We start from the raw sequence: 919,056 nt of genomic DNA on the forward strand, positions 1-919,056 counted from the left end.
GGATGTCTGAAAAGGGTCTAGCTGTGGCCTTTTTTGAGATCATTTCAACGGTGAAATCAGGGTTTCAGCCGATTTATCCAGTGAAAACCATCTGACTTTTCATCTGGGGTCAGGACTTTTTTGGCGTCCTCCTAAAAAACTTAAGCCAGAAGGATAGGCACAAAAGTGACTTGAATATCAAGTTTCACTTGAGGCTTTTATTTTCTTGACATTGACAAACTTCAAGGACAACTCAAACTTAATAGCCTTAGCATCTCTTATTGGCGCCTTAGAATACAAGCCATGCAGATAAATGTCAATTGTCCTTAATGCAATACCTTTAAAGGTTTTGTGAAATTTCCGTGAAGAAGCTGTTGATTATGAAGAATCCATTAATGTTTTTTCATCGATTTGTCTTTTGAAATTATTATGCAGAAGTGTTTATGTAAGGTCACTAAAAAAATTGCCAAAACATACCTCAGTGTGGGTAGCTCAAGTCGCCAAAAGCACTTTCTAAAACTGCATTGCTTTGAGATATTAATCATGATTATTTAGGTGTGTAGACTTTATGGTATGGAAACTGAGTTTCTGGCAATCAATTTCAAAAGCGGCTTTATTGCTCGCCTTGGCCCTCTTAAACAACCCAAAAACCCAGGCATCAGAATTTGTATTGTTAGATGAACAAAACCCGACTAACCTTGTAGAATTAGAGACTGTAGATAATTTAAAAGCACAGGCTGAAGTCGGGGAAAGAAACTCAGGAAATCCAGATGCAGTTGATGAATTATTAGAAGAGTTGCTGTTAGAAGAGCAAGTAGGAGAGGCGCCTATTGAAGATGTTGATTCATCAGTTTCAACAGATCCCGAAGAGGATGCCGAAAGCAGGTCAACAGAAGATAACAGCGATTTAGAGGAAGAACTTGAAACTCCTCTTCAGACGGTTGATGATGAACGTGTTCAAGCAAAATTGACAAGATTTATCCTGGATGACAGCACTTATTCTCACTTGTCTAACTGGGGAGTGAGTTCATCAATTACATCAGCTGATGAATCCATTAACGATACCGGCTTCAGTATTTTTAAGAAATTAGACTCAAACTTAAAAGTAGGGTTGACAAGAGATAATGTTTTAATTACGGACTTTAGCGGTACTTACGCGAGATTAGGAACTGCTTTAAGAGCCCGAGAAGTGGAGACCAATATAGATGTCCCTGTTACTTTAGCGGGTTTTAGACAACGCATCACCATAACAGGGGACTGCGGCGCTATCAATTTAGAGGGAGACGAGTGTAGCCTTTTACCCCCACTACAATTTGAAGGCTATGATGATCGGCTAATCCCCACTGGATTGTCTCTACGAGAAGATTGGGTTCCTCTTTTCGGTGAAGTCTCTCCCGAAACACTTGAATTTATGAAGCAGCCAGGATTTCAGCAAGGTCTACCTGGTGAGGAACTGGGGCTTGATATCTTAGTCCCGAATGCTGGGGTTTTTGAGGATACATCCCGGAATAGGGTTGCATCTAGATTTGAGGAAACCGATAACGCTGTCACGTTTAGTCTGAATCACGTTCGACAAGTTCTCAAGCAAAATTATCAAGAAGCAGTTTTAGGCCGTACCATTCGGGGGGTCAATGTAATTTCAGGAGATGAAGATGCAGCTTTAGATACAGTAATTCAGCTGGCAACTGCTTCATGGTTACCAGATGCCAATCCATCTATCGAAGGTAGTGATCGCCCTTTTAATCCAAGGATTAATGACAACCTCTTTAAAGCAGCAAATGGTGTGCGGCTACCCGCTAATAGCTACACTTCTTATCAAGTTGGTGTTGCGCGTGCGGAAAGTATTTCGGAAGAATTAGCAGCAAACCCGAATCCAGCGAATGCACCAGAAGGGCGATCGCATTATTTATGGATGGGTTTATCTCCTGTTATAGACCGCTCCTTTGAAGTGATTGCATCTGGAGACACATTTAAAGAAGTAGGTCTTTTTACACCGATTCTTTCGTTTCGAGCCGAAGCCGGTCAAGCAAATTTTGGCTCTAATGAACCTGGTCTAGGGGGGCTAGAGAATGGCGGAACTAACATTAATAACCTGGAAGTTATTGGTAATATTCTCGGCAATTCAATTACTGGTCTTCCAGGAATTTATGCACAAATAGCATTGGATATTGGCCTAACTAATGCCATCGCAATCAACACAACTATGTACCGTGAGCTAGTGAATTTTGTTCCTCATATTAGCTTCACAGGAAATGTCACTGATTACCATACAAATAGAAGATATTATGTCGGTGCTCTCTTCGACTATACCGGCGGTGAATCTGGTCAGCGTATTAATCCCTACATTGGTGCAGATTATAATTTTGATAATCGTCAAGGTCTGAAAGCATCGACAGGATTTATTGGTTATGCAAATCCAGATCGTGACTACTACAGTCGAGTCTGGGGGAATATTTCTCAGACTTTTTCTCGCTCCAGAAGTTCTACGGGCGGACCAGAGCAAACGAGTTTTACGGTAGCGCTCAATGTAGACTATGCCATTGATCAAGAAGAATCTATTGATGGTATTGACGATGAAATTTTTATTGGTTCGCAAGGCAGTAAATTCACCTTAAGTGGAGCGGGGCGATTCGGTAGTCTCGTCGCGGGTGTCACTCATAATTTTGGCAATATTCTTGATAATTCCGATGAGAGTTACACAAGATTACAAGTTGGCACTCAGCTCGGAAAAGATATTTCTCTTTCTGGTTACTATACGCCTTTTGATGAAGGCAGTGATGTTGATGTATATGGCGTTTCTCTAGGGTTTGACCTAGGGGGAAATAATACTAATGCACGACTCTCTCTTGGATGGAACCAGAAAAAATATGTTTTTGATTCTAATGATGTCCTTGATAATCGCTATACAATAACTTTCTCTATGGGAGGAAACCGTAACTAAAAAGCTCATTTTGTAAAATATTCAAGCAAATCCTCCTAAGCTATACGTCATATAAATACGGCTTTTATAAAAATAGTTTTTTGAAATTCTTAAGGAAGCCAAATCGAAGTCTTTAGACATAAGCTCCATTAGAGCTTGTTGGTTATTTTTGTTGTGTTTTCAGTAGTGCTTTTTTTTGATTTTTATTTCGCAAAAAATAATTTTTTATTGTTTCTGTAAAGATTTTTCTGATTATGAAGATTATGTCAATATTTTCACTAGTTTATTTTTCTGCGTTACCATGTATTTAGTGTGATCTAGAAAGATCACTTCGCAATCTTTTCCTGGCAATTAAAATAGAAAAGTAAGGAGTTAATTTATGAATTCTAAGTATCTGATGTTAGGTGTCATTGCATCTGGATTTGCTTTTGTTAATCCAGTATCTGCCCAGGTTGATATTGGTGCTAGTATTACTGGCATCACAAATGCAGCAGCAGCCGTAACTTTCACCTCTGATGCTACCCGTATAGAAGCAGATACAGCCGGGTTTGGTGCGGGGTATAGAGCTGACGACCAAGTTTTTGCGGCGAGTGTGGCCTTTGGTGAAGAATCTGCTTACGCATCTGCCCAGTCTGCTGACTATAACTTGCTGGGTGGCTTTGCTTTAGTAAGTGAAGCTTATGCTATCGGTACTGATAGTACTGAATTCATCAATACCGATACTGAATTTTACACAATCAGTGATTTTACTGGTGGCGAAAACGAACTAATTGACACTAATGGTGGACAATTTTAATTAAGTTTAGCTTTGTTTAAGACGATTTGAAGCTGGGGAGAATTCCCTGGCTTTTATTTTTTGGAAAAACTCAAAAATCTCTGTTTAAGAATTTATAAACAGACTGCCCTCGGTTTCATTTATCCGAAATCGGGGCTAAATTTTTGGTAGAGTCGAACGATAACCTCAAATTCTTGATGTAATCGTTTCTATGAAGTCTTGGCGATCGCCCTTTATTATCTTCTTTATTACCTGTCTGTTGAGCCTGGGGCTCCAGCGGCCTGGGGAAGCATTTTTCGGCTTACCAATTCCAGAGGGTAACCTAGAGGGAATTTTACCAACCAATGGCAAAGAGTTAATTGTCGATCGCTGTGTCTACCTCGACGGTCACTGTATTTTTCAGGTAGCGGCACCCCGTTCAGAGCTTTCGACGCGGCTTAATTACATCCAAACCCAACTAAATCGGGTAAAGCAGATCTATGACAGCCCAGAGATTCCTGAAATTCAAGTCAGGCCTGTGGGAGATAGTGACACCCCAGGCGCGCAGAATAATATCGAAATCCAAGTTGGAGATGAAGCACCCTTTCGCTTGATGACGGTGACCCGCTGGGATGCTCAACTGCACGGTGAAGATATTGATAGCCGTACCCAACAACTCATTGATCAAATTCAAGCTGCCCTTACCCAAGCCCAGCGGGAGCGCACCCCCGAATACCTCAAGGAACAGGGGGCGATCGCCATTGGCATCACACTTCTAGCGCTGATCCTGAACCTAGTCGGGCGGCGCTGGCGACATCGACTCTATAAACGGCAACAGTGGGCGATGGAATTTCCGAAAACAGCGACTCCCATTGCCACCCAACTCAGCCAGCGACAAAGCAACAACCTCCAAGAAGTGGAAATGCGCCTCAGCCAGTTGCTCCAGGGTGGGGCGATCGCCGCTGCCCTTTTTATCAACCTCGGTCTTTTCCCCCAAACCCGCATCTTTCAGGTGTGGTTACTGACGATTTTTAAATATCCTCTCTGGTTGGCACTGATTGCCCTAGTTAGTTATCTATCTGTTCGCCTCAGTTATGCCCTGATCGCCAAGGTGAATCAACTACTTGCCGATGGCGCTCTCGAAGCATTTACGTTTATCACTCAAGAATCTAACCAACGGCTAGAGCTGCGAGTGCAGACCTTTTCTCAGGTGATGCGTAGCATCGCCACGTTGATCATTCTGATCATTGCCTTGCTGGTGTTTCTCTGGTCGATCAACATTGATATTGCACCGATCTTGGCCGGGGCCGGGATTATCGGTTTGGCCGTTTCCTTCGCCGCGCAAAACTTACTCAAAGACATTATCAATGGCTTTTCAATTATTCTCGAAGACCAATATGCCGTTGGCGATGTGATTAACGTGGGGGCAGTGACAGGCTTAGTAGAAAATATCAACCTGCGCATTACCCAAATTCGCGATGCAGAGGGGCGTTTGATCACGATTCCGAATGGGGAAGTACGGATCGTGGCTAACCTCTCAAATCAATGGTCTCGGGCAGATCTCAATATCCCCATTCCCTACAATATTGATGTGGATCTCGCCCTTAAGGTGCTTGGGGAAGTGGCTCAAAAAATGTATGAAGAAAAGCAGTGGCGATCGCAAATTATTGAACCACCAATCGTGCTGGGTGTTGACAACTTCAATGAGCGGGGGATGGTGATCAAACTATGGATAAAAACTCTCCCCCTCAAGCAATGGGAAGTAGCGCGGGAATTTCGGCGACGCCTGGCTATTGCCCTAAACCAAGCAGGGATAACAATTCCTGCACTCCAAAACGAAGTCTGGCTCCGCTCCGATGTCCCCCCGAAGCTTGGGTAATCTTTTGCTCCAAGGATTTAATTTCTAGGCTGCGCCAGGCATCGTTTTTGGGAAGGGGACGACCCTTACTTTGCTGGGTCTGGTGTATTCATGATCACTTCAGTGAAGGCTCTCATGGTGGCGATCGCCTCGCCGAAGTAGCCAACGCTTTTTCCAACGGCTCGTCGACTCCCAGTGGCTCTGGCTTTGTTCCTGTCGCCGACGCTGCAAAATGGTTAAGGCATCATCTTGGAGGGTTGGGTCACGGTAGGCGATCGCCGCATTGGTTTGTAGATGCTCCTGTTCCCGCTGACTGAGGGGCAGTAACCCATCAAAACTCCATCGCGCCGCCGTTCCAGGCGATTTTCGGCCAATGCCAGGAATTATTCCCAGACACAAACCTGCCTCCCGGAGAGCCAGTCGCACCGCAGCCGCACAGGAATAGGTCGCCAAATAACCCTCTGGGGCAAGGCACCGGGCGACTAACGCCAAAAATTCTACTGTCCATAACTGGGGACATTTGGGCGGTGAAAAAGGATCAAGAAAAATGGCGTCAGCCAGAAAGCCCGCAGCAATAACCTGTTGGATCGTCTGGCGTGCGTCGCCGATCAATAACTGCGCCGTTAAATTTTTTTGATCAACCCGCAAATTGTGACTCAGGTTGGCCAAGGCTGCCCGAACACCTTCTGGATAAGGATTTAGAAGATTATGCTGGATACTCCCCCAGGCGATCGCCTGGTCTCGTTCCAGGGCAAATAGGGTGACATGGCAATGGGGATTCACCCGCCAAATTTCCGCGAGGGCCGCCGCACTATTGTGGCCGAGGCCATAACAAATATCTAACAGATAGAGGTGGGAGCCTTGGGCCAAGTCCGCAATATGACAAGGAAGCAAAAACTTTTCTTGGGCTTCCCGTTTTGCCCCTACCTGGGAATGGAAATGCTCCTGAAACTCGGTCGAAAAAAAGGTGTAAGAACCATCTGCGGTTAATTGGGGAGTGAGCATGAGCACCATCGCCAATCTATTTGTACATAAAAAAGAGTTATTCAGGACTATCGTTGACAGCCGCACGAATCCGTTGGGTTGCCGCCTCATGCTCCCCTAAGGTGCGGCTAAAGACATGGGTTCCGTCATAGTTAGCCACAAAGAAAAGAAACTCCGTGTTCTCCGGGGTTGTCGTTGCCTGAAAGCTTGCGACGCCAGGGGAGGCGATCGCCCCCGGTGGCAAACCCGCATTTAGATAAGTATTGTAAGGATGGGGAGTGCGCACCTGTTCTAGGGTGAGGGGCTGTTCCTTTGTTTGTCGAATGCCAAGGGCGTATTCTACCGTTGGGTCTGTTTCGAGGCGCATTTCCCGTTCAAGGCGATTCACAAAGACCCCCGCAATGGTAGGGCGCTCTGCTGGAATCACCGCCTCTTTTTCCACAATGCTCGCCAGGGTCACCCATTCCGCAAGGGAAAGTCCCAAGGGTACTGTTTCCGCATCATAGAGAGGGAGGGCCACCGCTTCAAACTGGCGCAACATCTGGTCAATGATTTCCATTGGGGTAGGTTTGGCCGTACCCAGATTATAGGTATCAGGATACAAAAAACCTTCTAGAGAGGTTAACCCTTCCGGCAGCCAGGGAAACTTGTCCCGGGGAATTGTTTTAGTCGCCGCAACAAAGTCTGCTGCCGGGAACAAACCCAGGGCTTCAAAGCGATTGGCCATCTGTTGAATTGACCAACCTTCAGGAATCGTGACGCGGCTTTGGACGACCTCGCCGGTCCAAATTTGTTGGGCGATCGCCGGAAGTTCTTGATTCGGCGGAAATTGATAAATTCCAGCTTTTAAGCTGCCTTGGGGTTCTGTCAACCGCAGCCAAGCAACCCAAATGCGCCAAGCCTTAGGGGAATTGATTAATCCCAAAGCTTCCAAGTCTGCACCAATTTGTATCGCTGAAGTCCCCCCGGGGATTTCTAACTGTACCGTCTGTTCTGCGTTTGGCCCGGGGGCGATCGCCCAGCGCCACCAAGCCCAGCTTTGCCAAAACCCCAAACCAACAATGAGGGTGAAACCCACCTTGAACCAAGGAAATCTCCCCTGGCGGCGCCTTAGCGATTGTGGTCTTGGTGGTGCATTAATCGGCATCTTGGAGCATGAATGTATCAATTAAACGTTGAACCATCGGCTCCCCTGGTTCGAGAATTTCCATTTCATCCTCTGCCGTCACTTTCACAAACAGTGGGATCGGCTCTAGGGGCGTGTAGATGCTGTAGAGTTGGTCGAGATGGTAGAAGCGTGCCAACTCCTGGAGTTCTTCGGCTTCCAGTTCCTCACCTTCGTCTGCTTCATCCCCTTCAATTTCTAAGGAGAGAATTTTTTCTTCATCGAGGGGGGGGAGTTCACCGCGCACCGTCATCATGTGAGCCGTATCTAAGAGTGTGAGGTCTTGTTCTGCCAACACAGCCTTCGCATCGGGGAAGATTTCGGCGAGCTTTTCTGGGTCGTCAATTAATTCGGTTTCGGGGAGATCATTTTCTTCTTCTTCCTCGTCTTCATCCCAGGCTAACACCACAACTGGCGGATCGACGGGCATCAAAAAATAGTATTCGACCCCATCTTCGGTGATTTCATTTTCAACATAGCAATCTAGCGATCGCCCCATAGCATCGGTAAGGGTGACGATATCCTGAGCATCAAGCTCCTGTCCGGAATCAAAAGAAGGCGAAGACATAGATAGCGCGGGTCAAACAATAGAAATAAGTTTCTTCAGAATATCACGCAGAGGGAGGAATGTTTTGATTTGTCTAGCCCCCCCATACTCCCTTTATGATGTGTGAACGCCCCCATTGCGATCCGCCCATGTCCAAAGCCCCAATCACTGTCCAATCCGAGGTTGTCGCCCCCCTAACCAAAACATCCCAGGAGCAAGAATTTGAAGAAAAACGCCTCCAGGATATGCTGCTGTTGTTGGAAACGATGTTTCTGCGGGAGGAAACAACGGTCAAACTCGTTTTAGAATGTCTTTATGATATTGGTTCTGTTAATTTAATTAACGAAAAAGTACGTCGCCGCCCCCTCAATCGGCTGGCTAAATATATCGCCCGGTTTTCCAAGCCGGTATTTCGGATCTTAGCCTGGCGTTGGTTCATGAAAAACTGCCCCACGCTCCTGGTAAATTGGCTCCACCGTAAGGTTTCTAAATTTTAGGTTTTTAGCTCAGGTAAATAAAACAGTAGAGGAGGCGATCGCCATGGCAGGAAAAACGGTATTAGTGACAGGGGGAGCTGGCTATATCGGCTCCCAGGCGGTTTTAAGTCTCCAACGGCGAGGCTATCGGGTGATCGTCCTGGATAATTTGGTTTATGGTCACCGAGATCTGGTGGAATCGGTGCTCAAGGCAGAATTAATCGTTGGGGACACCGGCGATCGCCCCCTGTTAGATCAGATTTTTGCAGACTATGCCATTGATGCGGTGATGCACTTTGCCGCCTATGCCTATGTGGGAGAATCAGTCACCGAACCGGCGAAATACTATCGCAATAATGTGATGGGGACTTTGACTCTCCTGGAGGCAATGGTCGCCGCCGGGGTGAAGCAGTTTGTTTTTTCCTCCACCTGTGCCACCTACGGCGAACCAACAGAAATTCCGATCCCCGAAAGCCATCCCCAAAACCCGATCAATCCCTATGGCATGAGTAAGCTGATGGTAGAAAAAATACTCTGGGATTTTGACCGGGCCTATGGACTCCGATCGGTGATGTTCCGCTATTTCAATGCTGCTGGGGCTGACCCAGCAGGCAACTTGGGGGAAGACCACAACCCTGAAACCCACCTGATTCCCTTGATCTTGTTCGCTGCCCTCGGTAAACGGGAAAGTATTTCTATTTTTGGCACGGACTATCCCACCGCCGACGGCACTTGTATCCGGGATTATATCCATGTGAGTGACCTAGCCGATGCCCATGTGCTGGGCTTAGAATACTTACTCCAGGGGGGCAGCACCGATGCGTTTAATCTCGGCAATGGTAACGGCTTTTCGGTCCAAGAAGTGATTGCTGCTGCCCGCAAAATCACTGGCAAAAATATTCAGGCGATCGCCGGCGATCGTCGCCCAGGGGACCCCCCCAGTCTCGTCGGCAGTAGTGAAAAAGCCCGCACTATTCTGGGCTGGCAACCCCAATACGCCAACTTAGAACTGATCCTGCAACATGCTTGGCATTGGCACCAGCAACGACATGTATAAGACATCCACCAACTATTTTTTCATCATTTAGCAAACCCCCTGACCCCATTTCACAAAGAAAGGAACCCGAGCAGATAAAATAAAAAGCCACTACCCTGCTTGTCCACTTCTCAACCCAAGAGGATATACAACATTGTCTCGTCGTTATCTCTTTACCTCTGAATCCGTCACCGAAGGGCATCCTGACAAAATCTGTGACCAGATTTCCGATGCTATTCTAGATGCCGTTCTGACAGAAGACCCCACCAGTCGTGTTGCCGCTGAGGTGGTTACTAACACTGGTCTTGTCCTGATTACCGGAGAATTGACTACCCAAGCGAATGTGAACTTTATTCAAGTGGCTCGCCAGAAAATCGCGGAGATTGGCTATACCAATTCCGATAACGGCTTTTCTGCCAATAGCTGCTCCGTGCTCATTGCCCTCGATGAACAGTCCCCTGATATCGCCCAGGGGGTAACCAGTGCCCAGGAACAACGCCAGGAACTCAGCGATGATGAGCTAGATCATATTGGTGCTGGCGACCAAGGTTTAATGTTTGGCTATGCCTGCAACGAGACACCAGAGCTAATGCCTCTGCCCATTAGCTTGGCGCACCGTTTGTCCTTGAAGTTGAGTCAAGTGCGTAAAAGCGGGGAATTGTCTTACCTCGGTCCCGATGGCAAAACCCAGGTAACAGTGGTTTATGAAGATGGTAAGCCTGTTGGTATTGATACCGTCTTGATTTCGACCCAGCACACAGAAACCATTGATGACCTTACGGACAATACTGCTATTCAAGCTCGCATTAAAGCGGACTTGTTGGAAAAAGTGGTTAAGCCCGTTTTCGCAGGGGCAGCAGTGGGCCTCAGTGATGAGACGAAATTTTTGGTGAACCCCACCGGAAAGTTTGTTATCGGCGGCCCTCAGGGAGATTGTGGTTTGACCGGCCGCAAAATTATCATCGACACCTATGGCGGTTATTCTCGTCACGGGGGTGGTGCTTTCTCTGGTAAAGATCCCACAAAGGTTGATCGCAGTGCCTCCTATGCTTGCCGTTATGTGGCGAAAAATATTGTCGCCGCCGGCCTGGCGGATAAGTGTGAAGTGCAGGTGAGCTATGCGATCGGTGTAGCCCGACCTGTGAGTGTGATGATTGAAACCTTTGGCACTTGCAAGGTGGATGAAGACCGCCTTCTAGAAGTGGTGCAGAAGCATTTTGAGCTGCGCCCAGCGGGGATCATTCAAGCCTTTGATTTGCGTAATCTTCCGAGCCAGCACAATGGTCGTTTTTATCAAGATGTGGCGGCCTATGGCCACTTCGGTCGCACTGATCTTGACCTTCCTTGGGAACGTTTAGATAAGGTGGAAATCCTCAAACGGGAATTGGCAACGGCGGCGATCGCCTAGGATTCACCTCAAGTTCACCGAACGTTTTTCCAATTTCTCAAAAAATTGATCAACCCCCATCAAGCACGACTTTGCAATCTGTTGATGGGGGTTTTGAATTGCAAGATTTTAGACCAAAATCACATTAAGCGCCCAAATCTGTCGCCACCTTGTGGGCACAGGCGAAACCAGAGAAGGCCACCGCATTTAATCCCTGCCCCGGAAAGGTGCTATCCCCGACGCAATATAGGTTTTTCACTTCGGTTTTATTTACCTTCGGGGGGAAGCCGCTGAAATTAAACATTCCCAATAAACCGAGTAGCTTCCGCCGGGGAATGGGGCCATAGGAGCCGTTAATCCGTCCTAAAAACTTGCGGTGGGTGCGGGGGGTTCCCACTTCCATATAGTCCAAGCCCGCATCTAAACCAGGGAAAATCTTTTCGAGGCGATCGATTAACCGTCCCGCTGCTTCTTCCTTTTTCGCTTCATAATCTTTTGGCTCGAGCTTCTGCCACTCACTGATCCAACTGGGGGTGAAGGCATGGATGATGTGATAGCCGTCCGGGGCGAGGCTCGCATCGAGGAGGGTTGGAATTGAGACAAAAATTGTGCCTTGTTCTGCTTCCATATTCGCCCAATCTTCGAGGATGATGTGGTGGCATTCGGTGCCAGGGGGCAGTACCTCGGCCTTGACGCCTAAATGGAGGCTCAAAAAGCTGGGAGATTCTTGGTAATTTTCGGCCCATCGGGTTTCAAAAGAGGGCTTTTGTTCACTGGGTAAGAGTTTCTCGAAGGTATCCCAGCGGGTAGCATTGGAGACGATTTTTTGGGCACGGTACTCGCTGCCGTTGGCTAGCTGCACCCCCACAGCACGGCCATTTTCGGTCAGAATTTTGTGCACATTGGCGCCATATTGAATTTTGCCGCCGTGTTTTTCTAGCCCTTCGACTAATTTGACGGCAATTTGGCCAACGCCCCCTTCTGGGTAATTGATGCCGCCATAGTGGCGATCGCTAAAGACCATCCCGGCATTGATCATCGGGGTGAGCTGGGCTGGCACCACCGACCAGCAATAGCATTCCATATCGATGAATTTGAGTAATTCGGGGTCTTGAATGTACTGGCGGGCTAAATCACCGACATTTTTCGGGAGATATTTCAGCAGACCCAAACAGGCAAAGGGCTTTTGGGCAAAGACACGCAGTAGATAGCGGATTTCTTCGAGGGAAAGCAATTCGATGCTGTTGAGGCAGTTAAAAACTTTCCAACATTCATCATAAAATTTGCGAATCCCCTTAGCTTCATGGGGGAAGCGGGCGGTAAGCTCTGTGAGAAATTTTTCGTAGTCACGGTGAACGTCGATGTTGAGTTCGTTCGGTAAGTGATAGCTAATCTGGACCGGATCGGGAATGGTTTTGATCGACATATCCACCGCAGCCAGAGCGCGGGTTAGCAGGTTAGTTGTGCCGCGATCGCCAAAACCAAAAATCATCGAAGCGCCCACGTCAAAGCGATAGCCCTCGCGTTCAAAATAACCCGCACTGCCACCAGGGATAATGTAGCGTTCGAGCACCAGAACTTTGATCCCCTTTGCCGCCAGTTGGGTCGCTGTCACCAGTCCCCCGATTCCGGAACCAATGACAATCACATCATACTGGGGGGCAGAAATGGCAGTTTTAGCGGTCATAAACGGTCAAGCTCGCAGGATAGGCTATATTTTGACTGCTACATAGTCTACCGCTATTTTCCAGGAGATTGGGAAGGGAGAGCCCCTTATATTCCTAGCGATCGCCACGGATTTAGCAGTCAATTTCCACAAAAAAAGGTGGAAAATTTTCCACCCCTTTATGAACAACTATACTGATTTCGAATAAAAATTTAGAATGCGTTGACGTCAGAAAACACTGGTTTATTCTTCGTCGTCTTCGGGAGAGGGATAGACAAAGCTAGAACGACCGGTCAATACAGACTTGCCGAGGGAGAGGGCTTTTTTCGCTTCGAGGGTTGCCTTCCGCTTCCAGTTGGCCCGGCGTTGGTCGCGCTTTGCCTTCGAGGTTTTCTTCTTGGGAACTGCCATGGGATTAACTATAAATTTTTACAGAACCCCCATTATAAAATCTTCCCTTCCAAAAAGTAAGTCCTTGGTTAAAATCCTTCGGTGTTTCCTGGGGGAATCGATCAAGAAATCGGCCCGGACGAAGTTTTAGCCCCTACAATCGAGGGTCATAAAAGAAAGATCCAGGAGCAAAATCCACCATGGTCCTATATCGACGACGCTGGTATCGCAACCCCCAGGCTACCGGGGTAATTATGGAATGGTGGTTAGCCCTTGTAAAGGTTATCCAGTGGTTTATCCCCCAGCCAGCGGCCAACAAAAAAACGCGGCGGTTACACCGTGAATTGTTACTGGAGGCAAGCTGGCGTCTCAACTTCATTGTGTTAACCATCTGCTCTTGCTTAATCGCCACCTTCGGCCTGATCAGTAACAGTACGGCTGTGATTATCGGTGCGATGATCGTTGCCCCCTTGATGCTGCCTTTGCGGGGTTTGGCCTTCGCTGCCCTGGAGGGAGAATTAGTGCTTTTTTGGCGATCGCTCTATTCGATCACCGGTGCAACTGTTATTTCCCTGGCCCTATCATGGTTTATCGGCGTCATTGTGGGGATCCCAGACTTTGGGTCAGAACTAATCGCCCGGACTCAACCGAATTTGGTGGATATGGGCATTGCCCTATCGGCGGGGGCAGTGAGTGGTTTTGCAAAGATTCGCAAGGAAGTGAGTGATGCCGTGGCAGGGACGGCGATCGCCGTCGCCTTGATGCCGCCCCTCTGTGTTGTGGGCTTATCCTTTTCCCAGGGGTTTATGGACTACTCCCGGGGAGCATTTTTGCTTTACCTCACCAATCTTATGGGCATCACCCTCGCCTGTATGTTGATCTATATCTTGGCTGGCTATGCAGAAATTAACCAAACCCTTGGCTGGACCAGCATTCTCACTCTGATGCTACTGGTTCCCCTCGGCGCCAGATTCGTCGACTTGGTGACCCAATTGCGCCTCCGCCGTGACATCATTAGCCAGTTAACGACACGGACAATTACCGTCGGTCAAAATGTCAGCAATGTGAGGGTGCGAGTAGACTGGAACACTATCCCTGCAACGGTTTCTGTTCATCTCGATGCCACCAAAGCAATTACCCCAGGTCAAGTATTGCTCGTCGAAGAATTTTTACGCCGGGAAAATAACCGTGAGTTCCAGGTCATTTTCTACATCAATCCGCTCCAAGAGGTTAGAGGCGATGATCCAGAACCCCTAGACTTACAATTACCTAGTTTTAATACGGCGCCTCCAGCCGAGTAGGATGTCCAGAAAAAGCCCTTGAAACAAGTCCCAAAAAGGTTTACCTGTTCTTAAAGTCAAGATGCCTTAGGGCTGATAATATACTGGAGCCGAAAGTTTTGTTTTTTCTGATACTCCGGTTAATAAATTGAGCTTATTGAGACTGGCAAGCCTCGCCTTCAAGCAAGCTCTTTGGAATAACATGAGCCCTTCCATCAGCCTGAAATTTAATTATTCGGCAAGTTTTTTTAAGCTATTTCCCTCAAACCTTTGCATTCGGCCCCAGTAAGCTGTTGTCCCCATGATTGATTTAGTTGATAGTCCCAGCGCGACAGACTATGTGCTGCAAACCGAAAATGTCAGTGTTTATTACGGCAACTTCCTTGCAATCAAAGGCGTTTATCTCAATATTCCCACCAATCAAGTCACAGCATTTATTGGCCCTTCTGGGTGCGGCAAAAGTACTCTTCTCCGTTGTTACAATCGCCTCAACGATCTAATCCCCTCCTTCCGTATTGATGGGGACATCGCATACCACGGGAATAGTCTCTATGGCGCTACCGTAGACCCTGTGGAAGTACGACGGCGGATTGGGATGGTTTTTCAGAAACCAAATCCCTTCCCAAAATCGATCTATGACAATATCGCCTATGGTGCTCGGATTAATGGCTACCAAGGCGATATGGATGAGCTTGTCGAAAAGTCTTTGCGTCAGGCTGCCCTTTGGGATGAGGTAAAGGATAAACTACGCCAAAGTGGTTTGGCTTTGTCTGGGGGGCAACAGCAACGGCTTTGTATTGCCCGGGCGATCGCCGTCCAACCAGAGGTCATCCTCATGGATGAACCTTGCTCTGCCCTCGACCCGATTTCGACCCTCAAAATTGAAGAACTCATCCACCAGCTCAAGGCGCAATACACCATCGTCATCGTTACCCACAACATGCAGCAGGCCTCTCGGGTGGCAGACATGACGGCATTTTTTAATGTCAGAACGAAGGAGAACGGCACTCGCCAAGGCTATCTTGGGGAATATGACCGCACTGAAGTGATTTTTCAGAATCCCCAGGAGCAGGCAACACAAGAATATGTCAGTGGTCGTTTTGGTTAGAGATCTCAAAACGGTAACGCTTCTCAGGACTCTGCGACGGAAATTTGATTTCACCGGCAGTAGATAAGTCGTCCAGGTTATGGCCCAGCGAGTGCTGACTCCTCAATCAGGAAATTTTTATTGATTCCCCCCAAAGCAAGCCGGGCTTCGATAAGATAAAACAGTTTCAGGCCAAGACCTCGTTGCCTTGGACAGCAATGCTGTTGCACATGACGATCTAGCCAGTCTATTTTGGTTTAATCCTGTCCCTGATTATTTCCTTTTGCTTTGGAACCTATGAGCGTTGCTTCTTCTAGCACAACCAATCAACCTAAACATGTGTTCCTGGTTCAAGATGATGCTGGGCAACGGGAATACATCTTGACGGAGCACTACTATTCGATTGGACGGCACAGTAGCTGCGGCATTCATCTCCAGTCTCAGTTCGTTTCGCGACTTCATGCGACGTTAGTCCAGGCTGTGGAACGGGATAGTAGTATTTGCTATCGCATTGTGGATGGGGATGGGATCGAGAAAGCAAGTGCGAATGGGATTCTGGTCAATGGGAACAAAGTGAGTGGTGTCACACTCCAGGATGGGGATGTCGTCACCTTCGGCCCCCAGGTCTTTGGTCGCTATGAACGGCGATCGCGTCGTCCCAAATCCTATCCTCCGACCAATCCAGGGGAAGAAGATCCCTTTGATATCACCTTGATTGACCCGGCAATGCTTGAAGATGATGATCTTCCCCCCCTCGATGAAGAAGAATCAACCCAACTGTTTTGATGGGGAGGAAACAGAGGGATAGGCGGTGACTGAAGTGTTTATTTTTGAGGCTTTTTTCCAAAAACGTAATGGTTAATCTTTCTGCGCTAAAAGCGGCGGGCCTGGCCCCTTGGTTTGATATTTTGGCCCTTTTGCTCTGGGGAACATTACTCCTGAAGTACGCCTTGACGGGTCAATTGGCTCTGCTGATTCATCCGAACTACTTTGCGTTGTCGGTGGTGGCGGGGATTATTCTCTGCCTTCTGGGTGTCGGGAAATTGATTCAGGCGGTCAAACCCCAGGTCAGTGGCGGGGAGTCGGTACAGCATATTACGCTATTACCCAAAAATGTCGGCAGCATTTTATTGATCCTGGTGGCGATCGCCGGATTTTTGATTCCCCCCACCGTTCTCGCGAGCCAAACGGCGATCCAGCGGGGTTTAACCGAAGAATTACCCCTCACCCGGAGTCAACCGGAAAGTTTTCGCGCCAATTCTCCGCCGGAAGAACGCACCCTATTAGATTGGATTCGTCTCCTAAACGTTTATCCAGAACCCGATGCCTACACAGGTGATCCGGTACAAATCCAGGGGTTTGTCACCCATCTACCCCAACTTCCAGAAAACTACATGATGGTATCGCGTTTTGTTTTGACTTGTTGTGCGGTGGATGCCTATCCGGTGGGTTTGCCAGTCCGTCTCGAAGGTAACAGGGAAGACTTTCCGCCGGATTCTTGGGTAGAAGTGGATGGTAAAATGGCCACGGAAACCCTCGAACTCAACCTTGAGGATGCGAATACGAACAGCTCCAGTCAACCCCAACGGCAATTGGTGATTCATGCCAATACCATTGAACCGATTCCAACGCCGCGAAATCCTTATGAATACTAGATTTTGAGTCCTGTTACTGTTTTTTGCGCTTTTCTCCCATGGGCATAATCCATGATTTTCCCGCAGCGACGCCGTAATGTTTTTGTGTTTTGGAGCCTGGTTACTGGCTTTTTAGTCGGTTGCCAGGGGGGACAAAGCCAATCTCTTCAGGATGAACATATCCAGGTGTATTTCAATCATCGTCAAGGGAGGCGGATTACTTACCAGGAGCCTTATCGGGAGGTTAAAAGACCAGGGGATAATTTGGAAGCGGTGATTATCGCTGGTATCTATAGCGCTCAACAGACCATTGATATTGCGGTACAGGAGTTGAATTTACCATTGGTGGCGATCGCCCTGGCGGAACAAGCTGCCACTGGGGTAAAAATTCGGGTGATCCTGGAGAATAATTACCGTCGCCCTTGGCGAGATTTTGAAACCCAGGAAATTATTGAGCTCGATGACCGGGAGCAGGGAAAGTATCAGGAATTTGTTGCCCTCGCCGACGACAATAATGATGGTTTTTTGGATCCTGATGAGGTTGCGAAACATGACGCGATCGCCATTTTAGAAACAGCCGGTGTACCAATCTTGGACGATACCGCCGATGGGTCCAAGGGGAGCGGCCTCATGCACCACAAGTTTATGGTGATTGACGGCGTCAGGGTGATCACTGGCTCGGCGAATTGGACTCTCAGCGATATTCATGGTGACTTTGCTAACCTAGAAACCCTGGGTAATGCCAACCATATTTTAGAAATAGAAGACCAGGCGATCGCCCAGGCGTTTACCGCAGAATTTGAAGAGATGTGGACAGGCCGAAAATTTGGCCTCCAAAAAACCCAGGAACCGCCCCAACACTTTACTGTCGGCAACAGCCGCGTCACCCTACAGTTTTCGCCCTTTTCCCGCTCTCAACCCTGGGAAAATACCACCAATGGTTTAATCGGCGCGACCCTCGCCCAAGCCCAGGACTCTATTAGTCTGGCTCTCTTCGTTTTTTCTGAGCAAAATCTCGCCAATATTCTTGAAACGGAGTCCCAGGCAGGGACCCTAGTCAGGGTTTTAATCGATCCAGGATTTGCTTTCCGAGACTATAGCGATGGTCTAGATTTGCTGGGAGTGAATATCAAGACCCAATGCGATCCCTTCAATCGGCCCTGGGCTAATCCCATTGATACCGTGGGAACGCCGCGACTCGCCCGGGGCGATAAACTGCACCACAAGTTTGGCATTGTGGACGACCATACGGTGATTACTGGTTCCCACAACTGGTCCCAGGCGGCCAATACCCAAAACGATGAGGCCCTCTTAATTATTCGCAATGGGGCGATCGCCCAACAATTCACAACAGAATTTGAGCGGCTTTATGCAGATGCCTACCTGGGGATTCCACCTTTTATCGCCAGTAAACAACAACCGATGGCTGCCGATTGCACTCCCGCGGCCACCAGTGGCCCTGTGAATGTGAATACGGCCACGGCCGCAGAACTGGCAACCTTACCCGGCATTGGCCCCAGCCTCGCCCAGGGAATTATCGACACACGCCCCCACCGCAGCCTGGCAGATTTACAACGAGTGTCGGGTATTGGCGAAAAAAAAGCCGCCGACCTGGCCGGAAAAGTCACCTGGTAGAGACGCGCTATAGTACGTTCCATAATGTCTTTGATCCTGGCCCATGCGCTCCATTTTGATAATCTTTTGCAGCCTCTGCCTTTGGCTAAATCTCTGCTGCCCCAGTTTTGCCCTGACCAATGCCCAAATTTCGGAGGGCGATCGCCTGACTCAAACCGCGATCCAAGCAGCGAAAAAGGGGGATTTATTTACGGCGGAAAAAATTTGGTCTGATTTAATCGAAACCTTCCCTGAAAATCCGGCCCTCTGGAGCAATCGGGGGAATACCAGAGCCGGTTTAAACCAATTTGAAGCGGCCCTGGCAGACCTGAATGAAGCGATTCGCCTGGCCCCGGACCAGGTGGATCCCTACTTTAATCGCGGCGCGATCCTCGAACAGCTGCAACGGCTTACTGACGCGATCGCCGACTATGACAAGGCGATCGAACTGGATCCCAAAGAGGCGATCGCCTACCACAATCGCGGCAATGCCTATGGCAGTTTAGGAAATTGGGAGCAGGCGCGGCAGGATTACCAACAGGCGACGGCACTGGATCCCCGTTTTGCTTGGGCCGCCGAAAGTTATGCCCTCGCCCTTTATCAAGTGGGGGAAGAGCAGGCTGCCCTCGACCGAATGAAAGCCGTAGTGCGGAAATATCCGCTATTTGCCGATGCCCGGGTGGCGCTCACGGCAATGCTCTGGGGTCAGCACCAATTTGGGGAGGCCGAAAGTAACTGGGTTTCTGCCGCCGGGTTAGATGAGCGCTACCGAGATTTAGACTGGTTAAAGACGGTGCGCCGCTTTCCACCAAAACTACTGAGCGATCTGGAAAATTTTTTCAAGCTCCAGTAAAAGCCCCAAATTGCTATGCAGATTGTTGAATCAATTTGGCCCGCACCAGTTTTATCGCATCGTAGCTATATTTTTCCTGGAGATGTTCCCGCAGTTGGCTTAAGGACACTGGCCCCAGGGTGGCAATCGCCTGTTCGATTTCCGCTTGGGCCTCGGGTTTTACTAAGCGATCGAGGTCAATGGCTTCCCCACTCTGCAATAGGGTTGCCAGGTGCTCATTGATGGTGCCTGCCGTGAGATTCCGCTGTTTGGCGATTTCTATCACCGAAAGACCCTGTTGATAGAGTTGGAATGTAATTAACTGGGTGCCATTCACCTGGGGTTTCGGTGGAGCTTGGGTGGCACAAAATTCTTGAATCGCCGCCAAGAAGGGCTCGCCATAACGTTGATATTTAGCGCTCGTCACCCCAGAAATGAGAGAAAAATCCGCCTGGGTGCGCGGCCGCCGGGTCGCCATTTGCCGGAGGGTCGCATCAGAAAAAACCATGTAAGGGGCAATCCAGTTGGCATCGGCCAATTGCTTCCGCAGTTGGCGCAGTTCCCCAAACAGAATTTCCGCATCGAGATGATTGTCACCCATGCCCAGGATTTCGGCCGCTGTCTGTCGTCGTTCTATGGGGATATTCACCTGGCGCTGTTTTTTGAGAATTTCCCAACTGAGGTCATTGAGTTTTAAAATGCGATAGCCATCACTGCTTTCTAGCATTAGTCCCTGGTGCAAGAGCGATCGCCCGAGATTTTTCCACTCGTCTTTAGTGCGATCGCGGCCAATGCCGTAGGTAGAAAGCTCATGATGTTTATTCTGAAGAATCTTGTCTCGCTTTGAACCCTTGAGGACATCGATAATGTAGGCCATGCCATACCGTTCTCGGCAGCGGGCCACACAGGACAAAAACTTTTGGGCCTCGATGGTCCAATCTTCTAGGGGGCGAGGATTTTGGCAATTGTCACAACCTGCACAGTTCCCCAGAAATTGCTCCCCAAAATAGCTCAGTTGGATCGTCCGCCGACATTCACTCCCCTCGGCATAGTCGATCATTTTTTGTAGTTGCTGGTAAGCGATTCTTTTGTCCTGCTCGTCTTCTTTTAGTTCGATGAAATATTCCGCCTTTTTGATGTCCCCGGCGCTATAAAACAAAGTGCAGTGGGCTGGCTCCCCATCCCGTCCGGCCCGGCCCGATTCTTGGTAATAGCGTTCTAAATTTGTCGGCAAATCGTAATGCACCACAAAGCGTACATCGGGTTTATTAATTCCCATTCCAAAGGCGATCGTCGCCACCATCAGGGGCACATCGTCCCGGATAAATTGCTCTTGGTGATCGGCCCGTAAGCCGTCTGCTAGACCCGCATGGTAGGGCAGAGCTTTGATTCCGTCTTGTTGGAGGCGATCGGCCAATTCATCTACTTTTTTGCGACTAGAACAGTAAATAATGCCCGCTTGCCCGCGCCGTTTGCGGACATAGGTTAAAAGTTGAGTGTAGCTTTTGCTGCCCTTGGATACGACTTCATAGTAGAGGTTCGGACGATTAAAGCTGGTGCAATGAAAACTGGGGTTTTGGAGAGCAAGTTGGTCAATAATATCTTGGCGGACCCGTTGTGTTGCAGTGGCGGTGAAGGCATGGCAAGGGGTCTGGGGATAGCGTCGCCGGATATGAGTCAGTTGGCGATATTCTGGACGAAAATCATGGCCCCATTCAGAAACGCAGTGGGCTTCATCAACAACGAATCCGGCTAAACCGATAGACTGATACACATCTAAAAGAAAGTGCTGAAATCCTTCGTTAAAGAGCCGTTCGGGAGCAATATAGAGCAGCTTGATCTTGCCATTAAAAATGGACTGGATCCGCGATCGCGCTTGGTCAAGATTTAGGGTGCTGTTCAGAAAAGTTGCGCCAATGCCGTTGTCTGTGAGGGCATCCACTTGATCTTGCATCAGGGCGATCAGGGGAGAAATAACGACGGTTAGCCCAGGTTTGAGGAGGGCTGGCAACTGGAAACACAGAGATTTTCCGGCCCCGGTGGGCATCAGGGCGAGGATATCGCGGTTCTGGAGAGCTGCTTCGATGACGTTTTTTTGACCATGGCGGAAATTGTCATATCCGAAGAAGTGTTTGAGGGCGGCTTCTAGGGACGGAAACTGGGACATGGGAAACAAACTTTCAGAAAGACTAGCTTCCTAATCGTACCCTGATCCAATCTTTGATGATATCGAGGAAGCTCAAGCCGCCGTTAAAGAATACGTAAATGACGGACACCATCAGGATGGCGATCGCCCAAGAAAAAATCACACCAGCGGCACTAATTAAACCGTCGTCTTCTTGCAAACCAAAGGCGGTAATAAAGATGCCCATGGCGGGTAGGGTATTCGTCCCAGGGATCGGAATCATCATCGAGGTGGCCATCAGGGCCATGGTGATTCCCATGATCATCCGTCCGGTGCGGCTTTGGCAGACGAAGGGAAGCCGTGGGTGGGCGATCGCCTCCATTTTTTTCAGCCAAGGTAGCCCTTTTTCTAAAACCCCTTGGGCCATAGTTGTTTTAACGGTCTTTTTTTGCCATGACAGGGGCAACCATAATTGTGTCCGCCCAATAATTAACTGGATAGCAATCAAAAAAATAAGAATACCAAAGGGGGTCGAATAACCAGGGGCGGGGATGGGCAGGGCGGAAGGAAAGGATAAAATCGCCAGCACAATGCCAAATACTTTTTCTTCGGTGATCGCCATCACTTGGGCTAAACTCACCGTTTCACCACGGTCTTCTTCAAAAAAATAACGGTGCAATTCCTTCGAGAGGCGAGCCATAGTGAAACTTCAATCAGAGGGGACAGCTATTGAGCATAGCGCAACGCTGCAATTTTGCCTCAGTTTTACATCAGCAATTTCCACTCTAGGAGAACGGCCACAGGAATGGTCAAAGTCACGGGATCTTTAACGGGCAGAATCAGTTGAATTTTTCGATCCATTGGCAGTTTCGGTAAAATTTCCTTGAGATCAAATTGACCGACATTGGGGGCGGGGGCTTCGGTGACAAATTGATCCGCTGCCAGTAAATCTGCCTCGGTATTTAAGACAATGGTTAAGGGCGCAGGATGGATAAATTCTGTTTGGCCAGGATAACCCACAAGACGTAAATCTACTTCATCAACGACACCATCTTTCACTCGTTTAAATAACACCACTTGCCAAGTTTGATCATGGCGATCGCGGATAGATTGGCGGGATTGTAAAAGGATTTGTCCGGCAGTTTCTGCCTGTTGACGAATATCAGCAAAACTGGGGGCGATCGCCAAACTACTCCACAAAATCATCCCAAGACATACAGTGAGCACGAGCAATCTTGAGCATTGACGATGAATTATTTTCAACATAAAAAAGATCCCTCTACATGAGAAGGATCTTAATCAGTGAATGAAATTAAGTTGTTATTTAACCGCTATTTCTTCAACTTTTTACTTCTGGGTCAAACGAGTCAAAACTTGGTTCGACCGTTCCACAAAAGCTTTCATCCCATCTGCATCAAAGGCTTTTTGTGCCATCAGTGCCAAATCATAAACATGTTGACACATCATATCAATGGTTTCTTGGTTAGAAGATTGACCATCAACTTGGATAATTGAACCCTGACTGAGCTGATAAATATTTTCGATCAAAGGATGAGACATATTAATCATCAACACATGATCTTCAGGGAACTGCATGGTGGTTTGTTGCATCATTGCCGTCATTTCCTGGAGACGACGCATCGCTTCTGGTAATAACACCATGGCGGGAGGAGTTGCTTGGGTTTCACCAGATTTGATCGACTGGGTTTTGATATTGACTTTCGGCTTATTAATCGCCTTTTCAAAGATATCTTTAATCACCTCAGCACGGGTTTTATTTGTGGTTGGATCGATGATCTCACTCGCCTTGTCATCTTCTACTAAGCTCTGGTCTAATTCTGAATCTACACGGCAGAATTTGACATCATTGTGTTCCCGTTCAAGGAAAGGAATAAAGTAGTTTGTATCGATAAAGGAATCTAAATATAGAACCTCTAATCCTTGCGCTTTATATAGTTCGATGTAAGTAGATTGGGTACTGGCATCGGTGCAATAGAAAACGCGATTTTCATGCTTTTCTTGATTGCGCTCAAGATAATCTTTGAGAGTGGTAAATGGTTCGTTGGAAGTGGCTTTTTTCGCCTCTTTATTGACATCTTCCCAAATGTCACCATCATTACTCTGCACTTGAACTTCGGGAGTTTCGGGCTGGGCTTCGGGTTTGTAGGTGGTGCGATAGATGAGAATATCTTCAACTTGTTTTTTGAATTTCTCGTCGCGGATGCTGCCATATTTCACAAATGTGCCAACATCTTCCCAACTCTTGACATAATCGCTGTAGTTTTCGTCGTAAAGAGATTTCAGGCGATCGCCCACTTTCTTCGCGATGTAATCGGAAATGCGGCGCACAGTTCTGTGGTTTGTAAGCGCACTACGGGACACGTTCAGGGGAATATCTGTGCTGTCGATAACCCCACGCAATGGCATCAGGAATTCGGGGATCACTTCCTCACAATGATCGCTCACAAAGACTTGATTACAGAACAGTTTAATTTGTCCTTTGGTTACGTCAATGTCAGGGCGCAATTTGGGGAAATAGAGGATGCCATTTAACAGGAAAGGATAGTCGGTATTGAGGTGAACCCAGAGTAAAGGATCTTCTTGAAAGGGGTAGAGATAACGATAGAATTCGAGGTAATCTTCGTCGGTTAAATTTTGGGGAGATTCTTTCCAAATGGCGCGTTGTTTGTTGATTTGTTCCCCTTCAAACCGGATCGCCACAGGCATGAAATCAGAATAGGTTTTCACCAACTGACGAATGCGCTGGGGTTCGAGATACTCAATTTCCTCATCCATTATGGTGAGGGTAATCGTCGTACCAATGGTTTTTTTATCACTGGCAGCTACTTCAAATTCTGGGGAGCCATCACAACTCCAGTGGATCGCCTCTGCGCCATCTTTACAGGACAAAGTATCAATTTCCACGTGGGTAGCAACCATGAAGGCAGAGTAGAAACCAAGGCCAAAGTGTCCGATTAGATCATTGGCATCTTTGCCATATTTTTGGATAAATTCTTCGGCACTCGAAAAAGCGACTTGGTTAATATATTTTTTGATCTCTTCGAGGGTCATCCCAATACCGTTATCGGTAATCGAGAGTTGTTTTTTCTCCTTATTGACATCAATAATGATTTCACCGTCTGGCACATCAATACTGCTTTCACCTGCCATTTTTGCCATTTTTCGTTTGCTAATGGCATCAACTGCATTAGAAATTAATTCCCGCAAAAAAATCTCATGGTCTGTGTAGAGCGATTTTTTGATAATTGGGAAGATATTCTCAGTATGAATTGTAATATTTCCTTTTTCGAGGACTGTCATAGATCTTATGTTTAAAAATTTTATGTAGAGTTGCTCTCCATTTTGCCGGAAATGGGGCGTATGCTTGTAGGCGATCGCCGTCATCACCAGATGCGGATTACCCTACCTAGAAAACGAGCCTAGCGACCAAGGCCCATCCATTACTCAGAAATTCTCCTGACAACTTCCTCCTAAGGCATGGAAAGGGATAAAAAAAGATGCCCAGTTTTTAAAAGGGCATCTAGACAATGATTTTCCAAGGTTTTATTCTGCGACTGTGCTACTTCGTAGGGGCAAGACGGATATTCTTTGCAAAACCGAGTAACTGTAGAAAACGGATGGTCATCCAGGTCATATCAATTTCCCACCAATTCAGGCCGTGGCGGGCGGAGTATTGATAGGCATGGTGATTATTGTGCCAGCCTTCACCATAGGTGACGAGGGCAACCCACCAGCAATTTTTTGAGTGGTCGTCGGATTCATGGCTTTTGTAGCCAAACTTGTGGGTGGCACTGTTGACGAACCAAGTGCAGTGAAAAACTACTGCCAAGCGGAGAAAAATTCCCCAAATTACAAAAGACCAGCCGTTACCGACCCAAGCCTCACCCCAGCCATAGAGGGCCAGACCCAAAGCTACCTGAATGAGTACCATGTACTTCTGGCAAAACTGGTAGAAGGGATCATCCTTAATGTCTTTGATGTAGCGGTCAATATCCTTTCGCGCCGGGATTTCAAAAAGCATCCAACCGATGTGACTCCACCAAAAACCCTTATTGGAATCATGGGGATCAGGGGTGTTATCCGAATATTTGTGGTGAATTCGGTGTAGCCCAATCCAGTCGATCGGCCCCCCTTGGCAGGCGAGGGTACCGCAGAAGATCAAGAAATACTCAAGCCACTTTGGTACTTCAAAGCTGCGGTGGGAAACCAAGCGGTGGAAGCCGAGGGTAATGCCAATACCGCCGGTAATCCAGTGGAAGAGGAGGAAAACCCCAACGGCCTGCCAACTAAAGTTACCGGGCAGGAATGCGAGCAGGGCGACGATGTGGATCAGACTGAAATAGATAATGGTTGTCCAATCTAGGGGGAGTTTTTGGGAAGTGGCAGCAGTCATGAAATATCCTTTCTGGAAATAGTACTGTGGGACATGGTATGCGGAGGTTCCGTATTTTTTTTCCACTGCCCTACATCATAAACACAAGTACGGCGCAGCAAAGGGAAAACAGATGAACTCTGGAGGGGGAGACTTATCGCCAGGAAAAGGTTTTAAAAGTTAGGGCAAAAATCTTAGAAATTCCGAATTTTAGGCTTTAATAGCGTTGAATTGTTTTCTGGGCTTTGCTTTTAGATGCAAGCAGGGGTTTCTTTCGTTGAATTAAATCAAATTTAACATTTATTTACAAAGTTAATCGAGATTTGCTGAATTTTAGCGTGGAATTGTCAGGTACGTCCATGATATGGGCGGTGGTTCCATGGCTTGCTATGATCGGCTCGCTCTATTTTTTTCTGCTCATTTTCGCTATGAATGCCGCTGAAATTGTCCGCCAGGCGATCGCCTCCCTTGCTCCCACATTCCAAGAAATCGACCAGCAAACCCAAGAAAATCTCCGCAAGGTACTGGGGGCATTTCAGAAATATCGGGTCGGCGTTCACCATTTCAGTAGTGTCAGCGGCTATGGCCACGGGGATTTAGGGCGAGATACCCTCGACCAGGTTTACGCCGAGGTGATGGGGGCAGAGGCCGCCCTGGTACGGGTGCAATTTGTTTCAGGAACCCATGCGATCGCCGCCGCCTTGTATGGGGTATTGCGCCCTGGGGATGAAATGTTAGCGGTGGCCGGAGCCCCCTACGACACCCTCGAAGAAGTCATTGGTTTACGGGAAGCGGGTCAAGGTTCCCTCGCCGAATTTGGGGTGCGCTATCGGCAACTGGAGTTAACACCCACCGGGGAAATTGACTGGGACGCCCTCAAAGCCGCAATCCGTCCTGAAACCCGTTTAGCGCTGATCCAGCGTTCCTGCGGTTATTCCTGGCGCAAAAGCCTTTCTACAGCAGACATTCAACGCATTGTTGACATCGTCAAAGCCCAAAATCCCAACACCATCTGTTTTGTGGACAACTGCTATGGCGAATTTATCGAAACCCAAGAACCCACAGCCGTCGGCGCCGATTTGATGGCGGGCTCGTTGATCAAAAATCCCGGTGGCACCATTGTCACCGGGGGCGGCTATCTGGCAGGAAAAGCCGAGCTCGTCGAACAGGCTGCCTGTCGCCTCACTGCTCCGGGCATTGGTAGCCATGGTGGCCCCACCTATGACCAAAACCGCTTGCTCTATCAAGGTTTATTCCTGGCCCCCCAGATGGTGGCAGAGGCGATGAAGTGTACCCATCTGGTGGCGACAGTATTTGCAGAACTGGGCTATGAGGTGCAGCCCAAACCTTTAGAAAGGCGGCAGGATGTGATCCAGGCGATTAAGCTCGGCTCTCCCGAAAAATTGCAAGCCTTCTGTCGGGCTTGGCAAAAATTCTCTCCCATTGGCTCTTACCTCGACCCTGTGCCGGCCCCAATGCCCGGCTATGAAAGTGAACTGGTGATGGCCGGGGGGACTTTTATCGATGGCAGCACTTCGGAACTATCCGCGGATGGGCCACTACGGGAGCCCTATCTGGTTTTCTGCCAGGGGGGGACCCATTACACCCACGCGGCGATCGCCCTCGAAGCGGTATTAGAAACCTTTGCCACCCTCTAACGGGTGCGATTAGCGACCGATTGCACCAGGCCAATTGCAATAAAGTTTGTCAGGAGGGATGAGCGGCCATAGCTGAGCCACGGCAGAGGAATCCCGGTAATGGGCGCAATACCAATCGTCATCCCCACATTGACCAGCACTTGAAATAAAACCATGGACAGGACACCAACGGCGATGAGCGACCCAAAATTATCTTCGGTTTTACAGGCGATTCGGATCAGCCGGAGACAAAGCAACCAAAATAAAAACACCACAGTGATCGCCCCGATAAAGCCGAGCTCTTCACCAATGACCGAAAAAATAAAATCCGTGTGTTGTTCTGGGACATAGTTCAACTGGGTTTGGGAGCCGTTGTAAAGGCCGCTGCCCCAAAGTTGACCCGAACCAATGGCAATGCGCGATTGGATCAGGTGATAGCCGCCCCCAAGGGCATCTTGTTCAGGATTGAGAAAGAGGGTGATGCGATTTTTTTGGTAGGGCTGCAACATATTCCAAAGAATTCCGGCCCCCACCCCCGAGATCGCATTACCCAGCATTACCCCTACAGTACTCAACCACCGGTAGGGGAGAGTGAGCCAAGCCGTCAGTCCCATCAGCAGGAACCAGATGACCCACACAGGAAAAGCAACCCCAAACAGAATTGCTGAGACAATGGGGGAAACGATCAGCACAATCCAGCCAAAATTGGCGTTAGCCCAGTAGAGCATCCCCAAGGTGATTGCCCCAAAGACAAGGGACGTCCCCAAATCTTGCAGCAAGATAAGACAGCCAGGAATGGCAGCGATGACAAAAACCTTGAACAGCATAGGCAGACGGTCAGCAGTTTCCTGGTGGAGGGTCGCCGCTAGGGACAGGATAAGACTGACCTTGGCAAATTCTGAGGGCTGTACATGGAAGCCTGCAATGTTAATCCAGCTTTGGGCACCATTGGCGGTGACCCCGATAAAGAAAACAGCAATCAGAGAAATAATACTGAGACCATAAATTAACCAATGGCTCAGGACCAGTGTTTGGAAGCGTACACGGGCGATCGCCAAACAAATACCCAGGCCGACACCACCCGTGACCCAATGTTGCCACCAATCGGTAGAGCCGATGTTGAGTTGAGCGCTACGAATGGCCAAACCAGCCAAAATTGTGAGGCCGACGGTGACACTCATCAGCCACCAATCAATGCCCCACCAGGGGGCAATGGCATTGGTTAAGGGGTCGACAATATAGGTTTTAAAAGGGTGACGGCGTTGGGAGCGGCGAAACATCAGAATCTATGCCTGAAAAATCACTCCTATCTTGCCACAGACAGATGTTAAATTTGGAAAATTAGTCCTTGAAGTCGAGGGCGATCGCCTCGGAAATATGACTGAGGTTATGGGCCTCTAATTTAGCCAGTAAACCCCGCAGGATATTCGGCACAATCCAAGGGCCTTCGTAGATCCAGCCGGTGTAAAGCTGCAGTAAACTTGCCCCTGCTGTGATTTTTTCCCAGGCATGGTCGGCGGTAAAAATCCCCCCCACGCCGATAATGGGCAAACTTCCCTGGGTTTGCTCATAGATGAAACGAATGACTTCAGTTGATCGCTGGCGGACAGGCGCTCCACTGATACCTCCAGCTTCCTCGGCGACGGGATTACCGGTTTTTTCGAGCACTTTTGTTTTTAGCCCGTCCCGTTTGGTGGTGGTGTTGGTGGCGATAATCCCAGAGAGTTGATAGTCTTGGGCGATTTTAACGAGGTTGGCGATCGCCTCCCAGTCGAGATCCGGAGAAATTTTGATAAAAATTGGCTGCTGCTTGGTATTGGCCTCCTGGAGCGCTTCGAGGATCGGTTGAATCTGTTCACCCCCCTGGAGCGATCGCAAACCCGGCGTATTCGGCGAGCTGACATTCACCACAAAATAATCTGCCACCTCCTGCAGCGCCGCAAAACTCCCCTGATAGTCCGCTGCTGCCGCTTCTAGGGGGGTAACTTTTGACTTGCACAAATTAATGCCAATGGGGATGGTACGGGGTTCAATTTGCCAACTTTCCGCCAGGGTTTTTGCCATCACCGCTGCCCCTAGGTTATTTGCCCCCAGACGGTTGAGGGCTGCCTGGTCTGCGGGTAAACGAAATAGGCGGGGTAAAGGGTTACCGGGCTGGGCATGGAGAGTTACTGCTCCCATTTCTGCAAAACCAAAGCCAAAGCGCGACCACATCCCCGCTGCCATGGCATCCTTATCGCAGCCCGCCGAGAGGCCCACCGGATTCGGGAAATCTAAGCCCCAGAGGGTTTGGTGCAAGCGCGGATCGGTGACACAAAATTCTGCCTGCATTTCTTTTTTTGCCAAACGACTCCAGAGCAGATCGGGTGATCGCTCTAGCCAGTGCAAAGTGTTGATGAGCTGGCGGTGACCCTGTTCTGGGTTATCCCGAAAGGCGGCGAGCACAAGGGAATAACCGGGTTTTGCGAAGTTCAGTAATGCCATGGAGTTGAAAAGCCAAGAGTGGGGAGAAAAGTTATGAACAATCACCGGCTGTATTTATGTCAGCCCGTGGTTTTATTTTTTGCAAAAATGCTCCTTTGGGGGCTGGGGGGATTGTTGTCGTTGGGCTTGGCGAGCAGCCCGGAGTGATCGCCAACGGTACATCAACCAGAGGGAGAGAAAATATGCCCCCACTGCCAAAGCGAATCCTACCACCGCACAACCGATGAACAGGGTGCTAATGAAGTTGATCCCTGCGACGCTGAGTTCTGACCAGGACTCCAATTGGGTTTCATCAAAACCCGTTGCCTGACCGAGGAAAACCTCTCCCACTTGGAAGTTGAAATAAAAAATCGGTACATAGGTGAAGGGATTACTCACCCAAGTGCCCGCTGCGGCAGTGAGCTTATTGCCTTGGATAGTTGTGGCCAACAGGAGACCAATAATCGTCTGTAGGCCAAAGAGGGGGAAGCTCCCGGCAAACACTCCGCAGGCCCAGCCCCTGGCGATCGCCTCCGGGGTCCCTTCCTGGCGAATCACTTTGATATACCAATACCGCAGCCAACGGCGCCAATGGGAACGCGGATCTCTAGGATATTTGCGAAGCAAGGGTTTCACAGTGACCATGGAAAACTCAGCTAAAAAAAATGGGGAAAACTTCCCCGGACTGCTTGCGATTAGCGAAGGACTTAGGCACTCTTACCAAACTGGCGATCGTAGACCATTTCTTCCTTATCTGATTCTAGCTTGACATCGGAGCGGGGGTAGGCGACACAAAGGAGCGCATAGCCTTCGTCTTGCAGTTCTGGCGAAAGACCAATGCCCTCTTCTCGGCTGACACTCCCTTCGGTGATCAATGCGGCACAGGTGGTACAAACCCCAGCACTGCAGGAAGTGGGGAGATCGATATTGTTGGCGTGGGCAGCATCAAGGATCGTTTGATCGTCTGGAACGTCGATGGTGTAGGTGTTGCCACGGTGTTTAATCTCAACTTTATAGGTGGTGGTCATAGGGGCGTTGATCGTGATGATTGAAAAGTGATTCTGGCTAAATATTCTAAGGGATTGCTGCCCGTATTAAGAAATGTCGCTAAATCTAAACCTTAATTGCGTCGGTGCTGGTGGTCGAAAGTTCGGGTGTTAATTTGAAGGGCGAAATTCCCTTGGGAAACTTCTTTTTAAAACCCTCAAATTACACAATTCCAGGTATTAACTTTTATGTATAACGGCAATACAAAAAAAGACTATATCCAAGCGGGTCTCGTGGCTGGTTTAGGGGCTGGGGTGGCGACATCCTTCGCGGTGGGCCAAGGGCAACATCCGGCGATCGCCCTGGCAATTACCTTAATGGCATCTGGGTTTGCGATGCTTTGTCACCGCTACGACTTGATCTAATTACCTTGACTAAGACTTTATAAATAAAATAGAGCCATAGTAATTCACAGTTTCAGAGATTAATCATGCAGGCGATCGCCATGGCCACAGCGGGAACGCCCGACGTTCTCCAACTGATTGAGATGCCGCAACCGCAGATCACGACCCCCCACCAAGTCTTGGTAAAGCTCCAGGCGGCGGGGGTCAATCCTATTGATACAAAAGTCCGCAGTCGGGGCACGTTTTATGATGATCCTCTCCCGGCGATCCTCGGTTGTGATGGGGCCGGGGTGATTGAGGCGCTCGGGAGTGACGTCGAAACTTTTCATGTTGGTGATGCGGTCTATTTCTGCGATGGCGGCCTCGGTAAAGCAGGCACTGGCAATTACGCCGAATATGCGGTGGTAGATGCCCGCTTTATTGCGAAAAAACCAGACAATTTATCCTTTGCAGCGGCGGCGGCAGCGCCCCTGGTGCTCCTGACGGCCTGGGAAGCATTGGGCGATCGCGCGCGGTTGCAAGCCGGCCAAACGGTGCTGATCCATGGCGGCGCTGGCGGGGTGGGTCACGTAGCGATTCAACTGGCCAAACTCTGGGGCGCGACGGTTTTTACCACGGTAAGTACCCCCGACAAAGCAGAATTAGCAAGGCAGTACGGTGCCGATGAGGTGATTTTTTACCGCGATCAAGATGTCCCAGAAGCGATCCATAATCTGACAGAGGGGGTTGGCGTGGACGTGGCCTTTGATACCATCGGTGGCCGGATCTTTTGGGAGAGTGTGCCAGCGGTGAAAACCTATGGGGATTTAGTCACGATCCTCGAACCGGATTTTCAGCTTGGGAATTTTCAGCAAGCTAGGTTAAAGAATCTCCGGATTAGCCTAGAGCTGATGCTCACTCCTATGCTCACTGGGGATGTGGCAGCCCAAATGCACCAGGCGGAGATTCTCCGACAATGTAGCGAACTATTTGAACAAGGAAAACTCAACATTCATCTCAGTCAAACCTTGCCTTTAGCCGAAGCTAAAAAAGCGCATCAACTCATCGAGCAGGGTTCCACCACTGGCAAAATCGCCTTCACAATTTGACCTAACAGCGGTAAGTTTTAAGCAAACTGCTGGGCGTGGAATTGGGCATAGCGGCCCTGGAGGGCGATCAACTCCTCATGGCTGCCGGATTCGATAATTTCCCCTTGATCCAAAACCAGAATGCGATCGCTGCTGCGGACGGTGGCGAGACGGTGGGCAATCACAAATACGGTGCGGTCTTTCATAATCCGCTCCAAGGCTTCCTGCACCAGGGCTTCGGATTCGGCATCGAGGGCGGAGGTCGCTTCATCGAGGATCAAAATACGCGGATTGAGCAACACCGCCCGGGCGATCGCCAACCGTTGCCGTTGGCCCCCAGACAGGTTCACCCCCCGCTCTCCCACATAGGTGTGATAGCCCTGGGAAAATTCCGAGATGAACTGGTGGGCATTGGCAATTTTCGCCGCCTTCTCCACCGCTTCAAAGTCAATATCCGTTTGACCGAAGGCAATATTTTGGGCGATCGTCCCGGAAAACAGCACCGTTTCCTGGGGGACAATGCCGATCTGTTGGCGCAGACTTTTGAGCGTGACGGTACTGGTATCAACACCATCGATGAGGATTTTGCCCGCCACCGGATTATAAAAACGGGGCAAGAGATTCACCAGGGTTGTTTTTCCCGCCCCCGACGAACCCACCAGGGCAATCATTTCCCCCGGTTGCACCGTTAGATTGATATTTTTAAGAACGGGTTTATCTGCTTTATAGGCAAAGGAAACATTTTGATAGTCCACTTTCCCCGTGACGGCAGGCAAGATCTGAGCATCGACGGCTTCAATAACCGTTGGTTGCACCGCCATCAGTTCAAATACCCGGTCAACGGACGCTTCCCCTTCTTTAAATTCGTTGAAATTACTGGTGGTAATTTGAATGGGGTCAATCAGTAGGGCCACCGCCGCCACATAGCTGACAAACTCTGCCGCTGTTAGATTCCCCTGGGCAATCTGCCAGCCCCCCAGGAAAAAGAGAAAGATGATCGCCATCGCCTCCAGGAAGCCCACCACCACAAATTGCAGAGCTTTGATCTGGGCGGTGCGAAACTTGGCACGGCGGTTCTGTTCGGCTTCTTCGGTGAAGCGTTGCAGTTCATATTCTTCGGCGGCAAAGGCCTGAACAAGACGAATCCCGTTAAATACTTCGGTGAGCAATGACGAAAGATTAGAGGTGCGGGTCTGGCTCCGGCGGGAAAAATCTAGCAGTCGTTCCCCAAAAGAACCGATCAAGACTGCCATCAAGGGGCCGATAATTAATGCCGCTAGAGTGAGCTGCCAGTTGACATAAAACATATATCCCAGCACGACGATCAACTGGAGAATGCTGGGGACAAACTGCTGGAAAATTTTGTTAATGACTTCCCCGACCCGGTCTACATCTTCTGTGAGGCGATAGGACAAATCCCCCGTTTTGGCCCCCTCAAAGTAGTTCAAACTGAGGCGATGGAGGTGGCGATAAACTTCGGTGCGCAGGCGCAGGGCAATATGTAATGCTGCTTTGGCCATGAGGGTGTCTTGGCCATATTGCACCGCACCGCGAATCAGGAAGATAATGGCCCCTTGACCGGCTAATTTCAAAATGCCTTGGATATTGCCCGCACCAATGTCATTGGCAATGTCCCCGGCAAGAATGGCGAGGATTGGCCAAAAAATCGTAAAGCCAATGGTGCAGAGGAGGGCTTGGGCGATCGTCAACCGCTGGAACTGGAGGTAGGGCAGCAGATGGAAATAGCTAGAGCGGGGGGAGGGTTTCAAAGCAGTGGGTAGCAGAGGGTGAGCAGACCTATGGTACGCGAATTCGGCGGCAATTCTTTAAGGAAAAATACATCCAAGGGACTATCGATGGGATGATGGTAGGCTATATCTTTACCTTTTTTTTCCGGCATCGATGAGTGTAGATTGGATTACGAGAGCAGATCGTCTCAGTGCTTTACCGCCCTATGTGTTCGCCCGGTTAGATGAGCTCAAAGCCAGAGCGCGGGAACAGGGCATCGATTTAATTGATTTGGGCATGGGGAATCCAGACGGGTTCGCCCCCAGAGAAGCCATTGATGCGGCGATCGCCGCCTTTGAGACGGCCCAATTTCATGGTTATCCGCCCTTTGAGGGGACTGCCAGCTTTCGGAATGCGATCGCCACTTGGTACAACCGCCGCTACGGAGTTGAGCTGAATCCCGACAGTGAAGCCCTACCGCTCCTCGGCTCGAAAGAAGGTCTCGCCCACCTCGCCCTCGCCTACATCAATCCGGGAGATACGGTGCTGGTGCCGAGTCCTGCCTATCCGGCCCATTTTCGCGGCCCCCTCATCGCCGGCGCAAATATCCACGAAATTATCCTCAAACCAGAACAGGATTGGGTGATTGACCTCAGCACCATCCCAGAGGATGTGGCAAAAAAGGCAAAAATTCTCTATTTCAACTACCCCAGCAACCCTACCACCGCCACAGCGCCTCGGTCTTTCTTTGAGGAAGTGGTGGAATGGGCACATAAATATCAGGTGATGCTCGTCCATGACCTGTGCTATGCCGAGCTTTCTTTTGATGGTTACAAGCCCACCAGTTTGCTCGAAATTCCTGGGGGCAACGAAATCGGCGTGGAATTTCATACCCTCTCGAAAACCTACAACATGGCCGGCTGGCGCGTTGGTTTCGTCGTCGGCAATGCGGACATTATTCAGGGTCTGCGCACCCTCAAAACCAATCTAGACTACGGCATTTTCTCAGCGATCCAGAAGGCCGCCGAAGCAGCCCTCGGTTTGCCCGACAGTTATATCCAAGGGGTCCAGGAACGCTACCGAGAACGGCGTGATGCGCTGATCGAAGCTCTCGGGGAAATTGGCTGGAATATTAAACCGTCTAAAGCGACGATGTATCTCTGGGTTCCCTGTCCGCCGAGCATGAACTCCACGGATTTTGCCCTCTATGTATTGCGAACCACCGGAGTTGTTGTTACCCCAGGTAGTGCCTTTGGAGCTGGTGGGGAAGGCTATGTGCGGATGAGTTTGATCGCCCCAGTTGATCGGCTCCGTTATGCGATCGCCCTTTGGAAAAAAGCGGGCATTCACTTCGATATGCCGGCCCCAGAAAACCACTAAATTCATAGTAGTTTTGGGATGTGTCCTCAACTTTTTTAGAAAGTTGAGGATTTTTTGTGGCCAGAGATCACCAGATTCATCATCCGAAAGAAATAGATAAAGCTCAAAATGTAACATCGAAATTTTTTCTTTATGACACGACTCATATGGCGAAGTTGTATCAAGCAAAGCACTTCATTAAGCAGTGGTGACTCTGAAGGCTTATTCATTATCTAAAATCACAAAAACCCGATATCATACTTGTCACATAAATGTCATTAAGTTTTATCTCTTGACGATAGCTCACCTTTGAAAAAATACGGTAGTATTTCACGTAAATGAAGTGATTATATCGCAACCTGCAGAGTGACTCCTGATTGGCTTATCTGAATATGAAAGATCGTCCTATTATAGAGGCTACACTGGAAAATGTAGAAGCCCTTATTGATATCCTCCTTGATAATGACATTCTAAAAGGCATACCGGTTGTTGGTACAGCAATTAAGTGTCTAAAAGGTGCAGAAGACATTCGAGATAGGCTATTTGCTGCAAAACTATCAAGCTTCCTTAAATCTCTTGAAAATGTAGGACCTGAGTTAAAAGAAAAAATACGTCAAAGAGTGGCTGAAGATCCCGATCAATCCAGGAAAGTCGGAGAGACAATCTTATTAGTAATCGATCGCTTAGCTGATTTAGAAAAATCAGATATAATCGCTAAAATTTTTATTGCATATGCGTTTGGTTATTTGAAACCCAATGATTTTCAACGAATTGTTCAAGCTGTTGATCAAGCATTCATTGCCGATCTTAAACTATTTTTGGCATCTCACAATTTACTAAAAAAAGGACTATCTCAAGAAGTTTTTCTTCAGGCTTTATATCCTTCAGGTCTAACAGAAATTGTGGGAGGTAAAACTTTTGATACGGCTGGTGAGATCTATTTTAAAGTCTCAAAATTAGGTAACCAATTAATTAATGCTTTTAATCATGGCAATAAGCTTAGCCAACAAGACAGATGTACCTAACCGGAAATAACTAAGGGGTTTACCATTAAAGTTTGTGCCAGCTCGAAATGCCTGCCGCCGGTAGGTGATCCACGGCGTTAAAAATTTAATTGAGATTAATATTTGGGCAAAAATCATTATGTGTTTTCTCTTGTTAATAACGATCGCCCTTCGTTTTCAGAAGTCAATAGGCGATCCAGACCAAACTTATTATGTGTTCAGAACTAGGTGGGCGATCGCCGAAAAGAATGCTTTACCTCGACAGACTCAAAATCATTCATCATTGAAACAACAACAGCTATTGAGACCGAATCTATACATGTCGCTTTTACTAAAGAGAATTACGATTAATCCCCGGCAATGTGGTGGTCGCCCCTGTATGCGAGGGATGAGAATTCGGGTATCAGATGTGTTGGATCTGTTTGCAGTAGGTCTAAGTGCAGAAGAAATTCTGAAAGAAATGCCTGATCTTGAGGCTGATGATCTGAAGGCAGTGTGATCGGTGGCCACTAGCTGAAGAGGTCACATCAGTATATTTGCCATCCCACGATTGAACTATTGAAGATTCAATCAGGCGATCGCCCCCTGTCCCTGCCCTTCGCGGCCGCTAAAAGTCGAGCCATAGCGAAAACCCGAGGCAATGGGAGATAATCAGTAAAGAAATGTAAAAACCTCTCAGCAAAGGACAAACGCAACCATGCGCGTAATTTTAATGACGGGAAAGGGAGGCGTCGGCAAAACCTCTGTCGCGGCAGCTACAGGACTCCGCTGTGCCGAGCTGGGCTACCGGACTCTCGTCCTCAGTACCGATCCGGCCCACTCTTTGGCCGATAGCTTTGACATAGATCTGGGCCACGACCCCATCGAAGTCAAGCCAAACCTCTGGGGCGCAGAACTCGACGCCCTGCGGGAACTAGAAGGCAACTGGGGCGCGGTGAAACGCTACATCACCGAAGTGCTCCAAGCGCGTGGACTGGACGGTGTCCAAGCAGAAGAACTGGCGATCCTCCCTGGCATGGATGAAATTTTCGGGCTGGTGCGGATGAAACGCCACTACGACGAAGGCACTTACGACGTCCTAATTATTGACTCCGCTCCCACGGGTACAGCTTTGCGTCTATTGAGTCTGCCAGAAGTAGGTGGCTGGTATATGCGCCGTTTCTATAAACCCTTGCAAGGGATGTCCGTGGCGCTGCGTCCCCTCGTTGAACCCATCTGGAAGCCCCTGACGGGTTTTTCCCTACCTAACAAAGAGGTGATGGATGCGCCCTATGAATTTTACGAGCAGATCGAAGCCCTCGAAAAAGTATTGACGGATAACACCGTTACCTCCGTGCGCCTCGTCACTAACCCAGAGCGAATGGTGATCAAAGAATCCCTGCGCGCCCATGCCTATCTGAGCTTGTACAACGTTTCGACGGATATGGTGGTGGCCAACCGGATTATCCCCGATAGCGTCAATGATCCGTTCTTTGCCAACTGGAAGGAAAATCAGCAGGGCTATAAACAGGAAATTTATGATAATTTCCACCCTCTCCCCGTGAAGGAAGTGCCCCTTTATCAGGAAGAATTGTGTGGTTTGGCCGCCCTGGAACGGCTCAAGGAAACCCTCTATGGCGATGAAGATCCGACCCAGGTCTATTACAAAGAAGACACGGTACGGATGGTGCAAGGGGATGGGGGTTATAGTCTGGAACTCTATCTACCCGGCATTCCTAAAGAGCAAATCCAGCTCAATAAAACCGGTGATGAGCTGAATATTCGCATCGGGAACCACCGCCGTAATCTGGTGCTGCCCCAAGCCTTGGCAGCCTTACAACCATCCGGTGCAAAAATGGAGGAAGATTTCCTCAAGATTAAGTTTGCAGCTTAACGGATCTCCAATAGTCCAATAAATCTAATTAAGCATCAGTGGTCTTTGCGCTCCCTAGAAAAATAAACCTAGGGAGCTTTTTTGTGTAAGGGTCATCCCAAGGAAGATGACGGAGAGACCACCCGATTCTAGGCAGATTATTTTTGGTAAATATTCTTGCGTAAGCCGGCCTATTCTCAAGGAGCCTAGGCACAATGAAAACAAACTGCCCCTTGCCCTAGGATCTGTTCCCATGAAGTTTTGGTTTACGTTTCTACAATCCTTGCCCGAACTCAGTACCACCGACTTTGAATCCCTCAACCGAGATACCAAAGTTGAGCGCCCCGATACATCCCAAAATAGCCTCACCACCAGTTCTCTCACCGGAGCCACCGTGACGCCAGCCCAACTCCCCTTGGGGGGAGCGTTAATTTTTCCAGGGATTCTCGTCACTCTAATTTTTCTCTTTTTGATGAGTATTTGGGCATATACGAGGGTCTATGTCATTACCCCTAATAACGAGGCCTTTGTGCGCACTGGGGGCGTCATTCGCAAGAAAAAAACAGTGATTCTCAATGGTGGCTGTGTTGTGCTGCCTGGCTTCCATGAGCTCACCAGAGTACCCCTACGGGAAATTTCCATTGACGTGGAGCGGACTGGCAATTTGGCAGTGCGGACCCAGGACTATCTCCGGGCGAATATGCGGGTCACGTTTTATGTGTGCATCAACGCCAACGAAGAGGATGTACTGGTTTCTGCCGCAAGACTGTCTAAGCAGGGACGCATTTCGGAAGTAGATATTAAAGAAGCCCTCGAAAAACGGGCCGATGATGCCATCCGGGCGGCGGCGAAACGTAAAAGCATCGCCGAAATTGACTCAGATAAATTGGGCTTTGCCGATGAGGTTTTAAACCTCATCCAACAGGACCTCAAGAAAGTGGGCTTGACCCTCAACAACATCGCCATTTCTGAAATCGAAGAAAGCGATACCTATGATGAAAATAATTTCTTTGATGCCCAGGGGGTACGCTTGCGGACAGAAACCATTCAAAAATCCATCAAGCAAAAATTGGATGTGGAATTAACGGTTCTCAAGGAAAAGCGGGAACTGGAACTGAATACAAAGGTGGAAATCGAGGAACGGGAGCTGGCGGCGGAACAAAAATCTCTCAAGTTAGCCAAGGCGAAAGAGGAAGCAAAATTAACCCAAGTAAAGGAAATTGAGTTTCTCAAGGCGCAGCAGGCCCAGGAGATCAAAGCTTCTCAGGATCAAGAGCTGGCTAAAATCGAGCGGAACCGGATTCAACAGGAGCAGGCGGTCGAGGAGGAAAAAATTCTCCAGAAACTCTCGATCCAGCAGAACCAAATTACGGCTGATATTACTCTAGAGCAGCAAAATAAAGCCCTAAAAATTGCCATGGCTGGGGCAGAGGAAGAGGCACAAATCGCCCAACAACAGGCGGCGATCGCCATTGCGAATAAAGAGAAAGAACGCCTGGCCGCTGAAGCGGAGCGGATCCAAGCTGAAGAGGCTGTGGCCACTGCGAAAGCCGTTGAACAGGCCAACCGGGAACAACGTCTGGCGATCATTGATGCAGAAAAAGATGCGAACCAGAAGCGCATCGCTGACCAAAACGTGGTGGAAATCGATGTGTTCCGGCGGCGACGTCAGGCAGAAATTGCGCGTCAAGCAGCGGAACTGGAAGCAGAATCAATCCGCACCCTCGCCGAGGCAAATCGCTATAAGGCTTTAGCGGAGGCCCAGGGAAAACAAGCTCTCATTGAGGCCGAAAATGCCCTGAGTAATGCCAACCGTGCTGCGGAATTAATTAAGCTGCTATTGCCGACGATCGCCGACCAACTGCCGGAGATGATGCAGGCCCTGGCCCCCCAACCCGGAGTCCTGGGAGATGCGAAAGTCTTTGCTTTTCCGGGGAGTAATGGCGAGGGGAGTGGTCTCGGTGAAATCAATAAATTACTGCTGTCTACCAGTGGTTTATCTCTGATTAATGGCCTCCTGGAGGAAGGAAAACTGGGGAATTTGTTGGCCCAGGTAAAAGGTTTCTTGCAGGATAACAGAGCGGATACTAGCCAGAATGAGATTTTGCAAAATGTCGAAACCCTGTTGGCAGATTTGCAAAAAAATGCGGCTAATCCTCAGGGAAAAACAAATATGCCCCCCACAACCTTCGTGCCTCTCCCGAAAAATCTAGACAGTTCTGAGGGAGCTTGATCTCGCGCTGAACCCAAAAGGCGATCGCCAGCAGTCTGATTGCGCCAACTCCAGGAAGTAATAAGCTAGGATCACAGACGATGTGAATTTAGCGGAATACTGGGCGTGCAATACAGTTGGCAAAAATTGGGGCTTTTATGTGGATTACTCATTTTTCTGGGCAGTTGTGGGGGGAGCCTAGAAAACGTTTTTGCTCCAGACCCAAGCCTCGTGGAACAACAGGAACAATCAGACAGCGGTGACGGCGCAACGACCGCCTTGCCGACAGATTTTCCGGAGGAAATCCCCCGTTATCCCGAGGCCCAACTCCTCCAGGTAGAAGGGAACCGTACCACCTGGGCGATCGCCGACAATGTCCAGAGCCTCGAAGCCTTTTATCGCCGCGCCTTTGCCACAGAACCCTGGGAAATCATCACAGCCCCCGCTCCAAACCCCAATGGCCTGTTGGCAATTACTGCCCGCACCCCAGACCTGGAGGTGACCCTTTCATTATCAGAAAGTGCGTCCCCAGCGACCAATGACTCTGAGCAGGCGGTGACGGGAACAACCTTTGTACTGAGTTACCGTCGCCTCGGGGCCGAAACCCCCACCACTCCCGACCCAGCACCGCTAGATAATGCTGATCTATCTGCCCAAATCCAAGATCTCATTGCCCTAGATATTTTTACGGCCTCAGAATTCCAGGCCAATGAAATCATCACCCGGCGTCAATTCGCCCGTTGGCTCCTCAAAGCCCACAATGCCCTCTATGGCGATCGCCCAAACCAACAAATTCGCCTCGCCAACACCACCAGTACCCCCCTCTTTACGGATGTGTCTGCGAACAATCCAGACTTTCCCTATATCCAGGGACTCGCCGAAGCTGGAATTATTCCGTCGAATCTCACCAACGAAACGGTCACCACCTTCCGCCCCGATGCCCCCCTCACCCGGGAAACCCTAATCACCTGGAAAGTCCCCCTCGATCGCCGCCAAGCCTTACCCCAAACAAGCCTCGAAAACATTGCCGAAACCTGGGGGTTTCAAGATGCCACCCAAATCGATACCAGGGCCCTCCAAGCCCTCTATGTCGATTTCCAGAACGGTGACCAAGCCAATGTTCGACGGGTATTTGGCTATACCACCCTTTTTCAGCCCCAGAAAAACGTCACCCAACAGGAAGCGGCGATCGCCCTTTGGTATTTCGGCTACCAGAGTGACGGCCTATCTGCAGCGACTGTCCGACAAAATAATCAGACCGAAAACCAAACCGAAACCACCCCCAGTGAAACCCCCCCGCCCTAAAAAAATTCCTTGGTCTCTGCGCTTTAGAAACCAAGGAAGGTATTTTTGAGGTTTAGATGGAAACTTACTAGTTGCTGGCGGGAGACAAATCAGCGCCATCGGTGCTGCCCTTGGTGCGGCGGCGGGTCAAGGTATTGAAGAGCATTACCCCGATCGCCTTTACAAGATTTCCTTCCAGCTCTTTGAACATATTCATGTTCATCCCAAAGGCGTCATTGGCCTCCTGGACAATCTGTTCGGCCATTTCTGCCGACACATCCAAGCTATTCATCGCAGCCCGGTACTTGTCCTTAAACGCTTTCTCGTCGGCAATATTGTCAAATTCGTAGAACGCTGTCCCATCCCCATCAAGGTTCATGGCGTTTTGGGCAATTTTCTTCAGAATCTGCCCCCCAGAAAGGTCCCCTAGATAGCGGGTGTAGGAGTGGCTCACCAACAGTTCTGGAGTGGTCTGGGCCACCGCATGGATGCGGTCTACATAGGCTTGACCAGCAGGGGTGATTTTTGCTTCCGTTTGCCAATTGGGGCCGAAATAGTAACGCAGATCTGTTTCCAGACTCTGTTTGCGGTTTAGCTCAGGAAAATAAATCTGGGAGACGACGGGATGATCCTTGAGACGCTCCATCTCTTCCTCCATCGCTGAGTAGACAAAATAAAGATCGGCCACCAGCTTCCGATAGGATTTTTTCTCAACAACTCCCTTGAGGAAGCATTTCACGAAGCCGACATTTTCTGCCATCGTGTGGGAAGTCTTGGTTCCCTCTCTCAACATTGTTGCTAGGTTAGCGACCATAGAAATAAGTCCCTTGCTCTTACTGAAAATGAATTAGGTATTAAAAGGATTGTTAAAGAAAGTTAACAAAATTAAAAAGCTGCTCAGTTTCGTAGGTTAGCTGTTTTTTGGGGTTTGTGCTATTAAGTTTTTTTACGAGATTTTCCACAAGAAAATTCGTCGTTCGCAACGGTTCCGGGTGAGTCCCAGAGAGGTTTCGGCGTGATTCCTGGTGATTCGCCATTGATGGGTATATTTTACGAAACTTAAAGAAATCAAGGCGATCGCCAAATCCCGAAAAATTGTCAATGAATTAAAAAAAAGCCTTCCTCCAAATATCTTGAAGGAAGACAAGCAATGTACATCAAATGAGAGGAAAAAACAAAAAGAAAGCAGAATTTACTTCCAGCCAACACGGTCCATTAGCATGACCGCTGCTGCATTTTGTTCCCCAAAACTTTCAAGGGGCAACGTCGAAGCTGTCCATTCGCCAAATTCCGCGACGGTCGCATTCGGTGCAACACTCGCAACCACGGGGTATTCATTATTGTTGTTGGCGAAAATTTCTTGGGCTTCCGGCGTCACCATGAACTCTAAAAATTCCCGGGCTGCTTCCGGATTCGGGGCATTGGCAAGCATCCCTGCGCCACTGATATTGATGTGGGTGCCACCGTCATCTTGGTTCGGGAAGAATGCACCAATATTGGCCACAATCTCTTGATCTTGCGGATCTTCAGACGCGCGGAGACGGGCTACATAGTAACTGTTCACCAAGGCTACATCACAGACCCCGGAGGCGACAGCTTGGATTTGTGCTGTGTCATTTCCTTCTGGTTCCCGAGCAAAGTTCGCGACCAAACCTCTGGCCCAGGCTTCTGTCGCTTCGACACCTTTTTCCACGATTTTCGCGGCGACAAGGGACTGGTTATAGGTGTTACTAGAGCTACGGACACAAACTCGACCTTGCCATTGGGGATCGGCAAGATTTTCATAGGTAGACAATTCGGAGGGTTGGACTGTTTCGGTGTTGTATACAATCACCCGCGCCCGCTTCGTCAAACCAAACCAAGTGTTATCACTACTGCGCAGTTCAGCCGGAATAGCACTGGTGAGCACTTCTGATTCTGTGGGCTGGAGAAGACCATCTGCTTGGGCCCGCCAAAGCCGCGCCACATCGACGGTAATCAGTACATCTGCTGGACTGTTTTGGCCCTCTGTTCTGACCCGTTCTAGCAGCTCATCGTCACTCCCTTCGATGAGGTTGACCTCGATGCCTGTGGCTTCGGTAAAAGCTTCATATAGTTCAGCATCACTGTCGTAATGGCGTGAAGAATAGAGGTTAATTTCACCAGTTGCTTCGGTGCTGGGGGTTTCTGGGGTCGCACCAGAATCGGTGGCTCCATTGTTTTCGGTGGCGGGTGTACAACCAGTAGCCAAGGTTAGGCCTAAAAAGAGGCCACACAGGGTTAGGGAGCGGGATTTCATAAGACGTTGTGTCCGAAAGATGATGTTATGGTTTCCAAAGTAATGGTGATTGTAGCAGTAGTTGCAACTCCTTCTCAATACCTTTTGTTTTTTTAAGTAATTTAGTCATTAAGATGGAACGGCATTATTGGGTGGCTTGGTCACAGATCAAGGGGGTAGGGCCAAATCGTCTTAAAAAAATTTGGCAGCATTTTGGTTCTATGGAAACAGCTTGGTCTGCTTCTGGTAAGGCTTTAGGGGAAGTCGAGGGGCTCGGAGATAAGCTAATTCAGCAAATTATCACTGGGCGATCGCCCCTAAATCCGGCCCAATTGTATGGACAGCACCTGGAAAAAAATCCACAATTCTGGACACCGAGCGACCCAGACTATCCACAGCTATTGTTAGAAATTCCTAGTCCACCGCCGCTACTCTACTATCGAGGACAGGTCAATCTCTTAGAAAATCAAGGCCAAATTCCGGCGATCGCCATGGTCGGCACGCGGCATCCTTCAGAGCATGGTAAACGCTGGACGGGTCGCATTAGCCGAGCCCTCGCCCAGGTGGGATTTACGATTGTCTCTGGTCTGGCCCAGGGGGTTGATGGTGTGGCCCATCGTGCCTGTTTGGAGGTGGGGAAGCGAACGATCGCGGTGCTGGGCACAGGGCTTGATCAAATTTACCCAGCTAGTCACCATACCCTTTACAACGACATCGCAACACAGGGGTTAATTGTGAGTGAATACCCGGCAGGTACCCGGCCCGATCGCAGTCATTTTCCGGCCCGCAATCGCATTATTGCCGGGTTAGCCCGGGCGACCCTCGTGATGGAAGCGCCTAGCCGCTCAGGATCTTTAATTACGGCCCACTACGCGATGGAATTTAATCGTGAAGTTTATGCGCTGCCCAATTCCCCCGAGCACCAGCCAGCCACAGGTTGCTTAGATTTGATTCGCCGTGGTGCGGGGATGATCCTTGGGGAGGCGGCATTGATCGAAGAATTGGGAGGGTTACCGCAGCTGGATGAACCCACGGCCCAACTGAGCTTACCCCTAGCCGATCCAGGATCACCTGCTGCCCCTAGTGCACCGCCCGACTATGCCCAAATTCCCCAGGGATTGTTGGTACTCTGGCAGGCGATCGCCCCGGAGCCAACTCCCTTTGATTTGATTGTCGTCCAGTCGGGGCTGGGGGCAGACCAAGTTTCGGCGACTCTGTTGCAGTGGGAATTAGAAGGACTAATCACCCAACTGCCAGGGATGCGTTACCGTCGTCTTTAGAAAAATTCGCCCCCCAAAAGTCTCCCAGGAATCAGCCCTAGGGAAATCACGGGTTTTGCATCCCCAAAAATTCTCCTTGCAGAAAGGGATTTTTTGAAGACGAGCTTGACTGAGCGCTCAGATTATCTAGGCTTTGTGGGCTTTCATCGACTGCACAAATTTTTCAAACAGGTAGTCAGCATCGTGGGGGCCGGGGCTAGCTTCAGGGTGGTATTGCACAGAGAAAAAGGGCAGCGTTTTGTGTTCTAACCCAGCGATGGTGCGATCATTGAGATTCAGGTGAGTCACTTCTACATCGTCACCCAAGGATTTTTCGGCGATCGCAAAACCATGGTTTTGGCTGGTAATTTCAATTTGCTTTTGTTCAAGACCGGCGGGCTGGTTTAACCCCCGGTGGCCAAACTTGAGCTTAAAGGTTTCGGCCCCCAAAGAAAGCCCGAGGATTTGGTGGCCCATGCAAATGCCAAAGGTGGGTTTTTCGGCCTTTAAAATTTCGGTGACAGTGGCGATGCCTTCGGTGACGGCCGCCGGGTCCCCAGGGCCATTGGACAGAAAAATACCGTCGGGATTGTAGGCCAGGATCTTTTCAGCGGGGGTGTTGGCGGGGACAACAATGACCCGACAACCGTAGCTAGCAAGGCGTCGGAGAATATTTCGCTTCACACCAAAGTCAATGGCAACCACGGTTAAATCTTGGGTGTCAGTGGCGCCACTGCTAAATTCCCAGTGGCGATCGGTGGCTTCTGTCCATTCATAGATGCTGGTGGTGGTGACGTCTTTCACCAAGTTCTGCCCTTCCATGGAAGGGATTTCTCGCAATTGGCGCAGGAGCTCTTCTGCATCGAGAATTTCGCTAGAAATCGCACCATTCATCGCCCCAGAGACCCGTAGTCGCCGGGTGAGATCGCGGGTATCAATGCCATAGATGCCCACCACCTGATGTTCTTTGAGGTAGTCGGGTAGGGCTTGGGTAGAGCGCCAGTTACTGGGACGGGCGGCAATGTTGCGGGCGATCGCCCCTTTGACCTGGGGCCGACTAGATTCTTCATCTTCGGGGGTGACCCCTGTGTTACCCAGCTCCGGATAGGTAAAGGTCACAATTTGACCCCGGTAGCTAGGATCAGTCAAAACTTCTTGGTAACCCGTCATGCCCGTATTGAAAACGACTTCCCCAAAGGTAGTCCCCGTCGCCCCAAAGGACCGTCCGTGGTATGTGGTGCCATCGGCGAGGACGAGGAGAGCGGGTTTTGCTTTCACAAGAAACATGGGCGGCTTGACCTTCGATATATTTACGTAACTTCTGCTGCTCAATCTTACTCGATTCGTCCCCTTCTCTCGCGTTTGATTGGCGATCGCCGTTAATTTTTCTTGACTTGATAGGTTACATCATCGCTAGCTAAGCCTCTAGGGGAATTGTGACGACAAATTGGCTGCCCCGGCCAAGTTGACTACTGAAGTTGATTGTCCCGCCATGGAGCAGCACATATTCTTTGACAATGTTTAGGCCCAAACCTGTACCGGGGATATTTTGGGTATTGCTGGCCCGATAGAAAGAGCCAAAAAGATGGGGCCAGTCTTCGGCGGGGATACCGATGCCTTGGTCGGTGATTGTCAAGGTGAGTTGAGCTTCGTCTCCGATGACTTCGAGAGTGATGGTGGTGCCGGGGGCGGAGTATTTACAAGCATTACTCAGGAGATTACTGAGAATATGTTGGATCAAGTTCGGATCGAGATTGAGGGGGGAGGCGATCGCCCCGGCTGTTTCAAATACAATGTGATGCTGTTTACCCAGGCCCACCTTAAATTCTGTAAGGAGATCTTGGCAGAGGGCAATGATATCAATCGGCTGCCGTTGACAGCGGAGTTTCCCTGCTTCCAGGCGACTCATGGTCAACACATCGTCGATCAGTTGACGCAGGCGGATCACGCTGTCCTGGATATTGCGGAGGTACTGCGATCGCCTTTCCGGTGAGAGATGTTCTGAATAGGCATCAAGCATCTGTGCCGCCCCCAAAATCACCGTTAGGGGGGTGCGAAATTCGTGGGAAGCGGTGTCAATGAAGCGAGTTTTTAGATAATTTAGCTCCCGCTCCTGGTTGAGGGCATTTTCTAGTTCTTGCTTGGCGCGCCGCTGTTGGGTCATTTCTGAGGCGACCCCAAGGATGCGGCAGGGGGTGCGATCGCCAGGCAATTGGAGGGGAACTTTCACCGTCCGGAAATAATGAACAGTCCCGTGGATATCCGTAAGCTGCTCCTCATCTACCACGACCATCGCTTGGGTTTCGATGACCTGTCGGTCAGCCCGGTCAAACTGCTCCACCTCTTGGTGACGGGGGTTTAGGTCACAATCTCGTTTGCCGATCAACTCCGCCACCGTCTTGCCGTAGATATCCGCGAGGGCCTGGTTGGCCAAGAGAAAATGCCCCTGGTGGTCCTTCACAAAAATCAAATTCGGGTCATTATCAATCACTTGGCGCAGGAAGATTTGACTCTGCTGTAACTCCCGTTCCGCTTGTTTGCGTTGGGTTAAATCCTGGATATGCACCATCACCAAATCTGGATCGATGTAAATATAGGTGACGAGAAAATAGCGCAAAACATCATTGGGATCATTGGGGGCAGTGGTTTGGAGCTCTGCGTCGAAGGTGCTTTTAAACTCGAAACAATGGTAGATGTTTTGGTGAATGGCGTGGTCTGAGCCGTAGATTTCGTGGCTTGGGCAATGGCGAAAATCCTTGAGGCGGTAGTTATTCGCGGCTTCAGCAGCACTGTTGTAATTGATCAGATAGAAATTTCCCTCCCGGTGTTGCCAGGTGTAGGTGGGAATTGGGAAATTCAGGTACTGGGAGCGCAACCGAGCTTCGGTGCTACGAATTTTGAGATCGGCCTCATTGCGGGCGGTGATGTCTCGGCAGACACAGATGAGGTCGTCGTCACTGGTGATCGTCAGGGAAATTTCAGCGGTGAACAGTTGAGTGTCTTGCCGCTGGGCGATCGCCTGACCTTGCCAAGATTTTGTTTTCTCGAGGTTGGGCAAAATATCCGCTTGGAAACGGGCTTGTTCTGCGGGGGCAAATAGCACTTCATGCCAGGGGTGGCCCTGTAAACTCAAGAGATGGGGGTAGCCAAACAATGCTAAAAAAGCTGGGTTTACTGAGATAAATTCCCCCTGTTGCAAAATGGCGATCGCATCTACTGCCGCATCCACCGCCGCCAACTGTCGCCGGAGATTTTTTTCGATGTGCTCTAGGACTTGAGTCCGCTGCTCTACCCGGGATTCGAGCTCCTGGTTGAGGGTCTTGAGGGTTGTTTCGAAGGCTTGGCGATCGCTCATATCTAGCCCCGTGGCGATCACATAACGCACCTGTCCCCATGGATCCAACACGACCCCACTAGACCACCGCAGATGATAGATTTGCCCCGATTTAGCGCGCCAGTCTACTTCGTAGGTCAGGGGTTGTTTATGCTGCAGGAGGTTATGGAAAAGGTGGGTCACCCGCTCCACATCTCGATCGCTGCGCAAAAACAGATCCCAGACATATTGTTGGGCCACTTCTAGCCATTGATATCCGGTCAACTGTTCACAGGCGGGGTTAAAGCGGACAATCCGACCCGTGTGATCAAGGACGATAAACAAAGCGGGGGTGAGGTTAAACAGGGTTTCTAGAAAATCTTGCCCCTGGCGGAGTTCCTGTTCGATGCCTTTGCGTTGCTGAATTTCAGCGTTGAGCGTGCCATTGAGCGCCCGGAGTTCTTGGGTCCGTTCTTGCACCATGGCGGCGAGACTTTCTTGGTCGCTCAAGAGTTGCTGCTGGGAATTTTTTAAGGGCGTAATATCATGGGCCGCCCAGAGCACCTGGGTTTCGTCGATCGCCGCCAGCTTAGCCACAAACCACTGGGGGACCGCCTGGGGCGTGAGCTTGAGGGAATATTCATACTGGAGCAATTCGTTGGCGGCGGTTGCGGTTTCTGGGGAGGCGATCGCCTTTTGTAAGTAAGGCATTAGGGCAGTCCGGTGCTGCAATAGAAACTGATGGGTTGCTTGGCAGAGATTTGGGTTGCCTTGGCAGCGACCCTGGTGGGGCCGAGTTACCTGTTTGATCTCCCAGGTGTGGGGATTGATCACAAACACGATGTCTGTGATGGCCTCAAATAAAACTTTTAATTGGGCATCGGTGGTTTCGAGCTGTTGGGCGATCGCCCCCTTCGCGATGATTTCTGCTTCGAGCTGTTGATCCCGTTGCTGGAGGCGATTTTTTACCCCCTGGGTTTCGAGGGCATAGCGCACCGAACGCATCAAAACTTCCCGTTCTGTTTGAGATTCCCCCATACAGAGACTCCGGAGGAGATAGTCCTGGGCGCCTAATTCGACACATTGCTGGGCGAGGGCGATCTGGTCTGCTTGGTCATTGCTCAACAATAAAATAGGCCTTTGGGGACAAGCTTTTTGTAGCATGCGAAAGCCCTCTAGCTTGCCCTTGGGCAGTAGGTCTAAGTCAAAAATAATCAGCTCATAGGTCGCCGTTGTCAGTTGGGCGATCGCCTGGGGGAGACTATCAACCTGGGTCACCTGAAACGTCAATCCACTCCCTAAGGGGGGCTGGAGTAAATGCTGGAGAATCTTTGACTCCATCGCTAGGTCTTCCATGAGCAAAACACGGTAGGGCGATCGCCCAGGGCGGGGCTCTGTTTGGGCGAGTTGAGAGGTTAAAATCTCGGTGCGCTGGGTGACTTTATCCAATCGCCGCTGGAGTTGGAGCGTTTGCCAATGGAGAGCGATCGGATCCACCGCCGCTAAAATTTCTGGCCAAGTAATTCGGCCGAGGAGCTCCCCCTCCGGGCCAAGCACCACCGCCCCGCTGCCATGGATTTCTCCCAACTGAGTCACCACAGACCAGAGGGAATCTGTCGGCCGCACCTGACAAAAAGACTGGGTTTGATCGCCCTGGTACAAGAGGTTATCGTCATTACTCAGGCGATCGCCGTCATAGCACCGAAACAGATCCCACAGGGTCAACATCTGTAAACTAGCGGCCCAGGCAGTTGTCGTTGGGCTAATTTTTTCTGGGGTCAAAAAGAGGGGCGGCGGGGTTTGTAAAAGGCGATGGGCCGCTGCCAACAGCGGGGTTGTAGTCGAGAGCAAGGGCAACTCTGTCACCATGACCTCCTGGACTTGTCGCACCTGGAGCAGTGGTTCTGAGGCAAGGAGCCGTTGGAGGGCGAGGCAAGACAAGAAGCCCAACCAATGGCCCTGGTCATCATGAATTGGCAAAAGCTCCTGCTGTCCTTGGTGCATCCGGTCAAGGCAGGCCCACAAATTTGTGAGTTCCCTAAGGGCGATCGCCGCCGGAGCTGGGGCCATAATATCCTGGGCCAGTACCTGTCGGAGGTCCACCCCCTCAGCAATCAATTGCAGCACCGTTTGGGGCAACACCAAGCCCTGGAGTTGATGTTCGGTGCAAATAACCACGCAGGGAGCCACCCCATACATCCCCGCACATTGAGGAACCATCCAGGGTTGAAATGCTTGTAATAAATCGGCGATCGCCGCCGTCGGCCCAAAGCAAGGCAAACGCTTTGCATCAATAATTTGGGCCTTGAGAGCAGCAACATTTACAGGAAAATCAACCATGGCATCGGGGCTCACGGTAACAGAGGAAAGACAGCTAAGCGCCTAAGGATGTTCAGCCAATTCTGATGAATACTCCGGTGCTTTGCCGAGCTTGCGCTACTACCCATTAAAAAAAGTCAATTCTGATCGTACCCCGTCCCCGGAGGCTGGTTCCTGAAGCATCATGGAAGTTAGCAATTGACGTGGCACCATCCGGACGCTCACCTTGCAGACCGATTGCCCCCTCAGTCCCCTATCAATTGGACCAAAAAAAAATCAACTGAACCAAAGCTTGTCTCATGCTGAGATTATCAAAAAATTTTCAGTAGCAGAGTCCGAATCCCTGACAAAAAGTCGGTTTTCTATCGTTAGAAGTAATGAGCATAGAAATCATTTTGAATGTTTAAGAGTCCGGGCTAACCCAGAATTTTTGTCACAGAATAAAAACAACCCTGATTGAAACATCTTTTGTTTCCCAGTAAAACCATGACATCTGATGTCCTCGCCAATCACAACGTACAAATTTTAGGCAATCAGAATTCGCCGAAGACGTTACTGTTTGCCCATGGTTTTGGGAGTGACCAAACAAGTTGGCGCCTTGTGACGCCAGCGTTTGCCGCTGAATATCGCCTCGTTTTATTTGATTTACCCGGCTGCGGTGGCTCAAAAATAAACGAAAGTGAAAGACTGCACCACGCCAAGCTCGAAAATTATGCCCAAGATATTCTCAGCATTTGTGATGCCCTAGACCTCGAAGAAATACAACTCATTGCCCATTCTGTAAGTAGTATGACCGCCACCCTCGTGGCTCTCAAGCACCCAAATTTGATTAGTCGCCTTGTTTTTATCAGTGCCTGTGCTCGCTATATCCAGGACCAAGACTATGGCGGGAGTTTTGAGCAGCTAGCGGCAGACCGCATACTCAATGCCATGGCCGAAAATTATTCCCTATGGGTGCGTCAGTATGCCCCCTCGATCATAAATACTCCCAATCAACCTCTACTCTCTGAGGAGTTTTCAAGAACGCTGCTGCGCCTACGGCCAGACCATGCTTTTTTAACGTTCTCGATGATTATCCAGTCTGATTATCGGCGCGAAGTGAGCCAGTTGAAGGTGCCTACCTTAATCTTGCAGGCCTACCAAGATCCCTTTGTTTCAGAGGCGGCGAGCGAGTACCTGCATCAGGTGATTCGAGGCAGTCAATTACAATGGATCGAAGCCAAGGGGCATTTTCCTCAACTGAGTAATCCAAAGGCTGTGATTGAGGCGATCCGGGGTTTTATTTTTTGATCATAAATTGCGAGTCACTCCCTTGAGACGGAGGGCGTTGGTCACTACGGAAACGGAACTAAAGGCCATGGCGGCTCCGGCAATCATGGGGTTCAGAAAAATTCCCCAGGTGCTGAGAATACCTGCGGCAATGGGAATGCTTGCAACGTTGTAGACAAAGGCAAAGAAGAGATTTTGTTTGATATTGCGTAGGGTGGCGCGACTGAGTTTGATCGCGCTGAGGATGCCTGTTAAATCGCCAGAAATAAGGGTCAGGTCACTGGCGGCGATCGCCACATCGGTTCCTGTGCCAATGGCAATCCCAACATTGGCCTGGGCCAGGGCTGGGGCGTCATTGATGCCATCTCCCACCATGGCGACCATTTCTCCGGCGGTTTGTAGGTTTTGGACAACGGCGGATTTTTGGTCGGGGTGCACTTCGGCCTGGACTTGGGTGATGCCCACTTGGTTGGCGATCGCCTCGGCGGTGCGGGGGTTATCTCCGGTGAGCAAAATCACCTTGAGGCCCAATTTTTGTAGCCGTTTCACCACCTGGGGACTGGTGGGCTTGAGCTGATCTGCCAGGGCAATCAGACCGGCTAACTGCCCCTCGATCGCCACCCAGATCACCGTTTTCGCCTCGTTTTGCCAGGCGATCGCCTGGGCCTGTAGGGAGGTGGTGTCGATGCCGAGGGTTGTCAGCCACTGGGCTGTGCCAATGTGAATCGTTTGGTGGTTGATTTGGGCTTGGACACCTTTGCCTGTAAAGGATTGGAAATCTGCGAGGGGTAAAATTGAATGGCCCTTATCGGTGGCATGGCGAAAAATAGCTTCTCCCAGGGGATGCTCGGAAGACTGTTCAACGCTGCCTGCCCAGGCCCACAGTTGCGCTTCATCGATGAGACTCAGATAGTTGGTAACGCTGGGTTTGCCTTGGGTGAGGGTTCCTGTTTTATCGAGGACAATGGTCGTCAGGTGGGCGGCTAATTCTAAACTTTCGGCATCTTTGATTAAGATGCCATGGCGGGCGCCGATGCCTGTCCCTACCATGATCGATGTGGGGGTCGCCAAACCTAGGGCGCAGGGACAGGCGATGACCAGCACGCTGACGGTGGTGGCGATCGCCCTGGGTAAATCGCCGGCGATCGCCCAAAAGCTAAAGGTCACCAATGCAATCACCAAGACCGCTGGTACAAACCAAGCCGTCACCTGATCGGCCACCTTTTGGATGGGCGCTTTACTTCCCTGGGCCTCCTGGACAAGGCGGATAATATTAGCCAGGACGGTATCTTCCCCCACATGGGTTGCCTTGAGAATTAACCGGCCTGTTTTGTTGAGGGTCGAACCAATGAGGCGATCGCCCACGGTTTTTTCTACGGGCAATGATTCCCCTGTCACCAAAGATTCATCCAGGGTAGAAGTGCCTTCAATAATTTCCCCATCCACCGGAATTTTCTCCCCGGGCCGGATCAGCAGGCGATCGCCCACCTGTACCTGTTCAACGGGAATATCCACCGTTTCTTCCCCCCGAAAAACCCGTGCCATTTTCACCTGGAGTCCGACCAATTGGCGAATTGCTGCCGCCATGCCTTTTTTGGCCCTGGCCTCTAGCGATCGCCCCAGTAAAATCAGGGTAATAATCACCGCCGCCACCTCAAAATACACATCGGTGGGGATGCCCCAGGCAATAAATTGGGCCCTAAAAAGGGTCACAAAAATCGAGTAACCATAGGCTACCCCTGTCCCTAGGGCCACCAATGTATTCATGTCGGCCCGGCGACGACGCAGACTTTTCCAAGCACTGACGAAAAAATATTGCCCCGACCAGAACATAATCGGTGTGGTCAAAGCCCATTGCAGCCAAGGACTATGCCACCAGTGGGCAATGAAGGGAATATCAACCCCCAACATCATGGGTAAACTGCCGATCACCAAAACCCCACTCAGGACTCCCGCCAGCCATACCTGGTGGCTCAGGGTGCGGAGGGCTTGGGCTTCTTCCCGTTCTTGGGCTTGGAGCTGGGCTTGGCGATCGCTCCCCATGAGGGGAATTGCTTCATATCCCGCTGTTGCCACCACCTGCTGGAGGGCTTCCGGGTTAATCTGACTGCCATCAAACTCTACCCGCAACTGGGCAGCAGCATAGTTGACCTGGGCCGTTTGAATTCCGGCGGTTTTCTGGAGGGCCGTTTCAATAGTGGTAGCACAGGCCGCACAACCCATGCCTTTGATCTGGAACTGGCGGGTTTCCATGGGTGAATTCCCCTAATTTTCCGAAAGGTTATTCCTAGGGTAAAAGCTCCAGCACAATGGAGAGTCAAGGCTTTGTGAAGTTTATGCAGGGGGCAAAATTTCGAGCTGGCCCATCATGCCCAAATCCTCATGGTCGAGAATATGGCAGTGGTAGACCGTGGTGCCGACAAAGTCTCGAAAAGCAACTCTGATTTTGACTGTTTCTCCCACTTTTACCAATACCGTATCTGCCCAAACGAGGGGGACTTCAGGCACTCCATTGCGGCTCAAAACTTGGAAGCTATTGACATGGAGATGAAATGGGTGATCCATTGTTCCCAGATTGACCAGCTCCCAGTCCTCAATTTCATTTAAACGGACGGTGGTTTGGGGGCGGTCTTGGTAGGCTTCCCCATTGATCAAAAAAGCCATGCCCTGGCCGGGAACCATCCCATGGCTGAGGGTAAAACGACGTGTGCGGCTGGGTTCAGGGAGAGGCTCAACGGCAATTAAATCCTGGGGCAGCCTACGGGGTGTAAAGGGCACTTCTTTGGGGGTAAAGTCGGCGATCGCCTGGGTTATCCCGCTAAATTGACGTCCCATCATCCCCATTTGGGCCCGTTGGTAGGGAAGACTGAGCAGATGGATGGGCGTCTTCGGTAGCCCATGGGCTTGGATGAGCACTTCTGCCCGTTGCCCTGGGGTCAGCAGGAGTTCATCCCGCTCTAGGGGTTGGGAAAAAGCGCCATTATCCCCGGCAATTTGCGTCAGTCGCTGGCCGAAGAGCTGCAGGCGATAGAAACGGGAAGGGGAAGCATTCAAAAGCCGGAGCCGCACCAGATCTTTCGTCACCGCGATTTCTGGGTGAAAGAGGCCATTGACGGTAATTAGACTGCCTTCGCGCCCCATCATCAAGTTCATATGAGCCGCCATCATCCCCTGCCCTGGGCCGTCGAGGGCGAAATCCTGTAAAACAAAGAATTCCTCCTGGGCTGCTCTAATTTCGGGGAGATCATCTAGGTCGCCCCGGACAACAATCAAGCCCGCTAACCCCTGAAAAAGTTGCTCGGCAGCGTGGCCGTGGTGGTGGGGGTGATACCAGTAAGTCCCCGCCCGTTGTTGGGGATGGATCTGGAGTTCGTACCGGAAGGTTTCCCCTGGGTTGAGATGGAGAAAAACATTGTCTTGATTGCCACTGGGGGAGAGGTGCAGGCCGTGGAAGTGCAAGTTTGTGGGCTGGTCGAGGGCATTTTTAAAGTTAATAATCAGGCGATCGCCTGGTTTGACCTCCAGCCTCGGGCCAGGTATTTGGCCATTGTAGGTCATCCTCCGGGGGGCCAATTCTCCCCCAAGAATGACATCGCCATAGCGAGCCTCCAGGGTTAGCTCTAAGAGGCCTGCTTCGCTCCGATATATTTCTGACACTGTAGTAGGGAGAGGGGCTGGGCCTTGGAGGAGTGATCGCCCCTGCCACACTAACGCTCCCGTCGCGCCGAGGGCTGCTAACCCAAGGAACTGTCGTCGCCTTAAGCTCACGTGCCTAAACTCCTTAATCGCCGGGATATTCTTGGAAAATAGAGGTACTACCATCCCCATGGATCGCCAAAACTTCATAGGCCTGCTGGCGATCGCCCACTTCCATTCCCGGTGAGCCGATCGGCATCCCCGGCACGGTGAGACCGACCACCCCAGCGGGGGGCTGTGCTAAAAATCGTCGAATATCCGCGGCAGGGATATGTCCTTCAAAAACATAACCAGCAACAACCGTCGTGTGACAAGAAGCCAACTCAGGAGTAATGCCAAACTGTTCTTTGATTGCGGTAATATCCGGTTGAATCTGGTCAACGAACGTAAAACCATTGGCTGTAGCATGGTCGATCCAGGCCCCACAACACCCGCAGGTCGGTGTGCGGTATACTTCAGCGGCGATGGTCGGTGTGACCTCGATTTCTTGGGCCACCGATCGCCCCTGACTTCCCCGGAGCTGAAATCCTGTAAAAGCGCCAATGCCACCGAGGCCGATCAAACAGCCGATCGCCCCGATGATCAACCAAGATTTTTTCACCATTACTGACACCTAAAAATCAATGCACCCCTATCGTAAACTCTCCACACCAATGGAGGGTCAAGGGCAACCATCACCCCAAAACACTGGAGATATTGCAGAAAACATCAAAAATCTCCGGCTAGGGGCATTTTTCGACCGGACATCTCTGGGGTGATTAAAAAATATTTCTCCGGGGCGATCGCCTACCCACAAGCAGCTAAATTTTTAGTTAATCCAATGGATTTCCGATGGATCAGTTTGCTTTGCGCTGGTAATGTCCATTTCACTTGGTTGGGTCAGCTTGGCATCAAGGGGGCGATCAACCAAAGAAACTTTGCTACTTTGGGTTGTGCGCCAAAATTGGCGATCGCCATTAACTTGGCTCAAGATATTTTTCAAGAAAAAATTCAAAGTTTGCTGCTTAATATAACCTTTCAAGACTGCCAAACTACCAAACATCATATGATTGACTTTCTGTTCATCTAAAATCATCACCAGCTGCTCTGGAGTGAGTAGATCTGCGTCGATTAAGTAGTCACCAAGCCGCTTATTTTCAAGAATAATTAATTCTTGCCGATTATACTTCACAAAAAAATCAGCCGTATGCTGACTCACCCAGCCCCTGAGGGCTAAAATTTCACCAAATTTTAAATCACTATAGATTTGCTGGTCAAACAGCGCCGTTTGTAGCTGCGCTTCAGAGATCAAACCAGCATTTTCTAAAAGCTCCCCAAGACGATAAATTTTAGGACTTTTATCGGTAGAATCAGTGCTCATATCAGCTATTTTTTGTTTAATTGAACTATATTCACCGTCAGAACAGAAATAATTCGACACAGCAAGATAGCCATTTCTCTTTGTATCGATTGATGAGAATATAGTCAAAAACTTTTTTAGCTATATTCTTGAGGTTTGCTGAAAATAAAGCTAGACAACTAGTACATTCTTAAAAATATCCCAAAGAAAACCAAATGTCATCCGTCAAATAGCACAGAGCTTTTTTGTGGTTTTTCCTACTCAAAAAAAATCTTAAGATAAAGTCACCAATAGTCAATGTTGCCTTAGAATTGATCGGCCAAATGTAAAAGACAAGCGGGGGCAATAGGAAAGATCTTTTAGAAGGCGTCCTCCACTGACTATTTCAAAGAACCTTGACATCATAAAAACCCAGATTCATCACATTCAGAACCATGGATTAGGGGACAATCAGTACAGGGCAAGGGGAAAGGTTGATTACTTTACTGGTAACACTTTCGGCGACACCCTCCTGGGTGAGTCCCATACCCCGACAGCCCATCACGATTAAATCTGCCTCAATTTCGTCAGCTACATCACAAATGGTGAATGACGGCATTCCTTCCCGCTCGATGGTATCTGCTTCGATACCTTCTTTGGCGAAGAGGTCATGGGCTCCCTGGAGTAGTTTGGCGACAGCTTCTTCGGAGTTCATCACGCCCTCTTGGGTTTCTGGGAGTGCGGGTTCAACGACGGATAGCAAGACCAAACGACTTTGAAAAGATTTCACGAGCTTGGCCACCGTTTCGGCGGCTTCACGGGCTTCACGGCTTTTATCAACGGGAAAAAGAATGGTTTTAAACATAGTTGCTCTACCTCCTAGACACAGGCTCCGGTAAAATCTGCATGGAGATATTTTTCTGGATCTGGAACTTCTAGTTCAATTTTCCCGGAAAAATGCGCTTCTTCTGAAGACAAAATGACAGAACTTTATAAAAAGCAAGCATTTGGAGGATTTTTATCGTGGCTAAGAAATCAGTCGCCAATTTAACAGAGGCCGATTTAAGCGGAAAACGGGTATTTGTTCGGGTTGATTTTAATGTACCCCTCAATGAAAGTGGCGCAATCACTGACGATACACGGATTCGGGCGGCTCTCCCCACTATTCAGTATCTGACAGGCAAAGGGGCAAAGGTGATTCTCGGTAGCCACATGGGTCGTCCGAAGGGTCAAGTGGTGGATTCGATGCGCTTAACGCCTGTGGCTGCCCGTCTATCTGAATTACTCGGTCAGGCAGTTGTTAAGTGTGATGATTGTATTGGGGAAGGGGTGGCCCAGGCGATCGCCGGCTTGGCTAATGGTCAAGTCGCCCTTCTCGAAAATCTCCGCTTCCATGCTGGGGAAGAAAAGAACGACCCTGAGTTTGCGAAGCAATTGGCATCCAACGCAGATCTTTATGTTAATGATGCTTTTGGGACAGCCCACCGCGCCCATGGTTCCACTGAAGGGGTGACCCACTACCTCAGCCCCAATGTTGCGGGTCTGTTGATCGAGAAGGAATTGCAATTTCTCCAGGGGGCGATCGAAGCACCCAAGCGTCCTTTGGTTGCCATTGTTGGTGGTTCCAAGGTTTCTAGCAAAATCGGCGTGATCGAAACCCTCCTTGAGAAGTGCGACAAGCTCCTCATCGGTGGTGGGATGATCTTTACGTTCTACAAAGCCCAGGGCAAGGCTGTGGGTGCTTCCCTTGTAGAAGATGACAAGGTTGAATTGGCCAAGAGCTTGATGGAAAAGGCCCAGGGCAAGATTCTACTTCCTACGGATGTGGTTGTTGCGGATAAGTTTGCCCCCGATGCGGCAGCAAAGACCGTCAGCGTTGATGAGATTCCCGAGGGCTGGATGGGTCTCGATATTGGTGCGGACTCTGTAAAGGTGTTCCAAGATGCTCTCAACGGTTGTGGCACGGCAATCTGGAATGGCCCTATGGGGGTATTTGAGTTTGATAAATTTGCGGTGGGGACTGAGGCGATCGCCCATTCTCTCGCAGGTTTAACGGCAACGGGGACCGTCACCATTATTGGCGGTGGAGATTCCGTTGCTGCCGTAGAAAAAGTCGGTGTGGCAGAGAAAATGAGCCATATTTCCACTGGTGGTGGGGCTAGCCTTGAGCTGCTCGAAGGCAAGGAACTTCCTGGGATTGTTGCCCTCGACAATGCCTAGAACGCAATGGGGTTCTACCTAAAAATTTATATTTTGAAATGACTCATCTCTCCAGCAATCTGGGGAGATTTTTCTTTGTTAGTCCGCTTTTAGCATTGCCTAGACAAGCACCGCTGTTTTTTGCTGATGGGGGAGTCTACCAATCACAAAAAAGTAGTTTCAAGGCAGAGAATCGTAGCTACTATTAAAGCAATTTCAAGAAAAACCCCATGAATTTACCGATACTGAGTCTAATAGCCCTTCTCGGTTTAGCAACGCCCATCGTGACAGCAGGTGATGGGTTGCTCCCCCAGGCGACGATCGCCCAAAGCACCTTAGAGGGTGATTTTATCAATGACCATTGGTTCGTCAGTGTGTGGTACGAAGGAGGCAGTTATCGCTATTAGGGAGTCGATCGCCGCGGTGGTCATTCCCTTCAATTGGCCGGCGTCACAGAATCAGGCGATCGCACGCGGTATATCTAGAATAACAGCGGCGATCGTTACCAAATCAGTTGACGCCTCAACGCTCCGGAACTCGTCTGTCTCCAGGTTTCTCACCCTGATGGACGCGAGTGAGCCAATAATTTTTTGAGCTGCGTTTCTTTATCACCATAGTAAAAAATATTTAAGCTAATTGTAATGTTTAAGAAAAATCTCTCTTTATTTATTTTTTGCCTCGTTTTGATTGGGGTTACTGATTTTTTCAGGGGGGCAACCGCTGAAGATGCGCCAATTTTACATGACTCTGACGTGGACTTTTTCGACCTCGATGAATCACAAGATCTCAGCACTGAGTCTAATTTCGATATCGAAGAAACTTCTGCAATAATTGAGTCCTATCCTGAGGCAATCAAGCTCACACAAAATTTGCCCACAGAAATACAAGCACTATCAGAACCAAACAAGTGGCATTTCCTCATTCAACCTTCTCTATACGTTCCTTTGACTATCTATGGAGATGCGACTGTAGGTCGACTCAATGGTGATTTTGCCATTGGTGCCGCTCAAATCCGTAAAAGTATTAAAGATGACTTGAATCTTGCTTTTTTTGGTAGGGCACAGGCCTGGAGACCTGACTATCGCCTTGGCGTTTTTACTGAGTTCGATTACCTTTCTCTGACCAGTGAAAGAAGTATTACTCGTCCCATACTATTTCCTAATACACCAGGCCCAATTCCTGTGACCTTAAATGCAGCAGTAGACAGTAAAATATGGTCTTTTTCATTGGGGGGTGCTTATCGCTTTTATGATAGAACAAAGATAAATTCTACAGAAGTTAAGACAGAATACGATTTGGGGCCATTAGTTTTTGATATTTTTGGTGGCCTTAATGTTACAGGAATTGACTTGGACTTTAATTTAAATACAAACATTGGCCAAAGGGCTGGTTTGGATGCGAGTAAAACCATTACTTCTCCGATTTTGGGCGGCCGTTTTCGTTATAATTTTTCTCCTCAGATCGCCTGGGTCACCAGTGGTTCAGTTTCTGGGTTTGGTATTGAAGGGCTCACTCAATGGAATCTAAACACTGGGGTGGACTGGTTGTTTTCTGATAAAACATCCTTAGGAGCTGGATATCGCTTTGGCTACACAGGTTACAATTCCAATCTTAGAAATAACGCGGATTTTGGGCTTAACGTTAATCAAAATGGCCCCTATGTAAATCTATCCTTCCGATTCTAAGCACTTTATTTTTTAACCAGTGGAATGAGTAAAAAGCTCGCTTTTTTATTGTCGAAAAACTCTATGCTAGTTAAGCATCTCTTATTTCGCGGCTCGATTACAGCAAAAAGGACGTATATTGGCGTCTTTTTTGCTAGGAAAGAGAATATACGTCCTGGATTGATTTAATTGCGGTTTTGCCTTAGGGATTGATAACGACTGCTATCGGATTTTCAGGAAAGGGACAAGGAGTTAACTCAATGTATTTTTATAAATCTTGCCATCCTTAACGATCACTTTAAAGTTGTTGGTGTAATCTTCTACAACTGATAGATCTTGTAGAGGATTGCCTTGGACTAAAAGTAGATCTGCATAGGCGCCTTCTTCAATAACACCTAACTTGCCAGGGTAAGGGTTACGTTCTCCTGAGAGAGTTAACAACTGGGCATTATCGTGGGTGACAATTTTTAATGCTTCAGCAGGCGTAAACCACTGCTGTAGTTTAGTGATGTATTGATTTTGAATTCTGTTACGTTCAGGGTCAAATAAAAAGTCTGTTCCCCAAGCTAGCTTGACATTGTATTGTTTTGCCCAGTTAAAAGCATTTGAGACACCTTGGACAACCAGCGCTCGCTTGGCTAATTGCTCTTCGGTAAAACCAGGGGTCACTCGGTCTTCGAAAACCTGCGCACTGAGCCAAACATCTTTATCTGCCAGCATTCTAATGGTTTCTTCGTCTAGCAATTGACCATGTTCTATACATTTAACACCCGCTTGAATGGCTCTTTGTACTGCCCTCGGTGTGTAGGCATGGACAGTGACATAGGTTCCCCAATCAGCAGCAGCCTCGACGGCAGCAGACATTTCATCTAGGGTGTACTGGGTCACATCAATGGGATCGTAGAGAGAAGAAACCCCGCCGCCTGCCATGAGTTTAATTTGGGAAGCACCATGGCGGAGATTTTCCCGAGTTGCAGTGAGAACCTCATCTCGTCCATCTGCAATAAAGGCTGCTCCCATCATTTCTGCACGGGATAAAGTGCCGCCAAACCGGCGCGATCGCTCTGTTAAGGCCCGAAAATCACCGTGGCCTGATGTCTGGGAAATCATCGCACCACTAGGATAAATCCTGGGACCTGGACTTTCGCCGCGGTCAATCATTTTTTTTAACTCGAAAGTGGGGCCACCCACGTCTCGTACCGTGGTAAAACCACGCAGTAGCATCGCCTCAGCTTCCTGCTTAGCTTTGAGTTGAAGCGATTCTTCCGTAATATTCGGGTTTAAAAGCTCAGGTAATGAGCTTGCGGTCATGACTATATGCACATGGTTATCAATGAGACCCGGCATCAAAACACGGCCATTACCATCAATTTTCGTCAAGTCTGCACTAGATGACGGATTGATCGGATTTTTGTCAATTCTTTGAATTTTATTACAGCGTTTTCTATTCTTCTGAGGTACAGTAACAGCAATGGGTGAACCACCCTCTGATATCTTCAGGTGTCACCCTTGCAAATCCTTCATCAATCGCCTCTGATAGCTCCTCATAGCTGCCCACTGTTCTGCGCTTCATGATGTTTTTGACCTTTGACCAACAGTTCTCAATGGGAGAAAAATCTGGTGAGTAGGGCGGTAAGTAGATAAGTTTTGCTCCCACTGCCTCAATGGACTCTCTCACCATCTCTCCCAGATGAATCGAACAGTTATCCATCATCACACAGGCCCCTGCCCATAACTGCGGCACCAATTTCTGGTAAATGAACGCCTCAAAAGTTACCCTATCTGTCGCTCCGATTAAGCTGCTGTGGGCGATTATCCCCTGCAAGCCCAATGCTCCTACCAGTGAGACATTTTTTCCTTTTTTGCTTGGCTTACTACTGTAGGCCCGCTTCCCCTTCTCTGCCCTTGCTCTTGTTGTTCTCATTGCGAGATTAATGCCTGATTCATCGATGAATATCAGGTCTTGGGCCAAAATCTGCCTTACTTTCTCCCAAAACTCGACTCTGGCCTGTTGCACTCTGTCTGTCGCCTTGACGTCAGGATAAAAGGTTTTTTTTAAGGCTAAAATTCATCTGCTTCAATGTCTTATGCATGGTGGTGATGCTTACCCGGATGCCAATCTCGGCTTCTAGTTGTGCACATAGTTGGGCCAGAGTCGCATCATTGTTGGCTTTCACCAAAGCGGCCAGAACCTTTCGGTGTTCTTCATTGAGTTTAGGGGGAATCTGCCCCCGACGAAATTGTGGACGGATAGACCCAGTATCACGTCGTTGTTTGAGGAGTTTTTGGACAAAACTAGTAGCGACACCGAACTGCTTGGCGAGACCACGTTGGGAGATATCCCCCCGGTCATAGGCATCAACAATTTTCTGTCTGAGGTCTATGGAGTAGGCTTTAGGCAATGGTTGTTCTTGTTTAATCTGATTTACTCACACACATGACATTGTACCTCGACCATCACAAAAATGCTGTATTAACGACTAAAACATTAGATGCTTCAGAGAGTTGCGCTGATTTACCATCAAAAATGCGTACATTTTCAAAAAGAATACTATTTAGCTGCTGGGTCTGATTACTAGGGGGATTTTGAGCAAAGGCTAATTGAGCTGCAAATGCAATAGTTAGAGAACATACCACCCCCAGAATCACTTTGTAACGCGATCGCATCATTATGGATTTCCTCAATTTCTCGGGCTAAGGCCATCAGAATGCTGATATTCTAGCCTGGTTGAGAAAAAGACATTCTGAAATTTTCATAATCTTTAGCCAGCGATCGCAACCCAAACAGCTAGTCGATATTTATGCGTTAGTAGTGATAGTAACTTAATGAAAATTCAATGACATTTTAGGCATCTTCTAGGGCAAGTTGCACCAGGCGATCAACCAGTTGGGCAAAGGGAATACCGCTGGCCCGCCAGAGCTCTGGGTACATACTAAAGGCCGTAAAGCCGGGTAGGGTATTAATTTCGTTAATTAAAACTCGCTGGGTTGTTTCTTCGTAGAAAAAGTCCACCCGGGCTAGGCCGCGACAATCGAGGGCTTGGAAGGCCTTGATGGCTAAATCTTGAATTTGTTGGGCGATCGCCTGGGGAATCTCTGCGGGAATTTGCATACTAGATTTCCCGTCGGTGTACTTGGTTTCGTAGTCATAAAAATCACTGTCAAAGTGGATTTCACCAACCACAGAAGCCTTGGGCTGATCATTGCCCAGGACAGCACATTCCACCTCCCGAGCCGTTACCCCAGCTTCAACGATGATCCGGCGGTCATATTCAGCGGCGAGGTCGAGGGCTTTTTCCAGTTCATCCCTAGTGCGGACTTTACTAATGCCCACGGAGGAGCCAAGATTTGCAGGCTTTACAAACATCGGATAGTCGAGCTGCGCTTCAATCTTGTCGCAAACCTTGGGGAATACGCACGGCCCCGACCATACTTCCGAACGCAGGACGCCCACATAATTCACCTGGGCCAAACCCGCCTGGGCAAAGACCATTTTCATCGCCAGTTTGTCCATCCCTGCCGCCGAGCCGAGCACCGTACTGCCCACAAAGGGTTTTTCCATCAGGGTGAGCAAACCCTGGAGAGTGCCATCTTCCCCATTGGGGCCATGGATAATCGGAAACCACACATCGACGCTGGCGGCAGCGGCGGGAAATTGCCAGCGACTGGCTGGATCAACGCTTTCTACGGGGAGCGCTTTTGTGGCAGTCAGCACCTGTTGGGAAATTTCTGGGTCATGCCAAATGCCATTGCGATCGATGTAAAACGGCAGCAATTCATATTTTTCGGGATTTGTCTCTAAACTAAAAGCCTTGGCGATCGCCCCAGCCGAGACAATAGAAACGTCATGTTCCCCTGATTTACCCCCAAACAATAAGCCAACCCGTTGCCGCGCCATAGATTCTCCGCCGTAAACATCGGCATATATTATAGGGGTAAGGGTACGCCACGAATGGCAAAGTCAAGCAGTTCCATGGGATGCCAGAGGGGAATCGTTTGTCCCTGGGCCTGCAAATGCTGTTGAATTTGTAGACTACAGCCGGGATTGGCGGAGGCGATCGCCTTGGCCCCGGTATTCACCAGATTGCGAGCTTTCCGTTCCCCGAGTTCGGCCGCGATTTCGGGTTGGAGCAGGTTAAACACCCCCGCACTACCACAGCAGAGATTGTGCTCTACAGGTTCACGGAGTTCGAGGTTGGGGATTTTTTGTAATAGCTCTCGGGGTTGGGCTGCAATTTTTTGGCCATGGAGTAGGTGGCAAGCGTCTTGATAAACCAAGGGGAATGGCTCCGACGTTAAAGGATGGAGGGGGGTTGTTAAACCCACTGTGGCGAGAAATTCCTGAGCGTCCCGCACCTTGGCCGAAAATTCCTGGGCTTTTTGAGCATATGCTGGGTCATCCTGCAAAATTCGCCCATATTCCTTTAGGGTATGACCGCAACCAGCGGCATTGATAATGATGTAATCCAGGTCTTGATCCCCAAAGCGATCGATCATTTGCCGGGCCAATTCCTGGGCCTGGGCCGTTTGTCCCTGGTGGGCCGGGAGCGCCGCACAACACCCTTGCCCCTGGGGAATCACCACCTCACAGCCATTGGCCGTCAAAACCCGTGCCGTCGCTTCATTCACCGGCGAAAAAAAGAGTCTCTGGACACAACCGAGCACCATGCCAACGCGGTACCGTTTTTCTCCCTGGGCTGGAATGAGGCTAGGAAGAGATTGCTTACTGGTTTGCAAATTGACCTTGGGCAAGATCAATTCCATCGCCGCGAGCCGGGGGATGGGTTTGAGTAGTCCTAATTTTCGCACCAGCCATTGGAGGCCAAAATTTTGGTAAAACCACAGCAGGGGCAGGAAAATTTTTAGTCGCCCAGGATAAGGGAATAGGTTAAAAATAAGCCAACGAAACAGGCGATCGCCCAAACTGCGCGTGTAGTTTCGTTCAATTTGGGCCCGCATCGAGGCCAGTAGCTCGTCATAGCGCACCCCCGACGGACAGGCGGAGGTACAGGCCAAACAGCCCAAGCAACTATCAAAATGTTGCACCGTTGCGCTATTAATTTCTGCTTCCCCCTTGGCGATCGCCTCCATCAGATAAATGCGTCCCCGGGGAGAATCCATCTCTGAGCCCAGCACCCGGTAACTGGGGCAAGTGTCCAAACAAAAGCCGCAATGGACACAACTATCAATTACCCCCTGCTCCGGGGGATGCTGCGGGTCAAACCCACTAGATTTCGCTTCAGAAAGGGTCATCGCTTATCCAAAAACTGCCTCAGTTCACTATAGAAGTTTGCGGCCCCCAGAAAAAACCTCCCTGGGGAGGGAGGCAAAAAAATCACACAATTTTTAACGGGTTGAACGGGCGCATTTTGACGGTCAGGCTTGATTAGCGACTGTGGGGAATTGCATAACCGACCCCAAGGGTTAGCCCCACATCCGTGCGATCGCCAAACCCGACATTAGTGCCGATGTTGCCGACAAAATCCCGAGAGAAACGGTAGTCAAGGCCACCAGTGGCGAGGAAATCAGTGTCACCATCTCCTGTGACAATCCCGGCACCGATATAGGGGGTAACGCGGCCATCGCGGGTGCTGAAGTCATAGGTGACGGGTAGGGTAACAACGGTATCACCGCCAAAATTTACCCCAGGCCGGAAGGAGACGTTGTCAGTAAGCGCAATTTTACTAATTGCGGCAACACCATCATCAGCGACACCCCGGTCTCGGTTACTCAAACCCACGTTCCCAGCGACGCCAATGTAGCTATATCTTTCTGTGGGGACAATCGTTGTGCCGCCACTTTGAGCGAGGAGAAAAGGCTCGTTTGGGGTGTTTTGGGAAGTTTGAGCCTGAACAGCACCGGCACTAAGGGCGATGCCTGTAATGCCAAGGAGGGCAATAATTTTTTTCATAGTTTTGAACTCCACAAAACAACTAAAACTTGCCTTCTATAAGGTTCTGGAATAGAACAAAATGAAAAGCTTGACAAGTTTATCTACACCCCCATTGTAGAGTTTTAATTTTAAAGTTGGGGTTTCCTAGGATTTTTCATCCATATCTAGTGTGTTCTGCTCCCGTTGCCAGGGGCCATAGCGTTGATGATAAAAGTCTAAAATCGCTTCGATACGTTGGCGGCCGCCTGGGGATAAATTTTGGGGATAGCTGATGATCATCGCCCCAATTTGACTGTGAAAATAATTAAAATCGCCCAGGGGTCTAGGCTCCAATTGCACCTGCACCTGGGGCACCTGTTGGAGATGGGCTGCCACTTCCCGATAGACCGCTAAAGGGAGGTCATCGCGAATGAGTCGTTCTGTGGTTAATTGGGCCAAAGTACTCGGAGTTGTCACGCTTTTATACCTTTACACACACCAGTAAATAAGGGCATTCTAGCGCTTTTCTGGGGGGCACTGCGGGGGGCGATCGCCCACTCGAATCTAGGGAGTGGCCCCCCAAGTTCAATCATCTCGATGATTAGCTTAGAGCAAGGGAGGTTTCATTGACTTTTTTCTCAACCCGCATTCCATATTGCTCAAGGACGACGACAGGATTGCCTCGATTAAAAATAATTTCTTTTACGAGCACTTGACCATTAGCCACATAATCACCCACTCGCACATAGCGGCTAAAGGGTTCGTCTTCTGACTTCACCATCACATAGTCGGTCCCATTCATCTGAACAACGCCGGTGACCGCCGTATTTTGTGCCGCCGTCGGTTCCGGCAAGGTCGGTAAAATGGGCGTAAAGTCGATGGGCGCCGGCGGTGGAACCATCGCCGTAGAACCAGAAGAAGGTGCCCCAGGGGCAGGTAATGTGCCATTTGCAGTCGTCCCCGGAGCACCATTGCCTCCCGGCGTGTCAGGTTGTGCTGCGGGGGGGGCAGGGGCTGGCGGCGGCTCTAGGATCACCTGAGGCACCAGTGGTAAATCGGCAAAGGGATCTGGGCGACCTTCGGTGGTGGTGCGGCGACGGGCATCTGGATCGGTAGAAGGAATAAAAACAGAGGCAAATTCACCTACGGTCGGCGAAGTAAATAATTCTTCTGAGGGGGCGGTATCTGGCGTTGGTGTGACAACCTGGGAGGTATCTGGGCTGGGGGTATCACCACCACCGCCACCGGGCAGGAGAGAACAGCTACCGAGGGATAAACTCAAGGCAGTAATGGGCAGCAACAAATACACTTGACGCATGGCAGGAACCTCAACACAAAATGCCAGGGAAGATCTTAGATTAGGAACAAGTTTTGGGGGAGCAACTCCAGTTTAAAGGAAACCACAGGATTGGTTCTGTCTGGGGGGAATTTTTTAATGGTTGTCTGAAAATAATTTCTTTTTGGTGATGACAAGTCGGCAGATCCAAAACATCATCTGTCACGATACCTTGTGGCGATCGCCCAGATTTTTCCCTTTGGGCAGACGTTTATGAAAGACAGGAACAGTAACCACCTATATTTCTGGGCCATACTGAATATTGCGGGGATAGAGAAATATTGCGTCCCATGGTTATGTTCCGATTCCCTAGGGCTTGGGGGACAAGGTTCCTCAGCGATGCTTTGATGATATTCTCGTTAATCGTGCTGATTTTTATTGGGTTTTTCTATTGATGATTTTGGCATCCCCTAAGGAGCGTCTGGCTGAGTTTCTGCAATCATTGCCATTTTCTGTGGCGGAGTTGCCAGACGAGGCTTGTTTGGTGGGGGGCGCGGTGCGGGATGCACTTTTGCAGCGACAAAGTGATTATATTGATTTCGATTTTGTGCTACCAGAAAAGGCAGTGGAAACAGCCCGGGACATTGCCAAAAAATATCACGCGGGCTTCGTGGTACTCGATGAAGCCCGTCAGATTGCGCGGGTGGTGTTTCGCCAGGGAACGTTAGATTTTGCCCTCCAGGAGGGGGGGAGTTTAGAGCGGGATTTACGGCGACGGGATTATTGCGCCAATGCGATCGCCTACCATATCCGCTCAAATTCCTTGGTAGACCCCCTCAACGGGCTGGCAGATTTAGAAAATCGAGTGTTGCGGATGGTGACCCCCGAAAATCTGGCCGATGATCCCTTGCGTTTGTTGCGGGCTTATCGCCAGGCGGCCCAATTGGGTTTTCGGCTCGATGGGGCCACAAGGCACCAAATTCAACGGTTAGCGCCATTAATTAAAAATATTGCCGCTGAGCGCGTTCAGCATGAATTGAATTATCTGCTACGCCACCGGGATGGCGATCGCTGGCTGGCCCTTGCCTTTCAGGATGGCCTTTTTTCCCATTGGCTCCCCGGCGCGGATCAGATCAGCTTAGAGCGGGCCCAGGGGTTAACGAACATTTGCGCCACCTTTGCCCAGGTCTATCCCCAATTTACCGAGGAACCGGATTGGCTGGCCCTCGCAAAACTAGCTTGTTTGGTGGGAACCGACCCAGAAAAGGCACACCAGGCGATCGCCTGTCTTAAATACTCCCGCCATGAATTACGCACCATCGGTTTAGTACTGGAAATGTTGCCCCAGTTACTCCGCGCTGCGGATCAGCCCCTCAACCTGCGGGAGCAATATTTTTTCTTCCAGAGCACGAAGGACACCTTCCCGACTTTGGCTTTGGTCGCCCAAGGGTTTGGTTTGCCCTCGGGTACAATTGAACCATTACTAAAGCGTTATTTTACTCCCCAAGATCCCGTGGCCCATCCTGTCCCTTTACTATCGGGCAAAGATTTAATCCGCGAACTGCATCTTTCTCCCAGTCCCCAGATTGGGCAGTTACTCACGGAAATTCAAATTGCTCACATCGAGGGAAAAGTGCGTAATAAAGCTGAGGCGATCGCCTGGGGCCGAGATTATCTCTGCTAATAATAGGCACAAAAAAACGCAGCCCAGAAATTAATCCATGCTGCGTCTTAAACTGTGTAGTGCCCTAGTTATTGCGAGCCAGCCTGGCGGGAGCCCAAATCTACCGTTTTTACCAATCGATTTGGTATGGGCTCTCCCCCATTGCCGTCACATTAAGGGGTGATGTAGCCCAATTCGGTGAGCTTGGCCATTACTTTCTCGATGCTTTCGTCGAGCTCTTCAAGGTCAGTGCGACATTCTACTTCTGGGTTGAGGGGCGCTTCATAGGGATCATCGATGCCTGTAAAGCCCTTGATCTCACCCGCTCTGGCCCGTTGATAAAGCCCTTTTACATCCCGTCGCTCACATTCTTCGAGGGGGGCATTTACAAAAATTTCTACAAAATCCCCAATACGGTGGCGCACTTCTTCGCGGATTGCCCGGTAGGGGGAAATAGCCGAAACAAAGACAATCACGCCATTACGGGTCAGCAGATGGGAGACAAAACCGATCCGACGAATATTTTCATCACGATCTTCTTTACTAAAGCCAAGACCCTTAGTTAGGTTTGTCCGGACAATATCTCCATCAAGAATCTCTAGTTTGCACCCAGCTTCTTTTAAGCGTTCAGCCAGGGCATGGCTAATGGTTGTTTTTCCTGCCCCGCTGAGGCCGGTAAACCAAACTGTGACACCACGATGCTCCATGTGATTTTTTTCCCTCAGAAAATCAAAACATAAACAGTGTAATGGGAGAGGGGTCTTTTTGAAATTCAAAATCTGACCAACAGGGCAATGGAGGGTTTGCCAATTTTTGCCGCTGAGACAGAGTTTTAGGGGTAAATTGTGAAAAAAAACACTTCTGGGGTTGCGTCCTGGCCGAAGGGCATTAGGATTGTAAAAAGATATTCTGCCTTTGCAATGGTGTGAATATTTGACGGCCTTTCTTTGGCTAATAATTAGTCAAGCTCGGCACGATTGGCGAATCGTAGACCCACTATAATGACGGCATTCTGCCCCTCCTTAGCGATATGAACGAACTGCGCGCAACTTCCTTGGATTCCCTCGAACCTGATTCTTGGTCTGCTGAAGCGGCCGCCAATCGTCTCATGGATGATGTATTTGCGGATATTGATCAACTGCTGGGCGATCGCCCCCCCGCCCAAGGTACATCTTTTGGGCGATCGCCTGGGGCAGAATCTCCCCCGCTACAATCTGTCCTCGTGGCCCAAGGGGACCTGATCAGCCCCCCCTACGAGCCCCCATTCCCTCCCGAAGCGATGGAAGCGGAACTGATCACAAAACGGGGTTGGGGTTATTACACAGAGCGATTATTGTTAATCTGTGCCTGCGCCTCTGTGCTGGGTGGCGTTTTATGGTTAGTTGCCAATGATCAATTCAAAAAGCCTCAATTTCTCAATGGCCCCGTCACACCAGCCAATGACGCTGCCGCCCCAGATGACAGTGTAGCCACTTCTGATTTTGCAAACTATATCCAGCGGGCCTTAGACAATATCGATCGCCGGGCTAATGGCACAGAGGATGCCACTACAACTGGCGCTGGGAACCAAGACCCCCAAGTGATTGAGCGCATTTACATCCCTATCTATTCGCCCAATATGGCAGCTGATGATGGGGCGGCGACGTCCCAAGGGCCAGTGATCTTACCACCACCACCCAACCCGGCTCCCATGCTTGTGCCGCCCCCACCGCCCATGAGTATGGCTCCCACTGCGATTGTCCCTCCCCCCGCCCCTCGTCCAGCAACACCGACTTTGGATAATGGCAGTATCCCGACCCCGACCTCTGTTGCTGCTGCTCCTACAACGATGTATGCCCTGGTGGGAATTTTGGAAGCAGGCGATCGCTCGGAAGCCCTGTTTCGGATCAATGGCACAACCCAACGGTTCGGCCTTGGGGAAGAGTTGGGTCGTGGGAGCTGGAAGTTAATCGCTGCCCAAAATAATCAGGTGATTCTTGAACGAGCTGGTCAAACACGTACGGTTTATGTTGGCCAAGAATTCCCCAGCAACTAAACTGCTAAGGAATATTGTTTAAGTTTGTGAGGCAGATCGAGTGTTGGCGTTTGGAAGTAATCAGCCGATTCGGTTCGGTACAGATGGTTGGCGGGGTATTATCGCGGCGGACTTCACCTTTGAGCGGGTGCAACGGGTGGCGATCGCCTCGGCCCAGATTTTGCAGAAAAATTTTGCTGACCAAGCGGTAGATAACACTATTATCGTGGGCTATGACCGCCGTTTTCTCGCCGATGAATTTGCCCTAGCCGCCGCCGAGGCGATCCAGAAAGCGGGATTCCGGGTATTGTTGGCCAATAGCTTTGCGCCAACGCCAGCCCTGAGCTATGCCGCCCATTACCAGAAAGCCCTGGGGGCGATCGCCTTAACCGCTAGCCATAACCCAGCGGGTTATCTGGGCCTCAAGGTCAAGGGTGCTTTTGGGGGGTCGGTTTCGGAGGCGATCACGGCTCAGATTGAAGCCCTTTTAGACGCCAATGAAACACTAACCGCGTCAAATTCCGGCAGTTTAGAATACTTTGACCCTTGGCAAGATTATTGTGCGGGCCTGCAACAATTGGTGGATCTAGAAAAAATTCGTCAGGCGATCGCCCAGGGCAGATTGCAGGTTTTTGCCGATGTGATGTATGGCGCGGCAGCGGGGGGACTCACCCAGTTACTCAATGAAACGGTCCAAGAAATTCACTGCGAGCCGGATCCTCTCTTTGGTGGTCGGCCTCCGGAACCTTTAGAAAAGCATTTATCTCAATTACAACGGACGATCCGCGCCGCCCATCACAAAAATCCAAAGGCAATCCAGGTGGGTTTTGTGTTCGATGGGGATAGCGATCGCATTGCGGCAGTATCTGGGGATGGCCAGTTCCTCAGCTCCCAGAAGCTGATCCCGATTCTTTTGGCGCACTTGTCCCAAAATCGCCATTACCCAGGGGAAGTGGTGAAAACGGTCAGCGGTTCTGATTTGATCCCCCGCTTGAGTGAAGTTTATGGTTTGCCCGTCTTTGAAACCCCCATCGGCTACAAATACATTGCCGAACGGATGCAAGCGACCCAGGTGCTCCTCGGTGGGGAAGAATCTGGGGGCATTGGCTATGGCCACCATATTCCGGAGCGGGACGCGTTGCTGGCAGCGTTGTATCTCCTGGAGGCGATCGCCACTTTCGATCAGGATTTGGGAGATCTGTATCAAACTCTCCAGAACAAGGCCAATTTTTACGCTGCCTACGACCGCATCGATCTGCATCTACGGGATTTTTCCAGCCGCGATCGCCTATTAAAGATCTTGGCGACGGAACCGCCCCAGGTGATCGCCAACCGAGAGGTCATCCACTGCGATACGAAGGACGGTTATAAGTTCCGCTTGGCAGATCAAAGTTGGCTCCTGGTTCGCTTTAGTGGCACTGAACCAGTTCTACGCCTTTATTGTGAAGCTAAAAACTTAGAGGCCGTGCAGGAAATTCTTACCTGGGCCGCAACCTGGGCCGAAACCGCCAACTAAAAAACTGGGGAGTCGGCAGCGGCTCCCCTTTCTGGTTCGCCTTCCTTGGTAGACTGAAACAAATTCCCCCAGATTTCCATGAAGCGCTGTTTTTTCGCTATTGTGTTGGCTACTTTTAGCCTTGGGCAAACCCAGGCGATCGCCCTGCCTGCCTGTGATGCCGAATTGCCCGAAATTACAGCACAACTCCTCGAAGATTTACCCAGCTATGGTAACCGGGTGATCCAGCGAGCTCGCAACCTCAACCGCAGTGAAGACAGCTGGAGTTATATCATTACTGCCAGCATGGGTGACTTGCGCCCCTTACCCTTGCGTAACCGCCAATTTACCGCCGCGACCGCCGACACCACTGAACAAATCTTCTTCACCACCCTCGAAAATCAGTATGCCCGTACCCGCCGGATTAGTTTTGAAAACTACTACTGGCTTTTTCTCACCCCGACAAAAAATGGTTGGGCGATCGCTCAGGTGCTTTCTAGTCTCGCCAATACCGATCCAAATGAACCGGCTAACCCCCCCCGGGACGCCTCCCAAGGTTCTATCGGTCAGGCCGTCAGACTCTGGCTCCGGGACTTTAATGCTCAGTGTTAAGCATCACTATCAAATTTGAGTAGAGCAGTTCAAAACAATACCCAACATTAACTTTGAGCTGTTTAAAACCGCTAAAGGTAAGCAGAAATACAAAAAGATTTACTAAAATAGTAATCATATAAAAATGATAATATCACCCTTCAACTTTAACAAAATTTCATATTTTTCTTTTTCATATTTCTAGAAAATCTGTTAATATTCCGGGGAATCTAGCGCAAAACACACTGATTAGCTTCAATACTCTAATCTATTTGTTCGCTCCATCAGCCTAGATTTATTCACCCATCATCAATACATTCCCCAATGAAAAAACTTGTATTTCAACTCCTAGGTTGTACTACAACAATTGCCACGGCTTCCCTCCTAGTAAACAACCCAGCTGTTGCTGATACCGTTTCCGGTGCCGCAGTTTTTGTTTCTGGTGGTGATGCAATCTCTGCCTATGCCTTAGAACTAGATAGCCCTGGCAGTCGATTTAACTCTGCTGAGCTTAACTTGGGCTATCGTCCACTAGATGTTGGCCAACTGTTTAATGTTGGTAATACTCTGTATGGCAACATTCTCAATCCAGGAACGACAACAGGATTAGTCCCCCCCCCAGAAGTACCTGGTGCCACTGGTATTGGTAGTTTAGCTGCCTTTCTTGCACAAAATAATCTCACTGTTGTTGGTGGTGCCCCTAAAATTCAAGAAACTATTGCTCAGCTCAACCAATTAAATGATGGTACTGGTGTAAATCTTGATGAAATTCAGTGGACATTAGCTACAGCTAACAGTATCTGTGCAGGAGATTTAACTTCTCTGACACCAGCAGAAAATCCTGTTTGTTTGGATATTGCAGCGGTTGCACCAATCACTGTGACAAATGATGGTTTTGTCGTTGCAAATGTTGAGTTGACTGGTTCCTTTGATCCGACCGTTATTCTCTCTGATTTCCTCGAATATGCAGAGTTTGTCTCCCAAGACGTGAGAAATTCTTCCATCGTCCTGGCTAATGGTGTTACCGCAGCAGAACTTGCTCCTTATATTGATGGTATTCTCCAATATGCCATCCTGGAGGCGACCCAGGGGGGAGCTTCTTTAGAGCAGGTTATCGCTACCGTTTTTGATAATCCCAACCTAACTACCGACACGAAGAACGCTATATTCCAGGCTTTATCTGAAGGTGGATATCTTGAAGGCTTGTCTGCTAATGGCAATATCACAGATATCGAAGCGCTTTTAGGCTTTGATATCAATGATGTCAATATTGCTGCTGGCCTCCTCAGCGCAATTCCATAGGAAACCTTCCTAGGTATTTGGAGGTAATTCTTACCTTCTAAAAGCTCAATATTTAAGAGACAAAGAGACATGATTTAAAATTAATGTCTCTTTTTTATTTTAATTAAAAAACAAATCGACTGCGAAATTCAAAATTCAAACCAGTGTCACTTGTTCCAATTCTACCCTCATAAAATGAGGTTCTATTTCTTGTCGAATCGTAACGTAAAATAAGCCCTAATGAGGATTCATCTGTACGCTGACCTAGACCGGAGATTCTATTACTAAAATTTTGCGCATAAATACCCGCTGAAATATTTTGGGTGAGCCTTTGTCTTGCCACTAAGCTCGTAAAAATCTGCTCACCGATTTCCAAACGATTGATAATACTTAAACCTGACCGCCAACCGATCTGCCCATCTAATAGCCCCACCCAATTTTGTAAATTCCTATTTTCGTCAGTGCTGCGATCGCCTTGGGAATAGAATAATGTTGGCCGCAAAGTCCAGCCCACCCTAGATCGTTGCTCACTATACTCATAACCTAGAGTTACATTAAAGCGTCTTTGGGTGTCTGTATTAAAGCGTAACGTCGGCCCATAGTTTTTTACTCCTACTGTCATAGAGCTTTCATTAATGATTGGTTTTTCCTGGATCGCATTAGCAAAACCTCTTAGATAACCACCAATTGTCGGCTCATTATTCTCAATGATTTTTTCTCTGATACCAGGGGCTGTTTGATTATTGAATGTAGCCCAAATACCGGCATTTAAGTTGTAGTACCAGAGACCAGAAGAAGCAGCATAAGCTAGCTCCACTGTCGGAACATAAGTGGTGCCTTCGTAAATAGAGGTTAGAGATTCAATTCGATCTATTTGAGCAATATTAATCCGATCAAAAGCGATGTCAGATGTTTTAATTGCATTTGGTAAACTACTAAATTGAGTGGAGTCTGTCGTCAAGCTTTGTACAAATTGTTGCCCACTGGGTGTTGTTAAGATAATCTGAGTCCCAAATGTTGTGCGCGGCGTATCAGAAATAATGCTAGAAGCTACTTCTGTTTGCTCCATTTCTCCTGGTGTTTCAAACAAGCGATCTTCTGGTGAGGGAACACTAATAAAAGTGAGTTTTCCAAATTGCGAGATATCAACTTCGGAAAAAAAAGGTTGTCCTGGCGTTGAGCTTAATTGCTGCTCTTGCGTAACTTGTACTCGTCGCGGATAAAGGCCAGTGCGGATCTGCCATAACCCAGATCTCTGGGGTGTTGTGTGGCTATTGAAGGTTAATCGTCCTGATGTTTGTGCGATATTTGTATTAAAATCAGCATACAAAAGACTTTTATCCAAGCGTAAACCAAGTTCTCGTAATTCTTGAGGCGTAGCTTTTGTATTTAGACCAGCAGGAAGCCCTCCTTGATCAAAAATATCTTTTGCTGTGTTTAATGAATCTCGAACACCATTATCATCAATTATTTCAAAAACTCCTCCCAAAAGTAGGCCAGTTGTCATATTTAAAGACTGAATGTCATCGAGTTCATCTCCCCAATCGCCTACCGCAAAAGCAAGGCCAGGATTAGCAAAGATTTCGGTAAAGGTAGCGGCAGGTTCTTCTGGATGATAGGTGATGGCAGCACGCTTATGAGGACGACTAACATACCCTTGATACCAATTTGTAAACTCCCTAAAAATTCTTGAATTTTCAAGACGCGGACTACGTCGTACCCCATTCCATAGTAAAGAGTTTAAATAGCGACGTTCATATTCTTTGCCAGTTAAATCTGGATTCACTAAAACATTAAGCAGATCAAGATTTTCAAAGTCATCGAAGGGACGAGCAAACTTCACCCCTGGTACAGAGGTAAATTCTAAGTTAATGGTAGTGCTCTCTCCTGTAAGCAGATCACCAAAGACAATCCCTGTATTTGTTAAATTTTCTCGGGGAATGAATGCACCTTCTCGTAAATCAACATCTCCATCCAATAATTTACTGAGATTACTCGTGGGAAAGCCTTGTAAAATAATTGGTGTTCGTTCATCTTCTAAGCCTTCAAATAAATTATTTCCGCCTTGTGTAGAGTTAGTGGATGTTTCTCCTAATCCTGGTGGAGAATTTAGAATTTCACTAATATCAATGACATTAGGGCTGTTGAAATCAATGCCACTATTAATAATGACTTGACCCAAAAGGCCTTCATTAGATGTCACCTGAGCAGCAAATGCTGCAATATCTGCTTGACGTAATTCTTCAATTGGTAGCACATCTGCTGTGCTAGATCCATCCTCGCGAATTCTTGGGATATTCCAAACCGCTTGTAAGCCAAAAAATGAAATTTCTTGGCGAAAATCACGGGTTTCTCTAATACCAGTTGTCTGCCCCTGATACTGAATTCCCCCAACCCAACCTTTAGTTTCAAATATAATTCTATTATTAGGAAGAGTCCAATAAAATTGACTTTCTTGTGGAAAGAAGCCATAGGTGGCTTTATCTATAATAAAGTCACTTTCATCGCTCCGAATATCAAGCTGTCCATAGTTCTCTAAATTAAAAGGATTAAATTGAGTGGGTTCGAAGGTGATATTATCGGTAGGGTCAATTAAAAATGGATATCTTTGAGAGCTAATATCTAGAGAACGCAACATAAATCGTTGCAATAGTTCTTTTCTTCGATTAATATTTTCAGATTCTGCAACTGCTTCTCGAATATCTTGCCCTAGGGCTTCTGTATCTTGTTCTTCCGAATTTTGTTGAATTGGCAGATCAGGAACAAGCCCATCCCTAAATTCTATTTGCTCTGGACTTATTTGACTATCATTAAATAAGCCTGAATCCAGGATTGCTTGGGAAATAAATTCGGATTTTTCATGATTAGGTATTTTTTTCTCTAATTCATGGGGTTCAGAATACCCCAAAAAAAATACTCTCTGGGGGAATACCCCGTAGTCTAAAGTTTCACGTAAAAAATTTTGCTTTAATTCATTATTGTTTTGTGGACTTTCAATAATTGATGATTGCTGTTGTGAAGATCTTGATTGAATGCCTTGATATGAAACGCTAGTCTTTGGAGGATAAACTGCCGCTATACTTATGGTTTTTTTGACCCCTGAATATCCCAGAAAAAAGACCATTAAAAATAATGTGATTGACTTTTTGGCCGCCATGCTTGTGTAATTCGGATTACCTTGTCGATAGACAACTTTAGACAAATAATCTTACTTTTTATCATCTTTTTTATATTTATACTGTACATATCAACAATTGTTACGAACACAAGTATTTTTTATGGATGGATCGTTCGATTTTGTTTTCCTAAGAAATCAATTGTTTTCAGTGAATTTAAAATAAGCTTTCTAAATAAGATTGATTAGAATCCAAAATACCCCGAGGGTTTAGGAATACAGCCTTTGTCTAACAGAGAATTTCTCATCTAGGACTATTCATGTTGAATCCCCTCATTTTTTGGAGAATCAACTTTATGGGCTATTGTTTACGAAAGATTGAGGATTGCTACCAAGATTTATCGGTTTATTATGTGGAGCTGGCTTTATCGTTGTGAGCTTCCGGAACCTCTGACAAGGAAATATTCATGAATAAACATTAATTTTCTTTCTACACTGCTCGATGGGAGGATAATTTTCCTTTATCTTGTGGCCATTGGCTTTATAAGAAAGTGAAATATGATGCTCAACCTTCGTTTTCATGTTTTAGCTAGCTGCACCCTGGCGATCGCCAGTACGATCTCGCAACAAACAGTCCTCAGCGCCCATCCCGTTGATCATGGGGGGCACGAGCATGAAATAGCCCAGCAAACCACGATGCCAACGCTTCCCCCTGGGCCAAACACAATGTTAAGGGCTCCAGTGACGATCGCCGATGGTTTAGAGGTTATTATTTCCGATGTAATCATTCCCCCAGGGAGCAGCTTGCCCCTCCATTACCATCCTGGTGAAGAATTTATTTATCTGCTCGAAGGCTCCGTAATCCATATCGAAACTGGAAAACCAGACCAACTGCTCCAAGCCGGGGATACCCTAGTGATTCCCCCCTATGCGCCCCATGCACCCGAAGGAGGACCAGAGGGCGGACGAGCCATCGTTTTTCGTGTTCATGTTGCAGGAGAACCAGAGCGTATTTTTGTGGAAGAAGAATCAGAACAAGATTAGGGCAACATCCTACATCATGACCCAGGGGATTAACATTTCGTTCTAAAAATATGAAATTTTGCCAGCAACTCATTGGGAGTGTGGGATGTATTTTTCTTCTTGGGGGGAGTCGGGCCGAGGCTTTTATGACTCATCTCATCCCCGGTCATGAATACCTCACCCTCTTCGCTTTAGAGCAGCTTCAGAATAATGATGATCCATTGATTCGCCATTTCTATGGCACACCATTGGGCAATATTGATTATCTGGCGCATCCTTTGTTCGAGGGGAATACCTTAGTCGATTTCCCGGGGCTAAATCGGGCCTTTGGGGAACAACTACTGCAAATTTTGCTCGGGGAAGCGTGGGATCAACTTCCTAGGGTAGAACAGGAGGCAATATTTCTTGGGATGGTACGTCATGACGATAACTATACCCAAGTAATGAATTTCACCCGTAATTATCTGGGAATAGGCAAAGAGGAAGCTGTGAGTGCTCACACTTCTTGCACCCTATCTCAAAATTTTATTAAAGAGGCGGTTCTAGAAGCAGTTAGGGCTATGGCCGCAGAGTCCAGCCCATTGCCTGAATCGATGATTTCTGAGCGTCGTCAACGTAAACAGACAGGACTGAAATTTGTCGGGGCAGCCCTCCATACTTTGCAGGATTCTTTTTCTAAAGCTCACACCAAGCGGCATTCAGAAACGTGGTTAATTGAAGATGTCTGTAGTTATCGCTTGGCTTATTTGGGTCGTAACCTCGAAACCGGTTTGACGGTGGGCTGTGTCCATACCCATTTTCCATTTGAGAAAGATTTTGGCGGCGGTTCTCTAGTGGTGGATGATCAAATCTGGAACCGGGGTCAGGCGGACTGTGAAATCCACGAAAATGGCCGCTTAGTCAAAAGTTTTGCCTGCTTAAAGGATGAAACCCAAATGGCTGTCGTTGTCACCCGGGATTTTCTCGTGTTTTTAGTGCCGATTTTGAATGAGGCGCTCTGGCAACGACCAATCGATTATGACAATCTTGAAACTGCATTGACTAACTTTTTACGGACTTATCACCCAGACCCTGCGCTAATGGCAGCTGGTCAAGGAATTATGGGTTGCGATCGCCTGGCAGATTTTTCGCCCCACACCCACTTCGATCCCCGCCCTCCAGAAGTTCAACCCGTTACAATCGACGTTGAACCGGTTCCTTTCCCGTAGAACTTCATGGAGATATTTTTGGATGACCTTTGACCTCAGCACCATGCCGTCCCAAAGTGGCAAAAAGGCGATCGTGACTGGTGCCAACACCGGTTTGGGTTTCGAAACAGCTCTCGGTTTAGCAAAAACGGGTTGCACCGTGATTTTGGCCTGCCGTGACGACGCCAAAGCCAACACTGCCAAAACGCAAATCTTGGCGCAAGTGCCCACTGCAACCTTGGAAACAATGCCCTTGGATTTGAGTCAGTTGGCTTCAGTGAGAGCTTTTGCGGCCAGCTACCGCCAGCACCATCAAACCCTAGATCTACTCATTAACAATGCCGGGATCATGTTTCCGCCCTATAGCCAAACGGTGGATGGCTTCGAGAGTCAATTGGGTGTGAATTATCTTGGACATTTTTTACTAACAGGTCTTTTGCTAGATCTCATGCCCGATCGCCCAGAATCACGGGTAGTTTCCCTCAGCAGCAACGCCCACAAATTCGGCCAAATCAATTTTCAAGATTTGCAATCGGAACAAAGTTACTCAGCGACGGCAGCCTATGGTCAGAGTAAGCTAGCCTGTTTGATTTTTGCCCTGGAGCTACAGCGACGCCTCACCGCCCAAGGAAAACAGATTCTGTCAGTAGCGGCACACCCAGGTCTTGCACCAACGGAGCTAGGACGCTATATGCCAGCATTCTTAACGAACATACTGCGTTTTACTCTCTTACCCTTGATGGCCCATTCTGTGCCCCAGGGAGCTTTGCCCACCTTGATGGCCGCCTTAGAACCCACAGCCCAAGGGGGAGATTATTACGGACCCCAGGGATTTGGGGAAACATCTGGTCCGCCGGGGAAAGCGTCTATGACTAGCCAAGCGCAAGATGAGGCGATCGCCCAAGACCTGTGGGACATCTCCGAGAAACTAACCGGGTACTCTTTTTCATTCCAGTCATAAATTGTGATGCTTTTGAAAAGAAGTAAGGCGAAATTTATCAATATCTATACGGTCAGAAATCGGCCCCAATTGGCATCACTAAAATGAAGTCAGGATCAGGGATATTGACCCATGATCGAGATTGATCAATGGGGACAAACCTCTTGCATGAGAATCATCATCTCCTGAATTGGTGCATAACAATGAACTCACAACCAATGCCTAATCCTTTGTATCGGGTAGTGCAAGGTTCTGGGATGGTCTTACTTGGGGCGATCGCCCTCATGTTTTTACCAGCACTGATTCAGCTTGACGGCATGGATGGGGGCTTTGCGATTATTTTTGGCGCCCTATTTCTCGCTATTTCTGCCCTGGTGACACTTCTTATTGTTTGGCGCAATGCCGTTTTATTAGATCGCGTTATCACCGGGACAAATCTCCTCGCCCATTGGACCTATGAGGCAATCGAATGGGCCCAGTACCTTGACACTGAACGGGAAGAGCAGATCAACGAAAAATTACCACTGGTATTTATCATCTCGGCATGGGCTTTGTTGATCGGCGGTGCTTTTTGGTTCTTTGACCCAGAGGCGGGTTTTATCGTCTTTGTGGTAATGCTAGCTCTGATTGCCCTGGTAACAGCTTTGGCTTATGGCCTGCCTTGGCTCAGGTTTAAGCGCGATCGCCTCCGGCCAGGGGAAGTGTGGATCGCCGAGAGTGCAGTGTACTTTCGGGGAAACTTCGTCCATTGGGGCGAACTGGGTCTCAGCTTAGAGCAGGTTAGTCTCCGCCCAGCGACAAGTACCGCTGCCCCTTGTCTATGTTTTGAATTGAGTTATCCTTCCCAGGCGGGGGAACAGGGCTATATGCTCCGGATCCCTGTGCCACGTCGCCATCGGGATGAGGCCTATGATTTGTTTGAGCATTTCAGCCAAAATACAATTCAAGATTCTCCCCTAGACTAGGTGAGGCAGCCAGCAATCCTTGGGATTCGTTTTACATAGAACATTGGAGAAATTTCGCCAGTTTGACGGTCAACTTCATACCAGTTGTAAGTGGACGTATGACTCGATTCTCCGGAGTTATTCACTGTTTCAAAGACATGGATGAGATAGCTCGTGGGCCTTTCTTCGACGAGAACAATGTGAGTTGTATTTTGGGGGGCGTTGACTCTGACCATTTCTTGCCAGGCAGCTACGTCCGGCAAATTGGTCACTTGTTCGATGGCGATCGCCCCGGTGATAACTTGGCTAATGGGCGTCGCCACGGGGGCTATGGGTACTTCTGCTTGGACCCGCCGAGCCACTGCCACCATTGGTTCGCTCTGGGGAGGACTAACGGTAAACGTAACCTGCTGTTTATCTTCATTTAAGGCAGCACTTACAGGGGTCGGGAGATCTTCGTAGGGGCTCCATAGATAACCGGAGAGCACGCGCCCGTTAAGGTCTGATAATTCCAGGCGATCGCCTTCGATATCGGCCACGATGTTCTCTCCCTCCCGATAAAGGACTAGAACATCTGCATTGTCCCCAGGTTCGACTTCCACAGCGGCCCAGTGACCCACAAAATCATCTAAGCCAACGACTCCCCGGTCAGCAGTTGGCGTTATCGGTTTATCGCCGGCGGCTGCGTTTGGGGTGTACTCCCCTGGGGTAGCCCTATTTGTTTTAGCCATTGACTCGAATCTCTCAAGAAAAAAATACCTAATCCGGCGATCGCCACAACCCCTAAACCCACAACCCAATTCACACCTGATTTTTGTGGTGTCGGCGGTGAGACGAAATGCTCCGTGACGGTAGAGGACGATGGTGGCGCGGCTGGATAGGCGGTGGTAGGTGTCGTCGAACTCCCGCAAACTTCACAAAAGTGAGCCCCAGGGGGAAGCGCGGCACCACACTGCATACAAAAATGAGGAGTATTCATAGCAATAAAACCAAACGCAACGGGAAACTCAAAACCATCTACTCAATCAAATCAGACCTGAAATAAAGCATGTATCCAAGGGTGACCCAAAGAATGAAATCAATGCAGTCAGTCCAGGAGAACCCAGTGCCCTAGGTGCAACATTTAATTTTTTCGCCACTAAGTCATGGAAAAAATCAGTAGGTTCCCTAGCCGACAGATTTGCGGAGTGTAAGCGTATAATTTCCCGTTTCTCCCGCTTCATAACTATTGACAATGACCGTGTACTGACCCGTAGCCGGTAGCTGCATCGTGATAGTTTCCGGATCACCTTTCCAGTATTCATCGACAAAATTGATCCACTCCCCTTGGGGATTAACTAAAATCAACAGCCCATCAAAGTCTTGGGTTTCTAAGGTGATTTCCACCGTCTCCCCAGCTTGGCCTGTAAAGGAATGGCTGTTATAAAAAGTGCCATCATTAAAAACCTGACTACTTGGGGTTAGGGTTCCTTGCCAGCTATTAGACGCAGTCGGCGAATTGTGTTGACCAGCGCCAGTGTACTGATGGGCAGGAATAATGCAGTAAGCATAGCTATTGCGGAAAGTGTCCGTATTTTGAAGCTGTACCCAACTAGCCGTTCCTTCAACATAGTAGGGAAGTGGGCCTTCAATCATCCGGACCTGGCGGGTTTGAGGCCCAAATTCCAGTAGATAGCCTTTTCCACCCCGTAGCTCAAAAGGACCAGCGGCCTCCCAGGTGCCATTATTTTGGGTCCAAGTGGGGCGTGCTTGGGGGGTAATCGTTGAAAAAATAACATACACTGGGCCAGGATTTAGCGACCCACCATCAAGGATGCTTTGGTATGGTGTCGACTCTAGGGGGCCATAGAAAGATAGACCATAGGCACCGCAAGACTGGGCAGGAACTTGAGCTAACTCCAAGCTAGAAGGAATCGATAGTTCACTGGTTATCCCATCTAAGAATAAGTTTTGGTTTAGCTCAAAAGCTCTGGCCGGGACAATGGCAGCCCCCTGACTCAAAATCAAGGCACTGAGAAACGCTGTTGGCCAATGAAAATAAGCGGAATATTGAGTTTTCATTTGTCTTCTCCCACATCGAAAACTTGGAGTAGAAAGACGTTCCACAAAATTTTTAGAGATAGAAGCCCCATCGGATAAGCTCATTGGTCATTACGCCAGCCAACAGACTACCAATCATTTTTAATTAGCCCATGACCGATATTGAATTTCCAGTTGAATGTCACAGAGTTTTTCTCAAAATAGCTGTTAGCTTGACCAGAAAATAACCTGTTCTGCATTTAGCAACTCGATGGTTTTTTTATTGAAAAATAATCGATCTACATCTTCATTTTATCAATAAATCGAGGAGTTATCTAATAGCAACTGATCGTGTCGTCGGCCGCTTTCTCATCTCTTTACTAAAGTTTATATTTTTTAAGTTGATTTTAGATTTTTTTGTCCCAAATCAAGTTTTACATACAGAAAAAAACTTATTGAAAACAAACTGTTTTAACTGTAGATCATTGAAGTCCTGATACTCTCGGTTGAATTTATTTTTTTGTGTTTAAAATTTATACTTATTTTGAGATTTATTGCCTACTTGAATCATTTTTTTAGACAGATGATATTTTCAAAGAAATGGCTGTAATTCTGTAATCACAATTTTCAGAGCAGAATAGAGGATTACATGAAAAAATACTTGAAGTTTTTTGCCATATTGTTAATATCTGCCGTGCTGGCGATCGCCTGCCAGATGGACCAAAGTTCCCAGAAAGTGGTTGTCTATGTTTCCGTAGACCGAGTGTATGCAGAGCCTATTCTTGCGGCATTTGCGGCGGAAACCGGTATTGAGGTCTTGCCGGTTTATGACGTGGAAGCGACGAAAACGACGGGGCTCGCCCAGCGGCTTCTACGGGAAAAAGAACGGCCCCAAGCGGATGTATTTTGGAGCGGGGAGTTTGCCCAAACGCTCCTCCTGCAAGACCAAGGCGTCCTAGCTGCCTATCAATCGCCCATCGCTGAAAATTTACCGCCCCAATATCGTGATCCAGAGGGCTATTGGACAGGGATCGGGGGCCGAGCCCGGGTGCTGTTGGTCAATACGGATCGGTTGGCGATCGCCCGTGCGCCCCGATCTTTAGCTGACCTAGCGAGCGAGCAGTGGCCTGGATCTGAAGTGGCGATCGCCTATCCATTTTTCGGGACTACCGCCACCCATGCCGCTGCCCTGTATACCGCTTGGGAACCCGAAACAGCACGAGATTTTTTTGTGGCCCTGAAACAGAAAAATGTCCAGGTGGTGGATGGGAATTCGGTCGTGCGGGATTGGGTCGTTGAGGGTCGCGTGAGTATTGGTCTCACAGATACTGATGATGCTTGCAGTGCCGTGGAAAAAGGGGATCCTGTGGCTTTGGTTTTTCCGGATCAAGGGCCTGGGGAAATAGGCACCTTTGTTTTGACAGGCACCGTGGCCTTGGTTGCTGGGGGACCCAATCCGGAGACAGGGAAAGAGCTTGTGGATTTCCTTGTGAGCCCAGAAACAGAACAACGCTTAATGACAGGAGGGGGAAGCCAATTGTCTTTGTATCCAGGTGCAACGCCATCGAGCTGTTTGGCGGGTCAGACGATCCAGGGGATGACGGTGAACTTAGAAGCGATTTACGACCAGCTAGAGCCTTCTAAAAATGATCTGAGTGAGATTTTTATCCGTTAATGAAAGGCGATCACCACGGGTTAAATATTTTGACAGCCTTGGGGTTTGGGCTGTTTATGGTGGTAGTTTTTGGGCCGCTGTTGAGTCTAGTGGTCAGTGTCTGGAGTGATATTGCCCAGGGCCAAAGCAGTTGGCTCGGGTTACTGTGGCCCACCGGTCGGCGTTTGCTGTTGTTAAAAAATAGTCTGCAATTGGCGATCGCCGTGGCCCTCATCAGCACTTTAGTTGGTGGGGCGATCGCCTGCCGTTTATGGCAAACCGCTTGGGCACAACGGTGGCGTTGGGGCCTAGTGCCACTGCTATTTTTTCCGAGCTATATTCATGTTTTTGGGTGGTCTGCCCTAAGGTCACAGCTCAATGCCCTGCTCCAGGAGATTGGTCTAGGGATCAGTCCTCTCCAAGGTTGGTGGGGTTGTGGCTGGGTAGAAGTGATGGCTTTTTTACCTTTGGCGGTGGGATTGGGCTGGCTGGGACTCACTTCGGTCAGCTTAGAGGCCATCGAAGCAGCACGGTTGGTTTTGCCAGATATTCAGGTGTTACAAAAAATTGTTGTGCCCCTGGCCTTACCGAGTTTTGTCACCAGCTTTGGCTTGATTTTTCTTCTGAGCTTAATGGACTACAGTCTTCCTTCGCTTTTTGGGGTGAGTACCTACGCATTAGAAATTTTTGCTGAATACGGTGCCAGCAATGAACCCGGTCGGGCATTTCTATTGGCTGTGCCCCTCCTGGCGATCGCCTCTGGTGGAATTTTCGTGCTCCAAGTGCCGCTCCAGCAGAGTATGCAAACCGCGCCCCGCCAGGATTTATGGACAATTCCTCCCCACTGGCCCCGTTGGTTCGTGATTGGGCAAAGTATCGCCCTTGGTCTTTTTGCTTTACAGATTTTTGTGCCTTTGGGCCAGCTCACCTGGGTCGCAGCCCAGGAAACCAATTGGCTCACCTCCCTGAATGCTTCCACAAGGGAAATGGCGTTTACCTTTGGTTTGGGTCTGGTGGTCGCCATCGCTGGTTTACCTTTTGCTTTGGCGATCGCCTATCTCTTAAAACGCCCAGGCCATTGGCAAAAGTTCACTTGGTGGGTTGTCATTGTCGCCTTAGCGTTGCCGGCCCCGTTGGTGGGGATTGGCCTCATTGATCTCTGGAATCGCCCCCTCCCATTGGAAATTTACGGCACACCAGCCATCGTCCTTTTCGCGCACCTCGCCCGATTTATTCCCTTTGCGGGCCTAATCTTATTCGCGCAACTACAGCAACTAGAAGAAGCTCTATGGGAGGAAATTCGCCTAGTTTCAGGCCCCCGTTGGCGAGTGTGGTTCCTGTTGCGCTTTCCCTTGATTGCCCCGGGACTGTTGGCGGCAGCAGGATTGGTATTTGTCCTCAGCGCTGGGGAATTGGGAGCGACCTTAATTGTGGTTCCCCCGGGCTATTCCACCCTCACCCTCCGTATTTATAACTATTTGCACTATGGAGCCTCAGGGGAGGTGGCGATCCTCTGCTTGGTTTTGGTGGCGATCGCCCTTGGGACCGGAACTTTAGTCGCTTTGGCCCTCAGGGGCTGGGGCAAGCGTTTCCAGGGAAGAGAGATACCATGATTCACATTGAAAATCTCAGCAAGTATTATCAAACTGTCTCTGTTTTCAAAAACCTAGCCCTAACTGTTCCATCGGGTCAAACGGTCGCGATTTTAGGGCCATCGGGCAGTGGTAAAACAACCCTACTTCGACTGATCGCGGGCCTCGAAAAACCAGACACTGGCCACATTTCCCTCGCTGGTCAAGTGGTAAGCTCCCCCACCTGGAGTCTTGCTCCCCACCTCCGCCGCGTGGGTTTGATCTTTCAGACGCCGGTCCTTTGGCCTCACATGAGCGTTTACCAAAACATCATCTTTGGCCTTTCGCACCTCAAGGCAGCGGCCCAAAAACAACGCACCCAGCAGCTCCTTGAACGATTGGCGATCGCCCACCTGAGCCACCGTTACCCCTACCAACTGTCTGGGGGAGAAGCGAAGCGGGTGGCCTTGGCACGGGTTCTAGCGCCCCATCCTCCGTATCTGCTCTTTGACGAACCGCTGACCAATCTTGATCCCAAGCTAAAACAAATTTTGCTGCACTACATCCGCGAACACTTGGACCTTACGGCGGCCTGCGCTTTGTATGTCACCCACGATTTCACCGAAGCGGACCATCTCACGGATCAAATCTTTGTGCTGGCGGAGGGGCAGCTACATCCCTATGAAATATCCTGAACCCAACGCCCGCAAACTTTGGCGATCGCTAGTTTTTTTAGCGATGGTCAGCACCTTTGGACTTTTTGTTTGGGAACTATTCGCTTTGTTTCAGGGTTGGCAACAAGCCCCTAAGCGGACGGGCTGGGAAATTATTCGCCCTCCCCAGGAAGTATCGGATCTGGTGATCCAAGGGGATATTCTCTGGGCTGGGGGCCAAGATGGGGTGTTTCGCATTTCACTCCAGACGCCCCACACTGTTGAGCCATTATCATGCGATCGCCCGCTGCAATTTGTTCGCGCCCTGGCGATCGATGCTGCAGGGGTGCTCTGGATTGGCGATCGCCAAGGGCTGAGTTATGTGGACGCCCAGGGATGCCACACATATGATCAGGGCGGTCCTTTTTTTCAGCAACAAGTTAATGCTCTCTACATTGATCGAGAGGATCACTTATGGGTCGGCACTTGGACAGGGGCAGCAGTACGGGAGACGAGGGAAAACTGGCGTTTTTTAACCACAGAAGACGGGCTCCCAAACCAGATGATCAGTGCGATTTCCCAAGACCCCCAAGGGGGGATGTGGTTTGGTTCAGCAGTGGCTCCCCAGGGGGGGATCAGCCACTGTATTAAGAATTACTGTCAAACTTTTTCGACGGCCAATGGGCTACCCCATAATGACATTACAAGCTTATTTATCGACGTTACAGGATCTCTTTGGGTCGGCACTGGTCTTTTTGATCGCGGCGGTGCGGCCCGTCTCGAATCTACAGCTTCTGGTTGGGCGATCGCCCAAGTTTTTACCCAAAAAGATGGCCTTGCGGGCGAAAAAGTCCGCTCCATTTACCAAGATCAAACCGGAGTGTTGTGGTTTGGCTCTAAATATAACGGTTTAGCCCGGTTCGATCCCCAGGGTCAATGGCTGATTCTCACGGAAGCCGACGGCCTCGCAGATCGGGAGGTAAAGGTGATGGTACAGGATGAATTTGGCAATCTCTGGCTCGGAACTCGCAATGGTATCACCAAATTAGAGGCTCAATATTTGCGTGATCTGGAGGCACAGTAGCCATGGCAGTTTCCCAAAATGCTTCCGCTCCAACGCCTCCCCAGACCCTAATTCAGTTATTGGGCTGGCTTCTAAAGGCTTTTTTACAAGCACTACCTCGCCAAATTGTGACCGGGGCGATCGTTTGCGGTGTGATGTGGCTGGTGCATACTTTCCTACTGGTCGGGGTCAATGAAGGGTTTAACCCGACGTCAAATCCTTGGCTCCGTTCCGTCTTAGTCTTATCTAATCAGGTCGTTCCGGGGACATTATTTTGGCTATTGGGCGGTATTTTGGCCGGCCATCTCTTTCGCGGTACCCTCGGTAAATATCTCCAATCCCTCGGACAGTTGCCCCAAGTTTGTCTCGATGTAGTGCAACAGGCCAGCCACTTTCAAACGCCTTTTCCGTGGGTTGGTCTGGCTTTGGCGATCGCCTTCACTACATTTTTTGGCAATCTTTTAGTTAGCCTTCAAATCGCCCTTTTTACCCTCGCGGCGGTGTGCGAACCCCAGCATTTCCTGCGGTTAGCAACCCAGTTGGGCTGGCGCGATGCCCATCGCTTGTTTCGGCATCATGAACCTTCTGGAGATCTTTCCCCAGTGACTGTACAAACGCTGCTCGCTGGGATCACTGCTGGGAGACTTGTTGCGGCGGTCTTATTTTGGTTTTTTGGTGGTATTCCCCAGCTCCTTTTCCTCGGGGCGATCGCCATTGCTTTAGTCCTCATTTTTAGGAACAATCAACCACCACCAACCCAGGCTTTACTGCTCCTATGTCTCAGTTTAGTGGGATTTTATGTCGCCCACGGCATCCCTGTCTTAGCTGATGATTGTGGCTGGCAAGAGGCCGGAGGAACTTTAGGTCGCTGGTTTGCCAGTGGCCCTTGTCTTGTGACAACCGCAACATTGGGGGTACCGGCAGCGGGCGGCTTTTGGACTGGCTGGATTTTAGGGAATTTACCCCCAATTCCCACGACCATCTATGGCACAGGCACGCCAGATGATCCTTTCCGCAACTATCCTGATGCCAATAACCCGCCGCAAACTCCAGGCATTTATGGCACAGGAACACCAGACGATCCATTCCGCGATTATCCTGATGCCAATAATCCCCCTTGGCAGCAAAATATTGTGGGCAGCGGCACGAGTAATGACCCGGTCCGTAATGTGACTCCATCGCCTGGGATCAATGCGCCAGCTTCACCAGGACAAATGCCAGGTGTACCCAAGCAACCAGGAACAAGGAATGCGCCTTTTTATAATCCCAATAGCTGGGTCCCCGTCAATCCAGATGTACCGTTTGATCCACGGGTAAATCAGTGGATTGGGTCGCGGGAAGTATATTCCAACGACTGGGAAGTTACTCCCGACGGAAAATTTGTCACCCTCAAAGATAATCCGTTATTTGTCATTCCGGTTTCTCAAATTACGGGGGACTCTGGGGATGATTGGGCGACAATTTTTAGTACTCCAGTCCCCACCGCAGATCATGATCAGTATGTAAATAATGTCGTTGATACGGCTTTGGTGATCGATAGCCTAGAGGCCTTAACGGGGGATTCGGATATTCGTCCGCTGACGAGAACAGGCTGGAATCAACTTTCGGATACGGATAAGCAGCAGACACTCCAGTACATTGCTAATCTTTGTGGTCATGAGTTAGGCGTCGGGCCTGTGCAGGTGGATTTTGTTTCTGGCCTAAAAGATAGCAGTGGCAACATGGTCCATGCTCACTTCGATCCGAGTACAGGGCATGTTGTTTTCAATACTGATTCACATCTGTATCAAAATCCCCAGAGTGCGATCGCCACCATTGGCCATGAAGCAAAACATGCTCAACAGTGGGACCCAAATAATCCTATGGAAAATCCGACGGCCCGCCATGCAGCAACGACCAATGAGCAAAACTATACTCACCCCAGTAAAGATCCCGTCATTTATGCGGGTCAGTACAACGAAAATGATGCGGAATCCTTTGGGAATCGTCTGGGAAATGCCCTGAGTAAGGAAGCTTACAAAAAGGAATTAGACAGTGTTAAGGATGTGTGGGATCAGCTGAAGGGTGGTGCGGAGCAAGCTCCCCCAAATCAACCGCCAAAATCCTGGGTCAATGAAAAAACGCTCATGGATTTTGTCAGTAAAGCGAATCCCCAGCAACGGCAGCAAATCTATGATCTAGTCAAATCTGGCGCTCTAAAAGTAAAAGATGATTGGGGGCGAGACGTATGGTAACGCTACAGGAACATCCGCTCTTACCTCTGGCGACGGCGATCGCCAATTTGGGCTATCAACCCATCGCATTGCTGTGGAATGCCACCCAACGCATGGCCCAGGTGCCAAGTTTGGCTCAGGATCTTTTGGCCTATGTACAAATGGGTTCACCACCACCAGATTTTTCCCAACAGCAACCAGCAATGTTGTTTAAGCCTTTGCCAGGCGATTATAGCGTTGCAACTCTAATTCGGGACTTTCAGTTTCAGGCGATTGGCGCTTTCTTGATGGCTGTGGAATTAAGTCTCCGACCTAAGCAAGGGCAAGCATTATTGAATTATTTTCTGCACCGGGGTTATTGGCGGACCAATGCCGACGGTTCACGGGATCTGCTGTTTCCTTCGCTCACAGAACGGCTCCCCCAATGTCCCCAATGTCGGAGCCGCTGGTTTGAAGATTTGCCCCGTTGCTCTAGTTGTGGGTTTGTCCGTCGCCATGTCACCGTTGAAGACGGCCCTTTGCCCTTTGACGAACTCGCGGCCCTGCTTCAAACAATTCCTCCTGACCACAAAATAGCGGAGGCGATCGCCCCCAATCTTCCCATTCCCCCGGGAAGTGTGAATCGACGTTGTCCCCAATGTCATCACCCCCTATCCCAGAACAGTCGCTTTTGTCCGAATTGTGGGGCGGTTGTCACGGCGAATGCCGCCCCCGTTGACCAGACTGCGGCCTGTCCGAAATGCGGCCACCCGTCGCGCCCTGGGGCAAAATTTTGTAGCCATTGCGGGACAAATTTAGTCTAAATTTTGCCAATAAAAAACCCTAAAACTCCATCCCACCAGAGTTTTAGGGTCGATATTTACGATTGTTTGTAGAGAAGAGATAAAGCTGATGGAAAATAATTAGAAGGCATTCCAGGCGATCGCCCCGACTGTACCCGCTCCTGAGAAACAGAGAATTCTAAGGAACCAGTTACCAAGACTTGCCCCCTGCTGGGAACGCCCTTTAAGAAAACTGTAGATGTGGGGCGCTCCTGCCAGGAAAAAGAGGATGGCAAAGATGTCCGTATCTTTGGATGTCGAAGTTTGGTTTTGGACAATGGTTGGATTGGACATGGTTTGCATACCTAACGTGCGACAGAAATTAGGCCATAAATCCGAGGCGCTGACCGTTGGATTTTGCGAGACGAATTAAGCCCTGTCGGGTCTTTGCGTCGAGGCCGATAGTATTGCAGAAATTGGTGATCGTCTTGCAGTGCAGGCCGATCGCTTTGCCACGGGTTTTATTAAAGCGAGCTGTACCCATAAATTTGCGAATCAAGATAACAAGGGAACCAAACATTGCAATAAGCCTCGTGAAACGACGAATAACCGAAGGAAAGACTGATTAGAGTTGGAACAACAGATTGATGAGGGTATCGCCACCGATGATTTCGGTTGCAATCAGGGCAACAAAACCGATCATCGCAAGGCGGCCATTTAGCTTTTCGGCGTAGGCAGTCCAGCCGGCGGTGTTTTCTGCATCTACATAAACTTCAGGCTCAACAGCGAAGGTATTGAGTTGACCGAATTCGTTGGAAGTATAACCAGTAGCCATGGAGAGAACCTCTTGCTTGCTTACATTACAAAATATAACAGATTGTAAACAAATATTGCAAGAAATTGACGGAAGAAAGTTTTTCTGGATTCAAATAACAGAGACGTCAAGTAGTCCCAACAGCAGTCTTGCCAATCCTTTCAGGGGATCGGCGTCGAAAATTTTGGGAATATTTTTATGTCAAGAGTTTTCTCAAAATTGTTACAAAAGCCGTTACAAACCGACCACAATCTGGGCGATCGCCCAACCTAGACCGAGGCTGGTGAGGTGCTGGGGCCAGAGCGATCGCCAGGGTTGTTTGCTGATTTTTTTTGTGAGGATGAGGGTACAAAGGGTCGCAAAGATAAGGGTGACGCCCTGAAGAAAAGCAATCACCGCTGGATGGGCCACCACAATCGGTAATGCAGCGCCCTGGAGACCAAAGGTGGCCATGGTCACGGGCAAAATGCGACCCGCTTCCCCCAAACCGAGGCGTAGATAATGGGCCAAACTCCCCCCAAGTACCAGTGGCAAATAGCCGTAAGTCAGTTGGAGAAAGGATTTAGACTTAGGCAATGCGCCGAAGTATTGCACAGTTGCCCCCGTGAGTAAAACAACGCCAGCGGGGATCAAGAGAGAGGCGATCGCCAAACCGCAGTGGGGCCAAAATTGGGCGAGGTCCACATTTAAGCCCAGCACTTGATTAATTTCTGGCAGACGGTGGAGAAAAATCCCCCCCAGCAGGAGCAGCAAAAGGGCGACTTCATAGGTACGGGGTTGGTGGGTCGTCCACAGTTCAATGGCTGGGGGCCGCAAATTTACCGCCACCGACCGATGGGGGCAAGCTTTCAGACAGGTCATGCACAGGACACAATCGCGGTTATCCTCCAGTTGGGCCGGATGGGAATAGAGGGGGCAACCATTCGTTTCTAAGCCTTCACCCTTTTGGGGGCCACCTTTATAACATTGGTAGGTGCTACATTCGGCAGAACAAGTGCCCTGTTGTGCCCGTAATTCTGTGATCGCCAGTTTCGCAAAGAGGCCATTCATGCCGCCGATGGGACAAAGATAACGGCACCAAAAGCGCCGTTCAAAGATCGCCGAACAGATCATTGCCCCGGCGGTAATGATGATGAGTAGCCAAGCCGAGAGGTAGGCGGTATTTTCCAGCTCCCACAGTTCTTCCCAGAGAAAAATTAGGGTAAACAGGCCAAAGAGGAACCAACCGCCCCATTTTTCCGCCTGCTGGCGGGGCCAAGGTTTGAGGTCCCGTTTGAGAAATTCGGTGGTGATTTTTTGGGTGATTTCCCCGTAGATCATAAACGGACAGACCGCACACCAAAGACGACCCACAAAGGGAAAGGCGAGGAGCACTAACGGCCACCACCAGGCCCAAAAGAAATTCAGGGCAAAGTTTTGGTCACGGGTCTGAGGGGCGAGGAAGAGGATGGCAATAATTAACGGAAAGGCGATCGCCGTAAAACCATAATTCAGGCGATCGGGCCACCAGGCGCTACGCAGGAACGAGCGGAGGGCTGGGTAAGCGTTAAGCAGATTGAAGCGAAAGCGTTTTTGTTTACCCTGGGCAGACCAAAAAATCTCTTCAGTCAGATCGGCCCCCTGATCCGATTGGACGATCGCCCGTTCCACCAAATTTTTCAGCTCGCGGATATTGTTGGGAAAATCGTAGGACTGGAGCCGTCGCAGGGCTTCGGGGGTTAGTTTAGGTTTCGGCAGACCCTTCGCCCGACAATAAAGGCTGGTGTAATAATCTACCTGGGCGGCAAGGTCGGCTTTTCGGACCCTGAGCGGCGGTACTTTGATCGTTTCAGAAAAATGACGAGCTAGGGCCGGCACTTGTTTTTCGGCGATCGCCACCAATTTCGCCGCGGTTTGCTGGGGAACAGGATCCGGATCACCAGGGCGACTGATGGGGGTATAGGTTTGGGTTTGAATCAGAGTTGCCACCTTATCAATTAATTCTGGCGGCAGTTCTTCGATTTTGTTGAGGATCAACGTTCCCTCCTCAAGCCAAGCCAGCAGACCTTTTTTACCATCGGTGCGGCCAAACAGTTCCGCACCACTTTTTTGGAGGAGGTTGCAGTCCAGTTTAATGATCGGCTGCCGTCGCCGGGGGGAGCCATAGTGAATCAGTGCTGCCAAGTTGTCTTTTTCTAAACCCGGTTCCCCAAAGATATAGACAGAACGGCCATGGGTGCCCGCCTCACGAATTTGCTGCCTGAGTCGCTGGGCATAACGACTTTTACCGACGACTCCCCGTTTTGCCTTGGCCACAAAGTAGGGCCGGAGCACTTCCTGTTGTTGTTGTTCCTGCTGGAGGGCATTGGTGACGGTGGCTAACTCCTGGGCCAAATCTTGGGAAAAAGTCTGGGCAATTTCGGGATATTGTTGCACCAGTTTTTGCCATTGGTGACGGGGCATAAACCAGACTTGCGCCTCGGTGACGGTGGCGATCGCCTCTGGAGAAACTTGGGCAAGGAGCAGTTCCCGGAGGTTAAATATCGTTCCTTGGGTAGCAGCATTCGTCTCGGGTGTATTCGTTGCCGTCTGGGTTGCAACTTTCCCGGTAATCAGGAGATAAAAACCCTGGGGAACTTGGCCCATTTCACTAATGGGAGTCCCCGGTGGCAGGGTTTGTGGTTCGAGGACGGCGGCGATCGCCCCCAAAACCGCATCCGGCAAACAGCCGAGGGTAGTGCGTTCCCGGAGCCAAATGAGTCGTTCTTGGGCAGTCATGGTGATTTTCCTCAAACCCTACTTTTTTTAGCTTAAGCCGCTTAGATTTTTAGCACCGATTTTCCACAGAAAAAGCTACATTGATGTCAGTGGCTGGCGAAAAATTAGACGATGGAAACAAGACAACTGGGTAAAAGCGCGGTGCAGATTACGCCGATTATCCTCGGCACTTGGCAGGCGGGCAAACGCAACTGGACTGATATCAACGACCAAGAGATTGTGGCCGGGATCCGGGCCGCCGTTGAGGCGGGGATGACGACCATTGACACCGCTGAAATCTATGGTGATGGGGATGCAGAACGGCGGGTGGCCGAGGCGATCGCCCCCCAGCGAGATCAGGTGACATTACTGACGAAGGTTTTTGCCAACCATCTCCACCATGACCAAGTGATCACAGCCTGTGAAAATTCCCTCAAACGCCTGCAAACGGACTATATCGATCTTTACCAAATCCATTGGCCAGCCGGTTCTTGGAATTCTGACCTGGTGCCCATTGAAGAAACCATGGCAGCCCTGAATCAACTAAAAGAGCAAGGAAAAATTCGGGCGATCGGTGTGTCTAATTTTTCCCTCGCGCAACTCCAGGAGGCGATGGAACATGGCCAAATCGACAGTATTCAACCGCCCTATTCTCTGTTTTGGCGCACCATCGAACGAGATATCCAGCCCTTTTGTGCCGCCCAGCAAATTTCAATCTTGGCTTATTCTTCCCTCGCCCAAGGTTTTCTCACGGGGAAATTTGGCCCAGAGCATCAATTTGCCGAAGGGGATCACCGCTCCCATAACCGCCTCTACGCCGATCCAGAAAATTACCAACGGGTTCAAACTGCCCTCGGGCAACTCCAGCCGATCGCCGAGGCGAAAAATTGTTCTTTAGGGCAACTGGCGATCTCCTGGCTCATTCGCCAACCCCAAACCCAAGCCATCGTTGGCGCCAGAAATCCCCAACAGGCGATCGCCAATGCCCAGGCAATCAACGTGCAATTGAACCAAACTGAACTCGGGGCGATCGACCAGATCGGGCGCATTGTCACCGACAATTTAGATGCAGATCCTTTGTTGTGGAATTGGTGACCCTGTGACATCATCCCGAGGCTCACCCCATCGGGTAGGACGCGGGACTGATCGCCCCCCGGAACCTCCATCAGTTAACTGAGGCAACAAATTTTTTTGGCTATACTGAAAACAGATCTAAGCGCCCCGGATAAACCAATGAAAGCGTTAATTTTGGCCTTGGGAATTGCCAGCGTCGCCCTACCTGCCGTAGCCCAGGGAAATTGTTCCCAAGGGAATCGTTTTTACTCAATTTGTACCGACTATTACGGCAACCAATATAGCGTCCAGACCTTTGGCCCGACGACCTTTGTCAATGGCATTAATGTCCATTACTCCCGGCGGTTTGATAATCGTCCTGGATTTCATTCGCGCGATCGCCACCATAAGTATTCTTTTGGGAATTATCAAGACCAGAAAAACACGTCTTGGCCTTATCTACGTTACATTTCGCAGCCCGTAGAGGCCCAATCCCAGCTCACTACGGCAATCCCGCTGAGTAGCTTTAGCACCTATTGGGAACGCAACCCCTGGGAACGGCCCAGCCATCACCAACCCAATATTTATCTCCGCCGCAACTAGTCTAGTCGCCCCCTAAGGGGTGCTGGGGATGGCTACGCTCGGGGGAAGTGGGCGATCGCCTCCTTCCCACAATTTTTCAGTATTTATTAAACAATCGGCTCCCAAAAATCCAGTACGATAAGGCAGTCCCACCCGTCTCTGTTGCCATGGCTTGGCCTTCTGCCTTTTCCGTCGCCCTACGCCGCTGGTTTCCCCTCAGTTTTCTGATTACGCTTACATCCCTTGGTATCTTCGGCTTTCGCCATTATCACGTCCGGCAACGAGCAGCGAGCCCTAGTCCCCTAGTAGCCATTAGCGATAATACCTCGCTTGATCTAACGCTAGATGCGGCCCAGCTAGCCCCAGAGCCCCAAACCAAGACCACTGTCATCACTATCAAAGCAGTTGGTGACATGGCCCCCGGTACTCGGTATTCTAAAACGCCCCAGATTGACAAAAAAATGCAGATGTTTGCAGGCGTTGAAGGGCAACTCAAGTGGAGCGATCTGCTCATTGGCAATCTCGAAACGACCCTGACTAACTATCCCCATCCAGCCAAAGATATCAGTCGCCCGAATGTTTTTGCTTTTCGCACGGCTCCCAGCTATACGAATCTCCTCAGAGACGCCGGTTTTCAGATCCTCAGCATCGCCAATAACCACACCTTCGACTATGGCCAACAGGGTTTTCAAGATACAAAAACGAACCTTGAGGCCGCCGGTATTGCTCCCATTGGCATCAAAAACCAAATTCACTACCACCAGCATAAAGATCTCACCATCGCCCTGATTGGTTTCAGTACCTATGACTATCACAACAACATCAATAACCTTGAAGCAGCCGTAACACTCGTCAAACAGGCCAACGAGCAAGCTGACATTACCATCATTTCTGTCCACGCGGGAGCAGAAGGGACAGGGGCGAATCGCGTTCGTCCTGGTACAGAATGGTTTTTCAGGGAAAATCGCGGCGATCTCCACAAGTTTTCCCGGGCAGTAATTGATGCCGGGGCTGATTTGATCCTTGGCCATGGCCCCCATGTCCTCCGGGCCGTGGAACTTTACCAAGGCCGCCTCATTGCTTATTCTCTGGCCAATTTTGTGGCTGACGGTGCTCTATCTGTGGCAGGAACCTTATCGGAAAGTGTGATTTTAGAAGCAACCCTCTCCAGTGAAGGAGCTTTTCTTCAGGGAAGACTTCATCCTGTTCGCATCAACTACCAAGGTTTTCCGTTCTATGACGCCAGTGGGACGGCAATTCAGCGGCTGCGATCGCTTACCCAACAGAATTTTCCAGATACTCCCCTGACCATTCAAGAGGATGGGCAAATGTTTCCCAAAATTCTATCGGGAGGGAATTGAGAACAAAATTTTTCAGGACAAGATAAACTGCATAAGCCAAAAATCGGGGTCACTATCACCTGGCAACACACATCCAATCAAACAGGTAACTGACCCATGATTCTTTCCTTCTCCTCCCGTCCCCAATCTCTCAAGCTCGCCGCTGCTGGTGCTTTCCTCGCCCTCGGTGTCCTCAGCCTCGCCCAACCTGCTAAAGCCGACAACTCCTCTGTCAGCACGATGATTTCTGAACAAACCAGTGCTGCCGTCGGTGTAGGCAACTCCACTTCTAACGCCATGGGCCAATCCAGCTTCCAGAACCAGAGCGGCTTCTTTAGTGGCGGTAACAACGGCGCTCAATCCACAATCATCGGTTCCCAAGCCGCTGTTGCTGATGGTCTTTTCAATAATGTCAACAATACTCTCGATCAATCGACTACCCAACAGCAATCCGATGCCTTCGGGTTTGGGAACAATGGCAGCGTAGCCCAGGTGGGAGCGAGCCAAACTGGCGCAGGGATTGGTTTTGGGAACAATGTTGATAACAGCAGTTTCCAAAACAGCTTCCAGAACCAAAACTCTATCTTTTCTTTCTAAATCCCTTGGGACAGTGGTCGAATTTTCAGACAAGCCATTGTCCCTGTCTCCTCCTTTTTGTTGAGGCCCAAGCCATGAAAATCGTCTTCCCCGGATCCCCATTTTGGATCATCTTTACTCCTTCTCTGCTCGTGCCGGTTACGTCCATTCAGATGCCTGCCCAGGCGGCCTGCGTGATGACTGATGTTTCTCTCCAGGTGGCGATCCACGGTTCCCCCAACCCTGCCAACCAAAGCAATCAAGTGTTTATGGGAACGGGTGTTCAACCCTGTTGGGGCAATACCACCACCCACACTAGCACCCAGCTCTATGTGGGCTCTGGGAATACAACCCAACAACGTACCAGTGGCCACTTTGTCGAGGGTAATGGTGATCATCCCCTTGCTCCCTACGGTATCCAAGGCCCAGTCGTCGGCACCCAAATCAGCGTCCCGATCGATATCTATAGTCCTGCCCATGATCCGAATTTTCTCGAATCTTTAGGACTACCCATTAACCCTTAATTGTTTTATGAAACCCCCGGAGCAACAAACCATGTCTAACACAACCCGCAATCTGGCTGTTTTCGGTTTATCACTACTAATGCCTCTGAGTTTTGCGACCGGGGCGATCGCCGACGGCTATCAACCTTGGTTAAGCGTCGAAGAAGCAAAAGAGTTTTGCAATACCCAAGAGATGGAAGACATGACCCAGGTCAATACTTTCCATAACGAAGCGACGGTGAACAATACCACTACCACCCCGGATACCACCACCGAGCAAAATATCCAAGCCCAAAACACGGGCTGGGGAATGCAGACCATCGGCTCGATGAGTGCTAAGGATTGTTCGGCGGTGATCCAAGCCGAAGCCCACCGCTACGCCACCTACCAACAGGCCGAAAATGTCCGTTATGTAAATGATTCCAACCTCCGTCAAGGCCTTTTGGGGAACATGTTGGCTTGGTGACTGGTTGTTACGAAAAAACGCAATTAACATGTATGACGGCGAGATAATGGTAGTTAAAAAGAAACCGCTATGCATGTTTGTGTTAATTGGGAGAACCTTAGGGCGTCATGAGTTATCCGCAGCAGTATTGGCATCTCTATCGCATCAGTCTCCAACGGCATCAGGGCTATCATCAGATACCGTTGCCCACGGCCCAAACTTGGTTAAACCAGGCCAAGCTAGATAGTCAGGGACTCCCCAAGCAACTGCTGCAACTTTTTCGCGATCGCCAAGGGGACTTACAAGGGCAAGCTTTAGCGGGGCTGTGTTTGCGTTGTTATGTATCCCAACCAATTCTCCAGAGTTGTCAGCGGCTGGCCAGTCTATTTAGCGCCCAACAGAATTTTACCTATCAAGAATTACTGCCCTTCGCTCTCAATGATGACGGTCAAAAATTGATTCTGCTTGACGAAGCTGCGGATAGTCATCAAGTCCAACTGAGCCCCAATAATGCCCTCCATCCCTGCCAGTTTCAGATCTTTGGGGTGGAAATTTTGCGATCCTATGGAGCCCAGCGGGACAACAAACTCAGTTTGAAAAACTGGGCTTTTTTGAAAACAAAGCAACATCCAGAGATTCGCGCCTTTCTCTCGGAATTTGGCTTTCAACATTTAACAGATTGGGCTTTGTTAAACCGCGCCCGCAAAACTCAATTTGATCAACTCGCCCCCGCTGACCAAACCCTCCTCCAAGGATTCCATGGGGTATACCGCCGCGATCGCCGTTGTCAGGCCAACCAGCGCAGCAAGTGCAAACCGCCCACCGAAGCGCAACTTTTAGAAATAGACAGCTACTGTTTAGAACAGGGTTATCCGAGCCGGGAACCGAAGCTATTACTCCGGGATTTGCAGCGCCTCGCCGAACAGTTGCGCCAATATGATTTGTGGCGATCGCGCGAAAGCCTAGAAACCTACGATGCCGAAAGTGGCGACTATGCCCCCAGGCGGGATCTGCCCCAGGAAAGCTTTGATGAAGGGGATTTAGAACAACGGGAATTGCAGCAATTTCTCCACAGGCAATTGGCGATCGCCTTTGAAGAAAGTCTCCAGCATAGCCTTACAGAAAAACAACAGCAGCTCGCCAAAAGTAAACGCTACAAACCCTTTGCCGAGCTTTATTTCACCGGACTATCTCTTTACTATGTCCAGGCCCAATCCCTCGCGGAGATCGCCCCCCAACTGGGGATGAGTAGCTGGGATCAAGCCCGTCGCATTCTCAATCCAGGCGATCTGCTCAACCAGGTGCGCCGCCAAACCACCGAAAAGCTCCTTGCCAAACTCCTTGACCTCGCCCGCCAAAAGGGAATTATCAGTGCCGAGCCGGAACCCAACTACCTAAGTTCCCTCTGCCAGCAACTAGACCAGTTTGTAGACCAAGAACTGTTTGCCGAAGCCGCCGCTGAAATCCGTAGCGGTAAGAATCGTCGCTTCGATAGTGCCTACGCCCAAAAACTTAAGCATTATCTCCCCAATATCACCCCGAACTAATCTCTAATCTTGCCCGACGCCGAGGAGCCCCAAAATGTTCACCCCATCTGAATTCCGCCTACTCATCCCCGAAGAAATAACCCTCAGCGAGCTTGACTATGCCCTCGTCCAAACCTGGCCTGATGGGAATTTGTCCGAAGCTGACCAGTGGCAAGCCTATCTCAATGGGCTTGGGTTGATCGCCTTTGAACAATGGTTAGGCGATCGCCTGCCGGAAAAACGTCCCCAACGGGATCTCACCCATCTGTCCCAGGTGGCCTATGTGACCGTGGGGGGCTTTAGGGTTTGTCTCCTGGCCCAAAGTGACTACCTCGACGAACAGGTGCTGTGGCCCCAGGCATCTATTGAACAGCCGGAACTCGCTGCCCATTTCTACGGCATTGTCGAGGTGGATGAAGAAGCTGAAACCGTAATTTTAAAGGGTATCAGTCGGGGCGATCGCCTACGTAATTCTCCTAAACGGGATGGTTACTATCAGCTTAGCCTTGAGCACTTCGATGCCGAGCTGAATCACTTTCTCGCCGACTGCCGTTACCTTTCCCCAGCCGCCATTTCTCTCCCCACAAATGCCTTTGCTCACCTCCAAGCCCAGATTAGTGAAACCGCAACAAAACTAGGAAATTGGGTAGATGGTCTGTTGGAACAAGGTTGGCAAGCCCTCGATCAGCTGATGGTCCCCGAAGCACAACTGGCCTTTGCCACCCGTAACCTCAGTGAAGATGTCCAAGCCGGTAAACTACTCGACCTTGGCCTCAGCGTGGGTAATCAACAGGTGGTTTTACTCGTGACTCTGACCCCCGCCGAAGACGATAAATTTCGGATCCAAGCCCGGCTTCTCCCCTTTGAAGCGGCCTATCTCCCGGCAAACCTGAGTATTTCCCTCAAGTCTAAATCTGGCAAAGCTTTGCAAACTGTCACCAGTCGTCAGCAAGACAGCTATATCCAACTTAAACCCTTTAAGGGCGTCCCCGGTAAAGTATTCCAAGTGGAGGTGAGCGGCGATGGTTGCACCGTCAACGAAACCTTTGAAATTTAACTGGCTCAGTGATGGGAGCGTCACCATTGCCCTCGCCTTTGGTCGGGGGAGCTTAACGACAGGCTTTCTGGGGGTGACTGCCCAAATCTGGGAACTCGATGCCCCCTTACCCCAGCAATTCATTGGGCAACTCCCGCCTTTTCCAGACCTGCTCAATAGCCTACAACAATGGCAAACGGTGTATCTGGCCCTCGCCCAACGGCTGCAACTGGGACGGCAACGACATCTGGAAGGCCTGCGCAGTTTTGACGATGACGACGATGATTTTGAAATCGAAGCAGATGCCGTGACCCATGTATCCCAGGTGAGTTTTGAGGACCTGTCCCAACGGCTGCAGCGGCAACTGAATGAATGGCTCCTCAGCCCTGGGTTTACGCCGATTGTCCAGGCGCTGCGATCGCATCTTTCCCCAGACATGCCCCTGCGGTTAATTTTGCAGACAGATGACGCGCATCTGCACCATTTGCCCTGGCAGGGTTGGCAATTTTTAGTGGATTACCCCTTGGCGGAGGTGGCCCTTAGTCAGCCCCAGTTTTATCGGCCCAAGGCGATCGCCCCCCAGAAAAAACGGCAACGGGTGCGCATTTTAGCGATTCTCGGCAGTAGCCAGGGCATCGATCTGGCCGCCGAAAAACAGCAATTAGCAGCCGTCCCCGATGCGGAAGTGCAATTTCTCTCGCAACCTTCTCGCCAGGAATTTGATGCGGCCCTCTGGGACGATCAAGGCTGGGATATTTTATTTTTCGCAGGCCACAGCCAGACAGAACAGCAAACGGGCCGCCTCTATCTCCACGATGGGCCAGAGCACCGCAGTTTAACCCTGGAACATTTACAGGAAGCCCTGCGCACGGCCCTAGAACGGGGTTTGCAGCTGGCGATTTTTAACTCCTGTGATGGCTTGGGTCTGGCCAATAGTTTAGGCAATCTCCAAATTCCCGTGACGATCGTGATGCGTGAACCCGTGCCTAATCGAGTCGCCCAGGACTTTTTTCAACATTTTCTCGCCGGTTATGCGATCGCCCAACTGCCCCTCTATCAGGCGGTAAAACAGGCCCGGCGCCAACTACAAGGGCTCGAAAATGATTATCCTGGGGCCGCCTGGTTACCGATCATTTGTCAGAATAGTGCCCTCTTGCCCCCCACCTGGTTGCAGCTCGGTGGCCTCCCCCCCTGTCCCTATCGCGGTTTAAATACCTTCCAAGAGCAGGATGCGGCGGTTTACTTCGGGCGGGAGAGCCTGCAAGAACAGTTGCGAGAACGACTCCAAACTCAACCGCTGTTACCGCTGGTGGGAGCATCTGGCAGTGGTAAATCGTCCCTGGTGTTTGCGGGGTTGCTGCCTCGATTACGTCAAGACTCGCGCTATGACTGGGCGATCCAGGTGATGCGTCCGGAAAACAACCCCCTGGCCAGGTTGGCCCATGTTGTGGCCGCTTGGCGGGCTGATCTGACAGAGGCAGAGATATGCCAGAGTTTCCAAAAAGATCCCCAAAGCTTGGTCGCGGTATTGGGGATGATTTCCCAAACTCAACCGGGGCAAACGCGCCGCCTCTTGATCATCGATCAATTTGAGGAACTGTTTACCCTTAATAGCCCGGAGAGCCAACGACAATTTTTAGATCTGTTGGTGGCGGCCATTGAAGAAGTGCCCCAGTTTGTCGTGCTACTGACCCTGCGGGCCGATTGCGTGGGTCCAGTGCTAGAACATCCCGGCCTGGGGAAACTCTGGCAAAAGCATGAACCAGAATTTCTGCTGCCCCTTTCCCGTGAGGATCTCCATCAGGCGATCGCCCAACCAGCGGCCCTGATGGGGGTGCGGTTTGAGCCGGGTTTAGTGGAAAAAATAGTCACAGAAGTGCAGGATCAAGCCGGCAATTTACCCCTCCTCGAATTTGCCCTCACCCAACTGTGGCCCCATCAGGAACAGGGCTGGCTCACCCATGCTGCCTACGACAAATTAGGGGGAATCACCGCCGCCCTCCGGGATTATGCCGAACAGGTTTACGGGAAACTAGCCCCTGCCCAGCGACCCCAGGTGCAGGCCCTCTTTTTACAGCTGATCCAAGTACGGGAAGGGGTGGAGGCGACCCGGCGCATTCTACCGAAAACAGAAATTCAGAATTGGCCGCTGGCAGTGCAGTTAGCTTCAGAGCGCTTACTCACCACCAACCGCGACTCGATTCGGGGCACAGAAACGGTGGAAATTGTCCATGAAGCGCTGATTCGTCACTGGCACCGTCTTCAGACCTGGATTGCCGATAATGCCGATTTTTTGCGCTGGCAAACCCGTTTAAACAACGCCATTGCACAATGGGAAAGCCACAACAACAGCGATGGCTACCTATTGCGCCAAGCGCCCTTGGTGGAAGCAGAGTTTTGGCTTGATAAAAGTCCCGATCGCCTCAGTGATGTCCAGCGCTTTTTTATCAATTTGGGGCTGGATTTACGCACCCAAGAAGAAACGGCGATCGCCCTTAGGCAGCAGCGAGAATTAGACCAGGAACGGCGGATCCGGCGGGGAGCCCAAAAGCTGGCAGTGCTCTCTTCGGTGGCTTTGGTATTGCTGACTTTGGCGGGGGGCTGGACCTGGTGGGAGCGGCAGCGATCGCTCCAAATCATCGAGACGGTATCGATCAACAGCGCCGCCACAACGCCCACTCTCCTCAGGGATCTACCCCGTTTTCTCAACCTAGCCCAGCGGCGACAGCGGCGGGGGGAATTTGACTTGGCGATCGCCTATTACCAGAAAATTTTGCAGGAAATCACCAAGCTCCAGACGCGGCCTGATTTAGCGACGGCCCAACAGCAGCAGCTCCAAACCCTCGCCGAAAATGCCCAAGCCAGCCTGGTGGAAGTAATCCAGCAGCAACAATTACCCACGCTTGAAATGGCCCTAGCCCAAGGGGAATTTGGCAACCTGAAATCGGCGACGAATTTGTTGGATTATGAAGATCAATATACCGCTGGGGCACTCCGGGAAACCTATCGTCTACTGCTACGTCCCCAGGGAGCAAATGCCGATCTCAATCAGGACGGGGAGATCAACCACAGCACCGAAGCCCAACAGTTGCCCTGTCCACTTTTGCAAGCCATTGAAACCCTCTGGCGTGACCACAGCGATCAACAGTGCGGCTTCTATGGCGATCGCTCCTTTTATAATGCCCCTACCTGTACGCCCCTCGCTGGCCGCACCCTCACAGAAACGATTTTCGTCGGTGACTATGGGGCGGTTGGCGATCGCCTCAAAGCCTGTCAAGTAGCCCCTAGGGATGCCGACCCCTACCAGTAATATTCCGTCCAATACCCGCAAATTTTAAAACTTTAAAGGAGACCCCGCGATGAACCCCCGAAATACTGCCCTTGCCTTGAGCCTTTGCTGCCTCGGTTTGGCCCCCCTAACTGTGGCCAGTACCCCCCAGGCCAGTCAATTGGTTTCTATGCGGGGGACCTATGTGATGATCCAGCGCGGCAGTGAACGACCCGCCTTCGCTCGGGTGGGAAATCGCCTCGAAAGCCGTAACCAAACCCTCCTGATTCCTGGCAATAATTATTCCCTGGCCCGTCTCTCCTTTGTGGGGGGTGGCCAGGGCTATGCGGGCTTAGTGGTCCAGGCGGGCCCAGATTTACAGCAGACCCATTATCAGTTTCCCTGTGTGGTCAGTCGCGGCAAGGTGACCCTCAGTTGGCGCCAGGGCAACAATCGCGGTTGTGAAGAGGGGATCCATCTCAGTCCGAATCGCTCTGGGGCTAAACACCATAAACAGAGCACGAAACAAACAGCCCCCCAGAACATGGAAGGGATTATTATTCAACCGGCTAATGACAATGCGGTGATCCTCCAGGCCCGCACCATTGGCGATCGCAAAATTGTTGATGCCCTCGAAGGGGAAATCAACCTGATCTCGGCCGCCCACCCCCAAGGGTTTACCCTCCAGCCTGGTCAACGTTATAGTCTCGATGGCAGCAATCCAACTGCCAGCCCCCAGGTAGAACCGATCAATACCGCAGCGATTCTTAATTCCCCAGAACTGCAAGATTTTCTCAATCCCAGCAATTGGACTGCCCCAGGGGATACCCATGCCAGCGGCCCAGAGCAGACTCCCCCGAGAACCCCAGACCGTCAACCCCCGACGGGATATCCCTCGAACACCGGGAGCAATGGCGGTCTTTGTGAAAACTATTTCACAACCCTGCAAAGGTTTATCCAGGAAGCCCAGGCGATCGCCCCAGAAATTTGGGCTTTTACGGATAATCCCTACGCTTTTTTAAATCAGGTCAATAATGGGCAGGCCACAACCCTCGATGGGGCGCAACAAGACCGTCTGCGCCAATGGGCAGAGGACTTTATTCAAGAGCTCGAGCGTTGTCAATTTGCGCTCCCAGGCCTCCCGCCGACCACGGAAACGGAACCAGAGAACTCCGACGGCACGCCCAACGATCCCCCCCCTGCCAGCCTTGATCCAGATACATCCCCAGAACTAAGGCCAAATTCTTCCCGGTACTAACCATGCAACTTTTTAAACCGATTGCGTTCGTTCATCTCACGCTTTTTGGGTTACTAGGTCTGACGCCCCTGCTCCGGGCCAGTACCCCCAGCGCCAGCCAGATCGTCTCCCTCCAAGGCGATCGCCTCCTCCTCCAAACAGGTAACCAGCGCCCCAACCCCGCCCAAGTGGGCAGCCGTCTCGCAAGCCAAAACCAGGCCCTCATCGTTCCAGGAAACAATATCTCCCTCGCCCGACTTGCTTTTCTGGGAGGCGGCCAAAGCTACGCTGGCCTGCTACTCCAGGCGGGCCCCGACCGACAACAAACCCAGTATCGTTTTCCCTGCGTTGTTGCTGGGGGACGGATCACCCTCAGTTGGCGACGGGGAGAACAGCGAGGCTGCATCGATGGCATCCGCCTGGGGACTGGAACCACAGCTCCCAAGCAGCAGACCAAGGCTAATCCCAAAGATCAAGGGCTTGCCCTAACCCCAGCAATAGCCATGGCCCTGACCATTCAACCCGAAAGCCACGAGGCAATTTTGTTACGGGCGGTGACCGATGACAATTTTCAAGCCGTTGAGACGCTCCAGGGGGCAATCCGCATCACCTCGGCCCAACATCCCCAGGGTTTTATCCTCCGCGCTGGGGAGATTTATTACAGACTAGCCAATGGTCAAGAACAAACTGAATCTTTTGACCCCGCCGCGGCGATCGCCGACTCCTTAGAACTCCAAGAATTCTTAAATCCGCATAATTGGACCCATTCCCCAACTCCTCAACCCATTTCCCAAGACATCACTAACCACCTGGTCGCCCTCCGGGATCCAGGGCAGCATCCTGGCACCGATCCCCAGAACATGCCCGAATTAACTGCCAGTTGCCAAGCAGAAGTAGATGTTTATCTCGCCAATCTCAAGGCCACCATGGGAAATACCTGGCGTCCCCCCTATCCACCTTCCCCCGGGGTCTGGCGCACCGAAGTCACCTATCTGCTCACCAGGGAGGGCCGGGTGCAGGATCTCCAAATTGTCAGATCCAGCGGTGCTCCCAACCTCGACCAAGCTGCGCTCAGCCATGTGCGTGCCCTAGAACAGCGTTTTGTGCCCTTTCCCAGTTGCTATCCAGGCACATCATTGCCCGTAGATAACAACTTCACTGTCCGCTATCAATAAAACTGCATTAGTTCAAAATTCCAGTCACTATTACCCCCCATCGAGGCAAGGTGATGATTCTCCCCCACCCCTCGAAGCCCACTGTTTTACTGGAATACCCGCCATGCTATTCAACACCCTGGTCAAATCCGCCGCAATTCCTTTCCTCTCTCTTCTCGTGATGGGCACGACGACGCCCGCCTTTGCTAACCCCCAAGCCGCTGAACCGTCCCTAGAAATTCAATTGCAACAGCTCAAAGACCGCCTTGCAGGTCTTGAAGCCCAGACCCACTCCCTTGAGGGAAGCTCTCAAGCTGTGGCGATCGCCCCCAGCTCCCATTCCTCCAACCACCAGGGCACCGTCCAGGGGAATCTTCACCATCCCTCCCCTGCGATGCCAACGTCCTTGGCGGCTCAGTTAACCCCTGCCACAGCTATTTTGGTGAACTTCCCCAGTGCCGTGGTGGTAGATGTGGGTCAAAAAGATGACTATCCCCTCACCCTGCCCCTATTCCAAGATCTCCGTACTCCGACCGGGGAACTGCTCGCCCCCGCCAATACCCCCATCACCCTGCGTGTGAAGCCCCACGAAGATGGCGCGATCCTCGTGACTGACTCGATTATCGTCAATGGTCAAGTGGTCAATCTCCAAGCCCAGAGCAGCACGATGATTCCGGGGCGTACGGTCACCCAGCGAACCGCCCAGGAAATGGCCAGACAAAATGGCGCCGTTTGGGGCAACCTCAGCACAGCGATCGCTGGAGCAACGGGGACAAATATCCGCACTCAGCAACAGTTCGGTTTCCTCGGAGCAGCGGTGGGCATCATCTCTGGGATGGGCTCTCCCGATAGCCTCCGGATTGTAGAAATTCCCGCTGGCTCCGTCCATCTCCTCCAGGTGCAAGGCCAAAATTAAAGCATGGCTTACTTTCAGTAATCAAAAAAATTAAAGCGTTCCGGGGTAAAGGGTTTGGGAATCACCTTTTACCCCTTTTGTCTGCTTACCTTTTTGGGTTCATCTTCAGGATCGAGACACCATGGCGAGAAGCTGCTCTGCAATGCTTGAAGCGACAGGCATCACAGAGAGGCGGTTGCCCCGGCGCACCACGGCAAATTCTTCGGGGGAAAAGTTTTCTTTCAGCTGATCGAGGCTGATGGTCTGCGGGAAAGTCTCCAGATAGCTCACCTCAACGGTGTACCAGCGGGGTTTTTCGGGGGTCGCCTTGGGGTCGAAATATTTACTCTCGGGGTTAAATTGCGTCGGATCGACGAGGTTAGTTTGGTTGACGGTGGCGAGGCCAACAATGCCAGGGGGTTTGGTGTTGGAGTGATAAAAAAAGAGGCGATCGCCTTTGAGCATCTGTTGCAAAAAATTGCGGGCTTGGTAGTTACGAACCCCATCCCAAAGCTCTGGCCCGGTGGCGGCAAGGTCAGCCAAGCTGTATTCACTCGGTTCAGATTTGATCAGCCAATATTGCATCGTTATGGAAAAAGAAAAATATCTGTTTATTGTAGATTTGCCGGTTCGCTTAAGTGTTTGTTGTTTGGCAAAAATCCGCGCTGACTGTGGCGACATTCGAGTCGGTGTAGCGACCGGTTCGAGTCATGCCAATGAAGTTAGAGACCACTAAGCAACGTTTATAATCCGTGTTGTTGCTGTAGATCACAATGGTACGCCGTTGCTTAAAACGACCTTGGTGATTGATGTGAATTTGATTGGTTTGGTTGTATTGAATCGCCACATTACGCAGTTGGCGATCGCCTGTCACCGCACAGTTCGACGAAATTACCGGATTACGAGTCTGCTTTGGGGGCAGGTTGATAATACAATCGCGACTTTTTTTGATCGCTTCCCGTTGGGAAGTCTGGATTAGACCCCGGAGTACATTGGCTGCTTCATTGACCCGGCCCCGCTCCACTATTCCCAGGAAACTCCCAAAGGCGATCGCCCCTAAAATACCGACAATACCCAAGCCCGCCAACAGTTCAAACAAGGTAAACCCAGCGGTCTGTTTAGACTTGGCGATCGAGCATTTCACAACACCAGAGGATGACCTAGCATCCTTTCAAGATGAACCCGTTTGGCCCTATCTTATCGACAAAATTCCAGAACAGACACCATTACAAAAAATCCCGTTTTACATAGGGCCGCAACACCTCTGGAACCGAAACAGTACCGTTGGGCTGTTGATAATTTTCAAGAATTGCCGCCATGGTTCGTCCGATCGCCAAACCAGATCCGTTTAGAGTATGCACAAATTGGGTACCTTTTTTACCCGCCTCCTTAAAGCGAATCCCGGCCCGCCGCGCTTGAAAATCATAAAAATTCGAGCAACTAGAAATCTCCCGGTAAGTACCCGCCGAAGGGAGCCATACCTCGAGGTCATAGCATTTACCTGCCCCAAAACCGAGGTCGCCACTACAGAGTTCGAGAACGCGGTAGGGCAACTGCAACGCCTTCAAAATTGCTTCAGCATTTGCCACTAATTTTTCATGCTCCGCCGCCGACGTTTCTGGGTGCACGAACTTCACCAGTTCCACCTTATTGAATTGGTGCAGGCGAATTAGCCCCCTGGTATCTTTCCCATAACTACCTGCTTCGCGCCGAAAGCAAGGGGTATAGGCACAGTGGTAAATGGGGAGATTGTCTGCTTCTAGAATTTCATCGCGATAAAGGTTCGTCACGGGCACTTCCGCTGTGGGGGTGAGCCAGAGGTCATCGTCGGCACACCGGAAGCTTTCTTCCGAAAATTTGGGCAACTGCCCCGTACCCATTAGAGAGTCGCTATTTACCAATACTGGCGGCATCACTTCCACGTAGCCAGCGGCGATCTGCTGATCCAACATAAAGTTAATCAAAGCCCGTTCGAGGGCAGCCCCAGCCCCGATCAGGCTGACAAAACGGCTCTGGGCCACCTTTACCGACCGGGCAAATTCTAAAATACCGAGCTGTTCCCCAATGTCCCAGTGGGGCAAAATCTGATCGTTGCTTGGCTTATATTCATCTCCCCAGCGGCGCACCTCTACATTTTCGGTTTCGTTCGCCCCCACAGGTGTGCTGGGATCGGGTAGGTTCGGCAGGGCGAGGAGGAGGGTTTGAATCTGGGTTTTGAGTTCTTTTTCTTTGGGTTCTAGATCGGCCAGCTTTTGCTTAATTTCGTTCCCTTCTGCTTTGAGGGTTGCAATCTCTTCTCCACTGGGATCAACGCCACCTTTAATTTTTTGGCCAATGAGTTTGCCGATTTCGTTCCCCCGGGCCTGGAGCTGGCTGCGATCGCCTTCGAGGGTCCGTTGTTGGATATCCAGATCAAGAATTGGCTGGATGTCATACTCTCCCGCTTTACGGGCATCAAGACGTTCTTGAACAAGGGCAGGATTTTCGCGGAGGAGTTTGATGTCTAACACGGAATTTGGGGGGCTGCGGTTGAATCACCCAACATTATTCACGATGGCTCCGCAATAATCAATCGGCCCTCCGGCGGCCCTCTTGAGAAAGCTAAACTGACGGGAATTTTGTTAAACGCTCTTTTCTCGCCCTTTGGGATCGCCTGGAGGAGAGTCGGCGTAAACGAAGAAGTAGCGCTGGCGGCAGCACACTTCGTCTGTTGAATCCAGAATCAAGTCAATATAGGTTTTATACTGAATAAGACAAAAACTTCAAGTCAAAGAACTGCGAGGTATTACAACACCAGTGTTTGTCCTCTCCGGCTATGAATACTTCCTAGGCTTTCTGATCGTCAGTAGCCTAGTCCCGATCCTTGCCCTCACGGCCTCAAAACTACTGCGTCCCAAAGGGGGCGGCCCTGAACGTAAAACCACCTACGAATCCGGGATGGAACCCATTGGCGGTGCGTGGATTCAGTTCAATATCCGCTATTACATGTTCGCCCTTGTATTCGTCGTCTTCGATGTGGAAACGGTCTTTCTCTATCCTTGGGCCGTTGCTTTCAATCAATTGGGCCTCCTCGCCTTTGTGGAAGCCCTAATCTTTATCGCAATTCTCGTCATTGCCCTTGTGTACGCCTGGAGAAAAGGAGCCCTTGAATGGTCATGAATCCCACATCCTTTGAACAACAGCAAACCGAAAAACTGCTTAACCCGATGGGGCGATCGCAGGTCACCCAGGATTTGTCCGAGAATGTCATTCTCACCACCGTTGACGATCTGTACAACTGGGCACGTCTTTCCAGTCTTTGGCCCCTCCTTTATGGCACGGCTTGTTGCTTTATCGAGTTCGCTGCCCTCCTAGGTTCCCGCTTTGACTTTGACCGCTTTGGCCTTGTGCCCCGGTCTAGCCCGCGCCAGGCAGATTTGTTACTCGTGGCAGGGACAGTGACCATGAAAATGGCCCCAGCCCTTGTGCGCCTCTATGAAGAGATGCCTGAACCTAAATATGTGATCGCCATGGGTGCTTGCACGATCACTGGCGGCATGTTCAGCAGCGACTCCACCACTGCTGTCCGGGGAGTCGATAAATTGATTCCTGTCGATCTCTATATTCCCGGCTGTCCGCCCCGCCCCGAAGCGATCATTGATGCGATCATCAAGTTGCGCAAGAAAGTTTCGAACGAAACTATCCAAGAACGTTCGATCAAAACAGAGCAGACCCACCGCTACTACAGCACGACCCACAATATGAAAGTGGTTGAGCCGATCCTTACCGGGAAGTATCTCGGTCTGGATACTTGGAATAATCCCCCTGCGACCCTAACGGAAGCAATGGGGATGCCAGTGCCCCCTGCACTGCTCACTGCAAAACAAAGAGACGAGGCCTAAGCCATGGCAGAAGAAAATCAAACCCCCACTCCCGAAGACACATCCATTGTCAAAGCTGGCCCAGTATCTGCACTTCTGACGGAAAACGGGTTTAGTCATGTTTCCCTTGAACGAGACCATGCAGGCATCGAAATCATCAAGGTTGATGCTGATTTACTCATCCCCCTCTGTACGGCCCTCTATGCCTTTGGCTACAACTGTCTCCAGTGCCAAGGGGCCTATGATCTGGGGCCAGGGCAAGAGTTAGTGAGTTTTTATCACCTAATCAAGGTCGGTGATAACGTCACTGCACCGGAAGAAGTCCGGGTCAAGGTCTTTTTGCCCAGGGAAAATCCGGTGATCCCTTCGGTGTACTGGATCTGGAAAGGGGCCGACTGGCAGGAACGGGAAAGCTACGATATGTATGGCATTGTCTACGAGGGACATCCCAATCTGAAGCGGATTTTGATGCCGGAAGATTGGATCGGTTGGCCTTTGCGCAAGGACTATGTTTCGCCGGACTTTTATGAACTTCAGGACGCTTATTAAACATACAGTGGCGATCGCCCGGCATGACGACATTGCAGCAGGTTTGGCTAAGTTGGCAAGATCCGACAACAAATGATGTTGGGACCCTCGCTCTCAGGGTTCCCATTGCCCTTGGGCGAGATCCCAACTCCATGCCAGCGGCCCTGGCTAACCACCCGTCTGTCGCCAAGGTGACGCTCAATAGCTCCCAGGTTTCCCGGTACCATGCGCTCATTTTTTCCCAGGGCGATCAGCTGTGGATCGCTGACCAAAACAGTAGTAATGGCCTCTTAGTCAATGGCCAGCGCCAGACCCAAAGCCTTCTAAAGCACGAGGATACCATTCAGATTGGCCCCTACAAAATTACAGTTACGACGACCCCTAACCCTCAGCCTGGAAACCGCCGAGCCAGTGATTCCTTTATTCAAGTGCCGGGGACGCCCAACCCAGAGGCGGCAGTCAAGGAAAACCAAGGAATAACACCAACTTTTCCGCCGGCTGAGTTTCAGCAGCACCTCGTCAATGTCCAGGCTCTGTATGCGACGCGATCGCCCGTAGAAGAAATTGATTACCTCGCCGTTGGAGCGGGCCTCGGCAGTTATATTTGGGTCGATTTTTTAAGAATTTACGGTGTCCCAAGGCAACACATTCGCGCCCTAGGCTTAGAAGAAAAACCCTATGGACGCTACCAACGGCTTTGTCTAAACTCTCAAATTCCGGCCCATGAGCGGCTCCGGTCAAACTCAGACTCCTGTCCGGACAATTTGTGGGGCTGGCCCAGCTACGCCCTGCGGGAGGCTTACCATGATTTTTTGCAGGGTCATTTTTCGGAGGCAATGGGATATCTGTGGCAGGTATTTGGGGAGCCGACCTTTGCCGAAACCTACACTCCCCGGTCGGGCAATGTATTTAGATCGATCGACCGGGAAACCCAGCGGATCGGTTGGCCAGATATTTATCGCTTTGGGCGGGTGCGGGCGATCCGCAAAACCGATGATGGCCGCTATGCGATCGCCTATTCTGCCAGTCAGGGTCGCCATGCCTTAGTCATTAGCCGCTATGTGCACCTCTGTACAGGTTATCCCGTGATCCAATTTTTACCCGATCTCCAGGAGTACCGCGAAAAAACAGGTGATTTTAAAAGCGTCGTCAATGCCTACGAAAACCATGACCATGTGTACAGCACCCTCGAACGGCAGGGGGGCACTGTCTTGATTCGAGGTCGGGGCATTGTGGCTTCCCGGGTGATCCAGCGGCTCTACGAAGCCCGGAAAAAAAATCCCAACATTTCAATCTTGCACCTGATGCGATCGCCAAAACCCGTAGGCAACCAATTTGGCCGCGCCCAGCGAGCGGTGAAAAATCACTTTGAACTGCAGCCTTTCAATTGGCCCAAAGCCTGTTGGGGCGGGACATTACGAGAACAACTCGAAGCCGCCTCTCCCCCAGAGCGCCTCAACCTCATCGCCGACTGGGGTGGCACCACCACCGCCGATCGCCGAGACTGGCGCACCATCATCCAAACGGGCCTTGACAAAGGCTGGTACCAAGTAATCTTTGGGGAAGTGATGGCCGTAGAACCCGATGGCCAGGGCCGTCCCCTAACCCGGATTCGGGAAAAGGCGATCGCCGGCGAACTCAGCCTCACCGCCAACTACATCATCGATGCCACTGGCCTGGACGGCAAAGTCAAGGCCACCCCCCTCCTAAACGATCTCGTCACCCACTACCAGTTACCCCTCAATGCCCTCGGTCGTCTGGGGGTCAACAACGACTTTGAATTACCAGAAATGCGCAACCGATCCGGACGCATGTATGCCGCCGGGGCGATCACCTTTGGGGGGCCCCATGCTGCTGTCGATAGTTTTCTTGGGTTGCAATACTCTGCCTTAAAATCAGTAGAGGCGTTAGTGCGGGAAAAATCCCCCCAGATTAAACCCCTCCATCCCTTTGCTTCCTTTAATCAATGGTTGAAATGGGTTAACCATCAAGCCCCATGACCCCGACACTCCTTGGCCGCTGGCAAACTCGACTGCTCCTGATGGGAACCGTTGGCGCTCTCCTGACCCTCTGTTTTGCCGAGGGACTCTGGGACAATCCCCCAGGCCCTACTTATTGGGCAATTCTTGGCTACATCACCTTCTTTGGTTGTGGTTGGGATTGTCTATACATTTACCTCCAAAGTTATCGCTGGGATCAAGATTGGCCCGCCGCCTTACAATGGTTAGCCGCCCTATGGGAAGGGTTATTTGTCTTGATACTCCACTACAGCTTGCCCCCAATCTTCGGTTTCACATTACCCTTAACAGAAGATCTTTCTGTAATTTGGTTTGCGATCCACTACGGGTCGGTGTGGCTTGGGGTCTTCATCGCCTCCCAAAGTCTTATGCGCATTTTGTTTCCCCTGTGGCGTTTCCAGGGAGGCCGCTGGTTTTAGGAGCAATTGACGAAAATTGCGCAATTTTAAGGATTTGAAAAGTCCCCTCAGCACTGGGGAAATCTAGGTCTATGATGAAAACATCTAGGGTAGGCGGTTAGCCTTGGATGTCCCACTATTCCTCTGAAGCCATGACGCAACAGACAATCGGTTCTGGTCGATATCAAATTCTCCATGAGTTAGGCAGTGGCGGATTTGGCGTCACATACTTGGTCAAAGATGGCTATATGCCTTCCCTGCCCATCCGCGTGGCCAAGCAGCTCAGACCCCTCGAAGATCAACCCGCGATTTATCGTCTGGTACAGGAACGGTTTCAACGGGAGGCGGTGCTATTAGAGGAATTGGGGAGTTATCCACAAATTCCGAGCCTCTATGCTTATTTTGAAGAAGATGGCAAATTTTATTTGGTACAGGAATATGTCGAGGGCCAGACCCTAGAGGCTTTGTTGAAATCCCAGGGCCCCCAAGCGGCTGAGACTGTCCGGCAAATTCTCCTTGATACTTTAGATATTTTAGATTTTATTGAAACGAAGCAAATTATCCATCGGGATATTAAGCCGGAAAATATTATTCTGCGGGCTGTGGATCAAAAACCAGTCTTGATTGATTTTGGGGCTGTTCGGGAGATCATGGGTACCCAAATGATGAGTAGTGGGGCCACACCAAAGAGTTCGATCGTGATTGGGACACCGGGGTTTATGCCACCGGAACAGGCATCGGGGCGTCCTGTATTTTCGAGTGATTTGTATGCTTTGGCCCTGACGATGGTTTATTTACTCACTGGGTTGCCTCCCCAGGATCTCCAACATGATCCAATCACCGGGGATCTGACTTGGCCGAGCGATGCGATCGCCGATCAACATCTTGTGGCGGTGTTGAATTTTGCCATTAAGCCCAACCCAAAGGAACGGTTTATGACGGCCAAGGCGATGAAGGCGGCCCTGGTGGCGATCGCCCCGAATCATCAAGCAACGGAAGTCATGCCAGAAATGTTGCCGACCATTGTCGCTTCGACCATTGCCACTGCCCCCGTCAGTTCTCCCAATGGCCTTTCTAATCCAGTCGGCATCCCTTCTAGTACGCCGCCCACGGAAATTCCCTCTGGGGCACGGTCACCGCAGTATTACCAAGTCGCGGAAGAACTACAATACACCTCCTCCGTAGCGCCCACCACCGGAAAAAAAGGTCGCGGCAATCCCTGGGGCTTAGTCGTTGGTCTGGCGGTCTTGGGACTGGGGGGCTATCAACTTTATCGGGTGGCCCAGCGGCAACCCATCACTAGGGTGGTACAGCCAGAGGTGACGCCCGCCAATCCGACGCCTGGGGTCACACCACCTGCCAATCCCCAAAACCCGAATCCCCCGTCAACGCCAAATCCTGGGGAATCTCCAGGCACGCCAACGACACCGACACCTCCCAGTACGCCTCCCACTGATGGAGTCCTGTTTGGGGCGATCGCCTTTTCGGAAGCCACCGGAGAATATGGCTATGTCATTGATGTGGCAAGCCAAGCAGAGGCAGAACAGGCCGCCGTGGATGATTGTGAATTTTTTGCCGAATCCGGTGATTGTCAAGCGCTGGTCTGGTTCCAAAATGCTTGCGGGGCGATCGCCATGGGCCCAGAAGCCTATGGCAGTGGTTGGGGGGCTGATGTTGCCACCGCCGAAGCCGCTGCGGTGGATGTTTGTAGTGATTTTGGGTCAGGATGCGAGGTGGTAGATTCTATTTGCACAACCCCGTAGCAATTGTGAGACAGGGCCCCCAGCCAGTAGAGTAGTGGTTAGTTTGAATTTTTCTACCCTTGGTTTACCATGGCTACCCCCCAAATTGCAGCATACGGTGCTTGGCGATCGCCCATTACCTCTGATCTAATTGTCTCCAGCAGCATTGGTTTGGGGGCCGTGGCCTGGGCTGGGGATAGCCTCTATTGGCTCGAAGGACGGCCCCAGGAAAAAGGGCGCAACGTCCTGGTGAAACGGAACGCCGATGGTAGCACCACGGACATTACACCGCCTGGTTTTAATGTCCGTAGCCGGGTTCATGAATATGGCGGCGGCGCGTTTTTGATTGCCCCCGACGGGACAGTGTATTTTTCCAATGACGGCGATCGCCTGGTATATCGCCAAGCCCCGGGACAAGATCCCGAAGCCCTAACCCCAGAAAATCAACGCCGTTACGCCGATTTCAGCCTTGATCTGGCCCATAACCGCCTGATCTGCGTCAGTGAGGACCACAGCGCTGCTGGCCAGGAACCGAAAAATGACCTGGTGGCGATCGCCCTTGATTCTGGAGAAATTCAAGTCCTCATTGAAGGAAATGATTTCTACAGCTCACCCCGCCTTTCCCTCGATGGCCAAACCCTCGCCTGGCTCAGTTGGGATCACCCCAATATGCCCTGGGACGATAGCCAACTGTGGATCGCGGCGATCGAAAGGGATGGACGTCTCGCAGAAAAAACCTTAGTGGCTGGGGGCCATGGCGAATCAGTAGTTGAACCCCGCTGGTCCCCTGGAGGCACGTTATATTTCAGTGGCGATCGCAGCGGCTATTGGAACCTGTATTGTTACAACAGCAGTACCGTTGAGGCCATTTATCCTGCCAAGGCCGAATTTGGTTACCCCCATTGGGTCTTTGGGGAATCGATCCTCGGCTTTATTGATGAAACAACCCTGGTCTGCACCTACAACGACCAGGGCACTTGGAAGCTAGCCACCCTCAATCCCCTGCGCCGTGCCCTGACACCGATCCCTTTGCCCTACAGCACCATTAGTTATCTCCAGGTTCAGGGTACAACGATCGCCTTTATTGGTGGCTCTGCAACCCAGCCCACGGCGGTGGTCACCCATGATTTATTCAATGGCGAAAGTCACCGGGTCAAGGAAGCCAGTACTCTACAGGTTGACCCTGGTTACCTCTCTGAACCCCAGGCGATCGCCTTTCCCACCGCCAATGGTCAAATTGCCCACGCTTGGTATTACCCACCGACTAACCAAGATTTCCAAGCACCAGGTGATACGGCCCCGCCCCTACTGGTAAAAAGTCACGGCGGCCCCACGGCCATGGCTTCGGCGAGCTTAAATCTGCGGATTCAGTATTGGACGAGCCGGGGTTTTGCCTTTGTGGATGTGAACTATGGCGGCAGTACGGGCTATGGCCGGGCCTACCACCAGCGCCTCGATGGTAACTGGGGCATTGTCGATGTCCAGGATTGCGTCAATGTCGCAAAATATTTGGTTGAAAAAGGGTTAGCCGATGGGGAAAAATTGGCGATCGCCGGGGGCAGCGCTGGCGGCTACACCACCCTTGCCGCCTTGACCTTCCATGATGTTTTCAAAGCAGGGGCCAGCTACTATGGCATCTCAGATCTAGAAGTTTTGGCCACCGACACCCACAAATTTGAGGCCCGCTATCTCGATCGCCTGATCGGGAAATACCCTGAAGAAAAAGATAAATACGTCGCGCGATCGCCAATTCATTTCCCAGAAAAACTGGCCTGCCCTGTCATTTTTTTCCAAGGACTAGAAGATAAAGTGGTGCCCCCCAACCAAGCCGAAATGATGGTTGATGCCCTGAAAACCAAGGGACTACCCGTGGCCTATGTGCCCTTTGCAGGAGAACAACATGGTTTTCGCCAGGCTGAAAATATCAAAAAAGCCCTGGACAGTGAATTCTATTTCTATAGTCAAATCTTTGGGTTTACCCCGGCTGATGCCCTAGAGCCCGTCGAAATTTTCAACCGTTAAATGGTTTGGCGATCGCCCAGCCAAGTAGAATCCCCCCTCGGCCATTACCCTGCTCGAAGAGCAAAATTTTGGCAGGGTTCCCCAACCCAAACCTTTTTACTTCTCAGATTTAGGGCCGTTTTATTATTTTTTTTAAAGAAATGTAATCAGCACGCCCCGAAACCTGGGATTATAAATGCCGTATAAAATTACATGGGAGCAGACATCCTCCAATTCCCTGGGCGATGTAATACGGGTTTGTCCTAGAGTCAACTGCCCAACGGGAAAAGTCCATGTACGTCAGTCATGGGAGTATGTCAATATAAAACGAAGCTTTTCATCCCCCTGGGGTGATCTTTTCTAAACGCGCTTAATAAAACTGCTGTTCGGAGAAAATTTAATGCGGGACGCTGTTACAAGTCTGATCAGAAATTACGATACTACCGGGCGTTACTTTGACCGTGATGCCATCGAAAACCTCAAAAGCTACTTCGCTTCGGGGAACGACCGAATTGCCGTGGCCGCGATGATCAATAGCCAATCTGCAGATCTCGTGAAAGCTGCCGCCAATAACCTCTTTGAAGCGGTGCCTGAGCTACTCTTAGCCGGGGGCAATGCCTACACGACTCGGCGCTTCTCTGCTTGTTTGCGGGATATGGACTACTACTTGCGTTATGGCACTTATGCCCTCATCGCGGGAGATATGGATGTCCTCAACGAGCGGGTACTCCAGGGGCTCAGAGAAACCTATAATTCTTTAGGTGTGCCCATTGCACCGACGGTGCGGGGGATTCAGTTTCTCAAAGAGGCGATTAAAGACATGGCAGCAGCTGCAGGTATCGCCAATACAGCCTTCATCGATGAACCCTTTGACCATATGACCCGGGAACTGAGCGAAGTTGATCTCTAAGAAAAAATTTAAGGGACTGTTTTGCCTCAAGATGATTTGAAATGACAGCCCATGGATTTTGAGTTTGTTTGTTGCTCTGGCCACAGTCGGAGCATTTTTTATGGGATGCCTGCTGTTCTAAGGAGGTCTATTTGGGGCTGGGACAGCAGTTGGGTAATGAGATTACAGAAATATTGGATGGGGGGAATCTCAAGGCGATCGCTCGTCGTGACCAAAACAACTTCGCGCATATCAATTTCATCGGGGAGGGGCTTGACCACAAGAGCCGGGTCTGTGCGGGCTTCCACCAGGGCCGATTGGGGCAATAGGGCAATCATATCTCCCTGGCGAACTAACCCCCGGAAGGCGTCGAGACTATTGAGTTCGACGGTGGCGGTGGGGGCAAGGCCATAATTAGCCAGTTGATCTTGCACATACCGCTGCATGCCATAGCCATCTTTAAACACCACCTGGGGATAGTTGGCGATATCAATCCAACTGAGTTTTTCCTTAGGGGCAAGGGGATGATATTTACTCAGCAGTACCTCGACGCTTTCTTTGTAGAGGGGGATCACCACCATGTCTGGGCTGGCGGTCAAAAAGCGATTGTTCATGACGATCGCCACATCTACCAGGCTATCCCGGAGCACTTTCAGAGCACGATCACTACCAAGGGCAGTCACCCGCAGTTGGGTTTGGGGGTACATCCGACAAAACTGTTGCAGTACCGGGGGGAGATGATAAGCACAGACAGAATGGATTGCGGCGACACAGAGTTCCGACTGGTTCCCCGCAAGGAGGTCGTTGATTTCGGCGCGGGCGTTATCCCAACTGTTACAAATTTTGCGGGCATAGGGTAGGAAACGTTCCCCGGCAAGGGTGAGCTTGACCTGGGCGCTCCGGTGAAATAGGGGCATCCCGACGGCGGCTTCAAGGCTCTGGATTTGACGACTGACGGTGGATTGGGTGACCCCACATTGCTGGGCTGCTTGACCAAAATTCCCGGTGGCGGCGATCGCCAAAAATGCTTGCAGTTGCTCCAGACGCATGGGCCATCCCCTTCACTAAAATGTTCTCTTGTCATGTGCCCAATGAGTTTACTGCATTGATTTTGAGAAATTTTGTTGGGGATGTTACAAACTCAGAGAAAGCAGCATCACAAAAACCAGAGAAAATCCTTGAGAATCTAAGCAAAGTTGTAATTTTTCTTCCTTAGGCTAGACTGGAGCCCTTAAACTCTGAACTAGGCCCAGTTTTTCTTTGCCAAATCCTGGCGATCGCCTAGCGATTAGGTGGGCCGCACGGGTACCTGATGCTGCTGGAGGTAAGTTTTAATTTCAGCGACGGTCAGTTGGCCATAGTGGAGCAGAGAAGCCAGGAGGGCAGCTTCGGCCTTTCCTGTCGTCAGTGCTTCATAGATGTGGTGGGTATTGCCCGCACCCCCGGAGGCAATCACTGGGATTTCTACCACCGAGGCGATCGCCCGGGTTAATTCCAGGTCGTAACCAGCTTGGGTGCCATCGGCGTCCATACTGGTGACCAGCAGTTCCCCGGCGCCCCGTTGAGCCATTTCTTGAGCCCAGCTCAAGGCGTCAATCCCTGTATTTTCCCGGCCACCCCGCACATATACATCCCAACCGGGATTGCTCGGATCCGGGCGACGACGCGCATCGATCGCCACCACAATACATTGATTGCCGAAGCGATCGGCCGCCTCATTAATGAAATCTGGGTTGCGCACCGCCGAAGAATTGATACTCACCTTGTCAGCCCCAGCCCGCAATAAATTTTTAATCTGGCCGGTGGTGCTGATCCCCCCGCCGACGGTGAGGGGAATAAACACCTGTTCCGCTGTTTGGTAAACCACATCAATGATCGTGTCCCGGTCTTCATGGGTGGCGGTGATATCGAGAAAAACCAGCTCATCGGCCCCCGCTTCGTTATAAACCTTCGCCAATTCCACCGGGTCGCCAGCATCCTTGAGATCCACAAAATTGACCCCCTTGACAACCCGACCGGCATTGACATCAAGGCAGGGCAAAATTCGTTTGGCAAGCATCGTCAACAATCTCCTGGAGCGGGGGCAAGGTCATATTTTACGCGGTTTGCGTCCCGACTAGAGCTTTCTGTTCGTTGAAAATAGCATCAAATCGCCTGCTGAATGGCTTGGGCTTGTAAATTCACAATTGCTTGAATCCCCGTTTCGGCCACATCCAGCATTTGGTTTAACTGAGTGCGGCTATAACTGCCGGATTCCGCCGTGCCCTGCACTTCGATCAAATTTTTACCACCGATCATCACCACATTGAAGTCGACGTCCGCCGCCACATCTTCGAGATAATTCAAATCCAAGTAGGCTTGGCCTTCAATGAGCCCCACAGAAATCGCCGCCACTGGGGCAATAATCGGTGATTTTTCTAGAATCCCTTCTTGGGCTAAACGCTCGCAGGCGATCGCCAAACCCACATAGCCCCCTGTAATTGCTGTGGTGCGTGTGCCGCCATCTGCCTGGAGCACATCCGCATCAATGGTAATCGTTCGCTCCCCCAGGCCTGTCAAATCTAGGGCTGCCCGTAAGCTGCGCCCGATAAGTCGTTGAATTTCTTGGGTACGTCCCGACAGTTTCATAAATTCCCGCCGCTGCCGTTCTGGTGTTGAACCAGGCATCATCCGATATTCTGCCGTGAGCCAGCCTTGACCACTATTGCGCAAAAAAGGTGGCACTCCTTCCTCTACGGAAACAGTACATAATACCTTGGTATCACCACAGGTGGTGAGGACAGAGGCTTTAGCGAATTTTGTAAAATCTAGCTCAAAATGAAAAGGACGGAGTTGATCAAAGGAGCGAGCGTCAGGACGTTGCCAAGCCATAGATAAAAATCAAAATTCAAACACCGCCTATCATACCCGAGGGTTGCGGCACAGCTGTGATGAACCCAAATGAAGAAGCCCCGCAAACATTTGTGAATTGCAGGGCTTCTTGTCTAAAAAAATGGGTTGTCAGAGATTCGAACTCTGGACCGATCGGTTAAAAGCCGAGTGCTCTACCGCTGAGCTAACAACCCGTTGTGTTTTTCAACACAGTTATACAATGTAGCACTGTATTTTTAAAAGTGCAACACTTTTTTGGGTTTTTTGAAAAAAAAGCCTAGGATGTTGCCCCGGAGCAAAGCCTCCTTGTCAAGGCTAGGGGTTCTCCCTAGAATGAAAAGTAAGGGCGCTTGGCCCGAGTCATCCCCTTTAGTTACAGCATTTTTGTGATGGTCGAGGTACAATGTCATGTGTGTGAGTAAATCAGATTAAACAAGAACAACCATTGCCTAAAGCCTACTCCATAGACCTCAGACAGAAAATTGTTGATGCCTATGACCGGGGGGATATCTCCCAACGTGGTCTCGCCAAGCAGTTCGGTGTCGCTACTAGTTTTGTCCAAAAACTCCTCAAACAACGACGTGATACTGGGTCTATCCGTCCACAATTTCGTCGGGGGCAGATTCCCCCTAAACTCAATGAAGAACACCGAAAGGTTCTGGCCGCTTTGGTGAAAGCCAACAATGATGCGACTCTGGCCCAACTATGTGCACAACTAGAAGCCGAGATTGGCATCCGGGTAAGCATCACCACCATGCATAAGACATTGAAGCAGATGAATTTTAGCCTTAAAAAAAACCTTTTATCCTGACGTCAAGGCGACAGACAGAGTGCAACAGGCCAGAGTCGAGTTTTGGGAGAAAGTAAGGCAGATTTTGGCCCAAGACCTGATATTCATCGATGAATCAGGCATTAATCTCGCAATGAGAACAACAAGAGCAAGGGCAGAGAAGGGGAAGCGGGCCTACAGTAGTAAGCCAAGCAAAAAAGGAAAAAATGTCTCACTGGTAGGAGCATTGGGCTTGCAGGGGATAATCGCCCACAGCAGCTTAATCGGAGCGACAGATAGGGTAACTTTTGAGGCGTTCATTTACCAGAAATTGGTGCCGCAGTTATGGGCAGGGGCCTGTGTGATGATGGATAACTGTTCGATTCATCTGGGAGAGATGGTGAGAGAGTCCATTGAGGCAGTGGGAGCAAAACTTATCTACTTACCGCCCTACTCACCAGATTTTTCTCCCATTGAGAACTGTTGGTCAAAGGTCAAAAACATCATGAAGCGCAGAACAGTGGGCAGCTATGAGGAGCTATCAGAGGCGATTGATGAAGGATTTGCAAGGGTGACACCTGAAGATATCAGAGGGTGGTTCACCCATTGCTGTTACTGTACCTCAGAAGAATAGAAAACGCTGTAACGGATGCACAAGTTTTTTTAGACAATTTAATTCTAAAATTTTTGTCGTCTATCGTCGCAACGCTCAATAGGTTTCTATGGCCCCTGCTCCCGGTATTCTCAAGGAACGCGATCGCCAAACGGTGCGTAAACCCTACCCGAACTTTAAGGTGATTGTGCTCAATGACGATTTTAATACCTTCGAGCATGTGGCCCATTGTCTCATGACCTACATCCCCAAGATGACCGCGGATCTAGCTTGGAACCTCACCAATCAGGTGCACTTCGATGGTCAGGCAGTGGTCTGGACTGGCCCCCAAGAGCTGGCAGAACTTTACCATCAGCAGTTACGGCGGGAAGGGTTGACCATGGCGCCCCTTGAGGCAGCATAGATGGCCGCAGAAGAGAAAGGTCGCCTTGTTTGGAACCATTCGACCCATATTGAGGGGTTGATTCCTGTGCTCAAAAAATTAGTTGATTGTGAAGGGATTCGCACCATTACCCCCGGTGTTTTGAGCCGAACTAGGGGGAATATCCCTAAGTTGAAGCTGCGGATTTCGGTACCACTCCAGGGAGGCTTTAAGGTCATTGCCCGCAAGGGAAAGTCAGTACAAGAGGTTTTTATTGTGACGGATCTCGCACAGGAACAACTTCAAGCCGCGATCGCCACGGTACTCTAAGAAAATGCAAAAAAGCATTTTTTTAAAATCCTGGGAGTGCCATGAAAAAGGTCTGTCTTGTTTTTAATCCGGTGTCTGGTGCTGGGAATGCAGCTGAGGAATTAGAGCAAATCCGTGCGCAATTATTGGATCAAGTAGACCTTGATGTGCAATTTACTTCCCCAGAAGACAGTGCGGGGGCTTTGGCGAAACAGGCGATCGCCAATGGTGCAGAAATGATCATCGCCTCTGGGGGAGACGGCACAATTTCCGCCGTGGCCGACACATTAATTCATAGTGATGTTCCCCTGGCCGTTATTCCTAGGGGAACAGCCAATGCCTTCGCTGCTGCCTTAGGTTTACCAACAGCGATCGAGGAGGCATGCCAAGTGATTTTGCAAGGGGAACCCCAACAGATTGACTGCGCCACCTGCAATGATCAGCCGATGATCCTCTTGGCGGGGATTGGCCTAGAAGCAAACACCATTGGCGAAACGGACCGCGACAGTAAGCAACGGTTTGGGTTTTTGGCTTATTTATCCACGGCAGTGCAACAACTGCAAAATTTACAGCCCTTTGAGGCAACCCTAGACTTTGGCGATCGCCAGGAGACCTTTCAAGAGGTTTTAGCAATTACCGTGGCGAATCTAGCTCCTAGCACTTCCATTTTGGCACAGGGCACAGGACAAGTTTCGGCCCAGGATGCCCTGTTGGATGTCACCATTTTGACAAGGGCCGATGAAGGGGAAGTTTTAGGGGTATTAAGTGCATCCTATGAGTTATTCCAAGCCGCGCTCCAAGCAAATCCTGCAGAGCATCCTCAGATCCAATCCTGGCGCACCGCCCAGTTAACGGTCACTACCCCAGCGCCCCAAGGACTCTTGGTAGATGGAGAGCTGCTCGAACAAACGACTACAACACGATTTCAGGTGCTGCCCCGTAGCCTCTGGGTGCAGTTGCCGATTGCTGAAGACATGGCTCCAGTAAGCTAATTTCAGTAAACCCTGCTCCCCGATGATGTTTCCTAGGCGATCGTCTTTGCGCCCAGGCCTGCTTAGGGCGAGAAAAATTACATTTTCCCGAAAGAGACATGGGCTAAATCCCCAACAACAACATCCGTTGTTTTTGCACTAGAGCAATGATGGGCATTAATTAAAACAAAATTTTCTCCCCCATAAACCACCTGGGCATCATTTATTTATTTCATACCATCAATGGGAGGGAATACTGACAACAGCACTTTTTGAAATCCCGAAGGGAACATCTTTATGCAGTAGTTTAAAAACCCCTCCAGTAGACAATTAAAATCAAACGTCTTCGTATTTATACTCAGAATATTGTCGAATTTAAAAATATTTTATTTGTTTGGTTGCCCACAAAAATGTGCGTTTAAATTTTTGTTTCTTTTTGTTTATTTTCCAAAATGCCCCTTGTGGGTGCAGAAAAGTCGAAGTTAGAATAGCGCACATAACACCGAATTAGTAGATGCTCAAGCTTTTATAGCAAAAGTCTTTAAGCTGTATTTTCTTTATCTTTTATTTACTTCTTTCTTGGTACTTAAGTATTTAGTTTGGGTTCAAAAAAATCAACGAATGGACGCTGATTTTTTAATGAAAATTTAATTTTTTCTTGGCGGTGGTCGCGCCAAACAAACTCAGCACAGAAAAGAATTTCTAAATCTCATTGGGGAGATTGACGTAAATGAAAAAGCAATGGCGTCAAGTTTCTTTGTTGATCATCGTGGTGGGACTCCTGGGGATGCCAAACAATGACGGTATCGCCCACAGTCCGACCAATCTTTTGACTACACCGGATGCAGAGAAGTCAGCAGGGCTGGAGTTCCTTGTCAGTGCATCGGAACTCATTATTTTGGGGGAAGTGATTGATATTCAATATCGCAATTCCCAACCTACTCGAGAGCAACCCCAAGGGCTTCCCCATACCTTTGTCACCTATAAGGTACAGGAAGTTCTCCGGGGAAAAGCACCGGGTGAAACGATTACATTGCGTGTGCCCGGTGGGGCCGATGGCAGTGGTGGTATTTATCTGGAAACCAATGCGCCGATGTTTGCCCGTAGTCAGACAGATGTCCTTTTTTTGGAGGGCGGTGAAATTACAGGCTGTCCCCTTGTGAGTTGTGTTGATGGGCGTTTTCGGGTCGTTGGCGATCGCGTTTTCAATGGCTGGGGAATCCCCGTGGTTGAAGCAGGCGAGAGATTGCGAATTGGTGGCAGACCCCGCTTTGATCTCAATGTGATGGAATTACCCCGGCCAGCCTTTGAGGTGCTTTTGAAGCAACCTGAAACCCAAAAATTAATCGAACAAGAAAGCCAAAGAACAGGTCAGAGCATCACCGAATTACAACGACGTTACGAAACAGAAGCACCTGCTTCCTATCGTATTGGCTATGGTTTCCAGGGCACCCCTGCCCCCGGGGATAACTTCAATTCCCCTGAAGCAGAACCCATAGAAAGTTTCGGCCCCCCTTTAAGTGTTTCCGCTTTTACAACAGCAATTCGTCAATGGAATGAACGAGTACAGCCTCCGCAAACTTCAGTTTTATCGGTTGATCCTAATCAGCCTTTTACTGTCGCTGATCCTAAAGTAGATGGCGTTCGGGCGATCGCCGCACCAGAGCAGATGACTGAAGAAGAAAAAAATGATTCCCAAGCCCGGGAAGGCGAAACTCCAATCCGTGACATTACACCCAATCTACGAAATCCTTCTCTTCAGCCAATTTCTCCCGAATTAAGAAGAACATTGCCTTAATCCAAACATTGTTAAAACTACGGGGACGTTTGCCATGAAGCTCAACACCATCTTTCAGCCCTCCTTACTTGCGGCATCGGTCATTCTCTCTGCCTGTTTCGGCTTCTCAACACCAGCGACGGCCGCTTCTTGGTTGGAGTGCAACGGTGATAGCGGCAAAAAATTGCGGTGGGGCGGCAATTCGACCACTGCACGCATCAATACGATAAGCTTTCCGGCGGGTCATCTGCTGCAATCGGTCGAACGGGGCGTTAGTGCCACCAATAGGAATCCTTCTCCCTTCGTGATCAACACCACAACAGAAACAGGCAGTGTGGGCAGTGGCAATGGCCAAAATGAAATTTACGCCAGTAGCATTTCACCCCCTGGAGTAGCCCGGATGCGCTACCACTGCTACTGGTTATTTGGTTGGCATTATGGCTTGGATGAAGTAGATATCGTCCTCGACTCATCCGACCGCTCTTGGACAACCTCCCAAAATAAAAGCGCCAATACAGTCTATACAGGTTCCCATTTACCCATCGATGCGGTGATTAACCATGAAGCTGGGCATTATCTAGGATTAATGCATGTGAGTTGGGAATACAACGTGATGGGAGATTCATGGCGCCATCACCATACGAATGGGGCAGTGGCAAAAACCTATTTTGGGGAAGATGCGTCCCATGGTTCCCGAGTCCTATATGGTGACCAGACTACGAATTTTAATGATGTTTCTGTTTCCCATTGGCGGCGCACCGGGGCAAGTGGTGAATACTCCAGTCATGGGCGGGTCAGAATTCGGAACAGCAACGATACGGCGACCTTGAGTAGTATAACGATCGCCGGGGAACCGGGCTATCGGGTGAGCCGTGGCAGTACAGTACGGCCTGAGTTTACGCTCGAAAACAACGGTAAGCAAACCCACAATAATGTGTCCTTCGGCATTTATGTTTCAACGAATGATTACATCAGTTACAGTGATATGCGCATTGGCGGCGGCACCTTTGGTTCTCTCCACCCGGCGGATGTTGCCACAACAACAATTCCGGTAACGATTCCGAATAATTTGACCCCGGGTCAGAACTACTGGCTAGGAATCATCGTGGACGAAAACAATACGATCGCCGAAGTGGATGGTGCGAATAACCGGGCCTATATTCCGATTCGAGTGGAATAGAAGTCTGGGAGGGATGGGCTATTGACCCTCGTTTAAGCGTCGGTCCCAATCTTCTGCTTCATCATCTCGGCCTTGGAGTTGCTGATCCAAGAGGTCTTGGTCGGTGCTGTAGGCGATCGCCTCTGGGGAAAGAATTTTTTGGTTGGCAAATTGCTGGGCGTAGGTGAGTTTTTGCTGCAGTTTTGGTTCCCCTGCGGCGAGGAGAGCGGCACGATCTTGGCGCGCGGCGTTACGCTGTTCTACCTTTTGGTTGCGGGTTTGGAGCCAGAAATAACGGCCCAGGGGAACCCCGAGAAAGGCGATCGCATAACCCAGCAGCACCGGATAGAGCACCTGCACCAAGACCACTAAGCCACCCACTTCCGCGACTAATTCTGCATCCCCAAGGAGTACTCCCAACATCAACGCCAGGATGAGATTCACGCCCCCGAGGGCGATCGCTAAAAATTTCTGTCCTGTGGGGGCTTGGGTAAAGGTCCACCGCTGTTCTTCTAAATATTGGGGTACTGTGGCTTTGCGACGTTCTTGGGCTTTGACCTGCAATTCCGGGAAATAATAAACTAAATCCCCCGTAGGCGATACTTCCGGGTAGCCATTAAACCGCGCTAACACAGGCAACATATGGCTTTCTTCTTCGAGTTCCCTCGGAGTTAGTTCATCAAAGTAAGGGGTAAGTTGTTCAGCAATCACAGTTCCAGAATGGTTTTGGATCACCTGACCAATGGCCTGCCAGCGGCGCTCTTCTAAATTTGGATTCGGGTCGCCATCACCAAACAGGAACGAAAACACCGCCTCCAGGAAATTCATTTCTGGTTTATCTTTGACCCGGGTACTGCCAGCCGAATAATTACCATAGCGGCGGCGGCGGTAATAGTTGGGGCTAAACACCCGGAATAGATCCGGCCCCCACCAAATCAGCCAGGGCATATTAAAAGAGGAACTGCGGCGGCGGGAGTTATTGTCATTGTCCTGGCTACTAGCGGCAATCACCAAGGCGAGGATGGCGATCGTCATCAATACAATGGAGAGGATTAGGGCGACCCCAAAGGAAATACGAATTAGGAAAAAGACCACCTGCCAAAGTTGATCGAGCTTCTCCTGGAGACGGATTTTGAAATATTTGTTACGGAGGATGGTGCGAAAATTTTGGGGAAATTCAAAAACGACATCCCCCGTTTCTGCCACCTGGAGGTGTCCTCCCGCATCGGCGGCAAGGTTGTAGAGTCCATTTTGGGCCACATTAAGGTCTAAGCCTGCCTGGGTTGCCACTTCTCCCACAGTCACGCGGTATTGGAGGGTTTCGACGGCACGCATCAGTTGAGGCGAAAAGGTCATGGTGATCCGATTCCTGAAAGGTTTTTGGAAAAAAATGCTTCCCTATACCAGTATAGAATTGGGTTGAAATTCTGGGGGGAGATGGAGATGCTGGGGACAGGATTATTGATTACCTTGGGGGCGATCGCCCTAGGGGTTGGGTTAAATCGCCTGATTTGCGCTGATCAACGGTGGTTTTTCCAGTTGCGCCGTCCGGCCTGGCTCACCTTTGAGGGCATTATTCCGGTGGTATGGACGAGCATTTTTATCTGCGGCATCATCTCGGCCAATTATGTCTGGCACGCCGACCCCCAGGGGTTTCGCACTTGGTTACTCATGGCGGGCTATGGCCTGTTAGAGCTAGTGATTTTGGCTTACACTCCGCTGATGTGCAAAACCCGCAGCTTGACGGTGGGTACCATCATTGGGGCTGCGGGTTTTGTTGTAGGTTTGTTGTTGGCGATCGCCGTTTTGCCAATTTCACCAACAAGTTTCTGGTTACTCGTGCCTTTCTTGGTGTGGAGTCCCATTGGCACTTACATCACCTGGGAAATGATTTGGCTGAATCCCGGCAAAGGCTAATCCCTAGCGCACATACCACCAATAGGTGGCCATGGGGATGATCGTCGCCAGGAGCAGCAACACCACCACCCAGATGGTTGAACTGGTGGTTTTTGTATCTTCAGCTTTGGTAAAGGTACTTTCGATATTAATTTCGGCGATTTCTGGGGGGCCAGGATCCGCTTCCCCATTGAGGATGGCACCGATGCGCGCTTCCGCATCTAAAAGGGCTTGGTTGTAAGCACTACTGCGCAATGGATAACCCAGAGTTTCTCCGGTGATGCTTGCCGCTGTCTCCGGAGGAATCACATTTTGAAGATTTTCACCAATGGCGATCGCCACGTTGTTGGTGAGTACATCCATCGCTACTACCACTTCATTGGCTCCCGCCTCTGGGGTCGGAAACCACTTCGCAAAGACTTTATCGGTAAACTCTTCCATGGTTTGACCATAATCTAAGCGACGGATCGCCACAAAATGCAAACCTTTTCCTGTCGTTGCGGCCAGATCACTTAATTCTCGATTTAGACGTCCCTCATTGGCACGGCTAACCGCCTCGGCCTGATCCACCAACCAAACGGGCTGATCTGCTGTGGCGTAGGGCACATCATAGACACCAGTGGCCAGGGCAGAGGGCGTCACTCCCCCCATGGCTAACAGCACTGCCGCCAGCCAGACCCCCAGTTTTTGCCACCATTGCAAGCTTTTGGGTTGAAATTTCATCTTAAAAACAAGTCCAAAAATTTAGGCATATCACTTTAATTCAAGGATAAACTAAGGGCGATTACCACCGAAACCAATCTCCCCAAACCCCGAGACCTAAAAAATACAAAAAACCCAGTGAAATTTCACCGGGTTTCAACAACAAACTCAACTGACTAGATTTACCAAATTTTATGATCCACAAAGGCCACAAGTGACTTGAGGACCATGGCCATGCACTCAAAAATTTTCTAGAGAGTGTACATCATCGGCATAGCGATACAGAGACCATAGGCCACGAGAGCACCACCACAACCACCGATGAGAAAGCCAGCCGCGAATTCGCTCCAGCCTTCCTTTGTACCAAGATTCTCGGGGGGATTTGGCGTCGTCAAGGTTGCCGTTGGTGTGCTTACGCCTGCGCTGCCATAGAGAGACAAAGCAAGAGTCAGCAGAGAAACTAAAGCCACCGTAGATAATAGACCCGCAACCCCAGCAAAATCAGCATTCCGCAGGGGGCCAAGAAGGGCAAAGGGGCCATAGAGGAAATAGCCATGGGCCATGCCGACTTCTAAACCCCGGCGTTGGGCCGACAGCCCGGGACGATAGCCAGGCAGATTATTAATAAAAGCTTTACTAAAGGCAGAGGCATTGATTGGTGTTGCGAGGTTCCCGACTTGGGGATCGCCACCATGTTGAATAACGTCCATTGAATGTTTAAGCTCCTCTCAAAACAAACTTACAAATTAAGTTTCAGGTAAACACTTGTTAGGGATTATAAGAGATATCGCTAGATTTACAGGCTTTCTTAGTATTTGGCAACATTTAGCCCCAGTCCTGGGAATTGGCGGCATTTATGTTAAGAATCGTAATGTCTCGGCGATCGCCTAGGCCCTAGCAGTAATATCCGAGGTATTGTGAAATTCCATTTGTTAATAGCATTTAGGAAAGATTTAAATATGAACGGTGCTTACGCAGCTTCTTTTCTCCCCGTTATCCTTGTGCCCCTCGTGGGTGTAGTATTCCCGGCCCTCGCCATGGGATTACTCTTCAAGTACATCGAGTCTGAAGCCTAAGGTCAAAACCCCGAGCTATTTTCGCAAACTCCATAACATTTAGCATTTTTAGAATTTCCCCATGAGCCTGGCTTCCAGTGCTGTGGGGAATTGTTTTTTGGTTGTGGCACATTGGGATAGGGAGTCCATGGGTTGTTTGAGTACTCATGCAGCAGAAAGTCCTGCCAGGAATTCAGGACAAAACAGATGCGACTCCCGCACTATCAAGCGCTTTTCAGAGGAGAATCAATGGAACTATACCTGTTTCGCCACGGCATTGCGGCAGACCGCACAGAATATACAAAAGATGCTGATCGTCCCCTCACCCCCGAGGGCACAGCCCGGACAAACCTGGTTGCCCAACGGTTACATCAACTGGGAATTACATTTGATGGGATTTTAACCAGTCCTCTAGTCCGGGCCAGACAAACGGCAGATATTCTCACGGCGGCACACCTCGGACCGCAACCACAGATCTTTTCGGCCTTGGCCCCCGGCGGATCCCTGGGGGGATTTTTACCCTGGCTCGCCCACTGGGAAGCCCCCCCGGAGGCTCGCTTGGTGCTGGTGGGCCATCAGCCAGATTTGGGAGAATGGGCAGCGGCGATCGCCTTTGGCCATTCCAACAACGGGAATAATCTGATTCTCAAAAAAGCTGGGATTATCGGGATTCGTTCAGGGGCAGCACGCATTCAGGCCCACACCGACAATCAACTTTTTCTGCTCACCTCACCAAAATGGCTACTACCATAACCCCCGTGATAGGCTAAGTTAGCCACTGGCACGAAGAATATCAGCCTGAATATTTATTTTTTAGAATCTCATCAAGGTACAGAGTATGACGACTGGTTGCGAATTTAAACCCGGCTTAGAAGGAATTCCTGCAGCCCAATCCAGCATTAGCTTTGTCGATGGTAAAAATGGCATCCTCGAATACCGGGGCATCCCAATCCAAGAGCTGGCTACAAAAAGTTCTTTTCTCGAAGTTGCTTACCTTTTAATTTGGGGAAATTTGCCTACCCACCAAGAACTTGAAGATTTTAAAAACGATATTCTCTACCACCGTCGGATTAAATATCGCATTCGGGACATGATGAAATGTTTTCCCGAAACAGGTCACCCAATGGATGCCCTCCAAACCTCGGCGGCGGCCCTGGGGCTTTTCTATGCGCGGCGGGCCTTGGATGATCCAGAATATATCCGTCATGCCGTCGTTCGCCTACTGGCAAAAATCCCCACCATGGTGGCGGCGGCGAACTCCATGCGCAATGGCAATGATCCGGTACAGCCCAACGACAGTCTGGATTATGCGGCTAATTTCCTCTACATGATGACAGAGCAGCGCCCCTACGAGCTCCAGGCAAAAATTTTTGACATTTGTTTGATGCTCCATGCCGAACATACGATTAATGCCTCCACCTTTTCGGCGATGGTAACGGCTTCAACCTTGACAGATCCCTATGCGGTGATTGCTTCGGCGGTGGGAACTTTGGCAGGTCCCCTCCATGGTGGGGCGAACGAAGAAGTGCTCTTAATGTTGGAGCAAATTGGTTCGGTCGAGAATGTGCGGGACTATGTAGAAAACTGCGTTGCCAATAAGCAGAAAATCATGGGCTTTGGCCACCGGGTCTATAAAGTCAAAGATCCCCGGGCGGTGATTCTCCAGGGATTAGCCGAGCAGTTATTTGAACTGGAAGGGGAAGACCCCTACTATAAAATTGCCCTAGAACTGGAAAAAATTGTCGAAGAAAAGTACGGCCAGAAGGGAATCTACGCCAACGTCGATTTTTATTCGGGCCTGGTTTACCGCAAGCTAGGAATTCCTAGTGACCTGTTCACGCCCCTGTTTGCGATCGCCAGGGTAGCGGGCTGGTTAGCCCACTGGAAAGAACAACTGGGGGTCAACCGGATTTTCCGGCCGACCCAGGTCTATACAGGGCTTCATGATCAGCCTTATATTCCCGTTGAGGAACGCTACTAAGAGGAAAATGGCGATGAACTCATTGACTCTGCAACGGGCTTTGGGATTGGGTCTTCTCCTGTTTGGCTTGGGAAGCTGTGGAACAAATGTATCTGTCGAGACAGCAATTCTCACCCCCAGTGACCAGTGGCAAACCCTCACCACAGCAAACGTGCAACTGGATCTCCCTCCGGGTTATGTGGGGGGCGATCCGGGCCGTGATCTAGAAGCTTTGCAAAGGACTTTAGTATCCTGGGAGCAAGGCGATCGCACCGAATGGCTTAGTCAAAACGCAGCCGAATTCGAGTTCTTGGCTTTCCAACGGGCAGGAGAGATGCTGAATAGCATCAATATTGTCCAGGAAGATCGTCCAAAAACCTTGACCCTTGCGGACTACCTACAACGGCAAACCGAAAAGCTTGAAGCAGCCGGAATTACTGCCACCAGCACCATAACAGCTACCAGTGCCAGCCTCGAACTCAGGAGTATGAACCTGTATCAACGCATTTATATCTATCCCACTGAGACAGTTTTTTGGGTAATTACCTATAGTAGTGGTAGCCCCAATGCTGAGTTCACCGCTGGGGTTGAGCAGAGTCAGCAAAGCTTTCAAGTGCGCCTGGAGCCGTCTTAAAAAAATCTGTGAAACTTGACCAAGTGATCATCGCCTATAAAGCTGGTGACCCCTTTGCAAAAAAATGGGCCGAACGGTGTGCCCATGAATTAGAGGCGGGGGGCAGCAAAATTCTCCTGGGCCCCAGTGGTTTTAAGGACAATCCCTATCCAGTTTTTTTGGCTTCGGTGAGTGAACCGATTGATCTGGCAATTGTCCTTGGGGGAGATGGTACAGTCCTTGCGGCGGCCCGCCATTTATCTAAGGAAAATATTCCTATTTTGGCCGTCAATGTGGGGGGACACCTGGGTTTTCTCACGGAACCCTTTGAACAGCTCCAAGATAGTGAGGCCCTCTGGCAGCGGCTCCGCAGTGACACCTATGCGGTGGAAACCCGGATGATGCTGGAGGCGAAAGTCTGTGAAGGCGATCGCCACGACCCTGAGATTATTAGCGAAACCTTTTATGCCCTCAACGAGATGTGCGTCAAACCCGCCGCCATTGACCGGATGCCTACCGCCGTCTTTGAGATGGAGGTCGATTGTACCATCGTTGACCAATACCATGGGGATGGCCTGTTGGTAGCCACTTCCACTGGTTCTACCTGCTATACTGCCTCGGCCAATGGGCCAATTATGCACCCTGGCCTAGAGGCGATCGTTGTTACACCCATCTGCCCTCTCAGCCTTTCTAGTCGGCCCATCGTCCTACCGGCCCGATCCAATGTAGACATCTGGCCCCTGGGGGACTATGACCTGAATAATAAACTCTGGAGTGATGGCGCCCTGGCCACTTCCATTTGGCCAGGGCAATGGGTGAATGTCCAAAAAGCCCACTGTGATTGCAAATTTATTATCCTGCGAGAAACTTACTCCTTTTACCAAACGATTCGGGACAAACTCCAGTGGGCGGGCTCCCGGATCCATCATCAAAATGCCCACCGCAACTAATGCTTTATGAGGTTTAATCAACACTCAAATCAGGGGCTTTAATAGAAGACATTGAATTAGCACCATGGCCCAACGCTGGATAGACGAAATGCTCGATGAGTTCGGAGATGACGTTAAAGAGCTTAGCGAATCTATCAAAACCCAACAAGAAGAACAGAGAGAACTGACCATCAGGTTCAATGCTTACCAGATGTAGCTAACTTAGCCTTTGGCCTTTTGGCAACCATCACCATTACGACCATCATCACCGCCGTCGTCAAATAAAACGATTTTAAATTCTCCGATCAAAGGGGTTGGGGACTATTTGCCAAACCTCTTTTCGTTTTCTATGCGCGCTTTCAGTCGAGCCAGCTCTAAATCAACTTCTCTTTTCCGGGTCTCTGGTGTCAGCTCAGTTTTTGGTGGCTTTTTCTCCAGGTTGATCCGTTGCTCCGGTGGCGTAAAATATCGCCTCAAGACCTCAGGATGTCGCACCAAATATTCCAGGTGGTACAGATATAAAGCGATCGCCGAATACATGATGAAGACCATTGCAATTTCAGCATTGCTTACCTCCAGAGTCTCTGGATCGACAAAGGGAGCGCCGATATAAGTCCCGGCACAAAGCAAGATCACCAAGAAAAGACTATTCACCGTCACCATCACCAACAGCACCGCTTCCCAGAGACTATCAATCATCCCCAGCTCTCGAATGCCTTCTAATCTCACTAATATCCATTGAGATAAATAATGCAGCCCAAAGGCCAGCCCGCCCATAAACACCAGCATAAACAGCACAAACAAGGGATGAACCGTTAAAACGCGATTGCGAGAGGCTGCATCAAAAAAGCCCCCCGCAACTCCAAGCACAACGAAATTAATTAACAAACGTAACCAGGCCAACGGGTAGGGTATCGCCGGAGACCAGCCAAATTTCTTAGCCATGATATTTTTTCTCTCATTGCCCTAATCTTACCCAGCAGAAAAAATGTTTTCATCGCAAAATGCCTCCTCAAAAGACCATTAAAAGAGAGCGTTTTTCTAATCATTGTGAGCGCTGGGCAAAGACCATAAATATCTGTATCAAGTAATTTTTTGAGTGTTTGCCCCTACTATCTTCCCAAAAGCAAGGGCCTTGAACTGTTCTTAATAGTCAAATAAAAAATCCCTAAAAAGTGCTCACTTCCTAGGAATTTTTATCCATAGGTTGAGGTGACAACAAATGGACAATGGTTACTTTGATTCGGAACTTTTAAATCCTGATTGGGAAGATTGCCCAAAAACAGGAAAGCCGGGAATCCCATCTGTGGAGCGGGTTCCAGTTTAAGTTTGCTTACAAGATAAGGTGGTACCCAGATTCGAACTGGGGAGTGGAGGTTTTGCAGACCTCTGCCTTACCACTTGGCTATACCACCGGGTCAACAGTTCGCTATTATAACAGGGCTTTTGTTCATATCACAACATTTTTTTCGCTATGGAAGTTATCCCCGCAATTGATCTGCTTGGTGGTCAATGTGTACGCCTCTACCAGGGGGACTATCAACAGGCTCAGGTTTTTAACAATGATCCGGTGCAGGTGGCCAAGACTTGGGCGGCACAGGGGGCAACCCGACTCCATGTGGTGGATCTCGATGGTGCCAAACAAGGAGAATCGGTGAACTTGGGCGTCATCCAAAAAATTGCGGCGGCGATCGCCATTCCGGTGCAGGTGGGGGGCGGCCTCCGCACAATCGCGAGCGTAGATCAGTTGTTTGCTGTGGGAGTAGAGCGAGCAATTTTAGGGACAGCGGCGGTAGAAAATCCAGAATTGGTGACAGAACTTTGTGGCAAATATCCAGGCCGGATCGCTGTCGGCATTGATGCGCGCAATGGCAAGGTCGCCACCAAGGGCTGGTTAGAAACCTCTGAAGTTTTGGCGACGGATTTGGCTCAACAAATGGCGATTCAAGGAGTGGCCGCGATTATTTATACCGATATTCACCGGGATGGTACGATGGCAGGCCCAAATCTAGAAGCTTTACGGGAATTAGCTTCGACCATCGATATTCCGGTCATTGCTTCCGGGGGCGTGAGTTCCCTGGGAGATTTAATCAATCTTGTCGCCCTCGAAAGCCTTGGGGTGACCGGGGCGATCGTTGGCCGCGCAATCTATACCGGTGATATTGATGTGGCAGAGGCAGTGAAGGCTGTCGGCCCCCAACGGCTCCAGGACGTTTACCCTAGCGATGGCACGGCGATCGCCTAAATTTCATGTTAGATTGAGCCATAAAATTTGCAGTAGGATACTGTTGGAACAAATTTATCCAGCCGTCGTTCTAAACTAGAGCGGCATAGGGGCAACGGCAAATGGCATCGCCCAAAGCAATCAGTACCTTTATCGATGATTTAATAATGTGGCTATGGTGAGACCTTTACGCAGATTGATTGGACATTCCTGGACTCTGGCAGGACTGATTTGGCTCGCGAGCCTCGCCCCAGCTCCAGCACAAGCAGCGGTTAATCTGCGGGTGGCGGTACGGCAAACAACCGCTAATCTTCAGGTAGGCAGCTCTAGTAATGCGGTGATTAGGAATGGCCAAGGCCAAGTCCTGGGGGAAATTGCTGGGATGAGCTCCTTTGAGGTGAGCCGTCAAGGAAATCAACTGGCCTTTGATCGGTGGCAGGCCTCGGAATTATGGGTCGAACCCAAGGGTGATGGCTATGTTTGGATTGGTGATCGCTGGTATCGGGGCCGTACCCAACTCCGTGCAAGCGGTAATCAAATCCTCGCCATTAACCATGTTGACCTCGAAGAATATCTCTACAGCGTGGTAGGAGCCGAAGCGATTCCCAGTTGGCCCCAAGAAGCGCTCAAGGCCCAAGCTGTTGCTGCCCGCACCTATGCCCTCAAAAAGCGTGCCGAAAATGCAGGGCGGCCCTTTGATCTAGACACCACCACCGCCACCCAGGTTTATAAAGGCCTCAATAGTGAATATAGTACGACCCACGCAGCAGTAAATGCCACGGCCAACCAGGTGATGACCTACAATGGCGATGTGATTTTGGCTGTTTTCCATTCTTCTTCTGGTGGCCATACCGAAAATGTTGAAGATGTTTGGAGCCAACCGCTGCCCTATTTACGGGGGGTGGTGGACTATGACCAGTCAGCTCCGGTATATCAGTGGAATAAAACTATTTCGGCCGCACAATTGGGCCAGTTGGTCGGCGGGGTTGGCACCGTGCAACAACTGGTTCCCCAGCGGGCTACTCCCCAGGGCCGGGTAGTGACGATGCGGATTATTGGCGATCGCGGCACCAAAGATATTAGTGGAGACCAATTGCGTCAGCTCTTGGAACTGCGGAGCACCCTCATTAACGCCCGTATCCAACAGGGGGACGTTTACATCTATGGGAAAGGCTTTGGTCATGGTGTCGGAATGAGTCAATGGGGTGCTAATAGCCTTGCCGCCCAGGGGATTAATTACCAGCAAATTTTGCGCCACTATTATCAGAATGCCACCATTGCTAGATTGACCCCCCGTTAAGGCAGTCCCTAATACTGGGCAGAAGTGCGGGCTTCAACTAGATGTTTCTTCAGGCAATGGGGAATTGCCATAGGAGATCAAATTGCCACGCTTGAGGGCATCTTCGAGCATTGCTTCCCCCACTACGGCATTTAATTGATCTCCTAAAAGCATTACAAGGGCGCTGAGTTGGAGCCAAAGCATGAGAATAATTGCCGTCCCTACGGCGCCATAAACGCGGTTGTATTGCCCAAAATTAGTGACATAAAGACGAAATAACGAAGAGATAATCGCCCAGGAAATCGCCCCAAGAATTGCTCCAGGAAGAATAGGCATCCCTTTAATCAGGCGACTAGAGCCCATGCTGTAGATAAAGGCAAAGGCGATCGAAACGATCGCCAAAGCGACAGGTAGACTCAAGAATCGCCAGAGGGTGACTAATAAGTTAGCCAGATCATAGTCAATTTTCATATCCACAATGAGGCTTTGGATAAAGAGAATTGAAAAACAGAGGGCAAAAAAAGCGCAGAGGGCGATCGCCAAGCTAAAAGACATCTGTTTTAGTTTCCGCCAGGGATGGCGGCGATCAGGTGGGCTCATGAGTAGATTTAAAACCATTGCCACGATCCCTGCCCCCAGCCCCAGGGCTAAGGGAAAACTCAGTAAACGCCACAGAGTTACCAACACATTAACCCCCGCCGAATTCACCGGTAAACGCACGATCAAATCCAAAGCGACCTTAACGACGTTATCCCCCACCAGTACCAAAAACGAGGCAAAAATCAGGAGGGCGATCGCCCCGAGGGTAATAAAAATCGAGATTAATTTTGCTTTCCAGAAAGGACGCCGCTGATCCAATGGGATTTCATGGATTTGATCAAGGGCATTCATTGCTGCACTAAACGCCCCGGAAGATACCCAAATCGTTGCGATAAAACTTGCCGAAAAAAGACTCCGACTGGGAGTTTTACCAATTTCTGATGTAAATTCCCGCAGTAGCATCCACACCGATTCTGGCATCACATCTTCGTAGTAGCTGGCCAATTGGATAATCGTCTGGTCTAAGGTTTCCGTAAATGAGCCTAGGGCAGTCAATGCCATGATAATGATCGGAAAGAGAGACAGCATCACATTAAAGGCAATCTCCGCAGAGAGACCAAACAGTCGCCGCCGCAACGCCTGACGAATTGTCCAGTAGACCGTCCGGTGATTGAGAAACAAAAAAAATCGTAAAAAACGTTTCATGGCATGATCACTGGGGGCAATAAATTAATTTTTGCAGATGCACGCTTAGACATAGGCTGAAACGTTTGGGGATCCTAAAGGATCACACTACTATAAATTTATGGTTTAAATCTGCTCTCGTCTGGGAGGAGGCCGTCAATATGGATGAAGAAGTCGTGCAATGGCTTGCTGAAATTAAGCGCCTTAAACAACAATTGGCCCAAACTCAACAGGCACTCCAAACCTGTAAATCCCGCGAACTAAAGTGGCGTCAACACTATACAGAGGAAGCCCAACAGCGTCGAACCGAAGCCCGTCTCGCTGCAGAGCAGTTGGCTCAAGCAGAGCTCTCTCTACAAGCTTTACAACAAAACTTTTTATCCGCCGCCGATACCCCAGAAACCAGCCAAGCGCTCTGGCAGGAATTAGCGGCGATCACCGATCTTGATCTTCTCAAGCAGCAGCTCTTTCAGGTTACCCAGGAGCGAAATCGAGCTCTCCAGACTCTCCAACTAGAACAGCAGCACCATCGTCAAACCCAGGAAAATCTCACCAGTGTCATCAATGATTTGGTGGAGCAGTTGAATAAATACAGGCAGAGAAACGACCCTGAATAGGGCGAAATATTTGCAATACAGAGGTATTACTTGGGACTGTTCAACTGGGTTTGAAAAAAATTTCTAGCTGCCTCAAAAGGATGACTGTGGATTGATTTAAGGCGAAGAAATACAACAGTCCATTTTTAAAAATAAGACTGATTTTTTTGCTAAATCATAAAATTATTCTATTGCGGCGATCGTCTACTGGCGAAGACGTATTTTTCCTAAATTAAGCGAATTTTTTAGCTGATCTCAATAATTGCCAGGTCAAAATATTGCCCGAATAAATTTGTGCTCAAAACCGAGAGAAATTCTTTGAGACTGGGCGCTTTCAAAACTTATTTTTGTTATTACTTTTTATAAAAAAATCCCGTTACATACCAAAGAAATAGCGAAAATATTATTGTGCCTATCCATTTCTTCAAGGAGGGGATCACACCATGAAATCCTCTACCATCCGCCATCTTTTTAGCTTCCCACTCCTCCCCCTAGGGCTTCTCTTCGCCGCCGCCCTTGCTCTACCGAAGCCTCTCCAGGCTCAACCCTGCTATGTCTCTATGGGGAGAGCTGTCACGGGTGCTAATGTTAGCGTTGATCGCTGCTCTATTCGCAGAGCCAGTGAGCGCAGTGTGAACTTCACTTATGAGCTCGGGCAAATGAGAATCAATGCCCAAGCCCACTGCTGGGACAACACCTGGACGAGTTTCCATGATGGTGTGACCCACAGCCCGATGTCTACGGCAACCCAAAATATGTTGAATTTTGTCTGCGACGGTGGCACGGGCAATCTGGGTAACCCCGGGGCAATCAATACGGCGTTTGTTTTTGCACCGCCATCTAACGTCCGTACCTATCCCAATGGTCCTATTCTTTGTACTGTGCGATCGCCCCGGACGATCAACCTCTATGGGAATCAAGGTGATTGGTTCCATACCGATGCCTGCGGCAGTATGGGAATGATTCATAACAGTCAATTGCGATTCTAGGTCTGAACTGTCATTGCCTCAGCCGGAGCCAGGGAAAAGTTCTGCCATCCCTGGCCGGTTTTGGCGTTGCCCCAGGACAAATAAATGATTGAAGCCAAAATGTTGCGCTTTGTTTTGACCTGTCGCCGGGAAAATTGCACGAAGTCGGAGTTGTGTGACAATCTACAGGGGGATATACACTAAATAATAGTGCTAGGGTCATTCGATTTAGCAAAGTGAGGACAGTATGCCCATCGATAATGCACAACTAGAGCGCCTACTCTCTTTGGTGAAAACAGCGCAACTCACCCAGGAGGAGTTTGATGTCCTCCAATCTCACTTTGGCTTGCTCAAAAAACCGACCTCTCAACCCTTGCCCTCCCCGGAGACTGCCAAAGCTGAAACCAGTGCCCCTAGTTCTTTTTGGCAAAAGCCAATCTTTGGTAACAAAAGCCTTGTAGAAAAGGTTTCTAATTACTTCGCAAAACAGCCTGTACCTCCTTACTCCCTAGATCGTTATACGCAGTTGTGGAAGCAACTGGAAACAAAAACTATTACCCTCAAGGGTCTGGAGAACAGAAAATTCAGCGGCCAAGAATTTCTCGACTTCTTTCGGATTCGCATTTTGATTGATTTAAATATGGGAACCTTCAAAAACTTGAAGGATACCATCGATCTATTTGAGGTGATGTTATTTTCCCTCGAAAGTTTTGTCTTAATTAATGAGACGGAGTTTCTATATCGCAGCCCTTCTCAGCTCAAAGTCTATGAGGCGATCGCCGAAATCTTAGACCACCATACCGACAGCACTGAAATTTTGCTGCAGATGAAAAAAAATGTAACGCCCCTACTCAAGGACTTTAAAACCGAAGAAGGGTTAAATGTAGCCAAGAATTATATTTTGGCGATTAAAGAAGTTACCCGCTACAAGAATGGCATTAAACTGCTCAATATTCTGCGTAACCTCAACTCCCGTTATTCCCTTCTCCTGTCAACCTTTAATCTTGCCCAGGAAGTCCTCACCCAGCCAATCGGTACCGATCTAGAGGTGCTCGAAAAACGTGTTTCTGAAATTGAAGAAACCATCTATACCCTCTGTTCAGCGATGGGGATGCCGAAAAATCAAAATAACCTGCTCGGCCATGTCAAAGTCTTCCATTTCCTCGCCCTGGACTACCGCAACAAGAATGCAGGAAATGAGTTTAAAGCATTGTTGGGTGACCTCAAGAAATGGGAAAAAATTGCTGGGGAGCTACAAAATATTAAAGATACTTATCCGCCAAATGATTATGAAGTTCCTGACTCATTCAAGCAGGATCTTCCGGGTTTGTCCCTTTATCAAAAGTATCAGCGCTTCTTGAATATCCGTAAAACTATCGGGGCTTAAGTGATCGCTTTCTAGGCAGAACTGGAGAGGCTTCGGTAAAATCCAACCTCCTCCCCGGAAGATAAGCGGCCTGATTTTTTCTGACTTAGTCAAAAAATTGTTTAAGGATTTGCTGGGCGATCGCCTGCCAGGGTTGCCCGGTTTTTTCAGCGATTTTTACCACATCTTCGTATTCGGGTTGCACGTTAAAAAGGCGATCGCCCCGGTAACCAATTTTGAGTTTGACGTCACCATGGGCTGTAGAAATGGTTTCAAAGCGGCGATCAAGCACAGAACGGAATTGAGTTTGGCGGCGGATACCAAGGGTACTGGTTTCAGTGAATAAAATCTCTTCGCAGCGATCTACTAAATCGACGGGACAAATGACCGTTAACAGGGTTCCCAGGCGATTTTTTTTCATTGTAATCCCCTGACTGAAGACATCTAACGCGCCGGCTTGGCGCAGTTTTTCGCTAGCATAGGCGATCGCCTGAGGGTTGAGATCATCGATTTGGGTTTCGAGGGTGACAATGGTTTCTAAATTTGGTGTTTCTGCCCGATAACCAAGCCAAAGCCTTAATAAATTCGGTAAAGGTAAATCAAGGGTACCGGAGCCCAAGGCAACTTTTTCTAGGGTCATCGCGGGGGGTTTCCCAAAATCCTTCGCTAGGGTAGTGGCGATCGCCGCTCCGGTGGGCGTAACCAATTCCTTATCAATCCCGTTGCTGTAAATCGGCACTTTTCGCTGTTGCCAAAGCTGTAAAACCGCAGGCACGGGCACAGGCAAAATTCCGTGAGCCGCTTTAACTGTTCCGCCTCCAGTGGGCATGGGCGAACAATATAATTCGTCAATCCCGAGCCAATCCAAACCGAGGCAAGTGCCGACAATATCCACTAGGGCATCCGTCGCCCCCACCTCATGGAAATGCACCATGTCCGGTGTGGTGCCATGGACCGTCGCTTCGGCGATCGCCAAATTTTGAAAAATCTCTAAACTCCATCGTTCTACCCGTTCCGGGAGTGCTGCCTGCCGAATGAGCTGCTGAATTTCAGGCAAATGGCGGTGGGGAGTATGGCCATCATGGTGATGGTGGGATTCACGGCCCTCTACCTGTTCATGGGAGTGGGGGTGATCGTGGTGCTGGTGAGGAATAGCGGCGGTGTTTGAGGTTGTGGAGGCCAAATCCCTACCGGGATGATCATCGGTTTCTAATAACTGCACATAGACCTTCGTTGCCCGCTGTCCTTGACGAATCACCGTTTCCGCCCGAAGATCGTATTCATGGGTGATTCCGAGACGATTTAGCTGATTTTTGAGATATTCCAGCGGTACGCCCCCATCTACCAATGCACCGAGGCACATGTCCCCTGCAATTCCCGTCGGGCATTCGAGATAGGCAATTTTTTTCATAGCGGCAAAAACTAATGGCTAAGTTCTATTCACTCCATCCCCAAAATCCTCAACAGCGTGACCTTGAGGCGATCGCCAAACAGCTCAGGTCGGGGGCAGTGATGTTGTATCCCACAGATACAGTGTACGCCATTGGCTGTGATCTCACCGCGAAAAACGCTGTGCAAAAAGTCCGGCAACTCAAGCGCCTTGCCAACGACAAGCCCCTGACGTTTCTCTGCTCATCTCTCTCGAATATTTCCGAATATGCCATGGTCAGTGATGATGCCTATCGGATTATGAAGCGGGTTATCCCTGGCCCTTATACCTTCCTGCTGCCTGCCACCAAACAAGTGCCCAAACTGGTAATGAGCCCCAAGCGCCGCAGTACAGGAATCCGCGTCCCCGACAATGCCATCTGCCAAGGTTTACTGCAAGCTCTAGGGAACCCCATTATTTCCACCTCAGCCCACCTCCCTGATGAAGATGGTGAGCCTTTTACCCTTGATCTCGAAAAAGCGCTTTTGTTTGATGCCCTAGAGCCCCTTGTGGATATCATCATCGATAGTGACGCTGAACCCGGCAATAAGACTTCAACAATTCTCGATTTTTGCGATCGCCAACCTGCCCTCATCCGTAAAGGCTTAGGTTGGGATGCCCTTGCCAGTTGGATCGACCTCGTCGATCTCTCCGAGGCCGCCCCAGATTAATGCGCCTTCGCCTAAGTCCGTTGGCCAGTAATAATGTAAGAAACCCGCTGGGCAATATTCGTTGCATGGTCAGCCATACGCTCTAGGTCCCGAATAATCAGCGCCATCAAAATAAACGGCTCAATCATCCCCGGCAAATTTTGCTGTTGGGCTAGGGCCGCATAGATGCGGTCAAAGTCATCATCCACCCGGTCATCTAGCTTTTTCACATAGGGCCCTGCATTGGGGTCAAGTTCTGCGAGGGCGACCAAACTCGTCGACAACATTAGTTGGGCATGTTCCGACATCCCTTCAATCTCTGACATTAACCCATGGGGTGAATAGGGAACCAAACGAATAGCTTTTTCTGCCAAATCCTCTGCATAGTCCGCAATCCGCTCTAGATCTCGCACCAATTGCATAAAGGCACTGACAAAGCGGCAATCTTGACTCACTGGTGCTTTAAGGGTCAGCATCGCCGAACAATCGGCTTCGATCTGACGATAATAGCGGTCAATTTCCTTATCCAAAGCCCGGAGTGTTTCGTAAGCCTCCAAATCTTCCTTAAAGAGGCAATTATGACCCAACCGGAAAGCTTGCTCAACCAACGCCCCCATCCGCAAAACTTCTTGTTCTAAACGCTGGAGAGAACGCTCAAAATGGGTACGTTCTTTCTGGGGAGACTGATGGAATAACTGCATAGGATATTAAAATTGGATTTCTTTATATCAATCTTTTGTGATGAACATTCTTACATTATAAATCCAAAATCCACAAAAGATTGAGTTATATTTTGGTTAACAATATTTGCAGATCTTTTTTTAGATAACAAAGTCATTATCGAATCTTTATTGACTTTTTTGTGCTTGAAAAAATCATTTAAATCATTCCTCTTCGGTGGGTGTAGCACTCCCTTGGAATCCTTCCTTGTAAAGGGCTTTGGACTCTGCTGCCCTGAGTGAAATTTCTTTTTTAGAGAGGGTTGTGAGGTGTGTTTCAGTCGGGGTCAGGGAGCCCCGTCGCCGCTGGGAAAGTTGCTCTTCATTTGTGTTTTCTGATACCAATTCATATAAAAGAGCCAACTTTGTTCCTGATTTTCCTTGGCGTAAAATACGACCTAAGCGTTGGATATATTCCCGGGTTGATCCTGTTCCTGAAAGGATGATCGCAATGCGTGCATTGGGCACATCAACTCCTTCGTTGAGGACATGGGAGGTGACTAAAACGGGATAGACCCCATGGCGAAATTTTTTGAGGGTTTGGTGTCGCTCTTTAACTGGGGTTTGGTGAGTAATTGCCGGAATTAAGAAGTTTTCGGAGATCTGATAAACGGTGGCATTGTCATGGGTGAAAATCAGGATTTGTGCGGGGTAGTGCTGTTGGAGCAACTGGGCGAGGGTGCGTAATTTTCCGGCAGTACCAGCGGTGATATCTTTTGCTTGGCGATGGGCTAACATGGCACGGCGCCCGGCGGTGGAACGGCCACTGGCGGCGACAAATGCTTGCCAACCCTTGAGGGAACCTAGACGAATATTTTGATCGCGCAAAAATTGATTGCGAGTGGCGATAAGTTGGTGATACTGCGCTTCTTCGGTTTCACTGAGGGGAATCTTGAGTTGAATGACCTGGTGGTCAGCGAGGGCTTGGCCAGCGAGGGACGCGGGGGTGCGATTATAGAGCACAGGGCCGATGAGTTGCTGGAGATCGCTCTCCTTACCGTCGCTACGGTCGGGGGTGGCGGTAAGGCCGAGGCGATAGGGGGCGATGGAATATTCGGCGATCGCCCGAAAAAAATCACTGGGTAAATGATGACACTCATCAAAAATGATCAGAGCATAGCGATTGCCTAGGGTTTCGGCATGGATTGCGGCGCTGTGGTAGGTGGCAATCAGAATGGCACTACGATCGCGGGAGCCGCCCCCCAGGAGACCAATTTCGACATTAGGAAAGGCCTGGATAAGCTGGGCATACCACTGGTGCATCAAATCCAGGGTAGGGACTACGACGAGGGTGGTGCGCGGGGTGCTGGCGATCGCTAACTGGGCTAGATAGGTTTTCCCGGCGGCAGTGGGCAGTACGATGACCCCCTGGCGATCGCCTTTTTTCCAAGCCAAGAGCGCTTCCCGTTGGTGGGGGTAGGGCTCTTGAGACAGCTCTGTGACCAAATCTAAGGGTGAAAATTGTTGGGCCTCATCGATAAAATCAATCGACTCTTGGCGGAGGCGCTCCACTAGGGGCCGATAGTCCCGCGCCAGAAGTCGAAATTTTTCAATGCGGTCATCCCAGGTGACAAAATCAAGCCAGACTTTGCCCTGGGGTGGGGGATGGAGAATGAGAGTGCCTCGGTCATAGGTGAGTTTAGGCCGTCGTCTCATCACCACCAATGATGCGGTCTAGTTGCCAGAGAATTTGATTGCCTTCACGTTTCACACGGGAAACAATCCAATTGCGCCATGTCCACTCATGGCCGCGACTGGTGACAGCACTGGCGTTAACATCCATCAAATCTGCCAGCTCAGAACTACTGATGAAATAGCCATTTTCTGCAATTTCGTCGGCAATGCGGAGGCTTTCGATGACATCGGTTAACCGTTGCACCCGCTCATGGTGAGAATCGGTGGTGGCATCGTCAGAAACAAAACTCTGGGTTTCAGTCATAGTGATTTCCTTAGGAGATGGATTGGATGGTAAGAGATTTACCGAGGGAAAGTCTACGGTTAATTGTCGAGGGCTTTCTGGGGGGTTACCTCTTGATTTTGGTAGATTTTTCGGCATGGAGGCGCTTTGGTTGTTCCGGAGGTGGGGCTTTTGGCCCCGGGCAAAACCATTGGCGATCGCATCGGCCCGCTCGTTGCCTGGTTCACCGCTGTGGCCCTTGACATGGCACCAGGAGATTTGGGGATGATTGAGCTGATGGAGTCGTTGCCAGAGGTCTTGGTTGAGGACTGGTTTGCCGGCGGCGGTTTTCCAGCCTTTTTTTTGCCAGCCTTTGATCCACTTCGTGATCCCATCGATCACATATTTACTGTCCGTTAAGAGACGCATGGGCTCCTGTTGATCGCATTCACGAACATACTCAAGGGCTTGGATCGCAGCTTGCATTTCCATGCGATTGTTGGTGGTCTCTGGTTGGTGATCGCCCATTTCAAGCACAGAACCATCGGTAAATTGGACAACCACACCCCACCCGCCGGGGCCAGGGTTATGGATGCAGCCACCATCAGTGTAAATACAGTCAATCAATTGTTGTTGTGCCATAGAGAAAAAATAGGTTGTCATCCGTAGACAGCAACGGTGCAAACTGTCTAATCAGTCCAAGGATCCGTTGCTTCGGTCACAGGCGCAGGATTAGCGCCAATGCCTTCTAGGGCGGTTAAACGTTCCTGGGCTTTTTCAAACTCTGGAACGAGACTCAGGACACGCCGATAGTTGATCACCGCGTTTTCGGGCTTGTGGAGCTGCTCTAGGGTGAGACCGCGCTGATACCAAGCCTCCGCCATGTCATCCCGCAACTCGATGGTGTGATTCCAGCTTTTGAGGGCTGTTTCCCACTGTTCAAGGGCCATGAGAACATAGCTTTGATCCCGCCAAATTAAGACATTATCCGGGGCTAATTGGCATGCTTGTTCCAAGGAACTGAGGGCTTTTGCATACTGCCCCTGTTTGCCCAGGGCGCTCCCCCGGTTATGCCAGACTTCGGCAATGGTCGGCTGGATTGCAATGACTTGATCCCAGGCGGCGATCGCCCCAGAAAAGTCTCCCACCTCTGCTTTGGCTAAACCCTCTTTAAATAGGGCCTCGATGGTTGGCCCCAAGTCTTTTGGTTCACTGGCTTCAGCCATTTCTGTGGTGGTTGCTGGAATGGGGCTTTCTGTCTCTGTTTCCATTGGTAATTCTTCGGCAGCCACGGCCACTTCTACCTCGGCCTCAACAACAGTCGGCGATATTATGGTTTCAGGGGCATCAGGGGTTCCGGCAATCTCTGCGGTGGGAGTCGCTGCAAGCGCTGATGTTGGTTCTGACTCTAGGAGGGTTCTCGGATCGAGGATAATTTCTGGGGCTGGTGCGGCGATCGCCTCAGTTTCTGCGAGGGCATCGACACCGTCATACTCCCAAATTGTCGCGGTAATTTTGCCGCGTCCTGTCACAAGCTGTTGACCGATCTCGGCAAAAGCTTTCGCAAAACGCCCCAACTTCGGAGAATTGCGGAAGGCATTGCCCACAAACAATAGTCTTGTCCCGATGAGATGTTGTTGGGGGGGAGGAGATTGTGCTAGTATTTTCGTACTGTAGCGTTCTAGCCAAGCTTCCCAGGCGGTGACTTTGCCCCGAACCCCAAGATCGGCGATAAATACCTCCAGGCGATCGGGCTGCCAACCCCGAGCAATACCCTGGAGAAGTTGCTCGAAAAGAAATTCAAAATCTGCATCAGTGAGGGGTGGCAGGTCTGTGGTGGATGTTTGCCCCTGACCTTGAGAGGGAGAAAATAGCTTTTTTAACCAACCCGCCATATCCTTAATAATCCTTTTGCTTGCTCGAATTGTTGCTTGTACTCACCCATTCTATGTCGTTCGTTCCCTGATTTCTGGAATCTGATTGTAGATCCCAATCCTTTTTTATTTTGTTGATAACCCTATCCTGCATTATTGGCGTCTGACCGTTTCCATGGCCTACGAACCGCTCCACCACAAATATCGCCCCCAGACTTTCGCGCAGTTGGTTGGTCAAGGGGCGATCGCCACGACCTTGAGTAATGCCCTCGAACAGCGACGGATTGCCCCTGCCTATTTGTTTTCAGGGCCAAGGGGAACCGGGAAAACCTCTAGCGCTCGGATTCTGGCCAAATCTCTCAATTGTTTAAATTCAGCTAATCCGACCCCAAACCCCTGCGGCGAATGTGAAGTCTGTCGGGCGATCGCCAATGGCTCTGCTTTAGATGTGATCGAAATTGATGCGGCCAGTAATACAGGTGTAGATAATATTCGAGAATTAATCGAGCGATCGCAGTTTGCCCCGGTGCAATGTCGCTACAAAGTATATGTGATTGACGAATGCCATATGCTCAGCGTAGCGGCGTTTAATGCCCTATTAAAAACCCTGGAGGAACCGCCTGCCCATGTGGTTTTTATATTAGCGACGACCGATCCCCAAAGGGTTTTGCCGACGATTATTTCCCGTTGTCAGAGATTCGACTATCGCCGCATTCCCCTCGACGCGATGGTGGGGCATTTGCGAAAAATTGCCCAACTCGAAAATATTGAGATTCCCCTCGAATCTGTGACTCTGATTGCCCAAATTGCCAACGGGGGACTGCGAGATGCAGAAAGCTTGCTTGATCAGTTGAGCCTGCTCGCTGGTGAAATTACCCCCGATAAGGTGTGGGATCTGGTGGGTGCGGTGCCAGAGCGGGACTTATTGGACCTGATCCAAGTCATTCGCAACGACAGTCCAGAGGCTGTGATTCAACAATGTCGCAGTTTGCTTAATCGAGGCCGAGAACCCTTAGTTGTGCTCCAAAATTTAGCGAGTTTTTATCTCAATTTACTAATCGCAAAAACAGCGCCGCAGCGGAATGATCTCATGGCGGTGACCCAACCGACTTGGGTGGCCCTCTGTGAGGAAGCTAATTTTTGGCCCACGGCCACCATTTTGCAGGGGCAACAACGGCTTAAGGAAAGCGAATATCAACTCAAAAATACAACCCAACCGCGTCTCTGGTTAGAAATTACGCTCCTGGGACTATTGCCCGGTGCTTTGAACCAGACCGAAACCCAAGGCACAGCGATCGCCCCACCGTTGAGTCGCTCAACCTCAGCGGTCCTCCCCCCACCGTCCTCGAAACCAGAAGCACCATCACATCCCTTTGGGCAGGTTCCCACAGCCCCGCATGTAGAGTCTCAGCCCTCTCCCCCTCCGGTTGTGTCTCCGGTGACAGCACCGATCCAAAGTCCCCCTCCACCCCTGGCTTCTCCGGGGATTAGTCCGCCTCCAGGGGGGCCATTGACTCCTGAGTTTGTTAATGGCGATCGCCCAGTGTCACCACCCCAAAACAGTCCTCCAGCCCCTCCCCAACAATCCCAAAGTGCGCTTAATAATGGGGCGATCGCCAGTGCCGCATCCTCCACTACCACGACAGGGAGCGCCATTTCTAACCTCGAACGGGAGGAATTATGGCGCGGGATCGTTGCCCAACTGCCACTCTTGAGTCAATCTTTATTTCAAGACCATGGCAAATTGCTCCAATTTTCTGGCCATAGCGCCCTGGTGGGGATCAAAAGTCCGAATCTCTTAAAAATCGCCCAAAGTAAAACGACGCAACTGGAAGAGGCCTTTGAAAAAATTGCTGGTCAGGCGGTTAGGGTGATTCTCCAAATGGGCCATGATCTTGATGAAGCCTATCCCCTTGCGGCACCGGTGGCCATGAATTCAGGCCCAACAACGCTCCCCTTAAAAGAAAATCCCGGGGCGATCGCCCCCCCGCCACCACCAAGGGCAATGGCTGCGCCCCAAGTGCCCCCTCCTCTTGTACCAGAAATCAAATCTGTCGCCTCCCCCCCAGAAATATCGGCACCAGTCGCACCCATAACACCCGCCACAATTGCCCCAGAACCTTCGGTAGAGGCTGATCCCCAAGAAAGTAATCTCCAGGCGATCGCCCAACAATTTGCCGAATTTTTTGCTGGGGAAGTGATTGAACTCACCCATTTAGTCCCCCAGGAAGAAGTACAAACCCCGATCCCGATCCCTGTACCAGAACCAAGCCCAGCCGCTCCCCCATCAACGACCACACCGGTAGTTCAGGGTCGCCCCGCCAAACCCCCAGCCCCAGACGATGAAATTCCTTTCTAGGAAGCCTTTATCATGGGAGATCATCTCCTTTGGGTAAGTCCTATGGCATTACATCGCACCCCCCTCTACGACTTGGCTGTTACCGGCGGCGCTAAATTTGTCCCTTTTTCTGGTTGGGAAATGGCCGTCCAATACAGAGGCTTAAAGGCCGAACACCAAGCCGTACGCACAGCAGTGGGGATGTTTGATATTTCCCACATGGGTAAGTTCCAGTTGGCTGGGAAAAATCTAATTGCGGCAATGCAAAAACTTGTGCCATCTAACCTGGGGCGTCTCACCCCAGGTCAAGCGCAATATACAGTCCTCCTCAATGATCACGGGGGCATTATTGACGATGTGATCTACTATCACCAAGGCATATCGCAGAGCGGATCTCTTCGAGATCACCAAGGATTTTTAATTGTGAATGCGGCCACTACCCAGAAAGATTGGGCATGGTTAGCGGGCCACTTAGGAACCCAGGGCATTACCCTAACGGATGTTTCCCAAGACAATGTTTTACTGGCAATTCAGGGGCCAAAGGCCGCAGCGACGTTACAGCCTTTGGTGAAAAATTTAGATTTAAGTACGTTGAAATTATTCAACCATGGCCAAGGGGAAATTTTGGGCGCAATGGCTTTCATTGCCCGCACAGGTTACACCGGGGAAGATGGCTTTGAAGTGATGCTTAATCCCGTCGCCGGTCAAAAACTCTGGGCAGCTTTACAAGCGGCCGGGGCAGTGCCCTGTGGTCTGGGGGCGCGGGATACTTTGCGACTAGAAGCCGGCCTGCATCTCTATGGCCAAGATATGGATGATGATACAACCCCCCTAGAAGCAGGCTTAGGCTGGTTGATCCATTGGTCAGAAAAAGATGATTTTATTGCTAAGGAAATTTTACAAGCCCAAAAGGCAGAGGGGCTCAAGCGGCGGTTGGTGGGCCTAGAGATGCAAGGACGGGGCATTGCCCGCCATGGTTATCCTGTTTTAGTCAGTGGCACGCCAGTTGGCGTTGTGACCAGTGGCACCCTGTCCCCTATCCTCGAAAAGGCGATCGCCTTGGCCTACCTACCACCGACATTCAGTCAAGTCGGCCAGGCTGTTGAGATTGAGATTCGGGGCAAATTGTACCCGGCCCGAGTGGTTAAAAAACCTTTCTATCGCCCTGGGCAGCAATAATCTAATCGCTTGGGCCAGAAAATCACATCCAGTGTTCACCCCCTGATATCACTAATATCAGACAGCCAGCCTACAATTTTTGGCTTGACAAAAAAAATGGATCAGCCCTGGAAGCTGATCCATTTTTTTAGAAATTTACTGGGATCAAATCTCCCTGATTATTCCTTCAGCCAATTGTCATCAATCATCGCATCATCATCAATGACGGCAGCTTGACCCGCCGCATCCGAAGGAATTGGCGTCGCATCGGAGATGAGTTCATCACCGGAGATAATGTCCGTGTGATTTGCTTTTCCTTCGGTAAAGGCCCGCGCTGTTTGGTCGTCAAGAATTTCGCTGCCATCGAGATCGTCGTAGGAACGGCTCGATAGACCTGCGCCATTGTCACTGGCAACTACATTGCTATAGCCATTCGGCGATCGCCCTGTACCTTCATCCACGAAGTCATTTTGGCTGGCAAAACCTGTCCCCGCCGGAATCAAGCGACCAATAATCACGTTTTCCTTCAGACCACGCAACCAGTCAGATTTCCCTTCAATCGCGGCTTCGGTGAGCACCCGGGTCGTCTCCTGGAAGGACGCTGCAGAAATGAAACTATCGGTATTCAAGGAAGCCTTGGTGATCCCGAGTAGAACAGGAGTGTAACGGGCTGGGGCTGCACCGGTAATGGACATCGCTTCATTGACCTGTTCCACTTGACGCAGTTCGATCAACTCACCTGGCAGCATGGTGGTATCACCACCATCATCAATGCGGACTTTTGCCGTCATCTGACGCACAATCACTTCGATGTGTTTGTCAGAAATATCAACCCCTTGGGATTGGTATACCCGTTGTACTTCTTCGACAAGGAACCGCTGGGATTCACGCAAACCGATGAGGGCAGCTTCGTACATGCCTTTACTTTCGGCGTAGTACTCAAAGAAGATTTCCAAGATTTCGTGGGGGTTATTGAGGCCGTCCGTCAATCTTTCTGCTGCACCGACTCGCTGACCATCAACCACCATCACACTCTGGTTCATCCCGATGGGATATTCGGTGATTACGCCATCATCTTCAATGACCTTTACATCTACGGTTTCATCGTTGGCGTATTCCACTTGGCAGACCCCAGGGCGACGGGCCAAAACAGCGGCTTCTTTGGGTTTACGGGCTTCGAGAAGTTCCTCGATTCGGGGTAGACCCTGGATGATATCCCCGGTTTTTGCCCGTTCGAAGACCAAGAGCACAAGATTATCTCCCCGCTGAACCAAGTCTCCTTCATCAATGTGAAGAACAGCACCACTAGAGACGCGGTAGGGACGGGCATGGCGGAGAACAACTTCGGTGTCGCTAACTTTTAGGACCTGGGCGGAGTCTTCAACGACAACACCTTCGGCAATCTCTGTGCCAGCAACAATGAGGTCATTTTCTTTGACCTTTGCTTCGCCCTGGATTTCGAGGGTTTGGCGATCGCCATCCCGCACGATGAGTAGGCGGCGAATTGCTTCTTGACCCGAAGGGATCCCCCGGACTTCACCAGGTTCTTTACATTGAATTTCGGTGCGAGCGACTACGGCTCCCGGGGGGATTTCTTGGTTATCCTCTACCATCAAGCGGGTATGGATTTGTCCCCCAAAGGGATCGTTGTCGGAATCTCGACGGAGGATCAAAGACTCAAGAATCACTAACTGGAGGCGTTTCACCTCATCGTCAGTGGGGTCGTCTTGCAGCTCGATATCCGCATAAAGATTGGAGAGGACATCTTCATCTTCCCCTTCAATGGCACCAATTTCGATCACCAGTTGGGTGCTGAGGAGAGAGACTCCGTCGACGGATTTTACCCGTTCGCCGTCTTTAAAAAATAGGCGCTGGACAGAATGGAGCTGAATATTGCGGCCAGCTCCCTGCTCATTGATCGAACCTTGGGAGGGTTCAACCGGGGTTTCATCCACCTGAAATTCTTCGACTGGCCGAACGAGAAGGGCAACCCCTTCGGTGCTGATCACTTTTTCGCCATAGCTGAGTTTGTCGATGGTGACACCGGGGAGAATTTCCTCGCCAGGTTGAATCAATTGCTCATGGTATTTGTCGGCGATCGCCTCTTCGGTGAGGTGCAATTCACCGGGTTTGATGATCACTTCCCGCAGGATGTCGTTTTTCTCGACAACCTCTGCAACCCCAGCAGATTGGGAGAAGATATCTTTGACAACTTCTGTACCCGCCTCGACATACTGGCCGTCTTCGACAATGCGGAGAGAGCTATCTTTGTTCACCTCATGACTTTCTTCGGGGATCCATAGCAAAGTACCGCCTTTGATGACTTCGTAGCCTTGCTTTTTAGTGCCCTTGGCCACCTCAACACCCGCATACTTGATAATCCCGCCTGTTTTCGTCCGGTAGCGATCATCAATTAATTCAGCAATGTTGGCGTTATTTTGTACTTTTGTGCCCGGGGCGGTCTTCAGGAGGAACTGATCTCCTTTAGACGTTTCAATAATATATTGCTCTGAGCCGCCACCTGTTTCGTGGAGCACCTTAGCTTCATCCAGCAGAACGGAAGCGGTCACAATTTCAATTTCCCGGCTGTTGGGCACCAGCCGCACAACTCCACCGGAGAGGGAAACCAATTTTGTCTCCGCCAGAATATCGCCAACTTCTACATGGGTGCCGTTTTCAACAACGGGTTCTGCCCCAGCAGGTAAGTTATACACATCCCCGGCAAGCACCCACATCAAGCCACTTCTTTGGGCAGAGCGGGTGGTGTTGCCTTGGCGATCGGTTTTTTCCTCAGCCACCAGGTTTTGGTCAAAGAGAATTTCCCCAGCCAAATCGGAGGAAACGTCTTTGGAAGCGCGTTCGGTGGATTTTTGCGTTTTTTGACCCGCACCGACTTCGACGAGGAGTTCGCCTTTTTTCACGGCTTGGCCTTCAAAGACCCAGATCATCGAACCCGGTGAGAGGGGGTGGCTAATCATCTTGCCGTTATCGCTGGGCTTGATCACCAAGGTACCAGCAACTTCTACTTGTTCTACCTCATCCCCATGGCTCGTCCGGAAACGACGGGTGCTGAGGCCATCTTTAAACTGGATAATCCCGGCCTTAGAGGCTTTAATCGTCCGGGCTGCTTCTTTGGTAAATACCCCCCCAGTGTGGAAAGTCCGCATGGTGAGCTGGGTTCCCGGTTCACCGATGGATTGGGCTGCGATAATCCCCACGGCTTCACCCATATCAACCATATGGCCATGGGCCAGGCTCCAACCGTAGCACTTGCGGCAAACGGAACGGGCGGCTTCGCAGGTCAGGGGCGATCGCACCTCGACTACCTCTACCGTATCTGCGATTTTTTTCGCCAAGTCTAAATCAATGTCCTGATTCCGCTGGGCAATGACTTCCCCTGTTTTGGGATCGATCACATCGGCATTCAGAATGCGCCCAAAGAGGCGATCTTCTAAGGAAATTTGTTCCCGCTCACCATCATGCATCGCTCGGAGGGTCAGACCCCGTGCCGTACCACAATCTTCTTCCCGTACGATGACATCCTGGGAAACATCCACCAAACGACGGGTTAAATACCCGGAGTCAGCTGTGCGCAGTGCAGTATCGACCAGACCTTTACGGGCACCATAGGAGGAAATAATGTACTCAGTGACCGTAAGACCTTCCCGGAAGTTTGTCTTAATGGGCAAGTCAATAATTTCCCCCTGGGGGTCCGCCATCAAACCCCGCATCCCTACCAACTGACGCACCTGGGAAAGGTTACCCCGCGCCCCACTAAAAGCCATCATGTAGACGGAGTTGAGGGGATCTGTTTCCCGGAAGTTTTTGACTACTTCGTCCTTGAGCGCTTCGGAGGTACTGTTCCAGGTGTCGATTACCTTTTGGAAACGTTCAACTTCAGTGATTTCACCGCGGGAGTAGCGCGCTTCTGTGGTTTTAATTTCCTGCTCGGCGCTCTCGAGCATCTGGCGTTTGATGGGGGGCACCTGGAGGTCATCCACACTAATGGATACCCCCGCCTGGGTGGCATATCGGAAACCGAGGGTCTTAAGTTCGTCTGCCATGGTGGCGCAATGGGCTGAACCAAAACTGGTGTAGGCCCAGGACATCAACTTTTTGAGGCGACCTTTGTCAATGATACGGTTATAGAAAACGGCGGGTTTTTCCTTGGTCATGGTTTTTGTGATCTGTGGTGGTAGTAACTAAAAACAAAAGAGGAGTAAAGAGGCGATCGCCTCTTCCCCTCACATCATGCATCGTTTAAACAGGTAGCCCCTCCGGCAGCACCCGCTCCGTTAGATCCAGAGCACTCTGAATCGTCTTGTTGTAGATAATTCGGCCAGGGGTGGTGCGGATAAATTGACTAATCATTTTTCCATCAGCCGTTTCCCGTACCTTACGCTCACGGTAAACCTTCAGCACAGAACCATCTTCGAGGGTCTGGGATTCAAGCACCTTATCATCAGCCTCATGGGTTTCAACATCACCAAGGTAACGGAGCCAAACATAAGCATGAAGATCGACATCTCCCTGCTCATAGGCCCGTAACGCATCGTCCATATTGCTGAAATAGCGTCCCGCACCCCGTTGTGCCCCAGGGTTTTCCGCCGTTAGATAATAACAACCCAAGACCATATCTTGGGAAGGTGCCACAATCGGTTTACCCGTTGCTGGGGAAAGAATATTGTGACAAGCCAACATCAACAGACGCGCTTCGGCTTGGGCTTCCAAAGATAGAGGCACATGAACTGCCATTTGGTCACCGTCAAAGTCAGCGTTAAATGCCGGACAAACCAATGGGTGGAGTTGAATCGCCCGACCTTCTACCAAGATCGGTTCAAAAGCCTGAATCCCTAGACGGTGGAGCGTCGGTGCCCGGTTCAGCATCACGGGGTGTCCCGTAATAACCTCGGCAAGTACATCCCAAACACTTTCATCTCCCCGCTGAATCAGCTTCTTCGCTGCCTTGATATTGCTAACAATAGTGCTCTTGATCAAGCGTTGAATCACAAAAGGCTGGAATAGCTCGATCGCCATCTCCCGGGGCAAACCACACTGGTAGATTTTGAGGTTCGGACCCACAACGATTACAGAACGGCCAGAGTAGTCAACCCGTTTACCCAGAAGGTTTTGACGGAAACGACCCTGCTTCCCTTCGATAATGTCCGACAGGGATTTGAGGGGACGATTATTCGCACCCACTACAGTCCGACCACGACGACCGTTATCGATTAGCGCATCAACTGCCTCTTGCAACATCCGTTTTTCGTTACGGACGATGATTTCAGGAGCAAGGATTTCCTGTAGACGGGCAAGACGGTTATTTCGGTTAATGACGCGACGGTAGAGATCGTTCAAATCAGAGGTCGCAAAACGTCCCCCATCCAACTGCACCATGGGACGCAAATCGGGCGGGATGACGGGAATACTGTTCAACACCATCCACTCAGGTCTTGCGCCTGTGGCGATGAAGTTATCGATGACCCGCAGACGTTTGATCAATTTGGCGCGTTTTTGACCTTTGGAGTTGGCAATGCCTTCTCTGAGTTCTTCTGCAATTTCTTCAAGGGCAAGTTCCTGCAACAACCGCTCGATCGCCTCAGCCCCGATGCCAACCTCAACATCTTCAAGCTGAGAATCTTCGCTATAAAGCTGTTCCTCAATTTCCAACCACTGATCTTCTGTCAGAAGCTGCTTGTAACTCAGGTTTGTAGCATTACCCGGATCGAGAACCACATAGGCGTTGAAGTAAACAATTTGCTCCACATCGCGCAATGCCATATCCAGCAAAATGCTGAGATAGCTCGGAATTCCTTTCAGATACCAAACATGGGTAACCGCAGCTGCCAGTTTGATATAGCCCATCCGGTGACGACGCACGCGGGATTCAGTTACTTCCACACCGCAGCGTTCACAAACAATGCCACGATGGCGCACACGCTTATATTTACCGCAGTGACATTCCCAGTCCTTTGCCGGGCCAAAAATTCGTTCACAGAACAAACCATCCATTTCTGGCTTTAACGTCCGGTAGTTGATGGTTTCCGGTTTTGTGACTTCCCCAACGGTTTGGCCATTCGGCAAAGTACGCTCTCCCCACTGGCGAACCCGCTCCGGGGAAGCGATACCAATTTTGACGTAATCAAAATGCTGTTCTTGTTGACTTTTCATGGACGTAACTGCTCTCTAAACTACTCAGCGAATAAATTGGGTCTAGACCAGATTGAGGTGATGGGGAGCCCAGACTATATATCGGCTCCACCACCTGTTTAAAAGACTTAGTCCGCAGCTTCCTCGACTAAATCTTCTTGTTCCTCATCAGTCACGGATTCATAGGTCGGTCGATTGGGGGCGCGGCGCTGATTGTCCATCATCAAATCAACCTCTACATCCCGACTTGTACCATCATCAGCGGCCTCTACCTTGTGGACAGCAATGTCTAAGCCAAGGGATTGCAACTCACGCATCAAGACCTTGAAAGACTCTGGTGTGCCAGGACGGGGAATCGGTTTGCCCTTAACAATTGCATTTAGAGCCTCGTTCCGTCCCTGCATATCATCTGATTTGACCGTCAGAAGTTCCTGGAGAGTGTAGGCAGCCCCGTAAGCTTCCAAGGCCCAAACTTCCATTTCCCCAAATCGCTGACCACCCTGCTGGGCTTTACCACCAAGGGGTTGTTGAGTCACAAGGGAGTAAGGGCCAGTGGAACGAGCATGGATCTTGTCATCCACCAAGTGGACTAACTTCAGCATGTACGCTTTCCCGACGGTGACAGCTCGGTCAAAAGGCTCCCCGGTACGGCCATCATAGACCTGAATTTTGCCAGGTTCTGCTTCGTTAAAGACCCACTCTTTCCCTGGCTTATGGGCTGCTTCTCGAATCTTGCCATGGACTGTTTCGCGAGAGGCCTCAGCACCGTGCATCTCATCAAAAGGCATCATCTTAAAGCGGGCATTAAGGTGTTCCCCGGCCCAACCCAATAGACATTCAAAAACCTGACCCACGTTCATCCGGGACGGCACACCTAGGGGATTAAGGACAATATCCACAGGGGAACCATCGGGGAGGTAGGGCATATCCTCAATCGGTAAGATCCGCGAGATAATCCCTTTATTCCCGTGGCGACCTGCCATCTTGTCACCCACTTGGATCTTCCGTTTTTGGGCAACATAAACACGGACAACCATGTTCGCACCAGGGGGCAGTTCATCGCCCTGTTCACGGGTAAAGACGCGCACATCTACAACTCGGCCTTTCTCCCCATTGGGAACTCGCAGGGAATTGTCCCGTACATCTCTGGCCTTCTCACCGAAGATTGCCCGGAGAAGTTTTTCTTCAGGGGGCTGGTCAGATTCCCCTTTGGGGGTGACTTTCCCAACCAAAATATCTCCAGATTCGACCCAAGCACCAATGCGAATAATCCCCTGTTCATCGAGGTTACGGAGGGCATCTTCCCCAACGTTGGGGATCTCACGGGTAATTTCTTCAGGGCCTAGTTTCGTCTGGCGGGCTTCAATCTCGAATTTTTCGATGTGAATACTGGTGTAGACGTCGTCATAAACGAGCCGCTCGCTGATTAGGATTGCATCCTCGTAGTTATAGCCTTCCCAGGGCATATAAGCGACGGTAACGTTTTGACCAAGGGCGATTTCACCTCCTTCCGTGGCAGAGCCATCGGCCAACACCTGCCCCGCCACCACGTCTTCTCCAATGTCTACAAGAGGACGCTGATTGAGGCAGGTATCTTGGTTAGAGCGTTGATATTTTTGTAATGGATAGACAATTTCAGCGGCGTCTTCTGTGCCTTCCCCAGTGGGTTGAACACGAATCACGGTAGCATCAACAAAGGTTACAACACCATCACAGCGGGAAACGATAACCATCCCGGAGTCTCGGGCAGCTTGCGCTTCTAAACCAGTACCGACAAGGGGACGTTCCGGACGAAGGAGAGGTACAGCTTGCCGCTGCATGTTTGACCCCATAAGAGCACGGTTAGCGTCGTCATGCTCCAAAAAAGGAATCAGAGAGGTCGCAACGGACACGATTTGCAGGGGCGAAACAGCTACATAATCTACCTGTTCTGGAGTTGTGGTAGAAAATTCTCGGCGGTAACGGACAGGAACAGTTTCCCCAAGGATATTGCCGTCTTCGTCCCGGGGCACATCCCCAGGAGCAACCCGCAAATCATCTTCTTCTCCAGCTGTGAGATAAACGGAACCTTGGTCGAAGAGAATTTTACCGTTTTCGACTTTGTAGTAAGGGGTTTCGATGAAACCATATTCGTTGACCCGAGCATAAGTAGCGAGAGAACCGATTAGACCTGCGTTGGGACCTTCTGGGGTTTCGACTGGGCAGATACGACCATACTGGGTCGGGTGAATATCACGCACGGCAAAGCCTGCCCGTTCGCGGGTTAGACCACCGGGGCCAAGGGCCGAGAGGCGACGCTTGTGGGTCAACTCTGCGAGGGGGTTGGTTTGGTCCATGAACTGGGAGAGCTGCGAGGAACCAAAGAATTCTTTAATCGCTGCCACGAGGGGCTTCGGGTTCACCAAAGAGGCGGGGGTGAGGGCTTCTGCTTCGCTGACGGTCATGCGTTCACGAATGATGCGCTCGAGGCGATTTAGACCGACTCGCACCTGATTTTGGAGTAGTTCACCAACGGAACGCACACGGCGGTTACCGAGGTGATCGATATCATCGATGTTCCCGGTGTCAAATTCGAGGTTGATTAGGTAGTCGATCGCCGAAAGAATGTCTGTGGGTGTTAGCACCCGAACAGTGTCGGGAATATTAAGTCGGAGCTTTTTATTGATCTTATAGCGGCCAACTTTACCCAGGTCATAGCGCTTGTTGTCAAAGAAGCGCGATTCTAATAGTTGCTGACCACCGGTCACCGTGGGCGGCTCACCGGGACGCAGCTTCCGGTAGAGCTCGAGCAAGGCTTCTTCTTCGCTGGGGTTCCCTTCTTTTTCGAGGGTTTTTTGGTAAAAGTCAGCATGGCGGAGGGCGTCGAGAATCTCGCTATCAGAGAGGCCCATGGCTTTGAGGAGTACCTGGGCTGAAAGCTTTCGGGTTTTGTCAATTCTGACCCAAACAATGCTGTTTTTGTCGGTTTCAAACTTTAACCAAGCGCCCCGGTTCGGAATTAAGGATGCAGAATAAGTACGCCGCCCATGCTTATCGACTTCGGATTTGTAATATACCCCAGGCGATCGCACAATTTGGTTGACGATTACGCGCTCTGCGCCGTTGATAATAAAAGTACCCCGATCCGTCATCAGAGGCAGATCGCCAATAAACACTTCCTGCTCTTTGATTTCACCAGTTTCTTTGTTGATGAGCCTGGTGGGTACAAACATCTGAACACCGTAGGTGCTATCCCGACTTTTCGCCTCGCTCATGCTGTACTTGGGTTCTTTGAGGCGATATTTTTCCCCAATAAAGTGCAGCTCTAACTTTCCGGTATAGTCGGTGATGGGTGAGAAACTGTTGAGCTCCTCAATTAACCCTTTTTCAAGGAACCAGCGAAAGCTTGACCGTTGAATATCAATCAGATCGGGAAGCAGGCTTTGGGTGATATGAGTCATAGGTATTATCTTGGGTCGGGATAACTGGGAGACAATAGTGTGGTGGCAGATAGGCGATCGCCTTTGAGGCAACACAGCTTGGGCAAAGATAACCTTTTTCTAGGGCAGTGCAGCATAACCATGCTTACAGCACAAGACGACCTTCTCAAGCACTCGGAACAAAGCCCGGGAAAGAGAGAACGTCGACAGAAAAAGAGTATTGATCAATGGAGGTTAAACAACTGGCAGGCATTGGCCGTAGTCTGGTGAGCAAGGGTTTCTAATGATGTTTCCCGCAATTCAGCAAGGTATTCTGCCACATGGCGGACGAAGGCTGGCTCGTTCCGTTTTCCCCGTTTAGGAACAGGGGCCAAGAAAGGGCAATCCGTTTCAATCAGCAGTCGGTCATCGGGAACTAAACGGGCAGACTCTTTAATTTGTGCCGCATTTTTGAACGTGACGACTCCGCTGAAACTGACAAAAAAACCCAAGTCCAAAAACCAACCAGTCTCTTCGGGAGTACCACTCCAGCAATGCATCACACCACGGATCGGTTGCTGAGCTGCCTGGAATTCTTCGAGAATAGCCCTGAGTTCAGCTGCTGCTTCACGGCAGTGGATAATGACTGGCAGATCAAGGGCCGCAGCGATCGCAAGTTGATTTCTGAGCACCTTTTCTTGATGTCGGTGATTATTTGCCTTAAAAAAATCTAGCCCCATTTCCCCGAGGGCGACAATGCGAGGATCGCTCTGGGCGTAGGCTTTGATTTCTGTCGCCATAGTTTCTGTCCACTTGTCTGCATCTAAGGGATGAAGACCGACAGAAAACCGCAGCTCGGGAAATCGATCTGCCAGGGCTTGGATTGCAGCAAATTCTCTGGGCTCGACACAAGAATGTACGAGGTGGGCCACCCCCGCGGCACGCCAGCGACTGGCGATCGCCTCAATGTCTTCTTGGAAAACATCGAAGTTAATGTGCACATGGGTATCAACAAGTTGCATGGTAAAAGTGACAGCGGCTCCTTCAAACCATCAGCGAACTAAAGAGAACTAATAAAGAAAGCTAAAAAACGCTCTCCTACCCTAAGCCGCTACCTGTCCAGTTGCCTGCTTGAACTCCTTGGCCAAACGTGCTTTTTTCCGGGCTGCGGTGTTGTGGTGATAGACGCCGCGCTTCACAGCCTTGTCAATTTTGCTGTAGGTTTCAGAAAGGTACTTCTGCGCTTCTACCTGAGCTTCCGCGGAAGGAGCTGCAGTATATTGTTCGATGGCTTGGAGACACTTTTTAGAAAGGGTCTTGACTGCAGATTTGTAGGACTTGTTACGGAGACGATTCCGTTCAGCAGTTTGGATACGCTTAAGCGCAGATTTAATATTAGCCACAGTGGTCTTAGTTAGTTTAGGTGGACAGAATAAATATAGATGATCAAAAATCCCATTGTAGCAAAAGTTGCCCCATTGAGATCGACTATCGTAAAACTTTAGACTGGTTGGGAGTTCGAGAATTAATAAATTTCAGAGTAAAAAATTTTACCACGAAATCTAAGCCTCGGCTTACTATCACTGCCATTGGTTCAGAAAATTCAGTAGAATGGGACAAGATTTTAAGCTAAACGTGATTGAAATTCTCTATGCTGCGCATTCTCTATCAGCAGACCGATGCCCCCTCTGAGTTACAACGTATCGCCAGTCGGACCTCCCATGATGTAGCTCTTACCCAAGAGGCCGCGGTCAAGGAGATTGTGACGGCGGTGAAAGAAAAGGGAGATCTCGCCCTTGTTGATCTGACCGCGAAATTTGATGGCCAAACCCTAACCCCCAGCCAATTAAAGATTTCAGCCGCTGAACTAGACGCGGCATATCAGCAGATCGATCGCCCCCTCCTTGAGGCAATCCAACTGGCCAGCCAGCAAATTGAAGCCTTCCATCGCCAGCGCATCCCCCAGTCCTGGGTGCAGTTTGCCCCCAATGATGTGGTTTTGGGGAAACGGTATACTCCCGTTGATCGAGCGGGTTTGTATGTGCCTGGGGGCCGAGCTTCTTACCCAAGCACGGTGCTAATGAATGCGATTCCGGCGAAGGTGGCGGGGGTCCCTAAGATTGTGATGGTAACCCCCCCAGGCCCTGATCTAAAAATCAATCCAGCCGTGCTTGTGGCAGCCCAGGAAGCGGGGATTGAAGAAATCTATCGAGTCGGCGGTGCCCAGGCGATCGCCGCCCTTGCCTATGGGACAGAAACCATTCCAGCGGTAGATGTGATCACAGGGCCGGGGAACATTTTTGTCACCCTGGCGAAAAAAATGGTCTACGGCCGGGTCGGGATCGATTCCCTGGCTGGGCCATCGGAGGTGCTCGTGATCGCTGACAACAGCGCCAATCCGACCCATGTGGCGGCAGATTTGTTGGCCCAGGCTGAACATGACCCCCTTGCCGCCGCGATTTTACTCACCCCAGACCAGTACTTCGCGGAACAGGTGCAGGCTGAGGTGGAGGCGCAATTACAAAATCACCCCCGCCAGGAGTTAACAGAGAAGGCGATCGCCCACTATGGCCTAGCAGTGGTGGTTGATTCCCTTGAAGAAGCCGCTGCGCTGTCTAATCTTTTTGCCCCAGAGCACCTGGAGCTAGAAATCGAGGAGCCCTGGGAATTACTGCCTCTGATTCGCCACGCCGGGGCAATTTTCCTCGGTCACTCTACCCCAGAAGCAGTGGGGGACTATCTCGCGGGGCCGAACCATACTCTCCCGACCGCTGGGGCCGCTCGCTATGCTTCCGCCCTAGGCGTAGAAACCTTTATGAAGCATTCAAGTATTATTCAATATTCAGCCAAAGCACTCCAGAGCATTTCGGGGGCAGTTCAAACCCTCGCTGAGGCCGAAGGGTTGCCCTCCCATGGTGCTTCTGTGCGATTGCGCACCCAAAAAAGCAATAACCTAGAGGCCTAGCTCCAAAAATTTACGTAGATAAGTCACCCACTTGGCTGCCAGATCAATCTGGGTGAAAGGAATTGCAAGGGATTCTTGGGTGCGCGTTTCCAGAATTAGAACAACTTTCCCGCGAGAGGGAAGGGTATTTAGATCATGGATAGCTTCTTGGTCAACCTGCAAAAAAATATTTTGCAGGGAGGCGATCGCCACAGTTTTGAGATGCACCACCCCCTGGCGAGTCGCCTTTCCATAGGTAATTTGACCATTGCGATAACCGAGCACTGAATAGAGATCGTATTTTGCTTGATCAAAATCCGCTGCCCAGCGTTGATAGGTCTCAATTTTTTGATATTCTGCCCAGCCTGCCCAAGCCAGGCCAACAAAGAGGGCGAGTAAGGGCAGCCACAATAATCCCCTTTCCATAGATGTTCCAGATAATGTTTGACTTAGTACTCTTATTTTTGGGCTTCCTTTGTTTCGATAAAACGGCGTAAGCCCAGTAGCATCGCCGTCTGCCCCAGATTTAACGGTAACAGAGAAATTCCCTCAATTTCAGACTGGAGCCAACCGTCATCCCAAGACCAAGCCTGGAAGCCGTCGATGCCTTGTCCTAAAAGAAATCGTAAACCATGACCATGGCAGGTCTCTACGGTGTGGGCGATCGCCACGAAACCAAGATGAATCGTAAAATGAGCACCCACTGTGAGCTGCTCTGGTAAATTTTTTTGGCCGCGCCAGAGCCACTGTTTTAGCTGGGTCGGTTGGGTCAAACTATCGCGAATAGTTTGACGGGATGCCTTGATCTCAAGGCGGATATTGCTCTGCTGAAATTGTCCAAACATGGCAAGTTTTCGGGCGTTTTCGGGTGAGGGAATGCCCTTGATTATAGCGGGGGACCCCTTAGGACTGTGGGAAACAAAATCTAGCCCGCCAACGTCTCAAAATTCACCCGATGTCAATCAATAAAAGAGTATTTGTCATGTCTACCACGCCTATGTCTCCCAGGAAAACAGGTGCATTAACTTGTTTAAGCGCCCTGTTACTTGGTACGGCGATCGCCCCCTTTGCGGCGCTGAATCCTGCCCAGGCCCAGCTTTTTCCGGGCAATTCGACTACCCAGGGACAGAACCAAAATCAAACAGTGACCATTGCCCAGGGCACTAGAATTCCGGTAATTTATCCCGATGCAGAGAGAATTTTAGTTTCCTCGGAAGAAACATTAGATGTCACGGTGGAAGTGGCGGCAAACCTACGCGATCGCAACAACCAAATCCTGATTCCCTATGGTACCCAGATCCAAGGCCAGATTCGCCCGGCCCAAGGGGGTTCTCAGTTTGTGGCTGAAAACCTAGTCTTTGCGAACGGTGATGTCCAACGGATCTACGCCGAATCTAATGTTAATAACCGCGTTGAAAATATCAACCAAGGAGCCAGTAGTGGCGATATCCTCGAAGGAGCAGCCATTGGTGCTGGGGCCGCCGCGATTATTTCTCTAATTACGGGTAACCGCCGTATCGAATTTGGTGAACTCATTCTGGGTGGCGGTCTTGGAGCCCTCGGAGGATTGCTGCTCGGTGGGAATAAAGACGGTGAAGTCATTGCCTTTGAGAGCGACCGGGATCTAGATGTGACCTTGACGAGCAGCCTAAATACCCAGCCCTACGCTTTTCGACCCCAGTTAATCACCCGAGATAATCGCGGTTATTCTAATCAGTGACGGCCTTGGTTTGCCTTGGGGTAGTCCAGTATGATGGATCGAATCTGATCTTTACCCTTTTGTAACTTTTTTATGGATATCAACGCCTTTATCCATCAGAGTGCGGGCAACTGGTTCGCCCAGCGTACGTTCTACCAAGCTAATACCGCAGACCCTGATAATGGCAAGGCAAACCTGGCCTTTGAGCTCCTGCCCCTGGCCCACCCAGAAGTCGCCCGTCTTGCTACGGCGATCGCCCAAACCCCCAACGAACATTGGTATATCTTCCAGAGTAGCTGGGATACTTCCGTGGATTGGGGGAAGCCAAAAGCTGCGGGGAGTTCCCTATTTGCGTTTGTGGTGAATCCTGACCAACCGACCCAGGGGCAAGCTTTTAGCTTGGATCAGCGCGCCCTCGCCCGGGGTCAGTACCACCTGGGAGAAGATCAGATTCTTATCGTGACCCTAAAAGCTGGGGATGTGGAAATTGTTGAGCGGCAGTGGTTTGGCAATGAAAATCTCCGCCTCAGAACCAATATTGTGACGGGGAAAAATGGGGTACTGCAAACGGCTTTCTACTCAGAAATTCGTCGAATTATTGAACCGGTAAAAACCCCAGAAGCCACTGCTGAGGTAAATAGTTAGTCTTTTAATGCTCAAATACATTGTCGTAAAAAGCCAGATCTAGACTAATAAACGTGGGGAGGCAGCGGAGACATTCTTCCATGAGTTCCCAGCGCTCTTCCCGTTTGAGCATGGCCGTTAGCTGGTGCATCATGGGGATCAAATAGCGCACATCATTAGATGCGTATTTGAGTTGTTCAACGCTGAGGGCCGCCACATTACCCCAGTCAGAGCTTTGGGCAGATTTATCGAGTTCAATGCCCATGAGTTCTTTCACCAGAGCCTTAAGACCATGGCTTGAAGTGTAGGTGCGGGCAAGCTTGCTGGCAATTTTTGTGCAGAAAAAAGGCTGGGTTTCAATGGCAAATGTATGGCGCAGTTGGGCAATATCAAAGCGACCAAAGTGGAAAGCTTTTGTGATTTGGGGCGCTTCCATCAAGATTTTGAGGTTCGGGGCGGCGGTCTGACCCCGGGCAATGCGGATTGCGCTGACATAGCCGTCGTCGTCACAAAGTTGCACCAGGCAGAGGCGATCGCGGTGGGGATTGAGGCCCATGGTTTCGGTATCAACGGCGATCGCCTGGGATTTGAGGTAGCGTTCTAAGATGTCGGGACTGAGGTCTTGGTCGAAGAGGGCAAATTGATCCATGGTTGAAGGTTACGTTTTTCAATAAAAAATGGCAGGGCTGTGGTGACAATCGAAGCTCAAAAAGTAGAGCCTGGCAGGGCAAGAAAAGCTAATTCTGCAGGGGTGCTGACCCGGCCTAAGATTTGATTGCGGTGGGGAAAACGCCCAAATTGTTCAATGACGTCAAAGTGGCGCTGGGCATAGTCTAAAAAATCGTCGCCCACTTCAGTTGTTGCCGCCAGTTGGCGAAATAAGGCCAGACATTGAGATTGATCCGTGAGATTTTCGCTGTGTTCTAAGGGGAGATAAAGAAATACCCGTTGGACTGGCAGCAACGCTTGATCAAATTGTTGGGCGATCGCCTGTTTTGTGAGGGCCAATGCCTGGGGATCGCTAGCAAATGCTTGGGGATCATCGCGAAAGAGATTACGGGGTACTTGATCAAAGAGCAAAATCAATGCAAGACAGGATTGGGGTGCTCCGCTCCAGGTGTGAAATTCTTCGGCGATCGCCCGTTGGTATAGGGGCCCCAGGGTTTCGGCAACAGCCTGATCAAATGCCTGGCTTTTGCGGAACCATTCTTTGCGGGCCTGGCCAAAGTCTGGACTATCAGGTTGACCAAACCAAAAATCTAAAACCGTTTGCCATGGTTCAGCCATTGATGACCGTGCCTCCCACTGAAAATATGCCAGAATCTTACCATTCAATTGTGTTGGACAAAGAAAGAACGTGCCCTTCTATCAAAGTTGCGATCGCCTCACGGCCCTAGGACAACAAGTTTTACAAGCCACCTGGCGACAATTTCCCAGTCTTAGTCCGGAGCAAATTGCTCTCACCTGGTTGGTCTACGATGATCCGGTGGTGGTCAATACCGATGGTGCCCTTTCCCCCGAAGCTTTTTGGCAACATCCGGTGCGGGGTTTTCAATACCGTGGCGACCAACGCCTTTATCCCGCCAGCATCGTGAAATTGTTTTATCTAGTGGCGATTCAGGAATGGCTCGAAGGGCAGATGCTCCAAGACAGCGCTGAGCTGCAACGGGCGATCCAAGACATGATTGTTGAATCGAGCAACGATGCCACCAGCTACATCGTCGATAGCCTTACGGGGACGACCAGCGGCCCCGAGCTGCCCCCAGAGCCCCTACAAACCTGGAGCCATCAGCGAAATATTATCAACCGCTACTACCAGTCCCTCGGCTGGGAAGAGCTGGCTCCTATCAATGTGAATCAAAAACCCTGGGGTAACGGCCCCTATGGTCGTGAACGGCAGTTTTTGGGGCCGAATTATGAAAATCGCAATATGCTCACCACCAATGCGATCGCCCGGTTATTTCACAGCATTATGGGCGGTGTAGCGGTTTCCCGAGACCGCTGCCAAGGGATGATTCGTTTACTAAGCCGCTCCCTTAATCCGGTCGATCTCCAAGAATTTGATGAGGAAAATCAGGTCACCGGCTTCCTTGGGGAAGCACTGCCAGGGGACAGCCAATTGTGGTCAAAGGCGGGCTGGACTAGCCGTGCACGCCATGATGCTGCCTACATCGAAGTGCCAGACCTGCAGCCATACCTCTTGGTCGTCTTCATGGAAGGGGAAGCCAATGCAACAAATCGCGCCATTCTCCCCTTTATTTCCCAGCAAATCCTGACGGCGATCGCCCAAATTTAACTGACTTGGATGCTTGTCTCTAAAGAAACAGTGCCTAACAGGGAATTGGTGACCAGACAGCCGCTTTCTGCCTTGTGAAGGAGGCGATCGCCCCTGGCCGGGTCACTGTCTGGCGGGATTGTGAGGGTCGCTGTGATTTGATAATGGGTAAATTGGGTCAGGTGGTCTGCTTTTGCTAAGGTTCCTACCACAGAGCAATGCAAAGACTCCCAGATGAAATGAGAGGCCCGGGCTGTTCCCCGAAAGCTGAGAATAAAACAATCGGCGATCGCCGCAATCAAGAGCGTCTCGGGTGACCAATATCCTTCTGGGCCGCCAAATTCTACGGGGGGCGCTGACTCCAATGGTGGCAGGCCCGCACTTTCTAGGGTGACATTGCTAACAGCAGTGGCCTTGGCCTGGACGGTGTAATGGTGCGGGAGGGGTTGGCTCGTCATTTTCTACGAGGAAATTATGTATCGATGCAATTATGTTAGCGGTGATTTTTTAGGCTGCGCTATTGGGGCTGCAATTTCGCAGTTAGCTCCTGGCGCAAACGATGCAAAATCGAGTCCTGGTCTAGGGAGTCAATGATATTTTGGACGACGACTTTCGGGTCACTGTCCCCCCAAGACCCCCCATTGGCCAGATAAGCCTGGGTGCTCTTGCCGATAATTTGGGTAGTTAATCCGGCGATCGCCCCCTGGGTAACAGCCACAGACAAATAGGGGAGAGCCGATAGGCCTCCGGCCAGGGGCAAGCTGACCCCCAACAGCGTTTTCAGAGAACTCAGGCCGAGGTGCGCGAGTAATTCACCAAGGCTAACGCCCCCCATACTCAAAACAATTTTTTGGAGTAGGGCGATCGCCTCCTGGTGCTTGAGGGGCAAACCGTACCACTGGGCTAAGCGAATAATCAGTGCCACATCTACGACTGCGCCACTAAACACATCCACCACTGTCACAGGGTTCAGGGCCACTGCCACGGCTTTGGTGACCATCGCCTGTTCAATAAGACGGGTAGCGGCCTCGGCCCGGAGCAGAAGTTTTCGTTGGGCCAATTGATTTTGCAGCTGATCAACGAATAGCATCGAGTTAAGGGCAAGGAGGGCTTTCCCTTCCCGGTCAAGAATTTCAAGAATTTTGAGCTTCAGTCCGCCGATGTTTGCTGGCCCCCGTTCTCGGATTAACTGGCGTTGTCCGGCGGCATCAGTAATTATTTTCGTGACGAGGGGCGCGGCAGAAACCATCACAATTTCATCGGGGGAAAGCAGTTCTTTCACCCGGCGATCGCAAATGGTTTGATAAATCAGCTCCCGGTCAGCTTGGGGATATTGATCGACTTTATTAAACACCAAGATCATTGGTTTCCCCACGTCTCGCAACTGGGAGAGGGCGTCAAATTCTACCCGCGACATATCCCCTGCGACCACAAACAGTAATAAATCCATCTGCTTGGCCACCAGTTTAGCCAACTGCTCCCTGGTCTCTCCATTGACTTCATCGATGCCTGGGGTATCAATCAACTCCAAACAGCCTTGGCCCTGTTGAAAAAAAGTCGCCCGCTGGATCTCACTGTTGGCGATCGCCTCTGTTTGTAACGTCCAAGGTACCTGGTGGATATCTGTTGTGACGCCGTGGATCGCTCCTGTCTGAAAAATTTCTTCCCCCAAAAGAGCGTTTAAAATAGATGACTTACCACGTCCCACCAGACCGAACACCGCAATTTGGAGGCGAGTCCGTTCTAGCTTATCTAGCATCTGAGAAAGTTGATCAATCTCCTCTTCTAGGCCCTGCTGTTCAGTTTGGGTCAGGTCGAGGTGTTGCAGCACATGGCGCACAATTTCCTGGGCATGCTGGTAATTGATCTCCGTTTGAATGTCGGAAAAATTGGCGATCGCCCCTTCTAAATCTGCCTTTGACCAGTCAGCCATCGGTTGTGTCAATGCGTGTTTTTACACGGTATTATTCTGAATCTTTTGGGGATTAGCCTTGGAAAACATCTTTTAGAGCCGTTCTAGCAGCCAAATGGTTACGGGTAGAAGTGAGAATGTCCACTTCACGCCGTAGTCGTTCCTGGGTATCCCGCAACTCTAAAAGAGCCTGTTGTTCTTCCGCAACACCATACAAACTGCCCGCAATCCAAAAAGATAACTCTCGTGGTAAATCGGGCAATTCTTCCGGCAACTCAAGCTCCTGTCCAGCTAATTTTGCCGATAGACCAACAACATCCATCAGAACCTGTTTGGCATCTACTGCCAGGGAAGACAAATTTCCCGTGGTTAAGTCATCTTCAATCCATTCAACTAAACCGACCCGATAGGGTTTTTCTCGCACGTAATCTAAAACTCGAAAGCGCTGCTGACCGATGGTGAGCATTTTCATTCGGCCATCGGGTAATTTTTCACAATGAACAATTTCTGCGCAACAGCCCACATTGGCGATCGTGCCGTCTACCGGATTGACCATGAGCACCCCAAAACGGCGATCATTTTCCAGGATCGTATTCATCATAATCCGATAACGAAACTCAAATACATGAAGCGGTAGGGGCCGCGATGGAAATAGGACTAATTCCGGTAAAGGAAAGAGAGGCAATTCTCGAACAGCGACGGAGAAAGAAGTCATGGGCCAGGGTCAATACGATCTCTCTATACTGTAGCGGATCTATAAAACTTGAGGGAAACAGAAAAAAGGTCTTCCCTGAAAACTTATCCAGAAAAGACCCCAACTATAATCATTAAAAACAGTTAATGAAACAGCTTAGTAATGTTGGTTCAAATTAGAGCTTGACTTCAATATCAACACCAGCAGGGAGATCAAGCTTCATCAGAGCATCGATTGTTTTAGAAGAGGGCTGATAAATATCGATAATGCGGCGGTGGGTGCGAGTTTCAAAATGTTCGCGGGAGTCCTTATCAACGTGGGGAGAACGGAGAACACAATAGATTTTACGCTTGGTGGGCAAGGGGATGGGGCCGATTGCTGTTGCATTGGTGCGATTTGCCGTGTCGACAATTTTTTCACAGGATGTATCGAGTAAGCGACGGTCAAAGGCTTTCAAGCGAATCCGGATTTTTTGTTGTTGCAGTGTTGCCATTGTTTTTACTTGTCAAGGTGCAGAAATTTAAAATGCTTTTCCAAAACACTAAAAGCTTTGGTGTATGGAAAAAATAAGTTAGGTGGCGGTGGGGAGTGGAGCCCCTAAGGACTCTCTCCCCTGCTGCTTAGGGAAATCTGATTACTTCAGAATCTTGGAAACAGTACCAGCACCGATGGTGCGGCCACCTTCACGGATTGCGAAACGCATCCCCTGTTCGATCGCGATGGGGTTGATGAGCTCTACAGTCATCTTAATGCGATCGCCAGGCATAACCATCTCAGCAGCGGAACCATCATCAGCAGTAAATGCAGAGATAGTACCAGTTACGTCAGTTGTACGAACGTAGAACTGAGGACGGTAGTTGGGGAAGAAGGGAGTGTGACGGCCACCTTCTTCTTTGGTGAGAACATAAACTTCAGCTTCGAAGTTAGTGTGGGGAGTGATAGAACCGGGCTTAGCCAGTACCATGCCACGCTCGATGTCATCCTTTTGAATACCACGGAGGAGTACACCGACGTTGTCCCCAGCCATCCCTTCATCAAGGACTTTCTGGAACATTTCAACACCTGTAACGGTGGTGCTGCGGGTGTCTCTGATCCCGACGATTTCAATGGTTTCACCCACTTTGACGCGGCCACGCTCAATCCGGCCAGTTGCCACAGTACCACGACCAGTGATGGAGAAAACGTCCTCAACAGCCATCAAGAAAGGCTTATCAACATCACGCTCGGGCAGAGGCATATACTCGTCAACGCTGTCCATCAGAGCAAGGATTTTGTCAACCCACTCGTTTTCGCCACGCTTGATGGCGGGGTTAGCAGAGAGAGCTTCAACGGCTTTGAGAGCAGAGCCAGTGGTGATGGGAATATCGTCACCAGGGAAGTCGTATTCGCTGAGGAGTTCACGAACTTCGAGTTCAACGAGTTCGAGGAGTTCGGGGTCATCAACTTGGTCTTCTTTGTTGAGGAAAACCACAAGGCTAGGTACACCAACCTGCTTTGCTAGCAGGATGTGCTCACGGGTTTGGGGCATAGGACCATCAGCCGCAGATACGACGAGGATACCGCCATCCATTTGTGCTGCACCAGTGATCATGTTTTTCACATAGTCAGCGTGACCAGGGCAGTCAACGTGAGCATAGTGACGGTTTTCAGTTTCGTATTCAACGTGGGCAGTGTTGATGGTGATACCACGCGCTTTCTCTTCAGGAGCCGCGTCGATATCTTCATACTTCCGTGCTTTTGCACCACCTTGGGCAGCCAACGCCATAGTGATCGCTGCAGTCAAAGTAGTTTTACCGTGGTCAACGTGACCAACAGTACCAATATTCGCGTGGTCTTTGTTTCTTTCAAACTTAGCGCGTGCCATGAGTTTTGTTATTCCTTAATCGTGAAAATTGTGCGTTCCCTTGTTTTTTGCGATGATTGCTTCCGCCACATGGCGAGGCACTTCATCGTAGTTGCTGAACTCCATTGAGAAGATACCACGTCCTTGGGTTTTTGAACGGATATCCGTGGCATAGCCGAACATCTCTGCCAATGGAACTTTGGCAGCGACTTTAGCAATACCTTCTTCGGAACTCATGCCTTGGATGTTGCCCCGACGGGCATTGAGGTCACCCATGATGTCCCCAAGGAAATCCTCGGGTACTTCAACCTCAACCTGCATAATCGGTTCTAGCACCACAGGTGATGCCTGGTCAACGGCACTACGAATTGCGATCGAACCCGCAATTTTAAATGCCATTTCTGAGGAATCAACGTCGTGAAAGGAGCCATCAAGCAGGGTGGCTTTGAGATCGATCATGGGGTAGCCTGCGATAATACCAGATTCGCACGCTTCTTTCATCCCCTGTTCAATGGAGGGGATGTATTCGCGGGGAATCGTACCACCGACAATCTTTGATTCAAACGCAAAGCCACTGCCTTCATCTCCAGGTTCGATCTGGATGACAACATGGCCATATTGACCCTTGCCACCGCTCTGGCGGATAAATTTGCCTTCGGCATCTGCTTTTTGGCGAATCGTCTCCCGGTAGGCGACTTGAGGTTGACCGACATCTGCTTCGACTTTAAATTCTCGTAGCATACGGTCCACAAGGATTTCGAGGTGCAACTCTCCCATCCCTGCGATGACTGTTTGGTTGGTCTCCGGATCAACACTGACACGGAAGGTCGGGTCTTCATCGGATAGTGATTGGAGGGCTTTGGATAGCTTCTCCATATCTTGCTTGGTTTTGGGTTCTACAGCGACAGAGATCACAGGCTCTGGTACAAACAAGGACTCGAGAATAATCGGTTTGTCTGCGTTACAGAGAGTGTCGCCTGTGGTCGTCTCTCGCATACCAATAATTGCGCCGAGGTCTCCGGCGCGCAGTTCGTCCACTTCGATACGCTCATTGGATTTGAGGACGATCAATCGAGAAACGCGTTCTTTCTTATCTTTTGTGGAGTTATAGATATAGCTTCCTTTTTCGATTACACCGGAATACACACGGATAAAGCTGAGTCTGCCGTAGGGATCAGAGGCAATTTTAAAGGCAAGAGCCGCAAAGGGGGCTCCGTCATCGGCGGGGCGATCGCCAATTGTCCCGTCAGGAAGCTCTCCCTGGATTGCAGGGACATCAAGAGGGGAAGGCAGATAATCTACCACGGCATCGAGGAGAAGCTGCACACCTTTATTCTTAAAAGCCGAGCCGCAGAGTACGGGCACTAAGTCGCCTTTGACAGTTCCTTTGCGCAGTGCAGCCATGATTTCTGCTTCAGTGAATTCTTCCCCTTCGAGGTATTTTTCTAGCAGCGTTTCGTCCCATTCGGCGATCGCCTCAACCATGAGAGTGCGATATTCAAGCGCTTTTTCCTGCAACTCAGGGGGAATCTCCGTCACCTCAATGTCTTGACCAACATCATCTCTGTAGAGATTAGCTTTCATTTTGATGAGGTCAATAATCCCCTGAAAATCACCCTCAGCACCGATGGGGATTTGAATCGCAACAGCATTTGCTTTTAGGCGCGTGCAAATTTGCTCATAAACCTTGTAAAAATTCGCCCCTGTGCGATCCATCTTGTTCACAAAAGCAATGCGGGGCACCTTGTAACGGTCTGCTTGACGCCAAACGGTTTCAGATTGAGGCTGAACACCGCCCACAGAACAAAACACGGCGATTACGCCATCAAGTACCCGCATCGAGCGTTCCACTTCAATGGTGAAATCAACGTGACCGGGAGTGTCAATAATATTAATTTTGTGGTCGCGCCAGCTTGTGCTAATGGCGGCTGCTGTAATCGTGATGCCCCGCTCCCGCTCCTGTTCCATCCAGTCAGTCACCGCGTTGCCATCATGAACTTCCCCGATCTTGTGGACAATGCCGGAGTAAAACAAAATTCTTTCAGTTGTCGTTGTTTTGCCCGCATCGATGTGAGCGGCAATGCCAATGTTACGGACTTGTTCTAGGGCGATGCTGCGTGGCACAATGACCTCCTGCAAACTGAATCTTTTTGCGGAGCATTCTCAGATATCATTCAGAGCTTGCTTCTTTGGATGCTACTCAAACAGTTGCTTAATATTTCTTAGCAATGGCGACTCACTATTATAGTCTTGCCATTTTGTTTCGTCCAGTACCGGAGAGAGTTTCCATCAATATCGATGATTTCTCTCTCCTCCGGCTAATCGGTATGTGGGAGATATTTAGTTTAGTAGCGGTAGTGGGCAAAGGCCTTATTCGCTTCTGCCATCCGGTGGGTATCTTCCCGCTTCTTAATAGCACCGCCGGTTTCATTCGCTGCATCCATCAGCTCATTGGCCAGCTTGATTGCCATGCTCTTGCCAGAACGCTGACGGGAGTAGTTGATCAACCAGCGCAGGGCCAGAGCGGTACCACGGTTCTGGCGAACTTCCATGGGTACCTGGTAAGTGGCACCACCGACCCGACGGGCTTTTACTTCCACGAGGGGAGTGAGGTTACGGATTGCAGTCTCAAAGACTTCGATAGGATCGCTACCAGTTCTTTCTTTGATGATGTCAAGGGCATCATAGACAATCCGTGCTGCCAAGGATTTTTTACCGCTCTTCATAACGCGGCGGATGGTCATACTAAGGAGGCGGTTGTTGTACACGGCATCGGGTGGAACAACGCGCTTTTTGGTAACTGAGCGACGAGACATACTTTTCTATGCTTTACAGATAGAGGGTTTTCTTAGAAATTGGAGTGACTAGTCAAACTAGACACAATTTTTTTAATAGGGGCAGCAATTATAGAAGGGGGACGCTCCACGATTTTGTCGTGAGTTTCGGGAGGTTCCTGACAAGCTTTTATTCAGTTGATTTTAAGAAGTTTAAGGGAGGTCGGCGATCGCAACTCTTGCCAACAGCTCAGCCTTGTTTATTTTGCTTCTTTGGGGCGTTTTGCACCGTACTTAGAACGGCCCTGCTTACGGTCTTTGACACCGGTAGCATCAAGGGTTCCACGGACGATGTGATAACGAACACCAGGTAAATCTTTCACACGGCCGCCACGGATTAACACGACGGAGTGCTCTTGGAGATTGTGACCAATCCCAGGGATATAGGCAGTCACTTCAAAGCCAGAAGTCAATCGAACACGGGCTACTTTCCGGAGAGCAGAGTTCGGCTTCTTCGGAGTAGTGGTGTAGACACGGGTGCAGACGCCACGACGCTGGGGGCATTGCTTCAGTGCGGGAGACTTCGTCTTTTTCTTGAGCTTGAAGCGCTCTGAACGAATAAGCTGTTGAATAGTTGGCATGGACAATTGCCCTACGCGGATGGATTGACGTAGGTCATTAACATTGACAAATTACAATCTTAGTGACAAAGAATGATTACTGTCAAGGTTCTCTTTGAAAGGATTGGCCGCAATTGCAAGTTTTTGTGTGGCGAGAATTTTTAAACCGGAAACCTCCCCCCATCAAATCTTCAGAATAATCAATACTGAGGTTTTCGAGTGGCCCGACATCTTGGGCAGATGTAAGGATATTAATATTGCGGATATTTTGCTGGCGATCGCCTGGCTGAGGTTCAGACTCCAGAGAAAACTGATAAATGTAATCTAGACAACCACCTGGCTGGATAGTAATCCGGAGATAGCTATCTGGTTTTTGGCGGCTCCGCTGGATACGTTTGATTTCTTGGGCAGCAGTGGTGGTAATTTGCATCGTCTCAGAATATCAGGCCGGTAGATAGCAACGCTTACTGACGAGAGTAGTCATCTTGGAAGCGAATAATATCATCTTCTCCCAAATACTCGCCATTTTGCACTTCGATCAAGACTAAGGGGACAACCCCAGGGTTATGGAGACGATGCTTAGTGCAAGCGGGAACATAGGTAGATTGATTCGGGGTTAAGAGTTCTGTTACATCTCCACATTCAACGTGGGCAGTGCCAGAGACAACAATCCAATGTTCGCTGCGGTGGTGGTGCATCTGGAGGCTGAGTCGGTGGCCCGGTTTAACCTCAATGCGTTTGATTTTATAGCCAGGGCCTTCATCCAGGATTGTAAATGTGCCCCAGGGACGGGAGTCGGTGGGGCACTGTTGACCCGGAAGGGCAGTTGGTGTCGGGGTGATAGTGGCTTGTTTTGTTAAGGTCATGGGCACTTTCAAACCGTAGAGAACAAGAAATTCGCCTTCCATTATGCGTCAGGGTTGACGATTGTGCCGAAACCAATTCTGGAGCAGTTGACTGCACTCGACAGCGGCAATCCCGCCAATAACGGAAAAAGAATGATTGCTAAAGGTGGCATCAGAAAAATTTGTGATACTCCGCAAAACTCCAGTTTTTGGGTCATCAGCTCCGTAGACAACTTGTTTCAGACGGCAATGGATAATTGCTCCGGCGCACATTGGGCAGGGCTCGAGGGTGACATAGAGAGTACAGTCCTGGAGATGCCAATCTTGGCGCTGCTGGCTGGCGGCCCGAATCGCAAGCATTTCAGCATGGGCGGTGGGATCTTTTGTTTTTTCTTTGCGATTACCGCTCTGGGCCAGTAGGTGATTGTGGCCATCGACAATAATCGCGCTGACGGGAATTTCCCCCGACTCTCCGGCGATTTTTGCGAGGGCGATCGCCTGTTGCATCCAGTAGTAGTGCCGTTGATATTCTGCCCGGGTAATCACTGGTGTAGGAGTGTTTTGAGTTCACCTTTTTTATCCAGGTCAAACAGGTCGCTGCAGCCACCGATATGGGCATTGTTAATGAAAATTTGGGGGACAGTACGCTGACCCTTGGCCCGTTCTGCCATGGCGTTACGGGCTACCTCATCCCCATCAATTTTGTATTCTGTGAAATGTACGCCCTTGAAGAATAGGAGAATTTTGGCGGCGATACAGTAGGGACAGGTCTGCCAAGTATAAATTTCCACTTTTGCATTGATCCCATTGGCACTCTTGCCGAATAACGGGTTTAACCAATCAAACATTTGCTAAAACTCCCCAGGGTTGCTGATTTTAATTTTGTCTTGGATATTGTTGAACAACAATAGGGCGATCGCCATCAATGCCTGAAAAATAAGGGGCATTTCCGGGCGGGGCGACTCTATTTCAGGCAGAAAAATCCAGCAGAGCCCATAGGCTTAAGGTTAGACTAAAATACCTGTAGCGTTGCTGCACCTTGGGATGCATATATCTGGACAACTTTAAGTGATTTGCATGATCGCCCAACTCATCCCCTCGTCCAGCCACAGCTCATTTGTTGATCAACCTTTTCTGAACACTCGCTAGACCATAATTTTATGAGCACTTCTACATTAACCCGTGATTATAAGGTCGCTGATATTAGCCTCGCCAGTTGGGGTCGTAAGGAAATTGCGATCGCCGAAGGCGAAATGCCCGCCCTCATGACCATCCGTAAAAAATACAGTGCGGACAAGCCCCTTGCTGGCGCGAAGATCATCGGCTGTATTCACATGACCATCCAGACCGCTGTGCTGATCGAAACCCTGGTTGAACTGGGCGCAGAAGTCCGTTGGTCATCCTGTAATATTTTCTCTACCCAAGACCACGCTGCAGCGGCGATCGCAGAAGCTGGAATCCCTGTTTTCGCCTGGAAAGGGGAAACTGAAGAAGAATACATGTGGTGTATTGAGCAAACCTGCCGCACACCTGCCGGTGAACTATGGGATGCCAACATGATTTTGGATGATGGCGGTGACCTCACGGGCTACATCCATGAAACTTACCCCGAAATGCTCACCAAAATTCATGGTGTTACTGAAGAAACCACCACTGGGGTCCATCGCCTCTACGAAATGCTCGAAAAGGGTGAATTAAAAATCCCCGCAATTAACGTCAACGACTCCGTAACCAAGGCGAAAAACGATAACAAGTACGGTTGTCGCCATAGCTTAAACGATGCCATTAAACGCGGTACAGATCACCTCCTTGCCGGGAAGAAAGCGCTGGTAATTGGCTATGGCGATGTGGGTAAAGGTTCCGCTGCCTCCCTCCGTCAGGAAGGGATGATCGTTAAAGTTACTGAAGTAGATCCCATCTGCGCGATGCAGGCTTGCATGGATGGGTATGAAGTTGTTTCTCCCTACCTCAACGGCATTAATAATGGCCCGGAGAGTGTCAACAAGGATCTTTTGGCAAATACTGATCTTTTGGTGACAGCGACTGGCAACGTCAATGTTTGTGATGCCCATATGCTCGCTGCCCTGAAGCCTAGTGCAGTGGTATGCAACATTGGTCACTTTGACAATGAAATTGACACCGCTTATATGCGTCAAAACTGGGAGTGGGAAGAAGTAAAACCCCAAGTCCATAAGGTTTATCGCAGTGATAATCCCCAAGACTTTTTGATTCTCTTGGCTGAGGGTCGTTTGGTGAACCTTGGGAATGCGACCGGTCACCCTTCACGGATTATGGACGGTTCCTTTGCTAACCAAGTTTTGGCGCAAATGTTCTTGTTTGAGCGTAAATTTGCGGACCAAAATCCTGCAACGCGTCAAATTACCGTTGAAGTGCTGCCCAAGCATCTGGACGAGGAAGTGGCTCGTTATATGGTTGAGGGTTTTGGCGGCGTAATTACTCAACTTACTAAAACCCAAGCGGACTACATCCATGTGCCTATGAATGGCCCCTTCAAAGGTGATAGCTATAAGTATTAATCCTTGATGAATGCTTGATTGAACTTCGCTAATTTCAGAACGGTTTGATGGGGTTAATCCTGCATAAACCTGTTTTTTGCCTCTAATCGTTATCCAATGATTGGAGGCAATTTTTTTATAAGAAATGCGTGAATGACTTTGCTGGACAGGTGTTAGTCTCGCCAAGCAAGGGGAATGGCTTTGGGGACAGTGGAAATTTTCACTTTTAACCTGTCTGTTTTGTTGGGATCAAACAGAATGAGGGATTCCTATCTTTTGCTGGTGTTACGCTTCAACTCGGTGAGGGAGAGGATATCTTGGGTAAAGTCAAGCATAAATTAAACACCCAATACTCATTGAAACTGTAATCAGTGTAATAAGCTTGGAGAGTTTTTCAGTGATCGCCCTTGATGGGTTCTAGCTAAAATGAACTGACTGTCGCCATCGAACTATGGCTGTTTCTCCGAGGGTAGATAGACACAAGCATATTCCCCAAAATCCTGTTGATTCACTTGCTGAGTTGCTTCTAGATAACTTTTGAGGGTACTTTACACCGCATGTGGTGGAGGGGCAGCCTGATTCCCATTACCCTCCGTATCGCGGATAATCAATTCAGTACTCTAGGGGTAATGCCTTGAGACGAACCTCACATACTACATCTAATAAACTGGGTGGTGCAGATAGTGTCACAATAAGCTTTTAAATCTATATATTACTCCCATGGGAATTTTATCTGCATAACACGCTGTTTGTGGTGTTTATACAGAAATTTTCCATATAAAAGTAACAGAGGGGACATTATACGGAACTCGTTCGTATAGTACATAGCTATGTGTCCTGCTCGAAAACTATTCAAACAAGCCGGAGAAAAGCATTGTTTTCTTCTATCTATTCTCTAGGAGATTCTTGATTCATGAGGCGACTGGTTGAACTTTCAAATGAAGAGGCGAAACAACACTTCTTAAAGGGGAGTAGCTACTTCAATGGAGATATGCCAAGCTACCTCAGTTTTGACCCAATTCTGAGTGATGTTAATACAGTTCTAGAGGGGCGTAACTATCCTGAATTTAAGAAGAATGTTAATCCATGCGATTTTCAAGATGTAAACTATAACTTTATCGCTAATAAGGATGGTAGGTTTGCCTGGAGACCTTTAGAACTGATGCATCCAGCCATCTATGTTTCATTAATAAATGTGATCTGTGAATCTTCCAATTGGGAGCACATTACTCAGCGTTTTTCTGAATTTGAAGGTGGAGTAGTTGACTGATGTACAGCGTTTTCTATTCTTCTGAGGTACAGTAACAGCAATGGGTGAACCACCCTCTGATATCTTCAGGTGTCACCCTTGCAAATCCTTCATCAATCGCCTCTGATAGCTCCTCATAGCTGCCCACTGTTCTGCGCTTCATGATGTTTTTGACCTTTGACCAACAGTTCTCAATGGGAGAAAAATCTGGTGAGTAGGGCGGTAAGTAGATAAGTTTTGCTCCCACTGCCTCAATGGACTCTCTCACCATCTCTCCCAGATGAATCGAACAGTTATCCATCATCACACAGGCCCCTGCCCATAACTGCGGCACCAATTTCTGGTAAATGAACGCCTCAAAAGTTACCCTATCTGTCGCTCCGATTAAGCTGCTGTGGGCGATTATCCCCTGCAAGCCCAATGCTCCTACCAGTGAGACATTTTTTCCTTTTTTGCTTGGCTTACTACTGTAGGCCCGCTTCCCCTTCTCTGCCCTTGCTCTTGTTGTTCTCATTGCGAGATTAATGCCTGATTCATCGATGAATATCAGGTCTTGGGCCAAAATCTGCCTTACTTTCTCCCAAAACTCGACTCTGGCCTGTTGCACTCTGTCTGTCGCCTTGACGTCAGGATAAAAGGTTTTTTTTAAGGCTAAAATTCATCTGCTTCAATGTCTTATGCATGGTGGTGATGCTTACCCGGATGCCAATCTCGGCTTCTAGTTGTGCACATAGTTGGGCCAGAGTCGCATCATTGTTGGCTTTCACCAAAGCGGCCAGAACCTTTCGGTGTTCTTCATTGAGTTTAGGGGGAATCTGCCCCCGACGAAATTGTGGACGGATAGACCCAGTATCACGTCGTTGTTTGAGGAGTTTTTGGACAAAACTAGTAGCGACACCGAACTGCTTGGCGAGACCACGTTGGGAGATATCCCCCCGGTCATAGGCATCAACAATTTTCTGTCTGAGGTCTATGGAGTAGGCTTTAGGCAATGGTTGTTCTTGTTTAATCTGATTTACTCACACACATGACATTGTACCTCGACCATCACAAAAATGCTGTAGTGCTCCAGTGATGTCGGTTGACAATCAAACAGATGTGGGAACACAGATTAAGAGTTGGTGGCAAAGAGTTGAACAGCGATCTCTTTGCTACTCCCTAGAATTCAGCCATGTTCTCCATACTGATGTAACTGATTGCTATGGCTCTCTCTACACGCACAGCATTTCTTGGGCTCTTCATGGTATAGAAGAAGCTAAACAGAACAGAAGAAGAAATGGTTTACTTGGGAACAAGATTGATTCACACATACAAGCAGGTCGGTATGGACAGACCAATGGTATTTCCCAAGGCTCAGTTTTGATGGACTTCATAGCAGAGATTGTGCTTGGTTTTGTTGACCAACAAATTTCTAGAAGCCTTGGCGATCCCAATGATTTTCGGATCTTGAGATATCGTGATGATTACAGAGTGTTTGCTAATAGTGATGAGCGAGCTGAAGAAATACTAAAACTCATAAGTGATGAATTGCGATCCGTTGGCATGAAGTTAGGCGTCTCAAAAACTTTCATGAGCAAGAATGTTATTGAGGGATCGATTAAGCCAGACAAACTAGCTGGGATTGAATTAAATGATCTTGGAAGCGCAAACGCAAAAACAATTCAGAAGCAACTTCTAAGACTACATTCATTCGGTCAACGCTTCCCAAATAGTGGCGCATTACGTCGTTTGGTAAGTGATTTCCACATAAAATTACCGGAACAAATAGATAAACCAGATGATTTAGAAGTACAAGTTGCAATTGCTACTGATATTGCTGTTGTTTCGCCCAATACTTTTCCAGTCATTGCGGCAATCTTAAGTCATCTAATTTCGCTTGCTTCTGGTGAGAAAAAAAACCGTTTGTGGGAAAAGGTGCTGAAGAAAATGAAGCGTGTGCCTTATAACGGCTACCTTGAAATATGGTTGCAGCGGGTAACACAGCCCCAGTCAGTTGGCATAAGATTTTCTAGCGAGGAAAAAATCTGTCAAATCGTGAACGGTGAGTCTCCAGATTTATGGGAAAATGCTTGGATTGCCAGCAGTGATCTAAAAGCAGCATTGGACATTTCAAAAATTATTATTGGTTCAGCGAGTGACGCTGAAGAAGTTGTCAGCCCAGAAGAAGTCGCATTGTTTCAGCAAAACGCATGGGCATACTGATTCATGTTTATTTAATACAAGTGATGGTGTTATGGAAATCTTAGTCGTTGATACGGAAACGACAGGACTTGATCCTGAAAGTGATAAGCCAATAGAAATTGCAGCAATTCTTTGGTCAACAAGTTACAAAAGTATACTTATTCAGGTGAGTACTTTGATTGGTTATAAGCAGGAAGTACCTAATCCTGTAGAACCAATAAACAAAATTTCATCCGAATTGTTAGGAAAAAGCTTTCCATACCAACCCGCCTTAGAACTTATCAATCAGATGTCTCATTCCGTGACATACATTTGTGCTCATAATGCTGATTTTGACAAAGAGTTTTGCAAAAAAATTGTTGGGTTAAATATTCCTCTGTCTAACTGGATTGATACTCAAGATATACGTTATCCAAACTCAAAGTATTGCCAGGGAACTAGTCTAAATAATTTAGCTATCGCACACGGAATTCCCATTGTGGATGCTCATAGAGCTTTAGATGATTGTAAAACCTTAACTAAGCTTTTGTCATTCGTACTAAATCTTGAAGAAGAACTAAAAAGAGCCTCACGACCAAAAGTTTTAGTCAAAAGCTTTGAAGAAAAGCCAGGAACCTTGAGTAAAATGCATGGATTTAAGTGGCATTCTATAATTCCATATTCATGGGCTAAATATATGCCGGAAGAGGATATTGCGTCTTTGCCCTTTAGTGCAGCACAAGTCTCCTTAGAAGATAGTATTAATGCTCAGGAAAAGAGAAGTTAGAATGTCTGGCTATAGTAAACATATAACAACCCTGGTGCAGTGGATTGACCTAAGTTACTTGTAGGGTGACAAAGTTCTCGGCAACCGCTGACCAGGAACGTTAGGCCTTCGTATGCTAATCGCCGTCCCATCTCTGCTTCCCTGAAGTTCCGTGACCTTGATCTGTAATCTGTAAATCTCCGATGGCGATCGCCTGTTCATACTTGCACCCAAAACCTTGAGATATGATGAATGAGATGTAAGAGCGAGTTTAATTATGTCTACCCATCCCTCTGTGACCGCCCCCTTCTCTCTTGCCCAATTACAACAGGACATCGCTTCCCTTTCACCCGATGCCCAACAAATTATTTTTGATCTTGTTCATTTACTGAAAAACAAAACTACATCTTCAGAGGGTTCTGTTACAGTTCAAAATACGATGTCAGAATGGTCAGACTTTATTGGTTGTGGGGAGGCAGAATCAGATTTATCTCGTCATTATAAAACTTATCTAATTGAAGATCTCGATGCCAAATACCCTCATTATTGATAGCGGCTTTTTGCTTGCTCTTGCTAATGCGAAGGATGAATCTCATCAAATTGCTATTAATTGTTTTCAAAAGTTTCAAAATCAACAATTTATAACAACTTGGAGTGTGATTACAGAAACTTGTTATCTCCTTCAGACAAGGGTTTCTAGAAATGCTCCTCAATCTTTAATTCGCAAGGTTTCTACGGGAAATATTCAGGTATTTGACCTTGAGCCAAAACATTGTCCTCGGATTGAAGAACTCATGAATCAGTATCAGAATTTACCGATGGATCTGGCGGATGCTTCCCTTGTCATTTTGGCAGAAGAGTTAGGATATGGTGAAATTTTGTCTGTAGATTACCGTGACTTTAATGCTTATCGTTGGAAAAATACTCAACCTTTCCAAAATTTACTGATGCTCTAAGACATTCTGAGAATTATTATGGTTTTACTCAACAGGGAAGCGATCGCCGCCCCATGTCTGCCACCTCACTTTTTTAGACAAGAAATGTTTTGATTACTTTGCCAGACAGATTTTGTCCCCACCAAGGAGTATTACTTTGGGGGCAATGGAGATTCTTAGCGTTAACTTGCCATGTTTTGTGGGGATCGAACAGGATTAGGGGCTGGAGATTTTCAGGAGCGATCGCCTGGACTTTGTTGCCTAAACATTTTTGCGGATTGCTGCTTAGGGTTTGCCAGAGTTGGAGCGGTTGCCAGTCTTGGGAAACGACAAAATTTTGCCAGAGGATTGGCAGAGCAATTTCTAGACCAATTACCCCGGTCGGTGCTTCGGCAAAGCTGACGGTTTTTTCTTCGTAAAGATAGGGTTGATGATCAATGGCGATCGCCTCAATCACACCATTTTTTACACCCTCAATTAAGGCTTGTTGATCTTCCGGATTACCGAGGGGCGGATCGAGCCGCAGATTGGGATCGTAGGTGCTGAGGGCTTTGGTATTCCAGAGCAAATGCATCCATGACACGCTAACCGTAATCGGTAAACCGCGTTCCTTTGCAGCAGCGATCAGTTCTACGCCCCGGGCGGTGGAAATACGCATCAGATGAACAGGAGTTTTCAGTTCGGCCACCAGTTCGCAGATAGCGGCGATCGCCGTGGTTTCGACGGAGGCTAATTCTTCAACGAGTCCGTAAGCTAAACTGGCTTTGCCGTAGCGGGCAGTGCCCCCATTATGGAGCGCTAAATTTTTCGGGTAGAGGGCGATCGCCCGTTGGTAGGGCCGGAGATATTCCAAGGTGCGGCGCAACAAGAGCCAGTTATTGAGGGCGCGACCATCGCTAAAGCCAGCAATCTTTGCCGTCGCTAATTCTCCCAATTCTGTGAGGGTTTCTCCTTGGCATTTTTTTGTGAGGGCGGCCCAGGGTAAAAAATTTGGTTTGGGGGCAGGTAGTTGGTTAATCAGTTGTTGAAAGCTTTGCAGTTGCCCAAAATTATCAAGGGCGGGTTGGGTATCCGGGAGAATGCCCACCTGGGTAAAGCCCCCGGCTAACGCACCTTGGGCCAACTGTTCTAGGGTTTCGCGAGGCTCATGACCGGGTTCGCTGCTGTGACTGTAGAGATCTACCAAACCAGGCGCAAGAATTAGATCTTCTGCCTCGATACTTTCTACCTCGGCGGGTAGGTCGGTCAGTTGGGGGGCGATCGCCTGGACTTGACCTTCCCTAAGCCAAACATCCTGACGATGATCCAGATTGGCCACGGGATCTAATACCCGCACCTGCCGTAAAACCACGTTATTCATTGCCGCACTTGCCACCGCAATATTCCCCTTCGCGAAAATCCGTCCCCCATTCTACTGTCTCTGTCTCAAATCCCCTTGGGTTTTGGGAAATTCTGCAAGATTTAACCCAAAAGGCGATCGCCTGATTATGATCATTTTGTGGTGAATTTTGGAGTGAATCAGAAAATGAGCGCATTACGGGTTGGCATTGCAGGGCCGGTGGGATCAGGGAAAACAGCCCTCCTTGATGCCCTTTGTAAGTCTCTACGGGAGCACTATGCGATCGCCGTGGTCACCAATGACATCTACACCAAAGAAGACGCCCAATTTCTCACCCGCTCCGGGGCACTCCCCGCCGAACGCATCATGGGGGTGGAAACGGGGGGCTGTCCCCACACGGCGATCCGCGAAGATGCTTCCTTAAATTTGGCGGCGATCGCTGAACTCGAAGAAAAATTTCAACCTTTAACCCTGATGTTTGTTGAGAGTGGCGGTGATAATTTGGCCGCCACCTTTAGCCCGGAACTAGTCGATTTAACAATCTATGTCATTGATGTGGCTGCCGGCGATAAAATTCCCCGTAAAGGTGGCCCCGGCATTACTAAATCTGATCTGTTGGTAATTAACAAAATCGACCTTGCCCCAGCAGTGGGCGCAGATTTAGACGTGATGGACCGAGACGCAAAAAAAATGCGCGGCGACAAGCCCTTTATTTTTACCAATCTCAAAACTCAGGAAGGTTTAGATGGTGTGATTGATTTTGTCGAAAAACACATTGTTTGAGATTTTAAATCATCATGAAATTAGCCGGGATTCAAATTTTCTAGATCAGCTAAATCTTGCAATCTCCCCGAAGTATGTTTATTGATCTACAGATTTTCAAAGCTAATGACATTAATTGGCAAATCTTCAATTGTTATAGTTGTTTTTTTTGATAACAGCTTTTGAAATCAACGCCATTAGGTGTTGTCAACAAATCAATCCGACTAGGGAGATAACCCAACTGAATGATTTGACCAGGAGCTTGAAAATCTTCTGGCATAATCCCCAAGCTACCAAAACCAAATTCTTCTAAGACTGTAATTAAAAGCTGTGCATTTTCTGCACTCGTCTTAATCCAGATATCAATATCTTTTATGTAACGGAGATGATCAGGGATTGCGTGTAATCCCCAATAAGCAAATATTCAACCCTATGCTTATTTAATAATTCGATAAATTCTCTGAAGTCTGGGGTGAGCACTATTGTATTTGTGTTGGTGGTATTCTCGGCGGATCTGTTCGAGAGCTGCTATGCGTACTTCTGGAGATTGATTCTGCCAGTAAAGACAGTCTTTGGGTTGTTCAGTTTGCCTGAATTTACAAATTACTTTTTCCATACATTTTCAATGAAAACCATTAAATTTTAGGATGTTTTTTAAAAATCTGATCACGATGCAGAGCCGATACAATAAGCATAAATAAACTTTTTTAGATTATCTTTGGAGCGATCGCCTGTGTTAGATGGAGAACAACTATCCTACATTGTGTCCCAAGCTTGCCGCCATTATCAGTTTTCTAAAGCAATTCGGCAACGGGCCTGGGTAGAAATCGACCATCAAGCCCTAGCGGATAATATTCGCGCGCTTAAAGGAATTCTAGCCCCCCAAACGGCCTTGATGGCGGTGGTAAAAGCCGACGCCTATGGCCATGGCGCTATCAAAGTAGCCGAAACAGTCCTCCGGGCCGGGGCAACTTGGCTGGCGATCGCCACCCTCGGCGAAGGGGTCGAACTGCGCGAAGCAGGGATCACCGCGCCAATTTTAGTTTTAGGGGCGACTAATACCACCGAAGAAATTGAGGCGATCGCCCACTGGGATTTGCAACCCACCCTCTGCACCCTAGCTCAAGTGAAATTATTTGACCAAACCGCCGCGAAGTTGGGCAAAATCTTACCGGTTCACCTCAAAATCGACACCGGGATGTCCCGCCTGGGAACCCGCTGGGAAGAAGCATTACCCTTTGTCAGCGCCGCCCACGCAGCCTCTAATTTGAACATCGCCAGCATCTATTCCCATTTCGCCACCGCCGACGAACCAGATCCCAGCACCCTCAATCAACAACACCAACGCTTCCAGGAGGCGATCGCCAATTTTCAGCAGCATGGTATTCCCATCCCGAAATTACATATCAGCAACTCTGCCGCTACTCTTCATAGCACGGCTCTCCACTATGACCTAGTGCGCATCGGCCTTTCAATTTATGGCGTTTATCCAGCCCCCCATCTCGCCGCGCAAGTTTCCCTCAGACCAGTCCTCCAAGTCAAAGCTCGGATCACTCAAATCAAGACCCTCCCCCCTAACACAGGCGTGAGCTATGGCCATCGCTTTAAAACAAGTGCCCCAACAAAAATTGCTGTGGTGGGTATTGGCTATGCCGATGGAGTTCCCCGCCGTCTGTCTAATCAGCTCAAAGTTTTGGTCAATGGCATCTTTGCGCCCCAGGTCGGCGCGATTACCATGGATCAAATCATGCTCGATGTCACCCACTTACCAGCGGTGCAGGTAGGGGATGTGGTGACCTTGATTGGCCATGAAACTAAAGAACAATTAACCGTAGACCAATGGGCCAACCAGCTGGGGACTATTTCCTGGGAAATTCTCTGTGGTTTCAAGCACCGGCTGCCTCGCATTAACTTGTAAGGCTTGTGGCAACCCCGGTGAAATTTACGGCTGCAATTCCTCAAGAATCATAAAACGCACATGGTTTAAGGCTAAATCCCCAAGGGAAACCTGTTCTTTGGGGACAACTTCACCATGGTGATACAGTTTTTCAAAGGGAACTCCTTTCGCCATCTCCGCATGATACCAAGCCAATCCCATGAAAAAGCGGGCTGGATAGGGCCCCCCTTCGCAGAGATCATCCGGGTTAGACTCCATTGGTAACCAGCCATAACCGGGTACATAAAATTCCATCCACACATGGTTATAATCCGGCTGGAGAGGCATATTTCTCAGGTGGGCATGGGCCGGACATTTATAGCGGCCAACGGTGCGGCTGGCAATCTGATTGAGGCGAGAGAGTGCGAGTAAGACGCCTAGATATTCTCCACAGGAACCAACACCCCGCCGGAGGGCAATATCTGGGGTATCAATGTGGGGTTTGATGCCATAGGAGAGGTGGTCATAAACATAGTTGCGGATGTTGTACATTTGCCGGAGCAGATTAGTCTCAGTACCCACAGCTTCTTCCGCTGCCCGCTGGATAATCTCCGTTTCCATGGCGAGGTTTTCGTTGTCTACCAAATATTGCCCCTGCATCACCTCGGAGAGGGGGGGCAGATTTTCACAGTCCCTGGGGGTGAATTGATATTTGATGCTCCACACCTTGAGGATTGCTCGCCAGCCGAAAATATAGCGTTGTTGTTCATTGAGTTGGTCGAATTTAAAGACCGCTATTTTTTGGCCGTCTTTTTCTTCGATGGTAAAGGGCAGGCCCACTGGCTCGATGCTGACCACCTGTTGGCGATCGGTTTCAGCGGGGAGGGCGATTTTCCATTCGAGGTTTTGCAACTCGACCGGATCGAGGGGGGAGAGTTCTTCCACATAGCTCATCTCCAGGAGAAAACCATTGGAGAGGGCATATTTTTTCTCGGGGTCATAGCGATAGTAGAGGGGATGCAGAAACGTCACATCCCGATACTGGAGTTCGTAGTTGGGGTCGGCGTTGGGGTTATCGCGGATGTAGGGTTCCTGGGAGGCATAGGCCACATAGAGAATATCTGGGCTACCCTGGGAATTGGGGCAAAAAGCAAGACCAGTGGGAGATTCAAAGGGAGTGAGGAGGGTGAATTTTACTTCGCCAGTGGCCCGCTCAAGGCAATAGACAGTTTGTTCGAGGCTGTCGGAAACCCAGAGTTCTTCGCCGCGAATCACTAAGTTTTCGATGCCGATGCCGGGCGCATAGAGACTGGTGATAGATTGGCGACTAACGGCGTCGTAGATAAAAATTTCGCCTTGTTTCTGACAAGAAATGTAGAGGCTGTTGCCGGAAATTGCCACCCCGTTGACGGTATCGGCAAAGCGGATGATCAGTTCGGGCTGCCATTGACCATCGGTGATAGAGCATCTGTAGAGGCGATCGCCACTGGTAAACCACAGGGTGTCATTTTGGATTGCGAGACTTGTAGCGCCGATAAACCCGGACCAGGTTTTGGGATTCATAATTTCGGTGGCATCAGTCTGGGGATTGATCCGCAGGAGATAGCCATTAATATTTTCGATTGCCCAGATATAGCCGTCATAGAAGGCCACACCGTGGAGGGCATAGGTTGAAATGGGGCGAATGGTGCGGTGATTAACGGGGGTGGCAGTGCTCAAAATCCCAATATCCGGTCATAAGTTGTATTCTTCATTAGGATTATCACCTATGAAACTCCTTTCGTTCTCGTTTCCATCGGGGAGATTAAGAGGGTTTTGTACAAAAACCTTGATGTTTTGTGAGGAATAGTTATGGGAATGGCTCTTGATCGCGCTCGAGTGATTACCTGGCTAGAAAACCATGTGTCGCCCCATCGTTTGCACCATATCCTTGGGGTTGAACAGTTTGCCCAGACTTTAGCACTCCGCTATGGTGTTGACCCGGGTCAGGCGGCCCAAGCCGGTTTATTACACGACTTAGCTAAATTTTTCCCGCCCCAACAATTGCTGCACATGGCCCAGGAACATGATTTAGACATTGACCCTATTTGCGAAAAAATCCCCCATTTACTTCATGCTGATGTGAGTGCGTTTGTGGCGCGGCAGGAATTTGGGGTAAAAGATGAGGTGATTCTCCAGGCGATCGCCAACCATACTTTGGGGCGGCCGGGCATGGATCTATTAAGTTGTATTATCTTTGTGGCTGATGCCCTAGAACCGGGTCGTGGCGACGAAAAGAAGCTCCGAAAATTGCGGGAACTCAGCGAAACAAATTTACATAAGACCGTGGCCGGGGTTTGCGAATACATGATCAAATACCTCATCAAACATCACAAAATCATTCACCCTCGGATGATCCTGACCCGCAACTGGGCTCTAAAGGCCAAAGATTAAAAACTAAAAGGCGATCGCCTCTATCCTGAAAGCACCTTGGTGCTAGCTAAACCCAGTACTACCGAGCCACTTCGTTTCACATGGCCATTATGAAAGCCCAATCGATCAGCAATTGTCTAGGGGACTAGGGCGTGATCCTCTTGATCTTGGGAATGCCGCCGCGAACGGTGGCGCAGAGAAACAGTCTGCTCTGGATCAATGCCGTCAAAAGTAGGCGGCAGCCAAACTCGGATTACCAGTAGCGTCCCCAACACCAAAAGAAAAATGCAAGCAACTAAAACCTGTGTCCAGGGCGTTTCCAACACACCACGCACAATAATTTCCCTAAGTACAGAAACAATTGATACCTCAACCGCCACGCCAATCGAAACCCGATGTTCTTGCAGATAGATAATCAATAAGCGAAACAGCTCGACCAGGATCAGGAGAAAAAGAATATCGGAGGTCACCGTTTGAAATTGCAAGGGGGGCAACAACGAAAGCACCATCTCCCGCAATTGCAAAACCATAAAGCTAAACAGCCCAATACACAGACTAATGACAATCAGATCTTGAATCGTTTCTAACAACCGCACAACATAGGTGCTATTGAGCCAGCGATACCAAGGCAGAGGTAGAGTTTGAGGGGTTTTCATCGAAAAAACTCAGCTAGGGGAAACAATATGGCTTGATCACCGGAGGAAATCTTGGTCATGTGACAAGGATCAACAATAACGGCAGACTTCACTCGGAGAGTTTTCAGCGAGGTAACAAAGGGCTTTAAATCTCAAGGCCACCACTTCTTCATAGAGGGGATTGAGTTTACAAAGGGGTGGAATTTTAAAGTGAATCAGACCCGTTAAAGAAATTTCCTGGGCGAAGGGACACTGGGCTGGTACAAGCTGGCAAATCATCCGCGCCTGGTCAACATCGACAATCTCCAAATGATTGAGCCATTGACGGAGGGGTCGGAGTAGGTCAAAAGCGATTGCCGCCGGGGAGGCAAGTTTTTCTGTGGGGCTTTTTGAAGCTTGTTGGCGTGGGAAAAGAAGCATGGCGAATATTTTTTGGAATAACAATAACCTTGTTCTTCTACAGTCTAAAGATAAGCTTCAAGAATTAAAATACTACAACAATATAAATATTGTTTATCATTTATAATCTCTGCTTAACTAAGCCTGTGAGCAAAAGTATTTGGGTAGAAGATACGCCAAGATCTCGGGATAATGATTCAGCTTGCCCGGGCGATCGCCCTCATGTTTCTTAGGTTAAGTTCGTTTAAGTAGCCGGAAAGGAAAGGTTATCATGAAGGCAAGTTTCAGTCCTGGTACTTTCTCTTGCCCTACTCCTCCGAGCCTGATCCAGCGAAATCATTTACGTTTCCCAACGGCCTCCAAGTGATTCACCAATATTTGCCTGGGGCTCCGGTGGTGGTGACGGATGTGTGGGTGAAAGCCGGGGCGATCGCCGAACCGACAGAATGGGAAGGGATGGCGCATTTTTTAGAACATATGGTCTTTAAGGGTTCCTCTCAAGTACGCCCTGGGGAATTTGATCAAATTGTCGAAACCTGTGGCGGCGTGAGTAATGCGGCCACTAGTTATGACTATGCCCATTTTTATCTCAGTACTGCCGGCGATCGCCTCCCCGAAACCCTGCCTTATCTCAGTGATATTTTGCTGAATGCCACTATTCCCGACGAAGAATTTATTCGAGAACGCCAGGTCGTCCTTGAAGAGATTAGCATCAGCCACGATGACCCCGATTGGCTCACCTTCCAAGAATTAAACCGCCTCCTTTACCAAAGTCATCCCTATGGGCGATCGATTCTCGGGGAAGCTGACCAACTGTGCGGCTATACCCCCAACCAAATGCGGTGTTTCCATCGCACCCATTACCAACCCCAAAATTTAACCGTTGGTATCGTTGGGAATATCCCTGCCGACCAAGCCTTAAACCTGGTACAGGAAACCTTTAGTCACTTCCAAGTGCCCTCGGAATGTCCTCCTTTCGCCATGGAAGCAGAGCCCCCACTCATTGATATCCGTCGCAGTGAACTGCAGGTTCCCGATGTGCAGATGGCGCGTCTGGTGATGGGTTGGCTCGCAACGGGGGTAGAGCAATTTACCGATGCTGTGGGTTTAGATTTGCTGTCGGTGATTTTAGCGGGGACGGCCTCCGCTTGGCTTGTGCAAGAGCTACGGGAAAAACGTCAATGGGTGATGGACATCAGCAGTGGCTTTTCACTGCAGCGCGATTCTAGTTTATTTACGATACAGGCTTGGCTTGATGCAGAGTATTTGGGGGATGTAGAACTGATTATTGGCGATCGCCTCGCCGATCTCCAGACCCAATACATTAGTGAAAGTGAAGTCATACGGGCCCAAAGGGTGCTCTGCAATGACCATATTTTTTCTACCGAAACAGCCAGCCAGTTGGCCGGACTTTACGGCTATTATCAAACCCTCGGCAATCTGGAATATGCCTATCTTTATCCCCAAATTGTTGCCTCTTTTACGCCCCAAGACCTACAGCGTTTAGCACGCCAATATCTATCCCCAGAACGCTATGGCATTGTTACCCTAGTCGGTGAATATTAATCGCTTAAATAGTCTTTAGGTCTCCCCGAAGTGGGACATTTTCCAAACAAAAGAAAGACCTATGAACTTCACAGATCTTTCTTTTGTTTCTAAAGGCTATCCGTTAACTTAACGAATATATTCTTTGAGAATGCTATTGCGGTTGGGGTGACGCAGTTTACGGAGGGCTTTTGCTTCGATTTGCCGGATTCGTTCTCTGGTCACATTGAAGATTTGGCCGATTTCTTCGAGGGTTTTCATCCGACCATCGTCTAGGCCATAACGCAGGCGCAAAACATCCCGTTCCCGGGCACTGAGGGTATCTAAAACGTTCTCTAGATCTTCCCGCAGGAGGCTTTTAGAAACTTGATCTTCGGGGGTTTCGCCATCCGCTTCAATGAAGTCACCCAGACGGGAATCTTCTTCTTTACCAATGGGGGTTTCGAGGGAGATGGGCAACTGAGCAGATTTAGCGATAAAGCGCAGCTTTTCGATGGTCATTTCCATGCGCTCAGCGATTTCTTCCTCGGTGGGTTTGCGGCCTAATTCTTGGGAGAGGATCTTGGTGGTTTTCTTGATGCGGGAAATGGTTTCGTAGAGGTGCACCGGTAGGCGGATGGTGCGGGACTGGTCGGCGATCGCCCGGGTGATCGCCTGGCGAATCCACCAGGTGGCATAGGTGGAGAATTTATAACCTTTTTCGTGGTCAAACTTTTCAGCGGCCCGGATCAGACCAAGGGAACCCTCTTGGATCAAATCCTGAAACGAAAGGCCACGGTTCATATATTTTTTGGCGATCGATACCACTAGACGGAGGTTCGATTGCACCATCTTGTCCTTAGCACGGCGGCCATGGAATAGGCGGCGTCGGAAATCTTTGAGGGGCATCCCCGCTGCTTCAGCCCATTCTTTGTCGGTAGGCACCCGGGATTCATGTTCGGTGAGCTGTTCCCGCATCCGCTCAAGTTCAAGCAGATCGGCAATTTTCCGGGCGAGCTCAATTTCTTCCTCAGCCCGGAGGAGACGAATGCGGCCAATTTCCTGGAGATAAATCCGAATAGAGTCTTCGGTGTAGGGCTTCTTTTTAGCAGCAGTTTCCTTACGACGACTGGTTTTTGCTTTCCGACTTTTTTTGGTAGGTAGGGTTAATTCTACGTAGTCGGCACCTTCTTGGACTTCACCGAGTTCTGCTTCTGCAAGGGCACTGTAATCAATGTCAGCGTCATCATTCCGGGTCGCCAGTTCGGTGAGATCCAGTACGGTGGTATTCGTCGCTTGGGTCATGCCTATTTCCTCTTGTTCGTTTAAAAAAGCAACTAAATGGACATTCAAGGGGGGACTTCTAAAAAACAGGGGAATGCTATTGAAGTCGCGATTCTCCTACCAAGGCCAACCCTGATAGAAAAAATGGTGGGTTTTGATTGTACTAGTAGATGGGAACTTTCCTGTGAGTGTTAGGCGTTTTGATTCCTTTTCTAAACCTAGTCAAAGTCTGCGATCAGCTTCTCTGGGAAGAGAGCTTTGACAAAATTTCTAGACATTCTAGTGAATTTGTCTTTTATTGCCCACATGGTTATAGCAAAATCTGGTGAACTTTGCACACTAGTAATTGATTGGCTTAGGTACATTTTTGTACTAGTACTTAGGCTAATCCGTTGTTTAGTGGCGATCGCCCACAGGATTACCAAGAGAAAAGTCTACTCTTAGATAGATGCAACCTTTGTCAAGGGCTATTTAGAAACTTGATGCTATTAGGTTAACTGATCTTTCCCAAAAATGTTCACTGTGGGCAAATTTTTCTGAAGATAAGTTTTATTGAGAGAATGCTGCTCGTTTGACAGGTTTAGCCAATGACTGGGGTTATTGCCCTAGGCCTGACTTCTAAAGCTATATCTGGATTTCTTGATGTCCCGGGGCTCTGTCCTCACCAAAAAAGACAGACCAGGGGTCTGCCTTCTCAAAAAATTTAAAGCTAGTTAAAAAGTCACAAAAAGCATAAATCGCTTTTTAGTAGTTGAGTTGACCGGAGGCTTGAACACGTTCTACTTGCTTCTTCTTCAGAACGAGGAAGATTTGGGTGAGCATAATGCCGGCAACGAAGGCCATATAGCCGTAGATCCGGGCCGGATTTTGCAGGACAACTTCGGTATCTTTTTGACCAAAACCACCGACATTGGGGTTGTTAGTGAGGGCATCACCGGCGGCGATCGCCTGGCCTTCGGACACAATCACTTCGGGGCCAGCAGGAATCGCATTGACCACATCCCCTTCGGCGGTGGTGATTGTCACGTTGTAACCACCGGCTTCATTGGCGGCGATCGCACTAATCGTCCCAGTGGCAGAAGCTTTAAACTGATTGTTGTTGCTCAGGTCACCAGTGGGATAAACCTGACCACGGCCTCGGTTTGCGCCCAAATGAACCGCATATTTACCGTAGTGGACATTCTTATCAGTCTTCGGATCGGGGGAAAGAACGGGAAAAACGATCTCTTCGTACTGGTCACCAGAGATGGGGCCGATGATCACAACGTTTTCTTGATCGGGGGCATAGGGCTGGAAATACAGACCTTCGGTTTTTTCCTTCAGTTCTTCAGAAAGCCGTTCTGCAGGAGCAATCTTGAAGCCATCGGGCAGCATCAGTACGGCACCAACATTGAGACCACCCTTAGAACCATCGCCCAGCACCTGTTGCTGACTGTGATCATAGGGGATTTTCACAACGGCTTCAAAAACCTGATCGGGAAGGACAGACTGGGGAATTTCTACTTCTGCAGGCTTTGCTGCCAGGTGACAGTTAGCGCAGACAATTCGTCCCGTGGGCTCACGGGGCGTTTCAGGGGCGGTCTGCTGGGCCCAGAAAGGGTAGGCAGCAGCAGCCTGGGGAAAGAGGGCGTCACTGGCGAAAAATAAACCAAAGGTGGCGATCGCCACGAGGCAGGCGGTCTTCAGCCGTTGCCAAATTGCCATTAGTTCAGGAGTTTTCATCGTAAGTTTTTACAAGCGTTTTCTCTAATGGATGAACCCATAGGGGGAGTTTCTAGGCCCACCAGGGAGCTTCGTCGGTACGGAAGTCAGTTTCTGTCCAATCGGTGAAGGAGATCTTGTCATCCTCAGTCACATCCGCATGAACGAGGGCGAGCGATAGGGGTGCTGGGCCCCGGACAACCTTTCCAGTGTCGTCATACTGGGAACCATGGCAAGGACACATAAATTTGTTTTCAGCGGCGTTCCAGGGCACGACACAGCCCAGGTGGGTACAGATGGCGTTGATCCCATAGCTGGAAATGGTGTTATCCCCTTCAATCACGACATAGGTGGGATCCCCCTTGAGGCCTTGGGCCAGGGAGCGATCGCCTGCAGTATGAGTTTGGAGATAGTCGCTTACGATGATGTCATTACCGAGGGCATCCTTGGCAATCACGCCACCACCAGCGCCACCACTAGAGGGCGGAATAAAATATTTAATAATCGGATATAAACCACCGAGGGCTGTTCCCGCCGCCGTCCCTACCCAGAGGAGGTTCAGGAATTGGCGACGACCTAGATCTGGCACATCGGAGGAACCTGATAATTGCGTCATAATCAGAGCCTTTTTGTATAGTTATGTAAGCGTTTCTAGAATACTTCTTACGAAGAATACCATTTAGATGGTGAGCAAAGCTGGCTTATTACCTGAGCTTGAGCCTGGGGTAGGTTGCCGGAAAGCCTTTAAAAAGGTTAACAAAGTCTTGTAAATAAATTATTACAGATCCAGTGAGACAACGCTTTTGGTCACGGAGAAATCAAGGGGGAGGAGAATAAATTGATGACCAGTGGTGCAGACCTACGGGAACTTTTGTGGCGAAAATGGGGACGTTCCTACGACGTGCAGATCCGACAAATCAAGGGGGAATGGTATCTCCAGGTGATGTGGAAGTATTTAGAACAGGTGTCTTTTCCTCTCTCGGAAGCGCAATATGAGGAGCATCTCCAGGCGATCGCCACTTACCTCAGTGAATGGGGGGTTAGCCAACAGGTACAAACCTACCTAGAAGAAACCTCAGAGCGTCCCCGGGTCGGCAAGGCTATTAGTATTCGTCTAGAACTGGGGGAGCGGGCATCGGAATGGCTTTTAGGTTAGCGGTGCGATGGGGGGCTGTTTTTTTCGTGGCAGTCATGGGATTGAGTCTGGGCCATGGGCCAAGGGCGATCGCCAATGTTCCAGCTGAGTTGCCTCCCCTCCAGAGTTGGGATTTTGACCCCCAACAACAGCAACTCCGTCTCCAGACAAGCGCCGTAGCGGTTCCTCAATATTCTCGTCTCAGTGACCCGCCCCGCCTCATTATCGATTTGACCAACACCACTTGGCCCACTGCCACCTTGACCCAAACCTACACTGGCCCGATTCAGCAATTGCGCATTGGTCAATTTACCGACAGTACCACCCGGATTGTCTTGACCTGGGCAGAAACTCTTCCTTCTGCTTGGTCACCTGCCTTTCGGCGCATCCCCCAGGCCGATGGTTCCGTGATTTGGGCGTTTGAATTTCAGGGGACGATCGCCAGCACACCTGCTCAAAATACGCCTTTTGTTGTCACGTTCCCCCCTGCTCTGTTGCCACCGGCGATCGCCGTGCCGATCCAAGTCCCTGCCCCCCCTGCTCGCCCTTGAAGGTTTATTGCGATCGCCTCTACCTTTTGGTAGATAAATTCTCCCTTTGGGCTACACTCAGGGGTGAATGTAAGCTGAAATTCTATCCCGATGAATTGTATGCTGGTATCCCTATAATGCTTTGTTTTACCTAAGCCGCAGCGTTCACCAAACAATCCCATAACCTTTTTTTCTAGGGTGAATTGTCCCCAGTGAGACTGCCATGACCGACTTACAGCTCCGTATCCAAGCCGAGGGTTACCCAGAACGCATCGTGGTGGTCGATCAGGGAGAGTTTGTCATTGGTCGCTTACCAGAATGTAGTCTCACGCTACAAATGACGCAAATTTCCCGCTACCACGCCCGCATCAAGCAGGTCGGCACAACCTGGATCCTAGAAGATTTAGGGAGCACCAACGGCACTTATCTCAACCATGTTCGCATCAGCGACCCCCAGCCTATCCGCCAGGGAGATTTGATTCGCCTTGGTGTCACTTCGATTCTCGTTACCTTTCAAGATGTGACCCTCGGTAATGGGGATGCCACGGAGCTTAATTTTGGGCAGTCTGGGGACGGGCGGACGATTTTGCGGAGCGCAGAGGCGCTTAAGGAACAGTGGTTACAAGGGGAAGAGGGCCTTAGTCACCAGCCCCATACCGAGACGGCGATCGCCCGCCTCAAAGAATTGGTAGATATTGCGAAACAACTCAGTTCTGCTGAATCAATCGAAGCGATTTTTCGTCTTACCCGGGGGGTTGTCTTTCAAGAATTGCCAGGCTTAGAGCGGCTGGCCCTGTTAATTGATGTCCGGGGCAATGGCAAATTAGAACTCCTCAGTGCTGCTGCCCAAAACCTCCCAGATAACCATCCGGCGATTCGTACCAGTGCTTGGATTAGTCAATCGGTATGCCAAAAAGTCTTTCGAGAGAAGCTAGCCATTAAGTCTGTCGATGCCCAGAGTGATCAGCGTTTTGCCGGGGAAGATAGTATTCTGGCGAAGGGAATCCGGGGGGTTTTGGCTGTGCCCTTGTGGGACCAAGCCAAGGTGGTCGGCGTGTTGTATGGGGATGCCCATCTCAAACTGGATGACTCGGAGCCACTGGCCGAGGATGATTTGAGTTTTTTTTCTACCATTGGCCATCTCTTGGCTGCCAGTGTGCAGCGCTGGCTTTTGGGGCGACGGCTCCAAGAACAAGCGCAAATCCGCCAAAAGTTAGAGCGTTACCATTCCCCAGCGGTGGTACACCAGTTAATCTCGGTGGGCGCCTTAAAAAATGGTCGTCTCCCCCCAAAGGAAGCAGATATTAGTATTCTTTTTGCAGATATTGTGGGTTTTACGGCGATCGCCGAACAATCAACTCCCAGTGAAATTGCCGATCTGTTGAATGTCTTTTTTGAGGAGATGCTCCATTCTGTTTTCGGGCAAGGGGGAACCCTCGATAAGTTTATTGGCGACTGCATCATGGCTTTTTTTGGGGCACCGGAACCTCAGGTAGATCATGCAGAACGGGCGATCGCCGCCGCCATGGGAATGTTAAATCGCCTTGAGCAGCTCAATTTACAGAAAATTTGGCCCCAACCGATCCAACTGCGGATCGCCGTAAACAGTGGGAAAGCGTTTGTGGGGGATGTGGGCAGTACCCAGCGGGTAGACTACACAGTGCTAGGGGCGACGGTGAACCTCGCCGCGCGGATCGAAACCATTTGCCCACCGGGGGAATGTGTGATCACCGATGCCACTTACCAGGCTATTCGCCACCATCAAGATCTTTTTACCCCCATGGGGGAAGGGCGCTTTAAAGGTATCGATCGCCTAATTCAGGTCTATCGTACCCAGCGGCATCGCCACACCCAATCCCCTTGTCTTAAAAGTACAGAAACCTATTCCCTCTAGGGATTTGCCCCCGTACGCCGTTGCAAAATAAATTCGGCGATCGCCAGATCGACTGGGGTTGTAATTTTTAAATTCGTTTCCTCCCCCTCGACAATCTTCACCGGGAGACCACAGCGCTCAAATAAAGCCGCATCATCCGTTACAGCCCAACCGAGAGACTTGCCTTTTTCGTGACAATCCTTGAGCCGATTAACCTGAAAGCCCTGGGGGGTTTGGGCGGCCCAGAGGCGATCGCGCTCTGGGGTATCCGCCACAAAGCCTTCTTGGTTTACCACTTTAATGGTGTCTTTGACCGGTATTGCCGCAATTAAGCCATCGCAGGTTGCCAAATTAACGGCGCAGCGATCAAACAATTCTGGAGTCGCCAGACATCTCGCACCATCGTGAATCAGCACCCGAGTCGCCTCCGGGGGGAGGGCTTGCAAGCCGTTATAAACCGATTCTTGACGGGTATCGCCCCCCTGAATCAATTGCACCGGCTTGGTTAAGTTTAAACGCGCCAAGATCGCCTTAAATTCCGGGAAATCCACTGGCTGCCCCATAATACCAATCCATTCCACCGTTGTTGCCGCTGCCGCCGCCCGGAGAGTCCAGCTCAAGAGCGCTTCCCCCCGTAAGGTCAAAAGGAGTTTGTTGCGATCGCCCCCCATTCGTTTACCGACACCCGCCGCGGGCAATAACAAGTGGACCATGATTTTCCCTAAGTTGCTAAACGTTTCCGCCTATTCTCTTCTAAAATGATGCTGGATACGTAATTTATACCCCCAAGATGCGAATACTAGCCCTCGTTCCCGGAGGAATTGGCGATCAAGTCCTCTTCTTCCCAACCCTCGCTGGTCTCAAGGAACGTTATCCCGAAGCAATGATTGACGTTCTGGTTGAACCCCGTGCCAAGGCAGCCTATCGCGTCTGTCCCCAGGTTCATGAAGTGCTGACCTTCGACTTTAAAGACCGCAATGGCCCTGCCGACTACCTCAATATTCTCGGTACAATTCGCGACCGCGAATATGAAATCGCCCTCTCCCTTGATAAAAATTGGGTGGTGGGTCTTCTGCTTTGGTTAAATGGCATTCCCACCCGCGTCGGCTACAAAACCGCCACATCTTGGTTTATATCTAACCCTGTCCCCCCTAACGAAAATCAGTACACCGCCGCTTTCTACCATGACCTCCTCCAAGGCCTCGGTATCCAAACCCCGAGTACCCCGCCGAGCATTACCGTACCTAAGCCTGATATTCAATGGGCGGAAGGAGAACAAAAGCGCCTTGGTTTAACCGGGGGCTATATCCTCATCCACGGTGGTGCGAGTCAACTATCCCAGGTTAAAGGGTTAAAGAAAGTCTATCCCCTAGAAAAATGGCGGGCCATTATCGACGATATTCAAAACAAACAGCCCAATCTGCCAATTGTGTTACTCCAAGGCCCCGATGATTTGACCTGGGTGACAGAACTAACTGCCCTTTATCCGACTCTGAAGGTAACCCGCCCCGAAGATATTGGGAAAGCAGCAGCGATGATTGCCGGGGCAAATCTGTTAGTTTGTACTGACAGCGCTCCTTTGCATTTGGCCGCTGCGGTGGGCACTTACACAATCGCTCTCCTTGGGCCAGTCCAGGCAGACAAGCTGTTCCCCTCCGGCAAAGACAACTTGATTGGGATTCAGTCTCCCACCGGACAAATCACAGATATCCAACCTAAAGACGTATTGGCGCAAATTTGGCGTGGCTAAACCAGCAGTTTTCCTTGATTGTGACAGTGTTTTAAACATTGGAGCGAGCCATATTAACCCCCCCCAAGACCTGGATCTGTCTCCAGGGACGGCGGCGGCGGTGCGATCGCTCAACGAACAAGGAATTTTTTGCTGCTTACTTTCCCATCAAGCGGAGTCCGTCCAAGATGATGGGGAAGCACTGCCCATAAGACTATGTGATCTGTTAGAGCAAGAAGCTGATGCTCACTTTGATGCCCGATACCACTGCCCCTATCCGAGTCCGGCCTCTACCCAGTGGGGAACCTGGCGGAAACCGAATACAGGGATGTTGGTCGCCGCCGCCTGGAACCATGACCTTGATCTACGACATAGCTTTATCTTGAGTGATAAGGTGAGCGACATTCATTTAGCGCACAATGCAGGCTTACGGGGCGTACTAATTCAGGTGAACTCTGGTAAAAAGGTGCTTGATAACAAACATCAGCACCATGCGAAACCTGATTATGTGGCAGATAGCTTGTTGGCAGGAGTAGCTTGGATTTTGACGCAATTATCTGAAGAAGCGTCATCATAACCACCTATTTTTCGGATGTTTCTTGTTGAAACATATTTTTTAATAGAACCGATCATCGGGCGATCGCCTGCCACCGTAGTCATATTTTCGCGGCATCGACAACCCTAAGCAACAAAATGGGTCAATGGCCCCAATCGGAAACCCTGATCGAAAAAATATTGACTTTCTAGAAGCCCCGCAGAGAGAGGATGGCATAAAAAATAGCCTTGTACTTCATCGCAGCCATACTGCCTCAATTGCGCCAACTCCTCTGGATGTTCAATGCCCTCAGCAACAACCCTAAATCCAAGCTCCTGGGACATATTAATCATATTTTTTGTAATCACCGCATTCACCTGGTCGAGGTGTAGATTACTCACAAAAGAGCGGTCTAGCTTGAGAACATCCCAACGAAAAAGCTTGAGATATCGTAAGGAAGAATAGCCAGTCCCAAAATCATCGATCGCCAGCTGAACTCCTAAATTACGAAGCGCTTCGAGGGTAGAATGCAGAGTCTGAAAATTTTCAATCAAAATCGACTCAGTAATTTCTAACTCCAAAAAATGTGCTGCCAACTGATGTTCGACCAACAGATGTTGTAACCGAAAAATAAAACAAGGATCTAACAGTTGCCGTACGGAGATATTAACTGCCATTTTAAAGGGCTGTTGGTATTGGGTTTGCCATTGTTTTAGTTGGCGAATAGCTTCTTTGAGGATCCAATCACCCAACTCGTGAATTAACTCCGACTCCTCAGCGATGGAAATAAACAAGCCTGGTGACACGTAGCCCAACTGGAAATGTTGCCAGCGCAGAAGAGCCTCAAAGCCCACCGTCGTACCACGCTCCAGGTTGACCTGGGGCTGATAGGCAACTGTTAGCTGTCGTCGGGCGATCGCCTGGGACAATTCCAGAGCCAAAAAACGTCGTTTCGGAGAAGCAGGAGTCGCCATAATCAATGGAGAAAATATTTTAGAGTTGTGAGGTTATTCCCCAATCCTCGATGAAGGAACCAGATATTTGAACAACTTGCTTGAAGGTGATACCAAGGTTACTTATGAGAAATTTACCCTATGCAAGTAATCATAGCTTCATTGAATCTTTAATAAAACACGAAGTTTATGAAGAAACGATAAAGCTTAAAGAAGAATGAAATCGTAATTTTCGATACATGACTATCAAGAGAGGCCTCATCCCTTTCACCCTATTCCCTTAAAATCGACATCTAACGTCGATGCATTCGACTGCTCCCAGGCATTTACAGTTCCAGAAACTTTGAAAAATAAAAAGGCCACATCTCCAGGATGTAGCCTCATAATGGCCTAAATATTTAGAAAAAGCGATACATCAAGCAAACTATTCTGAATTCTGAGGCATTTTAAATCAGAAATTTTGCTGAAGTAGCAGTTTCGACAACGCGGTGATCAGTTCTAGAGAGCTGCCTCGATATCTACTTCAGCTTCGACATCTGCTCCTACTGCTGTTTCTTCCTCTGTTTCCATTTCAGCTTCAACACCGACTTCTGTCTCGGCTTCAATTTCAGCTTCAGCCAGTAGTGCAGGGGGAAGAATGACAGAGTCAATTACGTGAATGACACCATTGCTAGCTTCGATGTCAGCCATCAGCACATTAGCTTGGTTGATTTGGACGCCATCATCTTCGAGGCCTACCAAGATGTCACTCCCTTCAACGGTTTCTACGGCACCTTCGGTCAGGTCACTGGACATGACATTACCACTTACAACGTGGTAGGTGAGGATCTGGGTAAGAAGATCTTTGTTTTCAGGAAGTAAGAGGCTCTCTAGCACACCATCAGGCAGAGCAGCGAAAGCGTCATTGGTGGGGGCAAAAACGGTGAAAGGGCCTTCTCCGGCTAAAACCTCAGCGAGGTCTGCGGCGGAAACAGCTGCAACGAGGGTCGAAAAAGCTTCATTACTGGCGGCAATGTCAACAATGGTGGGGGCAGTCATGGCTGCTTCAGCTTCTGTTTCTACCTCTGTTTCGGCAGCAGGCATTTCAGTAGCGGGCATTTCAGCAGCAGGCTTTTTTTGGTCGCCATAGGGCTTAGTTTGTTCTCCATGTCCTCCGGCTTGGGCAACAGTGCCGAAGCCGATAGCACTACCCAAAGCGAGGGTTAGGGCAAGAGTTTTTGTAAAACGCATAAGTGTTTCCTGAAAGTAAGCGAACAATAGAATGGTTAAATTTCGCTCTGTTTTGTAAAGCGAAATTTACAACCGTATTCACTGTAGCAAGGATTTTGTATTTTGACAGGTATTTTTTGGGAAATTCAATTTATTTTAGAAGCAGGGAACTTTATGATTTGACTTTAAGTCTAGTACTTGTTTTGCCTGAGAAAATATTATTTCTAATATGTATATAAACGGGATGATTTGCTAAAAGATTACCGTGAATCTCAGGAAAATACACGGCTTGCGTGGATATTTTTTACGACTAAAGATAGAGGGATAAGGCGGAAATCAATCTGTTGACAGTGGGCTTGAAATGTAGATACCAGGGTAAAACAGTCGTTGACGAATGGAGAAGTACGACGGAGGCGATCGCCAGCACTTCTTACTAGCTTGAGACACCAGTGACGCAATAGATCATAGAGAATTTCTAGACCCAGATAGATCATGATTTTTTGTAGAGAGTTAAAGTCTACTGTTAGGGGAGAGAGACAATAGAGCCAGCATAAAAAACCAAATACAGCAAACCCAATGGCTAGTTTTAGGGAGTGTTGACGGAAGAAAATTGTGCTGTTCATGGTACTTTCCTGCTCTAACTGCGTTGCTTTTATGTAGTTGTCAAGGCAGTAGCAGATGCGGTTGGCTTTCCCAACAGAAAAAATCCCCCTGCTTTATGGGCTAGAGCAGGGGGATAGGTAATATAAAAGACCTTAGGCGATCGCCTGTAGGACTGTCGCTTCCTGAAACTAGCTGGCAAGATACTCGCCCATCTCTGCTTTGCGCTTACGGAGTTTCGCTAAGGCTTCCCGTTCAATCTGACGGACACGCTCACGACTGATGCTCAGATGTTCGCCAATTTTTGCCAGGGTATAGGGTTGACCATCCCGAAGGCCGAAACGCAAGGTCAAAACCTCCTGTTGTTGGGACGTGAGCTCATTCAACATCCGTTCTAGGTCTCTTTTTAGGGCTGCATGGGTGGCATAATCATCGGGAGTGAGACCGTCATCTTCTAGCAGTTCGATGAGTTCGGTGTCATTGTTGTCTCCTACCCGCAAATCTAGGGAAAGGGGTTGACGTGATTTTTCGAGGTAATCTCTAACCTGCTTAGCGGTGAGTCCCAATTCTTCGGCTAGTTCGGGGACAGATGCAGAGCGACCATTGGCCTGGGCAAGTTGACGCTGGGCCTTTTTAATTTTATTGAGCTTTTCGGTGATGTGGATTGGTAACCGGATTGTCCGGCTTTTTTCGGCGATCGCCCGGGTAATCGCCTGTCGAATCCACCAGTAAGCATAGGTCGAAAAACGATAACCCTTGGTCGGATCAAACTTCTCTACCCCCCGTTGCATCCCAATCGTGCCCTCTTGGATCAAATCCAAGAGATCCATATTGCGCTTGATGTATTTTTTAGCGACGGAAACCACCAATCGGAGATTTGCCTCGACCATCTTCTGTTTGGCCCGTTTCCCCAGAAGGAGCTGTTTTTTGAGCTCACCTGGAGATAAATTCGCGGCCGCCGCCCATTCCTTCAAGCTGAGTTCCTGTTCCCGTTGCTGGACCAACTCAGCTTTGAGATTTTCTAGGCTAACCATTTTTTGGACGCGGCGAGCGTAGAGCACCTCTTCCTCATGGGTCAGCAGGGGAACTCGCCCAATTTCTTTGAGATAAGTGCGGACAGGATCGGCAGAATGCTTGGCAGTTTTCATAGGTCAACTCGGCTGAAAGGGATGAAAATTAAGTAATGAACTAAAAGTTTTTCCCTAAACTTCAGTCAAATCAGGGTCTAGGGAAAGATGAGTTGTCCAGTTAAGGAAATGATAGGAGCTTGTGGCTCAGCTGAAATAGGGCGTAGGCCCCACAACGTCAGGAAAGTGGCTGTTGTTTAAATTTTATTTATGAATTTATCTTACCAAAAAATTAGAGTTTTATTAAGTTTTTTTTAATAAATGTAAAGTTGATAAAAACTAAAAACTTACCGCAGTGCCCTACGGTAAGTCTAAGCGAGAACGGAGAAGCTTTAGGGGGAAGGGGATTCTTTCTGGGGAATATAATCAGGATTGCGCTTAGAAAAGCCCCAGATAAACATAGCGGCGATCGCCGTAATCATGAGCCACTCAGGCATCACGAAGCTGGGGTAGACTGCCTTCAGCAGTAAACGGACGCCCACAAAGCCCACCGTGACGAAGCCAGCATCTTCAAGATTTGTAAACTCATCAAGCCAGCGGATAAAAAGTCCGGCCAAAAACCGGAGAGTAATCACGCCGATTGTTCCCCCAATGACAATGAGCCAAATGTCATCGGCGACGGCGATTGCCGTTGTGACGCTATCGAGGGAAAAGGCGAGATCTGTCACCGCAATCATCGGAATCGCTTGCCAGAGAGATTTGAACTCTAAGCTATGGTGATGATTTTTATCATCTTCACCAGAGGTGAAATAGCGAAACACTAACCATAGGAGATAGAGTGCCCCCAGGAGCTCCACTTGCCAGAAGTGAATGATCCAAGTTGCAGTAAAAATGAGTGTAATTCTGAGAATATAGGCGGCGATTAAACCAATGTTAAGCGCTCTGCGCTGTTGTTCTGGGTTGGCTAGGCCTTGGGCGATCGCCGCCAGGGCAATGGCATTGTCCGCCGAAAGCACTGCTTCTAAGGCCACTAGAATTATAAGAACAAGGGAGGTCTCTAAACTGAGATGCAACTGGGGATGAAGGATTTGCTCAAACATGGAAGACATTCACACGGTAAACTTTTCAAAAACAAGCCAAGACAAAAAAGACCGCCCATCATTCAGCTACGGCGGTAACGGATCACCATTAGCTCATTGTAAACAAACTGTAGAGACAACGACAGAAACTGCAATGGATCGCCACAGGGAGCAATCTCAAGGGGGTGATTGTCTTTACAGGCTCCGGAAAACATCAATATGTTGCGTCTTGTTACAAAACCTTGGGGAAAGCGGAGACAATATCGCAAATTAAGGGATAAATCTCAGTTTATATTTGGAGTTTTCAACTGTTATGGGAATTTCTGATACCCAAGTGCTCGTCGCCCTCGCCATTGCCCTCATCCCCGGAGTCTTGGCTTTCCGTCTGTCGACTGAGCTTTATAAGTAATTTTGCTTAAGTTAACGTTTACAGTAAAAAAGGGGTTCCTTCAGAACCCCTTTTTTATGCCATAAATAACGATTTTGATTTTTATCCCTGGTAGGCTTTGAGCACACCGGGTTCGGTTTGGATCGGTAGGACTGCAAGGCGATCGCTCTCGGCACAATAATGGATATCGATTTCGTTATCTAACCCCAAAAGCCGCTGGCCGTGGCTCGCTAATTTGAAGAGACTGAATAGATCTTGGTGCCACTGCTGGTGGAGGGCGATCGCCCCGAGCACCTCATCGTTCCCCAATTGGGTGCTACTGCCATCCCAAAGAGCTTTGGCGATCGCCCCGGCACAGACCGTATCTTCGAGGGAATAGTCTCCTTGCCAACCGGAGCCAACAAACCACACAGTTTCAGGCTGCTCTTTTTTTAAAAAATCGACCACACTCTGACGATTTACCTGGGCAGCGGTGATCACAATCGGCGCTTTTTCAACTCGCTTTAAGGCCCGTGTACCATTGGTGGTCGTTAAGAAGAGACGTTTACCTGCAACGACCTCTGGGGTGCAGTTGAGGGGAGAATTTCCCAGGTCACAGCCTTCTACTTGTTTGCCGCCCCGCTCCCCTGCCCGGAGATAGGGGGTCTGACTCCAGGTTTCGCTGAAACGAAACAGGGCCTCAAGATCAGAAAAGGCTTGTACTGCTTCTGCTCCAGCGTGGAGAGCCGTGGCAATGGTCGTCGTTGCCCGGAGCACGTCGATGACCACAGCGCAATCGGGAAGCTGATCTGGTGGGGTCGCCTCAGGCGTGTGATACACAAAAAGTTTCACGCAAAAAAATCCTTCCTTAACAATTCCAGTCTAGATTCCAAAATACCCGATTTGGCGATCGCCAAGCCCAAGCATTGATAAATCCCTTGGGCGCAATCACTCAATACCAGCTTTTATGCGTAAATTATTGTCTAAAAATTGTTGAATGACTTGGAAAAGTTAACCAAAGCATATTTTCAGACTAAGCGCGACAGCCAGCACATAGGCCCTTGACCGTGACTTCATAACTTTCCGCCGTCACCTCAGCAGAAAATTGACTCAAATCAAAGCAGCTAAAGGCTTGCCAAGGGAGGTCTTGGATGGCGCCACAGCCCCGGCAAACAAAATGGTGGTGGGGGTTAACGTTCGCGTCATAACGGGTCACTCCCTCATCAAGGAGCACTTCGCGTACTAGGTTAACTTCTCGTAATACAGTTAGGGCGCTATAAATGCTGGCTTTCGAGGCGATCGGTAAATCTGCATTCACATCTTCGAGAATCTGTTCCACCGTGGGATGGTCTGCCCGGCCAAGTAGGTTAGCATACACCGCAAACCGCTGGGGTGTGATGCGCAACCCTTCTTGTTTCATGGTGTTACGAATATTAGTGGCGGTGTGGGCTTGGGGCATGGCTTCGGGAAACAGAAGAATAGGTCGTTTATGGGGGCTATTTTTGCGAATTGACCGAGAATAAATCAAGGTCTACCTACGGCAAAGTGGGTATAGATGAAAACTTTTAAGCTTTTCTTTAGCTTATTTTCAGGCAACAGGCATAGATTAAGGGCCTTTTAAGGATCTTAACACTTCTAATTAAGCTCTGGGACTATCTGCTAACAAATCCTATATAAAAGACTATCCTATTTAAGAACTATTCTGATTAATGTCCGAGACAAATCAATCATGATGACTCGTTTTTTTCTGGTTATTGCGCCCCTCCTGGCTGGTTTAGCTGTCGCGGCTGGCGCCTTTGGGAGCCACGGCCTCAGGAACAGTCTCGACCCCCAAGCGATCGCCATTTGGGAAACTGCCGCAAAATATCAGATGTACCAGGCGATCGCCCTGCTGTTAGTGGGTTTCTTTTCTGTCCAGGGGTCATTGCCCCAGAGTTGGCTCAATGGGGCGGGGATTGCCTTTGTTATCGGCATTGTGCTTTTTTCTGGTAGCCTCTATGCCTTGAGTTTAAGTGGGGTGAAAATTCTGGGGGTGATCACTCCTCTTGGTGGAGCGGCTTTTATAGTGGGTTGGATCTGTTTGGCGATCGCCGGCTGGCAGTTTAACCCACCAGACTAAATCTGAATTCCTGAGTTCTGCACTGTTTTGTCATCGGGCGAATGCTTGGCTATTTGAGCACCTGTCACTAGATAGTCAAATAGCCAAGCCATGGTGACCCTATTTGACCTAGCGGCCACCGACAACGACATTTTTGATGCGGAGGTGCGGGCCACCCACACTCACCGGTAAACCACCTTGGCCTCCTTTACCGCAGCCGCCATTGGTGTAGAGGGTGTCATCACCGATCGCCTCAATATCTTTCAACGTTTGGAAGACATTCCCGGACAAGGTGACATCGCTTACAGGTTCAGCAATTTTGCCATCGCGAATCATGTAACCTTCCGCTGCCGCAAAGGTGAACATTTCCCCATTGGTCTGGCCACCGATCATCCGCACTGCGTAAACCCCTTCCTTGATGTCTTGGATCATGGCTTCAAAAGGAGTGTCACCGGGTTCGATCGCCGTATTAGTCATCCGCACCAGGGGCGGATAAGAAGCTTGTAGAGCGCGGGCATTACCAGTGGGAGCTTCCTGCATTTTGCCCGCCGTTTCTCGGGAGTGGAGTCGCTGGGTGAGCACGCCGTCTTTGATCAGATATTTACGCTGACCCGGAACCCCTTCATCGTCGTATTTCATCGTGCCGGGCAGATCGGGCAGGGTGGCATCATCGATCACGTTTAGTTGGGAAATGCCTAGGGGTTTGCCGATGGTCAGCAGCTCTTGCATCTTCGGGTTTTCGTAGACAAAATCTGCCTCCGAGAGGTGGCCAAAGGCTTCGTGGATAAACACCCCAGCCAGGTAGGGATCCAGCACGACGGTGTATTGGCCTCCTTTGACGGGTTTGGCTTCCAGTTGACGGATTGCCCGTTCGGCAGCTCCTTTGACCCGGTCTTCGATGCCGAGCAACACATCAAAGTCACAGCGGGAATTGAGGGATTCAAACCCCTGGCGCACGACCCCGTTTTCACCCCGGGCGATCGCCCCGAATCGACCATTCACATCGAGGCGCTCTTGGATAATGCAACTGCCGTTGGAGTTAACAAAATAGGTGGTGACAAAACTATCACTGATACTAGCCATGGTCGTCTGGATCCGGGGGTCATAGTCCAGCAAAATCTGATTGTATTTTGCCAGTAGATCCCGCTTTTCCTTGAGGGAAATGGTGCGGGGGTCAGTTTTGATCTCGACGGGTACATAGTCTTCAATCGCCCCGCTGGGAGCTAATTGGGTGGATTCTTTCCCCACTAATTTCGCTTGGGAAACGGCATCGGCGACGCGATCGCCTAATTCTTCCAGGCCGTTAAAGGTGACAAAACTCCAGCCCCCCTGGTGGCAGGCCCGGATCCCCCCAGCGAGGGCAAAACTGCGGTTACTGCCATCAAACTGGGCGCCCCGGAAGGCGAGGCTAGTGGATTCACTCTGTTGGACGCGGATTTCGAGGTAGTCGACGGCGGCTTTATGGGCGGCGATCGCCCCTTTAAGTGCGTCCGTAACCTGTTGCATGGTGAGGGTTGTCATTGGGTGTTACTCCTTAAATTCAGCAGAAATGGTCAAATCTTCAATGTTCCAGAGGGCGCCCCCCAGGGCCGAATGCTCGACGCCCTCGATCTTGTTACGAACCGCCGCCAGGGAATAATTATTCACCAGATAGATGAAAGGCAAATGTTCCGCCGCCAGATCCTGGGTGCGATCATAGAGGGCTTTACGGCGGTCAAAATCCAGTTCCTGGGCAGCTTGGATGTAGAGGTCCGCAATCTCCTGTTCCCAATCATTAACCACCCGATCCGTGAGGGGGGTAGAGCCCGCCCGAGCTGTTTGGTTAAACATATGCAAATTTCCTTCGGGGAACCAGACATTCGCACCACCATTGGGTTCGTTACCCCCGGTCAAACCCAGCAAGAAGCAGTCCCAATCGAGGGAATTACTGAGCTTATCTACGAGGATATTGAAACTGATCGGGCTGTAATCTATCTGCATCCCCAGGGCTTCGAGATCCTGTTCGATTTGGGTAGCCATCGCTTCCCGGATTTTATTCCCGGCATTGGTGATGAACGAAAAGCGCACTGGGTTATTTTCTTCATCCACCAGCCGCCCTTCGGTATTGTAAGAAAAACCCGCTTCAGCTAACAGACGTCTGGCTTCATCTAGGTCGTAATCATAGACTCTCACTTGGTCGTTATAGAAAGGAGACTGCACCGAAATCGGTGAATGTTGTACTTCCCCCAAGCCCCGATAAATGTTGTTGACCATCCGTTGGCGATCGATCGCCTGGGCGACGGCCTGACGAAATTTTACGTTGTTAAACCACTTCGATTTGATCGGGTCTACCAGGGGGCGACCATCCCGCTGACCTGTATTGAGATTGAAAGAAATAAATGTGGTGCCATAATCTGGGCCGCCGTTGTAAATGCTAAATTGGCCCCGTTCTTCCTCCCGCTTGAGGAGGGAAAAATATTCAGGACTAACCCCAGTGACATCTAAATCCCCAGAGCGGAATTGCAGCAAAGTGGTGTCAGTGTTGGGAACGATTTGCCAGACCACTTGCTCAATGTAGGGCTGGGGCGCTCTCCAATAATAGGGATTGGGTTCAAAAATCAGCCGCTGGCCCACGGCATAGTTTTTCAGGAGATAGGGGCCATTGGAAACTAATTCCCTGGGGGGAGTACTCACGCCCCAAGTCCCGAGGAAAAGGGGATTGCCTTCGCTATCGGTCTGGTCAATGCGGTCTTGGAGGACATGTTCTGGCAAAATACTCAGACCAGTGTTGTTGAGAAATGGGGCAAAGGGCTCGGTGATGGTGAATTTCACTTGGCGATCGCCTAATTTCTCGACAGTGGGCAATGTGCCTTCGATGCCCACCCGGAGGCCATCGCGGGAATTGGTGGGAATTTTATCGTTGAGGTAGACCTGGTTATAGCTAAACACCACATCATCAGCGGTGAGGGGCGCCCCATCAGACCATTTAAGATTTTCCCGGAGGGTAAAGGTAATGCTTAATTGGTCGTCGGAAAATTCCCAGGATTCAGCCAGGCGCGGTTCCGTTTCCCCGGTGACCGGATTTTCCGAGACTAAACCTTCATAGGTGAGGCCAAAAATACTGGGAGATTCGGCGGACAGGGCCGGATTGAAGGTTTTTGGGTCACTGAGGACGCTGATTACAATTTGGTTATCATCAACGCCCAAGGCACTTGTTGATTGGGGATTACAGGCAGTAAGGACAGCAGGTAGCGTGATCGTCAGGGCGATCGCCACCAAGAAAGCCCAGAACTGCTTAAGACGAATTAGGTTAAATGCATTATTCTTCTTCATTGCTCTGTGCCCCGTCTAAACGACCTAGTTCATAGACCCCGCAGCCTGCACAGGCCATTACTCCTAGACTAATTGCCCAACTGTGGCCTAGGCCCCATTCCACCCCGAAGTTGCAACCTGCCCCAAAAATGAGAAAGGGCACAATGCTCAAGAGAGAGGCAGAAAAAGCGCTTTTTGATTCGCGGATCTCTTTATCTTTTTCATATTCTTCTTCGGAAAAATAAAGCGATCGCTCTGCCCAGTTCATCCACTGTTCTAAACCATTCAAAATTGTTTCTCGCAGGGGGGCAACGCCGATGTACAGGGCAAAGGCCCAGAGGCAAGCGCCGGCGATTGTGCTGGCTTCAAGACTGAAGGTAAACGGCAAAAATTCACGCAACATGGGGAAGTGGGGCAACAACTGTGTTTAAAGATTGTATCGATTGTGGCGGCCATCGGCATCATTCCCCGCGCGCCGTGACTTTCAAAATCAAGAAAACAGGCGATCGCCCGTTCTTTTACACCACTTCTAGGGATGGTAATTCAGGGTGTTGCATAACGACTTCTCGTTGTGCCTCTGCCATATCCGCTGCCACCGCCGCCATCAACTGTTCCCTCAGATCTGGCACGACAGCCAAAGCCCTTGTCCAATCCGGAATGCGATACACCGCTGGTTCATGGATATAGCGGTCAAAGGCCAGGGGGATCACTTTTTCAAAACTCTCGACGGTCATTTCTTCGCGGTGGCGATCGTAGGGAATTCCGTTACAGGTCGCATCCACAAAATATTGCCGGATCATATCCTGGGCCAAACGACGAAACTTCACCTGGAGGGCAATCTGGTGCCCTTCTGAAAACACCACCGATTCTGTTTCTGTGAGGGTACGCAGGATTGAGGACAAAATCTCTGTGCACATTTTCTGGAGTCCCTCTTGGGGATTATTACCCACTTCTTTATGTTTGTGGTCGAAAAAGCCTAGATCTACTTGGGCGACGCGCTTCGGGGCCACATTACGGTACACTTCGGCCAACAGCCCCACCTCAATGCCCCAATCACAGGGAACCCGCAGATTGAGGGCGAGATCAGCGGTCATGGCAAATTCCCCTGCCAGGGGATAACGGTAGGATTTGAGGTAATGAAGGTAGGCATTGCGACCGAGGACATCTTCGAGAGTGGCCAACAGCGGGGCAACGAATAACCGCACTACCCGCCCATTCATCGCACGATTTTCGAGGCCCAGGCGGGTGTAATAGGCTTTGTTGTAGGCAATGCCAAATTCAGGCTCTGCAATGGGATAAAAAAGCTTTGCCACTAGGGAGCGCTCAAAGGTAACAATGTCGGCATCGTGGAGGGCGATCGCCCGCGCCTTGAGCGAAGAGAGCCCCAAGCCCAACCAGACAGCCCAACCCTTACCCTGATAATCGAGCAAATTGAGATTTTGCTGGGCGAGCTTTTCGAGGATGCTCCGAATCCGGGCACCATTACTCCAAATGACATTTACCTTCTGGGGAAGCTCACCAAAAAAAGCAACGGCATGGTGATATTGCGCGAGGGTTTCAGCATAGAGGCAGATGTTGATTTCCTGGAGATAGGCGCAGCCTTTGAGCTGTTCTTTGATCGCAGTGAGAGCTGGCCGTTGCAGTTCTTCGTAGAGGGAGGGAATCAGTAACGCCATGGGGCAAGTTTCACGAAGATTCATCAGGCGTTTTTCGAGGTAATCCAGATCGGCATTGAGATCATGGATAGTGGTGATGAATTCTTGGCAAAAGTCCATTACTAGTCACCTAAACAAAGAGAAGATATTAGAATTTACGTTTAAGTTAACCTGATTTTTTTTAGTTGGCCGTATCTAAAACGACGTAAAAATCATGACAATGTCAGCTGAATTTATTGATAGGCTGAGGTTTATTTGGAATCACGATAACTTCAATGGCTTTCCTAAAAGGTGAATCAGTCGTTTTTCCATTCTGAAGCAAATACCTGGGAAATAGATTCGTAAGGTTTCTGCAAAGGAGTCTGCTCAATCTGTAGTGGGATAGATCCCTCTCTTCTGGGGCATTGTTGAGCGGGGAAGTCATCCCCGATCTGTGAACTTAAAAAAAGTGTTTGTGGTGTTTTTTTATGACGATTACCCAAATTGCCGGGCTTGGCGATCGCCTTAATGATTTTTTCGTGACCTTGTACCCTGACCATCATCCTGCCGCTTTGGTTGGGCGTCTCGAAAAGGTGCTCGAAACCCATTTGGCACAGACGTTGGAGCAACTCCCCCTGTGGGATCAAGCAACAATTCTGATGATTACCTACGGCGATAGTTTGCGTCAGGAAAAGGGGCAAAATCCCCTCAAACCGCTCCAAACTCTTCTTTTATTTTTGCAAGAGCGACTCCAGGGAGTAATCAGTGGAGTGCATCTTTTGCCATTTTTTCCCTACAGCTCCGATGATGGTTTTGCGGTGATTGATTACCGTCAAGTGAACCCACACCTGGGGACTTGGGAGGATATTGAAGCGATCGCCCAAAACTTTGAAGTCATGGCCGATCTTGTCATTAACCATGTTTCAAGCGAATCTGAATGGTTCCAGCAATTCCTCGCCCAAGAAAAACCCGGTTGTGACTATTTCATTACCGTGCCCCCCGACACCGATCTCCAACTGGTGGTACGACCTCGTAGTAGTCCTCTCCTGAGTAAATTCACGACCACAAAAGGCGATCATTATGTGTGGACGACCTTCAGCCGCGACCAAATAGATGTCAACTTTGCCAACCCCGATGTGCTGTTTGAATTTATCGATATTCTTTTGGGCTATTGTCAGCATGGTGTCCGTTTCATTCGTCTCGATGCAGTGGGTTTCCTCTGGAAAAAATCACAAACTGCCTGCATTCACCTCCGGGAAACCCACCTAGTCATTCAACTCATCCGGGAAATTCTCGCCTTAACTTACCCACGCACCGTGTTGATCACCGAAACTAACGTGCCAAACCGGGAAAATCTCAGTTATTTCGGCAAGGGCAATGAAGCCCACATGATCTACAACTTCAGCCTGCCACCTTTGTTGCTTAATGCGTTGATTCGGGGCGAGTCTCGTCATCTGAAAACCTGGATGAAAAGTATGCCCCCAGCCCAGGATGGGTGTGCCTATTTTAATTTCACGGCTTCCCATGATGGCATCGGCCTGCGTCCAGCGGAGGGATTATTAGAAGGCAGCGAATTCGAGCAACTGATCGACACCATGGAAAATTTTGGGGCGAAGGTCAGTTACCGCAGCTTACCCGATGGCACCGAAAAACCCTATGAGCTCAATATTTCGCTGTTTGATGCTCTCCAGGGGACGATCGCCGGCCCTGACCAATGGCAAAGGCAACGGTTTCTGTGTTCCCAGGCGATTATGATGGCCCTTGAAGGAGTGCCGGCTTTTTATATTCATAGTTTGCTCGCAACCCCCAATGATCACGCCAGGGTAGAAGCGACCCAACACAACCGCAGCATCAACCGCCACCAGTGGGACTATGACCAGCTGGAAGGGAAATTAGCAGACCCAGATTCTGACCAGGCTTGGGTACTCCGGGAATTAACGAAGTTGATCCAAATTCGTCGACTCCAGTCAGCCTTCCACCCCAATGCAACCCAATACACCCTTGATTTTCAGAGTCCAGCAATCTTTGGCTTTTGGCGTCAAAGTCGCGATCGCCGCCAGAGTATTTTTTGTTTGTTTAACCTAGGCGATCGCCCGAGCACCATCCCCGTTTCCAGTTTGAATCTCATTTGTACTGACCAATGGCAAGATCTCTTGGGTAAGGTGGTGCTAGAAGAAGGGGCGATCGAGATTACCCTTGCTCCCTATCAAACTGCCTGGATTACCAATGTTCCTCTGCTTCACTGACCTGGACGGCACGTTTTTAAACCACGATGATTATCGCTATGATGCGGCGGTACCGACGGTTCAAGCCCTTAAAAAGTTGGACATCCCCATCATCCCCACTACCAGCAAGACTAAGGCCGAAGTGATAAATTTGCGGCGCGAGCTTGGGTTACAAGATCCGTTTATTGTGGAAAATGGCAGCGGTATTTTCTTAGAACCGGGTGATCAGCGGTTTGATTTTTCGGGGTTAGATTTAAACATCGCCGTTAATCAGGGCTTCACAATGATTACCCTGGGCATCACCTATGACCAGGCGCGGCAAAATCTCCAGGATTTGGCCACACAGCTGGGAGAACCTTTAAGGGGCTTTGGGGACTTGGGCCTACCGGAATTGCGGGCTTTAACGCAATTACCCATCTCTAAACTGAAACAGGCGGGCGATCGCCAATTTAGCGAACCCTTTCTGCGGCCCCAAGCAGATCTAAAAATTCTCGAAACCCTGGCGGCAGAAGCGGGCTTACAAATCCTAGTGGGGAATCGTTTTTGTCATCTCCTCGGCGCGGGTGCTGGGAAAGGCCGTGCGGTAAATCTTGTTCGTCAGGCTTGGCAAAAGGCCCACCCAGACCAAGGACCAGTCAAAACCATCGGCCTGGGGGATAGCCCCAATGATCTTTCCCTACTGGATGCGGTAGATGTGGCGATCGTCGTCCCGGGGCCCCAAGGGGTGAACCCCAAACTACTGCCCCATAGCCTCAAAAAAGGTTGGTTCATTGCCCCTGAGCCTGGTGCTGCGGGTTGGGCGGGGGCGATCGAAGCCCAATTGCAGAAGTTTGTTGGGCCATGATGAAATCCTGGTTTCTCGGGGAGGATGCACGGCAGGCGATCGCCTGGGATTTGTTAGGCTGTTCCTGCAGATAGCCTAAATTCACACCATGTTTTTTAAGCAACTCACCAGCTGGGACCGCTGGAATCAATTTCTTGTGAGTTTGTCGATTCTCGCTTTTTTACCACTGCAACTCCCCCAGGTCAGTCGTAATGCCGCTGTCATCGCCACCGGTGATCCAGCGGCGATCGCAACCCTAGCCGTGATTCCCATTGGCGGTTATGGGGCGGGGATGCTAGGCAATCTTCTGCTGATGAATTTTCTGGCAAGTCAACGGGAATTTTGGGGAGCGACGGTGCAAGCCGTGGGCATTGTCACCGCCGCCGTCGTCTTGTTTCAACTGTTCCAGGTGATGTTGATTCCGGGTTGGCTCTTCTTTCCGGCCGCCCTCTTGCTCGGCGTGGGCATGGTACTAAACTATCTGTATTTTTTCCTGGGCGATCGCCCAGGCTGGCAAGAACAATTTTGGCCCCACTGGCGTCAGGTTTTGCAATGGCTGGGCATTGCCCTCTTACCTGCTTTGGTGGTGATGCAACTCCATGAAGCATTTTGGCCAAATTTACCAGAATGGCCTGGGGGCATTGGGGTAGTGCTCCTATTGGGTGGATTGGCCGCGCGATTGGGGCAACGACAAACAGCAGCTGTTCCTAATTTTTTTCAACAGCAAAACCACTGGCGTCGGGGAGTGATCACCCAAGCGGCTTGGTTGAAAAGCTGGCTCCGACGGGGTTGGCGGGGGCTCGCTGGTTGGACAGCGAATCTTTTGTTTATGTTTAATTCCCTGGCTCAGTTCACAAATTGTCTGGTACATCCTGAGCACCTGGCAGCTCTGTCTTTGACAACCCAAGGGCTCTTTGTGGCGGGCAACCTTTTGATGCTTTCTCGCTCAGGAACGCTACTGATCGCCGGTAAAGATCGCATCTGGTGTGCCAGTACCCTTTGGGATCTGCTCATGCGGGTGGGCATTTTTGCTTGTTTGCTCCGGGCAGGGTTGTTGGGATTGCTTGGTTTTGGTCTGTTGTGCGGGGCGATCGCCCTCTATTTGAGTTTTATTTTTGTGATGACCAAGCGCTCATATCCGGCCTCTTCTTTGATTTGTACCATTGTTTTTCTCTTGGTTGGCCGCGTTCCCCGCTGGCAGGCCCTCGAAAATCTCTAATTTATGCTGCAGTGAGCCAGGCGATCGCCCAGATATTTTCTTATATCGCTACATAATAATACAATCAAAATTCAAAGAATTCATACAGAAAGCCTAGTGTTTGAGATACTTACTTTTTGCTTTTGAGATTTTAATGCTGTTCATCAATGTCAAGCGATAATGTGATTAGTGTTTTTCGAGGGCTATTTATCTCGCAAATGCAAATTTACCTGCTTTATTAATGACTTGCAGCCGTGAAAAGACTAACCCAAAAATTGATTGAAAATAAGTTGAACTATTCTTAGGTAATTTTTAATATTGGCTCATTAGAATAAACCCACTGACTCAAAAAAGACTTATTCTAATGGGGGGATTGTTTCAATCCTATTTGTGCATTCCGATCAAAATATTGTCACTTTAAATACCGTCTTTCCCGAAAAGGAGTGGCTAAATGGGCATATTCACATCAAACTCCTCCGTAAATCACCATTGAGACCCTCTGTCTTGACACAAAAAAAACTATTTTCAGACAACTGGCCCAACGAATAAACGGATTAAAAAGATGACAAAAACACAGCCTCCTCGCCCCCATGTGACCGGCCAATCTGACCCCAAAAGCTTTTTTCAAGCTATCAGTCAGGAGTATGAATCTGAATCTCAGATCGGCGTGTTTTGTCTTGTTTTTGATCGATTTCAGCGGATGAATGAAAACCTTGGCCACAAAGCGGCAAATCTTCTTTTTGCCCAGGCGACAAGACGTTTAAATAAGCTGGTTAGTCGCTACGGAAAATTATTTCATCTCAATGGTTTTGAATTCTGTATCATCCTCAAGCCTCTCCCCAACAAAAAGGCGATCGCCGACATCGCCCAAGAAATTCTCCAGGCTTTTTCCCGGACTTTTTCTGTCACCCATGGCCAAGAAACCTTTGTTAGCGTCAGTATTGGCATCTCTGTGTATGTGCGGGATGGTTTCGACTTCGAAGCGCTCCTTAAAAATGCCCACACAGCAATGCTCCGGGTCAATAAGCAGGGAGGGAATTTATCGATGTTTTATTCCATGGCTTTTAATGTCGGCCTATCAAACTTCACTTCCTTAGAAACAGAACTGCGTAAGGCGATCGCCCAAGGGCAACTCGAAGTCGTCTATCAACCCAAAATTAATATCCAGACCGGGCAGCTTACGGGGGCTGAAGCCCTATTGCGTTGGTTTCACCCGACCCATGGCCTCATTTCCCCTCGACAATTCATTCCCCTAGCGGAAGAAACAGGGTTGATTATTCCCATCGGTGAATTTGTTTTACAAAAAGCCTGCCAACAACTGCGGCAATGGAAAATGGCAGGCCTCCAAGACTTCACCCTGTCGGTCAACCTTTCAGCCCGGCAATTTACCCAATTAGATTTACACCAGCGTCTCAGCCAAATCTTGATCGAACATCAACTCAAGCCCCAGGATATCGAGCTAGAACTTACAGAAAGCACCCTTGTTGGCCATGGGGATGCCTCGATTCGTCGCCTCAAAGCCTTAAAGACCCTGGGCGTCCAAATTTCCCTCGATGACTTTGGTACCGGGTACTCTGGCCTCAGTTATTTACAACATGCTTGCTTTGACACCGTAAAAATTGACCGCTCCTTCATCAACAAAATTCACAGCAATCCCGTCAATGGGGTCATCATTAAGGCGATTATCACCATGGCCCACAAGCTCAACCTCAAAGTAATCGCCGAGGGCGTAGAAAGCCAAGAAGAACTCGAATTTCTCAAACAGTTTAACTGCGATGAGATTCAAGGATTTGTTTTTAGTCGCCCGATCCAAGCGGCAGAATTTGAGCGATCGCCTTTTATGGCAAATGCCTTTGAACGCCTTTTTCACAATGACAAAAGCCTGGTGTTAGCTGCCTAATTCTGCACGAAAAACTCCCCTAAGACATCCCAGCATTGCCCAGAAGTGGGGTACACTTTTAACCCAGGAAACCCAGACAACACAGGGAGAAAATCTTGGGCATTGAACTGCGCAGCTATGTGTACCTCGATAGCTTGCAACCGCAACACGCATCCTATATCGGAACGGTCGCCCTCGGATTTTTGCCTCTACCAGGAGATTCGTCCCTCTGGATCGAAGTATCCCCAGGGATTGAGATTAATCGCATTACCGATGTCGCCCTAAAGTCTACTTCTGTGCGCCCAGGGGTACAGTTCGTTGAGCGTTTGTATGGCCTCCTCGAAATTCACTCTCCCCGCCAAGGGGAAACCAAAGCTGCGGGCCAAGCGATTCTCGATGCCCTCGGCGTCACCGCCAGAGATTGTCTAAAGCCAGAAGTCGTTTCTAGCCAGATCATCCGCAATATTGACGCCCACCAAGCCCAGTTGATTAACCGCAACCGCCGGGGACAAATGCTCTTGGCAGGTCAGACGCTCTATGTACTTGAAGTGCAACCCGCTGCCTATGCTGCCCTCGCCGCCAATGAAGCGGAAAAATATGCCCAGATTAATATTCTCCAAGTGACGGCGGTGGGGAGTTTTGGGCGGGTTTATCTCGGCGGAGAAGAGCGAGATATTATTGCCGGTTCCCAAGCGGCGTTAGCAGCTTTGGCCAATGCCCCTGGCCGGCCCCGTATCCAACAACATCAAGAATAGTCGGCAAGTAACCCATGGTATCCCCTGCACTTTCCGTTCTCCAACAAGGCACTCTCGCTTGGCATCGATGGCGACAAACCCAGACGGCGATCGCCCTCGATTTACGCCAAGCAGATCTGCAGGGATTGAATCTGCGGGGCATTGATCTGAGCCATTGTGATTTGTCCCAGAGTCAGTTAAGCAACAGTCGGCTGATCGCTGCTGACCTAACCAAGGCCAATCTCAGTGGTGCCTTCGGGGAAGAGATGCACTTAGGAGAGGCGAATCTCCAGTATCTCCACGGTAGTAACGGCCATTTCAGCCATAGCTATTTTGTGGGGGCAGATTTGAGTTTTGCCTGCTTAATTGGAGCTGATCTGCGTTATTGTTCCCTTGAAAATGTCAACTTTTTCCGCACGAATTTGATTGGGGCCAATCTCCGCTGTAGCAGTTTAGTGGGGGCAAATCTAACTGAAACCCAACTGCGTCGCGCCAATCTGAGCGAAACTGATTTGAATGAGGTGAGTCTCAATGAGACGGATTTAAGTCAGGCGAATCTGTTTGAGGCGGAGTTAGCCCGAGGGCAATTGTACAAAGCGCAACTGATCGGGACAAATTTAACTAGGGCGCACCTCCACCACAGCTATCTCATGCGGGCCAATTTCACCGGCGCAACACTCCGTCATACTGATCTGCGCTGGAGTAATTTGACCCATGCAAAATTGCTAGGGTCGAATTTGCAGGGGGCAAAGTTACGGGGGGCGGATCTAAGTTTCAGTGATTTTACCGGGGCTAATCTGACCAAAGCGAATTTACGGGGCTGTCAGCTGCGGGGCACAAATTTCCAAAATGCAAATTTAACTGGTGCTAATTTTGAAGAAGTTTCTTTGGGTCAGGCCAATTTTCAGGGGGCAATTATGCCCAATGGCGATCGCCACCCCTAAGATAGAATCAAACCTCCCCAAGGAGTAAAACATCAGTGGCAGACTCTGGCGATCGCCTGGGAGAAAATCCCCTCCGCAAACTACGCCTTTACCTCTATCTTGTGCCTGTTTTAGGTGCTGGCCCCGCCCTCTGGCAACTCTATCGACGCTCAGGCGATCGCCGCGAACAACGGGTTGCCCGCCAGGGGGTCACTTTAATGTTCAGTTGGCTCGTGCTGTACCTGAGTTTAGGCTGGGGCGGCGAACATTTAGCAGACGTGGGTAACTTTCGGCTGCTGTTTTTAAACACCCTCCTCACCTCTGGCTATTTCCTCAGTTGTTTCTTCTTGATGCTACAGGTTTGGCGAAAAACAGGTAACACCGAGCCGTTAAACCCTGATGTGATGCCTGAAAATATCCCCCCCAGCAGTCACTGAAGGGGCACTTTCTTCTAGAACACCCTGTCACTGCCTTGGATTTCCAGCAACCTTAGGAAGATACGGCCTGGGCTTTATCGGCTTGCTTCTTTGCTAACATTACCGCCGTTTTTTCCCGGTCAATCTTCAAGATCACCACACCAAGGGGCGGCAGGCATAGATCGACAGAATAGGGCAGATTGTGAAAACTCCAGTCTTCCGTCCAAACGCCGCTAAAGTTCAATAAATTACTCCCGCCAAAAACCTCTGCATCACTGTTAAAGATCTCTTGGTAGTGGCCTGCTTCTGGCATCCCAACGCGGTAGTGGCTGTGGGGTTGGGGCGTGAAATTACACACCACAACTAGAAAATCATTGGGATCCTTGGCCCGTCGAATAAAAGAAAGCACGCTGTTTTGGTTGTCAGAGCAATCAATCCACTGGAAACCCTCTTCCTCAAAATCTCGCTCATAAAGGGCTGGCTCTTGTTTATATAAGCCGTTGAGCGTGGTAAAAAAGCCCCGTAATTTTTGGTGAGGTTCATGTTGTAGCAAATCCCAGTCCAGGTCATCCCACTCATTCCACTCATTCCACTGGCCAAACTCCATACTCATGAACATGGTCTTTTTGCCAGGGTGGGCAAACATATAGGAAAACAGTGCCCGGACATTCGCAAACTTTTGCCATGGATCCCCAGGCATTTTACCGATGATCGAACTTTTCCCGTGGACCACCTCATCGTGGGAAAGAGCCAGCATATAGTTTTCATTGTTGTGGTACCACATACTGAAGGTGATGCTGTTTTGGTGATGCTGCCGGAACCAGGGATCCATCTTGAAATACTTGAGGTTGTCATGCATCCAGCCCATATTCCACTTGAGGTTAAATCCTAATCCCCCCAAGTAGGTGGGACGAGAAACCATCGGCCAAGCCGTAGATTCTTCCGCCACGGAAATAATCCCTGGATAGTATTTAAAGATTAAGTTATTGGTCTGCCGGAGAAATTCAACCGCTTCGAGGTGTTCATTGCCACCGTAGTCATTGGGTAACCATTCCCCCTCTTCACGGTCGTAGTTGAGGTAGAGCATCGATGCCACCGCATCTACGCGAATCCCGTCAATGTGATATTTATCGAACCAGAAAAGGGCATTGGCGATGAGGAAATTACGAACTTCGTTGCGGTTGTAGTTAAAGATTAAAGTTCCCCAACCCTTGTGTTCTCCTTTGCGGGGGTCGGCATGTTCATAAAGATGAGTACCGTCGAAATAGGCTAAACCATGGGCATCTTTGGGGAAGTGGCCAGGCACCCAATCCACAAGTACACCGATACCATTGGCATGGCACTGGTCAATGAAATACATCAAATCTTCGGGATTCCCAAAGCGGGAAGTGGGGGAATAGTAGCCCGTGACTTGGTAGCCCCAAGAACCATCGAAGGGGTGTTCGGCGATGGGTAAAAGCTCAATGTGGGTGTAGCCCATTTCCTTGATGTAAGGGATGAGTTTATCGACCAGTTCGTAATAACTGAGATAACGCGCGCCGGTTTTATGGTCATTGACGGGAATAGGATCCACTTCGCCGGAAAGCAGTTTCATTTTTTCAGCGGCGGAACCGTGGAGCCAGGAACCGAGGTGCAGCTCATAAATGGAAACGGGATTTTTGAGGGGATCTTGTTTAGCCCGTTGCTCTAGCCAGGCGTGGTCTTGCCATTGATATTGGTCGAGGTCGGTGACGATGGAGGCAGTGTCGGGACGCACTTCCCGGAAAAAGCCGTAGGGGTCGGATTTTTCGTAGATATGGCCGTGTTGATTTTTGATTTCATACTTGTATTTGGTGCCAGGGCCGAGGTCAGGGATGAAGATCCCCCAGATGCCCACATTTAAGCGGCGCATTTGGTGTTTGCGGCCATCCCAACTGTTGAAATCACCTAGTACGGAGACATTGCGGGCATTAGGGGCCCAGACGGCAAAATATACACCTTTAACGCCATCGACTTCGACGAGGTGTGCCCCTAGTTTGTTGTAAATGCGGTGGTGGTTTCCTTCACCAAAGAGGTGTAAATCGAGGTCACTGATGTGGGGCGCTTCGGCAAAGGCGTAGGGATCGTTGATCGTGATTTGGCGATCGCCTTCCTGGAGTTTGAGTTGATATTTTGGTGTGGTGTCACTATGGAGGGTGCATTCAAAAAAGTGGGGGTGGTGCACCGGGACCATGGGGTGTTCTGTTTGGGAAGCGGTATCAATCACCCAGGCTTGGCTTGCGGAGGGAAGATAGGCACGGATTGACCAAATTGTCGGATTGGGATCGTCGTTGCCTGGGTGACAGCCAAGGACCGCGTGGGGGTTGTCGTGGTGATTAGAGACAATTTGGTTGACCTGGTCTTGGGTGAGGAGAGTAGGCATTATGGCAGTTACCGAAACAGTAAATAAAAGGTTTATTAAAAAAGTGAATGCAAGAAACCACAGGGGCTTGGGGATGATTGTGACAAAGAGAACTTAGGAGAAATGTCGTGGCTGATACGCCAATCCTGATCCCGCGTCATGGGGTCTGCTTTTTTCGGGAATGGGAGAAAAAATGATCGATTTAGCCCTATTTTAGAAGACAGATCTTCACTGTAAACGGTTTTAGCAGATCCGCAATCGTTCCCCTGGGAGATGGTTTGATTTTTTAATCAAAGGGAAAAATCTGGCCTGGAACCTCAAAAAAGGTCGCGCTTGCCCCGTAATTTCGTAAAGGTGTGCAGGGGATCAGTCGTTTTTAGATTTGCTTGCAGCAGGTGATCGCCACAACGCAAAAACGGATTGGTCTGCTTTTCTAAACCCAAAACTGTCGGAATCGTCGGTTCCTGCTGCTGCCGTTGGGTCTGCACTCGCCGCAACCGGGCTTGCAGTGCCTCATTTTCTGGATTCACCGTTAGAGAAAACTGAATATTTTTGAGGGTGTATTCATGGGCGCACCAAATTCGGGTTTCATCTGGCAACCGGCAAATCTGCTGCAATGAGGCAAAAAGTTGCACCGGGGTGCCCTCCCGTAGGCGGCCACAGCCATTGGCAAAGAGCGTATCGCCACAAAACAAGTCACCATTTTCTGCGGGCTGAATCGGCGGGAAATAGTAGGCGATGTGGCCCTGGGTATGGCCTGGGACAAATAAGATCTCCGCTGTACGATCGCAAATGTTTAGGCGATCGCCTACCCTAAGACTCACCGTTTGCCCTGGGATCCGTCCTTTTTCTGAATCTACAGCGCTGCCATACACAGGTGCCGTAGGAAAATGTTCTAATAACTGACGATTGCCGCCCACATGGTCAAAATGATGGTGGGTAATCAAGATCGCCTTGAGAGTTAAATTTTCCCTGTTTAGATAATCCAGCACCACGTTACTATCACCTGGATCAACAACGACACAGTCTCCTATTGATCGATCAACCAAGAGAAAAACGTAGTTATCACGAAAGGCTGGTAAGCGAACAATTTCCATGGTTAAGTTCCCCCGTAAGTCATGCTTGTTGATCCTAACAAGGGGAATCCCGTACAAAAAATGAGTGCTTAATTAAGAGAAATTTTATAAACCCAGTCACTAAAGTCAGAATCACGGTTTTCAGTAATGGCCGTTAGTTTTTCCCGCAGCTTTTCGGTGATGGGCCGTTCCGTGGGTAAAGTATAGTTTTCAACCCGTTTAACGGGCGTGACTTTTGCCGCTGTACCGCTTAAAAAGACCTCATCGGCGATCAGCAATTCCGACTTATCGATGGGTCGTTCAACAACTTCGATGCCTAGGTGTTTCGCCACGGTGACAATACTATCGCGGGTAATGCCTTCGAGGATATCTTGGTCAGAGCCTGGGGTAATCAGTTTGCCGTTCCGGACGATAAAGACATTCATGCCAGACGCCTCACAGACTTTCCCCTGGGAATTCATCAACAGCGCTTCATCAAATCCAGAGGCGACAGCTTCAGTTTTCGCCAGGGCAGAGGCAATGTAAGCACCGCTAATTTTGCCCCGGAGCGGGAAACTGCGGTCTTCTTGGCGTGTCCAGGAACTAATGCGGCAGGCGATTCCTTCAGGAGAAAGGTAATCTCCTAACTCGAGGCCATAGACAAAAAAGTCCTTTTCAATATTGTGGAGTCGGGGAGCAATGCCGAGGTCAGAGGTGTAGACAAAGGGACGGATGTAGAAGGATTTCGTCGGGCGATTTTTTTTGACGAAATCAACGATTACATGCTCGATTTTGTCGGCGGGGAGATCGAAATGGAGGAATTTGGCGCTATTGCTCAGGCGACGGCAGTGGCGCTCTAGGCGAAACAGGAGAATTTGCTCAGAATTGTTTGGATCAGGAATGCCCCGGAGTCCCCCAAATGCACCTGTGCCATAGTGGAGGGCATGGGTGGCGATGGAAATATTGGCGTCGGTGAAGGGAACGAATTTTCCTTGGAAGTAGGCGGTGGGGAGAAAATTGTGCATGGGTTGGGGCAAACGGTAAGGTTCGGGAAAATTACAAGCTAAAACAATGGTGGGGCAAGAATACCGATTTTACCGCACCTGAATCTTAGGGATTCAGCCAGCCCTCGAGATTCTGCAACTGCTCGGCAGTGGCCTGGGGATTCTTCACAACTTGATAACTGCTCGGTTGGGGGGCGGCAAGGGTAACGGCAAGGGTTTTTAGTTGGTCTTGGTGAAAAATCGTGATCGAAATTGTATCACCTGCTTGGTAGTTCTGAAGGCGGCCATTCAGTTGCTCGGCGGTGGTGCGATAGTTGGCGATCGCCAAAAGTTCATCTTCTGGATCAATGCCGGCGCGGTGGGCGGGGGAATCGTAATTAACGCTTTGGATCACGGTGCGATTATTTTGATCAGCAACAGTAATCCCCAGGTAGGGTAATTCTTGCGGTTCAAAGATTGGCTTCAGCTGTAGGCCGAAGTCGGCAAGGGCAGCTTCGAGGGGCAATTCGGCGGTGGTGTGGAGATAGGTTTGGAAAAAGGCTGTCAAATCCTCTCCGGCCACATAACTAATAATTTGTTCCACCTGGGTGGCGGTGAAACCCACTTCTGGCTTGCCAAATTTTTCCCATAGGATCCGCAACACATCATGGAGGGATTTTTGGTTTTGGTGGCGATCGCGAATCTTGAGATCTAACAGGAGGGCAACCAGAGCGCCTTTGAGATAATAGGACATCTGGTTATTGTTGCTGTAGGCTTCGCGGCGGTAGAGTTTAATCCAGGCATCAAAGCTCGACTCGGCCAGGGGCTGCACCAGACGCCCAGGGGTCAGCAGATAGCGGCTCAGGTCTTTGCCGAGGCTTTCGAGGAAAAAGGCTTTGTCATAGATCCCGGCCCACAAAGGAATAAGCAGATCGTAATAACTGGTCACCCCCTCGGCGAACCAGAGGGAAGGGGTGTAGTTTTCCGTCTCGTAGTCGAAGGTTTCTAGTTCCTTGGGGCGGATTCGTTTCACATTCCACAAATGGAAAAATTCGTGGGCCACCAACTGCATGAAGCGATTGTACTGGTCCGGTTTTTTAAAGCCGAAGCGGGGATAATTTAACGAGCAGCTTTCCTTATGTTCGAGGCCGCCATAACCACTGCCAGACAGGTGCAGCAGAAACATATATTCGTCGTAGGGCAGTTCCCCGCCGAAAATCTTGGCTTCGGTTTGGATGATTTTTTTCGTGTCGGCGATCGCCTTTTCCGCATCAAAATTCCCTTCACCCCAAACGACCCAACGGTGGGGTTTCCCTTCACAGAGAAACTCATGGCTTTCGTGGATCCCGACTTCGACGGGGCTATCCACCAACACATCGAAATTCTCCACCCAAAAACAATTGTCCTGGTCTTCGATCAGGGGCAGGGTAGTATTCACTTCCCAGGCGATGTGGGGCGGTTCCACAGCTAAAGTGCAGGCTTGGTCTTGGTAACCGGGAATAAAACAGAAGAGAGCGGCACCGTTGAAATAGCCGTGGGTTTCGTCCAGGTGGTTTGTGCGCACGCTCAGGTCATTGGCATAGACCCGGTAATGCACTTGAATGTCGGCGATGTTCTCCGTCTCAATTTGCCAGTGGTTTTTACTCACCTTGCGCCAAGGTAACTCAGTCCCTGTCGGAGTTGTGGCCCGAAAATCCTGGAGATGACGCGAATATTCTCGCACCATATAGGAACCGGGGGTCCACACGGGCATTTTTAGATCCAATTTGGCCGCTTCCCATTGACTGACCGCGATCGTCACCTCAAACAGGTGGGTTTGGGGCTGGGGCATGGCTACCCGATAGGCGATCGCCACCTTACTTTGAACTGTTGTTGTCGAGAAAGTTGTTGCCGTATGAACCATCAAAAAAACCTGCTTCTAAGCCCGATTTGCTAAATTTGTCAGTTGCTTAAAGTTAATCAAGTGGATGCGACCTTCACCAATTTCGATCCAGCCTTTCCCTTCTAGTTTAGACAGAATCATTTCCACTTCTTTGGGGGTAATATCCGCCACATCCGCAAGGTCTGACACTGAGAGTTGAATGATCTCCATCCCTTGATCGGTCGGTTGACCATAGTTTTCGGCCAGTAGGAGGAGGGTTTTGACCAATTTCAAGGCAGGGGGCTGTTTGCGCCAATAAAACCGGGCATTGGCATTGCGGAGACGGCGCACCATCAGTTGCAGCATTTTGTGGTGCAGTTGGGGATCTTTAAACAAGAGTTGGATAAACCGCTGGGCCGAAACGCTGAAGAGCTTCACCGTTGAAAGAGCAACGACATCAGTGGAACGGGGCGATTCATCGAGCACCGACATTTCCCCAAAGAAATCTCCTTCACCCATAATCGCTAAGGTGACAGTTTCGTTGTCCCCCGTTAAGCGCCGTACCTTGATCCAACCGGATTCAATGAAGTAGACGGCATTGCCCCAGGAGTCTTCCATCAAAACAGTCCGTTCAGCGGGATACTCATGCTCTGTGGTGACGGACAGGAGCCATTCGATGGTTTCGGGATTTGCGGTACTAAAGAGAGGAAAAAGCTCGCTAAAAGCTTCGATGTCCATGAAGTTTTTTCGGGTGTGCGGAATTAAACAGGCTATTTGGCGTGACTGTTGGCTGCTATTTTCTCATGTTTTCTTTTCAGAATAGCTCACTTTGGTGGGATGACCGCTCCAGGCGATCGCCGCCCATGGTGTTGTTTACCTTAGATTAAGCTTTGCAGTCTAATGGGCCTGGAAACAAATCCCCTTGGCATAATTTGGATTGGAGCACAACAAGGAATGAAAATAGCCTGTGTTAAATACCCTCGACCTCAAGCGATCGCTGGACAAAGATACTTACAAGGATCAGTTAGAAGAGCTGATGCAGCAGTTGCGCACCCTGCAAACGGCCTGCTGGCAGCACCAGTTACCAGTGACTGTGGTGCTTGAGGGGTGGGCCGCTGCCGGGAAGGGAGCTTTGGTCAAAAAAATGACCAATTACATGGATCCCCGGGGCTTTTCGGTGTTGCCGATCTTCGAACCCTCTTCCCGGGAAAAGCACTACCCATTCCTTTGGCGCTTTTGGCACAAACTCCCTGCCAAGGGTAGCATCGCTTTTTTCTACCACAGTTGGTATACCCATGTTCTTGAAGATCGCCTCTTTGCACGCCTAGACCCCCTAGAAGTGCCCTCAGTGGTGCGAGAAATCAATGGTTTTGAGCGTCAATTGGTCGATGATGGCATGGCGATCGCCAAATTTTGGATTCACCTGTCCCAAAAAGAGCTCAAAAAACGCCTCAAGGAAGCCGAAGCCGACGAACTCGAAGCCTGGCGGGTGCGCCCAGAGGATTGGCAACAGGCGAAAAATTACGACGAATACCAGAGCCTCGCTGAAGAAATGCTGATCTACACCAGCACCGGCGCTGCTCCCTGGACTTTGGTGGAAGGGAACGATTACCGCTGGTCAGAAATCAAAGTGCTCTCCCAACTGGTGGCCACCATTGTCGAAGCCCTCGATCGCCGCAAAATTACTCTCCCCGCAGCGGTGGACATTAAACCCCAATCTCAACTCCTCCCTACAGAACCAGATTTCCTGGCCAAGGTGGATTTAAGCCAAACCTTAGACCAAAAAGAATATAAAAAGCGTTTGCGGGCAGCTCAGATCAAACTCCGGCAACTGCAACTGAAGATTCACCAAGAAAAATTACCCGTGCTCCTCCTCTTCGAAGGGTGGGATGCCGCTGGCAAGGGGGGCGCGATTAAACGCTTAACCGACGTGCTCGATCCCCGCAGTTATAAAGTGGATGCCTTTGGTGCCCCCACCGCAGAGGAAAAACGTTACCATTACCTCTGGCGTTTTTCCCGTCACCTGCCGGGCATGGGAACGATTGGCATTTTTGACCGCAGTTGGTATGGGCGGGTGCTGGTGGAGCGAGTCGAAGGTTTTGCCACGGAGGCGGAATGGAAGCGGGCCTACCGGGAAATCAATGAATTTGAGGCTCAGCTCACCCGGAAGGGCTATGTGTTGGTTAAATTTTGGCTCCACATCGATCAAGCAGAACAGCTGCAACGCTTTGAGCAGCGGCGAGAGAATCCTTTTAAGCAATACAAATTAACAGACGAAGATTGGCGCAACCGGGAAAAATGGGATGAATATGATGTGGCGATCAATCAGGCGATCGCCCGCACCAGTACCCCCGCTGCCCCCTGGAGCATTGTCCCGGCCAATGACAAGCTCTTTGCCCGGGTGTTTGTAATCGAAAAAGTCATTGAGGCGATCGAAGACAAGCTAAAAAGTCTCAAGGATCAAGAAAACCATACCTAACTGAAATTGACCTGCGCCTAGGATGATAACTTTTGAATTCCAGCAGTTGGTAGCTGGGCTGTTAAAGCCTGGATTGTTTGTTGACTACAGGGCTCCCGCCAATGGGGGGCAATTTCTGCGAGGGGCACGAGGACAAAAGCCCGCTCCTGCATCCGGGGGTGAGGCACTTGTAAGTGGGGAAAATCAATAATGTCTTGACCATACAAAATCAGATCTAGATCCAAGGTACGTGCTCCCCAGCGTTCCCGTCGCTCTCGACCAAAGTTTTGTTCAATCTCTAAAAGCATCGCCAAAAGCGTTTCGGCCCCTAAATTCGTCACTTGGGCGGTCAGGCAACCATTGATATAGTCCGGTTGGGGCGGGCCCACCGGCGCGGTGCGATACCAACTAGAGCAGGCGGTCAGGGTGAACCTGGGGTGGGCCGTTAATTGGGCGATCGCCTGTTTGAGAATATTAAAAGAATCTCCCAAGTTACTCCCCAAGGCGATCGCCACATCGATTTCCTGCACCATTTTTGCCCCACAATTTTCTCAAAAATCCTTCCAAATCCTAACCTTTTACCCAGACCCCGAACCAGATACTATGGTGTAGGCAAAAATCCCCCCCAATATTTCACACAACCAAAACGGAGGAAACCAAGGTGGCAACCCGCGTCATTATCGTGCGTCACGGACAAAGCAGCTATAACGCCCTCAAGATGATCCAGGGCCGTTGTGACGAATCAGTCCTCACAGACAAAGGTCGCGCCGATGCCGCTACCGTCGGCCAAGCCCTCCAAGGAATCAATTTTGCGGCGATCTACTGCAGCCCCCTCCAACGGGCAAAACAGACTGCTGAAATTATTCACCAACAGCTCGACGGTGTTCCTGCGCCCACCCCAAGTGCATGTCTTTTAGAAATCAACCTGCCCCAGTGGGAAAAACTTCTTAAAACCGAAGTTAAGGAAAAATACCCCGAAGCCTATCGCCTCTGGCACGAAAACCCCGCTGAATTTGCGATGACCCACGCCGATGGCAGTGAGCATTATCCCGTCAAAGACTTATACGACCAGGCGCAACAATTCTGGCAAGAACTCCTCGCCAAGCACCAGGGAGAAACGGTGTTGATCGTCGCCCACAATGGTATTAACCGCTGTCTACTGATGAGCGCTGCGGGTATTCCCCCCAGCAAATACCAGAGCATCCAGCAATCCAACTGCTGCATCAATGTGGTTAACTTCGCCGGTCAACTGGGGGATATTGTCCAGTTTGAATCGATCAACCAAACCGCCCACCTCGGCGTTACCCTGCCTTCCTATCGCCCTGGCCATAATGGTCTACGCCTCCTGCTCGTGCGCCACGGGGAAACTAACTGGAACCGAGAAGGCCGCTTCCAAGGGACGATGGATATCCCCCTCAATGAAAATGGCCAGGCCCAGGCCGCCAAAGCCCAAGCTTTTCTCAAGGATGTGAATTTAGACTTTGCTGTCACCAGCCCTATGAGTCGCCCGAAGGAAACGGCAGAAATTATTCTCCAGGCCCATCCCCAGATTCAACTGGCGACCCATCCCCAGCTCGAAGAGATTGGCCATGGCCTCTGGGAAGGAAAACTAGAGTCCGAAATTGAGGCGGATTTTCCGGGGATGCTCCAGGAATGGCAAACTAAGCCAGAAACGGTGCAGATGCCCGAGGGGGAAAATCTGCAGCAGGTATGGGACCGGGCCAACCAGGCTTGGGATGAAATCGTCGCCCAATATAGCCAAACCTCCAATCAAGTCGGTTTAGTGGTCGCCCACGATGCGATCAATAAAGTGATTCTCTGTCGGGTGATGGGGCTGCAACCGAAGGATATTTGGGCCGTGAAGCAGGGCAACTGTGCGGTCACAGTGGTGGATTATCTTCAGGGAGCCGACAGTGAACCCGTCCTCCAGGCGATGAATATCACCTCCCATCTGGGCTTTGGGGTGATTGATAAAACGGCAGCCGGAGCGCTGTAGGGTTTAAACCAGGGGAAGGCGATCGCCTTCCCTTATAATCAGTTTCTGGATTTTTAGAAATCTGCATCAAAAATCTTTGTAGCAATCGTATTTTGAGGGAGTGTCATGGGTAAAATTGCGTGGGTTTTTCCGGGTCAAGGGTCACAAGCGGTGGGCATGGGGGCAGATCTCGCTGACAATGCGATCGCCCAGGCTAAATTTGCCGAAGCGGAGGCAATTCTCGGCTGGTCTGTGCTCGAAAAATGCCAGGGAGATGAAGCGGAACTCTCCCGCACCCTCTACACCCAACCCTGTCTCTATGTGCTCGAAGCAATTCTCTGCAATCTCTACCGGGAAAAAGCCCCCCAGGTGGATTTTGTGGCGGGCCATAGCCTGGGGGAATATTCTGCCCTCTATGCCGCTGGGGTCTATGATTTTGCCTCGGGTTTGAAACTGGTGCAAAAGCGCGCCCAACTGATGGACCAAGCCTCTGGGGGCAAAATGGCAGCCCTGATGAAATTTGACCGGGCAGAACTGATCGAAAAAATCGCCGCCACCGAGGGCGTCACCCTGGCTAATGACAATAGCGAACAGCAGGTGGTGATTTCTGGTACCCCCGAAGCAGTCGATGCAGTGATGAATGGTGTTAAAACCAAACGGGCGATCGCCTTAAATGTGTCCGGGGCGTTTCACTCCCCCTTTATGGCAGAAGCAGCAGCCCAATTTGAATCGGTCTTGGCCGCCGTCGAGTTTGTTGATGCAAAGATCCCGGTGTTGTCCAATGTTGACCCCCAACCGGAAACCCAAGCAGCGGCCCTCAAAGCCCGGCTCCAAAAGCAGATGACCGGCTCTGTGCGCTGGCTCGAAATTATGAACACCCTCAATGATCTAGAAGTGGCCACTGCCGTGGAAATCGGCCCCGGTAAAGTGCTGACGGGCTTAATTCAACGGACTTGTAAAGAAATGACAACTCAAAATATTAGCGCTTTAGGCAATATCGCGTAGAAATTTTGTCTTGTCGATTTTGGCGATCGCCTTTTTATCCGCAGGGAAGAAGGGCGATCGCTTTTTTGTAAGGCATCAGAAAAATCATCGCTAGAATAGAGCAGATTGAATCTTTTCGAGAAAATCATGCGCCGAATAATTTTTACATTCAGTCTAACAACTATTGCCTGTATAAATTTTGCCTTGGGGACATCTGAAGTGGCAGTCTCTGCTTCCCATGAAATGGGGTCAGAAGTTGAAACTCAAAATTCAGTTTTTATGCCTCAAGATATTGACTTTGGCAAACATTTTCGTGACTTGGATGTTGAAGGTTCAATTCTGATTTACGATGCTCAAAACAATCGCACTTATCAATATAATCCCGAACGAAATCAAACAGCTTTCCCTGCCGCCTCAACTTTTAAAATTCTCAATTCTATGATTGCCCTAGAAACGGGGGTGATCAACGATGAACTTTCGGTCTTAACTTGGGATGGCATTCAGCGGGAATTACCCCAATGGAATCGGGACTTGAATTTACGGGAAGCGTTTAAAGTTTCTGGCGTTTGGTTTTATCAAGTGTTGGCGCGGCGGGTTGGCCATGAGCAAATGGATGAATGGATGACAAAAGTCGATTATGGCAATCAAAAAATTGGCGAACCAGAATCGATTGATCGTTTTTGGCTAGATGGAATTCTACAAGTTACCCCCCAAGAACAGGTTGATTTTTTACAGGATCTCCATGCTGAAAAACTTCCTTTTTCTGAGCGCACAATGGCAATTGTTAAAGACATTATGATTGCAGAACAAACACCAGACTATACCATCAGCGCAAAAACAGGCTGGTTTGGCTTCGGGGATTATTCAAAGCCGAATATTGGCTGGTATGTCGGCTACGTTGAAAAAGATGAAAATGTTTACTTTTTTGCGACAAACATTAATATTGATACGGAAAGAGATGCTGCAGTTCGCATCGAATTAACCCGCCGTTGCTTGCAGGATTTAGGCATACTGTAACGGATAGAAAGGGATAAACCAAGGACGTAATAATGATTTATTTAGACTCGGCGATCGCCTCCGAGGCAATTGAAGTGATGGCCTGGGGTTGGGTCAAAGGCATCACCACCAATCCCACCCTCCTTGCCAAGGTCACTAATCCCCCGGAAGAAACCCTCAAAGCTTTGGCCGCAATTACTCCCGGGGAACTGTATTACCAACTGGTGAGCGAAGACTGTGACGGCATGATCCGGGAGGCCCACCGGGCACGGGAGATTATCGGTGACAAACTGGTGCTAAAAATTCCCGCCACCTTTACAGGCTTCCAAGCCCTCTCAAAACTCGCACCAGAAATTGCTTGTTCCGTTACCGCCATCTATCACCCAAGCCAAGCGGTGATTGCCGCCGAGGGGGGTGCAAAATATGCGATCGCCTATGTGAATCGGGCCACCAGACTCCTAGGAGATGGTTACGCTCTAGTTAAGGAAATGAAAACGGTCCTCCAGGGCAGCGAGACGACGATCCTCGCTGCTAGCCTCAAATCCAGCGATGAGGTGGCTGGGGCGATCGCCGCTGGAGCCGACCACATCACTGTCCCCTTTGCGATGCTAAAGACTTTGACCTCTCATCCCCTCTCGGAGGAAACAAAGGTAGAATTTAATCGCCTCGGGTGTGGTTTGCCGGAAACAGATTCCTAAGGAGGTTGTCTATACTGAGTGAATAGCATTTACAAAACTTCATCATAAGTAATCCCTTGATGACCTTTTTCGACAACCTCAAAAAACCGACCCTCTTTGGCCATGTGGTCACACCGGAACTATTTGCGCTGCTGACGGTGTATTTTGTCCAGGGCATTTTGAACCTGTCCCGGCTGGCGGTGAGCTTTTTCCTCAAGGATGACCTCGGCCTAACGCCGGCAGAGGTGGCGGCTCTCACGGGCTTAGCGGCCTTCCCCTGGGTGGTGAAGCCCCTGTTTGGTTTCCTCTCCGATGGTTTCCCTTTGTTTGGCTATCGGCGGCGGTCCTATCTGATTTTGGCAGGGTTACTCGGCTGTGGCGCTTGGGCGGCGATGGCGACGGTTGTCGAAACCCCTTGGCTCGCGGCGACAATGATTGTCCTCAGTTCTGTCTCCGTGGCGATCAGTGATGTGATCGTCGATTCGGTGGTGGTAGAACGGGCCCGGGCGGAATCCCTCGATAAAGTCGGCTCCCTCCAATCTCTCACCTGGGCGGTGGCAGCGGTGGGGAGTTTAACCACGGCCTACCTCAGTGGCTGGTTACTAGAGCAGTTTGATACGCGGGTCGTTTTTGGGATTACAGCGATCTTTCCATTGCTCGTTTCGGCGATCGCCCTGCTGATCATTGAACAGCCCCAAGCCTCTGGTTCTTTCCAAGCCACCACCACTAACATTACAACCCAAGTCAAGACCCTCTGGGGAGCAGTGCGCCAAAAAGCAATCTTATTGCCCATGGCCTTCGTTTTTCTCTGGCAAGCCACCCCCAGCGCCGACTCTGCCTTCTTCTTCTTTGTGACCAACGAATTGGACTTTAACCCCGAATTTCTCGGACGGGTGCGCCTAGTAACCAGTTTTGCGGCTCTAGCAGGAATTTATATCTACCAGCGCTATTTGAAGCAGGTATCATTTCGAAAAATCTTGGGCTGGAGTACCGTTATTTCAGCGGTATTAGGATTTACCACGCTGATCCTCGTCACCCATGCCAACCGTGCCCTGGGCATTGATGACCGCTGGTTTAGCCTTGGGGATAACCTAATTTTGACCGTCACTGGGGAAATCGCCCTGATGCCGATCTTGGTGCTGTCAGCCCGCCTCTGCCCACCAGGGGTAGAAGCGACGATGTTTGCCCTTTTGATGTCTAGTTGGAATTTGGCGGGGCTGCTGTCCCACGAATTGGGGGCTTTGCTCACCCAATGGCTCGGCGTCACAGAAACGGATTTTGATCGTCTGTGGCTGTTGGTGACGATTACGAACCTCTCGACGCTACTACCTCTAGTGTTCTTGAAATGGTTGCCCGCAGGGGATCCCCAGGCGGAATTAGAAACGCCTCCCATTGAACTGTACGAACATCGCGCTGCTCTGTCAGGCACAGAATCAGCTCTTTTCCCGACGGTAGAGCCTAATTTTGTTGGCTCCCAGGTAGAAAAACATTCTTGATCTAAAAAAATTCAGCGGGTGTCAAAGATCTGTGAAACAAAAATGCACAGACTAGAGACTAGAATTACAATGGTTTGTCAACAATGAACCATTGCTTTTGTGTGGGGTTTCCCACCTTGTGGACTTTTAGGCTTTGATGTGAATGCTGAACCTATCGTTTTATCTCCGTCGTTCTCGCCGTTGGGTGAAATCAATTCTGCTAGGTGTGGTCACCTTTGCTCTGGTATTAGGGTTTAATCTTCTACCCCAACCCCAATCGGCTCCCCTGGCGATCGCCCAGGCCCAAACCAAAATTAGTACCAATAACAGTTGGCGCCAAGCTTCGTTTCCGGTGGAAAACTTTCAGAGGTATACCTCTGGCTTTGGCTACCGGACCTCTCCGACCAGCGGCCAACGTCAATTTCACCAAGGCCTAGATATTGCTGCTCCCCTTGGTAGCTATGTCCGTAATTGGTGGAGCGGTCAAGTGATCGGCCTTTCGGATAACACCGCCTGCGGCACAATGATTCAAATCAAATCGGGTGATTGGGAACATATTTACTGTCACCTTAGTGGCTATGTGTCTTCTTCAAATCAAGGGACATTCCTGTTGGATCGCAACGGTGGTATTCAGGTGTGGCTCGGTCAAGAAATTAACGCTGGGACGCGAATTGGCCGGGTAGGAATGACGGGGCGCACCACTGGCCCTCATCTCCATTGGGGTCTGAAGCATGCAGGGAATTTAGTAGATCCGGCCCTGGTGCTCCAAGCGATGTATAACCAGCCCACTGCTTCCCTAGATGATTTAGTACAACCTACTTAAATTCTGCCCTAATCAATCCTAATCAACCATGGCTAATCCCTCTGAGCTGCCACCTTTCGGAGCAGTTGTAGGGGGGTTAGTTGTTTGAGGAAGGCTAATTGGGTTTGGTTGCGCACTAGCAGTGCCCCGGCAAACCCCAGGGAGTTTACGGGAATATTTTTGTAGTGGTCTTGCGATCGCCTGACCAAGAGCATCCAGCGGCGGGTCACCAAGAGGTTGTAGGGTACGGTTTGGGGGCCTGGGCTAAAGGGGCCTTCAAGTAATTGGAGAAAACGCAGTAGAGAGACATAGGCTTCAAACAAAGTTTTGCCTTCATAGTCCCCAGGGAGGGGGATAATCCCATGGGTGAAAGCAAACAGGGGCACTTGCTGGGGTTGAAAATCTGTCCTGAGGGAAGACAGCACTTGATCAATGGGCACCGCAAAGGTTTCAGTGTTTGCGTGAAAGGGGATCAATTGTAGGTGTTTGTGGGGTTGACTGGCCCCGGCGATCGCCCCAGCGTTATAGAAAGCCAAGCCATCGAGTCGTTGTAAACAATGGGCGAGGGCGGTGAAATCTGCTAGCGTAAGCCAGGTTTCCTGGGGTTGAAACTCCCGGGTGATGATCAAAATATGGTGATCGACCACGTTGAATTTATTCAGCAGACACACGTGGTGGGGGGTCAGGTCGCAGACAAAGAGATTTTCGTCGTAGGGCAGAAAAGGGTTGATCTTTGCCTTTTCCTGGCGAGCTTGGTAATTTTCCTTCCGGGCCAATTGTTCTAAGATTCGCACCACAAAGGGGATGTCGTGGTCGATGACAATTTCCTGGGCGGTGGTCAGAGAATGGAGTGCCCCCACCTGTCGGGCGTGCTTGGTGGTCCGTTGGATTTGAGACAACAACTCATTCATAGATCCCTGGGGCGATCACTCCAAGATGAAACATCCCAAAGTTTAGCGGATCGATGCTGGCGCTTCATCTTTTCTGCTGGGTTGACCAAGGGAAAGTTCTGTCTCGGGATCAAAAAAGTGTAGTTGTTCTGGGTCGAAGGCGAGCCAAATCTGTTGCTGGGGGCTGACCTTTTCATTAGGGGAAATGCGCACCTTGAGATTGACCATCGGAAAATCTACCAAATGCGCACTGAGGAAGGTTTCGTTCCCCAGAGCTTCTACCAAGTCGATGATGACGGCAAGGTTTTTGGTGGCAGCAGGACTGAGACGCAGATGTTCCGGCCGAATCCCCAGCAGGAGCGATCGCCCCCGGTAGGGCTGGAGCAGCGATTGCCAGGCATCTGGGGCTGTGAATCGAAACTGGGGATGTTCGACCACCCCATTGATATCGACATTGACCGACAAAAAGTTCATGGGGGGTGACCCGATAAATTCTGCCACAAAGCGATTTATTGGCCGGTTGTAGACTTCGAGGGGCGGGGCTACCTGGAGAATTTCGCCTTTGTGCATCACCGCAATGCGATCGCCCATGGTCATCGCTTCGGTTTGATCGTGGGTCACATAGATAGTAGTGATCCCCAGTTGGTGCTGGAGTTGGACAATCTGGGCTCTCGTTTCACTGCGTAGGGCAGCATCCAGGTTAGAAAGGGGCTCATCCATCAAGAAAACCTGGGGATTACGGGCGATCGCCCGGCCCAGGGCCACCCGTTGTTTTTGTCCTCCAGAAAGTTGTTTCGGGAGGCGATCGAGCAGATGATCAATCTGGAGGAGTTGGGCCACCTGCTGTACCCGCTGGCGAATTTGGGCTTCCCCGGTGGGTTGGTAGCGCCAGGCCGTTGGCAAAGGCCGAGTCAGGCCGCGCCAAGTGTTCTGCACCCAAGAACTTTTGGTCTCTGCCGTGGGCATCCGCCGCAGACCAAAGGCAATATTGTCGTAAACGTTGAGGTGTGGGTAGAGGGCATAATTTTGAAACACCATCGCGATGTCCCGCTGCTTGGGGGGCAGATCATTAACGGGGCGATCGCCAATCAAAATTTCCCCGGCGGTGGCAGTTTCTAAACCCGCAATCAACCGTAGTAGCGTACTTTTACCGCAGCCCGAGGCGCCCACCAGCACCATGAATTCACCGTCTTGGATCTGTAAATTGATCCCCCGTAAGACGTCCGTCGATTTTCCAGAAGAGCGGTCTGCAAAGGACTTATAGATTTTGTGAAATGCAACCTGGGCCACAACAGTCTTTTCCCGTCAGAATAACGCAGTGATGCCTATGGTATCGCACCCTAGGGCCTAGGGCTCCATTTCGGGTCGGAAAGCGTTCTGCTCTAGGTCATTCAGCAAGGCTTGTACCGTCGGATTCTCAAACAAGGTACTGGTCGCTTCAATGAGCCGTTCGCCCCAAAGATTTTCGACTAGAAAATCAATTTCACCATAGCGGCTATCGATCGCAAGGGCCTGGCGGGTCAGCTCTAAACCCCTAGAGCGATCACCTTTGGTATAGGTGGCAACAGCCACGGCCAGCTGGGGCTCGGCGGCGGTGGGGTCAATGGCTGCAGCCCGTTGCCAACTGGCGATCGCCGCATCAACTTGCCCCCGTTCGTATTGCACTAGGCCAATGTTATTGATCCCTGGCCAGAAATTCGCATCCTGGGCGATCGCTCTTTCGTAGGTGGCGATCGCCGCGTCATATTGCTCGAGCATGTACTGAGTATTGCCCAGATCAAACAACGTCTCAATGGAATTATCTCCGAGGCGGGTCGCCATGTTCAGGGCGCTTAGGGCGGACTCATATTCCCCCTTCTGGAAATAGGCAGAACCTAAAATGCTATGGACACCGCTTTCCCGCGCATTTAAGCGTCTGGCCATATTGAGGGCTTGGATCCCCCCATCAAAATCCTGCTCTTGCACCAGCAGCGTGCCAAGGATATACCAAGCTTCAAACCGCTCAGGCACCAACTGAGTTGCCAACTTTGCCCGGGGGATGGCCCAGCTATATTGTTGAAAACGCGATAGCTGAACCGCATCTTCGATCAGCATTAAGCCCTGTTGTTCGAGTTCCAGTTGACTCAAGTCGCGCCTGAGGGGAAGGACCGCTTGGGAACGCACGGGTGCTCCCGTCGACAAAACACACATCCAGGCTCCAAAGGCCACTAACCAAAGACGTTTAAGCACAATCTACTCTTCACAAAATGCAGTAATCACAGATCAAGTCTAGCGACTTTCCCGGGCAATTGACGCGAAATTTTTATGAAAAGATTCCTATACCATGGGGTTATTTAAATTTTTGGGGATTAGAGTAGACTACGGATTATTGTTGTTCACCTATGCCCCTCCAAGTTTTTATGATTGGTGCTCTCGTCACCCCCAAAAAAGTTGCATTGTCCTTGGCTGCCCTCACGGGGGGAATTCTACTCATCGGCCTACCAGTTTCGAAAATGGTCGGCGATCGCCAGACGAGTATTGGAGAAGAACAACTGATGGCCCTCACCGTCCCCGTTGAGGTGGAAAATTTGGCCGTGCGTATTGAAGCCAATGGCATCGTTGAACCCATTCAAAGTGTGAATATCAGTCCTAAAACCCCCGGTCGTCTGGCGCAGCTGTTGGTAGAACAGGGAGATACCGTCACCGCAGGTCAAGAGCTAGCGGTGATGGATAACAACGAACTCTATGCAGAGGGCATCCGGGCTGAAGCATTAACAAAACAGCGCATTGCGGAATTGCGTGCCACTGAAACCAGACTGAAGGGAGAAATTGAAGAAGCCCGCGCCCGCTTCATTCGTACCCAAGCCCAGCTCCAGCAGGCAGAACAGCGCATTCCGAAAGATATTGATCAAGCCAATGCTCAACTAGCCGCCGCCCAAGCCAATCGCCAACGGGCCCAGGACAAGGCCAGACGTTATGAATCTCTGCTCAACAGTGGGGCGATCGCCCAAGAAACCTATGATGAGGTGCTCAACGAGCTGCAAAACGCTAATGCCCGCCTGTTTGAAGCCCAGCAGCGCCTCGCCCAGGTCAATAGCACCGCCAGCCCAGAGTTAGAAGCCCTCACCGCCGCCACCGTGGAGGCCAAAGCAAGTCTTGATCGTCTTGAGCGCACGGCTGAACCACAACTGACCCAACTAACGGCTGCCCTTGAGCAGGCCCAAGCCCAGCGCCAAATCGCCTCAGTGCAATACCAAGATTCGATCATCCGCGCCCCCTTTGATGGGATCATTACACAGAAATTTGCCACAGAAGGGGCTTTTGTTACCCCCACCACCGCTGCTTCGAGCACGGCCTCGGCAACATCTTCTTCGATCTTAGCTTTGGCCCGGGGCCTAGAGGTCATCGCGCGGGTACCAGAGGTGGATATTCAACAAATTGAAGTCGGCCAAGATGTAGAAATTGTTGCCGATGCTGACCGGAGTCAGGTTTTCCAAGGACGGGTTATTTTAGTTGCCCCCGAAGCAATCGTCGAAAACAATGTCACCTCTTTTGAGGTGCGCATCGCGCTCCTGTCGGGCCGGGAGTTTTTACGGTCTAAGATGAATGCGGATGTGACTTTTGTGGGACAAAATCTCACCAATGTGATGACTGTCCCCACGGTGGCGATCGCCACTGAGCAGGGAGAAACAGGTGTATTAGTGCCTGACAGTAACAACAACCCCAGGTTTCAACCAGTAATCATCGGCGCAACGGTGGGCGATCGCACACAAATCGTCCGAGGCATCACCCCCGATGACCGAGTTTTCATTGACTTACCGAGAAATGTAGAACGGCCCGAGTAAAGCCTTGGATAATCTACGAGGGTAAAGAATCGGATAAATTCACCCCGCAATGACGACAAAATTCTGTGTATTTGTGGATGGGGCGATCGCAGCGGGGGCAGGCCGAATATTGTTCAAAACCACAAAACGGGCAGAAAATTTCACCCTGACTGAGGCGGCAACTACATTGAATGCAGCGCTGTTTTTGGATGCGACTTTTTGCCTGGACTTTTGGATTAAAAACAAACCGTTGCAGCAGTTTAATTAACCCAAAACCGATAAGGGGAATAATGAAAATCAAGAGGTAACTTGAAACAAAAACCAAGCCCCCTAAAAGTGCGATTAGAACATCAAAAATCAGGGCAATTAGATTGCCAAACTGAATAAATTCCAACACCTTAATCAGGAGTGGAATACAAAAAATTAGTAACAAATGCCAACTTAAAAGGGCCTGGGTGTTGCGTTGGTGATCAACGGCGCTTTGGTGCCAAAAATAACCAATAAGAATGAGCGGTACAAGGAACAGAACTTGTAGGAAAAACTGTTGATTAGCATGCCAAAATTGCGCTCGATTAAAATCCTGTTCGAGGCTGGTGAAAAATGGGCGATCGCCTAAAGCCGTCAGATAAGCTTTGACATCTGGCTGGTTCAATAGTTCAGTCTTTTTCGCCTCAAAGGTCTGGGTCACTGCGGCCCGCTGCGCTTCAGTGGTCTCGATTTCTGACAGGGTTTGGGCCGCTGTCGTTTCGTTGATGGATAACTCTGGATCCTGGCCTGCAATTTGCTCTAGTAGCGTTGAATCATACTGCTCGCGGAGGGTGACAATGCGCTGATCGAGGGTTTGAATGTCTGTCTGGAGCGTCTCGATTTCTTGGCGTAGGACACGGGTTTGTTCATTCCTCACCCTGGGAGTTAAGTCCCGAAGGCGATCACATTGGTCTGAAACGCGGCCGAGGCGCCCGACCGTATCCACAGAGGGTACTTCCCGGGTGGGATAATCCCCCAATAGATCCATCACCCAGGGAACATCACGGTTTGCGTCAGTATTGCTTTGATAGGCTTGGTACACCGAATAGCAAGGGTACTGCTCGTAGGGGGACAGGGGCCAACGGCCAACACTATCAAGCCCCTGAAAAACATTAATCAACACAAAAATGTCAATTAAAATCAAGATCACTAAACTGACTTTATTGAGCGGTTCTTGGCGAATATGAGTCGATTTTCGGATGCCACTCCGGATCAAGCGCTTAAACCAACGCACCATAGATTTTTCCAGAATTTTTTCCACTCTAGAAAAAACCGGAAGAAAAAGGGTTGTTTTAGTTATAAATCTTTGCTGTTTTGATTGGGATCTAAGCGCGATTAAGAATGAACTACTTCAAATCATCTAAACTGATGCGGGGGTCGGCGAATTTGAGCAGTAAATCTGCCATTAAATTACCAACAATGAGCATTGTGGCACTCATCATTAAAGCCGCCATCACTAGATATAAATCCTGGGCCTGGACTGCCTGGAGTGTGAGAGTACCGAGGCCCGGCCAATTAAAGAAAAATTCTGAAATAAACGAGCCACTTAATAGACTGGCAAACTCAAAGCCTAAAAGGGTGATCAGGGGATTGATCGCGTTGCGGAGGGCATGGACGTAGATGACGCGATTTTCTGGTAAACCTTTGGCCCGAGCTGTCTGGATATAGTCTTGGCGCAAGACATCGAGTAATTGCCCCCGGGTGAGTCGCTGTAGCCCGGCAAAACCGGTCAAACTGAGGGCGATCGTCGGCAAAATCATATGCCAGCCGAGGTCGGCGATTTTGCCATACCAAGGTAGATCGACGAAGTTGATGCTGGTCATCCCCCCAACGGGAAGCAGCGGGGAGAGCTGCTGGGCGACCATCAACAGGGCCAGGGCGGTAATGAAGCTGGGTAAGCCCTGACCAAGGTAACTAATAACCCGCAAAATGCGGTCGAGGTTAGTATTTTGTTTGACGGCACTGAGAATCCCCAGGGGAATGGCGATCGCCCAGGTACCAACGATTGAGGTCAATGCCAGGAGTAAGGTGGCCGGCATCCGTTCTAGGAGCAGTTCATGGACCGGGCGGAAGGATTCAAAACTAATGCCAAAATCAAAGTAGCGTACTACGCGCCAGATCCAGCGACCATATTGGGTTAACACTGATTGATCTAGGCCGAAACGTTGCTCTAAATCGAGGAGCGTTTCTTCACTCATTTGGGGATTTTGGCGGAGGGCATCGAGGTAGTCCCCTGGGGCCAACTGGATGATCACAAAGCTCAAGATTGAAGCAAGAAACAGGGTCAAAACCGCCTGGAGCACTCGCTTAAAAATATAGAGACTGGTGGCCCGGTCAAAGATGGTCAGGGGATTGCGCATAGTTTTTGGGAAACGAAGATCAATAGCATCCTTAGTATTGGATCAGGGACAATACCGGGGCGTCCGGTAGGCGATCGCGCCCTTTGAGATCCAACAGTTCCACAATAAATATAAAACCAATAATTTCGCAGCCGATTTTGGTAAGCAATTCGGCGGTGGCCTTGGCGGTGCCCCCAGTGGCAATCAAATCATCGACGATCAAAATTTTGTCGCCGGAACCGACTGCATCCTGGTGGATTTCGAGGGTATCGGTGCCATATTCCAGCTCATATTCCACCGTATGCACCGCCGCTGGTAATTTCCCAGGCTTGCGCACCGGTACAAAACCGGCGTTGAGGTTGTAGGCAAGGGTCGGCCCAAAGATAAAACCCCTTGATTCCATGCCTACCACATGGTCAGGTTTGAGATTCGCTTCGATACACAGTTGCACCAGGGCATCCATGGTGTAGCGCATCCCTTCGGGATGGTTGAGGAGGGTGGTAATGTCCCGGAAAAGGATGCCAGGTTTCGGAAAATCAGGAATATCGCGGATGAGGGACTTTAAATCCATAGTTTCTAACACAAGCTCTAACGCAAAAGGCGATCGCCCCCCATCTTACCGATTTCTGGAGCTCTGGGCACAGCAGCGATGACTTTTTCTGGGTTTCGTTTTTGTCTGCTGAAACAAGGGCAAGCCCCGGTTTGGTCGGTCAATCCCGGTACAATCAAAAAACCCTTACGTTATGCATCTGCACCGAACGCCCCGTGTTTACTGGATTGATTCAAGCCCTTGGTTCCGTTAAAGCCCTTGGAGGCGATCGCTTTGCCATCGAAATCGCCGGTCATAGCGTGGCCCAAGTTATGCACGATCTGGCCCTGGGGGACAGTGTGGCAGTGGATGGGGTGTGTTTAACCGTGGAAAGCATTTTAGAACAGGGTTTTATCGCGACAGCCTCCCCCGAAACCCTCAAGCGCACAATCCTCGGAGAAGCCGTCAGCCGCTCCCAGTGGGTCAACATTGAAACTTCCCTCAGGGTCGGCAGTAAAATCGGTGGCCATTTCGTTTCTGGCCACGTGGATACCATCGGTGCCTTTGAAAAAGCAGTACAGACAGCCCAGGCTTGGGAACTGTGGTTTACCAGCGCCAAGGCCTATCAAGACACCTGGGATGCGAATATTGCCCCCTGCCTCGTGTCTAAGGGGAGCATCGCGGTCAATGGCATTAGCCTAACGGTGGCGGAATGCGATCGCCTGGGACAGTGGTTTAAGGTGGCCGTGATTCCCCACACCTACGCCGAAACCAATTTGGCCTATCTCAAGCCGGGTAGCCTGGTGAATCTAGAGGGGGATATTCTCGCCAAATATGTGCAGCGCTTCGTCAGTTACCAGCGCGACCAAAAAGCCCCGGACATTGGCCTCGATTTTCTCCAGGAACATGGGTATGTATAAACTACTGAATCTTCAAGGTTCTCTGGTGGGGTGTGACTTGAATGTCCTGGCCCTTAATGGCGGCTAATTCTGTTGCCGCTGCTTGGGAACGGGGCCGCATCCGAATCAGATAATAGCCCTGTTCACCGAGGGGGTCACAGGTGATATTTTCAGTGACTTTTTGCCAACGGAGAGGAAAACTAGCGCGATTGTAGAAGGTCAAATAAAAATCAAAGGCTTGTTGTCTAGGTGCTGCAATGTCTATCCCTAAACTTTCATGGGGATCGAGAGCGCCATAGAAAAACTGGGTATCTGTCGCCCCCACAGGGAGAAATTCTCTTTTTACCAAAGCCGCAGGCAGGCGATCGCGGAATTTAAATAGCGTAAAAATATAGTAGTGAAGCAGCTGAAAATAAAAATTAGTTTTCTGGGCAAGAGTTTGATAAAAATCGTTATTCTGGGGCGAAACTGCGCAGGGAGAAACAGTTAAATCTAAATCGGTTTTAACCGTCGGAAATTGAGGCTTTTCTTTGGGGTGATAGTAGCGTAAACCAACAGTATATTTCCCCTTGGGCAGTGTAATGTTTAACTCCTTTTGACGGGCATCATCCGTTAAGGGGGTGAAATTCAAAACGGTGCGATAACCTGGAAAGTCATAGATGCAGCCCACCCAGGATTCTGTTGAACATCGAATCATGTCCAGGTCAATGGTCAATTCTTTCTCGACAGTAAGTGGCCCCAAAGTGCCAATGATTGCGTGGGTATTCCAGCGGGGTGCTTTGGTCATCAAAACAGGCAAACTCAGGAATTTCTGGAGAGATTCGGCCCCGATAATACGCCATTGTTTAGCATTCTTTTTATTGAGGGCTAAATAGAGCGTATAAAGGTTCCCAATAATAAATTTATTGACCTTGTAAAAGCCGAAGGAGAACAGCGCTAGGGGAATTTCTAACCAGGGTTTGCGTGTCATTTTTTGCTGGGAAAATTGCGTCCTAAATTCTACCGTAGTGGGCGATCGCCTGATGGGTTTGCCAGGCCCAGAGCTGGTCACCATAGGAAAAATGCCACCATTCGTTGGGGTGAATCACAAAACCTGCCTGTTCCATCGCTTGTCTGAGCAGTTGTCGATTGCTGTGGTATCGCTGCTCGATGGGATTGGGGGACATTTGATAAAAATCGGGGTAGGAATAATCGCCGATGTCATCAATATCGCCCCCCATGGGGACAGGCTCACCATTACGGGTGATGAGGGTTAAATCGATCGCTGCCCCCGTACTGTGGGGCGGCGGGGTGGCCGGATCTTCACTCGGTACGGCCCAAAATTGATAAACCTGTTGCCATAATTCTTTTGTCTCTAGGGGGGTCAGATGGCGATCGCCCTTGAGCTGTGCAAATGTGTAGTTCACCATAAATTGCTGTACGGCGATCGGGCGATAGGCATCAAAAATTTGGAGTTGCAAGTCTGGGCGAGAGCGCTGCAATAGATCTTGGGCCTCGATCAGTTTTGTCAACACCCGGCGGCGCAAAAAATAAGGCGATCGCCCCCCATAATCTGCCCCTGCCGCCACATAGGGGTGGGGCGTTACCCGAGGAAACAGATTCGCCGGAATCGGGATCAGAGGATCTTCTTGGGGTTGAATTGGAATCGTTTGGTAGGGTTTAACCATGGCCGACAAAAGCTAAGACAAAGGCAGACGGTAGATCGCCTCATTAGTGCCGATCACCATCATCATCAGATCCTTGTCGAGACGGCGTTCTGGGCCAGGATTAATTTCAAAATGATCCTCATTGCCCACCGCCAGCACGTTCACCCCATAGTTTGCCCGGAGAGAAAGCTCCGAAATGGTCTTACCATGGAAAATTTCTGGAATTTTAATCTCCACAATGCTGTGTTCGCCGTCGATGTTAAAACGATCCAAAATTGAAGGCTTGGTCAGAGTCAGCGCCAGGGAAGCCCCCGCCTCCGCCTCTGGATAAACAATGCGATCGGCACCTACCCGCTTTAGCAGCTTCCCATGGACCTCCGAAGATGCCTTGGCAACCACATGGCCGACGCCTCCTTCCTTCACATTAAGGGTGGTAACGATACTCTCTTGGAGATAATTACCGATCGCCACAATCACCGTATCAAATTCAAAAACTCCCGCCTGACGCAGGGCCGTAACTTCCGTCGAATCCAATTGCATTGCATGGGAGACGATCTTGTCAGAAGTCACCTGGGCCACCAGTTTCGGATTCACATCCGTCCCCAGAACTTCATAGCCCATGCTGTGCAATTTCATACAAACCGCGCGTCCAAATCGTCCCAGGCCAATGACGGCAAACTGGCGGTTTTCTTCGCGCCGGAAACCCTGAAACAGAAAATTCCAATTACGTAAATTCACCGTTTATGTCTACTCCAAAACCCAAAGGGTTGCTCGATGATCGCTGATGTTTGCTGGCATTATCCCACAAGTAAATTTTCTTCGGGATAACTGACCCGCCGGGGGGCTACTTCCCCAAGAATTGCGGACATCAGCAGTAAAACCCCGACCCGCCCGCAGTACATTGTGAAAATAAGGGTCATTTGACCAATGGGTGAAATGCTGGCTGTAATCCCTGTGGAGAGGCCGACGGTGGCAAAGGCAGAAATGACTTCAAACAGGATGGCAATCAGTTCGATTTCTGGGTTACAGATGGAAATGACCGCCGTGGCAATGGTAATCAAGGTCACGGAACCGAAAACAACGGCGATCGCCTTGAAGACAATCGTCTGCATAATTTCGCGGCGAAAGAGAATTACATGGTGATGGCCGAGCAAAACAGTTTTTGTACAACTGGCCAAAATACTCAGGGTGGTTGTTTTGATTCCTCCCCCTGTACCACTGGGGCTAGCCCCGATAAACATTAAGCCCATCGTGATGAATAGCCCGGCCGTTGTCATTTTGCCGATGTCGATACTATTGAAGCCAGCGGTGCGGGTGGTCACAGATTGGAACCAAGCGGCGATCGCCTTTTCACCCCAACTCATCCCGGCAAAGGTATCCGGATTTGACCATTCCACAAATAAAAAGGCAACCGTCCCTACTCCCAAAAGCCAGAGAGTTGTCGTCGTCACCACCGAAAAATTGAGCGAGAACGCGAAGGGACGCCGCTTCCGGAGCCAACGGTGCCGCAGCCAGAGGTACATCTCGATAATCGCTTCATAGCCAATGCCCCCAAAAATAATTAGCCCAGAGATTGCCCCACTCACCAGTAGAGAATGTTGATAACCAACTAAACTGTCTGAAAATAAGCTAAATCCGGCATTATTCCAGGCACTGATGCTGTGAAAAATGGCCAACCAAAGCCCTTCGAGGGGGTTAAAATCCTGGCTAAATCTGCCAAAAAGTAGAATTATGCCGGTTAACTCCCCTAACATCGTCGTCGCAATGATCGAGCGGATTAGATTGCGCGTCCCTTGGTTGTAGGGTTGGTCAAAGGATTCTTTGATGGCAAAGCGTTGATTGAGGGCAAACCTCCGGCCAAGAAGTAGCATCAGGAAAGTAGATAGGGTCATGTAACCCAGCCCGCCCACTTGAATCAGCAGGAGAATGACTCCTTGGCCAAAATGGGAAAAAACGGTGCCGGTGTCGACCACAATCAGACCCGTCACACAAACTGCGGAGGTAGAGGTAAATAGGGCAACCAGAGGGCTATTCCATTCCCCTGAAGTAGTCGACAAGGGCAGTGTTAACAATAAAGCGCCCAGCAAAATGGCACTTAGAAAGCCAAGGCAAATCGTTCTGGCGATAGTCATGGTTGATTAAAACTACGGATAGGGAAAGTGTATTAGTCGAGGCCATGGGTCATTGCATTCAGGTACGGAATTGGGCGAGCTTTTGGCGTAGAGCTAATTTTAAGTGCACAAGGAGGGGGTTTTTACGTTGGAGCTGGATATTGGCTGGGTATTGGGCTTGGTAATCGAAGAAACGGTTGACCTCCTGCAAGATCGTGGCAAAGCGGGGCAGGATCGTTTCGGCGCGGTGTGGCTGCAGCAGAGCTTCGGTGGTGAAATTCGCCGGAGGATTTTCCAGGGCTGCTAAAAGGCGATCGCCGTCGTATTCGACACAATAGGTGCTGATCTTTTGACAGTTAAACCCAGGGTCGAGGTAGTCTGCCAAGGCACCATTAACGCTGCTAAAAAGCTGGCAACCACAGGCGATCGCCTCTAGGGGGGGCAGACCAAACCCTTCACTGACAGCATTATTGAGCCAATATTCCGCCGAATCATAGAGATAAATTTTACTGCGATTGAACAGCTGTGCTAAATCCGGCACAAAGGAACTCACCACTTCTACCCGGCACTTTCCTTGGAGGTAGGGTACCAGTTGCTGGAGCACATAGCTGGAGGTTTTGCGGGTCTGCACCAGCACATCGATATCCCGTTCTTGGTGCAAATTTTGAAACTCTGGGGAAATTTGATTGGGTAGATAAAACAAAGGATTGTTCGGTGCCTTTTGGCCCCAATAGCCGAGGGAATTGTGGCTCACGGCCCAAATGGGAATGTGACTGGGCAACTGAAAACCATAGCCAGTACTGTGGGCATGGTAAACCACATGGTGCGATCGCAGTTGTTTGACCAACTTGGGAATATCAAACCCCCAACTGATCACGAAAATCGCCTCCTGGGGGCGCACCTGGGCCAACACATCCGGTAAATATAGATGGTCGGAGGCTGTTTCCCGATAGGTGACTAAATGGGCCGATTGCAGTTGCTGGGCCAGTTCGCAGGTTTTGATTTCGGCAAAGAGGCCACCGCTGGCAAATTTTTTGCTGACACCGGGGACAAGGAAATAAAGCGATCGCATAGTAGCCATTGGAACTGTCTCTAAAAATATACTGTTTATCTTGAGAAATACTTGGCAGGGCCAGAAATCCCTTTAAAATCAGAGGGTCAGTGTTCCCCCGTTGCCCCCCTATGACCACGTCTCTACTCCAGGTTCAAGATCTCCGCATCGCCTATCCCGCCCAGGGTACAGATTTACAATGGGCTGTCGCCGGGGTGTCTTTTCAAGTCAATCAAGGCGATCGCCTCGGCCTCGTGGGCGAATCGGGCTGCGGGAAATCCACCATCGGCCGCGCCCTACTGAAACTGCTACCCAGGGGTTCCCAAGTGACTGGGGGAGCCACCTTCCAGGAACAACCCATCTTAAATTTGCAAGGCGAGGCCCTGCGCCATTACCGGGGGGAAGTGGTGGGGCTAATTTTCCAAGACCCGATGACTAGGCTTGATCCCTTGATGACCATCGGCAACCACTGCCTCGAAACCCTCCGTTGCCATCGCCCCGACCTCAGCGCCCAGGCCGCTAAACAAAAAGCCCTCGAAACCCTCGCCGCTGTGCGCATTCCTGAAAATCGCTGGGATCAGTATCCCCACGAATTTAGTGGCGGTATGCGCCAACGGGTGGCGATCGCCCTCGCCCTACTGCTAGATCCAAAATTCATCATCGCCGATGAACCCACCACCAGCCTTGATGTCACCGTCGCCAACGAAATTCTCCAGGAACTGACCCGCCTCTGCGCCGAACGGGATATGGGCCTGTTGCTGATTTCCCATGACCTCGCCATGGTGGCAGAATATTGCACCGACATCGCCGTCATGTATCAGGGGGAAATCGTCGAAACCGGCCCCGTCCAGCAAATCTTCAATGACCCGCAGCATCCCTACACCCAAGCTCTCCTCAAAGCAGCCCTCCACCTCCACAGCGATCAAGAAATCTCCCAGAATCCAGAAAAGCGGCCGATCCTCTCCCTTGAAAATTTGGAACAGCACTACATCCTAGAGAGCAACCTGTTTCAACAGCTGATCACTGGCCAAAAAACCCAGGTGATCCGCGCCGTCGATGGCATTGATCTCGATATTTATGCGGGCGAGATCCTTGGCCTCGTGGGGGAATCGGGCTGTGGTAAATCCACCCTCTCCCGGACAATTTTGCAACTGGTTAGACCCACCGGGGGCAAAGTGCTATTTGAGGGCAAAGAATTAAATCAACTTTCTGTAGCCCAGATGCGATCGCAACGGCGACATTTACAGATGATCTTCCAAGATCCCCACGCCTCTCTCAATCCCTTGATGACCGTGGGGGAAAATATCGGCGACCCGCTCCACATCCACCAATTGGCGACGGGGCCAGCGGTGAAAGACAAGGTGCTGCAAATGCTGGAAAAAGTTGGTTTAACGCCTGCCGAAGAATATTACGCCCGTTATCCCCGGCAACTGTCGGGGGGGCAGCAGCAACGGGTGGGCATTGCCAGGGCCTTGATCACCGAGCCGCGCCTGGTAATCTGTGATGAACCGGTCAGTATGCTCGATGCCAGTATTCAGGCCCAGGTATTGGATCTGATGCAAACTCTCAAGGCAGAATTTGACCTCACCTATCTGTTTATTACCCATGATCTGTGGGTGGCGAAATTTTTGTGCGATCGCATTGCCGTGATGAACCAGGGCAAAATTGTGGAGATTGGTCCCACCGTCGAGATTTTCAACAATCCCCAACATCCCTATACCCAAAAACTCTTGGGGGCCGCCCCCCTGATCCAGCGGATTTAGGTTAATTTTGGGATGGGTCAGGGCGACTGGATAAGGTGAAATAAAAGGCCGAGCCATAACTTTCTGGGACGATCGCCCCTGGGTCAAACCAAGAGGACGGGGGATCCCCCGCTAATTGGCCATTACTGAGTACCCAAATTTTGCCGCCCATGATATTCACAAGTCGTTTGGCGATCGCCAAGCCCAGACCACTGCCCCCATAACGCCGACTAATCGACGCATTCGCCTGGGTAAAGGGTTGAAAAAGCTGCTGGAGTTGCTCCCCTTGGATGCCGATCCCTGTGTCGATAATGGCAAAACCCAATTCTGCATCGGCTCCGGGGAGTGGTGAAACCGCATAGCTACTCACAACCAACTGCACCGAACCTGATTCCGTAAATTTCAAGCCATTGCCCAGCAGATTGAAGAGGATTTGCCTGAGTCGCAGATCGTCCCCCAGGAAAAAATCAGGTAAATCACTGTCTATCCGATATTCCAAGGCGATTCCTTTTTTCTCCGCCTGAACTTTGAGCAGGGTCAAAACAGATTTCAAAAGCTCCGGGAGAGAAAAAGAACGCTCTTCCAGGCGGAGGCTTCCCGATTCGACCCGGAGAAAGTCTAAGATGTCGTTGATAATGTTGAGGAGTGTTTTGCCGCTATCTTCGATGATCGCAACCAATTCTGCCTGCTCTTCGTCTAAATCCATGATTGACAGCAAATGGGCGACGCCAATGACCCCATTCATGGGTGTGCGGATCTCATGGCTCATATTTGCTAAAAATTGATTTTTTTCCTGGGCGGCCATTTCAGCGGCTTTTTTCGCTTGGATCAGGTTCAGTTGTCGTTTGAGGGCTTGGTTATATTTGACCAGGAGATGCTCCCGTTGGCGGTAGGCAAGTTCTTTTTGGGCCGAGAGTTCTTCTAGTCGTTGGTTTTGCAGGGCTAGGGTTTGGTTAGTGGCCTTGAGCTCTGCCTTGGCCTGCTGCTTTTCATTCAAGACGGCGATCAATGTGAGGGTCATGAGCCCGATGCAGGCGATGAAAAATTGTGAGAGCAGCAGAGAGTTGCGGAGAGATTCACCGACGAAGGTGCCGTAACCTTGTACCGTGCTGATGGCGACCATCAGGACAATTGATGCCATCAGCAGGGTCGCTCCCACTTCTCGAAATTGAAACGTTGTCCACACCAGAATAGGGGCAAGGAGATATTCGCCGTGGTAGCCATTGATAATCAGGTGGCTGATTCCGGCGGTGAGGATGAGAAGACTGAGGGCCGCAAACCAATGGTGTCGGAGATGTTGAAGGAAGATTTGATGGCGGTGCTGGATTGCAATGATCAGGGGCGCAAAAATGAGGATGCCAAAACCATCGCTCAAAAACCAAGTGCCCGCAATTTCGGGGTAGAGTGACCAGTCTGCTTTTCCGGCCAGGCAGACGATCGCCGCGCAGGCGATCGCCACGGGGATGTGACTGAGAATGCAACCATAGAGAATAAAATTCTGCGTCCGCTTGTGTTGATCGAAAAGATATTGCTGGTGGTTCTGAGCTTGGAACCAACGGGCTGCGACAATTTTTCCGGCGGTGGCGATCGCCGTAATACTGAGAGCCATCACCAAGTTTGGTAAGGCCAACCAAGCTTGGTAGATCACTAATTCTGCCCCGAAAATCCCCCCCAAAACGCCCCACCAAACAGGCCGTCCCCAAATCACTAAAAAACCAACCGCCAGACCCCCCGGAATCCAGATGGGGGTCGAACCTGTTTCGGGATAAACCGTGAAGTTATGGGAAAACAAAGCGGCACAAAAATAGGCGATGGTCACCACCAATTGCTTCCACCAGGGTACCGGGTTATGGAAAGAAAAATGGGCACGCAGCATCGAAATAGATGACAAAACCATTGCAGGGGGAAGCCAGCGGGAAACAACAGCTAGGCGATCATTCACTCCATTGTGGAATGCTTCCTGACTGACCATTGCTGCTGCGCAATGAATCTCCAAATATAGCTTCGAATTAGCCGGCTCCAGTGATCAAAGGCGGCAAAACCTGCGGTCATTATCAAACTGTGGTTCTTGCCAAGAATAAGCAAAATGACTCACGGTATCGATCTCTGGAAACCTGGCCCGCAGTGCTGCCATTTGGTCCCGCAGGGGAGGGCGACCGGTGTGGGGCCGTTCCCAGTCCCCAGCCAGAGCCGGAATAATTTTTGTGCCCGGGGAAGCAAACTGCCGCACGCGGTTAATTTCTTCCATGATGCAATTGGTATTACCACAAACTGCATAGGCCATGGGATGCCATTCCATCGAAGCCGGAAATTTATCCCAGGGTTGGAGACGCGAATCAAACCCCCGTTGGCCCACAGGTTGATTCCCTCCCGGAAAAAAAACAGCACCTGAGGTTGTATTTCGGCTACGAGCCTGGGTCGCTGCTGTATCGACGAAATCGACAACACCTTGGGCCGCATGGCTCACACTGAGAATCCAAAGGTCATTTTCGAGGCGACGGTGGAGGGTGCTGACATCGACCCCAGGCTCATCGGCAGGTACTTGTCTTCCCTGCCAACGGGGGGTTCCTTCGGTGGGATATTGGGCCAGAACTGCGGCCACTTCGCCGACGGTGATTCTGCCTTGGCGCAGATAGGTTTCGATGAGGGCCAAGCCCTGACGATTTTGGGCACGGTTGTAGAGCGCTTGGGCAGAGGCTGGGCCATACACCCACAGGTCTGCAATGGAGGCAGCAACGGAGCGAGTACCGGTACCCCGAGGATAGCGGATGTAGTCAAATAGGATGCCGTCTGGTTGCCGCTGGAGCATCTGGTTAATCAGGTTTTGGTAGTCGGCGATCGCCTGGGGGCTGTAGGGGTCAATAAATGCCTCAGAGCCATTCTCGACAAACTGTAGGCTAGTTTCACCGTAGCCATTGCGGGCCATTGCATTCTGGCGATCTGCCCGGTTGCTATAGACAAAGCCATAGTTCATCCCAAAGAGCCAAGCATAGACCTTGAGACCCCGAGCTCTCCCTTTTTCGATAATCTCTGCCATGAAATCACGGTTTTCAAGGCCAGGGGTAGAAATGCGGGAGGGCCAGGGAGTATTGTTCTGGCTCCTGGGCAACAACACTTGCCCGTCAGCAAAAACTTCCAAATAGAGGTGGTTATAGCCTTTGTTGACAATATCATCAAGGATTTGTTCAATCACGCCGGCTTGGGTATCACAGGGATAGACCCGCAGCCACATCGCTTGCTGCCTGGGCCAATTGCGTTGGCGACAGCTGTTGAGTTGATTGTTATGTTGTTGCACGAGCGCTTGGTATTGGCTCTGGGCCGTAGCATTGCCCTCGATGGCAGCGGTGCGGAGTTGATCTTTTTGGGCGATCGCCTGGGGACTGAGGCGGCAATACTCATTGAGTTGGGCTTGAGCTTGGGCTTGAGCGGTACTCAGCATAAGAGGGGTCATACTCCCCAGCCCAAGGGATAAAAGAGCGGCTTGGCTACGCTTCAACCAAGCTTGGTATCTTTTTTTTCTAGGAGCTTGACCTGATGGGAGCTGCTGAGCCATAAAAATCCTCACACCGGAAATAATGTTGGAATAATCGTCAGGGCATGATTGGGCGATCGCCTGTCCACCGTTAAGGATAACGGAAATTTTTAGCCGAAATCGCCTTTCGTTTAAGGGAGAGAAGGCCGTGGGATTTGATTTGTTCCCCCGGTGGTGGATTTTTTGTCCGTCGCTAAGAACGGGGAGACAATACCTGTTCCGGTAGGGTGACCTCTTCCGGTAACTCCAATCCCGAAAGATCCAATCCCCCGGGGAAAGATTCTTGGATATATTGCAGGGAGGCGGGCAAGATTTCTTCCATAAAGAATAAAGATAATTCTTCGGTCAGGGCTGGGCCGAGGCGATCGGCTAGCTGTTCGCTGATGTTGAGGTTGTTGACATTCGTTAAAGTGACATTGGGCACGGTAATCGTGTGGGCGATCGCCTGCCCTTGCCAAGGCACGGTCAAATTTAAATTTACCTGAATGTTTTCAACGGTTAATTGATCCACTTCGAAGGTGGTGATGGGCTGACCATTGGCATCGGTAGCCGTGGCCTGTCCCTGGTCGACCCACTGTTCGAGCAGTTGAGCCAAATTAACATTTGGGAGAGCGCCAATCATGCGGGGATCGGGCAGATCATTTAAATCCCCTTCGATATTGACCACCACGCCTTCGAGGTTAGCGATCGCCACCTGGAGCGGCTTCCCCTGGAGACTCGGTTGTGTCAGTTGAATTTGCCGGATAGTCAGGAGATTTTCCCCCGTAAACCCCGGCACATTATCAAAGCTCAAGTCATTGAACACCACCTGTTGTTGCAAGAGGCGCACATCGGTTTGTCTCACCGCCGCCTCAACCCCCGTCGCCGCCGTGAGCTCTGTTTCCAGGTCTTGGGTTAACCGTTTTCCTAGCCAATTTTCCGTGGCCAAAAGAGCACCTGTGCCTAAAACAGCCAGGGCAACAATCGATCCGGTAATGATTAAAAATGGTTTTTGCATTGATTCTTTCCTAAAAATATTGTCCCTTGTCCTAAAGGTCAGCCCTCCGCGCCTGTATCTGCCCCAGAGATTGACCACCGGGATAACCTGACCATAGGGCATCACCGAGAAAGAGGAGTCAGTCTTCCGCCTCGAGGGCTTGCCAATCGATGGTGTCAGCAGCGAGATCGGGTAGAACTCGACAATCAAAAGTGGCCCGACGGCTCTCCTGTTGGGAGCGGGGGTCGATGGCGATCGCCTCAAAGCGCACTTCCAGAGTCCCGGGGGGCAGGGGTAACATTTGCTGGCCTTGGAATTGCCCCCCTAATTTGGGGGTAAAGTCAGTCAGTTGGAATGGCCCGGCCAAAAGTTCCCGGGTTTGTCGATCACGCAACCATAACTTTACATAAAGACGATCACCAGCACTGGGCAAAGTGACCTGAACCCTGGCGATTTCGCCCACTTGATAATTCGCTTTATCAAGCAAGAGTTGGGGCTCCGGGACAATTGAAAAATCCGGCTTGTTCTCGCTTTCCGTCGGTGCGGATGCTTCTGGGGAACTGAGCTCAAGCACCTCTGGCCTCTCCCCATTGTCTGAAACCACCTCCGGGCTTTCCATTATTTCATCCCAAAGACTATCGACAACAATTTCTAGGCGGGGAAAAGGCTTGGCCCCAGGAGTTGGAGCCGCTCCCGCCTTAGTTTTAGCCATGTCGGTTTCAGCTGTCGGCGCTTCAGATGAAAGTTCAGTTTCTTTTGCTGCTTCTATTTCCATGGGTTTTGGGGGAGCCGGTGGATGGCTCACCAACCAATGGGAATCGTTCCCCTCACTCACCAGGGCATTAAGGCGGGTAAAAAAGCGGGAATTCCAATCTAAGTCTGCAGCTGGATCGGGGTCGAGGGATTCCCCTGGGGACTCTGGGGGGGCGGTGGGTTCAGGTAGGTCATCGAGGAAGCTACCCGGGCGCGTTGGTAGGTCTGGGGATTCTGGTGCTTGGGGAACTTCTGGTTGTTCGGTTAAGGAAGGAGGGTCACTCATTTCCGGGGCGATCGCCTCCCCTGGGGGTTCTGGCACAGGGGACGGAGCTGAGACAAAATTGGGCAGATCGAGGCCTGGGCTGGTTTTTTTCCCTGGAGATTTTAATTTTGGCGGGAGGATCGATGGCTCTGCTGGGGCCGGTTTACGGGGCGTAGCGCTCACCTCTGGTATGGGCAATTTCAAAGGTTTGCTTGGAGTCACAGGGTTGGGGGAGCTTAGAGTGGCCGTTTCTTGGGGTTCGAGGCGGGCGGCGATCGCCTGATAGTCTGCCACTAGGCTAAAAGTTTGTGCCCCTAAGAGTTCCCCCGTTTGGCTATTGAGGGTCAGCTCTCCTAGGAGAACTAAGGCTTGCCCCAATGCAGGTGGGGTAATGCTTTGGACAAAGGACTGGGGGAATGAACCAAGGGCGATCGCCTGGGTTTCCGTCGCAACCACCGTGGCACTTTCAGGATCTCGCAGGGATACAGTCAAAATCCCCGCAGCGGTGGGAGTGGCTACGCTCCCATGGATTTCCCCCTGGAGAATAATGTCTTGGGGCCCATGCCAACTGTAAATCGTTTGGGCTAACTGAAAATGACAAGGAAGAGATACCGCAGAGATCTCCGGTGGGGGGGTTGGGGTTTGTGCTGGGCTTTCCCAAATAGGCTCTAGTTCTTCTTGGAGTAAGTCATCCAATTCGGCGAGGGAATTTTGTAGGAGGGTTTCAGGATTGTCCACGACAGGGGGCGCTGGCTCTATCGCCGGGGGCGGCACTGGGTCGAGGGCAGGCGCTGCGGCAGTGGGTGGCGCAGTTGTGCCTAGCAACTGCGCAAGGGAGTCATCCAACACCTTTTGGGTTGTCTTCGGGGGGCGGGGTTCTCCGGTAAGGGAAAAATCTGTCTCAAAGGACAGCAGATCTGGGGTAGGGGGTAGGGGCAAGGGCTGGAAAATAGGCGCTGGGGCAGCAACTTGGAGCCTCAGGCTTTTTTCCCAAGGATTCGCCGGATCAAGGCTGCGGCAGATAATACACCATTGACCAATCTCAAGCCGACGAAAGGGCATAATTGCCAAAAGACCCTGGTGATTAGTCGTTTTTCGGCGCTTGGTTTGCCCTTGGGGAGCGGTGATTTCGCAGTGGATTTCTATTTGGGCAGCGCCCTTGGCGGCAATGCGGTACTCCCCGACGGCAAGGTTGAGGGTCGCTGTTTTGGGGATCTCCCAACGGCGATCGCCTTTTTTCTGCAGTAGAAACTCCCAATGCACCATCACCGATTCACTCCTGCTCGCTTTAAGATCTAATTTGCTGAATTTTGGTGCGCCACTGGTCAATGTTCCCCAAAAGATCGGCCTGGGCCAGGGTTTCTTGGGCTTTGGTTTGGAGCCATTTCAGTTGCACCTGCTGGTTTTCGGCTTCTTCTTCACCCAGTACGAGGCAGGCGATCGCCCCACTGCGGTCGGCCCGCTTAAACTGTTTACCGAAGGCACTGCCACTGAGATCGAGCTCTACCGAAAATCCGGCAAAACGTAATTTATGGGCCAAAATCACCGCATTTTGTTCTGCTTTTTCGCCCTTGGAGACGAGGTAAAAATCGAGATTTTGTGGGGGGACTGCGGACAATTGTTGCAGCAAAATCACCAGTCGCTCTAAGCCGATCGCCCAACCCACCGCCGGGGTTTCCGGGCCGCCGAGTTCTGCCACGAGGCCATCGTAACGGCCGCCGCCGCAGACTGTGGCCTGGGCGCCGAGATCGCTAGATTGGATTTCAAAGGCGGTGTGGGTATAGTAGTCTAGACCCCGTACTAGGCAAGGATTTAGGGTGTAATCAATCCCCAGAGCTGTGAGGGAAGCTTGCACCTGATCGAAGTGACGTTTGGATGCGTCGCCGAGATAATCCAAGATGCTGGGGGCATTCTGGGCAATTTCTTGGGTTTTTTGATCTTTACTGTCCAAAATCCGCATTGGATTTCGTTCTAAACGGTCTTGGGAATCGGCGTCTAGGTCAGCCTTAAACGGCCTGAGATAGTTTACTAAAGCCTCACGATAATTTTGGCGATCGCCCCCATTGCCCACCGAGTTTAGTTGTAGAGTGAGATTTTTCAGCCCGAGTTTTTGCAAAATTTCCGTGGCGATCGCAATCACCTCCACATCGGCGCGGGGGTCAGCACTACCGAGGACTTCTACCCCTACCTGGTGAAACTGCCGTTGGCGGCCCGCCTGGGGTCTTTCATAGCGGAACATCGGCCCCGTATACCAAAGCCGCTGGGTTCCCCCCTGGGCAAAGAGTTTTCGTTCAATGTAGGCCCGCACTGCCCCGGCGGTTCCCTCTGGCCGCAGGGTGATCGGGCGATCGCCCCGGTCCGTAAAAGAATACATCTCCTTGCTGACCACATCCGTCGCCTCACCAATGCCTCGTTCAAACAAATTTGTTTGCTCAAAAATTGGGGTGCGAATCTCCTGGTACATCGCCCGGCCCAGGCAATCCCGGACCACCGCTTCTACCTGTTGCCAGTAGGCGATTTCCGGCGCAAAAATATCCTTTGTTCCTCGTAAAGCTTGAATCGTTGCCATTATGTTTTAAAAAATGACCAGCCCCACCTTAGCGAGATGGCCCGTTGTGATTGTTCAGCAGAGGTAAAACTACCATGTATCCCGCCCCAAATGCCGTAAAAATAATGGCGATCGCCGCCACCAATAGCACCCAGGCATTAATGCCTGGATCTAATTCCGTCTCACTTGCAAAGATTTCTGGCTGTAATGTTGTAAACCGCTGCGCTTCAGGGGGCATAGGTACAACGGTGAGTTGCGGAGTGGGAGACTTCGCCTTGGGCTGACGGTGTGCCGCAGTTGCTGGGGGCAAGGGTTGAATCCCAAAATCATGGCGGCTGACCATCTGCTTGAGGCGTTCTGTGGACTGCACGACCTGGTGGACCTGCTGATGTAAAGTGCGGTTATGGGCCCGGAGTTGCCGATTTTCTGTCTGGAGCGATGCAATTTCTGCTTGGGTCTCTTTCAGTTCCTTGGCGAGTTGCTTGTACACAGAAATGGGCACCGAAGCTCCCCCCTGGGGCAAAGGGGTGACATTGTCCACATTGAAGCTTGGGGAATTAGAGGGATTGGCAATCATGGGCGGCTCACACCAAAACGAGCAAATATTCTTACATTATGATCAAATCTCTAGGATTGTCACCCGCTAGAGACAGAGCTCTCCCCCTTCAAGGGCCATAGGTTTCTGAAAAAGGACGAACATAGGGCCGGAGCATCCCCTGATTTACTGTCAAAATTTGGGCGTGGTTTAACCAGTTTGCCCCAAAGGAATTGAGGTGGGTAGTGGTGATCAGGGTTTGAAAACGGGTTTGGATAGTGTCGAGCAGTTGATTTTGTCGGAAAGGGTCTAATTCAGCAAGGACATCATCGAGAAGCAAGAGGGGGGGCTCGCCAATGATGGTTTCAATCAGTTGCAACTCTGCCAATTTCAGGGCGAGAACAAGGGTCCGCTGTTGCCCTTGGGAGCCATAGAAACGGGCTGGAGTGCCGTTGATCGTAAATTCAATTTCGTCGCGGTGGGGGCCGACCATGCTACTGCCTTGGTATTGCTCTGCCTGGCGGCGTTGTTCAATTTTCTCGAGGCAGGCTTGTTGTACATGGTGCGGATCATCCTGCACCCAGGGGATGTTTGGACAGTAGGTAATTTCTAGGGTTTCGGCTTGGTTGCTAATGTCTCGGTGCCAGGCCTGGGCCAGGGGAATGAGTCTGGCTAAACCACGCGATCGCCTGCGGGTCACACGGGAGCCGGTGGCCGCTAATTGTAGATCCCAGAGGGACAGTTGTTGGCTTAAATCATGGGGAATCGCCACCTGATCCCGGTGGAGTTTCTTGAGGGTTTTTAACAGGGCATTGCGCTGTTTGAGGACCTGTTGATAGTCCTGCAAAATCCGAGCATAGAGGGGTTCAAGCTGTACTAACAGGTTATCGACCCACTGGCGACGACAGTCGGGGCCGCCCCGTACTAAATCTAAATCAAGACAGGAAAACTCCACGGCATTCAAAGTACCCAGGCCATCCAATTGCCGCCGCAGGGTTTCACCATTGCGCTTGAGGGTTCTGCCCCCCTGCCGCCGCAGCAACAGGTCAAATTCGACGCTGCCATAGGCCCGGTCAATGGAAGCTTGGATGCTGGCTGTGATTTCTCCCTGGTGCACAAGATCGGCGTCGCGGCTGGTGCGGTGAGTTTTGAGGCTGGCCAAGAGTTCGACGGCTTCAAGGAGGTTCGATTTCCCCTGGGCATTGTTGCCGATCAGGATCGTTTTTTGGGCGGAAAAATCAACCTGCTGATGGTGGTAGTTGCGAAAATTACGGAGGTGCAGGGTTTGCAAATACATTCTTTTTTCGTCGCCCAAGTCCCGAAACAGAACCCTGATTTTAACGCTTTATGCCCAGGTTAAGGCAGTGGCGATCGCCCAACCGTCCACAAGCAACAGCAGGAGGGTAAATCCCAGCAAAATCATGTACATCCAGGGTTGGGACAGGGGGCGCACATCCCTGGTATCAAGATTCGTCTGGCTTTCAATGAGGCCCACCATCTTCCCAAAGCCGGCCACCCGCATTGGCAGTAAATAAGCGCGATCGCGTTCTGGGGTGACGAAATAATAGACCAAACCCCCCTGGCCAGTGGTGCGCATTTTCAGTTGGTCGATTTTTTCCCAGGGCAGCGACCAGCCTTTGCGGGTCAGCCAGCGAAACCAGGTCGGATAGGTGACGGTAATCCCGGTTTCGTCCAGATACACCTTTTCGCTGAGAGCCCCATAAAGAAAAAGTCCTCCCAAGCCTAACCCTGCCCAGAGGAGATTCGGCGGCACCGGGGCCTGGGTGACTGCGGCTAGGAATGGAATCGGAAGCGTCAGCGAAAGATATAGACTCAGTAGGGTAATGCGGATTAGGGGCGAAAGATTAAAAGTAGCAGGCATAGCGGTAATGCAGATTTTTCTAAAACGCTAAAAAGTTTGGTTTACCCAGTCACGGATTAAAGGATTCACCAGCTCCGGTGTGTCGTCGTGGGGACAATGCCCTGACGCTAGGTAATATTCGGTGAGGTTTGGGTAGTGCTGTTTGAATTTTGCCCCCCGTTCCCGGGCCCGAATCCAGGGATCTTTTTCACCCCAAATCATCAGTAACGGTCGGTCTAGGTCTTCCAGGAGATGATCGACTTTGGCTCCTTCTGGGGTGTTGAAAACAGCGGCGAAAACCTTGGCTGCCCCCGGATCATTGGAAGGGCGCTGAATTTCGTCGATGAGGCGTTCGGTGACAGCATCCTGGTTCACATAAACCTTTTGCAGGGTTTTGCGGATGGTCGATCGCCTTTTGGTGTATTGGAAAATCAATTGAATCGAAAGGGGGCTAAACAGCACCTTGCGAAACGCTTTTTTCAAGGGGGAAGGTTGGGCTTTGACTGGGTCACTAAAGGGGCCGGCACTATTGAGCAGAATCAAACCTTTCGCCACCGCTGGACATTGGGCCGCCGCACAGAGAGATGCATAACCCCCCAGAGAATTCCCCGCCAGCACCACGGGTTCGCCAATCACTTCGTTGATAAAGTCCCGCAGCTGATCCCGCCACAGTGCCCCGCTGTAGACAATGGGGGCTTTAGGCGATCGCCCAAAGCCGAGCAAATCGATCGCCCACACTGAAAATTCGTTTTGGAGGACCGTAATATTTTTGCGCCAGTGGTCTGTAGAAGCCCCAAAACCATGAACAAGCAATAAAGGCGGCTTCCCTTGGCTATTGCCTGCCTGAACATAGTGAATATCGTAGCCACGCCAAGCCCAAAACTGACTCGGAGGATTTTCTGTAACGACATTGGGGGAAACAATAGCACTCATTGGGGCTTGTTTTGTAAATAAATATTAACTTTTGCCATTGTATCGTTTTCCCCCTAGGAGTTTCTGATGCAAGGACGCGGTTAGCTTTTTGAGCAATCTATGCTATAACCTAAGCGACGGTTTTTGATTGTGACATCGTTTACCATGGCAAAACCTCAACAGTTGCCGAGACGGTAAAAACCTATCTTTTCCCTCAAATCCCAATAGTGCCCAGGAGGTTTATTCATCATGTCCACCGGTGTGATCGAACAACGTTCTACGTCGACTATCCGTAAACCGGCTCCCCGCTACCGTGTTTTGCTCCACAATGACGATTTCAACTCTATGGAACATGTGGTCCAGACCTTGATGCAAACGGTGGCTGGCCTGACCCAACCCCAGGCGGTCAGTATCATGATGGAAGCCCATACCAACGGCCTCGCCCTAGTGATCACCTGCGTTCAGGAACATGCAGAGTTCTACTGCGAAACTTTAAAAATGCATGGCCTCACCAGCACCATTGAGCCCGACGAATAGCTGGCGATCGCTTCCCCGTAGATCAGTGCAAGCATTTTTGGTGGTAGATATCCTTTGAAACAATTTTGGCATCTCTGCAAAATTTCCCCAGCTCCCCTACGGCTGGGCCTTTTTTTCATCAGTCTGGCAGTTCTTTGGCTCCCCCTAGCGGCCCCGTTATACTTTATTTTCCGCGCCGATGAAAATCTGACCACTATCCTGACTATGGGGCTGCTTTTTGCCGAATTTCTGCTTTATCTTCCTTTTTGGGTTAAACGAGTCCACGGCGAGATGAAACCTTTGCGGCGGTTTGGCCTGATTTGGCAGCCCCCAAATGCCGTTGATTTAATCATCGGCTTGGCCTATGGCTTGGGCTTCACCTGGGCACTGCTGATTTTTGAAGATCGCCTAGGATTTATTGATCTCATCCCGCCGACCACCGCGCTCACCCGCATCGTCATCGAAGGAGCCCTCAGTGGCTTGGGGGTTGCCCTGGCGGAGGAGTTGGTTTTTCGGGGCTGGATTTATGATGAATTCGACCGGGACTATGGCCCGCAAGCCTCCCTCTGGGGGAGTGCGCTGCTCTTCGCTGCTCTCCATTTCCTGAAGCCTTTACCCGAGATGCTCCGGACTCTGCCAGTATTCCCTGGGTTGACGCTACTGGGTTTAACTTTGGTCTGGGCCAAGCGATCGCGCTCTGGACGTTTAGGCAAACCAATCGGCATCCATGGCGGGCTTGTGTGGGGCTACTACATTTTTAATGTGGGGGGATTAATTCAATACAAGGAGGGGGTATCCCCCTGGTTGACTGGCATTGATGGTAATCCCCTCGGTGGTCTATGGGGAATTTTGTTCCTCGTGGTTTTGGCTGGACTCATGGCCCGCGCCACCCGGAAATCCCCCTCAAGAAAAAGACCCCTCTAATTCGTCTCTGGAGAGAAGAAAAGGGGGGCGCAATCAGTAAAATTTTTTCTAGCCTAAGCAGTGAATCAGGAAGACCCCGCTTTTAGGCAGGGAAACGTCAACTACTGGGCTTTGTGGCCTTTCCCGAAGAATTTTGGCGGTTCTGCTAGGGTAAAGACTTCGGTATGGGTGGCGATCGCCTCACGAATGTGCCGGAAGGTTTGCAACATCCCCAATAGGGTTAAACCATCGATAATCTTAAAGCCACCAGTGGTTTGCTCAGCCAACAGTTGATCCACGGCTTCCGGGTCGGGCCGTAGATTCAGATCGCCATCGGTGCAGATCGCAAAACCCCAGGGGGAGCCATAGCTGGAAATGGGCGTCGAGTAGGAAGAAACGTTGGCGTAAACCGCCTTAAGGGTATTCACCAGTCGCGCATGGAGCCGTAAATTCGCCGGTGCGGTGGGGCCTGCCTGAACAGCAACAATGCCACCGGGAGCGAGCACATCCTTAAGTTGCTGGAAATACTCCTTAGTGAAGAGCTTAAACGAGGGTCCTTCCTCAATGGGATCCGACAGGTCAGAAATAATTACATCCCACTTTTCGGTAGTGGTTTCTAAAATTTTGAAGGCATCTTCAATGCGTAGGTCTAAACGCGGATCATCAAAGACCCCCTGGTGCATCTCCGGGAGATACTCTTTGCAGGCTTCAACAACTTCGCCGTCGATATCCACCATCATCACTTTTTCAACGGACTGCCAGCGCAATACTTCTCGCACGGTGGCCCCTTCTCCAGCACCAAGAATTAAGACCTTTTTCGGGGCGCCGTGGGCGATCATGGCCGGGTGAACGAGAGGTTCATGGTAGAGAAATTCGTCTCCGGTACAGGATTGCCATTTGCCATCAAGCACTAGGGCTTTGCCATAGGCACCACTTTCGACGATCGCCATTTCTTGAAATTGGGTTTGTTTATAGGCCAAAATCTTGGTGATCCCGTGGCTGTAGATATCCCAGGGTGTAATGTACTCATTAATCCAATAGTCGGCTTTAACTTCACTACCTGCCATAATTTTTTTCCTGTGACAATTGACCGGATACCAGTATTGCAGACTTTTTCGATTTTTTAGCCAAATTGACCGCTGACATAGCTGAGGGTCAGTTCATCGTTGGGCGTCGTAAAGATCGTTTGGGTTTCGTCCATTTCTACGAGATAACCGACGCGGCGACCACCGCTCAGGGCTTCGGCGTTAAAAAAGGCTGTGTAGTCGGATACGCGAGAAGCCTGTTGCATGTTGTGGGTGACGATCACAATGGTGTAATTCTGCTTGAGATCCATCATCAACTCCTCAATCTTGAGGGTGGCGATCGGATCTAGGGCGGAACAGGGTTCGTCCATCAAAATGACATCGGGCTTGAGGGCGATCGCCCGGGCGATACAGAGGCGCTGCTGTTGCCCTCCTGACAGAGACATCCCACTTTTATTAAGCTTATCTTTCACTTCATCCCAGAGCGCTGCTTGACGTAGGGCAGTTTCAACCACTTCATCGAGGTCAGCCTTCGGGTAATTTGTCCGCACCGCAAAGGCAATATTGTCATAGATTGTCTTCGGGAAAGGGTTGGGCTGCTGAAAGACCATGCCGATTTTTCGCCGCACCGCCACTGGTTCAATGGTTGCACCATGGAGATCAACCCCCCGATAATGTAATTTCCCCGTTACCTTAGCACCGCGAATGAGATCATTGGTGCGGTTGAAACAACGGAGTAGGGTGCTTTTGCCACAACCCGAAGGCCCGATAAAGGCAGTGATTTTATTGGCCGGGACATCAAGGGTGACATCCCGCAACGCGACGGTGTTGTTGTAATAAACCGAGAGATTATTGACTTCAAAAACAGGTTGAGTCTTTACGAGGGTGTCAATCATGATGGTGAGTGTTGTAGTAACGGGGCTAGAAGGGATAAGTTCCAAGGAAGATTTTTAGTGTTTCTGTCGCTTGGCGATCGCCACCAAATATTTAGCCAAGGAAAAACTAAACAACTTTTTGCCGACTAAAGAAACGCGCCGCAATACTAAAAATCAACACAATAAAGACCAACATCATCGCCGCTGCCCAAGCCAAATCCTGGGAAGCCTTGTAGGGAATGATCGAGAAAAAATAAATCAAAACCGGTAAGGTTGCTACGGGCTGAAACAGATCATTAGACCAGAAATTATTATTAAAAGCCGTAAACAATAGCGGCGCTGCCTCTCCTGCTGCGCGCCCCAAAGCCAAAACAATCCCCGTGGTTAAAGCAGGCATTGCCGTAGGGATGACAATTTGTGTAATCGTCTGAAAGCGAGTCGCCCCAATCCCAATTGAAGCCTGGCGCATTTCACTGGGCACGAGCAATAAAGCTTCCTCAGCAGCCCGGACGATGATGGGTAACATCAACACCCCAGTCGCAACCCCCCCCGAAAACGCAGAGAAGCTCCGCATCGGCAACACAACAATGGAGTAGGCAAATAGGCCACAGAGAATCGCGGGCACCCCGGTGAGGACGTTACAGGAAAATTTCACAATTTGGGCGATCTTCGTTCCTTTCCCGAATTCTGCCAGGTAAATCGCTGCCAGCACCCCAAAAGGCACGGCAATCACCGTCGCCACACTCAGGGTCATCAAGGTGCCAATGATCGCATGACCAAATCCCCCTTCAGTGAGCCCTGGCGGTGGTGGGAGCTCTGTGAAAACGGTCGGAAATTTGAGTTGGTTGATCCCCTTTTTTGAGACGCTGTAAACCACTGCGGCTAAAGGAATCAATACCGAGGCGGTAAAGGCAATCACCAAACCAGTCAGAAGGACGGACAGAGCCCGACGGTAGAGAGGAATTGCACTCTTTGAGAGGTCTGACTCTTGGAGAAATACCGGAGCTGAATGGTTATCGAAAGTATCCATGATGGTAATTAGAAGTAAATCAACCTAGCGTTCAACGTTTTGGAAACGACGAATAATCAGTTCTGCAAAGATGTTCACCACCAAAGAAAGAACCATCAGCACGAGCCCAGCGTACATCAGTGCCGAGACCTGGAGACGGCCTGCTTCTCCGAACTGGGAGGCGATCAATGCTGTAATCGTTGATCCTGGCTGCAAAATCGAGATATCAATCCGGTTGGCGTTACCCACTAGCATTGCGGCCACCATGGTTTCGCCCATGGCCCGACCAAGGGCAAGCATCACAGAACTAACAATCCCCGATAGACCAGCGGGAATCAATACCCTCAGAATAGTTTCCCAACGGGTCATTCCCAAGGCTAGGGCGCCATTGCGGAGATAGGGAGGAAGCACTTCAAAGGTACTGCGGGTAATGGAAATGATGATCGGCACAATCATCACTGCGAGCACCAGACCCACGATCATCAGGTTGTTTCCCCTCGGGGAACTGCCCCCAAAAAAGGGAATCCAGCCAAGATATTGATTTAAAAACTGGAAGAAGGGACGGAGGAAAGGTACAAGGACAAAAATCCCCCAAATCCCTAAGACCACACTGGGAATCGCCACAATCAGCTCAATGGCAAAGGCAATGGGGGTGGTGATGTAGCGGGGCACAAAATCTTCAGTCAGGAAGATAGCCACCCCAACTCCGACGGGAACTGCAATGATGAGGGCGATCGCCGAAGTGATCAAAGTGCCATAAATCTGGGGGAGGACACCATAGACGTCTTCAATGGGGTTCCAAGTGCTATTAAACAAAAAACCAAGGCCAAACAATTGTATTGCTTGGGTACTGGATGCTCCGGTTTGAAGAATTACCCAGAACAATACCGAACCTGCGGCAATGGCCAAAGTGAGAGTTAGGCCCCAAAACCCGATGTCGATTACCCGGGCTGGGGTCGTTTTTTTGTCTAGACTTGGACTGCGCTGAAATCCAGAAGTCTCTTTAGCGATCGCCATAACTTTTTAAAAAATCAAGTATTGCATCAGTTTAGGTCTATAGATCCACGTAGAGGGCGATTAGGTCAAGCCGTCGCCCTCCGTATCACTATGTTTCTGCGGTTAGCTAGGGTTAGTCGTTACACTATCCAAAGCTTCTTGGATTCGTTCAACCAAAGAATCAGGCATAGGAACATAATATAGTTCTTCGGTGATTGCTCGACCATCAGGCCCTAGAGTCCACTCGATAGTACTCTTGAGCGCTTCCCACTTCGCTGCATCAGGATAGTTGCGATAAACCATGGCCCATGTCAAACCAACAATTGGGTAAGCATCAGGGTTCTGAGGATCGGGAACGAGGAGCTCGAAATCTTCAGGAATTTCTTCCCCTTCAAAGGCGAGAGCAGCATTGGCTGGGAGGGGATCCGGATAGTTTCCGGCCGCGTTTTCGATGCGCGCTACAGGAATATCATTTAATTCAGCGAAGGCATAAGAAATATAACCGATCGCCCCTTCATTTTGCTGAATCCCAGCAGCAACCCCTTCATTCCCTTGACCACCGATCCCGACGGGCCATTCTACAGTTGTACCAGTGCCAGCCGTCCATTGGTCACAAACAGTCTGAATATGGTTCGTAAAGACAAATGTCGTGCCGGAACCATCGGAGCGGTGAACCCAAGTGATGGGTAGGTCGGGCAGCTCTACACCATCATTATCAGCGGCGATCGCTGCATCGTTCCAGTTGGTGATGTCACCATTGACGATACCGCAATAGGTTTCCCGAGAAAATCTCAGCTCCGCATCTACACCGGGGAGGTTGTAGGCAAAAATTACATAGCCCCCAACCACAGGTATTTGAAGGGGCTCTGTGCCAGGATAAGCCGCTCTAAAAGAAGCCATCCGGTCTTCAGATTCAGTGATGGGCGCTTCACTGGCCCCAAAGTCAACTGTACCGTTGATGTACTGCTCTAGACCTGCACCACTACCAACAGACTGATAGCTAACCTGCACATTGGAATCAACCTCACGATTGTATGTGTCGAACCAACGCTGAAACAGAGGGGCGGGAAAACTCGCACCAGCACCACTGATAGAGATTGTGCTCCCACTACCAGAAGTTACAGGAGCGCCATCATCGCCAACGGTTCCTGTTCCACCACAAGCCGAAATACTCAGGGAGAGAAGTGCTGCAGTTGCAAGGGTTTTACGACGGGAGAAAAATTTCAACGGTACCATTTTGCCTCAAGAAAAAAAGTTTCTGAAAATCCTGAAAACGATATTTGTGCGTGATTGCAATGTTTTCCAGACGGGTGAATACTAAAACCGCAAGGTTAACGCGGGTTTAACGCAACATTGAGAAGGCATTATTTTTCTTCTAAGTTCAAAGCTTGTGGCCTCTTTAAAACTGTCGATCGCCAAAAGAAAAATAAAGATGAATACATTTAGAAATAGAGCTTTCAAAGTAATGTACTCTTGCGGTTTTAGTCTGGTTTCTGAAACGAGCAAAATCAGACTTTAATTCATTATTCCTAAGGATTTAATCTCTGTTGTCTCCAGGGTCAAGCACTTTTTTCAATGTTTGCTTTACAGTTCTTTTTCTTCAGGCATTAAAACAGTCCGTAGTGCCCACAGCAGTAAAAAGGCCATTACATCAGCCGTGATTAAAAAAGCGATCCAGTTTTGATCTATACCCATTATGATACCCGGGCGAACATTGATTATTTACTATCAAATCAAAAGCTATCATAATCTTTTTGCTATACCTAAGCCAGAAAAAGACTTTTAAATCCTTGGGTGGAGAGATTAGATTTTTTTATGATGCAGGCTCTGGAGGCGTAAAGCGAATAAACATCGCTCCCTGGAGTTCTTGGCTATCAGCATCAAGTTGTAGAAAACGAGCCGTTAAACCACGATTCTGAAAAATGCGTAAGTTGAAGCGCTGGCTGAACGCCTGGGCAAAGCCACTGAGGAGGGGCGGTGGTAGAGGCTGGTCGTCGATGCTGCCTTCAAGGTCTTGCCATTGAAACTGGCTCCCAGAGGCAAGCCCTAGGGTGAAGGCAAGGCGGAGGGTCGATTGCTCAGTTTCCCCGGTGGCTGCATCAATGCGGGAAATGTCGCCCATAAACTGAAAACGGTTATTTCCTAGGAAATCGAGGGTCGCAGTTTCGAGCTGGAAACGTTCGGGTCTAGTGCTCCCTGGGGCGGTGAGTAGGCGGTTAATCACCGGTTGTAGCAGTGTTTTCACCCGGGGCGATCGCAAGGCTTCATTCACATCTGCTTCTGTGAGCACAAAGCGCATTCCAGTTTGTAGGGGTTCTCGAAGCACATTAGGGCCAGGCTGACCACTGCGGAGTTGTGCTAGATCTAAGTTCAGGGCATCGGTTTCTAGTTCAAGCACTGCCAAGCGTAGGCCGGGAACCAATTCAACGCCCCGACTGGCAATCTGGACTCGGTCAATTTTGCCGCCGATAAACTGATGACTGGGGATATTATCGACGCGCACCTCAAAGCTTTCTGCATCCTGGAGCCGTTGGCTGATTTGTCTACCGCTCACCTGCTCTAAGATGAAACTGAACGGCGAAAGGCCTACCAACAGACCAGACATCAAGAGGGCAAGAAATTCCATGGTGTTTCCCCAGTAGTGGTTTGTCCTTCAAATTTATCGAAAAATCAGCCAAAGATAGGGTCGAGTTCTAGATTGACCGCTGATATGATTGCCTGCCGTTGATCATCATTTGTATGGCACAGGGCAATTTGAAAATAGCGTTCAGGTAGGTAAGGGAGCCGCTCAGACCATTCAATCACCGTGAGCCCGGGGGGATAATCTTCCCCTTCCCAATAGGTTTCGGGGTAGAGGCGATCAACTTGTTCCGGTTCCAGGCGGTACAGATCAAGGTGATAGAGGGGAATCCGTCCAGTATGGTACTCATTCACCAGGGTGAAAGTGGGGCTGGCGATCGCCTCGCTGATCCCTAAGCCTAGACCGATGCCCTGGGTGAGGGTTGTTTTCCCCGCGCCGAGATCTCCTTTGAGCAAAATCACGGTATTTTCCGGCAGACGTTCCCCCAGCTTTATGCCCAACGCCTGGGTTGCCGCCGCATTTTCTAACAGCATGGTTTCTGCCATCACTCGTCCCGCTTCAGAAATTGTCTTGATAATCTTCGAGGAGCTTAATGAGATCCCCTTGAACGGCAGCGGGAATCAACTGGGCCAGGGACACAAAAACCTGTGTCCCACCGAGGGGCACTTGGAGCGATCGCAAAACTTCTGTAACGGTTGCTTCGTCCACGGCGCGGTCTTCGATCGCCGGAAAAATTTTCTCAGCCACAGCCGTATGTAGCCGGGCATCGGCCAGATACAAATGCCAGCCGGACACATCAATGTAGATATTCTCGCCAATCTCGGCGGCCAGTTTTTCAATTTGAATTGTGCTAGCCATTAGAAGCCTCCGAATAGTCGGCGATCGCCGTAATGTAGAGCAGGTGCAGCCCCAAAATACCGAGCCAAATCAAACTAAAGGGTTTTACCCAGGGCCGTTCCACCGTCGTTTGAATCAAAGTCGTAAACCAAATAGGGGAGTTGATCGCGAGGTAGACCATCACATGAACGATAAAATTCATCCGGTCTTCGGCGCGACGGAACTCAGGATCAGTTTTACGGTCAGGTTTGCGCGGCCAGCTGCGAGGCATAGGTTTTACGAATGATATAGACGGAACACAGGTGATCCTATCACAAGGATTTTCCTCAGGCTTGCCTGGTGTAATCGCCGGATTTGCCGCCAGTTTTTTTCAGCAGTTGAATCTCAGAAATTGTCATCCCTTTATCCATTGCTTTCGCCATGTCATAGAGGGTCAGGGCCGCCACAGACACAGCGGTTAAAGCTTCCATTTCGACCCCTGTTTCTGATTTTGTCGTCACGCTCGCCTCAATGCGATAACCAGGTAATAGGGCATCGGCGATAAAATTCACCGTCACTTTTTTAATCGGCAAAGGGTGACACATGGGGATCAAATTTGCGGTTTGTTTCGCGGCCATAATCCCGGCAATGCGGGCTGTGCCTAAAACATCTCCCTTGGGGGCATCACCCGCTTGGATCGCGGTAAAGCATTCGAGGGTCATGGTAATTATCCCCGTGGCGATCGCCTCGCGTTTGGTGATCGCTTTACCAGAAACATCGACCATCTGGGCTTCCCCATGGGCATTGAGGTGGCTCAGGGGCGGCAGAGAAACTTTTTTTTCAGAAAACTCTTGCATTGATCCAAAACGTCTGTTAGATTAGATGACTGTTGGTCAAACAACAAATCTCTTCTGCGTGGGTCTGTAGCTCAGCGGATTAGAGCAGCTGACTACGGATCAGCAGGTCGGGAGTTCGAATCTCTCCAGGCTCGTAAGAAGAGAAAACAACCCTCCTAGGTTAGCCTAGGAGGGTTTGTTGTGGCAACAATCTAAAGAGTCATGAGGTTTTGTTGACAAGCCCAGAGAGAAACACTGAATATGACAGGGGAGCTGTCTATATCTGCCTTTTCAAAATACACTCTCACAACGAACTCATTTCCCTCCGTCATGACCAAATTTTTTAACTACTGCCTCTCGACGGCTTTGGCGATCGCCCTTTGTTTCGGCGTGACCCAAGCGGCCTGGGCGTTACCCCAAGCAAGTTTTACCCTGGCTTCCTTGGCCCAAGGGGACGCGATTACTGACCCAGAAGCAATCTTGCGCTATGCCCTGCCCATTGATAACCAGCAGATCCGTAATCTCCAGGACAGCATGGAATTTATGTCGAAGGATCTGCGGGCGAAGCGTTGGGGACCCATTGCCGCCAGTGCCAAAAAAGCCAGCCGCGTTCTTTCCATTAGTCAAGATGCCATCCTCGAAGATGTGGTTCCTAGTTTCAAAGAACAGGCCCAGACTCTCCTGAGTGAGATAGAACAGGATGTCGCGGTCATGAAAGAGGCGATCGCCACTAAAGATCGTGAGACCATCTGGACAAAACGCCGGGAAATTCTCAATAAAGTCGGGGCGATCGAAGAAGCCATGATCGCTGAATATCCCACGACCATTCCTGAGGAATATGCCAATCTGCCTCGGCTGTTAGGCCGCGCTACCGTTGAACTAAAAACCACCCAGGGCGACATCACCGTGGTTGTGGATGGTTACAACGCACCAATCAACGCCGGTAACTTTGTTGATCTGGTGCAACGGGGCTTTTATGATGGACTGCCTTTTGTGCGGGCTGAAGATCTCTTTATTCTGCAAACGGGTGATCCAGAAGGGCCAGAACAAGGTTTTATCGATCCGAAAACAAAGCAATACCGAGCAATTCCCATGGAGATCATGTTGGCAGGTGACAATGAAGCCACCTACGGCGCGACCCTCGAAGACCTCGGCATTTACCTAGCAGATCTTAACTTGCCTTTTAACGCCTACGGTGCTTTAGCCTTAGCGCGGCCTGCTGATGATGCGAATGGAGGATCTTCTCAAGTGTTCTTCTTCAAGTTTGACAATGAGCTTGCCCCTCCCGGATTTAACCTGATGGATGGTCGCTATTCTGTCTTTGGTTACACTGTCGATGGTAAAGACGCTCTCGAGGCATTGACTAAAGCAGACAAGATTATTTCTGCAAAAGTTGTCAAAGGTCTAGACAACCTCGTTGTTCCCAGCTAAGCCGCTAAATGCCGCATAACCCCCCATAAAAAAACACCCACTGCTAATAATAAGCTTGGGTGTTTTTCTTGTTTTAACTTTAAAAATTAAGCAGTGGTGTCAGCATTATACTGATTTTGACCAGATACACTGGGAGACGCAAAAAAGACAATTAAAACAATTGCGCCAATAATCGGAACCAAGCTAATCAATAGCCACCAACCACTCCGGCCAGTATCATGCAATCTCCTGATTCCTAAGGCGATACCAGGTAAGAGAAAAGCAAGGCTGTAGACAATACTCAGTAAACTAGCAAGGGCTCCGAGGAATGTCTGTTCTAGAACACTAAGAGCGAAAGAAATTGCCAGATTGACAATAAAAACGTACCAGAATTCTTTCCGACGAGTGCGGCCACTAAAATTTGTATAATTTAGCCAAGCGTTGATGTAATAATCTTTAAACTCTTCGAATAACCCTTTGTCCATGGACTTTACCTTTTCTTTGGCATTACAAAGGGCATTTTACATATAAGATCTCTGGGTGATTCATGATTTTTAAAAAAATCAACATTTTGTAACTATAAAGATGCAAGTATGTTTTAAATGTATTACTCACCAACTGCCATGTCAGCTCGATGGCTATTGATATCGGTTAAGTTCGCAAAAACTGGAGAGAGAATTTTGTTAACTGAAAAATAGAGTTGTTGGCATAGAAAAATTTAACTAAAAATAAACAAATAGGCATTCAAGAATATTTTTGTGGTTCGTTTTTGTGACTATTTAAGCTCTTTAAATATTTTTATTGTATTGGATTGTTCTTGTTAGCATGGAGAAAAATTAAGTCCCTAATACTTTGACAATTGACAATGATTTTTCTTGCGGAACTCGGAGAGGCGGCGATCGCCACGAACTTACAACAATTTGTTCTGGTCTTGTCGATTTCCCTGACAGTGGCAACTTTTTCGCGGATCTTTAGCTGGCTCAGGCAGATCCCCTATACCCTGCTGCTGGTGATTGTTGGCCTGGGTTTAGCGTTTATTGATGTGCGCTTGGTCAACCTTTCCCCAGAACTGATCCTTGAGATTTTTTTGCCACCGCTCCTGTTTGAAGCGGCCTGGAATGTCCGCTGGCGAGAACTGCAAAAGCAATGGCTACCCATCGCCCTTTTTGCCCTGGTGGGAGTGGCGATCGCCATTTTGGGGATTGGTTTTGCCTTGAGTCAATGGACAAATTTGGCCCTGAGCTCAGCGCTGTTGGCAGGGGCAGCTCTTTCCGCAACGGATCCAGTGTCGGTGGTGGCGCTGTTCCGGGAATTGGGCGCGAGTAAGAAGCTCACTATGGTGATGGAAGGGGAAAGTCTGTTTAACGATGGGGTTGCCGTGGTCGCCTTTCTGCTGCTAGTGGGCATTCCCCTGGGGACTCAGGCTTTTTCTGTGACAACAACCGTTTCGACATTCTTGATCTTTGTGGGGATCGGGGTTGGCTTGGGAGCCCTGATTGGCTTTGGGATTTCTTTTTTGACCCAGCGCTTTGATATTCCCCTGGTGGAGCAGTCTCTAACCCTGGTCTCTGCCTATGGTACTTATCTGCTGACGGAGGAGCTAGGGGGGTCTGGAGTGATTGCGGTGGTTACTGTGGGAATGATTTTAGGGAACTTTGGCTCGAATATCGGCATGAATCCCCGAACTCGCCTGGTAGTGTCTGAATTTTGGGAATTTCTCGCGTTTTTCGTCAATTCTATTGTTTTTCTGCTCATCGGCGACCAGGTGAATTTCAGGACCCTCGGCAAAAGTCTGGATGGGATCTTTGTGGCGATCGCCGCTGTGCTCGTCACCCGTGCCATTTCTGTCTATGGTCTCAGTTGGATTTCCAATCGTTTTAGTGAAAAAGAGCCCCTGAGTTTGGCGGAACAAACTGTTCTCTGGTGGGGCGGGTTGCGGGGATCGGTATCGATCGCCGTGGCCCTCAGTGTGCCGGTAATTTTAGGCGATCGCCAAGAAATTATTAACATCATCTTTGGGGTCGTGCTGTTCACCCTATTGGTGCAGGGATTGACAACCCAATGGTTGCTCGAAAAACTCGATCTCATCGGTGACCAGCCAATTCGCCAGGAATATTCTGAATATCTCGCCCGGCGTGTCGCCCTCAAAAGGGTTCTCGCCTATCTCGACCAACTGAACCTTGCCGCCGATGTCGATGAGGAATTTTATCGCTACGAGCGGGATTTAGTGGAGTCGGAACTGGAGAGTATCGAGGAAAAAATCACCAAACTCAAAGCCAAGCATCCCCAATTGCGGGAACTAGACATGAAGCAATTGCGGGATACCTTGCTCGATATTGAGGCCGATACCTATGCCGAATTTATCCGGGTGGGCCGCCTCAACAAAGATCTTTCGCCGCTGCTCCAGGAGATTTTGATCAAAGCCACAGCAAAAGACAGCCATAGTTAGCCACCCTTGGCGAAGCAGATCATCACGATAAAAGACAGCGCTAAACCGGGACTGAGGAGAGTTGCGAGGGTTAAAAGTTCTTCGCCGGACATAGAAAAATACCTGTGGTAAATGCTTCTCTTCTACGTTAAAAGCTTTTTCGGGCGATCGCTAACAAGTTCACGGAAACTTAATGCCCGGCAGCCTAAAAAAGCCTGTGTTACACTCTCCAACAGCATTTTTTCGGGGCAATGTAATGACGGTCGGGATTTGGGTACTGGGGGATCAACTGTGGGCCGGACAAGCCGCCCTCCAGCAACGGGAAACACAAAAAACAAACACACCCGTTCTGTTAATTGAAGCGGTGGACTATGCCCAGCAACGGCCCTACCATTACCAAAAGCTGGTGCTGGTGTGGTCGGCGATGCGCCATTTTGCCCAAGAACTGAAGGAAGTAGGCTGGCCTGTCCATTATGCGATCGCCCCAAACTTTCACGCTGCCTTAACAGACTGGATCGCCGCCGAGGAAATCACAGAACTGTGGGTGATGCAGCCCAGCGATCGCCCTTTTGAAGCTTTTTTAACAAGTCTGGATTTACCTTGTCCTCTGAAGCTGATCCCCAATAACCATTTCCTCTGGACGCGGGAAGAATTCCAAACCTGGGCGACGGGGCGCAAACGTTTGGTGCTCGAAGATTTTTATCGGGCAGGCCGTAGACGCTTTAATATCCTCCTCGATGACCAGCAGCAGCCCCTGGGCGGCCAGTGGAATTTTGACAAAGACAATCGCAAACCACCAAAAAAAGATTTCCATCCCCCCAAGCCCCTCACCTTCGCGCCGGATGAAACCACCCAGGCGGTAATTGCCCGAATTCAGGATCTAAAAATCCAAGGCTATGGCCAACTCGAACCCTTCCACTGGGCGGTGACTCGTACCCAGGCCCTCCAGGTGTTTGAACAATTCCTCGCCACAGGTTTAGAAAAATTCGGCACCTTTCAGGATGCAATGGTCACGGGAGAATATACACTCTGGCATGCGTTGATTTCCCCCTATCTCAATTTGGGCCTTCTCCATCCCTGGGAGCTGATTAAAAAAGCGGAAGCGGTGCGGGAACAAAAGGCGATCGCCCTGAATAATCTAGAAGGCTTTATCCGGCAAATCCTCGGTTGGCGCGAATATCTCCACGGCCTTTATCACTATGTCGACGCCGATTATCCTGAAAAAAATTACTTTAACCACCAGCAGCCCCTCCCCGATTTCTATTGGGACAGCCGCAAAACCGATCTCAACTGCCTTAAACAGGTGTTGCAGCAAGTCGAGCAAACAGGCTATGCCCACCACATCCAGCGGCTAATGATTCTGAGTAATTTTGCTTTGATCCTCGGGGTGAACCCCCAGGAATTGGAAGCCTGGTTCCATGCCGCCTTCATCGATGCCTACGACTGGGTCATGCAAACCAATGTAATTGGGATGGGCCAGTTCGCGGATGGCGGCATCCTCGCCAGCAAGCCCTACGCTGCTTCGGCGAACTACGTCAATAAAATGAGCGATTATTGCAAAAACTGTCGCTATGACAAAGGCGATCGCCACGGCGAAACAGCCTGTCCATTTAATACTTTCTACTGGCACTTTCTTGACCGCCACCAGGTGCAGCTGCGACGCCAGGGCCGGATGAACCTGATCCTCAAAAGTCTAGAACGTATGGACAAAGAAGAATTAGATGCCATCCATACCCAAGCCATCACTTGGCAAACCCGCCTCCATTCAGGATAAATGCAAACGGTTTAAGTGAGGCGATCGCCCCTGGTTATTAATGCCTAAAAATCTTTTTCAACCCATTAAAGTCATAAAAATCATCCCTAAAAAAATTGACTATTCCCATCATCCTTAGGCTGATTTTCAAGAAAGAAAGTACATCAATATTGCTTTTGATCAAAAAGAAATAAAAATCAAAAAAATACGGGAAAATCTTCCAAGGCACGACTACAATAACCCATAGTGACAACAGCTTTTGTGTGAGGCAGTAGGACAAAAATATGGCAGTTGCCCCTCGACCTTGGCAGGTTTCGCCGCCACGCCCACAGAAACCCCGACCCTTGGCGGTGGTGCGCCCCACGGTGCAACCACTACCATCTCCCCCAGACACCGACCTCATTCCCCTCAGCATTCGTATGCTCCGGCTTAGTAAACAAATGACCCAATGGCTGGCGATCGCCAGTGTGACCACAGCAATGGGTCTCTACGCAGGGAAAGCCTATAACCAAAAGGGCTGGAGTGAATCTTTTCAGCATCTGCTTCAACTTCAAGACCGTGAAGCTCGCCTTGTGGTGACCAGTGCCAGTCTCGGAGAATATTTTCGACAACAAGCTGCACAGCCGAGCACCGAGCTTGTGGACCCGACCCCAGCCCACAATTTATACATTCCAGCCCCGGATCAAGTCTCTCTTCCCCCTGTCCCCACCGAAGCAACAGTCTCTCCCAGAGAACAATCGCCCATCGGTTATTGAAACTATTTTTACAGCACAACCTTGAATTCGTTTCTTGGTAGAGTGTTGAGCAGATTCGCCCCTATTCCCCCCAGGTCAAACCCATGACCATGCCTTCTTCCCGTTCCCATCAGCAACGGCGACAATTGTACCAGCGCAAGAAAAAGGCGCTCTTAGCTCAGCCTCCAACCCCCCATGTACTGCGGCTTCGTCTGCTGGTTATTCTGGGGGTATTTCTGTTAGGGCTGCTGGGTTTGACAAGTCGGCTTGTCTATCTCCAGGTCGTTGATTATGAACGCCTCGGGGCGATCGCCCAGTCTCAGCACCAAGTTACCCTGCGACCCTACATTCCCCGACGGACAATCGTCGATCGCAATAACAATATTCTCGCCCTTGATCGCATTGCTTATACCCTCTATGCCCATCCCATCGGCTTTCGCCTGCCAAAAGAGCTAGAAGAAAATTTACCTGAGGCGATCGCTCCCACTGATCTGCCCAAAGCCGTCGCCCATTACCTCGCGCCAGTTCTGGGTGATATTACCCCCGACGATCTCGAAAGCCAACTGCGCCAACAAAGAAGCGGCATCCTCCTGCGTCCTAGCCTCGACCAAGCCAAAGTTGACGAAATCCGCCGCCTCCGCATTGATGGCCTAGAACTCATCGAACGCTATGGCCGCTTTTACCCCCAAGGCAGTGCCGCTGCCGAAATTACAGGCTACGTTCAAGCAGATGAGCACATTGGTCAAGCAGGCATTGAATTGTCCCAAGAAAGTCAAATCCAGCGAGAGCCCATATCTCTCGCCCTGCGACGTAATGCCCGGGGTGCTATCCTGCCGGGTGATCTGCAAGCAGAAGCGATGAAATATGACGATTGGGAACTACAACTGTCCCTCGATCTTCCCCTCCAAGAAGCGGCTCGCAATGCAATGCAAAAACAAATGGCCGCCTACAAAGCCAAACGAGGCATTGTGATCGTCATGGATGCCCGCAATGGTGAGATTCTCAGCCTCGTGACGGAGCCTAGCTATGACCCCAATAACTACGCCCAGGTCACCCCAGAGAATTACGATGTCTTTAAAAATTGGGCGGTGGCCGATCTCTATGAACCTGGTTCTACCTTTAAGCCGATTAACATTGCCCTTGCCCTCGACGCTGGTGTCATTAGCCCTAGTACCGTTGTTAATGACACTGGGACAATCCAAGTCGGTCCCCACCGAATGAAAAACTATAACGGAGCAGGGAATGGTTTAATTGATGTCGCCCATGTCCTGAGGGTTTCGAGTAATGTGGGCATGATTCGCTTGATGCAAAATCTCCCTCAGAACGATTATTATGACCGCCTCCAGAGCCTCAAACTCACCGAACTGACTGGTATTGATTTGCCAGGAGAAGTAGCCGGGAGCATCAAAAGTCGCGAAAAATTTACGAGTAGTCCCGTTGAGGCCGCAGTTAACTCCTTTGGTCAAGGGTTTACACTCACCCCCATAAAACTAGTGCAGCTCCATGGAGCTTTTGCCAATGGTGGGACTTTGGTTCGTCCCCACTTGGTTCGGGGATTATTTGATAGCCAAGGTCAAGCTCAGAATGTCACGCCCAAGGCTGTGATTCCGCGCAACCCCCAACAACTGCCGACCCAAGCAGAACCTGAAGCTGATAATCAGATTTTTTCTCCAGAAACAGCGCAGACAGTACTTGAAATGATGGAAACGGTGGTCACCGACGGAAGTGGCGAAAAGTCGAAAATTGCGGGTTATCGCATTGGGGGTAAAACTGGCACTGCCCAGAAAGCTCAAAATGGTCGCTATATCCCAGGCTCCTATATCACAAGCTTCGTCAGTATTTTTCCGGTGGATGAGCCTCGTTACGTGATTCTTGCGGCGGCTGATGAACCCACAGAGCCTAATTCTTTTGGGGGGACTGTAGCAGCGCCTGTCGTCCATGATGTAATTCAGGCACTGATTCTGCGTGAAAAAATTCCTCCCTCTGAGGCGATCGCCATCCCTCAGTCTAATGCCAGTGATGACTCGGGAAACGAATGATCTTCATTGATTTTTAATCCTTTCCTTAGAAAATTTTCAAATTACATTTTCAGAAAGCCAAGTTCTTTCTGGTTATTTTTAAAGGTTGTATAAACAAGAGAAAAAATACATCAATTGCTCCTTAATTTTCAGAACAGAATCACATGATTTCAATCGCAATAAGATTGTGATATCCATGGTCATGTGATAGAGAGAAATCTATCGTATACCAGGTGGCATCTGGTTTGTGCCGGCCAGTCAAGCTATTTTTGTAGGTTCTTTGTCGGGGATTAGGTTCGAAGTGTCATAGGGGTGATTCGTGGGGTTTATCACCGTTTTAAATCTCCCGATGACTCTAAATCACAGGTGATATAATGAAGGGATGTCCACTAGAGTACCAATATCAATGATCGTCGGCGATCGTCTATGAATTTTATGATTTTTCCGCCGCCGCTTCTCAACGAAGAACACCGCCTTGAAGCCCTCTATGATGCCTGTCTTCTGGATACGCCCCCGGAGGCGGCTTTTGATTTCATCACGCGACTAGCGGCCCGTCTTTGTCAGACCAAGATTGCCCTTATTTCTTTGGTTGATCGCGATCGCCAATGGTTTAAATCTAGCTATGGCCTTGCCGTCGAAGAAACGCCGCGCATGTCTTCTTTTTGCGCCCATGCCATCCACGATAGGACTCTGTTTGAAGTGTGTGATGCCAGCCAAGACCCACGTTTTTGGGATAATCCTCTGGTGCTCGGCGCGCCAAATATTCGTTTCTATGCGGGGATGCCCCTCCAGACAAAGGATGGTCATTGCCTCGGAACTCTTTGTGTGATTGATGACAGACCAAAACAACTTTCAAGCCGTGAGCGGGCGCATCTTCAGAGTCTTGCCAAACAAGCAGAACAACACATCCATTGGCGATCGCAATATCTTTCTAAAATTGCTGCCCTTTAATTTTTCAAGCCTGGGGGGACTAGCCAATCCCCCTGATTGTGTTTAGAATAGTCTGGCTCCCTGGAGAGGTGGCAGAGTGGTTGAATGCGGCGGTCTCGAAAACCGTTACTGGGGCGACTCAGTCGGGGGTTCGAATCCCCCCCTCTCCGTTTTGAATGACCCCCGGGACAAAGACCGTTGTAAGTGACGGAGTTGTTCCCGCAGATAGTCTGTATTGGCAGCTTGGTTGCCATAACGCCAACCCACATAGGCATCCGTTAACTCGGCCAAGATTGCCTGGGCTTCTGGGCGATATTGGCCTTGGATACCCCGCAGAAATTCCCAGGGGGTTTGACTGCGTTGTTTTTTGTGACCTTTATTTTGCAATAGGGCTAGCATTTGTTGATAGAGCTGCTCCATGATGGGGAGACGCGCAAATTGCTGTCGTTGGTACCATTGACGGATTTGCTTAAAGATAAACCAGCCCCCCATGCTTGCCACCCCTAAGGCGATCGCCCCGATAATCGCTCCCACCAGACCACCGGACACAAAGCTCCACACCCGGGCAATAAGAGAACCAAGAGCCTTAAGGATGGTGAACCAGAGCCCCTCGAGAAAGGCAGCGATCGGTGATGGGACCCAACTAGCCACCCAGTCCCAGAACCAGCGCAGTACCCCAAACGTCCCACTTTCCTCAAAAGAGGGGGGGACAACTTCCTGTCCTGGGCGCGGATCGAAGGCAAACCAGCCTTGTCCAGGGAAATAGGCTTCTGTCAGGGCATGAGCATCGGTATTGTGCACCAAATAATAGCCAGTAAAGGGATTGAAATCCCCTTGGCCAAACCCCGTGACAAATCGTGCCGGAATGCCGAGGGAACGTAACATTACCGTCAGCACCGTGGCGTAGTGATCTGGATAGCCCCCCTGGTGCTTAAACAGAAACGCCTCGACGAGGTCTTCGCCTTCCTCAAAAAAAGGAATCTCCTGGGGCTGGGGGAAACGCTGTTTTAAACCCTGGGCCAAAAACAAGGCTTTTTCGTAGGGAGAAGTAATCGGACTGTTCGAGCGGGACAAAATATCTTCGGCAACGGCCCGGACATCGGCTTCAATCTCTGGGGGAATTTCTAAATACTTACGGCGGATTATTTCTGGATAGTCGCTCCCCGCAGCGGCAAGGGCCGTACGATCACGATAGGGTACTTGGGAAATAGCAGTATAGGTCAAGCCTTCCAATAGACCTAGGGGCGATCGCAAATTACCTTCTGGGTCTTGGCCAATTTCTGCCGTCGGAAAATAAAGTTCCAGGGGATATTGCATCGCTGGGACGATATTCGGCAGGGACATGGTCGCCGTATAGCTCTGAATAATGCGCTTTTTTTCTATTCCATTGGGCATAAAAGGAGTGAGAAAAAATCGCCCAGCCCAACGGGAGCGCTCCGTGATCCGCAGATCGTCACCATTGGTTACTTCCCAGCCCTGGCCCGTATATTTGTCAAAGGACATCACCCGCCAAAAACCAGGTGCTTGGGAGCGCACCCGCATCACCAATCGCCTTTCCATTTCTCCCCGGAGATTTTGGTTAACGATGTTATTGAAGCCGTAGTATTGGGTTTTATCAATTTCCCCCGCCCCTTCAGTGGGACTACTGCCGCTCCCTTGACCTGTACCTGTGCTATCCCCAAAAGTGGCGTCCCCTTCTTCCCCAGTAGGACTTTCGTAGCCTGGATTAAATAGGGTGCGATTAGTGGGGCTAAAGCGTTCATTTTCGGGGGTGTCTGTTGGTAGACCTACGGGCAAGGAACTAAGCTGATAGCCGGGAAAACGGGGCATCGCTAAAAATAAGCCCATCCCTAGGACCAAAGTGATACTGAGGATAATACCGAGACGCTTTGGGGAAAGGGGAGAATATTGCCAGATATTTTCCTGACGCTTCCGGGAAGATGATCGCCTGGGCCACAGTAATGTTTCTAAGCCCTCTAAACCCAGTCGAGAGCGGTAGTCCAGCATCAGGACAGGTAAGGCGATCGCCAAAAATAAAACCAACCAAGGCGCGAAGGTCAGGGTTTGGGAAACCGTACCCGCGACCCCCAGCAGAATCAGACCAATGACCATCGAATAGCCCAAATCCTTCCGGCGGGGCAAGTCAAAACTATGGAGAATCTGGAGCTGAATCAACAGTTCCGCCAGCACTAAACGTGTATCATTCAGAGCAATGACGAGATTTTGAAAAAACAATAACAACATCCCCAACATGCCGATGGCGATGAGAAACTTTGCCCCCACGTTTGGTTTTTGACGATTTTGCCAGCTCCAAATCCCGCCCAAAATGCTGAGAGGCACCGCCAAAACACTGATTGGCAACCCGAACCAAATCATATTGCCAGCGGCTGCCACATCTGTGGCGATGATTCCTACGATGACCAATAGCTGCACCAATATCCTCAGAAGCACAGATTCTTCGGTTTGCGGCTTCGGCAGATTACGTAGCTTTTCAGTTAGGTTCGTAAACAGCGATTTTTTAGCTTGGGATGGTGAGTTAGAGGTCATTTTGCCAGGGGGGATTCAGAGGCCTTTTATTAGCCTACCCTTTCCCTTCAGATCCGGCATTAATAACCTAGCTGAACAGAAATTAATAACTTGCCGATGAACACAATTGGGTTCCGAGTTGGAATTACGGCAAATGCGGTGCCAGAGTGCTTCGCTCAACTTTGCCTTGCCTATACAGGTGATCACCTGTCTTCAGCTGTAAACCGACAATGCCTTCTCTGTATCGTCGCCAGTTTGTGATTAGACCTTTTCTTTTTGTACTCCCCAGGCAAGATTCGAACTTGCGACCAATCGATTAACAGTCGACCGCTCTACCGCTGAGCTACTGAGGATTGGGAGAAACGAACGTTGTCTTCCAACGGTTTAACATTATAGCCATAGCTTTTGGGATTTGACAAGACCTTTACTGAAATTGGTGCAGAATTTTTTGGGTAACCGTTGAACCTTTGGGCAAATACTCCCGTCTAAAAAGAGGTGCGATAACTGGAGAGGGAAATGCCCGATCAAGCGATTGAGCAGCCTGCAGCCATTTCGGATCGAGAATTGGTCTGCCTTTGCCAAGGAAAAGGGGGAAATTTGCGAGGCCAACGCGATCGCCAAAGCTTTCGCCTGTTGTACCAGCGTTATCATCAGAAAGTGCGTTCCACGGTGTATCAGCTTTGTGGGGTGACTCTTCTAGATGACCTCGTTCAGGAAGTTTTTCTGAAGGCTTGGCAAGGGCTGCCCCGTCTAAAAAATCCAGACTATTTTGCGACCTGGCTCTACCGCATCACTTGGAACGTGGCGACAGACCAGCGGCGACGTTTTGCAAAGCAGATGAAATTAATTGATGGTTTGGAAGCCCACCTGGGTCTGCGATTAGACGCCCGACCAGAGGAGTTGAGTCAGATCCATTATCAGGATTTGGTGCAGCGAGGGTTGCAGTCTTTGAGTTTAGAACAGCGGGCTGTGGTGGTGCTCCATGACCTCAAGGATTTATCCCAAAAAGAGGTCGCAGAAATCCTCTGCATTCCCATGGGGACGGTCAAGTCGCGTCTTCACCATGGCAGGCGATCGCTCCGTCAGTTCCTAGAAGCCCAAGGAGTCAGCTTATGAAACGCCGTGACCATGACCAATTAATCCGCTTTTTGAAAGACCATGAGCCCTGGGGGCCACCGCCTCCCCTAGATCACACCGAAGATCTCCTGGAGAAAATAGAACAGGAACAGTTCGCTCTGGCAAAGCAGCCATCTCACCCAAAAAAGATGAAGGAGGTATGGTGGCTGTCAGCTGTGGCTGTTGCGGGATTTCTAATGGCCATAGGTCATCGCCAGTTTTCCCAAAATTTAGCGACGATATCTGACCAGACTTTACCGACGGCCGCGCTTATTCAACCCCAGGCGATCGCCGACCAGAATCTCGACAACTTCATAGAAGAGAGTTGGTCCAGATCTATCGGTGAACACCTCTACCACGAGGATGAACTTTCCCAGGGATATGTAGACTTTGTCGTAAACTCCCAGCCCTAAAAAATCATCATTCCTTGTTGTTCTGTGCAAATTTTGGAGATTATCAACGATGTTGAGAAATCATATTTTATTGGCGACTGCGGTAGCTTGCTCTTTTGTGGGAGAAATGACGATCGCCGATGCTGACATCGGCCAACATCCCTACCGACTACAGGCCGCTCAAATTGCCATGGGTTCCACGGGAGAACGGCCAAGGGACCTAACCGATAAACTCGACCTCGATGCCAATCAACGGCAACAAATTCAGGCTATTCGCGACAATTATCGCAGTGAAATGGGAGCGCAGTATGGGGTGATGCGACAAGAACAAAGCACAATGCGGGCTCTTCTCCTCAATGACAATAGCAGTCGCACTGAGCTTGAAGCCCAGCACCGTGTCTTGACCCAGGTGCGCCGAGAATTAGCGGATCTCCATTTTCAGCAAATGCTCGACATCCGTGAAGTGTTGACCCCTGAGCAGCGGGCAGAACTGGCCCAACACATGGCCGAAAAACGTCGAGGCGATCGCCCCCAAAACTCTTCCCAAAGCCAAGGCCGTTGGCGCAGTTGGTTCGGGCGTCGCTGACATATCTAATGGGATTACCAACGCGCCTCTAAGACCTTGCGCGTATAAAGCGAAGGGTCAAATTTTCCATCGCTCAATTCCGTGGCTAGGCAACTGGGATCGCCCCCACCAGCTTTATTGAGATCTGACCTTACCTCAATTAGCCCACAGATTACAGCTGGGCTCCCTGCCTTTGAACCTTGCGCCAAACTTCACCTCCCCACAACACCAAGGAGGTGCCAGCAATAATCAACATCCAGTCACGACAACTGAGGGGAACAGTACGAAAGGCATTGCTTCCCCATTGCACCATTGCCACTTGGCCCACAAAAATTGTTGCAACAATGGCTCCGAAGGCCGGATTTTGCGCGAGACCTGTAAAGGCAGAAATCGAGAGGCCAAAACAGCGGGCGTTAAATAAATTCCACAGTTGCAAAAAGACAAAAATGGCAAAAAAGACCGAAAGCTCGTAGGTATTGATGGTGCCATCTCGCAGTTGATATTTCAAAATGCCAACCATTAATACTAAGAATCCGCACCCTAAAATCGCAATTTGCTGTGCCATCGCTTTGGTAATGATGAACGCGTTGGCTTGACGGGGCGATCGCCTGAGGACTTCTGGGTTTGGGGGCTCCGTGGCCAGGGCCAAAGCAGCGAAGGTATCCATAATCAAATTTACCCAGAGCATTTGGGTGACTGTCAGGGGTAGCTCAATGCCGATAAAAGGCCCAAGGAGGGCTGTGCCCAGGGCGACCACATTAATGGTGAGCTGAAAGAGCAGAAATTTTTGGATATTTTCGTAGAGCGATCGCCCCCAGAGCACGGCATTCACAATACTGCTAAAGGAATCATCCAACAAGATAATATCACTGGCTTCCTTGGCGATCGCTGTGCCGCTACCCATGGCCAAACCCACCTGGGCCTGTTTAAGAGCGGCCGCATCATTGGTTCCGTCCCCCGTGACCCCGACCACTTCCCCCCGCTGTTGCAACAATTTCACCAGGCGCAACTTATCGAGCGGACAAGCCCGGGAGAGAATCCTTAAAGACTTGACCGCTGCCCGAGCTGTGTCATCGTCCATGGCGGCGAACTCCGGCCCTGTCAAGTGCAATGCCCCGAAGTGTTCCTCTTCAGTTTGTTGCCAGAGGCCGATCTGTCGCCCAATTTCCCAGGCCGTTTGGGGGCTATCGCCCGTAACAATTTTCACTTGAATGCCTGCCCGCAAACAGGCGCTTACCGCCGCTGGTACATCATCCCGGAGGGGGTCAATAATCGCAAAAAAACCTAACCAGACGAGATGGCGTTCAATTTCTGTCACTTTGAACTGTTTGAGATTACTGAGGGGCCGATAGGCAAAACCCAGGGTACGCATCCCGCGACTCTGATAGTTGTGGAGGGTTGTGATGATCGCGTGGCGTTCGGTGAGGGGCACAACACCAGCCGCCGTTAACTCATAATCACAATGATTTAAAATCACTTCGGGTGCTCCTTTGACGTAGAGCACTTCTTCCTGGAGGATTGGTGATTTCCCGAGGCTGGTCATGTATTTTTTTTCTGCGGAGAAGGCGCCTTGGGAAGTGAGGTCAAAGTTATAGCGATAGGCTAAATAATCTAGGTTTTGCTGATCTAGCCAGAGCAAAAGCGCCCCCTCGGTGGCATTGCCAAGGACTTCGGGGAATCCTGCCGTGGTGTATTCTAAATCGGCGGTACTGTTGGCGGCGATCGCCTCAGCGATCACTGACTGAAAATGGGCCACCTGTCCAGGGTCAGCATCTTTTAGGCTGGGCATACAGGTTTCATAGACACGCATTTGGTTACAGGTGAGAGTTCCCGTTTTATCTGAACAAATCACCGTTGTTGCACCAATTGTTTCGCAGGCATGCATCCGGCGCACCAGGTTATTTTCTGCCATCATCCGTCGCATACTGTAGGCCAAAGAAAGGGTCACACTCATCGCCAACCCTTCCGGTACGGCCACTACGATGATCGTTACGGCCACCATAAAATAGTTGAGTAATGTCAACCATACATCTAGGGGCAACCATGTCCCCACCTGGCGCGGGAGCCAGTGCTGACTAAGGCCAAACCCAAGGCTGCCGCCTAGCCATAGGCCCGCACCAATCAGCATCAGCGGCGTATTTTTTAACCAGAGGGGCACGGCAAGATCGAGAAATGGGGGTAAACGACCATTTTGCTTCAACAAAGCTTGGCCATCTTCGAGAATAGGCAGCCACACAGGGGCTAAAAGGGCGATCACGGCACTCAGACAGCAGGCGATCGCATACCCTTGACTCCCGGTCAGTTGTAATTCTTGGGTGAACAGTCCCCGTAAAAAAAGGGCGATAAATGTCAACATCGCCACCCCCAGACCAACAACGCCGATCGCCTGGCTAAGAGCTTCGAGTTGCTGATTGAGGGGGGTATGGGGGTTATCTTCGACGGTGGCCACCGCCTGGGCCAATTTGCCAATTTCTGTGCGATCGCCCACCGCAATCACCTCACAAAAACCATGGCCCTGGGTGACGATGGTACTGCGATAGACTCGATCAAAAGGATAGATAGATTGCTCCGAAGCCAATTGATATTTATCGGCCTTAGCAGACTTATTCGCCGGCTCTGATTCCCCCGTAAGCTTGGCTTGATCTACCCGGAGAGAGACACTTTCAAGGATTTTGGCATCAGCGGGAATTTCATGCCCCTGTTCGATATAAATCACATCTCCGACGACCAGATCTTGCCGGGGCAAACTGAGATATTTTTCCCCACGGATCACCTTCACCATGACCTGGTCGTAAACATGATTCAAGAGGGCAAATTCTTGATTCGCTTTAAACTCATTAAAAAAAGCAACCACCGTCGCTAAAATAATCGCTGCGAGGATCCCTAGACCTTCGGCATATTCGCCCCTAAGCGCACCCACTACCAAGGCCACCACCGCCGCAATCATTAAAATGCGAATCACCGGATCGGCAAACTTTTCTAAGAAAAGCCGCCACCAAGGAATCCGCTGGGGTGGGGTTAAGACATTGGCGCCATATTGAATTCGATTGACCTGAACCTGTTCCGCTGTCAAACCCGCATAGGGCAGATGGCGATCGCCAAGAGATGCAATAGTCATAGGTAATAATGCCAAGAGAAAGCTGACCATTAGGAAGGAGGTCACTGCCTCTAGGTTCTATGGTAGGTTTCTCCCTTTGGGCGGCGGGGGTGAACGTTAGAAAAATTTAGTCTCCGGTTGGTCACACCACAAAATAAAATCCAGTTCCTCGATAAGATGATGGGGAAATATCACTCCCTCCACGGATCAATTTGTCATGACGGTTTCCCCCACGGTGATCAACAGCATCCTCACACGCCTAGAAACCATCGAAGCACGTCAAAATTTGCTCAAAAATCATCTGCTGGGTCTGAAAGGTCAGGTTGAGGAACTCCAACGGGTGATCACGGCTAATCCCGGTCAACAGGCGATCGCCGCAGACCTCAACCAACATCTCAATACCCTCGAAGGCGAGTACTTTGGGCAGGCAGCCGCAAAAAATACCAAGCAACCCGACCCTTCCCAAAACACTTCCTTAGACGACATTTTAGCGGGGGATGACCTTGCCCTACTGGGCCTTTCCGACGCAGAATTAATGGCCAACCTCGACCTAGACACCCTCCAACTCAATGGGTCTGAAACCTTTGATTTGGGTGAAGATCTAGACCTTATGGATCTCGACTTAGACACCCTCGATAAATTTGACCTCAACGGTGCTGAATCTGGCCTAGACCTGTCCATGGGAGCGCTTGAACCCGTACAGAATCTTGAAAGCTTTGACCTTGGCAGTCAACGCATCGGCATAGATCTGTCCCTCGATGACCTTGAATCCCTTGCAGAAGCTGATCCCCTTGAACCGAGTATCCCAGGGGATGATTTCCCCACCGAAAACTGCCCTGAAGCTGTCACCACCAACCCCAGTTCTCGAGACAATATTGCCCCGAGCCCCCTAGATCAGGAGAAAACGCCTCCCGCAGAACCGCCCATTGCCAAAATTCCAGACATTCCTGTTCCTGCACCATCGTCTGAAACAAACTCAGCCAATAGCCCCCAATACTCTTTCCCGACAATTTTGACAGCGGCTGATATTCTCGCGCAGCGGGCAAAACACCACACTCAATTTGTCAATTTGCAGCTATCCCATCTGTCATTGGCCCAGCAGGATCTACAACAAAGCATTTTTGATGGCAGTGATTGCCAGGGCTGTGATTTCCAAGACGCCGATCTGCGCGATAGTTCATTTCAGGACTGCCCATTACAGGGGAGTAATTTTCAAGGGGCTTCCCTAGAGCGGGTGAATTTCACCAGGGCAAATCTCGAAAGGGCGCAATTTCAAGGAATTTTATTTAATGGCCGCACTAACTTCACGGGGGCGAACCTCCAGGAAGCAGACTTTAGAAATGTAGACTTTACGCGATCGCCCATGATGGCTGACGCAAAACTTCGAGGCGCAGATTTCCGGGGGGCCAATTTCCGGGGGGCCAATCTCACAGGCTGGAATTTAGCGGGAGCAAAACTCCAGCGGGCGAACTTTATCGGTGCTGATTTACGGTCAACACAGCTCGAGCCAGAAGACTTCGACGGGGCAGTATACAGCCCAAATACCCTGTTTCCAGAAGGATTCATACCGGTAGGAGGGCTTTGCCTGGAAGCTGCGGCCCAATTGGAAAATGCAGATTTGCAGGACTTGGATTTGCGACGCCTTGACCTGACGGGGGTCAATTTCCGGGGAGCAAATTTGGCCGGGGCGATGTTACTTGACTGTGATCTGTCGAATGGAGATTGTCGGGGGACAAATTTTCGGCGATCGCAATTACGGGCCACCTGCCTAGAAACCAACTTCACAGATGCCGATTTTGGTGGGGCCGATCTCCGGGACGGGAACTTTACCGCCAGTTGTTTCCAGGGGGCAAATTTTCAGGGGGCAACCCTCAAGGCCGCCAATTTCACGGCGACAGATATGCGGCGGGCAAATTTCCGAGACAGTGACACATATCGCGCCAATTTTAACGGCGCTAACCTCCAGGCCGTTGATCTAGTCGGCATTAACTTTGAGGGAGATTTGAGCGGCGCTGATCTCTCGGGGGCGCAGTTGCAGGGGGTGAATTTGAATTATTTAGATTTGAGCTGGGCCAACCTGACCGGGGCCGATGTAACCGGAGCCAGCTTTAAGGAGACAAATTTAGACAATGCGAATCTACGGGGGGTCAAGGGCTTTGATTTACGGGCCCATGCCTACAAAATTTACCTAACGAATACAGTGATGCCCGATGGTAAAACCTGTGACTAGAACAAGGGCGTAGTTATGGGTAACAGTGACTGGAACTCTTCTGGGGGCTCTTTTTTGTGGAAAACTGTTGATTTTTTGTGGAAAAAGAATGGTACCTGTGGAAAAAACAGGAAAAACTGAGACAGAATCTGATTATTCGCTAGGGAGGGAACTCCCCAGCGATACCCAGAACAATGGGGGCGATCGCCTACTATTTTGTTTGGGTCAGTTAGCCCCAAGCCCGATTCGAGATTGTGGCCATCTCTTGACACTTAGCGCGATGGTTACAACCTGACAGGTTACCCTTAGGCACCGATTGCCGACTACACCGCCTCCCCCAGAATCACACTATGGCCTGCGATGAATACGTCCACAGGCAGTTCCGGGTCCTCTAAAAATTGCTCGCTAAAACAACGCACCACCACCGAGTACACTACCGACGGCTTGCAGAAGAAAGATCGCAATAATAGGAGATAAGTCAAGGCCACCCAGGGGCGGAATAAAAGACCGGAACAGGTTGAGATAAGGGTCGGTAACAGGGCTGAGAAAACCCATCACTTGCATTGCCCAATCAGCGGTTTGAAACCAACTCAAAAGAATGCGGACGATGAGGAGAAGAAGATAAATTTGGATGAAGTTCCCGAGGCTGACTCGTAATAGTTCGGCTGCCATGTTCCTGTTACCGTATGAAAAAACTGAAGACTGCCCATGGGAGTCTCTTGTGGTTAATCTTAACCGATGTTGCTAGATTGCTCTGGTACGGATATCAGGAATTTGGGTTCAAGGGTTCCTTGCCATTGTGGGGGTGAAGTACAGTCATCTGCTGACGTACATCGTCGATCGCCCCATTGAGTTGGGCAATTTTATTTTCGAGGCTACGGCGAGCGATTTCCATCCCCTCTTCGGTGTCAAAGCTGAGGGGGTCTTCTTCCTCGGCCCACTGGGACTGGCCACTGGTGGTATTTTCTTTGATTTTCGAAACAGCGATCGCCCCGGCAATGCCCCCGACGACGCCCCCGAAAATTGTCCCTAGTAGAAACCCAGCTCCAAATCCATCGCGTTGACTCATGGGAAACTAAATCCTTATATTCTCTAATGCTTCTTTCAGCTTAACGGGTGGCGATCGCTCTTGACTAGGGTACTGTTGCAAAGATTTTTTGGCCCCAAAATCTAGACTCTAAAGCCTAGCCCTAGGTACCAAAGGCGCGATCGCCCGCATCCCCCAGGCCCGGCACAATAAACCCTTGATCGTTGAGATCTTGGTCAATCATCGCTGTATAAATTTGCAAAGTGGGATAGTCTTGACTCAATTTTTGCAAAGCTGGGGGTGCGGCCACGATCGAGATAATCCGCACATTCTCTGGGGCGATCCCCCGCTGGGTCAGTTCTGCCAGTGCTGCGATAATTGTCCCCCCTGTCGCTAGCATCGGATCCAGCAGCAGCAAACGGGTATCTGGGGGAAAGGTACTGGGTAAATTATTGAGATAACAGGCCACCGCCAAGGTTTCTTCATCACGCTTGTAACCGAGGTGATAGGTCGCAGTAAGATTTGGGATGACCTCCTGGGCCCCTTCCATCAAACTCAGACCGGCCCGTAAAATGGGCACAGCGATGATCGGAATTTGGGGATTGATAAAGGTGGCCGCAGTTTCAGCGAGGGGAGTCTGTACCGCTGCATTGAAGGTGGGCAACCAGTAACGGCAGGCTTCATAGGTGAGCCATTTCCCCAGTTCTTTCATGGCGGTTTTAAAAATAGGCGTTGGGCTGTTCAGATCCCTGGCGATCGCCAACCAATGTTTAAGGAGGGGATGATCTGGCACAAAAACCCGGAGTTGCGAAGCCATAAACCTTTTGCATCAAGAAAGAACCGTCCTTTAGACTAACATAAGCCCTTGCCGATAATTCCGATGCGCGTTCCTACCTATTCCCACGACCAATTTACCATTACCTTTGCGCCCTTATCTTTTGATGCAGTGTACCGTCTCGCTGAAGACCCTGGCAGTGGGGCGGTGGTGGTGATGAGTGGCACAGTCCGTAACCGCAGCGATGGCAAAGCGGTTCATTATCTCGAATATCAAGCCTATGAACCAATGGCGATCGCCGTTTTTCAGCAAATTGCCCATGACATCCGCCAACAGTGGCCCGACACCAACCGCGTGATCATTCACCACCGCGTCGGCAAACTGGAAATCGGTGAAATCAGTGTTCTCATTGCCGCCAGTTGTCCCCACCGGGCTGAAGCCTTTGCCGCTTGCCGCTATGGCATCGACACAATCAAGCACAATGCCCCCATCTGGAAGAAGGAATTTTTTGCCGGGGGCACCAGCGAATGGGTCCAGGGTTGCCGCACTGCTACGGGCTGTTAATGCTTCCTGACAGAGGCCCCTGGAACCGTTTGAAGAAAGTTGAGGCGATCGCGTATGATGGGACGCTGGTTCACATAAGGAAATCGCGGATATGGCACGTCGTTTAGCACTTTTGAGCGTCTCGGACAAAACGGGCATCATTGAATTTGCCCGGCAACTGGTCGAAGAATTCGAGTTTGACATCATCAGTAGCGGCGGCACCGCCAAGGCCCTCAAGGATGCAGGGGTTCCCGTCACCAAAGTTAGCGACTACACCGGTTCCCCAGAAATCCTCGGGGGCCGCGTTAAGACTCTCCACCCCAAAATCCACGGCGGCATCCTCGCCCGCCAAGACTTCCCCGAACATCTCCAAGATTTAGAAGCAAACAATATTCGGCCCCTGAGCCTCGTGGCGGTTAACCTCTATCCCTTCGAGCAGACGATCGCCAAGGAAGGGGTGACCGTGCCCGAGGCCGTTGAACAAATTGATATCGGTGGCCCGGCGATGCTGCGGGCGGCAGCGAAAAATTTCGGGAGTCTCACGGTCATTTCTAATCCCCGCTACTACGACGAATATTTAACGGAACTACGCACCCACGGTGGCACCGCGACCCTTGAATTCCGTCAACGGATGGCGGGGGAAACCTTTGCCCTCACCTGTGCCTATGACCAGGCGATCGCCAGCTACTTTGCCAGCACCGTAAATGCTGAAGCTGACTTACCCCAACGATTGGGAATGAGTGGTGAAGCACTGCAAACCCTCCGCTACGGCGAAAACCCCCACCAAAAAGCCACCTGGTACAAAACCGGTACCCAGGCCAGCGGTTGGGCCGCCGCCGAAAAAATCCAAGGCAAAGAACTCAGCTATAACAACTTAGTAGACCTGGAAGCAGCGCGGCGAATCATTGCCGAATTTCCCGATGGCGATCCGGCAGTAGCAATTCTCAAGCACACCAATCCCTGCGGTGTCGCCCTCGGCTCTACCCTCCTAGAAGCCTATGAAAAAGCCTTTGCCGCCGATTCTGTGTCTGCCTTTGGGGGGATTGTCGCCCTGAATAAACCCCTCGATGGCCCCACCGCTGAAGCCATGGGGAAAGTTTTCTTAGAATGTGTGGTCGCCCCCGACTGCACCCCCGAAGCGCGGGAAATTATTGCAAAGAAGAAAAATCTGCGGGTTTTAACCCTCCCTGATCTGCTCACTGGCCCGACCCAAACGATTAAAGCGATCGCCGGCGGCTTTTTAGCCCAGGACGCAGATATTCAAATTGAACAGCCCCAAGATTGGCAGTGCGTCACCGAGAAGCAACCCAGTGATGCAGATTCAGCTGAACTCTTTTTCGCCTGGAAGCTCTGTAAGCATGTGAAATCTAACGCGATCCTCGTTTCCAAAGACCGGGCGACCCTCGGGATCGGGGCCGGGCAGATGAACCGGGTCGGCGCGGCCAAAATTGCCTTTGAGCAGGCGGGCGAAAAGGCCCAGGGGGCTTACCTGGCCAGCGATGCCTTCTTCCCCTTCGATGACTCCGTACGCAGCGCGGCGGCGGCTGGGATTAAGGCGATCGTCCAGCCGGGGGGCTCGATCCGCGACGAAGATTCGATCAAAGCAGCCAATGAACTGGGCCTGATCATGATGTTCACAGGTTCCCGCCATTTCCTCCACTAGAGCTGTTGCCGGAGGGCCTGTACCCGTTGCACCCAGGTTGTTTGGCCCTCCTGGTTATAGAGAGCAAGGGCATAATCGAGGAGGGGAGCGGCAGCCTCACCGCGTCCTGTGGCCATGAGGACCTGGGCCGCGGCAAAATAGGCATTGGCATAGGTCGGATCCCGCTCACTGCTGGTGCGAAAGGCCTGGAGTGCCCCTGGCAAATCCCCCTGACGGGTTAACAAGCGCCCCTGGAGATAATGGGTCGCCGCGAGATCCCCATCGCTCCGCCGGAGCTGTTCAATCAATGGTTGGGCTGCTTCGGGGCGATCGCCTTCGAGATAGAGTTCTGCCAATTGAATACTCGCCTCCGCAAAGCTAGGGGCCAACTGCCGCGCCCGCTGCCAAGCCTGGACCGCTGCTTCTGTTTGGCCCTGGTGGCGTCGGATCAAGCCGAGATTGTAATGGGCGATCGCTAGCTCCGGATCCAGTGCAAGGGCACGTTGAATGTAAGCCTCTGCCTGGGGCCAATTTTGGCTATCGATCAAGACTCCCCCTAAATTTGCGTAGGCCACCGCAAAATCCGGTTGTAGGGCAATGGTCCGGGAAAAAGCCTCGGCGGCGCCGCGTAAATCTCCCCCTTGACTGCGGGCTAAACCCAAATTGTAGTGGGCTTCCCAGAGCTGGGAATCTAGGGCGATCGCCTGTTGAAATTGGGCGATCGCCGCCTCTACATTCCCCTGCTGGATCAAGGTTGTCCCTTCCGTCAGGCGGTCCCGGGCTGCTGGGGTCGTGGGGGTAATGGTTGTCGGCCAAGGTTGCCCCTCCGAATTTTGGGCGATCGCCAGCTCCGGGGCGACACTTCCCAAACCCAGGATGATTAACCCTTTCCAAAAATTGCGAATCGTAAACAAATTCAGCACAGATTTACAGATATTTATTCAACTTAAACTTAAACGCAAAATACCTTACAAGACATCTCAGTTTTGCGCAGGGGCTCCCCCAGGGGCGCTAGGCTTACCAAATAGAGAATCTCTTGCCAAGAAGCCGAATTTTATCTTTGAGTTCCAAAAATTTTTGAGTTTCCACCTTTCAAAAATTCCTTTTTCCTTGCCGCAATTAACTCAAATTGCGCCCCATTGCCTTAACCACGAGATGAAAAAGCTATGACCAGAACGACTGAAAATATCCGTAATATCGCGATCATTGGCCCCTACTCTGCTGGCAAAACCACTCTCCTCGAAAGTCTTCTGTTTCTGACCCAGGCCACCACCCGCAAAGGCCGCATTGAAGATAAAAATACCGTTGGCGATAGCAGCCCTGAAGCCCGGGACCACGCCATGAGCGTTGAATTGGCGATCGCCAGCACCACTTACCAAGATATTGAACTGACTTTTCTCGACTGCCCCGGCTCTATTGAATTTCTCCAGGAAACCTACAATGCCCTAGTGGGGGTTGGGACAGCGGTCATTGTCTGCGAACCTGAAACCGAACGCATTCTCACCCTGTCTCCCCTGTTTAAATTCCTCGATGATTGGAATATTCCCCACATCGTCTTTATCAACAAAATGGACCGGGCGAAAAATAATTTCCTCGATGTTCTTGCCGCCCTCCAGAAAGCCTCAAACCGGCCCCTGGTCCCCCAGCAATATCCCATTCGCAAGGAGCAGACCCTCCTTGGTTACATCGACCTTGTGTCAGAACAGGCCTACCACTACCATCCCGACTCCCCCGCCGACCCCGTACCCTTCCCAGAAGAACTCCACGTAGAAGAGAAAATCACCAGGGAAGAAATGCTGGAGACCCTGGCTGATTTTGATGACGAGCTCCTGACGATGCTCCTAGAAGAAGTCGCCCCCTCCTCTGAAAAAATTCTCCAGGATTTGCGCCAGGAACTAAGCGCTGATCAAATTGTGCCAGTAGTTTTCGGCATCGCCACCCAGGATTATGGTGTACGGCCCCTGTTGGATATTTTGGTTCAGGAAGCCCCCGCTCCCCTGGATACTACCGCCCGCCGGGAACTCAAGGCTACCCCTGGGGAAACGGTGGTTCAGGTGTTGAAAAATTTCTATACTCCCCAAGGCGGTAAATTGTCCCTCGTCCGGGTTTGGCAAGGGGAACTCCAGGAAGGAATGCTCCTCAATGGGCTGCGTCCAGGGGGCATCTACCAGCTCATGGGCAGCCAACAAAAATCAGTGCAACGGGCAATTACAGGGGAAATTGTTGCCCTCTCTCGCCTAGAAGAGGTCAAAGTTGGTGAAACCCTCAGCAGCGGCGGAAAACCGGTGCAATCTCTCCGCACTGCCACGGTGATGCAGCCAGTTTATGCCCTGGCGATCGCCCCCGAAAATCACAAAGATGAAGTCAAGCTCAGTACGGCGTTAAATAAACTGATCGACGAAGATCCGTCCCTCGCCTGGGAACAACATGGCGATACCCATGAAGTGATTCTGTGGGGCCAGGGAGATATTCATCTCCAGGTAGCCCTCGAACGACTGCGCCGCAAATATAATCTACCGATGACTACCCATCTCCCCCGGGTTCCCTACAAAGAAACCATCCGTCATGGGGGCACTTCTCACGGACGCTACAAACACCAATCCGGTGGCCATGGGGCATTTGGTGATGTGTACCTTGATATCAAACCCCTCGCGCGGGGCAGTGGCTTCCAATTCCATGAAACCATCGTCGGTGGTGTCGTACCGAAACAATATATCCCTGGGGTGGAAACAGGGGTGCGAGAATACCTCAGCGAGGGGCCTTTGGGTTTCCCGGTGGTGGATGTGGATGTAACTCTTACGAATGGTTCCTATCACGCAGTGGACAGTTCGGAGCAGGCTTTTAAGCAGGCGGCCCGCATTGCGATGACCGAGGGGATGCCCCACTGTGAGCCACAATTGTTGGAGCCGATTTTGGTAATCAATATCTATATTCCCAATGAATTTACCGCCAATGCCCTGCAACTGATCAGCGGTAAACGGGGCCAAATTCTCGGTTATGAAAGTTTGACCGATTGGCGTGGCTGGGACCATATCACTGGGTATTTTCCCCTCGCAGAGATGCATAACCTGATTATCGAGTTGCGATCGCTCACCTTTGGGGTCGGCTTCTTCGACTGGCAATATGACCACCTCCAGGAGGTACCGGACAAGGTTTCAGAACAGGTCCTTGCCACCTTGGGATAAGATTCAATTTTTCCTTTCAAGTAACCTCATGATGACCCCCAGTTGTCTCTGATGCTGGGGGCTTTTTTTTGGGGGCGATCGCCAAAATAATCTCGCTATACTGAGAAATGAAGTGCCATCACCTCCGGAGGTGCGCCCCATGTGCATTTGTGTGGACTGTGAATATGTAGACCGCTGCGAAACCTACCATGTGGTCGAGACCCAGCACCAGCAACCCCACTTAACTGACCAGCCAAATTTTTCCCCCATTGAACCGACCATTAACGTGAATATCCGTTCGGAAGGCGAAATCATTGAAATGGAATGGGATGTGGTCGGCTGTGCCAGTTTTTCTCAAGAAAAAGGGAAATGGGCCCGGCTCCGGCCTGGTGAAGCTGTTCCTACTTAAAAAAATTCATCACAGCACCAAGCGACGTTGAGACTTTTTCAGTAAAATCAATGGCGTGTATTGCAGTATCGATATGGTGTGGGGATATGTCATGAAAATCAATGGGTTTGTCTTGGGCTTGATTTGTCTAGGGGGCAGCTTAGTGGGAGACCAGGCGATCGCCCAAAGCAATATGAAAAACGGTTTCCTGAATATCCAGATGCGGACGGCCCTTTGTGGTCAAAATTGGCCCCAGGCTATTCAAGTGCTCGATACCATGAAACAAATTAGCCCCAAAGACCGCCCTGCCCTCGATCAATACCGCGCGCTCCTGGTGCGTTTTCGCAATAATAATGCTCGCCTCTCTGCCTGGCCCCCAGCAGAATATTGTTCTGGTGCATTGAATACATTGCCCAATCCCAATATGAATGGCGCTACTCCCAACAGCTCCCCCATGGCTGCCCCAGGAACGGCGGCACCCAGACCGACAACGCCCACAACCCCAGAGGGCCGACTCGATACAATTCCGGTCTTCAACTAATTTTAGATACTGAAGAGATTAATTCTGGTGGGCGATCGCCTCAGATCGACATTGGGCTTGGCGGGCGAAAATCATCGTGCTGTAGAGCTGCCAAGCCGGATCCCAGTAGGTATCTTGGTGAATTTCAGCGCGAAATAGATTGACCTGAGGATCGATCTTGCGGAGTAATTCAGGAAAATCCCGGGCATTGTTAGCAAAGCTTTTGAAATCAGCCCAACGCTCATTTTTACTGAGGTGATTAGCCAACTGTTGCTGCATACTGTTCCAGTTGCGGCGGTTACTCAGTTGCTCGATGGGATGGTCAGGGTCAACTAAAAAAGAAAACCCCCGTTGAAATTGGTAGTGCTGATCGTTTAGACGCAAAATCAATTGGCGATCGCCCCAATGCAGATCACAGAGCTGGGCATAATCCAAGACTTTGGTTTTGTAATAGGATTTGCCCCGACCATCCTTTTCAAGGGATTCTTCAAAAATCGGCACCATCCCTGTCACCCACTGGGAAATTTCAGCCCAGGGAATCGTAAACGTGACCGCTGTCCCGGCAGCATCAAGACCTCGAATTTTTAGGTCAGGGGTCAACTGTTCGATCACCTGCACCTGAATCACCTGGATGTTTTCCATCTGGGCTAAGGACAAACAAAAACTTGTAATATTTCCCTGGGCCAGAGCTTTGCCATAGAAACGTAATTCTCCCAAGTGACCCGTGCGGAATAAACGCCAGGATTTGAGGGGGAGTTGTAGCCCGGCGGAATAGGGGTCCGTGCGAAAAACCGTTGCAAAATGCTGGGCCGCCCTCTTTTTTTGACTGGGCTCTAAAGGCTCTAGAACAAATAAACCATAAGCATCCCCTTCCGGTGCCGCTTTTTCACGGGCGATCGCCATCTGTTCCAAAGACCGCTCCCGCCTTTTTAGTCGCTCCAAACCTTGGCGGGCCTGGGTGACAATTTTGGGGAGAGTTGCCCCTTTGAGGAGTTGTCGATAGTTTTTTTCTGCCTGTGCCCAGCGCCCAGTTTCCTCGTACCAGCGAGCCACATAGAGCCGGAACCAAGGATTTTTGGGTTCTATTTTTTGCCACTGCAATAGCAACTTTTGCATCCGCGCAAAATCCCCCTGGGCGAGGGCCACTTGGATCTGCTTGAGGACGGTGACAGGTTGGGCCATGGGTTCTTAAGAAAAAGGCGATCGCCAAAATATTCATCCATTCTAACCACTCCATCCCACAAAAAAAGGGGCACCATTGCCCCCCAGAAAAACGATAAATTTCGCAACAAAAATGCTGAAATCCTTAAGCCATCCGTGAATAGTATTCCACCACGAGCAGCTCATTGATTTGCAGGGCGACCCATTCGCGTTCAATGACGCCATTGACCTTACCGGTCAGGGTTGCCTTATCAAATTCCAAGTGACTGGGTACATTGGCTAAACCAGGAAACTCCATGTTTGCCTCTACCAATTTCCGAGAACGATCGCGATCGCGCACGGTGATCACATCCCCAGGACGACACTGGTAACTGGGAATATCAACAGTACGGCCATTGACCACAATGTGACCATGGTTGACCAACTGGCGTGCAGCCGGAATTGTCCCGGCCATTCCCAGACGGAAAATTGTATTATCCAAGCGCATTTCCAGTAACTGGAGAATCGATTGTCCCGTAGAACCAGTCGCACGACGGGCCTTACGGACATAACGAATCAATTGCTTTTCAGAAACACCATAGTTGAAGCGCAGCTTTTGCTTTTCCTCAAGACGGATTGCATATTCAGAACGCTTACGACGGCCTTGGCCGTGCTGTCCCGGGGGATATTCCCGACGGGCACTTTTGCGGGTCAAACCCGGTAATTCACCTAGTCTACGGGTAATACGTAGACGTGCTCCACGATAGCGAGCCATAAGGTTTTCTTTCTCCTTACAAGTTCAGAAAATGAGTGTAGAAATAAAAGACCTCAAACCGCTTATTACGGCTCTTTTTGAGATTTTTACCCACGGGAGGGAGGTCGAAACTGGACGTCCCACGGGCTGTAAAAATTTTTTAGCCTGACTCTACCGATTGCCGGAAGCAGTCAAGTTTCTAAGAAAATTTCACAATCTACCAAATATATCATGCCCCAGGGCTCTAGATAACCTGAATTATTTTTTTGCCCTGACCGCCGCCAAAAAATCCTTGTCGAAAGCTAATAATTATGATTTACTTGTAAGAGTGCCCAAATGGGGGTGTGGCGGAATGGTAGACGCTGCGGACTTAAAATCCGTTGACTATAAAAAGTCGTGAGAGTTCAAGTCTCTCTACCCCCATCAAGAAGTTTGTGAAGCTAAGTTCATAACGACATAGTCAAGGTAAAAGATCCACAGCATCTCCAGAGATCCAGCCTAAACGGTCTATCTATGTCATCTGGGTTTATTCACCTGCTGTCGTACTCACTAAAAGCGCTCGACACTGCCGAGGAAAATCGGCTCGACACGAATTGCCTTGATGCTAGAGGGACGTACAACCATAAATTCTCCCTGCATATTCTTAATGGGTACGTTGATAAAATCATCGGAGTCAGCTTTGGGAATGAGGGTGCTGCTGTACCATTTTTGAAAGTCTTTGATGTCAGTGAAGCGCACTTCTTCGCGGTGGCCGCCTTCAATTAGGAAAAAGATAGCGTATTCGTCGGCTTGTCTGGGCATGGGGTCTCGTACTCGGCGGGGACAATTCTTAAGGAATCAAGGGCAATTTTGATGCCTGACCTAGTGTATCTCAGGTTGCCGTGAACGCCATAGCACTTTGGGCTAACAGTAGGGACTGACGTCTTCGCCTGCTTCAACGAGAAAAGTAAGGGCGCGAAAGCGGAGGGCGACTAATTCATCGTAGAGGGGATTGAGTTTGCAGAGGGGCGGAATGCTAAAAAGAATGCGGCCTAAAAAGCTCACATCACGGGCAAAGGGACATTGGGCCGGAATCAGGCGACAAACGAGGTGAGCCGCTTCGGGGTTGTCGAAGGTGATCGCATTGAGCCAAAAGCGCAGGGATTGAAAAAAGTCGAAGCGTCGATTTCGGAATAGGCCGCCATAGTGGAGATGTTCGTGATTACTTTGGGAAGAATTCATTTAAAAGCCCTTTCGTCAAAAAAACTAGGTAATAACCGTGAGGTGGGATCGAAACGGTTGGGGAGGAGCAGTGGCGATCGCCTCAAGAAACAGTCTGATTAAATTTGCGGCAATGTCGCGGTGGAACAAAGGGATCGTCTTGGTGTTGAGCATTAACTCTATTGTAGTATCGATAAATTGTTGCGGGAAAAACGTGATTGAAGTGACATTTTGTCAGAATTTAGACGTTTGGCGGATGGGCGATCGCCCCAGACATTTACCCAGAAAAAATCCCGTCTGAGATCTAGACATAAAAAGTTAAAGCTGTTATGTTTATGGCAGTGTCTAAACAACTTGCGGGTGTAGTTTAGTGGTAAAACCTCAGCCTTCCAAGCTGATGATAGGGGTTCGATTCCCCTCACCCGCTTTCTCAATGATGGATAGCAGTAAGGAACTCTAGGCTTGTCCCCATGCGGCAGTTCTGGCGGGTAAATCAATGGTGAAACAACTCCCCACACCAAGCTCGCTGGTAACGCTGACTTGACCACCATGGGCCACTACAATTTGTTTGACAAGAGCCAGTCCCAAGCCAGTGCCTTCATGTTGACGAGTGAGGGCGCTATCAAGTTGCACAAAAGGTTCAAAGAGGCGATCAAAATGTTCCTTCGCAATGCCGATCCCCGTATCTTCTACCATGAGTCGCAGGCAGGCCAGGTTTTCTCCTAAGAGCTTAGGGGAGGCAGGAAGATAGCAGATCCGAAGCCAGACTTGTCCCCCTGCCGCTGTAAACTTCACGGCATTTCCTAAAAGATTAATCAACGCCTGACGAATTCGACGCTCATCTAGATAAAACAGCGGCAAATCAGGCGGGCAGTCGAATTGGAGCTGGATATGCTTTTTCTGGGCTTGGGATTTGAGAAAAATGAGGCTCGATTGGCAGAGCTGCTCGATCGCCACCGCCTGGGTCTCAAGGTCTAATTGTCCGGCTTCAATGGTGGCGAGGTCTAAAATTTCATTGATCAATTCCAGCAAATGGGTGCCACTTTGGTCGATGGTTGTCAAAGCCTGGACTTGCTTGGGGGTGATGGCCCCATAAATTTCCTCCTGGAGAATTTCCACCGTACCGAGAATGGCATTGAGGGGAGTGCGCAGTTCATGGCTCATCATCGCAAGAAATTCATCTTTAAGACGGGTGGCCCGTAGGAGTTCGGCATTGGTGCGCTCCAGTTGAATTTCGGCGGCCTTGCGATCGCTAATATCTTCGAGAATGCCTTCAACGGCGATCAGTCTACCAGACCCATCATAAACACCATGTTGAGAAACATTCACTGTGCGTTGGGTGCCATTGGGATGGATAAAACGCATCTCAAACTGCTGTGAGAAAGAATCCCCTTCCAATAGTCGTCGCACATGTTGGCCAGCTTTTTCGATATCTGCGGGGAGCCAATTGGTAGAATCCATCCAGGGTTTATTGAGAATTGAATCCAGGGTTTGTCCAAAAATGTTCATCACGCCACCCGTGGCATAGGTAATGATGCCGCTTGGGCCACTGTGGCTAAAGATAACGAATTGCTCCCCGATATCATCGACGAGCCGTTGATATTTAGCGCGGCTTTCTCGGAGTTGGGCTTCGACCAATTTACGTTCGGTGATGTCCTGGGCAGAACCGATGGTTTGTTTCACACGACCTGCGGCATCTCGACTAAATACGGAATGTCTGCTGTAGAGCCAGCGCCACTGGCCTTGTCGATTCTGGAGGCGGTATTCATATTCATAGACCACATCGTCTTCGGCCTGGGCCAAACGCCTGTATTCAGCGGGTAACTTTTTAAAGTCATCGGGGTGCATCAAGTCCGCAAAAAAGTGATTCTCCATTGCTTGAATTTCAGCGGGGCTATACCCAAGAATGCTGCCAATTTCGCGGTTGACATAAATATTGCGCTGTTCTTGGAGATCGTAGATATAGAGGACATTCGGGGAGGCATCCGCCAGTTGCTGAAGAAAGCGCTGGCTTTTCTGGAGAGCCAGTTCTGCGGCTTGGCGATCAGAAATGTCTTGGAAAACAACCATCGCATATTTAACGCTGCCGTCTAGGTTATAGATCGGGACCCCTGCTACTTCAAGGGGGACATTGCCCTGGTCGAGGTGGAGTTCTAGATTATTGACCTGGCTGACCTCCCCTTGGAGGGCACGGATCAGGGGCAGTTGCTCCTGGGGATAAAGCTGGTCTGTACCGAGAATGTAGGCTTGGTAAAATTCGGTTAAATCTCCGGTGTGGTCATAGTGCTGGATATCTTTGCCCGTTAGGGCGATCGCCTTGCGATTGAGATATTGAACTTTGAGCTGCTGGTCGACGATGAGAATGCCTAGGGGCACTGCTTCAAGGAATTGTTGGAGCTGGTGATTTTGACTTTCTAAGTGGGCGAGAGTTGCCTGTCTTTCCTGTTGGGAATCCTGCATCGCCTGCACCATTTGCTGGAAGGACCGCATGAGCTGATCCAGTTCTCGAACGCCCCCTAGGGAGTGAGCAATGGCGGGCCATTCTCCGGCCTGTAGTTTCTGGCTGGCTTGATTGAGCTTAATGATCGGTCGTGCGAGCCAGCGGGCGGTCATGATGCCAACACCGATGGCGATCAAGAGCGTTATCCCTGATAAAACGAGGGTATGGATCCGATTGGCATGGATGCGGCCCATAAAGTCGGATTCGGGGACGGTCACCACCAGTAGCCAATCTAAGCCGTAGTTATCGCGGTAGTTTTCAACCCGCACAAATAAAGTTTCACCATCAACTCGGAGGCGCAGCTCTGTGGGTTCGGTGAGGGCGATCGCCTGATCTGTGTCAGAGGTTAACTGGGAGGCGATCGCCTGTAACCAGGGATCCGCACTGTTGATCGCCATGAGTGGCTCCGGGAAATCCTGATAATTCCGCCGAAAAGGTTCCATTTCTGTAGAAGTGGCGATTATATTCCCAGACCGCTCGAGAATATAGGCTCTACCTTTCGGAGAAAGTGCCAACTGCTGCAAAAAAGTGCTGATATCCGACAACGTTACATTGCTATGGAGAATACCAAGAAAATTTTGGTTTTCGTCATACACTAGTCTACCCGCATCAATCATCAACGACGGAATCACATAGGCCACGAAGGGGCGAGTCCAGATCTGCCCAGGGGCGATCGCTAATTCTTCATACCAGACCGTGTTCAGGGTATCGATCGCAAAAGAATAAATCTTTTGGGTGGCGCGTCCCCGTGAATCAACAAGAAAATAGTCCCGGTTAGCGCCACTACTGGGCACTTCCGCTAGATGAATTGTGCCGATGGGCAGCCGTTTACCCACCAGAGGTTCTGCCAAAGTCACTACTTCTTCGCTCATAAATCGGCCATAGCCAATCTCGCGACCCTGATTATCCGTAAACCGGATTGTTGGCAGGGTAGGTAACAATTGCATTTGCTCCCAGAAAAACTGACGGAGCTGCTCTAGATTTTTTGGATCAAGGCGACCATCTTGGATCGCCTCGTAGCCAGTGGCGATCGCCCGTTGTTGGAGCTGCAGTTGATCGTCTAAATGTTCATGAATATTTTGGCTGATTTGAATATGCAGGTGTTCAGCCAAATGCTCCACATCCTGTTTGCCGCTGCGGTAGGAAAAATAACTAACCAATCCCACCGAAATCACTAACTGACAAACAAACGGCAGCACCAATACCCAACTCAGGGGGAGGCGGCAATTGAGGGGCGACAATTTTAACAATGCAAAAATTTCCCCGGCTCCAGAGGTTCTCACCCTCTAATCTAATCGGGAATTTAACTAGACAACCGCCCCCTGCAAAAAATTTTGATCCGCCACGGGGGCGCCAAAGCAGAAACTCTGGCGATCGCCTCTACAGCGTTTTCTATTCTTCTGAGGTACAGTAACAGCAATGGGTGAACCACCCTCTGATATCTTCAGGTGTCACCCTTGCAAATCCTTCATCAATCGCCTCTGATAGCTCCTCATAGCTGCCCACTGTTCTGCGCTTCATGATGTTTTTGACCTTTGACCAACAGTTCTCAATGGGAGAAAAATCTGGTGAGTAGGGCGGTAAGTAGATAAGTTTTGCTCCCACTGCCTCAATGGACTCTCTCACCATCTCTCCCAGATGAATCGAACAGTTATCCATCATCACACAGGCCCCTGCCCATAACTGCGGCACCAATTTCTGGTAAATGAACGCCTCAAAAGTTACCCTATCTGTCGCTCCGATTAAGCTGCTGTGGGCGATTATCCCCTGCAAGCCCAATGCTCCTACCAGTGAGACATTTTTTCCTTTTTTGCTTGGCTTACTACTGTAGGCCCGCTTCCCCTTCTCTGCCCTTGCTCTTGTTGTTCTCATTGCGAGATTAATGCCTGATTCATCGATGAATATCAGGTCTTGGGCCAAAATCTGCCTTACTTTCTCCCAAAACTCGACTCTGGCCTGTTGCACTCTGTCTGTCGCCTTGACGTCAGGATAAAAGGTTTTTTTTAAGGCTAAAATTCATCTGCTTCAATGTCTTATGCATGGTGGTGATGCTTACCCGGATGCCAATCTCGGCTTCTAGTTGTGCACATAGTTGGGCCAGAGTCGCATCATTGTTGGCTTTCACCAAAGCGGCCAGAACCTTTCGGTGTTCTTCATTGAGTTTAGGGGGAATCTGCCCCCGACGAAATTGTGGACGGATAGACCCAGTATCACGTCGTTGTTTGAGGAGTTTTTGGACAAAACTAGTAGCGACACCGAACTGCTTGGCGAGACCACGTTGGGAGATATCCCCCCGGTCATAGGCATCAACAATTTTCTGTCTGAGGTCTATGGAGTAGGCTTTAGGCAATGGTTGTTCTTGTTTAATCTGATTTACTCACACACATGACATTGTACCTCGACCATCACAAAAATGCTGTATGCCTCTGGAGTTTGTGCAAGAAAATATTTGAGAAGTATTAAAAACTATTGACTTATCCCTTCGGTTTTCTGAATTGGGGAACTTTTACCAAGGATTTCCCAGAGAACACCCCAGAATTGGCAGACTAAGTTTTTTTAAATATCTTGACCTCTACGCATATCCGCGAGAACTTCGCAGGAATTGTAGAGATAAAGTCGCCCATCCGAGTTAGCTAAAGAAAATAAAAGTTCAATGACAGATTATTTAGCTACTGGTAAGACCCTTAGAAAACTTGGGTATCTTGAAATCCAAATATCTTCAATTTTTTCTATTAGATCCCCCAGCCAAAGCCAGCCTCTTATTTAGGAAAAACCCGACTTGCCACCTTGGAGACCATGACATGACCTCAGGACAATTTCCGGAAGACACCGCTCAAAATCCAAAAAAAACAGCCAAGCGGCGTCCTTCCCGGCAAAATATTTTTAAGTTTCTAAGGCTAGGCTTTCTATGCAGCGTCTGTGCGGTGCTCGCCTGGATACTTTGGAATAGATCCCAAGCTTTTACCAGTCGCCAGGCCGTGGTCAACGGTACCGTGATTACTGTCTACACTCCCCTTGAAGGTAAGCTTGCCCTGAATCCTTTAGAACCTGGTTTACTCGTAGAAGCGGGTGCGGAGGTAGGGAGAGTCGAAAACCCCCTCAATCCCCAGTTGGTCGTTGATCAACAAACCATCATCAGCCAGATGAAAACCATTGAGAGCCAAATTCAGAGTTTAGATCAGCGTATAGCTGGCCGTCAGACGTTGCTGAATCAATTTCAAGCAGAGCGGGGACAACAAAGTGGTTTGCAGCGACAATATCAAGCGGAACGAGTAGCCCAGTTAGAGAAAGAATTAGACGCGTCTAAGTCAGCCGCCCGCGCCGCTCGCCTAGAGGCAGAACGCTACCAATTTTTATACGACAATGGTGGCATCACCCTCAGTTTGGTCGATCAAGTCAAGGCGACCGCAGAACAAGCTGAAGCTGCGGTGCAACGACAGGAGGCGGCCTTGGCTCAAACACGTACGGAACAGCGCGCTAGTGCCCAAGGTTTACAGCTAGAAGGGTCAAGGGTGTTTAGTTATCCAGAAATTCGGGTGAGAGAGTTGATCCAAGAACTAGATGATCTCCGGCAGCAACAGGAAGAATTGCGAGTAAGCCTTGTGGCCAAGCAGGAGGAGCTTGTGAAAATTTCGGAACAACTCAACCTCGCCCAATCGACTCCCATCACTGTGCCCCTGACGGGGGCGATTTGGTCTCTTAATAAATCTAGTACCCAAGTACCAGAGCACATTAATGCGGGCGATCCCCTTTTTCAGATCCTAGATTGTAATAATTTGTGGGTCGATGCCTTTGTCGCGGAACAACAGTTGGATTTTATTACCGTTGGCGATCGCGTTGATATCCGCTTTTTGGGTAAGCGCGATCGCACCCGATACACTGGCTATGTGAATGATATTCGTTCTGGTATTGGCCGTTCTAATCCTGGGGATGACGTGGCTGTCCCCCCAGCAGAAATGGTTCGTCGAGAATTGGACATTAGAATTCGTTTAGAAGGTTTGAGTATTCCTCCTTCTGAGTTTTGCGGGGTGGGACGCAGCGTGGAAGTAACCTTTCAGAAGCCGGAGTAAACAAAAACTATCAGCTAAAATGCGGCCTTTGTTAGGCCGAGGGCTTGAACAACAATGGGGTCTAGCTGTCGTTCTTTGTCGGCATTGAGGACGAGGGCAAATCCCCCAGCATAGTCCCACATTGTCCAACCGATCTGTTGATTCTCTAGGGTTTGGCGGACATCCCGTAGCCACTGGGCGCGGTCGAGGGCGTCCACGTAATATTTAAAGACGCCAAATTCGTTGCAAATAACCTTTACATTATGCTGCTTGGCCCAGGCTGCAACCTGCTGTATTTTTGTTTCGATTTTGCCGCGATGCCACCGTTGATCGCCGTATTCTCTGAGGGCGTAGCGGGCGTCTTCATCGGCGACCTGAGGGAGCAGCTTGGCGATCGCCTGGGGATGTGATGGATAGGGTACACCCCGCAAGTGAAACCAAGCAGGATAAGCCCAGTCCGCTCCCTGATGTGTAAAAACACTGGGGTCATAGAAATGGAAGTTATAGACAATGTTGTGGTCGGCTAAGGGCTCTAGGGCCACCAAATCAGCAACAGCAGACCAGTTATCCCCCGTGGCGATCAGCGTATGGTCTGGGGCGGCTGAGCGTACTTGCTCGATTAACCGCTGTTGAATGGCGGCCCAATGCTCAGACTGGTGAATTTCTGGTTCATTGAGAATTTCTAAAAAGAGCCAGTCTGGATCGTAATGGGACAAGTGGCGGGCAAAAGTATGCCAAAATTGCCCAAAAGTATCGACAAACTGATCTCCAGTGCGGAGTGCCTCTTTGAATTCGGGGTCGGGGTGGAGATCCACAATGACAGCTAGGTGATGGGCCAAAATTAAGGCGATCGCCTCATCTAGGGAGGCCAATGCCTCGGGCAACAGTTTATCTGGTTGATCCATATCAAACAGGAACTCAGGATTAACTGGCAGACGCACATGATCCAAGGCGATCGCCTGCAGTAACTCTAAATCTCTTGTTGTAATGTAGTGGCGAAAATGCTCAGGACTAGAACCATGCCGTTCATCAACCTGGGCAAACCAATGACTAAGGTTAACGCCCCGTTGCATTCTTTCGAGACGAATGGGAGAAACCGCTGACGGCGAACCGAAAAAGTTGGGGAAGCCCCAACTTTTATCGTCACCTCCCCAAGCCATTAAAATTACCCCTGACAGAAGAATTAAAGCGATGGTGCGGAAGACTTTTTTAATTTGACTGAAACGATGAATAACAACTTTATAAACTGTTTGAAACCTTAAAAATACTTCAAAAACATTTAACATCCCAATTAGCCCAGTAACTTTTCCGAAGCAATATCTTTGAAGCAAGATAGACTTGCCCCCAGTCTAGGGAACTTTAAAATTTGATAACAGAACGATTGTCCCCATAGTTTGCCCAATTCAGTATTGTTTATCTTTGAAAAGAGATCTCGCGCTAAATTTAGTGCCTTGATAGTAACCGGCCTTGACTAATCTAAGCCTTAGGTTCTCCATATGGACAAAAGTGCCTACAAATTTTCATGACTTTACAGCAATCTAACCAGCCCCCTAAATCTGCTTCTCCCCCAGAAAAGCCAGCCAGAAGTTTTCTTGACAACATTGAATTACTGCTCTTGTTTGCGATCGCCCTGGGGGGAGCCATGTGGCTTTGGCCTCAGATCAGATATTGGGACATGTACCCCCGCCTTGTCTCTTGGTGGTATCAGGCTGGCACTTGGTTTAACCCCTCTAGTGCCGATCGCTTTGTATTATTGCTGCCGACCTTTGGTTGGCTCATTGTCTTGGGGGTGATGCGAGAAGTCTTTTCTAAACCCAATACCTGGACTCGTTCCTTTGCTTCCTTTTCACTCGTAATTCTGGGAGCTCGCTATGAATTGTGGCGTTTTTTTGAAACCCTCAATTTGGATGATCCCCTCAATGGCACCCTGAGTGTGCTGCTGTTTGTGATGGAATTGGTCACTTTTTTCAACACGGCTGCATTTCTACTGAATACGATTTTGACCATTGATCGCAGTCCAGAGGCCGATCGCCTTTCCCAGGCAGTCATCGCCAAAACCTATCAACCGACCGTAGATGTGCTCATTCCCACCTACAATGAGCCCGCCGATATTCTGCGGCGTACTGTGATTGGTTGTCAGGCGATGGACTATGACCACAAGCAGATTTATCTGTTAGATGATATGCGCCGACCACATATTCGTGCCTTAGCAGAAGAATTAGGCTGTCATTACTTTGATCGCCCTGATAATAATCATGCAAAAGCTGGCAACATCAACCATGCCCTAGGGAAGATTAACGGGGATTTAATCGTGGTTTTTGATGCGGACTTTATTCCCACAACCAATTTTTTGACCCGCACTGTCGGCTTTTTTCAGGATGAAAAGGTGGCGATGGTCCAAACCCCCCAGAATTTTTATAACGAAGATCCGGTCAGTGTGAACCTAGGGCTGCAGTCGGTCTTAACGAACGAGCAAACCTTATTTTTCCGTTATATTCAACCCAGCCGCGATGTGACAAACTCTGTGATCTGCTGTGGGACTTGTTTTGTGATTCGGCGATCGGCCCTCGATGAAATTGGCGGCATTCCTACTGAGAGTATTACTGAAGATTTTTTTACTTCTTTACATCTCCAAGGTCGGGGCTATCGCATCAAATATCTCAATGAAGCTGTTTCTGCTGGCATGTCACCGGAAACGATTGGAGACTATATTAGTCAACGGCTCCGATGGGGCCAGGGCACAATTCAGACGCTTTTTTGTAAAACAAATATTTTTTCTTTACCTGGACTCAATCCGGTTCAGCGCCTATCGCATAGCCTAGGGCTTTTGTACTGGTTTTTGGCGCTGCCTCGTCTGTGTTTTCTTTTGATGCCATTGGCGTATTTGTTGTTTGAGCTTGCGCCTCTACGGGCCACAGTAGAGGGAATTTTAGCTTTTTATGTTCCCTACTATTTCAGTAATATCTTGGTTTTTTCTTGGCTGACAGGGGGGAGGCGATCGAGCTTTTGGTCTGATGTCTATGAAACTCTACTTTGTTTTCCTATGACTTTGACCATTTTTCGGACTCTCTGGAAACCTTTTGGCAAAGGGTTTAAGGTGACGCCCAAAGGAGTTTCAGGGAGCCAGCTCAATGTTAATTGGCAACTGGTCTGGCCCCCTTTGGTGATTATGTTTTTATGTATTTTTGGGATTACGTTACGTTTAACGGGCCTGAGCTGGAGCACGGTTAATCCTGATAGCTTGATGGTCAATATTTTTTGGACATTTTATAATCTGGGGCTGCTTTATATTTGTATTTTTGTGGCGGTAGATGTACCCCAACGAGCGCATCCTCGTTTTAATTTACGTTACCCCTGTGAGCTGCGATCGCCTGAAGGAACTTGGACAGGGGAGAGTTTAGATCTGTCAGAAGGGGGGGCGGCCCTACGTCTCCAGCGCGACCCAGCCAGCGCACCTTTACCCCAGAGCGCAGAACTGTGGCTAGAAGCCCTCGATCAGTCGCTGCCAGTGGAGCTACGCTGGCAAAAACCGACAAAGGACAAACAATGGCTGGTGGTCGGCATCCACTTCCAAAGTCTGTCCCTGGCAGATCAACGGCGATTAATCCCGCTGCTTTATTGCCGCCCTGATCAGTGGCAAGAAAATTTTGTGGAAGAACATGTCACTGCTTGGGCTTTCTTAAAATCGATTTTCCGGATGTATGCGATCGCCGAAACCCGTTAATTTAAATCAAATCTCGGTGAGTAAAAGATTTGGCGTCGGGGCCGCTGTAGGTGGCCGCAATTTGACCATGACCAACAAGCTGATATTTATAGGTCACGAGCCCTTCTAGACCAACGGGGCCACGGGGCGGTAGGGTTTGGGTACTGATCCCCACCTCGGCCCCAAAGCCATAGCGGAACCCATCGGCAAAGCGGGTTGAACAGTTATGGTAAACCCCGGCGGCATTGACTTCATTGAGAAACTGTTGGGCCGTCGCCGTATCCTCTGTGATAATCCCATCGGTGTGCTTAGAGCCGTAGGTATTGATGTGGGCGATCGCCGCTGCGACATCCGGCACAACTTTAATCGCTAGGACCAAATCACTGTACTCTGTGCGCCAATCCTCCGCCGTCGCTGGCTGTACAGGGATAATCTTTTGGGTCGCTTCATCGCCGATCACGGTCACTTGTTTCGCGGTGAGGGCCGCCGCGATCTGAGGCAGAAATTCCGGAGCAATTTTTTCGTGGACCAACAGCGTTTCTACCGCGTTACAGGCAGCTGGATATTGGGTTTTTGCATCGACAACAATCGGAATGGTTTTGCTTAAATCGGCGGCGACATCGATGTACAAATGACAAATCCCATCCGCATGGCCCAGCACCGGAATATTGGTATTTTGTTGCACATACTGAACAAAGGCATTGGAACCCCGGGGGATGATCAGATCCACATATTGATCGAGGGACAGGAGGGTTTTAATTTCTTCGCGAGTGGTCAGAAGAGTAACGGCTTGGGGAGAAACCGCCGTATCTTGGAGAGCTGTTTGGATCACCTCTGTCAAAACGGTGCAGGACTGGAGCGCTTCTTTGCCCCCTTTGAGAATCACCCCATTACCCGACTTAATCGCCAGGCTCGTGATCTGGATCAGGGCTTCCGGGCGGGCTTCAAAAATAATCCCCAACACCCCCAGGGGACAGGTCACTCGTTTCAGCACTAAACCGTCATCTAGTTCTCGGTGGATCTGGAGATGGCCCACCGGATCGGGGAGATTAATCAGATCATAAATGCCGGCGATCGCCCCCTGCAATTTACTCTCCCCTAACTTGAGGCGAGCATAGAGAGCCGGGGCGATCCCATCCCGCTCAGCCGCTGCACAATCAGCCTGGTTGGCCGCGACGATTCTCGCTTGGTTGGCCGTGAGAGCCTCAGCAACTTTTACTAAAGCATCATTCCGCTGGGTCAAAGTTAATGTCGCTAACTTTTGGGCCGCTGCCCGGGTTTGTTTCGCCAATTCGATTAAATTTGCCATGGTTCCCTCTCGATTCTGACCAATCACTAATGTCTAATTACTCTTAACTGCAACGCCTGTTTCCATTCTGACCGCGCAAATGAAAAAAGCCCATAAAAATAGGCTTTTGGGAAATTTATAAATGATTTGCGAGGAATAAATCTAAGCGCGGGTTCCTTCAACGGCGGCCCGGTAGGGTTCGACCTCTTCGCTGTAGTCGATGGGCAGCACCGCACAGACGTTGGGATGGGGACGGGGAATGATCACCCAAGATTCCAAAACCCCACCATGGGCTTTCTCGACGGCTTCAATGCCTGCGGCCATGGCGGTTTTGACTTCTGAAACGTCACCACGAATATTGACATTAAACCGGGCGCTACCAACACGAATGTAGCCCACCAGGGTTACACGACCGGCTTTAACCATCGCATCTGCAGCGGCAAGTACTCCGGGAAAGCCTTTTGTTTCAAGTGATCCAACCGCAGATTGAGCGGGCATAGGGGGTCTCCTTTATCGTAACGATTAGTAAAACTTATTTATTTAGGGTTCTCTATCCAAGCACATATTATTCTCTAAAATTGGCCAAAACACCAAAGTTTTTCAGGGGTTAGGACCGAAATTCTAGGGAAGCTTGGCTATATTCCAGGGGGAGAATCCCAACAACATTGTCGGGGGGATTCGGCACGGTATAGTGACTCATCACTTCGCCACCAAAGGTTTCTTCTGCAGCCCGGAGGCCTGCTTCCATTGCCGGACGTACTTCTGAGGTTCGGCCACGAATGACAACGATAAAGTTCCCTTTTTCGGCTTTATCAAAAAAAACAATGGTGACACGGCCGGCTTTGACCATGGCATCGGCGGCGGCAAGGACGGCAGGAAAACCTAGAGTTTCGATAACTCCTACGGCTTCTTGCATAGTTTCGACTCCTGAGGGCGAGGGATAGGGCTATATTCTCCCACATTGGTTCCCTTCTGCTGTAGGAAAATTTCTGATGGATGGTATTGGTAATCCTGGGCAAAGGGAGGGTGTGATTATTTTGATAAATCCTGTTGATGAATTTCCCGCCGCAATTCTGGGTTATCCCATGGCAACGGCCCTGGAAGTTGAAAAAAGGCGATCGCATTTGCATTCTTGGGGGATTACGAGCCTGTGGGCGGTGGGGCCAAAAAATCTGGGGGGCTTTCCAGTGCTCGGTTTAGGTTATGTGGGGGTTGTGGTGTTGGTACCTTGGCAAGGGAAATCCTGCGCCCTCAAAATTCGCCGCCTAGACAGTAATCACCAGAGCTTGATCCCAGAAATGCAGCACCTCCAAAAAGCGAATCAATCAGGAATTGGGCCACGCCTGCTCAAGGGTTCTGCGGACTTCCTCCTGATGGAATATGTGGCTGGGCGATCGCTTTTGTCTTGGCTGCAAGATCACCAAGGAGCATTCCAGCACAAGGCGCGGCAGGCTGTGGTGAAAAATATTTTGACCCAGGCTTTTGCCCTTGATCAGGTGGGCCTCGACCGAGGAGATATGGGCTGTCTCACCCAAGATGTCATCGTCGATGATCGGCAGCGACCGGTCTTGCTGGACTTTAGCGGTGCGAGTCTCAACCGTCGTCCCCAAAATCTCACCAGTGCTCTTCAGGGACTGTTCTGGGGGAGTATCTTGGCAGAATATGTGGCCCCGGACTTTCCTCAGGGAAGCCAGACGATCCTACGGCCCCACCTGCGCCGCTATAAACAGCAGCCCACTGAGCTAAACTTTCAAGCGATTATGGCGGCTCTATTGTCAGGGTAATTGTGTCATCCTCCTAAACAATTGGCGATCGCCTCAAAAATATTTGCCATACTCAGGAAAGTAGCCCGTTGCAGTTGAGGCCCACGCTATGCTTTCGAGTCCCCCCCGCGCCGAATCTCCTTCCCCCCCAAAAAACCTAGTCACGACCACCTTCGATGTGCAGGGGATGCGCTGTGCTGGGTGCGTCAAAGCGGTGGAACGACAGCTCTTACAACAGCCGGGGGTCAGTACAGCGGTGGTGAATCTGATCACGGAGGTGGCCGTCGTCACCTATGAGGTCGCAAAAATTCAACCGGAGGCGATCGCCCAACAGTTATCCCAAACGGGTTTCCCCAGCCAACCCCGCCAAGCAGCAACAGAAACCTTTAATCAATACCAAGAAAAACGAAACCAGTCCCAGCGGGAACAATATTGGCGTTTGGGGGCAGCAATTATCTTACTCCTGGCGTCGAGCTTGGGGCATATCCACCACTTGACGGGCCTAAAAATCCCCTTGCTGCACCTGATGGGTATTCATTGGGGGATGGCGACTTTAGCCCTGTTTATTCCGGGGCTGCCAATTCTCCGAGACGGCTGGCTGGGACTGATCAAAGGCCATGCCAATATGAATACCCTGGTGGGCCTAGGAACCCTAAGTGCCTACATCACCAGCTGTGTAGCTTGGTTGCTGCCCCAGTTGGGTTGGGATTGTTTTTTTGATGAGCCAGTAATGTTGCTAGGGTTTATCTTCCTCGGTCGCACCCTCGAAGGCAATGCCAGACTCAAGGCGATCGCCGCCCTCGAAGCACTCCTCGCCCTCCAACCCCAAAAGGCCCGTCTAATGGGCCGAGAACATAAGGGGGAAACTGAAGAAATCACCATTCCCGTGGCCCAGGTGCAGATTGGTGAATGGGTGCGCGTCCTGCCCGGGGAAAAAATTCCTGTCGATGGGGTGATTATTCGCGGCGAAACCACCGTTGATGAGGCGATGTTAACGGGGGAAGCCCTGCCCCAGACCAGAACTCTGGCAGATGCGGTGAAAGCCGGCACCCTAAATCAACTGGGCGTGATTATTGTCCAGGCGAGTCAAACGGCCGAAAATACCCTGCTTGCCCAAATTATCCGCACTGTGGAAGAGGCCCAAACCCGCAAAGCCCCCGTACAAAAAATGGCGGATACGGTGGCCGGATATTTTGCCTATGGCGTCATGGCGATCGCCGCCCTCACTTTTCTATTTTGGGAATTTGTGGGGACGCGTCTCTGGCTGACGCCAGGGGAAACAAACCCAGAAATTCTCAGTTTAAAATTGGCGATCGCTGTGCTGGTGATTGCCTGCCCCTGTGCTCTGGGGTTGGCGACCCCCACCGCCCTTTTAGTCGGGACAGGCCTGGGGGCAGAACAGGGGATCATCATCAAAGGGGGCGATATTCTCGAGCGCTTAAACCAATTGACCACCGTCGTTTTTGATAAAACGGGCACACTCACCCAGGGGAAACCCCAGATTGTGGAGGTCGTTTGCTTCGCCCCGTGGCAAGAGGCTCCCCTGTTGCAATTAGCCGCAAGTTTAGAGCAGCGCACGACCCATCCCTACGGCAGGGCTTTTATGGCGATCGCCCAACAGCAAGCCTTAGTATTATTAGAGCCGGATCAGGTAGAAACCTGCTTGGGCAAAGGCATTGCGGGTTTGGTCAATGGCCACCAACTGCACATTGGCAGTCCAGCCTGGTTCACTGCGTCCCAAATTTCCATCCCAAAAACGGCCCAAAGCACCCTTGGAGCTTGGGCGAATGCAGGCCAGACGCCCATTGTGATCGCGATCAATCAGCAGGTGGCAGGTCTGGTGGCGATCGCGGATCCCATTCGTGCCGACGCGGCGGCTCTGATCGAAAATCTCAAAGCCCGAAATCTCGACGTGATTCTCTTGAGCGGCGACCAAGAATCCGTAGTGCAAAAGTTAGCGAGTACCCTCCAGCTTAACCAGGCCCATGGCGGCTTGTCCCCCACAGAAAAAGCAGCATTCCTTCAGGATCTCCAGGAAAATCGCCAGGTCGTCGCCATGGTTGGCGATGGCATTAATGACGCCCCGGCCCTTGCCACCGCCGATGTGGGCATTTCTCTCCAAAGTAGTACTGATATTGCACTGGCTACCGCCGATATTGTCTTGATGGGCGATCGCCTATGGGATTTTGACCAAACTTTAACCCTGGGCCGCGCCACTGTTAAAGTGATTCACCAAAACCTCATCTGGGCCTGTGGCTATAACCTCGTCGCTATTCCCCTTGCGGCCGGAATGTTGTTGCCTCAATATAATTTCAGCCTCAGCCCTGCCAGTGCCGCTGGCTTGATGGCGATGAGTTCTGTGCTGGTTGTCACCAATTCCCTGACTCTTAAAAAATCTTTCCAAACCCAGCAGTAAATATCAAAACAAACCGCAAATAATTTCTTCAATCACTGCTGTTTTTATCAAAAAATAGCAGACAACATCTATATCAATATTTCTAAACTGATTGCATTGCTTTTTGAATCTCTCTTCATAATGAACGGGACACGAGGACAAATGTAGCAATCATTATGATTAGATTAATGGCTTTGGTAGCTTTAGGAATGACAGGTTCTTTTACTTTTCCGACGCTTGCCCGAGCTCTCCCCGACCAAGAAATTAACCAATTCTTAGAAAATCACTATACCCAATACCGTGATTTAGAATATTTTTCTGCGATTCAACTCTCGGTTAAGGTAGGTGATGCCGAAACAGAAACCTATGTTATTGGCCAAGAAAGTCACGACCCTAATAGTGACCTGATTACTCCCGAAAGTCTGTTCCAGATTGGCAGCATCACAAAATCATTTACGGCGGCTTTGCTATTAAAAAATCAGCGGGATCATACTATCGATCTAGATGTTGATTTTACGCAATATTTACCTGAGTACTCCCATTGGTCTGGGGTGACAACGACGCAGCTTTTGAATATGACCTCTGGTTTGCCCAATTATTCAGATAGTCCGACGGTGAATTACTGGTTTGCCCAAGACCTCGAACAAGCTTGGACAAAAGAGCAGCTGCTTGACTTAGTCTATCCTCAATCGACGGCTCCCAAACCACCCCTCAGAACTGGCTATGATTACACGAATACGGGCTATTTGCTGAGTGCTCTGATTTTAGAAACCGTTACGGAGCAATCTTTTGCGGACCTGATCACAGAACAGATTTTGCAGCCCTATCAACTGACTAATACTTTTTACCCGGTGCCTGATCTAGGCGATCGCCCCCGACAACGCCTCGTCAGGGGCTACAATTTCAATCCCTACACTAATCCAGAATTGGTGGGCCAAGACATTACCCGCAATAACCTTGCCTGGGCCGGAGCCGCGGGAGCGTTGATTTCTAATACCGAGGATATTATTCGCTGGGTCAGCACGCTATTTATTGAAGATAATCTGCTGTCCGCTGCAGAAAAAGCCGCCATGCAGCAAATTGTTTCTCTCCAGACAGGGGAGGCGATCGCCCAAACGACGGGAACGGATCCCTATGGTTTTGGTCTGGGGATTATCCAAGGGCACGATGAGCGCTGGGGGAATTATTGGTTTTACCAAGGAGAAACCTTAGGTTATCGCTCATTTTATGTTTATTTTCCCTGCAATCAAGTGATCATTTCGGCCCTGTTTAACAGCGCTGTGGACGGACAGAACAGCCATGCCCGCAGTTTAATTCAGGACATTTATGGAGCTGTGTTAGCAGAGTCTCCAGCCTTAGTGTGCCGGACTTGATTTTTGATCAAAATCCCATTCTAAGAGCCAATTTCATGGAGGTTTACCATGACAGATTTTGATAAATTTAATGACGGACTCTTGGGATGCCTACCTAAATAATCCACAAAAAGCCTCCCGTGACTTAAATGCCGGTTGCGATTTCCTGGGCACTTTAAGGTTTGGGAGGCGATGTTAAAAAATATGATTTTTGGGGTCGGCTTTTAAGGGTTAGCGCACAGTAAACGCGTAGCGATCTTGGACAACATAGCCACCATCAGGCCAGTTGTAATAGACCCGTACTTCGTAATTACCAGGGGTTAAACCATTAAATTGCCGGGAGCCAGACCGTTGACCCTCGGTGTAGAACCATTCGTTGTAGCTGTCATCGGGGGCACTGCTCGGAACAATGGTGATCCAGTCCCCAGAGTTACCCGGCAAATTAGCGTAGTTCACCAAAATTGATTCACTGGCTTGGTAGATCGTTTTATTGGTGGAAATATGGCGGCTGGCGGGTGTTTGGGTCTGTGTTTGGGTACCAACGGTGAAACGATAGCGATCTTGAACCACATAACCGCCATCGGGCCAATTGTGGTAGACCCGCACCTCATAACTGCCTGGGGCCAGTCCGTTAAATTGGCGGGAGCCAGAGCGTTGGCCTTCGGTATAAAACCATTCTTCGTAGGTATCGTCGGGGGCATTGGCCGGTACGATTGTGATCCAGTCTCCAGAATTTCCCGGTAGATTGGCATAATTTACCAAAATCGCCTCGTTAGGGGCATAGACTGCTTTTTGGGTGGCAACCTGTTTTCCTGCTGGTACTTGACTCAATAGGAGAGCCTGACCGTTGGGGGCTGTGGTCGGGAAGGAAAAACTGGACTGGGCGATCGCCCCTTCAACACAAAAGCCCATCAAGAGCGGGAGACAGGCCAAGAGAGAACGGAAAGGCATTTTCATAGGAATGTGTCGCAAGGAAAATAGGTGATGATCGGCCGATAATTTCAGGATGAAATCCAGCGTCACAGAGATTTAGTGGCGCGGCCCAAGAGCCCATGCAGATTTTTTGGGGAAATCATGGCCAACACTAGCCGAATTATAGGGATTTCTTCGGGAGTTGCCTTGAGCTTTCTGGCCGATTGCAAAAAATCTTTTCCCGGGGAAAAAGCACCATTAATCGCGATAGTTCCGGGTGGGAGGATATTCCCCTACAAAAAAGCGGCGCTCTAAGCGATGCAGCTGCCACCAGAGCAAACCAAAGATGGGTAATACACAGGCGATCGCCCCCATGCCCAAGGTCGGGATTCCCATGACTATACCGAGGGGTAAACCCAACCAAGCCAAAAACCCAAGAACAACGGTCACCTTTTTCAGGCCTTGAATCCGTCTGAGGGCTTGGCGGCAGCTGGCGCAGTGGATAGTGTGGGAATGGTAGCGCTCTAAAAGTTCTGCCTGCTTTGGTTCCGCTGGGGTAAAGGGCACATCAGGAAAAGGCTCACCATAACGTTCTACCCACTGACGATAGGCCAGTACAAACAAATCAGAACTGGTGGGCAAATAGCAGGTTTGGGCATAGTTTTTGTGAGATTTTGCCAGCTCCCGCTCCTGGAGATGCAAGAAAATTTGATCATCTTCAAGGATGCCCATCTGGTTCAAATGGGAAAACCAACGGGGCACAAGCTTGAATGCCAACCGAGGGAAAGCCGCTTTAAATCGGAAGGGTAACCGTACAATTGCCCGGCATTTTCCTTTTTCTGTGGGCGTCGCATAGACCACGGTCATCACCTGCCCAAAGGAACTTTCTGGGATGTCATGCCACATCAATGCGGGGGCCAAAAAAGTCGTTTGCTGCGGCCCAAAAGCCCCCCGGCGTGGCCCTTCTTCCCAGTTGCCTGTAAAGCCTGTTTTCTCGATTTGTCCCACTTCGAGGATAAATTCTTTGGCATTTTTGCGATTGCCTACCCGGGGATGGTGGGTAAAAGCCACATGGCTGGTGTCTAAAACATTTTCGAGTAGCGTTGTGGCGTCATAGGGAATGTCGCGCATCACATCGGCGATCGCCCATTGGCCTGGGTGCTGATCTAGCGCTGGAATGGTCGGAATAGGCGCTTGATTTGCCTGCTCCAGCTCGCCAGCATAGACGAATAGCAAGTCTTGTCGAATGCAACTAGCATAGGTTTTCACCTGCGCCCGAGTACTATGGTGGGCTTTCCCGTCTTCTGCCTGGAAGGGAATTTTGGTGCAGGCACCCGTTTCTGAAAACTGCCAACCGTGGTAAGGACATTCGAGGCAATCATCAACAATCCGGCCTTCCGACAGGGGTGCTAAACGGTGGGGGCAGATGTCGCTAAATACGTGCCATTGCTGACTACTGGGTTGCCACCAAATTACCAGGGGTTCCCCCAAAAGGACAAAGCGTGTGGGCTTGGTGGGGTCAAGGTCTCGGACAAAGTGGATCGGATACCAAGCGTCTTGCCAGTCAAAGGAGTCTAAGGGGAGTTCAGAAGCAGGAAGTGGGGTTGCAACCATTGGTTAAGCTAGAAAACGGGAGATTTCTTTTAGCTTAACGAGTTGTTACATTGTTTAGGTGATCGCCAATTTCGTCGGCTGTAACCTAGGCCAAGGAAGCATAGTGTATAAATTCAATAAAGAATGCGAAAAAATGTACTGTGTTTTGCTAATGTATTTCGCAAGTTCAATAAGCTCTTAGCTCGCCGTATATTGTTTGTTTTTTACACCAGAGTATATTCACCGAAATAAGACCATGAAATCTAACTGAGTGAGGTGATCGCTTACAAATGCAATGTCAATAAAAAAAGTTAAAGCAATCCTGAAAGTCCTAATGGGCGTTATGTTCGTGCTGGCAGGTCTAAATCATTTTCTTTCGACTGATTTCTATCTCCGGATGATGCCCCCCTATCTTCCTTGGCACATAGCGCTCGTCTACATCAGTGGTATTGCAGAAATACTCTTGGGCATACTTTTGCTGATTCCAAAAACCTCAGCGATCGCCGCCTGGGGACTGATTGCTTTACTAATTGCTGTTTTTCCTGCCAATCTTCAGATGGCCTTAAATCCCAACACATTCCCAGAATTTTCTGAGGTAGCATTGTGGGTGCGTCTGCCATTACAAGCGGTGCTCATTGCCTGGGCCTATTGGTATACGAAACCTAAAGCTGCCCACAAGGTTAATCGATTTTAATGATATCTATGGCAGTCAGTAGTTTACCAGCCGTTGCTGAAATTGTCAGAGTTGCAAATAATAAACATCACCTATGTGCTTTATTTGTAAGCGAAGATATAGATTCTAGATGATTGCCGCAAATGTTTAATCAAGCTAATTTACACATTATATGAAATATGCTTGTGCATAAAAATCAAAATTTGCCCAAGCGCGTCATTAATGCATGGTTAATGAGAGCTCAAAATGATTTGATTGCTGAGGCGATCGCCATTGATGATTATTTATTAGTTTTCAGTTGTGCAATGGAAAAATTAGAAATTCCTTTTGACTCGATGAATGCACTCAAATGCATTGCACCTGAAGATCGAGGTGATTTTGAAGTCGATATCGATGGCAGTTATTTGTATTGGGAAAAAGCAGATATTCATCTTGATTTAGATGCGTTTCGTTGTGCCGTTGATCCAGTATGGAGACAAAAAGCTGAGGCTCTGAAATTGAGTCATGATAAGGCTTTTGGTCAGGCGATCGCCAAGCTTCGTGAACAGTACAAATTACATCAATCGGATATTAAGGGTGTTTCTATGCGACAGGTCAGCCGGATTGAAAATGGTGAAAGCACAAAATTAGAAACACTCGAACTTTTTACTAAAGCGCACAGTCTTGAGGTTAATGAATATTTGGAGAAGATTGCAAATTTAATAAATGTCTAATTCAATCGAGAACAGAAGATTGCCTAATCAAAGATCTCCTAATTTGATCAAGAGAAGAGAATCACTACCCCCCATAAACAGTAGCATGTGTTGGCATAACGTAACGCACAAATCCAATCAATATCATAAAAAACATATTTTATTTCATTGACATACCCTATGAAATCTTTATTTATTCAATATATTCTATGAATATGTCTTGTAAGATCGACAATCACTTTTTGAATTGAAAATTGTTCTTTTTAGTTTCATTTATCAGTATGAATTTAAAAATCAAGCCTATTGTTAATGGTCTTTTTGAAGCCACACTTACTCATGAAGATTTTCAAGTAACAGCTATCGGATCTGGCAAAAATGAAGCAACATTGAAAGCTATTAAGCGTCTACAGCAAGAAATTGAGATTGCATATGATACCCGAATGTCCGAAATAGAGAATGAGGATTACTTGTTAGATGAAGAAGAAGAGGAAGAAGAATTTTATGATGAAAGATTTCTTGAAGATGAGATATGGCAAAATTTAGATCAGGAAATTCAAGAATTAGCTTTAAAAATTGCTCAATTTACGTTTAAGGCAGCCTTGGGATGTGCAATTAGAGGATCTATTGGTGGTTCAATGGGAGGCTTATTTTTTTAACTAATAAAGAAGACGGTATGATATTTTATACCGTCCCTTTTCACTTTAGGAATTTATTATCTAATGCCTAGAGCGTGGAGGACGATGATCACTAATCTCATAAGCTGTAGTGTGCCGACACATCGTGACACACAAAATAAATAAAGGAACATTAATGGGCTTTATAATGAAAACCCAAAATCATGAAAATTTGTTGATACCCTTTTGGGATATTCTTTTTTGAAATTCATGTATAAATTCTAAAAATTTTCCTTGAGAATGAGTAAGTTGATCAAGTGTTGATATAGCTTCTTCAGAAGGAACAGGTAAATCTATATTTAGAAGCTCTATTTTTTTGATAATAGGTTTTGGATCTGTTTTGTATAGGTCGAATGCTATACATGCTTCTCTAAAATCTGATTTTAGTTTTTTGCTTAGATCGTCGAGTTTTTTAAAGTCATCAATAAACTCTGGAAAGTATAAAAATAAAAGCATTTCTATTTTTGTAATGTAGTTCAAATCTTGAATTTCTTTTGTTTTATCGAATACTGAATCAGTAATATTGTCTGGATTTATGAAATTCTGATTCATGAAGTAACTTTCTTTTGACCAGTTTGTCACTGATGAAAATAATTCTTCTAGCTTTTCTCACTCTAATTTTTGATGCTGTAATATATTGTCATTTTTGATTTGGGTTTCAAGCCTCTCTTTTTGTCCTTTATTAGATAGCCAAACTCCCAAAAGAGTGGCAGATGCAGTTAATAGGGCACTTAAAAATCCAATTAATATTGTGTCCTGAATAGGCATAGTTAAAAAAGATAATTTACAATAAAAAAGACGGGGCAAAATAGCACACCGCCTCTTGTTGTTTTAAGAATTAATTATTGAATATCTGGAGCGCGGAGAACTGCGACATCAAAATTCGTAGCTTTAGCCGTTTGATTGAGACTGGGCACAGAAGCCCGTAACACTTGGGTTAACTGCTCCGTTGTTGAAGCATAAATTTGAGTAACCGCTTTTGGATAAACACCAATCCCAATAATCGGAATTAAGAGGCAGGCAATCACAAACACTTCACGGGGTTCCGCATCAACGAGTTTTTCATGTTCCACAAGCTCTTTGTTTTCGGGTCCATAGAGGATTTCCCGCAACATTGAAAGTAGATAAATCGGCGTTAAAATTACCCCGATCGCCGCCAAGAAAACAATAATCACGCGGAAGGTTGGGTTGTAAGCATCGCTAGTGGCAAAACCGACAAACACCATCAGTTCAGCAACGAAACCACTCATCCCAGGGAGGGCGAGGGAAGCCATCGAACAGGTTGTCCACATGGCGAAAATTTTCTTCATTTGCTTGCCGACACCGCCCATTTCATCGAGCATCAGCGTGTGGGTACGGTCATAGGTTGCGCCGACCATAAAGAAGAGACTCGCCCCGATTAACCCATGGGAAATCATTTGCAGCATTGCGCCACTGGTTCCCAAATCGGTAAAGGATGCCATCCCAATCAACACAAAACCCATGTGGGAAATGGAGGAATAGGCAATTTTTCGCTTGAGGTTGCGCTGGGCAAAGGAGGTTAACGCCGCGTAGACAATATTCACCACACCCAAAATCACGAGGACAGGTCCAAATACTGCATGGGCATCGGGTAACATTCCGGCATTCATCCGCAGGAGGGCATATCCACCCATTTTCAAGAGGATGCCGGCGAGGAGCATGTGCGCAGGGGCTGTGGCTTCACCGTGGGCATCGGGTAACCATGTATGCAATGGGAAAATCGGCAGTTTGACCCCATAGGCAATCAGTAAACCACCGTAGAGCAACAGTTGCAGATTTAGCCCGAAATCCTTGTGGGCGATCGCCGTCATATCGAAGGTGACCGTATCCCCGTAGAACGCCATCGTCAGGGCTGCAATCAGGATAAACAGCGAACCACCCGCCGTATAGAGGATGAATTTCGTTGCTGCGTAGAGCCGTTTTTTACCGCCCCAAATGGAGAGGATGAGGTACACCGGCACTAGTTCCAGCTCCCAGGTGAAGAAAAACAGGAGCATATCCTGCACCGCAAACACGGCAATTTGTCCGCCGTACATCAACAGCATCAGGAAATAAAACAGTTTCGGCTTAAAGGTCACGGGCCATGCCGCCAAGGTTGCCAAGGTGGTGATAAACCCCGTCAGCAAAATCAACGGCATCGACAACCCATCAGCCCCCACAGACCAGCGCAGATCGATCGCCTCCACCCACTGATAACTTTCCACCAGTTGCAGATTTGGATTGCTGAAATCGTAGCTGGTATAAAATGCCGCCACAATGATACTGAAATTGATTAGGCCAATCGTTAGGGCATACCAGCGCACCGTTTTACCATCCTTGTCAGGGATGATTGGCAGCAGCAGGGCAGCGGCGATCGGAAATAAAATAATCGTGGTTAACCACGGGAAATTAGCAAAGTCCATACAAACTCAAGAAAAATTAATCGCTGTTTCTTAAAAAGAGAATCGTTATCAATCACAGATGAAGAACAAAGAAAATGGCTTTAGCCTGTGCAACCAACAAAGTTAGGACGAAAGATTTAGAGCCTCTACCGTTACTTGTACCATCCCCAAATTTCCTTGACCGTCTCCACCGGGGAACTGCAATACTCCTTAACTTTGCGCCCCAATTCCGTCGCCAAAATCAAGATCCCCTAGCAATTCACCCAAGAAAGTTCCTAAAGTGAAGAGAAAGATTCACAAAATTTTTCTTTGCCATTTTCAGGAGTAGACAAACCGTGAGCGATCGCCTAACCATCCGTGAAATTCAGCCCGATGCTTTTGCCCAACGCTATGCCGAAATGAAAGCCCTACAACTGATTGATGTGCGAGAGCCTTTTGAGCTAGAAATCGTTGCCCTCGAAGGATTTCAAAATTTGCCCCTGAGCCAATTTGAACAATGGTCACCCCGCATTGCCGTCGATTTTGATCCCACCGCTGAAACTTACGTCCTCTGTCACCACGGGGTGCGCTCCGCTCAAATGTGCCAATGGCTGCTCCAAAACGGCTTCGTAAACGTCATTAATATTGCTGGCGGGATTCACAGCTATGCTCTTAGTGTCGATCGTCAATTACCACGCTACTAGGAACAGATAGGCTATACTAACCCCAATTCAGACCTTAAATCTTTATTAACAAAGCTGCATTTTTTTAAGAATCTCTTTACATTTCTTGGTATTAAGATCACATTTGTTTGCATATGGTTGCTCAGAAAATTCTCAGCCCCCGCTATCAACATATTTTTCGGGCAACGGTAAACCATTACATTTCCACTGCCGAGCCTGTGGGGTCTAAAACCCTTGTGGAGGAATATGATTTTCAGGTCAGTTCCGCCACGGTGCGCAACGTAATGGGCAAACTCGAAAAGGCAGGGTTTTTGTATCAACCCCATGTGTCTGCGGGGCGAATTCCGTCGGATTCTGGCTATCGCCTTTATGTGGATGAACTGGTGACCCCAAATCCAAACAAGCGCCAACAAGCGAGCTATACCTTGCAGGAACAATCTGAGGAATTTTGGGGTTTGGAATCGACACTCCAACGGGCAACACAGATTTTGGCAACTCTTAGTGGCTATATTGCCTTGATCACCGTTCCCCACAAAAATAATGCGCGGTTAAGATATTTGCAGTTACTGGCGATCGCTCCCCAACGGATCATGATGATCGTCGTGACCGATAGCTTTCAGCCCCAATCGATTCCCCTCACCATTGACTGTGATAGTGCGGAATTGGAAGTGTTGTCAAATTTTTTGAATCACCATCTCCAAGGGCGATCGCTCCAAGAGATTGCCCATCTCGATTTAGAATCGCTGGATCAAAATTTTCGCCACTGTGCTGAGCTTTTACAAACTATTTGTCAAAAAATTTCCCAAGTCGCTCCCAGTGTTATTTCTACGCCAATTTTAGTGCGCGGCATTTCTGAAGTCTTGCGCCAACCGGAATTTTCTCAAATTGAACAGTTACAAACCCTTTTACATCTGATCGAAGCGCGACAGGAACAATTGCTGCCTGTGTTGTTTGATAATTTATTGGGCGATCGCCACACCTTAATTCACATTGGCGCAGAAAATCCCCTCGAACCGATGAAAACCTGTGCCTTAATTTCTGCGAATTACTACCAAGAAGAAATCCCCGTCGGCAGTGTTGCCGTGATTGGCCCCACACGAATGTTTTATGAAAATGCGATCGCCCTCGTGGAAGCCACCGCTGACTATCTTTCTAACAATTTAAACCCTGCAATTTAATATAGCTAAATTATGAAAAAACAATGATAAATCAAGTCATTGTTTTTCGTTTATAGTGGGAACCGCAAACAATTTGGCTGGCGATCGCCGAAACTTTTATGGGCTTTGAATGGAACATTCCAATTTTCGCTTTGGCGCTGAGCATTGATTCCCTCTCTGCTGCCTTGGCCTTGGGGGGAAGGAATTTTTCCCGACAGCGGGCCCTCTTTTTTGCCCTAAGTTCTGGGTTGTCAGAGGGTGGGGCGATCGCCTTAGGATTCCTTTTAGGCCATTTTGCCCAAGATGTTATCGTCGCCTATGATCACTGGGTTGCCTTTACCCTACTGGTCTTGGTTGGGGGGCATATGTGCTACAACGCCTACTGGGAAATGCGTTCTGCAAAACCAGAAGAAGGAACAACCTCCCCCATAAAAACCCATAGCCTCTGGAAGATTGTATTTGTCTCCAGCATTACCAGCATTGACTCTTTAGGTGTTGGTGTTTCCCTTGGTCTCTTAGAAAAACCTGCTATTCCTTACTCTCTTGGTATCGGGGCCGCCGCTTTTTTGGCTACTTATGTCGGCTTATTTTTAGCGAAGAAAATCTCTGGGCATCTAGGGGAAAAAGTTGAATTTTTTGGGGGTGGTATCTTAATCGCCCTTGGCATCAAAATGCTCTCCCTCTAGCCCCCCGGCCCCATTACAAAAGTCCTTCCAATTGACGACGAATCCGATCTAGGTCTGCCAGATCTGCTTCTTCTTTTGTCGAAGCAGGCTTCTGGTGATTGCCCTCAGGATCCCAATCTAAATCTGCCACATTTGCTTCGGGAGGGGTCGCTAATTCCCCAGCAGCGATTCGTTGCCAATCATAGTCTGCATCGCGGCAAAACTCGATAATATCCTCTTCGTCCATGGCTTCGATAGATACTGAAGGGAAGTCTTGGGCTTCTAGCATCAGTCCGAAGCGCGTAGCGTCATCTTCATCTTCGAACATTAAGATTTTATTGCGATCGCCTGTTTGTAGTGTGTGAATCCCTTCATTTTCCGTCCGCGCATTGAACAGTAAGACGTAAATTCGACTCATGGATATCTCCTGAAAAAAGAATAGATTGGCTTCCTGGGGGAAAGCCCTGAGATTGTTTATGATAATAATGTAGCTGAAAATTTTGCTCAAATTTTCCAAACAATATGACCCAAAGATGTACCTGTTAATTCAGTTCGTAATCTTTTATTGAGACTCTTTTGGGCACTTAATGAATCTTTGCATAAAAGTAGCTGAAGGAACTTTTTTGAACCTAAGGCTTCATCGGAACTAGGCGTTGATTTTCTGACGAATTATTTAACGTTATTGCAACCCAGGGGGCAACCATGAAAATATTCTCTGCTAAAACCATCGCAGGGGCAACCTTGCTAGCCCTTACTGCCAGTATCGGGATCATGACCCCACGGGCGATCGCTGGCCCAGCAACTTTTACGATCGCCGCCAATGGGAGCATCACATCTAATGAAGCTTTTAATGGCACCATTACTGGCCAGGCAGGGGGATCAGTGAATAGCAATTTCTGTGGTTGGATTTCTGGCAGTCCAAACCATACCTTCCGTATCAATGGCAATGGCTTAATGTCTCTAAATTTGAGCGTTGTTGATGCCAATGGCGGTGTTTCCCGGCCCTTCACGATTTTAGTCAAAAATGCTGACGATCCGAATGCTGCGCCTTTCTGTGCGATCGCCGATCCAGCCAGTGGTATTCCCGCCGAAATTGGTGGCGCTTGGAATCCTGGTCGCTACCAAGTCTTCATTGGCAGCTTTGAACGAGGGGGCAGTGCAAGTCAAGCGCCCTACGTACTCCAAATCTCTCAATAATTGAATTATCGCGGCATTTTGCGATGGTTTCCCCCTTGGCGATCGTCAATAAATCCCATTAACTAGTAAGCCTTAAAATAGCAATAAAGCACTGCCCTCCTTTCTGTATTAGAAAGGAGGGCAATTTTTAAGGATTTAACGCCGCACTTGGAGGCATTCAAACATTAGCGTTTGACTGCCGGTTCAAAACTAGGAACGACAATGTCACGGTTTTGCTTAGTGAGCTGGTTGTATAGTCTTTCCGTATTCGGGAAGTTGGCCGCTGGCAAGGTCGGGAAACGACGGAAGGGCACGGTGTCTTCTCCAAAGTTATCGAGGTATTCCATGCTGTTGACCATCGCGCTAACGAATGCCTTCAGGCCTTGGGCCGCCAGAATTTGGTTATACTTACGGATCTCCTGCTGATCTAAGGGAGCCCGGCCAAGGAAATGTTTGGTCCCCATTTCAATCACTTTTGTGTTGGGATAGGGAGTGTAGAATTCCTTCTGGTACAACTCAGAGCAGCCGAGACCTTCGATGAATTCCTTCATGTTGATCTCACGGTTGCCCAGTTTGCTTTCGAGGGCGGTGAATTGTGCTTCCACAATGTAGGGCTCGATATCCCGCTCAAAGACCTGACGATAGGCGGCGGCGATCGCTGTTTTTAGCTCCACCTTATTAAAGGTATCTGTCAGCTTAAAGGCCTTCGTTTGTTGGCGCTGAACATTTACCCCCTGCTTGAGGCGGGCTTCCACATCCGTGACAGGCAGATTCTTCGTGCTAGAAGTGCCCAACTCAATAAAGCGTTCGGTCTTCTCAACCTGGACTCTTGCCCCCACATCTTCACGAATCGCTCCAGGACGAGTCTGGCGAAGAGAGTAACCACCAGGCGTTAAGTAGCGTTCGTAGGGAACAGTGTCCTCACCGAAAGCTTCTTCATACTCTTTGCTATCGATGATCGCATCGACAAGGGCGTAAAAACCTTTCTTCGCGCAGAGGTCAAAGTAGCTGTTGATTTCCTTGCGGCCGTAGGTGGGGCGACCCAACAGACGACGGTGGATGTATTCAACCGCTTTGGTCACATACAGAGAAGACCAGTAGGTATTCCGGAAGACATCAGATTTTGCTAAAGCGCGGATGAATTCCCGGAGGGTAATTTCACCGTTTTCCAGTTTGATTTCCGCAACTTTTTGGCGCTGACCAGCATAGACCATGCGCCCAAAGACTTGGCGATAGGCGGCGTCAATCACTTTTTGGGTAGCACTCTCTGAGAAACTGACGTTGGTGGTTTTACCCGCCGGCAGCTCGTTGTTCAGACGGAATACCTTCGCGCCGAGGGTGCCAGGTTGAGTTGCCCGGGCACGGGGGTTGCTCAGTTGGTTATTGATGCCAGGGCCACGGTGAATCAAAATTCGCCGGGTGTCCTTACTGAAGGGTGCAGGGCTAGTACTGGGGTTGCGGGTTGCTTTCGGGAAGATCGCCCCAAACTGAATTTCCAGGGCATCGTTGCCAGAGCCGTAAACATGTTGATCTGGCAGGGGCTGGTTGTAGCTAGCAAATGTCGTGATGAACTGAGGTACTTTGCGGAAAGGCGCGCTGTATTTGAACAGGTCCTGCTGCATCCCCCAGTTGCGACATTCTTGAGCTTCTTGGCCAAGGCCACGGATGTAAGGGACAGTTTCTTCGCCAAAGTAATCGGCATATTCTTGGGAGTCGACCAGGGCGTCAACCAGGGCGGGTAAACCACCATTGGAGACGATCGCAAAATACTGCTGCACTTCTTCGCGAGAAGAGGGGCCACGGCCAAGAATATGGCGGAAAGCGAGTTCTAAGGCGCGGCTATTGATGAACGGCTCAAAGAACTGCTTGCGGTACAGGGGAGATTTTGCCAAGCGGCGGACAAATTCCTTCATGGAAATGTCGTTATTTTTTACCTGGGACTCCAAGTAAGAAATAGATTGGCTGTAGGCGCGGGTAATGTCACGCTCGAAAATCTGGCGGTAGGCGGCTTTAACAACAGAATTTTTCTCTAGGGCAGAGAGACCAGGCTTCATGACAAACTTCTGGCGCTTTTCAGCGGCATTGAAGTAGCTCTGGGGTAACTGTAAGCCTTGGGCATCGATTTTGGGCCGTTGACGCAGCTTATCATTGGGCCCTTGGGTCTGCATTTCGGTGATCAACACGTCGAAATACTGCACCACTGTTTCTTGGGCTTCGCGATCGCCCCGGAATAGATCTAGCGAGGCCGCCTTCATCTCCTGTAAAGCCACAAGGGTTGCAGGGATAGAACAGGCTTTTTCAATAACCTCTTTTAGGCCGCGAGTGTTGACCACGAGAATACTGGGATCACCGGCAACGATCGCGTAGGTTGTGTAGCGCAAAAACCAAGCCATATCCCGCAGGGACTTGGTCATATTGCGGGGGCCATAGCGGGAAACACTAATGGGTCGGAAACCAGCGGGGATTTTGCCGCCACCGGAACCGAGGAACAAGCTTTTAACGCCCCCAAGAATCCCCCCTTGGGTACCACTGGCATCACCAACAGCCAGGGTCACGCCGAGGTCGCTCCCGTCGTCATCGGTTTCGGGTTGATCAAGATAGGCAAGGGGAGAGCCGCCGGCAAAAATCCGGTTTGCGGCCCGGGAGACGATGAGCTGGGCACTCTGCTTTATCGCTTGGGCGATCGCCAAACGCTTGAGTCCAGAGTCATAAAACGTTTTTAGGGCCGTTAGCTCTCCCGTTTCCAGGTAGCGATCTTGCTGCTCTGCCTGGGAAATATTGGAGAGGGGAACGGTTTGATATAACTGAGGGCGGGCTAGAGAGCTTCCACCACTGGCCTTAATCGTCATGGATTTTCAACTATCTCCAATCAAAAATGTTCAATTTATAGCGAAATAGGGGAGAAAGTCAGCAAGAGTTTTCGGGTTCCCTTTGGCGATCGCTTCTCCCAAGTGCTTTATTAAATGAGATGTTTATCGGTTAGCTAGACTTTAGGGTAGAACGTTTCCGGCCCGGACACGAAATTTATTAAGAAGTATGTCAGAAATTCAGGAAAACTGGGGATCAAGGTTGCACAATGTGACCTGTACTGTTTTCGGTGCATAAATCTGTCCCCAGCTTTTCCCCCATGACTAACCAGAGCGATCGCCAACAAGCTGTCCGTAATCTCTACAACACCTATCCCTTCCCGCCGGAACCCTTATTGGACGAACCGCCTCCAGGATACAACTGGCGCTGGCATTGGCAGGCAGCCTACAACTTTTGCACTGGTCGCAAGCCCGCCACGGACAAAATTCGCATCCTCGACGCCGGTTGTGGTACGGGGGTAGGGACAGAATATTTAATCCATCTCAACCCCGAAGCAGAAATTGTCGGTATCGATCTCAGCGAAGGTGCCTTAGAAGTGGCCGAAAAACGCTGTCAGCAGTCTGGAGTACGGGACAGTCACAGGGCTCCAGTCAGTTTTCAGCGCTTACCCATTGAGCAGGCAGCGGAACTCGCCGGGGAATTTGATCTGATCAATTGCGTGGGTGTGCTGCACCATATGCCCGACCCGATCCAGGGGATCCAAGCCCTGGCGAAAAAATTAGCACCGGGCGGGATTTTTCATATCTTTGTCTATGCTGAACTGGGTCGCTGGGAAATTCAACTGATGCAGGAGGCGATCGCCCTTTTGCAGAACGAGAAACGGGGTGATTACATTGACGGTGTTAAGGTGGGACGGCAAATTTTTGCGAATCTGCCAGAAACTAATCGCCTCGTGCAGTACGACAAAGAGCGTTGGTCCTTAGAAAATCACCGGGATGCCTCCTTTGCAGATATGTATGTCCATCCCCAGGAAGTGGATTACAACATCAAGACTTTGTTTGAATTGATCGATGCTTCGGGCTTAGAATTTGTGGGCTTTTCTAACCCACAGTTTTGGGACTTAGAACGACTGGTGGGTAAGGAACCAGAATTGATCGAACGGGCGAAAAATCTAGATGAACGGTCCCGTTATCGGTTGACCGAGCTGTTGGATACGAGCATCAGTCACTATGAATTTTTCCTCTGCAAACCGCCTTTAACAAAAGCAGACTGGTCTGAGGATGAGTTGCTCGCCCAGGCGATCGCCACGGTGCATCCCTGTTTAAATGGTTGGCCTAGCCAGTCGCTTTTTGATTACGATTATCAACTCGTCAGCCTTACGGACACGGAGTTTGCCTTCATGCAAGCCTGTGATGGGACGAAAACCGTTGGGGAAATCACCCAAGCATTGGGCTTGGGACTCGACATCGGGCGATCGCTCCAAGCGAGGCAGTTAATTATGTTGACTCCGTAGAAGACTATCAAGCGGCAGGAGAAGCTTTACCAAAACCCACCGCTGTTTTAATTGCAACCTAACCAAATACTCGGTGTTCGAGGGAAGGCATTTGGCGGCGCACTTGGGCAAGACGCTCGGGGTTAATTTCGGCGATCGCCACCCCTGGATGAACCCCTGCATCGTTAAGCACTGTGCCCCAAGGATCAACGATCATCGCGTGGCCATGGGTATAGCGCATACCGTAGTGATTTCCCGTTTGAGCAGGGGCAATCACATAGCAAGTATTTTCAATGGCCCGGGCCTGAATAAGCGTCTGCCAATGGTCCTTACCTGTATAGGCGGTAAAAGCAGCGGGAATACAAAGAATTTCTGCTCCTTGCTGGGAAAGGGAACGATATAACTCCGGAAAGCGCACATCATAACAAACCGACAAACCCACTTTACCCAAGTCACCTAGATCAACCACCTCTGGTAAGGTCGCCCCAGCTTTCACGGTGCTAGATTCTTTGTAGGTATTCCCATCGGGCAAATTCACATCAAATAGATGCACCTTATGGTACCGAGCCAATTCTTGACCATCCGGGGAAATCAAGAGAGCTGTATTCAACACTTTATTTTCTCCATCAGGTACCGGGAAACCGCCGCCGAGGAGGGTGATTTGAAAGCGTTGAGCCATGGTCTTGAGGAATTTTTCACTCTTTGTGGCGATCGCACTGGCTTGAGCTAACTTTGCCGACTCTTCCCCAAGAAAAGAAAAATTTTCTGGTAGGCTAATCAGCTTTGCTCCTTGGTTGACGGCCAGTTGAATCAGGTCTTCTGCTTCGCCCAGATTATGTTCTAGGTCAGGCCTGCTGGTCATTTGGATGGCTGCCGCAAGATAGGATTTCATATGGCTTGGAATGTGGTGAAGAATGAAAGGCTATAAAAACCGTCAACAAAAAGTTTTAATGGTTAAGCTGATTTAATACGATAGCAGAATCTCTACCCCAAGACATAGAGCGATCGCTAGGGTTAGAATCTCAAAAAATAGCCCAATGACAAATAACTTTTACAATACAATATTTTCAGGGTATTAAAAGTAACTTAATCGACAGTTAAAATCTAATTTAGCTAAGTAGTCTCAAGCAAACTAGATTTCGATGTTAAGAAACGATTTCTACAAAAAAGAATTGATTTCGATTAATCGCGAGATTCTGGATTTTGGGCGACTAAAATATCTAAAGTAAGAATAGTTTTTTGTAATTCCTGGGCAAGGGAGTGAGTAGGATCAAAAATTTGTAGCAGCGATTTATAGTACCAAATTGTGCCTTCTTTTTTGCCTTTAAAGCGTTCCCAAAGAGTTTCACCAATTTTCTGGTAGTCTTTCACAATGGATTGGGCGTTATAAAGTTTATCGGCCATAGAAACAAGACGAATAGAGTCTGAAGCGGTTTTCATATGCACTAAATAGGCTTCTTTTCGTTCCCGCCAAGGTTTTTTTTCCTCACCATCGAAACTATCAGAGCAACCTTCGACAATTTCGGTGACGCGATCGCCAAATTTCTCTCGAATCAAATCTCTGGTTTTCAGTCCGCCTTGATCTTCAATGGCGTCATGGAGCAAAGCGGCGATCGCCTCGTCTTCATCTCCGCCCGCTTCTAGAACGAGACTGACGACCCCCAATAAATGAGCGATGTAGGGCGTCCCGGAACCTTTACGTATTTGCCCACGGTGCAATTTTTCTGCTAGCACCAACGCCTCTGCAAACCGTTCTGAAAGTTCCATCTTTATCTGTCCAACTGTGAATAGATTTATCCTAACGAGATGGTAAAAATCCGAGGAAATTGTCTTGGCTCAATTCATTTTATCGGCGCCAGAACCGAACCATGTCCCTAATTTTTTGATCACCCAACTGGCGATCGCCCCCAGCATCAGAATTCCGATCGCTGGCGTAAAAACGGGTTCCCAAAGGCTATACCAAAGATCCCAGCCAAGGTTTACCCCAGAGGAGCGACCGACCAAGGCGATCGCAAACCAAAAGAAGGCGAACAGCACCACGAACACATCCGCCACCAATAACCGATCTAACCACAGGGTAAATTGCGCTTTCATTTCCCTTTTTCGTCTAAAAAAGTCCATTTAGAATATACCGCAGCCTGTCCCCGGTAGATTCCGTCCTGATCGAGCAAGTCCCAAAGTTTCACATCCTCAATCCTGACCCGCCGCCCACTTTTTGTCACCCGAATCCCTGAAAACCCGGCTTTAAACCCATAACTGCGACTTGCTGCTAGAAGCTCATTTCTTTCTGCTTGTACCCGTGCCGTGGGTTCTGCCGATTGGCTCGATGGCATTTGCAGTAACTCATCCCAAGTCCGTTCCCACAATTCCAAACCAAGACGGGAGCCATAGTTGTAAATTGGGTTTGCTTCTGTCCCATGGGAAAAGACCACAAAGGGCGATTCAAATAAAATTCTTGATTGTTCGAGCAGGGGGCGATCGCCTGAAATTAAATCTTCCCCAAACCAACGGCGATAATTTTCTAAAATTAACTGGGTTTGCCGAATAGTTGTTTCTAATTGCCAAGGTTCCATATCGATTTAATACTTCCAAAAAATCTCTAACTCGCCAACACAAACCGCAAAATAATCCCAATTGTCGTCGCCACAATCAAGCTAAACGACAAATTCACCACCCATTGCGTCCCCTGACGATCGGCATCCGCTTTCTCCTGACCAATCTCCACCTGATCCAGTCGAGTTTCTACTTTATCAAGCCGAGCATCTACTTGATCAAAACGGGTATTAAGCTGTTGTATCTCACTGGTAATGCGGGTGTTGAACTGGCGCATTTCATTACGCATCTCAGTGAGAATTTGATTGCTGTCGGAATCAGTCATTGGTTTTTACGCAAAATGAACGCCTTATCCCCATTGTAGACAAAGGACAATCATTGCCACAAAGGGGATGAAGTTTATGAGATGTGTAAAATCCTAGACAGTAACAAGGGCTTCGATGGGTTCTCCAGTCAGGCTAAACGGACGCACTTCCGTAATTTTGACAGCAACGGTTTTACCCTTGAGTTCGTTGATATCTCCGGTAAAGAAGGTCAAACGATTGCCGCGAGTTCGCCCCATCACTTGACTGGGATTTTTGGGATTTTGATCTTCCACCAAAACTTCCTCGATTCGTCCGGCATAGCGTTGGGAACGTTCCGCCGCCTTTTGGGACACGAGATGATTTAACCGCTGGAGGCGATCGCCTTTGACTTCCTCAGAGAGTTGATTGTCCCAAGTTGCCGCTGGGGTTCCAGGGCGGGGGGAATAAGCCGCCGTATTCAGTTGATCAAAGCCAATCTCGTCGACAAGTTTCAGGGTATTTTCAAACTGCTCTTCCGTCTCCCCAGGAAATGCCACGATCGCATCGGCACTGATAGAAGCATCGGGCATATATTCGCGAATCATGTTGATAATTCGGCGGTATTTTTCATGGGTATAGCCGCGCCGCATCGCCTTCAAGACTTCATTATCCCCAGACTGGAAAGGAATATGAAAATGTTCGCAAACCTTCGGCAAATCCTTGCAAGCTTTAATCAGTCGCTCAGTAAAATAGCGGGGGTGACTGGTAGCAAAGCGAATCCGTTCAATCCCTTCCACATCATGAACGTAATAAAGCAAATCCGTCAGGGTGTATAAATTTCGACCTTCCGGTGTCGTCCCAGGTAGATCCCGCCCATAGGCATCAATATTTTGACCCAGTAGTGTGACCTCTTTAAACCCTTGCCGCGCCAGATCTTCCATCTCCGCCCGAATTGCCTCCGGATAGCGAGATTGTTCTGTGCCCCGCACCCCCGGCACAACACAATAGGTGCAATGTTCGTTACAACCGTAGATTACATTTACCCAGGCGGTGACGGTGCTATCCCGGCGGGGTTTGGTGATATCTTCGACGATATGAATTGGTTCTGTTGCCACGATTTGATTCCCCGCGTCCACCTGTTCCAGTAATTCCTGTAAACGATTCGCGTGCTGAGGGCCCATGATCAGATCCAATTCGGGCACCCGTCGGAGTAAACTTTCCCCTTCCTGTTGCGCCACACAGCCAGCAACGATCAGGGTTAAGTCGGGCTTGGTTTGTTTGCGTTTTGCCTGCCGACCAAGGTAAGAATAGACTTTTTGTTCGGCATTGTCCCGAATGGTGCAGGTATTGTAGAGAACCAAGTCTGCATTGTAAGGATCTTCGGTGAACAGATAGCCCATATCTTCGAGAATGCCTGCCATGCGCTCGGAGTCGGCTTTATTCATCTGGCAGCCGAAGGTGGTAATGTGATATTGGCGAGGCTTAGTCATGGTCGTTCCAAAAGTAGTGAGCTAGGCAAACGGGCAGTTTTTTATTTTACCAACTTAAGTTTCTGTTGTGTGAGTCGCGTATGATTCACGACTGCTTGTCGGAACTTCACGGAAAACTCCCTGGGTCATCTATCGTAGGGAGAGGCTTACCTATATACTGTTCCTATTATTTTTGTATGTATCTTTGATAACAGTGGGGGCTAATGCCAGCTACTTATTTCGTTTGTGGTAAGTGCAATGGGATTAATCGCCCCATGGATGGCAATACACCCGCTAAGGTTTGAATGAACACGGAATCTTATTTTAATCACCCGACGTTTGGTATGCTCTTTCGGATTTGTGAGCTGGAAGATAACCAAGAGCTTTTTACGACTCTCTATGCACAACGACTTTTTTTCTTGGTGCAACAGGGGGCAACTGGGTTGAATTTTGAGTCTATCACTCGGATGGATGCTCGCCTCAGAATGGAAAATCGCATGCGTCAGGTGCGCCGTGTTGGGACATTGACAGAGTTGCAAACGTTGCAAGCACTTTTCAAGCGGACGTTTCAGTAGAGGTGAAAGAAGCTTAGGTTGAGCATGGCAAATGCGATCGCCCAAAATATTATCCATCTCCAGGAAGCGTTACCCGCACAGGTCCGTTTGATTGCGGTCAGTAAAACCCATTCTGCGGCAAAAATTCGCTTGGCCTATGCTGCCGGGATCCGTGATTTTGGAGAAAATCGCCTCCAGGAAGCCCTAGAAAAACAAGCTGAACTCCAAGACTTGCCTGATATCTGTTGGCATTTTATCGGTCACCTGCAAAAAAATAAGGCGAAAAAGGCGATCGCCCACTTTGATTGGATTCACACGATCGATAGTCTCGATCTAGCCCAAAAACTCAATCAATACGCCGCTGATGTAGAGAATCCAGCAAACTGCTGTTTACAGATTAAACCCCTACCAGACCCCAATAAATTCGGCTGGGAAATTCCTCAACTTTTTGCTGAGTTACCTGAATTAGCCGCCTGTGAACATCTCAAGATTCAGGGTTTAATGACAATTCTGCCGAGGGGACTGGGTGAACAAGCGACCCAAGCTGCCTTTCAACAGGTCGCTGACCTCCGGGATCAACTTAACCAAACAACTGGTTTTCCTTTTTTGCTAACTGAGCTCTCCATGGGAATGTCTGGTGATTATTCTTTAGCGATTAGAGCTGGTGCAACGATGATTCGGTTAGGACAAAGGATTTTTGGCGATCGAGACCAATAGCATTGCCGTGGTAATTATAAATAATTCCTTTAGGGAACCAGAGAGTGGCAGCATAGAAATTTTTTAAATTGATCCTCTTGCAACAAATCTATTGATGATTTTTTTGTAGTATCGATTTCAATCAGTTAATAAAATCTTATCGATATATGTTTTCCAGAATCTCATTTTTACGGCAAAATAATGCCTATACTTTAAGGCGATCGCCGAATTTTTCTGTTAAAACCCAAAACCCCGATGACTAATAACGTAAAATATCTCCTGCATGGCGGGAATCTTGGTTAAACCTCTACCCCGAGCCCGTTGCCTGAGACTGACAGATTCTGGAGATATTACTCGCCGTTCCCCAGCCCACACAGCATAAAAAATATTGCAAACCCTAAAAAACAAGGATTATTAACCCCATGTTCAACAGCATACGCAACTTCTTAGGCTTGAACGAATCAGAAGAGTACGAAGAGTATTACGAGGGGGAAATTGAGAACAACGACTACCAAGCTCTCTACCCCGCTGAAATGCCCGCTGTTCTCCCTGAGGAAAGTGCCCCTGCCCCCCGCCGTTTTCGTGAAAATCCTACCGTTGCCAATAACTTTGCCATGAACTCTAACACCCCTGCTCCCCGTAATAATGTGATTGGTCTCCCTGGCGTAAGCAACTCTCCCGCCGAAGTAGTTGTTTGCGAACCCCGCTCCTTCGAGGAAATGCCCCAAATCATCCAAGCCCTTAGGGATCGCCGTTCCATCGTTCTCAACCTCAACATGATGGATCCCGATGAAGCGCAACGGGCCGTAGATTTTGTTGCGGGTGGAACTTTTGCGATTGATGGTAATCAAGAACGTATCGGCGACAGCATTTTCCTGTTCACTCCTAATTGCGTACAAGTAACTAACCAAGCTAGCCTCAGCCGTGAAGAAGAAGTCACCGCCACCGCATCGACTCGTCCTGCTGCCCCTGCTCCCGCTTGGAACGATGACATGCCCATTGCCCAAGCTCAATAATTCTGTTTTGCAGTACGGCACTTGCTTAGGTGATTTTGCAAAAAATAAAAATAAATCAATGACTGTTATGGGGATAGGGATTCTATCCCTAATTTTTTATTTTTAGTGCTGTTTCAGGCGATCGCCATTTGCCTTCATTGAAAAAATCAGTCAAGATAAATGGCGTCATTTCAGGGTGAAGTTCCAAAGCATGACTGTAAAGTTCGGCATGATCGGCGGCGGGGTAATGGGGGAGGCAATTCTCTCGCGACTACTGCAACAGAAAATTTATGCGCCTGCAGAGGTAATTATCAGTGAGCCAATGGCAGAGCGGCGGGATTATCTCCAGCAGGAATATCAGGTACAAGTGACAGCAGATAATGCGCAAGCGGCAAATGTTTCTGGTGTTCTCATGCTGGCGATTAAACCGCAAATTCTCTCGAAGGTGACGACAGAATTACGGCAACAAAATTTACGGGAACGTCCTCTCGTGCTGTCGATTTTGGCAGGAGTAACCCTCGAAACCTTGATGGGCGGATTTAAAGGGTATCCGATCATTCGCGCCATGCCCAATACGCCGGCGGTGGTGGGCCAAGGCATGACGGCGATCGCCCCCAGTGAGTCGGTTTCTCTGGTGCAGGTTGAACTGGCGAAAACCATTTTCGAGGCCGTCGGTCAGGTGGTGGAAGTGCCGGAATCCCTAATGGATGCAGTGACGGGACTTTCGGGTTCTGGCCCAGCGTTCGTGGCGTTAATGGTGGAAGCCCTCGCCGATGGCGGCGTGTTGGCAGGTTTACCGCGCAATATTGCCCAACAATTGGCTTTGCAAACGGTGAAAGGTACAGCGGAATTATTACAGGATTCGGGTTTACATCCCGCTCAGTTGAAGGATCGCGTCACTAGTCCAGGGGGAACAACGATCGCCGGCGTGGCCACCCTCGAAGCCCATGGTTTTCGGTCGGCGGTGATGGAAGCGGTGAATTCCGCGAAGGAACGGTCGGAAGAGTTAGGACAAACATAATGAAACTCGCGCAGGTGCTAGAAAAGGCGATCGCCCTCGAAGATTTAACGGTTGCAGAGGGGATTTTTCTGCTGGCGCAAACTCAACCGTCGGAACTGGAGGAGATTCGCTCGGCGGCGGATCAATTGCGGAAAAAATTGTGCGGCGATCGCGTGTCCTATGTGGTGAACCGGAACCTCAATTTTACGAATATCTGCGAGCAGCATTGTCATTTCTGCGCGTTTCGGCGGGATGAGGGCGATGAAGGCGCATTTTGGCTGGATAATGCCCAACTTCATGAAAAAGCGGCGGATGCGCTGGCAAGGGGAGCAACGGAACTTTGTATGCAGGGGGGCTTGAACCCAGGGGCGAAAATTAATGGGCGATCGCTGGATTACTATCTCGATTTGGTGCAGTCTCTCAAAAGCGCGTTTCCGAGTTTGCATATCCACGCCTTTTCGCCGCAGGAAATTGAATTTATCGCCCGTCAAGATGGGATCAGTTTTGCAGAGGTGATTATCGCGTTAAAAGATGCTGGCGTAGGATCGCTCCCTGGGACAGCGGCAGAAGTTTTAGACGATCAGATTCGGCGGCAAATTTGTCCAGAGAAATTAAACACGGCGACTTGGTTAGAAATTGTTAGTACAGCGCACCGCTTGGGTTTGCATACCACTAGCACGATGCTTTGCGGACATTTAGAAACGCCTCGTCAACAGATTGAACATTTCGATCAACTGCGATCGCTACAACAAAAAGCCATTGAAAATGACTATCCTGCGCGAATCACAGAATTTATTTTGCTGCCCTTCGTCGGACAAGATGCTCCGGCAGTGTTGCGTAAAAAAGTAGGACGAGATCAGCCAGACTTAGCCAAAACCCTGCATTTAACCGCTGTTTCCCGTTTATTTTTTGGTCAATGGATTTTCAATCATCAGCCCAGTTGGGTCAAACTCGGTTTATCCGGCGCGACAGAAGCTTTGCTGTGGGGTTGTAACGATTTGGGGGGAACCCTGATGGAAGAACACATTACATCGATGGCAGGGGCGCAGGGCGGAACTTGTTTAACCGTGGCAGAATTACGGGGGGCGATCGCCAGTCTTGGGCGAATTCCAGTGGAGCGAAACACTTTGTACGAAAAGCTTAATAGCCCATTCGGTAGCACAGCCCTTATGATCAGTTAGATAATTATTTAAACCTTTAAAAATCCTTTTACACCCGCAAAATTCTAGGAGAACCACAACATGGATTTGGTCGCACTCCAAAGCCTTTTAGATAACACCTCATTTCTCGTCCTCTTCCTGACGATGCTCATCTACTGGGGGGGAGCCGCCTTTCCGAATCTGCCCATTCTTTCCAGCCTTGGCACAATCGGCATGGCGATCGCCAATCTCTGTATGGCAACCCTCCTCGGTGCGCGTTGGCTAGAAGCCGGATATTTTCCCTTAAGCAATCTTTACGAATCCCTCTTTTTCCTCGCTTGGGGGGTCACAACCATGCACCTCGTCGCCGAATGGATGAGCCGGAGCCGTTGGGTTGGCGTAATCACAGCCCCCGTCGCGATGGGAATTACTGCTTTTGCAGCCCTGACCTTACCCGCCGAAATGCAAAATTCTGCGCCCCTTGTGCCAGCCCTTAAATCCAATTGGCTGATGATGCACGTGAGCGTCATGATGATTAGCTATTCAGCGTTGATGGTGGGTTCACTGTTGGCGATCGCCTTCCTGATCGTCACCAAAGGGCAAAAAGTTGAATTACGCGGCAGTTCCGTGGGCAATGGCTCCTACCGTCTGCGTAAAAATAGCGAACCCGAAACCGTACCGAACGTTAATGCCGTTGCCTTCCAAAAACCTAGCTTTGAGGGCAATACCGCCGTTCTTACCCAACCTAACCTCGAAAACCTTACCACCACAAGCCTCAGCCCCCAGATGTTGAGCCTTGCTGATACCCTCGATAACATCAGTTACCGGATCATCGGTTTGGGTTTCCCTCTTTTGACCATTGGCATCATCGCCGGCGCTGTCTGGGCAAATGAAGCCTGGGGTTCCTACTGGAGTTGGGACCCCAAAGAGACCTGGGCCATGATTACTTGGCTCGTGTTTGCCGCCTACCTCCATGCCCGCATCACCAGAGGCTGGCAAGGCCGACAACCCGCCATTATTGCTGCCGCTGGATTTTTTGTGGTGTGGATTTGTTACCTAGGTGTCAATATTTTGGGTAAAGGATTGCACTCCTACGGATGGTTTTTCTAAAAATCCGTAAATTTTAAAAAGAAAAAGACATTTCCGTAGGAAAAGCGCGATTACAATAAGGCAGAAGGATTGAATCTAAACCAATCCGCCCAAACGCTCCTTCAGCTTCATGACCTAATTACTATCGACACTGTGGGGAAATAATCGTGAGCAAAAACTTTCAACCATTGAGCAGCGGTGAGGTGCTGTCGATTGACAGTGGATCTCACTTCGTGATTGGCCATAGCACCTTTCGCGTTGATGAATTTACTGCGGCCCTCAAGCAGCTTCTATTAGAACAAGGTCTAGGGGGCATTACTGACGAAACCATTGATTGGGTCACTGACGATGGGATTGAGTGTGATGTACTGCGGTTTGGTGCTTCCGGATGGGTGAAAGGAAAGGTTAGATTACACCTCGAATTTGCCGAAGAAGGTGATGAGGCAAGTGCTGACCCAAAGCCTAAGGCAGCTACTGATGTTCTTCTGTCGGTAGCTGCCCATGAGATTGCCAGTCCGACGACATCGACAGTAGAGTCTGCGGTAACACCTGCAGAACTAGATGAATGGGACCTGGATTTTGACGAAGAACTCAGCTTAGATCTAGATGATTCTGAGGCGGCATCGAATGAGCTTTCTTTGCCTGACATGGGGTTGTCTCAACCAAAGGCCTTCACCAGAACCCTCGACGATTCCAGTGATTTTAATTTAGCAACATCAAGCCCAGAGGTCGCTGCTAATTTAGCTGAGACTGATAATTCTGAAGACTTTGAGGCTTTTTTTGAAGATGAATCTGAAGTGGCAACTCCAGCAGCCGAAATAGAGGCTGATTTTGATGCTGAAACAGATGATCTCAATGATTTATTCGGGGAAGAGGATGCTGATTTTGATGTCTTGGTAGCGGCAGAATCGGCGACAGCGGCAGTGGAATCAACGGATGATTTAGACAGTCTCTTCAACGAAGAGATGTCTAGCTTTGATGGCATCTTTGATGAGTTGCCAGAAGAAGCGATCGCCCCACCAGAACCAACAGATATTGCCATGGACTTCGAGGAAAATCATCCCGAACCATCCGTGGCGCCTCTCGAAGACATCGACGTACCAGCACCACTTGGGAAAGAGACGATTATCTCCCACGACACCCTAGTTCAACCTGATGAAACGTCCCTCGAAGAACTATTTGGTGAAGCGCCATCCGCTGAGCCCAGCGATCCGCCAGTACAGGCAGAAAACGCCTTAGCGTCTGACATGGAGGACGAAGCTCTTTTCGATGAAGATATCTCCCTCGATGAGATTGACGCAGAGATCTCCGATGAGCATCTTGAAGATCTATTTGAAGCAGAAAATGAACTGACTGAAGACCTATTCGGCACCTCAGATCCGGAAGAAGACTTATTCGGCAATCCTGATGCTGAGGATAACCTCAGTGAATTTGAGTTGGATTTAGACCTAGAAGATCTCCCTGACGATGACGATGAACCCACGGCAATTACTACTGAAGTGTTCGACCTAGAAGAAGAGGAGTCTTTAGATGAACTCTTTGAAGCTGAAGCAGCAAACACCAGTGCTGAAGATGTTTTTGATTCTTTGCTAGAAGACGGTTCTGCGAATACTTTTGACGATTTAGAGGATTTAGATTTAGACTTCCCTGAAGTCAGTAGTAATCCCTTTGGAGACCTTGGCGAGACTTCCACATTACCCGATAGCGGTTCCCTTGATACGCTCGACAATACGGAAGACCCCTTTGCTACTTTTACGGCAGAAGAAGAGGCAACTATTGACGAACTGTCGGGAGAACTGGGTTTATCCCTCGAAGAGAACGATCAGACTTTTGATGATGTAGATGAAGATGATTTAGGCTTTGACGATTTGTTTGAGGAGACAGAAACACCAAAAACAGAGTCCCAAAGTCCGTCATCTAAGGCAGAAGATCTCGGAGAATTCATCAACGTGACGATGTTCCGGAAAAAGCAGTAAATCCACTGCACTTCTCGGGATAGACAATCTCTACAGATGTGCGCTCCCCATCAATCTTTCTAGATGCCTCATTTAGTAACTAAGGAAGCTAGTGATGACCTGGAGTGCTTTACATGGACGGCTACATCGTCAACTCAAAATATCTGGGTTGTTACCACCGGGAAAAACCTTGGTATTAGCGATTTCTGGGGGCCAAGACTCCCTTTGTTTAGGGCGACTTCTCCTGGATTTACAACCCCACTGGCAGTGGTCTTTGGCGATCGCCCACTGTGACCATGGTTGGCCGGGGGATCATCAAATTGCGACTCAGGTGGCAACACTTGCGGCCCAGTGGCAAGTGCCCTTTTATCTCTGTCGTCCTGAGGTTCCTTTGCCAGAAACAGAAAATGCCGCTCGCCAATGGCGCTATGGAGTGCTTGGGGATCTGACGGAGCAGCTACGGGGACAATACGTAGTAACCGGCCATACCCAAAGCGACCGTGCGGAAACGTTGATTTATAATCTTGCGCGGGGGGCAGGCACAGCAGGTATGGGGAGTTTAAACGCAGTACGCCCTCTCAAAGCAGATGTCACTTTAGTACGGCCTTTATTGGGGATTACACGCCAAGAAACGGCAGATTTTTGTCAAAAATTCCATCTCCCTGTTTGCCCTGACCCCTACAATCATCAGCTTCGTTTTAAGCGCAATCAAGTGCGTCAGCAGGTGTTGCCCAAGCTCCGAGAACTTAATACCCGAGTTGATAAACACCTTGCCCAAACGGCCTTAATTCTTCAGGCAGAAAATGACTACCTAGAGGCGATCGCCCAGCAGCATCTCCAGCAAACCCTCAATGGCCAAAACCATCTCCACCGCCCCCCTTTACAACCACTCCACCTTGCCCTTCAAAGGCGGATTGTCCGGCAATTTCTCCAACAGATACTCCCGAAAATGCCGACCTTCTCCCAAATTACTGATACGGTGCGATTGATTGATGGCGCCAATGGCGATCGCCTGGGTAGCTTTCCAGGGAATATTCAATTACAAGTTGTCGGTCATTGGATTATTCCCATCCAAATACCCCATCAATAAAACTACGGAGAAAATTAAATTATTCAATCAATAAAGATTAATGTATTGTCAGTATTTTTACGGATATTTCAGCTGAATTACCTAGAAAACAATAAACTTTAATAAAAATCACTACTACTTTTGATATAACTATGCCAATATTATTGTGATAAATAGCCTAGGCTTTTATTAGAACCTACTAAACCTAGTTTTCCCTAAAGTTCAGTTTTAATATCTGATTCAATCCCCTGAATTTATGTGGAAAACATTAGTCGATATACCTTTGATTTGGCCGAACAATCATGGAACCAATGATGACCACTAAAGTCGGTGACAATATCAAATTTAAGACCATAGAACTTTTCCAGCAATATCAAAAGTCAAAAGATATTAAGGTTCGCAATCAAATCGTCAACCTCAACATTGGCCTAGTCAGAAAGGAAGCCCATCACTGGTCAAAGCAATGTAACGAAGCTTTTGATGATCTGATGCAAGTGGGCAGCCTCGGACTCCTCCGGGCGATCGAACGCTTCACCCTAGAGCGGGGGAATGCCTTTAGTTCCTTTGCCAGTCCCTATATCCGGGGAGAAATTCAGCATTATCTACGCGACAAAAGTGCGACTGTTCGTATCCCCCGACGGATTCTCCAGTTGCGGCAGCAGTCAAATGCTTTTATCCGCGCGTTCCGCCAAGTCCATAATCGTCAACCTTCCGTCGTTGAAATCGCCAGCCATCTCGAAATTTCTGTTGCAGAGTGGCAAGCGATCCATTTGGCTTACCAAAACCGTGACCCAGTGAGCCTAGATGTGGCGATCTCTGCCGACCAGGGTGAGAACACCAGCTTAGGGGATCTCGTCCCCGACCCTGGCTACAAAAGCTTCCAGTTAGCTATCGAAGACCAAATTCGCATCCAACAGGGCCTTGCACAGCTAGAAGAACATACTCGTAAGGTGCTGGAATTTGTTTTTCTCCACGATTTGACCCAGAAAGAAGCGGCAGAGCTTCTCGGGGTGAGTGTTATTACCGTTTCTCGCCATGTAAAAAAAGGCATTAGCGCCCTCAAAAAGATTCTTGGGAGCGATTAAAGCGACTAAATATTAAAGATGAATATTTCTGAGGTGATCGCGGGGTTTAAACTGATTTAAAGTCCGCAGTTTTTCATAGCAGTCTTTTTCCGCATCACTAGGATGCGCCGGAACAACAATTTCAATTTTTACCAGTTGATCTGTGCGACTACCTTTAGATTGCGGCCAGCCTTTGCCCCGGAGGCGGAGTGATTGGCCCCCTTTAATCCCAGCCGGAATTTTCATCGTCACCATTCCATCAGGAGTCGGCACATCCACCGCCGCACCGAGGACTGCTTCATCGGGAGTAATCGGTAAAGTGCAGGTGAGATTCACCCCTTCAAATTGGAAAAAATCATGGGGCTGCAGCTCGACGATTAGGTACAAATCCCCCCGTTGCCCCCCCATTGCTCCAGGGTTTCCTTTGCCTTTAACACGAATTTTATTGCCTTGGGTCACTCCGGCTGGAATTTTGACAGTAATATTGTCCGTACCTAAAATGAGGCGCTTTTCGACACCCCGAAACGCTTCAGAAAAGGTGAGTTGGAGCTTGGCCTCTCGATTTGCCCCTTGGGGAGATCCCCCTTGGCCTGTATTAAACCCAAAATCACTGTATGGAGTACTGCCTCCCCGTGATCCAGGGCCAGCACTAGCGCGGCCTAATAATTCATTGATAAATTCGTCAAAACTACCAAAATTGCCAAAATCAAAATTACTGAAGTTATTAAAATCAACGTTGACTCCGGAGCCATAGGGATTACCGGTGCTCCGGCCGACCTGTTGCCAATATTGACCAAATTGGTCATACTTTTGTCGCTTTTCCGGATCGGAAAGGACTTCATAGGCTTCACTAATTTCTTTGAATTTTGCTTCAGCTGCTTGATCCCCAGGGTTACGGTCGGGATGATATTGTAGGGCGAGCTTGCGGAATTTTTTCTTAATTTCGTCGGCAGAGGCACTTTTACTAACCCCGAGAATGGAATAGTAATCTTTGAAATCAGTTGCTGCCATCGAAATCAAGCCTCCTTGCGGGGGTCATTATTGACTACACCATAGAATAGCAAATTGCCTTTGAGAATTTGGGTTGGTTTTCCCCCTGCAGATTGCCAGATCTCCGTATCAAAGGACTTCACGCATGTAAGCGCCCCAGAGTTTGGCTGCATTGCTACTGCCGCCACGGGTGGGACTATTGTCGTCGTTCCCAAGCCAAACGGCTGTGACGAGGTCCCGGGAGGGGAGATAGCCGACAAACCAAAGATCGACATTACGATTGGTTGTGCCTGTTTTTCCGGCTTCATCGAGCCCAAGGCGTGCCGCCGAGCCAGTCCCCCCCTGGATAACGCCCTGGAGCATGCCTGTCATGGTGCGGGCAGTATTGCGACTAATGACTTGTTCTCGGTGGAGGTCGACGCGATTGTTGAAGTCGTAAAGGAGGTAGCAGCTTTCGATGGTTTCGCCGCTACAGTCGCTACTATCAAAAATGCGCCGAATGGCATGGGGCTTGTTCCAGGTGCCGTCATTGGCAAAGGTGGCATAGGCACCCGCCATTTCTAGGACAGAGACTTCACTTTCTCCCAAAATCAAACCGGGAGAGGCGGCTAGAGATGATTCGACGCCGAGTTTTTGGGCAAAGCTAATCACTTGATCTAACCCTACAGATTGGGCGATGCGTAAGGCGATCGCATTTTCCGATTGAGCCATCCCCCGGAACATGTCGGCGCTGGTCGTACTGGTGCGTTCACAGCCGCGATATTGTTGGCCTTGCCAACTGAGGGGAGCACAGGAAAAAGCGGTATAAGGAGAGATTCCCTGTTCCAGCGCAACCCCATAGCCAAAGACCTTAAAGGTTGAGCCAGGTTGGCGCTTGGCCTGGACGGCACGGTTAAATTGACTTTCGGCATAATCTTTGCCGCCCACCATGGCTAAAATTTCTCCCGTTGTACTGTCGAGGGTGGCGATCGCCCCCTGGGAAAATCCCACCTGAGCTCCATCTTGCTCAATAGACGCTTTTAAAGATGCCGCCGCCTTTTGTTGCATCCCAATATCTAGACCCGTCTCAATATACAGATTTCCCAACTTGAGAGCATCTTCTCCTAATAATTCCGTTAATTCCTGTTGAACATAACCATAAAAATAAGGCGCTGCATTATTTGATAAAGAACGGCGCGCTTCTTCACTCAAACGATCTTCAATAGGGGTTAACTTTGCCTGACGCTGTTCTTGATCCGTGATCATCCCCAATTTATGCATCCGATCAATTACTAAGTTGCGCTGCTCCCGTGACTTATCCGGATCTACGATGGGATTAAACGCATTGGGAGCCGGGAGCATGGCAATTAAAGTAGCTGCTTCCACCAGGTCTAAATCCCGAGCTGACTTATCAAAATAGAACTGCGCCGCATCCTCAAAGCCCGATTGGCCAACCCCTAGATAAACCTTATTGAGATACAGTAAGAGAATTTCATCTTTACTAAAGAAGGTCTCCATTTTCAGGGCTACAATAATTTCGCGGAGTTTTCGACCAGCGCTTTTATCTCGCCCAACCTCTACAAAAAGACTGCGGGCAACCTGTTGGGTGATTGTACTCGCCCCTTGGGTCGCACTCCCCCGTGAAAGAGCTACCCTTACGGCACGGGCAATCCCAATCGGGTCAATGCCAGGATGCCAATAAAAGCGCGCATCCTCAGAAGCCATTAATCCATTTCTTAAATAGGGTGAAAATTCCTCCAGTCGTTGGATTTCTCGGTGACTATCGGTGGTGACAGGATTAATCGCCGTTTCTCCATCCCCTGCAAAGATCACCACAGGGCCAGTCACCCCAGAAGGCAGAGGGTTCAGCGGATATTTTGTCCATTGCCAAAGAAGAAAAAGTGTGAGTAAACCCACAAATCCACCAGTACCCCACAGGCCGTAGCGGATGACTTTAACCCAGAGAGGGGCTTCGTAGCGATAGGTCAAGCGAGCAGCCTGGGCTAAGTCCGGTGGAGCTAGGTGAATCACATCACCGTTACGGAGAGAAAAATGTTTGACTTTACGCCGATTGATGTAGATACCGTTAGAGGATCCTTCGTCATGGATCTGATAATGGCGCGGGTTATGAGGATCTTTGCTGAGAGAAAAATGTTTGGCACTGACAGTTTCATTGCGGATGGTAATATCCTGACTGGAGCTGCGACCGCCAGTATGGCGATCGCCAATTAACGGAAAAGGTTGTGTCTGGCCTTCAATGTGCAGTTCTGGGACCCGAGCACCAGGCTTGAGCGTATGTTGCCCAAAATGAACCATCGTATTGAAAGCTTGGGTAACCATTTGTCCCAGTTGAGTTTTTGGCGGTTGGGAATTTGGTTGGGTCATCACAGATATTGCCCCAGAAATGCACTGTAAAAATACAAGATCTAGGGTAGTCAATTTTCACCCTAATTTAGATCCTGTTACCTATTCGCAAACTGAATTTACGGCTAAATGCCTTGCCCCAAGGCTAAATTTCCAAAAAAATAAGAGGTCGTTAGTCGACCTCCCCAAGTCCACACCCCAAATAATGGGATTTTTAATCTCTAAGTCAAACCAGTGTTGGTACCAGGCTTTCCAGTTGCAAGCTGCACCTTGACAATTTTGCCACCCATTTTCATGATGCGCTGCTGCTCGCGGAACCAGTTGTCATAGGGGACGAGCTTAGTGAAATAAGTGTTTTGTAATTCCCGCTGTGTCCGAATTCGGCTTTGGCTCGGTACACAGGCTGTGATTTTAAACATCCGCATGGCTTAAACGGTCTCCTTAAAAAGTTATTGAACCCAGTCGCTTATCTGAAAGAGTTTTATTATCAAAGCTGATATAGCAAAGTTCGGAAGCTGCAACACAAACCCTAGATCTTTAAAACTCATACAACGAAATTGTAAAAGCTTATTAAGAGCTAGACAGTGAGCGCATACCTCCGAACTCATTTAGGTGACTACACCATTTGCATCTGACAGATGCGAAGCATTAGCTTAAGCCAGAGCAGATGTAGTCGAAGTAAACACCCATTTCGCGGCCAGCATCGGCACCGACAAGACCAGCAGTGACTTCTTTCATTGCTTGGATTGCTTGAACGGTAGAACCAACGGGTACACCGAGGGAGTTGTAAGTTTCTTTCAAACCGTTGAGTACACGCTCATCGAGAATGGAAGGATCGCCAGCAAGCATTGCGTAGGTTGCGTAGCGGAGATAGTAGTCGAGGTCACGGATACAAGCAGCGTAACGACGAGTGGTGTACATGTTTCCACCAGGACGGGTTACGTCGGAGTACAACAGGGACTTAGCAACCGCTTCTTTGACGATCGCTGCAGCGTTAGCACTGATGGTGCTAGCGGCACGAACACGGAGAGCACCAGTTGTGAAATAAGCTTTGAGCTTATCCATTGCACTGCCATCAAGGTATTTACCTTGGACGTCAGCAGAGTTGATTACAGAAGTAATTGCGTCTTGCATTTTTATAGTTCCTTATCTTAGTAGGTCTTAACGAAGTTCCAGAGGGCAAAATTACCATGGAGAGAGTGAATCAAAAAATTTGATTACTCCATCGCTCCGATGACATAGTCAAAGTAAGCACCAGCTTCAGCTGCATCGTCGCCAGACATCATGCCAGTCGCAACAGCTTTCATCTCACGAACTGACTGGGCAACTGCGTCTACGGGAGTTCCCAAAGACTTGTACATTTCGCGAACGCCAACAAGACCGATTTCTTCGATAGGAGTTACATCACCAGCAACGACACCATAGGTGATCAGGCGGAGATAGTAGTCCATGTCACGGAGACAGGTTGCGGTCATTTCTTCGCCGTAAGCGTTACCACCGGGAGAAACAACGTCAGGGCGCTTTTGGAACAGGGCGTCGCCAGCTGCTTTGATGATGCGCTCGCGAGAACCAGTGAGGGTTTCAGCAATCCGAAGACGGCTTTCACCAGAAGTAACAAAAGCTTTGATGCGATCGAGTTCACCGGGGCTGAGGTAACGAGCTTCAGCGTCGGCATTCACGATGGATTTCGTGACGATACTCATCTATGGATTCCTCCTCTAGATATGAGACTAAATAAAGTAAATAATTACCAGATTTTAGATTTAAACTGGTTTTTTATCAAATTAATGCTGGCTTTCTTTAATTTGCTTTATATTGCTCAAATTAAAACCAACATCTTGGGTGTGTGAAGCCTTTAAGCATCCGGACTACTATCTCGCGTTGATTGGAGATTTAAGCCGACACTGCTTGAGGTTTTCCTACAACCGTCCGCAAATATTTTGCGTTACTGTGTCACCTCTCTCTGTTGTTTCGTAACAGTTTTTAACATCTGCGAGGCCTAGGGGTCTTAGGGGTTTAGTGCCAATAGCAGAAATTCAGCCTAAGGAATTTTCTCAGGTGACAGGGACTTTGCTGAAAGAAAGCGCGACCCATAGGACAGGTAACAGGGAGGTAAATGTAGTTCATCAATGGTGGTTGGGTTGCCTATACCCAGATGTTAGAAGAGGCTGAGTTGTTCTGGCACTGGGGCGATCGCCCCAGGATTGACTTCACGGCTTACCTGCCAAGGAAGAGGCGGCACAGGGCAGTTGGTCTGTTGCAACATCGTCTGGAAATAGAGGGCATGGTCTGGGGAATGGTCTTCAATGGGGCAGTGCATGAAGAAATAGATGGAATGGCCAGCGCTATACCATTGCTGGATCTGCTGGCACCACTGTTCGAAGTAGGGTTGATTGGAAGGGCGATGGGGGTGGCTGATAAAGCGCACGATTGCCTTCCCATTAGTGACTACGGGAATGAGTGGTAATTGAGGTTTACGGCGTTGGGAGTGGGCTTGGGGATCGTCGATACAGTTGTAAATAGGACGGGTGTCTAACAAAACCCTGGTGATGTCATGTTGAGATAAGACTGCATTTAAAGCCGCGTGGTGAGGCGCTTGGAACCAGTCACGGTGGCGAACTTCCACGCCAAGGGGGATCTCTGCGGCAGTGAGAGTAAGTAGAAATGCCTGTAAATCATCGAGATATTTCGGGGAATAGTAAGGGGGAAGCTGGGCAAAGATACAACCTAGGCGATCGCCCAACGACGCAACTCGTTCGATGAATGCTTGGGCCTCTCCCAAGTGGGCCATCAAGGGGCCTTTGTGGGTCACTGCCTGGGGAAATTTTAAACAAAAGCGAAATTCGGGGGGCGTCTGCTCCCGCCAACGTTGCACTGTTTCTGCCGCCGGTACAGCATAAAAAGTCGTGTTCCCTTCAACGGCATGGAGGCGATCGCCATAGAGCTGTAAAAAATTTTTTCCCTGACTCCCCGGCGGATAAAAATTTCCCAACCACCCCCGGTATGACCAAACCGCACAACCTAAACGGAACTCCTGACTAGGGCTATTGCTTTTCATGTTGTACCGAATCAATCCCCTGAAAACCCAATTTTATCCAGAAATCTCAATAAACAAGTATTTTTACTCATTGCTTTGTTCATTTTGAGCACTTTTTCCCAAAAAAAACGTCAAAATATAGCAAAAGCAGACTTGTCAATAATTGTTTACAATATGTAACAAGCCATCTGGTAAATTGCCCTCAACTATTTAAGAGCAATCACCCCTAAACAATTGACGACCCAGGAGATGAATGATGTTTCCAACGAACAATGAACTTTCACTAGAACAGCAATTCAGTCTGCGTTCTTTTGAAAATCAGGTCCAACAGATGAATCGAGAGCAAGCCCTAGAGCACCTCGTGAAACTCTATGAGCAAATGCTGTCCCGCGAAAACATGTACAAAGAGGTGATCAAGCACCAATGGGGGCTGTAATCGGAAACGTTTCCTTGACTAATTACAGCAATATCATTTGAGTGCATCGGATAATTTTTCACTAGTCTCCTTCTCCAGCTTGATTCTGTCGATATCATCCTAGGGATGTGGGGGTAGCCGAAAAATTCTTTTCAGTTTATCTGGGTACGGTTCAACTCCCCACAAAGAGAAGTGTTACCGTAAAGAAAATTTTGATTTTTGCCCACCGTTTCTTGCACCCATTGCCATGTTCCACAGCGCCCTAATCTGTACCGATTTCTCCGATGGTCTAGATCGCCTTACTGAACGCATTACAGACCTGGTACAGGGAGGTCTCTCCCGGATTGTTTTCTTTCATAGCGTACCCCTGTGGACAGAAGGCAATATCCCTCGCATTGACAAAGAAAAGGTGGCTGCAGCGCAAACCCAGCTTTCTAAAGCATTAATCCAAGTACCTCCTGGGGTGGATGTAAAGGTAGAGGTAGTTTCTGGAAATGCCCTGGATAATATTCCCCAGGTGATTGAACGTTACCAGTGTGATGTGATTTTAATGGGGACGCCAATTAAGAGCTTACTCCAAGAAAAAATGTTTGGCAGTACCAGCATGGGTTTAATGAAATCCAAGAAGAAGCCAGTCATGATCCTCCGTCCTCAGGTAGTCTCGACTTACACCCGTGAAGAATTAGCGCTCCGTTGCCAACATTTATGGCGATATCTCCTGCTTCCCTACAATGGCAGTGATGAGGCGAAATATTTGGTAAAGCAGATTAAAAACCTCGTGCAAGAAGCGCCGGAAGGGGCGATCGCCTGTTGTCTCCTCCTGTCAGTTCTTGATGACGGGGGCGTCCAGCGGATGCAGATTGATTATCTCCAGCGAGAAGCAGAAACAAACTTAGCGGCGGTCAAAGCAGAATTAGAGAGCATCGGTTTGCAAGTACAAACGGCCGTTAAAATTGGCAACCCACTCACCGAAACTCTTAAAGTAGCTGCCCAAGAGGATATTAGTGCGATCGCCATTGCCAGCAAACCACGCAACCAACTTTTAGAATTGACAGTACATAGCTATGCCAGTGATCTATTGCATCGCAGTTGGTTCCCGACCCTCTTTTTCCCCATCTAGGGCTTCATAAACCCCATCCATTTGTCATAGGGCGATCGCCACCCGCCTCTATCACATAGGGATTTTCTGAGAGATCCCAGGGTTTTCCCCAGAAAAACTCAAATGTAACGAATTGCAAAGTATAATGAACGATATTAATTTTTAGTTGTCGTTCGTTAGAGTAGGAAGCCCTTCACCATGCGAGTTGCGATCGCCGGAGCCGGATTAGCAGGTTTGTCCTGTGCCAAATACCTTGTGGATGCGGGGCATACGCCCATTGTCCTCGAAAGACGAGACGTCCTCGGCGGTAAGGTAGCCGCATGGCAAGACGAAGATGGCGACTGGTATGAAACTGGTTTGCACATTTTTTTTGGGGCCTATCCCAATATGTTGCAGCTCTTCAAAGAACTCGACATTGAAGATCGACTCCAATGGAAAGAGCACACAATGATCTTCAATCAGCCCGATGCCCCCGGCACTTACTCTCGCTTTGATTTCCCCGACTTGCCCGCCCCCATCAACGGCGTCTTCGCGATTCTCCGCAACAACGACATGCTCACCTGGGAAGAAAAGATCAAGTTTGGGATTGGCCTCATCCCAGCGATGGTCCAGGGGCAAAAATACGTCGAAGACATGGACAAATACTCCTGGTCCGAATGGATGAAAAAACAGGGTATCCCCGAGCGCGTTGAAAAAGAAGTCTTTATTGCCATGTCCAAGGCATTGAATTTCATTAACCCTGATGAAATCTCCGCCACAATCCTTCTCACGGCCCTCAACCGCTTCCTCCAGGAAAAGAACGGCTCCAAGATGGCTTTCCTTGATGGTTCTCCCACCGAGCGACTCTGTCAGCCGATTGTGGATTACATTACCGAGCGGGGCGGCGAAGTCCATCTCAATCGACCTTTAAAAGAAATTCAACTCAACGAAGACGGTTCCGTGAAGGGTTTTCTCCTACGCGGCTTGAATGGCGCAGAAGATGAATTTTTCACAGCTGATGCTTACGTTTCAGCGATGCCCGTCGATCCCCTCAAGGTGATGCTGCCTCAACCTTGGAAAGAACAGGAATTCTTCAAAAAGCTCGATGGCTTAGAGGGAGTCCCGGTGATCAACCTGCACATGTGGTTTGACCGCAAACTGACCGAGGTTGATCACCTCCTATTCTCGCGGTCGCCCCTGTTGAGTGTTTACGCTGACATGAGCAATACCTGCCGGGGTTATTACAGCGATAAATCCATGCTCGAGCTGGTACTAGCACCGGCCAAAGACTGGATTAGTAAATCTGACGAAGAGATCATCGCCGCCACCATGGCAGAACTTGAAAAACTCTTCCCTGACGATTTTACAGGAGATAACCAAACTAAACTCCTCAAGTACCATGTGGTCAAAACTCCCCGTTCTGTCTACAAATCCGTCCCAGGCTGCCAAGACTTCCGTCCTTCCCAGGACACCCCCATCCCCAACTTTTTTCTGACTGGGGACTACACAATGCAGCGCTACCTCGCCAGCATGGAAGGAGCCGTACTATCCGGGAAACTCACTGCCCAAGCCGTCGCCAAGGCTGCTGAAACGACCCTTGCTGACCAGGCCACCACTGTTTCCATTGCCGCATAACGCCAGCTTTTGGGAAACTTCTTGACAGAATTAAGATTAATTTCCCATTTGACTCGTACAATGCGACAATCATGATGGTTTTTTTGCCCACGGGGAGCCCCGGAAACGACTCCCCAGACACTTCGCCCGCAACGCATGCTGCAATTGTCTAGACTTCAACCTCCCCCAAAAACCGCCTCATCTTTAATCTCCTGCGAAGAGGCCTATGAGTATTGCCGTGCCATTACGGCAATGTATTCTAAGACCTTCTACCTGGGCACATTGCTGATGCCCAAGGAAAAGCGCGAGGCAATTTGGGCAATTTATGTCTGGTGTCGCCGCACTGATGAGCTGGTTGACGGGCCGGAAGCGGTAAACACGACCCCAGAGACCCTAGACCAATGGGAACAGGATCTCGAATCGGTGTTTGCGGGACAGCCGATCGCCGACCCAGATGTCGCTTTGGTCGATAGCTTAAATCGATTTCCTTTAGATATTCAGCCCTTCCGGGACATGATTGCGGGCCAGCGGATGGATCTCTATCGCAGTCGCTATGAAACCTTTGAAGACTTGGAACTGTACTGCTACCGGGTTGCTGGTACTGTCGGCTTGATGTCTGGGGCAGTCATGGGACTCGATCAAAACCGCAGCCCTGCGCCTTGGAATTGTCAAACACAGTCCCAGACGCCCACCGAGGAGGCGATTGCCCTCGGCATTGCCAACCAGTTAACCAACATTCTGCGGGATGTGGGGGAAGACCGGGGGCGGGGCCGTATTTATCTGCCCCTCGAAGACCTGGAAACTTTTAATTATTCAGAGAAAGAGCTGTTTGCGGGGGTCATTGACGAACGGTGGCGATCGCTCATGAAGTTTCAGATTCAGCGTGCCCGCCATTACTATGAAATCGCCGAGCGGGGCATCCGCGCTCTCCACCCCGACGCCCGCTGGCCCGTCTGGTCAGCTTTGATGCTGTATCAAGGCATCCTTGATGTCATCGAAAAAAATGACTACGACGTTTTTAATAGACGCGCCTACGTGCCTACCGCCAAAAAAATGGTCTATCTCCCCGTTGCCCTGCTGCGCTCCCAGGTACTGTAAGACCCAACAAACCAAGCATTGAGCCCCCAGATTCAGGGAGATGGTGAGCTCTGGGTCTAAGCCTTGAGCAGTCGGCGAATTTGCCCCAGGAAATCATCGTAGTCCACGACGGGCTTAGAGATATAACCGTCTGCCCCACTTTTAGCCAGGAAAGTTTCGCGATCGCCTTGCATCGCATGGGCTGTGACAAGAATTATCGGAATATCTTGGGTTTCAGGATTCGCCCTAAGGATTTGGGTAATCCGAATCCCGTCCACCAGTTCCCCCTGATACATACTGGCCGTCAGAGAGACGTCCATCATGACCACATCAACTTTCCCGGTCGCCACAAGGGTGATAATTTCTGTCACATCCTCAGAGCAGATCACCTCAAAATTGCCCCGTTTGCGTAAAATCGTGCTAAAAACACGTACATTAATCGGGTCATCTTCAACTATTAATACCGTTGCCATAGATACTCTGGATGTTTGGGGCAGGTGTCAAAATTAACCGTAATACTCTACCAATATCAAGTTTTTTTTGAATCCAGCAACGATAATACATTACTTCTGAAGGCGGAGGGGTAGGGCGATCGCCACCCCGGTCATTTAGCTTTTTTACAAAATAGACTAAAACAGTTGATCAAGGCAAAAAAACCTGCCATTGAGCGGAAAATCCCCTATGTCCCTTGTAAAGGTTGAAGCATCGACAGTATATTCCTTGAGAACAGACTCACCCACTATTGTCCCACCAGCATAAGATTCCATGGCACAACAACTCGATCTACTCCAGTCCGGCAACATCATTCCAACCGCTCTCCATGTGGAAATGGAACAGTCCTACCTGGAATATGCGATGAGCGTTATTGTCGGTCGGGCCTTACCAGACGTGCGAGATGGCTTAAAACCTGTACATCGGCGAATTTTGTATGCAATGTATGAGCTGGGTCTGAGTCCAGATCGACCCTACCGAAAATGCGCTCGGGTAGTGGGAGATGTCCTCGGGAAATATCACCCCCATGGTGATCAGTCTGTTTACGATGCCCTCGTGCGCTTGGTTCAGGATTTTTCGACCCGCTATCCCCTCTTGGCTGGCCATGGCAATTTTGGCTCTATTGATAATGATCCGCCAGCGGCGATGCGCTACACCGAAACGCGATTGTCTCCCATTGGTTTCGAGGCGATGCTTGACCAAATCGGGGAAGAGACGGTTGATTTTACCGACAATTTTGACGGCTCCCAACAGGAACCAGTGGTCTTACCTGTACAGTTGCCGATTTTATTACTCAATGGCTCTTCTGGTATCGCCGTGGGGATGGCAACCAATATGCCACCCCATAACCTAGGCGAAGTGGTAGATGGCCTGATCGCTTTGATTGACCATCCCGAAATTGCAGAGGAAAAGCTCTGGGATATGATTCCTGCGCCGGATTTTCCGACAGGGGGCGAAATTGTTGACCTGGAGGGGGTGCGAGAAACCTACCGCACCGGGCGCGGCATTATCCCAATGCGGGGGATTGTCCATTTAGAAGTGCTCCAGGTGGGCAAGAAGCGGAAACGGGATGTGAATGCTCTAGTGGTCACAGAGCTGCCCTACCAAGTGAATAAGGCGGGCTGGATTGAGAAGCTGGCAGATTTGGTGAATGATGGCAAAATTGTCGGGATTTCGGATATTCGTGATGAGAGCGATCGCCAAGGCATGCGGGTGGTCATCGAGCTCAAGCGGGATGCAGAACCAGAGAAACTGCTAAAAGTGCTCTACAAAAAAACAGCATTGCAGTCAAATTTTGGGGCAATTTTGCTGTCATTAGTGGACAATCAGCCCCGCCAGCTATCTTTAAAGGAAATTTTGCAAGCATTTCTCAAATTCCGAGAAGAAACCCTAACACGTCAATACCGGCACGAACTGACCCAAAAGGAAACCCGTCAACATTCGGTGGATGGCCTGTTACTCGCCCTCAACAATTTAGATGTAGTCATTGAGATTTTGCGTCATGCGGCGGATGGCACAACAGCGAAGCGGCAGTTTCAGAGTGAGCTGGGCCTCAGTGAAGATCAAGCCGATGCAATCTTAGGGATGCCGATGCGACGGTTAACGGGCCTGGAGCGTCAAAAGCTAGAACAGGAGTCGCAGGAACTGGCAGGCGAGATTGCAAAATTGCATCAATTGTTGGGCGATCGCCACGAATTATTTAAAGCCCTAAAGCGAGAATTGCGCAGCCTCAAGCGTAAATTTGCCGACCCCCGCCGCACCCGTTTGCCCGATCTGAAAATGGCGAAGCCGCAACCCGTTTCCCCCCATACCACCCCAGAGACCCAACCAGAAGCGCTTCCTAAAAAACAACGACAGCCCCGCAAGGAGGCAGAAGCCACTCTGACTCTCTTGCCCCAACTCACGGCAACCTCCCATGTGGCGATTACCGCCTCGGGGGAAGTTTATTGGGGGAATGATGATGCTGGGCTTTTGGCTGAGGAACCGAGTATTTTCAAAGCCCAATTGGGCAAAAAAGATAATTTAATTGTTTGCACTGACCAAGGAAAAGCCTTTCCGGTGGCGATCGCCGATTTACCCTACCAAGAGCAGCGAGACAAACCCCAATTAGTCGATTTATTACCAGATCATGCCCTACGGGATAATCACCGACCCATCACCCAATTTTTACTGCCGGATAATTTAGGGACCTATGATTTGCTACTCCTCACAGCCCAGGGACGCATTAAGCGTCTCCCCGCCATAGAGTTAGAGGGATTCACCAGTCGTGGGTTGAGCCTAATTAAGCTCAAGGACAAAGACAGTCTCAAATTTGCCTGTTTTGTCCAGCCAGGCGATCGCGTGGCGATCGCCGTCAGCAGTGGCCGGGTTCTATATCTCCCTGTCAATGACCAAGAAATCCCTGTGATGGGCCGCACTTCCCAAGGTAATCAGGGACTGCGACTACGTTTCAGCGAAAAAATTGTCGCCTGTATCCCCTGTCAGCGGGAAAGTGAAATTTATCTCCTTTCCGAAGAAGGCTATGGCAAAAGATTAGCGGCCCATAGCTTGAGGCTCGGCAAACAAGGGGATATGGGCAACCATGTAATGCGCTTTGAATCAAAAACAGATTTATTGCTGAGCTTGTTTGTTGCTGGGGAACAGGACGCGCTGCTGGTCAAAGATTCCCAGGGCAAGCTTGAATCAGTTGCCTTAACTAAATTCCCGTTGGCAGAAAAGGATAGCCCCGGCCAAAAGGTGCTGAAATTAGCGGGGGGCGATCGCCTCACTATTTGTCATCTCAGTGGGATCTAACCGCCATGAAAAAGAGGGGATAAATTTCCCCTCCGTGGTTATCACCTTTGAGCTTATTTTTAAGCATTTGATTGCGTTTTTTCAGTTGTCGCTGCCGGGCAGAACCGCCTTTTCCTTTGTCATTGCGACCCCGACGGCGGGGGCTTTCCCAACTTTTGATGCGCATTGCCGCCTCCTTGGATGACTGAGCTTCTATATATTCTGACGATAGCACAATTATTTACGGTGCTCGGAATTTTTGGGATGCTCAAAAATCAGAACTTTCCGCCTATGATGAAAATCACGTTGTCCCGTGGGAGCCTATGTTGCGATCGCTTTGCCGAAAAGCCCTGATTTTACTGACGACTTACTACGCCTACATGGTGGAGTATCGGGCTGAATTATTTTTCTGGGTACTGAATTCCTCGCTGCCAATCATTCTCTTAGGGGTCTGGACCGAAGCCTCCCAGCAGGTGGAGTTACCCCTATCGGCGATCGACTTTGCCCGCTACTTTATCGCTGTCTTTTTTATCCGTCAACTGACCCTAGTGTGGGTCATCTGGGAATTTGAAAAAGAAGTATCCCAAGGAAAATTATCCTTCGCGCTGCTCCAACCCATCGACCCAGTCTGGCGACATTTTGCCAGCCATGTGGCCGAGCGCTTTGCCCGTCTCCCCTTTAGCATTGCCCTTGTCTTTCTCTTTTTTCTTCTCTATCCCGACGCCTTTTGGGTTCCTAGTGTCACCCAAATCTTTTTTTGTATTTTGACGGCGGCGATCGCCTTTTGTCTGCGCTTCCTCTTGCAGTACACCTTTGCTATGACCGCTTTTTGGGTAGAGCGAGCGAGTGCGATCGAACAAATCTGGTTTTTGTTTTATATCTTTCTTTCTGGCTACATCGCCCCCCTCGAGACCTTTCCGCCCCTCATGAAAGAAATTGCCCTGCTGACGCCCTTTCCCTATGTGGTTTATTTTCCGGCGGCAATCCTGATGGGGCTTCCTGTCCGCCTCGTTGAAGGGTTTATCGTGATGGGAGTGTGGAGTCTCATTTTCTATGGCCTAAACCGCTACTTTTGGCGCAAAGGCCTGAAGCACTACTCCGGTATGGGAGCCTAAGAAACTTAACTTTTGTTGAGTTTTGTTGATATCGATAAAGCCAGATTCCTATGATGATCGCAACCCCTAGCAGGTTAACAATTGACGACATTATAAGGAGCTATTAATGCGCTATCTAGAAGATGAAGACGGCAAGCTAAATAACTTTGCCATGGAGCCCAAAATGTACCAAGCAGAGCCTAAAACGGGTGACGACCAGAAAAATTTGCTGATTTTGGGTATTTTAGGTGGAGCATTAGTGGTGGCCTTGATTGGGGTGACTTTCCTAATTTCCAACTAGAAAACGTGGCACCCCAGGTGTAATATTTCAGATCCGACTCTGGCTGGTGTCGGTCTTTACTACCTGCCTCATCCCAAGGCTGAAAAATGATGCTCCCATTGTCCCAGGGCATATCGCCGCCAGAGAAAGATAAAAGCACAAAGACACAGGCTAAAATAGGGTCTGCCATTTGTAAGCCCCTGAATGAAATGAACGATTTTGTTGTCATTACCTTTTACAAATTTTTTGACTTTCCCGACTACAAAGAGCGGCAACAATCTATTTTTCATTTCGCCGAAAGCCAAGGCATTATCGGCACAATTCTCCTGGCCCATGAGGGGATTAATGCGACCATTGCAGGCACCCAAACGGCCCTCGATGCTATGGTCGATTTTCTCCATCGAGACGATCGCCTCGCAGATTTGATTTACAAAGTTTCTTTGGCTCCGAAGCAACCTTTTAAGCGCTTGAAGGTCAAACTCAAGCGAGAAATTGTCACCCTCGGTCAGCCCAATGTTGACCCGAGTAGTATTGTGGGCACTTACATCGACCCCAAAGATTGGAACAAGTTAATTCAAGATCCTGAGGTGATCCTCATCGATACCCGAAATGATTACGAAGTGGGTATCGGCACATTCCAGGGGGCGATCAACCCCCGGACGAAAACTTTCCGAGAATTTCCTGAATATGTCGCCCAAAATCTAGACCCGGAGAAGCATTCCAAGGTGGCGATGTTCTGCACCGGGGGTATTCGTTGTGAAAAAGCCACTGCCTATCTGCTCGACCAAGGGTTCCAAGAGGTTTATCACCTTAAGGGGGGAATTTTGAAATATCTTGAAGAAATTCCTGTTGAAGCCAGTCTCTGGGAGGGGGAATGCTTTGTTTTTGATGAACGAGTGACCGTAAAGCATGGCCTCGAAACAGGCCAATATGAGCTGTGTTATGCCTGCGGCCACCCCATTGACGAGGAAGATAAAGCTTCTAATACTTATGAGATTGGTATTTCTTGTCCCTATTGTATTGAAGCGCTTACCCCCGAACGGCGATCGCGTTTCGAGGCAAAATGGCAGCAGCGACAGCAGATGAGGGCTCACCAAGCCAGTTAGGTCGTCAAGGAATCCACAGCAGAATTGGGGAACTTCTCGACTACAATGGGGCTAATTCACTGTCAGCATTCATGATTTAAGCGACGCAAATTGTTAATTGTTCGGCCATTACCTTGATTTGAGACTAGGCGATCGCCAGCAATTAGCGCTGAAATGACTAATCACCTTATATTCACCTGCAAAAGTATGCCACAACTGCATCTTTCCCACTCGACCCCCCGCGAACAAACTGCAAATGCCCAAGGAGCAACGATGCCAATGGGAGATGCAAACATGGGTGGAATGATGCCGGATTTAGATTTGGCGAGTGTGAATGAAACCTTAATGAAGGCCACAGCGGCAGAAGTGGTTCAATGGGCGGCGAAAACCTTCTCTGAAGGACTGATCATGAGTACCAGTTTTGGCATTCAGTCAGCGGTAATGCTCCATTTGGTCACCCAAATCATTCCTGATATTCCCATCGTCTGGATTGACACAGGCTATCTTCCTGAAGCCACCTACCGTTTTGCAGAGGAGTTGAGCGATCGCCTCCATCTCAATCTCAAAGTTTATCAATCCCCCCTCAGCCCCGCTCGGATGGAAGCCCTTTACGGCAAACTCTGGGAACAAGAAGATGTAGAAGCATTTAATCGCTATGACTACATCCGCAAAGTTGAACCCATGCAACGGGCTCTCCAGGAGCTTCAGGCCAAAGCTTGGTTAGCTGGACTCCGTAAAGGTCAAACTGATCATCGCCAAACTCTCGGTTATGTAGCCAAGCAGGGCAAACAATATAAAGTTCACCCGATTCTGACCTGGACTGCTAAGGATGTCTATGAGTACCTAATGACCCATGATTTGCCCTACCATCCCTACTTTGATAAAGGGTATGTCACTGTGGGAGATTGGCATTCTAGTCGCCCCCTCATGGCAGGGGATGAAAGCGAGCGCGATACCCGTTTCCGGGGCCTCAAACAGGAATGCGGCCTCCATTTGCCCAGTACCTCAGAGGAAGCCCAGAGCTTAGATTCTAGTGGTCTTTAGGCAGTTATTTGCACAATTCCCCATAACAGAGTCCACGGTAAGACATTGTTGATGGGAAAAACCCGACACAAAAAAGAGCGGCCCAAATTTGAGCCGCTCTTTGGCATTATTAAAAGATTTAGGCGTGTTTCCTAGAGGGAAATAACGTCGAACTGAACTGTTGCCGTCACTTCTGGGTGGAGTTTGACCTGGGCCTCATAGGTGCCAGTTTTGCCAATTTCAGGCAGGGTGATGCCACGGCGATCGACTTCTTGACCAGCTCTTTCTTTGATAGCATCAGCGATATCTTGGGTGGTGACGGTCCCGAAAATTTGGTTTTCTTCACCTACCTGCTTGCGGATGATCAGCTTGCCAACGGTCTTGAGGGCTACTTTACGTCCTTCAGCCTCTTGGAGCTCAGCCAACAGCCGTTGACGTTCTTTTTCGCGGCGTTGTTCAACTTGACGCAGAATGCCGGGGGTGGCAAGGGAGGCAATGCCTTGGGGGAGAAGGTAGTTGCGGGCGTAGCCGGGAGCAACTTCAACGAGGTCACCGTTGTTGCCTAGCTTGCGCACGTCCTGCTTGAGGACTACCTGTAAACGCTTACTCATAATATTGACAGAATAATTTTTTCTATAGAAATCTGTGGGCTTCCAGAACTTTAAATTCTACAAGTTCAGGGATTGTTTAGGCAAATGGTTTGCTGCGTTGGGATCGATCGCCAGGGATAGATCTGCACTAGGTTTATGCATCTGTCAATTGTTGACGTTGCTTGCGGCGCTGCTTATTGCGGTACATTTTCTCATCGACCTGAGCGAGTAATTTTTCCAGGGAAGCATGGGGCGGAAATTCACCATAGCTGGCGTGACCGATGCTGATTGACAGTTTATAGGGCCGGTGTTGTTGCTGATTAAAGGAGGCGATCGCCTCCTTTAACCGCTGGCAAATCAAATCTGCCTCTGCCTGGGGAACAGGGGCAAAACTTGTAAATTCATCACCCCCCAGTCGGGCCACAATATCAGCCCGGCGGAAGCAACTCTGGAGAATTTTTGCCGCATCAGTAATCACGCGATCACCAACCCCGTGACCAAGGCGGTCATTAATGTCCTTGAGATTATCCACATCAAAGAAAAAGAGAGAAAAAGGCAATTGCTGTCGCTCAATCAAAGATAATTCTTGTTCGACAAGCATAAAGAAACCCCGGCGATTATAGACCCCTGTCAATTCATCCGTAAGGGACAATTGCCGGATGCGATTTTCTGCCTTTTTTCGTTCCTGAACCTCTTGGCGTAATTTTTGATTGAGTCGATCTAGCTCCTGGGTGCGCTCTTGAATTTGTTGTTCCAAAAAACTCACCAGCCCATACATTTCATTTTGGTTCATTGCTTCCAAAAGACTCGATTGCGTCACGAGGCCAAGCAATTCGTGCTGATCCCCAACAACGACCAAACGATGGGTTTGGTGTTTCTCCATCAACTGCTTCGCTTCCACAAGGGAGTGTTGCACGGGGATTTTTACCGGCCGGGTCATGGCTTGCTCCGCCGTTATTTTTTTCAGATCGAGGCCGAGGCAGCGCAGATGTAAAATATCCTGCTCCGTCACAAGACCCAGGGGGAACCACCCTTGCTCAAGGGTGGGGTGTGCTTTGACCACCACAATCGAGCCTACCCGCGCTTTCATCATGACCTGGGCCAAATGCCAAATGGATTGGTCCGGCAGGGCACGCACAATATCTCTAGCCATTACCTCAGTGACAAAGCGCAGTCGCAGAAGATGGACTGGCTCGATCACACTGCGCAATAAACGGTGGGTAATTAAACCAAAAAGATGTCCCTGGGCATCAAGCACCGGCAGGTGACGAATGCGATGCTTATGCAGTAGCTGGGCAATAGTCAGGGGGGTCAAATTCTCGTTCCAAGTCACAGAAACGATCGCCGTTGTCATAATCTGACTGAGGGTAAGTAGCTGCCAGTTTTCACTCTGCACAACCCACTTCAACAAATCCCGTTCTGTGACGATCCCTTGGAGCTTTGGCCCGGCCATCACCAAGATACAACTGGCGCGACTACTACTGATTTCTAAGGCATTACCTGCCTTGTCCTGGAGCTCGCAGGTTGGCTTTATACTGGCCATGGCATTGGCCGCTTCACTCAATGTTGTCTCTGGACCAAGGACAATGGGATCCTTGAGGAGGCATTTTTCGAGGGATTTTTGGGACGTCAGGTCAAGCATAGATGGCGATCGCAAAAATGGTTTATCAAAACCTATGGCAAATGGCAATCCTGAACACCGTATAAACATTAATGCCTGTGAGGACGGTGATCATCGGCTTTATCTCTCTACCATCATAGGAGGGCGACCAGCGGCAGCGGCCCTTTGGTAATGAATCTTGAATCCGCCGCCGCTTATTCTTCTGGCAAATCAGATTCATCAGGAGACTCATTCAGGCTGACTGGGATTTGCTGTGCCTTGAGATCGTCGAGCACATCCCAGATATGTTGTAATAACTGATCTAAACCCGTGCGGGATACTGCCGAAATTGTAAAAATTTTTGCCGTGGTTAGTTGTTGTAGCTCTTCCGTAATGAAATCGGCAAATTCGCGATCGCCTGTATCCAATTTATTCAGGGCAATAATCTGGGGCAGCTCAGGCAAACCCCGACCATAGGCCACCAATTCCCGTTGAATCGTCTGGTAATTTTGCAGCGGATCCTCCGCATTGAGATCAACAAGGTGAACAAGGATTTTTGTCCGTTCGATGTGCCGTAAAAATTCATGACCCAGACCGACCCCTTGGTGGGCACCCTCAATTAACCCAGGGATATCAGCAAACACCGTGCCATCACCCGTGGGCCGTCGCACAACACCAAGGTTCGGAATCAAAGTAGTGAAAGGATAAGCACCAATTTTTGGCCGGGCTGCTGACAGTGCAGAAATCAATGTTGATTTGCCCGCATTAGGAAGACCAATAATACCCACCTCTGCCAAGAGTTTTAGCTCTAGGCGCAGTTGTTTAATTTCTCCTTCTAACCCAGGCAGGGCATATTCGGGGGCGCGGTTCTTGTTGCTGAGAAAATGCTTATTACCGAGGCCACCTTTACCCCCCTGCGCCACGCAAAAGGTTTGGCCATGGAAGATCAAATCGCCAATTTCTTCATCGGTTTCGCGGTCGTAGATCACCGTCCCACAGGGCACATCTACAATCAAATCTTCCCCGGAAGCGCCCGTGCAATTGTTCGGGCCACCCCGCTCCCCATCCGGCGCCTTAAAGGTGCGCGCGTAACGAAAATCCAGTAGAGTTTGTAAGTTTTCTTCGGCCCGAAAGATCACTGAGCCGCCCCAACCGCCGTTGCCCCCGGCAGGCCCCCCGGCAGGGACATATTTTTCGCGACGAAAGGCAACGATGCCGTCCCCCCCTTTTCCGGCGATGACTTCGATTTCGGCGTGGTCGATAAATTGCATGGGGAAAATATAGAAATGGATAGTTTCGGGGCAATCAGTTATTATAACCCGCTGTCTTTTATTCGTTAGTGAATTCTTTGTGGGGTCATGGGTGTTGTCCCGCGGGGAAAAAAAGACCTGTTATCCTATAGAAAATTTTGCCATTGCCAATGGGGGAAATCCATGGAACGACGCAACGTTATTATCAGTTTCTTGGCGGGCTGTTTATGGTTATGTTTGGGGTTATTTCCCTTTAGTCAGGCGATCGCCCTCACACCGATTCAGTTGTCTGATTTGAGCTATGAGCGATGTCCCCCAGAGATGCAGGGCATTGTCACGAGTGGGTCGAGCGAAGATGCAAATTGCTTCATGATTAAGGGGAAAGCAAACAATACGTCAGGGAAATATATTGTCGATGCGGACGTGTTTGGTCGCATTTACGATGCAACGGGATCCCCCACCTTTGAAAATCGGGGCCGGGTTGGGACTATTTTAGAAGTCCCGCCAGGGGTCAGCGATTTTCAGATCCCGGTATCAGTGGCAGCCAATCAGCCGGAACCGCTTCAATTAAAGCAATTCAAGGCATCCGGTTTTACTTCCCAGGTGCGTCCCTTCTACTATGATAACGAGGATGCAGAATAATTCCCGTGGTTGGCGACGGTTTCGACAGAATCGCCTGGCGGTGCTCGGTGCCATTGTACTGGGGGCGATCGCCCTCCTGATTTTTGTTTTCCCCCTGATTTATACAACCCCCATCGACGGTATTGACTTTGTCAGCAGCGCCGCCCCACCCAGTTGGCAGCATCCCTTCGGCACGGATGATTTGGGCCAGGATCAATTGGCACGGGTACTCTTTGGCGGCAAGATTTCTTTGGCAGTGGGCTTGGCGGCGATGGTGGTCGCGATTATTTTTGGCACGATCATCGGGGCGATCGCCGGCTTTTATGGCGGCTGGCTTGACCAATTATTGATGCGGATTACAGATCTATTTCTCTCCTTACCCCAATTGCCACTCCTGTTGCTTATCGTCTACCTCTTTCGAGAAAAAATGCGGGCGATCGCCGGGGCCCAGTGGGGCACGTTTAGCTTGGTGGTGGTAGTCATTGGTGGTTTAAATTGGATGGCGATCGCCCGTCTAGTGCGCGCCCAATGTCTCAGTCTCAAAACCCGCGAATTTATCACTGCTGCCCGGGCGATGGGTGCCAATCCCCTGCGGATCTTAACAGCACATATTTTGCCGAATCTCATCAGTCTAATTGCCGTAGCTGCAACCCTCTCCGTGAGCAATGCCATCATCACCGAATCAACCCTCAGTTTTCTGGGCTTGGGTTTTCCGCCAGATATTCCCACCTGGGGACGGATGCTCTATGACGCTCAAAATTTCGTCACCACTGCTCCCCACATGGCCTTATTTCCTGGCTTAGCGATTTTTTTGACTGTGCTGAGTTTGAACTACCTTGGAGATGGCCTCCGGGATGCCTCCGACCCCAAAAGCAACTCCCATTAAGCACCAGCGTCGCCGATTTTTCTCACATGACATCAACCATGGCAAAGAAGCAAAAACAGCGTTTTCCCCATCTCCTTGGCTCCAAATGGACCGCCACCCAAAAAACCTTCGGTTGGCGACATTTTCAAGTGATGAATCGCCGTCACGAAGGGAAGTGGATTTTTGCCGAACTGGTTTCCTCTTGTGATCCCGATACCCGGTTCTGGATCAATGCCAAACAACTCAAAGATCAAACCCTTTGGGAAGCTGGCTGGAAAACCCTCGAAGAAATGAATCAGCCCCCCGAAAATCCATTTTGGCAAGACTAAAAATAAGAAAAAGACCAGGCGATCGCCCTAGGTGCAGATCTCCCCAAGAGACGATTTCAGATCCTAGACGCCAGTGAACAAACATAATAAAATCCAAAAGTTATAATTTAGCCTTCTAGAGATCCTAGGGACACAGCCAAGCGCCGGTGGTCTCAGATCTAAAGAATCAAACACACAACAGATAGGGGTCAGCGCACAAGTGGGTTTATTCAGTCGCTTTTCATTTTCACGGGATATGGGTATCGATCTCGGTACTGCCAATACCCTTGTATATGTTTCTGGCAAAGGCATCGTCCTCCAGGAACCCTCTGTTGTCGCTATCAATAAAGTTAATCAAGAGGTCCTCGCCGTTGGCCTAGAAGCGAAGCGGATGCTCGGGCGGACTCCCGATAATGTAATTGCGATTCGTCCCCTGCGGGATGGGGTAATCGCTGACTTTGATACTGCTGAAGCGATGCTCAAGCACTTCATTAAACGCGTCCACGACAATCGCAATCCCCTCGTCCGCCCCCGGATGGTTATTGGCATTCCCAGCGGGGTCACTGGTGTAGAACGGCGAGCTGTAGAAGAAGCTGCCAAAGAAGCCGGGGCCAGTGAAGTTTATCTGATTGACGAACCCGTAGCTGCCGCCATTGGCGCTGGTCTCCCTGTTTCCGAACCCACCGGTAACATGATCATCGACATTGGTGGAGGCACGACGGAAGTGGCCGTCCTGAGCTTACAGGGCACTGTGCTGAGTGAGTCAGTCCGGGTTGCTGGGGATGAACTGAGCGATTCGATCATGCTCTACATGAAGAAGGTACACAACCTCGTTGTCGGGGAGCGTACTGCCGAAGATATTAAGATCCAATTGGGGTCAGCTTACCCGACCGATGCCGAAGAGCCCATCATGGAAGTCCGAGGCTTACATCTTCTTTCTGGGTTACCCCGCACCGTGACGATCAAAGCACCAGAAATTCGCGAAAGCATGTCGGAGCCCCTATCGATTATTGTAGAAGCGGTAAAACGGACCCTAGAGCGAATTCCTCCAGAATTGGCCGCTGATATTATTGACCGAGGCATTATGCTAGCGGGTGGTGGAGCACTCCTTAAAGGACTAGATACCCTTATTAGCCATGAAACAGGAATCGTCACCCATGTGGCTGACAATGCTGAGAGTTGTGTTGCCCTGGGCACTGGCCGGGTCTTGGAAAACTTTAAGGATAAGGACATGGAGCGGGTTTTCAAAAGTCACACCCGATATGAGTAATATTAAGATGGCCTGCTTCGTCTTTCCGAGTGAATGTTGATGTTCCGCCGCTGGTGGCAACGCTATGGAATCAGCCTCATCTTAGTTGGGGTTGGTCTCTCGGTGGCACTGTTTTTGCGTCAAACCCAGGGGGGCGCAATCCAAGAATTTTATGGGCTCTTGTTTAATCGCCAGGGTAATTTGACTGAAGCAGAAACAGAAATTTTGCTCCAGAATAGTAAACTCCGGGAGCTTCAAAATCGTGTTGAGGAGCTGGAGGCTCAAAATCTTCAACTCCAAAATTTACTGGATTATCGCCAGGCTTCGATGGGAGAGGCGATCGCCGCTCCGGTCATTGGTCGTAGTGCTGATGCCTGGTGGCAACAAATCACCATCGGCCAGGGGAGCCAAGCCGGCATTAAAATCGGTGATACGGTGACTGGGGTGGGCGGTTTAGTCGGCCGGGTCGTGCAGGTGACCCCCCGCAGTAGTCGAGTTGCTTTGGTGAGTGATTTGAATCAACAGGTGGGTGTCATGCTCTCCCGGAGCCGCTTTCAAGGATACCTCAGAGGACAGAATGATCCGCTACAGGCTGAAATGATTTTCTACGAGAAAGTCCCTGATGTGGAGGTGGGGGACATGGTCACCACTTCAAATTTAAGTACGTTGTACGCGCCAGGGATCCCCATTGGTCGCATCGCGGCGATCGACTTCAATGCTGGGCCGGCCCCAAGCGCGACGGTAGAGTTGACGGTTCCCCTTGGGTCTTTGGAGTGGGTTCTAGTCTCACCCTTTGAGGCAAAACCACTGAATTTTGAGCTACAACCGGAGCAGGATGTTTCGCAAACTCCCTAAATGGACTCTGCCCTGGCTAAACTATTTGGTGATTGCAGGCTCGATATTGCTCTGTGCTTGCCTGTTGATGCTGCGGATTCCGGGAATGAGTATCCTTGGTCTCGGCCCCCAATGGCTGTTGATGTGGGTGATTGCCTGGAGTGTTAAACAGGAAACGCTCTATGCAATCTTAGGGGCGATCGCCGCGGCCTGGCTCCATGATAGTTTGATGATCACGACTCTTCCTTCCCACCTACCGGGCTTTGTGCTGGTGGCCTATTGTGTGTCCCGCTGGCGTCGCCAACGTTATTTTGAAGAAGACTTTATTATTTTGGCGCTGCTGGTTTTTGTCATGACCTTGGTGGCCGAGATGGTTATGGCTTGCCAATATCTTCTGTGGGGCCTTGGTGCTCCGGCCCTTCTCTGGAGGGAGTTTCAACAGATCGCTCTAACCACAGCTATCTTAAGTAGCCTCTGGACTCCTCTCCTTTGCACTCCCCTGGTGCGTTGGTGGAGCTATGTGAGAATGCCAGAAAAACAATAGTGATGATGCCGTTGTGCCTGGGACGGGCGTTGACATTCCAGGAGAAAATGGGCCACAGAAAGAAGATCGCTGCAGCAGTGTTCCGGCTGATAACCTTCGAGGGTAGAGAGATCGCGAATACCACAGGTCACGGCAATGGCGGCGATTTTCATATTTTTAGCAGCCACAATATCAGCTTCGGTGTCACCGACCATCAGCCACTGATCGCTCACTTCTCCCTGTTCGGCGATCGCCTGTTTCAGTAAAGCCGTTTTTGCCTCAGCATTGTTGAGATAGGCTGTCTGGTGATTATCACTCCCATAGATACCACTGAATAGGCGTCTAAGACCATACTGGTCAAGCATCTTACAAACCTGCTGTTTTTCCCGGAGAGTGACCAATACCAACTTTACTCCGTAGGAATGGAGCAGCCCCAAAGACCAGTTAACACCGCCCTGCATTTTGTCTAAATGGAGGAGGGTCGCATCATTGACGATCGCCCGGACATGGTCGAGGAAAAAAGTAATCTGTTCTTCCTGGAGCCCCGATTGGATCGCAATCTCAATGTCACTGACCCGTTGGCGTTTCATTTGCCAAAACTGGTCTTTACTGAGACATTTGAGGGGGACTGCCTGTCCTTGGTGAGCATAGATCTGTTGGGTATGCTGAAGAGCGGCTCGATAAGTGCCATAGTACCGCTCTGAGACATCTACCAAAGGCCCATCAAAATCGCAAAACATCGTTAATTTAAGGCGTCTTGCATTGGGGGACTTGGCTGTTTGAAAGCGGGCAGCGGTTCTGTGGAACAAGCCTGGGATACTCATGGTACTTCTGTGTCAATGCTCTATCTTTAGCATGATTTACTTTTGTGCTTTGGTTGTCTACATCACACATTTATTCGCGATGTACGGACTTGGCTACAAATTTGAATAACTTACTTAAACTTTCTTTACAATAGCAAATTTTTATTGGAATAGACCCAAACAAAAACCCAGGAACGATGAAAAAATCAGGGATAGGTGATAAAGGATGCTGAAGAGTCTGGGTAATTGCCTCAGCTGACAGTTGCTGGAGTCACTGTCCCAAGGAATGCCACAATAAACAGAGAATTTTTGAGCAACAAAGGCCTAAACACGATGGATCAACTAGAAAAACTGATTAAGCTTGCGGAAGACCAATTGGTCGAATACAGTACCGACGCCCGCAAGATTGAAAAGTTGCGCCGTAAATTTGCGTTTATGCTCAATCCCAGACAACGGGAGATGGTCAAACAAGAGCTTTTAGAGCAGATTCCCCAGGGCTTTCTCGGAAAAGTAATGTTGGAAAATCGTCAAACGGTGGCTCTACCGTTCTGGGGCATTGCAGGCTTGGGATTATTGTTTGGGATTTCACTCCAACAGCCTTTGGACTTTCTTGCGCCGGCGATCGCCATTCCCGCCGCCATTCAGATCCAACGCTGGGGCTGGCAGTTAGAAGCAAAAAATCTTGTCCTCAAAACCATTGAAGATCTTGAGGCCCGCGCCAACAACCCCACCGAATCCTAGGCATTGAGTTAGATAAATCCATACTCACTCGTGTCTAGGCTTGTGCCACGGTACAGATCTGCCACAGGGATTTCCAACTGAATACTGGTTAAGAACAAAGTATCTAAGTGGAGATAAATGTGACGGCTCCACCCCTGGGGCAATCGCCGCCAGATTTCAACTTCCTGATGGGTTTGAGCGATCAGAACATATTCCTCAAAGGTGTCAATTTTCTGGTAATCCTGGAATTTCTCTATGCGGTCAAAGGTTGCGGTGGCTGGGGATAAAACTTCGGCAATCAGCTTCGGAAATTGCTTGACATAACGATTTTGGCGATCGCGCGGATCACAAGTTACAAAGGCATCGGGATAATAAAAAAACTGGTCCGCATAGTTCACCTTGACATCCCCGGCAAAAAAGCGACAAGCATTGTCTCGGAGGTGGAGATTGAGAGCAGTCAAAAAATTAATGGCGATGCGACTGTGGTCATCGCTACCACCCGCCATGGCATAAACCAAACCCTGACGATATTCATGACGAATGGTGCTTTGGGCCTCAAGTTCGAGGTATTCCTGGGGTGAAAAACCACTCGGCAGAGCAATCATGGCAAAAAGACCGAAAATCAGTGATTTAATTTTAGCTTGGGGCAATTGTCAGAAAGTCCGGGGCCGCTTGGAATGGATTTAAATTTTAGTAACCTTAATAATTTGTGGGCGAGTGTGCTGATCGAAACCCTCGCTCGTTTGGGGTTGCAGGCGGCGGTAATCTGTCCAGGGTCGCGCTCAACGCCCCTCACCGTTGCCCTGGCCCGTCATTCTCAAATTAAAACAATCCCGATTTTAGATGAACGGTCGGCGGCCTTTTTTGCCCTCGGTTTAGCGAAAAGTTCGGGCCTCCCCACGGTTTTGGTTTGTACTTCCGGGACGGCAGGGGCCAATTTTTATCCGGCGGTGATTGAAGCTTACCAAAGTGCGGTGCCTTTGATTATTTTCACAGGTGATCGCCCGCCGGAACTGCGGGATTGTCATTCCGGGCAAACCATTGATCAAATCAAGCTATTTGGGAATTTTGCCCAGTGGTTTAGTGAGATGGCGACCCCTATTGCTTCGGTGGAAATGTTGCGTTACGCTCGGCAAACCATGGTGCAGGCTTGGCGGCGATCGCAGTTTCCCCAACAAGGTGTTGTCCATCTCAATTGCCCCTTTCGAGACCCCCTCGCCCCCATCGATGATGGTTCCGTGCTGCACCTTAAAAATGAAATCACTGCGGATTTTTTTGCCGGGATTCAGCCCCAACCGAAGGCCGCATTTTCGACCGATATTCTCCCCATCGAGGTTTGGAAAAACTATTCTCGAGGCCTCATTATTGCTGGGGTTGACGCGCCAGCAGATCCAGAAGGCTATTGTCAGGCGATCGCCCAACTGTCTGGCTATCTCAGTTTTCCGGTCTTAGCCGAAGCCCTGTCGCCCGTGCGCAACTATGCCCATTACTTCCCCCAGGGTTTGGTGACCACCTATGATTTTATGCTGCGGGATCAAGCCCAGGCCGAAGCCCTCCAGCCTGAGATTGTGATCCAAATTGGGGCGTTACCTACCAGTAAAGTGCTCCGGGCCTGGCTCGAAAAACAGCAAATTCAAACCTATATTTTGAGCGAGCGGGCTGATAACGTTGATCCCCTCCATCGTCCCCATCAACATCTCGCTGTTAATCTGCGCTTTTTCAAGTATTTAGATATTTTTCCTGACAACCAAAAAGGCTTAGCTTATTTTGGGCTATGGCAAAGCCAGCAAAATAAAATTCAAAGTAAAATTGAGGCAATTTTTCAAGGAGAAATAAAACTTCGAGAAGGGGCGATCGCCTACCATTTATCCCGTCATTTACCAGCGCAAACAGCTGTTTTTTTAGCAAATAGTATGGTGGTGCGTTATGCCGAATTTTTCTGGCAGTTAAATGCCAAACAGATTTTGCCCTACTTTAACCGAGGCGCCAATGGCATCGATGGCACCCTTTCAACGGCTTTAGGCATTGCTGAAAATCATTCTCCCTGTGTGCTATTGACTGGAGATTTAGCCCTCCTACATGACACCAATGGATTTTTGACACTATCAAAATTCACCGGTTCCCTCACAATTATTGTTGTTAATAATCAGGGGGGCGGCATCTTTGAGATGTTGCCAATCGCCGCAGCACAGGATGTATTTGAAGACTATTTTGCAACGCCCCAAACTGTGCAATTTTCTAAACTGTGTGATTTGTATGGTGTTGCATATCACAAAATTCAAACCAAAATAGATCTGATTCAAGCCTGTGAAAATTTGCCCTCTCAGGGTGTACAACTGCTAGAAATTACAACAGACCGTCACCAAGATATTGCGTGGCTAAAAAATCTGCTCCAAGGTTTTCAAATAACCAGAAATTAAATGGCGTGCTTTTCGACTAAATAAGTGATTTTTTCAGCTTCATCAGTCGTGAGTTCTGGTGCTTCTCGGATACTTTGGCGATACATTTTCAGATATTCTCCAGCGGATTTGTACCAACTGAAGTCATGGCTCATGCCCCGCTTTTGCAGCTCGGCCCAATCTTTTTTGTAGCGGAAACTTTCCCAAGCCCGCACCATGCAAGTGTACATATCTAGGGGTTCGTAGCGGTCAAAGCTAAAGCCTGTACCCGTTTGGGTAATGGGGTCATGGAAGGCAACGGTATCGACTAGGCCCCCGGTGCGGCGCACAATGGGCACGGAGCCATAGCGCATTGCCATCATTTGGCTAATGCCACAGGGCTCAAAGCGAGACGGCATCAGGAAGACGTCGGAGCCAGCATAGATCCGACGGGACAGGGCATCGTTGTAGAGCAGTTGCACAGACATCCGTCCCTTGAAGCGGTAGGCCGTTTGCCACAGTTGCGTTTCATAATGGCGATCGCCTGTGCCGAGAACAATTAACTGGGCATCGGTGTAGGCCATAAACTGCTCCAGAATATTCAACAGCAGATCAATACCTTTTTGTTCCACCAGGCGGGTCACCATCGCCATGAGGAATGCATTTTTATTGACCTCTAGGCCCGTTTCTTCCTGGATAGCAACCTTGTTGGCGGCGCGGTCTTCTAGGTTTGTGGTCGAAAATTGTTTGATCAAGGCTTGGTCATTGGACGGATTGAACAGCTCCACATCAATGCCATTAACGATGCCGCGACTTTTGCCGCTGATCCAAGACAAGAGCCCTTCGAGTTTTTCACCATAGACTTTTGTTTGAATTTGCTGGGCATAGGTGGGGGAGACGGTATTCACCTGGTCAGCGAACATCAGCGCCGAGGCCATCACATTGTCTCCTTCCATATACCAGGGGCACCAGGTATTGCGTTCCAAAAAGCCGCGCCAAGGCCCTTGGTAAGCCAAATTGTGAATTGTGAAAACAGTGCTGATATCGGGGGACTGGTGCATCCACACCGGAATCATCCCGGTGTGCCAATCGTGACAATGGGCGATCTGCGGCTTCCAATGGTTCCACATAAATTCAGCGGCCCCATTCGCAAAGAAGGTAAAGCGCCAGAATTCATCTTGGCCCCCATAAATTTGTCGCCCATCAAAGGCTGGATGACCAAACAAATATAGGGGCACATCGGTACCGGGCAGCACTGTTTCGTAAACAGCAAAATCATTAAACATGGCGGTGCCACGCCATACGGGTTCTGCTGGGATATCGAGCTTGTCGTTGAGGAAGCCGTAATAGGGCAAAAAAATCCGCGCATCATGTCCCAACTGCCGGAGCACCTTGGGCAGAGAACCGACCACATCCCCCATTCCTCCTGCTTTCGCGACAGGGGCGGCTTCGGCAGAAACAAACAGAATACGCATCGAATTTTCTCGTTAATTTTGAAGTTCTGTTAGAGCGTATCATTCTTTGAGGGATCCCAAGAACAAATCCTATCTGGGAAATTTGTCCTGGAGAAATGACGTAATTTTCCCTTGATAGAGGGCTGGATTTTCGAGCATCGGGAAATGGCCTACCTGGGGAATTTCAAGATATTGAAATCGGGGATTGAGGGCGATCGCCTTTTTTGCCATGGTCGCTGGGATAATCTGGTCTTTTTCTCCAGCGATGAGCAGGGTCGGGCAGGTAATGGATTGAAACGCTTGGGGGAGACGCAGCACCATTGCTTCATTCACCGCAGCAACCAAGGTGCCAGCGGCGGCGCGATGATCCGCTTTTAAAAAATCATTGAGGAATTGCCCCCGGTCTGTTTGGGCAATCGGCTGGCTGAGAAAACGGGCGATCGCCAAACGATCCATCCCCGGCACTAAGCGCAACCAGGGAAAACGCAAGCGCACCACCTGGCCGCCAATTTTCTGAAAGGTGGCGAACGCGCGGGCGTCATATTCAAACACACCGCTGCAGTTGAGAATTAGCCGTTCGACCTGCTCAGGAAACTGCGCTGTAAATAGCGCGGCAATCGAAGCTCCCATGGAATGGGCATTAAGAACAATTTTTTCGGTGATGTCTAACTTTTCTAACAGGGCTGCAAGATCGAGAACATATTCCCCCAGGTCATATTGGCCATCGTAGTCCATGGGCAAAACAGACTGGCCAAAACCGCGCAAGTCATAGAGCAAGCAGTTGAAATGAGCCCGCAAACTTTGGGCTGTACTGCGCCAATAGTGGCTGGAGCCGCCCCAACCATGGACAAAAACCAGCACGGGTTTTCGCGGGTCGCGCTCCCCCTGACAGATCCATTCGTAATAATGGGGGACTCCCCGCACCTGGGCGATCGCCATTTTAGATCAGGACAAATTCTAGGCAGATTCCGGCTTTGGCAGGGAAGACGGATGGAGCAAAAGCTCGGCGGTAGAACGCTTTTCGACCATCTCCGGCGTAATTGTGCAGCGGTGGACATCCTTGCGGGAAGGCAGCTCGTACATCACATCCAGCATCAATTCTTCCACAATGCCCCGCAGCGCCCTAGCGCCGGTTTTGCGGCGGTAGGCTTCCTGGGCGATCGCCCGGATGGCCGTCGGTTCAAACTCCAGCTGCACACTGTCCATCTTCAGCAGCTTTTTGTATTGCTTGACGAGGGCATTTTTGGGCTGGGTCAAAATTTCTACCAGGGCTTCCTCATCCAATGGCGTCAGGGAAGCAATCACCGGGATTCGTCCAATAAACTCGGGAATCATCCCATATTTGACGAGATCTTCGGGGGCCATGTGTTGGAGTAACTCAGCCGTGCGTTGATCCTTGGCGTTTCCTTCCTCTCCGGGCCGCACAAAGCCCATACTCTTTTTCCCGACCCGGCGCTCAATCACCTTCTCGAGGCCCACAAAAGCGCCACCACAAATAAAGAGAATATTGCGGGTATCGATCTGGATACAGTCTTGGTAGGGGTGTTTGCGGCCTCCCTGGGGTGGCACATTGGCGATCGTCCCTTCCAGCATCTTGAGGAGTGCCTGTTGCACCCCTTCCCCAGACACGTCCCGGGTAATCGAAGGATTTTCGCTCTTGCGGGAAATTTTATCGATTTCGTCAATGTAAATGATGCCTCGCTGGGCTTCTTCCACATCTAAATCGGCCACTTGCAGGAGGCGCAGGAGGATATTTTCCACATCTTCCCCCACATAACCGGCTTCTGTGAGGGTCGTCGCGTCAGCTACGGCAAAGGGCACATCAAGGATCTTCGCCAGGGTCTGGGCGAGGAGGGTTTTGCCGCACCCCGTCGGCCCGATCAGCAGAATATTAGATTTGTGCAGCTCGATGCCATCGGCCACAGGATTTACATCGTCTTCCTGGAGGAGGCTCAGGCGTTTGTAGTGGTTATAGACGGCCACAGAAAGCACTTTTTTGGCTTCGTCTTGACCAATTACATGTTCATCAAGGTAATGCTTAATTTCTCGGGGCTTGGGAATATCTTCAAAATTAATCTTTTCAGGGGGGGCTTTCTCCGGATTTTTGTTTGGCGATCGCCCCATACCCATGCCGCCCATTCCTCCGGCACTTTCCATGAGTTCTTCATCGAGAATCTCATTGCACAGCTCGACACATTCATCGCAAATGTAGACCCCTGGCCCAGCAATAAGCTTTCTGACCTGCTCTTGGGATTTGCCACAAAAGGAACATTTGAGATGGGAGTCGTATTTAGACATGGCTTTTATATGTCGGGCCTAGGAAATAGAATGGGCAGAGGGAAATTAAGCAGTCGGAGGAGCGATGATTTGGTCGATTAAGCCATACCGACAGGCTTCTTCGGCAGACATATAAAAATCCCGCTCAGTATCTTCTGCCACCTTATCAAAGGGCTGACCAGTATGGCCGGCGATTAAGGTATTGAGTTTATCTTTAATGTAAAGAATTTCTTTGGCTTGAATTTCAATGTCCACTGCTTGGCCTTGGGCGCCCCCAAGGGGTTGGTGAATCATAATCCGGGAACTGGGGAGGGCCATCCGTTTTCCTTTTGTGCCCCCAGAGAGCAAAAAAGCCCCCATACTCGCGGCAATACCATAGCAAATCGTCACTACATTGGGACGAATTTGCTGCATGGTGTCGTAGATGGCCATCCCTGCATAAACAGAACCGCCGGGAGAATTGATGTAAAGTTGGATGTCTTTTTCGGCATCCTCGGCATCTAAAAACAGTAACTGAGCGACGACGGAATCGGCCACAGTGTCATCGATCGCCGTCCCCAAAAAGACGATCCGTTCCCGGAGGAGACGGGAATAAATATCAAAAGCTCGCTCTCCCATGCCGGATTGCTCGACAACCATCGGTACCACCGTTCCACCCATGGCGTAGGTGTAGGGAGCGGCTTGGCTAGAAAGGTCTTGGTAGGCAGTTGTTGATTGAACCATGGGGCTTGATGCTGAGTTTATTGGCACTGAAATCGTCAGGAGTTGGAACTATTGTTGAGAAATCTGCTCAATACATTTACGACGGTTACATATAGTAAGCAACAGGTTTCCCATACAGCCCTCATTATATAGTCGCATGGGGGGAGATGGGGCTTCTTTGTGTTGGCGATCACACTGGGGTTTCGCCACCCATCATCGCCAAAAAATCAAAGGTTAAATAATGGCTGGCTTTCAGAGAGGGCGATCGCCTGAGTCAGTTTTGAGTAGGCGTCCGTCAAATAACCGGTGCCGCGCAAGAAGCCAGTATTCGCAGCGGGAAGCAGGTATTCTAAACGGCCTGTTTCAAAGCGGGCGCAGAGTTTGCGAATACTTTGGCACTGGCGACCCCAATGAAAGGTTTTGGCGGTGCGTAGCGCCAGAATTTCCCCCCTTTGATTCGGCAGAAGATGACGGCCTGTAAAAAGGTAACCTGCCCCTTGGCCATAGTAGAGGCAGGAAGCCCCCGGAGAAAATCCTGGCGTCCAAATCCCTTGAAAGTCGCCTTGTTCCCACTGGTCACGGAAGGGGGTCACCGTCGCTTCGGGCATCAGGTAAGCTTCTTGTTCTTGGATTACAATGTCGCAGTTGAGGGCCTGCTGGATTTTTGCCACCTGGTTACTAATCGCTGCCCGGTGGGTAATGTAAAGGGTATGCACGCCCCCTTGGGCTGTCAGAAAAGCCAGGGTTTCTGGATACCAAGGTGGACAATCGACTAACAAGCCACCGTCGGTTCCTGCGATAAAGTAGGCGGTGCCGCCGAGGGTTTCTCGATTGGGGACAAAGGCATAGATTCCAGGAAATAGTTCCCGGGGAGATTTAGCGGCAGTCTTCAAATGGAGCCCCCTACTTGTACTGAACAGTCGTTACCATTGTTGCATTGGGGTGAGGTTTCGACAATTTTTGGCCATGGTGCGATCGCCGTAAATCCGGGGCCAAAATTCGGTCTATTGTTCCATTTATTTTTTTAGCAAGGTTTTAAGTCGAAGTTCATGGAAGTTTGGTTGCTGTTCTTGATTATGGGGGTGATCACCTATGTCCTCATCCGTCGCACGGTTCCGCCAGAAAATAAAGCACCACTGGGGTTGTTATGGCTGGTGATGATGCTGCCAGCTTCCGCCTGGTTGGTTTGGATTTTAGTGTTTGGGGCGACGCAACCGATGCCTCTGATTGTGATGTTGCCTCTTTTGGTGGTTTCTCCGGTGATGTATTGGAGCCTGTTGGATTGGGGCAAACCAAAATCTGGCGAAGTGCCTGGGCCAAAAGAGGCGACACCGCCCCAGCCCCCCAACCTAGAAACCCTAGAACAGTCTTCTTCTGTGGCCAAAGAGGCGGATGCGACCAAACTCCGGCCGATCAGTACCCAAGAAGAAGAGGCGCTGCGGGGCTGTTTTCCCTGGGGAATGTATTATCTCCAGACCATCGACTACCATCCCCAGGCGATTCTTTGTCGGGGCAAGCTCCGGGCAGTGCCCCAGGAGGCTTACCAAACGATTCGGGACAATATTGAAAAGCTTTTTGGCGATCGCTTTATTGTAGTTTTTCAAGAAAGCTTGCGGGGGCAACCCTTTTTTGCCCTTGTGCCCAACTATTGGCAAACGGATAAGCAAAACCAGGGAAAAGAAGAACCCCTGACGCGGCCTGATTTGGCGATCGCCCTTGTCTTAATCTCCCTGTTTACCACCACAGTAATGGGCCTAGAGTTACAGGGGATCGCGCCTGAAGCGATCCAACAAGATCCCCGGATGCTCTGGCAAGGATTACCCTACGGCCTTTTGCTGGTAGGAATTTTAGGGCTCCATGAGTTGGGTCACTATGGGGCAGCGCTCTATTACAAAATCAAAACGACCTTGCCCTACTTCGTCCCTATTCCTTTCTTTATCGGCACTCTAGGGGCCTATACCCAGCGCAAAACCCCTATTCCTCACCGCCAAGCGCTCTTTGATTTTGCGGCGGCGGGCTCCTGGATTGGCATGCTTTTGACCCTACCTTGCCTTTGGATTGGTTTGGGGCTCTCCCAGGTGGTGCCGATGCCAGAGGAGACAACCCTCTTGACATTTAATGAATTTGACCCCAGGTTTTCTCTCCTGTTGGGGCTGATGAGTCGTTTAGCCCTGGGCAGTGACTTTACTCCAGAAATGGCAGTAAATTTGCACCCGGTGGCGATCGCTGGCTACGTGGCGTTGATGTTAGGGGGGCTACAGCTGTTACCCATTGGCCAATTGGACGGGGGCTTGATAACCCACGCGGTTTTTGGTCAACGAACAGCGGGCATCATCGCCCAGGTAACACGAATTTTTATGATTGCGATCGCCTTTGTGCAGCCCAATTTTGTGTTCCTTGCCATTTTTGCGCTCCTGATGCCGATTGCCAATCAACCTGCCCTCAACGATGTGACGGATCTAGACAATCGCCGCGATCTGTTGGGAATGTTGACCTTGGTTTTTGTGGCGCTTATTTTTCTACCTTTGCCCGCTGGTCTGAGTGCTTGGCTCAATTTTTAAGGGGCGATCGCCCCTATCAACGCTTCCCGGAGGGGTTGCAACTGGCGATCAAAGCTTGGGTCATAGGTGATGGTGGGAAAAAATTCACCGAACCAAGTATTAATTGCCAGGTTTTCGCTCACTGTCCAAAAGTCAGTGGGATTAGGACCATCAATGTGGCGACTGTTTACGTTAAATCCGGCCCGGAAGCGGCGATATTGCACCTCAGGGGCCAAGGCACGAATCCAGGTGGCAAAATCTGGAGCATTGGCCAGGGAGCTCAGGAATTCTTGGCGCTGACTAGCCGATAGGGGCTGTTGGGGAGAAACTTGTGCCCAAGCTTGGTCAAGCAGGGTTAAACGCTCCTCGGGTTGATCCCAGATCCTCTGCAGGAGGGCGATCGCCGTACCTTGTCCTAAATCCTCTTTCCCAGGGAGTAAACCCAAGGCAGTGGGGTCAAAATATTGGCGAAATTCTGCTTCTGCACGCTCAAAATCCCCAATCCACCAGGCGATGCCGCCCCGACAACGGTGTAGGAGGGCATTTTCAGGGTAGGTAGTCAGGAGCGTTTCGTAATGACCCATCACCCGTTCCAACACCGCTGGATAGAGCTCCCCCAAGCCCCCAGAACGCCAGATAGGGCTGGTAATAAACATCGGATCCCGGAGAATTTCGAGGGCGATCGCCTCCAGGGCTAAATCTGTTTTTTCCTGGGCCAAAAGGCTCAAGCCTAAACCGTAAAAAACACCCCGTTTCGCGGGAACCAGGCGGGCTGCCTCGGAAAATTCTACCGCTGCGGCCGCGCCATCATTATTTGCCAGATGGAGCCAAGCGAGATTACTGCGGCCAAATTCTTGGTGAGGGGCCGCCAAATTTCCCTGGTTAAACCAGGCGATCGCCTCTTGGAGGTATTGCTGTCGCCGCTCTAAATCCGTCGTCTGAAGGGCCAATTCTCCTAGGTTTGCCCCCAACTGGTAAGCATAATAAGACTCCCAAGGAACTAATGCCTGGGCAGCACCGAGATTGTCCACAAAGCGATCATAGTCAGGAATATCTTGCTCAAGGGCTAAAAATCCAGTGCTGGATTTTTCCCAAGCGGCGTGAACTGGGGTTAACCAAATAGCCATAACACCATAAAGTCCCAACAAACCAAGGGCAACTAGACGGGGTTTTCCCAATAATTTTTCTGGATTGGGTGTTTGGGGAATAGAATTTTGGGGTTGATCTTGCCGGGCGATCGCCGCCAATAAAGCTAGCAGAATAACAATCATGCCACTGATGGCCACATTGTCCAGTTGATAATCTGTCCAACTAAGAGCCCAGTAACCGCTTAAGCCAACGTAGATGCTGCCCAGTAGGATGCGGTCTTCCCTTGCCATAATCTTGACAACTCTTCGTTGCCGCCAGAGAACTGCCCCCAGGAAAATCGGCACCCCAAAAAACAACACCAAACCCCAGAGGCCCATTTCGGCCCAGAGCTGCACCGGAGTGCTGTGGAGCTGGTAAATAAACTCCGATAAACGTCCGGCAGTGATCGGTCGATATTGCTGATACAAAAGCGGCACATTCCCCAAACCTGCCCCCGTCCACCAATGCTCTAGACCCATAGCCCAACCCACCTGAGCATTGACCCAGCGATAATTTAATTCTTCAAATTCCCCCCGCAGCAGAGGTAAAACCAAGTTGTACAGTCGGTCATTGGCCAGGACAAAAATCGCGAGCACTCCCACCGTGAGTAACCCCGCCAGCCCCAGATAAAATTTGCGGATCTGACTGAACCCCCAGGCGAATCCAAAGGCCACCCCGGAGGCGATCGCTAAGCCGAGCCAACCGCCCCGGGAACTGGTGGTATAAAGATCGATCGCCCCGATGAAAACCCCTGTCGCCCACAACCAACGCCGCCAATCCCGATGGAGTAGCGCTAACCCCAGCAACGTTGGCAAACACAGAATAAGATAACCTGCCACATAATTTTGGTGACCCAAGGGAGCCCAATTTCGTAGCTCTAGCAAAGAAAAATCAAATTCCCCCCAGGCATCTTCAACGCCCAAATCCTGGAGCCGCTCAATCTCTGGAAGAAAAGTACGACTCAGCCACAGGGCCAAACTGAACGTCACAAAAGCCAAACTCAAATAGCCCTGGCCCAAAAATAACCAGTAACGATCCTTTGTCCCCTTGAGCCAGCCACTAATGGGATAAAGGGCCGCCAGAAAACCCAAAGCGGCCCAAGCCTGCCAGCGGGCCTGTTGCGGAAATGCTGCCCCCAAAGTTGAAACAAAAAGACTAACCAAGGTAAAACTCAGTACCAGATCAAAGCCATTTCCCAGGAGATAAATCCGGCGGTTGTCCCACAGTTGCACCAAAAACCAAAGCAGTGGACAAAATAAACCGACCTGCCAAACGAAAACCCAAGACCAAGCCACCATCATGCTGTGGCTATCAGGAATGAGGCTAAAGAGGATATAAAAAAAGGCAGTAAAGTAAGCCAACAGTGGGCCGGGAGACTGAGATTCAGGCATGGACAAGGCTCGTCAAAGGGGCACTGCTCCCATTAAATCCCATTTTCCAGAACTTCCATGGCCATGGGCTAGAATAGGTAAGATTTTTTCAGTCACCCAACCTCGCCATGTCTCTTCCTCCCGATCAAACTGCGGCTACGAAGCAAAAGAAACAAAAGTTTTGGCAGAAAATCATCCTTTTCATCGGTGCTGGTTCCTTTGCTGCTACGGCGATGGTGCCTGTGATTGGGGGCATTGTCGAAAGTATGAACCAGTCGGCAACAACCGAGATCGGGCAAGTTGACCAGGAAGCCCAGTTAAAGGAACAGGAAGCGGGCTTGGTTGCTGTCCTAGAACGGGAACCAGATAACGTAAATGCGTTGCAGGGACTGGTACAGGTGCGCCTAGCCCTGGGAGATTTAGAAGGGGCTCGCCCCCATCTGGCCCGATTGGTAGAGCTTTACCCAGAAGAACAGGTGCTACAGGATCTTTTGGCCCAGGTGGATGAAAATTTAGGCCGGACGGAGACGTCTCCTACCACCAATACCACGGACGCGCCCTAGGCGATCGCCCCTGGTGTTATGAGTTCAAAATTACCATTATTGGTTTTGATCACCCTCTTGGGGGGACTGGGGATCATCTGGCTACAAAACAGTCAGCCTCTGAGTTTAGTGTTGTTTAACCAGGCATTGCCCCTCGCCTTACCCCTGGGGATCTGGTTAATCGCCGCAGTGTTACTTGGACTACTGTTGAGTTTGATTTTGCAACTGTTGCTCCGGGGAGGCAATCCCAGTGTCAAAGGCGATCGCCCCAATCCCCGCCTCGAACGCCTCAAGCAGCGTCCCTCCCGGGAGCCAGACCGCCGCACTGGCCGCTCCGATTGGGAGCGGAGTCGCGCTAACTATGATTGGACGGACAAAGAACTCGAGGCCCAGGATGAAGAAAGCTGGGATATCGAATCTCCCCCTAGCCAGCCGACCCGACCAAAGGCGCCCCAGCCAGCCAACTCAGCTGAGCCAGAAATCCGTCCCCAGCCGAAACCCCAACGCCCCCGACCGACACCTCCTGTGACCCCTGCGCCCAGCCCGACACCAAGTCCTGCGCCCAAGCAGCAGCCCAAGGCGGCAGATTCGGAAGCAGTTTATGATGCGGACTACCGGATTTTAACGCCTCCCTATGACCCCGACGCCACAGATCCCGGTGGGGTTGATCCAAATGAAGACGAAGAATGGATTTAGGCAGAATGATTCTGTTAGGCTAAAACGGCTCTATTTGAGAAATTGATTCCTATGGATATTTCCCCTGAATTGCTGGCGGCGATCGCCCTCTTAAAAGAAAAAAGTTGTGCAAGCACCCCTGCTATTGAGTCGGTAGCAGAGCGAGAAGCCCTCCGTCACAATTTACGTTTGGCTTGTCAGGCGGCAGATTGGGAAAATATTGGCATCTGCGCCGATGATGTGACAGAAGCAGTGACGACCCTAGAGCAATATCTCAAGGGCCTTGGCTATGGTGCGCCAGAAAATATCGACACCACCGCCTGGGGCGATCGCCCGATTTATCTAAAATTTAATACCCAGACGATGAACCATTATTTCGATGAATATGTGGGGGACTACCGGGGAGTGCTGGTGGCGCTCCAGTCTCCCGAATTCGAAATAGAAGGGATTTATGGCCATTTTCCTCTAGATTTGTTTGCAGAATGATCTAGGATGGGAAAAAATTTTGTCTGCGGTGGGGAACCTACGTTTTGAGAAAGAAACAGTGTTTTGGTTTTTTGGGTAGTATTTTGGCGATCGCCTGGCCCCTGCCCAGCCTAGCCCAGCCCCTCAGCCCTGATCAGCTGGATTTATCCCCAGAAATTTTTGAACAGAGTCCGGTGCTCCAGCGCTGGAGCCAGGAGATCCCGGATGTGCGCCAAAATATCCGCCACGAGCCAAGTTTTCGCACCCGTTGGCGGTTGGGCTATGTCCAATTTCCGAGTAATGGTCAACAGGGGGGGCTGGGCCTTGGGGTCGAGGATCTGTTTCTCAAAGAAACGTTGCCCCTCACCCTCAGCGCTGAAGGTCACACCAGTTTTAATGGCGATCGCTCCCAAGTCGCCGCCCGCGCCAACTATTATCTGTTGCCCCTCGGCAGCCGTTTTAACATCGCCCCGACCCTGGGTTACCAAAGCTTTTCGGGAGAAGATTACCGCCGTGCAGGGCTAGAAGTGGGGGCAAAAATGCAGTTGAGCCTTTCCCGTTCCGGTGCTTCGACGCTGAGCCTCAGCCAGCAGTTTGTCAACCTCGGAACAGCAGAAGAAATGGGGGTCACCACCCTTGGTGCTGGTTATGCTTTTTCTCGGCAATGGCGCGCAGCTACGGAAATCCAAAAGCATAATTCCACCGCGGCGAAGGAAAGTAAGGTGGGATTTTTCTTGGAGTGGATGCCCTAGATTTAAAAAAGGGGGAAGCCTTGAGCTCCCCCGTGGGATTGACCTTAAAGTGAGACGAGAATATCTGTCTACCCTATTCTTCTTCTGCTGAATCACTCCAAGTCGATTCTGGGTCCTGCGCCTCATCTTCGGTTTTGGTGTTTTTGGCGATCGCCAGGTCGATTTGTTGGCGGTAATAATCGACGCTCTTGACCTCCACTTCGACGGTATTCCCCAAGCGGTAGGCGATGCGATTTTTGCGACCCACCAGGCAGCTGTGGCGAGCACGGTATTCGTACCAGTCGTCCTTCAAGGAGCTGACATGCACTAGACCTTCCACCAATAGATCTTCGATTTCCACAAAGAAACCATAGGACTGCACCCCGGTAATCAAGCCCCGGAAGGTATGGCCAGTGTGGGCCTTCATTTTTTCTGCCTTTTGCAGACCCTGGAGGTCTTTTTCGGCGTCATCGGCGATTTTTTCTTGATCATTGAGCTGCAAAATTAAGCCCGCGATGGATTCTTCGAGTTCTGTCTGGATGGGTGTAGGCAAAACATTCCAATTGACTTGGTCATGGCAGGTGCTACTGCCGAGATTAACCCCTACTTTGACACGGCTGGAGCGGCGATCGCGTCCTTCTGAAAACACAAGCTTCAGAATCCGTTGCATCACCAGATCGCTATAGCGCTGACCCGGACAACAAACCCGGGCGTACCCATCATTGTAAGCAAGGCCAAAATGCGGATGGGGGTGCGTGCCATAACGGGGGACGTCAAGGGTTTCTTGCAATAGATAGTTCAGGATTTTGGTCATGTCCGTCTGGCTAAACTCCTGGATAAAGTGCTGGTAATCGTGGGGCAGCAGTTCTTCTTCCGATTCGAGTTTGAGCTTCAGGTTGAGGTTGTTGCCCAGCTTGATCAAATTTTCAAGACTTTCAAAATCAGGCTTTGCCTGGTAGCAGTAAATGGCGGGTAATCCCAGGGCGATCATGTGTTGGGCCACAGCGCGACCGGCCAGAATCATCACCTCAGCTAAGAGCGATCGCACGGGCAGCGTCGGCGAGACAATCATTGTTCCAAAGCGCCCTTCATCTTTAAAGGCAGAGGTCACTTCCGGTAAAGAAATCTGGAAGCCCCCCCGTTGGAGGCGCTGGGCCTTGATCAAGGGGCTGAGGTTGAAAATCAGGTCATTGAGGAGGGCCGTCACATCTACCAGATCTTGATCGGCAGGCTCATCACTGCTGAGGAGATGCTGCACTTTTTGGTAACTGAGGCTGTGGTCAACCTGGATCACACTGGGGGCAATTTCAAATTCTGCGACATTGCCCTGGTCATCGAAGGTCAAAAAAATGGACATCGTCAGGCGATCGCTGCCCGGCCGTAGTTCAATTTTTTCTTGAAGCTCTGAGGGGAACAGGGGAATCGTCATCTGCCCCAAAAAGACTGCTGTACCATGCTTTTTCGCCCAGCGATCGAGCACCCCTTGGGCCGGCACATACTCTGCCACATCAGCTAGGTGAATCCCTAATTGCCACTGGCCTGCTTCTGTTTTTTGGAGGGTAAAGGCATTTTCAATAAAGGTTTCATTGCCCGCGCTCAGATGCAGCTCATCTTCGATGGTCACCGTTAATTGGTCGCGCAAATCACGCCGTTTTTTGAGAACCGTCTTCGTGAGCTTGCTGGGAATATCCTTCACCGCTGCCAGCACCTCTGCCGGAAATTGCCGCAATAAATCGTGCTTACAGCACACAATATCCGTATCTGCCGCTGCCTCTGCATCACTCCCCAGCACCTTTGTCACGGCCCCCTGGGGGAGATATTGGGCGATCGGATATTGGACGACCGACACATGGACTAAATGATCTAATGCTGCCTGGAGCCGCGCTTCTTCATCCTTTAGTTCGAGTTCAAATAACAGGCGATCATCGAGGGGCACTGCCCGGAATCCTTCGTCTTTTTGGACAACCCGTGCCAGGAGCGAGGGATTTGCCCGCTCTAAAATAAGACGTACTATTCCTTCAGGCGATCGCCGCCGACTGCCCTCCTTGACGATTTTTACTAACACGCGATCGCCATTCCAAGCATTACTAAGATAACTTTCACGGATATAGATATCCTCCGCATCCTCAGAATCTTGGATCGCAAAGCAAAAGCCTTTACTCGAACACCGTAGCTTTGCCTCCACCACATCCGTTTCTGGCACCCGGCGGTATTTACCCCGTTCTTTCGCTAAAATCTCAGCCCGCTCCAATGCATCCAGGATAATCTGGAGCTGTTCTGCATCTTCCTCAGAATGGCACTCTAGCTTCTTTTCGAGGAATTTACCGGCAACTAATTTGTCATCTGTAAAGAAAGACAGCAGTGTGGCGATTGAAAAATCCATGCAAGACTATCCTTTTCGTTAGAAAATAAAGTGAAACGACAATAGCCCACCAGCAGTAAAGTCCTGACCCATCGTTCGCCGCTGTCCCTAAACCTAAACAGCCAACGGGCCTATCTTGCTAGTGGAAAACGCCACAAATTCCTAGGGTTCCAAGGCTGACTGATCAAAACACTGTCTTCTCCACAAGGACGTCTTACTTCATGAGCGAAGCAAAACCATGGAGGAACGAGGCCTTTGGCACCTCAGGAGTTGACAAGTTCACAAACACACAGTCGCAAAGCTTGAATAAACCGATAGGAAGGAAACACCCACACCAAACCCTCAAGAGGTCATTACGTTTAGGCAACGGCGATGGTGAGGTATTTTTTTTCTGAAACTGACCCAAAAAGACGTGTTTCAGGGGGGAAGGAGGGCTGCCTGTGGCTAAGCAAACCCAATAGGGAGAAAAGCAATGCGATTATGGGAGGATCGTCCGATACAATCGTGGCTAGAGCAACGGTGAAATCTAATTTGCTTAGCCAATAGACGTATATGTTGACTATCTTTTCACAATGCTTCCTAGATATTGTACCTTCTCGGGGACATTCCCACTACGGCCACCCCTTGATTTGCGCCTCAATGCTACTAACTTGGGGAAACTAAAGGGTACAATTGCACTGAATGAAATTTTGTCATTGTTTGTTATTCGTTACTTAGGTTCCATGACACCAGAGATTTTTCGGCAGCGATATCCCCAGGGAGGCTTGATTAGTGAATTGGCGGCGATCGAGCATGGCCAGTTTATTGTGCGGGTGGTAGTGGAGCTTGAGGGGCGACAGTTGGCCAGTGGCCTTGCGGCAGCACCTTCGGTGGAACAGGCCGAAGATCAAGCAAGAATCCGTGCCTTGAATTTGCTGGGCACGGTGATGATTTCGTCCTCAGACAAGCCCAAACAAGCGGCAGCCCCCCCTCCTGAAAGACCTGCTCCGGAGAAGACAATGACAGCACCATTTATTGAATCGTCACCGATTGCTACTGCTGCTACTCCAGCGACAAAAACAGCACCAGTGCCCAACCCGGCGCCAGTGGCCCAAGCGCCAGAAACATTACCGCTTCAGATCGAGGCGATGGTGATCAATTCGCCACCAAAAGTTGAGCCAGAATTACCGCCAACACCGGTAGCGCTAGATCCAGAAGAAGCATTGGATTTTTCGGAAATTATTGCCCGCAGTGATGTGGAACTGAAGCGCTTGGGATGGTCAAGTGAACAGGGACGCACCTACCTACTCGAAACCTATGGCAAGCGATCGCGCCAGCTTCTGTCCGACGAGGAGCTCCTGGCGTTTTTACGCTACCTTGAAGCCCAGCCGACTCCTGGTTCCTAGAGGAATTATTTCAGGTGAAAGTCAGCTCATTTTCAAAGAATACTCTGGTGTATTTCAGGTGATGCTGAGCGCTTTTACCTAGGGAGCTGCTTCGTCGCCAATATCCAGCAGGGTCAAGCCGCTTATCTGGCCTGGGGTAGACGGCGGTGTGGCTCCGTATCTAAGGGGATATTATCTTTGCGGTTGGGGCGATCGTGTTGATTGATTATGTGTTTGGTATTTTCCAACAGCCCCGCCAAACAGAGCCCTAACCATTGGCAGCCACCCATTTGTAAACCTATTTTCTTTGTAACGCGGAAAATCTCTTCAATGCTCCCCAAGGCCTCTGGAATGGGGGATTTAGAGAGTAAGTTTATCGCCCCTGATCCTTGATTTAAGGCGTTTTTTCCATGGTTTACAATCCATCAAATTGACTTTTAGCACCATTGCTAAGGTTCTATTGCAAGATGTGCGGGTTTTGATGCAGGGTGATATTTCTTCGCTATGGTGAAAAAATCTTGTTGGCAAGGAAAGCGGGTTTACTTATGGAGCGACAACGGACGGGGATTCTGTGGCAACGGGTGATGGCAATCGCCGCCGTGCAGGTGGCGATTACATTGATGTGGATTGTCTACCGGGCCTATCTTGGTCAATTGCTCGGCGGTTGGGGTTTTTCGGAGGCTTTTACGGCGCAGATTTTGATGATCGAGGTGGTTTTGGCCCTGGCGATGGAGCCAATTTTTGGCGTTTTGAGCGATCGCCAACAGCGGTTTTTGGGGAGTCGGTTGCCTTTAATTGTCCTGGGGGTAATCCTCTCGGCGGTGATTTTTATTGGTTTACCCGTTTTGGGACTGTGGCAACTGTCCTGGCGCTGGCTTTTACCGACGGTGGCGATCGCCTGGGCCTTAGCGATGACGATCTTTCGGGCCCCAATCTATGTGCTGTTGCTCAAAAGTACCCCCAACCAAGCGGAGTTACCCCTCGCCCTGTCAGTGCTGACGATGGTGATCGGCGTTATGGGGGTGCTGAGGCCAACGCTTCAAAATTTGCTGCTGGCTTGGGGGCCGCTCCCTGCGTTTATGGCAGGATCAGTAACCTTGGTGGCAGCATCCTTCTGCCTGGGGCTGTGCTTACCACAACAACCCACAGCGCCCGTGACAGAAAAATCGTCGCCCCCTAATGCTTTCCCTGGTGGGGGCTTTAGTAAAACGATCGCCATGGCGATCGCCATCACCTGGGGCGGCTCCCTGTTACTTAGTCAATGGCTACAACGTTTCGGCACCATTGTCCTAGGCGGTGGACTGACGGGGGCGATGGGTTTAAATCTCCTGCTGGCTCTCCTCGCTATTCCCGTGGGCTGGCTCACACTGCGCTGGCGTCGTTATCCCCTGTTGGCGATCGCCTTTGGTTGGTTAACGGTCATTTTCTTAGTGCTACTGGGAGCGCCGCCCCAGGATGCAGGCTATGTGGTGGTGGCGTGCTTATGGGCCTGGGCCTTTGGTACCGTGAGAAATGGCACTTTACCTTATATTTTCAGCACAATGCAAGAGGATTGGGCTGGCCTGGGGGTCGGGGTTTTCTTTGGGGTAGCCGGGGTTGCAGATCTGGCACTCTCCCAATGGCTATCTGACATCGTTCTCCCTGTACGAAACTTGATTGGTCTGGTCTGTTTGCTCATTGGCCTGGGCCTCGCCCTAATGCCTGGCCAAGAGAACCAGGCCCAAATCCTAAGCAGTGACGAGGTTCAAGAGCCCCTCAAATAAGCCTTTGCCATCGACTAAACCGAGACTATGATCCGCCGCCCGTTCTGGGTGGGGCATCATCCCCAAAACATTCCCAGCGGTGTTGGTAATCCCGGCAATATTGTTTAAAGAGCCATTGGGATTAGCGGCCTCGTCCACATTTCCTTGGGCATCACAATAGCGGAACAATACCTGGCCCTGGTCTTCGATCGCCTTGAGGGTATCTGGGTCGGCATGGTAGCGGCCTTCCCCATGGGCGATGGGAATATTGATCACCTGGTTGGGGCGATAACCTCTTGTCCAGACCTGCCCATTATTTTCGACCCGGAGAAATTGGCGATCGCAAATGAAATGTAGGTCCCGATTGCGCACCAATGCCCCCGGCAGTAGGCCCACTTCCGTCAACACCTGGAAGCCGTTACAAACCCCCAAGACATATTTCCCTTGGTTGGCATGGTCGATCACACTCTGCATCACTGGCGAAAAGCGGGCGATCGCCCCACAGCGGAGATAATCCCCGTAGCTAAAGCCCCCCGGGACAGCAATCACATCTAGATCTGAAATATCCGTTTCCTGGTGCCAGACCATACGGGTCGGTTGCCCAAAAATCCCTTCCGTCACCATCGCCATATCGCGATCGCAGTTTGAGCCAGGAAAAACAATCACACCAAATTTCATTGTGTTCTTACCAGTTGATCAGTTACATCAGGAGGGAATAGAGCGGGGGACCCCAGCCGGGTCACCCATCAGCAAAAAAAACAGCACCTAGGCCACAGGGGTCAGGTCAAAACGGTAATTTTCGATGACTGGATTAGTTAATAGCTGATCACACATTTGGTCAACTTTTGTTTGCGCCTCTGCTTCATCGGCCGCTGTCAAATCTAGCTCGATGTACTTGCCAATGCGTACCCCAGAAACACCCCCATGGCCCAATTGACCCAGACCTGATTCTACCGCTGCACCCGCTGGATCGAGCACAGAGGGACGGAGCGTGACATAAATTTGTGCGTGGTACTGCATAGAACTCAAACTGTGAAGACGGTCTTTATTGTACGCCCCGGGGGGATTCTCGGAAACCGGGACTTCTGCCATCTCCTAAAGGCCCTAGAGATTCACAGGAAATAGCTATAGCCCAGAGCAAAAAGAAAGGTGAGTTGTCCCGCCAGGAGAAACAGATAAAGGATAAAACGGGGCTTGAAAATCGAAAGCATCAAGCCGATCGCCTTGATATCGATCATCGGCCCAAAGATCAAAAAAGCCAGCAGGGAACCCGTGGTGAACGTGGAAGCAAAAGACAGGGCGAAAAATGAATCTACGGTGGAACAGATAGAAACGATCGCCGCCAGCAACATCATGGCCACGATGGAAGTAACGGTCCCTTGACCCAGGCTCAGCACCACTTCTCGAGGGACGAAAACTTGAATGAGGGCGGCGATCGCACTGCCAAAAATCAAGACTGCCCCCAGCTCCCGCAACTCCACCGTGATATTCGTAATCAAAGCATCAAGGCGGTCACGGAAGCGCTGGTCTGGCACCGGAGCCGCTGCCACCATCTGGGCGGCGGCCACAGCTTCTAAAGGGGCTGCTTGTTGGCCCCCCAGAAAAAAAGTCCCCGATTGGAGTAGGGGGCTCACACTGGCGACCGCAGTTTGGTTTTGGTTCACGGATTGAACAAACTTGAGTCTTTGGGCCAGTTTTGGTTGTAGTAGAACCTTGGGGTCAGATTGGATGCTAAACACAGTACCGACGATGGTGGCGATCGCCAAGGAACCCAGCATCCGATAAAGCACGATTTCTGGCTGGCCCCGGAAGGCGATCCAAGTAGACCAAATTACCACGGGATTTAGGGCCGGCGCTGACAACAAAAAGCCAACTGCCACGGAAGTCGGGAGACCCTGGAGCATAAATCGCCTAGCCACGGGCACGTTACCACATTCACACACCGGAAATAAAAACCCGATGCAACTGCCCATAAAAGCACCCAATAAAGGGTTTTTTGGAAAACGCTGGATCAATTGACGCTCATCAACCCAGACCAACAAAACACTCGATAGAATGACCCCCAGCATCAAAAAGGGCATTGCCTCCACCAGTAGGCTGACAAAGAGGGTAAAGGCACTGTGTAGTTGACTCATGGAGAAAAAATAACAATGGGCACTAACTGAGGCGGCTTTTTAGGGAAATTTGTTCCGCTTTACGCGTCGGAAACGTGATGATTACCGTAGTTCCTAACCCTACATTACTCTTAATCGTCACCGTCCCATTATAGATTTTTGCGATTCGCTCGGCGATCGCCAACCCCAGGCCCGTACCCTGCTGCTCATATTGCTGGCGATCGAACTGCATATAAGCGCCCATGGTGCGTACCTGCTCCGGCGTCATCCCCCGGCCCCGGTCCTTGACCGCTAATTGCCAAACCTCTCCATTGATACGACTTTTGACTAAAACAGAACTCTGACATTCGGCCAAATGCTCAGAAAACTTAAACGCGTTATCAATAATTTCCTTAATGAGAGTCGCCAGCCACTTCTCTGACACTAATACATGAGCTGGACACAACTCCAATTTGAGGTCACCATCGCGTTGATAACGATGGGCAATTTGTTGAGCAAGGGTGCGAATCAAATGATCACTCCTTTCCGTTACCTGACCATACCAACGGTGAAACTCTTCCGGGTCATGGGTGGCCAGATCGAGTTTTGTATACAACAAAAATTTTTGGATCAAATCATGGAGGCGACTGGCAGAAATTCGGATACTGTCACTGATTTCTCGAATTTCTTGCCGATCTAAAGTTTCCCAAAACTCTCCCAGAAGTTCGGCAGACGTCATAATCCCTTGGAGGGGCGTGCGTAGCTCATGGGGTAGAGCCATGGTCAAACTCCGCCGCAACTGTTCTAGCTGTTGAGCCGAATGTTGCGCCAGCCCTTTGCGACGGTTCAAGCGCCCCTGGATGGCACTGAGGAGCTCCTCGCGGGTAAATGGTTTGGGAATATAGTCGTCGGCCCCCAAATCCATCCCCTGCCGTTGGGCAGATCGGGAGGCACGTGCCGAAAGAAAAATAAAGGGAATGGTCGTGGTGGTTGGATTGTCATGGAGTTTTTGGAGAACTCCGTAACCATCTAAAAGGGGGAGATTGACATCGCAGATGATCAGATCTGGAAGTTGCTTCAAGGCGGTTTCGAGGCCAATTTGACCATTGGTGGCCGTAATGACATCAAAGCCCTCAACGGTCAGCATATCTCGCAGGATGCCTAGAACACTAAGCTCATCTTCAATGACTAAAACAGTTGTCACGAGATGTTAGGCCTCCGTCTTGGGAAAAGTGAAAAAACGTATCATGTCACGCCTATTATCTCATACCAGTTGAAGGCAATTTGCAAAGTGGTGCTTTGACCTGGGAATCAGAGTTGTTGGGGCACTGATTCCATATTAGGAACCATGTCAAGAATGGTGGGCCAGGGGAATTTTTGCCTATGATAGTTGGAGTGCCTCAGCCTGCTTTTTTCTGGTGATTTCATGGTTAATTTGCAACAGTTACCGACCTTGACTCGTACCCTCGAGAATTTTTCGTTTGTCCAGCGTCATTTGGGGATCAGGGATAAAGCGGCGGCTCACATGCTCGCATTTTTGGGTTATGGCTCTTTAGATGAACTGATCGATCAAGCAATCCCTGTAAAGATTCGACAGCCACTAGACCTGGATCTCCCCGCAGCCCAGAGTGAACAGGAGGCTCTACAGGCTTTTTGGGCGATCGCCCAAAAAAACCAAGTCTATAAAAATTTCATTGGCATGGGCTATTACGACTGTGTAACGCCCCCGGTGATCCAGCGCAATATTTTAGAAAATCCGGGTTGGTACACAGCCTACACCCCCTATCAAGCGGAAATTGCCCAGGGCCGGCTAGAGGCGCTGCTCAATTTCCAGACGATGATTGTTGAACTGACCGGCCTAGAGATTGCGAATGCATCGTTGTTGGATGAAGGTACGGCGGCGGCCGAAGCGATGGCGATGAGCTATGGGCTCTGCAAGAAGAAGCAGGCAAATACGTTTTTTGTGTCGGAATTGTGTCACCCACAGACCATTGAAGTGATCAAAACCCGAGCGATTCCGTTGAATATTAAGGTGGCGATCGCCGACCACCGCACCTTTGAGATTACCGATGATGTATTTGGGGTGCTGCTGCAATATCCGGCGACGGATGGGAGCATTTTTGATTATCGCGACTTTATCCAAAAAGCCCATGGCCAACAGGCGATCGCCACGGTCGCGGCGGACCTGTTAAGCCTCTGTTTACTCACTCCCCCCGGGGAAATGGGGGCAGATATTGCCGTGGGTACCAGTCAACGCTTTGGTGTGCCCCTTGGTTATGGCGGCCCCCATGCGGCCTATTTCGCCACAAAAGCCGAGTATCAACGGCAAATTCCGGGACGGATCGTCGGGGTCTCGAGGGATAGTCAAGGTCAACCAGCATTACGGCTGGCGCTGCAAACCCGTGAACAACACATCCGGCGGGATAAGGCGACCAGCAACATTTGTACGGCCCAAGTCCTTCTGGCGGTAATGGCCGCAATGTATGGGGTCTACCACGGGGCAGAAGGACTCAAGGCGATCGCCGCCCAGGTGCAGCAGCAGACGCAAATTTTGGCGATGGGCTTAGACAAACTCGGCTTTGTGGTCAATCGTGAGCCCATCTTCGACACGATTAAAGTGCAAACCACAGCAGAGCAAGCACAAGCGATTCGTCAACGCGCTGAAGCCCAGGGGTATAACTTCCGCTACTTTACCGACGGCAGTATCGGCATCAGTTGTGATGAAACGACCGTAGCCAGCAATATCGAAACTATTTGGGCCATTTTTAGCGCTGCCGAAGTTCCCTTTACTCAGGCTCAACTGGTGCAAAATTTTGTGCTGAATTTACCAGCAAATATCACCCGTACCAGTGACTTTCTCACAGATCCTGTATTCAATCGCTACCGTTCCGAAACAGAATTACTCCGCTACATTCACCAGCTCCAGAGCAAAGATTTATCGTTGACTACCTCCATGATCCCGTTGGGTTCCTGCACGATGAAACTCAACGCCACAGCAGAAATGATGCCTGTTACCTGGGCGAATTTTGGCAAAATCCATCCCTTTGCCCCCCGCAGCCAAACCAAAGGCTATCAGCAAATGTGCGATCAGCTGGAGCATTGGCTCGCTGAGATCACGGGTTTTGCTGGGGTCTCTCTACAACCCAACGCCGGATCCCAAGGGGAATATGCGGGGTTACAGGTGATTCGTCAATATCACATCAAACGGGGAGAGGCCCACCGAAATATCTGTTTAATTCCCGAATCGGCCCACGGCACAAACCCAGCCAGTGCAGTAATGTGCGGTTTCAAAGTAATTCCGATTAAATGTTGCAATAGTCAGGGGGATATCGAAATTGAGGATCTGCGTGCCAAGGCAGAAAAATATCAAGACAATCTTGCGGCGTTGATGGTCACCTATCCTTCAACTCACGGTGTATTTGAAGTAGGCATTAAAGACATTTGTCAGATTATCCATGACAACGGCGGCCAAGTTTATCTCGATGGTGCAAACATGAATGCGATGGTGGGGATTTGTCGTCCGGGGGATTTTGGCGCGGATGTATGTCATTTGAATTTACACAAAACTTTCTGTATTCCCCACGGGGGCGGTGGCCCTGGGGTTGGCCCGATTGGGGTGGCGGCCCACTTGGTTCCCTATCTACCGAAAACCGAATTAGAAGACAAGGCGGATAATATTGGCTTCATTTCAGCAGCCCCCTACGGCAGCGCTAGTATTCTGCCGATCTCTTGGATGTACATCGCCATGATGGGCGCGGCGGGCTTAACGAAAGCGACAAAGGTAGCGATCCTCAGTGCCAACTACATTGCGAAACGCTTGGATGACCATTATCCGGTGCTATTTAAGGGGATGAATGGTTGCGTGGCCCATGAATGCATTATCGATCTGCGCGATCTCCGTAAATCAGCCGATGTCACCGTGGAAGATGTGGCGAAACGCTTGATGGATTATGGTTTTCATGCACCGACGATTTCCTGGCCTGTGGCGGGGACGATGATGATCGAACCGACAGAAAGTGAATCCTTAGAAGAGTTAGATCGTTTTTGTGAAGCGATGATTGCCATTCGTAACGAGATCCGGCAAATTGAACGGGGAGAAATGTCTAAAGAGGATAACCCTGTGAAAAATGCGCCCCATACGGCGGAGTCGGTTATTTGTGGGGAATGGACGCATCCCTATTCCCGTGAGGTGGCGGCCTATCCTGCCCCTTGGCTGAAACAGCACAAGTTCTGGGCGACGGTGGGCCGCATCGATAATGCTTATGGTGACAGGAACTTAGTCTGCTCCTGTGTGGGCATGGAAGCTTATGGGGAAGGATAGTGCCAGGGAAGACCTCTTGATTCTTTGTCGAAATACTACGAAGTGGGCGATCGCCCCATGTATCGCTTCCATAATGAGAGGTAGTTAGATGGACGACTAACCATCCTTGGGAATGTGATGACTACCGCCCCAACGACCCCAAAAAGGAGCATTCCAAAAATTCTCCTGATCGCGCTGCCGATCCTCTTGGTGGGGGGCTTCGGAGTTGCTCTGGTGACATATTTACTCCGTCCAGAGGTCACCCAGGGCATTGAACTCAGCGGCCGCATCGAGGGCTACGAAACGAATATCAGTGCCAAGGTGGGTGGCCGCATCGAGGCGATCGCCGTCCGGGAGGGAGACAAAGTACAAAAGGGTCAAGTCCTCGCTACCCTTGATAGTGCAGAATTACAAGCTTCCCTAGATGGAGCCCAGGCAAGGCTCAACGCTGCCCAGCAGCAGGTGAACCTTGCCCAACTACAAATCACTGTGATCGAAAATCAGATCATCGAAGCCCAGCTCACCCAACGACAAGCCCAGGATGACACCGCCGGGCGGGTGAATGCGGCCCAAGCTAATGTTGCTGCCGCCCAAGCCCAACTCGCCCAGGCCCAAGCCCAAGTGAAACAACTGGAAGCAGAACTGGCCCTCGCCAAAGCCGATGGCGATCGCTTTCAAGAATTGTACGAATCCGGTGTGGTTTCTCAACAGCGATTAGAGCAGGCCCAAACCCAATATTTAGCCACAAAGGAAAGTCTGGATGCTCGCCGCGCCGTCGTGACTGCTGCCGCTGAACAGGTGAAGACCGCTGAAGGAAATCTCACCCAAACCCAAGCCAGCCAATTTAACCCCGACATCCGGGCTGTTCAAGTGCAACGGCTCCAAACCCAACTCGCCCAAGGCCAAGCACAACTCAGTGCTGCCCAAGCCCAAGTGCAAAATGCCCAAGCCAATTACAACGAAATCGCCGCCAAACTCAAAGATTTAGAATTGGTCAGTCCTATCGATGGGGTGGTTTTGACGCGCACTGCTGAACCAGGGGAAGTGGTGGCAATGGGGAAAACCCTGTTAACTCTGGTGAATTTAGAGGATGTATATCTGCGGGGCTTTATTCCCGAACAAGAAGTAGGGGCGATTCAAATCGGGCAAGGGGCAGCGGTGTTTTTAGACTCTGCACCAGACGAACCATTACGGGCAACGGTGGCGGCGATCGATACGGAGGCCTCGTTTACGCCGGAGAATATTTATTTTCGGGATGATCGCGTCACCCAGGTCTTTGGTTTGAAATTGCAAATCGAGAATGAATCCGGGTTTGCCAAACCTGGGATGCCGGCAGATGCGACGATTTTGACGGATGCGACCCAAAATGTGCGGCGATAGCGATGATGACAGCGACGGATAATCATTCAACCTTTAACAACGGGTTGCGCTACGGGGAAACGACGATTCAGGTGTCGGGACTGCGGAAAAATTATGGTGCGGTGGAGGCGGTACGGGGGATCGATTTTTCGGTAAAAGCAGGGGAAATTTTTGGCCTGATTGGGCCGGATGGAGCTGGGAAAACGAGCACATTCCAGATTTTGGCGGGGGTGATGGGGGCAACGGCTGGCTTGGTGACGATGCTCGGCAAAACAGCCCAGGAATCCCGTTTAGAAGTAGGTTATTTGACACAACAGTTTTCGCTGTATCTGGATTTGAGCATCCTAGAAAATCTACGTTATGTAGCGGGTTTGCGCCATGTGGGAGATCAAGAGTTTGGCGATCGCCACCGCCACTTACTGAAATTAATGAACCTGGATCAATTTCCAAATCGTTTAGCGCGGCAGTTGTCAGGGGGAATGAAACAGAAACTCGCGTTATGTTGTGCATTGATCGCCCAGCCGAAAATTTTGTTGCTCGATGAGCCGACGACGGGGGTTGATCCGGTGTCGCGGCGAGAGTTTTGGGATTTACTGGCGGGGATTGCAGCCCAGGGGGTAACGATTGTCACAGCGACGCCCTATCTGGATGAGGCGGAACGGTGTCATCGCATTGCCCTGATTTATGAGGGGAAAATTCAGCAGCTTGGCACACTGCAAGAATTACAACACAATTTAGGCTTGCAGCGGCTGGAACTGCGAGCGGCCCCCCTGGTAACAGCGGCGGACTTGTTGCGAGAAAATGCGCCGGAAACGGTGGTGGATGTGCAATCCTTTGGCGATCGCCTCGACATTTTGACCCCCGATGTGAATCAAGCCCGGCAAGAAATTACCCAAGTTTTCGGCAGCGCAAATATTCAACTGCAAAGCTTGGAGGCCAATGAACCGACCCTCGAAAATGTCTTTGTAAACCATCTGCGGCAGCAAGGGGCCGATCCCGCATATAAACCCTTCCCCTATTACCGTAAACGGGGTAATTTCAAATCGGCATCCCTAAAAATCGCAATTTCTGCTCAACAATTGCAAAAAACCTTTGGGGAATTTCAGGCGGTAAAAAATGTCACCTTCGATGTCCACTACGGCGAAATTTATGGGCTCCTCGGCGCAAATGGGGCAGGTAAAACCACCACGATTAAAATGATCTGCGGCTTACTCCCTGCAACGGCAGGGGTGATGCAGTTGGCCGGAGAAACGCAAAATTTCCACCGTTCCGTAGTGCGATCGCGGCTGGGATACATGAGCCAAAAATTCACCCTCTACGATGACTTAACGATTCAGCAAAATTTGGAATTTTACTGTGGGGTATATGGGATTCCCCGAAAATTGCGGCGGGAAAAAATTACCTGGGTTTTAGAAACCTGCGGCTTGCTCGGTCGAGAAAAAATCACAACAGGTAGCTTACCGGGAGGCTGGAAACAGCGAGTGGCATTTGGCGCGTCGGTGATGCATGAGCCGGATATTTTATTTCTCGATGAACCGACTTCGGGGGTAGATCCGGTGGCACGGCGGCAATTTTGGCGTTTGATTCGGGATTTTGCCGGGCAAGGGACGGCGGTCCTGGTGACGACCCATTATTTAGAAGAGGCGGAAAACTGTAATCGCATGGCGTTTATGGTGGCGGGGGAGATTGTGGCCCAGGGTTCCCCGACGGAGATTAAGGCGGCGCAACCGGGTCAATTGATTGAGCTTTGTACCAACCACATTCAGCGCAGTTCGGATTTACTCAAGGAAAAATTAGATCATTGGCGGGTGTCCATTTTTGGCGATCGCCTGCACCTCGTTTTAGATCATCCCGCCGAAGAATTAGATTTTATTCAGCAAACCTTACAGCAGGAGGGGATTGAAATTTATAGCCAGCGCCCCATTCCCTTTACCCTCGAAGATGCTTTTATCGGCACAGTGCAACGGGCGGAGGCATAACGTTAAACCATGGGTCTGCAACGAATTTTATCCCAAGCAAAAAAGGAACTGGCACAGTTTAGCCGCGATCGCCTCACCGTTGCCTTAGCGTTGGTACTGCCCTTGGGGATGCTATTAATTTACGGCTATGCGATCCGTTTAGAAACGAAAAATATTCCCCTGAGCATCCAGGATTTCGATAATTCCCCCTTGAGTCGCAGCTATGTGGAACGGCTTTTTGCCACCAATCAATTTATCCCCACGCCCCTTGCTGGAACCTCACCCCTATCGTCGTTGGATCAAGGCACCGCCAAAGCGACCATCGTCATTCCCCCAACATTTGCAGAAGATGTGGCGGCGGACAATGGGAAAGTACAAGTGCTCATTGATGGGACAGACGTGAATAATGCGCGGGTTATCCAAAATAGTGTGCGGGCGGTGACTAACTTTTTTAGCCAAACCCTACCCAATGTCCAACCCCCCGAAGGGATTCGTGCCAGGGTCAGGATTTGGTTTAATCCTGGTCGTGAGGAAGCCCTATATATTGTGCCGGGAATTTTTGGCGTCGTCTTTTGGGTATTTCCTTCAATGCTGGCGGCGATCGCCGTGGTGCGGGAAAAGGAACAGGGAACCGCAATTCAAGTCTACGCCTCGGATCTGAGTGCCACCGAATGGCTTTTGGGTAAAGGCCTGGCTTACTGGCTGGTGGCGATCGCCGAAGCCCTTGTCGTAATGGGCGTCTCGTTTCTCCTTTTCCATCTCCGCTTACAAACCAATCCCATGCCGCTGCTTGTCGGCACAGCGATTTATCTGGCGGCGGCAGTGTCGTTTGGGTTATTTATCGGTGCCAGGGGCGGCAACCAAAATGCCGCAGTCCAAGGCACAGCCATTTTAGGTTTTCTTACTTCTTTTTTACTCTCCGGCTTCATTTATCGCCTTGAAAATATTCCCTTTCCGTTATCCTTGTTTTCTAATATTATTCCCGCCCGCTACTATATTTTGCTTACCCGCGATGCCTTTGTGCGGGGCAGTGGTTGGCGCAGTATTTGGTACGTGCCAATTATTGTTGGCATCATGGGATTAATTCTCTTTCGGGCAGCCACAAAATCCATGAAAAAAATGCAGTTATCGGAGTAAATTTAACGTGATAAAAAATAATTTACTACAACGTTTTTTTGATGGTCGGTTCTGGGCTTTAGTTCTGAAAGAAATTCAGCAAATTCTTAAAAGTCGACAATCTATTTTTCTTCTCATTTTTCCACCCACAATTCAATTATTAGTTTTTGGTTTGGCTCTCAGTCCCAATGTAGATCACCTCAGTTTAGGCTTGGTAGACCATGCTAATTCTGCCCAAAGTCGCGAATTTGTTTCGGCCTTAATTGAAAATGACATTTTTCAAATTACTGCGGCCCCGACAAACGAAACTCAATTGCAACAAAAGGTACGCAACGGTCAATTAACCGCAGGTTTGATTATTCCCCCAAATTTTGATCGGGACTTAAATCAGGGTAGCTCTGCGGAGGTACAAGTTTTTATTGATGGGGTTGATGCGAACACTGCAGGCATTGCCAATGGTTATCTGAATCAAATTGTTAATCACTACAATCAACAAAAGAATGCCGTCTTTAATACATTGCCAATCGAAAATCAGAGCCGTTTCTTGTACAATCCCGGTTTGACCAGTAGTTGGTTCTTTGTACCGGGGGTAATTGGGGTGGTGCTGACTTTGACGGGTTCATTGATTTCTTCGATTACCGTGATCCGCGAAAAGGATGTTGGCACATTGGAGCAGTTGTTAATGACTCCGGCATCTAGCGGAGAAATTTTGCTCGCTAAAATTGTGCCATTGTTTATTCTTTTAATGGGGGATGTTTTAATTGCTTCGGCAATGGGAAGGTTTATTTTTCATTTACCATTCCGGGGTGATTTTTTGATTTTTTATCTCCTCTCTGGACTCTATGTTTTTGTCAGTATCGGTTTAGGTATTTTGCTCGCTACCCTGTCTCGTACCCAGCAACAAGTTGTTTTAACGTCCTTCTTTTTTAATGCGCCGATTATCCAACTCTCTGGGGCGATCGCCCCCATTGAGAGTATGCCAAAATTTTTTACAGTGCTATCGTGGCTCGATCCCCTCCGGCACTATGTGGCGATCGCCCGTAGCTTAATTCTTAAAGGGGTTGCCATCGATTCCCTCTTGCCGAATATTCTGGCCCTCTTTATCTGCGCCGTTGTTCTCCTCACGATCAGCGTCTATCGTTTCCGTTCCCAATTAAATTAAAATCTGCCATTCTTCTCAGCAGAAATCCATGTCTCAAATGGGAAATCTAGGGAACGAAAGAGACGATTTAGGACAGATCCATTGGTTTTTCATAACCGTTTTCATAGGCAAAGCGCACCAATTGAGAACGATTTTCCAGATTCAATTTATTTAAAATACTACTGAGGTGGGTCTGTACCGTGCGAGGACTGACGTAGAGATGGTCACTAATTTGCTTATTCGTCCATCCCTGTACCACTTCCCTAAAAACGCGCATTTCTGCTGGGGTCAGCGGTAATGGGCTGGGCTCACTTTGCGCTTCCTGGAGGGGCATTTGTTCCGCCAGACGCTGCATTTCTGATTGGATTTTCTCCAGTCGCGCCAGTTGACGTTCGATTTTCGCCAATAACTCTTTCACTTCAAAGGGTTTAGCAATGTAGTCATCGGCCCCCGAAAAATGACCTTCGAGACGATTTTCTAAATCCGTTTGGCTTGATAAAAATAAAAATGGGAGCAGATCTCCAGACGGTTGGGCGCGAATCTGGCGACAGAGCTCAAATCCATCCATCTCTGGCATCCGTACATCGGAAACGATCAAGTCCGGTTGAAATTCTGGCCACACCTCTAAACCCTGTTCCCCAGACGAGGCGATCGCCACCTTATAGCCCGCTTGTTGCAGCAGATTTTCTAAAATTTTTTGCAAAATTAGGTCATCATCAACCACGAGAATTCGTTTCATTACACTTGCAGGAATCATCTAGAGCGGACTCATTCAAATCTTGGCAATCTTTGGATAAAAAACCAAGGTTAACCCAAGAGTAGTACGGATGGGGTAGGGTTGAGATGTGGCTTTTGTAACCAATCTACAGATTTATTTACAATTTTTTGTAAACTATGGGGAGTGTCAATTGCTTCTCAGTTCAGTTTTGCGCCCCAGGGACGCCAGGAGGTCAGTGCCAGTTATGAAGCTTAAGCTCAAACCGGAAGAGTATTTATTGTGGGGTCATGGTTTAGCCATGGCGTTTGGTCTTGCAGGTTTATTGCTTGTGTTGCCGAATGCAGATTTTATTGCCAGCTTGCCAGAATTTGGCAAAGTTGCCTTTCGTTTATCAATGGCAAACGGCGGTGTGATGTATATGTTGCTGGGCATGGCAGCGGTGACGGTTTATGCCTATCGCCTCCTAGAAAAGAGGTATCTATTTTCTTTTTTGATTCCGGCTTTGACGATATCTGTATCGGCAGAACTACTGGGCACCAGCACCGGATTTCCCTTTGGGGCCTACCACTACACCAGTGGCCTCGGTTACAAAATTGCAGGTTTAGTGCCGTTTACCATTCCCCTCTCTTGGTTCTATCTAGGTTTTAGTAGCTTTTTGATCGCTCGGGTGGGTTTGCAAAGATACAATTTGCCCCGCTGGATTTATTCTGTGGTGGCGATCGCCCTTGGTGCTTTATTACTGACCTCTTGGGATTTTGTCTTAGATCCGGGCATGAGCCAAACTGCGGTTCCCTTCTGGGAGTGGGAAGTGGTCGGCCCCTTCTTTGGGATGCCCTACGAAAACTTCTCTGGATGGTTCGGCACGGGGGCAATCTTTATGGGCATTGCCAGTTTTTTCTGGGGTCAGCAGCCCTTAAAGCTGTCCCGGGAGCAATTGCAACTGCCTTTCATGATGTATCTGTTTAACTTCACCTTCGCCACGATGATGAGCATTGGTGGTGGCATTTATCCGCCCATTTTCTTGGGGATTTTGCTGGGTTTAGTCCCAGTAATTGCCCTGTACTTCAGCATCCCGAAGGCGAATGATATGACAATGACCATTCCGGTAATGGATGGGGCGACCACCAGTATTCCGGTGGGCGCTGGTCGTTAAAGAACGCGTGCCGCATATCTGCCCCCATGGTGAAGCTTGGGGGTTTTTATTGTTTATTTTTTAGGGTCAACTGGGTTATGGATGGGTTTTCGGCGGTATGGTTGGGGCTAATTTGCCTTTTGGGGCTGTTATGGCAGGGCAGTGGGGCCTTGATTGTTCTGGCACGGTTAATGAAGGGGGCAGTGCGGCGATCGCCCCTCACCCCGAAACCCTCTGAACCGAAAAATTTAGCCTCAGTGACGGTGGTGGTGCCGAGCTTAAATGAGGTAGAGCGGATCCAGCCCTGCCTCGATGGCCTCAGTCACCAAGGGTATGAGGTGCGAGAAATCCTTATTGTGGACAGCAACTCCACCGATGGCACCCGAGCAAAAGTTTTAGCTAAAGCGGAGACAGATCCGCGTTTCCGTTTACTCACTGATGACCCCTTACCTACGGGTTGGGTGGGCCGTCCCTGGGCCTTACATTGGGGCTTTACCCACAGTTCCCCAAAGAGTGAATGGATTCTCGGCGTGGATGCCGATACCCAGCCCCAACGGGGAATGATCGCCAGTGTGTTGCAGGCCGCCGAGGAAGAAGGATTTGATCTGGTGTCCCTCTCGCCCCAGTTTATTTTGCGATCGCCTGGGGAGTGGTGGCTACAGCCAGCTTTGTTGATGACGTTACTATTTCGCTTCGATGTGGCGGGCGTTCGCCAACCGGATCAAGATTCGGTGATGGCCAACGGTCAATGTTTCCTGTGTCGGCGCACGGTTTTAGAAAAAGTAGGGGGCTACCAATCGGCGGCCAGTTCTTTCTGCGATGATGTGACCCTGGCACGCAATATTGCCAAAGCAGGGCACAAAGTTGGGTTTTTAGATGGGGCGAACATCATCAAGGTGCGGATGTACGAGGGGATGCGGGAAACCTGGGAAGAATGGGGGCGATCGCTTGATTTAAAAGATGCCACCTCCCGGACAGAATTGTGGGGCCAGTTGTGGTTATTAACGGCGGTGCAGGGACTCCCGATTCCCCTGACGATGTTGCTATTTGGCCTTGTGGAAGAAGGCTTTAGGGGTTTATTTCTCTCCCTTTGGTTGGGGCTAAATCTCTTCTTGCTGCTGGTACGCTTCGGGATGCTCCTGGCCATTTCCGGTTCCTATGACCGCCGATTAAGCCCAGGAAAAAGTGCCCTCTTATTTTGGTTATCTCCTTTCGCTGACCCCTTTGCCGTGGCGCGGATTTTTCTCTCCGCCCGCCGCAAACCGAAATCTTGGCGGGGGCGTGTGTACAGCTAAAGACGGTATGATATCCCTGTTTTCTTGTTGGCAATAGGTGAAAGAAATGGCGATCGCATTACCCAAAAAAATCATGCTCCTGGGCGCCGGAGAACTCGGTAAGGAAGTGGCGATCGCCGCCCAGAGATTAGGTAATACCGTGATCGCGGTCGATCATTATGACAATGCCCCGGCGATGCAGGTAGCCGACCAGCGAGCGGTGATCTCGATGCTCGATGGGGCCGCCCTAGAAGCGGTCATTCGCGAACATCAACCCGATCTGATCGTCCCGGAAGTAGAAGCGATCCGCACCGAAAAATTAATCGAATTGGAAAAAGAAGGCTACACCGTTATCCCCACCGCCGCTGCGACAAATTTCACCATGAACCGCGATCGCATCCGGGATCTCGCCAGCGAAGAATTGGGCCTGCGCACCGCTAAATATGCCTATGCCACAAGCCTAGAGGAACTTAAAACCGTTGCGCAAGACATTGGCTTTCCTAACGTAATCAAACCAGTGATGTCCTCCTCTGGCAAAGGGCAATCGGTGGTGAAAACAGCCGCAGAGTTAGAAACCGCCTGGGACTACGCGATCGCCGGAGCTAGGGGCGATACCGTAAAAATCATTATTGAAGAATTTATCGACTTCGAGGTGGAAATCACCCTCCTGACAATCCGCCAGTGGCAGGGAGAAACGCTCTTTTGTCCAGCGATCGCCCACCGCCAAGAACGGGGCGACTACCAAGAATCATGGCAACCCGTGGGCTTGACCGAAGCCCAAATCCAAGCAGCCCAGGATATCGCCCAGAAAGTCACCGATAAACTTGGTGGCGCGGGGATTTTTGGGGTGGAATTTTTCATCACCAAAGACGAAGTGATTTTTTCTGAACTGTCCCCCCGGCCCCATGACACGGGCATGGTAACCCTCATTTCTCAAAATTTAAACGAATTTGAGCTGCATCTACGGGCGATTCTAGGTCTACCCATTCCCACCATCGAACTCCTCAGCCCTGCTGCCAGTGCCGTTATTCTTGCAGACGCGAATAGTGACCAAATCACCTTCACTGGGGTTGCCGCTGCCCTTGCTGTGGCCGATACCGATATCCGTTTATTCGGGAAGCCCAGCTCTCGACCCTACCGCCGCATGGGTGTTGCCCTCGCCAAGGGGAAAGACGCCACAGAAGCCAGAGAAAAAGCAACCATGGCCGCCGCAAAGGTCAAGATTAATCCATAGCATGGCTTGAGGTTTACGCCGATTTTTAATTAACTAATTAACCGTCGTCGTCCGATTAGGGGCACTACCTGCCAACATCAACCAATCCCGGCCCAATTGAATTGTGATATCAGAGTTTAATACCCCGGTACTTTCGACACGCACTTCCCCAAACCCAAGGTTCGCCCGCATCTCCGAAGCGGTCAGATCATCCCCCCGCTGGGCAACAATGCGGGTATTTTCTAGGGGTTCTGACCAATCCCGGGCGATCGATACCCGCGTATAACCGGCCTCGTTTAAACGCTCTAGAAGCGATCGCACCGCTTGGGGATTACCAATGCTGTCCTGGATTGCAATGCGCACATTACCGGGGGCTGGAATATCCGCAGTCGAAGCGTAGTCCGTTTGGAGATCAAAGTGCTGGGCCATGACGCGACTAATGCTATTGCGATGGGGCAGCCAGTAACTCACATTACCATCTCGACCATCACCACTAAATTCTCCCGGCAACATCACCATCTGCATATCACTACGGTCAACCTGGGAGGCAAAACCCGCCAAGGCGATTAGTTCCTGAACGCTCAGATTGGTATCGATATGGGATTGAATAATCGACATCACTTGGGGAAAACGCACCAAATTGCTGGGGGTTAGTCCTTGTTCCAGCACCGCCCGGATTAAACTTTGTTGACGCTGTACCCGACCAATATCGCCAAATTCGTCGTAACGGAAGCGGAGAAATTGGAGGGCTCTTTCGCCGTCTAGGTGCTGTTCTCCTTTTTGGAGGTTGATATAGAGGCGTTGGCTATCGTCCTGGTAGCGCATATCTTGGGGAACATACACCGTAACGCCTCCCAGGGCATCAATTAGTTTACCGATGCCTTGGACATTGACCCGGATATAGCGGTCAATCTCTACCCCACCGAGGGTCTCACTGACGGTTTTGGCGGCGAGAACGGCCCCACCGTAGGCGTTAGCATGGTTAACTTTTGATGTGCCATAGCCAGGAATATTGACTTGGGTGTCCCGGGGAATCGACAGGAGTGAGAGGCGCTGAGCCGCAGGGTCAAATCGCAGCAGCAGCATGGTATCCGACAGCCCTTCAAAGGAATTTACGAGGGCATGATATCCAAGGTCTTCACTGTTTTCATCATTTACATCGGAGGTGAGGACTTTGGTGCCTAGGAGCAAAATATTGACGGGACGGGTGAGCTCCGGGAGCCGGAGAGATTGTTTGGCGATCGCCTCATCTTGAGAAAAAACATCCAACTCTTCCGGAGCGAGGGGGGTTTGTCGGAGAGGCGTCGAAGAGAGGGATACCGCTAAGAGGGCACCAGCCGTTGCTGAGACAATCGAAACCCCAGTCAAGCCACACCAAATCATCAGCCAGTGCCAAGGGGAAAGGGGACGGCGTCTTTTTGCTGCAGACTTTTGAGCAATTTTAGCTTTAACTTTTTTTGCTGGTTGAGTTGCTGTAGATGGACGTTGATTTGTTTGGGATGACTTTGTTGCAGGCACGGGGTTCCTCACACCGACAAGACCACATTGAAGCACAAGCGGGACAGAATACTTTGCTTTGATAGTTATGCTAAACCAGAGGTTCGACTTTTGGTGGGTTTTATCAGAGAAAATATCTGCTGATTGCGATGACGAGAGATAGGCTCCACTGATGGGTCACTTTTATGCCAAGGACGGCGATCGCCAGTTACTATTTCTATCTCCACAGTCTGCAAACCAGCCGTCTCCAAATATACAAAAATCGATGGTTTTCAGTAGAACCCTAACTGAAAACCATCGACAGGATAGATTTATTACAAGGGAACAGAACCGTTTTTGCCAAAAAATCGCCCCCTTAGCCTAAAGCCCATTGGTGGGATTCACCATCTCGGTTGCTTCCGTCTCCGCCGTGGCCGGTTCTGGCTGTCTTCTCTGGCGCCAGTATTCTTGCAACTGGTTACGGTAATTGGCCGCGGCATTATCCAGGCTTGAGTTGGTGCTCTGTTGGAATTGCTCCGGATCGCGATTACCTAAGCGCATCATGTGGATCAAATTGTAGGGATTAAAGCCATCTGTGTCGCCATAGAGAGAAGAGTTCTCGCTGCGTTGGTAATTTCCCTCTAGATCTTGGGCGCTTTGGGCTTGGCCTGGGGCAAGGGTCGCGCCGATGAGGGCCGCACTAAAGCTACAGGTGAGGGCAAGTAGGACAGATTTTTTCATGGAACTTATCGGCAATGGGTTTATGCACAGGTTATCTTTGTTGACCATTGTGCCGCAAAAAAGTTTCTCTGTTTTTTCGCATTTACTTTCGACGAAAAAACGCCCCCCGTGGGAGACGCCAATGGGAGCCAGTGATGAAATGCTCTACTGGCATTGAGGGGTTTGCTTTAGGAGGCAGGACGCAGTTCATCCCCGAAAAACCAGGTGGTGGTTTTGTCTTCGAAGGTTACAACTGCCCCAATGCCACTGCCGTCGGTCACGCGAAAGTCTGTGATGGTGCCGACTTTACCAAGTTTGTCGACAAGATCTTTGCCGCCACGATCCCGCAAGCGGTGAACTTGTACTTTTTGCCCGATTTCCATGCCGATTTTTTGATGTACTACTAGGTTAAAGGATGATTTTAATCAACTTTCAGTGTATCGGAAACTGGTCGAAAAATTGAAGTTTAGCTGGATTTGCCATTCTTGGGACCCAGTTCGTTGGATCTGAATCTGAGCGAGAAATTCCCGTAAATAAAATCGTCGTTCGACTTCGGAGAGGTCATACCAAAAAGATTCGAGGCTGAGTGTCGTGGCGATCGCTTGGAGGTTTGCGGGGGGGAGCTGATTGAGCTGTGCTTGGAGTTGAGCAATCTCATTGTGGAGGGTATAACGGCGCTGGGCAGCAGTATCAGGGTCAAAAATTCCCTGGGCAGCCAATGTTGGGAGGGCCGCGATCAGGGCTTCTTTTTGCTGTACTTCTGCCTGGAGCTGGGCTTGTTGCTCCCTGGGGGCAGGGCCTTGGGACTGTTGGGTGAGATTGGGTAGGTCTTGGCAGATTTTTTGAATGGTTGCTTGAAAGACTTGGTCATAGGCGATCGCCCGACATTTCGGAGTCTGGGGACAGGTTAAGGGCCGTAAGTAGAGATATTCTTGGGCCTGGTGACGGCGGGTCACCCGGGCGATGGTGAGGGCACTGCCGCAATTTTGACATTGCACTAAGCCGGCTAAACATCGAGGCGCACTGGCACTACGGGGCGCGAGGGAGCGGTTACGGCGCAACAGGCGATCGATTTGGGCTGCTTCACCGGGGTTGAGAATGGCGGCGTGGGTTTTCAGCATGGTCTTGCCGTCACAATAGTGGAGATGGCCCCGGTAGACGGGATTGGTCAACCAGTTGCGGCCTGTAGAAACGGCAATTTTTTTCCCAAACCGTTGTTCCAGGTGGCGCACAGCCCCCCGTAGGGAACCAAACAGCAGAAAATGTTCACAAAAATCCTTCACCACAGGGGCAGTACTGCGATCAATTAAATAGCGGTCTTGGCCCCGTTTATAGCCGTAGGGGGCGCGGCCTGGGGGAGGCAGACATTGGCGACGATTTTTGGCATGGCCCCGTTGGATTTTTTGTTGTCTGAGGCGATCGCCCATGGTGCGAAACAGTTGACCAAGGTCTGCTTTGTCTAAGGTTATCCCAGTCTGATAGGGCGGCTCTGTGGCAATCACTTGGAGGGCAAAATTTTCGAGATGCTGGAGGCGATCGCCAATTTCTGCTAAGTTATCCCCCAGCTCATCTAAGCGACGCAGAAGCAAATAATCTGGGCAATCAGTGGCCAGGTCTGTCAGGAGCGCCTGGAATTGATGGCGCTGCCCCAAATCACTGTAATGGCGATCGACTTCTTCCCCCCATGGCACTGGTTCATCCCCCAAGAGCGGGTCGCTATAGCTGTAGGCAAAAATGGTCATCGCAGCCTAAACAAAAATTCTTAGGGATCAGCTCTCTTCCGGATTCGCCGATTGGCTGTGGCGAATAATGTCTTCGGGGCTAATTTGATCAACAAATTCCCGGAAAGCTCGCCGTTCTTCTTCATCTGCGTCGCGGTCTACGGGAATGGAGGCTTCCGAAATCACTTCTTCTACGACCCAGATCGGACTGTCTAGGCGCAGGGCAATGGCGATCGCATCACTGGGCCGACAATCGATCTCCTGGGCCAATGCACCTTGGCGGGTACAAAGCACCGCATAGAAAGTATGGTCTTCAAGGGCATGGATAATGACTTTTTCTAAGGTTAAATCCCACACATCAAAGAGACTGATAAAAAGATCATGGGTGAGAGGACGGGGCGGCACTTTCTGATCCAGAACATTCATGATCGAACGGGCCTGATCCTGGGCAATGTAGATCGGCAAAGCACGGCGTTCAGAATCATCTTTCAGGAGGATAATCGGACTCCGGGTAATGGCATCTAGGGCAATCCCAGCAACGTGCATTTCAATCATGGATTCTGAGCCTCGATGGGAAACAGGATTAGGGGCGCTCGGCAAAAACTTCTTATTACTAGTATCCTACCCGATTCCCCCGGCGCAAAAGGTGGTCAAATAATGCTTGAGTATTTATACTTAAAAATAAGAAAGGTAGGCTCAACTTACGTTAACATTTGCGCCAAACTTTACGAGGAGGCCAGCGACGGATGAAACTCAAACAAGAACTCCAAGAAATCGGGATTATTTCTGGGTTGGCACTGCTGATCTCTGGCTTTTTTACAGCCCTTATTTGTCTCTAGCTGGGCCGATTTGACGCCATGACAGGGGTAGCATATTGAAGGGAAAAGAGCTTAGGAGTATCCTGAGATGTCTGTCTGCTCAAAAGCGCCATCAAAAAATTTTTATGTTTAAGTATCGACGGTTTTTCCAGGGGGCGATCGCCTTTCTGACAGCAGTCTTGGTAATTGCCTGTAATGCCCCCAATCCCTCTGACAGTCAGGGTAATCTCACAGAAGAAATTCCCCTCGGTCTAGCGGTGGCCCAAACCAGTAATGTTGCTCTTTTTGGCCAAGAACAGATTCTCGGCGGCCAAATTGCCGAAGCCTATTTCAACGACAATGGCGGAGTCAACGGCAAGCCCATCAAGATCATCACCCAAGATGTTGCGGCCGATGAACAGGGGGCGATTAACGCCTTCAATACCCTCATCAACCAAAACCAAGTGGTGGGCATTGTGGGGCCAACCTTGTCCCAGCAAGCCTTTGCCGCTAATCCCATTGCTGAACGGGCCCAGGTGCCTGTACTTGGCCCGTCTAATACTGCCGAAGGGATCCCCCAAATCGGAGAATTTACGGGCCGCGTCTCTGCCCCGGTTTCTGTCGTTGCCCCCAATGCCCTAGCCTATGCCCTGACTTTGAATCCTGATCTGCAGCGGGTGGCAGTGCTTTATGCCCAAAACGATGCCTACAGCAATTCAGAAACTGAAATTTTCCAAGCGGCGGCCCGAGACCTCAACCTTGAAATTGTCACGGTGCAAAGATTTCAGACCACGGATACTGATTTCCAAGCCCAGGCTACCGCAGCGATCAATGCTCAACCTGATTTGGTGATTATTTCTGGCTTAGCCGCCGATGCTGGTAATTTGGTCAAACAGTTACGGGAATTGGGTTATGGCGGCTTAATTGTCGGCGGTAATGGCCTGAACACCTCGAATATTTTCCCGGTTTGCCAAGCCCAATGTGATGGGGTCTTGGTGGCCCAAGCCTACAGTGCCGACCTGGATAATGACATTAACCGCGCTTTCCGGGAAGCCTATTTTGAGAAAAATCAAAAGGACCCCCCCCAATTTAGCGCCCAGGCATTTACCGCCATTCAAGTCTTTGTGGAAGCCCTCCGGAGTTTGGATGCCAAAACGCCTTTAGATACCCTTTCCCTCGCAGATCTGCGCCGACAACTGCGGGATGAGATTTTCGCGGGAACCTACACCACACCCCTGGGAGATATTTCTTTTACCGCCGAAGGCGACATCATCCAGCAGCAGTTTTTCGTGGCCCAAATCGAAATGGATGAATCGGGTCAGCAGGGACGCTTTGCGTTTATCCCTACCAATTAGTCATTCTCCTTTAATTTCTCCTTGGGGAAAAAAGGGAGGGGAGACCCCCCTCTAACTCCCCCAGGGGGAAACCTTTTTCTGTCATCTTCCACAGGAGGGGCTAGGGGAGTGTCCCCAAGGGAGCATTAGCCACGGAGCTGGTCGAGGACGCTACGGTCTTCGAGGGTTGAAGTGTCACCGACAATTTCCTGGCCAGCGGCGAGGTTCCGCAATAGACGACGCATGATTTTTCCAGATCGGGTTTTGGGCATGACATCGGCAAAGCGAATTTCTCCCGGTCGGGCGATCGCCCCAATTTCTTTGACCACATGGGCCTTTAATTCTGCCACTAGGTCATCGCTGGGGCTGTAGGTTCCCTCTAGGGTGACGAAGGCAAATACATCTTCCCCTTTAATCGGATCAGGCTTGCCGACCACCGCCGCTTCCGCAACGGCAGGGTGAGAGACAAGGGCCGATTCCACTTCCATGGTGCCGAGGCGGTGACCGGACACATTCAGTACATCATCGACGCGCCCCATAATCCAGAAATAGCCATCTTCATCCTGCCGTGCCCCATCTCCCGCAAAGTAGAGATACTGGCCATCCTTCGGGGCGATGTGCTCCCAATAGGTGGAGCGGAAGCGCTCAGGGTTGCCATAGACGGTGCGCATCATACCAGGCCAGGGCTGTTTCACCACGAGATAACCGCCCTCATTGGCGCCCACAGCATTGCCGTCGAGATCCACTACTTCCGCGACAATACCGGGGAACGGTAGCGTTGCGGAGCCCGGTTTCGTCGGTGTTGCCCCAGGGAGCGGCGTAATCATCACCCCGCCCGTTTCGGTCTGCCACCAAGTATCAACGATGGGACAGTTCTCTTTCCCAATGACCCGGTGATACCACATCCAAGCTTCGGGGTTAATCGGTTCACCGACGGTTCCCAAAAGGCGTAGGGAGCTCATGTCATATTTGTTGGGGATTTCTTCGCCCATTTTGATAAAGGCCCGGATTGCCGTAGGGGCAGTATAGAAAATGGTGACGCCATATTTTTCGATCACTTCCCAATAGCAACCGGGATTGGAAGCCCGGGGTGCCCCTTCATACATCAGCACCGTAGCACCATTGGAAAGGGGGCCATAGGTAATGTAACTGTGACCGGTGATCCAGCCCACATCGGCGCCACACCAGTAAATATCGTCATCTTTGAGATCAAAAATCCACTTGGTGGTCATGTGGGTGTAGAGATTGTAACCACCCGTGGTGTGGACAACGCCCTTGGGTTTGCCGGTGGTGCCGCTGGTGTAGAGGATAAAGAGCATATCTTCGGCATCCATCGGCTCGGCGGGGCAGTCAGCGGAGACTTCTTTTTGTAAATCGTGCCACCAATGGTCGCGGCCAGCTTCCATCTGGACAGGCTCCTTGGTGCGTTGAACCACGAGGACGTTTTCGACACTGGGGACATGGTGGTCGGCGATCGCCTCATCCACATGCTCCTTGAGAGCAACGGCTTTATCTTTCCGGAAACCCCCATCGGCGGTGATCACCAGTTTCGCTTCGGCATCTTCGAGGCGACTGCGGAGGGCTTCGGCGCTAAAGCCCCCAAAGATCACGGTGTGGGGCGCGCCAATGCGGGCACAGGCAAGCAGGGCAACTACCGCTTCGGGGATCATCGGCATATAGATGCCCACGCGATCGCCTTTTTTAACGCCTAGTTTTTTCATGGCATTGGCGAACTGGCACACTTCCCGGTGGAGCTGGCCATAGGTGAGGGTGCGAGAGTCACCAGGTTCCCCCTCCCAGATCAAGGCTGCTTTGTTTTTGCGCCAGGTCTTTAGGTGGCGATCGAGACAGTTATGGGAAATATTGAGCTTGCCGTTAACAAACCATTTCGCGAAGGGGGGCTGCCAATCAAGTACTTTGTCCCATTTTTCAAACCACTCTAATTCTTGTTCGGCCAGTTCACCCCAAAAACCTTCGGGGTCATTTTTTGCCCGGTCATAGAGAGCTTGGTATTGCTCCAAATTACTGATTTGGGCCTGGGCCGAAAATGCTGCGCTCGGAGAAAAGAGGCGTTGCTCCTGGAGGATTGATTCAATGTTTTGTTCGGACATAACGGGATTGTTATCGTGGGATTTATTTGCCTCTATTGTCTCCCAAGTCCGGCCCGTCCGATGGGGAAATCATTAAGCCGTAATGGTTTGCAAGGTTTTTCCAAAACTTGAACAAGCACATTTCCCTAAGCAAGAAGCTTGCAGGGGGGCAATCTTCTCTTTTCTCGTAAGAAAGATTTTTAAGCCAACTAGCCCTCTGGCGCTAGGGTGAGAAGATTTTGCCAAGTGGCGATCGCCTCAGCATTCCAGAGCCACTGTCCTTTGAGAACTTGGGGTTGGAGGTGAGTCGGATCAAGGTCAAGGGCGATCGCTCGCAACTTTTGGGCTTTCCCGAAAAAAATTTCTTGCTCAGGGTCACCTTGGGTTTGAGCGATTTGATACATCCCGAGGGCAAGACCTGCATAAATTTGTGCTTGGGCCGGCGGCGGCAGGGCCAGAGAAGGTGGTGCGGAGAGGGCACGATACCAATATTCATTGGCGATTTCATATTCCCCCCGGACATAATGGGCAAAACCCAAGGCCATCAAGCTTTCTGGATTATTAGGCTGATAGGTCAGTCCCCTTTCCCACTGGGCTTGGGCTGGGGCGATCGCCATCTCGGAGGTAGCCATGGCCACACCAGTCCCCGTTGAGCCTAAGGTCGTTTGCCAAAGATAGCGGCCCCGCAAAAAAGCAATGGTGGCATTGGCATTGTCCGAGGTGATCGCCCCACCAAACAAGAATGGCTCAACCGCAGTAAAAGCACCGCGATCTAACAGTATCTCAACCACCGTTTGGACATTTCCCCAATTGGCCTGAGCCATTTCTGTCTCCAAAAGCGCCGCTAATTCTGTGCTTTCTGTATTTTTGAGGGCCGTATTCGTGAGCCGAACAATGCCAGGGCTAGCACTGGGATCTAATTCCTCGGGGACAGACCGCTGTAAATGTTGCCCGAGCAGAATTCCCCCTGTGGCGATCGCCAAAATTAAACCGAAACCCAGAATAGAAGTGCGGCGGCTCAAAACTTTGCGTTCTGGCGCTACGGCTGGTTTACTGACCGGAAGAGAAGATGATTCTGGAGTCACAAAGAAAGTTTTATCCGGTACATTGGCAAAAATATCCTGGATAAATGTCAAATCTTCCTCCGGATCGGGATCAACCCTAGTGAGCCAAGGCAAATCCATGTCTAGATTTTGTTGGTTAGTTTTGGTTGGGGCGGCCTGGTCATATTCCGGGAGCTGGCGGCGTAAAAATTGTACATGCTCATATTCGGCCCCCATGAACATCGCTTCCCAGGGGAGAAACCACAAAATCCCCGGTGGCAAAGCCAAGGTTACTTGAATGGGTAGATGATCGGTTTGGGCGATCGCCAGAGTATCTTCCCATTGGTCCCGGATATCCCCCACAAATAGAGCCTCGAATAAAATGTCGCCCCAGGTTTCTAAGGGGTAGTCGCCCCAAGTGGCAAGCCATTGCTCCGGTTGCCAAGTGACAACCGCGAGGGTCGGTTCCGCATCCAAGGCGATCGCCAATTCCAACTGCAGTTGATACTGATGATCGTTCAGGGCCAAAATAGACAGTTGAAAACAGTGGGACGACATATGGGTTTTGAGGCCAGGGGATATGTTTCCTGAATATAAAACAGGGGAAATTGTTTCCAGTTTTTGCTCGCTGAGGCACAAGCTTTAGCCGTGGTCGCAGAGAGGGTTTATCTTGCCAACAGGATTAGCCGAGTTCCTGTAACTTTGTCACTAAATCTGCCTGGGCAATCACATAAACACCCCGAATTTTTTTGTGGGAAACCGCTAACTGTGCTCTCGTGAAAACCAGCAGGGGTGTGACAAAGTCTAGTTTCTTCCGTTCTCGCACCTGGAGTGCTTGTTTCATCACAATTTGCAAAAAATCCTTTTTAAAAGGGTAAATCGTCCGTCCCATTCGGCGGCAGAGGCGATGATCTTGAAAAATAATAGTCCCTTTATGGGATTTCACATCAATCACATAGGTTTTTTGTTGGGGCGAAACACAAATCACATCGGCATCCCCGAGGCCATGGTCTAGGCGCATCCCGTATTCAAAAGCCCAGCCCTTGGGTTCTAATTCTTTCAAAATTTCTGCAACTTTTTCCTCAGCCCTAGCCCCCTGCACAGCTCGGTTAGCGGCTTGCCAGAGATCTAAACCCCGAAAAATAAATCCTAAGGCGCCAAAGGCGGCGATCGCCACGATCACAATGGCCGCAATAAACCCCAGGCCAATCGCCAAAACAGGAAACATAAACACCACCAAAATCGGCAGCCCCACTGCTGCCCCAAAAGCCCGCCAAGATTGGACCCGACGCTGGAAAGCCAAACGACGTACATTTTGACCCGCTGGTTTAGGGGAAGACGCAACCATAACTAACTAGCCCAGATAAGTTTCAAGCTACAAACATCCCAAAAAGTCGTTATCCTAAAGCTGGAATTTTGTTTTCCTTTGCTCACTATTTTGTCTTAGATCCCATGGAAAAACTCGCTCACACCCAATATCCAATTCATCCTCTCCTCCGTCAACGGTTTAGCACCCTGGCCTTCGCTGGCGATCGCCCCGTGGAAACAGACAAAATCGGCAGCCTTTTAGAAGCCGCTCGTTGGGCTTCTTCTTGCTTTAATGAACAGCCTTGGCGATTCTTGATTGCTACAAAAGCTGACCCTGTTGCCTATGGCAAAATGTTAGACTGCCTCGTGGAAACAAACCAAGCTTGGGCGAAAAATGCCTATATTTTGATGATTTCTGTGGGCAAATCGAACTTTACCCGCAATGATAACCCGAATCCCTACGGAATGTATGATGTGGGCCAAGCCTTGGGTAATTTGACGATTCAAGCAGAATCCATGGGTCTGCGAGTCCGTCAAATGGGTGGTTTTGATAAAGAAAAAGCCCGCACGGTTTACCAAATCCCCACAGGCTTTGAGCCCGCCGCAGCGGTGGCAATTGGTTATCCCGGCGATCCTACGACCCTCCCAGAGGCTCTCCGAGAACGGGAAGAAGGTCCCCGCAGCCGTAAGCCTCTAACAGAAATTACCTTTACCCAAACCTGGGGGCATTCCTATTTTTAGTGCGTTTCAAAAATGTAAGATGACGACATCCTCCCCTTGAAATTTCCTTGAAGATACTAGGGGAGGATCTCGGACCTCTAAGACGATAATGATGAACTGTCGCTTAGATTTATCAGGCAAATAAAGGCACCACCAGAGCGAAGAGAATTCCCCCAGCAACGAAAATTTCTAAGACTTGCAATACTCCGGTGTTCTGTTTTTTCTTGAAGCTCTTGAGCCATTGTTGGGGGCGATCGCCTTCCCGCCAAACCACACTCACCATGGAAGTTAAAAGGGGAACACCGCCAACCTTTACCCCCAACAATAGATGTAAAGCAACGGCCCCAAGCATAACGACCCAAGCCACAAGGTGCATCACATAGGCTTTGTGGTCAATTTCCCCCGCTGGGAGCCATTCTTCCTTCATCATTCGGCCGGTGACCACCGCGAAAGTTGCTGCCAAAAGCATCGCTGTATTGGCTAAACGATGGAGCGCGACCCACCCCGCCGGTTTCCCCACCATGGCCAATTGACCCAGGGAGTTGGGTTGCAACAAACGGCGATCGCCCAAGCGAAAACTATACAAGGCAAATAAAGGCAATAGAAGAAAGAATGTGACGGCGATCGTGCCATGGATTCCTTGCATATCGCCCATTTCAGGCAAGCCCAGAGCACCCCAACGCCCATCATAGAGATCATAGACCCAAAAACCTGTACCCAATGCCAACAGCACCAGACAGGCGACTAAACCGTGTAGAACGCGCAATAAAAGAGGTTGGTAGGGTTTGGTCTGCAGTGTCATGTTCGTTAGGAGAAATTATAGATTAATTTTAAGTCGCTAGGAGAATACCCTAAAACAATTGCGCTTTCTGGATTTTATTCAGTTCTAAGGAACTAAATAAAAGACTTTTTTGCAAACGCTCCTCGGATTATCGCAGTGCAGACTTTGGCAAAGGCAAGGGCCCCGGATAACGCATTACCTCATGGGCAGTGCTTTTATTTCCTGACGGCTGGTCTGCTAACAACACGTTGCGAATGAAGCGAGCTGCCACCCGTTGTAACAAACCCTCTGCGATTTTTTGACCCAGTTGCTGGGTTTCTGGTTTCATCAGCACTTTCGGAATGAGGGGCAGAATAAACATTGGGTCAAAGTCCGGCGTTTCCTGCAAGATACGCCAGATATTTTGAATATGGACCAAATTAGCGCGGTCTTCCGCTCCCATTGTCCCAGAACGACTTTGGATTGGCTTTTGGCCCAGTTGTTCCTGCAATAGGCTTGTGATGTTCTGGAATGTGTTGCGTCCTAGAACATCCACCGATTGAATAATTTCTTCAGCGAGGCGTTCACGGATAAATTCCCCCCGCTCTGAAAAGATATAGTCGATACCTTGGTTAACAGCCCCTTTAAGGTCGTATTCTGCCGAATCTTTAGCGTTATTCAGCAGATTTTCCAAACGATTCCACCGAAAACTCCCATCTTTGAACAACAAGTCTTTGAGAGAATGGCGCAATTCTGGCGAGTTGTCTGTCAACAATCGCTTCGCGACGTAAGGATAAGCTTTACTGAGGACTTTAAATTCGGGATCAACCCCAATGGCGATCCCTTCGAGGGTCACCATCGAACGGATGATTAAGGCATAGTAGGCAGGTACTTTAAAGGGAAATTCATACATAATTCCCGACATTTGGTCGGTGATACTTTTAAAATTCAACTCGGCGACACTGGCCCCTAGGGCATTGTTAAAAACAGTACTCAGGGCCGGAATGATGGGGGTTAAATCTGTGTCTGGCTTGAGAAAGTCGAGTTTAACGTAGTCATGGGCAAGGGACTCAAAATCTCGATTCACGAGGTGAACAACGGCTTCGATCAGTCCATAGCGTTGGTAGGGCTCGATGGTGCTCATCATGCCGAAATCTAGGTAGGCAAGGCGGCCGTCATCGAGGGCTAATAGGTTGCCGGGGTGGGGATCGGCGTGGAAAAAGCCAAATTCTAATAATTGTCGGAGAGAGCATTCTACCCCTACTTCTACCAGGTGAGTTGCATCGATGCCTTTTGCAGCAACTTCTTTGAGGTTGGTGAGCTTAGTGCCATCGAGCCATTCCATCGTGAGGACTCTTGTCCCTGTGTACTCCCAGTAAATTTTGGGGACATAGATTTCTTTCATGCCGCCGTAGCATTGCTGAAACCGTTCAGCGTTACGCCCTTCTTGGGAATAATTCATTTCTTCAAAAATGCGGGCGGCAAATTCGTCGGTAATCCCAATGAGATCGGAGCGGACTTGCTTGATGTTGTTCTGGAGCCAGCGGGCGATGCGCCGCATGATGAAGATATCTAGGTTAATCCGTTGTTGGAGGTCGGGGCGTTGGACTTTGACGGCAACTTTTTCGCCGGTTTTTAGACGCGCTTGGTACACTTGGCCGAGGGATGCGGCCGCGAGGGGATGGTCTGAAATCTCGGCATAAATTTCTTCTGGGGGTTGGCCCAATTCTTCTTCGATAAAGCGGAAGGCGATCGCATTCGGGAAAGAAGGCAATTGGTCTTGTAGGCTGGTGAGTTCTGAGAGATAAACGGGGGGGACAAGGTCGGGGCGAGTGGAGAGGGCTTGGCCGATTTTGATGTAGGTGGGGCCGAGCTTCGTGAGGATTCGCTTTAGTTGGTCCGCTTGTTGTTTTTGGGTTTTGGGATTTTTATTGGTGCCGATCGCCTTGGCCCACCAGATATTGATCAGGAGACTACTAAAACTGGTGATGATTGTGAGGAGGCGCCCCAAAACGGCAAAGGGCTCATTTTTATACCGAGCTTCGATCGCCTCAGGATTGTAACGCCATGTTTCGGACGCCAGGGGATTTGGCTCGGTGACTGGGGTCGCGGGGGTGCGAGTCTGGTATGGCATAGTTTATCCGATGCGATCGCCTACGGTGAAATGGATTGCATTGTAAATGATTGTAACAAATGTTTTTGAGCTACTCATCTACGGCAAAACAACTGTAGGCGATCGGGATCACAAAATGCGCTAGTTGGCGATGGCACTCGCAGATCTCGCATTCAAGGGAGATTGGCGATCGCCCATGTCACTCAAACGCTGATTCTGAAGAATATTCACCGCTTTCAGAAACTGGGGATCGGCGCTTGTCCCGATCAAACTGGGGTTGAGACGCAACTGGGTAAACTGCTCATCATTGAGTTCGACCGTGACATCGGGGTTTACACCATTGAGGTTAATGCTCAAGCCACTGGGGGGGTAGTAACGAGCGATGGTTACCGCCAAACCAGAGCCATTGGAAAGCTCATGGACCGATTGTACAGTCCCCTTACCGTAGGTACGTGTCCCCACCAGGGTGGCCCGTCGATTATCCTTGAGAGCTGCGGCGAGGATTTCGCTGGCACTGGCAGAGTTTTCATCCACCAGAACCGCCAGGGGAAGATCGGTAATCGCTGTTTTATTTGCACTAAATTGGCGATCGCCCCCCTGTCGATCAACAGTCCGCACAATTGCCCCTTCTTCCATCCACATCCGCGCAATATCAACACTGGAGTAGAGCAGCCCCCCAGGATTGCCGCGTAAGTCCAGAATAAAACCAGTCACACCGGCGGTTTCGAGCTCTTGGATCGCGCTGTGCATCTGCTCAGCAGCGTGGCTGCTAAATTCATCTAGACGGATATAGCCGATTTTGTCGGTACCAATCGTCTGTACCTGATAATTCACCGTTTCTAGGGCAATTTTGGCGCGGGTAATCGCTAAATCTTGCAGTGGTTGGCGATCGTCGCGGCGAATTTTTAAATTAACCGCAGTCCCTTCCATGCCGCGAATAAGCTCCGAAGACTGCTCCAGAGTTAATAGGGCCGTCACTTGATTATCAATTTGAATAATTTGGTCTCCGGTTTGGAGGCCTGCCATTGCCGCTGGGGATTCGGGCAAAACATCGACGACTGTCAAGGTTCCGGTGTCGCCATTAATCTCCATACGGATCCCGATGCCAGATAATTCCCCTGTGGTCTGACTAGTGAGGGTTTCGAACTCCCGTGGATCGAGAAAGCGTGTATAGGGATCGCCCAAGGTTCTGAGGGCATTGCGAATTTGGCGGTAAGCACCCTCATAGCTGTCATAGTTCTGGCTCAAGAGTTCTTCCCGAAGTTTGAGCCAAGCTTCTGGTTCAAAATCCTTAGCTACAGATTCGGAATAGACAATTTGCCACATTTCATCAACCACGGCTTTGGGACTATCTTCCATGGCGGCGACCGCTGGCTGAAAAATAGTCGGCATAAGCAACAAACCAAAAACGGACAACGGCCCTAAAACACCCTTAAAAACAGTTTTTGAGCCGAGCGGTAAGCACAGAGGGATCTTTTTCATGGAAATCTTCAGGCGAAGGGGGGGAAGGCGGAGAGGAGCGGCTTAAGTGAATCCGATTCGGATGGGGTCAAGGTCGAGTCTTTTTTTGCGAGGAGCTGCGGGTTGGGCAGTACCGCAAAAACTTCCATGGCCAATCTCTGGGCAACACCGCGGATGTGACAATACAAAATTTTCGAGTTTAAGGTTTTTGTATCGATCCCTGGGAGAGGCTGACTTGACCGAATCTTGAGCGGTTGTCATTCATTGTAATCAATTCAGTTTTGCTTTTACTTAAGGGTTTATGGAATTTTTCTGATGATATTTTTTGGCGTTGTTCCAGGGAGATCTTTTTGCCGTGAACCAGAGTCAGGATGGGCGATCGCCTCACACGGTGATTGGTCGAAACTCTGGCTCAGTTGCTCGTCTCGCACCACCGAAATCTGGGCGTCTGCCGGTAGCATTGTCCACTGCTATCCGTCCCTAGATTGGCAATGATCTTTTGGGGTGAACCCGGCTAGGCGACGAATAAAGACTTGCAGCCATGCGGGTTTGATAACAAATCCACGCACCAAATAATCCCCGAGGCCCTAATGAGCCTGCAGGTCAAGGGTTCGGCCTAGGGCAGTCAAAGTTGAGCCCATAGGGGAGCGAAAGAAATAGGCCGATTAAAATCTTGGCAAGGGATTTTTAGGGCAATACAGCCTCCGATCAGCCAAGAAAATCCGTAATAAATCTTCGTAATCTCGAGTAAGGATGGCCCATCGGCTTTAGGAGAGGCGAATTTTTTCATCCCATGAGCAAACCCAGGAAAAATTAAGAAATTTATATTATTTTTGCCCCTAAATCGTTGTATCTCCTATTTTTTCTCGCTACCATTGGATCTAAAGCGGAAGCGCTCAATAACCCCTTGTCCTTTTACTGGCAACTGCGAGTAAAAGCTAAAGTGACCTATGGAAATACAGCTCATTAACATCGGTTTCGGTAACATTGTCTCTGCGAATCGAGTCATCGCCATTGTCAGCCCTGAGTCAGCACCTATTAAACGAATTATTAGTGATGCCCGTGATCGTGGCCAGTTGATTGATGCAACCTACGGCAGACGAACCCGGGCTGTGATTATTACAGACTCCAGTCATGTGGTACTATCAGCGATCCAACCAGAAACCGTGGCCCATCGCTTTGTTGTCCAAAAAGATATGACGATGCCGATGCCAAAGGTGTAAGGTCGGGCGACTTTTTTCTACTGCAGCCTGAACCCATGACCACTCCAGGAAAACTCATTGTCCTCACAGGGCCAAGCGGCGTTGGTAAAGGAACTTTGGTTCGCTCCCTGTTGCCACGTCATCAGAATCTGTTTCTATCAATCTCTGCAACGACTCGCCAACCCCGAGCTGGAGAAGTGGATGGGCAGGACTATTTTTTTAAGACTCGGGAACAGTTTGAAGGGATGATCGCGGCTGGGGAACTATTAGAGTGGGCTGAGTATGCAGGGAATTATTACGGTACACCCCTCCCCCCCGTAGAAACCCAGGTCAATCAAGGTAACTTCGTTCTCTTGGAAATCGAAGTGGTGGGCGCTAACTTTGTGAAAAAGATTTATCCAGAAGCCCTCAGAATTTTTATCTTGCCTCCGTCTTTTACGGAATTAGAAGAGCGGTTGCGGGGCCGGGGGAATGATTCGGAGGTGGCGATCGCCAAACGATTAGCCAGGGCCCAAGAAGAACTAGCCATGAGTCACGAATTTGACCACGAAATCATCAACGATGACCTTGAAACAGCCTTGGTAGAGCTTGAAAAAGTGATCTTCAGCTAGTCACAACGCCGCCGCTGTCAACTGAATCCATTACAATCAAACAAATAAGACATAACCAACAACGAGCTTACAGACCCCATGATTCCAACCGTTATCGAAAGTTCTGGTCGGGGCGAACGTGCCTTTGATATTTACTCTCGCTTGCTCCGGGAACGCATCGTTTTTCTCGGTACCCAGGTCAACGACGAAATTGCCAACCTCATCGTGGCCCAGCTACTGTTCCTTGAAGCCGACGACCCAGAAAAAGATATTTACCTCTACATCAACTCACCTGGGGGTTCTGTATCAGCCGGGATGGGGATCTTCGATACGATGAACCAAGTCCGTCCAGATGTCTGCACCATCTGTATCGGTCTTGCAGCCAGTATGGGGGCTTTTCTCCTCAGCGCTGGGGCCAAAGGGAAACGCATGAGTCTGCCCAACTCTCGCATCATGATCCACCAACCCCTCGGGGGCGCCCAGGGTCAGGCGACAGATATCGAAATCCAAGCGAAGGAAATTTTGTATCTCAAGGGGAAATTAAACCAACATTTGGCAGACCACACGGGGCAACCTTTAGAGAAAATTGAAGTGGACACGGACCGCGATTTCTTTATGTCTGCCGCCGAAGCCAGAGATTATGGCCTGATTGATCAGGTGATCGAAAAAAGTCCTTCTGCGGCGAACCCGGCCTAATTAAATACCGAGCCTAATTACATAACGCCCTGGAATTTTAATTTTCCGCCCCCTGATTCAGGGGGCTTTTTTGCCTTGGTATCTATCTGTTGGGGAAGAGGCCCGCACCGCACTCGGAGAGCTAGCATTGGGTAGCTTACAGCTTGGGTTTAATGCCCGTGGCCCGATAGATAGTTAGGGTGATTGCACCACCAGGATCGTCGGGAATAGAACGGAAATGCCTTAAGCCGTTTTCGAGGCGGGTTTGGTCTTTGTTTAGTTTTTCGACCATTTGCGGGATCATCAGCTTCAACCAGGTATCAAGGTGATTCACTAATCCCTGGAGGTCTTGATTGTGGGCATTGTGCCAATGGTGAACAGCGATCGCCTCATTATTGACCCGGACAAATCCGGCCTGTTCTAAATAGGCACCCAAACTGCGGCCCACATAGGGATTGCCGCCGGCAGCTTGGAACAATTCACAGAGAGCTTGCTGGAAATACTCAAAATCCGGGTGGAGTGGATGAATCAAAAGATTTTGATAATCTGTTTCCGTCAGGCAAATTTTGCCCCCTGGCCGTAGGACCCGCTGTGCTTCGGTGATAATCCCCGCCGGATTAGGCACATGTTCCAGCAGCCACACTGTCAGGGCAAAGTCAAAGGTATTTTCTGCCCAGGGTAGATGGTAAGCATTCCCTTCACGGAGATCATGATTTAGGCCAAGGCTTGTTAAATATTCTGTGGCATAGGCGATTTGACGGGGTTGGTGATCAATGCCGGCAAAGGTTAGAGTCGGAAATTTTTCGCTGATAATCCCCAGAACAGCACCAACACCGCAGCCAATGTCCAAAATTTTGGCGTCGGCTTGAAAATCAAGGTCTTTGAGCAAGAGGCGATCGCCCCAAAAGCGCGCTTGATCTACGAGGCGTCCTTGCTCCTCTGGATCATAACCATGGATATATTCAGTCATTTTTGCTCCTGGAAACCCTAAAGTATGGGGATCCCTGTGCCAGGTTTTGGAAACAAACAAGCATCAATAAAGTTCAAAAAATATTACAGACTTTCGTCACAATTGTTGCCATTCAAGAGATAATTTAGTACAAATCATCTTAAGATCATCTGTTTTTACACAAGCTAAATTCAAGCAAATATAAAAAAACGCTGCTGTCATAACCCAAATTATGGCAAAACCCCAAAGCCCATAATATCTCCCCTGTCTTGAACCATGGAAAAACTCACCATCGCCCAGAAAGAACTCTATGATTGGCTTGTGCAATACATTCATACCAATCAACACGCCCCCTCCATTCGTCAGATGATGGTCGCGATGAACCTGCGATCGCCAGCACCAATCCAAAGCCGCCTCGAACGTCTACGTAAGAAAAAATACATCGACTGGATTGATGGGAAAGCCCGCACCCTCAAAATTCTGCAGTCCCGTCAGCCAGAAGGATTGCCGATCCTCGGCACCATTACAGCCGGGGGACTGGTGGAGCCCTTTACCGATGATCAAAGCGAAATTCTGACACTCAATCTGCTTTTGACTCAGCCCAATTGCTATGCCCTCAAGGTCACTGGGGATAGCATGATCGAAGCTTTGATCACCGAGGGAGACTACGCCATTATGCAAAAAGTAGCCGATCCAGATAGGATCAAAGATGGGGCGATCGTTGCGGCTCGGGTTGATGGAGATGGTACGACTCTCAAGCATTTCCACCGGGAAGGGAGCACCGTTATGCTCAAGCCGGCTAACCCTAAATACAAACCGATTAAAACCGAAGCGATCAATGTTGAGTTGCAGGGAATTTTAGTGGGAGTTTGGCGCGGCTATAGCCATTAGCTCAATTTCTTTTTCAGACCGGTGCAAAGAAGGCCCTCAAATATCCTCGGGGCAGATGGTTAACTGGGCAGGTGGCATCATCTGGTTGAGGACAATTTGGGTGATTTGGGCCCGCTCCTGTTCTAAATCCGCTTGATAACCAGGAAGATGGGCGCGGGCATTTTTTTCGCTCACAAAAGGGCCAAAGTAGTACACACAAAAAGGTTTGGCCGTTGTGATTTTGAGCCACCAATGGCGACCATAGGGCTGATTTAGGTAATAAAATACCCAGCTCAGCACCAGAGCATAGGCTCCGAAAATAATTAGACCAGTCATGATTTGAACCTCACAACATCAAAGGTGGCAACCTCTGGACCGATTCATCTAAGCCCCAAGATGATTCTTTAAATCAGCTTTTGAGGGGATCGAGCAGAGGCGATCGCCAACTATAAAATATGACTGCCCCAATGCTAGCGGAGTTTCCTTAGGCTGGGGGCGAAGCGCTTGAGGAAATTAACAAAAGCGTACTATCGTATAAACAGTCCCATAAAGAAAACCAATACTGCGATGACTGCCGAGAACAACGCTTCTGATAAGGCCCTAGAGCTGATGAAAAACTTCGCTGAAAAGTATGCCCAGCGCACAGGCACCTATTTCTGCGTCGATCCTTCCGTGACCGCAGTGGTGATTGAGGGCCTGGCCAAGCACAAAGAAGAATTAGGCGCACCCCTCTGTCCTTGCCGCCACTACGAAGACAAAAAAGCAGAGGTGGAAAATGCGTTCTGGAACTGTCCCTGTGTGCCGATGCGGGAGCGCAACGATTGTCACTGCATGCTCTTTATCACCGAAGACAATGACTTTGCAGGGGATAAGCAGGAAATCGAACTGGACTATATCAAAGAAGTTGCAGCCAGCATGAAAGGGTAGAGATGATGGCAATTCCAGAGGCTTTTTTTGTGGGCGTCGAGCAACTAAATACGCAACAATTTTATGCTTGCCATGACACCCTCGAGGCTCTGTGGTTTGAAGCCATGGAGCCGGAAAAGTCTCTGTATCAGGGAATTTTACAGATTGCAGTGGGTTGCTATCATCTAGGCAACCACAACTTAAAGGGGGCCACGATTCTAGTCGGGGAGGGATTACGCCGCCTCCGCCAGACAGATGAAGCAGAGTATGGTGGGCTGGATATTTTAGGCTTTATTCAACAGGGGGAAATACTCCTGGCTCGTCTGCAGCAGCTACCTCGGGAAAAAGTGGCGCTGTTCCTCCAGGAGCTCCAGGAACAAAATACTTTTCCCTGTTTGCAACCGCTTTAAGTATTTATTTGCAATTATTTCAACAAAACCATCGCAAGAGATGGGCAGCGATGCGCTGGGCAGCTCCAGCGGTGCCCATGCGTTCTCGGCCATTGGTGGCGATCGCCTGGAGTAAATCAGGATGACTTAGTAGAAAATCTACTTTTTCTGGCACTGCACTGGGGCTGGGACAAAGAACAACTGATTCTCCCAGGAGGCGGGTTTGGGCCTCGGCAAAAGCCGGGGTAAATTGGGGGCCAGTGCCCATGATCGTTAAGGCAGGTTTGCCTAGACCAACAAATTGTTCCGTTGCTGTACCTGCCATGGCGATCGCGAAATCGGCAGCATGTAAGCTTTCAGCGTAATGATATTGGGTAAAGGCAAGTCGGGCTTTTCGTTGCTGGAAAACCTGGGCTTCCGAATCACCAAAAGTGAGTTCAGGGGGCTTAGAGTTGGTTGCTTGCCAACCCAACGGGGGCAGAAATGTGAGGAATTCCGTCGGATCAAGACTGGGGGCGATCGCCGCAATAAAGTTCACCGCCTGATATTTTTCGACGAGCAACTGAACTGCCCGGAGGATTTTTTGCCAATTTTCCAGCGCTTCTGGCGGGCGGGAACCGGGCAATAAAATAAAGGTTAGGCTTTCCTTTTCCATCTGGGACAAATTTGGAGGGGGTTCGAGGCCATCCATCATCGGATTCCCCAAATTTACCGCTGGAATTTTGTAGGTTTTTAAAATATCTGTGGTCAGGCGATCGCGCGGATACACGGCCACACATTTTTTGCGACTGAGTAACCACCGTTCCCAGGGCAAATAAACGGATCCAAACCATTTTTCGAGGGCCGAGGTTTTCGGGAGCCAATTGCCTTGGCGATCGCGCAAATAGTATTCTGATTTTGCGGTACCGATAAAAGCATAGTCACAACCACTGAGACGAGAAAAAATAAGAGGAACAATATCCCCTACGGCAAGAATTAGAGATGCTTCTTCTCTTTGCTTTGCCCATCGTTTAACGGCCTTGTATTGTTGCCAAGTGAGCTGTAATAATCCCCCCTTTAAGTCCCGCATTAACTGTCGATTATCCATATAAACAAATCCCCCGGAAGGCATTTGTTGGGTGCGGCCAATAATTGGAATATCTAATTTTTGGTAGGCGTGACCTGTGCCGACAATCGGCAGGGCGGCGAGGTTGATTTCTGGGTTTTGGACTTGGATTGCACTGAGAATGTGAACGGCGATCGCATCCTCCCCATGGCCATTGCTAAGACATAAAATTCGCATCAGTTAACCCCCAAACAAAAACTGTTTTGTTTCTTGCAAAAGAATAGCCAAACAATCATTTAAGCTGTGATCACTATCGAGGGCAACGAAAGTTGTCCAGGGGCGATCTTTAGAATAATTTTCGCTCACCTGGATAGGCACTGTTTCATCATGAATACCATGGAGAATCAACGTTGGTGTTGTATTTTTAAACGCATAATTGGCGTATATTTCTGCATCTTGGAAAAAATTGTAGTGCAGTGGTATTTCCCGTTGATAGCTGTAGTGAAAAACTGGGAGGTAGGTTTCCGTTTGCCATCTTGTCAGGGTCGTTTCTCCTAAACGGTGGCGCCAATGGATGGTGAATTGAAAAGCAGGCGCTAATAGGACAATTTTTTTGACCTGCTCTGGAAATTGTTCGGCGAGTATGGCGGCGGTGAGTCCCCCCAGGCTAGAGCCGATGATGTAACAAGGTTCCGTGAGCCAAGGCTGAATTTGCTCTAGTTGCCGAGAAAGGGTCAAACTACCGAAATCATCTTGGTTGAGGTCAGGAATAATGAGATCGGGGATATTTTGTGCGAAATACTGCGCTTTACGAGACTGGGGACTGGAGGCAAAGCCGTGGAGATAGAGGGTACGGGTCATCGAGCAGGGAAACGGACAGCACAAACCATCATCTAATATTTTGGGTTTTTGGGCGAAGGGCGATCGCCTTTCTAATCCTGGTCGGTAGTCTCCAGGGTCGCATTTTCATAGAGATTTGAGACAAAATATTCAAATTCGATGCTGTCAAACCGATGGTTCTATTGCAATGGGCAGTCTTGAAATGGTTGAGACAAGATTTAGGCGATCGCCCTCGATCTTCCTTTGCCAGACGACGGGATAAAAAGATAAGGTTTAATATCTGCAGGGGTTTGGCCCAGGTTTATTGTTTGTGGTGCTATGGATCAACCAGATTTTCTGCGATTACAAAAAGCATTGTCTATCGAAGCAGAACGGGGCTTTCAAGATCTCCAGGGCCATCAGCATCGCTTCAGTGAATTTCTATGCCTTAGTTTTGGGGCGGTTCCTCCCCCAGGCATTACTCCCGATCAACGACGACGCTGGCAGGAATTTGCCCAGAAATTTGCCGACTATCCTACCGCAAACCCCCCTAAACGGCGGCTCTTGGTGGCGGGAGCCAGGAGTTTTTTGCAACAGGTCAAGGCGCAACTGGAACAACCGCCCGAAAACTCGCCGAAAGTTAAATTACCCCGCACCCAATCCGTCCGCGAAAATACGGCCAAAAGTTCGACCTATACCCAAAAAATCACCCTCGACCAACCGCTGATGTATCTGCCTGGGGTAGGGCCAAAACGCAGTGAACAGTTGGCAAAACTAGGACTGCAAACGGTGCGGGACGCGCTATTTTATTACCCCCGACAACACATCGACTACGCCAAGCAGGTGAAAATTACCGACCTGGAAGCGGGGGAAACAGTGACCCTAGTGGGCTATGTGGTGCGCTGTAGTATTTTTACCAGCCCGAAAAATCAGAAACTGAATATTTTTGAGCTGTGGCTGCGCGATGGCAGTGGCCGCATTAAACTCAGTCGTTTCTACGCGGGTAGTCGTTACAGTAATCGGGGTTGGCAGGAAAAAATGAAGCGCCAATATCCGTCAGGGGTGGCGATCGCCGCATCGGGATTGGTGAAAAAAAATAAATATGGCCTCACCCTAGATAACCCAGAAATTGAGGTCCTCGACAGCAGTGGGGCCGATATTAAATCTTTAAAAATTGGCCGGGTACTGCCGGTATATCCCCTCACGGAAGGGGTTCCCGCCGATCTGATTCGCAAAGTCGTTGTGAATGCACTGCCGGCCATTGAGCAGCTCAAGGATCCGTTTCCGACAGCTTTTCGGGAGCAACATGGGCTGATGAAACTCAAAGAGGCGATCGCCAATATCCATTTCCCCGAAAATGCCGATATTCTCCAGCGAGCGCGCCAACGGTTGGTGTTCGATGAATTTTTCTACCTGCAACTGGGTTTTCTCCAACGGCGACAACAGGAAAAAGCCAGCCAAAAAAGTGCCGTGTTTATCCCCCAGGGGGAGCTGATCAAGCGCTTTGAAGCCCTCCTGCCCTTCCAACTCACCAATGCCCAACAACGGGTGATCAACGAAATTCTCGCAGATTTGGCCCAGTCAACGCCGATGAATCGCCTTGTCCAAGGGGATGTGGGGGCCGGAAAAACGGTGGTGGCAGTCTTTGCGATCCTTGCCGCGATCCAGTCTGGCTATCAGGCCGCTTTGATGGCACCCACGGAAGTCCTTGCCGAGCAACATTACCGCAAATTAGTCGGTTGGTTTAACTTGCTCCATTTGCCCGTAGAACTGCTCACAGGGTCAACGAAAACAAAAAAACGCCGGGAGATCCACAGCCAACTGCAAACGGGGGAACTCAAAGTCCTGGTCGGGACCCATGCCCTAATCGAAGATCCAGTGCAGTTCCAAAATCTTGGTCTGGTGGTAATCGATGAACAACACCGCTTCGGTGTCCAACAGCGGGGCCGACTGCTGGCGAAGGGGCAAGCGCCCCATGTCCTGACCATGACCGCGACCCCCATTCCCCGGAGTCTGGCTCTCACGCTCCACGGGGATCTAGATGTCAGTCAAATTGATGAACTGCCCCCCGGTCGCCAACCCATTGATACCCGCGTTATTCCCGGAGGCGATCGCCACAAAGCCTATGAACTGATCAAGCGGGAAGTGGCCCAGGGCCGCCAAGCCTATGTCATTTTCCCCTTGATCGAAGAATCCGAAAAACTCGAAGCCAAGGCCGCCGTCGCTGAACACCAGCGGTTATCAGAGCAGGTTTTCAAAAGCTTTAATGTGGGGATCCTCCATGGGCGCATGAAATCAGAGGAAAAAGACAGCGCTCTCACAGCCTTCCGCGATAACCAAGATCAAATCATTGTTTCCACCACCGTGATCGAAGTGGGGGTTGATGTGCCTAATGCGACGGTGATGCTCATTGAAAATGCCGAACGCTTTGGCCTTTCCCAACTGCACCAGTTGCGGGGCCGGGTCGGTCGGGGTTCCCACCAGTCCCACTGTTTGCTGGTGACCAACAGTAAAAATCCCGACTCCCAAACCCGTCTCCGGGTGCTAGAGCAATCTACCGATGGCTTTTTTATCTCGGAAATGGATCTGCGGCTGCGGGGGCCGGGGGAAGTGCTGGGCACGAAGCAATCAGGCTTGCCAGATTTTGCCCTGGCTAGTCTCACGGAGGATCAAGAGGTATTATTAATTGCTCGCCAGGCTGCTGAACAATTGCTCCAAAAAGATTCCAGCTTGTCACAATACCCTCTGATGCAGCAGGAACTCCAGCGCAAATACCAGAAACTTCTCGGGGCGGATGTGCTTACCTAGGGAGTGATGTCACTGGTTTTTTTCAGGCAGAAACTGGCGCCTAAAATTAGGCCAGCTCCCAGAATGACGTTGGGAGAAAGCTGCTCTTGAAAAAAGACGATGCCACAGAAAATCGTGCTTAAAATCTCTAGGTAGCACAGCAAAGCGGTGGTTGAGGCGGGTAACTTTGTCAGTGCAGAAAAAAATAGCATAAAGCCAATAATGCCAATGGAGACACCATAAATGCCCCCCATGGTGAATTGGAAGGGATTAGGCCCAGGGTAGGTTCCCAAAAGAAAAGGAAAGGAAACGACCCCAGCCACAAGATTCTGGTAGAAAATTAGGCGATATACCGAAAAATCGGCAGCTTTTATTTTGTACATCACCACCGTTGCCGCAACGAGAACGGCGGCGATGAGAACGCTGGTCAAGCCCAGAAAGCTGCGACTAGAAAGGTTGATTTCACTATTGGCATAGATAACGGCAATCCCCAAGATAAAGCAGGGTAATAGCCAAAGGTTCCGACGGGGAATGGCTTCTTTGAGAAAAATCCAGCTAAAGAGAGTCGTGAAGAGGGGCCAGGTATAGAGGATAACTACGGCACTGCTGAGGTCGGCATAGCTAAAACCAATGATGTAGCATAGTCCCCGCACAGCGTCGAGAAAAGAAATCAGCAAGAGGAAGGGGGTGGCTCCCCAAAAAAGCGGTTCTCGACGGTAGAGAAATAGGGCTGAGACAAAGATCAGCGGAATTCCGGCCCGAAAAAATGTCATCACGAAGGGGGACAGATCAGCCAGTTTGATGTAGACGCCGGATGTTCCTAAAATCAGGGTGGCGATCGCCAATTGCAGGACAGGATTCATGCTAGAAAGGCTCGTAAAAAAACCCAGGGAATCACAACCCACGGACGGGTTGATTATCCTTGAGTTTCTAGTGAGTATCAAGCGATTCTAGTGATCGGATTCCCTCTAAGGGAGAAAGATATCTTTATTGAGCGGCTTCGATCGCCGAATTACCAGAACTTTGGGGCCGGGGAGCAACCGTTTGGAACAGACCCCAACCGACCAAGGCGATCGCCGCAATGCCACCGACGATCCCTGCCACCTTCCAGAGGGGATTGGGGGCAACTTCGTCTTCTAATTCTTCCTCTTCATCATGGGCATAACGGTGATATAGGTAATCGAGGGCATAGTTCCGCAGTTCCATATATTTTGGATCGTCCGTCAGCTGCTCCCGATTACGGGGGCGATCGAAGGGCACCTCGAGAATTTCACCAACATTTGCCCTGGGGCCATTGGTCATCATGACAATGCGGTCGGCGAGAAATAACGCCTCGTCAATGTCGTGGGTAATCATCAACACAGTGATTTTATTTTCCCGCCAGATTTGCAGTAATTCCTCCTGCAACTCCTCCTTGGTGATTGCATCTAAGGCCCCAAAGGGTTCATCCAAAATCAGGACCTCTGGGTGAATGGACAGGGCGCGGGCGATCGCCACCCGTTGTTTCATCCCGCCGGAAATTTGATGGGGTTTCTTTTTCGCCGCTTCGGTTAACCCCACCATCTCCATGTATTTTTTGACGGTCGCTTCCCGCTCTGCCTTTGGTTGATCCTTGCAGACTGTATTCACCGCCAGGGCCACATTGTCGTGGGCATTTTTCCACGGCAACAGGCAGTAGTTTTGGAACACCATCATCCGGTCGGGACCTGGAGCCGTAATGGGTTCCCCATGGAGTTTTACCGTGCCAGTGGTCGGTTGATTAAACCCTGAGATCATATTGAGCATCGTGGATTTACCGCAGCCAGAGTGACCGATGATGCAGATAAATTCCCCTTCATTGACTGTTAGATTTACATTTTCTAAAACGGTGAGGGGGCCTTTGGCCGTCGGGTAAACTTTACTGACATTTTCAAGGGAGAGAAATGTGCTTTGGGCTTCTTTTTTGAGGGTGGTGTCAGGTGCAGTCATCATGGTTGTTACTGGAGTAGAATCGATGGGTTTAATCCGGTTGCATCTCCCTGAGGTTGGGATGGTAATCCCCAGGCAATGCCCTTTAGCGAACGGCATTAGAAGTCTGTTCTAGGGGAATTTCAATGCTGATAAAGTCCCGATAGATATTGAAGCGCTTGATATAGCCAATCGGATCGTCGGCGGTAAAGACCATTTGATCCATCAGTTTTAGGGTTTGGCGATCGCCTTCGATATCGGGCCAACCCAACTGGCGACAGGCTTCCCCAAACAGGTCAGGGCGGCGCACTCGCTCGGTAATTTCCACCCAATTTTTCGGGAAGGGCACATAACCCCAACGGGCCAGTTGCGTGAGCAGCCATAGCCCTTCACCCCGGGCCGGGAAGTTGGCCTGCTCGTTGTGAAACTGGTGAAAACGAGGCAAGGTTTCAGGCGCAGTGCCATCGCCGCGATCGAAGCTGCCGATAAAGCCAGCCTGGGCCATCTGGGGATCAAAACCTAAATAATTGGGCTGGGTTAACATGCCTAAAATCTCGGGGCGATTGCGGCGATCGTCGCAGTAGGCGCAGGCTTCGAGCAACGCTTTAACGAGGGCGATATGGGTTTTCGGGAACTGTTCTACCCAAGTTTCCTTTACCCCTAAAACCTTTTCAGGATGCCCCGCCCAAATATCGAGATCCGTTGCGACCACATAACCTAGCCCTGCTGCCACCGCTTGGGAATTCCACGGGTTACCGACACAGAAGCCATCGATCGCCCCGGATTGTAGATTTTCTAGCATCTCTCCAGGGGAGAGGGTCGTTAGAATGACATCTTGATCGGGGTCAATGCCACCGGAAGCCAACCAGTAGCGCAGCAACAGATTTTCCATGGAGGCGGGATACACTGTGCCAAAGGTGAGGATCCGATCTGGCGTTTGTTGGAGATACGCCTTGAGTTCCTGGGGGGTTTTGATCCCAGCATCAAGAAATTCCCGACCAAGGGTGATTGCATTGCCATTGCGACTCAACACCATCGCGCTCACCATTGGGATCGAGACGTTGTTTTTTAAACCGACGGTCATGGCAATGGGCATCCCTGCCACCATTTGCGCTGCATCCAGCTCCCCCGTGGCAACCCCATCGGCGATCGCCTGCCAGCTCTCCTGTTGAATCAGGTTGACCTGTTGGATGCCATGTTTTTGGAACAAACCCAATTCCTGGGCCACGATAAATGGCGCACTGTCGGTTAAGGGGAGATAACCCAGGTTGACCGTCGCTTTTTCGGGTAAATTGTTCGTCTCCGGTGCGTGACTGATCTGCCCGACCTTTTTCACCCGTTTTTGCTGATTGAGGAAATAAACAATTTCGTGGCGCAAATTATAGTAATCAGGATGATTGACCACCTCTAACCGATGGCGGGGACGGGGAATCGGCACATCTAGAATTTGTCCAATGTGGGCTTCGGGGCCAGTGGTCAACATCACCACCCGGTCTGAGAGCAACAGCGCTTCATCCACATCATGGGTGACCATTACACAGGTGATTTGTTTTTCCTGGACGATCTCCATTAATTTTTCTTGCAGATTCCCCCGTGTCAGGGCGTCCAACGCCCCAAAGGGTTCATCTAGCAGCAAAACTTTTGGTTTGATGGCTAGGGCACGGGCGATCGCCACCCGTTGTTTCATCCCCCCAGACAAAGCGCCGGGCTTACGATTGGCGGCCCGTTTTAGACCGACTAATTCAATGTTTTCATCAACAATGCGGCGTCGCTCTGCCTTGGGCAGATCCTTAAGCACCTGATTGACCGCCAGCCCGATGTTTTGCCGTACCGTGAGCCAAGGCAAGAGGGAATAATTCTGAAAGACGACCATCCGGTCAGGACCAGGGCCAGCTACTTCTTTTCCTTCTACCACCACACCGCCAAAGGTGGGACAATCCAACCCCGAAATCATATTGAGGAGTGTCGATTTACCGCAGCCAGAGTGACCGATGAGCGAAATAAATTCCCCCTGTTGAATTTTGAGGTCAATATTTTTTAAGGCAATATAGCGATCGCCATTGGGGAGCGGAAAAATTTTGTCAACGTGATCAACATCAATGAAATCCACAAATTTATTCGACATAACGTAGTCACCAGCTAACAGGTTTGGCAGGGAAAAATAGATGGCGAAATTTAGTCTCTATTTCACCAGTTCTAGCACTTGATATTTAATGTTTTTGTTCAGAGGGAACCACAAATCGCGCCAGGAATTCCACCAGGCGATCGAGCACCAAGCCGACAATACCCACATAAACGAGGGCCAGAATAATTTGACTCATTTGAGAACTGTTATAGGAATCCCAAATAAAGAAGCCAATGCCGACGCCTCCCACCAACATTTCAGCCGCAATAATTGCCAACCAAGACAGGCCGATACCAATTCTCAGGCCAGTGAAAATATAGGGCACTGCCGAAGGAAACAAAATATTGAAGAAATAGCCAATTTTTGAGAGTTTGAGTACCCTCGCTACATTACGATAGTCCTGGGGCAACTGTTGTACACCAACTGTGGTGTTGATAATAATCGGCCAGATCGCCGTAATAAAAATCACGAAGATGGCAGAAGGCTCACTCTGTCTGAGGGCCGCCAAAGAAATTGGCAACCAGGCCAAGGGGGGGATCGTTCTTAAGACTTGAAAAATAGGATCAAGGGCATCATACATAAAACGATTGGCGCCAATGAGAATCCCTAGGCCAATCCCCACGATGGCAGCGAGGGAAAAGCCCACCGCCACCCGTTTTAAACTAGCAAAAATCTGTAAACCCAGTCCTTTATCCACACCACCATTGTCGTAGAAAGGATTGATGATCAGGGGATCCCAGGTATCTTGTAACACTGTTATGGGACTCGGTAAACGGGACGCTTCGCCGCTACAGAGAATTTGCCAGATTACTAACAAAATGGCGATCGCCACCACCGGAGCTGCAATCTTGCGGAGCCAAGGGAAACGCCGCAGAATCATCTGAAGCGGGTTAGCCTTGCGTCCACGGGTTGGAAAAGTTGAACTAGCCATCACAATAAATCCCTGGAAACTAATAAAAACTGGATTGAGATTGCAAAAAGAACAGATATCAGCAATGGTTTCACTTCAGTCCGTGATATCTGTTCCCTAAACCTATGCCTTAATCGCCTTGATTTGCAGACTATCGAGGTACGCTTGGGGATTTTCAGGATCAAAGGTAACCCCATCAAAGAAAGTCTCTACCCCACGGGAATCTGTTGATGGAATTTCTGCCTCAGGAACACCGAGGGCGATCGCCGCCTCCCGCCATAAATCTGCACGGTTCACCTGATCTACCAATGCTGTCGTATCCGTACTGGCCGGAATATAACCCCAACGAATATCCTCCGTTAAGAACCAGAGGTCATGGCTCTTGTAGGGGAAAGATGCGTTATCTGCCCAGAATTTCATTTTTTCGGGGAAATCCGTCACAACGCGGCCATCGCCATAGTCAATATTGCCTTTTGAACGCTCCACAATATCCGCCACTGGCACCCTAAACCATTTGTCTTGGGAGACAATTTCACACATTTCGTCAACGTTTGCTGGATCCTGACACCACTGTTGTGCCTCCAGTACCGCCATCAAGACCGACTTTGCGGCCTTCGGGTTTGCATCAACCCAATCCTGCCGTAAACCCAAGGCTTTCTCTGGGTGATCTTTCCACAATTCTCCAGTTACCAACGCGCTATACCCAACATCCTGGTTAATCAATTGCGCATTCCAAGGCTCACCGACACAGAAGGCCTCCATGTTACTCACCTTCATATTGGCAACCATCTGGGGTGGCGGTACAGGAATGACTGAAACATCATTGTTCGGATCGATGCCCCCTGCGGCTAACCAGTAGCGCATCCAGAGATCATGGGTTCCCCCAGGAAAAGTCATGGCACATTTAATGTCTTTGCCGCCTGCCTTTGCTTGGGCAAAAACATCCTTTAAGGGTGAACTATCAACAGTCACATTCAAATCTTTATACTCATTACTGACAGAAATTCCTTGGCCATTGGTATTTAACCGTGCCAAGATATACATCGGCACAGGCCCACTGTTCGTAATTGTTCCCAAGGTCATTAAATAAGGCATTGGTGTCAGAATATGTGCTCCATCAATGCCTCCCCCAGCGGAACCCAGTTCGATATTGTCACGGGTCACAGGCCAAGAAGCTTGCTTGAGAATTTCTGCCCCAGTCATCCCATATTTGTCAAAGAAACCTTTTTCTTTAGCGACGATTAATGGGGCGGAGTCAGTAAGAGCAATAAAGCCTAGTTTAACAACATTGGTTTCTGGGGCATCCTCCGGCGCGAGTACAGATTCTACGGTGGGCGCAGGGGTAGAAGTTTGAGATGTTTGCGAACTGCCACAGGCATGGAGAATCGTCGTACCAACAGCCGCACTAGCTGCAGTAAAAATAAACTTGCGACGGGAAAGATTGCTCATAGTTCTAATTAGCTTGAAGGCGATGAAAATTAGGAATTATTGCGACATCCATAGCCCATGCGACATGGATAGTGCAGACAACAATTAACAACATCTTTTCCCAAGGTTTTGTGAATGCCTAATTAGGAATCGATAATTAAGAGAGTCGAATTTCTAGCCATAAAGTTTTGTATCTTAAGTAACATTGCCTGTTTGTTAATCCTTTTTTTTGAGAATGCAATGCATTTTCTACATTTCTCAAAAGATTTCCGGAGAACATGCGAAGAATACATAACTTTTTTCAAAAAACAACAGGGTTTTACCAGGTAAGGGGGAGCGTCACTGTAGCAGGATTTTGGCGAGTTGTTTCTATGTCCAGGGCCTGTTCTACCTGTTGATAAATTTGGGCAGCTTCCGTGGGGGAGTTGCCGATGCTAGTCAGCCCAAGTTTACCAAATTCAGATAAGGTTCCCATTAGGTGAAAGACGCTGCCTGTCTTGGTGCTGCTATCGAAATGAAGACCATGGGCGGCAATGATATCCATCAAGTCGCTTGGGAGTAGACCTTGGTATTGGGGCTTTTGTAGGTTATCGGAGGCGATGTAATATTTTGGCTGATGCTGGGGGGTAAAAAATGATCCAGTAGACCAGTCATAGAAGCCATTGGTCAGGAGTTGCAGGGTCATCAGGGGGTGAGTTGTCCCACCTTTGCGCAGATTGATTTCGATCGCCTGGAGATCCCAGCTGCCATTGGTATTTTCGGTGGCGATGAAATCGACGCCATAGCGTTCCATGGCGCCTTTTGCAGCGAGGGCTTTCCCTACCTTGAGGCCCAGCTCTTGCAATTGGAGACGATATTCACTGGCGGCGGGGAAATGACAGCCTAAGTAAATCTGGCCGTCGCTACCGCCGAGGATTTGGTCATGGGTCGAGAGGATCCGTACGTCGCCCCCAGGGGTGATTAGTCCCTGGACGCTTGGCGATCGCTTGGTTTCTCCTTCGATAAAAGCTTCGGCGATCGCCCCCAGTTCGGGAACGCGGGAGGCAAAATTATCCCAGGTTTCCCCGGCCGCTTGAAAGCTTAATCGGGGAAGTGCTTTGGTGATTTGTGTACACCGTTCCGCAAAACTTGTTCCTGGGGAATCAAACGGGAGGGTTAACACCGCATTTCCTTCCCCAGAAAAGCCCTCATTGAGCTTGATCACAATTCGTTTGAGGTCTGGTTGCCGGTCCCACAGTTGGGCTGTGACCTGGATTAACTCTGGCACTGTTTTCACCAAGGCGCTGCCATCGGGATAGGGGACACCCGCCGTTTGAAAAATCTCTCGACTACCACTTTTTGAACCCCAATAGCTCAGGCTGGGACTAGCCGCAAATAGGGGAATTTGCAACCGTTCCGAGAGTTCCTGCTCTAAGGGGGTGGAGTTATAACAGACCATATAGGACTGGTTGGGACGGAGGGCACGACGAATTCGCTCCACTAGACGGGGCCGCTCCAAAATCTTTTGGGTCAGGGGTTTATAGGAATTGTCATAGGTGGTGATCAGCAACAGGCGATCGCGCGCGTGGGAAAAAGGAATCCCCGGGAGCAACTGGAGATAGTAGTCAATAATTAGAGGCGCCAGGGGCTGGGCCGTAACGTAGATCAAGCGCGTGTGGGGATTGCGCAGTCGAATCAGTGAAAATAAAAGGCGCTCTTCATAGTGCAAAAAACCAGCCACCTTTTGGCCTACCCGCTGATCCACACTAAAAGAAGGCACAACCAAGATATCCTGGTCATCGGCCTCAAAGTCATCGAAATGTTGCCAACGGTGGCGCAGTTGCGCTTGGAGTGCCTCAAAGGTTTGAAAAGAAGGATTATTCACCGCTTTTTGCCCAGATCAAACTTAAAGGGCAACATAATCTACCCTACATTTGATCATAGATTTTTCTGCCCGGCTTCTAAAAAACCTATACAACACTTAAACCAAGCATCGCCCGGAGGGTGAAGTAGAGAAAGGCAAACGCTCCAACTAAAAGGCCTACCGTTGCCGTTGCTGTCACTTTATTTTTGAAAAATAAGGGCTTCAGCCATTCAAACACGCTAATAAAAATCCCCAAGATCAAACTGATCATATAGCGAGGATAGCGGAGGACGTTCTCAAAAAACTCTTGCATGGTGCTGAAGGGAGAAGTGTTTAGACAAAGACTTTCTGGGTTCAAATTGTAGCATTCCCCTCCCATTCACAGTTGTCCCTTGTCGGGGTAGGCTTGTGGGGTGAAATTTCGCGAAATTTTGTTTCATTAGCCCTTATCTTGCCCCTGCTATGGACACTCTCCAACTCGTTCTCAATGGTCTATCAATCGGCAGTATCCTCGCTCTGGCGGCGGTGGGTTTGACTCTCACCTACGGGATTCTGCGTTTATCTAATTTTGCCCATGGAGACTATATGACCTTGGGAGCCTACATCACCTGGCTGAGTAATTCCCTGGGGCTAAATATTTGGCCTTCGATGGCGATCGGCGCTTTTGGTACCATTGGCGGAATGCTGATAGCAGAAAAACTACTCTGGCAACCGATGCGAGACAAGCGAGCAACACCAACAACGCTAATTATTATCTCCATTGGCTTGGCGCTGTTTCTTCGCAGTACAGTGCTATTTATTTGGGGTAGTAGTAACCAACAATATGACCTTCCTGTGGTGCAGGCGATCAACTTAACGGCCCTGGTAGGTTTACCAGATACAGTACCAGCCTTGCGTATCGCTTATTATCGGGTCGTAGTGGTGGTACTGACGATCCTGGTAATTTTGGGGCTACATTTTATTTTACAAAACAGTAAAATTGGCAAAGCAATGCGGGCTGTGGCGGATAATATTGACCTGGCAAGGGTTTCGGGGATCGATGTGGAGCGGGTAGTGCTCTGGACCTGGGTGATTACGGGCTCTCTGACGGCGATCGCCGGCAGTATGTACGGGTTGATCACCACAGTGCGGCCAAACATGGGCTGGTTTTTAATTCTGCCAATGTTTGCCTCGGTCATCCTCGGGGGTATTGGCAATCCTTATGGGGCGATCGCTGGTGCTTTTGTGATTGGTATTGCCCAGGAAGTGAGTGTAACGTTTCTTGGTCCGGATTATAAGCTTGGGGTAGCCTTGTTTATCATGGTGGTCTTATTGTTAATTCGCCCCCAGGGTCTATTTAAGGGGACAATGTAAATTAAATTTGTCTAAAGTGTTATTGCACAGGTCAATTGTGCTTCTCGCAATTTTACAGAGAGTTTTATGGATAATCGCAAAAAAGCATTAGTCACAGGAATCACAGGCCAAGACGGCTCTTATTTGGCAGAGCTCCTCCTGGAAAAGGGCTACGAGGTCCATGGCATTCTTCGCCGCACATCCACTTTTAATACAGACCGCATCGACCATCTTTATGTGGATCCCCATACCCCTGATACCCGCTTCTTTTTGCATCATGGTGATTTGACTGATGGTACTTCCCTGGGACGGCTGCTAGAAAAAATCCAACCCCATGAAGTTTACAATCTCGGGGCTCAATCCCATGTACGGGTGAGTTTTGATTCGCCCGAATATACCGTAGATGCGGTAGCCATGGGCACATTGCGAATCCTCGAAGCAATTCGCGATTACCAAGAACGGACAGGCAACGAGGTGCGTTTCTATCAGGCAGGCTCATCGGAAATGTATGGCCTTGTGCAGGAAGTCCCCCAAAAGGAAACAACGCCGTTTTATCCCCGGAGTCCCTATGCTTGCGCCAAGGTCTATGGCTACTGGCAGACAGTGAATTACCGGGAATCCTATGACCTGTTTGCCTGTAACGGTATTTTGTTTAACCATGAAGGGCCACGCCGGGGAGAAACCTTTGTTACCCGCAAAATCACTAGGGCGATCGCCAGAATTATCGCTGGCCAGCAAGACAAACTATTCCTTGGCAACCTCGACTCGAAGCGGGACTGGGGCTATGCCAAAGACTATGTACGAGCCATGTGGCTGATGCTACAGCAGGATAAACCCGATGATTATGTTATTGCTACAGGTGAGACCTACTCTGTGCGTCAGTTTTTAGAAACCGCTTTTGATTATGTCAAGCTCAATTGGGAAGACTATGTGGCCTTTGACCCCCGCTATCTGCGGCCAGCAGAGGTGGATCTACTCATCGGCGATGCCACAAAAGCGAAAAAACAATTAAATTGGGAACCCAGCATTGATTTTCCGACCCTGGTAGCCATCATGGTGGAAGCCGACCTGGCGATTCTCGGTCTACCGCCCCAAAATCCTGAGATGGGTCAACTCTCTAAGGCTGACCGAGCTTATGTGCGCCAAGCTGCTGGCAGTCGTGTCGATTAGTGACGATGGTCATCCTCTGGCTCATCTAAATGTTCAGAGGCATCACGATATAAGTTAAAAATGTGGTGATCCTTAAGGCGATAAATGACATTTCGCCCTTCCTTGCGGTAGCTGACCAAACGGGCACTCCGCAAGGTTCTAAGCTGATGGGACACCGCTGATTCTCCCATGGCGACAACCTGGGCCAAGTCACTCACCCGCATTTCTCCATCAGCGAGAGCTGACAGAATGCGCCAGCGGTTGGCATCCCCAAGGATACTAAAAAATTCGGCCATCCGCTGGGCCTTGGCATCGCTTAAAATTTTTCGATTCTTCTGATCTGTCACGGTTTTTTAATTTTGATGATATCTGAATAATTGCTCATGTGTTGGTCTAGAATATGAACAACTGTTCAGCCATTGAAAAAGCATACCCCGGAGAAACAACCCATGGTAACTGTGACCCAAATGAAGTGTGCCTGTGAATCTTGTCTTTGTATTGTTGAGCTCAGTAACGCGATCCAAAAGGAAGGGAAGGGTTATTGTAGCCAAGCCTGTGCCGATGGCCACCCCAACGGAAGTGAAGGATGTGGTCATACTGGTTGCACCTGTCACCAGTAACAATACCCAGTTAGTTTGGAAAAATATCCGCCCTAAACGACGGATATTTTTTATGTCTCAGGGGTTCAAAATTTCTAACACTAGCTCGCGGTTATTGAGGGCATCGCCGTAATCAGGATCAATCGCCAAAGCTTGATCATAGCTAGCTAAAGCTGCTTCATATTGGCCCATTTTTTCGAGGGAAATACCACGATTGTTCCAGGCTTCAGCGTCATTGGGATCTAGATTTAAGAGGGCTTCATAGGCAGCGATCGCCTCATCATGGCGGCCCAAGTCTGCGAGCACATAACCACTGTTAAACCAGGCATCCAGATAGGCAGGATCAACGGCTAATGTCTGTTCATAACTGAGTAATTCCTCTTCCGGGCGGCCCAGTTCTCCCAGTTCTAGGGCGCGGTTGTACCAGGCATCGGCATCTGTGGGATCCAATGCTACGGCTTGGTCATAGCTGGCGATCGCTTCCGCATGGCGACCGAGAATTCCCAAGGTTACGCCCTGGTTGTACCACAGTAAACCCCGCTCTGGATTGAGGGCGATCGCCTGTTCATAGCTGGCCAGCTCTTCTTCATAGCGTTCAAGTCCCCCCAAAGCCAATCCCCGACTCAACCAAATTTGGTCATCATTTTGGTCGAGACTCAAGGCTGCTTCATAAGCTTCGAGGGCTAAATCATAGCGTTCCTGGTCATAGTAGGCGTCCCCTTCGCGGAGCAGTCCATCGATCACAATTCCTTTTTCTTCTAGGTTCTGGGCGATTGGACAGGTTGCCGATAAACAAGAAGATTGGGCGATCGCCGGAGTCATGCCTCCCCCAAAGACCAATGTCAAACCGATGCTACCCAGCAGCCCAAGAAAAATACGCCCCATGGGAAAACTCCACCAATAATTGCCATTTTTGTGATGCTTTCCATCATAGTGAGAATTGCTGCCGCCACTACTTTTTCTGGGGGGAGATGTTTACAATCAACAACAGTCCGCACCCGAAAATTAGACCATGATTCCACAATTGCCTTTGCCCCCCGGTAGGAACGGTTTACCTTTTGTTGGGGAAACCCTCGCTTTTATTTTTGATCCAGATTTTGCCGAGAAGCGTGCCAATCGGTATGGAGCTATTTTTCGAACGAATATTTTGGGTCAACCCACAGTGGTGATGTCTGGGCCGGAAGCGAATAAATTAATTTTGTCGACCCACTTTGAGCATTTCTCTTGGCGGGAAGGGTGGCCCGCGAATTTTCGAGAACTGTTAGGAGAATCCCTCTTTCTTCAGGATGGGGCCGAGCATCGACGTAACCGTAAGCTTTTGATGCCGGCTTTCCATGGGGCCGCCTTACAAAACTATTTCGTCACGATGGAGGCGATCGCCACCCGCCACCTCGAAACCTGTGCGGACTTGGGAGACTATACCTGGCTCCCTTTACTGAAGGAAATGACCTTTGAAATTGCCAGTGTGCTACTGGTGGGCGGTGAATCTGGCCCAGAAACAAGCCGACTTTCTGAAATTTTTACTGCGCTGACCCAAGGATTGTTTGCTTTTCCGATTCGTTTGCCTTTTACCACCTATGGCAAAGCCCTCAAAGCACGGGATCAACTCCTCAAGCATATCGAACAGGCGATCGCCTCGCGCCGCCAAAATCCCCGTAATGATGCCCTGGGGTTACTGCTCCAGAGCCGAGATGAAGACGGAAACGCCCTATCCGATGCAGAAATCAAAGTGCAGGCCTTACTGATGCTCTTTGCCGGCCACGAAACCACCACCTCGATGCTCATTTCCGCCGCCATGGCCCTCGCCCAAAACCCAAAAGTCTTAGCCCAGGCCCGCCAAGAACAGGCGCAATTTTCGGAGCCTTTGGACTTTGAACAACTTAAACAAATGCCCTATCTCAGCCAAATTCTCAAGGAAGTAGAGCGATTGTATCCACCAGTGGCCGGGGGCTTTCGGGGTGTGGTGAAGCCTTTTGAATTTGGGGGTTATCATATTCCCGCTGGCTGGAAGGTGCTGTACCAAGTGAAACCGACCCACCGCAGCGGTGAAATCTACAGCAATCCCGATGTCTTCGATCCAGACCGCTTTAGTCCTGAACGCAATGAATACAAAAATGCTGAATTTAGTCTCGTGGGATTTGGGGGTGGCGCCCGGGTCTGCCTCGGTTTAGCTTTTGCCCAGCTGGAGATGAAAATTTTCTTGGCGCTGCTCCTCAGAAGCTATGACTGGGAATTATTGCCCGGCCAAGATCTTTCCCTTGACCGAATACCTTCCCTCCATCCCCGTTCTGGTTTACAGGTGAAATTAACAAGACGATGAAGGCGGTCGCCTTTCTGTGTTTGACAAAAAAAAGGGGGGATAAATTTCCCCCAGAATCAAGCTCTAGAACTGAATATCTGTGAAGGTGAAGACTTTTTGATCTACAACTTGATCATTTTCAACGTAGGTGATCTCCCGTTTTGTGAGGAGATAATAACCGCCGATTTTCTCGAAACTGTCCCGAAATAAGCTTTTCGTGCCCTTGGGTTCGTGGGTTGCCGCATCAAAATAAACAGAATCATAGCCCTGGGATAAATACCCCTCAGCGGTGTTCAGCACATCAAAAGTGTTGATATTAACGATGACATCACGGATTTTCCGGTTGACGAAGGTGACGACATTGTTGTGAATTTTGTAGGAATTGCCCATGGCTGCACCAGTGACTTTGATTTCCTGGGAACCATCGGCAAATGTTTCGCCGAATTCAAAGCTGTTTTTGCCGTGGCTTTCTTCGAAAGTGCGACGCACCCGGTGAACGGTAATTTCCCACAATTGCCCTTCGATTTCTTTCTGGGCACCAATGGCCTCAATGCCCGTCACTTCAAAGGACATATCCGCCTTGATCGCCACTTTCCCGGTGTGGGTCTGTTCCCCATGGGTAAAAGTGACCGTCGCCGTAAAGCCGGGGAATTTTTCGTCCCAGGTGTAGCGGTTTTCGTAGGCAGCCCGGAAAGCATCTTGGGCAGTTAAAGTCTGGGTCATGGTTAAACTCCGACAGTGGTGACTATATTTTGACCATCTTTAGCTTGACACTCCGAGAGGGTTGGCGACAAGGTGCGGTTGACCGCCTTCACCATCGCGATCAAGGTATGTGCTCGATTATTTGATCAGCTCTACTGCATCATGGCCATCGAGATCTTGGAAATAGACTTTCACTTTTTCTTCTTTGGCAGTGGGGAGTTTTTTCCCGGTAAAGTCTGGCTGGATGGGCAATTGGCGGTGGCCCCTGTCGACCAAAACCGCCAAACGAATCACCTCCGGGCGACCGTAGTCATTAACGGCATTCAGGGCCGCGCGGATGGTGCGGCCTTTGTAGATCACATCATCGATCAGCACTAAATTTTTTCCATTGACGTCAAAGGGAATATCGGTTTTTGAGGGCGTGCGCACCCGAATTTGGTCTAGGTCATCTCGATAAAAAGTGATATCTAAGGCCCCTACGGGTACAGCCACCCCCTCGAGGATTTCAATTTGCTTGGCGATATTTTCGGCGAGGGGAACGCCTCGGGTATGGATCCCCAGGAGCGCCAAATGTTGCAAATCACCGGCTTTTTCAATAATTTGAGAAGCGAGCCGGGTGATGGTGCGACGCATCTCCTCAGCGGATAGGATTTCGATGACGCTCTTTGTCATGGGCCAGTTTTTGAAAAAATTATTGTCATTGTAGAGCTTGTTTTGGGTGAATGGGAATTGGCGATCGCCCCCCTAGACCGTTAGAAAAATTCATAAATAACGCCACTTTGTTCTAGCCAGTGCCATGCTGTAGGTAGATCGAAAGAGTAAGTTTGTCTGTTTTTTTGATCTTGGGCTTAGGCCAAATATAAAGAGTAAGCTTGATTGTTTAGGTAAATTGCCTCGATAGATTCCCTCAAACGCCTGAGTCTCGTGATTTTTAATGAGTTCTAAGTTGCTGCGGAGGTTTGTTATGTTTCTCAACCATGCACCAGAGCATATTTTGATCGAAGTACTGAACTTGCATGATTTATGGGACCCCTTTAAAGGGGAAGTTTGGGGCCGCGCCCATGCTGGCGAAGAGATGCAAGATCCAGAACTTTACCCAAAAGCTGAACTAATATTTCCTTCGGGAGAACCACTACCAAAGGCTTGGCTTGATCCCCGTTATCGGGCGCATATGTCGACATCAGAGCCCCTGCCTGCCTTTGCTGTGATGGGCTGAAGCAGTATTTCTCGGAATCTGCTTGACTTTTGCCATTAAAAAAAGGGGTTGGCCCTTCGTCTGGACTCAACCCCTGAAGATTTATCTGGGTAGCGAACTTACGGCGTCACCACGAAGTTCACCAGTTTATTGGGCACAACGATTACTTTACGGATTTCTTTGCCCGCGATGTACCGTTGGGCGATGTCAGAGGCCGTAGCGGTTTTTTCCAAGTCATCTTTACCGATCCCCGCCGGAACTTGAATGGTTCCGCGAGTTTTACCAAGGATCTGGATCACGATGGTAATTTCATCGACAGTGAGCGCTGTTTCGTCCAGTTGCGGGAAAGCGACAGTATGAATAGATTCGCTGTGACCGAGACTGAGCCAGAGCTCATCGGCGATGTGGGGGGCAAAGGGGGCTAGTAATAAAATCAGCGTTTCGATCGCCTCTTTGTAAACGGGGGAATTCAGGCATTTAACCTCTTTAATCGCGTTGTTGAGTTTCATCAGCTCGGCGATCGCCGTATTGAATTGATAGTCTCCTTCAAGATCTTCCTGGATTTCTTTGATCGCCGTGTGGACGGCCCGGCGCAGGTTTTTTTCTTCCTTCGACAGTTCCCCTGCGGCTTGTACAGTAATGTCAGCGGCTTGATAGGCGGCGACTAAATTCCAGATTCGGTTCAAAAAGCGGAATTGCCCTTCTACATCGGCGTCATCCCACTCTAAATCCTTCTCGGGGGGAGCTTTAAAGAGAATAAACATCCGCGCTGTATCTGCCCCATATTTGTCTAACACCAGGGCCGGATCGACGCCGTTGTATTTGGACTTGGACATTTTTTCGTAGAAACCCGTCAGGGATTCACCGGTTTCTGGATCCTTGGGATCATTGGGATCAATTTGATCGGCGGGCACATATTTATTCGTGCGGGGATTTTTGTAGGTCAAGGCTTGCACCATCCCCTGGGTTAGCAAACGCTTAAAGGGTTCATCGACAGAAACCAGTTGGCGATCGCGCACCACCTTTGTGAAAAAGCGGGAGTAAAGCAGGTGAAGAATGGCATGTTCAATGCCTCCCACATACTGATCGACGGCCATCCAGTCATTAACATGGCCTAAAGCAAAGGGCTGCTCTGTGTTATTCGCATCGGTGTAGCGCAGAAAATACCAGGACGAATCAATAAACGTATCCATGGTGTCGGTTTCCCGGCGGGCCGCTTTGCCACAACAGGGACAGTCCACCGCCTGCCAGTCTGCCATCTGGGCCAAGGGGGAGCCCCCGCGGGCGGAAAATTCCACATCTTCGGGTAGCACTACGGGCAGATCGCTATCCGGTACAGGCACGACGCCACAATCATCACAGTAGATCATTGGGATCGGGCAGCCCCAGTACCTTTGCCGGGAAATCAGCCAATCCCGCAGACGATATTGGATTTGTTCTCGGCCCCAGCCATTTTCTGTCGCGAATTGGGCGATCGCCTTTTTCCCTTCGATCGAAACCAAACCATCAAACTGGCCGCTGTTGACCATTATGCCTGCCTCGGTATAAGCCTCCGTGAGTGTTGCACTGGCATCACCCCCTTCTGGAATAATCACTGTTTTGATGGGGAGATTATTCTCCTGGGCAAACTTAAAGTCACGGCTATCATGGGCCGGCACGCCCATCACTGCCCCGGTCCCATACTCATAGAGCACATAGTTGGCGATTAAAATGGGCACTGCTTCCCCCGTGAAGGGATTAGTTACCATCCCCCCAGTTGCAACGCCTTTTTTCGGTTTATCGTCGGCGGTCCGTTCCTGCTCACTTTCCTTGCTCACCTCAGCGATAAAAGCATCCACGGCGGCTTGCTGTTCTGGGGTTGTCACTTTCGCGACGAGGGGATGTTCCGGTGCAAGGACAACATAGGTTACCCCAAACACCGTATCCGGGCGCGTGGTAAAGACCGCCACTTTGTCAGCGCTGCCCACAACGGGAAACTCTAAATGAGCCCCAACAGATTTACCGATCCAGTTTTCCTGCATCAACTTCACCCGTTCGGGCCAACCCCCAAGCTTTTGTAAATCTTGTAAAAGCTCTTCGGCGTAGTCGGTGATCTTCAGGAACCATTGGCGCAGTAATTTCTTTTCAACGATCGCCCCCGATCGCCAGGATCGTCCTTCCGCATCTACCTGCTCATTGGCAAGGACCGTTTGGTCAATGGGGTCCCAGTTTACCGCCGCTTCCTTCTGGTAGGCTAAGCCTGCTTTATAAAACTGTAAAAAGAGCCATTGAGTCCATTTGTAATAGTCAGGAGAACAGGTGGCCACTTCCCGGTCCCAGTCAATAGAGAGGCCTAACTGTTTGAGCTGCTCTCGCATCTGGGCAATATTTTGGTAGGTCCATTGCGCGGGGGGAATCCCCCGGTCGATCGCCGCATTTTCTGCGGGCAAACCAAAGGCATCCCAACCCATGGGATGGAGCACTCGATAGCCTTGCATTCTTTTGTAGCGGGCAATGACATCGGTGATTACATAGTTGCGCACATGACCCATGTGGAGCTTGCCGGAGGGATAGGGAAACATCGACAGAGCGTAAAATTTTGGCTTGTCACTTTGGCTTGGGGTTTTGTCTAAGCCAAGCTCTAGCCATTGCTGTTGCCATTTAGCTTCGATGTCTGCGGCACTGTATCGCGTTTCCACTCTTGGTTCTCCGTAACTCATGGGGTCAGTGGCTTATTTTACCCTTCCGATGACGGCATTGAAGCAGAGGAAGCCTACGGTCGGCATGCTTTTTGCAATTTTAATCAATTCAGTAAAAACGAGACTTTCTAGAGATAGGGAAGACTTTCCCGATTAGAATGGCAAGGGAAACAAAGGGTAATCTTGTTCTATTCCCAAGGAATGATAAAGAAATGGCCAAAGTTCGAGGGATTTTATGTCTCGTTGCGGTTGTCTTTAGCTTGACAGCCTGTGGTTTGAGCCAGGGTTCTAATTCTCAAAGTCCTTCCACAGAAGAGACGGTAAATCCAAATGCTTCTGGTAGTCCTTCAACGCGTGCCGGGACTGGTGAGACTCGGGAGACACCGGAGCAAAATGCTGCGGGAAATGGGGGTGGTGCAATACAAACTGCACCGGAAAATCCTCAGGCGATCGCCCAGGCACCGCCCCCGGTAAGTCCTCCACCCCAACCGACAACTTCTACTTCCCTGGAAACCCGCTGCGGTTGGTTCTCAAACCCGACTCCAGGCAATATTTCCCTCTATGACGCAGACAGGGAATGGATTATCGGCGTCCAAGGAGGGCATCAGGTAGCAGCGGATTGGGACTGGCCAAACTTTGCCCCAGACCAGTGGGTGGTCACCAATGCCGGCAGCTATGGCTATGGGTGCGCTTGCATGGATGTGCGCGCTAACCCAAGCACAGGCACAATCGCCGAAATTCGGAATGTCCGCGCCCAGGCGATCGCCATTTGTCAGCAAGACCCGGCCCTCAATCGCTGGGCTAATCTTTTCCCGTAAACTCGCCTCCGGTTTTGTAATCTAGGGGGAAAGGCGATCGCCCCCGGAGAAATCCCCATGTTTTACCTGTCCCAGGCCCACCTCGAACGGTTTCAGCGCTGTCCTCCCGATTTTCAAGCCGTTTATCTAGAGCAGCTTGTTGCCCCCAGTGACCCTAGCAGTCTAGAAAATCAACAATGGGGGACAAAATTTCACCAGGCAATGCAGCAACTCCAATTGGGCCTTCCCCTAGAGCATGTGACCACCGAGCCTAAGCTACGCCAAGCGCTGACAGCCCTTTTGCAAGCTGAGCCCCAGCTCCTACATCCCCCCCACCAACAAACTGCCGCCGAATATCGCCGTACCCTAACTATTGGCAATTTTTTGTTGACCATCATCTGCGACTGGATTGCCTTCGGTGAAAATACCCTCCAGATCTATGACTGGAAAACCTACCGTCAACCCAAACACAGTAGCTATTTAAAAAATCATTGGCAGACAAAGCTCTATCTCTATGTCATGGCTGCAACAACAAATTATTTACCCGAGCAATTGACAATGACCTACTGGTTTGTGGCACCGGAAGAAAGGCCCCAATCCCTCACGTTCTCATATGACCAAGCTTGGCATCAGCAAATTGAAAACGAGCTCACCGAAACACTCCAACAACTCCAAAAGGATTTAGACCAATATTTTCAGCAGGGGACTGCCTTGCGCCACCCAAATCAGCAAAGTTGCCCTTTTTGTCCGCTCCACCAACAACCGAAAAATTCGGCATTTGCGGATTTTCTGGGGGATCAAAGTCTAGAAGACTTCTTGGGCGGAATCGAGGCAGTACAATTGTAAACAGACCGTTTAGCGAAAAAGCGCGCCCATCAGACCAGATTTATGTCCACTGAATTGCTCACCGAGCTAGAAAGAGCCGTCCGCATCCGCCGGAATTTTGCGATCATCTCCCACCCCGACGCGGGGAAAACCACCCTTACGGAAAAACTTCTTCTGTACGGTGGGGCTATCCATGAAGCCGGGGCGGTGAAAGCACGGCGGGAACAGCGCAAGGTCACCTCCGACTGGATGGAGATGGAACAGCAGCGGGGAATCTCGATCACCTCGACAGTGCTGCAATTTCTCTACAACGGCTATCAGATCAATCTATTGGACACCCCCGGTCACCAGGACTTTAGTGAAGATACCTATCGCACCCTGGCGGCAGCAGACAACGCGGTCATGCTAGTGGATGCGGCCAAGGGTTTAGAGACACAAACCCGCAAATTATTTGAAGTGTGTAAATTGCGATCGCTACCGATTTTCACCTTTATCAATAAGCTCGATCGCCCTGGACGAGAACCCCTCGAATTGCTCGATGAAATTGAACAGGAACTGGGCCTGCAAACCTACGCCGTGAACTGGCCCATTGGCATGGGAGACCGGTTCCAAGGGGTCTATGACCGTCGCTTAAAAGAAGTGCATTTGTTTGAGCGCACCGCCCACGGCACAAAGGCAGCCACGGAAACCGTTTATAAAATAGATGACCCAGCTCTCGAAAATATCCTTGATGCCGAACTCTATGGACAGCTCCAGGAAGAACTGGAAATTCTCGAAGAAATTGGTGCCGATTTTGACCTAGAAGCTATTCATGCTGGGAAGCAAACCCCCATTTTCTTTGGGAGCGCCATGACCAACTTTGGGGTAGAGCTTTTCCTGAATGCGTTCCTAGAATATGCCCTCAAACCAGAACCCCGCGCTTCCACCCTAGGGGATCTAGAGCCCACTTACCCAGAATTTACGGGCTTTGTGTTTAAGCTTCAGGCAAATATGGACCCGAAGCACCGCGATCGCGTTGCCTTTGTGCGGGTCTGTACCGGGAAATTTGAAAAGGACATGACCGTCAGCCATGCCCGAACGGGGAAAACCGTGCGCCTTTCCCGACCCCAGAAGCTCTTTGCCCAGGGTCGCGAATCCCTTGAAGAAGCCTATGCCGGAGACGTGATTGGCCTGAACAATCCGGGGGTTTTTGCGATCGGTGACACCATTTACTGTGGCAAAAAATTAGAGTATGACGGTATTCCCTGTTTCTCACCGGAACTGTTTGCTTACCTAAAAAATCCCAACCCCTCGAAGTTCAAACAATTCCAAAAAGGAGTCACAGAGCTACAGGAAGAAGGGGCCGTGCAAATTATGTACTCAACTAATGAGTTTAAGCGCGAACCGATTCTCGCGGCGGTGGGGCAACTACAGTTTGAAGTGGTGCAACACCGGCTCCAGAGTGAATATGGCGTAGAAAGTACCCTCGAATTGATTCCTTACAGTGTGGCGCGCTGGGTGACCAATGGGTGGGAAGCCCTAGAGAAGGCGGGCAAGATTTTTAATACGATGATCGTTAAGGATCTCTGGGATCGCCCAGTGATTTTGTTTAAAAATGAGTGGAATTTACACCAAATTCAAGGGGATCACCCCCACCTCAAGTTATCGGCGATCGCCCCCATTGGTTCTGCTGCAAAATAGATGTTTAGCTTGGTGAGACCCCATGGCCATTGAACTCAAAAAAGGCAACCGCATTTCTCTAAAAAAAGAAGCACCCGGCCTCCAAAAGGTAATGCTGGGCCTTGGCTGGGATATGGTGGAGGCTCCATCAGGGGGGCTATTTGGTCTTTTTAAAAAAACAGCGGCGGCCATTGACCTTGATGCTGGTGTCCTCTGTCTCAATGACCAGGGTAAACTCACCGGCGCCAGTGATTTTATCTACTACGCCAACCTCAAACACAAATCCGGGGCGATCGCCCACCAGGGAGACAATCTCACTGGGGAAGGTGAAGGAGATGATGAACAAATTTTTGTCGATCTCGATCTGGTGCCCACCACGATTCAGACCTTGCTTTTCGCAGTGATCATTTACCAAGGCCGACAACGGAACCAAGAATTTAGCCAGATTAAAAATGCCTTCGTTCGTTTGGTCGATCTCAGCAATAATCGCGAAATTGCCCATTATCAGCTTTCTGGGGCAACCTACCAAGGCAAAACCGGGATGCTGATGGCAGAACTGCGTCGGGAGGAAAACGGTTGGGCGATGGCGGCCCTCGGGGAGGGACTCGATCCTCAATTCTCTGAAAATCTGCTCAAAAAATATCTGTAGATCTCTTGATTTTTTGATGCCCAGCCAGGCGTAAATTCGGACCATAATGGCTTGAATAAAATTAACTCTAAGCCTAGTATCATCAATTGGCCTTGGTTATTGATGAAAACAAAATTGTCTGTTTAAGTTCTAAGGGTTGACTTGAAAATCAACTTCAATAGCCGCCCTTGAACTCAGTAGACAGGACCCGGCTCAGCAGGGCTTGGCGCAAATAAAATGGGGCACCCAGGAAGAAATAAGTGAGAGATTATCACTGTTTGAGAGCCCTTTCTGTAACCGAAAATAAGAACCAGGCGATCGCCCTATCCAGCAAGAAAATTCGCCAAATCGAGGGAAATCCCTTAAGATAGTTCTTTAAGAAAGGTAAACTTTTCTCACATTTGCTTAGGTTCACTATCATTTTTTTGGCAGAAGCTAGGCAGAGACAAGGCATCCCTGTCCATGGGAGCCCGAAATTATATCTACTTTTTGTTGCTTATTTAATTTGGAGACTTCGTCCCTATGACCATTGCAGTCGGACGCGCGTCCCAGGAACGAGGCTGGTTTGATGTCCTCGATGACTGGCTCAAGCGAGATCGATTTGTCTTCGTCGGTTGGTCCGGTATCCTCCTGTTCCCCTGTGCTTTCATGGCACTGGGCGGCTGGTTGACTGGTACTACCTTCGTCACTTCTTGGTACACCCACGGCCTTGCCTCTTCCTACCTCGAAGGTTGTAACTTCCTGACCGTTGCTGTTTCTAGCCCCGCTGACAGCCTCGGCCACTCCCTCCTTTTCCTCTGGGGCCCCGAAGCTAACTGGAACTTCGCCCGTTGGTGCCAACTCGGTGGTCTCTGGAGTTTCGTTGCCCTCCACGGTGCCTTCGGTCTGATCGGCTTCATGCTCCGTCAGTTCGAAATCGCTCGTCTGGTTGGCATTCGTCCCTACAATGCGATCGCCTTCTCTGGCCCCATCGCGGTATTTGTCAGTGTGTTTCTGATGTACCCCTTGGGTCAGTCTAGCTGGTTCTTTGCTCCTAGCTTTGGCGTTGCTGGTATCTTCCGTTTCATTCTGTTCTTACAAGGTTTCCACAACTGGACCCTGAACCCCTTCCACATGATGGGTGTTGCTGGGATTCTTGGCGGTGCACTGCTCTGTGCAATCCACGGGGCGACCGTAGAGAACACCTTGTTTGAAGATGGTGACCAAGCGAACACCTTCCGGGCATTCGAGCCGACCCAAGCAGAAGAAACCTACTCCATGGTGACCGCGAACCGTTTCTGGTCTCAGATTTTCGGGATTGCGTTCTCCAACAAGCGTTGGTTGCACTTCTTCATGCTGTTTGTACCTGTAACGGGTCTGTGGATGAGCTCTGTGGGTATCGTCGGTTTAGCGTTGAACCTGCGTGCTTATGATTTCGTATCCCAAGAAATCCGTGCAGCGGAAGACCCCGAGTTTGAGACGTTCTACACGAAGAACATTCTGTTGAACGAAGGTATGCGTGCTTGGATGGCCCCCCAAGACCAAATTCACGAACAATTTGTATTCCCCGAAGAAGTTCTACCTCGCGGTAACGCTCTGTAAGACTTCTCTCAGAAATTCGATTGGTTTAGAGTTTCGCCCTCCCGAGTGGAGGGTTTTTTATTGGTAATTTTTTGAAAGCGTTTGATTGCCCTCTGCCACAGATATCCCAGCAGATTGTGAATCCAAGTCCCCAAGATATTAGACGGCTGTCAGCCAACCTTCTCCAGACGTTAATACTCCTCAAAAGAGCCTGGGCAAAGTTTGATTTTTGTAAACAAACGATACTCCTTTGAGATTGCATTTCTATGATTGCGGAGTATCGCGACATATTTTGGGTGAAATTGTCCCCATTACTTCTATGAACATGGCACGAATTAAGCGTAATGAGTACTGAAATTATCGTGGCCGGGAGCATGAAGGTCAAACCTGAGAAACGCCAAGCTTTTCTCGATTTAGCTCAAAGCTGCATTCAACCATCCCGGTCTGAACCTGGCTGTATTTCCTATAGTTTTTATGAAGATGGTACAGAAGAGAATCAATTTCTTTTCTTTGAAGAATGGCAGAGTCGAGAAGCCTTAGAACAACATTTTCAAACTGCCTATTTTCAACAATTTGCCGCACAAGTTCCAGAGTTATTTGAAGGGGCAGTGACGATTAAAATCTATCAAGTTTCTGGTATTGAAAAGCTCTGACCTTAGCTAATACTTAATTTTTAATTACTCTTCACTCATTCCCAATTTTAGTCATGGTGCGTCTACTTCTCGCTCTTTTTTGGGTCATAATCGCTTCATTTACCCTAGGCGATCGCGTTTTAGCGGCTACCCTTGAAAACTTACCCATGCCCAATGTGGCGAACACTGAAAAAATTCTTGGCCCCGCCGGAGAAATTTTTGAATTTGCCACCTGCAATACTGACGACATTGGCTTTACGATCGCCCAGGCCCAAATTCCTCCAGGCGCAGGCCCTTTACCCCACATTCATCACTACACCAATGAATGGTTTTGGACGCCAGAGGGTGACTTAAGACTGTTTCAAAGCATTAAAGAATACCCTGACCTTAATCAGCCTGCTACCTCAGATCAGGCGGGAAATGCCATCGTTTATACCGTGAATACCGAGCCTAAACAAATTGTTTATGGCCCAAAGTATCGAGTACATGGGTTTAGCAATACTTCTAATGTCATTAAACCTTTAACTTTTATTTGGTTAGAAGATCCCAGCTCTCCAGAATATGAGTATAAAGATGGTGGCATTCGAGAATATTTTCAAGATGTGGGAATTCCCATTGAAGATTTGAATAATTTACCCGCTATTACCGATGAAGCCCGGGAAAAATTTGTCACCCAAGCAACACAGTATGGCATCAATCAAAGTTATTTCTTCTTTCAGTATGTCGATGGTGTATTCAGTAGTTTACCAAAGGGCTTGGCAGGATTAAATGACGATCAAAACTTAGCCCGAATCATTCAGGCAATCAATGATTATAACCAAGGCAAAATTTCTGTGAATTGCTTTTAAAAAAACACAAACTATCATAAAAAAAATTATGAACAAAGAATTAGGGTTTGCAATTTTAGGCGGCTGGATACTAGGTGTGATTTTTGGCTTTTTTAAATTGCCATTACCTGTTCCGCCTTTTGAGGGCCTAGTCGCGGCGGCTGCTTGTCTGTTGGGGCAAGTTACCTATGGTTTTATTAAGCAAAAATTTGGTTTTTAAGAGCAGCTAAATTACTAGCTAAACAAAAAATGGAGTCTATGGAATGATTTTAAAAATCAGAAAATGGGGTGCTGGAACAGCATTGGTTCTCGCTTTGGGGTTGGTTATATTTCTAAACAATATAGGGGGTGCTAATACTCCGCCTATTCACACATTTGACAATATTCCCATGCCCCAATTGGCGGATCCATTGTTGATTTATACACCAGCGAATGAGATTTTCAACATTGCTTCCTGTAGTACTAATGACATGGGGTTTGCGATCGCCCAAGCACAGATCCCGCCGGGGGGTGGCCCCATGCCCCATGTCCACTATTTCATTAACGAGTGGTTCTGGATGCCAGAAGGGGGGATTCAGTTATTTCATAGCACTCGCCAATATCCTGACCGCGAACATCTACCAACGGTCAATGACGCAGGGCGGGCAGATTTATACAGTATCCCTAGTCAGCCAAAACAATTAATTTATTCCCCAAATCATTATGTCCATGGTTTTGTGAATCCGACGGATCAGACTTTGCCCATCACATTTGTTTGGTTGCGGAATGAAGTCGCCCCTACCTTTGCCTATCAGGATGGAGGTATGCGTGAATATTTCGAGGCAGTTGGCCCCCGGATTACAGATCTCAATAACCTTCCAGAATTAACCAACGCTCAAAAGGCCGCATTTGCCAGTGAAGCGCCGAAATATGGCATTAACCAAAGTCATTACTTCATGGAATATATCAATTCAATTAGTAACCAATTACCCGCAGAAATTGCCAGTCTTACGAACGATCAAGATCTAGATAAAATCGTTAAAGTTATCAATGCCTTTAACCGCGGTGATCAATCGGTGAAATGCTCATGAAAACCGATCAATCTTTAAAGTTTGGGGTACATACTTTTATTTGGAAGAAAGAATTTCTAGGGCAGGAAGAATATATTTTTTCTGAAGCAAAAGCATGGGGATTTGATGGGGTGGAGATTGCCACCCATTACTTCGATCAAATTGATCCTAGTATGCTAAAAAAATATGCGGAGCAAGATGATTTAGAGCTAACCTTTTGTACTAGCTTACCCTCAGGTCTATCGCTCACAACCATGGATGAAGACATTTGGCGACAGTCCCTCGATTATATCCAGCGGGCGATCGCCTTTTGCCAGGCCTGTGAAATTACACAACTATCCGGCCCTCTGATTCATCCCGTAGGCCATCTCAGTGGTCAGCCCCTGCAACCCCAAGAAAAAAAACGCCTCCACCAAGCTTTCAAAGAAGTGGCCACAATGCTTGCGGGGAAAGATATCCAGTTGGCGATCGAACCCTTAAACCGTTTTCAAGGCTACGCCCTCAACACCGTAGAACAAGGCCTCGAATTGCTTGCCGCGGTTGGCTGTCCCCAACTGGGACTCCTCCTTGATTTATTCCACATGAATATCGAAGAAAAAGACGTATTACAAGCTTTTCATAATGCTGGCGAAGCCTGCTTCCACGTCCATGCCTGCGCCAAAGACCGGGGGACACCGGGGAGTGATGCGTTTCCCTGGGCCGAATGGTTCACAGTACTGAAAGAGATCAATTATCAAGGCTGGGTCGTGATCGAAAGCTTTAATTTTGAGGATACTGAGCTCGCCTCTGGTGCTCGTTTATGGCGACCTGTCGCCTCCAGTAATAAAGCCTTGGCCCAAGACGGTCTTCAGTTTCTCCATCAAACCTACCAATCAATGCCCTAACCATGACCCAAGCACCTTTTATTCCGATTAATTTACCCCCCGGTTTTGAACATACCTACAGCACCGTTGAGGGTGTAACTCTCCATGCTATAGAAGGGGGCCAGGGAACTCCTTTATTGCTTCTGGGGGGCTGGCCCCAAACCTGTTATGTTTGGCGCTTACTGCTCGAACCATTGGGGCAAAATTTTCACGTTATCGCCTTAGATATGCGCGGTCAAGGAGACTCTTACATCCCCGAAGGCTCCTATGACTGTGGTACAGCAGCCCAAGAAATTATCGCCTATCTTCAACAAAAAGGTATTACTTCGTTTTATCTTGTCGGTCACGATGTGGGCGCTTGGGTTGCCTTCACAATCCTAAAACTTTTCCCTCAGTCTGTTTTAGGCGCTGGACTTATTGATGCCGCCATTCCTGGTCTAGTGAGTGATGATTTCTTTTCTGTGGTTAATGCGGCTAAAGTTTGGCAATTTTATTTCCATAAAGTTCCTGATCTTGCCGATAGTCTGGTTGCTGGCAAGGAAAAAGAATATCTCAGCTGGTACTTTACGAATAAATCAAAGCGAAAGGATAACTTAACGCCGGCAGTGATAGATTATTATGCTCGTTATTACAGTCGTCCAGGGGCGATGAAGGCAGGTTTTCTCTGGTACTCAGCTGTAGAAGAAACGATCGCCACCAATGCATTAGAACCAGGGGTGCGGTTTAGCCAACCTATCTTTGCAATGGGGGGAGAATTTGCCACAAAAAATTTAATATACAGCGGCCTAGAGCCATACTGCGATCGCCTTAGCCCTTATCTGATCGATGGCTGCGGTCACTATATCCCCGAAGAAGCGCCAGCAGAAATTGTGCAGGCAATTATTGAAACTTTTAAACCCTAGGTATTTTGGCAATTATTTCTCTCTATTCTTATACCAAGGCCCATCACTATGACCTATTCTCGCCGTAATTTTCTTTGGTTAACTGGTGCAACTTCTTCTTTGGCGATCGCCACTTCTCGGTGGATGCCCCAAGCCCAGGGAGCCTCAACAGTAGACCAGGATATTTTAAATCAAGTTTTACCTTTTCCTGGTCAATATGGAGAATACTACCAGCAAGCGAAAATCAAAGCTTATCATCTCCACAATCAGCCCACAGAGAGTATCCTACATCAGGCTTTAGAGAGTTTTTGGATAGATGTTTTTAAACAAACTCAGGGAGAATTATTCGTTACCCCCATTCCCCTTGATGCATCTATGCCAGCGGGAGATCCCCAAGCGGTACAGTTAGTCGCCGCAGGACGTTTCGAAATTGTCAGTGTGGCTGGCCCAATTATTGACAAGCTCTGTCCCGAGGTAATTGGCATTCAAAATATTGGCTTTATTCATGAATCTTCTCAAGATGTTTTTGAAATAATTAATCAACCACTCTTTGCTGAGATTTTCCATCAATCTGTTTCTCGTTACAACCTAACTTACTTGCCCCATGGCACCTTTAATAATGGCATGAGAAACATCACTTCAATTGAAGGAAAACCCCTCTATACAATTGAAGATTTCCAAGATTTAATTATTCGAGTTCCTCCATCCCAAGACATCAGTGAAACAATGAAAGCTTTGGGCGCAATACCTAAACAATACACAATGAATCAGGTTTTTACTGTCCTTCAAAATGGCACAGTTCAAGCTCAGGAAAATCCCCTCTCCGTTGTCAAAGGTTTCCAATTATATGAGGTCACCAAATACTTAAACATAACAAACCATACTTGGTCAGGTTACAATATGTTTTTCAATACTCCTTTTTGGGAGAGTTTATCTGTCTCTGTTCAAGAAGTTATCTCTAGGTTATTACCTATTTACCAAGCCCAACAAATCAAAGCGCAAGAAGATTATAATACTCAGCTTTTTTCAGAACTCACCGAAGAATTAGGCATGATCGCGACACAGCCTGACACATCTATGGCTCCCCGAAAATTGGTCCCTGTTTATCGGTCTATCTATCAACAGCTAAATCCCCAAGCTCGCTCTCTTATTAAAGCCAAACTGGAAGCAAAAACAGGTGTTTCTTTTTGATCGATAAAATTGAGATTTCCTGCTCCCTAAGCTACGTAGACTAGGAAATGAATTATTAAAAAAAATAGAACCTATTGAATAAAAAAGTGTGACTCAATTGAAAAAAATATTTTTATACCAAAAAACTTTAGGCATTGCCTTTACCACAGCTTTGATACTAGGAGGAACTCAGAGCTCTTTACCCGAAAATCAAAATAGCGTTATCGAAAAAACAATTGATCTAAGCCAGTATGGAACAGCAGCCTCCCTTGATATAAATAGCACAAGAGAAAAAATTGTTATCGGCTTTACTGGGTGTGATTTAGTTGTTTTAGACCAAGAATTAAATCAGCAGAAAAATTCAAAAATAGAAAACTGCAAGCGTTTTTTCAAAGCTAGATATGGGATTCTTGACAACCAAGAATTTGTTATTTCCTCTATTTATACTGGTGAGAGTGTCTTATCCGACTCCCAGCAGAGTATAGCTATTCCTCTGCATACTGCTGCTGTCACTGATTCTCTGGTATTTCAGAATTATTTGTTATCTTCCTCAGATGATGGTTCAGTACAAGTTGCTCATTTATCAACACTTAATCTCTCTGACATCAAAAGCCAGTCATTATATCAATCCATTGGTGTTGCCCGAAATCTTGCTTATACAATGACTGAAGATGAAGAGCGATCAATGATTGCGGTTAGCTATGATAGTGGCGAAATTGCTATTTTTCCTTTAAAGGATGGAAGTTTAAACCCAACAACCGCACCAAATATCATTCATCCTATTAGGAGTCGGGTGAATACTTTTGATTTCACACCAGATGGTTCTAAGTTATTAATTGGTTATTTTACTGGGGAGTTACTAGAATTTGATCTTACAACAAATAACAGTCGTGTCTTAGCTCAAACTCCGGCCAATGCTTGGCTTAATTCCCTGGATATAAACAATCAAGATATTGTGGCTTTCGGAGATGATCAAGGATATGTCAAAACTGTTTCTTTGCAGACAGGACAAATACTAGAAGAACGTCAAATATCGACAACTGGTATTACTACAGTTTTGTTTATAGATGACAGAACACTTTTGGCCGCAGATGCTCAGGGGATACTGTATCAAATTCGTTTGGCGTTTAATGTGCAGGCTAACCATCATGAAACACCTGAGAATTAAAGGATATCTTTAGAGATATTAAAATCATTTATTTATCCTTTAAGTTCAGCGAATTGAGAAATCTTATCTTAGAGTGAACTTTATTCATTAGGGCTTAAATGAGGTTTGATCTTATCCAGTCCTTTTTGGGCACAAGCTTGATCTAGGCTTCCTCCTGGAGCACCAGATACGGCGATCGCTCCTACCAATTGATCACCCACTTTAATCGCTAATCCTCCAGTACTAAAACTGATACCCGATAATGGATTGGGAGCTAGGGGCAGATTTCCAATCGGTAATGATGCGGGAGTCATCTTTTTGGCGATTTCTTCGGTGGAATCCCTATCAACAACAGGGCCAAGGGTAATTACAGTAAAGGCTTTATAAAAACTATTTTCAATAGTGTGAGGAGTTGCATTATCTCCCCGGATAACGACTTGGACTAGACCTTCTCGATTCACAACTGTGGCAGTCACATGGTAGCCCTCTTCTTGGCATGTTTGGACAGCTGTATGAGCGGCTTCCAGAGCAAGGCGACTGGGTAGTTGATAAAAAGTTTGGAGGGCAAATGCTGGCTTAGTAAAAGTCAAAAAAAGACCGAGAAAAGCTAAGGCAAGGATATTTTTCTTAAATAGATTAGGTGGATTTTTTCTGTATTTTGCCATGTTTAAAAATGTTAATTTGAAGCATGTATTAAAATCAGTCGAAATCAACAATTAATACGGTGATGCTTCTAGTAAAGCAAAGGATTCTAGGAAAAAATCAGACAATATTTTAATTTTTGTGATCTAGGGCTTCTGGCTGCCATTTGCCATGGAAGCTTGGGGGAATAATTTTGGGAAACTCTAGGGTGCAAAGGGGCTCTTCATCTAGGCGATCGCCATCATAGATTCTCAGTTCACTGCGTTTAGCCGGGGCATTAAACACAACAACCAACAGCCAAATTTGGTCGGGATTTTGGGGATTTTGCACGGGGATAGGTTCTGAAGGGTAATGGTCTGGGCCCATATCCGCCATCGTGAAAGTTGTGGTGTGGTGGTCAAAGGCGGCGATCGCATTAATCAGCTCATGGCCGATATCCGCTGTTTGGCGGTGGATCCCCATAAAGGTTTTTCGCCAAGGTTGCCCTGTCTGGGATTCGAGGGTAATGGGAAATTCACAGGAGCGATCGCAAATTTCATTGGCTGTGATCACTTTTGCTGTTTTCGGTTCTAGGTGGTAACGCCAGAGGGTTCCTTTGGTGTAAGTTTTGATCTGACCTTGGGGAATTTCCACAAACTGCTGATTACTGGCAAAATCTGGAAAGCGCACCATTTCTAGAACAATTTCCCCCTGATCATTTACAAAACCATTGGTGAAGTGCCACTGGAACCAAGGATCTTGGCGGGAAATGCTGACCGGCTTTAGGGTGTGGCGATCGATTATCACCACGATGGTGCCTAGTTCTGGCCGCCACTGGAGGGCTTCACTCACGGTTTTGAGACCTAACAAGGTCGGTAGCATCTGCAAGCGCACGGGCGGAATACAGAAAACGAGATAATCTCCCGCCAGGACAAAATCATGGACCAGTGGTAATCCCTTTAAGCCTGGGACGGAGAAATGGGCCTGGTGCCTAATTTTTCCTTGGGGCTCGCAACGATAGAGCTGAAATGTCGCCTGAGGGCCAAAAGTTACGCCAAAGTTATAGATCTCTCCAGTCGCTGGATGAATTTTGTGGTGGGCAGAAAAAGTATCACTGCGGTGGGCAAAGCCGAGATCTGCTTCCCCTAAGGTTTCTAGGGTTTGTAGATCCAAAGCATAGGGCTTCCCTGCTTCCCAAAGGGCTAAAAGGCGATCGCCAAGGGGCAGCACCGAAGTATTGGCTGAATTTTTTGCAGGCTTCCCCCAACGCTGCCAAATCGGGCCTGGCGCAAGGGTTCCATAGTTAGGCAGCAGTAATGTATCGGCCGTCGCTTCCTGCTGTAAATAAGGCGTTTCTACGTAACGATATTGGGCCTGCACCCCCGTCTCTGTGAAATAAACCCCCAGAATGCTACCATCCCCGTCGAACCAATGCCCCATGGTTTTCTGGCCGCGCACTAATCGTCCCGGGCCGTTGCGAAATAGGGTTCCCCGTAGCGCCCCTGGAACTTTCCCCTGGAGAATTGGCAAGGGGGTCAGAGCAAACGCCCGACCAGGGGCCTGAAACAATTGGGACCAAGCCCGTCGGGAAGATGTTGGCGAGGAGTGGGGAACAGCGACCATTACTATTTTTAATTTTTAAATAATGTTGACTATTGTAAAGCGCCTTTCTAGCTTGCTTAGGGTTGTAATCGGAAGTTTGTGCATAGAATGATGGAGATTTTAATCTGATATTAAGAAATCTCGACCATGAAAAAGTCTAAATTGGCGATCGCCTCATCTTTAATTACCCTTGCCGCCTTTACCAGTGCCTGCCAACAAACAACAACAACCTGTGACGACTGCCTAAAACTTGGCTCCCTCACCCCCTCCACCGGAGACCTCTCCTCCATTGGTCAGAATATGCCCGTCGCGATCCAACTAGCCGTAGATACAATTAATGCCTGCGGTGGGGTCAATGGCCAGCCAGTGGTCTTGATCCAAGAAGATGACCAGACAGACCCCACCGCCGGTGGCGCAGCCATGACAAAATTAGTCGAAGTAGATCGCGTTGCGGGCGTTGTGGGTTCCTTTGCCAGTAGTGTTTCGAGTTCTGCCGTCCCCGTCGCCGTGCGCAATCAAGTGATGATGATTTCCCCCGGTAGTACGAGCCCCGTCTTTACAGAACAGGCCGCGAACGGTGAATTTGATGGCTATTGGGCCAGAACTGCCCCCCCAGATAGCTACCAAGCCCCAGCCTTAGCGGTTCTTGCCCAAAAACAAGGGTTTGAAAGAATTTCCACGGTGGTGATTAACAACGACTACGGCGTGGGCTTTGAGCGAGAATTCGTCGCTGCCTTTGAAAATCTCGGCGGCACCATCGTCAACAAAGATAATCCAGTCCGTTACGATCCCCGGGCCGCCACCCTCGATAGTGAAGCAGCCGCCGCCTTTGCTGGGGATCCCGATGCTGTCCTGGGCGTGCTCTATGCAGAAACGGGCAGTGTTCTTCTCAAGGCAGCCTATGAACAGGGCTTGAGCGATGGGGTCACCGTTCTCTTGACCGATGGTGTCTACAGTGAAGACTTTACCCAGCAAGTCGGGACAACGGCTGCGGGTCAATCGATTATTGCGGGGGCTTTGGGGACTGTACCTGGGGCCGATGGCCAAGCACTGGCCGACTTTACTACTCTCTGGAATGAGACAACAGGCAAGGAAATGACCGCCTATGTTCCCCATTCATGGGATGCGGCGATCGCCATGATGTTAGCCGCTGAAGCCGCCGGCGAAAATACAGGTACTGGGATCCGGGATAACCTCCGGGCTGTGACCAGTGGTGATGGCCAAGAGGTGAGCGATCCCTGTGAGGCGATCGCCCTAATCCGCGAAGGACAAACAATTAACTACCAAGGGGCTAGCGGCAATGTTGATTTCGATGACAATGGCGACGTGGTCGGCAGTTACGATGTCTGGACAGTCAACGAAGATGCAAGCCTCTCAGTGATTGACACAGTCAACCCCCTCGAAGCGCTCTAAACATCACCCTAGAAAGTTAAACTCCTTTGATCAATCAGGAGGGGACATTACCTGTCCCCTTTTTTTAGCAACCGAGAGAATCGGCCGTGGCAATACCCGTCACCGGATTCACCCCAGTGGCCACCTCGCAGAGTTTTTTCTGTTGGGGGCCATCAAGCACCGCAAAGCTAAAATCAGCCCCATCAATCTTGACTTTACTAAAAGTAGACCGCAGCAAAATCGCCTCGACAAAAACCGCATCCGTCAAATCGGCATTAGTAAATTTAGAAAGATAAGCAATGCCATTGGTAAAGTCTGCGCCATGGAGATTTGTATTTTCCAGCATAGTGCTGTTAAATACCGCCCCCCGCAGATTTGTGCCACTGAGATCAGCATTGGTCAAGTTCACCTGAGAAAATTCAATCCCTTCAAGGTCTTGCCCTGCAAAATTGCTCCCGGCGAGATCTTCACTGTCGATCGCCGAGCGAGATGTAACTGCCGGACTCGCTGCATAGGCGGGTGTTCCCCAACAGAGCCCAAAGATCACCAAACCGAGAACAAAAATGCGCGCTAAAACCTTCATAACCCTTAACTTGCCCAATATTTAAGAAAAATTTTCCAAAGGATATTCTAAAAGATTCTCGGGAAGGGAGAGATTTCCATTGATGACAGATACAAAATTTTCTTCTACCTGGGGTGAGTTCCGCACTTTAGAACACTGCCCCAGAACAACGGGGTCTTACGGCGACTTTTTGATAAAGTTTTTGGGAAGCATTTCTGTAATCTTTGCCTGGAACCCATGACAACTCCAAATTGGTCTGCCCTCCTCCAACAGCTCATCGATGGTGAATCCTTGAGCCAAACCCAAGCCGCCGAGTTAATGCAAGGCTGGCTCGATGAAACGATTCCTCCAGCTCTGTCGGGGGCGATCTTAACGGCGATTCAGATGAAAGGAGTCGCTGCCGCTGAACTGACGGGGATGGCCCAAGTCCTAAAAGCTCAATCCCGGCAACAGGAAAGCCTCAGCCATCATGAGCCGGTGGTAGATACCTGTGGTACCGGGGGTGACGGGGCTTCTACCTTTAACATTTCCACGGCGGTGGCTTTTGTGACGGCGGCGGCCGGGGTGAAAGTCGCTAAGCATGGTAACCGTTCTGCATCGAGTAAAGTGGGCTCTGCCGATGTCTTGGAAGCCCTAGGGGTTAACTTGGGCGCCCCCACCGAAAAGGTTTACGCGGCCCTTGATGCGGTGGGCATTACTTTTTTGTTTGCTCCCGGTTGGCATCCGGCAATGAAGAGTGTCGCTCCGATTCGGCGAGAACTAAAAATTCGCACGGTATTTAATTTGCTTGGCCCTCTGGTCAATCCCCTCCAGCCCACAGGCCAGATCATCGGGGTTTATCAGCCACAATTCATTGAACGGATGGCCGAGGCCTTAAATCAGTTGGGAACTCCGAAGGCAATGGTGCTCTATGGTCGAGAAAAGCTGGACGAAGCGGGCCTCGGAAATAAGACAGACATGGCCCTCGTCAATGGGGGCACGGTGACAACGGCAGTGCTTGATCCCCTGGAGCTGGGATTAACGGCGGCTTCTCTGGATGCCTTACAGGGGGGCGATGTGCCCGTTAACCAAGAAATTTTGACCAATGTGCTCCAAGGAAAAGGAACCCAAGCCCAGCGGGATGCCGTGGCATTAAACGCAGCCCTCGCGCTCCAGGTGGCGGAGGTGGTGCCCTGGGGAGATCATCTAGCGGGTGTCCAAAAAGCTCAGGAAATTATTGCTAGTGGTGCTGCCTGGGATAAGCTGCAAGCCCTTGTTGAATTTCTGAAATAAGCCCTGAGGCGATCGCCTCAGGGACGTCTCACTGGATTTTTGGTGGAAAATGTGAGGAATGACCAACATTTCCTCTGCCCCATGACCCATTCTTCCATTGTCCTAACGGGCGATCGCCTTTTGGATCCTCACCAACGGCCAACGGCTCCTGAGCTAATCAATCAACTGCTCGCCTTAGAAAAAATAGCCAAACGGGAAAAATGCGTTTATCCCTTTGCGGCCCTAACGGGCAATTGGCGGCTGGTATTTATTACGGGCACAAAAAAAGCCCAAAAACAGGCAGGAAAAGTATTGGGGAAAGGTCGTTATTTACCCAATTGGGCCAAGGTGGCGATCGCCTACGAAAGTCTCCCTAATCAGGAGCTACATTCCGTCTGGGAGCGGGGCAAGGTGCGGAATTTCGTTCAACTGGGGCCAGGGCAACTATCCTTCGCTGGCCCGCTGAAATTTCAAGGGGTAAAACGGTTACTCGCCTTTGATTTTACCCATCTCACCCTTAAGCTTGGCCCCCTCAAGCTTTACCAAGGCCCAGTGCGGGGTGGCGCCCAGGATGAAGCCTTCTACACCGGGGCGATCGCCCAACAAGCTTTTTTTAGTTATTTCTATGTTGGTACCGATGTGATCGCTGCCCGGGGTCGGGGTGGTGGGCTGGCCGTCTGGGTGAGGCAGCCAGAAAGCTAGGCGGGATAATCGCCGCGCCTAGCGGCCGAGTTTGTTGGGAATTCCCTCGCAACCACCAGGAATTGTGGCGCGACTCCGTTCCCCACACCAAGAGCAACAATAGTAGCGCTGTTCTTCGCTTAGACGTTTGACACCAGTAAAATCAACATTTTCTATCACAGCTCCCGTGTAAGCCCCGGTTTGGTAATTAGGAGCTGTGTGTTTTTTGCGGGGACTAGCCGTATCAAAGGGGCCGTAGAACAAGATGGCTTTTTTGAGGTCAGCAAAGCGCAGGTTTGCCTCAACGAGGATGGTTCGAGAAAGATTAGACCGTGCCAAGTCGCAATTTTGCAGGTTTGCCCCCACCATATTCGCTTCACTAAGCTCAATCCAACGCAAGTCCATATTCGCCAAATCTGCCCCTGCCAGCATCACCCCTAGATCGACCACACGGACGCCCTGTTCGCGGTCTTCGGCATAACCACCGGTGCCATCTAGAATCGGTCGTCCCAGGCGACTATCCCGTTGGAGGGGAGTCAAAAACCGTGATTGGGACAAAAATCGGAGAATTTTTGCCTTCCCCCCGGCGTCGACACTACTTAAAATTGCGGCGGTTCTTCCCTGGGCGATCGTCCGCTCCTGGGGCCAATCTTCTAGGAGTCCTTCGTCACTGAGGGTCAATTCAGAAATGCCTTGAAAATAGGTATCAATGGTCTGTTGCTGGGTGATGCGATTCTGCTGAATCGTCAAATCACGGGAAATCACGTATTGTTCCCAGGCGACATAAACGGCGAGGACGGCGATCATGATTTGCCCTAAGGCACCTACCCACTCAGCCCAAGAGCCGAATTCATCCCAGACAATTTGATTAAGCCAATGGCCCACTAAGCGATAGAAACCGAGAAACCGCAATAAGCTGGCGATCGCAATCAAAAAGGCAACAATGCCAATGAGGGTGCGTCGTTCTTCTTTGGTGAAGAATGCCCGGAGCCAATTTTTAAACGAAGGAATAATCACCCGCACAGAGAGTAAGAGGGTGACCAATGTGCCCGATAAACCCAACCAAAGCCAGTGGGTACTAAATCCGATAAAGATAATGGCGATCGCCGTTGACAGCAGCCAGGGGCTCCCGGGGTCAATGGTGCGCATATAGAGAGAGCGGGGTCCCGAATCTAACCGGGGAGGGGGAATGGGCGTAAGCGATGGCCCTGTTGTCCCGGCAGTATCCTTGAGGCTTGGTCTGAGGTGTTTTTCCTCAGATGCAGTCGTTTCAGACGGTGGATTTGGTTGCGCTTGGCTCATAAACCCCTGAAAGCAAAGTTTTCAAGCAATTGTAGCGAATTTTTCTCCCAACAATCCCCATAAAAATCCCCCTTCTCCACTGCGGAAAAGGGGGAGGCGATCGCCCGAAAAGATGTCTGAGCCGTCCTTGCCCACAATCGGAACTATGGGATTTTCACTGGATTAAGCTCCTCGAATCCTGATTCTTTCGTTGAGTTGACCCCAACAATAACTACCGTTAGACCCTTTTTAGACATCCCCTAAATAAATGATTTAGCCCTAGTCAGCGGCAATGCTGTTGAGAACAATTTTTGCAGCTGCGAGGGTTTGATCAATATCCTCATCGGTGTGGGCGAGGGAGGTAAAACCTGCCTCAAACTGGGAAGGCGCTAAATAGATACCCTGTTCTAACATGCCCCGGTGGTAGCGGCTGAACTTACTCAGATCCGCTTTTTTCGCATCTTCGTAGTTCCGTACCGGCCCTTCGGTAAAGAACATTCCAAACATGCCGCTGATGTTACCACCAGTCACTTGGTGACCAGCATTACGGGCAATTTCCAAAAGACCATCAGTAAGTCGTTTCGTCATAACTTCCAGTTTTTCATAGGTACCCGGCCGTTGGAGGAGCTCTAGGGTTTTAATCCCAGCGGTCATTGCGAGGGGATTTCCAGAGAGCGTTCCCGCTTGGTACATTGGGCCAGCGGGAGCCACCATAGACATGATTTCTTTACGACCACCATAGGCGCCAACGGGCAAACCACCACCAATGACTTTGCCTAGGGTGGTGAGGTCAGGGGTCACACCGAATTTTTCTTGGGCGCCACCATAAGAAATCCGGAAACCAGTCATCACTTCATCAAAGACCAAGAGAGCATCATGTTCTTGGGTCAACTCCCGCAGGCCTTCGAGGAAGCCAGCATCGGGGACAACAAACCCAGAATTGCCGACCACTGGTTCAAGGATTACCCCAGCAATTTCACCAGGATTCTCTGCAAATAGCTTTTTAACTGCTTCGAGGTCATTGTAGGGAGCTGTGAGAGTTGCCGCTGTCGTGGTTTTGGGGACACCGGGAGAATCGGGTAGACCGAGGGTCGCCACCCCAGAGCCTGCCTGGACGAGGAACATATCGGCATGGCCATGGTAGCAGCCTTCAAACTTGATAATTTTTTCCCGACCAGTAAACGCTCGCATCAGTCGCAGCACAGACATACAGGCTTCTGTGCCGGAGTTCACGAAGCGCACCATTTCAATGCTAGGCACGGCATTGATCACCATTTCAGCGAGGATATTTTCCTTCAGACAGGGTGCCCCAAAGCTCGTTCCTTTTTCGAGGGTTTCCCGGAGAGCGGCGTTAACTTCATCGTTCGCATGGCCACAAATCGCCGGGCCCCAGGTTCCCACATAGTCAATGTATTCATTGCCATCGACATCCCAAACGCGGGAGCCTTTGACGCGGTCGAAGACAATGGGCTGTCCTCCCACGGATTTAAAAGCACGCACTGGAGAGCTAACGCCACCAGGCATCAGCTTTTGGGCAGCACTGAAGATCTCTTCGGATTTGGTCGTATTTAAGGCTGTAGTCACCAAATATGTTCTCCTTATCGCAAATTTTTTGAAAACTGAAATTTTTTGTTTTTTAAAACGAACGGCTCTGATGGCTTAATGGAAAGCATCCCAATGCAGGGAGTAATTATAACGGATTATCATTTGATGCAGAAACAATCATCGAAATGTTCTAGGAGGGGTGATCCATTGGTCTCTCTGCCTGAGCTATTTTTGATAGTTGCCCTGACCTAACCCTGGAGTAGTTGCTTGCCATGCCTGCGATCGCCGTTCACTTTATGCCCAACGATGTCACCGTCACTGCTGAAGCAGGGGAACCTATGGTCGCAGTGGCACACCGAGCCGGAGTTAGTATCCCCACCGGTTGTTTGATGGGGTCTTGTCATGCCTGTGAAGTGGAACTCGATGATGGCACGACCCTCTGCGCTTGCATCAGTGGCATCCCTGGCGATCGCCCCAAAATTACCATTCACCTTTTCAACGATCCAGTTTGGTGAAACAAACATCATCCCTCATGAAAGTCCCAAACGATTGAATAGTAAAGCTTTCAAGATGTCTCACTCCCCATTGAAAGCCTCTGAAGCGTATCATTTTATACAGAATGTTAGTGGTAAACATTTTAAAAACCAGGGTGCTCTAGAATAACCGAAATCAATCCTAAAACCCATGTCAGGATTGAGCTTTCTAAAAACATCTTTGCTCTGAATAAATGTCAACAAGTATTCCATGATCAAACCTGGAAAGGCTATCATTAGCGCGACTTTCTGGCATCCAAAATACCAGATAAAACTTGATGCATCTTTAGACCATAGATGTTTTTACGGTGACTTTCGTTAATGGAATTGAAAAAGGTTATTTCTGCTACCATTACCGAATTTTGCCTATGTTATTCCATTGAATGAATGCCTAAACAACATCTCAAACTAATGCCTAAGTCAACTTTTCAACAACGTGGATGGGCGCGGGAAGACATGATGTCTGGCCACACCAAGGACAACAGTGTGGTGCTACGCTTTGCTCGTCAACTCTCGCGTCATTTCTCTCCCACCTGGCTTACCTGTATTCCCTTAGCGGCAATTATTACCGTCATTTGGAGTACAGCTGCCATGGCACAAACCGACGGTGTTGAAGCTGCCGGTCAAGTGCAAATCATCCTCGATACGATTTTCTTGCTGGTTGCTTCTGTCCTCGTCATCTTTATGAACGCGGGCTTCGCAATGCTTGAAGCAGGGTTCTGTCGTCAAAAAAATGCTGTTAATATTCTCTCCAAAAACTTGATTGTCTTTGCTGTTGCTGTCATTGCTTACTGGGCGATCGGCTATGCATTTATGTATGGCGAGGGTAGCAGCTTCATTGGTCTGCAGGGCTTCTTCTTCAATGGAAGTAGTATTCCCTACACAGGTGAAGAATGGTACACCATGGATGGTGACACCCAAATTCTGAACTTTGTTCCTGAAAGTGTTTCTTTCCTCTTCCAGGTTGCCTTCGCAGCAACTGCAGCCACCATCGTTTCTGGGGCGGTTGCTGAGAGGATCAAATTCGATGCTTTCTTGATTTTTAGCTTCTTGCTTGTCGCTATCTCTTACCCCATTACGGGCCACTGGCAGTGGGATGGCGGCTGGCTCTATGAGTTTGGTTTTCATGACTTCGCTGGTTCTACCCTTGTCCACTCTGTTGGTGGGTGGGCGGCCCTTGTTGGTGCAGCAGTTGTGGGCCCTCGCCTTGGTAAATACCATGACGGCAAAGTCCATGCGATTCCTGGCCACAACATGAGCATTGCAACCCTGGGCTGTCTAATCCTCTGGATTGGCTGGATGGGCTTTAACCCTGGTTCTCAGCTGGCAGCGGATGCCGCTGTACCTTACATCGCAATTACCACCAACTTGGCTGCTGCTGCTGGTGCTATTACTGCAACTGCAACTTCTTGGATCAAAGATGGTAAACCAGACCTTTCGATGATTATCAATGGTATTCTGGCTGGCCTTGTTGGTATCACCGCTGGTTGTGATGGTGTGAGCTTCTTCTCTGCGGTAATTATTGGGGCGATCGCCGGTGTCCTCGTGGTGTTCTCTGTGGGCTTCTTTGACTCCATTAAACTTGATGACCCCGTGGGTGCGACTTCTGTCCACCTCGTCTGCGGAATCTGGGGTACTTTGGCCGTCGGTCTTTTCACTGAAGAAACTGGTCTCTTCACCGGTGGTGGAATCCAATCTTTAATCGCTCAAATCGTTGGTATTCTCTCTATTGGCGGCTTTACCGTTGCCTTCAGCTTCATTGTTTGGTATGCCCTTGTTGCTGTTCTTGGTGGTATCCGAGTTGATGAAGAGGAAGAGTTCCGTGGTCTCGACATCGGTGAGCACGGCATGGAAGCATATAGCGGCTTTGTGAAAGAATCCGATGTGATTTTCCGGGGTACTGCGACCGGTTCTGAAACCGAAGGTTAGGGTCTAACTCTTCCACAATCCTTAAGCAAATCTAAAACTAACTGCTGCCTCCCTCACCCGTAGGGAGGCTTTTTGTTGCTTGTTACAACTTTGTTACTTACTCCCATCTTCAGTTTGAAATCACCTTTGGAGCCGGTACTTTTTTACAAAACTTCAACTTGGGAAATTCCAGCGCTACTTTTTAAACTCTCCTACAGGTGGCGCTTTTTAAGGTTCTAGGGGCGCTGTCAATGCCCCCAAGTCCTTAAAACTACCGATATTGCCTGTTCGTTCCCTGAGAAAAACCTGAGGCGATCGCCTCAATCGTGAATTTTTGTAACAGAAAAATTCATAAGATGTAATGTTTAAGCGCCAAAAGACGTTGTATAACATTTACCTAAGATTAGGTGCTGTTAGTCGCTTTTCTTCGGAACCCTTGATTTACAAGGCGCTGCCCTATTGAGCGTTTTGTTATTTAAGAATCTGACAAATTCAGTGAATGTAAAGTTTCTTAAAACTCAAGGTGAAAATAAGCAAAAATAGCTGACACTCTTAATTGGCTTCGGGGATACGTTTTCAACCTGAAATATAGAGCCTTAAATCTAACGAGGTTCACTTTCACAAGAAGAACCCCTTGGCAACTGCTTCACTCTTTTTAAGAAGCACAACGCACAAAAAAAATCCCACTCATCAAATATAAGTAGGAGATAAAAACATGTTTGATATTTTTACCCGGGTTGTTTCTCAGGCTGATGCCCGAGGTGAGTTTATTTCCGGCGACAAACTCGAAGCACTAAAGAAAGTTGTTGCAGAAGGCACCAAGCGTTCCGATGCAGTAAGCCGCATGACCAACAATGCTTCTTCTATCGTCACCAACGCCGCTCGTCAACTGTTTGCTGACCAGCCCCAACTCATCGCTCCCGGTGGAAATGCTTACACCAACCGTCGCATGGCTGCTTGCCTCCGCGACATGGAAATCATCCTCCGCTACGTAACCTACGCTACCTTCACTGGTGACGCTTCCGTTCTCAACGACCGCTGTCTCAATGGCCTCCGCGAAACCTATGTTGCTCTTGGTGTTCCCGGTGCTTCCGTTGCTGCTGGTGTTCGTGCCATGGGTAAAGCTGCTGTAGCGATCGTAATGGATCCCGCTGGTGTAACTGCTGGTGACTGTAGCTCTCTCCAACAAGAAATCGAGCTTTACTTCGAAACTGCTGCAAAAGCTGTTGAATAATTTTTTAAATTCAACTCCAACTTTTTCGTCTTCAGTCTCATTGACACTGTAAGGCAAATTTTTAAAGAAAACTATTGATAACCCATAGGGAGATAATCTGACAATGAAAACCCCTCTTACCGAAGCAGTATCACTCGCTGATTCCCAAGGCCGTTTCCTCAGCAACACTGAGCTCCAGTACCTCTATGGTCGTCTTCGTCAAGGTGCTTTCGCCCTTGAAGCGGCTCAAACTTTGACTGCAAAAGCTGACAGCCTCGTTAACGGTGCTGCTCAAGCGGTTTACAGCAAGTTCCCCTACACCACTAGCACTCCTGGCAACAACTTTGCTGCTGACCAACGTGGTAAAGACAAGTGTGCTCGTGACATCGGCTACTACCTCCGGATGGTGACTTACTGTCTCGTTGCTGGTGGTACTGGCCCCATGGATGAGTACCTCATCGCTGGTGTTGACGAAATCAACCGTACTTTCGATCTTTCTCCCAGCTGGTACGTTGAAGCCCTCAAGCACATCAAAGCAAACCACGGTTTGACTGGTGATGCTGCTACTGAAACTAACAACTACATCGACTACGCAATTAACGCTCTCAGCTAATTTTGCTTAGTCTGGACCCGGATGGGTAAGTGGTTTTCAGCTTAATTGTTGGGTTCTACTTGCTTCTCCGGGTCTTGTTCTATCTAAAATCATTGGTTTAACAAGGAGTATTAGGCAAATGCCAGTTACCGTTGCCGCCTCTCGCTTGGGAACCGCCGCTTTTGACCAGTCACCGGTTGAATTGCGTGCTAATTATTCTCGAGATGATGCACAGACCGTCATCCGTGCTGTTTATCGCCAGGTTTTGGGCAATGATTACATCATGTCCTCTGAGCGTCTTACAGCAGCGGAATCTTTGTTCACGAATGGGTTTATTTCTGTACGGGATTTTGTCCGTGCGGTAGCTCAGTCTGAACTTTATAAGCAAAAGTTTTTATATAACAATTTTCAAACCCGTGTCATCGAGCTGAACTTTAAGCATTTATTGGGTCGGGCTCCCTATGATGAAGCGGAAGTGATTGAACACCTCGATCGCTACCAGAACAATGGGTTTGAAGCAGACATCAACTCCTACATTGACAGTGCGGAGTATACGGAAAACTTTGGGGATAACATTGTACCCTACATCCGTAGCTATGTCGTTCAAACCGGTCACCGGACCGTTGGTTTTACCCGGATGTTTAGTCTGCAACGGGGTTATGCCAATAGCGATCGCGCACAGATTGCCGGCAGTGCTTCCCGTCTGGCGCAGGAGTTAGCTCGCAACACAGCTTCGGCAGTTGTTGGCCCCTCTGGTGTCAATGAGGGTTGGGCTTTCCGGACAGCAGCCGATGATTATCGCCCGGGTCAGTCCCTTGGTGGCTCTACGGGTCTGAGTGCTGATGATCAGATTGTCCGGGTTGAAGTGGCCGCTCTATCGACTCCCCGTTACCCACGGATCCGTCGTAGCAGTCGTGTTTTCTTTGTGCCGGTGTCTCGCCTCTCTCAGAAGTTGCAAGAGATTCAACGAATGGGTGGTAGAGTCGCCAGTATCTCACCTGCTGGTCAGTAATTAGATGTCTTTTTGAACCGGATATCTAAGGGTTACTGATTTTGAGTAATCGGTGAAAATCAGGGACAAAATTTGAGAGGGGGTCTAAACTTCTCGATTTTGTGCCTGGTTTTGGCGACTTTACCTTAAGCGTTTATTGTACATAAATCTTTTACGGAGTTCCAAGCAAGAACAATGTTAAGTCAATTTGCGAATGGCACGGAAGCGGCTTCCCGCGTATTCACCTATGAAGTCCAGGGATTACGCCAGACGGAAGATACAGCAAACCAAGAATATCAAGTTCGTCGCAGTGGTAGTGTTTTTATCAATGTCCCCTACACACGGATGAATGAAGAAATGCAGCGCATTTTGCGTCTGGGTGGAAAAATCGTTTCGATCAAACCCTATGACGGGGCCACGGCAACTGAATCTGAATCTGAATAAGGTTTGGGATTTGCAAGTTTTTGCGATTCAATTTATGTTTTTCAGCGGGGTAATGGGGAGTCTACTTCACTCTCAGTTACTCCGATTTGTTTTGTGGCAGGAGGTAGAGCATGGCAGATTGGGAAATGGCTGCGGCCTGGACCCTGGAGGAGGCGATCGCCAACATTGAGCAAACGGCCGATCCAGGAAAACGCTATTATGCAGCCTGGTGGTTTGGGAAGTTTCGAGTGCAGGATGAGCGCGCAGTTAATGCCCTTTTGGCGGCCTTAAAAGACGAAACAGATCGATCGCCTGATGGGGGTTATCCTTTACGACGCAATGCCGCCAAAGCCTTAGGGAAGTTGGGCAATCCGGCGGCAGTGGAACACTTGATCGAGAGTTTAGGCAGCCCAGATTATTATGTGCGGGAGTCAGCGGCCCAAGCCTTAGAAACCTTGGGGGATGCGCGGGCGATTCCGGCTTTACAAAAATTACTTGCAGGGGGGGTAGCCGCCGCAGTCAAGGCGGAGGGGAAACCCCATTTGGTGCAGCCCTATGAGGCGGTGATTGAAGCTTTGGGAACCTTGGGGGCAACGACGGCGATCGCCCACATTGAAGCTTTCTTAGAGCATGAATTTCCGAAAATTCGCTATGCCAGCCTGCGGGCCCTGTACCAGCTCACCCAAAAAGTTCACTATGCTGAACAATTAATGGAAGCACTCCAGGGGAATCAGCTGCAGCTTCGCCGCTCCGCCTTACTAGATTTGGGGGCAATCGGCTATGTGCCTGCAGGTCAGGCGATCGCCAAAGCCTATGCAGAAAATAGCATCAAGTTAATTGCCCTCAAAGGCATTCTCGAATCCCAGCTCCAACGGACAGCCGAAACCCTTGATGACGACAGCTTGCACCTAATGGCACTGATGGATAGTCTGCTCTAAAAATGCCCCATTTGACCCACAACTATTTTTTCTGCTTGTCCATTGAAACCCATGACCGTTGAAGTTCTAATCCGCGCCGTTAACAACCCTACCTCTGCCCAAGATTTAGTTAAAAATGTCGCCCAACTTGCCGCTACCCAAGACCTCCAGGCCATCCCCACCTTAGTGGAAGTGCTGAAGTTTAATAATCCGGGAGCTGCCGTTGCTGCCGTCAATGGCTTAATTCAAATCGGCGAACCCGTCATCCCCTACCTCCTAGACAATATCGATGGCTATAACTACGGAGCGCGGGCTTGGATGCTACGGGTGTTTGCAGGGATTGGTGATCCACGGGCTCTGGATTTACTGATCGAAGCGGCGAATAAAGATTTTGCCTTTAGTGTGCGTCGTTCCGCAGCAAAGGGCTTAGGGGGAATTCAATGGCAGCAAGTTCCTGATGCAGAAAAAGAAACCCAGCAACAAAAAGTTTTAGATTGCCTATTGCTCGCCCTCGAAGATGGGGAATGGGTGGTACGCTACGGGGCGATCGCCGGATTAGAAGGCTTAGCTCCTTCTGTTTCCCCCGGGTTACAAAGCACTATCAAGGCAAAATTAGTCGAATTTATGGCCACTGAATCTGAAGCGGCGATCCGAGTGAGGACAAAAAAGGCGCTGCTGAACCTGCCATAGTTAAAAAGAGCCCCCCTGATTTGAAATGTTAGGGGGGTCATTAAAAGGCTTACTTCACGAATTGGGGCATTACATCCGCCGCTGTGAAAATACCTGTTAAACCTTGTTTCCGCAGCCAAACACCTGTTTTCAGGTAACCAAAGGCAGGACCGCACACATTCGCAGCCATACTGGTTTCATCCCCGAGGGTGAAAGTGTGGGTTGAAATCTTGCCCTCAAAGGTGCGCCCTGTCAATTGCACATTGGTGCTGAGGGGTTTCTTCGGATTGCGCGTATCGACGACGCCACCAACCGTGACGCGATCGCGGCTGCAAATTCCAGCCAATTCCAGCATCAGATCATCGGCATGCTCCATATTTTCCAGGGAGATAATGCCGTTGGTTTCATTTAACAGAGCTTCTACTTGCGCATCTGTCATCGCCCGCGCCTTTTCAACGGTATAACCAGGCATATGGGCAATATCTTCGCGGATTGTGGCCCGGTAGGCTTCCCAGTTGGCAATTCCCACCCCGAAGGTGATTTTCACGCTGTGGACTTCAGCGAAACTCTGGGCAGCGACGGCGGCGGCGGCGGTCAGTAAACCGGGGGTCGCCCCACAACCCGTCATATAGGTGATTCCTGCCTGCTCGACAGCATCGCGTAGGGACAAAATTTGTTCCATGGCACTGGTGCGCTTCAGCGCATCAACCAAAACCCCCTGCCAGCCGGAAGAAACAAATTGCCGGGTGACATCGGCCATGAAGGTGTTGGGCAGGTTGGGCAGCGCGAGGAAAAAGCCGTCAATTTCACCCTCTTCAATCAAATCTGCAATGCTGTTGTTGCTCAGGACACCATATTCCGGCACATGGCCCACGGAACCCTGTTGATTATAAGTACTGATACAGGTTTGGGTATCGAGGCCAGCAGGGTTGTAAATATATCCTTTGTGATCAGCTGCTGCCACCAGGCGCATTTCTGATTTTTGGGCGAGCAATCGGGCTGCCGCTTGACCCAGGCCACCAAAGCCCAGCACACCGACACGAATAACATTATTCATAGTGATTCTCTATAAACGTCAAAACTTTTGTTAGTCCACCATAGACTGTCTATTATCGGTAGAAATGGCTCTAAATCCCACGAATTTTCTTGAAGACCTCTTCCACCGCTGGGGGGAGCTGGCGCATAATTTTACCTTTTTCCCGGTCAACGCTCACGAGGGTAACCCGCCCGCTGAGGTAGAGGGTTTTGCGATCAGGGGACTCAATCCGATACTCCCATTCCATGCGTACCCCTTGGATGTCGTTCATCCGGGTTTTGACGATCGCCGCCATTCCCATTTTTAGGGCGTTGTGGTAGCGGGTAGACAGTTCCACCACGGGCAAATCACAACCCAACTTCACAAAGTCAGCGAAATTAATACCGATGGAGTCGAGGCAAGCAACTCGGGCTTCTTCCATCCAGGTGAGGTACGTACCATGCCAAACAATCCCTGCATAGTCAGTGTGGTGGGGATAGACGGTCACGGGATACTCAAACCAGGGTTCACTGGTGGCATGGAGGGCTGGGGAACGGGCGATCGCCGTTGTTGGTAATTCTTGCTGTTCGGGGGGAACCATAGATCCTCTTCCTGAAGGACACAACATCACAGACTTGCAAGACAAATTTTAAAGGGTCTGGCGCCGTTGTAGCTGTTTCATGTGATTAAACAGACGCCAGGAATAATCTCGTGACAGTCCGGCAGTTATGGCTCCCCGCATCACCACATAAAAATACCAGTCATCTGGAGGGACTTCCTGGGGCGCTTTGTCGACAACTACATAAATTCGTACCGACAAAAACTCTTGCCCCTGGCACTCAATAGTGACCTGTTCATGGCGATAACCATTAATTGGGATTTCTTCCCGCTCATCTAGTTTGTCACTCACATGCCAAGGCAAATGATAGAGCACTCCTTCTACATGGCTGCCTGGTTGGGGAACCACATCTAAAACACCGCAAGTATCACGCTTGGGAGATTTACGATTAAATGCCAGCCGATGGTCTCTTAAAATTCCCAGCCCGACGACATAGTTATGGGCATCTTCGCCAATAGTCCGCCCCAGATCTACCGGACACATACAAGAACCATAGGCGAAATAGTAGAAGCCATCTTCACGACGGGTCACGACCTTCGGTTCAGGGGTAAGGCGGGTAAAAAGGGAGGTGTCAGCCGGATCGAAGGACATTGGTGAAGTACCTCAGGATGACGAAAAGCTGATAGACAGATTAAAAGCGTAGTTGAATTTCAAATAAATTCTAAACGAAATCAAAGTTTAATACATAAATTAGGGTGGGATTGTTGCTGCCTAGCCAGGAGGCCAAGCGAGGGGGCGATCGCCAAGCAGATGAAGATGGAGATGGAATACTGTCTGTCCCCCATCCTCCCCTGTATTTAAGACAACCCGATAGCCCTTTGCTAAATTTTCCTGCTGGGCAATCTTTTTGACAGTCAATAGTAAATGTCCGAGGAGGGCTTGATCGGCATCATCAGCTTCTGAAAGCATCGGAATTGGCTTTTTGGGGATGACCAAAATATGCACGGGAGCCTGGGGGTTCACATCACGGAACCCTAGGGCAAGGTCATCTTCATAAACAATGTCTGCTGGAATTTCACGTCGAATAATCTTGGCAAAAATCGTATCGCTCATGGGCTACAGCCTTGTGAAAGTCTCTGGGGAGTTATTGTATCGGTTTGTTAGCTTAGGGACTGTAACTATTAAGTTCAGTGAAGGGAAATCTTCCCCGCAGGCACAAACCAAAAAAGATCTTAAGATTATTGCCGAACGCTAAAAAGCGCAGTACCATATGGACTTTAAACCTCTTGGCTTACTTTTTTTAAAGAAAATCCAGCACCCAACCAACTTCTTTGGTAATGTCACCTGTTCTTAATCCTCTGGCTCTCGACTAACTTAAGGTTACAAAAATAGAAACCGCAGACGATCAAGAATGAAGCGCCTTTAAAATCGGGACAACTCTCAAGTCAAAGCCAGCTTGAGCCAACCTGTCTAATGGCTGTGATCCTTACTACAGACTTCTTTCATATCTGAGACCAAGATGAAGATTGGCGATCGTAAACTTCATTAAGAACCTTCGAATCTTCACGCCATCTCCATCGATCAATGCATATCCTACTCCTTAGCCCCTCTAGATAAGAGCGCCACTTCCGTCAAGTATGGAGCGTAAAACAACCTATGACGCCGATCACCTACTCAAAATTTATTCATTTCCTCAAGGAAGAGCTCGCTATCCCTGGAGAATCAATCTCCGTGATGGAACGTCACCGGGCTAAAGGCTCGGCACACCATCCCTTACCGATGGTTCTCTGGCAATATGGTCTTGTCACCCTTGAACAGCTAGACCGAATCTACGAATGGCTCGAAACTGCTTAGGGCTTGTAACTTCTCTTGTTAGGCGATCGCCCTGATCTATCACCTATTAGATGTCTGCTGAAGAAAGTGCCACGGGGAGTATTCGAGAATACTCTCTTTTTAGATAGCAACTTTTTCCCTAGGGATATAGCCCAGTTGAAAAACTTGAGAAACAACTTCTGCATCATGGAAAAATATGCTATTGTTGTATTCCTGTATGGGCACGTGGCTCAGTGGATAGAGCATCAGATTCCGGTTCTGAGGGTCGGGGGTTCGAATCCCTCCGTGCTCGTCAAAAAAAGAAAAAATCAACGACTTGCTTCCCGGAAGGGGCAGGTCGTTTTTCTTGGGGACGATTCAGCTTCTGGCTTAAGGGAACTTGATATACTGAAAGACAGTCCGCTACCATGCACGTTTTGCGATTTTATGGCCGAACCGATTCCGCCGATTACGTTACCGCCGATCACAGATCCGGCGATCGAGGGGCAATGGCTCCAACAATCTCTACAACATTGGCTGGATACAGAATTTCTTCCGGAGCCCGCCAACGAAAAAATTGCTAATCGCGCCCGAGAAATCTATGTGCGCCAGCGGCTCGAAGGGGAAAATGATTTGGGCTCCTTGGTGATTGCGATCGTCACAGAGATGCGATCATTCAATTTTAAAGAATCTTTCTATGGTGAATTTGCGGTGGCCAATGCCGTAAGTGATCTTATTCTCGATAGCTTAGGCATTGACCGTTGCTGTGGAAACTAAATATCATTTACTCTACTAATGAGTTCATAAATATCTTACATTGTCCTCATAATCGCCTTGACTATTTCATTTATTCAAGTAATTAGAGTTTGTTAAAACAGGGAAATACAAAAGGTGAATTACTTCACTGTCTTTGTTTATGTTTAACATTACTCAGAAGCAGGAATATCAAAGAGTACCTGACTCATATAACGCTCCGCCCAGTCCGGATCAAAGGCTTTTTCCAGGACGCGGCGGGTTTTGTCATTGCGTTGCTGCTCTTGGCAGTAATGCTGTTGCCCAGCTAAATAAATCGCCTGTTCTGCCGGGGTGAGGGGACTGAGGGTTTTGGCTTGCTGACAATGAATCGTTAAAAATTCCCGCACCCGCTCCAAAAACTGCTGTTCTTCACTGGTATTGCTGGGGCGAATGAAGAGGCAAAATTCCGAAAAAATCGCACCCCATTCTGGCAGATCGCGGGGCTGGGAAAAATTTAATGTGCTTTGGTTTTGCCGCAGTTTTTCCTGATAAGCGGGCGAAAGGGTTTTATTGGCACTGGTGGGCGACAGATCGGCGATCGCCGCACTAACCCCCCGGGGATTCCCGACTAAATCGCAGCCAAACATCGGTAGGGCATATTCGGCGCGGGGAAACATCACGCAGTGGAGAATATCAAGATTTGCTCCCACTTTTGCCATTTCTAGATGCATTTTGCGGAAATGCTGACTCTGGTAGCAGGTATTCTCGATGGTCAACCGCTCCCCTTCTAGTTTGCCTTCGATATAACCAAGGTCGTCAGGCAGGGTAAAGGGTTCGAGGTCAAGGTTTTCCTGCCAGGTGTCGAGGATCACCCCGGCGAGCTGTTCAATGAGGGGATAAAAGGTGGGCTTGGTGGTGGGAGCACTCATGGATATTAGTAGAGAAGTTTTAAAAAAGGGGTTTCAAAAAGCTTAGGGTTGGGGATAGGGATCAACGGCGATCGCTTTCGACCCAGAATTTCAGAACCAAAGATATACTGGAACCGCTGCTAATGCGGCAGAATTGTCCCATAAATTAACGTTTGCAAAGGATATGCCCATGTTTGGCTTAGGTTGGCCGGAAGTTTTGCTAATTTTAGGGGTTGTGGTCTTGATTTTTGGCCCGAAGAAAATCCCGGAAGTGGGGGCGGCCCTCGGTAAAACGCTCCGGGGCTTTAAGGAAGAAATCGAGGCTCCAGAAGGCCAGGATGACTATAGTGACTCGGAGCGTCGTTAATTGACGTCATTGGATTGCGATCGCCTAATTTTTCCTGAACGATGATCGAAGTTGAACAGCTCAGTAAAACCTATGGCCAGACAGTGGCGATCGCCGACCTGAGTTTCCGGGTCGAGGCGGGGGAAATTGTCGGTTTTTTGGGGCCAAACGGCGCGGGGAAAACCACGACCCTCCGCATTCTAAGTGCCTATCTGCCAGCGACAGCGGGCACAGCGAAAGTTGCGGGTTATGATGTCCACGACGAATCGATGGCAGTGCGGCGTAATTTGGGTTATCTGCCAGAAAATCCGCCTCTCTATCCGAATATGACCGTGGTGGGCTTTCTGGATTTTGTCGCCCAGATTAAAGGAATTCCCCCAGGCGATCGCCCCGAAAAAATTACGGCTGCTTTGGAAAAATGTCAGTTGCAGCCCAAGGCCAATGTCCATATCCGCAAGCTATCTAAGGGCTACCGACAGCGGGTGGGCATCGCCCAGGCGATCATCCATGACCCGCCGGTGATTATCCTCGATGAACCCACCGTTGGTTTAGATCCGGCCCAGATGATCGAGGTGCGCCACCTGATCAAATCCCTTGGGGGCGATCGCACTGTTTTGCTCTCCACCCATTTATTGTCAGAGGTGAGCCTCACCTGCGACCGGGTAGTAATGATTAACCAAGGGCATCTCGTCGCTACCGATACGCCGGCTAATCTGCAACATCACTTTCTCGGTGGCCACGGTTATGACATCGAAATTGATGGCGACCGCCCCCAGCTGGAAAATGTCCTGGCACCCCTGGGAATCGTCAGTCGCATTGAACCACTCGAATCAGGCGATCGCCCCCGTTTCCGCTTAACCACCGCTGATAATCCTGATTTGGGTCGAGACATTGCCAAAACCCTCGTCAATGGTGGCATTCATCTCTATGAACTGCAACGCTTGCGGCCTAGCCTTGAGGATGTGTTCCTGGAGCTGTTAAAGGCAGAAACGGCCGCGCCCACTGAGCCCACTACAGAATTACCCAATGCTGATTCTCAATAATATTGTGGCGATCTTTCGCCGGGAACTCCAAAGCTATTTTTTCTCCCCCCTCGCCTACATTTTTGCGGCACTCCTCTGGTTATTGGGGGGGATTTTCTTTCTCACTCTCCTCATTGGCCCCCAGGGGATCATCACCTTTGTGGCGACCCAGGAACAAATGGGGGGAGAGCTACCGCCAGTCGATGTGGCCAGTGAATTTTTACGGGCCTTTTTCGGTGTTTTGGGGGTTTTGGTGCTATTTCTTTTGCCGCTGCTGTCCATGGGGCTCTATGCCGAAGAACGCAAGCAGGGCACTTTAGAGTTACTCGCTACTTCGCCGATCACCAACTGGGCGGTAGCTGTCGGTAAATTACTTGGGGTTCTGACTTTTTTTTCGGTTCTACTGCTACCGATGATTATTTGGGAACTGATTATTTTCACAGGGGCAGAGCCAGCCTTTCCCCTGGGTCTTTTACTACTGCCCCACCTAGGATTATTACTACTCGTCGCCGCAATTCTCTCCCTGGGGATGTTTATTTCGTCCCTGACAGAAAGTTCCCTGGTGGCGGCGGTGCTCACCTTTTGCCTGGTGCTGCTGTTGTGGTTGTTGGATCTGTTGGGCGATCGCCTGCCTGGTGTTTTGGGGGCTGGCCTCAAACATCTATCCCTCCTGAGGCATTACAACTATTTCCTCGCCGGCATTTTAGACAGTAGTAGTGTGGTGTTGCTGTTGAGTTATAGCGTCCTTGGGGTGGTGCTGACAGCCCAGTCGATTGAGGCGCTGCGGTGGACACGGCGTTAGTGGTTGACCCCAGGGATTCGCAAGTATAAAAGAATTACAGATAATGACGATGAAGATTTGGCAACGGTTGGCACAATATCTCCTCTGGTTTAGTTTGGCCCTAGTGGTGGCGGGGCTGGTGGTATTGGTCGCCACGGGGGAAGGGTTAGCCTATGGTTTCCTGCTGCCGGGCCTGGTGGTCATGGGTCTAAGCTTGGGTCATCTTTTTCAGCGCCAGGGCTGGTTCACGAATTTTTTGGGGAAACGATCTACTCGCATGGGGACGAATGGTTTAGTCGGGGCGATCGCCATTGTGGTGATTTTTTGCCTAACCAACTTTCTCGCGGCCCAAATGGTCGTGCGCTTAGATCTCACTGAAACCCAGCTCTATACCCTCTCTTCCCAAACCCAGGGCGTGCTGCAAAATCTTTCCCAGCCTTTAACGGTGCGAATTTTCCAGGGCACAGACGACGCTAATCTAGAACCTTTCCTTGATAATTACCAGCGCCTGAACCCCCGCCAGTTCCGCTATGCCCTCGTGGATCCCAACCAGGATATTGCCGCTGCTCGCCGCTTTAATGTCCAAAGTCAGGGGGAAGTCCATCTCGAATATGGCGATCGCACCCAGTTAGTCACTGTCCTCGCCCAGGGGGAACCCCTCAATGAGAGTCTACTGACCAATAGCATTTTGCGGATCCAAGGCGATCGCCAGCCCCATTTTTATCTACTCCAGGGCCATGGGGAACCGCCCCTCGATCAAAGTCCGGGGGGTCTTGGGCAAATGGTGCAACTCCTCGAAAGCCAGAGCTACCAAGTGAGCCCCCTGAACCTGATTCAAAACCCTGTGTTGCCTCCTGACGCCGAGGCGATCGCCCTCATTGCTCCTCAAACTTCCCTCCTGCCCGAGGAAGTGAACCTGCTGCAACAGCACCTCGAAAATCAGGGGAGCTTACTACTATCCCTTGATCCCCAAACGGATCCCGCATTAGATAACCTGCTTGATGACTGGGGTCTGAGCCTCGACCAACACCTGATTCTCGATGGCATAAACCGGGCCGAATTTTTGGGGCTGGGTCAATCCAGTTTGCTCATTACTGAATATGAGGCACACCCGATCACCGCAGCGCTCACAAACCGCATGTCCATCTATCAAGACGTCAGGCCGCTGTTGTTTGACGCATCAGAAACCATTCAAGGCACACCCATTCTGAGCAGTGATGCTGAAACTTGGGCCGAAAGCAATCCTGAAATCCCGGATCCCACCTTTGATCCGCCAGGCGATCGCCAGGGGCCAATCCCCTTCGGTTGGGCCTTAGAAAAACAAAATCCTGAAGCTACAATGGAGACAATAAGGCTTGTGGCAATCGGTAACAGCACCTTTGTCACCAATGGCTGGCTCGGACAATATCACAACAGCGATGTGTTTTTAAATACCGTTAACTGGTTGGCTAAAGTCGAGAATGCCCCCCTCGCCATTCAACCCAAAGCCGCCCAAAATCGTCGTTTAAATTTAGGCCGTTGGCAAATTATGGCGATCGCTTGGCTCGCACCGATTATTTTTCCCCTAGGGGGCGTGGGCGCCGCAATCTTCTGTCTCTGGCAACGTCGCTAGAATTTGCGCCCAATTTCAGTAAATTTTGAAAAAATAAGATTAAAACATTATTAACTTTTGGGAATGATAGTCTAAATTACAGAAAGTGCTATTATCAATTTGCATTCCCCACACACAGACCCACAGTAGAGGAAAGAATTCATCATGGCGAACGCACCTGTATCCCCAGTGGTGCTCGTAATCTTAGATGGCTGGGGCTACCGTCAAGAAACTAATGCAAATGCCATCGCGACTGCCGCAACCCCCAATGTCGATGCCTTTTTCGCTACATACCCTTCGACATTAATCCACACATCTGGAAAGAGGGTGGGATTGCCAGACGGTCAAATGGGAAATTCTGAGGTGGGTCACCTCAACCTAGGGGCAGGTCGCGTTGTCCCCCAAGAACTCGTCCGAATCTCCGATGCCATTGAAGATGGTTCCTTCCTCCGCAACGATGTGCTCGTTAAAGTCTGTCGCGAAACTCGCCAAGCTGGGAAGAAGCTCCATTTAATCGGTCTTTGCTCTGATGGGGGCGTCCATTCTCACATTAACCATCTGCTTGGTCTATTAGATCTCGCCAAAGTTAATGGCATTGCTGATGTGCATATCCATGCCATTACCGATGGCCGGGACACCAACACCACCGAAGGGATTCGCTATCTGCAACAGATCCAATCCCATATTGATAAATTCGGGGTTGGCTCCATCTCCACCATCAGTGGCCGCTACTTTGCCATGGACCGCGATCGCCGTTGGGACCGGGTCAAGCAAGCCTATGACGTGATGACCCAAAATGACGCCATTGATGAACGCTCCTTTGCAGAGATTCTCCAGGAACAATACGACCAAGGAGTCACCGACGAATTTATTCTCCCGGTACGTCTCAAAGCTGGGGCGATCGAAGCAGGTGATGGGGTGATTTTTTATAACTTCCGTCCTGACCGCTCCCGTCAATTGTCCTATGCATTTGTCGATCCAAACTTCCAGGGCTTTGAACGGGGACAAATTCCGGATCTAAATTTTGTCACCTTTACTCAGTACGATGTGAACTTACCGGTACCGGTAGCCTTTGCCCCCCAAAATTTGACAAAAATTCTTGGGGAAGTGATTGCGGATAATGGTCTAAAACAGTTCCGTACCGCTGAAACAGAAAAATATCCCCACGTCACTTATTTCTTCAATGGCGGCCTGGAAGTGGCCTTTGCAGGGGAAGACCGCGAATTGATTGCGAGCCCCCAGGTGGCCACCTATGACCAAAAGCCGGAAATGTCAGCCCAGGCAGTGACGGATGCGGCTTGCAAGGCGATCGAAAAAGGGATTTACAGCCTAGTCGTCATCAACTATGCCAACCCAGATATGGTTGGTCATACCGGCAAACTCGAAGCGGCGGTTCAGGCGATCGAAGCGGTGGATGCCTGCCTAGGCCGCTTGGTTGCCACCGTCGGTAAGATGGGAGGAACGACTCTCATCACCGCTGACCATGGTAATGCCGAATATATGGCCGATGAAAATGGCAAATCTTGGACGGCCCACACCACAAATCCGGTGCCATTTATGCTCATTGAAGGAGAACAGCGAAAAGTAGTTGGCCATGGTGCCGACGTCATGCTGCGGGAAAATGGCTGCCTGGCGGATGTGGCCCCAACTATTCTCGATATTCTCGGCATTGAGCAACCGGAAGAAATGACCGGAAAATCTTTAATCGCCCCTGCCCCTTATGCAGTCACCCATCGCCGCTAATCGGTTATCCTAAGGGATCTAGCCCTCAGCTTCTGTCTATTTAATCTTAAGTTCTATGTTGGAATCTATTTTACAAATCGTGTGGATGGTCTCAGCGGTGGGGTTAATCCTGCTGGTTCTGCTCCATAGTCCCAAAGGGGATGGTCTCGGTGGTATTGGCGGTCAAGCCCAAATGTTTACAAGCACCAAGAGTGCTGAAACAGCTCTTAACCGTGCTACCTGGATTCTTTGCATTACTTTCATGAGTTTAACGGTGATCCTGAGCGCTGGTTGGCTCACTCCTGTTGTCGGTCAGTAGAACACCTTTGCTATTGCTAATGCCACTGGTTGTTTTTTTGCGACGTCATCTCTTGGGGTGGCGTTTTTGGTTTGCTTGGATATGGGGCCTGGCGATCGCCTTCGGGATCCATTGGGGGAGCTATGGCCTCAGTCCGGAGGTCGCCGCCCAATTACCGGCACTCCGTAGCCATCCTTTACCAGAGACTTTGGCGGCATTACCGAGAACGGTCAATGCAGAAGATTACTTTGCAGAGGTGACTGCTACTCCTGCGGGCCATTTGATTTGGACTGATTTCCCGGTCAAAGTTTACCTGCCAGCCCCAGACCCCCTCGCCAGTCCCGCTGCCCAAACCCGACAACAGCAGTGGCAGCAAGCGGTTACCGCGGCGATCGCCCAATGGCAACCTTATCTTCCCTTGGTACTCACCCCAGAACCGGAAACAGCAGATATTGTAGTTCGGCGCCAAGCCCCCCCCGTTCAGAAACAGGTAGATCCAAAGACGGGAGCAAGTCGCTATTTTCTGGGTCGCAATGCCGAAACCCGCTATGAATTTTATGTGGATGCCGATCAGATTCTGCGCCACCGCATGACGATTTTTCTCAATGACCACCAAGGGGCGATCGCCACCGAAAACACCGCCCGCCACGAACTGGGCCATGCCCTTGGTATCTGGGGTCACAGCCCAAATTCTGAAGATGCCCTGTTTGCAAGTCAATTGGGTGCAGCCTCGCGGATCACCACCACCGACATCAATACACTCCGAAAAATTTACCAACAACCCACCCGCTTGGGGTGGCCAATGCCAGACTTTAAACAATAGTAAATGCTCCGATCCCCACTTCCCAAAAGCAAGTCAATCTGCCTTTTTTATAAAGTATTGTGAACTAAATTACCGACTTTACAGGGGGGAGATTTCTATCCTATAGTTAAAAATCAGATCAAACTTTGAGGCAATCTACATGGTAAAGAAAAAACGTAAGACCACTGGCAAAAGTGCTGTCACTCTGTCCCTTACGTCCCAAGCCATTGATCGCCTCGCAGAAATGGCCCAGAAATCTGGCTTTTCTCGGTCAGCTTTTGTGGAGAATCTCATGGCAGGCGCTGTGGCGATCGCCGCTCCAGAAGCAGAAAAAAACCTTTGTGTTACCGTCACCCAAAAAGCAGATGATGAGCCCCAAGTGCAAGTCAGTCTTGCTGAAAATACTGCATTAAGCTCTGCCCCGGCAGTATTTTCGGATTCTGTGGATAGCGCTACATTAACAGAAAAAATCACTGCCCAAGAGAAAATAATTGCAGATTTAGAAGCTAAATTAGTCGCCGCCAATGCCCCTCGTCAGGAAACTGTTGTCCCGGCAAAATCTACAGGTTTGACAACAGCTCAAACGACAAAAATCACTGCCCTTGAAACACAATTAAAAGAACAAGAAGCTCAACTTAAAAAATCCACTCGAGCAATGCAAGAGATGCAGCAAAAATTGGACCGAGTTGCCCTAGAAAAAGCTGCATTACAACAGGAAATTGACAAAAAAGATCAGATTCTTGCCCAGACAAAAATCGATCAAGCTGCTTTAACAAAAGGCATCGAAGCTGAAAAAGCAATGGTAGCGCAATTGCAACAACAGTCCAATGCCAACGCTGCGGCAAAAGTAACTGAGGCAGAACTTCAAGAAACCATTACCGCCCTGCGCCAAGAAAAAGAACAGCTCCAAGGACAGTTTCAGGAGGCAACTCAGGCCCAAGCTTCCCTAGGACGAAAAGTTACCCAATTGGAAGAAGCTCTCAAAGCCGCCCAAGCGGATCGAACCCAGGCTTTGGCCAGTCTCCAACAAGCTTATAGCGATTTAAAACAGCAATATAAAACCCAAGGCGATCGCCTCCGTATTTTAGAATCTAAAGCTCATCAAACAACAGCCGTTACCAGCGTGGGGGAATTTTACCTTAACCGTTGGCGTAAATATTAAATCAAAATTATCCTTGAATGACTTGAAAATGACGATGGTCGATTCGTAACTATCGGCATTTTCAAGTCATCATTAAACCTAGTGGCCAATACCGACATAGCGGAAGCCGAGACTTTCTAAAACCGCGCGATTAAGGAAATTACGCCCATCAATGATGAGGCGCTGTTGGAGGCGATCGCCCAATTGACCATAGTCAAGACTGAGAAATTCTTGCCAATCAGTTACTAAAACGAGCGCATCGCAGGTATCTGCCAGCATTTCTGGGCTGTCTTCAATGATTACCCCTGAAAGACCATGACTAATGGCATTTTGAGAAACAATTGGGTCATAGGCTTTTACCCTGGCTCCTAAACGATTCAGCTCAGCGACCAGTTTTAAAGAAGGGGCATCGCGCATATCATCGGTATTTGGCTTAAAGGTCAAACCCAACAGACCAATGGTTTTACCCTTGAGGATTTTCAGTTCCTGCTGCAGCTTTTCGACAACAATTAGTTTTTGGCGATTATTCACAGCCACTGCGGCCTCTAGAAGTTGGGCTTGGTAGCCATAATCTTCTGCAGTGTGAATGAGTGCTGCCACATCCTTCGGAAAACAGGAGCCCCCCCAACCGAGACCTGCTTGGAGGAATTTATTACCAATGCGACTGTCGAGGCCGATGCCCTGGGCCACCTGAATCACATCTGCCCCTACGCGATCGCACACATTGGCCACTTCATTGATAAAACTGATTTTTGTTGCAAGGAAGGCATTTGCCGCATATTTAATCATTTCAGCAGAATTTAAGTCTGTTTCTACCACCGGAATCGGCTTTGGATGACTTGGTTCACTAAATTCTCCCTGAATGAGGGGAGCATAGAGCTCTTTCATCAGGGCGATCGCCTTGGGGTTACTGCTGCCGAGGACGATGCGATCCGGGTTGAAGGTATCGAAGATTGCCGACCCTTCCCGGAGGAATTCCGGGTTACTGACCACATCAAATTGGACAGTGTGCCCATTTTCTTTCTGTTTAACCCCATCGAGAACCAGCATCCGCACCCAATCCCCCGACCCAATGGGCACCGTGGACTTGTTCACAATTACCTTGTAGCTATCGACGGGTAGATGCTCACCAATGCCCTTGGCCACAGCTTCCACATAGCGGGTATCACTTTCCCCTGTGGGTAAAGCTGGCGTCCCGACGGCAATAAACAAAATTTCTCCGTGGCTGACTCCAAAACCGAGATCTGTACTAAATTGCAAACGACCCGATGCCATACCCTGTTGCATCAGTTCAGCTAAGCCGGGCTCATAAATGGGCGATCGCCCTGCCTGCATTAACTTGACTTTCTGTTCATTGTTATCAATGCAAATCACCTCATGGCCTGCGTGGGCTAGACAAACCCCCGTCACGAGGCCCACATAACCCGTTCCAATGACACAAACCTTCATCATAATTTTTTGATCCTAATATTCTTAAAACGATTTACGCTGTGAAATAATTGCGAAAATAGGTGATTGTTTTCGCTAATCCCTCTTGAAGAGGCACTGTTGGCTGCCAATTTAGATAAGTTTTGGCCCGAGTAATATCCGGTTGTCGTTGATGCGGATCATCCAGGGGCAGCGGCTCAAAACCCAGTTCAGCATCAGGATTAACCATGTTTTGAATCGTTTGGGCTAACTCCAAAATGGTGTACTCATCAGGATTGCCTAAATTGACGGGCCCAATAAAGTCTTGGTTCATCAGACGAATTAATCCTTCAACTAAATCGCTCACATAGCAGAAACTGCGAGTTTGAGAACCATCTCCATAGACCGTCAGTGGTTTTCCTTGCAACGCCTGAACAATAAAGTTACTGACCACGCGCCCATCATTAGGCAGCATATTGGGACCATAGGTGTTGAAAATACGAGCAACACGAATATCGACCCCATTGGAACGATGATAATCAAAGGCAAGTGTCTCTGCGATCCGCTTCCCCTCGTCGTAACAGGATCTGACTCCAATGGGATTGACGTTACCATGATAAGTCTCTGGTTGAGGATGGATATCCGGATCGCCATACACTTCAGAAGTGGAAGCCAGTAAAATTCTTGCTTTGACTCGTTTTGCCAACCCCAACATGTTCAAAGTGCCGATCACGTTGGTTTTGACGGTTTTAATGGCATTGAATTGGTAATGGACGGGCGAAGCGGGACAAGCGAGATGATAAACCTGGTCTATTTCGAGGCGAATTGGTTCAGTAATGTCATGGCGCACCATCTCAAAATAGGGATTGCCAATCCACTTAAGGAGATTCTGCTTGCGGCCTGTATAAAAGTTATCGAGGCAGATCACTTCATGGCCCTCGGCCATCAGGCGATCAACGAGGTGGGAGCCAATAAATCCTGCACCACCAGTTACTAGAATTCTCATGGGGCGTTTTTAGCACCGTAAATGCTCAGATGGTCTTTCTAACGGTAGCGACAGATCGAGTCTCTGTCTAGCCATCGAGTTCCCCTTCGAGGATTGTGGCGATCGCCTGCTGGGTATTTTCTTTGAATTCGCGGATATTCACCTGATTGAGAATAAATATGGCGCTAAACATGCCGATCGCCTGGAGTACAAATACGCTGCTGTAGGCCAGGAGCGGCGTTTGAAAGATGGCCCGACCAATATCGAGAACCACACCGCCCATCAAGGTGGCGATCGCTCGGGACATCGCCTGAGCCAAGGCCCAAGTGCCGATAAAAGTCCCCGCAGTTTCCGCAGCAGTCAGATCGAGCATCAAACTAATGGCGCCGATGGTGCCGATCCCCGTGGCCATGCCGAAAAGGATGAGAGCGTATTGGAGGATTTTTGGCTGCTGGGTAAAGCCTGCCAGGATAATTAAAAAGAAACAGGCCGCCGTCAACAGACAACCAAAGCGGGCCGTATTCTTTTTACCGATGCGGGGCACCACAAGAAAGCCCGTGACACTATAACCCACCAAGACCCCCATTCCCCAGTAGGAATTCAGCAGGGTACTTTCGCCGATGGACATACCGAACACCTCACCGCCATAGGGTTCTAGTACCGCTTCCTGCATAAATAAGCTGATCGTAAAGGTGACAAGAAAGCCGAAAAAAATAGCCGTTTGTCGGCTGCTGGCCACCACCTTGAGAGAATCGCGGAAGGTGATTTGGTCTTCGCGATTGCTGGGGGCGTTACGCTGATTAAAACGAGAATATTTACGTTCAACGCCGAGGGTCCCCAGTAACCCAAGCCCAAAGGCGATCGCCGGCACAATGAGAAATAAGGAATTGATTGGCCCGATCAGCGTTTCAACGGGGGTATTGAGGAGTTTTTCTCCCTGGGAAATGATCGCCCCCGCATTCGCCCCTAAGATCACCCCGGCCTGTTGCACACGATCGAGAAAAATACTACCGCTGATACCCCCAATAACTACACCAAACAGGAGCATCGACCAAACCACCGCGACAATTTTGGAACGGCTATCTTCCTCGGAAATGTCGACCAGCAGCGCTGTAAATGGGGTCGAGGTAGAGCTTAAGGCTAGACCATAAAAGCCGAGCACGGCCCCCAGGGCGATCGCCCACAGTAGCGTCTCCCCCGACCAGGCCCAGCCGCCATTGGCTCGCACGGCGATCGCCAACTGCCAGACGATTTGCACCGCTAGAAAAATCGCTGCTCCAAATAATACGGTGCCAATCCAGACATAACCGCTGCGGTGGAGATTAAAAATCTTTTTGCTGTCCGAGAGCTGTCCAAACCAGACCCGCGCTGGGGCCATAAACTGCGGTATGGCCAGGGCCCCCGCCGTTACGGTGGCCGGAATACTCAATTCGCTGATCATCACCCGGTTCAGTACGGCCAGGGTCAACACAGACATTAAGCCAAGACCCAAGTTAAACAACCCCAGGCGGAACATTGTAAAGGGGCCGACCGTGGGGAAATTAGCTTGGGCAGTGGAGGTGACTTCAGAGGTGGTCATGGGGCGATCGCCTTCAGGCTTTTAGCGGACAAAAAATCACCTCCATTCTAGAATGCATCGGCCTCGAATGCCCCGGCGAGATAATCGATCAGACTCAATTCAGGAGCACCATTGACGCCTTTGCCGCAGGTGATCAGAGCCACATCAAAGCGACAACCGTAATTTTCATACTGGGGAAATTGAGCTAAAAAATGCAAGGCAGCCTGGATGATTTTACGCTGCTTACTAGGGGTGATCGCCAAAAGCCCTTGGTGATCTAGGCTGCCCGATTTTCTCGTTTTTACTTCCACAAAGGCCAACAGTTGAGAAGCAGGATCCAAGGCCACTAAATCCAACTCTCCCCAGCGACAATGCCAACGGCGGGCGATAATCTGCCAACCCTGGGTCTCTAGGTGTTGCTGCACAAACAGTTCTCCCTGTTCTCCCAGGGCCAGGGCCGCTAATTTTTTTGCTGCTGGATCAGCCATTGATTTTCTCTACATGCCGCCGGATTCCGAATAGCCCTGGAGGTTTTCGGGGTTTTGTTCTTGAAGTAGACGAGTCACAAGGTCGCGGTATTTATTCAGCTCGTATTTGTAGATCACTAAATATTTACCGGCATTAAGACGATTGCGGTAGGGCAAAGCATCGCCACCACCGACGGCTAAACCAATGGTTGTGCCCACAAAATAACTCCCCATCGCCCCGCCGATCGCCCCAGCGAAGCCGCCGACGATGTGATTCCCTGGTGTCCCCGCCCAGGCAAAGGTATCGAGCCCCGTGATGTAGTCAAAGACAAAACCCCCAAAAAAACCGAAGGGAATCAGCCAGGTAGCCATCAGTTTTGCCTGTTTACGGGCCTGCTTGGAGGGGTCGATAAAGCCAAATTCATCGGCGGTTTGGTAGCCTTTGCCGACAATGGCGAGACTTTTGGTGGGGACTTGGGCTTTTTCTAATTGGGTGAAGGCTTCTTCGGCGGTGATTCGGTCAGGAAATACGGCGATCAGGTAGTTCATAGACAGTCAAAAACAATGGGGTTACTTGAGTTTGATTGTAGGCGATCGCCTCCGGCCAGATAAAAGAATCAGGCAGTTTCGAGGCAGGTTTTCAAGGCGATCGCCAACTGGTCAATTTCTGCTGAGGTGGTGAAATAGTGGGTACAGGCACGGATACAGTCAGGGAAACGGATCGTCCGCAAACAAAAACCTTGGCCTTCTAGTTGTTTAACAATTTCGGCGTGACTCTGGGGGGCGTCTACCCGAAATGAGACTAAACCGGACGCGGGGGGCGCAGTTTTAAGACATTGCACCTGGGCGATCGCGTTCAGTTTTTCCCAAGCATAGGCGCTGATTTCGCAAATTTGTCGGTAGCGCTCGGCCGTTGTGCCCCATTGCTGATGAAAACCCATGGATGCGGTTAAACCAACGTAGAGGGGATAGGCGGAGGTGGCCACTTCATAGCGGCGGCCATCTGGCGCCAGAGTTACCTCTGTCGTGGAGGGCCATTGGGTCACGCCGCGCCAACCGATAAAAGTCGGTCGATGTTGGGCGATCGCCCCTGGGGAAATATAGAGTCCTCCCACTCCGGCGGGGCCGCACCACCACTTATGGCCGGTGAAAGCATAGAAATCAACACCGAGATCTGGCAAATCGAGGGGCAATACTCCAAAAGACTGGGCCGCATCTACCAGCACTTGAACATTCCCTTGGTGGCAGTGGGCGCAAATCTCCTTTAGAGGAAGCACTTGACCCGTATTCCAAAACAGATGGCTGATCACCAGCAGGCGGGTCTGGGGGGTTAACTGTTGGGCGATCGCCGCCACCGGATCCCCTGCATTCAAGGTGTCCAACAGGGGACAGATGCGAATTTTTACAGCAAAACGAGCCGCAATTTCCTGGACAATGCCCACAATCCCTGGGTGTTCACAGTCCCCCAATAAAATTTCGTCGCCGGCCTGCCAATCGATGCCCCAGAGGGCGATATTACAGCCAGCGGTAACATTTTCGGTGAGGACAATATTTTCTGGTTGAGCATTTAACTCAGTGGCGATCGCCTGACGCAGATCCCGAATCACCTCATTTTCCCATTGGCCCATGGCGAGGGAAAACGGCCCCTGCATTTCGCCCTGCTGATAACTGTCGAGAATGGCGCTGAGGCTGGCTTGGGGCAGTGGCCCTTGGCCGCCATAGTTAAAGTAGTTTTTGTGGGCGAGGGCGGGGAACTGTTGACGGTGGGCGTGCAGGTCAGCCATAAATTTTTTCTAAAAAATGAAATTTTTCAATGATGGGGGCAACGGGCGAAAAATCGAGTCACATCTGGGGAGAAAACTGCTTGGTTTTGGGATCATAGCGCCAGGGAATATTGTCAGGGTCTTTCACCTTACTCCATTCGGCAAAATTCGCTTTTTTCCGCCGTTTATTGAGGGTGCTGGGGTGAACCGAAAAACGTTTAGCCAGTTCCGTCTGAATCATCGGTGGCGGTGGTTCTACCGATGGCATTTGCGCTGTTGTTTGGGTCTGGGCGGTGACGGGTTTTTGCTCTGGGTCACTACCGTTAAACATACTGCCAAGGGCGCCACTAGTGAGGAAATAATAAACGACACCTTGCTCATAATTCAGGGTTTGAGCACCATATTTCTTCACCTGGTGATTGAGAAACCAGCGCACATCCTGACCAGCTAGCCCCGTTGCTGTGGTTAGATCGGCAACGGTGATCTTCCCCTGGTTCGCTTCGATGAGGCGACGAAAACTGGGGGTGAGGGTGTGATTGAGCTGCTGCCAACGGTACTGTTGCCACAGAAACCAAGCGACACAAAAGGCGATCACCACAACGCAGACTGTCCAAACGCTAATGAACACGGTCATCAACAGTGCACAGGGTAAAATCAGGATCAAGGGGCTTTTTGCGTCTTTCTCCATCGGTTTTGTGGGGGGAAGGATCTACTGAGTATTGTATTCATGGTGAGCGTCCTTGATGAATATCAAAGTGCTTTTTGACCGGGGGAGCAATTTTTTGCGCCCTGTTTGGGTGATTGATTCATGAAAAAAACCTTCGGCTTTGCCCGTTCCGAAAAAGAAGCAGTTATGCTGAAATGGCGACCTTGCCCCTGGGATTAGACCAAATATTCTCCCGCCGTTATCGCAAAATTAACAACCATGAAAGTCGGACTCCAAGCACTCCTGAGCGATGCTCACCTCGATGCCAATCAGCCCCAAAGTCAACGGCAACTTTCCATTTCGATTGGGGCGATCGCCGCTGATTCCCAAAATGCCCTCCCCCTAAACCTGTGCCTGGTGCTTGACCATAGTGGCTCCATGGCCGGGCAACCCTTGCGCACCGTTAAGGAAGCCGCTTTACAACTGGTCGATCAACTCCAGCCGGGCGATCGCCTCTCTGTCATTGCCTTTGACCACAAGGCCAAAGTGATTGTCGCCAACCAAGAAGTCACAGACAAGGCCCAGATCAAAGCCAAAATCAACCGCCTCGAAGCCGCTGGGGGAACATGTATCGACGATGGGCTCAAGCTTGGCCTCCAGGAACTCACCAGTAGCCCAGGAAAACGAGTTGCCCAAGTTTTTATGCTCACCGATGGAGAAAATGAACATGGCGACAATGGCCGCTGCTTAGAAATTGCCAAAGTTGCCGCCGAATATGGAGTCACCTTCAACACCCTCGGTTTTGGAGAAAATTGGAACCAAGACGTCCTCGAAACCATCGCCGACGCTGCCAATGGTAGTCTGGCCTACATTGAAGCACCAGACCAAGCCCTGAGGGAATTTGAACGGCTCCTCCAACGCGCTCAGTCGGTGGGACTCACCAATGCCCAATTGCTGCTACAACTGACCCCGGGGGCACGGCTGGCCGACCTCAAACCCCTCGCCCAAGTTGCTCCAGAAACCATCGAACTCCCCGTGCAACGGGAGGGGGATTTCTACGGGGTGCGCCTGGGGGATCTCTTAACCGATGTTCCTCGGATTATTTTGGCTAATCTCTACATCGATCAACTCCCCCCAGGCCAGCAGACCATTGCCCTGGCCCAGGTACGCTATGACGACCCTGCCACTGGTCAAACGCGTCTTATGTCTGAAAGTATGCCTGTGACAGTGGCGGTACAGAGTCAATATCAGCCAGCCCCGAACCCCGCTGTGCAGCAGTCAATCCTTGCCCTCGCAAAATATCGTCAAACCCAATTAGCCGAAGATAAACTCAAGGCAGGCGATCGCCAAGGGGCCGCAACCCTCTTGCAAACGGCAGCCCAAACAGCGATTCAATTGGGAGATAAAAACGCCGCAACTGTCCTTCAGCAAAACGCCACCCAACTCCAGTCTGGGCAAGCACTCTCAGAAGGCGATCGCAAACGGACGCGCATTGCCGCCAAAACCATGATTCAACCCTAATATCCCAAGGGATTAAGATTCTTCGTCAAATTCCACCTGGACTGTTGCCTCCTCAAAGCTCACCACATCTCCGTGGCGGAGCTTGCGTTTGCGCCGGGTTTCTGTTTCTCCGTTGACTTCCACAAAACCCCCTTGAATCACCAGTTTGGCTTGGCCCCCTGTGGTGACGAGGTCTGTGATTTTCAAAAATTGATCCAATTGGATCGTCGGTTCGTCGCTAGGCACTTGGGTCATTGGGGTCGAAAAAATCGCGAAAAAAGAAAGTTAGAGGGTTGTCGCAAAAAGCTGTTGCACTTCTTGCCAAGCTGCTTGGGCCGCCTGTTTATTGTAGCTGGCACGGCGATCGCAAAAAAAGCCGTGGTCTGCCCCGTCATAGCGAAAAATTCTGTGCTCAATCTGGTGGGTCTTGAGGGCCGCTTCAATTTGATCGATCTGTTCTGAAGGAATCGATTGATCCGCTAGGCCAAAAAAGCCATACAGTTTCCCCTGGATCTGGGCGGTGTAATCAAGGGTCACTCTATTGGACTCTCCAGGACACCAAGTGGTAATCCCAGCCCCATAAAAAGAAGCCGTTGCCTTAATTGCGGGTAAGGTCGCCCCCAGATAAGTGACATGGCCCCCAAAGCAAAAACCGATGGCCCCAACCCCTGTTTGTTTTACCTGGGGCAAACCGTAGAGATAGTCGATTGTCGCCTGAAGATCGCTCAATAACTCTGTTGCCTTTGTCTGTTCTTTGTACTGACGGCCCAGTTGAATATCTGCTGGGGTATACCCTGCCTCAAAGCCTGGGGCCAGACGCTGATAAAGAGCTGGGGCGATCGCCACATAGCCCAATTGTGCAACGCGATCTGTGACATCGCGAATGTGGCTATTCACCCCAAAAATTTCTTGGACTACGACCACCGCTGGTAACGGCTCTAAGGTGACTGGATAGCTCACATAGGCGGCAATCTCCAGGTCACCATTGGGAATTTGTACTGTTTCTCTCTGGAGTTGGGGCATCACGAAAAACTACTGAACAATCACGTCTGGTCTTCCATTGTAAAGGGGATGCTTCCAGGCGATCGCTTCCCTGGGATACGTACAAAAAGAGGGGGTATTTTCCCCCTCTCATCACGTACTCTTTACGTCAAATTTGCCAAATGACTCGAGCTAAAATCCCTAACGTTTTGGCAGAAATGCCATTGGGTTGGTTGCACCATTGCCGCTGGGGTGAATTTCAAAGTGGAGGTGAGGGCCAGTACTGAACCCTGTACTTCCCATGGCTGCAATATGTTGACCCTGTTTCACCTGTTGGCCCTGACGCACCAAAAGGCGGCTATTGTGGGCATAGAGGGTTACACTGCCATCAGCATGGCGAATTCTCACCAGGTTGCCATAACCCCCAGAATTCCACCCTGCTGTAATCACTTCACCGCTAGCAGCAGCAAAAATTGGCGTTCCTGTGGGTGCCGCAATATCGATCCCCCGGTGCATCCGTCCCCAACGGGGGCCATAACCGGAAGTCAATGTGCCTTGGGCTGGCCAGATATAGCCCGCAAAAACATCTGCGCCGGGTAAATAGTTATCGGGGGAAGCGAGGGGAGGTAGTTCTGGGGTAACCGTCTCACCGACAGATAGACGAAGCATCGCATTGTAGTTAGCCACGTTGCCACTAGGGGCTGCTGCAATCTGTTGGGGTTCTTCCTGAACAGTTGTTTCCCGGGTTGCAGTGCTGGTGCTCTCTGCGGTTTGCTCTTGCCACTCGGGGTTAACGACCGAGACCGGGGAGCTGGGGCGGTTATTGGCAGTGGTGCCACTGTTGTTGGGCGCAGGTACGCGAAGACTGACAGAATTTGGCTGCTGTTGATAGTCTTGGCGAAGTCGAGTGATGTCGGCCTGGAGTCTTGCTACGGCAGCTTCTGTATTGCGCTCGACATTACTGTCTACACTCTTTGCCTCTGCGGGGGCAAGCACAGCTGAGACTCCGGGTTGCACCCTAGACTGAGACAGGGACGCAGCGTTGGCCAAGGTTGCACTGTTACGGTTCACGCCTTGATTAACCTCCGTGGGAGGAATAAGAGCCACGAATTCTTGTTGTTGGGCCTGGGGCTGCTGTTGAGCGCGGGCCGGAATGTTCAGCCGTTGACCGACCAAAATGATGTCAGGATTTGCAAGCCGGTTAGCGGCAATCAATTCGCGCCCTTGGAGACCATAGCGACGGGCGATCGCATACAGGCTTTCTCCGGCTCGTACCACATGCACTTGGGGCACAGAACCAGAAGAGGTGGCAACCAATACTTCTGGCTGGCGCGTGGATACTTCTACTTTTTCAGCGGGACGAACGAGGGGAGTTGAAGCGCTGTTGGGGGCCACCGGGACAGTGAGGGTCACCGAACGGGACGGTTCAACTTTATCTCCTGATTTTGTTTCCACCACCACTTCGGTAGGGGTCAAGGTTTGAGGCCGTGGTGGTTCTGGCAAACGGGCCGTAGTTGAGACGGCATTGTTCGCGATGAGGGTTTCTGGATCAGGGCTTGCATCAGCACTGGGCGCGATATATTCCCGCGGTTGCGGCACGGAAATCACCACAGTATCTTGGGAGGCCTCAGTGGATTCTTCGGGGGTCAGGACTGTGGAGCTAATCAGCGTTTCCGGCTTTGGGGCATCCACGGCAGTATCAAAAACCACGGCTTCAGTGGGCTGGCTTCTGAGGGATTGAATACTTTCGACGAGCTTGTCTTGCTCAGCACGTAGCGCAGAGGGGACAGCCTCTGGTGCAGCGGGAATAGGTTCTGCATCAACCAGGGCTTGGGAAGGGAGGTTAAGGGCCGCGACTTCCACGCTAGGTCTGGGAGAGGACGGCTGGCTTGTGGGCGCGATCACCGTCGGTCTAATTTCAGGCTGCCTAGACGACCCATTCAAAGGGGCAGGCACTTTCAGGGATTGGCCGACCACCAAAGTACTTTCGACGGTGGTGTTGTTTAACGCGGCGATCGCCTCAGGGGAGACACCATAGCGTTGTGCGATGGACCAAAACGTATCAGCTTCAGCAACGATGTGCTTGATGGCGGGTAGTTCAGGCTCAACCCTACTGACAGAATTTGAACTTACAGCAGCGACTAGCTGGGGAGTTTCAATCTCCGGGGCCGTTGCTAAAGTAACTGGAGCAGGAATCATAAATGTTTCTCCTTGGGAAAAAAGACGGTTGGTTTGTGAATGGAGTAAAGCCGTGGCTTCTTTGGCGGATGTTTGGTGCGCCAGTTCCCGAAAACTGTACAAATTCCAAATGGAAGGGTAAAAAACGGGAGAAGCAGTAAAAGTTTTCCAAACCGTTGGCCTACTCTCAGTGGAGAAATAGGCGGGAAATCGATTACTTTAGGCCGGCTTTACTGACGTCACCGAAAGAATGCTGAATCTCAATGAGAGTAGGGATCAACTCCGAGGCGACGCCTTTCAAAAACAACCTTCTGTTTATGTCGAGCAGCGAATTAACTTTGCTTTGTGTCGCAAATAAATCCGTAATTCCACCGACTGATCATGACCGAGATCCCTTAAATTGGGCCTCTGATGAATGTCTAGGAAAGGTTACCCTGGTTTTTTCCTTTTAACAAGTCTGGGTTGATATATTTTGATTTTTCTTGAAAAAAATAGCCCGGCTACAAAGTAATCCAGGATACAGAATGGCGCAATTTTTAGTTGATATTTAGCAGCCATTTTTTTGGCTAAAAATTGACTAGCATATTTTTTTTGAATTGACAGTGTTCAGCCCCCAATCCATTGCCAGTCAAGTTTTTCTCAGGTTACAACATCATGACATAAGCTAGTATTTTTGTTTTAAAGAGATTGGGGGAGTAAAAATTTTTACCCCCTTGCTTGTTGCTTTTAGAGCACCGTGCAAAGGGGCTGATAGAAATTTCTTATCAACTAAAACTAGAGTCCTAATTGACGGCGTACTTCAAAGAGTCCGACTGCTGCGCTGACAGAAAGATTGAGACTTCGAACATGGGTGCCATTAATGGGAATTGTGAGTGTTGCATCGCACTGCTGGAGGAGTTCTGGGGGGAGACCTTTGGTTTCACTGCCAAATAGTAGCCAGTCATTGGGTTGATAGGTGAATTCGGTATAGCGGCTCGCCCCCCGGACGCTGTAGCCCAGAAGACGACCGCCTCTGCTGCTTTGGGCTTGGAGAAAATGTTCGAGGTCGGGATGAAACGTCAATTTGACATGGGGCCAATAGTCAAGGCCAGCGCGCTTGAGATAACGATCGCCAATTTCAAAACCCAAGGGGCCGACCAAGTGTAATTCTGTATCGGTGGCGGCGCAGGTGCGGGCAATATTGCCAGTATTGGGGGGAATTTGGGGATGAACGAGAACCAGTTGGGGCATGAATAGATTAGAAAAAATTATAAGTGAAGGAAAAATCGACAGAATTTGCCAGGGGCAGTCTACCTAGGCTACAAGGACAGATGGTTCACAAAGGTATTGGGCTAATTCTTGGTCGAGGGTTTCTGCTTCGGCGATCGCCTGTTGGATGATGGCCTCTAGGGATTGGCCCTGGGCCTGGGCCCGGAGCCACTGTTGGGCTTGATTACCTTCCCGAAGAAGTTTCTGTAAAGGGCTCAAGAAGCAAGCAAAACCCGCATTTTTGGCGAAGGGATAGACTTCCCCATAAATTTCTTGGATCCAATCCGAGGCGTTGATCGCTTGCCCTGTCCGCCAGTGAGTCAGGGTAGCCTCCAGGCTTAATTGAGCCGCCTGTTGTTCGTTGGCATCGGTAATTTCGAGGAGGCGATCAGGAGTCAGTTGACTAGATTTGAGAGGGTCTAGGTGGGGTTCGACCAGCAACTGTTGAATCCGTGCTTCCACAAAAGCGACGATCGCCAACAATTGCAGGGGGTGAATCACCAGATCACAAATTCTCAGCTCCAGGCGATTGAGAGAATAGGGGCGACGATCGCCATTAGGTCGCACCGCAGACCAAAGATGGCGAACATTTTGCATCGTTCCCAACCGGAGTTGTTCATTAGTCCAGTCAATGAAATGTTGATGACTTGTAAACAGTGGCACTTGGGCTGGAGTTTTGGGGAAAACTTGCCAGCGGCGGGAATGGGAACCCGTCACCTGGCCATCTAAAAACGGCGATGCAGCACTCAAGGCCAGAATTAACGGTGCTTCTAGACGCATCAAGCGACAGGCTCGCATCAACATCTCTGGATCCTCAATGCCGATATTGATATGGACACTTGCCGTTACCACATCAGTGCCATAGGTTTCTTCGATGTAGGCATGGTAGGGATTCTGAGGATCAGAGCGAAAGAAGTGCCGTGAATCACCAAGGGATAGGGTGCTACCTGGAATCAGCGTATATTCGCCGAGGGTTTTGAGGTATTGACGCAACTGGAGACGAGGCTGCAAAATCGCACAGAGCAAACTTTCATAGCTGCAACAGGGAGGCGTTGTGTATTCCACATTGCGGTTATCGGGTTCCCGGACAAAACCATCGAGGGCTTTGACGATTTGATCGGATAGACCAATAATTTCTCCGGTGGGTGTACCTGTATAAATCTCGATTTCTAAGCCTTTCGATAGCAGCAAAATATATCCTCAAATCCTGGCGGTGGTAAGGATGAATCCGAATAGATTCTCCAGCGATACACTATTTTAAGCTGCGGCTTTGATCCTTTTTAGAAAATTTTTTCCTGGCCTAGGGGAATTTTTGCGTTAATATACCAGTCTCTGTTTAATAAATCTTGTTTTCAAAACCACGCTAACCATGAGTCAATGCACTGTTCAGGATAAAACTGCCAGCACTTTGCCCCTGGATACCCGGGTCAAATATCTTTCGATCCAAGCGGAATTAGAGTTGCTCCTCCAGCAAGTCCGCTCTAATCCCCAGAAGCGAGGGAATGTCTAAGTTTGAGAGTTATGTTGCCACCTATCTAAAATTCTTGTAAAAAAGTCGCTCACCTTCTTTTGTAACTAGAGGAATTACTGTGGTGAATCCTCTGGGGGGAACCATGGCAAAGGTCTTTGAGCTTCGCTATATTGGGCGGTAATTTGACCAAAGTCTGTGCCGCACCTATGACAACCTTCCAGCCAGAAACTCAAGTCACGAAGCCCTCTCCCCTCTCTAAGACCAAATTTCTCTCCATTGGCATCTCGGCCCATGGCACGATCGCGATCGGGATTTCGGCCCATGGTATTGTGGCGATTGGCGTTGCGACCCACGGCATTATCTCCATTGGGGCGGTGGCGATGGGGGTTATTTCTTGTGGACTGGTGTCAATGGGGGCTTTGAGTGTGGGGGCCGTTTCGATGGGGCTCTATTCTTTTGGGCGCCAAAATATGTCCCTCCATCAACCCCACCAGCACAGCTTACCCATTGATAGAGACCATTCCACGATGCCTAGTGCTGACTATGAGGGCCACCACCACTAGGGTGCTTTGTCGCGGTTGGCCTTGAGGGCGATGATTTCTTCGCAGCTGACTCGCTTTAGATTGACATTACGACCATCACTCAATTCATTGCGATTTAAAGTCCAGTTTTCTTGGGACTGCTGCACATCATTTTCGATCTCGGTGGTGATTGAAGCGTTTAGGGTTTCTTCAGTGAGAATACCGGCAATATTTTGAACGTAAGAGGTGTAATAGCCTTCCTCTGCGTTGGTAATGGTTGCTTCGAGAGTCCCGCTGACATCTTGGCTGGGTTCTACGAGAAATTCGGCGATCGCCTGGAAGGTCTCTTCTTCGGTGCGATAACAGTAAGCCCCTGCATCAAGGGTTAGTTTACTCGTGCTGTCCTGGCCCGTATTTTGATCCGGTTGTGTGGCGATCGGTTCTCCTTGGACCAGCAAGTTGTCTGCTGGCGTTTCATTCTGGGGAACGGTTGGTTGATTAGGGCGAGCCGCCGATTCAGGGGGAGTTGTCTCCCCGCAGGCGCCCAAAAGCAGCAGCGCCAACAGCGAGATGGGCCACAAAAATTTTGCCTTTTGTCTCATCGGCGATAGGACAACCATAGAAGACTACCTAAAAGAATTGATAACTCTATTCTATTCGGGCTAGGGGGAAGACAAAAAAAGAAGGCGATCGCCATTGAATCACCTCCAAAACATGATTGTTTGATATTTTTCTCGCCTTAACCATCGAGTAAGGCTTCCACAAACTCATAGCTCGAAAAAGGCCGCAGGTCTTCAATGCCTTCCCCCGCGCCGATAAAGCGAATTGGTAACCCAAGCTGTTGACTCACCGCCAGGGCCACACCGCCCCGGGCTGTACCGTCTAATTTCGTCAGGACAACGCCGCTGAGTTTAGCCGCCTCTGAGAACACCTGGGCCTGGCGCAAACCATTTTGACCGAGAGTCGCATCTAGAACCAAAAGGGATTCCACCTTGGCATCGGGGGCTTTTTTGTCAACAATGCGCCGGATTTTTGCCAGCTCATCCATCAGGTTTTTCTTATTCTGTAAACGACCAGCGGTATCCACCAGGAGAATTTGGGACTGGCGGGACTGGGCGGCGGTAATGCCATCAAACACCACCGCAGCGGGATCGGTATTTTTGCCAGGGTTGGCGATCACGGGGGTATCGGTGCGATCGCCCCACACTTTCACCTGCTCCACGGCGGCGGCCCGGAAGGTATCCGCAGCGGCAATCACACAGCTGTATCCCGATTGATTCGCCAGGTGGGCTAGTTTACCGATGGTGGTGGTTTTTCCCGCACCATTGACGCCAGTAAGCATCCAGATATTAAGTCGATCTGCCTCGGGAGCAAATTCTGTCGTCGCAAGTTTCGCCAGGGGTTTATCGAGGATGTCCCGGAGAATTTCTTTGAGATAGGCGATCGCCGCTTCGGGGGGCAACGCTTCCTGGCGCAGTTTTTCCTGGAGGGTTTCGATGATGTAGTCGGTGGCTTCGACGCCCACATCCGCCTGGAGTAGGAGGGATTCGATTTCTAAGACAGCTTCATCGTTGAGAGGCCCTTGGCCAACCACAGCCTTCAATTGATTGACCAAACTGCGGCGGGTTTTCCCGAGGCCTTCCCGCAGCTTCTTTAACCATTCGATTTCTTCAAGGGAAATGTCATTAACGTCGCGCCCCTGATCAGCGAGCACCTTGGCCGACCAGAGGAAATTTTCGTCAAACTCTAACCCTTCTGTGTCAATGGCTGTTTCCTTCAGCTTTTCAAGGCCGTCGGATTTTTGCATCCAAGCAGGAACGGCCGCCTGGGTCTCCGGTTCAGGTTCTGGGGCAGTCTCCGTAACAGTTGGCGTTTCCGTTGGTTCAGGCGTGGCGACAAATGCGGCGGGTACGGCTTCGGGTTCTGGGGTAATGACTTCAGCAATGGGTTCTGAATCTAATGCTGCTTCAGGTGCCGGGGCGACGGGTTCAGCAAGCTCAGATGTTACTTCTGGGATGGATTCTGGTTCGGGAGTTTCAGAGACAGTCTCTGCGATCGCCTCCGGTTCCACCACTGCGGCTTCCGGGGGTGCTGCAGCTTCTAATTCTGTTTCGACAGGCGTTGCTTCAGGTTCGGGGGCGGCAGGTACTGCTTCTAGTCCCTTTTTTTCTTGGATATTTTTGTAGGCAGATTTGGCCCAGGTGAGGTAGTCAATTTCTGGGGTGGCCGTTGGTTCTGGGGCAGTTTCTTCTGGCGTAGTATCCTCAACCGGTGTTTTTACAGCGGGCGGTTCAGGAGTGTCTTGGGATTTGTCAGTTGTTTTGCGCCGAAACCAATCGAATATAGCCACAGAAATTCCTAGCAACGTAAATGAACTGTTCTCATTATTATGGCTCGATCAGGGTTTGTAAACGGAGGATTTCCCGACCATCTAGGCATTTGCGGCAGGGCGGTTTGGTATGATCGATCAATGGTGTTTTTCCACTGAAATTCGATTTTGTGATTGGGCGATCGCCTACTTTTTTCTATCTATGAATTTACCGAAGGATAGTTTGCTCAAAGGGGTGGATAACCGGGAGGCCCTCAGTCGGATCCTCGACCAGGCTGATCAGGCGATTCGCACTTGGGAAATTGTCCAGACAGATTTCCTCTCGCCCCCCGTCCTCTACGAAGCGCTGGAAATTTTTGGCAAGCTGACGGAAGTTCATGTGGTCCATGGGGGCGGCTATCCCCAGGCAGAACGGCAACGGCTGGCGATCGCCCGGGAAGAAATTCCCCTCGATGACAATCATGTAGAAATTGCGGCCCTCGACATCGCGGGCAACTTTCTCTTCGACACCGCCACCCACCGGGATTTTCTCGGTTCTCTGTTGGGCACTGGCCTCGTGCGAGATAAGGTAGGGGACATTCTTGTTTTAGGCGATCGCGGTGGTCAGGCGATCGTTGTGCCAGAACTGGTGTCTTTCCTGGAAACATCTCTGGTGCAGGTGCGCTCTGTGCCGGTGAAAACCCGCGCCATTCCCCTCGAAGAATTAAAGGTACGCCCACCGAAGAAAAAAGAACTCACCACCGTGGAAGCTTCCCTCCGCCTCGATGCGATCGCCTCCGCTGGTTTGGGCATGTCTCGCTCGAAAATGGCCGAGGCGATCGCCGGGGGGAATGTGCGGGTCAACTGGAAAACGATCACCCAGAGCAGCTACAACATCAAAGCCGGCGATCTGATTTCCCTGCGGGGTAAAGGGCGCGTCGAAGTGGGAGAAATCACCGTCACCAAAAAAGAACGCTACCGCATTGCCCTCACCCGTTTTGTTTAACCATTGGCTTTCATCAACTGATAGAGGCGTTTAAATTCCCGTTGTTGCACCCCATGGTCAACGATCGCCTCCGGGTAGTTATATTGACGGCGAATCAAGCTCGGAATTTTGCCCGTCAGCAAAACTTGAGTATCCAGCTTAGATAATTCCGGCAGCCACTGGCGGATATAATCCCCTTCGCTGTCGAATTTTTGCGCTTGGGTATAGGGGTTAAAAATCCGCAAGGGTTTAGGATCCATGCCACTGGAGGCGCTCCACTGCCAGCCACCATTGTTCGCCGAGAGATCCCCATCGACGAGGGTCTGCATAAAATATTTTTCGCCCCAACGCCAATCGATAATCAAATCCTTCGTGAGAAAGCTGGCGACGATCATCCGACAACGGTTGTGCATCCAGCCTGTTTCGTTCAGTTGGCGCATGGCTGCATCGATAATTGGATAGCCCGTCTGACCCTGGCACCAGGCTCGAAATTTTTGCTCGTCGTTTTCCCAGGGGAATGTTTTGAAATCTTCGCGGTAGGGTCCCTGGGCCAGTTCCGGGAAAAAGAAAAGGCAATGTTGATAGAATTCCCGCCAGGCCAGTTCCTGCTGCCAAGTTTTTACGCCGGCCTCTGCCTCCTCACTGCGACAATGTTCTAGGGCCGTTTCTGTAGCCTGCCAGACTGTGCGAATGCCAATCGCCCCAAATTTCAAAGCGGCACTGAGGCGGGATGTCCCCTCAACGGCGGGAAAGTTGCGATCGCCGTCGTATTGTTCAATAAAGTTTTCGGTAAAGCGCGTGAGTCGTTCCAGGCTGGCCGCTTCCCCCACCGGCACCGTAAAGGGTTTGTCCCAACTAAAGCCTAGATCCGCCAAGGTCGGTAAGGCGATCGCCCCCAGACTTTCGGCCACTTTATTTTCTGCGTCCGTTAACCCCTGGCAAGCTTTGGGGGTCGCCACGGGGGCCGCCTTTGTTTTTTGGGACCAATTTTTCCAGAAGGGCGAATAAACGGTGTAGGGCTTTTTCGACTGGGTAAACACCTTCCCCGGCCCATGGAGCAGCTGATCCCAAAAAGTTTCCACCTTGACGGCGACTTTACGGAGGGCGATCGCCATTTGGTGGTCCCGCTGTTGGGCGTAGGGTTCCACATCCAGATTCCAGTAGACGGTATGGGCTTTTAAGGATTCCGCTACCTTCGGCAACACTTCCAGGGGATTCCCGCGAAAAAGTAAAAGCTGACTACCGACTTTTTGGTAATGTTCTGCCAATTCTGCCAGGCAAGCCAACAGGTATTTCACCCGGGCTGGGGCCACGTCGTCTTTTTCTAAAATGGCCGGATCCAGACAAAAAATACCGACCACCTTTGCCGATTGTTGCCGTGCTTCAGCCAGGGCGACATTATCATGCAGCCGCAGATCCCGCCGATGCCAATGTAAAACCAGTTCACCCATCCTTAAAAATTGCCCCATTGAACGCGGCTTATATGGTAATTGAGCTGCAAAAAAGGAGCAAGGTCATACCCTGCTCCTCTAATTGATGATTGTTCCCCTAAAACAGATTATTCAGTTCTACCAGAGGATTCCTGTAACCCCATCATGTGGGCATTGCTCTTGCCAGGGATAACCATCGGGTAGCAGTTTTCATCCTTTTTCACCCGGACATCCAACAGCACCGGGCCGTCATGGGCCAACATTTCGGCGATCGCCCCGGCCAAATTATCTGGGTGATCCACCACCATGCCCTTAATGCCAAAGGCCTGGGCGAGCAGTTCAAAGTTGGGCATCCCCGCTTCCATATTGGAGGATGAATAGCGCTGACCATAGAAGTTTTGCTGCCATTGGCGCACCATTCCCTGCCAGCCATTGTTAAGGATCACAGTTTTGACGTTAATGTCGTAATGGGCGAGGGTGGCCAGCTCCTGTAAACACATCTGGAAACTCGCATCGCCGCTGATACAAATGACCTCTTCGTCGGCGATCGCCACCTTGGCACCTAGGGCCGCCGGCAAACCAAAACCCATGGTCCCCAGACCCGCACTAGAAATCCAGCGGCGGGGGCCATTTTTCAGGAACTGGGCAGCCCACATCTGGTGCTGACCCACATCGGTGGTGTAGTAGGCATGGGGTGCTTGGCGGTCTAATTCGACGATCACCGACTGGGGCGAAATCGCGTCTGCAAAGCGGGGCGCCACTAAAGGATACTTTTGTTTCCAGCCTTGGATTTTATGTAGCCATTCCTCAGTGGGTTTGTTGCCGAGGGGAAGGCCCTTACTGCCCAACTGCTGCAACATTTCGATCAGTACCCGGCGTACATCCCCAACGATCGCCACCTCAGGCGCTCGGTTTTTACCCACCTCGGCGGGGTCAATATCAATGTGAATTACCTTTGCTTCCGAGGCAAATTCGTCCAGTTTGCCAGTCACCCGGTCATCAAAACGGGCTCCCACCGCGATCAGAAGGTCACACTCGCTTACGGCGAAGTTGGCATAGGCAGAACCATGCATCCCCAACATCCCCACAGAGAGAGGGTTATGCTCATCAAAGGCCCCCAGACCCATGAGGGTGGTGGTTACGGGAATCTGGAACTGTTCTGCCAATTCTTTGATTTCGGCGTGGGCACCAGAGGTAATCGCGCCACCACCAACATAGAGTAAAGGTTTGCGAGATTCAGAAATGAGCCGTACCGCCTCGCTAATTTTCGAGGTGTCTCCTTCCACGCGGGGTCTGTAGCCGGGGATATGTACGTCACCGGGTTCCACGGGGATATATTCACAAAGCTCTAGGCCCACATCCTTCGGAATGTCTACCAGGACAGGACCAGGGCGGCCGGTGCTGGCGATGTAAAAGGCTTCAGCCACGATCCGTGCCATGTCCTTCGGGTCCCGCACCACATAGGAATGCTTGACTACGGGGAGAGTGATCCCAAAAATATCAGTTTCCTGGAACGCATCGGTGCCGATCGCTGCCCGAGAAACCTGACCAGTGATCACTACCATGGGGATCGAGTCCATGTGGGCAGTGGCAATGCCCGTTACGAGGTTGGTGGCCCCAGGGCCGGAAGTACCAAAGCAAACGCCCACTTTCCCTGTAGCCCGGGCGTAACCGTCGGCGGCATGGGAAGCCCCCTGCTCGTGACGCACCAGGATATGTTTGATTTCCCCCCGCTCTTCCACTGGGTGTAAGGCATCATAGATCGGCAAAATTGCCCCACCAGGATAGCCAAAAATATATTCGACACCATGGCGCTTGAGGCTATCGATCAAAATATATGCACCAGAACGAACCTCTGAACGGACAGCAGTCTCAGTTACTGCGGGGGAAGTTGTTGAAACCACGGGATCTACCTAAGGGATAACTTAAAGGACGAGGATTACACCAGAAAATAATCCGTTTGCTTCCCCATAATTCTTTCCAATGGGGGGATAGATTATTTTGGCGTTTTGTTGTAAGGAAGCCTACATTTTAAAAGAATTCATGCAAGCTGTCGAGATACTGTATCATGGGCTGCTTTTAAGTTAGATCAGCTCATTTTTTTCAGGCCATTTCTTGTAAAGGTTCTGTTACAAAAACGTCAGTAAATAATCACTCGGAGGACTCTCCCCTAACCCCCCCAAGGGAAGGATACCTCTCTTTCATGTCCCCCTCCGTGGGAGAGGCTAGGGGAGGGTTGTTTTCCCCCTGGAGCCTTAACCCCCCTCTGCCTTCGGCATCTCCCCCCGAGGGGAGACTCCCCTCTCCGGGAGGGTCACCCAGCAATTACGCTACACCCCCCTTTCATGTCCCTCTCTTGGGAGGATTTAGAGGAGGGTTATTTTTTCTTCGGTGGCTTGAAGCAGAGGATAGAGGGGGCCGAGTTGTTCGCTCCCATTGGTGCCGAAGTCGCTATGACAGAGATAAATCTGGATGTCGGTGCGGGCCAGGAGGTCTTGGACAATGTCCTGGAGCCGCTGCCGATCGCCTTTTTGTTCCGCCGCGATCGACCAGGGTTGGCCATCCCAGTTTTTTAAGAAGACACCGTAGCCAAACAGGGTTGCGGCGCCGCCTTTTTCCCAGAGGCGCGACCCCACATCCAGCCAAAATTGGTAGGGATGCCGGCGGCGATCGCCCCGGTATTGAAAAATCGTCGCTAGGGTGACGGCATTGCGGGGCTGGTGGTTGAATTGCTGTTGGGGACGGGGATTTGTGGTGATGGTATCTTCCTGGAGCAGTTGAATAAATTCCCGAATTTGGGCGCTGATTGACAGATTTTGATGCAGGCGATCGCCACATTGCCAGAAATGCTGGGCCGTTTCCATCAGTTCCCGAAAAGTGGCCAGTTGACTGTAGTCGGGGGACAGTTTTTGCAGGTAAAAATCCTGGATTGCCCGGTTGAGGGTTTCCAAAACCCCCTGGGGCGTGAGGGAGCCCGTCGTTTGGGCCTGGTGGAGCCATTGGCAGATCTGTGTGTAGGCGGTGCTGGCTTGGTAACCGAGGCGATCGCCCCGGGCCATGGTTACCACCGGGAGCAGTTGGGGCCGTTCTGGATCGGGCTGGAAACAGTAGTCCACCAACAAACCCGCGCGGACAGGGTCAATGGCAGGTTTCCCCTGGGGGGTCTGGGACAGGAGAATCAGCATTTCTGCCACATCGGCCCCATAGATGAGGCGACCACAGCCGGGATAAATCAACGCTAAAAGGGTGACGAATGATCGCCCCCAGGGAGAGCTGTAGAGGGGGCGCTGCTCCTGGAGCGGTTCGAGGGGAATATTGACGGCGGCGAGGCCATCCATCAGGGTATAGCGGGCTACTTCGTCTAAGCCAGGGGCAATGATGGCAATGTCCCCAGGGGCGACCCCTTGGTCTTTGACGAGGTGTTGAATCTGTTCGGTAACCCGGGTCAGCAGTTGGGCGCGGGCGATCGCCTGGATTGATTGCATTTGGGTGGGCAGTCGCTTGCCTAGGGCACGGTGCTCAAGGTAACCCTGGACCTGTGCCCCGAGGCTGCCCACCAAGCCAGCTTCCCGCCCGAGGGCAATGACCTGACAACATTTAGACAGATTTTGCCAATGGTCAGGATCGGCCCCCAAGCCGAGGCGCACCCGGCCCACCGGATTTTCTGTAAATACAGCATGACAGCCTTGGTCTAACAGCACCGTAGCGATCGCCTGGGCGATCGCCGGATAATCCTGCACATCGTCGGCAAAAATCGCCCGAAACCGTTTCCCCAGGGAAGCTCGATAGGTTTTGTTCGGGAGTAAATGTTGCCCATAAAGTTCATAGAGAATGCCATAGGTGAGGAAGCCCCGCTCTAAGCACCAATCCCGCCATTGCAAAATCAGCTCCCCGGCAGTCGCGGTGAATGCGGTCAGGCGATCGCCAAACCCAGCCATGGCCGTCAGCCCCGTTAAGAGGGATAAGTTTCCCTGGTGCAGCCGTTGGGGAATCTCTTCGGCCCCGATCCCCGCCGCCCCCGCGAGGAATAATAAATCCAACAGACGCCGTACCAGGCGATTTTGATAGCGCTCATTGGGGGGCAACTCCCAGGTGCTAAGGGTGTCTGCCCACAGTTCCCGAGCTAACTTTTGCTCCATCTCTGGCCGCAGGCGCAGGGGCAAATCTCCCTTGAGTTCTAGGGGGGTGGCGATTAGGGGCCAAAACAGCTTTACTTCGTCTTGAATAAAAGCGATCGCCGTTTTGCTCGTAAAGGGATAGGTGCCGTTCAGTTCTGTTTGTAGCCGTGTCGCTAAATCCCATTGGTTGCGGTTATTGGCCGCCAGCACCAGCAGCCCCGGCACAGCGATCGCCCGACAGTCCTGGGCCTCGACCCAAGTTTTGATCTGATTGACCAATGCGGTGGTTTTTCCCGACTGCGATCGCCCTTGCAACCAAATTCTGCCCATTAAACGCCTATCAATTTTCGACAATTCTTCTACAATGATGACCTAGCACAGATCCCATCGCCAAAAATTTCCCCCGCAGGGGAGCGAGAGAGGTGGTCGATAGGCCGGAGGGGGTCAAACCCCCCAGGGGAAAAAGAAAGGTCTACTTACCAGTAGCGCAGTTGGTGGGTAATCCTTCCTACAGAGGGGAACAAGAAAAGTTCTTCCCCGGGGAGGAGATGCCGGAAGTACAAGGGGGTAATCTCTCAAAAAACAAAAATTAGGAGGGCGGAGACCACAAATGCCAAACAACTTCATCAAAAAAGCCCGCCGCTGGTTCTACGACACCCCAGACCGGGCCTTAGAACAAGCTTACCGAGCTGCCCTCCAGATCCAGGCGATCGAACTCGAGCACTTTGGCGGTAAACCCGTCTCCGGTCGCCATGCCGACTATAGCGATAGCGTGATCCGTTACTTTCAGGGAGAAGTTCGCAAACAGCTCAAAATTATTCAAGTGCGCCTCCGGGAATTTCGCTCCTTTAATAGCATCGTCCCCGTCTCTGAGGCCACCCTCCAAAAAAAAGCCAGCAATGCCTACTACCCCGACGCCACCGATAAACCCACCGTCATCGTCGAAAAATTGCGCTTCATCGATGAAATTACCGGGCGCTATGGCCGTGGTCTCTCTAAGCAATCCGTCGCCCTGATCCCCCTCGATCGCCCCCAAACAACCGAGACTGGGGGGGACATTTCTGCCCCTAAACCACAGGTTGAAACGGTTTCTGATAAAACGGGCCTCCTGCCCCGCTCGATCCTCCGCACCTTTTCCCGCATCCAGCAGGAGATCGACCCAAAATCCCAGGAAGCAGAGGAGGAAGTGGTTAGCAAATTCCGGCGATCGCGTGACAAAACCGCCATCTCGATCAAATTCCTGCTAACCCTGGTGATTGTGCCCTTGTTGGTGCATCAATTGGCAAAAATTGCGGTGATGCCCTTTGTAGAAACCCACTTTTTGACGGAATCGAGCCCTACCCTTTTTGCAAACCAAGACCTAGAAGATGAAGCTTTTAGGGAATTGGAACGTTACCGCTCCACCCTAGAGATGCGCCAATTGGTCGGCCTCGCCCCCCCTCTTGATGATGCCGAAATCACGACTAGGGTCAAGGAAAAAGCCACTGAGATTGCCCAGCGCTACCGGGCCGAGAGTCTCAATGCCTATGGCAATATTTTTGCGGATATTTTTAGCTTTTTCGCTTTTGTGGGGGTGTTACTGGTTAGTCAGCGAGAAATCGCAATGCTCAAGGGCTTTTTGGATGAGGTTGTCTATGGCCTGAGTGATTCAGCTAAGGCATTTTTGATTATTTTGTTTACGGATATTTTTGTGGGCTATCACTCACCCCATGGCTGGGAAGTGATCCTCGAAAATGTAGCGAAACATTTCGGCATCGCCGAGAGCCGGGATTTTAATTTCCTGTTTATTGCGACATTCCCAGTCATTCTCGATACAGTCTTAAAATACTGGATTTTCCGTTACCTCAATCGCATTTCCCCCTCAGCCGTCGCCACCTACCGCAACATGAATGAATAGAACAAAATCCTCCCTTGAGGGAGGTGTCGAAGGCGGAGGGTGTCCTCCCCTTGAGGGAAGTGACCGCTAGACCGGAAAGTGTTCTCTTCTTGAGGGAAGCCCTTGGAAAGCCCAATGGCCTTGATTCAGTCATTAATGAGCATCACAAGCTAAACCAATTCACTAACTCTAGGTCTTCGAAACATTGAAAATCTTTCGTGTTGCGCGTTACCAAAGTTAAACTATTGACAACGGCGATCGCCCCAATTTGACTATCAACCCAGGACGATGTTTTGCCTTGCGCCCCCAGATAGGCTCGTACTTGGCCATGCCAAACCGCTGCCCTTTGATCATAATCAAAAACCTTGAGCCCACCGTGCAGCAAATTCTGTACATATTGCGCAATTCGTTCGCGCTTCTTTGATGAAGGCAATCTTTGGTAGCCAAATACCAGTTCATGGATGACGAGAGAAGCCGTTGCCACCTCATGTTGATGTTTTTCTAAAGATAATAAAACTTTGGGATTGGGGACTAATTGCAGTGGCTCCGAGAGGATATTTGTATCCAGAAGAAACTTTAATGTCATAACTCTACATCGCGCCCAAGCTGATGATCGCGTAAATCGATGAAAAATAAATCATCGACTAATCCTTCTCCTGTCGCCTCAATTTCTGTTCGCATTTTGCTGAGAGCTTGCCACCATGGTGTGGGCGATCGCTCGGGTACCACTTCCAGAGAAACCAGCGCTCCATCTGGAATGTCTAATGCTTCCAATAGCTCAATGTGTTGACCACGTTTAATTCCCTGAATCTGCATCTTTAAACTCCTTCTCTATTTAGCTCGATCTTATCTCACCTCAGAAAGGCAATGGTTGACTCATGCTGTGGGGTTTGTGCCGCAGGCAGAGGGGGGTTAGCCTCCAGGAGAAAAAAGAAATACTGATTTATAGGTAGCGCAGTTGGTGGGTAACCCTCCCCTAGCCCCTCCCATGGAGGGGAACATGAAAGATCTCCCCTTGAGGGGAGTTAGAGAGGTGTTCTCCCCGAAGAAAGGATCATCGAAGCGGGGGATATTAGCGATCGGTTAAAACTGTTTTGTAATGCACACCATCGCAGCGGGTGGCATCGGCATCAAAGGTCGCGGCGGGATTCAGTTGCATGCCGCCCTGGCTAAAGGAACCGGAGCCATCAATCACTTCGAGGGGAATATTTGCGGCAGTCAGTTGCTCTTCGCAGACAATTGACTTTAGGGTCACAACGCCATTAGCGGAATATAAAACGACGCCAGCACCGTAATCTTTTACGGCTAAAGTATCTTGGGGGTTGGCAAAAAGAAAGGTAGCAGCGGGAATAGAAGTATTATCTATTAAGCCTGGTGTGCCACCTGTATAAGCATCTTTATAAGTATAATTTTCGGTGACGACGGGAATGCCAAAAACAAGCTCAGAAATAGAATCAGCAAAGCGGCTTTCTTCTTGATAAAAACCGAGTTGACTGCGGTTAATCACGCCCATCGTATTGCGGGCTTCTGTTTGGCGAGCTTTAGAAGACATACTCAAATAGGCAGGCCAGGCAATAGCAGATAAAATCGCGATCATAACTATCGCCATCAACAACTCAAGCACAGTCAAGCCTCGAATTTGAAAAAGTTGGTAACTTCTATGGCCAAGATTTTGTTGATACTTCTGATTTGACAAATACAGTAGAAGAATCATGTTTCATGATTTTTGTGATTTCTAATTTAAATACTTGATTTTTTTTACATAAAAAGCCAGCTTTATAATCAAAAAACTAAAGCTGGCTTTAATTTGCAGAAACTAGGTTCTGTTAATTCGCAAAGAACTCCTGAATATTTGCTTGAAATAAGTCTATTGCTAGGTTATGTAATAAGCTTAAGCTATTTAAACATCACCAAGTTCTGTACTAACTGCATTGCAACTAACAGCATCACCTGCATTAGTCGCGCTAGTGCTAAAGACCATTTCTGCACCACCATCTTGAACAGCTGTGTTTTCTTCACAGATAGCGGTAGTTGTAGTCGTATTAGTATTTGGAGCAGTACCCTCAGTAAACACAACTGCCCCAGCTGCATAATCTCTCACAGCCTGTTGATCTGCTGCTGTTGCGAAAATTGCAGCAGTACCAGCAGTGGCAATATTGAACTCACCTGCAGTACCAGCACCATTAACTGTGTCAGTATAGGCATAGTTTTCCGTGCTATCAGCCAGACCAAGACCAAGATTGGCGATTGTATCGGTGAACTCCTGTTGTTCTAAATAGTAAGCCTGTTGGGCTTTGTTCAAGGAAGCCAGCGCCTGTTTCGCTTCAGATTGACGCGCTTTTGCTGCCTGGTTCAAGAATGCAGGAAGCGCGATAGCGGACAGAATACCGATGATGATGATTACAACCAACAGCTCAATGAGGGTGAAACCCTTGTCAGCTTTCTTCTTGTTGAGTTGTTGCAGAAGCTTAAAAGTAAAATTTTTCATGGGGAATATCTCCTTATCCCGGCCTAGACCGAAATCATTTATCCGTTAGTCCTAAGTTACCCAGCCCATTTTTTTTCCTATCACCCCCCCAAAAAAATCCTCCCTTGAGGGAGGTGGCACTGAGCCCCAGCGAAGTGACGGAGGGTGTCAATCCTCCAGGGAAACAAAAGAAAATGTCGGTCAGTTCCGAGATTGGTGAGTGACCCTCCCAAGAGGAGAATGTCGGTGGGGAGCGCAGTTGGTGAATAACTCTCTCCTAACCCCTCCAGCGGAGGGGGAGAAGAAAAGGCGGAAGTGTGTAAGATTGTGAAAAAAAAATGGTGCTCTGCCATGCCCCGTAAAATACACCCCTACAATCCCATCCTGAAAGAACGCGCCCGCGAACTCCGCAAAACCATGACCAGGGGCGAAGTGATTCTTTGGCAACACCTCCGCAGGAGACAGGTGCTCGGCGTTAGCTTCCTGCGTCAACGCTCCATTGACCAATTTATCGTTGACTTTTATTGCAAAGACTGGGATCTAGCCATAGAGATTGATGGCAGTAGTCACGACAGCCTCGCCGCCCAAGAACACGACGCTTACCGCCAAGCCCGTCTCGAAGCCCTAGGGATTAGTTTCCTCCGTTTCAGCGAATATGACGCCCAAAATCATCCCGATGCCATTATTGAAACCATTGCGCAGTGGCTCCTCACCCATCCTCCAAAAAATCCTCCCTTGGGGGAGGTGGCCGATAGGCCATAGGGGATTCTCCCCTCGGGGGGAGATGCCGTCAGGCAGAGGGGGGGTTAAGCTCCAGGGGAAAAATTACCCTCCCCTAGCCCTTTCAGCGGAGGGAGACAAGAGTTGCCAGGGGGTTACTGGTCTTGCAACTCCAGAAGGATGAAGATAAAGCACACCTGTTTGGTATGATGCTGGGACTCTAAACATTTCTACATATAGAAACGAACAACTCATGGCACCAGACTTCCCATGGTTGACGGCAATGATTGCCCTGCCAGCTCTTTCGACCCTATTGATTCCGCTGCTTCCTGACAAAGAAGGAAAAACTGTGCGCTGGTATGCCCTAATCGTCGGTTTAGTCGATTTTGCGCTGATGTGCTTTGCCTTTTGGCAACATTTTGACCCCCAGGCCACTGAGTTTCAATTGGCAGAAAGCTACAACTGGCTGCCGTCCCTAGGAATCCAATGGAGTTTGGCGGTGGATGGTATTTCTGCCCCCCTCGTCCTCTTGGCTGGTTTTGTGACGACTCTTTCGATGTTTTCTGCCTGGCAAGTAGACCGACGGCCCCGGCTATTTTACGCCTTGATGCTGCTGCTCTATTCAGCACAGATCGGTGTTTTCGTCGCCAAAGATCTATTCTTGTTCTTCTTGATGTGGGAAATAGAATTGATTCCGGTGTACCTCCTCGTTTGCATTTGGGGCGGTAAACGGCGACGCTATGCCGCCATGAAATTTTTGCTCTACACCGCTGCTGCTTCGATCTTCATCCTGGTGGCAGCCCTTGCCCTTAGTCTAAATGTCGCTGGTGGGCCGAACTTTGATCTGGCGGCGATCGCCCGACAGGACTATCCCCTAAATTTGCAAATGTGGCTCTACGGCGGGCTACTGGTTGCTTTTGGCGTTAAGCTTGCCATTTTCCCCCTCCACACTTGGTTACCCGATGCCCACGGGGAGGCCTCTTCCCCCGTTTCGATGCTCCTGGCAGGGGTATTGCTCAAAATGGGAGGCTACGGCCTGATGCGTTTCAATATGGAACTGCTCCCCGATGCCCATGTGCGGTTTGCGCCCCTCCTGGTGATTTTGGGGGTCGTCAATATTGTCTATGGTGCGTTTAGTTCCTTTGGCCAAACCAACATGAAGCGCCGCCTTGCCTATTCTTCTATTTCTCATATGGGCTTTGTGTTAATTGGTCTCGCCTCCTTTACAGACCTCGGGATCAACGGTGCCATGCTGCAAATGCTCTCCCATGGGTTGATTGCTTCGGTGCTCTTTTTCCTCGCTGGGGTGACCTACGATCGCACCAAAACCATGGTCCTCGCCGAAATTGGTGGCTTAGGTCAAGTAATGCCCAAAGTATTTGCCCTATTTACCGTGGGTGCTCTGGCTTCCCTGGCGTTGCCGGGGATGAGTGGCTTTGTGGGGGAACTGTCAGTGTTTGTGGGCCTTGCCACCAGTGATACCTATAGTGCGACTTTCCGCACGATTACGGTCTTTCTTGCTGCGGTTGGGGTTATTCTCACGCCGATTTATTTGCTGTCGATGCTCCGGGAAATGTTCTATACCCGCGATTTCGATCTGAGTTGCGACCTCGGTCAAGCTACCAGTGTGGCGGTTGTCGGGAATGCGCCCGTTTGCTTTGGTAATGACTGCGTTCTGCCCAGTAATGCTGTCTACGAAGATGCCCGTCCTCGGGAAATCTTTATCGCTGCCTGCTTTACGATTTTGATCATTGGGGTGGGTTTATATCCGAAATTACTGATGCAAATGTACGATGCCAAAACCCAATCCTTGAACGCGACGGTGAGTCAAATTCAGGCGATCGCCCAGCAACCGGAGCCGCCTCAACTGGCCCTCTAGGTTTCGTTGTCACCAATAAAAAAAGCCTCCCCTAGGGGAGGCTTTTTTCTGGCTTAATATCTCCTCTAAGGGAAGATCATGGCTTGCTGGAAACTAGAAAAATCATCTCCAGGGGGCAGTGCCACCAGACAGAAGGGGAGAGAGATTATTCCCGGAAAAAGCGGTGATAGGCTTCCATACCGTGCTCACCAATATCTAACCCTTCTAATTCTTCTTCTTTGCTGACCCGTAAGCCGATGGCCAACTCCAGCATGATCCAAATAATAAAGCTAAAAGCAGCCGTAAAAATACCCACAACCACAATGCCAACTATTTGACTCAGTAGCTGGGTGAAACCGCCGCCAAATAAGAGGCCGGCGGCTGGGCCTTCGCCGGAAGCATACCAGGAATACACATCGCCACCAACGCTGAATAAACCCACAGCCAAAGTGCCCCAAATGCCGCAAATAAGGTGAACAGATAGGGCCCCCACAGGATCATCTAGGCGCCAACTTTCAAAGGTTAACACCGCAAAAACAACAAGCACGCCGGCGATCGCCCCAATCACGATCGCCGCAGGCACATTCACGAAGGCGCAGGAGGCGGTGATCCCCACTAATCCCGCAAGGACACCATTGATGATCATCGAGAGGTCAGGCTTGCCAAATTGAATCCAAGAGGTAATCGTGGCGGCGATCGCCCCGGCTGCCGCGGCCATATTCGTCGTGACAATAATATGGCTAATGGCCTCAGGATCAGCGGCCATCGTTGAACCCGGATTAAAGCCAAACCAGCCCAACCAGAGGATGAGCCCCCCTAAGGTCGCCGTACTCATGTTGTGGCCAGGAATCGCGTTGATGCGATCGCCTGCAAATTTTTCCATGCGGGGGCCCAGTAGGAGAGCTCCCATAAGGGCGGCCCAACCACCGACGGAATGCACCACCGTCGAACCCGCAAAATCATAAAAACCCAACGTAGCTAACCAACCGCCACCCCAAATCCAGTGGCCCGTGATGCTATAGGAAAACGCCACCAAAAACAAACTAAAAATCACAAAAGAAACATACTTAATCCGCTCTGCCACCGCCCCCGACACAATGGTCGCCGCAGTCCCCGCAAAGGCCAATTGAAAAAAGAATTTTGCAAATAGCGGTATCCCAGCCCAACTAAGGGAAGAAAAAATACCGCTATAGTCCGCTCCTGTGAGGGGGCTATTGTCCGCCCCGGCCAAGAAAAAGCCACTCCAGCCCACCACCGCGTTGCCATCGCCGAACATCAGAGCAAAGCCGATCGCCCAAAAAGCAAGACTAGACAGCGCAAAGACAATGAGGTTTTTCGCCAGAATATTGACGGTATTTTTAGCACGGCAAAAGCCGCTTTCGAGCATCGCAAACCCGGCGTTCATAAAGAAAACCAGAAAGGCCGCCACGGTCACCCAGAGCGTATCTAAAACGACCTGGATCGCCGGAGGAATTTCGTCGGGGAGAGTGCCCTGGGCGATCGCCGCCCCCTGCCAAAGGAGCGGTAGGACGCCAGCCAGGAGTAATAGGCGCCCAGTGCGCTGGCTTTGTCTATTGCCCAGGATAGCCTTGGGGCTAGGTAAAAATCGAGTGAATGGGAAGGTCATAGCAAGTGTTAGACATAAACAGGCCAAAGAACTGGCCCATGGATAGGTTGCGGTCACAATAATGTTGTATTACGTCATTAAAGAGGGGAAAAATGTAGCTTTTATCACGAAGAAAACAAATTACACTCTCTAATATGAGGTTCAGGTAAATTCAGGGCATCATTTGTCCTGACCGTTACATTTCTGGCGATCGCCTACCCCGCATTCTTCACAGATACCCATAACCCATGCCGATGAACATCTCTGACAAAATCGTAATTCTCCACCAAGGGGAGCTGCAGGGGCATATTTGGGAGAAAATCCTGCAATCCCAAGGACTCCAATCCGTGATTTTGCCCTTCAGTGTGGATCTCAAAGGAGAATTAACCGAACTTGCCAGAATGGAACAGCCTTTACCCAGTTTGATTTTGCTGGAGCAACAATTACCCAGTTTTGATGCCAGTCAGTTTTGTCAGTGGGTGCGCGCCCTAGCCCAACCAGTACCAGTGATTTTGATTGCTCCCCAGACCCGTAAAGTCAACCTGGCAGACCGGGAAGCAGCGATCGCCATGGGGGCAACTGATCTTTTACCCCAATTCGATCTCAATAGCATTGCCATCGAAGCTGTTGGTGGCCTAAAAGCCGTCGCGAAGATCTTAGGCAATATCAATATTGTGAACAGCACCCTCGTTACTTGCATCATGGATCTCAAGCGGGAATTGGAACATCAACAACTCAAAAATCAACAAAAAATACCAGTCCCACCGCCCATCCCACCAATGCCCCTGGCCGCACCGCCGCCTTTACCTCAGCCCACCACTACCCCAACCGATGAATCTCCCAGTTCAAAGCCCCGTAAATATCGGGGGCGCGACTACTAGACTGGGTCACCTAACAAAAAAACCATGGCATAATAGCTCCGCTACACTGAATCGCCCAGGAACATGGATCAACATTGGCAAGGGGAATTTTGGGTGCGGGATTGGCGGGCCGGCGATCGCCTGGGGGCCGCAGCAGTCATTGAGCAGGTTTTGCAGGAGTACAGCTTACCTTGGGAACCGGAGGGGGCTGACGAAGAGTTATTTAAAATCGAGACATATTACTGGCAGACCCAAGGGGAATTTTGGGTCGTTGAACAGGCAGGCCAGATCGTTGGCACTGCCGCCTACTATCCCATCTCGCGGGGCAAAAAGGCCGTCGAAATTCGCAAAATGTATCTCCTGCCAGCAGTACGGGGTCTGGGCCTAGGCCGGTATTTATTGCAAGCACTCGAACAGGCGATCGCCCAGCGGGGTTTCCAGGAAATCTGGCTCGAAACAGTCACCGTTCTCAAAGAAGCCGTACAGCTCTACGAAAACCAAGGCTATCAACGGAGCACTGGTGTGGAAACGGCCCGCTGCGACCTTGTCTATGTTAAATATTTGCCCGAAGCAGAGCGATCACTCCCTAGCGAATTTCCCCCGGTGTGAGGTACTCAGCCTCCTCCAAAAACGCTTGTAATGCTGCGGGGAAAGAGCCATAGTTAACCCACTTGCCTTCACAATCGCCCTGGTCATTAAAGTCACCTTGGCATTCTTCCAGGCCCCAGTCACTGGTCCTGTCATAGCGATATCGCATCAAGTCCCAGCCGGCTTGGGCTTCCCCGAGAATGGCTTTGGTCGCCACATAGCCGGCCAAAACACCATTCACTTCATAGTCTTCTTGTGCCGCCGCTTGGATCGAACCCCACATGGCCTGGAGCCGTTCTCGGTGGAGTGGAAAAAACCGCTCTTCCTGGGAAACATCCCGTAACTCTAAGCCTTCTAGTTGCCAAATTTGGATCGGCGGAAAGCTCCCCGCATAGCTGCTGTAGCGATAAAGAAAACGGTTATCGCTAGTGACATATTCATAGACGCGATCGCCATCGGGATCTTCTACGGGCACTGGGCCCCCGTCAAAGGCTCCGAGGGGCACAGTTTCCCACTGATTGGTCTCGGGGTTTTGGGTCAAAATTTTCACCAGGGCGCAACAGTGGGCACCGCCGGAATATTGAGAAAAAATGACCTCCGGAAAATCATTGCTCAGATCCATCTCCGCAATTTGCGCCAAGCTGTACATCATAAAGGCTGGCTCTTCCGTCAGCTGCAATACTTCTTCTTCGTCAACCATGACCCTAAGGGTCGGCACATAGTCAGTCCAATCATCGTTGGTTTGCTCTTCATAGCTGATGTGGACTGTTACCCCTTCGCTAGTGATTGTGCCTGCACGATTATCGGCATCATAGTTAAACTCTAAAGTCGCCACCTCCGCCTTGGCAGCGAGGGCTACGCCCAAGGGGATAAATGCAGTTGTGATGATCGTGGCGATCGCCTTTTTGATATCCATGCTCATACCTCAACACTTTTTCCCAAATCCTAGCCAATTTCTTCTCGGCCACAGCTTGGGCCGGTTAGAAAAGTTACAGAGCCCAAAAACAGCCGAAAAATTAGCGGGGCAAAAGCACCGTATTCGCCGCCGCAAGGGAAAATCCACACCAAGGACAACCCTGCTTCAAGATCTGCTCTTCATAGTGAGAAACTTTACCGCAGCTAGGATTAGGACACTTCAAACCGTAGCTTAGGGGCTGAGCCGGGGCTGCCGGGGGGCTGGGGGCTAACTTTTTCAAAATCAGTTGGGTTACCCGTAGTTGAATATGGCCGAGTTGGAGCTGGCTCCCTTGGGATAGAGGGGCAGTGCCCTGGGTCAGGCGATAACCGTCCACCAGGGGCGGATTAGAGGGACGCAAGCTTTGAATCAGAGCCGCATCATGGGCAGAGGAGAAAAAAATTTCTGCCTGGAGGGAAGAAACGCTGCGGTCCGCAAAAACGAGATCACACTGGGAAGGATCGCGGCCGAGACGTAGTTTCTGGGAAACCTTAGTGATTGAAGTCAGCTGAAATGTATATTGATGCTGTTGATTTTGGAGAAACCACTCCAAGGTTAATTGAGCCATTTTTTAAACCCAGAGTAAGGCGATGCTTCCACAGTTTAGCCTTATTTCTATTCATTAATCAGCCATTGGTTTATGGTTTTTAACACCTAAAGTATTGGATTGATTTAAAAGGAATTTAATATTTTTGGAGCAAATGTTTTTGATGAAAAACAACTCCGCTCAGGTCAAAATATTGTGCGATGTAAAAATTAAGAAGCATTTAATCGATGAAATTTTTAAGCAGGATCACAAGATGCCCCCAGCAATTCTGTCTGGTGGAGCAATTGCCGATAAAATATTTTGAGTCCACAAAAAGTAGCTGAGGAGTCAACCAAGATGGTAGCCCCATGGAAAAAATGTTTGGCGATCGCCTATTGCCTCGGATTAGTAATATTCGGCTGGGTTAGCCTGGACATGCCGTCCGCCTGGGCCGTCGATTACAACAAGCGCACCTTTATCCAGGAAGATTTTTCCCACCAGGATCTACGGGACAACAGCTACGACCTAGCCAGTCTCCGGGGCTGTGATTTTAGTTACGCTGATTTGCGGGGGGTGCGTTTTTTTTCCGCCAACCTAGAATTCGTCAATTTTGAAGGGGCCGATCTCCGGGGCGCGGTGTTGGATTCTGCCCGCATTGGTCACGCCAACTTTAAAAATGCCAACCTAGAGGGTGCCTTCCTGGCCAGCGTGAAGATTACGCCATCCACTGTCATCGAGGGGGCCGACTTCACCGATGCGCTCATTTTGGGCCGCGAAAATGACAAACTCTGTGAGTTGGCCAGTGGCACCAACCCGACCACTGGGCGCAACACCGCAGAAACGCTTTTCTGTCCCTAGTTTCCCCCAAGGGCTCCAGCACCTTTTTGGGGGGACAATCCCCGCCGCGCACCCCCTAAAGGCGCTGCTGCAAAAATTCTGTGAGCAGTTTAACCTTCGTTGAAAGATGGCGGTTGATTGGATACAAAACAGAGACAGCCAGGGTTTTTTGGCAGTAGTCCGGCAACAGGATCTCGAGCTGGCTCGCCCAGGGGGATGCTGCCACAATAAATTGGGGAATCTGGGCAATCCCTAGGCCCTGCGCGGCGGCGATCGCCAGTACCTCACCATTATTGGTCCAAAAAGAGCCCGACACAGGTACCGAAACTTCCCCCTGGGGGCCAAATAATCGCCATTGATCCTTCGCTGCACCATAACCTAAACAGTTATGATGTCCTAGATCTGCTGGGGTCTGGGGCGTGCCGTGGCGTTCTAGGTAGCTGGGAGCCGCACAGAGTAAAAGCTTGGTTTCACAGAGGGAATGACTGATTAAACTGGCCGATTCTGTGGGGGCGGCAATCCGAATTACCAGGTCATAGCCTTCGGCGATCGCCTCCACAAATCGATCTTCCAAGGTTAGCTGCACCCGCACCTGGGGATACTGGGCCATAAATTCTGCCACCAGGGGGGCCACATACATCGTCCCAAAGGTCATGGGCGCATTTACCCGCAATAAACCCCTCGGTTCCCCATGCAGTCGGGACACTGATAATTCCGCCTCCTCCAGATCCGCCAAAATTTGGACGCATTTTTCATAGAACGCAGTCCCTGTGGGGGTCGGGGTTACCCGGCGAGTGCTGCGATGGAGCAGTTGCACCTGGAGCTGATTTTCAAGGGCCAGCACCATTTTATTCACCGCCGATCGCCCCAAATTCATCCGCCGGGCCGCCGCCGCAAACCCTCCCGCTTCAACGACCTGGGTAAAGGCATACAAACTTTCAAATTTATCCATGGCAATTGTCTCTTTTTTGGAAACAGTCTGTATATAAAATAACCAATTGTCTTTTGAAAGAAGCCAATTTACAATAGGGTTGTTCGTTAAAGAATCTCAGCGCACTGAGTTTTGGAGGTTGTCCATGATTCAACTCCGCCCTTCTACTGAACGGGGTCGCGGCAAACTAGATTGGCTCGAAAGCTACTTTAGTTTTTCCTTCTCCCAGTACTATGATCCGGCCCACATGGGTTTTTCGAACCTGCGGGTGATCAATGAAGACTACGTCGCCCCAGGCAAGGGTTTTGCCACCCATGGCCACCGGGATATGGAGATCGTCACCTATGTCCTGGAAGGCGAACTAGAGCACAAAGACAATATCGGCAACGGCTCGATTATTCGCCCAGGGGATGTACAGCGCATGAGTGCTGGTACAGGTATTTTGCACAGTGAATTTAACCCTTCTAATGATCAGCCTGTACACCTGTTGCAGATTTGGATTACCCCAGATCAGCAGGGGGTCGAGCCGAGCTATGAACAAACCTTTTTCGCCCCAGAAGAGAAACAAGGAAAACTGCGCCTCGTCGCTTCCCCTGATGGTGAGGCTGGCTCGGTAAAAATCCATCAAAACGCGGCGATCTATGCTTCGATTTTGACGCCTACAGATACTGTGACCCATACCCTCAAAACGGGTAGAAACGCTTGGGTGCAAATTACCAGAGGAGAGCTAACCTTAAATGGAATGACCCTCGGGGCCGGGGATGGAGCTGCTATTAGCGAGGAAACCGCACTCACTTTTGCGGGTCAAGCTGCGGAAACGGAATTTTTACTGTTTGATTTGCCCTAGGGCTTATTAACAAATTCACCCACATTCTTTTGAGGAAAACACCCATGACTGAACCTACTATTGCGGCGAAAAAACCGATGGTAATGGACTTGGAGGCCGGAGATTATTTCTGGTGTACCTGTGGCAAATCTGCAGGCCAACCTTTTTGTGATGGTAGTCATAAAGGGAGCGATTTTCGTCCCCAGAAATTCACCCTAGAGGAGCCCCAAAAGGTAGCCCTCTGTCTCTGTAAGCACAGCCAGAATCCGCCCTTCTGCGACGGTTCCCACAGTAAACTGTAGTTTGCACAGCACAAAGGCGATCGCCTAATGACGACCCAGCGGATTATCGGTCTCACGGGGGGCATTGCGACGGGAAAAAGTACAGTAACGACTTACTTGACCCAACGCTATCAGCTCCCCATTTTTGATGCCGATATTTTCGCGCGGCAGGCGATCGCCAAAATGAAAAACAATCAGCATATCGGTTTTCTTCTTGGAGATTAACGATTTACTCCTCAAGCGGGTATTGGCTTGGTAACTGATTCAGACAATGAAACGAGAAGGCTTGAGCCGTTCTTCCTGACAAAAAATGCTTGATCCTAAAAATACCTCAGTGGCACTAAAGACAATGGAAAAGGCAGCGGCGATCATTGGTAAGCAACTGCGACTTGAGTTAAATGCTCTTCAGGCATCTGTGATCATAGTATTTGCATCCTGACCGCTATTCTGTAGCCAAAATCTGCGGTAATATTCTGGTAGATTTGGGTTGTTATGCTGCAGGTGCGGTACAACATCTAATTAGATATACAAGAAAAATATCAATGAAAAATACAGGCAAGCAATATGAATCTTTAGTCGAAAATGTTTTTGTACAGCTAATGGAACAAGACAATGTACAGAATTTAATAATTGAAAAAAATAAAGTTTTACAAGGCAAGACAACAACTCATGAAATTGATGTTTTTTGGGAATTTATGATTGGGGGAATTAAGTATTCAACAATTATACAAGCTAAAGATTGGGCATCAAAAGTACCTCAAGGAGAAATGCTTAAATTGAAAGCCATCCTTGAAGATTTACCAGGACAACCACGAGGCATATTTGTAACAAAAACAGGTTATCAATTAGGGGCATTAGATGTTGCAACAGCAAATGGAATAATCCTATATGAACTCAGAGAACCAACAGAAAGAGACTGGGAAGGACGCATAAAAACAATTGTGGTGAACATAAAAGCATACATACCAGATATTAAAGTTGAAATTATCACTGACGAATCATGGATTCAGAGTGAACTTAATAGACTTAACCAGAGTGAACTGAGTCTAAGAGTATCAGGGATGGAAAATGAAATTTACATAAAAGAAGAAGATGGGAGTAATTGGAAAAGCATACAAGATGTGAAAGATGAAGAACAAAAGAAAATTGGTATGCAAAAAGTTGAAAGCAAGGTTATTTTTATTGATATGGATAGGCCGAGGTTCTTAGAAACAGATGACTCAGAATTCCCAAGAGTCAAATTAAAATCATTAAAAGTCACTCTTTCAACAGGAGTCTTTGAAGATACGATAGAAATGGATGGGTCAACAATGGTCGGATTTATTTTACGAAATTTGATTGATGATTCAGAAGTAATTCTGGATAAACAAGCCAAATTAAAAAATCATACATAACTATTCATTTCACCTAACAGCATACCGCCGCAGGTGAATTCAACCGTTATGGTGTTGACAGAAAATGAAAATATCTGAAATATTCGAAGACGAACCCAAACCATGGGGATTTCGAGGTGATCCATATCTTTGGCGTGAGTTGAAGGAAAGACTAGATAACGTTGATATGCCAGACACACCCGAACAACTCAAAAGCATCATCGAAAAGGAATACGAAGTAGCGACAGGTCACCCCATAAATCATAGAGAACATTTCACCGTCGAAAGATTTATGCAGGGCGGCATGTCTAGCGGCGGGATAAGGCCTGAATTTTGGCATAACTGCGAAATTCCACTGTTGGTGAAACGTCATGCCGCGCCATAAAGTGACAAAACCAAGAATCATTGGTCTGACGGGGGGCATCGCGACGGGAAAAAGTACGGTAACGACTTACCTGGCCCAACGCTACCAGCTCCCCATTCTTGATGCAGATATTTTCGCGCGGCAGGCGATCGCCCCACCTTCTCTGATCTTGGAGCATATTTTTGAGCGTTACGGTGAGGGCATCAAAAATGCCGATGGTTCCCTCAACCGCCAGGCTTTAGGGGACATTGTCTTTAACGATCCCGGCGAAAAACAGTGGCTCGAAACGCAAATTCATCCCTATGTCCGCCAACGCTTCCAGGACGCTTGCGCCCAAGAGCTCCAAGCTGCACCGATTATCATTTGCGCAATTCCTTTACTGTTTGAGGCTCGTTTAACGGACTTTGTTTCAGAAATTTGGGTCGTCACCTGCCGACCGGAACAACAGTTAGCACGCCTGCAACAACGTAACGCTTTGACCCTCGCCCAAGCCCAGGCCCGCATCGCCAGTCAAATGCCCCTTGCCGAAAAAGTGGCCCGGGCCGATGTGGTGCTTGATAATTCTTTGGATCTCGCAACACTCCATCACCAAGTTGATCGGGCCCTGGGGGGGAATTGCTAGAATACCCAGTGAATCAGTATTAAGGTAGCGCCGATGACGATTTGGGTAAACGAACAAATTGATCCGACTGGCATTCTCCAAGCTTGCATCGCCTGTAAAAACGAAGCAGTCGCAAAGGACTGCCATGAGCAGTGGAAACAAAAGCTCGCCATGGACAAGACGACCATCGGCTGGGAAGCGAAGATCCGTACCGTTGATTCTTGGGATGATGTACCTGTGAATGCGCTCAAGATTAGCTTTTAGGGATGTCTATAACTGACCGATTTTCAGGAAATACGCTAAGTTGAAAGGGATTTCTCTCCCAGATCCAGACATGGCACCCCAGAATCCCCCCAATTTGGCGATCGCCTATGTCCACTTCTATGTTGACGATCTCAATGCCTGGCAAACCTGGTTCCAGAAAACCTTCCCCCTGAAAGCCATAGACTTCAGGGAGACTTTCCCCTTTTTACCGGCCCAAACGGTGCAACTCAGTGGCCCAGATTTAACCCTGATGCTTTCTGCGCCCCAGACTGAGTGTGATACCGTAGCCCAATATTTAAAAAAGCACCCCTGCGGCGTTGCAGATATCGCCTTTTATATTGACCAGCTCGACGCTTTTCACGGTGATGATCGAGGGCCGGGCGTTAAAGTAATCTGCAACCATGTGGGTTTTCGGCATACTCTCATTTATCGTCGCCACATCCCAAAAACGAATCAGAAAATCGACCACCTTGTGCTGAATGTTCCCGATGGAAAATTACCGCAGACTGTGCAATGGTACGAGGATAATTTTGGGTTTCACCGTCGGCAACGCTTCACCATCCAAACCAACTATTCGGGCTTGGCCTCCCAGGTGTTGGTGCATCCCAGCGGCATTCAGCTCCCGATCAATCAGCCGGGCGATCGCCAATCGCAGATCCAAGAGTTTCTCGATTACAACCATGGGGCGGGCATCCAACATATCGCCTTGAAATGCCATAATTTGCCCGCACAAATTCACGCTTTCCGGCAAAATGGTTTGACTTTCCTTGAAGTCCCTGAAAGCTATTACAACAATCTCCTAGAACGCCACCCCCACCTTGGCCAAGAACCGGACTGGCTCCAGCTCAAGCAGGAAAAAATTCTCATCGATGTGGTGCGATCGCCTGGGGAAGTCCTCTTGCAGATTTTCACCCAGCCCATTTTTAAAGAACCCACCTTTTTCTGGGAATTTATCGAGCGTAAACAGCAGGCCCAGGGCTTTGGGGAGGGGAATTTTCAAGCGCTCTTTGAGGCGATCGAGCAAGCCCAACGGCAACGGTTGGTTTCCCCTCGCCCATGAAACCTAAGCCACTATAGAATTTTCGATGAGGCCACCCCCCAGCACCCGATCACCGTCATACAACACAGCGGCCTGACCCGGTGTAATCCCAAATTGGGGTTCATCGAAAACGAGTTTTAGGCGATCGCCTTCTAGGGGAATCACCGTCACAGGAACGGCGCCACTACGATAGCGCACCTGTACTTCCGTGCGAATCGGTTGGCTAATCCCAGCCAGGGATAACCAATTCACCCGGCTCACCGTACATTCTGAACGCCCAGCGCGATCGCGCGTTCCGACCACTACCCGATTCATCACATTATCCAGTTTCACCACATAGAGGGGTTCCGGGGCCGCAATGCCTAAGCCTTTCCGTTGACCAATGGTGTAGTGGTGAATGCCTGTGTGGTGACCAAGCACTTTGCCATCGAGGTCAACGATGTCCCCTTCCCGCTGGTCGATATATTTATCTAAAAAGGTTTTCATGGAGCCATGGGCTTCAATCAGACATAAATCCTGGCTTTCCGGTTTTTTCGCCGTCGAAAGCTGCATTTCTTCGGCAATGTGGCGGGTTTCCGGCTTGGTCATTTCCCCTAGGGGAAACAGGGTCCCGGCCAGCATTTCCTGGGTCAGATCATAGAGAAAGTAGGATTGATCTTTATTGCGATCCACCGCCCGGAGCAGTTCATAGCGATCGCTTTGGTCGTTATAGCGAATCCTAGCATAGTGGCCCGTCGCAATTTTATCGATGCCCAGCTCTGCCTTAGCCCACTGGAGCATCGGCCCAAACTTGACCATACGATTGCACTGGGAGCAGGGTAAGGGGGTAACACCGGCCTCATAGGCAGACACCACGTAGTCCACGATATATTTTTGGAATAAATCCCGGCTATCGACGATGTGGTGGGGCACGCCCAACTGCTCACAAATGTCTGCCGCATCGACCATCCCCTCAGAGCAACATTGCCCTTTGCCCTTCATCAACCAGAGGGTGACGCCTTCTACGGCATAACCTTGGCGCTGCAAAATCCCTGCTGTAACGGAACTATCTACGCCCCCTGATAACCCAACTGCGACTTTTTCCATGGCCTTGATGCACCCAATAACATCCCTTAACTGTACCGAACTGCTTTACGGGGAAAGCAATCTCCCATTGTACCGGGACTTTTTGCGACTGGCTCTGTTTCCCTAGGGAATGACAATTTCTGTGGCCACCTGCTTGCGGGGGGAACCCGTCACCACCACCTGATTTTGCGCTAAATTGCCCACCGCCCGATCGCCATTGAGTGTAACCCTGGGGTTGCTTTGCTCATAGACCACATTGCCCGTGGCGACCACTTGTTCCGTCGCGAGATTCCAGTCCACTTGGTTCGCCTGGAGAGCCGTGGGAGGATTCGTGCCTGTGCCCCGTACCGCACCGCTCAACTGGGCCTGCTGACTATTGAGGTTATAGCGTCCTTGATTGGCCCTGAATTGCGTATTTTCGTCGGTTTGAGTGAGTTGTACAGTTTCGCGACCCGTGATGACCCCCGCTTTGAGATCCCAGGTGGCCGCGCCACTGACAAATTGAATCTCCGGGTCACTACTGTTGAGGAGCACATTACCGCTGACTGTAATGGTTTGGGCAGCAACTTGTGCTTCGCCTCGATCAGCCCGGAGGCGCGCCGTGAGTGCTTCGTCGGTGTAGCGTTCGATGGTTAGGCCCGTTTCAGCAATGATTCTATCGTCGGCAATGAGCCAGTTAAACTTGCTTCCCAGAAGGCGGAGGGAAGGCTCAACGGTGATAATTTCAACGGCTTCAGTTAATTCTAAATCTTGGCGATCAATAAAATATTGGCCCTGGTCAGCCCGAAGCGTTCCATTCGGATAGCGGGCTTGGAGAGCATTGGTGATGAGCAGAACGTTATTGCCTGGTTGCCATTCAGCTTGTTCTGTTTCAAAAACAACCCCCTGGCGGTTATCTGTCACGAGGACTCCTGCTTCCAGAACAATCCGCTCACCATCATTGATCACTTGCCCCCCGCTGGCCTGGATACTGAGAATCACTTCTCCATCTTCGTAGAGATTGCCGAGTAGGTTGGTGAGGGTCGCGTCTTTTTGATCCTGGCTATAAACTGCTTCTTCGGCCTGGAGTTTCCAGAGAATATTGCCGTCGGCATCTGCCTGCTCTAGGAGGGCATTTTCAACGACAAGGCGGTTTTCGGTGTTCTGGTTTTGGGCTTCGGTCTCCCCTGGTGGCGTTGTATTCCGGCAGGCGCTTAGGCCCCAGGGACTGCCCAAGAGAAGTAAACTGAAGGCCAAAATTTGTGGCGATCGCCCCCATACCCACCGACATTTACTGCCCATCACATCCATTCATTTTATTCACGACTGGGTAACTCAATTGTGCCACCACCGCGATCATCCAGTAGCCTTGGTTCCGGAAAATGCCCCCGATGGAGCTTTTGAATATCTGTTTGGATTTGCTCTAGGTCAATGTAGCGATCGGCCACATTAATCAAACTATCGCTCGTCATCGAGCGTAGACTGACCACCTCAACCCTCGCCCCCCGGTAGCTGACCGCATCTACCGCATAGGCAAGATCGCCATCACCACTAACCAGAACAGCCGTGTCATAGGAACCGACTAAGGCCATCATGTCTACCGCAATTTCCACATCTAGATTTGCCTTTTTCGACCCGTCAGGCAGCTGCACCAGATCCTTGGCGATGACCCGATAGCCATTACGACGCATCCAGAGCAAAAAACCCTGTTGCTTTTCATTGGCCCGGTCAACTCCTGTATAGAAAAAAGACCGCAATAGCCGTGATCCGCCCGTTAAGCGATAGAGAAGTTTGCTGTAATCAATTTCGATGCCTAGTTGCAGCGCTGCATAGAATAAGTTAGATCCATCGATAAAGATCGCCACACGACCTCGATTTTCAAGTACCTGTTCAGGGGAGAAAACCGGATCGCTACCAAAGTGATCCAGCATTTTAGTTATGCCTCTTGAGATATTAAAACAGAAATATTTATGAAACAGTTTTTATATAAAAATGGCTACCCCTCAATAAAAAAGGGAAACCCGATAATTAAGCTTACTGAGAAAGCTGGAATTTCGTCAAAATTTTTATCATTCCCTTGGCTTTAGGCCTGATTGTCGACCGGAGCTTCGGGTAGTTCGAGGCGGGCAAAGATGGGCTGGGCTTTGTCGAGGGTCCGACGAGACCAGGTCATCCCCCAGCAACTGTGGCTGGCAAAGGGAGCAGCGGTGGCTAGATTTTTGAAATCGTTGAAATCTCCAGGGAAGCCTAATTGACGATAGATTTTGTTACTGAGGTTCGGAATAATTGGTGCCAATAGGTAGGCAGCAAGACGCACTGACTCTAGAATTGTCAATAAAGTTTCTTCTACCTGGGCTTGTTCTCCCGCTTTAAATAAAGTCCAGGGGGCTCGGTCATCGATATATTTATTGCTGGCTTGGATCAGTTCTAAGATATTTTGGCAGGCAAGGGTGAGGTTTAATTGGTCATAGGCTGCGCTGGTGCGATCGCCGAGGGTTGCTCCCAAAGCTTTAAGGGGATGATCAGCGGCAATGGTCGCCAAATCCAGTGGAGGAATTTCGCTCTTGCAGTATTTTTTCAGCATCCCCAGGGTGCGGTTGAGTAAATTCCCCAGGTCGTTGGCTAGGTCAGCATTGACCACATTGATAAAGCGGGTTTCGTTAAAGTCACCGTCTTTTCCCAGCTCCACTTCCTTGAGGAAGTAGTAGCGCAGGGCGTCGGAGCCGTATTGATTCACCAGGGCGATCGGGTCGATGGTATTGCCGAGGCTTTTGCCCATTTTGAGACCATTTTTCGTCAAAAAGCCATGACCAAACACTTGATCGGGTAAGGGTAAATTGGCAGACATCAACATCGCTGGCCAATAAATTGCATGGAAACGCAAAATATCTTTGCCGATTAAATGAAGATTGATCGGCCACCATTTTGCCAGGGCATTTTCGAGGGTTACCGTTTCGCCCTCATCCAAGAGAGCTGTGACATAACCCAGCAGCGCATCAAACCACACATAGATGGTGTGGCTATCGTCGGTGGGCACCGGGAAGCCCCAGTCTAGGTTCACGCGGGAGATGGAAAAATCTTGGAGTCCCTGTTTGACAAAGTTAATTACTTCGTTGCGGCGGCTGGCGGGTTGAATAAAGTCGGGGTTTTCGTCGTAGAGGGCTTCTAGTTGGGCTTGATATTTAGACAGGCGAAAAAAGTAATTTTCTTCGTCGCGCCATTCGGCCCTTTTGTTGGTGTGGATCGCGCAGTGGTGATCTTCGATTAGATCTTTTTCTTCTTTAAATTCTTCGCAGGCAACGCAATACCACCCCTGCTGCTGGGCGAGATAAATGTCACCATTATCCCAGACCCGCTGAAAAAATTCGGCGACGATCTGGGCATGGTTGGGGTCGGTGGTCCGGCTAAAGCGGTCATATTGGATATTGTAATGCTGCCACAGTGCTTGGAAACTGCTAATGATTTCATCGCAGTGGGTCTGGGGGTCAACGCCTTTTTCTGCAGCGGTGCGCTGGATTTTTTGGCCATGTTCATCGGTGCCGGTGATGAATAGGACTTCTTCCCCTTTGAGGCGATGGAAACGGGCGATCGCATCGGCCACCATTGTCGTGTAAGCGCTGCCAATGTGAGGAACATCATTGACATAATAGAGGGGGGTTGTGAGGGCAAAACGGGCAGGAGAAGTCATACGGGGGCGATCGCCTAGAGAGAGATTCAAAATAGTTTATGGTCGTCACCGTCCCCCGCCAAAACAGAGAGAACGCCAACACCCGCCTTATTTTACAAGGATTACCGCCCCATACCCAACGAAAATCACCTGCATTTCACAGGCCCGTCGGAGAAATTTGCCGATAAATGTAGCGAATAATCCAGACCACCAAAAAACACAAGAGCCCATAGACAATCATCGCAATCAATAAATTGACATCCAAGATATTGTCACCAAGGGTGGCATCGGTTCTTTCTACAGGGCTAATAAACAGGGTAGAAAAAGGAGAAACAAACGGCGCCGATAGGTTGTAAATAAATTTGGCAAATGTATTTTCTGGATTCGCGCCAGACAGTCGCAGAAAAAACCGCAGCATCAACAGTACTTCCAGCAATCCCACAAGCACATAAACACTATTTTCAAGACGCCTAAATAAAATGTTCTGCTTAATTGCATCAATTTTTTTCTGCTCTTGGCGCAGCTGGGCAATCTCTTGGCCTGGTGGTTCCGCATCCGGTCGCTGGTTGTTTGGTGGTTGATTCATGGTGAGCAAGATCCTTGACCGAAATTTATTCTCCTTCATCTTAATTAAGCCCATGCTTAACACTTAGAAAAAGTAATAAAAATCAAGACGAGACCGGCTACCCCAAGCGATCCCCTTGGGCTCAGTTGAATTTTGATTGTTCGGCCAAAACAGCGCTTTAGGGGACTTTTGGTTGTACTTCGGTTTTTTTGCACTGACTGAATTTAAGCTTTTCTGCCGGCAGATTTGAGATATTCGGTGTTGACGCCGGACTCCCGTACCAGGGCTAATTTTCCGGTCCGCGCCACTTCGATAATGCCGAATTTTTCGAGCATCTGCAGGATGGCAACCATTTTTCCTGGGTCGCCGACCACTTGTACAGTGACTGTTTTTTCAGAAATATCAACGATCCGCGCCCGGAACACTTGCACCAATTGCATTACTTCAGAGCGTTGGGTGGCATCGGCATTGACTTTTACCAGCATCAACTCCCGTTCCACACAGGGTTTAGCGGTGACGTCATTGACTTCCCGTACATGGATCAGTTTATCGAGCTGGGCTGATACCTGTTCAATTTCTTTTTCATCGCAAGGAACGACCATGGTGATGCGAGAAATCCCTTCTTTTTCGGCGGGGCCAACGGCGAGGCTTTCGATATTGAAACCGCGTCGGGCAAAGAGTCCGGCGATGCGGGTGAGAACTCCGGCTTCGTCTTCGACAAGGACTGAGAGGGTGTGTTTCATCATGGTCTGGAAAATGGCGGCGGCGTTGCTTATTAAAACCAAAGGGATATATTACTATAGCCCGTTGGTGGCTTCTAGCCACTGGGAAAATAATTCGTAAATCTGGGCTGGTGCTTCGTCCTGGGGGCAGTGGCCTAAACCGGGCAGTACTGTGAGGTTGATCTGGGGATTGGTGGCCGCGAGTTTGGGGGCGATCGCCACGGGGACAAAGCGGTCTTGTTCACCCCAGAGGATGAAGATGGGGCATTGCACTTGGGCGAGAACTTCAGCCATCGGTGGCGCGAAACCCGGTTGGCCAACGCGGCGGCTAAGGGCCACAAATGCTGTATCGGCATCTTGATCGCAGGTGGGAGCTTGGACGATCGCCAACAGTTCGGCGTCAATCTCGGGCCAAGAAGGATAGGCCAATTTCAACCAATTTTTCAACACCAGCGGTTGCCGGGCCAAGCGAAAAATCAGTTTTAGCAGCCAAGGTTGCATCGCACTGCGCTCGAGGCCATTGACAATCGGCCGCAGAGGTTTGGGTAACATCGCTTGCCGCTGGGCCACGTCGGGCACACTCAACAGGGCGATCGCCTGCACCTGATTTTTAGGATTTTGTCCTAGGGTGGCACACACAAGAGAACCTAAAGAATTACCCAGAAGAATCACGGGCCGCCGCACGACCAACCGTAAAAAATCTTCTAATTGCTCTGTCCAGAGGGGCACGCCAAAATTTGCTTCCCCCTTCCGGGAACCACCAAAGCCTAACAAATCTACAGCATAGACATCCCGATCCTGGGCCAACTGTGGGATCAACCCCCGCCAATGTTCTAAAGCGGCCCCAAATCCATGGAGGAGTAAGATTGGCGATCGCCCCCGTCGGTCAGAACTCCGCCAAAAACTATAGCGGATTTGCCAACCCCGCCAGAGCCAGCTGCGCTGTACCCCAATTCGTTGGGGCCAAGACTTCAACTCGGTTGGGGAATTTTTTTCTTTTCGATCCTGGGCGATCGCCATCATTATCATCATCCTCAGCTTGGGGAAAACATAAAATTTTGTCGCTAAAATCCCCCCCATGACGTAACGAAAAGGCCGCCAATGAGTAAAATGGGCATAGTTCTCAATTTCTATTGATCCTAATTCAACCTACTTTACCGAATCGTAATAACATTCAACGCATAGCCTGTGAAAGATAAAAGACGCGTAAACCGTGACCTCCCGAAAATTAACGAAAGAATTCGTTTTCCAAATATTAGAGTCATCAGCGGTGACGGGGAACAACTCGGTATCATGACCCCCGCCGAAGCCCTAGCGGTCGCTGAAGAAGAAGACCTTGATCTAGTTCTGGTGAGTGAAACCGCAAAGCCGCCAGTGTGCCGGATCATGGACTACGGGAAGTATAAATTCGAACAGGAAAAACGCGCCCGAGAAGCCAAAAAAAAGCAGCATAACGCAGACCTCAAAGAGGTTAAAATGCGCTACAAAATCGAAGAACATGACTACCAAGTCCGGGTGAATAATGCCCAGCGCTTCCTCAAAGCCGGGGACAAAGTCAAAGCAACCATCACCTTCCGGGGACGGGAAATTCAGCACTCCAACCTTGCCCAAAAACTCCTCGATCGCATGGCTAAAGATCTCGAAGAGGTCGGCGAAATTCAGCAACGCCCGAAACGGGAAGGGCGCAACATGATGATGATCCTCGCTCCGAAAAAATCCAGTTAAGCCCGACCAGAGCGGTCACAACCACCGTTAAACAGCCTTCTAAAGGGGAGTAGATTGAGCTTATGGGCAACGCTACTCCCTATTTTTATGGGGCGATCGCCCCGAGCTGGCTCTTTCTCCCTGGCCATGGCGCCAAACCTTTTTTCTTTCACCGTCACACTGTTCCCAAGGCTCCCTTTCCGCCCACCCCACCCGTCCCCAAAGGATCCCGCGATATGGTTATCTGCCCCCAGTGCATCCAAGCAAATCCGTCAGAAAATCGCTTTTGTCAGTATTGCGGTACGCCTTTAACCGTTCCCTGTCCCCAATGTGAAGCGCCAGTACGCCTACAACAAGACCAGTGTGATATCTGCCAAACTTGGTTAAACCAGCCGCTCCAAGCCCTCGTGTTAGATGGTTCAATAGATTTGTTCCAAAGCCGAGAAACCTTAGATGAAGAGGGCCGCTATCATCTCGCCGATCCCCCAGAGATCCGCGCCCAGACGTTTCCCTGGCTCAAGGTCATGGATACGGCCCCCGATGCTTCTTCCTATCTAGAAGAAACCCTACAACAGGAAACGGAGGCGTTTCATCGTCTTGAGGCGACAGATAAGGCTAAAATCTCTGACCCACAGCTATGGGTAGATATGGGCATTCCGGCGATCGCCCGCCATTATCTCAGTCTCCAAGATAGTTTTAGTACCTTTCCGAAGCTTTACGATGCTTGGATTCGACCAGACCACCAAATCTTGCTGTTTGAGCACCGCCAGGATCTCTTAATTCCCCTCGAAGCTTACTGCGAAGCAGAGACTCCTTTATTAGAGCAACTCTTGCAATGGTGCTTCCAGATGGTGCAACTCTGGCGCGAGCTTGTCCCGATTCAATGTTGTCGGACCCTCTTGGAACCCACAAATCTGTATCTAGATGAAGATCAAAGTCTGGTGGTGGAACAACTCCTCAATGATGATCCAGAAAACCCCCCAGCCCTTGAACAATTGCCCCAACTTTGGCAAACATTGTTTTCTTTGGGGGAACAATCAGAATGGCAGCCCCTCTACGCCCTAACCGAGACCGCCCAGGAAGGCTCATTCAATACGGTGTCCCGTCTCAAAAAGGCGCTGCGAGACCTCGCCCCGGAGGGCATCGCCGAACTTTTAACCCCAGGAGAACTAGAAGCGGTTGAGCTACAGCCCGGAGATGTGATGACCCTGGATGATTTGCCTTTGGCCGCAGATCTAAACCCAGAAGAGCTGGCCCTTGACATCGAAGGTTTGGATGAGTCGTCAACGTCTGAGGATGGGCCAGCATATCCCTTGGACATAGAAAATTCAGAGGGAAATATTGCGTCGGCAGACTTTCAATCCTTTACCTTCCCGGAGGAAGAGGAAGCCTCAACGGTGGTCTTACCGATGAACCTAGTCAGCCTAGAAGATGCGGGCTTAACGGACATCGGCCAGGAGCGGGATCACAATGAAGATTATTTTGGGATTCGCACAAAAATCGAAAAGCAAGAAAATCTCCTAGGGAGACAAATCCAAGGCCGGGGTTTATATGTCGTCTGTGATGGCATGGGAGGCCATGCGGCGGGGGAAGTGGCCAGCGCCATGGCGGTGGAGACGATCCAGGATTTTTTCCAAGAACATTGGGGAGAAACATTACCGGATGAGGCGATGATTCATGAGGGAATTATCAAAGCCAATGATGTGCTCTACAGAATCAACGTCAGAAATTCCCGCTCTGGGAGTGGCCGGATGGGGACAACCCTGGTGCTGCTGTTGGTACAAGATAATCAGGTGGCGATCGCCCATGTGGGCGACAGTCGCATCTATCGGGTGAGCCGTAAGTGGAACCTCGAACAAGTCACCGTAGACCATGAGGTGGGCCAGCGGGAGATCCACCGGGGGGTTGACCCAGACCTTGCCTACGGACGGCCCGATGCTTATCAGCTCACCCAAGCCCTCGGCCCCCGGGAAAATAGCTTTGTGGAGCCAGATATTAACTTTATTCACGTGAATGAAGATTGTCTATTTTTGCTTTGTTCTGACGGCCTCTCGGACAATGATTTAATCGAAGAAACTTGGAAAGAGTCCCTCTTACCACTCCTCAGTTCCCGGGCAAATTTAGAGGAAGGGGTGCGGGAGCTGATCGCCCTGGGAAATAAATACAATGGCCATGACAATATCACTGCAGTTGTGGTGCGCCTGCGGGTGCGGCCAAATCTGGGGCTGCAATGAGCATCTCGGTGATTATTCCCGTCCTCAATGAAGCGGCGGGGATTACTCAATGTTTAGGACAATTGCTTCCATACCAAGGGACCGTAGAAATCATTGTGGTAGACGGGGGTAGCCAAGACAACACCTGTGATCTGGTGCGCCAATTTCCGGTGATCTTGCAGGAAACAAATGGTGGCCGTGGCAAGCAAATGAATCAGGGGGCAGCGATCGCCTCGGGGGAGATTCTACTGTTTCTCCATAGTGATACCCAGTTGCCTACCGGCTTTCCGGCCCTGGTGCAAACAACCCTTGCCGATGCCCAGGTGATCGCAGGGGCTTTTCCGTTGGCGATCGCCGATGCCCGTTGGTCTCTGCGCTTGGTAGAAAAAATGGTGCAATGGCGATCGCAAATTTTTTCCTTGCCCTATGGTGACCAAGGAATCTTTCTCCGGCGTCGTGACTTTGAGCGTTTAGGGGGCTATGCCGAGTTAGCGATTATGGAAGATTATGAGTTCTTACAACGACTCAAGAAACAGGGGCAGATCCGCTTGACGGAGCATCCTGTACTCACTTCGTCCCGGCGGTGGCAGAAACTCGGGGTTTGGCGCACCACTTGGATTAACCAAAAAGTTATTCTTGGTTACCACCTAGGCGTTGATGCCGAGGTTTTACGGCAGTGGTATCAACGCCAGATGACCCCAAGCACCTAGATTAGCGACGGTCTTTATTGGCGCCGGCGAATGTTGTCGAGCTGCTCACGGATGCGATCGCAAAAACTATAGAGTTCATCCAGGGCGTTGAGGGAGGCTGGGTTAATCTGGCTGCGCAAATAAATATGGCGCAATTTCCGCTCTAGTCGTTGGGCAGATTCGACAGCATCATTGCCCAGTTCGTCCATTTGTTGCTGTTGATAAAAGACCAGGGCCTGGCCCCGCAGCACTTGTAGGGTGCCTTCTTCACCATATTGACCAGGCATTACCCGCAACCGCAGCAAGATCCGCTCTCCCTGGTAATATTGCTCCATTTCTACCTTCTTAGGACGGTCAACGGGGCCTGGGGGGAGATGGGCCAGCCGCTTAAATTCATCTAAGACGCCATGAAACGTTGCCTGGGGAATCCCCGACAGCATCCCCTTCATCAAACCGCTTTCACTCAGGAGAATGCGGCCTGATTGGGCGTGGTTTTCAAAGTAAAGGCGGCCAATGCCCTCTGTGAGAATTCGCCCCAAAAGCTCTTGGTAAAGTTGCGCCGCTGGTAAGTGGGTGAGGTTCCCGAGGGGAGTGTTTAAATATTGGGGTGAAACTTGCAGTTCATCGACATCGGGATTAAACCCTGAGGACGATTGGGGCGATCGCATCTGTACCGGGCCCTTGGGAATAACGATGGCTGGCATATGGCGAAAAAACTCAGATAACTCCGTATTTACCGGAGCTTGGAGGGCTGTTGTATCTCCCGCAAAAGCGGCTGTGTCTTCTTCTTTTTCGGAATCAGCATTTGTATCTTGAGGCGGCGTCCCAGAAAACATCGGTGGTGGCCCATCTTCCATCACAAGGGTCGCCCGTTCTGACAGGGGCACTTCGGCAGCTTTTGGGGCTGCCGGAGGTTTGCTTTTCGGCTGTTGATTCGCCCGTTCGCTACTTTGGTGATATTTCAGGTAAGAAGAAAGGATCAGTTGGTAGGTTTTTAGATCTAGCTGTTGGCCGACAAGCTGTAAATCCCCCCGGCTTAGGAGCTTATGGATAATTGCCGTCACGTTAGCGCGCTGGGGATCGACAATACCGAGAGTCAAGCGACGCCCCTGGAGAATGAGGGGAAGAATCTCATATTTGCGGCAAATATTGAGGGGTATATAGCGATCAATCAGCTGAAAGGTTTGTTCTAAGTTGAGATTAGACCAGGTAAACGGTTCGATGGCGATGGGCAGGGGGGCTGGCATAGGAGCGTCCGGGGAGGCAACAGATATTTTTATAGGGGATTGTTTTTTTAAAGCCTAATGTCGAAAATTGATCGCCTATTGTAAAGCGAATGCTGACAGGGAAATAGGAAGAAAGCAATAAGATTGATATTCAGTGTAGCGCTTTTATTCCAGGGGCAAAGGCGATCGCCCGAGGAAGTGTTGGCCAATGTGTGACTGCTCTAGATAGCGTTGCTCGGGAGCCGCGATCGTTACGTTTCGCAATCTCTGAATGTCATGAACTGGCGACCCCATCCTCAAGGTTTGACCCTGAATCTTCTGGCTCCAGAGGTGATCCCCGAAACATATTGCAGTAAATCAGGCGATCACTTCCCTTGTTGGCCCCATCATTGTTACAGAAGTTGATTTTTCCATACCTTCCGTAAAACAAAGCCATCTTTTGTAACTTCATACTTCTTCGGGCAGGCAGAGCAGGCCGATTTTCAGTTCCTAGAATGGGCCGTAATCAACCTACCCAATGTTCTACCCAGGTAGAGCAATCCCATCGATAAATATGGCTTCTCTCAACCTTGCAATCAACGGTTTCGGTCGCATTGGCCGCCTCGTTCTCCGCGCCGCCTGCCAACAGCCAGACCTAAACATTGTCTGCATCAACGATCTCATTTCCCCTGCACAAATTGCTTACCTGTTGAAATACGACTCTACCCATGGCCGTTTTCCTGGCACCATCAAAGCCAGTGAGGATGGCATCTATGTCAATGGCCGCTTTATCCATTGCACCATGGCCCAAGATCCCAGTACCCTACCCTGGGCCCAGCATCACATCGATTATGTGATTGAAGCTACAGGCCGATTCTGTGACTTTGCTGGCGCGGGCAAACACCTAGATGCTGGCGCCAAACGGGTAATTATCTCTGCTCCTGTCCGTGAACCCCAGCGTATTCCCACTTTTGTGATGGGGGTAAATCACCACACCTATGCCCCTGCCCGTGACCGGATTGTCTCCAATGCCAGTTGCACCACCAATTGCCTTGCGCCCATCGCAAAGGTCATTCACGACAACTTTGGTCTAGCCGAAGGGCTGATGACCACTATCCATGCGATGACTGCGACTCAGCCGACTGTTGATGGTGCAAATAAAAAAGACAACCGCAGTGGTCGCGGCGCAGGTCAGAATATTATCCCCGCTTCCACTGGGGCAGCCAAGGCCGTGACATTAGTATTGCCAGAACTAGCAGGGAGGTTGACCGGAATGGCAATGCGCGTCCCAACGCCCAATGTATCGGTAGTCGACCTCACATTTCGTACGGAGAGACCAACATCCTATGGGGCAATTTGTGAGGCGATGCGAGACGCGGCCCAAGGTGAACTGCAAGGAATTTTGGGATATACCGAAGATGATGTGGTTTCTACTGATTTCAGAGGTGATTCCCACTCAAGTATTTTTGATGCTGGGGCCGGGATGGGCTTGAATGATCATTTCTTTAAGGTCGTGGCTTGGTATGACAATGAGTGGGGTTATGCTAATCGTATTTTGGATCTACTCCTCACCATGGCAGCAAAAGAAGTCGCGATGGCGATCGCCGCTTAGATTCACCCACAAAAATCCCCCTAGACCACCATGGTGGCGGGGGACTGGGGCGATTTTAAAGCTTTTTAAGCAGTGGGTTGCCTGACTAACTGCCTTGGTGGTGATCCAGCTTAGGGAAATTCGTATCAAGGGACGCAAGTGCTGCTGGATCGCCAATCACCGACTTCATCCCCTCCAGGGTGGACATCATATTCCGGGGGTCTAAAAACATGACCTTACTGCTGTCACTACGGCCGATGGTTTGGCTCATCTCCAAGTATTGCTGGGCCAAGATAAATTGCAGCGCTTCGCCAGCCGTCGGGTTGCCTTTCAACTGCTGTGCCAAAATTTGCATCGCTTGGGCAGAGGCTTGGGCCCGCATGACTTCTTCCTGACGCTTTGCCTCTGCCCGCATAATAATCGCTTCTTTTTCTGCCTCCGCCTGGAGGATCGCTGCTTTTTTCTGAGCCTCGGCTTCGAGCACCTGGGACTCAGCACGCCCCTGGGCGGAGTTGACTGCAGATTCTCGTTCTCCTTCAGACGTGAGGATCGCCGCCCGTTTTTTTCGTTCAGCGGCCATTTGTAGTTCCATCGAATCTTGCACCGCCTTAGAAGGCACGATGTCCCGCAGCTCTACCCTGGTCACTTTCACGCCCCAGGGGTCGGTAGAAATATCTAATTCTCGCAGTAAAAGTTCATTGATCTCAGTGCGGGCAGTGAACGTTTCGTCTAGTTCGAGTTTTCCCATTTCTGAGCGGATTTGGGTGAGCACCAAGTTCACCATCGCTGACTGGAGATTTTCGACCTTGTAATAGGCTTTGTACATATCGACGATCCGCCAGTACACAACGGCATCGACACTGATAGAAACATTATCGCGGGTAATGCAAGACTGGGGAGGAACGTCTAATACCTTTTCACGGATGGTTTCGCGGTAAACGATTTTGTCGATAAAAGGGGTGACGAAATTCAGGCCTGGCTCCAAGGTTTTTTTGTAGCTGCCAAGACTCTCGACCAGATATTGATTTTTTTCGTTGACAATTTTGACGGAGCCAAAAACAGCGGAACCACCCAGGACTAATAGGATAAAGACTAAAGGATTCATCAGAGTTGGCCTCGATGCGTGGTGAATAGATAAAGTTTTTTTCAGGCTAACGCAGGAGTCTGGGGGTGAGGCCCTTCTGTTGTGGAAAAGTTACGTGGTGGCAGAAAAAAGGAGAATCAGCACTGGGCTAATTCTCCTGTGAATTTCACTAGATCAGGGGTTAGTTGGCAAAGCCGGAATTGTATTCATTAAAGGATTGGATCGGTTTTTTCAGGTTGTCCCCTTCCCGCAGGGGCAGATCGAGGAGTTTGCGAAAAGTGTTATCAATTTTGTTGAAATCGCTTTGGCCGACTTCATCGAAGATGACGTTACCTTTTTCATCGAGAATTACGGTCTGGGGGATCTTGCCGCTGTAGTAGTAGCCAACTTCATCTTTGGTGTAGTTTTTTTTCTGGGGAATGGCATCGATCGCCACGGGGATAATGCTAATCACTTTTTCGTAGTAGGACTGAATTTCAGAAACAATGGGCGCAAAGCGCTTGCTGTCGCGGCTATCGTCGGCATAGAACACGAGCATTGCAGGTAGTTCTCGTTCTCGAGTTTCTTTCAGGGAAAGGCGCGGTGGCACAAGGGAGCCGTTGCCGGCATAGAGGACAAATACATTGCCATCGTAACGGTCGTCATCGAGGCTGGCCCAGGCGGGGGTGACACACAGTGATAGCGTTGTTATCAGAATAACGAGGCAGCTAAGGAAGATGTGTTTGGGGGAAGGGCACTGGGCTTGCATCATGGAATTTGTGCTGTAATCTAAGGGGTTTTATAAAAAGCTTTATCAACTTGACGGGGATCGCTATGGTGAATTATCGCATTAGCCTAGGGGCATGGGTAGGGCGATCGCCTGAAAACCTAAGAAAAAATGCTTATTGATATTGGTTGATTACGTAGTCGTGGCGACAGGGGAACAGCAGCAGGATGCGGGAAGAACAACAGGCGCTTTTTTTTCGACAGTTGGGGGCCACCCTCAAGTCGGGGATGGGCTTGGGCCATGCGGTGGGATTGTCTATCGGCGAAATTCCCCGGCGGGAGCGGGCTGCTTGGCAGGGGGTAATGCGACGTTTAGAGCGGGGCTATAGCCTTAGGGACAGTTGGCAGGGGGTTCAATCTCAGTTTTCGGGGTGGGCGATCGCCTTAATGGAAATTGCCGAAACCAGTGGTGCCTTGGTGATCGTCTGTGGGGATATCGCTGAAACCTTAGGGGAAATGGCGGCGCGGCGGCGGCTGATTCGCGGGATGATCCTACGCACTTTCTTAATGTTTTGGTCTTGGGGGATGGTGTTTAAGCTGATTTGGGGGGGCGGCAATTTTACTAAGGATCTGGCTATGACTGGCTTGGGTTTGGCGATCGCCTTACTCATTTTTTTTGCTCTAGCCTTTACCTGGCAACCCCTGCGCCGGGGGCTACGACATCTTCCTCCCCTGCGTGGCATTACCCAGCTCCAAACATTAATCCATTTGGGTTATCTACAACTGCCCCTCGATTGTGGGTTACCGCTCACGGCGGCGATCGCCTGGTTGGGCCAAGGCTTCCCTGACCTTGATCTCCAGCGTATTTGTCAGCGGGTGGAACCTCAAATCCGCCAAGGCACTGACCTCACAACGGCGATCGCACCCTATTTTTCGCCGATGGTGTTGCAAATTATCCGCTCCGGGGAAACGGCCGGGACTTTACCCCTGAGCTTTAGCCAAATTCGTCAATATCACGAACGGGAATTAAGTCGCCGCTTCACCTTGCTCCGGGTGCAGATTTTATTATTAAGCCTTTTGAGTTTCGGGCTATTTGTGGCAATTTTAGGGGCAACCATGATCCAATCAATTTTTCAGCAATTGGATGGGCTTTAGGGGAGGAGATTGTTGAGATCTGACATTGGTAAACCCCCTCCCCTAGCCCCTCCCTTGGGGGAGTTAACCCTGGGGCAGATAATTTTCTTGAATGGCTGCCACCACCCGGTTGAGACCCACGGAATTGGAGGCCTTGAACAAAATGCGATCGCCTGGCTGGATATTGTCTAAAAGGTGTTGAATGAGGCTGTCATGATCTGGGAAACATTGACGGGGGATGTCGGTCGCCCCCTGGGCGATCGCCTGGGCTTCGGGATCATCTACCAAAACATAGAGCTGGTCGAGGGCAAGGGCCTGGGCTTTTTCTCCCACCTGGGTATGGAGTTGCGGGGAAAATTCCCCCAATTCTTTCATCGTCCCCAAAACCGCAAGATGGCGATCGCCAGGGGTTTGTCGGAGGAGCTCCAAGGCGGCAAGCATCGACTCTAGGCCCGCATTGTAGGTTTCATCGAGGAGCAAAATATCATTGGGGAGAGAAATCCGTTGCGATCGCCCCTTCGGCATGGCAAGGGCAATGCCCGTGGTCAAACGTTGCCAGTCGAAACCCAACACCTGCATCACCCCCAAAGCCGCCAAATAATTCAGGGCATTGTGCTGTCCGGGGAGGGGCACAGGAAATGTCTGCTGGGCGATTTTGATCTGATCTGGCGCCAGGTACTCCCCTTGCACATTCCCCTGGGTCAAACCGTAGCGAATGGTGCGTCCTGACCAGACCGTTGCCGCCGTGGTCATCAGTAGATCGTTGTCGGCATTGAGAATGGCCACACTGTCCTTGGGCATAAATTCCAGCAATTCACATTTGGCTTTGGCGATCGCCTCCCGGGAGCCCAAACGACCGATATGGGCGGTCCCCACATTGGTGATAATGCCGATGGTGGGTTGGGCGATCTCCGCAAGGCGTGCAATTTCCCCTGGGCCGCGCATCGCCATTTCAATCACGGCAAAATCATGGTCTGGGGTGAGCTTGAGCAACGTTTTGGGGACACCAATTTCATTGTTAAAATTCGCCTCAGTCTTCAGGACCTTTCCCTGGGTACCCAAAACCCCTGCAACTAATTCCTTGGTGCTCGTTTTGCCCACAGACCCCGTAATCCCAATCACAGGGATTTGGAACTGTTGCCGCCACCAAGCCCCCAAGTCTTGATAAGCTCTGAGGGTATCGGCCACCACCCATTGGAATAAATCTGTCTCCACCGGGCGGCTCGTGATGCAGGCGATCGCCCCAGCTTCTTGCGCTTGGGTGAGGTAATCATGGCCATCAAATTTTTCCCCCGCTAAGGCCACAAACAAATTTCCCGGCTGGATATCGCGAGTATCTGTTGAAACCCCTGTGACCGTCGCCAGCGGCATTTTTTCAGGCGATCGCCGCAGATTCTCCCCTAAAATTGCCGTCAATTGAGCCAAAGCCAACACCATACCCATAATGCCCAGGATCTCCCCTAGAAACGTTTCTAGGCAATCTTACGGGATTTTGGTTGCTCCAGAGTGATATTTATCACCACCAATGTGGTGGTTTTCTCGTAGCATTGGGAAAATTCTTTTAATCTCTTAACCCACCAAACTATTCCCGTCTAACCCCAGACTGGACCAACCGCACCCTCAGAAAATAACCTTCAAGCATTTCCTCGGCCTGTATTCAATCTTCAGCAAGAAGCAAGAAAATATAAATATATTGCAATTCTCCTTTCCGTCTAGTTGCCGCCTAATATAGAAGGTAGAAAGTTCTCTCCTTTTTTTACTGTCGCCTAATTATTTGCGAAACTAGCCTATCCTTTACCCAGTCCCCTTACCAGCGTGACGAACGTAACTCCCATTGCTTCCTATCTCGGACAAACCCACTCTGCCGAGCAAGAGCTTTATGATTACCTCCTGCGCGCCGTCCAGAGCCATACCCCCGATGAACTTCTCCAGGAATTTCAATGGTTTCTCATTGAAGGTCGTCAAGCGCCTACCCCAGAGTTACACCAAGCCTTAATAACGGTTCTCAAAGCACCAGGGGCAGAAGAAAATTTTAAGTTCATTCTGAATCGCTGCTGTCACATCATTATCAATCGCTGGCAGATTCACCCCCAACTACAAAAATCTATTCCGCAGCTGATTGATCTTTTCAAAACGATCTCGCCGCCGACCCCAAGCACGCCCCGTCTCACCCGCTTACACCGTCAATTGGTCGCAGATTTTAGCGCCTCAGAGCAATATTTAACGCTGCAACGCTTGGCCCTGGTCATCAAGGGGGAAGAGGAAAACAAAAAAAAATTCACTTGGAAGGATGGGAAGGATGAAAGTGTTTCTGTTGGGCAACTCATTCAGCGCTATCCTTACCTATACGAACACTGTCTCTTGAGTGAAAATAGCAGTGTTGAAAACCAACAGACAGTGCGTCAAATCCAAGCGAGGATGCAACGGGGCTTTGAATTAGATCTGTCGAAATATGTTATGTATCAGGTGCGGCTTGCCCAGCTCACCCGGCGAAATCATTCCATTAAGGATGCGAAACAATTAATCCAGGGGGTCCAAAACCCGACTTTGTTGACGGAGCGAGAATTGGGCACGGCCCTAAAATATTTTGTGGGCAAGCCAGAACAGGGACGTAGTTACCGGGACCTTTCTCAATATTTTCTCCGTCGCACGGCCGAAATAGTTTCCTATGAAGACTTTAAGCAGGAACTATTTGGCTATTTGATTTCTAGTGTGGATCAAAAATATGGTCGGTTGCAGTTTAATCAGAAGCTTTACCAAAAACTGCAAACGATGTTGCCAAATTATGACCAACAGAAACCAAATGAGCTCTTAATGATGCGGACGGCAAGTCAATTGTTGAATTTTTTGATTGTCGAAAGTCCCCAGCGGCCAGAACATTACGTTTTTGTGGACATGATTACAAATCTCGGCCCGACGGTCACCGTTGCTTTACTTCTTAAGTTGGTGTTGATGTGTGGCAAAGCAAAGCCCCATCTAGAAAGACGCTTTTCGATTTTGTTTAGTCACTACGAATCTCAATCTCAAGATGGCGTACCTTGGTTGATTAAATCCCTCGAAAATCTCCACATCGCTCTCAGTGTGCACTTCGGCAATGCAGATGTCTCGTTCCTTAAGCAGATTATGTAGGGTTCGTGACGGAGACTTCTGGCATGGGAGAGGGCTGGACGATTAGTACGGAACAGGGGGCATGGTGCAAAACGTAGTTACTGACGCTGCCGAGGAAAATTTCCCCAAGGCCACTTAGCCCCCGGCGACCGAGAATAATCAGGTGGATGTGATTTTGTTTAGCGATCGCACAAATGGCTTGGTTCGGGTCACCAATTTGGTGTGTGGTCGTGGTGTGGGGAATCCCTCGGCGGTGAGCTTTATCGGCAAGGCTCTGTAGCCAATTTGTCACATTATCTACATGACGCTGAAATTGTTCTTCCTGTTGGGCGATCGCCGTTGTGTCAATCATGCCACCATAGGCAGCGAGGGCGCCAATCTCGGGCATCACCACGGGTTGGGGCTGAATGCAGTGGAAAATGGTGAGTTCTGCCTGAAATTTTTCCGCAAAATTAAGAGCTTGATCGAAAATAGCAGTATTTTCACTCGGATAGTCTAAGGCAACAAGGATTTTTTGGATTCCCATAACCGGAGAATCTTGGGGAGTAGAAGTCGGCAGCATTGTCGGGTCCTCCAATGGTGACGAAAAAACATCTTTTCTATTTCCAGTGTGTCATCTTTCTAATAAATTCCTGTGTTCTTGAGAAAAAAATTCATAGAATTCATGGCTAAGTAAATTTGGAACATAACAACACTCTTCTGACTCCTTTAGGTACAAGTTGCTGAAAAAATATTAAAATCCCTAATCTGTTAAATGAAGTTAAATAAAAGTATGCGCCTTCAGTTCAGGTAGAGTATATTTATTGTAAATAAGCTTGTTTTTGATTTCTTTATACATCCTCTACAATATGTAAGTTTCCATAAAATATGTATCCCTTAAAGGTTTTTCTGGACAAGGTTAGTAAATGTATCATTTTTTGCAAGTCTGATTTAAAAACTATCTTAATCATCTTGGTAACCGCTACAGTAACCAGTACGGCTACAGTTGTCTATATTCCGTGGCTTTTAGAATCCCGCCGAAATAATAAAATATTTGTCGAACTGTTAACAGAAGCGCTAGCTCGAGAAATAACCCAAGAAGTGGCATATTTGTTTGAGAGCACTGAATCCCTTTTAGTCTTACTTTCTCAGAACTTAAATCGCAACATATCAGATCCTAATTGGATTGATCAAAATGAGCGCTTTTTTTTAAGTATGCTCAATTCATATCCAGAATTTACATGGGTACAAAGTGGTTATCCAAATGGTGATTTTATTGGGGCGCAGCGAACTTCGGAAACAACGCTACAATTTCATATTCGCACTTGGAATAATACCGAGCAAGTAAGTAGTGAAGTTATTAGGCATTATCAAATAAATGACCGTGATTTAAACTTCATAAAACAAGAAAATATAGCCAATCAATCGTTTTATTCTCCCGGTCGACCTTGGTATCAAAACGCAACTAAAAATGTAGGAGATGTCGCCTGGACAGTTTATCAATACCAGTCCAATAATATGCTTGGCATGGATTCTTCGATAGCATTTGCAGAAAACAACCAAATTTCAACAGTTGCAGGTGTTGGCATCAATTTTGATCAATTAACAAATTATCTCAAAGGAATTCAGAAAATTCATCCTGAAACGGAGCTGTTTATTATTGATCAACAAGGTCAACTTTTAGTTTCTACTGATGAGAATGATCGCAACAGGTGGAGAAATCAGGAAGCAAGTGAATTAGGGCTTGATTTGTCAAGTGATTCATCAAATCCTCTAGTCCAAGTCTCGGAAAGAGTCTGGCAGCAATATCAAGCTAGTCAGCAGACCATACAAGACATAGAATATTTTTCATACCAAGATCCTGACACAGGTAGTAACTATATTGTTTCTTTAGCGCCTGCAGGTCCTTTAAATTGGTTTGTCGGCTCTGTCATTCCAGAATCTGCATTTTTAATTGATGTGCGCCGCAAGCAACTTTATTTATTAATCTCGATCATTGTATTAGTTCCCATTATTGCTTACGGTGTCATATATTTTGGCGATCGCATTGTGATCAAACCAATTTTTACCATTTCTAAAGCAGCCAGAAATTTTGCTTCTGGAGCAAGAGAGACTAGAGTTGCCATTAAGACTCAAAATGAAATTGGATTACTTGGTCAATCTTTTAATCAAATGGCAGATCAGCTAGATCATTCTTTTCAAAAACTAGAAAATCAAAATATTGAATTAGAAAAAGCAAAAGCAAAACTTGCCCTTATTAATGAAGATTTAGAAAATAAAGTCATTGAAAGAACACGCGAACTTGAAGAGACTATTGAAGCGGTTAAGTCTGCTCGGATTGAAGCTGAAGCCGCCAATGCAACTAAAAGTATCTTTCTTGCCAATATGAGTCATGAATTAAGAACACCTCTTAATGCTATTATTGGCTATAGTGAAATGCTTATAGAAGAAGCAGATGAATTAGAGCCAGAAGATTTTGTTTCTGATTTAACTAAAATTAAGCGCTCAGGAGAGTTGTTATTAAACTTAATTAGTGACCTCTTAGATCTTTCGAAGATTGAAGCAGGAAAAATGGATTTATATGAAGAAGAAATCCAACTAAATAGCTTTATAAAAGATATTGTTGATACATCTAAGCCATTGTTTTTGAAAAATAATAACGAATTCATTCTCGAAAATAAATTCAAGAGGCCAACCATCATTGCTGATGCAACTAAGCTGCGTCAATCGATTCTTAATCTGCTAAGTAATGCTGCTAAGTTTACAAATAATGGTCAAATTTCTTTATTTATTGACTCTATTTTTGAAAAAAATCAAAACTGGATTGAATTTAAGATCCAAGATACTGGTATTGGTCTATCTCCGGAGCAAATAAACAAACTTTTCCAGCCATTTACCCAGGCTGACTCATCGACAACAAAAAAATATGGTGGCACCGGCTTAGGTTTAGTTTTGAGTCGACAATTTTGTCAACTGCAAGGCGGAGATATCACTGTAAGTAGTCAGTTTGGTCTTGGATCTTGCTTTACAATAACCCTGCCTCTTAAATAAGAAATAAATATTAATTTATTTACACAGAATCTCGTAAGCAGATCAGTAATTTGCTCTGGGAGTGATTAATGTAGTTGCTGCTACTCCTGTATAGGTTATCCCTAGAGTTCTAAGTGGATCCATAACCGGATCAATTGCAATAAATAAAGTTAATACAGCAGATAGCGGTAAACCCAATGGATTAAGAACAATATCTAGCATTGCAAGTGTCACAATGCCTGTAGCTCCAGCAGTAGCCATCCCTGCGAAAATTGATAATATAACTACTGAAATGAAGGTTTCAATGCCGATCTGCTTATTGTATAATTCAGCGACAAATAAAGTTGCTGAAGCAAAGTAAATAATAGAGCCAAATCGGCACAAACTTATTGCTAGTGGAGTAACTAATTTTCCAGTTTTTTCATCTAGATTTAAACTAACTAAAGAATTGATAGCACAAGGGATACAAGCAAGACTACTTGATGTTGCCAAGGATAATAACATTAAATCTTTTAGTTTTTGCAAAACTATTCTTATTGAGAATCCTGAACGTACAGATAAAATCAGAGTACTGATCATAAAAACACAAGCGAAAGCTAATAAAACACTAATAATAAATCGAGTCATTAAAAAAATGACACTAATACCCAATTGAGAAAACTGATTTGACAAAAGGCAAAACAAACCGATTGGCAGAAATAAAATCAAAAACTGAATAAGCTTATTGAATCCTTCATAAATACTTTTTAGCGCTTCAATTAATGAATGACTTTGGTTCTCTTCAAGAGCTCCAACACAAGCACCAAATATAATCGAAAACATCAATATCTCTAGTGTTTTTTCTTCAGTAAATGCTCGAAAAATATTATCTGGCACTAGACTTGAAATGATCTGACTAACAATTGGTTCTCTGATTTCATCCACTGTCGGTCGTAAGGAAATCTCAAAGTCAGCCCCTAGTTGATTCACAATACTACCCAGTTGAATTAAGGTTGCAGCGGGTATATTTGTAGTCAGATTTATAACCATACCAATGGCAACAGAAATAAAACTAATGGAAAGCAAACTTCCCAAAAAAACAAAAAAAACATTCTTTAAAATATTATTTTTCTTATTTTCTCGAATCAAATTATAAACACTAATAATAGTAACAGATGCCAATATGGGCAACACACACATTTTTAGTAGCTCTAGATATAATTGTCCGATAGGAGCGATCCAACTAGCAATATTACTGTGTTTTAAACCAATATAAAAAGCAGCGAATATACTAAGTAGTATTGTAAGAGGCGATCGCAATATATTTTTCATAGAAAATAAATGACTTTTAAAAGTTATCAAAAAAGAGAGTCCACAAACATAAAAATCTAATTAAATTCAAAATCGCCATTTAAAAGAGTATCTGCTGAATATTGAATATTTAAGGTTTCAAAGGCCTGGCTGACAAATTCTGCCAAATGAAGACTATCCCATGGCAGTGCTACTGAAATATTATCTTTTGTATCGAGAATAACGACTGTTTGGAGAGATAAAGAAAGCTCAGGATTACTCAAGACAGTTTTTTTAATGGCAAATTCATCTCGATAAGCAGCGACGACATTACCTTGAATTGTGGCATCAATTACTTTTTCCCAGGATTCTAATTCAACGACATCAGCTCTGGGGAAACGTCTCTTTGCAAAATCTACATAAGAGGAGCCTTTAATTACGCCGATCTTACCTTGAAGATTACGAATAATTTCAACTTCATTCATGGAACGAGTTGTTAAGTTAGCAAGACTCACACGATTGATTAATAAGCCTTCTTTCAAAGTAACATATGGTTCTGAAAATGAAACTAATTTAGTTCTTTCTAAGGTGCGACTCAGCTTAGAAAAAGCCATGTCAACTTTTTTTTTATATACTAAATCGACAACTTCATCGAACGTTTGAGCAGAGCGATTGAATTTAATCTTAACACCTAGTTGCTCTGCGATTGTTTTTGCTAGGTCTACATCTAATCCACTAAGAGTATGAGAAGAGTTCAAACTAAAAAAAGGGGGATTTTGACTATTTAAAATTGCAACTTGCATTTCCCCTTTTTCTAGAATTTTTCTAATATCAGGCGCAGTAAAAAATAATTCTTCCCTATTTGCAACTGTATCTACTTCTACTTCTAAAGATTTTGTTGATGACTCCGGAACAAAAGAAGGATTAGCTAGTACTGCACTGGGAATTGATACAAAAAAAAATGCAATAAAAATAGCGAAAAAGAAAGAAGTGCAGAAGTGATTTTTATTATTTTGATTGATCATTTGTGTGCCTGATTAAACTCTGAAAGATTTCTGAGGCCAAATGCAAAATCTAAGGTAACATCCGCAAGAATTTTAAGTGGGTCAATCCATAAAATAGCAGCAGGTGGCTTTATTTTAAGTGCTATTGATAGCTCCGTGCATCCCGTCACAATTAATTCAGCACCATGTTGTTTTAACCAATCAATACTCTGATGTAAAGAATGTAATGATTCTAATGATATTTCCGTTCCTGTTCGCTTAATGCCCCAGATAGGATGATAGATTGCATTCATAATATTTTTTTGTGTAGGAGAATTGAGCGGAGGCTCAATGGTTACAATCTTGTAATTACTAAAATGTTGTTGATAAAGCTGGGTTGATAATGTGCCATCGGTAGATAATACGCCAACATAGCGAATTTGAGGATAGGCATGTGCGATGAATTTTGCAGTTTCTTCAATTAGATGAATCCAAGGGATCTTCAGTTCAGAAGAAACCTGTCGATGGTAAATATGTGATGTATTACAAATCACAACAATAAAATTTGCGCCAAAACTTTCAAGGCATTGACTATAGTAAAGGAGTTGCTTTAGGCAATCTTCCTTTTGTTCTAAAATACATTGTGTTCTATCTGGCACTTGGGTTGCATTGATAGTTATCCACAAAGGATAATCTTGATCTGCCATCGAAGAACATAAATCATATTTACTTCTGTGCTGTTCAATTAGTTGCTGTTCAAAAAAAACGTGTGAAAGGGGCCCCATGCCACCTAAAATGCCAGGAATGTTAGCTTGTGTCTGTGTATGGAGACTAAGATTCATACCCATATCATTTTGGCGACTTTAAAACCTGAAGACATAAGTAAGTACATTACTGACCTGGGTATATTCTAGAGAATTACAGAAATACCAAGTTAATCTGTAATAAAAAAATATTTGTGAATATTTCTATTAGAAAAACTTTAGTGTTATGAGTATCTTTAGAAGAGGCTTAGCCTAAAAAAATGGAGCCTCTTAAAAGGCTCCAGCGAAATTGACCCTAAGCTTCGACTTTGAGATTCACTTTTGTTTCTTTTTCGGCGGCCTCTTGATAGAGCTTAAAACCAGATACTAGATCTTTCTCGCCGGTAATTAGGCGGGCACCCCGACTCCGGGTGAAATAGTTCCAACCCCATTGGAGCATCACGACCATCTTGTTATCAAATTCAATTAGATAGTAAACATGGGCAAAGATCCAAACCAACCAAGCCAAGAACCCAGAGAACTTAATGAAGCCTAAGTCGACGACGGCGGCATTTTGGCCAATCACTGCCAGGCTACCGAGCTCTACATAACGGAAGGGGGCTATTTCTTGCCCATTGACTCGTTGCTTGATGAGTTTGGCGACATATTCCCCTTCTTGCATCGCGACGGGGGCAACCCCAGGTAAAGGCCGCTCATTTTGGTGGGGGAAATTGGCGAGATCGCCGATGACAAACACATCGGGATAGTTGGCGACGCTGAGGTTCGGTTCCACAATCACCCGGCCGGCCCGGTCTAGGGTCGCGCCCAGACGACTTTCGAGAACTTTACTCATGCCTGAAGCTTGGACGCCCGCTGCCCAGACAATGGTTTTAGCGGAAATTTCGAGCTGTTCATCCCCTTGCTTGAAGGTCACGAGATTGTCTTCAATGTTGGTGACGAGGCTCTTGGTTTGGACCTGAACGCCTAATTTTTCCAGGGATTTTTGGGCTTTAGCTGACAAACTGGGATCATAGGGCGGCAAAACGCGGTCCATCCCTTCTAGGAGGATGATCCGGGCGCGGGTGGTGTCAATTTTGCGGAAATCTTTTTTCAGAACGCTGTAGGCAATCTCGGCGATCGCCCCGGCGAGTTCTACCCCTGTGGGACCGCCCCCCACGATTACAAAGGTAAGCCAAGCCTGCTGAAGAGCGGGATCAGTTTCTTTTTCTGCTGCTTCGAAGGCCATAAAAATTCGGTGGCGAATTTCGAGGGCATCTTCAACGGTTTTGAGGCCCGGCGCATAGGGCTTCCAATGTTCATTGCCAAAGTAATGGTGGCTCACCCCCGTAGCGACGATCAGGCTGTCATAGTTCACAATCCCTTCATTCATCACCACCGTTTTACTGTCGGCATCAATATCGACCACCTCATCGAGGAGCACGTGGGTGTTTTTGTTACCGCTGAGGACACCGCGCAGGGGGGAAGCGATATCAGCGGGGGAAAGGGTTCCCGTAGCGACTTGGTATAGGAGCGGTTGAAAGAGGTGAAAATTTCGTTTGTCGATCAAGGTCACATCAACGACAGCTTCGTATTTACCGAGGGTTTTTGCGGCATAGAGACCACCAAAACCACCACCGATGATTACGACTTTATGCTTGTCTGTCTTGGGGGTGAGATTGGGGAGGGAAAGATTAGCCATGGGTTCGCTGGGGTGGGGGAAATATAAATTTTTATTTCAATGCGCCTGTGTTAGGTAAGAATACTAACAGAAATCTACCCAAAGATAGAAAAGTCAATTCTCAGGGACAAAATAGGGTTTAAAAAATGAGGCGGAGACGTTTAGGTTAATGCAGCGTTTGGTAATTTCTGAGGTGCAATTTCTGGATGCTTCTCGGGTTCATTTAACGGCAGAACAGCGGCATTATCTGCTAAGTGTGTTACGGATGCGTCCGGGCGATCGCCTAATTGTGCTCAATGGCCTGGGTCAGGCTTGGGTGGGCACCTTGGCCGACGAAAGCGAGATCGCGTTGCAGGAGCCCTACGCTCTACAGACAGAATGCCCCATGCCGATCAAATTAGTGGCAGCGCTGCCGAAAAATGGCTTTGATGAGGTGGTGCGTTGTGTCACGGAGTTGGGCGTTACCCACATTTATCCGGTGATTTCTGAGCGCACGGTCTTAAAGCCCAGTGACAATAAACTCCAGCGTTGGCGCAAGATTGCGACGGAAGCAGCGGAACAATCAGAGCGGCTAGTGGTGCCGACCATCGAAACGCCCCAACCCTTTTTGAAGCTTCTGCACCAATTACCGCCTGACCATACTTATCTTTGTGGAGCGCGGGAAAAATCGCTTCATCTATTGGATGCTCTGCCTGACAATATTCCCCCAGAAATAACATTACTAATCGGCCCAGAGGGAGGCTGGGCGGAAGCAGAAATACAACAGGCGATCGCCCAAAATATTCCCGTAGTTTCCCTCGGAAAGTCAATTTTACGGGCGGTGACGGCGTCAATTACGGCGATCGCCCTCGTGAATGGTTACTACCGCGCTCAATTTTAGCCCTGGGAATCGCGACGAGATTTTTCAATAGCAATTAAGGTTTTGCGCAGAGATTCAAGTTCGCTCTGGAGCTGGCTGGTGTAGGTGGCGTTACTCTGGGCGGCGGCGAGGATTGCGGCCGCGTGGAACGCCGCATCTGCGGTGATATTACCCTTGTAGGTCATCATGATGCGCTGGTAATGTTCGCCAAGGTCATCGTGCATCATGCTCACAAAATCAGCGAATTCACTCATTTGTCCGCTTCTCCAAGCCGTTAGGGGAAATTTTTATTGCCTTACACCGTCATCGTACCGGAGATAACAGGCGATCGCCTGGGAAATTTACCGAATGTATTTTTTTGTGCCGACTCAGGCCAAAATGGGAAGGATTTTTATCCATTTTTCAGTGTAATGAGCAACGCCATTAACCCGATTGTCTGGCAAGAAGACCGCGTCCTTTTGGTTGACCAGACCCTGCTGCCCCTCGCCTACAAAGTTGTCGAAATTAAAACCTACCAAGCCATGGCTGACGCGATTCGCACCATGATCGTCCGGGGGGCTCCCGCCATCGGCGTTGCAGCGGCCTATGGTCTCTACTTAGGTGCCAAAGAGATTCACACTTCAGACCGGGCTGTCTTTTTAGAACAATTGGCGGCGATCGCCAAAACACTGGGGACAACTCGGCCCACCGCCGTGAATTTGTTCTGGGCGATCGAACGCGTCCTGAGCACTGTCCAAAATGCCCAGGGAGATGTCCCCGCCTTACAAGCTCTGATCCTCAGCACCGCCAAAGATATCCATGGAGAAGACCTGGCTACCTGTCAGGCGATCGGCGATCGCGGCCTAGCCGTACTCCCCCAAACCCCTGAAAAACTTACCATCCTTACCCATTGCAATGCCGGGGCTTTAGCGACAGCAGGTTACGGCACAGCCCTCGGAGTTATCCGTTCCGCCTGGCGCGAAAACCGTTTAGGAATGGTCTACGCCGACGAAACCCGGCCTCGGCTCCAAGGCTCTAAGCTCACTACCTGGGAATGCGTCCAGGAGGGTATCCCCGTCACCCAAATTTGTGACAACATGGCCGCCCACTGCATGCAACAGGGCCGCATTGACGCCGTAGTCGTCGGTGCCGATCGCATTACCGCCAATGGTGACGCCGCCAATAAAATCGGTACCTACAGCTTGGCGATCGTCGCTAAGGCCCACAATGTTCCTTTCTATGTGGCCGCTCCCCTGTCTACCGTCGATTTTTCTCTCAGTGACGGCAGCCAAATTCCCATCGAGGAACGCGATCCTAAGGAAATTTATCAAATCGGCGACACCCGCATTTGTCCCGAAGGTGTGCAATTTTATAATCCTGCCTTTGATGTGACCCCCGCCCATCTAATTACGGCGATCATCACTGAAAAAGGAGCAGTCTCCCCAGATCAATTGATTACCCTCAAAGCCTAATTGACTACAAAAATTAATAATTGTCAGGCAGTTATTGTTAAGGATTATTTAACATTTATTGGGGAAGATACTGAAGCAAAGTTAATCTTCCCCTTCGCTTGATGATGCCACTCAAGAATCGCAAAAAATCCAACTAAAAAACTGTTAATAAAGGTTGCTGTTACGTCATTCCTTAAAAGTCGTTCTTATAATTTTTAATTAGTTATCTGCTCCAAGTCAGTGCCTCACCAATGGAGTGAAATCCTTGAAGTAGCTGTCTTTTTGAGAAGCAATATGAATACATATTAATCGGCAAAAAGAAATTAAAAATGAGTGAACACACCGCAGCAAGCCATGGCAAATGTCCCGTAATGCATGGCAGCATGACCACGACGAGCATGGCGACAATGGATTGGTGGCCCAAGGCCCTAAATCTCGATATTTTGAGTCAGCATGACCACAAAACAAACCCTCTGGCACCAAACTTTAGCTATCAAGAAGCCGTTAAAAACCTAAATGTAGAGGCTCTTAAAGCAGATCTGCATGCCCTCATGACCGATAGCCAACCCTGGTGGCCGGCGGACTGGGGGCATTATGGTGGGCTGATGATTCGCCTCACTTGGCATGCTGCTGGGACCTATCGGATTGCCGATGGTCGGGGTGGTGCCGGCACTGGCAACCAGCGATTTGCGCCCCTCAACTCTTGGCCAGACAACACAAACCTTGATAAAGCCCGTCGCCTGCTATGGCCCATTAAAAAGAAATACGGCAACCAATTAAGTTGGGCCGATCTGATCGCCTATGCCGGAACGATCGCCTACGAATCCATGGGCCTCAAGACCTTTGGATTTGCCTTTGGTCGGGAAGACATTTGGCATCCCGAAAAAGATATCTACTGGGGTGCCGAAAAAGAATGGTTGGCTCCCACAGACAACCCCCATAGCCGCTATTCCGGTGAGCGAGACCTCGAAAATCCCCTCGCCGCCGTGATGATGGGGCTAATTTACGTCAATCCCGAAGGGGTCGACGGCAACCCCGATCCCCTCAAAACAGCCCATGATATACGCATCACCTTCGCACGCATGGCGATGAACGACGAAGAAACCGTCGCCCTCACCGCTGGCGGCCACACCGTCGGCAAATGTCATGGCAATGGCGATGCGGCGTTGTTAAGCGCTGAACCTGAAGGGGCAGAAATTGAAGAACAGGGCCTCGGTTGGCATAACAAAACCCAGCGTGGCATTGGTCGTGATGCTGTCACCAGCGGTATCGAAGGGGCTTGGACACCCCAGCCAACCCAGTGGGATAACGGCTATTTCCGGATGCTCCTCAATTACGATTGGGAGCTAAAAAAGAGTCCTGCTGGCGCTTGGCAGTGGGAACCGATTAACCCGAAAGAGGAAGATTTGCCCCTAGATGTAGAAGACCCAAGTATTCGCCGTAATTTAGTGATGACCGATGCGGACATGGCGATGAAAATGGACCCGGAATATCGCAAAATTTCTGAGCGATTTTATCAGGACCCTGATTACTTCGCCGATGTTTTTGCCCGAGCTTGGTTTAAGCTCACCCACCGAGATATGGGGCCAAAGGCGCGCTATCTTGGCCCTGATGTGCCCCAGGAAGATTTGATTTGGCAAGATCCAATTCCTGCTGGTAATCGTAGCTACGATGTGCAAGCCGTCAAAAACAAGATTACAGCCAGCGGTCTGAGCATCAGTGAAATGGTCTGCACTGCTTGGGATAGTGCCCGCACCTTCCGGGGATCTGACAAGCGGGGTGGGGCGAATGGGGCTCGGATTCGCCTTGCGCCCCAGAAAGATTGGGTCGGGAATGAACCGCAACGGCTAGCCAAGGTGCTAACGGTACTAGAAAATATTGCCACCGAAACCGGGGCGAGTGTTGCCGATGTCATTGTTCTCGCTGGCAATGTCGGCCTTGAACAGGGGGCCAAAGCCGCAGGTTTTGAGATCACTGTACCGTTTACACCCGGTCGGGGCGATGCAACGGCTGAGATGACCGATATCGAATCCTTTGCAGTGCTCGAACCACTCCATGATGGTTACCGCAATTGGCTTAAACAGGATTATGCTGTTAAGCCCGAAGAACTGCTACTCGATCGCACGCAATTGATGGGCTTGACTGCACCGGAAATGACCGTGTTGTTGGGCGGCATGCGGGTGTTGGGCACAAACCACGGCGGCACCAAGCATGGGGTCTTTACCGATCGGGAAGGGGCCTTGACCAATGACTTTTTCGTTAACTTGACGGATATGAATTATCTTTGGAAGCCCGCTGGCAAAAACCTCTATGAAATTTGCGATCGCCAAACGGGTCAAGTGAAGTGGACAGCGACCCGGGTCGATCTGGTATTTGGGTCTAACTCGATTCTGCGGGCCTATGCCGAAGTTTATGCCCAGGATGATAACCAGGAGAAATTCATCCATGATTTCGTCGCTGCCTGGACGAAGGTGATGAATGGCGATCGCTTTGATCTCGCATAATGTCGAAATCATGATCAAAAGCAGATATCAATTGGCCTAACCACCACAGTCATTCATGTTTTCTAAAATCAAAGCCCCACGGCAATTAATTGCCGTGGGGCTTTTCAGCAGCTAGCGTGCCGATAATGTCATTTATTGATCTAACTTCAGCACTGCCATAAATGCTTCCTGGGGCACATCCACTGTCCCGATCGCCTTCATCCGTTTTTTACCCTTGGCCTGTTTCTGGAGAAGCTTTTTCTTCCGGGAAATGTCCCCACCGTAGCACTTCGCCAAAACATCCTTACGCAGGGCTGGAATATGTTCACTGGCAATGATTTTTGCCCCGATCGCCGCCTGGATGGGGATCTTAAACTGGTGCCGGGGGATCAATTCCTTGAGCTTTTCGGCCATCGCCCGGCCCACATGGTAAGCCTTATCCCGGTGAACGATCATCGCCAGGGAATCGACGGGATCTTTGTTGACCATGATATCGAGACGTACTAACTGGCCTACCCGATAGCCGATCAATTGGTATTCCATACTGGCGTAGCCCCGGGTGCGGGATTTTAATTGGTCAAAAAAGTCCGTGACTACTTCTGCCAAAGGCAACTCATAGATGATATTGGTGCGGCTTTCGGTGAAATATTTCATGTCCTTAAAGACCCCCCGCCGCGTCTGGCACAGATCCATAATCGTGCCGACAAACTCTTCTGGCGTAATAATGTCCACCTGAATGTAAGGCTCTTCGATTTTTTCCCGCTTTTGGGGGTCAGGCAGTTGGCTAGGATTATCAATTTCCATCACCTGACCATCGATGGTTGTGACCCGATATACCACCGAGGGGGCCGTCGTAATTAGGTCTAAGTTGTATTCTCGCTCTAGACGTTCCTGGACAATTTCGAGGTGTAACAGGCCCAGGAAGCCACAGCGAAAACCAAAGCCCATGGCACTAGATGTTTCCGGCTCGAAGGAGAGGGCCGCATCGTTCAGTTTCAGTTTATCCAATGCTTCTCGGAGATCGGGATATTGGTCCGCATCGGTGGGAAAGAGACCACAGAATACCATTGGTTTGGCTTCGGTGTAGCCCGGTAGCGGTTCGGAGGCGGGTTTGACGGCAGAGGTGATCGTATCGCCGACCCGAGCATCTTCGACAGATTTAATCGCGGCGGCAAAATAACCAACTTCCCCAGCATGGAGGGAATCAACTTTAACTTGGTTGGGAGCGAGAATGCCAAGTTCATCAATTTCATATTCTTTACCGGAGGCCATGAGACGCACCTTATCGCCTCTTTTCACTTCGCCATCCATCACCCGGAAGTAAACGACAACGCCCCGATAGGCATCGTAATAGCTGTCAAAAATTAGCGCCCGGAAAGGCTGATCCAAGGTATCTGCTGGGGGCGGCACCTGCTGGACGATCGCCTCGAGGATATCGGCAATCCCGAGACCCTGCTTGGCAGAAGCTTGGATGATATCGGTGCAATCGAGACCCACCACTTCTTCGATTTCTTCGGCGACCCGTTCCGGCTCTGCACCAGGCAGGTCAATTTTGTTGAGGACAGGGATAATTTCCAGGTTGTTATCGAGGGCGAGATAAACGTTGGCCAAGGTTTGGGCCTCTACCCCCTGGGACGCATCGACCACGAGTAAAGCCCCCTCGCAGGCGGCCAGCGATCGTGACACTTCGTAGGAAAAATCCACGTGACCCGGCGTATCAATCAGATTCAGAATATATTCTTCACCGTCCTTGGCGACGTAGCGCATCCGAGCCGCCTGGAGTTTAATGGTGATCCCCCGTTCCCGCTCCAGTTCCATGTTGTCGAGGAACTGCTCTTTCATGTCCCGTTGGGCCACGGTTTGGGTGTCCTGCAGCATTCGGTCAGCAAGGGTCGATTTTCCATGGTCGATGTGGGCAATGATCGAGAAGTTGCGAATACGGGAGACGGGAACGTCAGTCATGGAGGATCCACTAATTTTTGAAAAACTTTACTTATTTTAACTAATGGCGGCCTCCTTCATCTGGATTTGACCCCCTGAAGCGTTAGATTAGGCGATCGCCCGGCTTTTCCATAGTGGCGGGGATTCAGATCCGTTTCCGGCGATTGAGGGTAATCCCCTGCTCCTTGAGGGCATTACGTACCGTTTCCCGGCAAATTTTTTTGACAATGCCCCGGGCTTCGAGCTCCTGCACCAAAAGACTCAGGGACCAATAGCGGCGACCAGCGGGGGGCGCTTCGGCATAGAGGGCCAAGAGCTGCTCTACCTTTACCCCGACGAGTTTGGGTTTGACGGGGGGCGATCGCCTCAACTTGCGGCCCAGGGCTGAGGTTTCTCCCTCAGTGGCAAACAGCTTGCGCACGCGGCCCACAGTATTTGGGTGAATGCCCAAGGCTTGGGCGATTTGTTGATCCTGCCAATTGCCCTTAGGATGGGCCCGGTCTGCCATCAGTAAAATACGGGCATGGAGTATTTTTTTCGCTGGGTGATGACCATTCCGGGCGATCGCCTGGAGCCTTGCCCGTTGCTCAGAGGTAAGACATACCCGATATTTCATACCCTGTCCCCCCCAGAGAAGCCGATAAAATAGACTGAAACGCTCAAAAATCCCCTAAAAAACCGCCAAAAACCGCCCCCAACTTACCATGACTATTACCCCTCGCAAACGATCAAAACAGACCAAGCGTCGCCCCGTGAGTCTGCTCTTTGAACGGGGGATGGCCCTCCTCGCCTCTGTTAACTTAGTGTTTGTAGCCTTCGACCTCAGCTATATTCCCCTTCGCAACTTTTGGCTCCAAGGTCGAGTGCAATTCTACGCCCGAATCGCGAGATATGAATGGAAATTTCCCGCCGAGCCCGTGCGCATCCTACCCGTAAATATTACCCCGGCCTATGACTGGGTAAAAGGCATCGAACCCTACCGTGACACTGCCTACTACCTACAGCGAGTCGAAGACCTGCTCGCCAATCGTCAGCAAATTGATAGCCTCACCCCCTCTCTTCTGGACGCGAATGAAGCTGAAATAGACACAATCAGCACCGAACTCAACCGCCTGAACACCGAACAAGAAGCCATCTTGGCTGAATTGCGGACCTTGAGCGTAGAAATGGTTGATACCAACCCCTTTGAAATTGCCAATAAAACCGGTACCCTCGAAAAAATCAAAAATCGAATGCGCCGGCACATTTTTGATGATACCAATGCCTCTGCCCGAGAATCTTTTCAGCAATTTTGGAGTAGTGAATACCTTACAGAAAATGACTGGCGCGAAGAAATCAACTTTTACGAGCGAGAAATTAAGCCTCTCCTCGAAACAAATTATTTTCGGCCCATTGGTGAAAACGGCCGCTATGTTGATAACTTTGGTCTTTTGGACTTTCCCTTTTTCCTTATTTTTCTCCTGGAATTTTTAGCCCGCAGTTGGTATATTAGCCGTCGTCATACTGGTGTCAGTTGGTTTGATGCCATGCTTTGGCGGTGGTATGACATTTTCTTCTTGATTCCTCTGTTGCGCTGGCTGCGGGTCCTCCCCGTTGTGATTCGCCTCAACCAAGCTGATCTCATTGATCTCAGTGCCATCCAAAAGCAAGCCAGTCAAGGTTTCGTTGCCAGCATTGCCGAAGACATCACTGAAATCGTTTTTATTCGGATTATCAATCAGATTCAAGGCTCGATTCATCGAGGAGAATTTGCCAATCTTCTTTCTCAAACTATCGATAGACAGTACATCGACATTAATGACACCAATGAAACCGTTGAATTGGTTAAATTAATCGCGAATTTATTTACCCATCAAGTTTTACCGCAAATTCAACCCGCAGCGGAAGCCTTGATCAAACATACTATCGAAGAAGTGATTAGTCTGTCGCCAGCTTACCAAAACTTCCAAGTGCTCCCAGGTATGGCAGATCTAAAAGCACTATTAGCCACTCAAATTTCTCACCAAATTTATCAAATCACAACCGATATTCTAAAAACTATTGTGGAAGAAGATCCCATCTATGATGAATTGTTTGATGCTCTCGTTGCACAGTTTACTCGTACCATGACCACAGAAATGCAGGCAAAAGAAAGCTTAGAAAGAATGGAGTCTTTATTGAGTGATCTCCTTGAGGAAATCAAAATTAATTATATTCAACGCCTCTCGGAAGAAGATGTGGAAGAGATCCTTGAACAAACCCGCACTTTACGGCAGATAGTCCATTAGACTAGGGGCACAAAAAAAGAGGGTAAGATACCTTACCCTCACAGCTTATCTAATTTATGCCGTCCAACCCTGGTGGGTGGTTGGCCTGGTGTTAATTACTTGGTTTCAGAGAACTCAGCATCTATCACATCATCACCACCGTCATTGGCGCTACCAGGGGTCGGGCCACCTGCCGCAGCATTGGGGTCAAACCCTGCCGCAGAAGGATCACCACCTGCCTGTTGATAAATGTTGCTACCAATGGTGTAGAGCAACTGTTGCAGTTCGGGCATCAGGGTGGAAATTTTTTCATCGTTTTCCTGAGCTACCGCTTCCTTGAGATCTTTGATCATCTGATCTGCTTTGCTCTTTTCGTCAGCGGGAACTTTATCACCGAGTTCCTCTAACTGCTTCTCTGCTTGGTAAACGAGGGAATCTGCTTGGTTCTTGCGGTCAATTTTTTCACGGCGTTCCTTATCTGCAGAAGCATTCGCTTCCGCTTCTCTGACCATCCGATCCACTTCATCATCAGGTAATGTCGAAGCACCTGTGATGCTGATAGATTGCTCTTTGCCGGTGCCTTTATCCTTCGCGGTGACGCTTAGAATCCCGTTAGCATCAATATCAAAGGTAACTTCGATCTGGGGAATACCACGGGGGGCAGCAGGAATCCCGTCGAGGCGGAAAGTTCCGAGACTCTTGTTGTCCTTCGACATTTCCCGTTCCCCTTGGAGAACGTGAATTTCCACGTTGGTTTGACCATCAACGGCTGTCGAGAAGACTTCGGATTTTTTGGTGGGGATGGTGGTATTTCTGGGGATAATCTTCGTCATCACACCACCGAGGGTTTCTACACCAAGGGATAGAGGTGTAACGTCGAGGAGCAGAATGTCCTTGACTTCCCCGGCGAGGATCCCGCCTTGGATTGCGGCACCGATCGCCACTACTTCATCGGGGTTCACGGTTTGGTTGGGTTTTTTCCCTAAAACCCGCTCAACGACATCTTGAACTGCAGGAATCCGCGTAGATCCCCCCACGAGAACAACTTCGTCGATCGCCGACTTGTCGAGCTTCGCGTCACGGAGCGCATTCTCAACCGGAATCCGGCAGCGATCAATTAGGTCTGCGCAGAGCTCTTCAAACTTCGCCCGGGTCAAGCCCATATCAAGGTGCTTAGGGCCATCTTGGGTTGCAGTAATGAAGGGGAGGTTGATATCCGCTTGGGTCACATTGGACAGCTCAATTTTGGCTTTTTCTGCTGCTTCAGTGAGCCGTTGGAGCGCCTGCTTGTCCTTACGGAGGTCAATGCCTTCCGTCCGTTGGAATTCATCGGCGAGGAAGTCGACAATTTTCTTGTCGAAGTCATCACCACCGAGGTGCGGGTCTCCGGAGGTTGCCAGCACTTCAAACACACCATCACCCACTTCAAGGATCGACACATCGAAAGTGCCACCCCCAAGGTCAAAGACGAGGATCGTCTCGTTACTCTTTTTGTCTAAACCATAGGCGAGGGAAGCGGCAGTTGGTTCATTGATGATCCGCAGCACTTCAACCCCAGCGATTTTCCCGGCGTCTTTGGTAGCCTGTCGCTGGGAGTCGTTAAAGTAAGCAGGAACAGTGATGACGGCTTGGGTAACGGGTTCACCGAGGTACTTGCTCGCATCCTCGATTAATTTCCGGAGGACTTGGGCTGAGATTTCTTCGGGGGCGAACTTTTTCTCTTTAGCGGGGCAGTCGATTTTGACGTTGCCGCTACTATCTCTTTCGACAACGTAGGCGACTTCTGTGGATTCGTTGCTGACTTCACTGTGCTTACGTCCGATGAAACGTTTCACGGAAGAAAAGGTGTTGCCGGGGTTCATCACGGCTTGACGCTTGGCAATTTGTCCAACGAGGAGGTCGCCATTTTTCGCGTAGGCAACAACGGAGGGGGTTGTTCTAAATCCTTCTGCGTTAGCGATAACGGTGGGCTTGCCGCCTTCCATTACGGATACGCAGGAGTTGGTGGTTCCGAGGTCAATACCGACAACTTTTCCCATGGCAATGTGACTCCAAAGATCAGCGATTAAATAAGACTTTCAAATAGTAGTTCGACTATGACGACTAGTTCAGCTAGATTCGTGCATGTAACTACATCTATAGTGCTGTGTGATCTAGGGATTTTAATAGTGTAGGTTTCCGAACCTGTGGGGGCGGTTTTGGGCCAGACACCGGCTTAATGGCAAAGCACAATCCGGTAATGGGCAGCGCCACTTTTGAGGCGGGCGATCGCCTTGTTGACGTCTGCAAACTTAAACGTCTCGATTTTGGGCTGAATATGGTGCAGTTTAGCGAATTCCAACATTTTTGCTATGGTGGCGGGGCTACCGACGGGGGAACCAGAGATCGAACGCTGTTGCATAATGAGGGCAAAGACATTGATATCGAGGGGATCTAGGGTTGCGCCAACAAAATGCAAGCGACCCCGGGGCTTCAGGGTGCTGAGGTAGTGATTCCAATCGAGTTTGACATTGACAGTCGAAATAATCAGATCAAACTGACCTGCAGCGGCGGCGATCGCCTCTGGATCACGAGAATTAAGGGTATGGTGAGCACCGAGTTCGAGGGCTTCTTGGATTTTTGCTTCGCTGGAAGTAAAGGCCGTCACTTCACAACCCCAGGCATTGAGGAACTGCACCGCCATATGGCCCAAGCCACCAATCCCGATGACGGCGACCTTTGAAGTGGGTTCAATGCCATATTGGACGAGGGGATTAAAAACAGTAATCCCGCCACAAAAGAGGGGGCCAGCAGCTTCTAGATCAATGCCTTCGGGAATCGGTACAACACTATTGGCTGCTGCCCGGACTTTTTCTGCAAAACCGCCATGGTGACCGACAATGGTGCCTTGGGCCGTGGCGCAGAGATTTTGATCGCCCGTTGTACATTGGGGGCAGTTATTGCAATAGCCAGCGTGCCAACCGAGACCGACAACTTGCCCAACGCTAAGATTTTTTACGTTTTTTCCAACTTTGGCGATCGCCCCTACAACTTCGTGACCAGGGACAAGGGGATACTGCGTCGTCCCCCATTCATTCGCAATCATACTGAGGTCACTGTGACAAATGCCGCAGTATTTTACGTCAATCTCCACCTGATCCGGCATCAGCTCACCGGGGTCATACTCAAAAGGTTGTAAATCACCGATGGGTTCGTGGACGGCAAAGGCTTTAATCATTGACATTGGGAATTTGTGGGGAACGATTACTCCCCGAGTGTGCCATAGTTTTTTCTCGTTGTCGTTGTCAGGACGCTTGAATCCACAGGTCAGTGCAGGCAGATCGCCTTGGGTCTTTCTTTGATAAGCAGCTAAACGCTGATCCGGGCCATCAGGGCAGCCATTAAAGGGATGAGGCAGAAACCCAACAATTCAGCACGAATTGACCAAGTAATCAAAGTGTGTTGCACTTCAGAAATGGCCAGGACTTGATCTTTTATCAGGTCTTTCACCCACCAGAAAATGAATGTGACCGTGGGATAAAGGGAAAGTAGGCCCACGACGATGAAGATAGCGATTTTCACCCAAAAAAGAGTGTTGTTGAGATAGTAGGCGGAACCTTTGCCGAAATAGAGCACCCGCAGAATGCCTGTCACAAGGATCGTGCTCGCAGCAAGGCCATAGACACCATCGGCAATACCTACAAGTTTTGCTTCCTTGAGGGAGATATCTTTCTTAAAAAAGAGAGCTTCCACAAACAGGGCCGCAAAACTGAGCATCAGGCCGAGATAGTGGAGGTAGGCGACGATCGCACTGGTGATCATGGCTTCGAATTGATAGATGGATTGATAGATCTTAAGCGAATGAAGGGAAATGAAAAAATAAGGGGACTCAATGGTAGTTAATCACCCTTGGGTTATTTTAGGCCGTTTTTTCGTAGAGGGGGTTTGGCGGCGATCGCCTAACGAATTTCTGCTTGAATGCCAGGGCTAGCGATCTGGGTGACCCAGAGTTCGAGGTCAGCATCGTTGAGTTCTTGGGCCACTTGATGCTTGAGTGCTTCGGCTTGGTCACGGCTCTCACAGATCGCAAAAACACTAGGACCAGAGCCAGACATCATTGTGCCGATCGCCCCATGGTTGGCAAAGCAATCCCGCAGTTGTTGTACTTTGGGAAATGCGGGGAGCACCACTTTTTCGAGATCGTTGTAGAGTTCTTTGGCGATCGCCTGGCGGTCTTGTTTCTGAATTGCTTGGATGAGGCCACCAGAATGGAGTTGTTTCATGCGGGTCTGCCAACCGGCAGCATCCCGGATGTAGCCATTGCCAAACTGTTCGCGGTAGGTCTGGTAGGCCCAGGGGGTAGAAACGGCGATATTGCGGTATTTCGCCAGGACAATGGGAATGCCATCGAGGTCAGTAATGGGGTCTAAAATTTCACCGCGCCCGGTGGCGATCGCCGTGCCGCCGCCAATACAGAAGGGCACATCGGAACCCAATGCCGCCGCTAATTCTTGTAATTCTGGCTGGGTCAGGCCCAGATCCCAAAGCAAATTTAAGCCTACCAGCACCGCCGCCCCATCTGTGGATCCCCCGGCAAGACCTGCCGCCACGGGAATATTTTTCTCGATGGTGATGTCGACGCCCCCAGCAATTTCCCCATAAATGTCGGCGAACTGGCCCATCATGAGTTGGGCTGCACGGTAGGCAATATTATTTTCGGTGAGGGGTACTTCTGGGTGTTGGCAATAGAGGTTGATCTCGCCACTGCGATTTTGGCGCACTTCAATGCGATCGCAGAGGTCAATGGTTTGCATCACCATCACCAACTCGTGAAAACCATCGGGGCGATCGCCCAAAATTTCTAGATAGAGATTAATTTTTGCAGGGGCAGTCAGGAGATAGGCAGACATCGCACAATACCAAGCAAGAGACCGACCCTATTATCCGGGTTCCGTTAGTTTTTGGGAAATCTTTGGGCCTCGACCACTATGCTTAATATTTCTTTAAAGAATGAGTGCGATCGCCTGCCTTCCTTAAGGGCCAGCACCTTTCGCAGTAGCATAAGGAAACGAGTTTTTGAATGTGGCGGGGTAAAAGTAATGCAGAAACCCATTCTGGTTGGTGGCTTAGGTTTGGCTTTATTTTTGGCGATTTTGGGCCATTGGCAGGTCTCTGTTTTTGACCTGGGGGAATGGCTCTTCTGGGGGGCGATCGCCTGGGGCGGTGTGATGCTCTGGCAGAAAAAACAGCCCCCCCAACCCCGGGATAATCCGAAAAATCCTCTGAAAAAAGCCGATGTAGACCAGGCGATCGCCACCGCCCAAACCTGGGTGAATGCCTTGCAGCAGGAAGCGCCGGATCAAGATTTCAGCAACTTTCAGCAAATCCTCACAGACCTCAGCCAAGAATTCCAACAAGACCACTTCAATATCGTCATCACCGGCGGCCGGGGGGTCGGCAAAACCACCCTGCTAAAACAATGCCAAGACCGCAAACTCGCCCATTGCACTTTTCAAGAAACACCACCCCTCTTTACGGATCTGGCGGCCTATGACCAACAGGCCCAAAATCAAGTTTTTGCTGCCGATCTGGTTATTTTTCTAGTGACAGGGGATCTGATGGCCTCCCAGTGGCAACTCCTCAACCATTGGCACCATGCCCGTCAAAAAATCCTCCTCGCTTTTAATAAGCAAGATCAATACCAACCAGAACAACGGGAATTGATCCTCAATCAACTGCGCCATCACTGCCAAACGGCGATCGCCCCCAGCCATATCCTCCCAATTGCGGCGGCACCCCAGGTGGTGAAAGTGAAAAAAATCCAAGCTGATGGCACCACCATTGAACATTTTGAGCAGCCTGCCCCCGATCTAGACCACCTTCACGTACAACTCAAAACTCTCCTCGATAATCCTGAGATACAGCAACAACTCCGTTGGTCAACCATTTGGCGTACCGCGAGGCTGACCCAGCATAATGCCAAGGCCGCCCTCAACCAGTACCGCCGGACAAAAGCCTTACCTATCCTCGAAAAATACCAGTGGCTCGCCGCTGGAACGACCTTTGCAAACCCGGTTGCGGCGTTAGACCTTCTCGCCACCGCCGCCGTTACTGGACAAATGATTATGGATTTGGGAGCGATTTACCACCAGCGTCTTTCCTTTGGTCAAGCCCAGGCGATCGCCACCGCCCTCGGTAAACAAATGATTCAACTGGGCCTCGTTGAGCTTTCGACCCAAGCCGTCGGTGGCGTTCTGAAAACCAACGCCATTACCTATATCGCCGGGGGAACCATTCAAGGCGTGAGCGCCGCCTACTTAACCCACATCGCCGGGCTGAGTTTGATCCAATATTTCCAAGAACAGCTCCCCCAAACTCAAAATGAACCTCTGAATTTCGAAAAACTTGGCCATATTTTAAAAACTGTTTTCGAACAAAATCAACGCTCCCAGTTTTTCGGCAACTTCGTCAAAGGAACTTGGCAGCGCCTTTCCCCCCAAACCACTGGCTAAGGTCTTAAGATCTATAGTTACCCCCAAAGTCATAAAAATCATATGGATATCGAACTTGAAAACTTAGAAGCATCTGTCGAAAATTTACTCTCAGCGGCGAAAACCCACCTAGAAGAACAAAAACTTCAGCAACAGCGGGATGAGCAATATCAAGAAATTGTGCGTCAACGGGAAGCGAAGTTAAATCCTCTCCTAAAAAAAGTAGAAGAAATGATTAGTACCTACCGGGCTGAAGGATATCACCATGCCGAAATAATTCAACAATTACAAGAAAAAGCCGAAGATATTCGCCGTGAAATTGCTGAAATTCCCGAAAGAGCAGCGGAAATTGTTGATGCTCAACTTGTACTCCGGGAAGAAAGACTTTTAGAAGAAAAGGTACGAGAAAAAGTCCAGAAATGGCAATCAGATCTGCGGGATGATCTCCTAGATATGATTTTTGAACAGCAAGACTTTTTTAGTGCTACCGATGCGGCGATCGCCATTCGTGGTTACATCGAAGATCTCAAAGACATCGGTGCCCTCGAAGAGGTCGTTGATGCCCTCATTAATCAAATCAATGAACATAGCGAAGAAGGCCCTGTGGCCCGTTTGCGGGGAACCCACGAGCAGACCTTAAATTTTATCTACAACAAAGCCCTTGAAAATCGTTCCCGCACTGACCATCACCCCAATATCCAGCCTAAATCGCGTCACCGTAAATCGGATAAGCGGCCGGAACTCTATATTGATTTAGCAGGAAAAGTGATCGTTTTTGGTGGGCACGATCGCCTCCAGACCGCCGTTAAAAATCGTCTCCGGGGTTCCCAAGTAGAATTGCTCTGGTACAGCGAACAAGATGGCTTACAGCTTTCGGCCCAGGGGGAGACCCAGGTCAGTAGCGCAGATTTGATCTTGATTATCACTGGCTATGCGAGCCACTCCATGACGGAGCGAGCCATGGAAGCCTGCAAAAAAGTTGACAAAAGATATGAAATTATCAACACCACTGGCATGACTAGGGTACTAGAAGCCATCGAAGCAGGCTTGAAAACCCAACAACTGGCGCAACTGTGGAATAAATAATCAATCCCATGGCAGTCCCCCCTAAGATTCTCATCCAAACGGCTCAATTGGTTTGGCAAACGCTTTGGCGCACCATGATGGCCCAGTTAGCCCCGGGCGATCGCTCAGGAAATTTCCAACGGGTAGACAGTCAATTTCGGCAGCAGATTGGTACAGAGACCTTTCCGGCAGCGCCCCATCGATATCGCCTGTATGTTGGCTTAATCTGTCCCTGGGCCCATCGCACAGTCATCACCCACGTGCTGAAAGGCCTCGAAGACTGCATTGATCTCAAGGTGGCGATCGCCGACCTGTCGGTGGGGGGCTGGCGCCTTGAAAACGATCCAACGGGTTGCCGCAGTATGCAGGAACTTTATCGCCTGGGCCAACCAGATTACACCGGGCGCTATTCTGTGCCAGTGCTATGGGATTGTCAAAACAAACAAATCGTCAATAATGAAAGTGCCGAAATCATCGTCATGCTGAACGAGGCCTTTAACCTATGGGCAAAATACCCAGACCGTGATTTATACCCAGCCCATCTACGTGGGGAGGGCGATCGCCTCAATGAACTGATCTATCGCACGGTGAATAATGGCGTATATCGCTGCGGTTTTGCCCGCACCCAAGCGGCCTATGACCAAGGGGTAACAGAACTATTTGCCACTTTAGATTTGCTAGAAAAGCAACTCGGCGATCGCCGTTATCTGTTGGGCGACCAGCTCACCCTCTGCGATGTACGCCTGTTTACGACGCTGATTCGTTTCGATCTGGTTTACCATGGCCTGTTCAAATGCGATCGCCGCCGCATTCGCGATTATGAAAACCTCTGGGGCTATGTGCGTGACATTTACCAACAGTCAGGCATTGCTGCCACCTGTCCCCTCCAGACCATTCACCGGGAATATTACCAGTCCCTTTTCCCCCTCAACCCCGGTGGCATTATTCCCATTGGTTTTGATATCACTGAATTGACCATTCCCCATCATCGCGGTTGAGCCCAGCAATACAGATTTTTACCTGGGGATTAATTAATTGCGCTCAACAAAAAAAACCACAGTCTAGATGTGGACTTTTTACAGAATATCAATGGGGCAATCAATCTCAGAAATGAAGGTTTGCGGATATGGTCGTTGGGAGCAATACTGCCTGTAGAGGGCATGAAACAGGACAACCCAGCAAAACGTCAGTTTTATGGTGGATGCGGTTTCCGTTCCCATGGAATTAGGGAGCCGCACTCTATGGCTAAGCGAAGCACGTCGTCGGGTCGTTCACCACTGCTTACATTTGTTTGGCTTGATTAACGGCAGTCTCCCGACCGAAAGCTGGCTTAGGCTCTAATCGAGGTCTGCCGCATCATCATCATCCTCTTCTTCAAAGCCGTCATCATCCATGAGTTCAGAAAGGTCTTGATCATCGATCATGTCATCAATGAAATCTTCTTTTTTCTCACGATAGATAATCCGTCCATTCTCTTCTAGCCATTCTAGTAATGATGTCTTTTGCTCTAGGGCAATCACAGAAGCAGGCGCATATCGGGGCTCTTGGCGCAAAGAAGGGTTTTTCATATCTCAGGCGAATCAATATCGGAATGTGGGCAGTTTTTTAGTATAACCTATCACCGGAAAATCACCGGGGCTCTTTCGTCCTAGACCAAGAGGGGATAAGCCTGGCCAGACACTGGTTCTAAAACCGAAGTATCAGGCTGTTTTTGGTGGAGCATTGCCTCAAAATCCGCGACAGTGCCCTGGGGCTTGAGAAATTTCATCACAATTCCTTCAAAACTCACATCCCCTCCAGCTGCGGTGGGTAAAACGACTTTGGGCTTGAGCCACTCACAGGCTTGGAGGGCACTGGCCTGGCCTTTGATAACAGGGCCGAGCAAGGGCAGGGTGAGATTAATTAGGGGGGTCACAAGCACATCGATGGGGGCATATTGCTTCAGGCTTGGCCAATGGTAACCATGGGGTTCGTAATAGAGGCTGTGGCCAGTGCTGAGATCTTTCAGCAAATAGCCATTCTCAAAGGTGGTTGGCCCCACAGGGGAGCCTTTTAGGGCTAAGATTTCGAGCTGATCAAATGTGATTTTTTGGTTATGGTTGAGGGTGTGAATGGTCTGGTAACCGATCGCCTGGACAACTTTTGCCCCATTGGGTGAGGCCACAACGGGTAAGCTTTGGTCGAGGTGGCGTAGGGTAGGCGGATGGGCGTGGTCTGGGAGACCTTGGGATAAGAGAATCAAGTCAACATTTTCCGGAATTGATCGGTCCTGGGGGCGATCGCCCTTAAAGAGCCAGGGGGTATTGCCAAAGGTCAAAGAGCCCACTAGCCAAGGGTCAAGGAGAATCCGTTTGCCAGCGATCACAATCAGCCAGCTATTACTATCGAGGTATGTCAGTTCCATGGATCACCTAGAAGCGCTCTTTTACAAATCTTAACTAAATTGCGGCCCCAGAGGGATAACTAACCCCGGGCATTAACGGCGTGGTTCGAGGGCGGCCTGGGGATAGGAGATCCGCTTATGGTTGTACTGTGCCCATACCTCCACAAACACATTGGCAATGGCATTGAGTTCATTCCGGCTAATGCCAGATTCTGCCAGTTGTCCATCCTGTAGACGCGCCCGAAAGATGCGATTGACCATAATAACAGCCTGGGCAGGGGTGGCTTCCTTGAGCGACCGCAGGGCCGCTTCACAACTGTCGGCTAGCATTACAATGCCCGTTTCTCGCGATTGGGGAATGGGGCCTTCATAGCGGAACTGACTTTCATCGACACTATCGGGGGATTTTCCTTCCTCTTCGGCGATCGCCCGGGCCCGGTGGTAAAAATAAGAAATTTGCATCGTCCCCTGGTGCTCTGGGATAAAATCTCGGATCGCCTTAGGCAGCTTATGTTTTTTGGCCATTTTGATCCCTTCCGTCACGTGTTTGCGGATAATCTCCGCACTTTCGTAGGGATTGAGGTGATCATGCTTGTTGGGAGTTCCCTGTTGATTTTCGATAAAACCTTGGGGGTCATGGGTTTTGCCAATGTCATGGTACAGGGTTCCGGCTCGAATCAACTCCACATTGCAATTGAGTTTGCGACCAGCAGCCTCGGCGAGGGAGGCAACGAACAGTGTGTGTTGAAACGTCCCGGGGGTTTCATTCGCCAGCTTTGTCAGGAGGGGACGGTTGGGGTTAGACAGTTCAGCAAGGCGGATGGGAGTCAACAGCTCAAACAGGCTTTCAAGGTAGGGAGAAAGCCCTAAAGCCACAATGATCCAGACGGTGCCTGAGAGGCCAAACAGAGCAGCTTCTGGCAAAAGAATATACCAGATGGTATCAGCACTAGCACTGCTGCCGAGATTCCAAGCAAGGCTGATGATAGTTTGCACAAAGCCAACCCGCAAACCCAGGGTTGCCTGTTCTTCTCGGGAACGGAGATGGCCACCCATCTGGGCCGCAATTAACCCCCCAATGGTGGCCGCAACGAGTTGATCCCATTGAATATCTTCCTGACTGATGCCTGTAATGCTGGAGAGCAAAATCACTTGGGTGACGGCAATGTGGGGATGATACAGGCTACTAGTCAGTAGACCGACGGCGGGGAGGTTGTTGTTATAGGGAAACTTGACGAGCGCCAGGACCGGTGTGCTTAGACTAATGCAGAGGAGTAAAATCCAATCCCGGCGTCGGGGAGATTTTTGGGTTTTGAGAGTGATGAAGACGACAAGGCCGACAGCACCGCTGATCAGCAGACCATAACTCCCAAGGCCGAGCCAATTGATTTGGCGATTGCTCAAGTTAAAGCCGTCGAGCAAAACAAATGTTGCTTGATCGATTTGTTCGCCTTTTGCGACGATGATATCTCCATCACTGACACTAACAATGACTGGTTCTACGGCAAGGGCGGCCTGTTCTGAACGGCGTTTTGTTTCATCACGGTCTTCAATGAGATTGGGACGCAGGGTTTGGGTAAGCACTTCAATGCTAAAAGAGCGGCCAATGTCTTCATTTTCTAACTGGGCCTGGATGGTCTCTTGTAAAAGGCTCTGAGAAACCCCTTGGGGAATACCTTGGGTCAAGATACGATCGCCCGCCTGGAGAATATTGCGGCGAATCTGTTCCCAGTCACCATCGGACAGACGGAGGAGGGTGGTTTGGTGGGTTTGGAAAAGCTCCGTATCAAAGGTGGTTTGGGATTCGGCGATCGCCTGTTGATAGCCCGCCCGGGCGACCATAACCTGGGTCATCACATCCTGCACTGCCTGGGGAGACGCCTCCCCAGCATAGGTATAAAGTTCCCGGAGAGGCGTTACAAGGCTTGGATCATCCGGGAGGAGGCTCTCTAGGGGAGGGAGTGGTGTTTCGGCGAACTGGTCAGTAACACGGACAATTTCCTCCCATTGCTCGCGGTCGCTTTGGCGGAGAGTGGCTTGGCTGGGCAAGGAGAGAATGGAGGGTTCGAGGAAGGGGAACTCCCCGGCAACACTGCGAATATTACTGATACTGTCAAGAATTTTTTTGAGATTTTCTTTGATCACTGGGGTCACTTCAGGATCACGCTTTAGGCTCGGGATTGCTCCTTTGCGAATTTCTTGGCGTTTTGCTTCGGTGGTTTTTGTATCTTCAAATTCGCCATCTGCGGGGGCAATGATCGTTCTCGGGGCAATTGTATCTACGGCGAGCTGGGGCTGATTGTAAAAGCGATCGCCAGTGACCCCCGTCAGCGAGACCACCGCAATGACTGCCAGGATTGACATGGGAACTGTGCGGGAAGACGATGACAGAGAGTCTTGATCTCGTTTTGAATTCAACCAAAAATTCATATGCAAGTTAGGGAAAATAATTAACCAGATGCTGGCCCGTCGCGGCAAATTTCAAAAAGGGTCGCACGCTATTTAACAGAATGGCACTGGGAGATAAGTTGAAGTTGGGGACGATATTGCAGAACGGACTGACTCGCAATGAGTGGCAACTGATCCAACTGTAACTGATTTTTTAGCGGAAGTCCTGACCAACGGCTCCAAAATTCCAAGACCTGTGTACTGATCTCCCGGCGGTTATGGTCACGGGATAGAAGCAAGGGAAAATGGCGATCGCCCCGGAGTGCCCCCAGCAAGATGGCTACCCATAATCGCACGACAGCAGGACTCGATTGGGCCAGGGCTAACGCCTCTGGCCAGCGACAATAGCCCTTGGCGATCGCCCCACAAATCAGCAGAAGCCCTTGCATCTCCTCTGGTTCTCCCAAAGTTTGCACTGCTTTTTGGTAACCATGCCAGGTCTGCCCCTGGCGCAAACAATCCCGGAAACCTGGGCCAAACCGAGTAGATTGGATCACTTGATCTACCCAATGATCACTGGTAAACTTTTCCCGGAGGCAGCCACTGATGAGCTGCGCCAAGTCGAAGATAATGTCCTGCTGCGTTGCGGGTAAGGCAAAGGCGCTGAGGCGATCGCCCAAATAATCAGGATCTTCGTGGAAGAATAAAAAGACTGGCAGCAACAAAAACCCATTGGCCAAGGGATCCGCCGTCCATGTGGGTTCCCAATTGCCCACTTCCCCTCGCTGACAGAACTGTGCCAGCAAGGTTTCCATCTCAAGTTTTAATGGCGCAGTGGACTCTTGATCAAAATGCCAGGCGATCGCCAGCTGAATACCCAATAGGCGGTGATACAAACTAACAATCATCCCCTTTTCCTCCCTGGGAGCGTTGCCAAGCTTCCCATAGATCTGGCCGCCGCGCTTTGGTGCGACTCACCTGTTGCGCCAAACGCCAGGCCGCGATTTTTTGATGATTGCCGGACCGGAGTACCTCTGGCACCTCCCAACCCCGGAATGTCGCTGGACGAGTATATTGCGGATAGTCAAGTAGCGGCAACTGAAAACTATCGGCTCTTAGGGACGCCTCCTTGCCCACTGTCCCTGGCAACAGACGAATAATGCCATTGAGTAATGTGAGGGCGGGAATTTCACCGCAGGTTAAAACAAAATCCCCCAAGGATATTTCCCGCGTCACTAAATGTTCCCGCACCCGTTCATCTACCCCCTCATAGTGACCACAGATCAAAACCAATTGGTCATAGGTTGTTAATTCGGCTAAAAGCTGTTGATCTAACCGCTCCCCCTGGGGGGTCATTAAAATAATTTCTCGCTTGGGTTGTATGGGCAAAGATTCTACTGCGGCAAACAGGGGTTCTGGTTTTAAGAGCATGCCAGCTCCGCCACCATAGGGTTCGTCATCAACGCTGCGGTGTTTGTCTGTGGTGAAATCGCGCGGATTAGTAAAACTGACCGTAGCAACGCCTTTCCCCAGGGCTTTCCCTAGTAGGCCAGACTGGAGGGGAGAGGTAAAAAAGTCTGGAAAAAGGGTCACGAGATCGAAATGTAAAGCCATGGAAAAAAGGAGGTAAAGTGATGATTTTTTGACCTAAAGAAGGATAATCAGTGAATTTGAGAATGACAAGGACTATGCAATAATTGGGGGGATTTTTCTGGATTTCTCTGGTTTTTTGGGTAAGGGTTCAGACCGTAGAAATCTGGTCGCTGGCTCGGGCCAACTAGTCACCCGATCCAACACAAACGGATCTAGAATTTTTTCACTCACCTGTCCTCAAGATTAAACTAATGCCGTCAGAAACTCCGCTTGCGCAGCCGACTTCTTTTAAGAGTTCCATCCTCGTTATCGGGGGAGCGGAAGATAAGGTGCATGGTAAAGAAATTCTTACTTCGTTTTTCCGGCGCTCTGGGGGAACGGAAGCGGCGATCGCCATTATTCCTTCGGCCTCCCGGGAGCCACTCTTGATTGGCGATCGCTATCAGCGGATTTTTGAAGACATGGGCGTCTCCCAGGTGAAGGTTTTGGATGTACGCGATCGCATCCATGCCGAAGATAGCTATTACCAAGACTTTGTCGAAAATTGCACAGGGGTTTTTATGACTGGGGGCGATCAACTCCGCCTCTGCGGTCTTCTTTCAGATACACCGTTAATGGAACGGATCCGCCAGCGACTCCATGGGGGCGAAATCACCTTAGCAGGGACCAGCGCCGGAGCGGCGGTGATGGGGCATCACATGATTGCTGGGGGTAGTAGTGGCGAATCTCCCAACCGGGGGCTGGTGGATTTGGCCATGGGTCTGGGGATGATCCCAGAAATTGTGGTGGATCAACATTTCCATAACCGCAATCGCATGGTACGCCTCCTCAGTACAATCGCCGTCCACCCAGACCGTTTGGGTTTAGGTATTGATGAAGATACAGCGGCGGTTTTTGAGCGAGAGGGCTATCTGGAGGTACTCGGTCGCGGCACGGTGACCATTGTGGATGCTCGCGATCTTAGTTATACCAACCAGGCGGCCGTCGATACCGCTGCCCCCCTTAGCCTGCATAACCTCCACCTCCATGTCCTCTGCCATGGCGATCGCTATGACCTCAAAACCCACCGGCCAATGTCCGGAAACCTTTAAATGATGGTCACTAACCGACAAATAATTCGCGAACAAATTGTCCTAGAATAATTAGCAATTTTAAGGCGATCGCCAACGATCACTCCCCCCTGTGCCCCACTCTCTCCCTAGGCCTCTCCACCATCCCTAGCCCCCAGCGCCGATTGTCCTTTGTGTGTCGTCCCCCACAAGCCCCCCCAGATCTTCAACAACGCCAACCATGAGAATCCTCAAGACCCTAACCCTCAGAGGCCCGAACTATTGGAGCATTCGACGCACAAAATTGATCGTCATGCGTCTTGACCTCGAAGAAATTGCCGAAGTCCCTTCCAATGAGATCAGTGGATTCTACCAAGCCCTCAGTGACACTCTCCCTAGTCTTGTTGAACATTACTGTTCTCCCGGTTGTCGCGGCGGCTTTTTGACCCGAGTACGAGAAGGAACCCTCATGGGTCACATTGTTGAGCATGTTGCCCTCGAACTCCAAGAACTAGCAGGGATGCCCGTCGGTTTTGGCCGCACCCGGTCTACCGCAGATCACGGTGTATATAACGTTGTATTTGAATACATCTACGAACAAGCTGGCCGCTACGCTGGGCGCGCTGCCGTGCGCCTTTGCCAGTCGATCCTCGACACTGGCCGCTACCCCGCCGAAGATCTTGCCCAAGACATTGCCGATTTAAAAGATCTCTGTGCCAGCTCTGCCCTTGGTCCCAGCACAGAAACCATTATCAAAGAGGCTGAATCCCGCGGCATTCCCTGGTCTCTTTTGAGTGCTCGGTCGATGATTCAGCTCGGTTATGGCGTCAATCAGCAGCGGATTCAAGCAACCCTGAGTAGTCATTCAAGCATTTTGGCCGTCGAGCTTGCCTGCGACAAAGAAGGAACCAAAAACATTCTCGCCGACGCTGGCATTCCCGTGCCCCGGGGCACAGTCATTCGCTACCTTGATGACCTTGAAGATGCGATCGCCGATGTCGGTGGCTATCCCATTGTGCTCAAGCCCCTCGATGGCAACCATGGCCGGGGCATCACCATTGATATCAAAAGCTGGGAAGACGCCGAACATGCCTATGATCTTGCCAGCGAAGCCTCAAAAACCCGTTCCGTTATCGTCGAGCGCTATTACAAAGGAAGTGACCACCGTGTCCTAGTAATCAATGGCAAGCTGGTGGCTGTCTCTGAGCGTGTACCGGCCCATGTCCTTGGAGATGGCCACTCTACCATCGAAGCATTAATTGACGAAACAAACCGTGACCCCAACCGGGGCGATGGCCATGACAATGTTTTGACTCGCATCGTAGTTGACCAAACGGTTTTGAAGGTACTGGCCCGCCAAGGCTTGTCCCTCGATACCATCCTCCGGGAAGGAGAGGTCGCTTACCTCCGGGCCACCGCAAACCTCAGCACTGGCGGAATTGCAGTCGATCGTACCGATGATATTCATCCCTACAATGCCTGGATCTTTGAGCGGGTCGCTAAGATTATCGGTCTAGATATTGCGGGTATCGATGTAGTAACCGAAGACATTACCAAGCCCCTCCCTGACACCGATGGGGTCATTGTAGAAGTGAATGCAGCTCCTGGGTTTCGGATGCATGTCGCCCCAAGCCGGGGCTTACCACGCAATGTGGCAGCCCCCGTTCTTGATATGCTCTACCCGAAGGGGCAACCGAGCCGAATCCCAGTGATTGCCCTAACAGGAACCAACGGCAAAACCACCACAACTCGTTTAACGGCCCATATTTATCGCCAGACGGGTAAGGTGGTGGGCTATACCAGTACTGATGGGGTTTATATCGGCGATTATCTTGCCCAAAAAGGCGACAACACTGGCCCCCAAAGTGCAGCGATGATCCTCCAAGATCCGACCGTGGAAGTGGCGATTCTTGAATCAGCCCGGGGCGGCATTTTGCGAGCGGGTTTAGCCTTCGATAGCTGTGATGTGGGTGTTGTATTAAATGTTGCTGCCGATCACCTTGGCCTCGGAGACATTAACACTATTGAACAGATGGCCCAAGTTAAGGGGGTGATTGCGGAAACGGTGAGCCCCGATGGTCATGCAGTGCTCAATGCGGACGACCCCCTAGTGGCGGCGATGGCAGAAAAAGTTCGGGGGAAATTGACTTATTTTTCGATGCAGCCGGATAATCCGCTGGTCTTAGAGCATGTACGTCGGGGCGGCTTAGCGGCGATTTATGAAGATGGTTATCTGACCCTCTTGGAGGGAGACTGGAAACTGCAGATAGAGCATGTCAAAAATGCCCCTGTAACCATGGGGGGGATGGCGCCTTTTATGATTGCCAATGCCCTCGCTGCTTGTTTGGCAGCCTTTGCCCAAGGGGTTGATATTGAGCATATTCGGCAAGGATTGCGGACCTTTAAGCCTTCCGCTGCCCAGACCCCAGGTCGCATGAATTTGTTTAATCTGGGAGATCACCACGCTCTTATAGACTATGCCCATAACCCAGCGGGCTATGAGGCGGTGGGTGCTTTTGTCAAAAACTGGCCGGGTCAACGGATCGGGGTAGTGGGTGGCCCTGGCGATCGCCGGGATGAAGATTTAATTTTATTGGGACAAATCGCCGCCCAGGTCTTTGATCAAATCATCGTCAAGGAAGATGATGACAAACGAGGTCGTGCTGCGGGCGAAGTGGCAAGTTTGATTATTCAAGGCATCCAGACCACTAATCCTAACTGTCGCTATGAGACGATCCTCGATGAGCAGCAAGCCCTCAAGATCGCCCTTGACAATGCCCCAGCAGAAAGTTTGGTTGTCATTTTTCCTGAAAGTGTGACCCGGGCGATCGCCCTTATTGAAAAGCGCAATCCACTGCAAGATAACCCGGTTATGATGTCGCCAAGCCCTGTGCATTAAGTGTGTATTACAAAGGAAAATAGGCGATCGCTCCTGTTGATTTGTGTCGTGGAGAAGGGAGGGCGATCGCCCTCTTTTTTTGTGGCAATAACAGCTCAAGATTGCAAACTTCAGATGAGTTCCCCCATGAGCATCAGAAAAAATTATTGAGCTTATCGAAAATCTCAAGAGATCGACCACCCCTTTCTATAGTAAAAATCATATACTAAATACTAATTTCATAGTCTAAATGCTATTTTATGCCGCGACTGCTCAAAGTGGTTATTCTCGTGCCATTACTTTAATGCTGCCATTTAAATAATTTTTTATGTCTTCAATCTTCTGGATAAATTTACTGCATAAAAAGTTATTGAGTTATTTTTGATTTATTGGAGTATAAGCTAATGTTTTCTCAGATTCCTGAACGGACATTCCATAATGTTCGTTGGGTTTTAACCTGTGGTTGGTTACTGTTAATTGCCTCTTTATTCTATGATCCCATTTCTTCGATATTCACCGCACCGGAACAGGAATGGAGTCCCTTTCGCCTTCGCCCAGAAGAATGTATTTTGGTGCAAAATCAATGCTTGCAATTAGACCCGTATCCCCTCGGTGCACCTTTTTTTTGGGGAATCATTGTTCCTAGTGCAATTTTGATTTTATTGGTCTTTGGCCATGAACTTTGGCGACGAATCTGTCCTCTATCTTTTCTCTCACAAATTCCCCGTGCCTTAGGTTGGCAACGTCGCCTTAAACATACCGACACAAAATCTAGCAAAGTCCGCTATGAAATCCCAAAGATAAAACCCAATTCTTGGTTGGGACGCAATTATCTCTATCTGCAATTTGCGCTGTTATTCATTGGTTTATGTTTTCGGATTTTATTTATTAATGGCGATCGCCTATTCCTTGCCCTCTGGCTAACCACAACCATTGTCGCGGCGATTATTGTGGGCTATTTATATGGTGGGAAAACCTGGTGCAATTACTTTTGTCCAATGGCACCTGTCCAGAAAATTTACGCAGAGCCCAAAGGACTATTCACCACCAAGGCCCATATGAGTGAAACACGGATCACCCAGTCCATGTGTCGTACCGTTGAAGATAATCAAGAAAAAAGTGCCTGTGTTGCCTGTCAGAAGCCCTGCATTGATATTGATGCGGAAGGAACCTACTGGGAAGGCTTAGAAAAACCTGAAACAAAATTTGTTTACTATTGTTATTTTGGTTTAGTCGTTGGCTATTTCTTCTATTACTATCTCTATGCCGGGAATTGGAATTATTACTTTTCAGGGGCCTGGGCGATGGAGGGAAATAGTCTTAGTACCCTCCTGAATTCTGGTTTTTATCTATACGGCCAAGCCTTGCCTGTGCCGAAATTACTAGCCGTGCCCCTCACCCTTGGTTTATTTACTGCTTGGGGATATGGCATGGGTTTGCTCGGCGAAAGACTCTACCGCCGCTATCTTAATTGGTCCAAAAAGAAAGCCCATCTATTTTTGATTCGCCATCACCTCTTTAGTATTTGTACCTTTCTGGCCTTTAACTTATTTTTTGTTTTTGGCGGCCGCCCCTTTATTCGCCTATTGCCCAGCTATATCCAAGAGGGCTTTGATATTCTGATTGTGCTTGTGAGCGCTTTTTGGTTGATGCAGGTATTGAAGCGGGAACCAGAGCTATATGCCCGTGAAGGGTTGGCCCGCAGATTCCAAAAACAATTGATTAAGATGAAGTTTCCAGTCCATCAATACTTTTCGGGCCGGGAAATTGATGAGTTAAATCCCCATGAAGTTTATGTGATGGCGAAAGTGCTCCCTGGTTTTACCCAACAAAAGCGGGAGGAAGCTTATAAAGAAGTTCTCCGGGAAGCTCTAGCGGAAGGTTATGTGAACTCCGCCAGTAGTCTCGGGGTGCTACAACACCTGCGGACGGAGCTAGATATCGGCGATCGCCAACATGAAACTTTATTAAAAGAATTGGGGGTTGAAGATCCGACCTTGCTGGATCCGAATCGCCAACGGGATCTCGAAAATTTAGTCAGGCTATCTGGGTATCGTCAATCTTTAGAGCGTTTAATGAATTTACAGCGATTGACCGTAGAAAAAATTGAGGCTATTTCGCCCGCAACCATGGCCGCCCAAGGGCTTGCGCAGACAGAGGATCCAGCAAAACTGCAGCAAGAATCCCAGGTTTACCTAGAAAGATTACGCCACCTGCTCAAGTCTTACCACGGATTAAACCAGTCTTTTATTACAGACTATCGCCCTGTTGTTGCCTTGCTATTAGCGGTCGTTCGGCAGAAAAAAGAACTCTTAGTTTGTGCCTTGTTACATCGCCTGAGTATTTTAGGGGTTGATCAGGGTTGGGAGATTGCGACGGAATTGGGTCGTTTGTCTCCTACGGTGTTACAGGATATTTTGGCGGATCCCCGCTCAGAATGGCACCAAAAGCTTGATCGCGATCTATTGGAGCAACTCCAACGGTCAGACATTGATATGGCCTGTTCCCTGAGTTTACCGGTGAGCACCGTTGTGGAAACCCTAGAGCTTTTACTCACGGAACCCAACGCCTTAATTCAAGCGGTTTGTCTATATCTGTTAGCGCAATTTGATCAACAAAAAGCGGCTTTGTTAGCAGAAAAGTTTGCAGGCGATCGCCACCCATTATTAACGGAAATTTTGCCGAAAATTTCTAAGGGCATTCCCCTGAGCCTAAAAGCATTACCCACCTTAGAACGAATTACTTATCTATTTAATAGTGACTTTTTCCAGTCCTTAGATAGTGAAACCTTAATTGCCCTGGCCCAGCGTGCCGAGGTGAAATCCTTTCAGCGAGAAGAACATATCACGGAAGCGGGGGATACCTGCCGCGAGTTACTGCTGTTAATGGAAGGGGATGTGGAAATTGTCGTTCAGGATGCTGATGGTACGGAACGAAAGTCCAGCTTACTGCCAGGACGAATCCTTGATGAGTTGGAGGTTTTAACCCACACCAATTTGATGGGGACAATCATCGCAAAAGCACCTTTAACCCGTGTTTTAGCCATTCCTGTAGAAGCATTTGATGATCTATTGGAAGGCGATCGCCACCTGGCGATGAAGGTGCTGGAACTGGAAAGTCTCCGGCTAAAAACCCTGTTGGAAAACCGTTAATCCCCAGTTACCGGCCTTGTTATTTTTCAGGTTGAATGGCGGCGAGGGGCAAGGACTTGTAATTCCCGAGGATTTTAAGAATTTCGGTGTGGGTTTGCAGTTCGGCGATCGCCGCTTGGACATCGGGGTTGGTCAGACAGCCATCGAGGTCAATGAAGAATAGGTATTCGCCCAGCGATCGCTTCGTGGGCCGCGATTCAATGCGACTGAGGTTGATCTGGCGACGGGCAAACACTTCGAGGGCTTTGACTAGAACTCCCGGAATTTTTGCAGGCAGGGTAAAGGCCAAGGAGATGACCTCCCCAGCGGTCTGGGGCGTTTTACTCAGAACCCAAAAACGGGTGCAATTTTGGGGAAAATCACCGATCGCATCGACGAGAATCGGCAAGTCATATAATTTTGCGGCTCGGGGAGCGGCGATCGCCCCCAGGTGAGGATTTTCCTGGAGACTACCTAATACTGCGGTGGTGGAGTTGGCTTCAATCAGAGCCGCGTGGGGGAGATTCTTTTCGAGCCACCGCTGACATTGGGCCAAGGCCTGGGGATGCGATCGCACTTCTTTGATCTGACTAAAATCTTCGGCAAAGGAAATGAGTGCATGGTGAATTGGCAAAATAATCTGCTGACAAATTGAAAGGGGATGCAACTCCCAAACCAAATCTAAGGCGATCGCCACCGATCCTTGGATCGAATTTTCTACCGGGATCACCGCCAACTGCACCTCATCATGGGCCAGGGCATACAAACTCTGGGCAATGCTCTGGCAAGGCAAAAGCGCTGTGGTCAAGGATTGGGCTTGCTGGAGCCAGGTTTGATAGGTCTGGGCCGCTGCTTCGGCATTGGTTCCCGCTGGCCCAAGATGGGCAATTGTAATGGTCATACCCTACTGTCGATTGCTGGTGTCTCCAATCCTACCAAGTTTCCAGCTGCTTACCGCTGCTGGGGTCGCATCTGCCACCAGATCATGGCCCCACTCACCACCAGCAGTAAGAGGCCGAAAGCATTGAGGAAAGGATAGATGATCTCTAAATTTAATGGCCCAAATTTTCCCCGGTGAAATTCTAAGAGCCAATAAAAGTCTGCCGTATTGCCAGTGAGTACTGCCACTTGAAATAAAGATCCCGTCAGGACGGTGATCAACAGTGGAGCGACCATCACCGGGACAAGGCGACGGTGAATTTTGCGCAGATCACGCTGGAGCAGAGCCATGAATTTTTACCTCAAGGAGAAATTTGCCTCTCTATTGTGGTTTTTTTTCTGAAAATTGGCTGGTAGAGCTGACGATGGCCGCTTCCTGGAAATATTTGTAGGTGGTGTAGGCCAGGGTAATTACCCCCGTGAGGATCGCGCTTTCGTCAATGTCAAAGAGGGGATGGTGGAGCGGATAATTTAAACGATTTTGGTGACCGACCCCCAGACGAAACATCGTACCGGGGACATTATCCAAGTACATGGAAAAGTCTTCTGCGCCCAGGGAAGGTTCTAGGAGAATTTCTACATGGCGATCGCCTAGGGCTTCTCGACTGGCTTGTTCAAGAATTTTTGTCAGGGCCGGATCATTCTGGACCGAGGGCACGCCCCGTTGGTAATTCACCGTATATTTCGCCCCGTAGGTGCTGCAGATATTGGCGACAATATTTTCGATCCACTGGGGCAGTTCGGCGTGGGTTTCGGGATGGAGCGATCGCACTGTACCGGTCATATGGACTTCATCGGCGATGATGTTAGCGGCTCGACCACCGTTAATTTTGCCAATGGTGAGCACAATGGGCCGCAGGGGATTTTGGGTGCGACTAATGGACTGTTGCAGGGCCGTAATGACCTGGGCCGCGATCCAAATCGCATCAATGGCTTGGTGGGGACGCGCCCCATGGCCCGATTCGCCGTAGATGAAAATTTCGAGATCATCGGCCGCCGCTGTCAGCGCTCCATAGCGAATCCCCACGTTTTTTGCGGGGATCGTCGGAAAGACATGTAGCCCTAAAACCCCATCAACCCCCGTGAGGGCACCATCATCTACCATCCATTTCGCCCCCTGGGCAATTTCTTCGGCGGGCTGAAAGAGAAAGCGCACGCTTCCGGCGATCGCCTCCGGCAGTTGGGCCAAAACCATCGCTGCCCCCAAGCCGACGGTGGTATGCACATCATGGCCGCAGGCATGCATCACCCCCATGCGGGTAGAAGCAAAATCTAACTTGGTACATTCCTGGATCGGCAAAGCATCCATATCGACCCGAATCGCCAAGGTGCGTGGATCAGTGCCTTGGCCCTGTAGATTGCCGATCACCCCGGTTTTTCCCACCGACTCTTGCACCGCAATGCCGCAGGAAGACAGCACCCCAGACACATAGGCCGCCGTTTGATGTTCTTCTCCACTCAGTTCTGGGTGAGCATGGATATGGCGGCGGATTTCAATTAGACGGGGGGCTAATTTTTCAGCGAGATTTTGAATTTCAGCGAGCATAGGGGCTGTTGCAGGAAGATGGGCGCAAAGAACTTGGATCTTCCATTGTAAAACAGCTCATTTAGGGGCCCTAGATCTACCACTGGGCGATCGCCAACGCTCAACGACAAAAAATCCCCAGAATAACTCCGGGGATCCATTGACCTTCTCCAAAACAAAAGACAAAACGACGAATTATACCAATACAAAATATTAGGCAGACCAGCAAAAAGCAATGCTAGTTTAAATAGCGCCCATGCTACCTAAACCAAGGATTGCACCTACACCGAGAACATGGCCAAAACTGGTGGTCGCCAAGAGTGCAGGTAAGCCCATGCCACCGAACATGTCAGGCATCGGCAACGCAGGCCCTTCGGAGGGATGCTTGATGGTGGCTTTGCCAATGGCGATCGCCAAGATGTTACAGATGATCATCACCACTGCAACCTTCGGGCTCCACTCCATGGTGGTCGGTACGGCAGTAGCTAGGGTAAGGGCAAGAGACATAAACTTGACTCCTAAAAACAGTTTAGTAAAGTTTTGATTTTTATCGTAATCGTCCCTAGTTTTGCCCAAAGATGAGCATTTGCTTTATTTCCGTTGCAATACTTAGCAACATCACAAAGTTTTGTGAAGAAGTATCATTTTCAACTAGGCCGCCCGAATTAAAGCCACCTCAATCTCATCTTCTGTCGGTTGGGCGATCGCCGCCGTAATATCCGGGCCAAAGAATCGTTCAATTTTTTCCTGGCGCGTTTGCCAATCTTCCAAAGAAAACAGGGGTGATTTGAATTCTAGCACCAGGGCATAGCGCCCCTCCCGAGCCTCCTCGCGGATGTGATGTAAAAGAGGCCGTTCTTCATCGGTTGGGCTCAACCCCAAGCGCTCCAGGGCGTCATCTAGGTGGCAGTCTTGGCCATAACGATATCGGGTAACATCTTTTCTAATCTGCTGCTGGGTCGCCGTCGCCTGGGTCGCCCGCAGGTCTTCAATTTCCTGAGAAAGAGCTTCACTATAGGGAGTGGGCTTGATTTCTGCTGCTTTCAGGGCCAGACCCCCAAGCAGAATCGGGATGCCATAGAACATACCCGCCAAATTCAACGTCGCATTACCAAAGCCATAGGCCGCAAACCCAATTACAGAAAGGATGCCACCGATGACTAAACCCACACTACCCAAGGAAATCTTGCCGAACATGCGGTTGCCCCATAAATCCTAAAACACAAAACGTTACTAATCTTAACATGCTATTTTTCGGTCGTTGGTAAGCTGTAGTCGCTATTGGGGGTCGAAGGATCTGTAATGGTCGCCACTAGGGTTTTGATCGTTTCCTTCGCACTTTTACCGCCTGTGACAATCACCCGGTGCGCCAAGACAAAGGGCGCTAAATATTTAATATCATCGGTGGTGATGAAATCGCGATCCGCAAGAAACGCATAGGCTTGGGCTGCCCGCTGGAGAGCCACAGTACCCCGGGGGCTCACGCCGAGAATAATCCCCTCATAATCCCGTGATTTTTGCGCAATTTTGACAATATATTCTTGAATTGATTTCGCAACGTGAATTTGATTGACATGGCCCTGGAGTTCACGGACCTCTTCTAGGGAAATACAAGGGGTCAGCTCATCGGGAGCAATGCGGGATTGATGCAGTTGAAGCATATCCACTTCTTCGGCAAAACCAGGATAGCCCAAAGATAGGGAAAGCATGAAGCGATCCATTTGAGCTTCAGGTAAGGGAAATGTGCCTTGGTATTCGATGGGGTTTTGGGTCGCAATCACAAAAAACGGTTTAGGTACTTTGCGGGCTTCGCCATCAACGGTCACTTGCTGCTCTTCCATCACTTCTAAGAGGGCAGATTGGGTGCGGGGAGTGGCGCGGTTAATTTCGTCGGCAAGGAGAACATTGGCAAAAACGGGGCCAGAGAGGAATTCAAATTCCCGGCTGCTGGGGTTCCAAATATTTGTACCAGTGATGTCGCTTGGGAGGAGATCGGGGGTGCATTGGATCCGCTGAAAACGGCCGTTAACAGAGCGGGCTAGGGATTTAGCAAGGAGGGTTTTGCCGACCCCAGGTACGTCTTCGAGGAGGACATGGCCCCCACTCAACATCGCCACCAAAACTAAGCGAATGGCGTCTTCTTTCCCGACGATGGTTTTGGAGAGATTGTCTGTGAGGTCACGGATGCGTTCTTTCATATCAATGGGGAGAGGGGGTAAGGAGGGTACGGGCGCGATCGCCATCTTGATCAATTTGCGCTTGGAGGGCTTGAATGGAGGCGAATTTTTGCTCTGGACGCAGGTAATGGTGCAGTTCAACAGTTAGGGTGTCGCCATAGAGGTCTTGGTGATGGTCTAAGAGGTGAACTTCCACAGTGGGCTGAGTTGTGGCGGTGATGGTGGGGCGACAGCCAATATTTAGTATGCCCCATTGTTGCCTGGGCAGGGTGTCTCCAGTTACTTGGACGGCATAGACGCCATACTTCGGCAGAAATTTTGTGGGTTCAATGGCAAGATTAGCCGTGGGAAAGCCGATGGTACGTCCGAGCTTTTGGCCATGGATGACTTTTCCTTGCAAGCGATAGGGACGACCGAGGAGTTGATTGCCATAGTCAATTTTGCCGAGGGTGAGGGCCTCGCGAATGGCAGAACTGCTAATTCTTGTTTCCCCTTCACGGCATAGCGGCGTAATATGCACATCAATGCCAAAGGTTTGGGCGATCGCCTGAAGATCTGTTGCATTGCCACTGCGCCCTTGACCAAAGGAAAAATCAATCCCCACACTAATAAATTGAGTTTGGAGCTGTTTAACAAGGATTTCGGCGACAAATTCCGTGGGGGTGAGGGCGGCCAGCTCCCGATCAAAAGAGAGCAACACCAGTTGTTCGGTGCCAAAGTGGGCAAGAATTTCTTGTTTTTCCCCTAGGGGTGTGAGGGAATGTTGTGGATTACCAGAAAAAAATTCCCGGGGATGGGGATCAAAAGTGACAACGGTAGCATAGGCTTTCTGGGATTTCTCCGGGCGATCGCCAATCACTGTTTTTTCCGAGAGAGCCCTGGCCCGATGGATCGCTGGCGCAATCACCTGCTGATGTCCCCGGTGTACCCCGTCAAAATTACCGAGGGCAACACAGGTCGGTGTTAGCGCCTCAATGGTCGATGAAATTACCCGCACACTTTACAGTTTGAAACATTTGACCGTATTTTATACCGAATATCACACCGTTAGCGGTGCCACCGATCCAGAACAATCTTGATTTTGTTCCCGAATGGCTTGGAGCACGATTGATTGTCCTTCCTGGGCAACGGTAGTCTGAGCAAATTTTTGACGTGCTGCGCCACAGATCTCATCGAGACAATCGTCATCATGGCTGGGGTCATGGTGAAAAAGAACCAATTGCTTGACCTGGGATGCCTGGGCAACCTTCACCGCCTCTTGCCAAGTACTGTGACCCCAACCGACTTTGCCGCCCTGGGGGTTGTGGTATTCCTGCTCGGTATAGGTCGCATCAATAATCAGCACATCAACTCCCTGGGCCAGGGTTAAAACCGCCTCATCAAGGCGATCGGGGTAATGTTCTGTATCAGTAATATAAGCTGCGGCCAAACCCTGCCAATCTACTCGGTAACCTACTGCCCCACCGGGATGGTTTAGGCGGGCATTCGTGACGGTCACATCTCCTAGGGGTAAATTTTCTGCCACCGCTAGGGCAAAAAAGCGCAGGTCTGACTGCATGACTTGGAGGGGGACTGGAAAATTGGGGTGGAGCATTTGGTCGTGGAGTCGCTGGCGAATCGTCACGCCGTCTCCATCTTCCCCCATCAGAACACCATAAATATTGAAGCTATTCCCCGCCTGAAAAGCTGGGGCAAAAAATGGGAAACCCTGGATATGATCCCAATGGGAATGGGAAAAGAAAAGGTGGCCTTGGACGGGGCTCCCCTGCGCCATGAGCTCTTCTCCCAAAAGGCGCAAACCTGTACCACCATCAAAAATCAATCGCTGCTGGCCTACAAGCATCTCAACGCAGGGGGTATTCCCACCGTAGCGTACTGTTTTTTTGCCAGGACAGGGGACACTCCCCCGCACTCCCCAGAATTTTATTGTGAATTCTGACTTCGCCTTGGGTGTCACGTTATATAACCTAATGGACTGGGGATAGGCTGCCACCCAAGGGACATCGGTGATGTGTTCTTGGTGATTTGGCAAGCATTATTCTGAGATTAGTCTAGGGGCTGGCATACGAAGTGCCAGGACTTTTTTCATGACTTGTTCTCAGGCTAGCAGACCCGACTCCAAAATGGGATCGGCTGCATCACTTACGTATAGTGATTTCGATCACTAGTTTATCGCCCTAGGTAATGCAGTTGGTTGATTGCCTCGGTACAGCGTTGAGTCACTTCGTTGAGGGCTTCTTTTTTGACCGAAGAGGGTGGGGCGATCGCCTCGCCAATGCGCACGGTCAAGGGGACGGGTTGGGGCATTTTCTTCCCATTAACAAAGATTTTTTCAGTACCCCACAGACTAATGGGGACGAGGGGAACTTGGGCCTTGGCCGCAATGAGAGCCGCCCCCGGTTTGGGATCAGTCACCGTGCCATCTGGGGTGCGGGTTCCCTGGAGAAATACACCAACGCCCCACCCTGCTTCGAGGGCTTTGAGGGCAGCACGGATAGCGGCGCGATCGCCGGCCCCCCGTTTGACAGGATAAGCACCATAGAGGGCGATCGCCTGTTTGAGTACGGGGACGCGAAACAATTCTTCCTTGGCCATAAAAGCCACCGGACGACAGAGACAATTGGAGAGAATGGGCGGGTCAAAATTACTCGCATGGTTACTCACGGCAATGAATGGTCCCTGGGTTGGCACATGCTCAACGCCATAGACACGCCCCCGAAAATAAGCCCGAAACACTGGGTTAACAAATCCCCACTTAAAGGCGCGGTAGAGAATTAAACTCCCTAGGGGTTCCCGGGCCCGGGGGGACAATGGCTCAGACATGGTGTGATTAATGTTCAACAATGACGGTTTGGTCAACTGATATTACCGCGATCGCCGAATCAATACCTAAATTTTTCCAGCCTTAGAAAGGCCGCGAACCAAAGCAAGCAACCCTAGGCGGCAGCTCTTTAATGAGGATGCCGAATTTTTTGTGTCTGTGATTTATCTTTTAAGATGACATCAGCACAATAATTTTAATTTTTTCTTAAGATTTAATTGGTGATGTAAAAATTGCAAAAAAGTGAGGTTGTTGTTGAAAAATTGTTATTTTTATCACAAAAAATTAGCGGACATTTTCTCGCTAAACAGCGCATAGATAAAGAAATATCAAGCTTTCAAGAATAATGGTTTTGCTGAGCTTATGGCTTTGTAGTAAGCGTTACAGCTATTGGGGATCAATCAGTGTTAGCTTGTAGCTGAAGAATACGAAAAGCTGTTCAAACATAATTTATAGGAACACCATGGCTCAAATTCTTGATCCCATCCCTAATGATGATAATAAAACATTACTTTGTTGCTATGTAAATGCCACCAGTCAAATTCAAGTTGCTCGTATTACAAATGTTGAGGATTGGTATTTCGAGCGGGTTGTTTTCCCCGGGCAACGGTTGATCTTTGAAGCATTGCCTGAAGCTATTTTAGAAATCCACACAGGGATGATGGCCAGTGCGATTTTGTCTGACACGATCCCCTGTGGTCGATTGATGATGCACAATCTCGGCTTAGAAATGGAGACCCCCTTTGATCCAGAACCTAACACAACAGCATCCGTGGCGATCGCCCCATAACCCCAACGCTTTCCTCTTAATTTTGCCAATTTGCCATCCCTCGGGGTGGTTTTATTTTGCTCGGTGCTTGCCGCAGTTGGTAAACCTCCCCAGGGGAAAATAAGATAGAATACCGCTTCTAACGCTATTGTGATTTCATCTGGACGATGCCCATGACTCAAACCCTGCCCTCCGTAACCGTCATTGGTGGTGGCCTCGCTGGAACAGAAGCCGCCTGGCAAATTGCCCAAGCTGGGGTTCCCGTCACCCTCTACGAGATGCGGCCCGTCCAGAAAAGTCCCGCCCACCACACTGCTGAACTTGCGGAATTAGTCTGTAGTAATTCCTTTGGGGCCGCCGAGAGCGATCGCGCCTCTGGGTTACTCCACGAAGAACTCCGTCGTCTCAACTCTGTGATTATCGGTACTGCCGATCAGCACCGTGTTCCCGCTGGCGGAGCCTTAGCGGTAGACCGGGCCGTATTTAGTGCCGATCTCACCCAAAAATTAGCTAACCATCCCCTGGTCACTTTCCGCCGGGAACCCCTCGACCACATTCCCAGTGACGGGATCACTGTCCTTGCCACCGGGCCATTGACCACCGAAACCCTGGCGGCCGAGCTGCAACAGTTGACTGGTTTGGAGTACATGAGCTTTTTTGATGCGGCAAGTCCGATTATCGTTGGCGAAAGCATCAACCAAGACATCGCTTTTCTCGCCTCCCGCTATGACAAGGGGGAAGCCGCCTATCTCAACTGCCCGATGAATCAAGAGCAATATCGCGCTTTTTGGGAGGCCCTTTGTCAGGCAGAACAGGCAGAACTGAAAGATTTTGAGCAGGAAAGTGCCAAATTTTTTGAAGGCTGCCTACCCATCGAAGAATTGGCCCGTCGGGGTGAAGAAACCATGCGTTTTGGTCCTCTCAAACCTGTGGGTCTCTTTGATGCGCGGCTGGGGGATTTCCGCGATCCCGAAAATAAAGGTAAGCGTCCCTATGCAGTAGTGCAGTTGCGCCAGGAAGATAAACAGGGACAACTCTGGAATATGGTTGGCTTCCAGACGAATCTCCGTTGGGGAGAACAGAAACGAATCTTTCGGATGATTCCCGGCCTCGAAAATGCTGAATTTGTGCGGATGGGGGTGATGCACCGCAATACTTTTCTAAACTCCCCAGAACTCCTAGACGCAACTCTGCAATTTAAGAAACGACCGACCCTCCTCGCCGCGGGACAACTGATTGGCACAGAGGGTTACACTGCAGCAGCGGCGGGCGGCTGGCTAGCAGGGACCAATGCGGCGCGGCTGGCCTTGGGCTTATCTCCCCTGACTCTACCGGAAACCACAATGATGGGCGCTTTATTTGGGTTTATCCACAGTGCTTCGCCGAAACATTTCCAACCGATGCCCCCTAACTTTGGGATTATTCCACCCTTGCCAGAGCGGGTACGCAGCAAAAAAGAACGTTATGGGGTTTATCGCGATCGCGCCCTCGCTGATCTAGACCAGTGGCGAGTGGAAAATTATGGCAGCAAAATCCCTGCCTTAGTTTAAATTTTATTTTTTCGATTATTCCCAGTCGGCGCATTTCTAAGATGCGCTTTTTTTGTAGTCGCAGTTGTAGGTTGTCAAAAAATAGGGCGCGTTAAGGTTGGCGATCGCCTGAGATGAAATAGAGCTGATCTAGAAAGTGAATACTTTGATGGAATGATTATTTACTCGCTTCACCTATCCTGCAAAAACCTAAAATTTCAAATTCGTTAAAACAACTCAAGGCTGAAAACGGAGATGTTGCAAGGAACGCACTTTAGCAATGGTTTCAAAGTCACGATCATTATGAATCAACAGTAAATTGTGTTCTAGTGCTGTTTGAGCAATACAACAATCGATTGGGCTGCGCACAGTCAGTCCTTGGCGGTGAAGATCAAAGTAGATACGGGCTGCTTCTTGCCAAGATTGAATTGTAAGTTCGGCGTAATCCTGTGTTTCCAGATAAGCAGACAGTAGATTCCATTCCTGTTCGTTTAAACAGCCTTGAAGTAATTCCAGTTGAGTAAATCAAGTAATGAAAACTTCTCGATGGGCAATCACATTTTCAAGCTGTTGACGAACTTGACCACTGCGATCGCGGAATACAGTAATCCAAACAGATGTATCAATCAGTAACATGACGAGTTTCTCGCAAGGCTTTGTGATCAAAATCTGGAGTGAATTGAATTTGTCCTGCAAGGTCGAGTAGGTTCTTCTTGCGACGGGATTGTACAAGTTCTCTTAAAGCTAAAGTCAGTAACTCGTCTTGAGTATTGAGCTTTGTCAGTTGGAGAGCTTCATTAATGAGGGCTTCATCAAGATTAAGGTTAACTTGCATTGGGTTTTAACGTCCTTAAATCTATATCTCTCACATTTTAGCCTGCGTCTAAGCTTCTCTGGCTTATTGATAAGTGTAAAAGGCGATCGCTATAACCTATATCGATATTAAAGCTCATTAAAAATAGAGTACGTTATCTATCATGAACGTATCCTAAAAGATTGGCGATCGTAACCTAACGTACCAAGCTCAGCCGCGCGACGATCACATTTTTCATCAGCACCAGCATACCCGCAGAACGCGTCGGCTGCAGCGCTTTGTTAGGCGCCATCACCGTACGACGTCCCCAATGTAATGACCAAGAAGGCGCATCACACCTATCGCGCCTACTGCGCTTACTGACCAGAGTAGCACCTTTCCGGTGCGCGAAAGACTGGTGAAGAACACTAAAACAAAAACAACGACCGAAAGTAACGGCGCGATGAGAAAGAAATCGTAATACCTCCGTATGTACCGCTGCGTATCGAGAGGAATCCCGGTTATGAGAATGGCCGGATAGACCACTGTTGCCGCAACACAAAGAACCCAAGCAAGTAGCTCTGGAAGGGAACGTTTTAACGGAGCGGAGGCCGCCCTTGCTTCAAGGAGCCTGAAGCCGGCTGCAATAAAAAGTGAAAACCAAAACAGAAGGCCCACCCAGCAATACCGTCGGGCCTGTTCCGCAACACGCTCCGCTTCGGACATTGCGAAGAAAGGCTGCACCATTACGATGACGCCAAGGGCGAAAGATAGAATGGGCAAGATTCGTTTGTTACAGAACACGTTATTCAATCGATACCACCGGCGCCTAACTATGTATTATACGGATGAGTTCCACATAACGTCCTTTTAAGCACTTTTATATGGAAAGTTTCTGTATAAACACCAAAAATAGAATGTTATACAGATGCAATCCTTATAAACTTTCTATTTGGATAATATACAGATTATAAATCTTTATTTTACACGATCACCACTGAGTCAGTTATTGGTTGTGAAGTGTATTGAAACATCTGAAACAAGCACATAAAAAAGCTCCCCATGAAAGAGGAGCCAGGTGATTTAATCAACCGAATTTATTTAATTAAACAGAAGTCAGTTGTTTCTCTACAGAAGCTTCTGGGCTATTGGCTTCCGAGGGGGGAACCACTTGCCAGAACTGCGGTAAATAGGTAGACCAGTTCGCAAGGATAGCCTTCGCTTTCGGACTGCCAGTTTTCTCCGCGTGGGCAGTGATCATATCTTTAAGTTGTTTCTCACCCGCTGCGGTGCTGACCCGTTGAATGCTCACAATTTCCGTGTTCATCTTTTCAGGCAACGTATTCTGTTCATCAAGGATGTAGGTAAGACCACCCGTCATCCCTGCACCCACATTGCGACCCACATCACCGAGGACGACAATCGTGCCCCCCGTCATGTATTCGCAGCAGTGGTCGCCAGTGCCTTCTACGACAGCTTTACCCTTGGAGTTCCGTACCGCAAAGCGTTCCCCAGCACGGCCATTGGCATAGAGAGTGCCGCCAGTGGCTCCGTAGAGGCAGGTGTTGCCGATGATCACGTTATCCGCAGCGGCATATTGGGCTTCTGCAGGGGGCACAATGATAATTTCACCGCCATTCATTCCCTTACCCACGTAGTCGTTAGATTCTCCTTCTAAATGAAGGATCATCCCCATCAGGTTAAAGGCCCCAAAGCTCTGGCCAGCAGATCCTTTGAAGTTAAAGTTCAGTTCTCCTTCAAAGCCTTCATTGCCATACTGCTTGGCGATAAAACCAGAGACCCGGGCACCGACGGAGCGGTCAGTGTTGATGATTTTGATTTCCTTAGTGAGGGAACCCTGCTCGCGGATGGCTTGCTGGACCGCAGCATCAGCAAGAATTTCGTCATCGAGGACGGAGCCATTGCTATGGACGTCACCATGGTTGAGCCAAGTGCGATCTGTGCGCACATCGGGCAGATTGGTGAGGCAGTCGAGGACTAAACCACTCGTCTTTGCCAGCTTAACGTTTGCCCGGGGCTTGAGCAGATCCGCGCGGCCAATAATTTCTTCAAGGCTGCGGTAACCCAGTTTCGCCAGGATGGAGCGGATTTCTTCGGCCACAAAGTAGAAGAAGTTCACCACATATTCGGGGATGCCCTTAAAGCGATCGCGCAGCCGTTGTTGCTGGGTGGCGACACCGACAGGACATTGGTTCGTGTGGCAGACTCGCGCCATGATGCAACCTTCAGCAATCATTGCAATGGAGCCGAAGCCATATTCTTCTGCCCCCATCAGGGCGGCCATCACCACATCCCAACCGGTTTTCAGGCCTCCATCAGCCCGGAGAATGACGCGATCGCGCAATTGATTTTCGATCAAGGTCTTATGGACTTCCGTCACCCCCAATTCCCAGGGACAACCGGCGTGCTTAATGGAGCTGAGGGGAGAAGCACCAGTCCCACCATCATGGCCAGAGACCATGATCACATCGGCGTTGGCCTTGGCGACCCCAGCGGCGATCGTACCGATGCCAATTTCAGCGACCAGTTTCACAGAAACCTTAGCGACGGGGTTGATCTGGTGGAGATCATAGATCAGCTGGGCTAGATCTTCGATGGAATAGATGTCGTGGTGGGGCGGCGGTGAAATGAGGGTAACACCGGGCTTGGAGTTCCGCAGCATCGCAATGTAATCGCTGACCTTGGTGCCGGGCAGTTGGCCTCCTTCCCCGGGTTTTGCCCCCTGGGCCACTTTGATTTCCAACTGCTGACCACTCATCAGGTATTCGGGGGTGACCCCAAAGCGACCGGAGGCGATCTGCTTAATGGCAGAGTTGGCGGTGTCGCCATTGCGCAGGCCGTGGAGGTGGGGCAGGGTGGGGGAATCACCGCTGGCATTCACATCGTCCAGAATTTTGAATCGTACGGGGTCTTCGCCCCCTTCCCCAGAGTTGGATTTCGCCCCAAGACGGTTCATGGCGATCGCCAAGGTTTCGTGGGCTTCCCGGGAGAGGGAACCGAGGGACATCCCCCCCGTGCAGAACCGTTTAACGATGCTCTCGACGGATTCTACTTCGCTGACATCAATGGCCGGGCGATCGCTGTTGAAATCTAACAGATCCCGGAGGGCCGTCGCCGGACGATTTTCCAAGAAATCTTGGTAGTTGCTGTAATGGTCAAAAGCTTCCGTTTTATCGCTGTTGTAAGCCGCAACCGCTTTATGGAGCGCCTTGGTCATTTCGGGGGAGTTCATGTGATATTCACCCCCCTTGCGGTAGTTTACAAAGCCGTAGTTGGCCAACTTTGCACTCTCCAGTTCAGGGAAAGCCCGGTGATGGAAGGTAATCCCTTCATGGGATAGATCGGCGAGGGTCAGACCGCCAACGCGGGAAGTGGTGCCCTTAAAGGCGGCATTGATCACTTCCATGCCAAGGCCGATCGCCTCAAAGATCTGGGCTCCATGGTAGGACTGGAGCAAAGAAATTCCCATCTTCGAGAGAATTTTCAACAGACCTGCTTCAATCGCCTTACGGTAATTTTCCTGGGCCTTCTCGATGGACATGGCAGAAATTTGCTCGGCGGCCATCTGCTTTTGCACCCGGGGGATGTGCCACCAGTGGCGCACCGCTTCGAGAGCCAGGTAAGGACAAACTGCCGAAGCGCCATAACCGACCAGACAGGCGAAATGGTGGGTGCTCCAACATTGGGCCGTGTCCACTACAAGGGAAGCACTCAAGCGCAATCCTGCATCAATCAGGTGGTGATGCACTGCCCCCACTGCCAAGAGGGGGGGAATGAAGCTGTGGTTAGCATCTACAGTGCCATCAGCGCGATCGCTCAATACAAGAATTTTATTGCCGGCCCGCACCGCCGTTTCTGCTGCTCCACAGAGATTTTCTAGGGCTGCCTGGAGGCCATCGGGGCCGTTGGCGATCGCATAGACCGTCGAGAGGGTAGTCGCTCCCAGGGCACTGGCCTGGACCTGTTTCAGCTCTGCTTCATTGAGTACCGGGCTCTGGAGCTTGAGCACCTTGGCATCCTTGGCCCCGTAGTCCAGGAGATTCCCCCGCTCTCCGAGGTACATATTGAGAGACATCACCAGACTTTCCCGGAGGGGGTCAATGGGGGGATTGGTCACCTGGGCGAAGCGCTGCTTAAAGTAGTCATAGAGCAGCCGGGGCTTGTCAGACAGTACTGCCAGGGGAATATCATCTCCCATGCAGAAGGTGGGCTCTTTCCCCAGTTCTGCCATGGCGTTGATGATCATCTCCACATCTTCGGCGGTGTAACCAAAAGCTGTTTGGAGACGGACTAAATCTGCTTCCGCCTCTTGGCGATCGCCGATGAAATCTTGGCTGTCGAGGGCTTGGCGGTTTTCCTGGAGCCAACTGCCGTAGGGACGAGCCTCAGCAATGCGTTGCTTGATTTCCCAGTTTTTCAGCAGCTCTTGGGTCTGGAAGTCCACCGCCACCATTTGGCCGGGGCCAAGGCGACCTTTTTCCACAATTTCCCCTTCCAGGACGTCTACCACACCAGCTTCAGAAGAAACGAGGACATAGCCATCTTTCGTCACACAGTAACGAGCCGGGCGCAGACCATTGCGATCGAGGGTGGCGCCAACGGTTTTGCCATCGCTGAACACCAGCAGCGCCGGGCCATCCCAGGGTTCCTGCATTCCCGCATAGTAGTCGTAGAAATCAGTGATTTCCGGGTGATCCTTGAGGCTCGGTTGATTTTGGTAAGCTTCCGGCACGAGGATCATCGCCGCTTCCATGGGCGATCGCCCGGCCCGCACCAACATCTCCATCGCACTATCGAGGTTATAGGAGTCGCTGTTATCGGTGTTTACAATCGGGTGCAGCGCTTCGATTTCATCCTGACTCCAGCCAGGAATTTCGAGAATATTTTCCCGGGCCTTCATCCAGTTGATGTTGCCGATCAGGGTGTTGATTTCTCCGTTGTGACCCAATAGGCGCATCGGGTGGGCCAGGGGCCACTTGGGCATGGTGTTTGTACTAAAGCGGCGGTGATAAACCGCGAATTCACTCTTATAGAGAGGATTGGTTAAATCCTTGTAGAATTTGCCCAAAACTTCCGACTGCACTAAGCCCTTGTACACAATGGTGCGGCAGGACAAGGTGCAAACATAGAAAACTTCATTGAGGTGTTTCCCAATCTCAGAGCGGGCAATGTAGAGCACCCGGTCTAGGGCGTCCCCGGTCAAACCCGCATTGGAAGTGACAAAAACCTGTTCCATCTTGGGCTGATTAGACCGCGCCTGTACCCCTAGGGTATCTGAATCAACGGGAACTTCACGCCAGCCCAAAATCGTCAAATCACGACGGGTGAGACTGTCCTCAACCAATGCTTTAGATTTTGCATAATCTGCTGCTTCTTGGGGTAAAAATACCTGGCCAACCCCATAATGTTCCGGTGCCGGTTGGGTCATTCCCTGGGCGATGAACCATTCCGCAAAAAGCTCATGGGGTAGTGCTGTCATAATCCCAGCACCGTCTCCGGTTTCTCGGTCGGCGGTGCAGCCACCCCGGTGTTCCATACAGCTGAGGGCTGTGAGGGTTTGTTCGATGAGCTTATGGGTTTTGCGACCATCTTTATAGGCTAAAAAGCCGACACCACAGGCATCCCGTTCTTCCACAAGCCAACGGGGACCGGTGTAGTACTGTTCGGTTTGTTGAGAGTTGTTTTGGGAGGGGGTGCCTTGATGGTTCATTATGTCTCGGTCCATAAATGAGGAAGTTTAGGTGTAGGAAAAACCTGGTGTGCTGGGGGGAGAGGCGTGATTTTGGCGACGACTGGCCTCTACCCAAACCCACTGGAAAAAAGCTGAAGCAGTGCTCCATTGGGCTTACTTAGAATAGCGATATTTTGTCGGACGTCAAGTTTTGGACGACGGCCATGGGGACTCACCCTTGGGAATGGGTTCGATTGGACAAAGTTTTGGGGAACTGCAACATCCCAAAACTTTGACATTAATTCTTCTGGGTTTTTAGCTTGACAAAATCGCGGCTAAAGACAGCGTAGCAATATTATAGGAAATAAATTCATTTCACAATAGGGCTTATCCCCAAAATAGGGCGGTTTTAGACGGGTGAAACTTTTCCTTTGGGGTAAAGTCAGTATTTGTTGATGTCAAATCATTTGAAGGTAGGTTCTGCATGGGGTTGCGTGCTTGGCAATGGTTTTTAGGGGGAATGGGGTCTGTGGCTCTGGGTTTTGGCCCTGCAGTTCTAATGCCGGGGATAGGAATCGGTTCCCAGGCGATCGCTGACTCGACAAGTTTAAATACTCAGATCCAGACCCGGGGTGGACAAATTCGTCTCAATGGCCAAACAGTGCGGGGCGCCTGGGCCCAATGGAACGAAAACGGGAGCCTACGTTTGGGGATCGAATCGATGAGTGTCGAAAAAACGTTGGGAATGACGCTTCAAAACAGTACCAACTTAGGCCAACAGGCGGTGACCTGGTTTGGAGACACCCCCTATCAACTGCCCATCCGCTTTGCTGCCCCCTATCGCTACCTAGATGTGACCGCCCTGGCCGCCGCCCAACAGTGGCAAGTCCGGGTCAATGGCAATATTCTTGAGCTGACCACCCCAAAGGCCCAGGTTTTGGGCGTACGCCAGGCCCAGCAGCCCTGGGGAACGCGCTTGGTCTTCGATCTAGACCGACCTGTGCTCTGGCAAAAAGTCAGTCCAACTAAATTACGCCTACAAAGTGATTATGGAGCCGTCGCCCAACGTTTAAACGCCCAGTTGACAGGTTCCTCTCGATTGCCCTTTACCCTAGGGAATAGCAATGGTTTGACAGAATTGACTTTTAACGGGAATACCTCAGAAATCCAGGTGTCTACCTTGGGAGGGCCCAACCGGCTGGTCGTCGATTTACGGCGTCAATCGGCAGCGCCAAATCGCACGGTGCAATGGCTACCAGGGATGCAGTGGCGTCAGGAAAATTTCACCGCCAATTCTGGCCCTGTGCGGGTCACTTGGTTAGAGTTAGATCCGGCCCAGCGGCAGTTGCAACTGAGACCAATTACGGCAGCCAGTAATACGATTGTGGGCTTGGAGCCTCTTTTGATCCAAGCGGATAATAGTCAGGCGATCGCCGCCATCAATGCCGGATTTTTTAATCGCAACAACCAATATCCCCTGGGTATTGTCCAGACTAATGGCTCCCTGCTGTCGGGGCCAATTTTAAATCGGGGTGCTGTAGCCTGGGATAACCGGGGTCGTTGGGAGTTTGATCGCCTCCAAGTCCAGGAAGATTTTGTCGCCAGCAATGGGGAACGGCTCAGCGTTGATCTCATCAATACTGGCTACGTAAAAGCTGGGGTAGCGCGCTATGACCGTGCTTGGGGCAATCGCTACACCACCATCGCCGACAATGAAATTATCCTGACCGTGACGGCTACGGGTGGGCGAGAACAGGTAACGCGCCAGGACACGGCGGGAACCGTCGGCCAAAATAGCTACGAAATTCCCCAGGGGGGTTATTTGTTAGTCTTTCGGTCTTTCCGCACTGGAGCGGCAAAGTTTCCGGTAGGCACAACCCTTACCCGTACCCAGCGTTTTAATCCAAGTAGTTTTGCGAGTTTGCCAAATATCATCGGCGGTGGCCCCCTACTGCTGAAAAATGGCCAGGTGGTGCTTAATGGTCAGGCGGAGCAGTTCAGTAGGGCCTTTAATATCCAGTCGGCCTCTCGTAGTGCGATCGCCCGCACGGCCAATAACCGGATCCTGTTGGTAACTCTCCATGGCGCTGCCGAAGAAACGGCCGGGGCAACCCTCGCAGAATGGGCGAATATTCTCCGGCGGCTGGGGGCAGTAGATGCCCTAAATCTCGATGGTGGGGGGTCCACGGCCCTGGCGATCGGGGCAAATTTAGGCGATCGCCATCCCACAACGGCAGGACGGGTTAACAATGGCATCGGCTTATTCTTAGAATAGACCAGAGGATTTGTAGGGTATCCCAATGAATAAACGCCTTGTCCAAGTGATCATTTTCGTGATGATTGTGCTGCTACTGGTGCCCCTGCTGGCGACCCCGGCCCTGGGGGCAGAACTGGAGTCAGGGGCTCAACTGTTTGAAGCCCACTGCGCTGGCTGCCATCTCAATGGAGGCAATATTATCCGGCGGGGCAAAAACCTCAAAAAACGGGCCATGACTAAAAATGGCTATACCGACATCGAGGCGATCGCCCAGCTTATTACCCAGGGGAAGGGGAATATGTCTGCCTATGGCGAAAAACTAACCCCTGAAGAAATCCAGGCCGTCTCCCACTATGTCCTTGAACAGTCTCAGATGGATTGGCGCCACTAAGGCGTACTGCCCTAAAAATCAAAATAAATGTAGGGAATATTTCCCTCCGGGGCCAATAACCAAACCCCGTACAAACACAAGGGGACCAAGACGACCTTCATGACCCAGTTCAGTTGCAGTTGCCACTGGCGCTGCACCAGGTAAGCACAGCTCATCCCTAGCAACAATAACCCCAAGAGCATTAAAAAATTGCTCCGCTCTAGTTGCAGACCTTGAAGGTAAATTTTTTCGGTAAATTGTGCATCTCCTTGGTGTTGCCAGAGGTGCTGGAACAGGAATCGCCCTTGGGAGCCACTGGGAAAACGAAAGGGAACCCAAGTCAAAAAAACAAAAGCCTGGGTCACGACCCAAGCCCCTATCGTCCCTGGTAGGGAAGCCCAAAGTCTCTGTAACCACCGCCACCGCCGTGCAAGCTGTTCATTAACCCGATGAATCCCGAGGCCAAGGCCATGGAGACAACCCCAAAACACATAACCCCACGCCGCACCATGCCAGAGCCCCGCCAAAAACATCACCACAAAGAGATTAATACAGGTACGTCCCAGTCCCTGACGTGAACCTCCCAGGGGAAAGTATAGATAGTTACGGAGCCAATCCCCTAGGCTGATGTGCCACCGCCGCCAAAAGTCAGCCAAACTTGTCGAAAAGTAAGGAAAATCGAAGTTATCGGGTAATGTAAATCCCAATAGTTTTGCGCTCCCCAAGGCTAAATCTACATAGCCACTAAAATCAAAATAAAGCTGAAGGCCATAGGCCAGAATGAACAGCCATAGGTCGCCACTGCCAGCCCGTTCTAGGTTATTGGCGCAGAGCTCGACGAAAATACCGAGATTGTCGGCAATGAGGACTTTTTTCACTGCACCACTGGCAATGAGCCATAGTCCTTCAATCCCTTCGTCTAAAAGTAGACCTGAACTACCGCGCTTTTGCCCCGTGAAGTAATGGAAACGGGTGATTGGCCCTGACAATAGCTTGGGAAAAAAGAATTTATAACTGCTAAATTCCAGCAGAGAAACGGTGGCTGGTGCACCTCGGTAAACATCCACCAGATAGGCGATATTTTCAAAAACAAAAAACGAAATCCCCACTGGGGCGAGGAGGTTATCTCCTGTGGCGATCGCCCACTGTGCTAGCCCTGGCCAAGCCCAAGTTAGATTGCTCAAGGTGAAGGAAATGTATTTAAAACCAAACAACACAGCGAGGTTCAAAAAAATCCCCAAGCCTAGCCCATAATTCGGAAATCGCTGCCAAATCCAAAAAGCAGCCCGGAGACTCTGCTGTTGTCCTCGGGGGGCGATCGCCCGGGCCCAGAAAAAATTAAAAACCGTCAACCCCGCCAACAAAAGTAAAAACTGGGGCTGGAGCAGCCCATAAAAAGCCACACTTGCCAGCAAGAGCAGCCCCTGCTTCCACCTAGACCCGACACCTCCCAAGCCCCAATAGCCCACCATTGTGACCAGGAGAAAACAGCCATAAGCAAAGGAGACCAGTGTCATTGAGATTACATCCCTAAAACATCAAGGTCACCATAGTAGCCCTACTTTAGAATCAATACCCCTGGCCCGGATCGAAGGGTTCTACAATCTCCACTTCGACCGCCTTTTCTAAGTCTGGTTCCGCCTCAAGCACCAGGGGAATTGATACGGGCTCCAGCTCCGGTAGGGCAATCCGTTGGGGTACTTTTTCTTTCACGAGATCCGGCATTGGCGTCGCCTTATCAAGCCAGTATTCCGCCACCGGAAGGGTATGTTCAAGGTCTTCTAAGAGTCTGGGGATAATCATTACCGCATGGAGTTCCCCAATCCGTTCCGCTTCATGCATTCCCGCATCGATCGCCATCGCCACATTAGAAACAGTGCCCCGAATAATTGCCGTACAGAGGCCATCACCAATGGTTTCATAGGAAGCTAGTTGTACATCCGCCGATTTCAACATCGCATCGGCGGCCCCTACCATGGCCGGAAAACCCCGGGTTTCGAGTAGACCGATCGAACGATTACTGAGGCGACTGTAACCCTGCTGCTGTTGGGCGATTTCTGCCAAATGGCTACCGATGGGAAAAATGGCCTCGAGATTTGGCAAAGGTCGAGGAATCACAAGCTTAGAAACATATTGATCAAACTGAGCAGCAGTACGGGCTCCTTCTTCGACGGCGAGGCGTACATCGGCCGTTTTGCCACGCACTACTGCTGTACAGTAGCCTCCCCCAGTTTTTTCATAGCCAACCAGGGTCACTGCCGCCGATTTGAGCATCATATCTGCCGTGCCCACAATCGCCGGAAAACTCTTAGTCGAAACAAGACCCAGGGCAGTATCTTGGAACGGATGCACACGACCGGAAGGTTGGCGGAGGGGTTGCCGACGGGCAGGAAAATTCATAGGGTCTGGGGGAGGGATCGGTTTGGAACAGTCTAGCTTTATGATTAAGTTTATCGGGCAAACACTGCTTTACTTATCATTTTACGTTATTCCATTTTTTATTCGGGTTTATGATCGGACAACCGCAACCTACAGATCTCCAGCTCTCTAGCGAGGAAACAGACGCTTTATTTCGGTCCTTACTCCACAAAGAAGGAACCTGGGTCGAGTGGGGCATCGGTTGTCAACGGCTCCAGCAGGCAGGCCGCAGCGCCCAGGAAATTTTTGAGCAGACGGGATTTCAGACGGCTCAACAAAACATGATTATCGTTGCCGCCCAGGTGTACCAAAGTATCGAAAAAAGCGGTGTTGCTCCAGATTTACTGGCCTATTGTCGTGGTCCCCGCTCGGATGTGCTCTATGAATTACGGGTTTTGAGTCATGGTCAACGGGCGATCGCCGCCCAGGTTTGCCAAGACAAAGGTCTAGAATTTGACGGGGCCAAAGAATTGGCTAAGGCGATGCAAGAATTTGCCCGCCTGCCCCAGATCCCCGATGGTTTTACCGAGCATCCGGGGGATGCGGTGGCTTACCAAGCTTGGCGATCGGCGAAACAGAAAAAAGATCTACAAAGTCGCACCCGTTTGATTGCGAAGGGCTTAAAGTTTGCCCATTCCGCCACGGCTCGCCAAAAAATTGAGCAACTCCTCAGCGATTTGGCGGCCAGTCCGACCAAAGCGGCGCCCCTATTGCCGCTCTATCGCTACGACGAAGATACTGCTGTGCCCTTGTTGATTCCCGTAGGGGGAACCTTGCCCCTGGGCAGCGATCACCTTTTAGCCGTCGCCCCCCTCCAGCAGGAACCTCCCTTTAATTTGGTGACAGTAACCACAGAAACCACCCTCGTCCCCCTCCCCAGTTGGCAGAATGTCCTCACGGCCGTTGATCCGGTGGTGATTTTTCATCAAACCGACCAATTACCCCAACCCATTCCCGGCAGACCTGAACCGGTTTTACTTCTGCTCGATCGCCATCAAACTACCTGGAATGACAACAGCTATTTTGCCGTTGATGCCGATGGCCAAGTGGAAATCGGCTGGTTTGCTGAAGCGCCGATCGCCAAAATTCTCGGCCAGGTGCTGTTAGTGATGCGACCCAAGAAAATTTTTGACGAAAACAACCTTAAAGAACCTTGGCAAATGGATGATTAAAACTTAGAGTCGCCATTTTGAGGAATAAAATTCCCATAATTTTTCCCAGAAAAATTATCCCCAACTGTGTACTATGTAGCATTACTTTTCGAGGCGATTGCGTTAAAGTAAAACGTATAAGCGCGTTATTCCTGAGGTGAAAAATGCCAAACTCGACCACTGCCCATCCTGAAGCATCCCCTGACCACGCCATCTGGGATAGCCTGAAGCAGGCGATCGCCCGTAGTTCTGGGTTTAAGCGTTGGTATGCAAACCACGGTGAAATCCTCGCCCTCGAGCATCTCAGTGTCGATCAGCAGGTGACCACTTACCTCAAGGAAACCCTCGAAACCCTGGCCTACTAGGATAAGTCGCTTAGATATTTAAGAATTTTTAGTTTTTCATGGGATCAACCCAGCTAGTCACCAGGACTTTCCCCTCGGTCTGCGACTAGCTATTTTTTTGCCCTGACGGCGCCCCGTTGAATCCCTAGGACCTCTGTCTGGGAGTAAACAATGCAGCGCGTGAATTTCTGCCGCTGTCAGATAACGCCATTCCCCTGGCGCTAAGCCATCCAGGGTTAATTGGGCTGCGCCTGCACCGATTCCCACCCGGATCAAACGCAAGGTCGGATAACCCACCGCTGCCGTCATGCGCCGCACCTGACGATTTTTCCCCTCCGTCAGGGTTAACGCCAACCAAGCTGTGGGAATATTTTGGCGTTCACGGATGGGCGGATGCCGCGGGAAAACCGCTGGTGCTTGGGTTAATAGGCGGGCGATCGCTGGCCTCGTTTTTTGCCCTTGGATTAAGACCCCTGACTGGAGTCGGGCGATCGCCTGGGCATCTGGAATATTCTCAACCTGAACCCAATAGGTGCGGGGGTGAGCAAACTTCGGCTCACAGAGATAGTGCTTGAGCGGAGCATCATCAGTCAGGAGCAATAATCCTTCACTATCGCGGTCCAAGCGACCCACAGAATACACATTCGGGATGGGCACAAAATCCTTTAAAGTTTGCCGCTGTCCCCCTTGGAGGCTATTATCAGTAAACTGACAAAGGACGTTATAAGGTTTGTGGAGCAAAACGTATGAGTGCCGCATTAGAAGAAAAAATGACTACCAATATCATGCCTGAAGTCATCACCCATACACCAGAAAAAACTTCCCTCAACACAACAACGAAGTCTAAAACAGAGTCTGCTCCCCAAACGTCCCCTGCCACAACCAAAGCAGGTGAAAGCCCCCTATTGGGGCTGATCTTGGTTTTTCCTTTCGTGTTTTTAGCTTTGATCGCCTTGGTTGTCATTGAGCGATTGGTCAAATGGGGCTGGCGAAAATTTGTCTCACCCCGAATTGCTCCGCAAAAAGAATCATTACAGACCCTTACTCCCTCGCCTTGGTAAAACTAAGTCTCGGAACCACAAAATTTCCAGATAAAAAGAGTCACCCTTTTTTAAAGATTAGAAGAAGTTTTCAGATGTAAGAATCACAAAAACTTTTAAAATTCAGGGCAAAAGCAGCGAAATGGGGAATATTTTATTACCCCAAGGTCATGTGCAACTCGAAAAATAAAGTAATTGTGTTGCTATTTTGAATTTTTCCGCAAAAAGGCGGAAGTCCCTTGATCGAACTAGGGTAAAAAGAAGCTAAAAACCTAGTCAATGTGATTGGGTACCAGAAACAAGAAGATGAAAAATATGACTTTTCTTATATAGAATAGGGTTGATATCGACCTAAGGTTCTAACGATTTTGGTTAAAATCATTCGCCGCAATTTGATTGGCGAGGCAGCGACCTATGACATTGGGTTGGGTAAAGACCACAATTTTCTTCTGGGTCAGGGTCTAATTGCCTCTAATTGTTTTAATAAATCCCACTCAACCGCCTATGCCTATGTGACGTATCAGACGGCTTACCTAAAGGCGAACTATCCTGTTGAGTACATGACGGCACTATTGAGTGCCAGTAGTGGTAACAAAGACAAGATCCGCAAGTACCGTGAGAACGCGGAGCGGATGGGAATCCAGGTTTTGCCACCGGATATCAATGAATCAGATTTAGATTTTCGACCAGTGGGTGAAGCGATTCGATTTGGTCTCTCGGCAGTCCAAAACCTTGGCGAAAATGCGATCGGAGCAATTTTGGCAGCGCGTCAAGAGGGGCCTTTTGGGAGCTTGGCCGATCTCTGTTCACGGCTGGACTTACGGGTGGTAAACCGGCGGGCCTTGGAAACGTTGATTACCTGCGGCGGTTTAGACTCCCTCCATGACAATCGCCAAGCAATGCTTAAAGGGCTTGATTTGATGATTGATTGGGCTCAAACAAAAGCTAAAGAAAAAGCCAGTGGCCAAACCAACCTATTTGATAGCTTTGGGGATGAAGGTGTAGCTAGTTTTGATGAAGCGCCAGTCTTACCCAAGGTGGCTGATTTGACCTTGGAAGAAAAACTCCGCCAAGAAAAAGAATTGCTTGGGTTTTATGTTTCTGAGCATCCCCTAGAAAAATTACGGACAACTGTTGCGCCAGTTTTATCCCCCACGAGTTTAATGGCGATCGCCGACCATGTGAACAAAAAAGTTAGCGCTGTGGCGATCCTTACCGATATCCGCAAGATTTTTACAAAGGCCAACAATGAACCCATGGCCTTTATTCAGCTAGAGGATATTTCTGGTCAAGTGGAGGGCATTGTCTTTCCCCGGACTTATCCCAACATTGAACAGTTATTAAATGTGGATAGTCGCGTTATTGTTTGGGGGAAAGTTCAACAAAAAGAAGACCGTACCCAACTGATTGTGGATCACCTCGAACCCATTGAGGAAGTGCGGATGTTGATGGTGCGTTTATCCCTGGCCCAGTTGAACCAAACTCAAACCCAACAGCGTCTAAAAGAAATTCTCCTGCGACAAGCTGGGGAAAAGAAACAGGGACGAATCCCGGTCATTGTCATTGTGGGTCAGGGGAATGAGCGCTCCTTTATCCGCCTCGGGCAAGACTATTGGGTTGAGGACGATCACCAAGCTTTATTGGCCCTCCGTCAGGGGGATTTTCATGCCTACCGCGAAAACCTGATCCCCCACGCCCAAGCCAGTTAATCCTGACTTTATTACTTACTTAAAAATTACTTCTCCAATAATAAATCCTATGGCTTATACCTACGACTATCCAAAACCCAGCGTCACCGTTGATTGTGTTGTTTTTGGTCTTAATCCCGAACATACCCTCAAAATTATGTTAGTCAAGCGGGGTATTGCCCCTTTTAAAGGAGAATGGGCTCTCCCTGGGGGCTTTGTCCGCCTTGAAGAGTCCCTAGAAGAAGCGGCAAAGCGCGAGCTGAAGGAAGAAACTGGCATTGAAAATATTTTTCTAGAGCAGCTCTATACCTTCGGGGCACCCCAACGAGATCCCCGTGACCGTGTCATTACCGTTGCCTACTATGCCTTGATTAACCTAGAAGATCATCCCATCCATGCGGATACAGACGCAGCAGATGTAGCTTGGTTCCCCTTGGATGATCTTCCCCAAATGGCCTTTGACCACCAAGAAATCACCCAAGTGGCGATCCAACGCCTCCAGGGCAAGCTCCGCTATGAACCGATTGGTTTTGAACTGTTGCCCCAAAAATTTACCCTGACCCAACTACAAAAGCTCTATGAGCAGATTTTGGGGATTCAACTGGATAAGCGTAATTTCCGCCGCAAAATCTTGAAGATGGATATCTTGATTCGTCTCGATGAACTACAAACAGGGGTTGCACACCGAGCTGCCCGTTTGTATTCGTTTGATACAGTGAAATATCAACAGCTCAAAGAAGCAGGCTTTGATTTTGAGCTTTAGGGTTATGATCGAGCTCTACCCTTGAGCTCACAGAGAGCAAGCCCTGTGCTTTACCGGAAAGGTGAGAGTAGGAATATGAGGTGTGGCGGTCCAGCGTCTGGTCTCTAAATGTTTGTGACTATCCCTCAAACGGTGAGATTAGTGAGAAACCACCAAAAGTGAGATGATGCCGCAGGTAATATCTCTGATTAACCTTGTTTCTTTGGATAGATCACATCTACTAATGTCAAACTCAAAGGTAGGATACTCCCATAAATCAGGTTCCCGCCAAGAAAGGCATGCTGTACTGATACAGTCAAAGTTAGGAGAATTGAACTGATGGGAAGTTCGGGGGGCGATCAGTCCCACGCTCTAGCTGCAAAGTGAGTCTCAGGATGATTTCACCTTAAGATAAATCAATGAAACCCACCGAGACCCAACAGGAAATGCATCTTGGCTATCGGCTCTATCAAGCAAGTCTCTTGCTCGGCCAAGTGCTTTGGCGACTGTGGCGAGGCAAGCTCCAGCGAGATCAAGCAACAGACCAGATGCTCATCGTAGGGCCAAGATCTTTGAGGCCTGTTCTTTTGGTGGCTTTTTTTGCGGGGATGATTTTTACGATCCAGACCGCCCGGGAACTGGCTTTTTTTGGTGCAGAGCATCTGGTGGGTGGTGCTTTTGCGATCGCCTTTTGTCGCGAGTTGGCGCCTATCTTGACCGCCAGTATTCTGTCGGGCCAGGTGGGGTCGGCCTTTGCTGCAGAACTGGGGGCTATGAAAATTAGTGAGCAAATTGATGCTCTCTACATGCTCCGGTCAAATCCCATCGATTTTTTGGTGTTACCTAGGGTGGTGGCCTGCTGTGTAATGGTGCCAGTGTTAACGGTATTTGCCCTCGTGGTGGGCGTGCTCGGTGGTATGGGAGCCGCCTATCAATTTTATGGTCTAGCCCCCGGGCGTTTTTTACTGTCGGTGCAGAATTTTTTAACCCCCCAAGATCTGGTTAATGTAGGGATTAAGGGCGTTATTTTCGGCCTTTGGATTGGGATTGTCAGTTGCAGTTGGGGGCTAACGACAGTGGGTGATACACGTCAGGTGGGACAATCAACGACTTCGGCGGTTGTCACCAGTTGGGTGGGAATTTTTATGTTGGACTTTTTTCTTTCACTGCTGCTTTTCCATCAATCTTTTCTGGGCTAGGTTCTCCCAAAGCCACAGAGGAAGGGGGATATGTTATTTTCCAAGGAAGTTCTTTTATTTTTTAAATGGCTACATGTTACTGAGTGATGATCTGTTGTTGAATTTTAAGCGGTGTGAACGCCGGGCTTTTTTAGACCTCTACGGCGATCGCCAAGAGCAGACATCCGAGAAAGATTTTTTACAAAAACTGCGTAAGGAAAACCAGCGGCAAATTAGAGAATATTTAGGCAAACGCCCCTACTACGAACCTGAGGCTGCTGATTGGGAAGGCCGGGCGATGGAAACAGAGGCACTGATGGCCGCCGGGGTGGAATGTATTTATCGGGGGGTGTTACTTCATCATGTCGACCAATGGCCGGGGACTGCGATTCAACATCTCACCTTGGTCGGAAAACCGACGGTGTTGCTTCGGCAAGCAGGGGAATCTTGCTGGGGCCCCTGGCACTATCGACCAATTAATGTCAAATTGGGCCAAAAACCAAAGCCAGAATATAAGTTGGTCGCGATGTTTCACTCATTTTTACTGGAACAAATTCAAGGGCGATCGCCCCGTTTAACCCAACTGATTCTCCGGGCTCGCCATCCGCACCGCGTTGATATGGTGCTTTGGACAGATAAGCTCCAGGAAACCATCCGCGATTGTATTAACTTGCTCCTGCCAGAAATTGAGCCGGAGGTTTTTATTTCTCGCCAACGGTGTCATCTCTGTGCTTGGCACAACCATTGCTACACGATCGCCCAGACAAATAACCACCTCTCCCTTGTCCCTGGGGTAACCCCAAACCGTTATGAATCGCTCCAGGGCATGGGGGTTGATACCCTCGAATCTTTGGCCAACACTTCTCCTAAGCACCTGGGTCAACATCTAGGGGCGGATATCGCCATCCAACTGCAACAGCAGGCCCGGGCGATCGTTCATCAGCAAGTGCTCTGGCGGGTCAATCGTCCCAATAAAGTGCAGCCGATTCCCCAGGGAGACATTGAACTTTTTTTCGATATCGAAGCGGAGCCCGACCGAAATGTAGATTATCTCCTGGGGGTTTATCTGGTCGATCGCCAAAACAAAATGGAAAAATTCTATGGTTTTGTGGCCGAAACCCTGGAGGAAGAAGGCAAAATTTGGCAAGATTTTGTGGATTTTGTGAGTCAGTTTCCCAATGCCCCAATCTTTCACTTTTCCCCCTATGAACGGGACACCCTCAATCGCTTAGGAAAAAAATACAGCACGCCCCCGGCCCAACTCCAGGCGATCGCCGGCCGCCTCATGGACATCCACCAGTGGGTGACGAAATATTTAGTCTTTCCGGTAGAAAGCTATTCTTTAAAATCCTTGGCCAATTGCCTCGGCTACCAATGGCGGGAGGAAGGGGTGAGTGGCGACCAGACGGTCTGTTGGTATGACGAATGGTTAGAAACAGGCGATCGCCAACTACTGGAGGCGATCGTCCGCTACAACGAAGACGACTGCCGGGCCACCCATCACCTCAAGCAATGGGTTACTGAATTTATCAGGACCCCAGAGAAAACCATCGTGTTGCGCTAATTTTTAGTGATCTTTAGCTAACTCGGCCTATATTTGGGGTCTACAGCAATCCCCGGTAGCGAATAAACATCAAGATCACGGCCCAGGAACCCAGGGCAACCTTGGCCGCCACAATGATATTCAACGGCGCAATCCAACCGCCGCTGACTAAATTTCCTAACTCCCCCTGGGGTAACTCCAAGCCGACCAAAGAAAAAATGGCACAAATCAGAAATACTAAAACTGAAATTTTCTCGATGGAAGCTGCTCGCCAGCGCTTATAAATCCCCTCCATCCACACAGAGGAAGAGGTGATTGCCACCAGCCCGATCGCCGTTCCTCCAGCAACTCCCGCCGCAAAGCCGCCCCCAGGACTGAGGTGACCCCGGATCGCCAGTTCAATGCCGACGAGGGCGGTAATGGTTGCCCCCAGGCGGGCCAGGACAATGGAAGGCGCATCGGTAAATTGATGAACCGTAGGACTGGGTTGTTCATCGGCGAGGAGAAATTTTACCCCCATGATCGAAAGGGTGAAAACAATCACCTCAAAACAAGTGTCATAGAGGCGATTCCGGAGGATGATGCCCGAGACAGCGTTGGGAACCCCGGTTTCGGCGACCACGGTATCTACTAACAGTGGTTCAATGGTTTCCACAAAATTTGGCAAAACCAGCATTTTTAAATAGAGGGCAACGCTAACAGCAAGGTAAATCCATTTCATGGTGAGTTCTGGGGGAAAGGTTGGGCCACGGATACAGATGTTTCCTGGGGTTGAGCTTGGTACATCAATTCGATATTTTCTGGGAGGCGATCGCCTTTAAACAGTTCATAGAGCCGTTCGATGCGAGTCACCACCACATAGTGACCATCCTGGTGGGGCTGGGGATAAATGATTGTGTGGACATCCCGCTGAATCAAGGCAGTCTGGAGCTCGGCTGCATCGGGATAGGGCTGTTCCTCCAGGCGCAGGTGATATCGCTGTAAGATGTCTGTGAAATACATGAAAATTTCTGGGGTCTGGCGTAGGGCGTCGAGGTGCCCTTCGGTGATCCCCAAACGCATGACCAAGGAAGACCGCACGGCGATCGCATAGAGAGTAATCGATAACATCGTCCCCACCAATGCCTCCGTGAGGGCCACATCCGCTGCCCCCAACAGGGCATAAACCAAGGCGGCGATCGCCCCCAAAATCCCCCGCACCACCAGGGCATAGTAGGGGTTCTTTTGGGCCACCAAAGAACCAGCCATCAGGGGCAACAGCAGCACAGCAGCGACGATATACCAATCATCCGACCAAGTAAATTCAATCACTCTACATCCCTCCGCACTGAACAATAGGCCAAGACATAACCGAGCATCGTATTCCACAGGGCCAGGGCCAGCAGTGCCAAGATCAACAGGGGCCACTCCTGGGGAATTTTGAACAGTAACCCCATAATGATCGCCATGGAGCCAAGGGTGTCGGACACCGTGAGACTGTGGAGTTTAAATAAAACCGAGCGATCGCCCAACAGGGGCCAAGTGCCCCAAAACCAGAAGACAATGCCGCCAATAATTAACAGATCGCTGATAATTTCTGTGGCCAGGTGCCAAATATTCATCGCTGGTTTAACCTCCGTAGAACATGGGCTAACAGCATCAATGCCGCATTACCGACACAGAGGATCATCACCCCCACGACGCCGATCATCCAGTCATTGCGCAAGACAGAAACGAGCAAAATCATCACCGATGTTTTGCTGGCAATACTGGCGAAGGCCAGCATTTTTTGCCAAATATCTTCGTCCTGCCAGGCTTCGTAAATGGGAATCAAAAGCGCTCCCACCATCGCCCCAAGCATCATGTTAAAAATCCAGGTCATGGCTTTTTCCTCCGGACAACACGGTGGACTTCATACCAGCCGTTCTCGTGGTACTGGAGCACAATGGTTTTTGGGGTAAACGTAATCAAAAAAATATCAAGGAAAATCAGCCCTGGTGTGCGGTTGGGCTTCACTTGCTCCATAGTGACCTCTTCATAACGGTGGGGCCAGAGCATCATTTCTACCGCTTCGACGTAGGCCTGGGGAATCGCCAGCAGTACTTCTCCCAGGACCCGTAGCCAGTCCTTCAGTTGGGAGGCGACAGAATATTTGCCAGGAAGAATTAAGGCGATCGCCAAGCCCAGCAAAATATTGACCAGGCTCAGATCCGCCGTCAGCAGAAACCAAATGGTAAGTTTTAAGAACAAATCTAAAACTGCAATCATACCAATACCATCCAGAATAATCCTGTCAAAACCAAGCTCATGACCCCGATCAAGTGCTCAAATTCTTCGAACATCCGGGGTAGTTTCACCGTGAGCCCCCGGAAAATCAGGCCGTAGGCCAACCAGCCAGCCCCAGTGGTCACCAGAGCCTTCAGGAGATTACTGGGCTGGTAAGCTTCGAGATAGAAACTATTGGCCACGAATAAGCTCCCTAGGAGCACACCAATTGCCCAATAGAGATTCGGTTTGAGCTGGAGGTCTGGTTGGGCCTGGCAGGGAAGAAAAATAAATTTTGCGAAGGCGATCGCCGTCCCCACCGCAGCAATGTTGAGCACCCACACCTGCCAGGGCAATAAATTTTGCATCGTGAGAATTTTTGAGCTGTAGCCCGCTAGGAACGGTAACCCAGACATGGAGGCACAGGCTAGTACTAGCACCCACCAAAAGACCCGGGGCATTGATTGACTACACAATTCTCGAAAATTACGGCTGGGCAGTTGGCCCGCCGTTAAAAATAGACTGGCTTTTACCAGGCCATGGGTCAGGGCATAGAACCCACCCACCGCCGGGGCCGCCAGCACAAAACCCAACTGGGAGATCGAGCTAAAGGCCAATAGTCGTTTGGTGTCCTGCTCAAAGATGGCATAGATGACTCCCAGCAGGACTGTCCCCACCCCAAATAGCCGCACCAAGGGTTCTAATTCCGGGACAAGGAGGGCACAGCGCACCAAAGGAAACACCCCTGCTTTCACGACCACCCCTGAGAATAGGGCAGAAATCGGGGTTTCTGATTCACCGTGGGTGAGGGGTAACCACAGGCCAGAGATAAAAATGCCACCTTTGGTGAGTAGACCGAGAAAGATTAAGGCGATCGCCTCCCTAGGAGCCGTGGCCAAACCAGAGAAAGCAAAGGAATGGTTTGCCTGGTAAACCAAGGCTGTGCCAATGAGATAGAACAGCATCGCCGTGTTACTGACGAAGAGGTAACGCAACCCGACCCAAAGGGAGCGATCGCTACGGGGATAGGTAATCAACAAAAACGCCGCAACACCAAGGGTTTCAAGGGCAACATACAAGCTGATCAAATCGGCACAACAAAAGGCTGCATTAACGACCCCATGGAGAATTACCAATTGGGTGTAGAAAAAAGGCGATTTTTGTTTGTCGAAACAGTAGAGAATCACCGCCGCCGTCACCAGGCCATTCATCAAAATAAAATAGCTGGTGAGCTGGTCGAACATTAAGGTGACCCCGAAGCTATCTGTGAGGGTCAAGGAAAAGGGTGCCCAACCAAAAAACTGGCCACAGCCGTAGATGACTGACATGGCGGCGATCGCCACTGCAAAATACCGATTCCAGCGGGGCAATAGATAGATACTAAATCCCACCATAAACGGCAAAATCAGCCAAATAATCGTTAAAGAAGCAATTACATCCATGGGGTGTTGCTCCTCTCAATTTCCTTTGCTTCCAGGGTCGGATTATTCCGCGCGAGCTTCATTACCCCCACCAACATCAAGGCTTGGATCGAAAACCCAATGACAATTCCGGTCAAAATGACTGCCTGGGGGACGGGATCGGCGTAGGCTCTCCCCACTATTTCCCCCTGGATCGGCGCAAAAATACCTCCCCGGGCCGCTACCACGATGTAGTAGGCGATCGCCCCAGTACTCATCACGTCCATGGCGAGGATCTTCATGATCACGTTTTGCTTAAAAATAATGCCGAAAAACCCGATAAAAATGACCGCAAACACACAGGCTTCCAAAATAAACATGGCGCTACTCCCTCCATCACCATCGGGAGATTCCCTGCAGGGAATCTCCTTTAAATTTCAGCACTCTACGAAGACAGACTGTTTTCGAGGACACTTTTGTCTGCGGGCGCATTCGGGTCATTGGGTTTATTCAAAACAACCTGGAGGAGGGGTGGGGCCAGGAAGGTCGTCAAAATAACCATCACAATGATCGCCGCTTCGAGGGGCTTATCCAGAACACCGCTGGCCGAGCCAATCCCCGCAAAAACAAGGCCCACTTCGCCCCGGGGGATCATGCCGAAACCGATCGCCAAACGATTGATCCCCGGCTGACCAAAGACCGCCCAACCTGTGATTACTTTGCCGATGATCGCCACCACAAGTAAGAACGCAGCGATAATCAGGCCCGCCCGGTTAGCTGGCTCAAAGGGGTTGAGCACGCCCAGGTCTGCCTTGGCTCCCACCGTCACAAAAAAGATCGGCACAAGGAAATCAGCAAGGGGCATCACCTGGCGGTCAAGTTCTTTGCGTAAATCTGTTTCATCCAGCACCAAACCTGCTGCAAACGCCCCAAGAATTGCTTCTAGGTGAATCACATTAGCAATAATTGCCATGACTAGGGCAAAGGCCACTGCCGGAATGAGGAGCGCCCCCCGGGTTTGTAATTTATTGGCGATCGCCTCAAACCCTTGGTTAAAAAATCGACCGAGGAGGATTGAACCCAACAGAAAAGCACTGGCCCCAATGATCAGATAGACCACATTGAGCAAATCAACTTCCCCAGTTTTGGCAAGACTAGCCACCACCGCTAAGACAATAATGCCGAGCACATCATCGATGACCGCTGCCCCGACGATAATTTTGCCCTCGGTGGATTTTAGTTGGCCCAAATCTGACAGGACCTTTGAAGTGATACCGATACTGGTTGCGGTAAGAGCCGCCCCCGCAAAAATAGCCGGAATCAGCGGTGTATGGAAGATCGCCACTAACCCCACTGTCCCTAACAGGAAAGGGGCGACAACTCCCACAACGGCGACAACAGCCGCCTGGTAGCCCACCTTACTTAATTCGCGGAGGTCGGATTCGAGGCCAATTTCGAACAACAAGACGATGACCCCTAGTTCCGCCAGCACCGAGATCACCTCACTCTGGCTCGCGAAAATATGTTCTAGAGCTGCCCCATCCAAGTTTCCGAGCCGCTGCAATAGACCCATCAGATTGGAGTCTGTGGCGATCGCCCCCGTTTCTGGAGAGACGATCAAATGGAGCACCGAGGCCCCGACCAGAACGCCGCCCAACAGCTCCCCAAGTACCGGGGGCAGACCAAACCGCTTCGAGAGTTCACCCCCCAGCTTACTGACGCCATAGATCACCACAAGGGTCATCAAAACGCCCGTCAAGACAAAAGAACCATATTCCGCTTCTGGGGTTGTGGCCAAGGTCAAACCTGGCATCTGCGACCAAACATCCAGCCATGGATTGAACCAAGGCGGTGTGAAAGAAAGAAAGACCATCTTAAAAATCCCTCAAATTTTAGTGAATACAATGGGGCAAGCCCGCCACCCCAACCCGTCATTGGGGATGGCGATCGCCCTTAGATTTTAGTTGCCGTTCATTTCTAAAGAGTCTTGGACTCTAGATTTTGGCGAGATTCCGCATCGGGAAAAATGTTTAAAACCGCTGTCTTTAAAGCTTCTTCAAGGGCAAGGAAGCAGTTTTCTGGGGGGATTTTCTTGAAGACATCGAGCTTTTCTAAGCGCCGCTTCGTCTGCCCTGAAACTCCCACTAGATAAACATTGCGGTCTTTTTCGAGGGCTTCATTAATCGCATTTTCGAGGGCTAAGGATGCTGTAACCCCCATGTGGGGCACCTCCCCAAGGTCAAAGACGATCGCATCACAATCTTGAATGGCGTTATGCTCCCGGGCGATCGCCTTAGCGACCCCAAAGATCATCGGCCCACTCAATTGAAACAACAAAACACGATCATTCGCCTCATCCAACCAGCGCTTTTCAACAGGAGTCAGAGGAATCGCATCGTCCGCCGTAGAAATCGTTTTCACCGACTTCGCTTGCAGTGCTGTCATTTTCTCAATGGTGAGCACATTGGCAATAAAGACCCCAACACCCACCGCCACGATCAAATCTACCAACACCGTCAAGAGAATCACCCCATACATAATCAGGGCGCCCTTGAGAGAAATCTTGTGGGCTCGCTTCAGGAAATCCCAATCAATAATATCGATCCCAACTTTGAAGGCAATCCCGGCCAACACCGCCAAGGGAATTTGCGCGGTCAACTGTGCCCCGGCGAGGATGACGACCATCAAAATAATCGCCCGGGAAAGGCCTGATACTGCCGTTCTCCCCCCAGACTGGATATTCACCACCGTTCCCATGGTGGCCCCCGCCCCAGCAATCCCACCAAAGAGACCTGAAACCAAGTTGCCTAAACCTTGGCCGATTAGCTCCTTGTCAGAATTGTGCTCCGTACGGGTCAAACTATCGGCCACTAAGGAAGTCAAGAGCGCATCAATACAGCCCAACATCGCCAGCACGATCGCATCCACAACCATCAATTGCAACTGCCTTGATTCGAGGTTGCCAAAATTCGGTAACTGGAGGGACGGAAAAGAAGCTGAAATTTCCCCAATACGCCGGAGCTCCACATCTTGAAACACGACCAAAGAAAGAATCGTGCCCAAAATCAGCGCCACTAACTGGGGAGGAGCAATTTTGCGCCATTTCCGGGGCATAAACCAAATAATTGCCACTGTCATCCCTGCTAGGAAGGTTTCGATGGGCCGAATATTGGTCAATAAATCAGGAATTGCCCCGAGGGTGCCAATAACGCCCCCCCTAGGACTAGCCTGGCCGAGGAAGGGGGCTAACTGCAAAATTACGAGGATCACACCGATCCCAGACATAAAGCCAGAGATAACGGTGTAGGGCATCATGGTGACATATTTGCCGAGCTTGAGGACCCCAAAAATAATTTGGATAACCCCTGCCATCATGATGACGGTGAAGGCCATGGCCAGGCCATTTTCTGGATCTGCGGCGGTGAGATTCGCAATAATCGCCGTTACCACGACCGTCATTGGGCTGGTGGGTTCAGAAATCAGGGTCGGCGTGCCCCCAAAGAGCGCCGCAAAGAAGCCGACTAGCACCGCTGCCCATAAGCCAGCGGTAGGGCCAGCACCAGAGGCGACACCAAAAGCAAGGGCCATCGGCAGGGCAATAACGGCGGCGGTTGCGCCCCCAAATAAATCGCCTTGGATATTTCTAAAGTGGATTTTGTTGGTTATTTGCATGGGTCATGCCATCTCTTTTGAGCCATGGGAATAAAAGTTAAAAAGGTTAATTGTTAAAAGCATTGACTAGGGACAGGATGCGATCGCCAGAATTACATAGTCTTAAATCTATTAAATTCGTTTTTTCTATTGGGTAATATCTAACCATGGAACATTGAAGTTTGTCTGCCCAAGATCGCTAATCTTTTTTGATTAAACAAATTATAAAAACTAATGATTGCTCCAGAATGGTAGCGATCGCCTGGGGTTGCACGTCGTAAGCAGGGAAGTCTTTGGGTTCGGGTTTACAATAACGAAACCGTTGCGGGCCCTGTGGAGGTGTAATGAAGCGTATTTGGCATAGTTTAGTAACGACAGCCATGGTGGCTGGCTCTAGCCTGGGGGGTGGGATAGCCATGGCCCAGGTGTTACAACCCCAGCAAAATTCTGGGGCGATCGCCCTGCCAGACTATGGCCTCTGGCAAGCCCAGGATCGGCAGCAGTTACTGGCGGCCCTTGACCACAGTTTGCGCTACCTCGAGAGTAATACCGCCCGAGAAGCCTATGATGCCTTGGCAGAACCTGGGTTCACTAGGGAGCGGGTGAGGCGATCGCTCGTACGGTTCCGGCAACTGGTGCAGCAGCATAGCGATCCTCGGCAGCTCCACCAAGCGATTCAACGGGAATTTATTTTTTATCAATCTCCAGGAACCGATGGCCTAGGCCAGGTGGAATTCACCGCCTATTTTGAACCAGCTTATATTGCCAGTCCCGTTAGAACCGAACGCTTTCAATATCCCATCTATCGCCAGCCCCCTGGTTTTAGCACCTGGACAAAACCCCATCCCACGAGGCTTGAACTAGAAGGCCCCGATGGCAGGCCGCCCCAAGGGAGTCCACTGCGGGGGAATGAATTGGTCTGGCTCGAAAGTCGCCTCGAAGCCTATCTCATCCAGGTGCAAGGGTCAGCGCGACTCCAGATGACCAATGGCAGCACCATGACCATCGGGTTTAATGGCAGCACGGACTATGACTATGTAAGCCTCGGGCGAGAGCTCATCGACGCGGGCATTTTTCAACCGGAAGAACTCAGCCTACCTCGATTGATTGAATATTTTGAAACCCACCCGGAGGACCTGAGCACCTATATTCCCCGTAATAACCGCTTCATTTTCTTCCAAGAAACCTTCGGTTCACCCCCCATCGGCAGCATTGGGGTTCCAGTGTTGGCAGAACGATCAATCGCCACCGATAAAAGTATTTTTCCCCCGGGGGCGATCGCCTTTATTTCGACCCAACTGCCCTACCAGCGGGCCAACGGTGAGTGGTTAAAAATGCCCATCAGTCGCTATGTCTTAGATCAAGATACAGGCAGTGCAATCCGGGGGCCTGGTCGGGTGGATATTTTCCTGGGGACGGGGCCAAATACCCAAACCCGTGCGGGCCTCGTCAATGATTCAGGACAGCTCTATTACCTATTACTACGACAGTGATCCTAGGGAATTTGCTGCAAAATCGGCAATAGCCCCATCAGGCTAAACCCCAGGAGTAGGTACAGGCCCTGTTGTCCCGTTTGGCGATCGCCAAAGGAGCGCGCATACAAACCCTTGACAGCATTATTACTGGCTGTCGCAATGAGAATTGACACACTGGCCAGGGCCAAGGGGACCGATTGCCCCGCCGATTGGGTCAGGCTCAAAATAAACGGATCCACATCCGTAATTCCCATAATGGCCGCAAAGGAATAAACACCTTGGTCCCCCAAGTCAGTCACGATATAGCGGGTAAGCAGGGAAATAATGAGGAAAAGCAACGCAAACCCAAAGGCAGCCTTCAGCTCAAGGGGATTACCCTGGGGATAGGTCGCTGGCACATTTTCTGGGTCTACTGGTGCTTTTTTCTGTAGATAGAGGACCAATCCCCCAAGAACTCCCACGAGGCCCAAAACAGCGAAAGGCCCGATTAAGCGGGCCGATAAATCCCCATTAAATAATTCCAATAGAAAAATCAATCGCCAATACATCATCCCCGAGGCCATGACCATCCCCCCCACATAGCGCTTCGAGTTTTCTGGATCGACGCTGGCTCGCTTCGCCAGGGCCACGGTGGTCACGGTCGACGAATAGGCGCCGCCCAACAGGGCAACAAGGGCAATGCTCCCTTTGCCTTTGATAAGGCGTTGTAGCAAAAAACTGCCGTAGGACACCGTACTGACGGCTACCACCACCAGCCAAGTTTTAAAGGGATTGAGATCAAAGCTGGTGAGGGTCTGGTTCGGCAAAATGGGCAGAATGACGATGGTCAACAACAGAAATTTTGTGAAAGTGAAAATGTCTTCTTCGGAAAACCGCTGGGCTAATCCCTCTAAGAAAGCTTTGAGTTCTAGGAGGATTAAGCTGGCGATCGCCAAAGAAGAAGCCACCCAAAAATCGCCCCCATAGACCAAAGGCCCGAGAATGTAGGTCGCGAGGCCCGCCATCTCAGAGGTGAGCCCGACCCGGGCCGTTTCCGCTTTGTGCCAATAGGAAATCATCAAAAAGCCCCCAACCACCGCAAAGCCGCCAATCACCGCGACAATTTCGCCCTGGGCCAAAAAAGCGACACTATAACCAATCAGGCCAATCAAAGGATAGGTGCGCACACCGCCAAAGGCATACCCTTTACTAATCTTGTGTTCCTCCCGTTCAAGGCCAATAAGAAACGAGAGAAATAGCACCACCAGAAGCTTATAGGCATCCGCTGGGACTAAATTAAGCAATTGAGAGGCCATGACTCACCCTGAAATATCCGCATCAGTATAGGCAGCCTTTTTCTGTAAAAATGGCGTTTCGCAACGAAAATCAAACTATTGCTCTGCCGGGGCCATCCCCACAATTGCATAAGCTCCAGGAGAAATCACTACACATTGTTGGAGCTTCGTCTCCCCAGGCTTCGATTTACTCTCCTTTGCAATGGAGCAAAACCATGAAATTAATCCAAAGTATCGGTGGGCATTTACTAGATGGTCTACTGATCAGTTCCTGCTTGCTGCTCTCTAACATGACCGGGGCGATCGCCACCCCATCAGAACCCATCGGTTGCCCAGAAGGTTGGATCCCCTACACCCAGGAACTCAGTCCCCGCATCAGCGTCTGTGTTCCCAAGCAAATTACCTTGCCCATCCCCGCAGATTTGGGTCATCAACCAGCGCGGGTTCAAGTGCAACAATTGCGCATTATCCAAACGAATTCCCGGGTCAGTCCTACCAAAAAAAGAAGTGTAGAACTTCGTAACACGAGCCACACTTCAGTCCAGCTTTACCAGCGCACCAGCCAATCTCCCTAGCTGCCTTGGTTAAAACTGAGACAATTTTTGTCCCAGAGCCTGGCCGCTCTGGATTTTTTCGTGGGTAATCGAAGGCCAATTTCTCCCCTGGAGTGACCCAAGCAGAGGGCAAGACTCAGGCAAACTTTAGAAAACTGACTACTGTTAACAAAAAAGAAAAGAAGAGGTCACTAAAGTAAAGCACTGGGCAACATTTTTGCCATAATTTGAGAAGCACGCAGTCGCTTCTCTGCACTCCTCCAGCTCCCTCACACCCATGTTAAATGAATCCTTTCGTCAGTGGCGTATTTACACCACCTTCCTGATCCTTGGGGGAAGTATTGGTTTTTTGAGCCATGCTTATTGGGCCCAGCGGCAACTTAATGTTTCTTTGCAAACCTATAATGAGTTGCGGCAGTATGAGCAGTCCATGGTGGCTTTTCAACTGGATCAAGATTCCGTTAATTTCATCGCCCAAGCTGTCCAAAATGTTGGCCCGACAGTGGTGCGCATTGATGCCCTCGGAGAAGACACCACTTCAACGGGCTCTCGCCTCAGAAAATTGCTCCCCTGGGAAGAAGGATTTCCTTCCTTTGAGGGCGATCGCCCAACCCAGGGAACAGGTTCAGGGTTTATTCTCAGCAGCGACGGTCAACTGGTGACCAATGCCCATGTGGTCGCTGGAAGCTCTGAGGTGAAAGTTACCCTCAAAGATGGCCAGGTATTTGAAGGAAAAGTCATGGGTGTCGATGAAATGACTGATATCGCCGTGATCAAAATCGAGGCTACTGGGCTCCCCACTGCTAAGCTGGGCAGTGCGACGAATCTGACCCCTGGGGAATGGGCGATCGCCATTGGTAATCCATTGGGCTTTGATAACAGCGTGACCGTGGGAATCATCAGTGCCCTTGACCGGCCCAGTGCCCAGGTGGGCGTTCCTGACAAGCGCGTGCGTTTTATCCAAACCGATGCGGCGATCAATCCCGGCAATTCCGGCGGCCCTTTGTTAAATGTGCGCGGGGAAGTCATTGGCCTCAACACGGCTATCCGGGCCGATGGCCAGGGCCTGAGTTTTGCGATCCCCATCGAAACAGCCCAGCGGATTGCCCAGCAACTCTTTACAGAGGGCAAGGCAACCCATCCTTACTTGGGGATCCGGATGTTAGCCCTAGACGGGGAAGGAAAAAACTATCTCCAGACCAAGTTACCTGAGATTGCCGCAGGTCTGAATCTCGACACAGAAACGGGGGTTTTGGTGATTGAGGTGGCCCCGGACTCTCCGGCGGCGATCGCCAACATTCAAGTGGGAGACATCCTGAAGCAGGTGGACAGCCAACCTGTGTCCACTGCTTTTGATGTGCAAGACACCGTTGAACAGAGTGCCATTGGTGCAGATCTAAGCATTGAACTCAAGCGTCGAGGCAAAATCCGCCAATTGACCGTGCAACCGACAGATTTTCCTAGTTAGGGGATCAGCATGGCACAGTGGTGGGCCTTGATGATTGGTAATTCCCGGCTCCATTGGGGGGCGTTTGCTGACTATACACTCCAAGGGATCGAGCACACAGACCACGACACCGTAGGGACAGGTGTGCAACAACTCCAGTATGTGGCGTCGGTCGTGCCTCGCCAGACCACCTGGATCGAAGCTCAATTTCCTGAGGCCCGGGTGATCACCCTACGGGATATCCCTCTCCGCCACTGCTATCCACAATTGGGTATTGACAGGGCCTTAGCGGTTTGGGGCGCAGGCCAACATTATGGTTTTCCCTGTTTGGTCATCGATGGGGGAACGGCCCTGACATTTTCGGGGGCGACAGGCGATCGCCAGTGGTTGGGGGGCGCAATTTTACCGGGCCTAAAACTGCAATTTAAGAGTTTGGCCCAGGCTACGGCAGCTTTGCCAGAGGTTAATTTACCCGAGCAGTTGCCCCAGCGCTGGGCCAGGGAAACCCAGGGGGCGATCGCCAGCGGCATCACCCGCACCGTCCTCGCCGGCGTTAATGATTTTATCCAAGCTTGGCAGGCTGAGTTTCCCCAGGGAAAAATCCTGGTTACGGGTGGAGATGGCCCCTGGTTAGCGCAGCACATCCCTCGATTGATCTACGATCCCGCCTTGATCTTTCGCGGCTTTCAAGCCCTCAAGGAACCCTGAGCCTAGTCCTTTACGACAGTTGGTAAACTTTTCCGTCGAGAAGCAGGCGTGTAATTCCCTTAGACGCCAAGCAACTACTGGTTTTAAAAAAGAGTTCTCCGTTGGGGATTTTGATAATTTTTTGGGTACGGCCCCGGATAAACCGCTTGGCAACACGATGGTTATCGAAAATCGGGAGGGTTCTCTGGCTGGTTTCCCCATCTGGCAGATGACCCAAATCCCGGAATTCACCCATGGGGCGGGCAATTAATTCTGACAGGCGATCGGTCACCACATAGCAGGTACGGGGAAACTGGGCTGCCTCTAGGGGAAGAATTTCTACAGATTCTGAGGGCGGAACAGGGGTGAGATCGAGGGTTTCATCATCGTCTTCGTCCTCATCGTCAAAGTCTTCTTCGTCATCAAAATCATCATCCTCACCGATATCGTCTCCCAGCAATTCCTTGAGCGCCTGTTGGCGATCGCCTAGCTGAATTTCTTGGGCCAAGGCGAGGAGATCCGGGTTAATGGCCACATCATCATCAAAGTCCGTAGCGTCATAGTCGTCCGTCTCAAATTCTCCGTCTTCGTACCCTGCCCCATCAAAGTCATCATCCTCAAAATCATCCACATCAGACCCATGGAGGGCGGCAGGCGACTGGTCATCGTCTGCTTCGTTAAATTCACCGGCCCACTCTCCCTGAGGCAATTCAGAAGATGCTTGGGGAGAGTCTAAAGCGGCCTCAGGCTCTGGGGCCGCAATCCGTCGAATGAGTTTGGGTTTCTCAACGGCCTTGGGAGTAGCCTTGGCTGCGGGGGGAGTTTCTTTTTCGACTTGGTTACTGCTACCACTACGACCAAGGCGCTTCTGGTGGATCAATTCTTCGTATTCTGCGCTACTGAGACGACTTTTTAGAAGACGACTGATCGTCGAGCTGCTGACGCCATAGCGAGCCGCCAACGTGGAAGTGGTTGCCGTCGTTTCACGGTAGGCAACGAGTAATTCTTCCTTATCATGGTCGGTTAGTTTGCGGGGACTCATAGCGTCGATCAACATTCAGAAAAAAAGCGAGCAACCAACATCAAAGTTGATTGGCACATTAGTTTAACCTCTGCGCTCTATTAGTGTATCCCCTCAAGGAACGAGACATGGCGAGATACACGGAATTTCTACAGAAATTCTCTGGTTTTCGGGCGATCGCCTTTTGGCACACCGTCGAAAAAACATTCGTTATACTATGCGGGTTTTCTCTACAATTTTTCCTCTGCCACTACCGCTATGGCTCCTGCGAAAATTCTCCTCTGGTATCGCCGCGATCTGCGCCTCCATGACCACCAACCCCTCCACCAAGCTCTCAGAGCGCAAGGGCAAATTTTTCCTTTCTACTGCTTTGATCCAAGGGAATTTGGCAAAACTCAATTAAATTTGCCCAAAACGGGGTCTTTTCGGGGACAATTTCTCCGGGAGGCAGTACAGGATCTGCGGGACAATCTCCGGGGTAAGGGGAGTCATTTGATCGTCCGCCAGGGTAAGCCAGAAATTTTAATTCCCCAATTGTGTCAGCAGTGGCAGATTGAGGCCGTTTATTGGCACAAAGAGGTAACTGCCGAGGAAATTGATGTTGAGGCCAAGCTACAGCGGGCTTTACAGCGGCAGGGGGTGCATATCGAAACCTTTTGGGGCGCGACTCTCCATGCTCCGGAAGCTTTGCCTTTTGGGATCAATCAATTACCAGAAGTCTTCACTCAATTTCGCAGAGAAGTCGAAAAATACGGGGAGATCGCCTCTCCAGTCCCTACACCGACCCAGCTGCCGCAGCTACCTGACGCATTAGATATGGGCGAAATTCCCACACTCCAGGATTTGGGTCTAACGGAACCAGTCGCTGATCCCCGGGGTGTTTTGACCTTTAAAGGCGGTGAAACAGCAGGTTGGCAAAGGCTTCAGGATTATTTTTGGACAGGCGATCGCCTGAAAACTTACAAAGAAACGCGCAATGGGCTCTTGGGAGCAGACTATTCTTCCAAGTTTTCACCCTGGTTGGCCTTGGGTTGCCTCTCTCCCCGCCAGGTTGTTGCCCAAGTGAGAGCCTATGAAACCCAACGCATCGCCAATGATTCAACCTATTGGCTAATTTTTGAGCTGCTGTGGCGAGACTACTTCCGTTGGATCGGCGCCAAACATGGCACGCAAATTTTTCAACCCGCAGGGCTCCAAGGGGTGGCAATTCCCTGGAAACAAGATGAGGCGGCCTTTGAGCGATGGCGGACAGGGCAAACGGGTATTCCCTTTGTGGATGCAAATATGCGTGAACTACTGCTCACGGGTTTTATGTCTAACCGAGGCCGTCAAAATGTGGGCAGCTTTTTGACGAAAAACCTAGGGATCGATTGGCGCTGGGGGGCAACTTGGTTTGAATCTCAGCTCATTGATTACGATGTGTGCAGCAACTGGGGCAACTGGAACTACACCGCTGGGGTAGGAAATGATGCCCGGGGGTTCCGTTATTTCAACATTCCAAAACAAGCAAAAGATTATGATCCCCAAGGAAATTATGTACGCCACTGGCTGCCAGAACTGGCCAGCCTTCCCGGTGAGCAAATCCACCAACCCTGGCGTTTATCCGCACAAGCGTTAAGCAATCGCCAGATTATCCTCGGCCAAACCTACCCTAAACCCATGGTAGATCTCCAACAGTCTGTCCAAGAAAATGAACGCATCTACCAAAAAGCACTGGGTCTCCTCCCCAAGGGTAAAGTTCACCGGTCAGAGAAACATAAAACTGCCCCTAAAGCTCCCTGGCGACGCTGAACATCAAGTCATTTTCGGAAAACTCAAAAAAAGTTACCGGACCCCTTGCGTTTCAAAAAATCCCCTGTTATATTTGTTAAGGCTTAAGGGCGTTTAGCTCAGCGGTAGAGCGCCTGCCTTACAAGCAGGATGTCACTGGTTCAAATCCAGTAACGCCCATCCTTAAGAAGATTAACCAAAGTCACCCAACCCGGTGGCTTTTTTTGCGTTTTTCCAAAAAAAAGTGAACCCCGAATGGCCATTAGTAGCATGGGTGATGATAATTCGTCGTATGTGCGCTGGCGTTGCCGCGCAAACAAACGCTACATTTGCGCCCATCGGCGGAGGGGCCATGGTTAAATGACAGTGCCGTTGTATAATGAGCTCCAAAATTAACAAACGCCCTATTTTTGTACCGACCAAGTTTATCTAGGCGATCGCCTTCGGGGTGACAGGCAGACAAAACTAAGGTGGCCCATCGGCCAACGTTTTGCCTACCGACTCATTCGTCACGAATTCCCGCCATAGATAACGGATGAGTTTAAAAAACATAAAATTTGCAGACCCAGAGGAAATTTATGACCAGTCAGACAGAGCGTGTAGTGATTATTGGTGTTGCCGGGGACTCCGGTTGCGGAAAATCTACCTTTTTACGTCGACTCACCGATCTGTTCGGCGAAGAATTTATGACGGTCATCTGTCTCGATGACTACCACAGCCTTGATCGCAAAGGGCGTAAGGAAGCGGGGGTCACCGCCCTCGACCCGAAGGCAAACAACTTCGACCTCATGGCCGAGCAAATCCGTGATCTCAAAAACGGCAAAGTGATCAACAAGCCCATCTACAACCATGAAACAGGCGAAATTGATCCTCCCGAGCAAATTAAACCCAACAAAGTCATCGTCATCGAAGGGTTGCACCCCCTCTACGATGCCCGGGTACGGGAACTGGTCGACTTCAGTGTTTACTTAGACATCAGCGACGAAGTGAAGATCCAGTGGAAGATTCAACGAGATATGGCAGAACGAGGCCATACCTACGAAGATATTCTGGCGTCGATCAATGCCCGGAAGCCTGATTTTAGCGCCTACATTGAGCCCCAGCGACAATTTGCTGATGTGGTGATTCAAGTGCTGCCCACAGAACTAGTCGACGACAAAGAAGGAAAGTATCTCCGGGTACGCCTGATCCAAAAAGAGGGTGTCACTGGGTTTGAGCCTGCTTATCTATTTGATGAGGGTTCGACCATCCACTGGCGTCCCTGTGGCCGGAAGTTGACTTGTAATTATCCTGGGATCAAGTTGGCCTATGGCCCGGATAGCTATTTCGGTAACGAAGTTTCTGTCCTGGAAGTGGACGGGAAGTTTGATAACCTTGAGGAAATGATCTACATCGAAAGTCACCTCAGTAAAACTGGCACAAAATATTATGGCGAGATGACTGAGCTGCTCCTAAAGCACAAGGATTATCCTGGTTCTGACAATGGTACGGGGCTCTTCCAGGTGCTCGTCGGCCTGAAGATGCGTCAGACCTATGAATATATCACCAGTGCTCAGGGGGCGATCGCCGCAAGCGTCTAATCTCACGGGCTCAAAATATAAGGGGTTGACCATGGTCAACCCAGACAAAAAAGGGAGGCGATCGCCTCCCTTTTTTGTTGTGTCGAAAATGATCGAGAGAATCATGGCGAGATGCGTTTACATCTGAGATTGCAAATAATTTTGCAGGCCAATTTTTTCAATGAGTCCCAATTGCTGCTCTAACCAGTGGGCATGATCTTCTTCGGTGTCAGCGAGCATCTGGCGGAGGATATCGCGGGTTTGATAATCTTGCTCGGTTTCACAAATGGCGATCGCCTCCTTGAGATCCGCAATGACTTTATATTCATACTTGAGATCGTTTTGGAGCATTTCTGGCACTGTCTTGCCGATGTTTAAGCTATCTTTCTTCGACAGATCCGGGCTCCCTTCCAAAAAGAGAATCCGTTCAATGAGCTTGGATGCATGGCCTGTTTCGTCCTGCATCTCGTGGTCAATGCGTTCATAGAGCTTTGTCAGTCCCCAGTCTAGGTACATCCGCGAATGGGTGAAGTATTGATCCCGGGCGGCTAGTTCGTTTTCTAGTAGTTTATGGAGTTGCTCTAAAACCTTGGGGCTACCTTTCATAATTCAGTATTCTCTACTCTCAATAAAGTGGTCAAAATTTGTTTGGGCGATCGCCTCACCGCCGCCATTGCTACATCATCGATTGTAGGTAGTTTTCGAGGCCAGAGTTTTCGATCAGCCATTGCTGAGATTCAAACCAGTCGATCTGAGACTCCGTCTCCTCCAAAAGTTCCGTCAATAGATCCCGGCTGACATAATCTTGTTTCTGTTCACACAGTTGAATGGCCGCTCCTAATTCTGTACGAATGGTGATCGCCATTGTCAGCTCATTGGCAATCATTTCTGGCACATCTTCGCCAATCATCAACTTACCAAGACTCTGGAGGTTGGGTAGTCCTTCTAAAAAAAGAATCCGCTCAATGAGGCGATCAGCCTGTTTCATTGCCTTGATGGAATATTTATATTCCTGGCCATTGAGCTGTTCCAGGCCCCAATTTTTCGCCATCCTCGCATGGAGAAAAAATTGGTTAATGGCAGTGAGCTGCGACTTTAAAGCCGCATTCAGTTGGGTTTTGATGCTCGATTTTCCCTGCATATTGCTTTATTCCACTCCGCAGTAGTCATCCCTAAGTGGGCCATAGAACTTTGATATATCCAGCTTAGGGCAGTTTTTGATCTTGGGGCAGTTTGCTCAAAAAATCGTATTTTTTGAACTTTTTCCCGTAATGGGGTAGGCCCAAAGGACTGAGAATCTCTTGCAATAACTGCCCAGATCGGTCATAGTAGGAGACAACAACTTTACACACTACTTTTCACCAAAAAATCACCATGTATGTTTGCCTTTGCCGTGGCATTACTGAAAAGCAGATCCGCCAAGTGATGGAGCAACAAAACTGCTCAATGAAAGAACTATCGGCGGTGATGGGGGTGGGGATGGACTGCGGTACCTGTATCGAATACGCAGCTCAACTTCTCCAAGCCCAAGCTGAACAAGGCTGCGGCAAGCAGTCCTATGGCACTACATCGGTCTAAAAAGTGGCCGTTTTTTTTGCAAGTTATTCTATTTAAAGGCTGATACTCTAGAAAAAAGCTTAAATTTACCGACATGGCCCCCATACCGATAAAAAGTTTTGTAGGGGTAACTTGGACTCCGAGGAAATGGGCCAGACAAAGATTGTAAACAAAACAAGCTGATGGAGATCTGGGGTGGCCGTTTCTGCCCAAGTCGTTGGTGCAGACGGTAAATTTTGTAGGGGCGATCGCCTCCGGGTAATTTTTCACAATGCCGACGGACGCTCCCAGCTCTTATATTTCCATGGTGGCATTCTGTGCCGGACAGACATCTGGTTCATCTTCCCTAAGGTGACATTGCCGGGTATGACTGCATGGAACTATTTGATCATTTCCTAACAACAGATCAGAGAAAAATTACTGAGAAACTAGAGCAAGAGCTTTAGTCTACTGCGGCCTGCATATATGCTAGTAATTCTTAATTAAGACTGCCTTGAACAACACCTGTAATTTGACCAAGGCAGCCCCAGCCTCTCCAAAATTCGAAAGATACTACAGGCCTCAATCCAGTCTATTCATAGGGCTTTTGCTATCTTTGGGAACCGCCACGCATTGCAAGCACCCAAGTTTATCCTCTGGGCGATGAACCATCTTTTCTACATGACGGCGATCGCCACAATGCTCAAATTGTTGAAATAGTTGAATATTCAGGCTCCTGGAAATAACCCCTCTACAGCGAAATTCTTGATGTTCAAATCGCTGAACCTCTTAATCGGGAGTTCCAGGGGGCGATCGCCCAAGCAATGACAAAACTGAGAAGCGCCTAGCTGGCATGGCCTTTCTATTGAGAAATATTTTTAATACTATTGACTCCTGACTTAAGTGTCGATAAACTTCACCTAAGACAAATAGAAAGATTTTGCAGTAAAGAAAGATGAAAATCATCCATTCTTGTGGGGTTACACCCATTGCCCAACGACTACGCCAGGACAGTTACCCCCTCGATCAAGACCATGGGCCCATGGCGATGGCAGCCACGCCTAATTTTTCGCAATACTACGCTGCAACTCTCAGTTGCCACCAAGCCTTAGTTGAGCCATCGAGTATTGTGCCTGGATTTGGGCATTAGATTTGGTATTTTTTTGGAGAAAGTTAACGATGATTGATTTTTTGTACTTTATGTTTGCGGCTTGCCTCGGGTTTGTGCCTCTGGAAGCAAGTCCCCCAAAGCAGTCTCCACCCTAAAACTGGGTCGCGGCGATCGCCTGAGCATCGGCAAAGATTGCTTGGGCAATGTGGGGTTGATCTTGTTGTTCGAAGATCAGCCCCAATTCATTTAAAACACGAATTTCCATACCTTGATCTTGACGCTCACGGGCCAAACGCAACTGCTGTCGTAGAACAGTTTCACTAGCAAGCAGGTTATTTTGGCGCAAATGAAGATCGGCCAGGGCAGTAAGGCTCAAGTTAAGCTGCTCCCAATCCCGGAGATGACGATAAATTGCTTCAGCCTGGTGCCAGTGGAAAATCGCTGTTTCCAGTTGTCCCATGTGTTGGGCTTGCTGGGCTTGGGCCGTATGACGTTCGGCGTCCTTGCGCTGGAGCAGTTTTTGTTCCGCGTTCTGCTTACGCCCCTGGCCAAAAGCTGGCACTGTCCCCAAAACACCCACTGTTCCTAAGCTCAAAAGCACACAGAGGGTTAACCAAAAGGGAAATGTTACGGTCCGAGGAGAGGCGGGCGATCGCATAAAAAAATTTAACCCAAGAAAAGCAGCACTGACAGACATAGAATTCTTCCATCTTAGCGGCAAATTCCAGTAATCTTGACGCTTATCGACAGGATCATTCCATCCATTTCCAATAAAAAAGAGAGTCAGGCTCAAAACACAACCGACTCCCTCACAATTGAAAAATTTAGCTATTACCGACAATCAGCCTAGGCCCCAAAGCCCTTCCCACGGTTCTCAGAAGGGAGACAGAAGCAATTTTCTACCTGTTGTCGTAGGGTTTCTTCGTCGAGATTTTGGCCGATGAGAACCAACTGATTCTTCTTCACTTCCCCTGGTTTCCATTCCGAATCGTCAATGGTAAAGCGTTTACCACTGAGGTGGAACACATGACGGAGTGGGCTTTCATCAAACCAAAGAATTCCCTTCGCCCGAAAGACATTCACTGGCAGCTGGTTGTCCAAGAAATACTGAAACTTGCGAATGGCAAAGGGTTGATCATTCTGGAAAGAAATAGACATAAACCCATCATTTTCTAAATGATTAGAGTGATGGTGATGGTGGCCATGATCATGATCATGGTCGCATTCTGGGGTACACACATGGTCATGGTGTCCATGGTCATGGCTGTGGTCATGATGATCGTGGTGGTGATGGGCGTGGGAATCAGCACTATCAAAATATTTATCCGACTCAAACAGTCCCACACTCAGGAGTAATCCCAGGGGAACAGCAGAATTTTGTGTCCGAAGCAGTCTAGCCCCTTCTTTAATATCGCGGATTCTGACCTCTAGAGCATCAACCTCTGCCTCTTCCACCAAATCTGTTTTGTTCAGGAGAATAATATCCCCATAGGCAATTTGGCTATAGGCCGCTTCACTATTGAATAGATCTAGGCTAAAGTTCGCGCAGTCTACCGTAGTTACAATAGAATCGAGCCGCGTCATATCCCGCAATTCTGTTCCTAAAAAAGTTAAGGCAACGGGGAGTGGATCTGCTAATCCGGTTGTTTCTACAACGATGTAGTCAACTTTTTCATCCCGATCAAGGATTTTATGAACAGCATCAACCAGGTCTTCGTTGATTGTGCAGCACACACAGCCGTTACTCAGTTCCACCATGTTCTCGTCGGTGGTGACAATCAATTCATTGTCAATGCCAATTTCGCCAAATTCATTGACTAGTACGGCGGTTTTAAGACCCTCTTGATTGGTAAGGATATGATTTAACAGAGTCGTTTTACCACTACCCAAAAATCCGGTGATGATCGTGACAGGAATCCCTGATGAATTTGTGGCTGATGTGTCAGGGTTTTGGGTTTGATGACTGACTGTGGGCATAGCAGACTTTACCTTATTCGCTCGAAGTAACTTTTTACTATCTTACACAGTAATTTAAGCAGATAGGCATTGGGCAAATTTCAGGATCACCCAGTCGAAAACGATCGCTAAAAAAGATCAAGGAATGGCGCGGGAGCACAGATAAATTTTTTCTAGAAATAGCTCAAATCAATTAGGTAGTACTTGGGGGAAAAGACATACTATGCAGTTTATCGGTAGGAATTGTTGCTAAGGACTGAAATGCAGGTTTCGCGAAATAAAATCCTTGGAAAAGTTCAATACCTAAGTCTAATAAAATATTCAATTCTGTTTTGGTTTCAATGCCTTCTGCGATGATAATACTGGATAATTCTTCAGCTACCTGGAGTACGCCTTTCACGATCGCCTGACGAACTTTATCTTGATCAATCCCCCGGATCAGGGCCATATCTAACTTAATAATATCGGTTTGAATTTCTGACAAAAGGTTTAACCCAGCATAGCCAGCCCCAAAATCGTCGATCGCCGTTTTGAAACCCCGTGCCCGATAATATTCAACAATGTTGCGTAGGTGCATCAAATCAGAAACTTTTTCGCCTTCTGTGATCTCAAAGATAATGCGTTCGATGGGAAAACCATAGGTCTCTGCAGCTTCTAGGGTCGTGCGAATGCAGCGTTCTGGTTCATATACTGCATTAGGTAAAAAGTTAATACTTAAAAAGCAAGGAATTTGTAGTTCAGCGGCAAGGCGAATGGCTTTTGTACGACAGGATTGATCGAATAGGTAACGGTTAGTATCGTTAATGTTTTGAAAGATTGTCCCAGCTGGCTCATTATTCAACCCCCGCGCGAGGGCTTCATGGGCAAAAATTTCTTGGGTTCTGAGATTGACAATGGGTTGGAATGCCATTGTGAAATCAAAACCTAACTTACTTAGGTCACCGCAGTCTCTACATGTCATACGCCTGTCTTTTAAAGCCTCCAAAGTAGTTTAGTCGCAACATCGGTAACGCTGTTGGTTTAAAGTGATCTGGATAAATGTTGAAAGTTAGGCAAAACACTACAAAAAATCGCCTTTCTTGGATCTTAGTGCAAAAAAGGCGATCGCCCCGGACGCTCGTTGTGAATATTTAGATACCGAGCCGTTGATAGACTTGGTCGAGGTGGCGTAGTTGGAACTGGGGATCAAAGCAGGCGGCGATTTCTGTGGCAGAAAGATGCTGGGTGATTTCTGCATCCTGCTCCACATTAGCGCGGAAATTTCCTCCCTCCGTATTCCAGGCGCTGTGGGCACAACCCTGGACGAGCCGGTAGGCATCTTCGCGGGTTAAACCCTTTTCAACGAGGGCAAGCAAGACCCGCTGACTGAAGATCACCCCGCCATAGACATTCATATTGCGTTCCATGTTTTCGGGGTAAACCAGCAGATTCTTCACCAAGCTAATGGTTTCCCGGAGCATGAAATGCACCAGAATGCAGCTGTCAGGGAGAGCGACCCGCTCGACAGAGCTGTGAGAAATATCCCGCTCGTGCCAGAGGGCGACGTTTTCGAGGGCAGCCATGGCATTCCCTCGCACCAGACGGGCCATTCCTGTCAAACGCTCAGAACGAATCGGGTTCCGCTTGTGGGGCATCGCCGAGGAGCCTTTTTGGCCCTTAGAGAAATATTCTTCGACTTCTAGAACATCGGTGCGTTGGAGATTGCGGATTTCTACGGCAAAGCGCTCGATACTCGCTGCTAATACGGCCAATTGGTTCATGTAGTTGGCATGGCGATCGCGGGAAATCACCTGGGTGGAGGCGGTATCCGGATCAAGGCCCAGTTTCTGGCAGGCGAGGGCTTCGACGCGGGGTTCGATATTGGCATAGGTCCCCACTGCGCCAGAGATTTGGCCCACGGCAATCTCTTTGCGCACAGCCACCAGGCGATCGCGGTTACGGAGCATTTCTGCAAGCCAACCGGCCAGCTTGAATCCAAAGGTCATCGGTTCGGCATGGATCCCATGGGAGCGGCCGACCATGACGGTATAACGGTGCTGTTGGGCTTGGTAACGGATTGCCTGGATTAAATCCTCAACACAGGTCAAAATCAAATCCATACTGTCCACCATTTGCAGCGCGAGGGCGGTGTCCAACACATCGGAACTGGTCATGCCCAGGTGGATATACCGGCCTGCATCACCGACGTATTCATTGACATTCGTCAAAAAAGCAATGACATCATGGCGGACTTCTTTTTCAATTTCCAAGACCCGGGCTTCGTCAAACTGGGCTTTGGCTTTGATTTCTGCGACGGCATCCTCGGGGATATACCCTAACTCTGCTTGGGCTTCACAAACGGCGACTTCAACTTTGAGCCAGGCCTTGAGCTTTGCTTCATTTGTCCAGAGATTCCCCATTTCGGGGAGGGTATAACGTTCAATCACGAGATGTGCCGCAGAAATACAACCTAGCTATTCTACTAGGGGTTGTTCAAATTGTGACAATTGTTTTTGGTCAGAGTTATCCAGAGGCGATCGCCTGGGGCAGGACGACCGAAGGGGGGAGATGCCTCAGTTCTTTCATCCCACATTGCCCCTGGGGTTTTGGGCCAGAGCTTGGGGTTAGAACATTCGCCATAGGCCAATCTAGCGGCCACTAAACCAGTCGCCGATGATGCGGGGCAATTCAATAATTTGTTCAATCACTTGGCTGGAGCGAATCCCGAAAATGAGTTGGAGTAGAAGGACGATCGCAGCAATGGTGATCGCAGTCTGTACGCTGGTTTTAACAATTTTGATAAAAGCTGTAAACACAAGCCAAGAGATAATCAAGGCGGCCACAATGGTGATGATTTCGACGGTCATGGGTGTTCGCTCTCCGGGGGATTTGCTCAGGACTGGCATTATGCCATGGCAGCAAAAGATTAGGGTTGCCTGTGGGGGTCGGCCAGCCAGCGGTCTTCATCAGAACTGTCTTTGGCGATCGCCAAATAACTATGTTCGGTGCGGTCGACAATGAGAATCTTATCGCCATAGGCAGGGGTGACCTGGGCCCAGTGGGGCAAGCTCACCTGGATAGTCACAAAATTGTGGGCCGCATCATACACATCGGCCTGGCCAATTTTTCCCTCGGTATAGTGGGGTAAATTTTTTGATGTGACAACGGCCACACAACCGACTAGGCGATCGCCACTGGCATCTTCCCCAAACGAAGCAAAAATTTTTCCGAGGGGCCTAGCCAGGAGACGACCAATCCAAAAGGCGATCGCCCCACTGCCCAAGAAAACAAAAACGCTGAGTAGTCCCGTCGGGGTTTGTAGGGCCGCATTGAACATCCAACCAAACAGACCCCACAGGCTCAAATCCGTGGCCAGTAACAACATCAATGGCGCTTGCCCAAAGCCAAACCAAGACAGCACCGACCAGAGGCCAGAACCGCCGCCAGTGACTTCTCCGTCCACATCGCTGTCTAAGTCCCCATCGATGTCAGCATCCATATCGTCATCTCCTCCCCCAGAGAAAATGACAACTAGATAAAGGAGCATGCCGCTCCCCAGGAGCACCCAATAGCCCAAGTTCGACAAATCAAAAATCATCGACATGCATGATCCAAGTGAGGTAGATGGCAGATGGACATAAATGCTCTCCAGCAGCAAAGGATATTTGAGGCGATCGCCTAATCCCAACTGAAAAAAGACTACTTGCCAAACTTCTGTTGGGCCCGCATCACCAACTCGGCAGTGATTTCCTCGACTTCCTCGGTCCGGGCCAGTTCCTCGATGGTTTGACGGGCCTGGGAACGGGCATAAAAAGGAATATTTTTGTACTTTATTTTGGCTTCTTCCGTCCAGGGAATTTCTTCAGAAAAATTTGGGTAATTCATGGCACAGTGCCTTGGGGCAGGGATTTTCCGATAATAGCAAGAATCTATGGTCTTCAGAAGCTCGAAGCAGCCATTTCGTTAAACTCTGAAACGTTACAGCCCAATCTCTCTCAGCACCAAAGCAACGGCCTTGACCACAAAGTTTTGTGGTTTTTTGGGTAGAAGAATAGTGTCTTTGCTCTATTTTTCGGCACAATCACAAGTAGGAATATTTATGGCAAGGAAAGGTAATTATCCATGGCGGGGAAGAATGATACGGCAGCATTGTTAGGGGCATTCGTGATTACCCTCGGACTTTTGGGGGCGGGGGGCTGGTGGTTCCTCAACCAAAATCAATCGCTCCAATTGCCAGATATCCTGGGGGATCTTGGAGGCCAAGGGGAGACGGCGGATCGTCTCAGTCGAGGGGAGCGGTTACTGTTAATCAGCGATCGCCACCCAGAAAAAGAACAGGCGATCACCGCCTATGGCCAAGGGGATTTTGCCATGGCGGTGCAGTTGTTCCAGGCTTCTCTCCAAGCACATCCCAATGATCCTGAAACCTTGATTTACCTCAACAATGCAAAAATTCGCCAACAGACGCCAAATCCCCGGGCGATCGCCGTGGTGGTCTCGATGCCGGTGGATCTCGAAACCAATAGCGCGAAGGAATTGCTGCGGGGGGTTGCCCAAGCCCAGAAAGAAGCCCTCGACGGTGGCGAAGGATTTCTGGTGATGATTGCCGACGACGATGGGGATCCGGCGATCGCCACCCAGATTGCCCAGTCCCTAGCCGCCCAAGGGGATATTCTGGGAGTGATTGGTCACTTCGGAAGCGATACCAGTTTAGCCGCGGCCCAGGTCTATGAAGATCGGGGGTTGGTGATGATTTCTCCTACTAGTACTGCGATTTCCCTCTCCACAGTAGGCGATTATATTTTTCGCACAGTGCCCAGCGATCGCTTCACAGGGACGGCCCTCGCCAACTATTTACTCGATCGCCTCAACCAGCGCCAGGTGGTGGTGTTTTATAACAGTGCCAGTGGCTATAGCAATTCCCTCAAGGACAGTCTCACCACAGAGCTGTTTACCCGGGGGGGCAATGTGGTGGCCGAGGTGGATGTGAGCCAGGGGGGATTTAACAGCGCCCAAACCCTGAATGCGGCCAAGGCCGAGGGCGCTACGGCGATCGCCCTCGTTACCGATACCCCGACCTTAAATCAAGCACTCCAAGTTATCCAGGTCAACCGCGAAGAATTACCGATCGTCGCCGGTGATAGCCTCTACAAGCCAGAAATTTTACAAATTGGCGGCCGGGATGCGGCGGGAATGGTGGTGGCGATTCCCTGGCATATCCTCAGCCACCCGAACACCGCGTTTCCCCAAGTATCCCGCGCCCTCTGGGGGGGTGATGTGAATTGGCGGACGGCCCTGAGCTATGATGCGGCGATCGCCCTGTTTACAGGGATTCGTCAGAGTCCAACCCCAGACCGCACCGCTGTCCAAGCCGCCCTCGCTAATCCAGGCTTTTCGGCCCCTGGGGCAGCCCAAACGATTCAATTTTTACCCTCGGGCGATCGCAACCAGCCCATGGAGATGGTCACCGTCCAGGCCGGGGAGCGGTCAGGCTTTGGCTATGACTTTGTGCCCGTGCGCTAGTTTTGGTGGATGTCATATCACAATAATTTGGCCAGACATTTGAGCTGTGGCGATCGTCCGGCCAATGACGGCACTTTCGGTGTAACCCGCTTGGTGCAACTTGCCAAGACAGGCTTGGGCTTCTTCGGGGGCGATCGCCGCCAACAGTCCCCCAGACGTCTGGGGATCAAAAAGGATTTCATACCAAGGCTGTTCCCGCCGCTCCATGTCCACTTGAATTGCCTGCTCTGCGGTGTGGTTTTGGGGGGCGAGGGAACTGATAAATCCCCCTTGGAGGGTTTCTCTGGCCCCTGGCAATAGGGGCAATTTTTCTATATCAAGTTCGGCACATAGACCTGAGGGCTGGAGCATCTCCAATAGGTGACCCGCCAGCCCAAAGCCCGTCACATCGGTGCAGGCGGTGGCCCCATGTTGCCGGAGGATTGCCGCTGCCCGTTGATTGGATTGTTGCATTGAGGCGATCGCCCCATCGATCCAGCTGCCCCGGGCTTTTCCTTGCATTTCTGCGGCAAAAAGCGTACCTGTACCCAAAGATTTTGTCAAAATAAAGACTTGATCTGCTTGAAGCGCTGTTTTGCGCCAAATTGCATCTTTTTGCAATAGACCGTTGCAGGTGAGTCCTAAGCCAAGGCGATCGCCCTCATTGGTATGGCCACCAATCAGAGCAATTTTTTGGACGTTCAAAACAGCTAATACCCCGGCCAAAAGTTGTGCCAAAAGACCCTGTTGTACCGCTGCTTTTCCGTGGGGGAGTGTTGCCAAAACCAAGACACTATGGGGGGTTGCCCCCATGGCGTAGAGGTCACTAAGGCAGTGGTGAGTAACGATTTGCCCGAGTAAAAAAGGATCATTCAGCAGGCTCGGAAAATAATCCACCGTTTGCACCAAAAGCTGATCCGGGGGGAGCTGGATCACCGCCGCATCATCGGGGGCATCAAGGCCAAGGAGAACATCTGGATGTTTGGGTACGCTCAAGCTGCCCAGACTGCTGCTCAAAACACTTTTGCCCACCTTCGCTCCGCAGCCGGCACAATACATTTTCGGCGTTGCCCCCATTGGGGAGCCCATTGGCTTTAGCGGTGTCAAGTCTTGAAATTGGGCCATAAATTGCCGGTCAATATGATCTTTCCAACGCCAGAGCAGAGGCGATCGCCAACTCAATTTTCCCCGGGTAGCAAAGGCTTGCTGATCTCCAGTCCCAATCAGTGCTAGGTAGCGTTTTTGGGGTCTATGACAAATAAGGGGTTTCCCCTTGAGGGTACGTTGTAGATTTTCAAAGAGGGGCTTGCCTTGGCGCACCGCAAAAACGCCTGCCTTTGGCCGGGGATGGTTTGCGATGGTGGCAATATCTCCGGCGGCAAACACAAAAGGATGGGAGGGCGATCGCAAGGTTGGATCTACCACCACAAAGCCCTGGTCATCGGTTTGTAGACCACTTGCCTGCAGCCAAGTTGGTGCTGAGGCTTGGGTGACCCAAATGACTTTGCCCCTGAGTTCTAAGCCCGCGGCGCATCGCAATCCTGTCGGCGTCACGGCGGTGACCGTTTCCTGGAGATGCACATGAATGCCCCGTTTTTGTAAGAGCTGCATTGCCTGGCGACTGACCTGGGGATTTTGGTTGGTTTCCATCAACTGGGAACCCCGGTGGACGAGGTGCAAAGTGAGGGAGGCGGGATTCGTTAACCATTGGCTGAGGGCATGGTGAATATTGAAGGCCAGTTCTGTACCCCCAGCGCCACCGCCGACAATGATGATGTCTTGGGTTTGATCCGGGTGCTCCTTGGCGGTTTTCAGAATTTGCTGCCAGGCGTTGAGAAATTGGGGCACGGGCTTGGCAGGAACGGCGTATTCTGCGACACCAGGGATAGTTTCAATGTTCGGGGTACTGCCAATGTCTAGGGAAAGGTAATCGAAACGTATAGGGGGACGGTGCTGGCAATGGATGATTTTTTGGTTTAAATCGAGGGCGATCGCCCGATCTTTGAGAAAATCTGCCCGGGCAAAAGTAGCTAAACGGCGCAGATCAATGTGGGTTTCAGCATAATTATAAAAACCCGCCACATAGCCCGGTAACATCCCAGAGTAGGGAGTATCGGTAACGTCACTGATCAAGGTGAGACGAGCCTCCGGAAGGGGATTCATTCCCCACATTTTTAAGGCGATCGCATGGCTGTGACCACCTCCCACAAAAACAACATCGGTCATAGGTTTTTAAAAATTTGTCTTAAAAATTTGCCAAACTTAAAGGAAAAAATCACGATCCATCACCCCAGTGCCCAACCTTGTTTCCGGTAAAACAACTCTCTTTTTAGGTTCGTCTCTAGGGCTTAATCACCCAAGAAAAAAGGAAATTCGAACAAATTAAAATAAATGTGACATCGCTCACAACGCCAGTTTCTGGGTGAAATATCCTGAATTTAACACCCCTTATTGTCTGGTGTGCGCCCAGATGAAATATTTTCCCGCCGTTGTTCGCCCTAAACCCCATGTCCATTTCCCCTAACCTGTCGTTGGCCATCATTCGCGATCCCCTTGTGGTTGAGGTGAATTGTCCCCTGGTAGAGGCGATCGCCCAAATGCAGGCAGTCCAAGTCAGTTGTGAGCTCGGGGCGACGGCTGTGGCCAAAATTGAAGCGGCGGGTCGGGCCAGTTGTGTCCTGGTGGTCGAACGGGGTCAATTGGTGGGTATTTTGACAGACCGACACATTTTACGCCTGAGTTTTGAACCAGGCTGGGCGGAAACTTTGACTGTGGCGGCGGTGATGCAGTCCCCGGTGAGTACTCTCCAAGAGGATTGCTTGACGAACTTTGGGGCGATCGCCTGGGTTTTTCAAGAGACAAATATGCGCCACCTCCCGATCCTGGATCGTCAGGGTAAACTCATGGGCCTCTTAACCCAGGAGGGACTCCTCCATGGAGCCGAACCCACCGATCTGTTGCGCATGCGTTCCGTCGCTGAGGTGATGACGACCCAGGTGAGTACAGTTCTGGCGACGACCCCCCTGGCCGAAGTGATCCAATGCCTAACCGAACGGCAGGTTGGCTCAGTGGTCGTTACCGAGGCGACCGAAGCAACTGTCCCGGTGGTGCCTATTGGCCTGATTACCGAACGAGATCTTGTGCAGTGCCGTGCCCTCAACCTTGATCCAGAGCTTTACCAAGCCAGGGAGGTAATGAACCCACTCCCATTTTTTGCGCGGCCCAGAGATTCGCTCTGGAGTATTCAACAGCTGATTGATCGCCACGGCACTCATCAGGTGGTGGTGGTAGACGACCACCAAAATTTATGCGGCATTATCACTGCTACGGATCTCATTCGAGCGGTGAATCCCCTAGAGCTATACCGATGGGCAGAAACTTTGCAGCAGCGGGTCACAAACCTCGAAGCAGCGGTTACCAGCCGGACCCAAGAACTACAACGGGTCAGTCATCTCCAACAACGCATTCTCGACAGCACGCACTTTGCGATTATTTCTATCGATCCAACGGGCCTCATTCAAACCTTCAATCGAGGCGCTGCCGCGATGTTAGGGTATGACCCAGAAGAAATTGTCGGCAAACAAACGCCACTTTTATTCCATGACCCAGCAGAGGTGGCGGCGATCGCCGAAGAATTGAGTCAAACTCTCCAGCGCCCTGTGAGCGCCACCATTGAGGTTTTCCAGATCCTCTGTATTAAAGAAGGGGAGCAGGATCGGGAGTGGACCTATATCACCCAGGCTGGCGATCGTAAAACCGTACGTTTATCCCTTGCCCCCCTCCAAGACGCAGACGGCCAGATCCTCGGAATTGCGGGCATTGCCCAAGATATGACCCAACGCAAAACCTACGAAGACCAACTCCAGGCCACAAACCTCGCCCTGGCCAGGGCCACCCGTCTCAAGGATGAATTTCTCGCCAACATGAGTCATGAGCTGCGGACGCCCCTGAATGCGATCCTTGGCATGGCCGAAGCTCTCAAAGAAGAAGTGTATGGCCCCCTCCAAGAACGTCAATATCGGTCCGTTCAGACCATTGAAGCCAGTGGCCATCACCTTTTAGCGTTGATTAACGACATCCTCGATCTAGCAAAAATTGAAGCCGATCGCCTCGAATTTCACTGCGAAGCCACGGCGATCGCCGATCTCTGTGAATCCAGCCTTGTCTTTGTACGTCACCAGGCCCAGGAAAAACAAATTCGACTCCACACCGATATTTCCGCCTATCTCCCCAAGCTGTTCATCGATGAACGTCGCATCCGTCAAGTGTTGATCAACTTGCTCAGTAACGCGATCAAATTCACTCCTCCCCAGGGAACCGTTAGCCTCGAAGTGAGTCTTAAAGCCATCCCCTCCGAAGCAACCGATGCCCTACCTCGATACGAGCTAGATTTTCGGGTGCGCGATACGGGCATCGGCATTACCCCAGATAATTTAACGCGTCTGTTCCAGCCTTTCGTCCAAGTCGACAGCGACCTCAATCGCCAATACAGCGGCACGGGCTTGGGCTTAGCACTTGTGAAAAAATTAGTCGAACTCCACGGGGGAACCGTTCAAGTCACCAGTCAACTGGGAGTGGGTAGTTGTTTTTCTTTTCGTTTGCCCTGCCATAACCTCCTGAATAATCCCCAGTGGAGCCTTGAACTGAATACTGAGTTGCCGCCAGATAAGCCCCATCCAACGGCGGCAAACCCCCTAGATCTAGCCGTGGTGCCACCTGATCTACAAGGCTGCCGCGTGCTCTTAACAGAGGATAATGAAGCCAACATTCTCACAACGGCACGCTATCTGACGGCCAGGGGCTGCCAGGTGATTATTGCTCGCAATGGCCAGGAAGCTATAGATTTACTCCTCGTCGAGCGACCCGATATTATCTTAATGGATGTGCAAATGCCTGTTTTAGACGGCCTTACGGCTATCCAATGCATCAGAAAATTAGGCGATCGCCAGCTGGCCCAGACCCCAATTATTGCCGTAACCGCCCTTGTTATGCCTGGGGATGCCGAAAAATGTCTGGCTGCTGGGGCCGATAACTACCTAGCCAAACCCATGAGGCTCAAACAATTAACCGCCTTAATCCAAGAAACCCTCGCCCTACAAGAGCCGCTATGACCATGCCAATCATCCTAGTTGTCGATGATGAACCCCGCAATTTTGATGTGGTAGAAGCTCTTCTTGGGTATCAGACCTACGAATTACAATATGCATCTAGTGGCAAAGAGGCTCTCGAAAATCTGGCGATGTTTCCCATTGCCCTGATTTTGCTCGATGTGATGATGCCGACCATGGATGGCATTGAAGTGTGCACCCAGATCAAAGCCAACAAAGACTGGGCGATGATCCCGATTATTATGGTGACTGCCCTCACTAGCAAATATGACCTGGCCCGTTGTCTAGAAGCCGGGGCCGATGACTTTATCAGTAAGCCCGTCAGTGCCCTAGAGCTCAAAGCGCGGGTCCACTCGCTGCTGCGCATTAAAACCCAGTATGACCAAATTAGTGAACTGGCCCAGCTCCAACGCAATACTATTGATTTGCTCCGGCAGAACCTCGAAGCGCTCCAAGGCAATTTGGCAGCCAGCTTTCCCCACGAGCTCAACACGCCTTTAAATGGCATCATTGGTGGACTGAGCCTCCTCTTAGAAGAACACACCACCATGGATGCGGAAGAACGGCAGGTGTTTCTCCAGATGACCTATGAATCAGCCCTGCGACTCCACAAAACCACACAAAAGTTCCTGACTTACACTAAGCTGGAGCTATATCTCCAAAATCCAGAGCGTGTTCCTCTCCATGGCCTCGATGGTCCGAAGCCGAGCGCCATGGCCAGCATTATGAAAGATATTGCTGACAGCGAAAAACGAGCAAAAGATTTGCAGCTCGTCCTGGGCGAAGCCCAAGGAGTTATCTCCTATGCAGACTTCACCACACTGATCACCGAGTTGTTAGAAAATGCCTTTAAATTTTCGTCGGCTGGCAGTCCGATCCAAGTAGTGAGTCAGGCGATCGCCGATCAATTTGTAATGACTGTCACAAATCAGGGTCGGAGTATAACCCCCGAAGAAGTGCAAAAAGTGGGGGCTTTTCAGCAGTTTAATCGTCAACTGTATGAGCAGCAGGGTTTAGGTTTAGGCCTTAAAATTGTGATGAGCATCATCACCAAGTACGACGGTGCACTAAACATTAGCACGCTTCCAGAGGGGGGCACCTGCATTGAGTTTCGTCTGCCACTGCTACAAGAAGCCTCAGAAAGTCACCCCTAGGGTCGTAAGTGGCTGTAGGGCCACGGCCTAGAGAAAACCCTATGACGACAAAAAATATCGCAAGCAATTTTTACCGATAATGACCAACTCTCCCTTTACGTCAACTGAGCGCATGGCATCTTTAAAAGTAGCGGTGACAGGGAGTGTATCGGCGGGGCTGGTCGGCTTCATAATCCTCTTGGGCCATCGTATTCTTGATCTGGGTTTAGATGGTATTGCCCTGAGCTTTTTGGGGGGAATTGCCAGCCTGACATTGATTTATGATGCGTTTATCGCGGCAATCTCTGGGGCTCTATTTGCCCTGACTTACCGTTATGCGATTCGCATGGATAAAAACCCCCAACTGAATGGGGGGGTGGTCTTGGCTTTCACCCTCGTGCGGGGTCTTGCCCAGGTGGATGCAGGCTCAGCGATCGCCCAAAATTTTTGGCCCTTTTTGTCCGCCTGTGGTGAGAGTTTTGGCATTTTTGGCCTCACCGCTTTGGTGCTGAATTTTGCGATCGCCCGGGGTTGGCTTACGGCTTTTGGAGAATAGCGCAGAGAACCCCTTAAAATTGGCCAATGGTCTTTTTTGATTGAATTTTGCCCGTGCTTATTTCAGGCGATCGCCCGTCCCAATTCTGTCCCTGCGGCAGCCAAAAGCCCCTGGCCCAATGTTGCACCCCTTATCTCCAGAGCCAACTGGCCGCCCCCACCGCCGAAGCCCTAATGCGATCGCGTTACACCGCCTATTGTTTTCGAGATGTGGACTATCTCCTAAAAACGGAGCATCCCAGTCGCCATACTGCTGACAGTCGCCAATCAATCGCCGCCACGGCCCAGAGCCTGTTTTGGTTGAATTTAAAAGTGCTTGCCACCGCAGCAGGCCAACCCCAAGACAAAACAGGCATGGTGGAATTTGTCGCCATCTACCAGGAAGGAAAAACAGTGGGGCAACTCCACGAGCGATCGCAATTTGTGAGAGAGCAGGGCCGCTGGTTTTATCTAGACGGCGATATTCTGCCACCTATGCAGCCGAAGAAAAATGAACCTTGCTGGTGCAACAGTGGCAAAAAGTTTAAACAATGCCATGGCAAACGACGTTAAAGGGATAGGTTCAATTGAGGCTCTTGCAACTGCTCAATAATTTTTAGATGGGCCTTAGAAAATGGATAATGACTTAATTGCTTCTGTTCAACCCAACCTGCCCCCGTGAGGTCGACCCGATAAATTCGCGGTTCAATCTCTATTTTGAAATGGGTATAGGCATGGAAAACGGTGTTTAAGCTACGTTCGTACTGTGCCCCTGGGAATAGGTACGCGAGCAAAGCTTGAATGTCCCCTTCCTGATTGGGAAATTCCCACAGTCCCCCCAAAAGTCCATCCTGGGGGCGCTGCTGGATGAAAATTTGCTGGTCAAAATTAAGGGCGATCGCCGCCACTAACTTTTTGGTGGGGATTTGTTTTTTCGGGGCCCTACGAGGAAAATCCGTCGGTCGGTGTTTGAGGTAAGCAGCGCAATAACTTTGCCAAGGACAATGGGGACAATTCGGCTTTTTCACAGTGCAGAGGGTCGCCCCCAAATCCATCAGTGCCTGGTTAAAATCTCGGGAATTGTCTCGATCGAGAAGTTGTTCCGACACGTCCCATAGCTCATCTAACGCTTTAGCAGGGGGAACTTCTAGGGCAATGAGCCGTGCCAGAACCCGCTTTACATTGCCATCAAGGATTGCCAAAGGTAAATTGCGCGCCGAACTGAGGATGCCCCCCGCCGTGGTGCGCCCAATTCCTTTAAGGCGTAGGATATTTTCGACATCTTCAGGAAACTGTCCCCCGAAGTCTCCCACAACCTGTTGGGCCGCCTGGTGAAGATTCCGCGCCCGGGCGTAATATCCCAAGCCTTCCCAGAGTTTCAACACCGTTTGTAAATCTGCCGCTGCCAAGGCCGCCACCGTCGGGAACTGTGCTAACCAACGTTCATAGTAGGGAATCACCGTCTTCACTTGGGTCTGTTGGAGCATAATTTCTGAGATCCAGACCCGATAAATATCCGGTTCATTGCGCCAGGGTAGAGTCCGTCCCTGCTGTGCGTACCATTGAAGGAGTGATCGCCGCATTTCCGTTAAGTTGTCTACTGTCCAGATCGCCATGATCAAACTAAGCCTCAACACAAAAAGAGCCTCAGCCAAAACTGAAGCTCTTTTGATTTTTTAGTACCCCCAAGGGAATTCGAATCCCTGTCGCCTCCGTGAAAGGGAGGTGTCCTAGGCCACTAGACGATGGGGGCTTGCGGACTGAGCAGAAGCGTTTTTGTTTGTTTTGCTTGCGACTCACAGTTATACAATCTAACTGAAGATTTTTAAGATGTCAACCCTTTTGTCAAAACTTTGTGTTGGGGGCTGACATTCACTCATATCTAGCGGGGAATCGTTGCCTGGGCCGCTTGATTCATCGTCGTTTTTGCCCCTCCACCGCGCACCGCCTGGAACATGCCAAAGCGACAAAGCCCTGTGCCAAAGGCCAAGCGCATCAACAGAATCGTCGGAATTTCCCGCACGGATTTGATAAAGCCCGGGAGACCATATTGCAACCACCCCCAGGGGCGAATTGCCCCGACCCAAATAGTATGGAGCCAGGAGGGGAGGGTTTCTTTGCTCCAATCAGCGTTCATGACCTGACCTTCCACAAAGCCAGTGGCTTCTAAAAGTTCAGAAAATCCTTCGATGCTCGAAAATTTCGGGTGGGCCCATTGGTCAAGCAGTTGGGTCATCACAGGCTGCTCCCACCAGTTGAGGGGAAGATGGCGATCGTCCCGTTGGTTCCAGTCGGCGACTACTAGTTTTCCGCCTGGTTTGAGCACCCGCAGCAGTTCCTGAGCAAAAATCGCTTTATCGGGCATGTGGGGTCCCGCTTCCACTGACCAAACCACATCAAAGCTGCCATCAGGAAAAGATAAATTCATCGCGTCATCGACGGCGAATGTAGCGCTCACCCCTGGGGGCGTGAGTTGGGTCGCCCGTTCTACCTGCTTGGGGCTAATGGTAATTCCGGTCACGTCGAAGCCATAGTCCCGGGCGAGGATGCGGCTACTGCCGCCAATACCACAGCCTACATCTAGCACCTTTGTGCCAGGAGGCAACTGATCTAGACCACCCCAGCGCACCATTTCGTGAACAAAGTCAGCTTTTGCCTTGAGGAAATTCTTGGCCCGGGGCGGTTTCCCGTAGTGACCAAGGTGGATATGTTCTCCCCAGTAATATTCAAGAATGCCGTCTTCGGTCCATTCATCATAGGATTCGGCAACGGTTTCAGAAGATTGATAGCGGCGGGCGCTGAGGAGGTAGGCGGCGGTGGCGATCGCCAACAATGTCGCGCTAATCCCGAGGGCAATGAGCAAAATATTCATGGGCAAAAGGACATGGGTGCTGGAAAAAAAGAGCTCAAGCTATCCTAACCGATCCGGAAAAAGGTCACCTAAGGCGATCATCTTGGGGGGGTTATCCTCGAAAAATCTCCCCTAAGGTAGATTGCATTTCCATATGAAACGGGAGGCGAAATGCAGGGATTTTTGTTACGTTAGACGGGCACCTACTGCAAAAATGTGCTGTTTTTCAACGAATTTGTATGAATTTAGACTTTTTTGCCCAAAATATCTTGGGCAACACCCTCGCGGCCTATGCCATGGCGATCGCCGTTCTGGTGGGAGGCTTACTCCTGATCAATGGCTTTAGGCTATTTCTCCTCGGCTCATTGCGACAGTGGGCTAAGCGAACCCAGACGAACCTCGACCCGAAGCTCACAAAAATTTTTAGTCAGTCCCTAGTACGGCTTCTGTACGTGGGCAATATTTCTTTGGCGATCGGTAATCTCAATTTGCACCCCATCTTGAACCAGACAGTGCAAGCGTTGGTGGTGATTGCCACGACGGTGATCGGCATTCAATTGATTTCTCAATTGCTGGAATATGCAATCCGTTCTTACCTGATCCGCAAAGGAGACATTGAGCTCGAACAAAGCTTTGGGGCGTTGCTCCCGATCTTACGGTCAGTTTTGTGGGCTGTGGGAGCGGTTTTTCTCTTAGACAATCTCGGCTTCGATATCTCAGCGGTGGTGGCCAGTCTGGGGATTGGTGGTTTGGCGATCGCCTTTGCGGCCCAGGGAATTCTCGGAGATTTATTCAGCTATTTTTCAATCGTTTTAGACCGGCCCTTTGCCCTGGGAGATTTTATTATTGTGGGCGATTTTATCGGGACTGTAGACTATATCGGGATTAAAACCACACGGCTCAAAAGTCTCAGCGGCGAAGAAATTATCATCGCCAATACCGATTTAACCAGTTCCCGGATCCGTAACTTTAAACGCATGGAGCGACGTCGCATCGTCTTTAGCCTTGGGGTGCTGTACGAAACTCCGAAGGATAAATTAGAAATTATCCCTCCATTAATTCAAGACATTATCAGTGCCCAGGAAGGCATTACCTTCGATCGCGCTCACTTCGCCAGTTACGGTGATTTTAGTTTGAATTATGAAATTGTTTATTACGTAGAAAGTGGCGACTATGCCCTTTATATGGATGCCCAACAAAAAATCAATCTGGCTATCTTTGAGGCATTCAGTCAGCGAAATATTGAATTCGCTTACCCGACCAATGTGACCTATGTGCAAGGTCTACAGTCAGTTAGTGATCAGGCGATCGCCGATGGCCGCCTCACCAATGGCTAAATCGAAGCTCCCTTGTGATCGAGCGAGTTGCCTCCCGTCTGGGGAGGTTTTTTCTTAGGCTCGAAATCATCATGACACCTCAAAATTCGCCATAATATTGCACAATTGCCCATCAAAAAAACGACGATGACCCTAACCCCTCTCAGTTGGCCAGAACTCGAAGCCCTCACCAATTTTCAGCTTGACTACGAAAATGGTCCCACAAATGCCCAGTCTTCCCTGAGGCTCTTTGGTCAATCAGCAGAAAATATTCGCATCGTTCTTTACCGCGATCGCCATGCCTGGTGTCCTTACTGCCAAAAAATTTGGCTCTGGTTAGAGGAAAGGCAGATTCCCTACCGCATCGAAAAGGTGACGATGTTTTGTTATGGAGAAAAAGAAACCTGGTATAAGCAGAAAGTCCCTTCTGGAATGCTCCCCGCTGTGGAATTAGATGGGCAATTGATCACCGAAAGTGATGATATTCTCCTCGCCCTTGAACAAACCTTTGGGCGGCTCACCTTTTCCATGGTTGATCCCAAGGTGTTGCCCCTGCGCCGCCTCGAAAGATTACTGTTCCGGGCCTGGTGCAACTGGCTCTGTCGATCGCCAATGTTCCCTGGCCAAGACCAAGAGGGTCGCCGCAAATTTATCCAAGTGGTGCAACAGGTGGAAGCAGCTTTGGCCGCCACCCCAGGGCCTTATTTCTTAGAATGCTTTAGTACAGCTGATGTAATTTTTACTCCCTATGTAGAGCGCATGAACGCCAGTTTGTACTATTACAAAGGCTATTCACTGCGGGAAGAAAACGCCTATTTTGGCGCTTGGTTTGATGCGATGGAAACCCGTCTCACCTACCGGGGGACTCAAAGCGATTTTCATACCCATGCCCATGACCTGCCACCGCAGATGGGAGGGTGTTACAGCAATGGCGATCGCCAAGCCCTCGCTAATCAACAAACAGTGGATGAAGGAGATTGGTTTGCCCTGCCTGATGTCCGTTACCCAGAGCCGGAACATGCCAAGGAAGAAGCGCTATATCGCGTGATTAAACATCGCCACAACATCGTAAAGGTGAATCCGGCCAATGACCAGTTTTTTGATCAGGCCCTGCGCTGCGCCCTGACATCCATGATGGCAGGAGAAATTTGCATGCCGCCCCAGGGTTCAGACCAGGCATTGCGCTATCTCCGAGACCGGATCAATGTGCCCCGAGATATGTCGATTTACGCGGCCAAACATCTGCGCACCGCCCTCGAAAAAACGGCCCAGGCAGTGGGCGATCGCCAGGGAGAACCGATTCCAGTGCGCCATCGCCGGGACCAAAATCCCCTGAATTTCGCCTAGGGCGATCATCCATTCTTTGCAATTTCTAGGAAATCTTTGCTAATCTTGCGCCGGTTTTTGCAAGTTGCATTAACCTGGCAATAATAGTCTACGAAATTCCCCATTAGACAGATAAAACCAGGCAATCAGAGGTTTTAGGCGCTCCGTTCTGGAGTAAAAAATCATTGCTGCCGAGCATTAATTCCCAACGAGTCATTAGTGAGGCGTCCGGCCATGACCCAAACCGTAACCGACATTTTACAAATGATCCGCGATGAAAACATCCAGATTATTGACCTCAAATTTGTCGATCTCCCCGGCATTTGGCAGCACTGCTCTTTTTATCACGACCAGATTGACGCAGCCTCCTTTGTGGACGGCGTCCCCTTTGATGGGTCGAGTATTCGCGGCTGGAAAGCGATCAATGAATCGGATATGGCAATGGTTCCTGATCCGACGACGGCTTGGCTAGATCCGTTTTGCAAAGAAAAGACCCTCAGCTTGATTTGTTCGATCAAGGAGCCCCGTACCGGGGAATGGTATAGCCGTGACCCCCGCAGCATTGCCCAAAAGGCCATAAATTACCTTACGACCACTGGCATTGGCGATACGGCTTATTTTGGCCCGGAGGCAGAATTTTTTGTCTTCGATGATGTGCGCTTTGACCAAACTGAAAACACGGGTTTCTACTATGTCGATAGCGTTGAAGGACGTTGGAACTCAGGCCGTACAGAACCAGGGGGTAACCTGGCTTACAAACCAGGCTATAAGCAGGGCTATTTTCCGGTGCCGCCGACAGATAGCCTGCAGGATATGCGCACAGAAATGCTCTTGACCATGGCGAAATGTGGTGTCCCCATCGAAAAGCACCACCATGAAGTGGCCACCGGCGGCCAGAACGAACTAGGTTTTCGCTTTGCCACCTTGATCAAGGCGGCCGACTATCTGATGACCTATAAATATGTGATTAAAAATGTCGCCCGTAAATATGGCCGCACGGTGACTTTTATGCCGAAGCCCCTGTTTAACGACAATGGCTCGGGGATGCACACTCACCAGTCCTTATGGAAGGATGGACAGCCACTTTTTTGGGGCGATCGCTATGCCAATTTGAGTCAGATGGCCCTCCATTACATCGGCGGTATCCTCAAGCATGCTCCGGCAATCTTAGCTTTTTCTAATCCCAGTACCAATTCCTATAAGCGTCTTGTGCCTGGTTTTGAGGCGCCGGTCAATTTGGCCTATTCCCAGGGTAACCGTTCGGCTTCGGTGCGGATTCCCCTGTCGGGGCCTAACCCGAAGGCCAAGCGGCTAGAGTTCCGCTGTCCCGATGCCACCGCTAATCCCTACCTCGCTTTTGCGGTGATGCTCTGTGCGGGGATTGATGGAATCCAAAAGGCGATCGATCCCGGTGAACCTTTGGATGTAGATATTTACGATCTCACCCCGGAAGAACTCAGCAAAATTCCCTCGACCCCGGCCTCCCTCGAAGCGGCCCTCGAAGCACTCCAACAAGACCATGACTTTCTCACAGTCGGGGGTGTTTTTACTGAAGACTTCATCGAGAACTGGATTGAGTACAAACTCGATACAGAAGTCAATCCTCTGCGGCTACGGCCTCATCCCTATGAATTCGCCCTGTATTACGATTGCTAGAGCCGTCGGTGTCTAAATTTTTTAAAAAATAGTCTTGCTGCTTACAAAAAAAATCACTAAAAAAACCTACGGCTTATGGGCTGCAGGTTGGAGCAATATTTTTCTAGAAACTCTAGACTTTAGGGATTTTTGGGAACTAAGAAAAACTTTATCTCAGCCTGGGTCCCTAATATTTTACAAAGATTTTTAGTAACGACCGCGGCCACCACCACTACGGGGGGCGGAAGAACGACGATCTTCACGGGGCTTGGCTTTATTGACCTTGAGGTCACGGCCCATCCACTCTGCACCATCAAGGGCTTCGATAGCTGCAGTTTCTTCGTCTTCAGTAGACATTTCTACGAAAGCGAAGCCACGGGGTCTGCCAGTTTCCCGATCAGTGGGCACTTGCACCCGGTTTACTTTGCCATATTCAGCAAAAGTTTCTTTGAGGTCCTCATCAGTGACTTGATAGGACAAATTTCCAATGTAAATCGACATAATTAACGAATATTCTTCCGAATCGGAGAATCGTAGAGAGCGGACAGAGATTCGGAAAGCTGCGCAGTCAGGAAAACTTTAGGCAATCTTACTTAACTGGATCAAATCCTTATCTTGTTACCTCCGATTATAACTGTTCTTTTGAAATTTCCAACAAATGAATTAAATTTGCTGTTGGTTTCGAGTGATTTAACTTTATTCGTAAAAACTCTTTACAATCGCTGGAAGATTAATTACTGAATCTTTTGGGGAGTTATGGGGTTTCCTGTTGTTTATCATCCTGGTTATGTGACGCCAATTCCGGAGGAGCATCGCTTTCCGATGCCGAAGTTTCGCTTGCTTTATGAGGCGCTTTTGGGGGATGGAGTTATTCACAAAAATCAGGTTTATACCCCCCAGTTAGCACCCCAGGAGTGGATTGAATGGGTTCATGAGCCAACCTATGTGGCAGCTTACTGCCAAGGCACTTTAGATCCCCAAGCCCAACGGCGCATCGGGTTGCCCTGGAGTAAGGGGGTGGTGCAACGGACGTTGACGGCGGTGGGGGGGACAATTCTCACGGCCCAGTTAGCTCTAGAGCATGGCTTGGCCTGCAATACGGCGGGGGGGACTCACCATGCTTTTCCGGGTTATGGGTCGGGTTTTTGTATTTTGAATGATCTGGCGATCGCCTCCCGGACGGTGCAGCGGTTGGGGCTTGCCCAAAAGATTTTGATTATTGATTTGGATGTGCATCAGGGGGACGGCACGGCGTTTATTTTCCAGGACGATCCGACGGTATTCACCTTTTCGATGCATTGTGAGGTGAATTTTCCGAGCCAAAAACAGCGCAGTGACCTGGATATCGGTCTCCCTGTCGGCCTCGATGATGATGGTTATCTACAAATTTTGGCCCACCACCTAGGGGATCTCCTCAGCCAGGTGAAGCCGGATTTGGTGTTTTATGATGCGGGGGTCGATACCCATGTGGGCGATCGCCTAGGAAAATTGGCGATGACCAACCAGGGGCTCTACCGCCGGGAGCGGATGGTGCTGAGTAGCTGTTTGGCGGCGGGCTATCCCGTGGCCTGTGTCATTGGTGGCGGCTATGCAAAAAATATTGATGACTTGGTATTTCGCCATTCCCTGCTCCACCGGGCGGCCCGGGATGTGTATTAGTTTTGCCTAAACCGCGAGAAATTCTTGGATGACCGCCTGACTCAATTCGTGGGTGCTGCCAGAAGCGACAATGCCCCCTTTTTGCATCGCATAGTAACGGTCTGCCTGGCGGACAAAGTGCAAATGCTGCTCGACTAAAAGCACCGAAATTCCGGTTTCAGCAATGATTTGTTTGACCGCCGCTTCGATTTCCAAAATAATCGATGGCTGAATCCCTTCGGTGGGTTCATCAAGAATTAACAGCTTGGGACGACCCATCAAAGCGCGGGCGATCGCCAACTGCTGCTGTTGACCACCACTGAGGTCACCACCCATGCGATGCAGCATTTCTTTGAGCATCGGGAAGAGGTTTAAAATTTCTGAGGGGATATTACTCTTATTGCGGCGGCCCTTAGGCAGCGCTTCGAGGCCGAGGAGTAAATTTTCTTTGACGGTGACCCGGGGAATGACTTCCCGACCCTGGGGCACATAGCCAATGCCCATTCTGGCGCGGCGATCCGTGGCGAGGGGGTTAATTTCTTGGCCCATAAACCGGAGTTTGCCGGTGCGGGGGGGCAACAGACCCATGATCGTTTTGAGTAAGGTTGTTTTGCCAACGCCATTGCGACCAATCAAGCACACCATCTCTCCTTGGGGGACATTTAGATCTACATTCCGTAAAATGTGACTCTCGCCATAGTACACGTTGAGATCGGTGACGTTCAAAATCGGAGCCTCGGCAGCTTGGGTCATGGCAATTAACACTCAGTAAAAAAGGGAAAGATCCGCCCCCATCATAGGTAAGGATCTTTCCCCATTTCGTAACAAAGACAGCAGTAATAATTTTGCTGCTCAGACAAATGCCGTTAAAGCTTAGAGTTGGCCGCAGTCGGCGATCGCAATTTCCTGTTTTGTCGCACCGCTGCCAGAGCCTTGGGCTTCCATCGCTTTGACCACATCCATGCCTTCAATAACTTTGCCGAAAACCACGTGCTTACCATTGAGCCAAGGTGTGAGGGTGGTGGTAATAAAAAACTGGGAGCCATTGGTGTTGGGGCCACGGTTCGCCATGCTCAGCAGACCAGGCACATTGTGGCGCAGCTCAAAGCTTTCGTCTTCAAAGGTATCACCATAAATGGATTCGCCGCCGGTACCATTGCCATTGGTAAAGTCGCCCCCCTGGCACATAAACTCTGGGATCACCCGGTGAAATTTAGAGCCTTTGAAGTGGAGGGGCTTACCGCGTTTGCCGATCCCTTTTTCGCCAGTGCAGAGGGCGCGGAAATTTTCGGCAGTCTTTGGGGCAATGTCAGCCCGCAGTTCAAAGACGATTCGTCCAGCGCTCTCGCCGCCGATGGTGATATCAAAAAATACTTGGGGGTTAGCCTGTTCGCTCACGATTGCGTTTCCTAAAAAGTGTGGAGTTTCTTTCCAAATGGTACTGCAATCATGACCGGGGGCGATCGCCTGTTAAGTGCACTGCTCAATTTGGCGCACAGCAGTCAGAGCGGAATAGCTGACTCCAGCGGTGCCTTCCCCTGGATGGACAGAATCTCCCACAAGCCAAACATTTTTAAAGGGAGTTCTGGTGGCGAGGCCAAAGGGGGCAAAGGTAGAAATGCGCTGGCCTACTCCACCGACAAAGCCTTTTTCGCGGGCCGTATAGAACGCAAAAGTGCGCGGCGTGCCGGCTTCCTGGACGACAATATTTTCTGGGGATAGATCAAAATAGCGGTTTAGTTTGGCGATCGCCTCTTGGGTGTATTTTTCTTTTCGCGCGGCATAACCTTCCCCAAACCAGGGCTCCGGGTCAACAAAAGAAGAGGCGACAATTGTGGCGTGACCTGTTGGGGCACGGCCATCATTGGGCTTACTCACAGAAACAAATAGAGAGTTATTTTCGCCAATTTCCTGGTCATAATCGTAGAGAAATTGCAGATGGGGCGGACAATTTTCGGGGATAGCGGCGGCTTTTACTCCGAGATAAACGACAAAAGCGCCCGATGGTTGCGCCAGATTGTGGATGCGGTTTTGGTAGGTTTTCGCCGCGAAAGATTGGGGCGGGTTCTCAACAAGCTTGATTAAATCTTGGACAGTCGTATTCGCGACCACATGATCAAAGGTCACTTGAGAAATTTCACCGCGGCGCTGGTCAAAAATAGTTAATTGGGGCTGGTCTTGACTGAGATCAATTTCTTTGATCCGGTGGCGGGTCAAGAGTTTTCCCCCGTGCTTTTCTAGGGCTTCAATCAGGCGATCGCTCAAGGCTTGCATACTGCCCTGGAGATGGAAAAGTCCTTGGGGCGTTTGGGAAACAGCGAGGGCCGTTGCACCGTAGAGCAATGCTGTTTCGGCAGTATCAACTTGGGAATACAGCTTGAGCTGTAGATCAAGAAATGTCTTTAGGCGTTGATCATTCGCCGTGTCACAGAGTTTGAGGGCATCTAAAACCGTCATCAAAGTAAAGGGTACTGTGACGAACGTATCTAAGCGAAATGCTTTGACTAATTGCCAGATATCCCAGGCATTGCGAGGTGGCACAACAGGATCACGGCCTTGGAATTTCCAACTAGCAGCAAATAAAACCCTTAATAAGTTCCAGAATTTTTCGCTCTTGGGAAATTGCTTGAGACGTTCGGCTTTCCATTTATCTGTATCACGCCAGACATTGATCGGTTCTGTTTCACCGGGTAAAAACACCGCACAGGCTGGATCACAAACCGTTGCCTCAGGCAAATCAACGCCCAATTCTTGAAAAATACGCTGGTGGATGCCACCTTCTTCCAGGCCTGCGACTTGGGTCGCCCCCACATCAAAGGTGAAACCCTTCCGCTTAAACGTAGAAGCACAACCACCCGCGATCGCTGCCTGCTCATAAACGGTGACCTCATAGCCCCGTTTTGCCAACAACGCCCCCGCTGTGAGACCGCCAATGCCCGCCCCAATAATCGCGATTTTGCCCTGATTCATCCGTTGACGCCTGTTACAATTCTTTACTTTTTCCTATTGTCTAAAATTTTTCCATTCTTGACAAAACGGCGATCGCCAAGGATAAAGGGAGATTGCCGAACCCGCCACCGCCCCGGACTTGGTAAAGTATTTAGACAGTAAATTTAGCTCCAGATAGCCTAACCAGAGATAAAGACCTATGTTTGACGCCCTAGCCGAACGCCTTGAAGATGCCTGGAAAGCCCTCCGGGGTCAGGACAAAATCAGCGAATCGAACATCAAAGACGCCCTCAAGGAAGTCCGTCGCGCCCTGTTAGAGGCGGATGTGAATGTGCAAGTGGTCAAAGGCTTTATCACCGAGGTCGAAAAAGCGGCGATCGGCGCTGAGGTGGTTTCTGGGGTTAATCCTGGCCAGCAGTTCATCAAGGTTGTCTACGACGAACTTGTCAAAATTATGGGGGAAAGTAATGTCCCCCTGGCCGAGGCCGAAAATAAACCAACAGTAATCCTGATGGCGGGTCTCCAGGGGACGGGGAAAACCACCGCCACCGCCAAGCTTTCTCTCTATCTGCGTAAACAAAATAAAACCGCCCTCATGGTGGCGACCGACGTCTACCGTCCGGCGGCGATCGACCAGCTCAAAACCCTCGGGGAACAGATCCAAGTTCCGGTCTTTGACCTTGGTAGCGATGCTAATCCCGTCGAAATTGCCCGCCAGGGGATCGAAAAAGGAAAAGAACTGGGCGTTGATGTTGTCCTCGTGGATACGGCAGGCCGCCTGCAGATCGATGCCGACATGATGGCCGAGCTCAAGCAGATCAAAGAAACCATTCAGCCCGACGATACCCTCCTCGTGGTGGATTCCATGACGGGCCAAGAAGCTGCCAGCTTAACCCGTACTTTCCACGAAGAAATCGGCGTCACCGGGGCAATCCTCACCAAAATGGATGGCGATACCCGGGGTGGGGCAGCATTGTCGGTGCGGATGATCTCAGGTCAGCCGATTAAATTTATCGGGGTCGGCGAAAAGGTTGAAGCCCTCGAGCCGTTCTATCCCGATCGCCTCGCCTCCCGCATTTTGAACATGGGGGACATTCTGACCCTCGTAGAAAAAGCTCAGGAAGCGGTAGATCTCTCCGATGTGGAGGAGATGCAGGCAAAATTATTAGAAGCGCGGTTTGATTTCGATGACTTCCTCAAGCAGATGCGCCTGCTGAAAAATATGGGCTCCCTCGGCGGGATGCTCAAGCTGATCCCCGGCATTGGCAACAAGATTGATAAAAATATGCTGGAACAGGGGGAGGTGCAACTCAAGCGGGTGGAGACAATGATCAACTCCATGACCAAAGAAGAGCGCAAAAACCCAGATCTGTTGGCCCAAACCCCGAAACGTCGTAGCCGTATCGCCAAAGGTTCTGGCCTCTCTGAAAAAGATGTGTCTAAATTGATTGCCGACTTTACCCGGATGCGGAAAATGATGCAACAGATGGGCCAAGGGGGCGGCTTACCCGGTATGGGGGGCCTCGGCGATATGTTTGGTGGGGGCATGCCCGGCATGGGTGGCCCTGGTCGCGGTGGGGCGATGCCGAAAAAACAAAAGAAAGTGAAGAAGAAAAAAGGTTTTGCAGACCTCTAAATATCTTTCGTTACGATAAAAACAATGGCTGGTTCAGTTCGGAGGTTTCATGGCGACTAGTTTGTATGAAAAATTAGGCGGGGCAGCGGCGGTGGATCTCGCTGTCGAAAAATTTTATGGAAAAGTATTGGCCGATGAGCGGGTCAACCGTTTTTTCGCCAATACAGACATGGCAAAACAAAAGCAACATCAAAAAGACTTCATGACCTATGCTTTTGGGGGAACGGAAAAGTTTTCTGGCCGTTCTATGCGCGCTGCCCACAAAGATCTGGTAGAAAACTCAGGGTTGACGGATGTTCATTTTGAGGCGATCGCCGAAAATTTAGTCTTGACCTTACAGGAGTTAAATGTTCCCCAAGGGTTAATCGATGAAGTCGTTACAATTGTCGGCTCCGTGCAACACCGCAACGATGTTTTAAATCGTTAAATCGCTTGCCATTCGAGATTTTAAATTAATTATTTGATGGGAAATGCAGCATGGATGTCAACTCCCATCTTTTTTTATGACAATGGCCAATTTAGAACAATTAAAACCGCCCCTTAAATGGGCCGGAGGAAAGCGCTGGCTTGTACCTAAGTTGTGGAGAATTTGGCAAGATTACCCAACGCATCAATTAGTAGAACCTTTTTGTGGTGGTTTAGCAGTAGCACTAGGTTTAAAACCAGAAATCGCAACTTTAAATGATGCCAACCCCCATTTAATCAACTTTTATCAACAACTTAAAAAGGGATTGAATTCTGATTTGATGATGGTCAATGATCAGGATTTTTACTATCAATGTCGCAATCGATTCAATGAACTAATCTATAACCGAACAGCCCAGACCCCAGAGGCAGCACTTTTATTTTATTATCTCAATCGCACCGGTTTTAATGGCTTATGCCGCTTCAATAGTCAAGGTTTTTTTAATGTCCCTTTTGGCAAATATAAAAAAATTAATTATTGTCAGGACTTTAGTCTTTATAAAGTGGCATTTCAAAACTGGCAATTTTATAGAAGCGATTTTGAGAATCTTACAATTCCTCACGGAAGTGTGATCTATGCGGATCCGCCCTACGATGTGGAGTTTCATCAGTATGCGGCAGGGGGTTTTACTTGGGAAGATCAAGAACGTTTGGCCCAATGGTTAGCCCGTCAAAATGTTCCGGTAATCACCTCAAATCAGGCGACGGAACGCATCTTGGCGCTTTATAGAAAATTGGGTTTTCGCGTTGATACCTTGCTTGCTCCCCGACGCATCGCCTGTAATGGCGATCGCACGCCGGCGCTGGAAATGTTGGCCTATCGTAACCTTGTCTAAGTACCCAGGAAATCCTAAAAAAGCATTGAAAATAAGCATTTACTGCATGCAAGGGGGTAGTCTGTAAACTGTGATACCAGTGGAGGATGGGGCACGATTTACTTTGAAGACTCAGTAATATTTTGTATGAAATAACACAGGAGTGAATCTATGGGGCAAGGAAAAGCGGCACTGCCCGATGTTGCCCAAAAACTGACACTCCAAGAATTTTTGCGGGCCTGTACCACAACGGATTTGCGCGAGATTCCCCAGGCGGAAATGCTGGCGTTGCAATTCCTTCGGGAGGGGACGTTCCAAGAACGCTGGCGTTTGGTGAAAATCTTTGCAAAGTTGTCAGACAAGGCGATCGCCCCATTACTAGCTATTGCCGAAGATCCGCTAGCGGATACAGAACTGCGCTGGTTTGCGATCCGGATCCTCGGCCAATACCGTGACCCGGAGGCGATCGCCAGACTCATTCTCCTCATTGATGATTGTTCTGAAGAATTTCTTCTGGAAGAAATCATGGGCACCTTGGTGCAGTTAGAAGCCCAAGCGGTAGATTATTTAGTGCCATTGCTCAAAAAGCCAGACACCCGCTCCTTAGCTGTGCAAGCCCTTTGTAAATTGCGCTACCCCCAGATGATTAGGCCTCTCCTAGAAATCATCAATGGGGTTGAGCCCCTGGATCATTGTTTGATTTTAGAAACCCTGAGCCAGTTTCGACAGCCAGAAATTTTAGCCGCCCTTGTGGGGGCGCTCAAAAACCCTGTGGCTGGGGTGCGGCGGATGGCGGTAAAAGGTTTGGGATTCTGGGCCCAGTCTGTGGATCCGTTGCTCCTGTGTGAACAGGTGCAGCCGCTACTATATGACTTGGATTTGCAGGTCTGCGCCCAGGCTGGATTTACCCTCAGTCGGCTTGCGATCCCCCAGGCGGCCGAGGCGATCGCCACTGTTTTAGCCTCACCCCACACCCCAGAACCATTAAGGATTTCCCTGATCCAAGCCCTAGGCTGGCTAGCAATTCCTGAAAGTTTAGACATCTTAGAATCACTGCTCTATGGCACACCGCCAGCAATTGTTCAAGAAGCCATCAAAGTTATGGGGCGTATCAGCGAACCTAGTCGGCGGCATCGGGGAACCAGTATTTTGCTGCAATTTTGGGCATCCTGCCCATCGCCCCCCCCTGCCTCGATTCAACAGGCTTTTGTTTATGCTTTGGGGCAGTTAGCAGATCCCCGGGCCGAGGGTCTTTTGGCCGCACTGAGCCACAGCCAGGACAAGATGATTCAACTCCATGCGATCGCTGCCCTCAAAAAAATAAATCGCTGCTGAAAAGCCCGTCGTTTACTGATTTTTGTGAGCGAATCAGCTAAGCTTATTATTTCTTAAACCCAGGATTTCCTACTCCACCAAGCCCCATGAGTATTGAATTTCGTGAGCTACTAAAAAAAGTTGGCAGCGGTAAACACACCAGCAAAAGTTTAACTAGGGCAGAAGGGGCGATCGCCCTGGAAATGATGCTCAACGGAACGGCGACCCCCGCCCAAATTGGCGCATTCTTAATCTCCCAACGGATTAAGCGACCCACGGGCACAGAATTGGCTGGGATGCTTGATACCTATGACCGCCACAGCCAAAAATTATCCCCACTTCCCAATGGGGAGAAAGTTTTCATCCTGGGGATTCCCTACGACGGTAGAACTAAAACTGCCCCCATTGCCCCGATTACGAGTCTGATCCTCAAAACTGCCGGGATTCCCGTCGTGATGCATGGAGGCGATCGCCTCCCCACCAAATATGGCCTGCCCCTGAAGGAAATTTGGCAACAGCTGGGCCTAGATTTTCCTTCCCTTACCGTTGCACAATTGCAAGGTTATTTCCAACAACAGCAGTTTGCTTACTGCTACACGCCGACCCTCTTACCAGCCAGCCAGACGCTCATTTCCTACCGCGAAGAACTCGGTAAACGCCCCTCCCTGGCAACTTTAGAACTCATTTGGTCTCCCTATGATGACCCCCAGGCTCAGGCGATCGCTGGCTATGTGCACCCCCCCACCGAAGCAATCATTCGCGATACCTTTGCCGAACGCGGCAACCCCCCCTACACCTTGATCAAAGGTTTAGAAGGCAGCGGCGATCTACGCATTTCCCAGACCACCATCGTTGTCACAAATCAAACCCAATCACCTGACGGCATCGAATATCTTAAACCCAATCCCTACGATTATGGTCTCGGCGGCGAAGATGTGCCTCTCAAGTCAGCCCCTGAATATTATCTGGATTTGGCGGCACTGCTTCAGGGTCAACCTTCTCCACTGTTGAACTCTGCCATTTGGAATGGTGGCTTTTATCTATGGCACTGTGGCAAGGTCAAAAACCTTCAAAGTGGCTTAGATTTAGCAAAAACTTGGTTGATAACAGGTCAATTACAAGAAACCCTTACAAAGCTCAAGACGGATTTTCCCAACCAATCAGCCTAAAATTAGCAGCGCAGAGATCCAAAGAATAGGTCATCTTCCTGCCCCTAAAAGATGACCAGAGCAACTCTCCTGAAGTCCCGGAAACAAACTTTGTTTCAGAAAACAGAAGAAAGAGAGACCAGGCCAAAACGAAGGATGGCCCAGTCTTTTTTTCCTCTTTAGACTTGTTTTATATAACTATTTAATTCACAATATTCTGTAATCCTTTCTTTAAGGCCAAGGGCAAATTTTGTCACTTGGTGATTTCTGTAAATGGCAATGTAATTTTGTAATCTTCAATTCATCCCAGGGAGGCAATAGTCAGATGATGACCAATCATGTTGGACGACGGTTTTTGGAATTAGCCGACGGTATTTACATCGAGACCGCTATCCCCCGGGAAAATCATCCGGCCCTCCGGTCTGGTTTTGCAGGCTATCCAAGTAATCCCCGCTGGAATATACGTAAGCACCAGGCTTGGAGACAGGGTAAACAATGGCGTCAGGCACTGGATGAAGGGCGAATGGTCGTCACAAATCAGCATTTAGTCCCGATAGTACAACCAGACTGCCAGACCCCACCCCTCGAAAAAACGCCTATGGATTGGCGATCGCCTCTAAAAAAATTCACCTTTTCCCTGAATTAGGCTTTTGCGGATAGGCACGATGGGGTTACAGTGAAATTTCCCTTGACTATTTCCACCCCACCCCAAGCGGCGATCGCCCTATGCACTGCGATTATTTAATCCAAATCCTTAATGCCCGCGTTTATGATGTCGCCCAGGAAACCCCCCTGGAAGTGGCCCCTAACCTTTCCGCACGGTTGCAGAACCATGTGTTACTAAAGCGGGAAGATATGCAGTCGGTATTTTCCTTTAAGCTGCGGGGGGCCTACAACAAAATGGCCCATCTGACCCCGGAGCAGTTGCAGTGCGGGGTCATCGCCGCCTCCGCCGGGAACCATGCCCAGGGGGTTGCCCTCGCCGCAACGAAGTTGGGCACCCGTGCCGTCATTGTGATGCCGGTGGTGACACCCCAAGTGAAAATCAATGCCGTCAAAGCACGGGGCGGAGAAGTGATTCTCCATGGCAATGCCTATGACGATGCCTATGCCTATGCGCGGGAGCTGGCAGAGGTCCAGGGGCTCACCTTGATTCATCCCTTTGATGATCCTGAAGTGATCGCTGGACAAGGAACGATCGGCATGGAAATTTTACGCCAGTGCCAGCAGCCCATCCACGCGATCTTTGTGGCGATTGGTGGCGGTGGTTTGATCGCAGGTATCGCCGCCTATGTGAAACGGGTGCGGCCAGAGATCAAAATCATTGGTGTGGAACCCGTCGATGCCGATGCAATGAAACAATCCCTCGAACAGGGGAAACGGGTAAAACTGTCACAAGTGGGCCTTTTTGCCGATGGGGTGGCGGTGCGTTATGTGGGGGAAGAGACCTTCCGCCTCTGCCAAGACTATGTGGATGAAGTGATTTTGGTCTCCACTGATGACACCTGTGCAGCGATTAAAGATGTCTTTGAAGATACCCGCTCTATTTTGGAGCCTGCTGGGGCTTTGGCGATCGCCGGCATGAAAGCCTATGTGGAACGGGAAGGAATCACGGATCAAACCTTGGTGGCCGTGGCCTGTGGCGCGAACATGAACTTTGATCGCCTGCGGTTTGTGGCGGAACGAGCGGAACTAGGGGAAGGGCGTGAGGCCATTTTTGCGGTGACCATTCCCGAAGAAGCGGGCAGTTTGCGAAAGTTTTGTCGCTGTATGGGGAATCGTAACCTGACAGAATTCAACTATCGCATCGCCGACCAGAGGGAAGCGCATATTTTTGTGGGGATCCAAATTTCCAACCGCAGCGAAATCAAAACCCTCGCCCAAACTTTTGAAGAAAATGGCTTTAAAACGCTTGATTTAACGGACGATGAGCTAACAAAGTTGCACCTACGTCATATGGTGGGCGGCCACAGTTCCCTCGCAGATAACGAGTTATTTTATCGTTTTGAATTTCCGGAATATCCGGGGGCTTTGATGAAATTTGTCGAGACCATGAGTCCCCATTGGAACATCAGCGGTTTTCATTACCGCAACAATGGGTCTGATTATGGTCGCATTGCGATCGCCGTCCAAGTCCCTCCGGCTGAAATGGCTCAGTGGCAGATGTTCCTCGATCAACTGGGTTATCGCTACTGGGATGAAAATCAAAACCCCGCCTACAAGCTCTTTTTGGGCTAGGGCCACCCCTATTCCCAAAGCACTTCAGCCCGCTCTTGGACAATGCGCTGGTAGACTTTGTCGGTGGCGATCGCCAACTTTGCCCAATTAAAACGTCGGGGCAGATCGGCATAGGCATTTTCCACCAAAGTCTTGGCATATTCTGGATGCTGGAGCACTTCCAAAATTCCCCAGGCGAGGGAGCTGGCCACATTTGCGTAGGTGACAATGCCCGTTTCTCCGTGGGTAACCACCTCCGGCAACCCACCCGTATTGGATACAACCACCGGGACACGCGCCGCAAAACTTTCGAGGGCGACGATCCCGAAGGGTTCATACAGGCTGGGAAATACAGCACAGTCAGCGATCGTTTGGAATTTATCTAAATCTTCATCGGACATAAACCCAGTGAAATTGCACTGCTCCCAGATCCCCAGATTCCAGGCCTGTTCCTTGAGGCGATCGCTATTGCCACCGCCGATAATCACAAACCGTACTTTCCCCCGCATCACTTCCAGGACTCGAGGGGCCGCACTTAGGAGAACGTTAATCCCTTTCTCGTAGGTTAAGCGCCCCACATAATAAACAATGCGTTGATCATCAGCGGCAAAACGGCGACGAAAAGCTTGTCGATCAAAAGTGATATCAGGTTGTTTCTTTTCTGGGCGAATCCCATTAAAAATCACATCAATTTTTTGCCAGGGGGTCTGCAAAGCCCGCTCCAATTCATGGCGCATATACTGACTGCAAACAATGACCCGCCAAGCTTCGTGGCTGAGCATTTTTTCTTTGCGAGCAATGTAGCGGTGGGTGTCCGTGTGGATACCATTGTGACGGCCATATTCCGTGGCATGGATGGTCGCTAAAAGGGGAATTTTGAACTGATGCTTGAGGGCGATCGCCACATCTGCAACTAACCAATCATGACCATGGATTAACCCGCAGAGGCCTGTTTTTTCCAAAAAAGCCACACCATAGGCGAGCATTTCTCGATTCATAGCAGTGACCCACTGAAAAAAATCCTCATGGTCTGGTACCGTCACCCGATGCACATGGAGTCCTTCTACAATTTCATAGGCTGGGGCTAATCCTGTGGCCACCGTCAAAATATGAATTTCATGGCCAAGACTGGCAATTTCTGGATATAGCTCCCCCACATGGCGCGCGATTCCCCCTACTACCCGGGGGGGAAACTCCCAACTGAGTACCAAAATGCGCATCGTTATATCTGCCTCACCACTGCTCAAAAATATGCCTTTTCCTGCTGGTTAAACCCGTTAACTGAAGCCGTTTAAAGAAATTTCACCGCTCTTCTCAAGAGCCTGAACAAACGCTCTTTTTTCCCCTACAATAGAAGTGGGCAAAAACTTTTGCGATAAATAATGAAAGTTTTTGTTCACTCCTCACACCATACTTCGTCCGAATCGCCATAGTATTCGGGCGTTTTTTTTGTCGTTCATCCATTCCATTGGAGCAGACTCACCGTCACCCATCATTGATACTGTCAGGTCAATGGAGGGCAAGGTCAGTGCCGATGGGAGCTTAGGGAAAGAATCTCAGACGAGAAAAAGCTCGCTATATCCTAACATTGCTTTCCCCCCTTTTCGGAAAAGGGAAAACGCAAAATTTTCTATCATTTTCAAGAAAGTTTCTAATTGGGCCTGGAGCTTTATGCTAAGATTCTCAGGTATCCTTCGAAAAATCTTGTATAAATTAGGAATTTAGAGGCATGTCAAAAACTGCCGCAGTTACAGATGCAACCTTTCAGGAAGAAGTTCTCGAAAGTGACGTCCCTGTACTCGTCGACTTCTGGGCCCCTTGGTGCGGCCCCTGCCGTATGGTTGCTCCCGTTGTGGAGGAAATCGCCGAACAATACCAAGATCAAATCAAGGTGTTCAAACTCAATACCGATGAAAACCCTGGTGTTGCCAGCGAGTATGGTATTCGAAGCATCCCCACCCTCATGATTTTCAAAGGGGGTAAAAAGGTCAATATGGTCGTTGGTGCTGTACCCAAGACGACCCTCGCCGCGGCGATTGATAAAGAACTTTAGAAATGATTGGGTGATTTTTAGCGCATAGTCTGGAAATCAGCTCTCAACTCACTCCGCTGATTTCCCCAGAAACCCTAGTATGTTGCTAGGGTTTTTTAGTGCTGTTGCTGGGTGGCGATCGCCTTTAGTTTTTGGTAGGCTCCGGAATCAGCTAGGTCAGGGGGCGGCGAAAAAGCAGCAATTTCTTGATGGATCAGAGCTTCTGGGGGGGGTGAAGTGAGGGCCAGGGCAGTCCACACTTTCGCCGGGGGTAACTCTGCACAAATAAGCCGCTCGAATTCGGGGTTAAATTGTACCTGGGGGCTCCCTCGTTTTTGCCAAACCCGCAGAATCGCCGTCACAGAAATTTTTTTGTAACGACCCCGGTAGAGGGCTTCGAGAACCGCGAGCCGAACCCAAGCGATCGGGCTCTGGCCTAGCCATTGATCAAGGGCGATCGCCGGGCTTTGACCCTCTAGTTCGAAGCTGTAATATTCCAGTAGGGCTAAAGTTTCGGCGATCGCCTGCTGGTTTGGGAAAACAACCCCCATGCAAGCCCTCCTCCTGATGGTACGACTCTATCCCATCATCGCTGAAAGTTGCAATTAAGCACAATCGATCACTGAACATTTCACAGTGGTATGTCTAAATTTCAGAACGGTTCACTCGATTGCGGACCCTGGCGATCGTCTGGGGAAGTACACCCACGAGATCTGCGAATACCTCATCGGTAAGCTGAGCGGCAGTGTCTAGGTCAAACCAATGCTCAAATTGATTGAGGATGACTTGGGCGCGATCTTCAGGCACGGGCTTCTCAGTGATTTGCTGGAGCAATCGCACCCATTGTCGTCGAATGAGATAGGCTTTTTCCCGTTCTGGGCCTGGGGTCGGTACCAAGAGGGAAAGGGAGCCAACTGGAATAATCTGCTCGACATCTTGATCGAAAACACCGCCAATGATCGCCCCAGGGCCAGCAAAATCACCGTGGTACGTTTTACGTAAAATCAAACCATTGCGCCGACGGGGATTGACCATTAATAAGTTTCCCTCCTTGAGTTGAGCCAAGATCGTATCTTTGTCTAAGGGGGACAACATAATTTCTGGAGGAAAGGAAGACGGAGAACCCATAGCTCAATAAGTAAGGGCGATCGCCGGTTAGTAGGAGAGACGACAACGGCAAGTGTACTTTTCTAGACAGCCAAATCTTTCTGAACAAAGAGACGACGAGGACGACGTAACAACCAAGCAGTGAGGGGACGTTCGGCATATTTAATATCATACCCACAACTGAGGTAGAGCTGTTTTGCCGCTTCATTATTTTCTAAAACATGGAGCGCCACACTGTTGTAGTTCCAGTAGCGCCCTTGGGTTTCGCAACGGGCTAATAATTTTCGGGCAATGCCAAGACGTCGATAGTCGGGATTAACGGCTAAATTGGCAATATAAGGGGCTCTGGTTGGGGCGATCGCCAGGGCGTCGAGATAGCGCACCGAGATTTCTACAGACCCTACCACTTCTTGGGTATTGCCAGTCTGGAGGGCAGCCACAAAGCAGGCGTGATGTTCTTTTTGGTGCTTGAGGCGGTGACAGAGGTCTTCATAGACGCCCAAGCGCAACACGGGAGTCAGCCACCGCCAAGGATGTTCATGATGATGAAAACTATGGGTAAGCACTGTCGCTAAAGAACGAGCATCATCAAGGGTCGCAGGCCGGATACTGAGGCTGCCATCATTGGAAAACCGTTCGGTCAGCGGTAACTGGGGGACGTTCCAAACAGAAGAAAGATGAGAATTCACCAAGCCTCCGGAGACAGGGTTAAAATTTTTCTAGGAAATGCGGCACTGAACTACCATTGTGCCAATTTCCTAGAATGCTTGTCGAGGTAGCGGCTGTTTACGCGCCCCAAGCTGTTTATATCTGCCTTGGCAAGCCCTCTTTTCTATTATGCGTATCTGAGGAACAGCGGCAATTGATTTTTTCAAGACTTCTTTAAAACTTTAAGGAGCGTCGATTCTTGCCTCGGCCTGGGCCAAAAATTTTACTGAAATTACACAAAAAGAATCACCATGGGACGTCAATCAAAACTCAAACAACAACGAAAAACAACAGCTGAGCTGTCAACATCTAGTCAATCTCAAAGTCAGAAAGGAGACATTGAGACGTTAACGCAACTGGGCTATGGGCAGCATAACCAACTGCGATCGCCTGAAATTCCAGAAGACCGACCAGAGCCCCAGGTCTGAACCTAAAACAAATCCCTCCATCTTCCAGGAGGGATCCTTCGCATAATTTAAAGATCTAAAAAAGTGCTTCTAGGCGCGGTTGGCGGCGTTAATTTCAGCAAGGATTGTCGCGGCGCCCTGGGCAGTGACCTTTTGAGCCAAGTCAATCCCCAGTTGTTCGGCATCAGCCCGGCTACCACTAACTTCGTCGCGAATCAATGTTTGACCATCGAGGCTGGCGACCATGCCCACGAGGGTGAGGCGATCGCCTTCAATGGCCGTATTGACACCGATGGGCACTTGGCAGCCCCCTTCCAACTGGCGCAAGAAAGCCCGTTCTGCATAGCAGCGATCGCGGCTTTCCGCATGTTCGAGGACGGGGCGCAGTAAACCGAGGATTTCTTCATCCCCATCGCGGCATTCGATGCCCAAGGCCCCTTGGCCCACCGCATGGAGGGAAATATCGCTGGAAATCAGCTGGTGAATGCGATCGCCAAAATCGAGCCGTTGCAAACCTGCCGCTGCCAGAATAATCGCGTCATATTCGCCCCCGTCTAATTTTGCCAAACGGGTGTTGACATTTCCTCGGATATCTTTGAATTCTAAGTGGGGGAAATGGTGCCGCAGTTGGGCCAGACGCCGCAACGAGGATGTCCCAATTACTGCTCCTGCAGGTAGGGTTTCGAGCTTTTTATCTTTGTGCTGCTCATGAACCACGAGAGCGTCCGCCGGATCAACCCGTTCTGTCACACAACCGAGCATCAGCCCTGCTGGTAAATTTGTTGGTAAATCCTTGAGGGAATGCACCGCAAAATCTGTTTCCCCCTTGAGCATTCCGTCCTCCAGCTCCTGGGTAAACAAGCCTTTGTCACCAATTTTGGAGAGGGCCACATCTAGCACCTTATCCCCTTGGGTTTCCATAGTTTGGACTTCGAAGGTGATGTCAGGGTAGGCTTTCTGCAGCTCATCCCGGACCCAGTAAGTTTGAACAAGGGCCAGTTGGCTTTTGCGGGAGCCGATGCGCACGGTGCGTTTTGTGGGGGTCTCAGCGGTCATATCAACAGGATTTATAAAAAGGATCTTAAAATTTTTGACTCAAACTAGGGTATCGCGTTGTCTGTCCCCCGTCGCAGAATTTTTTCCGGGAACCCACGGAAATGTTACAACTATTTACGAAATGGGGATTTCCCAAAAGGCGATCGCCTAGGGGACGAGGCGGACAAATTTTTTCTTACCGACCCGCAGCACCTTATTCACCAATTGTTCAGGGTTCTCGAAAGCAAGATTCATATCCGTAATTCGTTCTTCATCGAGGCGTACAGCCCCGCCTTTGATTTGCCGGCGACCTTCACCGCCACTGGCACAGAGCCCAGAGGCACCCAAAATGTAAAACAGAGGCGAAGGAAATGCCACCGCACCCAGGGAGAACTCAGGAATATTCGCCGCCGCCACATCCTGCACTGCTTTTTCGGCATCGATTGCCGCTGCCGCCCCATGGAACTGGGTGACAATTTCCCGGGCGAGGAACTTCTGCTGCTCCCGGGGATTTTCTGGCAAGGTCTGGAGGTCGCAGTTGGTCAGCAACTCGAAATAATCTTTCAGTAAGCTATCGGGGGTATTTTGCAGCTTTTGGTACATGGTGTGGTGGTTGTCCTTGAGACCCACATAGTTATTGAGGCTCTTGGACATTTTTTCCTTGCCATCGGTGCCAATCAAGATCGGCAAGAGTAGGCCAAATTGGGGCTTTTTACCAAAGTGCCGTTGGAGATCTCGGCCCACGGCGATATTAAATTTCTGGTCAGTGCCCCCTAATTCCACATCCGCATCGACGGCCACAGAGTCATAGCCCTGCATCAGGGGATAGAGAAATTCATGGATGTAAATGGGGTTTTCGCTCTGGTAGCGCTTGGCGAACCCTTCCTTGGCCAGCATCTGCTGGACGGTCATGGTCGCCAGCAGTGCCTGGATTCTTGCTAAATCGAGATCTTGGAGCCATTCGGAGTTGTAGCGAATTTCTAAGCGGCCTGGAGTGTCAAAATCGAGGATCGGGCGCAGCTGTTCGAGGTAGGTCTCGGCGTTACGTTGTACATCGGCGGCACTGAGCTGTTTGCGCACTTCGGATTTGCCGGTGGGGTCGCCGATCTGGGCGGTAAAATCGCCAATAATCACCACGGCTGTGTGGCCTGCATCCTGAAAGGCACGCAATTTTCGGAATGGAATACTGTGGCCCAAGTGCAGATCCGCCCCCGTCGGATCGATCCCCAGTTTCACTCTCAGGGGGCGATCGCCTGTCTGGAGCACTTTTGTTAAATTTTCATCCGAATTATCCGGGAAAATTTCACTGGTGCCACGGGTAAGCCACTCAAGATGCGCAGACATGTTCACAGGAGGTCCGTTTACTTAATTGCAGAAAATTCAACCTGCCCATTGTGCCATATTCTGCCCAGCTTCATTCTCAGGTGGGGTGATCGGCAATCGTGGGGTTTCGGTTTACCGTTCGCGGGCTGGGGTATAACCTTGGGCCATGGTCGGAGTTGGTTCTGTTGTGGTGATCCGGGGTAGGCGATCGCGCTGTTGGAAAAGAATAAAGGCGGCGACGGCGAGCAGAAAATAGCCGAAACTTTTTTGTAGTTGCTTGGGATTAAAGTACCGAGTGCTATAGCTGCCCCCAAGGATCCCGAGGCTAGCAACAAAGGTGAAATTTACCATCAGGGGCCAGTCAAGGGTCACATCGGCTTGGCCAAGGTAGCCGACAAATCCGGCGATCGCATTCATCACAATAATCATGAGCGATGTGCCAATGGCTTCTTTCATCTCTGTTTTGCCGAGGAGCACCAGGGCCGGCACAATGGCAAAGCCACCCCCAACACCGACTAAACCGGTTAAAACCCCAATGCCCAAACCTTCCGTGAGGAGCCAGAGCCAACAATACCGACACACTGGGACAGGATAATCCGCCAGGGTTGGTTCGTTGGCAGGGTGGGTGATCGCCTGACTACTTTTCCGGACCATAAACACTGCCGCCAGTAACATCATTATGGCAAACAAGACTAACTGCACTGTGCCCGTAATAAATGGCAAGCGGGTTAACTGAGCCCCCAGGAACGCCCCAACCATGGTTGCCGAGCCAAAAATTCCTGCTTTTTTGAGGTTGATATTACCCTGACGCCAGTGGGGGGCTAAACCGATAAAACTAACGATGCCCACAATGAAAAGTGTCATGGCGATCGCACTTTTCGGCTCCACTCCCATCACATAAACCAAGATCGGCACCGCCAATACCGAACCGCCACCACCCATCAAACCCAAACTGACTCCAATACAGGCCGCTAGAAAATAGCCCAAAAGCTGCATCAACATCGTGCCCATGTCCTCCCAAAAAAAGCCCCCAGCCAAGGTGGGGTGCTGTGTCGTTTGTTAAATTTATTTGACCTGGTTGTAAGGAAGGTGGGCCAAGAGATTTGCCATGCCGCAGAAGCCCGTGAATCCGGCAAACATCAAGCCGCCACCGACAAATCCAGTGAGAAGCAAAAACCAGGGGGAGACCAAAGCACTCAACAGAGTTCCGGTAAGGACTAGGCCCCCGGCAACAATCTGCACCTGGCGCATCATTGGCAAGGGGGCTTTTTTGTTTTCGTTGTAGGGCAAGTTCGCTTCTTTCCAGGCCATAAACCCACCGTCGAAGTGAGCCACTTGGTCATAACCTGCCGCAAAGAATAAATCCGCCGCCCGCCGGGAACGATTGCCGCTTTGACAATAGAGAATTACATTTTTTGTGGTCTGGGGAACTGTTTCGAGGGTTAAGCGAGATAGGGGGATATTTTGTGCGCCGGCCACATGTTCCCGGGCATATTCAGCCTGTTCACGCACATCAAAAACGACGGTATTGGGAGAATTTACCTGGGTGGTAAATTCGGCAGGGGAAAGTTCAAGTAATTGCCGCTGAATAGTTGTCATTGCAATAAAAAATAAAGAAATTCAAAAAATTGAGTGGAGTCTTCGGGAAAAATCGCCCTCTTACACAGGGGAAAAAGAACTAGACATTGCCGCACGCTTGGTTTGCGGGCACAGCTTCCATGATTTTTGTCGGGTCGGGCAGGTTGAGATTATTCATCAGGTGAATAAAGTCTTGGCGATCGCCCTTGAGACGGGGGTTAAAGGCTTTTTCTTCGGCGATACTGGAAACCTGGTGTCCCCGGTAATCATGGCCTGGATAGACGAGGGTTTCAGGGGGGAGGCTGAATAATTTTTGGATCGAGTCGTAGAGGGTTCCCGCATCACCACTCTGGAAATCCGTCCGGCCACAGCCTCGAATAAATAGGGCATCCCCCGTAAAGAGGTGAGTACCATTGGCTAAAAAGGCCATGTGGCTATCAGTATGGCCTGGGGTGGCGATCGCCTGAATTTCAATGCGACCAACTGTTAGCACCTCTCCATCAGCAATGGAACGATCAGCGCAGGCGACCTCTGCCCCCTCAGGAACGACACCTAAACAGTGCGTTTCTTCCCGGAGCCGACTTGTGCCTGTCACATGATCTGCATGGACATGGGTTTCTAGGGAATATTTCAAGGTCAAACCCAACTCCCGTAGTAACTTGAGATCCCGCTCTACCTGCTCAATGACCGGATCAATCAAGACCGCTTCTTTACTGTCAAAATCGGCAACGAGGTAGGTGTAGGTATAGGTTTCGTGATCGAAAAGTTGACGAAAGAGCATGGTATCGAAGAACAGCAACTGAGTGACTAAGTCTGCCGTTAAATATCAATATATCACTAAAAAGTAATTTATGGATATATTTCTTCTGTTTTTCTTAAACTTGCGGGGTTAATTTTCTCTTGAAGGCACCGGGCAAATACCTATACTCATTGGTACAGGAACCTAAAAGTTCGGAACCAGTCCCCTTGGAGGAGAGAGAACGTGGGGTTTGTTACATTCAGAATCGCCATTCCCACCTATGGTAGACCTAAAGGAAAATCTTCAAGATTTTGATAAAAAATGGTCACTTTTCCTGTTTGATCTTTTGGGTGTGCTTTTTTTCCTCGCCCCGAAGGTACCTCTTCTGAGAGTGCTGCCGTCGTTCCACCATACAAAACTATGTTGATTAACCCCTTCCGCCGTACAGTCCAAAAACATCTCCAGGCCCAAGTGCGGCCGATGGACGCAACCAAAAATTGGACGCAACATCATCTCAGTCACTGGCTGAAATGGATGATGCCAGGGCTCTCGGTTAAACGTTGGCTTCTCATGAGCGCCCTAGGAGTGTTGTTTACGGTGTTGGGACTGGCAGTATGGCTCAATCTCACCCCAGTCTCTCGCCTCATGACCCTCGTGGGGATTTTCCTCCAGTGGTTATCGACAGTGATCCCCCGTAATATTTCTGGGCCAATTGCGATCGCCTTGGGTTTAGGTCTCATTTTTTGGGGACAAAACCGTACCTTTGGCGCCATAACCACGGCCCTGAATCCCGATGGGGATGAAGAGTTAATCGATATGCTCCATAACCATCGCCGCCTCAATAAAGGCCCAAAAATTGTCGCTATTGGTGGGGGCACGGGTTTATCTACCCTGCTGCGGGGGCTAAAGAAGTACAGTAGCAATATCACTGCCGTGGTGACCGTGGCCGATGATGGCGGTTCCTCCGGGCGACTACGTCGAGAAATTGGGGTATTGCCCCCCGGAGATATTCGGAACTGTTTAGCGGCTTTTGCTGACGAAGAAAAACTACTCACCGAGCTGTTTCAATACCGTTTCAAGGCCGGAGATGGTCTGGTGGGCCACAGCTTTGGTAATTTGTTTCTGACGGCGATGAGCGAGATTACCGGAGACTTAGAACAGGCAATCTTAGCAAGTTCTAAGGTGTTAGCGATTCAAGGGCAAGTGTTTCCAGCAACCCTCAGCGACATGAAACTATGGGCAAGGCTAGCCGATGGTCGTGTCATTGAAGGGGAATCGAATATTCCAGAAGCGGGAGGGCATATTGTTGAGATGGGCTGCACCCCTGCGAATCCCCCGGCATTACCCGCTGCGATTAAGGCGATTGAAGAAGCAGACTTTATCATTATGGGGCCGGGAAGCTTGTATACCAGTGTTATCCCCAATCTACTCGTGCCCGAAATCCGCGAGGCGATCGCCCGTAGCCGTGCCCCCAGGATTTATGTATGCAATATTATGACCCAACCGGGAGAAACCGATGGTTACACCGTCGCCGACCATATCAAGGCCATTGACCGCGCCTGCGGCAAAAAACTCTTTGATGCGGTCTTAGTACACCAGCGATCGCCCTCTGAAGAAGCTCTCCGTCAATATGCCCTGGAGCGCTCCCACCCTGTATTTCTCGACCGAGAAGAAGTGGCGAGACTGCGGCGACGGGTCGTCATCGCTAACATCATGGAAGAAGACCCTGACACAGGCTTTGTTCGTCACAATCACGAGCGTTTAGCCGCTCTTTTGGTGCGCTGGTCTAGTCGCGCCGCTGAAGTTCAAGCCAAAATGAACAATATTTAACCAGCCACAATCGTTCGATTGCGTCCAGCCCGCTTCGCCTGGTATAGGGCTTGGTCTGCCTGAAAAATGAAATGTCCCATATCCCCCTGAAAATTAGGCTGGGTCACATGGATACCGATACTGACCGTCACATAGTTGCTAATGGTTGATTTAGGGTGGGGAATCTCTGCCTGGGCCACGGCCTGGGTCAGATCCTGGGCTACAGTTTCCGCCCCAGCGCGGTCTATATTAGTGAGCAGCAAAATAAATTCTTCCCCCCCATAGCGGGCAGCTAAATCCGTGGTGCGTCGGGCCATGGAGTTGATGATTGCTGCGACTTTCTGGATACATTCATCCCCTTTTTGGTGGCCATAGTAGTCGTTATAGGCTTTAAAAAAATCGATGTCGATCATGATTAAAGCCAAGGGATAGTGGTATCGAAATGCCCGTTGCCATTCTTTCGTTAGGATGATGTCGAAAAAACGGCGATTGGCAATATTGGTCAGCCCATCTTGGTAGGAGAGTTCCTCGAGTTGTTGATTTAATCGCAAAATTTTTTTCTGGGCTTTTTTTAAAGCTTCGACTTGGGTCTGGAGTCGAATGGCAAACCATACGGCGATCGCCAAAACAATCGACAAAGACCCCCCTAAAATCAAGACCCCCAAAGCAAGGGGATGGGCTAATCGCTCCCATTGGGAGGTCTCAAAGAGCATCAGTTTCTTCGAAAAAAAAGCTTGCCACAGGGCCACTGTCAACGTTAAACCCAACCATAACAAGGTGAGTGGGAAGAAGAAATCCGAAACTTTTTGGTGGATTTTGAGACTCAGTTCCCGTGCTTGAAGAATCAACATCAAACCCACCAGCATAAAACCACCGGAGGTGTGTAGCGCCATCTGGGTCAACTTTCCCCAACCATAGGCTGTTTCAATATTTGAGACATAGCCCAGGCCAGCAACAGTCCCTAAACCCATCACCCAAGCCCCGAAAAAACTGCCCCCCAACAAATTATGTCTGTACCCAGGATTCGCAATTAACAGTAGTGCTAGACCGCTCAACACAAAGCAGAGGGCCGTATTGGGGGCCATACGCCCTGGATGGGAAGTCGCGACGACAATATAGTGACGCATAAACAGCTCATCAAGGAAAAGATTTAGCCCAAATGCATATTCCATCAGGGTCACGCCCCCCAGAATCAGCACACAGATGGCTAAAGCGATCGCCACCTTTTTCTGCCATGACAGCAACAACAAACCAGTGCCCAACAGAACAAAGCCCAGGGCCGTGTTGAACTGCATCGGGACAAAAGTGGGATGGAGCTGAATTAAACTAGGGAGCCGCCAGTACCAACCCAACATCACGCTTAAGCCCAAGGTAGATACCAAGACGGCACACAGATAGATCAGGGGTGGGATGAAAGGGAATATTTTCATCGGTGCAGGGGATGAGCTTCAGAGAGGAAGGACGAAAGCAAGCCACTCTATTTCTATTCTGGTCGGCGATCGCCCCAAACCTAGCAGGGAGATTCCCCTAAAGCTTCATAAATCGCCCAAATGCCCATGGCCCGAAGATAGTGACAAGCCCGGAATGTACCATTAGCGGTGATTGCTTCAGGGGTACGAAACTGTAAACCATTGTCATACACTTGGGTGACAACTGCTTCTACCATCCGTAAAGCTTCCATTTTCATACTGTTGCGAATCATGAAAGCAGCGATACCAAAGTTAATCCCTGTCCACACTTCCAGGGGGTGGGTATCGTTTTCTTTTTCGGGAGAACCATCAGGATTCAAGCCGTTTGCTGCCCCAAATTGCCCCCCATGAAATTTCTCAAAACAGGCTGAATAAATAGTTTTCAACGTTGTCTGGGTGCGTTCCTGGGGATTCACATCGGGCAGTTGCAGTAGTTGGGCATAATACTGACCGCACAGCTGATCTGCCATCACCACCCGGGAATTACTTCCTGTGTCTAAGGTGTAATAACTACCATTCCAGAGGCGTTCTTGGTAAAGGGGCCGGGCCTGGTCGAGCCAACTTTGGTAGGTGGCGATCGCCTGGGTAAACTCCGCTGGGGCCACTTGATTTTGGTGCTCCTCAAAGTGACTGGGGCGTTCCTGGAGAATTTTCGCCATGGCGATCGCCGCTTCTAGGGCCGCAATCCATAACCCGCCACAATAGGCACTGATCCCCTTGAGTTTCCAATCATCGAAGGTCTGATCCGGCGCGCCACCATTTTCCGGGATGCCATCCCCATCTAAGTCAAAGGTTTTTAGATAATCCAACGCCGTGACGATACTCTCCCAGCAACTCCAGAGAAATTCCGTATCTTCAGCCCCCGTCATCACAAAATCCCGGTACACCTGCAAGACAAAATCTGATCCCAAATCCTTCCAGAGGTTGCAGTCCTGATAGGCAGTATAGTTAGTCGCTTCCCAAGGATGCTCGTTGGGGGCCCCCAGGTCGTGGGGGGTTGCCCCGGCCACTTTGCGCGTTGCCATAGTTTTGTTGTAGCCGATCATCCGCTGTTTAGCATCACTACTGGGAATCGCCCTGGCAAAAGCTTCCAGCACGGCCTTATCCAGACGAGGCCAGAGCATCATCAGCGCAAAGGAGCCATACATCCGCACATCGAGGCTTTCGTACCAGCAATAATCTAAACATTCCAGCACCCCAAACTGCCCCACCGGATCATCCTCCGTCGCCGCCGTCCAGAGGCTGCCCCCTTGGGCCAAGAGATACAGTTCATTAAACAGTGCCATCTTCAGCCAATCGGGAAGATCCGGGCGATCGAGGATCGGTTTTTGCCACTCGGCGATTCGTTCTTTCCAGAGATCGCTGTGTTTCATTGCCGTGCGAATCATCGTCCAGACATTATTGCCACTGCGACCAAAAAAGTCTGTGTAACGCCGGAAGTAGGTGATATTTTGGGCGAATTCCATGACCGGCAGATCCCAAGCCAGAAAAAAGGGAATCTTCTTGGTTTTTCCGGGACGGATTGTAAAGCGCACGGCGATCGCCCCGGCGATTTGTTCCCCAGGGGCCGCGGGGGTTTCATCTTCCACATCGGGTAAGGAGCCATTCCCCGCGAAATAATCCCACACATCGCGGCCATCTCCCACCGGATTCCAGCGGTTGTGATAGAAAACTTCCAAGGTCGGATTGGTCACCGTCGCAAAGCAAATCTGCCCTTCCCCCTCGCTGATTTCGTCGTGGGGACGCACCCGATTCAACAGGCAGCCTACCCGATAACGGTCTTGCACCCATTGGTTTAGGTTTCCGGTGCTGTCTCCCCAGCGGGATTGGTAGTCATAGACCGGAGAACCATCATCTCGCAATACCACCTCCGGTGCTTTGGTGGCCTTCGTGAACCAGCCCACCATATTCTGCCAGGTCATCATGATGCTAATCGTGATTGGCTTATCGGTGGGGTTATGGGCCGTCCATTCAAAAACAGCGATCGGGTAGCTGGTTTCCTGGTAGCTCTGGGCGATGATCGGCGAAAATTGCTCGCAGGTAATCTCTGCTTGGAAAACCCCTTCATACTTGTACCAACTGCGGGGATAGAGGGCAGCATAGGTGCCTTTTTCGGTGGGATACCACTGCCAACTGTCGAGGCTGCCATCTTCTGGGGCCATAGTACCCATGGCATAGGCTTGGGCAACTTCCCCTTCGGGTTGCTCAAAAACACTAAATTGACAAGCACCAGCATTGCGAAACGTGTGTTCCCCCGCGTCGAGATGCCACAGATTAAAGTCTCCCCTAGGCGATCGCCCAATACAACCTGCCCCAAATCCCCCTAAAGGCATCCCATGCCACGGGCCATCATCCAAATTACTGGCATAACGGACGGTATAGGGTTGATCCCAGCCCAAACCAATGGGACGTTTCCAGGCACAATCGGGGATGATGGGGGGTTCCGCAAACAGACTCATAGGGACGGGCCAATCTCGTAAATAAATACAGCCTTCAGTCTATCGCCTTTACCACCTCCGATCACAATTGCTGTTTCTCCCTCTAGGAAGTTTAAGAAACGCAAATTATCTAAAGAAAAATTTCTGGGTTGAACAAAACAATGAATGCTAACGTCGGAGGGAGAGCGTCAAAAAAGTTTTCTACCCATTTGCATCTTTTTAAAATCTTCTACGCATTTTGAGAGGGGAAGCAAAATGTTTCATATACGACATGCCTTATCTGTCGGGGCGATCGCCACTAGCCTCACCTTGATCACCGGGGGCGTTTGGGCCGCAGAAAAACCCACAATCCAAATCGCCATTCTTCTCGATTCCAGCAATAGCATGGATGGCCTAATCGACCAGACCCGACGGCAGTTATGGACAGTGGTCAATGCCCTGACCGATGTGCGCAAAGATGGCGAACTGCCAAATCTGGAGGTGGCCCTGTACCACTACGGCAATGACTCACTGCCCGCCGATGAAGGCTTTAACCGCCAGCTTACGGATTTCACAACAGAGTTAGATGGGGTTTCGGAAGCGTTGTTTACCATCCGCACCAATGGCGGCCAGGAATACAGCGGCTGGGTCATTCAAGATGCAATTAATCAACTTAGTTGGGATAATGATCCGGACAATTTTCGAGCCATTTTTATTGCGGGGAATGAACCTTTTGACCAAGGACGCGTGAATTGGGCTGAGGCAGCAAACCTGGCCAAACGCGCAGATGTCCTCGTCAATACAATTTATTGCGGTAATGCCGAAAGTGTCGAGCGGGATCTATGGGCCGCTGGGGCAGAGCTAGCCAATGGTGCTAACTTCAACATCGATCAAGACCGGGCCGTGGTGATTCCACCAACCCCCTATGATGATGATATTCGCCGCCTTAACGACGAACTCAACCAAACGTATCTTCCCTATGGCGCTATGGGTGAGCAAGGTTTAGAGCGACAGTTAATGCAGGATGACAACGCCGGCGCCGCTTCGGTCTCCCGGAGCATTGCTAAAAGTTCTGCCTACTACCGCAATAGTTCTTGGGATCTTGTCGATGCGATCGCCGAAGCAGAAGTGAGCCTCGAAACCCTCGAAGAAACGGCTCTACCGGAGGAATTGCAGGGCTTAAGCTTGGCCGAACAGGAAGCCTACATCACCAATACCCAAGCAGAACGGGAAGACATTCAAGCCCAAATTCGTGACCTCACAGCCCAACGGGAAAGCTATCTCAGCACCTTACCCACCGATGAAGCGGCCAAAGATACCCTTGATTATGTGATGATCCAGGCCCTGCGGAGTCAACTGGCGCGCAAAGGATTTGTGCTACCCCGCTAAAATACCTCTGCGTCTTTGCAGTCGCTCACATTTGTCATCTTTGCCGATTCGCCACAGGTACGGGGGGTCGGAAATAGTTTGCCAGGATTGGCGAGGCCCTTGGGGTTAAAAGCATTGCGCACATAGCCCATGGTTTCTAGATCCGCATCATTGAACATATCTGGCATGTACATTTTTTTGTCAGCGCCAATGCCATGTTCTCCAGAAATACTACCTCCCTTCGCGACGCAGAGCTTGAGGATTTCACCACCGACTTTTTCTACAGCTTCCAAATCCCCAGGAATGGCGCTGTTGTAGAGGATTAGTGGGTGCAAATTTCCATCCCCTGCATGGAAGACATTGGCAATTTTGTATCCGTGGCGATCGCCAATCGCATTAATCTCGGTTAACACTTCAGCCAACTTCGTCCGGGGGATGACTCCATCTTGAACGAAGTAATCAGGGCTAATATTGCCCGCCGCCGCAAAGGCTGATTTACGCCCTTTCCAGAGTTTCATCCGAGTTTCTGCATCACTAGCACTAGTAATTTGCCGTGCTCCCTGGGCTAGGCAAATAGCTTTAATCCGTTCTTTTGTAGCGTGAATTTCTGCCGTCATCCCATCAATTTCGATCAACAGAATAGCCGCCGCATCACGGGGGTAACAATTCAGCTTCACGATGTCTTCCACTGCATTAATGCTGAAGTTATCCATAATCTCCATGCCTGCTGGAATAATTCCGGCACTGACGATCGCCGCCACAGACTTCCCCGCCGCTTCAATGGAGGCGTAATCAGCTAGAAGCACACAGACGGCTTCTGGTTGCTTGAGGACTTTGAGCGTAATTTCCGTGGCGATTCCGAGGGTTCCTTCTGACCCCACAAAGACGCCCATCAGGTCATAACCTGGCATCTCCGGCACGAGGCCCCCCAAGGTGACGACCTCGCCCGTTGGGGTCACAACCTTGAGCTTTAAAACATGGTTTGTGGTCACGCCGTACTTAAAACAATGGACCCCGCCAGAATTTTCTGCCACATTGCCACCGATAGAACAGACCGTTTGGCTAGAAGGATCCGGCGCGTAGTAAAAGCCTGCACCACTGACCGCCTGGGTGACCCAATTGTTAATCACCCCTGGCTGCACGGTGATTTGTTGATTTTCGAGATCTACATTCAGGATTTCCCGCATCCGTGCTGTGACGATGAGAATGCCATCTTCTAAGGGTAAAGCGCCCCCCGAGAGGCCTGTACCGGCTCCCCGGGCGACCCAAGGGATTTCCTGTTCGTGACAAAATTGGGCGATCGCCGCAATTTCTGCAGTGGTTCTCGGGAGGACAACAAGGGCAGGCCGCTTCCGGTAGGCACTGAGGCCATCGCATTCGTAGGTGAGGATTTCTTCTTTCCGGCGTACCACCCCATTTTTACCAACTATTTCTTCTAGACGCCGCTGAATCCATGGCCAATCGTGGGGTTGTGGGGAAGAAGTCGAAGCAAAAACCATGGTTACGGGGGAGAGATCGCAGTGGTTTCTATCTTACGCGACAGGCTGATCCCAGAGAAAATAAAGCGCTTTATTTTTTTATGATTTATGGCAGCAAAAAACCCCCACCAAAAGCAGGGGTCAATTAAAAAATAGAACATATCTAGCAAGAATATTTGTCTAGATTTAGCGGAGCTTCCGGGCTTCTTCCACCATTTGGTCAATGAGGGGAGAGAGGATCAATTCCATGGCAAAGCCCATCTTGCCACCGGGGACCACCAGGGTAGTGTGGCGGGACATGAAGGAGCCAGGAATCATGTTCAAGAGATAAGGGAAATCGATGGTAAAGCGATCGTAGAAACAGCGGTTGGTGTGGATGATCACAAAACTTTCGTCGGGGGTGGGAATATCCCGAGTAATGAAAGGATTAGAGGTGTCTACCGTAGCGACCCGCTGGAAGTTAATGTGGGTGCGGGAGAATTGGGGGGTGATGTAGTTTACATAGTCGGGCATCCGGCGCAGGATGGTTTCGACGATGGTTTCGGCACTGTAGCCCCGTTCAGCGTTATCCCGAGAAATCTTCTGGATCCATTCTAGGTTGACGATGGGGACAACTCCCACCAGCAGATCTACATACTGAGCCACATCGATACCGTTACCAACCGCACCACCATGGAGCCCTTCATAGAAGAGCATGTCACTGTTGGCTTTGATGTCTTCCCAGGGGGTGAATTCACCGGGCTGACGGTCGACACCGAGGCGGGCATTGTGATGTTCTGCCTCTTCGACGCTGTGGAGGTAGTAGCGTTGTTGGCCTGTGCCCTGTTCGCCATATTCTTTAAAAAGGGCTTCGAGTTTGTCAAGGACGTTTGCCCCAAGGCCAAAGTGACTGAAATTTTTACCCGCAGCAGAGGCCTGGGCCATCATGCGCTTCATTTCGACCCGATTGTATTTGTGGTAGCTGTCACCTTCAACAACAACGGGATTGATGTTTTCGCGGCGGAAAATATGCTCAAAGGCACGCTTAACGGTGGTGGTCCCAGCTCCGGAGGACCCGGTGACCGCAACAATAGGATGTTTTTTAGACATGAATGGTGATCTTAAACGGACAGGTAGGACAAATCATATCAGGCGGTGGGATCTTTCTCGGCGGTGGCGATCGCCAATGGGCTTGCGGGATCTTGCTGCAATAGTTGATAACAAGCTTCGAGGGGTTGGCGATCGCCCATCGCAGTGACAAGGGTTTCATAGGTTTCCTGGTGCCGCTCCAGGAGATTTTTGGCCTGGAGAATGGCCCATTGTTCTCGCTGGGGATAGGTGCCGGGAGAAATTCCTAACTTTGCGAGCAGCTGCCGTAATTGGGCACGATCAGCCGCTCCCCCCAAGGCTTGACCATAAGCCAAATTTTCAGCGGCGATCCCGGCCATGAGGGTTGTGCTGAGGCGTTCGAGTAATAAGTTCAATTGCTGGGGATTTTTTAGAGATATTTCCACTGCCTCAAGGTCAAAAGTAACGCCTCCTTGCCCTGGTTGCTGTTTTAGTGCTTCCCAGGGGGTAAGACTATAGCCCGTAATTGGGATCCCCAGGAGGTGACCTGCAAGGAAGTGGCCCGCTTCGTGGCGCAAAATGCGCTGACGCCGTTCAGCGGGAGTAAACAGGTCGAGGAATAGGGTCATGCCCTGCCCCTGCCAATTAAAGGTATCTACCGTCGCAAAGGCCATGATCGCCACGGTGATGCTGGCAGGCACAAAGGGAGAGAGCTGAAAAATCCCCCCCAGAAGGCTGGTCATGGTCATCAAAAAAACACCAATGGCAATCAAATTCAGGGCAGTCTGTTGCATGGCAGGGAAAAGTTAGGCTTGGGTCTCCAAGGTAGCGAAATCGGCGGGGGTATTGCAATTAAAGAGCATCTGCGGCTGGGCGATCGCCAAAGGAAAAACGGGCACTGTGGCTAACCATTTTTGGAAAGAACGGCCTCCTTGGTTGATAAATTGCTGGAGGGATCTTTGGGCCGTCCCCCGATAGAAACCACAACAGGGTTCATAGAATTTCCCCTGATTGACGAGGGCAGCAGCAGTGGTTGCAGGGATTGTTTCGAGTTGCGCGATCCATTGGTTTAATTGCCCCTGATCGAGGTTGGGCAGGTCGCAGGCCAGCAGCAAAATCCAGCCTGAAGGATTCAGAGTTTTCAAGCCATGGTGCAGGGCCACAAGCCCCCCCTCTTGGTAAGGGTCGTCCAACCAACGGACGGTCGAATTTAAAAAAGACTGATAGCGATCGCGCCAGGAGGTCAGGAGATAAATATCGTCACTGAGGCTCGTTGCAATCTTGAGGGTACGCTCTAGGATAGTTTGCTCACCCAGACGTAAAAGGGCTTTATCCCGGCCCATGCGCTGGCTTTTACCTCCCAGCAGAATGAAAATTGGCAATTTCGCGTTAGACATGGACCGGTTGGAGCGCCCGCATCAGAGCTTCTACTTTCGTGAGGTCTTTAATGCCGGGACTTATTTCAACACCACTGGAGAGGTCAATGCCATCGGGATGCAGTTGACTGAGGGCCGTTTGAATATTGTCTGGGGTTAACCCTCCCGCGAGAAACCAGGGCACAGCGGGACGGAATTGACGCAGATCATCCCAGTTAAGCTGGTGGCCTGTGCCGCCGAGTTGATTGGGATCATAAGCATCCAGCAATAGGGCATCAACAACAGCTTCATAGTTTTTCGCCGCATCTAAGGAAAGGTGATCGCGAATCCGCAGGGCTTTAATCATTTCTAAATTGGGCCGCTGTTGGCGCAGTTGTTGGCAAAAATCCGGGGATTCATCACCATGGAGCTGGGCTATGGTCAAACCCCCTTGGTCAATAGTGGCGAGGATTTCAGTAAGGGATTGATTGGCAAAAACGCCGACTTTCCCAATCGTTTCGGGCAAAACGATAGTTAAGGACGCAATTTGCGCCGCGGTAACATAGCGGGGGGATTTTTTCACGCAGATAAAGCCGATGTCTGTCACCCCCAGTTGGGCGATCGCCTGAGCTTGGTCTACCTGGGTGAGCCCACAAATCTTAATCCGCATAAATTCCCTAAATTACCCGCAACAATGGTGCGAATGTAGCATAATTTCTGCCCAAGAATGGTGCAAAGAAAAGAGGGCGATCGCCCTCCAGATTTTCACGGTGCTCCAGTTGAGAGGTTAATCCAACAGGTCACAAGCTTCAGCCTTGAGGTCCCGCTCCATGAGATTACTCACCGCTTCCGCCGGGGTGATTTTCCCCTTCAGCAGTCGATACACTTGGCGGGCGATGGGAATGGGGATTTGTTCCCGGTTGGCGATCGCAATCAACACAGCAGTTGTATTAACCCCTTCGGCGGTGCTGCCGAGCTCTTCTAAAATTTGTTCTAAATCTTTACCCTGAGCCAGACCATAACCTACCCGATAGTTGCGACTGAGGGGGCTGGTGCAGGTGGCGAGCATATCGCCTAAACCTGCTAAACCGAGGAAGGTTTCCGGTTGTGCCCCTAGGTGAGTGCCGATGCGAATCATTTCTGGCAGAGCCCGTGTAATCAGGGCCGATTTGGCGTTGGTACCGAGCTTGAGCCCTTCACAAACCCCCACGGCGATCGCCATCACATTTTTCAACGTGCCCCCCAGTTCTGTCCCCAGGGGATCATTGTTGGTATAAACCCGGAAGCAGTCAGAAGCAAAAACTGTTTGTACTGTTTCGGCGGCCTCAAGATCAGTGCTCGCAACCACAGTGGCGGCAGGGAGACCCGCTTCAATTTCCTTAGACAGGTTCGGCCCAGAGAGCACGACAACAGGATTTTCGGGGAAGGTTTCTTGCCAAATTTGAGACGGGGTACGGGTGGTTTTCGGGTCTAAGCCCTTGGTCGCCGTGACGATAATGGTTTCCTTGGGCAGGGAAAGATCCTTGAGTTGTTCCGCTACATCCGCCACCCCCTTCATAGAAATGGCTGAAATAATAATGTCGGCGCCAGCGATCGCCGCCTGGAGCGAGAGTTCCCCTTGGCGAGACCAGATCCGTAGCGCATGGTCATTAACAGCAGCTAGGGTAGCGAGGGCCGATCCCCAAGCGCCAGATCCCAACATTGCGATGGTTTTACGGTTTGTATTCACAGGGTTTGGACGCCTCACAGGGACAACGGCATTTAAGGTCGGGGTTTCTTGGGGAGAAATTGTAGAAGTCATGGTGTCTGTTTATTTTCTCAAAAAAGTGATAGTCACAATGCAATCAAAAAGTGGAAATCTTGGGTGTTTAGCCCCTCAAACTGCGCAGGGCTTTGGGAAAGGATTTTTCAAATTCAAGAATCAATTCAGGAATAAACCTCTGCTTGTTGGCGATCGCCTTTGGGCTCGAGGCAATAGTCTGGTAAACAGTTTTGTTCGATAAAGGTCTTGTAGGCGGCCACTTGGCGATCGCCTTCGGTTTCGTCCCAACCGCAATGGGTTTGCAGGGTATCCACCAAAGCAGGTAAGGCGTCATAACCGTAGTTTGCCAGCATCGATAGGGTGGTCCGCCGCCGACAAATATCCTTTAGGGTCTGGGCCAGTTCAAAGCGCACCGCATAAACGGCCTGGGCCTTGATATCTGGTAAATAGGGAACCAGGCGATCGCCTAAATCAGAGGCGTCATCCACAAGGGCCAGCACAGCGGGAGCCTTGGCCCCGTAAATCCGGAATAAGTGCTGAATTGAAGCACGTTCTACGGTGCCGCTGTAGCGGTGGATCATTTTTTCAATGACCTGATCATCGGCGGCGATCGCCCCAGGCAGCAATTTTTTGCGGGTGGGACAAGGGGGGACCGGGCGATTTAACTTGCGATGTACCAGATCCACCATTTCTTCGCCCACTTGCCGGTAGGTGGTGAGCTTACCGCCAATGAGAGAAATCAGATTACTGACCCCTTCGCGGGTATGGTCAAAGAGAATATGGCTGCGGGTGATGCTCCCGGGATTTTTGTCCCCCACATAGGGCAGGGGCCGCACCCCAGAATAGGTAAATTTCACATCGGCCCGGGTCAGTTGGGCTGTGGGTAAAATGCGGTTGGTTTCCGCCAAAAGATAGTCAATTTCGTCATTGTTGGCCTTGACGTGGTCTAGGCTGCCAGAATATTTCAGATCTGTGGTGCCAATGAGATATTTACCCAGCCAGGGAATGATGAAGTAAGGGCGATTATCACTGGCCGCTTCCACATAGAGGGCGGCCTGGGGCGCACCGGGGAACGGATCCACCACAATATGACTGCCCTTTGTACCGCCCATCTTCGGGGTCTGGCCCACGGGTTTCGGTTGATTATTTTCCTGACCCAAGCGACAGACTTCATCGACCCAGGGGCCGGAAGTATTGACCACAATGCTGGTCTGGGTCTGGACAGTGAAGGTTTCTCCGGTGAGCTGATCACGGCAGGCGATCGCCTGAATCTTTCCCGTATTGGTATCCCGTTCCAGGGTGGTGACAGCGGTGTAATTGAGCACCGTCGCCCCCGCTGCCTGGGCATCGAGGACATTTTCTAAACAGAGCCGCTCAGCGTATTCCACCTGGCCATCGTAATATTGGGCCGCACCGACTAAATCAGGCGATCGCACGGTGCGGAATAGATTTTTAAATTTGCTGGCACTCAACATCCGGTGGGAAGGCACAGTTTTATCAAAACTGAGAATGTCATAGAGCAACATTCCCGCCTGGATCAGCCAGTAGCCGCGCGCTGCTCCCTTGTAGAGAGGAATCGTCATTTGCAGCGGTTGCACTAGGTGGGGCGCCGTGCGTAACAAGACTTCCCGCTCGTGCAAGGATTCCCGTACCAGATGAAATTCTAAATATTCCAAATAGCGCAGCCCCCCGTGGATCAACCGGGTAGACCAACTGGTGGTGCCGCTCGCAAAGTCATCTTTTTCAATGAGAAGCGTTTTGAGGCCCCGCAACGCGCCGTCCCGGGCGATCCCAGCACCATTGATGCCGCCACCGATAATAATCAGATCATACGTTGTCTTTTGAATGGTTGAAAAATCTCGCATGGGTCACCGTTGGGAATCGGAGCAAAAATTGAGTCAGTTTGAATTGCGGTTAGTCGTGGTTTTGGGATTGCCGGGGTTATCCTGGGGGAGAAATTACCGCCCGCAGCACAACCCAGGCAATCCGCTTTACACGAGGGCCGGTTCTTTCCCAAGTACGGCCGCCGCCTTCGCTTCCCGGAACATATGGTTTGCCCACTGCTGGACGTCATAGCGCTGAATGGCTTGGTACATTCCCTTCATCCGCCGTTGCTGTTCCTCAAGGGACATCGCTAGGGCTTCATCGATAGATTCATCCATCCGCTTCGCCGCGTAAGGATTGGTCAGAATCGCATCCGGTAGTTCCACCGCCGACCCTGCAAATTCCGAAAGGATCAAAACCCCATCATTACAGCCATGGGCGACCACATATTCCTTCGCGACCAGATTTAGACCATCCCGTAGGGGCGTGATCCAGGCGATATCTGCTGCCCCAAAGAAACCCAGGAGTTCTTCATAAGAAAGAGCACTGGTAAACAGGAGAATCGGTGTCCAGTTCAGTTTTGCAAAGCGACCATTAATGCGTCCCACGAGTCGCTCGATTTCACTCTGGGCATTTTTATAAACCCGCATGCCCGAGGCTGCTTTTGCTGCGGCCACCACGAGATTCACCTTGGTTTGCAGTTCCGGGCGCCGTTCCAGTAGTCGTTCATAGCAAAGGAGCATTTCCTTGGTGCCTTTGACATAGTCCACCCGACCCGCCGAGATGATGAGCTTATTGCTGCCGAGTTCCTCGCGAATTTTGCGAATCCGTTCCTGGGTTTCGGCTTTTTCCACCTGGGCTCGGATTTGGGCCGGATTTGTTCCCACCGGAAAAGCGTCGAGGTTCACCAGGTGATCTTTGTAGCGCAGTTGGGTCGTGATCTCTGGCTCGGCCAGGGCTGTCCCCACCGCCGTAAACGCATTTTCATCCACAGGTACTTGACGGGTAATTTCTACCTCTCGGAGGCTCCGGGCCACGGCGACGAAGTTTTGCACATAGCGGGGCAGATGGAAGCCGCAGAGATTGCAGCAGAGTAGACTATCCACGATCGCCTCACGCCAGGGCAGGATGTTGAAAATATCTACGCTGGGGAAAGGGGTGTGGTGAAAGAAAGCAATCTTGGCATTGGGCTTGCGTTGACGAATGAAATAGGGAGTCAGCCAGAGATTGTAATCATGGATCCAAAAGAGAGCGTCGTCATCGGCATTTTCGCAGGCAGCTTCGGCGAACAGCTCGTTGATTTGTTTGAAGTTCTCCCAATCCGAAGAATCATAGGTAAATTGCCAGGGGAAAGAGTGCAGGATGGGCCAAAAAGCTTCCTTGGAAGTGATGTGATAAAAGTTTCTAACCTGGTCTGCCGAGAGGGGAATGCGGTGGACGACAGAATTTTCCTGGCCGGGGTAAGCCATTTTCGTCTGGAAAGTTTCCTGTTGCTTTTCGGCCACCTGCTTCCATGCGACCCAGGTACTGCGCTCTGCATTGGCAAAAAAGCTTTTGAGGGTCGGCATAATGCCATTGGGACTGGTTTTGTCACGGTAGAAGGTTCTGCCGTTTTCACGCACCTCATCATAGGGCTCCCTATGGTAGAGAATGACGAGAGAAGCTTTCATTAAGACCTCCAGGGGTTGGAATTGAATCGATAAAACGTCGAAAAGAAACATCGGTGGCCATTGCGCCTGACAGGGGGGCTATGGTTAACCCCGGGCCTACAACATGGTCAACATCGAGATGTATTACACAAGGCAAAAAGTACAAGGATCTAGGTACCTAGGGGCAAAAAAATGTCGTTGAATTTTGCCGCCAAAAACTAGGTCAAAGATGCTTGAGTTTGTCCTGAAGATTTGGTTTCGTGATGCCAAATAGAGGCTTCATTAACCTAGAAAAAATTCAAAATAGGCGAAAATGGCCAGAATATTCAGTTAGACACTTAGACATTATAGCATTTTTTCAGATTTGTGTTTTGTGGAATTTGATGATGGCTTGTCGTTGACAAAAGAAATGTCTACTATGGTCAGAAGGCTTGATTTAGAAGCAAAGCTGGCAATCTTATATTTCGAAGAAAGTCAATTTTTGCCTGAAACTCTACTGTTTATCAGGGAATATTTATCTAAATCGAGTGATCAAAACAGCAGTATTTTGACAATACTGAGATGTTTTGGTGACTCGATTAATGTTTTTTGAGATAATGCTCTGGGGCGATCGCCTCCAAGTTTGCCGATAAAAAAATGCCCTAATCTTGTCAGCAATTCTTGATTATTCCAAATACGAGAAGCAAAAGACTTTAGATTTTCTGATGGTTTAGGGAATGGAGATGGACCAGTAGCGAAGGACCGCACCAGCGTGATCCTTGGGGAAAATCAGCCGGGGCCACAGTGCCTATTATTGTGACAGTTACATTGAAAGTATATTGAAAGCGTGAACAGGACATTTCAACAGCCCACTCTTATCGAAGCCGCCACCCAAACTTTGTTAGATTGGGCCGACCAGATCACCCATAGTGATGAAAGTTATTTTCACAAGGCACAGCGCCTCGCAAGGCGTCTCGGGGCCCACTACCGCACAGACGGCCTCACGGAGGTCGGTTTCTGGACGCCGGAATTGACCGGGGAAGTGATCCAAACTAACCGTGATATTTTTCTGGAAGTATTTACGCCCCTAGAGCCAGTGGATTTTTCGGCGCCGACCCAGGCGATCCGCTGTCGTCGTGACTGCGTTGAACTGAAACAACAAGGAGAATTTTGCTGGGGGGTGATTGCGGGTCTGAGGCCAGGCGATCGCCAACAGTTGGGCTCCCTCTACTGGCTGCGCCATGTTGACCGAATTCAGGATAAACTCTCGACGATTCGGGATGTGCTCGCAGTGTCTTTGCCCTATGGAGTCTTTGGCCCTGCGGAACTCTACGACCTCGACAGCCTACAGCGGCAGCGGCCAGATTTAGGGTATTTTGCTAACCATGCCACGGCCATTGATCCAGACCAAGCCCCCTGGGATCGTCCCTTGCTAGAGGATGTCGATGCAACCCTGCCCCGGATCCCGGCACCGACTAATATTTTGCAGGTGCATCTCAAGACTGCTTCTCCGGAAGGAACCCTAGCGGGTTTAACGAAAATTTATCGGCACCTCTCGGACAAATTAGCCACCGGGGAAACCCTCTCCCCAGCGGAACAGAACTATCTGGGCTACGACGCCCTACAATTGCTCCCCATCGAGCCCACCATTGAATATCGCCTTGAAGAGGACAATCGCCCCCACGAATTTTTTGCGATCGCCCCCAATGAAATCATTGAAATGGGCCACATCGAATCGGGCATAGAGATTGAAATTACCCTCCGGAAGCCAAAAACGCAAAATTGGGGCTATGATGTGCCGATTTTGGGGTCAGCAGCAACAAATCCGACAATTCTCGACAGTTTGCGACCCGATGAACTCGTCGATTTTGTCAGTACCCTCCATAATTTTTCTACGGGGCCGATCCAAGTCATCTATGACCTCGTCTACGGCCACGCTGACAACCAAGCCCTGGAGTTGATCAACCCCCAATACCTCAAGGGGCCAAATATGTATGGCCAGGATCTGAACCACCAGATTCCCCAGGTGCGGGCGATTTTACTGGAGTTGCAACGGCGGCGCATTAACTCCGGGGCCGATGGCATTCGCATCGACGGGGGCCAGGATTTCCGCTTCTTCAATCCCCTCTCCGGGCGGGTAGAGCAGGATGATAATTACCTTTTGGCCATGAGTGATGTGGTGCAGGAAATTGGCCCGCACCAACGGCTTTTGTTTACGATTTTTGAGGATGGTCGCCCCTGGCCCGATGACGGATGGGAACATACATCCACCTACCGGGATTTAGTGGAGCTCCGCCCTGAATCCTACCAGTGGGGGCCATTGATTTTTGCCCACAATACGCCAACCCTCAAGGGGTTCTGGGATTACAAATGGAACCGGATTATTGAGGTGATGTTCCAGGGCGATCGCTGGATTACCGGTTGTGCAAACCATGACACCGTGCGCCGGGGAAATCAGATTGATCCTGGGACCACCGATATTAACTGGCATCTAGGGGACACCCTCAATGAGGTGATTCTCAATGCCTACGATAACCCCGCCACCAGCCTTTGGGTCTATGGGTTTATGCCGGGGCTGCCGATGGATTTTATCAATGCTTTGATGCGATCGCCCTGGGGTTTTTTCCGCAACACCGACGAGCTCTATGGGGTAAAGGTGGCCGCTGAGGAGGTCAATTTCCTCGCCTGGCAGGTGACCCCAGAATTGTTTAATCGGCCCTGGGCCTTCACGGGTTTAAAGAAGTTGGGTTTTACAGATCTAGACTTCCTGCAGGAGTTTATGGCGGCCCTCAATGAAGCCCTGATCGCCACGGACTATGACCTGGAAAAAACAGCGCTCCTCTGTCAACGGTGCCTTGGCGATCGCGAAGGCGTTTGTGAAATTCAACCCCTACAGGCGATCGGTGAAACAGAGCACCAAGCATTTCTGGATCACTTAACGGTGGCGAAATTGAAAACCATCGCCATGGCCTTTATGGAAGATGGCCACGAAGTTTGTCGGGTGTCCCACCACGGCGATCGCGTCGATCCGGCCCAGGCCGCCTTTAATCTCTCGCTCCGGGACTATCGCCGCGCCCACCCCTGGCTCCGGCACAATTTGCAGGAAGGCGATCGCTTTAATCGCCTCAGTAACGATGACCATACGATTTTCTACGGGTTGCGTACTGGCCCCCAGGCGGACGACCCCGAAGAAATAGTGATGATTGCCCACATGGAAGGAGAGCCCACCACCATTACCCCTGGTGACTGGCTCCAGCTAGACCTGGCCCAATGGCGAGTGGCGATCGCCTCTCCCGGTTTAGAAATCGCTGACGGAGAGGCAGGCCTACGCAGCTTTGCCCTCCACCAGGGTCAGGGGGTAATCCTTGAACGGCTGCCGTCTGAATCCTAGGGCTTCGTTTCAGTGGGAATCTGTTGGCGATCACCCGCCTCAAGCTGGCGGCGAATTTCAGCATGGACAGTTGCCGTAATCGGGTAAAAATAAGCCAGGATCAAACCCCCCAACAGCAGCACTGTACCAAAGGGGCCAATCACTAAACGGATCACCCAGAGGGCCGAATCTGGTTGCACGGCAGGCGGGCTACCGGGGACTCGCTCAATGTAACCCGCCAAACTGAGCGCCTGACCGACAATGTAGATCCCAAAGGCGATCCCCAACTTTTGTAGCATCACCATAAACGCATAAAAAATTCCTTCCCGGCGCTGCCCCGTGCGTAGCTCATCGAGTTCGATCACATCCGGTAACATCGACCAGGGGATCAAATAGGCCGTCGATACCCCTAAGCCCGCCATAAAGCCGAGGCAAAACAACAAGCCCACCTGCCCCGGTTGCAGGAAAAAGAGTCCCGCCTGGGCCACAACCCAAAGCCCGATCCCCAGGGCATAAACGGTGCGTTTTCCCCAACGGCGACTGAGGCGACTCCAGATAAATAGCATCCCCAAAGCTGTGCCCTGCACCACCAAGGCGAATTGGGTAAAAACAAAATCCGAAAGCCCCATCCAACTGACCACAAAATATTGCATCACCACCGCCGTCAGTTGCGCCCCCAGCCAGGAGCAAAGATAAATCCCCATGACCAACAAAAAAGGGCGATTGCTAAAAATAATTTGCACCTGTTGCAACAGAGATAGGCGCGGTTGATAGCGCTGTTTGTGCTGCCGCCGATACTGTTCCATCAGTTGCACCCGCTGCCATGTGCCCCGCACAGACCAATACATCGTCCCCAAGGCGATCGCCGCCGTGATCACTGCTAAAACCAGATACCGTTGGGCAATATCTGGAACGAGGCGAAAAATCCCCTGGGCCAAAGCCAAGGCGAGAATACTACTGCCGATCGCAAAGGTAAACCGAAAACCATTCAGCTGGGTGCGCTCGTTGTAATCAAAGGTGAGCTCTGGGGTCAGGGCCACATAGGGCAAAAAAATCACCGTGTAGGCTGTGTTAAAAATCAACGCCAGGGTTGCGTAGTAAAAAAATAGGCCATCCGTCCCCAAATTCGGAATCATCCACATTGCGACAAAACATAGGGCAAAGGGCACCACCCCAAAGATCATCCAAGGGAACCGCCGGCCCCAGCGGGAATCGGTGTGGTCACTGAGCCAGCCGACAATCGGGTCACTGATGGCGTCCATCACCTTACCCACCACCAGGATTAAGGCACTTTTGTCAGCAGGTAGGCCGGCCACATCCGTAAAGAAAAACAGCACAAAAAAAACGAGGATGTTCCCCGTCATCGAAACGCCGACCGTGCCAGCACCATAGGCCATTTGTGTACTTGGGGTCAGGGCGGGCAACTGAAAGGAAGTGGGAGACTGGGGCGCGTCGGACATGGGTATCTGGGGGCAAAGAGTACTATTATCCCCGGTTCAGTCGCCGGCGGGGGAAGATTGCTCGGCGTCATCTTTGTGTCAACTGACCATAAAGCCAGCCATAGTAAAATAGGTTTCAGCAACAAGCATCGGCCTATTGTGGCGGCGATTTTGCCCCTGGGATCAGCTCGCCTTGGCAGCCCCAGATCACCAAAAAATAGTTGTTTTAGCGTTGGCGATCGCCTGACCGATGTTGTGATCATCCGCCCTCGCCCTTGTGGTGTTTAGGTGCAGCGATGCGGGCATAAAGGATTTGATTTTTTGTGTAGAAATTGCGGGAATATTTTTCCCCTGATGAGCAACAGCAATCCTGACCCGACCTGTAAAAATCAGCTTGAAGGAACAATGCTTACCTCAAAATATGTCCTGGCGTTAGATTTGGGTACGACAGGCAACCGCGCTTTATTGTTTAACCGCAACGGCGACCTCATCGCCCAAGCCTACAAAGAGCTCACCCAGTATTATCCCCAGCCCGGTTGGGTCGAACATGACGCCAGTGAAATCTGGAACGATACCCAGGCCGTACTCCGGCAGGTGCTCAATAACAATAATCTCGATGTCCGCGACATTGCGGCGATCGGCCTCACCGTCCAGCGGGAAACCTGTTTACTCTGGGATAAAACGACCGGAAAACCCCTCCACCGGGCGATCGTTTGGCAAGACCGCCGCACCGCCCCCCTCTGTCAAACCTTAAGTGCCGCCGGGAAAGCTGCCGAAATTTATGAAAAGACGGGCCTTGTTTTAGATGCCTATTTTTCGGCAACAAAATTACATTGGTTACTAAACTGGGCCCAGGAAAATAGCACCGTAAAGCCGGAAAATATCCTCGCGGGCACCATCGACACCTGGATCCTCTGGAACCTCACGGGGGGGAAAGTCCATCGCACCGACCACAGCAATGCCAGCCGGACAATGCTGCTCAATCTCCAGACCCAGGACTGGGATCCAGACTTATTGGCTCTGTTCGACATCCCCGCCCAGATAATGCCGGTGGTGCAGTCTAGTCTGGGGGAGTTTGGCACCACAGATCCTGCCCTCTTTGGGGCGGCTATTCCAATTACTGCGATTTTTGGGGATCAACAGGCGGCTCTCTATGCCCATGGTTGCGATCGCCCGGGGTTATTAAAATGCACCTATGGCACGGGGGCTTTTTTGGTGGCGCACACGGGGGATCAAATTAAGCGATCGCAGCACCAACTTTTAAGCACCATTGCTTGCACCCAGCCCAGTAGGGATGGGACAAACCTCCAGGTCGGCTATGCCCTCGAAGGTAGTATGTTTACTGCTGGAGCCTGCATCCAATGGTTGCGGGATGGCTTGCAAATTATTGACACCGCCGCCGAAACTGATGCCCTCGCCCAAACGGTTGAAAACAACGGCGGCGCTTATTTTGTGCCCGCGCTCAGCGGCCTGGGAGCGCCCCACTGGGATATGAGCGCCCGGGGTGCTTTCCTTGGTTTGACCAGGGGCGTCAAAAAAGAACATCTGGTGCGGGCTGTCCTGGAGGCGATCGCCTACCAAGTTAAGGAAGTGGTCGATGCCATTAACCAAGATTCCGGCACACCGATCCAGGAGCTAAAGGTTGATGGAGGGGCCTGCCATAACAATTTCTTGATGCAGTTTCAGGCCGATGTCTTGGGGATCCCCGTCGAACGGCCCGCCATGCTTGATGCCACCGCCCAAGGGGCCGCTTTTGCTGCCGGATTAGCAGTCGGTTTTTGGGACGATTACCAAACCCTTGTGCAAAATCGCAAAATTGACCACGTCTTTAAACCCAGTGCCAATGCTACCCAAGCTCAAGAGTATTTTAAAACCTGGCAAAAAGCCGTCGAACGCGCCAAAAATTGGGTCTAACCCCCTCTGCCTACAGCATCTCCCCCGAGGGAGAAATTCCCTCTGTTTTTACAGCACTCAACCCTTTATTCCCCTCCTCAGGGAGGACTAGGGATGGGTTTAGGGGGATGTAAACCACTCACTTAACGAAGGATTTATGACTGTTTTAGCGCTCCATGACCAACATTATTCCCTGGATCATGCAGCTTTTCTCGAAACCCTGAGCACAACTCAAAATTTACTGATTATTCAAGATCTTGATGGCGTCTGTATGGGCCTTGTTAAAGATCCCCTCACCCGCACAATCGACCCTGATTACATCCGCGCTACCCGTAAATTTAAGGATCACTTTTTTGTTTTGACCAATGGCGAACATGGAGGGAAACGGGGTGTCAATCGTATCGTCGAGCGGGCATTTCGGAACATTGACGCCAAGCATGAAATTAGTTATCTGCCCGGCTTGGCTGCTGGGGGGGTGCAATGGCAGACTGATCAGGGCCAAATTTCCCATCCTGGAGTCAGCCAAGCAGAACTGAATTTTCTCGCGACTGTGCCGGATTTGATCGGTCAATGTCTGCAGCAATTTTTTGCAAAGTACCCCGATCTTTTTCCGACGGACAATCAACCGGAGCTGATCCATGCGTCGGTTTTAGATAATCTCGTTTCGCCGACGGCAAACCTAAACGTTCTCGCGGAATATTTAGGCGATCGCCTGGATATTTACCAAGATCTCCAGCGCACCATCGCAGCTTTGCTGGATGATTTGTTAGAAAAAGCCAGCCAACAGGATTTAGACAACAGTTTTTTTGTGCATTATGCGCCCAATCTAGGCCGCGATCACACCGGGATAGAAATGGTCCGCTTTGCGACTGGTGCTGATTCTGGCACAACTGATTTTCAGTTTATGGTACGCGGTGCTGTGAAAGAAGCAGGGGTATTGGTATTGCTCAATGAATACTACTCTCGTCATGCAAAGTATTATCCCCTTGGTGAAAATTTCAATGCCCGCCAAGCACCCCAAAACCATGAGGATTTATTACAGCTTGTGCAAGACAATTTTGATCCGCAGTTAATGCCTCTCATCGTTGGGGTTGGTGATACGGTGACCAGCCAGACTGAAGGGAATCAGGTGAGACGGGGCGGGAGCGATCGCCTATTTTTGCAACTGGTTCAAGATATCGGCCAATGGGCTAAGAGTGGCAATTTGGTGGTGTATATCGACAGCTCCCAGGGGGAACTGAAAAATCGAATCCCGTTAAAAATTGGCGTTGTTGCGGATCAAGAGAAAGTGATCGAGGGGATCACGGATCCAGTGGATCCATTGAAAATAAACGTCGCTTTTCCGGGCGGTTTTGAGCAATACACCACTCTCTTTCAACGGGCCGCCGCAAACCGAAGTGGAACATAGGAGGTGAATTTGAGCCTTGAACAAGCCCACTACAATAGTAGTAGTAACCCGCTGGTGGGAGATAAGGCAATGGACATGACCCTTCCTTTAGTTGAGTTAAACCTTGAAAACTGCAATTTCAGCGACGAACAATTCTTTCAGCTCTGCCAACAAAATAAAAACTTCCGTTTCGAGCGGAATGCCCAAGGAGATTTAGCGATTATGTCCCCCACCGGCGGCGAAACCAGCAACCGCAATATCGAGCTGTCTTATCAACTGCAAGCTTGGAATCGTCACACAAAACTGGGCATGGCCTTTGATTCTTCTGGGGGTTTCATCCTACCCAATGGCGCAATGCGATCGCCTGATGCTGCTTGGATTCCCCTCGCTCGTTGGGACACCCTGGAACCAGAAGCAAAGACGAGATTTTTACCCCTCTGCCCCGATTTTGTCGTTGAACTGCTTTCACCGACAGATTCCCTGCCCCGCACCCAAGCCAAGTTACAGGAATTTATCGACAATGGGACGCGGCTCGGTTGGCTGATTAACCGTGCTACACACCAGGTTGAAGTATATCGCCCTGATCAACCTGTGGAAACGCTTGAGCTGCCGGAATTTCTAAATGGCGAAACTGTCCTGCCAGATTTTCAACTGGATTTGAGCACTATTTGGTAAGCCCTGGGCTAATCCAATTGCCGCCCGGTAAGCTCGACGAAAATATCTTCGAGATTCGACTCGCGCACCATCATGCTGGTTTTATCGGGCAAGCTATCGAGGTGATTTTGGGCTTCCTGGAGGGTCGGGAAAAATTTGTATTCCCAGCGATCGCCTTTTTGTTTCACCACTAATCCCTTGCCATGTTTCGCCTGGAGGTCTTCAAAAGTACCCTCATCAATCAAGCGACCCGCTTCCATAATGCCAATGCGATCGCACAAGGTGGCGGCCTCTTCCATGTAGTGGGTGGTGAGCAGGATCGTCATGCCGCTCTTGTTGAGGTTGCGGATAATTTCCCAGAGGCGGCGGCGAGTTTGGGGATCCAGACCGACGGTGGGTTCATCGAGAAAGAGAATTTTCGGCTCATGCAACAGGGCCCGGGCGATCTGGACACGGCGTTTCATCCCCCCCGATAGGGTTTTAACGAGGGCATCGCGGCGATCGCTCAGTTCCACATATTCTAAGGCTTGACGGATCAGCCGTTGGCGCTTGGGATTAGGGATATGGTGAAGGCGGCCATGGAATTCTAGATTTTCCCAGACGGTGAGATCCACATCGACGCTCATCTGTTGCAACACCACGCCGATATTGCGCTTGGCATGGGCGCGATTTTGCATGACATCTTCCCCGGCGATGTAAATTTTGCCACTCGTCGGTTCTGTCAGGGTGATCAGCATCCGGATCGTGGTGGACTTCCCAGCACCGTTCGGCCCCAGTAGCCCATACATTTCGCCCGCTTGGATATCAAAAGAAAGCTGATTAACCACCGGCACTTTACCGAAAACCTTTGTGACCTGATCGAGGGAAACCGCCGCCGCTGCCATGGATTTTGTAACTGTTTGTAAAGTTTACTGTTCCCATTATGCCCTGTCTCGCTGTTACTTTTTACCTTGGGAGGAAGTGATTCGAGGATTTTCGCCCGCGATGCAATCAAAATTTTTTCCGCCCTCTGGACATCCTTTGATCTTCGGTCACCGGGGCGTTGTCACGGATCATCAGGAAAATACAATGGCCGGTTTTCAAAAGGCGATCGCCCTAGGCTTAGATGGCGTCGAGCTAGATACCTTTTTGACGAAAGATGGCGAGTTAGTTGTTTTCCATGACCTCTACACCAAGCGTCTCACCGGGGTCACCGGCAAAATCACAGAGATGACCTGGCCCGAAATCCAGCGTTTACACATCCAGCCAAGCCTCAAAGTGGGCCGCCAGCTTTATGAATATGCCCAGCCCGAAAAAATTTCGCGTCTGGAGGATGTGCTGGCGGAATTACGGGGCAAGGTGCTGATCAATATCGAAATGAAAGCGCCCCGTCTCAACCTCCAACAGCGCAAAACGGGGATTGCGGTCGCCCAACTGCTCGAAAAAATGCACCTGCAAGACGAGGTTTTTGTGACATCTTTTAGCCTCTGGTCATTGTTCTGGCTAAAACTGACCCACCGCCCTCTTGAAGCGGGGATTCTCTATTCGCCTTTGGTCGCGAAAAATCCACTACTGCAGCGCTTGGCGGAAACACGCCTCCTAGAAAAAATTCTGGATGCCAGTTTAGTCAGCCTGAATATCAATCTGTTTAAAAAACAAACCATTCAACGGCTCCATCAGCAACAGTTGGCCGTGGGCGCCTGGACGATTTTTTCGCAGAAATATCGCCATGACCGCCCAAAACATGCACAGCGGGAACTCGAACAAATCAATCGCTTGGTCCAAGGGGGGGTCGATTATTTGATTACCGATGACCCTCAGAAATTGCGATCGCATCTCCAAAGTCTCCAGCCCAGCAAGGTGCCATCTCCTGCGGGAGATTAGGCGATCGCCCCCGGAAATTTCCCTCTACAATGGACCCTTTGCTCGTAATTTGTTATTAAAAAATACCCTGGCTGCCATGACTGCTCCTCTGTTTGCCTACGAACCACAACCGGGTTTTGATCACGTCACCGCTTGGTATGAGGGGGTTTGTCCGGCAACGAAACAGTTATGCCGTTTACCGCGCACCAAGCAGGCGGAGGCGATCGCCCAACGGCTCATGGCCGAACTGCAAAGGGATCCAGCCTTTAGTTGGGAAGGAAAAATGTATGGGGTGCTGTTAGGGGAAACGCCCACGGGGGAAACGGTTTTTCTCAAGGCTTTTTCGGGCTTATTGCAAGGAGAAAAAGTCCGCCCCGGTTGGGTTCCCCCCATGGATGGAGGCGATCGCCTAATTTTAGAAGAGCAGGAAATCCTCGCCCAGTTGCGTCAGATTCGCCAAGACATTCACCAGCTCGAAACCCTGCCAGAGCGGGAAACCTATCAAACCTTACAACAACAATGGCAGGCTAAGATCGCGCGCTTTAACCAGGAACGCCGCCAGAAAAAACAAACCAGGCAACAAAAACGAGATTTTTACCAAGCTAATTTTACCGGGGCCGCCCTGACCGAAGCCCTGGCAAATTTACAAGAAGAAAGCCGCCATGAAAGCAACCGTAAACAGGATTTAAAACGGGCCAGAGACCAAGAACTTAAACCACTCGAAGCGATAATCCAAAAGGCCGACCATCAACTGCAAACCCTCCGTCAGCGCCGCAAAACCCTATCTCGCAATCTCCAAAAACAAATGCACCGGGTTTATCGCCTGAAAAATTTCCACGGGGAATCGAAGGCGATCGCCGATCTGTTTCCCACAGGTTTACCCACGGGCACGGGGGATTGCTGCGCCCCCAAGTTGCTGAACTACGCCGCAAAGCACCAGCTTAAACCCATGGCCATGGCGGAATTTTGGTGGGGCCGAGACCAAGGCGATAAACAGGTAGGCAACTTTTATCTCGCCTGCACAGAACGCTGCCAACCGATCCTCGGCTTTTTGCTCTCTGGTCTGGGGGGAAGCTCCTTCCAAAAGATTCTCACCGCCCCAGAAATGCCCCTAGAGATTATCTACGAAGACCACAGTCTGATTGCGATCCATAAACCTGCGGGTCTGCCGTCGATTCCGGGGCGCAGTAGCCACACCTATGACAGTGCTTTTTCGCGCCTGCGCCGGGATTTAAACAATATTTTCCTGGTGCATCGTCTCGACCAAGACACCTCTGGCATCTTGCTCTTTGCAAAAACGGCCGAGGCCCAGCAACATTTACAAACCCAATTTCGCGCCCGCACGGTGCAAAAAGAATATGAAGCCTTGTTAGAACGACCGATTCAGCGCCAGACAGGAAAAATTACCCTGCCCCTCTGGGCCGACCCAGGCGATCGCCCCCGGCAAAAAGTCGATGTGAACCGGGGCAAACCGAGCGAAACTCAATTCACCAGATTAGACAGCCACCGTCTCAGACTCAAGCCCATCACTGGACGCACCCACCAGCTGCGGGTCCACTGCGCCCACCCCGAGGGGTTAAACAATCCAATTTTAGGCGATCGCCTCTACGGAAAATTGACCGCCCATCGCCTCCATCTCCAGGCGATCGCCCTCAGCTTTACACATCCCCAAACAGGCACTTTAATCCAACTCCGTAAAAATACTGAATTTTAAGTTTCTTTACTTAAAATTCAATAACTTGAGGTGAATCAATTAGTCTTTTTGAAATCATTATATTCTTCACAAAAAAGTTCATAGAATAGGAGAAGAAGCATTACAGTAACTTTTTTTGCTTAATGCCCAGTCTCAATTCGCTTACTTTCGCACAATCACCCAGGTCAAAGAGGCAAATCCAAGCATGAGCAATCAAGATTCTTATCTTAAGTACAAAGGCGATATTTTAATCGTTGATGATGTACCAGAAAATCTGCAGCTCCTCTCGGAAATTTTGTCAGAGAATGGCCATGAGGTGCGCCAGGTCATTAATGGCTACCAAGCCCTCAAAGCGATCACTGCCGACCCCCCTGATTTGGTTCTTCTAGACATCAAAATGCCTGTACTCGATGGCTATACTGTTTGCCAAAAACTCAAAGCAAATCCAGTTACAGCAAAAATTCCAATTGTTTTTATTAGTGCTCTCAATGATGTTTTTGATAAAGTCAAAGCATTTACCCTCGGGGGGGTAGACTACATCAACAAACCCTTTGATATGCATGAGGTTTTAGTACGAGTTGAAAATCAGCTAAAAATCCTGAGAAATGCCCAAGAATTAGAAGAAAAAAACAAAGAATTAGAGCGCATCAATAAAGATCTAAAATCTTTTAATTACATGGTCTCCCATGATCTCCGTCGTCCCCTCACTAAGCTGCTCGGATTTTGCGAAATACTACTCGATGAAAACACAAATCTTGACGCTGAAACCTTGGAAATGCTAGACATCATTGCCACTTCTGCTAAGGAAATGAGTAGTATTATTGCTGAGTTGATGCGACTAGCGGAAATCAAAGAAAAAAAACTCAGTCTTGAAACTTTAAATATGAGCACCATTGCTGTAGAAATCATACAGCAGTTGCAGTTTGAAAATCCAGAACGACAGGTTGAGGTCACCATCGAACCTGATTTATTTGTTATTGGTGATCATGCTCTTCTCAGGGTTGCCTTGGAAAACCTACTAGAAAATGCCTGGAAATACAGCAGTAAAGTGGCAATTGCAAAAATTCAATTTCATAAAATTTCAGCTCAAACCTACTGTATTCAAGATAATGGCGCAGGTTTTCAAACAGAAAATCAAGAAGAGTTATTTCTCCCTTTTAAAAGACTCCATAATCAGTCAGACTTTTCTGGTACGGGTATTGGCTTAGCGATTGTCAAGCGAATTATTGAAGTGCATCGTGGTGATATTTGGGCAGAAGGGGAACCCGACCAAGGTACAAAATTTTATTTTACCTTGGGAATTCTATAGGAATATTTAACTTCAAAAAAATAGAGGAAATTTCCCATAAAAAATTTTATTTCTAACTTAAAAATCTCTTTAATTATATTTAAACTCCGCCTAAAAATTCATCTTAAATGGTATTGTCAGCCCAGTTAGGATACTTGCTTATTTTCTATTTACTTTGCTTACAATAGATCAGAGAATTACAAAAACCTTACGAGTCATATGAGTTCTGCTAACACAACAAAAAAATATAGCGATCGCCAAATTACCGCCTGGCTCCGGGGACTGCTCACCATCGCCTGGGCTGATGGCCAATTTGATCCAGAAGAGCAAGAATTAATCACCCGTTTAACCCAGGATGAGTTAGCTCCCCATGGTGATTTAGGCGAGCTCAAAACAATTACAGGGCCCGACCTCGCCGCTGAACTCGGAGAAGATCACCATACCCGAGAAAATTTTCTACGCACAGCAGTGATGATGGCGATCGCCGATGGTGTTTATTCCGTCGTCGAAGCAGATCAAATCAAGGCTTTTGGGAGGGCCCTAGGAATAGATCTGTCGGCGCTCCAGAGCCTCGAAGCCACCCTCTATGACCCAGCGCAAATTACCACCGAAACTCCCCAGCCAGAAGTACAGATTGATGCCCTTAAGCCTATCCGTAATTGGCTCGACGGTATGGACATTGATGATCCCCGCCTTGCCCGCTTCATTTGTAAGATGGTGCCACCCCAATGTCCTTTTGAACGGGATATCAAACTCTTCGGGAAAAAAATTGTCCACATTCCGCCGATGTGCAAGCTGAATCCCCTCTATGAGCAACTTGTGGGTCTGCGCTTTCGTTCTCTGTCCTATCTTGCCGATGATTGTCAAGAAGATATCACGGAATTTATTTGAAAATTTTTCTGATATTGCCCCAATATTTCCCGAACGAATTTTCTACCTCGACTTACCGGTCTTGCCCTACTCAACTCAACATCGGCAGAACAGGGGCACAAAAAAAGAACCCAGACCCTATCGCGACGATTAGGAGTCTAGGCTACATAAATTATCCAAAGTGGAGATGCCTTTTTTCTAAATCCCTAAACCCCATCAACAACTTGCGACAGTTGCGTTAAACGGAGAGGAGCTTTGCACTTCCTTCATAATAAAACGCCTGCTTCTCTAGATGCAACCTAAAAAAACCGTATTTTGGCGTAGATAGTCTAAAAAATGCTTCTCATTTTTTACGACTGAAAAATTTGCTGGAGAATTTTTACCGGAGGCGATCGCCAATGGTCAACGTGAGCAGTGATCAGGTTTTGATCATTTAATTCCAGGAGACTGTAGCCCGTAATCTGAAGACGGGGCTGCCAGGGTAAAGGGCAAGTCATCGAAAGGGTCCAATCGCTGCGAATAGTGCGCTGATCCTGGCGGAGATCATGAAGTTCTAAATGAATATTGCGAAACCACCGTGCCAGAAATGCAATCATTTTTTCATAGCGTTTTCGACCCCGAAAGCGATTGAGGGGATCTTGAAAAAAGACATCAGCGCTATAGAGACTAAAGGTTTGATCTCGGGGAAAACGCTGGTAATCCTGGCGCAACATCTCAAGAATATCCATGGGTCTTTGCGCCTCAATTACTGGGTACTGATTTCAATGCGCGGCTGTTGGGAGGGGTTAGTGGTGGCCTCAGTTTGGGCAGTGAGGCCATAGCCCACTACTAACCAACGGTAATCCCTGGGGAGTGCTTCGGTGAGATAGCGCTGGACGGATTGGGCCTGCTGTCGCGCAAGACTGGTCGCGGCTTCGGGGGTTTCAGCTGTTTGGTAACCAGCAATCGCAATGGTTTGACGGTCCTGCTGTTGGAGGTCGCTGGCGATCGCCCCAAGAATCTCCGGGGCATCAGCGGCCAGTTCTCCCTCAGGGGTAAAGAGGGTGTTACTGGGGAGGGTGATTTTTAATGGTTCCGCAAGGGCCGCCTCTGGCGTAGTGACAGCACTTGGGTCAAAACTGCTGGGGTCAGTGGCTAAGAGGGTTGTTAAATTACTGAGGCGATCGCCCAAATTAGCCCGTTGGCGATCGAGGTCTAATTCTGCCTCAAGCCGTTGGGTGCGTGCTTCGAGGACATCCAATTGGGCGCGGATTCCAGTAATTTCTTGTTCAATGGCGGCCCGCTCTTCATTCGAAAGATTCACAATGGTTTCATTGAGTGTCGGTTTCGGGCCGGGGGCCGTATTGGTTGTCCATAACCGTAGAAATAATGGCGGCTTTGGATTCACCCGTGGCATCAGCTGACCTGTCACCAGGCCTAAGGCGATCGCCCCGACCCCAGAGCCGACCAAGATCAGACTCCGACTGGAGATGGCGATGATCCATTTTGTTACAGAAACGCGGGACGTCGTTGACGCTACAGGGGGGTGGGGTGAAGATGAACTCACAGCACTCATTGCAATCAGCACAATATTTACCGTTAATTCTAATGTGCCATAGACATTAGCGTTAGGGTTTATTCAAAGCGTCCTGCCCAATCAATTTCATATTTCTGGCCAGCTTCTTCTCCACCGAGATCATGTCTATATCTGCCTCCTCTTCCCAGCTGATTACAGATCCACTCCACAGTCCTTTCCCGATCCCCTGGCAATGGATCTTAGAGACCCAGGCAGCGGTGGCTGCAGGCCAGCATAATGGCGCAGAGGTCTATCGCAGTCCCCTTTTGACGAATGGCCGTCAACAATATGCTGCCTACAGTCGTATCCACTTAGAATTACGGCCTTGTCTCCAACAAAGTCGTATCAATAGCATCGTATTTGTCGAAAACTTACAGACAGGGGTCCTCAGCACCGTTGTCACCCAATCACCCCTAGCGCCCCACCCCTTCCAAGAAGCCCCGCACACTGATACACCAGGCACTATTTCACTCTTGATGCCTATTTCTTGGTCTGCGGATGGCCAGCGGCTCCTGGCGAGGCAATTTGAAGGTTATTTTGGCAGTGGTGTAATGTCTGATTTTGCCGTGGTTTGGGATGCCAAGAGTCAACAGAGTCACACTCTCCAGCCACACATCGAAGGGGAATATAGCCATGCGATTTTATTGGGTTGGAGTGAGCGCTATGCCAAGGATGTATTGTTTCAAACAGGCATCATGGGCCAGGATGACTGGCCTATCTGGCGGGTCAGTCTCGATGGTGATACCAATTTAGCAACGGAAGACCACGGAGTGGTGTACGGAGATCCTCTCACCTATGCTTGGTCAGGGAGTGAAGGGAATCTTAACATTTAGTTTCAACTTCCCTAAAAATCCAGGCGATCGCCCCCCGACCCTTTTAAACTGACTAAAAACAGTATCAAGATTTTTATCAAAACCTGCTATGACACAGTTTTGGTCAGCGATCGCTCCCCAGGCTTACTTTTGGTTTAAGGCATTTCACATTATCGGTGTGGTGGTGTGGTTTGCCGGGTTGTTCTATCTGGTGCGTCTTTTTGTTTACCATGCCGAGGCCGAACAGGAACCCGAACCCGCCCGGAGCATCCTGAAAAAGCAATACGAATTAATGGAAAAACGCCTCTATAACATCATTACCCAACCGGGAATGTTTGTGACCGTCGCCATGGCGATCGCCATTGTTAGCACCGAGCCCGCGATCTTAAAATCCTGGTGGCTCCATGCCAAGCTTGCACTCGTGGCCCTGCTATTGGTCTACCACTTTTTCTGTGGGCGGATCATGGGTCAACTAGCAGCTGGCACTTGCACCTGGAGTGGTCAACAATTCCGCGCCCTCAACGAAGCCCCAACCCTGCTTTTAGTAACCATTGTGATGCTAGCAGTCTTTAAAAATAATTTGCCCCTCAACTGGACTGGTGGGTTGATTCTTGCCCTGATTGTTTTCATGGCCGCAGCAATCCAGCTTTATGCGAAAAAACGGCGCCAAGACCAAGAAAAACTCCGGGAAGCCCAAAGTCAAGTGGCGACTTCCAATCCATAGCTTGCTTTTTTTTAGGGATCTTCACATCGACCAAAAAAGCCCTCAGCTTTAATAATCTGCTGGGGGCTTTTTTGTGGCCAAGCTATCGCTCTAGGACAAAGCTTTAGACCCAAACTTTTGATCCCCTCTGCAATGCTTTGGGAAAATCAGCATCGCTCATTATTGTTGATCTACCCTGCCTGACACACGCCCGTGAGGGTTTCTACGAAGGTGGGGTAAGAAATAGAAGCGGCTTCAGCTCGATAAATCTGGGTGGCGCCTTGGGCATTGAGGGCGGCGATCGCCAAACTCATCGCAATGCGGTGGTCAGTGTAGCTATCGGTTTCGGCGCCTTGCAGCGTTACACCCCCAGCAATTTCTAAACCGTCAGGATGTTCAATTACTTTTGCGCCCATTTTTGTAAGCTCTGTGGCCATTACCGCCAGGCGATCGCTCTCTTTGACCCGTAATTCTTCCGCATCTTTAATGAGAGTTGTCCCAGTGGCGAAACAAGCAGCCACAGCCAGGATGGGAATTTCGTCAATCAAGCGAGGAATAATCGCGCCGCCGATGGTGCAGCCCTTAAGCTGGGAATATTTCACCCGCAGATCGGCCACTGGTTCCCCGGCCACTTCCCGCACATTTTCTAAGGCAATATCGGCCCCCATCAGCTCCAGCGCTTCGAGAATGCCGGTGCGAGTCGGATTAATGCCTACATTTTCAATGGTTAGGTCAGAGTCTGGAGTAATCGCCGCCGCCACCAACCAAAAGGCCGCTGAACTGATGTCTCCAGGAACAATTACTTTTTGGCCGATCAAAGTGGGGCGAGGTTCGAGGGTAACACTGTTGCTTTCAGGGTCAATGGTGAGGTGAGCGCCGAAAGCGCGGAGCATCCGTTCGCTGTGGTCCCGGGAAAGGGCCGGTTCTGTGACAGTGGTAGGACTATCGGCCAAAAGGCCCGCTAAGAGCACGCAGGATTTGACCTGGGCTGACGCAATGGGAGAGTGGTAGTGAATGCCCTTGAGTTGCTGCCCTTGAATGGCGAGGGGCGCAAGGGTATTGCCTTTTTTACCCCAGATTTGGGCGCCCATTTCCTTAAGGGGATTGACCACCCGGGACATGGGCCGCGATCGCAAGGAATGATCTCCGGTGACGGCGAAAAATTTCCCCGGCGAAGAGGCCAACAGCCCAAGCATTAAACGCATGGTTGTGCCGGAGTTGCCCGCATCTAAAACATTGTCCGGTTCCTGGAGATTCCCCAGACCGATCCCCTCAACTCGCACCTCGGTTTCATTGAGTTCAGAAATTTTTGCCCCCATCGCCGAAAAACAGGCCGCCGTACTCCGGGGATCTTCTCCTAAAAGCAAACCTTCAATAATGGTTTCCCCCTGGGCGATCGCCCCCAACATCAACGCCCGGTGGGAAATGGATTTGTCCCCCGGAATCCGAATTCTTCCCTGCAAACTCACCCCTGAAACGGGTGGGGTAATCGTGAGCTGCTGGTGGGAAGAAACGGTTTCGAGGTGAATCATCGTGCTGGAGGTGACAAATGGGCGATGTCATCTTAGCGGATTTCGAAATCCCTTGCCTATGGCCTAGGCAAAAATCAATTTTTTGCTAAGTACAAAGGCTTATCCAGATACCAAAAGTTACAATTTGATGACACTAAAAGTCCTTGAAACCCACTAAAATCGTTAAAAGTCAAAATATCCTGACAACCGGGATCACCGGCTGCCAAATTCTCTGTTACAACAAGAAGCAGCAGGCGATCGCCCAAAAAAACAATGCCGATGTAAGCGCCTACCCTGTCCCAATTCAGCTATTGCGCAACGGAGGAGCCCAACCCATGACCACCACAGTAGGCAATGAATTCGCAGATAACCTAGAAGATATGACCCTGAGGCAATTACGCAAACTCGCGAGTAAGCTCGGCATTAGCCGCTACAGTCGGATGCGAAAAGATCAACTGCTCGCTGAGGTCAAAAAGCGTTCCCAAAGCAATGAGCCCAAGCCCCCCGTGGCATCCGAAATCACTGAATCTATCACCCCAACCCCAGTTAATAGCCAAGAGGAGGAAACCCTAGTGGAAGCAGCAAAATTTGAAGTTGGCCAAGATGATCCTATCGAACTCGATCTTGCGAGTGTGGATGAAGATCTCGGTGACCTCCCCGGTGGCTATGGCCAAAGCCGGATTGTGCTGCTGCCCCGGGATCCTCAATGGGCCTATGCCTACTGGGATATTCCCAATGACCACAAGCAATATCTACGTAACCAAGGGGGCCAGCAAATTGCTCTACGCCTCTATGATGTAACTGATATCAACCTCGATTACCAAAATCCCCACAATGTCCAGGAATATCTCTGTGATGAATTGTCCCGGGAATGGTATTTCCCCGTTCCTGTAAGCGATCGCGATTATGTCGTCGAAATTGGCTATCGTTGCGCCGACGGCCGCTGGTTGAGCCTTGCTCGCTCCACTGCGATCCGAGTACCACCTGTTTACCCCAGTGACTGGATCGAAGATATTTTCGTCACCGTCCATTGGGACGAAGAACTCAAAGGTAAAACCGTTTATAAGCTTGTGCCCCCAGCGAAAAAACAAGCAGAAGCCGCCGCTGCCGCCGCCCAAGCAGCCAACAGCCCCATTTACGACGAAATTTTTGGAGATCTCCAGTCCCTTGAAGCCCAACGTATTGCGGGCTCTTTGTTCGGTTCCATGCAGCATGTCGCTGGTTCTGTGCCGCCCCAAGAATCGATTAGTTCCTATGTCTTTCCTTCGGGTGCTGGTCTATGGGCCGCGCCAAATGTTTCTGGCTTGAATATGTCAGGACTCAACATGTCCGGTGCTGGATTTGCCTCAATGCCCCCAGCACGTCCTCGGAAGTTCTGGTTGGTGGCTGATGCCGAACTGATTGTATATGGAGCGACGGAACCCGATGCCACGGTAACAATTGGGGGTCAACCGATTAAGCTCAATCCCGATGGCACTTTCCGCTTCCAAATGTCCTTCCAGGATGGCAACATCGACTATCCGATTGTGGCGGTGGCTGCCGATGGAGAACAAACGCGCTCGATTCACATGACCTTTGACCGGGCCACTCCCTCCCGCAATACTAATACCAAAGAAAATGCGATGGATGAATGGTTTGTTTAGGATTTAGGTATGAGATAAATGGGTGACCCCCACAATTCCCTTCCCTGCGGAGGGAATTTTTTTATACTTTGAGAGGTGATGAAATATTTGCCCCGAAAAAAAAAGTCACAAAAAAACCAGCCACCCCTGAGGAATAACTGGTTGGTATTAGATGGTAGTTAGGGTGAATCAGAAAAGATTCAGCAACTTACCATTTGTTGTTTTCTGCTTGGTCAGCAACGTACGCTGCAACGTTGGCAATATCAGCATCGCTCAGACGACCACCAAAAGCAGGCATTGCGCCTTGGCCGTTGGTTACCTGGTAAGCAACAGCTTCTTCGAGGGATTTGCTGCCATCTTTGTAGCCAGCGAGGTAGGTTTTGAGGGCATCAGCCTTCAGGGTTTTGGTGGGCATAACGGCGTTGTTACCACCAGCGTGACAGGCAGCACAGTTCGCCGCAAAGACTTGAGCACCAGCTGCCGCATCAGCAGCAAAAGCAGGCGTACCGAAGGCAAAGACGGTGGCCAGGACAGTTAACGCAATCGCAAGTAATTTTTTCAAAGGAGTTTTCCTCTCAATGCTCTCAACAGAAAAGAATTTGGTTAAAGTTTAATATAATCAACCAGACTATATTTTATCGATCTTGCCGTTTGGTTCAAACGCATTGCCCAAAATTCCCCAAATTGTTTCAATTTGTCACGAAACTGACCTATGCAACCCACCCCTTCCCTTGCCGACAATCTGGCTGTAGTCAAGACTTGGGATCTCTGTAAGACTTACCGCACTGGCTTTTGGTTAAATAAAACCAGTGAATCACTCAAGCATTGTTCGTTATCGGTAGCAGCGGGGGAAACCTTTGGGCTTTTGGGGCCCAATGGTGCAGGCAAGACGACACTCCTTAAGATCTTGTTGGGAATTATTCGGCCCACGGCGGGTCATGCCACGTTACTGGGAAAACCCTTTGGCGATCGCCCAACACGGCAAAAAATCGGCTACCTGCCAGAAAATGCTTATTTTTATGATTTTTTGACAGCCTGGGAATTTCTTGAATTTACCGCTGGCCTATTCCAAATCCCGAAAGCCAAACGCCAAAAACGCATTAAAGCCCTTTTGGATACGGTGGGTCTGGCCCAGGAGGTGGCGAAAAAACGACAGCTCCGCAAGTATTCCAAGGGGATGCTCCAGCGGGTCGGTATGGCCCAAGCGCTGATTAACGACCCAGATTTAATCTTTTTCGATGAGCCGATGTCGGGGTTAGACCCCCTCGGTCGCTACCAGGTGCGAGAAATTATCCTGTCTCTGAAAGCCCAAGGTAAAACTATTTTCTTTAATTCTCACATTTTGGCGGATGTGGAGCTAATTTGCGATCGCCTGGCAATTTTGTCTAAGGGCGAAATTATTTGCCAAGGCACCTTAGATGAACTCTTGGGATCGGCAGATCGTTACCAGGTGATCATCGAAGGGGGGACCACAGAAGCGTTACAACCCTGGGTCCCGGATTTAACCCGCAAGGATCACCATTGGATCGGCCATTTGGAAGGAGATCCCCAGAAATTTATTGCCTTCCTTGGTTTGACAGGGGCAAAATTACTAGATCTTAAGTTGGCGCGAATTTCCCTGGAAGATTTCTTTATTCGCCAAATCCGTAGCCATGACCCCCAAGCCCATATTGAAGAAAATCTTCAGGCGATCGCCTAGGGATTAAAGCTAGAAAAAATCCCCTATCGGCATGGATAGGGGATCTTCAGAAGCGAATGGAATGTGACGCTTATTTAGCTGGGTCGAGTTTGGCGATCGCCGCTTCCATTTCTGAGGCAATCTTGGCTTCGAGTTCAGCGGAATCCGTTTCCATGTAAACCCGCATCAAGGGTTCTGTACCAGAGGGCCGCAGCAGAATCCAACTGCCATTTTCTAAATACAGCTTCACACCATCCTTAAGGCCGATTTCCTTCACTCCCAAGCCCGCAACAGCGCTGGGGGGCGTCGCTTTGTAGAAGTCGAGCACGGCTTTTTTGTGGGGTTCTTCGAGGTGTAGGTCCAGTCGTTTGTTAAAGAGGGGGCCATCAGCATCTTCGAGGGCTTCTTGCACCAACTGGGAAAGGGGCTTGCCAGCATAGGCGATCGCCTCCGCGACGAGCATATCTGCGAGAATCCCATCCTTTTCGGGAATGTGACCGAGCACACTCAGGCCACCGGATTCTTCCCCGCCGATCAAAACTGCCGTTTCGCGCATTTTTTCGCCGATATATTTAAAGCCAACCGCCGTTTCAAAAATCTCTAAGCCATATTTCGCCGCGAGATTATCAAGCAGGTGGGTTGTGGCCACTGTGCGGACGATCGCCCCCTTTTGGCCCTTGTTTTTCAGCAGGTGTCGGGCTAGGAGCAGTAAAATTGTATTGGGTGTTAAAACATTCCCCAGTTCATCGACGACCCCGAAGCGATCGCTATCTCCGTCCGTAGCTAGGCCGAGATCTGCCTGATCTGCTTTCACTGCTTCCACCAGACCCACCAACTGAGAGCCCTTTGGTTCTGGCATTCCCCCTCCAAAGAGGACGTCGCGGGTCGTGTTGAATGATTCTGTCTCACAGCCGCAGTGGGCCAACACCTCATCCAAATAGCCGCGGGAAGTGGAATAGAGAGCGTCATATTTCACCTTCAACCCCGCCGAGCGAATTTTTTCCACATCCAGAAGCGTATAGATAAACTTCAAATATTCTGGCTTGGGATCAAAGCGCGAAATGCGATCGCCATTTTTTCCCGTGGGCATTGCGTCAGAAGAGCCGGCAATATTCGCCACGATCGTATCGGTGATCTCTGGGGTCGCCGGGCCTGCATAGTCCGGAATATATTTGATCCCGCAGTAAGGAGCCGGGTTATGGCTGGCCGTAAACATCAAGGCACCGGCCGAATTTAGAGACTTTGCATTGTAGGCGATCACCGGCGTTGGGCAATCCCGGTCTACCACCTTCACCGTCCAACCGAGATCCGCAAGTACTTCCGCCGCCGTCTGGGCAAACTCATCCGCAAAAAAGCGGGTGTCATAGGCGATTAACACTGGTCGATCTTTGCTATATGCCGTTTCTAAATAACTGGCGATCGCCCGGGTCACCTTACACACATTTGCAAAGGTAAAATCATCAGCGATAATGCCGCGCCAGCCATCGGTGCCAAACTTGATCGGGGGATTGCTTGCAATACTCATGGAAGAAAACAGGGCTTGTTAAAATTCCCCTTTATCTTATCCGCAAGGGGGAAACCGAGAATGGCGATTTTTTTACAAAATTTCCCCGAAGACAGGCATTTTTTCAACGCATTAGATATTATTGGGTCTAATACTGGTTATCCCCAGAAAAACATTATCGGCAAGCAGCTGTTTTTCTATCCTTTGGGCGGTGCAAATTGTGTCTGAAGGAACATCACCAGCGGACGACCCGACCCAAACCCCTTGATCACATGGAGCGACAAACAACCGTGGCAACAACTGAACCCATCTCAACCTCCGCCAATGTGGCCCACCTCCAGCAAGAACTCCACCTGCGGGATCAACTGGTGCAACAGCTTTCCCAAGAGTTATTTCGGCTTGTGAAAGGAAATGATGATTCGATCGCAACAGCCGAAATAGAAGAGCAGTACCAAGCAGAAATCCAACAACTGCGGGAACAGTTCCAAGAAGTTGAGCAGCAGGTCGTTTTTTACCAAGAACAACTGGCCCAGAAGGATCAAGAAATTTCCCATCTACGTCAATCCGTGCAAGATTTAGGCGATCGCAGCCGGCGACTTGAGCAGGTGATTCAGGAGCTCCCCACCATTTATCGGCAAAAATTCGCTGAGAGAATGGCAGCGGTTCGCGATAAAGTAGAGAAGCTGCAAAGAGAAAACCGTCAACTCCATGCCGAATTACAGAGTGTCAGCTATCGCCTTGCAGTAAAAAACCGTCGTCATAGCCTGTCTGAGATTGAACTACCCACATTTAACCCCAAAGGTGGCAGCCCCATCCCGACGTTCAGTACCCTCTAAGGTTACGGTCTTAGTAAATGCTGAATTAAAGCATTCTGGCAAATTTATTTCCGCTTCCCCGGTGACAGAGCGGATGGTCAAGGCATTTAAAACAGCAATCTCACAGCAAAATCAAGGGGTCGAGGTTGAAGTTTTAACCCCAGCGATGGTGCGTCACGGCAACTCAGGCCAAGGTAGTGATGCCCTTGTCTGCCCTTTGACCATTGATCTGCCAGAACGCCTGACGTTCTCCCAGCAAAAAGTTTTTCAAGCCTGTCGTCAAATTGGCGATCGCCGCCAATGGGTACAGCAACATACCGCCCACCGCATCGCGAATCATAGTCACCTTGGTGACCACTGGCTACCCATTATTCACACGGCCAAAGGGCCTTTATATGGCGAGGTAATTGGGGAAGGGGTAATGCCAAATTCTTACCACCAGCCGATTAATGTCCGGGATGAGCAGCGACAAAATTTATATCACCTCGGTTATCGCCTCTTGGATTCCATTGAAGCAACCCCAGGGGTTTATCTGCTCCAGTTCTCCTTCGCGCCAGACCAACGTCTCATTTTCGATCGCCTCTGGCCTTTTCCGGCGGCGCCGGCGATCGCCTCTTTGCACTGCCAACAGCCTGATCTTTTCACCTGTCACTGGCGCTGTCTAACGGGTCAAAACATCACTGATGTGATTATCCCCCATCACCTCGCTGGCTAAGATCCGAGCCGACGACGGGATAGGGGTCTAGGAAAATGTCTAAGAAATGACGTTAATTTCCGGGCTAATTCTGGGGAAAAAAATTTAACGCCATTGTTTGTTTTCTAGATCGCGCACTTGGCGTTCGAGGCGATCGATGCGGCCCCGCAGTTCGTCCATTTCTGATTGGCGAGGAACACCTAGATCCCGCAAAATATTGCGCACCTGCCGCTCGAAGTAGGCTTCAGCATTGCCCTGTTCAAGTTTAAGTTGGCTCATCATATCATCGAGCATTTCTTTTGCTTGCTCTGGGTTAATGGTGCCTTCTTTGACCCATTGATCGCTCACTTCTTTGACCTTTTCCGCCACAATCGAAGTAGTGCCGATACCGATCATGAGCATTTGCTGTAGCCAATTATTGTTATCCATGCTGTGATTGTTCCAGACTGCGTGAGGTTTCCCGAAAATGGCCTTGGCCTTAGGTTAGAATAGCTTAACGAATTTGCACTATTTACATTTTAATGATGCCTGCTGTTTCTGAGTCCCAACGTATTGCCACTGTTACCCGGGTGACAGGTGAAACGAATGTAAAGGTTATGGTGAATTTAGACGGGACAGGGCAGTGTGCGGTCACTACAGGGGTGCCATTCCTCGATCATATGTTGCACCAGCTTTGTTCTCACGGGTTGTTAGATCTCGATATCCAGGCCCAAGGGGATTATGAAATTGATGATCACCACACCAATGAGGATGTGGGCATTACCCTGGGGATGGCGATCGCCAAAGCCATAGGCGATCGCAAAGGGATTCAGCGGTTTGGTCATTTTGTGGCGCCCCTCGATGAAGCCTTGGTACAAGTAGCCCTCGATTTTTCTGGGCGGCCCCACCTCAGCTATGGGTTAGAAATTCCCACGGAGCGGGTCGGCACCTACGACACCCAGTTAGTGCGAGAGTTTTTTGTGGCGATCGTCAACCATGCCCAGATGACAATCCACATCCGTCAACTGGATGGGATCAACTCCCACCACATCATCGAAGCGACGTTTAAAGCCTTTGCCCGAGCGGTACGCATGGCCCTAGAAATCGACCACCGCCGTGCTGCAACCATCCCCAGTTCCAAAGGCGTTCTGTAGAAACGGGCACATCAAAAGTACCCATAGAAGTGGGCCAGGGCTAACTCAAAAAAATAGGCGATCGCCTTAGCCGGAGTTTGATCTGATGTACTCCCCACCATTCTGTTATCCCCAGCAGATATCAAAGCAATTTTTAGGGTCCCATCGAGTAATCCGCTTTTGCCTTGGTCTCTATTTGAATTCATGGCAGTTTTGCACAGAGCAAGGCCCCGGCCAGGGATAGAATAGAGACGATTGATTTTTGTATATTCTTCTTTACTTATTCTTAACTTACTGAGTCCTATGGCAGTTGCAGCATCCCGCAAAACCGAGTATGAAGCGATTATTGGCCTAGAAACCCACTGTCAGCTTAATACCGCTAGCAAAATCTTTTGTCAGTGTTCGACGAAGTTTGAAAGTGATCCCAACAGCAATGTCTGCCCGATCTGCCTAGGCTATCCAGGGGTTTTGCCGGTTCTCAATGAAAAAGTTCTAGAGTCGGCGGTGAAAATGGGTCTGGCCCTCAAAGCGAAAATTAGTCCCTACAGCAAGTTTGACCGGAAACAATATTTCTACCCGGATCTGCCGAAAAATTACCAAATTTCCCAGTTTGATCTGCCGATTGTTGAACATGGCCAACTGGAAATCGAAATTGCTGACAAACCCAGCGATACTCCTGTTAAAAAAGTGATTGGGGTAACCCGCCTCCATATGGAAGAAGACGCTGGCAAATTAGTCCACGCGGGGAGCGATCGCCTCGCCGGTTCCACCTATTCCAAAGTAGACTTTAACCGCACAGGCATTCCCCTACTGGAGATCGTCTCGGAGCCAGATATCCGCTCCGGGAAAGAAGCCGCTGAATATGCCCAGGAATTGCGCCGCCTCGTTCGTTACCTAGGAGTTGGTGACGGCAATATGCAAGAAGGCTCCCTCCGCTGTGATGTGAACATTTCGATCCGCCCCGTTGGTCAGGAGGAATTTGGCACCAAAGTAGAGATCAAAAACATGAACTCCTTTAGTGCGATCCAAAAGGCGATCGACTATGAAATTGAGCGGCAAACCAAAGCCGTCGAAGCAGGTGAACCGATTTACCAAGAAACTCGCCTCTGGGATGAGAGCAGCCAGCGCACTTTCAGTATGCGCAAAAAAGAAGGCTCCAGCGATTACCGTTATTTTCCAGAGCCGGATCTGCCTCCCATCGAAGTGACCCAAGCACAATTAGAAAAATGGGCCGCCGAATTGCCCGAAACGCCCGCCCAAAAACGGGCCCGTTACGAAACAGAATATGGTCTTTCGGGCTATGACACCAGGGTGTTGACCGACGACCGGGATGTGGCGGAATATTTCGAAGCGGCCGTGGCAGCAGGAGCGGATCCCAAGCAGGTAACAAACTGGGTCACCCAAGATATTGCGGCCCATTTAAACAAAAGTGTTGGTCTTACCATTGGTGATCTACCCCTAACGGCGGTCCATTTGGCGGAGTTGGTGAACCTCATTAACGATGGCACCATCAGCGGCAAAATTGCCAAAGAGATCCTGCCAGAACTGCTGGAAAAAGGGGGCTCACCGAAGGCGATCGTCGAAAGCCGTGGGTTAACTCAGATTTCTGATACCGGCGCCCTCGAAGCGATGATTGATGAGATCTTGGCGGCAAATCCCGACAAGGTGGAACAGTTCCGCGCCGGGAAGACAAAACTGCAGGGCTTTTTTGTCGGTCAGTTGATGAAAAAAACCAGTGGCCGGGCTGATCCGCAACTGCTGAATCAACTTTTAGCCCAAAAGCTCCAGGGGTAACAGCCCACGATCTTCCTTCGAAAACAAAAACATTCCCTTAAATCTCCCTTTGAAGGGAGATTTTTTGGTTTGGAGGCTAATTAATGTCCGCTTCGGTGAGATATTGTTGCATCTGGGTAAGGGAAAGACCTGATTCAATAAAAACAGGATTAGCGGGATTGTAGGGACTCTGGAGGCGATCGATGCTTTGAATTGGTAGCGCTTCTGTCAGGATGGGGTTATCAGGATTAAAATCGGTGGGACGCATCAGGGAACTAGAGAAGCCTTTAAAGATCAAAATCTGATCTTCAACTGCTTCCTGACCGAGGCTCAGTAAAAGCACTTCTTGGGGATGTTGGAGAGTATAGGCTTCGAGTTGTTTGATTAGCTGTTGGGGGGCCATGGCATCCTCTCTAGAAATGATGATCCATTTAGAATAAATGACTTAATATTTAAGCATTCTTTACCCAAAGGCTGCTTTTCTTTGTTTACAAGGTTACAGTGGCTTTTATTGATCTCCGCCTGATGTTGTGCGATGACCGACGCTAATCTATCTCCTGAAATTCCGATTCGTAATTTTGATGCGGCAAAACAGACGGCGCTGTTTCAAACGTTAAAGAAGCCACAGTTTACAGGCTGTTTGATTTTGACAGACCCGCGATCGCGGCAATGGTCTTTTTTTGTTTATTTCGGGCGGCTGATCTATGGAACAGGGGGAACCCATGGGGTACGGCGGTGGCGACGGCATTTAACGGCCCAAATGCCCCATATTGCGGCGAATACACAGCTATTACAGCAGAGTCTCACCACCCTGAAACTGGGGGAGATTAAGCTGCACTGGGAATATGATTTACTCCAGGCTTGGCATTTGCAGCAACGGATTACCCGAGAACAAATTCAAAAAATGATTGAGGCGATCGCCACGGAGATCTTTTTTGAAGTGAGCCAGAGTACGGAGATCACCTATCGGTTTCAGCCGATGGTCGAACATGAAGAACCATTAATTCTCATCGATCCAGCCCAGAGTATTCGCAAGGCTTGGCAACTGTTTGAGCAGTGGAATACTCTGGCGATCGCCCACATTTCTCCCCAGGCGGCCCCAGTGATCGTCCAACCCGACTTGCTTGAAGCGCGTTCTTCGGCCGCCAACTATCGTTTATTAACTAATCTAGTGACGGGGCGGCGGACGTTTTGGGATTTATCAATGCGCCTGAAACAAGATATTTCCCAGGTGGCTCGGCTGTTGATACCCTACATGAAATTGGGGTTTATTGATGTGCAGCTGCTCGATGACCTGCCAACTCCAGTGCCGATTGTGAGCCACCCTGTTCAACCAGCAGAAACAAAAAATTCACCCCTGATCGCCTATCTAAGCCTTAACCCAGAGCAACATCAACAGCTTGGCCCCAGTTTTAAGCAGCATCATTACCGTTACCTGGCGATCGCCGACTTACAGAAAGCATTACCGACCCTGTTAACCACAAAGCCAAATTTGATTCTTTTAGACCAAGATCTGGGGGATAGCACCAATGGACTGGAATTTTGCACCCAACTGAAAAAGCTTTCTTTATTTCGACAGACCCCGGTGTTAATCTTGGCTGAGAGTCATAGCTTTTTGGAGCGCGTAAAAGGCCGGCTCACAGGGGCCACGGATTTTGTGGTTAAAACCAACAATCCAGAGACACTTCTGAAAGCATTGCAAAAATATGTCCGTTAAGCGGCCCAGTTATGTGCAGAAAAAATCTCCCCCAATCACCTTAGGGAAGAAATCGACAAATTATAAAATTATTTTGAGAATTGCAATCTAAATGCCGCGTTTCACAGCGAGATTTGCTTTTTCAAACTCACTGGTTAAGCGGGTCTTGAGTTTTTCGGGTAAGGGGCGACTACCAAAGGAGCTATAGTAACCAGCCAACGCATTTAGAGCCGTTTGCATCGTCGTAAAGGAGCGCAACCCGGATGTTTTTGGATCGCGGCGGTAGCGAGAAGTATATTCATTCATCTGGAGACGAGCGGCTTCTTGAACTTCAGTGCGATTGGGGGCATCAGCGGGCAGTTGGATTGCAGTGGTCAGATTTTCTACGACCAGCAGGGTATCATCGACATATTTTCCGGTCAGGCCACTGGCACTAGTCCCACTACAGGCGGTTAAACCAGTAAAGCTCACCATGACGACTAAAGCGAAGGTCAGCAGGCGAGCTAAAAATTTCTTTAACATAGTTTTTCGGTATAGGAAGGCACGTTAAAAGTTAGCTTTTATCCTACCGCGAAAACTTCCTCCTTGCCTGTTCATCGCATTGTCTAACACGGTTACAGCGGCATCAGCATAGAGGCATCTACCAGCACCGAGGCTTGGTCAGTAACTTGGAGATTGGCCCCTAGCTTTCCCTGGGGATCGAGGCGTTGCTCAAAAAAAGTCTGGCAGTGGTTGTGCTCGTCTGCCAGGATCACTTTTGCCGTGTGACCCCGCTCTAAAACATCAGTGCGATCACGCAATTCATAGGCCGCCACAATCAGGCGATCGCCTGGGGTACAGAGATGGGCCGCCGCACCATTGAGGCAGACCACACCACTGTCCCGCGCACCGGGGAGCACATAGGTAGTCAAGCGGTTGCCATTTTCCAGATTCCAGATATTCACTTCCTCTAAGGGCAAAATGCCGACCTTTTCGATCAGAGCCTGGTCAATGGTGATGCTCCCCACATAATCCAGCTCTGCCTGGGTCACCCGCACATGGTGGAGTTTTGCATGCATCAGTTTAATTTGCGCCATGGTCAACCAGAAAAGTAAAGGTGGAGAAAGTTGAAAGATGATGTTGTTGTTGAGATTGGGAAAACATCCCCCTAAATCCCCTTTGTGAAGGGAGAGCGAAGACATTTTATTGCTGTTGCACCCAGTGGACAAAATTTTTGAGGATTTTGAGGCCGAGGGTCGAAGATTTTTCGGGGTGGAATTGCATCGCCACAAGATTATCCTTGGCGATCGCCGCTGTGACTGTTTGGCTGCCGTGGGTGACTGTGGCGGCATTCACCCGAACATCCGTCGGGGCTACATAGAACGAATGAACAAAGTAAACATAGGGATTTTCTGGGAGGCCCTGCCAAATGGGATGGTCTGGCTGGGTCAACTGTAATGGATTCCAGCCCATGTGGGGAATGGTGATCCCAGGTTCTGGCTGAAAACGTTTGACTCGGCCAGGAATTGCCCCTAGGCCTTTTTCTTGGCCTTCGGCAGAACTTTCAAACAAAATTTGCATCCCCAAACAAATGCCGAGAAACGGTTTACCGCTGGCGATCGCCTGATGGAGTGGTGCTTCTAAGTGGCGGTCGCGCAGATGGCGCATCGCAGGGTCAAAGGCCCCCACACCGGGCAGCAAAACCGCATCGGCCCCAAGAATTTCTTCGGCTTGATCGGTAACCATCGGGACGGCTCCGGCTTTTTCTAGGGCTTTACAGGCGGAGTGGAGATTCCCCATGTCATAATCAACGACCGCAATTTTTACCATCTTCAATCGCCCGTAAGTTCACAGAAAGCTATAACATACACCACAAAAGGTCCTTGATCCTAACCATTCTTCGGGAAATATTCGCCTCAATTCTCTGGTGCTTCAAGACGCCATTCGGACAATGGCCGCATGACTCCATTACGAAAATCTAGGGGCAAAACAAGCACTGTTTCTTGCGCATCTAAACGGCCATAAATTTTGGTGCGGTCAAAATTCTCTGTCCCCAAGGTCAATTGGGTCTGCTGTCCGCCTTGGGTTTGGGCCGTAATTGTAGCGTAGGGTGGGGCTAAACCGTAATCTCCTAAAGTCGTGGCCTCGCTCAAAAAAGCCTCGTAGGGTTGGGGCTCTGTCAAAAGATTCAATAAAAAGGCGATCGCCCCTCGATTGGCCACCACTTCAACTGGTTCGACCAACCACCACTGGGCGATCGGTGCAGAACGTTGCTCAAAAATAAGCGTTTCACCGTTCACATTGAGGGTGATGGCTTGAATTTCTGTGGCAGCAAAAGGGAATAAGGGCGCTGCGATCGCGGCGGTGGATGCTTCTTCTTGCCTTAAATGCTGCCGTTGGGTCACAATCCAGACTCCACTGGCTAGGGTCAAGGCGATCACCAAGTAAATTACCGTACTCCGTCGTAACATTGCTGATTTTGGCACTTTTAAGTGCGGAGATATTGCACCAAGGCCCGTAGCCCCAAACGATAACTTTCAGCCCCAAAGCCACAGATTTGACCGATGGCGATTGGTGCAATGTACGAATGGTGCCGAAACGCTTCCCGTTGATGAATATTACTCAGGTGAACCTCTACTACTGGCAAACTAACGGCAGCAAAGGCATCTCGCAGGGCAACACTGGTGTGGGTATAGGCGGCAGGATTAATGAGAATGCCAGAAAAGTTTTCCCTTGCGGCTTGAATCTTGTCAACCAGAATCCCCTCATGGTTGGACTGGAAACAATGTAAAGAGACATCCAGGGTGGCCGCATCGGCTTCAAGCAACGCGTTAATGTCTTGGAGAGTCGTGGAACCATAAATCTCGGGTTCACGTAGACCCAACAGGTTCAAGTTCGGCCCATGCAGCACTAGAACTTTTAAGCTAGACAACGGCGTTTAACCTAACACAAGTTTAAGTAAAAGGAGATCTAAAATCCCGGAAGAAAAAATTTTAGTAGCGACGACGCTGACGATCATGGACAGGGATCGGAATGAGCTCGGGTTCAGGCTCGGCGGCAGGCCCGAGGAGAGTCTCAATGACTTTACCCGCCCATTCTCTGAGTTTTTCCAGTACTTTTTCGATATAGCCCATCAAAAAGACGACTCCTGTAAACTCGACATGCCACGATCCAATGTACCTATGATAAATCTCGGGGTTTTTGAGAACGTGGTTTTTGTAGATATATTAAGAATAACACAGGCTTTTGGGTCGGCGATCGCCCCATGGCAGTTCTTTTTTAGGATTATCCCTGAGAAACACCTGTCTTTTCGTAACAAAACTTTAAATTTTCCCGTTCATTAACCATCGTCGGAGACCATCCAAGGCATCACAGGCACTGAGATAACGGATGAAATCGCGGTCGCGGTCAGTACCGTAGCGGTGGGTGTGGCTATAGACTTGGTTGTCGGGAGCAGCCCAAGCAAGGCAAACTAGGCCCACGGGTTTAGCGGAGTCGTCACTCCTGGGGCCAGCAATGCCTGTGACGCCCACTCCCCAATCAGTGTTTAGCCTAGTTTTCACGCCCAAAGCCATTTGTTCGGCAACCTTTTCACTAACGGCCCCTTGTGCTTGTAAATCTTGGGGATTGACGCCTAGAACGTTGGTTTTTACGACGTTAGCATAGGCAGTGATGCCGCCGATAAAGTAATCAGAACTGCCGGAAACAGTGGTAATGAGTGCCCCTAGCCCTCCCCCTGTACAGGATTCTGCAACACTGAGGGTCTGCTGCTTTTTTCGGAGTAAATCACCCACCACCTGGGCAAGGGTTGTTTGGTCAGAGCCGAAATAATCCAGCCCCGCGATCGCCTTAATTTCGGCCACCACCGGCTCAATTAATCTTTTTGCTTCGGTAATGGAATTGGCTCGGGCCGCCACCCGTAATTTCACTTCCCCCTTGGAGGCATAGGGGGCGACAGTGGGATTGCTTCGGTTAAATAAATGGTTAACTTTAGCTGCTAGGGTAGATTCGCCAATGCCCCAAAAGCGCATCATTTCGCTATGGATGATCGTCTGACCATAGCCCTGGGCTTGGAGGTAGGGGACAGCGGTATCTTGCCACATCCGCTTCATTTCGCTGGGAACCCCGGGAAAGGTCAAAATCGTCAAATTTTCGACTGGCTGCCAAATCATCCCGGGAGCTGTGCCAGTGGGATTGGGCAAAATCATCGCCCCTTCGGGTAAAAGAGCTTGTTTGCGATTGTTGGCGGTCATGGCACGGCCCCGGTTCGCAAATTTTGTGGTGATGTCGGCGATAATTTCTGGCCGTTCCACCAAGGGCATGTGGAAGTAACTGGCGATCGCCTCGGTGGTGAGATCGTCCGGTGTGGGGCCGAGCCCCCCGGTGAAGACAAGAATTTCGCTACCCCGTTGCCGCGCTACATCGAGAAGAGAATGGATCCGGGCGATGTTATCCCCCACCACGGACTGGAAATAATGGGCAATGCCGAGTTTTGCAAATTCTTGGGCGAGGTACTGGCTATTGCTGTTAACAATATCCCCCAAAAGGATTTCGGTGCCGACACAAATGATTTCCGCCGCCATAGTACTCCTTGCTAAAAAGGCGATCGCCTTCCCCTACAGATTAAATATTTTTGATCCTTAAAAAAAGCCCACAACAGGACTTGAACCTGCGACCGGCTGATTACAAATCAGCTGCTCTACCAACTGAGCTACGTGGGCATTGGTGATTAAACCGTATATGAGTATAGCAAGAGCAGCCCCAGGATTGTCAAGTATTTTGTCGGCGTTAAACCAAGCCACTATCCATTGCCCAGCGAGCCAGCTCTGTGCGATTACCTAAGCTTGTTTTATTCAACATATTTGAAACATGGCTTTCAACCGTGCGTTGACTAACCTTGAGAATTTCGGCGATCTCTCGGTTAGACAGCCCCTGGGAGACGAAGCCTACCACCTTAGTTTCTGTGGGGGTCAGCTCTACATAGCTTGGGACTCGAAAGGTGGGAGGTTTGTGGGTCATCCCAGAATGGTCAAGGATGCGACGGGCTTGGCTCAGGGAAGATTCCACCTGGGCCACTAGTTCTTCTGGCTCGAAGGGTTTAACCAGGTAAACATCGGCCCCTTGATTCAAGCCTTCGATGCGATCGCGGGTTTGCCCTTTGGCGGAGAGAAAGATCACCGGTAACCAACTCGTCTCAGGATTTTGCCGGACATTTTGGATGAAAGTGTAGCCGTCCATTTCGGGCATCATGACATCGCAAATAATGAGATCGGGCGTTGTATTTGCCAAGATTTCGAGGCCTTCGGCACCATTGGCGGCGGTGAGAATGTCATAACCGCGAAATTCCAGGTAGTCGCGCACCAGCAAGATTAGGTTGGGGTCATCGTCAACTAAGAGTAAAGTGGCACCTTGGGAATTGGGGGAATCGCTCATGGCAGGGATGGGGGCGCAGGGGGTCAAGATTAGCCAAATCTTAGCAGAGGAATTTTCTCCGGGATCAGAGGGGATAGTTGTCTAGGGCAGTTCGGGGAGGGGATGGGTCGTGAAAACATAATCAGTCACCGGGCGATCGCCTAACAAATGCTCCTGAATAATCCGCTCAATCACCGGGGGGGTGGCATTGTGATACCAAATCCCATCGGGATAAACCAGCAGAATCGGCCCTTGACTACAAACCCGTAAGCAGTTTGCTTTGGTGCGAAAAATATGGGGAGAGTCATCACTTGGGCCATCAAGTCCCAGTTCCTTAAGACGTTTTTTGAGGTAGTCCCAAGCCGCAATACTGGCCTGTTTATCACAACATTTGGGTTTGGTCTGGTCGGCACAAATAAAGATATGGCGATCAATCCGGTCAAGACCGAGATTTTCTGCACAGACCTTGAGACTTGCAATACATTGTTCAGCCATGGTTACAGCTTCTCCATTGGGAATGGAAACAATTTTACCGAGCCACGACCTCTCGTCGCGAAGGAAGGAACGTTGGGGGATACACTATAGAGAATCAAAAATTTTGAATATTGGTTTGATTCCTATGGATCTGATGCTAAAAGATGCCTTTGCTCAAGGTCGAGCACTCAAAGTAATTAGTGGTTTAAACAATTTTGATGCAGCTAACGTGCTGGCAGTGGCTCGGGCAGCAGAAGCAGGTGGCGCAACTTTTGTAGATATTGCGGCGGATGCAAATTTGATCCGTCAGGTAAAAGCGGCCATTGCTCTCCCCGTGTGTGTTTCAGCAGTAGAACCCCAAAAATTGGTTGCAGCAGTGGCGGCCGGGGCTGATCTGGTAGAAATTGGGAATTTCGATGCGTTCTATGCCCAAGGGATTCGCTTCGAGGCAGAAGAAGTGCTTGCGATCACCAAAGAAACCCGCGCTTTACTCCCCAATGTAGTCCTTTCTGTGACCGTGCCCCACATTCTCGCTCTCGATGAACAGGTTGCCCTGGCTGAGCAGCTTGTGGAAGCAGGTGCTGACATTATCCAAACCGAAGGTGGCACTTCTAGTCAGCCTGTCAGTGCGGGTACCCTCGGTCTAATTGAAAAGGCAGCGCCCACCTTGGCGGCAGCCCATGCTATTTCCCGTGCAGTAGATGTCCCTGTTCTTTGTGCATCAGGGCTTTCTGATGTGACGGCCCCCATGGCGATCGCCGCTGGTGCTGCGGGGATTGGGGTTGGCTCTGCGATTAACAAGCTCAATGATCCCTTGGCGATGGTCGCTACTGTGCGCCAGTTAGTCGAAGCGTTGGATCGCGCAGCTATTGGCGTACAGGCTTAGTTTTGCCTTTTGGTTGAGCGGGCTCATCAGTTCAAAAGTTAAAGTAAAACCCTCCGAATCAATGGAGGGTTTTACTTTGGGAACTGTTGTAGCGCTACTCAGGACAGTAATAATTGGTGAAGACAGTTGTTCATGAGAAAGTACACAACCATCATGGCGGCAGCGGCGGCTGCCACTAGGGTTCCGGCCAACATCAGGGAAAACTCCTGTTGGTCAAATGCTTGTTGCATGAGGTGGAGTGACCACGCTACAAGTGCAACATCAAAGATGAGAATCGGAACCAGCATGTTTTAATTTTTGTTAACTTAAGTTTATTTTAGTACATCATCTTCTGATTTCGGGGAAAAAGTTTAGGGTGTTTTAAGATTTGCGCGGAGAGAAAAGCCTTTATTTTGAAAGTTTTGCGGGGATCATTCACCTCTAGAGCGAAACAACCCACTGATTTTGTTTTTTGTCAAGTGCAGAGAGACAGACATCGGGCTAAATGGGGATTGGGGGTTGGCGATCGCCAACCCCCAATCAAGCGAATAATTATGTTCGGGTTTCAATGCCCGTTGCTCCTAAGGTAGAGTCAGGTTTCCCAAGGAAGGGAAACAATGCTAAAACATTTGGGTAGCAAAATTCTTTAAACATCACGTTGTCGTTCTTTGGGCATGATCAGCAGTAGCCAACTTGTTCTCGGTGGTGGCCTAGCCCTAGGTTCCGTCTTTTGGGTGGAATTGGTGCGGGATTTATACCATGTCTTAGCTCATATTTGGGCGCCTGTCGGTCAGCTCCATGCTTGGCATCACCGGGTATTTCGGCGCGATTTGACCCCAGTGAGCGAAGAAATTTATCGGAAAGCCCATTGGTACAACGATGTGCCCGAAGCGCTGGTCATGCTGACCTTTGGGCTGTTGTTCTGGGGTCTATTGCTGAGTCTGTCGGTACCAACGGCTTGGTTGGGTTTAGCGGGTTGTCTATATACCTTGTCTTTTTTGGGGGCGGCGATCGCCCGGGGTTTGGGACTGCCCTACGCCGAAGAATTAACGGATCTGACCCACCGTCCAGGGGCGTTTACGGAGTTGCCGGGGGATTGGTGGGTCAATCGCCCTTACCACTGGCGACACCATTTTGAAAACCAAGAGGCTTATTATTGTGGCACATTTACCCTGGTAGATAAGCTCATGGGCACAGCACTTTCCCTGAAAGGTAAACGCGTTGCCGTGACGGGGGCTTCGGGCACCCTAGGCCGAGCACTCCTCACGGAATTGCACCAGGCGGGGGCGAAGGCGATCGCCCTCACTTCCAGTTCAGAATCGCTTTCGATTGGGATTCATCAACAGGATGTTCCTTTGCCCACTGTTACTTGGCAAATTGGAGCTGAAGCGGATCTCTTAGACACCCTCAAAAAAGTTGATATCCTCGTGCTCAATCACGGGATCAATGTCCATGGCGATCGCACCCCTGAAGCCATCCACAAATCCTATGAGATCAATACCTTTTCCCAGCAGCGGTTAATGGCGTTATTCCTCAGCACCGTCGAAACCAATCAAGACCGGGTGCGCAAAGAAATTTGGGTCAATACCTCCGAAGCGGAAGTAAGCCCAGCAGTAAGTCCTCTCTATGAACTCAGCAAACGGGCCTTGGGCGATCTTGTAACCCTCCAACGGCTCGATGCCCCCATTGTGATTCGCAAGCTCATCCTCGGGCCATTTAAGAGCGCCCTCAATCCAGTGGGGGTCATGTCAGCGAACTGGGTGGCCAAACGCATTGTTGGGGGGGCTCGCCGGGATTTTCGTAATATTATCGTCACCATTAACCCCCTCACTTATGTCCTGTTTCCCATCAAAGAATTTTTTGTGGCAAGCTATTTTAAGCTGTTCAGTCGCGGAGCCTAATTGATGGAAGCTCTAGGCCGCTTTATTGCCATGTCCCTGATTGCGGTGGTGATCATCAGCATGGCAGTGGTTTCAATCCAAAATATTGAGCTGGTTTCCCTGCGCTTCTTGATCTGGGAATCGGCTCGCTTTCCCTTTGGGATCCTGTTGGCTTTTGGGGTGAGCCTAGGGGTGATCTGCGGTAGTTTTTTATCGATTGGGGCGCGCCGTTAGGGAAGGTAAGAAAAACCCTTATGATGATGTCTTGTGAGTTTGTCGGGCTAATCTATGGATGATTTGCTGAAAGGTTTAAATATTTATCTCATCGGCATGATGGGCACAGGAAAAAGTACCCTCGCGGAAATTATCGCAGAGTTGATGAATTACCGCAGTTTGGATTCGGACAGCATCATCGAGACCTTGGCAAAGCGATCGATTAACGAGATCTTTGCAGAAATGGGGGAGTCAGAATTTCGCAACCTAGAGACCCAAGTCCTCAAGCAAATTGCGGTGCAAACGCGGACCGTGGTCGCCACTGGGGGGGGAATCGTGGTTTCCCAGGCCAATTGGTATTATCTGCGCCAGGGTTTGACGATTTGGTTGGATGTGCCTGTACCCGTTTTAGTCGATCGCCTCAGGAGTGATACATCGCGGCCGCTGCTCCAAAATGTCGATCTCGAAAGAAAGTTGGGGCAACTGCTCCAGCAACGGCGATCGCTCTATGGTGAGGCTGATTTGCATGTGCAAATTTCTGGCAATCGCCCCCCCCGAGCTGTGGCAGAAGATATTATTGCCCAAATTCCTTCGGTGCTGCGTAAACCACCGGAATTTATTGGCGATCGCCCCCCAAAGGACAGGACCTAAAAAGTCTCCAAAATGCTAGTCGAGAACAAATAGGGCGATCGCCGATCCCGTACAATACCGACTCATGTTGAGCCAGTCACCTGCGCTCAGTTCACCTTAGAAAGATCATTCATTCATGGAAAGCGAATACATCAGAGAACCCGAAGCCACCCGTGTCCGGATCCTTAGTGAAGCCCTCCCCTACATGCAGCAGTTTGCCGGGCGCACCATTGTGGTGAAATATGGCGGTGCAGCAATGAAAGATAGCACCCTCAAAGATAAAGTAATCCGTGACATCGTCTTCCTCTGTTGTATTGGCATGCGACCAATCGTTGTCCATGGTGGTGGCCCAGAAATTAACACCTGGTTAGCGAAACTCAACATTGAACCCCAATTCAAAGACGGCCTACGGGTGACCGATGCCGATACTATGGACGTGGTTGAAATGGTTCTCGTCGGGCGGGTCAACAAAGAAATCGTCTCCCTCATTAACCAAGAAGGGGGCTTGGCCGTGGGTCTCTGTGGTAAAGATGGCAACATGATCCAAGCGCGTCACGTGGGCAAAGAAGGGGTCGGCTTCGTGGGGGAAGTGACCACCATTGACACCAGACTGATTAAATCCCTTGTTGAAAATGGTTATGTGCCTGTTATTTCTAGTGTGGCTGCCGATGAAACAGGCCAAGCCCACAACATCAATGCTGATACCGTCGCTGGGGAATTGGCTGCCGCCCTGGGCGCCGAAAAACTCGTTCTCCTAACAGATACCCCCGGTATTTTGGAAGACTATCACAACCCAGCAAGCTTAATTCCCCGTCTAAACCTCCAACAGGCCCGGGAATTGATTGATTCTGGTGTCGTTTCGGGGGGAATGATCCCCAAGGTGAGTTGTTGTGTGCGATCGCTGGCCCAGGGGGTAAAAGCGGCCCATATTATCGACGGTCGGATTCCCCATGCGTTGCTGCTCGAAATTTTTACAAACGATGGCATTGGCTCAATGATCGTCGCCTCCGATTACCAGAGTCAGTTTCCGCTGACGCCCTTTGGCTAATACCCAACTTCGAAATATTTCCCCTAATCTCTGCTTTGGGGGAAAAGATCGAGGAGCTCAAATGTAGATAACCAGGCGATCGCAGCGCTAGCTTAACTAATCTCCAGAAGCTTTGATCGGGTGACCATAGCCACCGCCGCCGGGGGTTTTGATCTCCAGGCGATCGCCTTTTTCCATCGCGACTTCAACGGTACTAAACAAAAATGTTTCAGTACCATCGCTGCGGATTAATTTGTTTTCTCCACATTGGCCCGGTAAACCGCCCCTTAACCCAAAGGGTTCTACCTGTCGCCGACTGGAGAGAATCGCCGCTATCATCGGTTCTCGGAATTGTAGCCGCCGCACCACCCCATTGCCGCCCCTAAAGTTTCCCAAGCCACCGCTATTTCGACGGATGGAAAATTCCTCTAACAGCACCGGAAACCGCCATTCCAAAACCTCTGGATCCGTGAGGCGCGAATTGGTCATATGGGTCTGTACCGCATCGGTGCCGTGAAAATTGGGGCCAGCGCCGGAACCGCCACAAATGGTTTCGTAATATTGATACTGAGCGTTCCCAAAGGTGAAATTATTCATTGTCCCTTGGGACGCTGCCATCACTCCCAGAGCGCCATATAGGCAATCAGTAATATTTTGGGACACCTCCACATTGCCTGCTACCACCGCCGCTGGATACCGGGGGTTGAGCAGACAGCCTTCGGGAATAATCACGTTGATCGGCTTCAGGCAACCATGGTTGAGGGGAATGTCATCCTGCACTAGGCTGCGGAAAACGTACAATACCGCCGCTTGGGTCACAGCTTTGGGGGCATTAAAATTTGTCTTGGATTGGGGCGAGGTCCCAGTAAAATCCACCTCGGCCGTTTGCTGCTCTTGGTTAATTTTGATCTTCACCTGGAGGCGATCGCCGTTGTCCAGAGGGACGGTAAATTCTCCGTCCCGGAGCCGTTTTAATTGCTGTTTTACCGCCTGCTCGGCGTTATTCTGCACATGCTGCATATAGGCTAAAACCATTGCTTGACCATAATGTTGCACAAGTCTTTGGAGTTCCTGAAGGCCTTTGGCATTGGCGGCAATTTGCGCCTGGAGGTCGGCGAGGTTCTGGGTGAGATTACGCACGGGATAAGCCGCCTCGGTAAACAGTTGCGTAACCGTTGCGGTTTGGAATTGCCCCTGTTTTACGAGGCAAACATTATCAATGAGAATTCCTTCCTCCTGGATCTGGGTGCTTTGGGGAGGCATTGAGCCCGGCGTAATCCCCCCCAGGTCGGCATGGTGGCCGCGAGAGGCGACGAAAAAAAGCGGCCTTGCCATGGCATTGTCCGCTTGGGCCGGCGCAAAAACCGGCGTGATCACCGTTATATCAGGTAAGTGAGTCCCGCCATTGTAGGGATTATTCGACATATACACATCCCCTGGTTGGAAATGCGTTCCGTGGGCTTGGATTAAACTCTGGACGCTTTCTCCCATGGAACCGAGGTGCACGGGAATGTGCGGGGCATTGGCGACGAGGTGGCCTTGGGGGTCGAAAATCGCACAGGAAAAATCGAGCCGTTCTTTGATATTTACGGAGTAGCTGGTGTTTTGCAGGGTCACTCCCATCTGTTCGGCGATCGCCCGAAAGAGATTATTAAAAATTTCGAGGGTGACGGGATCTGGCTGGCTGAAATCTGCAGTCGCGGGGGCGATCGCCTGGGATACATCCTGTACCTTTTCGAGGATGAGGTGATTATATGTATTTAAGCGGCCTTGCCAACCAGGTTCAATCACATTTGTCCCTGTTTTTTCAATGATCAGGGCAGGACTAGCAATCACATCACCGGGTTGAAGCGCGGCGCGATCATAGACGGGAGTTTGCTGCCATTGACCGGTGCTGTACATAGAAACTGTTTCAATCGGTTTTGTAGTGCCGTCAGTGCGTTGGGGTTGGGGACGTTCCGTGGCCGCTTGGGTTTCACAAATCAGCTCCAGGCTAATCGATTCAACGATCAGCGCCTTATCAGGTAGAGTAAAACCATAGCGTTGCTGGTGCAGGGCGGCAAATTCGGCCACCATCGCCGCCAGATCGCCATCATTGACAATCAAAATAGAGTCCGTGCCCTGGTACTTGAGATGAACCTGGCGGGCCTCGACAATTTTTGCCTGGGCTGGGGGCTGTTGCTGATTTAGTTCGGCGATCGCCTGTTGTCTGAGTTCCTGGAATTTTGCTTCTAGTTCAGCAAGGAGATGATTCTCTAAAACCTTTTCGATCGCCTTTTCTTTGAGCATTCGAATTTCTGCTAAACCGATGCCATAGGCTGATAGCACCCCCGCAAAGGGATGAATCACGATGGTCTTTATCCCCAGAGTATCGGCGATCGCACAGGCATGCTGTCCCCCTGCCCCCCCAAAGCAACAGAGGGCATAGTCACTCACATCGTGGCCCCGTTGCAAAGAAATTTGTTTAATCGCATTGCTCATGTTCTCCACGGCGATCGCCAAAAAACCAGCGGCCACAGCTTCAGGATCTTGGTTTAAAGTTTCCGCCAGGGCTTGGAATTTCTCCTGGACAATGGCGCGATTTAAGGGATCTTTTCCCGCTGGCCCAAACACTTTTGGGAAGAACTCCGGCTGGATTTTACCGAGCAGCACATTACAATCGGTGACCGTCAGTGGCCCCCCTTTGCCATAGGAGGCAGGCCCCGGATGCGCTCCGGCAGATTCTGGCCCGACCCGAAACCGCGCGCCGTCATATTGCACCAGGGAGCCGCCCCCCGCCGCCACAGTATGGATCGCCAACATCGGCGTTTTCAGGCGCACCCCAGCAATTTCTGTTTCAAAGCTACGTTCGTAGGTGCCGTCGTAGTGGGCGACATCGGTGGAGGTGCCCCCCATGTCAAAGGTGATAATTTTTTCAAAGCCGGCGATCGCACAGGTTTTCACCGCCCCGACAATGCCCCCGGCTGGCCCCGAGAGGATACTGTCTTTCCCTTGGAATTGTTGCGCCTCTGTGAGGCCGCCATTGGACTGCATAAACATCAGTTTTGGCCCCTGACCCGCAGCCTGGAGATAGCCAGCCACTTGATCCACATAGCGGCGCAAAATCGGTGATAGATAGCCATCTACCATCGTCGTGTCGCCCCGACTGACCAACTTCATCAACGGGCTGACCTGATGGGACAGGGAAATCTGCGTAAAGCCAATTTCCTGGGCGATCGCCCCAATTTGCCGCTCGTGTTCGGGATAACGGTAGCCATGCATCAGTACCACCCCACAACTGCGAATCCCGGCGTCAAAGGCGTTTTGTAAATCCTGTTTAACCTGGGCTACATTCAGGGGCTGCAACACATTTCCCTGGGCATCAAGGCGTTCCTGGGCCTCGATCGCCTGTTCATAGAGCATTTCTGGTAGCTTAATTTCTAGGGCAAAAATATCCGGGCGATGTTGATAACCAATCCTTAGGGCATCGCGAAATCCCTGGGTAATCACCAACACTAGGCGATCGCCTTTCCGTTCCAGGAGGGCATTGGTGGCCACCGTTGTCCCCATTTTGATCACTTCAATGTGATCTGTGGGGATTGCATCATGGGAATTTAAACCGAGTAAGTCCCGGATCCCCTGCACTGGCGCATCGGGGTAGCGCTCTGGATTTTCTGATAGGAGCTTATGGGTGACCAGCTCGCCATCGGGACGTTTGGCGACGATATCAGTAAAAGTGCCGCCCCGATCAATCCAAAATTGCCAACGAGAGGAAGTTGCCGCCATAAGTCTATGCTTTGGGTGTTCTGAGAAATCCTAGATTTCTCATTAAAGCTTATTTATCTTGTGTCCTGAGGAATCCCCAGGGAAAATTTGTTGCGTAACAACATCAATAAAATAGAACCATGACGACGAACCAGACCAAAGCCAAATGCAAATACTGTGATGGCCAAGGCTATGTTAGCGAACGTGACTGTAGCGGCAATGTTCAACGGGAAAGCACCTGTCCACTCTGTGCTGGCACAGGAACACAGGTTTTTAATCCCGCCACAGAATAAGACGCCAACAACAGCAGAGGACACCAGGAAAAAATCCTAATGTCCTCTAGTCGTTCGTCTCTCCACTGCCTTGAATCGGAGAAGGGATAAGCGATTTCAAAGAGATTTGTAACGTCGCCTGTCTCTCACTGACCGCCGGAAAAATCTAGATCACTTCGATTTCATCTTCCCGGAGATGGGCTGCGTACTTCGGCTCGAAACGGACCTTCACCGGAAGAGTTGCTGTGATAGGCCGGCCGATAACTGCCTCGATCTCTCCTTCCATTCCTTTTAAATCAAAGGCTTGTTTGCGGCTTTGGGGATGGTTATACACAATGACAGATGCTGTAACACGGATGCGATCGCCAACATTCATAAACCTTTCTTGTCCTCACTCATACATAAAGATATCTCTAAGGCTCCCTAAGAAGCGCACAGCTTCCCTATTGTACATAGCCATGGATCTCTACAAAATGATTTTTGGGACATTGTTACTAAATTTCTCTAACCTGAGCATGAAAAATTGCTGTGATTTAAAAAGTCATACCCAAAAGTCATCTTGATTACAATGCTCTATAACGGATTAAACCTAGCTTGTAATTTCACAAAATCAATTAGATCTAGTAGCCCCCCTAGAACCCCCTTCTAATACCAACAACTGTGATATCGTCAAATTGTTCTGCTTCCCCAATATGTTTGATAACAGCACCAGTAATATTCTGGACTAAGTGATCAGCAGAATCATATGTTTGAAGCATCATTTCTTTCAGATGATCCATGCCATAAAAAGATCCAGTGATTGATTTTGATTCAGGAATACCATCCGTATAAACGCAAAATAAATCTCCATTTTTAAATTCCACTTCTTGTATCTGAAAAGGCAAATCAACCATCATTCCCACCGCTGGGCCAGTTGAATTTAAAACCTGCTTGATATTCCCTTGGGAATCCAAAAGAAAAGCTGGTTCATGGCCACCACTAACATATTTCATTATGCCAGTTTTCGTGTCCAACACACCAAAAAAAATAGTTGCAAACATCCCTGTATCGCCATGGTTTAAAGCCACATAATTATTAGCCAGAGAAATAGCTTCAAGTGCTGGTTGATAGTTGTCTTCTCTCCTTAGGCTTTCGAGATCAAGGATCTTGTGAGATTCCAAATGAAGTCCATCTAAAAGTGTTTGCCCAGAAAAAATTCTGATTAGACTACGAAAAAGCCCCATAAATAAAGCTGCGCCAACACCTTTGTCACAAACATCTGCAACTACGATGCCAATTGCATCATTAGGTAATTCAAATAAATCATAAAAATCACCAGAAAGTTGTTTTGCTGGACTAAAAAAAGTACTAAATTCCCAACCTTTTTTATTTGGAATTTCAGACGGCAGAAAATTCTTTTGCATTTGTCGTCCTTTATCCAGTTCATTCTGCATAATGGAAGACAGGGTTTCCAATTGGTGAGTATATAGGACTTCCTTGTCTCTTAATTTTTTACGCTCTAGAGATGCTTCGATACGAGCTTTTAACAAAACAGGATCACAAGGCTTAGGCAAGTAATCTTCTGCGCCAATTTGAATACACTGAACAATATGCTGAAAATCATCCAAAGCCGAAATCATCACTACTGGAATAAACTGAAATTCAGTGTGGCTTTTCAAGAATTTCAAAAATTCATAACCAGTGACTTCTGGCATGATCACATCTAAAAGAATAATGTCAAATAAGTGTTGTTCCAAAATATCAATAGCAAGTTTTGCACTAAGACAAGTAGTAACTTGATGGCCTTGTCGAGTTAGTTGACGTTCTAGAAGATCTACATTAGCTTGATTATCATCTACTACTAAAATTCGCCCCAACAAATCTCTTCTGGCTTTTTGGGTACTCTGATTTAAAACATCTTCTGTGTTTTCTTCAAAAAAATCGTTAGATATATTGAAGGTTGTGTTTTCAATCTTTAAAGAGTCTTGGAAATTTTCGTAGATACTTTCGAGACTATAAACAAGATTTTTGAGTTTTGTCGTTGCTATTTGAATTTTTTCTAAATCTTGAATGAGTTCTTCATCTATGATTTCATCGCGTAATTCACTTATTTTTAAGAAAATATTTTCTATGGAAGGTGCCATGAGCAAAAGCACTTTAGAAAAACATTCTTTTAACAGAAAAGACTCCGACTTGGATTTTTTATCTGATACCAGTAGATTATTGATGATTTCCAAGAGTTCATGGGCTTGATCAATCACATAATTGCATTTTTTTGCAGAAGAAGATTCTATTTCTTCTAGATCTTCTTGAACTATTTCCGCATACCCAATAATCGCGTTAATTGGTGTGCGAAGCTCATGACGGATCAAAGAAAGTAATTGATATAGAGTTTCAGTTTGAATATTATTTTTTGTCATAAAATAAGGGAAAATTTCTTAAGTTGATAAAAGAGTATTTATTTTTTCCAAGAGTCGCTTAAATTCTATCGGCTTAGTATCATAATCGTCGCATCCAGCAGCAAACGCTTTTGTGCGGTCACTTGCCATGGCATGGGCAGTTAAGGCAATAATTGGGATATTAGCTGTGACCTCTTGATTCTTAAGATGCTTAGTCGCCGTCCAGCCATCAATGATTGGTAAACTCATATCCATCAAAATCAAATCAGGTGTTTCTGATGATGCCATGCTAATCGCCTGTTCGCCATCAACGGCAATAACAACATCAAATCCTTTACGAATAAGCCTCCTAGAGAGCATATCCCGATTCATTTCATTGTCTTCAACTAAGAGAATCTTATTCATTATTATTTGTTTTTTTTAGTCTATTTTTGATAAAAGTAGTAACTGATTGAGCAGCTCCGACAGAATTTTAAATGTATTAAACTTGATTTTGTACATCAATGTTCATCATGAAAATATTATAATTATAGTTTTCGGCTCTCTCATAGTGAAATCCATCAACAGAATTCAATGCCAAAAAAACACCTAAACCGCCTATCTCTCTCTCTTCTAAACTAAGAGATAGATCTTCTGCCGATGGAAGATCACGTGTTGTTGGGTCATAGGGAATACCCTGATCTTTAAGTGTGATGACTAAGCTTGATTCATTAATTTCTGCTTTTAGAGTAATATCTTTTGCTATATTTACTTTTTGATGGCCATATAAAATAATATTTGTTGCAATTTCATCAATTGCCAAACGAAGATTATAAGCAGATTTTTTACTTAAACCTGCTTTTTGAGCAACGTCTAAAACCCAAGATGCTATTGTAGATAGTGAGTCTAAAGATGCTGGACAACTTAAATCACCTGGGATAGAAGACATAATTAATGCAAGCTCAAAACCAAGAAACAAATAATTTATCTGTATAAAAAAGACTTCCTAAAAAAATCTTTTATTTATATCGTCATGTCACTTAGGAAAATATTTTATTCTTCAAGCACAACACTATGATGAAATCCCGTTTTTTTAATGGTTTCTTTTACCATTTCTTGGGTATTTGTAAGATAAATTGTCACCGCACTTCCCATCTGCTGCTTGGAGAATATTAATACTCTCAGACCTGCACTAGCCATGTAATCAAGGTTCTTTAAGTCTAAAATCAGCTCCCTAAGATCATAGGCTGCAGCTTCTTTGATTTTTTCCTGAAAAAGTTCTGCAGAACTGGCATCTAGCTGACCTGACAGATTTATGGTTGCAACATCATTATTGACACTTAAAGTAACTTCTAAAGACATGTTTTTTTCCTGATAAATTGACAAATTTTAATAGGGCATGAAATTATCTGGCAATCAAAATAACGGCTGATCGCTCTCTAAGGAATAAACCCGATTGATTATCAATCATAATTTCATTTCCAGGAGGGTTAATATCCATAGGGCTAGCAACTCCTGTATTAGCAAAAATATACCATTTTTTACCTTCAAGAGTTCGCGGTAATTCAAAGTAATGTGCCTGCCAATGCATATTAAACGCAACGTATATCGTTTCATCAGCGATAGTTCCCTGTTTAGCATGTTTTCCACACAACATAAAAGCAATGATATGCGAAGAAGACCAATCAGCTTGCCAAGCCTGAGTTCCATGCCAACTGATATCAGGGAGTCCACTACCTACATAATCGTTATTTTGAAAATGATGGGTGTTTCTCAACACAGGATGGGCATTACGGAAAGCGATCATTGCTTTTGTAAAACGAAATAATTCATGATTTTTACTTAACAAATTCCAATTCAACCAATTCAATTCGTTGTCATGGCAATATGTATTATTGTTTCCGTTTTTGGTCCTACCAAATTCGTCCCCCATCAAGATCATGGGGACACCCTGACTAACCATCAACATCACTATGGCATTTTTTATTTGACGGTAACGCAAACTTAAAATTTGTGGATCATCGGTTGGCCCTTCAACACCGCAATTCCAACTATCATTGTCATTACTTCCATCATTATTGTTTTCTCCATTAGCTATATTTTGTTTTTGGTTGTAAGAAACCAAATCCATTAATGTAAAGCCATCATGACAGGTGATAAAGTTAATAGATGTTGCTGGAGAGCGACCAGATGCTGCATACAAATCAGGAGAGCCTTGTAAACGTTGAGCTACCTCTCCAACGTTACCATCCCCTTTCAAAAATTTCCGTATACTATCTCTGTATTTACCGTTCCATTCCGCCCAACGACCATATGCAGGAAAAGAACCAACTTGATAAAGACCACCTGCGTCCCATGCTTCTGCGATGAGCTTGCATTTAGCTAAGATTGGATCAAATGCTAAGCTTTCTAATAAAGGAGGATTAGTCAAAGGATAACCCCACGGATCACGACCTAAAATAGCTGCCAAGTCAAACCGAAATCCATCAATATGGTATTCAGCAGCCCAATAACGTAAACAATCTAAAACCATTCCCCGCACAATTGGATTATTACAATTGAGGGTATTACCAGTACCACTAAAATTAAAATAATAACCTTCTGGGGTTAGCATATAGTATGTTTTATTATCAATGCCACGGAAAGAAATAGTCGGCCCTTTTTCATTTCCTTCTGCTGTATGATTAAAAACAACATCTAAAATGACTTCAATGCCATGCTTATGTAATGTTTTGACTAAATTTTTAAATTCGTCAACTTGCATTCCATACTTCCCAGTAGCTGCATAACCAGTTTTAGGTGCAAAAAAACCAACGGTACTATAGCCCCAGTAATTAACCAGTAGTTCTCCTGTTTCAGGGTTTAGACGACTATTCTCAAATTCATCAAATTCATAAATAGGCATTAACTCAATAGTATTAATACCTAATTCTTTAAAATAGGGGATTTTTTCAAGAATACCAGCAAAAGTTCCCTGGTGTTTTTCTTTTATTCCGGAAGAAGGATGACGCGTAAAACTACGTACGTGCATTTCATAAATAATTTGATCTTCTGGAGGAATTTCTAATAGACAGTCATCTTCCCAGTCAAAGTCATCAAAGGCGATTCGCGACCGATGCTGATAAATATCTTGCCAGTCAGGTATTACCCCCCATACATCTCGTCCACCAATGCTTCTAGCATAGGGATCCATTAAGATTTTACTCTTGTCAAACCAATGACCTTCTTTAAAATCATTTGGGCCATCCATTCGATAACCATACTCAAGATTTTCGTAGTCAAGATCAAAAACTATCATGCAATAAACGTTGCCAATACGAAATTCCGTAGGAAATGGAATTTCAATCAATGGTTCTTTAGCATGTTTTTCAAAAAGAACTAATATGCATGAAGTTGCATAGCTAGAATATATTGAAAAATTGATTCCACCCGGAACAAGAGTCGCACCAAATGGAAAAGGTTTCCCACAACGCAACTTATATTGGTGATAGGTGTGTGTGGGATGAACGTCAATTCTTTGCATTTTTAGTATTGCACCGTAGGATAAAGCATTTATTTTCTAAACTAAGCTTGTTTAGATATTCTTGTTATGTTTGAAAAATTGTTGTTGCTTCTTCTAGAGAAGAATAAGTTTTAAAGAAACTCAAAAAGCCAGTTACAGCCATTGTGTCCTGAACATCTTCAGATAAACCTACGATTACTAAAATACTGTTTTGACCTGTTGATTGTCGGTGTAATGAAAGCAACATGCGCAAACCAGCACTAGACATATAGGCGACTTTTGTCATATCCAAAATGATTTTAGCGCTTGGTTTAATAATCGGTAAAATTTGTTCAGTAACAATTGGCGCTGTGCTCGCATCAATATCGCCAGTAAGTGATGCAATTTGCAGATCATCAATAGTTTGAAGAGATATTTGCATAATATTTATGATGGATAAGATAACCAATATGTTCAAATAACCAAGTAAAGCTTGAATTCCAAACCTTGTTTGTATCAAGCTTTATTTTTTTAGTTGGGCAGTATCTGAACCTTGATTTTGATGCGTTCATGGGTTTTAGGTAGATTGACTGTTAATTCATCTGCATCAAAATTAGTATAAGGTTCACCATCAATTTCACATTTTCCAATTTTCACACTGCCTTTAGGCAGAATATCCGGTGCAACCCTTAAAATGTTATCAGGAAAGCCGCCAGGAATTGGTTTAAAATAAAAGTCCATTGGCTGTTTTGTAATCAATAAATTAGTATAAACAGCAGCAAGATAACATAATTCAAAAGAATGATAGCCGCTCATGGAATGACTTCCTTTTCCACGTTCATTACCACCAGAAAGATAAGGGATACCATTGGCCAGAACATTAAAATACACGCCTCCATCTTCTAAATCGAGGAACCAAGCGTTATAAAAAGCAGCAGCTTCTCGAGCTAAACGATGATACTCTTTATTTGTTAGAGTGCCAGATAAAATTAGATAGGCAAGGATAGATTGTTCCTGCTGCCACCAGGCTTTTCGATCATGCCAAACAAAACGATATTGAGTTTCACCTTCTGCTAGGGAACGCTCAAGCACGTCATACCAGCCGCCTCGTTGTTGATCACTACCAACATCAGGCATTAAATTGGCAATTTTTTGAGCTAAAGAGGAATATTTTTCTTTTCCTTTTAGGCTCTGCATACGCATCAAATTCCAGGCAATTTTAAGATTATGACCGACGACAGCGCGGTTCTGTTGCCATCCCCAAGTTTTATCGTGGGACCAATCTTCATAGAAGCGCTCTTGCACAAATGGGCTATTTTCATAATCAGGAAAATATTTTTCAATCGTATCAAACGTATATTCAATCATCTCTGCATACTCTTGTTTGCCAGTTACTAGCCAGAGATTAATTAGATATGCAGGAGCATGATCGCCTACTGAATTCCAATTTTTTTTCGCCTTATTATCTCCTAATGTATCACTGCGAGGATCTAGGGTTAGGGGATCTAAATGGGAAAAATAACCACCATATTCACTTTTATCTAAGAAGAATTTATCAAAAAGCTTGATGGTTTTTTCGGTATCCTCCATAATCCGGGGATCACCGGTGCATCGGTAAGTTTGAACAGGGCCAGCTAGCGCATAAATTTGCTCATAGGCGGGAATTGCATAATAATCATCGCCAAACTCTGAAGCAAAGATTTTTGTTTCGCGATCACCTTGTACATCGATACCGTGATACCAATACACAATATCTTCATCAAGATCAACAAAGCGCATGTGTTCACGGAGATATTCTGTACCCCGTTCTGCTGCTTTTAGAAAGCTATCATTGCCTGTCATCATAAAAGCAGTAGCAAAACCATATACAAGACGAGAAATAGTATCAGTTTCTTGGCGAAAACTATTCGTTTGCATGCCAGAAAGATTTAAGTCTGTTCGATATCGACGGTAATCATAATCTCCTTCCCCAAACTGTGCTTTCAAGTAAAATTTACCTAAGGCATTAATTTGCTTAACCCACCAATCTTGCTTTTCAAAAACATATTCATTCTGTTTAAAACCAACAAAAACAAGATTTTTTGCATCAAAAATCTGACTATCAGGATAAAAAATACCATAGGCGAATAAGTAACGACCAGGCAAAAGCATAGAACGCATGCTGCCAGTGGCGTCGGGATAGCCTTCTTCAAAATTTTGAATAATTTTAGCGTATGCCATGGCAGACAATTTTACTAAAAATTCACGACCGTCTGAAGTTTTCAAGCCAAACGTGTCTTCAGATTCATTGAAACTAGTAACATACCCGGCGATTAGATCAGAAAAAGAAAAACTTGTGGTGGATGACATATTGATTTATTCTTAAAAACAAAAAGTGGGAAATCAAAATAAGCTACTCATTTGTTAATGTTGAGACTTTTCAATTTCATCAACAAAAACCTTCATGAATTGATCGACAATACCAGGATGTTTGGCAGTGATTAAATTACCATCAATGACCAAATCTGCTGTCGCTTCACCTTCATAGATAACTTCAGCACCCGCATTTTCAACATCACAAATAATATTGTGAGCACAGGTTACTTTTTTGCCTTGAATCAAGTCGGTATCAGCACAAAATAGCCAAAGACTATGGCAGATTGCTCCTAATTTAACATTCGAAGCTTGGGTCGCTTTACGGAGAAAATTAACTGCTGGGGCTTGATTTTTCTGGCCCTTCTTAACGTTCACTTGATATCGCAAGCGGTCCATTGCGTAAGCGCCAATACAAATAATACCTCGGTAGTCTTCTGGTAAAATGTCATTGACTTCTGTCGTCACAGTAACAGAATATTCAATTTTGTTATTTTCAGGGTTAGAGCTAAAAGAAAGCTCTGCATTACCCCATAAGTGAGATATGTACTCTACGTCATATCCATGCTGTGGAAAATAATCATTAAAACGATGGAATTCAGTGCCATCAAAATGTTCTTCGATAAGAACGCCAATCTTGCCTTTATTATCCATGGTAAAACTTTTTAGGTAACTCGAAGTTTAATCTTGAAACAAGTGCTCAAAGGAAAATAAAAAACATTTCCACCAAGGCTACTGTGACTTGTATTTTTCAGCTGCTGCTTAGAAAAAATGTTGAAGTTAAAATCTTTTTGGGTTTGTGCTTCTCTTCCACAAGAAATTTTGAATATGATCAAAACTAGCTTAATCTAGGGTGATTAATGTTAAAAGCTCATCGGGAGCAAAAACATCTCTGTAGAAAGTAAGTTGTTCTGTTTTGAGATAACAACCCCCACGGTGCCCTCGACGAACCCAGGTGACATTTCCTTTTGCAAGGGTTTCGTTCGTTGCGTCATCTACGCACTTCCATTCAAAGTAAGTATGTTCTCCAGAAAAGAGAACAATAGGCCAGCACATGGTGACATCGGGTTGAGAGATCAAGGCCCACCAATGCTTTTCTCTTTCTTGTTGTTCACTTAAGCCATAGTAAGGCCCGTCTTGGCATAAGTAAACTAAATCATCGCGATATTCCCCAGTCAAAATGTCTCCGCGCCCTTGTCTTAATGCTTCACAATGGGTCGGCCACCATTCTTTATTTTCCTGTTCAATTTGTTTGAGAGAGTAGTGATCGTTAATCGCAGGCAGTTGTGGTTCTTTCATTGCCACGATTTCTTCAGCGTCGCGAATAAGCTTTGTGGCTAGTTCGGCAGAGACTAAGCCAGGGCGAGAGTAATCTGCTGATAAATCTTGATAGTAACTAATCCGTTTCATATGATATCTAGATTAAATGTCAGTAGTAACAAATGAAAAATTAAAGATTTACTTTTCTCCGGGAGGAAAAAATTCATTGAAAACGCCAAAACAGCCTGCCACTTTATTAAATCCGGCATAGGGACATAAAAAAAGCAACAATTCTTCTATCTCTTCTTTTGTTGCACCTTGTTTGACAGCCATATCAATATGGGCACCAAATGGAGATCCTGGCCCTAATTGTTCTTGGTTGACTACGTCAATAGCGATTGTGATTAAAGCTTTTGTTTTTTGATCAATGAGTGGTAATCCCCAGGCTTCTCCGGCAACACGGGTAACAAAGTCGCCAAATTTTGGATTTAAGGATTTCAATTTTTCCTGCAAATCAAAATCGTCAAGAACCGCATTTTCAAATGCTGTATTCTCCATGTGATACTCTCTGGTTGTCTCAAAAAATTATGGTAGAGCAAATCTTAGTTGTTAGATTATGTCGCCTATTTGTTGGGCTACTGAATATGCTCACCAATAAGATTAGCTCAGACAACAACTGAAGAATATTAAGAAAACCTTTCGTTTTAAAGGTGTTTGTTTGTAGAGAAAATATCTATTAAGCAAGGTCAAGAAAAGTTAAATTTTTCTTGCTCTTGTCAAAGTCTTCTCAAAAAAGAGGCCGCCAAGAACTGCAGCCAAAATCATCTATAGATTCTGAACTTTAGTGTAATTGAGGGAAAAAATAATAGAGCGGTAATTTATTTTTAGTGTTTAAAAAGGTAGTGACCGATGAAGATGACTCGATCATGGCACAGCGAACACTGATGCATATGGGCCGGCTTAGTCAAGGAACTTGATTGCGGTGATTTGCTTGGCTAGCTTGACTGGACAAATTTTAGGATCTCTCAACTATAAAGCGCTTCAGAAGAAAGAAATGATAGGTAAACAAAAAAAGGCGATCGCCTCAGGACCGCCTCAAAAAATCAATTAAGCCAAAGGAAGAAAGCTGGTTAGCTTGCTTCGGTGTTTCCGGGGATCAACCGCAAGAACGCATCAAAATCAGCGAGAGCATTGTTGTATTCTGTCGTTGTCGCTGTTCCGTTGCGATCTTGGGCGGCAGCGTCGAGGCGCTCTAGGTGCGCAAAAATCTCATCGATGAGATCCTTTGCTGCCTTTTGATCATTGGGCAATAGGGTATTGGCCAGATAGGTCAGGTCACGACGCAGGAAGCCAAAAGGCCCATGGATGTAGGTACGAGCATTGGTCCAGTTATTAGCCTGGACAAATTCACCAAGGGTTTCCATACCTTGGCGTGCTTCACTGACGGGGGTCAGATAAATTTGAATTTGAGCGATTCGGTCGGGGGTGTAGGTGTCAGGAACTTTGACCGAGGGGCCAGAGCAACTGACGAGAAAGGTGGTGATTACCACTAACAGCAAGGACAAAACTGACCGCAAACGTAGCATCATGGTTATGTATTAAAGCTTAATGACGTTATCAGGTTTTCAATTGCCAACATCATCTCACAAATGGGACGGAGATTAGGTTTTCCCCTAAGGCCATTCATATTTTTTTATGGCTGATGCCCCGGTTCTACGCTAAAAATTCACTCAATTGGGGGGCGATCGCCTCCGGAAAATGTTCTTGGGGATAATGTCTTGCCTCGGGCAGATCAAACCATTGGTGGGATGTTTCTGCTTGTATCCAAGTTTTGAGTAATTCACCATCTAACCAGGGATCTTGATTCCCCCAGAGGAATAGAGTAGGGGCTGTACGGGCCTGCAATTTTGCTTTCAGTTCTGGCAACACCTGGGCAAAATCAAATCGCTTGACCGTCGCCATCAACGCCCGGCCCACAGCGGAACTGGTTAAAAAAGGTTGGCGGTACACGGCTAGATCCTCATCGGCAATCACAAAGCCGCTGCCTTTTTCGAGGGTGCGGTCTACCAATAATGGGTCCTGGGTGAGCATATCCCCTGCGAGGGGTAAACCCCACTGTTGCATCGGCCAGGGAAGCTTACTACCAGGCAGGACAGGACTATTGAGAATTACCAGGCGATCGCATAATTGCGGTTCATTTAGGGCAAACCCAATCCCCACATGGCCAAGAAAACCTTGGGTGACAATGTGACAACGCTCAATGTCCAAGGCTTTGAGAAAATCTTTGAGGGCCCCTTGGAAAGCATCAGCTCGGTAAGAGAACTCCCGGCTGCTGGGATAGCTAGAAAAACCCGACCCAGGCCAATCAGGGGCCAAACAATAGAAGTTTGCTGCCGCCAGCCGCTTCATCACAGCCCGCCAACCATAACTATGGGATGGCAACCCATGGAGAAATACAATCGGTAAACGGCCATTGTCTAATTTTTCAGTTTCTCGGTAGAACCAAGTGAGGTTTCCAACGGTGATTTTCTGTTCGGCGATCGCCATGGTTTTGTTTGCCCCTATCAACAACAGGTCAAGCTTTCACTGTGGCATACTCTTTCCCCAAATTGAAGTTCAGAGGCCAAGGCTAATATTCCAGCAGAGAGATGCTATCTTTTTGGGGAATTGAATCAATGCCAGTGATCCCCGTGGAAACCAAATCTTCACCCCTACTCTTCATTCAGAAGCCCTCTGGAACCCAGCTTTTGGGTCTTTTGACAGGCCTCCTAATCTGTCTGTCTCTACTCATTCCGCTCTGGGAACCCACAGATATCATCCCCCTTTGGATTCCGGTGCTTGTATCCGCAGGATTTGCTGGGGCCTTGGGCTTTTGGTTAGTGCCTCTGTTACGCCGTCTAAAAACAGGCCAAATTATTCGAGAAGAAGGCCCCCAAGCTCACCTCAAAAAGGCGGGAACCCCCACCATGGGAGGGCTCATTTTTCTGCCTGTGGGACTCATTACTGGTGTACTTTTCGCGGGGTTTAACCCGGAGGCGATCGTCATCGCTTTGGTCACCCTTGCCTATGGGGTCATTGGCTGGGTAGACGATTGGCAAGTGTTGCGCCTGAAATCCAATAAAGGGATTTCCCCCCGGATGAAACTGATCCTGCAAATTGTGATCGCCATTGTTTTTTGTATTTGGTTAGCTCTCACCGCCCCAGAGCTAACGACAATTACCTTTTTTGCAGAATTGAGTCTTCCCCTGGGTTTTCTATTTTGGGCCTTAGCTGGATTTGCCATGGTTGCCGAAAGCAATGCCACCAATCTTACCGATGGTGTCGATGGTTTGGCTGGGGGCACTGGGGCGATCACCTTCCTGGGCATTGCCGCCCTCGCTCTACCAGAACATGCCGGTGTTAGCTTACTCTGTGCTTGTCTGAGTGGCGCTTGTCTCGGGTTCATTTATCACAATCGCAACCCAGCCAAAGTATTCATGGGTGATACTGGTTCCCTGGCCCTTGGGGGCGGTTTGGCCGCGGCCGGAATTCTCACCGGAAATATCTGGGGCCTGCTCATCATCAGCGGTATTTTTTGCATTGAGGCCGTCTCAGTAATCGCCCAAGTCAGCTACTACAAAGCCACAAAAGACGAACATGGCCAAGGCAAGCGTCTCTTCAAAATGGCTCCCATTCACCACCACCTAGAACTCAGTGGCTGGCCCGAAACCCAAATCGTTGGTGCATTTTACTTAATCAATTTTGGCTTGGTTCTTCTCTGTTTCATCCTGACATGAACTACTCGCCGGCTGGAATTGTTGAATCATCACATAAAAGATGCTTCATTACGAGGGCTTAGAAAGTACCATTGTCGCCTTTTAGACTTCTCTGGTAGCCCTTTAAAAATCAAATCACCGCGCTAAAATTAGAGGTGCAATTTTTCCAATTCCCCAGCGATCTATGACCCTCCTTTCTCCTATCGCCAAAGCATCACGCAAAGAATCGGGTCGCACTGTTGGCCGAGGGATCAGGCCCTGGGGAATTATGTTTATGGCCAGTGTTGTTTTAATCGGTGGCCTGGGCTCACGACTGGCCTTTTTGCAACTGGTCAAGGGCGACGAACTACAGCAAACTGCCCGCAGTAACAGTGTCCGGATCGCGCCGAAACCCCCGATCCGAGGCAATATGTTTGATCGCAATGGCAAAGTGCTTGCCACGACCAAACTCGCCCATGCCATTTATATCTGGCCCTTAGCTCGCACCAAACCCGATTGGCCGAAAACGAAACAATTGCTTTCCCAATTGGTGGGGATCTCGCCGGCTGAAATTGAAAAACGCCTCAAGTCCCAAGATATTTACGCCACCGAACCTTTGGCGATCGCCCGTAATTTGACCCTTGCCCAGGTCACAGCGATCGAAGAACATCACCAGACCCTTGAAGGAGTCGAGGTGATTATTGAGCCCGTGCGGTATTACCCACAAGGTAATACCGCTTCCCATGTGCTTGGTTATACTCGAGAGCTCACCCCCGAAGAATTCGAAGTCAGACGGGCCGAAGGGTATCGCCTCCAGGATTACATCGGTAAACTGGGTTTGGAATCTTCCCTGGAAACTCGCCTGCGGGGTCAGTGGGGTGGCCAAGAAATCCAAGTTGACCGGGATGGTCGTTTCGTCCAAATCCTCGGAGAAAAACCAGCCCAAGCTGGCGAAGATATCCATCTGACCATTGACGCAGACCTCCAAAAGGTCGCCCAAGATGTCTTAGGTAATCGCAACGGGGCAATTGTGGCGATCGATCCTCGTAATGGTGATGTCCTTGCCATGGCAAGCTATCCAGACTTTGACCCCAATATTTTTTCTGACCGCATCTCCCCAGAAAAGTGGGCTGCTGTCACCGCGAAAGGAGACCCTTTTATTAATCGGGCCCTCCGGGGCTTTCCCCCTGCATCCACCTTTAAAGTCGTTACCGCCGCCGCCGGGATGGAATCTGGGAAATATCCAGCCAATGTCGTCCTCAGTACAACCCCCTATTTAGCCGCAGCAGGGGTGCGTTTTTATGAATGGAATCGGTCTGGTTTTGGGGCGATCGGCCATGTACGAGCAATGGCCTGGAGCAGTAACACCTTTTTTGGGCAAGTCGGCCGGGGTGTTGGCGGAGAAACCCTAATTGATTGGGCCCGGCGGTTTGGGTTCGGCCAGCGCACAGGCATTGAACTAGGCGAAGAAACCTCCGGCCTAATCCCAGATGATGATTGGACCCAAGAACAGCTCGATCGCCCCTGGAACCTCGGCGATACAATCAATATGTCAATCGGTCAGGGTCTTACTTTAGCGACCCCCCTCCAGGTGGCCCAGATGTTTGCTGTAATGGCCAATGGCGGGTATCTCGTAAGCCCCCACTTAGTCCAAACAGACACGCCCCAAAAAACCTCCCTTAACCTAGAACCCCGCACCCTAGAAACCATTCGCGCTGGACTACGGGCTGTTGTCACCAGTGGTACAGGAACTGTACTCAATGTGCCTGGGATCCCAACAGCAGCAGGCAAAAGTGGCACAGCAGAAGCCCCGCCCCGCGAAAACCATGCTTGGTTTGGCGCTTTTGCCCCCTATGAAAATGCAGAAATTGTTGTTGTAGCCTTTGCAGAACACTCTGGCGGCGGTGGCGGCTCCGTGGCCGGGCCGATGGTGCACGATGTGATGACCGCTTATTTCGAGCTCAAGGAAAAGGCAGAAAATCCGACTGTTGAAACCCCAGAAACACTGGAGTAAGACCCAGAAGAAGCAGTTAAAAATGTATCTTTTACCTACATTTATGTTACATTTCTAAACATAGGCACAACACAATACCTAATATTGTCAAGATAAAATCAAGTGGCGCCGCAACCCCTAGTTTCACCCGCCAAACTGAATTCAGCCTCCTGAGTCCTTCTAAAAAAATACCTGTAGACTGAGCACTTAAATGTACCGACATATCTTGAGCTATGGATGATAAAGGCAAGCCATAAAGTCGCTCATGTAAAAAGAATCAAAAATTTCTGACCACCCATTAATAAGCCATTTACAGTTCTACCTGTAACCCAAAAGAAAATCTTTAAAAGCCTTACCTATCCCTCGGAAAACATGACCTCGCACAATACCAATTTCCAAAATTTCAACTCGTCCGGCGATTCGGAATCTAAAAATCGGGACTTAGTGACAATTCTGGTTATTGAAGATGATGCCATTATTCGCAAACTTACCCAAAAGATTTTGACGAATGCTGGTTATATCGTGGTTGAAGCCAGTAATGGTGAAGAAGGGGTCCGCCTGGCGGCAGACTACAGCCTTGATCTCATTATCTGTGATGTCATGATGCCTGGCCTCAATGGTTATGACGTTTTGGCACAACTTCAGCAGCAAGAAGAAACGAAAATGATTCCGTTTATTTTCTTGACGGCCCAAGCTGAAACTGGGCAACTGCGTCGGGGCATGATTTCGGGAGCGGATGACTATCTAGTCAAGCCGATTCGAGCTGCAGAGCTTCTCAAAGCCGTAGAAGTGCGCCTCAAAAAATACACAAGGGTCAAACAGTACTACGCTGAACAGCTCGATCAGCTGAATGCCAAGGATACCCTGACAGGGTTGCCCAATCCGAGTAGTGTCGAGGATGCATTTCAACAAATTATTTCCCAGTTTCCCGCCGATCTAGATAGTGACGCCATTCCTCCCACCGCCCTTCTTTCGATTAGCATTGATCGCTTTCCCCTGCTGAATGAATATCTCGGCCATGGGGTAGTGCGCCAGCTCATAAAACGTGTGGCTGTCCGTCTTCAAGGTGTTTTAGAAAAATATGGCTTGATTGCCAGTCTGAATACATCAGAATTTTGTGCTTTACTGAAGCCCCTAGAGCACCGCTATGAAGTGACTGGTATTGCCCGGGAGCTCTTAGATGTCTTTAGTGAGCCTTTTGCGATCGAAGGGCATCAAGATATTTTTGTCAGTCTCAGTGTTGGGATTGCCCTCTATTTTAGAGATGCGTTCACCCTTGACAAACTCTTAAACCACGCCCACACAGCCATGGTGAGAGTCCAACAGCAAGGAGGGAATCAATCGGCTTTTTACTCTGTCGCAATGAATGTGGGGCGCTTTAATGCAGTATCCCTCGAATCTGATTTGAGACAAGCCATTGAGAACAATGAACTGGAAGTTTTTTATCAACCGAAAGTTAATCTGCAAACAGGCAAAGTTGTTGGAGCGGAAGCTCTCTTGCGTTGGTTTAGCCCAACCCGCGGCCTAGTTTCACCCAATCAATTTATCCCCCTGGCAGAAGAAACTGGTTTAATTATTCCGATTGGTGAATATGTTTTAGATGAAGCTTCTAGTCAGTTGCGGCGCTGGCAAATGGCTGGTTTAAAAGATTTTTACATGTCTATTAATCTTTCGGCAAAACAGTTTACCCAGCTCAATCTTCACCATCGTCTCAGTCAAATTATTATCAATAACCAACTGCAACCTCAGGATCTGCAGCTAGAGCTCACGGAAAGCACTTTAGTCAATAATGGGGATGCGTCGATACGCCGCCTCAAAGCTCTCCGCTCTCTGGGAATTAAAATTGCCCTCGATGATTTTGGGACTGGTTATTCTTCTTTGAGCTATCTCCAACAATTTACCTTTGACACTCTTAAAATTGATCGTTCCTTTATTCATAAAATCCATGAAAATAATGTGAATGCAACGATCATTAGTTCCATTATCGATATGGCTCATAAACTGGGTTTAAAGGTCATTGCTGAGGGGGTTGAGGAACAGGCAGAATTAGAATTTTTAACACAGTTTGAGTGTGATGAAATTCAAGGTTTCTTATTTAGTCGTCCGATTCGCGCGGGAGAATTCTTGAGTTCCCCCTTTATTGACTTGGACACTCTATCCCAGACAGTCTAGGGTTGCGGTCATTGGCGATCGCCTAAGCAGCAACAGAACCAATCCAAACAAAAAGCAAGGCCAAAAATCAGTCAGGTCTTGCTTTTTTGTGTATTTTTAGCGAGATGGTGCCAACTGAATACTTTGGACAGCAGGTAATAATAAACCTGCTTGGGGTTGGGGATTATTCGGAATCAGAGTGCCGGGCAGGCAAGGGCCCAGTTGAAAATTGACTGCCTGGGGACGGGGACGCCAACCAGGAGGGCAAGTGCCGGGAGTCGGTTTAGCTTGGGCTTGGGGCAAAACAGGTGTAATCGTTCCGGGCATGCAAGGGCCGAGTTGAAAATTGACCGCTTGGGGACGGGGAACCCAACCAGGGGGGCAAGTACCCGGCACGGGTGAAAGCGGCGAGGCATTAGCCCCAAGGCTATTTCCCATTAGAATCATTGCCCCAAGTAGTAAGCCTTGACCGACAGAGCGTTTGGTTAGTTTCATGAAATTTTCTCCAGATGAATTATTTGGGTTCGTGCGTTTATGTAGTCACTGGAAAAATTAACTGACGCAGTGCTCGTTGCCTGGAACTGGGTTTATTCGGAGTGGTAAGCAATGAAAGAAGGCAGTCAGCGCACTTTAAAACTTTAGGGATTGGGCTGTTTTAGCCAGCTGAATAAATTCACTGCGATAGCCTTCTAAATCTTCTCCTTTGCTGCCTTGGGCCAGGGCTAGGACTTGATCAAAAGAACTTTCGCCACGGTAGGGAGAATCTCGCAGCAGCATCCCAAATTCCGCCACCGCCGCCGCAAACCGGAAATCTAGAGAGGCTTGATCCAAGGGTTTACTGTCATTGGCGATCGCCTGGCTGATCAGTTCAGAACTATCCCCGGTGGGTGCTTTGTAGCGGAGCTTTAGCTGCAGTAGTTCCCCTGAAAAATCGCTGGCGATCGGTTGACTTTCCTGATATTTCAACTCATCTAGTACAGGGAGATCCGCGGGCGAATCGACGCCCACTGGCACAATTTCATAGAGAGCGGTCACCGTATGACCTGCCCCCAATTCCCCCGCGTCCTTCGTATCATCGTTAAAATCTTGGGCCGCCAACAGGCGATTTTCGTAACCCAACAGACGATAGGCTTGCACCTGAGCCGGGTTAAATTCCACTTGAATTTTTACATCCTTTGCCAGGGTTAAAAGCGTACCGCCCATTTCCGTAACGAGCACCTTTTTCGCTTCGAGAATATTGTCGATGTAAGCATAATTGCCATTGCCATTGTTCGCCAATTGCTCCATCTTGGCATCTTTCAGATTACCCGTGCCGAATCCTAATACCGTCAAGAAAATATCCTGCTCTCGCTTTTGTTCAATCAAACGAATTAGCTCAGCATCACTGGACATCCCCACATTAAAATCACCATCGGTAGCCAGAATAATCCGGTTATTGCCGTTATCAATAAAATTTTCTGCAGCTTCGCGGTAGGCCAGTTCAATCCCTTCACCGCCCGCCGTCGAGCCGCCTGCCTCTAAACTATCCAAAGCCGCGAGGATCGTCTCTTTTTCTGCCCCAGAGGTGGAAGGTAGCACCAAACCCGCTGCTCCGGCATAAACCACAATCGAGACGCGATCTTCTGGGCGCAGTTCATTTACCAATAGGCGAAAAGCTGATTTAAGGAGGGGCAATTTATCTGGCGAATCCATCGACCCCGACACATCGAAGAGAAACACCAAATTACTCGGGGGTAAGGCCGCATTTTCAATGTCTTGCCCCTTAATGCCAATGCAGAGCAGTTGATGCTGGGGTTGCCAGGGGGCTTGGGAGAGTTCTGTGCTGATTGAAAATGGTTTGTCGCCTGGGTTCGGGTAGTCATAGGTGAAATAGTTGATCAATTCTTCGAGGCGCACCGCATCGGGGGGCGGCAACTGACCATCATTTAAAAAGCGCCTTACATTGCTATAGGCTCCAGAATCCACATCAAGGGCAAAGGTAGACAGCGGTTCTGCCTGCACTAATTGGAATGGATTATCGCGAATTAGGTTGTAATCTTCTTGGGACGGTTCTGGAACCTCTTGGGGAATTTCCCCATCGGGGGGCGGCGCCAGAGGCATGGCTTCTGTTTCGGCCACCTGGGGGGCCATGGTATCTAAGCCCATTTCGGGATTTCTCTGGGAGGCCATCTGACAACCAAGTAAAATCTGACTGCCTAACAGACAACCACTGAGGAGTACGGTTAAGGAACGCTGGGGCGACGGGTTTCGGAATGATGAAGCGGCCATGGGCTGACCTCCAGAGGCGGGATTTTCTTCAACGTAACACCGTATTTTGGGGCGATCGCCTCAATTCAAAAAACTGTAACGGCAGGACTAAATGGAGATTGAATCCCTAAGGCAATCGTGGGGTAGAATGAAACACGCTCAATGCCAGTGCTTGCCATGTCCCTCAGTCTCTACAACACGCTCCACCGCCGCTCTGAACCCTTTGAACCCCTCGAAGCGAACCAGGTGCGGATGTATTGTTGTGGGATCACCGTCTATGACTATTGCCACCTAGGTCACGCACGGACTTGCCTAACTTGGGACGTGGTGCGGCGTTATTTGCAGTGGTCGGGCTATGCGGTGCGCTACATCCAAAATTTCACTGATATTGACGACAAAATTCTCAATCGGGCGCGCCAGGAAAATAGTTCCATGGAGGCGATCGCCGAAAAATTTATCGAAGCTTATTTCGAGGATATGGCAGCGCTGCATATCCAGCCCGCTGATGAGTATCCCCGGGCGACCCACAGTTTAGATGGCATCCAAAAGCTGATCCATGACCTGGAACAACGGGGCTTTGCCTATGCCTCCCAGGGAGATGTGTACTATGCCGTGCGTAAATTCGAGGGCTATGGGAAACTCTCTGGCCGCAAATTAGACGATATGCAAGCAGGGGCCAGTGGCCGGGTGAATGAAGACCCCGATGCCCCGAAAAAACAAGATCCCTTTGATTTTGCCCTTTGGAAAGCCGCTAAAGAGGGAGAACCCGCCTGGGATTCCCCCTGGGGGGCAGGTCGCCCCGGTTGGCACATCGAATGTTCGGCGATGGTGCGCGATCGCCTCGGAGAAACCATTGATATCCATGTAGGGGGCAGTGACTTGATTTTTCCCCACCACGAAAACGAGATCGCCCAATCAGAAGCCGCCACCGGCCATCCCCTGGCGAAATATTGGCTGCACAATGGCATGGTGAAGGTGGAAGGGGAAAAAATGTCCAAATCCCTCGGTAACTTCATCACGATTCGGGATTTACTGCAAAAATATGACCCGATGGCAGTGCGCTTATTTATTCTCCAGGCCCACTACACCAAGCCCCTGGATTTCACCGATGAAGCCCTCAGCGCTGCCACCAAGGGTTGGGAAACTCTTAACGAGGCGCTCCTATTTGGGGAACAGTTAGACACCAATAACATTGCCGCCGACAAGGGCATCCTGACGAAATTTAAGGCGATCGTTGACAATGACCTGAATTTTTCTGGCGGCTTGGCGATCCTCTTTGAACTGGCCAAGGAACTGAAAAAAGAAAAAAATATTCTTGTCCACGAAGGTAAACTCCAGCAAAATCCGCAAATTCTTGCCTCCCTCTGGCTCACCCTCAAGGAATTAGCCGATATCCTCGGTTTTGTCCCGGAAGTGAAGCAACAGACCAATAATTTAACGGACGCCGAAATTGAAGACTTGATCCAACAGCGTAAGGATGCCCGCGCCAATAAAGACTATGCAGAAGGCGATCGCCTGCGGGATTTACTGGCCGAAAAAGGAATTGTCCTGGTCGATAAACCAGGTGGCGTTACCGAGTGGCACCGGGAGTAAAGAACATTTTCACTGAGGCAAAATCCCATGACTGATTTCTTTGGGTTCGAGCAAGATTTCATTGCATCCCTCCGCTGCATCCCGATGATCATGCGCTACAAACTAGATACCTGTGGCGTCAAAATGAAACTCGACCATTGGCACAAGTTCACAGAGGCCGAAAAAACCCAGCTCATTCAAATGCCCTGTGAAACCCCTGCTGAAGTGCAGCTCTACCATGAAACGCTCCAAAAACTGATCACTGACAAAACAGGCACACCAGCCAAAGTCCTCGATATTGACCCACATCCCCCTTGGTTACAGACAGAAATTCCGGCCCAAGTGCGAGCAAAAGCCCAAGATTGCGCTGTCGAAATTACGCCAACCCAATGGCAGAGCTTAAGCCCCCTACAACGATTTGCTTTGTTGAAATTGAGTCGTCCCAGTCACGAAAACCATAATTTTGTTCCAGCCCTCCAGGAGTTTAAAATTATCGCTTAAATTCTTTTTAAGTAATATCCCAAAGAAAAGTCCGTCAAAAATGCGAGTAGCTGACTATTACCCATTAGTGGATTTCCTAGATCTCTTTCTTTACAATATCGAGCGAGTTTATTTTCCCAACCACGATCAGACTTTAAGTTTAATTCTCCACATATAAAAATTCTCAAATAAGCACTAACATAAGTCACTTGCCGGACTCTCGCTTTTCCCAGGGCTTTTTGAGATAGCAATAAGTGATTTTGAATAATTTCATTTTTACCTTTGCTTTTAGTACGCAAGAAAGCTCTATCATCTAAAATCATTCTATAGAATTTTATTTTTTTATCCCCCGTACTTACATCTCTAAAACTGAGGGGTAAACGAAAAGCAATGTTGAATTTGTGGTTTTCTCTTTCCTGGGAAAATGTAAAATCTATACAAGAATTGTTTTTACTTTTGCCAAATAAAAAAGTGCTAGGGCTAAATTTTAATTCTTTGATACTTGGATTAAAGGAGAGAATTCTTTTTCGTGTTTCGATGATTAGATCAATATCATAATTCTGAAGTTTAGATAAAGAATTCATCAAAGCTCTTGAGGGAGGCTCGATAGTAAACTTATTCTCTTGAACTTCGGCAACGGGGATTGCTCTGTTTTTAAATTTTTTGCTCCCATTTAGATGCTGAGTCTTGAATTCTAAAGAAGCTTTGTTGACAATGGAAAATTCAATTAGCTCAAAAAATAATTTGTGATATAGACAATCAATGTAGTTATCTTTATGGAAACCAGGAGAAAGAATTATTATCCCAACTGGCTTGGTGTAATCAACTTGATCAGCAAAAGGCTTTTCTTGAAGTAAAGCATGGTAGTACCGTGTGGTTTGTTGAATGACATAACGATCTACCATATTTTTTAGTTCTATGATTACCAATTCTTTGTTTTTAGAAATAGCCAAGATGTCGCAAATATTACTTTCGATATAATGCTGTCTCTTAAGAGGGGTGAGATTAAAAATATCTTTCAGATTATCCCAGATGAAATTTTCTAATTCTGCTTCATTGGCAAAATGCCATTGCTCTTGTTTTTTGATCAGACGATAACTTTGTTGCATAAGATTAGAAAAATAAGCTTACAATTACAAGACTGGGTTAAACCTTTAATACTGTTTATTTTATTAAAAGTCTGTGGCGCAAAATCCCCAATGGCTTTGGCAAGAAGTCCTGACAAAACTCGAACAACAACTGAGTCGCCCTACCTACGAAACTTGGATTCAGCCGACGAAGCTCCAGCAGTGGCAGGAAGATGAAATTATTCTTTGTGCGCCCAATGCCTTTGTGCTGAATCATATCCAGAAGTACTATGGCGCGTTAATCACTGAGACGATCGCCGAATTGCTACAGCAGCCCGTTAAGGTGCGCCTGACTTCCCCCGAAGGGAATACCCTCGCGGCGACCCAGAGTTTTTACAGTTCCCGTAGTGGCCAATCGACTCGACCAGGCCGAAAAACCCCAGAACTCAACCCCAAATATACGTTTTCACGGTTTGTGGTCGGCCCCACCAATCGCATGGCCCACGCCGCAGCCCTGGCGGTGGCAGAATCACCGGGGCGGGACTTTAACCCCCTCGTTCTCTGTGGGGGGGTGGGTCTCGGGAAGACTCACTTAATGCAGGCGATCGGCCATTACCGCTTAGATACTCAGCCCGATGCGAAAATTTTCTATGTGTCCACGGAGCAGTTTACCAACGATCTAATCGTCGCGATCCGCAAAGATAGCCTGCAAACCTTCCGGGAACATTACCGCACCGCCGATATTTTGCTGGTGGATGATATTCAGTTCATCGAAGGGAAAGAATATACCCAGGAGGAGTTTTTCTATACCTTCAATACCCTCCACGAAGCAGGCAAACAAATTGTGCTGGCAAGCGATCGCCCACCGCATCAGATCCCAGGCCTACAGCAGCGCCTTTCATCGCGCTTTTCCATGGGGCTCATCGCGGATATCCAACCCCCTGATCTGGAAACCCGGATGGCGATCCTCCAAAAAAAGGCCGAGGCCGAAAATTTAAATCTTTCTCGTTCGGTGATCGAATATATTGCCACCCACTACACCGCCAATATCCGCGAACTAGAAGGGGCATTGTTGCGGGCGGTGACCCACATTGCGATCTCTGGGCTACCGATGACGGTGGAGAACCTCGCCCCGATTCTGAACCCAACGGTGGAATATGCCTCCGCCCCCCCGAATGTGATTTTACAAATTGCCGCTGAGGCCACGGGGGTAAGCATCGAGGATCTCAAAGGGGCATCTCGGCGCCGGGAAATTAGTACGGCCCGCCAAATTGCTATGTATTTGATGCGCCAACATACAGATCTCAGTTTGCCCCGCATTGGGGAAATGTTTGGCGGTAAGGACCACACCACCGTGATGTACAGTTGCGACAAGATTGGCCAGTTACTCACCAAAAATCAAAAAATCTCCCAACTGGTGAGCCAAATTAGCGATCGCATTAACCACCATCACCAAAACCTCTAGGGGATCAGCAAAGGACACCGTTACAATAACAAACAGTGTTATTTCCCCGTTAAACCAATGGTTGCCCCCTACCGGATCGTTTCCCTCCTGCCCAGTGCCACCGAAATTCTCGATTGCCTGGGTTTGACGCCCCAGGTGGTGGGCCGGAGCCATGAATGTGATTATCCGCCAGAGATAAGCGATCGCCCCATCTGTACGGCGGCCCGTCTCAACTCTGAACGTCCCAGCGGGGAAATCGACCGGGATGTATTGGCCCTGCTCCAGGCGGCTTTGGGAATTTATGAAGTGAAGTTGGATGTCTTGCAAGCCTTGCAACCGACCCACATCGTCACCCAAGACCAATGCGATGTTTGCGCCGTCACCCTCAGCGATGTCCAAAAGGCGATCACCTCCCTGGGTCATACCCAGCCGCAGTTAATTTCCCTCCAACCCAATACCCTGGCAGAAGTTTATGCTGATATTACCCGCGTTGCCCAGCAGTTTAATCGCGATCCCCAACCGGTATTAAACGCTCTCCAGCAGCGGGTAAAAGCTTGTCAAGAAAAAGGAAAAACCCTTGCAAAACGACCCCGAGTGGCGGCGATCGAATGGATTGATCCCCTGATGGGGGGCGGCAACTGGCTGCCAGAATTGATTGAGCTAGCAGGCGGTGAAAATATTTTGGGACACCAGGGCCAGCATTCTCCTTACGTCAGTTGGGACGCCCTCCTGGCCAGTGATCCTGATATGGTGGTGGTGATGCCCTGCGGCTTTGACCTCGCGCGCACCCGTCAAGAAATGCTTGCGGATCTGGCCTTGCATCCGCAGTGGCGGCAATTGCGAGCGGTGCAACAGGACCAGCTCTACATCTGCGATGGCAATGCCTATTTCAACCGACCGGGGCCACGCCTTGTGGATTCTCTAGAAATTCTCACGGAAATTTTGCAACCCCCAGGCGATCGCCATTATCCAGAAACCGCTTGGACAAAATTGTCTTTATCAAGTTAAGACTTACCTGAGGTAAAAGGCATTACAAAACCTAATATTTTCAGGAAACAGCCATTATCCAAAGAAATATTACATTCCGGCCTAGTTTTACAACATTTTCTATCAAGTTCACCAGGGCAAAAGATGGGATATTCCGACGAATTGCCGCATATTTTTATAAAAGTCAGCATTATCCCAGAAAACCTCTCCCTTTAGCTTTAGGGGGGAATTTGGCACATTAAGGTCATAGCAAGATTTTGAGGGCAGGCGTCTCGTGATGAACCGCCGCTTTTCGATTCCCAACATATTCCCTAAAGTGAGGATGCTGTCTATGTGGCTCAAAATTAGGCACCTCGTCGATCCCGTATTTCAATATCTCAATCAGCCGGTAGGACATACGGATCGACATACGGTATGGAATCCCAATCGGTTTTGGTATCTCTATAAAATCAATCTACTGGAAAAATGCTGGCAAAAGGAGGCCGCAAACAAAAATCAGCACACGTACTAAACGCCCTGGGGCAATCGCCGAAAATTCAAGATTTATTTGTTCGATAACTGGAGGAGAGTCGCCTCTAACTGTTGGCGTCGCCGACTGGTCAATTGGCCATGGAGATTGACGCAGTAGGGAACAACATAGGTTAATCCTGCCGAAACCCAACGGGCACGGTTCATGTTTCCCCCTAAGACGGCACTGCCATGGTTGATCCCGAAGAGTAAGGTGCCGACAATGAGGGCTACCCGGACTGCGGTTGTGTGAATAGTGCGATCGCCAAAGGTGGGAAACTGTAGAAATCGATGCATGGCGAAATCTTATGCTGATATTGTTCGGTCTTAGAGCACCATATTCTCGCAGGCCCGACAAAATTTCTGTGCTAAAAGATCAATTCCAGTAATCGCAGTTCCGACAACGACGCTATCAGCCCCCAGTTGAAACGCCTTTTGCATCATTTCAGGGGTGTGGATGCCCCCTTCGCAAATCACGGGTAAATCAAAATCCTGAACTAACTTTTTCAGGAGATCAAAGCCGGGGGGTGTTAGATGCTGCGTTTCTCTCGTATAGCCATAGAGGGTCGTGCCTAAAATGTCGGCCCCTGCTTTTGCTGCGAGGGCTCCATTTTCGTAACTATCTAAATCGGCCATCACGTGTTTTCCCGTCTGCTCGTGGATGCCTTGGATTAAGTCGGCTAACGTCTCGTCGTTGGGTCGAAACCTTGCTGTGGCATCGATCGCCACAATATCGGCTCCAGCTTCAACGACGGCGAGGGCATCTTCTAGGCGGGGGGTGATATAAACCTCTGATTCGGGAAAAGTGCGCTTCCAGAGGCCAATGATTGGGATATTGGGTAACGTTGCCCGCACGGCGCGGATATGCTCAGGGCTGTCGATGCGCACCGCAACAGCCCCCTGATTGACGGAGGCTTGGGCGATCGCCGCGATGATTTCAGGCGCATGGAGCGGGGAATCAGCTGGAGCTTGGCAGGAGATAATGAGGCGATTTTTAAACTGGGCAATCAGATCAGACATGGGCTTGCTAAAAAAATTCAAAAATTCTAAGAATATTGGGTAACGGCGAGGGCGATCGCCGCTGGAAAAATACGATGTTCCTGTACCTGAATCCGGGCATGGAGGGTTTCGGGGGTATCACCGGGCAAAATCGGCACCGCTGCCTGCATGATAATGTCGCCGCTATCAACTTCCAGGCTGGCAAAATGCACCGAGCAACCCGTTACTTTTACTCCTGCGTCTAAAGCCTGCTCCACGGCACGAATCCCTTTAAAGCTGGGCAGTAAACTGGGGTGAATATTCAAAATCCGGCTTTCGTAGCCCCTGAGTAAAACCTCAGTGACGATGCGCATCCAACCCGCCATGATCACCCACTCCACCCCGTGCGATCGCAAGCAATCTAAAATCGCTTGGTCACAGGCTTCGCGGGAGGTGAAATCGCGGTGGTTAATCAGTTGGGTCTTGGTGCCAAATTGGGCCGCCCGTTCTAAAACCTTCGCCTTGGGGTTGTTGTAGATCAAGACCGGAATTTCCGCATTGAGCTGCTGACTGGCAATGGCCTGGGCGATCGCCCCATAGTTGCTGCCACTACCGGAGGCCAAAACTCCCAACTGCACCGGACGGGATAGGGGCACATCCGCCAGGGTCACCGGGGGAGAAATCAAAGCAGAATCTAGCGGAACATTACCCATCAATCGTGGCAAGCCTCAAAAGTACAACCACTAAGCATATCGGTTCCCTGGCTGAAAATCAGATATTTTTTGAGGAGCGATCGCCCCCAGAGCCCCGTTCAATTAGGCTGAGTCTTGATCCTCAAAGCGAATAATATCTTCATCCCCTAAAAATTCACCGTTTTGAATTTCGATCATCACCAGATCAATCACGCCCGGATTTTCGACCCGGTGCCTGGTATTCATCGGTACATAGGTCGATTGGCGCGCTGTGAGGATTGTTTCTTGGTCGTTGCAGATCACCTTCGCTGTGCCCGAAACCACGACCCAATGTTCGCTACGGTGATAGTGCATCTGGGTGCTGATGTGATGACCCGGTTTGAGTTCGATGCGATTAATTCGATAGCGATCGCCTTCTTCGAGGAGAGTGACTTTTCCCCAGGGAGGTGTACGAATTTCGGTCATAGTTACAAGGTTCAAGGGGTGCTAATGTCATTTTAAGGGTTTAACTACCGCCGAGGCGATCGCGCAGTTCCGTTTCACTGGCCCGGAAGCCCACCAATACTGCTTGACCATCCCGCACAAATAAAGGCCGTTTTAACAACATGGCATCTTGGGCAAACGCTTCAATCCACTGGTCATCGCTCCAGGATTTCTTTTCTTCCCCCAAGGCCCGGTAAGATTGGCCGGAGGTATTGCGCATCGGTTTACTGCCGAGGGTATTTACCCATTGGGCGATCGCCTCTCTGCTAGGGGGCTGTTCTTTGGTGTTGATGAATATGTAAGGAATTTCTTCTGCTTCGAGCCATTGCAAGGCTTTTTTACAGGTGTTGCAGGTGGGAATGCCGTAAACTTGCAGGGCCATTTTGTAATCGGTTAGACAAAAGATAACTTCATTTATTATCCATGATTCTAAGGACAGTCAACTTTGGCAGAAGTGTTACAACGGGAACTGTAGCAAGTCCCAATATTTTTCACCATGACGACGACAATTTCTGTCGAAAAATCAATTGCAGCTTGGCTCGGCGATGAAACAGAAAGCCTCTTGGGTCATCGCGCAAAAATTACTCAAAATCTACTAACCCTCCCCGGTGCGGATATCGTAGAGCGAGTCTATAGCCAGAGCGATCGCCCCACCCCGGTTTTACGTTCCTTGCAACAACTGTTTGGCACAGGACGCTTAGCAAATACGGGCTATCTTTCAATTTTGCCAGTCGATCAGGGGATTGAACATTCCGGTGCGGCTTCCTTTGCCCCAAATCCGATTTATTTTGACCCCGAAAATATTATTCGTCTTGCGATCGAAGGGGGCTGTAACGGCGTGGCGACCACCCTCGGTGTGTTGGGGATGATGTCCCGCAAATATGCCCACCGCATTCCCTTTATTCTCAAGCTGAACCACAATGAACTGTTGACCTATCCCAACCGTGCCGATCAAATCATGTTTGCGACGGTAGAGCAGGCTTGGAATTTGGGGGCGATCGCCGTCGGTGCAACGATTTACTTTGGCTCACCAGAATCCAGCCGACAAATTCAAGAGGTTAGTCGGGCCTTTGCCCGCGCCCACGAACTGGGAATGGCCACAATTCTCTGGTGTTATCTGCGCAACGATGCGTTTCAACAGGGCAAGGATTACCATCTGGCGGCGGATTTGACGGGGCAGGCGAACCACATGGGTGTGACCATTGAGGCAGACATTATCAAACAAAAATTACCGGAAACGAATAACGGCTACGGGGCGATCGCCAAAGCGACGGGCAAAAAATACGGCAGAACCCACCCCAAAGTTTACGACGAACTCACCAGCGATCACCCCATCGATCTGACCCGTTATCAAGTGTTGAATTGTTATGGCGGACGGGCCGGTCTCATCAATTCCGGTGGCTCCTCTGGGGAAAACGATTTTGCCCAGGCGATTCGCACTGCTGTGATCAATAAACGGGCTGGCGGTTGCGGTTTAATTTCCGGTCGTAAAACCTTCCAACGACCCATGGCAGAAGGGGTTAAACTCTTTCACCTCATCCAGGATGTCTACCTCAATCCAGACATTACTATTGCCTAAAATAATCCCGAACTCTTTCCTAATATTGAATTTGGCAGATTATCTTTGTTATTAAACTTTTGATATCTGCCTCTTCTCTTTAAGAGAAGACTGCCCCAAAAATCAACCTTTTATAATCTTAAAAAGATCTTTTGAGTATACTTAACAATACAAAAATACTTAACTACAGCGTTTTCTATTCTTCTGAGGTACAGTAACAGCAATGGGTGAACCACCCTCTGATATCTTCAGGTGTCACCCTTGCAAATCCTTCATCAATCGCCTCTGATAGCTCCTCATAGCTGCCCACTGTTCTGCGCTTCATGATGTTTTTGACCTTTGACCAACAGTTCTCAATGGGAGAAAAATCTGGTGAGTAGGGCGGTAAGTAGATAAGTTTTGCTCCCACTGCCTCAATGGACTCTCTCACCATCTCTCCCAGATGAATCGAACAGTTATCCATCATCACACAGGCCCCTGCCCATAACTGCGGCACCAATTTCTGGTAAATGAACGCCTCAAAAGTTACCCTATCTGTCGCTCCGATTAAGCTGCTGTGGGCGATTATCCCCTGCAAGCCCAATGCTCCTACCAGTGAGACATTTTTTCCTTTTTTGCTTGGCTTACTACTGTAGGCCCGCTTCCCCTTCTCTGCCCTTGCTCTTGTTGTTCTCATTGCGAGATTAATGCCTGATTCATCGATGAATATCAGGTCTTGGGCCAAAATCTGCCTTACTTTCTCCCAAAACTCGACTCTGGCCTGTTGCACTCTGTCTGTCGCCTTGACGTCAGGATAAAAGGTTTTTTTTAAGGCTAAAATTCATCTGCTTCAATGTCTTATGCATGGTGGTGATGCTTACCCGGATGCCAATCTCGGCTTCTAGTTGTGCACATAGTTGGGCCAGAGTCGCATCATTGTTGGCTTTCACCAAAGCGGCCAGAACCTTTCGGTGTTCTTCATTGAGTTTAGGGGGAATCTGCCCCCGACGAAATTGTGGACGGATAGACCCAGTATCACGTCGTTGTTTGAGGAGTTTTTGGACAAAACTAGTAGCGACACCGAACTGCTTGGCGAGACCACGTTGGGAGATATCCCCCCGGTCATAGGCATCAACAATTTTCTGTCTGAGGTCTATGGAGTAGGCTTTAGGCAATGGTTGTTCTTGTTTAATCTGATTTACTCACACACATGACATTGTACCTCGACCATCACAAAAATGCTGTAAAACAGCTTGTATGTATTGTGTCAAGAGGTATGTCCAATATGGATTCTCAGATTACATCCAAATATTTTGTGTCTTCAGATAGAATCAAAAGCGAATTGGCTTCAGTAGAAACTCCTGTTGACTGGCAAAGACTTGTTGATAAAAAAATCCTAGAACAAAAAGAAAAAAATAAATTCCTCGTGACTGGACAATTGCCAGAAGAAATCAAAAAATGTATCAAAGGAATTGACATTGATCAAAAAACGGGGAAAACCACAGTCTCTTTCTCTCGACTTGCTCAGTGAGTGTCTTTTCCATCAATCTCAACCTGATTATTTCATCAAATAAAAATTGATTCTTGAACTTCGGTAGCTTTCTTGCTATGTCGACGAAGTTGAGAGAGAAGTCTGAAGATATGGCTTTGACGAAGCGATGGGGAACATTTGATAATAAGTCGATGTTCTGTTGTGCGTCGGTGAACCATGTCCAATCTGCCCCAGTCCTTTGAAGAAACCCTCAAACAAGCGAAAGCTGCGACCCTAAGCAGTTTAGAAGCGGGCTGTGGGCGAATCTTGATCGAGCTTTGTTTCCCAGAAATTGCCCTAAAAGCGCAGGCCCTCGCTTGGGATTGGGCACAACTGTTTGTGGAAGAGTACGGTTCGGGGTTGAAAATTTTCTTCCCGGATACCGGGGCGGCGGCCCTCGCACGGCGAGATTGGGGGGAAATTCCATTTAAGGTGACGGACATCGGCACTTCGCGATCGCCTATCGAAAACAAAATCGGTGACGATGACCAAATTTTTATTATTGTCTGCCCCTCGGCGGTGGAAGTGGGCCAGGTAGAAAAGCTCTGTAATTTGGCGGGCGATCGCCCGGTGATTATGCTGATTCCCCAACTAGAAGACGTGGCGGTTGTGGGCATTGGCTACGCGGCGCGGCAGCTGCGGGAGCGGTTTATCAGCACCCTCGAAACCGCTTACTACATCCGGCCCTACGAAGGGGCGATGGTTTGGCGGGCTTATCCCTCTGCCTGGGAAGTGTATCTCGAAAAAGCAGAAGACCAGTACGAGCTGATCGCCAGTGAAACTAGCAAACCCCTCGGTGAATATCTAGAACGGCTCCTGTTGGCGGCGGTGGAACCGGAAGCCGGACAAGGGGACAATCCCAACGCCCCAAAAATCAAGAAAACGGGTATCCTCGGTGGCTTACAAAGTTTTCTGAAGGCGCTGAGCAATTAGTGATGATGGGGATAAATAAAACCGAAATTACTATTGCTGTGGTGGGGGATGTCCATGACCAGTGGGATCCCCTGGGCGATCGCCTGTCTCTCGAGATACTTGGGGTGGATCTGGTACTGTTTGTGGGGGACTTTGGCAATGAGGCGGTGGGTCTGGTGCAACATATTGCCGCATTGCCCCTACCGAAAGCGGTGATCTTTGGGAACCATGACGCTTGGTACACCGCCTCTGATTGGGGCCGAAAAAAAGCCCCCTATGACCACAATCAAGAAGACCGGGTACAAGCACAGTTAGACCTCCTGGGGGAAACCCACGTGGGCTATGGTCATCTCGATTTACCCGAATTTCAGCTATCCATTGTGGGGGCACGGCCCTTTAGCTGGGGCGGCGATCAATGGAAAAATGAAAAATTCTATGGCGATCGCTATGGTGTCCATGACTTCGCCGAATCTACAGCTTTGATCGAGAAAAATATTGCCGCCTGTCAGTACAAAACGCTGATTTTTCTTGGTCACAACGGCCCCACCGGTTTAGGCAGCGAGCCGGAGGATATCTGTGGCCGTGATTGGAATCCCATTGGCGGTGACTACGGGGATCCCGATTTCGGGCAGGCGATCGCCACCGCAAAAACCAAAGGAAAAACCGTCGCCCTCGCCACCTTTGGTCACATGCACCACAGCCTCCGCCACCGTAAGGATCGCCTGCGCACCCAGCATCGATTTGTGGACGAAACCCTCTATTTCAACGCCGCTCGGGTCCCCCGCATCCAGCGCTATAGCAACGGCGATTGCCAGCACAGTTTTTCTGTGATTACCCTTAGCCAGAACCAAGCGACGAAAGCCGAACTGGTGTGGGTGAATCCGGTAAAGCATGAGCAAACGCGGGAAATGCTCTGGTCACGCCCTACGCCCTAACCCACCTCTGTAATTTCGATCACGTTGCCGTCAGGATCCTGCACAAATAGCGCCCGCCGCCCCGACTGACTCAGTTCATAGGGATAATTTTCGCGGTCTAAATGCGATCGCACAGCATCAAGGTCTCTCACCCCGAAGGCAATGTGCGGATTCCGACCCAATTTTTCTGGATTGGGCAATCTCCCCTGGAAGGCCGGATCTTCGATGAGATGCAGTTGCATTTGTGGCAACTGGTACCAAACACCGCCATAGGTAAAAGGCCGCTCCACCTTAGGCAATGCCAAAAGGCGGTCATAAAAAGCAGCTGCCCGTTGCACATCTGCAACCAAAATTGCCGTGTGTAAACAGCCCGTCACTTGAATCGGAGAAGATGCCATCAAAAATTGATCCGTCTTGGTCACAATGGTTGAAGTCGGTTTGAGCAAGGCGATCGCCTAGGATTCCACCGTCCGAAAATTCACCCAGCCCTCAATTTTAGGCCCTAAGCGGAACAAAATAGACTGGGCGAGACCCAGGTGATCAGCCCCTAAGAGTAGCATCATGGACTGTTCTTTGACGGGAATCAGGTGAGTCGGACAGGCCAAAAAATCCAGGGTGAGCACGGTTGATTCTCCCCATACCTCCCGGTAGACCTGACAGCGGCGCGGCAAAATCCCCGTCAGGTGACGGAATCGTTCGAGGGCTTCTTTTTCAAAGGCGGCACTATTACCTTGGGTCGAAAAAGGTTGATGATTCATAGTGGGATTGTTGTTGCCAACAAAACGCTGATCGATTCTTTTACCTTAAGACTTCTTCGGGGAGAAGAGGGCAGACCGTTAGAATTTTTAGCTTTACAGAAAAACCATGACAAGATGTGAAGAAATATATTTAATTCGCAGTAACCAGGTAGTTTAGATAGACCAGAAAAATAGCGTAAAATCAAAATTATTTCCCATTCGCCACGGCTAATGTCGCTTTTATACACTTAAATGGTTGAGTTTAATCGACTGGAAAAAAAAGGAATTGATCGCAGTATCCGTCGGGGCCTTCTGAATCAGATTCGCCATGGCTTAGATATCAAGTTCCCCCAGGAAGCAGAGTCAATTTTTGCAGATATTCAAAGAATTCCCAGCATCTATGCGCTCAAAATCATTGAAAATCGCCTCTATCATCTCAATACAGTTAGCGAGTTGCGTTTACTCTACCGAAATCTGCTCTAACTCGAAGAAAATGGGCAGGAGAAGGGCATGGGCTTTTTAGAAAATATCCACAGTTTAAAAACCTTCATTTGTGCGTTTCACCCGATTATTGTGATCGAAACAGTAGAGGAAGAACGGGTCGAAACACTACTCCGGGAAGTGGTCAAGGAGTTACAAACGCCACTATTTGAGTGGACAGTAAATTTGGGTTTGGCCCCAACCCCGGGAACGAAATATGCCCCCCGCACCAATGAATATGCCCGACCTGGGGCAAATAAGCCGATCGCCTTTGAGAATACAACGGAGCCCCTCGATGTCCTCAAGTACATGGGGCAAATGGAACGCAACGGCGTCTTTTGGCTCAAGGATTTTATGACCCACCTAGAAGATCCCCGGGTACTGCGGGAAGTGCGAGAGCTTGCTGATACTTATAGTGTGGTGAATTCGGCCCTGGTGATTACCGGGGAGGCGATCGCCTTACCCAAGGCGATCGCCCACGATGCGGTGTATTTTGAGCTGACCCTACCCGATGGTGATGAACTCTACCAAACCCTCTCGGCGGTGATGCGAGAGCTGAAGGTCCGCCATCAACTGACGATCAATCTCCAGGGAAACGAATTAAACCAGTTTGTCCACGCCCTCAGTGGTATGACCCTCAAGCAAGCCCGCCAGGCGATCGCCTATGCCGCGTTGATTGATGGGGAACTCAATGGCACAGATATCCTCAAAGTGATTCACCGCAAGGCCCAGATCCTCCGGGAAGAGTCTCTCCTTGAACTGTTTCCCGTCGAAGAAAACACCGCCAAGCTGGGAGGCTTTGTGGGCCTTAAAGAATGGCTCAAGCGGGCTCAGGTGGGGTTTAGTGCAACCGCAAAACAGGTCAATCTCCCGGCACCGAAGGGAATTTTAATCGTTGGGGTTCAAGGCTGTGGTAAATCTCTCGCAGCAAAAACGATCGCCAGGGAATGGCAATTGCCTTTGCTCAAGCTCGATGCCGGCCGCCTTTACAACAAATTCGTCGGGGAATCGGAGAAAAATTTTCGTCAGGCGATTAAACTGGCCGAATCCATGGCGCCGACAGTGTTGTGGATTGATGAAATCGAAAAAAGCTTTGGTAATACCAGCGGTGATGGCGATGGGGGCTTAAGTTTGCGTCTATTTGGGTCATTTCTCACCTGGCTCCAAGAAAAATCCCAGGAGGTTTTTGTGGTGGCAACGGCCAACGATCTACTAAAACTCCCCCCGGAGTTGTTGCGGAAAGGCCGCTTTGATGAAATCTTTTTCGTGGATTTGCCCAATGCTCAGGAGCGGGCGGCAATTTTTTCGATTCACCTGGCGCGTCATCGACAAAATCTTCAAAACTTTGATCTGCGTACCCTCGTCACTACCGCAGCGGGCTATAGCGGTGCGGAAATCGAACAGGCCATTATCGCCGGACTTTACCAAGCGCTTTATGAACAAACACCCCTGACCACAGAAGCCCTTGTGACCCAGATGAAAAATACCGTGCCCCTCTCGGTTTCCCGCCGGGAAGATGTGGAAAAATTACGGGCGATCGCCTCAGAACGGTTCGTCTCGGCGCGATAAAATGCTGCCATGCGAATCTATGGCAACCGACAGATCAAGACTCTCCCCGGCGAATTAACGCGGCCGACCCTAGCAAAGGTGCGGGAGGCGATTTTTAACATTTGGCAAGGTCAAGTGTCCGGTTGCCGCTGGCTTGATCTCTGTGCCGGATCCGGCTCAATGGGAGCAGAAGCATTATGTCGTAATGCCTCAAAAGTTATTGCAATCGAAAAAAATCCCCAAGCCTGTCGCATTATTCAAGAAAATTGGCAGAAAATTGCAAAAGACCATCAAAAATACCAAATTCTCAAAGGTGATCTCCGCAAACGACTGGAAAATTTGGGCGGTGAAACTTTTGACCTGATTTACTTTGACCCACCCTACGCCGCAAAACTTTATGACCCGGTTTTAGCGAAAATTGTCGATTTGGCATTACTGGCCCCAGGGGGAGAACTGGCCGTGGAGTATGACCCCAAACTCTGGCAACCGATTGAATTGCCCGAGTTAGAGCTATTCAAGGAGAAAAACTACGGCAAAACGGCGATCGCCTTCTATCGTCCTGCCCAATAATCTTCCCTTGGGGAAGTTAGACGGTTCTACATTAAGCCAGAGGAGCGCAGTTATCCTAAGCGTTGTAACCAATCGAGGATCAACGCATTTACTAAGCTGGGGTTTTCGTCGTGGGGACAGTGGCCTGCCCCTGGAATTGGGTGAAATTCAACCCCGGCATTTTGGGCCGCTAGATCCTGATAAATTTGTGAGCCTTTAATCGGTGTCCAAGGATCGCGATCGCCCCAGAGCACCAACAAAGGATGTTGCCGTTGGGGTAATAATTCCCGGGGACTTTCCCCCGGAGGTGCCGTGATCACCGACGCAAAAACCTTTTGGGCACCCGGATCATTGGAAGGTTCGTAGAGCATTTCCACCAATTCATCGGTCACCGCTTGGCGATCGCCGTAGACCTGATAGAGGGTATTTTTAATGCGTCTCTTTTGGCGCACTTGGTTAAAAATAAACGGCCCCGTTAAGGATGAGCTCACTAATTTAGCAAACGTACCCATGACAATACGCAACGGCAGCGCCAATTCGTCGGGGCGATGGTTCAAACCCCCAGCGCAATTGATTAACACCCCTCCGGTACAGAGTTCGGGATAATGGGCCAGCATCGCCAAACTCAGAAGGCCACCGATAGAATTACCAATAAACACAGTCGGCTGTTGGATCTGGGCTTGCCAAAAATCGTGGATCAAATCCTGCCAGAGCTCGAGACTATAATCCCAATCTGGTTTGGCCGAAGCGCCAAAGCCCAACAAATCTAACGCAAACACTTGATAACCCTGGGCGGCTAAGGGGGGGATATTGTGTTTCCAGTGACCAATGGATGCCCCAAACCCATGGATCAACAGTAGTGGCTTCCCTTCCCCTTGAACGGTGTAGCGAATGTGCTGGTCGTGCCAAGTCCAGTCTAAGGGGGTCAAGGTGGTCAGGGGATTTACGGTTTGGATCATCGTTGTCATGCTGGAGCGTACTTTCTAAAATATAGCGGCTATTGATTCGGGAGGTCGAGGGGTCTACCGCGTGGGCGATCGCCGGACGAAATGGATCTTGATGGCCTTATTCTTCGACAAAATAGGATACGCGATTCGGACAACTCAACCTAAGATAGTCATACATCGTGTCGATCGCAACGTTACCCCTGACAGAGAGAGCCATGGCAACCCGGGAGCAGCTCCGTGCCCAACGCAAACAAAAGCAGCGACAACGAACCCTCCGTTGGTTCCAGGGATTGTGGCGATCGCTCATGCTCATTGCCTTAGCCTATGGCACATTTTGGGTTCTCGACCGGCCGGACTGGATTATCAAAAGTGCCGCCCAAATCACCATCGAAGGTAACCAAACGCTGCCGGAGGACCGGATCCGGAGTCTGATTCCACTCACCTACCCCCAACCGATCCTTACTCTCAAGCCCCAGGAGCTTGAGCAAGCCATTGAAACCCAGGGGGCGATTGCTGAAGTGATGGTGTCGCGACGCTTGTTGCCTCCCAGTCTGGCGATTCAAGTGCAGGAGCGCTATCCAGTGGCTCGCTCTCAAACACCAATTCCCCGGGGCCAGAGAGATCGCCCCCTCGAACCAGGTTATCTGGATGCTGCTGGTAATTGGTTTCCTGTGGCAGTGTACGAACCCCTCGGAGAATATATGTCTCTGCCCACCCTAGAAGTAATCGGTCTCCGGGAATTGCAACTCCCTCTCTGGCCCGGACTGTACCAAACCCTTAGGCGATCGCCCGTTGAAATTTTTAGTCTTAATTGGCAAGATTCCAGCAATCTCATCTTGAATACCGAACTGGGGAGCTTCCACTTGGGCGCCGATTTAAGCAAGCTCGAACAACAACTAGAGGCGATCGCTAAATTGCAACAAACCCTCGGCAAGACCATTCCGGCCCAGGACATTCAATACATCGACCTCCACAATCCCACAGAACCAATTATCCAAGGCACTAAACCCATTGTGCCCCCCACCCCTGAAACCCAAGAGCCACCAACCTAGAAAAATTGCGCTATCGTAGCAGCAATCTTGATTAAATCTTGACCTCCAAATTAACACTCGAAAAAAGTTAAAATCTCGGAAAATTCTCCCAAAAGATACTTAAAAAATTCGAGTAACCGACTAAACTTAAATATTCATATCCATCACACTTCTCCTTTGTGACCGTGAGCCAAAACCCTCTATTCCAACCCAACAACGCGCCCTTCGATGGGACTGGTAACCACGCTGCCCCGGCAGAAGGAGTACCATCGCAGTTCCCCATCATCCCCAGCAGCGTTGCCCAAATTAAAGTCATTGGCGTTGGCGGTGGTGGCTGTAACGCAGTCAATCGAATGATCGAAGGGGGAATGTCAAATATTGATTTTTGGGCAATTAATACCGATGCCCAGGCCCTCAGCAGTTCCAAAGCCAAAAAACGACTACAGATTGGCCAAAAAATTACGCGGGGACTCGGTGCCGGAGGTAATGCAGCCATCGGTCGCAAAGCAGCAGAAGAATCCCGAGATGAAATCGCCCAGGCCCTTGAGGGTGCTGACCTGGTCTTCATCACCGCTGGGATGGGAGGTGGCACAGGCACTGGAGCAGCACCGATCGTGGCAGAAGTAGCCAAAGATTTAGGTTGTTTGACAGTGGCAGTGGTAACCCGTCCCTTCAAGTTTGAAGGGCGTCGCCGCTCTACCCAAGCCGAAGAAGGCATCAAAGAACTCCAAAGCCGGGTTGATACCCTCTTGGTGATTCCTAATACCCGACTTCTGGATATGATCCCCCAGGAAACCTCCGTTCCTGAGGCACTCCGGGCCGCCGATGAAGTATTACGTCAAGGGGTTCAAGGAATCTCCGATATCATTACGATTTCTGGTCTGGTTAATGTGGACTTCGCAGATGTACGGGCAGTGATGGCTGATGCAGGCTCTGCTCTAATGGGTATTGGCGTCGGCTCTGGTAAATCCCGGGCGCGGGAAGCGGCGCTGATGGCTATTTCTTCTCCCTTGATGGAGTCTTCTATGGAAGGAGCCCAGGGGGTTGTTCTCAACATTACTGGTGGCCATGACCTGACCCTCCATGAGGTGAATGATGCAGCGGAGGCGGTCTATGAAGTGGTTGATCCCAATGCAAACATCATCTTTGGGGCGGTCATCGATGAACATCTCCAGGGGGAAGTCAAAATCACAGTCATTGCCACAGGGTTCGCAGTGGAGCCTCAAATGACAGAAACACCCCAACCCTTATCACAGCAGCGGCGTATGCCAGCCGTGTCCCAGGGCGACGTTCCGCCAGTCCCTCCCGCACCAGAATCGCCTCGGGCCCGTCCGATCGCCCCGCCCCAAGCGCCACCAGCGCCCCGGAATGGTTTCCCTGATATTCCTGATTTTCTGATGCGCCGTTCTAATCGTCCGAAATAATAGGCAGATATATAGATTTAGCAATGGTAGTTTCTCCGGCGATCGCCTTAACCATCGCGGGCTCCGATAGTGGTGGTGGTGCAGGGATTCAAGCAGATCTGAAAACCTTCGCCTTCCAGGGTGTCCATGGCACTAGCGCAATCACCTGCGTTACAGCCCAGAATACATTGGGCGTCACAGCGGTGGCGGCCCTTGACCCGGCGGTGGTGACGGCCCAAATTGAGGCGGTGGTCTCGGATTTGGGTATTCAGGCGGTGAAGACGGGGATGCTCCTGAACCAAGAAATTATGGCGGCGGTGTTGACAGCGGCGATTGCCCAAAAATTACCCAACTGGGTTTTGGATCCGGTGATGGTGTCCCGCACAGGGATGCAGTTAATTGATGATGGGGCGATCGCCTTTTTGCAGAAAAAACTGATTCCCTGTGCGCAAATTTTGACCCCCAATCGCTATGAAGCACAAATTCTGAGTGGCTTGAGCATCACTGATCTGGCCACGATGGAACAGGCGGCCCGCGACATTTATCAACTTGGCTGTGGTGCAGTACTCGTCAAAGGCGGTGGCATGGCTGGCGATTTGCAAGGTGTTGATGTATGGTTTGACGGCGAACGGCTGGAAATTTTAAGAACGGAATGCGTCCAGACCCCCCACACCCATGGCACAGGTTGTACCCTCTCGGCGGCGATCGCTGCCCGTTTAGCCCTGGGCGATCTGCCCCTCCAGGCCGTGAAAAGAGCAAAGGGATATGTCACAGAAGCCTTAAAATATAGCCTGGCGATCGGTCAAGGGACGGGGCCCGTGGGACATTTTTTCCCGATTTTGCCCTAGACTGTGGCGATTTCCATTTGCAAACGATAGAGCAATGTTTGGCGATCGCACTGGGCGAGAATTTCCTTAATCGTTGTGCTGGCCCCCAGATTTCCCCAACTGCAACCATTTTGGAGGTAGGTTTGGGTCACTTTGCCGATGACATAGCTGCCATAGGCGGCGATTCCCCCCTGGGCTAAGGCCGCAGTGCCATAGAGCCCGAGGGTGCTGGGATTGGTTAGAGCGTCTAAACTGAGGGCTGTTTTCCCTAAGCCGAGGAAGACGCCACTACTCAACTCGGCGATAAAGAGAATCCCTGCACTGATGAGAATATTGCGCCAGAGCTTGGCGGCCTCGTGGCTGGTCATGGGCAACCCATACAGGCGAGCAAGGGCGCGGATTAAGGCCAAATCGGCAAAGGTTCCGGCAACAATATCCACAAAACCGATGGGATTGAGGGCGATCGCCGCGCCTTTAGATTTGGCATAGTTCCAGATTAGGGCCTCGGCTTCTGTTTGGCGATGGGTGAGGGTTTTTTTGGCGATCGCCCGTTGCAGTTGCTGAGCTTGGACAAGGGCATGGATCGCCATCAAAGATTTCCCTTCCCGGCTGAGGATCGTAAAAATCTTTTCCCGTAGGGGATCAATCTGGGCATCAGGAGTTTCCCAGGTTTCTTCAACGCGGCCATCGGGGTGTTCTACGCGGACGGCAATGGGCTGGGGTTCGGCGGCCACCATCACAATTTCTTCAGGGCTGAGGGGGAACTTTGTGCCAGCGGCTTCTTGGCTCAGTTGTTGTAGCTGCTGGAAAATACTTTGGCGATCGCAATCGGGATAGAGATCAATTTTGTTAAAGACCACTAGCAGGGGTTTATGCTGCTGGCGTAACTGGTAGAGAGCATCGTACTCGGTGCGGGTAATGTCCCCGGCAATGATGAACAAAATTAAATCTGAATTGGCCGCGACTTCTGCCGCCATCTTGGTGCGGGCTTCCCCAGCAATTTCATCGAGTCCTGGGGTATCTACCAGTTCAATTTTGAGCTTTTCTGTGGTCAGGGGCCAACGCACCGCCCGGGGATATTGGGTGACGCCATGGAGGGGGCCAGTTTCGAGCATTTTTTCGCCGATGAGGGCATTGATCACTGCTGACTTACCGCGACTGACTAGACCAAAGGTGGCAATACGCAACAAATTTTGGTCCAGTTTGGCGATCGCCGTTTGCAGTTGATTTAATTCTGGACGAACAGCGGCCTTTAATTCAGGACTCGGGGGATAGTGCCAATGGCGGCGGGTATTGCCATACCAAGCCAGTGCCTGCTGGAGACTGGCCCGGGCAAGGGAAAAATGTCGTTCCTGTTGTTGACTATCCATGGGTGGCCCAAAAAATGTGTAGAACCCACTTTTCATCATATCGAGTTGCGGTGATGGACTGGAACGAAGCCCGGCAGGAAATTTACTGATCCTGTTCAGAAATATCGGTTTACCCTAAAACCATGTGATTGTGATTGCAAAAAAGGACTGATTGGCGTGATGCAATTGGAGACAGTGCTAAAGGGCTGGGTCGCCGGGCAAGAACCCCAAAAAGCAGATTTCACATATCTCCTGGAGCAAGCCCAAGGGGATCTGACGCAGGCGATCGCCCTTGACTATGATCTCAGTCTGTCGGGGATTACCCGGCGCGCTCAAAATTTTTTGGCGATCGCCCCGGACATTCTCCAACTTTGTGAAGTGCTTAATTTTCAAGACCAAGACGTGATTCTGAAAACCCTCTGGGAACTGTGGTTACCCTTGGCCCAGCAAATTCGCATTGCCCGCCAACAGCAGGATCAACCGCTCATTTATGGCATCCTCGGTGGTCAAGGCACCGGGAAAACAACCCTCTGTCGCGTATTGCAAACTATTTTGCGGCGATGGCAATACCCCTGTGTGGCGATTTCCCTTGATGATCTTTACAAAACCTATGGTGATCGCCAAAAACTTCTGAAAACGCAACCGGAACTGATTTGGCGTGGCCCCCCCGGGACCCATGATGTGGCCTTGGGTTTGGCTGTTTTAACAAACCTGCAACGGGCGAATCTTGGTGATCAGATTGCCGTGCCTCGCTTCGATAAGTCTCTACATCATGGTGCGGGCGATCGCCTCGAACCAGAGTGGATTGATCCGGTGGAAATTGTGCTCTTTGAAGGCTGGTTTGTGGGTTGTCAGCCTGTGGAACCGAAAGTATTTGAGACAGCCCCTGAGCCGATCTGTACCGGAGGCGATCGCCTGTTTGCCCAGAAAATCAACGCAGCCTTGGCGGAATATCTGCCCCTGTGGGAAAAGTTAGATCGACTACTAGTGCTGTGCCCTGAAGATTATCGCCTGAGTAAACAATGGCGCAAAGATGCTGAACATCAGATGATTGCCCAGGGAAAAACGGGGATGAGTGACGCCGAAATTGATCAATTCGTCGATTATTTTTGGCGATCGCTCCACCCAGAACTTTTTATTCGGCCCCTCAGCCAAGATCCCCGTTGGACAGATCTCGTCATTGAAATTGATGCCGATCACCGCCCCGGTCAAATCTATTGTCCCGCTAACCCGAACAGATAAGCTGATCTGGCGCTCGCAACAACTCAGGATGAAAATCAATGTTTAAAAATCAGGTAAGTACCGCCGCAGACCATCGCTGTACCCGCTGCAATCTTGCCGACTCGTTGGGCTTTTGGGGATTTGACTTTCCTGACTAAGCGTTCTGCAGAGTAAGCATATATCGCCTTGACTCCTCCCACCGTCACAATGGTGGTGAACACAATGGCGATCGCCTCCGATGATCCCAGGGTTTTCATATCAACAATGGCCGGAAAAAAGCTGGCATAGAAGAAAATCGCCTTAAGATCCCCAAGGGTGAGAGCAAACCCACTGAGGAAACTTTCCAGAAAATTGGTGCGACGTTGGTTGTGTACTGTGAATTCAAAGGTTTGCTTACTCCGAATCAAGCCGACCCCCATCCAGATTAAATACAGTCCCCCAGCGATTTTAATGAGGGTAAAAACGGAGCCGAGTTGTTGTGCCAGGGTGCTCAGTCCCAACAGCGCAAGACCCACAAACACTAAATCTCCGGCGACGATCCCAGAGGCAACGGCTAATCCATTGCGAAAGCCCGCAGTTGCCGCCCGGGTCACAACCAGAGCAACACTTGTACTGGGCAAGGCCGCCAAGACGACCATGGTTGTAAAAAGATAAACAAAATTGAGATGGCCCATTGGCAGACTCGATTGTGGTGAGTTGGGGAGATTAGCACTTTTTATCAAGCCATTGGGATAATGAAGCGCCAGTAACCTATGGTTAATCTCACCGATATAATAAGTCTTTTGCTTAATGACACAATGCCAAATGTTGTTCTTTGTGGCTATTACGGTCAGGGCAATGCTGGGGATGAAGCCCTTCTGTTGACTCTGTTGCAGATGTTGCCCCCTGGGGTTAATCCCATTGTTCTGTCCCACAATCCCACGGCCACGAGCCAAGCCTATGGGGTGACCACTGTGCCGCACAAATCGTGGCAGACCCTGAAGGCGATCGCCCAGGCGGACGGTTTTGTCTTCGGGGGCGGCAGTCTCTTGCAGGATGTCACCAGTTTAGGGAGTTTGGTCTATTACGCCGCTTTAATGAAATGGGCGCAACTGCTGGGCAAAAAAACCATTGCTTGGGCCCAGGGCATCGGCCCGCTGCAATCTAGTTGCGCAAATCACATTACCCGGTTTGTGTTGCGCGGTTGTACTGGGATTACGGTGCGGGACCAAGCTTCGGCAGACTTATTAAAAAATTGGCAAATTCCCCAGGCGATCGCCCCGGATCCAGTGTGGGTCTTAGAGGCGCTGCCTTTTGCCGAAATGCCTGATTTGCCTCACCCGAGAATTGCCGTCAATTTGCGTACCCATGGGAGTATGACCCTAAAAAAATTGACTGTTTTGCAAGTGGCCCTCAAACAATTTCAGCAGCAAAATAAGGCCAGCATAATTCTCATTCCTTTTCAAAAAAGTCAGGATGAGGCGATCGCCCAACAACTCTATGACGCTTTGGCCGAACCCAAGGTGATCATTGCCCCATTGCAGCCCCAGCAGTACAAAAGCCTCTTTGCCCAGGTGGATTTTTTGATCGGGATGCGCCTCCATAGTCTGATCCTTGCCGCCGCTGCTTGTCCCTGTTTCGCCCTCAATTACGACCCTAAAGTGGCCCAGCTACAGCAGCAGTGCAACCTACCGGGCCTTGATTTAGACCAGCTTCCCCTGGATGCGGAAGCCCTCAGCCAACAGTGGACAACGGCATTAAAAACGGCCCAACGACTTACCCCAGAACAACAGCGCACCATCCAAACCCAAGTGCAGGCCCACCAAGATATCCTGAGTCGACTCCTTTAAGAATCCTGTTATTTTGCGGCTCACCAGGCGATCGCCCAGGGAAATTTTTAATAATAGAGACATAATGCACGTAAACCACATCTTTTTGCACAATGGCTAGTAAGACCAAATCTAAATCCAAAACCAAATCCAAAGACGAAACGACGATGCCTAACACCACCGAACCCATGGCCATTAATATCGGCATTAGCGAAAGTGACCGGGAGGCGATCGCCAAAGGGTTGAGCCATCTCCTCGCCGACACCTATACCCTCTACCTCAAAACTCACAATTTCCACTGGAACGTCACCGGGCCAATGTTCCAGACCCTCCATCTTCTTTTTGAAACCCAGTACAACGAACTAGCCCTCGCCGTTGATCTCATTGCCGAACGGATCCGCGCCCTGGGTGTACCTGCCCCCGGCACCTACCAAGAATTTGCCGAACTCTCTGCTATCCCCGAAGCCAAGGGTGTACCCACCGCTGACGAAATGATTCGCCTCCTTGTGGAAGGCCAGGAAACCGTCGTCCGCACTGCCCGTTCCATTTTCCCCACCGTAGATCAGGCCAACGACGAACCCACCGCTGACCTCCTCACCCAACGGATGCAAGTCCACGAAAAAAATGCTTGGATGCTCCGGAGTTTATTGGGCTAGAAACCCTGTCTAAGGAAATAGGAGAGGCGATCGCCAAGCAACCCATCTAAACATTACTGTTATCCCTAATCAAATCCGAGCAGAAGAAGGATAAATTTGTCCTAGACCTCTGCTCGGATTAAAAAATATTGGGGATTTTTTAGACTGTTTCAAGGGCTGGGGAGGGATGATCCGCTTTATCCTGCCCACCTTTAACCCCTTCGATCAACTGGTGTAGGGTTTGGAGCAGCTCCTGTTCGTTATAGGGCTTAGAAAAATAAGCTGAAGCCCCTAAATTAAACGCTAATTTGCGATGTTTTTCACTCATTCTTGAGGTCAACATTGTGATCGGTAGGCTCTCATACTCAGCACGAGAACGTAAATCAGACAGAACACCATAGCCATCGAGGCGGGGCATTTCAATATCACAGATGATTGCTTCAACCTCTAGGCCCCCGAGTAGTTTGTCGATCGCCTCTTGACCATCCTTAGCCTGTTCCACCTGATAGCCTGCCTTTTCGAGGGTCAGGGCTAAATAACGCCGCACATTGATCGAATCATCAATGATCAAGATTGTGGGTAGTTGTTGCTGGGGCTTGATGACTGTCTGGACAGTGGCCTCGGGTTGACTCAGCTCCCGCAGTTTCGCAGAGACAGCATCTTGACGCTCCTGTAAAATAGCTCCTGTTTGTTGTATGTGGATCCATTCCAGTAATTTGAACGGATCAACCAGAGGAATCACACGACCATCTCCCATAATGCAAGCACTCGTAAAGCCAGGCGGGAGGGGAATTGGGCTTTGAACCGGCGCAATGGAGATCTCCTGTTCACCCCAAAAGCGATCAATGTGCAAACTGCGGACAGCTTGTCCATGGCCGACAATGAGAGCCGTGGGTCGACTAATCGTTGCTGTTCCTTCCATCTCAAAAGGCCGACTGTGATGATTAAATTGGAGCCATTTTTCGGCGCGGATTAGTTCAACGGCCTGGCCCTCCCAAACGAAAAATTCTTGGTCATTCCGATTGGTGAGATCTTCAGACCGAATGCTGATCATGGCTCGAATACTGTCGATCGGAATCGCCATTACCCGGTGGGCCGTTTCCACAATCATGACCCGCAGAATGGATACAGATAGGGGAATCTCAATCGTAAAGGTGGTACCGTGACCCAATTGTGTGTCGACGCGAATTTCACCCCGCAGATCTTTTAGGTTGGTTTTTACCACATCCATCCCAACGCCACGGCCCGATAACTCACTGACACGCTCAGCGGTACTAAAGCCTGGTTCGAAGATCATATTGAAGAGGTCAACATCACGCATTTGCTGAATATCATGCTCGGGAATCCCCAGTTTGCGCAGACGAATCCGAATTTTGTTGGGGTCAATCCCGCCGCCATCGTCTTGGATGGTGATGATGGTTTGATTCCCCCGGTGCATCGCTCTGAGAATAATGTTTCCTTCAATGGGCTTGCCATTGATCAAACGTGTTTCTGGGTCTTCGATACCGTGATCGAAAGCATTGCGTAGGAGATGATTAAGCGGATCGGTGAGAGCTTCGAGGGCGACTCGGTCGATGAGGGTTGTTTCGCCTTCGATTTTGAGGTTAACTTTTTTGTCATACTGCATGGACAAGTCGCGCATAACCCGGGGGAAGCGGTTCACAATGGTGCTAAACGGGCGCATCTGGGTGCGGGTCATGCCACTTTGGAGGGCGCGGGTGGTGTAGTTGAGATCGTTCGTGGCGGCGTTAATTTCCCGGAGGCTGAGGTCGATGTCTGCTGCAACTTCTTGGAGTTGCACGATACTTTCCATCTGCTCTTGGGAGAGGACATGGAGATCGCTGTAGCGGTCCATCTCTAAAGAATCAAACTGGTGCTGGAGGCGATCGCGTTCCGGGGCATCCCCTAAGTTTGTGGCAAAAGGATTATGACCAGACAGATCTGACCCAGGGTCATGGTTTTTATTTTCCCCTTGTTCAGTCATCAAACCTTCCATAGAAGCCCGGTCATACCAACGGCGCAACTGGCTATTTGACTGTTCTAATTGGGCCATCCGGCTATTCATGAGTGCGACAAAGTTACGCATCTGGGACAATCGCAAGTTAATTGCGTTCCGTTCAACGATGAGCTTGCCAAAGAGAGTATTTAATTTCTGGAGCTGTTGTACCGGCACTCGCACCGTTGATTTAGAAAGGGCGGAAAATTCCTTAGCAGGGTCGGGTAAATGAACCGTTGTCGAATTAAGATCCAAGGCTGGTAGAGGAGGCGTTTCTACTTTTCGTGGAGGGGTGGGAGGAATGGTGGCAACGGGCTCTTCTTCCCATTGAGGCACGGTGTCTTTAGCAATAGAGATGTCTGTCTGCTGTAAATTTGGGTGATCTTTTTCGGTTGCTGCCTGTTCTGTTGCGGGGAATGGCGATTCAGCCAAGGAAAGTGCCTCAAGGGAAAAATCCTTTAGATCAATATCATCCAAAGAAATGTCATCGAGGCTCATTACCTCTGGGATTTCTACTGCGGGAGAGACATTTTCTGCGAATATCGGTTCTGGGGAGACATCCTCGGCTTGGCTTTGGGGTTGCACCTCAGGCAAAGGGGGAACATCCTCTTTAGCAATGACCTCTGGATGAGGGAGAGCGGGAGAATCCTCTTCCTGGATAGTAAAGGAGACGGCAGTACGGTTTGGGGATTTGCTAGGTTCTTCTAAGGTTTGATCAGCTTCATGATGGTCTAGGATTGACTGCTGCATGGCGATCGCCACATCCTCAAGGGCGATATTGTCTAGAAGATCCTGTCCGAGGAAGTCTTCCGTCAACATCAGCTGCTGGTTCACCTGACTGAAAGCCTTTCTGGCCCGTTCCAAGCTGAGGCGACCGAGATGGTTAGCAATAAAAGCATTGGTGAGTTCTTGATTGGCAATGACCATCGCTTCTCTCACTTGGGCCACATTTGGTGGTCCTGCTTGGATCTCGGGTGGGTGATCTGGGTCTAGGGACGGTTGGATCACCATTTCTTGGTTTTGGTCTTGCTCCGGCGACATTTCTACCGCCGCCACTGGCTCGCTTTCAGGGGGATTTTCCGCAACGAAATCACCACTACCAAAGTCCCCTACCAATTCCCGTAGGGATGCTTCATCGGCATTTTCTAGCCAGGCCAAACTTGGATCATCTGGTTCCGGCCAGTTTATTAGTTCCGTGGCTATTTCTTCTTTCTCTAGGGAAAGTGATGGGGCGATCGCCTCTAACCGATCATCAGCAGCGATTATCCTAGTCATCCCTTCCTGGCTAACGTCAAATTCCCCTTGCTCAATTTCTAAAGGTGCCGTCTGTTCTGGTGATTCAGATACCTTAATCCTCACCTGCTTTCCTGGCGCTGGCGAAACCGACTCTGATTTTGGCTTTGATTCTTCCATTGGGTGTGACTTTTGTCGCCAGCCCGGATTGATCGGCACATGGTCCGGCAGGTGGGAAAGACGACCAATCGTAACCAGAGCCTGGGTGCGTCGCCAAGTAGAAAGAGCCTCCTCGGCGTAATCTTTAAGATGTTCCGGCGCAATCGTAGGTAGATTTTCAATAACCCCCTGACAGAGGTTCATAAAAATCTCCAATTCACTCATGCGGCCAAAATCAGTCAACTGCTCCGCCATCGCGATGAGTTCTGGCCCGATATCGTCAGGAGCAAGGCTGGCTAATTGTTGATCAAAATAATCTAAGCTTTCTTCCACCCCACCCGCGAAGATAATCATTGAAATATCAACATCTTCTTCCTGGGCTAATAGAGCATTTTCATCTTCTTCTCTAAGATCCCCGAGATCTTGACGGAGATAATCAAAGATAGGATCAATCTTCTGGGCCATCCATTCATCAGTAATCTTCTTTCCCTGCCGATGGAGATTCGTTACCACCCGCAGGGCGTCAACACTTTTCAGCAAAAGTGTTTCAACACGGCTCGTGACCAATTTCGGGTCCTGTCGCACCCGCAAAATTTTGAAATAATCCTCCATGCGGTGGGCGATCTTACTGAGAGGTTTAAAGCCCATCATGGCGGCTCCCCCCTTAACGGAATGGGCCGCCCGCATTGCTGCATCCATTTTGCCGATATCGAGTCCGGAAGCCGCTAGCTCCAGCAAAATAGCTTCGATGTTATCGAAATACTCTTCTACTTCTTCCAAAAAATTAAGACGTACCTGTTGCTCTGTATCCATGGCTCGAAATCTCAGTAGGGCTTTATGATGTCAAAATGATCGGCAAAAGAACTTGGGGTTCAGTCAAGATTGCCGAATCTCTCCAGACCAGTGAAAAACATTTACATGTTCAAAAATTCTTAAAACAAGATGGCTGGCGGCATAAGCAGGACACTTTCATAAAAACAGAACCTTAGTTTTATATTTGCTGCCAAACTACCTAGGCCATTGCCGCCCATATGTTGAGGAAGAGGGACTTCAAGAAAAAGCCCCCGACTTGCCAGAATTTAGACCTTGAACTGTTCTACAGATGCTTTTAGTTTTTGAGCAACCTCTGCAGTAGAGTGCATTGCTTCAGCCACTTCACGGGAAGACGAAGAACGCAACTCCGATGCAAATGCCATTTGGTTCATTACTTTCGTAACGCCCTGGGCGGTTTCTGCCTGGGCCGTTGTACTGGCCGAAATAGACTGCATCAACTGGTCAATTTCTTGAGAACGCTCTAGTACCTCTGCCAGACGTTCTTTTGTTGTTTCCACAAGGTTGGTACTGTCGACCACCTGGGCTGTACCTGTTTCCATGGCTGCCACAAGTTCTTGGGTTTCTGATTGAATGCTCGTGACAATCTTGCTGATTTCTTTTGTTGCAGCGGCTGACTGTTCAGCGAGGGCCCCCACCTGTTCTGCAACCGCCGTGAAGCCTTGACCTAGTTCTCCAGCCCGCGCGGCTTCAACACTAGCATTGATCGAGAGGAGGTTTGTTTTTAGGGCTAATTCATCAATCAAGGCAACCACCTGGGAAATCTTTTGGGCAGACTCCCCTAAGCGCTTCATTTTTTTCGCGGTATCGCCAATGGTTGCCCGCAGACCTTGAATACTTTCTACCGTCTGGTTCATCACTTGGTTACCTGCTTGAACCGTGGTGAATGCAGTGTTTGAGATCGCGGAAGCTTGAATCGCGTTTTTGGCCACCTCTTCGATGGACTGGGACATGGATTTGACCGAGTCTAGGGATTTTTGCACCTCAAGGGCTTCATGAATCGCCTCCTCTGCGAGGGAGCGGATCGCCGCTTCATTTTCGGTGAGGGAGCCGGTCACTTGTCCCGAAGACTTTTTAACTTCTTTTGCGATGTCATGGAGATTTTCAATAACAGCATTGAATAGGTCAGCAACGATCCCGACTTCCCCAGCCATTAACTGAGCACGAACGGTGAGGTCCCCATCAACGGCACCTTCAATGTTCGACATGAGACTTTCAACTTCACTTTCTAGTTCTTCGCGTCGTTGTTGTTGTTCTTCGGCAATGATTTTTTGTTCTTTAATTAATTGGTTGACCTTCGTCAGGAGGTTGTTGAAGCTATAACCAAGGGTCAAGGTTTCGATGGTGCCCTGTTCTTCGGCCACAACGTCTAGATTACCGGCTGCCACTTGCTCTGCAGTAATGGATAGGGAAGCGAGCGGCTTGGATAGCTGTCGAGCCAAGAGGATGAGAATGCCCACTGCAGCTCCACCCAGAACTAGGCCAGTCGCACTAAACACTTTGAGGAGGTCACGACCTGCGGTGTTGATCTCTTCGGCGTTCATGGAGGCGATCGCCACCCAAGGGACGTTGGGGATGGTAGAAATACTAAAATCTTTATCTCCGAGCTCAAATGTGACTTCAATGAACTTCCCTGTAGCAGACTCAAAACTTTCTACTTCTACTCTATGAATCTCAGGATATTTGTTTTCTAAGGCTGTCTTAATTGCCTCATCGGATTGGCTACCATCTTCCACTGCAGCATTCATATCTCGCGCCATCTGCAAAATGTTCTCTCCCCCAATCACTGAGTCAAGTTCTGCCGTCAGCTCTGCTTCGCTGAGGCCCGAATCCGTCGGCTGAATCGTATCAAGAACAGTCCCCGCACCTGGGTCAATGAGCTGAATTCGTTGACTTTTGTATAGATCTTTTTCGACGAAATCCCGCACCCTGTCATGGAGAGTCGCAGAGCTAACTTTGACTTCGACTACCCCCAGAAACTCTTCTGTGCCCGGTGCAAGGACAGAGCGGGCAATCCCCAAGCGTTTCTCACCAGTGGCTTCGTCCAGTACAGCTTCTTCCACCGCTACCCCATTGGCTTGGGCGCCTTGCCACCAGTCTTCTGCCGAATGGACAAAACTATCAGGTTGCGTATCAGAGGCGACATTAAACCCATAGCGATTGGTCACCAGGAGGGATTGAATACCTGATTGTGCGGAGATGTTTTTGAGGTAATTGTTGAGGTTGGTATTGGGCTGTAGAAATCGAGTCGTACTAAACTGAGCTTCTAAACGATCCTGTGGTAGCTGCGTGAGCTTTTGCTCAGCTACAACGGCCTCACTACCGCGCAAGGCTTGGTTAATCTGAGGATCCACTGCCAGTAAACCAGGAACCTTCATCAGGTCATTCACGAAGTTCGCTGTTGCCTCAGAAGCCAAGAAAGAGTCTTCCTGGAGAAGATTGATCACGTCTGCCTTCGCTTTGTCTGACACAACTTTGTACCCAATTGCCGATGCCAGGATCAGAGGCGTTAGTACCGTAGGCATGACTGTGACTAGCAGACGCCGACTCAAAGGGCCTGCCTTACGTTGCTTTTTCGCCGAGCTGCCGCCAGGGCCATTATTTCCAAAAAATCCTTTGGTAGATTCGGTCTTCTTTGCCGCTGGCCCCTCAGAGGCTAAGCTTGTATCTTCAAACCGTAGGCTGGCATCATTGGGGAAATTTTCTGCAATAGTCATGGTTCTGGCATCCTAATAGAGTTATGGAAGGAATCGTAAAGAGCAAATCAAAAATACAAATGGCACCACTGAACCAGTGTTGTCACACGATTCAGCGATAGAGGTAGCGTCAAAATCGACGAATACCAAGTAAATTTATGGGGTTTGAAAAACTATTGAGGGAAAATATTGAAAGATTCCTCATTCCCCCGGATTTGGGGGGAAGAAGAATGGATTAACTGGTCACTGCATACCCTGGTGCAGCGAGGGTTTTGGCTGTGGCGATCGCCTGGACATCTAATACAGGAACACTCTGCCCATCTTGAACAAAACATCCCTTGAGATAAGGAGTTAATTCCTCACTAAACTCTTCAATAGGAGAGGCGATCTCCTCCGCATTCAGACGAATAACCCCTTGAATTGCATGCACCACTAATCCCAGCAAACTGGTATCTTCATCGGTTTGGTTTAGATAGACGTCTTGGGCCTGGCTAGCGGCAGATTGCCGCACCGTGACCACAGGATAGTATTGCCGGTTAGCGGTTGTGGCTGGTAGTTGTAGCATCTGTGCTAGATCAACCACGAAAAAGACTTGGTTGCGGGAGTTCATGAAACCAACCACACTGTCTGGCATATTCGGGATCGGCGTGACTAAGCGCGTCGGTACCCTGAGGGCTTCATGAACATACTCCAACGAAATCAAGCCAGACTGCTGCGGAGAGAATTCAAACTTCAGATAGCGATCGCCCGTTTTCTCTTCCGGCTGAAAAAGCTGCGGTAAAAGTCGCTGTAGCCTTACTGTCGTCGAAGCAAGATCAGTGGCTATCGGTGTAGTGCCGCCCATGGGTTTAGCCTGCCACAGATTTGATGGCCTCGAGTAAATCGGCTTTCTCACAAGGTTTTGTGAGATAAATATTTACTCCTTGTTTAATTGCCCAATTGCGGTCCATCTTGCCATCTTTTGTGGTGCAGGCAATGATCGGGATATTGGCCGTAGTATCATCCTTTTTCAACTTGCGGCACATATCCAAACCACTCATGTCCGGCATCACCAGATCAGTGACAATCACATCGGGCTTTTGTGTCCCAATCTTTTCTAACGCATCTGCAGCACTAACTGCCGTCATCACCTGGTGACCACCCTGGGAAACATAATTACTGAGCAACTGCAGCTCAGTGGGCAAATCATCGATTACGAGTACTTTACTCATGGTTTTAATCCTTTGGGTAAAAATCAAACAAGAAGCTTTTAAAAAACAAAAAACTAAGCCATCAGTAGAACAACAGAGGCCACTGCATCCAGTAGCTGCTGTTGATCGCAGGGCTTAACAAGATAGACAGAAATACCCTGACGCTTGGCCCATTCCTGATCTACCTGACGACTTTTTGTCGTACAAGCAATCACAGGAATCTTTGCTGTTTCTGGGTTTTTCTTGAGCTTACGACACAATTCCAAACCACTCATGTCTGGCATTACTAAATCTGTGACAATCACATCTGGAATTTTCTCGGCAACCTTTTGGAGGGCTTCTTCACCACTGCCTGCACCGATCACCTGATGACCTCCCTGAATCAGATAAGTGCTGATGAGTTGCAATTCAGACTGAATATCATCGACAACCAATACTGTACTCATTGCATTAATTCCTTACGACTTATAAACCGTTTAATTTCATTCAGAAAGAGAAAGAATTGAACTTAACCAGTCAACTATTTCACATATTTTTCAACGATAGACAGCAGACTTCCCCGAGTAAAAGGCTTAGTCAAATAGTCTGAAGCCCCTACCAATTTAGCCCGTGCTTTATCCACAAACCCAGTTCGTCCGGTGACCATTACAATCGGCGTTTCTCTTAAGGCCACACTATTTTTTAGAAGACTACAAAGTTTATAGCCATTGATCTCCGGCATTGTAATATCCATGAGGATTAGATCCGGCTTTAAACGAAATAAAATAGAAGCTGCTTTAATTGGATCTTCAATTTTTGTAACTTCATATTCATCCGCATCTAAAAAACGGTGCATTTCGTTCAAGATAGTTGGACTATCATCAACACAAGCGATTTTGTAAACTTTGGTCGGCCGTACCCGAGTTTGAACGGGTGCTTGCTTGACCACCTGTGGGACAGTCGGCAAGTGGTTGAAGGGTTCTTTTGGTGCCCCTAAAAACACGTTCCCTTTTTGGACATAGGGATAAAGTAGTTTGGCTACCACCATTTCATCCTGATTGAGTAACAAAGCAATCTCTCGAATGCTAAAGCCACGCAGGATTTTTTTGAGCTTTTCTAAAGCAGGTGAGATTGAGGTATTGGCAGATTGCTCATGGGAAAAAAGATAGGGCCTCTCATAGGGAGACTTAATCAGCTCGTTGACCTCCTGCCAAGCTTCAGTGCGCTGCTTAAAATGTTGAATAATTTGCTCTAGGTTTAAATTGATCTCCAGTTCAGGATCCCAAGGAAGTTGGAAATCTGCTTGAACCCACTGGTAATGGGCTTCCATTAACCATAAAAAAGATTCGATCGCCTCCTTGGTTAAATTTTCTAAAAGACGGGTCATTTGGATGAGATTTAAATGACCTTCTTGGCGGTACCAATCCATCGCGCGGCTCATAACATGGATGGGCTTGAGATTATCAGCGGCTTCAAGTACCTCTGTATTCGCTTGAGGAAGCATCTTTAAGGCTGCAGGAGATGCTTTTAATCCGAGGCAATGAAAATGATAATCAAAGGACTGTAATGATTGAACAGAGCTGTAAGCGTAGGTAATACCGCCATTTTTGAAGTATATCTGCCAACCGATACCGTCATGAAAAGCATTGACATAGCCGCTGCCTGAGGTGCTGGCAACCTGTCGTAGGATTTCCTGTGGATTTCCTACTAACTGATACTCTGCCAAACTATTTTCTGTGTTAATTTTTTGCTTAGTAGACATATCAGCTTATCCTTGACCTAGAGCTTAGTGTCAATCATTTGAGTTTTTCTAGAAGCCAAGATCCACCAAAACTGCTGAAAATATTTTTTAGGTCAATTTTGAGCGTGAATCCGTATTTAGGCCTACGCCATATGGCTTATTTGGAATGATTTAAATTTATCATTTTGCTCATAAAATCAGCTTAAATCGTCATTCATCTAAACCCATGCTGAGCGAAGACTACTAGATATATCAAATTAGATAAACATGGGATATATTTGTGACATATTTTGGGTAGCTAAAAAGTATGTTTAAAAGCTGGTTTTAGTTGATTCGGAAGAATCTAATAGACATTTCAGCAAAAACAGTCTGAGTTTGGAGACTTGAATAATCAAAAATTTGATTTTGACACTGTTTTAGTGTTCTTTAACACAACAAAAAACTCCGTAAAAATACGGAGTTTTTTGTTGTATGACAGGCACTATTGGTCTTTCTATCTATTTATTTTACTTGGCTAAAACTAACGGAAGAAACGTGGCAAAGATCCCGGCTGAAAATAGAAATAGTTTTCGGCGATCGCCTAAAACCCGATTTACTACCCGCTAGTACCGACATCCTACTCTTGGAAGCCGGGGGAAGGCAGGACGACCTAGTCGTCGGATACGAAACAAGGGAGGGCGATCGCTAACTTTGTATCGGGTTTTCCCCAACTGAGAACCAAGGGGCAGTGTTATACTAAGTACATCGCACGGGGCCGCAACGGTTTCGACAGGTTGGCGAAAGCTTCCACTGTGATGCAGGTCGAGAGTGGGTCTCCTCTCGCAAATCAAAGATCCAAACAAAATGTAACTGCGAACAACATCGTTCCTTTCGCTCGCAAAGCTGCTGCTGTAGCTTAATAAGACAACCTTAACTTAGGTTCGAGCATTCATAATTCGACTCCGTTAAGGATTATGACTAAACCCCCAACGGATGCTCTTTAGGGATACATCTGGTTTGAACTAAAGCCAAGCAGAGACCAGAGATTCTTGGTGACTCGGAACAAGCAGTCATTCCCGTTCTGAGGATTAGAAGAACTAAACCTGTGAATGAGCTAGGGGTAAATACCCAATTTGGACAGCAGTTCGACTCTGCTCGGCTCCACTCCCATCCATCAGTTACAACCTAAAAAAGCTCCTGGGTCAAACTCAGGAGCTTTTTTATTTAACAATCAGTCGAGTTTTAGGCTTGATCGAGCTCTTTTAAAATTTCAATAGATTGCTGACAAAGGGCTTCGTGACATGGCCCATTAGAAGCGATAATGCCGCCCCATTTCACCACATCTCCCTGGTTATAGAGCACTTCGTTACCCTCAAAATAGCTGAACTTGCCCCCCGCTTCCGTGAGGATTAGTTCTGGGGCAGCAAAATCCCAATCCTTCGCCGCTGATTTACCCGATAGGGAGATATAAACATCAGACTTTTGTTCGAGAATATGGGCAATTTTACAGCCGACGCTCCCCACGTAATTGCGGTCTTTAAACGGTAGGCGATCGAGTAGATCTTGGAAGCGCTGATCCCGGTGGGTACGGCTGGCAACCAGATACAAATCAGATGGATTCGCACGGTCTGAAACGGTCATTTTGGTAAGTTGACCATCACGGGTTTCACAATAGCTGCCATGGCCTTTAAGAGCAAAATAGAGCTTTTCTGCTTCGGGAACCACGACTACCGAAATGACCGGGCGGCCTTCATGCACTAAACAAATATGAACCGCATATTCATCGGTCTGATCGATAAAATCGCGAGTACCATCGAGGGGATCAATAATCCAGACCCAAGGGTGTTCGATTTTGTTACCGTCGTAGGTTTCTTCACTGAGGTAGGCAAATTCTTCTGTACCTAATTTTTCCTGAAAAGCCTCAAGAATATAGTGGTTTGCTGCTAAATCTGCCTTGGTGACGGGGCCATCTTTTTTATCCGAAATATCCTGGATATCGCCTTTGTAATAGCGACGTAGGACATCCCCTGCTCCCCAACCCACTTGACGGGCGATCGCCAAAACTTCTTCTAAACGTGTTTGATCCATTGTTTTTAGTTTTTATGTAATGGTAACGAGGCTATTCAAGGCCACTTTAAACTGAAGCGCTTGCTGCTTGAGGCGTTTCCTCAACTTCCTTGCGGTTTTTTAATAGCGGGAAAGCAATTACATCGCGGATACTTTCGGCATTCGTGAGCAACATCACCAGACGGTCAATACCAATTCCCAGACCAACAGTGGGAGGCATGCCATATTCCAGCGCTGTGACAAAATCTTCATCCACATCACAAGCTTCGTCATCACCCGCTGCTTTCTTCGCGGCTTGGGCTTCTAAGCGTTGCCGCTGATCAACTGGATCGGTTAACTCCGAGAAGCCATTGGCAAGTTCTCGGCCCACAATGAACAATTCAAAGCGTTCTGTTAAACCCGGTTTATCGCGGTGGGGTTTGGCAAGGGGGGACACTTCGACGGGATATTCTGTGACAAAGGTGGGCTGAATCAGGGTTGCTTCCACTTTTTGCTCAAAGGCTTCATTCAGCAGCTGCCCAATGGTTTCACACTTACCAGGAATGTGCATCCCCACCGATTCTGCTGCCTGTTTTGCCGTTGCAAAATCATCAAATGCGAGGAAATCGATCCCAGTGGCTTCTTGAACCAGGTTTTGCATTGTTTCCCTGCGCCAAGGGGAGCCCACATCGATGATCGCTTCACCGTAGGGTAGTTGCGCCGTGCCGACAACATCTTTAGCGAGGGTGCGGATCAGATCCTCGGTGAGATCCATCATGTCGAAATAGTCACCATAGGCTTGGTAGACTTCAATGGAGGTGAATTCTGGGTTGTGCTTGGTAGAAACGCCCTCGTTGCGGAAGATGCGTCCCAGCTCAAAGACCCGCTCAAAGCCACCGACTACCAAGCGCTTTAGGTGCAATTCCGTCGCGATCCGCAGATAGAGCGGCATATCGAGGGTGTTGTGGTGGGTGATGAAAGGACGCGCTTCGGCACCACCCGCTTCCGCCTGAAGGACGGGGGTTTCGATTTCGAGGAAGTCTCTATCTTCTAAATAGCGGCGGATGGCGGCGGTAATTTTGGCGCGTTTTCTAAAGGTTTCTTTAACGTCGGGATTGATAATCAGGTCAACATAACGCTGACGGTAACGCTTTTCGATATCGGTGAGGCCATGCCATTTGTCGGGGAGGGGCAAGAGAGATTTAGTGAGCATGGCAAATTGGCTCACTTTGATCGAGAGTTCCCCTTTTTCGGTGCGTTTGATAATGCCTTTGACACCGATGATATCGCCCACATCGGTAAGCTTTTTGAGGTGATCAAATGCCCCTTCGAGGTCGGGCATCCCTGCATTGATCAGGGTTTTGTCGAGATAAAGCTGAATGGTTCCGGTTTCGTCCTGGAGGCTAAAGAACGCGAGTTTACCGAAGACGCGACGGGCCAGGATTCGACCAGCAATGGATACGCTTTCGTCAACTTCTTCCCCGGCGACGATGTCTTGATATTTCTCCTGCAATTCGGCGGTGTGGTGGCTGATCTCCCATTTATAGGCGTAGGGATTCATGGCGATCGCCTTGAGTTGATCAACTTTTTCTAATCGGGTCGCGCGAATGTCATCGAGGGAGGAATGGCTAGACTCAGACATGGGAAATTTAAGAACGGTTAAGGCTCGTCGCAGAACTCGGCTATTATAACGGCTTCGTCCCCAAAACAGAACCGTTCTCCTAGTGGAGACTTCAAGAGTCTAGGAATGGTTTGGGACAGTTGTGTGGGTCAAATTCCTTAAAAATCCGAGGAAAAATTGGGTGGCCGTTGCAGCGGCATAGGCTCGGAAAGGATCCTGGGGCTGGAGCGGATGATAACTTTGTACCGCTCTAATGATCATAAGAGGCTGTTCAACCTGGGCGGCAAGGGCGGCGATCGCATAACTACCAACATCTAAACCAAGGATCTGGGGTTGGGCACTGAGTATATCGAAATCACCGAAAGTGAAGGGCTCAACCTGGATGATATCGGCGATCGCCCCCAGATGTACTGTTGACGTCACCGGATCATGGGGAAAACCTGTCGCTAAATGCAGTAGCTGGTCTTCCCGAATCAGATCAAGGGCCATGGCAGTTAAACGGAGCGGATCAGGGTTGAGGAGTTGTTCGGCGACTAATTGTCCGAAGATCAACGGCCAATCGGGGCAATGGTGCTGCCGTTCAGGGTGTTCCTGGGGCGACAGGCAATGATCCGGCTTCAGCTCGTGGTCATAGAGGGTATGCAGTAGCCAGCCCCTCTGGTGGGGTGCAGATTTGGGGCGGGGTATCTGGACCTGCCATTGCCAATTGAGCGGCTGCCCAAGTAGACTATCTTGCCAAGGAGCAGCGCGATCGCCTAGGCGGATAGCCTTCGCTGTCGCAAGGGATAAAACTTGCTGGGCGACAATAATATCTCCCAAAGCAACCCTGTCTTGAAGACCTTGGCAGACGCCGACCAGCGTTAAAAGCCGGGGCTGTAGCTTCGTTACCAGGGGGATGAAGTATTGAAGGTCGGCGATCGCCCGGGGCGAAAGATAAATCAGCGCAAGCTCTAAGCCCGCATATCGAGTGGTGAGATAGGGGGAACCCCAGGGCAAATAGGTTTCTTGCCAGGGGTGATGGATTGCCCTTTGGAGGGCAAGGAAAGCATCGGGGGAGGTTGTGAAACAAAGAATATCCATGGAACAGGCCGCAAGACAGTACTGGCACAGCTCACACCGGCGTTAAAACATCACTGATTGCCCAATAATGGCACGTGGGGCAATTTGGATTCATCCTACTATCTCTATTTTAAATGGGCTTTTTTGATTGGCTAGGGCAACCAGGCATTGATGAGAGAAAATGGCGGCGATCGCTCCAAAACTTTACAGTCCGAAACATTTGGCCGATAATCATTGGGGCATTCCACACCGTAGCGATCCATGGCGAAACAGCGCATTCTCTCTGGGGTACAACCCACCGGAAACCTCCATCTCGGCAACTATCTCGGGGCGATTCAAAATTGGGTAGAAATCCAGCAGAACTATGACAGTTTCTTCTGTGTGGTGGATTTGCACGCGATCACTGTGCCCCATGATCCCAAAGTGTTGGCGGCAAATACAAAGGCGATCGCCGCGCTGTATTTAGCCTGTGGTATTGATTTAGAGCATTCAACGATTTTTGTTCAATCCCATGTCAAAGCCCATAGTGAGCTGGCTTGGTTGCTCAATTGCATCACCCCCCTGAACTGGTTAGAGCGGATGATCCAATTTAAAGAAAAAGCCCAGAAACAGGGGGAAAATGTCAGCGTTGGCCTGCTGGACTATCCTGTACTGATGGCCGCCGATATTCTCCTCTACGATGCGGACAAAGTCCCCGTCGGCGAAGACCAAAAGCAACATTTAGAATTGGCCCGGGATATCGTCATTCGCATTAACGATAAATTTGGCACGAAGAAAAATCCCGTACTGAAAATGCCTGATCCGTTGATTCGTACCACGGGTGCTAGGGTGATGAGCCTCAGCGATGGCACAAAAAAAATGTCTAAATCTGACCCGTCGGAGTTGAGCCGGATTAACCTTTTAGACCCCCCCGATGTGCTGACGAAGAAAATTAAAAAGTGTAAAACTGATCCGGCCCGGGGCTTAGAATTTGACAACCCAGAACGACCAGAATGCAACAATCTTCTGGGGTTATACGCCCTCCTCAGCGGTAAAACGAAAGAAACCGTGGCGAGTGAATGCGCAGATATGGGTTGGGGCCAATTCAAACCTCTACTCACGGAAACTGTAATCGCGGCCCTCGAGCCGATCCAGGCGAAATATCATGAGATTATGGCGAACCCCGACTACCTCGATCAGGTGTTGCGAGATGGGCGCGAAAAGGCGGAAACTGTCGCCAATGTCAGCCTGAAACGGGTTCAGGATGCCCTTGGTTTTCTACCACCCCTGTAGAATGGTTCACTACTATTAATTTTTCTGAAAAATTGCCTCCATGACCAGCCGCTTGCGTCGTGCCATCGAAAACCGAGAATTCGTCGTTACCGCAGAGGTCGCGCCCCCGAAAGGTGGCGATCCGATGAAAATGCTCCAAATGGCAAAAATCTTAGGCGATCGCGTCCATGGGATAAATGTCACTGATGGGAGTCGGGCGGTGATGCGGATGTCTTCGATTGCCGCCTCGACCATTCTTTTACAAAATGGCATCGAGCCGATTTTTCAGATGGCCTGCCGCGATCGCAATGTGATTGGACTCCAGGCAGATCTACTGGGCGCCCAGGCCCTCGGCTTGCGGAATGTGTTGGCCCTCACAGGGGATCCGGTGAAAGCAGGGGACCACCCAAAAGCAAAGGCCGTTTTCGACCTCGAATCGGTGCGATTGTTAAAGCTGATCAGCAAATTAAATGGCGGTCAGGATTTCAACGACAAAAAATTGCCCGATGGCCCCCTCGCTCTATTCCCTGGGGGGGCTGTCGACCCGCAATTAAAAAGTTGGTATGCGATCGAATCTCGCTTTGCCCGAAAAGTGGAAGCCGGAGCCCAATTTTTCCAATCGCAAATGATCACAGACTTTAACCGCCTCGAAGAATTTATGACGCGGGTGGCTAGTCAATACGATGCGCCTGTATTTGCCGGAATTTTTCTGTTGAAGTCGGCAAAAAATGCCCAATTTATTAACCGTTGCGTTCCGGGGGCCCAGATTCCTGATGCCATTATTGAACGACTAGCCCAGGCAGAAAACCCCCTCGAAGAAGGGATGAAGATTGCCGCCGAACAGGTCAAAATTGCAAAAAATCTTTGCCAGGGTGTGCATATGATGGCGGTGAAAAAAGAAGATTTAATTCCTCAAATCCTGGATTTAGCAGGTGTTTCAATCCAAAACCAAATAAAACCAATGTTAGTGTGATGCCTTGGATAAAATTGGGGGAGATCACCCAAGCTTAGGAAATCTCTGCCCAGGCAGGTCATTGAGATGGAAATATTACTCACTAACTTGATCCTTCTCTGTTTTATCCTGGCGCTGGTGTTCTTGGTTTGGCTGTTATGGTTTGAAATTCAAAAACAAAGACGCCCGAAACAACGACGAGGCCGGCCATTAGTGCTACCGTCATCTTCGAGTAAGTCTTCAAAGGATTCTCAACTGAAGCAAAAGCTGGTGAAATTACTCCATGGCGATCGCCAAGCCGTCGAACGACTGATTCAGTCTGCTCGCCAGAAAAACCCGGGCGAGTCTCAGAAGTGGTATGAAGAAAAAGTATTGCGTGACTTGGAACGGGACAGAGCCTAAATTTCCACAACAAAATCTATGAATAACTACGCTTTTTATACCCTTGATGTTTTTACGGAGCAAATTTTTGGGGGTAATCCCCTTGCTGTTTTTCCTGACGCCCAGGGCTTAACGGCTTCAAAAATGCAGGCGATCGCCAAAGAATTTAACCTCTCAGAAACCGTGTTTGTCCTGCCCTCAGAGCAACCCGATTGTGATTTTCAGCTGAGGATCTTTACGCCCCATGCGGAGATTCCGTTCGCCGGACACCCCACCGTCGGCACAGCCTATCTGCTAGCTCACCTCGGTTTTATCCCCACAACGCAAACGCAGATTTTCTTAGAAGAAGGGGTCGGGACAATTCCCGTGGCGATCGCCTGGGAAAACAATCGGGTGAAAACCACTGCCCTCAGCGCAGCTCAAATGCCTGTTTTTAGTGAAGTACCCGCTGTGGCGATCGCCGAATTATTAAATCTCACCCCGGCAGATTCAGCATCAGATCGCCAGCCAGCGGTAATTTCCTGTGGTCTATCTTTTTTCTATATTCCCCTGGCCAGTGAAGCCGCTTTACATCGTTGTTCTCTAAATCTTGCACTCTGGGAGAAGGCCCTCAAAAATACAGAAGCAGCCAATATTTATCCTTTTTTTGTGGCGGAAAATCAGACCATTTATGCACGGATGTTTGCCCCAGCCCTAGGGATTACAGAAGACCCAGCTACGGGTTCAGCGGCCACTGCTCTGGCCGGTTATTTGGCCAAATACTACCCTGTTGCCACCCCAGAAAATCATTGGCAAATTTACCAAGGGATTGAGATGGGGCGACCGAGCCAAATCCGTCTCTCGTTCCAAAGCGAGGCTGATCAGGTAAACGCGATTTCCGTGGCGGGGGCTACGGTTTTAGTGAGTGAAGGAACCCTGGGACTTTAAAAAAATGACCACAAAAAAATGATCCCTAGTCATTTAGGGATCATTTTTATTCGATAACTAATTTATTTCGATTGTGAGCCGCCGCAGTATTTAGGCAGAGGCGCTAGAAAAAGCAGCCATTTTCACATCATTTTCCATCAGAACAGTTTGAAGTTCTTCGGCATCAACGGTTTCTTTTTCGACGAGCATCGCGGCTAGTTTATCGAGGACAGCACGGTTGTTCACCAGAACATCCTTAGCCCGCTTGTAGGCTTCTTCCACAAGGCCCCGCACTTCTTCGTCAATCACAGCGGCGGTTTCATCAGAAAAATCCCGGTCTGAAGCGATGTCACGCCCCATAAAGACGTTCCCATTTTGGCGACCGAGTGCCACAGGCCCCAGGCGATCGCTCATGCCGAAGCGAGTGATCATCTGGCGGGCGACGTTCGCCACCTGTTGCAGGTCATTGGAAGCACCAGTGGTGACTTCTTCTTCCCCAAAGATGATTTCTTCGGCGATTCGGCCCCCGAGGGCAACGGCCATCTGGTTCTGCAGATAAGCACGGGAATACAGACCCGAATCCATGCGGTCTTCACTAGGGGTGAACCAGGTCAAACCACCAGCCCGGCCCCGGGGAATGATGCTGATTTTTTGAACAGGATCATAGTCCGGCATCAAAGCACCCACAAGGGCGTGACCCGCTTCATGATAAGCAACCAGGGTTTTACGTTTTTCGCTCATCACCCGGTTTTTCTTCTCGGGGCCAGCGAGGACGCGGTCGATCGCATCATTCACTTCATCCATGGAGATTTCCGTCAGGTTGCGACGGGCAGCCAGGATTGCCGCTTCGTTGAGGAGGTTAGAGAGATCAGCACCGGTAAACCCAGGGGTGCGGCGGGCGATTTTCTCCAGGTCCACATCCTTAGAAAGGGTTTTGCCCCGGGCATGGACATTGAGGATTTCCAGACGGCCAGAGTAGTCAGGGCGATCAACCACCACTTGGCGATCGAAACGACCGGGACGCATCAGGGCCGCATCAAGGACATCGGGGCGGTTTGTGGCCGCAATGATGATGATGCCAGTATTACCTTCAAAGCCATCCATCTCGGTGAGGAGCTGGTTCAGGGTTTGTTCCCGTTCATCGTTACCACCACCAAGGCCTGCACCACGGGAGCGACCAACGGCGTCAATTTCATCGATAAAGACGATACAGGGAGCGTTTTGCTTGGCCTGTTCGAAGAGGTCACGGACGCGGGAAGCGCCGACCCCAACAAACATTTCGACGAATTCAGAACCAGAGATCGAGAAGAAAGGGACACCGGCTTCCCCAGCAACGGCTTTGGCAAGGAGCGTTTTACCGGTTCCAGGAGGACCGACAAGAAGCACACCTTTAGGAATTTTTGCCCCGATTGCAGTGAACCGATCAGCATTTTTCAGGAAGTCAACCACCTCAGTCAATTCGAGTTTGGCTTGTTCAATCCCCGCCACATCGCCAAAGGTGACTTGGGTTTGGGGTTCCATCTGGACCCGTGCTTTGGATTTACCGAAGTTCATCGCCTGGGAACCAGGGCCGCTCTGGGCACGACGGAGTAAGAAAAATAGGCCCACAAGGAGCAAAATCGGGAAAATCAAGGTGCTGAGGGCGCGGAAAATCCAATTGTCATCGCTCTGGGGGAGCACAGCGATATCAACATTATTTTCACTAAGAATGTCGATCAGTTCTGTGTCTCCCGGAGGAAGATTCACGAGGATCGGTGTGCCATCGGGAGCCGGAACAAAGGCTTTTGTGCGATCACCACTAATTCTGACACTTTCGACATTGCCCTGTTGGACTTCTTGGAGAAACTGACTATAACGCCAGGTGACTCGACTTTGGGGTTGCTGATCCAGAAAAGACACAGCCAAGGAGATCACAACGATCGCCAAAAGAGCATAAAGCCCGGTGCTGCGCCATTTTTTGTTGTTTTTGTTCACTACTGAGAGCCTCCTAGGTTTTGAGGATAAGCGGAATATGATGCGGTTCTTAAAAGAGCGTCTTATCCTGTAAGTTCAGGTTGGTTATTAAATAATGTTAACGTTTCTCAGGAAAGATTGTTTAATTTTCTCATTTCATGTCTAAAATCTCACGTCATATTCCACAGAGAAGCGATTATCGTCATTGAGGTCCGTCGAGCCCCGTATAAATAATTGGTCGTTTACGCGATACCGCAGACCAAACTGAGTTGATTGATTGCTATTGATAATCTGCAATACAGAGACCGATAGATCGGGGCTGATGTTGGCGCTGAGTTCCGCGCCGATCCCCAGGGTCGAGCTACCAGTATTTTCATCGTTAGTGATCACCGTCGGGAAAAGGCGTAGCTCACTTAAGCCCAGGGCGCTGCCTATGACATTCTGGAGGTTACTCAGGAGAGCAGACCCCGCAAGGTTGGCGAGGGCCAGGGTTTCACTAGTACTACCCCCCGTAAAGTTTTCCAGAAAAGAGCCCCCCAAAAGCGAAATCAATTCCGTCTCACTGCGGGGCGGACTACTAGTTAGCTCGATATTTTCATCAAGGTTACTGGCCCGTCCCCGGACTCTTGCTTGGATGCGGATGGTTTCAATGGTACCGAACTGGTTCGGGCCGAAGACAGTGGTGTCGCGAATCTCGGCGGAGAGGGGGTTCGTGGTTGATAGGAAGAAACGTGAATTTTCAAGGAGGGAGGTTTCAAGGGTTATGTCTAGTTCTGGATCCAGGCCAAAGTTTGGGTTAAAAATGGCGACGTTCCGATTACCCCCCAAGCGTAATTGGGTGGCAAAGAGATTAACTTGGCCACGATTGAGTTGAATTTCCCCCGCAGGTCTTAGGTTATCAAGGGTACCGTTGAGAATTAGATCCCCGGTGGCCAGGAAATTGAGGATCGGTTGTCTTGTGATTTGGATGCGATCGCCCAGGGTGATTCTCAAGTTATCAAATTCAGTAATTGCCCGGAGGTCGAGGCCACCATTGCCATTTTCGTCGGGCTCTGGGGTCTGTCCATTACCGTTGCCATTATTGCCATTACCGTTACTGCCTTGGGTTCCCTCCGTTAGAAAAATACGGCCCGATTGGAGGGTTAAATCGCCCCCAATTGTCGGTTCTAAACTCGTACCAGCCACAACTAAATTCCCAGCAACCCCCCCCTGGTAAAGGTCCGTGAGGGAAAAATCCAGATCTTCGAGGCTGACCTGGAGAGTCTGCTCGGGCCCTGTGCGTCTCGCCAAGGGGAGTTGGCCTGTAATCGCCACTTGGCCACCACTAAAGTCTCCCGTCAGTTCCCGGACAGTGAGGGTATCAAAGTCAAAGTCAATTTGGCCCTGGACATTGGTAAGGGGTGCATCGGGCAACACTTGGGCCTGGACTTGGGCCTGGGCGATCGCCACCTGACCATCCGCCACAAGATCGATCGGTCGGCCTGTTTCCAAATCAATCTCACCCCTAATTTCTAGGTCGGCCTGCCCTTCGCCCCCAAGCCACATCAATTGGCCTCGGGTCAAAATATTGAGGAGAGCAAAACTCTCATCTTCAAGATTAAACGCTAAATTGAGCTCATTATTTTCGGGGAAGACCGTCGCGTTAGGGAGTCGGTAGGGCATACTCCCTGTAATTTTTAGGGGAGTCGCCTCAGCCACCAGTTCACTGTCGACGATAAAATCTAAGCGGGCGTTATTGTAGGTAAAGTTGCCCTTAACACTATTGATTGGCGTGTCGTTAATCTCTGCTGCTGCTAAAGTCATTTCTCCCCGTGCTGAAGGATTTGCAGGGGTACCAGCAAGGGCAGCCGTCGCATTGACAAAGCCATCGACGGTCACCGCTTCAGGCAGATCAACAAATTTTTCTAAAAAGGCCATGGGCACTTCGTTGAGGCGCAGCTGTCCAGTCTGAGCCTCGCCCCCAAAACTACCGATAAAGCTGAGATTGCCGCCCCCATCTGCCTCAGAAAGGCGAATTCCCACGGGGCGCAGGGTCAGCACCTGATCCCGCAAAACCCCCCGGGCGATCACTTGGGGAATCGTGATTTCGCCCCACTGCCAGGGAGATCCGGCGATCTGTGATTCTCCAGCAACGGTCACTTCTTGGTAGCCACCAGCAAGGTCAAAGTCGGCCTGTAAACCAGATTCAGCATCATAGATAAAGCTCAAATTGCCGCTAAATTCCCCCTGGAGATCCGCGAGTTCTGCGGGGAGGAGGGGTTTTGTTTCGGCCACATTCATCTCAAGCTGGGCCTGGACACAGCTGAGGAGGGCGAGCCTCTCGATAAAAGATTGTTGGCGATCGCCTTGACGATACAGAATCAGACTTTCCTCTCCATCTGGCTCTGTACCATCGTTGAGGAGGGTATCGCAGCGATATTGCTCCCGTTCGAGGACTGGAGCATCTGGTAATTCCAGGGCCGGTTTCGAGGGGACAGCCATGGAAATCACCTCAGTGGTCACAGGGGGAGAAAGGGGGCGGCCTGCATAGAGATCTTCACTGCGGCCAAACCGACTGGAACGACCGAGATAATCTTGTAAAGACAAGCTGCTGAGGTACTGAAAGTCTTCGTAATCAAAGATTTGGAGGGCGGCTAGCACATCTTCAATGCGTCCTTGCTCAATATTGCTTGTGAGCTGAATGCGGGGACTAGGACGTTGGGCATTGGGGAGGGCAATGGTGCTATTGGCGATATAACGGCCGCCATTTTGAGTCCATTCGAGGTTCTGGAGTCGTAGGGTTTCATTGGCAAAATAAAAATTCCCCATGAGGCGATCGCCACTCAGATAACCGAGCATCGGCTGGGCGATCGCCACCTGACCAGAAGCTGACCGGGCGACTAGGTCAGCACGTAACTCACTGGAAATACGTCCTCCCAGGGCAACGGTCTCTAGGGGGAAGTCAAGGCGACGGAGAGCAGGTTGCCCCTGGGCCACCTGTTGCACCAAAGTGAGGGGGAGATTAGCGCTGCTCAGTTCGAGTCGGGTGGGTTCCAGACCCCTCTGGTCGTAGTCTAGGGCCAACTCTAATGTGGCGCCATCGAGGTTGAATTGTGCTTGTTCTGGGCGCAGAAAAGCGTTGAAACGAGCTGAAATTTGATCTTGTTCCCCTTCTAGGACGAGCACAGTGCGGCGGTCACTACGGGTCTGAATTTGCCCCTCAAGCAAGGGGTCGAGGGTAAGTTCGGCCAGTTGGACATTAGCTAAAGCCAATTGGCCATTGATTTGGGGTTGCTGAATTGTGCCTTGAATTGTCCCCCGAAATCCCCCTTGTCCAGTTAATGCTAGGGCTTGGGCCGCTTCTGGCAAGGGGAGTTGGCGTAGATTTTCTAAATCCAAGTTCTGGGCATCAAGGTTCAGGGCGATTTGGGTGATGGCCTGGATTGGGTTGCGGCCCAGGCGATCGCTATCGATATCGAAGAGGCCATCGGCGCGGAAATTTTGGGCGATCGCCTCCTGGATTTGCAGTTGCCGGCCATTCCAGGCCCAGCGACTCCTGAGGGGTGAATCGATCAAAGCAATCCCTTCGCTGAGGCGTAAATCTCCCTGGGCTTGTAGGTTGCGTAAATTCGGCTGGGTGACATCGGCCACCAGTTGCACCGTACCATCCCCTAAACCAGTGAGGGAATCATTCAGGCGATCGAGATTTAAATTTTGGGCGGTAAAGTCCCCTTGAAATTGACCATTCTGGAGGGTTAACAGTCCCCCTCGCACCGTTCCCCCTGCCAGCTGCGCATTCAAAGACCCCTGGGCCAGGATTCCTTCGATCACTAAATTATTAACGTTGCCGCGCACATCAAATTGCCCTTGGCTGGGAATGGTGGCTTCAAGATTAGCCAGTTGGGGGGCAAAGTCCACGAGGTTGACGTTATTTACCAGGGTGCGGCTATACCATTCTCCCCCAGCAAGGGTGACCCCTTCCGTGCGGATTTCCCCTTGGCCTACGGTGATACGCCCTGAGCCCTGGGCGATCGTCGTGTCTAAACCAACATTCTCTAGAGGGCCACTGGTTTGAAATTGGCCAGAATAGTTGGCCACTAAACTCCTGGGTACTGCGGGTAACAGTTGTTTAAGGTCTAAATTATTCAGGTCTAAATCTGCCCGCCATTGACCCTCTTCGACGACAATATTGCGGGCGATCGCCTGACCACTGGCAAAACTGGTGCGAGCCTGGCCAGTAATGGCCAGGGAGCCTTCTGGTTGGTTATTTTCGGGCTGGGCGAAGGTGCCCGAAACCTGAAAGTCACCATTGACCAAACTCTGTTGTAAAAATGGTGGTACTTCCTCTGTGAGCAACTGTGCGAGACGGAGCCCCTCGGCCCGGGCGGGGGTCTGCCACTGGGTTTGGGTAATGCGGAGATTGGGCATTGTCACAAAGCCCCCCGCCACTGGTACAACGGCCGTTCCTGAGACCAAAAATTCTGACACTTGATCCAGGGGCGCTTCAAACAGCACATCGGTGCGACCCAAGCCCGCCTGGACGGGTAATTCGATCTCGTAGAGCTGGGCCAAGGCATTGGTGGGCAGTTCTGTCCCTTGGGCGGTAATGGCGATCGCCCCGGTGGGGATGGTGTCACTGGCCAGTTGGATCGTGCCCTGGCCAACAATATTCCCCCCTAGGGTGGGCTGGGCAGTGAACTGCTCGATCACGAAACGGCCATCTTCAATGGCCATATCCCCTTGGAAACTGTCAATGGTGAGGCGATCGACCGTTAGGGGCGTGGCGTTTACAGCAGCTACAGTAAGCTCTAAATCATCCAAAAGGCCACCAAAGGTAACCGTTGCCGCCAATTCTCCTTCGACAGGAAAGGCTGGTGCTTCGAGTTCAAAAGCATCCAAGATGAGGGCAATTTCAGCGGCAGTCGCTTCCAGTTGGCCCGTATAACCGCCTTCAAAATCAACGATTAAATCCCCACCAAAATTCAGTTCCCCCAACTGGCCCGTCGCTTGCTTAAAGTGCAGTGCTTGGTCTTGAAAACCAATGCGACCATTAAATTCTCGAATCGGTTTAGCTAAACCGGGCACATCAAGGGTACTGTCCTGGGCAACCACTTCCCCCGACCAACTGACCACATCTCCATCTTCTAGCTTGAGGTTAACAAAGCCATCAATAAAGCCGTCGGCAAAGGTGACCGGGGGCACAAGAAGGTGGGAAATCGCCGCAGGATTAAGTTTTTTACCCCGGATATCAAGGTCACTCACATCCTGGTCAAAGTCTAAGATCCCCGATACTTCTAATTCACCGCCTTCGTCTAATTTTCCTTTGACGTCGAGGTCAATGACTTTATTGTCATTGCTGAGATTACCTTTCCCGGAAACGATCGCCAAATTGACTGGGGTACTCAATGCGCCAGACCGTTGGCGGGCAATCAAAGTCAGTTGACCTCGCCGCAGTTGAATGCGGTTGATATTTACCTTGAGATCGTCGTCATCTGAGTCATCGGGAGTGATTTCTAGGTCAAGCCAGCGACGGGCTTCATTTTGTTCAACGGTGATTTGAGGATTGACCAGGGTGAGATTGAGATCTAACTGGCGGCGAATGAGTAATGTCCAAAGATTAAAATCAACGGCGATCGCCTCCACTTGAATCCGATCATTTGACGCTTCCGTGGGAGGCAATTCCGAAGCGCCAAACCGCAGTTCCCTCCAAGACAACCCTTGAACACGGCCAATCTGAATTGGGCGATTAATTGTTTTGCTGAGTTGCTGTTCGATTTGTGGCGATAAACGCTGAAAGATAAAATAGCGACCATAGCCAATGCTGGCTCCTGCCGTCACGACCATACCCGCAGCAACGCCGACAATCCACCGTTTTGGCCAACGGGCATTATTTTGTTGTTGCCCTGGAAGTTCGGGGGGAGAAGAAGGGGTTGGGCTCATGGCGACAGTGGTCTGCTGGAACTGCGATCATTATAGATAGATTGACCCAAAGGAAAATGTTTTGTGGCCAGCTGATCTACGAAACTTACCACCCGCTTGCTCAAAACCATGGGGCGATCGTCCCATTGCGGGTTCAAAAAAACACAAAAAAGGGAAGTCAGTGCTGTGCTGCTTCCCTGCTGAGGCTAAATAATTACGTCGATAGTGAGCGAGAGATTCTCGAAACCTGAGGTATAAACCTAGATTTTGACCGTTTGGGCCATGGCTTTAAACGCGGCCATGTTTGCCCCAGGGCGACGCCGCTGGGAACGGTTACCGGGGTTGAGGAGATAGCCCGTGGCGAAACCACCGACCATGGCCGTTTGGGCCTGGGCTGCTTCTTGGCTGGCCGCCTGAACCGCAGCGGCGATGATGCTTTCTGGATCGCTCGCAGCAGGGGCACTCACCACAGGGGCAGGGGCCGTCGCCACAGGCTCACCTGATGCGGTAGCCTCAGGGGTTTCTACTGCCTCAGAGCGCACTGCTGGGGCCATGGGCGCAGCGGCGGCAGATTCATCGCCCTGGGCGGGCAGTTCCATAAAAAAGTCGTCTTTTTTCTTTCCTAAAATTTTTCCAAGCACGGGCAAGCTCCTAAGGATTTTTGAAAATACGTTTAAATGGCCTTCAACGTTTTTGTCAGTATCTTTGTCAATTGAGGGTGAAGGCACTAGCGGTGTTAAGTTACGCTGATTCTATTGATTAAGTTTTATTAAGTCAAGAAAATCTTGGTAATTCAAGTTTTTTTGAGTATTTATGACCATTGATCCCTGAGAAAATGATAAAAAGTAGCCACAGCACACGGAAAAATGAGAGGCGATCGCCATGGGTCAGGTAGAAACAATTTTGCGCGACATGCCTGGGGATCCCTTAACGGGCCTCAAGGCCGCAGACCAGCGCTGGCGGGCCTGGCGACAGGGGGAGATTCCCCACGACCCGATGGTGCAGACTGGGACGGACGAGTTTCCAGGCTATGACTGTGATGTGCTGGTATGCGGGGGCACCCTCGGTCTGCTCTTGGGGGCAGCGCTCCAGCGGCGGGGTTGGCAGGTGATTATTTTAGAGCGGGGCATGTTGCAGGGGCGGGTGCAGGAATGGAATATCTCCCGGGGGGAGTTGGAAATCTTGGTCGACCTAGAGCTACTCAGTGAGGCGGAACTACGGGAGGCGATCGCCACAGAATTCAACCCCCTGCGCATCCAGTTCCATGGGGGGGATCCCCTCTGGGTCAAAAACATTCTCAACATCGGTGTCAGTCCCCGCCGCCTGTTGGCTAAGGTCAAGGAAAAATTCCTCACTTGGGGCGGCAAAATTTTTGAAAACCAAAGCTGTACAAAGATCACGATTTCACCGGGTGGGGCGATCGCCAAAACGGCAAAATTTACCTTCCGTACCCGTTTAATCCTCGATGCAATGGGGCATTTTTCCCCCATTGCCCAACAGGTGCGCCAGGGCCAGAAACCGGACGGAATCTGTCTTGTGGTGGGGAGTTGTGCCCAGGGTTTTGCAAATAATAATAAAGGAGATTTAATCTACTCCTGCACACCGATCCGGAACCAGTGCCAATATTTCTGGGAAGCTTTTCCGGCCCAAGATGGCCGCACCACCTACCTATTCACCTATCTTGATGCCCATCCCCAGCGCTTTGATTTGGCCTTTTTGCTGGAAGAATATTTCAAGCTATTGCCAGATTATCAGCAAGTGGATTTAGAGGCCCTGGACTTTCAACGATTTCTCTTTGGTTTTTTCCCCAGTTATCGCCGCAGTCCCCTCCGTTATCCTTGGGGCCGTATTTTACCGATTGGGGACAGTAGTGGCGCCCAGTCTCCGGTGAGTTTTGGGGGGTTTGGGTCCATGTTGCGGCATCTGGGACGGTTAACCACCGGTCTGGATGACGCCCTAAAACAAGATTGTTGCGATCGCCAAGGGTTAGCTCTGTTGCAGCCTTACCAGCCGAATATTTCGGTAACTTGGCTATTCCAAAAGGCCATGAGCGTCGGCATCAATCAAACCTGTCCGCCTAACCAAATTAATGATCTGTTGAATGCTGTTTTTGGTGTGATGGCCCAGCTCGGTGAAGAGACTCTCAATCCTTTTTTGCAAGATGTGGTGCAGTTTAAGGGGCTGACACGAACATTGCCCCGGGTAGATTTTAAAACAGTGCTGCCTTTGCTGCCCCATTTGGGAGTGGGCGCCCTAGCCGACTGGTTGCGTCACTATCTAACCTTGGGACTCTATACCTCTGGGTATGGCCTCAGCCAGCGCTTACCCCTGGGGGATAGTTATCGCATCAAACGGCAGGTTGAAGCTTGGCAATATGGCTCAGGTCAAGATTTCCACGGCGTGCCAACCCAAGCAAATAGTTAACCGATAAACCCCACAAGGCTAAAAGGCGATCGCCCCCAAACGGTTTTGTAACATCTGCGGAAACTGGGCGTAATAGCGCTGGTTTAACGGTGAGGGGTGGGGCAGGGGCGCCAGGGTGACGATTTTTTGGTGCTCCATCCCCAGGGCATCCGTTGCCCGCAGGGTCACCGCTAGAGTGTTCTCGAAGCGATCGCCCCGCCGAAAAAAACCATTCACTTCTCCTGGGCGACCATAGGGCTCGAACCATTTAAACGCCTCCGTGCCCAGGGTAATAATTTGATTGCCCTCCCAGTGCAACACCAAAAGTCGCTCCACAAAAGGTCGAAACCGTTCTTTTACCGCCACTGCATAGGCTTTATTTCCTGGCGGTTTGTAGGGCACAGTGTTGGTTAACAGGAGGCGATCGCACACCGTTTCTAACTGCTTTTTATCAGAAACCCGTTGGTGGTGCATGGCGTAATAAAACCCCTGGCGCACCAAAGTGCCTGCCGCCCCATAGAGGGGTTGTCGGGCATGGACTTCATCTCGACCCAAGTCCCGCCCAAAAAAACACAAAGAGGCCTTCAGATTGCCGGCGTACAGTACAGGTTGTGTAGGTTCTAGCCGTGCGGCTTGGTAAATCGGCACATCGATGGGAAAAGGCTCCCGCTCCGCCTCTGTCCGCACCTGGACGATGAGGGTCGCAATATCCGTCATGGTCTTTTTTTAGAGAATGCAAAAGATCCTTGCCATTGTTGGCGATCGCTATGGCCCTTTGTCAACCTCACACCGCAAAATTCTTGGCATTAACATCCCCAAAATGACAAAAATGAATTAAATCTTCACAAAAAAATTAATATTATTCGTGCAAATATTGCGCCAGGTTCCATGTCCCTGCCAAAAAACAATCAACTTGTTTTTAAATGCAATAAAAATCCAAACAAAATCTGCCACTTCAACGCCTAAAAAATACTGCTCGAGAGAAAAAATCAACCTTGTGATTGCCAAAAAGTGAAAGATCTTTTAGCAAGCGATCAGTTAGACAATGTTTTACCTTTTAAGACTTAAATCGAACTGAAGGGATCAACAAACCGATAACATATTTGTTTTTGTGTATTGTTGCAAACGTTTTGTTAGTTGCCGAGGAGAATATGGGTATATTAATACCGAGAATGCTCTAGACATAGAATATGACTGCTGCCGGCAATACGCTCAATCTCATCGCCGATCAACTCAACCACCTCTGCCAAACTAGGGCAACAGGTGAGCTGATCGTGGGGAATAGTCAATACCAGGGACATATTCATCTCCTGTCGGGGCGTCTTCTCCATGCCACCGCAGGGATCCACTCCACCCGCCGTTGGAACCGCATCACCCAGCGACTCGCCCCCCAATGGAGGCCGAATCCCCAGGAGCTTAACAGTCCCCACATGTGGGAATACCAACTCCTCTACCAGGGGATTACGACGAAACAATTAACGGTAATGCAGGCGAAGGCGATCATTCGGGCGATCGCCCAAGAAGTCTTCTTCGATCTCGGTTGTTACCCCGATGCCAAGGTCGAATGGAACGAAAACCAAAAAAACGCCACAGAAATTGCCCTGAGCTTGTCCCTGTCCTATCTGGAAGTAGAACCTGACCTTAACCGCGTCACACAGCTCCAACAACAATGGCAGGCCGCTGGATTAGGGAACCTAAGCCCCACCCTCGCGCCAGTGCTCAAGCCCGGCATTGACCCCAGTGCCCTCGGCGTTTTGGGTCAATATCTCAACGGCGAATTTTCCATGTGGGATATTTCCATGCGCCTGGGTAAATCCGTTAATAGCGTTGCCAATGCCCTGATCCCTCTCCTTAAAAAACGCATTGTTCAACTCAAAAAAATTGCGGATCTCCCCCATCCCCTCGCCAGCACCGACAGTTCTGCTGGTAACAATAACCAAGCCAATGGCAGCGTGAGTCCGAAAAAACGAGATGCCCTTATTGCCTGCATCGATGACAGCCCCGTTATCCTCCAGACCCTCCGAAAAATTCTTGAAAGTGCAGGTTATCGGACCATTGGCATCAGTGAACCCATGCGGGGGGTTGCCAAACTTATCGAAAGCCAACCAGATATCATCATCCTCGATCTGGTCATGCCCAACGCCAGTGGCTACAGCGTTTGCAAATTCCTGCGGCAAACCTCTGTCTTTGAGAAAACTCCCATTATCGTGCTGACCAGTCGCGACACCCTAATCGATCGCAACCGAGCGAAGTTGGTGGGCGCTTCTGACTTTCTGGGGAAACCTCCAGATCCAGAAAAAACCATTGCCCTGATCGAAAGATACCTCGATGAAGTGGGCGAACAAGGTAGTGATTCTGCCAAGCTTCAAACAAAAACCTAAAACTCTTCTTGAGAAATTCTCATTCTGCCCCCTGTTTTTCTAGGTTTTCCCCTTTAGAATAAAGATTGCTACTTTACTTTAATTTCTAAATTTTCTCAGAGGTTTACGATGGCAACGCTATTACTTGTTGAAGACAGTCCGACTGAAGCACAAATCATTACGAGTTGTTTAGAAAATGCCGGATTTAGCCTTTTAAAGGTCACTACTGCTGAGGCGGCGAAAGCAATTTTAGATCAAAAAATGATTGATGGAATTGTGTTAGATGTTGTGTTGCCGGGTCAAAGTGGATTTGGTTTTTGCCGGGAGGTTAAAAATGATCCAAAAACTAAAGATATTCCTGTGATTATGTGTTCCAGTAAGTCTGAAAAAATGGATAAAAAATGGGCTAGTAAACAAGGTGCAAATGATTATGTTACCAAACCTATTGACCAAAACGAACTGTTAAATGCCGTTCGACGTTGGGTTCATTAGGGAAGCCTGTGACTGACCTGAGTTTGATTTTTGATTGTGGTCAGTCTTTAAACTTTCTTCTGCCCCATTACCTGAAGGATTTTCTATGACCGCCAATTCCCCCGCCATCGAAGGAACCACAACCCAGTATATTAGCTTCCTGCTATCCAATGGTTTAAGGGGCATGCTTCCTACCAGTCAATTGGTAGAAACCATCAATCTGGACTTGGGCAATATTGTCCAAATTCCTGATTTACCTCCTGTGGTGGTGGGGGTCTGCGGTTGGCGGGGTGAGGTGCTGTGGTTGCTGGATTTGGCCTATGCCCTGCGATCGCCACCGCTCCTTTCGGGGGACTATGCCGATGCAAAATGTAGTGTCCTCAGGGTCAATGTCAACAAACAAACCTTCGGTATTGTGGTCACAGAAGTGCAACAGCTGATCCGTTGCGATCGCCAAAATATTTCCCCAGAACTTCCCCCACAAATTGACCCAGATGTTGCCCCACTGGTAGCAGGAAAATTTCGACAACCCTCCGGTGAAATCATCCTCAATATCAACCTTGAAGCCCTTCTTGAGAGTATTAAACAGCCTGCTTAAACAGCGTCACACTACCGGAAATTCCCAGTTCCAGTGTAGATAAAGAGCCCCTGATTTTTTGTTCCCCTCTGAATTTTAAATTCTCCTAAAACTGCCATGACTCAAGCGCCTATCCGACCCAACAATCCCCAGAATAACAACCTCGATACCCAGACCTTCAGACATGACCGCAAAGAGCGGCCCATCGAAGAAACAGTAACCATTGTGCCCGTCCAATCGACCAATGCCAATCATTCCACATTGACCTCAAAAGCGGGGACCTTGGTCAATGAACTGAGTAGCCTCCGGTCAAACATCGACATGATGACAGAGGAACTCCAGTCCCTCTTGGCGACAGAGCGGGCAGCGGTAGAGCGGGCCGAACTCCTGAACGCGATGACTTCCCACATTCGCGAATCTTTGAGTTTCGAATATATCCTCAACGCCACAGTTTCAGATGCCCGCAATGCCCTGGATGTAGATCGGGTTGTGATCTATGTTTTTGATGACCCAGACTGGCTTGGGAAAGTTGCGTATGAGTCGGTGGAACGCCGTTGGCCCAGTGCCCTGGGGACGGCTTATTCTCTGATCGGCTTATCAGATCATGCCATTAAGCTTTTTCAACAGGGCCGGGTAGAAACGATTGATCACATTGACCATGCAGCGACTGCCGATGGCACTCAACTCGATCAACTACGTCAACTGGAAGTACAGGCCAGCCTAACTGCGCCCCTCCTCCTCGAAGGCAACTTATATGGTCTATTAGTGGCACATCAGTGTTCGATGGCCCGCCAGTGGTCAGAGTCGGAGGTGGAATTTTTCCGGCAATTGGCTGTGCAGGTAGGCTATGCCCTCGACCAAGCCCAATTGTTAGACCAGCAACGGACAGCGGCAGAACAGGCCCAGTGGCTGAATCAGATCAGTGCCCAAATTCGAGAAGCAGGGAGCCCCGAGGATATTTTTGCGGCGGTAGTGCAAGAGCTCCACAATGCCCTCAAAGCAGATCGGGTGGTGGTTTACCGTCTCGGGGAAGGGACTGAGGGGGGCCAGGTCATTGCTGAATCCATTGAACGACAGCTCCCCAGTATCATGGGCATGGGCTTAAACGCTCCTTGGTTGGATGCCAGCCACCAAGAGGCTTACTTACGGGGCCAATTAAATGCTGTCGAAGATATTTATGATGCCAACCTCGATGAAACAGTCCTCAATCATCTAAAGGGCAAGGGGATTCGGGCCAGTGCGATCGCCCCGATTATCAGTCGTCAAAAACTCATGGGCTTTTTGATGGTGCACCAATGTTCCCTGCCCCGGCGGTGGTCAGACAGTGATCTCGAAATTTTACGCCAGGCAGCGACCCAGGTCGGCACATCCTTAGATCAAGTTTTTGCCCTCCAGCAACAGGAAACTGCCGCTCTCCAAGCCCAGATTCTCAATGAATTGTCTTCCCGGTTAGGGAGCTTTAGTGACGTTGAAGAAATCATTGAAACCGTGGTTGACGACGCCCGAGAAGCCCTTAATGCCGATCGCGTTTTGATTTTCCGGATCAGCTCCCAGGATAAAGTGATGGCGATCGCCGAATCCGCCGATCCCCGCTGGAAAAGCCTCACAGGCAAGAGCCTCCAAGACTGTGGTTTAGACGAGCGCTATCTGAAACAAGCCCAAAGGGGAAAACTCACCACCATCAATCGCCTCGGGGATGCAGGTTTTAGTAATACCCAGCTCGAAGCCCTCGAATCTGCCCAAGTGCGTTCTCTCATGATTGCCCCAATCACCATTGAGCGGAATCTTTTTGGGCTGATGGTGGTACATAGCTGTCAGGGGTCACGACTATGGCAAGACATTGACAGCAACCTCCTGCGGCAGATTACGAACCAAGTTAACTTTGCCCTAGAACGCATCAGCCTCATTGAACAGCGGCAAATGACTGCGGAACGAGCCCAGCGCCTCAGTGATATTAGTGCCCGTCTTCAGGAATCCTTAGAGGTAAAAGAAATTTTGGGGGCGGCCGTAGAAGAAACCAGAGAAATTCTTGCTGCTGACCGGGCCATTGTTTACCGCCTCGACCAAAACTGGCGCGGTCTAATCAACGCCGAATCCGTTGTGCCCGGATTTGAATCGATCCTCGGCCTCAAGACCAATGAACCCCGGGTTACTGAAAAATTTGCCAAGTCCTACATCCGCGGTAAGGTGACGGCCTTCGCCAATATATACGAAGCAGACTTTATCGATTGCCACATCAAAGAGTTTGAATCCCATGCTGTCAAAGGCTACATGGCGGTAGGCATCGTCGCCAACCAAAAGCTCTACGGAATGTTGATCGTCCATCAATGTTCTGGGCCGCGCCAGTGGAGTGACACCGAAATTAATACCCTCAAGCAGATTGCCCAACAGATTGGTTATGTCCTTGAGCAGGCTTTCCTCAAAGAAGAACAGGAACGAGCCAAACGGTTGAATGAAACTCGGCTCCGTCTCCAGGAAGCGTCTGAGGTGGAAGCAATTCTCAACGTGGCCGTGGAGGAAGCCCGCACTCTACTGGGCACAGACCGGGCGATTGTCTATGAATTTGACTCCTCCTGGAAAGGAGTAATCACAGCAGAATCTTTGGCCCAGGGTTATCCAGCTACCCTCGGAATCCGCACCAATGAGCCCCACGTCACTGAAAAATTATCCAAGGGTTATCAAAAGGGCAAAATTTTGGCGATCGCCGATATTTTTAACTCCGATTTTGCTGATTGCCACGTGAATGAATTCTCCCCCTATGGCGTCAAGGGCTATATGGCAGCAGGCATCAATGCCAACCAACGGCTTTATGGCCTTTTGATTGTCCATCAATGCTCCAGTACCCGCCCTTGGACAGACGTCGAAATCGACACCCTGCGTCAACTGTCAGAACAGGTCGGTTATGCCCTAGACCAAGCCCTCCTCCGTAAGGAACAAGAACAGGCGATCACCCGGACACGGCAGGTGAACTTGATCAGTTTCCGGATCCGCGAATCCCTTGACCTAGAAAGGATTTTCCGGACTGGGGTGGAAGAAGCCCTGAAACTCATGGCCTGCGATCGCGTCGTGGTTTATCGCTTTGACGACAACTGGGATGGCCGCATTAAATATGAAGCGGTTAAATCCGGTTGGCGCAAACTCAGCGAAGACATGCTCACTTCTGGAGATACCCCTTGTTTCCCTGAAGACTATGTGGAGCCCTACCGCCAAGGCCGGGTTCAGGTGACCCCCGATGTTTCCCAAGCAGGCCTCACCGCTTGCCACGAAGAACAGCTCGGAAAATGGCAGGTAAAGGCTAACGTGGTTGTACCGATTTTGGTGAACCAAAAACTCTATGGTCTGCTGGGGGCGCACCAATGTGCCTCGACCCGGGAATGGGAAGCCCCCCTGGTAGAATCCTTCCGTCAGGTGGCAATCCAGTTGGGTTATGCCCTAGACCAAGCCCTCCTCCTAGAAGAGGTAGAAGCCTCCCGTCGCCAGGCAGAAGCTGTTTCCGAAGAGCAGCGCCAACAACGGGAACAGCTCCAAGGGCAAATCGAAAACTTCCTCGAAGAAATTGAAGACTCCTTTGAAGGAGATTTAACGGTCCGGGCCGATGTCACCCAGGGAGAAATGGGAACCGTTGCTGACTTTTTCAACGCCACCCTAGAAAATCTCCAGATTCTGGTGCAACGGGTTCAGGAATCCTCGACCATTGTGTCGGATACAGCCCAGGAAAGCGAATCTTTGATTCAAAACCTCTCGGCTGAGGCCCTCCGCCAAGCAGAAAGCGTAAATGCAGCCCTTGGTAAGCTTTCGAGTATGACCGCTTCGATTCAGGAAGTGGCCAGCAATGCCCAGGAAGCCCAGGCGAAGGTGCAGCTAGCAAACCAAACACTCCAGTCCGGCGATGTGGCCATGAACCGCACTGTACAAGGGATTGTCGCTATTCAGCAAACCGTAGAGGCCACAGCCCGCAAAGTGAAAAACCTGGCTGATTCTTCCCAGAAAATTTCACGGGTGCTCAACCTCATTCGGGAACTGGCCAATCAAACCAACTTACTTGCCTTGAATGCTTCGGTAGAAGCAACCCGGGCTGGGGAAGAGGAACAGGGCTTTGCGGTGGCGAACGAAGTCCGGACCCTTGCGGAGCAGTCCGCAAACGCCACCAAGGAAATTGAAGAGATCATCGAAGAAATTCAAGCAGAAACGAACGAGGTGATCAAAGCAATGGACATTGGCCGGAAGCGGGTATTGATTGGAACGAAATTAGTGAAAGGGACGCGTCAAGCACTGACGGATCTAGCCAAGGTTAGTATGAGTATTAACCGCACAGTTGAACAGATTGCGAATTCAGCATCTAGCCAAGTGGCTATCTCCAATGAGCTAAACCAAACGATGCAGGATGTGGCGAGTATTTCAAGCCAGACTTCTTCCCAATCGGTCAAAGTGGCGGAATCTTTCACTAAACTGCTTGGAGTTGCGGGAGAACTGCAACAGAGTGTGTCCCGGTTTAAGGTGAAATAACCTTCACTTTTATGGCTAAGGAGGAAAAGGCGATCGCCTTTTCCTCCTTACCGGACATACACAATAAGAACACTATCTTTTTACACATCGGTTGATTAGGGGACCACATCAGATAATGGCTAGGGAAACTGTTGATACCAACGATCAAGCCTACGAATTCTTTGTGCAAGAAGCACAGGAGCTCTTACAGCACCTCGAATCTGGTTTGATGACCCTTTCCCAGGATCATGAGACCCCAAAAATCCACGGCTTGATGCGGGCAGCCCATTCCATTAAGGGAGGGGCTGCCTGTGTAGGGTTGATGGCAATCCAGTCCATTGCCCACGACCTAGAAAATGGCATTCGTGCCCTCTACAAAGAAGATACGGTGTTCGATGTGGAACTGGAAAATCTCCTGCTTCAGGCCTATGATGCGCTTCAGGAGCCGATTAATCAACAAATTCACCAGGGAGTCTATGACCCCGACCATGCCATTGAGCGGGCTAAGCCAATCTTTGGTCAATTAGAACAAAAGCTAGGTCATGCCCTTGACGAGGCAGCAGAATTACCCGAGATGCAGATGGAGGGAGACATCACGGAATTTATTTTCAAAGAAGAAGTCCCCCAGGCCCTCGGCCGCCTCGAAAACTATGTCAAAAATCCTCCCAGTAAAAACCCAAAGGGGGAGCTCGCCTCACAAATTGAAGTGTTAGCGACCCTCGGCGATATGTTGAACTTAGAAGGTTTTGCGGCAATTGCTCAAGCTGCTAACGAAGCCCTCAAGGTCAATGAAGCGCAATACGTGCAAATTGCACGGTTGGCCCTCGCTGATTTTAAGGCAGGTCAAGCCGCGGTGCTCGATGGCGATCGCAGCCAGGGAGGGGAGCCCAGCGAAGCCCTTCTCCAACTAACCCAGGCGGGGGATCCCAGTGCCATGCTTTCGATGCCAGCACAGGAAGAACCATTCCTCAATGAAGCCGAAATTGCCTCCCTGGTTACCTTTGGAGAGTCTGATAATGACACTGGTGATTTTGATAATAGTTTGTCTCTAGATCCAGATGAATTGGCCGCCCTAGAATTTTTGACCCAAGACGCGACCACAGAAACGCCCATTTTGAGTGAAGCGGATTTGGCGGGATTAATCATCGAAGATGAAGCAAGTGACGATGCTGAAGCTGCCCCGGTAGATCTCGCCAGCTTTGTGATGATGGCAGAAGAAGAGCCCATTGCGGCGATCGCCGCCACTCCCAGTCCCCCAGCACCTAGCCCCGTCGCACCACCGTCCTCTGCCCCTGCGTCTATTCCGGCCCCGGAACCAGCTAAAAAAATAGCGGCCCCCGCAGAAACTGTCGTGCCGATGCCTGCCACGGCTGCCGCCAGTCCGGCCCTGCCCACCATCGATACCAGTACCTTGAGTGTCCGCTTAGAAATGGGCCGCCTCAACCACCTCAATAACCTGGTAGGAGAACTGGTCACCCAAGATAACAGTGCCTTACTCCGCAACAAGCAAAGCAGTGATGCTTTGAGTTCTCTCAAGCGATGGTATAACCGTTTCAACAAAATTACAGGCCAATTTCAGCAATATGCAAAGGAATTGATCATTAAAAATCCCCAGGCTCGGGTTCAACTGGCCCAGTTTGTTATTTTTGCCTCCACCATGACGGAGGAAATGGCCCAACTCAGTGAGACCATCGAAGATACGACTCTCATTGCCCAGCAGGATCAGCAAGCCCTCAAGCAGCGTCAACAAACCCTCAAGCAACTCGAAAATAACCTCCTCCAGGCCCGCATGCTGCCCATTGGGGATTTGTTAAATCGCTTTCCCCGGACAGTCCGAGACCTCTCGATCAAGGGTAACAAGCCTGTGACTCTCAATCTGGAGGGGACCAATACATTAGTTGACCGGGCGGTGCTCTCTAAGCTCTACGATCCCTTAGTACATTTAGTCCGTAACGCCTTTGACCATGGTATTGACTCCCCGGAAGAGCGTCTCGCCAGCAACAAATCTGAAGAAGGAACCATTACGATTAAGGCCTATAACCGGGGGAACTCCACCTACGTAGAAATCAAAGATAATGGTCGGGGCATCAATATTGACAAGGTGCGAGAAAAAGCGGTGCGCCGCGGTTTAGTCAGTCCCTCGGAAGCAGCAGCCCTGACCGATGCCCAAATTTATGAGCTGTTATTTGTGCCGGGCTTTTCGACGGCGGATAAGGTGAGCCATTTGTCTGGCCGCGGGGTAGGCCTCGATGCGGTACGCCTGCAAATTCGCGCCCTGAAGGGAAATATTTCCCTCACTTCAACACCGAATAAGGGGACGACTTTTACCCTCCGGTTGCCCTGGAGCATGACGATCACAAAATTATTAATCTTCCGGTGGCAGGAAAGTTTCTTTGCGATTCCGGTCAATAGTTTGTCGGCGATCGCCGCTGCCAGCAAACAGGATCTCCTCATGAAGGACAATCAAGAACAGTTCCGCTGGCAGGGCCAGAGCGTTCCCCTCGTCCAAACTCTCCTGAATCGATTTAACTATCCTGCCTCGATTATTGCTAGTCGCCAACAGATGGGAGCCCTCGCCCAAAGTAGTGCCAGTAATGTTTGGAATCAGGCGGGTCAGCAAATGATTCTCGTGATTACCCAGGGAACCGAAGCGGTTGGGCTGCGGGTAGACCAAATTTTGTTGGAACAGGATCTCGTGATCAAACCTTTCAGCACGGCGATCGCCCCACCAACTTATATGTCTGGTTGCACAATTTTGGGAGATGGCCGCCTTGTCCCTGTTCTAGATGGAGCCGCTTTGATAGAACGAGTTCTCCAAAAAGACAGCCAAAATGTGGCAATTATCGACACCCAATTGCAAAATCTCCAGCCGAAATTAGCTCTACCCACGGTGCTCGCCATCGATGATTCCCTGACCACAAGGCAAACCCTCTCGACGACTCTCCAAAAGGCAGGCTACCGTGTCATCCAAGCCCAAGATGGTGCCGATGGCCTCAATCAACTGGAGTTGCACCCAGAGGTAGAAGGGGTTATTTGTGATGTGGAAATGCCCCAGATGAATGGTTTTGAATTTCTTGGGCGCTGTCGGAAAAAACATCCGAAAACAGACCTGCCAGTGTTGATGTTGACGTCTCGCGGCAGCAAGCGTTACCGACAGTTGGCACAACAATTAGGGGCTAATGGCTACTTGACGAAGCCTTATTTGGATCAAGAACTCATTGAAACCCTGCAACAGGCTGTGGCCGAAACAAAAGCCCAACAAAAGGCGATCGCCAGCCCTTAGAATTAGCCCATTTTTGGGCGGCGCACCTGCTGGTCTTCCATCTGGGTTTTCGCTTTAGCCGCACTTTTGCGCAAAAATTGGAGACGCGTTTCATAGTCCTTCCGTCTGCGGCGATTGGGAGTCTGCTCAATCAATGTTTTTAGGGCACTACCTAAACTCTTGTAAGCGTTAGGGAGAGTGTAACCGAAACGGGTGGCTAGCCGGATGGCCTGTTCGTCTGCTTCAATGGCCACAGTCATCCGTTTTTCGCCACTATTTTTTTGCCATAATCGATAGCCGGAAAAGCTACAAAGGGCGATCGCCAAGACCAGTAAAAGACCATCTTGTACCCAAAGTTCCCCTACCGCGCCCCCTAAGCCGATGGCCAAGGCCGCCATTTCCCAGCCTTCCCGGGGAATCGTATCATTTTGCACCTTAGCAACTTCATGCCAAAAAAGCAGATTACGCTGGTCCAGGGCGAGGTTTTCCCATTTAGCCAAATCAATCTGAATTTCTACTTCATCTTTCCCCAGTTCTTCGCAGCGAATGAGCGGAGGATTCACCTCCGTGGTCCCTTCAACCATGACCCAACTCTGTAATTCAGGAGGGAGGAGCGTCTTAAGGCGACGAAGTTCACTCATTTCGGCTCTGGCAGAAAAAGTGGAATAGGAAGTCATAGGATCCGCTATCTGTAGATGGGCTAGGAAATCAATACTGGGTCAGTTAAATTTCATTGTAAACTTTTATGATCTAATCCTTACTATTAACTTGATGGAGTATCAAAAAAGACTTTCGCCTCAAGGTCAAAGCACAAGAGAAGTATTCCGAAATTTCTTGGCCTGTTCTTCAATGCGCTCCGCCAGACGGTTGCAAACGAGGTTGCATAAATCGTAGATGAGTTCGTCACTTACCCGGTAATAAGCAGAAGTACCTGCACTACGACGTTGTAAGATACCAGCCTGGAGCATAATCTTGAGATGTTTAGATACATTCGCTTGACTGGTGTCGGTTGCGATCACTAGATCTTGGACACAATGCTCACCATCCCGCAAGATGCTGAGAATCCTGAGACGCATCGGTTCTCCCAGAACACTAAAGTATGAAGCTACCTGTTGAAGGACTTCTGGGGAGATCGAAGGGTCGTCGGGCATTGATTTTCTCTGCAAAAACACGTTTAAGCTTATTGTATCAACTGCACACCAAACTGGTTATGCAGGGTTGATCCACATCAGAGTTTGTCCAAACTCAATGGGTTCACCATCTTCAACGACAATTTTTACCACTTCGCCACTAATTTCCGCTTCAATTTCATTCATTAATTTCATCGCTTCGATGATGCAAACGGTTTGTCCGTTGCCCACGCGATCGCCAATGGCCACAAAGGGTGATTCCCCTGGCGCTGGAGAGCGATAGAAAGTACCAACCATGGGGGAAGTAATGGGAACCCACTTATCATCAATGGTGGCGCCAGTTGTCGGTGCTTCAACGGGGGTTACCTCTGGGGTCGTCGTTGTTTGAGCAACAACGGCTGCTGGGTTAGCTTGAACAATTACCTCGGGGGAAGCGACCAGCGGGGCAGCGGTAACAACTGTTCCTTTACTCACCCGGAGCTCAAAATCATCGGTTTTGAGCTCGAACTCGGTGACATTGGTCTGACCAATGGTAGATAGTAACTCTTGGATCTCTTGTAAATTGATAGCCACAGAACAAGTTATTCCTCACAACTGCATGGGTAGGGGGAGATCCAAAAACTTTAAATCTGGATCTCCAGAAAAGTTCGTCTTTCGTTATTCGCGTCCGAGATAGGTATCGCTGCGGGTGTCGATTTTGATCCGCTCACCGATGGAGATAAAGAGGGGGACATTTACCTGGGCACCGGTAGAGACGATCGCCGGTTTTGTCCCACCTGTGGCGGTGTCGCCTTTAACGCCAGGGTCAGTTTCAGTGACTTCGAGGACGACGGTATTTGGTAATTCTACGTCAATAACCTGGGTATTCCAGAACAAAACGTTTACTTCCATTTCTTCCATGAGGTACTTCACGCGATCGCCGATTTGATTTTCGGTTAAGCGGACTTCCTCATAGGTTTCCATATCCATAAAGACAAAATCGTCACCTTCTTTATAGGTATGTTGCATGGTGCGTTTGTCTAAAACAGCCTGGGGCACGGTTTCACCGGCGCGGAAAGTTTTTTCAACCACACTGCCAGTCTGGGCATTTTTGAGTTTGGTGCGTACAAAGGCAGAACCTTTACCAGGTTTTACGTGGAGAAATTCGACGACGCGCCATACAGAGCCGTCTAATTCAATGGAGGTACCAGTACGGAAGTCATTACTTGAAATCATGGAGCTTTAGCAACATTATGGGCTTGCATAATCAAACCATATTCTACCGTTGATAGGGAATTTTCCAGCCAAATTCCTTCTGCACTCACCGTCGGCTTGTTTCTTTTTTTGGGGTGGCGATCGTCCCAATGCCATAAACTTTCAGCCCTGCTTTGGTCAAGGTGCGCTGCGCTTCAGCGGCAGTTGTCCCGGTGGTGTAGATGTCATCGATCAATAAAATCGGTTGTTTTGGTAATTTTTGAGTCCCTTGGAGATCGAGGGAAAAAGCCTGTTGCAGTTCCTGCTGTCGTTGTGGCACAGTCAGCTCAAAGAGGGCTTGGGTGGCTTTGGTCCGTCGTAGGATTCGGGGGCTGTAACGTAGCTTACTAACTCGGGCAAATTGACGGGCAATCAGTTCTGCCTGGTTAAAACCCCGCTGTTTTTGTTTTTCGGGGTGCATCGGAATGGGAACGACGGTTAAGGTTGACAAATGCGGAAAAGATTGGCGCCACTGCAAACCCAGTTGTGTGCCGAGCCATTGCCCCAGTTGGGGGTGATTGTTATATTTCATCGCGGCGATCGCCCGTTTGAGAATGCCATCATATTGGCCCCAAGCAAATAGCGGTAGATCCCCGCGCCAGTAGCGTTTTGGATTAACTAACTTTGTTTGGTGCAGTTGGCGATCGCAGTCGTTACAAACCACGTTGACTCCAGGGCGATCGCATAGAGGACATTTATCCTGAAGGAAAAGAGAAAGAAAATCCTGAAAAAGCTTCATGCCCATGGGCGCAATCTATCTAGACGTGACTTGCATTTGCAAAAAAGACTTGTAACTGTTCATAAGCACTCACTGGCATTTGAGACTTTAAGCTTTGCCATTGGCTCGGTTGAAGCGATTTAACCCCTAACAATTCCAAAGCAATAACGTTTTCGTTCTGGTCATAATCTAAAATTACACCTGCACTAATTTCTTCAGACTCAAGATAATTCCCCTCCTGAATCTTAAGATAGGCGGTATCCGTTTCTGGGTCGTATTCGATCATGTTCATCCCTTAAAGCCCCTGTCAAAAAATACAGTGATAATTACAGGAGGTTGTTTTTCTGGATTGTAAACAACCCTCAAAGCACGATTTCCATATTCTGGAATGCGCTTCCAAACCCTTAGAGCATTCGTCCTCTCATCCCGATCAACATAATCAGGTTCTGCTAAAGCTCGTTGTATCCACGCTGGATCAATACAATTGCGATCACTTCGTTGTAAAACTTCATGGGCGTGATGGGAAAGAATATACCCATCAAGAGGATCAGCCATAGATATTACCGATATTCTAGCTCCACTGATTTTAAGTCGTTTGAGAAAAACAAAAACTCTCCTCAATTGGGAGAGCCTCAAAGAATTAGCGGCTGATAGTGCCGATTTACTTGGCAAATTGAATATCAAGGGTGCGCATATAAATCTGCATCCCTGCGTCTTGCACTGGGAAAACAAACGCATCGGCATCGGATTCGTTGTGGTGGGAGTGCCACAGGCTCGGCGGCGTCACAAAAACGCTGTTGGGCTGCCACATGACTTTTACGGGGTTAATGATATTACCGTCGTTGTCTAAGGATTTCCCGATCAAAGTGTAGGTATTTTCCTTAGCAGAGACCGCGAGATCTAAGGCGATGGAATTATGACGGTGTGGCTTTTGGGAAGAATGGGGTGGTACGAGATTGTATAAAGACCACATGGTATGGGTGGCGGTGCGGGTGGCTTCACTTTCAGGGTTGCCTAAAATCACACCATTGCGATTGAGGTTGCGACGGATGCCCTCTTCACGGATTCGCTCGATTTCACCATTGAGATATTCACCTGCATAAAAAGCCGGTTCAAAGCGGGGAGCTGTGGGCCGGACCCCTAAATAGGCCAACATCGGCGCGTCATGGACCCAGTACAGGGCACTATCTTCGTCGGCATAGTGGGTGACACCAGCATTCATCGGCAGGGTAAAGGAATCACCTTTTTTCCACTCGAGTACGCCATATTCTGTTTCTGTGCGTCCAGCGCCGCGCATCACATAAAAAACTTCGGAACTAGAAGCAGCGATCGCCTGAATTTTTTCCCCGGGCTTGATGCGGATGTAGTTAGCGAGGAGATTGGGAGTTGTGGCAGGATATTTCGTGCCCAATTCTGGAGCCAGATCTAGGGCAATAATGCGCGTTTCTCCGGTTTCATGGAGTCTGGCAGGAAAAGCACGAATCGGCACTTCTGCAAGGCGTGGGTTTGCGGCCTTGTGATATTCCCAGCTCAGGGCTGTTTTTTGCCAAGTTTGATTGATCACATTTCCCATATCCCTACTCCCGTTTGACCTGAATCAATAACTTCAAGAAAAAAAATGTCCCTCTGCGCGGCGCTCGAAAATGAGTTATTGGCCTGCGGCAAAGAGATCTTTAACTAAAGTTAACATGAATGCCTGCAAGAACAGTACATTTGGCAACAAAATCCCTGAAGCATGGCATTTATTCACTTAATCATTGGGAGATCTTGACAGTAAAGTCTCCGATAAACTGGGAGGCGATCGCCAAAATCAGGGTCTAACTTTATTTATAAAAATCATTAGTAGAAGTAGAAGCAACTGGCTCATAGACCTTTTCTTTTTCCACCTGGGGAGCCAACTGTAATTCCGGCAAAATGGGATGAAAAGGCTGATGCAAGCTGATCATCTGCGCCAAGGTTTTCTTGAGGGCTGTACGGGGGACGATCGCATCGACAAAACCATGTTGCAGTAGATATTCTGAAGTCTGGAAATCATCGGGGAGCTTTTCCCGTAGGGTCTGTTCAATCACACGGCGTCCGGCAAAACCAATGGTCGCTTTGGGTTCAGCAATAATGAGATCGCCTAGCATCGCAAAACTGGCAGTGACTCCCCCGGTAGTAGGATTCGTTAACACAGGGATATACAGTAATTTTTTTGCCCGATGCCGTTCAAGGGCTCCGGAAATTTTCGCCATCTGCATCAGGCTGAGCATCCCTTCCTGCATTCTTGCACCGCCGGAAGCGCAAATTACCACCACAGGCAAATCTTCGGCAGTACCATGTTCAATGAGACGGCAAATTTTTTCCCCGACCACAGAACCCATGCTGCCCCCCATAAAGGCAAAATCCATCACAGCTAGCGCCATGGGTAAGCCATCAATCAACCCTGTACCTGTCATGACTGCATCGGTTAGGCCTGTTTTTTCTTGGTAATCTTTCAGGCGATCGCCATAGGCTTTTTTATCACGAAATTCTAGGGGATCCGTGGGAGCAATGGTCTGCCCAATCTCTGTCCAAGTGCCTTCATCAATAAGCTGGCGGATGCGTTCCCGGCTCCCCACTCGATTATGAAAACCACACTCTTTGCAGACCATTTGGTTGTTGCGCAGATCCTTGGTGTAAGTCAGAGCATCGCAAGATTTGCACTTTGTCCAGAGGCCATCGGCGATCTCTCGCTCCTGTTGGGGTTGGAGCTGGGTTTCGGAATTTTGGCGATTTGCGGCAAACCAATCAAAGAGAGACATAGGCGGTTAGGGCGAAACACAAATGGTTTTAAGGGGCATCTTCTGGGGGACTGAGCAAAAGCAACGCTGTCCATTGATCTTGCGATCGCACTTGGAGGGCAGCTTGGCTACCTTGGCCAAAATAAATTCCCAGTCCAATATCAAGGACACGGTTGGGGATGCTGTGGGCAGAGAGGATTTCTCCCATCATCTCAGCTTCCCAACGGGCTTTGGTGGTCTTAATTGTAATCCAAGTCACAGTTTAGAAAAAGTCGCAAGGCACATCCCTACCGAATCATTGGCACAATCCCTAAGGAGGTCAGGCTTTGGGGGAATCTCCTATAATAGTTGGGTTTTGCGTCATGGGAGAGATTAGGCATGGCTTTGCCCCATAAACATATTGGTGTGGCAGTGATTCACAATGACCAGGGGGAAATTTTAATCGATCGCCGCCTGAATACCGGGGAAATGGCAGGACTATGGGAGTTTCCCGGGGGAAAAATCGAGCCGGGAGAAACGGTGGAAGCTTGTATTGCTCGGGAAATTAAAGAAGAAATCAACCTGGACGTTCAGGTGGGCGATCGCCTGATTTTAATCGAACATAATTATCCTAAATTTAGGGTTTCCCTCCATGTTCATTGGTGTCGGCCCACCGGGGGAGAAGCTCTGGCGATCGAGTGCCAAGAGATCCGTTGGGTTAAGCCAGCAGAATTAGGGCAATATCAATTTCCGGAGGCCAATCAAGCCATCATCGATGCCATCCAAAGAAGTTAGCGGAACTAAGGGAACGAAAACTTCGTCTTAGGCAGCATATGATGGTGTGAGGCCAAAAAAAAGCGTCGGCGGATCGTAACTAGGACAGATCCCTCGGCGCTTTTTTACGGTTGGGGGCGGCAATCATCGAGGGGGGCGATCGCCTCGAACGCCATGCGAGCAGCGGCCTGTTCTGCGGCTTTTTTGGAGCGACCAACCCCCTGACCCAAAAGATTATCGCCGAGCCAGACTTTCGCTAGAAATCGTTCTTCTTCGTGGTGGAAATGAACATTTTCCGTCACCTGGTAGGTGGGCAGTTTTTGATATTCCCCCTGGCTCCAGGTTTGCAGAGCATCTTTATAGTTTTCCCGGGCTGGGTCGCGTTTGATTTCAGCCGCTTTGAGGCGGAGGTGATCATCTAACCAGGGATGCACCAAGCTCAAATCGTTGGTCGTCAAAAAAAGTGCCCCAAGCATTGCTTCAAAGGCATCAGCCAACAGAGAAATTTCCCCTGCACCATGGTAATGGCCATGGTAAAGCAGATACTTCTTTAAATTGTAAAAATGGGCAAATTCCGCCAAGGTGCGATCACTGACTAGAATCGAGCGAATCGCGGCAAATTCCCCCACCGGTTCATCGGGATATTCGCTGTAGAGCACTTCTGAGGCCGCTAAACGAACGACCGCATCACCGATAAATTCTAGTTGTTCATAGTTCTTGTCAGGCGAAATACTGGGGTGGGTGAGGGCAAGATCTAAAAGTTCCCAGCGGATGCCCAGGTTGTCAGGCAGACCCAGGCGATCAATGAGGCGATAAAGACTTTTTTGGCGTTGGGGAGGGAGCATGGGAGTCCTTGGGGGCAGTAACCGGGAACTTTGCCGGGGGCTTTTCGTCTACCCTATACACCATAGCAATTTGAGTTGACATCAGCAGATACCATGGGCATTCTTAGACGAAAAATATCTCAGCTAACCCTCTTCTCTGTTTTGGTCGCAGGGGGGTTCGTCCTTAGTCCTGAGGCGATCGCCAAACCCAACAATGCTCGGAGAGGTGGCCAGGGTTTTAGTCAGATTGAGCGGACATCGAGTCCCCAAACATGGCAAGACATTCTGACAGACATTCGCAATGAATATCGCGATATTCCTGAAGACCGTTTCAACCAACTGCGTAATGATGATCGATTCCGCAACCAGCTTTTTTCGCTCTTTCTCGGTCAGGTGGGCGATCGCATTAATATCCGTGACATTCTAGTAGATGTTTTGCTTGGGTCTAACAATCGTGTTGGTCGGAATGGTTCCTATATTTACAATATTGACCGCAATTGTTTACCCCCCGGCCAGCGCCAGCGCCTCGATGCTGGGAACCCGATTCCCCCGGGAATCCTCCGCAAATGTGGCCGCCCCGTCTTCCGAAACAATTAATCCTTAAAATCCTTAACCCCTGGTGATTTTTGTCCCAGCAAGTCGATACAATCGGCACTATGGGTAAAAAATGGTCGTTTGTCATCTATATCGGTTGTGCGATCGCCGCCAGCTGGGGTTTATTTGAGCTCTTTTCCCGCTTCCTAGTAGAGCAGTTTTGGTTTGCGGAGGTGGGCTATCGCTCTGTTTTCCTAAAGCAGGTGATCCTGAAAGTCAGCCTGTGGCTCTTGGGCTTCGGCTGCTCCTTTGCTTTGCTTTGGTTCAACTATCGAGTGGCAAACCGACAACAATGGCAGACAATGCCCGGTCGCTCAGAAGATGGTGTTTCAAAGGGTCAGGAAGGTAGTTCTTTCTCTGATGCCTGGCAACAACTTGTGGTCACCCAAAAACCCCAGCTGAGGCTCCCAACAGACTCTCCCAGCATTGGCTTTCGGGGGCTTTTACTCTTGATGGGGGGATTTAGTGTACTGGTTGTTTTAGTGCTGTTTCACTATGGTTCTGTCGCCTGGGAAATGAGCCAGGGGGAACCAAGTTTACCCCTGTTGACCCCCACACTCCCGGATCTTCTGGCCTTCCAATCGCTACATAATCTGTGGGAATTTAGCCAACAACAACTCTGGCGGGTCGCGATCGCCACCTTGATGATCGGCGGCATCCTGTGGCAGCGATGGTTTTCTCTGCGGGCGATCGCCGTGGTCTTGAGCCTCTGTTTTGGGACAATCCTCGCGAACAACTGGGTACGGGTGTTTCAGGGGTGGTTTAGGATCGATTTCGGACAAACGGAGCCGATCTACGGCCATGACGTAGGCTTTTATGTCTTTACCCTACCCATTTGGCAAATTCTCGATTTCTGGCTCGAAGGATTGTTTCTTTATGCCCTGGTGAGTGTCACCCTCTGTTACCTTCTGTCTGGTGAAAGTTTTTCCCAGGGCAAATTCCCTGGCTTCAGCCCGGCCCAGCTCTGTCATATCGATCTTCTGGCTGGCTGCTTATTCCTCACCATTGCTGGACGCCATTGGCTGACACGCTATGAGCTACTGTATTCTAAGCTGGGTGTTGTTTATGGGGTTGGCTACACCAACATCAACGTAAACCAGCATGTGGAAGCTCTCTTGGCCCTTGTTGCCCTGGCGATCGCCTCCTGGTGCTTTGGTCTCGTTTGGTACCAGGGCCGCCGCCAAAAAATCACGAATCAACCCCGTCAGACCCAGGTTTTCATGGGGATTTGGTTATATCTGGGCATGATGGTAACGGGTTTAGTGCTCTCCGTAGCGAGTCAGCGGCTCATTGTACAACCTAATGAACTGGCCCAAGAGCGTCCCTATCTAGAACACAGCATCGCCTCGACCCGTGCAGCCTTTGGTCTGGGGGCGATCGAATCAAAAGTTTTTAACCCTGATGGTGCATTAACTGCGGCCGATATTGCCAATAATCCCCTCACCATTGACAATATTCGCCTCTGGGATAGCCGCCCTGTTCTGCAGACAAACCGGCAACTCCAGCAAATTCGCTTATACTATCGCTTTCTTGATGCAGATATTGACCGCTACACCCTCCGCCTAGAAGCGGATCAAGAGCCGACCCAACAACAGGTGATCATCGCGCCTCGGGAATTGGACTATGAAGCTGTACCAGAACAGGCCAAAACCTGGGTGAATAAGCATCTCATTTACACCCATGGCTACGGTTTTACGGTAAGCCCAGTGAACCGAGCAGAATCTACTGGATTGCCCCAATACTATGTGCAAGATATCGGCGCCGGTGAAACTGATGATGATGATAATTTAACCACCTTGACCCCCTTGGTACGGGAGGCAATTCCCATTGGTCAACCGCGTATCTATTACGGAGAATTAACAAACAACTATGTAATGACTGATACCAAGGTGCAGGAACTGGACTATCCAAGTGGTGAGGATAATCGCTACAACACCTATGACGGCACGGGGGGAATTGATTTTGGTAATCCTTTGAAGCGTTTGATATTTGCCCAGTATCTTCGGGATTGGCGGATTTTATTGTCTAATGATTTGACCGAAAATACGCGCCTGCTGATGCGGCGCAATATCAATGAACGGGTGCAGGCGATCGCCCCCTTTTTGCGCTTTGACCATGACCCTTATTTGGTGGTGACTGACACAGGGGAAACGAATCGGTTGGGCGAAAAAAATTATCTCCACTGGATTATCGATGCCTACACCACGAGTGATCACTATCCCTATTCAGATCCTGGGGAGCATCCATTTAATTACATGCGCAACTCCGTGAAAGTGGTGATCAATGCCTACAATGGCACGGTGCGATTTTACATAGCAGATCCCACTGATCCGATGATTCAAACTTGGGAAAAAGCTTTTCCAGAATTATTTCGCCCTTTAAATGAGTTGCCGGGCAATCTCAAGAGCCATCTGCGCTATCCCACCGACTTTTTTAAGGTGCAGTCGGAGCGGCTCTTGAGCTACCACATGCAGGATCCTCAGGTCTTCTACAATCGCGAAGATCAATGGGAAATTCCCCAAGAACTATATGGCAGCGAATCCCAGCCGATCGCCCCCTATTATCTAATCATGCGTTTCCCGACGGTAGCCACAGAAGAATTTATCCTCCTCCATCCTTACACTCCCACCAGTCGCCCGAACTTGATCGCCTGGTTAGCGGGGCGGGCTGATGGCGACGAATATGGCAAGCTCTTGCTCTATCAATTCCCGAAACAAAAACTGGTCTATGGCCCCGACCAAATCGAAGCACTGATCAAACAAGACCCCATTATTTCCCAGCAGATTTCCCTCTGGGATCGGGAAGGATCGCGGGCAGTACAGGGAAATTTATTGGTGATTCCCATTGAACAATCGCTGCTCTATGTGGAACCCCTCTATCTAGAAGCGGATGAAAATAGTGTACCAACCCTTGCTCGGGTGATCGTTGTCTATGAAAATCAAATTGTGATGGCCCGTAATTTAGAAACGGCTCTGAAGACGATTTTTCAGCCAGACCAGGTGCCGCCCCAGGAGGAGACGATTTTACGCGATCTCGAAACAGATAGACGTGTGCCACCAATCTAAGGAATTTCGCCCCTAGCGAAATGTCAAAAATTATGAGCGATCGCCCTCCATTTTTCGCAACCTCACCCATGATGAAAGGATCGTTGCTAGATGGTGGATATTGACTGATGATTTGTGACGTTTTTGCTAAAGTTTGCCGCTCTCCCCTGCTGCTACTGGGTACGGTTATGAGCTGGGCGATCGCCCCATTGCCCCTCTGGGCGGAAACCGTGCAATTCCAGTTGCTCCACCTCAATGATGTCTATGAAATTACCCCCATCGCTGGGGGGACCATTGGCGGCTTGGCTAGACTGGCAACATTGCGCCATCAGCTCCGCGAAGAAAACGCCCAAACGTTCACGGTGCTAGCGGGGGATCTCCTAAGTCCGTCGGCCTTGGGTACAGCAGTCGTAAATGGCGATCGCCTGGCGGGGAAACATATCGTCGATGTGATGAATCAGGCCGGCCTAGATTTGGCAACCTTTGGGAACCATGAATTCGATTTGAGTGAAACCCAGTTTCAGCAACGGCTGTCGGAGTCAGAGTTTCAGTGGTTTTCAGGCAATGTACTGACGGCCACCGGTGAACCCTGGGAGAATGTACCGCCCTATGTGATCAAAACGATTTATGGTGAGGCGGGAACGCCAGTGCAGGTCGGTTTTGTGGGGGTGACGATTCCTAGCAATCCTGCGAACTATGTCACCTACCTCAATCCCCGTGAACAGATGACTAAGCTGGTGGCGGAATTGGCCCCTAAAACTGATGTAATTGTGGCGGTAACGCACCTTGCAATTCAGGATGACCATTACCTCGCTGAAAATATCCCAGAAATTGATCTCATTTTGGGGGGCCACGAACATGAAAATATTCAACAATGGCGCGGCGCCGACTTTACACCGATTTTTAAGGCCGATGCCAACGCCCGCACGGTGTATATCCATCATCTCAGCTATGACACCGAAACTGAGCAACTAACTATTCAATCGCGTCTACAACCCATCACAGAGGCGATCGCCCCCGATCCAGCGATAGAACAGGTGGTAAATCATTGGCAACAACTGGCTTTCGATGGTTTCCGTGCCAACGGTTTTGAGCCGGAACAGATCGTTACTGAAAGCCCAATTGCCCTAGATGGTTTAGAAAGTTCGGTGCGGAATCAAGGGACTGCTTTAACGGAAATTATTGCCCAATCGATGTTAACGGCAACCCCGACGGCAGAATTGGCTTTTTTTAATGGCGGTTCGATTCGTGTAGATGATGTGCTGCCCCCCGGCCCGATTTCCCAATATGATGTGATTCGGATTTTGCCCTTTGGTGGGAACTTAGCCACCGTTGATATCAAAGGGCAAACCCTAGAACGGATTCTTAATCAGGGTTTGGCGAACCAAGGTACAGGCGGCTATTTGCAAATGGCAGGGGTCACCTTGATCCCGGATGCTCAAACATGGCAGATAGGCGATCGCCCCTTAGATCCCCAACGAATTTATCGGGTGGCAGCAACGGAATTTCTGATCTCTGGGCGGGAAGTGGGCCTCGATTTCTTGACTCCTGATCATCCTGATGTAACCCTGATCGAAACCGGGGAAGATGTGCGTTTTGCCTTTATTCAACAACTCCAGCAGCAATGGGCCGATTAGAACCCTCCCCAGCAGGGAACAAAAAGTCTCTCTTGCGAAGGGAGATTTAGAGGGATGTGGGGATAAGGATGCCCTATTTCTCAAAGCGCACCGCATACCACTGCAAAAAGCCCTCCTCGATATCCAGTTCACAATAATCTTCGAGAAGTTTTTCAATTTGTGCTGTCTGGGAAGGCAATGACGCTAATTCCGTAGGCAGTAAATCCGGTTGGGCTGCAAACAGATCATGGAAAAAGGTGCGGATTTCGTCCGGCTCCATCAATTGCTCCGGGTGGTCGTGGCGCAACACCACATAACCATCCACTTGGTACATAATCGGATCTGCCATAATATCCCTTAATGCTTTTTAGTTTAATTGTACGCCCATGGCCCCCATCAGTGAGCTCACCCAAAATCCCCTCGTTTGTTTGCCCTATGAGCAAGCATTTGCAAGCCTGGGCGATCGCCTATCTGACGTGGTGACAGCGGCGGACTTTCCCCACCATGAGCTCCGGTTCCGCAACGATGCAATTTTAGAGAAATTGGGCTTAGATCCGGCCCAGGTGGAAGATCAAGATTTTATCGAAGCCTTTGGCCAATTCCAAGCGCCCCACCCCCTGCGGGCCATGTGTTACCACGGCTATCAGTTTGGCCAGTACAATCCTCAGTTGGGTGACGGGCGGGGTTTTCTCTACGGACAGGTGCGGGCCGCCGATGGCTTGCTCTATGACCTGGGCACCAAGGGTTCTGGCCAGACCCCCTATTCCCGCAATGGCGATGGCCGTTTAACCCTCAAGGGCGGTGTCCGAGAAGTTCTGGCCGCAGAAGCGTTGCACCAACTGGGAGTAAACACTTCCCGCTGCTTGAGTCTGATTGAAACGGGGGAATCCCTCTGGCGGGGTGATGAACCTTCGCCCACCCGGTCTTCGGTAATGGTCAGGTTTCAGCGATCGCATATTCGTTTTGGCACTTTTGAGCGGCTCTATTATTTGCAACGGCGGGATTTATTGCAGCAGCTCCTCGACCATGTGGTGGAACATTACTACAGTGAATATGTTGGTGATCCCGATGCCTATGCCCTGTTTTACGCCGATTTGGTGAAGCGGGTGGCGCAGTTGACGGCCCAATGGATGGTGGCAGGTTTTTGCCACGGGGTATTAAATACGGACAATATGGCGATTACGGGGGAAAGTTTTGATTATGGCCCCTATGCTTTTATTCCCAGCTATGATCACAAGTTTACGGCGGCTTACTTTGACTACAGCGGCCGATATAGCTATGGCAACCAACCGATGATCTGTCGCCTGAATTTGGAAGCGTTGCAGATGCCCCTTGCCCTGGTGATGGATAAGCAAGATTTGGCGGCGGGCCTAGGGGAATATGACGCGGAATATACCCAGACTTACCAGGCGTTAATGTTGCGTAAATTAGGGTTTGAGACCCTGCCCAGTGACTTGGGGACAGATTTATTTGCCCTCACGCTGAAGTTATTGGCAGAAACCCAGACGGGCTACCATGACTTTTTCTTCCAGTTAGCGGCTCAATTTAACCATGCCTGGCGATCGCACCCTGAAACAATCTTGGAAAACAGCGATCTCTCCGGGTCACTGTTTGAGCAATGGCAAGGCCTTTATCAACGGGCCTTACAGGAAATGCCAGAGGGAGAGTTGACGCAAATGGGCGATCGCCTAACTACCCAAAACCCCAAGACAGCCTTGCTGCGCCCAGTGATTGAATCCGTTTGGGAGGCGATCGCCACCGAAAATAACTGGCAACCCTTTAGTGACCTGCTCGACAGGATTCGCACCAGACAATAATCTTTTTAGTGGAATATTTGCGACCTTTACCGAGATTAAACCCATGGAATGGACTGATGAAGCCAAAGAGCTCTTTAAAAAAATCCCCTTTTTTGTGCGACGCTTTGCAAAGGGAAAGATCGAAAAACTCGCTGAAGAAATGGGCGCCACAGTAATTGACAAAGACATTTACATCCAAGCAAAAGCCCAATTTAACGATCCAAAAAAATCTGGTGATAGCTAGATTTGCCCTCAGATTTTGGCAGTAGAGTAATTCAGAATATCGATCGCCGCCACATCACAGGTAGAACCATCCCCCATGGCGGCGCGCATTTCTGCATAATCGTGCAAAAGCTGCTCCCGTCGCTCCGGGTTACGGAAAAAAGCAAGGGATTCTTGGGTAATCCGATCGGCGCTTGCCTCATGCTGCAGCAGTTCAGGAACGATCGCCCGCATGAGCATTAAGTTGACTGGGCACATAAAGGGGATTGAAAACTTCAAGACAATATGAGACAGCCAGTAGGTGAATGGGTGCACCTTATAGAGCACCACCTGGGGCACATTTAGGAGGGCAATCTCAAGATTCACTGTGCCTGATTTGGTGATCGCCAAATCAGCAGCGGCGATCGCCAAAGGTACTTGTTGGGGATCCTCGATCAAAATCGCATTTAAACCGGCCCCATTAACCGCATCTTCGAGGGTTTTGCGGTATTGCGGCAAAGCCACAGGGACTAAAAATTTCACCCCAGGGATCTGCTGTTGAATATTCTGTGCCGCCTTAACAATTACGGGCAAAAGGTACTTAAGCTCCTGGCGGCGAGACGCGGGCAAAAGAGTGACGATAGTCTGATCTGGGTTTAATCCAAGCTGTTCACGGGCAATGGGCTTCGGCGGGTATTTCGCCATATGCCCCACCAGGGGATGGCCAACCCACTTCACATCGACGCCATATTCAGCAAAATAACGAGCTTCTTCGGGAAAAATAGCAAGAATTCGATCCGTTACTCTAGCGACGGCCTCACTGTGCTCCAACGCCTTGGTCAGCCATTGGGTACACCGCCCTTCAAAAGACCAAACCCAAGCCTGGGGAGCAATGTAATAAATCACAGGCACCTGGGGTAAATGACGACGAATAAACTCACCAATTGCCAAATTTGGTCCCACATAATCAATCAAAATGAGAATATCTGGTGGGTTTTCCTGGAGATATTTTTTGGCCCGTCGCTGCAAGCGGAGCGTCGGAATGATAAAAGGGAGAGCTTCAATGAGGCCAATGGAACCAATTTTTGTGGTATTACCCAACAGCATTGCCCCAGCCTTTGCCATGCGATCGCCGCCCAAAGCTGTAATCTTTAGGTCAATGTCTAAGGCTTCGGCTTGGCGAAATAGGGCTTCCACCAAAAGGCTCCCCTGGAGATCGCCGGATACTTCTCCTGTGCTGATAAAAATATGCATGGGGAACTAACTCCGTTTTCCCGGAATTAAACCCCGACGACTTGGATCAAGGGCCTTTTCGAGGAATTGTTGCAGGTGGCGCAGGTGTTCATGGTCACCTATTTCGGTAAATTTGGCGATCGCTTCAGCGGTTTTTAGATCAGAGCGGTATAGGAGTCGGAAAGCCTGTTTCAACAAGCCCATCTCATCGCTAGATAGGCCACTGCGCTTCAGACCGACCAGATTCAGTGAGCGCACCTTCGAGGGATTCCCTTCCACTAGCATAAATGGTGGCACATCTCGATCAATACGGCTCATACCGCCCAGCATTGCCATTTTGCCAATGCGAACAAACTGGTGAATCCCCAACATCCCGCCAATAACCGCCCGGGACTCAATCTCCACATGGCCGGCGATCGCCACATTATTGGCGATGATAATGTTATTTTCTAAGGCACAATTGTGAGCCACATGGACATAGGCCATTAGGAGGTTATTGTCACCAATGACTGTTTTTTCCCCTACTGCCGTTGCCCGGTTCACCGTCACGTATTCACGAAATGTATTGCGATCGCCAATTTTTACCAGACTCGCTGCCCCCTGGTATTTAAGGTCTTGCGGTTCCAAACCGATCGCCGCCCCCGGATAAAAACGATTACCCACACCAATATGCGTATGGCCATCAATCACCACATGGGCATCAATCACCGTTTCCGCGCCGATCACCACATGCTCCCCGATCACAGCATAGGGGCCAATTTGCACCGTTGGATGAATTTGGGCGTTGGGGTGAACCACCGCCGTCGGATGAATCAGAGTACTCAAATGAATTCTCCAGTTTGCTCCATAATAATTTAGTGGACTTTTGGCCCAGTTACTCAAAATTCAGCCGTGAAAAAAGCATTTCCCCTTCCACTGCCACTTGACCATCTACCGTGCCAAACCCTTTCATCTTCGCGATGCGTTTAGCTTTGACGGTCAGTAGTTCCACCGTCATGATCAACTGATCACCGGGAACAACCGGGCGACGGAAACGTACTTTATCAATCCCGGCAAAGGCAAAAAAACTATCTTCCATCCCTGGCATCTGGGTCAAAATAAACCCACCGACTTGGGCCATGGCCTCTACCATAAGCACCCCTGGCATGATGGGATGGTTGGGGATATGCCCCTGAAAATGAGGCTCGTTGAAAGTGACATTTTTTAAACCCACAGCTTTTTCACCGGGGACATATTCCAGGATGCGGTCTACCAGAGAAAAAGGGTAGCGGTGCGGTAGTAGTTTTTGAATTTGCTCGACGGGAATCGGCTGGACTAAGTTTCCGGTCTGTTCTGATGTCATGGGCAATGTTTGATCAATAGCAGTCTCTGCGGCTCATTTACATTACTACAAAATGTTGCGATTCTTACTGGACTGTGGCTGTTCGACATAGCACCGCCAGGCGATCGCCTGTCACCATTCCCTGATGGGGGCAAAACTCCGTGCCGTTCAGACCTTTTCCGAGGCAGTGTCAGGCTATAATCTGCCTTGATTCATCTATATACGGTATTTAAGACTATGGGTCGCGCAGAAAAAGTTGTCCTCGCCTACTCCGGCGGCGTTGATACATCCGTTTGCATCCCCTATCTCATGGAAGAATGGGGTGTTAAGGAAGTGATTACCTTAGCAGCGGACTTGGGACAGGGTGAGGAACTAGGCCCAATTCAACAAAAAGCCTTAGATTCTGGCGCCTCCATTTCTCTCGTTGAAGATGGTCGTGCCGAATTTATCACCGACTACGCTTTTCCTGCAATTAAGGCCAATGCCCTATACGAAAATCGTTATCCCCTCGCCACAGCCCTTGCCCGCCCCTTAATTGCCAAAATGCTTGTCCGGGCCGCTGATAAATATGGTGCTGATGCTGTTGCCCATGGTTGTACGGCCAAAGGGAATGACCAAGTGCGCTTTGACCTGGGTATTTTGGCCCAGAACCCCGACATCAAAGTCCTCGCCCCAGCACGGGAGTGGGGTATGAGTCGTGAAGAGACGATCGCCTATGGAGAAAAATTTGGAATTCCTTCCCCAGTGAAAAAATCGTCTCCTTTTAGCATCGATAAAAACCTGCTTGGCCGCAGTATCGAAGCTGGCCCCCTGGAAGATCCGATGTGCGAACCCCCGGAGGAAGTCTTTGAAATGGTGAAGGCGATCGCCGATACCCCAGACGAACCGGAATATTTGGAGATTGGCTTTGAAGCAGGTATTCCGGTCAGTGTGAACGGAGATGCCCTTGGCCCCATCGAGCTGGTGTCTAAACTGAATGAAATCGTTGGCAACCATGGCATTGGTCGCATTGACATGATTGAAAATCGTGTTGTCGGCATTAAATCCCGCGAAATTTATGAATCTCCAGCAATGTGCGTCCTGATTGATGCCCACCGAGATCTTGAAAGCCTTACTTTGACGGCTGATGTTACCCAATACAAGCGCGGTATGGAACAGACTTATTCGGAGCTGATTTATCGTGGCCTATGGTTCTCACCCCTAAAACAGGCGGTGGATGCATTTATCAACCAGACCCAGGCGCGGGTGACGGGGGTTGTTCGCCTCAAACTTCATAAGGGCACGGCGAGAATCGTTGGTCGTCGTTCAGAAAAATCGATCTATACACCAGATTTGGCAACCTATGGTGCTGATGACCGCTTCAACCATGAAGCAGCGGAAGGCTTTATTTACATTTGGGGCCTACCGACCCGTGTTTGGGCCCAGGCGAGTAAGTAATTCTCTCCTTTTCACAGAATAGCTAGGGCTAGGGGAAGGTTCCTATTAACATACCAAAAACCGCCTCTATCCCTTTATCCGCTGCCGCAACACACCCTAGTTTCTGGGGTGCAATAAAAAACACCCCAGAAACTAGGGTGTGTCGAGCTTTAGGCTAAAAAACGTTTTTAAAAATTGTTTTTTAAAAGGATTAGCGCTTCTGGTGCTGCGCAAAAGACATATAGTTGCGCTCTGGATCGTAGAGGTGACATTCTTCGGTGATGGCTTTCATCAAATCCCAGGAAAACTTAGTTTCATAGAGATAGTCACCCCAGTGCTCTTTGATGCTGGCGTAGGCCTTGCGGAGATTGTAGGAAGGAATGCCAGTGGAAAGGTGGTGGGGCACATGAACATTAATGTCATGGCAAAGGACTTCAACCCATTTGGGGTAGTCACAGTGCACGGTGCCAGACAGTTGGGCGATCGCCTCGTTCCATTGGCTGCGGTAGCTAAAGGGAATTTCTGGAACAGTGTGGTGCACAAGGGTAAAGGTGCTCATCCAGAAATGATACCCAATCCAAGGCATCAGCCAAAACTTCACCACCCCCCAAACGCCGAGGGTATAGAACATCACTGGAAAGGCGATCGCCCCGGCAATAATTACAAATAATGCTGAAAAGCGCACCTGTTCCCGTTGCTTACCTTCAAACTGGAACCAGTTAAAGTGCAGCTTTAGCTGGTGGATAATCGACGCAAGCCACCAGAGCTTACCCCGGATCGCGCGGTAGACAATACGAATGAGTGCTGGCGAGCTGTCATAAAGCTCAGGGGTAAAGGGCGCCCAAGCATTATCCTCATCCATGTTATTGGTGTAGCGGTGGTGATGGTTATGGAGAATGCGCCAGGCATGGAAGGGGTAAATCAGTGGTAAAAAGGCGAAGTGTCCCACCAAATTGTTTACCCAATTTTTCCGGGCAAAGGAACGGTGTCCGCAATCATGGCCAATTACAAAAAAACCCGTTAGGGCAGTTCCAGTCAAAAACCAAACGGGCAGGAGTAAATACCAGGGGGCGATCGCTAAGAGGGCGTAGCTACCTACCACCGCCGCCACACTTAAGAGCACCCTAGACCAAGCTTTTAGTGGATTTATTTCATAGACGGACCGGGGCAATGTATCGAGGATATCCCGTAACCGCAGATTTGGATGCTTTTCTAAAAGGGTTGTGGCACTAGGGCGCACAGAAACTGATGTCATTGATTATTGGTTGCGAAATGTAACATGGTTTCTAAAGGTTATACCACGATCACTATGCAAGCGCTTCTTTTTGATTATCGGGTTTGGCTCCTCGCAAGCCTCCATTGTTTCATGGGATTTTTGGCGGCCATTGTCTCATGGCGTAAAGGTTACAGCTTTCGGCATTGGCTGGGTTGGGGGTTGATTGGGGGTACACCGACTCTCCTTTTTGCCCTCGGGCGATCGCCTCATAATTCCCCCCAGAATCCTGAGAAAATCACCTCCTAGCCTCTCCCATCACATTCCCCGGGGGGCCTATTTCTTCACTTTTTTTTCATATTTACCGGAAATAACTGATAAACTAGCCGATGATTTCATCATTTTTCCACGCAATATGACGGCCAGTCACTCCCCCAAATCAGCCAAAAGCTGGAGCATTTGGACCATTTTTGGTTCCACGTTCCTGACTATTTTTATCGCCGAAATGGGAGACAAAACCCAACTGGCGACCCTTTTGATTTCAGCCCAAGCAGCGTCCCCCTGGGTCGTTTTTTTGGGGGCCGCTCTCGCTCTCATTGCCACCAGTTTGTTGGGGGTGATCATTGGTTACTGGTTAGCCCGGAAGCTCGCCCCCGATGTGTTAGACATGGTGGTGGGGGTTTTATTGCTGGTGATTGCTGGCTTACTGATTGTGGATATGCTGGCCCCATAATCACCGTCCACCATCCAAATCTTTGTTTTTGGCACTAGGGCACAAGTTTGCATCATTCAACCTAAATTTTTCCCAGCAATATTTCAAAACGATGGCAGAAATTGATTGGCAACTCCTCGGTCTTACTTTTATCACTATTTTTCTGGCTGAGATTGGCGACAAGAGCCAGTTGGCGGCGATCGCCCTCGGGGGCAGTTCCAAATCTCCCGTTGCTGTCTTTTTTGGTTCTGTAACTGCCTTGATTACTACCAGTCTCTTGGGGGTGCTTGCGGGGGGAGCCGTTGCGGTTTTTATTCCGGCCCAAGTCCTCAAAGGTCTCGCGGCGATCGGGTTTACAGCTCTGGCCGTACGCTTACTCTGGTATCCTTCCCAGGACAATGATGAGTAGAGGCAAATTTGGGTAGGCACTTTTGCCTTTTCCCAGGGCAATGTTCCCAAAATCTGTACCATAGGCGAAATTACTTGCTCTTTTTTCAGCCCTGCAAAAGCGTGAAAAAGCAGTTAAAGATACAGAGAAAAAAAGTGGTCATGGTAATGTGGACTACTCTATTAAGCTCTTGTCTTTCTTGGCTTTTATCAATTCCGCGCAACGAATTTTATGACCCCAAGCAGTCCCGTTGGCAAAGTTTATTTGGTGGGTGCTGGTCCTGGTGATCCGGGCCTCCTGACACTCAAGGGTAAAACCCTCCTCGAAATGGCCGATGTTGTCGTCTATGATGCCCTGGTGAGCGAACCGATCTTGGCGATGATCAACCCCCAAGCAGAGCGCATTGATGCCGGGAAGCGTCGCGGGAGACATTCCCTCAATCAGACAGAAACCACACAGCTCCTCATTGAAAAAGCGAAAGAAAAGGCAATTGTTGTCCGGCTCAAGGGGGGTGACCCCTTCGTATTTGGTCGGGGGGGTGAAGAAATGGCAGATCTGCGGGCGGCGAATGTTCCCGTAGAAGTCGTGCCTGGCATCACTTCGGGGATTGCAGCTCCAGCTTATTGCGGGATCCCCCTCACTAGCCGTGGTTATAGTTGTTCGGCGACTTTTGTGACGGGCCATGAGGCAGCTGGGAAATATCAACCCCAGGTGAATTGGCAGGCGATCGCCCAGGGTTCAGAAACCTTAGTCATTTACATGGGCATCCATAATCTTTGCCAAATTATTCCCCAATTACTTGCGGGTGGATTAACCATAGACACGCCCATTGCCCTCATCCGTTGGGGCACCCGTCCCGACCAAGAGGAGCTGTTGGGAAACCTCGGTGATATCGTCGAGAAAGTAGAGAAAACGGGTTTTTCAGCTCCGGCGATCGCCATTATCGGTCGCGTCGTAGAGTTACACCCCCAATATGCGACTCTCCTACATCCGACAGATTAAGTCCCCCGCTTTTTGGGAGAATTTTACATTTTCGCTGTAGTCCACAGGGCAATCAATGACAGCGGGGACCGATTGGGCGAGGGCTTCCTTGAGGGTTGGTATTAACTCAGCAGCGCTGGTGATCCGGTATCCTTTGAGGCCCATGCTTTCGGCAAATTTTACGAAATCTGGGTTGCCAAATTCCACAAAGGCGGATGCCCCGAATTGATTAATTTGCTTCCAGCCAATCAGTCCATAGCCACCGTCGTTAAAAATGAGTGTGACAAAGTTTGCCCCGATGCGCAGGGCTGTCTCTAGCTCTTGGCAATTCATCATAAAGCCGCCATCCCCTGTGACAGCCACCACATTTCTTTGGGGATGGACTAACTTTGCAGCCACCGCCCCCGGAATCGCAAAACCCATTGCTGCAAACCCATTGGAAATGAGACAAGTATTCGGGCGATCGCAATGGTATTGCCTCGCCATCCACATTTTGTGAGCCCCCACATCGGCGATGACAATATCCTCCGGAGCCATCACTTGGCGCAGATCATAGATGATTTTTTGGGGCTTCACCGGAAAAAGATCATCCTTGCTGTAGTGTTCATAGTCATCGCGAATCTCTGCCCGCAGACTAAGAGATTTGGGGGCCGCTTTCCCACTCCGGTCTGTGCATTTGCCAATTTCTGTTAAAGCATTGACCATGTCTCCAACAACTTCTGTGAGGGGAATATAACTGCTGTCAATTTCAGCAGCAGTTTCACCGATGTGAATTATGGGGGTTGTGCCATCTGGGTTCCAACGTTTGGGGGAATATTCGATCAGATCATAGCCAACGGCAATTACCAGATCGCTCTGTTCAAAGGCACAGGTGACAAAATCTCGCTGTTGGAGACCGACAGTCCAGAGGGCAAGAGGATGACTATAGGGAATCGCCCCCTTGCCCATGAAGGTATTGACCACGGGAATATTGAGTTGGGAGGCAAAATTTGTGAGGGCTTCGGCGGCTCCGGCCCGGATTACACCATTACCCGCCAAAATCAGTGGATTTTTTGCCGAGGCGATCGCCTCGGCAGCGCGGTTCACACTCCGACTCGCTGCATAGATTTTGTCCCGGCCATCCCGCTGGAGAGGTTGTCCCTCTACGGCCATGGCAGCAATGTTTTCGGGTAGATCGATATGGACGGCTCCCGGTTTTTCCTGCTGGGCAATTTTAAAGGCGCGGCGGACAATTTCTGGGGTCGTATTGGGGCGAACAATCTGTTTATTCCACTTGGTCACAGGTGCAAACATCGCCACGAGGTCTAGATATTGGTGGGATTCAATGTGCATCCGGTCGGTACCCACTTGACCGGTAATCGCGATTAGGGGCGCCCCATCGAGGTTGGCATCGGCGACCCCAGTCATCAAATTCGTGGCCCCAGGCCCCAGGGTCGATAAACAAACCCCCGCCTTGCCCGTGAGACGACCGTAAACATCGGCCATAAAAGCGGCCCCCTGTTCATGGCGCACGGTAATAAAGCGAATTGTAGAGTTCTTGAGGGCTTCAAGAATCTGGAGATTTTCCTCCCCTGGTAGACCGAAAATATACTCTACCCCTTCATTTTCTAAGCATTGAATCAACAGTTCTGCGGTATTCATGGGCGATCGCCTCCTCAGGCACCAAATGATTGTGATCTAGAATGGCTAGTTAACGGAGACGGTTTTAGCATTCACAAAGGCGCGAATCCCAGATATTCCCAATTCTCGCCCATAGCCAGAGCGTTTAATTCCCCCAAAAGGCAGACGGGGATCCGATTTAACTAGGGCATTGATAAATACGGCCCCCGCCTCCAGGTCACGAATCAAGCGTTCCTGTTCTGCCAGGTCCTTCGTCCAAGCGCTCGCTCCTAGGCCGAAGGGAATATCATTCGCCAGGGCGATCGCCTGGTCTATATTTTTGACAATAAACACCATGGCGACAGGCCCAAACAGTTCCTCCTGAAGAATCGCAGCCCCTGGGGGAATATCTGTCAAAATCGTCGGCGGGTAGAAATAACCGGGGCTTTCTAAGGGCTGACCACCAACTAGCACTCTTGCCCCAGAGGCAATCGCTCGGTCTACTTGATTCACAATATCTCTTAAAATTTCCGCCGTGGCGAGGGGGCCAATGTCCGTATCTGGCGCCATGGGGTCGCCCACTTTTAGGTTGGCAAACTGCGCTTGGAACTTGGTCAGGAAAGTCTGGGCGATCGCCTCATGGAGAATAAAGCGTTTGGCTGCGATACAAGATTGACCATTGTTCATTGTCCGAGCTACTGTCCCCACCGCTACCGCTTCCTCGAGATCCGCCGATGGCAAAACAATAAACGGATCACTTCCCCCCAATTCCAGCAAAGTAGGTTTAATTTCTTGGCCTGCTAAGCGAGCCAAACTAGCCCCGGCAGGTTCACTGCCCGTTAGGGTAGCGGCTTTGATGCGGGGGTCTGTGATCACCTGTTCTACCTGGGATGCATCGATCAGCAATGTTTGAAAGACGCCTTCAGGCACCCCAGCTTGGGTGAAAATTTCAGCCACCGCCAAAGCACATTGGGGCACATTAGAAGCATGTTTTAAGACCGCCCCATTGCCTGCCATCAAAGCGGGGGCCGCGAAGCGAAACACTTGCCAAAAGGGAAAATTCCAGGGCATCACTGCCAAAATAACGCCCAGGGGTTGGTAGGAAACATAACTTTTTATGGCTTGGGTTTCGGCATATTCGTTAGCCAAGAACTGTTCACCATGCTCTGCGTAGTAACGACAAACGAGGGCACATTTCTCGGCTTCGGCGATCGCACTTTTTTTCGTCTTTCCCATCTCCAGGGTCATAATCGTTGCAAACTTTTCTGCATCTTGCTCTAGGATCAAGGCTGCATTTTCGAGCCACTGGCGTCGCTGGGCAAAACTGGTTAGTCGATATTGCTGAAATGCAGCTTGGGCGATTGCCAATTTGTGATTGATCTCCGTCGCAGTTAAGGCTTGGAAGCGCTGTACTATTTCTCCGGTTGTGGGATTGACCGTGGCGATCGCCATAATTTCCTCCTTGACCACTGCGGGCTTGGGGTTTTCCCTTTCTTTAGTGTAAGTGGGGATTTTTATGATTTTTAGCCCTAAAGATAAAGCGACACAATCCTTAAATATTCAATGACAGCAGTCGCTCTACTGGCAATTAAAGAATCCTTTCTTTCTTTCTCTCCTAATCAATCCCGTTGTTAGGATCAATGGGAAAAATAATATTTATTTTTAAAATAAGTAAAAATCTCTATGTCTACCCTACAAAATTTCTTTCAGACCTATGCCCTAGCAAATCATGATTATTGTGTATTTGGGGTGGCCACTTGCTTTGTACGAGCAGAAGGAGAAGTACAAGAAATAAGTGTCCTTGAACCCATCCCCTCAGCCGCCCTCGAAGCACTCCTCAAAGGCATTCCTACTTCTTACCGTTTAGCCCAAGCTTTAAGCCTCGATGAGATTTTGACAACCCAAGGCATTAAAATTCCGAGCGCCTTTGGTGAGAATGTACAGATTCCCGATGATTTCCCCGAACGAACGGCAGCGGCTGCCCGTACCTATAAACGCCGTCCTGAAGCCCAGACTTATATTTCCCTCGGAGAAATCTATCAGCAGTTTAACCACTCCACGGCGAAGAAGCGGGTACTCAATCAGGTTAATATCGTCAGTGCTGAGGACAACGTCAAGCAACATGCTTACACCCATACTGTCCTTTAAGTCATTTCGTTCGCGTCCATAAACTTTGGATAAATTATGCTGAAACTCTATGGAGGGGCACGTAGTCGGGCCTCAATTGTCCGCTGGTACCTTGAAGAACTAGGGGCAGACTATGAATTTGTGCTGCTAGATATGCAAAAGGGTGAACACCAACAACCAGATTTCTTGGGGCTCAACCCCTTTGGCAAAGTTCCGGTGATCACTGATGGTGATTTTACCCTTGCAGAATCAGGGGCGATTTTGCTCTATTTGGCAGAAAAATTTGGTCAACTGCCGAAGGAGCCGGAAGGAAAGGCGATCGCCTACCAATGGGTCTTGTTTGCCAATTCAACCTTGGCGATGGGTTTGACCCCTTCCGAAAATCGCCATGCGGTGATGGCTCGCTATTTACAGCCCCTCAATGAGATGCTCCAAAAATCGCCCTATCTGCTAGGAGCCAACTTTACCGTGGCGGATGTCGCTGTGGGTTCTCTCCTCGCCTATATTCCATTGATGTTCCAGGATGTGGATTTGAGTGTTTATCCCAGCATCCAAGCCTACCTTCAGCGCCTGGGCGATCGCCCCGCCTTTCAAAAAGCAATTATGAATCGCCCCTAAATTCTGTTACATTTCGTCACCAAAAATAACAAAAGCATCCCCTAGGGGATGCTTTCTTCTGTACTCTTTTGAGTTGTTTGGGAATAGCGATTTATTTAAAACCGACCGCTGCCTGCCAGACAAACGCGAGCAGTAAGAAGAACAAAGGAATGAGGGGCAAAACATCCACGAGGGGATCGAAAATCGAGTAGGCCTCAGGTAGTTTCGCAAGTAATAATGCCGCTTCCATATATTTCCTTGTTGAACTGATTTTTCTTATGGTTTGCAGTCAATCCTAGCATGAGTTGGTTCGGGTTCTAGCCATTCACCGAATTCTTCGACAAAGCGATCACTTAAAATTGACGCCCGAATTCGTACTGTAAATTGAATTAATTCTGTAACGTTGTGTAAAGAAAGAAGCATGTAAGCTAACATTTCTTTAGCTTTAATTAAATGGTGTAAATAGGCTCGCGAAAAATTCTGGCAAGTGTAGCAGGGGCACGTTTCATCTAAGGGCCGAAAATCTTCTTTAAACTGCGCATTTTTTAAATTCCAGCGGTCACCTCTAACCAGGGCAGCTCCATGGCGACCTAAGCGTGTCGGGATTACGCAGTCAAACACATCAATTCCAGCGGCGATCGCCTGGGCCATTTCTCGATAAGTCCCCACCCCCATCAGATAGCGAATTTTGTTCTGAGGCAATAGCGGTGCTGTATGTTGTACCACCTTGCGGATATTTTCCGGCGATTCCCCCACACTGACCCCACCAATGGCATAGCCGGGCAAATCGAGCTTTGTTAAATCTGCCGCTGCTTGCGATCGCAGATCGAGGAAAATTCCCCCTTGAACGATGCCAAATAGCGCTTGATCATCCCGTTGATGAGCTTGAATACAACGCTCTAACCAGCGATAAGTCCTCGCAGTGGCTGCTTCCACCGCCTCCCGGCCCGCATCCCCTGGTGGGCATTCATCAAAGGCCATAATCACATCCGCCCCCAAGGCATTTTGAATTTGAATTGAACGCTCTGGGGTCATATCGATCAAGCGGCCATCCTTAGGCGATCGAAACACAACCCCCTCTTCCCGAATTTTGCGCATTTCACTGAGACTAAAAACCTGAAAACCGCCTGAATCGGTCAAAATAGGCTTATCCCAGGCCATAAATTTATGCAGTCCCCCTGCTTTTTGCACAATATCTTCCCCAGGCTGCAGGTGGAGGTGATACGTATTGGACAGCACCATATGGGCCTGGGCCTGGTTTAAATGATCTGGTGTAATTCCTTTCACATTCGCTAGGGTCCCCACTGGCATAAACCGCGGTGTTTCTACAATGCCATGGGGCGTCTGAAAGACTCCTACCCGGGCTTTTGTTTGGGGACATTCTTTTTGGAGCGAAAAATGAAAATGACTCACAGAAAACTTTCCGAATGGTTCAATAAAAATGAAAAACGAGGGTGATGAACCCCCGCCTATTCTACCGACTTCAGGAAACAGAACCTAGAAATTAAAATGTTCATCATCCAGATGGACATCCCAACGGGCAGAGAGAACCTGAGTCACCATTTCTTCTAGGGTGCTCTCCTGGACAATCTTTTCGGTCAGTGGGCCAGCTTGAGGATGCTCAACGGGATCTAGACGTAATATTCGATTGTCTTGCACCAACTCAAAATAGGTTTTTCCCGCTTCTGCTTGTTTTAGGACTAAGTAGTCAAAACTATGCAAATTGAGATAAAGGGACTGATTGACTACCAAGGTCGCCTGTTGCTCATCGTCAAATACTTCTACGATCCAACCTTCGCCCTGTTCTTTGACTTCACCATCAAGGCAATGGTCATAGCGAACCCATGTCAGATCTTGAAGAAGACGCTTGATGTCACTCTTGTTCACAAGAATGCCGGTAGAAACCACGCAGGGAGCAGGCAGAGAAGGAGGATGACATTGATGACTCATGGGAATTAATTAAGGGCAAACAAAAAGATGACAAACTGAAAGACAATAATCCATAATCTGACGTGGGCACAGCCAGTGAGTGAGCACCATCACATGAGGATGAGCCTATGCGATTGTCATTTCACTTGTAAAAAAGCTAGCGGCCAAGGGGAAGGACCGTCATTTTACAGCGTTGCCTTGGTGTTCTGGCGGCGGATGTTCATTAACGGTTTCCAATGCCTCGCCATAATCTTAGCTTAAGGTTTGAATTTTGACATCTACAGATTGCCAATCTTGGTCTCCCAAAATCTATGATTCGTTTTTTTTCTAGTCTGGTGCAATGGTGGCGATCACTATTGGGAGCGATCATTTTTTACACGGTTATACCAATCCCCCAAATTTTTCGGCCGAGCTTTATCCGTATCGCCCGGTGGTGTCCTTGGATCGGTTTGGGGTTGGGAGCTCTTTTGAGTGGTACTTTCTGGGGATTAAGTTATGTAGGCACTCCTTCTCTACTCACCGCGACAAGCACCGTTGCTCTCTGGGTCAGTTTAACGGGAGGGTTGCATCTTGATGGGGCGATGGATAGCGCCGATGGCCTTGCTGTTCCTGACCCCCAAAAGCGCCTTGTCGTGATGGCTGATAGTGTATCTGGAGCTTTTGGCGTAATGGCCGGGGTTCTAATTCTTTTACTTAAAGTGGCAGCTCTTGAAGGTTTTAATGTGGGTAGTTATTGGTTGATTTTGACGATACCTGCTTGGGGACGCTGGGCCCAAGTGATGGCGATCGCCTTTTATCCCTATCTCAAAGCCGAAGGGAAGGGAGCGTTCCATCGCAAGCATTTTAAGCTTTATCCAGATTTTTGGTGGAGCATCTTTCCCCTATTGATATTGTTGGGTATTACTTATTTTGTGCTTCCTTTGGCCCAGTGGTTAATTTGGCTTCTCAGTAATTTTTGTTCTTGCTTTTGGGCGATCACCATCTGCCATTGGTTTGCAAAAAAATTCAAAGGACACACAGGTGATACCTATGGCGCCACAGTGGAATGGACAGAGGTTTTTTCTCTAATCAGTGCGTCTCTATTCGCGAACTGGTTGTAGACGAGTCACCTTCAAAGAAAAATTTCCACTACCCGTCTCACCAAAAGCCCTTACTCGCACAGTATATTTTCCAGGTTCGTTAATTCGAACAAACAGTAACGAGTTTGTTGTGCCATCTGGAGCATCGTCGTTTTCTGCAATGGTCGAGCCATCTTCCGTAAGCAGTTGTACAATTGTATCAAAATCATTTGAAATCAAGTCAATGGCAACTTGATCCCCAGCCTGGAGATTAACAACATAATCGCGAGCAAACCCACCTTCTCCTGTGGGGATATCACGCTCAGAGAGGCGTTCATTAATTTCTTGTCCTGAGCGAATGCTAACAGGTCGGTACATCTCTTCATTGGCGATCGCCCGACTAGTAGTAGCAAGTACAGCCAAACATCCAAACACACAACTCCAGTAGATTCGCTTCATCCAATTACCTAACTATTTATTCAAATTCTACTTCTACATAATAGGTAAAGAGAAAAAATAAAGCCCTCTACCAGTAAAGGGAGGGCTTGCAAGAAAAATAAAGAAGAAGAATAAGGTATTCAGTTTTAAATAAGAGAGAAGCTTGGCATTGGACTATTTTCCCGGCAGGCTACCCCACAGGTATCGTCGCCGCTATAGCGTTTCACATCTGAGTTCGGGATGGAATCAGTGTGGTTCCACTATGCTAGAAACACCAAGCAGTGGTGTGTATTCACACCCTCAAGACTGTACAAAATCTCTATTAGTTTATCGAAATCTTTCGTCTAACCATCAAGGACAAGCCCTCGGTCTGTTAGGACATCTCGGCTTCACATGTTGCCACGCTTCCACCTAATGCCTATTAACGGGTGTTCTTCCCGTGACCTTACTGGATTAACTCCATGAGAGCACTCATCTTGAGGTGGGCTTCCCACTTAGATGCTTTCAGCGGTTATCCGCTCCGCACTTGGCTACCCTGCGTTTACCGTTGGCACGATAACAGGTACACCAGCGGTGCGTCCTTCCCGGTCCTCTCGTACTAAGGAAGAATCCTCTCAATGCTCTTGCGCCTGCACCGGATATGGACCGAACTGTCTCACGACGTTCTGAACCCAGCTCACGTACCGCTTTAATGGGCGAACAGCCCAACCCTTGGGACCTACTTCAGCCCCAGGTTGCGATGAGCCGACATCGAGGTGCCAAACCTCCCCGTCGATGTGAACTCTTGGGGGAGATCAGCCTGTTATCCCTAGAGTAACTTTTATCCGTTGAGCGACGGCCCTTCCACGCAGCGCCGTCGGATCACTAAAACCGACTTTCGTCCCTGCTTGACTTGTAAGTCTCGCAGTCAAGCTTCCTTATGCTTTTGCACTCAATGGCTGATTTCCAACCAGCCTGAGGAAACCTTTGTGCGCCTCCGTTATCATTTAGGAGGCGACCGCCCCAGTCAAACTGCCCACCTGATACTGTCCTTTCACCGGATTCACGGTTTAAAGTTAGAATTCTAGCCTTGTTAGAGTGGTATCTCACCATTGACTCCATTACCCCCACAAGGGTAATCTCAACGTCTCCCACCTATCCTGCGCAAACAAAGCCCGAACCCAATACCAAGCTACAGTAAAGCTTCATAGGGTCTTTCTGTCCAGGTGCAGGTAGTCCGTATCTTCACAGACAATCCTATTTCGCCGAGCCTCTCTCCGAGACAGTGCCCAGATCGTTACGCCTTTCGTGCGGGTCGGAACTTACCCGACAAGGAATTTCGCTACCTTAGGACCGTTATAGTTACGGCCGCCGTTCACCGGGGCTTCAGTCGTCAGCTTCGCCGAAGCTAACCAACTTCCTTAACCTTCCGGCACTGGGCAGGCGTCAGCCCCTATACATCCTCTTACGAGTTGGCAGAGACCTGTGTTTTTGGTAAACAGTCGCCTGGGCCTCTTCACTGCGACCAGCTCTCGCTGGCACTCCTTATCCCAAAGTTACGGAGCAATTTTGCCGAGTTCCTTAGAGAGAGTTACCTCGCGCCCCTCGGTATACTCTACCACCCCACCTGTGTCGGTTTCGGGTACGGGTCCTATGCTTTCAACACACAACTAGCTTTTCTAGGCACTATCCTTAACTACGCGGAAACCGTGGTTTCCTCCCAATCCATTCAGGGTGTAGCTATCTTTCATGCGTCATAGTTGTGCTCCCACATAAGAGTTGAGGAATATTAACCTCATGTCCATCGACTACGCCTTTCGGCCTCGCCTTAGGTCCCGACTAACCCTCCGCGGACGAGCCTTCCGGAGGAACCCTTGGGGTTTCGGGGTATGTGATTCTCACACATATTTTCGCTACTTAAGCCGACATTCTCACTTCTATACAGTCCACACCTGCTTGCCGCTAATGCTTCACACCATATAGAACGCTCCCCTACCGATAGTATCGATAGATATTATCCCGCAGCTTCGGTAACTTGCTTAGCCCCGTTCATTTTCGGCGCAGGAGCGCTTGACCAGTGAGCTATTACGCACTCTTTCAAGGATTGCTGCTTCTAGGCAAACCTCCTGGTTGTCTATGCACTCCCACCTCCTTTATCACTTAGCAAGTATTTTGGGACCTTAGCTGGCGGTCTGGGCTGTTTCCCTCTCGACGATGAAGCTTATCCCCCACCGTCTTACTGGTTGCTTTTTATACAGTATTCTTAGTTTGTCTCACTTTGGTACCGCTCTCGCAGCCCGCAGCGAAACAGTGCTTTACCCCTGTATAAGCTTTATCAACCGCTGCGCCTAAACACATTTCGGGGAGAACCAGCTAGCTCCGGGTTCGATTGGCATTTCACCCCTAACCACAGCTCATCCGCTCCTTTTTCAACAGAAGTCGGTTCGGACCTCCACTTGGTATTACCCAAGCTTCATCCTGGCCATGGTTAGATCACCCGGGTTCGGGTCTACAAACTGTGACTAACGCCCTATTCAGACTCGTTTTCACTTTGGCTTCGGCTTTTCACCTTAACCTGCCACAGCCTGTAAGTCGCCGGCTCATTCTTCAACAGGCACACGGTCAGACGTTGAATCGTCCTCCCATTGCTTGTAGGCTAACGGTTTCATGTTCTATTTCACTCCCCTCCCGGGGTTCTTTTCACCTTTCCCTCGCGGTACTTTTACACTATCGGTCACACAGTAGTATTTAGCCTTACGAGGTGGTCCTCGCTGATTCAACCGGAATTTCACGTGCTCCGGCCTACTCGGGATACAGTTAGGCTACTTTGATTTTCGATTACAGGACTTTCACCTTCTCTGGTGTAGCTTTCAACTACTTCATCTAATCTCTATAGTCCACATTACTGTCCCACAACCCCAACCACCTAAGCAGTTGGTTTAGGCTCTTCCCGCTTCGCTCGCCGCTACTAAGGGAATCGATTTTTCTTTCTCTTCCTTCAGCTACTAAGATGTTTCAATTCGCTGAGTTGGCTCATACCATCCTATATATTCAGATGGCTGTATTAAGGGTTGCCCCATTCGGAAATCTCCGGCTCAATGCTCGCTTCCAGCTCCCCGGAGTGTATCGTCGGTAACCACGTCCTTCTTCGCCTCTGTGTGCCTAGGTATCCACCGTTAGCCCTTTGTAGCTTGACCTTTTTAAGGTCAGACTGGCTATTTTGGATTGTTTGTACTTTTCGTACTTTCCTACCTAGCAATTTCGACTATCTAATATTATTTTGTACAGTTTTCAAGGTGCTTTGCTGAAATCTCTTTCAGCATTCAACAACATCTAATACTTGCTTTCCAAGCTATGGTGTTGATGCTAAATTCGTTTCATTATTTTTCGGGGTCTTGGTGGAGGTAAGCGGACTCGAACCGCTGACATCCTGCTTGCAAAGCAGGCGCTCTACCAACTGAGCTATACCCCCATTGACATCAACAATTGATGATTACCAACGGTTGATAAGTGGGCCATCCTGGACTTGAACCAGGGACCTCACCCTTATCAGGGGTGCGCTCTAACCACCTGAGCTAATAGCCCATTTCCACGAACCTAAATTTGAAAGTGACTTCCGTTTCTCCCCCTCGCACGACCTTCGAGATGACCTTACTGCGTTCTATTTGCTGATTGCTTTCAAACTTCAGTAGGTTAGGTCTCCCTAAAAGGAGGTGATCCAGCCACACCTTCCGGTACGGCTACCTTGTTACGACTTCACCCCAGTCACTAGCACTGCCTTCGGCGCCCTCCTCCGCGAACGGTTAGAGTAACGACTTCGGGCATTGCCAGCTTCCATGGTGTGACGGGCGGTGTGTACAAGGCCCGGGAACGGATTCACCGCAGTATGCTGACCTGCGATTACTAGCGATTCCTCCTTCATGCAGGCGAGTTGCAGCCTGCAATCTGAACTGAGGCCGGGTTTGATGAGATTCGCTTGCCCTCGCGGGGTTGCTGCCCTTTGTCCCGACCATTGTAGTACGTGTGTAGCCCAAAATGTAAGGGGCATGATGACTTGACGTCATCCCCACCTTCCTCCGAGTTGTCCCCGGCAGTCTCCCTAGAGTGCCCAACTTAATGCTGGCAACTAAGGACGAGGGTTGCGCTCGTTGCGGGACTTAACCCAACATCTCACGACACGAGCTGACGACAGCCATGCACCACCTGTCTCCATGTTCCCGAAGGCACTCCCGCCTCTCGGCAGGATTCATGGGATGTCAAATCTTGGTAAGGTTCTTCGCGTTGCATCGAATTAAACCACATACTCCACCGCTTGTGCGGGCCCCCGTCAATTCCTTTGAGTTTCACACTTGCGTGCGTACTCCCCAGGCGGGATACTTAACGCGTTAGCTTCGGCACTGTCCGGGTCGATACAGACAACGCCTAGTATCCATCGTTTACGGCCAAGACTACAGGGGTATCTAATCCCTTTCGCTACCTTGGCTTTCGTCCCTCAGTGTCAGTTACGGTCCAGTAGAGCGCTTTCGCCACCGGTGTTCTTCCCAATATCTACGCATTTCACCGCTACACTGGGAATTCCCTCTACCCCTACCGCACTCTAGTTCAACAGTTTCCACCGCCTCTCCGCAGTTAAGCTGCGGGCTTTGACAGCAGACTTGCTGAACCACCTACGGACTCTTTACGCCCAATAATTCCGGATAACGCTTGCACCCTCCGTATTACCGCGGCTGCTGGCACGGAGTTAGCCGGTGCTTATTCCTCAAGTACCGTCATTTTGTTCTTCCTTGAGAAAAGAGGTTTACAATCCAAAGACCTTCCTCCCTCACGCGGTATTGCTCCGTCAGGCTTTCGCCCATTGCGGAAAATTCCCCACTGCTGCCTCCCGTAGGAGTCTGGGCCGTGTCTCAGTCCCAGTGTGGCTGCTCATCCTCTCAGACCAGCTACTGATCGTCGCCTTGGTAGGCTCTTACCCCACCAACTAGCTAATCAGACGCGAGCTCATCTTCAGGCCAAAAAAGATTTCACCTCTCGGCATATCGGGTATTAGCAGTCGTTTCCAACTGTTGTCCCCGTCCTGAAGGCAGATTCTCACGCGTTACTCACCCGTCCGCCACTAAGTCCGAAGACTTCGTTCGACTTGCATGTGTTAGGCATACCGCCAGCGTTCATCCTGAGCCAGGATCAAACTCTCCATAGTAGATTCGTTACTCATTCCCTAAGGAACTTTCATTCACCTTTTTAAGAGATATTTTTTTAAGGCTCTCTTTATCCTTAACTAAGCTCCTCGGTATCGATTGTTTCAATCTCAACCGACTCACTTGTTATAATCTTGTTAAAACAAGGGGGCGGATAGTCACTTTCAAATTCTATTTATTTGTCTCGGTTCGGGGCGGCGGTTCAGTGCGTCTCTCTCAACCGCGCTTAACTATATTAACCAGACATCCTGGAGATGTCAACACCTTTTTTAAAAGTTTTTTCCTTCTTGATAAAGAAAATGCTTGGAACACAAGCGGGGTAAGACTTTGGGGGATTTAAAAAAAACTCTGCGTGGGCTTGAGTTGAGGCTCTTTTTAGGAGATTTTGAAGCAAACTAGTAAATAAATACTTTCTATGAAAGCTCTTTATATTTACTTCAAAGCCTCCTGCTTTGTGTAAGCGATGGAGGCTTTGTTTGTTTTGCAGTTTTTGCAAGCCAGGATTTGAAGACCAATATCCCTGCCATTTATTGAATTGCTTAATTCAAAATTTCGGCGAGTTGGTTCTGCTCCCAAAGCTTTCTATACAGTCCAGGTTGAGTAAGAAGTTCTTCATGGATGCCAGTTTGGATAATTTTGCCGTGATCCATCACGAAGATACGATCGCCTTTTGCGGCGGCAGAAAGTTGGTGGGTGATAAAGATGACGGTTTTTTTCTGGGGGCCGTGGGAAAGATATTCCAGAATCTCAGTGGCAGTTCTGTTATCAACACTAGAAAGGGCATCATCCAGAATCAGCACAGGGGCATCGATCATAAAGGCCCTGGCGAGGGAGCTGCGCTGGCGTTGGCCGCCGGAAAGGGTAATCCCCCGTTCACCAACCATGGTGTTGTACTGCTTGGGAAAATTGAGAATTTCGCTGTGAATCTGGGCTTGTTTGGCAGAGTCTTCGATTTCGGGTTGATCGCTGCCCGGAAGACCATAGGCGATGTTGTCGCGGATTTGGCTACTGAAGAGGAAGCTCTCTTGAGGAACGTAGGCGATCGCCCGGCGTAAATCCTCTAGGCGTAGATCAGTAATATCCTGGCCATCGAGGAACAGCTGACCGGGTTCAATATCGATTAACCGGGGAAAAGCATTGGCCAGGGTTGACTTCCCAGCACCGATGGAGCCGACGATTGCGATGGTTTCCCCTGGATAGATAGTGAAATTCAGGTGATCTAAGGCTGGGCGATCGCCACTGGGATAGGTGAAAGAAAGGTTTTGAGCCGTGAGTTCCCCTCTAACGGTGGCAAGATTTAGGGGTTGGGCAGCAATGCTGTCTTTAATTTGGGGTTGATTTTCGAGAATTGCCTCGATCCGGTCAATGCTCACTTCCCCCCGCTGATAAGAGGTAATAGTGAAACCCAGCAGTGCTGTGGGGAATACCAATCGTTCTACCAAGAGAATTAAGGCAATAAAGTTACCAACGCTGAGTTCATCGGCGGCGATCGCCCTCGTCCCAAAAGCCAGTAAAACGAGGAGACTAATATAGGAAATCCCTTCGATCACAGGGAAAAGCAGATTGCGAGTGAAGGCCAGACCGAGATTTGCTTTCAGGAGCTTTTGGTTACGGTGATCGAATGCTTGGCGTTCATTTGTTTCCTGGGCATAGATTTTAATCAGAGAAATGCCGCTCATGTCTTCTTGAATCAACTGACTGAGTTCAGATAATTCTTCCTGCACATCTTTCTGTTCGTCCCGCAGACGCCCACTAAAGAGCTGCACCGTTAATAGCATGGCTGGATAAACGGCGATCGCCATCACACTGAGCTTGGCATGGAGCGACAACATCACCGGTAACGTCAGCCCATAGGCAAAAATCGTATTCGCTAAACTGAGCACCGAAAAACCCAACAGACGGCGCACATTGTCTACATCGCTGGTGGCCCGGTTAATTAAATCTCCAGAAGACTGGTTAGCAAAATAGGCTGGCTCTAGGGTAAGGAGATGCTGGAAAATTTTTTGCTTTAGATCAAATTCCACCTGACGACCCACGCCGAAAATCGCAATGCGGGACAGCATCCGAAACACCCACATTACCGAGGCAAGGATCAGCATTAACAGTACAGCGCGGGTCAAGGGCACTAAACCAACATCTGTCTGCAATGAATCGACGGTATCGCTCAAGATAATGGGGATATACACCCCTAAAGCATTAACGAGTACAAGAGTCCCGATCCCGAACCAAACATCCCGTTGATAGGGTTTAAGATAGGCCAGCAGTCGGCGCAGGCGAGAAGAAGCAGCCATAGAATATAAATTTGAAAAGCATAGACAATTCCTTATATTGTGACTGATTCTCCACCGGGCTTTTGGGAAATTGCCAATGCCGAAGTGCGACAAAACCCTTGCCAACAACGATCATGGAAGATAATTTGCCCATAAGGCGATCGCCTAAATCACCAAAATTGAGGGATATCCTATGCATGTTATTGGTCTAATGAGCGGCACGTCAGTAGATGGTATTGATGCGGCATTAGTGGACATTCAAGGGGAGCCAGAGCATTTACAAGTAGAACTCCTCGGTTTTGCCACCTATCCCTATCAAGCCGAGCTGCGGCAAAAAATCCTCGCGGTTTGTGCCGGTGCGCCCCTCAGCGCCCTTGAATTTGCTGCCTTAGATGATCACATTGCCCAGAGTTTTGCCGCCGCTGCCTTACAACTTCAGGAACGTTATGGCCCCGCAGCGTTAATCGGCTCCCATGGCCAAACCATCTTTCACCGGCCCCCCCAAGATAATTTAGGCTTGAGCTGGCAACTGGGTCGCGGTGAGGCGATCGCCCAACAAACGGGTATTAGAACTGTCAGCAACTTCCGGCGGGCAGACCTCGCAGCCGGAGGACAAGGAGCGCCCCTAGTCCCGAAAGTAGATGCTTATCTCTTAGCTCACCCCACAAAACACCGCTGTATCCAAAATCTGGGGGGCATTGGCAATGTCACCTATCTACCACCAAAAAATCAACCCGATTGGGAAAACCGAGTCATCGGTTGGGATACAGGCCCAGGAAATGTTTTATTAGATTTAGCCATTCAAAAATTAACTGCCGGGCAGCAAGCCTATGATCAAGATGGAATTTGGGCTTCTCAGGGCACGCCCCATTTGGATTTAGTTCAACGGTGGCTAACAGACCCCTTCATTGAGCAACTGCCACCAAAATCCACGGGCCGGGAATATTTTGGTGTAGATTTCCTGGAAAAATGTTGGCAAGATGCGCAGAAATTACGGTTAACAGAAGCTGATTGGCTGGCCAGTCTGACCGAATTCACCGCTCTAACGGTGCAGCGCAATTATGAGTTATTTCTCCCCCAACTGCCCGATGAAATTTTCTTGGGTGGGGGCGGTTGCCGCAATAGCTATCTGCGGCAGCGTTTACAGCTAGCCTTTGGGAATCGGATCCCCGTCAACAGCACCGATGCCCTTGGTCTAAACCACGATGCCAAAGAGGCGATCGCCTTCGCGGTGTTGGCTTACTGGCGCGTTAACGAGTTTCCCGGGAATCTACCGAAAGTTACAGGGGCCAGATCTGCCGTTTTACTCGGCGAAATCCATCATCCCTACTGAACAAAGGGTTCTAGGGTTGCGACCACCGAATCAGCTAAGGCTTGCAGATGATAACCGCCTTCGAGGGCAAACACAATCGGGCAATGCAACTGCTGGCAAAATTCACTAAAAGTTCTATAGTCCCTGGGCTGGAGATTCATGCTCGCCAAGGGATCTTTGGCATTGGCATCATAACCGGCGCTGACGATCAACAGATCTGGCTGAAAACTGTTGAGACGGGGCAAAATTACCTGCTGAAATTTTTCGGCATAAACATCACCGCCGGTGCCTGACCGGAGGGGAATATTCAAAATGTTTTGGTGCTGACCTTGGTCATGGGCCTGACCTGTGCCGGGATAGGCTGGATCCTGATGGAGTGAACAGTAAAAAATAGCTGGGTTCTGTTCCACTAAAAATTCCGTGCCATTGCCATGGTGCACATCCCAATCAAGGATCGCCACTTTTTGCATTCCCGGCAGCGTCAGGGCATAGTGGGCAGCGATCGCCACATTACTCAATAGACAAAAGCCCATCCCAGTGGTGCGAGTGGCATGGTGGCCGGGAGGCCGCACCAGGGCAAATACCGGCTCCTGGGTTTTGCAAGCGAGATCGACGCCATCCAAACAAGCATTGACAGCTAACAAGGCGATCGCAAAACTTTTCGGTGAAACGAGAGTATCGAGATCCCAATGGCCGCCACCGGATTCGGCTAATTTTTGGATTTGCCGTAGATAGTATTCCCCATGACATTGATGCACCCAGGGGAGCGGATTCCGTCGGGCGATCGCCGTTGGTTCATGCCAGATGATTTGTTTAGCCCAGGGGACTGCCTTAAGAGCGGCAGTAATTGCTTCCAGTCGACGGGGGCTTTCGGGATGACCACGACCCGTGTCATGGCCGAGAAACTGCGCCGAATAAATGACATGGATCATAGAGACCTCCGCTACACTAAAGAGTTGTTAGGCAAAAATAATAATGAAAGTTCTCGGTAAGGTGCTGGGTCTGGGTCTCATTCTCTTGGGAATCTATTTTCTCGGTAAAAATATTTTCTTCACAACCGGCGGCTATGGATATTCTTGGCTGCGTGGCATAAAAGCTGATGTTGCCGTGTTTACCTTAACTGGTGGTTTAGTTTCCCTTTTTACGCTCCCGAAAGAAAGCCGGATTTTTGGTTGGATTTTGATCGGGGCATCTATTGTATTAATCATTGCAGGCGGCCGCGCCGTCCTCCGCCCCACCAGTTTCTGGGAAGTATTTATCTCGTTTCTTTCCATGGTATCTGGCTATCAACTGCTCAGAACGGGTCGCATTGAATTTTAGGATTCCATATCTACTGCCATCGCCGTCTGTTGAATTTGGGTCGCAATGTGCAGGGCATACAAACTGGTTTCTGGCTGAATATAAAGAGGTTTTCCTTCACTGAGATAGTCCAGTACGGCCACCGTATCTTGCAGAAAAACACCGCGCCGACTACCGGCATCAAGGGGCGTTTGGGTTTCTCCCAGGGTCAAGGTGCCTTGGTTGCCGATAAATTCTAATGTGCCTTTTTCTCCATAGAGACTCAGACGGCGATCGCCTGCGGGAATTAAACTGCCTTTGCCATAGGTGAGGTGGGCGATCGCGCCCGTTTCAAAAGTTAGTTGCGCCGTACAAAGACAGTTTTGGTAATAGCCAGATAAATCAGCGGGGACAAAATTCGCGCTGCCTGTCACCGTTGTCACAGGGCCGAATAAATCAACCAGCCGACTCACCCGCGACAGGGCTGCCACAAACGGAAAGCCATAGTCGGCATGGTTATAAGTCCAGTGGGGTAGGGTTTTTGCCTTGGGTGCAAGGGTGAAATAGTGCCCATAGGTGAGGGTTCCCAACTGCGGTAGGATGCGCCGGACCGTTTGGTGCAGTCCCCCCAATAGCTCGATATGTTCCACATGGAGTAAAAGCTGCTTCTCTTTAGCCAACTGGATTAGGGCTGCTGCCTCAGCGGGATCTAAAGCCAGGGGATATTCCACCACCACATGTTTCCCCGATTCCAAAGCGGCGCGGGCGATCGTCCCATGGAGACGGTTAATCGTGCAGACAATGACTAAATCCAAATCATCCCGCTGGACTAAATCTTCCCAACGGGCGATCGCCTCCAGGTGATATTTGGCGGCGAACTGCTCTCGGGCGGCTTGATGTTGTCCGGCGATCGCCTTTACCTCAGCCCGGCCATCTTTTAAAAACGCCTCTGCCCGTCGCTGGGCCGCATAGCCCGTCCCCACAATGCCCACTTGAAATTTTTTCATGACTTTAGCCAAAAAACCTCGATGCCCCCCTCACCACCAGTGAGGTATTTTCCCCAGGCCCCCAAACGGGTTTAATGGGGAATGAAAACCCTAGTTGCTCAATTAGATTAGCGCAATGGCAAGTTACGACGTTACCCTCAAAACCCCCGATGGAGAATACACCATCAGCGTTCCCGATGACATGTACATCCTAGACGAAGCTGAAAATCAAGGCATCGACATTCCTTACTCTTGCCGGGCTGGGGCTTGTTCGAGCTGTGCCGGAAAAATGGTTTCTGGCACCGTTGACCAGAGCGACCAAAATTTCCTTACCCCCGAACAGGTGGAAGCGGGCTATGTGCTCACCTGCATTGCTTATCCCACTTCCAACTGTGTGATCGAAACCCATAAGGAAGAAGATCTTTACTAAATGGGCGATTCAAAGGCGATCGCATAAGTATTCCTGATGCAGCTTTTGGGAATAATGACAAAGGAAGATAACCGTATTTCATGACTTAAGCCATCGGATTATTAGGCCTTGTAAGCCATAGAGATTCATCTATTGCCTTGATTTTTAGGTCTTTCAAAAATATAACGTAGGCTTATGTAAAGTTTATGGACTAACTTCATTCCTAATGCGACATTGCTTCGCTTTTGTTTTCCCTTATCATCAGAAAATGATCCTTTAATTTCACAAGGCATCGCCTGGGTGACTCAAGCGCAAGCACACCCCAGGATAGCTGAATGAAATCCTTGTAAACACCCTGTTACACCAGAGGAAACACTAATGGCTACATATAAGGTTACACTCATCACTCCCGACGGCGAAGTATCCTACGACGCTCCCGATGATGAATACATTCTAGACTCCGCCGGTGATGCTGGTTATGACCTTCCTGCATCCTGCCGTGCCGGTGCTTGCTCCACCTGTGCTGGTAAGATCGTTTCCGGTACTGTTGATCAGTCTGAGCAGTCTTTCCTTGATGATGATCAAATTGAAGCGGGTTATGTTCTGACCTGTATTGCTTATCCTCAATCTGATGTCACCATCGAAACTCACAAAGAGGAAGAACTCTACTAAAGATTTTTCTGCCCAGCTTGGGTAGCTAAAATAAATAGACCCCCTAGAAGTGTTTCCCCCGGGAGGCACTTCTATCTTTTTTGTACTAGGGCCAATCATTGGCGATCGCCTCCATGGAAATTACATTTTTAGGAACCAGTTCTGGGGTGCCGACCCGGGCGCGGAATGTGTCGAGCGTGGCGCTGCGACTGCCCCAACGGGCGGAGGCTTGGCTGTTTGACTGTGGGGAAGGAACGCAACATCAGCTCCTGCGCAGTGAGATCCGTTCGTCTCAGATTAGCCGCATTTTCATCACCCACATGCACGGCGATCATATTTTTGGGCTGATGGGGCTGATCGCGAGTATGGGCCTCGCGGGGACGGGTCACCCGTTAGAAATCTACGGGCCGCCCGGTTTAGAAGCATACCTGCGAGCCTGCGAAAAGTATTCCTATATGCGTATTGGCGATCGTCTGCGGGTGCATTTAGCCAAGCCCGGTTTGATTTTTGAAGACAAAGAATTTCAAGTGTATTGTCTGGCTCTGAAACATCGGGTACCGGCCTTTGGCTATCGTGTTGTCGAAAAAGATCGCCCCGGCCGATTTAACCTGGCAAAGGCGCAAAAGTTGGGCATTCCTCCTGGCCCTGTTTATGGAGAGCTGAAACAAGGGAAAGTCGTCACCCTCGACGATGGTCGCAAAATTAATGGTGCAGAACTGTGCGGCCAACCGGAAATCGGTCGTAAATTTGTCTACTGCACAGATACTGTTTTCTGTGATGCGGCGGTGGAACTGGCCCAGGACGCCGATGTGCTGATCCATGAAGCAACCTTCGCCCACCAAGATGCGGAAATGGCCTTTGATCGCCTCCATTCCACCTCGACGATGGCAGCCCAGGTTGCCCTTTTAGCCCAGGTAAAGCAGTTGATCATGACCCACTTTAGCCCCCGCTATATGCCGGGTAATGCTTTGACCTTGGACGATCTGCTCGCGGAGGCCCGGGCAATTTTTCCGAATACGATCATGGCGAAGGATTTTTTCAGCTACGAAATTCCCCGCCGCAGTGCAGTGTTAGTTTAGAAGGATAAATTTCGAGAAAAAGTCCTGATTGTTCCACCATCATTTTGGAGCTTTTCCCATGGCGATCGCCACTGACTCTCAGCCTACTGCTGTACTTTCCCTGGAGGATTTTCTGCAACAGCCAGAAACTAAACCAGCTCGGGAATTTAGCCACGGTGTCGTTACCCAAAAACCCATGCCCAAAGGAAAACATGGCACGCTGCAATTTGAACTCACCGCAGCGATTAACCAACGCACAAAGGTCCAAAAACTGGCCTATGCGATTCCAGAGCTGCGCTGCACTTTTGGGGGGCGATCGCTTGTGCCTGATATTGCAGTTACCCGTTGGGAACGGTTACCAAGGGACGACAACGGGGCGATCGCCGATGACTTTTGGCAGTATCCTGACTGGGTGATCGAAATTCTTTCCCCGGATCAGTCTTCAACTTTGGTCATGGAAAAAATTATTTTCTGCTTGGGTCAAGGCACGGAAATTGGTTGGCTGATCAACCCCAATGACCGGTCGGTAACTGTGTTATGCCAGGGGCAGTTACCTAGCATCCATTTTGCAGAGCCGATTTCCGAAGAAAAGAGCGTCCCCTTACCCATGATGACAGGCCTAGAAGACTGGCAGCTGTCCGCCTCAGAACTGTTTAGCTGGCTAGAGATTTAGGCTAGAAAATTTAGCCTCCATTATCTGCTTGGGCGATTTTCCTAAATTATGATCATGGCGAAGGATTTTTTCAGCTACGAAATTCCCCGTCGCAGTGCGCCAATCTAAACATTACATGAGGGTAAGAATGCGAATTTTCGAGAGTTTCTCGGCGCTAATACCGTCTAATTCTTGAAGTTCAAGCCAACCTTCTTTAATCAATTGGGCGAAGGTAAAGACAAGGCTCTCTGGACTGAAATCATATTTGCCATCTAGGTAATGACGGCGAGCACTCAAGAAATCATTGAGTTGCCAGAGATCCGCTGGTTCTTGGGCTTCGTCTGCCTGTCGTTTTGCCTCTGCCATCACCGCTGCAATCTCTCGACGATAAGACAAATCAAATGCTGTCTTGGCGATCGCTTCTTCTTGCAGTGACCATTGGGTATTGACAGTAGGCATCGTTAACATGGTTTTGTAAAGGGACAGGTTAAGCTAATGGGCTTGATTATAATAAGTTATGTGTCGAAAGACTTGGGCCAATTCTCATAATTTTATGATTTTGGGGCGATCGCCTACCCTTCTAAACCTTGCAAAATCAACAGTAATAGGGCTTTAAGCGTTTTATTACAGTTTTGTTAAGAGTTGCGGCACCTGGGTAATCGGAACCAGGGTTGCTGGGGCTGACGATGGTGCTCTGCATGGAAAACGCCAAAGTGATAGCAGCTAAAAAATGACCACATCTGCCGTAATATTGCGTTTTTTGGCCCTGGTTTTCTCGGCAAGGGGCGATCGCGGTGGGGGAGATAGGTGCCAAACACAAAAAGTTGTAGGGAGCTGAAAAAAATCGGCAGTAGATAAAAGAGAGAAAAATTTTCGTAGGATACCTGGCCTATCAGATGTAACGGGAAGGCGATCGCCCCAAAAATTCCCACGAACCCCCAAAGTTGACCCCAGGATAAATATTTCCCCATAAAATGCCAATACCACCGCAGGGGATCGGCGTGATGCCCATTATGGAAATCTGGATCCCCGGGTTGAGCTGGCTGGTGATGGTGCTTGACGTGATTGCGAATACAGTCTCGATAGGACAAACAAGCATATAGGCGGACGCTCCAACGGCCGAGGCGATGGTTCCAACGGGGCGAACTGGGCCATAAATTACCATGCATGGCATCGTGGGCCAAGATAAATAGACCCGTGTGGAAAAAAGTTCTGAGCCCAATGCCAGCTGCAATTCCGACCCAGGAAAGTGCCGTTAGTGGCTGACTTAAATAGTAAATGGCACTCCCCAGCCAAGCGGCAAAAATGGCGATCGCCCACAGTAACCCCAGCCTTTCATCGCGCCAACTCAATCTCAAAATTTTGCCTCCAACCCGTCTATCCTGACAAAAAAACGCCCCCTAGGGACGTTTAACTAGATGAATCGTAAATTACCGAGTAGAGTCTCTCCGATTCATACTATTTGTGGTTATCAAATTATTTGCGCACAAGGTTGAGGAGTTCCTTCGCAGAGGCCAGAAGATCCACGGCAACAAAGAAAATTTTGCCATCGGGATTAAGCAAGAAGCGCCAGGCAACATTCATGCCCACTTCCGCACCAAACCAAGGGGTTTGACAAGTCCCTGTCACCTTAATTTGGGTGTAACCATCATCGGTCGGTTCAACAATCCCTTTTTTGGGGTTCAACTTCAGGTTTTGGCATTCCTCTTGGAAGAAGCGCAAAACAGCTTCTTTCCCGACAATGGGCCGCTGGAAAGGCGGCTGGAGCGCACCATCTTCAGCAAACAGCGCAATCAGTGCTGAGAAGTCATTGGCATTGAGGTTGGTCATGTACTGGGTGATCGTCGGGTTATCAACGCCTTCAATCTCAACTTTTTCGCGCTGGGCGATTTCTGTGGGGACAACAACCGGCTCAGCGACCCGCTTGTAACCTTCCATCTTGCTGGAATCAAAACCCATGTCCACGACTGAGTTTCTCAGAACGGTGATCTGTTGGCCAGGCTCAAGGCTCCGGATGGTATCTAAAACTGCAGAAGCGTTGGCAGACAACTTATAGCCAGCAGGGATCGGGGCGACGGTACCTTCTTCCATCCATTGGCCGAGACGATACCAGAAGCCAAGCTTAATGTTGACAGACCAGGTGGCATAGGTGCGGTTGATCGGCGTGTCGATGCGGTTTGCTAGATCGCACATCACCTGAGCTTGGTCTTTGAACGAAAGCTGTTTGATTTGCGCGAGGGTAGACTCGGCAAACTGCATATTGGCGGCACCAGGAGCAGCAATGGTGATTGATTTGCCCATTTCGAGGTAAGCAAACCAGATCAGCGCGAGTTGATCTTCGGCACTCAGCTGACTAAAGCGCGCGCTGGTGGCGGGCACAACGTCGGCAGCGAGGGTGCTGGGAAAGATATTTCTTGCTGCGTCGAGGGTATAAGGCATACAGATTGCTCCGTGAGATATAAAATTCGTCCTTTAGTCAAGGTTAACACACATTTTCTTAACAATCGTTTACAGTTTGTATAAGAATATGTTGGCGATCGCCTAGGGTCTGATTACGGGCGATCGCCTAACGCTTGGAATTTCTGGGCCCAGACTGCCTACAATTAGGGTATTTCAAGCGGGAAAGAGAAGTCGATGGCAGAGCTTTTGGCGGCATACAAAAATCAATTAACGGATCTGATTCAACGCTACAAAAATCAGGTGGATTTTTTGGCAATCCGGCTAGAGCAGGCGGAAGGGAGCAGTATTCTGTTGCGGTCAAATAAAATTGAAACCCTCAGCGAAAGTACATCCCTGGGGGGGCAGGTGCGGGCTTGTCATAAAGGCGGTTGGGGCTTTGCGGCGTTCAATAATCTCGAACAGCTCAAGCTGCGGATCGAGGAGGCGATCGCCGCCGCAATTTTAATCGGCGATGATGAAACTCTATTAGCCCCCGTTGAGCCGATCCAAGCAGTGTGCAGTCTACCTTTTACAGGGACAGATCCCCGGCAGATTTCCCTGGAGCGCAAAAAGGAGTTATGCGATCGCTACAGCGAGGTACTCCTTAGCTATGACAACAAAATCACCAGTACCCGCGTCAGCTACGGGGACAGCACCCAACATATAATCCTCGCCACCTCCGAGGGAACCTTGATCGAACAGTCCTGGACAGACATGGAAATGCGCTTTTCCGCCACTGCCCGGGACGGTGACACGGTACAAACGGGGCGGGAAACAACGGGTTCTCGCAAAGCCTATGAAGATTTAGAAAATCTCGATGCCCAAGTACAAGGTGCTGCCCAGCGCGCCACAGATTCTCTCACTTTACCCACCGTTAAGGGGGGAACCTATACCGTTGTCATCGACCCGATTTTGACTGGGCTATTTGTCCATGAAGCCTTCGGCCACCTCTCCGAAGCAGACATGGCCTACGAAAACCCTGATCTGCTCGAAACCATGAGCATGGGCCGACAATTCGGCGGCGAAGATCTCCAGATTTTTGATGGGGCCGCCCCAGAGGGTCATCGGGGTAGTTATCTATACGACGATGAAGGGGTTCCCGCCACCACAACGCAGTTGATCAAGGATGGTCGCCTGGTGGGCCGCCTTCATTCCCGGGAGACAGCGGGCAAACTGGACGAAAAACCCACCGGCAATGCTCGCTGTCTGAACTATCACTATTCGCCAATCGTCCGCATGACCAACACCTGGATCGAGCGAGGCACAACTCCCGTGGCTGATTTACCCACTGATATCAAAGAAGGGGTCTATGCAAAAAATTGGCTCGGCGGCATGACCAACGGCGAAATGTTTACCTTTAGCGCCGGGGAAGCCTGGATGATCCGAAATGGCAAAATCGCTGAACCCGTCAAGGATGTGACCCTCTCCGGCAACGTATTCAAAACCCTAAAAAATATTGAGGCGATCGCAGACGATTTTTATTGGGACGAATCTGGTGGCTGCGGTAAAGGCGGCCAAAGCGGTCTACCAGTGGGCTGCGGTGGCCCCTCTCTGCGTATCCGCGACGTTGTCGTCGGCGGCGATACCTAAATATTCTCTCCCAAGGGGGAACAAGAGAAAGACTAAACCTATTTAGGAAGTGACAATAGGGAGTTAGCCTTGAATTTTCAAAATGCTTATGCCAGCATAAAGGAGTTCTACCGGATAAAACCTGCCGGAGAATAGGAGGTGATGCCCATGAATGACAGTAGTAACAACATGGGTCTCACAGTTAAAGTGAATCGGCTGTGTGCCGGGGCTGTTCTCTAAAATTTTGCTTACTCTTGTGAGTAAGTTAAGAGAGTCGGAGTTCCTTCCGGCAGTCAGATTTTAACTAAAGAGACCCGACTAGACCGCCCTAGCTCCGTTATCTTGTTAGGTAACCCACGCAAGGGCGGATAGTTTTTTTAAGGAGTATTTCAGTCCATGGCCCATCTACTCAACGATCACGAAATTCAAGCCCGACTCAAGCAACTCCCCGACTGGTCAAAAGTTGACAACAAAATTCAGCGAATCTTTAAGTTCAAAAATTTTGTGGAAGCTGTTGCCTTCGTCAACCAACTGGTTGTCCCTGCCGAAACCGCTGACCATCACCCTGACCTTGAAATTTCCTATGGCAAGGTCATTGTTAATCTCACTAGCCACGATGCTGGCGGCTTGACAGAAAAAGATTTTGACCTCGCGGAAACTTTCAACCAGATATAAGCGTCCTAGACTGACATACCTCAAGCTTGGCTGGCTTCATTGGTGTACGTTACCTAGTGGTCTCTCACCTAATGATTTGGTAAAGAAATCATCAAAAATTCCTTATGCCCATCACCACCCAATTCAAAAATCTTGCGGTAATATTAATGGCATAGAGCATGATCTTAACTTTCGATGATCTGCTCATATGTGTGAGGAAAAACAAATGAAAGCATCTCTCTGGAAATCTTTATCCATTGCATCTGCTGCTGTTGGCGTCTCTGTTGCCGCTGCTGGCACCGCCCAAGCGCAAAGCAATTCTGAAATTCTTAATCAAATCAACACCTACAGCCAAAGCGACATCGCTCAGGTTAACAGTGTTTTCCAACTCAGCGACGTTTCCCCTTCTGACTGGGCTTTCGACGCACTCCGTAATCTTGTTGAGAACTACAACTGTATCGTTGGTTATCCCGACGGTACCTTCCGTGGTACTCGTCCCCTCAGCCGTTATGAATTCGCTGCTGGTCTGAATGCTTGTTTGCAACAGATTGAGCGGATGATTGGCGATGGTGGTGGTGTTACTCAAGAAGATCTCGCTGCTCTTCGTCGTTTGCTCAACGAATTCGAGGCTGAGCTAGCTACTCTTGGTGCTCGTGTTGATGATCTTGATGGTCGTGTTGAGTTCCTCGAAGATAACCAGTTTTCCACCACCACTAAGCTAAATGGTGAAGTTGTTTTTGCAATCACTGACAGCTTTGGTGATACAAGTGCCCTTGATGGTGTGGATGACGACAGAACGCAGACCACTTTCTCAGATCGTGTGCGTCTAACCCTAGAAACTAGCTTCACCGGTCGTGACACCTTAATCACCCGCCTGACTGCTGGTAACTCTTCTTCCTTTTCTCCCACTACTGGTGCGATTCCTCCTGGTAGTGAGAGTGATTTTGGCAGTGGTGTTGGCTTCCAAACCTTCAACCTCGATAACGGTAACGATGTTGTTGTCGATTGGTTGGCTTACTACTTCCCTGTTGGCAGAATCAACGCCTATGCCGCTGCTTTCGGTGGTCTCCACAGTGACTACACCAGCACAACTTTCGGTGCTACTGGCCTCGAAGACTTCACCGGCGGCAGCGGTTCTTTAACTCAACTTGCTGCTTCTAGCCCCATCTACACTATTGGTGGTGGCTCTGGTCTTGGTATTAATGCACCTTTGGGACCCGTTGACATTTCTTTGGGCTATTTGGCAGAGGATGCTTCTAATCCCGCTTCCAAAGCAGGTCTGTTTAATGGTGAATATAGCGCTCTTGCCCAGCTCGCCTTCAACATTGGCGAACGTGCTGAGTTAGGCTTCACCTACGTCAACGCTTACCACAACAACACCCCTATCTTTGACTTTGGTGGTGGTAGTGCTGTAAATGGCACAGTTTTTGCTAACGCGCCTGTTGGTCTCGACGCTACCGAAAGCAATAGCTTTGGTCTCCAAGGAAAGCTCGACCTCTCCGATACAATCTCCTTAGCTGCCTATGGGATGTATACAGATGCTAAGTCTGCTGTTGGCCCAGAAGAAGCGGAAATCTGGAGCTATGGTCTTGGGGTTGCCTTTAATGACTTTGGTAAAGAGGGTAACGTTCTTGGTCTCTTTGCCGGTGCTCCTCCCTATGTTGGTGAAATTGGTAACACTCCCGTTCAAGTTGAAGGGTTCTACAAGTATCAGCTAACTGATGGTATCTCTATCACTCCCGGTGTAATCTGGTTGAAAGACTCTGCCCAGGGTGTATTGGGTGAAGAAAGTGCAGTTATCGGTACTCTCCGCACAACTTTCACTTTCTAAGATTCAGTTAATCTGAATTTAACTGATTAGCTTCTACACTTTAAAAAAAGAAAGCTCCACCCAAAGGCGGAGCTTTCTTTTTTTACACTTCCCTAGCTATTTCTCTCAAGATTAATTCTCCTCTAAACTTTTCAAGGAGGGACACTCTCCGTCTGGTCCATGGCCACCTCCCTTAAGGGAGGTTTTTTTGTGGTTTATTGGGAAAAGTAAACAACAGGATAATTGGATGAAAATTAGTGTATTTGGAATGGGTTTAATGGGAAGACCGATCGCCCAAAAGTTAGCCCAAGAAAATTATTGGTCTATAGTTGCCTATAACAGGACACCAGAGAAGCTAGAGGGCTTAGCAGATAAAGGATTAACGGTGACAAGCAGCCCCCAAGAAGCGATTCTAAATAATGACTATCTAATTCTGAGCCTCAGTGATGGGAAAGCAATTCGGGAGGTGCTTTTGTCTGATGCAGGCATTAGCTTCGCTGACAAAATTGTGATTCAGATGGGTACGATCGCCCCGGAAGAGAGTAAGGCGATCGCCGCGGAAATTCAACGACGTCGGGGTCAATACCTAGAAGCCCCCGTGCTTGGGAGTATCCCTGAGGCAAAACAAGGCACATTATTGGTAATGGTCGGCGGTGAAGAAAAACTATTTCAAGCTTGTTTACCGATTTTTCAAATTCTGGGAAAAGATCCGCAATACATCGGCCCAGTGGGGAGTGCAGCAGCTCTCAAACTAGCGCTAAATCAACTGATTGCCAGTTTAACTGCAGCATTTTCTTTAAGTCTAGGCTTGATTCAGCGAGAAGGGGTTGAGCTCGAGAAATTTATGAATATTTTGCGCGCCAGTGCCCTCTATGCCCCCACTTTCGATAAAAAGTTGTCACGGATGAGCGATCGCCACTTTGCCAACCCCAACTTTCCGACCAAACATCTGCTCAAAGATACCCATCTTTTCTTACAAGCTGCCGCAACGGCTGGCCTCAATACCGCAGGGCTCAATGGTGTCCAAAAAATTATCGAGCAGGCGATCGCCCAGAATTTAGCCGATACGGATTATTCTGCCATTTATCAGGTGGTCAACCCGCCCCCAACACCTTAGCAACCATTTGATTGCGCCCCTGGGCTTTGGCTTCGTACAGGGCTTGGTCGGCGATCTCCACAAACTTTTCGGGGGTCGAGGCGAAGCCCGGCTCCGCCGAGGCAACCCCTAAGCTCACCGTCACCACAGGGGATGCCAAAGAAGTACGATGGGGAATCCCTAGGCTCCGTACCTGCTCAATAATCCGCTCCCCTAAACACTGGGCACCTTCACTGGCAGTATCCGGTAAAATCACGATCATTTCTTCGCCGCCGTAGCGGGCCACCAGATCTGTCGGCCGTTGCACCTGGGAGGCGATCGCCTGGGCTACTTCAAACAAACAATGGTCTCCCGCCTGGTGACCATAGGTGTCATTATAGTTTTTAAAAAAGTCCACATCGATAAAAATAATCGAGAGGGGAATTTGCTTGCGGAGCATCAAGCGCCATTGCCGCTCTAGTACCAAATCAAAAACCCGCCGATTCGCCAGTTGCGTCAGAGGATCAAGGGCCGCTAAGCGTTGTAACTGGACATTAGTTGCCTCAAGACGTTGGTACAATTTTGCCTGATAAATGAGATGGCGCACCCGTTGTCGCAAAATTGCCCAGTGGATTGGCTTCGTAATAAAGTCTGTCGCCCCGGCCTCAAATGCTTGGGTTACTGATTCATCATCTTCCCGGGCTGTGATCATCAAAATAGGGGTGCGGGCAATTTTGCCCAACAGATCTTCTGCCTGTTGATAAGCGACCAATTCTTGTTGGTAAGAAAGTCTACTCTGGGGAGCTTCTGTCGACTCTAGGTTCTCATTTTCAAGAGAAGTTTGTTTGGGAACTGTCTCTAAATGCCGAAAAGCTTCACAAAACTCCAAACCATCCATTACTGGCATCATAAAATCCAGCAAAATAATATCGGGCATGGTTTTTTGAAAAACAGCTAATCCTTCTTGACCGTTAACCGCTTCGGCCACCGCATAACCTTCTTTTTCCATCCAAAATCGAATGAGACGACGGGAGATCGGATCATCATCGATGATTAGAATGAGTGGTTGATCGAGCTGCTTTGAGCTGGACTCAGCAGTCATAAAGTTTGCGGAAAACAAGGGGCCATATTGTTATTTTAATCGTTCCCAGGCTTCCCTCAGATTTTTCATAGAATGTGGATGACTTTTGTCTACATCTTTTGAGATTTATTATCCGCTGATAGATTCTTGTTCAATTTGGGTAACTCGACGCACGTTAATCGTATCGCTCATATTTTTAATCTGATTAATGCTGTGGGCCAACTGTTGGGCATTGCGAATTTCGATCCGCAGAGAGATAACTGCTGGTTGGCCGTGGCCTGTTTTTACATGGGTACTACGGACGTTGATCTGTTGGTCACTGAGGCGCGAGAGGATATCTCGTAGGACACCTACGCGATCAATCACTTCGATGCGCAAATCGACAGGGTAAACGGGGGCATGTTTCTGGTCAAGGCTGGGGTTCCAACTGACGGGTAACAGACGATCGCCATCAAAGTTTTGCACATTGGCGCAACTACGGTGGTGAATCGAAATTCCCTTGTGGCTACGGGTGACGATGCCGATAATCGGCTCTCCCGGCAGGGGAGCGCAACAGTTGGCGATCGTATAAACTAATCCTTCGATCCCGGCGATCGGATATTTGTGGCTATCTTTATTGCTAGTGGTTTTGCTGGGTTTTGTTGCTGTATTCAGGGACGCTTCGGTTTCTAGCTGGGGGAGATGACCTTCTTCCTGGACCCGCACTTGATCTCGCCAGCGGTTGACCACATGGTTGAGGGTCATTTCTCCATAACCAAGGGCAGCCAGGAGATCTTCAGTATTTTGGTAATTGCATTTTTGGGCCACCTGCTGCATCGCTTCGGACTTGAGGATTGAATCGAGACCGGTTTTTCCTAGTTCTTTTTCCAGGAGGCTACGACCCCGAGCCAGATTTTCGTCCCGGTGCGATCGCTTATACCATTGACGGATACGATTTTTAGCACTGGGAGTAACCACATAGTTCAGCCAGTCTAGACTTGGGTGGGCGTTCTTCTGGGTGATGATTTCAACGATGTCACCATTTTTTAGTTTTGTTTCTAGCACTGACCAGCGGCCATTGATCCGTGCTCCCTTCATGTGATTTCCCACCTCAGTGTGGATGCGGTAGGCAAAATCAATGGACGTCGCTCCCTTGGCCAGGGCGACGACATCTCCGTTGGGCGTAAAAACATAGACATCATCCTCAAAGAGATTGTCCTTGAGGTTATCGATATATTCTTCGGCGTCCTTCAGGTCACTCTGCCACTCGATCAGCTGCCGGAGCCAAGTAAATTTTTCGTCATCGGAGGTAAAGCTCGCGGCAGAATGGCCCGTTTCTTTGTATTTCCAGTGGGCCGCGATCCCATATTCAGCGATGTGGTGCATCTCCATGGTGCGGATTTGCACTTCGAGGGGGCGTCCGTTGAGGCCAACAACGGTGGTATGGAGAGATTGATAGCGGTTCGGTTTTGGGAGGCCAATGTAGTCTTTAAAACGGCCAGGGATTGGCTTAAAGGCGTCGTGAATGACGGCTAGGGCGCGGTAACATTCATCATTGGTTTCAACGATGATGCGGATTCCAGCGATGTCAAAAATTTCGTCAAATTCTTTGTTTTGGCGCTGCATCTTGCCATAGATGCTGTAAAGATGTTTGGGGCGGCCTTTGATTTCCCACACATGGAGCCCTAGATTACGCAGTCGTTCCCGCACGAGGGCGATCGCCTCTTCCACCCGGGCCTCCCGTTCGGTACGTTTTTCTGAGATGTGACTCTGCATGTCGCGGTAGGCGTCGCGCTCTAAGTACTTGAAACAGAGATCTTCAAGTTCCCATTTAAAACGCCAAATCCCCAGACGATTGGCGAGGGGAGCAAAAATTTCGCGGGTTTCTAAGGCAATACGCTCTTGTTTGTCGAGGCGTAGGTGTTCGAGGGTGCGCATGTTGTGGAGGCGATCGGCCAGTTTCACCACGATGACGCGGATATCTTCGGCCATGGACAAAAACATCCGCCGGAAGTTCTCGGCCTGGTGTTCTGTCTTGCTAGAAAAGGTGAATTTGGTAAGTTTTGTAACCCCCTCAACCAACTTGCGGGTTTCGTCGCCAAAGCGTTCTTCAATCTCCTCAGGGGTAACCTCAGTATCTTCCACCACATCATGTAAAAAACCAGCCGCAATCATGGCGCTATTGCCGCCTAAATCTCGTAACAATCCGGCCACAGCAACTGGGTGGGCAATGTAGGGCTCTCCTGATTTGCGGGTTTGGCCTTCGTGGAGGGCATGGGCAAAACGAAAGGCATCACAAATTAACTGGCGATCGCCCTCGGTGACGCCCACCAACTTTTCTGGCTCGTATAAGTACTCTTTTAACCAAGCAGGTAAGGGCACATCGAACTTTTCGGAGGTAGCGATCGTCAGAGATAGGGGAGAAGCAGTCATAGGAACGCGGGGGAGAAACAGGGTTACGTCAGAAAAGATCAAAGAAGGACGGAAAACTCTGCCAAGGCCGCACTGTTTGGGAGGGGGCGACCCAGGCTGGCAGCGGGAATAATCTGCCACCATAGGAGAGGAAGTCTTAAGATTAAGTCTTTTTTAAGTACTTTAATTCTTACTTAAAACTCTAGCTTTGCACAAAGTATTTTCAGAAAGTTCACTTTGATACATTTTTAGTGCTCCACTTGCGCGTCAACCTGGGTTCCTACCGATGAATATTGCCCCCTATCAACAATTTCAAAACCAACTTAAAGATTTGGGAATCGCTCTGCCAAATCACCAACGGCAACCCGGCGCCTTGATTCGTCAGGGACAGCAGTTCATGATTTTTTGGCAAACCCACCTAGCCCCCATGACCGGAGATAACTTATCGCCAGAAGTTTATGGTCAGTGGCGATCGCTCCACACTGAATTGTATCGAGGGCTGCGTTTGCTGAATGCAGATTTAATCTTTCTCCAGGGGAGTCGCTGCCCTGATGCCCAAGCAGATAAACAACTGCACATTCAAACCCGCCTTGAGCAATTGAGCCAATATTGCCAAAGGATTATTGATTTAGCTGGCATTTAGGCGATCGCCTGACACCGGCAAAGTGAAGTGAAACTCACTACCCTGACCGGGGGTACTATCGACCCAAATTCGACCATGGTGAGCCTGGATAATTTGGCGACAAACGGCCAACCCCAAGCCATACCCTTCTTGGGTTGCGTCACGTTTTAGCCGGAAATGGCCCTCAAAAATTTTTTCTCGTTCTGCTTCTGGAATACCGTGACCTGTATCAATCACACTAATCTGCACCTGCTGTAAAGTCCGGTGGAGCCCGACTAGGCGCACCGATTCTCCGGCGGGACTATATTTCATTGCATTATCTAAAAGATTGACAATCACCTGGCGCACTAATTCGCGATCGCCATAGACATCTGGTAAATCGCGGGGCAGATCTAAAAATTAGCCGAATCGATTTGCGCTGAAATCGCTCTTGGATTTGTTCGGCAATTTGCTGACATAGGGGCGCGAGGGCAAGGGGCTGAGGTTTGACATCAAGCTTGGTGAGAAGTTGCCGGGACTCTTGAAGCAGTTCAGTGATCATTCGTCCCATGATCTGTAACTGATTTTTCGCTTGGCGGTGGAGCTGTTCCCGCAGGCTAGCCGTTTTTTCGGTTGGTAGGCGGCGGTCAAGAATTTCTAAGGTTTCTAGAGCGAGGGATGTCCCCGTGAGGGGGCTGCGTAGGTCATGGGCTAACATCGCCAAAATTTGATCCTTAAACTGGATTTGTTTCAGCAAATCGTCCTTTTCTCGCTGTAATTGAAAAATTTCATCGGCCAGCCGCATGACTTCCTTGGAATGTTCTGTCTGGGAAGCCGCTAACAGGCGATCGCAATTTGTCTCTTCAGTTTTTTGGCGATCACTGGCCTGCTGTCTAAGTTCGGCGATCGTCTCTAGCCATTGCCCCCACCACCGTTCCAGGTCTGGCAAAATATTACTGCCCGCAAACACCTGTAACGGTTCCGGAAAAACCTTCACCAGCGAAGGAGTGGCCACCAGACGGTAGAGTTCCACTAACTGCGGCTGATCCTTGATATTGATAATTTCGAGGGAAAAATCAATCTTCTCGTGCAAACAGTCGAGGTAATCCTGAACCCGTTTAATCTCATGGCGGTGAGCCAAGCGCGCATCCGTAAACAACAACAACCGCAATTGTATATCTGTCGTCTCAGATGGAAATTGAAAAGAATCTTCAGCAGACACAGGCAGCTCAAACAAGACAAGTTAACCCCCAATTAGTCAAGACTTCATAATCTGTCTACCATGCACAATCTAGGGCAAAAGAACAGTTTATGGTGACCTTAACTGCCGTCTATTGTAATGCGTTGAGGAACGATTCCCCATGATCCCAAAGCTCTACACTAGAGTTAGATGCGGTGCACTGGCCAAATCGTTTTAGAATCTAAGGGGAATGGAAACCGACTCCCAAAATCATTTAGCAAGCGACTCTTTTAAGGAAGGAATACTACTATGGCTTTAGGCTACGTTGCCCTCGTTCTCCATGCCCACCTCCCCTTTGTCCGTCACCCAGAAAGTGATTTTGTCCTTGAAGAAGAGTGGTTATTTGAAGCAATTACAGAAACATACATTCCCTTGCTCCATGTCTTTGAAGGGCTAAAACGAGACGGGATCGACTTTAAAATCACCATGAGCATGACACCGCCCTTGGTGGCGATGCTCAAAGATCCCCTCCTCCAAGACCGCTACGATGCCCACATGAAGCTTTTGATGGAGCTCGTCGAAAAAGAAATCGTCCACAACAAATTCAACGGTCACATTAAGTACCTCGCTGAGTACTACCACAAAGAATTCAGTGCCATTATTAATACTTGGGAGCGTTACGACCGAGACCTAGTCACTGCCTTCAAACAATTCCAAGACAGCAATAACTTGGAGATCATCACCTGCGGTGCCACCCATGGTTACTTGCCTTTGATGAAAATGTATCCCCAGGCAGTATGGGCTCAGCTCCAGGTGGCCTGTGAGAGCTATGAAGAGAACTTTGGGCGTGCTCCCAAGGGGATTTGGCTGCCGGAATGTGCCTACTACGAAGGTCTTGAACGCATGCTTGCCGATGCTGGTCTGCGTTACTTTCTCACCGATGGCCATGGGATCTTATACGCGCGGCCCCGGCCCCGTTATGGCAACTATGCCCCCATTTTCACAGAAACAGGGGTGGCAGCCTTTGGCCGAGACCATGAATCCTCCCAGCAGGTGTGGTCTTCAAAGGTGGGTTATCCAGGCGATGTCTGCTACCGCGAATTTTATAAAGACCTCGGCTGGGAAGCGGACTATGACTATATCAAGCCCTACATCATGCCCAATGGTCAGCGGAAAAATACAGGGATCAAATACCATAAGATCACCAGCCGCGACGGGGGGCTTTCGGAAAAAGGTTTGTATGATCCCTACTGGGCCCGGGAAAAAGCGGCAGAACATGCGGGTAACTTCATGTATAACCGGGAACAGCAAATTGGCCGCCTCAACAAAATGATGGGCCGCCACCCCCTGGTGGTTTCTCCTTATGATGCGGAGTTGTTTGGTCACTGGTGGTATGAAGGTCCTTGGTTTATTGACTATTTCTTCCGTAAGTCTTGGTATGACCAGGATACTTACCAGATGACTCACCTGGCGGATTATCTACGGATGGAGCCGACGCAGCAGGTGGCTGTACCATCTCAATCTAGTTGGGGTTATAAGGGCTTCCATGAATATTGGCTCAACCAAACTAATGCTTGGATTTATCCCTATTTGCATAAAGCCGCGGAGCGGATGATTGAGCTTTCGACCCGGGAAGCGGCGGACGAGCTGGAGGAACGGGCTTTAAATCAGGCGGCGCGGGAACTGCTCTTGGCGCAATCGTCGGATTGGGCGTTTATTATGCGGACAGGAACGATGGTCCCCTATGCGGAACGGCGTACTAAGAGCCATGTGTTACGTCTGGAGAAGATCTATAAGGATGTGAAAGCTGGCGAGGTTGATGCAGGGTGGCTTGAAAAGATTGAGAAGATGGACAATATTTTCCCGAATATTGATTATCGGGTTTATCGACCTTTGTGAAAGAGCCCTTTAAGTTCTTCTCTGTAAAAGATCCCTTAAGACATTTCTCGCTGACTCCCCTCAAGGGGAGATTTTTTTTGGACAGTTGGGAAAGTGGCACAGGAAAGCCATATTTGCTCTGGATGATGCAGACAATGGAGGTGTCAATGGCGATCGCCTGAGGAGGAGATTTAGGTCATGGTGAGCTATAGTTTTATCGGTTTTGGGTTTAGCTCTGGATTTCTGGCCCTGCTGGTCTTTTTTGTGTTGCAATGGCTGCAAATCCCAACGGGAAATTTAGTGGACTGGCTTGTGGGGATTGGCAGTTTTTGGTGGCTGTTGGCGGTGGTTACGATCCCTTGGAATGTGTATTTTGAAGCGGAGGAAACCAAGGCGGAGGCGACAATTTCGAAGCAGAAGAATATTTCCCTTGATCCGAAGCAACTGGCCTATGTGCGTAGGGTGGCCCGATTTGCCCTGATTGTGGCGATCGCCCTTCATCTCGTTTCTGCCCTGGGGCTCTATGGTCTTGCGGCCTGGGGCATCAGTCCTGTGGGCTATGTCAGTGGTTTGGCGATCCTGCTATTTACAGTGCTGCGGCCTGGGGTGCGGGCCTACCAATACCTTGCTATGCGCCTGATGGCGATTCGCCAACAGATTAAATATCCCCGGGAAGATATGGTTGAACTGCGGCAACGGGTGGCGGCTTTGGAACAAGATCTCCATGGCTTGCAGCAAACCAGCGACCAAACTTTAACGATGCACCAAGAAGAATGGCAGCATCTCCGGCAAGATCTGGCCCATCTACGTGCGGCCCTCGAACAGTTACAGGCCAGTAATGAGGCGGCTCACCGACAGCTCGCCCGGGAAGCGGAAGGGGCGATCGCCCAACTCGGCGAAGATAGTCAGGTGCTTAACCATGCGCGAGAACTGATTCGGTTTTGGAAAGAGGCTTAGGGATATCCCCACTGTAATCCTGAGGAGGCTAGGTAAAATGGGGTTGCAAACGAACACCGATGAATGACAATGCCTCAGTTTCTTTTAACTTGGCTGGCAACGGCTGGCGCTCTGTTCCTGACTGCAATCCTAGTACCAGGCCTTGAAATCAGCGGCTTTAGCTCGGCGCTGATCGGGGCGATCGCCCTTGGGTTTGTCAATGCGATTGTCAAGCCGATCTTAATCCTCTTTACCCTGCCCCTGACAATTTTGACCCTCGGCCTTTTTCTCTTAGTGGTCAATGCGATCGCCTTGGGTTTGGTCGGTTATCTGACCCCTGGCTTAGAGGTGAACGGCTTTTTTCCGGCGGTGATTGGTTCCTTAGTTCTGACCTTTATCTCTAGCCTGATCAACCAGCTTCTCGGCCAGGATGAAAACCTCGTCGAATAAAAAAAGTCAGGCGATCGCCATAGGAGGGACACCCATTTACCTTTATGCTGAGGAGAGAAAATTGGCAACTCTGACCGAAAATCTATGGCAACTGCGGAAAATCTTTTAGTCGTTGAAGACGTTTATGCCGGGTATATCAAAGACCTGAATATTCTCCAGGGCGTGAACTTTCGCATTGCCCCTGGGGAGTTGGTGGTGGTGATTGGCCCTAATGGCGCTGGTAAATCGACCCTCGCAAAAACAATTTTTGGCCTCCTGACCCCCAACAAAGGCAACATTACTTTTAAAGGCGAGGCGATCGCAGGTCTCAAACCCAATCAGATCGTCCAGCGGGGTATGTGCTACGTCCCCCAGATTCAAAACGTCTTTACCAATCTGAGTATCGAAGAAAATTTAGAGATGGGTGCTTTTGTGCGGACTGGCTCCCTGGAGCAGATCAAAGAACAAATTTATACCATGTTCCCAATCCTCAAACAACGGCGCAAACAGCGGGCTGGAACCCTTTCTGGAGGGGAGCGACAGATGTTAGCCATGGGACGAGCTTTGATGTTAGACCCAGATTTATTGGTTCTCGATGAACCCTCCGCGGCCCTTTCACCGATTCTAGTCAGTAGCGTTTTTGAGCAGATTAAGGCAGTCAATCAGTTGGGCAAGGCGATCATGCTCGTGGAACAAAACGCCAAAAAAGCCCTCGCTTATGCTGACCGGGGTTACGTCCTAGAAAGTGGTTGCGATCGCTTTGAAGGTACAGGGGAAGATCTACTTACCAATCCTAAAGTCGGTGAGCTTTATCTAGGGGTAGCCGGCCCTGAAACCTAGGCGCAAATCTTTTCAAAATTGATTTGTCTTGACTGAATTTATGGATAATTAATTTCTCGAAAATTACCATGTCTTAAAACTAATTAAATCATTAAAAATATTTTCATTAATATTATTTCCAAGCAAAGAAGTAAGCTTCAAATACATGGCGGACTCTAGAGCATTTAATGCCTTATTATCATCATCATACTTAAAGCTCATGTATTGCTCTGAAAGTTTATGATTTTGGGGTCTACGTTCAAAGCAACCAGCAGAAATCAATGATAAAACTGCATTTTTTACTTCATTTGGTTCAGGATCTAATATTTTTTCAAGATTTTCAATAATTTCGTTGAGCATAACATTTTTGTAATTCAATTTATCTTTAGACAGTTCTTTGATAACACCATAAATCACTCTAGTTCTAGGCAGACGAAACAAAGGGATGCCTTTTGCAAGCAAAAAAAGATAATTCTCCATAGTATGAAGATCCGGAATTTTTTGAATAAAATCGACATCATGAAAACCAGCTAAAGAGACTTTTTTAAATGCCAATCGGTATTCGCTTGGAGGACAATGTATAAGCTTGCATTGAGTTTCACTAGCAATATATTGAAGAAATCCTACAAATGTCAAAAAGCCTAATGGCAAGAAATTAAAGTTTTTAATTCTATAATCCAGTATCTGGCTCACAATAGAAATGTTTAAACCTTTATTTTTTAATATAGGTATTGTTTTTCTATCTTGTGATAGAAAGTTTATGATTTTTCGAGATTCATCAAAAATATCTTCAGAGCTTAATTCAGTCAGAGGCTCAAAAGAGTCCATATAATTTGCTATGATAGGATCTTGATTTTGATTTTGTTTGATTTGATTATTTTTATTATTTGGAGTGTCAATCCAAATAAAATCATCACAAACCGACTTAAAAACTGAATTTGTTGATTTTTGGTAAGCACATCCTATGACGGTTCGAGAATACTCATGTAACTTTTTAGCTAGAATTGAAAATCCACCATCTCCAGAAACAATCACAAAAATCTCGATATCTTTCCTATGAAAAGCAATATCAATAGCATCTATGGCTAAATGAATATCTGATGCATTTTTTTGTGTACCTTTACCAAAATCAGTCATTTGAACTGGCTGAATACCAATCGTATTAACTTCACTTCGAATTTTTTTTAATCGAGGATCACTCCAATTAGCATAAGCTCTCTGGATAGCCACTCGACCTATGTTCTTTTTTTGTATTTCTTCATGGATGTACTGAAGAGACAAATTAAGTGTTATTTTTTCTTGCTTATAGCCATTGATTAGGTTTTCTACATCATACAGAATGGCTGTATTAAATTGAGTAAAAAGTGACATTTTATACCTAAATAAAAATCATTAATTACATTTGTTGAAGGTAAGCCTGGGAGCCGATCACCTCAAGTTTTTCCTGTTTTCCCAGCACCATGTCTTTCAAGCTTTGGCGATAGGCTTGCACCTGTTTAAGGAGTTCCGAATCAAAAGCCCCCAACATTTGTACTGCCAGCAAACCCGCATTGGTCGCATTCCCGATTGCCACCGTGGCCACCGGAATTCCACTGGGCATTTGCACAATCGAATAGAGAGAATCCACACCACTAAGAGTGCTGGTTTTAACCGGGACACCGATCACAGGCAGGGGCGTTAGGGCTGCCACCATCCCTGGTAAATGGGCCGCGCCCCCTGCCCCAGCAATAATCACTTTCAGACCACGTTCATAGGCAGTTTGGGCATACTCGACCATCCGCTCTGGAGTACGATGGGCAGACACAATCCCCACCTCATGGGGAATATTAAATTGCTCACAGATGGCGATCGCCGCTTGCATCGTGGGAAGATCAGAATCACTCCCCATAATGATGCCGACAAGGGGATTGGTTGCACTCATAGGTTTTAAAAGTTTATGTACGTTACGCCGACTACCCATCATAAACAACGGGAGAATTCTGCACAAACCCTAGTTAATGCGCGATTAGTGGGGCTCCCGAATCGTTATTGGCTGCGATTGAATGCAAATCATTGCTTAACGCATCTTGAACCAGCAAATCAACCTATTCCCTCGGAATTTCAAGACAATCTTCAAGATATGGCTGGAGATTTGCTTTCTTTAGGCGGTTTAGATTTGCAGATTAATGGCGGTTTGGGGCTGGCATTTCCTGAAGTAACCAGGGAGGATCTACCGAAATTAAAAGAAATTTGCACTTACCTCTGGGAACAGGGGGTAGATGGTTTTTGTCCGACCATTGTCACCACGTCACTAGAGAATATCTGGCGATCGCTCTCGGTTTTTGCAGAACTATGGGGGAACCCAGAGCCAGACAGAGCTCAAATTTTAGGCGTACATTTGGAAGGGCCATTTTTAAATTACGAAAAGCGGGGGGCACACCCAGCCCAATATTTACAACCCTTGACCTTAAAAAATTTGAAACAGGTCATTGGTGAATTTGCCCCCCTGATTAAAATTGTCACCCTCGCCCCTGAACTTGACCCTAGTAATAAATGTGTAGAATATCTCAACTCTTTGGGGATTGTCGTCAGTTTAGGCCACTCCCTCGCCACAGAAATGCAGGCAAACCAAGCTTTTGCCAGTGGTGCAACAATGGTCACCCACGCCTTTAACGCGATGCCCAGTTTGCATCACCGGGAAGCAGGTTTGCTAGGGGCAGCGATGGTCTATCCGGATGTGTACTGTGGTTTGATTGCCGATGGTCAGCATGTGAACCGAACGATGTTAACAGTTTTTTTACGGGCGGCAGCGGCACCTTTTTTGGTCAGTGATGCCCTTGCCCCCATGGGCTTACCGGATGGTGTCTACCCTTGGGACGATCGCCAAATTACTGTTACAAAGGGGACCGCTCGCCTAGAAGATGGCACACTTTCTGGTACAACCTCACCCCTATTTGAGGGGGCAAAAAATCTAGTGCGCTGGGGAATCTGTGACCCAGAGGAGGCGATCGCCCTAGGAACCATTGCCCCGCGCAAAGCCTTAGGACTACCGACCTGGACAACGGGGAGGCCAATTTCTCTTTTACGTTGGCAACAGACCAATAACAACCTTAAATTCAGTCGAATTTAAGGGTGCTTAATGGATTTTTTCCACATGCCAACCTGTTTGGGCGCCGATTTTTCCGGCCTTTAGAAAACGCCAATTTCCCCGCTCAAAGATATCTTGCCCTCTTGCTGTTACAGGTTTGACACCGATTAGCTGCTCCACTTCCTCTGAAGTAATCATCCAACCTGCCGCCGCTGCTTTTTCTAAAATTTCTAAATAGGCTAAAGGATTATTGGGTTTGAGGGAGGCGGTAACCGCCGTTTCTAAGCGGGCTAAACTCTGGGCGATCGCCTGCACCTGAACACTGAGATCTTGCACTGCCTGCCCTAGGGAAAAAATCGAGTCCTCTGGGGTTTCAGCTTGGGGGGCTGATGCCACCTCAGGTAAAGGTTCTGGTGCAGGTCCCTCTGGGGACTCGACGGACTGGGATACCTCAGAATCCACCTGAGCTTCAGATGCATCTTCCCAAGGATCTGGGGCTAACTGATTGGCCTTTTGGAGGTTGGGTTGAAAATCATGGGTCTGGATCCAAGTGCGGTTAACAGCGGTTGCAAGATCCCCCAGGTAAGTGGCCGTTTGGCGATCGCCTTGTCTCTCAAATTGATGAGCCACCTCTCCCATAAATTTCACCAAGTCAGGGGTCACCAAGCTTTGATTTGCTTCAAGAAGTCGCTGTTCTTCCCCCTGGGGACATTTTAATAAAGCTTCAATCAGTTGAGCATAGGCTTGGGTTGTGGCGTCTGGCTTAGCTTGAACCTCAGGCTGTTGAGTCAAAATATGGTGCAATTTCCCGGCCCAATTATGGAGGTAGCGAGCGCCGTTTAACTCCCCTTCTGTTGCCAGGTAGTTGGCCACCTGTTCCATCACTTCAATAAATTTGGCATCAACCAATTGCTCATTGTGGCGTAGGACGATCCATTCTTCCCCACGGCGGCAGTTGAGGAGTTTTTGTACGAGGTCAAGGTAAGCTTTGAGATTTTTCTGTTCCATGGACGATGGACTCACAACGGGAACCAAGAATACTTTTCCATTGTGTCTTATTTTGGGGCTATTTTGGCTAATCGTGCAGTCCCTTATACAAGGTTTAAAATAAGCCAATTACGACCTAGGGATAGACCTGGGGGTAATCGATTGGTTCAATATAATTTCCATCACATTCGTTTTTCATTAAGAAGCGTTCTAGGCGCAATTCTGTCCCTGTAAATTTGTAAAATCCCAAACTGCCACAGTCTCCCAATCCCCTTGCTTTAGTGAAAATACTGATTGTTTTTGTGGCTGGGTCATACTCGGAATAACCGGCCATGATTGTATCAGTTTCTTGGGTTAATTCCCCATTTGCATTTTGATAAAAATAAGTAACCGGGAGTGGTGTTAAATCGGGTTGCGCTGTTGTTTTCTGGTAAAGAAAATAATCTTGTAGAAGCTGATAGGCGCTCGAGCCGCATACAAGATGAACAAGATAGTCATTTTCTCCAACGCGATAGACATTGGAGGCGGCTTCTGTGAGCTCGGCATCAAAGCGAAATTCTGGGCAAAGACCCAGAGATGTCTGATTCTCAATCAGCTCTGGGATGATCTCTGTGCTGAGGTCGGGGGATGTATAGGCGGCGATCGCCTCTTGGGTCGAGAGGGCTGTCTGAGAATTGACCAAAGGCGGCGGGGCAGCGGGGACTGGAATCGGCTGCTCAATCTTTCCAGGGTCAGCTTCCTCCGCTACGGGGGGCATTGACAGCTCCGTTTCTGGGGGGCGATCGCCACAACTAACAACACCCAAGCCTAAGAAAAAACTGAGACAAAAGTATCGAAATTTCAAGAAATATTGGCTTGGCATTTATTTGTCGATTTGCCCCTAAAAAAAGACGAAAAAGGATGTTTATTCCACTGCAAGGGAAGCACTAAGCTTGGCAAAAATCATTCGTCCTGCCGAAGTTTGTAAAGAAGAAGTCACCGTCACCGCAGCATCTGTACCCATGAATTTATCCCCTTCCTCAACGACAACCATGGTACCGTCTTCAAGGTAACCAACCCCTTGATGCTCTTCCTTACCCTGCTTCAGAATTTTGACATCTAGATTGTCCCCAGGAAGATAAATAGGGCGGATGGCCTGGGCAAGATCATTAATATTTAAAATTTCAACATTTTGTAGATTAGCAACCTTTTGGAGATTGTAATCATTGGTAAAAAGAATGCCATTAATTTCCTGGGCAAGGTGCACTAGTTTTGCATCAACGGTGGCAATATCTTCATAATCAGCTGGATTGACTGAAACTCGCTTTGGAAAACGACTTTGCATACTCTGGAGAATATCTAAGCCCCGACGACCCTTCGCGCGCTTTTGGTCGTTGCTAGCATCGGCCAGCTGCTGTAATTCATTGAGTACAAAAATTGGAATTAAAATTTGTCCTTCAATAAATCCTGTTTTTAAAAGTTCTTCGAGACGACCATCAATAATGCAACTGGTATCGATAATTTTTGTAGGAGAAGGGCGGAGTGTCCCCTCGGCGACGAGGAGAGTGTCAAGACTATTGGGATTAATCAAGCGCAGAAAACTGCGACCATGGACATCGGCAAGGCTCACGCCCAGGTAGGCAAAACTAATGCTACCGAGAATTGCAAAGGTGGGTTTGAGGAACCCAAATTCTAGGGGGATCGGCAGCAAAAAGATCGGTGCGAGCATCAGGTTGGCCACCAGGAGGCCGATCACTAAACCCACAGCCCGGGTCACAATGATTTCGATGGGGGTTTGACGAAACTGTTGTTCTAAACGACGGTAGGTGCTCTGGGCCAATAAACCCAAGGAAAGACCTAGTAGGGAGGCAAAGCCAGCCCCTACCCAACGGAGCGCTTCGATATTGGAGGCTTGGTCGCGCACGGAGGCAGGCAGGAGGTCGATGACATCAAATCCCACAAGGGCGATCGCCACAACAAAGATTAAGACAAGAAAAATATCGAACATAGGTCTGACCCGACTAACAATCCCAGCTTTGGGAGGGATGGGGGGTTTAGGATAATTGCAGGAATAATGTCCTCATTATATCGGTGGGGTTTGTTTTCCTTTCGCTCTTGTTGAATTCTCGACATATCTCTATTTTGCTGCTGCCGTTCCGGCCCTATTTTTGAGGCTTTTTTGACTGTGGTTACCAGTGCTTATCTCCATTTACCTTTCTGCCTACGCCGCTGCTTTTATTGTGATTTTCCGATTACGGTGACCGGGGAAAAGCAGACCCCAGGGATTCGCGCCCAAATGGAGACCTATGGGGCTTGGCTCTGCCGGGAGATTCAGACAACCCCTGTTCTCGGGGGGCCGTTAGAAACCGTATTTTTTGGGGGGGGGACTCCTTCGCTGTTTCCGGTGGATCTGCTGGAGGAAGTATTAAAGCTCCTTGAGCGGCAATTTGGCATTGCTCCAGGGGCGGAAATTTCCCTCGAAATTGATCCTGGTACTTTTTCTTTAGAACAGTTGATTCAGTACAAAAATATTGGTGTTTCCCGCTTAAGTCTTGGGGTACAAAGTTTTCAGGACCATTTACTCGAAAAATGTGGGCGATCGCACAGGGTAATAAATATATTTACTGCGTGTGATCACCTGAGGCGATCGCACATCCCCTGGAGTTTGGATCTGATTTCGGGGTTGCCCGATCAGACCCTGGCCGATTGGCAAGCTTCCCTCGATCAGGCGATCGCCCTAGAGCCCAATCACATTTCTTGCTATGACCTGGTGATCGAACCCCAAACTCCCTTTGGTAAGCAGTATGAACCCGGCGAGCGCCCCCTCCCCTCCGACCAAAATGCAGCGGCCATGTATCGCCTCGCCAGCAAAACCCTCCGCCAAGCAGGTTATGGGCATTATGAAATCTCAAACTACGCCAAACCGGGTCACCAGTGCCGTCACAACCGGATCTACTGGGAAAATCGCCCTTACTATGGTTTTGGAATGGGAGCTGCCAGTTTCACACAAAATCAACGCTTTTCCCGGCCTCGTACCCGCGCAGAATATTACACCTGGGTCGAGCAATATGAACAAAACCAGGGCAGGCTCGATGTAGAACCGTTGACGACAAGCGATCGCCTCCTAGAGACCTTGATGTTGGGCCTCCGCCTAACCGAAGGTTTAGAACTCTCCCAGCTGATCACAGCGTTTGGCCAAGACATCGGCGATCGCCTCCTAGAAATCCTTCAACCCGCTTTTCAAAAAAAATGGGCCACCCTGTCCCCTGGTGATTCCGGCCGTCTTGCCCTCACTGATCCAGAGGGACTGTTGTTTTCTAACACGATTCTTGCCGATTTATTTCGGCACCTGGAGACAATAGATCTCGTAGAATAATCACGATGCCCTTTCCTCCCCAAATTCTATGCTCGATCTTTCCCAGAAAAAAATCCTCGTCACTGGTGGCGCTGGCTTCCTTGGTCAAGAGGTAATCGCCCAACTTATCCAGGCGGGCGCTAAGTCAGAAAATATCACAGTACCCCGTTCCCAGACCTGTGACCTACGCCGTCTTGAAGCCTGTCAAAAGGCCGTCCAAGGCCAAGACATCATTATTCACCTAGCAGCCCATGTGGGTGGCATCGGTCTAAACCGCGAAAAACCCGCTGAATTGTTCTACGACAATTTGATGATGGGTACACAACTAATCCATAGCGCCTACGAAACAAGGGTCGAAAAATTCGTCTGTGTCGGCACCATCTGCGCCTACCCAAAATTTACCCCAGTGCCATTTAAAGAGGCAGATCTCTGGGCGGGTTATCCAGAGGAAACCAATGCCCCCTATGGGATTGCGAAAAAAGCGCTGCTTGTGCAGCTCGAAGCCTACCGTCTGCAATATGGCTTTAATGGTATCTATCTGCTTCCGGTCAATCTCTATGGCCCCGGGGATAATTTCAAACCGGAAAGCTCCCATGTTATCCCGGCTTTGATCCGGAAAGTATATGAAGCCCAACGGGATGGGGTAAAGGAGCTCAAGGTTTGGGGAGATGGTAGCCCGACCCGAGAGTTTCTCTATGTCACCGACGCGGCCCGGGGGATTGTCCTCGCAACCCAAAAATATGACGAAGCCGATCCTGTCAATCTAGGCACAAATACAGAAATTTCGATCAAAGCTTTAGTTGAGCTGATCTGTGAGCTGATGGATTTTGAAGGGGAAATTATTTGGGAAGCGGACAAGCCCAATGGTCAGCCCCGCCGCTGTCTTGACACCCAGAGGGCCAAGGAAAAATTTGGCTTTGAGGCGATCGCCTCCCTACGTCAGGGGCTAACAGAAACGATCGCCTGGTATCGCCAGCACCCAGACTAGGATCTCCCTTCAGAAAAAAAATTAAAGGGCGATCTAAATTAAGTTGCCCAGAGGAGTTAAGAGAGTTTTCTTATGGGCTACAGAAAACTCTCCCCCAGTCCCTGCCCTCAAAGAAACCCCCCAAAAGCCACCTCCCTTAAATACTTCTCCCAGAGAAGGGGGTCTCCCCTGAGCTGTTCAAAACTGTTTGTGACTTAGACTGTATATTCCCTGTCAGCTCTCCTTTATGAAATTTGTCGAACCGCCCCACAGCGGCTACCACTGGGATCACCGCACCCCCCGCTTTTTTGAAGGGTGGTACTTTCGCATTACTTTGCCTGGGCTACGGGATAACTTTGCCTTTATGTATTCCCTTGAGGACCCCCTGGGCGATCGCCCCCATAGTGGTGGTGCGGTGCAAATTTTGGGCCTCCAGGACGAATATCTATGGCGTACCCTACCCAACGTGGAGTATTTTTGGGCCGATCACCAGCGCCTCGCCCTCGGCCATTGGCAGCACTGTCCCCCAAATTTATCCCCCCAACTCCTCGCGCCCCGGGTTTTTCATGACAACATTGCGGAAGGCTACCAAGCGACAGCTACCCTCAATCAGGGCAAAATTATCGACCCCGTCACCGGCGATATTTGCCAATGGTGCTACGAAACTCAGCCAATCTACGGTTGGGGCATCCCGAAAAAACCGACGGCCCACTGGTACGCGTTTTTGCCGATCTATGACCCCGGTTGGCAGGTATTACTCGCCCATGGGTTGAGCAGCGGTTGGATCGAATGGCGGGGTCAGCGCTATGAATTTACTGACGCCCCGGCCTACAGCGAAAAAAATTGGGGTAAATCCTTCCCTAAGGCTTGGTTTTGGCTCAATTGCAATGCTTTCCAAGAAGAACAAGATTTGGCCCTCACTGCCGCTGGGGGCATCCGCCAGATTTTAGCCACCGAAGAAGAAGTGGGCTTAATCGGGATTCACCACCGGGGCACTTTTTATGAATTTGCCCCCTGGAATAGCACCGTCCATTGGCAAGTGTCTCCCTGGGGCTCTTGGGAAATGACCGCAGGCGATCGCCAAGGGTTTACGGTGCAGCTCACCGGTACAACAGACTTACCAGGGCAACCGCTGCGAGCACCTACCCACCGGGGTCTACGGTTCTGCTGCCAAGATACCCTGCGGGGTCATATTTCCCTGGAACTTTTTGCCCCAGACAAAACCCCAATTATCCAAGCGACGAGCGATCTCGGCGGGTTAGAAGTAGGGGGCCAGTGGTGGCCAGGCGCTGACTGCTAATTTGGGCAGCGAGTTTGATCGCTTCCTGCATGCTGGTAGGACTAGCAATACCCTGGCCCGCAATATCGAAGGCCGTACCATGGTCAGGCGAAGTACGAATGAAGGGCAGCCCAATGGTGGTATTGATCGCGTGGTCAAAGGCCATCAGCTTGACCGGAATCAATCCCTGGTCATGGTACAGGGCGAGGTAAGCATCGGCGGCGGGCTGAAATTCGGGGCAACCATACCAAGCCTTACCAGCTTTGACCCACATGGTGTCGGGGGGATAGAGCCCCAACAATGTTGTTTGGGGATGGCGTTGGCGGGCTTGGTCTAACCAATGATTTAAGCAGTCCACCTCTTCGGTTCCCAATTGGCCATTTTCGCCACTGTGGGGGTTTAGTCCGGCGATCGCCACCTGGGGATTTTTTACTCCAAAATCTTGATCGAGGGAGTCTAGGAGTAAGTCTAGTTTTAAATCCATTAGGGCTGGCTTGAGAGTGGCCGCCACTTGGTTTAGGGGAATATGGGTGGTCACCAACAGGGTGCGTAATGTCCAGCCTGTATAAGGCGATCGCCCGATAAAAGCCATGCCATAGCGCTTTGTTTTTGTCTTTTGGGCCAGGACTTCCGTTTGGCCGGGATAATCGTAGCCAGCTGCCTTCCAGAGAGACTTGGCGATCGGGGCGGTGACAATCCCCGTAAATTTTCCGGCCAAGGTGTTTTGAATCGCCGTATCGAGATACTGAAACGCGCGATCGCCCGTGTGGGCAGAGCCTCCTCCCCAGGTGAAATTTTTTAGGAGATCACTGCCGCTCGGCTCAAGGATATTCAGCTTGACCGGATCCAGGAGAGGCGACTCGATTTTAGTTTTGAGGTGCTGATAGGTTTTTTCGAGCACTAGGCGATCGCCAACCACTGTCAGATCACAGAGCTGACAAATTTCAGGATCAGCAAGGGCTTTGAGCAGAACTTCTGGGCCAATACCTGCCGGATCGCCAATGGTCAACGCAAGGTGAACTTTCATGGGTTGGTTGAGGTAAGGGTGAGGGGCGCAATGGTTGTTGGGAGACCCTCTCCTAGCTCCTCCCACGGAAGGGAACAAGCGTGGGTGGAAGCTAAAGGGGTGTTCTTGACTTACTCAGCTTTGGGTTCAAACTTTAGGGCAACGGAATTGATGCAATAACGCAAGCCTGTGGGAGGTGGCCCGTCATTGAACACGTGACCCAGGTGAGCATCACACTTGGAGCAGAGCACCTCCGTGCGTTTCATGAAGAAACTGAAATCACTTTTTTCGGTGATGGCAGTGTCATTGACCGGTTGCCAATAGCTCGGCCAACCAGTGCCAGAGTTAAATTTAGTATCCGAGGTAAATAGAGGGTTACCACAACAAACGCAGTTGTAAGTGCCCTCTCCTTTGAAGTCATGGTATTCGCCAGTAAAAGCCCGTTCGGTGCCATGTTTGCGGGCTACCTTGTAGGCTTCTGGGGAAAGCTGTGCCTGCCATTCAGCATCGGTTTTGACGACTTTATCGGTCATGGTGGTGTTGTATCTCAAAAAGCTAGATTACAGTGCTTTGTATCCTAGCAAGATTGCCTGGGGGAAAACAGGTGAAAATTCCCCCCAACAGTTGTCTGGGCACTACAGCTTTCCGCTATACTCAGGTTCTTTGTGAAGATCGAAAGGAGAGCTGCTCAAAGATGCGATGTGCCATTATCAGTCGTGCGGGACAAACCCTCGCCCGGGGCAAGTTGGTCTTGACTCCCCTAGACAATAATCAACAGCGACTGGATTTGGTGACTGATGGGGGCCGTTACCTAGAGGGAGGGATTGTTGCCCCGGATGGGGATATGACGGAGGCGAGTTTTGAACTGTCCCAAAAGTTTTTTCGGATGTGGGGGATGAGTGATCTTCAGTTACAAATCACCCTCCGCTAACCTAGGTTTGGCAATTAGACGACACCGAGGAGACTGGCCATCAGGGCTTTTTGGGCGTGCATCCGGTTTTCGGCTTGGTCCCAGATTTTTGACTGGCGCCCCTCCATCACTTCAGCTGTAATTTCTTCACCCCGGTGGGCGGGTAAGCAGTGGAGGGCGATCGCCTCTTTGTCGGCGAGGGCCATCAATTCGGCATTCACTTGGTAGGGCTGAAAAATGGGAATTCGGCTGTCGGCAAGGTTTTCTTGGCCCATGCTGGCCCACACATCGGTATAGATTGCATGGCAGCCCTCGGCGGCTTCCTTGGGGTCATGGGTAATGAGAATCCGACTGCGATCGCCGGCGATTGCCTTGGCCTGGGCGACGATCTCCGGGCTGGGTTCATAGCCCTTAGGGGTAGCAATATGAATATTCATCCCCACCAGAGCCCCACCAAGGAGAATGGAATGGGCGACATTATTGCCATCCCCCACGTAGGTCATGGTCAAGCCTTCTAGTTGGCCAAAGGTTTCCTGCATCGTTTGGAGATCTGCCAACATCTGACAGGGATGCTCCAGGTCGGTGAGGGCATTGATAATCGGCATTTCGCAGTAGTCTGCAAAGGTTTCGAGATCCTGCTGGTCAAAGGTGCGAATCGCCAGAATATCGAGGTAACGGTCGAGCACCCTAGCGGTATCTTCGATCGGTTCGCCCCGGCCCACCTGGGTGCGGTTGGGGTTTAGGTCAATGACATTGCCGCCCAATTGATACATCGCCACGGTAAAAGAAACGCGGGTACGGGTGGAGGCCTTGTAGAACAACAAACCAAGGGTTTTTGGGCAAGTGGGAGTGATTTTTCCCTGTTTGAGATCCGCCGCTAGGTTGAGTAATGACGTGATTTCGCTGCTGCTTAGGTCTGCAATGCTCAGCAGATCCCGACCCTTGAGTGCATTCATGCTGTTTTCCGCTCCTTGCCGTGGCAAAAAAATCATTATAAGCGCCCCTCTGGTTTGGTCAAGGTACTCGGGGCGATCGCCCTTTGGGTTCGTCAAGAAATGTTGATGGAGGCTCGGCCCTGGGAACAGTTGAGAAACTGTCTACTTTTGGGGAGATGGGCCCAGTCTAGTTTTAGAGTAGGATTGTAGCCAGAATTTTGGCTGACCTTTTGCCCCTGAGATGAAATAGCCATGCGCACTGCTGCCCCCTACGACAAAATCCAATCTCTATCCGAAATTTGGGCGATCGCCGCTGACCAATACGGTGACATTGTGGCCCTCTACAATCCCCACAGTGAGCCAGAATTTAAACTAACCTATCGCCAGCTATGGCAAGATATTCAACGATTTGGCGCCGGTCTCCAGGCTCTTGGTCTCCAACCTGAGGAAAAAGTTGCCCTCATCGCCGATAACAGTCCCCGCTGGTTCATCGCCGACCAAGGTAGTATCGCCGCTGGTGCTGTCAATGCAGTACGTTCATCCCAGGCAGAAAAACAAGAACTGCTCTATATCTACAGTGATAGTGAAAGTCGGTTTCTCATCGTCGAAGACCGTCAAACCTTTGAACGCCTCAGCCCAGAAATAATTGATCTGCAACCCCGGGCAGTCATTTTTCTCACTGATGAGGCCGTGCCTGACACAGAACTCCCGATTTTTAATTTTTCCCAGTTGATGGCCCTCGGCTCCCAAGAGGAGTTGAAGATGCCGGAGCGATCGTCCCAGGATCTGATGACTTTAATCTACACCTCAGGCACGACGGGAAAGCCTAAGGGGGTGATGCTGTCCCATGGCAATGTCTTGTATCAAGTGCGTAACCTCGACCAGGTGATCCAACCCAATCCGGGCGATGTTACCCTGAGCATCCTCCCCACTTGGCATTCCTACGAGCGAGCCGCTGAATATTTTCTACTCTCCCAGGGTTGTACCCAGATTTACACCAATATCCGCAACATCAAAAAAGACCTCCAGACCTACAAACCCGGTTACATGGTCGCCGTGCCACGCATTTGGGAATCGATTTACGAAGGGGTGCAAAAAAATCTCCGGGAACAGCCGGCGAAAAAACAAAAATTAGTGAACTTCTTCCTCACCTGTTCCCAAAATTACGTCCTCGCCCAACGCATTGCCCAGAACCGCAGCTTGGAACATTTCTCTGTTTCTCCCCTCAGTCGGGCCGTCAATAAGGTGAAGGCGATCGCCCTGGCGCCGCTCCATGCCCTGGGGAACAAACTGGTTTACCAAAAAATTCGCAGTGCCACTGGTGGCAAAATTCGCTACGTGATCAGCGGTGGCGGCTCCCTGGCCCAACATATCGACACCTTTTTTGAAATTGTTGGCATCAATATCCTCGTCGGCTACGGCCTCACTGAAACATCGCCTGTGACCAATGCCCGCCGCCCCGAACAAAATGTCCGGGGTTCCGCTGGCCCCGCCCTCAAAGGTACTGAAATTCGGATCGTGGACCTTGAAACCCGCCAGCCTCTACCCCAGGGCCAGAAGGGTCTTGTGCTCATCCGTGGCCCCCAGGTGATGCAAGGCTACTACCGTAAACCCGAGGCCACTGCTAAGGCGATCGACCCCGAAGGCTGGTTTGATAGTGGTGACCTCGGCTGGATTACCCCCCTCGGTGATCTGGTTTTGACTGGCCGGGCAAAGGATACAATCGTCCTCACCAACGGCGAAAACATCGAACCACAACCCATTGAAGATGCCTGTGTCCGTAGCCCCTACATCGATCAGATTATGTTGGTGGGTCAGGATGAAAAATCGTTGGGGGCCTTAATTGTGCCGAATCTTGATGTACTTCAGCAGTGGGTCACCGAGAGCAACCTGGGTCTACAGTTACCGGGGCCGGGCACTCCCCAAGAAACCCTACCCCAGACAGATTTGTACAGTAAGCCCGTGTTGAACTTATTTAAGCAAGAGCTCAACCGCGAAATTCAGAACCGGCCTGGTTATCGCCCTGATGATCGCATCACTGATTTTGCGCTCATTCTAGAGCCATTTTCGATCGAAAATGGCCTGATGACCCAAACCCTCAAGGTCAAGCGTCTAGTTGTCACTGAAAAATATGCATCTTTGATCAGCTCCCTATACCGTAAAGACTAGACCCAAAAGCCCAAGGGAATGGGTGAGGATTGATGCTAATCTGGGGGTATTTTACAGATGGAGCAGTTTCTGCCCACTGATTTTTAAGAAAAAACTTCATCATTATTTCCTCTAGGAAAACATTTACATGGACGGCAACCAACTACCCACCCTCACCGTAAAACGCCCGATCAATCTCAAAGTGATTGTGACCCCCCGCTGGAAAGAGGAGGTGCAACAACAGCTCCAAGGGCAAATTGCAGCCTTTGATGACCAACTGCAGCAGCTTGATGCCCAGGGAAATCGCACCATTGGGGAACTCCAGCAGCAGGGCAATACGCCCCAGGTGGCACAACAAATTGAGAATGTCCAGCTCCAGGTGAACCAGAGAAAGCGTGAAATTCTTGAAAAGAAAAATCAGGTGCTGCAACAGTTACAACAGCTCCAAACCCTAGAGCTAGATCAAGAGGTGGCCCAGGGTCAACTGGAGGGTTTTGCGGCAGTGAAGGTCGGGGATAACTTGGTGCGCAAGCTCAATATTGAATTGGTAATGCGCGATGGGGTCGTCGAAGAAATTCGCGGTGAAATCTAGGCGTGGTTCCGGCACAATTTAACAATATTTTTTCGTTATTACCTCCCTCGATCGCCACTGTGATCTAGGGAATTTTTTTTGAATCAGTTGCCAACAATAATGGTAGGTTTTGGAATTGACGATCGCCACCGTGATCTGGGGAATTTTTTTTGGAATAAGGGTTTATGAAAATTGGCATTGTTGGGCTGGGCTTAATTGGTGGATCTTTGGCGATCGCCTTCCGGGAAAAAGGCTTAGAAGTGTTGGGGGTATCCCGCAAGGCCACCACTTGCGAAACTGCGTTGGCGAAGGGGATTGTGACCAGAGCAAGCACAGAGATGGGGCTCCTCCAGACAGCAGATGTGGTGTTTCTCTGTGCGCCCATTAAGGCCATTGTGCCTACAGCCCAAGCGCTCATTCCCCACCTGAAACCCACGACGATTTTGACGGATGTGGCCTCGGTAAAGGGAGAAATTGTCCAGGCGATCGCCCCCTTGTGGCCTAACTTTGTCGGCGGACATCCCATGGCGGGCACTGCCGAGCAGGGCATTGACGCCGCGATTCCTGGCTTATTCATCGATGCCCCCTACGTTGTGACACCGACCCCTGAAACGCCCCCTGATGCGGTGGAAACGCTTAAGGGTTTAATCGCACTCCTCCAGAGCCGCTTTTATTGCTGCGCTCCACAGATCCATGACCAGGCGGTGGCCTGGATTTCTCACCTGCCTGTCTATGTCAGTGCCAGTTTAATTGCGGCTTGTGGGTCAGAAACAAATTCTGAAATTTTGCAGATGGCCCAGGCGATCGCCAGTTCAGGCTTTCGCGATACCAGTCGAGTAGGAGGTGGCAATCCAGAATTGGGGTTAATGATGGCCCAGGGAAATCGGCAAGCGCTCTTAAACTCTCTGGCTGGCTACCGAGCGCAGTTAGACCAGGCGATCGCCCTCATCGAACAGGAAGACTGGGAGGCGATCGCGAACCTCTTGGCCACAACCCAGCAGCAGCGGCCCAGTTTCCTCTAAAAGTCCGCAGTAAAATAGAGGTAGGAGGCGAGTGAGTGCGTCAATGTTTTGATCCTCACAACTTACCGATGGATCTTCCACCAACTGATGACTTTTTAACAGATCCAACTGTGGCCGCGCGCCAAAAAATGGTGACCCAGCAGATCATCGCCCGGGGCATTCGGGATTGCGCAGTCCTAGAAGCCCTCCACAAAGTCCCCCGTCACTGCTTTGTGCCGCCTTTACTCCAAAATTTTGCCTACGCCGATCAACCCCTCGATATTGGCCATGGTCAAACTATTTCTCAGCCCTACATCGTTGCGTACATGACTGAGGCTGCCCAACTCAATTCGGGGAGTCGGGTGCTAGAAATTGGCACAGGTTGCGGTTATCAAACGGCGATCCTGGCGGAAATTGCCCAGACAGTTTTTACTATTGAAATTATTCCCGACCTTGCTCGACAGGCGGGCGATCGCCTTAAACATTTGGGTTATCAAAATATCCATTACAAAATTGGTGATGGTTACCAGGGCTGGCCGGAATTTGCCCCTTACGATGCCATCCTTGTCACTGCCGCCCCAGATCATCGGCCCCAGCCGCTTTTAAAACAGTTAGCTGTGGGTGGCCACCTGATTATCCCTGTAGGAACTATTGGTCAACGTTTAGAGGTTCTCCATAAAACCAGCACTGATCTGGCTATGGAAAAGGCGATCGCCGTGCAATTTGTCCCCCTCCAGGGCCATAGTTCTCGGTTTTAGCAATGGCAGGTGATCGCCTAAAATTAAACACCAAGTATTGACCGTAGTAATTTCTTTTCGTACATGGTGCCTTTACCTCCCCTGACGACCGATACAATTCAGCAGATCCTCGACGATACCCTCGATGATGACACTCTGCACCACCTGGTATGGCACTATCTCGGCTACCGCTATGACGAAATAGAAAAGTGTTGGCAGCTCGATTTAGTCGATCCGGCTTGGGCCGAAAAATACCCAGAACCTCCCAAATTTATCGAGGAGCGTCCCCCCACGGTGCAGCTCACCCGCGCCATTCCCAAGCCTTACAAAGCGCTTCTGAAAGAAAAAATGGGCTTCAAAGGTTACACCATCGATCAACTGATTCCACGTCTGACCCGACGGGCAACCATGGCCAGTTGGCTCCTCAGTTACATGGCGCAGAATGGCTTATTAGTAGGGTGATATTTCCCTGTCAGAATGATGAAAAAATACAATTTATTTTGTTTTTCGTATAGTAAAAAAAAGCGTTGTTTTTCAAATATTCTCTAATCAATAATTCTAAAAAAGAAAGTAACGCTGTGCCATCGGTAAAACGGTTGCAGGTTCGCAGACAAGTATTTCTCCATCAGCACGCACCTGATAAGTTTCGGGATCTACTTCCATTTTAGGCAGATAATCATTTAACTTGAGGTCGAGCTTGCTGAGATTACGGCAATTACTCACAGGTAAAATAGTCTTTTGTAAGCCTAATTTTTTCGCAACATCATTCTCCATTGCCGCCTGAGAAATAAAGGTAAAAGAAGTGGCATTTAACGCTTTACCAAAACTGGCAAACATCGATCGCCCGTGAACAGGTTGCGGTGTGGGGATACTCGCGTTGGCATCACCCATTTGCGCATAAGCAATGAAGCCACCTTTAATCACGAGTTGCGGTTTTACGCCAAAAAATGCGGGTTTCCAGAGGCAAAGATCGGCATATTTTCCTTCTTCCACGGAACCGACATAATTGGCAATACCGTGGGTAATGGCGGGATTAATCGTGTATTTGGCGACGTAGCGACGGATGCGGAAATTGTCGTTATCGTCAGATTCTTGGGGGAGTGCGCCGCGCTGAACTTTCATTTTGTGGGCGGTTTGCCATGAGCGAATAATCGTTTCACCGACGCGACCCATTGCTTGAGAATCAGACGAAATCATACTAAATGCGCCTAAATCGTGCAAAATATCCTCTGCTGCGATGGTTTCCCGCCGAATCCGCGACTCTGCAAAGGCGACATCCTCAGGAATGCTTTTATCGAGGTGATGACAAACCATCAACATATCGAGGTGTTCTTCGAGGGTGTTGATCGTGTAGGGACGGGTCGGATTCGTAGAAGAAGGCAACACATTCGCCTCGCCGCAAACCTTGATGATATCTGGCGCATGACCGCCCCCAGCCCCTTCGGTATGGTACGTGTGAATTACACGATTTTTAAAGGCGGCGATCGTATCTTCGACAAAACCGGCTTCGTTGAGGGTGTCCGTGTGGATGGCAACCTGTACGTCAAATTCATCGGCAACGCTGAGACAGGTGTCAATGGTGGCAGGCGTTGTCCCCCAATCTTCATGGAGTTTCAGTCCGATCGCCCCCGCTCTGACCTGTTCAATCAGTCCCTCAGGTTTGGCACTATTCCCTTTGCCCGTAAAACCAAGGTTCATCGGGAAAGCCTCAGCAGCCTCGAGCATCCGGTACATATTCCATTCCCCAGGGGTGCAGGTGGTGGCATTCGTTCCCGTTGCAGGGCCAGTTCCACCGCCGATCATCGTGGTAATCCCCGAAGCCAAAGCCGTTTCAATTTGCTGCGGACAAATAAAGTGGATGTGGGTATCGATGCCGCCTGCTGTGACAATGTGACCCTCTCCGGCGATCGCCTCGGTGCTAGGGCCAATGATAATGTCGATATTGTCCTGAATATCAGGGTTGCCGGCCTTGCCAATCTTGCAAATTTTGCCGTCCTTAATGCCGATATCTGCCTTGACGATGCCCCACCAATCGACAATTAGCGCATTGGTAATCACCACATCCACTGCCCCATCTGCCCGGGTAACAGCCGACTGACCCATGCCATCGCGGATTACCTTACCGCCGCCAAATTTCACCTCATCGCCGTAGGTTGTATAATCCCGCTCCACCTCTAGCCACAGTTCCGTATCCGCCAAACGCACCTTGTCTCCCACTGTGGGGCCATAGGTTTCAGCATAGGCGCGGCGAGACATGCGGTAACTCATGGGAAAACTCCTTCTGTGTGAAGCTCAAATTCTCAATCCAGGTTACCCTATCTCCCAGACCTTGGACTGTCTCAGAACGAACCTTAAGTGAGGGCAGGCGATCGCCCACCATTGCCAAATATTGTTGCGCCTAGGGCCGTTGCGATCGCAGAAACGCTACCTTTAGACGCAGACCCCTTGAAACAAAGTTCTGTAGCTATGGACTTGACCTGTCCTATCCCCCGACAAACCTCTCCCCAGGTACTGCTGGCCCATGGGGGCGGTGGCAAACTGATGCAGGATCTCATCGACAAAATGTTTGGGGCGACCTTTGGGCAAACGTGCACCGGTCATGATGCCGCCCAGTTAATGGCCCCCGCCGGTGATTTGGCCTTCACGACAGATTCCTATGTGGTGCAGCCCCTCTTTTTTCCTGGGGGAGACATCGGCAAGTTGGCAGTCTATGGCACAGTCAATGATCTGGCGATGGCTGGGGCCAAGCCGTTGTATCTTAGTGTTGGTTTTATCCTCGAAGAAGGACTGCCCATGGAAACCCTCTGGCAGGTGGTGCATTCTTTGGCGGCGGCAGCCCAGACAGTGGGCGTTCAAATCGTGACAGGGGATACAAAGGTGGTGGAGCGGGGTAAAGGAGATGGCATTTTTATCAATACTTCAGGGATTGGGACGATCGCCTCACCGACAAAAATTTACCCAGGGGCGATTCAACCGGGGGATGCAATCTTGGTGAGCGGCGATCTCGGGCGCCATGGCATCGCGATCATGGCCCAACGGGAAGGTTTGGCCCTAGAAACCACCATCGAGAGCGATTGCGCACCTTTGGTCCAACCAGTCCAAGATCTCCTAACAGCAGGCATTGAGGTCCATTGCTTACGAGATGTTACTCGGGGTGGCTTGGCGGCGGTGTTAAACGAACTGGCGATCGCCGCTGGGTATCAGTTTCAACTCGATGAAAAACAAATCCCCATCACAGAAGCGGTGCGAGGCGCCTGTGAAATCTTTGGGTTCGACCCATTGCACATTGCCAATGAGGGGTGCTTTGTGGCGATCGTCCCGCCAGAACAAGCCGCCCAGAGCCGCGAAATTTTGCAAACCCACCAGCCCACTGCCGAGATTATTGGTCGGGTCACAGACATTGCCTGCCCTGGGGAACAGTTGGCGATCGCCCCGGTGATCTTCGAAAACAGCTTTGGCGTGACGCGCATTTTAGAACGGCTCAGTGGTGAACAGCTACCCCGCATTTGCTAGACAGGTTTCCGTTAAAACAATAAGCTATTTTTTAATCTCAAATGCCTAGAATAAAACAACTTAAAAATTGTTTTTCTCTTGCTAGAAAAGAGTCAGTAAAATGCAAATCAAACTTATCCAATAAATACTTTTGTTTGAAAGACTTAACAATCCCGAGAAAAACCTTAAGAGTTTCTGTAAAACTGACGAAATTGTGACAATTAAATTGCTCGCTAAGATTGATTCTTTTTAAGATGAGAGCAAAGGCGATCGCTCCTCTCCAAAAAGATCCCTGCACCACCTGCGAGACAAACCCATGTCTACTCCCCATGCTGTCCCCGCTGACAAACGTTTCCGGGTGCTAGAAGTCACCATGAAGCGACACCAGTACCGCCAGGACACCCTGATCGAAGTGCTGCACAAGGCCCAGGAGGTTTTTGGTTACCTCGAAGATGATGTGTTGGCCTATGTCGCGCGGGGGTTAAAGTTGCCCCTCAGTCGGGTGTATGGGGTGGCCACTTTCTATCATCTGTTTTCCCTTAAACCCAAAGGAAAGCACACCTGTGTGGTCTGTTTAGGCACAGCCTGTTACGTGAAAGGCTCCCAACAGCTCCTCGACGACATTGACCACGAGCTCCACATTAAACCCGGTGAAACGACCGCTGATGGTGAAATTTCCCTAGTCACAGCTCGCTGTATCGGTGCCTGTGGCATTGCTCCGGCGGTCGTTTATGACGATGAGGTCTGCGGTAAACAAAGTTCTTCGATGGTGTTGGCTAAGCTACAGGAATTGGTTAAGCCTTGAGATTCGCCCTGAATTGTTGAGTTTGTCCATGCTTTTTGAGGATGTGCGCCAGAAATGACCGATTTAGCCGAACTTTTTGAAATTGCGGCAGCCGAGAACAGCAGCCACCAAAAAATTCAAATCCGCTGTTGCACCGCTGCTGGTTGTATGTCCTCGGGGAGTTTAGCGGTAAAGGAACAGCTGGAAGCGGAAATTAAAGCGAAAAATTTAGGCGATCGCCTGGAGGTGGTTCCCGTTGGTTGCATGAAACTCTGCGGTTTTGCCCCCCTGGTAGATGTGAGTGAAAATACTTGTTTTCAGGAGGTGACCCCAGCGGTCGCCGCCGATATTGTTAACGCGGCCCTCGGGGAGCAACCCAGCCCAGCTCTGGAACTATGCGATCGCCAAGCGCCATTTTTTGCCTTACAAAAGCCAATTGTTCTAGAAAACAGCGGCAAAATTGACCCCGAAC

General features: G+C 49.7%; 854 protein-coding genes, 13 tRNA genes, 3 rRNA genes, 1 other RNA gene and 3 pseudogenes (1 of these 874 cut by a window edge). 418 read left to right on the forward strand and 456 right to left on the reverse strand.

Annotation, left to right across the window (positions count from 1 at the left end):
• Positions 1-547 precede the first annotated feature (547 nt).
• The 3 genes from ACZ45B_RS08585 to ACZ45B_RS08595 all read left to right on the forward strand — a co-directional run bounded on the left by ACZ45B_RS08585 (position 548) and on the right by ACZ45B_RS08595 (position 5,532).
• Complete coding sequence (locus tag ACZ45B_RS08585; protein WP_024545850.1) at positions 548-2,920, forward strand: hypothetical protein; 2,373 nt, start codon at positions 548-550, stop codon at positions 2,918-2,920.
• 358 nt (positions 2,921-3,278) lie between these two features.
• Entirely contained in the window at positions 3,279-3,695 is a 417-nt protein-coding gene (locus ACZ45B_RS08590; protein WP_148293427.1) for a hypothetical protein, read from the forward strand.
• A 190-nt stretch (positions 3,696-3,885) separates the two neighbouring features.
• Positions 3,886-5,532: a mechanosensitive ion channel family protein gene (locus ACZ45B_RS08595; protein ID WP_024545848.1), complete on the forward strand. Its 1,647-nt coding sequence runs from the start codon at positions 3,886-3,888 to the stop codon at positions 5,530-5,532.
• A 99-nt stretch (positions 5,533-5,631) separates the two neighbouring features.
• On the opposite strand, the gene ACZ45B_RS08600 is transcribed toward ACZ45B_RS08595, so the two are convergent.
• Genes ACZ45B_RS08600 through ACZ45B_RS08610 form a run of 3 tightly spaced genes read right to left on the reverse strand, consistent with a single transcriptional unit; the run spans position 5,632 to position 8,228 of the window.
• Positions 5,632-6,516, reverse strand: coding sequence for a tRNA (5-methylaminomethyl-2-thiouridine)(34)-methyltransferase MnmD (locus tag ACZ45B_RS08600; protein WP_024545847.1), 885 nt, complete (start codon positions 6,514-6,516; stop codon positions 5,632-5,634).
• A gap of 37 nt (positions 6,517-6,553) precedes the next feature.
• Positions 6,554-7,573 carry an endolytic transglycosylase MltG gene (gene mltG, locus ACZ45B_RS08605; protein ID WP_464674851.1) on the reverse strand — a complete coding sequence of 340 codons (1,020 nt, stop codon included), beginning with the start codon at positions 7,571-7,573 and terminating at the stop codon, positions 6,554-6,556.
• A 58-nt stretch (positions 7,574-7,631) separates the two neighbouring features.
• Positions 7,632-8,228, reverse strand: coding sequence for a DUF3727 domain-containing protein (locus ACZ45B_RS08610; protein WP_464674852.1), 597 nt, complete (start codon positions 8,226-8,228; stop codon positions 7,632-7,634).
• 128 nt (positions 8,229-8,356) lie between these two features.
• On the opposite strand from ACZ45B_RS08610, the gene ACZ45B_RS08615 reads away from it, so the two are divergent.
• From ACZ45B_RS08615 to metK, 3 genes are all read left to right on the forward strand, one after another.
• On the forward strand, positions 8,357-8,704 hold the full coding sequence (locus ACZ45B_RS08615; RefSeq protein ID WP_024545846.1) for a hypothetical protein: 348 nt from the start codon (positions 8,357-8,359) through the stop codon (positions 8,702-8,704).
• Between the two features lie 43 nt (positions 8,705-8,747).
• Positions 8,748-9,740: a UDP-glucose 4-epimerase GalE gene (gene galE / locus ACZ45B_RS08620; protein WP_029681800.1), complete on the forward strand. Its 993-nt coding sequence runs from the start codon at positions 8,748-8,750 to the stop codon at positions 9,738-9,740.
• A gap of 133 nt (positions 9,741-9,873) precedes the next feature.
• On the forward strand, positions 9,874-11,127 hold the full coding sequence (metK, locus tag ACZ45B_RS08625; protein WP_024545844.1) for a methionine adenosyltransferase: 1,254 nt from the start codon (positions 9,874-9,876) through the stop codon (positions 11,125-11,127).
• Positions 11,128-11,251: 124 nt separating this feature from the next.
• Here the strand turns inward: metK and crtH are convergent, their stop codons facing one another.
• Positions 11,252-12,793 (reverse strand): carotenoid isomerase, encoded by a 1,542-nt coding sequence (gene crtH / locus ACZ45B_RS08630; RefSeq protein ID WP_024545843.1) that lies wholly within the window; start codon positions 12,791-12,793, stop codon positions 11,252-11,254.
• Between the two features lie 222 nt (positions 12,794-13,015).
• Positions 13,016-13,183, reverse strand: coding sequence for a 50S ribosomal protein L32 (rpmF, locus tag ACZ45B_RS08635; protein ID WP_024545842.1), 168 nt, complete (start codon positions 13,181-13,183; stop codon positions 13,016-13,018).
• Positions 13,184-13,362: 179 nt separating this feature from the next.
• Here rpmF and ACZ45B_RS08640 point away from each other — a divergent pair, with 179 nt between their 5' ends.
• The 6 genes from ACZ45B_RS08640 to ACZ45B_RS08665 all read left to right on the forward strand — a co-directional run bounded on the left by ACZ45B_RS08640 (position 13,363) and on the right by ACZ45B_RS08665 (position 19,630).
• Positions 13,363-14,463 (forward strand): DUF389 domain-containing protein, encoded by a 1,101-nt coding sequence (locus tag ACZ45B_RS08640; RefSeq protein ID WP_029681799.1) that lies wholly within the window; start codon positions 13,363-13,365, stop codon positions 14,461-14,463.
• 280 nt (positions 14,464-14,743) lie between these two features.
• Positions 14,744-15,550, forward strand: coding sequence for a phosphate ABC transporter ATP-binding protein PstB (gene pstB, locus ACZ45B_RS08645; protein ID WP_024545840.1), 807 nt, complete (start codon positions 14,744-14,746; stop codon positions 15,548-15,550).
• Positions 15,551-15,826: 276 nt separating this feature from the next.
• Positions 15,827-16,315 carry an FHA domain-containing protein gene (locus ACZ45B_RS08650; protein ID WP_024545839.1) on the forward strand — a complete coding sequence of 163 codons (489 nt, stop codon included), beginning with the start codon at positions 15,827-15,829 and terminating at the stop codon, positions 16,313-16,315.
• A 68-nt stretch (positions 16,316-16,383) separates the two neighbouring features.
• Entirely contained in the window at positions 16,384-17,184 is an 801-nt protein-coding gene (locus tag ACZ45B_RS08655) for a TIGR03943 family putative permease subunit (protein ID WP_024545838.1), read from the forward strand.
• Positions 17,185-17,235: 51 nt separating this feature from the next.
• Complete coding sequence (locus ACZ45B_RS08660) at positions 17,236-18,798, forward strand: phospholipase D-like domain-containing protein (RefSeq protein ID WP_024545837.1); 1,563 nt, start codon at positions 17,236-17,238, stop codon at positions 18,796-18,798.
• A 43-nt stretch (positions 18,799-18,841) separates the two neighbouring features.
• The gene (locus ACZ45B_RS08665) at positions 18,842-19,630 is read left to right on the forward strand and encodes a tetratricopeptide repeat protein (protein ID WP_024545836.1); all 789 of its coding nucleotides are present in this window, start codon (positions 18,842-18,844) and stop codon (positions 19,628-19,630) included.
• 13 nt (positions 19,631-19,643) lie between these two features.
• On the opposite strand, the gene recQ is transcribed toward ACZ45B_RS08665, so the two are convergent.
• The 5 genes from recQ to ACZ45B_RS08690 form a co-directional block, all read right to left on the reverse strand.
• Positions 19,644-21,776, reverse strand: coding sequence for a DNA helicase RecQ (recQ, locus tag ACZ45B_RS08670; protein ID WP_024545835.1), 2,133 nt, complete (start codon positions 21,774-21,776; stop codon positions 19,644-19,646).
• Between the two features lie 22 nt (positions 21,777-21,798).
• A complete protein-coding gene (locus ACZ45B_RS08675) occupies positions 21,799-22,434 on the reverse strand; it encodes an exopolysaccharide biosynthesis protein (protein ID WP_024545834.1) in 636 nt (211 codons plus the stop codon).
• 65 nt (positions 22,435-22,499) lie between these two features.
• Entirely contained in the window at positions 22,500-22,961 is a 462-nt protein-coding gene (locus ACZ45B_RS08680; RefSeq protein WP_236612449.1) for a DUF3122 domain-containing protein, read from the reverse strand.
• 120 nt (positions 22,962-23,081) lie between these two features.
• Positions 23,082-25,055: a molecular chaperone HtpG gene (gene htpG, locus ACZ45B_RS08685; RefSeq protein ID WP_024545832.1), complete on the reverse strand. Its 1,974-nt coding sequence runs from the start codon at positions 25,053-25,055 to the stop codon at positions 23,082-23,084.
• 259 nt (positions 25,056-25,314) lie between these two features.
• Positions 25,315-26,148, reverse strand: a complete 834-nt coding sequence (locus ACZ45B_RS08690; RefSeq protein WP_024545831.1) for an acyl-CoA desaturase — start codon at positions 26,146-26,148, stop codon at positions 25,315-25,317.
• Between the two features lie 407 nt (positions 26,149-26,555).
• Here ACZ45B_RS08690 and ACZ45B_RS08695 point away from each other — a divergent pair, with 407 nt between their 5' ends.
• Positions 26,556-27,785: a methionine gamma-lyase family protein gene (locus ACZ45B_RS08695; RefSeq protein WP_024545830.1), complete on the forward strand. Its 1,230-nt coding sequence runs from the start codon at positions 26,556-26,558 to the stop codon at positions 27,783-27,785.
• On the opposite strand, the gene rodA is transcribed toward ACZ45B_RS08695, so the two are convergent.
• The 4 genes from rodA to ACZ45B_RS08715 all read right to left on the reverse strand — a co-directional run bounded on the left by rodA (position 27,782) and on the right by ACZ45B_RS08715 (position 31,255).
• On the reverse strand, positions 27,782-28,945 hold the full coding sequence (gene rodA, locus ACZ45B_RS08700) for a rod shape-determining protein RodA (protein ID WP_315862143.1): 1,164 nt from the start codon (positions 28,943-28,945) through the stop codon (positions 27,782-27,784). The genes ACZ45B_RS08695 and rodA overlap by 4 nt on opposite strands.
• Before the next feature lie 160 nt (positions 28,946-29,105).
• Complete coding sequence (locus tag ACZ45B_RS08705; protein WP_024545828.1) at positions 29,106-30,248, reverse strand: quinone-dependent dihydroorotate dehydrogenase; 1,143 nt, start codon at positions 30,246-30,248, stop codon at positions 29,106-29,108.
• A gap of 72 nt (positions 30,249-30,320) precedes the next feature.
• The gene (locus tag ACZ45B_RS08710) at positions 30,321-30,872 is read right to left on the reverse strand and encodes a DUF2062 domain-containing protein (protein WP_024545827.1); all 552 of its coding nucleotides are present in this window, start codon (positions 30,870-30,872) and stop codon (positions 30,321-30,323) included.
• Positions 30,873-30,934: 62 nt separating this feature from the next.
• A complete protein-coding gene (locus ACZ45B_RS08715) occupies positions 30,935-31,255 on the reverse strand; it encodes a 2Fe-2S iron-sulfur cluster-binding protein (RefSeq protein WP_024545826.1) in 321 nt (106 codons plus the stop codon).
• A gap of 207 nt (positions 31,256-31,462) precedes the next feature.
• Between ACZ45B_RS08715 and ACZ45B_RS08720 the strand changes: the two genes are divergently transcribed.
• Both ACZ45B_RS08720 and ACZ45B_RS08725 read left to right on the forward strand, forming a co-directional pair.
• The gene (locus tag ACZ45B_RS08720; RefSeq protein WP_164494892.1) at positions 31,463-31,639 is read left to right on the forward strand and encodes a hypothetical protein; all 177 of its coding nucleotides are present in this window, start codon (positions 31,463-31,465) and stop codon (positions 31,637-31,639) included.
• Between the two features lie 65 nt (positions 31,640-31,704).
• Positions 31,705-32,706, forward strand: a complete 1,002-nt coding sequence (locus ACZ45B_RS08725) for a zinc-dependent alcohol dehydrogenase family protein (protein WP_024545825.1) — start codon at positions 31,705-31,707, stop codon at positions 32,704-32,706.
• Positions 32,707-32,723: 17 nt separating this feature from the next.
• On the opposite strand, the gene ACZ45B_RS08730 is transcribed toward ACZ45B_RS08725, so the two are convergent.
• On the reverse strand, positions 32,724-34,454 hold the full coding sequence (locus ACZ45B_RS08730; RefSeq protein ID WP_024545824.1) for an ABC transporter ATP-binding protein: 1,731 nt from the start codon (positions 34,452-34,454) through the stop codon (positions 32,724-32,726).
• A gap of 133 nt (positions 34,455-34,587) precedes the next feature.
• Here ACZ45B_RS08730 and ACZ45B_RS08735 point away from each other — a divergent pair, with 133 nt between their 5' ends.
• The 6 genes from ACZ45B_RS08735 (at position 34,588) to ACZ45B_RS08760 (ending at position 42,145) form a co-directional block, all read left to right on the forward strand.
• Positions 34,588-35,793 (forward strand): aspartate aminotransferase, encoded by a 1,206-nt coding sequence (locus ACZ45B_RS08735; RefSeq protein ID WP_024545823.1) that lies wholly within the window; start codon positions 34,588-34,590, stop codon positions 35,791-35,793.
• A 371-nt stretch (positions 35,794-36,164) separates the two neighbouring features.
• The gene (locus ACZ45B_RS08740) at positions 36,165-36,797 is read left to right on the forward strand and encodes a hypothetical protein (RefSeq protein WP_024545822.1); all 633 of its coding nucleotides are present in this window, start codon (positions 36,165-36,167) and stop codon (positions 36,795-36,797) included.
• 298 nt (positions 36,798-37,095) lie between these two features.
• Positions 37,096-37,275, forward strand: a complete 180-nt coding sequence (locus tag ACZ45B_RS08745; protein WP_051352925.1) for a DUF433 domain-containing protein — start codon at positions 37,096-37,098, stop codon at positions 37,273-37,275.
• A 198-nt stretch (positions 37,276-37,473) separates the two neighbouring features.
• Positions 37,474-38,649: a TRC40/GET3/ArsA family transport-energizing ATPase gene (locus ACZ45B_RS08750; protein WP_024545821.1), complete on the forward strand. Its 1,176-nt coding sequence runs from the start codon at positions 37,474-37,476 to the stop codon at positions 38,647-38,649.
• Positions 38,650-38,881: 232 nt separating this feature from the next.
• On the forward strand, positions 38,882-40,861 hold the full coding sequence (locus tag ACZ45B_RS08755) for a flotillin family protein (protein ID WP_024545820.1): 1,980 nt from the start codon (positions 38,882-38,884) through the stop codon (positions 40,859-40,861).
• A gap of 105 nt (positions 40,862-40,966) precedes the next feature.
• Positions 40,967-42,145 (forward strand): S-layer homology domain-containing protein, encoded by a 1,179-nt coding sequence (locus ACZ45B_RS08760; RefSeq protein ID WP_038027879.1) that lies wholly within the window; start codon positions 40,967-40,969, stop codon positions 42,143-42,145.
• 67 nt (positions 42,146-42,212) lie between these two features.
• Here the strand turns inward: ACZ45B_RS08760 and ACZ45B_RS08765 are convergent, their stop codons facing one another.
• Together ACZ45B_RS08765 and ACZ45B_RS08770 are read right to left on the reverse strand one after the other, a co-directional pair.
• Positions 42,213-42,938, reverse strand: coding sequence for a biliverdin-producing heme oxygenase (locus ACZ45B_RS08765; RefSeq protein WP_024545818.1), 726 nt, complete (start codon positions 42,936-42,938; stop codon positions 42,213-42,215).
• A gap of 378 nt (positions 42,939-43,316) precedes the next feature.
• Positions 43,317-44,402, reverse strand: coding sequence for a Fe(3+) ABC transporter substrate-binding protein (locus ACZ45B_RS08770; RefSeq protein ID WP_024545817.1), 1,086 nt, complete (start codon positions 44,400-44,402; stop codon positions 43,317-43,319).
• Positions 44,403-44,515: 113 nt separating this feature from the next.
• Here ACZ45B_RS08770 and dprA point away from each other — a divergent pair, with 113 nt between their 5' ends.
• On the forward strand, positions 44,516-45,661 hold the full coding sequence (gene dprA, locus ACZ45B_RS08775; protein ID WP_029681793.1) for a DNA-processing protein DprA: 1,146 nt from the start codon (positions 44,516-44,518) through the stop codon (positions 45,659-45,661).
• Positions 45,662-45,787: 126 nt separating this feature from the next.
• Here dprA and carA read toward each other — a convergent pair whose 3' ends face one another.
• Together carA and ACZ45B_RS08785 are read right to left on the reverse strand one after the other, a co-directional pair.
• The gene (carA, locus tag ACZ45B_RS08780; protein ID WP_024545815.1) at positions 45,788-46,927 is read right to left on the reverse strand and encodes a glutamine-hydrolyzing carbamoyl-phosphate synthase small subunit; all 1,140 of its coding nucleotides are present in this window, start codon (positions 46,925-46,927) and stop codon (positions 45,788-45,790) included.
• A gap of 130 nt (positions 46,928-47,057) precedes the next feature.
• Positions 47,058-51,293, reverse strand: coding sequence for a PAS domain S-box protein (locus tag ACZ45B_RS08785; RefSeq protein ID WP_024545814.1), 4,236 nt, complete (start codon positions 51,291-51,293; stop codon positions 47,058-47,060).
• Positions 51,294-51,758: 465 nt separating this feature from the next.
• Here ACZ45B_RS08785 and ACZ45B_RS08790 point away from each other — a divergent pair, with 465 nt between their 5' ends.
• Positions 51,759-52,562: an alpha/beta fold hydrolase gene (locus tag ACZ45B_RS08790; RefSeq protein ID WP_024545813.1), complete on the forward strand. Its 804-nt coding sequence runs from the start codon at positions 51,759-51,761 to the stop codon at positions 52,560-52,562.
• Here the strand turns inward: ACZ45B_RS08790 and ACZ45B_RS08795 are convergent, their stop codons facing one another.
• The 5 genes from ACZ45B_RS08795 to ACZ45B_RS08815 all read right to left on the reverse strand — a co-directional run bounded on the left by ACZ45B_RS08795 (position 52,563) and on the right by ACZ45B_RS08815 (position 58,420).
• Positions 52,563-54,794, reverse strand: coding sequence for a heavy metal translocating P-type ATPase (locus ACZ45B_RS08795; protein ID WP_024545812.1), 2,232 nt, complete (start codon positions 54,792-54,794; stop codon positions 52,563-52,565).
• Positions 54,795-54,875: 81 nt separating this feature from the next.
• Positions 54,876-56,387, reverse strand: a complete 1,512-nt coding sequence (locus ACZ45B_RS08800) for a multicopper oxidase family protein (RefSeq protein ID WP_464674853.1) — start codon at positions 56,385-56,387, stop codon at positions 54,876-54,878.
• A complete protein-coding gene (locus tag ACZ45B_RS08805) occupies positions 56,323-56,841 on the reverse strand; it encodes a DUF411 domain-containing protein (protein WP_081699647.1) in 519 nt (172 codons plus the stop codon). The genes ACZ45B_RS08800 and ACZ45B_RS08805 overlap by 65 nt, the downstream gene beginning before the upstream one ends.
• Positions 56,842-57,045: 204 nt before the next feature.
• Positions 57,046-57,597, reverse strand: coding sequence for a hypothetical protein (locus tag ACZ45B_RS08810; protein WP_024545809.1), 552 nt, complete (start codon positions 57,595-57,597; stop codon positions 57,046-57,048).
• A 418-nt stretch (positions 57,598-58,015) separates the two neighbouring features.
• Positions 58,016-58,420, reverse strand: coding sequence for a universal stress protein (locus ACZ45B_RS08815; RefSeq protein WP_024545808.1), 405 nt, complete (start codon positions 58,418-58,420; stop codon positions 58,016-58,018).
• A gap of 158 nt (positions 58,421-58,578) precedes the next feature.
• On the opposite strand from ACZ45B_RS08815, the gene ACZ45B_RS08820 reads away from it, so the two are divergent.
• The 3 genes from ACZ45B_RS08820 (at position 58,579) to ACZ45B_RS08830 (ending at position 61,439) form a co-directional block, all read left to right on the forward strand.
• Positions 58,579-59,775, forward strand: a complete 1,197-nt coding sequence (locus ACZ45B_RS08820; RefSeq protein ID WP_024545807.1) for a phosphoglycerate kinase — start codon at positions 58,579-58,581, stop codon at positions 59,773-59,775.
• A gap of 209 nt (positions 59,776-59,984) precedes the next feature.
• A complete protein-coding gene (locus ACZ45B_RS08825; RefSeq protein ID WP_158505985.1) occupies positions 59,985-60,161 on the forward strand; it encodes a hypothetical protein in 177 nt (58 codons plus the stop codon).
• Positions 60,162-60,395: 234 nt separating this feature from the next.
• On the forward strand, positions 60,396-61,439 hold the full coding sequence (locus ACZ45B_RS08830; protein WP_024545806.1) for an outer membrane protein: 1,044 nt from the start codon (positions 60,396-60,398) through the stop codon (positions 61,437-61,439).
• A 231-nt stretch (positions 61,440-61,670) separates the two neighbouring features.
• Here the strand turns inward: ACZ45B_RS08830 and ACZ45B_RS08835 are convergent, their stop codons facing one another.
• The 8 genes from ACZ45B_RS08835 to ACZ45B_RS08870 all read right to left on the reverse strand — a co-directional run bounded on the left by ACZ45B_RS08835 (position 61,671) and on the right by ACZ45B_RS08870 (position 68,608).
• The gene (locus tag ACZ45B_RS08835; RefSeq protein WP_464674854.1) at positions 61,671-62,798 is read right to left on the reverse strand and encodes a metal-dependent hydrolase family protein; all 1,128 of its coding nucleotides are present in this window, start codon (positions 62,796-62,798) and stop codon (positions 61,671-61,673) included.
• A 64-nt stretch (positions 62,799-62,862) separates the two neighbouring features.
• Positions 62,863-63,820 (reverse strand): IS630 family transposase gene (locus ACZ45B_RS08840; RefSeq protein ID WP_236612557.1). Its coding sequence is split into 2 segments (ribosomal slippage): positions 62,863-63,475 and positions 63,474-63,820, totalling 960 coding nucleotides; the frame shifts between segments, so codons are not numbered across the junction.
• A 55-nt stretch (positions 63,821-63,875) separates the two neighbouring features.
• Entirely contained in the window at positions 63,876-64,088 is a 213-nt protein-coding gene (locus tag ACZ45B_RS08845) for a hypothetical protein (RefSeq protein ID WP_464674855.1), read from the reverse strand.
• 175 nt (positions 64,089-64,263) lie between these two features.
• Complete coding sequence (locus ACZ45B_RS08850) at positions 64,264-65,316, reverse strand: D-alanine--D-alanine ligase family protein (protein WP_024546524.1); 1,053 nt, start codon at positions 65,314-65,316, stop codon at positions 64,264-64,266.
• 29 nt (positions 65,317-65,345) lie between these two features.
• A complete protein-coding gene (locus tag ACZ45B_RS08855) occupies positions 65,346-66,671 on the reverse strand; it encodes a (Fe-S)-binding protein (RefSeq protein WP_024546525.1) in 1,326 nt (441 codons plus the stop codon).
• A gap of 133 nt (positions 66,672-66,804) precedes the next feature.
• Positions 66,805-67,329: a hypothetical protein gene (locus tag ACZ45B_RS08860; protein ID WP_024546526.1), complete on the reverse strand. Its 525-nt coding sequence runs from the start codon at positions 67,327-67,329 to the stop codon at positions 66,805-66,807.
• Between the two features lie 126 nt (positions 67,330-67,455).
• A complete protein-coding gene (locus ACZ45B_RS08865; RefSeq protein WP_024546527.1) occupies positions 67,456-67,767 on the reverse strand; it encodes a hypothetical protein in 312 nt (103 codons plus the stop codon).
• A 124-nt stretch (positions 67,768-67,891) separates the two neighbouring features.
• Entirely contained in the window at positions 67,892-68,608 is a 717-nt protein-coding gene (locus tag ACZ45B_RS08870) for a hypothetical protein (protein ID WP_024546528.1), read from the reverse strand.
• 412 nt (positions 68,609-69,020) lie between these two features.
• Between ACZ45B_RS08870 and ACZ45B_RS08875 the strand changes: the two genes are divergently transcribed.
• A complete protein-coding gene (locus ACZ45B_RS08875) occupies positions 69,021-70,250 on the forward strand; it encodes a tRNA nucleotidyltransferase/poly(A) polymerase family protein (protein WP_029681929.1) in 1,230 nt (409 codons plus the stop codon).
• Positions 70,251-70,402: 152 nt separating this feature from the next.
• Here the strand turns inward: ACZ45B_RS08875 and cysC are convergent, their stop codons facing one another.
• A complete protein-coding gene (gene cysC / locus ACZ45B_RS08880) occupies positions 70,403-70,936 on the reverse strand; it encodes an adenylyl-sulfate kinase (RefSeq protein ID WP_024546530.1) in 534 nt (177 codons plus the stop codon).
• Between the two features lie 323 nt (positions 70,937-71,259).
• Between cysC and ACZ45B_RS08885 the strand changes: the two genes are divergently transcribed.
• From ACZ45B_RS08885 to ACZ45B_RS08900, 4 genes are all read left to right on the forward strand, one after another.
• Positions 71,260-72,264 (forward strand): hypothetical protein, encoded by a 1,005-nt coding sequence (locus ACZ45B_RS08885; RefSeq protein WP_024546531.1) that lies wholly within the window; start codon positions 71,260-71,262, stop codon positions 72,262-72,264.
• A 43-nt stretch (positions 72,265-72,307) separates the two neighbouring features.
• Positions 72,308-73,759: a phosphoglucomutase/phosphomannomutase family protein gene (locus tag ACZ45B_RS08890; protein WP_024546532.1), complete on the forward strand. Its 1,452-nt coding sequence runs from the start codon at positions 72,308-72,310 to the stop codon at positions 73,757-73,759.
• Between the two features lie 78 nt (positions 73,760-73,837).
• Positions 73,838-74,350 carry a hypothetical protein gene (locus ACZ45B_RS08895; protein ID WP_024546533.1) on the forward strand — a complete coding sequence of 171 codons (513 nt, stop codon included), beginning with the start codon at positions 73,838-73,840 and terminating at the stop codon, positions 74,348-74,350.
• A gap of 303 nt (positions 74,351-74,653) precedes the next feature.
• Entirely contained in the window at positions 74,654-75,631 is a 978-nt protein-coding gene (locus ACZ45B_RS08900) for a hypothetical protein (RefSeq protein ID WP_024546534.1), read from the forward strand.
• Positions 75,632-75,734: 103 nt separating this feature from the next.
• On the opposite strand, the gene ACZ45B_RS08905 is transcribed toward ACZ45B_RS08900, so the two are convergent.
• Positions 75,735-78,767, reverse strand: a complete 3,033-nt coding sequence (locus ACZ45B_RS08905; protein ID WP_464674856.1) for a hypothetical protein — start codon at positions 78,765-78,767, stop codon at positions 75,735-75,737.
• A gap of 516 nt (positions 78,768-79,283) precedes the next feature.
• Here ACZ45B_RS08905 and ACZ45B_RS08910 point away from each other — a divergent pair.
• The 4 genes from ACZ45B_RS08910 to ACZ45B_RS08925 all read left to right on the forward strand — a co-directional run bounded on the left by ACZ45B_RS08910 (position 79,284) and on the right by ACZ45B_RS08925 (position 82,840).
• Entirely contained in the window at positions 79,284-79,769 is a 486-nt protein-coding gene (locus ACZ45B_RS08910) for a cupin domain-containing protein (protein ID WP_236612495.1), read from the forward strand.
• 50 nt (positions 79,770-79,819) lie between these two features.
• Positions 79,820-80,956 carry a hypothetical protein gene (locus ACZ45B_RS08915; RefSeq protein ID WP_024546537.1) on the forward strand — a complete coding sequence of 379 codons (1,137 nt, stop codon included), beginning with the start codon at positions 79,820-79,822 and terminating at the stop codon, positions 80,954-80,956.
• 22 nt (positions 80,957-80,978) lie between these two features.
• Positions 80,979-81,896 (forward strand): oxidoreductase, encoded by a 918-nt coding sequence (locus ACZ45B_RS08920; RefSeq protein WP_024546538.1) that lies wholly within the window; start codon positions 80,979-80,981, stop codon positions 81,894-81,896.
• Between the two features lie 197 nt (positions 81,897-82,093).
• The gene (locus ACZ45B_RS08925) at positions 82,094-82,840 is read left to right on the forward strand and encodes a hypothetical protein (RefSeq protein WP_024546539.1); all 747 of its coding nucleotides are present in this window, start codon (positions 82,094-82,096) and stop codon (positions 82,838-82,840) included.
• Here ACZ45B_RS08925 and ACZ45B_RS08930 read toward each other — a convergent pair.
• The 3 genes from ACZ45B_RS08930 to ACZ45B_RS08940 all read right to left on the reverse strand — a co-directional run bounded on the left by ACZ45B_RS08930 (position 82,837) and on the right by ACZ45B_RS08940 (position 84,880).
• Positions 82,837-83,550 (reverse strand): hypothetical protein, encoded by a 714-nt coding sequence (locus ACZ45B_RS08930; RefSeq protein WP_024546540.1) that lies wholly within the window; start codon positions 83,548-83,550, stop codon positions 82,837-82,839. The genes ACZ45B_RS08925 and ACZ45B_RS08930 overlap by 4 nt on opposite strands.
• Positions 83,481-83,798, reverse strand: coding sequence for a zinc-ribbon domain-containing protein (locus ACZ45B_RS08935; RefSeq protein ID WP_071990958.1), 318 nt, complete (start codon positions 83,796-83,798; stop codon positions 83,481-83,483). Before ACZ45B_RS08935 ends, ACZ45B_RS08930 begins: the two co-directional genes overlap by 70 nt.
• 188 nt (positions 83,799-83,986) lie before the next feature.
• On the reverse strand, positions 83,987-84,880 hold the full coding sequence (locus tag ACZ45B_RS08940) for a hypothetical protein (RefSeq protein ID WP_024546541.1): 894 nt from the start codon (positions 84,878-84,880) through the stop codon (positions 83,987-83,989).
• A gap of 607 nt (positions 84,881-85,487) precedes the next feature.
• Between ACZ45B_RS08940 and ACZ45B_RS08945 the strand changes: the two genes are divergently transcribed.
• The 6 genes from ACZ45B_RS08945 to ACZ45B_RS08970 are packed head-to-tail and all read left to right on the forward strand — an operon-like array spanning position 85,488 to position 92,795.
• Entirely contained in the window at positions 85,488-86,513 is a 1,026-nt protein-coding gene (locus ACZ45B_RS08945) for an extracellular solute-binding protein (protein WP_024546542.1), read from the forward strand.
• Positions 86,513-88,105, forward strand: coding sequence for an ABC transporter permease (locus ACZ45B_RS08950; protein WP_024546543.1), 1,593 nt, complete (start codon positions 86,513-86,515; stop codon positions 88,103-88,105). The genes ACZ45B_RS08945 and ACZ45B_RS08950 overlap by 1 nt, the downstream gene beginning before the upstream one ends.
• Positions 88,102-88,758 (forward strand): ABC transporter ATP-binding protein, encoded by a 657-nt coding sequence (locus tag ACZ45B_RS08955; protein ID WP_024546544.1) that lies wholly within the window; start codon positions 88,102-88,104, stop codon positions 88,756-88,758. The genes ACZ45B_RS08950 and ACZ45B_RS08955 overlap by 4 nt, the downstream gene beginning before the upstream one ends.
• A complete protein-coding gene (locus tag ACZ45B_RS08960) occupies positions 88,745-89,800 on the forward strand; it encodes a ligand-binding sensor domain-containing protein (RefSeq protein ID WP_024546545.1) in 1,056 nt (351 codons plus the stop codon). Before ACZ45B_RS08955 ends, ACZ45B_RS08960 begins: the two co-directional genes overlap by 14 nt.
• A 2-nt stretch (positions 89,801-89,802) precedes the next feature.
• On the forward strand, positions 89,803-92,013 hold the full coding sequence (locus tag ACZ45B_RS08965) for an APC family permease (RefSeq protein WP_024546546.1): 2,211 nt from the start codon (positions 89,803-89,805) through the stop codon (positions 92,011-92,013).
• On the forward strand, positions 92,007-92,795 hold the full coding sequence (locus ACZ45B_RS08970; RefSeq protein ID WP_024546547.1) for a zinc ribbon domain-containing protein: 789 nt from the start codon (positions 92,007-92,009) through the stop codon (positions 92,793-92,795). The genes ACZ45B_RS08965 and ACZ45B_RS08970 overlap by 7 nt, the downstream gene beginning before the upstream one ends.
• A gap of 99 nt (positions 92,796-92,894) precedes the next feature.
• Here ACZ45B_RS08970 and ACZ45B_RS08975 read toward each other — a convergent pair whose 3' ends face one another.
• The 4 genes from ACZ45B_RS08975 to ACZ45B_RS08990 form a co-directional block, all read right to left on the reverse strand.
• On the reverse strand, positions 92,895-93,107 hold the full coding sequence (locus tag ACZ45B_RS08975) for a hypothetical protein (protein ID WP_038027959.1): 213 nt from the start codon (positions 93,105-93,107) through the stop codon (positions 92,895-92,897).
• A gap of 28 nt (positions 93,108-93,135) precedes the next feature.
• Positions 93,136-93,333 (reverse strand): cyclic electron transport protein PGR5, encoded by a 198-nt coding sequence (gene pgr5, locus ACZ45B_RS08980; RefSeq protein WP_024546549.1) that lies wholly within the window; start codon positions 93,331-93,333, stop codon positions 93,136-93,138.
• Positions 93,334-93,378: 45 nt separating this feature from the next.
• Positions 93,379-93,588, reverse strand: coding sequence for a chlorophyll a/b-binding protein (locus tag ACZ45B_RS08985; RefSeq protein WP_024546550.1), 210 nt, complete (start codon positions 93,586-93,588; stop codon positions 93,379-93,381).
• 213 nt (positions 93,589-93,801) lie between these two features.
• On the reverse strand, positions 93,802-96,324 hold the full coding sequence (locus ACZ45B_RS08990) for a sigma 54-interacting transcriptional regulator (protein ID WP_024546551.1): 2,523 nt from the start codon (positions 96,322-96,324) through the stop codon (positions 93,802-93,804).
• Positions 96,325-96,435: 111 nt separating this feature from the next.
• Here ACZ45B_RS08990 and ACZ45B_RS08995 point away from each other — a divergent pair, with 111 nt between their 5' ends.
• The 12 genes from ACZ45B_RS08995 (at position 96,436) to ACZ45B_RS09050 (ending at position 109,939) form a co-directional block, all read left to right on the forward strand.
• Positions 96,436-97,398 carry an aldo/keto reductase gene (locus ACZ45B_RS08995; protein ID WP_024546552.1) on the forward strand — a complete coding sequence of 321 codons (963 nt, stop codon included), beginning with the start codon at positions 96,436-96,438 and terminating at the stop codon, positions 97,396-97,398.
• Positions 97,399-97,536: 138 nt separating this feature from the next.
• Positions 97,537-97,959: a hypothetical protein gene (locus tag ACZ45B_RS09000; protein ID WP_038027960.1), complete on the forward strand. Its 423-nt coding sequence runs from the start codon at positions 97,537-97,539 to the stop codon at positions 97,957-97,959.
• A gap of 146 nt (positions 97,960-98,105) precedes the next feature.
• Positions 98,106-99,299, forward strand: coding sequence for a CapA family protein (locus ACZ45B_RS09005; protein WP_029681933.1), 1,194 nt, complete (start codon positions 98,106-98,108; stop codon positions 99,297-99,299).
• A gap of 96 nt (positions 99,300-99,395) precedes the next feature.
• Positions 99,396-99,875, forward strand: coding sequence for a hypothetical protein (locus ACZ45B_RS09010; protein WP_024546555.1), 480 nt, complete (start codon positions 99,396-99,398; stop codon positions 99,873-99,875).
• 74 nt (positions 99,876-99,949) lie between these two features.
• Entirely contained in the window at positions 99,950-100,378 is a 429-nt protein-coding gene (locus ACZ45B_RS09015) for a hypothetical protein (RefSeq protein ID WP_024546556.1), read from the forward strand.
• Between the two features lie 31 nt (positions 100,379-100,409).
• A complete protein-coding gene (locus tag ACZ45B_RS09020) occupies positions 100,410-100,823 on the forward strand; it encodes a hypothetical protein (protein WP_148293442.1) in 414 nt (137 codons plus the stop codon).
• A gap of 107 nt (positions 100,824-100,930) precedes the next feature.
• Positions 100,931-102,349 carry a hypothetical protein gene (locus tag ACZ45B_RS09025; RefSeq protein ID WP_024546558.1) on the forward strand — a complete coding sequence of 473 codons (1,419 nt, stop codon included), beginning with the start codon at positions 100,931-100,933 and terminating at the stop codon, positions 102,347-102,349.
• 34 nt (positions 102,350-102,383) lie between these two features.
• On the forward strand, positions 102,384-103,385 hold the full coding sequence (locus tag ACZ45B_RS09030) for a DUF1822 family protein (RefSeq protein ID WP_024546559.1): 1,002 nt from the start codon (positions 102,384-102,386) through the stop codon (positions 103,383-103,385).
• Positions 103,351-106,674 carry an nSTAND1 domain-containing NTPase gene (locus tag ACZ45B_RS09035; RefSeq protein ID WP_081699679.1) on the forward strand — a complete coding sequence of 1,108 codons (3,324 nt, stop codon included), beginning with the start codon at positions 103,351-103,353 and terminating at the stop codon, positions 106,672-106,674. The genes ACZ45B_RS09030 and ACZ45B_RS09035 overlap by 35 nt, the downstream gene beginning before the upstream one ends.
• Positions 106,675-106,723: 49 nt before the next feature.
• Positions 106,724-107,890: a hypothetical protein gene (locus ACZ45B_RS09040; protein ID WP_024546561.1), complete on the forward strand. Its 1,167-nt coding sequence runs from the start codon at positions 106,724-106,726 to the stop codon at positions 107,888-107,890.
• A 2-nt stretch (positions 107,891-107,892) separates the two neighbouring features.
• The gene (locus tag ACZ45B_RS09045) at positions 107,893-109,044 is read left to right on the forward strand and encodes a TonB family protein (RefSeq protein ID WP_024546562.1); all 1,152 of its coding nucleotides are present in this window, start codon (positions 107,893-107,895) and stop codon (positions 109,042-109,044) included.
• Positions 109,045-109,147: 103 nt separating this feature from the next.
• Positions 109,148-109,939 carry a hypothetical protein gene (locus ACZ45B_RS09050; protein ID WP_024546563.1) on the forward strand — a complete coding sequence of 264 codons (792 nt, stop codon included), beginning with the start codon at positions 109,148-109,150 and terminating at the stop codon, positions 109,937-109,939.
• 105 nt (positions 109,940-110,044) lie between these two features.
• On the opposite strand, the gene ACZ45B_RS09055 is transcribed toward ACZ45B_RS09050, so the two are convergent.
• From ACZ45B_RS09055 to serS, 3 genes are all read right to left on the reverse strand, one after another.
• A complete protein-coding gene (locus ACZ45B_RS09055; RefSeq protein WP_024546564.1) occupies positions 110,045-110,503 on the reverse strand; it encodes an EVE domain-containing protein in 459 nt (152 codons plus the stop codon).
• A 49-nt stretch (positions 110,504-110,552) separates the two neighbouring features.
• Positions 110,553-111,062 (reverse strand): pilus assembly FimT family protein, encoded by a 510-nt coding sequence (locus ACZ45B_RS09060; RefSeq protein WP_024546565.1) that lies wholly within the window; start codon positions 111,060-111,062, stop codon positions 110,553-110,555.
• A gap of 82 nt (positions 111,063-111,144) precedes the next feature.
• The gene (gene serS, locus ACZ45B_RS09065; RefSeq protein ID WP_024546566.1) at positions 111,145-112,428 is read right to left on the reverse strand and encodes a serine--tRNA ligase; all 1,284 of its coding nucleotides are present in this window, start codon (positions 112,426-112,428) and stop codon (positions 111,145-111,147) included.
• Between the two features lie 286 nt (positions 112,429-112,714).
• On the opposite strand from serS, the gene ndhC reads away from it, so the two are divergent.
• The 8 genes from ndhC (at position 112,715) to apcB (ACZ45B_RS09105) (ending at position 121,375) form a co-directional block, all read left to right on the forward strand.
• A complete protein-coding gene (gene ndhC, locus ACZ45B_RS09070; protein ID WP_012308340.1) occupies positions 112,715-113,077 on the forward strand; it encodes a photosynthetic/respiratory NAD(P)H-quinone oxidoreductase subunit C in 363 nt (120 codons plus the stop codon).
• Positions 113,068-113,799, forward strand: coding sequence for a photosynthetic/respiratory NAD(P)H-quinone oxidoreductase subunit K (ndhK, locus tag ACZ45B_RS09075; RefSeq protein ID WP_024546567.1), 732 nt, complete (start codon positions 113,068-113,070; stop codon positions 113,797-113,799). Before ndhC ends, ndhK begins: the two co-directional genes overlap by 10 nt.
• Before the next feature lie 3 nt (positions 113,800-113,802).
• Positions 113,803-114,327 carry an NAD(P)H-quinone oxidoreductase subunit J gene (locus tag ACZ45B_RS09080; protein ID WP_024546568.1) on the forward strand — a complete coding sequence of 175 codons (525 nt, stop codon included), beginning with the start codon at positions 113,803-113,805 and terminating at the stop codon, positions 114,325-114,327.
• A 23-nt stretch (positions 114,328-114,350) separates the two neighbouring features.
• Positions 114,351-116,306, forward strand: coding sequence for an FHA domain-containing protein (locus ACZ45B_RS09085; protein WP_464674857.1), 1,956 nt, complete (start codon positions 114,351-114,353; stop codon positions 116,304-116,306).
• The gene (locus ACZ45B_RS09090; protein WP_024546569.1) at positions 116,303-116,743 is read left to right on the forward strand and encodes a hypothetical protein; all 441 of its coding nucleotides are present in this window, start codon (positions 116,303-116,305) and stop codon (positions 116,741-116,743) included. Before ACZ45B_RS09085 ends, ACZ45B_RS09090 begins: the two co-directional genes overlap by 4 nt.
• Positions 116,744-116,874: 131 nt before the next feature.
• Positions 116,875-118,485, forward strand: coding sequence for a protein kinase domain-containing protein (locus ACZ45B_RS09095; protein WP_158505995.1), 1,611 nt, complete (start codon positions 116,875-116,877; stop codon positions 118,483-118,485).
• A gap of 69 nt (positions 118,486-118,554) precedes the next feature.
• On the forward strand, positions 118,555-120,486 hold the full coding sequence (locus ACZ45B_RS09100) for a dipeptidyl-peptidase 5 (protein ID WP_024546571.1): 1,932 nt from the start codon (positions 118,555-118,557) through the stop codon (positions 120,484-120,486).
• A gap of 379 nt (positions 120,487-120,865) precedes the next feature.
• Positions 120,866-121,375 (forward strand): allophycocyanin subunit beta, encoded by a 510-nt coding sequence (gene apcB / locus ACZ45B_RS09105; protein ID WP_024546572.1) that lies wholly within the window; start codon positions 120,866-120,868, stop codon positions 121,373-121,375.
• A gap of 98 nt (positions 121,376-121,473) precedes the next feature.
• Here the strand turns inward: apcB (ACZ45B_RS09105) and ACZ45B_RS09110 are convergent, their stop codons facing one another.
• The 4 genes from ACZ45B_RS09110 to ACZ45B_RS09125 all read right to left on the reverse strand — a co-directional run bounded on the left by ACZ45B_RS09110 (position 121,474) and on the right by ACZ45B_RS09125 (position 124,419).
• Positions 121,474-122,403, reverse strand: coding sequence for a LysR family transcriptional regulator (locus ACZ45B_RS09110; RefSeq protein ID WP_024546573.1), 930 nt, complete (start codon positions 122,401-122,403; stop codon positions 121,474-121,476).
• A 239-nt stretch (positions 122,404-122,642) separates the two neighbouring features.
• Positions 122,643-123,413 carry an imidazole glycerol phosphate synthase subunit HisF gene (hisF, locus tag ACZ45B_RS09115; protein WP_024546574.1) on the reverse strand — a complete coding sequence of 257 codons (771 nt, stop codon included), beginning with the start codon at positions 123,411-123,413 and terminating at the stop codon, positions 122,643-122,645.
• A gap of 86 nt (positions 123,414-123,499) precedes the next feature.
• Positions 123,500-124,225: a ribonuclease PH gene (gene rph / locus ACZ45B_RS09120; protein WP_024546575.1), complete on the reverse strand. Its 726-nt coding sequence runs from the start codon at positions 124,223-124,225 to the stop codon at positions 123,500-123,502.
• A 122-nt stretch (positions 124,226-124,347) separates the two neighbouring features.
• Positions 124,348-124,419: transfer RNA gene (locus ACZ45B_RS09125), tRNA-Lys, on the reverse strand.
• Between the two features lie 251 nt (positions 124,420-124,670).
• Here ACZ45B_RS09125 and ACZ45B_RS09130 point away from each other — a divergent pair.
• The 6 genes from ACZ45B_RS09130 (at position 124,671) to ACZ45B_RS09155 (ending at position 130,205) form a co-directional block, all read left to right on the forward strand.
• Positions 124,671-125,628, forward strand: a protein-coding gene (locus ACZ45B_RS09130; protein ID WP_236612557.1) for an IS630 family transposase whose coding sequence is annotated in 2 segments (ribosomal slippage) — positions 124,671-125,017 and positions 125,016-125,628 — 960 coding nt in all. Because the reading frame shifts where the segments join, the coding sequence is not laid out codon by codon here.
• 88 nt (positions 125,629-125,716) lie between these two features.
• The gene (clpS, locus tag ACZ45B_RS09135; RefSeq protein ID WP_024546630.1) at positions 125,717-126,010 is read left to right on the forward strand and encodes an ATP-dependent Clp protease adapter ClpS; all 294 of its coding nucleotides are present in this window, start codon (positions 125,717-125,719) and stop codon (positions 126,008-126,010) included.
• The gene (locus tag ACZ45B_RS09140; RefSeq protein WP_024546629.1) at positions 126,011-126,298 is read left to right on the forward strand and encodes a DUF2103 domain-containing protein; all 288 of its coding nucleotides are present in this window, start codon (positions 126,011-126,013) and stop codon (positions 126,296-126,298) included.
• Between the two features lie 41 nt (positions 126,299-126,339).
• Complete coding sequence (locus tag ACZ45B_RS09145) at positions 126,340-127,269, forward strand: YegS/Rv2252/BmrU family lipid kinase (RefSeq protein ID WP_024546628.1); 930 nt, start codon at positions 126,340-126,342, stop codon at positions 127,267-127,269.
• 709 nt (positions 127,270-127,978) lie between these two features.
• A complete protein-coding gene (locus ACZ45B_RS09150; RefSeq protein ID WP_024546627.1) occupies positions 127,979-129,046 on the forward strand; it encodes a hypothetical protein in 1,068 nt (355 codons plus the stop codon).
• A 34-nt stretch (positions 129,047-129,080) separates the two neighbouring features.
• A complete protein-coding gene (locus ACZ45B_RS09155) occupies positions 129,081-130,205 on the forward strand; it encodes a CARDB domain-containing protein (protein ID WP_024546626.1) in 1,125 nt (374 codons plus the stop codon).
• Between the two features lie 18 nt (positions 130,206-130,223).
• Here the strand turns inward: ACZ45B_RS09155 and ACZ45B_RS09160 are convergent, their stop codons facing one another.
• On the reverse strand, positions 130,224-131,540 hold the full coding sequence (locus ACZ45B_RS09160; protein ID WP_024546625.1) for a hypothetical protein: 1,317 nt from the start codon (positions 131,538-131,540) through the stop codon (positions 130,224-130,226).
• An 87-nt stretch (positions 131,541-131,627) separates the two neighbouring features.
• On the opposite strand from ACZ45B_RS09160, the gene ACZ45B_RS09165 reads away from it, so the two are divergent.
• Complete coding sequence (locus ACZ45B_RS09165) at positions 131,628-132,101, forward strand: TspO/MBR family protein (RefSeq protein WP_024546624.1); 474 nt, start codon at positions 131,628-131,630, stop codon at positions 132,099-132,101.
• A gap of 3 nt (positions 132,102-132,104) precedes the next feature.
• Here the strand turns inward: ACZ45B_RS09165 and psb32 are convergent, their stop codons facing one another.
• Positions 132,105-132,803, reverse strand: a complete 699-nt coding sequence (gene psb32, locus ACZ45B_RS09170) for a photosystem II repair protein Psb32 (protein ID WP_024546623.1) — start codon at positions 132,801-132,803, stop codon at positions 132,105-132,107.
• 230 nt (positions 132,804-133,033) lie between these two features.
• Positions 133,034-133,492, reverse strand: coding sequence for a photosystem I reaction center subunit XI (locus ACZ45B_RS09175; protein WP_024546622.1), 459 nt, complete (start codon positions 133,490-133,492; stop codon positions 133,034-133,036).
• 249 nt (positions 133,493-133,741) lie between these two features.
• Between ACZ45B_RS09175 and ACZ45B_RS09180 the strand changes: the two genes are divergently transcribed.
• The 6 genes from ACZ45B_RS09180 to ACZ45B_RS09205 all read left to right on the forward strand — a co-directional run bounded on the left by ACZ45B_RS09180 (position 133,742) and on the right by ACZ45B_RS09205 (position 137,556).
• The gene (locus tag ACZ45B_RS09180) at positions 133,742-133,858 is read left to right on the forward strand and encodes a photosystem I reaction center subunit VIII (protein WP_024546621.1); all 117 of its coding nucleotides are present in this window, start codon (positions 133,742-133,744) and stop codon (positions 133,856-133,858) included.
• Positions 133,859-134,086: 228 nt separating this feature from the next.
• Positions 134,087-134,590 (forward strand): phosphohistidine phosphatase SixA, encoded by a 504-nt coding sequence (gene sixA, locus ACZ45B_RS09185; RefSeq protein ID WP_024546620.1) that lies wholly within the window; start codon positions 134,087-134,089, stop codon positions 134,588-134,590.
• Positions 134,591-134,675: 85 nt separating this feature from the next.
• Positions 134,676-135,818, forward strand: a complete 1,143-nt coding sequence (locus ACZ45B_RS09190) for a citrate synthase (RefSeq protein WP_024546619.1) — start codon at positions 134,676-134,678, stop codon at positions 135,816-135,818.
• 13 nt (positions 135,819-135,831) lie between these two features.
• Positions 135,832-136,431 carry a hypothetical protein gene (locus tag ACZ45B_RS09195; RefSeq protein WP_038027968.1) on the forward strand — a complete coding sequence of 200 codons (600 nt, stop codon included), beginning with the start codon at positions 135,832-135,834 and terminating at the stop codon, positions 136,429-136,431.
• Between the two features lie 8 nt (positions 136,432-136,439).
• Positions 136,440-137,360 carry an NAD(+) kinase gene (locus tag ACZ45B_RS09200; protein ID WP_024546617.1) on the forward strand — a complete coding sequence of 307 codons (921 nt, stop codon included), beginning with the start codon at positions 136,440-136,442 and terminating at the stop codon, positions 137,358-137,360.
• Positions 137,361-137,424: 64 nt separating this feature from the next.
• On the forward strand, positions 137,425-137,556 hold the full coding sequence (locus tag ACZ45B_RS09205) for a hypothetical protein (protein ID WP_255326087.1): 132 nt from the start codon (positions 137,425-137,427) through the stop codon (positions 137,554-137,556).
• Between the two features lie 104 nt (positions 137,557-137,660).
• On the opposite strand, the gene ACZ45B_RS09210 is transcribed toward ACZ45B_RS09205, so the two are convergent.
• On the reverse strand, positions 137,661-138,284 hold the full coding sequence (locus ACZ45B_RS09210; protein WP_024546616.1) for a hypothetical protein: 624 nt from the start codon (positions 138,282-138,284) through the stop codon (positions 137,661-137,663).
• Between the two features lie 398 nt (positions 138,285-138,682).
• Positions 138,683-138,754, reverse strand: a tRNA-Cys gene (locus tag ACZ45B_RS09215).
• Positions 138,755-138,813: 59 nt separating this feature from the next.
• Between ACZ45B_RS09215 and hisA the strand changes: the two genes are divergently transcribed.
• A complete protein-coding gene (gene hisA / locus ACZ45B_RS09220; RefSeq protein ID WP_024546615.1) occupies positions 138,814-139,584 on the forward strand; it encodes a 1-(5-phosphoribosyl)-5-[(5-phosphoribosylamino)methylideneamino]imidazole-4-carboxamide isomerase in 771 nt (256 codons plus the stop codon).
• A gap of 154 nt (positions 139,585-139,738) precedes the next feature.
• The gene (locus ACZ45B_RS09225; protein WP_024546614.1) at positions 139,739-140,863 is read left to right on the forward strand and encodes a SpoIID/LytB domain-containing protein; all 1,125 of its coding nucleotides are present in this window, start codon (positions 139,739-139,741) and stop codon (positions 140,861-140,863) included.
• Positions 140,864-140,896: 33 nt separating this feature from the next.
• Here the strand turns inward: ACZ45B_RS09225 and ACZ45B_RS09230 are convergent, their stop codons facing one another.
• Positions 140,897-142,087 (reverse strand): YihY/virulence factor BrkB family protein, encoded by a 1,191-nt coding sequence (locus ACZ45B_RS09230; RefSeq protein ID WP_464674858.1) that lies wholly within the window; start codon positions 142,085-142,087, stop codon positions 140,897-140,899.
• Positions 142,088-142,227: 140 nt separating this feature from the next.
• Here ACZ45B_RS09230 and ACZ45B_RS09235 point away from each other — a divergent pair, with 140 nt between their 5' ends.
• From ACZ45B_RS09235 to ACZ45B_RS09245, 3 genes are all read left to right on the forward strand, one after another.
• Positions 142,228-142,683, forward strand: coding sequence for a hypothetical protein (locus tag ACZ45B_RS09235; protein WP_029681943.1), 456 nt, complete (start codon positions 142,228-142,230; stop codon positions 142,681-142,683).
• A gap of 422 nt (positions 142,684-143,105) precedes the next feature.
• On the forward strand, positions 143,106-143,651 hold the full coding sequence (locus ACZ45B_RS09240) for a hypothetical protein (protein ID WP_024546611.1): 546 nt from the start codon (positions 143,106-143,108) through the stop codon (positions 143,649-143,651).
• 226 nt (positions 143,652-143,877) lie between these two features.
• The gene (locus tag ACZ45B_RS09245; RefSeq protein WP_024546610.1) at positions 143,878-145,017 is read left to right on the forward strand and encodes a hypothetical protein; all 1,140 of its coding nucleotides are present in this window, start codon (positions 143,878-143,880) and stop codon (positions 145,015-145,017) included.
• Positions 145,018-145,102: 85 nt separating this feature from the next.
• On the opposite strand, the gene larC is transcribed toward ACZ45B_RS09245, so the two are convergent.
• A complete protein-coding gene (larC, locus tag ACZ45B_RS09250; protein WP_024546609.1) occupies positions 145,103-146,407 on the reverse strand; it encodes a nickel pincer cofactor biosynthesis protein LarC in 1,305 nt (434 codons plus the stop codon).
• A gap of 14 nt (positions 146,408-146,421) precedes the next feature.
• On the opposite strand from larC, the gene ACZ45B_RS09255 reads away from it, so the two are divergent.
• On the forward strand, positions 146,422-147,096 hold the full coding sequence (locus tag ACZ45B_RS09255) for an L-threonylcarbamoyladenylate synthase (RefSeq protein ID WP_024546608.1): 675 nt from the start codon (positions 146,422-146,424) through the stop codon (positions 147,094-147,096).
• A gap of 11 nt (positions 147,097-147,107) precedes the next feature.
• On the opposite strand, the gene phoU is transcribed toward ACZ45B_RS09255, so the two are convergent.
• From phoU to ACZ45B_RS09280, 5 genes and pseudogenes are all read right to left on the reverse strand, one after another.
• Complete coding sequence (gene phoU, locus ACZ45B_RS09260) at positions 147,108-147,776, reverse strand: phosphate signaling complex protein PhoU (protein WP_024546607.1); 669 nt, start codon at positions 147,774-147,776, stop codon at positions 147,108-147,110.
• Between the two features lie 183 nt (positions 147,777-147,959).
• Positions 147,960-149,450 carry a DEAD/DEAH box helicase gene (locus ACZ45B_RS09265; RefSeq protein WP_024546606.1) on the reverse strand — a complete coding sequence of 497 codons (1,491 nt, stop codon included), beginning with the start codon at positions 149,448-149,450 and terminating at the stop codon, positions 147,960-147,962.
• The gene (locus ACZ45B_RS09270) at positions 149,434-149,733 is read right to left on the reverse strand and encodes a hypothetical protein (protein ID WP_024546605.1); all 300 of its coding nucleotides are present in this window, start codon (positions 149,731-149,733) and stop codon (positions 149,434-149,436) included. Before ACZ45B_RS09270 ends, ACZ45B_RS09265 begins: the two co-directional genes overlap by 17 nt.
• Before the next feature lie 216 nt (positions 149,734-149,949).
• Positions 149,950-150,354, reverse strand: a pseudogene (locus ACZ45B_RS09275) (ribonuclease H family protein); the annotation flags it as partial.
• A 26-nt stretch (positions 150,355-150,380) separates the two neighbouring features.
• Complete coding sequence (locus ACZ45B_RS09280; RefSeq protein ID WP_024546603.1) at positions 150,381-151,586, reverse strand: tetratricopeptide repeat protein; 1,206 nt, start codon at positions 151,584-151,586, stop codon at positions 150,381-150,383.
• 154 nt (positions 151,587-151,740) lie between these two features.
• Here ACZ45B_RS09280 and ACZ45B_RS09285 point away from each other — a divergent pair, with 154 nt between their 5' ends.
• Both ACZ45B_RS09285 and gcvT read left to right on the forward strand, forming a co-directional pair.
• Complete coding sequence (locus tag ACZ45B_RS09285) at positions 151,741-153,924, forward strand: DNA polymerase III subunit gamma/tau (protein ID WP_024546602.1); 2,184 nt, start codon at positions 151,741-151,743, stop codon at positions 153,922-153,924.
• A gap of 42 nt (positions 153,925-153,966) precedes the next feature.
• A complete protein-coding gene (gene gcvT / locus ACZ45B_RS09290; RefSeq protein ID WP_024546601.1) occupies positions 153,967-155,082 on the forward strand; it encodes a glycine cleavage system aminomethyltransferase GcvT in 1,116 nt (371 codons plus the stop codon).
• Between the two features lie 158 nt (positions 155,083-155,240).
• Here the strand turns inward: gcvT and ACZ45B_RS09295 are convergent, their stop codons facing one another.
• The 5 genes from ACZ45B_RS09295 to rpsT form a co-directional block, all read right to left on the reverse strand.
• Positions 155,241-159,236, reverse strand: a complete 3,996-nt coding sequence (locus ACZ45B_RS09295; protein ID WP_024546600.1) for a DNA-directed RNA polymerase subunit beta' — start codon at positions 159,234-159,236, stop codon at positions 155,241-155,243.
• 85 nt (positions 159,237-159,321) lie between these two features.
• Entirely contained in the window at positions 159,322-161,232 is a 1,911-nt protein-coding gene (locus tag ACZ45B_RS09300; RefSeq protein ID WP_024546599.1) for a DNA-directed RNA polymerase subunit gamma, read from the reverse strand.
• Between the two features lie 107 nt (positions 161,233-161,339).
• Positions 161,340-164,651, reverse strand: a complete 3,312-nt coding sequence (rpoB, locus tag ACZ45B_RS09305; protein ID WP_024546598.1) for a DNA-directed RNA polymerase subunit beta — start codon at positions 164,649-164,651, stop codon at positions 161,340-161,342.
• A gap of 203 nt (positions 164,652-164,854) precedes the next feature.
• Positions 164,855-165,631 (reverse strand): TatD family hydrolase, encoded by a 777-nt coding sequence (locus tag ACZ45B_RS09310; RefSeq protein ID WP_024546597.1) that lies wholly within the window; start codon positions 165,629-165,631, stop codon positions 164,855-164,857.
• 81 nt (positions 165,632-165,712) lie between these two features.
• The gene (gene rpsT, locus ACZ45B_RS09315) at positions 165,713-166,012 is read right to left on the reverse strand and encodes a 30S ribosomal protein S20 (RefSeq protein ID WP_024546596.1); all 300 of its coding nucleotides are present in this window, start codon (positions 166,010-166,012) and stop codon (positions 165,713-165,715) included.
• 248 nt (positions 166,013-166,260) lie between these two features.
• Between rpsT and hisD the strand changes: the two genes are divergently transcribed.
• Entirely contained in the window at positions 166,261-167,574 is a 1,314-nt protein-coding gene (gene hisD, locus ACZ45B_RS09320; protein WP_024546595.1) for a histidinol dehydrogenase, read from the forward strand.
• Here the strand turns inward: hisD and ACZ45B_RS09325 are convergent.
• Positions 167,563-167,979 carry a hypothetical protein gene (locus tag ACZ45B_RS09325; protein ID WP_024546594.1) on the reverse strand — a complete coding sequence of 139 codons (417 nt, stop codon included), beginning with the start codon at positions 167,977-167,979 and terminating at the stop codon, positions 167,563-167,565. The genes hisD and ACZ45B_RS09325 overlap by 12 nt on opposite strands.
• A gap of 32 nt (positions 167,980-168,011) precedes the next feature.
• Positions 168,012-168,398 carry a hypothetical protein gene (locus ACZ45B_RS09330; RefSeq protein ID WP_024546593.1) on the reverse strand — a complete coding sequence of 129 codons (387 nt, stop codon included), beginning with the start codon at positions 168,396-168,398 and terminating at the stop codon, positions 168,012-168,014.
• Positions 168,399-168,535: 137 nt separating this feature from the next.
• Between ACZ45B_RS09330 and ACZ45B_RS09335 the strand changes: the two genes are divergently transcribed.
• A complete protein-coding gene (locus ACZ45B_RS09335; protein ID WP_024546592.1) occupies positions 168,536-169,273 on the forward strand; it encodes a hypothetical protein in 738 nt (245 codons plus the stop codon).
• A 72-nt stretch (positions 169,274-169,345) separates the two neighbouring features.
• Complete coding sequence (locus ACZ45B_RS09340) at positions 169,346-169,897, forward strand: phycobiliprotein lyase (RefSeq protein WP_024546591.1); 552 nt, start codon at positions 169,346-169,348, stop codon at positions 169,895-169,897.
• 4 nt (positions 169,898-169,901) lie between these two features.
• Here ACZ45B_RS09340 and ACZ45B_RS09345 read toward each other — a convergent pair whose 3' ends face one another.
• Together ACZ45B_RS09345 and ACZ45B_RS09350 are read right to left on the reverse strand one after the other, a co-directional pair.
• Positions 169,902-170,525: a ribonuclease H-like domain-containing protein gene (locus tag ACZ45B_RS09345; RefSeq protein ID WP_024546590.1), complete on the reverse strand. Its 624-nt coding sequence runs from the start codon at positions 170,523-170,525 to the stop codon at positions 169,902-169,904.
• Positions 170,526-170,581: 56 nt separating this feature from the next.
• Positions 170,582-171,163 carry a DUF924 family protein gene (locus ACZ45B_RS09350; RefSeq protein ID WP_024546589.1) on the reverse strand — a complete coding sequence of 194 codons (582 nt, stop codon included), beginning with the start codon at positions 171,161-171,163 and terminating at the stop codon, positions 170,582-170,584.
• Between the two features lie 70 nt (positions 171,164-171,233).
• Between ACZ45B_RS09350 and ACZ45B_RS09355 the strand changes: the two genes are divergently transcribed.
• The gene (locus ACZ45B_RS09355; RefSeq protein ID WP_024546588.1) at positions 171,234-172,172 is read left to right on the forward strand and encodes a serine hydrolase; all 939 of its coding nucleotides are present in this window, start codon (positions 171,234-171,236) and stop codon (positions 172,170-172,172) included.
• Here ACZ45B_RS09355 and ACZ45B_RS09360 read toward each other — a convergent pair.
• The 12 genes from ACZ45B_RS09360 to grxC all read right to left on the reverse strand — a co-directional run bounded on the left by ACZ45B_RS09360 (position 172,169) and on the right by grxC (position 181,687).
• Positions 172,169-172,609, reverse strand: a complete 441-nt coding sequence (locus ACZ45B_RS09360) for an OsmC family protein (RefSeq protein WP_024546587.1) — start codon at positions 172,607-172,609, stop codon at positions 172,169-172,171. The genes ACZ45B_RS09355 and ACZ45B_RS09360 overlap by 4 nt on opposite strands.
• A gap of 59 nt (positions 172,610-172,668) precedes the next feature.
• A complete protein-coding gene (locus ACZ45B_RS09365) occupies positions 172,669-174,084 on the reverse strand; it encodes a GTP-binding protein (protein WP_029681939.1) in 1,416 nt (471 codons plus the stop codon).
• Positions 174,085-174,136: 52 nt separating this feature from the next.
• Positions 174,137-174,778 carry an LON peptidase substrate-binding domain-containing protein gene (locus ACZ45B_RS09370; protein WP_024546585.1) on the reverse strand — a complete coding sequence of 214 codons (642 nt, stop codon included), beginning with the start codon at positions 174,776-174,778 and terminating at the stop codon, positions 174,137-174,139.
• Between the two features lie 154 nt (positions 174,779-174,932).
• Positions 174,933-175,250 carry a 30S ribosomal protein S10 gene (gene rpsJ / locus ACZ45B_RS09375; RefSeq protein WP_002800099.1) on the reverse strand — a complete coding sequence of 106 codons (318 nt, stop codon included), beginning with the start codon at positions 175,248-175,250 and terminating at the stop codon, positions 174,933-174,935.
• A gap of 141 nt (positions 175,251-175,391) precedes the next feature.
• Positions 175,392-176,621 (reverse strand): elongation factor Tu, encoded by a 1,230-nt coding sequence (tuf, locus tag ACZ45B_RS09380; protein ID WP_024546584.1) that lies wholly within the window; start codon positions 176,619-176,621, stop codon positions 175,392-175,394.
• A gap of 15 nt (positions 176,622-176,636) precedes the next feature.
• Positions 176,637-178,724 carry an elongation factor G gene (gene fusA / locus ACZ45B_RS09385; RefSeq protein ID WP_024546583.1) on the reverse strand — a complete coding sequence of 696 codons (2,088 nt, stop codon included), beginning with the start codon at positions 178,722-178,724 and terminating at the stop codon, positions 176,637-176,639.
• A gap of 221 nt (positions 178,725-178,945) precedes the next feature.
• Positions 178,946-179,416, reverse strand: coding sequence for a 30S ribosomal protein S7 (gene rpsG, locus ACZ45B_RS09390; RefSeq protein WP_024546582.1), 471 nt, complete (start codon positions 179,414-179,416; stop codon positions 178,946-178,948).
• A 218-nt stretch (positions 179,417-179,634) separates the two neighbouring features.
• The gene (gene rpsL, locus ACZ45B_RS09395; RefSeq protein WP_024546581.1) at positions 179,635-180,015 is read right to left on the reverse strand and encodes a 30S ribosomal protein S12; all 381 of its coding nucleotides are present in this window, start codon (positions 180,013-180,015) and stop codon (positions 179,635-179,637) included.
• A gap of 82 nt (positions 180,016-180,097) precedes the next feature.
• A complete protein-coding gene (locus tag ACZ45B_RS09400) occupies positions 180,098-180,424 on the reverse strand; it encodes a HesB/IscA family protein (RefSeq protein ID WP_024546580.1) in 327 nt (108 codons plus the stop codon).
• 34 nt (positions 180,425-180,458) lie between these two features.
• A complete protein-coding gene (locus ACZ45B_RS09405; RefSeq protein ID WP_464674859.1) occupies positions 180,459-180,902 on the reverse strand; it encodes a phosphomannose isomerase type II C-terminal cupin domain in 444 nt (147 codons plus the stop codon).
• 6 nt (positions 180,903-180,908) lie between these two features.
• The gene (tadA, locus tag ACZ45B_RS09410; protein ID WP_464674860.1) at positions 180,909-181,385 is read right to left on the reverse strand and encodes a tRNA adenosine(34) deaminase TadA; all 477 of its coding nucleotides are present in this window, start codon (positions 181,383-181,385) and stop codon (positions 180,909-180,911) included.
• The gene (gene grxC / locus ACZ45B_RS09415) at positions 181,382-181,687 is read right to left on the reverse strand and encodes a glutaredoxin 3 (RefSeq protein WP_024546578.1); all 306 of its coding nucleotides are present in this window, start codon (positions 181,685-181,687) and stop codon (positions 181,382-181,384) included. The genes tadA and grxC overlap by 4 nt, the downstream gene beginning before the upstream one ends.
• 312 nt (positions 181,688-181,999) lie before the next feature.
• Between grxC and ahcY the strand changes: the two genes are divergently transcribed.
• Both ahcY and ACZ45B_RS09425 read left to right on the forward strand, forming a co-directional pair.
• Entirely contained in the window at positions 182,000-183,376 is a 1,377-nt protein-coding gene (gene ahcY / locus ACZ45B_RS09420) for an adenosylhomocysteinase (RefSeq protein ID WP_024546577.1), read from the forward strand.
• An 892-nt stretch (positions 183,377-184,268) separates the two neighbouring features.
• A complete protein-coding gene (locus ACZ45B_RS09425; protein ID WP_024546576.1) occupies positions 184,269-184,625 on the forward strand; it encodes a hypothetical protein in 357 nt (118 codons plus the stop codon).
• Positions 184,626-184,638: 13 nt separating this feature from the next.
• On the opposite strand, the gene ACZ45B_RS09430 is transcribed toward ACZ45B_RS09425, so the two are convergent.
• A protein-coding gene (locus tag ACZ45B_RS09430) for an IS630 family transposase (protein WP_236612557.1) occupies positions 184,639-185,596 on the reverse strand; the annotation gives its coding sequence in 2 pieces (ribosomal slippage) (positions 184,639-185,251 and positions 185,250-185,596; 960 coding nt in all).
• Positions 185,597-185,678: 82 nt separating this feature from the next.
• On the opposite strand from ACZ45B_RS09430, the gene ACZ45B_RS09435 reads away from it, so the two are divergent.
• The 4 genes from ACZ45B_RS09435 (at position 185,679) to ACZ45B_RS09450 (ending at position 188,486) form a co-directional block, all read left to right on the forward strand.
• Positions 185,679-186,806 carry an RNA-directed DNA polymerase gene (locus ACZ45B_RS09435; RefSeq protein ID WP_024546738.1) on the forward strand — a complete coding sequence of 376 codons (1,128 nt, stop codon included), beginning with the start codon at positions 185,679-185,681 and terminating at the stop codon, positions 186,804-186,806.
• Positions 186,807-186,837: 31 nt separating this feature from the next.
• Positions 186,838-187,551 (forward strand): 3'-5' exonuclease, encoded by a 714-nt coding sequence (locus ACZ45B_RS09440; RefSeq protein ID WP_024546737.1) that lies wholly within the window; start codon positions 186,838-186,840, stop codon positions 187,549-187,551.
• A 256-nt stretch (positions 187,552-187,807) separates the two neighbouring features.
• Entirely contained in the window at positions 187,808-188,080 is a 273-nt protein-coding gene (locus ACZ45B_RS09445; protein ID WP_024546736.1) for a hypothetical protein, read from the forward strand.
• Positions 188,058-188,486, forward strand: coding sequence for a type II toxin-antitoxin system VapC family toxin (locus ACZ45B_RS09450; protein WP_024546735.1), 429 nt, complete (start codon positions 188,058-188,060; stop codon positions 188,484-188,486). The genes ACZ45B_RS09445 and ACZ45B_RS09450 overlap by 23 nt, the downstream gene beginning before the upstream one ends.
• A gap of 73 nt (positions 188,487-188,559) precedes the next feature.
• On the opposite strand, the gene ACZ45B_RS09455 is transcribed toward ACZ45B_RS09450, so the two are convergent.
• A complete protein-coding gene (locus ACZ45B_RS09455; RefSeq protein WP_236612504.1) occupies positions 188,560-189,840 on the reverse strand; it encodes a dihydroorotase in 1,281 nt (426 codons plus the stop codon).
• A 150-nt stretch (positions 189,841-189,990) separates the two neighbouring features.
• On the opposite strand from ACZ45B_RS09455, the gene ureG reads away from it, so the two are divergent.
• Positions 189,991-190,587, forward strand: a complete 597-nt coding sequence (ureG, locus tag ACZ45B_RS09460; RefSeq protein ID WP_024546732.1) for an urease accessory protein UreG — start codon at positions 189,991-189,993, stop codon at positions 190,585-190,587.
• A 712-nt stretch (positions 190,588-191,299) separates the two neighbouring features.
• On the forward strand, positions 191,300-192,484 hold the full coding sequence (gene alr, locus ACZ45B_RS09465; RefSeq protein WP_024546731.1) for an alanine racemase: 1,185 nt from the start codon (positions 191,300-191,302) through the stop codon (positions 192,482-192,484).
• A 24-nt stretch (positions 192,485-192,508) separates the two neighbouring features.
• Here the strand turns inward: alr and ACZ45B_RS09470 are convergent, their stop codons facing one another.
• Positions 192,509-194,161 carry a transglutaminase domain-containing protein gene (locus ACZ45B_RS09470; protein WP_024546730.1) on the reverse strand — a complete coding sequence of 551 codons (1,653 nt, stop codon included), beginning with the start codon at positions 194,159-194,161 and terminating at the stop codon, positions 192,509-192,511.
• Positions 194,162-194,293: 132 nt separating this feature from the next.
• On the opposite strand from ACZ45B_RS09470, the gene yqeK reads away from it, so the two are divergent.
• On the forward strand, positions 194,294-194,875 hold the full coding sequence (yqeK, locus tag ACZ45B_RS09475; protein ID WP_315862154.1) for a bis(5'-nucleosyl)-tetraphosphatase (symmetrical) YqeK: 582 nt from the start codon (positions 194,294-194,296) through the stop codon (positions 194,873-194,875).
• 116 nt (positions 194,876-194,991) lie between these two features.
• On the opposite strand, the gene ACZ45B_RS09480 is transcribed toward yqeK, so the two are convergent.
• Entirely contained in the window at positions 194,992-195,510 is a 519-nt protein-coding gene (locus tag ACZ45B_RS09480; protein WP_024546728.1) for a phosphate-starvation-inducible PsiE family protein, read from the reverse strand.
• A 69-nt stretch (positions 195,511-195,579) separates the two neighbouring features.
• Entirely contained in the window at positions 195,580-195,909 is a 330-nt protein-coding gene (locus tag ACZ45B_RS09485) for a Mo-dependent nitrogenase C-terminal domain-containing protein (RefSeq protein ID WP_024546727.1), read from the reverse strand.
• 282 nt (positions 195,910-196,191) lie between these two features.
• Here ACZ45B_RS09485 and ACZ45B_RS09490 point away from each other — a divergent pair, with 282 nt between their 5' ends.
• A complete protein-coding gene (locus tag ACZ45B_RS09490; protein WP_024546726.1) occupies positions 196,192-197,454 on the forward strand; it encodes a M16 family metallopeptidase in 1,263 nt (420 codons plus the stop codon).
• Positions 197,455-197,562: 108 nt separating this feature from the next.
• Here the strand turns inward: ACZ45B_RS09490 and rpoD are convergent, their stop codons facing one another.
• The 3 genes from rpoD to petC form a co-directional block, all read right to left on the reverse strand.
• Complete coding sequence (gene rpoD, locus ACZ45B_RS09495) at positions 197,563-198,717, reverse strand: RNA polymerase sigma factor RpoD (RefSeq protein ID WP_024546725.1); 1,155 nt, start codon at positions 198,715-198,717, stop codon at positions 197,563-197,565.
• Between the two features lie 723 nt (positions 198,718-199,440).
• Complete coding sequence (petA, locus tag ACZ45B_RS09500; RefSeq protein ID WP_024546724.1) at positions 199,441-200,418, reverse strand: cytochrome f; 978 nt, start codon at positions 200,416-200,418, stop codon at positions 199,441-199,443.
• 52 nt (positions 200,419-200,470) lie between these two features.
• On the reverse strand, positions 200,471-201,013 hold the full coding sequence (gene petC / locus ACZ45B_RS09505; protein ID WP_024546723.1) for a cytochrome b6-f complex iron-sulfur subunit: 543 nt from the start codon (positions 201,011-201,013) through the stop codon (positions 200,471-200,473).
• 225 nt (positions 201,014-201,238) lie between these two features.
• Here petC and ACZ45B_RS09510 point away from each other — a divergent pair, with 225 nt between their 5' ends.
• From ACZ45B_RS09510 to ACZ45B_RS09520, 3 genes are all read left to right on the forward strand, one after another.
• Positions 201,239-201,553 carry a DUF3067 family protein gene (locus ACZ45B_RS09510; RefSeq protein WP_029681961.1) on the forward strand — a complete coding sequence of 105 codons (315 nt, stop codon included), beginning with the start codon at positions 201,239-201,241 and terminating at the stop codon, positions 201,551-201,553.
• Positions 201,538-202,083: an AMIN domain-containing protein gene (locus ACZ45B_RS09515; protein WP_051352962.1), complete on the forward strand. Its 546-nt coding sequence runs from the start codon at positions 201,538-201,540 to the stop codon at positions 202,081-202,083. Before ACZ45B_RS09510 ends, ACZ45B_RS09515 begins: the two co-directional genes overlap by 16 nt.
• A 202-nt stretch (positions 202,084-202,285) precedes the next feature.
• A complete protein-coding gene (locus ACZ45B_RS09520; RefSeq protein WP_024546720.1) occupies positions 202,286-203,956 on the forward strand; it encodes an adenylate/guanylate cyclase domain-containing protein in 1,671 nt (556 codons plus the stop codon).
• Here the strand turns inward: ACZ45B_RS09520 and ispD are convergent.
• Positions 203,953-204,648 carry a 2-C-methyl-D-erythritol 4-phosphate cytidylyltransferase gene (gene ispD, locus ACZ45B_RS09525; protein WP_024546719.1) on the reverse strand — a complete coding sequence of 232 codons (696 nt, stop codon included), beginning with the start codon at positions 204,646-204,648 and terminating at the stop codon, positions 203,953-203,955. The two genes, ACZ45B_RS09520 and ispD, sit on opposite strands and share 4 nt — an antisense overlap.
• A 77-nt stretch (positions 204,649-204,725) precedes the next feature.
• On the opposite strand from ispD, the gene ACZ45B_RS09530 reads away from it, so the two are divergent.
• Positions 204,726-205,685 carry a glycosyltransferase family 9 protein gene (locus tag ACZ45B_RS09530; RefSeq protein WP_024546718.1) on the forward strand — a complete coding sequence of 320 codons (960 nt, stop codon included), beginning with the start codon at positions 204,726-204,728 and terminating at the stop codon, positions 205,683-205,685.
• Complete coding sequence (locus ACZ45B_RS09535) at positions 205,678-206,241, forward strand: HAD-IIIA family hydrolase (RefSeq protein ID WP_024546717.1); 564 nt, start codon at positions 205,678-205,680, stop codon at positions 206,239-206,241. Before ACZ45B_RS09530 ends, ACZ45B_RS09535 begins: the two co-directional genes overlap by 8 nt.
• A gap of 104 nt (positions 206,242-206,345) precedes the next feature.
• On the opposite strand, the gene ACZ45B_RS09540 is transcribed toward ACZ45B_RS09535, so the two are convergent.
• The 5 genes from ACZ45B_RS09540 to ACZ45B_RS09560 all read right to left on the reverse strand — a co-directional run bounded on the left by ACZ45B_RS09540 (position 206,346) and on the right by ACZ45B_RS09560 (position 211,128).
• Entirely contained in the window at positions 206,346-207,173 is an 828-nt protein-coding gene (locus tag ACZ45B_RS09540; RefSeq protein WP_024546716.1) for a putative bifunctional diguanylate cyclase/phosphodiesterase, read from the reverse strand.
• A 477-nt stretch (positions 207,174-207,650) separates the two neighbouring features.
• Positions 207,651-208,382: a fasciclin domain-containing protein gene (locus ACZ45B_RS09545; protein WP_024546715.1), complete on the reverse strand. Its 732-nt coding sequence runs from the start codon at positions 208,380-208,382 to the stop codon at positions 207,651-207,653.
• Between the two features lie 251 nt (positions 208,383-208,633).
• Complete coding sequence (locus ACZ45B_RS09550; protein WP_038027973.1) at positions 208,634-208,984, reverse strand: hypothetical protein; 351 nt, start codon at positions 208,982-208,984, stop codon at positions 208,634-208,636.
• A 168-nt stretch (positions 208,985-209,152) separates the two neighbouring features.
• Positions 209,153-210,109 (reverse strand): RNA polymerase sigma factor, RpoD/SigA family, encoded by a 957-nt coding sequence (locus ACZ45B_RS09555; protein ID WP_024546714.1) that lies wholly within the window; start codon positions 210,107-210,109, stop codon positions 209,153-209,155.
• Positions 210,110-210,420: 311 nt separating this feature from the next.
• A complete protein-coding gene (locus ACZ45B_RS09560; RefSeq protein WP_024546713.1) occupies positions 210,421-211,128 on the reverse strand; it encodes a TerC family protein in 708 nt (235 codons plus the stop codon).
• 292 nt (positions 211,129-211,420) lie between these two features.
• On the opposite strand from ACZ45B_RS09560, the gene psaM reads away from it, so the two are divergent.
• On the forward strand, positions 211,421-211,516 hold the full coding sequence (gene psaM / locus ACZ45B_RS09565) for a photosystem I reaction center subunit XII (RefSeq protein ID WP_012307445.1): 96 nt from the start codon (positions 211,421-211,423) through the stop codon (positions 211,514-211,516).
• Positions 211,517-211,597: 81 nt separating this feature from the next.
• Here psaM and ACZ45B_RS09570 read toward each other — a convergent pair whose 3' ends face one another.
• A complete protein-coding gene (locus ACZ45B_RS09570) occupies positions 211,598-212,326 on the reverse strand; it encodes a 2-phosphosulfolactate phosphatase family protein (RefSeq protein ID WP_024546712.1) in 729 nt (242 codons plus the stop codon).
• A 181-nt stretch (positions 212,327-212,507) separates the two neighbouring features.
• The gene (locus ACZ45B_RS09575) at positions 212,508-212,933 is read right to left on the reverse strand and encodes a Fur family transcriptional regulator (RefSeq protein ID WP_024546711.1); all 426 of its coding nucleotides are present in this window, start codon (positions 212,931-212,933) and stop codon (positions 212,508-212,510) included.
• 273 nt (positions 212,934-213,206) lie between these two features.
• Between ACZ45B_RS09575 and ACZ45B_RS09580 the strand changes: the two genes are divergently transcribed.
• Positions 213,207-213,593: a DUF423 domain-containing protein gene (locus tag ACZ45B_RS09580; RefSeq protein WP_024546710.1), complete on the forward strand. Its 387-nt coding sequence runs from the start codon at positions 213,207-213,209 to the stop codon at positions 213,591-213,593.
• A gap of 108 nt (positions 213,594-213,701) precedes the next feature.
• Here ACZ45B_RS09580 and ACZ45B_RS09585 read toward each other — a convergent pair whose 3' ends face one another.
• The 4 genes from ACZ45B_RS09585 to ACZ45B_RS09600 form a co-directional block, all read right to left on the reverse strand.
• Positions 213,702-215,093 carry a TldD/PmbA family protein gene (locus ACZ45B_RS09585; protein WP_024546709.1) on the reverse strand — a complete coding sequence of 464 codons (1,392 nt, stop codon included), beginning with the start codon at positions 215,091-215,093 and terminating at the stop codon, positions 213,702-213,704.
• Positions 215,094-215,099: 6 nt separating this feature from the next.
• On the reverse strand, positions 215,100-216,884 hold the full coding sequence (locus ACZ45B_RS09590) for an ABC transporter substrate-binding protein (RefSeq protein ID WP_029681957.1): 1,785 nt from the start codon (positions 216,882-216,884) through the stop codon (positions 215,100-215,102).
• Positions 216,871-217,266, reverse strand: a complete 396-nt coding sequence (locus ACZ45B_RS09595) for a hypothetical protein (RefSeq protein WP_024546707.1) — start codon at positions 217,264-217,266, stop codon at positions 216,871-216,873. Before ACZ45B_RS09595 ends, ACZ45B_RS09590 begins: the two co-directional genes overlap by 14 nt.
• Positions 217,267-217,381: 115 nt before the next feature.
• A complete protein-coding gene (locus ACZ45B_RS09600; protein WP_024546706.1) occupies positions 217,382-218,638 on the reverse strand; it encodes a glycosyltransferase family protein in 1,257 nt (418 codons plus the stop codon).
• Positions 218,639-218,985: 347 nt separating this feature from the next.
• On the opposite strand from ACZ45B_RS09600, the gene ACZ45B_RS09605 reads away from it, so the two are divergent.
• The 7 genes from ACZ45B_RS09605 to ACZ45B_RS09635 all read left to right on the forward strand — a co-directional run bounded on the left by ACZ45B_RS09605 (position 218,986) and on the right by ACZ45B_RS09635 (position 226,716).
• Positions 218,986-220,743 (forward strand): sugar phosphorylase, encoded by a 1,758-nt coding sequence (locus ACZ45B_RS09605; protein WP_024546705.1) that lies wholly within the window; start codon positions 218,986-218,988, stop codon positions 220,741-220,743.
• Positions 220,694-221,566 (forward strand): HAD-IIB family hydrolase, encoded by an 873-nt coding sequence (locus ACZ45B_RS09610; protein WP_236612502.1) that lies wholly within the window; start codon positions 220,694-220,696, stop codon positions 221,564-221,566. Before ACZ45B_RS09605 ends, ACZ45B_RS09610 begins: the two co-directional genes overlap by 50 nt.
• Before the next feature lie 88 nt (positions 221,567-221,654).
• A complete protein-coding gene (locus ACZ45B_RS09615; protein ID WP_024546703.1) occupies positions 221,655-222,764 on the forward strand; it encodes a hypothetical protein in 1,110 nt (369 codons plus the stop codon).
• A gap of 541 nt (positions 222,765-223,305) precedes the next feature.
• Entirely contained in the window at positions 223,306-224,643 is a 1,338-nt protein-coding gene (locus tag ACZ45B_RS09620; protein WP_024546702.1) for a putative bifunctional diguanylate cyclase/phosphodiesterase, read from the forward strand.
• Positions 224,644-224,738: 95 nt separating this feature from the next.
• The gene (locus ACZ45B_RS09625) at positions 224,739-225,377 is read left to right on the forward strand and encodes a hypothetical protein (protein WP_024546701.1); all 639 of its coding nucleotides are present in this window, start codon (positions 224,739-224,741) and stop codon (positions 225,375-225,377) included.
• 14 nt (positions 225,378-225,391) lie between these two features.
• Positions 225,392-226,300 (forward strand): pentapeptide repeat-containing protein, encoded by a 909-nt coding sequence (locus ACZ45B_RS09630; protein WP_024546700.1) that lies wholly within the window; start codon positions 225,392-225,394, stop codon positions 226,298-226,300.
• A 35-nt stretch (positions 226,301-226,335) separates the two neighbouring features.
• Positions 226,336-226,716 (forward strand): hypothetical protein, encoded by a 381-nt coding sequence (locus tag ACZ45B_RS09635; protein WP_024546699.1) that lies wholly within the window; start codon positions 226,336-226,338, stop codon positions 226,714-226,716.
• A gap of 52 nt (positions 226,717-226,768) precedes the next feature.
• Here the strand turns inward: ACZ45B_RS09635 and glgB are convergent, their stop codons facing one another.
• From glgB to ACZ45B_RS09660, 5 genes are all read right to left on the reverse strand, one after another.
• Entirely contained in the window at positions 226,769-229,096 is a 2,328-nt protein-coding gene (glgB, locus tag ACZ45B_RS09640; RefSeq protein WP_024546698.1) for a 1,4-alpha-glucan branching enzyme, read from the reverse strand.
• Positions 229,097-229,392: 296 nt separating this feature from the next.
• On the reverse strand, positions 229,393-230,172 hold the full coding sequence (gene gloB, locus ACZ45B_RS09645; protein WP_024546697.1) for a hydroxyacylglutathione hydrolase: 780 nt from the start codon (positions 230,170-230,172) through the stop codon (positions 229,393-229,395).
• A gap of 68 nt (positions 230,173-230,240) precedes the next feature.
• Entirely contained in the window at positions 230,241-231,155 is a 915-nt protein-coding gene (locus ACZ45B_RS09650; RefSeq protein WP_024546696.1) for a branched-chain amino acid transaminase, read from the reverse strand.
• Between the two features lie 85 nt (positions 231,156-231,240).
• Positions 231,241-233,016, reverse strand: a complete 1,776-nt coding sequence (locus tag ACZ45B_RS09655; protein ID WP_024546695.1) for a M61 family metallopeptidase — start codon at positions 233,014-233,016, stop codon at positions 231,241-231,243.
• A 15-nt stretch (positions 233,017-233,031) separates the two neighbouring features.
• The gene (locus tag ACZ45B_RS09660; protein ID WP_024546694.1) at positions 233,032-233,712 is read right to left on the reverse strand and encodes a Crp/Fnr family transcriptional regulator; all 681 of its coding nucleotides are present in this window, start codon (positions 233,710-233,712) and stop codon (positions 233,032-233,034) included.
• 229 nt (positions 233,713-233,941) lie between these two features.
• Here ACZ45B_RS09660 and pap point away from each other — a divergent pair, with 229 nt between their 5' ends.
• Positions 233,942-235,453 (forward strand): polyphosphate:AMP phosphotransferase, encoded by a 1,512-nt coding sequence (gene pap, locus ACZ45B_RS09665; RefSeq protein WP_024546693.1) that lies wholly within the window; start codon positions 233,942-233,944, stop codon positions 235,451-235,453.
• Positions 235,454-235,470: 17 nt separating this feature from the next.
• Here the strand turns inward: pap and folK are convergent, their stop codons facing one another.
• Positions 235,471-235,965, reverse strand: coding sequence for a 2-amino-4-hydroxy-6-hydroxymethyldihydropteridine diphosphokinase (folK, locus tag ACZ45B_RS09670; RefSeq protein WP_024546692.1), 495 nt, complete (start codon positions 235,963-235,965; stop codon positions 235,471-235,473).
• A 128-nt stretch (positions 235,966-236,093) separates the two neighbouring features.
• Here folK and ACZ45B_RS09675 point away from each other — a divergent pair, with 128 nt between their 5' ends.
• From ACZ45B_RS09675 to ACZ45B_RS09700, 6 genes are all read left to right on the forward strand, one after another.
• Positions 236,094-237,428: a histidine phosphatase family protein gene (locus ACZ45B_RS09675; RefSeq protein WP_024546691.1), complete on the forward strand. Its 1,335-nt coding sequence runs from the start codon at positions 236,094-236,096 to the stop codon at positions 237,426-237,428.
• Between the two features lie 105 nt (positions 237,429-237,533).
• A complete protein-coding gene (fabD, locus tag ACZ45B_RS09680; RefSeq protein WP_024546690.1) occupies positions 237,534-238,412 on the forward strand; it encodes an ACP S-malonyltransferase in 879 nt (292 codons plus the stop codon).
• A 105-nt stretch (positions 238,413-238,517) separates the two neighbouring features.
• Entirely contained in the window at positions 238,518-239,408 is an 891-nt protein-coding gene (blaOXA, locus tag ACZ45B_RS09685) for a class D beta-lactamase (protein WP_236612501.1), read from the forward strand.
• Positions 239,409-239,440: 32 nt separating this feature from the next.
• Entirely contained in the window at positions 239,441-240,085 is a 645-nt protein-coding gene (locus tag ACZ45B_RS09690) for a transaldolase family protein (protein WP_024546688.1), read from the forward strand.
• 59 nt (positions 240,086-240,144) lie between these two features.
• Positions 240,145-241,560, forward strand: a complete 1,416-nt coding sequence (locus ACZ45B_RS09695; RefSeq protein ID WP_029681955.1) for a folate/biopterin family MFS transporter — start codon at positions 240,145-240,147, stop codon at positions 241,558-241,560.
• Positions 241,561-241,702: 142 nt separating this feature from the next.
• A complete protein-coding gene (locus ACZ45B_RS09700) occupies positions 241,703-242,362 on the forward strand; it encodes a M23 family metallopeptidase (protein WP_024546686.1) in 660 nt (219 codons plus the stop codon).
• A 32-nt stretch (positions 242,363-242,394) separates the two neighbouring features.
• On the opposite strand, the gene ACZ45B_RS09705 is transcribed toward ACZ45B_RS09700, so the two are convergent.
• The 3 genes from ACZ45B_RS09705 to ACZ45B_RS09715 are packed head-to-tail and all read right to left on the reverse strand — an operon-like array spanning position 242,395 to position 245,460.
• Positions 242,395-243,252, reverse strand: a complete 858-nt coding sequence (locus ACZ45B_RS09705; protein ID WP_024546685.1) for an ATP adenylyltransferase family protein — start codon at positions 243,250-243,252, stop codon at positions 242,395-242,397.
• A gap of 42 nt (positions 243,253-243,294) precedes the next feature.
• Complete coding sequence (locus tag ACZ45B_RS09710) at positions 243,295-244,521, reverse strand: ABC transporter ATP-binding protein (protein ID WP_024546684.1); 1,227 nt, start codon at positions 244,519-244,521, stop codon at positions 243,295-243,297.
• A 57-nt stretch (positions 244,522-244,578) separates the two neighbouring features.
• The gene (locus ACZ45B_RS09715) at positions 244,579-245,460 is read right to left on the reverse strand and encodes a tetratricopeptide repeat protein (RefSeq protein WP_024546403.1); all 882 of its coding nucleotides are present in this window, start codon (positions 245,458-245,460) and stop codon (positions 244,579-244,581) included.
• Between the two features lie 170 nt (positions 245,461-245,630).
• Between ACZ45B_RS09715 and ACZ45B_RS09720 the strand changes: the two genes are divergently transcribed.
• On the forward strand, positions 245,631-247,055 hold the full coding sequence (locus ACZ45B_RS09720; protein ID WP_024546404.1) for a permuted SH3 domain-containing protein: 1,425 nt from the start codon (positions 245,631-245,633) through the stop codon (positions 247,053-247,055).
• A 13-nt stretch (positions 247,056-247,068) separates the two neighbouring features.
• Here ACZ45B_RS09720 and ACZ45B_RS09725 read toward each other — a convergent pair whose 3' ends face one another.
• The 3 genes from ACZ45B_RS09725 to ACZ45B_RS09735 form a co-directional block, all read right to left on the reverse strand.
• Positions 247,069-248,298: a zinc ribbon domain-containing protein gene (locus ACZ45B_RS09725; protein ID WP_024546405.1), complete on the reverse strand. Its 1,230-nt coding sequence runs from the start codon at positions 248,296-248,298 to the stop codon at positions 247,069-247,071.
• Positions 248,299-248,407: 109 nt separating this feature from the next.
• Entirely contained in the window at positions 248,408-249,421 is a 1,014-nt protein-coding gene (locus tag ACZ45B_RS09730; RefSeq protein WP_024546406.1) for an ABC transporter permease, read from the reverse strand.
• Between the two features lie 31 nt (positions 249,422-249,452).
• A complete protein-coding gene (locus tag ACZ45B_RS09735) occupies positions 249,453-249,971 on the reverse strand; it encodes an adenine phosphoribosyltransferase (RefSeq protein ID WP_024546407.1) in 519 nt (172 codons plus the stop codon).
• A gap of 194 nt (positions 249,972-250,165) precedes the next feature.
• On the opposite strand from ACZ45B_RS09735, the gene ribE reads away from it, so the two are divergent.
• Positions 250,166-250,849, forward strand: a complete 684-nt coding sequence (gene ribE, locus ACZ45B_RS09740) for a riboflavin synthase (RefSeq protein ID WP_024546408.1) — start codon at positions 250,166-250,168, stop codon at positions 250,847-250,849.
• Position 250,850: 1 nt separating this feature from the next.
• Here ribE and ACZ45B_RS09745 read toward each other — a convergent pair whose 3' ends face one another.
• From ACZ45B_RS09745 to ACZ45B_RS09765, 5 genes are read right to left on the reverse strand one after another with little or no spacing between them, the layout of a single operon-like run.
• Positions 250,851-251,798 carry a DUF6208 family protein gene (locus tag ACZ45B_RS09745; RefSeq protein WP_024546409.1) on the reverse strand — a complete coding sequence of 316 codons (948 nt, stop codon included), beginning with the start codon at positions 251,796-251,798 and terminating at the stop codon, positions 250,851-250,853.
• A gap of 22 nt (positions 251,799-251,820) precedes the next feature.
• The gene (locus ACZ45B_RS09750; protein ID WP_024546410.1) at positions 251,821-252,495 is read right to left on the reverse strand and encodes a M15 family metallopeptidase; all 675 of its coding nucleotides are present in this window, start codon (positions 252,493-252,495) and stop codon (positions 251,821-251,823) included.
• A gap of 12 nt (positions 252,496-252,507) precedes the next feature.
• Positions 252,508-253,212, reverse strand: a complete 705-nt coding sequence (locus ACZ45B_RS09755; RefSeq protein ID WP_024546411.1) for a potassium channel family protein — start codon at positions 253,210-253,212, stop codon at positions 252,508-252,510.
• A gap of 59 nt (positions 253,213-253,271) precedes the next feature.
• On the reverse strand, positions 253,272-254,606 hold the full coding sequence (locus ACZ45B_RS09760) for a TrkH family potassium uptake protein (protein WP_024546412.1): 1,335 nt from the start codon (positions 254,604-254,606) through the stop codon (positions 253,272-253,274).
• 58 nt (positions 254,607-254,664) lie between these two features.
• Positions 254,665-255,657, reverse strand: a complete 993-nt coding sequence (locus ACZ45B_RS09765) for a glycosyltransferase (RefSeq protein ID WP_024546413.1) — start codon at positions 255,655-255,657, stop codon at positions 254,665-254,667.
• 110 nt (positions 255,658-255,767) lie between these two features.
• Here ACZ45B_RS09765 and ACZ45B_RS09770 point away from each other — a divergent pair, with 110 nt between their 5' ends.
• Positions 255,768-257,399: a dipeptide ABC transporter ATP-binding protein gene (locus ACZ45B_RS09770; RefSeq protein WP_024546414.1), complete on the forward strand. Its 1,632-nt coding sequence runs from the start codon at positions 255,768-255,770 to the stop codon at positions 257,397-257,399.
• 1 nt (position 257,400) lies between these two features.
• Here ACZ45B_RS09770 and ACZ45B_RS09775 read toward each other — a convergent pair whose 3' ends face one another.
• The 9 genes from ACZ45B_RS09775 to ACZ45B_RS09815 form a co-directional block, all read right to left on the reverse strand.
• Positions 257,401-259,350 carry an MASE1 domain-containing protein gene (locus tag ACZ45B_RS09775; protein ID WP_464674861.1) on the reverse strand — a complete coding sequence of 650 codons (1,950 nt, stop codon included), beginning with the start codon at positions 259,348-259,350 and terminating at the stop codon, positions 257,401-257,403.
• Between the two features lie 54 nt (positions 259,351-259,404).
• Complete coding sequence (locus tag ACZ45B_RS09780; protein ID WP_024546416.1) at positions 259,405-260,931, reverse strand: family 10 glycosylhydrolase; 1,527 nt, start codon at positions 260,929-260,931, stop codon at positions 259,405-259,407.
• Between the two features lie 172 nt (positions 260,932-261,103).
• Positions 261,104-261,907 (reverse strand): AsmA family protein, encoded by an 804-nt coding sequence (locus tag ACZ45B_RS09785; RefSeq protein WP_024546417.1) that lies wholly within the window; start codon positions 261,905-261,907, stop codon positions 261,104-261,106.
• 118 nt (positions 261,908-262,025) lie between these two features.
• The gene (locus ACZ45B_RS09790) at positions 262,026-264,170 is read right to left on the reverse strand and encodes a hypothetical protein (protein WP_464674862.1); all 2,145 of its coding nucleotides are present in this window, start codon (positions 264,168-264,170) and stop codon (positions 262,026-262,028) included.
• Between the two features lie 22 nt (positions 264,171-264,192).
• Positions 264,193-265,473, reverse strand: coding sequence for a histidine--tRNA ligase (gene hisS / locus ACZ45B_RS09795; protein WP_024546420.1), 1,281 nt, complete (start codon positions 265,471-265,473; stop codon positions 264,193-264,195).
• A 28-nt stretch (positions 265,474-265,501) separates the two neighbouring features.
• The gene (locus tag ACZ45B_RS09800) at positions 265,502-266,029 is read right to left on the reverse strand and encodes a bZIP transcription factor (protein WP_024546421.1); all 528 of its coding nucleotides are present in this window, start codon (positions 266,027-266,029) and stop codon (positions 265,502-265,504) included.
• An 88-nt stretch (positions 266,030-266,117) separates the two neighbouring features.
• Positions 266,118-267,284 carry a DNA replication/repair protein RecF gene (gene recF / locus ACZ45B_RS09805; RefSeq protein WP_024546422.1) on the reverse strand — a complete coding sequence of 389 codons (1,167 nt, stop codon included), beginning with the start codon at positions 267,282-267,284 and terminating at the stop codon, positions 266,118-266,120.
• A gap of 48 nt (positions 267,285-267,332) precedes the next feature.
• Positions 267,333-267,869: a hypothetical protein gene (locus tag ACZ45B_RS09810; protein WP_024546423.1), complete on the reverse strand. Its 537-nt coding sequence runs from the start codon at positions 267,867-267,869 to the stop codon at positions 267,333-267,335.
• A gap of 27 nt (positions 267,870-267,896) precedes the next feature.
• The gene (locus ACZ45B_RS09815; RefSeq protein ID WP_024546424.1) at positions 267,897-268,781 is read right to left on the reverse strand and encodes an alpha/beta fold hydrolase; all 885 of its coding nucleotides are present in this window, start codon (positions 268,779-268,781) and stop codon (positions 267,897-267,899) included.
• Between the two features lie 228 nt (positions 268,782-269,009).
• Between ACZ45B_RS09815 and clpS (ACZ45B_RS09820) the strand changes: the two genes are divergently transcribed.
• Complete coding sequence (gene clpS / locus ACZ45B_RS09820; RefSeq protein WP_024546425.1) at positions 269,010-269,297, forward strand: ATP-dependent Clp protease adapter ClpS; 288 nt, start codon at positions 269,010-269,012, stop codon at positions 269,295-269,297.
• 54 nt (positions 269,298-269,351) lie between these two features.
• Positions 269,352-270,200: a type II CAAX endopeptidase family protein gene (locus ACZ45B_RS09825; protein ID WP_024546426.1), complete on the forward strand. Its 849-nt coding sequence runs from the start codon at positions 269,352-269,354 to the stop codon at positions 270,198-270,200.
• Positions 270,201-270,301: 101 nt separating this feature from the next.
• On the opposite strand, the gene ACZ45B_RS09830 is transcribed toward ACZ45B_RS09825, so the two are convergent.
• The 10 genes from ACZ45B_RS09830 to moaC all read right to left on the reverse strand — a co-directional run bounded on the left by ACZ45B_RS09830 (position 270,302) and on the right by moaC (position 278,338).
• Positions 270,302-271,246, reverse strand: a complete 945-nt coding sequence (locus ACZ45B_RS09830) for a spermine/spermidine synthase domain-containing protein (RefSeq protein ID WP_024546427.1) — start codon at positions 271,244-271,246, stop codon at positions 270,302-270,304.
• Between the two features lie 56 nt (positions 271,247-271,302).
• Positions 271,303-272,100: a phosphate ABC transporter ATP-binding protein PstB gene (gene pstB / locus ACZ45B_RS09835; protein ID WP_024546428.1), complete on the reverse strand. Its 798-nt coding sequence runs from the start codon at positions 272,098-272,100 to the stop codon at positions 271,303-271,305.
• Between the two features lie 106 nt (positions 272,101-272,206).
• Positions 272,207-273,109, reverse strand: coding sequence for a phosphate ABC transporter permease PstA (gene pstA / locus ACZ45B_RS09840; RefSeq protein WP_024546429.1), 903 nt, complete (start codon positions 273,107-273,109; stop codon positions 272,207-272,209).
• Positions 273,110-273,133: 24 nt separating this feature from the next.
• Complete coding sequence (pstC, locus tag ACZ45B_RS09845) at positions 273,134-274,105, reverse strand: phosphate ABC transporter permease subunit PstC (RefSeq protein ID WP_024546430.1); 972 nt, start codon at positions 274,103-274,105, stop codon at positions 273,134-273,136.
• A gap of 102 nt (positions 274,106-274,207) precedes the next feature.
• The gene (gene pstS, locus ACZ45B_RS09850) at positions 274,208-275,320 is read right to left on the reverse strand and encodes a phosphate ABC transporter substrate-binding protein PstS (RefSeq protein ID WP_024546431.1); all 1,113 of its coding nucleotides are present in this window, start codon (positions 275,318-275,320) and stop codon (positions 274,208-274,210) included.
• A 577-nt stretch (positions 275,321-275,897) separates the two neighbouring features.
• Complete coding sequence (locus ACZ45B_RS09855; protein WP_024546432.1) at positions 275,898-276,710, reverse strand: LmeA family phospholipid-binding protein; 813 nt, start codon at positions 276,708-276,710, stop codon at positions 275,898-275,900.
• Between the two features lie 44 nt (positions 276,711-276,754).
• Positions 276,755-277,210, reverse strand: a complete 456-nt coding sequence (tsaE, locus tag ACZ45B_RS09860; RefSeq protein WP_024546433.1) for a tRNA (adenosine(37)-N6)-threonylcarbamoyltransferase complex ATPase subunit type 1 TsaE — start codon at positions 277,208-277,210, stop codon at positions 276,755-276,757.
• A gap of 13 nt (positions 277,211-277,223) precedes the next feature.
• Positions 277,224-277,523, reverse strand: a complete 300-nt coding sequence (locus ACZ45B_RS09865) for a DUF3181 family protein (protein ID WP_024546434.1) — start codon at positions 277,521-277,523, stop codon at positions 277,224-277,226.
• Entirely contained in the window at positions 277,516-277,773 is a 258-nt protein-coding gene (locus ACZ45B_RS09870; protein ID WP_024546435.1) for a 2TM domain-containing protein, read from the reverse strand. Before ACZ45B_RS09870 ends, ACZ45B_RS09865 begins: the two co-directional genes overlap by 8 nt.
• A gap of 55 nt (positions 277,774-277,828) precedes the next feature.
• Positions 277,829-278,338: a cyclic pyranopterin monophosphate synthase MoaC gene (gene moaC / locus ACZ45B_RS09875; protein ID WP_024546436.1), complete on the reverse strand. Its 510-nt coding sequence runs from the start codon at positions 278,336-278,338 to the stop codon at positions 277,829-277,831.
• A gap of 60 nt (positions 278,339-278,398) precedes the next feature.
• On the opposite strand from moaC, the gene ACZ45B_RS09880 reads away from it, so the two are divergent.
• Both ACZ45B_RS09880 and ACZ45B_RS09885 read left to right on the forward strand, forming a co-directional pair.
• Positions 278,399-278,472, forward strand: a tRNA-Arg gene (locus tag ACZ45B_RS09880).
• 175 nt (positions 278,473-278,647) lie between these two features.
• Positions 278,648-279,748: a peptidylprolyl isomerase gene (locus ACZ45B_RS09885; protein ID WP_024546437.1), complete on the forward strand. Its 1,101-nt coding sequence runs from the start codon at positions 278,648-278,650 to the stop codon at positions 279,746-279,748.
• A gap of 86 nt (positions 279,749-279,834) precedes the next feature.
• Here ACZ45B_RS09885 and ACZ45B_RS09890 read toward each other — a convergent pair whose 3' ends face one another.
• The gene (locus ACZ45B_RS09890) at positions 279,835-280,212 is read right to left on the reverse strand and encodes a DUF805 domain-containing protein (RefSeq protein WP_024546438.1); all 378 of its coding nucleotides are present in this window, start codon (positions 280,210-280,212) and stop codon (positions 279,835-279,837) included.
• Between the two features lie 380 nt (positions 280,213-280,592).
• On the opposite strand from ACZ45B_RS09890, the gene ACZ45B_RS09895 reads away from it, so the two are divergent.
• The 6 genes from ACZ45B_RS09895 to ACZ45B_RS09920 all read left to right on the forward strand — a co-directional run bounded on the left by ACZ45B_RS09895 (position 280,593) and on the right by ACZ45B_RS09920 (position 287,760).
• Entirely contained in the window at positions 280,593-282,176 is a 1,584-nt protein-coding gene (locus tag ACZ45B_RS09895; protein ID WP_024546439.1) for a Na+/H+ antiporter, read from the forward strand.
• Positions 282,177-282,411: 235 nt separating this feature from the next.
• Positions 282,412-283,929: a cryptochrome/photolyase family protein gene (locus ACZ45B_RS09900; protein WP_024546440.1), complete on the forward strand. Its 1,518-nt coding sequence runs from the start codon at positions 282,412-282,414 to the stop codon at positions 283,927-283,929.
• 263 nt (positions 283,930-284,192) lie between these two features.
• A complete protein-coding gene (locus ACZ45B_RS09905; protein ID WP_024546441.1) occupies positions 284,193-284,663 on the forward strand; it encodes a hypothetical protein in 471 nt (156 codons plus the stop codon).
• Between the two features lie 83 nt (positions 284,664-284,746).
• Complete coding sequence (locus tag ACZ45B_RS09910; protein WP_024546442.1) at positions 284,747-286,681, forward strand: peptidoglycan D,D-transpeptidase FtsI family protein; 1,935 nt, start codon at positions 284,747-284,749, stop codon at positions 286,679-286,681.
• Between the two features lie 405 nt (positions 286,682-287,086).
• Positions 287,087-287,611, forward strand: a complete 525-nt coding sequence (locus ACZ45B_RS09915; RefSeq protein ID WP_051352955.1) for a GAF domain-containing protein — start codon at positions 287,087-287,089, stop codon at positions 287,609-287,611.
• Between the two features lie 62 nt (positions 287,612-287,673).
• Positions 287,674-287,760 (forward strand) — tRNA-Ser (locus tag ACZ45B_RS09920).
• Here ACZ45B_RS09920 and ACZ45B_RS09925 read toward each other — a convergent pair.
• Positions 287,717-290,137 (reverse strand): transglutaminase TgpA family protein, encoded by a 2,421-nt coding sequence (locus tag ACZ45B_RS09925; RefSeq protein WP_051352956.1) that lies wholly within the window; start codon positions 290,135-290,137, stop codon positions 287,717-287,719. The two genes, ACZ45B_RS09920 and ACZ45B_RS09925, sit on opposite strands and share 44 nt — an antisense overlap.
• Before the next feature lie 260 nt (positions 290,138-290,397).
• Positions 290,398-290,469 (reverse strand) — tRNA-Asn (locus ACZ45B_RS09930).
• A 163-nt stretch (positions 290,470-290,632) separates the two neighbouring features.
• Here ACZ45B_RS09930 and ACZ45B_RS09935 point away from each other — a divergent pair.
• The 3 genes from ACZ45B_RS09935 to ACZ45B_RS09945 are packed head-to-tail and all read left to right on the forward strand — an operon-like array spanning position 290,633 to position 292,210.
• Positions 290,633-291,232, forward strand: coding sequence for a sigma-70 family RNA polymerase sigma factor (locus ACZ45B_RS09935; RefSeq protein WP_024546446.1), 600 nt, complete (start codon positions 290,633-290,635; stop codon positions 291,230-291,232).
• Positions 291,229-291,645 (forward strand): hypothetical protein, encoded by a 417-nt coding sequence (locus ACZ45B_RS09940; protein WP_024546447.1) that lies wholly within the window; start codon positions 291,229-291,231, stop codon positions 291,643-291,645. The genes ACZ45B_RS09935 and ACZ45B_RS09940 overlap by 4 nt, the downstream gene beginning before the upstream one ends.
• A gap of 49 nt (positions 291,646-291,694) precedes the next feature.
• Positions 291,695-292,210 carry a Spy/CpxP family protein refolding chaperone gene (locus ACZ45B_RS09945; RefSeq protein ID WP_024546448.1) on the forward strand — a complete coding sequence of 172 codons (516 nt, stop codon included), beginning with the start codon at positions 291,695-291,697 and terminating at the stop codon, positions 292,208-292,210.
• 151 nt (positions 292,211-292,361) lie between these two features.
• Here the strand turns inward: ACZ45B_RS09945 and ACZ45B_RS09950 are convergent, their stop codons facing one another.
• Positions 292,362-295,307: a calcium-translocating P-type ATPase, PMCA-type gene (locus tag ACZ45B_RS09950; protein ID WP_029681908.1), complete on the reverse strand. Its 2,946-nt coding sequence runs from the start codon at positions 295,305-295,307 to the stop codon at positions 292,362-292,364.
• 196 nt (positions 295,308-295,503) lie between these two features.
• Between ACZ45B_RS09950 and ACZ45B_RS09955 the strand changes: the two genes are divergently transcribed.
• The gene (locus ACZ45B_RS09955) at positions 295,504-297,516 is read left to right on the forward strand and encodes a pentapeptide repeat-containing protein (RefSeq protein ID WP_024546449.1); all 2,013 of its coding nucleotides are present in this window, start codon (positions 295,504-295,506) and stop codon (positions 297,514-297,516) included.
• A 384-nt stretch (positions 297,517-297,900) separates the two neighbouring features.
• Here ACZ45B_RS09955 and ACZ45B_RS09960 read toward each other — a convergent pair whose 3' ends face one another.
• From ACZ45B_RS09960 to upp, 3 genes are all read right to left on the reverse strand, one after another.
• On the reverse strand, positions 297,901-298,167 hold the full coding sequence (locus ACZ45B_RS09960; RefSeq protein ID WP_024546451.1) for a YggT family protein: 267 nt from the start codon (positions 298,165-298,167) through the stop codon (positions 297,901-297,903).
• A gap of 94 nt (positions 298,168-298,261) precedes the next feature.
• On the reverse strand, positions 298,262-298,564 hold the full coding sequence (locus ACZ45B_RS09965; protein WP_024546452.1) for a ssl2009 family thylakoid membrane protein: 303 nt from the start codon (positions 298,562-298,564) through the stop codon (positions 298,262-298,264).
• Positions 298,565-298,685: 121 nt separating this feature from the next.
• Positions 298,686-299,339 (reverse strand): uracil phosphoribosyltransferase, encoded by a 654-nt coding sequence (gene upp / locus ACZ45B_RS09970; RefSeq protein WP_024546453.1) that lies wholly within the window; start codon positions 299,337-299,339, stop codon positions 298,686-298,688.
• 63 nt (positions 299,340-299,402) lie between these two features.
• Between upp and ACZ45B_RS09975 the strand changes: the two genes are divergently transcribed.
• On the forward strand, positions 299,403-299,861 hold the full coding sequence (locus ACZ45B_RS09975; RefSeq protein WP_024546454.1) for a molybdenum cofactor biosynthesis protein MoaE: 459 nt from the start codon (positions 299,403-299,405) through the stop codon (positions 299,859-299,861).
• Between the two features lie 91 nt (positions 299,862-299,952).
• The gene (gene purH / locus ACZ45B_RS09980) at positions 299,953-301,503 is read left to right on the forward strand and encodes a bifunctional phosphoribosylaminoimidazolecarboxamide formyltransferase/IMP cyclohydrolase (protein ID WP_024546455.1); all 1,551 of its coding nucleotides are present in this window, start codon (positions 299,953-299,955) and stop codon (positions 301,501-301,503) included.
• Here purH and ACZ45B_RS09985 read toward each other — a convergent pair.
• Entirely contained in the window at positions 301,500-302,405 is a 906-nt protein-coding gene (locus ACZ45B_RS09985) for a tetratricopeptide repeat protein (RefSeq protein WP_158505994.1), read from the reverse strand. The two genes, purH and ACZ45B_RS09985, sit on opposite strands and share 4 nt — an antisense overlap.
• 243 nt (positions 302,406-302,648) lie before the next feature.
• Here ACZ45B_RS09985 and ACZ45B_RS09990 point away from each other — a divergent pair, with 243 nt between their 5' ends.
• The 3 genes from ACZ45B_RS09990 to ACZ45B_RS10000 all read left to right on the forward strand — a co-directional run bounded on the left by ACZ45B_RS09990 (position 302,649) and on the right by ACZ45B_RS10000 (position 305,575).
• Positions 302,649-304,667, forward strand: a complete 2,019-nt coding sequence (locus ACZ45B_RS09990) for an elongation factor G (protein WP_464674863.1) — start codon at positions 302,649-302,651, stop codon at positions 304,665-304,667.
• Positions 304,668-304,806: 139 nt separating this feature from the next.
• Entirely contained in the window at positions 304,807-305,055 is a 249-nt protein-coding gene (locus tag ACZ45B_RS09995; protein WP_024546458.1) for a Ycf34 family protein, read from the forward strand.
• Positions 305,056-305,146: 91 nt separating this feature from the next.
• On the forward strand, positions 305,147-305,575 hold the full coding sequence (locus tag ACZ45B_RS10000; RefSeq protein ID WP_038027947.1) for a hypothetical protein: 429 nt from the start codon (positions 305,147-305,149) through the stop codon (positions 305,573-305,575).
• A gap of 18 nt (positions 305,576-305,593) precedes the next feature.
• On the opposite strand, the gene ACZ45B_RS10005 is transcribed toward ACZ45B_RS10000, so the two are convergent.
• Both ACZ45B_RS10005 and rpsD read right to left on the reverse strand, forming a co-directional pair.
• Complete coding sequence (locus ACZ45B_RS10005) at positions 305,594-306,736, reverse strand: tetratricopeptide repeat protein (protein ID WP_464674864.1); 1,143 nt, start codon at positions 306,734-306,736, stop codon at positions 305,594-305,596.
• 124 nt (positions 306,737-306,860) lie between these two features.
• On the reverse strand, positions 306,861-307,469 hold the full coding sequence (rpsD, locus tag ACZ45B_RS10010; protein ID WP_024546462.1) for a 30S ribosomal protein S4: 609 nt from the start codon (positions 307,467-307,469) through the stop codon (positions 306,861-306,863).
• Positions 307,470-307,786: 317 nt separating this feature from the next.
• Here rpsD and ACZ45B_RS10015 point away from each other — a divergent pair.
• A tRNA-Leu gene (locus tag ACZ45B_RS10015) sits at positions 307,787-307,871 on the forward strand.
• A 126-nt stretch (positions 307,872-307,997) separates the two neighbouring features.
• On the opposite strand, the gene ACZ45B_RS10020 is transcribed toward ACZ45B_RS10015, so the two are convergent.
• The 3 genes from ACZ45B_RS10020 to ACZ45B_RS10030 form a co-directional block, all read right to left on the reverse strand.
• Positions 307,998-308,249 (reverse strand): hypothetical protein, encoded by a 252-nt coding sequence (locus ACZ45B_RS10020; protein WP_024546463.1) that lies wholly within the window; start codon positions 308,247-308,249, stop codon positions 307,998-308,000.
• A gap of 102 nt (positions 308,250-308,351) precedes the next feature.
• The gene (locus ACZ45B_RS10025) at positions 308,352-308,669 is read right to left on the reverse strand and encodes a Mo-dependent nitrogenase C-terminal domain-containing protein (RefSeq protein WP_024546464.1); all 318 of its coding nucleotides are present in this window, start codon (positions 308,667-308,669) and stop codon (positions 308,352-308,354) included.
• 24 nt (positions 308,670-308,693) lie between these two features.
• Complete coding sequence (locus ACZ45B_RS10030; protein ID WP_255326086.1) at positions 308,694-308,822, reverse strand: hypothetical protein; 129 nt, start codon at positions 308,820-308,822, stop codon at positions 308,694-308,696.
• Positions 308,823-309,004: 182 nt separating this feature from the next.
• Here ACZ45B_RS10030 and ACZ45B_RS10035 point away from each other — a divergent pair.
• Positions 309,005-309,075: transfer RNA gene (locus ACZ45B_RS10035), tRNA-Gly, on the forward strand.
• A gap of 29 nt (positions 309,076-309,104) precedes the next feature.
• On the opposite strand, the gene ACZ45B_RS10040 is transcribed toward ACZ45B_RS10035, so the two are convergent.
• A complete protein-coding gene (locus tag ACZ45B_RS10040) occupies positions 309,105-312,431 on the reverse strand; it encodes a PAS domain S-box protein (protein WP_081699675.1) in 3,327 nt (1,108 codons plus the stop codon).
• A gap of 109 nt (positions 312,432-312,540) precedes the next feature.
• A protein-coding gene (locus ACZ45B_RS10045) for an IS630 family transposase (protein WP_236612557.1) occupies positions 312,541-313,498 on the reverse strand; the annotation gives its coding sequence in 2 pieces (ribosomal slippage) (positions 312,541-313,153 and positions 313,152-313,498; 960 coding nt in all).
• A 451-nt stretch (positions 313,499-313,949) separates the two neighbouring features.
• Here ACZ45B_RS10045 and ACZ45B_RS10050 point away from each other — a divergent pair.
• Positions 313,950-315,218 (forward strand): HlyD family secretion protein, encoded by a 1,269-nt coding sequence (locus ACZ45B_RS10050; RefSeq protein WP_148293432.1) that lies wholly within the window; start codon positions 313,950-313,952, stop codon positions 315,216-315,218.
• Between the two features lie 14 nt (positions 315,219-315,232).
• On the opposite strand, the gene ACZ45B_RS10055 is transcribed toward ACZ45B_RS10050, so the two are convergent.
• Complete coding sequence (locus ACZ45B_RS10055) at positions 315,233-316,357, reverse strand: glycoside hydrolase family 5 protein (protein WP_158505991.1); 1,125 nt, start codon at positions 316,355-316,357, stop codon at positions 315,233-315,235.
• Between the two features lie 362 nt (positions 316,358-316,719).
• Between ACZ45B_RS10055 and ACZ45B_RS10060 the strand changes: the two genes are divergently transcribed.
• Entirely contained in the window at positions 316,720-318,921 is a 2,202-nt protein-coding gene (locus tag ACZ45B_RS10060; protein WP_024546211.1) for a glycosyltransferase, read from the forward strand.
• Position 318,922: 1 nt separating this feature from the next.
• On the opposite strand, the gene proA is transcribed toward ACZ45B_RS10060, so the two are convergent.
• The 3 genes from proA to ACZ45B_RS10075 all read right to left on the reverse strand — a co-directional run bounded on the left by proA (position 318,923) and on the right by ACZ45B_RS10075 (position 321,104).
• Positions 318,923-320,233 carry a glutamate-5-semialdehyde dehydrogenase gene (proA, locus tag ACZ45B_RS10065; protein ID WP_255326079.1) on the reverse strand — a complete coding sequence of 437 codons (1,311 nt, stop codon included), beginning with the start codon at positions 320,231-320,233 and terminating at the stop codon, positions 318,923-318,925.
• Between the two features lie 117 nt (positions 320,234-320,350).
• Complete coding sequence (locus ACZ45B_RS10070) at positions 320,351-320,686, reverse strand: carbon dioxide-concentrating mechanism protein CcmK (protein WP_024546209.1); 336 nt, start codon at positions 320,684-320,686, stop codon at positions 320,351-320,353.
• 109 nt (positions 320,687-320,795) lie between these two features.
• Positions 320,796-321,104 carry a carbon dioxide-concentrating mechanism protein CcmK gene (locus ACZ45B_RS10075; protein ID WP_024546208.1) on the reverse strand — a complete coding sequence of 103 codons (309 nt, stop codon included), beginning with the start codon at positions 321,102-321,104 and terminating at the stop codon, positions 320,796-320,798.
• 112 nt (positions 321,105-321,216) lie between these two features.
• On the opposite strand from ACZ45B_RS10075, the gene ACZ45B_RS10080 reads away from it, so the two are divergent.
• From ACZ45B_RS10080 to ACZ45B_RS10090, 3 genes are all read left to right on the forward strand, one after another.
• The gene (locus ACZ45B_RS10080; protein ID WP_464674865.1) at positions 321,217-321,972 is read left to right on the forward strand and encodes a hypothetical protein; all 756 of its coding nucleotides are present in this window, start codon (positions 321,217-321,219) and stop codon (positions 321,970-321,972) included.
• 88 nt (positions 321,973-322,060) lie between these two features.
• On the forward strand, positions 322,061-324,367 hold the full coding sequence (locus ACZ45B_RS10085) for a heavy metal translocating P-type ATPase (RefSeq protein ID WP_024546206.1): 2,307 nt from the start codon (positions 322,061-322,063) through the stop codon (positions 324,365-324,367).
• A 155-nt stretch (positions 324,368-324,522) separates the two neighbouring features.
• Positions 324,523-325,719, forward strand: coding sequence for a serine hydrolase domain-containing protein (locus ACZ45B_RS10090; protein ID WP_464674866.1), 1,197 nt, complete (start codon positions 324,523-324,525; stop codon positions 325,717-325,719).
• Between the two features lie 210 nt (positions 325,720-325,929).
• Here the strand turns inward: ACZ45B_RS10090 and ACZ45B_RS10095 are convergent, their stop codons facing one another.
• Positions 325,930-326,655, reverse strand: coding sequence for a hypothetical protein (locus ACZ45B_RS10095; RefSeq protein ID WP_024546204.1), 726 nt, complete (start codon positions 326,653-326,655; stop codon positions 325,930-325,932).
• A 213-nt stretch (positions 326,656-326,868) separates the two neighbouring features.
• Positions 326,869-328,224, reverse strand: a complete 1,356-nt coding sequence (locus tag ACZ45B_RS10100) for an aromatic ring-hydroxylating dioxygenase subunit alpha (RefSeq protein ID WP_024546203.1) — start codon at positions 328,222-328,224, stop codon at positions 326,869-326,871.
• Positions 328,225-328,498: 274 nt separating this feature from the next.
• On the opposite strand from ACZ45B_RS10100, the gene ACZ45B_RS10105 reads away from it, so the two are divergent.
• The 3 genes from ACZ45B_RS10105 to ACZ45B_RS10115 all read left to right on the forward strand — a co-directional run bounded on the left by ACZ45B_RS10105 (position 328,499) and on the right by ACZ45B_RS10115 (position 330,224).
• On the forward strand, positions 328,499-328,897 hold the full coding sequence (locus ACZ45B_RS10105) for a MauE/DoxX family redox-associated membrane protein (protein ID WP_029681855.1): 399 nt from the start codon (positions 328,499-328,501) through the stop codon (positions 328,895-328,897).
• A gap of 158 nt (positions 328,898-329,055) precedes the next feature.
• Entirely contained in the window at positions 329,056-329,589 is a 534-nt protein-coding gene (locus tag ACZ45B_RS10110; RefSeq protein ID WP_051352940.1) for a helix-turn-helix transcriptional regulator, read from the forward strand.
• Positions 329,590-329,849: 260 nt separating this feature from the next.
• Entirely contained in the window at positions 329,850-330,224 is a 375-nt protein-coding gene (locus tag ACZ45B_RS10115; RefSeq protein WP_024546201.1) for a hypothetical protein, read from the forward strand.
• Between the two features lie 180 nt (positions 330,225-330,404).
• Here the strand turns inward: ACZ45B_RS10115 and ACZ45B_RS10120 are convergent, their stop codons facing one another.
• The 3 genes from ACZ45B_RS10120 to ACZ45B_RS10130 all read right to left on the reverse strand — a co-directional run bounded on the left by ACZ45B_RS10120 (position 330,405) and on the right by ACZ45B_RS10130 (position 332,665).
• A complete protein-coding gene (locus ACZ45B_RS10120; RefSeq protein WP_024546200.1) occupies positions 330,405-330,794 on the reverse strand; it encodes a hypothetical protein in 390 nt (129 codons plus the stop codon).
• 57 nt (positions 330,795-330,851) lie between these two features.
• The gene (locus tag ACZ45B_RS10125; RefSeq protein ID WP_158505990.1) at positions 330,852-331,010 is read right to left on the reverse strand and encodes a hypothetical protein; all 159 of its coding nucleotides are present in this window, start codon (positions 331,008-331,010) and stop codon (positions 330,852-330,854) included.
• Between the two features lie 74 nt (positions 331,011-331,084).
• Positions 331,085-332,665: an NAD(P)H-quinone oxidoreductase subunit 4 gene (locus ACZ45B_RS10130; protein ID WP_024546199.1), complete on the reverse strand. Its 1,581-nt coding sequence runs from the start codon at positions 332,663-332,665 to the stop codon at positions 331,085-331,087.
• Positions 332,666-332,979: 314 nt separating this feature from the next.
• Between ACZ45B_RS10130 and ACZ45B_RS10135 the strand changes: the two genes are divergently transcribed.
• The 3 genes from ACZ45B_RS10135 to ACZ45B_RS10145 all read left to right on the forward strand — a co-directional run bounded on the left by ACZ45B_RS10135 (position 332,980) and on the right by ACZ45B_RS10145 (position 335,149).
• Positions 332,980-333,327 carry a rhodanese-like domain-containing protein gene (locus ACZ45B_RS10135; RefSeq protein ID WP_024546198.1) on the forward strand — a complete coding sequence of 116 codons (348 nt, stop codon included), beginning with the start codon at positions 332,980-332,982 and terminating at the stop codon, positions 333,325-333,327.
• A gap of 113 nt (positions 333,328-333,440) precedes the next feature.
• A complete protein-coding gene (gene hrcA, locus ACZ45B_RS10140) occupies positions 333,441-334,484 on the forward strand; it encodes a heat-inducible transcriptional repressor HrcA (RefSeq protein WP_024546197.1) in 1,044 nt (347 codons plus the stop codon).
• 98 nt (positions 334,485-334,582) lie between these two features.
• On the forward strand, positions 334,583-335,149 hold the full coding sequence (locus tag ACZ45B_RS10145) for a manganese efflux pump MntP (protein WP_024546196.1): 567 nt from the start codon (positions 334,583-334,585) through the stop codon (positions 335,147-335,149).
• Positions 335,150-335,162: 13 nt separating this feature from the next.
• Here the strand turns inward: ACZ45B_RS10145 and ACZ45B_RS10150 are convergent, their stop codons facing one another.
• The gene (locus ACZ45B_RS10150; RefSeq protein WP_024546195.1) at positions 335,163-335,546 is read right to left on the reverse strand and encodes a DUF3110 domain-containing protein; all 384 of its coding nucleotides are present in this window, start codon (positions 335,544-335,546) and stop codon (positions 335,163-335,165) included.
• A 284-nt stretch (positions 335,547-335,830) separates the two neighbouring features.
• Between ACZ45B_RS10150 and ACZ45B_RS10155 the strand changes: the two genes are divergently transcribed.
• Positions 335,831-336,325: a hypothetical protein gene (locus tag ACZ45B_RS10155; RefSeq protein WP_024546194.1), complete on the forward strand. Its 495-nt coding sequence runs from the start codon at positions 335,831-335,833 to the stop codon at positions 336,323-336,325.
• Between the two features lie 164 nt (positions 336,326-336,489).
• On the opposite strand, the gene ACZ45B_RS10160 is transcribed toward ACZ45B_RS10155, so the two are convergent.
• Positions 336,490-339,153: a phycobilisome rod-core linker polypeptide gene (locus ACZ45B_RS10160; protein ID WP_024546193.1), complete on the reverse strand. Its 2,664-nt coding sequence runs from the start codon at positions 339,151-339,153 to the stop codon at positions 336,490-336,492.
• A 278-nt stretch (positions 339,154-339,431) separates the two neighbouring features.
• Between ACZ45B_RS10160 and ACZ45B_RS10165 the strand changes: the two genes are divergently transcribed.
• On the forward strand, positions 339,432-340,625 hold the full coding sequence (locus tag ACZ45B_RS10165; RefSeq protein WP_024546192.1) for a class I SAM-dependent methyltransferase: 1,194 nt from the start codon (positions 339,432-339,434) through the stop codon (positions 340,623-340,625).
• Between the two features lie 58 nt (positions 340,626-340,683).
• On the opposite strand, the gene ACZ45B_RS10170 is transcribed toward ACZ45B_RS10165, so the two are convergent.
• From ACZ45B_RS10170 to miaB, 6 genes are all read right to left on the reverse strand, one after another.
• On the reverse strand, positions 340,684-341,496 hold the full coding sequence (locus tag ACZ45B_RS10170) for a carbon-nitrogen hydrolase family protein (protein ID WP_024546191.1): 813 nt from the start codon (positions 341,494-341,496) through the stop codon (positions 340,684-340,686).
• A gap of 290 nt (positions 341,497-341,786) precedes the next feature.
• Positions 341,787-342,371: an HD domain-containing protein gene (locus ACZ45B_RS10175; protein ID WP_024546190.1), complete on the reverse strand. Its 585-nt coding sequence runs from the start codon at positions 342,369-342,371 to the stop codon at positions 341,787-341,789.
• Positions 342,372-342,440: 69 nt separating this feature from the next.
• Entirely contained in the window at positions 342,441-342,698 is a 258-nt protein-coding gene (locus tag ACZ45B_RS10180; RefSeq protein ID WP_024546189.1) for a hypothetical protein, read from the reverse strand.
• A complete protein-coding gene (locus tag ACZ45B_RS10185) occupies positions 342,695-343,177 on the reverse strand; it encodes an MEKHLA domain-containing protein (RefSeq protein WP_024546188.1) in 483 nt (160 codons plus the stop codon). Before ACZ45B_RS10185 ends, ACZ45B_RS10180 begins: the two co-directional genes overlap by 4 nt.
• A 26-nt stretch (positions 343,178-343,203) precedes the next feature.
• Positions 343,204-343,482: a ssr2422 family thylakoid membrane protein gene (locus ACZ45B_RS10190; protein WP_024546187.1), complete on the reverse strand. Its 279-nt coding sequence runs from the start codon at positions 343,480-343,482 to the stop codon at positions 343,204-343,206.
• A 93-nt stretch (positions 343,483-343,575) separates the two neighbouring features.
• Positions 343,576-344,931, reverse strand: coding sequence for a tRNA (N6-isopentenyl adenosine(37)-C2)-methylthiotransferase MiaB (gene miaB / locus ACZ45B_RS10195; RefSeq protein WP_024546186.1), 1,356 nt, complete (start codon positions 344,929-344,931; stop codon positions 343,576-343,578).
• A 284-nt stretch (positions 344,932-345,215) separates the two neighbouring features.
• On the opposite strand from miaB, the gene pipX reads away from it, so the two are divergent.
• From pipX to ACZ45B_RS10240, 9 genes are all read left to right on the forward strand, one after another.
• A complete protein-coding gene (pipX, locus tag ACZ45B_RS10200) occupies positions 345,216-345,485 on the forward strand; it encodes a transcriptional coactivator PipX (protein WP_024546185.1) in 270 nt (89 codons plus the stop codon).
• A gap of 24 nt (positions 345,486-345,509) precedes the next feature.
• The gene (locus ACZ45B_RS10205; protein ID WP_024546184.1) at positions 345,510-346,181 is read left to right on the forward strand and encodes a YggS family pyridoxal phosphate-dependent enzyme; all 672 of its coding nucleotides are present in this window, start codon (positions 345,510-345,512) and stop codon (positions 346,179-346,181) included.
• A gap of 392 nt (positions 346,182-346,573) precedes the next feature.
• Entirely contained in the window at positions 346,574-347,176 is a 603-nt protein-coding gene (locus tag ACZ45B_RS10210) for a cell division protein SepF (RefSeq protein WP_024546183.1), read from the forward strand.
• A gap of 190 nt (positions 347,177-347,366) precedes the next feature.
• Positions 347,367-348,176 (forward strand): pyrroline-5-carboxylate reductase, encoded by an 810-nt coding sequence (gene proC / locus ACZ45B_RS10215; RefSeq protein WP_024546182.1) that lies wholly within the window; start codon positions 347,367-347,369, stop codon positions 348,174-348,176.
• A complete protein-coding gene (gene cofH, locus ACZ45B_RS10220; RefSeq protein WP_024546181.1) occupies positions 348,176-349,336 on the forward strand; it encodes a 7,8-didemethyl-8-hydroxy-5-deazariboflavin synthase subunit CofH in 1,161 nt (386 codons plus the stop codon). Before proC ends, cofH begins: the two co-directional genes overlap by 1 nt.
• Before the next feature lie 60 nt (positions 349,337-349,396).
• Positions 349,397-350,404 (forward strand): c-type cytochrome biogenesis protein CcsB, encoded by a 1,008-nt coding sequence (ccsB, locus tag ACZ45B_RS10225; protein WP_024546180.1) that lies wholly within the window; start codon positions 349,397-349,399, stop codon positions 350,402-350,404.
• 146 nt (positions 350,405-350,550) lie between these two features.
• Positions 350,551-352,359 carry a KGK domain-containing protein gene (locus ACZ45B_RS10230; RefSeq protein ID WP_024546179.1) on the forward strand — a complete coding sequence of 603 codons (1,809 nt, stop codon included), beginning with the start codon at positions 350,551-350,553 and terminating at the stop codon, positions 352,357-352,359.
• A 94-nt stretch (positions 352,360-352,453) separates the two neighbouring features.
• Complete coding sequence (gene tilS / locus ACZ45B_RS10235) at positions 352,454-353,428, forward strand: tRNA lysidine(34) synthetase TilS (protein ID WP_024546178.1); 975 nt, start codon at positions 352,454-352,456, stop codon at positions 353,426-353,428.
• 293 nt (positions 353,429-353,721) lie between these two features.
• A complete protein-coding gene (locus tag ACZ45B_RS10240; protein WP_024546177.1) occupies positions 353,722-354,492 on the forward strand; it encodes an RNA polymerase sigma factor SigF in 771 nt (256 codons plus the stop codon).
• Positions 354,493-354,504: 12 nt separating this feature from the next.
• Here the strand turns inward: ACZ45B_RS10240 and ACZ45B_RS10245 are convergent, their stop codons facing one another.
• The 6 genes from ACZ45B_RS10245 to ACZ45B_RS10270 form a co-directional block, all read right to left on the reverse strand.
• Complete coding sequence (locus tag ACZ45B_RS10245; RefSeq protein ID WP_024546176.1) at positions 354,505-355,482, reverse strand: DnaJ C-terminal domain-containing protein; 978 nt, start codon at positions 355,480-355,482, stop codon at positions 354,505-354,507.
• 108 nt (positions 355,483-355,590) lie between these two features.
• Positions 355,591-357,825, reverse strand: coding sequence for a PBP1A family penicillin-binding protein (locus ACZ45B_RS10250; RefSeq protein WP_024546175.1), 2,235 nt, complete (start codon positions 357,823-357,825; stop codon positions 355,591-355,593).
• A 200-nt stretch (positions 357,826-358,025) separates the two neighbouring features.
• The gene (locus tag ACZ45B_RS10255) at positions 358,026-358,229 is read right to left on the reverse strand and encodes a phycobilisome linker polypeptide (RefSeq protein ID WP_012307538.1); all 204 of its coding nucleotides are present in this window, start codon (positions 358,227-358,229) and stop codon (positions 358,026-358,028) included.
• A gap of 223 nt (positions 358,230-358,452) precedes the next feature.
• Entirely contained in the window at positions 358,453-358,938 is a 486-nt protein-coding gene (gene apcB, locus ACZ45B_RS10260; protein WP_012307539.1) for an allophycocyanin subunit beta, read from the reverse strand.
• Between the two features lie 83 nt (positions 358,939-359,021).
• Positions 359,022-359,507 carry an allophycocyanin subunit alpha gene (locus ACZ45B_RS10265; RefSeq protein ID WP_024546174.1) on the reverse strand — a complete coding sequence of 162 codons (486 nt, stop codon included), beginning with the start codon at positions 359,505-359,507 and terminating at the stop codon, positions 359,022-359,024.
• Positions 359,508-359,962: 455 nt separating this feature from the next.
• Positions 359,963-360,862, reverse strand: a complete 900-nt coding sequence (locus tag ACZ45B_RS10270) for a DUF72 domain-containing protein (protein WP_024546173.1) — start codon at positions 360,860-360,862, stop codon at positions 359,963-359,965.
• 235 nt (positions 360,863-361,097) lie between these two features.
• Between ACZ45B_RS10270 and ACZ45B_RS10275 the strand changes: the two genes are divergently transcribed.
• From ACZ45B_RS10275 to crtB, 4 genes are all read left to right on the forward strand, one after another.
• Positions 361,098-361,277 carry an NblA/ycf18 family protein gene (locus ACZ45B_RS10275; protein WP_012307543.1) on the forward strand — a complete coding sequence of 60 codons (180 nt, stop codon included), beginning with the start codon at positions 361,098-361,100 and terminating at the stop codon, positions 361,275-361,277.
• 226 nt (positions 361,278-361,503) lie between these two features.
• Positions 361,504-362,376, forward strand: a complete 873-nt coding sequence (locus tag ACZ45B_RS10280; RefSeq protein WP_024546171.1) for a universal stress protein — start codon at positions 361,504-361,506, stop codon at positions 362,374-362,376.
• 177 nt (positions 362,377-362,553) lie between these two features.
• The gene (gene pds / locus ACZ45B_RS10285; protein ID WP_024546170.1) at positions 362,554-363,969 is read left to right on the forward strand and encodes a 15-cis-phytoene desaturase; all 1,416 of its coding nucleotides are present in this window, start codon (positions 362,554-362,556) and stop codon (positions 363,967-363,969) included.
• 135 nt (positions 363,970-364,104) lie between these two features.
• Positions 364,105-365,046, forward strand: a complete 942-nt coding sequence (gene crtB, locus ACZ45B_RS10290; protein WP_024546169.1) for a 15-cis-phytoene synthase CrtB — start codon at positions 364,105-364,107, stop codon at positions 365,044-365,046.
• A gap of 56 nt (positions 365,047-365,102) precedes the next feature.
• Here crtB and ACZ45B_RS10295 read toward each other — a convergent pair whose 3' ends face one another.
• Positions 365,103-365,498, reverse strand: a complete 396-nt coding sequence (locus tag ACZ45B_RS10295) for a response regulator (protein ID WP_024546168.1) — start codon at positions 365,496-365,498, stop codon at positions 365,103-365,105.
• Positions 365,499-365,790: 292 nt separating this feature from the next.
• On the opposite strand from ACZ45B_RS10295, the gene ACZ45B_RS10300 reads away from it, so the two are divergent.
• Positions 365,791-368,310, forward strand: a complete 2,520-nt coding sequence (locus tag ACZ45B_RS10300; RefSeq protein WP_024546167.1) for a DNA gyrase/topoisomerase IV subunit A — start codon at positions 365,791-365,793, stop codon at positions 368,308-368,310.
• Here ACZ45B_RS10300 and ACZ45B_RS10305 read toward each other — a convergent pair.
• Positions 368,297-368,476 carry a hypothetical protein gene (locus ACZ45B_RS10305; RefSeq protein WP_024546166.1) on the reverse strand — a complete coding sequence of 60 codons (180 nt, stop codon included), beginning with the start codon at positions 368,474-368,476 and terminating at the stop codon, positions 368,297-368,299. The genes ACZ45B_RS10300 and ACZ45B_RS10305 overlap by 14 nt on opposite strands.
• Before the next feature lie 136 nt (positions 368,477-368,612).
• Between ACZ45B_RS10305 and ACZ45B_RS10310 the strand changes: the two genes are divergently transcribed.
• The 4 genes from ACZ45B_RS10310 to cysH all read left to right on the forward strand — a co-directional run bounded on the left by ACZ45B_RS10310 (position 368,613) and on the right by cysH (position 371,792).
• The gene (locus ACZ45B_RS10310) at positions 368,613-369,404 is read left to right on the forward strand and encodes an ABC transporter permease (RefSeq protein ID WP_024546165.1); all 792 of its coding nucleotides are present in this window, start codon (positions 368,613-368,615) and stop codon (positions 369,402-369,404) included.
• 106 nt (positions 369,405-369,510) lie between these two features.
• Positions 369,511-369,684, forward strand: a complete 174-nt coding sequence (gene psb34 / locus ACZ45B_RS10315) for a photosystem II assembly protein Psb34 (protein WP_148293431.1) — start codon at positions 369,511-369,513, stop codon at positions 369,682-369,684.
• A 188-nt stretch (positions 369,685-369,872) separates the two neighbouring features.
• On the forward strand, positions 369,873-370,769 hold the full coding sequence (gene trhO / locus ACZ45B_RS10320) for an oxygen-dependent tRNA uridine(34) hydroxylase TrhO (protein ID WP_024546164.1): 897 nt from the start codon (positions 369,873-369,875) through the stop codon (positions 370,767-370,769).
• Positions 370,770-371,042: 273 nt separating this feature from the next.
• Positions 371,043-371,792 carry a phosphoadenosine phosphosulfate reductase gene (gene cysH / locus ACZ45B_RS10325; RefSeq protein WP_201766585.1) on the forward strand — a complete coding sequence of 250 codons (750 nt, stop codon included), beginning with the start codon at positions 371,043-371,045 and terminating at the stop codon, positions 371,790-371,792.
• Between the two features lie 131 nt (positions 371,793-371,923).
• Here the strand turns inward: cysH and rplI are convergent, their stop codons facing one another.
• The 3 genes from rplI to obgE form a co-directional block, all read right to left on the reverse strand.
• The gene (gene rplI / locus ACZ45B_RS10330; RefSeq protein WP_024546162.1) at positions 371,924-372,382 is read right to left on the reverse strand and encodes a 50S ribosomal protein L9; all 459 of its coding nucleotides are present in this window, start codon (positions 372,380-372,382) and stop codon (positions 371,924-371,926) included.
• Between the two features lie 133 nt (positions 372,383-372,515).
• Positions 372,516-374,003, reverse strand: a complete 1,488-nt coding sequence (locus tag ACZ45B_RS10335; RefSeq protein ID WP_024546161.1) for a diguanylate cyclase — start codon at positions 374,001-374,003, stop codon at positions 372,516-372,518.
• A gap of 173 nt (positions 374,004-374,176) precedes the next feature.
• Positions 374,177-375,232 (reverse strand): GTPase ObgE, encoded by a 1,056-nt coding sequence (gene obgE, locus ACZ45B_RS10340; RefSeq protein WP_024546160.1) that lies wholly within the window; start codon positions 375,230-375,232, stop codon positions 374,177-374,179.
• A gap of 162 nt (positions 375,233-375,394) precedes the next feature.
• On the opposite strand from obgE, the gene ACZ45B_RS10345 reads away from it, so the two are divergent.
• The 6 genes from ACZ45B_RS10345 to mreD all read left to right on the forward strand — a co-directional run bounded on the left by ACZ45B_RS10345 (position 375,395) and on the right by mreD (position 379,632).
• The gene (locus ACZ45B_RS10345; RefSeq protein WP_024546159.1) at positions 375,395-375,853 is read left to right on the forward strand and encodes a hypothetical protein; all 459 of its coding nucleotides are present in this window, start codon (positions 375,395-375,397) and stop codon (positions 375,851-375,853) included.
• Positions 375,843-376,718 carry an ABC transporter permease gene (locus ACZ45B_RS10350; RefSeq protein ID WP_024546158.1) on the forward strand — a complete coding sequence of 292 codons (876 nt, stop codon included), beginning with the start codon at positions 375,843-375,845 and terminating at the stop codon, positions 376,716-376,718. Before ACZ45B_RS10345 ends, ACZ45B_RS10350 begins: the two co-directional genes overlap by 11 nt.
• A gap of 38 nt (positions 376,719-376,756) precedes the next feature.
• A complete protein-coding gene (locus ACZ45B_RS10355; protein ID WP_024546157.1) occupies positions 376,757-377,026 on the forward strand; it encodes a TIGR02450 family Trp-rich protein in 270 nt (89 codons plus the stop codon).
• A 199-nt stretch (positions 377,027-377,225) separates the two neighbouring features.
• The gene (locus ACZ45B_RS10360; RefSeq protein WP_071990950.1) at positions 377,226-378,275 is read left to right on the forward strand and encodes a rod shape-determining protein; all 1,050 of its coding nucleotides are present in this window, start codon (positions 377,226-377,228) and stop codon (positions 378,273-378,275) included.
• Between the two features lie 33 nt (positions 378,276-378,308).
• Positions 378,309-379,109 (forward strand): rod shape-determining protein MreC, encoded by an 801-nt coding sequence (gene mreC, locus ACZ45B_RS10365; RefSeq protein WP_024546155.1) that lies wholly within the window; start codon positions 378,309-378,311, stop codon positions 379,107-379,109.
• On the forward strand, positions 379,090-379,632 hold the full coding sequence (gene mreD / locus ACZ45B_RS10370; protein ID WP_024546154.1) for a rod shape-determining protein MreD: 543 nt from the start codon (positions 379,090-379,092) through the stop codon (positions 379,630-379,632). Before mreC ends, mreD begins: the two co-directional genes overlap by 20 nt.
• Here the strand turns inward: mreD and ACZ45B_RS10375 are convergent.
• Entirely contained in the window at positions 379,605-380,435 is an 831-nt protein-coding gene (locus ACZ45B_RS10375) for an HAD family hydrolase (protein ID WP_024546153.1), read from the reverse strand. The genes mreD and ACZ45B_RS10375 overlap by 28 nt on opposite strands.
• Before the next feature lie 312 nt (positions 380,436-380,747).
• Here ACZ45B_RS10375 and ACZ45B_RS10380 point away from each other — a divergent pair, with 312 nt between their 5' ends.
• Entirely contained in the window at positions 380,748-381,155 is a 408-nt protein-coding gene (locus ACZ45B_RS10380) for a hypothetical protein (protein ID WP_024546152.1), read from the forward strand.
• An 8-nt stretch (positions 381,156-381,163) separates the two neighbouring features.
• Here ACZ45B_RS10380 and ACZ45B_RS10385 read toward each other — a convergent pair whose 3' ends face one another.
• Positions 381,164-381,739, reverse strand: coding sequence for a Uma2 family endonuclease (locus tag ACZ45B_RS10385; RefSeq protein WP_024546151.1), 576 nt, complete (start codon positions 381,737-381,739; stop codon positions 381,164-381,166).
• Positions 381,740-381,811: 72 nt separating this feature from the next.
• On the opposite strand from ACZ45B_RS10385, the gene menD reads away from it, so the two are divergent.
• Entirely contained in the window at positions 381,812-383,554 is a 1,743-nt protein-coding gene (gene menD, locus ACZ45B_RS10390; RefSeq protein WP_024546150.1) for a 2-succinyl-5-enolpyruvyl-6-hydroxy-3-cyclohexene-1-carboxylic-acid synthase, read from the forward strand.
• Here menD and glgA read toward each other — a convergent pair.
• The 5 genes from glgA to ACZ45B_RS10415 all read right to left on the reverse strand — a co-directional run bounded on the left by glgA (position 383,551) and on the right by ACZ45B_RS10415 (position 388,838).
• On the reverse strand, positions 383,551-384,987 hold the full coding sequence (gene glgA / locus ACZ45B_RS10395; RefSeq protein ID WP_024546149.1) for a glycogen synthase GlgA: 1,437 nt from the start codon (positions 384,985-384,987) through the stop codon (positions 383,551-383,553). The two genes, menD and glgA, sit on opposite strands and share 4 nt — an antisense overlap.
• Before the next feature lie 69 nt (positions 384,988-385,056).
• Positions 385,057-385,905, reverse strand: a complete 849-nt coding sequence (locus tag ACZ45B_RS10400) for an alpha/beta fold hydrolase (protein WP_024546148.1) — start codon at positions 385,903-385,905, stop codon at positions 385,057-385,059.
• Positions 385,906-385,923: 18 nt separating this feature from the next.
• Complete coding sequence (gene clpX, locus ACZ45B_RS10405; RefSeq protein ID WP_024546147.1) at positions 385,924-387,264, reverse strand: ATP-dependent protease ATP-binding subunit ClpX; 1,341 nt, start codon at positions 387,262-387,264, stop codon at positions 385,924-385,926.
• Positions 387,265-387,309: 45 nt separating this feature from the next.
• Positions 387,310-387,966, reverse strand: a complete 657-nt coding sequence (clpP, locus tag ACZ45B_RS10410) for an ATP-dependent Clp endopeptidase proteolytic subunit ClpP (RefSeq protein ID WP_024546146.1) — start codon at positions 387,964-387,966, stop codon at positions 387,310-387,312.
• A 206-nt stretch (positions 387,967-388,172) separates the two neighbouring features.
• The gene (locus ACZ45B_RS10415; protein ID WP_024546145.1) at positions 388,173-388,838 is read right to left on the reverse strand and encodes an MBL fold metallo-hydrolase; all 666 of its coding nucleotides are present in this window, start codon (positions 388,836-388,838) and stop codon (positions 388,173-388,175) included.
• Between the two features lie 156 nt (positions 388,839-388,994).
• Between ACZ45B_RS10415 and ACZ45B_RS10420 the strand changes: the two genes are divergently transcribed.
• Positions 388,995-390,506, forward strand: coding sequence for a site-2 protease family protein (locus ACZ45B_RS10420; protein WP_024546144.1), 1,512 nt, complete (start codon positions 388,995-388,997; stop codon positions 390,504-390,506).
• Here ACZ45B_RS10420 and ACZ45B_RS10425 read toward each other — a convergent pair.
• Positions 390,503-393,004, reverse strand: a complete 2,502-nt coding sequence (locus tag ACZ45B_RS10425) for an O-antigen ligase family protein (protein ID WP_024546143.1) — start codon at positions 393,002-393,004, stop codon at positions 390,503-390,505. The two genes, ACZ45B_RS10420 and ACZ45B_RS10425, sit on opposite strands and share 4 nt — an antisense overlap.
• A gap of 107 nt (positions 393,005-393,111) precedes the next feature.
• Here ACZ45B_RS10425 and ACZ45B_RS10430 point away from each other — a divergent pair, with 107 nt between their 5' ends.
• Genes ACZ45B_RS10430 through ACZ45B_RS10445 form a run of 4 tightly spaced genes read left to right on the forward strand, consistent with a single transcriptional unit; the run spans position 393,112 to position 395,417 of the window.
• Positions 393,112-393,546, forward strand: coding sequence for a tetratricopeptide repeat protein (locus ACZ45B_RS10430; protein WP_024546142.1), 435 nt, complete (start codon positions 393,112-393,114; stop codon positions 393,544-393,546).
• Positions 393,547-393,564: 18 nt separating this feature from the next.
• A complete protein-coding gene (locus ACZ45B_RS10435) occupies positions 393,565-394,221 on the forward strand; it encodes a hypothetical protein (protein ID WP_024546141.1) in 657 nt (218 codons plus the stop codon).
• A 51-nt stretch (positions 394,222-394,272) separates the two neighbouring features.
• On the forward strand, positions 394,273-394,686 hold the full coding sequence (locus ACZ45B_RS10440; RefSeq protein ID WP_024546140.1) for a DUF1824 family protein: 414 nt from the start codon (positions 394,273-394,275) through the stop codon (positions 394,684-394,686).
• A 44-nt stretch (positions 394,687-394,730) separates the two neighbouring features.
• Positions 394,731-395,417: a hypothetical protein gene (locus ACZ45B_RS10445; protein WP_051352939.1), complete on the forward strand. Its 687-nt coding sequence runs from the start codon at positions 394,731-394,733 to the stop codon at positions 395,415-395,417.
• 73 nt (positions 395,418-395,490) lie between these two features.
• Here ACZ45B_RS10445 and ACZ45B_RS10450 read toward each other — a convergent pair whose 3' ends face one another.
• A complete protein-coding gene (locus ACZ45B_RS10450) occupies positions 395,491-397,779 on the reverse strand; it encodes a ribonuclease R family protein (protein ID WP_024546138.1) in 2,289 nt (762 codons plus the stop codon).
• 701 nt (positions 397,780-398,480) lie between these two features.
• On the opposite strand from ACZ45B_RS10450, the gene ACZ45B_RS10455 reads away from it, so the two are divergent.
• Positions 398,481-399,143 (forward strand): hypothetical protein, encoded by a 663-nt coding sequence (locus ACZ45B_RS10455; RefSeq protein ID WP_024546136.1) that lies wholly within the window; start codon positions 398,481-398,483, stop codon positions 399,141-399,143.
• Between the two features lie 524 nt (positions 399,144-399,667).
• Complete coding sequence (locus tag ACZ45B_RS10460) at positions 399,668-400,885, forward strand: MFS transporter (RefSeq protein ID WP_024546135.1); 1,218 nt, start codon at positions 399,668-399,670, stop codon at positions 400,883-400,885.
• Here the strand turns inward: ACZ45B_RS10460 and purQ are convergent.
• From purQ to ACZ45B_RS10480, 4 genes are all read right to left on the reverse strand, one after another.
• Entirely contained in the window at positions 400,850-401,542 is a 693-nt protein-coding gene (gene purQ / locus ACZ45B_RS10465) for a phosphoribosylformylglycinamidine synthase subunit PurQ (protein WP_024546134.1), read from the reverse strand. The two genes, ACZ45B_RS10460 and purQ, sit on opposite strands and share 36 nt — an antisense overlap.
• A gap of 87 nt (positions 401,543-401,629) precedes the next feature.
• Positions 401,630-401,884: a phosphoribosylformylglycinamidine synthase subunit PurS gene (gene purS / locus ACZ45B_RS10470; protein WP_024546133.1), complete on the reverse strand. Its 255-nt coding sequence runs from the start codon at positions 401,882-401,884 to the stop codon at positions 401,630-401,632.
• Between the two features lie 92 nt (positions 401,885-401,976).
• Positions 401,977-402,999, reverse strand: a complete 1,023-nt coding sequence (locus ACZ45B_RS10475) for a permease (protein ID WP_024546132.1) — start codon at positions 402,997-402,999, stop codon at positions 401,977-401,979.
• Positions 403,000-403,021: 22 nt separating this feature from the next.
• Entirely contained in the window at positions 403,022-404,161 is a 1,140-nt protein-coding gene (locus ACZ45B_RS10480; protein ID WP_024546131.1) for a hybrid sensor histidine kinase/response regulator, read from the reverse strand.
• A gap of 222 nt (positions 404,162-404,383) precedes the next feature.
• Here ACZ45B_RS10480 and gcvP point away from each other — a divergent pair, with 222 nt between their 5' ends.
• From gcvP to ACZ45B_RS10505, 5 genes are all read left to right on the forward strand, one after another.
• Positions 404,384-407,278 (forward strand): aminomethyl-transferring glycine dehydrogenase, encoded by a 2,895-nt coding sequence (gcvP, locus tag ACZ45B_RS10485; RefSeq protein WP_024546130.1) that lies wholly within the window; start codon positions 404,384-404,386, stop codon positions 407,276-407,278.
• A gap of 117 nt (positions 407,279-407,395) precedes the next feature.
• Complete coding sequence (locus ACZ45B_RS10490; protein ID WP_024546129.1) at positions 407,396-408,637, forward strand: HlyD family secretion protein; 1,242 nt, start codon at positions 407,396-407,398, stop codon at positions 408,635-408,637.
• A gap of 2 nt (positions 408,638-408,639) precedes the next feature.
• Positions 408,640-410,595 (forward strand): ATP-binding cassette domain-containing protein, encoded by a 1,956-nt coding sequence (locus ACZ45B_RS10495; RefSeq protein WP_236612471.1) that lies wholly within the window; start codon positions 408,640-408,642, stop codon positions 410,593-410,595.
• A 9-nt stretch (positions 410,596-410,604) separates the two neighbouring features.
• Positions 410,605-411,711 carry an ABC transporter permease gene (locus ACZ45B_RS10500; RefSeq protein WP_081699656.1) on the forward strand — a complete coding sequence of 369 codons (1,107 nt, stop codon included), beginning with the start codon at positions 410,605-410,607 and terminating at the stop codon, positions 411,709-411,711.
• 7 nt (positions 411,712-411,718) lie between these two features.
• The gene (locus tag ACZ45B_RS10505) at positions 411,719-412,852 is read left to right on the forward strand and encodes an ABC transporter permease (RefSeq protein ID WP_236612470.1); all 1,134 of its coding nucleotides are present in this window, start codon (positions 411,719-411,721) and stop codon (positions 412,850-412,852) included.
• A 67-nt stretch (positions 412,853-412,919) separates the two neighbouring features.
• Here ACZ45B_RS10505 and ACZ45B_RS10510 read toward each other — a convergent pair whose 3' ends face one another.
• Entirely contained in the window at positions 412,920-413,570 is a 651-nt protein-coding gene (locus ACZ45B_RS10510) for a response regulator transcription factor (protein WP_464674867.1), read from the reverse strand.
• 223 nt (positions 413,571-413,793) lie between these two features.
• Here ACZ45B_RS10510 and cruF point away from each other — a divergent pair, with 223 nt between their 5' ends.
• The 3 genes from cruF to purT all read left to right on the forward strand — a co-directional run bounded on the left by cruF (position 413,794) and on the right by purT (position 417,189).
• Positions 413,794-414,702 carry a gamma-carotene 1'-hydroxylase CruF gene (cruF, locus tag ACZ45B_RS10515; protein ID WP_024546125.1) on the forward strand — a complete coding sequence of 303 codons (909 nt, stop codon included), beginning with the start codon at positions 413,794-413,796 and terminating at the stop codon, positions 414,700-414,702.
• 77 nt (positions 414,703-414,779) lie between these two features.
• On the forward strand, positions 414,780-415,976 hold the full coding sequence (cruG, locus tag ACZ45B_RS10520) for a 2'-O-glycosyltransferase CruG (RefSeq protein ID WP_024546124.1): 1,197 nt from the start codon (positions 414,780-414,782) through the stop codon (positions 415,974-415,976).
• A 46-nt stretch (positions 415,977-416,022) separates the two neighbouring features.
• Positions 416,023-417,189, forward strand: coding sequence for a formate-dependent phosphoribosylglycinamide formyltransferase (purT, locus tag ACZ45B_RS10525; protein ID WP_024546123.1), 1,167 nt, complete (start codon positions 416,023-416,025; stop codon positions 417,187-417,189).
• Between the two features lie 33 nt (positions 417,190-417,222).
• Here purT and ACZ45B_RS10530 read toward each other — a convergent pair whose 3' ends face one another.
• The 5 genes from ACZ45B_RS10530 to ACZ45B_RS10550 form a co-directional block, all read right to left on the reverse strand.
• Positions 417,223-418,551, reverse strand: a complete 1,329-nt coding sequence (locus ACZ45B_RS10530; RefSeq protein WP_148293433.1) for an LCP family protein — start codon at positions 418,549-418,551, stop codon at positions 417,223-417,225.
• Positions 418,552-419,025: 474 nt separating this feature from the next.
• Entirely contained in the window at positions 419,026-419,385 is a 360-nt protein-coding gene (locus ACZ45B_RS10535) for a hypothetical protein (protein ID WP_024546121.1), read from the reverse strand.
• A gap of 167 nt (positions 419,386-419,552) precedes the next feature.
• On the reverse strand, positions 419,553-419,747 hold the full coding sequence (gene petP / locus ACZ45B_RS10540; RefSeq protein ID WP_024546120.1) for a cytochrome b6f subunit PetP: 195 nt from the start codon (positions 419,745-419,747) through the stop codon (positions 419,553-419,555).
• Between the two features lie 42 nt (positions 419,748-419,789).
• Positions 419,790-421,106, reverse strand: a complete 1,317-nt coding sequence (locus ACZ45B_RS10545; RefSeq protein ID WP_024546119.1) for a recombinase family protein — start codon at positions 421,104-421,106, stop codon at positions 419,790-419,792.
• A gap of 27 nt (positions 421,107-421,133) precedes the next feature.
• Positions 421,134-421,640 (reverse strand): bifunctional nuclease family protein, encoded by a 507-nt coding sequence (locus ACZ45B_RS10550; protein ID WP_024546118.1) that lies wholly within the window; start codon positions 421,638-421,640, stop codon positions 421,134-421,136.
• 388 nt (positions 421,641-422,028) lie between these two features.
• Here ACZ45B_RS10550 and ACZ45B_RS10555 point away from each other — a divergent pair, with 388 nt between their 5' ends.
• Positions 422,029-423,237, forward strand: a complete 1,209-nt coding sequence (locus tag ACZ45B_RS10555; protein ID WP_024546116.1) for an ABC transporter substrate-binding protein — start codon at positions 422,029-422,031, stop codon at positions 423,235-423,237.
• Between the two features lie 125 nt (positions 423,238-423,362).
• Here ACZ45B_RS10555 and acs read toward each other — a convergent pair whose 3' ends face one another.
• The 3 genes from acs to ACZ45B_RS10570 all read right to left on the reverse strand — a co-directional run bounded on the left by acs (position 423,363) and on the right by ACZ45B_RS10570 (position 427,697).
• Positions 423,363-425,327, reverse strand: coding sequence for an acetate--CoA ligase (gene acs, locus ACZ45B_RS10560; RefSeq protein ID WP_024546115.1), 1,965 nt, complete (start codon positions 425,325-425,327; stop codon positions 423,363-423,365).
• A 188-nt stretch (positions 425,328-425,515) separates the two neighbouring features.
• A complete protein-coding gene (locus ACZ45B_RS10565) occupies positions 425,516-426,907 on the reverse strand; it encodes a tetratricopeptide repeat protein (protein WP_038027916.1) in 1,392 nt (463 codons plus the stop codon).
• A gap of 124 nt (positions 426,908-427,031) precedes the next feature.
• Positions 427,032-427,697: a nuclease-related domain-containing protein gene (locus ACZ45B_RS10570; RefSeq protein ID WP_024546113.1), complete on the reverse strand. Its 666-nt coding sequence runs from the start codon at positions 427,695-427,697 to the stop codon at positions 427,032-427,034.
• A gap of 104 nt (positions 427,698-427,801) precedes the next feature.
• On the opposite strand from ACZ45B_RS10570, the gene ACZ45B_RS10575 reads away from it, so the two are divergent.
• Positions 427,802-428,398, forward strand: a complete 597-nt coding sequence (locus tag ACZ45B_RS10575) for a nitroreductase family protein (RefSeq protein WP_024546112.1) — start codon at positions 427,802-427,804, stop codon at positions 428,396-428,398.
• Between the two features lie 112 nt (positions 428,399-428,510).
• Here ACZ45B_RS10575 and ACZ45B_RS10580 read toward each other — a convergent pair whose 3' ends face one another.
• The 4 genes from ACZ45B_RS10580 to ACZ45B_RS10595 form a co-directional block, all read right to left on the reverse strand.
• Positions 428,511-429,179, reverse strand: coding sequence for a cytochrome b/b6 domain-containing protein (locus ACZ45B_RS10580; RefSeq protein ID WP_024546111.1), 669 nt, complete (start codon positions 429,177-429,179; stop codon positions 428,511-428,513).
• 127 nt (positions 429,180-429,306) lie between these two features.
• The gene (locus ACZ45B_RS10585) at positions 429,307-431,271 is read right to left on the reverse strand and encodes an ABC1 kinase family protein (protein ID WP_024546110.1); all 1,965 of its coding nucleotides are present in this window, start codon (positions 431,269-431,271) and stop codon (positions 429,307-429,309) included.
• A 120-nt stretch (positions 431,272-431,391) separates the two neighbouring features.
• Entirely contained in the window at positions 431,392-432,732 is a 1,341-nt protein-coding gene (locus ACZ45B_RS10590; protein WP_024546109.1) for a S41 family peptidase, read from the reverse strand.
• A gap of 278 nt (positions 432,733-433,010) precedes the next feature.
• The gene (locus tag ACZ45B_RS10595; protein WP_158505989.1) at positions 433,011-433,172 is read right to left on the reverse strand and encodes a hypothetical protein; all 162 of its coding nucleotides are present in this window, start codon (positions 433,170-433,172) and stop codon (positions 433,011-433,013) included.
• A gap of 489 nt (positions 433,173-433,661) precedes the next feature.
• Here ACZ45B_RS10595 and remA point away from each other — a divergent pair, with 489 nt between their 5' ends.
• The 3 genes from remA to clpP (ACZ45B_RS10610) all read left to right on the forward strand — a co-directional run bounded on the left by remA (position 433,662) and on the right by clpP (ACZ45B_RS10610) (position 435,199).
• Positions 433,662-433,934 carry an extracellular matrix/biofilm regulator RemA gene (gene remA, locus ACZ45B_RS10600; RefSeq protein WP_024546108.1) on the forward strand — a complete coding sequence of 91 codons (273 nt, stop codon included), beginning with the start codon at positions 433,662-433,664 and terminating at the stop codon, positions 433,932-433,934.
• A gap of 35 nt (positions 433,935-433,969) precedes the next feature.
• Positions 433,970-434,524, forward strand: a complete 555-nt coding sequence (gene gmk, locus ACZ45B_RS10605) for a guanylate kinase (RefSeq protein ID WP_096418666.1) — start codon at positions 433,970-433,972, stop codon at positions 434,522-434,524.
• Between the two features lie 78 nt (positions 434,525-434,602).
• Positions 434,603-435,199, forward strand: a complete 597-nt coding sequence (gene clpP / locus ACZ45B_RS10610; protein WP_024546107.1) for an ATP-dependent Clp endopeptidase proteolytic subunit ClpP — start codon at positions 434,603-434,605, stop codon at positions 435,197-435,199.
• Positions 435,200-435,335: 136 nt separating this feature from the next.
• On the opposite strand, the gene ACZ45B_RS10615 is transcribed toward clpP (ACZ45B_RS10610), so the two are convergent.
• Positions 435,336-436,148, reverse strand: a complete 813-nt coding sequence (locus ACZ45B_RS10615) for a methyltransferase domain-containing protein (RefSeq protein WP_024546106.1) — start codon at positions 436,146-436,148, stop codon at positions 435,336-435,338.
• 255 nt (positions 436,149-436,403) lie between these two features.
• On the opposite strand from ACZ45B_RS10615, the gene lexA reads away from it, so the two are divergent.
• Entirely contained in the window at positions 436,404-437,018 is a 615-nt protein-coding gene (lexA, locus tag ACZ45B_RS10620; protein ID WP_024546105.1) for a transcriptional repressor LexA, read from the forward strand.
• 36 nt (positions 437,019-437,054) lie between these two features.
• On the opposite strand, the gene ACZ45B_RS10625 is transcribed toward lexA, so the two are convergent.
• Entirely contained in the window at positions 437,055-437,333 is a 279-nt protein-coding gene (locus ACZ45B_RS10625) for a DUF1816 domain-containing protein (RefSeq protein ID WP_024546104.1), read from the reverse strand.
• 231 nt (positions 437,334-437,564) lie between these two features.
• On the opposite strand from ACZ45B_RS10625, the gene ACZ45B_RS10630 reads away from it, so the two are divergent.
• A complete protein-coding gene (locus ACZ45B_RS10630) occupies positions 437,565-437,924 on the forward strand; it encodes a ferredoxin-thioredoxin reductase catalytic domain-containing protein (RefSeq protein WP_024546103.1) in 360 nt (119 codons plus the stop codon).
• 5 nt (positions 437,925-437,929) lie between these two features.
• Complete coding sequence (locus tag ACZ45B_RS10635) at positions 437,930-438,313, forward strand: DUF309 domain-containing protein (RefSeq protein WP_024546102.1); 384 nt, start codon at positions 437,930-437,932, stop codon at positions 438,311-438,313.
• A gap of 19 nt (positions 438,314-438,332) precedes the next feature.
• Here the strand turns inward: ACZ45B_RS10635 and ACZ45B_RS10640 are convergent, their stop codons facing one another.
• Both ACZ45B_RS10640 and ACZ45B_RS10645 read right to left on the reverse strand, forming a co-directional pair.
• On the reverse strand, positions 438,333-439,574 hold the full coding sequence (locus ACZ45B_RS10640; protein WP_024546101.1) for a lipid-A-disaccharide synthase-related protein: 1,242 nt from the start codon (positions 439,572-439,574) through the stop codon (positions 438,333-438,335).
• 3 nt (positions 439,575-439,577) lie between these two features.
• A complete protein-coding gene (locus ACZ45B_RS10645) occupies positions 439,578-440,198 on the reverse strand; it encodes a YqiA/YcfP family alpha/beta fold hydrolase (protein WP_024546100.1) in 621 nt (206 codons plus the stop codon).
• 297 nt (positions 440,199-440,495) lie between these two features.
• On the opposite strand from ACZ45B_RS10645, the gene recG reads away from it, so the two are divergent.
• The gene (recG, locus tag ACZ45B_RS10650; RefSeq protein WP_024546099.1) at positions 440,496-442,964 is read left to right on the forward strand and encodes an ATP-dependent DNA helicase RecG; all 2,469 of its coding nucleotides are present in this window, start codon (positions 440,496-440,498) and stop codon (positions 442,962-442,964) included.
• Here recG and ACZ45B_RS10655 read toward each other — a convergent pair.
• From ACZ45B_RS10655 to ACZ45B_RS10685, 7 genes are all read right to left on the reverse strand, one after another.
• On the reverse strand, positions 442,961-443,806 hold the full coding sequence (locus tag ACZ45B_RS10655; protein ID WP_024546098.1) for a DMT family transporter: 846 nt from the start codon (positions 443,804-443,806) through the stop codon (positions 442,961-442,963). The two genes, recG and ACZ45B_RS10655, sit on opposite strands and share 4 nt — an antisense overlap.
• A 124-nt stretch (positions 443,807-443,930) precedes the next feature.
• Complete coding sequence (locus ACZ45B_RS10660; protein ID WP_024546097.1) at positions 443,931-444,914, reverse strand: ABC transporter ATP-binding protein; 984 nt, start codon at positions 444,912-444,914, stop codon at positions 443,931-443,933.
• A gap of 82 nt (positions 444,915-444,996) precedes the next feature.
• Positions 444,997-447,015: an ABC transporter ATP-binding/substrate-binding protein gene (locus ACZ45B_RS10665; protein WP_029681844.1), complete on the reverse strand. Its 2,019-nt coding sequence runs from the start codon at positions 447,013-447,015 to the stop codon at positions 444,997-444,999.
• Between the two features lie 85 nt (positions 447,016-447,100).
• Positions 447,101-447,895 carry a nitrate ABC transporter permease gene (ntrB, locus tag ACZ45B_RS10670; protein WP_397427695.1) on the reverse strand — a complete coding sequence of 265 codons (795 nt, stop codon included), beginning with the start codon at positions 447,893-447,895 and terminating at the stop codon, positions 447,101-447,103.
• A 153-nt stretch (positions 447,896-448,048) separates the two neighbouring features.
• Positions 448,049-449,374 carry a CmpA/NrtA family ABC transporter substrate-binding protein gene (locus ACZ45B_RS10675; RefSeq protein ID WP_024546094.1) on the reverse strand — a complete coding sequence of 442 codons (1,326 nt, stop codon included), beginning with the start codon at positions 449,372-449,374 and terminating at the stop codon, positions 448,049-448,051.
• 298 nt (positions 449,375-449,672) lie between these two features.
• Entirely contained in the window at positions 449,673-451,217 is a 1,545-nt protein-coding gene (locus ACZ45B_RS10680; protein ID WP_024546093.1) for a peptide ligase PGM1-related protein, read from the reverse strand.
• An 85-nt stretch (positions 451,218-451,302) separates the two neighbouring features.
• Entirely contained in the window at positions 451,303-451,509 is a 207-nt protein-coding gene (locus ACZ45B_RS10685; RefSeq protein ID WP_024546092.1) for a DUF751 family protein, read from the reverse strand.
• Positions 451,510-451,658: 149 nt separating this feature from the next.
• On the opposite strand from ACZ45B_RS10685, the gene ACZ45B_RS10690 reads away from it, so the two are divergent.
• Together ACZ45B_RS10690 and gmd are read left to right on the forward strand one after the other, a co-directional pair.
• The gene (locus ACZ45B_RS10690; protein WP_024546091.1) at positions 451,659-452,549 is read left to right on the forward strand and encodes a branched-chain amino acid ABC transporter permease; all 891 of its coding nucleotides are present in this window, start codon (positions 451,659-451,661) and stop codon (positions 452,547-452,549) included.
• A gap of 66 nt (positions 452,550-452,615) precedes the next feature.
• Positions 452,616-453,698: a GDP-mannose 4,6-dehydratase gene (gene gmd, locus ACZ45B_RS10695; protein WP_024546090.1), complete on the forward strand. Its 1,083-nt coding sequence runs from the start codon at positions 452,616-452,618 to the stop codon at positions 453,696-453,698.
• On the opposite strand, the gene ACZ45B_RS10700 is transcribed toward gmd, so the two are convergent.
• Positions 453,695-453,973 carry an ArsR/SmtB family transcription factor gene (locus ACZ45B_RS10700; RefSeq protein ID WP_081699659.1) on the reverse strand — a complete coding sequence of 93 codons (279 nt, stop codon included), beginning with the start codon at positions 453,971-453,973 and terminating at the stop codon, positions 453,695-453,697. The two genes, gmd and ACZ45B_RS10700, sit on opposite strands and share 4 nt — an antisense overlap.
• 153 nt (positions 453,974-454,126) lie before the next feature.
• On the opposite strand from ACZ45B_RS10700, the gene ACZ45B_RS10705 reads away from it, so the two are divergent.
• Positions 454,127-454,297, forward strand: a complete 171-nt coding sequence (locus ACZ45B_RS10705; RefSeq protein WP_071990949.1) for a metallothionein — start codon at positions 454,127-454,129, stop codon at positions 454,295-454,297.
• A 57-nt stretch (positions 454,298-454,354) separates the two neighbouring features.
• Here the strand turns inward: ACZ45B_RS10705 and ACZ45B_RS10710 are convergent, their stop codons facing one another.
• On the reverse strand, positions 454,355-455,161 hold the full coding sequence (locus ACZ45B_RS10710) for a tetratricopeptide repeat protein (protein ID WP_024546088.1): 807 nt from the start codon (positions 455,159-455,161) through the stop codon (positions 454,355-454,357).
• Positions 455,162-455,288: 127 nt separating this feature from the next.
• Between ACZ45B_RS10710 and ACZ45B_RS10715 the strand changes: the two genes are divergently transcribed.
• The gene (locus ACZ45B_RS10715) at positions 455,289-456,596 is read left to right on the forward strand and encodes a cytochrome P450 (protein ID WP_024546087.1); all 1,308 of its coding nucleotides are present in this window, start codon (positions 455,289-455,291) and stop codon (positions 456,594-456,596) included.
• 63 nt (positions 456,597-456,659) lie between these two features.
• On the opposite strand, the gene ACZ45B_RS10720 is transcribed toward ACZ45B_RS10715, so the two are convergent.
• A complete protein-coding gene (locus ACZ45B_RS10720; protein ID WP_024546086.1) occupies positions 456,660-457,298 on the reverse strand; it encodes a DUF3386 domain-containing protein in 639 nt (212 codons plus the stop codon).
• Positions 457,299-457,415: 117 nt separating this feature from the next.
• Positions 457,416-457,949 carry a bifunctional pyr operon transcriptional regulator/uracil phosphoribosyltransferase PyrR gene (gene pyrR, locus ACZ45B_RS10725; RefSeq protein WP_024546085.1) on the reverse strand — a complete coding sequence of 178 codons (534 nt, stop codon included), beginning with the start codon at positions 457,947-457,949 and terminating at the stop codon, positions 457,416-457,418.
• A gap of 292 nt (positions 457,950-458,241) precedes the next feature.
• Between pyrR and ACZ45B_RS10730 the strand changes: the two genes are divergently transcribed.
• Complete coding sequence (locus tag ACZ45B_RS10730) at positions 458,242-458,493, forward strand: hypothetical protein (RefSeq protein WP_024546084.1); 252 nt, start codon at positions 458,242-458,244, stop codon at positions 458,491-458,493.
• A gap of 98 nt (positions 458,494-458,591) precedes the next feature.
• Here the strand turns inward: ACZ45B_RS10730 and leuS are convergent, their stop codons facing one another.
• Positions 458,592-461,150, reverse strand: a complete 2,559-nt coding sequence (leuS, locus tag ACZ45B_RS10735; RefSeq protein WP_464674868.1) for a leucine--tRNA ligase — start codon at positions 461,148-461,150, stop codon at positions 458,592-458,594.
• 212 nt (positions 461,151-461,362) lie between these two features.
• Between leuS and ACZ45B_RS10740 the strand changes: the two genes are divergently transcribed.
• The 13 genes from ACZ45B_RS10740 (at position 461,363) to ACZ45B_RS10800 (ending at position 473,209) form a co-directional block, all read left to right on the forward strand.
• Positions 461,363-461,968 carry a DUF4087 domain-containing protein gene (locus tag ACZ45B_RS10740; protein ID WP_024546083.1) on the forward strand — a complete coding sequence of 202 codons (606 nt, stop codon included), beginning with the start codon at positions 461,363-461,365 and terminating at the stop codon, positions 461,966-461,968.
• Between the two features lie 57 nt (positions 461,969-462,025).
• On the forward strand, positions 462,026-462,793 hold the full coding sequence (locus tag ACZ45B_RS10745; RefSeq protein WP_051352937.1) for a PD-(D/E)XK nuclease family protein: 768 nt from the start codon (positions 462,026-462,028) through the stop codon (positions 462,791-462,793).
• A gap of 42 nt (positions 462,794-462,835) precedes the next feature.
• On the forward strand, positions 462,836-464,452 hold the full coding sequence (prfC, locus tag ACZ45B_RS10750; protein WP_024546081.1) for a peptide chain release factor 3: 1,617 nt from the start codon (positions 462,836-462,838) through the stop codon (positions 464,450-464,452).
• A gap of 22 nt (positions 464,453-464,474) precedes the next feature.
• A complete protein-coding gene (locus tag ACZ45B_RS10755) occupies positions 464,475-465,080 on the forward strand; it encodes a TerD family protein (RefSeq protein ID WP_024546080.1) in 606 nt (201 codons plus the stop codon).
• 501 nt (positions 465,081-465,581) lie between these two features.
• Positions 465,582-466,640, forward strand: coding sequence for a photosystem II D2 protein (photosystem q(a) protein) (gene psbD, locus ACZ45B_RS10760; RefSeq protein ID WP_096416042.1), 1,059 nt, complete (start codon positions 465,582-465,584; stop codon positions 466,638-466,640).
• A 323-nt stretch (positions 466,641-466,963) separates the two neighbouring features.
• The gene (locus ACZ45B_RS10765; RefSeq protein ID WP_038027780.1) at positions 466,964-467,272 is read left to right on the forward strand and encodes a putative quinol monooxygenase; all 309 of its coding nucleotides are present in this window, start codon (positions 466,964-466,966) and stop codon (positions 467,270-467,272) included.
• Between the two features lie 53 nt (positions 467,273-467,325).
• A complete protein-coding gene (locus ACZ45B_RS10770; protein ID WP_464674869.1) occupies positions 467,326-468,099 on the forward strand; it encodes a cupin domain-containing protein in 774 nt (257 codons plus the stop codon).
• A gap of 28 nt (positions 468,100-468,127) precedes the next feature.
• A complete protein-coding gene (locus ACZ45B_RS10775) occupies positions 468,128-468,298 on the forward strand; it encodes a hypothetical protein (protein ID WP_164494886.1) in 171 nt (56 codons plus the stop codon).
• A 169-nt stretch (positions 468,299-468,467) separates the two neighbouring features.
• On the forward strand, positions 468,468-469,148 hold the full coding sequence (locus ACZ45B_RS10780) for a cupin domain-containing protein (protein ID WP_236612393.1): 681 nt from the start codon (positions 468,468-468,470) through the stop codon (positions 469,146-469,148).
• On the forward strand, positions 469,145-470,011 hold the full coding sequence (locus tag ACZ45B_RS10785; RefSeq protein ID WP_024545013.1) for a sugar phosphate isomerase/epimerase family protein: 867 nt from the start codon (positions 469,145-469,147) through the stop codon (positions 470,009-470,011). The genes ACZ45B_RS10780 and ACZ45B_RS10785 overlap by 4 nt, the downstream gene beginning before the upstream one ends.
• Before the next feature lie 2 nt (positions 470,012-470,013).
• Entirely contained in the window at positions 470,014-470,892 is an 879-nt protein-coding gene (locus ACZ45B_RS10790) for an alpha/beta fold hydrolase (RefSeq protein WP_024545014.1), read from the forward strand.
• Positions 470,893-470,991: 99 nt separating this feature from the next.
• A complete protein-coding gene (locus ACZ45B_RS10795) occupies positions 470,992-472,062 on the forward strand; it encodes a DctP family TRAP transporter solute-binding subunit (protein WP_236612394.1) in 1,071 nt (356 codons plus the stop codon).
• 88 nt (positions 472,063-472,150) lie between these two features.
• A complete protein-coding gene (locus ACZ45B_RS10800) occupies positions 472,151-473,209 on the forward strand; it encodes a WD40 repeat domain-containing protein (protein WP_024545016.1) in 1,059 nt (352 codons plus the stop codon).
• An 80-nt stretch (positions 473,210-473,289) separates the two neighbouring features.
• Here the strand turns inward: ACZ45B_RS10800 and ACZ45B_RS10805 are convergent, their stop codons facing one another.
• Both ACZ45B_RS10805 and ACZ45B_RS10810 read right to left on the reverse strand, forming a co-directional pair.
• The gene (locus ACZ45B_RS10805) at positions 473,290-473,853 is read right to left on the reverse strand and encodes a GlcG/HbpS family heme-binding protein (RefSeq protein ID WP_024545017.1); all 564 of its coding nucleotides are present in this window, start codon (positions 473,851-473,853) and stop codon (positions 473,290-473,292) included.
• 109 nt (positions 473,854-473,962) lie between these two features.
• Positions 473,963-475,432: a carotenoid oxygenase family protein gene (locus ACZ45B_RS10810; RefSeq protein WP_081699619.1), complete on the reverse strand. Its 1,470-nt coding sequence runs from the start codon at positions 475,430-475,432 to the stop codon at positions 473,963-473,965.
• Between the two features lie 126 nt (positions 475,433-475,558).
• Here ACZ45B_RS10810 and ACZ45B_RS10815 point away from each other — a divergent pair, with 126 nt between their 5' ends.
• A complete protein-coding gene (locus tag ACZ45B_RS10815) occupies positions 475,559-476,824 on the forward strand; it encodes an ABC transporter substrate-binding protein (protein ID WP_024545018.1) in 1,266 nt (421 codons plus the stop codon).
• A 64-nt stretch (positions 476,825-476,888) separates the two neighbouring features.
• On the opposite strand, the gene ACZ45B_RS10820 is transcribed toward ACZ45B_RS10815, so the two are convergent.
• Positions 476,889-477,386 carry a pentapeptide repeat-containing protein gene (locus ACZ45B_RS10820; RefSeq protein ID WP_024545019.1) on the reverse strand — a complete coding sequence of 166 codons (498 nt, stop codon included), beginning with the start codon at positions 477,384-477,386 and terminating at the stop codon, positions 476,889-476,891.
• Between the two features lie 216 nt (positions 477,387-477,602).
• Here ACZ45B_RS10820 and trpD point away from each other — a divergent pair, with 216 nt between their 5' ends.
• Together trpD and ACZ45B_RS10830 are read left to right on the forward strand one after the other, a co-directional pair.
• Positions 477,603-478,637, forward strand: a complete 1,035-nt coding sequence (gene trpD / locus ACZ45B_RS10825; RefSeq protein WP_029681673.1) for an anthranilate phosphoribosyltransferase — start codon at positions 477,603-477,605, stop codon at positions 478,635-478,637.
• 81 nt (positions 478,638-478,718) lie between these two features.
• The gene (locus tag ACZ45B_RS10830; protein ID WP_024545021.1) at positions 478,719-479,318 is read left to right on the forward strand and encodes a hypothetical protein; all 600 of its coding nucleotides are present in this window, start codon (positions 478,719-478,721) and stop codon (positions 479,316-479,318) included.
• Positions 479,319-479,336: 18 nt separating this feature from the next.
• Here the strand turns inward: ACZ45B_RS10830 and ACZ45B_RS10835 are convergent, their stop codons facing one another.
• Together ACZ45B_RS10835 and hemL are read right to left on the reverse strand one after the other, a co-directional pair.
• Complete coding sequence (locus ACZ45B_RS10835; RefSeq protein WP_024545022.1) at positions 479,337-480,599, reverse strand: pentapeptide repeat-containing protein; 1,263 nt, start codon at positions 480,597-480,599, stop codon at positions 479,337-479,339.
• Positions 480,600-480,857: 258 nt separating this feature from the next.
• Complete coding sequence (gene hemL, locus ACZ45B_RS10840; RefSeq protein WP_024545023.1) at positions 480,858-482,165, reverse strand: glutamate-1-semialdehyde 2,1-aminomutase; 1,308 nt, start codon at positions 482,163-482,165, stop codon at positions 480,858-480,860.
• 230 nt (positions 482,166-482,395) lie between these two features.
• On the opposite strand from hemL, the gene ACZ45B_RS10845 reads away from it, so the two are divergent.
• The 8 genes from ACZ45B_RS10845 to ACZ45B_RS10880 all read left to right on the forward strand — a co-directional run bounded on the left by ACZ45B_RS10845 (position 482,396) and on the right by ACZ45B_RS10880 (position 489,390).
• The gene (locus tag ACZ45B_RS10845; protein WP_024545024.1) at positions 482,396-482,638 is read left to right on the forward strand and encodes a 2Fe-2S iron-sulfur cluster-binding protein; all 243 of its coding nucleotides are present in this window, start codon (positions 482,396-482,398) and stop codon (positions 482,636-482,638) included.
• Positions 482,639-483,112: 474 nt separating this feature from the next.
• Positions 483,113-484,585 (forward strand): ammonium transporter, encoded by a 1,473-nt coding sequence (locus ACZ45B_RS10850; protein ID WP_038027782.1) that lies wholly within the window; start codon positions 483,113-483,115, stop codon positions 484,583-484,585.
• A gap of 694 nt (positions 484,586-485,279) precedes the next feature.
• Positions 485,280-485,798, forward strand: a complete 519-nt coding sequence (locus tag ACZ45B_RS10855) for a phycocyanin subunit beta (RefSeq protein ID WP_024545026.1) — start codon at positions 485,280-485,282, stop codon at positions 485,796-485,798.
• 103 nt (positions 485,799-485,901) lie between these two features.
• On the forward strand, positions 485,902-486,390 hold the full coding sequence (gene cpcA / locus ACZ45B_RS10860; protein WP_024545027.1) for a phycocyanin subunit alpha: 489 nt from the start codon (positions 485,902-485,904) through the stop codon (positions 486,388-486,390).
• Positions 486,391-486,508: 118 nt separating this feature from the next.
• Positions 486,509-487,381, forward strand: a complete 873-nt coding sequence (locus tag ACZ45B_RS10865; RefSeq protein ID WP_024545028.1) for a phycobilisome linker polypeptide — start codon at positions 486,509-486,511, stop codon at positions 487,379-487,381.
• Positions 487,382-487,555: 174 nt separating this feature from the next.
• Positions 487,556-487,804: a phycobilisome linker polypeptide gene (locus ACZ45B_RS10870; protein WP_024545029.1), complete on the forward strand. Its 249-nt coding sequence runs from the start codon at positions 487,556-487,558 to the stop codon at positions 487,802-487,804.
• A gap of 110 nt (positions 487,805-487,914) precedes the next feature.
• A complete protein-coding gene (locus tag ACZ45B_RS10875) occupies positions 487,915-488,721 on the forward strand; it encodes a HEAT repeat domain-containing protein (RefSeq protein WP_024545030.1) in 807 nt (268 codons plus the stop codon).
• A 51-nt stretch (positions 488,722-488,772) separates the two neighbouring features.
• The gene (locus tag ACZ45B_RS10880; protein ID WP_024545031.1) at positions 488,773-489,390 is read left to right on the forward strand and encodes a HEAT repeat domain-containing protein; all 618 of its coding nucleotides are present in this window, start codon (positions 488,773-488,775) and stop codon (positions 489,388-489,390) included.
• A 49-nt stretch (positions 489,391-489,439) separates the two neighbouring features.
• Here ACZ45B_RS10880 and bioU read toward each other — a convergent pair whose 3' ends face one another.
• From bioU to ACZ45B_RS10900, 4 genes are all read right to left on the reverse strand, one after another.
• Positions 489,440-490,426 carry a (S)-8-amino-7-oxononanoate synthase BioU gene (bioU, locus tag ACZ45B_RS10885; protein WP_024545032.1) on the reverse strand — a complete coding sequence of 329 codons (987 nt, stop codon included), beginning with the start codon at positions 490,424-490,426 and terminating at the stop codon, positions 489,440-489,442.
• Between the two features lie 70 nt (positions 490,427-490,496).
• Positions 490,497-490,985, reverse strand: a complete 489-nt coding sequence (locus ACZ45B_RS10890) for an acyl-CoA thioesterase (protein ID WP_024545033.1) — start codon at positions 490,983-490,985, stop codon at positions 490,497-490,499.
• Positions 490,986-491,033: 48 nt separating this feature from the next.
• The gene (locus tag ACZ45B_RS10895) at positions 491,034-491,594 is read right to left on the reverse strand and encodes a gamma-glutamylcyclotransferase (RefSeq protein ID WP_024545034.1); all 561 of its coding nucleotides are present in this window, start codon (positions 491,592-491,594) and stop codon (positions 491,034-491,036) included.
• A gap of 120 nt (positions 491,595-491,714) precedes the next feature.
• On the reverse strand, positions 491,715-492,056 hold the full coding sequence (locus ACZ45B_RS10900; protein ID WP_024545035.1) for a histidine triad nucleotide-binding protein: 342 nt from the start codon (positions 492,054-492,056) through the stop codon (positions 491,715-491,717).
• 543 nt (positions 492,057-492,599) lie between these two features.
• On the opposite strand from ACZ45B_RS10900, the gene ACZ45B_RS10905 reads away from it, so the two are divergent.
• The 3 genes from ACZ45B_RS10905 to ACZ45B_RS10915 all read left to right on the forward strand — a co-directional run bounded on the left by ACZ45B_RS10905 (position 492,600) and on the right by ACZ45B_RS10915 (position 493,532).
• On the forward strand, positions 492,600-492,797 hold the full coding sequence (locus ACZ45B_RS10905; protein ID WP_024545036.1) for a DUF2949 domain-containing protein: 198 nt from the start codon (positions 492,600-492,602) through the stop codon (positions 492,795-492,797).
• Between the two features lie 198 nt (positions 492,798-492,995).
• A tRNA-Arg gene (locus ACZ45B_RS10910) sits at positions 492,996-493,068 on the forward strand.
• Positions 493,069-493,202: 134 nt separating this feature from the next.
• Positions 493,203-493,532 (forward strand): hypothetical protein, encoded by a 330-nt coding sequence (locus ACZ45B_RS10915; RefSeq protein WP_024545037.1) that lies wholly within the window; start codon positions 493,203-493,205, stop codon positions 493,530-493,532.
• 149 nt (positions 493,533-493,681) lie between these two features.
• Here the strand turns inward: ACZ45B_RS10915 and ACZ45B_RS10920 are convergent, their stop codons facing one another.
• The gene (locus ACZ45B_RS10920; RefSeq protein ID WP_029681674.1) at positions 493,682-494,419 is read right to left on the reverse strand and encodes a phycocyanobilin:ferredoxin oxidoreductase; all 738 of its coding nucleotides are present in this window, start codon (positions 494,417-494,419) and stop codon (positions 493,682-493,684) included.
• 169 nt (positions 494,420-494,588) lie between these two features.
• Here ACZ45B_RS10920 and tatA point away from each other — a divergent pair, with 169 nt between their 5' ends.
• The 8 genes from tatA to ACZ45B_RS10960 all read left to right on the forward strand — a co-directional run bounded on the left by tatA (position 494,589) and on the right by ACZ45B_RS10960 (position 502,122).
• Positions 494,589-494,765, forward strand: coding sequence for a twin-arginine translocase TatA/TatE family subunit (tatA, locus tag ACZ45B_RS10925; protein WP_024545039.1), 177 nt, complete (start codon positions 494,589-494,591; stop codon positions 494,763-494,765).
• 41 nt (positions 494,766-494,806) lie between these two features.
• On the forward strand, positions 494,807-495,787 hold the full coding sequence (locus tag ACZ45B_RS10930; RefSeq protein ID WP_024545040.1) for an ABC transporter ATP-binding protein: 981 nt from the start codon (positions 494,807-494,809) through the stop codon (positions 495,785-495,787).
• Complete coding sequence (locus ACZ45B_RS10935) at positions 495,774-496,568, forward strand: ABC transporter permease (RefSeq protein ID WP_315862119.1); 795 nt, start codon at positions 495,774-495,776, stop codon at positions 496,566-496,568. The genes ACZ45B_RS10930 and ACZ45B_RS10935 overlap by 14 nt, the downstream gene beginning before the upstream one ends.
• A 43-nt stretch (positions 496,569-496,611) precedes the next feature.
• Positions 496,612-498,159, forward strand: coding sequence for a GldG family protein (locus ACZ45B_RS10940; protein WP_051352887.1), 1,548 nt, complete (start codon positions 496,612-496,614; stop codon positions 498,157-498,159).
• A gap of 144 nt (positions 498,160-498,303) precedes the next feature.
• Positions 498,304-499,881, forward strand: a complete 1,578-nt coding sequence (gene gpmI, locus ACZ45B_RS10945) for a 2,3-bisphosphoglycerate-independent phosphoglycerate mutase (RefSeq protein ID WP_024545043.1) — start codon at positions 498,304-498,306, stop codon at positions 499,879-499,881.
• A gap of 55 nt (positions 499,882-499,936) precedes the next feature.
• The gene (gene secG, locus ACZ45B_RS10950) at positions 499,937-500,179 is read left to right on the forward strand and encodes a preprotein translocase subunit SecG (RefSeq protein ID WP_012307832.1); all 243 of its coding nucleotides are present in this window, start codon (positions 499,937-499,939) and stop codon (positions 500,177-500,179) included.
• Between the two features lie 19 nt (positions 500,180-500,198).
• On the forward strand, positions 500,199-500,981 hold the full coding sequence (locus ACZ45B_RS10955) for a matrixin family metalloprotease (RefSeq protein WP_024545044.1): 783 nt from the start codon (positions 500,199-500,201) through the stop codon (positions 500,979-500,981).
• Positions 500,982-501,120: 139 nt separating this feature from the next.
• Complete coding sequence (locus tag ACZ45B_RS10960) at positions 501,121-502,122, forward strand: hypothetical protein (RefSeq protein ID WP_024545045.1); 1,002 nt, start codon at positions 501,121-501,123, stop codon at positions 502,120-502,122.
• Positions 502,123-502,200: 78 nt separating this feature from the next.
• On the opposite strand, the gene ACZ45B_RS10965 is transcribed toward ACZ45B_RS10960, so the two are convergent.
• The 7 genes from ACZ45B_RS10965 to ACZ45B_RS10995 all read right to left on the reverse strand — a co-directional run bounded on the left by ACZ45B_RS10965 (position 502,201) and on the right by ACZ45B_RS10995 (position 508,969).
• Positions 502,201-503,550, reverse strand: coding sequence for a UDP-glucose dehydrogenase family protein (locus ACZ45B_RS10965; protein ID WP_024545046.1), 1,350 nt, complete (start codon positions 503,548-503,550; stop codon positions 502,201-502,203).
• Between the two features lie 34 nt (positions 503,551-503,584).
• Positions 503,585-504,514, reverse strand: a complete 930-nt coding sequence (locus ACZ45B_RS10970; RefSeq protein ID WP_024545047.1) for a UDP-glucuronic acid decarboxylase family protein — start codon at positions 504,512-504,514, stop codon at positions 503,585-503,587.
• Between the two features lie 67 nt (positions 504,515-504,581).
• Positions 504,582-506,072 (reverse strand): BCD family MFS transporter, encoded by a 1,491-nt coding sequence (locus ACZ45B_RS10975; protein WP_024545048.1) that lies wholly within the window; start codon positions 506,070-506,072, stop codon positions 504,582-504,584.
• A gap of 47 nt (positions 506,073-506,119) precedes the next feature.
• Positions 506,120-506,539 (reverse strand): YraN family protein, encoded by a 420-nt coding sequence (locus tag ACZ45B_RS10980; protein WP_024545049.1) that lies wholly within the window; start codon positions 506,537-506,539, stop codon positions 506,120-506,122.
• Between the two features lie 9 nt (positions 506,540-506,548).
• Positions 506,549-507,067 (reverse strand): hypothetical protein, encoded by a 519-nt coding sequence (locus ACZ45B_RS10985; RefSeq protein WP_024545050.1) that lies wholly within the window; start codon positions 507,065-507,067, stop codon positions 506,549-506,551.
• Between the two features lie 68 nt (positions 507,068-507,135).
• On the reverse strand, positions 507,136-508,302 hold the full coding sequence (locus tag ACZ45B_RS10990; protein WP_024545051.1) for an aminotransferase class V-fold PLP-dependent enzyme: 1,167 nt from the start codon (positions 508,300-508,302) through the stop codon (positions 507,136-507,138).
• 58 nt (positions 508,303-508,360) lie between these two features.
• Positions 508,361-508,969: a hypothetical protein gene (locus ACZ45B_RS10995; protein WP_024545052.1), complete on the reverse strand. Its 609-nt coding sequence runs from the start codon at positions 508,967-508,969 to the stop codon at positions 508,361-508,363.
• 237 nt (positions 508,970-509,206) lie between these two features.
• On the opposite strand from ACZ45B_RS10995, the gene ACZ45B_RS11000 reads away from it, so the two are divergent.
• On the forward strand, positions 509,207-510,448 hold the full coding sequence (locus ACZ45B_RS11000) for a vWA domain-containing protein (protein ID WP_024545053.1): 1,242 nt from the start codon (positions 509,207-509,209) through the stop codon (positions 510,446-510,448).
• A gap of 12 nt (positions 510,449-510,460) precedes the next feature.
• Here ACZ45B_RS11000 and ACZ45B_RS11005 read toward each other — a convergent pair whose 3' ends face one another.
• The 5 genes from ACZ45B_RS11005 to gshA all read right to left on the reverse strand — a co-directional run bounded on the left by ACZ45B_RS11005 (position 510,461) and on the right by gshA (position 516,025).
• Positions 510,461-510,682, reverse strand: a complete 222-nt coding sequence (locus ACZ45B_RS11005) for an RNA-binding S4 domain-containing protein (RefSeq protein ID WP_024545054.1) — start codon at positions 510,680-510,682, stop codon at positions 510,461-510,463.
• A 30-nt stretch (positions 510,683-510,712) separates the two neighbouring features.
• Positions 510,713-511,450 (reverse strand): dienelactone hydrolase family protein, encoded by a 738-nt coding sequence (locus ACZ45B_RS11010; RefSeq protein ID WP_024545055.1) that lies wholly within the window; start codon positions 511,448-511,450, stop codon positions 510,713-510,715.
• 159 nt (positions 511,451-511,609) lie between these two features.
• Complete coding sequence (locus ACZ45B_RS11015; protein WP_038027802.1) at positions 511,610-513,607, reverse strand: peptidoglycan DD-metalloendopeptidase family protein; 1,998 nt, start codon at positions 513,605-513,607, stop codon at positions 511,610-511,612.
• Between the two features lie 753 nt (positions 513,608-514,360).
• The gene (locus tag ACZ45B_RS11020; protein ID WP_024545056.1) at positions 514,361-514,816 is read right to left on the reverse strand and encodes a tRNA (cytidine(34)-2'-O)-methyltransferase; all 456 of its coding nucleotides are present in this window, start codon (positions 514,814-514,816) and stop codon (positions 514,361-514,363) included.
• Positions 514,817-514,879: 63 nt separating this feature from the next.
• Entirely contained in the window at positions 514,880-516,025 is a 1,146-nt protein-coding gene (gene gshA / locus ACZ45B_RS11025; RefSeq protein WP_024545057.1) for a glutamate--cysteine ligase, read from the reverse strand.
• Positions 516,026-516,203: 178 nt separating this feature from the next.
• On the opposite strand from gshA, the gene ACZ45B_RS11030 reads away from it, so the two are divergent.
• Positions 516,204-516,344 carry a hypothetical protein gene (locus tag ACZ45B_RS11030; RefSeq protein WP_164494887.1) on the forward strand — a complete coding sequence of 47 codons (141 nt, stop codon included), beginning with the start codon at positions 516,204-516,206 and terminating at the stop codon, positions 516,342-516,344.
• Between the two features lie 167 nt (positions 516,345-516,511).
• Entirely contained in the window at positions 516,512-516,868 is a 357-nt protein-coding gene (locus ACZ45B_RS11035) for a hypothetical protein (protein ID WP_024545058.1), read from the forward strand.
• Here the strand turns inward: ACZ45B_RS11035 and ACZ45B_RS11040 are convergent.
• On the reverse strand, positions 516,865-517,446 hold the full coding sequence (locus tag ACZ45B_RS11040) for a hypothetical protein (protein ID WP_051352888.1): 582 nt from the start codon (positions 517,444-517,446) through the stop codon (positions 516,865-516,867). The two genes, ACZ45B_RS11035 and ACZ45B_RS11040, sit on opposite strands and share 4 nt — an antisense overlap.
• A 119-nt stretch (positions 517,447-517,565) precedes the next feature.
• On the reverse strand, positions 517,566-519,176 hold the full coding sequence (gene ftsY / locus ACZ45B_RS11045; RefSeq protein ID WP_148293404.1) for a signal recognition particle-docking protein FtsY: 1,611 nt from the start codon (positions 519,174-519,176) through the stop codon (positions 517,566-517,568).
• A 181-nt stretch (positions 519,177-519,357) separates the two neighbouring features.
• Between ftsY and ACZ45B_RS11050 the strand changes: the two genes are divergently transcribed.
• On the forward strand, positions 519,358-520,140 hold the full coding sequence (locus ACZ45B_RS11050; protein WP_024545061.1) for a photosystem II S4 domain protein: 783 nt from the start codon (positions 519,358-519,360) through the stop codon (positions 520,138-520,140).
• Here ACZ45B_RS11050 and ACZ45B_RS11055 read toward each other — a convergent pair.
• The 3 genes from ACZ45B_RS11055 to ACZ45B_RS11065 form a co-directional block, all read right to left on the reverse strand.
• Positions 520,137-521,570, reverse strand: a complete 1,434-nt coding sequence (locus ACZ45B_RS11055; RefSeq protein ID WP_024545062.1) for an FAD-binding domain-containing protein — start codon at positions 521,568-521,570, stop codon at positions 520,137-520,139. The genes ACZ45B_RS11050 and ACZ45B_RS11055 overlap by 4 nt on opposite strands.
• Before the next feature lie 107 nt (positions 521,571-521,677).
• Positions 521,678-523,453 (reverse strand): biosynthetic-type acetolactate synthase large subunit, encoded by a 1,776-nt coding sequence (gene ilvB / locus ACZ45B_RS11060; RefSeq protein WP_024545063.1) that lies wholly within the window; start codon positions 523,451-523,453, stop codon positions 521,678-521,680.
• 462 nt (positions 523,454-523,915) lie between these two features.
• Positions 523,916-525,997 carry a hypothetical protein gene (locus ACZ45B_RS11065; RefSeq protein WP_024545064.1) on the reverse strand — a complete coding sequence of 694 codons (2,082 nt, stop codon included), beginning with the start codon at positions 525,995-525,997 and terminating at the stop codon, positions 523,916-523,918.
• 280 nt (positions 525,998-526,277) lie between these two features.
• On the opposite strand from ACZ45B_RS11065, the gene ACZ45B_RS11070 reads away from it, so the two are divergent.
• Positions 526,278-527,564, forward strand: coding sequence for a proton extrusion protein PcxA (locus tag ACZ45B_RS11070; RefSeq protein ID WP_024545065.1), 1,287 nt, complete (start codon positions 526,278-526,280; stop codon positions 527,562-527,564).
• A gap of 142 nt (positions 527,565-527,706) precedes the next feature.
• Here the strand turns inward: ACZ45B_RS11070 and ACZ45B_RS11075 are convergent, their stop codons facing one another.
• From ACZ45B_RS11075 to ACZ45B_RS11090, 4 genes are all read right to left on the reverse strand, one after another.
• The gene (locus ACZ45B_RS11075; protein WP_024545066.1) at positions 527,707-528,129 is read right to left on the reverse strand and encodes a type II toxin-antitoxin system VapC family toxin; all 423 of its coding nucleotides are present in this window, start codon (positions 528,127-528,129) and stop codon (positions 527,707-527,709) included.
• Complete coding sequence (locus ACZ45B_RS11080) at positions 528,126-528,359, reverse strand: hypothetical protein (RefSeq protein WP_024545067.1); 234 nt, start codon at positions 528,357-528,359, stop codon at positions 528,126-528,128. The genes ACZ45B_RS11075 and ACZ45B_RS11080 overlap by 4 nt, the downstream gene beginning before the upstream one ends.
• Before the next feature lie 256 nt (positions 528,360-528,615).
• A complete protein-coding gene (locus ACZ45B_RS11085; RefSeq protein WP_051352889.1) occupies positions 528,616-529,140 on the reverse strand; it encodes a type IV pilin-like G/H family protein in 525 nt (174 codons plus the stop codon).
• Positions 529,141-529,443: 303 nt separating this feature from the next.
• Complete coding sequence (locus ACZ45B_RS11090; protein ID WP_024545069.1) at positions 529,444-530,031, reverse strand: type IV pilin-like G/H family protein; 588 nt, start codon at positions 530,029-530,031, stop codon at positions 529,444-529,446.
• 330 nt (positions 530,032-530,361) lie between these two features.
• On the opposite strand from ACZ45B_RS11090, the gene ACZ45B_RS11095 reads away from it, so the two are divergent.
• Positions 530,362-530,772: an endonuclease domain-containing protein gene (locus ACZ45B_RS11095; RefSeq protein ID WP_024545070.1), complete on the forward strand. Its 411-nt coding sequence runs from the start codon at positions 530,362-530,364 to the stop codon at positions 530,770-530,772.
• 211 nt (positions 530,773-530,983) lie between these two features.
• Positions 530,984-532,609, forward strand: coding sequence for an NAD(P)H-quinone oxidoreductase subunit 4 (locus tag ACZ45B_RS11100; RefSeq protein ID WP_024545071.1), 1,626 nt, complete (start codon positions 530,984-530,986; stop codon positions 532,607-532,609).
• Positions 532,610-532,754: 145 nt separating this feature from the next.
• Here the strand turns inward: ACZ45B_RS11100 and ACZ45B_RS11105 are convergent, their stop codons facing one another.
• A complete protein-coding gene (locus ACZ45B_RS11105; protein ID WP_024545072.1) occupies positions 532,755-534,215 on the reverse strand; it encodes an ammonium transporter in 1,461 nt (486 codons plus the stop codon).
• A 227-nt stretch (positions 534,216-534,442) separates the two neighbouring features.
• On the opposite strand from ACZ45B_RS11105, the gene ACZ45B_RS11110 reads away from it, so the two are divergent.
• Both ACZ45B_RS11110 and ACZ45B_RS11115 read left to right on the forward strand, forming a co-directional pair.
• Complete coding sequence (locus tag ACZ45B_RS11110; protein ID WP_024545073.1) at positions 534,443-535,075, forward strand: response regulator; 633 nt, start codon at positions 534,443-534,445, stop codon at positions 535,073-535,075.
• 63 nt (positions 535,076-535,138) lie between these two features.
• A complete protein-coding gene (locus ACZ45B_RS11115) occupies positions 535,139-535,663 on the forward strand; it encodes a GNAT family N-acetyltransferase (protein ID WP_024545074.1) in 525 nt (174 codons plus the stop codon).
• Here ACZ45B_RS11115 and ACZ45B_RS11120 read toward each other — a convergent pair.
• Together ACZ45B_RS11120 and ACZ45B_RS11125 are read right to left on the reverse strand one after the other, a co-directional pair.
• Positions 535,641-536,564, reverse strand: a complete 924-nt coding sequence (locus ACZ45B_RS11120) for a hypothetical protein (protein WP_148293406.1) — start codon at positions 536,562-536,564, stop codon at positions 535,641-535,643. The genes ACZ45B_RS11115 and ACZ45B_RS11120 overlap by 23 nt on opposite strands.
• A 94-nt stretch (positions 536,565-536,658) precedes the next feature.
• Positions 536,659-537,165: an FHA domain-containing protein gene (locus tag ACZ45B_RS11125; RefSeq protein WP_024545076.1), complete on the reverse strand. Its 507-nt coding sequence runs from the start codon at positions 537,163-537,165 to the stop codon at positions 536,659-536,661.
• A gap of 315 nt (positions 537,166-537,480) precedes the next feature.
• Between ACZ45B_RS11125 and ACZ45B_RS11130 the strand changes: the two genes are divergently transcribed.
• Positions 537,481-537,981 (forward strand): pentapeptide repeat-containing protein, encoded by a 501-nt coding sequence (locus ACZ45B_RS11130; RefSeq protein ID WP_024545077.1) that lies wholly within the window; start codon positions 537,481-537,483, stop codon positions 537,979-537,981.
• 55 nt (positions 537,982-538,036) lie between these two features.
• Here the strand turns inward: ACZ45B_RS11130 and ACZ45B_RS11135 are convergent, their stop codons facing one another.
• Entirely contained in the window at positions 538,037-538,912 is an 876-nt protein-coding gene (locus tag ACZ45B_RS11135; protein WP_024545078.1) for a LysR family transcriptional regulator, read from the reverse strand.
• 124 nt (positions 538,913-539,036) lie between these two features.
• Between ACZ45B_RS11135 and ACZ45B_RS11140 the strand changes: the two genes are divergently transcribed.
• The 8 genes and pseudogenes from ACZ45B_RS11140 to ACZ45B_RS11175 all read left to right on the forward strand — a co-directional run bounded on the left by ACZ45B_RS11140 (position 539,037) and on the right by ACZ45B_RS11175 (position 543,660).
• On the forward strand, positions 539,037-539,738 hold the full coding sequence (locus ACZ45B_RS11140) for a pirin family protein (RefSeq protein WP_024545079.1): 702 nt from the start codon (positions 539,037-539,039) through the stop codon (positions 539,736-539,738).
• A 44-nt stretch (positions 539,739-539,782) separates the two neighbouring features.
• On the forward strand, positions 539,783-540,019 hold the full coding sequence (locus ACZ45B_RS11145) for a CDGSH iron-sulfur domain-containing protein (RefSeq protein ID WP_024545080.1): 237 nt from the start codon (positions 539,783-539,785) through the stop codon (positions 540,017-540,019).
• Positions 540,020-540,046: 27 nt separating this feature from the next.
• Positions 540,047-540,181: pseudogene (locus ACZ45B_RS11150) on the forward strand (dephospho-CoA kinase); the annotation flags it as partial.
• Between the two features lie 359 nt (positions 540,182-540,540).
• On the forward strand, positions 540,541-541,392 hold the full coding sequence (locus ACZ45B_RS11155; protein ID WP_024545081.1) for a restriction endonuclease: 852 nt from the start codon (positions 540,541-540,543) through the stop codon (positions 541,390-541,392).
• Positions 541,393-541,456: 64 nt separating this feature from the next.
• Entirely contained in the window at positions 541,457-541,756 is a 300-nt protein-coding gene (locus ACZ45B_RS11160) for a hypothetical protein (protein WP_024545082.1), read from the forward strand.
• Entirely contained in the window at positions 541,743-542,357 is a 615-nt protein-coding gene (gene coaE, locus ACZ45B_RS11165) for a dephospho-CoA kinase (protein ID WP_029681679.1), read from the forward strand. Before ACZ45B_RS11160 ends, coaE begins: the two co-directional genes overlap by 14 nt.
• A gap of 33 nt (positions 542,358-542,390) precedes the next feature.
• Positions 542,391-542,600, forward strand: a complete 210-nt coding sequence (locus tag ACZ45B_RS11170) for a hypothetical protein (RefSeq protein WP_024545084.1) — start codon at positions 542,391-542,393, stop codon at positions 542,598-542,600.
• A gap of 70 nt (positions 542,601-542,670) precedes the next feature.
• Positions 542,671-543,660 (forward strand): VOC family protein, encoded by a 990-nt coding sequence (locus tag ACZ45B_RS11175; protein WP_029681680.1) that lies wholly within the window; start codon positions 542,671-542,673, stop codon positions 543,658-543,660.
• Positions 543,661-543,663: 3 nt separating this feature from the next.
• Here the strand turns inward: ACZ45B_RS11175 and mnmA are convergent, their stop codons facing one another.
• The 7 genes from mnmA to ACZ45B_RS11210 form a co-directional block, all read right to left on the reverse strand.
• Positions 543,664-544,725, reverse strand: coding sequence for a tRNA 2-thiouridine(34) synthase MnmA (gene mnmA / locus ACZ45B_RS11180; RefSeq protein ID WP_024545086.1), 1,062 nt, complete (start codon positions 544,723-544,725; stop codon positions 543,664-543,666).
• 102 nt (positions 544,726-544,827) lie between these two features.
• Entirely contained in the window at positions 544,828-545,985 is a 1,158-nt protein-coding gene (gene lptC / locus ACZ45B_RS11185) for an LPS export ABC transporter periplasmic protein LptC (protein WP_081699625.1), read from the reverse strand.
• Between the two features lie 14 nt (positions 545,986-545,999).
• Positions 546,000-546,614: a LabA-like NYN domain-containing protein gene (locus ACZ45B_RS11190; protein WP_024545088.1), complete on the reverse strand. Its 615-nt coding sequence runs from the start codon at positions 546,612-546,614 to the stop codon at positions 546,000-546,002.
• Between the two features lie 152 nt (positions 546,615-546,766).
• Positions 546,767-548,371 carry a methionine--tRNA ligase gene (metG, locus tag ACZ45B_RS11195; RefSeq protein WP_024545089.1) on the reverse strand — a complete coding sequence of 535 codons (1,605 nt, stop codon included), beginning with the start codon at positions 548,369-548,371 and terminating at the stop codon, positions 546,767-546,769.
• A 136-nt stretch (positions 548,372-548,507) separates the two neighbouring features.
• Positions 548,508-548,936: a YggT family protein gene (locus ACZ45B_RS11200; protein WP_024545090.1), complete on the reverse strand. Its 429-nt coding sequence runs from the start codon at positions 548,934-548,936 to the stop codon at positions 548,508-548,510.
• 203 nt (positions 548,937-549,139) lie between these two features.
• Entirely contained in the window at positions 549,140-549,658 is a 519-nt protein-coding gene (gene ilvN / locus ACZ45B_RS11205) for an acetolactate synthase small subunit (RefSeq protein WP_024545091.1), read from the reverse strand.
• A 54-nt stretch (positions 549,659-549,712) separates the two neighbouring features.
• Entirely contained in the window at positions 549,713-550,669 is a 957-nt protein-coding gene (locus ACZ45B_RS11210) for an alpha/beta fold hydrolase (RefSeq protein WP_236612398.1), read from the reverse strand.
• 156 nt (positions 550,670-550,825) lie between these two features.
• Here ACZ45B_RS11210 and infC point away from each other — a divergent pair, with 156 nt between their 5' ends.
• The 3 genes from infC to ACZ45B_RS11225 all read left to right on the forward strand — a co-directional run bounded on the left by infC (position 550,826) and on the right by ACZ45B_RS11225 (position 554,264).
• Positions 550,826-551,362 carry a translation initiation factor IF-3 gene (gene infC, locus ACZ45B_RS11215; protein ID WP_024545093.1) on the forward strand — a complete coding sequence of 179 codons (537 nt, stop codon included), beginning with the start codon at positions 550,826-550,828 and terminating at the stop codon, positions 551,360-551,362.
• 62 nt (positions 551,363-551,424) lie between these two features.
• Entirely contained in the window at positions 551,425-553,575 is a 2,151-nt protein-coding gene (locus tag ACZ45B_RS11220) for a serine/threonine phosphatase (RefSeq protein WP_236612399.1), read from the forward strand.
• Positions 553,572-554,264: a TIGR04283 family arsenosugar biosynthesis glycosyltransferase gene (locus ACZ45B_RS11225; RefSeq protein ID WP_024545095.1), complete on the forward strand. Its 693-nt coding sequence runs from the start codon at positions 553,572-553,574 to the stop codon at positions 554,262-554,264. The genes ACZ45B_RS11220 and ACZ45B_RS11225 overlap by 4 nt, the downstream gene beginning before the upstream one ends.
• Positions 554,265-554,278: 14 nt before the next feature.
• On the opposite strand, the gene ACZ45B_RS11230 is transcribed toward ACZ45B_RS11225, so the two are convergent.
• Positions 554,279-555,490 (reverse strand): GspE/PulE/PilB domain-containing protein, encoded by a 1,212-nt coding sequence (locus ACZ45B_RS11230; RefSeq protein ID WP_024545096.1) that lies wholly within the window; start codon positions 555,488-555,490, stop codon positions 554,279-554,281.
• Positions 555,491-555,634: 144 nt separating this feature from the next.
• The gene (locus ACZ45B_RS11235) at positions 555,635-555,763 is read right to left on the reverse strand and encodes a hypothetical protein (RefSeq protein WP_255325997.1); all 129 of its coding nucleotides are present in this window, start codon (positions 555,761-555,763) and stop codon (positions 555,635-555,637) included.
• A gap of 259 nt (positions 555,764-556,022) precedes the next feature.
• Here ACZ45B_RS11235 and gap point away from each other — a divergent pair, with 259 nt between their 5' ends.
• Positions 556,023-557,060 (forward strand): type I glyceraldehyde-3-phosphate dehydrogenase, encoded by a 1,038-nt coding sequence (gene gap / locus ACZ45B_RS11240; protein ID WP_024545097.1) that lies wholly within the window; start codon positions 556,023-556,025, stop codon positions 557,058-557,060.
• Between the two features lie 85 nt (positions 557,061-557,145).
• Here the strand turns inward: gap and ACZ45B_RS11245 are convergent, their stop codons facing one another.
• Positions 557,146-558,144, reverse strand: a complete 999-nt coding sequence (locus ACZ45B_RS11245; protein WP_024545098.1) for an SPFH domain-containing protein — start codon at positions 558,142-558,144, stop codon at positions 557,146-557,148.
• Between the two features lie 160 nt (positions 558,145-558,304).
• Positions 558,305-558,874 (reverse strand): thylakoid membrane photosystem I accumulation factor, encoded by a 570-nt coding sequence (locus ACZ45B_RS11250; RefSeq protein ID WP_051352890.1) that lies wholly within the window; start codon positions 558,872-558,874, stop codon positions 558,305-558,307.
• 182 nt (positions 558,875-559,056) lie between these two features.
• Between ACZ45B_RS11250 and ACZ45B_RS11255 the strand changes: the two genes are divergently transcribed.
• Positions 559,057-559,983, forward strand: a complete 927-nt coding sequence (locus ACZ45B_RS11255) for a type II secretion system F family protein (protein WP_024545100.1) — start codon at positions 559,057-559,059, stop codon at positions 559,981-559,983.
• Positions 559,984-560,046: 63 nt separating this feature from the next.
• Here the strand turns inward: ACZ45B_RS11255 and ACZ45B_RS11260 are convergent, their stop codons facing one another.
• On the reverse strand, positions 560,047-561,405 hold the full coding sequence (locus tag ACZ45B_RS11260; protein ID WP_024545101.1) for a UDP-N-acetylmuramoyl-tripeptide--D-alanyl-D-alanine ligase: 1,359 nt from the start codon (positions 561,403-561,405) through the stop codon (positions 560,047-560,049).
• Between the two features lie 372 nt (positions 561,406-561,777).
• Between ACZ45B_RS11260 and ACZ45B_RS11265 the strand changes: the two genes are divergently transcribed.
• The gene (locus ACZ45B_RS11265) at positions 561,778-563,091 is read left to right on the forward strand and encodes a hypothetical protein (RefSeq protein ID WP_096418763.1); all 1,314 of its coding nucleotides are present in this window, start codon (positions 561,778-561,780) and stop codon (positions 563,089-563,091) included.
• Here ACZ45B_RS11265 and ACZ45B_RS11270 read toward each other — a convergent pair.
• Positions 563,084-563,632, reverse strand: a complete 549-nt coding sequence (locus ACZ45B_RS11270; protein ID WP_051352891.1) for a universal stress protein — start codon at positions 563,630-563,632, stop codon at positions 563,084-563,086. The genes ACZ45B_RS11265 and ACZ45B_RS11270 overlap by 8 nt on opposite strands.
• A 389-nt stretch (positions 563,633-564,021) precedes the next feature.
• Between ACZ45B_RS11270 and ACZ45B_RS11275 the strand changes: the two genes are divergently transcribed.
• On the forward strand, positions 564,022-566,100 hold the full coding sequence (locus ACZ45B_RS11275; protein WP_464674870.1) for an ATP-binding protein: 2,079 nt from the start codon (positions 564,022-564,024) through the stop codon (positions 566,098-566,100).
• A gap of 42 nt (positions 566,101-566,142) precedes the next feature.
• Here ACZ45B_RS11275 and ACZ45B_RS11280 read toward each other — a convergent pair whose 3' ends face one another.
• The 4 genes from ACZ45B_RS11280 to ACZ45B_RS11295 all read right to left on the reverse strand — a co-directional run bounded on the left by ACZ45B_RS11280 (position 566,143) and on the right by ACZ45B_RS11295 (position 570,773).
• Positions 566,143-567,390, reverse strand: a complete 1,248-nt coding sequence (locus ACZ45B_RS11280; protein ID WP_464674871.1) for a dicarboxylate/amino acid:cation symporter — start codon at positions 567,388-567,390, stop codon at positions 566,143-566,145.
• 56 nt (positions 567,391-567,446) lie between these two features.
• The gene (locus ACZ45B_RS11285) at positions 567,447-568,373 is read right to left on the reverse strand and encodes a substrate-binding periplasmic protein (RefSeq protein ID WP_464674872.1); all 927 of its coding nucleotides are present in this window, start codon (positions 568,371-568,373) and stop codon (positions 567,447-567,449) included.
• A complete protein-coding gene (locus ACZ45B_RS11290; RefSeq protein ID WP_029681686.1) occupies positions 568,370-569,179 on the reverse strand; it encodes an aspartate/glutamate racemase family protein in 810 nt (269 codons plus the stop codon). Before ACZ45B_RS11290 ends, ACZ45B_RS11285 begins: the two co-directional genes overlap by 4 nt.
• Positions 569,180-569,390: 211 nt before the next feature.
• Entirely contained in the window at positions 569,391-570,773 is a 1,383-nt protein-coding gene (locus tag ACZ45B_RS11295) for an NAD(P)/FAD-dependent oxidoreductase (protein ID WP_024545105.1), read from the reverse strand.
• Between the two features lie 148 nt (positions 570,774-570,921).
• On the opposite strand from ACZ45B_RS11295, the gene ACZ45B_RS11300 reads away from it, so the two are divergent.
• Positions 570,922-571,632, forward strand: a complete 711-nt coding sequence (locus ACZ45B_RS11300) for a 16S rRNA (uracil(1498)-N(3))-methyltransferase (protein ID WP_024545106.1) — start codon at positions 570,922-570,924, stop codon at positions 571,630-571,632.
• Here the strand turns inward: ACZ45B_RS11300 and ACZ45B_RS11305 are convergent.
• On the reverse strand, positions 571,629-571,865 hold the full coding sequence (locus tag ACZ45B_RS11305; RefSeq protein WP_024545107.1) for a hypothetical protein: 237 nt from the start codon (positions 571,863-571,865) through the stop codon (positions 571,629-571,631). The two genes, ACZ45B_RS11300 and ACZ45B_RS11305, sit on opposite strands and share 4 nt — an antisense overlap.
• A gap of 156 nt (positions 571,866-572,021) precedes the next feature.
• Here ACZ45B_RS11305 and mtnA point away from each other — a divergent pair, with 156 nt between their 5' ends.
• Together mtnA and katG are read left to right on the forward strand one after the other, a co-directional pair.
• A complete protein-coding gene (gene mtnA, locus ACZ45B_RS11310) occupies positions 572,022-573,062 on the forward strand; it encodes an S-methyl-5-thioribose-1-phosphate isomerase (protein WP_024545108.1) in 1,041 nt (346 codons plus the stop codon).
• A gap of 308 nt (positions 573,063-573,370) precedes the next feature.
• Positions 573,371-575,545, forward strand: coding sequence for a catalase/peroxidase HPI (gene katG, locus ACZ45B_RS11315; protein ID WP_024545109.1), 2,175 nt, complete (start codon positions 573,371-573,373; stop codon positions 575,543-575,545).
• Positions 575,546-575,677: 132 nt separating this feature from the next.
• Here katG and lepA read toward each other — a convergent pair whose 3' ends face one another.
• Both lepA and ACZ45B_RS11325 read right to left on the reverse strand, forming a co-directional pair.
• Positions 575,678-577,486: a translation elongation factor 4 gene (gene lepA, locus ACZ45B_RS11320; RefSeq protein ID WP_024545110.1), complete on the reverse strand. Its 1,809-nt coding sequence runs from the start codon at positions 577,484-577,486 to the stop codon at positions 575,678-575,680.
• 124 nt (positions 577,487-577,610) lie between these two features.
• A complete protein-coding gene (locus tag ACZ45B_RS11325; RefSeq protein WP_024545111.1) occupies positions 577,611-578,081 on the reverse strand; it encodes a helix-turn-helix domain-containing protein in 471 nt (156 codons plus the stop codon).
• A gap of 88 nt (positions 578,082-578,169) precedes the next feature.
• Here ACZ45B_RS11325 and ACZ45B_RS11330 point away from each other — a divergent pair, with 88 nt between their 5' ends.
• The gene (locus tag ACZ45B_RS11330) at positions 578,170-579,732 is read left to right on the forward strand and encodes a hypothetical protein (RefSeq protein WP_024545112.1); all 1,563 of its coding nucleotides are present in this window, start codon (positions 578,170-578,172) and stop codon (positions 579,730-579,732) included.
• Positions 579,733-579,827: 95 nt separating this feature from the next.
• Here the strand turns inward: ACZ45B_RS11330 and dnaK are convergent, their stop codons facing one another.
• The 4 genes from dnaK to ispE all read right to left on the reverse strand — a co-directional run bounded on the left by dnaK (position 579,828) and on the right by ispE (position 584,600).
• Complete coding sequence (gene dnaK, locus ACZ45B_RS11335) at positions 579,828-581,750, reverse strand: molecular chaperone DnaK (RefSeq protein WP_024545113.1); 1,923 nt, start codon at positions 581,748-581,750, stop codon at positions 579,828-579,830.
• A gap of 176 nt (positions 581,751-581,926) precedes the next feature.
• Positions 581,927-582,928, reverse strand: coding sequence for an NADPH-dependent aldehyde reductase Ahr (ahr, locus tag ACZ45B_RS11340; protein ID WP_096418771.1), 1,002 nt, complete (start codon positions 582,926-582,928; stop codon positions 581,927-581,929).
• A 131-nt stretch (positions 582,929-583,059) separates the two neighbouring features.
• Positions 583,060-583,512, reverse strand: coding sequence for a DUF2214 family protein (locus tag ACZ45B_RS11345; protein WP_024545114.1), 453 nt, complete (start codon positions 583,510-583,512; stop codon positions 583,060-583,062).
• Between the two features lie 137 nt (positions 583,513-583,649).
• Positions 583,650-584,600: a 4-(cytidine 5'-diphospho)-2-C-methyl-D-erythritol kinase gene (ispE, locus tag ACZ45B_RS11350; RefSeq protein WP_024545115.1), complete on the reverse strand. Its 951-nt coding sequence runs from the start codon at positions 584,598-584,600 to the stop codon at positions 583,650-583,652.
• Positions 584,601-584,789: 189 nt separating this feature from the next.
• Between ispE and ACZ45B_RS11355 the strand changes: the two genes are divergently transcribed.
• From ACZ45B_RS11355 to ACZ45B_RS11370, 4 genes are all read left to right on the forward strand, one after another.
• Entirely contained in the window at positions 584,790-586,202 is a 1,413-nt protein-coding gene (locus tag ACZ45B_RS11355; protein WP_024545116.1) for a slr1306 family protein, read from the forward strand.
• A gap of 42 nt (positions 586,203-586,244) precedes the next feature.
• Positions 586,245-587,267, forward strand: coding sequence for a DUF2325 domain-containing protein (locus tag ACZ45B_RS11360; RefSeq protein ID WP_024545117.1), 1,023 nt, complete (start codon positions 586,245-586,247; stop codon positions 587,265-587,267).
• An 8-nt stretch (positions 587,268-587,275) separates the two neighbouring features.
• The gene (locus ACZ45B_RS11365) at positions 587,276-588,244 is read left to right on the forward strand and encodes a glutathione S-transferase family protein (RefSeq protein WP_024545118.1); all 969 of its coding nucleotides are present in this window, start codon (positions 587,276-587,278) and stop codon (positions 588,242-588,244) included.
• 196 nt (positions 588,245-588,440) lie between these two features.
• Positions 588,441-588,587, forward strand: coding sequence for a hypothetical protein (locus ACZ45B_RS11370; protein ID WP_158505975.1), 147 nt, complete (start codon positions 588,441-588,443; stop codon positions 588,585-588,587).
• Here ACZ45B_RS11370 and ACZ45B_RS11375 read toward each other — a convergent pair.
• The 5 genes from ACZ45B_RS11375 to trmD form a co-directional block, all read right to left on the reverse strand.
• On the reverse strand, positions 588,584-588,814 hold the full coding sequence (locus ACZ45B_RS11375; protein ID WP_024545119.1) for a DUF3134 domain-containing protein: 231 nt from the start codon (positions 588,812-588,814) through the stop codon (positions 588,584-588,586). The genes ACZ45B_RS11370 and ACZ45B_RS11375 overlap by 4 nt on opposite strands.
• Positions 588,815-588,894: 80 nt before the next feature.
• A complete protein-coding gene (locus ACZ45B_RS11380) occupies positions 588,895-589,650 on the reverse strand; it encodes an MBL fold metallo-hydrolase (protein ID WP_024545120.1) in 756 nt (251 codons plus the stop codon).
• A gap of 72 nt (positions 589,651-589,722) precedes the next feature.
• Positions 589,723-591,993: an HD family phosphohydrolase gene (locus ACZ45B_RS11385; RefSeq protein ID WP_236612402.1), complete on the reverse strand. Its 2,271-nt coding sequence runs from the start codon at positions 591,991-591,993 to the stop codon at positions 589,723-589,725.
• A gap of 134 nt (positions 591,994-592,127) precedes the next feature.
• Positions 592,128-592,925: a hypothetical protein gene (locus tag ACZ45B_RS11390; RefSeq protein ID WP_038027784.1), complete on the reverse strand. Its 798-nt coding sequence runs from the start codon at positions 592,923-592,925 to the stop codon at positions 592,128-592,130.
• The gene (gene trmD / locus ACZ45B_RS11395) at positions 592,915-593,631 is read right to left on the reverse strand and encodes a tRNA (guanosine(37)-N1)-methyltransferase TrmD (RefSeq protein ID WP_024545123.1); all 717 of its coding nucleotides are present in this window, start codon (positions 593,629-593,631) and stop codon (positions 592,915-592,917) included. Before trmD ends, ACZ45B_RS11390 begins: the two co-directional genes overlap by 11 nt.
• 230 nt (positions 593,632-593,861) lie before the next feature.
• Between trmD and ACZ45B_RS11400 the strand changes: the two genes are divergently transcribed.
• From ACZ45B_RS11400 to ACZ45B_RS11410, 3 genes are all read left to right on the forward strand, one after another.
• The gene (locus tag ACZ45B_RS11400; RefSeq protein WP_024545124.1) at positions 593,862-594,701 is read left to right on the forward strand and encodes a cyanophycinase; all 840 of its coding nucleotides are present in this window, start codon (positions 593,862-593,864) and stop codon (positions 594,699-594,701) included.
• Between the two features lie 199 nt (positions 594,702-594,900).
• A complete protein-coding gene (gene cphA / locus ACZ45B_RS11405) occupies positions 594,901-597,558 on the forward strand; it encodes a cyanophycin synthetase (protein WP_024545125.1) in 2,658 nt (885 codons plus the stop codon).
• Between the two features lie 383 nt (positions 597,559-597,941).
• A complete protein-coding gene (locus tag ACZ45B_RS11410) occupies positions 597,942-600,689 on the forward strand; it encodes a cyclic nucleotide-binding domain-containing protein (RefSeq protein WP_024545126.1) in 2,748 nt (915 codons plus the stop codon).
• 19 nt (positions 600,690-600,708) lie between these two features.
• Here ACZ45B_RS11410 and pheA read toward each other — a convergent pair whose 3' ends face one another.
• From pheA to ACZ45B_RS11455, 9 genes are all read right to left on the reverse strand, one after another.
• On the reverse strand, positions 600,709-601,569 hold the full coding sequence (pheA, locus tag ACZ45B_RS11415; RefSeq protein ID WP_024545127.1) for a prephenate dehydratase: 861 nt from the start codon (positions 601,567-601,569) through the stop codon (positions 600,709-600,711).
• A gap of 50 nt (positions 601,570-601,619) precedes the next feature.
• Entirely contained in the window at positions 601,620-601,898 is a 279-nt protein-coding gene (locus ACZ45B_RS11420; RefSeq protein ID WP_024545128.1) for a hypothetical protein, read from the reverse strand.
• A 31-nt stretch (positions 601,899-601,929) separates the two neighbouring features.
• Positions 601,930-603,153, reverse strand: coding sequence for a M20 family metallopeptidase (locus tag ACZ45B_RS11425; protein ID WP_024545129.1), 1,224 nt, complete (start codon positions 603,151-603,153; stop codon positions 601,930-601,932).
• A gap of 222 nt (positions 603,154-603,375) precedes the next feature.
• On the reverse strand, positions 603,376-603,639 hold the full coding sequence (gene psaK / locus ACZ45B_RS11430; protein WP_024545130.1) for a photosystem I reaction center subunit PsaK: 264 nt from the start codon (positions 603,637-603,639) through the stop codon (positions 603,376-603,378).
• 144 nt (positions 603,640-603,783) lie between these two features.
• A complete protein-coding gene (locus ACZ45B_RS11435; RefSeq protein WP_024545131.1) occupies positions 603,784-604,329 on the reverse strand; it encodes a DUF2854 domain-containing protein in 546 nt (181 codons plus the stop codon).
• A gap of 50 nt (positions 604,330-604,379) precedes the next feature.
• Entirely contained in the window at positions 604,380-605,330 is a 951-nt protein-coding gene (locus ACZ45B_RS11440; protein ID WP_024545132.1) for an AAA family ATPase, read from the reverse strand.
• A gap of 1 nt (position 605,331) precedes the next feature.
• Positions 605,332-606,306: a bifunctional riboflavin kinase/FAD synthetase gene (locus tag ACZ45B_RS11445; protein ID WP_024545133.1), complete on the reverse strand. Its 975-nt coding sequence runs from the start codon at positions 606,304-606,306 to the stop codon at positions 605,332-605,334.
• Between the two features lie 42 nt (positions 606,307-606,348).
• Positions 606,349-607,266: an MBL fold metallo-hydrolase gene (locus ACZ45B_RS11450; protein WP_029681687.1), complete on the reverse strand. Its 918-nt coding sequence runs from the start codon at positions 607,264-607,266 to the stop codon at positions 606,349-606,351.
• Positions 607,267-607,478: 212 nt separating this feature from the next.
• A complete protein-coding gene (locus ACZ45B_RS11455; protein ID WP_029681688.1) occupies positions 607,479-608,132 on the reverse strand; it encodes a lysophospholipid acyltransferase family protein in 654 nt (217 codons plus the stop codon).
• 461 nt (positions 608,133-608,593) lie between these two features.
• On the opposite strand from ACZ45B_RS11455, the gene ACZ45B_RS11460 reads away from it, so the two are divergent.
• Positions 608,594-608,920, forward strand: a complete 327-nt coding sequence (locus ACZ45B_RS11460; RefSeq protein WP_024545136.1) for a DUF1830 domain-containing protein — start codon at positions 608,594-608,596, stop codon at positions 608,918-608,920.
• A 152-nt stretch (positions 608,921-609,072) separates the two neighbouring features.
• On the forward strand, positions 609,073-610,449 hold the full coding sequence (gene trmFO, locus ACZ45B_RS11465) for an FADH(2)-oxidizing methylenetetrahydrofolate--tRNA-(uracil(54)-C(5))-methyltransferase TrmFO (protein WP_024545137.1): 1,377 nt from the start codon (positions 609,073-609,075) through the stop codon (positions 610,447-610,449).
• Between the two features lie 216 nt (positions 610,450-610,665).
• Here the strand turns inward: trmFO and vapC are convergent, their stop codons facing one another.
• The 4 genes from vapC to gltB form a co-directional block, all read right to left on the reverse strand.
• Complete coding sequence (gene vapC, locus ACZ45B_RS11470) at positions 610,666-610,944, reverse strand: type II toxin-antitoxin system VapC family toxin (RefSeq protein WP_315862120.1); 279 nt, start codon at positions 610,942-610,944, stop codon at positions 610,666-610,668.
• 106 nt (positions 610,945-611,050) lie between these two features.
• Positions 611,051-611,263 (reverse strand): type II toxin-antitoxin system VapB family antitoxin, encoded by a 213-nt coding sequence (locus ACZ45B_RS11475; RefSeq protein ID WP_024545138.1) that lies wholly within the window; start codon positions 611,261-611,263, stop codon positions 611,051-611,053.
• Positions 611,264-611,533: 270 nt separating this feature from the next.
• Positions 611,534-611,968 carry a hypothetical protein gene (locus tag ACZ45B_RS11480; RefSeq protein ID WP_024545139.1) on the reverse strand — a complete coding sequence of 145 codons (435 nt, stop codon included), beginning with the start codon at positions 611,966-611,968 and terminating at the stop codon, positions 611,534-611,536.
• Between the two features lie 358 nt (positions 611,969-612,326).
• On the reverse strand, positions 612,327-616,952 hold the full coding sequence (gltB, locus tag ACZ45B_RS11485) for a glutamate synthase large subunit (RefSeq protein ID WP_024545140.1): 4,626 nt from the start codon (positions 616,950-616,952) through the stop codon (positions 612,327-612,329).
• Between the two features lie 445 nt (positions 616,953-617,397).
• On the opposite strand from gltB, the gene ACZ45B_RS11490 reads away from it, so the two are divergent.
• Complete coding sequence (locus ACZ45B_RS11490; RefSeq protein ID WP_024545141.1) at positions 617,398-619,188, forward strand: phosphodiester glycosidase family protein; 1,791 nt, start codon at positions 617,398-617,400, stop codon at positions 619,186-619,188.
• Positions 619,189-619,213: 25 nt separating this feature from the next.
• Complete coding sequence (locus ACZ45B_RS11495) at positions 619,214-619,561, forward strand: c-type cytochrome (protein WP_024545142.1); 348 nt, start codon at positions 619,214-619,216, stop codon at positions 619,559-619,561.
• 11 nt (positions 619,562-619,572) lie between these two features.
• Here the strand turns inward: ACZ45B_RS11495 and ACZ45B_RS11500 are convergent, their stop codons facing one another.
• Both ACZ45B_RS11500 and ACZ45B_RS11505 read right to left on the reverse strand, forming a co-directional pair.
• Positions 619,573-621,057, reverse strand: a complete 1,485-nt coding sequence (locus ACZ45B_RS11500; protein ID WP_464674873.1) for an MBOAT family O-acyltransferase — start codon at positions 621,055-621,057, stop codon at positions 619,573-619,575.
• A gap of 52 nt (positions 621,058-621,109) precedes the next feature.
• Positions 621,110-621,940, reverse strand: coding sequence for a BMC domain-containing protein (locus ACZ45B_RS11505; RefSeq protein WP_024545143.1), 831 nt, complete (start codon positions 621,938-621,940; stop codon positions 621,110-621,112).
• Between the two features lie 110 nt (positions 621,941-622,050).
• Between ACZ45B_RS11505 and raf1 the strand changes: the two genes are divergently transcribed.
• Together raf1 and ACZ45B_RS11515 are read left to right on the forward strand one after the other, a co-directional pair.
• Positions 622,051-623,130, forward strand: a complete 1,080-nt coding sequence (raf1, locus tag ACZ45B_RS11510; protein ID WP_024545144.1) for a RuBisCO accumulation factor 1 — start codon at positions 622,051-622,053, stop codon at positions 623,128-623,130.
• A gap of 143 nt (positions 623,131-623,273) precedes the next feature.
• Positions 623,274-623,474 (forward strand): hypothetical protein, encoded by a 201-nt coding sequence (locus ACZ45B_RS11515; RefSeq protein ID WP_024545145.1) that lies wholly within the window; start codon positions 623,274-623,276, stop codon positions 623,472-623,474.
• Positions 623,475-623,531: 57 nt separating this feature from the next.
• Here ACZ45B_RS11515 and ACZ45B_RS11520 read toward each other — a convergent pair whose 3' ends face one another.
• Complete coding sequence (locus ACZ45B_RS11520; protein ID WP_024545146.1) at positions 623,532-624,212, reverse strand: pseudouridine synthase; 681 nt, start codon at positions 624,210-624,212, stop codon at positions 623,532-623,534.
• Here ACZ45B_RS11520 and ACZ45B_RS11525 point away from each other — a divergent pair.
• The 5 genes from ACZ45B_RS11525 (at position 624,200) to ACZ45B_RS11545 (ending at position 629,665) form a co-directional block, all read left to right on the forward strand.
• Positions 624,200-624,514, forward strand: a complete 315-nt coding sequence (locus ACZ45B_RS11525; RefSeq protein WP_024545147.1) for a hypothetical protein — start codon at positions 624,200-624,202, stop codon at positions 624,512-624,514. The two genes, ACZ45B_RS11520 and ACZ45B_RS11525, sit on opposite strands and share 13 nt — an antisense overlap.
• Before the next feature lie 347 nt (positions 624,515-624,861).
• Positions 624,862-626,202, forward strand: coding sequence for a helix-hairpin-helix domain-containing protein (locus ACZ45B_RS11530; RefSeq protein ID WP_024545148.1), 1,341 nt, complete (start codon positions 624,862-624,864; stop codon positions 626,200-626,202).
• 49 nt (positions 626,203-626,251) lie between these two features.
• Positions 626,252-626,944, forward strand: coding sequence for an NUDIX hydrolase (locus ACZ45B_RS11535; protein ID WP_024545149.1), 693 nt, complete (start codon positions 626,252-626,254; stop codon positions 626,942-626,944).
• 398 nt (positions 626,945-627,342) lie between these two features.
• Positions 627,343-628,122 (forward strand): MlaE family ABC transporter permease, encoded by a 780-nt coding sequence (locus ACZ45B_RS11540; protein WP_024545150.1) that lies wholly within the window; start codon positions 627,343-627,345, stop codon positions 628,120-628,122.
• A gap of 73 nt (positions 628,123-628,195) precedes the next feature.
• Entirely contained in the window at positions 628,196-629,665 is a 1,470-nt protein-coding gene (locus tag ACZ45B_RS11545) for a TM0106 family RecB-like putative nuclease (RefSeq protein ID WP_024545151.1), read from the forward strand.
• Positions 629,666-629,705: 40 nt separating this feature from the next.
• Here ACZ45B_RS11545 and ACZ45B_RS11550 read toward each other — a convergent pair whose 3' ends face one another.
• From ACZ45B_RS11550 to bicA, 9 genes are all read right to left on the reverse strand, one after another.
• Positions 629,706-630,365 carry a Na(+)/H(+) antiporter subunit B gene (locus ACZ45B_RS11550; RefSeq protein ID WP_024545152.1) on the reverse strand — a complete coding sequence of 220 codons (660 nt, stop codon included), beginning with the start codon at positions 630,363-630,365 and terminating at the stop codon, positions 629,706-629,708.
• On the reverse strand, positions 630,362-630,955 hold the full coding sequence (locus ACZ45B_RS11555; RefSeq protein ID WP_024545153.1) for a DUF4040 domain-containing protein: 594 nt from the start codon (positions 630,953-630,955) through the stop codon (positions 630,362-630,364). Before ACZ45B_RS11555 ends, ACZ45B_RS11550 begins: the two co-directional genes overlap by 4 nt.
• Positions 630,952-631,245, reverse strand: a complete 294-nt coding sequence (locus ACZ45B_RS11560) for a monovalent cation/H(+) antiporter subunit G (RefSeq protein WP_029681693.1) — start codon at positions 631,243-631,245, stop codon at positions 630,952-630,954. Before ACZ45B_RS11560 ends, ACZ45B_RS11555 begins: the two co-directional genes overlap by 4 nt.
• Entirely contained in the window at positions 631,242-631,505 is a 264-nt protein-coding gene (locus ACZ45B_RS11565) for a hypothetical protein (RefSeq protein ID WP_024545155.1), read from the reverse strand. The genes ACZ45B_RS11560 and ACZ45B_RS11565 overlap by 4 nt, the downstream gene beginning before the upstream one ends.
• Complete coding sequence (locus ACZ45B_RS11570) at positions 631,502-631,891, reverse strand: hypothetical protein (RefSeq protein ID WP_024545156.1); 390 nt, start codon at positions 631,889-631,891, stop codon at positions 631,502-631,504. Before ACZ45B_RS11570 ends, ACZ45B_RS11565 begins: the two co-directional genes overlap by 4 nt.
• Positions 631,888-633,321, reverse strand: a complete 1,434-nt coding sequence (locus tag ACZ45B_RS11575) for a cation:proton antiporter (RefSeq protein WP_024545157.1) — start codon at positions 633,319-633,321, stop codon at positions 631,888-631,890. Before ACZ45B_RS11575 ends, ACZ45B_RS11570 begins: the two co-directional genes overlap by 4 nt.
• Positions 633,321-633,668, reverse strand: coding sequence for an NADH-quinone oxidoreductase subunit K (locus ACZ45B_RS11580; RefSeq protein ID WP_236612405.1), 348 nt, complete (start codon positions 633,666-633,668; stop codon positions 633,321-633,323). The genes ACZ45B_RS11575 and ACZ45B_RS11580 overlap by 1 nt, the downstream gene beginning before the upstream one ends.
• Before the next feature lie 65 nt (positions 633,669-633,733).
• Positions 633,734-635,161, reverse strand: a complete 1,428-nt coding sequence (locus ACZ45B_RS11585; RefSeq protein ID WP_024545159.1) for a cation:proton antiporter — start codon at positions 635,159-635,161, stop codon at positions 633,734-633,736.
• A 104-nt stretch (positions 635,162-635,265) separates the two neighbouring features.
• A complete protein-coding gene (gene bicA, locus ACZ45B_RS11590) occupies positions 635,266-636,960 on the reverse strand; it encodes a bicarbonate transporter BicA (protein ID WP_024545160.1) in 1,695 nt (564 codons plus the stop codon).
• A gap of 323 nt (positions 636,961-637,283) precedes the next feature.
• Here bicA and mltA point away from each other — a divergent pair, with 323 nt between their 5' ends.
• Complete coding sequence (mltA, locus tag ACZ45B_RS11595; protein ID WP_024545161.1) at positions 637,284-638,432, forward strand: murein transglycosylase A; 1,149 nt, start codon at positions 637,284-637,286, stop codon at positions 638,430-638,432.
• A 2-nt stretch (positions 638,433-638,434) separates the two neighbouring features.
• Here the strand turns inward: mltA and ACZ45B_RS11600 are convergent, their stop codons facing one another.
• Positions 638,435-639,709: an MgtC/SapB family protein gene (locus ACZ45B_RS11600; protein WP_024545162.1), complete on the reverse strand. Its 1,275-nt coding sequence runs from the start codon at positions 639,707-639,709 to the stop codon at positions 638,435-638,437.
• 50 nt (positions 639,710-639,759) lie between these two features.
• On the opposite strand from ACZ45B_RS11600, the gene ACZ45B_RS11605 reads away from it, so the two are divergent.
• From ACZ45B_RS11605 to ACZ45B_RS11615, 3 genes are all read left to right on the forward strand, one after another.
• Positions 639,760-640,263 (forward strand): hypothetical protein, encoded by a 504-nt coding sequence (locus tag ACZ45B_RS11605; RefSeq protein ID WP_464674874.1) that lies wholly within the window; start codon positions 639,760-639,762, stop codon positions 640,261-640,263.
• A 256-nt stretch (positions 640,264-640,519) separates the two neighbouring features.
• Positions 640,520-641,710: a trypsin-like peptidase domain-containing protein gene (locus tag ACZ45B_RS11610; protein ID WP_464674875.1), complete on the forward strand. Its 1,191-nt coding sequence runs from the start codon at positions 640,520-640,522 to the stop codon at positions 641,708-641,710.
• Between the two features lie 9 nt (positions 641,711-641,719).
• Complete coding sequence (locus ACZ45B_RS11615) at positions 641,720-642,397, forward strand: pantothenate kinase (RefSeq protein ID WP_029681695.1); 678 nt, start codon at positions 641,720-641,722, stop codon at positions 642,395-642,397.
• 10 nt (positions 642,398-642,407) lie between these two features.
• Here ACZ45B_RS11615 and ACZ45B_RS11620 read toward each other — a convergent pair whose 3' ends face one another.
• On the reverse strand, positions 642,408-643,418 hold the full coding sequence (locus tag ACZ45B_RS11620) for a hypothetical protein (RefSeq protein ID WP_024545165.1): 1,011 nt from the start codon (positions 643,416-643,418) through the stop codon (positions 642,408-642,410).
• Between the two features lie 237 nt (positions 643,419-643,655).
• Between ACZ45B_RS11620 and ACZ45B_RS11625 the strand changes: the two genes are divergently transcribed.
• The 3 genes from ACZ45B_RS11625 to ACZ45B_RS11635 all read left to right on the forward strand — a co-directional run bounded on the left by ACZ45B_RS11625 (position 643,656) and on the right by ACZ45B_RS11635 (position 646,747).
• Positions 643,656-645,188, forward strand: a complete 1,533-nt coding sequence (locus ACZ45B_RS11625) for a DASH family cryptochrome (protein ID WP_024545166.1) — start codon at positions 643,656-643,658, stop codon at positions 645,186-645,188.
• 87 nt (positions 645,189-645,275) lie between these two features.
• Positions 645,276-645,347: transfer RNA gene (locus tag ACZ45B_RS11630), tRNA-Val, on the forward strand.
• A 398-nt stretch (positions 645,348-645,745) separates the two neighbouring features.
• A complete protein-coding gene (locus tag ACZ45B_RS11635) occupies positions 645,746-646,747 on the forward strand; it encodes a phosphoribulokinase (RefSeq protein WP_024545168.1) in 1,002 nt (333 codons plus the stop codon).
• Positions 646,748-646,864: 117 nt separating this feature from the next.
• Here the strand turns inward: ACZ45B_RS11635 and bfr (ACZ45B_RS11640) are convergent, their stop codons facing one another.
• Together bfr (ACZ45B_RS11640) and bfr (ACZ45B_RS11645) are read right to left on the reverse strand one after the other, a co-directional pair.
• Positions 646,865-647,332, reverse strand: a complete 468-nt coding sequence (gene bfr, locus ACZ45B_RS11640) for a bacterioferritin (protein WP_024545169.1) — start codon at positions 647,330-647,332, stop codon at positions 646,865-646,867.
• Positions 647,333-647,402: 70 nt separating this feature from the next.
• Positions 647,403-647,867, reverse strand: a complete 465-nt coding sequence (bfr, locus tag ACZ45B_RS11645; RefSeq protein ID WP_024545170.1) for a bacterioferritin — start codon at positions 647,865-647,867, stop codon at positions 647,403-647,405.
• Between the two features lie 233 nt (positions 647,868-648,100).
• On the opposite strand from bfr (ACZ45B_RS11645), the gene ACZ45B_RS11650 reads away from it, so the two are divergent.
• The 3 genes from ACZ45B_RS11650 to ACZ45B_RS11660 all read left to right on the forward strand — a co-directional run bounded on the left by ACZ45B_RS11650 (position 648,101) and on the right by ACZ45B_RS11660 (position 649,412).
• Positions 648,101-648,304, forward strand: a complete 204-nt coding sequence (locus tag ACZ45B_RS11650) for a (2Fe-2S)-binding protein (RefSeq protein WP_024545171.1) — start codon at positions 648,101-648,103, stop codon at positions 648,302-648,304.
• Between the two features lie 174 nt (positions 648,305-648,478).
• Positions 648,479-648,682, forward strand: a complete 204-nt coding sequence (locus ACZ45B_RS11655; RefSeq protein ID WP_148293408.1) for a hypothetical protein — start codon at positions 648,479-648,481, stop codon at positions 648,680-648,682.
• Between the two features lie 535 nt (positions 648,683-649,217).
• Positions 649,218-649,412: a hypothetical protein gene (locus tag ACZ45B_RS11660; protein WP_024545172.1), complete on the forward strand. Its 195-nt coding sequence runs from the start codon at positions 649,218-649,220 to the stop codon at positions 649,410-649,412.
• A 112-nt stretch (positions 649,413-649,524) separates the two neighbouring features.
• Here ACZ45B_RS11660 and ACZ45B_RS11665 read toward each other — a convergent pair whose 3' ends face one another.
• The 7 genes from ACZ45B_RS11665 to ACZ45B_RS11695 all read right to left on the reverse strand — a co-directional run bounded on the left by ACZ45B_RS11665 (position 649,525) and on the right by ACZ45B_RS11695 (position 655,193).
• Positions 649,525-650,070, reverse strand: a complete 546-nt coding sequence (locus ACZ45B_RS11665) for a tetratricopeptide repeat protein (protein WP_024545173.1) — start codon at positions 650,068-650,070, stop codon at positions 649,525-649,527.
• 149 nt (positions 650,071-650,219) lie between these two features.
• Positions 650,220-651,350, reverse strand: a complete 1,131-nt coding sequence (locus ACZ45B_RS11670) for a CobW family GTP-binding protein (protein WP_024545174.1) — start codon at positions 651,348-651,350, stop codon at positions 650,220-650,222.
• 172 nt (positions 651,351-651,522) lie between these two features.
• Complete coding sequence (locus tag ACZ45B_RS11675; RefSeq protein ID WP_236612409.1) at positions 651,523-652,239, reverse strand: EAL domain-containing protein; 717 nt, start codon at positions 652,237-652,239, stop codon at positions 651,523-651,525.
• 220 nt (positions 652,240-652,459) lie between these two features.
• Positions 652,460-653,755, reverse strand: coding sequence for an adenylosuccinate lyase (gene purB, locus ACZ45B_RS11680; protein WP_024545176.1), 1,296 nt, complete (start codon positions 653,753-653,755; stop codon positions 652,460-652,462).
• A 201-nt stretch (positions 653,756-653,956) separates the two neighbouring features.
• Positions 653,957-654,175: a hypothetical protein gene (locus ACZ45B_RS11685; protein ID WP_024545177.1), complete on the reverse strand. Its 219-nt coding sequence runs from the start codon at positions 654,173-654,175 to the stop codon at positions 653,957-653,959.
• A gap of 59 nt (positions 654,176-654,234) precedes the next feature.
• Positions 654,235-654,912, reverse strand: coding sequence for an OB-fold-containig protein (locus tag ACZ45B_RS11690; RefSeq protein ID WP_236612410.1), 678 nt, complete (start codon positions 654,910-654,912; stop codon positions 654,235-654,237).
• 95 nt (positions 654,913-655,007) lie between these two features.
• Positions 655,008-655,193 carry a PCP reductase family protein gene (locus tag ACZ45B_RS11695; RefSeq protein ID WP_024545179.1) on the reverse strand — a complete coding sequence of 62 codons (186 nt, stop codon included), beginning with the start codon at positions 655,191-655,193 and terminating at the stop codon, positions 655,008-655,010.
• 237 nt (positions 655,194-655,430) lie between these two features.
• Between ACZ45B_RS11695 and ACZ45B_RS11700 the strand changes: the two genes are divergently transcribed.
• Positions 655,431-656,831 (forward strand): ABC transporter substrate-binding protein, encoded by a 1,401-nt coding sequence (locus tag ACZ45B_RS11700; RefSeq protein ID WP_024545180.1) that lies wholly within the window; start codon positions 655,431-655,433, stop codon positions 656,829-656,831.
• Between the two features lie 12 nt (positions 656,832-656,843).
• Here ACZ45B_RS11700 and selD read toward each other — a convergent pair whose 3' ends face one another.
• Entirely contained in the window at positions 656,844-659,036 is a 2,193-nt protein-coding gene (selD, locus tag ACZ45B_RS11705) for a selenide, water dikinase SelD (protein ID WP_024545181.1), read from the reverse strand.
• Between the two features lie 281 nt (positions 659,037-659,317).
• Here selD and ACZ45B_RS11710 point away from each other — a divergent pair, with 281 nt between their 5' ends.
• From ACZ45B_RS11710 to ACZ45B_RS11725, 4 genes are all read left to right on the forward strand, one after another.
• Positions 659,318-661,921, forward strand: a complete 2,604-nt coding sequence (locus ACZ45B_RS11710; RefSeq protein ID WP_024545182.1) for a CBS domain-containing protein — start codon at positions 659,318-659,320, stop codon at positions 661,919-661,921.
• The gene (locus ACZ45B_RS11715) at positions 661,918-663,072 is read left to right on the forward strand and encodes a hybrid sensor histidine kinase/response regulator (protein WP_024545183.1); all 1,155 of its coding nucleotides are present in this window, start codon (positions 661,918-661,920) and stop codon (positions 663,070-663,072) included. The genes ACZ45B_RS11710 and ACZ45B_RS11715 overlap by 4 nt, the downstream gene beginning before the upstream one ends.
• 112 nt (positions 663,073-663,184) lie before the next feature.
• Positions 663,185-663,607, forward strand: coding sequence for a hypothetical protein (locus ACZ45B_RS11720; protein WP_236612411.1), 423 nt, complete (start codon positions 663,185-663,187; stop codon positions 663,605-663,607).
• Positions 663,608-663,660: 53 nt separating this feature from the next.
• Entirely contained in the window at positions 663,661-664,158 is a 498-nt protein-coding gene (locus ACZ45B_RS11725; RefSeq protein WP_024545185.1) for a YchJ family protein, read from the forward strand.
• Here the strand turns inward: ACZ45B_RS11725 and mutY are convergent.
• The 3 genes from mutY to ACZ45B_RS11740 all read right to left on the reverse strand — a co-directional run bounded on the left by mutY (position 664,155) and on the right by ACZ45B_RS11740 (position 666,457).
• On the reverse strand, positions 664,155-665,201 hold the full coding sequence (gene mutY, locus ACZ45B_RS11730) for an A/G-specific adenine glycosylase (protein WP_029681699.1): 1,047 nt from the start codon (positions 665,199-665,201) through the stop codon (positions 664,155-664,157). The genes ACZ45B_RS11725 and mutY overlap by 4 nt on opposite strands.
• 64 nt (positions 665,202-665,265) lie before the next feature.
• Positions 665,266-665,338 (reverse strand) — tRNA-Glu (locus ACZ45B_RS11735).
• Positions 665,339-665,467: 129 nt separating this feature from the next.
• Positions 665,468-666,457 carry a methyltransferase domain-containing protein gene (locus tag ACZ45B_RS11740; RefSeq protein WP_024545187.1) on the reverse strand — a complete coding sequence of 330 codons (990 nt, stop codon included), beginning with the start codon at positions 666,455-666,457 and terminating at the stop codon, positions 665,468-665,470.
• Positions 666,458-666,675: 218 nt separating this feature from the next.
• Between ACZ45B_RS11740 and ACZ45B_RS11745 the strand changes: the two genes are divergently transcribed.
• The 3 genes from ACZ45B_RS11745 to glnA all read left to right on the forward strand — a co-directional run bounded on the left by ACZ45B_RS11745 (position 666,676) and on the right by glnA (position 670,734).
• The gene (locus ACZ45B_RS11745) at positions 666,676-667,773 is read left to right on the forward strand and encodes a mechanosensitive ion channel family protein (protein WP_024545188.1); all 1,098 of its coding nucleotides are present in this window, start codon (positions 666,676-666,678) and stop codon (positions 667,771-667,773) included.
• Positions 667,774-667,899: 126 nt separating this feature from the next.
• Positions 667,900-669,099, forward strand: coding sequence for a glutathione S-transferase (locus tag ACZ45B_RS11750; RefSeq protein WP_024545189.1), 1,200 nt, complete (start codon positions 667,900-667,902; stop codon positions 669,097-669,099).
• 213 nt (positions 669,100-669,312) lie between these two features.
• Positions 669,313-670,734 (forward strand): type I glutamate--ammonia ligase, encoded by a 1,422-nt coding sequence (glnA, locus tag ACZ45B_RS11755; RefSeq protein WP_024545190.1) that lies wholly within the window; start codon positions 669,313-669,315, stop codon positions 670,732-670,734.
• Between the two features lie 186 nt (positions 670,735-670,920).
• Here glnA and ACZ45B_RS11760 read toward each other — a convergent pair whose 3' ends face one another.
• Complete coding sequence (locus ACZ45B_RS11760) at positions 670,921-671,214, reverse strand: RNA recognition motif domain-containing protein (protein ID WP_024545191.1); 294 nt, start codon at positions 671,212-671,214, stop codon at positions 670,921-670,923.
• A 255-nt stretch (positions 671,215-671,469) separates the two neighbouring features.
• On the opposite strand from ACZ45B_RS11760, the gene ACZ45B_RS11765 reads away from it, so the two are divergent.
• On the forward strand, positions 671,470-672,372 hold the full coding sequence (locus ACZ45B_RS11765) for a histone deacetylase family protein (RefSeq protein WP_024545192.1): 903 nt from the start codon (positions 671,470-671,472) through the stop codon (positions 672,370-672,372).
• 6 nt (positions 672,373-672,378) lie between these two features.
• Here the strand turns inward: ACZ45B_RS11765 and urtE are convergent, their stop codons facing one another.
• The 3 genes from urtE to crtD form a co-directional block, all read right to left on the reverse strand.
• Positions 672,379-673,080, reverse strand: coding sequence for an urea ABC transporter ATP-binding subunit UrtE (urtE, locus tag ACZ45B_RS11770; protein WP_038027810.1), 702 nt, complete (start codon positions 673,078-673,080; stop codon positions 672,379-672,381).
• Positions 673,081-673,224: 144 nt separating this feature from the next.
• Positions 673,225-673,749: a peptidylprolyl isomerase gene (locus tag ACZ45B_RS11775; RefSeq protein ID WP_024545194.1), complete on the reverse strand. Its 525-nt coding sequence runs from the start codon at positions 673,747-673,749 to the stop codon at positions 673,225-673,227.
• Positions 673,750-673,821: 72 nt separating this feature from the next.
• Positions 673,822-675,321: a C-3',4' desaturase CrtD gene (crtD, locus tag ACZ45B_RS11780; RefSeq protein ID WP_024545195.1), complete on the reverse strand. Its 1,500-nt coding sequence runs from the start codon at positions 675,319-675,321 to the stop codon at positions 673,822-673,824.
• Positions 675,322-675,499: 178 nt separating this feature from the next.
• Between crtD and ffh the strand changes: the two genes are divergently transcribed.
• The 7 genes from ffh to ilvA all read left to right on the forward strand — a co-directional run bounded on the left by ffh (position 675,500) and on the right by ilvA (position 682,916).
• Complete coding sequence (gene ffh / locus ACZ45B_RS11785; protein ID WP_024545196.1) at positions 675,500-676,936, forward strand: signal recognition particle protein; 1,437 nt, start codon at positions 675,500-675,502, stop codon at positions 676,934-676,936.
• Between the two features lie 49 nt (positions 676,937-676,985).
• A complete protein-coding gene (locus tag ACZ45B_RS11790; RefSeq protein WP_024545197.1) occupies positions 676,986-677,363 on the forward strand; it encodes a group I truncated hemoglobin in 378 nt (125 codons plus the stop codon).
• A gap of 76 nt (positions 677,364-677,439) precedes the next feature.
• Positions 677,440-678,237 (forward strand): Dam family site-specific DNA-(adenine-N6)-methyltransferase, encoded by a 798-nt coding sequence (locus ACZ45B_RS11795; protein WP_024545198.1) that lies wholly within the window; start codon positions 677,440-677,442, stop codon positions 678,235-678,237.
• A 150-nt stretch (positions 678,238-678,387) separates the two neighbouring features.
• Complete coding sequence (locus tag ACZ45B_RS11800) at positions 678,388-679,551, forward strand: HEAT repeat domain-containing protein (protein ID WP_024545199.1); 1,164 nt, start codon at positions 678,388-678,390, stop codon at positions 679,549-679,551.
• Between the two features lie 86 nt (positions 679,552-679,637).
• Positions 679,638-680,699: an anthranilate phosphoribosyltransferase family protein gene (locus tag ACZ45B_RS11805; protein WP_024545200.1), complete on the forward strand. Its 1,062-nt coding sequence runs from the start codon at positions 679,638-679,640 to the stop codon at positions 680,697-680,699.
• Between the two features lie 304 nt (positions 680,700-681,003).
• Positions 681,004-681,324 (forward strand): hypothetical protein, encoded by a 321-nt coding sequence (locus ACZ45B_RS11810; protein WP_024545201.1) that lies wholly within the window; start codon positions 681,004-681,006, stop codon positions 681,322-681,324.
• Between the two features lie 80 nt (positions 681,325-681,404).
• Complete coding sequence (gene ilvA / locus ACZ45B_RS11815) at positions 681,405-682,916, forward strand: threonine ammonia-lyase, biosynthetic (protein ID WP_024545202.1); 1,512 nt, start codon at positions 681,405-681,407, stop codon at positions 682,914-682,916.
• An 8-nt stretch (positions 682,917-682,924) separates the two neighbouring features.
• Here the strand turns inward: ilvA and ACZ45B_RS11820 are convergent, their stop codons facing one another.
• Positions 682,925-684,115: a glycosyltransferase family 4 protein gene (locus ACZ45B_RS11820; RefSeq protein ID WP_024545203.1), complete on the reverse strand. Its 1,191-nt coding sequence runs from the start codon at positions 684,113-684,115 to the stop codon at positions 682,925-682,927.
• Between the two features lie 509 nt (positions 684,116-684,624).
• Between ACZ45B_RS11820 and trxA the strand changes: the two genes are divergently transcribed.
• Entirely contained in the window at positions 684,625-684,948 is a 324-nt protein-coding gene (gene trxA / locus ACZ45B_RS11825; protein ID WP_024545205.1) for a thioredoxin, read from the forward strand.
• Positions 684,949-685,043: 95 nt separating this feature from the next.
• Here trxA and ACZ45B_RS11830 read toward each other — a convergent pair whose 3' ends face one another.
• The 3 genes from ACZ45B_RS11830 to ACZ45B_RS11840 form a co-directional block, all read right to left on the reverse strand.
• Positions 685,044-685,478 carry a hypothetical protein gene (locus ACZ45B_RS11830; RefSeq protein WP_024545206.1) on the reverse strand — a complete coding sequence of 145 codons (435 nt, stop codon included), beginning with the start codon at positions 685,476-685,478 and terminating at the stop codon, positions 685,044-685,046.
• Positions 685,479-685,572: 94 nt separating this feature from the next.
• Positions 685,573-686,022: a hypothetical protein gene (locus tag ACZ45B_RS11835; protein ID WP_038027790.1), complete on the reverse strand. Its 450-nt coding sequence runs from the start codon at positions 686,020-686,022 to the stop codon at positions 685,573-685,575.
• Positions 686,023-686,117: 95 nt separating this feature from the next.
• Entirely contained in the window at positions 686,118-686,723 is a 606-nt protein-coding gene (locus tag ACZ45B_RS11840; RefSeq protein ID WP_024545208.1) for a GNAT family N-acetyltransferase, read from the reverse strand.
• Positions 686,724-686,993: 270 nt separating this feature from the next.
• Between ACZ45B_RS11840 and ACZ45B_RS11845 the strand changes: the two genes are divergently transcribed.
• Complete coding sequence (locus ACZ45B_RS11845) at positions 686,994-687,170, forward strand: hypothetical protein (protein WP_164494889.1); 177 nt, start codon at positions 686,994-686,996, stop codon at positions 687,168-687,170.
• 69 nt (positions 687,171-687,239) lie between these two features.
• Here the strand turns inward: ACZ45B_RS11845 and hemC are convergent, their stop codons facing one another.
• The 5 genes from hemC to ACZ45B_RS11870 form a co-directional block, all read right to left on the reverse strand.
• On the reverse strand, positions 687,240-688,205 hold the full coding sequence (gene hemC / locus ACZ45B_RS11850; protein WP_024545209.1) for a hydroxymethylbilane synthase: 966 nt from the start codon (positions 688,203-688,205) through the stop codon (positions 687,240-687,242).
• 147 nt (positions 688,206-688,352) lie between these two features.
• A complete protein-coding gene (gene tyrS / locus ACZ45B_RS11855; RefSeq protein WP_024545210.1) occupies positions 688,353-689,534 on the reverse strand; it encodes a tyrosine--tRNA ligase in 1,182 nt (393 codons plus the stop codon).
• Positions 689,535-689,639: 105 nt separating this feature from the next.
• Positions 689,640-690,509, reverse strand: a complete 870-nt coding sequence (locus ACZ45B_RS11860) for a sulfite exporter TauE/SafE family protein (RefSeq protein ID WP_024545211.1) — start codon at positions 690,507-690,509, stop codon at positions 689,640-689,642.
• 63 nt (positions 690,510-690,572) lie between these two features.
• Complete coding sequence (locus tag ACZ45B_RS11865; protein WP_024545212.1) at positions 690,573-691,106, reverse strand: rhodanese-like domain-containing protein; 534 nt, start codon at positions 691,104-691,106, stop codon at positions 690,573-690,575.
• Positions 691,107-691,185: 79 nt separating this feature from the next.
• The gene (locus tag ACZ45B_RS11870; RefSeq protein ID WP_024545213.1) at positions 691,186-691,866 is read right to left on the reverse strand and encodes an MBL fold metallo-hydrolase; all 681 of its coding nucleotides are present in this window, start codon (positions 691,864-691,866) and stop codon (positions 691,186-691,188) included.
• A 384-nt stretch (positions 691,867-692,250) separates the two neighbouring features.
• Here ACZ45B_RS11870 and ACZ45B_RS11875 point away from each other — a divergent pair, with 384 nt between their 5' ends.
• Positions 692,251-693,654, forward strand: a complete 1,404-nt coding sequence (locus ACZ45B_RS11875; protein ID WP_397427664.1) for a uridine diphosphate-N-acetylglucosamine-binding protein YvcK — start codon at positions 692,251-692,253, stop codon at positions 693,652-693,654.
• Here ACZ45B_RS11875 and ACZ45B_RS11880 read toward each other — a convergent pair.
• Positions 693,651-695,063, reverse strand: coding sequence for a GGDEF domain-containing protein (locus ACZ45B_RS11880; RefSeq protein WP_081699623.1), 1,413 nt, complete (start codon positions 695,061-695,063; stop codon positions 693,651-693,653). The genes ACZ45B_RS11875 and ACZ45B_RS11880 overlap by 4 nt on opposite strands.
• A gap of 80 nt (positions 695,064-695,143) precedes the next feature.
• Positions 695,144-697,561 (reverse strand): GH116 family glycosyl hydrolase, encoded by a 2,418-nt coding sequence (locus ACZ45B_RS11885; RefSeq protein WP_024545216.1) that lies wholly within the window; start codon positions 697,559-697,561, stop codon positions 695,144-695,146.
• Positions 697,562-697,795: 234 nt separating this feature from the next.
• Between ACZ45B_RS11885 and ACZ45B_RS11890 the strand changes: the two genes are divergently transcribed.
• On the forward strand, positions 697,796-698,908 hold the full coding sequence (locus ACZ45B_RS11890; protein WP_024545217.1) for a vWA domain-containing protein: 1,113 nt from the start codon (positions 697,796-697,798) through the stop codon (positions 698,906-698,908).
• On the opposite strand, the gene glcD is transcribed toward ACZ45B_RS11890, so the two are convergent.
• From glcD to ggpS, 8 genes are all read right to left on the reverse strand, one after another.
• Positions 698,905-700,386, reverse strand: a complete 1,482-nt coding sequence (glcD, locus tag ACZ45B_RS11895) for a glycolate oxidase subunit GlcD (RefSeq protein ID WP_024545218.1) — start codon at positions 700,384-700,386, stop codon at positions 698,905-698,907. The genes ACZ45B_RS11890 and glcD overlap by 4 nt on opposite strands.
• A gap of 165 nt (positions 700,387-700,551) precedes the next feature.
• Positions 700,552-701,454, reverse strand: coding sequence for a phosphoribulokinase (locus tag ACZ45B_RS11900; protein ID WP_024545219.1), 903 nt, complete (start codon positions 701,452-701,454; stop codon positions 700,552-700,554).
• 38 nt (positions 701,455-701,492) lie between these two features.
• Positions 701,493-702,206 carry a hypothetical protein gene (locus ACZ45B_RS11905; RefSeq protein ID WP_024545220.1) on the reverse strand — a complete coding sequence of 238 codons (714 nt, stop codon included), beginning with the start codon at positions 702,204-702,206 and terminating at the stop codon, positions 701,493-701,495.
• Positions 702,207-702,218: 12 nt separating this feature from the next.
• A complete protein-coding gene (locus tag ACZ45B_RS11910; protein ID WP_024545221.1) occupies positions 702,219-702,809 on the reverse strand; it encodes a molybdenum cofactor guanylyltransferase in 591 nt (196 codons plus the stop codon).
• Positions 702,802-703,437 carry a phosphoribosylanthranilate isomerase gene (locus ACZ45B_RS11915; protein ID WP_024545222.1) on the reverse strand — a complete coding sequence of 212 codons (636 nt, stop codon included), beginning with the start codon at positions 703,435-703,437 and terminating at the stop codon, positions 702,802-702,804. The genes ACZ45B_RS11910 and ACZ45B_RS11915 overlap by 8 nt, the downstream gene beginning before the upstream one ends.
• A gap of 117 nt (positions 703,438-703,554) precedes the next feature.
• Entirely contained in the window at positions 703,555-704,496 is a 942-nt protein-coding gene (locus ACZ45B_RS11920; protein WP_024545223.1) for an NAD(P)H-dependent glycerol-3-phosphate dehydrogenase, read from the reverse strand.
• 197 nt (positions 704,497-704,693) lie between these two features.
• Complete coding sequence (gene glpD, locus ACZ45B_RS11925; RefSeq protein WP_024545224.1) at positions 704,694-706,394, reverse strand: glycerol-3-phosphate dehydrogenase; 1,701 nt, start codon at positions 706,392-706,394, stop codon at positions 704,694-704,696.
• A 126-nt stretch (positions 706,395-706,520) separates the two neighbouring features.
• A complete protein-coding gene (gene ggpS / locus ACZ45B_RS11930; RefSeq protein ID WP_024545225.1) occupies positions 706,521-708,023 on the reverse strand; it encodes a glucosylglycerol-phosphate synthase in 1,503 nt (500 codons plus the stop codon).
• An 805-nt stretch (positions 708,024-708,828) separates the two neighbouring features.
• Between ggpS and gghA the strand changes: the two genes are divergently transcribed.
• On the forward strand, positions 708,829-711,372 hold the full coding sequence (gene gghA / locus ACZ45B_RS11935) for a glucosylglycerol hydrolase (RefSeq protein WP_024545227.1): 2,544 nt from the start codon (positions 708,829-708,831) through the stop codon (positions 711,370-711,372).
• Here the strand turns inward: gghA and ACZ45B_RS11940 are convergent.
• Positions 711,369-712,811: an MFS transporter gene (locus ACZ45B_RS11940; RefSeq protein ID WP_024545228.1), complete on the reverse strand. Its 1,443-nt coding sequence runs from the start codon at positions 712,809-712,811 to the stop codon at positions 711,369-711,371. The two genes, gghA and ACZ45B_RS11940, sit on opposite strands and share 4 nt — an antisense overlap.
• A 333-nt stretch (positions 712,812-713,144) precedes the next feature.
• Between ACZ45B_RS11940 and glpK the strand changes: the two genes are divergently transcribed.
• The 3 genes from glpK to ACZ45B_RS11955 all read left to right on the forward strand — a co-directional run bounded on the left by glpK (position 713,145) and on the right by ACZ45B_RS11955 (position 716,745).
• The gene (glpK, locus tag ACZ45B_RS11945; RefSeq protein WP_315862118.1) at positions 713,145-714,704 is read left to right on the forward strand and encodes a glycerol kinase GlpK; all 1,560 of its coding nucleotides are present in this window, start codon (positions 713,145-713,147) and stop codon (positions 714,702-714,704) included.
• Between the two features lie 136 nt (positions 714,705-714,840).
• Positions 714,841-716,091 carry a glucosylglycerol 3-phosphatase gene (gene stpA, locus ACZ45B_RS11950; protein WP_024545230.1) on the forward strand — a complete coding sequence of 417 codons (1,251 nt, stop codon included), beginning with the start codon at positions 714,841-714,843 and terminating at the stop codon, positions 716,089-716,091.
• Positions 716,092-716,160: 69 nt separating this feature from the next.
• Positions 716,161-716,745, forward strand: coding sequence for a Uma2 family endonuclease (locus tag ACZ45B_RS11955; RefSeq protein WP_201766573.1), 585 nt, complete (start codon positions 716,161-716,163; stop codon positions 716,743-716,745).
• Positions 716,746-716,753: 8 nt separating this feature from the next.
• Here ACZ45B_RS11955 and ccmA read toward each other — a convergent pair whose 3' ends face one another.
• Positions 716,754-717,608, reverse strand: a complete 855-nt coding sequence (gene ccmA, locus ACZ45B_RS11960; RefSeq protein WP_024545232.1) for a heme ABC exporter ATP-binding protein CcmA — start codon at positions 717,606-717,608, stop codon at positions 716,754-716,756.
• A gap of 100 nt (positions 717,609-717,708) precedes the next feature.
• Between ccmA and ACZ45B_RS11965 the strand changes: the two genes are divergently transcribed.
• From ACZ45B_RS11965 to ACZ45B_RS11980, 4 genes are all read left to right on the forward strand, one after another.
• Positions 717,709-718,587 (forward strand): glycerophosphodiester phosphodiesterase, encoded by an 879-nt coding sequence (locus ACZ45B_RS11965; protein ID WP_158505976.1) that lies wholly within the window; start codon positions 717,709-717,711, stop codon positions 718,585-718,587.
• Positions 718,514-720,280 (forward strand): RluA family pseudouridine synthase, encoded by a 1,767-nt coding sequence (locus tag ACZ45B_RS11970; protein WP_236612412.1) that lies wholly within the window; start codon positions 718,514-718,516, stop codon positions 720,278-720,280. Before ACZ45B_RS11965 ends, ACZ45B_RS11970 begins: the two co-directional genes overlap by 74 nt.
• 184 nt (positions 720,281-720,464) lie before the next feature.
• Positions 720,465-721,568 (forward strand): response regulator, encoded by a 1,104-nt coding sequence (locus ACZ45B_RS11975; protein ID WP_464674876.1) that lies wholly within the window; start codon positions 720,465-720,467, stop codon positions 721,566-721,568.
• A gap of 198 nt (positions 721,569-721,766) precedes the next feature.
• The gene (locus tag ACZ45B_RS11980) at positions 721,767-722,438 is read left to right on the forward strand and encodes a Mo-dependent nitrogenase C-terminal domain-containing protein (protein WP_024545235.1); all 672 of its coding nucleotides are present in this window, start codon (positions 721,767-721,769) and stop codon (positions 722,436-722,438) included.
• 329 nt (positions 722,439-722,767) lie between these two features.
• On the opposite strand, the gene ACZ45B_RS11985 is transcribed toward ACZ45B_RS11980, so the two are convergent.
• Positions 722,768-723,145 carry a DUF2358 domain-containing protein gene (locus ACZ45B_RS11985; RefSeq protein ID WP_024545236.1) on the reverse strand — a complete coding sequence of 126 codons (378 nt, stop codon included), beginning with the start codon at positions 723,143-723,145 and terminating at the stop codon, positions 722,768-722,770.
• 17 nt (positions 723,146-723,162) lie between these two features.
• Positions 723,163-723,972 carry an OmpA family protein gene (locus ACZ45B_RS11990; RefSeq protein ID WP_024545237.1) on the reverse strand — a complete coding sequence of 270 codons (810 nt, stop codon included), beginning with the start codon at positions 723,970-723,972 and terminating at the stop codon, positions 723,163-723,165.
• A 122-nt stretch (positions 723,973-724,094) separates the two neighbouring features.
• Between ACZ45B_RS11990 and ACZ45B_RS11995 the strand changes: the two genes are divergently transcribed.
• Positions 724,095-724,805 (forward strand): hypothetical protein, encoded by a 711-nt coding sequence (locus ACZ45B_RS11995; RefSeq protein ID WP_024545238.1) that lies wholly within the window; start codon positions 724,095-724,097, stop codon positions 724,803-724,805.
• Between the two features lie 88 nt (positions 724,806-724,893).
• Positions 724,894-725,508 (forward strand): protoporphyrinogen oxidase HemJ, encoded by a 615-nt coding sequence (gene hemJ / locus ACZ45B_RS12000; protein WP_024545239.1) that lies wholly within the window; start codon positions 724,894-724,896, stop codon positions 725,506-725,508.
• 170 nt (positions 725,509-725,678) lie between these two features.
• On the opposite strand, the gene aroA is transcribed toward hemJ, so the two are convergent.
• On the reverse strand, positions 725,679-727,019 hold the full coding sequence (aroA, locus tag ACZ45B_RS12005) for a 3-phosphoshikimate 1-carboxyvinyltransferase (RefSeq protein ID WP_024545240.1): 1,341 nt from the start codon (positions 727,017-727,019) through the stop codon (positions 725,679-725,681).
• Positions 727,020-727,333: 314 nt separating this feature from the next.
• On the opposite strand from aroA, the gene ACZ45B_RS12010 reads away from it, so the two are divergent.
• The gene (locus ACZ45B_RS12010; protein ID WP_024545241.1) at positions 727,334-728,641 is read left to right on the forward strand and encodes a DUF4912 domain-containing protein; all 1,308 of its coding nucleotides are present in this window, start codon (positions 727,334-727,336) and stop codon (positions 728,639-728,641) included.
• Between the two features lie 187 nt (positions 728,642-728,828).
• Here the strand turns inward: ACZ45B_RS12010 and ACZ45B_RS12015 are convergent, their stop codons facing one another.
• Entirely contained in the window at positions 728,829-729,182 is a 354-nt protein-coding gene (locus tag ACZ45B_RS12015) for a c-type cytochrome (RefSeq protein WP_024545242.1), read from the reverse strand.
• Positions 729,183-729,332: 150 nt separating this feature from the next.
• Between ACZ45B_RS12015 and ACZ45B_RS12020 the strand changes: the two genes are divergently transcribed.
• Positions 729,333-730,319, forward strand: a complete 987-nt coding sequence (locus ACZ45B_RS12020; protein WP_024545243.1) for an ABC transporter ATP-binding protein — start codon at positions 729,333-729,335, stop codon at positions 730,317-730,319.
• Positions 730,320-730,389: 70 nt separating this feature from the next.
• Here the strand turns inward: ACZ45B_RS12020 and ACZ45B_RS12025 are convergent, their stop codons facing one another.
• Positions 730,390-731,823: a phosphoglucomutase/phosphomannomutase family protein gene (locus ACZ45B_RS12025; RefSeq protein ID WP_024545244.1), complete on the reverse strand. Its 1,434-nt coding sequence runs from the start codon at positions 731,821-731,823 to the stop codon at positions 730,390-730,392.
• Between the two features lie 60 nt (positions 731,824-731,883).
• Between ACZ45B_RS12025 and ACZ45B_RS12030 the strand changes: the two genes are divergently transcribed.
• The 3 genes from ACZ45B_RS12030 (at position 731,884) to ACZ45B_RS12040 (ending at position 733,332) form a co-directional block, all read left to right on the forward strand.
• A complete protein-coding gene (locus ACZ45B_RS12030) occupies positions 731,884-732,030 on the forward strand; it encodes a hypothetical protein (protein ID WP_464674877.1) in 147 nt (48 codons plus the stop codon).
• Positions 732,031-732,092: 62 nt separating this feature from the next.
• Positions 732,093-732,638 (forward strand): Npun_F5560 family protein, encoded by a 546-nt coding sequence (locus tag ACZ45B_RS12035; protein ID WP_024545245.1) that lies wholly within the window; start codon positions 732,093-732,095, stop codon positions 732,636-732,638.
• Positions 732,604-733,332, forward strand: a complete 729-nt coding sequence (locus ACZ45B_RS12040) for a hypothetical protein (protein WP_024545246.1) — start codon at positions 732,604-732,606, stop codon at positions 733,330-733,332. The genes ACZ45B_RS12035 and ACZ45B_RS12040 overlap by 35 nt, the downstream gene beginning before the upstream one ends.
• 84 nt (positions 733,333-733,416) lie before the next feature.
• On the opposite strand, the gene ACZ45B_RS12045 is transcribed toward ACZ45B_RS12040, so the two are convergent.
• Complete coding sequence (locus tag ACZ45B_RS12045) at positions 733,417-733,740, reverse strand: phasin family protein (RefSeq protein ID WP_024545247.1); 324 nt, start codon at positions 733,738-733,740, stop codon at positions 733,417-733,419.
• 95 nt (positions 733,741-733,835) lie between these two features.
• Here ACZ45B_RS12045 and hisB point away from each other — a divergent pair, with 95 nt between their 5' ends.
• Complete coding sequence (hisB, locus tag ACZ45B_RS12050; protein ID WP_464675026.1) at positions 733,836-734,444, forward strand: imidazoleglycerol-phosphate dehydratase HisB; 609 nt, start codon at positions 733,836-733,838, stop codon at positions 734,442-734,444.
• An 11-nt stretch (positions 734,445-734,455) separates the two neighbouring features.
• Here the strand turns inward: hisB and ACZ45B_RS12055 are convergent, their stop codons facing one another.
• The gene (locus tag ACZ45B_RS12055) at positions 734,456-734,629 is read right to left on the reverse strand and encodes a hypothetical protein (RefSeq protein ID WP_158505977.1); all 174 of its coding nucleotides are present in this window, start codon (positions 734,627-734,629) and stop codon (positions 734,456-734,458) included.
• Between the two features lie 97 nt (positions 734,630-734,726).
• Between ACZ45B_RS12055 and gatB the strand changes: the two genes are divergently transcribed.
• Complete coding sequence (gene gatB / locus ACZ45B_RS12060) at positions 734,727-736,217, forward strand: Asp-tRNA(Asn)/Glu-tRNA(Gln) amidotransferase subunit GatB (protein ID WP_024545250.1); 1,491 nt, start codon at positions 734,727-734,729, stop codon at positions 736,215-736,217.
• Between the two features lie 76 nt (positions 736,218-736,293).
• Here gatB and ACZ45B_RS12065 read toward each other — a convergent pair whose 3' ends face one another.
• Entirely contained in the window at positions 736,294-736,599 is a 306-nt protein-coding gene (locus tag ACZ45B_RS12065; RefSeq protein WP_024545251.1) for a DUF7734 family protein, read from the reverse strand.
• 132 nt (positions 736,600-736,731) lie between these two features.
• Here ACZ45B_RS12065 and ACZ45B_RS12070 point away from each other — a divergent pair, with 132 nt between their 5' ends.
• Complete coding sequence (locus tag ACZ45B_RS12070; RefSeq protein ID WP_096418842.1) at positions 736,732-737,913, forward strand: response regulator; 1,182 nt, start codon at positions 736,732-736,734, stop codon at positions 737,911-737,913.
• An 87-nt stretch (positions 737,914-738,000) separates the two neighbouring features.
• On the opposite strand, the gene psb27 is transcribed toward ACZ45B_RS12070, so the two are convergent.
• From psb27 to ACZ45B_RS12120, 10 genes are all read right to left on the reverse strand, one after another.
• Positions 738,001-738,414 carry a photosystem II protein Psb27 gene (psb27, locus tag ACZ45B_RS12075; protein WP_024545252.1) on the reverse strand — a complete coding sequence of 138 codons (414 nt, stop codon included), beginning with the start codon at positions 738,412-738,414 and terminating at the stop codon, positions 738,001-738,003.
• Positions 738,415-738,506: 92 nt separating this feature from the next.
• The gene (panD, locus tag ACZ45B_RS12080) at positions 738,507-738,968 is read right to left on the reverse strand and encodes an aspartate 1-decarboxylase (protein WP_024545253.1); all 462 of its coding nucleotides are present in this window, start codon (positions 738,966-738,968) and stop codon (positions 738,507-738,509) included.
• Between the two features lie 106 nt (positions 738,969-739,074).
• Positions 739,075-739,701, reverse strand: coding sequence for an imidazole glycerol phosphate synthase subunit HisH (gene hisH, locus ACZ45B_RS12085; RefSeq protein ID WP_024545254.1), 627 nt, complete (start codon positions 739,699-739,701; stop codon positions 739,075-739,077).
• Positions 739,702-739,787: 86 nt separating this feature from the next.
• Positions 739,788-740,342, reverse strand: a complete 555-nt coding sequence (locus ACZ45B_RS12090) for a DUF4340 domain-containing protein (RefSeq protein WP_051352899.1) — start codon at positions 740,340-740,342, stop codon at positions 739,788-739,790.
• A 17-nt stretch (positions 740,343-740,359) separates the two neighbouring features.
• Positions 740,360-740,803, reverse strand: coding sequence for a type II 3-dehydroquinate dehydratase (gene aroQ, locus ACZ45B_RS12095; RefSeq protein ID WP_024545256.1), 444 nt, complete (start codon positions 740,801-740,803; stop codon positions 740,360-740,362).
• A gap of 61 nt (positions 740,804-740,864) precedes the next feature.
• The gene (locus ACZ45B_RS12100; RefSeq protein ID WP_156785477.1) at positions 740,865-741,008 is read right to left on the reverse strand and encodes a hypothetical protein; all 144 of its coding nucleotides are present in this window, start codon (positions 741,006-741,008) and stop codon (positions 740,865-740,867) included.
• Between the two features lie 186 nt (positions 741,009-741,194).
• Positions 741,195-742,454, reverse strand: a complete 1,260-nt coding sequence (locus ACZ45B_RS12105) for a competence/damage-inducible protein A (RefSeq protein ID WP_024545257.1) — start codon at positions 742,452-742,454, stop codon at positions 741,195-741,197.
• A gap of 65 nt (positions 742,455-742,519) precedes the next feature.
• Positions 742,520-742,592 (reverse strand) — tRNA-Thr (locus tag ACZ45B_RS12110).
• 67 nt (positions 742,593-742,659) lie between these two features.
• The gene (locus tag ACZ45B_RS12115) at positions 742,660-743,304 is read right to left on the reverse strand and encodes a response regulator transcription factor (protein ID WP_024545258.1); all 645 of its coding nucleotides are present in this window, start codon (positions 743,302-743,304) and stop codon (positions 742,660-742,662) included.
• Between the two features lie 81 nt (positions 743,305-743,385).
• Positions 743,386-743,778 (reverse strand): (2Fe-2S) ferredoxin domain-containing protein, encoded by a 393-nt coding sequence (locus tag ACZ45B_RS12120; protein ID WP_024545259.1) that lies wholly within the window; start codon positions 743,776-743,778, stop codon positions 743,386-743,388.
• A 124-nt stretch (positions 743,779-743,902) separates the two neighbouring features.
• Between ACZ45B_RS12120 and ACZ45B_RS12125 the strand changes: the two genes are divergently transcribed.
• Complete coding sequence (locus ACZ45B_RS12125) at positions 743,903-744,643, forward strand: DUF561 domain-containing protein (RefSeq protein ID WP_024545260.1); 741 nt, start codon at positions 743,903-743,905, stop codon at positions 744,641-744,643.
• Between the two features lie 98 nt (positions 744,644-744,741).
• On the opposite strand, the gene ACZ45B_RS12130 is transcribed toward ACZ45B_RS12125, so the two are convergent.
• On the reverse strand, positions 744,742-744,930 hold the full coding sequence (locus ACZ45B_RS12130) for a hypothetical protein (RefSeq protein WP_024545261.1): 189 nt from the start codon (positions 744,928-744,930) through the stop codon (positions 744,742-744,744).
• Between the two features lie 366 nt (positions 744,931-745,296).
• Between ACZ45B_RS12130 and ACZ45B_RS12135 the strand changes: the two genes are divergently transcribed.
• The 4 genes from ACZ45B_RS12135 (at position 745,297) to argB (ending at position 748,393) form a co-directional block, all read left to right on the forward strand.
• On the forward strand, positions 745,297-746,523 hold the full coding sequence (locus ACZ45B_RS12135) for a bifunctional sterol desaturase/short chain dehydrogenase (RefSeq protein ID WP_024545262.1): 1,227 nt from the start codon (positions 745,297-745,299) through the stop codon (positions 746,521-746,523).
• Positions 746,524-746,526: 3 nt separating this feature from the next.
• Positions 746,527-746,736, forward strand: a complete 210-nt coding sequence (locus ACZ45B_RS12140) for a lipopolysaccharide assembly protein LapA domain-containing protein (protein ID WP_024545263.1) — start codon at positions 746,527-746,529, stop codon at positions 746,734-746,736.
• Between the two features lie 54 nt (positions 746,737-746,790).
• The gene (locus ACZ45B_RS12145; protein ID WP_024545264.1) at positions 746,791-747,366 is read left to right on the forward strand and encodes a shikimate kinase; all 576 of its coding nucleotides are present in this window, start codon (positions 746,791-746,793) and stop codon (positions 747,364-747,366) included.
• A 115-nt stretch (positions 747,367-747,481) separates the two neighbouring features.
• On the forward strand, positions 747,482-748,393 hold the full coding sequence (gene argB, locus ACZ45B_RS12150) for an acetylglutamate kinase (protein WP_024545265.1): 912 nt from the start codon (positions 747,482-747,484) through the stop codon (positions 748,391-748,393).
• 96 nt (positions 748,394-748,489) lie between these two features.
• Here argB and ACZ45B_RS12155 read toward each other — a convergent pair whose 3' ends face one another.
• On the reverse strand, positions 748,490-752,137 hold the full coding sequence (locus ACZ45B_RS12155) for a hydantoinase B/oxoprolinase family protein (protein WP_024545266.1): 3,648 nt from the start codon (positions 752,135-752,137) through the stop codon (positions 748,490-748,492).
• Between the two features lie 119 nt (positions 752,138-752,256).
• On the opposite strand from ACZ45B_RS12155, the gene ACZ45B_RS12160 reads away from it, so the two are divergent.
• Positions 752,257-752,409, forward strand: a complete 153-nt coding sequence (locus ACZ45B_RS12160; RefSeq protein ID WP_164494890.1) for a hypothetical protein — start codon at positions 752,257-752,259, stop codon at positions 752,407-752,409.
• Positions 752,410-752,554: 145 nt separating this feature from the next.
• On the opposite strand, the gene ACZ45B_RS12165 is transcribed toward ACZ45B_RS12160, so the two are convergent.
• From ACZ45B_RS12165 to ACZ45B_RS12225, 13 genes are all read right to left on the reverse strand, one after another.
• Complete coding sequence (locus ACZ45B_RS12165; protein WP_024545267.1) at positions 752,555-752,764, reverse strand: ferredoxin-thioredoxin reductase variable chain; 210 nt, start codon at positions 752,762-752,764, stop codon at positions 752,555-752,557.
• A 256-nt stretch (positions 752,765-753,020) separates the two neighbouring features.
• Positions 753,021-754,787 (reverse strand): SpoIIE family protein phosphatase, encoded by a 1,767-nt coding sequence (locus ACZ45B_RS12170; protein WP_024545268.1) that lies wholly within the window; start codon positions 754,785-754,787, stop codon positions 753,021-753,023.
• Between the two features lie 18 nt (positions 754,788-754,805).
• Entirely contained in the window at positions 754,806-755,171 is a 366-nt protein-coding gene (locus ACZ45B_RS12175) for a response regulator (protein ID WP_024545269.1), read from the reverse strand.
• A 76-nt stretch (positions 755,172-755,247) separates the two neighbouring features.
• The gene (locus tag ACZ45B_RS12180) at positions 755,248-755,694 is read right to left on the reverse strand and encodes an ATP-binding protein (RefSeq protein ID WP_029681712.1); all 447 of its coding nucleotides are present in this window, start codon (positions 755,692-755,694) and stop codon (positions 755,248-755,250) included.
• Positions 755,695-755,798: 104 nt separating this feature from the next.
• Positions 755,799-756,107: an anti-sigma factor antagonist gene (locus tag ACZ45B_RS12185; protein ID WP_029681713.1), complete on the reverse strand. Its 309-nt coding sequence runs from the start codon at positions 756,105-756,107 to the stop codon at positions 755,799-755,801.
• A 43-nt stretch (positions 756,108-756,150) separates the two neighbouring features.
• Entirely contained in the window at positions 756,151-758,268 is a 2,118-nt protein-coding gene (gene glgX, locus ACZ45B_RS12190; RefSeq protein WP_024545271.1) for a glycogen debranching protein GlgX, read from the reverse strand.
• A 64-nt stretch (positions 758,269-758,332) separates the two neighbouring features.
• Positions 758,333-758,668, reverse strand: a complete 336-nt coding sequence (locus tag ACZ45B_RS12195) for an STAS domain-containing protein (RefSeq protein ID WP_024545272.1) — start codon at positions 758,666-758,668, stop codon at positions 758,333-758,335.
• 89 nt (positions 758,669-758,757) lie between these two features.
• Entirely contained in the window at positions 758,758-760,575 is a 1,818-nt protein-coding gene (locus ACZ45B_RS12200; protein ID WP_024545273.1) for an AGE family epimerase/isomerase, read from the reverse strand.
• A 54-nt stretch (positions 760,576-760,629) separates the two neighbouring features.
• On the reverse strand, positions 760,630-761,232 hold the full coding sequence (locus tag ACZ45B_RS12205; protein ID WP_024545274.1) for a DJ-1/PfpI family protein: 603 nt from the start codon (positions 761,230-761,232) through the stop codon (positions 760,630-760,632).
• Positions 761,233-761,421: 189 nt separating this feature from the next.
• Positions 761,422-761,988, reverse strand: a complete 567-nt coding sequence (locus tag ACZ45B_RS12210; protein ID WP_024545275.1) for a hypothetical protein — start codon at positions 761,986-761,988, stop codon at positions 761,422-761,424.
• Between the two features lie 48 nt (positions 761,989-762,036).
• Positions 762,037-762,396: a carboxymuconolactone decarboxylase family protein gene (locus tag ACZ45B_RS12215; protein ID WP_024545276.1), complete on the reverse strand. Its 360-nt coding sequence runs from the start codon at positions 762,394-762,396 to the stop codon at positions 762,037-762,039.
• Between the two features lie 572 nt (positions 762,397-762,968).
• Complete coding sequence (gene psbQ / locus ACZ45B_RS12220; RefSeq protein WP_236612414.1) at positions 762,969-763,427, reverse strand: photosystem II protein PsbQ; 459 nt, start codon at positions 763,425-763,427, stop codon at positions 762,969-762,971.
• 124 nt (positions 763,428-763,551) lie between these two features.
• Entirely contained in the window at positions 763,552-764,385 is an 834-nt protein-coding gene (locus ACZ45B_RS12225; RefSeq protein ID WP_024545278.1) for an alpha/beta fold hydrolase, read from the reverse strand.
• 143 nt (positions 764,386-764,528) lie between these two features.
• On the opposite strand from ACZ45B_RS12225, the gene mraY reads away from it, so the two are divergent.
• The 3 genes from mraY to ACZ45B_RS12240 all read left to right on the forward strand — a co-directional run bounded on the left by mraY (position 764,529) and on the right by ACZ45B_RS12240 (position 769,737).
• A complete protein-coding gene (mraY, locus tag ACZ45B_RS12230; RefSeq protein WP_024545279.1) occupies positions 764,529-765,614 on the forward strand; it encodes a phospho-N-acetylmuramoyl-pentapeptide-transferase in 1,086 nt (361 codons plus the stop codon).
• A gap of 163 nt (positions 765,615-765,777) precedes the next feature.
• Positions 765,778-767,586, forward strand: a complete 1,809-nt coding sequence (gene mrdA / locus ACZ45B_RS12235) for a penicillin-binding protein 2 (RefSeq protein ID WP_024545280.1) — start codon at positions 765,778-765,780, stop codon at positions 767,584-767,586.
• A gap of 423 nt (positions 767,587-768,009) precedes the next feature.
• Entirely contained in the window at positions 768,010-769,737 is a 1,728-nt protein-coding gene (locus ACZ45B_RS12240; protein ID WP_038027817.1) for an EAL domain-containing response regulator, read from the forward strand.
• A 96-nt stretch (positions 769,738-769,833) separates the two neighbouring features.
• On the opposite strand, the gene ACZ45B_RS12245 is transcribed toward ACZ45B_RS12240, so the two are convergent.
• Positions 769,834-770,211: a hypothetical protein gene (locus ACZ45B_RS12245; RefSeq protein ID WP_024545282.1), complete on the reverse strand. Its 378-nt coding sequence runs from the start codon at positions 770,209-770,211 to the stop codon at positions 769,834-769,836.
• Between the two features lie 135 nt (positions 770,212-770,346).
• Positions 770,347-771,984, reverse strand: a complete 1,638-nt coding sequence (locus ACZ45B_RS12250; protein WP_029681715.1) for a vWA domain-containing protein — start codon at positions 771,982-771,984, stop codon at positions 770,347-770,349.
• 156 nt (positions 771,985-772,140) lie between these two features.
• Between ACZ45B_RS12250 and cysS the strand changes: the two genes are divergently transcribed.
• Both cysS and ACZ45B_RS12260 read left to right on the forward strand, forming a co-directional pair.
• Positions 772,141-773,556 (forward strand): cysteine--tRNA ligase, encoded by a 1,416-nt coding sequence (cysS, locus tag ACZ45B_RS12255; protein WP_024545284.1) that lies wholly within the window; start codon positions 772,141-772,143, stop codon positions 773,554-773,556.
• A gap of 27 nt (positions 773,557-773,583) precedes the next feature.
• Positions 773,584-774,036 (forward strand): nitrate reductase associated protein, encoded by a 453-nt coding sequence (locus ACZ45B_RS12260; RefSeq protein WP_024545285.1) that lies wholly within the window; start codon positions 773,584-773,586, stop codon positions 774,034-774,036.
• Here ACZ45B_RS12260 and ACZ45B_RS12265 read toward each other — a convergent pair.
• Positions 774,033-775,124 carry a PDDEXK family nuclease gene (locus ACZ45B_RS12265; protein ID WP_464674878.1) on the reverse strand — a complete coding sequence of 364 codons (1,092 nt, stop codon included), beginning with the start codon at positions 775,122-775,124 and terminating at the stop codon, positions 774,033-774,035. The genes ACZ45B_RS12260 and ACZ45B_RS12265 overlap by 4 nt on opposite strands.
• A gap of 73 nt (positions 775,125-775,197) precedes the next feature.
• Between ACZ45B_RS12265 and dnaA the strand changes: the two genes are divergently transcribed.
• Positions 775,198-776,547: a chromosomal replication initiator protein DnaA gene (gene dnaA, locus ACZ45B_RS12270; RefSeq protein ID WP_024545289.1), complete on the forward strand. Its 1,350-nt coding sequence runs from the start codon at positions 775,198-775,200 to the stop codon at positions 776,545-776,547.
• Positions 776,548-776,604: 57 nt separating this feature from the next.
• On the forward strand, positions 776,605-777,534 hold the full coding sequence (locus ACZ45B_RS12275) for a cobalamin-binding protein (RefSeq protein ID WP_024545290.1): 930 nt from the start codon (positions 776,605-776,607) through the stop codon (positions 777,532-777,534).
• Positions 777,535-778,056: 522 nt separating this feature from the next.
• Here ACZ45B_RS12275 and nrtS read toward each other — a convergent pair.
• From nrtS to ACZ45B_RS12300, 5 genes are all read right to left on the reverse strand, one after another.
• The gene (gene nrtS / locus ACZ45B_RS12280) at positions 778,057-778,317 is read right to left on the reverse strand and encodes a nitrate/nitrite transporter NrtS (RefSeq protein WP_024545292.1); all 261 of its coding nucleotides are present in this window, start codon (positions 778,315-778,317) and stop codon (positions 778,057-778,059) included.
• A gap of 30 nt (positions 778,318-778,347) precedes the next feature.
• The gene (locus tag ACZ45B_RS12285; protein WP_024545293.1) at positions 778,348-779,040 is read right to left on the reverse strand and encodes an N-acetylmannosamine-6-phosphate 2-epimerase; all 693 of its coding nucleotides are present in this window, start codon (positions 779,038-779,040) and stop codon (positions 778,348-778,350) included.
• 26 nt (positions 779,041-779,066) lie between these two features.
• Positions 779,067-779,711 (reverse strand): phosphoribosylglycinamide formyltransferase, encoded by a 645-nt coding sequence (purN, locus tag ACZ45B_RS12290; RefSeq protein WP_024545294.1) that lies wholly within the window; start codon positions 779,709-779,711, stop codon positions 779,067-779,069.
• 102 nt (positions 779,712-779,813) lie between these two features.
• Positions 779,814-780,155, reverse strand: a complete 342-nt coding sequence (locus tag ACZ45B_RS12295) for a phosphomannose isomerase type II C-terminal cupin domain (protein ID WP_024545295.1) — start codon at positions 780,153-780,155, stop codon at positions 779,814-779,816.
• 40 nt (positions 780,156-780,195) lie between these two features.
• The gene (locus ACZ45B_RS12300; RefSeq protein ID WP_024545296.1) at positions 780,196-780,555 is read right to left on the reverse strand and encodes a Spx/MgsR family RNA polymerase-binding regulatory protein; all 360 of its coding nucleotides are present in this window, start codon (positions 780,553-780,555) and stop codon (positions 780,196-780,198) included.
• Between the two features lie 114 nt (positions 780,556-780,669).
• On the opposite strand from ACZ45B_RS12300, the gene ACZ45B_RS12305 reads away from it, so the two are divergent.
• The gene (locus ACZ45B_RS12305; RefSeq protein ID WP_024545297.1) at positions 780,670-781,752 is read left to right on the forward strand and encodes a class I fructose-bisphosphate aldolase; all 1,083 of its coding nucleotides are present in this window, start codon (positions 780,670-780,672) and stop codon (positions 781,750-781,752) included.
• A gap of 175 nt (positions 781,753-781,927) precedes the next feature.
• Here ACZ45B_RS12305 and ACZ45B_RS12310 read toward each other — a convergent pair.
• A protein-coding gene (locus ACZ45B_RS12310; RefSeq protein ID WP_236612557.1) for an IS630 family transposase occupies positions 781,928-782,885 on the reverse strand; the annotation gives its coding sequence in 2 pieces (ribosomal slippage) (positions 781,928-782,540 and positions 782,539-782,885; 960 coding nt in all).
• Positions 782,886-782,995: 110 nt separating this feature from the next.
• On the opposite strand from ACZ45B_RS12310, the gene ACZ45B_RS12315 reads away from it, so the two are divergent.
• The 3 genes from ACZ45B_RS12315 (at position 782,996) to ACZ45B_RS12325 (ending at position 785,088) form a co-directional block, all read left to right on the forward strand.
• Complete coding sequence (locus ACZ45B_RS12315) at positions 782,996-783,241, forward strand: hypothetical protein (RefSeq protein WP_464674879.1); 246 nt, start codon at positions 782,996-782,998, stop codon at positions 783,239-783,241.
• A 177-nt stretch (positions 783,242-783,418) separates the two neighbouring features.
• Positions 783,419-784,174, forward strand: a complete 756-nt coding sequence (locus ACZ45B_RS12320; RefSeq protein ID WP_024547025.1) for a DUF1995 family protein — start codon at positions 783,419-783,421, stop codon at positions 784,172-784,174.
• Between the two features lie 2 nt (positions 784,175-784,176).
• Entirely contained in the window at positions 784,177-785,088 is a 912-nt protein-coding gene (locus ACZ45B_RS12325) for a TIGR04168 family protein (RefSeq protein WP_024547026.1), read from the forward strand.
• On the opposite strand, the gene ACZ45B_RS12330 is transcribed toward ACZ45B_RS12325, so the two are convergent.
• Entirely contained in the window at positions 785,085-785,465 is a 381-nt protein-coding gene (locus tag ACZ45B_RS12330) for a VOC family protein (protein ID WP_029682010.1), read from the reverse strand. The two genes, ACZ45B_RS12325 and ACZ45B_RS12330, sit on opposite strands and share 4 nt — an antisense overlap.
• Positions 785,466-785,522: 57 nt before the next feature.
• Entirely contained in the window at positions 785,523-785,825 is a 303-nt protein-coding gene (locus tag ACZ45B_RS12335; RefSeq protein ID WP_024547028.1) for a hypothetical protein, read from the reverse strand.
• Positions 785,826-786,056: 231 nt separating this feature from the next.
• On the opposite strand from ACZ45B_RS12335, the gene ACZ45B_RS12340 reads away from it, so the two are divergent.
• From ACZ45B_RS12340 to rsmD, 3 genes are read left to right on the forward strand one after another with little or no spacing between them, the layout of a single operon-like run.
• Positions 786,057-786,287: a hypothetical protein gene (locus ACZ45B_RS12340; protein WP_024547029.1), complete on the forward strand. Its 231-nt coding sequence runs from the start codon at positions 786,057-786,059 to the stop codon at positions 786,285-786,287.
• Positions 786,288-786,314: 27 nt separating this feature from the next.
• The gene (locus tag ACZ45B_RS12345) at positions 786,315-787,853 is read left to right on the forward strand and encodes an AAA family ATPase (RefSeq protein WP_024547030.1); all 1,539 of its coding nucleotides are present in this window, start codon (positions 786,315-786,317) and stop codon (positions 787,851-787,853) included.
• A 9-nt stretch (positions 787,854-787,862) separates the two neighbouring features.
• Complete coding sequence (rsmD, locus tag ACZ45B_RS12350; RefSeq protein WP_024547031.1) at positions 787,863-788,402, forward strand: 16S rRNA (guanine(966)-N(2))-methyltransferase RsmD; 540 nt, start codon at positions 787,863-787,865, stop codon at positions 788,400-788,402.
• 50 nt (positions 788,403-788,452) lie between these two features.
• Here rsmD and ACZ45B_RS12355 read toward each other — a convergent pair whose 3' ends face one another.
• Positions 788,453-789,340 (reverse strand): alpha/beta fold hydrolase, encoded by an 888-nt coding sequence (locus ACZ45B_RS12355; RefSeq protein ID WP_201766607.1) that lies wholly within the window; start codon positions 789,338-789,340, stop codon positions 788,453-788,455.
• 167 nt (positions 789,341-789,507) lie between these two features.
• On the opposite strand from ACZ45B_RS12355, the gene ACZ45B_RS12360 reads away from it, so the two are divergent.
• From ACZ45B_RS12360 to thiD, 3 genes are all read left to right on the forward strand, one after another.
• Positions 789,508-790,380, forward strand: coding sequence for a cell division protein FtsQ/DivIB (locus ACZ45B_RS12360; RefSeq protein ID WP_029682011.1), 873 nt, complete (start codon positions 789,508-789,510; stop codon positions 790,378-790,380).
• A gap of 260 nt (positions 790,381-790,640) precedes the next feature.
• Positions 790,641-791,783, forward strand: coding sequence for a cell division protein FtsZ (gene ftsZ / locus ACZ45B_RS12365; protein WP_236612541.1), 1,143 nt, complete (start codon positions 790,641-790,643; stop codon positions 791,781-791,783).
• Between the two features lie 23 nt (positions 791,784-791,806).
• Complete coding sequence (gene thiD / locus ACZ45B_RS12370; protein ID WP_024547035.1) at positions 791,807-792,610, forward strand: bifunctional hydroxymethylpyrimidine kinase/phosphomethylpyrimidine kinase; 804 nt, start codon at positions 791,807-791,809, stop codon at positions 792,608-792,610.
• On the opposite strand, the gene ACZ45B_RS12375 is transcribed toward thiD, so the two are convergent.
• Positions 792,607-793,959, reverse strand: coding sequence for a GTP-binding protein (locus tag ACZ45B_RS12375; RefSeq protein WP_024547036.1), 1,353 nt, complete (start codon positions 793,957-793,959; stop codon positions 792,607-792,609). The two genes, thiD and ACZ45B_RS12375, sit on opposite strands and share 4 nt — an antisense overlap.
• 159 nt (positions 793,960-794,118) lie before the next feature.
• On the opposite strand from ACZ45B_RS12375, the gene ACZ45B_RS12380 reads away from it, so the two are divergent.
• Positions 794,119-795,180 carry a glycerate kinase gene (locus tag ACZ45B_RS12380; RefSeq protein ID WP_024547037.1) on the forward strand — a complete coding sequence of 354 codons (1,062 nt, stop codon included), beginning with the start codon at positions 794,119-794,121 and terminating at the stop codon, positions 795,178-795,180.
• A gap of 35 nt (positions 795,181-795,215) precedes the next feature.
• Here ACZ45B_RS12380 and ACZ45B_RS12385 read toward each other — a convergent pair whose 3' ends face one another.
• Positions 795,216-795,833: a LysE family translocator gene (locus ACZ45B_RS12385; protein WP_024547038.1), complete on the reverse strand. Its 618-nt coding sequence runs from the start codon at positions 795,831-795,833 to the stop codon at positions 795,216-795,218.
• Positions 795,834-795,956: 123 nt separating this feature from the next.
• Here ACZ45B_RS12385 and csaB point away from each other — a divergent pair, with 123 nt between their 5' ends.
• Together csaB and ACZ45B_RS12395 are read left to right on the forward strand one after the other, a co-directional pair.
• Complete coding sequence (csaB, locus tag ACZ45B_RS12390) at positions 795,957-796,988, forward strand: polysaccharide pyruvyl transferase CsaB (RefSeq protein WP_024547039.1); 1,032 nt, start codon at positions 795,957-795,959, stop codon at positions 796,986-796,988.
• A gap of 146 nt (positions 796,989-797,134) precedes the next feature.
• Positions 797,135-797,623, forward strand: coding sequence for a Dps family protein (locus ACZ45B_RS12395; protein WP_024547040.1), 489 nt, complete (start codon positions 797,135-797,137; stop codon positions 797,621-797,623).
• A gap of 139 nt (positions 797,624-797,762) precedes the next feature.
• Here the strand turns inward: ACZ45B_RS12395 and ACZ45B_RS12400 are convergent, their stop codons facing one another.
• The 6 genes from ACZ45B_RS12400 to ACZ45B_RS12425 all read right to left on the reverse strand — a co-directional run bounded on the left by ACZ45B_RS12400 (position 797,763) and on the right by ACZ45B_RS12425 (position 807,448).
• The gene (locus tag ACZ45B_RS12400; protein WP_024547041.1) at positions 797,763-801,803 is read right to left on the reverse strand and encodes a hybrid sensor histidine kinase/response regulator; all 4,041 of its coding nucleotides are present in this window, start codon (positions 801,801-801,803) and stop codon (positions 797,763-797,765) included.
• Positions 801,804-802,069: 266 nt separating this feature from the next.
• Positions 802,070-804,538 (reverse strand): methyl-accepting chemotaxis protein, encoded by a 2,469-nt coding sequence (locus ACZ45B_RS12405; protein WP_024547042.1) that lies wholly within the window; start codon positions 804,536-804,538, stop codon positions 802,070-802,072.
• A gap of 214 nt (positions 804,539-804,752) precedes the next feature.
• Positions 804,753-805,361 carry a chemotaxis protein CheW gene (locus ACZ45B_RS12410; RefSeq protein ID WP_024547043.1) on the reverse strand — a complete coding sequence of 203 codons (609 nt, stop codon included), beginning with the start codon at positions 805,359-805,361 and terminating at the stop codon, positions 804,753-804,755.
• A 4-nt stretch (positions 805,362-805,365) separates the two neighbouring features.
• Positions 805,366-805,728: a response regulator gene (locus ACZ45B_RS12415; RefSeq protein ID WP_024547044.1), complete on the reverse strand. Its 363-nt coding sequence runs from the start codon at positions 805,726-805,728 to the stop codon at positions 805,366-805,368.
• Between the two features lie 53 nt (positions 805,729-805,781).
• A complete protein-coding gene (locus ACZ45B_RS12420; protein WP_024547045.1) occupies positions 805,782-806,153 on the reverse strand; it encodes a response regulator in 372 nt (123 codons plus the stop codon).
• 74 nt (positions 806,154-806,227) lie between these two features.
• Complete coding sequence (locus tag ACZ45B_RS12425; RefSeq protein WP_024547046.1) at positions 806,228-807,448, reverse strand: response regulator; 1,221 nt, start codon at positions 807,446-807,448, stop codon at positions 806,228-806,230.
• Positions 807,449-808,177: 729 nt separating this feature from the next.
• Between ACZ45B_RS12425 and ssrA the strand changes: the two genes are divergently transcribed.
• Positions 808,178-808,573, forward strand: a transfer-messenger RNA (tmRNA) gene (ssrA, locus tag ACZ45B_RS12430).
• A gap of 75 nt (positions 808,574-808,648) precedes the next feature.
• On the opposite strand, the gene ACZ45B_RS12435 is transcribed toward ssrA, so the two are convergent.
• From ACZ45B_RS12435 to ACZ45B_RS12445, 3 genes are all read right to left on the reverse strand, one after another.
• On the reverse strand, positions 808,649-809,494 hold the full coding sequence (locus tag ACZ45B_RS12435) for a 3'(2'),5'-bisphosphate nucleotidase CysQ family protein (protein WP_024546682.1): 846 nt from the start codon (positions 809,492-809,494) through the stop codon (positions 808,649-808,651).
• A 46-nt stretch (positions 809,495-809,540) separates the two neighbouring features.
• A complete protein-coding gene (gene lysS, locus ACZ45B_RS12440) occupies positions 809,541-811,094 on the reverse strand; it encodes a lysine--tRNA ligase (protein WP_024546681.1) in 1,554 nt (517 codons plus the stop codon).
• Between the two features lie 99 nt (positions 811,095-811,193).
• Entirely contained in the window at positions 811,194-812,153 is a 960-nt protein-coding gene (locus ACZ45B_RS12445; RefSeq protein ID WP_024546680.1) for a hypothetical protein, read from the reverse strand.
• A gap of 240 nt (positions 812,154-812,393) precedes the next feature.
• Between ACZ45B_RS12445 and trpS the strand changes: the two genes are divergently transcribed.
• The 4 genes from trpS (at position 812,394) to ACZ45B_RS12465 (ending at position 815,643) form a co-directional block, all read left to right on the forward strand.
• Positions 812,394-813,404: a tryptophan--tRNA ligase gene (trpS, locus tag ACZ45B_RS12450; protein ID WP_024546679.1), complete on the forward strand. Its 1,011-nt coding sequence runs from the start codon at positions 812,394-812,396 to the stop codon at positions 813,402-813,404.
• Positions 813,405-813,444: 40 nt separating this feature from the next.
• Positions 813,445-814,356: a methylenetetrahydrofolate reductase gene (locus tag ACZ45B_RS12455; protein ID WP_464674880.1), complete on the forward strand. Its 912-nt coding sequence runs from the start codon at positions 813,445-813,447 to the stop codon at positions 814,354-814,356.
• Between the two features lie 66 nt (positions 814,357-814,422).
• A complete protein-coding gene (locus ACZ45B_RS12460; RefSeq protein ID WP_024546677.1) occupies positions 814,423-814,737 on the forward strand; it encodes a hypothetical protein in 315 nt (104 codons plus the stop codon).
• Between the two features lie 18 nt (positions 814,738-814,755).
• Positions 814,756-815,643, forward strand: a complete 888-nt coding sequence (locus ACZ45B_RS12465; RefSeq protein WP_024546676.1) for a PhzF family phenazine biosynthesis protein — start codon at positions 814,756-814,758, stop codon at positions 815,641-815,643.
• Positions 815,644-815,733: 90 nt separating this feature from the next.
• Here the strand turns inward: ACZ45B_RS12465 and ftsH3 are convergent, their stop codons facing one another.
• From ftsH3 to ACZ45B_RS12480, 3 genes are all read right to left on the reverse strand, one after another.
• The gene (ftsH3, locus tag ACZ45B_RS12470; RefSeq protein ID WP_024546675.1) at positions 815,734-817,596 is read right to left on the reverse strand and encodes an ATP-dependent zinc metalloprotease FtsH3; all 1,863 of its coding nucleotides are present in this window, start codon (positions 817,594-817,596) and stop codon (positions 815,734-815,736) included.
• Positions 817,597-817,737: 141 nt separating this feature from the next.
• Positions 817,738-823,494 (reverse strand): translocation/assembly module TamB domain-containing protein, encoded by a 5,757-nt coding sequence (locus tag ACZ45B_RS12475; protein ID WP_024546674.1) that lies wholly within the window; start codon positions 823,492-823,494, stop codon positions 817,738-817,740.
• Positions 823,495-823,733: 239 nt separating this feature from the next.
• Entirely contained in the window at positions 823,734-824,072 is a 339-nt protein-coding gene (locus tag ACZ45B_RS12480; protein ID WP_038027972.1) for a hypothetical protein, read from the reverse strand.
• 283 nt (positions 824,073-824,355) lie between these two features.
• On the opposite strand from ACZ45B_RS12480, the gene ACZ45B_RS12485 reads away from it, so the two are divergent.
• A complete protein-coding gene (locus ACZ45B_RS12485) occupies positions 824,356-825,897 on the forward strand; it encodes an NAD(P)/FAD-dependent oxidoreductase (protein WP_024546672.1) in 1,542 nt (513 codons plus the stop codon).
• Positions 825,898-825,915: 18 nt separating this feature from the next.
• Here the strand turns inward: ACZ45B_RS12485 and ACZ45B_RS12490 are convergent, their stop codons facing one another.
• Positions 825,916-826,593 carry a uracil-DNA glycosylase family protein gene (locus ACZ45B_RS12490; protein WP_024546671.1) on the reverse strand — a complete coding sequence of 226 codons (678 nt, stop codon included), beginning with the start codon at positions 826,591-826,593 and terminating at the stop codon, positions 825,916-825,918.
• A gap of 473 nt (positions 826,594-827,066) precedes the next feature.
• Here ACZ45B_RS12490 and ACZ45B_RS12495 point away from each other — a divergent pair, with 473 nt between their 5' ends.
• From ACZ45B_RS12495 to ACZ45B_RS12515, 5 genes are all read left to right on the forward strand, one after another.
• Positions 827,067-828,257 carry a response regulator gene (locus ACZ45B_RS12495; protein ID WP_024546670.1) on the forward strand — a complete coding sequence of 397 codons (1,191 nt, stop codon included), beginning with the start codon at positions 827,067-827,069 and terminating at the stop codon, positions 828,255-828,257.
• Positions 828,258-828,365: 108 nt separating this feature from the next.
• Complete coding sequence (locus ACZ45B_RS12500; RefSeq protein WP_024546669.1) at positions 828,366-828,728, forward strand: response regulator transcription factor; 363 nt, start codon at positions 828,366-828,368, stop codon at positions 828,726-828,728.
• A gap of 85 nt (positions 828,729-828,813) precedes the next feature.
• Positions 828,814-829,305: a chemotaxis protein CheW gene (locus ACZ45B_RS12505; RefSeq protein WP_024546668.1), complete on the forward strand. Its 492-nt coding sequence runs from the start codon at positions 828,814-828,816 to the stop codon at positions 829,303-829,305.
• 96 nt (positions 829,306-829,401) lie between these two features.
• Positions 829,402-833,790 carry a GAF domain-containing protein gene (locus tag ACZ45B_RS12510; RefSeq protein WP_024546667.1) on the forward strand — a complete coding sequence of 1,463 codons (4,389 nt, stop codon included), beginning with the start codon at positions 829,402-829,404 and terminating at the stop codon, positions 833,788-833,790.
• 115 nt (positions 833,791-833,905) lie between these two features.
• On the forward strand, positions 833,906-837,052 hold the full coding sequence (locus tag ACZ45B_RS12515; protein WP_024546666.1) for a hybrid sensor histidine kinase/response regulator: 3,147 nt from the start codon (positions 833,906-833,908) through the stop codon (positions 837,050-837,052).
• Between the two features lie 2 nt (positions 837,053-837,054).
• Here ACZ45B_RS12515 and ACZ45B_RS12520 read toward each other — a convergent pair whose 3' ends face one another.
• The 10 genes from ACZ45B_RS12520 to ACZ45B_RS12565 form a co-directional block, all read right to left on the reverse strand.
• Positions 837,055-837,708, reverse strand: a complete 654-nt coding sequence (locus ACZ45B_RS12520) for a DUF3318 domain-containing protein (protein WP_024546665.1) — start codon at positions 837,706-837,708, stop codon at positions 837,055-837,057.
• A 126-nt stretch (positions 837,709-837,834) separates the two neighbouring features.
• Positions 837,835-838,182, reverse strand: coding sequence for an ArsR/SmtB family transcription factor (locus tag ACZ45B_RS12525; protein WP_024546664.1), 348 nt, complete (start codon positions 838,180-838,182; stop codon positions 837,835-837,837).
• A 57-nt stretch (positions 838,183-838,239) separates the two neighbouring features.
• Positions 838,240-838,734: an acetyl-CoA carboxylase biotin carboxyl carrier protein gene (accB, locus tag ACZ45B_RS12530; RefSeq protein ID WP_024546663.1), complete on the reverse strand. Its 495-nt coding sequence runs from the start codon at positions 838,732-838,734 to the stop codon at positions 838,240-838,242.
• 84 nt (positions 838,735-838,818) lie between these two features.
• On the reverse strand, positions 838,819-839,376 hold the full coding sequence (gene efp, locus ACZ45B_RS12535) for an elongation factor P (protein WP_024546662.1): 558 nt from the start codon (positions 839,374-839,376) through the stop codon (positions 838,819-838,821).
• 85 nt (positions 839,377-839,461) lie between these two features.
• Positions 839,462-840,139, reverse strand: a complete 678-nt coding sequence (locus ACZ45B_RS12540; protein WP_029681952.1) for a ComF family protein — start codon at positions 840,137-840,139, stop codon at positions 839,462-839,464.
• A 13-nt stretch (positions 840,140-840,152) separates the two neighbouring features.
• The gene (locus tag ACZ45B_RS12545) at positions 840,153-840,398 is read right to left on the reverse strand and encodes a DUF2283 domain-containing protein (protein WP_236612500.1); all 246 of its coding nucleotides are present in this window, start codon (positions 840,396-840,398) and stop codon (positions 840,153-840,155) included.
• Positions 840,399-840,400: 2 nt separating this feature from the next.
• Positions 840,401-840,667, reverse strand: a complete 267-nt coding sequence (locus ACZ45B_RS12550; RefSeq protein ID WP_029681951.1) for a DUF4258 domain-containing protein — start codon at positions 840,665-840,667, stop codon at positions 840,401-840,403.
• A 106-nt stretch (positions 840,668-840,773) separates the two neighbouring features.
• Positions 840,774-841,685, reverse strand: coding sequence for a cupin domain-containing protein (locus ACZ45B_RS12555; RefSeq protein ID WP_024546658.1), 912 nt, complete (start codon positions 841,683-841,685; stop codon positions 840,774-840,776).
• A gap of 250 nt (positions 841,686-841,935) precedes the next feature.
• Positions 841,936-842,895, reverse strand: coding sequence for an acetyl-CoA carboxylase, carboxyltransferase subunit beta (accD, locus tag ACZ45B_RS12560; protein WP_024546657.1), 960 nt, complete (start codon positions 842,893-842,895; stop codon positions 841,936-841,938).
• 28 nt (positions 842,896-842,923) lie between these two features.
• Complete coding sequence (locus ACZ45B_RS12565) at positions 842,924-843,133, reverse strand: hypothetical protein (RefSeq protein WP_024546656.1); 210 nt, start codon at positions 843,131-843,133, stop codon at positions 842,924-842,926.
• Positions 843,134-843,252: 119 nt separating this feature from the next.
• Here ACZ45B_RS12565 and mutT point away from each other — a divergent pair, with 119 nt between their 5' ends.
• Positions 843,253-843,648 (forward strand): 8-oxo-dGTP diphosphatase MutT, encoded by a 396-nt coding sequence (gene mutT / locus ACZ45B_RS12570; protein WP_024546655.1) that lies wholly within the window; start codon positions 843,253-843,255, stop codon positions 843,646-843,648.
• Between the two features lie 104 nt (positions 843,649-843,752).
• Here the strand turns inward: mutT and rnc are convergent, their stop codons facing one another.
• Positions 843,753-844,472, reverse strand: coding sequence for a ribonuclease III (gene rnc / locus ACZ45B_RS12575; protein WP_024546654.1), 720 nt, complete (start codon positions 844,470-844,472; stop codon positions 843,753-843,755).
• 93 nt (positions 844,473-844,565) lie between these two features.
• On the opposite strand from rnc, the gene ACZ45B_RS12580 reads away from it, so the two are divergent.
• The 3 genes from ACZ45B_RS12580 (at position 844,566) to ACZ45B_RS12590 (ending at position 849,726) form a co-directional block, all read left to right on the forward strand.
• Positions 844,566-845,048 carry a hypothetical protein gene (locus tag ACZ45B_RS12580; RefSeq protein WP_024546653.1) on the forward strand — a complete coding sequence of 161 codons (483 nt, stop codon included), beginning with the start codon at positions 844,566-844,568 and terminating at the stop codon, positions 845,046-845,048.
• A gap of 59 nt (positions 845,049-845,107) precedes the next feature.
• Positions 845,108-848,110, forward strand: coding sequence for a UPF0182 family protein (locus tag ACZ45B_RS12585; RefSeq protein WP_024546652.1), 3,003 nt, complete (start codon positions 845,108-845,110; stop codon positions 848,108-848,110).
• A 107-nt stretch (positions 848,111-848,217) separates the two neighbouring features.
• Positions 848,218-849,726: a bifunctional metallophosphatase/5'-nucleotidase gene (locus ACZ45B_RS12590; RefSeq protein WP_029681949.1), complete on the forward strand. Its 1,509-nt coding sequence runs from the start codon at positions 848,218-848,220 to the stop codon at positions 849,724-849,726.
• Positions 849,727-849,799: 73 nt separating this feature from the next.
• On the opposite strand, the gene ACZ45B_RS12595 is transcribed toward ACZ45B_RS12590, so the two are convergent.
• Positions 849,800-850,054 (reverse strand): CRR7 family NDH-1 assembly protein, encoded by a 255-nt coding sequence (locus ACZ45B_RS12595; protein ID WP_024546650.1) that lies wholly within the window; start codon positions 850,052-850,054, stop codon positions 849,800-849,802.
• 37 nt (positions 850,055-850,091) lie between these two features.
• On the opposite strand from ACZ45B_RS12595, the gene ACZ45B_RS12600 reads away from it, so the two are divergent.
• Positions 850,092-851,522, forward strand: a complete 1,431-nt coding sequence (locus ACZ45B_RS12600; protein WP_029681948.1) for a protein adenylyltransferase SelO — start codon at positions 850,092-850,094, stop codon at positions 851,520-851,522.
• 43 nt (positions 851,523-851,565) lie between these two features.
• Positions 851,566-851,745: a PCP reductase family protein gene (locus ACZ45B_RS12605; RefSeq protein ID WP_024546648.1), complete on the forward strand. Its 180-nt coding sequence runs from the start codon at positions 851,566-851,568 to the stop codon at positions 851,743-851,745.
• An 8-nt stretch (positions 851,746-851,753) separates the two neighbouring features.
• Here the strand turns inward: ACZ45B_RS12605 and lpxB are convergent, their stop codons facing one another.
• The 3 genes from lpxB to fabZ are packed head-to-tail and all read right to left on the reverse strand — an operon-like array spanning position 851,754 to position 854,277.
• Entirely contained in the window at positions 851,754-852,956 is a 1,203-nt protein-coding gene (gene lpxB / locus ACZ45B_RS12610) for a lipid-A-disaccharide synthase (protein WP_024546647.1), read from the reverse strand.
• A gap of 6 nt (positions 852,957-852,962) precedes the next feature.
• On the reverse strand, positions 852,963-853,760 hold the full coding sequence (gene lpxA, locus ACZ45B_RS12615; protein WP_024546646.1) for an acyl-ACP--UDP-N-acetylglucosamine O-acyltransferase: 798 nt from the start codon (positions 853,758-853,760) through the stop codon (positions 852,963-852,965).
• Between the two features lie 49 nt (positions 853,761-853,809).
• Positions 853,810-854,277 (reverse strand): 3-hydroxyacyl-ACP dehydratase FabZ, encoded by a 468-nt coding sequence (gene fabZ / locus ACZ45B_RS12620; RefSeq protein WP_024546645.1) that lies wholly within the window; start codon positions 854,275-854,277, stop codon positions 853,810-853,812.
• 216 nt (positions 854,278-854,493) lie between these two features.
• On the opposite strand from fabZ, the gene ACZ45B_RS12625 reads away from it, so the two are divergent.
• Positions 854,494-855,693 (forward strand): argininosuccinate synthase, encoded by a 1,200-nt coding sequence (locus ACZ45B_RS12625; protein WP_024546644.1) that lies wholly within the window; start codon positions 854,494-854,496, stop codon positions 855,691-855,693.
• A gap of 190 nt (positions 855,694-855,883) precedes the next feature.
• Here the strand turns inward: ACZ45B_RS12625 and ACZ45B_RS12630 are convergent, their stop codons facing one another.
• Positions 855,884-856,927: a fatty acid desaturase gene (locus ACZ45B_RS12630; protein ID WP_024546643.1), complete on the reverse strand. Its 1,044-nt coding sequence runs from the start codon at positions 856,925-856,927 to the stop codon at positions 855,884-855,886.
• A gap of 54 nt (positions 856,928-856,981) precedes the next feature.
• On the opposite strand from ACZ45B_RS12630, the gene ACZ45B_RS12635 reads away from it, so the two are divergent.
• The 4 genes from ACZ45B_RS12635 to cobA all read left to right on the forward strand — a co-directional run bounded on the left by ACZ45B_RS12635 (position 856,982) and on the right by cobA (position 858,987).
• On the forward strand, positions 856,982-857,194 hold the full coding sequence (locus ACZ45B_RS12635; protein WP_024546642.1) for a hypothetical protein: 213 nt from the start codon (positions 856,982-856,984) through the stop codon (positions 857,192-857,194).
• A gap of 106 nt (positions 857,195-857,300) precedes the next feature.
• Positions 857,301-857,618, forward strand: a complete 318-nt coding sequence (locus ACZ45B_RS12640) for a TMEM165/GDT1 family protein (protein WP_024546641.1) — start codon at positions 857,301-857,303, stop codon at positions 857,616-857,618.
• A gap of 100 nt (positions 857,619-857,718) precedes the next feature.
• Positions 857,719-858,006, forward strand: a complete 288-nt coding sequence (locus ACZ45B_RS12645) for a TMEM165/GDT1 family protein (RefSeq protein WP_024546640.1) — start codon at positions 857,719-857,721, stop codon at positions 858,004-858,006.
• Positions 858,007-858,216: 210 nt separating this feature from the next.
• Complete coding sequence (gene cobA, locus ACZ45B_RS12650) at positions 858,217-858,987, forward strand: uroporphyrinogen-III C-methyltransferase (protein WP_024546639.1); 771 nt, start codon at positions 858,217-858,219, stop codon at positions 858,985-858,987.
• Here cobA and ACZ45B_RS12655 read toward each other — a convergent pair.
• Positions 858,970-860,607, reverse strand: coding sequence for an acetolactate synthase large subunit (locus ACZ45B_RS12655; protein ID WP_024546638.1), 1,638 nt, complete (start codon positions 860,605-860,607; stop codon positions 858,970-858,972). The two genes, cobA and ACZ45B_RS12655, sit on opposite strands and share 18 nt — an antisense overlap.
• 45 nt (positions 860,608-860,652) lie before the next feature.
• The gene (locus ACZ45B_RS12660; protein ID WP_024546637.1) at positions 860,653-862,017 is read right to left on the reverse strand and encodes an NAD-dependent succinate-semialdehyde dehydrogenase; all 1,365 of its coding nucleotides are present in this window, start codon (positions 862,015-862,017) and stop codon (positions 860,653-860,655) included.
• Between the two features lie 231 nt (positions 862,018-862,248).
• Here ACZ45B_RS12660 and ACZ45B_RS12665 point away from each other — a divergent pair, with 231 nt between their 5' ends.
• A complete protein-coding gene (locus tag ACZ45B_RS12665) occupies positions 862,249-862,713 on the forward strand; it encodes a hypothetical protein (protein WP_024546636.1) in 465 nt (154 codons plus the stop codon).
• Between the two features lie 36 nt (positions 862,714-862,749).
• Positions 862,750-863,310 (forward strand): glutathione S-transferase family protein, encoded by a 561-nt coding sequence (locus ACZ45B_RS12670; RefSeq protein ID WP_024546635.1) that lies wholly within the window; start codon positions 862,750-862,752, stop codon positions 863,308-863,310.
• 91 nt (positions 863,311-863,401) lie between these two features.
• On the opposite strand, the gene ACZ45B_RS12675 is transcribed toward ACZ45B_RS12670, so the two are convergent.
• From ACZ45B_RS12675 to ACZ45B_RS12685, 3 genes are all read right to left on the reverse strand, one after another.
• Entirely contained in the window at positions 863,402-863,539 is a 138-nt protein-coding gene (locus ACZ45B_RS12675; RefSeq protein WP_012308371.1) for a photosystem II reaction center protein K, read from the reverse strand.
• 26 nt (positions 863,540-863,565) lie between these two features.
• Positions 863,566-864,702 carry a tRNA guanosine(34) transglycosylase Tgt gene (tgt, locus tag ACZ45B_RS12680; RefSeq protein WP_024546634.1) on the reverse strand — a complete coding sequence of 379 codons (1,137 nt, stop codon included), beginning with the start codon at positions 864,700-864,702 and terminating at the stop codon, positions 863,566-863,568.
• Between the two features lie 84 nt (positions 864,703-864,786).
• Entirely contained in the window at positions 864,787-865,239 is a 453-nt protein-coding gene (locus ACZ45B_RS12685) for a hypothetical protein (protein WP_024546633.1), read from the reverse strand.
• 290 nt (positions 865,240-865,529) lie between these two features.
• On the opposite strand from ACZ45B_RS12685, the gene cobS reads away from it, so the two are divergent.
• A complete protein-coding gene (gene cobS / locus ACZ45B_RS12690; RefSeq protein ID WP_024546632.1) occupies positions 865,530-866,318 on the forward strand; it encodes an adenosylcobinamide-GDP ribazoletransferase in 789 nt (262 codons plus the stop codon).
• Here cobS and ACZ45B_RS12695 read toward each other — a convergent pair.
• The 7 genes from ACZ45B_RS12695 to ACZ45B_RS12725 all read right to left on the reverse strand — a co-directional run bounded on the left by ACZ45B_RS12695 (position 866,298) and on the right by ACZ45B_RS12725 (position 874,179).
• Positions 866,298-866,735 (reverse strand): PPC domain-containing protein, encoded by a 438-nt coding sequence (locus ACZ45B_RS12695; protein ID WP_024546631.1) that lies wholly within the window; start codon positions 866,733-866,735, stop codon positions 866,298-866,300. The genes cobS and ACZ45B_RS12695 overlap by 21 nt on opposite strands.
• A 140-nt stretch (positions 866,736-866,875) precedes the next feature.
• Positions 866,876-866,993, reverse strand: a 5S ribosomal RNA gene (gene rrf, locus ACZ45B_RS12700).
• 74 nt (positions 866,994-867,067) lie between these two features.
• Positions 867,068-869,890 (reverse strand): 23S ribosomal RNA (locus ACZ45B_RS12705).
• Positions 869,891-870,089: 199 nt separating this feature from the next.
• A tRNA-Ala gene (locus ACZ45B_RS12710) sits at positions 870,090-870,165 on the reverse strand.
• A 39-nt stretch (positions 870,166-870,204) separates the two neighbouring features.
• Positions 870,205-870,278 (reverse strand) — tRNA-Ile (locus ACZ45B_RS12715).
• A 121-nt stretch (positions 870,279-870,399) separates the two neighbouring features.
• Positions 870,400-871,890 (reverse strand): 16S ribosomal RNA (locus ACZ45B_RS12720).
• The 16S, 23S and 5S rRNA genes sit together here with 2 tRNA genes alongside, the layout of an rRNA operon.
• 537 nt (positions 871,891-872,427) lie before the next feature.
• A complete protein-coding gene (locus ACZ45B_RS12725) occupies positions 872,428-874,179 on the reverse strand; it encodes an ABC transporter ATP-binding protein (RefSeq protein ID WP_024546791.1) in 1,752 nt (583 codons plus the stop codon).
• Positions 874,180-874,351: 172 nt separating this feature from the next.
• Here ACZ45B_RS12725 and ACZ45B_RS12730 point away from each other — a divergent pair, with 172 nt between their 5' ends.
• Positions 874,352-875,491 carry an anhydro-N-acetylmuramic acid kinase gene (locus ACZ45B_RS12730; protein ID WP_024546792.1) on the forward strand — a complete coding sequence of 380 codons (1,140 nt, stop codon included), beginning with the start codon at positions 874,352-874,354 and terminating at the stop codon, positions 875,489-875,491.
• On the opposite strand, the gene ACZ45B_RS12735 is transcribed toward ACZ45B_RS12730, so the two are convergent.
• Positions 875,485-876,402 carry a histone deacetylase family protein gene (locus ACZ45B_RS12735; protein ID WP_024546793.1) on the reverse strand — a complete coding sequence of 306 codons (918 nt, stop codon included), beginning with the start codon at positions 876,400-876,402 and terminating at the stop codon, positions 875,485-875,487. The genes ACZ45B_RS12730 and ACZ45B_RS12735 overlap by 7 nt on opposite strands.
• 43 nt (positions 876,403-876,445) lie before the next feature.
• On the opposite strand from ACZ45B_RS12735, the gene ACZ45B_RS12740 reads away from it, so the two are divergent.
• Positions 876,446-876,790 carry a hypothetical protein gene (locus tag ACZ45B_RS12740; RefSeq protein ID WP_024546794.1) on the forward strand — a complete coding sequence of 115 codons (345 nt, stop codon included), beginning with the start codon at positions 876,446-876,448 and terminating at the stop codon, positions 876,788-876,790.
• Here the strand turns inward: ACZ45B_RS12740 and ACZ45B_RS12745 are convergent.
• Positions 876,787-877,755 (reverse strand): Gfo/Idh/MocA family protein, encoded by a 969-nt coding sequence (locus tag ACZ45B_RS12745; protein ID WP_024546795.1) that lies wholly within the window; start codon positions 877,753-877,755, stop codon positions 876,787-876,789. The two genes, ACZ45B_RS12740 and ACZ45B_RS12745, sit on opposite strands and share 4 nt — an antisense overlap.
• Before the next feature lie 115 nt (positions 877,756-877,870).
• Here ACZ45B_RS12745 and ACZ45B_RS12750 point away from each other — a divergent pair, with 115 nt between their 5' ends.
• The 4 genes from ACZ45B_RS12750 (at position 877,871) to ACZ45B_RS12765 (ending at position 880,525) form a co-directional block, all read left to right on the forward strand.
• Positions 877,871-878,164 (forward strand): ferredoxin, encoded by a 294-nt coding sequence (locus tag ACZ45B_RS12750; RefSeq protein ID WP_024546796.1) that lies wholly within the window; start codon positions 877,871-877,873, stop codon positions 878,162-878,164.
• A 357-nt stretch (positions 878,165-878,521) separates the two neighbouring features.
• On the forward strand, positions 878,522-878,815 hold the full coding sequence (gene petF1, locus ACZ45B_RS12755) for a ferredoxin PetF1 (RefSeq protein ID WP_024546797.1): 294 nt from the start codon (positions 878,522-878,524) through the stop codon (positions 878,813-878,815).
• Positions 878,816-878,928: 113 nt separating this feature from the next.
• Positions 878,929-879,873, forward strand: coding sequence for a ribonuclease Z (locus ACZ45B_RS12760; protein ID WP_024546798.1), 945 nt, complete (start codon positions 878,929-878,931; stop codon positions 879,871-879,873).
• A gap of 58 nt (positions 879,874-879,931) precedes the next feature.
• On the forward strand, positions 879,932-880,525 hold the full coding sequence (locus ACZ45B_RS12765; protein ID WP_024546799.1) for a Uma2 family endonuclease: 594 nt from the start codon (positions 879,932-879,934) through the stop codon (positions 880,523-880,525).
• Between the two features lie 111 nt (positions 880,526-880,636).
• Here the strand turns inward: ACZ45B_RS12765 and ACZ45B_RS12770 are convergent, their stop codons facing one another.
• The 3 genes from ACZ45B_RS12770 to ACZ45B_RS12780 all read right to left on the reverse strand — a co-directional run bounded on the left by ACZ45B_RS12770 (position 880,637) and on the right by ACZ45B_RS12780 (position 882,943).
• The gene (locus tag ACZ45B_RS12770; protein ID WP_081699682.1) at positions 880,637-880,972 is read right to left on the reverse strand and encodes a hypothetical protein; all 336 of its coding nucleotides are present in this window, start codon (positions 880,970-880,972) and stop codon (positions 880,637-880,639) included.
• A 167-nt stretch (positions 880,973-881,139) separates the two neighbouring features.
• Positions 881,140-881,856 (reverse strand): fatty acid desaturase, encoded by a 717-nt coding sequence (locus ACZ45B_RS12775; RefSeq protein WP_024546801.1) that lies wholly within the window; start codon positions 881,854-881,856, stop codon positions 881,140-881,142.
• A gap of 124 nt (positions 881,857-881,980) precedes the next feature.
• Positions 881,981-882,943, reverse strand: a complete 963-nt coding sequence (locus tag ACZ45B_RS12780; RefSeq protein WP_024546802.1) for an orange carotenoid protein N-terminal domain-containing protein — start codon at positions 882,941-882,943, stop codon at positions 881,981-881,983.
• Positions 882,944-883,138: 195 nt separating this feature from the next.
• Here ACZ45B_RS12780 and ACZ45B_RS12785 point away from each other — a divergent pair, with 195 nt between their 5' ends.
• The 4 genes from ACZ45B_RS12785 (at position 883,139) to ACZ45B_RS12800 (ending at position 888,093) form a co-directional block, all read left to right on the forward strand.
• On the forward strand, positions 883,139-884,533 hold the full coding sequence (locus ACZ45B_RS12785) for a TldD/PmbA family protein (RefSeq protein WP_024546803.1): 1,395 nt from the start codon (positions 883,139-883,141) through the stop codon (positions 884,531-884,533).
• A gap of 375 nt (positions 884,534-884,908) precedes the next feature.
• Complete coding sequence (locus ACZ45B_RS12790; RefSeq protein ID WP_024546804.1) at positions 884,909-885,187, forward strand: 4a-hydroxytetrahydrobiopterin dehydratase; 279 nt, start codon at positions 884,909-884,911, stop codon at positions 885,185-885,187.
• Between the two features lie 205 nt (positions 885,188-885,392).
• Positions 885,393-886,997: an iron uptake porin gene (locus ACZ45B_RS12795; RefSeq protein ID WP_024546805.1), complete on the forward strand. Its 1,605-nt coding sequence runs from the start codon at positions 885,393-885,395 to the stop codon at positions 886,995-886,997.
• A 226-nt stretch (positions 886,998-887,223) separates the two neighbouring features.
• Positions 887,224-888,093, forward strand: a complete 870-nt coding sequence (locus ACZ45B_RS12800) for an NAD(P)-dependent oxidoreductase (protein ID WP_024546806.1) — start codon at positions 887,224-887,226, stop codon at positions 888,091-888,093.
• Here the strand turns inward: ACZ45B_RS12800 and ACZ45B_RS12805 are convergent.
• Both ACZ45B_RS12805 and ACZ45B_RS12810 read right to left on the reverse strand, forming a co-directional pair.
• Entirely contained in the window at positions 888,071-889,153 is a 1,083-nt protein-coding gene (locus ACZ45B_RS12805) for a GGDEF domain-containing response regulator (protein ID WP_024546807.1), read from the reverse strand. The genes ACZ45B_RS12800 and ACZ45B_RS12805 overlap by 23 nt on opposite strands.
• Positions 889,154-889,261: 108 nt before the next feature.
• Positions 889,262-891,544 (reverse strand): RelA/SpoT family protein, encoded by a 2,283-nt coding sequence (locus tag ACZ45B_RS12810; protein WP_024546808.1) that lies wholly within the window; start codon positions 891,542-891,544, stop codon positions 889,262-889,264.
• A gap of 265 nt (positions 891,545-891,809) precedes the next feature.
• On the opposite strand from ACZ45B_RS12810, the gene patD reads away from it, so the two are divergent.
• On the forward strand, positions 891,810-892,166 hold the full coding sequence (gene patD, locus ACZ45B_RS12815) for a heterocyst frequency control protein PatD (RefSeq protein ID WP_024546809.1): 357 nt from the start codon (positions 891,810-891,812) through the stop codon (positions 892,164-892,166).
• Here patD and ACZ45B_RS12820 read toward each other — a convergent pair.
• Positions 892,152-893,346, reverse strand: a pseudogene (locus tag ACZ45B_RS12820) (histidine kinase). The gene patD and the pseudogene ACZ45B_RS12820 sit on opposite strands and share 15 nt — an antisense overlap.
• 267 nt (positions 893,347-893,613) lie before the next feature.
• On the opposite strand from ACZ45B_RS12820, the gene ACZ45B_RS12825 reads away from it, so the two are divergent.
• From ACZ45B_RS12825 to ACZ45B_RS12840, 4 genes are all read left to right on the forward strand, one after another.
• The gene (locus ACZ45B_RS12825) at positions 893,614-895,203 is read left to right on the forward strand and encodes a glycoside hydrolase family 57 protein (protein ID WP_024546810.1); all 1,590 of its coding nucleotides are present in this window, start codon (positions 893,614-893,616) and stop codon (positions 895,201-895,203) included.
• Positions 895,204-895,380: 177 nt separating this feature from the next.
• A complete protein-coding gene (locus ACZ45B_RS12830) occupies positions 895,381-896,139 on the forward strand; it encodes a hypothetical protein (RefSeq protein WP_024546811.1) in 759 nt (252 codons plus the stop codon).
• Between the two features lie 69 nt (positions 896,140-896,208).
• Positions 896,209-896,568, forward strand: coding sequence for a phage holin family protein (locus tag ACZ45B_RS12835; protein ID WP_024546812.1), 360 nt, complete (start codon positions 896,209-896,211; stop codon positions 896,566-896,568).
• Positions 896,569-896,652: 84 nt separating this feature from the next.
• Positions 896,653-897,387 (forward strand): ABC transporter ATP-binding protein, encoded by a 735-nt coding sequence (locus tag ACZ45B_RS12840; RefSeq protein ID WP_024546813.1) that lies wholly within the window; start codon positions 896,653-896,655, stop codon positions 897,385-897,387.
• A 63-nt stretch (positions 897,388-897,450) separates the two neighbouring features.
• On the opposite strand, the gene ACZ45B_RS12845 is transcribed toward ACZ45B_RS12840, so the two are convergent.
• Positions 897,451-898,737 carry an NYN domain-containing protein gene (locus tag ACZ45B_RS12845; RefSeq protein WP_024546814.1) on the reverse strand — a complete coding sequence of 429 codons (1,287 nt, stop codon included), beginning with the start codon at positions 898,735-898,737 and terminating at the stop codon, positions 897,451-897,453.
• A 25-nt stretch (positions 898,738-898,762) separates the two neighbouring features.
• A complete protein-coding gene (purE, locus tag ACZ45B_RS12850) occupies positions 898,763-899,287 on the reverse strand; it encodes a 5-(carboxyamino)imidazole ribonucleotide mutase (protein WP_024546815.1) in 525 nt (174 codons plus the stop codon).
• 15 nt (positions 899,288-899,302) lie between these two features.
• Between purE and nagA the strand changes: the two genes are divergently transcribed.
• Positions 899,303-900,475: an N-acetylglucosamine-6-phosphate deacetylase gene (nagA, locus tag ACZ45B_RS12855; protein ID WP_029681974.1), complete on the forward strand. Its 1,173-nt coding sequence runs from the start codon at positions 899,303-899,305 to the stop codon at positions 900,473-900,475.
• 6 nt (positions 900,476-900,481) lie between these two features.
• Here nagA and ACZ45B_RS12860 read toward each other — a convergent pair whose 3' ends face one another.
• From ACZ45B_RS12860 to ACZ45B_RS12870, 3 genes are all read right to left on the reverse strand, one after another.
• The gene (locus ACZ45B_RS12860) at positions 900,482-901,441 is read right to left on the reverse strand and encodes a hypothetical protein (RefSeq protein WP_024546817.1); all 960 of its coding nucleotides are present in this window, start codon (positions 901,439-901,441) and stop codon (positions 900,482-900,484) included.
• 115 nt (positions 901,442-901,556) lie between these two features.
• Entirely contained in the window at positions 901,557-902,282 is a 726-nt protein-coding gene (locus tag ACZ45B_RS12865) for a DUF1176 domain-containing protein (protein ID WP_024546818.1), read from the reverse strand.
• 42 nt (positions 902,283-902,324) lie between these two features.
• Entirely contained in the window at positions 902,325-903,407 is a 1,083-nt protein-coding gene (locus ACZ45B_RS12870) for a PIN/TRAM domain-containing protein (RefSeq protein ID WP_024546819.1), read from the reverse strand.
• 177 nt (positions 903,408-903,584) lie between these two features.
• On the opposite strand from ACZ45B_RS12870, the gene hemW reads away from it, so the two are divergent.
• The 3 genes from hemW (at position 903,585) to ACZ45B_RS12885 (ending at position 907,021) form a co-directional block, all read left to right on the forward strand.
• Complete coding sequence (gene hemW / locus ACZ45B_RS12875; RefSeq protein ID WP_024546820.1) at positions 903,585-904,775, forward strand: radical SAM family heme chaperone HemW; 1,191 nt, start codon at positions 903,585-903,587, stop codon at positions 904,773-904,775.
• A 28-nt stretch (positions 904,776-904,803) separates the two neighbouring features.
• Positions 904,804-905,742 (forward strand): GDP-L-fucose synthase family protein, encoded by a 939-nt coding sequence (locus ACZ45B_RS12880; RefSeq protein ID WP_024546821.1) that lies wholly within the window; start codon positions 904,804-904,806, stop codon positions 905,740-905,742.
• 226 nt (positions 905,743-905,968) lie between these two features.
• Positions 905,969-907,021: a tocopherol cyclase family protein gene (locus tag ACZ45B_RS12885; RefSeq protein WP_029681977.1), complete on the forward strand. Its 1,053-nt coding sequence runs from the start codon at positions 905,969-905,971 to the stop codon at positions 907,019-907,021.
• On the opposite strand, the gene pdxA is transcribed toward ACZ45B_RS12885, so the two are convergent.
• Complete coding sequence (gene pdxA / locus ACZ45B_RS12890; RefSeq protein ID WP_024546823.1) at positions 906,951-908,027, reverse strand: 4-hydroxythreonine-4-phosphate dehydrogenase PdxA; 1,077 nt, start codon at positions 908,025-908,027, stop codon at positions 906,951-906,953. The genes ACZ45B_RS12885 and pdxA overlap by 71 nt on opposite strands.
• Positions 908,028-908,137: 110 nt before the next feature.
• Positions 908,138-908,539 (reverse strand): peptide-methionine (R)-S-oxide reductase MsrB, encoded by a 402-nt coding sequence (gene msrB, locus ACZ45B_RS12895; RefSeq protein ID WP_024546824.1) that lies wholly within the window; start codon positions 908,537-908,539, stop codon positions 908,138-908,140.
• A gap of 161 nt (positions 908,540-908,700) precedes the next feature.
• Here msrB and ACZ45B_RS12900 point away from each other — a divergent pair, with 161 nt between their 5' ends.
• On the forward strand, positions 908,701-908,937 hold the full coding sequence (locus ACZ45B_RS12900; protein WP_024546825.1) for a hypothetical protein: 237 nt from the start codon (positions 908,701-908,703) through the stop codon (positions 908,935-908,937).
• A gap of 14 nt (positions 908,938-908,951) precedes the next feature.
• On the opposite strand, the gene argF is transcribed toward ACZ45B_RS12900, so the two are convergent.
• Positions 908,952-909,872 carry an ornithine carbamoyltransferase gene (argF, locus tag ACZ45B_RS12905; protein WP_024546826.1) on the reverse strand — a complete coding sequence of 307 codons (921 nt, stop codon included), beginning with the start codon at positions 909,870-909,872 and terminating at the stop codon, positions 908,952-908,954.
• Positions 909,873-910,103: 231 nt separating this feature from the next.
• Between argF and ACZ45B_RS12910 the strand changes: the two genes are divergently transcribed.
• The 5 genes from ACZ45B_RS12910 (at position 910,104) to ACZ45B_RS12930 (ending at position 914,770) form a co-directional block, all read left to right on the forward strand.
• Positions 910,104-912,020 (forward strand): long-chain fatty acid--CoA ligase, encoded by a 1,917-nt coding sequence (locus ACZ45B_RS12910; protein WP_024546827.1) that lies wholly within the window; start codon positions 910,104-910,106, stop codon positions 912,018-912,020.
• A gap of 127 nt (positions 912,021-912,147) precedes the next feature.
• A complete protein-coding gene (locus ACZ45B_RS12915) occupies positions 912,148-912,591 on the forward strand; it encodes a YlqD family protein (protein ID WP_024546828.1) in 444 nt (147 codons plus the stop codon).
• A 164-nt stretch (positions 912,592-912,755) separates the two neighbouring features.
• Positions 912,756-913,592, forward strand: a complete 837-nt coding sequence (locus ACZ45B_RS12920; protein WP_024546829.1) for a prephenate/arogenate dehydrogenase — start codon at positions 912,756-912,758, stop codon at positions 913,590-913,592.
• A 68-nt stretch (positions 913,593-913,660) separates the two neighbouring features.
• Complete coding sequence (locus ACZ45B_RS12925) at positions 913,661-914,329, forward strand: protein-L-isoaspartate(D-aspartate) O-methyltransferase (protein WP_024546830.1); 669 nt, start codon at positions 913,661-913,663, stop codon at positions 914,327-914,329.
• Between the two features lie 63 nt (positions 914,330-914,392).
• Positions 914,393-914,770 (forward strand): DUF1823 family protein, encoded by a 378-nt coding sequence (locus tag ACZ45B_RS12930; protein WP_024546831.1) that lies wholly within the window; start codon positions 914,393-914,395, stop codon positions 914,768-914,770.
• Positions 914,771-914,866: 96 nt separating this feature from the next.
• Here ACZ45B_RS12930 and ureC read toward each other — a convergent pair whose 3' ends face one another.
• Positions 914,867-916,576: an urease subunit alpha gene (ureC, locus tag ACZ45B_RS12935; RefSeq protein WP_024546832.1), complete on the reverse strand. Its 1,710-nt coding sequence runs from the start codon at positions 916,574-916,576 to the stop codon at positions 914,867-914,869.
• 198 nt (positions 916,577-916,774) lie between these two features.
• Between ureC and hypE the strand changes: the two genes are divergently transcribed.
• The 3 genes from hypE to nuoF all read left to right on the forward strand — a co-directional run.
• Positions 916,775-917,821 carry a hydrogenase expression/formation protein HypE gene (gene hypE, locus ACZ45B_RS12940; protein WP_024546833.1) on the forward strand — a complete coding sequence of 349 codons (1,047 nt, stop codon included), beginning with the start codon at positions 916,775-916,777 and terminating at the stop codon, positions 917,819-917,821.
• Positions 917,822-918,116: 295 nt separating this feature from the next.
• A complete protein-coding gene (gene hoxE / locus ACZ45B_RS12945) occupies positions 918,117-918,605 on the forward strand; it encodes a bidirectional hydrogenase complex protein HoxE (RefSeq protein WP_024546835.1) in 489 nt (162 codons plus the stop codon).
• Positions 918,606-918,659: 54 nt separating this feature from the next.
• On the forward strand, positions 918,660-919,056 hold the beginning of the coding sequence (gene nuoF, locus ACZ45B_RS12950; protein ID WP_464674881.1) for an NADH-quinone oxidoreductase subunit NuoF. It continues 1,208 nt past the right edge of the window; only the first 397 of its 1,605 coding nucleotides appear in the window; it begins with the start codon at positions 918,660-918,662; its stop codon lies off the right edge, out of view.

The sequence above is a fragment of the Picosynechococcus sp. NKBG15041c genome, from assembly GCF_055380235.1.

Coding starts and splice junctions, on each gene's coding strand:
- cobA (WP_024546639.1), top strand. CDS start 858,217: ATGACCCCAAGCAGTCCCGTTGGCAAAGTTTATTTGGTGGGTGCTGGT.
- ACZ45B_RS12920 (WP_024546829.1), top strand. CDS start 912,756: ATGAAAATTGGCATTGTTGGGCTGGGCTTAATTGGTGGATCTTTGGCG.
- aroA (WP_024545240.1), bottom strand. CDS start 727,019: ATGATTCACCTCGAAACCGTTTCTTCCCACCAGCAGCTCACGATTACC.
- ACZ45B_RS10565 (WP_038027916.1), bottom strand. CDS start 426,907: ATGTCGTCCCACTGTTTTCAACTGTCTATTTTGGCCCTGAACGATCAT.
- ACZ45B_RS09540 (WP_024546716.1), bottom strand. CDS start 207,173: ATGGCGACTCCTGCTTCTCCGAAACGACGTTTTTTGGCTCTGGAATTG.
- tatA (WP_024545039.1), top strand. CDS start 494,589: ATGTTTGGCTTAGGTTGGCCGGAAGTTTTGCTAATTTTAGGGGTTGTG.
- ACZ45B_RS09000 (WP_038027960.1), top strand. CDS start 97,537: ATGAAAGCGTTAATTTTGGCCTTGGGAATTGCCAGCGTCGCCCTACCT.
- ACZ45B_RS12205 (WP_024545274.1), bottom strand. CDS start 761,232: ATGGATAATAAAGGCAAGATTGGCGTTCTTATCGAAGAACATTTTGAT.
- ACZ45B_RS12105 (WP_024545257.1), bottom strand. CDS start 742,454: ATGGCGGCGGAAATCATTTGTGTCGGCACCGAAATCCTTTTGGGGGAT.
- ACZ45B_RS12245 (WP_024545282.1), bottom strand. CDS start 770,211: ATGAAACTAACCAAACGCTCTGTCGGTCAAGGCTTACTACTTGGGGCA.
- ACZ45B_RS09765 (WP_024546413.1), bottom strand. CDS start 255,657: ATGCGATCGCTTTATTTCCTTGTCCCCGGTGTCAGCAAAAAATTTGCC.
- ACZ45B_RS09360 (WP_024546587.1), bottom strand. CDS start 172,609: ATGACGAGCCAACCCCTCCCGCACCATTACACCGTCCAGGCCAAGGCC.
- purH (WP_024546455.1), top strand. CDS start 299,953: ATGGCACGTCGTTTAGCACTTTTGAGCGTCTCGGACAAAACGGGCATC.
- ACZ45B_RS09210 (WP_024546616.1), bottom strand. CDS start 138,284: ATGGCTAAGAAATTTGGCTGGTCTCCGGCGATACCCTACCCGTTGGCC.
- ACZ45B_RS12435 (WP_024546682.1), bottom strand. CDS start 809,494: ATGGATCAAACACGTTTAGAAGAAGTTTTGGCGATCGCCCGTCAAGTG.
- ACZ45B_RS12670 (WP_024546635.1), top strand. CDS start 862,750: ATGCTGAAACTCTATGGAGGGGCACGTAGTCGGGCCTCAATTGTCCGC.
- pstB (WP_024546428.1), bottom strand. CDS start 272,100: ATGATTGACACCCTCGTAAAGACTCAACCTGTTTTTGAAGTCAATAAT.
- ACZ45B_RS10625 (WP_024546104.1), bottom strand. CDS start 437,333: ATGACTGGTCTAATTATTTTCGGAGCCTATGCTCTGGTGCTGAGCTGG.
- ACZ45B_RS09530 (WP_024546718.1), top strand. CDS start 204,726: ATGCGAATACTAGCCCTCGTTCCCGGAGGAATTGGCGATCAAGTCCTC.
- ACZ45B_RS08830 (WP_024545806.1), top strand. CDS start 60,396: ATGTTTAAGAAAAATCTCTCTTTATTTATTTTTTGCCTCGTTTTGATT.
- rpmF (WP_024545842.1), bottom strand. CDS start 13,183: ATGGCAGTTCCCAAGAAGAAAACCTCGAAGGCAAAGCGCGACCAACGC.
- ACZ45B_RS09935 (WP_024546446.1), top strand. CDS start 290,633: ATGCCCGATCAAGCGATTGAGCAGCCTGCAGCCATTTCGGATCGAGAA.
- ACZ45B_RS09330 (WP_024546593.1), bottom strand. CDS start 168,398: ATGTTTGGACAATTTCAGCAGAGCAATATCCGCCTTGAGATCAAGGCA.
- ACZ45B_RS08765 (WP_024545818.1), bottom strand. CDS start 42,938: ATGGTCGCTAACCTAGCAACAATGTTGAGAGAGGGAACCAAGACTTCC.
- ACZ45B_RS10765 (WP_038027780.1), top strand. CDS start 466,964: ATGAGTACTGAAATTATCGTGGCCGGGAGCATGAAGGTCAAACCTGAG.
- ACZ45B_RS12765 (WP_024546799.1), top strand. CDS start 879,932: ATGGCGATCGCCACTGACTCTCAGCCTACTGCTGTACTTTCCCTGGAG.
- thiD (WP_024547035.1), top strand. CDS start 791,807: ATGGTAGTTTCTCCGGCGATCGCCTTAACCATCGCGGGCTCCGATAGT.
- hisB (WP_464675026.1), top strand. CDS start 733,836: ATGCCTGCTGTTTCTGAGTCCCAACGTATTGCCACTGTTACCCGGGTG.
- ACZ45B_RS10555 (WP_024546116.1), top strand. CDS start 422,029: ATGTTTAAGTATCGACGGTTTTTCCAGGGGGCGATCGCCTTTCTGACA.
- ACZ45B_RS12500 (WP_024546669.1), top strand. CDS start 828,366: ATGGCAACGCTATTACTTGTTGAAGACAGTCCGACTGAAGCACAAATC.
- ACZ45B_RS08595 (WP_024545848.1), top strand. CDS start 3,886: ATGAAGTCTTGGCGATCGCCCTTTATTATCTTCTTTATTACCTGTCTG.
- gpmI (WP_024545043.1), top strand. CDS start 498,304: ATGGCGAACGCACCTGTATCCCCAGTGGTGCTCGTAATCTTAGATGGC.
- ACZ45B_RS08785 (WP_024545814.1), bottom strand. CDS start 51,293: ATGGTTGATTTTCCTGTAAATGTTGCTGCTCTCAAGGCCCAAATTATT.
- ACZ45B_RS12550 (WP_029681951.1), bottom strand. CDS start 840,667: ATGGCTGATCCTCTTGATGGGTATATTCTTTCCCATCACGCCCATGAA.
- ACZ45B_RS08810 (WP_024545809.1), bottom strand. CDS start 57,597: ATGAGCACTGATTCTACCGATAAAAGTCCTAAAATTTATCGTCTTGGG.
- ACZ45B_RS09960 (WP_024546451.1), bottom strand. CDS start 298,167: ATGGCAGCCGAACTATTACGAGTCAGCCTCGGGAACTTCATCCAAATT.
- ACZ45B_RS11625 (WP_024545166.1), top strand. CDS start 643,656: ATGGCTCCTGCGAAAATTCTCCTCTGGTATCGCCGCGATCTGCGCCTC.
- rpsG (WP_024546582.1), bottom strand. CDS start 179,416: ATGTCTCGTCGCTCAGTTACCAAAAAGCGCGTTGTTCCACCCGATGCC.
- ACZ45B_RS09890 (WP_024546438.1), bottom strand. CDS start 280,212: ATGGACAAAGGGTTATTCGAAGAGTTTAAAGATTATTACATCAACGCT.
- mreD (WP_024546154.1), top strand. CDS start 379,090: ATGTTTCGCAAACTCCCTAAATGGACTCTGCCCTGGCTAAACTATTTG.
- ACZ45B_RS09915 (WP_051352955.1), top strand. CDS start 287,087: ATGAATTTTATGATTTTTCCGCCGCCGCTTCTCAACGAAGAACACCGC.
- lexA (WP_024546105.1), top strand. CDS start 436,404: ATGGAAAAACTCACCATCGCCCAGAAAGAACTCTATGATTGGCTTGTG.
- rpoB (WP_024546598.1), bottom strand. CDS start 164,651: ATGACTCATATCACCCAAAGCCTGCTTCCCGATCTGATTGATATTCAA.
- ACZ45B_RS10940 (WP_051352887.1), top strand. CDS start 496,612: ATGACGATGAAGATTTGGCAACGGTTGGCACAATATCTCCTCTGGTTT.
- ggpS (WP_024545225.1), bottom strand. CDS start 708,023: ATGAAAGCTTCTCTCGTCATTCTCTACCATAGGGAGCCCTATGATGAG.
- ACZ45B_RS12515 (WP_024546666.1), top strand. CDS start 833,906: ATGGCTAGGGAAACTGTTGATACCAACGATCAAGCCTACGAATTCTTT.
- ACZ45B_RS11365 (WP_024545118.1), top strand. CDS start 587,276: ATGGCAGTCCCCCCTAAGATTCTCATCCAAACGGCTCAATTGGTTTGG.
- ACZ45B_RS10965 (WP_024545046.1), bottom strand. CDS start 503,550: ATGAAGGTTTGTGTCATTGGAACGGGTTATGTGGGCCTCGTGACGGGG.
- ACZ45B_RS10915 (WP_024545037.1), top strand. CDS start 493,203: ATGGCCGAACCGATTCCGCCGATTACGTTACCGCCGATCACAGATCCG.
- ACZ45B_RS08920 (WP_024546538.1), top strand. CDS start 80,979: ATGACCTTTGACCTCAGCACCATGCCGTCCCAAAGTGGCAAAAAGGCG.
- gcvP (WP_024546130.1), top strand. CDS start 404,384: ATGGTTAATTTGCAACAGTTACCGACCTTGACTCGTACCCTCGAGAAT.
- ACZ45B_RS10310 (WP_024546165.1), top strand. CDS start 368,613: ATGTTGCGATCGCTTTGCCGAAAAGCCCTGATTTTACTGACGACTTAC.
- ACZ45B_RS11545 (WP_024545151.1), top strand. CDS start 628,196: ATGTTACTGAGTGATGATCTGTTGTTGAATTTTAAGCGGTGTGAACGC.
- ACZ45B_RS12415 (WP_024547044.1), bottom strand. CDS start 805,728: ATGAGTAAAGTACTCGTAATCGATGATTTGCCCACTGAGCTGCAGTTG.
- ACZ45B_RS08705 (WP_024545828.1), bottom strand. CDS start 30,248: ATGGCATTACTGAACTTCGCAAAACCCGGTTATTCCCTTGTGCTCGCC.
- ACZ45B_RS08845 (WP_464674855.1), bottom strand. CDS start 64,088: ATGATGCGATCGCGTTACAAAGTGATTCTGGGGGTGGTATGTTCTCTA.
- ACZ45B_RS09145 (WP_024546628.1), top strand. CDS start 126,340: ATGAAAAAGGTCTGTCTTGTTTTTAATCCGGTGTCTGGTGCTGGGAAT.
- mrdA (WP_024545280.1), top strand. CDS start 765,778: ATGACCCTCCTTTCTCCTATCGCCAAAGCATCACGCAAAGAATCGGGT.
- ACZ45B_RS11525 (WP_024545147.1), top strand. CDS start 624,200: ATGAGTGCCGCATTAGAAGAAAAAATGACTACCAATATCATGCCTGAA.
- ACZ45B_RS08795 (WP_024545812.1), bottom strand. CDS start 54,794: ATGGAAACCCGCCAGTTCCAGATCAAAGGCATGGGTTGTGCGGCCTGT.
- obgE (WP_024546160.1), bottom strand. CDS start 375,232: ATGCAATTTATCGACCACGCCGAAATCGAAGTCATCGCCGGAAAAGGG.
- pyrR (WP_024546085.1), bottom strand. CDS start 457,949: ATGACAAAGAGCGTCATCGAAATCCTATCCGCTGAGGAGATGCGTCGC.
- ACZ45B_RS09810 (WP_024546423.1), bottom strand. CDS start 267,869: ATGCCTGCTACTTTTAATCTTTCGCCCCTAATCCGCATTACCCTACTG.
- gatB (WP_024545250.1), top strand. CDS start 734,727: ATGGCAGTTGCAGCATCCCGCAAAACCGAGTATGAAGCGATTATTGGC.
- hisA (WP_024546615.1), top strand. CDS start 138,814: ATGGAAGTTATCCCCGCAATTGATCTGCTTGGTGGTCAATGTGTACGC.
- ACZ45B_RS11155 (WP_024545081.1), top strand. CDS start 540,541: ATGAAAAATACAGGCAAGCAATATGAATCTTTAGTCGAAAATGTTTTT.
- ACZ45B_RS11245 (WP_024545098.1), bottom strand. CDS start 558,144: ATGAATCCTTTAGTCTTTATCCTATTAGTCCTGGGTGGTTCCGCTGTT.
- katG (WP_024545109.1), top strand. CDS start 573,371: ATGAGTGAACACACCGCAGCAAGCCATGGCAAATGTCCCGTAATGCAT.
- ccsB (WP_024546180.1), top strand. CDS start 349,397: ATGGATTTGGTCGCACTCCAAAGCCTTTTAGATAACACCTCATTTCTC.
- ACZ45B_RS10420 (WP_024546144.1), top strand. CDS start 388,995: ATGGAAGTTTGGTTGCTGTTCTTGATTATGGGGGTGATCACCTATGTC.
- ACZ45B_RS11390 (WP_038027784.1), bottom strand. CDS start 592,925: ATGATTGTTAGTTTGTATCACCGCCTATTGGGTATTCAGCTGGCGATC.
- ACZ45B_RS11605 (WP_464674874.1), top strand. CDS start 639,760: ATGGCGTTTCGCAACGAAAATCAAACTATTGCTCTGCCGGGGCCATCC.
- ACZ45B_RS09760 (WP_024546412.1), bottom strand. CDS start 254,606: ATGACTATCGCCAGAACGATTTGCCTTGGCTTTCTAAGTGCCATTTTG.
- ACZ45B_RS12115 (WP_024545258.1), bottom strand. CDS start 743,304: ATGAGCGATTCCCCCAATTCCCAAGGTGCCACTTTACTCTTAGTTGAC.
- ACZ45B_RS12915 (WP_024546828.1), top strand. CDS start 912,148: ATGGACGGCAACCAACTACCCACCCTCACCGTAAAACGCCCGATCAAT.
- ACZ45B_RS09745 (WP_024546409.1), bottom strand. CDS start 251,798: ATGACACGCAAACCCTGGTTAGAAATTCCCCTAGCGCTGTTCTCCTTC.
- ACZ45B_RS11865 (WP_024545212.1), bottom strand. CDS start 691,106: ATGACAACTATTCAGCGGCAATTACTTGAACTTTCCCCTGCCGAATTT.
- lysS (WP_024546681.1), bottom strand. CDS start 811,094: ATGTCTGAGTCTAGCCATTCCTCCCTCGATGACATTCGCGCGACCCGA.
- ACZ45B_RS11765 (WP_024545192.1), top strand. CDS start 671,470: ATGGGGTTTCCTGTTGTTTATCATCCTGGTTATGTGACGCCAATTCCG.
- ACZ45B_RS08735 (WP_024545823.1), top strand. CDS start 34,588: ATGAGTGTAGATTGGATTACGAGAGCAGATCGTCTCAGTGCTTTACCG.
- ACZ45B_RS10245 (WP_024546176.1), bottom strand. CDS start 355,482: ATGGCAGCAACTGATTTCAAAGATTACTATTCCATTCTCGGGGTTAGT.
- ACZ45B_RS11965 (WP_158505976.1), top strand. CDS start 717,709: ATGCAATCAAAATTTTTTCCGCCCTCTGGACATCCTTTGATCTTCGGT.
- ACZ45B_RS10000 (WP_038027947.1), top strand. CDS start 305,147: ATGAAAATCAATGGGTTTGTCTTGGGCTTGATTTGTCTAGGGGGCAGC.
- purT (WP_024546123.1), top strand. CDS start 416,023: ATGGCGATCGCATTACCCAAAAAAATCATGCTCCTGGGCGCCGGAGAA.
- trxA (WP_024545205.1), top strand. CDS start 684,625: ATGTCAAAAACTGCCGCAGTTACAGATGCAACCTTTCAGGAAGAAGTT.
- ACZ45B_RS10105 (WP_029681855.1), top strand. CDS start 328,499: ATGTCAATAAAAAAAGTTAAAGCAATCCTGAAAGTCCTAATGGGCGTT.
- ACZ45B_RS11285 (WP_464674872.1), bottom strand. CDS start 568,373: ATGATCAATCAAAATAATAAAAATCACTTCTGCACTTCTTTCTTTTTC.
- ACZ45B_RS12170 (WP_024545268.1), bottom strand. CDS start 754,787: ATGACAAAAAATAATATTCAAACTGAAACTCTATATCAATTACTTTCT.
- ACZ45B_RS11890 (WP_024545217.1), top strand. CDS start 697,796: ATGTTTCATATACGACATGCCTTATCTGTCGGGGCGATCGCCACTAGC.
- panD (WP_024545253.1), bottom strand. CDS start 738,968: ATGGCGCAAATTAAACTGATGCATGCAAAACTCCACCATGTGCGGGTG.
- ACZ45B_RS12120 (WP_024545259.1), bottom strand. CDS start 743,778: ATGGCTGAACAATGTATTGCAAGTCTCAAGGTCTGTGCAGAAAATCTC.
- ACZ45B_RS12055 (WP_158505977.1), bottom strand. CDS start 734,629: ATGAATTCAAATAGAGACCAAGGCAAAAGCGGATTACTCGATGGGACC.
- glgA (WP_024546149.1), bottom strand. CDS start 384,987: ATGCGTATTCTGTTTGTTTCTGCCGAAGCCGCCCCTGTCGCGAAAGCA.
- ACZ45B_RS08805 (WP_081699647.1), bottom strand. CDS start 56,841: ATGGTGAAAAAATCTTGGTTGATCATCGGGGCGATCGGCTGTTTGATC.
- lpxB (WP_024546647.1), bottom strand. CDS start 852,956: ATGCATATTTTTATCAGCACAGGAGAAGTATCCGGCGATCTCCAGGGG.
- ACZ45B_RS09015 (WP_024546556.1), top strand. CDS start 99,950: ATGAAAATCGTCTTCCCCGGATCCCCATTTTGGATCATCTTTACTCCT.
- ACZ45B_RS10430 (WP_024546142.1), top strand. CDS start 393,112: ATGTCTCTTCCTCCCGATCAAACTGCGGCTACGAAGCAAAAGAAACAA.
- ACZ45B_RS12030 (WP_464674877.1), top strand. CDS start 731,884: ATGGCGATTTTTTTACAAAATTTCCCCGAAGACAGGCATTTTTTCAAC.
- ACZ45B_RS08885 (WP_024546531.1), top strand. CDS start 71,260: ATGAACGAACTGCGCGCAACTTCCTTGGATTCCCTCGAACCTGATTCT.
- ACZ45B_RS10125 (WP_158505990.1), bottom strand. CDS start 331,010: ATGCCTATTCAGGACACAATATTAATTGGATTTTTAAGTGCCCTATTA.
- ACZ45B_RS11140 (WP_024545079.1), top strand. CDS start 539,037: ATGATTCAACTCCGCCCTTCTACTGAACGGGGTCGCGGCAAACTAGAT.
- ACZ45B_RS09550 (WP_038027973.1), bottom strand. CDS start 208,984: ATGAACAGCACAATTTTCTTCCGTCAACACTCCCTAAAACTAGCCATT.
- gmk (WP_096418666.1), top strand. CDS start 433,970: ATGACCACTCCAGGAAAACTCATTGTCCTCACAGGGCCAAGCGGCGTT.
- ACZ45B_RS11115 (WP_024545074.1), top strand. CDS start 535,139: ATGGATCAACATTGGCAAGGGGAATTTTGGGTGCGGGATTGGCGGGCC.
- ACZ45B_RS11695 (WP_024545179.1), bottom strand. CDS start 655,193: ATGAATTACCCAAATTTTTCTGAAGAAATTCCCTGGACGGAAGAAGCC.
- ACZ45B_RS12730 (WP_024546792.1), top strand. CDS start 874,352: ATGCATGTTATTGGTCTAATGAGCGGCACGTCAGTAGATGGTATTGAT.
- ACZ45B_RS11685 (WP_024545177.1), bottom strand. CDS start 654,175: ATGACCGTCGAAATCATCACCATTGTGGCCGCCTTGATTATCTCTTGG.
- ACZ45B_RS08975 (WP_038027959.1), bottom strand. CDS start 93,107: ATGTCCAATCCAACCATTGTCCAAAACCAAACTTCGACATCCAAAGAT.
- ACZ45B_RS12900 (WP_024546825.1), top strand. CDS start 908,701: ATGCGATGTGCCATTATCAGTCGTGCGGGACAAACCCTCGCCCGGGGC.
- ACZ45B_RS09155 (WP_024546626.1), top strand. CDS start 129,081: ATGAAGCTCAACACCATCTTTCAGCCCTCCTTACTTGCGGCATCGGTC.
- ACZ45B_RS09035 (WP_081699679.1), top strand. CDS start 103,351: ATGGTTGCACCGTCAACGAAACCTTTGAAATTTAACTGGCTCAGTGAT.
- ACZ45B_RS09950 (WP_029681908.1), bottom strand. CDS start 295,307: ATGACTATTGCATCTCTTGGCGATCGCCATCTGCCCTATGCGGGTTTG.
- ACZ45B_RS12625 (WP_024546644.1), top strand. CDS start 854,494: ATGGGTCGCGCAGAAAAAGTTGTCCTCGCCTACTCCGGCGGCGTTGAT.
- ACZ45B_RS12195 (WP_024545272.1), bottom strand. CDS start 758,668: ATGCAAATATCTCTTCAAACTATTGATGATCTGCAAATTGCATCACTT.
- cysH (WP_201766585.1), top strand. CDS start 371,043: ATGGGTGGAATGATGCCGGATTTAGATTTGGCGAGTGTGAATGAAACC.
- ACZ45B_RS12495 (WP_024546670.1), top strand. CDS start 827,067: ATGACTGCTGCCGGCAATACGCTCAATCTCATCGCCGATCAACTCAAC.
- yqeK (WP_315862154.1), top strand. CDS start 194,294: ATGGGAATGGCTCTTGATCGCGCTCGAGTGATTACCTGGCTAGAAAAC.
- petP (WP_024546120.1), bottom strand. CDS start 419,747: ATGGAAATCGGGCAAAAAGTACAAGTTCACCGCTTGCGGGATCGTGGC.
- ACZ45B_RS10550 (WP_024546118.1), bottom strand. CDS start 421,640: ATGATTGAAATGCACGTTGCTGGGATTGCCCTAGATGCCATTACCCGG.
- gcvT (WP_024546601.1), top strand. CDS start 153,967: ATGGCATTACATCGCACCCCCCTCTACGACTTGGCTGTTACCGGCGGC.
- bfr (WP_024545169.1), bottom strand. CDS start 647,332: ATGAAAGGTAGCCCCAAGGTTTTAGAGCAACTCCATAAACTACTAGAA.
- ACZ45B_RS11260 (WP_024545101.1), bottom strand. CDS start 561,405: ATGGGTATGGTGTTGGCTTTGGCTCAATTGACGGCAATTTTAGGGGAG.
- ACZ45B_RS12065 (WP_024545251.1), bottom strand. CDS start 736,599: ATGGCCCCCCAACAGCTAATCAAACAACTCGAAGCCTATACTCTCCAA.
- ACZ45B_RS12665 (WP_024546636.1), top strand. CDS start 862,249: ATGTCTACCCTACAAAATTTCTTTCAGACCTATGCCCTAGCAAATCAT.
- ACZ45B_RS10510 (WP_464674867.1), bottom strand. CDS start 413,570: ATGAAACGAATTCTCGTGGTTGATGATGACCTAATTTTGCAAAAAATT.
- ACZ45B_RS11050 (WP_024545061.1), top strand. CDS start 519,358: ATGAATTTACCGAAGGATAGTTTGCTCAAAGGGGTGGATAACCGGGAG.
- rnc (WP_024546654.1), bottom strand. CDS start 844,472: ATGCTCCCTCCCCAACGCCAAAAAAGTCTTTATCGCCTCATTGATCGC.
- ACZ45B_RS10095 (WP_024546204.1), bottom strand. CDS start 326,655: ATGAAAATGCCTTTCCGTTCTCTCTTGGCCTGTCTCCCGCTCTTGATG.
- glpK (WP_315862118.1), top strand. CDS start 713,145: ATGAGCAACAGCAATCCTGACCCGACCTGTAAAAATCAGCTTGAAGGA.
- ACZ45B_RS12520 (WP_024546665.1), bottom strand. CDS start 837,708: ATGACTTCCTATTCCACTTTTTCTGCCAGAGCCGAAATGAGTGAACTT.
- ACZ45B_RS10270 (WP_024546173.1), bottom strand. CDS start 360,862: ATGAAAAGCAATAGCCCTAGTCAGGAGTTCCGTTTAGGTTGTGCGGTT.
- ACZ45B_RS12930 (WP_024546831.1), top strand. CDS start 914,393: ATGGTGCCTTTACCTCCCCTGACGACCGATACAATTCAGCAGATCCTC.
- ACZ45B_RS11690 (WP_236612410.1), bottom strand. CDS start 654,912: ATGTCGATGATTTTTGATTTGTCGAACTTGGGCTATTGGGTGCTCCTG.
- ACZ45B_RS08665 (WP_024545836.1), top strand. CDS start 18,842: ATGCGCTCCATTTTGATAATCTTTTGCAGCCTCTGCCTTTGGCTAAAT.
- ACZ45B_RS10645 (WP_024546100.1), bottom strand. CDS start 440,198: ATGACCCGTACCCTCTATCTCCACGGCTTTGCCTCCAGTCCCCAGTCT.
- ACZ45B_RS11700 (WP_024545180.1), top strand. CDS start 655,431: ATGGCGGGGAAGAATGATACGGCAGCATTGTTAGGGGCATTCGTGATT.
- hisD (WP_024546595.1), top strand. CDS start 166,261: ATGCTGCGCATTCTCTATCAGCAGACCGATGCCCCCTCTGAGTTACAA.
- ACZ45B_RS12090 (WP_051352899.1), bottom strand. CDS start 740,342: ATGTTACGACGGAGTACGGTAATTTACTTGGTGATCGCCTTGACCCTA.
- ACZ45B_RS08590 (WP_148293427.1), top strand. CDS start 3,279: ATGAATTCTAAGTATCTGATGTTAGGTGTCATTGCATCTGGATTTGCT.
- ACZ45B_RS10300 (WP_024546167.1), top strand. CDS start 365,791: ATGGCACAACAACTCGATCTACTCCAGTCCGGCAACATCATTCCAACC.
- ntrB (WP_397427695.1), bottom strand. CDS start 447,895: ATGATTCTGCGGCGTTTCCCTTGGCTCCGCAAGATTGCAGCTCCGGTG.
- ACZ45B_RS10295 (WP_024546168.1), bottom strand. CDS start 365,498: ATGGCAACGGTATTAATAGTTGAAGATGACCCGATTAATGTACGTGTT.
- efp (WP_024546662.1), bottom strand. CDS start 839,376: ATGATTTCAAGTAATGACTTCCGTACTGGTACCTCCATTGAATTAGAC.
- ACZ45B_RS11055 (WP_024545062.1), bottom strand. CDS start 521,570: ATGGGTGAACTGGTTTTACATTGGCATCGGCGGGATCTGCGGCTGCAT.
- petF1 (WP_024546797.1), top strand. CDS start 878,522: ATGGCTACATATAAGGTTACACTCATCACTCCCGACGGCGAAGTATCC.
- ACZ45B_RS08755 (WP_024545820.1), top strand. CDS start 38,882: ATGAAGTTTTGGTTTACGTTTCTACAATCCTTGCCCGAACTCAGTACC.
- ACZ45B_RS11375 (WP_024545119.1), bottom strand. CDS start 588,814: ATGAAAAACCCTTCTTTGCGCCAAGAGCCCCGATATGCGCCTGCTTCT.
- ACZ45B_RS10585 (WP_024546110.1), bottom strand. CDS start 431,271: ATGCCATACCAGACTCGCACCCCCGCGACCCCAGTCACCGAGCCAAAT.
- ACZ45B_RS09775 (WP_464674861.1), bottom strand. CDS start 259,350: ATGGTCAGTCAGGAAGCATTCCACAATGGAGTGAATGATCGCCTAGCT.
- ACZ45B_RS11200 (WP_024545090.1), bottom strand. CDS start 548,936: ATGAATCAACCACCAAACAACCAGCGACCGGATGCGGAACCACCAGGC.
- ACZ45B_RS09095 (WP_158505995.1), top strand. CDS start 116,875: ATGACGCAACAGACAATCGGTTCTGGTCGATATCAAATTCTCCATGAG.
- ACZ45B_RS12400 (WP_024547041.1), bottom strand. CDS start 801,803: ATGGATACAGAGCAACAGGTACGTCTTAATTTTTTGGAAGAAGTAGAA.
- ACZ45B_RS09160 (WP_024546625.1), bottom strand. CDS start 131,540: ATGACCTTTTCGCCTCAACTGATGCGTGCCGTCGAAACCCTCCAATAC.
- ACZ45B_RS09730 (WP_024546406.1), bottom strand. CDS start 249,421: ATGCGCAATCCCCTGACCATCTTTGACCGGGCCACCAGTCTCTATATT.
- ACZ45B_RS10815 (WP_024545018.1), top strand. CDS start 475,559: ATGAAAAAGTCTAAATTGGCGATCGCCTCATCTTTAATTACCCTTGCC.
- ACZ45B_RS10790 (WP_024545014.1), top strand. CDS start 470,014: ATGACCCAAGCACCTTTTATTCCGATTAATTTACCCCCCGGTTTTGAA.
- rsmD (WP_024547031.1), top strand. CDS start 787,863: ATGCGAATCTATGGCAACCGACAGATCAAGACTCTCCCCGGCGAATTA.
- recG (WP_024546099.1), top strand. CDS start 440,496: ATGGATCAACCAGATTTTCTGCGATTACAAAAAGCATTGTCTATCGAA.
- mreC (WP_024546155.1), top strand. CDS start 378,309: ATGTTGATGTTCCGCCGCTGGTGGCAACGCTATGGAATCAGCCTCATC.
- ACZ45B_RS09040 (WP_024546561.1), top strand. CDS start 106,724: ATGAACCCCCGAAATACTGCCCTTGCCTTGAGCCTTTGCTGCCTCGGT.
- ACZ45B_RS10685 (WP_024546092.1), bottom strand. CDS start 451,509: ATGCAAGAGTTTTTTGAGAACGTCCTCCGCTATCCTCGCTATATGATC.
- ACZ45B_RS09630 (WP_024546700.1), top strand. CDS start 225,392: ATGGTATCCCCTGCACTTTCCGTTCTCCAACAAGGCACTCTCGCTTGG.
- ACZ45B_RS12745 (WP_024546795.1), bottom strand. CDS start 877,755: ATGAAAAAATTTCAAGTGGGCATTGTGGGGACGGGCTATGCGGCCCAG.
- ACZ45B_RS11175 (WP_029681680.1), top strand. CDS start 542,671: ATGGCACCCCAGAATCCCCCCAATTTGGCGATCGCCTATGTCCACTTC.
- ACZ45B_RS09245 (WP_024546610.1), top strand. CDS start 143,878: ATGCCCATCGATAATGCACAACTAGAGCGCCTACTCTCTTTGGTGAAA.
- ACZ45B_RS10500 (WP_081699656.1), top strand. CDS start 410,605: ATGGGTCTGCAACGAATTTTATCCCAAGCAAAAAAGGAACTGGCACAG.
- ACZ45B_RS09180 (WP_024546621.1), top strand. CDS start 133,742: ATGAACGGTGCTTACGCAGCTTCTTTTCTCCCCGTTATCCTTGTGCCC.
- ACZ45B_RS08985 (WP_024546550.1), bottom strand. CDS start 93,588: ATGGCTACTGGTTATACTTCCAACGAATTCGGTCAACTCAATACCTTC.
- ACZ45B_RS11295 (WP_024545105.1), bottom strand. CDS start 570,773: ATGGCTAATCTTTCCCTCCCCAATCTCACCCCCAAGACAGACAAGCAT.
- msrB (WP_024546824.1), bottom strand. CDS start 908,539: ATGACCGATAAAGTCGTCAAAACCGATGCTGAATGGCAGGCACAGCTT.
- ACZ45B_RS12725 (WP_024546791.1), bottom strand. CDS start 874,179: ATGGCTGCTTCTTCTCGCCTGCGCCGACTGCTGGCCTATCTTAAACCC.
- ACZ45B_RS10455 (WP_024546136.1), top strand. CDS start 398,481: ATGACACCAGAGATTTTTCGGCAGCGATATCCCCAGGGAGGCTTGATT.
- ACZ45B_RS08675 (WP_024545834.1), bottom strand. CDS start 22,434: ATGGCTCGCCTCTCGAAGGAATTGCACCGTTATTTTTTTGAAGAAGAC.
- ACZ45B_RS11750 (WP_024545189.1), top strand. CDS start 667,900: ATGACCCTAACCCCTCTCAGTTGGCCAGAACTCGAAGCCCTCACCAAT.
- ACZ45B_RS12315 (WP_464674879.1), top strand. CDS start 782,996: ATGGATTCTCAGATTACATCCAAATATTTTGTGTCTTCAGATAGAATC.
- ACZ45B_RS11585 (WP_024545159.1), bottom strand. CDS start 635,161: ATGGTCTTTCTTTCTTTCACACCGCCTTGGTTCAATCCATGGCTGGAT.
- ACZ45B_RS10130 (WP_024546199.1), bottom strand. CDS start 332,665: ATGGACTTTGCTAATTTCCCGTGGTTAACCACGATTATTTTATTTCCG.
- ACZ45B_RS12385 (WP_024547038.1), bottom strand. CDS start 795,833: ATGGGCCATCTCAATTTTGTTTATCTTTTTACAACCATGGTCGTCTTG.
- ACZ45B_RS11500 (WP_464674873.1), bottom strand. CDS start 621,057: ATGACACTGGTCTCCTTTGCTTATGGCTGTTTTCTCCTGGTCACAATG.
- ACZ45B_RS10275 (WP_012307543.1), top strand. CDS start 361,098: ATGTTTCCAACGAACAATGAACTTTCACTAGAACAGCAATTCAGTCTG.
- ACZ45B_RS11355 (WP_024545116.1), top strand. CDS start 584,790: ATGCAGAAACCCATTCTGGTTGGTGGCTTAGGTTTGGCTTTATTTTTG.
- ACZ45B_RS09900 (WP_024546440.1), top strand. CDS start 282,412: ATGACGGTCGGGATTTGGGTACTGGGGGATCAACTGTGGGCCGGACAA.
- ACZ45B_RS12455 (WP_464674880.1), top strand. CDS start 813,445: ATGACCAGCCGCTTGCGTCGTGCCATCGAAAACCGAGAATTCGTCGTT.
- ACZ45B_RS09340 (WP_024546591.1), top strand. CDS start 169,346: ATGGATATCAACGCCTTTATCCATCAGAGTGCGGGCAACTGGTTCGCC.
- ACZ45B_RS11985 (WP_024545236.1), bottom strand. CDS start 723,145: ATGGATATTCTTGAGATGTTGCGCCAGGATTACCAGCGTTTTCCCCGA.
- ACZ45B_RS11520 (WP_024545146.1), bottom strand. CDS start 624,212: ATGCGGCACTCATACGTTTTGCTCCACAAACCTTATAACGTCCTTTGT.
- trmD (WP_024545123.1), bottom strand. CDS start 593,631: ATGGCTTTACATTTCGATCTCGTGACCCTTTTTCCAGACTTTTTTACC.
- ACZ45B_RS10155 (WP_024546194.1), top strand. CDS start 335,831: ATGAAAATATTCTCTGCTAAAACCATCGCAGGGGCAACCTTGCTAGCC.
- ACZ45B_RS08960 (WP_024546545.1), top strand. CDS start 88,745: ATGAAATATCCTGAACCCAACGCCCGCAAACTTTGGCGATCGCTAGTT.
- ACZ45B_RS09020 (WP_148293442.1), top strand. CDS start 100,410: ATGTCTAACACAACCCGCAATCTGGCTGTTTTCGGTTTATCACTACTA.
- ACZ45B_RS09830 (WP_024546427.1), bottom strand. CDS start 271,246: ATGGCAGGTAGTGAAGTTAAAGCCGACTATTGGATTAATGAGTACATT.
- ACZ45B_RS11120 (WP_148293406.1), bottom strand. CDS start 536,564: ATGAGCATGGATATCAAAAAGGCGATCGCCACGATCATCACAACTGCA.
- ACZ45B_RS09955 (WP_024546449.1), top strand. CDS start 295,504: ATGACGGTTTCCCCCACGGTGATCAACAGCATCCTCACACGCCTAGAA.
- ACZ45B_RS12865 (WP_024546818.1), bottom strand. CDS start 902,282: ATGCCAAGCCAATATTTCTTGAAATTTCGATACTTTTGTCTCAGTTTT.
- ACZ45B_RS11995 (WP_024545238.1), top strand. CDS start 724,095: ATGTCTATATCTGCCTCCTCTTCCCAGCTGATTACAGATCCACTCCAC.
- pdxA (WP_024546823.1), bottom strand. CDS start 908,027: ATGAAAGTTCACCTTGCGTTGACCATTGGCGATCCGGCAGGTATTGGC.
- hoxE (WP_024546835.1), top strand. CDS start 918,117: ATGTCTACTCCCCATGCTGTCCCCGCTGACAAACGTTTCCGGGTGCTA.
- ACZ45B_RS11080 (WP_024545067.1), bottom strand. CDS start 528,359: ATGCAGATTCAGGGAATTAAACGTGGTCAACACATTGAGCTATTGGAA.
- folK (WP_024546692.1), bottom strand. CDS start 235,965: ATGGTGCAGGAAATCGATGTGGCGATCGCCTTGGGGAGTAACTTGGGA.
- ACZ45B_RS09905 (WP_024546441.1), top strand. CDS start 284,193: ATGGCAGTTGCCCCTCGACCTTGGCAGGTTTCGCCGCCACGCCCACAG.
- ACZ45B_RS10385 (WP_024546151.1), bottom strand. CDS start 381,739: ATGATTGCTCTGCCGAGTGGTTTTTCACCCCAGGAATACCTCGAACTT.
- ACZ45B_RS12510 (WP_024546667.1), top strand. CDS start 829,402: ATGACTCAAGCGCCTATCCGACCCAACAATCCCCAGAATAACAACCTC.
- ACZ45B_RS09655 (WP_024546695.1), bottom strand. CDS start 233,016: ATGGTTCATACGGCAACAACTTTCTCGACAACAACAGTTCAAAGTAAG.
- ACZ45B_RS10090 (WP_464674866.1), top strand. CDS start 324,523: ATGATTAGATTAATGGCTTTGGTAGCTTTAGGAATGACAGGTTCTTTT.
- ACZ45B_RS10690 (WP_024546091.1), top strand. CDS start 451,659: ATGGACACTCTCCAACTCGTTCTCAATGGTCTATCAATCGGCAGTATC.
- ACZ45B_RS10770 (WP_464674869.1), top strand. CDS start 467,326: ATGGTGCGTCTACTTCTCGCTCTTTTTTGGGTCATAATCGCTTCATTT.
- ACZ45B_RS11105 (WP_024545072.1), bottom strand. CDS start 534,215: ATGACCTTCCCATTCACTCGATTTTTACCTAGCCCCAAGGCTATCCTG.
- cysC (WP_024546530.1), bottom strand. CDS start 70,936: ATGGAGCATCGTGGTGTCACAGTTTGGTTTACCGGCCTCAGCGGGGCA.
- ACZ45B_RS09225 (WP_024546614.1), top strand. CDS start 139,739: ATGGTGAGACCTTTACGCAGATTGATTGGACATTCCTGGACTCTGGCA.
- ACZ45B_RS11635 (WP_024545168.1), top strand. CDS start 645,746: ATGACCAGTCAGACAGAGCGTGTAGTGATTATTGGTGTTGCCGGGGAC.
- ACZ45B_RS11915 (WP_024545222.1), bottom strand. CDS start 703,437: ATGCGGATTAAGATTTGTGGGCTCACCCAGGTAGACCAAGCTCAGGCG.
- ACZ45B_RS11880 (WP_081699623.1), bottom strand. CDS start 695,063: ATGAAAATATTCCCTTTCATCCCACCCCTGATCTATCTGTGTGCCGTC.
- ACZ45B_RS10810 (WP_081699619.1), bottom strand. CDS start 475,432: ATGGTCGCTGTTCCCCACTCCTCGCCAACATCTTCCCGACGGGCTTGG.
- ACZ45B_RS09050 (WP_024546563.1), top strand. CDS start 109,148: ATGCTATTCAACACCCTGGTCAAATCCGCCGCAATTCCTTTCCTCTCT.
- ACZ45B_RS09480 (WP_024546728.1), bottom strand. CDS start 195,510: ATGAAAACCCCTCAAACTCTACCTCTGCCTTGGTATCGCTGGCTCAAT.
- ACZ45B_RS10375 (WP_024546153.1), bottom strand. CDS start 380,435: ATGAGTATCCCAGGCTTGTTCCACAGAACCGCTGCCCGCTTTCAAACA.
- ACZ45B_RS12480 (WP_038027972.1), bottom strand. CDS start 824,072: ATGGAACTGCCCGCCCAGGGCGATGAATCTGCCGCCGCTGCGCCCATG.
- ACZ45B_RS12600 (WP_029681948.1), top strand. CDS start 850,092: ATGGCCCCCATCAGTGAGCTCACCCAAAATCCCCTCGTTTGTTTGCCC.
- mnmA (WP_024545086.1), bottom strand. CDS start 544,725: ATGGAAAAAGTCGCAGTTGGGTTATCAGGGGGCGTAGATAGTTCCGTT.
- ACZ45B_RS12805 (WP_024546807.1), bottom strand. CDS start 889,153: ATGACTGCTGAGTCCAGCTCAAAGCAGCTCGATCAACCACTCATTCTA.
- ACZ45B_RS10380 (WP_024546152.1), top strand. CDS start 380,748: ATGGATCAACTAGAAAAACTGATTAAGCTTGCGGAAGACCAATTGGTC.
- ACZ45B_RS10955 (WP_024545044.1), top strand. CDS start 500,199: ATGCCACTGGTTGTTTTTTTGCGACGTCATCTCTTGGGGTGGCGTTTT.
- ACZ45B_RS09325 (WP_024546594.1), bottom strand. CDS start 167,979: ATGGAAAGGGGATTATTGTGGCTGCCCTTACTCGCCCTCTTTGTTGGC.
- ACZ45B_RS11300 (WP_024545106.1), top strand. CDS start 570,922: ATGCAGCGTTTGGTAATTTCTGAGGTGCAATTTCTGGATGCTTCTCGG.
- ACZ45B_RS11515 (WP_024545145.1), top strand. CDS start 623,274: ATGCCAAACTCGACCACTGCCCATCCTGAAGCATCCCCTGACCACGCC.
- ACZ45B_RS12840 (WP_024546813.1), top strand. CDS start 896,653: ATGGCAACTGCGGAAAATCTTTTAGTCGTTGAAGACGTTTATGCCGGG.
- ACZ45B_RS12410 (WP_024547043.1), bottom strand. CDS start 805,361: ATGGGCGGCACTACACCGATAGCCACTGATCTTGCTTCGACGACAGTA.
- ACZ45B_RS11230 (WP_024545096.1), bottom strand. CDS start 555,490: ATGCCAGCCCCCCTGCCCATCGCCATCGAACCGTTTACCTGGTCTAAT.
- ACZ45B_RS10265 (WP_024546174.1), bottom strand. CDS start 359,507: ATGAGTATCGTCACGAAATCCATCGTGAATGCCGACGCTGAAGCTCGT.
- ACZ45B_RS10595 (WP_158505989.1), bottom strand. CDS start 433,172: ATGCTACCGGCAGACGCCCAGATTTCGGTGGTGCGAGACGAGCAACTG.
- ACZ45B_RS09165 (WP_024546624.1), top strand. CDS start 131,628: ATGCTGGGGACAGGATTATTGATTACCTTGGGGGCGATCGCCCTAGGG.
- ACZ45B_RS11745 (WP_024545188.1), top strand. CDS start 666,676: ATGAATTTAGACTTTTTTGCCCAAAATATCTTGGGCAACACCCTCGCG.
- ACZ45B_RS10475 (WP_024546132.1), bottom strand. CDS start 402,999: ATGAGTCAACTACACAGTGCCTTTACCCTCTTTGTCAGCCTACTGGTG.
- ACZ45B_RS11480 (WP_024545139.1), bottom strand. CDS start 611,968: ATGGTGCAGCCTTTCTTCGCAATGTCCGAAGCGGAGCGTGTTGCGGAA.
- ACZ45B_RS11740 (WP_024545187.1), bottom strand. CDS start 666,457: ATGAATATTTTGCTCATTGCCCTCGGGATTAGCGCGACATTGTTGGCG.
- ACZ45B_RS12660 (WP_024546637.1), bottom strand. CDS start 862,017: ATGGCGATCGCCACGGTCAATCCCACAACCGGAGAAATAGTACAGCGC.
- recF (WP_024546422.1), bottom strand. CDS start 267,284: ATGTATTTGCAAACCCTGCACCTCCGTAATTTTCGCAACTACCACCAT.
- mutY (WP_029681699.1), bottom strand. CDS start 665,201: ATGGCGATCTGGACAGTAGACAACTTAACGGAAATGCGGCGATCACTC.
- ACZ45B_RS09910 (WP_024546442.1), top strand. CDS start 284,747: ATGACCATGCCTTCTTCCCGTTCCCATCAGCAACGGCGACAATTGTAC.
- ACZ45B_RS10785 (WP_024545013.1), top strand. CDS start 469,145: ATGAAAACCGATCAATCTTTAAAGTTTGGGGTACATACTTTTATTTGG.
- ACZ45B_RS10075 (WP_024546208.1), bottom strand. CDS start 321,104: ATGCAAGAAGCCGTAGGAGTTATCGAAACTCTAGGTTTTCCTGCCGTC.
- ACZ45B_RS09520 (WP_024546720.1), top strand. CDS start 202,286: ATGACCGACTTACAGCTCCGTATCCAAGCCGAGGGTTACCCAGAACGC.
- ACZ45B_RS10780 (WP_236612393.1), top strand. CDS start 468,468: ATGCCCCAATTGGCGGATCCATTGTTGATTTATACACCAGCGAATGAG.
- mtnA (WP_024545108.1), top strand. CDS start 572,022: ATGAGCAACGCCATTAACCCGATTGTCTGGCAAGAAGACCGCGTCCTT.
- remA (WP_024546108.1), top strand. CDS start 433,662: ATGGAAATACAGCTCATTAACATCGGTTTCGGTAACATTGTCTCTGCG.
- ACZ45B_RS11410 (WP_024545126.1), top strand. CDS start 597,942: ATGTTTTCTCAGATTCCTGAACGGACATTCCATAATGTTCGTTGGGTT.
- ACZ45B_RS11400 (WP_024545124.1), top strand. CDS start 593,862: ATGCCGTCAGAAACTCCGCTTGCGCAGCCGACTTCTTTTAAGAGTTCC.
- psb34 (WP_148293431.1), top strand. CDS start 369,511: ATGCGCTATCTAGAAGATGAAGACGGCAAGCTAAATAACTTTGCCATG.
- ACZ45B_RS12845 (WP_024546814.1), bottom strand. CDS start 898,737: ATGTCACTTTTTACTCAATTTAATACAGCCATTCTGTATGATGTAGAA.
- ACZ45B_RS10120 (WP_024546200.1), bottom strand. CDS start 330,794: ATGAATCAGAATTTCATAAATCCAGACAATATTACTGATTCAGTATTC.
- ACZ45B_RS11070 (WP_024545065.1), top strand. CDS start 526,278: ATGCCAAACAACTTCATCAAAAAAGCCCGCCGCTGGTTCTACGACACC.
- ahcY (WP_024546577.1), top strand. CDS start 182,000: ATGAGCACTTCTACATTAACCCGTGATTATAAGGTCGCTGATATTAGC.
- phoU (WP_024546607.1), bottom strand. CDS start 147,776: ATGCAGTTATTCCATCAGTCTCCCCAGAAAGAACGTACCCATTTTGAG.
- ACZ45B_RS11085 (WP_051352889.1), bottom strand. CDS start 529,140: ATGATCGCGATTTTATCTGCTATTGCCTGGCCTGCCTATTTGAGTATG.
- gmd (WP_024546090.1), top strand. CDS start 452,616: ATGGATAATCGCAAAAAAGCATTAGTCACAGGAATCACAGGCCAAGAC.
- ACZ45B_RS11820 (WP_024545203.1), bottom strand. CDS start 684,115: ATGCGCATTTTGGTACTCAGTTGGGAGTTTCCCCCCCGGGTAGTAGGG.
- cysS (WP_024545284.1), top strand. CDS start 772,141: ATGTCCCTCAGTCTCTACAACACGCTCCACCGCCGCTCTGAACCCTTT.
- psbD (WP_096416042.1), top strand. CDS start 465,582: ATGACCATTGCAGTCGGACGCGCGTCCCAGGAACGAGGCTGGTTTGAT.
- acs (WP_024546115.1), bottom strand. CDS start 425,327: ATGTCCGAACAAAACATTGAATCAATCCTCCAGGAGCAACGCCTCTTT.
- ACZ45B_RS11010 (WP_024545055.1), bottom strand. CDS start 511,450: ATGCCCCAACTCCAGAGAGAAACAGTACAAATTCCCAATGGTGACCTG.
- ACZ45B_RS11790 (WP_024545197.1), top strand. CDS start 676,986: ATGGCGACTAGTTTGTATGAAAAATTAGGCGGGGCAGCGGCGGTGGAT.
- ACZ45B_RS09590 (WP_029681957.1), bottom strand. CDS start 216,884: ATGAAGAAGAATAATGCATTTAACCTAATTCGTCTTAAGCAGTTCTGG.
- ACZ45B_RS09265 (WP_024546606.1), bottom strand. CDS start 149,450: ATGAGACGACGGCCTAAACTCACCTATGACCGAGGCACTCTCATTCTC.
- ACZ45B_RS09750 (WP_024546410.1), bottom strand. CDS start 252,495: ATGGTTAAACCCTACCAAACGATTCCAATTCAACCCCAAGAAGATCCT.
- ACZ45B_RS09885 (WP_024546437.1), top strand. CDS start 278,648: ATGACCAAATTTTTTAACTACTGCCTCTCGACGGCTTTGGCGATCGCC.
- bfr (WP_024545170.1), bottom strand. CDS start 647,867: ATGCAGGGAAAATCGAGCATCAAAACCCAACTGAATGCGGCTTTAAAG.
- ACZ45B_RS11440 (WP_024545132.1), bottom strand. CDS start 605,330: ATGAAAGAACGCATCCGTGACCTCACAGACAATCTCTCCAAAACCATC.
- ACZ45B_RS11565 (WP_024545155.1), bottom strand. CDS start 631,505: ATGACCTGGATTTTTAACATGATGCTTGGGGCGATGGTGGGAGCGCTT.
- ACZ45B_RS11845 (WP_164494889.1), top strand. CDS start 686,994: ATGGGACGTCAATCAAAACTCAAACAACAACGAAAAACAACAGCTGAG.
- ACZ45B_RS12475 (WP_024546674.1), bottom strand. CDS start 823,494: ATGAGCCCAACCCCTTCTTCTCCCCCCGAACTTCCAGGGCAACAACAA.
- ACZ45B_RS08955 (WP_024546544.1), top strand. CDS start 88,102: ATGATTCACATTGAAAATCTCAGCAAGTATTATCAAACTGTCTCTGTT.
- ACZ45B_RS08815 (WP_024545808.1), bottom strand. CDS start 58,420: ATGTTTAAAACCATTCTTTTTCCCGTTGATAAAAGCCGTGAAGCCCGT.
- ACZ45B_RS09965 (WP_024546452.1), bottom strand. CDS start 298,564: ATGAGTCAACGCGATGGATTTGGAGCTGGGTTTCTACTAGGGACAATT.
- ACZ45B_RS12145 (WP_024545264.1), top strand. CDS start 746,791: ATGGATGATTTGCTGAAAGGTTTAAATATTTATCTCATCGGCATGATG.
- ACZ45B_RS12265 (WP_464674878.1), bottom strand. CDS start 775,124: ATGCAACAAAGTTATCGTCTGATCAAAAAACAAGAGCAATGGCATTTT.
- ACZ45B_RS12635 (WP_024546642.1), top strand. CDS start 856,982: ATGCAAGCGCTTCTTTTTGATTATCGGGTTTGGCTCCTCGCAAGCCTC.
- ACZ45B_RS12825 (WP_024546810.1), top strand. CDS start 893,614: ATGGCTTTAGGCTACGTTGCCCTCGTTCTCCATGCCCACCTCCCCTTT.
- ACZ45B_RS09615 (WP_024546703.1), top strand. CDS start 221,655: ATGTTTTTTAAGCAACTCACCAGCTGGGACCGCTGGAATCAATTTCTT.
- ACZ45B_RS11810 (WP_024545201.1), top strand. CDS start 681,004: ATGATGACCAATCATGTTGGACGACGGTTTTTGGAATTAGCCGACGGT.
- ACZ45B_RS08875 (WP_029681929.1), top strand. CDS start 69,021: ATGATTTTGGCATCCCCTAAGGAGCGTCTGGCTGAGTTTCTGCAATCA.
- ACZ45B_RS10435 (WP_024546141.1), top strand. CDS start 393,565: ATGAGTTCAAAATTACCATTATTGGTTTTGATCACCCTCTTGGGGGGA.
- ACZ45B_RS08945 (WP_024546542.1), top strand. CDS start 85,488: ATGAAAAAATACTTGAAGTTTTTTGCCATATTGTTAATATCTGCCGTG.
- ACZ45B_RS10050 (WP_148293432.1), top strand. CDS start 313,950: ATGACCTCAGGACAATTTCCGGAAGACACCGCTCAAAATCCAAAAAAA.
- ACZ45B_RS10440 (WP_024546140.1), top strand. CDS start 394,273: ATGGATATTTCCCCTGAATTGCTGGCGGCGATCGCCCTCTTAAAAGAA.
- ACZ45B_RS09865 (WP_024546434.1), bottom strand. CDS start 277,523: ATGGCTAGCACAATTCAAATTGAAAAACTGGCCGCCGAGATTGGCGAG.
- ACZ45B_RS09205 (WP_255326087.1), top strand. CDS start 137,425: ATGGCCCAACGCTGGATAGACGAAATGCTCGATGAGTTCGGAGATGAC.
- ACZ45B_RS08965 (WP_024546546.1), top strand. CDS start 89,803: ATGGCAGTTTCCCAAAATGCTTCCGCTCCAACGCCTCCCCAGACCCTA.
- ACZ45B_RS10170 (WP_024546191.1), bottom strand. CDS start 341,496: ATGAAATCCTATCTTGCGGCAGCCATCCAAATGACCAGCAGGCCTGAC.
- ACZ45B_RS10870 (WP_024545029.1), top strand. CDS start 487,556: ATGTTAAGTCAATTTGCGAATGGCACGGAAGCGGCTTCCCGCGTATTC.
- psbQ (WP_236612414.1), bottom strand. CDS start 763,427: ATGATGCTACGTTTGCGGTCAGTTTTGTCCTTGCTGTTAGTGGTAATC.
- nrtS (WP_024545292.1), bottom strand. CDS start 778,317: ATGCATCGATTTCTACAGTTTCCCACCTTTGGCGATCGCACTATTCAC.
- pstS (WP_024546431.1), bottom strand. CDS start 275,320: ATGGTACCGTTGAAATTTTTCTCCCGTCGTAAAACCCTTGCAACTGCA.
- ACZ45B_RS08870 (WP_024546528.1), bottom strand. CDS start 68,608: ATGCGTCAAGTGTATTTGTTGCTGCCCATTACTGCCTTGAGTTTATCC.
- grxC (WP_024546578.1), bottom strand. CDS start 181,687: ATGTTTGATTGGTTAAACCCGTTATTCGGCAAGAGTGCCAATGGGATC.
- ACZ45B_RS09650 (WP_024546696.1), bottom strand. CDS start 231,155: ATGCACAATTTTCTCCCCACCGCCTACTTCCAAGGAAAATTCGTTCCC.
- ACZ45B_RS12010 (WP_024545241.1), top strand. CDS start 727,334: ATGACCACCACAGTAGGCAATGAATTCGCAGATAACCTAGAAGATATG.
- ACZ45B_RS10160 (WP_024546193.1), bottom strand. CDS start 339,153: ATGACGATTAAGGCCAGTGGTGGAAGCTCTCTAGCCCGCCCTCAGTTA.
- ACZ45B_RS08850 (WP_024546524.1), bottom strand. CDS start 65,316: ATGGCGCGGCAACGGGTTGGCTTATTGTTTGGGGGTAAATCAGGGGAA.
- ACZ45B_RS12165 (WP_024545267.1), bottom strand. CDS start 752,764: ATGAATGTTGGCGATCGCATCCGTGTTACAGCATCTGTCATTGTGTAT.
- ACZ45B_RS12795 (WP_024546805.1), top strand. CDS start 885,393: ATGAAAGCATCTCTCTGGAAATCTTTATCCATTGCATCTGCTGCTGTT.
- ACZ45B_RS10655 (WP_024546098.1), bottom strand. CDS start 443,806: ATGAATCCTGTCCTGCAATTGGCGATCGCCACCCTGATTTTAGGAACA.
- ACZ45B_RS11910 (WP_024545221.1), bottom strand. CDS start 702,809: ATGTCTAACGCGAAATTGCCAATTTTCATTCTGCTGGGAGGTAAAAGC.
- ACZ45B_RS12445 (WP_024546680.1), bottom strand. CDS start 812,153: ATGGATATTCTTTGTTTCACAACCTCCCCCGATGCTTTCCTTGCCCTC.
- gloB (WP_024546697.1), bottom strand. CDS start 230,172: ATGGAAATTGTTCGCTTACCAGCCTTTCGTGATAACTACGTTTTTCTC.
- ACZ45B_RS10640 (WP_024546101.1), bottom strand. CDS start 439,574: ATGCGAATTTTATGTCTTAGCAATGGCCATGGGGAGGATGCGATCGCC.
- pheA (WP_024545127.1), bottom strand. CDS start 601,569: ATGACCATTACAATTGCCCATCTTGGGCCAGCGGGAACCAATGCCGAA.
- ACZ45B_RS11065 (WP_024545064.1), bottom strand. CDS start 525,997: ATGGGCAGAATTTGGTTGCAAGGGCGATCGCAGTCGGGAAAAACCACC.
- ACZ45B_RS10590 (WP_024546109.1), bottom strand. CDS start 432,732: ATGAAAAAGATCCCTCTGTGCTTACCGCTCGGCTCAAAAACTGTTTTT.
- stpA (WP_024545230.1), top strand. CDS start 714,841: ATGACTGTTTTAGCGCTCCATGACCAACATTATTCCCTGGATCATGCA.
- menD (WP_024546150.1), top strand. CDS start 381,812: ATGGATTTAAATTTTAGTAACCTTAATAATTTGTGGGCGAGTGTGCTG.
- ACZ45B_RS11800 (WP_024545199.1), top strand. CDS start 678,388: ATGGGGCAAGGAAAAGCGGCACTGCCCGATGTTGCCCAAAAACTGACA.
- ACZ45B_RS12675 (WP_012308371.1), bottom strand. CDS start 863,539: ATGGAAGCGGCATTATTACTTGCGAAACTACCTGAGGCCTACTCGATT.
- ACZ45B_RS11710 (WP_024545182.1), top strand. CDS start 659,318: ATGTCCATTTCCCCTAACCTGTCGTTGGCCATCATTCGCGATCCCCTT.
- ACZ45B_RS11455 (WP_029681688.1), bottom strand. CDS start 608,132: ATGTCTGAGCCATTGTCCCCCCGGGCCCGGGAACCCCTAGGGAGTTTA.
- ACZ45B_RS12325 (WP_024547026.1), top strand. CDS start 784,177: ATGATGGGGATAAATAAAACCGAAATTACTATTGCTGTGGTGGGGGAT.
- ACZ45B_RS12760 (WP_024546798.1), top strand. CDS start 878,929: ATGGAAATTACATTTTTAGGAACCAGTTCTGGGGTGCCGACCCGGGCG.
- rplI (WP_024546162.1), bottom strand. CDS start 372,382: ATGAGTAAGCGTTTACAGGTAGTCCTCAAGCAGGACGTGCGCAAGCTA.
- ACZ45B_RS11420 (WP_024545128.1), bottom strand. CDS start 601,898: ATGGCTCTGCTCCAGCGTGATCTGCGCAAAATTCACCGTCGCCTTGTC.
- ACZ45B_RS12285 (WP_024545293.1), bottom strand. CDS start 779,040: ATGTCTGATCTGATTGCCCAGTTTAAAAATCGCCTCATTATCTCCTGC.
- hemC (WP_024545209.1), bottom strand. CDS start 688,205: ATGACCGCTGAGACCCCCACAAAACGCACCGTGCGCATCGGCTCCCGC.
- ACZ45B_RS11490 (WP_024545141.1), top strand. CDS start 617,398: ATGGGGTTGCGTGCTTGGCAATGGTTTTTAGGGGGAATGGGGTCTGTG.
- ACZ45B_RS10890 (WP_024545033.1), bottom strand. CDS start 490,985: ATGGTTCCCCCCGAACAGCAAGAATTACCAACAACGGCGATCGCCCGT.
- ACZ45B_RS10710 (WP_024546088.1), bottom strand. CDS start 455,161: ATGGGGCGTATTTTTCTTGGGCTGCTGGGTAGCATCGGTTTGACATTG.
- ACZ45B_RS11670 (WP_024545174.1), bottom strand. CDS start 651,350: ATGCCCACAGTCAGTCATCAAACCCAAAACCCTGACACATCAGCCACA.
- metG (WP_024545089.1), bottom strand. CDS start 548,371: ATGACTTCTCCTGCCCGTTTTGCCCTCACAACCCCCCTCTATTATGTC.
- ACZ45B_RS08925 (WP_024546539.1), top strand. CDS start 82,094: ATGCCTAATCCTTTGTATCGGGTAGTGCAAGGTTCTGGGATGGTCTTA.
- ACZ45B_RS12355 (WP_201766607.1), bottom strand. CDS start 789,340: ATGATCCAAACCGTAAATCCCCTGACCACCTTGACCCCCTTAGACTGG.
- ACZ45B_RS09725 (WP_024546405.1), bottom strand. CDS start 248,298: ATGGTGCGTTGGTTTAAGCGCTTGATCCGGAGTGGCATCCGAAAATCG.
- ACZ45B_RS09300 (WP_024546599.1), bottom strand. CDS start 161,232: ATGAAAAGTCAACAAGAACAGCATTTTGATTACGTCAAAATTGGTATC.
- petA (WP_024546724.1), bottom strand. CDS start 200,418: ATGAAAACTCCTGAACTAATGGCAATTTGGCAACGGCTGAAGACCGCC.
- glpD (WP_024545224.1), bottom strand. CDS start 706,394: ATGCGAGATTTTTCAACCATTCAAAAGACAACGTATGATCTGATTATT.
- mltA (WP_024545161.1), top strand. CDS start 637,284: ATGAAGCGTATTTGGCATAGTTTAGTAACGACAGCCATGGTGGCTGGC.
- ACZ45B_RS10190 (WP_024546187.1), bottom strand. CDS start 343,482: ATGACTGATTCCGACAGCAATCAAATTCTCACTGAGATGCGTAATGAA.
- ACZ45B_RS11190 (WP_024545088.1), bottom strand. CDS start 546,614: ATGCTGGATCACTTTGGTAGCGATCCGGTTTTCTCCCCTGAACAGGTA.
- ACZ45B_RS09045 (WP_024546562.1), top strand. CDS start 107,893: ATGCAACTTTTTAAACCGATTGCGTTCGTTCATCTCACGCTTTTTGGG.
- ACZ45B_RS09780 (WP_024546416.1), bottom strand. CDS start 260,931: ATGGCTCAGCAGCTCCCATCAGGTCAAGCTCCTAGAAAAAAAAGATAC.
- ACZ45B_RS09195 (WP_038027968.1), top strand. CDS start 135,832: ATGAACTCATTGACTCTGCAACGGGCTTTGGGATTGGGTCTTCTCCTG.
- ACZ45B_RS10880 (WP_024545031.1), top strand. CDS start 488,773: ATGACCGTTGAAGTTCTAATCCGCGCCGTTAACAACCCTACCTCTGCC.
- ACZ45B_RS10960 (WP_024545045.1), top strand. CDS start 501,121: ATGGTAAAGAAAAAACGTAAGACCACTGGCAAAAGTGCTGTCACTCTG.
- ACZ45B_RS12330 (WP_029682010.1), bottom strand. CDS start 785,465: ATGGCATCTTCTCCGATTCAAGTGACGGGCTGTTTACACACGGCAATT.
- hrcA (WP_024546197.1), top strand. CDS start 333,441: ATGGTTGCTCAGAAAATTCTCAGCCCCCGCTATCAACATATTTTTCGG.
- ACZ45B_RS11110 (WP_024545073.1), top strand. CDS start 534,443: ATGCCGATGAACATCTCTGACAAAATCGTAATTCTCCACCAAGGGGAG.
- ACZ45B_RS08660 (WP_024545837.1), top strand. CDS start 17,236: ATGATTTTCCCGCAGCGACGCCGTAATGTTTTTGTGTTTTGGAGCCTG.
- ACZ45B_RS11830 (WP_024545206.1), bottom strand. CDS start 685,478: ATGGGGGTTGTTTTCCCAAACCAGCAGGCGATCGCCGAAACTTTAGCC.
- ACZ45B_RS09085 (WP_464674857.1), top strand. CDS start 114,351: ATGACGACATTGCAGCAGGTTTGGCTAAGTTGGCAAGATCCGACAACA.
- ACZ45B_RS11250 (WP_051352890.1), bottom strand. CDS start 558,874: ATGATGCAAGCCCAGTGCCCTTCCCCCAAACACATCTTCCTTAGCTGC.
- ACZ45B_RS12545 (WP_236612500.1), bottom strand. CDS start 840,398: ATGATCGAATACGACCCAGAAACGGATACCGCCTATCTTAAGATTCAG.
- ACZ45B_RS12425 (WP_024547046.1), bottom strand. CDS start 807,448: ATGTCTACTAAGCAAAAAATTAACACAGAAAATAGTTTGGCAGAGTAT.
- ACZ45B_RS09770 (WP_024546414.1), top strand. CDS start 255,768: ATGACCACGTCTCTACTCCAGGTTCAAGATCTCCGCATCGCCTATCCC.
- ACZ45B_RS10675 (WP_024546094.1), bottom strand. CDS start 449,374: ATGAGCAATCTTTCCCGTCGCAAGTTTATTTTTACTGCAGCTAGTGCG.
- ACZ45B_RS12460 (WP_024546677.1), top strand. CDS start 814,423: ATGGAAATATTACTCACTAACTTGATCCTTCTCTGTTTTATCCTGGCG.
- ACZ45B_RS09815 (WP_024546424.1), bottom strand. CDS start 268,781: ATGAGTGCTATTGTTTCCCCCAATGTCGTTACAGAAAATCCTCCGAGT.
- ACZ45B_RS09285 (WP_024546602.1), top strand. CDS start 151,741: ATGGCCTACGAACCGCTCCACCACAAATATCGCCCCCAGACTTTCGCG.
- ACZ45B_RS08905 (WP_464674856.1), bottom strand. CDS start 78,767: ATGGCGGCCAAAAAGTCAATCACATTATTTTTAATGGTCTTTTTTCTG.
- ACZ45B_RS09440 (WP_024546737.1), top strand. CDS start 186,838: ATGGAAATCTTAGTCGTTGATACGGAAACGACAGGACTTGATCCTGAA.
- ACZ45B_RS10450 (WP_024546138.1), bottom strand. CDS start 397,779: ATGGATTTTTCAATCGCCACACTGCTGTCTTTCTTTACAGATGACAAA.
- ACZ45B_RS10460 (WP_024546135.1), top strand. CDS start 399,668: ATGGAGCGACAACGGACGGGGATTCTGTGGCAACGGGTGATGGCAATC.
- ACZ45B_RS11980 (WP_024545235.1), top strand. CDS start 721,767: ATGAGTTCTGCTAACACAACAAAAAAATATAGCGATCGCCAAATTACC.
- dprA (WP_029681793.1), top strand. CDS start 44,516: ATGGAACGGCATTATTGGGTGGCTTGGTCACAGATCAAGGGGGTAGGG.
- fabZ (WP_024546645.1), bottom strand. CDS start 854,277: ATGACATCAGAACAGACCGGAAACTTAGTCCAGCCGATTCCCGTCGAG.
- hisF (WP_024546574.1), bottom strand. CDS start 123,413: ATGCTTGCCAAACGAATTTTGCCCTGCCTTGATGTCAATGCCGGTCGG.
- ACZ45B_RS11905 (WP_024545220.1), bottom strand. CDS start 702,206: ATGCAACAGACTGCCCTGAATTTGATTGCCATTGGTGTTTTTTTGATG.
- ACZ45B_RS10495 (WP_236612471.1), top strand. CDS start 408,640: ATGATGACAGCGACGGATAATCATTCAACCTTTAACAACGGGTTGCGC.
- ACZ45B_RS11940 (WP_024545228.1), bottom strand. CDS start 712,811: ATGTCCGACGCGCCCCAGTCTCCCACTTCCTTTCAGTTGCCCGCCCTG.
- ACZ45B_RS09785 (WP_024546417.1), bottom strand. CDS start 261,907: ATGCAAAAACCATTTTTAATCATTACCGGATCGATTGTTGCCCTGGCT.
- hypE (WP_024546833.1), top strand. CDS start 916,775: ATGGACTTGACCTGTCCTATCCCCCGACAAACCTCTCCCCAGGTACTG.
- crtB (WP_024546169.1), top strand. CDS start 364,105: ATGCTGCAATTGTCTAGACTTCAACCTCCCCCAAAAACCGCCTCATCT.
- ACZ45B_RS10755 (WP_024546080.1), top strand. CDS start 464,475: ATGGCCATTGAACTCAAAAAAGGCAACCGCATTTCTCTAAAAAAAGAA.
- ACZ45B_RS11805 (WP_024545200.1), top strand. CDS start 679,638: ATGAGTATTGAATTTCGTGAGCTACTAAAAAAAGTTGGCAGCGGTAAA.
- pds (WP_024546170.1), top strand. CDS start 362,554: ATGCGAGTTGCGATCGCCGGAGCCGGATTAGCAGGTTTGTCCTGTGCC.
- ACZ45B_RS10100 (WP_024546203.1), bottom strand. CDS start 328,224: ATGGTTGCAACCCCACTTCCTGCTTCTGAACTCCCCTTAGACTCCTTT.
- ACZ45B_RS09140 (WP_024546629.1), top strand. CDS start 126,011: ATGGCCGCAGAAGAGAAAGGTCGCCTTGTTTGGAACCATTCGACCCAT.
- ACZ45B_RS10165 (WP_024546192.1), top strand. CDS start 339,432: ATGACTAACCAGAGCGATCGCCAACAAGCTGTCCGTAATCTCTACAAC.
- ACZ45B_RS10345 (WP_024546159.1), top strand. CDS start 375,395: ATGGAACGACGCAACGTTATTATCAGTTTCTTGGCGGGCTGTTTATGG.
- ACZ45B_RS10635 (WP_024546102.1), top strand. CDS start 437,930: ATGGCAATTCCAGAGGCTTTTTTTGTGGGCGTCGAGCAACTAAATACG.
- ACZ45B_RS12910 (WP_024546827.1), top strand. CDS start 910,104: ATGCGCACTGCTGCCCCCTACGACAAAATCCAATCTCTATCCGAAATT.
- ACZ45B_RS10830 (WP_024545021.1), top strand. CDS start 478,719: ATGACCCATTCTTCCATTGTCCTAACGGGCGATCGCCTTTTGGATCCT.
- ACZ45B_RS10535 (WP_024546121.1), bottom strand. CDS start 419,385: ATGAAAAAATCTGTCCTACTTGCCCTCACCTGTAGCTTTAGTGCGGCC.
- ACZ45B_RS11535 (WP_024545149.1), top strand. CDS start 626,252: ATGGCTTATACCTACGACTATCCAAAACCCAGCGTCACCGTTGATTGT.
- prfC (WP_024546081.1), top strand. CDS start 462,836: ATGTCCACTGAATTGCTCACCGAGCTAGAAAGAGCCGTCCGCATCCGC.
- ACZ45B_RS12335 (WP_024547028.1), bottom strand. CDS start 785,825: ATGAATCATCAACCTTTTTCGACCCAAGGTAATAGTGCCGCCTTTGAA.
- ACZ45B_RS11380 (WP_024545120.1), bottom strand. CDS start 589,650: ATGGAACTGACATACCTCGATAGTAATAGCTGGCTGATTGTGATCGCT.
- ACZ45B_RS09620 (WP_024546702.1), top strand. CDS start 223,306: ATGACAAAAACACAGCCTCCTCGCCCCCATGTGACCGGCCAATCTGAC.
- ACZ45B_RS10060 (WP_024546211.1), top strand. CDS start 316,720: ATGACTTTACAGCAATCTAACCAGCCCCCTAAATCTGCTTCTCCCCCA.
- ACZ45B_RS10630 (WP_024546103.1), top strand. CDS start 437,565: ATGACTGCCGAGAACAACGCTTCTGATAAGGCCCTAGAGCTGATGAAA.
- ACZ45B_RS10530 (WP_148293433.1), bottom strand. CDS start 418,551: ATGATTTGGTGTGGCTTGACTGGGGTTTCGATTGTCTCAGCAACGGCT.
- ACZ45B_RS09585 (WP_024546709.1), bottom strand. CDS start 215,093: ATGACAACCCTCACCATGCAACAGGTTACGGACGCACTTAAAGGGGCG.
- clpP (WP_024546146.1), bottom strand. CDS start 387,966: ATGGTTCAATCAACAACTGCCTACCAAGACCTTTCTAGCCAAGCCGCT.
- purQ (WP_024546134.1), bottom strand. CDS start 401,542: ATGAAATTTGGTGTGATTGTTTTTCCTGGCTCAAACTGCGATCGCGAT.
- ACZ45B_RS11720 (WP_236612411.1), top strand. CDS start 663,185: ATGGCATCTTTAAAAGTAGCGGTGACAGGGAGTGTATCGGCGGGGCTG.
- ACZ45B_RS10820 (WP_024545019.1), bottom strand. CDS start 477,386: ATGAAGGTTTTAGCGCGCATTTTTGTTCTCGGTTTGGTGATCTTTGGG.
- ACZ45B_RS08600 (WP_024545847.1), bottom strand. CDS start 6,516: ATGCTCACTCCCCAATTAACCGCAGATGGTTCTTACACCTTTTTTTCG.
- clpS (WP_024546425.1), top strand. CDS start 269,010: ATGTCCACCGGTGTGATCGAACAACGTTCTACGTCGACTATCCGTAAA.
- psaK (WP_024545130.1), bottom strand. CDS start 603,639: ATGTCTCTTGCCCTTACCCTAGCTACTGCCGTACCGACCACCATGGAG.
- ACZ45B_RS08610 (WP_464674852.1), bottom strand. CDS start 8,228: ATGTCTTCGCCTTCTTTTGATTCCGGACAGGAGCTTGATGCTCAGGAT.
- ACZ45B_RS11370 (WP_158505975.1), top strand. CDS start 588,441: ATGGTGGATGCGGTTTCCGTTCCCATGGAATTAGGGAGCCGCACTCTA.
- ACZ45B_RS10490 (WP_024546129.1), top strand. CDS start 407,396: ATGACTACCGCCCCAACGACCCCAAAAAGGAGCATTCCAAAAATTCTC.
- ACZ45B_RS12885 (WP_029681977.1), top strand. CDS start 905,969: ATGAAATTTGTCGAACCGCCCCACAGCGGCTACCACTGGGATCACCGC.
- ACZ45B_RS12640 (WP_024546641.1), top strand. CDS start 857,301: ATGACGGCCAGTCACTCCCCCAAATCAGCCAAAAGCTGGAGCATTTGG.
- ACZ45B_RS11580 (WP_236612405.1), bottom strand. CDS start 633,668: ATGTTTATTTTGGAAGCCTGTGTGTTTGCGGTCATTTTTATCGGGTTT.
- ACZ45B_RS12835 (WP_024546812.1), top strand. CDS start 896,209: ATGCCTCAGTTTCTTTTAACTTGGCTGGCAACGGCTGGCGCTCTGTTC.
- ACZ45B_RS12485 (WP_024546672.1), top strand. CDS start 824,356: ATGGGTCAGGTAGAAACAATTTTGCGCGACATGCCTGGGGATCCCTTA.
- ACZ45B_RS11360 (WP_024545117.1), top strand. CDS start 586,245: ATGGATATCGAACTTGAAAACTTAGAAGCATCTGTCGAAAATTTACTC.
- ACZ45B_RS09990 (WP_464674863.1), top strand. CDS start 302,649: ATGACCAGAACGACTGAAAATATCCGTAATATCGCGATCATTGGCCCC.
- ACZ45B_RS11615 (WP_029681695.1), top strand. CDS start 641,720: ATGGCACAGTGGTGGGCCTTGATGATTGGTAATTCCCGGCTCCATTGG.
- cruF (WP_024546125.1), top strand. CDS start 413,794: ATGAAGCTTAAGCTCAAACCGGAAGAGTATTTATTGTGGGGTCATGGT.
- ACZ45B_RS11550 (WP_024545152.1), bottom strand. CDS start 630,365: ATGAAATGGATTTACCTTGCTGTTAGCGTTGCCCTCTATTTAAAAATG.
- ACZ45B_RS09945 (WP_024546448.1), top strand. CDS start 291,695: ATGTTGAGAAATCATATTTTATTGGCGACTGCGGTAGCTTGCTCTTTT.
- ACZ45B_RS10715 (WP_024546087.1), top strand. CDS start 455,289: ATGATTCCACAATTGCCTTTGCCCCCCGGTAGGAACGGTTTACCTTTT.
- ACZ45B_RS12045 (WP_024545247.1), bottom strand. CDS start 733,740: ATGGATAACAATAATTGGCTACAGCAAATGCTCATGATCGGTATCGGC.
- ACZ45B_RS10740 (WP_024546083.1), top strand. CDS start 461,363: ATGGCCAAAGTTCGAGGGATTTTATGTCTCGTTGCGGTTGTCTTTAGC.
- petC (WP_024546723.1), bottom strand. CDS start 201,013: ATGACGCAATTATCAGGTTCCTCCGATGTGCCAGATCTAGGTCGTCGC.
- tuf (WP_024546584.1), bottom strand. CDS start 176,621: ATGGCACGCGCTAAGTTTGAAAGAAACAAAGACCACGCGAATATTGGT.
- coaE (WP_029681679.1), top strand. CDS start 541,743: ATGCCGCGCCATAAAGTGACAAAACCAAGAATCATTGGTCTGACGGGG.
- patD (WP_024546809.1), top strand. CDS start 891,810: ATGAATATTGCCCCCTATCAACAATTTCAAAACCAACTTAAAGATTTG.
- ACZ45B_RS09800 (WP_024546421.1), bottom strand. CDS start 266,029: ATGATTGCCAATCCCTCTAATTCCCCAAGCTTCAATGTGGACAATGTC.
- ACZ45B_RS11005 (WP_024545054.1), bottom strand. CDS start 510,682: ATGACCCAAGTGCCTAGCGACGAACCGACGATCCAATTGGATCAATTT.
- ACZ45B_RS11305 (WP_024545107.1), bottom strand. CDS start 571,865: ATGAGTGAATTCGCTGATTTTGTGAGCATGATGCACGATGACCTTGGC.
- ACZ45B_RS12135 (WP_024545262.1), top strand. CDS start 745,297: ATGATCAGCAGTAGCCAACTTGTTCTCGGTGGTGGCCTAGCCCTAGGT.
- ACZ45B_RS09280 (WP_024546603.1), bottom strand. CDS start 151,586: ATGGCGGGTTGGTTAAAAAAGCTATTTTCTCCCTCTCAAGGTCAGGGG.
- ACZ45B_RS12880 (WP_024546821.1), top strand. CDS start 904,804: ATGCTCGATCTTTCCCAGAAAAAAATCCTCGTCACTGGTGGCGCTGGC.
- ACZ45B_RS08615 (WP_024545846.1), top strand. CDS start 8,357: ATGTCCAAAGCCCCAATCACTGTCCAATCCGAGGTTGTCGCCCCCCTA.
- ACZ45B_RS09435 (WP_024546738.1), top strand. CDS start 185,679: ATGTCGGTTGACAATCAAACAGATGTGGGAACACAGATTAAGAGTTGG.
- ACZ45B_RS12800 (WP_024546806.1), top strand. CDS start 887,224: ATGAAAATTAGTGTATTTGGAATGGGTTTAATGGGAAGACCGATCGCC.
- ACZ45B_RS11220 (WP_236612399.1), top strand. CDS start 551,425: ATGGGCAACGCTACTCCCTATTTTTATGGGGCGATCGCCCCGAGCTGG.
- pipX (WP_024546185.1), top strand. CDS start 345,216: ATGAACACGGAATCTTATTTTAATCACCCGACGTTTGGTATGCTCTTT.
- ACZ45B_RS09255 (WP_024546608.1), top strand. CDS start 146,422: ATGGCTAAGTTCTATTCACTCCATCCCCAAAATCCTCAACAGCGTGAC.
- ACZ45B_RS11955 (WP_201766573.1), top strand. CDS start 716,161: ATGGACATGACCCTTCCTTTAGTTGAGTTAAACCTTGAAAACTGCAAT.
- ACZ45B_RS12200 (WP_024545273.1), bottom strand. CDS start 760,575: ATGTCATCCACCACAAGTTTTTCTTTTTCTGATCTAATCGCCGGGTAT.
- ACZ45B_RS08740 (WP_024545822.1), top strand. CDS start 36,165: ATGAAAGATCGTCCTATTATAGAGGCTACACTGGAAAATGTAGAAGCC.
- ACZ45B_RS11330 (WP_024545112.1), top strand. CDS start 578,170: ATGACTATTACCCCTCGCAAACGATCAAAACAGACCAAGCGTCGCCCC.
- ACZ45B_RS09235 (WP_029681943.1), top strand. CDS start 142,228: ATGGATGAAGAAGTCGTGCAATGGCTTGCTGAAATTAAGCGCCTTAAA.
- ACZ45B_RS09270 (WP_024546605.1), bottom strand. CDS start 149,733: ATGACTGAAACCCAGAGTTTTGTTTCTGACGATGCCACCACCGATTCT.
- ACZ45B_RS10900 (WP_024545035.1), bottom strand. CDS start 492,056: ATGAGCGATACGATTTTTGCCAAGATTATTCGACGTGAAATTCCAGCA.
- hemJ (WP_024545239.1), top strand. CDS start 724,894: ATGACACAGTTTTGGTCAGCGATCGCTCCCCAGGCTTACTTTTGGTTT.
- ACZ45B_RS09345 (WP_024546590.1), bottom strand. CDS start 170,525: ATGGATCAATTTGCCCTCTTCGACCAAGACCTCAGTCCCGACATCTTA.
- ACZ45B_RS11125 (WP_024545076.1), bottom strand. CDS start 537,165: ATGGCTCAATTAACCTTGGAGTGGTTTCTCCAAAATCAACAGCATCAA.
- lepA (WP_024545110.1), bottom strand. CDS start 577,486: ATGACTGACGTTCCCGTCTCCCGTATTCGCAACTTCTCGATCATTGCC.
- ACZ45B_RS11210 (WP_236612398.1), bottom strand. CDS start 550,669: ATGATGATAATGATGGCGATCGCCCAGGATCGAAAAGAAAAAAATTCC.
- dnaK (WP_024545113.1), bottom strand. CDS start 581,750: ATGGGAAAAGTTGTCGGTATTGACCTCGGAACCACCAACTCCTGCGTA.
- cphA (WP_024545125.1), top strand. CDS start 594,901: ATGAGAATCCTCAAGACCCTAACCCTCAGAGGCCCGAACTATTGGAGC.
- ACZ45B_RS08715 (WP_024545826.1), bottom strand. CDS start 31,255: ATGACCACCACCTATAAAGTTGAGATTAAACACCGTGGCAACACCTAC.
- ACZ45B_RS09450 (WP_024546735.1), top strand. CDS start 188,058: ATGCCAAATACCCTCATTATTGATAGCGGCTTTTTGCTTGCTCTTGCT.
- ACZ45B_RS12790 (WP_024546804.1), top strand. CDS start 884,909: ATGGCCCATCTACTCAACGATCACGAAATTCAAGCCCGACTCAAGCAA.
- cobS (WP_024546632.1), top strand. CDS start 865,530: ATGATTCGTTTTTTTTCTAGTCTGGTGCAATGGTGGCGATCACTATTG.
- ACZ45B_RS08750 (WP_024545821.1), top strand. CDS start 37,474: ATGCGCGTAATTTTAATGACGGGAAAGGGAGGCGTCGGCAAAACCTCT.
- carA (WP_024545815.1), bottom strand. CDS start 46,927: ATGTTTCTTGTGAAAGCAAAACCCGCTCTCCTCGTCCTCGCCGATGGC.
- ACZ45B_RS12750 (WP_024546796.1), top strand. CDS start 877,871: ATGGCAAGTTACGACGTTACCCTCAAAACCCCCGATGGAGAATACACC.
- ACZ45B_RS11385 (WP_236612402.1), bottom strand. CDS start 591,993: ATGTCAATCCTGGCAGTCATTGCGGTGGTCTCGCTGACGGGGGTCACT.
- ACZ45B_RS12320 (WP_024547025.1), top strand. CDS start 783,419: ATGTCCAATCTGCCCCAGTCCTTTGAAGAAACCCTCAAACAAGCGAAA.
- ACZ45B_RS09350 (WP_024546589.1), bottom strand. CDS start 171,163: ATGGCTGAACCATGGCAAACGGTTTTAGATTTTTGGTTTGGTCAACCT.
- ACZ45B_RS10205 (WP_024546184.1), top strand. CDS start 345,510: ATGGCAAATGCGATCGCCCAAAATATTATCCATCTCCAGGAAGCGTTA.
- ACZ45B_RS12770 (WP_081699682.1), bottom strand. CDS start 880,972: ATGTTAACGATGCCTACTGTCAATACCCAATGGTCACTGCAAGAAGAA.
- ACZ45B_RS08745 (WP_051352925.1), top strand. CDS start 37,096: ATGTCGCTTTTACTAAAGAGAATTACGATTAATCCCCGGCAATGTGGT.
- ACZ45B_RS11130 (WP_024545077.1), top strand. CDS start 537,481: ATGGTAGCCCCATGGAAAAAATGTTTGGCGATCGCCTATTGCCTCGGA.
- ACZ45B_RS10875 (WP_024545030.1), top strand. CDS start 487,915: ATGGCAGATTGGGAAATGGCTGCGGCCTGGACCCTGGAGGAGGCGATC.
- ACZ45B_RS10855 (WP_024545026.1), top strand. CDS start 485,280: ATGTTTGATATTTTTACCCGGGTTGTTTCTCAGGCTGATGCCCGAGGT.
- purE (WP_024546815.1), bottom strand. CDS start 899,287: ATGAGTGCAACCAATCCCCTTGTCGGCATCATTATGGGGAGTGATTCT.
- argF (WP_024546826.1), bottom strand. CDS start 909,872: ATGAATGCACTCAAGGGTCGGGATCTGCTGAGCATTGCAGACCTAAGC.
- argB (WP_024545265.1), top strand. CDS start 747,482: ATGGAAAGCGAATACATCAGAGAACCCGAAGCCACCCGTGTCCGGATC.
- psaM (WP_012307445.1), top strand. CDS start 211,421: ATGGGAATTTCTGATACCCAAGTGCTCGTCGCCCTCGCCATTGCCCTC.
- tilS (WP_024546178.1), top strand. CDS start 352,454: ATGACCTGGAGTGCTTTACATGGACGGCTACATCGTCAACTCAAAATA.
- ACZ45B_RS12345 (WP_024547030.1), top strand. CDS start 786,315: ATGGGCTTTTTAGAAAATATCCACAGTTTAAAAACCTTCATTTGTGCG.
- ACZ45B_RS10615 (WP_024546106.1), bottom strand. CDS start 436,148: ATGACTGAATATATCCATGGTTATGATCCAGAGGAGCAAGGACGCCTC.
- ACZ45B_RS09370 (WP_024546585.1), bottom strand. CDS start 174,778: ATGACTTCTTTCTCCGTCGCTGTTCGAGAATTGCCTCTCTTTCCTTTA.
- ndhK (WP_024546567.1), top strand. CDS start 113,068: ATGGTCATGAATCCCACATCCTTTGAACAACAGCAAACCGAAAAACTG.
- ACZ45B_RS10030 (WP_255326086.1), bottom strand. CDS start 308,822: ATGCTCAACACCAAGACGATCCCTTTGTTCCACCGCGACATTGCCGCA.
- gltB (WP_024545140.1), bottom strand. CDS start 616,952: ATGAACCATCAAGGCACCCCCTCCCAAAACAACTCTCAACAAACCGAA.
- ACZ45B_RS08935 (WP_071990958.1), bottom strand. CDS start 83,798: ATGAATACTCCTCATTTTTGTATGCAGTGTGGTGCCGCGCTTCCCCCT.
- ACZ45B_RS09660 (WP_024546694.1), bottom strand. CDS start 233,712: ATGGACATCGAAGCTTTTAGCGAGCTTTTTCCTCTCTTTAGTACCGCA.
- ACZ45B_RS10545 (WP_024546119.1), bottom strand. CDS start 421,106: ATGACCATTTTTGCCTACAGCTATAGCGACCCGCTCTTGGGGGATGAA.
- ACZ45B_RS11560 (WP_029681693.1), bottom strand. CDS start 631,245: ATGAATATTTGGCACCTGGCCACAGAAATTATCAGCGATCTGTTAATT.
- ACZ45B_RS08640 (WP_029681799.1), top strand. CDS start 13,363: ATGGTCCTATATCGACGACGCTGGTATCGCAACCCCCAGGCTACCGGG.
- ACZ45B_RS09405 (WP_464674859.1), bottom strand. CDS start 180,902: ATGGAAGGCGAATTTCTTGTTCTCTACGGTTTGAAAGTGCCCATGACC.
- ACZ45B_RS10720 (WP_024546086.1), bottom strand. CDS start 457,298: ATGACCCAGACTTTAACTGCCCAAGATGCTTTCCGGGCTGCCTACGAA.
- ACZ45B_RS12685 (WP_024546633.1), bottom strand. CDS start 865,239: ATGAGTCATCAATGTCATCCTCCTTCTCTGCCTGCTCCCTGCGTGGTT.
- ACZ45B_RS11090 (WP_024545069.1), bottom strand. CDS start 530,031: ATGAAAAATTTTACTTTTAAGCTTCTGCAACAACTCAACAAGAAGAAA.
- ACZ45B_RS10575 (WP_024546112.1), top strand. CDS start 427,802: ATGGAAAAACTCGCTCACACCCAATATCCAATTCATCCTCTCCTCCGT.
- fabD (WP_024546690.1), top strand. CDS start 237,534: ATGGGTAAAATTGCGTGGGTTTTTCCGGGTCAAGGGTCACAAGCGGTG.
- ACZ45B_RS11145 (WP_024545080.1), top strand. CDS start 539,783: ATGACTGAACCTACTATTGCGGCGAAAAAACCGATGGTAATGGACTTG.
- ACZ45B_RS12225 (WP_024545278.1), bottom strand. CDS start 764,385: ATGGCGATCGCCGAACAGAAAATCACCGTTGGAAACCTCACTTGGTTC.
- ACZ45B_RS09975 (WP_024546454.1), top strand. CDS start 299,403: ATGCGCGTTCCTACCTATTCCCACGACCAATTTACCATTACCTTTGCG.
- ACZ45B_RS12180 (WP_029681712.1), bottom strand. CDS start 755,694: ATGTCTTCTATCCCAGGTGATTTAAGTTGTCCAGCATCTTTAGACTCA.
- ACZ45B_RS08790 (WP_024545813.1), top strand. CDS start 51,759: ATGACATCTGATGTCCTCGCCAATCACAACGTACAAATTTTAGGCAAT.
- ACZ45B_RS10775 (WP_164494886.1), top strand. CDS start 468,128: ATGAACAAAGAATTAGGGTTTGCAATTTTAGGCGGCTGGATACTAGGT.
- ACZ45B_RS12340 (WP_024547029.1), top strand. CDS start 786,057: ATGGTTGAGTTTAATCGACTGGAAAAAAAAGGAATTGATCGCAGTATC.
- moaC (WP_024546436.1), bottom strand. CDS start 278,338: ATGCAAGAGTTTTCTGAAAAAAAAGTTTCTCTGCCGCCCCTGAGCCAC.
- ACZ45B_RS09605 (WP_024546705.1), top strand. CDS start 218,986: ATGACGATTACCCAAATTGCCGGGCTTGGCGATCGCCTTAATGATTTT.
- ACZ45B_RS12785 (WP_024546803.1), top strand. CDS start 883,139: ATGGCAGAGCTTTTGGCGGCATACAAAAATCAATTAACGGATCTGATT.
- ACZ45B_RS08995 (WP_024546552.1), top strand. CDS start 96,436: ATGGAAACAAGACAACTGGGTAAAAGCGCGGTGCAGATTACGCCGATT.
- ACZ45B_RS12655 (WP_024546638.1), bottom strand. CDS start 860,607: ATGAATACCGCAGAACTGTTGATTCAATGCTTAGAAAATGAAGGGGTA.
- ACZ45B_RS10995 (WP_024545052.1), bottom strand. CDS start 508,969: ATGGAGAAAGACGCAAAAAGCCCCTTGATCCTGATTTTACCCTGTGCA.
- ACZ45B_RS11600 (WP_024545162.1), bottom strand. CDS start 639,709: ATGGCCTCTCAATTGCTTAATTTAGTCCCAGCGGATGCCTATAAGCTT.
- ACZ45B_RS12025 (WP_024545244.1), bottom strand. CDS start 731,823: ATGAGTATTGCAAGCAATCCCCCGATCAAGTTTGGCACCGATGGCTGG.
- raf1 (WP_024545144.1), top strand. CDS start 622,051: ATGATCGGACAACCGCAACCTACAGATCTCCAGCTCTCTAGCGAGGAA.
- ACZ45B_RS11100 (WP_024545071.1), top strand. CDS start 530,984: ATGGCACCAGACTTCCCATGGTTGACGGCAATGATTGCCCTGCCAGCT.
- ACZ45B_RS10665 (WP_029681844.1), bottom strand. CDS start 447,015: ATGTCGAATAAATTTGTGGATTTCATTGATGTTGATCACGTTGACAAA.
- ACZ45B_RS11290 (WP_029681686.1), bottom strand. CDS start 569,179: ATGGGTATGAATCTTAGTCTCCATACACAGACACAAGCTAACATTCCT.
- ACZ45B_RS11570 (WP_024545156.1), bottom strand. CDS start 631,891: ATGATTGCAGTTTTAGATTTGTTCTTAAAACTTACCATTTGGTTTCTG.
- ACZ45B_RS11435 (WP_024545131.1), bottom strand. CDS start 604,329: ATGTTCGGCAAGATTTCCTTGGGTAGTGTGGGTTTAGTCATCGGTGGC.
- ACZ45B_RS12740 (WP_024546794.1), top strand. CDS start 876,446: ATGAAAGTTCTCGGTAAGGTGCTGGGTCTGGGTCTCATTCTCTTGGGA.
- clpP (WP_024546107.1), top strand. CDS start 434,603: ATGATTCCAACCGTTATCGAAAGTTCTGGTCGGGGCGAACGTGCCTTT.
- ACZ45B_RS08695 (WP_024545830.1), top strand. CDS start 26,556: ATGAATGCCGCTGAAATTGTCCGCCAGGCGATCGCCTCCCTTGCTCCC.
- ACZ45B_RS11345 (WP_024545114.1), bottom strand. CDS start 583,512: ATGATCACCAGTGCGATCGTCGCCTACCTCCACTATCTCGGCCTGATG.
- ACZ45B_RS12300 (WP_024545296.1), bottom strand. CDS start 780,555: ATGGCCCTGCAAGTTTACGGCATTCCCACCTGCAACACCTGTAAAAAA.
- ACZ45B_RS09025 (WP_024546558.1), top strand. CDS start 100,931: ATGAGTTATCCGCAGCAGTATTGGCATCTCTATCGCATCAGTCTCCAA.
- glnA (WP_024545190.1), top strand. CDS start 669,313: ATGACCCAAACCGTAACCGACATTTTACAAATGATCCGCGATGAAAAC.
- crtH (WP_024545843.1), bottom strand. CDS start 12,793: ATGACCGCTAAAACTGCCATTTCTGCCCCCCAGTATGATGTGATTGTC.
- ilvA (WP_024545202.1), top strand. CDS start 681,405: ATGCACTGCGATTATTTAATCCAAATCCTTAATGCCCGCGTTTATGAT.
- ACZ45B_RS11235 (WP_255325997.1), bottom strand. CDS start 555,763: ATGGGGTCGCCAGTTCATGACATTCAGAGATTGCGAAACGTAACGATC.
- ACZ45B_RS12260 (WP_024545285.1), top strand. CDS start 773,584: ATGACTGATTTCTTTGGGTTCGAGCAAGATTTCATTGCATCCCTCCGC.
- ACZ45B_RS10660 (WP_024546097.1), bottom strand. CDS start 444,914: ATGATGACTGCACCTGACACCACCCTCAAAAAAGAAGCCCAAAGCACA.
- ACZ45B_RS12580 (WP_024546653.1), top strand. CDS start 844,566: ATGGGCATTCTTAGACGAAAAATATCTCAGCTAACCCTCTTCTCTGTT.
- ACZ45B_RS12540 (WP_029681952.1), bottom strand. CDS start 840,139: ATGGGCATGAAGCTTTTTCAGGATTTTCTTTCTCTTTTCCTTCAGGAT.
- ACZ45B_RS10280 (WP_024546171.1), top strand. CDS start 361,504: ATGTTCCACAGCGCCCTAATCTGTACCGATTTCTCCGATGGTCTAGAT.
- ahr (WP_096418771.1), bottom strand. CDS start 582,928: ATGATTAAAGCCTTTGCCGTCCACGAACCCATCGGTGATTTACAACCT.
- ACZ45B_RS09240 (WP_024546611.1), top strand. CDS start 143,106: ATGAAATCCTCTACCATCCGCCATCTTTTTAGCTTCCCACTCCTCCCC.
- ACZ45B_RS10115 (WP_024546201.1), top strand. CDS start 329,850: ATGAATTTAAAAATCAAGCCTATTGTTAATGGTCTTTTTGAAGCCACA.
- ACZ45B_RS11270 (WP_051352891.1), bottom strand. CDS start 563,632: ATGCTGCCGACTTCTACTCCCCAAGATTCTCCGGTTATGGGAATCCAA.
- ACZ45B_RS09895 (WP_024546439.1), top strand. CDS start 280,593: ATGATTTTTCTTGCGGAACTCGGAGAGGCGGCGATCGCCACGAACTTA.
- rpsJ (WP_002800099.1), bottom strand. CDS start 175,250: ATGGCAACACTGCAACAACAAAAAATCCGGATTCGCTTGAAAGCCTTT.
- ACZ45B_RS09100 (WP_024546571.1), top strand. CDS start 118,555: ATGGCTACCCCCCAAATTGCAGCATACGGTGCTTGGCGATCGCCCATT.
- ACZ45B_RS09425 (WP_024546576.1), top strand. CDS start 184,269: ATGAGGCGACTGGTTGAACTTTCAAATGAAGAGGCGAAACAACACTTC.
- ACZ45B_RS09595 (WP_024546707.1), bottom strand. CDS start 217,266: ATGTTGCGTGAATTTTTGCCGTTTACCTTCAGTCTTGAAGCCAGCACA.
- ACZ45B_RS10250 (WP_024546175.1), bottom strand. CDS start 357,825: ATGACCCAACCAAATTCCCAACCGCCAAAAACTCAACTGGGACAAATG.
- ACZ45B_RS09705 (WP_024546685.1), bottom strand. CDS start 243,252: ATGAATGAGTTGTTGTCTCAAATCCAACGGACCACCAAGCACGCCCGA.
- ACZ45B_RS09925 (WP_051352956.1), bottom strand. CDS start 290,137: ATGACCTCTAACTCACCATCCCAAGCTAAAAAATCGCTGTTTACGAAC.
- ACZ45B_RS10335 (WP_024546161.1), bottom strand. CDS start 374,003: ATGCTTGACCTGACGTCCCAAAAATCCCTCGAAAAATGCCTCCTCAAG.
- ACZ45B_RS09545 (WP_024546715.1), bottom strand. CDS start 208,382: ATGCGTTTTACAAAAACTCTTGCCCTAACCCTCGCTTTGGGTAGTGCT.
- ACZ45B_RS11000 (WP_024545053.1), top strand. CDS start 509,207: ATGAAAGTCGGACTCCAAGCACTCCTGAGCGATGCTCACCTCGATGCC.
- galE (WP_029681800.1), top strand. CDS start 8,748: ATGGCAGGAAAAACGGTATTAGTGACAGGGGGAGCTGGCTATATCGGC.
- ACZ45B_RS09400 (WP_024546580.1), bottom strand. CDS start 180,424: ATGCAAATTACCACCACTGCTGCCCAAGAAATCAAACGTATCCAGCGG.
- ACZ45B_RS12020 (WP_024545243.1), top strand. CDS start 729,333: ATGCAACCCACCCCTTCCCTTGCCGACAATCTGGCTGTAGTCAAGACT.
- ACZ45B_RS11325 (WP_024545111.1), bottom strand. CDS start 578,081: ATGAAATATCGGGTATGTCTTACCTCTGAGCAACGGGCAAGGCTCCAG.
- ACZ45B_RS12380 (WP_024547037.1), top strand. CDS start 794,119: ATGCAATTGGAGACAGTGCTAAAGGGCTGGGTCGCCGGGCAAGAACCC.
- ACZ45B_RS09190 (WP_024546619.1), top strand. CDS start 134,676: ATGACGACTGGTTGCGAATTTAAACCCGGCTTAGAAGGAATTCCTGCA.
- ACZ45B_RS09445 (WP_024546736.1), top strand. CDS start 187,808: ATGTCTACCCATCCCTCTGTGACCGCCCCCTTCTCTCTTGCCCAATTA.
- cruG (WP_024546124.1), top strand. CDS start 414,780: ATGGATGGGTTTTCGGCGGTATGGTTGGGGCTAATTTGCCTTTTGGGG.
- csaB (WP_024547039.1), top strand. CDS start 795,957: ATGCCAAATGTTGTTCTTTGTGGCTATTACGGTCAGGGCAATGCTGGG.
- ACZ45B_RS12175 (WP_024545269.1), bottom strand. CDS start 755,171: ATGAATAAGATTCTCTTAGTTGAAGACAATGAAATGAATCGGGATATG.
- ACZ45B_RS10705 (WP_071990949.1), top strand. CDS start 454,127: ATGGTAACTGTGACCCAAATGAAGTGTGCCTGTGAATCTTGTCTTTGT.
- ACZ45B_RS11495 (WP_024545142.1), top strand. CDS start 619,214: ATGAATAAACGCCTTGTCCAAGTGATCATTTTCGTGATGATTGTGCTG.
- cpcA (WP_024545027.1), top strand. CDS start 485,902: ATGAAAACCCCTCTTACCGAAGCAGTATCACTCGCTGATTCCCAAGGC.
- ACZ45B_RS08930 (WP_024546540.1), bottom strand. CDS start 83,550: ATGGCTAAAACAAATAGGGCTACCCCAGGGGAGTACACCCCAAACGCA.
- ACZ45B_RS11970 (WP_236612412.1), top strand. CDS start 718,514: ATGACCCTCAGAAATTGCGATCGCATCTCCAAAGTCTCCAGCCCAGCA.
- ACZ45B_RS10055 (WP_158505991.1), bottom strand. CDS start 316,357: ATGGCTTGGGGAGGTGACGATAAAAGTTGGGGCTTCCCCAACTTTTTC.
- ACZ45B_RS12420 (WP_024547045.1), bottom strand. CDS start 806,153: ATGAGTACAGTATTGGTTGTCGATGATATTCAGTCTGAATTGCAACTC.
- ACZ45B_RS12585 (WP_024546652.1), top strand. CDS start 845,108: ATGGGTAAAAAATGGTCGTTTGTCATCTATATCGGTTGTGCGATCGCC.
- ACZ45B_RS08720 (WP_164494892.1), top strand. CDS start 31,463: ATGTATAACGGCAATACAAAAAAAGACTATATCCAAGCGGGTCTCGTG.
- ACZ45B_RS09310 (WP_024546597.1), bottom strand. CDS start 165,631: ATGCAACTTGTTGATACCCATGTGCACATTAACTTCGATGTTTTCCAA.
- ACZ45B_RS12810 (WP_024546808.1), bottom strand. CDS start 891,544: ATGACTGCTTCTCCCCTATCTCTGACGATCGCTACCTCCGAAAAGTTC.
- ACZ45B_RS11460 (WP_024545136.1), top strand. CDS start 608,594: ATGGCTCAAATTCTTGATCCCATCCCTAATGATGATAATAAAACATTA.
- trhO (WP_024546164.1), top strand. CDS start 369,873: ATGAACGATTTTGTTGTCATTACCTTTTACAAATTTTTTGACTTTCCC.
- ACZ45B_RS10355 (WP_024546157.1), top strand. CDS start 376,757: ATGGCAAAGAAGCAAAAACAGCGTTTTCCCCATCTCCTTGGCTCCAAA.
- glcD (WP_024545218.1), bottom strand. CDS start 700,386: ATGGTTTTTGCTTCGACTTCTTCCCCACAACCCCACGATTGGCCATGG.
- sixA (WP_024546620.1), top strand. CDS start 134,087: ATGGAACTATACCTGTTTCGCCACGGCATTGCGGCAGACCGCACAGAA.
- ACZ45B_RS12070 (WP_096418842.1), top strand. CDS start 736,732: ATGACCGACGCTAATCTATCTCCTGAAATTCCGATTCGTAATTTTGAT.
- ACZ45B_RS10730 (WP_024546084.1), top strand. CDS start 458,242: ATGTTTCTCAACCATGCACCAGAGCATATTTTGATCGAAGTACTGAAC.
- ACZ45B_RS12555 (WP_024546658.1), bottom strand. CDS start 841,685: ATGGGAAATGTGATCAATCAAACTTGGCAAAAAACAGCCCTGAGCTGG.
- rph (WP_024546575.1), bottom strand. CDS start 124,225: ATGGCTTGGCAACGTCCTGACGCTCGCTCCTTTGATCAACTCCGTCCT.
- ACZ45B_RS11835 (WP_038027790.1), bottom strand. CDS start 686,022: ATGTTGTCCCCCTTAGACAAAGATACGATCTTGGCTCAACTCAAGGAG.
- ACZ45B_RS10990 (WP_024545051.1), bottom strand. CDS start 508,302: ATGGCTGACCTGCACGCCCACCGTCAACAGTTCCCCGCCCTCGCCCAC.
- crtD (WP_024545195.1), bottom strand. CDS start 675,321: ATGAATCAGGGCAAAATCGCGATTATTGGGGCGGGCATTGGCGGTCTC.
- ACZ45B_RS11505 (WP_024545143.1), bottom strand. CDS start 621,940: ATGAATTTTCCTGCCCGTCGGCAACCCCTCCGCCAACCTTCCGGTCGT.
- secG (WP_012307832.1), top strand. CDS start 499,937: ATGTTGGAATCTATTTTACAAATCGTGTGGATGGTCTCAGCGGTGGGG.
- ACZ45B_RS09230 (WP_464674858.1), bottom strand. CDS start 142,087: ATGAAACGTTTTTTACGATTTTTTTTGTTTCTCAATCACCGGACGGTC.
- ACZ45B_RS12695 (WP_024546631.1), bottom strand. CDS start 866,735: ATGAAGCGAATCTACTGGAGTTGTGTGTTTGGATGTTTGGCTGTACTT.
- ACZ45B_RS12780 (WP_024546802.1), bottom strand. CDS start 882,943: ATGCCTTATACCCTCGACGCAGCAAGAAATATCTTTCCCAGCACCCTC.
- proC (WP_024546182.1), top strand. CDS start 347,367: ATGACTGTAAAGTTCGGCATGATCGGCGGCGGGGTAATGGGGGAGGCA.
- apcB (WP_012307539.1), bottom strand. CDS start 358,938: ATGCAAGACGCAATTACTTCTGTAATCAACTCTGCTGACGTCCAAGGT.
- ACZ45B_RS09940 (WP_024546447.1), top strand. CDS start 291,229: ATGAAACGCCGTGACCATGACCAATTAATCCGCTTTTTGAAAGACCAT.
- ACZ45B_RS09485 (WP_024546727.1), bottom strand. CDS start 195,909: ATGCTTCTTTTCCCACGCCAACAAGCTTCAAAAAGCCCCACAGAAAAA.
- ACZ45B_RS10025 (WP_024546464.1), bottom strand. CDS start 308,669: ATGAATTCTTCCCAAAGTAATCACGAACATCTCCACTATGGCGGCCTA.
- ACZ45B_RS12525 (WP_024546664.1), bottom strand. CDS start 838,182: ATGCCCGACGACCCTTCGATCTCCCCAGAAGTCCTTCAACAGGTAGCT.
- ACZ45B_RS10570 (WP_024546113.1), bottom strand. CDS start 427,697: ATGGTTGCGTCTTCCCCTAAACCAGCGGGTCAAAATGTACGTCGTTTG.
- pstC (WP_024546430.1), bottom strand. CDS start 274,105: ATGGCGATCGCTAAAGAGACTTCTGGATTTCAGCGCAGTCCAAGTCTA.
- ACZ45B_RS10425 (WP_024546143.1), bottom strand. CDS start 393,004: ATGCCTGAATCTCAGTCTCCCGGCCCACTGTTGGCTTACTTTACTGCC.
- ACZ45B_RS12630 (WP_024546643.1), bottom strand. CDS start 856,927: ATGACATCAGTTTCTGTGCGCCCTAGTGCCACAACCCTTTTAGAAAAG.
- ACZ45B_RS11135 (WP_024545078.1), bottom strand. CDS start 538,912: ATGGATAAATTTGAAAGTTTGTATGCCTTTACCCAGGTCGTTGAAGCG.
- ACZ45B_RS10805 (WP_024545017.1), bottom strand. CDS start 473,853: ATGGCAAAATACAGAAAAAATCCACCTAATCTATTTAAGAAAAATATC.
- glgB (WP_024546698.1), bottom strand. CDS start 229,096: ATGCCTACTCTCCTCACCCAAGACCAGGTCAACCAAATTGTCTCTAAT.
- ACZ45B_RS08895 (WP_024546533.1), top strand. CDS start 73,838: ATGAAGCGCTGTTTTTTCGCTATTGTGTTGGCTACTTTTAGCCTTGGG.
- hisH (WP_024545254.1), bottom strand. CDS start 739,701: ATGGTAAAAATTGCGGTCGTTGATTATGACATGGGGAATCTCCACTCC.
- mutT (WP_024546655.1), top strand. CDS start 843,253: ATGGCTTTGCCCCATAAACATATTGGTGTGGCAGTGATTCACAATGAC.
- ACZ45B_RS11860 (WP_024545211.1), bottom strand. CDS start 690,509: ATGTTGATGCAGCTTTTGGGCTATTTTCTAGCGGCCTGTATTGGAGTC.
- ACZ45B_RS10180 (WP_024546189.1), bottom strand. CDS start 342,698: ATGAAAGCGCAATTTACCCTGTGGTTAGATCGGTTATTGGTGGCGGAT.
- selD (WP_024545181.1), bottom strand. CDS start 659,036: ATGACCGATGTTGTTTTTGTGGGAGGTGGTCACAGCCATGCGATCGCC.
- ACZ45B_RS10970 (WP_024545047.1), bottom strand. CDS start 504,514: ATGAGAATTCTAGTAACTGGTGGTGCAGGATTTATTGGCTCCCACCTC.
- ACZ45B_RS10920 (WP_029681674.1), bottom strand. CDS start 494,419: ATGAGTGCTCCCACCACCAAGCCCACCTTTTATCCCCTCATTGAACAG.
- ACZ45B_RS12465 (WP_024546676.1), top strand. CDS start 814,756: ATGAATAACTACGCTTTTTATACCCTTGATGTTTTTACGGAGCAAATT.
- ACZ45B_RS12305 (WP_024545297.1), top strand. CDS start 780,670: ATGACGACGACAATTTCTGTCGAAAAATCAATTGCAGCTTGGCTCGGC.
- ACZ45B_RS12295 (WP_024545295.1), bottom strand. CDS start 780,155: ATGACCGAAATTCGTACACCTCCCTGGGGAAAAGTCACTCTCCTCGAA.
- ACZ45B_RS11760 (WP_024545191.1), bottom strand. CDS start 671,214: ATGTCGATTTACATTGGAAATTTGTCCTATCAAGTCACTGATGAGGAC.
- ACZ45B_RS12860 (WP_024546817.1), bottom strand. CDS start 901,441: ATGGAACAGAAAAATCTCAAAGCTTACCTTGACCTCGTACAAAAACTC.
- ACZ45B_RS10980 (WP_024545049.1), bottom strand. CDS start 506,539: ATGGCTGATCCAGCAGCAAAAAAATTAGCGGCCCTGGCCCTGGGAGAA.
- ACZ45B_RS11040 (WP_051352888.1), bottom strand. CDS start 517,446: ATGGTTGTCCTATCGCCGATGAGACAAAAGGCAAAATTTTTGTGGCCC.
- ACZ45B_RS08900 (WP_024546534.1), top strand. CDS start 74,654: ATGAAAAAACTTGTATTTCAACTCCTAGGTTGTACTACAACAATTGCC.
- ACZ45B_RS09510 (WP_029681961.1), top strand. CDS start 201,239: ATGACCAGTGGTGCAGACCTACGGGAACTTTTGTGGCGAAAATGGGGA.
- ACZ45B_RS09150 (WP_024546627.1), top strand. CDS start 127,979: ATGAAAAAGCAATGGCGTCAAGTTTCTTTGTTGATCATCGTGGTGGGA.
- ACZ45B_RS08940 (WP_024546541.1), bottom strand. CDS start 84,880: ATGAAAACTCAATATTCCGCTTATTTTCATTGGCCAACAGCGTTTCTC.
- ACZ45B_RS09735 (WP_024546407.1), bottom strand. CDS start 249,971: ATGGATTTAAAGTCCCTCATCCGCGATATTCCTGATTTTCCGAAACCT.
- ACZ45B_RS11020 (WP_024545056.1), bottom strand. CDS start 514,816: ATGCCCCAACTGGTTCTCGTTCATCCCCAAATTCCCCCCAATACTGGC.
- ACZ45B_RS12590 (WP_029681949.1), top strand. CDS start 848,218: ATGATTTGTGACGTTTTTGCTAAAGTTTGCCGCTCTCCCCTGCTGCTA.
- ACZ45B_RS09005 (WP_029681933.1), top strand. CDS start 98,106: ATGGCTTGGCCTTCTGCCTTTTCCGTCGCCCTACGCCGCTGGTTTCCC.
- miaB (WP_024546186.1), bottom strand. CDS start 344,931: ATGACTAAGCCTCGCCAATATCACATTACCACCTTCGGCTGCCAGATG.
- gap (WP_024545097.1), top strand. CDS start 556,023: ATGGCTTCTCTCAACCTTGCAATCAACGGTTTCGGTCGCATTGGCCGC.
- ACZ45B_RS08800 (WP_464674853.1), bottom strand. CDS start 56,387: ATGAAGTTTTGGCGATCCATGGGGATGGTAGTACCTCTATTTTCCAAG.
- ACZ45B_RS09055 (WP_024546564.1), bottom strand. CDS start 110,503: ATGCAATATTGGCTGATCAAATCTGAACCGAGTGAATACAGCTTGGCT.
- ACZ45B_RS08770 (WP_024545817.1), bottom strand. CDS start 44,402: ATGAAATCCCGCTCCCTAACCCTGTGTGGCCTCTTTTTAGGCCTAACC.
- ACZ45B_RS11665 (WP_024545173.1), bottom strand. CDS start 650,070: ATGTCTGTCAGTGCTGCTTTTCTTGGGTTAAATTTTTTTATGCGATCG.
- ACZ45B_RS12505 (WP_024546668.1), top strand. CDS start 828,814: ATGACCGCCAATTCCCCCGCCATCGAAGGAACCACAACCCAGTATATT.
- ispD (WP_024546719.1), bottom strand. CDS start 204,648: ATGGTCCACTTGTTATTGCCCGCGGCGGGTGTCGGTAAACGAATGGGG.
- ureC (WP_024546832.1), bottom strand. CDS start 916,576: ATGAGTTACCGCATGTCTCGCCGCGCCTATGCTGAAACCTATGGCCCC.
- ccmA (WP_024545232.1), bottom strand. CDS start 717,608: ATGGCAGCGGCGGCGGTTTCCCTCGATCAGGTCACAAAGGTTTTCGGT.
- ACZ45B_RS08855 (WP_024546525.1), bottom strand. CDS start 66,671: ATGACCCTTTCTGAAGCGAAATCTAGTGGGTTTGACCCGCAGCATCCC.
- ACZ45B_RS09560 (WP_024546713.1), bottom strand. CDS start 211,128: ATGTTTGAGCAAATCCTTCATCCCCAGTTGCATCTCAGTTTAGAGACC.
- ACZ45B_RS11075 (WP_024545066.1), bottom strand. CDS start 528,129: ATGACATTAAAGTTTCTTCTGGATACAAATATCCTCTCGGAGCCACTG.
- ilvN (WP_024545091.1), bottom strand. CDS start 549,658: ATGAAACACACCCTCTCAGTCCTTGTCGAAGACGAAGCCGGAGTTCTC.
- ACZ45B_RS09700 (WP_024546686.1), top strand. CDS start 241,703: ATGCTGAACCTATCGTTTTATCTCCGTCGTTCTCGCCGTTGGGTGAAA.
- tsaE (WP_024546433.1), bottom strand. CDS start 277,210: ATGGCAGAAACCATGCTGTTAGAAAATGCGGCGGCAACCCAGGCGTTG.
- ACZ45B_RS09690 (WP_024546688.1), top strand. CDS start 239,441: ATGATTTATTTAGACTCGGCGATCGCCTCCGAGGCAATTGAAGTGATG.
- pstA (WP_024546429.1), bottom strand. CDS start 273,109: ATGGATACTTTCGATAACCATTCAGCTCCGGTATTTCTCCAAGAGTCA.
- ACZ45B_RS11225 (WP_024545095.1), top strand. CDS start 553,572: ATGAGCATCTCGGTGATTATTCCCGTCCTCAATGAAGCGGCGGGGATT.
- ACZ45B_RS12185 (WP_029681713.1), bottom strand. CDS start 756,107: ATGTCTTTAGAAGTTACTTTAAGTGTCAATAATGATGTTGCAACCATA.
- purN (WP_024545294.1), bottom strand. CDS start 779,711: ATGGGTAATGTTCCGCTAGATTCTGCTTTGATTTCTCCCCCGGTGACC.
- ACZ45B_RS08860 (WP_024546526.1), bottom strand. CDS start 67,329: ATGAAAAAAATTATTGCCCTCCTTGGCATTACAGGCATCGCCCTTAGT.
- ACZ45B_RS11475 (WP_024545138.1), bottom strand. CDS start 611,263: ATGCAAGTTAACCTTAATCTTGATGAAGCCCTCATTAATGAAGCTCTC.
- nagA (WP_029681974.1), top strand. CDS start 899,303: ATGTACGTTACGCCGACTACCCATCATAAACAACGGGAGAATTCTGCA.
- ACZ45B_RS09080 (WP_024546568.1), top strand. CDS start 113,803: ATGGCAGAAGAAAATCAAACCCCCACTCCCGAAGACACATCCATTGTC.
- pgr5 (WP_024546549.1), bottom strand. CDS start 93,333: ATGTTTGGTTCCCTTGTTATCTTGATTCGCAAATTTATGGGTACAGCT.
- ACZ45B_RS09010 (WP_024546555.1), top strand. CDS start 99,396: ATGATTCTTTCCTTCTCCTCCCGTCCCCAATCTCTCAAGCTCGCCGCT.
- ACZ45B_RS10185 (WP_024546188.1), bottom strand. CDS start 343,177: ATGGAACCTTGGCAATTAGAAACAACTATTCGGCAAACCCAGTTAATT.
- ACZ45B_RS09600 (WP_024546706.1), bottom strand. CDS start 218,638: ATGGACTTTTGCCAAGAATTCATCACCACTATCCATGATCTCAATGCC.
- bioU (WP_024545032.1), bottom strand. CDS start 490,426: ATGAATAATGTTATTCGTGTCGGTGTGCTGGGCTTTGGTGGCCTGGGT.
- ACZ45B_RS11975 (WP_464674876.1), top strand. CDS start 720,465: ATGAGCAATCAAGATTCTTATCTTAAGTACAAAGGCGATATTTTAATC.
- ACZ45B_RS08650 (WP_024545839.1), top strand. CDS start 15,827: ATGAGCGTTGCTTCTTCTAGCACAACCAATCAACCTAAACATGTGTTC.
- ACZ45B_RS10020 (WP_024546463.1), bottom strand. CDS start 308,249: ATGCCCAGACAAGCCGACGAATACGCTATCTTTTTCCTAATTGAAGGC.
- ACZ45B_RS09720 (WP_024546404.1), top strand. CDS start 245,631: ATGATTGGTGCTCTCGTCACCCCCAAAAAAGTTGCATTGTCCTTGGCT.
- ACZ45B_RS09295 (WP_024546600.1), bottom strand. CDS start 159,236: ATGACCAAGGAAAAACCCGCCGTTTTCTATAACCGTATCATTGACAAA.
- ACZ45B_RS11795 (WP_024545198.1), top strand. CDS start 677,440: ATGACAATGGCCAATTTAGAACAATTAAAACCGCCCCTTAAATGGGCC.
- ACZ45B_RS11095 (WP_024545070.1), top strand. CDS start 530,362: ATGCCCCGTAAAATACACCCCTACAATCCCATCCTGAAAGAACGCGCC.
- ACZ45B_RS10305 (WP_024546166.1), bottom strand. CDS start 368,476: ATGCGCATCAAAAGTTGGGAAAGCCCCCGCCGTCGGGGTCGCAATGAC.
- ACZ45B_RS10745 (WP_051352937.1), top strand. CDS start 462,026: ATGTTTTACCTGTCCCAGGCCCACCTCGAACGGTTTCAGCGCTGTCCT.
- ACZ45B_RS10110 (WP_051352940.1), top strand. CDS start 329,056: ATGCTTGTGCATAAAAATCAAAATTTGCCCAAGCGCGTCATTAATGCA.
- ACZ45B_RS09030 (WP_024546559.1), top strand. CDS start 102,384: ATGTTCACCCCATCTGAATTCCGCCTACTCATCCCCGAAGAAATAACC.
- ACZ45B_RS12925 (WP_024546830.1), top strand. CDS start 913,661: ATGGATCTTCCACCAACTGATGACTTTTTAACAGATCCAACTGTGGCC.
- ACZ45B_RS09365 (WP_029681939.1), bottom strand. CDS start 174,084: ATGGCTGACTGGTCAAAGGCAGATTTAGAAGGGGCGATCGCCAATTTT.
- psb27 (WP_024545252.1), bottom strand. CDS start 738,414: ATGTTAAAGAAATTTTTAGCTCGCCTGCTGACCTTCGCTTTAGTCGTC.
- ACZ45B_RS12275 (WP_024545290.1), top strand. CDS start 776,605: ATGGTTGCCCCCTACCGGATCGTTTCCCTCCTGCCCAGTGCCACCGAA.
- ACZ45B_RS11280 (WP_464674871.1), bottom strand. CDS start 567,390: ATGAAAAATATATTGCGATCGCCTCTTACAATACTACTTAGTATATTC.
- ACZ45B_RS10850 (WP_038027782.1), top strand. CDS start 483,113: ATGATGTCTGGCCACACCAAGGACAACAGTGTGGTGCTACGCTTTGCT.
- ACZ45B_RS08915 (WP_024546537.1), top strand. CDS start 79,820: ATGAAATTTTGCCAGCAACTCATTGGGAGTGTGGGATGTATTTTTCTT.
- trmFO (WP_024545137.1), top strand. CDS start 609,073: ATGACTCAAACCCTGCCCTCCGTAACCGTCATTGGTGGTGGCCTCGCT.
- ACZ45B_RS12160 (WP_164494890.1), top strand. CDS start 752,257: ATGACGACGAACCAGACCAAAGCCAAATGCAAATACTGTGATGGCCAA.
- ACZ45B_RS11675 (WP_236612409.1), bottom strand. CDS start 652,239: ATGGCATTCCAACCCATTGTCAATCTCAGAACCCAAGAAATTTTTGCC.
- lptC (WP_081699625.1), bottom strand. CDS start 545,985: ATGGGCAGTAAATGTCGGTGGGTATGGGGGCGATCGCCACAAATTTTG.
- ACZ45B_RS10835 (WP_024545022.1), bottom strand. CDS start 480,599: ATGAGCCAAGCGCAACCAAATCCACCGTCTGAAACGACTGCATCTGAG.
- cofH (WP_024546181.1), top strand. CDS start 348,176: ATGAAACTCGCGCAGGTGCTAGAAAAGGCGATCGCCCTCGAAGATTTA.
- purS (WP_024546133.1), bottom strand. CDS start 401,884: ATGCAGTACCACGCACAAATTTATGTCACGCTCCGTCCCTCTGTGCTC.
- ACZ45B_RS10150 (WP_024546195.1), bottom strand. CDS start 335,546: ATGAGTCGAATTTACGTCTTACTGTTCAATGCGCGGACGGAAAATGAA.
- ACZ45B_RS09335 (WP_024546592.1), top strand. CDS start 168,536: ATGTCTACCACGCCTATGTCTCCCAGGAAAACAGGTGCATTAACTTGT.
- ACZ45B_RS10975 (WP_024545048.1), bottom strand. CDS start 506,072: ATGACCACCTCTGAAGTCACCTCCACTGCCCAAGCTAATTTCCCCACG.
- hisS (WP_024546420.1), bottom strand. CDS start 265,473: ATGGCAACGATTCAAGCTTTACGAGGAACAAAGGATATTTTTGCGCCG.
- ACZ45B_RS11255 (WP_024545100.1), top strand. CDS start 559,057: ATGCGGGAAGAACAACAGGCGCTTTTTTTTCGACAGTTGGGGGCCACC.
- ACZ45B_RS08970 (WP_024546547.1), top strand. CDS start 92,007: ATGGTAACGCTACAGGAACATCCGCTCTTACCTCTGGCGACGGCGATC.
- ACZ45B_RS12140 (WP_024545263.1), top strand. CDS start 746,527: ATGGAAGCTCTAGGCCGCTTTATTGCCATGTCCCTGATTGCGGTGGTG.
- ACZ45B_RS12595 (WP_024546650.1), bottom strand. CDS start 850,054: ATGGCAGATCCGATTATGTACCAAGTGGATGGTTATGTGGTGTTGCGC.
- ACZ45B_RS12490 (WP_024546671.1), bottom strand. CDS start 826,593: ATGACGGATATTGCGACCCTCATCGTCCAGGTGCGGACAGAGGCGGAG.
- ACZ45B_RS10845 (WP_024545024.1), top strand. CDS start 482,396: ATGCCTGCGATCGCCGTTCACTTTATGCCCAACGATGTCACCGTCACT.
- ACZ45B_RS11870 (WP_024545213.1), bottom strand. CDS start 691,866: ATGCTCTTTCGTCAACTTTTCGATCACGAAACCTATACCTACACCTAC.
- accD (WP_024546657.1), bottom strand. CDS start 842,895: ATGTCTCTCTTTGATTGGTTTGCCGCAAATCGCCAAAATTCCGAAACC.
- glgX (WP_024545271.1), bottom strand. CDS start 758,268: ATGCAAAGAATTGACGTTCATCCCACACACACCTATCACCAATATAAG.
- ACZ45B_RS12250 (WP_029681715.1), bottom strand. CDS start 771,984: ATGGCCGCTTCATCATTCCGAAACCCGTCGCCCCAGCGTTCCTTAACC.
- ACZ45B_RS08910 (WP_236612495.1), top strand. CDS start 79,284: ATGATGCTCAACCTTCGTTTTCATGTTTTAGCTAGCTGCACCCTGGCG.
- ACZ45B_RS08990 (WP_024546551.1), bottom strand. CDS start 96,324: ATGACTGCCCAAGAACGACTCATTTGGCTCCGGGAACGCACTACCCTC.
- ACZ45B_RS09790 (WP_464674862.1), bottom strand. CDS start 264,170: ATGGTGCATTGGGAGTTTCTACTGCAGAAAAAAGGCGATCGCCGTTGG.
- ACZ45B_RS10580 (WP_024546111.1), bottom strand. CDS start 429,179: ATGACACTGCAGACCAAACCCTACCAACCTCTTTTATTGCGCGTTCTA.
- ACZ45B_RS12125 (WP_024545260.1), top strand. CDS start 743,903: ATGGATCTGATGCTAAAAGATGCCTTTGCTCAAGGTCGAGCACTCAAA.
- clpS (WP_024546630.1), top strand. CDS start 125,717: ATGGCCCCTGCTCCCGGTATTCTCAAGGAACGCGATCGCCAAACGGTG.
- ACZ45B_RS09995 (WP_024546458.1), top strand. CDS start 304,807: ATGTGCATTTGTGTGGACTGTGAATATGTAGACCGCTGCGAAACCTAC.
- ACZ45B_RS09575 (WP_024546711.1), bottom strand. CDS start 212,933: ATGCCCCAAGCCCACACCGCCACTAATATTCGTAACACCATGAAACAA.
- ACZ45B_RS10985 (WP_024545050.1), bottom strand. CDS start 507,067: ATGAACTACCTGATCGCCGTATTTCCTGACCGAATCACCGCCGAAGAA.
- ACZ45B_RS11650 (WP_024545171.1), top strand. CDS start 648,101: ATGTATGTTTGCCTTTGCCGTGGCATTACTGAAAAGCAGATCCGCCAA.
- ACZ45B_RS11715 (WP_024545183.1), top strand. CDS start 661,918: ATGACCATGCCAATCATCCTAGTTGTCGATGATGAACCCCGCAATTTT.
- ispE (WP_024545115.1), bottom strand. CDS start 584,600: ATGTCTGCCTATCTCCTGACTGCCCCTGCAAAAATTAATCTCTATCTA.
- clpX (WP_024546147.1), bottom strand. CDS start 387,264: ATGTCTAAATACGACTCCCATCTCAAATGTTCCTTTTGTGGCAAATCC.
- ACZ45B_RS12215 (WP_024545276.1), bottom strand. CDS start 762,396: ATGGAGAATACAGCATTTGAAAATGCGGTTCTTGACGATTTTGATTTG.
- ACZ45B_RS08710 (WP_024545827.1), bottom strand. CDS start 30,872: ATGGTCACTGTGAAACCCTTGCTTCGCAAATATCCTAGAGATCCGCGT.
- ACZ45B_RS08725 (WP_024545825.1), top strand. CDS start 31,705: ATGCAGGCGATCGCCATGGCCACAGCGGGAACGCCCGACGTTCTCCAA.
- ACZ45B_RS12830 (WP_024546811.1), top strand. CDS start 895,381: ATGGTGAGCTATAGTTTTATCGGTTTTGGGTTTAGCTCTGGATTTCTG.
- ACZ45B_RS11160 (WP_024545082.1), top strand. CDS start 541,457: ATGAAAATATCTGAAATATTCGAAGACGAACCCAAACCATGGGGATTT.
- ACZ45B_RS11990 (WP_024545237.1), bottom strand. CDS start 723,972: ATGAGTGCTGTGAGTTCATCTTCACCCCACCCCCCTGTAGCGTCAACG.
- ACZ45B_RS12605 (WP_024546648.1), top strand. CDS start 851,566: ATGGAATGGACTGATGAAGCCAAAGAGCTCTTTAAAAAAATCCCCTTT.
- trpS (WP_024546679.1), top strand. CDS start 812,394: ATGGCGAAACAGCGCATTCTCTCTGGGGTACAACCCACCGGAAACCTC.
- htpG (WP_024545832.1), bottom strand. CDS start 25,055: ATGACAGTCCTCGAAAAAGGAAATATTACAATTCATACTGAGAATATC.
- ACZ45B_RS12735 (WP_024546793.1), bottom strand. CDS start 876,402: ATGATCCATGTCATTTATTCGGCGCAGTTTCTCGGCCATGACACGGGT.
- bicA (WP_024545160.1), bottom strand. CDS start 636,960: ATGCAAATAACCAACAAAATCCACTTTAGAAATATCCAAGGCGATTTA.
- ACZ45B_RS11610 (WP_464674875.1), top strand. CDS start 640,520: ATGTTAAATGAATCCTTTCGTCAGTGGCGTATTTACACCACCTTCCTG.
- ACZ45B_RS11885 (WP_024545216.1), bottom strand. CDS start 697,561: ATGAGTCTGTTTGCGGAACCCCCCATCATCCCCGATTGTGCCTGGAAA.
- ACZ45B_RS09175 (WP_024546622.1), bottom strand. CDS start 133,492: ATGGACGTTATTCAACATGGTGGCGATCCCCAAGTCGGGAACCTCGCA.
- ACZ45B_RS11425 (WP_024545129.1), bottom strand. CDS start 603,153: ATGCTCGCTGAAATTCAAAATCTCGCTGAAAAATTAGCCCCCCGTCTA.
- ACZ45B_RS08585 (WP_024545850.1), top strand. CDS start 548: ATGGTATGGAAACTGAGTTTCTGGCAATCAATTTCAAAAGCGGCTTTA.
- rpsL (WP_024546581.1), bottom strand. CDS start 180,015: ATGCCAACTATTCAACAGCTTATTCGTTCAGAGCGCTTCAAGCTCAAG.
- ACZ45B_RS09695 (WP_029681955.1), top strand. CDS start 240,145: ATGACCTTTTTCGACAACCTCAAAAAACCGACCCTCTTTGGCCATGTG.
- rodA (WP_315862143.1), bottom strand. CDS start 28,945: ATGAGTGTCACCGTCGGCCTCACAATTTTGGCTGGTTTGGCCATTCGT.
- psb32 (WP_024546623.1), bottom strand. CDS start 132,803: ATGAAATTTCAACCCAAAAGCTTGCAATGGTGGCAAAAACTGGGGGTC.
- ACZ45B_RS09110 (WP_024546573.1), bottom strand. CDS start 122,403: ATGCGTCTGGAGCAACTGCAAGCATTTTTGGCGATCGCCGCCACCGGG.
- ACZ45B_RS11030 (WP_164494887.1), top strand. CDS start 516,204: ATGAGTCAATGCACTGTTCAGGATAAAACTGCCAGCACTTTGCCCCTG.
- ACZ45B_RS10930 (WP_024545040.1), top strand. CDS start 494,807: ATGATCGAAGTTGAACAGCTCAGTAAAACCTATGGCCAGACAGTGGCG.
- rpsD (WP_024546462.1), bottom strand. CDS start 307,469: ATGGCTCGCTATCGTGGAGCACGTCTACGTATTACCCGTAGACTAGGT.
- ACZ45B_RS10865 (WP_024545028.1), top strand. CDS start 486,509: ATGCCAGTTACCGTTGCCGCCTCTCGCTTGGGAACCGCCGCTTTTGAC.
- ACZ45B_RS11035 (WP_024545058.1), top strand. CDS start 516,512: ATGACAACCTTCCAGCCAGAAACTCAAGTCACGAAGCCCTCTCCCCTC.
- larC (WP_024546609.1), bottom strand. CDS start 146,407: ATGAAAAAAATTGCCTATCTCGAATGCCCGACGGGAATTGCAGGGGAC.
- upp (WP_024546453.1), bottom strand. CDS start 299,339: ATGGCTTCGCAACTCCGGGTTTTTGTGCCAGATCATCCCCTCCTTAAA.
- ACZ45B_RS12870 (WP_024546819.1), bottom strand. CDS start 903,407: ATGTTCGATATTTTTCTTGTCTTAATCTTTGTTGTGGCGATCGCCCTT.
- ACZ45B_RS10085 (WP_024546206.1), top strand. CDS start 322,061: ATGCTTTCGAGTCCCCCCCGCGCCGAATCTCCTTCCCCCCCAAAAAAC.
- ACZ45B_RS10905 (WP_024545036.1), top strand. CDS start 492,600: ATGACGCCGATCACCTACTCAAAATTTATTCATTTCCTCAAGGAAGAG.
- ACZ45B_RS10175 (WP_024546190.1), bottom strand. CDS start 342,371: ATGGAACTTTCAGAACGGTTTGCAGAGGCGTTGGTGCTAGCAGAAAAA.
- ACZ45B_RS08950 (WP_024546543.1), top strand. CDS start 86,513: ATGAAAGGCGATCACCACGGGTTAAATATTTTGACAGCCTTGGGGTTT.
- ACZ45B_RS09580 (WP_024546710.1), top strand. CDS start 213,207: ATGACTCGTTTTTTTCTGGTTATTGCGCCCCTCCTGGCTGGTTTAGCT.
- ACZ45B_RS11015 (WP_038027802.1), bottom strand. CDS start 513,607: ATGATTCCTGCTCCAGTTACTTTAGCAACGGCCCCGGAGATTGAAACT.
- ACZ45B_RS10240 (WP_024546177.1), top strand. CDS start 353,722: ATGACCACTAAAGTCGGTGACAATATCAAATTTAAGACCATAGAACTT.
- ACZ45B_RS08825 (WP_158505985.1), top strand. CDS start 59,985: ATGAATTTACCGATACTGAGTCTAATAGCCCTTCTCGGTTTAGCAACG.
- ACZ45B_RS12395 (WP_024547040.1), top strand. CDS start 797,135: ATGCCTAACACCACCGAACCCATGGCCATTAATATCGGCATTAGCGAA.
- ACZ45B_RS12375 (WP_024547036.1), bottom strand. CDS start 793,959: ATGGATAGTCAACAACAGGAACGACATTTTTCCCTTGCCCGGGCCAGT.
- ACZ45B_RS10145 (WP_024546196.1), top strand. CDS start 334,583: ATGGGCTTTGAATGGAACATTCCAATTTTCGCTTTGGCGCTGAGCATT.
- ACZ45B_RS10700 (WP_081699659.1), bottom strand. CDS start 453,973: ATGGCCGAATTTTTTAGTATCCTTGGGGATGCCAACCGCTGGCGCATT.
- ACZ45B_RS11620 (WP_024545165.1), bottom strand. CDS start 643,418: ATGAGTCCCCGCAAACTAACCGACCATGATAAGGAAGAATTACTCGTT.
- ACZ45B_RS09555 (WP_024546714.1), bottom strand. CDS start 210,109: ATGAAAACTGCCAAGCATTCTGCCGATCCTGTCCGCACTTATCTCAAA.
- ACZ45B_RS09090 (WP_024546569.1), top strand. CDS start 116,303: ATGACCCCGACACTCCTTGGCCGCTGGCAAACTCGACTGCTCCTGATG.
- rpoD (WP_024546725.1), bottom strand. CDS start 198,717: ATGACCCAAGCGACGAATACCACCGTACTGGATCTCACCGAACTGGCG.
- trpD (WP_029681673.1), top strand. CDS start 477,603: ATGACAACTCCAAATTGGTCTGCCCTCCTCCAACAGCTCATCGATGGT.
- ACZ45B_RS12155 (WP_024545266.1), bottom strand. CDS start 752,137: ATGGCGGCAACTTCCTCTCGTTGGCAATTTTGGATTGATCGGGGCGGC.
- ACZ45B_RS11660 (WP_024545172.1), top strand. CDS start 649,218: ATGAAAATCATCCATTCTTGTGGGGTTACACCCATTGCCCAACGACTA.
- pstB (WP_024545840.1), top strand. CDS start 14,744: ATGATTGATTTAGTTGATAGTCCCAGCGCGACAGACTATGTGCTGCAA.
- ACZ45B_RS10350 (WP_024546158.1), top strand. CDS start 375,843: ATGCAGAATAATTCCCGTGGTTGGCGACGGTTTCGACAGAATCGCCTG.
- ACZ45B_RS08690 (WP_024545831.1), bottom strand. CDS start 26,148: ATGACTGCTGCCACTTCCCAAAAACTCCCCCTAGATTGGACAACCATT.
- ACZ45B_RS10400 (WP_024546148.1), bottom strand. CDS start 385,905: ATGGCGATCGCCCAGGTGCGGGGAGTCCCCCATTATTACGAATGGATC.
- ACZ45B_RS11170 (WP_024545084.1), top strand. CDS start 542,391: ATGACGATTTGGGTAAACGAACAAATTGATCCGACTGGCATTCTCCAA.
- ACZ45B_RS09515 (WP_051352962.1), top strand. CDS start 201,538: ATGGCTTTTAGGTTAGCGGTGCGATGGGGGGCTGTTTTTTTCGTGGCA.
- ffh (WP_024545196.1), top strand. CDS start 675,500: ATGTTTGACGCCCTAGCCGAACGCCTTGAAGATGCCTGGAAAGCCCTC.
- ACZ45B_RS12405 (WP_024547042.1), bottom strand. CDS start 804,538: ATGACTATTGCAGAAAATTTCCCCAATGATGCCAGCCTACGGTTTGAA.
- ACZ45B_RS10895 (WP_024545034.1), bottom strand. CDS start 491,594: ATGTCCTTCGATCCGGCTGACACCTCCCTTTTTACCCGCCTTACCCCT.
- recQ (WP_024545835.1), bottom strand. CDS start 21,776: ATGTCCCAGTTTCCGTCCCTAGAAGCCGCCCTCAAACACTTCTTCGGA.
- ACZ45B_RS09870 (WP_024546435.1), bottom strand. CDS start 277,773: ATGCCTCGCAGCTGGCCGCGCAAACCTGACCGTAAAACTGATCCTGAG.
- ACZ45B_RS12210 (WP_024545275.1), bottom strand. CDS start 761,988: ATGAAACGGATTAGTTACTATCAAGATTTATCAGCAGATTACTCTCGC.
- ACZ45B_RS10255 (WP_012307538.1), bottom strand. CDS start 358,229: ATGCGGATGTTTAAAATCACAGCCTGTGTACCGAGCCAAAGCCGAATT.
- ACZ45B_RS10070 (WP_024546209.1), bottom strand. CDS start 320,686: ATGCCCGCTCAATCTGCGGTTGGATCACTTGAAACAAAAGGCTTTCCC.
- ACZ45B_RS11540 (WP_024545150.1), top strand. CDS start 627,343: ATGAAACCCACCGAGACCCAACAGGAAATGCATCTTGGCTATCGGCTC.
- ACZ45B_RS09855 (WP_024546432.1), bottom strand. CDS start 276,710: ATGGAATTTCTTGCCCTCTTGATGTCTGGTCTGTTGGTAGGCCTTTCG.
- ACZ45B_RS10005 (WP_464674864.1), bottom strand. CDS start 306,736: ATGGCCCAACCTGTCACCGTCCTCAAGCAGATCCAAGTGGCCCTCGCC.
- ACZ45B_RS11900 (WP_024545219.1), bottom strand. CDS start 701,454: ATGTCTAAAAAACATCCTATTGTTGCGGTCACCGGGTCCTCCGGAGCT.
- apcB (WP_024546572.1), top strand. CDS start 120,866: ATGCGGGACGCTGTTACAAGTCTGATCAGAAATTACGATACTACCGGG.
- ureG (WP_024546732.1), top strand. CDS start 189,991: ATGAGCGCATTACGGGTTGGCATTGCAGGGCCGGTGGGATCAGGGAAA.
- ACZ45B_RS12130 (WP_024545261.1), bottom strand. CDS start 744,930: ATGCTGGTTCCGATTCTCATCTTTGATGTTGCACTTGTAGCGTGGTCA.
- ACZ45B_RS08655 (WP_024545838.1), top strand. CDS start 16,384: ATGGTTAATCTTTCTGCGCTAAAAGCGGCGGGCCTGGCCCCTTGGTTT.